Annotated in this window: 883 protein-coding genes, 4 tRNA genes, 1 other RNA gene, 2 pseudogenes and 3 riboswitches (1 of these 893 only partly in view); of the genes and pseudogenes, 390 read left to right on the top strand and 500 right to left on the bottom strand. The window is 70.1% G+C overall.

The window, feature by feature from the left end; all coding sequences use genetic code 11:
- Positions 1-44 carry the end of a hypothetical protein gene (locus KHU32_RS07865; protein WP_213669445.1) on the top strand. It extends 349 nt beyond the left edge of the window, so the window shows 44 of its 393 coding nt (coding positions 350-393); its start codon lies beyond the left edge, outside the window; its stop codon occupies positions 42-44.
- A gap of 6 nt (positions 45-50) precedes the next feature.
- Here KHU32_RS07865 and KHU32_RS07860 read toward each other — a convergent pair whose 3' ends face one another.
- On the bottom strand, positions 51-524 hold the full coding sequence (locus KHU32_RS07860; RefSeq protein WP_213669444.1) for an Lrp/AsnC family transcriptional regulator: 474 nt from the start codon (positions 522-524) through the stop codon (positions 51-53).
- Positions 525-782: 258 nt separating this feature from the next.
- Here KHU32_RS07860 and dnaK point away from each other — a divergent pair, with 258 nt between their 5' ends.
- Both dnaK and dnaJ read left to right on the top strand, forming a co-directional pair.
- Positions 783-2,690 carry a molecular chaperone DnaK gene (gene dnaK, locus KHU32_RS07855; protein ID WP_213669443.1) on the top strand — a complete coding sequence of 636 codons (1,908 nt, stop codon included), beginning with the start codon at positions 783-785 and terminating at the stop codon, positions 2,688-2,690.
- 83 nt (positions 2,691-2,773) lie between these two features.
- On the top strand, positions 2,774-3,904 hold the full coding sequence (dnaJ, locus tag KHU32_RS07850) for a molecular chaperone DnaJ (RefSeq protein ID WP_213669442.1): 1,131 nt from the start codon (positions 2,774-2,776) through the stop codon (positions 3,902-3,904).
- Between the two features lie 75 nt (positions 3,905-3,979).
- On the opposite strand, the gene KHU32_RS07845 is transcribed toward dnaJ, so the two are convergent.
- Complete coding sequence (locus KHU32_RS07845; protein ID WP_213669441.1) at positions 3,980-4,348, bottom strand: PRC-barrel domain-containing protein; 369 nt, start codon at positions 4,346-4,348, stop codon at positions 3,980-3,982.
- A gap of 106 nt (positions 4,349-4,454) precedes the next feature.
- Here KHU32_RS07845 and dapB point away from each other — a divergent pair, with 106 nt between their 5' ends.
- From dapB to KHU32_RS07825, 4 genes are all read left to right on the top strand, one after another.
- A complete protein-coding gene (dapB, locus tag KHU32_RS07840) occupies positions 4,455-5,195 on the top strand; it encodes a 4-hydroxy-tetrahydrodipicolinate reductase (RefSeq protein WP_213669440.1) in 741 nt (246 codons plus the stop codon).
- 84 nt (positions 5,196-5,279) lie between these two features.
- Positions 5,280-6,794, top strand: coding sequence for an acyl--CoA ligase (locus tag KHU32_RS07835; protein ID WP_213669439.1), 1,515 nt, complete (start codon positions 5,280-5,282; stop codon positions 6,792-6,794).
- A 124-nt stretch (positions 6,795-6,918) separates the two neighbouring features.
- Complete coding sequence (locus KHU32_RS07830) at positions 6,919-7,896, top strand: 2-dehydropantoate 2-reductase (protein ID WP_213669438.1); 978 nt, start codon at positions 6,919-6,921, stop codon at positions 7,894-7,896.
- Positions 7,897-8,244: 348 nt separating this feature from the next.
- Positions 8,245-9,945, top strand: coding sequence for an MFS transporter (locus KHU32_RS07825; protein ID WP_213669437.1), 1,701 nt, complete (start codon positions 8,245-8,247; stop codon positions 9,943-9,945).
- 111 nt (positions 9,946-10,056) lie between these two features.
- Here the strand turns inward: KHU32_RS07825 and thiL are convergent, their stop codons facing one another.
- The 16 genes from thiL to KHU32_RS07745 form a co-directional block, all read right to left on the bottom strand.
- Positions 10,057-11,016, bottom strand: a complete 960-nt coding sequence (thiL, locus tag KHU32_RS07820; protein WP_213669436.1) for a thiamine-phosphate kinase — start codon at positions 11,014-11,016, stop codon at positions 10,057-10,059.
- Positions 11,013-11,513: a transcription antitermination factor NusB gene (gene nusB, locus KHU32_RS07815; RefSeq protein WP_213669704.1), complete on the bottom strand. Its 501-nt coding sequence runs from the start codon at positions 11,511-11,513 to the stop codon at positions 11,013-11,015. Before nusB ends, thiL begins: the two co-directional genes overlap by 4 nt.
- Positions 11,513-12,013 carry a 6,7-dimethyl-8-ribityllumazine synthase gene (gene ribH / locus KHU32_RS07810; protein WP_213669435.1) on the bottom strand — a complete coding sequence of 167 codons (501 nt, stop codon included), beginning with the start codon at positions 12,011-12,013 and terminating at the stop codon, positions 11,513-11,515. Before ribH ends, nusB begins: the two co-directional genes overlap by 1 nt.
- Positions 12,010-13,152 carry a 3,4-dihydroxy-2-butanone-4-phosphate synthase gene (ribB, locus tag KHU32_RS07805; protein WP_213669434.1) on the bottom strand — a complete coding sequence of 381 codons (1,143 nt, stop codon included), beginning with the start codon at positions 13,150-13,152 and terminating at the stop codon, positions 12,010-12,012. The genes ribH and ribB overlap by 4 nt, the downstream gene beginning before the upstream one ends.
- A complete protein-coding gene (locus KHU32_RS07800) occupies positions 13,149-13,793 on the bottom strand; it encodes a riboflavin synthase (RefSeq protein ID WP_213669433.1) in 645 nt (214 codons plus the stop codon). The genes ribB and KHU32_RS07800 overlap by 4 nt, the downstream gene beginning before the upstream one ends.
- 3 nt (positions 13,794-13,796) lie before the next feature.
- Complete coding sequence (gene ribD, locus KHU32_RS07795; RefSeq protein WP_213669432.1) at positions 13,797-14,906, bottom strand: bifunctional diaminohydroxyphosphoribosylaminopyrimidine deaminase/5-amino-6-(5-phosphoribosylamino)uracil reductase RibD; 1,110 nt, start codon at positions 14,904-14,906, stop codon at positions 13,797-13,799.
- Complete coding sequence (gene nrdR / locus KHU32_RS07790) at positions 14,906-15,358, bottom strand: transcriptional regulator NrdR (protein WP_213669431.1); 453 nt, start codon at positions 15,356-15,358, stop codon at positions 14,906-14,908. The genes ribD and nrdR overlap by 1 nt, the downstream gene beginning before the upstream one ends.
- Positions 15,359-15,512: 154 nt before the next feature.
- Complete coding sequence (gene glyA / locus KHU32_RS07785) at positions 15,513-16,811, bottom strand: serine hydroxymethyltransferase (protein ID WP_213669430.1); 1,299 nt, start codon at positions 16,809-16,811, stop codon at positions 15,513-15,515.
- 116 nt (positions 16,812-16,927) lie between these two features.
- The gene (rpiB, locus tag KHU32_RS07780) at positions 16,928-17,389 is read right to left on the bottom strand and encodes a ribose 5-phosphate isomerase B (protein ID WP_283771015.1); all 462 of its coding nucleotides are present in this window, start codon (positions 17,387-17,389) and stop codon (positions 16,928-16,930) included.
- Between the two features lie 30 nt (positions 17,390-17,419).
- Positions 17,420-18,262, bottom strand: a complete 843-nt coding sequence (locus KHU32_RS07775; protein ID WP_213669429.1) for a dienelactone hydrolase family protein — start codon at positions 18,260-18,262, stop codon at positions 17,420-17,422.
- Positions 18,263-18,326: 64 nt separating this feature from the next.
- On the bottom strand, positions 18,327-20,003 hold the full coding sequence (locus KHU32_RS07770) for a dihydroxyacetone kinase family protein (RefSeq protein ID WP_213669428.1): 1,677 nt from the start codon (positions 20,001-20,003) through the stop codon (positions 18,327-18,329).
- A gap of 77 nt (positions 20,004-20,080) precedes the next feature.
- On the bottom strand, positions 20,081-20,629 hold the full coding sequence (locus KHU32_RS07765) for a tetratricopeptide repeat protein (protein ID WP_213669427.1): 549 nt from the start codon (positions 20,627-20,629) through the stop codon (positions 20,081-20,083).
- A 61-nt stretch (positions 20,630-20,690) separates the two neighbouring features.
- On the bottom strand, positions 20,691-21,671 hold the full coding sequence (locus tag KHU32_RS07760) for a Bug family tripartite tricarboxylate transporter substrate binding protein (protein ID WP_213669426.1): 981 nt from the start codon (positions 21,669-21,671) through the stop codon (positions 20,691-20,693).
- 40 nt (positions 21,672-21,711) lie between these two features.
- On the bottom strand, positions 21,712-23,019 hold the full coding sequence (gene glcF / locus KHU32_RS07755; RefSeq protein WP_213669425.1) for a glycolate oxidase subunit GlcF: 1,308 nt from the start codon (positions 23,017-23,019) through the stop codon (positions 21,712-21,714).
- A 91-nt stretch (positions 23,020-23,110) separates the two neighbouring features.
- On the bottom strand, positions 23,111-24,289 hold the full coding sequence (locus KHU32_RS07750; protein ID WP_213669424.1) for an FAD-binding protein: 1,179 nt from the start codon (positions 24,287-24,289) through the stop codon (positions 23,111-23,113).
- Positions 24,286-25,725: an FAD-linked oxidase C-terminal domain-containing protein gene (locus KHU32_RS07745; protein WP_213669423.1), complete on the bottom strand. Its 1,440-nt coding sequence runs from the start codon at positions 25,723-25,725 to the stop codon at positions 24,286-24,288. The genes KHU32_RS07750 and KHU32_RS07745 overlap by 4 nt, the downstream gene beginning before the upstream one ends.
- A gap of 135 nt (positions 25,726-25,860) precedes the next feature.
- Here KHU32_RS07745 and KHU32_RS07740 point away from each other — a divergent pair, with 135 nt between their 5' ends.
- Complete coding sequence (locus tag KHU32_RS07740) at positions 25,861-26,214, top strand: hypothetical protein (RefSeq protein WP_213669422.1); 354 nt, start codon at positions 25,861-25,863, stop codon at positions 26,212-26,214.
- Between the two features lie 7 nt (positions 26,215-26,221).
- Here the strand turns inward: KHU32_RS07740 and KHU32_RS07735 are convergent, their stop codons facing one another.
- From KHU32_RS07735 to argH, 5 genes are all read right to left on the bottom strand, one after another.
- Positions 26,222-27,856 carry an ABC1 kinase family protein gene (locus tag KHU32_RS07735; RefSeq protein ID WP_213669421.1) on the bottom strand — a complete coding sequence of 545 codons (1,635 nt, stop codon included), beginning with the start codon at positions 27,854-27,856 and terminating at the stop codon, positions 26,222-26,224.
- Between the two features lie 10 nt (positions 27,857-27,866).
- Positions 27,867-28,253 (bottom strand): YkvA family protein, encoded by a 387-nt coding sequence (locus KHU32_RS07730; RefSeq protein WP_213669420.1) that lies wholly within the window; start codon positions 28,251-28,253, stop codon positions 27,867-27,869.
- Between the two features lie 123 nt (positions 28,254-28,376).
- The gene (gene ykgO, locus KHU32_RS07725; RefSeq protein WP_213669419.1) at positions 28,377-28,502 is read right to left on the bottom strand and encodes a type B 50S ribosomal protein L36; all 126 of its coding nucleotides are present in this window, start codon (positions 28,500-28,502) and stop codon (positions 28,377-28,379) included.
- A gap of 105 nt (positions 28,503-28,607) precedes the next feature.
- Positions 28,608-28,826 (bottom strand): lipoprotein, encoded by a 219-nt coding sequence (locus tag KHU32_RS23520; protein WP_213669725.1) that lies wholly within the window; start codon positions 28,824-28,826, stop codon positions 28,608-28,610.
- Complete coding sequence (gene argH / locus KHU32_RS07715) at positions 28,823-30,223, bottom strand: argininosuccinate lyase (protein WP_283771014.1); 1,401 nt, start codon at positions 30,221-30,223, stop codon at positions 28,823-28,825. Before argH ends, KHU32_RS23520 begins: the two co-directional genes overlap by 4 nt.
- Before the next feature lie 21 nt (positions 30,224-30,244).
- On the opposite strand from argH, the gene KHU32_RS07710 reads away from it, so the two are divergent.
- Positions 30,245-30,805, top strand: a complete 561-nt coding sequence (locus tag KHU32_RS07710) for a TlpA family protein disulfide reductase (protein WP_213669701.1) — start codon at positions 30,245-30,247, stop codon at positions 30,803-30,805.
- On the top strand, positions 30,802-31,575 hold the full coding sequence (locus KHU32_RS07705) for a YggS family pyridoxal phosphate-dependent enzyme (protein WP_213669418.1): 774 nt from the start codon (positions 30,802-30,804) through the stop codon (positions 31,573-31,575). Before KHU32_RS07710 ends, KHU32_RS07705 begins: the two co-directional genes overlap by 4 nt.
- Here the strand turns inward: KHU32_RS07705 and KHU32_RS07700 are convergent, their stop codons facing one another.
- Both KHU32_RS07700 and KHU32_RS07695 read right to left on the bottom strand, forming a co-directional pair.
- A complete protein-coding gene (locus KHU32_RS07700; protein WP_213669417.1) occupies positions 31,576-32,673 on the bottom strand; it encodes a PA0069 family radical SAM protein in 1,098 nt (365 codons plus the stop codon).
- A 108-nt stretch (positions 32,674-32,781) separates the two neighbouring features.
- Complete coding sequence (locus KHU32_RS07695) at positions 32,782-33,375, bottom strand: YqgE/AlgH family protein (protein WP_213669416.1); 594 nt, start codon at positions 33,373-33,375, stop codon at positions 32,782-32,784.
- Positions 33,376-33,474: 99 nt separating this feature from the next.
- On the opposite strand from KHU32_RS07695, the gene KHU32_RS07690 reads away from it, so the two are divergent.
- Entirely contained in the window at positions 33,475-33,957 is a 483-nt protein-coding gene (locus tag KHU32_RS07690; protein ID WP_213669415.1) for a peroxiredoxin, read from the top strand.
- 63 nt (positions 33,958-34,020) lie between these two features.
- On the opposite strand, the gene KHU32_RS07685 is transcribed toward KHU32_RS07690, so the two are convergent.
- From KHU32_RS07685 to KHU32_RS07660, 6 genes are all read right to left on the bottom strand, one after another.
- Positions 34,021-35,262, bottom strand: coding sequence for a Zn-dependent hydrolase (locus tag KHU32_RS07685; RefSeq protein ID WP_213669414.1), 1,242 nt, complete (start codon positions 35,260-35,262; stop codon positions 34,021-34,023).
- 95 nt (positions 35,263-35,357) lie between these two features.
- Positions 35,358-36,128 carry an ABC transporter permease gene (locus KHU32_RS07680; RefSeq protein WP_213669413.1) on the bottom strand — a complete coding sequence of 257 codons (771 nt, stop codon included), beginning with the start codon at positions 36,126-36,128 and terminating at the stop codon, positions 35,358-35,360.
- Positions 36,128-37,051, bottom strand: a complete 924-nt coding sequence (locus KHU32_RS07675; RefSeq protein WP_213669412.1) for an ABC transporter ATP-binding protein — start codon at positions 37,049-37,051, stop codon at positions 36,128-36,130. The genes KHU32_RS07680 and KHU32_RS07675 overlap by 1 nt, the downstream gene beginning before the upstream one ends.
- A gap of 208 nt (positions 37,052-37,259) precedes the next feature.
- The gene (locus KHU32_RS07670) at positions 37,260-38,531 is read right to left on the bottom strand and encodes a TRAP transporter large permease (RefSeq protein WP_213669411.1); all 1,272 of its coding nucleotides are present in this window, start codon (positions 38,529-38,531) and stop codon (positions 37,260-37,262) included.
- Positions 38,528-39,019, bottom strand: coding sequence for a TRAP transporter small permease (locus tag KHU32_RS07665; RefSeq protein WP_213669410.1), 492 nt, complete (start codon positions 39,017-39,019; stop codon positions 38,528-38,530). The genes KHU32_RS07670 and KHU32_RS07665 overlap by 4 nt, the downstream gene beginning before the upstream one ends.
- A 27-nt stretch (positions 39,020-39,046) precedes the next feature.
- A complete protein-coding gene (locus KHU32_RS07660; RefSeq protein WP_213669409.1) occupies positions 39,047-40,048 on the bottom strand; it encodes a TRAP transporter substrate-binding protein in 1,002 nt (333 codons plus the stop codon).
- A 122-nt stretch (positions 40,049-40,170) separates the two neighbouring features.
- Between KHU32_RS07660 and KHU32_RS07655 the strand changes: the two genes are divergently transcribed.
- Entirely contained in the window at positions 40,171-40,956 is a 786-nt protein-coding gene (locus tag KHU32_RS07655) for an aldolase (RefSeq protein WP_213669408.1), read from the top strand.
- A gap of 23 nt (positions 40,957-40,979) precedes the next feature.
- Here the strand turns inward: KHU32_RS07655 and KHU32_RS07650 are convergent, their stop codons facing one another.
- Positions 40,980-41,837, bottom strand: coding sequence for an NUDIX hydrolase (locus KHU32_RS07650; protein WP_213669407.1), 858 nt, complete (start codon positions 41,835-41,837; stop codon positions 40,980-40,982).
- Positions 41,838-42,171: 334 nt separating this feature from the next.
- On the opposite strand from KHU32_RS07650, the gene KHU32_RS07645 reads away from it, so the two are divergent.
- The 3 genes from KHU32_RS07645 (at position 42,172) to rpmB (ending at position 44,758) form a co-directional block, all read left to right on the top strand.
- Positions 42,172-44,037, top strand: a complete 1,866-nt coding sequence (locus KHU32_RS07645) for an ABCB family ABC transporter ATP-binding protein/permease (RefSeq protein ID WP_249680604.1) — start codon at positions 42,172-42,174, stop codon at positions 44,035-44,037.
- A gap of 81 nt (positions 44,038-44,118) precedes the next feature.
- The gene (locus KHU32_RS07640; protein WP_249680602.1) at positions 44,119-44,358 is read left to right on the top strand and encodes a hypothetical protein; all 240 of its coding nucleotides are present in this window, start codon (positions 44,119-44,121) and stop codon (positions 44,356-44,358) included.
- A 97-nt stretch (positions 44,359-44,455) separates the two neighbouring features.
- A complete protein-coding gene (rpmB, locus tag KHU32_RS07635) occupies positions 44,456-44,758 on the top strand; it encodes a 50S ribosomal protein L28 (protein ID WP_213669404.1) in 303 nt (100 codons plus the stop codon).
- A gap of 92 nt (positions 44,759-44,850) precedes the next feature.
- Here the strand turns inward: rpmB and KHU32_RS07630 are convergent, their stop codons facing one another.
- The 4 genes from KHU32_RS07630 to KHU32_RS07615 all read right to left on the bottom strand — a co-directional run bounded on the left by KHU32_RS07630 (position 44,851) and on the right by KHU32_RS07615 (position 49,517).
- Positions 44,851-45,792: an esterase-like activity of phytase family protein gene (locus tag KHU32_RS07630; RefSeq protein WP_213669403.1), complete on the bottom strand. Its 942-nt coding sequence runs from the start codon at positions 45,790-45,792 to the stop codon at positions 44,851-44,853.
- A gap of 79 nt (positions 45,793-45,871) precedes the next feature.
- Positions 45,872-47,740 (bottom strand): cobaltochelatase subunit CobT, encoded by a 1,869-nt coding sequence (gene cobT, locus KHU32_RS07625; protein WP_213669402.1) that lies wholly within the window; start codon positions 47,738-47,740, stop codon positions 45,872-45,874.
- Positions 47,741-47,833: 93 nt separating this feature from the next.
- The gene (gene cobS, locus KHU32_RS07620) at positions 47,834-48,838 is read right to left on the bottom strand and encodes a cobaltochelatase subunit CobS (RefSeq protein ID WP_213669401.1); all 1,005 of its coding nucleotides are present in this window, start codon (positions 48,836-48,838) and stop codon (positions 47,834-47,836) included.
- Between the two features lie 88 nt (positions 48,839-48,926).
- Positions 48,927-49,517: a J domain-containing protein gene (locus tag KHU32_RS07615; RefSeq protein WP_213669400.1), complete on the bottom strand. Its 591-nt coding sequence runs from the start codon at positions 49,515-49,517 to the stop codon at positions 48,927-48,929.
- A 64-nt stretch (positions 49,518-49,581) separates the two neighbouring features.
- Here KHU32_RS07615 and KHU32_RS07610 point away from each other — a divergent pair, with 64 nt between their 5' ends.
- Positions 49,582-49,857: a BolA family protein gene (locus tag KHU32_RS07610; protein WP_213669399.1), complete on the top strand. Its 276-nt coding sequence runs from the start codon at positions 49,582-49,584 to the stop codon at positions 49,855-49,857.
- Between the two features lie 21 nt (positions 49,858-49,878).
- Here the strand turns inward: KHU32_RS07610 and KHU32_RS07605 are convergent, their stop codons facing one another.
- Positions 49,879-50,292 (bottom strand): GreA/GreB family elongation factor, encoded by a 414-nt coding sequence (locus tag KHU32_RS07605; protein WP_249680594.1) that lies wholly within the window; start codon positions 50,290-50,292, stop codon positions 49,879-49,881.
- Between the two features lie 264 nt (positions 50,293-50,556).
- Positions 50,557-51,153, bottom strand: coding sequence for a DUF2889 domain-containing protein (locus tag KHU32_RS07600; RefSeq protein ID WP_213669398.1), 597 nt, complete (start codon positions 51,151-51,153; stop codon positions 50,557-50,559).
- Positions 51,154-51,302: 149 nt separating this feature from the next.
- Here KHU32_RS07600 and secB point away from each other — a divergent pair, with 149 nt between their 5' ends.
- The 5 genes from secB to KHU32_RS07575 all read left to right on the top strand — a co-directional run bounded on the left by secB (position 51,303) and on the right by KHU32_RS07575 (position 57,480).
- Positions 51,303-51,785: a protein-export chaperone SecB gene (secB, locus tag KHU32_RS07595; RefSeq protein ID WP_213669397.1), complete on the top strand. Its 483-nt coding sequence runs from the start codon at positions 51,303-51,305 to the stop codon at positions 51,783-51,785.
- Between the two features lie 170 nt (positions 51,786-51,955).
- Positions 51,956-53,140 (top strand): DegT/DnrJ/EryC1/StrS family aminotransferase, encoded by a 1,185-nt coding sequence (locus KHU32_RS07590; RefSeq protein ID WP_213669396.1) that lies wholly within the window; start codon positions 51,956-51,958, stop codon positions 53,138-53,140.
- 11 nt (positions 53,141-53,151) lie between these two features.
- A complete protein-coding gene (locus KHU32_RS07585) occupies positions 53,152-54,393 on the top strand; it encodes a glycosyltransferase family 4 protein (protein WP_213669395.1) in 1,242 nt (413 codons plus the stop codon).
- Positions 54,390-55,544 (top strand): glycosyltransferase, encoded by a 1,155-nt coding sequence (locus tag KHU32_RS07580; RefSeq protein ID WP_213669394.1) that lies wholly within the window; start codon positions 54,390-54,392, stop codon positions 55,542-55,544. Before KHU32_RS07585 ends, KHU32_RS07580 begins: the two co-directional genes overlap by 4 nt.
- Positions 55,545-55,551: 7 nt before the next feature.
- Positions 55,552-57,480, top strand: coding sequence for a polysaccharide biosynthesis protein (locus KHU32_RS07575; protein WP_213669393.1), 1,929 nt, complete (start codon positions 55,552-55,554; stop codon positions 57,478-57,480).
- A gap of 48 nt (positions 57,481-57,528) precedes the next feature.
- Here KHU32_RS07575 and KHU32_RS07570 read toward each other — a convergent pair whose 3' ends face one another.
- From KHU32_RS07570 to KHU32_RS07560, 3 genes are all read right to left on the bottom strand, one after another.
- A complete protein-coding gene (locus tag KHU32_RS07570; RefSeq protein WP_347265516.1) occupies positions 57,529-58,764 on the bottom strand; it encodes a D-amino acid dehydrogenase in 1,236 nt (411 codons plus the stop codon).
- A gap of 67 nt (positions 58,765-58,831) precedes the next feature.
- Positions 58,832-58,923, bottom strand: a riboswitch (glycine riboswitch).
- A gap of 3 nt (positions 58,924-58,926) precedes the next feature.
- Positions 58,927-59,025: riboswitch (glycine riboswitch) on the bottom strand.
- Positions 59,026-59,086: 61 nt separating this feature from the next.
- Positions 59,087-60,547 carry an amidase gene (locus tag KHU32_RS07565; RefSeq protein WP_249680593.1) on the bottom strand — a complete coding sequence of 487 codons (1,461 nt, stop codon included), beginning with the start codon at positions 60,545-60,547 and terminating at the stop codon, positions 59,087-59,089.
- 66 nt (positions 60,548-60,613) lie between these two features.
- Positions 60,614-61,264: a TetR/AcrR family transcriptional regulator gene (locus KHU32_RS07560; protein WP_213669390.1), complete on the bottom strand. Its 651-nt coding sequence runs from the start codon at positions 61,262-61,264 to the stop codon at positions 60,614-60,616.
- A 121-nt stretch (positions 61,265-61,385) separates the two neighbouring features.
- On the opposite strand from KHU32_RS07560, the gene KHU32_RS07555 reads away from it, so the two are divergent.
- From KHU32_RS07555 to KHU32_RS07515, 9 genes are all read left to right on the top strand, one after another.
- The gene (locus KHU32_RS07555; RefSeq protein WP_213669389.1) at positions 61,386-62,531 is read left to right on the top strand and encodes an HlyD family secretion protein; all 1,146 of its coding nucleotides are present in this window, start codon (positions 61,386-61,388) and stop codon (positions 62,529-62,531) included.
- 76 nt (positions 62,532-62,607) lie between these two features.
- Entirely contained in the window at positions 62,608-64,188 is a 1,581-nt protein-coding gene (locus KHU32_RS07550) for a DHA2 family efflux MFS transporter permease subunit (RefSeq protein WP_213669388.1), read from the top strand.
- 113 nt (positions 64,189-64,301) lie between these two features.
- The gene (locus tag KHU32_RS07545; RefSeq protein ID WP_213669387.1) at positions 64,302-65,924 is read left to right on the top strand and encodes an ABC-F family ATP-binding cassette domain-containing protein; all 1,623 of its coding nucleotides are present in this window, start codon (positions 64,302-64,304) and stop codon (positions 65,922-65,924) included.
- A 78-nt stretch (positions 65,925-66,002) separates the two neighbouring features.
- The gene (locus KHU32_RS07540) at positions 66,003-67,157 is read left to right on the top strand and encodes a DegT/DnrJ/EryC1/StrS family aminotransferase (protein ID WP_213669386.1); all 1,155 of its coding nucleotides are present in this window, start codon (positions 66,003-66,005) and stop codon (positions 67,155-67,157) included.
- Positions 67,158-67,282: 125 nt separating this feature from the next.
- Positions 67,283-67,984, top strand: a complete 702-nt coding sequence (locus KHU32_RS07535) for a DUF1194 domain-containing protein (protein WP_213669385.1) — start codon at positions 67,283-67,285, stop codon at positions 67,982-67,984.
- Between the two features lie 104 nt (positions 67,985-68,088).
- Positions 68,089-68,685, top strand: a complete 597-nt coding sequence (locus KHU32_RS07530) for a D-sedoheptulose 7-phosphate isomerase (RefSeq protein WP_213669384.1) — start codon at positions 68,089-68,091, stop codon at positions 68,683-68,685.
- A complete protein-coding gene (locus tag KHU32_RS07525) occupies positions 68,685-69,398 on the top strand; it encodes a nucleotidyltransferase family protein (protein ID WP_213669383.1) in 714 nt (237 codons plus the stop codon). The genes KHU32_RS07530 and KHU32_RS07525 overlap by 1 nt, the downstream gene beginning before the upstream one ends.
- Positions 69,395-70,420 carry a glycosyltransferase family 2 protein gene (locus KHU32_RS07520; RefSeq protein WP_213669382.1) on the top strand — a complete coding sequence of 342 codons (1,026 nt, stop codon included), beginning with the start codon at positions 69,395-69,397 and terminating at the stop codon, positions 70,418-70,420. Before KHU32_RS07525 ends, KHU32_RS07520 begins: the two co-directional genes overlap by 4 nt.
- Positions 70,413-71,666, top strand: coding sequence for an NDP-hexose 2,3-dehydratase family protein (locus KHU32_RS07515; RefSeq protein ID WP_213669381.1), 1,254 nt, complete (start codon positions 70,413-70,415; stop codon positions 71,664-71,666). Before KHU32_RS07520 ends, KHU32_RS07515 begins: the two co-directional genes overlap by 8 nt.
- A gap of 45 nt (positions 71,667-71,711) precedes the next feature.
- Here KHU32_RS07515 and KHU32_RS07510 read toward each other — a convergent pair whose 3' ends face one another.
- The 4 genes from KHU32_RS07510 to KHU32_RS07495 all read right to left on the bottom strand — a co-directional run bounded on the left by KHU32_RS07510 (position 71,712) and on the right by KHU32_RS07495 (position 75,223).
- Positions 71,712-72,125 (bottom strand): DUF3775 domain-containing protein, encoded by a 414-nt coding sequence (locus KHU32_RS07510; protein WP_213669380.1) that lies wholly within the window; start codon positions 72,123-72,125, stop codon positions 71,712-71,714.
- 159 nt (positions 72,126-72,284) lie between these two features.
- Complete coding sequence (locus KHU32_RS07505) at positions 72,285-73,112, bottom strand: aldo/keto reductase (RefSeq protein ID WP_213669379.1); 828 nt, start codon at positions 73,110-73,112, stop codon at positions 72,285-72,287.
- 96 nt (positions 73,113-73,208) lie between these two features.
- The gene (locus KHU32_RS07500) at positions 73,209-74,240 is read right to left on the bottom strand and encodes a WD40 repeat domain-containing protein (protein ID WP_213669378.1); all 1,032 of its coding nucleotides are present in this window, start codon (positions 74,238-74,240) and stop codon (positions 73,209-73,211) included.
- Positions 74,240-75,223: a CobW family GTP-binding protein gene (locus KHU32_RS07495; RefSeq protein ID WP_213669377.1), complete on the bottom strand. Its 984-nt coding sequence runs from the start codon at positions 75,221-75,223 to the stop codon at positions 74,240-74,242. The genes KHU32_RS07500 and KHU32_RS07495 overlap by 1 nt, the downstream gene beginning before the upstream one ends.
- A gap of 235 nt (positions 75,224-75,458) precedes the next feature.
- On the opposite strand from KHU32_RS07495, the gene KHU32_RS07490 reads away from it, so the two are divergent.
- Positions 75,459-75,794 carry a GIY-YIG nuclease family protein gene (locus tag KHU32_RS07490; RefSeq protein WP_213669376.1) on the top strand — a complete coding sequence of 112 codons (336 nt, stop codon included), beginning with the start codon at positions 75,459-75,461 and terminating at the stop codon, positions 75,792-75,794.
- Between the two features lie 60 nt (positions 75,795-75,854).
- Here KHU32_RS07490 and KHU32_RS07485 read toward each other — a convergent pair whose 3' ends face one another.
- The 3 genes from KHU32_RS07485 to KHU32_RS07475 all read right to left on the bottom strand — a co-directional run bounded on the left by KHU32_RS07485 (position 75,855) and on the right by KHU32_RS07475 (position 79,688).
- Positions 75,855-77,183: an aspartate aminotransferase family protein gene (locus KHU32_RS07485; RefSeq protein WP_213669375.1), complete on the bottom strand. Its 1,329-nt coding sequence runs from the start codon at positions 77,181-77,183 to the stop codon at positions 75,855-75,857.
- An 82-nt stretch (positions 77,184-77,265) separates the two neighbouring features.
- Positions 77,266-78,462, bottom strand: a complete 1,197-nt coding sequence (locus KHU32_RS07480) for an alpha/beta fold hydrolase (protein WP_213669374.1) — start codon at positions 78,460-78,462, stop codon at positions 77,266-77,268.
- The gene (locus tag KHU32_RS07475) at positions 78,462-79,688 is read right to left on the bottom strand and encodes an ABC transporter substrate-binding protein (RefSeq protein ID WP_213669373.1); all 1,227 of its coding nucleotides are present in this window, start codon (positions 79,686-79,688) and stop codon (positions 78,462-78,464) included. Before KHU32_RS07475 ends, KHU32_RS07480 begins: the two co-directional genes overlap by 1 nt.
- 78 nt (positions 79,689-79,766) lie before the next feature.
- On the opposite strand from KHU32_RS07475, the gene KHU32_RS07470 reads away from it, so the two are divergent.
- From KHU32_RS07470 to KHU32_RS07440, 7 genes are all read left to right on the top strand, one after another.
- Complete coding sequence (locus tag KHU32_RS07470; protein WP_249680592.1) at positions 79,767-81,227, top strand: lactate utilization protein B; 1,461 nt, start codon at positions 79,767-79,769, stop codon at positions 81,225-81,227.
- Positions 81,224-81,931: a LutC/YkgG family protein gene (locus tag KHU32_RS07465; RefSeq protein WP_213669372.1), complete on the top strand. Its 708-nt coding sequence runs from the start codon at positions 81,224-81,226 to the stop codon at positions 81,929-81,931. The genes KHU32_RS07470 and KHU32_RS07465 overlap by 4 nt, the downstream gene beginning before the upstream one ends.
- The gene (locus tag KHU32_RS23430) at positions 81,928-82,455 is read left to right on the top strand and encodes a Smr/MutS family protein (RefSeq protein ID WP_213669371.1); all 528 of its coding nucleotides are present in this window, start codon (positions 81,928-81,930) and stop codon (positions 82,453-82,455) included. The genes KHU32_RS07465 and KHU32_RS23430 overlap by 4 nt, the downstream gene beginning before the upstream one ends.
- A 154-nt stretch (positions 82,456-82,609) precedes the next feature.
- Positions 82,610-82,969 (top strand): helix-turn-helix domain-containing protein, encoded by a 360-nt coding sequence (locus KHU32_RS07455; RefSeq protein ID WP_213669370.1) that lies wholly within the window; start codon positions 82,610-82,612, stop codon positions 82,967-82,969.
- A gap of 132 nt (positions 82,970-83,101) precedes the next feature.
- Positions 83,102-83,851, top strand: a complete 750-nt coding sequence (locus tag KHU32_RS07450; protein ID WP_213669369.1) for an electron transfer flavoprotein subunit beta/FixA family protein — start codon at positions 83,102-83,104, stop codon at positions 83,849-83,851.
- A gap of 2 nt (positions 83,852-83,853) precedes the next feature.
- Positions 83,854-84,792: an electron transfer flavoprotein subunit alpha/FixB family protein gene (locus tag KHU32_RS07445; protein ID WP_213669368.1), complete on the top strand. Its 939-nt coding sequence runs from the start codon at positions 83,854-83,856 to the stop codon at positions 84,790-84,792.
- Positions 84,792-85,721 carry a 3-hydroxybutyryl-CoA dehydrogenase gene (locus KHU32_RS07440; RefSeq protein ID WP_249680591.1) on the top strand — a complete coding sequence of 310 codons (930 nt, stop codon included), beginning with the start codon at positions 84,792-84,794 and terminating at the stop codon, positions 85,719-85,721. Before KHU32_RS07445 ends, KHU32_RS07440 begins: the two co-directional genes overlap by 1 nt.
- A gap of 34 nt (positions 85,722-85,755) precedes the next feature.
- Here KHU32_RS07440 and KHU32_RS07435 read toward each other — a convergent pair whose 3' ends face one another.
- From KHU32_RS07435 to KHU32_RS07410, 6 genes are all read right to left on the bottom strand, one after another.
- A complete protein-coding gene (locus KHU32_RS07435) occupies positions 85,756-86,307 on the bottom strand; it encodes a cob(I)yrinic acid a,c-diamide adenosyltransferase (RefSeq protein ID WP_213669367.1) in 552 nt (183 codons plus the stop codon).
- 80 nt (positions 86,308-86,387) lie between these two features.
- Entirely contained in the window at positions 86,388-87,290 is a 903-nt protein-coding gene (locus KHU32_RS07430; protein WP_213669366.1) for an energy transducer TonB, read from the bottom strand.
- A complete protein-coding gene (locus KHU32_RS07425; protein WP_213669365.1) occupies positions 87,287-88,174 on the bottom strand; it encodes a cation diffusion facilitator family transporter in 888 nt (295 codons plus the stop codon). Before KHU32_RS07425 ends, KHU32_RS07430 begins: the two co-directional genes overlap by 4 nt.
- A 137-nt stretch (positions 88,175-88,311) precedes the next feature.
- On the bottom strand, positions 88,312-89,256 hold the full coding sequence (locus KHU32_RS07420; protein WP_213669364.1) for a hypothetical protein: 945 nt from the start codon (positions 89,254-89,256) through the stop codon (positions 88,312-88,314).
- Positions 89,253-92,750: a methionine synthase gene (metH, locus tag KHU32_RS07415; RefSeq protein WP_213669363.1), complete on the bottom strand. Its 3,498-nt coding sequence runs from the start codon at positions 92,748-92,750 to the stop codon at positions 89,253-89,255. Before metH ends, KHU32_RS07420 begins: the two co-directional genes overlap by 4 nt.
- Positions 92,751-92,766: 16 nt before the next feature.
- Positions 92,767-93,705 carry an ArsR/SmtB family transcription factor gene (locus tag KHU32_RS07410; protein ID WP_213669362.1) on the bottom strand — a complete coding sequence of 313 codons (939 nt, stop codon included), beginning with the start codon at positions 93,703-93,705 and terminating at the stop codon, positions 92,767-92,769.
- A 78-nt stretch (positions 93,706-93,783) separates the two neighbouring features.
- Between KHU32_RS07410 and KHU32_RS07405 the strand changes: the two genes are divergently transcribed.
- The 3 genes from KHU32_RS07405 to KHU32_RS07395 all read left to right on the top strand — a co-directional run bounded on the left by KHU32_RS07405 (position 93,784) and on the right by KHU32_RS07395 (position 95,673).
- Positions 93,784-94,104 (top strand): hypothetical protein, encoded by a 321-nt coding sequence (locus KHU32_RS07405; RefSeq protein WP_213669361.1) that lies wholly within the window; start codon positions 93,784-93,786, stop codon positions 94,102-94,104.
- An 85-nt stretch (positions 94,105-94,189) separates the two neighbouring features.
- The gene (locus KHU32_RS07400; protein WP_213669360.1) at positions 94,190-94,420 is read left to right on the top strand and encodes a hypothetical protein; all 231 of its coding nucleotides are present in this window, start codon (positions 94,190-94,192) and stop codon (positions 94,418-94,420) included.
- A gap of 68 nt (positions 94,421-94,488) precedes the next feature.
- Entirely contained in the window at positions 94,489-95,673 is a 1,185-nt protein-coding gene (locus KHU32_RS07395; RefSeq protein ID WP_347265515.1) for a M20 aminoacylase family protein, read from the top strand.
- 3 nt (positions 95,674-95,676) lie between these two features.
- Here the strand turns inward: KHU32_RS07395 and KHU32_RS07390 are convergent, their stop codons facing one another.
- Together KHU32_RS07390 and KHU32_RS07385 are read right to left on the bottom strand one after the other, a co-directional pair.
- Entirely contained in the window at positions 95,677-95,913 is a 237-nt protein-coding gene (locus tag KHU32_RS07390; RefSeq protein ID WP_213669358.1) for a hypothetical protein, read from the bottom strand.
- A 2-nt stretch (positions 95,914-95,915) separates the two neighbouring features.
- Positions 95,916-96,578 carry a dienelactone hydrolase family protein gene (locus KHU32_RS07385; protein WP_213669357.1) on the bottom strand — a complete coding sequence of 221 codons (663 nt, stop codon included), beginning with the start codon at positions 96,576-96,578 and terminating at the stop codon, positions 95,916-95,918.
- 46 nt (positions 96,579-96,624) lie between these two features.
- Between KHU32_RS07385 and KHU32_RS07380 the strand changes: the two genes are divergently transcribed.
- The gene (locus KHU32_RS07380; protein ID WP_347265514.1) at positions 96,625-96,798 is read left to right on the top strand and encodes a DUF4169 family protein; all 174 of its coding nucleotides are present in this window, start codon (positions 96,625-96,627) and stop codon (positions 96,796-96,798) included.
- Between the two features lie 12 nt (positions 96,799-96,810).
- On the opposite strand, the gene KHU32_RS07375 is transcribed toward KHU32_RS07380, so the two are convergent.
- Positions 96,811-98,658, bottom strand: coding sequence for a putative bifunctional diguanylate cyclase/phosphodiesterase (locus KHU32_RS07375; RefSeq protein ID WP_213669356.1), 1,848 nt, complete (start codon positions 98,656-98,658; stop codon positions 96,811-96,813).
- Positions 98,659-98,783: 125 nt separating this feature from the next.
- Here KHU32_RS07375 and KHU32_RS07370 point away from each other — a divergent pair, with 125 nt between their 5' ends.
- From KHU32_RS07370 to KHU32_RS07360, 3 genes are all read left to right on the top strand, one after another.
- Complete coding sequence (locus KHU32_RS07370; protein WP_213669355.1) at positions 98,784-99,224, top strand: MgtC/SapB family protein; 441 nt, start codon at positions 98,784-98,786, stop codon at positions 99,222-99,224.
- Positions 99,225-99,294: 70 nt separating this feature from the next.
- Entirely contained in the window at positions 99,295-100,206 is a 912-nt protein-coding gene (locus KHU32_RS07365) for an NAD(P)-dependent oxidoreductase (protein WP_213669354.1), read from the top strand.
- 63 nt (positions 100,207-100,269) lie between these two features.
- The gene (locus tag KHU32_RS07360) at positions 100,270-100,743 is read left to right on the top strand and encodes a VOC family protein (protein ID WP_213669353.1); all 474 of its coding nucleotides are present in this window, start codon (positions 100,270-100,272) and stop codon (positions 100,741-100,743) included.
- A gap of 2 nt (positions 100,744-100,745) precedes the next feature.
- Here the strand turns inward: KHU32_RS07360 and KHU32_RS07355 are convergent, their stop codons facing one another.
- The 3 genes from KHU32_RS07355 to fsa all read right to left on the bottom strand — a co-directional run bounded on the left by KHU32_RS07355 (position 100,746) and on the right by fsa (position 103,013).
- Positions 100,746-101,678, bottom strand: coding sequence for a tyrosine recombinase XerC (locus tag KHU32_RS07355; protein WP_213669352.1), 933 nt, complete (start codon positions 101,676-101,678; stop codon positions 100,746-100,748).
- The gene (locus tag KHU32_RS07350) at positions 101,675-102,235 is read right to left on the bottom strand and encodes a hypothetical protein (protein ID WP_213669351.1); all 561 of its coding nucleotides are present in this window, start codon (positions 102,233-102,235) and stop codon (positions 101,675-101,677) included. Before KHU32_RS07350 ends, KHU32_RS07355 begins: the two co-directional genes overlap by 4 nt.
- A 124-nt stretch (positions 102,236-102,359) precedes the next feature.
- Positions 102,360-103,013 carry a fructose-6-phosphate aldolase gene (gene fsa, locus KHU32_RS07345; RefSeq protein ID WP_213669350.1) on the bottom strand — a complete coding sequence of 218 codons (654 nt, stop codon included), beginning with the start codon at positions 103,011-103,013 and terminating at the stop codon, positions 102,360-102,362.
- Between the two features lie 81 nt (positions 103,014-103,094).
- Between fsa and KHU32_RS07340 the strand changes: the two genes are divergently transcribed.
- Complete coding sequence (locus KHU32_RS07340) at positions 103,095-105,284, top strand: primosomal protein N' (protein WP_213669349.1); 2,190 nt, start codon at positions 103,095-103,097, stop codon at positions 105,282-105,284.
- On the opposite strand, the gene KHU32_RS07335 is transcribed toward KHU32_RS07340, so the two are convergent.
- Positions 105,281-106,762: an ABC-F family ATP-binding cassette domain-containing protein gene (locus KHU32_RS07335; RefSeq protein WP_213669348.1), complete on the bottom strand. Its 1,482-nt coding sequence runs from the start codon at positions 106,760-106,762 to the stop codon at positions 105,281-105,283. The two genes, KHU32_RS07340 and KHU32_RS07335, sit on opposite strands and share 4 nt — an antisense overlap.
- Positions 106,763-107,073: 311 nt before the next feature.
- Here KHU32_RS07335 and KHU32_RS07330 point away from each other — a divergent pair, with 311 nt between their 5' ends.
- Positions 107,074-108,087, top strand: coding sequence for a LacI family DNA-binding transcriptional regulator (locus KHU32_RS07330; protein ID WP_213669347.1), 1,014 nt, complete (start codon positions 107,074-107,076; stop codon positions 108,085-108,087).
- Between the two features lie 16 nt (positions 108,088-108,103).
- On the opposite strand, the gene KHU32_RS07325 is transcribed toward KHU32_RS07330, so the two are convergent.
- On the bottom strand, positions 108,104-109,096 hold the full coding sequence (locus KHU32_RS07325) for a Bug family tripartite tricarboxylate transporter substrate binding protein (RefSeq protein WP_213669346.1): 993 nt from the start codon (positions 109,094-109,096) through the stop codon (positions 108,104-108,106).
- Between the two features lie 100 nt (positions 109,097-109,196).
- Positions 109,197-110,084: a TauD/TfdA dioxygenase family protein gene (locus KHU32_RS07320; RefSeq protein WP_213669345.1), complete on the bottom strand. Its 888-nt coding sequence runs from the start codon at positions 110,082-110,084 to the stop codon at positions 109,197-109,199.
- A gap of 230 nt (positions 110,085-110,314) precedes the next feature.
- Here KHU32_RS07320 and tkt point away from each other — a divergent pair, with 230 nt between their 5' ends.
- The 3 genes from tkt to KHU32_RS07305 all read left to right on the top strand — a co-directional run bounded on the left by tkt (position 110,315) and on the right by KHU32_RS07305 (position 114,662).
- Complete coding sequence (tkt, locus tag KHU32_RS07315; protein WP_213669696.1) at positions 110,315-112,366, top strand: transketolase; 2,052 nt, start codon at positions 110,315-110,317, stop codon at positions 112,364-112,366.
- Positions 112,363-113,385 (top strand): type I glyceraldehyde-3-phosphate dehydrogenase, encoded by a 1,023-nt coding sequence (gap, locus tag KHU32_RS07310; protein WP_213669344.1) that lies wholly within the window; start codon positions 112,363-112,365, stop codon positions 113,383-113,385. Before tkt ends, gap begins: the two co-directional genes overlap by 4 nt.
- An 83-nt stretch (positions 113,386-113,468) precedes the next feature.
- The gene (locus KHU32_RS07305) at positions 113,469-114,662 is read left to right on the top strand and encodes a phosphoglycerate kinase (protein WP_213669343.1); all 1,194 of its coding nucleotides are present in this window, start codon (positions 113,469-113,471) and stop codon (positions 114,660-114,662) included.
- A 51-nt stretch (positions 114,663-114,713) separates the two neighbouring features.
- On the opposite strand, the gene KHU32_RS07300 is transcribed toward KHU32_RS07305, so the two are convergent.
- The 3 genes from KHU32_RS07300 to KHU32_RS07290 form a co-directional block, all read right to left on the bottom strand.
- Entirely contained in the window at positions 114,714-115,763 is a 1,050-nt protein-coding gene (locus KHU32_RS07300; protein WP_213669342.1) for an Ldh family oxidoreductase, read from the bottom strand.
- A gap of 41 nt (positions 115,764-115,804) precedes the next feature.
- Positions 115,805-117,169 carry an LLM class flavin-dependent oxidoreductase gene (locus KHU32_RS07295; RefSeq protein ID WP_213669341.1) on the bottom strand — a complete coding sequence of 455 codons (1,365 nt, stop codon included), beginning with the start codon at positions 117,167-117,169 and terminating at the stop codon, positions 115,805-115,807.
- Between the two features lie 88 nt (positions 117,170-117,257).
- Complete coding sequence (locus tag KHU32_RS07290) at positions 117,258-118,175, bottom strand: SMP-30/gluconolactonase/LRE family protein (RefSeq protein WP_213669340.1); 918 nt, start codon at positions 118,173-118,175, stop codon at positions 117,258-117,260.
- Positions 118,176-118,252: 77 nt separating this feature from the next.
- Between KHU32_RS07290 and KHU32_RS07285 the strand changes: the two genes are divergently transcribed.
- The gene (locus tag KHU32_RS07285; RefSeq protein ID WP_213669339.1) at positions 118,253-119,935 is read left to right on the top strand and encodes a hydantoinase B/oxoprolinase family protein; all 1,683 of its coding nucleotides are present in this window, start codon (positions 118,253-118,255) and stop codon (positions 119,933-119,935) included.
- Entirely contained in the window at positions 119,935-121,974 is a 2,040-nt protein-coding gene (locus tag KHU32_RS07280) for a hydantoinase/oxoprolinase family protein (RefSeq protein WP_213669338.1), read from the top strand. The genes KHU32_RS07285 and KHU32_RS07280 overlap by 1 nt, the downstream gene beginning before the upstream one ends.
- Before the next feature lie 16 nt (positions 121,975-121,990).
- Here KHU32_RS07280 and KHU32_RS07275 read toward each other — a convergent pair whose 3' ends face one another.
- Genes KHU32_RS07275 through KHU32_RS07265 form a run of 3 tightly spaced genes read right to left on the bottom strand, consistent with a single transcriptional unit; the run spans position 121,991 to position 123,758 of the window.
- Positions 121,991-122,692 carry an AzlC family ABC transporter permease gene (locus KHU32_RS07275; RefSeq protein ID WP_213669337.1) on the bottom strand — a complete coding sequence of 234 codons (702 nt, stop codon included), beginning with the start codon at positions 122,690-122,692 and terminating at the stop codon, positions 121,991-121,993.
- Entirely contained in the window at positions 122,689-123,252 is a 564-nt protein-coding gene (locus KHU32_RS07270) for a RecX family transcriptional regulator (RefSeq protein ID WP_213669336.1), read from the bottom strand. The genes KHU32_RS07275 and KHU32_RS07270 overlap by 4 nt, the downstream gene beginning before the upstream one ends.
- A gap of 59 nt (positions 123,253-123,311) precedes the next feature.
- Positions 123,312-123,758 carry an RrF2 family transcriptional regulator gene (locus tag KHU32_RS07265; protein WP_213669335.1) on the bottom strand — a complete coding sequence of 149 codons (447 nt, stop codon included), beginning with the start codon at positions 123,756-123,758 and terminating at the stop codon, positions 123,312-123,314.
- Positions 123,759-123,861: 103 nt separating this feature from the next.
- Between KHU32_RS07265 and cysK the strand changes: the two genes are divergently transcribed.
- Positions 123,862-124,824: a cysteine synthase A gene (gene cysK, locus KHU32_RS07260; RefSeq protein ID WP_213669334.1), complete on the top strand. Its 963-nt coding sequence runs from the start codon at positions 123,862-123,864 to the stop codon at positions 124,822-124,824.
- Between the two features lie 4 nt (positions 124,825-124,828).
- On the opposite strand, the gene KHU32_RS23425 is transcribed toward cysK, so the two are convergent.
- Positions 124,829-125,992 (bottom strand): GGDEF domain-containing protein, encoded by a 1,164-nt coding sequence (locus tag KHU32_RS23425; RefSeq protein ID WP_213669333.1) that lies wholly within the window; start codon positions 125,990-125,992, stop codon positions 124,829-124,831.
- 121 nt (positions 125,993-126,113) lie between these two features.
- On the opposite strand from KHU32_RS23425, the gene KHU32_RS07250 reads away from it, so the two are divergent.
- Both KHU32_RS07250 and KHU32_RS07245 read left to right on the top strand, forming a co-directional pair.
- Entirely contained in the window at positions 126,114-128,528 is a 2,415-nt protein-coding gene (locus KHU32_RS07250) for a DNA translocase FtsK (RefSeq protein ID WP_213669332.1), read from the top strand.
- Between the two features lie 248 nt (positions 128,529-128,776).
- Positions 128,777-129,424: a carbonic anhydrase gene (locus KHU32_RS07245; RefSeq protein ID WP_347265513.1), complete on the top strand. Its 648-nt coding sequence runs from the start codon at positions 128,777-128,779 to the stop codon at positions 129,422-129,424.
- A 22-nt stretch (positions 129,425-129,446) separates the two neighbouring features.
- Here the strand turns inward: KHU32_RS07245 and KHU32_RS07240 are convergent, their stop codons facing one another.
- Positions 129,447-130,859, bottom strand: a complete 1,413-nt coding sequence (locus KHU32_RS07240; RefSeq protein ID WP_213669330.1) for a phospholipase D family protein — start codon at positions 130,857-130,859, stop codon at positions 129,447-129,449.
- A 167-nt stretch (positions 130,860-131,026) separates the two neighbouring features.
- Here KHU32_RS07240 and KHU32_RS07235 point away from each other — a divergent pair, with 167 nt between their 5' ends.
- Together KHU32_RS07235 and KHU32_RS07230 are read left to right on the top strand one after the other, a co-directional pair.
- Positions 131,027-132,037 carry an LLM class flavin-dependent oxidoreductase gene (locus KHU32_RS07235; RefSeq protein ID WP_213669329.1) on the top strand — a complete coding sequence of 337 codons (1,011 nt, stop codon included), beginning with the start codon at positions 131,027-131,029 and terminating at the stop codon, positions 132,035-132,037.
- On the top strand, positions 132,037-132,540 hold the full coding sequence (locus KHU32_RS07230) for a hypothetical protein (RefSeq protein ID WP_213669328.1): 504 nt from the start codon (positions 132,037-132,039) through the stop codon (positions 132,538-132,540). The genes KHU32_RS07235 and KHU32_RS07230 overlap by 1 nt, the downstream gene beginning before the upstream one ends.
- On the opposite strand, the gene KHU32_RS07225 is transcribed toward KHU32_RS07230, so the two are convergent.
- The 6 genes from KHU32_RS07225 to KHU32_RS07200 all read right to left on the bottom strand — a co-directional run bounded on the left by KHU32_RS07225 (position 132,537) and on the right by KHU32_RS07200 (position 141,732).
- Positions 132,537-133,703, bottom strand: a complete 1,167-nt coding sequence (locus tag KHU32_RS07225) for a glutathionylspermidine synthase family protein (RefSeq protein ID WP_213669327.1) — start codon at positions 133,701-133,703, stop codon at positions 132,537-132,539. The genes KHU32_RS07230 and KHU32_RS07225 overlap by 4 nt on opposite strands.
- Entirely contained in the window at positions 133,703-134,389 is a 687-nt protein-coding gene (locus KHU32_RS07220; RefSeq protein ID WP_213669326.1) for a DUF1190 domain-containing protein, read from the bottom strand. The genes KHU32_RS07225 and KHU32_RS07220 overlap by 1 nt, the downstream gene beginning before the upstream one ends.
- Positions 134,390-134,631: 242 nt before the next feature.
- Complete coding sequence (locus KHU32_RS07215) at positions 134,632-135,363, bottom strand: ABC transporter substrate-binding protein (protein ID WP_213669325.1); 732 nt, start codon at positions 135,361-135,363, stop codon at positions 134,632-134,634.
- 78 nt (positions 135,364-135,441) lie between these two features.
- A complete protein-coding gene (gene poxB / locus KHU32_RS07210; RefSeq protein WP_213669324.1) occupies positions 135,442-137,163 on the bottom strand; it encodes a ubiquinone-dependent pyruvate dehydrogenase in 1,722 nt (573 codons plus the stop codon).
- 119 nt (positions 137,164-137,282) lie between these two features.
- A complete protein-coding gene (locus tag KHU32_RS07205; protein ID WP_213669323.1) occupies positions 137,283-140,450 on the bottom strand; it encodes an efflux RND transporter permease subunit in 3,168 nt (1,055 codons plus the stop codon).
- 154 nt (positions 140,451-140,604) lie between these two features.
- A complete protein-coding gene (locus KHU32_RS07200) occupies positions 140,605-141,732 on the bottom strand; it encodes an efflux RND transporter periplasmic adaptor subunit (RefSeq protein WP_213669322.1) in 1,128 nt (375 codons plus the stop codon).
- A gap of 243 nt (positions 141,733-141,975) precedes the next feature.
- Here KHU32_RS07200 and KHU32_RS07195 point away from each other — a divergent pair, with 243 nt between their 5' ends.
- From KHU32_RS07195 to KHU32_RS07185, 3 genes are all read left to right on the top strand, one after another.
- Positions 141,976-142,563 (top strand): TetR/AcrR family transcriptional regulator, encoded by a 588-nt coding sequence (locus tag KHU32_RS07195; protein ID WP_213669321.1) that lies wholly within the window; start codon positions 141,976-141,978, stop codon positions 142,561-142,563.
- A 143-nt stretch (positions 142,564-142,706) separates the two neighbouring features.
- The gene (gene soxR, locus KHU32_RS07190; protein ID WP_213669320.1) at positions 142,707-143,162 is read left to right on the top strand and encodes a redox-sensitive transcriptional activator SoxR; all 456 of its coding nucleotides are present in this window, start codon (positions 142,707-142,709) and stop codon (positions 143,160-143,162) included.
- Between the two features lie 109 nt (positions 143,163-143,271).
- Positions 143,272-144,255 (top strand): ornithine cyclodeaminase family protein, encoded by a 984-nt coding sequence (locus KHU32_RS07185; RefSeq protein WP_213669319.1) that lies wholly within the window; start codon positions 143,272-143,274, stop codon positions 144,253-144,255.
- On the opposite strand, the gene KHU32_RS07180 is transcribed toward KHU32_RS07185, so the two are convergent.
- Positions 144,252-145,160, bottom strand: coding sequence for a LysR family transcriptional regulator (locus tag KHU32_RS07180; protein WP_213669318.1), 909 nt, complete (start codon positions 145,158-145,160; stop codon positions 144,252-144,254). The two genes, KHU32_RS07185 and KHU32_RS07180, sit on opposite strands and share 4 nt — an antisense overlap.
- A 127-nt stretch (positions 145,161-145,287) precedes the next feature.
- Between KHU32_RS07180 and KHU32_RS07175 the strand changes: the two genes are divergently transcribed.
- The 3 genes from KHU32_RS07175 (at position 145,288) to KHU32_RS07165 (ending at position 147,730) form a co-directional block, all read left to right on the top strand.
- Positions 145,288-146,352: a flagellar motor protein MotB gene (locus KHU32_RS07175; protein WP_213669317.1), complete on the top strand. Its 1,065-nt coding sequence runs from the start codon at positions 145,288-145,290 to the stop codon at positions 146,350-146,352.
- Positions 146,349-147,215, top strand: coding sequence for a flagellar motor stator protein MotA (gene motA, locus KHU32_RS07170; protein WP_213669316.1), 867 nt, complete (start codon positions 146,349-146,351; stop codon positions 147,213-147,215). Before KHU32_RS07175 ends, motA begins: the two co-directional genes overlap by 4 nt.
- Positions 147,216-147,277: 62 nt before the next feature.
- Positions 147,278-147,730, top strand: coding sequence for a PaaI family thioesterase (locus KHU32_RS07165; protein WP_213669315.1), 453 nt, complete (start codon positions 147,278-147,280; stop codon positions 147,728-147,730).
- A 34-nt stretch (positions 147,731-147,764) separates the two neighbouring features.
- Here the strand turns inward: KHU32_RS07165 and KHU32_RS07160 are convergent, their stop codons facing one another.
- Positions 147,765-150,083 (bottom strand): xanthine dehydrogenase family protein molybdopterin-binding subunit, encoded by a 2,319-nt coding sequence (locus KHU32_RS07160; protein ID WP_213669314.1) that lies wholly within the window; start codon positions 150,081-150,083, stop codon positions 147,765-147,767.
- 93 nt (positions 150,084-150,176) lie between these two features.
- Between KHU32_RS07160 and KHU32_RS07155 the strand changes: the two genes are divergently transcribed.
- Positions 150,177-150,791: a GDSL-type esterase/lipase family protein gene (locus tag KHU32_RS07155; RefSeq protein WP_213669313.1), complete on the top strand. Its 615-nt coding sequence runs from the start codon at positions 150,177-150,179 to the stop codon at positions 150,789-150,791.
- Positions 150,792-150,912: 121 nt separating this feature from the next.
- Here the strand turns inward: KHU32_RS07155 and KHU32_RS07150 are convergent, their stop codons facing one another.
- Positions 150,913-151,116: a DUF2934 domain-containing protein gene (locus tag KHU32_RS07150; protein WP_213669312.1), complete on the bottom strand. Its 204-nt coding sequence runs from the start codon at positions 151,114-151,116 to the stop codon at positions 150,913-150,915.
- A gap of 240 nt (positions 151,117-151,356) precedes the next feature.
- Here KHU32_RS07150 and KHU32_RS07145 point away from each other — a divergent pair, with 240 nt between their 5' ends.
- From KHU32_RS07145 to KHU32_RS07135, 3 genes are read left to right on the top strand one after another with little or no spacing between them, the layout of a single operon-like run.
- Complete coding sequence (locus KHU32_RS07145) at positions 151,357-152,535, top strand: efflux RND transporter periplasmic adaptor subunit (protein ID WP_213669311.1); 1,179 nt, start codon at positions 151,357-151,359, stop codon at positions 152,533-152,535.
- A 6-nt stretch (positions 152,536-152,541) separates the two neighbouring features.
- On the top strand, positions 152,542-155,697 hold the full coding sequence (locus tag KHU32_RS07140; RefSeq protein WP_213669310.1) for an efflux RND transporter permease subunit: 3,156 nt from the start codon (positions 152,542-152,544) through the stop codon (positions 155,695-155,697).
- Positions 155,698-155,704: 7 nt separating this feature from the next.
- Positions 155,705-156,280, top strand: coding sequence for a DUF1349 domain-containing protein (locus KHU32_RS07135; protein ID WP_213669309.1), 576 nt, complete (start codon positions 155,705-155,707; stop codon positions 156,278-156,280).
- Between the two features lie 10 nt (positions 156,281-156,290).
- Here the strand turns inward: KHU32_RS07135 and trmB are convergent, their stop codons facing one another.
- The 3 genes from trmB to KHU32_RS07120 all read right to left on the bottom strand — a co-directional run bounded on the left by trmB (position 156,291) and on the right by KHU32_RS07120 (position 159,652).
- Entirely contained in the window at positions 156,291-156,998 is a 708-nt protein-coding gene (trmB, locus tag KHU32_RS07130) for a tRNA (guanine(46)-N(7))-methyltransferase TrmB (RefSeq protein WP_213669308.1), read from the bottom strand.
- A 65-nt stretch (positions 156,999-157,063) separates the two neighbouring features.
- Positions 157,064-158,251, bottom strand: coding sequence for a methionine adenosyltransferase (metK, locus tag KHU32_RS07125; protein ID WP_213669307.1), 1,188 nt, complete (start codon positions 158,249-158,251; stop codon positions 157,064-157,066).
- Between the two features lie 150 nt (positions 158,252-158,401).
- Entirely contained in the window at positions 158,402-159,652 is a 1,251-nt protein-coding gene (locus KHU32_RS07120; protein ID WP_213669306.1) for a D-amino acid dehydrogenase, read from the bottom strand.
- 289 nt (positions 159,653-159,941) lie between these two features.
- Between KHU32_RS07120 and KHU32_RS07115 the strand changes: the two genes are divergently transcribed.
- Together KHU32_RS07115 and KHU32_RS07110 are read left to right on the top strand one after the other, a co-directional pair.
- Entirely contained in the window at positions 159,942-161,120 is a 1,179-nt protein-coding gene (locus KHU32_RS07115; protein ID WP_213669305.1) for an MFS transporter, read from the top strand.
- A 14-nt stretch (positions 161,121-161,134) separates the two neighbouring features.
- Positions 161,135-161,857: an MORN repeat-containing protein gene (locus tag KHU32_RS07110; protein ID WP_213669304.1), complete on the top strand. Its 723-nt coding sequence runs from the start codon at positions 161,135-161,137 to the stop codon at positions 161,855-161,857.
- Positions 161,858-161,900: 43 nt separating this feature from the next.
- Here the strand turns inward: KHU32_RS07110 and phaR are convergent, their stop codons facing one another.
- Positions 161,901-162,443 (bottom strand): polyhydroxyalkanoate synthesis repressor PhaR, encoded by a 543-nt coding sequence (phaR, locus tag KHU32_RS07105; protein ID WP_213669303.1) that lies wholly within the window; start codon positions 162,441-162,443, stop codon positions 161,901-161,903.
- A 306-nt stretch (positions 162,444-162,749) separates the two neighbouring features.
- Here phaR and KHU32_RS07100 point away from each other — a divergent pair, with 306 nt between their 5' ends.
- Complete coding sequence (locus tag KHU32_RS07100) at positions 162,750-164,021, top strand: alpha/beta fold hydrolase (RefSeq protein WP_213669302.1); 1,272 nt, start codon at positions 162,750-162,752, stop codon at positions 164,019-164,021.
- On the opposite strand, the gene KHU32_RS07095 is transcribed toward KHU32_RS07100, so the two are convergent.
- Genes KHU32_RS07095 through KHU32_RS07070 form a run of 6 tightly spaced genes read right to left on the bottom strand, consistent with a single transcriptional unit; the run spans position 164,018 to position 170,183 of the window.
- Positions 164,018-164,626 (bottom strand): hypothetical protein, encoded by a 609-nt coding sequence (locus tag KHU32_RS07095; RefSeq protein ID WP_213669301.1) that lies wholly within the window; start codon positions 164,624-164,626, stop codon positions 164,018-164,020. The two genes, KHU32_RS07100 and KHU32_RS07095, sit on opposite strands and share 4 nt — an antisense overlap.
- Before the next feature lie 60 nt (positions 164,627-164,686).
- Positions 164,687-165,724: an ABC transporter ATP-binding protein gene (locus tag KHU32_RS07090; RefSeq protein ID WP_213669300.1), complete on the bottom strand. Its 1,038-nt coding sequence runs from the start codon at positions 165,722-165,724 to the stop codon at positions 164,687-164,689.
- On the bottom strand, positions 165,721-166,698 hold the full coding sequence (locus tag KHU32_RS07085; RefSeq protein ID WP_213669299.1) for an ABC transporter ATP-binding protein: 978 nt from the start codon (positions 166,696-166,698) through the stop codon (positions 165,721-165,723). The genes KHU32_RS07090 and KHU32_RS07085 overlap by 4 nt, the downstream gene beginning before the upstream one ends.
- Entirely contained in the window at positions 166,698-167,621 is a 924-nt protein-coding gene (locus KHU32_RS07080) for an ABC transporter permease (protein ID WP_213669298.1), read from the bottom strand. The genes KHU32_RS07085 and KHU32_RS07080 overlap by 1 nt, the downstream gene beginning before the upstream one ends.
- Complete coding sequence (locus KHU32_RS07075; protein WP_213669297.1) at positions 167,618-168,592, bottom strand: ABC transporter permease; 975 nt, start codon at positions 168,590-168,592, stop codon at positions 167,618-167,620. Before KHU32_RS07075 ends, KHU32_RS07080 begins: the two co-directional genes overlap by 4 nt.
- Position 168,593: 1 nt before the next feature.
- The gene (locus KHU32_RS07070; protein ID WP_213669296.1) at positions 168,594-170,183 is read right to left on the bottom strand and encodes an ABC transporter substrate-binding protein; all 1,590 of its coding nucleotides are present in this window, start codon (positions 170,181-170,183) and stop codon (positions 168,594-168,596) included.
- 414 nt (positions 170,184-170,597) lie between these two features.
- On the opposite strand from KHU32_RS07070, the gene KHU32_RS07065 reads away from it, so the two are divergent.
- From KHU32_RS07065 to KHU32_RS07050, 4 genes are all read left to right on the top strand, one after another.
- Complete coding sequence (locus KHU32_RS07065; RefSeq protein ID WP_249680585.1) at positions 170,598-173,051, top strand: penicillin-binding protein 1A; 2,454 nt, start codon at positions 170,598-170,600, stop codon at positions 173,049-173,051.
- Positions 173,052-173,060: 9 nt separating this feature from the next.
- Positions 173,061-174,192, top strand: a protein-coding gene (prfB, locus tag KHU32_RS07060) for a peptide chain release factor 2 (protein WP_213669294.1) whose coding sequence is annotated in 2 segments (ribosomal slippage) — positions 173,061-173,129 and positions 173,131-174,192 — 1,131 coding nt in all. Because the reading frame shifts where the segments join, the coding sequence is not laid out codon by codon here.
- Between the two features lie 24 nt (positions 174,193-174,216).
- On the top strand, positions 174,217-174,927 hold the full coding sequence (locus KHU32_RS07055; protein WP_213669293.1) for a metallophosphoesterase family protein: 711 nt from the start codon (positions 174,217-174,219) through the stop codon (positions 174,925-174,927).
- 79 nt (positions 174,928-175,006) lie between these two features.
- Complete coding sequence (locus KHU32_RS07050; RefSeq protein ID WP_347265524.1) at positions 175,007-175,642, top strand: trimeric intracellular cation channel family protein; 636 nt, start codon at positions 175,007-175,009, stop codon at positions 175,640-175,642.
- 15 nt (positions 175,643-175,657) lie between these two features.
- On the opposite strand, the gene KHU32_RS07045 is transcribed toward KHU32_RS07050, so the two are convergent.
- Genes KHU32_RS07045 through KHU32_RS07030 form a run of 4 tightly spaced genes read right to left on the bottom strand, consistent with a single transcriptional unit; the run spans position 175,658 to position 180,376 of the window.
- Entirely contained in the window at positions 175,658-177,277 is a 1,620-nt protein-coding gene (locus tag KHU32_RS07045) for an acyl-CoA synthetase (RefSeq protein ID WP_213669292.1), read from the bottom strand.
- Between the two features lie 5 nt (positions 177,278-177,282).
- Positions 177,283-178,053 (bottom strand): enoyl-CoA hydratase, encoded by a 771-nt coding sequence (locus tag KHU32_RS07040; protein ID WP_213669291.1) that lies wholly within the window; start codon positions 178,051-178,053, stop codon positions 177,283-177,285.
- Entirely contained in the window at positions 178,050-178,493 is a 444-nt protein-coding gene (locus tag KHU32_RS07035) for a hypothetical protein (protein ID WP_213669290.1), read from the bottom strand. Before KHU32_RS07035 ends, KHU32_RS07040 begins: the two co-directional genes overlap by 4 nt.
- Positions 178,490-180,376 carry a propionyl-CoA synthetase gene (locus KHU32_RS07030; RefSeq protein WP_213669289.1) on the bottom strand — a complete coding sequence of 629 codons (1,887 nt, stop codon included), beginning with the start codon at positions 180,374-180,376 and terminating at the stop codon, positions 178,490-178,492. The genes KHU32_RS07035 and KHU32_RS07030 overlap by 4 nt, the downstream gene beginning before the upstream one ends.
- A 24-nt stretch (positions 180,377-180,400) precedes the next feature.
- On the opposite strand from KHU32_RS07030, the gene KHU32_RS07025 reads away from it, so the two are divergent.
- The 3 genes from KHU32_RS07025 to KHU32_RS07015 are packed head-to-tail and all read left to right on the top strand — an operon-like array spanning position 180,401 to position 183,436.
- Positions 180,401-181,327 carry a DMT family transporter gene (locus KHU32_RS07025; RefSeq protein WP_249680584.1) on the top strand — a complete coding sequence of 309 codons (927 nt, stop codon included), beginning with the start codon at positions 180,401-180,403 and terminating at the stop codon, positions 181,325-181,327.
- A 28-nt stretch (positions 181,328-181,355) separates the two neighbouring features.
- A complete protein-coding gene (locus KHU32_RS07020) occupies positions 181,356-182,750 on the top strand; it encodes an L-lactate permease (protein WP_213669288.1) in 1,395 nt (464 codons plus the stop codon).
- 2 nt (positions 182,751-182,752) lie between these two features.
- Positions 182,753-183,436, top strand: coding sequence for a DNA-3-methyladenine glycosylase family protein (locus tag KHU32_RS07015; protein ID WP_213669287.1), 684 nt, complete (start codon positions 182,753-182,755; stop codon positions 183,434-183,436).
- On the opposite strand, the gene KHU32_RS07010 is transcribed toward KHU32_RS07015, so the two are convergent.
- The 3 genes from KHU32_RS07010 to KHU32_RS07000 all read right to left on the bottom strand — a co-directional run bounded on the left by KHU32_RS07010 (position 183,433) and on the right by KHU32_RS07000 (position 185,315).
- A complete protein-coding gene (locus tag KHU32_RS07010) occupies positions 183,433-183,819 on the bottom strand; it encodes a RidA family protein (protein WP_213669286.1) in 387 nt (128 codons plus the stop codon). The two genes, KHU32_RS07015 and KHU32_RS07010, sit on opposite strands and share 4 nt — an antisense overlap.
- A 72-nt stretch (positions 183,820-183,891) precedes the next feature.
- Positions 183,892-184,212: a cell envelope biogenesis protein OmpA gene (locus tag KHU32_RS07005; RefSeq protein ID WP_249680583.1), complete on the bottom strand. Its 321-nt coding sequence runs from the start codon at positions 184,210-184,212 to the stop codon at positions 183,892-183,894.
- 128 nt (positions 184,213-184,340) lie between these two features.
- Positions 184,341-185,315, bottom strand: a complete 975-nt coding sequence (locus KHU32_RS07000) for a Bug family tripartite tricarboxylate transporter substrate binding protein (protein ID WP_213669285.1) — start codon at positions 185,313-185,315, stop codon at positions 184,341-184,343.
- 135 nt (positions 185,316-185,450) lie between these two features.
- On the opposite strand from KHU32_RS07000, the gene lepA reads away from it, so the two are divergent.
- Positions 185,451-187,256 (top strand): translation elongation factor 4, encoded by a 1,806-nt coding sequence (lepA, locus tag KHU32_RS06995; protein WP_213669284.1) that lies wholly within the window; start codon positions 185,451-185,453, stop codon positions 187,254-187,256.
- A 54-nt stretch (positions 187,257-187,310) separates the two neighbouring features.
- On the opposite strand, the gene KHU32_RS06990 is transcribed toward lepA, so the two are convergent.
- Positions 187,311-188,009 carry an SDR family NAD(P)-dependent oxidoreductase gene (locus KHU32_RS06990; protein WP_213669283.1) on the bottom strand — a complete coding sequence of 233 codons (699 nt, stop codon included), beginning with the start codon at positions 188,007-188,009 and terminating at the stop codon, positions 187,311-187,313.
- Positions 188,006-188,413 (bottom strand): DOPA 4,5-dioxygenase family protein, encoded by a 408-nt coding sequence (locus KHU32_RS06985; protein ID WP_213669282.1) that lies wholly within the window; start codon positions 188,411-188,413, stop codon positions 188,006-188,008. The genes KHU32_RS06990 and KHU32_RS06985 overlap by 4 nt, the downstream gene beginning before the upstream one ends.
- A gap of 204 nt (positions 188,414-188,617) precedes the next feature.
- Here KHU32_RS06985 and KHU32_RS06980 point away from each other — a divergent pair, with 204 nt between their 5' ends.
- Positions 188,618-189,562, top strand: a complete 945-nt coding sequence (locus KHU32_RS06980; RefSeq protein WP_213669281.1) for an aldo/keto reductase — start codon at positions 188,618-188,620, stop codon at positions 189,560-189,562.
- Here the strand turns inward: KHU32_RS06980 and KHU32_RS06975 are convergent.
- The gene (locus KHU32_RS06975) at positions 189,543-190,100 is read right to left on the bottom strand and encodes a helix-turn-helix domain-containing protein (RefSeq protein ID WP_249680582.1); all 558 of its coding nucleotides are present in this window, start codon (positions 190,098-190,100) and stop codon (positions 189,543-189,545) included. The two genes, KHU32_RS06980 and KHU32_RS06975, sit on opposite strands and share 20 nt — an antisense overlap.
- Before the next feature lie 52 nt (positions 190,101-190,152).
- Between KHU32_RS06975 and KHU32_RS06970 the strand changes: the two genes are divergently transcribed.
- Positions 190,153-190,377, top strand: coding sequence for a hypothetical protein (locus KHU32_RS06970; protein ID WP_213669279.1), 225 nt, complete (start codon positions 190,153-190,155; stop codon positions 190,375-190,377).
- A 64-nt stretch (positions 190,378-190,441) separates the two neighbouring features.
- Here KHU32_RS06970 and KHU32_RS06965 read toward each other — a convergent pair whose 3' ends face one another.
- The 5 genes from KHU32_RS06965 to KHU32_RS06945 all read right to left on the bottom strand — a co-directional run bounded on the left by KHU32_RS06965 (position 190,442) and on the right by KHU32_RS06945 (position 194,611).
- Entirely contained in the window at positions 190,442-191,572 is a 1,131-nt protein-coding gene (locus tag KHU32_RS06965; protein WP_213669278.1) for a type III PLP-dependent enzyme, read from the bottom strand.
- Between the two features lie 420 nt (positions 191,573-191,992).
- Positions 191,993-192,772: an SDR family oxidoreductase gene (locus tag KHU32_RS06960; protein WP_213669277.1), complete on the bottom strand. Its 780-nt coding sequence runs from the start codon at positions 192,770-192,772 to the stop codon at positions 191,993-191,995.
- A gap of 159 nt (positions 192,773-192,931) precedes the next feature.
- Positions 192,932-193,735 (bottom strand): thiazole synthase, encoded by an 804-nt coding sequence (locus KHU32_RS06955; protein ID WP_249680581.1) that lies wholly within the window; start codon positions 193,733-193,735, stop codon positions 192,932-192,934.
- Between the two features lie 3 nt (positions 193,736-193,738).
- Positions 193,739-193,975 (bottom strand): sulfur carrier protein ThiS, encoded by a 237-nt coding sequence (thiS, locus tag KHU32_RS23420; RefSeq protein WP_249680580.1) that lies wholly within the window; start codon positions 193,973-193,975, stop codon positions 193,739-193,741.
- A gap of 39 nt (positions 193,976-194,014) precedes the next feature.
- A riboswitch (TPP riboswitch) is annotated at positions 194,015-194,124 on the bottom strand.
- Positions 194,125-194,278: 154 nt separating this feature from the next.
- Positions 194,279-194,611 carry a hypothetical protein gene (locus KHU32_RS06945; protein WP_213669276.1) on the bottom strand — a complete coding sequence of 111 codons (333 nt, stop codon included), beginning with the start codon at positions 194,609-194,611 and terminating at the stop codon, positions 194,279-194,281.
- 329 nt (positions 194,612-194,940) lie between these two features.
- Between KHU32_RS06945 and aroQ the strand changes: the two genes are divergently transcribed.
- The 4 genes from aroQ (at position 194,941) to aat (ending at position 198,046) form a co-directional block, all read left to right on the top strand.
- Complete coding sequence (aroQ, locus tag KHU32_RS06940; RefSeq protein ID WP_249680579.1) at positions 194,941-195,396, top strand: type II 3-dehydroquinate dehydratase; 456 nt, start codon at positions 194,941-194,943, stop codon at positions 195,394-195,396.
- Positions 195,393-195,872, top strand: coding sequence for an acetyl-CoA carboxylase biotin carboxyl carrier protein (gene accB / locus KHU32_RS06935; RefSeq protein ID WP_213669275.1), 480 nt, complete (start codon positions 195,393-195,395; stop codon positions 195,870-195,872). The genes aroQ and accB overlap by 4 nt, the downstream gene beginning before the upstream one ends.
- Before the next feature lie 16 nt (positions 195,873-195,888).
- Positions 195,889-197,232: an acetyl-CoA carboxylase biotin carboxylase subunit gene (gene accC, locus KHU32_RS06930; protein ID WP_213669274.1), complete on the top strand. Its 1,344-nt coding sequence runs from the start codon at positions 195,889-195,891 to the stop codon at positions 197,230-197,232.
- A gap of 163 nt (positions 197,233-197,395) precedes the next feature.
- A complete protein-coding gene (gene aat, locus KHU32_RS06925; protein ID WP_213669690.1) occupies positions 197,396-198,046 on the top strand; it encodes a leucyl/phenylalanyl-tRNA--protein transferase in 651 nt (216 codons plus the stop codon).
- Here aat and KHU32_RS06920 read toward each other — a convergent pair.
- On the bottom strand, positions 198,043-198,564 hold the full coding sequence (locus tag KHU32_RS06920) for a cytochrome b (RefSeq protein ID WP_213669273.1): 522 nt from the start codon (positions 198,562-198,564) through the stop codon (positions 198,043-198,045). The two genes, aat and KHU32_RS06920, sit on opposite strands and share 4 nt — an antisense overlap.
- A gap of 33 nt (positions 198,565-198,597) precedes the next feature.
- On the opposite strand from KHU32_RS06920, the gene KHU32_RS06915 reads away from it, so the two are divergent.
- Positions 198,598-199,557, top strand: a complete 960-nt coding sequence (locus KHU32_RS06915) for a hypothetical protein (RefSeq protein WP_213669272.1) — start codon at positions 198,598-198,600, stop codon at positions 199,555-199,557.
- On the opposite strand, the gene KHU32_RS06910 is transcribed toward KHU32_RS06915, so the two are convergent.
- From KHU32_RS06910 to KHU32_RS06895, 4 genes are read right to left on the bottom strand one after another with little or no spacing between them, the layout of a single operon-like run.
- Entirely contained in the window at positions 199,530-199,979 is a 450-nt protein-coding gene (locus KHU32_RS06910; protein WP_213669271.1) for a GNAT family N-acetyltransferase, read from the bottom strand. The genes KHU32_RS06915 and KHU32_RS06910 overlap by 28 nt on opposite strands.
- A 4-nt stretch (positions 199,980-199,983) precedes the next feature.
- Positions 199,984-200,931 carry a ketopantoate reductase family protein gene (locus tag KHU32_RS06905; RefSeq protein WP_213669270.1) on the bottom strand — a complete coding sequence of 316 codons (948 nt, stop codon included), beginning with the start codon at positions 200,929-200,931 and terminating at the stop codon, positions 199,984-199,986.
- Positions 200,932-201,699 carry a creatininase family protein gene (locus tag KHU32_RS06900; protein ID WP_213669269.1) on the bottom strand — a complete coding sequence of 256 codons (768 nt, stop codon included), beginning with the start codon at positions 201,697-201,699 and terminating at the stop codon, positions 200,932-200,934.
- Positions 201,696-202,871: a M20 metallopeptidase family protein gene (locus tag KHU32_RS06895; RefSeq protein ID WP_213669268.1), complete on the bottom strand. Its 1,176-nt coding sequence runs from the start codon at positions 202,869-202,871 to the stop codon at positions 201,696-201,698. Before KHU32_RS06895 ends, KHU32_RS06900 begins: the two co-directional genes overlap by 4 nt.
- Before the next feature lie 182 nt (positions 202,872-203,053).
- Here KHU32_RS06895 and KHU32_RS06890 point away from each other — a divergent pair, with 182 nt between their 5' ends.
- The 7 genes from KHU32_RS06890 (at position 203,054) to KHU32_RS06860 (ending at position 212,267) form a co-directional block, all read left to right on the top strand.
- On the top strand, positions 203,054-204,031 hold the full coding sequence (locus tag KHU32_RS06890) for a Bug family tripartite tricarboxylate transporter substrate binding protein (protein ID WP_213669267.1): 978 nt from the start codon (positions 203,054-203,056) through the stop codon (positions 204,029-204,031).
- A gap of 224 nt (positions 204,032-204,255) precedes the next feature.
- Complete coding sequence (locus KHU32_RS06885; RefSeq protein ID WP_213669266.1) at positions 204,256-204,723, top strand: hypothetical protein; 468 nt, start codon at positions 204,256-204,258, stop codon at positions 204,721-204,723.
- A gap of 21 nt (positions 204,724-204,744) precedes the next feature.
- Positions 204,745-206,247: a tripartite tricarboxylate transporter permease gene (locus KHU32_RS06880; protein WP_213669265.1), complete on the top strand. Its 1,503-nt coding sequence runs from the start codon at positions 204,745-204,747 to the stop codon at positions 206,245-206,247.
- Between the two features lie 133 nt (positions 206,248-206,380).
- Complete coding sequence (locus tag KHU32_RS06875) at positions 206,381-206,539, top strand: hypothetical protein (RefSeq protein WP_213669264.1); 159 nt, start codon at positions 206,381-206,383, stop codon at positions 206,537-206,539.
- A gap of 58 nt (positions 206,540-206,597) precedes the next feature.
- Complete coding sequence (locus tag KHU32_RS06870) at positions 206,598-210,893, top strand: DUF4011 domain-containing protein (RefSeq protein WP_213669263.1); 4,296 nt, start codon at positions 206,598-206,600, stop codon at positions 210,891-210,893.
- Between the two features lie 118 nt (positions 210,894-211,011).
- Positions 211,012-211,587: a peroxiredoxin gene (locus tag KHU32_RS06865; protein ID WP_213669262.1), complete on the top strand. Its 576-nt coding sequence runs from the start codon at positions 211,012-211,014 to the stop codon at positions 211,585-211,587.
- Positions 211,588-211,736: 149 nt separating this feature from the next.
- Positions 211,737-212,267: a carboxymuconolactone decarboxylase family protein gene (locus KHU32_RS06860; protein WP_213669261.1), complete on the top strand. Its 531-nt coding sequence runs from the start codon at positions 211,737-211,739 to the stop codon at positions 212,265-212,267.
- Between the two features lie 31 nt (positions 212,268-212,298).
- On the opposite strand, the gene KHU32_RS06855 is transcribed toward KHU32_RS06860, so the two are convergent.
- The 3 genes from KHU32_RS06855 to tsaD form a co-directional block, all read right to left on the bottom strand.
- A complete protein-coding gene (locus tag KHU32_RS06855) occupies positions 212,299-213,378 on the bottom strand; it encodes a hypothetical protein (RefSeq protein ID WP_213669260.1) in 1,080 nt (359 codons plus the stop codon).
- 117 nt (positions 213,379-213,495) lie between these two features.
- A complete protein-coding gene (locus tag KHU32_RS06850; RefSeq protein WP_213669259.1) occupies positions 213,496-214,716 on the bottom strand; it encodes an MFS transporter in 1,221 nt (406 codons plus the stop codon).
- A gap of 31 nt (positions 214,717-214,747) precedes the next feature.
- Positions 214,748-215,740: a tRNA (adenosine(37)-N6)-threonylcarbamoyltransferase complex transferase subunit TsaD gene (tsaD, locus tag KHU32_RS06845; RefSeq protein WP_408887827.1), complete on the bottom strand. Its 993-nt coding sequence runs from the start codon at positions 215,738-215,740 to the stop codon at positions 214,748-214,750.
- Positions 215,741-215,843: 103 nt separating this feature from the next.
- On the opposite strand from tsaD, the gene hemC reads away from it, so the two are divergent.
- The 4 genes from hemC to KHU32_RS06825 are packed head-to-tail and all read left to right on the top strand — an operon-like array spanning position 215,844 to position 219,977.
- Positions 215,844-216,839, top strand: coding sequence for a hydroxymethylbilane synthase (hemC, locus tag KHU32_RS06840; protein ID WP_213669257.1), 996 nt, complete (start codon positions 215,844-215,846; stop codon positions 216,837-216,839).
- On the top strand, positions 216,832-217,548 hold the full coding sequence (locus tag KHU32_RS06835) for a uroporphyrinogen-III synthase (RefSeq protein ID WP_213669256.1): 717 nt from the start codon (positions 216,832-216,834) through the stop codon (positions 217,546-217,548). Before hemC ends, KHU32_RS06835 begins: the two co-directional genes overlap by 8 nt.
- Positions 217,545-218,720 (top strand): hypothetical protein, encoded by a 1,176-nt coding sequence (locus KHU32_RS06830; protein ID WP_213669255.1) that lies wholly within the window; start codon positions 217,545-217,547, stop codon positions 218,718-218,720. Before KHU32_RS06835 ends, KHU32_RS06830 begins: the two co-directional genes overlap by 4 nt.
- Positions 218,721-218,726: 6 nt before the next feature.
- Positions 218,727-219,977: a heme biosynthesis HemY N-terminal domain-containing protein gene (locus KHU32_RS06825; RefSeq protein WP_213669254.1), complete on the top strand. Its 1,251-nt coding sequence runs from the start codon at positions 218,727-218,729 to the stop codon at positions 219,975-219,977.
- Between the two features lie 21 nt (positions 219,978-219,998).
- Here KHU32_RS06825 and KHU32_RS06820 read toward each other — a convergent pair whose 3' ends face one another.
- From KHU32_RS06820 to radA, 8 genes are all read right to left on the bottom strand, one after another.
- Complete coding sequence (locus KHU32_RS06820; RefSeq protein ID WP_213669253.1) at positions 219,999-220,328, bottom strand: DMT family transporter; 330 nt, start codon at positions 220,326-220,328, stop codon at positions 219,999-220,001.
- Positions 220,329-220,377: 49 nt separating this feature from the next.
- Positions 220,378-221,352: an NAD(P)H-dependent glycerol-3-phosphate dehydrogenase gene (locus tag KHU32_RS06815; RefSeq protein ID WP_213669252.1), complete on the bottom strand. Its 975-nt coding sequence runs from the start codon at positions 221,350-221,352 to the stop codon at positions 220,378-220,380.
- Positions 221,345-222,163 (bottom strand): 23S rRNA (adenine(2030)-N(6))-methyltransferase RlmJ, encoded by an 819-nt coding sequence (locus KHU32_RS06810; RefSeq protein WP_213669251.1) that lies wholly within the window; start codon positions 222,161-222,163, stop codon positions 221,345-221,347. Before KHU32_RS06810 ends, KHU32_RS06815 begins: the two co-directional genes overlap by 8 nt.
- A gap of 105 nt (positions 222,164-222,268) precedes the next feature.
- The gene (locus KHU32_RS06805) at positions 222,269-222,976 is read right to left on the bottom strand and encodes an SDR family NAD(P)-dependent oxidoreductase (RefSeq protein WP_213669250.1); all 708 of its coding nucleotides are present in this window, start codon (positions 222,974-222,976) and stop codon (positions 222,269-222,271) included.
- Positions 222,973-224,424: an amidophosphoribosyltransferase gene (gene purF / locus KHU32_RS06800; RefSeq protein WP_213669249.1), complete on the bottom strand. Its 1,452-nt coding sequence runs from the start codon at positions 224,422-224,424 to the stop codon at positions 222,973-222,975. The genes KHU32_RS06805 and purF overlap by 4 nt, the downstream gene beginning before the upstream one ends.
- Positions 224,425-224,435: 11 nt before the next feature.
- Positions 224,436-224,996, bottom strand: a complete 561-nt coding sequence (locus KHU32_RS06795) for a CvpA family protein (RefSeq protein WP_213669248.1) — start codon at positions 224,994-224,996, stop codon at positions 224,436-224,438.
- A 181-nt stretch (positions 224,997-225,177) separates the two neighbouring features.
- Positions 225,178-225,705, bottom strand: coding sequence for a methylated-DNA--[protein]-cysteine S-methyltransferase (locus KHU32_RS06790; protein WP_213669247.1), 528 nt, complete (start codon positions 225,703-225,705; stop codon positions 225,178-225,180).
- Complete coding sequence (radA, locus tag KHU32_RS06785) at positions 225,702-227,108, bottom strand: DNA repair protein RadA (RefSeq protein WP_213669246.1); 1,407 nt, start codon at positions 227,106-227,108, stop codon at positions 225,702-225,704. The genes KHU32_RS06790 and radA overlap by 4 nt, the downstream gene beginning before the upstream one ends.
- Positions 227,109-227,413: 305 nt before the next feature.
- Between radA and KHU32_RS06780 the strand changes: the two genes are divergently transcribed.
- Positions 227,414-227,896 (top strand): MarR family winged helix-turn-helix transcriptional regulator, encoded by a 483-nt coding sequence (locus tag KHU32_RS06780; protein WP_213669245.1) that lies wholly within the window; start codon positions 227,414-227,416, stop codon positions 227,894-227,896.
- Positions 227,897-227,908: 12 nt separating this feature from the next.
- Here KHU32_RS06780 and ccmB read toward each other — a convergent pair whose 3' ends face one another.
- Together ccmB and ccmA are read right to left on the bottom strand one after the other, a co-directional pair.
- Positions 227,909-228,559: a heme exporter protein CcmB gene (ccmB, locus tag KHU32_RS06775; RefSeq protein WP_213669244.1), complete on the bottom strand. Its 651-nt coding sequence runs from the start codon at positions 228,557-228,559 to the stop codon at positions 227,909-227,911.
- Positions 228,556-229,158 carry a heme ABC exporter ATP-binding protein CcmA gene (gene ccmA, locus KHU32_RS06770; protein ID WP_249680578.1) on the bottom strand — a complete coding sequence of 201 codons (603 nt, stop codon included), beginning with the start codon at positions 229,156-229,158 and terminating at the stop codon, positions 228,556-228,558. Before ccmA ends, ccmB begins: the two co-directional genes overlap by 4 nt.
- Before the next feature lie 59 nt (positions 229,159-229,217).
- Here ccmA and acnA point away from each other — a divergent pair, with 59 nt between their 5' ends.
- Complete coding sequence (gene acnA, locus KHU32_RS06765; protein WP_213669243.1) at positions 229,218-231,914, top strand: aconitate hydratase AcnA; 2,697 nt, start codon at positions 229,218-229,220, stop codon at positions 231,912-231,914.
- An 81-nt stretch (positions 231,915-231,995) separates the two neighbouring features.
- Here acnA and KHU32_RS06760 read toward each other — a convergent pair whose 3' ends face one another.
- Complete coding sequence (locus KHU32_RS06760) at positions 231,996-232,577, bottom strand: DUF4136 domain-containing protein (RefSeq protein ID WP_213669242.1); 582 nt, start codon at positions 232,575-232,577, stop codon at positions 231,996-231,998.
- A 116-nt stretch (positions 232,578-232,693) separates the two neighbouring features.
- Here KHU32_RS06760 and KHU32_RS06755 point away from each other — a divergent pair, with 116 nt between their 5' ends.
- A complete protein-coding gene (locus KHU32_RS06755; protein WP_213669241.1) occupies positions 232,694-233,377 on the top strand; it encodes a DJ-1/PfpI family protein in 684 nt (227 codons plus the stop codon).
- Here KHU32_RS06755 and KHU32_RS06750 read toward each other — a convergent pair.
- The 11 genes from KHU32_RS06750 to KHU32_RS06700 all read right to left on the bottom strand — a co-directional run bounded on the left by KHU32_RS06750 (position 233,370) and on the right by KHU32_RS06700 (position 243,803).
- Positions 233,370-233,963, bottom strand: a complete 594-nt coding sequence (locus KHU32_RS06750) for a LysE family translocator (protein ID WP_213669240.1) — start codon at positions 233,961-233,963, stop codon at positions 233,370-233,372. The two genes, KHU32_RS06755 and KHU32_RS06750, sit on opposite strands and share 8 nt — an antisense overlap.
- 130 nt (positions 233,964-234,093) lie before the next feature.
- A complete protein-coding gene (gene rplI / locus KHU32_RS06745; RefSeq protein ID WP_213669239.1) occupies positions 234,094-234,645 on the bottom strand; it encodes a 50S ribosomal protein L9 in 552 nt (183 codons plus the stop codon).
- Positions 234,646-234,658: 13 nt separating this feature from the next.
- Complete coding sequence (locus tag KHU32_RS06740; protein ID WP_213669238.1) at positions 234,659-235,558, bottom strand: hypothetical protein; 900 nt, start codon at positions 235,556-235,558, stop codon at positions 234,659-234,661.
- Between the two features lie 16 nt (positions 235,559-235,574).
- Complete coding sequence (rpsR, locus tag KHU32_RS06735) at positions 235,575-235,853, bottom strand: 30S ribosomal protein S18 (protein ID WP_131548281.1); 279 nt, start codon at positions 235,851-235,853, stop codon at positions 235,575-235,577.
- 4 nt (positions 235,854-235,857) lie between these two features.
- A complete protein-coding gene (gene rpsF / locus KHU32_RS06730; RefSeq protein WP_213669237.1) occupies positions 235,858-236,334 on the bottom strand; it encodes a 30S ribosomal protein S6 in 477 nt (158 codons plus the stop codon).
- Positions 236,335-236,540: 206 nt separating this feature from the next.
- Positions 236,541-237,554, bottom strand: coding sequence for a DNA polymerase III subunit delta (gene holA / locus KHU32_RS06725; RefSeq protein WP_213669236.1), 1,014 nt, complete (start codon positions 237,552-237,554; stop codon positions 236,541-236,543).
- 7 nt (positions 237,555-237,561) lie between these two features.
- A complete protein-coding gene (gene lptE, locus KHU32_RS23025; protein WP_213669235.1) occupies positions 237,562-238,125 on the bottom strand; it encodes an LPS assembly lipoprotein LptE in 564 nt (187 codons plus the stop codon).
- Between the two features lie 63 nt (positions 238,126-238,188).
- A complete protein-coding gene (gene leuS / locus KHU32_RS06715; RefSeq protein WP_213669234.1) occupies positions 238,189-240,777 on the bottom strand; it encodes a leucine--tRNA ligase in 2,589 nt (862 codons plus the stop codon).
- Between the two features lie 182 nt (positions 240,778-240,959).
- On the bottom strand, positions 240,960-241,517 hold the full coding sequence (locus KHU32_RS06710) for a DUF3576 domain-containing protein (RefSeq protein ID WP_213669233.1): 558 nt from the start codon (positions 241,515-241,517) through the stop codon (positions 240,960-240,962).
- 87 nt (positions 241,518-241,604) lie between these two features.
- Positions 241,605-243,038: a porin gene (locus KHU32_RS06705; RefSeq protein ID WP_213669232.1), complete on the bottom strand. Its 1,434-nt coding sequence runs from the start codon at positions 243,036-243,038 to the stop codon at positions 241,605-241,607.
- A gap of 186 nt (positions 243,039-243,224) precedes the next feature.
- Positions 243,225-243,803: a thiamine phosphate synthase gene (locus KHU32_RS06700; RefSeq protein ID WP_347265511.1), complete on the bottom strand. Its 579-nt coding sequence runs from the start codon at positions 243,801-243,803 to the stop codon at positions 243,225-243,227.
- 37 nt (positions 243,804-243,840) lie between these two features.
- On the opposite strand from KHU32_RS06700, the gene KHU32_RS06695 reads away from it, so the two are divergent.
- Complete coding sequence (locus KHU32_RS06695; RefSeq protein WP_213669230.1) at positions 243,841-244,524, top strand: YggS family pyridoxal phosphate-dependent enzyme; 684 nt, start codon at positions 243,841-243,843, stop codon at positions 244,522-244,524.
- Here the strand turns inward: KHU32_RS06695 and KHU32_RS06690 are convergent.
- Complete coding sequence (locus KHU32_RS06690; RefSeq protein ID WP_213669229.1) at positions 244,506-245,012, bottom strand: hypothetical protein; 507 nt, start codon at positions 245,010-245,012, stop codon at positions 244,506-244,508. The genes KHU32_RS06695 and KHU32_RS06690 overlap by 19 nt on opposite strands.
- Before the next feature lie 107 nt (positions 245,013-245,119).
- Between KHU32_RS06690 and KHU32_RS06685 the strand changes: the two genes are divergently transcribed.
- Both KHU32_RS06685 and KHU32_RS06680 read left to right on the top strand, forming a co-directional pair.
- Positions 245,120-245,680 (top strand): NifU family protein, encoded by a 561-nt coding sequence (locus KHU32_RS06685; RefSeq protein WP_213669228.1) that lies wholly within the window; start codon positions 245,120-245,122, stop codon positions 245,678-245,680.
- A 112-nt stretch (positions 245,681-245,792) separates the two neighbouring features.
- Positions 245,793-246,383 carry a malonic semialdehyde reductase gene (locus KHU32_RS06680; RefSeq protein ID WP_213669227.1) on the top strand — a complete coding sequence of 197 codons (591 nt, stop codon included), beginning with the start codon at positions 245,793-245,795 and terminating at the stop codon, positions 246,381-246,383.
- A gap of 70 nt (positions 246,384-246,453) precedes the next feature.
- Here the strand turns inward: KHU32_RS06680 and KHU32_RS06675 are convergent, their stop codons facing one another.
- Positions 246,454-246,702, bottom strand: coding sequence for a hypothetical protein (locus tag KHU32_RS06675; protein WP_213669226.1), 249 nt, complete (start codon positions 246,700-246,702; stop codon positions 246,454-246,456).
- 303 nt (positions 246,703-247,005) lie between these two features.
- Between KHU32_RS06675 and KHU32_RS06670 the strand changes: the two genes are divergently transcribed.
- The 3 genes from KHU32_RS06670 (at position 247,006) to KHU32_RS06660 (ending at position 249,443) form a co-directional block, all read left to right on the top strand.
- Positions 247,006-247,362, top strand: a complete 357-nt coding sequence (locus KHU32_RS06670; RefSeq protein WP_213669225.1) for a PepSY domain-containing protein — start codon at positions 247,006-247,008, stop codon at positions 247,360-247,362.
- Between the two features lie 63 nt (positions 247,363-247,425).
- A complete protein-coding gene (locus tag KHU32_RS06665) occupies positions 247,426-248,085 on the top strand; it encodes a response regulator transcription factor (RefSeq protein WP_213669224.1) in 660 nt (219 codons plus the stop codon).
- Positions 248,082-249,443, top strand: coding sequence for a sensor histidine kinase (locus tag KHU32_RS06660; RefSeq protein ID WP_213669223.1), 1,362 nt, complete (start codon positions 248,082-248,084; stop codon positions 249,441-249,443). Before KHU32_RS06665 ends, KHU32_RS06660 begins: the two co-directional genes overlap by 4 nt.
- A gap of 22 nt (positions 249,444-249,465) precedes the next feature.
- Here KHU32_RS06660 and KHU32_RS06655 read toward each other — a convergent pair whose 3' ends face one another.
- From KHU32_RS06655 to metZ, 5 genes are all read right to left on the bottom strand, one after another.
- Complete coding sequence (locus KHU32_RS06655; RefSeq protein WP_213669222.1) at positions 249,466-249,834, bottom strand: hypothetical protein; 369 nt, start codon at positions 249,832-249,834, stop codon at positions 249,466-249,468.
- 8 nt (positions 249,835-249,842) lie between these two features.
- Positions 249,843-250,481 carry a GTP cyclohydrolase I FolE gene (gene folE / locus KHU32_RS06650; RefSeq protein WP_213669221.1) on the bottom strand — a complete coding sequence of 213 codons (639 nt, stop codon included), beginning with the start codon at positions 250,479-250,481 and terminating at the stop codon, positions 249,843-249,845.
- 62 nt (positions 250,482-250,543) lie between these two features.
- Entirely contained in the window at positions 250,544-250,945 is a 402-nt protein-coding gene (apaG, locus tag KHU32_RS06645) for a Co2+/Mg2+ efflux protein ApaG (protein ID WP_213669220.1), read from the bottom strand.
- Positions 250,942-251,553 carry a LysE family translocator gene (locus KHU32_RS06640; RefSeq protein ID WP_213669219.1) on the bottom strand — a complete coding sequence of 204 codons (612 nt, stop codon included), beginning with the start codon at positions 251,551-251,553 and terminating at the stop codon, positions 250,942-250,944. Before KHU32_RS06640 ends, apaG begins: the two co-directional genes overlap by 4 nt.
- A gap of 5 nt (positions 251,554-251,558) precedes the next feature.
- Complete coding sequence (metZ, locus tag KHU32_RS06635) at positions 251,559-252,767, bottom strand: O-succinylhomoserine sulfhydrylase (RefSeq protein ID WP_213669218.1); 1,209 nt, start codon at positions 252,765-252,767, stop codon at positions 251,559-251,561.
- A 303-nt stretch (positions 252,768-253,070) separates the two neighbouring features.
- Here metZ and KHU32_RS06630 point away from each other — a divergent pair, with 303 nt between their 5' ends.
- Together KHU32_RS06630 and ahcY are read left to right on the top strand one after the other, a co-directional pair.
- Positions 253,071-253,400, top strand: a complete 330-nt coding sequence (locus tag KHU32_RS06630) for an Hpt domain-containing protein (RefSeq protein WP_213669217.1) — start codon at positions 253,071-253,073, stop codon at positions 253,398-253,400.
- Between the two features lie 201 nt (positions 253,401-253,601).
- Positions 253,602-254,999 (top strand): adenosylhomocysteinase, encoded by a 1,398-nt coding sequence (gene ahcY / locus KHU32_RS06625; RefSeq protein ID WP_213669216.1) that lies wholly within the window; start codon positions 253,602-253,604, stop codon positions 254,997-254,999.
- 165 nt (positions 255,000-255,164) lie between these two features.
- Here ahcY and KHU32_RS06620 read toward each other — a convergent pair whose 3' ends face one another.
- The 10 genes from KHU32_RS06620 to KHU32_RS06575 all read right to left on the bottom strand — a co-directional run bounded on the left by KHU32_RS06620 (position 255,165) and on the right by KHU32_RS06575 (position 264,578).
- Positions 255,165-256,448, bottom strand: coding sequence for an ArgE/DapE family deacylase (locus tag KHU32_RS06620; RefSeq protein ID WP_213669215.1), 1,284 nt, complete (start codon positions 256,446-256,448; stop codon positions 255,165-255,167).
- Between the two features lie 18 nt (positions 256,449-256,466).
- A complete protein-coding gene (locus tag KHU32_RS06615; RefSeq protein WP_213669214.1) occupies positions 256,467-258,026 on the bottom strand; it encodes an ABC transporter substrate-binding protein in 1,560 nt (519 codons plus the stop codon).
- A 48-nt stretch (positions 258,027-258,074) separates the two neighbouring features.
- Positions 258,075-258,812, bottom strand: a complete 738-nt coding sequence (fabG, locus tag KHU32_RS06610) for a 3-oxoacyl-[acyl-carrier-protein] reductase (RefSeq protein ID WP_213669213.1) — start codon at positions 258,810-258,812, stop codon at positions 258,075-258,077.
- A 13-nt stretch (positions 258,813-258,825) separates the two neighbouring features.
- Entirely contained in the window at positions 258,826-259,254 is a 429-nt protein-coding gene (locus tag KHU32_RS06605; protein WP_213669212.1) for a GNAT family N-acetyltransferase, read from the bottom strand.
- The gene (gene fabD, locus KHU32_RS06600; protein ID WP_213669211.1) at positions 259,251-260,204 is read right to left on the bottom strand and encodes an ACP S-malonyltransferase; all 954 of its coding nucleotides are present in this window, start codon (positions 260,202-260,204) and stop codon (positions 259,251-259,253) included. Before fabD ends, KHU32_RS06605 begins: the two co-directional genes overlap by 4 nt.
- A 130-nt stretch (positions 260,205-260,334) precedes the next feature.
- Positions 260,335-260,850, bottom strand: coding sequence for a GNAT family N-acetyltransferase (locus KHU32_RS06595; protein ID WP_213669210.1), 516 nt, complete (start codon positions 260,848-260,850; stop codon positions 260,335-260,337).
- Positions 260,847-262,040 carry an amidase gene (locus KHU32_RS06590; RefSeq protein ID WP_213669209.1) on the bottom strand — a complete coding sequence of 398 codons (1,194 nt, stop codon included), beginning with the start codon at positions 262,038-262,040 and terminating at the stop codon, positions 260,847-260,849. Before KHU32_RS06590 ends, KHU32_RS06595 begins: the two co-directional genes overlap by 4 nt.
- Positions 262,041-262,239: 199 nt before the next feature.
- Positions 262,240-263,610, bottom strand: a complete 1,371-nt coding sequence (locus tag KHU32_RS06585) for an esterase-like activity of phytase family protein (protein WP_213669208.1) — start codon at positions 263,608-263,610, stop codon at positions 262,240-262,242.
- Between the two features lie 76 nt (positions 263,611-263,686).
- Positions 263,687-263,845 carry a hypothetical protein gene (locus KHU32_RS06580; RefSeq protein ID WP_213669207.1) on the bottom strand — a complete coding sequence of 53 codons (159 nt, stop codon included), beginning with the start codon at positions 263,843-263,845 and terminating at the stop codon, positions 263,687-263,689.
- Between the two features lie 70 nt (positions 263,846-263,915).
- Positions 263,916-264,578: a GNAT family N-acetyltransferase gene (locus KHU32_RS06575; RefSeq protein ID WP_347265510.1), complete on the bottom strand. Its 663-nt coding sequence runs from the start codon at positions 264,576-264,578 to the stop codon at positions 263,916-263,918.
- Between the two features lie 110 nt (positions 264,579-264,688).
- Here KHU32_RS06575 and KHU32_RS06570 point away from each other — a divergent pair, with 110 nt between their 5' ends.
- From KHU32_RS06570 to KHU32_RS06550, 5 genes are all read left to right on the top strand, one after another.
- On the top strand, positions 264,689-265,495 hold the full coding sequence (locus KHU32_RS06570; protein WP_213669205.1) for a ferredoxin--NADP reductase: 807 nt from the start codon (positions 264,689-264,691) through the stop codon (positions 265,493-265,495).
- A 60-nt stretch (positions 265,496-265,555) separates the two neighbouring features.
- A complete protein-coding gene (gene otsB, locus KHU32_RS06565) occupies positions 265,556-266,311 on the top strand; it encodes a trehalose-phosphatase (RefSeq protein WP_213669204.1) in 756 nt (251 codons plus the stop codon).
- A complete protein-coding gene (locus KHU32_RS06560) occupies positions 266,295-268,088 on the top strand; it encodes a glycoside hydrolase family 15 protein (RefSeq protein ID WP_213669203.1) in 1,794 nt (597 codons plus the stop codon). Before otsB ends, KHU32_RS06560 begins: the two co-directional genes overlap by 17 nt.
- Entirely contained in the window at positions 268,073-269,413 is a 1,341-nt protein-coding gene (locus KHU32_RS06555) for an alpha,alpha-trehalose-phosphate synthase (UDP-forming) (protein ID WP_213669202.1), read from the top strand. The genes KHU32_RS06560 and KHU32_RS06555 overlap by 16 nt, the downstream gene beginning before the upstream one ends.
- A 69-nt stretch (positions 269,414-269,482) precedes the next feature.
- Complete coding sequence (locus KHU32_RS06550) at positions 269,483-269,806, top strand: NIPSNAP family protein (RefSeq protein WP_213669201.1); 324 nt, start codon at positions 269,483-269,485, stop codon at positions 269,804-269,806.
- Positions 269,807-269,857: 51 nt separating this feature from the next.
- On the opposite strand, the gene KHU32_RS06545 is transcribed toward KHU32_RS06550, so the two are convergent.
- From KHU32_RS06545 to KHU32_RS06505, 9 genes are all read right to left on the bottom strand, one after another.
- The gene (locus KHU32_RS06545; RefSeq protein WP_213669200.1) at positions 269,858-270,610 is read right to left on the bottom strand and encodes a nucleotide-binding protein; all 753 of its coding nucleotides are present in this window, start codon (positions 270,608-270,610) and stop codon (positions 269,858-269,860) included.
- The gene (locus tag KHU32_RS06540; protein WP_213669199.1) at positions 270,604-271,479 is read right to left on the bottom strand and encodes a flagellar biosynthesis protein FlhF; all 876 of its coding nucleotides are present in this window, start codon (positions 271,477-271,479) and stop codon (positions 270,604-270,606) included. The genes KHU32_RS06545 and KHU32_RS06540 overlap by 7 nt, the downstream gene beginning before the upstream one ends.
- A 3-nt stretch (positions 271,480-271,482) precedes the next feature.
- On the bottom strand, positions 271,483-273,543 hold the full coding sequence (flhA, locus tag KHU32_RS06535) for a flagellar biosynthesis protein FlhA (protein WP_213669198.1): 2,061 nt from the start codon (positions 273,541-273,543) through the stop codon (positions 271,483-271,485).
- Positions 273,540-274,916, bottom strand: a complete 1,377-nt coding sequence (locus tag KHU32_RS06530; protein WP_213669197.1) for a sigma-54-dependent transcriptional regulator — start codon at positions 274,914-274,916, stop codon at positions 273,540-273,542. Before KHU32_RS06530 ends, flhA begins: the two co-directional genes overlap by 4 nt.
- Entirely contained in the window at positions 274,913-275,209 is a 297-nt protein-coding gene (gene fliN, locus KHU32_RS06525; RefSeq protein WP_249680840.1) for a flagellar motor switch protein FliN, read from the bottom strand. Before fliN ends, KHU32_RS06530 begins: the two co-directional genes overlap by 4 nt.
- 45 nt (positions 275,210-275,254) lie before the next feature.
- Positions 275,255-276,259, bottom strand: a complete 1,005-nt coding sequence (gene fliG, locus KHU32_RS06520) for a flagellar motor switch protein FliG (protein WP_213669196.1) — start codon at positions 276,257-276,259, stop codon at positions 275,255-275,257.
- Positions 276,256-277,887, bottom strand: a complete 1,632-nt coding sequence (fliF, locus tag KHU32_RS06515) for a flagellar basal-body MS-ring/collar protein FliF (protein ID WP_213669195.1) — start codon at positions 277,885-277,887, stop codon at positions 276,256-276,258. The genes fliG and fliF overlap by 4 nt, the downstream gene beginning before the upstream one ends.
- Before the next feature lie 119 nt (positions 277,888-278,006).
- Positions 278,007-278,678 carry a flagellar hook assembly protein FlgD gene (locus KHU32_RS06510; protein ID WP_213669194.1) on the bottom strand — a complete coding sequence of 224 codons (672 nt, stop codon included), beginning with the start codon at positions 278,676-278,678 and terminating at the stop codon, positions 278,007-278,009.
- 18 nt (positions 278,679-278,696) lie between these two features.
- Positions 278,697-279,194 (bottom strand): flagellar hook-length control protein FliK, encoded by a 498-nt coding sequence (locus KHU32_RS06505; RefSeq protein WP_213669193.1) that lies wholly within the window; start codon positions 279,192-279,194, stop codon positions 278,697-278,699.
- Positions 279,195-280,201: 1,007 nt separating this feature from the next.
- Here KHU32_RS06505 and flgE point away from each other — a divergent pair.
- From flgE to KHU32_RS06480, 5 genes are all read left to right on the top strand, one after another.
- A complete protein-coding gene (gene flgE / locus KHU32_RS06500; RefSeq protein WP_213669192.1) occupies positions 280,202-281,503 on the top strand; it encodes a flagellar hook protein FlgE in 1,302 nt (433 codons plus the stop codon).
- A gap of 54 nt (positions 281,504-281,557) precedes the next feature.
- Positions 281,558-283,093 (top strand): flagellar hook-associated protein FlgK, encoded by a 1,536-nt coding sequence (locus KHU32_RS06495; RefSeq protein ID WP_213669191.1) that lies wholly within the window; start codon positions 281,558-281,560, stop codon positions 283,091-283,093.
- Between the two features lie 72 nt (positions 283,094-283,165).
- Positions 283,166-284,242 carry a flagellin gene (locus tag KHU32_RS06490; protein WP_213669190.1) on the top strand — a complete coding sequence of 359 codons (1,077 nt, stop codon included), beginning with the start codon at positions 283,166-283,168 and terminating at the stop codon, positions 284,240-284,242.
- 180 nt (positions 284,243-284,422) lie between these two features.
- Positions 284,423-284,878 (top strand): flagellar biosynthesis repressor FlbT, encoded by a 456-nt coding sequence (locus KHU32_RS06485; protein WP_213669189.1) that lies wholly within the window; start codon positions 284,423-284,425, stop codon positions 284,876-284,878.
- Positions 284,859-285,623, top strand: a complete 765-nt coding sequence (locus KHU32_RS06480; protein ID WP_213669188.1) for a DUF1217 domain-containing protein — start codon at positions 284,859-284,861, stop codon at positions 285,621-285,623. The genes KHU32_RS06485 and KHU32_RS06480 overlap by 20 nt, the downstream gene beginning before the upstream one ends.
- On the opposite strand, the gene KHU32_RS06475 is transcribed toward KHU32_RS06480, so the two are convergent.
- Positions 285,613-285,891, bottom strand: coding sequence for a hypothetical protein (locus KHU32_RS06475; protein ID WP_213669187.1), 279 nt, complete (start codon positions 285,889-285,891; stop codon positions 285,613-285,615). The genes KHU32_RS06480 and KHU32_RS06475 overlap by 11 nt on opposite strands.
- Positions 285,892-286,045: 154 nt before the next feature.
- Between KHU32_RS06475 and KHU32_RS06470 the strand changes: the two genes are divergently transcribed.
- From KHU32_RS06470 to KHU32_RS06460, 3 genes are all read left to right on the top strand, one after another.
- Positions 286,046-287,257 carry a CaiB/BaiF CoA transferase family protein gene (locus KHU32_RS06470; RefSeq protein ID WP_213669186.1) on the top strand — a complete coding sequence of 404 codons (1,212 nt, stop codon included), beginning with the start codon at positions 286,046-286,048 and terminating at the stop codon, positions 287,255-287,257.
- 2 nt (positions 287,258-287,259) lie between these two features.
- Complete coding sequence (locus KHU32_RS06465) at positions 287,260-288,063, top strand: enoyl-CoA hydratase (RefSeq protein WP_249680575.1); 804 nt, start codon at positions 287,260-287,262, stop codon at positions 288,061-288,063.
- A 153-nt stretch (positions 288,064-288,216) separates the two neighbouring features.
- The gene (locus KHU32_RS06460; RefSeq protein ID WP_213669184.1) at positions 288,217-288,852 is read left to right on the top strand and encodes an exopolysaccharide biosynthesis protein; all 636 of its coding nucleotides are present in this window, start codon (positions 288,217-288,219) and stop codon (positions 288,850-288,852) included.
- A 61-nt stretch (positions 288,853-288,913) separates the two neighbouring features.
- Here the strand turns inward: KHU32_RS06460 and KHU32_RS06455 are convergent, their stop codons facing one another.
- From KHU32_RS06455 to rph, 8 genes are all read right to left on the bottom strand, one after another.
- On the bottom strand, positions 288,914-289,798 hold the full coding sequence (locus tag KHU32_RS06455; protein ID WP_213669183.1) for a lipid A biosynthesis lauroyl acyltransferase: 885 nt from the start codon (positions 289,796-289,798) through the stop codon (positions 288,914-288,916).
- Positions 289,795-290,817, bottom strand: a complete 1,023-nt coding sequence (locus tag KHU32_RS06450; protein ID WP_213669182.1) for a zinc-binding dehydrogenase — start codon at positions 290,815-290,817, stop codon at positions 289,795-289,797. Before KHU32_RS06450 ends, KHU32_RS06455 begins: the two co-directional genes overlap by 4 nt.
- A 97-nt stretch (positions 290,818-290,914) precedes the next feature.
- The gene (locus KHU32_RS06445; protein ID WP_213669181.1) at positions 290,915-293,149 is read right to left on the bottom strand and encodes a xanthine dehydrogenase family protein molybdopterin-binding subunit; all 2,235 of its coding nucleotides are present in this window, start codon (positions 293,147-293,149) and stop codon (positions 290,915-290,917) included.
- Positions 293,149-293,628 carry a (2Fe-2S)-binding protein gene (locus KHU32_RS06440; RefSeq protein ID WP_213669180.1) on the bottom strand — a complete coding sequence of 160 codons (480 nt, stop codon included), beginning with the start codon at positions 293,626-293,628 and terminating at the stop codon, positions 293,149-293,151. Before KHU32_RS06440 ends, KHU32_RS06445 begins: the two co-directional genes overlap by 1 nt.
- A 3-nt stretch (positions 293,629-293,631) precedes the next feature.
- On the bottom strand, positions 293,632-294,501 hold the full coding sequence (locus KHU32_RS06435; protein ID WP_249680574.1) for an FAD binding domain-containing protein: 870 nt from the start codon (positions 294,499-294,501) through the stop codon (positions 293,632-293,634).
- A 259-nt stretch (positions 294,502-294,760) separates the two neighbouring features.
- Positions 294,761-295,969 (bottom strand): DUF2252 family protein, encoded by a 1,209-nt coding sequence (locus KHU32_RS06430; protein WP_213669179.1) that lies wholly within the window; start codon positions 295,967-295,969, stop codon positions 294,761-294,763.
- A gap of 73 nt (positions 295,970-296,042) precedes the next feature.
- On the bottom strand, positions 296,043-296,645 hold the full coding sequence (locus tag KHU32_RS06425) for a non-canonical purine NTP pyrophosphatase (RefSeq protein ID WP_213669178.1): 603 nt from the start codon (positions 296,643-296,645) through the stop codon (positions 296,043-296,045).
- Positions 296,642-297,358 carry a ribonuclease PH gene (gene rph / locus KHU32_RS06420; protein WP_213669177.1) on the bottom strand — a complete coding sequence of 239 codons (717 nt, stop codon included), beginning with the start codon at positions 297,356-297,358 and terminating at the stop codon, positions 296,642-296,644. Before rph ends, KHU32_RS06425 begins: the two co-directional genes overlap by 4 nt.
- Before the next feature lie 246 nt (positions 297,359-297,604).
- Between rph and hrcA the strand changes: the two genes are divergently transcribed.
- Together hrcA and KHU32_RS06410 are read left to right on the top strand one after the other, a co-directional pair.
- Positions 297,605-298,639, top strand: coding sequence for a heat-inducible transcriptional repressor HrcA (gene hrcA / locus KHU32_RS06415; RefSeq protein WP_249680572.1), 1,035 nt, complete (start codon positions 297,605-297,607; stop codon positions 298,637-298,639).
- A 31-nt stretch (positions 298,640-298,670) separates the two neighbouring features.
- Positions 298,671-299,222: a nucleotide exchange factor GrpE gene (locus KHU32_RS06410; RefSeq protein WP_213669175.1), complete on the top strand. Its 552-nt coding sequence runs from the start codon at positions 298,671-298,673 to the stop codon at positions 299,220-299,222.
- Between the two features lie 130 nt (positions 299,223-299,352).
- Here KHU32_RS06410 and KHU32_RS06405 read toward each other — a convergent pair whose 3' ends face one another.
- Positions 299,353-301,647, bottom strand: a complete 2,295-nt coding sequence (locus tag KHU32_RS06405) for an NADP-dependent malic enzyme (RefSeq protein ID WP_213669174.1) — start codon at positions 301,645-301,647, stop codon at positions 299,353-299,355.
- Positions 301,648-301,883: 236 nt separating this feature from the next.
- Here KHU32_RS06405 and KHU32_RS06400 point away from each other — a divergent pair, with 236 nt between their 5' ends.
- Complete coding sequence (locus tag KHU32_RS06400) at positions 301,884-302,120, top strand: hypothetical protein (protein ID WP_213669173.1); 237 nt, start codon at positions 301,884-301,886, stop codon at positions 302,118-302,120.
- A gap of 21 nt (positions 302,121-302,141) precedes the next feature.
- Here KHU32_RS06400 and KHU32_RS06395 read toward each other — a convergent pair whose 3' ends face one another.
- From KHU32_RS06395 to KHU32_RS06385, 3 genes are read right to left on the bottom strand one after another with little or no spacing between them, the layout of a single operon-like run.
- Positions 302,142-302,375 (bottom strand): hypothetical protein, encoded by a 234-nt coding sequence (locus tag KHU32_RS06395; protein WP_213669172.1) that lies wholly within the window; start codon positions 302,373-302,375, stop codon positions 302,142-302,144.
- 11 nt (positions 302,376-302,386) lie between these two features.
- On the bottom strand, positions 302,387-302,617 hold the full coding sequence (locus tag KHU32_RS06390) for a hypothetical protein (RefSeq protein WP_213669171.1): 231 nt from the start codon (positions 302,615-302,617) through the stop codon (positions 302,387-302,389).
- 36 nt (positions 302,618-302,653) lie between these two features.
- Positions 302,654-303,166 (bottom strand): hypothetical protein, encoded by a 513-nt coding sequence (locus KHU32_RS06385; RefSeq protein WP_213669170.1) that lies wholly within the window; start codon positions 303,164-303,166, stop codon positions 302,654-302,656.
- 446 nt (positions 303,167-303,612) lie between these two features.
- Here KHU32_RS06385 and KHU32_RS06380 point away from each other — a divergent pair, with 446 nt between their 5' ends.
- The 5 genes from KHU32_RS06380 to KHU32_RS06360 all read left to right on the top strand — a co-directional run bounded on the left by KHU32_RS06380 (position 303,613) and on the right by KHU32_RS06360 (position 306,215).
- Positions 303,613-303,822 (top strand): hypothetical protein, encoded by a 210-nt coding sequence (locus KHU32_RS06380; RefSeq protein WP_213669169.1) that lies wholly within the window; start codon positions 303,613-303,615, stop codon positions 303,820-303,822.
- Entirely contained in the window at positions 303,822-304,097 is a 276-nt protein-coding gene (locus KHU32_RS06375; protein ID WP_213669168.1) for a helix-turn-helix domain-containing protein, read from the top strand. The genes KHU32_RS06380 and KHU32_RS06375 overlap by 1 nt, the downstream gene beginning before the upstream one ends.
- A gap of 494 nt (positions 304,098-304,591) precedes the next feature.
- Positions 304,592-304,882, top strand: a complete 291-nt coding sequence (locus KHU32_RS06370) for a hypothetical protein (protein WP_213669167.1) — start codon at positions 304,592-304,594, stop codon at positions 304,880-304,882.
- On the top strand, positions 304,875-305,576 hold the full coding sequence (locus KHU32_RS06365; protein ID WP_213669166.1) for a ribbon-helix-helix protein, CopG family: 702 nt from the start codon (positions 304,875-304,877) through the stop codon (positions 305,574-305,576). Before KHU32_RS06370 ends, KHU32_RS06365 begins: the two co-directional genes overlap by 8 nt.
- Positions 305,577-305,747: 171 nt before the next feature.
- On the top strand, positions 305,748-306,215 hold the full coding sequence (locus KHU32_RS06360) for a hypothetical protein (RefSeq protein WP_213669165.1): 468 nt from the start codon (positions 305,748-305,750) through the stop codon (positions 306,213-306,215).
- Between the two features lie 36 nt (positions 306,216-306,251).
- On the opposite strand, the gene KHU32_RS06355 is transcribed toward KHU32_RS06360, so the two are convergent.
- Complete coding sequence (locus KHU32_RS06355) at positions 306,252-306,545, bottom strand: putative quinol monooxygenase (RefSeq protein WP_213669164.1); 294 nt, start codon at positions 306,543-306,545, stop codon at positions 306,252-306,254.
- 262 nt (positions 306,546-306,807) lie between these two features.
- The gene (locus KHU32_RS06350) at positions 306,808-307,893 is read right to left on the bottom strand and encodes a helix-turn-helix domain-containing protein (RefSeq protein ID WP_213669163.1); all 1,086 of its coding nucleotides are present in this window, start codon (positions 307,891-307,893) and stop codon (positions 306,808-306,810) included.
- A gap of 542 nt (positions 307,894-308,435) precedes the next feature.
- On the opposite strand from KHU32_RS06350, the gene KHU32_RS06345 reads away from it, so the two are divergent.
- Together KHU32_RS06345 and KHU32_RS06340 are read left to right on the top strand one after the other, a co-directional pair.
- Positions 308,436-308,867, top strand: coding sequence for a PRC-barrel domain-containing protein (locus KHU32_RS06345; RefSeq protein ID WP_213669162.1), 432 nt, complete (start codon positions 308,436-308,438; stop codon positions 308,865-308,867).
- A gap of 1,945 nt (positions 308,868-310,812) precedes the next feature.
- Positions 310,813-311,838, top strand: a complete 1,026-nt coding sequence (locus KHU32_RS06340; protein ID WP_213669161.1) for a P63C domain-containing protein — start codon at positions 310,813-310,815, stop codon at positions 311,836-311,838.
- A gap of 165 nt (positions 311,839-312,003) precedes the next feature.
- Here the strand turns inward: KHU32_RS06340 and KHU32_RS06335 are convergent, their stop codons facing one another.
- The 10 genes from KHU32_RS06335 to KHU32_RS06290 form a co-directional block, all read right to left on the bottom strand.
- A complete protein-coding gene (locus tag KHU32_RS06335) occupies positions 312,004-312,240 on the bottom strand; it encodes a hypothetical protein (RefSeq protein WP_213669160.1) in 237 nt (78 codons plus the stop codon).
- Positions 312,237-312,881, bottom strand: coding sequence for a structural protein (locus KHU32_RS06330; protein ID WP_213669159.1), 645 nt, complete (start codon positions 312,879-312,881; stop codon positions 312,237-312,239). The genes KHU32_RS06335 and KHU32_RS06330 overlap by 4 nt, the downstream gene beginning before the upstream one ends.
- A gap of 168 nt (positions 312,882-313,049) precedes the next feature.
- Complete coding sequence (locus KHU32_RS06325) at positions 313,050-313,244, bottom strand: hypothetical protein (protein ID WP_213669158.1); 195 nt, start codon at positions 313,242-313,244, stop codon at positions 313,050-313,052.
- The gene (locus tag KHU32_RS06320) at positions 313,241-313,618 is read right to left on the bottom strand and encodes a hypothetical protein (protein ID WP_213669157.1); all 378 of its coding nucleotides are present in this window, start codon (positions 313,616-313,618) and stop codon (positions 313,241-313,243) included. Before KHU32_RS06320 ends, KHU32_RS06325 begins: the two co-directional genes overlap by 4 nt.
- Complete coding sequence (locus KHU32_RS06315) at positions 313,618-314,076, bottom strand: hypothetical protein (protein WP_213669156.1); 459 nt, start codon at positions 314,074-314,076, stop codon at positions 313,618-313,620. The genes KHU32_RS06320 and KHU32_RS06315 overlap by 1 nt, the downstream gene beginning before the upstream one ends.
- Positions 314,073-314,933, bottom strand: a complete 861-nt coding sequence (locus tag KHU32_RS06310; protein ID WP_213669155.1) for a tail fiber protein — start codon at positions 314,931-314,933, stop codon at positions 314,073-314,075. The genes KHU32_RS06315 and KHU32_RS06310 overlap by 4 nt, the downstream gene beginning before the upstream one ends.
- 1 nt (position 314,934) lies before the next feature.
- Positions 314,935-315,702 (bottom strand): hypothetical protein, encoded by a 768-nt coding sequence (locus KHU32_RS06305; RefSeq protein WP_213669154.1) that lies wholly within the window; start codon positions 315,700-315,702, stop codon positions 314,935-314,937.
- Positions 315,703-315,710: 8 nt separating this feature from the next.
- A complete protein-coding gene (locus KHU32_RS06300) occupies positions 315,711-317,411 on the bottom strand; it encodes a hypothetical protein (protein WP_213669153.1) in 1,701 nt (566 codons plus the stop codon).
- Positions 317,408-321,436 (bottom strand): tape measure protein, encoded by a 4,029-nt coding sequence (locus KHU32_RS06295; protein ID WP_213669152.1) that lies wholly within the window; start codon positions 321,434-321,436, stop codon positions 317,408-317,410. The genes KHU32_RS06300 and KHU32_RS06295 overlap by 4 nt, the downstream gene beginning before the upstream one ends.
- Positions 321,433-322,164 carry a DUF6441 family protein gene (locus KHU32_RS06290; protein ID WP_213669151.1) on the bottom strand — a complete coding sequence of 244 codons (732 nt, stop codon included), beginning with the start codon at positions 322,162-322,164 and terminating at the stop codon, positions 321,433-321,435. The genes KHU32_RS06295 and KHU32_RS06290 overlap by 4 nt, the downstream gene beginning before the upstream one ends.
- A gap of 108 nt (positions 322,165-322,272) precedes the next feature.
- Between KHU32_RS06290 and KHU32_RS06285 the strand changes: the two genes are divergently transcribed.
- Positions 322,273-322,575: a hypothetical protein gene (locus KHU32_RS06285; RefSeq protein WP_213669150.1), complete on the top strand. Its 303-nt coding sequence runs from the start codon at positions 322,273-322,275 to the stop codon at positions 322,573-322,575.
- 157 nt (positions 322,576-322,732) lie between these two features.
- Positions 322,733-322,915: a hypothetical protein gene (locus KHU32_RS06280; RefSeq protein ID WP_213669149.1), complete on the top strand. Its 183-nt coding sequence runs from the start codon at positions 322,733-322,735 to the stop codon at positions 322,913-322,915.
- A gap of 10 nt (positions 322,916-322,925) precedes the next feature.
- On the opposite strand, the gene KHU32_RS06275 is transcribed toward KHU32_RS06280, so the two are convergent.
- The 18 genes from KHU32_RS06275 to KHU32_RS06190 form a co-directional block, all read right to left on the bottom strand.
- A complete protein-coding gene (locus KHU32_RS06275; protein WP_213669148.1) occupies positions 322,926-323,156 on the bottom strand; it encodes a hypothetical protein in 231 nt (76 codons plus the stop codon).
- Between the two features lie 178 nt (positions 323,157-323,334).
- On the bottom strand, positions 323,335-323,766 hold the full coding sequence (locus tag KHU32_RS06270) for a hypothetical protein (RefSeq protein WP_213669147.1): 432 nt from the start codon (positions 323,764-323,766) through the stop codon (positions 323,335-323,337).
- A complete protein-coding gene (locus tag KHU32_RS06265) occupies positions 323,735-324,796 on the bottom strand; it encodes a phage tail tube protein (RefSeq protein WP_213669146.1) in 1,062 nt (353 codons plus the stop codon). Before KHU32_RS06265 ends, KHU32_RS06270 begins: the two co-directional genes overlap by 32 nt.
- Positions 324,797-324,805: 9 nt before the next feature.
- Positions 324,806-325,294: a hypothetical protein gene (locus KHU32_RS06260; protein ID WP_213669145.1), complete on the bottom strand. Its 489-nt coding sequence runs from the start codon at positions 325,292-325,294 to the stop codon at positions 324,806-324,808.
- Between the two features lie 3 nt (positions 325,295-325,297).
- Entirely contained in the window at positions 325,298-325,606 is a 309-nt protein-coding gene (locus KHU32_RS06255) for a head-tail joining protein (protein ID WP_213669144.1), read from the bottom strand.
- A gap of 1 nt (position 325,607) precedes the next feature.
- The gene (locus KHU32_RS06250; protein ID WP_213669143.1) at positions 325,608-325,952 is read right to left on the bottom strand and encodes a DUF2190 family protein; all 345 of its coding nucleotides are present in this window, start codon (positions 325,950-325,952) and stop codon (positions 325,608-325,610) included.
- 67 nt (positions 325,953-326,019) lie between these two features.
- On the bottom strand, positions 326,020-328,104 hold the full coding sequence (locus tag KHU32_RS06245) for a ClpP-like prohead protease/major capsid protein fusion protein (RefSeq protein ID WP_213669142.1): 2,085 nt from the start codon (positions 328,102-328,104) through the stop codon (positions 326,020-326,022).
- A gap of 9 nt (positions 328,105-328,113) precedes the next feature.
- Positions 328,114-329,658: a phage portal protein gene (locus KHU32_RS06240; protein ID WP_213669141.1), complete on the bottom strand. Its 1,545-nt coding sequence runs from the start codon at positions 329,656-329,658 to the stop codon at positions 328,114-328,116.
- Positions 329,655-329,879, bottom strand: a complete 225-nt coding sequence (locus tag KHU32_RS06235) for a phage head-tail joining protein (protein WP_213669140.1) — start codon at positions 329,877-329,879, stop codon at positions 329,655-329,657. The genes KHU32_RS06240 and KHU32_RS06235 overlap by 4 nt, the downstream gene beginning before the upstream one ends.
- Positions 329,876-331,993: a terminase gpA endonuclease subunit gene (locus KHU32_RS06230; RefSeq protein ID WP_213669139.1), complete on the bottom strand. Its 2,118-nt coding sequence runs from the start codon at positions 331,991-331,993 to the stop codon at positions 329,876-329,878. The genes KHU32_RS06235 and KHU32_RS06230 overlap by 4 nt, the downstream gene beginning before the upstream one ends.
- Positions 331,980-332,501, bottom strand: coding sequence for a hypothetical protein (locus KHU32_RS06225; protein WP_213669138.1), 522 nt, complete (start codon positions 332,499-332,501; stop codon positions 331,980-331,982). The genes KHU32_RS06230 and KHU32_RS06225 overlap by 14 nt, the downstream gene beginning before the upstream one ends.
- 275 nt (positions 332,502-332,776) lie before the next feature.
- On the bottom strand, positions 332,777-333,481 hold the full coding sequence (locus KHU32_RS06220) for a transcription termination/antitermination NusG family protein (RefSeq protein ID WP_213669137.1): 705 nt from the start codon (positions 333,479-333,481) through the stop codon (positions 332,777-332,779).
- 14 nt (positions 333,482-333,495) lie between these two features.
- A complete protein-coding gene (locus tag KHU32_RS06215; protein ID WP_213669136.1) occupies positions 333,496-334,347 on the bottom strand; it encodes a hypothetical protein in 852 nt (283 codons plus the stop codon).
- Positions 334,348-334,410: 63 nt separating this feature from the next.
- Positions 334,411-334,728 carry a hypothetical protein gene (locus KHU32_RS06210; protein ID WP_213669135.1) on the bottom strand — a complete coding sequence of 106 codons (318 nt, stop codon included), beginning with the start codon at positions 334,726-334,728 and terminating at the stop codon, positions 334,411-334,413.
- 4 nt (positions 334,729-334,732) lie between these two features.
- Positions 334,733-335,002 (bottom strand): DUF2312 domain-containing protein, encoded by a 270-nt coding sequence (locus tag KHU32_RS06205; protein ID WP_213669134.1) that lies wholly within the window; start codon positions 335,000-335,002, stop codon positions 334,733-334,735.
- Positions 335,003-335,011: 9 nt separating this feature from the next.
- Entirely contained in the window at positions 335,012-336,523 is a 1,512-nt protein-coding gene (locus tag KHU32_RS06200; protein WP_213669133.1) for a replicative DNA helicase, read from the bottom strand.
- Positions 336,520-336,741: a helix-turn-helix domain-containing protein gene (locus KHU32_RS06195; RefSeq protein WP_213669132.1), complete on the bottom strand. Its 222-nt coding sequence runs from the start codon at positions 336,739-336,741 to the stop codon at positions 336,520-336,522. Before KHU32_RS06195 ends, KHU32_RS06200 begins: the two co-directional genes overlap by 4 nt.
- The gene (locus tag KHU32_RS06190; RefSeq protein ID WP_213669131.1) at positions 336,738-337,211 is read right to left on the bottom strand and encodes a hypothetical protein; all 474 of its coding nucleotides are present in this window, start codon (positions 337,209-337,211) and stop codon (positions 336,738-336,740) included. Before KHU32_RS06190 ends, KHU32_RS06195 begins: the two co-directional genes overlap by 4 nt.
- Before the next feature lie 144 nt (positions 337,212-337,355).
- Between KHU32_RS06190 and KHU32_RS06185 the strand changes: the two genes are divergently transcribed.
- Entirely contained in the window at positions 337,356-337,634 is a 279-nt protein-coding gene (locus KHU32_RS06185; protein WP_213669130.1) for a hypothetical protein, read from the top strand.
- 231 nt (positions 337,635-337,865) lie between these two features.
- Complete coding sequence (locus KHU32_RS06180; RefSeq protein WP_213669129.1) at positions 337,866-338,144, top strand: hypothetical protein; 279 nt, start codon at positions 337,866-337,868, stop codon at positions 338,142-338,144.
- Positions 338,145-338,149: 5 nt separating this feature from the next.
- Here KHU32_RS06180 and KHU32_RS06175 read toward each other — a convergent pair whose 3' ends face one another.
- Positions 338,150-338,386, bottom strand: a complete 237-nt coding sequence (locus tag KHU32_RS06175; RefSeq protein WP_213669128.1) for a helix-turn-helix domain-containing protein — start codon at positions 338,384-338,386, stop codon at positions 338,150-338,152.
- Positions 338,387-338,478: 92 nt separating this feature from the next.
- On the opposite strand from KHU32_RS06175, the gene KHU32_RS06170 reads away from it, so the two are divergent.
- Positions 338,479-339,039 (top strand): S24 family peptidase, encoded by a 561-nt coding sequence (locus KHU32_RS06170; protein ID WP_213669127.1) that lies wholly within the window; start codon positions 338,479-338,481, stop codon positions 339,037-339,039.
- A 1-nt stretch (position 339,040) separates the two neighbouring features.
- Positions 339,041-339,406 carry a hypothetical protein gene (locus KHU32_RS06165; protein ID WP_213669126.1) on the top strand — a complete coding sequence of 122 codons (366 nt, stop codon included), beginning with the start codon at positions 339,041-339,043 and terminating at the stop codon, positions 339,404-339,406.
- Here the strand turns inward: KHU32_RS06165 and KHU32_RS06160 are convergent.
- Positions 339,403-339,687, bottom strand: a complete 285-nt coding sequence (locus KHU32_RS06160; RefSeq protein ID WP_213669125.1) for a hypothetical protein — start codon at positions 339,685-339,687, stop codon at positions 339,403-339,405. The genes KHU32_RS06165 and KHU32_RS06160 overlap by 4 nt on opposite strands.
- 125 nt (positions 339,688-339,812) lie before the next feature.
- Between KHU32_RS06160 and KHU32_RS06155 the strand changes: the two genes are divergently transcribed.
- The 17 genes from KHU32_RS06155 to murJ all read left to right on the top strand — a co-directional run bounded on the left by KHU32_RS06155 (position 339,813) and on the right by murJ (position 353,955).
- Positions 339,813-340,013: a hypothetical protein gene (locus KHU32_RS06155; RefSeq protein ID WP_213669124.1), complete on the top strand. Its 201-nt coding sequence runs from the start codon at positions 339,813-339,815 to the stop codon at positions 340,011-340,013.
- Positions 340,013-340,147, top strand: a complete 135-nt coding sequence (locus KHU32_RS23290; protein WP_283771012.1) for a hypothetical protein — start codon at positions 340,013-340,015, stop codon at positions 340,145-340,147. The genes KHU32_RS06155 and KHU32_RS23290 overlap by 1 nt, the downstream gene beginning before the upstream one ends.
- Positions 340,144-340,539, top strand: a complete 396-nt coding sequence (locus KHU32_RS06150) for a hypothetical protein (protein ID WP_213669123.1) — start codon at positions 340,144-340,146, stop codon at positions 340,537-340,539. The genes KHU32_RS23290 and KHU32_RS06150 overlap by 4 nt, the downstream gene beginning before the upstream one ends.
- Positions 340,536-341,054: a hypothetical protein gene (locus KHU32_RS06145; protein ID WP_213669122.1), complete on the top strand. Its 519-nt coding sequence runs from the start codon at positions 340,536-340,538 to the stop codon at positions 341,052-341,054. The genes KHU32_RS06150 and KHU32_RS06145 overlap by 4 nt, the downstream gene beginning before the upstream one ends.
- Positions 341,051-341,812 (top strand): hypothetical protein, encoded by a 762-nt coding sequence (locus tag KHU32_RS06140; protein WP_213669121.1) that lies wholly within the window; start codon positions 341,051-341,053, stop codon positions 341,810-341,812. The genes KHU32_RS06145 and KHU32_RS06140 overlap by 4 nt, the downstream gene beginning before the upstream one ends.
- On the top strand, positions 341,812-342,018 hold the full coding sequence (locus KHU32_RS06135; protein WP_213669120.1) for a TraR/DksA C4-type zinc finger protein: 207 nt from the start codon (positions 341,812-341,814) through the stop codon (positions 342,016-342,018). The genes KHU32_RS06140 and KHU32_RS06135 overlap by 1 nt, the downstream gene beginning before the upstream one ends.
- Entirely contained in the window at positions 342,008-343,153 is a 1,146-nt protein-coding gene (gene dnaN / locus KHU32_RS06130) for a DNA polymerase III subunit beta (protein WP_213669119.1), read from the top strand. The genes KHU32_RS06135 and dnaN overlap by 11 nt, the downstream gene beginning before the upstream one ends.
- Positions 343,154-343,155: 2 nt before the next feature.
- On the top strand, positions 343,156-343,500 hold the full coding sequence (locus KHU32_RS06125; protein WP_213669118.1) for an ASCH domain-containing protein: 345 nt from the start codon (positions 343,156-343,158) through the stop codon (positions 343,498-343,500).
- Positions 343,497-343,874 (top strand): HNH endonuclease signature motif containing protein, encoded by a 378-nt coding sequence (locus KHU32_RS06120; protein WP_213669117.1) that lies wholly within the window; start codon positions 343,497-343,499, stop codon positions 343,872-343,874. Before KHU32_RS06125 ends, KHU32_RS06120 begins: the two co-directional genes overlap by 4 nt.
- Positions 343,871-344,620, top strand: coding sequence for a hypothetical protein (locus tag KHU32_RS06115; RefSeq protein ID WP_213669116.1), 750 nt, complete (start codon positions 343,871-343,873; stop codon positions 344,618-344,620). Before KHU32_RS06120 ends, KHU32_RS06115 begins: the two co-directional genes overlap by 4 nt.
- Positions 344,610-344,963 carry a hypothetical protein gene (locus tag KHU32_RS06110; protein ID WP_213669115.1) on the top strand — a complete coding sequence of 118 codons (354 nt, stop codon included), beginning with the start codon at positions 344,610-344,612 and terminating at the stop codon, positions 344,961-344,963. The genes KHU32_RS06115 and KHU32_RS06110 overlap by 11 nt, the downstream gene beginning before the upstream one ends.
- Positions 344,964-345,179: 216 nt before the next feature.
- Positions 345,180-345,443 (top strand): hypothetical protein, encoded by a 264-nt coding sequence (locus tag KHU32_RS06105; RefSeq protein WP_213669114.1) that lies wholly within the window; start codon positions 345,180-345,182, stop codon positions 345,441-345,443.
- 236 nt (positions 345,444-345,679) lie between these two features.
- The gene (locus KHU32_RS06100; RefSeq protein WP_213669113.1) at positions 345,680-346,000 is read left to right on the top strand and encodes a helix-turn-helix transcriptional regulator; all 321 of its coding nucleotides are present in this window, start codon (positions 345,680-345,682) and stop codon (positions 345,998-346,000) included.
- A 307-nt stretch (positions 346,001-346,307) separates the two neighbouring features.
- Positions 346,308-347,039, top strand: a complete 732-nt coding sequence (locus tag KHU32_RS06095; RefSeq protein ID WP_213669112.1) for a tyrosine-type recombinase/integrase — start codon at positions 346,308-346,310, stop codon at positions 347,037-347,039.
- Between the two features lie 68 nt (positions 347,040-347,107).
- The gene (gene mutS / locus KHU32_RS06090) at positions 347,108-349,648 is read left to right on the top strand and encodes a DNA mismatch repair protein MutS (RefSeq protein ID WP_213669111.1); all 2,541 of its coding nucleotides are present in this window, start codon (positions 347,108-347,110) and stop codon (positions 349,646-349,648) included.
- A gap of 10 nt (positions 349,649-349,658) precedes the next feature.
- Complete coding sequence (locus KHU32_RS06085) at positions 349,659-352,418, top strand: [protein-PII] uridylyltransferase (protein WP_213669110.1); 2,760 nt, start codon at positions 349,659-349,661, stop codon at positions 352,416-352,418.
- Positions 352,419-352,425: 7 nt separating this feature from the next.
- Positions 352,426-353,955, top strand: a complete 1,530-nt coding sequence (gene murJ, locus KHU32_RS06080) for a murein biosynthesis integral membrane protein MurJ (RefSeq protein ID WP_213669109.1) — start codon at positions 352,426-352,428, stop codon at positions 353,953-353,955.
- A 43-nt stretch (positions 353,956-353,998) separates the two neighbouring features.
- On the opposite strand, the gene KHU32_RS06075 is transcribed toward murJ, so the two are convergent.
- From KHU32_RS06075 to KHU32_RS06065, 3 genes are all read right to left on the bottom strand, one after another.
- Positions 353,999-355,459, bottom strand: a complete 1,461-nt coding sequence (locus tag KHU32_RS06075; RefSeq protein WP_213669108.1) for an N-acyl-D-amino-acid deacylase family protein — start codon at positions 355,457-355,459, stop codon at positions 353,999-354,001.
- 73 nt (positions 355,460-355,532) lie between these two features.
- Positions 355,533-356,438 carry an ABC transporter ATP-binding protein gene (locus tag KHU32_RS06070; RefSeq protein ID WP_213669107.1) on the bottom strand — a complete coding sequence of 302 codons (906 nt, stop codon included), beginning with the start codon at positions 356,436-356,438 and terminating at the stop codon, positions 355,533-355,535.
- On the bottom strand, positions 356,435-357,478 hold the full coding sequence (locus tag KHU32_RS06065) for an ABC transporter ATP-binding protein (protein ID WP_283771011.1): 1,044 nt from the start codon (positions 357,476-357,478) through the stop codon (positions 356,435-356,437). The genes KHU32_RS06070 and KHU32_RS06065 overlap by 4 nt, the downstream gene beginning before the upstream one ends.
- Before the next feature lie 116 nt (positions 357,479-357,594).
- Between KHU32_RS06065 and KHU32_RS06060 the strand changes: the two genes are divergently transcribed.
- Together KHU32_RS06060 and trpS are read left to right on the top strand one after the other, a co-directional pair.
- Positions 357,595-359,190, top strand: coding sequence for an ABC transporter substrate-binding protein (locus KHU32_RS06060; protein ID WP_213669105.1), 1,596 nt, complete (start codon positions 357,595-357,597; stop codon positions 359,188-359,190).
- Between the two features lie 55 nt (positions 359,191-359,245).
- Positions 359,246-360,247 (top strand): tryptophan--tRNA ligase, encoded by a 1,002-nt coding sequence (gene trpS / locus KHU32_RS06055; protein WP_213669104.1) that lies wholly within the window; start codon positions 359,246-359,248, stop codon positions 360,245-360,247.
- A gap of 39 nt (positions 360,248-360,286) precedes the next feature.
- On the opposite strand, the gene KHU32_RS06050 is transcribed toward trpS, so the two are convergent.
- Positions 360,287-361,795 carry a bifunctional metallophosphatase/5'-nucleotidase gene (locus tag KHU32_RS06050; RefSeq protein ID WP_213669103.1) on the bottom strand — a complete coding sequence of 503 codons (1,509 nt, stop codon included), beginning with the start codon at positions 361,793-361,795 and terminating at the stop codon, positions 360,287-360,289.
- Between the two features lie 154 nt (positions 361,796-361,949).
- Here KHU32_RS06050 and KHU32_RS06045 point away from each other — a divergent pair, with 154 nt between their 5' ends.
- Genes KHU32_RS06045 through KHU32_RS06035 form a run of 3 tightly spaced genes read left to right on the top strand, consistent with a single transcriptional unit; the run spans position 361,950 to position 364,110 of the window.
- Positions 361,950-362,861, top strand: a complete 912-nt coding sequence (locus tag KHU32_RS06045; RefSeq protein ID WP_213669102.1) for a sulfite exporter TauE/SafE family protein — start codon at positions 361,950-361,952, stop codon at positions 362,859-362,861.
- Entirely contained in the window at positions 362,858-363,619 is a 762-nt protein-coding gene (locus tag KHU32_RS06040) for a TIGR02186 family protein (protein WP_213669101.1), read from the top strand. The genes KHU32_RS06045 and KHU32_RS06040 overlap by 4 nt, the downstream gene beginning before the upstream one ends.
- Complete coding sequence (locus KHU32_RS06035; protein WP_213669100.1) at positions 363,619-364,110, top strand: universal stress protein; 492 nt, start codon at positions 363,619-363,621, stop codon at positions 364,108-364,110. Before KHU32_RS06040 ends, KHU32_RS06035 begins: the two co-directional genes overlap by 1 nt.
- A gap of 73 nt (positions 364,111-364,183) precedes the next feature.
- Here KHU32_RS06035 and KHU32_RS06030 read toward each other — a convergent pair whose 3' ends face one another.
- On the bottom strand, positions 364,184-365,344 hold the full coding sequence (locus tag KHU32_RS06030; protein WP_213669099.1) for a GTP cyclohydrolase II: 1,161 nt from the start codon (positions 365,342-365,344) through the stop codon (positions 364,184-364,186).
- 203 nt (positions 365,345-365,547) lie between these two features.
- On the opposite strand from KHU32_RS06030, the gene KHU32_RS06025 reads away from it, so the two are divergent.
- Positions 365,548-366,204 carry a response regulator transcription factor gene (locus tag KHU32_RS06025; RefSeq protein WP_347265509.1) on the top strand — a complete coding sequence of 219 codons (657 nt, stop codon included), beginning with the start codon at positions 365,548-365,550 and terminating at the stop codon, positions 366,202-366,204.
- Between the two features lie 7 nt (positions 366,205-366,211).
- On the opposite strand, the gene KHU32_RS06020 is transcribed toward KHU32_RS06025, so the two are convergent.
- The 9 genes from KHU32_RS06020 to KHU32_RS05980 all read right to left on the bottom strand — a co-directional run bounded on the left by KHU32_RS06020 (position 366,212) and on the right by KHU32_RS05980 (position 375,229).
- The gene (locus KHU32_RS06020) at positions 366,212-366,661 is read right to left on the bottom strand and encodes a helix-turn-helix domain-containing protein (protein WP_213669097.1); all 450 of its coding nucleotides are present in this window, start codon (positions 366,659-366,661) and stop codon (positions 366,212-366,214) included.
- 212 nt (positions 366,662-366,873) lie between these two features.
- Complete coding sequence (lnt, locus tag KHU32_RS06015) at positions 366,874-368,415, bottom strand: apolipoprotein N-acyltransferase (protein ID WP_213669096.1); 1,542 nt, start codon at positions 368,413-368,415, stop codon at positions 366,874-366,876.
- Positions 368,416-368,475: 60 nt separating this feature from the next.
- The gene (locus KHU32_RS06010) at positions 368,476-369,336 is read right to left on the bottom strand and encodes a hemolysin family protein (protein WP_314075475.1); all 861 of its coding nucleotides are present in this window, start codon (positions 369,334-369,336) and stop codon (positions 368,476-368,478) included.
- Between the two features lie 29 nt (positions 369,337-369,365).
- Positions 369,366-369,776 (bottom strand): rRNA maturation RNase YbeY, encoded by a 411-nt coding sequence (gene ybeY / locus KHU32_RS06005; protein ID WP_314075473.1) that lies wholly within the window; start codon positions 369,774-369,776, stop codon positions 369,366-369,368.
- A 79-nt stretch (positions 369,777-369,855) separates the two neighbouring features.
- The gene (locus tag KHU32_RS06000) at positions 369,856-370,860 is read right to left on the bottom strand and encodes a PhoH family protein (RefSeq protein ID WP_249680828.1); all 1,005 of its coding nucleotides are present in this window, start codon (positions 370,858-370,860) and stop codon (positions 369,856-369,858) included.
- Between the two features lie 71 nt (positions 370,861-370,931).
- Positions 370,932-372,338: a tRNA (N6-isopentenyl adenosine(37)-C2)-methylthiotransferase MiaB gene (gene miaB, locus KHU32_RS05995; protein ID WP_213669092.1), complete on the bottom strand. Its 1,407-nt coding sequence runs from the start codon at positions 372,336-372,338 to the stop codon at positions 370,932-370,934.
- A gap of 166 nt (positions 372,339-372,504) precedes the next feature.
- Positions 372,505-373,425: a lysophospholipid acyltransferase family protein gene (locus tag KHU32_RS05990; RefSeq protein WP_213669091.1), complete on the bottom strand. Its 921-nt coding sequence runs from the start codon at positions 373,423-373,425 to the stop codon at positions 372,505-372,507.
- A gap of 146 nt (positions 373,426-373,571) precedes the next feature.
- The gene (locus KHU32_RS05985; RefSeq protein ID WP_213669090.1) at positions 373,572-374,216 is read right to left on the bottom strand and encodes a DUF938 domain-containing protein; all 645 of its coding nucleotides are present in this window, start codon (positions 374,214-374,216) and stop codon (positions 373,572-373,574) included.
- The gene (locus tag KHU32_RS05980) at positions 374,216-375,229 is read right to left on the bottom strand and encodes an NAD(P)/FAD-dependent oxidoreductase (RefSeq protein ID WP_213669089.1); all 1,014 of its coding nucleotides are present in this window, start codon (positions 375,227-375,229) and stop codon (positions 374,216-374,218) included. The genes KHU32_RS05985 and KHU32_RS05980 overlap by 1 nt, the downstream gene beginning before the upstream one ends.
- 90 nt (positions 375,230-375,319) lie before the next feature.
- On the opposite strand from KHU32_RS05980, the gene tsaE reads away from it, so the two are divergent.
- The 6 genes from tsaE to trxA all read left to right on the top strand — a co-directional run bounded on the left by tsaE (position 375,320) and on the right by trxA (position 384,398).
- Positions 375,320-375,757, top strand: a complete 438-nt coding sequence (tsaE, locus tag KHU32_RS05975; protein ID WP_213669088.1) for a tRNA (adenosine(37)-N6)-threonylcarbamoyltransferase complex ATPase subunit type 1 TsaE — start codon at positions 375,320-375,322, stop codon at positions 375,755-375,757.
- Entirely contained in the window at positions 375,754-376,698 is a 945-nt protein-coding gene (locus KHU32_RS05970; RefSeq protein WP_314075464.1) for an aminoglycoside phosphotransferase family protein, read from the top strand. Before tsaE ends, KHU32_RS05970 begins: the two co-directional genes overlap by 4 nt.
- 136 nt (positions 376,699-376,834) lie before the next feature.
- Positions 376,835-377,560: a nucleotidyltransferase family protein gene (locus KHU32_RS05965; protein ID WP_213669087.1), complete on the top strand. Its 726-nt coding sequence runs from the start codon at positions 376,835-376,837 to the stop codon at positions 377,558-377,560.
- The gene (gene addB, locus KHU32_RS05960) at positions 377,557-380,562 is read left to right on the top strand and encodes a double-strand break repair protein AddB (RefSeq protein ID WP_213669086.1); all 3,006 of its coding nucleotides are present in this window, start codon (positions 377,557-377,559) and stop codon (positions 380,560-380,562) included. The genes KHU32_RS05965 and addB overlap by 4 nt, the downstream gene beginning before the upstream one ends.
- The gene (addA, locus tag KHU32_RS05955) at positions 380,559-384,017 is read left to right on the top strand and encodes a double-strand break repair helicase AddA (protein WP_213669085.1); all 3,459 of its coding nucleotides are present in this window, start codon (positions 380,559-380,561) and stop codon (positions 384,015-384,017) included. Before addB ends, addA begins: the two co-directional genes overlap by 4 nt.
- Before the next feature lie 51 nt (positions 384,018-384,068).
- Positions 384,069-384,398: a thioredoxin TrxA gene (gene trxA / locus KHU32_RS05950; RefSeq protein ID WP_213669084.1), complete on the top strand. Its 330-nt coding sequence runs from the start codon at positions 384,069-384,071 to the stop codon at positions 384,396-384,398.
- A gap of 129 nt (positions 384,399-384,527) precedes the next feature.
- On the opposite strand, the gene KHU32_RS05945 is transcribed toward trxA, so the two are convergent.
- The 4 genes from KHU32_RS05945 to KHU32_RS05930 all read right to left on the bottom strand — a co-directional run bounded on the left by KHU32_RS05945 (position 384,528) and on the right by KHU32_RS05930 (position 388,135).
- Positions 384,528-384,998 (bottom strand): VOC family protein, encoded by a 471-nt coding sequence (locus KHU32_RS05945; RefSeq protein ID WP_213669083.1) that lies wholly within the window; start codon positions 384,996-384,998, stop codon positions 384,528-384,530.
- Positions 384,999-385,073: 75 nt separating this feature from the next.
- Positions 385,074-386,045: a Bug family tripartite tricarboxylate transporter substrate binding protein gene (locus KHU32_RS05940; RefSeq protein ID WP_408887825.1), complete on the bottom strand. Its 972-nt coding sequence runs from the start codon at positions 386,043-386,045 to the stop codon at positions 385,074-385,076.
- 69 nt (positions 386,046-386,114) lie between these two features.
- Positions 386,115-387,122: a Bug family tripartite tricarboxylate transporter substrate binding protein gene (locus tag KHU32_RS05935; protein WP_213669081.1), complete on the bottom strand. Its 1,008-nt coding sequence runs from the start codon at positions 387,120-387,122 to the stop codon at positions 386,115-386,117.
- Entirely contained in the window at positions 387,119-388,135 is a 1,017-nt protein-coding gene (locus KHU32_RS05930; RefSeq protein ID WP_213669080.1) for a Bug family tripartite tricarboxylate transporter substrate binding protein, read from the bottom strand. The genes KHU32_RS05935 and KHU32_RS05930 overlap by 4 nt, the downstream gene beginning before the upstream one ends.
- A gap of 182 nt (positions 388,136-388,317) precedes the next feature.
- Between KHU32_RS05930 and KHU32_RS05925 the strand changes: the two genes are divergently transcribed.
- The 5 genes from KHU32_RS05925 to KHU32_RS05905 all read left to right on the top strand — a co-directional run bounded on the left by KHU32_RS05925 (position 388,318) and on the right by KHU32_RS05905 (position 393,791).
- A complete protein-coding gene (locus tag KHU32_RS05925; RefSeq protein ID WP_213669079.1) occupies positions 388,318-390,078 on the top strand; it encodes a glucan ABC transporter ATP-binding protein/ permease in 1,761 nt (586 codons plus the stop codon).
- A gap of 170 nt (positions 390,079-390,248) precedes the next feature.
- On the top strand, positions 390,249-390,686 hold the full coding sequence (locus KHU32_RS05920; protein WP_213669078.1) for a CBS domain-containing protein: 438 nt from the start codon (positions 390,249-390,251) through the stop codon (positions 390,684-390,686).
- A 163-nt stretch (positions 390,687-390,849) separates the two neighbouring features.
- A complete protein-coding gene (locus tag KHU32_RS05915; RefSeq protein ID WP_213669077.1) occupies positions 390,850-391,818 on the top strand; it encodes a TRAP transporter substrate-binding protein in 969 nt (322 codons plus the stop codon).
- Between the two features lie 13 nt (positions 391,819-391,831).
- A complete protein-coding gene (locus KHU32_RS05910; protein WP_213669076.1) occupies positions 391,832-392,365 on the top strand; it encodes a TRAP transporter small permease in 534 nt (177 codons plus the stop codon).
- 4 nt (positions 392,366-392,369) lie between these two features.
- Positions 392,370-393,791, top strand: a complete 1,422-nt coding sequence (locus KHU32_RS05905) for a TRAP transporter large permease (protein WP_213669075.1) — start codon at positions 392,370-392,372, stop codon at positions 393,789-393,791.
- 68 nt (positions 393,792-393,859) lie between these two features.
- Here the strand turns inward: KHU32_RS05905 and KHU32_RS05900 are convergent, their stop codons facing one another.
- Positions 393,860-394,048 carry an HIG1 domain-containing protein gene (locus KHU32_RS05900; protein ID WP_213669074.1) on the bottom strand — a complete coding sequence of 63 codons (189 nt, stop codon included), beginning with the start codon at positions 394,046-394,048 and terminating at the stop codon, positions 393,860-393,862.
- A gap of 96 nt (positions 394,049-394,144) precedes the next feature.
- On the opposite strand from KHU32_RS05900, the gene KHU32_RS05895 reads away from it, so the two are divergent.
- Together KHU32_RS05895 and KHU32_RS05890 are read left to right on the top strand one after the other, a co-directional pair.
- Complete coding sequence (locus KHU32_RS05895) at positions 394,145-396,574, top strand: mechanosensitive ion channel domain-containing protein (protein ID WP_213669073.1); 2,430 nt, start codon at positions 394,145-394,147, stop codon at positions 396,572-396,574.
- Between the two features lie 79 nt (positions 396,575-396,653).
- Positions 396,654-396,917: a DksA/TraR family C4-type zinc finger protein gene (locus KHU32_RS05890; protein ID WP_213669072.1), complete on the top strand. Its 264-nt coding sequence runs from the start codon at positions 396,654-396,656 to the stop codon at positions 396,915-396,917.
- A gap of 22 nt (positions 396,918-396,939) precedes the next feature.
- Here the strand turns inward: KHU32_RS05890 and KHU32_RS05885 are convergent, their stop codons facing one another.
- Positions 396,940-397,245: an AzlD family protein gene (locus KHU32_RS05885; RefSeq protein WP_314076436.1), complete on the bottom strand. Its 306-nt coding sequence runs from the start codon at positions 397,243-397,245 to the stop codon at positions 396,940-396,942.
- Positions 397,246-397,266: 21 nt separating this feature from the next.
- A complete protein-coding gene (locus KHU32_RS05880; protein WP_249680571.1) occupies positions 397,267-399,000 on the bottom strand; it encodes a transglycosylase domain-containing protein in 1,734 nt (577 codons plus the stop codon).
- A gap of 371 nt (positions 399,001-399,371) precedes the next feature.
- On the opposite strand from KHU32_RS05880, the gene accD reads away from it, so the two are divergent.
- Positions 399,372-400,244, top strand: coding sequence for an acetyl-CoA carboxylase, carboxyltransferase subunit beta (accD, locus tag KHU32_RS05875; RefSeq protein ID WP_213669070.1), 873 nt, complete (start codon positions 399,372-399,374; stop codon positions 400,242-400,244).
- Positions 400,244-401,545 carry a bifunctional folylpolyglutamate synthase/dihydrofolate synthase gene (locus KHU32_RS05870; RefSeq protein WP_213669069.1) on the top strand — a complete coding sequence of 434 codons (1,302 nt, stop codon included), beginning with the start codon at positions 400,244-400,246 and terminating at the stop codon, positions 401,543-401,545. The genes accD and KHU32_RS05870 overlap by 1 nt, the downstream gene beginning before the upstream one ends.
- A gap of 52 nt (positions 401,546-401,597) precedes the next feature.
- Here KHU32_RS05870 and KHU32_RS05865 read toward each other — a convergent pair whose 3' ends face one another.
- From KHU32_RS05865 to KHU32_RS23415, 6 genes are read right to left on the bottom strand one after another with little or no spacing between them, the layout of a single operon-like run.
- Positions 401,598-402,434, bottom strand: coding sequence for an SH3 domain-containing protein (locus KHU32_RS05865; RefSeq protein WP_213669068.1), 837 nt, complete (start codon positions 402,432-402,434; stop codon positions 401,598-401,600).
- A gap of 56 nt (positions 402,435-402,490) precedes the next feature.
- The gene (locus KHU32_RS05860) at positions 402,491-402,865 is read right to left on the bottom strand and encodes a DsrE/DsrF/DrsH-like family protein (protein WP_213669067.1); all 375 of its coding nucleotides are present in this window, start codon (positions 402,863-402,865) and stop codon (positions 402,491-402,493) included.
- A complete protein-coding gene (locus KHU32_RS05855; RefSeq protein WP_213669066.1) occupies positions 402,862-403,659 on the bottom strand; it encodes a HesA/MoeB/ThiF family protein in 798 nt (265 codons plus the stop codon). The genes KHU32_RS05860 and KHU32_RS05855 overlap by 4 nt, the downstream gene beginning before the upstream one ends.
- Before the next feature lie 17 nt (positions 403,660-403,676).
- On the bottom strand, positions 403,677-404,114 hold the full coding sequence (dut, locus tag KHU32_RS23020) for a dUTP diphosphatase (RefSeq protein WP_347265508.1): 438 nt from the start codon (positions 404,112-404,114) through the stop codon (positions 403,677-403,679).
- Positions 404,111-405,292, bottom strand: coding sequence for a bifunctional phosphopantothenoylcysteine decarboxylase/phosphopantothenate--cysteine ligase CoaBC (coaBC, locus tag KHU32_RS23015; RefSeq protein WP_249680569.1), 1,182 nt, complete (start codon positions 405,290-405,292; stop codon positions 404,111-404,113). The genes dut and coaBC overlap by 4 nt, the downstream gene beginning before the upstream one ends.
- Positions 405,293-405,312: 20 nt before the next feature.
- Positions 405,313-406,149, bottom strand: coding sequence for a DMT family transporter (locus tag KHU32_RS23415; protein WP_347265523.1), 837 nt, complete (start codon positions 406,147-406,149; stop codon positions 405,313-405,315).
- A 95-nt stretch (positions 406,150-406,244) separates the two neighbouring features.
- On the opposite strand from KHU32_RS23415, the gene KHU32_RS05840 reads away from it, so the two are divergent.
- Entirely contained in the window at positions 406,245-406,646 is a 402-nt protein-coding gene (locus tag KHU32_RS05840; protein WP_213669064.1) for a hypothetical protein, read from the top strand.
- Positions 406,647-406,654: 8 nt separating this feature from the next.
- Here KHU32_RS05840 and folD read toward each other — a convergent pair whose 3' ends face one another.
- Together folD and KHU32_RS05830 are read right to left on the bottom strand one after the other, a co-directional pair.
- A complete protein-coding gene (folD, locus tag KHU32_RS05835; RefSeq protein WP_213669063.1) occupies positions 406,655-407,494 on the bottom strand; it encodes a bifunctional methylenetetrahydrofolate dehydrogenase/methenyltetrahydrofolate cyclohydrolase FolD in 840 nt (279 codons plus the stop codon).
- Between the two features lie 37 nt (positions 407,495-407,531).
- The gene (locus KHU32_RS05830; protein WP_249680568.1) at positions 407,532-407,873 is read right to left on the bottom strand and encodes a YggT family protein; all 342 of its coding nucleotides are present in this window, start codon (positions 407,871-407,873) and stop codon (positions 407,532-407,534) included.
- A gap of 135 nt (positions 407,874-408,008) precedes the next feature.
- On the opposite strand from KHU32_RS05830, the gene KHU32_RS05825 reads away from it, so the two are divergent.
- A tRNA-Ala gene (locus KHU32_RS05825) sits at positions 408,009-408,084 on the top strand.
- A gap of 67 nt (positions 408,085-408,151) precedes the next feature.
- Here the strand turns inward: KHU32_RS05825 and KHU32_RS05820 are convergent.
- On the bottom strand, positions 408,152-410,248 hold the full coding sequence (locus KHU32_RS05820; RefSeq protein WP_213669062.1) for a catalase: 2,097 nt from the start codon (positions 410,246-410,248) through the stop codon (positions 408,152-408,154).
- Between the two features lie 299 nt (positions 410,249-410,547).
- Here KHU32_RS05820 and KHU32_RS05815 point away from each other — a divergent pair, with 299 nt between their 5' ends.
- From KHU32_RS05815 to feoB, 4 genes are all read left to right on the top strand, one after another.
- Positions 410,548-411,447, top strand: coding sequence for a hypothetical protein (locus KHU32_RS05815; RefSeq protein ID WP_249680567.1), 900 nt, complete (start codon positions 410,548-410,550; stop codon positions 411,445-411,447).
- Between the two features lie 113 nt (positions 411,448-411,560).
- A complete protein-coding gene (locus KHU32_RS05810) occupies positions 411,561-412,052 on the top strand; it encodes a YciE/YciF ferroxidase family protein (RefSeq protein WP_213669061.1) in 492 nt (163 codons plus the stop codon).
- Positions 412,053-412,135: 83 nt separating this feature from the next.
- On the top strand, positions 412,136-412,405 hold the full coding sequence (locus tag KHU32_RS05805; protein ID WP_213669060.1) for a FeoA family protein: 270 nt from the start codon (positions 412,136-412,138) through the stop codon (positions 412,403-412,405).
- A complete protein-coding gene (gene feoB / locus KHU32_RS05800) occupies positions 412,402-414,297 on the top strand; it encodes a ferrous iron transport protein B (RefSeq protein ID WP_213669059.1) in 1,896 nt (631 codons plus the stop codon). The genes KHU32_RS05805 and feoB overlap by 4 nt, the downstream gene beginning before the upstream one ends.
- A 166-nt stretch (positions 414,298-414,463) precedes the next feature.
- Here the strand turns inward: feoB and KHU32_RS05795 are convergent, their stop codons facing one another.
- From KHU32_RS05795 to KHU32_RS05785, 3 genes are all read right to left on the bottom strand, one after another.
- Positions 414,464-416,842: a TonB-dependent receptor gene (locus KHU32_RS05795; protein ID WP_213669058.1), complete on the bottom strand. Its 2,379-nt coding sequence runs from the start codon at positions 416,840-416,842 to the stop codon at positions 414,464-414,466.
- Between the two features lie 142 nt (positions 416,843-416,984).
- Entirely contained in the window at positions 416,985-417,944 is a 960-nt protein-coding gene (locus KHU32_RS05790) for a FecR family protein (RefSeq protein WP_213669057.1), read from the bottom strand.
- A gap of 23 nt (positions 417,945-417,967) precedes the next feature.
- Positions 417,968-418,474, bottom strand: coding sequence for an RNA polymerase sigma factor (locus KHU32_RS05785; protein WP_283771010.1), 507 nt, complete (start codon positions 418,472-418,474; stop codon positions 417,968-417,970).
- A gap of 284 nt (positions 418,475-418,758) precedes the next feature.
- Here KHU32_RS05785 and KHU32_RS05780 point away from each other — a divergent pair, with 284 nt between their 5' ends.
- Positions 418,759-418,947: a hypothetical protein gene (locus tag KHU32_RS05780; RefSeq protein WP_213669055.1), complete on the top strand. Its 189-nt coding sequence runs from the start codon at positions 418,759-418,761 to the stop codon at positions 418,945-418,947.
- Positions 418,948-418,963: 16 nt separating this feature from the next.
- Here the strand turns inward: KHU32_RS05780 and KHU32_RS05775 are convergent, their stop codons facing one another.
- The 3 genes from KHU32_RS05775 to ku all read right to left on the bottom strand — a co-directional run bounded on the left by KHU32_RS05775 (position 418,964) and on the right by ku (position 424,259).
- Positions 418,964-420,568, bottom strand: coding sequence for a hypothetical protein (locus KHU32_RS05775; protein WP_213669054.1), 1,605 nt, complete (start codon positions 420,566-420,568; stop codon positions 418,964-418,966).
- Positions 420,569-420,730: 162 nt separating this feature from the next.
- Complete coding sequence (gene ligD, locus KHU32_RS05770) at positions 420,731-423,334, bottom strand: DNA ligase D (protein ID WP_213669053.1); 2,604 nt, start codon at positions 423,332-423,334, stop codon at positions 420,731-420,733.
- 4 nt (positions 423,335-423,338) lie between these two features.
- Positions 423,339-424,259: a non-homologous end joining protein Ku gene (gene ku / locus KHU32_RS05765; RefSeq protein ID WP_213669052.1), complete on the bottom strand. Its 921-nt coding sequence runs from the start codon at positions 424,257-424,259 to the stop codon at positions 423,339-423,341.
- Between the two features lie 141 nt (positions 424,260-424,400).
- Here ku and lpxD point away from each other — a divergent pair, with 141 nt between their 5' ends.
- Positions 424,401-425,420 carry a UDP-3-O-(3-hydroxymyristoyl)glucosamine N-acyltransferase gene (gene lpxD / locus KHU32_RS05760; RefSeq protein ID WP_314072791.1) on the top strand — a complete coding sequence of 340 codons (1,020 nt, stop codon included), beginning with the start codon at positions 424,401-424,403 and terminating at the stop codon, positions 425,418-425,420.
- A 90-nt stretch (positions 425,421-425,510) separates the two neighbouring features.
- Here the strand turns inward: lpxD and KHU32_RS05755 are convergent, their stop codons facing one another.
- The 7 genes from KHU32_RS05755 to KHU32_RS05725 form a co-directional block, all read right to left on the bottom strand.
- Complete coding sequence (locus tag KHU32_RS05755; RefSeq protein WP_213669050.1) at positions 425,511-426,191, bottom strand: DUF4198 domain-containing protein; 681 nt, start codon at positions 426,189-426,191, stop codon at positions 425,511-425,513.
- A gap of 14 nt (positions 426,192-426,205) precedes the next feature.
- Positions 426,206-426,541: a DUF3325 domain-containing protein gene (locus KHU32_RS05750; protein ID WP_213669049.1), complete on the bottom strand. Its 336-nt coding sequence runs from the start codon at positions 426,539-426,541 to the stop codon at positions 426,206-426,208.
- On the bottom strand, positions 426,541-428,109 hold the full coding sequence (locus tag KHU32_RS05745) for a PepSY-associated TM helix domain-containing protein (RefSeq protein WP_213669048.1): 1,569 nt from the start codon (positions 428,107-428,109) through the stop codon (positions 426,541-426,543). Before KHU32_RS05745 ends, KHU32_RS05750 begins: the two co-directional genes overlap by 1 nt.
- A complete protein-coding gene (locus tag KHU32_RS05740; protein WP_249680566.1) occupies positions 428,106-428,426 on the bottom strand; it encodes a DUF3649 domain-containing protein in 321 nt (106 codons plus the stop codon). The genes KHU32_RS05745 and KHU32_RS05740 overlap by 4 nt, the downstream gene beginning before the upstream one ends.
- Positions 428,427-428,832: 406 nt before the next feature.
- Positions 428,833-429,480 carry an FMN-binding negative transcriptional regulator gene (locus KHU32_RS05735; protein ID WP_213669047.1) on the bottom strand — a complete coding sequence of 216 codons (648 nt, stop codon included), beginning with the start codon at positions 429,478-429,480 and terminating at the stop codon, positions 428,833-428,835.
- Between the two features lie 72 nt (positions 429,481-429,552).
- Positions 429,553-430,239, bottom strand: coding sequence for a cyclase family protein (locus KHU32_RS05730; RefSeq protein ID WP_249680564.1), 687 nt, complete (start codon positions 430,237-430,239; stop codon positions 429,553-429,555).
- Between the two features lie 31 nt (positions 430,240-430,270).
- On the bottom strand, positions 430,271-431,275 hold the full coding sequence (locus tag KHU32_RS05725) for a Bug family tripartite tricarboxylate transporter substrate binding protein (protein WP_213669046.1): 1,005 nt from the start codon (positions 431,273-431,275) through the stop codon (positions 430,271-430,273).
- A 72-nt stretch (positions 431,276-431,347) separates the two neighbouring features.
- Here KHU32_RS05725 and KHU32_RS05720 point away from each other — a divergent pair, with 72 nt between their 5' ends.
- The 3 genes from KHU32_RS05720 to KHU32_RS05710 are packed head-to-tail and all read left to right on the top strand — an operon-like array spanning position 431,348 to position 433,749.
- Complete coding sequence (locus KHU32_RS05720) at positions 431,348-431,548, top strand: hypothetical protein (protein WP_213669045.1); 201 nt, start codon at positions 431,348-431,350, stop codon at positions 431,546-431,548.
- An 18-nt stretch (positions 431,549-431,566) separates the two neighbouring features.
- Entirely contained in the window at positions 431,567-432,379 is an 813-nt protein-coding gene (locus KHU32_RS05715; protein ID WP_213669044.1) for an IclR family transcriptional regulator, read from the top strand.
- Positions 432,379-433,749, top strand: a complete 1,371-nt coding sequence (locus KHU32_RS05710) for an amidase (RefSeq protein ID WP_213669043.1) — start codon at positions 432,379-432,381, stop codon at positions 433,747-433,749. Before KHU32_RS05715 ends, KHU32_RS05710 begins: the two co-directional genes overlap by 1 nt.
- 92 nt (positions 433,750-433,841) lie before the next feature.
- Here KHU32_RS05710 and KHU32_RS05705 read toward each other — a convergent pair whose 3' ends face one another.
- Complete coding sequence (locus KHU32_RS05705) at positions 433,842-434,087, bottom strand: hypothetical protein (protein ID WP_213669042.1); 246 nt, start codon at positions 434,085-434,087, stop codon at positions 433,842-433,844.
- Positions 434,088-434,478: 391 nt separating this feature from the next.
- On the opposite strand from KHU32_RS05705, the gene KHU32_RS05700 reads away from it, so the two are divergent.
- Complete coding sequence (locus KHU32_RS05700) at positions 434,479-435,843, top strand: transglycosylase SLT domain-containing protein (protein WP_213669041.1); 1,365 nt, start codon at positions 434,479-434,481, stop codon at positions 435,841-435,843.
- Positions 435,844-436,015: 172 nt separating this feature from the next.
- Here the strand turns inward: KHU32_RS05700 and KHU32_RS05695 are convergent, their stop codons facing one another.
- Positions 436,016-437,050, bottom strand: a complete 1,035-nt coding sequence (locus KHU32_RS05695) for a glycosyltransferase family 4 protein (RefSeq protein WP_213669040.1) — start codon at positions 437,048-437,050, stop codon at positions 436,016-436,018.
- A 122-nt stretch (positions 437,051-437,172) separates the two neighbouring features.
- Here KHU32_RS05695 and KHU32_RS05690 point away from each other — a divergent pair, with 122 nt between their 5' ends.
- Complete coding sequence (locus KHU32_RS05690; protein ID WP_213669039.1) at positions 437,173-438,354, top strand: MFS transporter; 1,182 nt, start codon at positions 437,173-437,175, stop codon at positions 438,352-438,354.
- 4 nt (positions 438,355-438,358) lie between these two features.
- On the opposite strand, the gene KHU32_RS05685 is transcribed toward KHU32_RS05690, so the two are convergent.
- Together KHU32_RS05685 and KHU32_RS05680 are read right to left on the bottom strand one after the other, a co-directional pair.
- A complete protein-coding gene (locus KHU32_RS05685; protein WP_213669038.1) occupies positions 438,359-439,465 on the bottom strand; it encodes a toxic anion resistance protein in 1,107 nt (368 codons plus the stop codon).
- Positions 439,462-440,361 (bottom strand): hypothetical protein, encoded by a 900-nt coding sequence (locus tag KHU32_RS05680; protein WP_213669037.1) that lies wholly within the window; start codon positions 440,359-440,361, stop codon positions 439,462-439,464. Before KHU32_RS05680 ends, KHU32_RS05685 begins: the two co-directional genes overlap by 4 nt.
- 180 nt (positions 440,362-440,541) lie before the next feature.
- Here KHU32_RS05680 and KHU32_RS05675 point away from each other — a divergent pair, with 180 nt between their 5' ends.
- Complete coding sequence (locus tag KHU32_RS05675; RefSeq protein ID WP_213669036.1) at positions 440,542-441,393, top strand: metallophosphoesterase; 852 nt, start codon at positions 440,542-440,544, stop codon at positions 441,391-441,393.
- 12 nt (positions 441,394-441,405) lie between these two features.
- Here the strand turns inward: KHU32_RS05675 and KHU32_RS05670 are convergent, their stop codons facing one another.
- The 4 genes from KHU32_RS05670 to KHU32_RS05655 are packed head-to-tail and all read right to left on the bottom strand — an operon-like array spanning position 441,406 to position 444,435.
- Positions 441,406-441,798 carry an MAPEG family protein gene (locus tag KHU32_RS05670; protein ID WP_213669035.1) on the bottom strand — a complete coding sequence of 131 codons (393 nt, stop codon included), beginning with the start codon at positions 441,796-441,798 and terminating at the stop codon, positions 441,406-441,408.
- Positions 441,795-442,550 carry an alpha/beta fold hydrolase gene (locus KHU32_RS05665; RefSeq protein WP_213669034.1) on the bottom strand — a complete coding sequence of 252 codons (756 nt, stop codon included), beginning with the start codon at positions 442,548-442,550 and terminating at the stop codon, positions 441,795-441,797. Before KHU32_RS05665 ends, KHU32_RS05670 begins: the two co-directional genes overlap by 4 nt.
- 4 nt (positions 442,551-442,554) lie before the next feature.
- Entirely contained in the window at positions 442,555-443,430 is an 876-nt protein-coding gene (locus KHU32_RS05660; protein ID WP_213669033.1) for a DMT family transporter, read from the bottom strand.
- A gap of 9 nt (positions 443,431-443,439) precedes the next feature.
- Positions 443,440-444,435: an NAD(P)H-quinone oxidoreductase gene (locus tag KHU32_RS05655; RefSeq protein ID WP_213669680.1), complete on the bottom strand. Its 996-nt coding sequence runs from the start codon at positions 444,433-444,435 to the stop codon at positions 443,440-443,442.
- 151 nt (positions 444,436-444,586) lie between these two features.
- On the opposite strand from KHU32_RS05655, the gene KHU32_RS05650 reads away from it, so the two are divergent.
- Positions 444,587-445,756, top strand: coding sequence for an ABC transporter substrate-binding protein (locus KHU32_RS05650; protein ID WP_213669032.1), 1,170 nt, complete (start codon positions 444,587-444,589; stop codon positions 445,754-445,756).
- Positions 445,757-445,770: 14 nt separating this feature from the next.
- On the opposite strand, the gene denD is transcribed toward KHU32_RS05650, so the two are convergent.
- Entirely contained in the window at positions 445,771-446,742 is a 972-nt protein-coding gene (denD, locus tag KHU32_RS05645; protein WP_213669031.1) for a D-erythronate dehydrogenase, read from the bottom strand.
- Between the two features lie 44 nt (positions 446,743-446,786).
- Between denD and KHU32_RS05640 the strand changes: the two genes are divergently transcribed.
- The 7 genes and pseudogenes from KHU32_RS05640 to KHU32_RS05610 form a co-directional block, all read left to right on the top strand.
- Complete coding sequence (locus KHU32_RS05640; protein ID WP_213669030.1) at positions 446,787-447,938, top strand: diaminopropionate ammonia-lyase; 1,152 nt, start codon at positions 446,787-446,789, stop codon at positions 447,936-447,938.
- A 74-nt stretch (positions 447,939-448,012) separates the two neighbouring features.
- Positions 448,013-449,356 (top strand): sn-glycerol-3-phosphate ABC transporter substrate-binding protein UgpB, encoded by a 1,344-nt coding sequence (ugpB, locus tag KHU32_RS05635; protein WP_213669029.1) that lies wholly within the window; start codon positions 448,013-448,015, stop codon positions 449,354-449,356.
- A 127-nt stretch (positions 449,357-449,483) separates the two neighbouring features.
- Positions 449,484-450,362 (top strand): sn-glycerol-3-phosphate ABC transporter permease UgpA, encoded by an 879-nt coding sequence (ugpA, locus tag KHU32_RS05630; protein ID WP_213669028.1) that lies wholly within the window; start codon positions 449,484-449,486, stop codon positions 450,360-450,362.
- Entirely contained in the window at positions 450,362-451,243 is an 882-nt protein-coding gene (ugpE, locus tag KHU32_RS05625; protein ID WP_213669027.1) for a sn-glycerol-3-phosphate ABC transporter permease UgpE, read from the top strand. Before ugpA ends, ugpE begins: the two co-directional genes overlap by 1 nt.
- Complete coding sequence (ugpC, locus tag KHU32_RS05620; protein ID WP_213669026.1) at positions 451,243-452,316, top strand: sn-glycerol-3-phosphate ABC transporter ATP-binding protein UgpC; 1,074 nt, start codon at positions 451,243-451,245, stop codon at positions 452,314-452,316. The genes ugpE and ugpC overlap by 1 nt, the downstream gene beginning before the upstream one ends.
- 43 nt (positions 452,317-452,359) lie before the next feature.
- The gene (locus KHU32_RS05615; RefSeq protein WP_213669025.1) at positions 452,360-453,343 is read left to right on the top strand and encodes a Bug family tripartite tricarboxylate transporter substrate binding protein; all 984 of its coding nucleotides are present in this window, start codon (positions 452,360-452,362) and stop codon (positions 453,341-453,343) included.
- A gap of 28 nt (positions 453,344-453,371) precedes the next feature.
- Positions 453,372-453,856 (top strand): annotated as a pseudogene (locus KHU32_RS05610) (altronate dehydratase); the annotation flags it as partial.
- A 16-nt stretch (positions 453,857-453,872) separates the two neighbouring features.
- Here the strand turns inward: KHU32_RS05610 and KHU32_RS05605 are convergent.
- Entirely contained in the window at positions 453,873-456,290 is a 2,418-nt protein-coding gene (locus KHU32_RS05605; protein WP_213669024.1) for an SIR2 family protein, read from the bottom strand.
- A 129-nt stretch (positions 456,291-456,419) separates the two neighbouring features.
- Between KHU32_RS05605 and KHU32_RS05600 the strand changes: the two genes are divergently transcribed.
- From KHU32_RS05600 to KHU32_RS05590, 3 genes are all read left to right on the top strand, one after another.
- On the top strand, positions 456,420-457,427 hold the full coding sequence (locus KHU32_RS05600; RefSeq protein ID WP_213669023.1) for a C-terminal binding protein: 1,008 nt from the start codon (positions 456,420-456,422) through the stop codon (positions 457,425-457,427).
- A 186-nt stretch (positions 457,428-457,613) separates the two neighbouring features.
- On the top strand, positions 457,614-458,567 hold the full coding sequence (locus tag KHU32_RS05595) for an ABC transporter permease (RefSeq protein ID WP_213669022.1): 954 nt from the start codon (positions 457,614-457,616) through the stop codon (positions 458,565-458,567).
- Between the two features lie 49 nt (positions 458,568-458,616).
- Positions 458,617-459,516 carry an ABC transporter permease gene (locus KHU32_RS05590; RefSeq protein WP_213669021.1) on the top strand — a complete coding sequence of 300 codons (900 nt, stop codon included), beginning with the start codon at positions 458,617-458,619 and terminating at the stop codon, positions 459,514-459,516.
- Between the two features lie 36 nt (positions 459,517-459,552).
- Here KHU32_RS05590 and KHU32_RS05585 read toward each other — a convergent pair whose 3' ends face one another.
- The 13 genes from KHU32_RS05585 to KHU32_RS05525 form a co-directional block, all read right to left on the bottom strand.
- On the bottom strand, positions 459,553-460,539 hold the full coding sequence (locus KHU32_RS05585) for a Bug family tripartite tricarboxylate transporter substrate binding protein (protein WP_213669020.1): 987 nt from the start codon (positions 460,537-460,539) through the stop codon (positions 459,553-459,555).
- 49 nt (positions 460,540-460,588) lie between these two features.
- Positions 460,589-461,575 (bottom strand): Bug family tripartite tricarboxylate transporter substrate binding protein, encoded by a 987-nt coding sequence (locus KHU32_RS05580; RefSeq protein WP_213669019.1) that lies wholly within the window; start codon positions 461,573-461,575, stop codon positions 460,589-460,591.
- Positions 461,576-461,669: 94 nt separating this feature from the next.
- On the bottom strand, positions 461,670-462,761 hold the full coding sequence (locus tag KHU32_RS05575; RefSeq protein WP_213669018.1) for an endo-1,4-beta-xylanase: 1,092 nt from the start codon (positions 462,759-462,761) through the stop codon (positions 461,670-461,672).
- A gap of 2 nt (positions 462,762-462,763) precedes the next feature.
- Positions 462,764-463,615 (bottom strand): acyl-ACP desaturase, encoded by an 852-nt coding sequence (locus KHU32_RS05570; RefSeq protein ID WP_213669017.1) that lies wholly within the window; start codon positions 463,613-463,615, stop codon positions 462,764-462,766.
- A 105-nt stretch (positions 463,616-463,720) separates the two neighbouring features.
- Positions 463,721-464,131, bottom strand: a complete 411-nt coding sequence (locus tag KHU32_RS05565; protein ID WP_213669016.1) for a F0F1 ATP synthase subunit epsilon — start codon at positions 464,129-464,131, stop codon at positions 463,721-463,723.
- Positions 464,132-464,304: 173 nt separating this feature from the next.
- Positions 464,305-465,732, bottom strand: coding sequence for a F0F1 ATP synthase subunit beta (gene atpD / locus KHU32_RS05560; RefSeq protein WP_213669015.1), 1,428 nt, complete (start codon positions 465,730-465,732; stop codon positions 464,305-464,307).
- Between the two features lie 27 nt (positions 465,733-465,759).
- A complete protein-coding gene (locus KHU32_RS05555; protein ID WP_213669014.1) occupies positions 465,760-466,647 on the bottom strand; it encodes a F0F1 ATP synthase subunit gamma in 888 nt (295 codons plus the stop codon).
- 33 nt (positions 466,648-466,680) lie between these two features.
- Complete coding sequence (atpA, locus tag KHU32_RS05550) at positions 466,681-468,213, bottom strand: F0F1 ATP synthase subunit alpha (protein WP_213669013.1); 1,533 nt, start codon at positions 468,211-468,213, stop codon at positions 466,681-466,683.
- Between the two features lies 1 nt (position 468,214).
- The gene (atpH, locus tag KHU32_RS05545) at positions 468,215-468,823 is read right to left on the bottom strand and encodes an ATP synthase F1 subunit delta (protein WP_213669012.1); all 609 of its coding nucleotides are present in this window, start codon (positions 468,821-468,823) and stop codon (positions 468,215-468,217) included.
- 78 nt (positions 468,824-468,901) lie between these two features.
- Positions 468,902-470,410 (bottom strand): GTPase family protein, encoded by a 1,509-nt coding sequence (locus KHU32_RS05540; RefSeq protein WP_213669011.1) that lies wholly within the window; start codon positions 470,408-470,410, stop codon positions 468,902-468,904.
- Entirely contained in the window at positions 470,407-471,597 is a 1,191-nt protein-coding gene (locus KHU32_RS05535; protein WP_213669010.1) for a YcjF family protein, read from the bottom strand. Before KHU32_RS05535 ends, KHU32_RS05540 begins: the two co-directional genes overlap by 4 nt.
- Before the next feature lie 100 nt (positions 471,598-471,697).
- Positions 471,698-472,342, bottom strand: a complete 645-nt coding sequence (locus KHU32_RS05530) for a CoA transferase subunit B (RefSeq protein ID WP_213669009.1) — start codon at positions 472,340-472,342, stop codon at positions 471,698-471,700.
- Between the two features lie 13 nt (positions 472,343-472,355).
- Positions 472,356-473,060 (bottom strand): CoA transferase subunit A, encoded by a 705-nt coding sequence (locus tag KHU32_RS05525; protein WP_213669008.1) that lies wholly within the window; start codon positions 473,058-473,060, stop codon positions 472,356-472,358.
- Positions 473,061-473,177: 117 nt separating this feature from the next.
- Here KHU32_RS05525 and KHU32_RS05520 point away from each other — a divergent pair.
- Positions 473,178-473,253, top strand: a tRNA-Ala gene (locus tag KHU32_RS05520).
- Between the two features lie 290 nt (positions 473,254-473,543).
- Entirely contained in the window at positions 473,544-476,405 is a 2,862-nt protein-coding gene (locus tag KHU32_RS05515) for a PAS domain-containing protein (RefSeq protein ID WP_213669007.1), read from the top strand.
- 18 nt (positions 476,406-476,423) lie between these two features.
- On the opposite strand, the gene KHU32_RS05510 is transcribed toward KHU32_RS05515, so the two are convergent.
- A complete protein-coding gene (locus tag KHU32_RS05510; protein WP_213669006.1) occupies positions 476,424-478,163 on the bottom strand; it encodes an AI-2E family transporter in 1,740 nt (579 codons plus the stop codon).
- A gap of 210 nt (positions 478,164-478,373) precedes the next feature.
- On the opposite strand from KHU32_RS05510, the gene KHU32_RS05505 reads away from it, so the two are divergent.
- The 7 genes from KHU32_RS05505 (at position 478,374) to KHU32_RS05475 (ending at position 482,524) form a co-directional block, all read left to right on the top strand.
- On the top strand, positions 478,374-478,655 hold the full coding sequence (locus tag KHU32_RS05505) for a hypothetical protein (protein WP_213669005.1): 282 nt from the start codon (positions 478,374-478,376) through the stop codon (positions 478,653-478,655).
- Complete coding sequence (locus KHU32_RS05500) at positions 478,655-479,071, top strand: phage holin family protein (protein ID WP_213669004.1); 417 nt, start codon at positions 478,655-478,657, stop codon at positions 479,069-479,071. The genes KHU32_RS05505 and KHU32_RS05500 overlap by 1 nt, the downstream gene beginning before the upstream one ends.
- A gap of 113 nt (positions 479,072-479,184) precedes the next feature.
- Positions 479,185-479,385, top strand: coding sequence for a hypothetical protein (locus KHU32_RS05495; RefSeq protein ID WP_213669003.1), 201 nt, complete (start codon positions 479,185-479,187; stop codon positions 479,383-479,385).
- A 72-nt stretch (positions 479,386-479,457) separates the two neighbouring features.
- Complete coding sequence (locus tag KHU32_RS05490) at positions 479,458-480,369, top strand: YihY/virulence factor BrkB family protein (RefSeq protein WP_213669002.1); 912 nt, start codon at positions 479,458-479,460, stop codon at positions 480,367-480,369.
- 109 nt (positions 480,370-480,478) lie between these two features.
- Complete coding sequence (locus KHU32_RS05485; RefSeq protein WP_249680562.1) at positions 480,479-480,805, top strand: hypothetical protein; 327 nt, start codon at positions 480,479-480,481, stop codon at positions 480,803-480,805.
- A gap of 100 nt (positions 480,806-480,905) precedes the next feature.
- Positions 480,906-481,760, top strand: a complete 855-nt coding sequence (locus KHU32_RS05480; protein WP_283771009.1) for a diacylglycerol/lipid kinase family protein — start codon at positions 480,906-480,908, stop codon at positions 481,758-481,760.
- A complete protein-coding gene (locus KHU32_RS05475; protein ID WP_213669000.1) occupies positions 481,760-482,524 on the top strand; it encodes a metallophosphoesterase family protein in 765 nt (254 codons plus the stop codon). The genes KHU32_RS05480 and KHU32_RS05475 overlap by 1 nt, the downstream gene beginning before the upstream one ends.
- Positions 482,525-482,527: 3 nt before the next feature.
- On the opposite strand, the gene KHU32_RS05470 is transcribed toward KHU32_RS05475, so the two are convergent.
- From KHU32_RS05470 to KHU32_RS05450, 5 genes are all read right to left on the bottom strand, one after another.
- On the bottom strand, positions 482,528-484,396 hold the full coding sequence (locus KHU32_RS05470; RefSeq protein WP_213668999.1) for an ABC transporter ATP-binding protein/permease: 1,869 nt from the start codon (positions 484,394-484,396) through the stop codon (positions 482,528-482,530).
- Entirely contained in the window at positions 484,393-485,037 is a 645-nt protein-coding gene (locus tag KHU32_RS05465; RefSeq protein WP_213668998.1) for a hypothetical protein, read from the bottom strand. The genes KHU32_RS05470 and KHU32_RS05465 overlap by 4 nt, the downstream gene beginning before the upstream one ends.
- A gap of 1 nt (position 485,038) precedes the next feature.
- Positions 485,039-485,203, bottom strand: coding sequence for a DUF1328 domain-containing protein (locus tag KHU32_RS05460; protein ID WP_213668997.1), 165 nt, complete (start codon positions 485,201-485,203; stop codon positions 485,039-485,041).
- Positions 485,204-485,303: 100 nt separating this feature from the next.
- Positions 485,304-485,501 carry a CsbD family protein gene (locus tag KHU32_RS05455; protein ID WP_213668996.1) on the bottom strand — a complete coding sequence of 66 codons (198 nt, stop codon included), beginning with the start codon at positions 485,499-485,501 and terminating at the stop codon, positions 485,304-485,306.
- A 91-nt stretch (positions 485,502-485,592) separates the two neighbouring features.
- Positions 485,593-486,306 (bottom strand): PhyR family response regulator anti-anti-sigma factor, encoded by a 714-nt coding sequence (locus KHU32_RS05450; RefSeq protein WP_213668995.1) that lies wholly within the window; start codon positions 486,304-486,306, stop codon positions 485,593-485,595.
- Between the two features lie 516 nt (positions 486,307-486,822).
- On the opposite strand from KHU32_RS05450, the gene KHU32_RS05445 reads away from it, so the two are divergent.
- The 3 genes from KHU32_RS05445 (at position 486,823) to KHU32_RS05435 (ending at position 488,310) form a co-directional block, all read left to right on the top strand.
- Positions 486,823-487,458: a sigma-70 family RNA polymerase sigma factor gene (locus KHU32_RS05445; protein ID WP_213668994.1), complete on the top strand. Its 636-nt coding sequence runs from the start codon at positions 486,823-486,825 to the stop codon at positions 487,456-487,458.
- 8 nt (positions 487,459-487,466) lie between these two features.
- Entirely contained in the window at positions 487,467-487,685 is a 219-nt protein-coding gene (locus tag KHU32_RS23410) for a NepR family anti-sigma factor (protein WP_213668993.1), read from the top strand.
- A 151-nt stretch (positions 487,686-487,836) separates the two neighbouring features.
- Positions 487,837-488,310 (top strand): hypothetical protein, encoded by a 474-nt coding sequence (locus KHU32_RS05435; RefSeq protein WP_213668992.1) that lies wholly within the window; start codon positions 487,837-487,839, stop codon positions 488,308-488,310.
- Between the two features lie 44 nt (positions 488,311-488,354).
- Here the strand turns inward: KHU32_RS05435 and KHU32_RS05430 are convergent, their stop codons facing one another.
- The 5 genes from KHU32_RS05430 to gloB are packed head-to-tail and all read right to left on the bottom strand — an operon-like array spanning position 488,355 to position 490,991.
- Complete coding sequence (locus tag KHU32_RS05430; protein WP_213668991.1) at positions 488,355-488,531, bottom strand: hypothetical protein; 177 nt, start codon at positions 488,529-488,531, stop codon at positions 488,355-488,357.
- A 41-nt stretch (positions 488,532-488,572) separates the two neighbouring features.
- Positions 488,573-489,178, bottom strand: coding sequence for a class I SAM-dependent methyltransferase (locus tag KHU32_RS05425; protein WP_213668990.1), 606 nt, complete (start codon positions 489,176-489,178; stop codon positions 488,573-488,575).
- On the bottom strand, positions 489,175-489,618 hold the full coding sequence (locus tag KHU32_RS05420) for a cupin domain-containing protein (RefSeq protein WP_213668989.1): 444 nt from the start codon (positions 489,616-489,618) through the stop codon (positions 489,175-489,177). The genes KHU32_RS05425 and KHU32_RS05420 overlap by 4 nt, the downstream gene beginning before the upstream one ends.
- On the bottom strand, positions 489,615-490,205 hold the full coding sequence (locus KHU32_RS05415; RefSeq protein WP_213668988.1) for a glutathione S-transferase N-terminal domain-containing protein: 591 nt from the start codon (positions 490,203-490,205) through the stop codon (positions 489,615-489,617). Before KHU32_RS05415 ends, KHU32_RS05420 begins: the two co-directional genes overlap by 4 nt.
- A 57-nt stretch (positions 490,206-490,262) precedes the next feature.
- A complete protein-coding gene (gloB, locus tag KHU32_RS05410; RefSeq protein WP_213668987.1) occupies positions 490,263-490,991 on the bottom strand; it encodes a hydroxyacylglutathione hydrolase in 729 nt (242 codons plus the stop codon).
- Between the two features lie 44 nt (positions 490,992-491,035).
- Between gloB and KHU32_RS05405 the strand changes: the two genes are divergently transcribed.
- Positions 491,036-491,773, top strand: a complete 738-nt coding sequence (locus KHU32_RS05405) for a methyltransferase domain-containing protein (RefSeq protein WP_213668986.1) — start codon at positions 491,036-491,038, stop codon at positions 491,771-491,773.
- Here KHU32_RS05405 and rsmI read toward each other — a convergent pair.
- The gene (gene rsmI, locus KHU32_RS05400; RefSeq protein ID WP_213668985.1) at positions 491,756-492,634 is read right to left on the bottom strand and encodes a 16S rRNA (cytidine(1402)-2'-O)-methyltransferase; all 879 of its coding nucleotides are present in this window, start codon (positions 492,632-492,634) and stop codon (positions 491,756-491,758) included. The genes KHU32_RS05405 and rsmI overlap by 18 nt on opposite strands.
- Here rsmI and KHU32_RS05395 point away from each other — a divergent pair.
- Together KHU32_RS05395 and KHU32_RS05390 are read left to right on the top strand one after the other, a co-directional pair.
- A complete protein-coding gene (locus KHU32_RS05395) occupies positions 492,616-493,752 on the top strand; it encodes a penicillin-binding protein activator (protein ID WP_213668984.1) in 1,137 nt (378 codons plus the stop codon). The two genes, rsmI and KHU32_RS05395, sit on opposite strands and share 19 nt — an antisense overlap.
- A 132-nt stretch (positions 493,753-493,884) precedes the next feature.
- On the top strand, positions 493,885-495,243 hold the full coding sequence (locus KHU32_RS05390; protein WP_213668983.1) for an ATP-binding protein: 1,359 nt from the start codon (positions 493,885-493,887) through the stop codon (positions 495,241-495,243).
- 3 nt (positions 495,244-495,246) lie between these two features.
- Here KHU32_RS05390 and KHU32_RS05385 read toward each other — a convergent pair whose 3' ends face one another.
- The gene (locus KHU32_RS05385; RefSeq protein ID WP_213668982.1) at positions 495,247-495,945 is read right to left on the bottom strand and encodes a DJ-1/PfpI family protein; all 699 of its coding nucleotides are present in this window, start codon (positions 495,943-495,945) and stop codon (positions 495,247-495,249) included.
- Between the two features lie 85 nt (positions 495,946-496,030).
- On the bottom strand, positions 496,031-496,972 hold the full coding sequence (locus KHU32_RS05380; protein ID WP_213668981.1) for a GlxA family transcriptional regulator: 942 nt from the start codon (positions 496,970-496,972) through the stop codon (positions 496,031-496,033).
- Between the two features lie 206 nt (positions 496,973-497,178).
- Here KHU32_RS05380 and KHU32_RS05375 point away from each other — a divergent pair, with 206 nt between their 5' ends.
- From KHU32_RS05375 to KHU32_RS05360, 4 genes are all read left to right on the top strand, one after another.
- Positions 497,179-497,493 carry a hypothetical protein gene (locus KHU32_RS05375; protein WP_213668980.1) on the top strand — a complete coding sequence of 105 codons (315 nt, stop codon included), beginning with the start codon at positions 497,179-497,181 and terminating at the stop codon, positions 497,491-497,493.
- A 189-nt stretch (positions 497,494-497,682) separates the two neighbouring features.
- Positions 497,683-499,620 (top strand): acetate--CoA ligase, encoded by a 1,938-nt coding sequence (acs, locus tag KHU32_RS05370; RefSeq protein WP_213668979.1) that lies wholly within the window; start codon positions 497,683-497,685, stop codon positions 499,618-499,620.
- Positions 499,621-499,688: 68 nt separating this feature from the next.
- Positions 499,689-500,666 carry a DUF808 domain-containing protein gene (locus KHU32_RS05365; protein ID WP_213668978.1) on the top strand — a complete coding sequence of 326 codons (978 nt, stop codon included), beginning with the start codon at positions 499,689-499,691 and terminating at the stop codon, positions 500,664-500,666.
- 58 nt (positions 500,667-500,724) lie between these two features.
- Positions 500,725-501,354: a glutathione S-transferase family protein gene (locus KHU32_RS05360; RefSeq protein ID WP_213668977.1), complete on the top strand. Its 630-nt coding sequence runs from the start codon at positions 500,725-500,727 to the stop codon at positions 501,352-501,354.
- A 58-nt stretch (positions 501,355-501,412) separates the two neighbouring features.
- On the opposite strand, the gene KHU32_RS05355 is transcribed toward KHU32_RS05360, so the two are convergent.
- The 4 genes from KHU32_RS05355 to KHU32_RS05340 form a co-directional block, all read right to left on the bottom strand.
- Positions 501,413-502,441, bottom strand: coding sequence for an amidohydrolase family protein (locus KHU32_RS05355; RefSeq protein WP_249680560.1), 1,029 nt, complete (start codon positions 502,439-502,441; stop codon positions 501,413-501,415).
- 5 nt (positions 502,442-502,446) lie between these two features.
- On the bottom strand, positions 502,447-503,430 hold the full coding sequence (locus KHU32_RS05350; RefSeq protein ID WP_213668976.1) for a Bug family tripartite tricarboxylate transporter substrate binding protein: 984 nt from the start codon (positions 503,428-503,430) through the stop codon (positions 502,447-502,449).
- A 143-nt stretch (positions 503,431-503,573) separates the two neighbouring features.
- Complete coding sequence (locus KHU32_RS05345) at positions 503,574-504,905, bottom strand: aspartate aminotransferase family protein (protein ID WP_213668975.1); 1,332 nt, start codon at positions 504,903-504,905, stop codon at positions 503,574-503,576.
- 22 nt (positions 504,906-504,927) lie between these two features.
- Positions 504,928-505,941 (bottom strand): amino acid ABC transporter substrate-binding protein, encoded by a 1,014-nt coding sequence (locus KHU32_RS05340; protein ID WP_213668974.1) that lies wholly within the window; start codon positions 505,939-505,941, stop codon positions 504,928-504,930.
- 238 nt (positions 505,942-506,179) lie between these two features.
- Between KHU32_RS05340 and KHU32_RS05335 the strand changes: the two genes are divergently transcribed.
- From KHU32_RS05335 to mdoH, 5 genes are all read left to right on the top strand, one after another.
- Entirely contained in the window at positions 506,180-507,181 is a 1,002-nt protein-coding gene (locus KHU32_RS05335; RefSeq protein WP_213668973.1) for a sensor histidine kinase, read from the top strand.
- 22 nt (positions 507,182-507,203) lie between these two features.
- Positions 507,204-507,371 carry a hypothetical protein gene (locus tag KHU32_RS05330; RefSeq protein WP_213668972.1) on the top strand — a complete coding sequence of 56 codons (168 nt, stop codon included), beginning with the start codon at positions 507,204-507,206 and terminating at the stop codon, positions 507,369-507,371.
- A gap of 133 nt (positions 507,372-507,504) precedes the next feature.
- Positions 507,505-507,990: a hypothetical protein gene (locus KHU32_RS05325; protein WP_213668971.1), complete on the top strand. Its 486-nt coding sequence runs from the start codon at positions 507,505-507,507 to the stop codon at positions 507,988-507,990.
- Positions 507,991-508,004: 14 nt separating this feature from the next.
- Complete coding sequence (locus KHU32_RS05320; protein WP_213668970.1) at positions 508,005-509,531, top strand: glucan biosynthesis protein; 1,527 nt, start codon at positions 508,005-508,007, stop codon at positions 509,529-509,531.
- Positions 509,507-511,423: a glucans biosynthesis glucosyltransferase MdoH gene (gene mdoH, locus KHU32_RS05315; RefSeq protein WP_213668969.1), complete on the top strand. Its 1,917-nt coding sequence runs from the start codon at positions 509,507-509,509 to the stop codon at positions 511,421-511,423. The genes KHU32_RS05320 and mdoH overlap by 25 nt, the downstream gene beginning before the upstream one ends.
- A 13-nt stretch (positions 511,424-511,436) precedes the next feature.
- Here mdoH and KHU32_RS05310 read toward each other — a convergent pair whose 3' ends face one another.
- The 6 genes from KHU32_RS05310 to KHU32_RS05285 all read right to left on the bottom strand — a co-directional run bounded on the left by KHU32_RS05310 (position 511,437) and on the right by KHU32_RS05285 (position 516,584).
- A complete protein-coding gene (locus tag KHU32_RS05310) occupies positions 511,437-512,798 on the bottom strand; it encodes an LLM class flavin-dependent oxidoreductase (RefSeq protein WP_213668968.1) in 1,362 nt (453 codons plus the stop codon).
- 118 nt (positions 512,799-512,916) lie between these two features.
- Positions 512,917-513,309 (bottom strand): MAPEG family protein, encoded by a 393-nt coding sequence (locus KHU32_RS05305; RefSeq protein ID WP_213668967.1) that lies wholly within the window; start codon positions 513,307-513,309, stop codon positions 512,917-512,919.
- Entirely contained in the window at positions 513,306-514,289 is a 984-nt protein-coding gene (mltG, locus tag KHU32_RS05300) for an endolytic transglycosylase MltG (protein ID WP_213668966.1), read from the bottom strand. Before mltG ends, KHU32_RS05305 begins: the two co-directional genes overlap by 4 nt.
- 55 nt (positions 514,290-514,344) lie before the next feature.
- The gene (gene fabF / locus KHU32_RS05295) at positions 514,345-515,625 is read right to left on the bottom strand and encodes a beta-ketoacyl-ACP synthase II (protein WP_314075319.1); all 1,281 of its coding nucleotides are present in this window, start codon (positions 515,623-515,625) and stop codon (positions 514,345-514,347) included.
- A gap of 27 nt (positions 515,626-515,652) precedes the next feature.
- Positions 515,653-515,895: an acyl carrier protein gene (locus tag KHU32_RS05290; RefSeq protein ID WP_191083442.1), complete on the bottom strand. Its 243-nt coding sequence runs from the start codon at positions 515,893-515,895 to the stop codon at positions 515,653-515,655.
- Positions 515,896-516,116: 221 nt separating this feature from the next.
- Positions 516,117-516,584, bottom strand: coding sequence for a zinc-ribbon domain-containing protein (locus KHU32_RS05285; RefSeq protein WP_213668965.1), 468 nt, complete (start codon positions 516,582-516,584; stop codon positions 516,117-516,119).
- Positions 516,585-516,667: 83 nt separating this feature from the next.
- Here KHU32_RS05285 and KHU32_RS05280 point away from each other — a divergent pair, with 83 nt between their 5' ends.
- The 4 genes from KHU32_RS05280 (at position 516,668) to KHU32_RS05265 (ending at position 519,324) form a co-directional block, all read left to right on the top strand.
- On the top strand, positions 516,668-517,333 hold the full coding sequence (locus KHU32_RS05280; protein WP_213668964.1) for a cell division ATP-binding protein FtsE: 666 nt from the start codon (positions 516,668-516,670) through the stop codon (positions 517,331-517,333).
- Entirely contained in the window at positions 517,326-518,183 is an 858-nt protein-coding gene (locus tag KHU32_RS05275; protein ID WP_213668963.1) for a cell division protein FtsX, read from the top strand. The genes KHU32_RS05280 and KHU32_RS05275 overlap by 8 nt, the downstream gene beginning before the upstream one ends.
- 68 nt (positions 518,184-518,251) lie before the next feature.
- Positions 518,252-518,872 (top strand): tRNA (adenosine(37)-N6)-threonylcarbamoyltransferase complex dimerization subunit type 1 TsaB, encoded by a 621-nt coding sequence (gene tsaB / locus KHU32_RS05270; RefSeq protein ID WP_213668962.1) that lies wholly within the window; start codon positions 518,252-518,254, stop codon positions 518,870-518,872.
- A complete protein-coding gene (locus KHU32_RS05265) occupies positions 518,869-519,324 on the top strand; it encodes a GNAT family N-acetyltransferase (protein ID WP_213668961.1) in 456 nt (151 codons plus the stop codon). The genes tsaB and KHU32_RS05265 overlap by 4 nt, the downstream gene beginning before the upstream one ends.
- 18 nt (positions 519,325-519,342) lie before the next feature.
- On the opposite strand, the gene KHU32_RS05260 is transcribed toward KHU32_RS05265, so the two are convergent.
- Complete coding sequence (locus KHU32_RS05260; RefSeq protein ID WP_213668960.1) at positions 519,343-519,579, bottom strand: sulfurtransferase TusA family protein; 237 nt, start codon at positions 519,577-519,579, stop codon at positions 519,343-519,345.
- A 116-nt stretch (positions 519,580-519,695) separates the two neighbouring features.
- On the opposite strand from KHU32_RS05260, the gene KHU32_RS05255 reads away from it, so the two are divergent.
- The 3 genes from KHU32_RS05255 (at position 519,696) to KHU32_RS05245 (ending at position 521,446) form a co-directional block, all read left to right on the top strand.
- Positions 519,696-520,127, top strand: a complete 432-nt coding sequence (locus KHU32_RS05255; RefSeq protein ID WP_213668959.1) for a MucR family transcriptional regulator — start codon at positions 519,696-519,698, stop codon at positions 520,125-520,127.
- 78 nt (positions 520,128-520,205) lie between these two features.
- On the top strand, positions 520,206-520,637 hold the full coding sequence (locus tag KHU32_RS05250) for a Fur family transcriptional regulator (RefSeq protein WP_213668958.1): 432 nt from the start codon (positions 520,206-520,208) through the stop codon (positions 520,635-520,637).
- Positions 520,634-521,446, top strand: a complete 813-nt coding sequence (locus tag KHU32_RS05245) for a GNAT family N-acetyltransferase (protein WP_213668957.1) — start codon at positions 520,634-520,636, stop codon at positions 521,444-521,446. Before KHU32_RS05250 ends, KHU32_RS05245 begins: the two co-directional genes overlap by 4 nt.
- Positions 521,447-521,452: 6 nt before the next feature.
- Here KHU32_RS05245 and KHU32_RS05240 read toward each other — a convergent pair whose 3' ends face one another.
- The 6 genes from KHU32_RS05240 to KHU32_RS05215 all read right to left on the bottom strand — a co-directional run bounded on the left by KHU32_RS05240 (position 521,453) and on the right by KHU32_RS05215 (position 528,700).
- Positions 521,453-522,169, bottom strand: coding sequence for a lysophospholipid acyltransferase family protein (locus KHU32_RS05240; protein WP_249680559.1), 717 nt, complete (start codon positions 522,167-522,169; stop codon positions 521,453-521,455).
- The gene (locus KHU32_RS05235) at positions 522,169-524,007 is read right to left on the bottom strand and encodes a potassium transporter Kup (RefSeq protein WP_213668956.1); all 1,839 of its coding nucleotides are present in this window, start codon (positions 524,005-524,007) and stop codon (positions 522,169-522,171) included. The genes KHU32_RS05240 and KHU32_RS05235 overlap by 1 nt, the downstream gene beginning before the upstream one ends.
- A gap of 134 nt (positions 524,008-524,141) precedes the next feature.
- Positions 524,142-524,921: an amino acid ABC transporter ATP-binding protein gene (locus tag KHU32_RS05230; protein WP_213668955.1), complete on the bottom strand. Its 780-nt coding sequence runs from the start codon at positions 524,919-524,921 to the stop codon at positions 524,142-524,144.
- Between the two features lie 66 nt (positions 524,922-524,987).
- Positions 524,988-526,130 (bottom strand): amino acid ABC transporter permease, encoded by a 1,143-nt coding sequence (locus KHU32_RS05225; RefSeq protein ID WP_213668954.1) that lies wholly within the window; start codon positions 526,128-526,130, stop codon positions 524,988-524,990.
- Between the two features lie 10 nt (positions 526,131-526,140).
- Entirely contained in the window at positions 526,141-527,343 is a 1,203-nt protein-coding gene (locus KHU32_RS05220; protein ID WP_213668953.1) for an amino acid ABC transporter permease, read from the bottom strand.
- 220 nt (positions 527,344-527,563) lie between these two features.
- Positions 527,564-528,700, bottom strand: coding sequence for an amino acid ABC transporter substrate-binding protein (locus tag KHU32_RS05215; protein WP_249680558.1), 1,137 nt, complete (start codon positions 528,698-528,700; stop codon positions 527,564-527,566).
- 137 nt (positions 528,701-528,837) lie between these two features.
- On the opposite strand from KHU32_RS05215, the gene lhpI reads away from it, so the two are divergent.
- The 3 genes from lhpI to KHU32_RS05200 all read left to right on the top strand — a co-directional run bounded on the left by lhpI (position 528,838) and on the right by KHU32_RS05200 (position 531,128).
- Entirely contained in the window at positions 528,838-529,749 is a 912-nt protein-coding gene (gene lhpI, locus KHU32_RS05210; RefSeq protein WP_213668952.1) for a bifunctional Delta(1)-pyrroline-2-carboxylate/Delta(1)-piperideine-2-carboxylate reductase, read from the top strand.
- Between the two features lie 106 nt (positions 529,750-529,855).
- A complete protein-coding gene (panB, locus tag KHU32_RS05205) occupies positions 529,856-530,674 on the top strand; it encodes a 3-methyl-2-oxobutanoate hydroxymethyltransferase (RefSeq protein ID WP_456315937.1) in 819 nt (272 codons plus the stop codon).
- A gap of 130 nt (positions 530,675-530,804) precedes the next feature.
- Entirely contained in the window at positions 530,805-531,128 is a 324-nt protein-coding gene (locus tag KHU32_RS05200; protein ID WP_213668950.1) for a hypothetical protein, read from the top strand.
- Between the two features lie 16 nt (positions 531,129-531,144).
- On the opposite strand, the gene KHU32_RS05195 is transcribed toward KHU32_RS05200, so the two are convergent.
- Complete coding sequence (locus tag KHU32_RS05195; protein WP_213668949.1) at positions 531,145-531,987, bottom strand: NAD-dependent epimerase/dehydratase family protein; 843 nt, start codon at positions 531,985-531,987, stop codon at positions 531,145-531,147.
- A gap of 194 nt (positions 531,988-532,181) precedes the next feature.
- Here KHU32_RS05195 and KHU32_RS05190 point away from each other — a divergent pair, with 194 nt between their 5' ends.
- Positions 532,182-533,207: a helix-turn-helix domain-containing protein gene (locus KHU32_RS05190; RefSeq protein WP_213668948.1), complete on the top strand. Its 1,026-nt coding sequence runs from the start codon at positions 532,182-532,184 to the stop codon at positions 533,205-533,207.
- 3 nt (positions 533,208-533,210) lie between these two features.
- On the opposite strand, the gene KHU32_RS05185 is transcribed toward KHU32_RS05190, so the two are convergent.
- Positions 533,211-533,432: a DUF1289 domain-containing protein gene (locus tag KHU32_RS05185; RefSeq protein ID WP_213668947.1), complete on the bottom strand. Its 222-nt coding sequence runs from the start codon at positions 533,430-533,432 to the stop codon at positions 533,211-533,213.
- 59 nt (positions 533,433-533,491) lie between these two features.
- Positions 533,492-534,121: a hypothetical protein gene (locus KHU32_RS05180; protein ID WP_213668946.1), complete on the bottom strand. Its 630-nt coding sequence runs from the start codon at positions 534,119-534,121 to the stop codon at positions 533,492-533,494.
- 177 nt (positions 534,122-534,298) lie between these two features.
- Here KHU32_RS05180 and KHU32_RS05175 point away from each other — a divergent pair, with 177 nt between their 5' ends.
- From KHU32_RS05175 to KHU32_RS05155, 5 genes are all read left to right on the top strand, one after another.
- Positions 534,299-535,555, top strand: coding sequence for an MFS transporter (locus KHU32_RS05175; protein WP_213668945.1), 1,257 nt, complete (start codon positions 534,299-534,301; stop codon positions 535,553-535,555).
- Between the two features lie 59 nt (positions 535,556-535,614).
- The gene (locus KHU32_RS05170; RefSeq protein WP_213668944.1) at positions 535,615-536,568 is read left to right on the top strand and encodes a Bug family tripartite tricarboxylate transporter substrate binding protein; all 954 of its coding nucleotides are present in this window, start codon (positions 535,615-535,617) and stop codon (positions 536,566-536,568) included.
- A gap of 19 nt (positions 536,569-536,587) precedes the next feature.
- Positions 536,588-537,469: a TauD/TfdA dioxygenase family protein gene (locus KHU32_RS05165; protein ID WP_213668943.1), complete on the top strand. Its 882-nt coding sequence runs from the start codon at positions 536,588-536,590 to the stop codon at positions 537,467-537,469.
- On the top strand, positions 537,466-537,900 hold the full coding sequence (locus KHU32_RS05160; protein WP_213669675.1) for a DUF1810 domain-containing protein: 435 nt from the start codon (positions 537,466-537,468) through the stop codon (positions 537,898-537,900). Before KHU32_RS05165 ends, KHU32_RS05160 begins: the two co-directional genes overlap by 4 nt.
- Positions 537,901-538,010: 110 nt before the next feature.
- Positions 538,011-538,295 carry a hypothetical protein gene (locus KHU32_RS05155; protein ID WP_213668942.1) on the top strand — a complete coding sequence of 95 codons (285 nt, stop codon included), beginning with the start codon at positions 538,011-538,013 and terminating at the stop codon, positions 538,293-538,295.
- Between the two features lie 29 nt (positions 538,296-538,324).
- Here the strand turns inward: KHU32_RS05155 and KHU32_RS05150 are convergent, their stop codons facing one another.
- The 4 genes from KHU32_RS05150 to KHU32_RS05135 all read right to left on the bottom strand — a co-directional run bounded on the left by KHU32_RS05150 (position 538,325) and on the right by KHU32_RS05135 (position 541,485).
- A complete protein-coding gene (locus tag KHU32_RS05150) occupies positions 538,325-539,254 on the bottom strand; it encodes a phosphatidate cytidylyltransferase (RefSeq protein WP_213668941.1) in 930 nt (309 codons plus the stop codon).
- Complete coding sequence (locus tag KHU32_RS05145) at positions 539,251-539,856, bottom strand: lysophospholipid acyltransferase family protein (protein ID WP_213668940.1); 606 nt, start codon at positions 539,854-539,856, stop codon at positions 539,251-539,253. The genes KHU32_RS05150 and KHU32_RS05145 overlap by 4 nt, the downstream gene beginning before the upstream one ends.
- Complete coding sequence (locus KHU32_RS05140; protein ID WP_249680557.1) at positions 539,853-540,467, bottom strand: CDP-alcohol phosphatidyltransferase family protein; 615 nt, start codon at positions 540,465-540,467, stop codon at positions 539,853-539,855. The genes KHU32_RS05145 and KHU32_RS05140 overlap by 4 nt, the downstream gene beginning before the upstream one ends.
- 73 nt (positions 540,468-540,540) lie before the next feature.
- Positions 540,541-541,485: a tripartite tricarboxylate transporter substrate binding protein gene (locus KHU32_RS05135; protein ID WP_213668938.1), complete on the bottom strand. Its 945-nt coding sequence runs from the start codon at positions 541,483-541,485 to the stop codon at positions 540,541-540,543.
- A 96-nt stretch (positions 541,486-541,581) separates the two neighbouring features.
- Here KHU32_RS05135 and KHU32_RS05130 point away from each other — a divergent pair, with 96 nt between their 5' ends.
- The 4 genes from KHU32_RS05130 (at position 541,582) to KHU32_RS05115 (ending at position 545,766) form a co-directional block, all read left to right on the top strand.
- Positions 541,582-542,421 carry an amidohydrolase family protein gene (locus KHU32_RS05130; RefSeq protein ID WP_213668937.1) on the top strand — a complete coding sequence of 280 codons (840 nt, stop codon included), beginning with the start codon at positions 541,582-541,584 and terminating at the stop codon, positions 542,419-542,421.
- Positions 542,422-542,865: 444 nt separating this feature from the next.
- Complete coding sequence (locus KHU32_RS05125) at positions 542,866-544,356, top strand: ATP-binding protein (protein WP_213668936.1); 1,491 nt, start codon at positions 542,866-542,868, stop codon at positions 544,354-544,356.
- Positions 544,357-544,639: 283 nt separating this feature from the next.
- Entirely contained in the window at positions 544,640-544,894 is a 255-nt protein-coding gene (locus KHU32_RS05120) for a hypothetical protein (RefSeq protein ID WP_213668935.1), read from the top strand.
- A 158-nt stretch (positions 544,895-545,052) separates the two neighbouring features.
- Positions 545,053-545,766, top strand: coding sequence for an MgtC/SapB family protein (locus KHU32_RS05115; protein WP_213668934.1), 714 nt, complete (start codon positions 545,053-545,055; stop codon positions 545,764-545,766).
- 32 nt (positions 545,767-545,798) lie between these two features.
- On the opposite strand, the gene KHU32_RS05110 is transcribed toward KHU32_RS05115, so the two are convergent.
- The 6 genes from KHU32_RS05110 to KHU32_RS05085 form a co-directional block, all read right to left on the bottom strand.
- Positions 545,799-547,103, bottom strand: coding sequence for an NtaA/DmoA family FMN-dependent monooxygenase (locus KHU32_RS05110; RefSeq protein WP_213668933.1), 1,305 nt, complete (start codon positions 547,101-547,103; stop codon positions 545,799-545,801).
- Positions 547,104-547,130: 27 nt separating this feature from the next.
- The gene (locus KHU32_RS05105) at positions 547,131-548,804 is read right to left on the bottom strand and encodes a dipeptide ABC transporter ATP-binding protein (RefSeq protein WP_213668932.1); all 1,674 of its coding nucleotides are present in this window, start codon (positions 548,802-548,804) and stop codon (positions 547,131-547,133) included.
- Positions 548,794-549,639, bottom strand: coding sequence for an ABC transporter permease (locus KHU32_RS05100; protein ID WP_213668931.1), 846 nt, complete (start codon positions 549,637-549,639; stop codon positions 548,794-548,796). Before KHU32_RS05100 ends, KHU32_RS05105 begins: the two co-directional genes overlap by 11 nt.
- Positions 549,639-550,625, bottom strand: a complete 987-nt coding sequence (locus KHU32_RS05095; RefSeq protein ID WP_213668930.1) for an ABC transporter permease — start codon at positions 550,623-550,625, stop codon at positions 549,639-549,641. The genes KHU32_RS05100 and KHU32_RS05095 overlap by 1 nt, the downstream gene beginning before the upstream one ends.
- Before the next feature lie 79 nt (positions 550,626-550,704).
- Positions 550,705-552,342 carry an ABC transporter substrate-binding protein gene (locus tag KHU32_RS05090; protein WP_213668929.1) on the bottom strand — a complete coding sequence of 546 codons (1,638 nt, stop codon included), beginning with the start codon at positions 552,340-552,342 and terminating at the stop codon, positions 550,705-550,707.
- A gap of 557 nt (positions 552,343-552,899) precedes the next feature.
- Positions 552,900-553,169 (bottom strand): hypothetical protein, encoded by a 270-nt coding sequence (locus tag KHU32_RS05085; protein WP_213668928.1) that lies wholly within the window; start codon positions 553,167-553,169, stop codon positions 552,900-552,902.
- Positions 553,170-553,276: 107 nt separating this feature from the next.
- Here KHU32_RS05085 and KHU32_RS05080 point away from each other — a divergent pair, with 107 nt between their 5' ends.
- Both KHU32_RS05080 and KHU32_RS05075 read left to right on the top strand, forming a co-directional pair.
- Positions 553,277-553,717, top strand: a complete 441-nt coding sequence (locus tag KHU32_RS05080; protein WP_213668927.1) for a helix-turn-helix transcriptional regulator — start codon at positions 553,277-553,279, stop codon at positions 553,715-553,717.
- 140 nt (positions 553,718-553,857) lie between these two features.
- On the top strand, positions 553,858-554,046 hold the full coding sequence (locus KHU32_RS05075) for a hypothetical protein (protein WP_213668926.1): 189 nt from the start codon (positions 553,858-553,860) through the stop codon (positions 554,044-554,046).
- Positions 554,047-554,199: 153 nt separating this feature from the next.
- On the opposite strand, the gene KHU32_RS05070 is transcribed toward KHU32_RS05075, so the two are convergent.
- Positions 554,200-555,171, bottom strand: a complete 972-nt coding sequence (locus tag KHU32_RS05070) for an SDR family oxidoreductase (RefSeq protein WP_249680556.1) — start codon at positions 555,169-555,171, stop codon at positions 554,200-554,202.
- Positions 555,172-555,227: 56 nt separating this feature from the next.
- On the bottom strand, positions 555,228-555,536 hold the full coding sequence (locus KHU32_RS05065; protein ID WP_213668925.1) for a plasmid stabilization protein: 309 nt from the start codon (positions 555,534-555,536) through the stop codon (positions 555,228-555,230).
- Positions 555,537-555,770: 234 nt separating this feature from the next.
- On the opposite strand from KHU32_RS05065, the gene KHU32_RS05060 reads away from it, so the two are divergent.
- Positions 555,771-556,091, top strand: coding sequence for a hypothetical protein (locus tag KHU32_RS05060; protein WP_213668924.1), 321 nt, complete (start codon positions 555,771-555,773; stop codon positions 556,089-556,091).
- Here KHU32_RS05060 and KHU32_RS05055 read toward each other — a convergent pair.
- The 4 genes from KHU32_RS05055 to KHU32_RS05040 form a co-directional block, all read right to left on the bottom strand.
- Entirely contained in the window at positions 556,088-556,387 is a 300-nt protein-coding gene (locus tag KHU32_RS05055) for a hypothetical protein (RefSeq protein WP_213668923.1), read from the bottom strand. The two genes, KHU32_RS05060 and KHU32_RS05055, sit on opposite strands and share 4 nt — an antisense overlap.
- 156 nt (positions 556,388-556,543) lie before the next feature.
- A complete protein-coding gene (locus tag KHU32_RS05050) occupies positions 556,544-557,293 on the bottom strand; it encodes a lipase family protein (RefSeq protein WP_213668922.1) in 750 nt (249 codons plus the stop codon).
- Between the two features lie 139 nt (positions 557,294-557,432).
- Positions 557,433-558,296, bottom strand: a complete 864-nt coding sequence (locus tag KHU32_RS05045; RefSeq protein ID WP_213668921.1) for a helix-turn-helix transcriptional regulator — start codon at positions 558,294-558,296, stop codon at positions 557,433-557,435.
- A gap of 79 nt (positions 558,297-558,375) precedes the next feature.
- Positions 558,376-558,531: a hypothetical protein gene (locus KHU32_RS05040; RefSeq protein WP_213668920.1), complete on the bottom strand. Its 156-nt coding sequence runs from the start codon at positions 558,529-558,531 to the stop codon at positions 558,376-558,378.
- Here KHU32_RS05040 and KHU32_RS05035 point away from each other — a divergent pair.
- The gene (locus KHU32_RS05035; protein WP_213668919.1) at positions 558,530-559,375 is read left to right on the top strand and encodes a DJ-1/PfpI family protein; all 846 of its coding nucleotides are present in this window, start codon (positions 558,530-558,532) and stop codon (positions 559,373-559,375) included. The two genes, KHU32_RS05040 and KHU32_RS05035, sit on opposite strands and share 2 nt — an antisense overlap.
- 294 nt (positions 559,376-559,669) lie before the next feature.
- Here KHU32_RS05035 and KHU32_RS05030 read toward each other — a convergent pair whose 3' ends face one another.
- Complete coding sequence (locus KHU32_RS05030; RefSeq protein ID WP_213668918.1) at positions 559,670-559,873, bottom strand: cold-shock protein; 204 nt, start codon at positions 559,871-559,873, stop codon at positions 559,670-559,672.
- A gap of 845 nt (positions 559,874-560,718) precedes the next feature.
- Positions 560,719-561,423 (bottom strand): CBS domain-containing protein, encoded by a 705-nt coding sequence (locus tag KHU32_RS05025; protein ID WP_213668917.1) that lies wholly within the window; start codon positions 561,421-561,423, stop codon positions 560,719-560,721.
- A gap of 185 nt (positions 561,424-561,608) precedes the next feature.
- Between KHU32_RS05025 and KHU32_RS05020 the strand changes: the two genes are divergently transcribed.
- On the top strand, positions 561,609-562,475 hold the full coding sequence (locus KHU32_RS05020) for a LysR family transcriptional regulator (RefSeq protein ID WP_213668916.1): 867 nt from the start codon (positions 561,609-561,611) through the stop codon (positions 562,473-562,475).
- Between the two features lie 14 nt (positions 562,476-562,489).
- On the opposite strand, the gene KHU32_RS05015 is transcribed toward KHU32_RS05020, so the two are convergent.
- Positions 562,490-562,936, bottom strand: a complete 447-nt coding sequence (locus KHU32_RS05015) for an Rrf2 family transcriptional regulator (RefSeq protein WP_249680555.1) — start codon at positions 562,934-562,936, stop codon at positions 562,490-562,492.
- A gap of 68 nt (positions 562,937-563,004) precedes the next feature.
- On the opposite strand from KHU32_RS05015, the gene KHU32_RS05010 reads away from it, so the two are divergent.
- From KHU32_RS05010 to hmpA, 3 genes are read left to right on the top strand one after another with little or no spacing between them, the layout of a single operon-like run.
- Entirely contained in the window at positions 563,005-563,157 is a 153-nt protein-coding gene (locus KHU32_RS05010) for a hypothetical protein (RefSeq protein WP_213668915.1), read from the top strand.
- Positions 563,158-563,167: 10 nt separating this feature from the next.
- Positions 563,168-563,437, top strand: a complete 270-nt coding sequence (locus tag KHU32_RS05005) for a DUF1971 domain-containing protein (RefSeq protein ID WP_213668914.1) — start codon at positions 563,168-563,170, stop codon at positions 563,435-563,437.
- A gap of 43 nt (positions 563,438-563,480) precedes the next feature.
- Positions 563,481-564,692: an NO-inducible flavohemoprotein gene (gene hmpA, locus KHU32_RS05000; RefSeq protein ID WP_213668913.1), complete on the top strand. Its 1,212-nt coding sequence runs from the start codon at positions 563,481-563,483 to the stop codon at positions 564,690-564,692.
- A 239-nt stretch (positions 564,693-564,931) separates the two neighbouring features.
- On the opposite strand, the gene KHU32_RS04995 is transcribed toward hmpA, so the two are convergent.
- The 15 genes from KHU32_RS04995 to KHU32_RS04925 form a co-directional block, all read right to left on the bottom strand.
- Complete coding sequence (locus KHU32_RS04995) at positions 564,932-565,369, bottom strand: hypothetical protein (protein ID WP_213668912.1); 438 nt, start codon at positions 565,367-565,369, stop codon at positions 564,932-564,934.
- A 453-nt stretch (positions 565,370-565,822) separates the two neighbouring features.
- Positions 565,823-566,161 (bottom strand): hypothetical protein, encoded by a 339-nt coding sequence (locus KHU32_RS04990; protein WP_213668911.1) that lies wholly within the window; start codon positions 566,159-566,161, stop codon positions 565,823-565,825.
- Between the two features lie 150 nt (positions 566,162-566,311).
- On the bottom strand, positions 566,312-567,823 hold the full coding sequence (locus KHU32_RS04985; RefSeq protein ID WP_213668910.1) for an FAD-dependent monooxygenase: 1,512 nt from the start codon (positions 567,821-567,823) through the stop codon (positions 566,312-566,314).
- Positions 567,824-568,003: 180 nt separating this feature from the next.
- Positions 568,004-568,255, bottom strand: a complete 252-nt coding sequence (locus KHU32_RS04980; protein ID WP_213668909.1) for an acyl carrier protein — start codon at positions 568,253-568,255, stop codon at positions 568,004-568,006.
- A complete protein-coding gene (locus tag KHU32_RS04975; protein ID WP_213668908.1) occupies positions 568,252-569,874 on the bottom strand; it encodes an AMP-binding protein in 1,623 nt (540 codons plus the stop codon). Before KHU32_RS04975 ends, KHU32_RS04980 begins: the two co-directional genes overlap by 4 nt.
- Positions 569,871-571,001, bottom strand: a complete 1,131-nt coding sequence (locus tag KHU32_RS04970; RefSeq protein ID WP_213668907.1) for a hypothetical protein — start codon at positions 570,999-571,001, stop codon at positions 569,871-569,873. Before KHU32_RS04970 ends, KHU32_RS04975 begins: the two co-directional genes overlap by 4 nt.
- Positions 570,998-572,191 carry a glycosyltransferase gene (locus KHU32_RS04965; protein WP_213668906.1) on the bottom strand — a complete coding sequence of 398 codons (1,194 nt, stop codon included), beginning with the start codon at positions 572,189-572,191 and terminating at the stop codon, positions 570,998-571,000. Before KHU32_RS04965 ends, KHU32_RS04970 begins: the two co-directional genes overlap by 4 nt.
- Positions 572,188-572,667: a hypothetical protein gene (locus KHU32_RS04960; RefSeq protein WP_213668905.1), complete on the bottom strand. Its 480-nt coding sequence runs from the start codon at positions 572,665-572,667 to the stop codon at positions 572,188-572,190. Before KHU32_RS04960 ends, KHU32_RS04965 begins: the two co-directional genes overlap by 4 nt.
- Complete coding sequence (locus tag KHU32_RS04955; RefSeq protein ID WP_213668904.1) at positions 572,661-573,584, bottom strand: NAD-dependent epimerase/dehydratase family protein; 924 nt, start codon at positions 573,582-573,584, stop codon at positions 572,661-572,663. The genes KHU32_RS04960 and KHU32_RS04955 overlap by 7 nt, the downstream gene beginning before the upstream one ends.
- Positions 573,581-574,297: a hypothetical protein gene (locus tag KHU32_RS04950; protein ID WP_213668903.1), complete on the bottom strand. Its 717-nt coding sequence runs from the start codon at positions 574,295-574,297 to the stop codon at positions 573,581-573,583. The genes KHU32_RS04955 and KHU32_RS04950 overlap by 4 nt, the downstream gene beginning before the upstream one ends.
- On the bottom strand, positions 574,284-576,788 hold the full coding sequence (locus KHU32_RS04945; protein ID WP_213668902.1) for a glycosyltransferase: 2,505 nt from the start codon (positions 576,786-576,788) through the stop codon (positions 574,284-574,286). The genes KHU32_RS04950 and KHU32_RS04945 overlap by 14 nt, the downstream gene beginning before the upstream one ends.
- 133 nt (positions 576,789-576,921) lie before the next feature.
- Positions 576,922-578,037: a non-hydrolyzing UDP-N-acetylglucosamine 2-epimerase gene (wecB, locus tag KHU32_RS04940; RefSeq protein WP_213668901.1), complete on the bottom strand. Its 1,116-nt coding sequence runs from the start codon at positions 578,035-578,037 to the stop codon at positions 576,922-576,924.
- Between the two features lie 3 nt (positions 578,038-578,040).
- Positions 578,041-579,075, bottom strand: a complete 1,035-nt coding sequence (locus tag KHU32_RS04935; RefSeq protein WP_249680554.1) for a polysaccharide biosynthesis protein — start codon at positions 579,073-579,075, stop codon at positions 578,041-578,043.
- On the bottom strand, positions 579,072-579,935 hold the full coding sequence (locus KHU32_RS04930; RefSeq protein WP_213668900.1) for a dTDP-4-dehydrorhamnose reductase family protein: 864 nt from the start codon (positions 579,933-579,935) through the stop codon (positions 579,072-579,074). Before KHU32_RS04930 ends, KHU32_RS04935 begins: the two co-directional genes overlap by 4 nt.
- Before the next feature lie 51 nt (positions 579,936-579,986).
- Entirely contained in the window at positions 579,987-582,752 is a 2,766-nt protein-coding gene (locus KHU32_RS04925) for a glycosyltransferase (RefSeq protein WP_213668899.1), read from the bottom strand.
- Between the two features lie 161 nt (positions 582,753-582,913).
- Between KHU32_RS04925 and KHU32_RS04920 the strand changes: the two genes are divergently transcribed.
- From KHU32_RS04920 to KHU32_RS23405, 3 genes are all read left to right on the top strand, one after another.
- Positions 582,914-583,900, top strand: a complete 987-nt coding sequence (locus KHU32_RS04920) for a GDP-mannose 4,6-dehydratase (RefSeq protein ID WP_213668898.1) — start codon at positions 582,914-582,916, stop codon at positions 583,898-583,900.
- Complete coding sequence (locus KHU32_RS04915) at positions 583,897-584,709, top strand: nucleotidyltransferase family protein (RefSeq protein ID WP_213668897.1); 813 nt, start codon at positions 583,897-583,899, stop codon at positions 584,707-584,709. Before KHU32_RS04920 ends, KHU32_RS04915 begins: the two co-directional genes overlap by 4 nt.
- A 374-nt stretch (positions 584,710-585,083) precedes the next feature.
- Entirely contained in the window at positions 585,084-586,091 is a 1,008-nt protein-coding gene (locus tag KHU32_RS23405) for a helix-turn-helix transcriptional regulator (RefSeq protein WP_213668896.1), read from the top strand.
- Here KHU32_RS23405 and KHU32_RS04905 read toward each other — a convergent pair.
- Positions 586,088-586,651, bottom strand: a complete 564-nt coding sequence (locus tag KHU32_RS04905) for a hypothetical protein (RefSeq protein WP_213668895.1) — start codon at positions 586,649-586,651, stop codon at positions 586,088-586,090. The genes KHU32_RS23405 and KHU32_RS04905 overlap by 4 nt on opposite strands.
- Before the next feature lie 68 nt (positions 586,652-586,719).
- Positions 586,720-587,841 (bottom strand): baeRF11 domain-containing protein, encoded by a 1,122-nt coding sequence (locus KHU32_RS04900; protein ID WP_213668894.1) that lies wholly within the window; start codon positions 587,839-587,841, stop codon positions 586,720-586,722.
- 847 nt (positions 587,842-588,688) lie between these two features.
- Between KHU32_RS04900 and KHU32_RS04895 the strand changes: the two genes are divergently transcribed.
- Positions 588,689-589,333: a PEP-CTERM sorting domain-containing protein gene (locus KHU32_RS04895; protein ID WP_213668893.1), complete on the top strand. Its 645-nt coding sequence runs from the start codon at positions 588,689-588,691 to the stop codon at positions 589,331-589,333.
- Positions 589,334-589,361: 28 nt separating this feature from the next.
- Here KHU32_RS04895 and KHU32_RS04890 read toward each other — a convergent pair whose 3' ends face one another.
- The 5 genes from KHU32_RS04890 to KHU32_RS04870 form a co-directional block, all read right to left on the bottom strand.
- Positions 589,362-590,246: a CRISPR-associated endonuclease Cas3'' gene (locus KHU32_RS04890; RefSeq protein ID WP_213668892.1), complete on the bottom strand. Its 885-nt coding sequence runs from the start codon at positions 590,244-590,246 to the stop codon at positions 589,362-589,364.
- 476 nt (positions 590,247-590,722) lie between these two features.
- Complete coding sequence (locus KHU32_RS04885) at positions 590,723-591,442, bottom strand: hypothetical protein (protein WP_213668891.1); 720 nt, start codon at positions 591,440-591,442, stop codon at positions 590,723-590,725.
- Positions 591,443-591,490: 48 nt separating this feature from the next.
- Positions 591,491-592,012, bottom strand: a complete 522-nt coding sequence (locus KHU32_RS04880; protein WP_213668890.1) for a Panacea domain-containing protein — start codon at positions 592,010-592,012, stop codon at positions 591,491-591,493.
- Between the two features lie 431 nt (positions 592,013-592,443).
- Positions 592,444-592,893: a hypothetical protein gene (locus tag KHU32_RS04875; protein WP_213668889.1), complete on the bottom strand. Its 450-nt coding sequence runs from the start codon at positions 592,891-592,893 to the stop codon at positions 592,444-592,446.
- Positions 592,894-593,243: 350 nt separating this feature from the next.
- Positions 593,244-593,320, bottom strand: a tRNA-Arg gene (locus KHU32_RS04870).
- An 80-nt stretch (positions 593,321-593,400) separates the two neighbouring features.
- Here KHU32_RS04870 and KHU32_RS04865 point away from each other — a divergent pair.
- Positions 593,401-596,217, top strand: a complete 2,817-nt coding sequence (locus tag KHU32_RS04865) for an ATP-dependent DNA helicase (RefSeq protein WP_249680553.1) — start codon at positions 593,401-593,403, stop codon at positions 596,215-596,217.
- Here the strand turns inward: KHU32_RS04865 and arsC are convergent.
- From arsC to KHU32_RS04830, 7 genes are all read right to left on the bottom strand, one after another.
- Positions 596,214-596,561, bottom strand: coding sequence for an arsenate reductase (glutaredoxin) (arsC, locus tag KHU32_RS04860; RefSeq protein ID WP_213668888.1), 348 nt, complete (start codon positions 596,559-596,561; stop codon positions 596,214-596,216). The two genes, KHU32_RS04865 and arsC, sit on opposite strands and share 4 nt — an antisense overlap.
- 45 nt (positions 596,562-596,606) lie before the next feature.
- Positions 596,607-597,761 carry an amidohydrolase family protein gene (locus tag KHU32_RS04855; RefSeq protein WP_347265507.1) on the bottom strand — a complete coding sequence of 385 codons (1,155 nt, stop codon included), beginning with the start codon at positions 597,759-597,761 and terminating at the stop codon, positions 596,607-596,609.
- Positions 597,758-598,696, bottom strand: a complete 939-nt coding sequence (locus KHU32_RS04850) for a threonine dehydratase (RefSeq protein WP_213668887.1) — start codon at positions 598,694-598,696, stop codon at positions 597,758-597,760. Before KHU32_RS04850 ends, KHU32_RS04855 begins: the two co-directional genes overlap by 4 nt.
- A 55-nt stretch (positions 598,697-598,751) precedes the next feature.
- Positions 598,752-599,705: a TIM44-like domain-containing protein gene (locus KHU32_RS04845; protein WP_213668886.1), complete on the bottom strand. Its 954-nt coding sequence runs from the start codon at positions 599,703-599,705 to the stop codon at positions 598,752-598,754.
- Positions 599,706-599,917: 212 nt separating this feature from the next.
- Positions 599,918-600,817, bottom strand: coding sequence for a CehA/McbA family metallohydrolase (locus KHU32_RS04840; protein ID WP_213668885.1), 900 nt, complete (start codon positions 600,815-600,817; stop codon positions 599,918-599,920).
- Positions 600,817-602,832, bottom strand: a complete 2,016-nt coding sequence (locus KHU32_RS04835) for a TRAP transporter permease (protein ID WP_213668884.1) — start codon at positions 602,830-602,832, stop codon at positions 600,817-600,819. Before KHU32_RS04835 ends, KHU32_RS04840 begins: the two co-directional genes overlap by 1 nt.
- Before the next feature lie 74 nt (positions 602,833-602,906).
- A complete protein-coding gene (locus KHU32_RS04830; protein WP_347265506.1) occupies positions 602,907-603,893 on the bottom strand; it encodes a TAXI family TRAP transporter solute-binding subunit in 987 nt (328 codons plus the stop codon).
- Positions 603,894-604,086: 193 nt separating this feature from the next.
- Between KHU32_RS04830 and KHU32_RS04825 the strand changes: the two genes are divergently transcribed.
- Entirely contained in the window at positions 604,087-605,052 is a 966-nt protein-coding gene (locus KHU32_RS04825; protein ID WP_213668882.1) for a cyclase family protein, read from the top strand.
- Between the two features lie 55 nt (positions 605,053-605,107).
- Here the strand turns inward: KHU32_RS04825 and KHU32_RS04820 are convergent, their stop codons facing one another.
- A complete protein-coding gene (locus KHU32_RS04820) occupies positions 605,108-606,370 on the bottom strand; it encodes an MFS transporter (RefSeq protein ID WP_213668881.1) in 1,263 nt (420 codons plus the stop codon).
- A 166-nt stretch (positions 606,371-606,536) separates the two neighbouring features.
- Entirely contained in the window at positions 606,537-611,177 is a 4,641-nt protein-coding gene (locus KHU32_RS04815; RefSeq protein WP_213668880.1) for an NAD-glutamate dehydrogenase, read from the bottom strand.
- A 95-nt stretch (positions 611,178-611,272) separates the two neighbouring features.
- Between KHU32_RS04815 and KHU32_RS04810 the strand changes: the two genes are divergently transcribed.
- The 3 genes from KHU32_RS04810 to KHU32_RS04800 are packed head-to-tail and all read left to right on the top strand — an operon-like array spanning position 611,273 to position 613,692.
- On the top strand, positions 611,273-612,502 hold the full coding sequence (locus KHU32_RS04810) for a cupin domain-containing protein (RefSeq protein WP_213668879.1): 1,230 nt from the start codon (positions 611,273-611,275) through the stop codon (positions 612,500-612,502).
- Positions 612,499-612,921, top strand: a complete 423-nt coding sequence (locus tag KHU32_RS04805; RefSeq protein ID WP_213668878.1) for an OmpA family protein — start codon at positions 612,499-612,501, stop codon at positions 612,919-612,921. The genes KHU32_RS04810 and KHU32_RS04805 overlap by 4 nt, the downstream gene beginning before the upstream one ends.
- Before the next feature lie 51 nt (positions 612,922-612,972).
- Positions 612,973-613,692 (top strand): enoyl-CoA hydratase/isomerase family protein, encoded by a 720-nt coding sequence (locus KHU32_RS04800; protein WP_213668877.1) that lies wholly within the window; start codon positions 612,973-612,975, stop codon positions 613,690-613,692.
- A gap of 100 nt (positions 613,693-613,792) precedes the next feature.
- On the opposite strand, the gene KHU32_RS04795 is transcribed toward KHU32_RS04800, so the two are convergent.
- The 7 genes from KHU32_RS04795 to KHU32_RS04765 form a co-directional block, all read right to left on the bottom strand.
- Complete coding sequence (locus KHU32_RS04795) at positions 613,793-614,413, bottom strand: GNAT family N-acetyltransferase (RefSeq protein ID WP_213668876.1); 621 nt, start codon at positions 614,411-614,413, stop codon at positions 613,793-613,795.
- Positions 614,414-614,593: 180 nt separating this feature from the next.
- Complete coding sequence (locus KHU32_RS04790; protein WP_213668875.1) at positions 614,594-616,171, bottom strand: ABC transporter substrate-binding protein; 1,578 nt, start codon at positions 616,169-616,171, stop codon at positions 614,594-614,596.
- 82 nt (positions 616,172-616,253) lie between these two features.
- On the bottom strand, positions 616,254-616,964 hold the full coding sequence (locus KHU32_RS04785; protein ID WP_213668874.1) for an alpha/beta hydrolase: 711 nt from the start codon (positions 616,962-616,964) through the stop codon (positions 616,254-616,256).
- A 37-nt stretch (positions 616,965-617,001) separates the two neighbouring features.
- Positions 617,002-617,087 (bottom strand) — tRNA-Leu (locus KHU32_RS04780).
- A 30-nt stretch (positions 617,088-617,117) separates the two neighbouring features.
- Positions 617,118-618,089 carry a Bug family tripartite tricarboxylate transporter substrate binding protein gene (locus KHU32_RS04775; protein WP_213668873.1) on the bottom strand — a complete coding sequence of 324 codons (972 nt, stop codon included), beginning with the start codon at positions 618,087-618,089 and terminating at the stop codon, positions 617,118-617,120.
- An 87-nt stretch (positions 618,090-618,176) separates the two neighbouring features.
- Entirely contained in the window at positions 618,177-618,770 is a 594-nt protein-coding gene (locus KHU32_RS04770; RefSeq protein WP_213668872.1) for a Maf family protein, read from the bottom strand.
- Positions 618,767-619,657, bottom strand: a complete 891-nt coding sequence (locus KHU32_RS04765) for a pyruvate, water dikinase regulatory protein (protein WP_213668871.1) — start codon at positions 619,655-619,657, stop codon at positions 618,767-618,769. Before KHU32_RS04765 ends, KHU32_RS04770 begins: the two co-directional genes overlap by 4 nt.
- A gap of 309 nt (positions 619,658-619,966) precedes the next feature.
- On the opposite strand from KHU32_RS04765, the gene hemE reads away from it, so the two are divergent.
- The 4 genes from hemE (at position 619,967) to KHU32_RS04745 (ending at position 624,048) form a co-directional block, all read left to right on the top strand.
- Positions 619,967-621,004: a uroporphyrinogen decarboxylase gene (hemE, locus tag KHU32_RS04760; RefSeq protein WP_213668870.1), complete on the top strand. Its 1,038-nt coding sequence runs from the start codon at positions 619,967-619,969 to the stop codon at positions 621,002-621,004.
- A 61-nt stretch (positions 621,005-621,065) separates the two neighbouring features.
- Positions 621,066-622,148, top strand: coding sequence for a ferrochelatase (hemH, locus tag KHU32_RS04755; protein ID WP_213668869.1), 1,083 nt, complete (start codon positions 621,066-621,068; stop codon positions 622,146-622,148).
- Positions 622,145-622,783, top strand: a complete 639-nt coding sequence (locus KHU32_RS04750; RefSeq protein WP_213668868.1) for an HAD family hydrolase — start codon at positions 622,145-622,147, stop codon at positions 622,781-622,783. Before hemH ends, KHU32_RS04750 begins: the two co-directional genes overlap by 4 nt.
- Before the next feature lie 38 nt (positions 622,784-622,821).
- Positions 622,822-624,048: an MFS transporter gene (locus KHU32_RS04745; protein WP_213668867.1), complete on the top strand. Its 1,227-nt coding sequence runs from the start codon at positions 622,822-622,824 to the stop codon at positions 624,046-624,048.
- A 54-nt stretch (positions 624,049-624,102) separates the two neighbouring features.
- On the opposite strand, the gene KHU32_RS04740 is transcribed toward KHU32_RS04745, so the two are convergent.
- Genes KHU32_RS04740 through KHU32_RS04730 form a run of 3 tightly spaced genes read right to left on the bottom strand, consistent with a single transcriptional unit; the run spans position 624,103 to position 629,007 of the window.
- Positions 624,103-626,646 (bottom strand): TIGR02302 family protein, encoded by a 2,544-nt coding sequence (locus KHU32_RS04740; RefSeq protein ID WP_213668866.1) that lies wholly within the window; start codon positions 626,644-626,646, stop codon positions 624,103-624,105.
- A complete protein-coding gene (gene lysA / locus KHU32_RS04735; RefSeq protein ID WP_213668865.1) occupies positions 626,643-628,007 on the bottom strand; it encodes a diaminopimelate decarboxylase in 1,365 nt (454 codons plus the stop codon). The genes KHU32_RS04740 and lysA overlap by 4 nt, the downstream gene beginning before the upstream one ends.
- 40 nt (positions 628,008-628,047) lie before the next feature.
- Positions 628,048-629,007, bottom strand: a complete 960-nt coding sequence (locus KHU32_RS04730; protein WP_213668864.1) for a hypothetical protein — start codon at positions 629,005-629,007, stop codon at positions 628,048-628,050.
- Positions 629,008-629,153: 146 nt separating this feature from the next.
- Here KHU32_RS04730 and KHU32_RS04725 point away from each other — a divergent pair, with 146 nt between their 5' ends.
- Positions 629,154-629,828: a substrate-binding domain-containing protein gene (locus tag KHU32_RS04725; protein WP_213668863.1), complete on the top strand. Its 675-nt coding sequence runs from the start codon at positions 629,154-629,156 to the stop codon at positions 629,826-629,828.
- Positions 629,829-629,853: 25 nt separating this feature from the next.
- Here the strand turns inward: KHU32_RS04725 and KHU32_RS04720 are convergent, their stop codons facing one another.
- From KHU32_RS04720 to KHU32_RS04710, 3 genes are read right to left on the bottom strand one after another with little or no spacing between them, the layout of a single operon-like run.
- The gene (locus KHU32_RS04720; protein ID WP_213668862.1) at positions 629,854-630,711 is read right to left on the bottom strand and encodes an ABC transporter permease; all 858 of its coding nucleotides are present in this window, start codon (positions 630,709-630,711) and stop codon (positions 629,854-629,856) included.
- 1 nt (position 630,712) lies between these two features.
- Positions 630,713-631,699 carry an ABC transporter permease gene (locus KHU32_RS04715; protein WP_213668861.1) on the bottom strand — a complete coding sequence of 329 codons (987 nt, stop codon included), beginning with the start codon at positions 631,697-631,699 and terminating at the stop codon, positions 630,713-630,715.
- Positions 631,700-633,409: an ABC transporter substrate-binding protein gene (locus tag KHU32_RS04710; RefSeq protein ID WP_213668860.1), complete on the bottom strand. Its 1,710-nt coding sequence runs from the start codon at positions 633,407-633,409 to the stop codon at positions 631,700-631,702. It abuts the gene before it with no gap.
- Between the two features lie 587 nt (positions 633,410-633,996).
- On the opposite strand from KHU32_RS04710, the gene KHU32_RS04705 reads away from it, so the two are divergent.
- The 3 genes from KHU32_RS04705 to KHU32_RS04695 all read left to right on the top strand — a co-directional run bounded on the left by KHU32_RS04705 (position 633,997) and on the right by KHU32_RS04695 (position 637,082).
- Complete coding sequence (locus KHU32_RS04705; protein WP_213668859.1) at positions 633,997-635,268, top strand: SAM-dependent methyltransferase; 1,272 nt, start codon at positions 633,997-633,999, stop codon at positions 635,266-635,268.
- A 124-nt stretch (positions 635,269-635,392) separates the two neighbouring features.
- Complete coding sequence (locus KHU32_RS04700; RefSeq protein WP_213668858.1) at positions 635,393-636,268, top strand: branched-chain amino acid aminotransferase; 876 nt, start codon at positions 635,393-635,395, stop codon at positions 636,266-636,268.
- Positions 636,269-636,317: 49 nt separating this feature from the next.
- Positions 636,318-637,082 carry a helix-turn-helix domain-containing protein gene (locus KHU32_RS04695; RefSeq protein WP_213668857.1) on the top strand — a complete coding sequence of 255 codons (765 nt, stop codon included), beginning with the start codon at positions 636,318-636,320 and terminating at the stop codon, positions 637,080-637,082.
- Here the strand turns inward: KHU32_RS04695 and KHU32_RS04690 are convergent.
- Positions 637,072-637,404, bottom strand: a complete 333-nt coding sequence (locus tag KHU32_RS04690; RefSeq protein ID WP_213668856.1) for a DUF1330 domain-containing protein — start codon at positions 637,402-637,404, stop codon at positions 637,072-637,074. The two genes, KHU32_RS04695 and KHU32_RS04690, sit on opposite strands and share 11 nt — an antisense overlap.
- Before the next feature lie 144 nt (positions 637,405-637,548).
- On the opposite strand from KHU32_RS04690, the gene KHU32_RS04685 reads away from it, so the two are divergent.
- Complete coding sequence (locus tag KHU32_RS04685; protein ID WP_213668855.1) at positions 637,549-637,902, top strand: nuclear transport factor 2 family protein; 354 nt, start codon at positions 637,549-637,551, stop codon at positions 637,900-637,902.
- Between the two features lie 137 nt (positions 637,903-638,039).
- Positions 638,040-639,017 carry a Bug family tripartite tricarboxylate transporter substrate binding protein gene (locus KHU32_RS04680; protein ID WP_213668854.1) on the top strand — a complete coding sequence of 326 codons (978 nt, stop codon included), beginning with the start codon at positions 638,040-638,042 and terminating at the stop codon, positions 639,015-639,017.
- Between the two features lie 50 nt (positions 639,018-639,067).
- On the opposite strand, the gene KHU32_RS04675 is transcribed toward KHU32_RS04680, so the two are convergent.
- A complete protein-coding gene (locus KHU32_RS04675) occupies positions 639,068-639,841 on the bottom strand; it encodes an SDR family oxidoreductase (protein WP_213668853.1) in 774 nt (257 codons plus the stop codon).
- Between the two features lie 97 nt (positions 639,842-639,938).
- Between KHU32_RS04675 and KHU32_RS04670 the strand changes: the two genes are divergently transcribed.
- Positions 639,939-640,841, top strand: coding sequence for a LysR family transcriptional regulator (locus KHU32_RS04670; protein WP_213668852.1), 903 nt, complete (start codon positions 639,939-639,941; stop codon positions 640,839-640,841).
- A 6-nt stretch (positions 640,842-640,847) separates the two neighbouring features.
- Here the strand turns inward: KHU32_RS04670 and KHU32_RS04665 are convergent, their stop codons facing one another.
- On the bottom strand, positions 640,848-641,846 hold the full coding sequence (locus KHU32_RS04665) for a Bug family tripartite tricarboxylate transporter substrate binding protein (protein ID WP_213668851.1): 999 nt from the start codon (positions 641,844-641,846) through the stop codon (positions 640,848-640,850).
- A 183-nt stretch (positions 641,847-642,029) separates the two neighbouring features.
- On the opposite strand from KHU32_RS04665, the gene KHU32_RS04660 reads away from it, so the two are divergent.
- On the top strand, positions 642,030-642,743 hold the full coding sequence (locus tag KHU32_RS04660) for an RluA family pseudouridine synthase (RefSeq protein ID WP_347265505.1): 714 nt from the start codon (positions 642,030-642,032) through the stop codon (positions 642,741-642,743).
- A gap of 171 nt (positions 642,744-642,914) precedes the next feature.
- The gene (locus tag KHU32_RS04655; RefSeq protein ID WP_213668850.1) at positions 642,915-644,360 is read left to right on the top strand and encodes a CoA transferase; all 1,446 of its coding nucleotides are present in this window, start codon (positions 642,915-642,917) and stop codon (positions 644,358-644,360) included.
- A gap of 77 nt (positions 644,361-644,437) precedes the next feature.
- Here KHU32_RS04655 and pbpC read toward each other — a convergent pair whose 3' ends face one another.
- Together pbpC and KHU32_RS04645 are read right to left on the bottom strand one after the other, a co-directional pair.
- Entirely contained in the window at positions 644,438-646,342 is a 1,905-nt protein-coding gene (pbpC, locus tag KHU32_RS04650) for a penicillin-binding protein 1C (protein WP_249680552.1), read from the bottom strand.
- Positions 646,343-646,384: 42 nt separating this feature from the next.
- The gene (locus KHU32_RS04645; RefSeq protein ID WP_213668849.1) at positions 646,385-646,732 is read right to left on the bottom strand and encodes a hypothetical protein; all 348 of its coding nucleotides are present in this window, start codon (positions 646,730-646,732) and stop codon (positions 646,385-646,387) included.
- 145 nt (positions 646,733-646,877) lie between these two features.
- On the opposite strand from KHU32_RS04645, the gene KHU32_RS04640 reads away from it, so the two are divergent.
- Positions 646,878-647,804 (top strand): LysR family transcriptional regulator, encoded by a 927-nt coding sequence (locus KHU32_RS04640; protein WP_213668848.1) that lies wholly within the window; start codon positions 646,878-646,880, stop codon positions 647,802-647,804.
- Positions 647,805-647,870: 66 nt separating this feature from the next.
- On the opposite strand, the gene KHU32_RS04635 is transcribed toward KHU32_RS04640, so the two are convergent.
- Positions 647,871-648,632: an HpcH/HpaI aldolase family protein gene (locus KHU32_RS04635; RefSeq protein ID WP_213668847.1), complete on the bottom strand. Its 762-nt coding sequence runs from the start codon at positions 648,630-648,632 to the stop codon at positions 647,871-647,873.
- 159 nt (positions 648,633-648,791) lie between these two features.
- Between KHU32_RS04635 and KHU32_RS04630 the strand changes: the two genes are divergently transcribed.
- A complete protein-coding gene (locus KHU32_RS04630) occupies positions 648,792-650,186 on the top strand; it encodes an FAD-binding oxidoreductase (RefSeq protein ID WP_213668846.1) in 1,395 nt (464 codons plus the stop codon).
- Between the two features lie 26 nt (positions 650,187-650,212).
- Positions 650,213-651,388 (top strand): MFS transporter, encoded by a 1,176-nt coding sequence (locus KHU32_RS04625; RefSeq protein WP_213668845.1) that lies wholly within the window; start codon positions 650,213-650,215, stop codon positions 651,386-651,388.
- A 10-nt stretch (positions 651,389-651,398) separates the two neighbouring features.
- Here KHU32_RS04625 and KHU32_RS04620 read toward each other — a convergent pair whose 3' ends face one another.
- Positions 651,399-652,154 (bottom strand): 2OG-Fe(II) oxygenase, encoded by a 756-nt coding sequence (locus KHU32_RS04620; protein ID WP_213668844.1) that lies wholly within the window; start codon positions 652,152-652,154, stop codon positions 651,399-651,401.
- Positions 652,151-653,218: a bifunctional DNA-binding transcriptional regulator/O6-methylguanine-DNA methyltransferase Ada gene (ada, locus tag KHU32_RS04615; RefSeq protein ID WP_213668843.1), complete on the bottom strand. Its 1,068-nt coding sequence runs from the start codon at positions 653,216-653,218 to the stop codon at positions 652,151-652,153. Before ada ends, KHU32_RS04620 begins: the two co-directional genes overlap by 4 nt.
- Before the next feature lie 217 nt (positions 653,219-653,435).
- Between ada and KHU32_RS04610 the strand changes: the two genes are divergently transcribed.
- On the top strand, positions 653,436-654,632 hold the full coding sequence (locus KHU32_RS04610) for an MFS transporter (RefSeq protein ID WP_213668842.1): 1,197 nt from the start codon (positions 653,436-653,438) through the stop codon (positions 654,630-654,632).
- A gap of 16 nt (positions 654,633-654,648) precedes the next feature.
- Here KHU32_RS04610 and KHU32_RS04605 read toward each other — a convergent pair whose 3' ends face one another.
- From KHU32_RS04605 to hisB, 10 genes are all read right to left on the bottom strand, one after another.
- Positions 654,649-655,500, bottom strand: a complete 852-nt coding sequence (locus tag KHU32_RS04605; RefSeq protein ID WP_213668841.1) for a SirB1 family protein — start codon at positions 655,498-655,500, stop codon at positions 654,649-654,651.
- A gap of 8 nt (positions 655,501-655,508) precedes the next feature.
- The gene (locus KHU32_RS04600) at positions 655,509-655,889 is read right to left on the bottom strand and encodes a histidine triad nucleotide-binding protein (RefSeq protein WP_213668840.1); all 381 of its coding nucleotides are present in this window, start codon (positions 655,887-655,889) and stop codon (positions 655,509-655,511) included.
- A 107-nt stretch (positions 655,890-655,996) separates the two neighbouring features.
- Complete coding sequence (locus KHU32_RS04595; protein WP_249680550.1) at positions 655,997-656,515, bottom strand: phosphoribosyl-ATP diphosphatase; 519 nt, start codon at positions 656,513-656,515, stop codon at positions 655,997-655,999.
- A gap of 56 nt (positions 656,516-656,571) precedes the next feature.
- Positions 656,572-657,342 carry an imidazole glycerol phosphate synthase subunit HisF gene (gene hisF, locus KHU32_RS04590; protein ID WP_213668838.1) on the bottom strand — a complete coding sequence of 257 codons (771 nt, stop codon included), beginning with the start codon at positions 657,340-657,342 and terminating at the stop codon, positions 656,572-656,574.
- 136 nt (positions 657,343-657,478) lie between these two features.
- Positions 657,479-657,928 carry a GNAT family N-acetyltransferase gene (locus tag KHU32_RS04585; protein ID WP_213668837.1) on the bottom strand — a complete coding sequence of 150 codons (450 nt, stop codon included), beginning with the start codon at positions 657,926-657,928 and terminating at the stop codon, positions 657,479-657,481.
- On the bottom strand, positions 657,925-658,662 hold the full coding sequence (gene hisA / locus KHU32_RS04580; RefSeq protein ID WP_213668836.1) for a 1-(5-phosphoribosyl)-5-[(5-phosphoribosylamino)methylideneamino]imidazole-4-carboxamide isomerase: 738 nt from the start codon (positions 658,660-658,662) through the stop codon (positions 657,925-657,927). The genes KHU32_RS04585 and hisA overlap by 4 nt, the downstream gene beginning before the upstream one ends.
- A 1-nt stretch (position 658,663) precedes the next feature.
- Positions 658,664-659,254, bottom strand: coding sequence for a GNAT family N-acetyltransferase (locus tag KHU32_RS04575; RefSeq protein WP_213668835.1), 591 nt, complete (start codon positions 659,252-659,254; stop codon positions 658,664-658,666).
- Positions 659,251-659,910, bottom strand: coding sequence for an imidazole glycerol phosphate synthase subunit HisH (hisH, locus tag KHU32_RS04570; protein ID WP_213669667.1), 660 nt, complete (start codon positions 659,908-659,910; stop codon positions 659,251-659,253). Before hisH ends, KHU32_RS04575 begins: the two co-directional genes overlap by 4 nt.
- Entirely contained in the window at positions 659,910-660,293 is a 384-nt protein-coding gene (locus tag KHU32_RS04565) for a DUF2628 domain-containing protein (RefSeq protein ID WP_213668834.1), read from the bottom strand. Before KHU32_RS04565 ends, hisH begins: the two co-directional genes overlap by 1 nt.
- Positions 660,293-660,898, bottom strand: coding sequence for an imidazoleglycerol-phosphate dehydratase HisB (gene hisB / locus KHU32_RS04560; RefSeq protein ID WP_213668833.1), 606 nt, complete (start codon positions 660,896-660,898; stop codon positions 660,293-660,295). Before hisB ends, KHU32_RS04565 begins: the two co-directional genes overlap by 1 nt.
- Positions 660,899-660,990: 92 nt before the next feature.
- On the opposite strand from hisB, the gene KHU32_RS04555 reads away from it, so the two are divergent.
- The 7 genes from KHU32_RS04555 to KHU32_RS04525 all read left to right on the top strand — a co-directional run bounded on the left by KHU32_RS04555 (position 660,991) and on the right by KHU32_RS04525 (position 665,460).
- Entirely contained in the window at positions 660,991-661,515 is a 525-nt protein-coding gene (locus KHU32_RS04555) for a D-glycero-alpha-D-manno-heptose-1,7-bisphosphate 7-phosphatase (protein WP_249680549.1), read from the top strand.
- On the top strand, positions 661,512-661,967 hold the full coding sequence (gene hemJ / locus KHU32_RS04550) for a protoporphyrinogen oxidase HemJ (RefSeq protein WP_213668831.1): 456 nt from the start codon (positions 661,512-661,514) through the stop codon (positions 661,965-661,967). The genes KHU32_RS04555 and hemJ overlap by 4 nt, the downstream gene beginning before the upstream one ends.
- Before the next feature lie 235 nt (positions 661,968-662,202).
- Positions 662,203-663,477 (top strand): transcription termination factor Rho, encoded by a 1,275-nt coding sequence (gene rho, locus KHU32_RS04545; RefSeq protein ID WP_213668830.1) that lies wholly within the window; start codon positions 662,203-662,205, stop codon positions 663,475-663,477.
- Between the two features lie 165 nt (positions 663,478-663,642).
- A complete protein-coding gene (locus KHU32_RS04540) occupies positions 663,643-663,912 on the top strand; it encodes a hypothetical protein (RefSeq protein ID WP_213668829.1) in 270 nt (89 codons plus the stop codon).
- A 17-nt stretch (positions 663,913-663,929) separates the two neighbouring features.
- On the top strand, positions 663,930-664,166 hold the full coding sequence (locus KHU32_RS04535) for a YMGG-like glycine zipper-containing protein (protein ID WP_213668828.1): 237 nt from the start codon (positions 663,930-663,932) through the stop codon (positions 664,164-664,166).
- Positions 664,163-664,717 (top strand): HD domain-containing protein, encoded by a 555-nt coding sequence (locus KHU32_RS04530; RefSeq protein ID WP_213668827.1) that lies wholly within the window; start codon positions 664,163-664,165, stop codon positions 664,715-664,717. The genes KHU32_RS04535 and KHU32_RS04530 overlap by 4 nt, the downstream gene beginning before the upstream one ends.
- Entirely contained in the window at positions 664,717-665,460 is a 744-nt protein-coding gene (locus tag KHU32_RS04525; protein WP_213668826.1) for a GNAT family N-acetyltransferase, read from the top strand. Before KHU32_RS04530 ends, KHU32_RS04525 begins: the two co-directional genes overlap by 1 nt.
- A 42-nt stretch (positions 665,461-665,502) precedes the next feature.
- On the opposite strand, the gene KHU32_RS04520 is transcribed toward KHU32_RS04525, so the two are convergent.
- Both KHU32_RS04520 and KHU32_RS04515 read right to left on the bottom strand, forming a co-directional pair.
- Complete coding sequence (locus KHU32_RS04520; protein WP_213668825.1) at positions 665,503-666,477, bottom strand: quinone oxidoreductase family protein; 975 nt, start codon at positions 666,475-666,477, stop codon at positions 665,503-665,505.
- Positions 666,474-666,956, bottom strand: a complete 483-nt coding sequence (locus tag KHU32_RS04515) for a methylated-DNA--[protein]-cysteine S-methyltransferase (protein ID WP_213668824.1) — start codon at positions 666,954-666,956, stop codon at positions 666,474-666,476. Before KHU32_RS04515 ends, KHU32_RS04520 begins: the two co-directional genes overlap by 4 nt.
- 120 nt (positions 666,957-667,076) lie before the next feature.
- On the opposite strand from KHU32_RS04515, the gene mnmE reads away from it, so the two are divergent.
- From mnmE to KHU32_RS04490, 5 genes are read left to right on the top strand one after another with little or no spacing between them, the layout of a single operon-like run.
- Entirely contained in the window at positions 667,077-668,372 is a 1,296-nt protein-coding gene (gene mnmE / locus KHU32_RS04510) for a tRNA uridine-5-carboxymethylaminomethyl(34) synthesis GTPase MnmE (RefSeq protein ID WP_213668823.1), read from the top strand.
- Positions 668,373-668,389: 17 nt separating this feature from the next.
- Positions 668,390-670,261: a tRNA uridine-5-carboxymethylaminomethyl(34) synthesis enzyme MnmG gene (gene mnmG / locus KHU32_RS04505; RefSeq protein WP_213668822.1), complete on the top strand. Its 1,872-nt coding sequence runs from the start codon at positions 668,390-668,392 to the stop codon at positions 670,259-670,261.
- Positions 670,248-670,853 (top strand): 16S rRNA (guanine(527)-N(7))-methyltransferase RsmG, encoded by a 606-nt coding sequence (gene rsmG, locus KHU32_RS04500; protein WP_456315934.1) that lies wholly within the window; start codon positions 670,248-670,250, stop codon positions 670,851-670,853. Before mnmG ends, rsmG begins: the two co-directional genes overlap by 14 nt.
- A complete protein-coding gene (locus tag KHU32_RS04495; RefSeq protein WP_456315933.1) occupies positions 670,846-671,673 on the top strand; it encodes a ParA family protein in 828 nt (275 codons plus the stop codon). Before rsmG ends, KHU32_RS04495 begins: the two co-directional genes overlap by 8 nt.
- Positions 671,670-672,518: a ParB/RepB/Spo0J family partition protein gene (locus KHU32_RS04490; protein ID WP_213668820.1), complete on the top strand. Its 849-nt coding sequence runs from the start codon at positions 671,670-671,672 to the stop codon at positions 672,516-672,518. Before KHU32_RS04495 ends, KHU32_RS04490 begins: the two co-directional genes overlap by 4 nt.
- Before the next feature lie 76 nt (positions 672,519-672,594).
- Here KHU32_RS04490 and KHU32_RS04485 read toward each other — a convergent pair whose 3' ends face one another.
- Positions 672,595-673,707, bottom strand: a complete 1,113-nt coding sequence (locus tag KHU32_RS04485; RefSeq protein WP_213668819.1) for a serine hydrolase domain-containing protein — start codon at positions 673,705-673,707, stop codon at positions 672,595-672,597.
- A gap of 817 nt (positions 673,708-674,524) precedes the next feature.
- Between KHU32_RS04485 and KHU32_RS04480 the strand changes: the two genes are divergently transcribed.
- Genes KHU32_RS04480 through KHU32_RS04460 form a run of 5 tightly spaced genes read left to right on the top strand, consistent with a single transcriptional unit; the run spans position 674,525 to position 678,842 of the window.
- The gene (locus KHU32_RS04480; protein ID WP_213668818.1) at positions 674,525-675,310 is read left to right on the top strand and encodes a TrmH family RNA methyltransferase; all 786 of its coding nucleotides are present in this window, start codon (positions 674,525-674,527) and stop codon (positions 675,308-675,310) included.
- Positions 675,311-675,315: 5 nt separating this feature from the next.
- Positions 675,316-676,449 carry an ABC transporter permease gene (locus tag KHU32_RS04475; RefSeq protein WP_213668817.1) on the top strand — a complete coding sequence of 378 codons (1,134 nt, stop codon included), beginning with the start codon at positions 675,316-675,318 and terminating at the stop codon, positions 676,447-676,449.
- Entirely contained in the window at positions 676,449-677,210 is a 762-nt protein-coding gene (locus tag KHU32_RS04470) for an ABC transporter ATP-binding protein (protein WP_213668816.1), read from the top strand. Before KHU32_RS04475 ends, KHU32_RS04470 begins: the two co-directional genes overlap by 1 nt.
- Position 677,211: 1 nt before the next feature.
- Positions 677,212-678,228 carry an MlaD family protein gene (locus KHU32_RS04465; protein ID WP_213668815.1) on the top strand — a complete coding sequence of 339 codons (1,017 nt, stop codon included), beginning with the start codon at positions 677,212-677,214 and terminating at the stop codon, positions 678,226-678,228.
- Complete coding sequence (locus KHU32_RS04460) at positions 678,225-678,842, top strand: ABC-type transport auxiliary lipoprotein family protein (protein ID WP_213668814.1); 618 nt, start codon at positions 678,225-678,227, stop codon at positions 678,840-678,842. Before KHU32_RS04465 ends, KHU32_RS04460 begins: the two co-directional genes overlap by 4 nt.
- An 81-nt stretch (positions 678,843-678,923) precedes the next feature.
- On the opposite strand, the gene KHU32_RS04455 is transcribed toward KHU32_RS04460, so the two are convergent.
- Positions 678,924-680,168: an FAD-dependent monooxygenase gene (locus tag KHU32_RS04455; RefSeq protein WP_213668813.1), complete on the bottom strand. Its 1,245-nt coding sequence runs from the start codon at positions 680,166-680,168 to the stop codon at positions 678,924-678,926.
- A gap of 228 nt (positions 680,169-680,396) precedes the next feature.
- On the opposite strand from KHU32_RS04455, the gene KHU32_RS04450 reads away from it, so the two are divergent.
- The 3 genes from KHU32_RS04450 to KHU32_RS04440 all read left to right on the top strand — a co-directional run bounded on the left by KHU32_RS04450 (position 680,397) and on the right by KHU32_RS04440 (position 682,508).
- Positions 680,397-680,735, top strand: coding sequence for a P-II family nitrogen regulator (locus KHU32_RS04450; protein ID WP_213668812.1), 339 nt, complete (start codon positions 680,397-680,399; stop codon positions 680,733-680,735).
- A 62-nt stretch (positions 680,736-680,797) separates the two neighbouring features.
- Positions 680,798-682,126 (top strand): ammonium transporter, encoded by a 1,329-nt coding sequence (locus tag KHU32_RS04445; protein ID WP_213668811.1) that lies wholly within the window; start codon positions 680,798-680,800, stop codon positions 682,124-682,126.
- A 97-nt stretch (positions 682,127-682,223) separates the two neighbouring features.
- A complete protein-coding gene (locus KHU32_RS04440; RefSeq protein WP_213668810.1) occupies positions 682,224-682,508 on the top strand; it encodes a hypothetical protein in 285 nt (94 codons plus the stop codon).
- Between the two features lie 34 nt (positions 682,509-682,542).
- On the opposite strand, the gene KHU32_RS04435 is transcribed toward KHU32_RS04440, so the two are convergent.
- From KHU32_RS04435 to metX, 5 genes are all read right to left on the bottom strand, one after another.
- The gene (locus KHU32_RS04435) at positions 682,543-683,457 is read right to left on the bottom strand and encodes a hypothetical protein (protein WP_213668809.1); all 915 of its coding nucleotides are present in this window, start codon (positions 683,455-683,457) and stop codon (positions 682,543-682,545) included.
- Positions 683,435-684,157 (bottom strand): acetoacetyl-CoA reductase, encoded by a 723-nt coding sequence (phbB, locus tag KHU32_RS04430; protein WP_213668808.1) that lies wholly within the window; start codon positions 684,155-684,157, stop codon positions 683,435-683,437. Before phbB ends, KHU32_RS04435 begins: the two co-directional genes overlap by 23 nt.
- Before the next feature lie 215 nt (positions 684,158-684,372).
- Positions 684,373-684,969 (bottom strand): methionine biosynthesis protein MetW, encoded by a 597-nt coding sequence (metW, locus tag KHU32_RS04425; RefSeq protein WP_213669665.1) that lies wholly within the window; start codon positions 684,967-684,969, stop codon positions 684,373-684,375.
- Between the two features lie 39 nt (positions 684,970-685,008).
- Positions 685,009-685,575 (bottom strand): DinB family protein, encoded by a 567-nt coding sequence (locus KHU32_RS04420; RefSeq protein WP_213668807.1) that lies wholly within the window; start codon positions 685,573-685,575, stop codon positions 685,009-685,011.
- A complete protein-coding gene (metX, locus tag KHU32_RS04415; RefSeq protein WP_213668806.1) occupies positions 685,572-686,720 on the bottom strand; it encodes a homoserine O-acetyltransferase MetX in 1,149 nt (382 codons plus the stop codon). The genes KHU32_RS04420 and metX overlap by 4 nt, the downstream gene beginning before the upstream one ends.
- 113 nt (positions 686,721-686,833) lie before the next feature.
- Between metX and KHU32_RS04410 the strand changes: the two genes are divergently transcribed.
- From KHU32_RS04410 to KHU32_RS23005, 5 genes and pseudogenes are all read left to right on the top strand, one after another.
- Positions 686,834-687,640: a chorismate mutase gene (locus tag KHU32_RS04410; RefSeq protein WP_213668805.1), complete on the top strand. Its 807-nt coding sequence runs from the start codon at positions 686,834-686,836 to the stop codon at positions 687,638-687,640.
- The gene (gene hisC / locus KHU32_RS04405) at positions 687,637-688,728 is read left to right on the top strand and encodes a histidinol-phosphate transaminase (RefSeq protein ID WP_213668804.1); all 1,092 of its coding nucleotides are present in this window, start codon (positions 687,637-687,639) and stop codon (positions 688,726-688,728) included. Before KHU32_RS04410 ends, hisC begins: the two co-directional genes overlap by 4 nt.
- On the top strand, positions 688,718-689,608 hold the full coding sequence (locus KHU32_RS04400) for a prephenate/arogenate dehydrogenase family protein (RefSeq protein ID WP_213668803.1): 891 nt from the start codon (positions 688,718-688,720) through the stop codon (positions 689,606-689,608). The genes hisC and KHU32_RS04400 overlap by 11 nt, the downstream gene beginning before the upstream one ends.
- A gap of 77 nt (positions 689,609-689,685) precedes the next feature.
- Positions 689,686-689,958: pseudogene (locus KHU32_RS23515) on the top strand (DUF1003 domain-containing protein); the annotation flags it as partial.
- A gap of 16 nt (positions 689,959-689,974) precedes the next feature.
- On the top strand, positions 689,975-690,175 hold the full coding sequence (locus tag KHU32_RS23005) for a DUF1003 domain-containing protein (RefSeq protein ID WP_249680546.1): 201 nt from the start codon (positions 689,975-689,977) through the stop codon (positions 690,173-690,175).
- 20 nt (positions 690,176-690,195) lie between these two features.
- Here KHU32_RS23005 and KHU32_RS04390 read toward each other — a convergent pair whose 3' ends face one another.
- Positions 690,196-690,864 (bottom strand): Tim44/TimA family putative adaptor protein, encoded by a 669-nt coding sequence (locus KHU32_RS04390; RefSeq protein ID WP_213668802.1) that lies wholly within the window; start codon positions 690,862-690,864, stop codon positions 690,196-690,198.
- Between the two features lie 108 nt (positions 690,865-690,972).
- Between KHU32_RS04390 and KHU32_RS04385 the strand changes: the two genes are divergently transcribed.
- The 4 genes from KHU32_RS04385 (at position 690,973) to KHU32_RS04370 (ending at position 695,972) form a co-directional block, all read left to right on the top strand.
- A complete protein-coding gene (locus KHU32_RS04385; protein WP_213668801.1) occupies positions 690,973-691,527 on the top strand; it encodes a histidine phosphatase family protein in 555 nt (184 codons plus the stop codon).
- A gap of 96 nt (positions 691,528-691,623) precedes the next feature.
- A complete protein-coding gene (locus KHU32_RS04380) occupies positions 691,624-692,535 on the top strand; it encodes a DMT family transporter (protein WP_213668800.1) in 912 nt (303 codons plus the stop codon).
- A 117-nt stretch (positions 692,536-692,652) separates the two neighbouring features.
- A complete protein-coding gene (locus tag KHU32_RS04375) occupies positions 692,653-693,747 on the top strand; it encodes a glycosyltransferase family 4 protein (RefSeq protein ID WP_213668799.1) in 1,095 nt (364 codons plus the stop codon).
- Between the two features lie 8 nt (positions 693,748-693,755).
- Positions 693,756-695,972, top strand: coding sequence for an amylo-alpha-1,6-glucosidase (locus tag KHU32_RS04370; protein ID WP_213668798.1), 2,217 nt, complete (start codon positions 693,756-693,758; stop codon positions 695,970-695,972).
- Between the two features lie 27 nt (positions 695,973-695,999).
- Here KHU32_RS04370 and KHU32_RS04365 read toward each other — a convergent pair whose 3' ends face one another.
- Positions 696,000-697,010: an enoyl-CoA hydratase/isomerase family protein gene (locus KHU32_RS04365; RefSeq protein ID WP_213668797.1), complete on the bottom strand. Its 1,011-nt coding sequence runs from the start codon at positions 697,008-697,010 to the stop codon at positions 696,000-696,002.
- A 160-nt stretch (positions 697,011-697,170) separates the two neighbouring features.
- Here KHU32_RS04365 and KHU32_RS04360 point away from each other — a divergent pair, with 160 nt between their 5' ends.
- Positions 697,171-697,899 (top strand): superoxide dismutase, encoded by a 729-nt coding sequence (locus KHU32_RS04360; RefSeq protein ID WP_213668796.1) that lies wholly within the window; start codon positions 697,171-697,173, stop codon positions 697,897-697,899.
- A gap of 68 nt (positions 697,900-697,967) precedes the next feature.
- Here KHU32_RS04360 and KHU32_RS04355 read toward each other — a convergent pair whose 3' ends face one another.
- From KHU32_RS04355 to KHU32_RS04340, 4 genes are all read right to left on the bottom strand, one after another.
- Complete coding sequence (locus KHU32_RS04355; RefSeq protein WP_213668795.1) at positions 697,968-698,297, bottom strand: NIPSNAP family protein; 330 nt, start codon at positions 698,295-698,297, stop codon at positions 697,968-697,970.
- 76 nt (positions 698,298-698,373) lie between these two features.
- The gene (locus KHU32_RS04350) at positions 698,374-699,999 is read right to left on the bottom strand and encodes a long-chain-fatty-acid--CoA ligase (protein ID WP_249680545.1); all 1,626 of its coding nucleotides are present in this window, start codon (positions 699,997-699,999) and stop codon (positions 698,374-698,376) included.
- Between the two features lie 58 nt (positions 700,000-700,057).
- The gene (locus KHU32_RS04345) at positions 700,058-700,237 is read right to left on the bottom strand and encodes a hypothetical protein (protein WP_213668794.1); all 180 of its coding nucleotides are present in this window, start codon (positions 700,235-700,237) and stop codon (positions 700,058-700,060) included.
- Between the two features lie 6 nt (positions 700,238-700,243).
- Entirely contained in the window at positions 700,244-701,206 is a 963-nt protein-coding gene (locus tag KHU32_RS04340; protein WP_213668793.1) for a Bug family tripartite tricarboxylate transporter substrate binding protein, read from the bottom strand.
- A gap of 117 nt (positions 701,207-701,323) precedes the next feature.
- On the opposite strand from KHU32_RS04340, the gene phnC reads away from it, so the two are divergent.
- The 9 genes from phnC (at position 701,324) to KHU32_RS04295 (ending at position 709,925) form a co-directional block, all read left to right on the top strand.
- Positions 701,324-702,148, top strand: a complete 825-nt coding sequence (phnC, locus tag KHU32_RS04335) for a phosphonate ABC transporter ATP-binding protein (RefSeq protein WP_213668792.1) — start codon at positions 701,324-701,326, stop codon at positions 702,146-702,148.
- Positions 702,149-702,170: 22 nt separating this feature from the next.
- Positions 702,171-703,187: a phosphate/phosphite/phosphonate ABC transporter substrate-binding protein gene (gene phnD / locus KHU32_RS04330; protein ID WP_213668791.1), complete on the top strand. Its 1,017-nt coding sequence runs from the start codon at positions 702,171-702,173 to the stop codon at positions 703,185-703,187.
- A 77-nt stretch (positions 703,188-703,264) separates the two neighbouring features.
- Positions 703,265-704,266, top strand: a complete 1,002-nt coding sequence (phnD, locus tag KHU32_RS04325; protein WP_213668790.1) for a phosphate/phosphite/phosphonate ABC transporter substrate-binding protein — start codon at positions 703,265-703,267, stop codon at positions 704,264-704,266.
- Complete coding sequence (gene phnE / locus KHU32_RS04320) at positions 704,263-705,135, top strand: phosphonate ABC transporter, permease protein PhnE (RefSeq protein ID WP_213668789.1); 873 nt, start codon at positions 704,263-704,265, stop codon at positions 705,133-705,135. The genes phnD (KHU32_RS04325) and phnE (KHU32_RS04320) overlap by 4 nt, the downstream gene beginning before the upstream one ends.
- Entirely contained in the window at positions 705,132-705,974 is an 843-nt protein-coding gene (phnE, locus tag KHU32_RS04315) for a phosphonate ABC transporter, permease protein PhnE (RefSeq protein ID WP_213668788.1), read from the top strand. Before phnE (KHU32_RS04320) ends, phnE (KHU32_RS04315) begins: the two co-directional genes overlap by 4 nt.
- Before the next feature lie 55 nt (positions 705,975-706,029).
- Positions 706,030-707,211, top strand: coding sequence for an MFS transporter (locus KHU32_RS04310; protein WP_213668787.1), 1,182 nt, complete (start codon positions 706,030-706,032; stop codon positions 707,209-707,211).
- A 43-nt stretch (positions 707,212-707,254) separates the two neighbouring features.
- Entirely contained in the window at positions 707,255-708,442 is a 1,188-nt protein-coding gene (hemW, locus tag KHU32_RS04305) for a radical SAM family heme chaperone HemW (protein WP_213668786.1), read from the top strand.
- A gap of 144 nt (positions 708,443-708,586) precedes the next feature.
- Positions 708,587-708,853 (top strand): hypothetical protein, encoded by a 267-nt coding sequence (locus tag KHU32_RS04300; protein ID WP_213668785.1) that lies wholly within the window; start codon positions 708,587-708,589, stop codon positions 708,851-708,853.
- Positions 708,854-708,935: 82 nt separating this feature from the next.
- Entirely contained in the window at positions 708,936-709,925 is a 990-nt protein-coding gene (locus KHU32_RS04295) for a tripartite tricarboxylate transporter substrate binding protein (protein WP_213668784.1), read from the top strand.
- 44 nt (positions 709,926-709,969) lie between these two features.
- Here the strand turns inward: KHU32_RS04295 and KHU32_RS04290 are convergent, their stop codons facing one another.
- Genes KHU32_RS04290 through KHU32_RS04275 form a run of 4 tightly spaced genes read right to left on the bottom strand, consistent with a single transcriptional unit; the run spans position 709,970 to position 713,477 of the window.
- On the bottom strand, positions 709,970-711,319 hold the full coding sequence (locus KHU32_RS04290; protein WP_213668783.1) for an MmgE/PrpD family protein: 1,350 nt from the start codon (positions 711,317-711,319) through the stop codon (positions 709,970-709,972).
- Positions 711,316-712,290 carry an NAD(P)-dependent oxidoreductase gene (locus KHU32_RS04285; RefSeq protein WP_213668782.1) on the bottom strand — a complete coding sequence of 325 codons (975 nt, stop codon included), beginning with the start codon at positions 712,288-712,290 and terminating at the stop codon, positions 711,316-711,318. The genes KHU32_RS04290 and KHU32_RS04285 overlap by 4 nt, the downstream gene beginning before the upstream one ends.
- Before the next feature lie 25 nt (positions 712,291-712,315).
- Complete coding sequence (locus KHU32_RS04280) at positions 712,316-712,921, bottom strand: thiamine pyrophosphate-dependent enzyme (protein WP_213668781.1); 606 nt, start codon at positions 712,919-712,921, stop codon at positions 712,316-712,318.
- Between the two features lie 4 nt (positions 712,922-712,925).
- A complete protein-coding gene (locus KHU32_RS04275) occupies positions 712,926-713,477 on the bottom strand; it encodes a thiamine pyrophosphate-binding protein (protein ID WP_213668780.1) in 552 nt (183 codons plus the stop codon).
- Positions 713,478-713,649: 172 nt separating this feature from the next.
- Between KHU32_RS04275 and KHU32_RS04270 the strand changes: the two genes are divergently transcribed.
- Positions 713,650-714,600: a Bug family tripartite tricarboxylate transporter substrate binding protein gene (locus tag KHU32_RS04270; protein WP_213668779.1), complete on the top strand. Its 951-nt coding sequence runs from the start codon at positions 713,650-713,652 to the stop codon at positions 714,598-714,600.
- Positions 714,601-714,640: 40 nt separating this feature from the next.
- Positions 714,641-715,048, top strand: a complete 408-nt coding sequence (gene arfB, locus KHU32_RS04265) for an alternative ribosome rescue aminoacyl-tRNA hydrolase ArfB (protein ID WP_213668778.1) — start codon at positions 714,641-714,643, stop codon at positions 715,046-715,048.
- A 49-nt stretch (positions 715,049-715,097) separates the two neighbouring features.
- On the opposite strand, the gene KHU32_RS04260 is transcribed toward arfB, so the two are convergent.
- Positions 715,098-715,835: an SDR family NAD(P)-dependent oxidoreductase gene (locus KHU32_RS04260; RefSeq protein WP_213668777.1), complete on the bottom strand. Its 738-nt coding sequence runs from the start codon at positions 715,833-715,835 to the stop codon at positions 715,098-715,100.
- 141 nt (positions 715,836-715,976) lie between these two features.
- On the bottom strand, positions 715,977-717,113 hold the full coding sequence (locus KHU32_RS04255; protein ID WP_213668776.1) for a TMEM43 family protein: 1,137 nt from the start codon (positions 717,111-717,113) through the stop codon (positions 715,977-715,979).
- Between the two features lie 140 nt (positions 717,114-717,253).
- Here KHU32_RS04255 and KHU32_RS04250 point away from each other — a divergent pair, with 140 nt between their 5' ends.
- The 4 genes from KHU32_RS04250 to KHU32_RS04235 all read left to right on the top strand — a co-directional run bounded on the left by KHU32_RS04250 (position 717,254) and on the right by KHU32_RS04235 (position 722,284).
- Entirely contained in the window at positions 717,254-719,062 is a 1,809-nt protein-coding gene (locus KHU32_RS04250) for an ABC-F family ATP-binding cassette domain-containing protein (protein WP_213668775.1), read from the top strand.
- 135 nt (positions 719,063-719,197) lie between these two features.
- A complete protein-coding gene (locus tag KHU32_RS04245) occupies positions 719,198-719,962 on the top strand; it encodes a (Fe-S)-binding protein (protein ID WP_213668774.1) in 765 nt (254 codons plus the stop codon).
- Complete coding sequence (locus tag KHU32_RS04240) at positions 719,959-720,675, top strand: 2OG-Fe dioxygenase family protein (protein ID WP_213668773.1); 717 nt, start codon at positions 719,959-719,961, stop codon at positions 720,673-720,675. The genes KHU32_RS04245 and KHU32_RS04240 overlap by 4 nt, the downstream gene beginning before the upstream one ends.
- A gap of 184 nt (positions 720,676-720,859) precedes the next feature.
- A complete protein-coding gene (locus tag KHU32_RS04235) occupies positions 720,860-722,284 on the top strand; it encodes a mannose-1-phosphate guanylyltransferase/mannose-6-phosphate isomerase (protein WP_213668772.1) in 1,425 nt (474 codons plus the stop codon).
- A 111-nt stretch (positions 722,285-722,395) separates the two neighbouring features.
- Here KHU32_RS04235 and KHU32_RS04230 read toward each other — a convergent pair whose 3' ends face one another.
- From KHU32_RS04230 to KHU32_RS04145, 18 genes are all read right to left on the bottom strand, one after another.
- Complete coding sequence (locus tag KHU32_RS04230; protein ID WP_213668771.1) at positions 722,396-722,746, bottom strand: gamma-butyrobetaine hydroxylase-like domain-containing protein; 351 nt, start codon at positions 722,744-722,746, stop codon at positions 722,396-722,398.
- Positions 722,746-722,940: a Trm112 family protein gene (locus KHU32_RS04225; protein ID WP_213668770.1), complete on the bottom strand. Its 195-nt coding sequence runs from the start codon at positions 722,938-722,940 to the stop codon at positions 722,746-722,748. The genes KHU32_RS04230 and KHU32_RS04225 overlap by 1 nt, the downstream gene beginning before the upstream one ends.
- 10 nt (positions 722,941-722,950) lie before the next feature.
- Positions 722,951-723,622, bottom strand: coding sequence for an LON peptidase substrate-binding domain-containing protein (locus KHU32_RS04220; protein ID WP_213668769.1), 672 nt, complete (start codon positions 723,620-723,622; stop codon positions 722,951-722,953).
- Positions 723,622-724,557 (bottom strand): thioredoxin family protein, encoded by a 936-nt coding sequence (locus tag KHU32_RS04215; RefSeq protein WP_213668768.1) that lies wholly within the window; start codon positions 724,555-724,557, stop codon positions 723,622-723,624. Before KHU32_RS04215 ends, KHU32_RS04220 begins: the two co-directional genes overlap by 1 nt.
- 86 nt (positions 724,558-724,643) lie before the next feature.
- A complete protein-coding gene (locus tag KHU32_RS04210) occupies positions 724,644-725,144 on the bottom strand; it encodes a prolyl-tRNA synthetase associated domain-containing protein (RefSeq protein WP_213668767.1) in 501 nt (166 codons plus the stop codon).
- On the bottom strand, positions 725,144-726,124 hold the full coding sequence (locus KHU32_RS04205; protein ID WP_213668766.1) for a Bug family tripartite tricarboxylate transporter substrate binding protein: 981 nt from the start codon (positions 726,122-726,124) through the stop codon (positions 725,144-725,146). Before KHU32_RS04205 ends, KHU32_RS04210 begins: the two co-directional genes overlap by 1 nt.
- A gap of 90 nt (positions 726,125-726,214) precedes the next feature.
- The gene (locus KHU32_RS04200; RefSeq protein ID WP_213668765.1) at positions 726,215-727,468 is read right to left on the bottom strand and encodes a c-type cytochrome; all 1,254 of its coding nucleotides are present in this window, start codon (positions 727,466-727,468) and stop codon (positions 726,215-726,217) included.
- Complete coding sequence (locus KHU32_RS04195; RefSeq protein WP_213668764.1) at positions 727,465-729,234, bottom strand: GMC family oxidoreductase; 1,770 nt, start codon at positions 729,232-729,234, stop codon at positions 727,465-727,467. Before KHU32_RS04195 ends, KHU32_RS04200 begins: the two co-directional genes overlap by 4 nt.
- Positions 729,231-729,971: a gluconate 2-dehydrogenase subunit 3 family protein gene (locus tag KHU32_RS04190; protein WP_213668763.1), complete on the bottom strand. Its 741-nt coding sequence runs from the start codon at positions 729,969-729,971 to the stop codon at positions 729,231-729,233. Before KHU32_RS04190 ends, KHU32_RS04195 begins: the two co-directional genes overlap by 4 nt.
- Before the next feature lie 163 nt (positions 729,972-730,134).
- Complete coding sequence (locus tag KHU32_RS04185; protein WP_213668762.1) at positions 730,135-730,986, bottom strand: fumarylacetoacetate hydrolase family protein; 852 nt, start codon at positions 730,984-730,986, stop codon at positions 730,135-730,137.
- Between the two features lie 71 nt (positions 730,987-731,057).
- Positions 731,058-732,020: a Bug family tripartite tricarboxylate transporter substrate binding protein gene (locus KHU32_RS04180; protein WP_213668761.1), complete on the bottom strand. Its 963-nt coding sequence runs from the start codon at positions 732,018-732,020 to the stop codon at positions 731,058-731,060.
- A 77-nt stretch (positions 732,021-732,097) separates the two neighbouring features.
- Positions 732,098-733,108, bottom strand: coding sequence for a hypothetical protein (locus KHU32_RS04175; protein ID WP_213668760.1), 1,011 nt, complete (start codon positions 733,106-733,108; stop codon positions 732,098-732,100).
- Positions 733,105-733,935, bottom strand: a complete 831-nt coding sequence (locus tag KHU32_RS04170) for a hypothetical protein (RefSeq protein ID WP_213668759.1) — start codon at positions 733,933-733,935, stop codon at positions 733,105-733,107. Before KHU32_RS04170 ends, KHU32_RS04175 begins: the two co-directional genes overlap by 4 nt.
- On the bottom strand, positions 733,932-734,678 hold the full coding sequence (locus tag KHU32_RS04165; protein ID WP_213668758.1) for a hypothetical protein: 747 nt from the start codon (positions 734,676-734,678) through the stop codon (positions 733,932-733,934). Before KHU32_RS04165 ends, KHU32_RS04170 begins: the two co-directional genes overlap by 4 nt.
- Before the next feature lie 133 nt (positions 734,679-734,811).
- Entirely contained in the window at positions 734,812-735,561 is a 750-nt protein-coding gene (locus KHU32_RS04160) for an SDR family oxidoreductase (protein WP_213668757.1), read from the bottom strand.
- 56 nt (positions 735,562-735,617) lie between these two features.
- Entirely contained in the window at positions 735,618-736,349 is a 732-nt protein-coding gene (locus tag KHU32_RS04155) for a prephenate dehydrogenase (protein ID WP_347265504.1), read from the bottom strand.
- Between the two features lie 191 nt (positions 736,350-736,540).
- On the bottom strand, positions 736,541-737,176 hold the full coding sequence (locus KHU32_RS04150) for a DedA family protein (protein ID WP_213668756.1): 636 nt from the start codon (positions 737,174-737,176) through the stop codon (positions 736,541-736,543).
- Complete coding sequence (locus KHU32_RS04145; protein ID WP_249680542.1) at positions 737,173-738,876, bottom strand: ArnT family glycosyltransferase; 1,704 nt, start codon at positions 738,874-738,876, stop codon at positions 737,173-737,175. The genes KHU32_RS04150 and KHU32_RS04145 overlap by 4 nt, the downstream gene beginning before the upstream one ends.
- Positions 738,877-738,957: 81 nt before the next feature.
- On the opposite strand from KHU32_RS04145, the gene KHU32_RS04140 reads away from it, so the two are divergent.
- Positions 738,958-740,187 carry an RsmB/NOP family class I SAM-dependent RNA methyltransferase gene (locus tag KHU32_RS04140; protein ID WP_213668754.1) on the top strand — a complete coding sequence of 410 codons (1,230 nt, stop codon included), beginning with the start codon at positions 738,958-738,960 and terminating at the stop codon, positions 740,185-740,187.
- A 4-nt stretch (positions 740,188-740,191) separates the two neighbouring features.
- Here the strand turns inward: KHU32_RS04140 and KHU32_RS04135 are convergent, their stop codons facing one another.
- Positions 740,192-740,860 (bottom strand): glycine zipper family protein, encoded by a 669-nt coding sequence (locus KHU32_RS04135; protein WP_213668753.1) that lies wholly within the window; start codon positions 740,858-740,860, stop codon positions 740,192-740,194.
- A 217-nt stretch (positions 740,861-741,077) separates the two neighbouring features.
- Here KHU32_RS04135 and KHU32_RS04130 point away from each other — a divergent pair, with 217 nt between their 5' ends.
- From KHU32_RS04130 to KHU32_RS04105, 6 genes are all read left to right on the top strand, one after another.
- Positions 741,078-742,706, top strand: a complete 1,629-nt coding sequence (locus KHU32_RS04130; RefSeq protein WP_213668752.1) for a lysine--tRNA ligase — start codon at positions 741,078-741,080, stop codon at positions 742,704-742,706.
- A complete protein-coding gene (locus KHU32_RS04125) occupies positions 742,703-744,631 on the top strand; it encodes a lysylphosphatidylglycerol synthase domain-containing protein (protein WP_213668751.1) in 1,929 nt (642 codons plus the stop codon). Before KHU32_RS04130 ends, KHU32_RS04125 begins: the two co-directional genes overlap by 4 nt.
- Before the next feature lie 128 nt (positions 744,632-744,759).
- A complete protein-coding gene (locus KHU32_RS04120) occupies positions 744,760-745,953 on the top strand; it encodes an MFS transporter (RefSeq protein WP_213668750.1) in 1,194 nt (397 codons plus the stop codon).
- A 28-nt stretch (positions 745,954-745,981) separates the two neighbouring features.
- Positions 745,982-746,479 carry a molybdopterin-guanine dinucleotide biosynthesis protein B gene (gene mobB / locus KHU32_RS04115; protein WP_213668749.1) on the top strand — a complete coding sequence of 166 codons (498 nt, stop codon included), beginning with the start codon at positions 745,982-745,984 and terminating at the stop codon, positions 746,477-746,479.
- A gap of 57 nt (positions 746,480-746,536) precedes the next feature.
- The gene (locus KHU32_RS04110; protein WP_213668748.1) at positions 746,537-747,283 is read left to right on the top strand and encodes an enoyl-CoA hydratase-related protein; all 747 of its coding nucleotides are present in this window, start codon (positions 746,537-746,539) and stop codon (positions 747,281-747,283) included.
- Positions 747,284-747,324: 41 nt separating this feature from the next.
- Positions 747,325-748,458, top strand: a complete 1,134-nt coding sequence (locus KHU32_RS04105; RefSeq protein WP_213668747.1) for a THUMP domain-containing class I SAM-dependent RNA methyltransferase — start codon at positions 747,325-747,327, stop codon at positions 748,456-748,458.
- A gap of 4 nt (positions 748,459-748,462) precedes the next feature.
- Here KHU32_RS04105 and KHU32_RS04100 read toward each other — a convergent pair whose 3' ends face one another.
- From KHU32_RS04100 to KHU32_RS04090, 3 genes are all read right to left on the bottom strand, one after another.
- Positions 748,463-749,443 carry an NADPH:quinone oxidoreductase family protein gene (locus KHU32_RS04100; RefSeq protein WP_213668746.1) on the bottom strand — a complete coding sequence of 327 codons (981 nt, stop codon included), beginning with the start codon at positions 749,441-749,443 and terminating at the stop codon, positions 748,463-748,465.
- The gene (locus KHU32_RS04095; RefSeq protein ID WP_213668745.1) at positions 749,440-750,402 is read right to left on the bottom strand and encodes a tripartite tricarboxylate transporter substrate binding protein; all 963 of its coding nucleotides are present in this window, start codon (positions 750,400-750,402) and stop codon (positions 749,440-749,442) included. The genes KHU32_RS04100 and KHU32_RS04095 overlap by 4 nt, the downstream gene beginning before the upstream one ends.
- Before the next feature lie 65 nt (positions 750,403-750,467).
- Positions 750,468-750,992, bottom strand: a complete 525-nt coding sequence (locus tag KHU32_RS04090) for a DUF5675 family protein (protein ID WP_213668744.1) — start codon at positions 750,990-750,992, stop codon at positions 750,468-750,470.
- 119 nt (positions 750,993-751,111) lie between these two features.
- On the opposite strand from KHU32_RS04090, the gene KHU32_RS04085 reads away from it, so the two are divergent.
- The 8 genes from KHU32_RS04085 to KHU32_RS04050 all read left to right on the top strand — a co-directional run bounded on the left by KHU32_RS04085 (position 751,112) and on the right by KHU32_RS04050 (position 758,298).
- On the top strand, positions 751,112-752,230 hold the full coding sequence (locus tag KHU32_RS04085; protein ID WP_213668743.1) for a CaiB/BaiF CoA transferase family protein: 1,119 nt from the start codon (positions 751,112-751,114) through the stop codon (positions 752,228-752,230).
- A gap of 3 nt (positions 752,231-752,233) precedes the next feature.
- Positions 752,234-753,577, top strand: coding sequence for a tetratricopeptide repeat protein (locus KHU32_RS04080; RefSeq protein ID WP_213668742.1), 1,344 nt, complete (start codon positions 752,234-752,236; stop codon positions 753,575-753,577).
- A gap of 53 nt (positions 753,578-753,630) precedes the next feature.
- The gene (locus KHU32_RS23400; protein WP_213668741.1) at positions 753,631-753,933 is read left to right on the top strand and encodes an SH3-like domain-containing protein; all 303 of its coding nucleotides are present in this window, start codon (positions 753,631-753,633) and stop codon (positions 753,931-753,933) included.
- Positions 753,930-754,241 carry an SH3-like domain-containing protein gene (locus KHU32_RS23395; RefSeq protein WP_347265503.1) on the top strand — a complete coding sequence of 104 codons (312 nt, stop codon included), beginning with the start codon at positions 753,930-753,932 and terminating at the stop codon, positions 754,239-754,241. Before KHU32_RS23400 ends, KHU32_RS23395 begins: the two co-directional genes overlap by 4 nt.
- A complete protein-coding gene (locus KHU32_RS04065; RefSeq protein WP_213668739.1) occupies positions 754,241-754,849 on the top strand; it encodes a nitrile hydratase subunit alpha in 609 nt (202 codons plus the stop codon). Before KHU32_RS23395 ends, KHU32_RS04065 begins: the two co-directional genes overlap by 1 nt.
- Positions 754,850-754,959: 110 nt before the next feature.
- Positions 754,960-756,294 carry an MFS transporter gene (locus KHU32_RS04060; RefSeq protein ID WP_213668738.1) on the top strand — a complete coding sequence of 445 codons (1,335 nt, stop codon included), beginning with the start codon at positions 754,960-754,962 and terminating at the stop codon, positions 756,292-756,294.
- Positions 756,295-756,405: 111 nt separating this feature from the next.
- Entirely contained in the window at positions 756,406-757,413 is a 1,008-nt protein-coding gene (locus tag KHU32_RS04055) for an aspartate-semialdehyde dehydrogenase (RefSeq protein WP_213668737.1), read from the top strand.
- 111 nt (positions 757,414-757,524) lie between these two features.
- Positions 757,525-758,298 (top strand): creatininase family protein, encoded by a 774-nt coding sequence (locus KHU32_RS04050; protein ID WP_213668736.1) that lies wholly within the window; start codon positions 757,525-757,527, stop codon positions 758,296-758,298.
- A gap of 15 nt (positions 758,299-758,313) precedes the next feature.
- Here KHU32_RS04050 and KHU32_RS22995 read toward each other — a convergent pair whose 3' ends face one another.
- Both KHU32_RS22995 and KHU32_RS04040 read right to left on the bottom strand, forming a co-directional pair.
- Positions 758,314-758,637, bottom strand: coding sequence for a cupin domain-containing protein (locus KHU32_RS22995; protein WP_283771006.1), 324 nt, complete (start codon positions 758,635-758,637; stop codon positions 758,314-758,316).
- A gap of 94 nt (positions 758,638-758,731) precedes the next feature.
- A complete protein-coding gene (locus KHU32_RS04040; RefSeq protein WP_213668734.1) occupies positions 758,732-761,344 on the bottom strand; it encodes a hybrid sensor histidine kinase/response regulator in 2,613 nt (870 codons plus the stop codon).
- Here KHU32_RS04040 and KHU32_RS04035 point away from each other — a divergent pair.
- Entirely contained in the window at positions 761,343-762,128 is a 786-nt protein-coding gene (locus tag KHU32_RS04035; protein ID WP_213668733.1) for a substrate-binding periplasmic protein, read from the top strand. The genes KHU32_RS04040 and KHU32_RS04035 overlap by 2 nt on opposite strands.
- 18 nt (positions 762,129-762,146) lie before the next feature.
- On the opposite strand, the gene KHU32_RS04030 is transcribed toward KHU32_RS04035, so the two are convergent.
- Complete coding sequence (locus tag KHU32_RS04030) at positions 762,147-763,070, bottom strand: serine/threonine dehydratase (RefSeq protein WP_213668732.1); 924 nt, start codon at positions 763,068-763,070, stop codon at positions 762,147-762,149.
- An 85-nt stretch (positions 763,071-763,155) separates the two neighbouring features.
- On the opposite strand from KHU32_RS04030, the gene KHU32_RS22990 reads away from it, so the two are divergent.
- The 5 genes from KHU32_RS22990 to ptsP all read left to right on the top strand — a co-directional run bounded on the left by KHU32_RS22990 (position 763,156) and on the right by ptsP (position 767,260).
- Positions 763,156-763,602, top strand: coding sequence for an HPr kinase/phosphorylase (locus tag KHU32_RS22990; protein ID WP_283771005.1), 447 nt, complete (start codon positions 763,156-763,158; stop codon positions 763,600-763,602).
- Entirely contained in the window at positions 763,599-764,606 is a 1,008-nt protein-coding gene (rapZ, locus tag KHU32_RS04025; RefSeq protein WP_314075129.1) for an RNase adapter RapZ, read from the top strand. The genes KHU32_RS22990 and rapZ overlap by 4 nt, the downstream gene beginning before the upstream one ends.
- On the top strand, positions 764,603-765,064 hold the full coding sequence (locus tag KHU32_RS04020; protein ID WP_213668730.1) for a PTS sugar transporter subunit IIA: 462 nt from the start codon (positions 764,603-764,605) through the stop codon (positions 765,062-765,064). The genes rapZ and KHU32_RS04020 overlap by 4 nt, the downstream gene beginning before the upstream one ends.
- A gap of 95 nt (positions 765,065-765,159) precedes the next feature.
- Entirely contained in the window at positions 765,160-765,429 is a 270-nt protein-coding gene (locus tag KHU32_RS04015; protein WP_213669662.1) for an HPr family phosphocarrier protein, read from the top strand.
- Positions 765,419-767,260 (top strand): phosphoenolpyruvate--protein phosphotransferase, encoded by a 1,842-nt coding sequence (gene ptsP / locus KHU32_RS04010; protein WP_213668729.1) that lies wholly within the window; start codon positions 765,419-765,421, stop codon positions 767,258-767,260. The genes KHU32_RS04015 and ptsP overlap by 11 nt, the downstream gene beginning before the upstream one ends.
- 25 nt (positions 767,261-767,285) lie before the next feature.
- Here the strand turns inward: ptsP and KHU32_RS04005 are convergent, their stop codons facing one another.
- From KHU32_RS04005 to KHU32_RS03970, 8 genes are all read right to left on the bottom strand, one after another.
- Entirely contained in the window at positions 767,286-768,044 is a 759-nt protein-coding gene (locus tag KHU32_RS04005) for an SDR family NAD(P)-dependent oxidoreductase (RefSeq protein ID WP_213668728.1), read from the bottom strand.
- Positions 768,045-768,121: 77 nt separating this feature from the next.
- Entirely contained in the window at positions 768,122-769,267 is a 1,146-nt protein-coding gene (locus KHU32_RS04000) for a YbfB/YjiJ family MFS transporter (protein WP_213668727.1), read from the bottom strand.
- A gap of 36 nt (positions 769,268-769,303) precedes the next feature.
- Positions 769,304-769,570: a hypothetical protein gene (locus tag KHU32_RS03995; protein WP_213668726.1), complete on the bottom strand. Its 267-nt coding sequence runs from the start codon at positions 769,568-769,570 to the stop codon at positions 769,304-769,306.
- A gap of 70 nt (positions 769,571-769,640) precedes the next feature.
- Entirely contained in the window at positions 769,641-771,050 is a 1,410-nt protein-coding gene (locus KHU32_RS03990) for a sensor histidine kinase (RefSeq protein ID WP_213668725.1), read from the bottom strand.
- 37 nt (positions 771,051-771,087) lie between these two features.
- Positions 771,088-771,768 carry a winged helix-turn-helix domain-containing protein gene (locus KHU32_RS03985; RefSeq protein WP_213669661.1) on the bottom strand — a complete coding sequence of 227 codons (681 nt, stop codon included), beginning with the start codon at positions 771,766-771,768 and terminating at the stop codon, positions 771,088-771,090.
- Between the two features lie 39 nt (positions 771,769-771,807).
- Positions 771,808-772,884 (bottom strand): trypsin-like peptidase domain-containing protein, encoded by a 1,077-nt coding sequence (locus KHU32_RS03980; protein WP_213668724.1) that lies wholly within the window; start codon positions 772,882-772,884, stop codon positions 771,808-771,810.
- Between the two features lie 167 nt (positions 772,885-773,051).
- Positions 773,052-774,227, bottom strand: a complete 1,176-nt coding sequence (locus tag KHU32_RS03975; protein ID WP_283771004.1) for an enolase C-terminal domain-like protein — start codon at positions 774,225-774,227, stop codon at positions 773,052-773,054.
- 2 nt (positions 774,228-774,229) lie between these two features.
- On the bottom strand, positions 774,230-775,402 hold the full coding sequence (locus tag KHU32_RS03970) for a CaiB/BaiF CoA transferase family protein (RefSeq protein WP_213668723.1): 1,173 nt from the start codon (positions 775,400-775,402) through the stop codon (positions 774,230-774,232).
- 143 nt (positions 775,403-775,545) lie between these two features.
- On the opposite strand from KHU32_RS03970, the gene KHU32_RS03965 reads away from it, so the two are divergent.
- A complete protein-coding gene (locus tag KHU32_RS03965) occupies positions 775,546-776,325 on the top strand; it encodes an enoyl-CoA hydratase (protein WP_213668722.1) in 780 nt (259 codons plus the stop codon).
- Positions 776,326-776,345: 20 nt separating this feature from the next.
- Here KHU32_RS03965 and KHU32_RS03960 read toward each other — a convergent pair whose 3' ends face one another.
- The 3 genes from KHU32_RS03960 to KHU32_RS03950 form a co-directional block, all read right to left on the bottom strand.
- Complete coding sequence (locus KHU32_RS03960; RefSeq protein ID WP_213668721.1) at positions 776,346-778,727, bottom strand: TonB-dependent receptor; 2,382 nt, start codon at positions 778,725-778,727, stop codon at positions 776,346-776,348.
- Positions 778,728-778,870: 143 nt separating this feature from the next.
- On the bottom strand, positions 778,871-779,866 hold the full coding sequence (locus tag KHU32_RS03955) for a FecR family protein (RefSeq protein ID WP_213668720.1): 996 nt from the start codon (positions 779,864-779,866) through the stop codon (positions 778,871-778,873).
- Between the two features lie 32 nt (positions 779,867-779,898).
- Positions 779,899-780,414 carry an RNA polymerase sigma factor gene (locus KHU32_RS03950; RefSeq protein ID WP_213668719.1) on the bottom strand — a complete coding sequence of 172 codons (516 nt, stop codon included), beginning with the start codon at positions 780,412-780,414 and terminating at the stop codon, positions 779,899-779,901.
- A gap of 198 nt (positions 780,415-780,612) precedes the next feature.
- On the opposite strand from KHU32_RS03950, the gene KHU32_RS03945 reads away from it, so the two are divergent.
- Positions 780,613-781,581: a Bug family tripartite tricarboxylate transporter substrate binding protein gene (locus tag KHU32_RS03945; RefSeq protein WP_213668718.1), complete on the top strand. Its 969-nt coding sequence runs from the start codon at positions 780,613-780,615 to the stop codon at positions 781,579-781,581.
- Between the two features lie 99 nt (positions 781,582-781,680).
- On the top strand, positions 781,681-782,652 hold the full coding sequence (locus tag KHU32_RS03940) for a tripartite tricarboxylate transporter substrate binding protein (RefSeq protein ID WP_213668717.1): 972 nt from the start codon (positions 781,681-781,683) through the stop codon (positions 782,650-782,652).
- A 36-nt stretch (positions 782,653-782,688) separates the two neighbouring features.
- Here KHU32_RS03940 and KHU32_RS03935 read toward each other — a convergent pair whose 3' ends face one another.
- A complete protein-coding gene (locus tag KHU32_RS03935; protein WP_213668716.1) occupies positions 782,689-783,582 on the bottom strand; it encodes a LysR family transcriptional regulator in 894 nt (297 codons plus the stop codon).
- 98 nt (positions 783,583-783,680) lie between these two features.
- Here KHU32_RS03935 and KHU32_RS03930 point away from each other — a divergent pair, with 98 nt between their 5' ends.
- The 10 genes from KHU32_RS03930 (at position 783,681) to KHU32_RS03885 (ending at position 796,419) form a co-directional block, all read left to right on the top strand.
- Positions 783,681-784,271 (top strand): pyridoxamine 5'-phosphate oxidase family protein, encoded by a 591-nt coding sequence (locus KHU32_RS03930; protein WP_213668715.1) that lies wholly within the window; start codon positions 783,681-783,683, stop codon positions 784,269-784,271.
- Between the two features lie 57 nt (positions 784,272-784,328).
- Positions 784,329-785,450, top strand: a complete 1,122-nt coding sequence (locus tag KHU32_RS03925; RefSeq protein ID WP_213668714.1) for an FAD-dependent oxidoreductase — start codon at positions 784,329-784,331, stop codon at positions 785,448-785,450.
- Entirely contained in the window at positions 785,447-787,054 is a 1,608-nt protein-coding gene (locus KHU32_RS03920) for an acyl-CoA dehydrogenase family protein (RefSeq protein WP_213668713.1), read from the top strand. The genes KHU32_RS03925 and KHU32_RS03920 overlap by 4 nt, the downstream gene beginning before the upstream one ends.
- A gap of 88 nt (positions 787,055-787,142) precedes the next feature.
- Positions 787,143-788,675, top strand: a complete 1,533-nt coding sequence (crtI, locus tag KHU32_RS03915) for a phytoene desaturase family protein (protein ID WP_249680540.1) — start codon at positions 787,143-787,145, stop codon at positions 788,673-788,675.
- A 142-nt stretch (positions 788,676-788,817) separates the two neighbouring features.
- A complete protein-coding gene (locus KHU32_RS03910) occupies positions 788,818-790,398 on the top strand; it encodes a phytoene desaturase family protein (RefSeq protein WP_213668711.1) in 1,581 nt (526 codons plus the stop codon).
- On the top strand, positions 790,395-791,138 hold the full coding sequence (locus tag KHU32_RS03905; RefSeq protein ID WP_213668710.1) for a lysophospholipid acyltransferase family protein: 744 nt from the start codon (positions 790,395-790,397) through the stop codon (positions 791,136-791,138). The genes KHU32_RS03910 and KHU32_RS03905 overlap by 4 nt, the downstream gene beginning before the upstream one ends.
- 2 nt (positions 791,139-791,140) lie before the next feature.
- The gene (locus tag KHU32_RS03900) at positions 791,141-792,214 is read left to right on the top strand and encodes a glycosyltransferase (RefSeq protein ID WP_213668709.1); all 1,074 of its coding nucleotides are present in this window, start codon (positions 791,141-791,143) and stop codon (positions 792,212-792,214) included.
- Positions 792,211-793,836: a squalene/phytoene synthase family protein gene (locus KHU32_RS03895; RefSeq protein ID WP_213668708.1), complete on the top strand. Its 1,626-nt coding sequence runs from the start codon at positions 792,211-792,213 to the stop codon at positions 793,834-793,836. The genes KHU32_RS03900 and KHU32_RS03895 overlap by 4 nt, the downstream gene beginning before the upstream one ends.
- A complete protein-coding gene (locus tag KHU32_RS03890; RefSeq protein WP_213668707.1) occupies positions 793,833-795,089 on the top strand; it encodes a hydroxysqualene dehydroxylase in 1,257 nt (418 codons plus the stop codon). The genes KHU32_RS03895 and KHU32_RS03890 overlap by 4 nt, the downstream gene beginning before the upstream one ends.
- A gap of 7 nt (positions 795,090-795,096) precedes the next feature.
- The gene (locus KHU32_RS03885; protein ID WP_213668706.1) at positions 795,097-796,419 is read left to right on the top strand and encodes an aldehyde dehydrogenase family protein; all 1,323 of its coding nucleotides are present in this window, start codon (positions 795,097-795,099) and stop codon (positions 796,417-796,419) included.
- A gap of 36 nt (positions 796,420-796,455) precedes the next feature.
- Here the strand turns inward: KHU32_RS03885 and KHU32_RS03880 are convergent, their stop codons facing one another.
- From KHU32_RS03880 to hslV, 6 genes are all read right to left on the bottom strand, one after another.
- Entirely contained in the window at positions 796,456-797,127 is a 672-nt protein-coding gene (locus KHU32_RS03880; RefSeq protein WP_213668705.1) for an ankyrin repeat domain-containing protein, read from the bottom strand.
- Positions 797,128-797,218: 91 nt separating this feature from the next.
- Positions 797,219-797,488 (bottom strand): hypothetical protein, encoded by a 270-nt coding sequence (locus KHU32_RS03875; protein WP_213668704.1) that lies wholly within the window; start codon positions 797,486-797,488, stop codon positions 797,219-797,221.
- A gap of 167 nt (positions 797,489-797,655) precedes the next feature.
- The gene (locus KHU32_RS03870) at positions 797,656-798,216 is read right to left on the bottom strand and encodes an NUDIX domain-containing protein (RefSeq protein ID WP_456315932.1); all 561 of its coding nucleotides are present in this window, start codon (positions 798,214-798,216) and stop codon (positions 797,656-797,658) included.
- An 86-nt stretch (positions 798,217-798,302) separates the two neighbouring features.
- A complete protein-coding gene (locus KHU32_RS03865) occupies positions 798,303-799,385 on the bottom strand; it encodes a TRAP transporter substrate-binding protein (protein WP_213668703.1) in 1,083 nt (360 codons plus the stop codon).
- Between the two features lie 247 nt (positions 799,386-799,632).
- Positions 799,633-800,970, bottom strand: a complete 1,338-nt coding sequence (hslU, locus tag KHU32_RS03860) for an ATP-dependent protease ATPase subunit HslU (RefSeq protein ID WP_213668702.1) — start codon at positions 800,968-800,970, stop codon at positions 799,633-799,635.
- Positions 800,970-801,503, bottom strand: coding sequence for an ATP-dependent protease subunit HslV (gene hslV, locus KHU32_RS03855; RefSeq protein ID WP_213668701.1), 534 nt, complete (start codon positions 801,501-801,503; stop codon positions 800,970-800,972). Before hslV ends, hslU begins: the two co-directional genes overlap by 1 nt.
- 113 nt (positions 801,504-801,616) lie before the next feature.
- Between hslV and KHU32_RS03850 the strand changes: the two genes are divergently transcribed.
- Complete coding sequence (locus KHU32_RS03850; RefSeq protein ID WP_213668700.1) at positions 801,617-802,966, top strand: leucyl aminopeptidase family protein; 1,350 nt, start codon at positions 801,617-801,619, stop codon at positions 802,964-802,966.
- A 177-nt stretch (positions 802,967-803,143) separates the two neighbouring features.
- Positions 803,144-803,518, top strand: a complete 375-nt coding sequence (locus KHU32_RS03845; protein ID WP_213668699.1) for a MarR family transcriptional regulator — start codon at positions 803,144-803,146, stop codon at positions 803,516-803,518.
- A gap of 57 nt (positions 803,519-803,575) precedes the next feature.
- Here KHU32_RS03845 and KHU32_RS03840 read toward each other — a convergent pair whose 3' ends face one another.
- The 8 genes from KHU32_RS03840 to KHU32_RS03805 are packed head-to-tail and all read right to left on the bottom strand — an operon-like array spanning position 803,576 to position 811,824.
- A complete protein-coding gene (locus KHU32_RS03840) occupies positions 803,576-804,034 on the bottom strand; it encodes a hypothetical protein (protein ID WP_249680539.1) in 459 nt (152 codons plus the stop codon).
- 5 nt (positions 804,035-804,039) lie between these two features.
- Complete coding sequence (locus KHU32_RS03835) at positions 804,040-805,635, bottom strand: ABC transporter ATP-binding protein (RefSeq protein WP_213668698.1); 1,596 nt, start codon at positions 805,633-805,635, stop codon at positions 804,040-804,042.
- 40 nt (positions 805,636-805,675) lie between these two features.
- A complete protein-coding gene (locus KHU32_RS03830; RefSeq protein WP_213668697.1) occupies positions 805,676-806,713 on the bottom strand; it encodes an ABC transporter permease in 1,038 nt (345 codons plus the stop codon).
- On the bottom strand, positions 806,710-807,438 hold the full coding sequence (locus KHU32_RS03825) for a DUF3891 family protein (RefSeq protein ID WP_213668696.1): 729 nt from the start codon (positions 807,436-807,438) through the stop codon (positions 806,710-806,712). The genes KHU32_RS03830 and KHU32_RS03825 overlap by 4 nt, the downstream gene beginning before the upstream one ends.
- 46 nt (positions 807,439-807,484) lie before the next feature.
- On the bottom strand, positions 807,485-808,591 hold the full coding sequence (locus KHU32_RS03820; RefSeq protein ID WP_213668695.1) for a microcin C ABC transporter permease YejB: 1,107 nt from the start codon (positions 808,589-808,591) through the stop codon (positions 807,485-807,487).
- Between the two features lie 40 nt (positions 808,592-808,631).
- Positions 808,632-810,458 carry an extracellular solute-binding protein gene (locus KHU32_RS03815; RefSeq protein WP_213668694.1) on the bottom strand — a complete coding sequence of 609 codons (1,827 nt, stop codon included), beginning with the start codon at positions 810,456-810,458 and terminating at the stop codon, positions 808,632-808,634.
- Positions 810,459-810,497: 39 nt separating this feature from the next.
- Positions 810,498-811,280: a histidinol-phosphatase gene (gene hisN, locus KHU32_RS03810; RefSeq protein ID WP_213668693.1), complete on the bottom strand. Its 783-nt coding sequence runs from the start codon at positions 811,278-811,280 to the stop codon at positions 810,498-810,500.
- A gap of 10 nt (positions 811,281-811,290) precedes the next feature.
- Positions 811,291-811,824: a c-type cytochrome gene (locus KHU32_RS03805; protein ID WP_213668692.1), complete on the bottom strand. Its 534-nt coding sequence runs from the start codon at positions 811,822-811,824 to the stop codon at positions 811,291-811,293.
- Between the two features lie 142 nt (positions 811,825-811,966).
- Here KHU32_RS03805 and KHU32_RS03800 point away from each other — a divergent pair, with 142 nt between their 5' ends.
- Together KHU32_RS03800 and KHU32_RS03795 are read left to right on the top strand one after the other, a co-directional pair.
- Positions 811,967-812,695 (top strand): 3-deoxy-manno-octulosonate cytidylyltransferase, encoded by a 729-nt coding sequence (locus KHU32_RS03800; protein ID WP_314074932.1) that lies wholly within the window; start codon positions 811,967-811,969, stop codon positions 812,693-812,695.
- A gap of 8 nt (positions 812,696-812,703) precedes the next feature.
- Entirely contained in the window at positions 812,704-813,555 is an 852-nt protein-coding gene (locus KHU32_RS03795) for a prephenate dehydratase (protein ID WP_213668690.1), read from the top strand.
- 18 nt (positions 813,556-813,573) lie between these two features.
- Here KHU32_RS03795 and KHU32_RS03790 read toward each other — a convergent pair whose 3' ends face one another.
- From KHU32_RS03790 to nudC, 4 genes are all read right to left on the bottom strand, one after another.
- Entirely contained in the window at positions 813,574-814,614 is a 1,041-nt protein-coding gene (locus KHU32_RS03790) for a helix-turn-helix domain-containing protein (RefSeq protein ID WP_213668689.1), read from the bottom strand.
- 184 nt (positions 814,615-814,798) lie between these two features.
- Positions 814,799-815,656, bottom strand: coding sequence for a serine O-acetyltransferase (gene cysE, locus KHU32_RS03785; RefSeq protein WP_249680538.1), 858 nt, complete (start codon positions 815,654-815,656; stop codon positions 814,799-814,801).
- Between the two features lie 106 nt (positions 815,657-815,762).
- Positions 815,763-816,044, bottom strand: a complete 282-nt coding sequence (locus tag KHU32_RS03780; protein ID WP_213668688.1) for a hypothetical protein — start codon at positions 816,042-816,044, stop codon at positions 815,763-815,765.
- A complete protein-coding gene (nudC, locus tag KHU32_RS03775; protein ID WP_213668687.1) occupies positions 816,041-816,964 on the bottom strand; it encodes an NAD(+) diphosphatase in 924 nt (307 codons plus the stop codon). The genes KHU32_RS03780 and nudC overlap by 4 nt, the downstream gene beginning before the upstream one ends.
- 342 nt (positions 816,965-817,306) lie before the next feature.
- Between nudC and ffs the strand changes: the two genes are divergently transcribed.
- The 4 genes from ffs to recR all read left to right on the top strand — a co-directional run bounded on the left by ffs (position 817,307) and on the right by recR (position 820,255).
- Positions 817,307-817,403: signal recognition particle sRNA small type (gene ffs, locus KHU32_RS03770), an RNA gene on the top strand.
- 25 nt (positions 817,404-817,428) lie between these two features.
- Complete coding sequence (locus KHU32_RS03765; protein ID WP_213668686.1) at positions 817,429-819,342, top strand: DNA polymerase III subunit gamma/tau; 1,914 nt, start codon at positions 817,429-817,431, stop codon at positions 819,340-819,342.
- A complete protein-coding gene (locus tag KHU32_RS03760) occupies positions 819,343-819,666 on the top strand; it encodes a YbaB/EbfC family nucleoid-associated protein (RefSeq protein ID WP_213668685.1) in 324 nt (107 codons plus the stop codon).
- Positions 819,667-819,670: 4 nt separating this feature from the next.
- Positions 819,671-820,255, top strand: coding sequence for a recombination mediator RecR (gene recR / locus KHU32_RS03755; RefSeq protein WP_213668684.1), 585 nt, complete (start codon positions 819,671-819,673; stop codon positions 820,253-820,255).
- A 21-nt stretch (positions 820,256-820,276) separates the two neighbouring features.
- Here recR and KHU32_RS03750 read toward each other — a convergent pair whose 3' ends face one another.
- The 9 genes from KHU32_RS03750 to rpe form a co-directional block, all read right to left on the bottom strand.
- Positions 820,277-821,185, bottom strand: coding sequence for an NAD(P)/FAD-dependent oxidoreductase (locus KHU32_RS03750; protein WP_213668683.1), 909 nt, complete (start codon positions 821,183-821,185; stop codon positions 820,277-820,279).
- Positions 821,175-821,639, bottom strand: coding sequence for an Rrf2 family transcriptional regulator (locus tag KHU32_RS03745; protein WP_213668682.1), 465 nt, complete (start codon positions 821,637-821,639; stop codon positions 821,175-821,177). Before KHU32_RS03745 ends, KHU32_RS03750 begins: the two co-directional genes overlap by 11 nt.
- Positions 821,640-821,782: 143 nt before the next feature.
- On the bottom strand, positions 821,783-823,108 hold the full coding sequence (locus KHU32_RS03740) for an aspartate aminotransferase family protein (protein ID WP_213668681.1): 1,326 nt from the start codon (positions 823,106-823,108) through the stop codon (positions 821,783-821,785).
- Positions 823,109-823,147: 39 nt separating this feature from the next.
- The gene (locus KHU32_RS03735) at positions 823,148-824,386 is read right to left on the bottom strand and encodes a NupC/NupG family nucleoside CNT transporter (RefSeq protein ID WP_213668680.1); all 1,239 of its coding nucleotides are present in this window, start codon (positions 824,384-824,386) and stop codon (positions 823,148-823,150) included.
- Complete coding sequence (gene rmuC / locus KHU32_RS03730; RefSeq protein ID WP_249680537.1) at positions 824,383-825,984, bottom strand: DNA recombination protein RmuC; 1,602 nt, start codon at positions 825,982-825,984, stop codon at positions 824,383-824,385. Before rmuC ends, KHU32_RS03735 begins: the two co-directional genes overlap by 4 nt.
- A 141-nt stretch (positions 825,985-826,125) precedes the next feature.
- Entirely contained in the window at positions 826,126-827,703 is a 1,578-nt protein-coding gene (purH, locus tag KHU32_RS03725; protein WP_213668679.1) for a bifunctional phosphoribosylaminoimidazolecarboxamide formyltransferase/IMP cyclohydrolase, read from the bottom strand.
- Between the two features lie 10 nt (positions 827,704-827,713).
- Positions 827,714-828,823: a glycosyltransferase family 4 protein gene (locus tag KHU32_RS03720; RefSeq protein ID WP_213669655.1), complete on the bottom strand. Its 1,110-nt coding sequence runs from the start codon at positions 828,821-828,823 to the stop codon at positions 827,714-827,716.
- Between the two features lie 73 nt (positions 828,824-828,896).
- Entirely contained in the window at positions 828,897-830,534 is a 1,638-nt protein-coding gene (locus tag KHU32_RS03715) for a heparinase II/III family protein (RefSeq protein WP_213668678.1), read from the bottom strand.
- Positions 830,534-831,190: a ribulose-phosphate 3-epimerase gene (rpe, locus tag KHU32_RS03710; protein ID WP_213668677.1), complete on the bottom strand. Its 657-nt coding sequence runs from the start codon at positions 831,188-831,190 to the stop codon at positions 830,534-830,536. The genes KHU32_RS03715 and rpe overlap by 1 nt, the downstream gene beginning before the upstream one ends.
- Positions 831,191-831,507: 317 nt before the next feature.
- Between rpe and KHU32_RS03705 the strand changes: the two genes are divergently transcribed.
- From KHU32_RS03705 to KHU32_RS03680, 6 genes are all read left to right on the top strand, one after another.
- Positions 831,508-832,473: a Bug family tripartite tricarboxylate transporter substrate binding protein gene (locus KHU32_RS03705; RefSeq protein ID WP_213668676.1), complete on the top strand. Its 966-nt coding sequence runs from the start codon at positions 831,508-831,510 to the stop codon at positions 832,471-832,473.
- A gap of 55 nt (positions 832,474-832,528) precedes the next feature.
- Positions 832,529-833,785: a glutamate-5-semialdehyde dehydrogenase gene (locus KHU32_RS03700; protein WP_213669654.1), complete on the top strand. Its 1,257-nt coding sequence runs from the start codon at positions 832,529-832,531 to the stop codon at positions 833,783-833,785.
- A gap of 75 nt (positions 833,786-833,860) precedes the next feature.
- Positions 833,861-834,712, top strand: coding sequence for a 2-keto-4-pentenoate hydratase (locus tag KHU32_RS03695; protein ID WP_213668675.1), 852 nt, complete (start codon positions 833,861-833,863; stop codon positions 834,710-834,712).
- On the top strand, positions 834,709-835,344 hold the full coding sequence (locus tag KHU32_RS03690) for a nicotinate-nucleotide adenylyltransferase (protein ID WP_249680534.1): 636 nt from the start codon (positions 834,709-834,711) through the stop codon (positions 835,342-835,344). Before KHU32_RS03695 ends, KHU32_RS03690 begins: the two co-directional genes overlap by 4 nt.
- Before the next feature lie 12 nt (positions 835,345-835,356).
- Positions 835,357-836,403, top strand: a complete 1,047-nt coding sequence (gene rsfS, locus KHU32_RS03685) for a ribosome silencing factor (RefSeq protein WP_213668674.1) — start codon at positions 835,357-835,359, stop codon at positions 836,401-836,403.
- A gap of 67 nt (positions 836,404-836,470) precedes the next feature.
- Positions 836,471-836,932, top strand: coding sequence for a 23S rRNA (pseudouridine(1915)-N(3))-methyltransferase RlmH (locus tag KHU32_RS03680; RefSeq protein ID WP_213668673.1), 462 nt, complete (start codon positions 836,471-836,473; stop codon positions 836,930-836,932).
- A gap of 12 nt (positions 836,933-836,944) precedes the next feature.
- Here the strand turns inward: KHU32_RS03680 and KHU32_RS03675 are convergent, their stop codons facing one another.
- Entirely contained in the window at positions 836,945-837,307 is a 363-nt protein-coding gene (locus tag KHU32_RS03675; RefSeq protein WP_213668672.1) for a DUF2306 domain-containing protein, read from the bottom strand.
- 52 nt (positions 837,308-837,359) lie between these two features.
- Here KHU32_RS03675 and KHU32_RS03670 point away from each other — a divergent pair, with 52 nt between their 5' ends.
- On the top strand, positions 837,360-837,887 hold the full coding sequence (locus KHU32_RS03670) for a TetR/AcrR family transcriptional regulator (RefSeq protein ID WP_213668671.1): 528 nt from the start codon (positions 837,360-837,362) through the stop codon (positions 837,885-837,887).
- 71 nt (positions 837,888-837,958) lie between these two features.
- Here KHU32_RS03670 and KHU32_RS03665 read toward each other — a convergent pair whose 3' ends face one another.
- Together KHU32_RS03665 and KHU32_RS03660 are read right to left on the bottom strand one after the other, a co-directional pair.
- Positions 837,959-838,414, bottom strand: a complete 456-nt coding sequence (locus KHU32_RS03665) for a GNAT family N-acetyltransferase (RefSeq protein WP_213668670.1) — start codon at positions 838,412-838,414, stop codon at positions 837,959-837,961.
- Positions 838,411-839,865, bottom strand: coding sequence for a M81 family metallopeptidase (locus tag KHU32_RS03660; protein WP_213668669.1), 1,455 nt, complete (start codon positions 839,863-839,865; stop codon positions 838,411-838,413). The genes KHU32_RS03665 and KHU32_RS03660 overlap by 4 nt, the downstream gene beginning before the upstream one ends.
- A 76-nt stretch (positions 839,866-839,941) precedes the next feature.
- Here KHU32_RS03660 and KHU32_RS03655 point away from each other — a divergent pair, with 76 nt between their 5' ends.
- A complete protein-coding gene (locus KHU32_RS03655) occupies positions 839,942-840,919 on the top strand; it encodes a TAXI family TRAP transporter solute-binding subunit (RefSeq protein WP_213668668.1) in 978 nt (325 codons plus the stop codon).
- On the opposite strand, the gene KHU32_RS03650 is transcribed toward KHU32_RS03655, so the two are convergent.
- From KHU32_RS03650 to KHU32_RS03635, 4 genes are all read right to left on the bottom strand, one after another.
- Positions 840,897-841,175, bottom strand: a complete 279-nt coding sequence (locus tag KHU32_RS03650) for a hypothetical protein (protein WP_213668667.1) — start codon at positions 841,173-841,175, stop codon at positions 840,897-840,899. The two genes, KHU32_RS03655 and KHU32_RS03650, sit on opposite strands and share 23 nt — an antisense overlap.
- An 84-nt stretch (positions 841,176-841,259) precedes the next feature.
- Entirely contained in the window at positions 841,260-841,529 is a 270-nt protein-coding gene (locus KHU32_RS03645; protein WP_213668666.1) for a hypothetical protein, read from the bottom strand.
- Between the two features lie 120 nt (positions 841,530-841,649).
- Positions 841,650-842,780 (bottom strand): M20/M25/M40 family metallo-hydrolase, encoded by a 1,131-nt coding sequence (locus KHU32_RS03640; protein WP_213668665.1) that lies wholly within the window; start codon positions 842,778-842,780, stop codon positions 841,650-841,652.
- Between the two features lie 94 nt (positions 842,781-842,874).
- Positions 842,875-843,705 carry a DMT family transporter gene (locus tag KHU32_RS03635; RefSeq protein ID WP_213668664.1) on the bottom strand — a complete coding sequence of 277 codons (831 nt, stop codon included), beginning with the start codon at positions 843,703-843,705 and terminating at the stop codon, positions 842,875-842,877.
- Positions 843,706-843,919: 214 nt separating this feature from the next.
- On the opposite strand from KHU32_RS03635, the gene KHU32_RS03630 reads away from it, so the two are divergent.
- Complete coding sequence (locus KHU32_RS03630) at positions 843,920-844,210, top strand: YbaN family protein (protein ID WP_213668663.1); 291 nt, start codon at positions 843,920-843,922, stop codon at positions 844,208-844,210.
- A gap of 28 nt (positions 844,211-844,238) precedes the next feature.
- Here the strand turns inward: KHU32_RS03630 and KHU32_RS03625 are convergent, their stop codons facing one another.
- From KHU32_RS03625 to KHU32_RS03580, 10 genes are all read right to left on the bottom strand, one after another.
- On the bottom strand, positions 844,239-845,114 hold the full coding sequence (locus KHU32_RS03625; protein ID WP_347265502.1) for a sigma-70 family RNA polymerase sigma factor: 876 nt from the start codon (positions 845,112-845,114) through the stop codon (positions 844,239-844,241).
- On the bottom strand, positions 845,101-845,568 hold the full coding sequence (locus KHU32_RS03620) for a carboxymuconolactone decarboxylase family protein (protein WP_213668661.1): 468 nt from the start codon (positions 845,566-845,568) through the stop codon (positions 845,101-845,103). Before KHU32_RS03620 ends, KHU32_RS03625 begins: the two co-directional genes overlap by 14 nt.
- Before the next feature lie 232 nt (positions 845,569-845,800).
- Entirely contained in the window at positions 845,801-846,553 is a 753-nt protein-coding gene (locus KHU32_RS03615; RefSeq protein ID WP_213668660.1) for an SDR family NAD(P)-dependent oxidoreductase, read from the bottom strand.
- A gap of 63 nt (positions 846,554-846,616) precedes the next feature.
- Positions 846,617-847,378, bottom strand: coding sequence for a short-chain dehydrogenase/reductase (locus tag KHU32_RS03610; RefSeq protein ID WP_213668659.1), 762 nt, complete (start codon positions 847,376-847,378; stop codon positions 846,617-846,619).
- A gap of 5 nt (positions 847,379-847,383) precedes the next feature.
- Complete coding sequence (locus KHU32_RS03605; protein ID WP_213668658.1) at positions 847,384-848,007, bottom strand: FMN-binding negative transcriptional regulator; 624 nt, start codon at positions 848,005-848,007, stop codon at positions 847,384-847,386.
- A gap of 216 nt (positions 848,008-848,223) precedes the next feature.
- A complete protein-coding gene (locus KHU32_RS03600) occupies positions 848,224-849,459 on the bottom strand; it encodes an argininosuccinate synthase (protein ID WP_213668657.1) in 1,236 nt (411 codons plus the stop codon).
- 149 nt (positions 849,460-849,608) lie between these two features.
- Complete coding sequence (locus KHU32_RS03595; protein WP_213668656.1) at positions 849,609-850,784, bottom strand: MFS transporter; 1,176 nt, start codon at positions 850,782-850,784, stop codon at positions 849,609-849,611.
- A gap of 73 nt (positions 850,785-850,857) precedes the next feature.
- The gene (gene rlmN / locus KHU32_RS03590; protein ID WP_213668655.1) at positions 850,858-852,060 is read right to left on the bottom strand and encodes a 23S rRNA (adenine(2503)-C(2))-methyltransferase RlmN; all 1,203 of its coding nucleotides are present in this window, start codon (positions 852,058-852,060) and stop codon (positions 850,858-850,860) included.
- Positions 852,057-852,578 (bottom strand): invasion associated locus B family protein, encoded by a 522-nt coding sequence (locus KHU32_RS03585; RefSeq protein ID WP_213668654.1) that lies wholly within the window; start codon positions 852,576-852,578, stop codon positions 852,057-852,059. Before KHU32_RS03585 ends, rlmN begins: the two co-directional genes overlap by 4 nt.
- Before the next feature lie 168 nt (positions 852,579-852,746).
- Positions 852,747-853,073: a TIGR02300 family protein gene (locus KHU32_RS03580; protein WP_213668653.1), complete on the bottom strand. Its 327-nt coding sequence runs from the start codon at positions 853,071-853,073 to the stop codon at positions 852,747-852,749.
- An 81-nt stretch (positions 853,074-853,154) separates the two neighbouring features.
- Between KHU32_RS03580 and aroA the strand changes: the two genes are divergently transcribed.
- The 4 genes from aroA (at position 853,155) to KHU32_RS03560 (ending at position 858,104) form a co-directional block, all read left to right on the top strand.
- A complete protein-coding gene (aroA, locus tag KHU32_RS03575; RefSeq protein WP_213668652.1) occupies positions 853,155-854,504 on the top strand; it encodes a 3-phosphoshikimate 1-carboxyvinyltransferase in 1,350 nt (449 codons plus the stop codon).
- A gap of 2 nt (positions 854,505-854,506) precedes the next feature.
- A complete protein-coding gene (gene cmk / locus KHU32_RS03570) occupies positions 854,507-855,136 on the top strand; it encodes a (d)CMP kinase (protein WP_213668651.1) in 630 nt (209 codons plus the stop codon).
- A gap of 196 nt (positions 855,137-855,332) precedes the next feature.
- On the top strand, positions 855,333-857,051 hold the full coding sequence (gene rpsA, locus KHU32_RS03565) for a 30S ribosomal protein S1 (RefSeq protein WP_213668650.1): 1,719 nt from the start codon (positions 855,333-855,335) through the stop codon (positions 857,049-857,051).
- 327 nt (positions 857,052-857,378) lie between these two features.
- Positions 857,379-858,104, top strand: coding sequence for a response regulator transcription factor (locus tag KHU32_RS03560; RefSeq protein WP_213668649.1), 726 nt, complete (start codon positions 857,379-857,381; stop codon positions 858,102-858,104).
- On the opposite strand, the gene KHU32_RS03555 is transcribed toward KHU32_RS03560, so the two are convergent.
- Complete coding sequence (locus tag KHU32_RS03555; RefSeq protein WP_213668648.1) at positions 858,062-859,534, bottom strand: FAD-dependent oxidoreductase; 1,473 nt, start codon at positions 859,532-859,534, stop codon at positions 858,062-858,064. The genes KHU32_RS03560 and KHU32_RS03555 overlap by 43 nt on opposite strands.
- Before the next feature lie 58 nt (positions 859,535-859,592).
- Here KHU32_RS03555 and KHU32_RS03550 point away from each other — a divergent pair, with 58 nt between their 5' ends.
- Genes KHU32_RS03550 through KHU32_RS03540 form a run of 3 tightly spaced genes read left to right on the top strand, consistent with a single transcriptional unit; the run spans position 859,593 to position 862,164 of the window.
- Positions 859,593-860,405, top strand: coding sequence for a DUF2272 domain-containing protein (locus tag KHU32_RS03550; RefSeq protein WP_249680532.1), 813 nt, complete (start codon positions 859,593-859,595; stop codon positions 860,403-860,405).
- Positions 860,402-861,517 carry an NADH:flavin oxidoreductase/NADH oxidase gene (locus KHU32_RS03545; protein WP_213668647.1) on the top strand — a complete coding sequence of 372 codons (1,116 nt, stop codon included), beginning with the start codon at positions 860,402-860,404 and terminating at the stop codon, positions 861,515-861,517. Before KHU32_RS03550 ends, KHU32_RS03545 begins: the two co-directional genes overlap by 4 nt.
- 29 nt (positions 861,518-861,546) lie before the next feature.
- A complete protein-coding gene (locus KHU32_RS03540) occupies positions 861,547-862,164 on the top strand; it encodes a DUF1194 domain-containing protein (protein WP_213668646.1) in 618 nt (205 codons plus the stop codon).
- Between the two features lie 18 nt (positions 862,165-862,182).
- Here KHU32_RS03540 and KHU32_RS03535 read toward each other — a convergent pair whose 3' ends face one another.
- Together KHU32_RS03535 and KHU32_RS03530 are read right to left on the bottom strand one after the other, a co-directional pair.
- The gene (locus KHU32_RS03535) at positions 862,183-862,743 is read right to left on the bottom strand and encodes a glutathione S-transferase family protein (protein WP_213668645.1); all 561 of its coding nucleotides are present in this window, start codon (positions 862,741-862,743) and stop codon (positions 862,183-862,185) included.
- Between the two features lie 4 nt (positions 862,744-862,747).
- Entirely contained in the window at positions 862,748-863,728 is a 981-nt protein-coding gene (locus KHU32_RS03530) for a Bug family tripartite tricarboxylate transporter substrate binding protein (RefSeq protein ID WP_213668644.1), read from the bottom strand.
- Positions 863,729-864,129: 401 nt separating this feature from the next.
- Here KHU32_RS03530 and gdhA point away from each other — a divergent pair, with 401 nt between their 5' ends.
- The gene (gene gdhA, locus KHU32_RS03525; RefSeq protein WP_249680530.1) at positions 864,130-865,476 is read left to right on the top strand and encodes an NADP-specific glutamate dehydrogenase; all 1,347 of its coding nucleotides are present in this window, start codon (positions 864,130-864,132) and stop codon (positions 865,474-865,476) included.
- Between the two features lie 70 nt (positions 865,477-865,546).
- Here gdhA and KHU32_RS03520 read toward each other — a convergent pair whose 3' ends face one another.
- The 3 genes from KHU32_RS03520 to secA all read right to left on the bottom strand — a co-directional run bounded on the left by KHU32_RS03520 (position 865,547) and on the right by secA (position 870,989).
- Positions 865,547-866,977, bottom strand: coding sequence for a carbohydrate porin (locus KHU32_RS03520; protein WP_213668643.1), 1,431 nt, complete (start codon positions 866,975-866,977; stop codon positions 865,547-865,549).
- Positions 866,978-867,490: 513 nt separating this feature from the next.
- Positions 867,491-867,694 carry a hypothetical protein gene (locus KHU32_RS03515; protein WP_213668642.1) on the bottom strand — a complete coding sequence of 68 codons (204 nt, stop codon included), beginning with the start codon at positions 867,692-867,694 and terminating at the stop codon, positions 867,491-867,493.
- Between the two features lie 562 nt (positions 867,695-868,256).
- Positions 868,257-870,989 carry a preprotein translocase subunit SecA gene (gene secA, locus KHU32_RS03510; protein WP_213668641.1) on the bottom strand — a complete coding sequence of 911 codons (2,733 nt, stop codon included), beginning with the start codon at positions 870,987-870,989 and terminating at the stop codon, positions 868,257-868,259.
- Between the two features lie 196 nt (positions 870,990-871,185).
- Between secA and KHU32_RS03505 the strand changes: the two genes are divergently transcribed.
- The 5 genes from KHU32_RS03505 (at position 871,186) to KHU32_RS03485 (ending at position 875,824) form a co-directional block, all read left to right on the top strand.
- Positions 871,186-872,238 (top strand): peptidylprolyl isomerase, encoded by a 1,053-nt coding sequence (locus KHU32_RS03505; protein ID WP_213668640.1) that lies wholly within the window; start codon positions 871,186-871,188, stop codon positions 872,236-872,238.
- Complete coding sequence (locus KHU32_RS03500; RefSeq protein ID WP_213668639.1) at positions 872,235-872,789, top strand: NADPH-dependent FMN reductase; 555 nt, start codon at positions 872,235-872,237, stop codon at positions 872,787-872,789. Before KHU32_RS03505 ends, KHU32_RS03500 begins: the two co-directional genes overlap by 4 nt.
- Positions 872,790-872,801: 12 nt before the next feature.
- Positions 872,802-874,031, top strand: a complete 1,230-nt coding sequence (gene argJ, locus KHU32_RS03495; protein WP_213668638.1) for a bifunctional glutamate N-acetyltransferase/amino-acid acetyltransferase ArgJ — start codon at positions 872,802-872,804, stop codon at positions 874,029-874,031.
- Positions 874,012-874,962: a bifunctional GNAT family N-acetyltransferase/(deoxy)nucleoside triphosphate pyrophosphohydrolase gene (locus KHU32_RS03490; RefSeq protein WP_249680528.1), complete on the top strand. Its 951-nt coding sequence runs from the start codon at positions 874,012-874,014 to the stop codon at positions 874,960-874,962. Before argJ ends, KHU32_RS03490 begins: the two co-directional genes overlap by 20 nt.
- A 76-nt stretch (positions 874,963-875,038) precedes the next feature.
- Complete coding sequence (locus KHU32_RS03485) at positions 875,039-875,824, top strand: competence/damage-inducible protein A (protein WP_213668636.1); 786 nt, start codon at positions 875,039-875,041, stop codon at positions 875,822-875,824.
- Between the two features lie 99 nt (positions 875,825-875,923).
- On the opposite strand, the gene KHU32_RS03480 is transcribed toward KHU32_RS03485, so the two are convergent.
- Together KHU32_RS03480 and argE are read right to left on the bottom strand one after the other, a co-directional pair.
- Positions 875,924-876,937, bottom strand: coding sequence for a M14 family metallopeptidase (locus KHU32_RS03480; RefSeq protein WP_213668635.1), 1,014 nt, complete (start codon positions 876,935-876,937; stop codon positions 875,924-875,926).
- On the bottom strand, positions 876,934-878,097 hold the full coding sequence (argE, locus tag KHU32_RS03475; protein ID WP_249680526.1) for an acetylornithine deacetylase: 1,164 nt from the start codon (positions 878,095-878,097) through the stop codon (positions 876,934-876,936). Before argE ends, KHU32_RS03480 begins: the two co-directional genes overlap by 4 nt.
- Before the next feature lie 61 nt (positions 878,098-878,158).
- Here argE and KHU32_RS03470 point away from each other — a divergent pair, with 61 nt between their 5' ends.
- Complete coding sequence (locus KHU32_RS03470) at positions 878,159-879,688, top strand: M81 family metallopeptidase (RefSeq protein ID WP_347265522.1); 1,530 nt, start codon at positions 878,159-878,161, stop codon at positions 879,686-879,688.
- 7 nt (positions 879,689-879,695) lie between these two features.
- Here the strand turns inward: KHU32_RS03470 and KHU32_RS03465 are convergent, their stop codons facing one another.
- Genes KHU32_RS03465 through KHU32_RS03455 form a run of 3 tightly spaced genes read right to left on the bottom strand, consistent with a single transcriptional unit; the run spans position 879,696 to position 881,883 of the window.
- The gene (locus tag KHU32_RS03465; protein ID WP_213668632.1) at positions 879,696-880,415 is read right to left on the bottom strand and encodes a pyridoxine 5'-phosphate synthase; all 720 of its coding nucleotides are present in this window, start codon (positions 880,413-880,415) and stop codon (positions 879,696-879,698) included.
- A complete protein-coding gene (pdxA, locus tag KHU32_RS03460) occupies positions 880,415-881,383 on the bottom strand; it encodes a 4-hydroxythreonine-4-phosphate dehydrogenase PdxA (protein WP_213668631.1) in 969 nt (322 codons plus the stop codon). The genes KHU32_RS03465 and pdxA overlap by 1 nt, the downstream gene beginning before the upstream one ends.
- Before the next feature lie 44 nt (positions 881,384-881,427).
- Positions 881,428-881,883 carry an Lrp/AsnC family transcriptional regulator gene (locus tag KHU32_RS03455; protein WP_213668630.1) on the bottom strand — a complete coding sequence of 152 codons (456 nt, stop codon included), beginning with the start codon at positions 881,881-881,883 and terminating at the stop codon, positions 881,428-881,430.
- Positions 881,884-881,993: 110 nt separating this feature from the next.
- Between KHU32_RS03455 and KHU32_RS03450 the strand changes: the two genes are divergently transcribed.
- Genes KHU32_RS03450 through KHU32_RS03440 form a run of 3 tightly spaced genes read left to right on the top strand, consistent with a single transcriptional unit; the run spans position 881,994 to position 886,905 of the window.
- On the top strand, positions 881,994-885,362 hold the full coding sequence (locus tag KHU32_RS03450) for an indolepyruvate ferredoxin oxidoreductase family protein (RefSeq protein WP_213668629.1): 3,369 nt from the start codon (positions 881,994-881,996) through the stop codon (positions 885,360-885,362).
- Between the two features lie 8 nt (positions 885,363-885,370).
- Complete coding sequence (locus tag KHU32_RS03445) at positions 885,371-886,513, top strand: acyl-CoA dehydrogenase family protein (RefSeq protein ID WP_213668628.1); 1,143 nt, start codon at positions 885,371-885,373, stop codon at positions 886,511-886,513.
- Between the two features lie 56 nt (positions 886,514-886,569).
- Entirely contained in the window at positions 886,570-886,905 is a 336-nt protein-coding gene (locus tag KHU32_RS03440; RefSeq protein WP_213668627.1) for a hypothetical protein, read from the top strand.
- Positions 886,906-886,946: the final 41 nt, after the last annotated feature.

Below are 886,946 nucleotides of genomic sequence, written 5' to 3'. Positions count from 1 at the left end.
ACGAGGAGCTCCGCCGCGACGTGCAGTTGCGCTGCGTGCGGTAGGGGAGGCTAGGCCTCCTCCTCCACCGGCTGGCGGGGAACGGGCAGCAGCGCCGTTTCCTTGATCGTCGCCATCGCGACCTCGACGGAGAGGCGCTCGATCCCCGGCAAGGGCCGGATCTCGTGGCCGAGGAGCTGGTCCAGCGCGGCGATGTCCGGCACCCGGAGCTTCACGAGGAACGACCATTCGCCGGTGAGCTGATGGCACTCCAGCACGGCCTCCAGCTTGCGGACGGCGCGGCGGAAGCCCGTCTCGTCCCGGCCCGGCCGGATCGCGACGCGCAGGAAGGCCAGCAGGGGGCAGCCCACTTCGGCAGGGTCGAGCTCCGCGTGCCAGCCGCGGATCACCCCCCTCTCCTCAAGCCGCTTCACCCGTTCCGCCGTCGCGGAGACGGAGAGGCCCGATACCTTCGCAAGGTCGGAGAGACCCGCAGCACCATCCTGCTGGACGGCGATGGCAATCTTCCGGTCTATCTCGTCCATACCCGGATGGTATCCGGCATTTACGCGGTTGTGAATGAAAATATTCCGCCCATGGGGCGACCCTCGCCCTGATCCGAGGATTACGGGCCACAGCTGCGCCCTTCCGTTGCGAAACTGGGCCGTCCCATCTTGTCCGGCGCCGCGCTGCTTAATACATGGGCAGGGGACAAAAGGGCCGCGCATGGGGCGCGGACCTGCCAAGGGGCTTCGCCCGGCGCCTGTGAGGGCCGGGGGTTAGTCGCCGCAACGGAGCAGGCAATGAGCAAAGTCATCGGTATCGACCTCGGCACGACGAATTCGTGCGTCGCCATCATGGAAGGCGGCGAATCGAAGGTCCTGGAGAATGCGGAGGGCGCGCGTACCACCCCCTCCATGGTCGCCTTCGCCAAGAACGGCGAGCGCCTCGTCGGCCAGAGCGCCAAGCGCCAGGCCGTCACCAACCCGACCAACACCCTCTACGCCGTGAAGCGCCTCATCGGCCGCAAGTTCGACGACGCGATGGTGCAGAAGGAGAAGGGCCTCGCCCCCTTCCACATCGTAAAGGCCGATAACGGCGACGCCTGGGTCGAGGTCGAGGGCAAGAAGTACGCCCCGCAGCAGATCAGCGCCGACATCCTCACCAAGATGAAGGACACGGCCGAGGCCTATCTGAACGAGAAGGTCACGCAGGCCGTCATCACGGTCCCGGCCTACTTCAACGACGCCCAGCGGCAGGCCACCAAGGAGGCCGGCGCCATCGCGGGCCTCGAGGTGCTGCGCATCATCAACGAGCCGACGGCCGCCGCGCTGGCCTATGGCATGGACAAGAAGCACGCCGGCACGATCGCGGTCTATGACCTCGGCGGCGGCACCTTCGACGTCTCGATCCTGGAGATCGGCGACGGCGTCTTCGAGGTGAAGTCCACCAACGGCGACACCTTCCTCGGCGGCGAGGACTTCGACCAGCGAATCATCGATTACCTCGCGGACGAGTTCAAGAAGGAGAACGGCATCGACCTGCGCGGCGACAAGCTCGCCCTGCAGCGCCTGAAGGAAGCCGGCGAGAAGGCCAAGATCGAGCTCTCCTCCTCGAAGCAGACCGAGATCAACCTGCCCTTCATCACCGCCGACGCCTCCGGGCCGAAGCACCTCGTGATGCAGCTCACCCGCGCCAAGCTCGAGGCCCTGGTCGACGACCTGATCCAGCGCACGCTGGAGCCGGTGAAGAAGGCCCTGGCCGATGCGGGCGTGACGGCTGGCGAGATCGACGAGGTCATCCTCGTCGGCGGCATGACGCGCATGCCCAAGGTCATCGAGGTGGTGAAGAACCATTTCGGCAAGGACCCGGCGCGCAACGTGAACCCCGACGAGGTCGTGGCCATCGGCGCGGCGATCCAGGGCGGCGTGCTCAAGGGTGACGTGAAGGACGTCCTGCTGCTCGACGTGACCCCGCTTTCGCTGGGCATCGAGACGCTGGGCGGCGTGTTCACGCGCCTGATCGACCGCAACACGACGATCCCGACCAAGAAGTCGCAGACCTTCAGCACCGCGGACGACAACCAGACGGCCGTGACCATCAAGGTGTTCCAGGGCGAGCGCGAGATGGCGGCGGACAACAAGCTGCTGGGCAACTTCGACCTGCAGGGCATCCCGCCGGCACCGCGCGGCGTGCCGCAGGTGGAGGTGACCTTCGACATCGACGCGAACGGCATCGTGAGCGTCTCGGCGAAGGACAAGGCCACCGGCAAGGAGACGCAGATCAAGATCCAGGCCAAGTCCGGCCTGTCGGACGCCGACATCGAGAAGATGGTGCGCGACGCCGAGTCCAATGCCGAGGCCGACAAGAAGCGGCGCGAGGCGGTCGAGGCCCGCAACCAGCTCGATACCCTGGTGCATTCGACCGAGAAGACGATCAGCGAGAACGGCGACAAGGTGCCGGCCGGTGAGCGTGCGGCGGCCGAGGCGGCGATCGTCGAGGCGCGCAGCGCGATGGAAGGCGGCGACGCCGAGGCCATCAACGCCGCGGCCGAGAAGCTCAGCCAGGCCGCGATGAAGCTCGGCGAGGCCATGTACAAGGCCGAGCAGGCGTCCCCACAGCCCGAGGCCGGGCCGACGGGCGCCAAGCCGGATGACAACGTCGTCGACGCCGAGTTCGAAGAGGTCGATCCGAAGAAGAAGAAGAGCTGAGGTTGCTCGACGGCATCCTTCATCTTTTCCCGCCCGGGCCAGCGATGGCCCGGGCGTCGCTTCATTTCGGGTAGGGCGAAAGAATGGCCAAGCGCGACTGTTACGAAGTGCTCGGCGTCGGACGCGACGCCACCGACGACGACCTGAAGAAGGCCTATCGCAAGCTCGCGATGCAGTATCACCCTGACCGCAACCACGGCGACGACAAGGCCGAGGCGCGGTTCAAGGAGATCAGCGAGGCCTATGAGATCCTGAAGGACGGCGAGAAACGCGCCGCCTACGACCGCTACGGCCACGGCGCCTTCGAGAATGGCGGCGCCGGAGGCAGTCCCTTCGGGCAGGGCGGCGGCTTCGAGGATATCTTCGAGGAGATGTTCGGCCGCTTCGGCGGCCGGGGCGGCGGGCGCCAGAATTCCGGCCGCGGCGCGGATCTCCGCCAGGAGGTCCATGTCACGCTCGAAGAGGCCTTCGCGGGCGTCAAGAAGACCATCCGCGTCCCCTCCTCGGTCCAGTGCGAGGCCTGCACGGGCTCCGGCGCCGAGGGCGGCAGCGCCAGCGTGCAGACCTGCGGCACCTGCCGCGGCGCAGGCAAGGTGCGCGCGCAGCAGGGCTTCTTCCTGATCGAGCGCACCTGCCCGACCTGCTCGGGCTCGGGCAAGATCATCAAGAACCCCTGCAAGATCTGCCATGGCGCGGGCCGCGTGCAGCGCGACCGCACGCTGAACGTCTCCATCCCCGCGGGCGTGGAGGACGGCACGCGCATCCGCCTCTCCGGCGAGGGCGAGGCGGGGCTGCGCGGTTCTCCGGCGGGCGACCTCTACGTCGATATTGGCGTGAAGCCGCACCCGCTCTTCCAGCGCGAGGGACCCAACATCATGGTCCGCGTACCGCTGCGCATGACGCAGGCGGCGCTCGGCGCCAGCGTGGAGGTGCCTTCGATCGATGGCGGCCGCTCGGCGGTGAAGATCCCCGCCGGCACGCAGACGGGCGACAACTTCCGGCTGCGCGGCAAGGGCTTCTCGGTGCTGCGCAGCGCGGCGCGCGGGGACATGTACGTGCAGGTGGTGGTGGAAACCCCGCTCCACCTCTCGCCCCGTCAGCGCGAGCTGCTGGAGGCCTTCGAGGCGGAAGCGGAGAACGGCGGGAAGCACTCGCCGGAGAACGAGGGTTTCTTCGCCAAGGTGAAGGAATTCTGGGACGGCCTGGCCCGCTGACGCGAAAGCGGCCGGCCCCGCCAGGGACCGGCCGCCTCGCCGTCGTCATGTCACAGTCGTCAGTTCACCGGGGCGTCAGATGCCCCAGTAGTTGTCGACCAGGCTCCAGTCGCGCACGCCGACCGGCTCATAGACCGGCGCCGAATCCAGGCGCTCCTTCGTGATGTTGTCCACGACGAAGCCCTCGAGTTCGTTGTCGTAGCGCAGCATGCGCCACGGCACGGCATAGTGCTTCGAGCCGAGGCCCAGGAAGCCGCCGAAATTCAGCACGCCGTATTCGACGGTGCCCGCGCGCTTGTCGATCATCAGGTCTTCGATATGGCCGATGCGTTCGCGATCGGCGCCGAAGACCGAGACTCCGTTCACCTTGCCCGCGGCGACGAGATAGCCCTGGGTGTCTTCGGTGAGATCGGCGGTGGTGGGCTGGCGGATGGTGTCGATCATGTCGTTCCTTTCCAGTTGCCTTGCCAAGTGAACGCATCGGAGGGAGGCAGGGTTGCCTTCGTGGCCCGCTCCGCGTCATGACGGCCGCCTGAGAAAGGGAAATGAGATGAGCCTCCGCATCGGCATCACCGGCATCGCCGGCCGCATGGGCCAGCTGCTCTCGGAGGAGGTCGCCGCCGCGGGCGCGACGCTCGCCGGCGGCACGGCACGCGGCGACGATCCGCGCGCGCTGTTCCAGGCCAGCGACGTCGTCATCGACTTCACGAACGCGCATTCGGCGCCCGCGCATGCCGCGCTGGCGGCCGAGCTCGGCAAGGGGCTCGTGCTCGGCTCCTCCGGTCTTTCCGCCGCCGAGGAGAAGGCCGTGGCCGAGGCCGCGCAGCGCGCGCCCATCGTCTATGCCGCGAATTTCGCGACCGGCGTGAACCTCGTCCTCGCGCTGGCGGAGAAGCTCGCCGCCGCCCTGCCGGCCGAGCAGTACGACGCCGAGATCGTGGAGATGCATCACCGCCAGAAGGTGGATGCGCCCTCGGGTACCGCCATCGCCATGGGCCGTGCCGTGGCCAAGGGCCGCGGCACCACGCTGGAGGAGGCGGGGCGCGAGAGCGGGCGCGACGGCCATACCGGCGCGCGCAAGACCGGCACGATCGGCTTCGCCGCGCTGCGCGGCGGCCAGGTGGTGGGCGAGCACACGCTGCTCTTCGCCGCCGGCTCGGAGCACATCGCCCTCACCCATCGCAGCTTCGACCGGCGCGCCTATGCGACCGGGGCGGTGCGCGCGGCGCAGTGGCTCTCGGGGCGGGCGCCCGGCCTCTACTCGATGAGCGACGTGCTCGGGCTGGGCTAAGGCCTCACGCCGCCAGAAGGCGCTTCCCGTCGCCGATCGTTTGGGCGCAGCATCTCCCCAGGGACGATGGGGGAGACGCCCGGAATGAGTGCGACACGCACCTTGGAAACCCTGCTGGGACGCGGCGCCCCCGGGGCGCCCGCGATCCGCGCACCGGGGCGGCCACCCCTCACTCACGCGGCCCTGCGCACACTCGCCGCGGAAACGGTGGCCGCGCTGAACGCACGCGGCATCGGCCGCGGGGACCGCGTGGCGATCGTCCTGCCCAATGGGCCGGAGATGGCGGCCGCCTTCCTGTGCCTCGCCGCCGGGGCCTCCACGGCGCCGCTCAACCCCGCCTATCGGTCGGAGGATTTTTCCTTCTACCTGCAGGACCTCCGGCCGAAGGCGCTCGTCGTCCAGCGGGGCGTCGAGACGCCGGCCCGCGCCGTCGCCGAAGGGCTGGGCATCCCCGTGCTGGAGCTGGTTCCCGGCGCAGCGGCGGGCAGCTTCACCCTCGAAGGCGGCCCCGCCGGCACACCGGCCCGGCCCGGCATGGCGCAGGAGGAGGAGGAGGCCCTGGTGCTGCACACCTCCGGCACCACCGCGCGCCCCAAGATCGTGCCGCTCAGCCAGCGTAACATCGCGGCCTCCGCCGCGCATATCGGCGCGACGCTGGAGCTTTCGGCGGACGATGCCTGCCTCAACATCATGCCGCTCTTCCACATCCACGGGCTGATCGCGGCCGTGCTGTCGAGCGTGGCAGCGGGCGGCGCGGTCTGCTGCACGCCCGGCTTCGACGCGCTGCGCTTCTACCGCCTGATCGAGGAGGAGCGGCCGAGCTGGTACACGGCCGTGCCCACCATGCACCAGGCCATCCTGGGCCGCGCCGAGCGCAACGCCGAAATCATCGCGCGTGTGCCGCTGCGCTTCATCCGCTCCTCCTCGGCCTCGATGCCGGGGCCGGTGATGGAGCAGATGGAGGCCGTCTTCGGCTGCCCCCTGGTCGAGAGCTACGGCATGACCGAGGCCGCCCACCAGATGGCATCCAACCCGCTGCGCGGCACCCGCAAGCCGGGCGCGGTCGGCCTGCCGGCCGGGCCCGAGGTCGGCATCATGGACGAGGATGGCGGGCTCCTGCCGCGCGGCGAGGTGGGCGAGGTGGTGATCCGCGGCCCCAACGTCACCGCCGGCTACGAGGCCAATCCGGAGGCCAATGCCAAGGCCTTCAGCGACGGCTGGTTCCGCACCGGCGACCAGGGGATGCTCGATGCCGACGGCTACCTGCAGCTCACCGGACGCCTCAAGGAGATCATCAACCGCGGCGGCGAGAAGGTGAGCCCACTGGAGGTGGACGGCGTCCTCTCCGCCCATGAGGGCGTGGCCCAGGCGCTGTGCTTCGCCATCCCGCACGGCAAGCTGGGCGAGGAGGTCGGCGCGGCCGTGGTGCTGCGCGAGGGCGCCGAGCTGACCGAGCGCGAGCTGCGCGACTTCGCGGCGCTGCACCTGGCGGAGTTCAAGGTGCCGCGGAAGGTGGTCTTCCTGGACGAGATCCCGAAGGGCGCCACCGGCAAGCTGATGCGGATCGGCCTGGCTGAGAAGCTAGGCCTCAGCCTTTGAGGGGGCCTTGCCCCCTCAAGCTCCCCCAGCAGGAAACTCAGTTTCCTGCACCTTCGGGTCCAGGGCCAAAAGCCCTGGCGGGGTGCGCGAGGGGCAGCGCCCCTCGCATCCCATAGGAGAAATCATGCGCATCTGCATCTTCGGGGCCGGCGCCATCGGCGGGCTCATGGCCGCCCGGATCGAGGCGGCGAAATCGGCCGAGGTCACCCTCATCGCCCGCGGGCCGCACCTGGCCGCGATGCAGGAGCGCGGGCTGAAGCTGATCAGCAGCGGCGCCGAGACCGTCGTGCATCCCCGCTGCGTCGCCACCGCCGCGGAGGCCGGGCCGCAGGATGCCGTGATCGTCACGCTGAAGGCGCATTCCCTGCCCTCGGCCGCCGTGCAGATGCAGCCGCTGCTGGGGCCCGAGACCGCCATCGTCTCCGCGGTGAACGGGATTCCCTGGTGGTACTTCCACGAGATCGGCAGCGCCCATGAGGGCCGCCGCGTCGAGAGCGTGGACCCGGGCGGCGAGGTCTCGCGCCTGCTGCCGCCGGAGCGCGCCATCGGCTGCATCGTCTATCCGGCGGCCGAGGTGGCGGAGCCCGGTGTCATCGAGCACGGCTATGGCGACCGCTTCACCCTGGGCGAACCCGGCGGGACCCGCACCCCGCGCATCGAGGCGCTGAGCGCCGCGCTGATCGCCGCCGGCTTCAAGGCCCCCATCCGCCCCCGCATCCGCGACGAGATCTGGGTGAAGCTCTGGGGCAACCTGGCCTTCAACCCGATCAGCGCCCTCACCTGCAACACGCTGCAGGAGCTGACGGGCGATCCGGGCCAGCGCGAGGTAGCGCGCGCCATGATGCTGGAAGCGCAGGCCATCGGCGAGGCGCTCGGCGTGCGCTTCGCCATCGACGTGGACAAGCGCATCGCCGGCGCGGCCGAGGTGGGCGCGCACCGCACCTCCATGCTGCAGGACCTCGAGCGCGGCCGGCCCATGGAGATCGAGGCGCTGCTGGGCGTTATCGTCGAATTCGCGGAGCTGACCCGGCTGCCGGCGCCGACCTGCCGGATCGTGCTGTCGCTGGTGCGCGCGCGGGCGAAGGCGGCGGGCTGCCTTTAATGCGGCTTAAGCCCTGCAACGCCCCGATCAATTCGAATGCATGATTCTGCAGGATAGACGGAATCACGATCCCACCATTCTCGTTTCAGAGTGTTCAATTCTCATATTGCGTTACTACAGATGTCAAAATGACGCGGCCCCTTCCCCGCCCGTATCGCACCATCCGAATTAAACAAAAGTCATATATCGTTAGTTGATCTGACCTCGGTCGGAGCGGCAGAAAAAAGAACAACGTCACGTCGCGCGTGCCCCCGGGCATGCGGGCGGCGGTGTCCATGGCCTGAAGAAGCCAGCAAAAAGGGGTGGTGAATGTCTGGATACGCAAGGGCGCCAGCCGCCCCACGACCGATGACCGCCGGCGAGAAGAAGGTGATCTTCGCCTCCTCGCTCGGCACGGTCTTCGAATGGTACGACTTCTATCTCTACGGCAGCCTCGCGGTCATCATCGGCGCCAAGTTCTTCAGCCAGTTCGACCCCAACACGCGCAACATCTTCGCGCTGCTGGCCTTCGCCGCCGGCTTCCTCGTGCGGCCCTTCGGCGCCCTGGTCTTCGGTCGCCTCGGCGACCTGGTCGGGCGCAAGTACACCTTCCTCGTCACCATCCTGATCATGGGCACCTCGACCTTCATCGTCGGCATCCTGCCCACCTCGGATCAGATCGGCATCTCGGCCGCCGTCATCCTCATCATCCTGCGCCTCCTCCAGGGCCTCGCGCTCGGCGGCGAGTATGGCGGTGCCGCGACCTACGTCGCCGAGCACGCGCCCCAGGGCCGGCGCGGCTTCTATACGAGCTGGATTCAGACCACCGCGACGCTCGGCCTCTTCCTCTCGCTGCTGGTGATCCTCTTCACTCGCACCGCGCTGGGCGAGGCCGCCTTCGCCGATTGGGGCTGGCGCATCCCCTTCCTGCTCTCGATCGTGCTGCTCGGCATCTCGGTCTGGATCCGGCTGCAGCTGCAGGAAAGCCCGGCCTTCCAGAAGATGAAGGCCGAGGGCACGGGCTCCAAGGCGCCGCTCACCGAGGCCTTCGGGCAGTGGAAGAACGCCAAGATCGCGCTCATCGCCCTCTTCGGCCTGACCATGGGCCAGGGCGTCGTCTGGTACACGGGCCAGTTCTACGCGCTCTTCTTCATCCAGAGCATCCTGAAGGTCGACGGCTACACGGCGAATCTGCTGATCGCCTGGTCGCTCATCCTCGGCACCGGCGGCTTCATCTTCTTCGGCTGGCTGTCCGACAAGATCGGCCGCAAGCCGATCATCCTGCTGGGCTGCGCCCTGGCGGCGCTGACCTACTTCCCGCTCTTCCAGATGCTGACGCGCGAGGCCAACCCGGCCCTTTACGCCGCGCAGCAGAACATCCCGGTCCGCGTGGTCGCGGCGCCCGGCGACTGCCACTTCCAGTTCAACCCCACCGGAACGGTGACCTTCACCACCTCCTGCGACATCGCCAAGGCGGCGCTGGCGGGCCTCTCCATCCCCTACACGCAGGAAACGGGGCCGGCCGGCCACGTGGCGACGGTGCATGTGGGCAACTCGGTGGTGAATTCCTTCGACGTCACGCAGGCCGGGGCCGGCGCAGCAGCGGCGCGGGCCACCTTCACGCGTGAGCTGAGCGCGGCGCTGACCGCAGCGGGCTTCCCGCCCGCGGCCAACCCCTCGGTCGTGAAGATGGCGCATCCCTTCGACATCTTCCGCGAGCAGCCGGCCGTGATCATCGGCATCCTGTTCATCCTGGTGATCTACGTGACCATGGTCTACGGGCCGATCGCGGCCGCCCTGGTGGAGCTCTTCCCGACGCGGATCCGCTACACCGGCATGTCGCTGCCCTATCACATCGGCAACGGCTGGTTCGGCGGCCTGCTGCCGGCGACGACCTTCGCCCTGATCGCGGCGACGGGCGATATCTACTTCGGCCTCTGGTACCCGATCATCTTCGCGGTCGCGACCGTGGTCATCGGCGTGATCTTCCTGCCGGAGACAAAGGATCGCGACCTCTTCGCCGACGACCACGCCCCCACCAGGGCGCCGGGATACCGTCCGGCGGAATAGTCTTCCACGTGAAGGCCACGTGACAGGCGCCGGGGGGAAACCCCCGGCGCTTCTTGCATTCAGGACAGATAAGACGGGCTGGGCGGGCGCGGAAACGCGCCCGGCCGAAGCTCAGAAGTGGCTCCAGCCCCCGCGCGGGAGGCTGATGGGGCTGCCTCCTGCACCCAGGGCCGTCACCTCCGACGCCCCCGCCACGAACCTTCCGACGCGCGTGACCGGCGTCCCCGAGGCCTTGCCCGCCTCCGCCGCGCGGGCGGCATCCTCCGGCGCAACGGCGAAGAGCAGCTCGTAATCGTCGCCGCCGGTAAGGATCAGCGGCAGCAGCGCCGGATCGGCCGCCAGCGCGGCCCGCGCACCGTCCGAGAGCGGCAGCGCCCCGGCCTCTACTTCCGCCCCGCAGGCAGCGAGCCGGCAGAGATGGCCGCAATCCTGGACAAGCCCGTCCGAGATATCCATTGCCGCCCGCGCCACGCCCCGCAGTGCGAGGCCGAGCGCCAGCCGGGGCCGGGGCACGCGGTAGCGGTCGGCCAGGAAGCCGTCATCGGCCAGGGTGCCGCGCGCCGCGCGCAGTCCCAGCGCGCCGTCGCCGATGGTGCCGGAGACCCAGATCTCGTCCCCCGGCCGGGCGCCCCGGCGCAGCAGCGCCTCGCCTTTCGGCACGGTGCCCAGGATGGTGAGGGAGAGGGTCAGCGGGCCCGGCGTGGAAACCGTGTCCCCGCCCAGGACGGCCAGGCCGAACTCCGCCTGGTCCTGCGCCAGCCCCGCCGTGAAGGCGTCAAGCCATTCCGGCGTGGTGCCCTTGGGCAGGGCCGCGGTCATGAGATAGCCCAGCGGCGCCGCGCCCATGGCCGCAAGGTCGCTGAGGTTCACGCGAAGGAGCTTGCGCCCAATCGTCTCCGGCGGATCGTCGGGCAGGAAATGGACGCCCGCGACCATCGCGTCGGCCGACAGCACCAGCTGGCCCGCCGGCACATCCAGCACCGCCGCGTCGTCGGACAGCGCCAGCGCGCCCTCCCCCGCCAGCGGCAGGAAATGGCGCGCGATGAGCGAGAATTCGGGAGGCAGGCTCACCCCCCGTTGAACTCCTCGGCGCGCAGCGCGCGCGCCATGGCGTCCAGCACGCCGTTGCAGAAGCGCGGCTCCTCGCCGCCGAAGAAGCCATGGGCGATGTCCATGTACTCCTTGATGACGACGCGCGCGGGCGGGCCGCCCATGTCGCGCATCTCGCCGCCCGCGGCGCGCAGGATGGCGCGCAGCACCGGGTCCAGGCGCGTCATCGCCCAGCCCGTCGCGAGATGGGCGGAGATGACCTGGTCGAGGTCCTCGGTATGCGTCGCGGCGCCGCGCATGATGCGGGTGAAGAGCGGCACGTCCGCTTCTTCCACGCGCCCATCCTCGAAGCCCTGCTGGCCCGGGGCGGTGCCCAGCCGGTGGCGGACGAACTGGTCCAGCACCGCCTCGATGGCGTCGCCCGACTGCTCGGTCTGGAACAGGGCCTGCACGGCGGCCACGCGGGCGCCGGTGCGCGGCCGGCCCGGATTAGGCTTCGGCACCTTGGTGGCAGCCATCATCCCAGACCCCATTTGCGTCGTAGTCCCACTTGAAGCAGCGCGGCCTGGGCCGCCTCGGCGCCCTTGTTATGGCGGTCGTCGCTGGAACGCTCGATGGCCTGCTGCAGGTTGTGCACCGTCAGCAGCCCGAAGCCGATGGCCGCGCCTGTCGCGACGGAAAGGCTCATCACGCCCGAGCAGGCCTCGCGGCAGATATGGTCGTAATGGTCGGTGTCGCCCTTCACCACGCAGCCGAGCAGCACGAAGCCGTCCCAATAGGGCGCGTCCTCGGGGTGATCCATGGCGTCGAGCGCGATGCGCAGCGCGGCCGGCAGCTCATAGGCGCCCGCCACGTCCACGACCTCGAGCTCGCCGCCGGCCTCGGCGACGACGCGCTCGACGCCCTTGCGCATGCCGCCCACGATCTCGTCGTAATACGGCGCCTGGATCAGCAGGATGCGCGGCGGCTCGCCGTCGATCCGGACGGTGTCGCGCTTCGGGCCGTCAATGGTGCTCACGCCTGGCTCTCCCCGGCCTTGGTTTCGCCGATCACGGGCCGCGTCTCGAGGACGCGCAGGCCCCAGCCCTCCAGCCCGACGACCGGGCGCGGGTTGTTGGACAGGCGGATGATGTCCCGAAGGCCGAGATCGGCGAGGATATGCGCGCCGATGCCGTAGTCGCGCAGCTGCGGCTGCGGCTTGCCGTTGCGGCGGTTGCGGATCTGCCGGCTGATGCCGTCGGGCCGCGAGTCGCGCAGCATGACGACGACGCCGCGCCCCTCGGCCGCGATGGTCTCCATCGCGCCGTGCAGCTCGCGGATGCCGCGGCCGCCAACCATGTCATTGAGGATGCTGGCGGCATGCATGCGCGTCAGCACGGGCTCGGGCCCGGAGATGTCGCCCTTGATGAGCGCGATGTGCTCGCCGCCCTCGACGGCGCCGGCATAGACGATGATGCGCCAGTCGCCGCCCACCGCATGCGTGACCTCGCCCTCCTCGACGCGGCGCACCAGCCGCTCCGTGCGGCGGCGGTAGCCGATGAGGTCGGCGATGGTGCCGAGCTTGAGGCCGTGCAGCTGCGCGAACTGCACCAGGTCCGGCAAGCGGGCCATGGTGCCGTCGTCGTTCATGATCTCGCAGATCACGCCGGCGGGGTTCAGACCCGCGAGGCGGGCGAAGTCGACCGCGGCCTCGGTATGGCCGGCGCGGACCAGCGTGCCGCCCTCGCGCGCCACCAGCGGGAAGACGTGGCCCGGGGTGACGATGTGCTCGCGCGAGAGCTCGGGGTTGATGGCCACGGCCACCGTGCGCGCGCGATCGGCGGCGGAGATGCCGGTGGTGACGCCGTCCCGCGCCTCGATCGAGACGGTGAAGGCCGTCTGGTGCCGCGTGCCGTTGCTCTGCGCCATCAGCGGCAGGCCGAGCTGCTCGACCCGCTGCCGCGTCATGGCGAGGCAGATCAGGCCGCGCGCGTAGCGGGCCATGAAGTTGATGGCGTCAGGCGTCGCGAACTGCCCGGGGATGACGAGGTCGCCCTCGTTCTCGCGGTCCTCGTCGTCGACGAGGATGAACATCTTGCCGCGCCGGGCCTCCTCCAGGAGCTCCTCGGTGGGCGTGATGAACTCGTGGAAACTGGTCGTACGGGTGGCAACGCTCACGCGCGGAACTCCAGGAGCCGGGCGACGTAGCGCGCCAGCGTGTCGATCTCGATGTTGACCCCGTCGCCCGGCTGCAGCGTGCCGAAGCTCGTCACGGCGGTGGTGTGGGGGATGATGTTGACCCCGAAGCTCTCCTCGTCAACCTCGTTGACCGTCAGGGAGACGCCATCCACCGCAACGCTGCCCTTCACGGCGATCAACCGTGCGATCTCGCCCGGGACGCGGAAGCGCCAGCGGACGGAGGCATTCTCGGGAATGGCGGAGACGACGGTGCCCACCGCGTCCACATGGCCGGAGACGAGATGGCCGCCCAGCTCGTCGCCCAGCTTCAGGGAGCGCTCCAGGTTGATCCGCTGGCCGGCCTTCCAGCCGGATTCGGCCGCGCGGTTGTTGCCCACCCGCGCCCGCCAGTTGCCGATCGTGGTGCGGGACAGGGTCTCCGCGCTCGCATCGACGGCGAAGCTGTCACCATTCAGCTCCACCGCCGTCAGGCAGACGCCGGAGCAGGCGATGGAGCAGCCGAGTTCCGCCCCCGTCAGGAAGTCGGGCGCGACGCCGATGACGAGGCGCATGTCCTGCCCCTCGCCGATGGGCAGGACCTCGCGCAGCGTGCCGAGGGCGGTGATGATCCCGGTGAACATGCGCTAATCCTTTGCGTATTCGCTCATGATGTCGGCGCCCAGGCGCCGGGAGTCCAGAAGGCGGAAGCGGGGCATGGCGGAAAGCGGCCCGATGCCGAGGCCGCCCAGGCTTTCCAGCCCCTCGGCGCCAAGCATGGCCGGGGCGTGGAACCACACCAGCCGGTCCACCAGCCCCGCCTTGAGCAGCGCGGCGGCGAGATGCGCGCCGCCCTCCACCATCACGCGGGTGACGCCCCGGGCGCCCAGCGCCTGGAGCATGGCGCGCGGCTGCAGCCCGCCACCGGATGCGCGGCGGATCGTCACCACCTCGACGCCGGCGGTGATGTAGGGCGCCAGCACCGCGGGCCGATGCCCGGCCCCCGTCAGCACCCAGGTCGGCTGCGCGCGCGCCTGGGTGACGAGCCTGGCCGTCAGCGGAAGGCGCAGCCGGGCATCCGCCACGACGCGCAGCATGGGCACCGGGTCCATGCCCGGGATGCGGCAGTCCAGCTCCGGATCGTCGGCCACGGCCGTGCCGCTGCCGACCATCACCGCGTCGTGCCGCGCGCGCAGGGCATGGACGGCACGGCGAGCGCCCTCGCCCGTGATCCAGCGGCTCTCGCCCGAGGCGGTGGCGATGCGGCCATCCAGCGTGGAGGCGAGCTTGAGGGTCACCAGCGGCAGACCCTGGGTGACGCGGCGGATGAACCCGGCATTCAGCGCCGCGGCCTCCTCGCCCATCAGCCCTTCCTCGACGGCGATGCCCGCGTCGCGGAGCCGCGCGAAGCCGCGCCCGTCCACCCGGCGGTCCGGGTCGCGCAGCGCCACGACGACCCGCGCCACGCCGGCACGGATCAGCGCGTCGCAGCAAGGCGGCGTGCGGCCGAAATGCGAGCAGGGCTCCAGCGTGACATAGGCGGTGGCGCCGCGGGCCGATCCGGGCGAGAGCGCCTCGGCGCGCGTCAGCGCCTCGACCTCGGCATGGGGGCGGCCGCCGGGCTGCGTCCAGCCGCGGCCGATGACGATGCCGTCCTTCACCAGGACGCAGCCCACCGAGGGGTTGGGCCAGGTGTTCCCGAGCCCCCGCGCCGCGACCTGGAGCGCGGCCCGCATATGGGCCCGGTCACCGGACATCAAGGGGTATCCAGGCCGCCCAGGAAGGCCTGGAAGTCCTTGGCCTCGGAGAAGTTCTGGTAGACCGAGGCGAAGCGCACATAGGCGACCTGGTCGACGCCCTTCAGCGTCTCCATCACCATCTCGCCGATGCGGCGGGAGGGGATCTCGGCCTCGGTCTCCATCTCGAGGCGACGCTGGATGCCGTTGAGCAGGCGCTCGATCCGGTCGTCGTCGATCGGCCGCTTGCGGCAGGCGATGCGGATGGATTTGCTGAGCTTGTCCCGGTCGAAGGGCACGCGACGGCCATCGGTCTTGAGGACCGTGAGCTCGCGCAGCTGCACCCGCTCGAAGGTCGTGAAGCGGTTGCCGCAGGCCGGGCAGAAGCGCCGGCGCCGGATGGAGGAGCCGTCCTCGGAGGGACGGCTGTCCTTCACCTGGGTCTCGTCATTACTGCAATAAGGGCAGCGCATCTTCTTGGCCCTCAGACGCCGGGCGCCGGCTGGGCCGGCTTGGCTTCGCGCCCTGTCATGTCTCGCTCGCTCTCAGGTCGGTCGCGGCGCGCCGGCCGCGGGTGCGGCCGGATCCTCGCGGGGCGTCCCCATCCTAGCAGCGCGACGCTCCCCTTCAGTAGATGGGGAAGCGCGCGCAGAGGGCCTTCACTTCCTCGCCGACCGCCTTCTCGACCGCGGCATTGCCTTCGGGCGAATTCGCGGCAGCCAGGCCGTCCAGCACGCGGCCGATCAGCTTGGCCACCTGCTTGAACTCCTCCTCGCCGAAGCCGCGCGACGTCGCTGCGGGGGAGCCCAGGCGCACGCCCGAGGTCACCATCGGCTTGGCCGGATCGAAGGGGATGGCGTTCTTGTTGCAGGTGAGGTGCGCGCGGTTCAGCGCGGCCTCGGCATCCTTGCCCGTGAGGTTCTTCGGGCGCAGGTCCACCAGCATCAGGTGGTTGTCCGTGCCGCCGGTCACGATACCGAAGCCCTGGGCCTTCAGGCTGTCCGCCAGCGTCGCGGCGTTCGTCACGGTTTGCTGGGCATAGGCGCGGAAGTCGGGGCGCAGCGCCTCGCCGAAGGCCACGGCCTTGCCGGCGATGACATGCATCAGCGGCCCGCCCTGCAGGCCCGGGAAGACGGCCGAGTTGATCTTCTTCGCCAGCGCCTCGTCATTGGTGAGGATCAGGCCGCCGCGCGGGCCGCGCAGCGTCTTGTGCGTGGTGCTGGTCGTGACATGCGCATGCGGCACCGGCGAGGGATGCGCGCCGCCGGCCACGAGGCCCGCGAAATGCGCCATGTCGACCATGAAATAGGCGCCGACCTCATCCGCGATCTCGCGGAAGCGGGCGAAGTCCCAGTGGCGGGCATAGGCCGAGCCGCCGGCGACGATGACCTTGGGGCGGGATTCACGGGCGATGCGCGCGACCTCCTCCATGTCGATCAGCTGGTCCTCGCGGCGCACCGTGTAGGGCGCCACCTTGAACCACTTGCCGGACTGGTTGGCGGGCGAGCCGTGCGTCAGGTGCCCACCGGCCGCGAGGTCGAGGCCCATGAAGGTGTCGCCGGGCTGCATCAGCGAGAAGAAGACGGCCTGGTTCGCCTGGGCGCCGCTATGCGGCTGCACATTGGCGAAGGCGGCGCCGAAGAGCTGCTTCACGCGCTCGATCGCCAGCGTCTCGACGATGTCCACATATTCGCAGCCGCCATAGTAGCGGCGGCCGGGATAGCCCTCGGCATACTTGTTGGTGAGGACGGTGCCCTGCGCCTCGAGCACGGCGCGGCTGACGATGTTCTCCGAGGCGATGAGCTCGATGCCGTCCTGCTGGCGGACCAGCTCCTTGCCGACGGCGTCGGCGATCTCGGCGTCGGCCTCGGCGAGGCCGGCCTGGAAGAAGCGGGCGGGAAGGAAGCGGGCAGCGGCCTCGTTCATGTCGGGCGATCCTTGGGCAGGGGGAACGCGACATATCATGGTAAGGCTGAGGGGCGAAACCGGCCTGGCGGCAGATCAGGCCGGTCGCCGCGGCATGACGCCGCTCAGATCATCACTCAGGCGAGCGCGGTGTCGGGGCTCAGCTTGTCGATCCGGCCCTGGTGCCGCCCGCCCTCGAACTCGGTCGCGAGGAAGGCCGCCAGCGCGTCCAGCGCCACCTCCACGCCGAGGGTGCGGGCGCCGAAGCAGGCGATGTTCGCGTCGTTATGCGCGCGGGTCAGCCGGGCCTCGGTGGAATTGTGCAGGTTCACCGCGCGGATGGCCGCGTGGCGGTTGGCCGCGATGCTCATGCCGATGCCCGAGCCGCAGACGAGCACGCCGAAGCGGGCCTCGCCCGAGACGACCTTGGCCGAGACCTCATGCGCGAAGTCCGGATAGTCCACGCTCTCCTCGCCATTGGTGCCGGCGTCCAGCACGATGTGCCCGGCGGCATCGAGGGCAGCGCTCAGGGCGCGCTTCAGGGGCAGGCCCGCATGGTCGGATCCGATGGCGATGATCATGGGGCGGAGCGATAGCATGGGCCTTTCCGGCCCGGCATCGCGATCTCGTCATGGCGGCCCGGCGTGGGCCTCCAGGAAGGCCGCGACGCGGAGGCGGGCGGCAGCCCTCGCCTCGGGATTGGGGCCCAAGGAGACGGTGCGGTTGTTGGGCAGGAACATCGTCCGGATGCCGCCCGAAAGCTGGTCGAAGGAATGGTGCGCGCCGCGATAGAGCTCGACCTCGATGCGGCCGGGCGCGCTGGCGGCCATCTGCTCGCAGGGCTGCGGCGGGGTCCAGTCGTCGGCGGCGCCCAGCAGCATGAGCAGCGGCGCGGTGCCCGCGATCGGCCCGATCGAGACGCCCTGCGCACGCCCGCAGCCCGGATACATGGCAATGGCGGCATGCACGAGGCCGGACGGGGCGGCGTTCCAGGCCGCCAGCGTGGTCGAGCCGCCATGCGACCAGCCGATCAGCACCACGCCCTCCCCCCGCGCCCAGGGCTGCGCGCGGGCCCATCGGGCGGCCTCCAGCGCATCCCAGCGGCGCACGCTCACCGGCCCGGCCGGGAAGGCGGGCACGCCACAAGCCTGGCCGAGGCCGCGGCTGCCAAAGCTATCGGGGAAGAGCACCGGATGGCCCGCCGCGACGAGCCGCGCCGCCCAATCCTGCTGATGCGGCGGCAGTCGGAGCGGCCGGTCGGCGGTGCCCAGCCCGGAGCAGGAATGCAGGGCGATCACCGGCTCCCGCGTGGGGTTCGCCGGCACGAAGAGGAGCGCGCGAAGCGACGCGCCCTCCGCCCCGGGGACGGTGATCAGCTGGGCCGGGGCCGCCGGGGTCATCGCCGCCTCGTCCGCGGCGAAGGAACCCGCGCAGGCGGTCAGCAGAAGAAGCGCCATCAGGGCCCGGATCATGCTGCGCCTCGTCTCGCCATGCGGGGTCATTCCCTATCAGGAACGACCCCGCGAAGGCCAGCGCTCAGGCTTCCGCCAGCGCCCGCAGCCAGATCGCGACCGCGACGGCGCCGCCATCCGGCACGCCGACCGCGCGGGCGCCGAGATAGCTGGCGCGGCCCAGGCGCGGGGTCATAGAGGTGGTCGCCTCCGCCCCCTGCTCCGCCGCAATGGCCGCGGCCTTCAGCGCGGCGGCCAGGCCCTCCGGCAGCGCGGCCGCAAAGGCGTTCGCGGCCGGGTGCAGCGCGTCGATCATGGTGCGATCGCCGGGCTTCGCGCCGCCCAGCTCGCCGACCGAGGCCACGGCCCGGGAGAAGGCCTCGGCCCAGTCCTGCGGCTGCGGCACGCCGGGCAGCGACCGCGCGGCCCGCAGCAGCGCGGTCGCGTAGAAGGGACCGGAGCTGCCGGCCAGCGCCCGGCGCAGGGTGGCGGCCATGGCTTCGAGCGCCTTGGGCGGATCGGCCCAGGCGCCCTCGGGAAGGGCGCGAAGCGCCTCGGCGCCGCGCAGCATGCTGATCCCGAGATCGCCGTCGCCGGCCCGGCTGTCCAGATCCGTCAGCTGGGCCTCGGCCGCCTCCAGCGCGGCGGCGGCCGCCAGCGCGCCACGCTTCAACGCCGGCGCGAAGGGACCGGGCGCGACAGCCTTCTCGGCCGGCGGCTGGGGCGCCGCCGCGAGGACCTTGCGGGCAGCTTCGATCCGCCCCGATCCAGGCCAGGCCGGCGCCTCGGCCGAGGCATCGAGCAAGGCGAGACGCGCGGCGTCCAGCCGCATCACCGAGACGGAGACGCCCGGCATCTCCAGCGCCGAGAGGAAGACGCCCGACCAGGCGCGCTCGACGACGATCCCACGCTCGCGCAGCGCGGCGAGCGCCCGGCGCGCCACGATTGCCAGTTCCATCGGCGGCGTGCCGCCGAGGCCGTTGACGAGCAGCGCCACCTGCTGGCCCCGCGCCAGCCCGCCATCCTCGACGATGGTGGCCAGCAGCCGGTCCACCAGCGCATCGACCGGCCGGTGCGGCCCGCGCTCGACGCCCTGCTCGCCATGGATGCCGAGACCGAGCTCGACCTCCTCCGCACCGATCTCGAAGCCGGGACGCCCGGCCGCGGGCACCGTGCAGGCACCGAGCGCCACGCCCATGGTTCCCAGCTGGCCGGCCGCCGCCCGCGCCAGCGCCGCGACCTCGGCCAGCGGCTGGCCCGCCGCGGCCGCCGCGCCGGCGATCTTATGGACCAGCACCGTGCCGGCGATGCCGCGCCGGCGCTCGGGCGGCACCGTGTCGCGCAGCGCCACGTCGTCGGCCACGACCACGACCTCGACGGGGATGCCCTCGGCGCGGGCGAGCTCGGCGGCGAGGCCGAAATTCAGGCGGTCGCCGGTGTAGTTCTTCACGATCAGCACGGCGCCGGCGGGGCCGGCGGCGGCGCGGATCCCGGCCAGGACGGCGTCCACGCTGGGCGAGGTGAAGACGTCACCCACGACGGCGGCGGTCAGCAGGCCGGGCCCGACATAGCCGGCATGGGCCGGCTCATGGCCCGCGCCACCGCCGGAAAGGAGCGCGACCGGCCGGCTGGCGGGCGGCGGCAGGTCGGCGCGGACGACAACATCCTCATCCGCCAGAAGGGCGAGGCCCGGGTGGAGGTCGCAGACGCCCTCGAGCATTTCCCGCACGACCTGGCGCGGGTCATTGACCAGCTTCTTCATTCCGTTTTCCCCCCAAGGGCTGTCATGGCGGGGATTGTGCCCAAGCTCCCCCTGACCGGGAAGGCTGGGGCGGGAAGCTACATCGCCTCCCCTTCGGCCTTCCGCCGCAGCTCGCGCAGGCGCTCCTCGCCGGCAGGCAGCCGCGGGTGCATGGCCAGCACGGCCTCGTGGCTGCGCAGCGCGCCGCGATAGTCGCCCGCATCCTCCTGCAGGCGCGAGAGGCTGATCAGCGCGGGGAAGTGCCGCGGATCGAGCCGCAGGCATTCGCGCAGATCCGCGGCGGCGGCCACGCGGTCACCGGCCAGGGCATAGGCCTGGGCCCGCCACTGCCAGGCGTCGGGAAGGGTGGGCGCCAGGGTGATGGCGGCGTCGAAATCCTCCAGCGCGTCGTCGGCCTGGCGGGCGCGCAGATTCCGCACCCCGCGATTGATCAGCAGGGCGACGGCCGGCGTCGCCTGGCGGCTCCAGATCTGGCGGATCGCGGCCTCGGCCAGCTGCGCGCCGCGCTCGTCCGGCGCTTCGCGCAGGGCCTCGAAGGCACGGTCGAGATCGCGCGCCGCCTGGTCGGCAGGCTGGGCGAAGGCGGCAGGGGCAAGGAGGAGGAAGGCGAGCAGGGCGCGGCGCATGCGCGATTCTCCGCCCGCGCGCTCCGGGAAGCAAGCAAGCTCGCGCCCGTTAGGCGAGGACCTATCCCCGGCCCAGGACCAGGCCCGTCTCCCGCACGATCGATCGGAACTTCGCGAGCTCGGAGGCGGCGAAGGCGCGGGTGCTCTCGGGCGTCGAGGGCTCGGCCGGATCGACGCCAGCCTCCGCGAGGCGGCGGCGCAACGTGGGCTCGGCCAGGGATTCCATCGCCGCCCGGTTGAGCCGCGCGACGATCGGCGCCGGGATGCCCTTCGGCCCCTGAACCAGATTCCAGGTCACGACCTCGAAGCCGTTGAAGCCCAGCTCCTGCAGGGTCGGCACGTCGGGCAGCAGCGGATGGCGGACCAGCGAGGTCACGGCGAGCGGGCGCGAGGTGCCGTCGCGGACATGCGGATAGGCCGAGGCCAGGACCTCGGCGGAGAAATCCACCTCCGCCTTGCGCATCGCCTCCAGCACGGCCGAGCCGCCGCGATAGGGCACGTATTCCCCGCGGAAGCCGGCGCGATGGGTGAAGAGGGAGCCGGTGAGGTGGCCGATGCCACCCGTGCCGGAGCTCGCCCAGAGCGGCGGAGTGGCGCTCGCCTTCGCCGCGGCAACGAGGTCGGCCACGCTGCGATGCGGGCTCGATCCCGGCACGATGATCAGCATGGGTCCGCCGCCGAGGATCGCGATATGCGTGAAATCCTCCACGGGATCGTAGCGCACCGTGTCGGGCAGCGTGGCGGGGTTGGTGCCCTGGCTGGAGGCCGACTGCACGGCCAGGGTATAGCCGTCGGGTGCCTGGCGCGTGACGTATTCCGCGCCGATCGAGCCGCCGGCGCCCGCGCGGTTGTCGATGATCAGGCGCGCCTGTGGCGCCAGATGCGGCGCCATCCGGTCGATCAGGAGCCGGGCGGCGAGGTCCGTCGAGCCGCCCGCCAGAAAGCCCACGACGACGTTGATCGGACGGTCCGGATAGCCCGTCTGCGCCTGGGCCGGCAGCGACAGCAGGGCAGGCGCGGCCAGCAGCGTTCGGCGATGCATTTTCGTTCCCTCCCGGAGGTTGTTCGGGAGCTAAAACGAATCATCCGATGCCGTCGAGGCCCTCCGGCCGCGGGCCGCCGGCCATCCAGTCGAGCAGCTGCACCGTGTGCACCACGGGCATCGCATCGCCCGCGAGCTGCGTCATGCAGCCGATATTGCCGGCGGCGATGACGTCGGCCTTGGTGCGGCGGATGTTCTCCAGCTTGCGCGTGCGCAGCTGACCGGCGATGGCGGGCTGCAGGATGTTGTAGGTGCCGGCGCTGCCGCAGCAGATGTGGCCCTCGGCGGGCTCCTTCACCTTGAAGCCGGCGCGCGCGAGCAGCTGCTTCGGCAGGGCCGTTATCTTCTGGCCATGCTGCAGCGAGCAGGCAGAATGATAGGCGACCGTCATCGCGGGCTCGTCGCGCGTCGGCGCATAGGCGAATTTCTCGAGCACCTCGGTGATGTCCATGGCCAGGCCGGCAACGCGCGCGGCGTCCTCGGCGTCCGGCTCCTCGCGGAACATGAAGCCGTAATCCTTGAGCGTGGTGCCGCAGCCCGAGGCGTTCACCACGATCGCGTCCAGCCCCTGCCCCTCGATCTCGGCCGACCAGGCGCGGATATTGGCGCGGGCCGCCGCCATGGCGCGCTCATGCTGGCCCATGTGATGCGTCAGCGCGCCGCAGCAGCCCTGGCCCGGCGTGATCACCACCTCGATGCCCATGCGCGTCAGCAGGCGGATGGTGGCGGCGTTGATCTCGGGGTTGAGCACCTTCTGCGCGCAGCCGGTGAGCAGGCCGACGCGGCCGCGCCGCTCGCCCTCCGCCGGATGAACCTGAGCCTCCTGCATGGGATCGGGCGCCGGCAGCGCCTTGGGCGCGAGCGCCAGCATGCCGCGCAGGCGCTGCGCCAGCATGGACTGGCCGGGAATGGCCGGCTCCAGCGGGCGCGCCAGCGCCGCGGCCTTCAGCGAGAGGCGGAACAGCTTCGGGCTCGGCAGCACGCGGGCCAGCACGCCGCGCAGCATCCGCTCGGGCCAGGGGCGCTTGTAGGTCTCCTCGATATAGGTCCGCGCATGGTCGACCAGGTGCATGTAGTTCACGCCCGAGGGGCAGGTCGTCATGCAGGACAGGCAGGAGAGGCAGCGGTCCACATGCCGCACCTCGAGCTCCGAGGCCGGGCGGCCGCTCTCCAGCATGTCCTTGATGAGGTAGATGCGGCCGCGCGGGGAATCGAGCTCGTCGCCCAGCAGCAGGAAGGTCGGGCAGGTCGCGGTGCACATGCCGCAATGCACGCAGGTGCGCAGGATGCGGTTGCTCTCGGCCGTATCCGGATCGCGCAGCTGCTCCGCGGTGAAGTTCGTTTGCATACGTATCCCCAGTAGGCCAGCGCGCCGGTTCCCGTCGCGCAGCTAATCGGTGAAGCGCGCGGCGGTCCAGCCGCGCCGCGGGCGGCGGGCCTCAGGCCCGCAGGCGCCCGGGATTGAGCACGCCCGCCGGATCGAGCACCGCCTTCACCCGCCGCCCGATGGCGGCCAGCGGCAGCGCCTCCTCCGGCAGGACGGGAACGGCGGCCGCGAGCTCCGGCGGCGCGCGGAACAGCGTGAAGGTGCCGGCCGCCGCCGTGGCGGCCTGCATCACGGCGCCATGCGCCTGCACCGTGGCCGGCCCGGCCACCCAGATCAGGCCGCCGCCCCAGTCCAGCAGGAGCTTGGCCGGGAAGGCCGCCCGGAGCGAGGCCACGACGCCGGCCGCATGGGAAGGCGCGACGGAGAGGCGCCAGACGGCCTCCTCCGGAGCGGCGCGCAGCGGCACGGCATCCCGGATGGAGCGCCAGAGCGCGCGCGGATCCTCGACGAGGCTCTGCTCGCCATGCGCGGCCAGATCCTCGCGCAGGCGCCCGAGACGGTAGGTCACGCTCTCGGAGAAATCCTCGAGGCGCAGGAAGGCGGTGATGCCCCCCTCCTCCAGCACCAGCGCGGCTCCGCTCACGCCATAGGGCGAGCCGAGACCGGCGCTGAGCGCCGCGACGCCCGCCGTGACGTCCGGCACGCGCAGCGCCAGCGTGCCCGTCGCCTCGCCGGCCGGCAGGACCTTCAGGGCGATCTCGGTGATGATGCCGAGCGTGCCATGCGCGCCGCTCAGCAGCTTGCAGAGGTCGAGGCCCGTCACGTTCTTCAGCACCCGCCCGCCGGAACGGAAGATCTCGCCCTCCCCGGTGACGGCGCTGATGCCCAGCACATGGTCGCGCATCGCGCCCCACATGATGCGGCGCGGGCCGGAGAGGTTGGTGGAGACCACGCCGCCCAGGGTCGAGGGCTCCTCCGCGCCGAAGAGCACCCGCAGGTCGGGCGGCTCGGCGACGATCTGCTGGCCGTGCTCGGCCAGCGCGGCCTCGATCTCGGGGATCGGCGTGCCGGCGCGGGCGCGGATCATCAGCTCCGTGGGCCGGTAGAGGGTGATGCCCGTGAGGTTGCGCGTGGAAAGCGTGCGCGCGGCGGGGCCCCAGGGCTGCAGCGTGGGGCGCAGCATGGCGCGCTTGGTGCCACGGCCCTCGATGGCGAGCGGCTCGCGCGCCGCATGCGCCCGCGCGACGGCGCTGGCCAGGGACTGCTCGGTCTCGGGGGAGATCACGCTCATGCCGCGATCTTCGGATTGTCGTCGAGGGGGAAGACCTTTGCCGTGTTCAGCAGCCATTCCGGATCGAAGGCGCTCTTGATGGCGCGCTGCAGGGTGAGTTCGGCGCGGGTGAACTGCGTCGTCATCAGGTCGCGCTTCTCTACGCCCACGCCATGCTCGCCGGTAAGGCAGCCGCCGACCTCGACGCAGAGCTTCAGGATATCGGCGCCGAAGGCCTCGGCGCGGCGGAAGCTGTCGGGATCATTGGCGTCGAACATGATGAGGGGGTGCAGGTTGCCGTCGCCGGCGTGGAAGACGTTGGCGACGCCGAGGCCGTATTGCGCGGACATCTCGGAGATGCGCTTCAGCACATGCGGCAGCTCGCCGGTCGGGATCGTGCCGTCCATGCAGAGATAGTCGGGGGAGATGCGGCCGACGGCGCCGAAGGCACCCTTGCGGCCCTTCCAGATGGCGGCCGACTGCTCGGCGCTCTCGGCCACCTTCATGCTGATCGGGTCGAATTTCGCGCAGATGCCGCGGATACGGTCCAGCAGCATATCCTGCTCGGCGACGCTGCCCTCGACCTCGATGATGAGCATGGCCTCGGCATCCAGCGGATAGCCGGCATGGGCGAAGGCCTCGCAGGCATGGATGCAGGGGCGGTCCATGAATTCCAGCGCGACGGGGATGATGCCCGAGCCGATGATGGCATCCACCGCCGCGCCCGCGATCTCGACGCTGGAGAAGGCGGCCAGCATGGCGCGCGCGCCCTCCGGCCCGCGAAGGATGCGGACGGTGACCTCGGTCACCAGGCCGAGCTGGCCTTCGCTGCCGGTGATGAGGCCGAGCCAGTCGTAGCCAGCGGCGTCCAGATGCGTGCCGCCGATCTCGATCACCTCGCCCTCGATGGTGACGAAGGTGACGCCCAGCAGGTTGTTCGCGGTCACGCCGTATTTCAGGCAATGCGCGCCGCCGGAATTCATCATGACATTGCCGCCGATCATGCAGGCGAGCTGGCTGGAGGGGTCGGGCGCGTAGAAGAAGCCGTCGCCCTCCACGGCCTTGGTGATGCCGATATTGGTGACGCCGGCGCCCACGATGGCGTAGCGGTCCTCGTAGTTGATCTCGCGGATGGTGTTCATCCGCATGAGGCCGATCACCACCGCATCGGCCAGCGGCAGCGCGCCGCCCGAGAGCGAGGTGCCCGCGCCGCGCGGCACCACGCGGATGCCATTGGCATGGCAGTAGCGCAGCACGGCCGCGACCTCCGCCGTGGTGCGGGGCAGCACGACGGCGAGCGGAATCTGGCGATAGGCCGCGAGGCCGTCGGTCTCGTAGGGGCGCAGCCGCAGCGTCTCGCCGATGACGGAATCGGCGGGCAGGAGCCGCGCCAGGTCGGCGAGGATCGCGTCGCGGCGGGCAAGGATCTCGGGCTTGGGAGCCGGGAGGGCAATCATGACAGAACGGGTCCGGACATCTCGGGTGGGGAACATGTCGTTCCCCCCGCCCTACTGCAACCCACGGCGCTTGCCCGCGGCTGCCTCCGGCGACGAACATAGGCACGCAAGAACGAGAGTCGAGGAGACACGCCCATGCCGCGCATCGCCCTGATCGCCCTGTGCCTGACCCTTTCCGCCCCCGCCGCCTGGGCCCAGCGGGCCGGCGCCTATGCGGTGGACGGCCGCAGCGCCTCGGGCGAGGCCTATGCCGGGGCGGTCAACCTCTCCCCGACCGGCCCGCAGACCTGGCGCGTCGTCTGGCGGGTGGGCGGCGAGACGGCGCGGGGCATCGGCATGATGGCGCGCGGCGTGCTGGTCATCGGCTACGTGATGAATGGCGAGACGGGCGTCGCGGCCTTCGAACCGCATTCCGACGGCCGGCTCGTCGGCCGCTGGACGCAGGGGCGCGAGGGCGGCCTCGGCAGCGAGGTCTGGCTGCCAAGGTAGAGCCCGGCTACCGCCCGCGGGGAACGATCAGCCAGGCCAGCCCGATCAGGATCACGCCGAACCCCGCCAGGGCGGTGACCGGGATGCCGAAGAGGACCGGGCCGAAATCCAGCAGGCGCGGTGCCATCCCCAGCGCGAAGGCCGCGGTGACGATGGCGACGGCGAGGCGCGTCGCGCCCCAGCGGATATCCGCGCCGATCCGGTCCAGCCCCCGCAGCTCCACCTCGGCCAGAAGCCGGCCCTGGCGCAGGCGCAGGGTGAGCAGGCGCAGCAGGGCCGGCGCCTCCCGCGCGAGGCCCAGCAGGTCGAGCCCCGCCTGCCCGCCCTTCGCGAAGAGATTGGCCGGCAGGAAGCGCCGGCGCATCTCCTCCTCGATGATGGGGGCGGCGACGCGCAGGGCGTCGAAATCCGGGTCCAGCGCGTGCATCACGCCATCGGCCGTGATCAGCGCCTTGAACAGCAAGGCGAGGTCGGCCGGCAGGGCCAGCTCGTTCGCCCGGGCCATGGCCATGATGTCGGTGATGGCGGCGCCCAGCCGCAGCGGCGGCTCGCCGTAGCGGGCCACGAAGGCATCGCAATCCGCCTCGAGGCGCCCGAGGTCGAGATCCGTGCGGCCCGACCATTCCAGGAGCTGGTTCGCCACCCCCGCCGCATCCCGCCGGACCATGGCGCCGACCAGCGCCACCAGCTGCTCGCGCCGCCGCGCGCCGATGCGCCCGACCATGCCGAAATCGATGAAGCCGACCCGGTCCCCCGGCAGGGCGCGGAGGTTCCCGGGATGCGGGTCGGCGTGGAAGACGCCGTCCACGAGCGCCATGCGCAGGAAGGCCTGCGACCCGCGCTCGGCCAGGACCCGGCCGTCATGTCCCGCGGCGGCCAGGGCGGCCGCGTCGTTGGGGGGCGTGCCGTGCAGGAATTCCTGCACCAGCAGCCGCTCGCAGGTCCATTGGGCGTGGATTCGTGGGATGACGATGTCCGGCATCTCCGCGAGGTTCCGGGCGACCGTCTCCGCATTGCGGCCCTCCGTCGAGAGGTCGAGCTCCTCGGACAGGGCTGCGCCCAGATGGCGCAGGATCTCCACCGGGCGGAAGCGGGCGAGCTCCGGCCAGTTCTCCTCCACCAGCCCGGCCACATGGCCCAGCAGGCGGAGGTCGGCCTCGACCCGCGTGCGGAGGTCCGGCCGGCGGACCTTCACCACCACCTCCTCGCCGCCCCGCAGCCGCGCGCGATAGACCTGCGCGATGGAAGCGGCGGCGAGCGGAACGGCGTCGAATTCGGCGAAGACCTCCTCCGGCGGGCCGCCGAGATCCTCCTCGACCTGACCGCGCAGCTGCTCCCAGGGCACGGCCGGGACGTGGCTCTGCAGCTTCTCGAGCTCGGCGATCCAGTCCGGCGGCAGGAGGTCCGCGCGAGTCGAGAGAATCTGGCCGAGCTTGATGAAGGTCGTGCCCAGCGCCTCGATCGCGAGGCGCAGCCGTTGCGGACGGGACAGTTCCCCGTTCACGCCGCTGGCACCGCGCGGCAGCAGGCCGCCCAGTCCCAGGCGGGAGGCGATGTCCCCCATGCCGTGGCGCGCGAGCACCGCGACGATCTCGGCCAGGCGCTTGCGGTCGCGCGCCGCGACCATGGTGGTCTGGAGCATGGTCAAGGCTTCAGCCGGCCACGTAGCGGTAGAGGAGGTAGAGAAGGCCCAGCCAGATGGCGACGATCACGCCCAGGATGACCAGGGCCGCGAGAAGCGGACGCTTGAACCATCGGGCGATGAAACGGTCGGCCTGCATCCCCGCCTGGCCCTGCACCACGGCCGGCAGGCGTCCGGAGATGAAGGAGACGGCCAAGGGCACGAGGACGAGGTCGTCCACCACGCCGAGCACCGGCACGGTGAAGGGGATGAGATCGATGGGGCTGAGGAGGTAGAGCCCGGTCAGCAGACTCGCGGCCTTCAGGGGCCAGGGCGTCGCCGGATTCCGGAAGGCGAACCAGAGGACGGCGGCCTCGCGGCGAAAGGCGAGGAAGCGTCGCTTCGGCAGACCACGCACGGATGAGCCATCCCCCGACATATCCAGACGGATAGCTGGGGATGAGGCAGGCACCGGAAAAGGGATCGGCATGCTGCCATATCCCTTCCGGAGCGATGGCCGGGTCGTGCCCGGCCAGCCGGCTCAGCCCTGGCGGGCCTTGTAGCGCGGGTTCTTCTTGTTCAGCACGTACAGACGGCCACGGCGGCGGACCACCACGCAGTTCTTGTCGCGCGCCTTGGCGGACTTCAGGCTGTTGCGGATCTTCATGGCGCGGACTCACAAAACGCGAAAAGGGTTGCGGGGCAAACGGTGTCTGCCCCGGGAGGCAGCCAGATAATCGGGAGGGCCCGCGGAGTCAACCGCGGCAACCCCTTAGCGCGCTGTCGGCGCGGCGGAACCGGGCACCGGCGCGATGCCCGGCGGCAGGCCGAGCGCACGCGTCCGCGTCACTTCGCGGTCCTCCGCCGTGGGGGCCGGATAGCCCCGCGGGTAGGTGATCGCGTCGCGCGGACCAGGCTGACGGGGAGGTCCCACGCGGCCGCAGGCGGCCAGCGACACCGTGGCCGCCAGGACGAGCAGAAGTGCCTTCAAGCCAGCCTCCCCTTCCATTCCGCGACCATGGCGCGGACGTTTTCCGGCGCCGTGCCGCCATAGGAGCGGCGCGAGGCCACGGAAGCCGCAGGCGTCAGGACGTCGAAGACGCTCTGGTCGATCCGGGGCTCCACTTCGCGCATCTCCTCCAGCGAAAGCCCGGGCAGGTCGACGCCCAGCCCCTCGGCCTTGGCCACGAGGCGCCCGGTGACATGGTGGGCGTCGCGGAAGGGCAGCTTCAGCTCACGCACCAGCCAGTCGGCGAGGTCGGTCGCGGTGGAGAAGCCCTCGCCGGCGGCGGCGGCCATGCGGGCCGTATTGGGCTGCATGTCCCGCACCATGGCGGCGGTGGCGGCGAGGCAGAGGGTCAGGTTCTCCGCCGAGTCGAAGACGCCTTCCTTGTCCTCCTGCAGGTCCTTCGCATAGGTCAGGGACAGGCCCTTCACCACGGTCAGCAGGCCCATGAGGTTGCCGTTCATCCGGCCCGTCTTGCCGCGCACCAGTTCGGCTGCGTCCGGATTGCGCTTCTGCGGCATGATCGAGCTGCCGGTGGTCAGCCCGTCGCTCAGCTTCACGAAGCCGAAGGAGGGGTTGGTCCAGATCACGATCTCTTCCGCCAGGCGCGAGAGATGCGTGGCGCAGATGGCCGCGGCGGCCAGGAATTCCATCGCGAAGTCGCGGCTGCCGACGCCGTCGAGGCTGTTGCGCGTCGGGCCGTCGAAGCCCAGCGCCTGCGCCGTCATGTGGCGGTCGATCGGGAAGCCGGTGCCGCAGAGCGCCGCGGAGCCGAGCGGGCACTCGTTGAGACGGGCACGGGCGTCGAGCATCCGGCCCCGGTCGCGCCAGAGCATTTCCGCATAGGCCAGCATGTGGTGGCCGAAGGTCGTCGGCTGCGCGGGCTGCAGGTGGGTGTAGCCGGGCATGATGGTGCCGGCGTGCTCCTCCGCGCGGGCGACCAGCGCCTTCACGCAATCGAGCATCTGTGCCGCCAGCCCATCCATGGCGTCGCGCGTCCAGAGCCGGAAATCGGTGGCCACCTGATCGTTGCGGCTGCGGGCGGTGTGCAGGCGCTTGCCGGCCTCCCCGATGCGCTCGGTCAGGCGGGCCTCGATGTTCATGTGGACATCTTCCAGCGCCTCGGACCACTCGAAGCCGCCGGCCTCGATCTCCTGGGCGATGTCGGCGAGGCCCTTCCGGATGGCAGCCTCGTCATCCGCGGAGATGATCCCTACATGGGCGAGCATCGCCGCATGGGCGAGGCTGCCGCGGATATCCTGCCGCCACATCTTGGCATCGAAGCCGATCGAGGCATTGATGGCCTGCATGATGGCCGAGGGGCCCTCCGCAAAGCGGCCGCCCCATTGCTGATTGGTGTTCGTCTCGTTGGGGATGGACAAAGGAGTACCGTTTCCGTGCTGATGTCGCGCCGCCGGCTGATCCAGGCTGGCATGGTCCTACCTCCCGCCGTGATGGCGACGCAAGCCGCGCAAGCCTCCGCGGGCCCCGAGCGCCTGCGGGAGGCCACGCGGCCCCTGGCCGCCCTGACCTTCCTGGACGCGGAAGGACGCGAGCGGACGGTGGCGGACTTCGCCGGCCAGGGCCTCGTCCTGAACCTCTGGGCCACCTGGTGCCCGCCCTGCGTGGCCGAGATGCCGTCGCTGGAACGCCTCGCCGCGGCACTGGCGGCGGAGAAGGTGGCCGTCCTGCCGCTTTCCTCCGACCGTGGCGGCCAGGCGGTGGTCGAGACCTTCTATCGCCGCGTGGGCCTGACGGGCCTCGGCGTCTGGATGGATCCGCGCGGCGCCGCCGCCCGGGCATTGGGCGCGCGCGGCCTGCCGACGACGGTGATCGTCGACCGCAGCGGGCAGGAGCGCGCACGGCTGGAAGGCGACGCGGCCTGGGACCGGCCGGACATGATCGCGGCGGTGCGGCGGCTGGTGGGGCCGTTTCCCGCTTCCGAGCGGACCGACCGGATATGAGCGAGGTCCAGACGGCGCTCACCGCCGCCGAGCGGGAACGCTTCGGGGAGGATCCGGCCGCCACCTTCGCCGCGAATCTCGCCGAAGTCCGGCACCGGATCGAGGCAGCCTGCGCGCGCGCCGGCCGCCCCGCCTCAGAGGTTCGGCTGCTGCCGATCAGCAAGACCGTTCCTGCCCATGTCCTGCGCCACGCCGTCCCGGCGGGGATGACGGAATTCGGCGAGAACAAGATCCAGGAGGCCATGGGGAAGGCCGAGGAGATGGCGGACCTGCCGCTCCGATGGAGCATCGTCGGGCATCTGCAGAGCAACAAGGCGAAGTTCCTGGCCCGATTCGCGACCGAGTTCCACGCGCTGGACAGCCTGAAGCTGGCCGCCGAGCTCAACCGCCGGATGGAGGCGGAGGGACGCGACCTGGACGTCTTCGTGCAGGCCAATACCTCCGGCGAGGAGAGCAAATTCGGCCTCGAGCCCGCGGCGGTGGCGGATTTCGTCGCCCGGCTGCCGGAATTCCCACGCCTGCGCCCCCGGGGGTTGATGACGCTGGCGATCTTCAGCCCGGATATGGAACGGGTGCGCGCCTGCTTCCGGATTCTGCGCCGCCTGCGGGACGAGACCGGGCTGGAGCACCTCTCCATGGGCATGTCGGGCGACTACGAGGCCGCCATCGAGGAGGGTGCCACGATCGTGCGCGTCGGACAGTCCATCTTCGGGGCGCGGCCGGCGGGCAGCGGCCCCTATTGGCCGGGCTTCCTGCCGGACAACGCCTGACTACAGCAGGGCCAGCTGCCGGTCGTCCGCCCGGCCGTTGAAGTGCCCGCAATCCAGCGGCGCCGGGCGGGAGCGCTCCGGCAGGCCGGCGCGCTTCAGCGCCAGCGCGAAGCGCTGGGCCAGCACGCCGGCATAGGCCCCCTGCCCCGTCCACCGCTGGCCGAAGGCGGAATCATAGAGCTTTCCGCCGCGTGTCTGCCGTACGAGCGCCAGCACCTTCGCGGCGCGGTCGGGAAAATGCTGGTTCAGCCATTCCTCGAAGATCTGCTTCAGCTCCAGCGGCAGGCGCAGCAGCACGTAGCCCGCGCTGGTGGCGCCGGCCCGGGCGCTGGCCTCGACGATCTTCTCCAGCTCGGCATCGTTGATGCCCGGGATCATGGGGGCGGCCAGCACCGCCACCGGCACACCCGCCGCCGAGAGCTGGCGCACGACCTCCAGCCGCCGCAAGGGGCTCGCCGCGCGGGGCTCCATCACGCGGGCCAGCCGCGCATCCAGCGTGGTGATGGAGATGCACACCCGCACCAGGTTCCGCTGGGCCATCCGCGCCAGGATGTCGATGTCCCGCAGCACGCCGGCGCCCTTGGTCACGATGCTGACGGGGTGATTGAAGCGCTCCAGTACCTCCAGAATGCGGCGCGTCAGGCCCTGATGGCGCTCGACGGGCTGGTAGGGGTCGGTGTTCGCGCCCAGCGTCACGGGCTTCGGGCGATAGCCGGGCTTCGAGAGCTCGCGCGCCAGGATTTCCGGCATGTCCGGCTTGAAGAGGATCTTGGTCTCGAAATCGAGACCGGGGGACAGGCCCACATAGGCATGGCTCGGCCGGGCGAAGCAGTAGACGCAGCCGTGCTCGCAGCCCCGATAGGGGTTCAGCGAGCGGTCGAAGCCGATATCCGGGCTGTCATTATAGTTCAGGGCCGACTTGGCCGCCTCGCGCGTCAGCGTGGTGCGGAGGGCCGGCATCTCCTCGACCAGGGAGCCCCAGCCGTCGTCGAAGGCCTCGGCCGCCTGGGTCTCGAAGCGCACCTGCGGATTGGAGACCGCGCCGCGACCCTTGTGGAAACCCCGGGGGGCAAGAGGGTGATGACCGCCGTCGGGCATGACCGTGTTCTCTTAATGTTCCTGCATGCACCCTGGCCAAAGGCGGCCGGGAGGTCAAGAACAAAAAGAGAAACTTCAGTCGCTGACGGCGGAAACCCTCAGGCAGCCTCAGGCGTGCCCCGCCTCCGCCGAGAGCAGGCTCGGATCGATGTTCAGCTTCGCCAGGGCCCGGCGCCACCGCGTGTCGTCGTCGCCGCCGAAGAGGAGGTCCTCGTCGGCCGGGACCGAGAGCCAGTCGTTCCGCGCGATCTCGGCCTCCAGCTGGCCGGCGCCCCAGCCGGCATAGCCCAGGGCCAGCAGCCCCTGCCGCGGCCCGCCGCCAGAGGCGATGGCCTTGAGGATGTCGAGGCTGGCGGTCAGCGCGTAGCCGCCCTCCACGGGCAGCGAGCCCTCGGCCTTCCATTCGCCGCTGTGGAGCACGAAGCCGCGGCTTTCCTCCACCGGGCCGCCGCTGACGAGGCGGATGCTCCGCTGCGGCGGCAGCGGTTCCACGCCCACCTGCTTCAGCAGCTCCTCGAAGGAGAGCTTGGGGATCGGCTGGTTGAGGATGAGGCCCATCGCGCCCCCCGCCGAATGCGCGCAGAGGACGATGACGCTGCCCGCGAAATGCGGATCCCGCAGGTTCGGCATGGCGACCAGAAGCTGCCCCGCGAGCTGTGTTCCAGAGGCCCCGAAGGCCGATTTCCAGTCATGTCTTGCCATGGTGACGAATGTGAGGTTTCGCCCCCGCCTCCGCAAGCGTGACAGGAATTTCCGGAGCGCCTACACCTTTCGAAACCTACCCCTCAGAGGAAACCACGGATGACGATCAAGGCCGGCGACAAGATCCCTTCGGCGAAGCTCATGCAGGCCACGGCCGATGGGCCGCAGGAAGTCACCACCGACGCCCTCTTCGGCGGCAAGACCGTGGTCCTCTTCGGCGTTCCGGGCGCCTTCACGCCGACCTGCTCGGCCAAGCACCTGCCGGGCTTCGTCGCCCAGGCGGCCGAGTTCAAGGCCAAGGGCGTGGACACCGTCGCCTGCATCGCCGTCAACGACGTCTTCGTGATGGGCGCCTGGCGCAAGGACCAGTCGATCGGCGACGAGGTCGTGATGCTGGCCGATGGCAGCGCCGACTTCACCCGGGCGCTGGGCCTGGAATTCGACCTGACGGCCCGCGGCCTCGGCGTCCGCAGCCAGCGCTTCGCCCTGGTGGCGAAGGACGGCGTGGTGACGCATGTGGCCGTCGAGGCGCCGGGCGCCTTCGAGGTCAGCAAGGCGGAAACCGTCCTCGAAGCGATTTGATTTTCTAATATCTCAAACGCCAGGCGCGCACTTCGCGCGCCTGGCGACCCCGCCCCTGGGGGCCTAGCGGTTCGCCCGCGCCACCACGGCCTCGAACAGCACCTGGCAGCCGACCTCCGCCTCCTCGGGCAGGATGCTCTCGGCCTCGTTGTGGCTGAGCCCGTCCTTGCAGGGGGTGAAGATCATCGCCGTCGGGATCAGCCGCGCCACGTAGACCGCGTCATGCCCCGCGCCCGAGATGATCTCGCGCGCCGGATAGCCGAGCCGCGCGGCGGCCTGCCGCACAAGGTCCACGCATTCCTTGTCGAAGGGCTGGGCGGCAATGACGAAGAGCTCCTTGAGCTCCAGGCTGCAGCCGCTCTCCTCCACCAGCGCCTTGACCTCGGCGGGGAAGGACTTGGCGATGCCCTCGATCTCGGCGCCGTCGGGGTGGCGGAACTCGATGCTGAAGCGCACCTCGCCGGGCACCACGTTGCAGCTGTTGGGGAAGACCTGAAGCCGGCCGACGGTGCCGCGGCCGTCATCGCCGCGGGCGCGCATCATCTCGTCCACCTTCGCGATCACCCGCGCCGCCGCGACCAGCGCGTCCTTGCGCGTCGAAGGCGGCGTGGTGCCGGCATGGGCGTCCTGCCCGGTGATGACCGCATCGTACCAGACCTGCGCCTGGGCGCCGGTGACGATGCCGATCTGCTTGCCTTCGCGCTCCAGGAAGGGGCCCTGCTCGATGTGGAGCTCGAAATAGGCGTCGGCCGGGAAGGGCTTGGCGGGGTGCTCGCCCTTGTAGCCGATGGAATCCAGCGCCTCGCCGACGGTGACGCCGTCCAGGTCCTTCAGGCCATAGACCTTGTCCTGCGTGTAGACGCCGGCCCAGACGCCGCTGCCCATGAGGGAATGGCCGAAGCGGCTGCCCTCCTCGTCGGTCCAGTTGACCAGCTCGATCGGGGCCTCGGTGGTGATGCCGAGGTCGTTCAGCGTGCGCATGACCTCGAGGCCGGCGATCACGCCCAGCGCGCCGTCGAATTTGCCGCCGGTGGGCTGGCTGTCGAGATGGCTGCCGAGGAGGACCGGCTTGCGCGTGGGGTCGCGGCCGTCGCGGCGGGCGAACATATTGCCGATGGCGTCCACGCGGACCTTGAGGCCCAAGGCCTCGCACCATTCGGTGAAGCGCTGGCGCCCGGCCTTGTCGACCTCGGTGAGCGTGAGGCGCTTCACGCCGCCCTTGGGCGTGGCGCCGATCTCGGCCATGGCCATGAGGGTGGACCAGAGGCGGGTGCCGTTGATGCGCTGGTTGGTGCTGGTGCTCATGGGGGAAGGTTAGAGGAGGATTGCCAAAGGCGGAATCACGAAGAAGCGATTCCCTCCTTGGCAAAAGGTGGCCGCCGCGCCTTGTGGCGCCCCCCCTACGGCTTCAACCGATACCCCGTCCGGAACATCCACCACAGCACCGCCAGGCACAGCACCATGAACCCCGCCGTGAACCCCAGGCTCGCGGCCACGCTCACATCCCCCACCCCGTGGAAGCTCCACCGGAATCCGCTCACCAGATAGACCACGGGATTGAACAGGCTGAGCGTCCGCCAGGGCTGCGGCAGCATGTCGATCGAGTAGAAGGCCCCGCCCAGGAAGGTCAGCGGCGTCACCACCAGCGAGGGGATGATGGCCAGTTGCTCGAAATTCCGCGCCCAGATCCCGATGATAAAGCCGAAGAGGCTGAAGGTGATCGAGGTCAGCAGCAGAAAGGCGATCATCCAGAAGGGATGCAGGATCTCGACCTTCACGAAGAAGGTCGCGGTCAGCAGGATGATCAGCCCGATGGCGACCGATTTTGTCGCGGCCGCGCCGACATAGGCCAGCACCGCCTCGAAGGCCGAAAGCGGCGCGGACAGGATCTCGAAGATCGTGCCGGTGAATTTCGGGAAGTAGATCGCGATGGACGCGTTGGAGATGCTCTGCGTGAGCAGCGTCAGCATGATCAGCCCGGGCACGATGAAGGCGCCGTAGTCGACGCCGCCGATCTGCTGCATGTGCGACCCGATCGCCCCGCCGAAGACGACGAAGTACAGCGCCGTCGTGATGACGGGCGTGGCGATGCTCTGCCAGACGGTCCGCAGGGCGCGCGCCATCTCGGTGCGGTAGATCGCCCAGACGCCGTTGTGATTGATCAGCGGCATCAGGTGCGCTCCACCAGGCGAATGAAGATGTCCTCGAGCGAGCTTCGCTCGCTGTCGAGGTCCTTGAAGTCGATGCCCAGCTCGCCCAGGCGCCGCAGCAGCCCGGGGATGCCGGTGCTCTCGGCATTGGCGTCGAAGGTATAGAGAAGCTGATGGCCCTCGGCCTGGAGCTCGAGCGGCCAGTCGGCAAGCTCGGCGGGGATGGCCGTCATGGGGTGCTGCAAGGTCAGCTTCAGCCGGCGCTTGCCGAACTTCTTCATCAGGGCCGCGGTGTCCTCGACCAGCAGGATGCGGCCCCTGTCGATGACGCCGACGCGGTCGGCCATCTCCTCGGCTTCCTCGATGTAGTGGGTCGTCAGCACGATGGTGACGCCCTTGTCGCGCAGCTTGCGGACCAGCGCCCACATGTCGCGGCGCAGGTTGACGTCGACGCCCGCCGTCGGCTCGTCGAGGAAGAGCAGTTCCGGCTCGTGGCTCAGGGCCTTGGCGATCATCACGCGCCGCTTCATGCCGCCCGAGAGCTCGATGATCCGGCTGTCGCGCTTCTCCCACAGCGAGAGGTCGCGCAGGAGCTCCTCGATATAGGCGGGATCGGGCGGCCGTCCGAAGAGGCCGCGGCTGAAGCGGACCGTGTTCCAGACGGTCGAGAAGATGTCGATCGCGATCTCCTGCGGGACGAGGCCGATGGTGGCCCGCGCCGCGCGGAAGTCCTTGACGATGTCGTGACCGCTGACGGTGACGGAGCCGGAGGTCATCGTGACGGTGCCGCAGATGATGCTGATCAGCGTCGTCTTGCCGGCACCGTTGGGGCCGAGCAGCGCGAAGATCTCGCCCCGCCCGACCTCGAGATCGATGCCCCCCAGTGCAGTCAGACCCGAACGGTAGTGCTTCTCGACGCCGGCGATAGAAAGAATGGAAGGCATTTGCAGATCCCTGATGGCCACCTTCGCAGCCGTGGCTGGGAAGGAGATGGCCTTCGCCGGAAGGCCGGCAAGCCGCGATGGGAATATCCGAACAGGGGCGCAACGTATTCCGAAAGCAGACAGGCAGGAACCGACCCTCCCGGGTCGATCCCTGCCTGCTGATGAAGCCGCCTCGGACCGCGAGCGATCCCGGCGGGTCGGGCCCGGCCTACTTCGGCTGCAGCAGCAGCGCGAAGCCCGGGATATAGGTCGTCAGCATCAGCACGATCAGCATCACGATGATCTGCGGCCAGATCGCCTTCGCCATCCGCGCGAGCGACAGACCGCTGATCGCCATGCCTACGAAAAGGCAATAGCCGATCGGCGGCGCCGCCATGCCGATAGAGACGTTCGTCACGATGATCGCGCCGAAATGCACGGGATCCACGCCGAAGCGGTTGGCGATGGCGATCAGCATCGGCCCCAGCACCACCATGATGGCGATCTCGTCCATCACCGAGGCGAGCAGGAAGAAGGCCAGGTTCAGCGCCGCCAGGGCAAGCCACTTCGTGCCCAGGCTCTCCGCCATCCAGGAGGCGAAGTCGACGGCCAGCCGCTCCTGCGCCACCAGCACGCCGAAGCCCACCGAGACCGCGATGATCGAGGTCACCATGGCGCTCGTCCGCACCGAACGCAGGATGATGGCCGGCAGGTCCCGGATGTTCAGCGTCCGCCCCGCGACGCCCACCACCAGCGCATAGACGCAGGACATCGCGGCCGCCTCGGTCGGCGTGAAGACGCCGCCATAGATGCCGCCCAGCACGAAGACCGGCGAGAACAGCGCCCATTTGCCGAGCACCATGGCCTGGCCGACCTCGGCCCAGCTCGCCGGCGCCTGCTTCGGCACGTTGTGCCGGCGGGCATGGAACCAGCAGATCGCGATCAGGCCGATGGCGATCGAGAGCCCGGGGATCACGCCCGAGAGGAAGAGCCGGCTGATCGACTGCTCCGCCACGATGCCCCAGATCACGAAGGCGATGGAGGGCGGGATCAGCGGGCCCAGCACGCCGGCCGAGACGGCGATGGAGGCCGCGAAGGCCTTGTCGTAGCCGGCCTTCACCATGGCCGGGATCATGATGCCGCCGATGGCCGCCGTCGTCGCCGGCGCCGAGCCGGAGATGGCCGCGAAGACCATCGCCGCCAGCACCGTCACGATGGCGAGGCCGCCCGTGCGGTGCCGCACCAGCGTGGACGCCACCTCGACCAGGCGCTGGGACAGGCCGCCGGCCGACATGATCTCGCCGGCCAGCATGAAGAGCGGGATGGCCAACAGGCTGAAGGATTGCGATCCGGCGATGAGCTGCTGCGCGAGGAAGGCGGGCTCGATATCCGCCACCACCAGCGAACCCATCGTCACCACGGCGATGGCGATCGCGAAGGGGATCGCGCAGATGACCAGCCCGGCGAAGCCGCCGGTCAGAAGAAGGGCGATGCCGCTCATGCCTCGGCCATCTCCACCGGAGCGGGCGCAGGCAGGATGACCCGCCCCAGCGCGAAGAGGCAGACCAGCATGCCAGCGATCGGGGCCATGCCGTTCAGAATCTCGATCGGATATTCCATGGCGGCCGAGGTGCTGCCTTCCGTGAATTCAAGGAAGCGCATCCCCGACCAGGCCAGGAAGGCGCCGAGCGCCGCGGTCACGACGTTCACGCCCACTTCCCAGATCGCCGCGAAGCGAGGCGGGAAGCGGTCGCTCAGGATGGTCAGGCGCACGTGGAAACCTTCCCGCACGCCCAGCGCCAGCCCGCCCATCGTCGCCCAGGAGAAGGCGAGCAGCGCCACCTCCTCGGTCCAGGGCGGCACCAGCGCGAAGACGTAGCGCATCACGACCTGCAGGAAGATCAGCGACAGCATGACGGCCGCTGCCAGGACCAGGCTCCAGCGCAGCAGCGCGGCCAATCCGGCCAAGCCGGCCCCGATCGCGCGCATCCTATCGGGCGCCCCCCGCGGCCCGCATCAGCGCGACGCCGCCAGGGCCTGCTGCACGATCTCCGCGCCGATGGCGCCGCGGAAGGATTCGTACATGGGCAGCACGGCCTGGCGGAACTCGGCCGGGTCGGTCACCGCATTCACCTGCATGCCCTTGCCGCGGAGGCCTTCCGTGATCTGGCGCGCATTGGTGATCGAGGCCGTGCGCTGCTTCGCGGTCGCCGCCGTGGCAGCCGCCCGCACCACATCCCGCAGATCCGCCGGAAGACGGTCGAGGTTCCGCTTGCCCATGAGCAGGCCGATCATCGAGTAGATGTGGTTGGTCAGCGAAAGATACTTCGTGACCTCGTCGTACCGGTTGGCGTCGATGACGGCGAGCGGGATCTCCAGGCCGTCGATGGTTCCCTGCTGCACGGCGGTGAAGGTCTCGCCCCATGCCATGGGGACCGCGGTGCCGCCGAGGGCGGTGTACATGCCCACGTAGATCGGGCTCTGCAGCACGCGGAACTTCACGCCGCGAACATCCGCCGGCCGCGCGATCGGGCGGACGTTGTTCACCATCTGGCGGAAGCCGCCCTCCATGTAGCCGAGGCTGACCACGCCCCGGCGCTCGAGGCGCTGGGCCAGGCTCGCCCCCATCTCGCCGTCGAGCGCGCGCTGGGCGGCGGCCTCGTCCGTGAAGAGGAAGGGCATGTCGTTGATCTGGAAGGCGGGCTCGATCTGCGCGATCACGGCATTGGTGATCACCGCCATGTCGACCGTGCCGAGGCGCAGGCCGTCCAGCATCGGGCGCTCGTCGCCGAGGGCGCGGTTCGGGAAGAGCTGGACCTCGATCCGGTTGTTGGAGAGCTTCTCGGCTTCCTCCTTGAAGGCGCGGGCCCCGATCGCATAGGGGTCCTGGGCGCCGTCGCCCGTGGGCCAGCCCACGCGGATGACCGTGCGGCCCTGCGCCTGCGCGGAGCCCAGGCCGCGGCCGATGATGGCGAAGCCGGCGCCGGCGAGCAGCGCCCGGCGATGCGTGCTGTGCATAGGTGATTCTCCCGGTAAGCGTTCTGGCCGCCGCACCTAGAGGGGCGGCGCCGGCTCGTCAAACCCGAGGGGGACGGGCCGCGGCCTTGCCCGAAAGCCGCGCCCGCCTGCATGCTGGAGGAATGGCCCACGCCCTCGACACCGCCGCCCCCGCCCTTCTCCGCAACTCGCAGCTCGACACGCCGGCCATCCGCCAGGCGCGAATCGATCTCGCCGCCTGCTTCCGCATGGCCGCGAAGCTCGGCCTGCAGGAGGGCATCTGCAATCACTTCAGCTTCGTCGTGCCCGGGCATGACGACCTGATGCTGGTGAACCCCTACGGCTACGCCTTCTCCGAGGTCACGGCCTCGAACCTCGTGATCTGCGACTTCCAGGGGCGGGTCGTGGCCGGCAACGGCGTGCCGGAGGCGACGGCCTTCTACATCCATGCCCGGCTGCACATGAAGCATGCGCGCGCCAAGGCGGCCTTCCACACGCATATGCCCAACGCGACGGCGCTCGCCATGCTGGAGGGGCCGCCGCTGGTCTGGGCCGGCCAGACGGCCCTGAAGTTCTACGGCCGCACCCTGGTGGACGAGGATTACAACGGCCTCGCCCTGGACGAGCGCGAAGGCGACCGCATCGCGGATTCGCTGGGCGATGCGGACATCGTCTTCATGAAGAACCACGGCGTCATGGTGGTCGGCCCCAGCATCGCCGAGGCCTGGGACGACCTCTACTACCTGGAGCGCGCCGCCGAGGTGCAGCGCCTGGCGATGACGACCGGACGGCCGCTGAAGCCCGTGACGGAGGAGATCGCGAAGGCCACCTACACGCAGATGCGCGAGGGCGACCGCGAGAGCGCCTTCCTGCACCTGGAGAGCATTAAGCGGCAGCTCATGAAGGAGCAGCCGGACTTCGCGGATTGAGCAGGCCGGGGGCGGGGTGTGCCCTAGGGCCCCTGGTCCAGCCCCGCCCGCAGCGCCTGCCCCTCGGCGCTCGCCGGATCGACCAGCCCTTCGCGGAGGAACAGGTCGATCAGCACGAGGTTGACGTTGAACTTCACGTCCTCCGTCTCCCGCACCACCTCCAGCAGACGCGCGACGGGCCAGAGCTCGAAGCGCTCCACCTCATCGTCATTCGGGGTCGGGATGAAGCTTTCCGGCAGCTCCAGGTCGAAGACGTGCAGCACGTCGCGCCGCAGCCCCTCGTTATTCGTCAGGATATAGGAGAGGCGGCCCACCCGCCTGGCCGTCACCGCCAGTTCCGGCGGCAGGGAGGCTTCCTCGCCCGCCTCCTTCAGCAGCGTTTCCTGGGGCGTCAGGCCGGCCGGGATGCCGCCGGCCACCAGATTGTCCAGCTGCCCGGGCGCCACGGCCTTGTCCTTCGCCCGAATGCCGACCCAGACGTGCAGCCCATCGGCGCGCCGCACCAGCCCGTTCAGGTGCACCCCCTGCCCGATCACGCCGAAGAGCGGGATCGCCCCGCGATCCAGCGTGCCGAGCACGGCCCCCTCCGCCTCAGCGCGGATGTCGAAGAGCTCGCCGCGGACCCGGCCGAAGCCCTGCTTCGCCAGTTCCCGCCCCGTGGCCGCCAGGGCATCGCTGCGCATGCCGGGCGTGCGCAGGCGGCTGGCCATGGACACGCCCCGGGCATCGAAATGGAAGTCCCGCGGAAAGAAGGTCAGCGCCCGCGCCAGATCGGAGGAGACCCAGCCCACCTGTTCCGCGCCGAAGCGGAAGGGAAGCAGATGGTTCGGCGAGGGCGTGTTGTTGCAGGCGTCGATGTGGCGATACAGGGGCTGGCTCATGCCCGATCTTGTACCGCGCCCGTGATTCGGCGCGATAGCCGCACGGCGATTACTCCAAAGCTTCTTCCAGCAGGACGTAGGGAACCATGACCGGCGCCGTGAGGATCGCGGCCGCGCCCAGCCCCACCTCGCAATGCGTCGGCATCCGGCTGGAGAGCATGTTGCAGTCGGAGCACGCGGCCACGCCCAGGAGAAGCAGACCGGCCAGGGGATTTCGCAGGGCTCGCACTCCTTATATGGGCAGACGCAGGCATGCCGGGCACGAAGACCCTTGTCCCGGCCCCGCATACCGGCGCCGGTTCCCAAACCGTGGCCCCCGCGCCACATGTGGCGCATGAGCGCGAAGAACGACAACCACGGCCGGGCCCTCCTGGCCATCCTGCCCTACCTCTGGCCCCATGGCGAATGGGGGCTGAAGGCCCGGGTCGTTCTCGCACTGGCCTTCCTCATCGCCGGCAGGGCCGCCAACGTGCTGGTGCCCATCGCCTATGCCCGCGCCGTCGACGCCCTGACCCCCAGGGAGGGCATGGGCCTCGTGGTCGCGGTGCCGATCGCCCTCGTCATCGGCTATGGGCTGCTGCGCCTCACCGCCGCCGCGCTGAACGAGCTGCGCAACGCCGTCTTCGCCAAGGTCCAGGCCCGCGCCGGGCGGCGCGTGGCGCTGGAGGTGTTCCGCCACCTGCACGCACTGTCCATGCGCTTCCACATGGACCGCTCCACGGGCGGCCTCTCCCGCGTGATCGAGCGCGGCACCCGCGGCATCGCGACGGCGCTGAACTTCCTGCTGTTCAACATCATCCCCACCATCATCGAGATCCTGCTGGTGGCCACCATCCTGTGGTGGATGTTCGCCATCTCCTTCGCGCTGACGGTGCTGGTGACGATCGGCGCCTATGTCGCCTTCACGCTGCTCTTCACCAACTGGCGCCTGGCCTTCCGCCGCGCCATGAACGACACCGACCAGGAGGCCAACACCAAGGCGGTGGACAGCCTGCTCAACTACGAGACGGTGAAGTACTTCAACAACGAGGCGCACGAGGCGCGCCGCTACGACGAGAGCCTCTCGCGCTACGAGACGGCCTATGCGCGCTCCGAGGTCTCGCTGAACGCGCTGAATGCGGGCCAGGCCCTCATCATGTCGGTCGGCCTCACGGTGGTGATGCTGCTGGCCGGGCGCGGCATCGTCGGCGGCACCATGACGGTGGGCGACTTCGTCATGGTGAACTCCTACCTCATCCAGCTCTACCTGCCGCTCAACTTCCTCGGCTTCGCCTATCGCGAGATCAAGCAGGGGCTGACGGACATGGAGGCGATGTTCAACCTCCTCGACGTTCCGCAGGAGATCGCGGACGCGCCTGGCGCGAAACCCCTGGCCGTCACCGCCGGCGCCATCGCCTATCGCGACGTGCGCTTCGCCTACCGGCCGGACCGCGAGATCCTGAAGGGCGTCAGCTTCGACGTCCCGCCGGGGAAGATGCTGGCGATCGTCGGCCCGACGGGCGCGGGGAAATCCACCATCTCGCGCCTGCTCTTCCGTTTCTACGACACGACCGGCGGCGCCGTGCTGGTGGACGGGCAAGACGTGCGCGACGTGACGCAGGACAGCCTGCGCCGTGCGGTCGGCGTGGTGCCGCAGGACACCGTGCTGTTCAACGACACCATCCGCTACAACATCGCCTATGGCCGCCCGGGCGCCACGGATGAGGAGGTGGAGCACGCCGCCCGCCTCGCCCAGGTGCATGACTTCGTGCTGAAGCTGCCGGAGGGCTACCGCACGCGCGTCGGCGAGCGCGGGCTCAAGCTCTCGGGCGGCGAGAAGCAGCGCGTGGCCATCGCCCGCACCATCCTGAAGGACCCGCGCATCCTGATCCTGGACGAGGCCACCAGCGCGCTCGACACCCGGACCGAGCAGGAGATCCAGGCCGCGCTGCGCGACGTCTCGCGCGGCCGCACCACCCTGGTCATCGCCCACCGCCTCTCCACCGTCGTGGAGGCGGACGAGATCATCGTGCTGGAGGACGGCCGCATCGCCGAGCGTGGGACGCATGGCGCGCTGATCGCCAGGGACGGCCTCTACGCCGAGATGTGGCGCCGGCAGTCCGAGGCGGTGGCCGCGGCCGAGGCGGCGGCGGTCGCGCAGGCCCAGGCGGAGTTCGGCAGCCGGCTCAGCGCGCGGGCCGCGGAAGAAATGACAAAATAGTCATGCATGGCGGGGCCGCTCCGTGAGGGCTTTCCTCGCGGATGTTTCCGGCCCATGTCCGGATCAGACTGGAGATACAAGATGGATGACGAAGCCCCCGAGGATCTGAGCCACGCCGGCTCTGTCGTGGACAAGGCCATCGAATACATGCTCGAGCAGCAGATCGCCCCCGTCTCGGCCGCCTCGGCCCTGCTGGGCGGCGCGCTGGGCCTGCTCTCGCGCAGCATGGACGACCGCGCCATCGCGGGCGTGCTGCGCCAGGCCCTGGCCAGCGTGGAAGCCGGCGAGCTGCGGCAGCTCCCGACCCTTCCCAAGCGCTGACAGGATTGACTCATCGGCGCGGCTGCCTCATACGCCGCGCTTCATTTTCCATCCGCCGCGGAGTCCCGCGCGCGACCTGAGTGCAGGATCAATCATCATGGCTCGCCGCTGCGGCATCACTGGCAAGGGCGTTCAGTCCGGCAACAACGTCAGCCACGCGAACAACAAGACGCGTCGGCGCTTCCTGCCCAACCTGCAGGAGACCTCGTTCTTTTCGGACGTGCTCGCGACGTCGATCCAGCTTCGCCTGACGACGAACGGCATCCGCACGATCGAGCACAATGGCGGGCTGGATTCGTTCCTGCTCTCCACGCCCGCGCGCAAGCTGCCGCCGGAGGCTCTGGTCCTGAAGCGCCGCATCGTGCGCGCCCAGGCCAAGAAGGCGGCCGCGGCCGCCTGATCACCCCGGGCTTCGGCCCGGCGACCTTATTCCGAAACGGGCCCGGCTCCTCGCGAACCGGGCCCGCTTTGCGTTGAGGCAGCGCCAGCCGGTCAGACGACGGCGTAGAGCAGCAGCAGCGTCCGTTGGAACGGGTTCTGGTTGTCGTCGGTGATGAGGGCGACCAGGGTGCGCCCCTCATGCCGGGTGGCGGCCACACCCTCCCAGTTCTCGGACGGCGCATCGGGCGGCATGTCCATCCAGGTCTCGCCCTCCAGCAGGGCACTTCCCGCCAGCGCCGCCGCGGGCACATAGGCGAGCCGGCCGGAAAAGCCGCCGAAGAGCGTGAAGCGACGCTCCAGCACCAGCGCGCCGCCTTCCGGCAGGCCCGCGGCATCGGTGGGATCCCGCCCCGACTCCGGCCGATAGGCCGTCCGCCGCCAGTCGACCCGCCGCCCCTGCAGGGTGCCGAGCCAGGCCGCGCGGCTGCCCGGCGGCCCGCCATCCAGATCCTCGGCGATGGCGAGAAGGCGCCGGTCCGACAGCACCGTCAGCGCCTCAAGCCCGCCATTCCGGGGTGCGGCCTCGAGTCCAGGCGGCAGGTCGAAGGGCTGCGAGGGCCCGGCCAGGTCGCGGTAGCGCAGGATACGGTGCCGACGCTCCATGCCGACGAGCCAGTCGCCATCCGGCAGCCGCGCCAGGCTTTCGGCATCCGCGCTGATCCCCTGCCCGATCGGCGCGCCAGCCCCGTCGCGGAAGGGGCCGAAGCTCGCCTCCCCGAGGCCGGCGAGCCGCCCGCCTTCCAGCCGCAGCGGCGCGCGCCACCAGCGCCCGCGATCGCTCACGGAGGTCAGCATCAGCTCGGGCGAAAGATGAAGCGCGGAGAAGCCGCCGAAGCCCCAGGCGGAGGTGTCGACCTCAAGCCCGCCCAGCGGGCGCAGCCTGCCGCTGCGGGGCGCGGAAACCTCCAGCGGCTTCGTGGTCGGCACACGGGCGCGCGCGGCGCCGGCAGGCAGCAGGGAAAGGCCGGCAAGAAGATGACGGCGACGGATCAAACCAGGATCATCCGAAGGAAATGGCGCCAGCCGCCAGGAACGGCGGCGCGAGGGGACACCGCCCCCTCGCGCGACCGGTTCAGGCCACCAGCGGCGCCCGTTCGGCCGCCGCGCGATGCCAGGCCTCGGCGGCGTCCTCGTCAAAGAGCTCGGCGAGCTTCTTCATCATGGTGCCGCCCAGCTCCTCGGCATCCACGATCGTCACCGCGCGGCGGTAGTAGCGCGTCACGTCATGGCCGATGCCGATGGCGATGAGCTCCACCATGTTGCGGCCCTCGATCTCCTTGATGACCTCGCGCAGGTGGCGCTCCAGGTAGTTGCCCGGATTCACCGACAGCGTGCTGTCATCGACCGGCGCGCCGTCGCTGATGACCATCAGGATGCGGCGATGCTCGGAGCGCGAGAGCAGGCGGCGATAGGCCCAGTTCAGCGCTTCGCCGTCGATGTTCTCCTTCAGGAGACCCTCGCGCAGCATCAGCCCGATGGCGCGGCGCGAACGCCGCATGGGCGCATCGGCCGGCTTGTAGACGATGTGGCGCAGGTCGTTCAGGCGGCCCGGATTGCGCGGCTTGCCCTCCTGCACCCACTTCTCGCGCGACTGGCCACCCTTCCAGGCGCGGGTGGTGAAGCCCAGGATCTCGGTCTTCACCGCGCAGCGCTCCAGCGTGCGGGCCAGGATGTCGGCGCACATGGCGGCGACCGTGATCGGCCGGCCGCGCATCGAGCCCGAATTGTCGATCAGCAGGGTCACGACCGTGTCGCGGAAATCCGCATCGCGCTCGCGCTTGTAGGAGAGCGACAGCGTCGGATTGGCCACCACGCGCGCGAGGCGCGCAACGTCGAGCAGGCCTTCCTCCAGATCGAACTCCCAGGCGCGCTGCTGCTGCGCCATGAGGCGCCGCTGCAGCCGGTTGGCGAGCTTGGAAACCACGCCCTGCAGATGCTGCAGTTGCTGGTCGAGCTGCTGGCGGAGTCGGGTCAGCTCCTCCGGATCGCAGAGATCCTCGGCCTCGACCACCTCGTCGAACTGCGTCGTGAAGGGCTTGTAGCGCGAGCTGTCGTCGGTCTGCGGGACTTCCTTGCGGGCCTGCGGTCCACCGGGCTTCTCGTCGCCCTCGGCAGCGGCACCCTCTTCCTCACTCTCCTCGGCCTCCTCGTCGGCGGCCTCGCCCTCCATGGCCTCGGGCTCGGCGCCCTGCATGGACTCCTGCTCCTGGGCCTGGGCCTCGCCGGGGCTGGACTGATCCTGCTGGGTGGACTGGTCGCCGCCCTCGTCGCCTTCCTCGTCCTGGTCAGCCTCGCTCTCGACCTCGGCCTCGGCCAGGTCCAGCGCGGTCAGCAGCTTGCGGGCCGCGCGCGCATAGGCGTCCTGGTCCTCGGTGGGCGTATGGGCGAGCTCCGACATCGCGTCGGCCGCCTTCTCGTCCAGCGTCTCGCGCCACATCTCGAGCACGCGGGCGGCCGCCGGCGGCACCGGTTGGCCGGTGATGCGCTCGCGCGCCATCAGGGCCAGCGCCGTGTGCATCGGCAGCTGGTCCTTCCGCGTCATGCGGTCGTAACCCTCGGCCTCACATTCCTCGACGAGGCGGGCGTGCAGATTGGCGGCGACGCCGGGCATGTGCCGGCTGCCGACGGTCTGCACGCGCACATCCTCGAGCGCGTCGAAGACCTCGCGGGCCTCCTTGCGGGCGGGGGCGCGGGCGGCATGGGCCGCCTCGTCATGATGGCGCAGCTTGAGCGCGACCGCGTCCGCGGCGCCGCGCAGCTTCGCCATCTCGGCGGGCGGGAGGGATCGGGTGGGAAGCGGAAGGCGCGCGCGCTTGCCGGAGACGCCGGCCGGGCCCGGCTGGAAGGCGACCTGCACCTCCGTCTGCTGGGCAATGGCGCGGACGGCGCCGGCAGTCGCGCGCTTGAACTCTTCCTGCCGCGTGAGGTCCTGCTTCGACATGTTCAGCTCGTTCGATCGAGGCGGCGAAGGCGCCGCACCACGTCAGGCACCGGAATGAGGCAGGGCGCTGCCGCCCTGCCCCGAACCGATCGTCTAGCTCGCCTTCTTGTACAGGCCCGTCTGGATCTCGGCGTTAAAGCAGCGCTGGTAGTACTCAGCCACCGTCGAGCGCTCGGCCTCGTCGCACTTGTTCAGGAAGGTCAGGCGGAAGGCGAAGCCGACATCACCGAAGATGCGGGTGTTGTCCGCCCAGGTGATGACGGTACGCGGGGACATGACGGTCGAGATGTCGCCGGCGATGAAGCCCGCGCGCGTCAGGTCGGCGAGGGCCACCATGGCCTCCACCTGCTTCTTCAGCTTCGGATCGTTGGTCGCGCCGAGCTTCGCCAGCACGATCTCCGTCTCCTGCGCATGCGGCAGGTAGTTCAGCGTCGCGACGATGTTCCAGCGGTCCATCTGACCCTGGTTGATCTGCTGCGTGCCGTGATAGAGGCCGGTCGTGTCGCCCAGGCCCACCGTGTTCGCCGTGGCGAAGAGGCGGAAGTAGGGGTTCGGGCGGATCACGCGGTTCTGATCGAGCAGCGTCAGCTTGCCCTCGACCTCGAGCACGCGCTGGATCACGAACATCACGTCCGGGCGGCCGGCGTCGTACTCGTCGAACACGAGCGCGCAGGGATGCTGGAGGGCCCAGGGCAGGATGCCTTCACGGAATTCCGTGATCTGCTTGCCGTCCTTCAGGACGATGGCGTCCTTGCCGATCAGGTCGATACGGCTGATGTGGCTGTCCAGGTTCACGCGGATGCAGGGCCAGTTGAGGCGCGCCGCCACCTGCTCGATATGCGTGGACTTACCGGTGCCGTGGTAGCCCTGGATCATGCAGCGACGGTTGAAGGCGAAGCCCGCGAGGATCGCGAGCGTCGTCTCCCTGTCGAAGCGGTAGGAGGGGTCGACCTCGGGCACGTGCTCGGTCCGGACCGAGAAGGCCGGGACCTGCATGTCGATGTCCACGCCGAAGACCTCGCGGGCATTGACGGTGATATCGGGCACATTGATCGCCGAGGTCGGGCTCACATCGCCAAGTTGGGCCAGCTTCGTCATCACGCTTCCGCTTCGTTGCATTTGGATGTTGGAGGATGTTAGGGCAGCCCGGGCCGGCCGGCTACCCGGCTCCGCCAAGGTGTTTGACCTAACTTGCGTGGACGGGCTGCGACACTTCCCGACCGACCCGCTGGCGCAGCAGCGAATAGGCGCGGTTGATGTCCTTCAGCTTCTCCTCCGCACTGCGATCCCCGCCGTTGGTGTCCGGATGATAGCGCTTCGCGAGGTCCTTGTACCGGCTTTTCAGCGTCACGGCGTCGAGCGGCCAGCTCAGCTCCAGCAGGCCCAAAGCCGCGCGAAGCTCCGGCGGGGCCTCGTGGCGCGGCGGGTTGCGCCGCTTCTGGTTCAGCACCTCGTCGCGCAGGATTCCCAAGGGGTCGGCCACCAGGTCGGGATCGATGCGCGTGCCGCCGCCGAGGCGGCCGAGCGGCCAGGTCGGGCGCTGCCAGCCGGTGTCGGAGCGCAGGGCCGTCTCGATATCGGCCTCGCCCATGCCGCGATAGAAATCCCAGCGCGAATTGTATTCGCGGACGTGCTCCAGGCAGAACCAGAGGTACTCGCGCAGCTCGCGATCCTTGGGCGCGCGGAATTCGCCGTGCTTCCCGCAATCGGGCGCGGCGCAGGCGCGCGGCGGCGCCTTCGGGTCGGTCTGGGGCTGAAAGCTCGCGCGGCGGGCCATCGGCGCTTTATGGGTGGGCGGCACAGGGTTGGCAACGTGGGCCGCCCGGGCGACATCTGCTGTCATGAACAATCGGGCCGATCGAATCAGGTCCGCGCTCACGGCGCGCTTCGCGCCGGCGCGGATCGAAGTGGTGGATGACAGCGCGAAGCATGCGGGCCATGCCGGCGCGCAGCCGGGCGGGGAGACGCATTACAGCGTGCTGCTGGTCAGCGACGCCTTCACCGGCATGAATCGCGTGGCACGGTCGCGCGCGGTGCATGAGGCACTGGGCGGCGAATTCACCAGCGGACTGCACGCCCTGGCCCTCACGCTGCGCGCGCCTTCCGAGGCCGGCTGACCGGCCTCATCGCGTCAGCGATCAGACCGCCTCCTCGGGGGGCTGGACGCGCCGCACGGTGAGCCGGCGCAGGCGCCCGTCCTGTGTCGGCCAGTCGATCGACTGCCCCTCGGACAGGCCGATCAGCCCCGCGCCCACCAACGACAGGACGGAGACGCGGCCGGAGGCAATATCGGCCTCGCCCGGCAGGACGAGGCGAACGGTGCGCGTCTCGTCGGCGCCCGCATCATGGAATTCCACGAGCGAGCCGAGCGCGACCGTGGTCGCGGGAAGGTCGGCGGCAGGGACCAGATCCGTGCGGTCCGCTTCCTCGTGGAGCAGGCTCGACACGAGGGGGTTGCGGCGGGCGGCGGCATCGGCGAGCGCGACGATCTGGATCTGCCCCTCGACAGACATGAGCAGGGGCGGGCGGCGGAGCTGGGCGGATTGGTTCATCGGGAATGTCCTGGAGGAGGCCCTCGGCGACATGGCGCACGGGGCCGGGCGCAGGAGGCGCCCTCTCAGCGATCGCAGAAAATCAATCCCGGGCAGGGCGCAGGCGCACGACACGCCGCTGCCGACCCGGGCCTAGGAGCCTGCGATGAGGCGCCCCGCACGGGAAAGGCCGCGTTGACGGCAAAGGGTGAAGCGGGAGCGCATGGGACAGACATGTCCTCACGGAGACCGGAAATCAAGCTTGGAGCGAAGGGCCCCGCGAAATCAGCCCGCGGCTTCCTCGGTGGCCTTCTCGGCCAGGTCGCTCCACTCGGGCCACTTCTTCCTAACCACGGGGCTGTTCGGCGCGTAGGCGTGGCAGGTGCCCAGCAGATGCGGCCGCTTGCGCGGCGCGCCCGCTGCCTCGGCGCGGGACTGCTCCTCCTGCCGGTTCCGGCGCAGGGGCCAGACGGTCTGGAAGGCCACGGTTGCCATCTGGGCGATCACCTCGCGCAGATGGGTGCAGCCCTGCACGCCGCCCACCCGCTCGTTCACCGCACGGTTGAAGCCGGCGCCGATGGTAAGGCCCGCCAGATTGGCGAAGTTCGGCGTGGCCCCGGGGCAGACGGCGAAGGGCGTGAAGTCGGACACGGCCTCGCAGGACATGATCTTCATGTCCGTATCGATCGTCATCCGCACCCACATGCCGTGCACCGGGTCGCCTGGGCCCACGTCGCCGCGATGCTCGGACGGGAAGCCGTAGGTCTTGGTGTCGGTAAGATGCGCCTCGATATCAACCAGGCCGTCCTCGCGGATGAAGCCACGCAGGGCGATATCCCGCAGGTGCGAAAGCTTCCGGGGCGAGGGAGGAGACAGCGGCATCGCAACATAAGATAGTGCTTATGCCGCACTGCGCAAACCCCCGCCCCATGACGGTATCGAAACGCATCCCGGGGAATTGATGACTTCCCCTGGCGGCCGGGGCGCCCGCGTGGTAGCCGCGCCTGACCCAAAATCTCGCCGAGGCCGACATGTCCGACCAGCCGATCCAGCTTCCGAACCCGCCCGAGGGCGAGCCCCCGCTGCCGCTGACGCTCAACATCCAGTTCACCAAGGACCTGTCCTTCGAGGTCCCCGGCGCCCCCGAGATCTTCGCGACCCTGCGCGAGCAGCCGCGCGTCGACCTGGCGCTCGACGTCCAGGCCCGCCCGATCCAGGAAGGCCAGAACGTCTTCGAGATCGCGCTGATCATCCGCGCCGACGCGAAGGCCGCCGACGGCACGCAGTGCTTCATCGCCGAGCTGACCTATTGCGGCATCTTCACGATCAATGTCCCGCAGGAGCATCTGGAGCCGGTTCTTCTGGTCGAATGCCCGCGGCTTCTTTTCCCCTTCGCCCGCAACATCCTCGCGGACGTCACCTCCGGCGGTGGCTTCCCGCCCGTCATGCTGAACCCCATCGATTTCGTTCAGCTGTGGCAGAATCGCCGCGGCCAGACTTCCGGCACGGCCTGAACATCGACATTCAAGCGCTTGCGGGCTCTTTAAATCTCACGAGACGATATCTTGTGCAGGCATATAATCCGCAAGCGCGCCTAACTATTTTTGAATGTATGCACGCATGACTTGCAAGTATTGACCGACGACTGATCTCCTGGCCTCTCCGCCGTCTCCGAGAGGCCAGCATGGCGCCACCGTCGCCCTCCGCGTCGATCCTGCCGTTTTCCCGGCCGGAAGCGGCCCTGCCGCCTCTCCATCTTTCCCCTCCCCATCTGACAGGCGCCGAGCTCGAGGCACTGCAGGACGTCCTGGCTTCCGGCTGGCTGGCGCCGGCAGGGCCGACGCCCCTGCGCTTCGAGGCCGCCGTCGCCGAGGCGATGCGGCAGCCGCACGCACTGGCCGTCAGCTCCGGCACCGCGGCGCTGGGCCTCAGCTACCGCCTGCTCGGCGTGGAGCCGGGCGACGAGGTCTGGACCAGCAGCCTCACCTTCCTCGCGACCATCGGCCCGGCCGTGCAGATGGGCGCGACGCCCCGCTTCCTCGACGTCGACCCGACGAGCTGGACGCTCGATCCAGCCCTGCTGGCCGAGGAGCTGGCGGCGGCGGCCCGGCGCGGCCGACTGCCGCGGGCGGTGGTGCCGGCCGACCTCTACGGCCAGCCGGCGGACATCGCCGCCATCGCCGAGGCCTGCGCCCGCTGGGGCGTGCGCGTGCTCTCGGACAGCGCCTGCGGGATGGGCGCGCTCCAGCACGGGTGGCCGGCTGGCCATGGCGCCGATCTCGTCGCGGTCAGCTTCAACGGCAACAAGATCGTCACCTCGACCGGCGGCGGGGCCCTGCTGGCGCCTGACGGCGCGGCGATCGCCCGGGCTCGGCACCTCGCCACCCAGGCGAAGGAACCCGCCCCGCACTACCAGCACGAGACGACGGGCTTCAGCTGCGGGCTGAGCGCCCTCCTCGCCGGCTTCGGCCTGGCGCAGCTTCCCTGCCTGGAGGAGCGCGTCTCGGCCCGGCGCGCGATCTTCGCGCGCTATGCCGGGGCGCTCGGTGCGCTTCCCGGCCTCTCCTTCATGCCGGAGCCCGGCTGGGCGCGATCGACACGCTGGCTCACGGCGATGCTGGTCGATCCGCGGCGCTTCGGCGCGGATCGCGAGGCCCTCCGCCTCGCCCTGCTCGAGCAGGGCATCGAGAGCCGGCCGGTGTGGAAGCCGCTGCATCTGCAGCCCGTCTTCCGCCAGGCCCCCGCCGTGGGAGGCGCGGTCGCCGCCGCGCTGTTCGAGCAGGGACTCTGCCTGCCCTCCGGCAGCGCGATGACGGTGGAACAGCAGGACCGCGTCATCGCGACCATCCGCGCCCTGCACCGAGGCTAGCGGAGGGGCAGATGGCGCGCATCCTCTATCTCCACCAGCATTTCTCCACCCCGGAGGGGGCGACCGCCACCCGCAGCCACACCATGGCGCGGGCCCTCGCCCAGCGCGGCCATGAGGTGACGATGGCCTGCGGGCAATTCGCCGGCGCCGTCACCGGCCTGACTGGCCCCTGGCGGCGAGGCCAGCGCCGCGGCCACGTCGCGGGTTTCGAGCTGGTGGAGTTCGCGATCCCCTGCGGCAATGCGATGCGCCTCGCCGCACGGAGCGGCGCCTTCCTGCGCTTTGCCGCGCGTGCCGGCTGGCTGGCGGCACGCGCCGAATGGGATCTCGTGATCGCGAGTTCCACGCCGCTGACGGTCGCCCTTCCCGCCCTGGCCGCCCGGCGCCTGCGCGGCACGCCCTTCGTCTTCGAGATCCGCGATCCCTGGCCCGAACTGCCGGCGGCGCTGGGGCTGCGTGCGCCGGGGCTGCTGCCCGCAATGGAACGCCTGGCCCGCGCGGCCTGCCGGAACGCGGCGGCCGTGGTGGCCCTGACCGAGGGGATGGGCGCCACCGCCCTCTCCCGCGGCACGCCGCCCGGCCGCCTGCACGTCATCGGCCAGGGCTGCGACCTCGACCTGATGGGCCCGCAGGTCGCGCCCTGGCGGCCGGAGGAGGCGGGCGGCCAGGAGATGCTGGCCGTCTATGCCGGTGCCCATGGCCGCGCCAACGGCCTGGACTTCCTTCTCGACGTGGCGGTCCGCCTGCGACAGGCGGGGGAGCGTCGGGTCCGGCTCCTTCTCATTGGCGAGGGCGCGGAGAAACCGGCGCTGATGGCCGAGGCCGCGGCGCGGGGCCTGACCAATCTCTCCTTCCTGCCGCCCATGCCCAAGCACGCGCTGGCCCGGCTTCTCGCCGGCAGCCAAGCGGGGCTGCTCTGCCTCGCCCCGGTGCCGGAATTCGCCGAATGGACGGCGCCGAACAAGCTGATGGACTACCTCGCCGCCGGGCTGCCCGTCCTGTCGAACGTCCCGGGCGAGGCGGAGCGCCTGCTGGCCGGGGGCGCCGGCGAGACCTGGACGGACGCCGCCGGCATGGCCGCCGCCCTCACCCGCCTCGCAGCCCATCCCGCCCGTCGCGAGGCGATGGGCCGGGCCGCACGGGAGCTCGCCACCTGCCGCTTCGACCGCCGCCTCCTGGCCGCCCGCTTCGTGGCTGCGGCCGAGCGCGCCCTTGCCGAAAGCGCGCCGGCCCGCCGCCCGGCGATCGCATGATCCTGATGCTCTCGGCCGCCCATCCGCCCGACGACATGCGCGTCGTCCGGAAGGAGGGCGCGTCGCTGGCGGCGGCGGGCTGGCCGGTCACGCATCTCTGCCCCGGCCCCGGCGGCCTCCTTCCGCCGGTCGCGGGCGTGGCCATCGAGACGGTGTCCGGCGCCGTGCGTCTTGGGCGGCTTCCCGCCCTCTACCGCCGCGCCGTGGCCCTGCGGCCGGCGGCCATCCATGCCTCCGAGCCGGATTCCTGGGCCGTCGCGCTGCTGGCCGGCTGGCGTTGCGGCGCCCGCGTGGTGCTGGACGTCCATGAGCACTATCCCTCGCGCCTCGACGCCCGGCTGGCACGGCCGCTGCGCGGCCTGGCCCGCGGCGCCCTGCGCCTCGCCCTCCGCCTCATGGGCCGGGCGGCCGATGCGGTGGTCCTGGCCAAGGAAGGGCTGGCGGAGGATTTTTCCCCGCGCCGGCCGCGCATCGCCGTGCGCAACCACGCCCTGGTCCCGCCCGGTCTTCCCCGCCGCGAGCATCGGGAAGGGCCCCTCACCCTGCTGCATCTCGGCGCGATCGGCGTGAAGCGGGGCTGGCCGCAGCTGCTGGCGGCCCTGACCCTGGCGCCGCCGCAGACGCGACTGCTGATCATCGGCCGCTTCACGGATGGCAGCGAGCCGGCCTTCCGCGCCGCGGCGGAGCGGGCGGGGCTGACCGCCCGCCTCGAGATCGCCGGCTGGATGCCCGCCGAGGCGGCGCTTGCCCGCGCGGCGGCAGAGGCCGACGTGAACCTCGTCCTTTTCCAGCCCGGCGAGGAGAATCATCGCCTCGCCCTCCCCCACAAGCTCTTCGACGGGATGGCGATCGGTCTTTCCGCCATCGCGCCCGCCTTCGCGACCGGGGTGGCGCGGATCGTGCAAACCGCCGGCTGCGGCCTGTTGGTGGAGGTGACGGAGCCCGCCTCCATCGCGGCCGCCATCGCCACCCTCGCCGACCGGGCAACGCGGGCGCGTCTCGGGGAGGCCGGCTGGCGGGCGGCGCGGGCGGAATGGGGCTGGGAGGCCGAGGCGGCGCGGCTGGTCGGGCTGTACCGCGACCTGCTGCGCCCCGGGGAAAGGGCACCGTCTCCCACCCGGCATTTCAGCGCGGCGGCAGAGCGTTTATAAGCGGAGGATGGCCAAGGCCCCGTCCCGAATCCTGCTGAACCTCTCGCTCGACGCGGCGCTCGCCGTCATCGCGCTTCCGGTGGCCCTTCTCCTGGCTGGGCCAGGGAACTGGCCGCATGGCGCCTGGTGGAGCCTCGCCATCCCCCTCTCCGCCCTGTCCATGCTGGGCCCGGCCTGGGCGCTGGGCCTGCCGCAGCAATACTGGCGCTATACCGGCGTGCGCGACCTGATGGCCGTCCTCGGCGCGTCGATCGGCGCGGCGGTGGTCTTCACGGCGGTGCTCTGGGCGCTGGACAGCTGGCATTCGCCCAACCTCGCCTTTCCCATCCTGCATGCCATGGCGCTGACGGGCCTGCTCGGCATCCCGCGGCTGAACGGCCGCCTGCGCACCATCCGCCGCATCGCGGAGGAGACGGGCGCCCAGCCGGTCCTCGTGGTGGGCGGCGTCGACCAGGCCGACCTCTTCATCCGCGCGCTTGAGCAGGAGCGGAAGCCCGCCTATCGCGTGCAGGGCATCCTGTCCCGCCGCTCGCGCCAGGTGGCCCGGCGCATCCAGGGCCATCCCATCCTCGGCACGATCGAGGAGGCGGATGCCGTGCTGGAGACCCTGCGCAACGAGGGCCGCCTGCCCGCGCTGCTGGTGCTGGCCTCGGCCGATCTCAACGGCCCCGTGCTGGAGGCGCTGCTGGATGCCGGCGACCATCACGGCGTGCCCATCCGGCGCGCGCCCCAGCCGACCGTGCTCGGCCAGGCCGGCCGGCCGCAGGACACGGCCAAGATCGACCTCCGCCCCGTCTCCATCGAGGAGCTGCTGGACCGCCCGCAGGTGCCGCTCGACCGCGAGGGCATGGCGCGGCTGGTGCAGGGCCGCCGCGTGCTGGTGACCGGCGCCGGCGGCACCATCGGCGGCGAGCTGGCGCGGCAGGTGGCCGCACTCGGCCCCTCGGTGCTGACGCTGCTCGATCACGGCGAATACGTGCTCTACGAGATCGACCTCGAGCTGTCGGAGCGACACCCGGCCGTCCAGCGCCGCGCCGTCCTGGCCGATGTGCGCGACGAGGCACGCATGCGCCGCCTGATGGAGGAGTTCCGGCCGGAGCTCGTCTTCCACGCCGCCGCGCTGAAGCACGTACCGATGGTGGAGAACGACCCGCTGGAGGGCCTGCTCACCAATGCGCACGGCACCCGCATCGTGGCCGACACGGCGCGCGCCGCCGGCTGCGGGCTGATGGTCTTCATCTCGACCGACAAGGCGGTGAATCCGACCAGCGTCATGGGCGCCTCCAAGCGCATGGCGGAGATGTACTGCCAGGCGCTGGACCGCGAGGCGCGCTCCTCCGGCCAGGGCATGCGCTGCATCACCGTGCGTTTCGGCAATGTGCTGGGCTCGACCGGCTCCGTGGTGCCGCTGTTCCGCCGGCAGCTGGAGCGCGGCGGGCCGCTGACCGTCACCCATCCCGACATGCGCCGCTACTTCATGACGGTGCGCGAGGCGGTGGGGCTGGTGCTGCAGGCCGCCGTGGTCGGCGCCGTGGACCGTGCCGACGCGCCGCCCGAGCTGCGCGAGGGCGGCATCTTCGTGCTCGACATGGGCAGCCCGGTGAAGATCGTGGATCTGGCGCGCCGCATGATCCGCCTGGCGGGCCTGCGGCCGGACGAGGATGTGGAGATCCGCTTCACGGGCCTTCGCCCCGGCGAGAAGCTGTTCGAGGAGATGTTCCACGGGCAGGAGCCCCCGCGCCCGACGCAGTTCCCCGGCCTGCTGGTCGCGACGCCCCGCACGGCCGACGCCGCGCTGGTGGCGCGGGCGCTGGACGAGATCGCCGGTGCGGCCCGCGGCGGGCATGGCCGGCTGGCCCTGGCGCAGCTTTCCCGCCTCGTGCCGGAATTCGACCACCAGGACGCGGCCACCGTCGCGCAAAAGAGCGGGGCCTGACGGCGGCAGTTCCGCCACCAGGCCCACGCCCTGCACGGGAAGCTCCCGTCAGTGGTGGTTCACCTTCATCTGACGATCGACCTTGTCCGCGACGATCTGCGCCGTCGCGGCGGATAGCGTCCAGCCCAGATGGCCATGCCCCGTATTGTAGAACACGCCGGGGCGCCGGCCCGCTTCCACCTTGGGCATGAGGTTGGGCGTCATGGGCCGCAGGCCCGCCCAGGACACGACGCGCGCCGTGCTGACCTCCGGGAAGAGCTGCTCCACCCATCGGGTGAGCGGCCTGATCCGATCGGCGCGGATGTCGCGGTTCTCGCCGTTGAACTCCGCGGTGCCGGCCACGCGGAACCGGTCGGCGCCCAGGCGGCTGGTGACGATCTTGGTCGCATCGTCCAGCAGACTCACCTGGGGTGCCGCCGCCCTGCTCGCCTCGTCGTCGAGGTGAACGGTGATGGAGTATCCCTTGACCGGATAGATGTTGATGCGGTCGCCGAGCAGGGAGGCGAAGCGGCGGCTGGCCACGCCCGCGCAGATCACCACCGCATCGACCTGCAGCTTCTCGTCGTGAAGCCCCGCCGTCCGGTAGGCCACCGAGATGCCGTCGCTCCCATGGTCGATGGCGTCGACTTCCGCCTCGAAGAGGAAGCGCGCGCCGCGCCGGGCGCAGGCTTCGGCCAGGCCGCGCGTGAAGCGATGGATGTCGCCCGTGGAATCGGAAGGCGTGTAGAAGCCGCCGAAATATTCGCCCTGCAGCGCGGGCTCGATCTCCCGCATCTCCTGCGGCGTCACGGCCCGCCGGTCGAGCCCGCCTTCGCGCAGCAGCTCGTTCACCCGCGCGGCGGCCTCGAAGCTTTCCCGGTCGCGGTAGATGTGAAGGATGCCGCGGCGCTCGAGGTCGAACTCGATGCCCTCCTTGCGCACGATCTCGAACATGTGCTCGCGGGAGGCGATGGCCAGGCGCGTCGTGGCGACGGTGTTGTCGCGATAATGCGGGATCTGCGCCGCGAACTCGCCGAGCCAGGAGTATTTGTGCAGGCTCGGGCTGGGATTCAGGAGCAGCGGCGCATCGCGGCGCGTCATCCAGCTCAGCCCCTTCCGGATGGTGCCGAGGCTGTTCCACACCTCCGCATTGCTCGCCGAGAGCTGGCCGCCATTGGCGAAGCTGGTCTCCATCGCGGCGTAGCGATGCCGGTCGAGGACCGTGACGGAATGGCCCCGCTCCAGCAGGGCATAGGCGGTGGTCGTGCCGGTGATACCGGACCCGATGATGGCGATCTTGCTCACAGGCGAGCTCCAGGCTGGGGTGAGACAGCACGGCCCGCACGCGAGTGCGCCAATCCGTCCTGCCCCCATCTGTCCCGGTACCTGAGAGCGTAGCCCTGCCTTCGCGGAGAAGGCCGGGCGTCCCCTTCGGTGGGCACCACGCGGTGCCTCTCTCCAGATCGTCCTGAGTTTGTGGTCCCTGAAGCCTGAGAGTTTCCTGGGGGTTGCTCCGTCGGCGGTGCGCGGCCCGTCCGGCCCCGCACACTCTCCCACAAACCATTAGCGGACGGACCGAGCAGAGCATCGATTCGCCGGCCGCACAACCGGCGAAAAAAGAGCTGGCTCAGGCCGCCACGTGCACCCCTGGCCGCCGCCCGTGGTTCCACTTGCCGTCCAGCGCGCGCTCGATCTGCGCGGCCAGCTGCAGCAGCAGCCCGTCCTGCCCCTGCGCGCCGATCGCCTGGATGCCGAAGGGCAACCCATGCGCCTGCTCGCCCATCGGCATCGAGAGGCCCGGGATGCCGGCCAGGTTGCACAGCGGCGTATAGGCGAAGATGCCCCAGAGGTTGGCGAACCAGTCCAGCACGGAAGGGTTGTCGGCGATGGTCAGGTATTCCGTCGTGCCGACGGTGGGCGTGGGCTTCGCGGTGATGGGCGTCAGGATGACGTCCCATTCCTCGAAGAAGGCGCCGAACTCGCGCGAGGCGGTGTTGAAGCCCAGCTGCATCGCCGTGCGCTCGGAATAGGAGGCGCCGATCCCGAACTCCCAGATGCGCCGGTTCATGCGCTCCACCAGCTCGGCCGGCGGCTTCTCCAACCCCTTCTGGCGCATCAGCGCGGCGATGGTCTGCGCGAAATTGGTGATGTAGCAGGCGGTCTGCGCCGCGAAGGCCGCACGGAAATCGACCCGCGGCACCGCCCATTCGACGTGATGGCCGAGGCGCTCCAGCAGCCGCCCCGCCTTCTCCAGCTCGGCGACGAGCTCCGGCGCGGCGCGGTAGTCGCCCCATTCGTGGGAGAGCGCGATGCGCAGCTTCCCCGGATCGCGCTTGATCAGCTGGGTGTAGGGCTCAGGCGTCGTCCAATAGGGCATGAATTCGCCCGGCGCGCCGCCGCGGCAGGCATCCACGAAGGCGGCCGTGTCGCGCACCGTGCGCGTGTGGCAGCCCTGGATGGAGACCACGCCGGTGAGGTCCGACCCGTAGGGCGCGACGGAGAAGACGCCGCGCGAGGGCTTCAGCCCGATATTGCCGTTCCAGCCGGCGGGGATGCGGATGGAGCCGCCGCCATCGGTGGCATGCGAGATCGGCGTCACGCCCGCGGCCACCAGCGCGCCCGATCCGGCCGAGGAGCCACCCGTGGTGTAGCCCGTGTTCCACGGGTTGCGCGTGACATAGACCTCGGGATTGTCGGCCGACGAGCAGGTGCCGAATTCCGGCGTCGTGCTGCGGCCGATGATGTTGAGCCCGGCCTTGCGGATACGCCCGGCCAGAAAGCTGTCCGCCGTCGCGCGGTTCCCGCGCATGAGCTTGGAGCCCATCTCCTGCAGGCGCCCCTTCAGCGTGGGGCCCAGGTCCTTCATGAAATAGGGAACGCCGGCGAAGACGCCCGCGGGGTCCATCCCATCCTTCAGCGGATCGGCGACGACGTCCTGGAAGACCTCGACCACCGCGCTCAACGCCGGGTCGACCTTCGCGGCGCCGGCCGCGGCCTGGGCGGCCAGTTCGGCCGGGGTGACCTCCCCCTTGCGGACACGTTCCGCGAGGGCGGTGGCATCATGCCGCGCCCATTCGTCCCAACTCATCGCCAGGTTCATTTCCGAGCCCCTCTGTCCGTCCCTGGGCGAAGCCTAGGCCCGGGGGTCAGGGGGTCAAGGCGTGTCGGGCGTCCAGGCGGAGGGGGCCGCGAAGGCGCGCAGCAGCAGGTCGGTCGCGCCATCCACCTCGGCGGCGATCGCTTCCTCCGAGGGCGCCGGCACCAGCCCGAGCGCGACCTTGATGTAGAGGTCCCCGCGCAGCAGGGCGATGAATTGCGGGGCCACCTTGGCGGGGTCGAAATTCTGCCGCAGCCGCCCGCGGCGCTGCTCCTCGGCGATCCACTGGGCGATCAGCGAGAGGCCGAGCGCAGGGCCGGACCGGAAGAAGGCCCGGGCCAGGTCGGGGAAGCGGGTGCCCTCGGCCAGGACGGTGCGATAGGTGCCGAGGGCCTGCGGGCTGATGAGGAAGCGCAGCCAGAAGTCGATCTGCCGGCGGAGGCATTCGGCCAGCGGCGCGTCATGGTCGCTCACGATGCGGCTATGCCCCACCATGGAGGCGCAGCGCTCGGACACCACGGCGCCGAAGAGCGCGTCCTTCCCCGAGAAATAGGCGTAGAGCGTCGCCTTCGAGACGCCCGCCTCCCGCGCGACGGTATCCATGGAGACGGCGGCGAAGCCCTCACTCAGGAAAAGCCGGCCGGCGGCGTCCAGGACCTGACGGCGTTTCGGTGAGATCTCGGGGGTGATGTCCATCTGGGCGCTCATGGCACCTTTATGGACATGGCGTAGACCTAATTTCAAGACCATACTGAACCGTACAGTTTACCCTTGACGCCAGCCCTGGATTTCGCCATCTCCCTGGACACGAACTGAACGGTTTAGTCCGATGAACGCGGAAACTTCTGTCACCACGGACGAGGCGCGGCAGTCCAAGGCGGACGAAGGCAAGAAGCCTTCCCTCTTCCGCCGGCTCCGCCCCCTCCTGATCCTTGTCGTCCTCCTGGGGGCCGCGCTCGGCGGCAACTGGTGGTTCCGCGTGGGGCGCCACATGGAATCCACCGACAACGCCTATGTGCAGGGCGACATCGTGCAGCTGGGCGCCCGCATCGAGGGCGATGTCGCCGCCATCCTCGTCGCCGACAACCAGCGCGTGGAGGAAGGCCAGCCCCTGATCCAGCTGGAGGACCGCGACTGGCGCGCCCGCCGCGACGCGGCCGCGGCCGCCCTCGCCCAGGCCGAGGCCGGCATCACCACCGGCCGCGCGCAGATCGAGCAGCAGCGCGCGCAGATCACCTCCGCCGAGGCCCAGATCGCCCAGGCCGATGCCGAGCGCGTCCGCGCCACCGCCGATTCCACCCGCTACGGCTCCCTGGCCCAGTCGGGCTTCGGCAGCCGCGAGAATGCCGAGCGTACGCTTGCCGACCGCCGCAAGGCCGAGGCCAATGTCGCCTCCGCCCAGGCCTCGGCCGCCGCGGCCCAGGCAGCGCTGCCCGTGCTGGAAGGCCAGCTCGCCACCGCCGAGGGGCGCCGGGCGGAAGCCACGGCGCAGCTCGCCCTCGCGGAGAGCAACCTCGCCTACACGGTCATCCGCGCGCCCTTCTCCGGCATCGTCGGCAACCGCTCCGCCCAGGTCGGCGCCCATGTGCGGCCGGGCCAGAACCTGATCGCCGTGGCGCCCCCGCCGGAACGGCAATGGGTGGTGGCCAACTTCAAGGAGACGCAGCTCCACCGCATGCGTCCCGGCCAGCCCGTGACCCTGTCCCTGGATGTGGGCGGCGAGCTGCATGGCCATGTGGAGAGCCTGGCGCCCGCGACCGGCGCGCTGTTCAGCCTGCTGCCGCCCGAGAACGCCACCGGCAACTTCACGAAGATCGTGCAGCGCGTGCCGGTGCGCATCGCCCTCAACCCGGGCCAGGACCCCGCGCTGCTGCGCCCTGGCCTCTCGGTCGAGGCGCGGGTGGACATGCGGGCCGACCCCTCGGCACCGAGCAGCCTCCTGGGTGCCGCCGCCGCGACCATCGGCCTTCGTTAGACGCGACCGGCCGCCGAATGACTGAAGCCGGGAAGCGTCCCTTCAGCGTCTGAACCCACCGGAAGGAGGGCGGCTCATGTCCGCCACCACCATGGGCGCCTCTTCGGCGCCCGACGTCCCCGCGGTCTCGCGGAAGCAGTTCCTCGGCTTCATGGTGATGGTGCTAGGGATGTTCATGGCGATCCTGGACATCCAGATCGTCTCCGCCAGCATCTCCGAGATCCAGGCCGGCCTGGCCGCCAGCCCGGACGAGGCCTCCTGGATCCAGACCTCCTACCTGATCGCGGAGATCGTCATGATCCCGCTGTCGGGCTTCCTGTCCCGGCTGCTGTCGACGCGGGTGCTCTTCACCCTCTCGGCCGTGGGCTTCACCATCTTCTCCTTCGCCTGCGCCACGGCGACCTCGCTGGAGCTGATGATCGCCTTCCGTGCGGCACAGGGCTTCCTGGGCGGCGCGATGATCCCGACCGTCTTCGCGACGGCCTTCAGCCTCTTCCCCGGCAAGCAGCGCGTGCGCATCTCGGTGCTGATCGGCCTGACGGCGACAATGGCGCCCACCATCGGGCCGACGCTGGGCGGCGTGCTGACCGAGACCTTCTCCTGGCATTGGCTGTTCCTGATCAACGTGCCGGTGGGCATCCTTGTCGCCACGGTGGTCTGGGCCACGATGGACATCGACAAGGGCGACCGCCGGCTGCTGGCCCATTTCGACTGGTGGGGCCTTGCCTTCATGGCGATCTTCCTGGGCAGCCTCGAATACGTGATGGAGGAAGGCCCGCGCTGGGAATGGCTGGAGGACGAGACCATCGCCCTCTTCGCCCTGATCGGCACGGTATCGGCGGTGCTGTTCTTCTGGCGCGCCTTCACGCGGCCGGAACCGATCGTCGACCTGCGCGCCTATACCGACCGGAACTTCGCCGTCGGCAGCCTCCTCGCCTTCCTGCTCGGCATCGGCCTCTACGGCTCGGTCTATCTGATCCCGCTCTTCCTCGCCCGGGTGCGCGGCTTCAACAGCCTGCAGATCGGCGAGACGATGTTCGTCACCGGGCTCGCCATGTTCATCGCCGCGCCGGTCGTGGGGCAGATGGCGCAGCGGATGGACATCCGCATCGTGCTGGCCGCGGGCCTCGCCGTCATGAGCTACGCGCTGTGGCTGACGGCGGAGCTCACCGTGCTCTCGGGCTTCCCGGAGATGTGGTTCGCGCTCGGCCTGCGCGGCGTGGGCACGATGATGGTGATGGTGCCGGTGAACCAGATCGCGCTCGGTACCCTGCCGCCGGCGCGGCTGAAGAACGCTTCCGGCCTCTACAACCTCATGCGCAACCTCGGCGGCGCGGTGGGGCTCGCCATGATCAACACGCTGGTGACGGATCGCGGCGCCGCCCACCGCCTGCACATGGCCGAGCAGGTGAGCTCGGGCCGCATCGCCGCGACACAATGGTACGACAACCTCGTCACCGCGCTGACGCCGCGGCTGGGCGAGGCGCAGGCCCAGCTCGCGGCGTTGCGGCGCCTGTCGCTGATGGTGGAGCAGCAGGCCCTGGTGCTGGCCTATAACGACGTGCTGCTGGTGATGTGCGGGCTCTTCGCCGCGGCGATCCCGCTGGCGATGCTGCTGCGCAAGCCCAAGCCCGGCGGCGGGGGCGGCGCCCACTGAGCGGGCCGGCGGAAACCTGACCTTGCCATGATGGGGCGGGTCCGGCGGGGCCTGCCCTTTCGCGGCGCCCATGGCATAAGCGCGCCGCAACTGTTCCCGGCCCTCGACTTCCCATGATCCGCCTCGACAACATCAGCAAGCAGAACGGCCAGCAGCTCCTCTTCATCGAGGCCTCGGCAAGCCTCCAGAAGGGCGAGAAGATCGGCCTGGTCGGGCCGAACGGCGCCGGCAAATCCACGCTCTTCCGGATGATCACGGCGCAGGAGGTGCCCGATGAGGGCCAGGTCCTGGTCGATCGCGGCATCAGCGTCGGCTTCTTCAGCCAGGATGTGGGCGAGATGTCGGGCCGCAGCGCCGTGGCCGAGGTCATGGACGGCGCCGGCGACGTCAGCACCGTGGCGGCCGAGCTGGCCGAGCTCGAGGCCGCGCTGGCCGATCCGGACCGCATGGACGAGATGGAGAGCCTCATCGAGCGCTTCGGCGAGGTGCAGGGCCGCTTCGAGGATCTCGGCGGCTATGCGCTGGAGGGCAAGGCGCGGGAGGTCCTCGCCGGCCTGAGCTTCAGCCAGGAGATGATGGACGGCGACGTCAGCAACCTCTCGGGAGGCTGGAAGATGCGCGTGGCCCTGGCCCGCATCCTGCTGATGCGCCCTGACGTCATGCTGCTCGACGAACCCTCCAACCACCTCGACCTTGAAAGCCTGATCTGGCTGGAGCAGTTCCTGACCGGCTACGAGGGCGCGCTCATGCTCACCTCGCACGACCGCGAGTTCATGAACCGCATCATCAACAAGGTGATCGAGATCGACGGCGGCGGGCTGACCTCCTTCTCCGGCGACTATGAGTTCTACGAGCAGCAGCGCGCCATGAATGAGGCGCAGCAGCAGGCGCAGTTCGAGCGCCAGCAGGCGATGCTGGCGAAGGAGATCAAGTTCATCGAGCGCTTCAAGGCGCGCGCCTCGCACGCCGCCCAGGTGCAGAGCCGGGTGAAGAAGCTCGACAAGATCGAGCGCGTGGAGCCGCCGAAGCGCCGCCAGGCGGTCTCCTTCGAATTTGCCCCTGCCCCGCGCTCGGGCGAGGACGTCGTGAACCTGAAGGGCGTCCACAAGCGCTACGGCCAGCGCGTGATCTATGAAGGACTGGACCTGCTGGTCCGCCGGCGGGAGCGCTGCGCCGTGCTGGGCGTGAACGGTGCCGGCAAGTCCACCCTGCTGAAGCTGGTGACGGGCTCGACCGAGCCCGACGAGGGCAGCGTCACCCTCGGCGGCAGCGTGCGGATGGGCTATTTCGCCCAGCACGCCATGGAGCTGCTGGAGGGCAACCAGACCGTCTTCGAGGCGCTGGAATCCTCCTTCCCGCGGGCCAATCAGGGCTCGCTGCGCTCGCTCGCCGGCTGCTTCGGCTTCTCCGGCGACGAGGTGGAGAAGCGCTGCCGCGTGCTCTCGGGCGGCGAGAAGGCGCGGCTGGTCATGGCGAAGATGCTCTACGACCCACCGAACTTCCTCGTGCTCGACGAGCCGACCAACCACCTGGACATGGCCACCAAGGAAATGCTCATCGCGGCCCTGGCGCAGTACGAGGGCACCATGCTCTTCGTGTCGCACGATCGTCACTTCCTGGCCGCCCTGTCCAACCGGGTGCTGGAGCTGACGCCCGAGGGCATCCATCAGTATGGCGGCGGTTACACGGAATATGTCGCGCGCACGGGCCAGGAGGCCCCCGGCCTGCGGAGCTGAGCCCTTCGTAGCGATTCGTCACACAGGTTGAAACGGGCGGGGCTTGATCCCGTCCGCGCCCTGGCTCACTCAACATCCATGACCGATCAGACCCGCCCCATCGCGCTCTTCGACATGCAGGCCCAGCAGGCGCTGATCCGGCCCGAGCTGGATCGCCGGATCGCGCATGTCCTCTCCTCCGGCCGCTTCATCAACGGCCCCGAGGTCGCCGAGCTGGAACAGCGCCTGGCCGAATTCGCCGGCTGCGCCCATGCCGTCGGCGTCTCCTCCGGCACGGATGCGCTGCAGATCGCCATGATGGCCGAGGGCATCGGCCGCGGCGACGCGGTCTTCCTGCCCGCCTTCACCTACACCGCCACCGCCGAGGTGCCGCTGGTGCTGGGCGCCACCCCCGTCTTCGTCGACGTGGATCCCGAGACCTTCAACATCGACCTCGCCGACCTCGAGCGCCGGATCGAGCTCGTCATCAAGGAGGGCAAGCTGAAGCCCCGCGCCATCGTCGGCGTGGACCTCTTCGGCCTGCCGGCAGACTGGCCCGCGCTCAACGCCATCGCGAAGAAGCACGGCATGGTCACGGTGGACGACGCGGCCCAGGCCTTCGGCGCTTTTCTGCATGGCAAGTCGCTCGGCTGCCACGCCGATGTGACGACGCTGAGCTTCTACCCGACCAAGACGCTGGGCTGCTACGGCGACGGCGGCGCCATGCTGACCGAGAGCGCGGAGAAGGCCGAGCTCTACCGCTCGCTCCGCACCCATGGCGAGGGCGGCGGCCGCTACGAGGTGCTGCGCACCGGCATGAACGGCCGGCTCGACACGCTCCAGGCCGCCATCCTGCTGTGCAAGATGGACCTCTTCGCGCAGGAGCTGAAGGACCGCGCCAAGGTCGCCGCCTGGTACGGCGCGCGGCTGACCGGCAAGGTCGCGCTGCAGCGCGTCCCCAACGAGGCGCAGAGCGCCTGGGGCCTCTACACCATCCGCTGCACCGATGCCGACCAGCGCGCCCGCGTGCAGGCCGCGCTGAAGGCGGAAAGCATCCCCTTCGGCGTCTACTACCCCAAGCCCCTGCATCATCAGCCGGCCTATCAGGGCGCCCATGCGGCGGGCCTCTCGGCCGCTCCGGCCCTGACGGTCAGCGAGGCGCTCTGCCACCAGGTGATGTCTCTGCCGATGCACCCCTACCTCACCGAGGCGGAGGTGGAGCGGGTCTGCGCGGCGGTCCTCGGCGCCCTTTAAGGCGCCTCCGGTCGGCTGAGGCCGGGTAAGGGCGCCCGGAAAAAGCGCCAGCGGCGGCGCAACTAACCATTGCCTGCGGGGCGGGGGAGCGGTTCCATGGGACCGCCCTCGTGGAGTTCCGCCACATGCGCCGTCGATCCCTCCTCGCCGCCTCCGCCGCCGCGCCCGCCCTCTGGACCGCGCGGCCAGCCCATGCCGAAGCCGAACCGGTGGATGTGCTGCTGGTCCTCGCCGTCGATGTCAGCCGCTCGATCGACGAGGACGAGGCCCGGCTGCAGCGCGAGGGCTACCGCAATGCCGTGAGCGACCCGCGCGTGGTGGAGGTGATCCGCCGCGGCATGATCGGCGCCATCGGCCTCGCCTATGTCGAATGGGCCGGCTTCGAATATCAGCGGCTGATCCTGCCCTGGACGCGCATCGCCGGCCAGCGGGAGGCCGAGGCCTGGGCCTCCGCCCTGGCCGAGGCGCCGCGCGCCTCGCTGTCCTGGACCTCCCTCTCCGGCGGGATCGACTTCTCGCGTCGCGTGATGGCCGAGGCGCCCTTCGAAGGCGGGCGCCGCATCATCGACGTCTCGGGCGACGGCGTGAACAATTCCGGCCGCCCGGCCAGCGCGGCGCGCGACGAGGCGGTGGCCGAGGGCATCGTCATCAATGGCCTGCCCATCGTGAACGACCGCCCGACCTTCGGCCGCGTGCCCTCCATCCCGCTGGACGAGTACTTCCAGCAGAACGTCATCGGCGGCGAAGGCGCCTTCATGATCGTCGCCGAGGATTTCGAGGCCTTCGGCACGGCCGTCCGCCGCAAGCTGATCCGCGAGATCGCCTGACCGCCGCTTCCCGGCCCCTGGCCCTGCCCCCTGGCCCTGCCCCCTGGCATTCCAGGGAAATCGGCGCGATAGAACCTGCTCAGATCTGGCGGGAATGGAACGGCATGGCCGAGAAGCGGACGATCCTGGGCGCGGTGCAGGCGACGGCGGCGCTGATGGCGCGCATGGCCGAGGACCAGGCCATGATCGAGGCAGCCACCCGCGCGGCCGAGCTCTGCATCGCCGCGCTGCGCGCCGGCCGGAAGGTGATGATCTGCGGCAATGGCGGCAGCGCCGCTGACGCCCAGCATTGGGCCGGCGAGCTGGTCAGCCGCTTCTACTATGACCGCCCCGGCCTGCCGGCGATCGCCCTGACCACGGACAGCTCCATCCTCACCGCCATCGGCAACGACTATGGCTATGAGCGCGTCTTCTCCCGCCAGGTGGAGGCGCTGGGCGTGGAGGGCGACGTGCTCTTCGGCCTCACCACCTCCGGCGCCTCGCCCAATATCCTGGCGGCGATGAAGGCGGCCAAGGAGCGCGGCATCACCTGCGTGGGCTTCACCGGGAACGGCCCGCGCGCCGCGGTGCTCGCGGAGCATTGCGACGTGACCGTGATGGTCCCGAGCCCCTCCACCCCCTCGATCCAGGAGGGCCACGAAGTGCTGGGCCACGCGATCTGCGCGATGATCGAGGAAGCGATCTTCCCGAAGGAAGCCTGATGCTGCCCCAGGAGGCCCCCACGGAAGCCATCGTCCTGGCAGGGGGCTTCGGCACCCGGCTGCGCAGCGTGGTCAGCGACGTCCCCAAGCCGCTCGCGCCCGTGGCCGGCCGGCCCTTCCTCGCCTGGCTGCTCGACGCGCTGCAGCGCGGCGGGCTGCGCCGCGTGGTGCTGGCGACGGGCTATCTCGGCGAGATGGTGGAGGCCGCCATCGGTTCGCGCCACGGCACGCTCGACATCGCCTATGTGCGGGAGGAGCAGCCGCTCGGCACCGGCGGCTCGCTCTGGGCGGCAATGGCCGCGACCAGCGGCGATCGCGTCTTCGCGCTGAACGGCGATACCTGGCAGGGCGCGAATTACGCGGCGATGGCGCGCTCGGCGCCGGAGGCCGACCTGGTCTTCGCGGTGCGCCCCGTCGAGGACCGCGCGCGCTACGGAAGCGTGTTGCTTGAGGAAGGCCGGCTGGTGGGCCTGCGCGAGAAGGGTGAGCACGGGCCCGGGCTGGTGAATTCCGGCATCTACCTGATCCGGCGGGAACTCCTGGCGAAGCGCCCCCTCGAGGGCGCATTCTCCTTCGAGAAGGAGATCCTGGAGAGGCCCGAAGGGCTCGATATCCGTGGCTTCGAGGTGGATGGGCGCTTCATCGATATCGGCACGCCCGAGGATTTTTCCCGCGCGCAGACCGCGCTGCCGGAGTGGTCCGCCCGGGCATGACGCGCCGGAAGGCATCCGGATGGGTGGGGCGCCTCTTCACGCGGCGCCCTCTCGTCTCGGTCATCCTCCCCTCCTTCAACCACGCCCCCTTCGTCGCCGAGGCGGTCGGCAGCGTCCTCGGTCAGAGCCTGCGGGAGCTTGAGCTCATCGTGGTGGACGATGCCTCGACGGATGCGACGCCCGACATCGTGGCCTCGCTGAAGGACCCTCGGCTGCGGCTCCTGCGCCTCGAGGCCAATCGTGCCGTCCATCCGCGCAACCTCGCCCTTTCCCTGGCGCAGGGGCGCTACATCGCCTTCCAGAATTCCGACGACGTCTGGCAACCGGACAAGATCGAAAAGCAGGTCGAGGCGATGGAGGCCGGGGATGCCCCATCGGTCTGCTTCACGGAAACCGCCCTCATCGGCGCCGACAGCCGGCCGCTGACGGGGAGCTGGGCCGACAACATCTTCCAGAGCGCGGAACGCTCTGCGGAGGAGTGGCTCCGGCGCTTCTTCGATGTCGGCAACTGCCTCGCCATCACCTCGGCCATGGTCCGGCGCACGGATCTGCTCGCTCTCTGCGGCTTTCGCGCCAGCCTCATCCAGCTCGGCGATTTCGACCTCTGGATCCGCATGGCCGCCCTCGGCCATTTCCGTACCCTGCCCGAGGCCCTGACCCAGTACCGGATCCTGGATAGCAACCTCAGCGCGCCCTCCACGGCGGCAGCCCTGCGGGGGCAGATGGAGCTCGCGCAGATCCTGGAGCGCTACATCGCCTCGCCGATCCTGGAACGCCTGCCGAACATCTTTCCCGACATTCCCGCCGATACGGCGCCCGGGGCGCGCAAGATTGCCCTGGCCCTGCGCGCCATCGCCTCTCAGGGCAGCGGCCATGCCCTCTTCGCCGATCGCACGATCGCCGCGGTCCTCGACAGCGCGCAGGAGCGTGCCGAAGCCGTGGCGCATCATGGGACGGGCTTCCTCCATGACTTCATCGCCCGCCGGGGGCGGAGCGAGTTCCGGATCCATCCCCATGCCTGACCTGCAGCACTCCCTTCTCGCCTGGATCGCGGAGGTCGTGGAGCGCGACGCCGGCCAGGTCGAGGAGATCGCCCTCTCCCAGTCCAGCGCCTGGTCGCTGCGCGAAGGCGCCCTTCGCCACGAGACGGGGCGCTACTTCAACGTGGTCGGCCTCGAATGGGTGAAAGCCGGCGAGATCCGGCAGGCCCCCTTCATCGAGCAGCGCGAGGTCGGCACGCTCGGCCTCATCGCCCGTCCCGGCAGGTCAGGCCTGGACTTCCTGATGCATGCCAAGGCCGAACCCGGAAATGTCGGCGGCGTGCAGCTCGCACCGACGTGCCAGGCCACGGCCAGCAACGCCGATCGCGTGCATGGCGGCACCCCGCCGCCCTTCTCGCGGGAATTCCTGGGCGCGAAGGAGGGTATCCTTGCCGATTCCCTCCAGAGCGAGCAGGGCTCGCGCTTCCTAGGAAAACGCAATCGCAACGTCCTGCTTCTCGCGCCCGATTGGGAGGACGATCCCGGCCCGCTCCACCGCTGGATTTCTTTCGCGGTGCTGCGTGACCTGCTGGCGCAGGACTTCCTGGTCAACACGGATGCCCGCTCGGTGCTGTGCACCAGCGACTGGCCGACGCTGGCGGGACGAGCGCCCTTTCCCGGCGAGGACCGCTTCTCGCGCGAGCTATGTGCTTCCTTCCATGCCCCGGTCCGCTCCGGCGTGCTGGAGGAGGTCTTCTCGGCGCTGGAGCGGGCACGCGCGGCGAGCCCCGCACCGCGTCCCGTCCCCGTCGACGCCATGGCCGGCTTCGGCTTCGACCTCGAAAGCCAGCCAGTGATGAGTGACGGCGCCGTTGCCGTCCGGCAGATCAGGGTTCGCTCCCGCACGCGGGAGGTCGCCGAATGGGACCAACCCATCCTGGACCTGGCCGCGCCGCAGCTTCTCGATCTGCCCTGCCGCCGCCAGGAGGGGCTGTTGCTCTTCGGCTATCGTCCCTGCTGGGAGCCCGGCCTGCTGGCCGGCGCCGAGCTGGCGCCCGGGTCTGCAGGCACGCTGGATGGCACGGTCAGGCTCGAGGTGCGGCAATCGGACGAAGGCGGCCGCTTCCATCGCGACATCGCAACCTACCGCGTGCTGGATCTCGGCACGGCCGAACCGGAAGAGGGAATGCTCTGGCTCACCCTCGCCGAGGTGCACGCGCTGATGCCCCGAGGGGTGTTCAACAACGAGGCCCGGAGCGCCACCTCGCTGCTGCTGAGCCTGGCCTGATCGCGGGGCGGCCGGCCGATGGCCGCCGCCCGCGATCCTGCCGTCTCAGCGATCCACTTCCTCGATCACGAGACCGAAAGCGCCGGCGCCCTCGGAAAGCAGGTCGCCCAGGCCTTCCAGCCCGGCCAGGTAGGTGCTGGCATCGCCCTTCACGTTGCGTTCGGTGGCGAGCTTCACCGCCTCCTCCCACTCCTCGGGCTCGTAGTCGCCGCGGCCGACCCAGGCGAGGGCGATGAGCGCGACCTGCTGCTCCTCGTTCAGCTCGTCGATGTAGTCGGTGAGCATCTCCTCGGAGATCTCCTCGTCCTCATCGTCGTCCAGATCCTCGTCGTCATCGTCGTCGCCGAGGGCGGCCTCCTCGGCCTCCTGAACGGCATTGGCGAGGTCCACGACGGTGGCGACGATCTCCAGGCTAATGCCGAGATCGACCTCGTCACCGTCATCTTCAGGTTCTGCCATCACTTCCGCCTTTCTCGTCTCGGCACGGGCCCATCGGCACGTCGCGCAAACGCGGAATGCCGGCACGCGTTGCAGGGCGCAAGCCGCCCCGCATGGATTTCCGCGATCTGTTCCGGCGGGCGGAGTCTGAACCTCCGCCGTGCGCCGCTGCAAGCCCGATCAGCTGTCCCAGGCAGGCGCGAAATCGGGATTCACGAAGCGCTTGTCCTTGGGCAAAGCGGAGATCGCCTCCAGGTCCGTCTCGCTGAGCTTCAGCTGCGCGGCGGCCAGATTCTCCGCCTGGCGCTCAGTGCCGCGCGCCTTGGGAATCGCCGCCACCAGCTCCTTCGAGAGCAGCCAGGCCAGGGCCACCTGGCCCGGCGTCGCGTCGTGCTCCTCGGCGATCCGCTTCATCACCGGATGCTCCAGCACCTCGCCCCGGCCGAGCGGCGTGTAGCTGGTCAGCACGATGCCCGCGGGCTGCGTGACGTCGAGCAGCTTCTGCTGGCCCAGCATCACATGCTGCTCCACCTGGTTGCAGGCGATGGGCGCGATGCCGAGGGCGAGGGCCTGCTTCAGCAGGGCAGACGGGAAGTTCGCCACGCCTACCGCATGGGCCAGCCCGTCCTGCCTGATCTTCGCCATCGCCGTCAGGACCGAGGGCAGGTCCAGCTCGGGCGAGGGCCAATGGATGAGCAGCAGGTTCACATAGGGCTGTTTCAGCCGCGTCAGCGACTCTTCGAAGGCGGCGCGGAAGGCCGGGCCGTTCGGCTTGTCCCACCAGACTTTGGTGGTGAGGAAGATCTCGCCGCGCGGGATAGGGGTTTGGGCCAGGGCGGCGCCCACGGCCTCCTCGTTGCCGTACATCTCGGCCGTGTCGATATGGCGGTAGCCCATGGCGAGCGCGGTGCCGACCGCTTCTTCGCAGTCGGCGCCCTTCAGCGGCCAGGTACCGAAACCGAGCGCCGGCATGGCCATGTGCTTGGTGGTGAGGATCGGAACGTTCATCCGTCGGCCGCTCTCCGTTGTGCACGGGAAGAGCAGGCCGATAAAGGGGCGGCGTCAACCGCCCCTGGATTCACCGCCCCGAGGGCCTCCCGCGGGTCAGCCCCGCGCCGCGAGGTCCAGGATGCCGCAAAAGCCCTTCTCGGTCCCGAAGGCCAGCAGCGTGCCGTTGGCATTCCAGGCCAACGCAGAAATGCCGCCCTCGCCCGGCGGGGCGATCGGCAGCACGCGGCCATTGTTGATGTCCGAGAGCAGCACCAGGCCGTCCTCGAAGCCTGCCGCCACCATCTCGTGCTGCGGATGGCAGGCGACACGGGTGCACATCACGCCGTCGCCGCCGGCGAGCTCCGTGGGCGCCTTGCCCATGGGGCCTCCGCCGAAGAAGGGCCAGAGCACCACGGATTCCGCGCCGCTCGTCGCCAGCCACTTGCCCTTCGAGGTGAAGGAAAGGCTATGCGTCTTGGAGGGATAGCCGGACATGCGCATGTGCTGGCCATCGGCCAGCCGCCAGCCGTGCAGCGCCATCTCCTGCATCGCGGTCACGACATGCGTGCCGTCCGGATGGATGGCGATGGCCGCGTGGCTGCCCTTCCATTCCAGGACGCGCGGCTTGTCCTCCTTCGCGCCCACGAACCAGAGCGAGGCGCCGTTGTAATGGCTCGCCGCGATGCGTTTGCCCTTGGCGTCGAAGGCAATGCCGCCGACCGTCGAAGGATGCGCGAGCGACTTCGCCACCTCACCCTTGGCGTCGATGACGTGGACCGCCTTGGAGACGCCGGCCGCGCGCACGCCGCTCTCATGGGCCGCGACATGCTCGACCCATTTGCTGCCGAACTTCTGCAGCTCCGTCGCCGTGCCGTCGGGCGCGATGCGCATCACGCGGCCGTCGTCGCCGCCGGTCAGCGCGCCGTCCTTGCCGTCGGCGCAGATGGAGAGGCAGGCGCCCTTATGGGCCTCCACGGTGGCCCATTCGTCCGAGCGGGCCGCCAGGTTCACCACGCGCACCGTGCCGTCGCCCAGGCCCACATGGAGCGTGCGGCCCTCCCGCCCGAAGGCAAGGCCGATGACCCAGGCGCCGAGCTGGCGCGAGATCCCGCGCTCGCCGAGCAGATAGTCGATCGTGTCCGACATCAGGAAGCGGCGTCCACCTGGCAGGCCTCGAAGCCGCGGCGCAGCTGCGGGCGGTTCAGGTCACGGCCGATGAAGACAATCTTCGATTTGCGCGGATCGCCGTCCTTCCAGGGGCCGATGTAGTCGCCGTCGGCGATCATGTGCACGGCCTGGAAGGCGAAGCGGCGGTCCTCGGCCGGGTAGGACAGGATGCCCTTGGTGCGCAGCAGATCCTGCCCCTTGGCGGCGAGCAGGTCGGTCATCCAGGTGTTGAACTTCTCCGGGTCGATGGGGCGCGACACCTCGAAGGAGACCGAGTTGATCTCGCTGTCGTGCTCATGCTCGTCCTCGCCCGAAAGGAAATCGGGCTCGCGGGCCAGGATGCGCTCCAGGTTGAAGGCGTCGCGGCCGATGACGCTGTCGATCGGCGCGTCGGAATTGGTGCTGCGGATCAGCTCGACCGTCGGGTTGATGGCGCGGATGCGGCGCTCGACCTCGACCGCTTCCGCCTCGCTCACCAGGTCCATCTTGTTGAGCAGGATGAGGTCGGCAAAGGCGATCTGCTCCTCGGCCTCCTTGCTGTCCGCGAGGCGGGCCAGAAGGTGCTTGGCGTCCACGACGGTCACGATGGCGTCGAGCTTGGTGGCCTTCTTCACGTCCTCGTCGACGAAGAAGGTCTGCGCCACCGGGGCCGGATCGGCGAGGCCGGTGGTCTCGACGATGATGCCGTCGAAGGTCTCGCGGCGCTTCATGAGGCCCGAGAGGATGCGGATGAGATCCCCGCGCACGGTGCAGCAGATGCAGCCGTTATTCATCTCGAAGACCTCCTCGTCGGCATCGACGACGAGGTCGTTATCCACGCCGAGCTCGCCGAACTCGTTGATCACGACGGCGAATTTCTTGCCGTGGTTCTCGGTGAGGATGCGGTTGAGCAGGGTGGTCTTGCCGGCGCCGAGGTAGCCGGTGAGGACGGTGACGGGAACGGGCGCGGCGGCGTCGCTCATCTGGGCGGAACTCCAGGGAAAAATGCTTCGGGCGCAATATGGTGCAGGCCCGCCAAAGGGCAAAGGGCGCCCGGCCAGGGTCGCGGGGCACGCATGGCCTTCCGTTGGCGGAGGATAAGCCACGCGCCGTTCATATTACCCAGGCAAAAATCATTGCGCAGTGAATATCACCCGGGCATAAATACCCCTAATGGGATCCGACCAGCGGAGATCCCCTGCGCCCCGGAGCGAGATCATGCAGCAAGACGACAGGAAGGCGGCCATCGCCGCCTATAAGGAAAGGAGGGTCGCCACCGGCGTCTATGCCGTGCGCAGCGCCTCGACCGGCCGGCAATGGGTGGGGAGCGCGCCGGACCTCGCCACGATCTGGAATCGCCTGTCCTTCACGCTGCGCCAGGGCCATGCGCCCCAGCGCTCCCTCCAGGCGGCGTGGCGGGAGCACGGCGCCGAGGACTTCACCTTCGCCGTGGTCGAGCAGGTGGATGTCGAGAAGATCGGCTATGGGCGGGATCGCGCCCTGCGGAGCCGGGTGGAGCACTGGTGCGAGGCGCTCCACGCCGAGCCCCTCTGAGGCCGGGGCCGGCCGCAGCTTCCGGCAGGTCCCCGAAGGGCCCTGCCGGTATCGGAAAGCTCAGGCGGCTTCCTTGTGGATCGCGTCGGCCAGCGTGCTGAAGATGCGGTCCACATGCGACTTCTCGATGATGAGCGGCGGGCTCAGCGCGATGATGTCGCCCGTCACGCGCACCAGCAGCCCGTCGTCGAAGCAGCGGCGGAAGACCTGCATGGCGCGGTCGCCCGGCTTGCCCTCGCGCGGCTGCAGCTCGATACCCGCGATGAGGCCGAAGTTGCGGATGTCGATCACGTTCGGCGAGGACTTCAGGGAGTGCGTCGCTTCCTCCCAATAGGGCTCCATCGCCTTGGCGCGGCCGGGCAGGTCCTCGCGCACATGGATGTCGATGGTGGCGATCGCCGCCGCGGCCGCCAGCGGATGGCCCGAATAGGTGTAGCCGTGGAAGAACTCGATCCCGCCGGCCACGCCGTTCACGATGGTGTCGTAGATCTCGTCGCTGACGGCGACGGCGCCCATCGGCACGGCCGCGTTGGTGAGGCCCTTGGCCATGGTGATCATGTCCGGGATCACGCCCAGGCGCTCGGAGCCGAAATGGTTGCCGATGCGGCCGAAGCCCGTGATGACCTCGTCGAAGATCAGCAGGATGCCGTGCTTCGTGCACAGCTCCCGCAGGCGCTCCAGGTAGCCGACCGGCGGCACCAGCACGCCCGTCGAGCCCGCCACCGGCTCGACCATCACGGCGGCGATGGTGTCGCCATGCAGGTTCACCAGGCGCTCCAGCTCATCGGCCAGGTGGGCGCCATGGGCCGGCTGGCCCTTCACGAAGGCGTTCTGCGCCGGCAGGTGCGTCGAGGGCAGGTGGTCGACATAGGGGAGCTGCGTGCCGAACTGCTTGCGGTTGCCGCCGATGCCGCCGACCGACATGCCGCCGAAGCCCACGCCGTGATAGCCGCGCTCACGCCCGATGAGGCGGACGCGCTGCGCCTGGCCGCGGGCCTTCTGGTAGGCCAGGGCGATCTTGAGCGCGGTGTCGTCGCTCTCGGAGCCGGAATTGGTGAAGAAGACGCGGTCCATGCCCTTGGGCGTCAGATCCGCCACGCGCGCCGCCGCCTCGAAGGCCAGCGGATGGCCGAGCTGGAAGGTCGGCGCGAAGTCGAGGATCGCGGCCTGCTTCTGGATGGCCTCGACGATCTCGCGGCGGCCATGGCCGGCATTGCTGCACCAGAGGCCCGCCGTGCCGTCGAGCACTTCCTTCCCCTCGGGCGTGAAGTAGCTCATGCCCTCGGCCCGCGCGAGCAGGCGCGGGTGGCTCTTGAAGTACTTGTTGTCCGAGAAGGGCATGAAATAGGCGTCGAGATCGTTCGGACGCGGGACGGAGAGCTCGTTCATCGGCTGGACCCTGGAAGATGGCGGCGCGAGGATAGCCCGGTCCGGCGGGATTGTCGTCAGCCCCGCCGGTAAACTTCGCGCCTCAGCCCCTGGACGCGAAAGCCTCCAGGACCGGCAGGAGATGCGGCCGCAGCGCCGCGTAGTCCTCGCTCATCGGGAAATGCCCGAGGCCCTCCATGATGGTCGCCACCGCGCCGGGGATGGCCGCGGCGGTGGCCAGGGTGTCCTCCGGCCGGCAGGAATAGTCGTGCTCGCCGGTCAGCAGGTAGACCGGGCAATTTGCCGTCTCGATCCGCGCCAGCAGGGGGCGGAGGTCGCCCTCCTCCTTGTAGAAATGCAGGTCGCCCCGGAAGACGCCGGGGCCGCCCTGCATGTAGTGCCACAAGGTCTCGTGGCGGTCCGCTTCGGGCGCGGTCGGGGCGATGAGGCCGGAGACGGCCGCCGCACAGACCTCGCCGCCATGCACCTGGGGGTGATGCAGCATCGTGGTGTCGTAATACGGGTGCACGAAGGCGCTGCCCTGCAGGCCGATGACGCCGCGCAGCTCCCCTGCATGGCGGGCGGCCAGATCCAGCACGATGCGCCCGCCGATGGAGCAGCCCATCACCACCGGCCGGTCCGCGCCCAGGGCCGCGCTGAGGGCCATGGCGAAGCCGGTATAGGCGGCGGTGGTCAGGCGGTATTCCTCCCGCTCCCAGCCGGCGGGCGGCGAGGACTTGCCGTGCCAGGGCATATCGGGCGCGATGCAGCGAAAGCGGCTGGTGACGGCGGGGTCGTTGAGGATGTGCCGCCATTGCCGCGCATCGGAGCCCGCGGTGTGAAGCAGCAGGAGGGGTATGCCGGCGCCGGCCTCCTCGATGAAGACGCGATGCGGGCGGCCCTCCAGCTCCATGTGGAAGTAGCGGCCGGTGATGGCGTCGTAGCCGGGCTGGAAGGTCGGTTGCGGCTCGGATGGGCGAGGGCGGGCGAAGGCCGCCTTGAACCAGGGCAGATAGGCGAAGAAGAGGCGCGTATCGCCCTCGATCGTCACGGCGCCATGCCGGCGCAGCGCCAGAAGGTCCCCCCAGCGCGGCGGCGGCGGATCGGCGCGGAACTTCTCCCAGCCCTCGGCCGTGAAGCGCAGCGCGATGTCGTAGCGCGCCATCACGCCGGCCGGCTCGGCGGCCACCACCCGGCCGTCGCTGACGGTGAAGCGCGTGACCTCGCCGCCCGCATCGAGCAGCACCACGGCGTCGAGGTCCCGCCCCAGGCGCGCATTCGCAAAGCCGGAGAGCGGCATCAGGGACGCACCAGCGCACAGCCGCCTTCCGCCATGGGGCGGAAAGACTGCTCGGGCGGCACGGATTGCAGGAGCTGGAAATAGTCCCAAGCCCCGCGGCTCTCGGCCGGGGTCTTCACCTGGAACAGATGCATGGAGTGGATCTTCCGGCCATCGGCGCGGACCGTGCCCTGGCCGAAGAGCGGATCATCCGTCGGCATCTCCTTCATCCGCCGGATCACCGCGGCCCCGTCCGCCTTGGCCTGCGCCGCGCCCAGCGAGGCCACCGCCTTGAGGTAGTGCATCGTCGCCGAATAAGCGCCGGCGTGGATCATGCCCGGGCGCTGGCCATTGCGCTCGCGGACGAAACGCTCGGTGAAGGCGCGGGTCCCGTCGTTCATGTCCCAGTAGAAGCTCTCGGTCACTAGCAGGCCCTGCGCCGCCTCCAGCCCCAGGGCATGAACGTCGTTGATCTGGGTGAGCATGGCGGCGATCCGCATGCCGCGCCGCGTCAGGCCGAACTCGGCCGCCTGCTTGATGCTGTTCACCGCGTCCGAGCCTGCATTGGCGAGGCCCAGCACCTTCGCCCGGCTCGCCTGCGCCTGGAGCAGGAAGGAACTGAAATCCGTGGTCCCCGGGAAGGGATGCCGCGCCGTGCCGACGATCCGCCCGCCGGCTGCCGTCACGAAGGCGCTGGTGTCGCGCTCCAGCGAATGGCCGAAGGCATAGTCGGCGGTCAGGAAGAACCAGGTATCGCCGCCCACCTGCACCGTCGCCGTGCCCAGCGCATGCGCCAGGGACCAGCTGTCATAGACCCAGTGCACGTGGTTCGGACTGCAGGCGCGCCCGGTCAGGTCGCTCGAGGCCGGGCCGGTGAAGAGCGCGACCTTGTTCTTTTCCTTGACGATGTCGATGACGTTCAACGCCAGGGCGCTCATCGGGAGGTCCAGCACGGCGTCCACGCCCTGGGTATCGAACCAGGAGCGGGCGGCCTGCGAGCCGACATCCACCCGGTTCTGCGCGTCGGCCGAGAGGATCTCGACGTGCAGCGTGGGGTTGGCCTTCATGAAATCCTCGGCGGCGAGGCGCGCGCCGGTCAGGCTCCCCGGCCCGGTATTGCCCGCATAGGGGCCGGCCATGTCCGTGAGGACGCCGAGGCGGATCGTGGCGCCCTGCGCCCTGACCAGCGCCGGCGCGGCGACGAGTGGAAGGGAGAGTGCGACGCGGCGCCTGACGGTCCCAGACATGAGTTTGCCCCCGTTCCTCGTTATTAGGCCAAGCTTGGCATGCGCTTACCCCTTTGCCCAGGACGCGGCCGGGGTAGTATGGCCGGCCCCAGCCAGGACAGTCCGGTGCTCGCCACCTCGCCCCAATTCAAGGAAAACGCCCGCCGCGCCATGGCCGACCCCGGCCTGCAGAAGGCGTTGACGACCGCCAAGGGCGCCTTCCTCCAGCGCCGCGCCGCGGCGGTCGGCCGCCTGCCGGAGTTCGAGCGGCTGCGGGAGATCGGGCGGGACATCAAGAACCACGCGATCGCCAATCTCGACTTCTACCTCGAGACCTATGCCACGAATGTCGAGCGCGCGGGCGGCAAGGTCCATTGGTGCAGCACGCCGGACGAGGCGCGGGCGGCGGTCCTGAAGATCTGCCGGGATGCCGGCGCCAGGACCGTCACCAAGGGCAAGTCCATGATCTCCGAGGAGCTCGGGATCAACGATCACCTGGAGCGCCACAGCATCGCGCCGATCGAGACCGACCTCGGCGAGTACATCATCCAGCTCCGCAAGGAGACGCCGTCCCACATCATCGCGCCGGCCTTCCACCTCAACCGTGAGGATTGGGAGGAGAGTTTTCGCCAGATGCATACGGACCTGCCGAAAGATCGCGTCTTTCATGAGCGGCGGGACCTGCTGACGGAGGCGCGTTCGCGTCTGCGGGGAAAATTCCTGGCGGCCGATGTCGGCATCACCGGCGCCAATTTCCTCATCGCCGAGACGGGCTCCTCGGTCATCGTCACCAACGAGGGCAATGGCGACCTGACGCAGACCCTGCCGCGCGTGCACATCGCGCTGGCGAGCATCGAGAAATGCGTCCCCACGCTCGAGGACGCGACCTCGCTGCTGCGGCTGCTGGCGCGCTCGGCCACCGGCCAGGACTTCTCGGTCTACACGACCTTCAGCACCGGCGTTCGGCGCGAGGGCGACCTGGACGGGCCGCAGGAATACCACGTCGTGCTGATCGACGGCGGCCGCTCCGACATGATCGGTACCGAGTTCCAGGACATGCTGCGCTGCATCCGCTGCGCCGCCTGCATGAACCATTGCCCGGTCTATGGCGCCACGGGCGGGCATGCCTATGGCTGGGTCTATCCGGGCCCGATGGGCGCGGTGCTGACGCCCTCGCTGATCGGCGTGGAGAAGTCCGGGCACCTGCCTAATGCCAGCACCTTCTGCGGCCGCTGCGAGAGCGTCTGCCCGGTGAAGATCCCGCTGCCCAACCTCATGCGCCATTGGCGCGAGCGCGAGTTCGAGCGGCACCTGCGGCCGGGCGCGCTGCGCACGAACCTCGATATCTGGGCCTGGTTCGCCAAGCGGCCGGGGCTCTACCGGGCGGCGACGCGCCTGGCGATCGGCACGCTCGGCCTTTTCGGGCGCAACAAGGGCGCGTTCCGGAAGCTGCCGCTGGCCGGCGGCTGGACCGAGGGGCGCGACCTGCCGGTCCCGCAGGGCGGCACCTTCATGGCCCAGTACAAGAAGCGCCAGCGCGCGGAGGCCCTGCGGCGATGAGCAAGGACGCCATCCTCGGCGCGATCCGCCGCGGCCTGCGCCGCGGCGAATTGCCGGAAGACCAGAAGGCCATGCTGCGCGCCCGCATGGCCGCGCCGCCGCGCCACCTGATTCCCGCCCGCTCGCGCGTCTCGCGGCCGGAGCAGATCGCGCTCTTCGTCGCCAATATCGAGAAGGAGTTCGGCAGCGTCGAGCGCATCCCCGACCTCGATGCCGTGCCGGCCGCCATCGCCGACTACCTGGCCGCGCAGAACCAGCCGCCGCGCTTCGCCATGGCGCCGAACCCGGAGCTGCAGGGCATCGACTGGTCCTCGCGGCCGATGCTGCAGTTCGAGGCGCGCAAGGGCCTGCCGGACGACGTGGTGAGCCTGCAGAGCGCCTTTGCCGCCATCGCCGAGACGGGCACGCTGATGCTCCCCTCCGCCCCCATCCGGCCCACCACGCTCAACCTGCTGCCGGATGTGGCGATGGTGCTGGTGCGCGCCTCGCGCATCGTCGGCGCCTATGAGGAGGCCTGGGACCTGCTGCGGGCCGAGCAGAAGGATGCCCTCACCGGCGGCTTCATGCCCCGCAACGTCATGCTGGTGACCGGCCCCTCGCGCAGCGCGGATATCGAGCAGACGCTGGAGCTCGGCGCGCATGGGCCGCGGATGCTGCATGTCCTCCTCCTGGACGACGACCCCGCCGCCCTCGCCGGGTCGTGAGGCGCCGGGGTCTCACCGAGGAGGATCGGGCGCTCTGGGCGGCCGTGGCGCGCAGCATCCGCCCCCTCCCCGGCCGCGAGCTGCCCGAGGCGCCGCCCTCCATCACGGTCACGCCGCCGCCGCGCCCGGCCGAGGCCATACCGGCCGCGCCGCCCGCCCCCCGCCGGCCGCCGCCGCCGCCCGAGATCGCGGTGGGGAACCAGCCCTCCGGCCTGGATGCCCGGCGCTGGCGCGACCTGCGCCGCGGGACGATGCGGCCCGAGCGCAAGCTGGACCTGCACGGCATGACGGCCGCCAAGGCCCATCTGGAGGTCGAGCGCTTTCTGCGCTCCGCCCAGATCGAGGGGCTGCGGGTGGTCTGCATCGTAACGGGCAAGGGCAGCAGCCAGGAGGGCGGCGTGCTCCGGCGCGAGCTGCCGCATTGGCTGAACGCGCCCGCGATGCGCCAGCTGATCCTCGGCGCCGCGCACCCGCATCGTTCCAACGCGGGCGCCGTGCACTTGCTGCTCCGCCGCCCGCGATGACGGGCGCGATGGTCCCGCCCGAGGAGCGGCCTCCCACCAGCATCCGGCCGCAACGCGGCCGGCGCCGCCCAACCGCCCTACCCTCCGGCACCGCGCTCAACGCGGCGAAGCCAAGCCGCCAGAGGCGGCGCCCGGCGCCCGAGGGCAAAAACACATGACCCCCTTCGGCCAGAGGCTGCGGGAGCTGCGCGAGGACCGGGGCATTTCCCTGACCTCGCTGGCCCACGCCCTCCACGTCTCGCCCGCCTATCTCTCCGCGCTCGAGCACGGCAAGCGCGGCCGCCCCTCGGCCGGGCTCATCCACCAGGTCAACGAGCATTTCGGCCTGATCTGGGACGACGGGGAGGAGCTGGTGCGCCTGGCCCGCCTCTCGCACCCCCGGGTGGTGGTGGATACCGCCGGCCTCAGCCCCCAGGCCACCGAGCTCGCGAACCGGCTGGCCCGCCGCATCCGCGACCTTCCCGAAGCCCGGGTGGCGGAGCTGCTGGCGCTACTCGAAACGGACTCGGAATAAACCTCCTGGCCGAGGGCCGGCCCGGGATCGAATCAATGGGCAAAGCCGCGTGGCGGCTTGCCCTTCACCCGACCGATAGGTAGGTTCCGGTCCGTTTTCACGGCAGTGCAGCAAAAGAAGGCGCAACGGGCAATGAAGCTTCTCGTCCCGGTCAAGCGGGTGGTCGATTACAACGTCAAGGTCCGCGTGAAGTCGGATGGCACGGGCGTTGAGACGGCGAACGTCAAGATGTCGATGAACCCCTTCGACGAGATCGCCGTCGAGGAAGCGGTCCGTCTCAAGGAGAAGGGCATCGCCACCGAGATCGTTGCGGTCTCGGCCGGCCCCGCCGCCGCGGCCGAGCAGATCCGCACCGCGCTCGCCATGGGCGCCGACCGCGGCATCCTCATCGAGCATGACGGCACGCTCGAGCCGATCGCCGTCGCCAAGCTGCTCAAGGCGCTGGTCGACAAGGAATCGCCCGAGCTGGTGATCCTCGGCAAGCAGGCCATCGACGACGACATGAGCGCGACGGGCCAGATGCTCGCCGCCCTGCTCGGCTGGCCGCAGGCGACCTTCGCCAGCAAGGTCGAGATCGCCGACGGCTCCGCCACCGTCACGCGCGAGGTCGATGGCGGCCTCGAGACGGTGAAGGTGAAGCTGCCGGCCGTGGTCAGCGCGGATCTGCGCCTCAACGAGCCGCGCTACGCCTCGCTGCCCAACATCATGAAGGCACGCAAGAAGCCCATCGACAACGTGAAGCCCGCCGATCTCGGCGTGGACGTCACGCCGCGCCTGACGGTGCTGAAGGTCGAGGAGCCGGCGAAGCGCCAGGCCGGCGCCAAGGTCGGTTCCGTGCAGGAGCTGGTCTCCAAGCTGCGCAACGAAGCCAAGGTGATCTGAACATGGCCGTTCTCCTCCTCGCGGATCACGACGGTAAGGCCGTCTCGCAGCCGACGCGCAGCGCCGTCGCCGCCGGCGCCAAGCTGGGCGAAGTGCATGTGCTCGTCCTGGGCGAGGGCGCGGCGGCGGCCGCCGCTTCCGCCGCCGCCGTGCCGGGCGTGACGAAGGTCCTGCTGGCCGACGACGCCTCGCTGGCCCATCGCCTCGCCGAGCCGGTCTCCGCCCTGCTGGTGAGCCTGGCGCCGAACTACTCGCACCTGCTGGCCCCGGCCTCGGCCGCCGGCAAGAACGTGATGCCGCGCGTCGCCGCGCTGCTGGACGTGCAGCCGATCAGCGACATCTCGGGCGTGGTCGACGCCGACACCTTCGTGCGCCCGATCTACGCGGGCAACGCGATGGCGACGGTGAAGAGCAGCGACGCCAAGAAGGTGCTGACCGTCCGCGCCGCCAGCTTCGATCCCGCGCCCGCCACCGGCGGCTCCGCGCCGATCGAGAACGTCGCCGCGGCGGCCGATCCCGGCACCTCGAGCTTCATCGGCGCCGAGGTGAGCAAGTCCGAGCGTCCGGAGCTGACGGCGGCCAAGGTCGTCGTCTCCGGCGGCCGCGCCATGGGCTCCGCCGAGAACTTCCACCTGATCGAGAAGGTGGCCGACCTGCTCGGCGCCGCGGTCGGCGCCTCGCGCGCGGCGGTCGATGCGGGCTACGCGCCCAATGACCACCAGGTGGGCCAGACCGGCAAGATCGTCGCCCCCGACCTCTACATCGCGGTCGGCATCTCGGGCGCCATCCAGCACCTGGCCGGCATGAAGGACAGCAAGGTCATCGTCGCCATCAACAAGGACGAGGAGGCGCCGATCTTCCAGGTGGCCGACTACGGCCTCGTGGGTGACCTGTTCAAGGTCCTGCCGGAGCTCGAAGCCGAGCTGGGCAAGCCCGCCTGATGTCGATCCACCTCGCCACGCGCGCCGACCTGCCGGACTCCCCCGTGGAGATTCCGGAAATCCGTTCCATCGGCATCATCGGCGCGGGCCAGATGGGCAATGGCATCGCGCATGTCAGCGCGCTGGCCGGCCTTCCTGTGGCGATGGTGGACATCAGCCGGCCGGCGCTGGACAAGGCGCTGGCCACCATCGCGCGCAACATGGAGCGCCAGATCGGCCGCAAGCTGATCACGCCCGAGCAGCGCGACGAGGCGCTGGAGCGCATCACCACCAGCACCGACCTCGCCAGCTTCGGCACGACCGACTTCGTCATCGAAGCGGCGACCGAGAAGGAGGAGGTGAAGCGCGAGGTGTTCAAGGCGCTCTGCCCGCACCTCAAGCCGGAGGCGATGCTCGCCTCCAACACGAGCTCGATCTCGATCACGCGGCTCGCCGCCGTGACGGACCGGCCCGAGCGCTTCATCGGCATGCACTTCATGAACCCGGTTCCGGTCATGAAGCTGGTCGAGGTCATCCGCGGCATCGCGACCGACGAGCCGACCTACCGTGCCGTCGAGGCGCTGGCGCGCAAGCTCGGCAAGATGACGGCGACGGCGCAGGACTTCCCGGCCTTCATCGTGAACCGGATCCTGGTGCCGATGATCAACGAGGCCGTCTACGCGCTCTATGAGGGCGTGGGCGACATCCGCAGCATCGACACGGCCATGAAGCTCGGCGCCAACCACCCGATGGGCCCGCTGGAGCTGGCGGACTTCATCGGCCTCGATACCTGCCTCTCGGTCATGCAGGTGCTCTATGACGGGCTGTCGGACAGCAAGTACCGTCCCTGCCCGCTGCTGGTGAAGTATGTCGAGGCCGGCTGGCTCGGCCGGAAGACCGGCAAGGGCTTCTACGACTACAGCCAGGACCCGCCCGCGCCGACGCGGTGAAACGAAGGGGCGAAAGCCCCTTCCCTTTTCCTTCCTACCGGTTGCCCCCGGGCACCCACAGCACGTCCCCCGCGCCGTTCCCGTTGAAGCGGCGCGACAGCACGAAAAGATGATCCGAGGCGCGGTTGAGCCAGCGCACCGCCTCGGGATTCACCGGCTCCGCCGCCGCCAGCGCCACCACGCTCCGCTCCGCCCGCCGCGCCACCGTGCGCGCGAGATGCGCATAGGCCGCCGCGGGCGTGCCCCCCGGCAGGACGAAGCTGCGCAAGGGCGGGATCGCCTCGTTCATCGCCGCCACCTCGCGCTCCAGCCGCAGGCACTGGGCCTCGGTCATCCGCAGGCCCTCCCCGGTCCCGGGCATGCAGAGATCCGCGCCCAGGTCGAAGAGGTCGTTCTGCAGGCGCGCCAGCATGGCATCCGCCTCCGGATCGGCCTGCAGCCGCAGCAGCCCGATCGTGGCATTGAGCTCGTCCACCTCGCCGATGGCCTGGATGCGCAGTGCATCCTTGCGCAGCCGCGTGCCGTCGCCGAGCGAGGTCTGGCCGCCGTCGCCGCCGCGCGTGGTGATGACGTCGAGCTTCACCATTCCGAAAACTCCCTCTGCCGCGTTGGTCTTCTGTTCCGGCGCATCTCCAAGTCGTCGGAGGTGACCGACCGGGAAATGCGTCAGCTCAGCCGGAAATGCACCGTCGTCCGGATGGCCCCGGGCACCGGCTGGCCGTCCACCCGCGCCGGGCGGAAGCGCCAGGCCAGCACCGCGCTCCGCGCCGCCGCGTCCAGCGCGGGCGAGCCGGAGGATCGTGCCACCACCGCGCTGACGACGCGACCCTGCGCATCGATCGACAGCTCCAGCCCGACGGCGCCCTGCTCGCCCCGCAGGCGGGAGGTCTCGGGATAGGCGGGGGCGGCATTGCGGAAGCTCGAATCGAGGCCGGGCGGCACCACGGCGCCGGTGGCGCGGCCGATGCCAGGGGCGCTGCGCACGGCCTGCCCCTCTCCCTGCCGCGTGGCCTGGGCGGGCGGCCGCGGCTCCGCGCGCGGCGCGGCGGGTTGAGGGGGCGGCGGAGGTGGAGGCGGCTCGGGAATCTCCGTGACGCTGGAAGGGGCAGCCTCGGGCACCGGCGGCAATGCGGCGATATCCGGCTCCGGCGCCTCCAGGGGCGGCGAGTCGGGCGCGGCGGCGGGGGCCGGCGGGGCTTCGGCCAGGCGGGGCGCAGCCGGAGGAGCGGGGGGCGCGGGCGGCTGGGGCGGCGCGGGCACGTCCGTGGGCTCGGCAATCGGGGTCGGCGGCACCTCGGCCATGCGCGGCGCTTCGGGGGCCTGCACCGCCTCGGGCGCCGGAGCACTGGGCGGGGCGCCCGGTTCCGCTGCTTCGGCGGGATCTTCGCCCACAGCCTCGCCGGAGGTGTCGTCCCAGACGATCTCGACGCCCTGCTCCACGGCGGGCGGTCGGGGCGGCGTGCGGCCGAACCACAGCAAGGCCGCCGCCAGCGCCGCGGCATGGACAGCCGCCGAGGCCACCGCCGCCAGGGCGAAACGATCAGGCGCCCGGCGGCGCCGTCCGCTCACAGCACCAATACCCCGCTGTGCTTCGCCTTGCCCTCAGGCTCGACATGGATGGTGATGACGGCGTCGCCGAGCTCGGCCTTCAGCGCGGCTTCGATCCGGTCGCAGATCTCATGCGCCTCCACGACGCGCATGTCCCCCGGCACGACCAGATGGAACTCTATGAAGGTCCAGCGGCCGGACTGGCGGGAGCGGATGTCATGCGCCTCGATGGCGCCTTCGGCGGCGCAGGAGACGGTGTGGCGGATGCGCGCGAGCTGGTCGGGCGGCACCGCCTCGTCCATCAGTCCGCCCACGCTCTCGCGCACCAACCGCGCACCGCTGAAGAGGATGTTCACCGCGGTCAGCGCCGCCAGCAGCGGATCGAGCCAGTAATAGCCGGTGACGAGGGCCAGCAGGATGCCCGCCAGCACGCCCGCCGAGGTCACGACATCCGCCAGAAGATGGCGCGCATCGGCCACCAGCGCGGGCGAGCGCAGACGCCGCCCGTGGCGGAAGAGGACCGAGCACCAGGCCGCGTTCAGCGCCGTCGCGATCATGGAGATGACGAGGCCCAACGGCGCGAGATCCGGCTCACGGGGGCGCAGCCAGGCCGTCCAGACCTCGTGCAGGATCACGAAGGCGGCGACCAGGATCAGCGCGCCCTCAAGAACCGCGGAGAAATACTCCGCCTTGTCGTGGCCGTAGGGGTGGTTCGCATCGGCCGGCATGGCGGAGAGGCGGATCGCCACCAGGGCCGCGCCGGCGGCAGCCACGTTGACCACGCTTTCCAGCGCGTCGGCGAACAGCGCCACGCTGCCCGTCAGCCACCAGGCCGCGAGCTTCAGCGCCAGGACGGCAAGGGCAACGACGACGCTGCCCACCGCGAGGTTCACGGCACGGGTCAAATCACGTTCCAAAAGGCGTTCGCGGATGGCGCCCCTCTACCCCATTCCCACCGGGTCGCGAACCTTCTCCGGCGGCATGGAAGCTTCGCGGAAGGGACGCATCGCCGCAACCGCGAAGCGGTGACAGCGAGGCGGGCTCAGGGCCGCGCCACGTTCCTGGCCGGGCGGATGGCCAGCGAGGGCATGCGCTCCATCACCTCTTCGAGCAGGACCCGCAGGTCCCGGCTCATGAGCGCGATGCGCGCCTCCAGCAGGTCGAGCATCCCGTCCCGCCGCTCGAGGTCCGAGACGGTGAACTCGCCCTCGGGATCCATCAGCGGATCGTTCTCGCGCAGGAGCCCGGCCGACTGCCAGTTTGCCACGATCTCCTCGGCGATGCTGCGGGCCCCCGGCTCCTCCCGCCGCGTGAGGTAGCGCCAGACCGTCGGCGGGAAGAGCCTCGATTCCTCGGGATGCTGCAGGATCTCGCCGAGCAGGTTGCTGCGTGTGCGGAGACGCCCTGAGGCGGAACCATAGAGCAGCGCGCCGCCGATGGTGGCCTCGGCCGTACCGCCGATGATGCCCACGATGTCGCCCGCCCGGTCGATGCCCGCCAGCCCCAGCCCACCCGAGAGTGCCGCCGTCGTCGCACCGAGCAGGATGCTGGCGAGGCCGAGGTTGCGTGCGCGCCGGGCCTCGATGCGCTGGAGCTGGCCGCGCAGCGAATCCCCGCGCTCGCCCTCGCAATCGATGGCGGCGAGCGAGGCGTTCACGTCGAGCGTGGCCAGCAGGACACGATCCGTCACGGCCTGGCGGGCCAGCAGGAACTGGACGTCGACCGAGCGCCGGCGCTCCGCCGCGAGGAGGCCCTGCAGCCCGTCCAGCGCGCCGATGACCTCGGCCATCTGCGCGGCATCGCGGCTCAGCCCCTGGGTGACGAGCGATTGGGTCAGCGCGGGATTCATCGGCGGCAGCGGCGCTGCGCGGCGTTCGACACGCGCCGCGCAGAAGCTCGTCCCGATGTCGCGAGTGGGCGCGGCGGCGCAGCCAGCCAGCAGGACCGCCGCGAAGCCCGCGGCGATCCAGGCCCGCGCTGCCCTCATACGGAGAAGTACTTCGCCCGCGGGTGGTGCAGCACGATGGCGCTGGTGCTCTGCTCCGGATGGAGCTGCCACTCGTCGGAGATCTCCACGCCGATGCGCTCGGCGCCGAGAAGCTTCAGCAGCGGCGCCTGGTCTTCCAGCTTCGGACAGGCCGGGTAGCCGAAGCTGTAGCGGCCGCCGCGATAGCCCTGGCTCAGCATCTTCTCGATGTCGCGCTCATCCTCCGAGGCGAAGCCGAGCTCGGCGCGGATGCGCTTGTGCGTGACCTCGGCCAGGGCCTCCGCCATCTCGACGCCCAGGCCGTGCAGGTAGAGGTAGTCCTGGTAGCGATTCCCCTCGAACCACTCGCGCGCGACGTCGCTGGTCCGCTGGCCCATGGTGACGACCTGCAGGCCGATCACGTCCCGCTCGGCATCGTCGATGTCGCGCACGAAATCGGCGATGCACTCGCCATCCTCCTTGGGCTGACGCGGCAGGTTGAAGCGGGCGACTTCGGTCGTGCCGTCCTCCTCGAAGAGGATCAGGTCGTTGCCCTGGCCCGCGCATTTCCAGTAGCCGTAGGAAGCCTGCGGCTTGAGGATCTTTTGTTCCTCCGCGATCGACAGCATGCGCTTCAGGACCGGGCGCAGCTCCTGCTTCGCCCAGCCGAGGAAGTCCTCCAGCGAGCGGCCGGCCTTACGGAATCCCCACTGGAACTGGTAGAGGCTGCGCTCGTTGACGAAGGGCACCAGCGCCTTCGGGTCGGTCTCGATGATCTTCGCGCCCCAGAAGGGCGGCACCGGCACCGGCAGCTTCGCGGTCTCACGGCGGCGACGACCCTGCGCATAGGCCAGGTCCACCGGCGCGAAGCCGCGCGGATCGGCCTGGCCGAGCACCCGCTTCTCATTCCTCGACTTGCCGGCGCGCTTGGACTGGATGGTGCCGAGATAGCCCTCGAAGTCGTTGCCCATCACCTTGTCCATCAGGTGCAGGCCATCGAAGGCATCGCGCGCATAGACGACGCGGCCCGAGGCATAGGCCTTCACGCAATCGTCCTCGACGTAGTTGCGCGTCAGCGCGGCGCCGCCGAGCAGCACGGGGATGTCGACGCCGAGGCGGCTCATCTCCTCGAGGTTCTCGCGCATCACCACGGTGGACTTCACCAGCAGGCCGCTCATGCCGATGGCATTGGCCTTGTGCTCGCGCGCGGCGTCGACGATCTGGTTCAGCGGCACCTTGATGCCGAGATTCACGACCTTGTAGCCGTTATTGGTGAGGATGATGTCGACGAGGTTCTTGCCGATATCGTGCACGTCGCCCTTCACCGTGCCGAGCACGATGATGCCCTTCTCCTGCCCCTCGACGCGCTCCATGTGCGGTTCGAGATAGGCGACGGCGGCCTTCATCGTCTCCGCGCTCTGAAGCACGAAGGGCAGCTGCATCTTGCCCGCGCCGAAGAGCTCGCCCACCACCTTCATGCCGTCCAGCAGCACGTCGTTGATGATGGCGAGCGGCGTGATGCCCTGGGCCAGCGCATCGGCCAGCTCCTCGTCGAGGCCCTTGCGGTCGCCGTCGACGATGCGGTCCTTCAGGCGGCCCTCGACCGTCTCGGCCTTCACCTTCGCCGCCGCATCCGCGGCCTTCCGGCCGGAGAACATCTCCAGCAGCTTCTGCAGCGGGTCGTAGCCCTCCTCGCGCCGGTCGAAGATGAGGTCTTCCATGACCTTCACCTCCTCGGGCGGGATGGCGTGCAGCGGCTTGATCTTGGAGACGTGCACGATCGCGCCCGTCATCCCCGCCTTCACGGCATGATCCAGGAACACGCTGTTCAGCACGTGGCGCGCGGCCGCGTTCAGGCCAAAGGAGATGTTGGACAGGCCCAGCATGATCTGGATGTCCGGGAACTCCTGCCGGATCTGGCGGATGCCCTCCAGCGTCCAGAGGCCGAGCTTGCGGTCGTCCTCGTTGCCGGTCGCGATCGTGAAGGTCAGCGGATCGATCATCAGATCCGACTGCGGCAGGCCGTGCTTGTTGCAGGCGAAGTCCACGAGGCGCCGCGCGATGCGGACCTTGTCCTCCACCGTCTTCGCCATGCCCACCTCGTCGATGGTCAGCGCGATGACGCCGGCGCCGAACTTCTTCGCGAGGATCATGCGGTCGGTCGCCGCGCCCTCACCCTCCTCGAAGTTGATCGAGTTGATGATGGGCTTGCCGCCATGCAGCTTCAGCGCGGCCTCGATGATCGGCGTCTCGGTGCTGTCGATGACGAGCGGCGCGTTCACGCTGGAGGTGAAGCGGGTGATCACCTCGCTCATCTCGAACATCTCGTCGCGGCCGACGAAGGCGGTGCAGATGTCGAGGCTGTTGGAGCCCTCGCCCACCTGCTCGCGGCCGATGGCGAGGCAGCTGTCCCAGTCGTTCGCTTCCTGCGCCACGCGCCAGGCCTTGGAGCCGTTGGCGTTGCAGCGCTCGCCGATCGAGAAGTAGGCGTTCTCCTGCCTCAGCGAGACGGCCGAGTAGAGCGAGGCCACGGAGGGCACCCAGTGGAACTTGCGCGCGATCGGCGCCGGGCGGTGGCTGGCGCCGCCCAGCTTGCGCAGCATCGCGTCCAGCGCGCCGATATGCGGCGTGGAGGTGCCGCAGCAGCCGCCGATCAGGTTGAAGCCGTCCTCGACGACGAAGCGCTCCATCCAGCTCGCCATCTCCTCGGCGCCGAGCGGGTAGTGCGTCTTGCCGTCCACCAGCTCCGGCAGGCCGGCATTCGGCTGCACGCTGAGCAGACCGGGCCAGTTCTGGCTGAGCCAGCGGACATGCTCCGCCATCTCCTGCGGGCCGGTCGCGCAGTTGAGGCCGACCAGCGGCACGTCCAGCGAATGGATCACGGCGGCGGCGGCGGCGATGTCGGGGCCGACGAGCAGCGTGCCCGTGGTCTCGACCGTCACCTGCACGAAGATGGGAATGTCGCTCTTCGTCTGCGCCTTGGCGATCTTGGCGGCGTTCACCGCGGCCTTGATGAAGAGCGTGTCCTGGTTCGTCTCGGTCAGCAGCGCGTCGGCGCCGCCGGCGATGAGGCCGAGGCACTGCTCGACCAGCGCGGCCTCCAGCACGTCGTACTTGATATGGCCGAGGCTCGGCAGCTTCGTGCCCGGCCCGATGTCGCCGACGACCCAGCGGTGGCGGCCATCGGCGAAGGTCTCGGCCGCCTCGCGCGCCAGCTCCACACCCACCTTGTTGATCTCGAAGGTGCGGGAGCCGAGCTCGAACTCCTCCAGCGTGATCGGGCTGCCACCGAAGGTATTGGTCAGCACCATGTCGGCGCCGGCCTCGTAGTAGCCGCGATGGATCTCGCGCACGAGGTCGGGGCGGGAGAGGCTCAGCACCTCGGTGCAGTTCTCCTTGTCCCAGTAGTCCTTCTCGACATCGAGGGTGAGGGCCTGCACGCGGCTGCCCATGCCGCCGTCGCAGAGGAGCACGCGGTCACGGAGCGCGTCGAGGAGATGCGGGCGAGAGGACATGAGGTGCTCTTCTGTCTCAGGCGTTGGTCAGCGCGTGGGCGGGAAGCTTCTCGGCACGCCAGATGCGGACCTTCATGGCGCCGCCGATCTCGTGCACGGAAGCGATGGCGCAGCCGGCCTCGCCGAGCCAGCCCGCCAGGGCCGCATCGTCGAAGCCCGGCCAGCGATGCGCGAAGCGGGTCAGCACGGAGGCCTCGCCATGCGGGGCGAGGTCGGCCACCAGCAGGATGCCGCCGGGGCGCAGCACGCGGGCCGCCTCGGCCAGGGCGGCCGCCGGCTCCTCGGCGTAATGCAGCACCATCTGCAGGGTCACCGCATCGAAGCCTTCATCGGCCAGGGGCAGCCGGTACATGTCCGCCTGGCGGACGGTGCAGCGGTCGGTCAGGCCGCGCTCGGAAAGGCGCGCGCGGGCCAGCGCCAGCATCTCGCGGCTCGCATCCACGCCGAGTGCGCGCTCGGTACGGTCAGCCAGAAGCTCGAGCAGGCTGCCCGTGCCGGTGCCAATGTCCAGCAGCGCGCCGATCCGGGCCGGCAGCGCGCTCATCAGCGCGGTCTCGATCGCCGAGGCGTCGAGGTCCAGCGCGCGCAGCTCGTCCCAGTCCATGCCGTCGCGGCGGAAGGCGTCCGAGGCGGCGCGGGCGCGCTCGGCGGCGATGCGCACGGCCTGGCGACGGTCGGATTGCAGGACCGGCTCCTCCTCGGGTAGCCTTGCCAGCACCACGCGCACCAGATCGGCCGAGGCCGGGACCTGGAAATAGGCGTTGGGACCTTCGGGGATCCGCTCGAGCAGCCCGGCTTCGGTCAGCAGCTTGAGATGCCGGGACAGGCGCGGCTGCGACTGGCCCAGGACCGCGCAGAGCTCCGTCACGCAGAAGGCTCCGCGGGCGCAGAGCGCGAGGAGACGAAGCCGCGTGGGCTCGGCCGCCGCGCGGAGCTGGGAGAGAAGGTGGTCCATCCCCTTCCAATGGCATAAAGAAATCCTTATGTCCAGGCAATGACGTGGTCCCTGGACGCCCGAATCCCTGTTTCCCTGGTGCCCGACGCCAAGGCCCTGGCCGAGGCCCTGGCGGCCGGCAAGCCCGCCGCCGTGGTCGCCGGCCCGGACGCGCCGGCCGGCGGCGTGGCCTCCGAAAGCTTCATGCCCGGCACCTCCCTCCATGCGGTGGCCTGCGCCTGCTGCCAGGGGCGCGGCGAGGCCGCCCAGGCGCTGGACCGGCTTTTCCAGGCCCGGGTCCGGGGCATCGTCCCCTGGTTCGACCGCGTCCTCGTCCTCGATGCCGACGGGCTGGGGGAGGAAACCCGGCAGGCGCTCGCACAGGACAAGCTGGCGGCGGCCCGGTACCGGCTGGCCTGAGGCCTAGCAGCCCCTCCCGCGCGCGATTCTCCCTCAAGCCGGCCCCGGCATGGGATAAGGTCGAGGCCACCCGAGGGAGGCGCACATGGCCGACAATCCCGACGATCTGGGCGACGCCAGGAGCCGCACCGAGAACGGCCGCTTCCGCGACCTGGCCGAGCGCCGGCAGGGCTCCAATCCCGAATATGCCTACGCGCCGCGATGGGCGCCCATGGGCAATTGGCGCATGTCGGCCTTCGACCTCCTCTTCATCGTCTTCGGGCTCGCCGTTCTCGTGACCATCGTCGGCCTGGGGCTGTTCGGCGCCTTCGACTGAGGCCGTCGGCGTTGCGCCCGCGCCCCGGTCGGCGCCACACTCCCCGCGCAACGCATCCGAGGGTCCCCGTGAGCAATCCCGTCGAGAAGATCGGCCAGTGGCAGGCCGAGTTCACCGCCATCCGCCGCGACATCCACGCCCATCCCGAGCTCGGCCTCGAGGAGCACCGCACCGCGGATCTCGTCGCGAAGAAGCTCGCCGAGATGGGCATCGAGGTGCATACCGGCGTAGGCAAGACGGGCGTCGTCGGCGTGATCCGCAACGGCAACGGCCAGGGCCGCATCGGCCTGCGCGCCGACATGGACGCGCTGGCGATGACCGAGGCCAATGCCTTCGGCCATGCCAGCACCATCCCCGGCAAGATGCATGCCTGCGGCCATGACGGGCACACGACCATGCTGCTCGCCGCCGCGAAGTACCTGGCCGAGACGAAGAACTTCGACGGCACGGTCCACCTGATCTTCCAGCCGGGCGAGGAAGGCGCGGGCGGCGCGCTGGCCATGCTCGACGACGGGCTGTTCGAGCGCTTCCCCTGCGACGCCGTCTTCGGCCTGCACAACCGCCCGGGCCTGCCGGTCGGCCAGTACGGGCTGCGGCCCGGGCCCATGATGGCAGGCGTCGCCTTCTACGACATCGTCATCACCGGCAAGGGCGGCCATGGCGCGCGCCCCGAGGCGACTTTCGATCCCGTGGTGATGGGCGCGGCCGTCGTCCAGGCGCTGCAATCCGTCGTCGCGCGCAACGTGCCCGCGGCCGAGCGCGCGGTGCTGAGCATCACGCGCTTCGATGCCGGCAACGCCTATAACGTGATCCCCAACGAGGTGCGCCTCGGCGGCACGGTGCGGGCCTTCAGCAACGAGATCATGAAGCTCGTGGAGGACCGCATGCGCGCGATCAGCGAGGGCGTCGCGGCCGGCCTCGGCGGCAAGGCGGTGCTCGACTTCCGGGTGATCACCACGCCGCTGGTCAATGACGCGATCGAAGCCGTCTCGCTCGGCGATGCGGCGGCCGAGCTGGTCGGCGAAGCCGGCGTGAAGCGCGAATTCGCCGCCGTCATGGGCGGCGAGGACTTCGCCTACATGCTGGAGAAGTGCCCCGGCGCCTATATCGTCACCGGCAACGGCGACACGGCCGAGGTGCATAATCCGAGCTTCGACTTCAACGACGAGGCGATCCCCTACGGCGCCGGCGTGCTCGCCGCCGTGGTCGAGGCGAAGCTGGCCCGCGTGACGGCGGAGAAGGCCGACAACTGAGGCTCAGGCCCTGCGCCGGACCAGGCCCAAGGCCAGGCGCAGGGCCAGCCACAGAATCCCGAGGAGCAGCAGGATGCCGCCGACCGTGTACACGCGGCCGGCAGCGGCGGCCTCCTCGGCGTAGCGCCGCACCAGCTCCGGCGGCATGTCCTGGGCGGGCCAGAGCGGGTCCATCGCGAAGCCGATGAGCATCGTCGCGCCACCCGCCGCCAGGACCATCCAGGGCGCGAGGCGCCGCACGCTCAGAGGTGCTTGCCGAAGAACTCCAGCGATCGGCTCAGCGCCAGCGCCGCGTCCTTCGGGACGTAGCTGCCGCGTGCCTCGCAGCCGAAGCCATGGCCCGCCCCGGGGTAGACCAGGACCTCGACCTCCGGCCTCGCCGCCTGGATCGCCTCCACGCTCGCCATCGGAATGGAGCCGTCCTTCTCTCCGAAATGCAGCTGGACCGGGCATGTCGGCACCTCGTCCCTCGCCGCCGCGATGCCGCCGCCATACCAGCCCACCGCGGCCTTGAAGGCCGTGCTGCGCGTCGCGCCGTGCCAGGCCACCGTGCCGCCCCAGCAATAGCCGATGATGCCGCGGGGAATGCCGGAGGGCGCGGCACCCGCGGCGGCCAGGATGTCGAGCATCACCTTGTCCTCGGGAATTCCGCTGCGGAGCTTGAGGCCGCGCTCGATATCCTCGGGCCCATAGCCGAGCTCGACGTCGCGCTCGGCGCGGTCGAACAGCGCGGGCACCACCACGAAGTAGCCCTCGCGCGCAAAAGTGTCGGCGACGTAGCGCATGTGGTCGTTCACGCCGAAGATCTCCTGGACGATGACCAGGGCACGGTCCGCGTCGTCCTCGGAGCCCGCCATGTAGGTCGAGAGGCGGTGACCGTCGGCGGCGGTGATGATGGTGTCCATTGGCTTCGACTTCCCATGGTGCTTCATTGGAAGGATGGGCGATCTGGTGAACCTGCGGAAGTGGCGCCGGGCGAAGGCGAAGGACGAGGAGGCCGGTCAGGCCGCCGCCAACCGCGCCAGCTTCGGCCGGACCAAGGGACAGAAGCTGGTGGACGAGGCCGAGGACGCCCGGCGCTGCGCCCTGCTCGACGCCGCCAGGCTCGAACCCAAGCCGGACTGAGCCCGATCGCCTTCAGGCCCTGGCCTGCCGCGAGACTGCCCCCTGCTCCGGCAGCGGCGGCACCAGCTCCACCATCGGCATCGGCCTGGCGATGAGATAGCCCTGGATAATGTTGCAGCCCGCGCGGCGCAACGCGAAGGCCTGGCTCTGCGTCTCCACCCCCTCCCCCACCACCTCGATGCCCATGGCGCGCGCCAGCGTCACCGTCGCACGCAGCACCGCATAGGACTTGGGATCGGGCAGGCCCGCCACGATCGAACGGTCGAGCTTCAGCCGTTGCACCGGTAGCCGCACCACATGCGGAAGGCCGGAATGACCGCCGCCGAAATCATCCAGGGCGAGCGGCACGCCCAGCTCGCGCAGCGCCGCGAGAGTGCGGGCGACACCCGGCAGGTCGCGGATGGCGAGGTTCTCGGGGATCTCGATCTCCAGCCGCGAGGGCACCACGCCCGCCAGGATCAGCGCCGCGGCCACCTCCTCCGCGAAGGCGGGATCACGCAGGGTCGTGACGGAAATATTGATGCCGAGGACGCGCGGCGCGTCCGGCCTGTCGCCCCAGCCTGCGATCATCCGCACGGCCTCGCGCAGCACGAAGCGGTCCAGCGCCGGCATTAGCCCGGCCTCGCTCGCGGCCGGCAGCATTTCCCCCGGCGGGATCCAGCGGCCCAGGCGCCGGCTGTTCCACCGGATCAGCGCCTCGGCGCCGACCATCCTCTGCGCCTGGAGGTCCTGCTGCGGCTGCAGGTGCAGCACGAGTTCGCCGGCCTCCAACGCCTCGGCCAGGGCCTCCCGCAGCGCGGCACGCCGCTCGCTCCGGTCGCGCAGGCGCGCTTCGAACAGGACGACGGTATTGCGCCCCTGCGCCTTCGCCTCGCGCAGCGCGAGGAGCGCGGCCCGCAGCAGCGCCTCGCCATCCAGACCGTGTTCCGGCGCGCGTGCTATGCCGATGCTCGCCGCCAGGGAAAGCTCCGCCCCCTCGATCGCCGCGCGCGGCGCCAGGGCCTCGCGCACGCGCCCGGCAATCTCCTCCGCCGCCTCGGCCTGCGCGCCGAAGACGAGGATGGCGAATTTGTCGCCGCTTAGCCGGCTGACGAGGTCCGACGGCCGCACCGCCTCCCGGAGCCGCCGCGCCGCCTCGCGCAGCAGGGCATCGCCCGCGTCATGACCGTGACGCTCATTCGCCGATTTGAAATGGTCGAGGTCGATCAGCAGCAGCAGCCCGCCCCCCGGATCGATCGCCATCTCCGCCAACCCGGCCTGCAGCGCCGCGCGGTTGGCGAGGCCCGTGAGCGGATCCTGCCCCGGCGGCACCTCCCGCGACGGGCGGCCTGCGGGAAACCGCGTGACATCGAGAACCGAAAGCATGCGCCGACCCAGGCCGTCCCCTGACCAGGGAGAGGCGGTCACCAGAAGCCGCCGGTCCGGCTTTCCCGGCAAGGAAAGCACCGCGCCCCCCTCGCCGACTGCCGCTAGCGCGCCCTCTTCCGGCCAGGCGACGCCGGAGGCCGCCAGGGAGACGGGCGCCTCACCGCCGAAAAGCCGCGCCAGCTGGCGGTTCGCGAAGAGCGTTCGCCCTTCGGCATCGACCTCCCAGAGGCCGACCGGCGCATCCTCCAGCAGGCCGTGCGCGGGGGCGAAGGCGGAAGCCGGGGAAGCCGGTGCCATCAGGAAGGCGACCACGGCCCGGCGCATCCGCCATTCCCGCCAGCGGTCGAGGCTCCAACAGGCCGTCGCCATCAGGGGAAGCGTCGCCAGCCCGTGCCAGGCCGGCGCCCCCAGCGATCCCGCCAGGAGCATCGTCGGCGCCACCAGGACGGCTCCCGCCACGATCGGCAGGCTCAGACGCGGATGTGACGGCATGGGGGCTCTCTTCCGCGGCGAAGCATGCAGGGAGAAGGTTAACCAACCCTTGCAGCGGGGATGGGAAGCCAAAGCCGGAGGCGCGTGGCGTCCCGCGCCCGGGTCTGCCAAGCTGGCGCCGCACCATGCCCAGCATCACCTCGGAAATCCTGGACATCCTCCTCGCCTTCGTCCTGGGCGCCATCATCGGCGCCGAGCGCGAATGGCGCCGCCACCCGGGCGGGCTGCGCTCCTGCGCCATCGTGGCGGTGGCCTCGGCCGGCTACATGCAGCTGATGATCGAGGTGGGCGGCAACAACCTCTCGGCAGGGCTGGGCGCGCTGGTGACCGGCGTGGGCTTCCTGGGCGCCGGCGTGATCCTGCATCGGGACACGGGGGTGCGCGGCCTCTCCACCGCCGCGACCTTCTGGGCGGTCGCGGCCATCGGCGCGGCAGCGGGCGCCCAGCATCCGCGCCTCGCGCTGGCGCTCGCCGCCGCCGTCTTCTTCTCGCATTCGGTGCTTCGCTTCGTCTCCTCCTGGATCGACCGCCACGCGCCGCCCGAAACCGACGACGGCCCCCACTGAGCCTGCCCGCCGCTCTCTAGGCGGCGGGTTCTCGCCCGCTATGCTGCCGCCGAAATCGAGGGAACACGCCATGTCCGCCATCAACCCACCCGCCCGCGTCGCCTTCGTCGGCCTCGGCGTCATGGGGGCCGCCATGGCCGCCAACCTGCGCCGTGCCGGCTTCGAGCTCGCGATCCATTCCCGCAGCCGCGGCAAGGCGGCCGAGCTGGAAGCCGCCGGCGCCGCCTGGTGCGCGAGCGGGGCGGAGGCCGCGAAGGGCAGCGCCATCATCGGCCTCTGCGTGCCCGACACCCCTGACGTCGAGGCCGCGATCTTCGGCCCGGGCGGCATCGCCGAGGGTGTGGGCAAAGGCGCGGTCGTCATCGACTTCTCCACCATCTCCGCGCAGGAGACGGCCCGCTTCGCCGCGCGGCTGCTGGCGGAGCGGGGCGCGCATCTGCTGGACAGCCCGGTCTCCGGTGGGCCGCAGGGCGCCATCGACGGAACCCTCACCTGCATGGTGGGCGGCGACCGCGGTGCCTTCGACGCGGCCCAGGCCTATTTCGGCGCCGTCGGCCGCACCATCACCCATCTCGGCCCGGCCGGCTCGGGCCAGGTGTGCAAGTCGGCCAACCAGCTGATCATCTGCGCCACGCTCGTCGCAGTCAGCGAGGCGATGGCGCTCGGCAAGAAAGCGGGGCTGGACCCCGAGACGATGCGCGGCGCGCTCAGCGGCGGCTCGGCGGACAGCTTCGTCCTGCGCAACCACGCCAAGCGCCTGCTGGAGGGCAAGTTCACCCCCGGCTTCCGCGCCGAGCTCATGCGCAAGGACATGCGCCTGGCCACCCAGGCCGTCCGCGACCACGGCATCTTCGCGCCTGCGACGGCCATGGCCGCGCCGCTGCTGGAACTCGTCTGCAACCAGGGCGCGGCGAAGGAAGACCTGGTGGCGCTGGGGCGGATGATCGGCGAGCTGTCGGGAATTGGAGAGGCGTCCTCGTAACGGGACAACCGACCCGGAAGCCAGCGGTTGAGGCCGAAGCACCCTTCAACGAAAGGAAACGCCGTGGCCAAGAACACGATCTGCCTCTGGTACGACAAGGACGCCGAGGCTGCCGCCCGCTTCTATGCCGAGACCTTTCCCGATAGCGCGGTGGGCGCCGTCCACCGCGCCCCCAGCGACTATCCCTCCGGCAAGAAGGGCGACGTGCTGACCGTCGAATTCACGGTGGCCGGCGTCTCGTGCCTCGGCCTCAACGGCGGGCCCGCCTTCCGGCAGACCGAAGCTTTCTCGTTCCAGATCGCCACCGACGACCAGGCCGAGACCGACCGCTACTGGAACGCCATCGTCGGCAATGGGGGCCAGGAAAGCGCCTGCGGCTGGTGCAAGGACAAATGGGGCCTCTCCTGGCAGATCACGCCCCGCGTGCTGACCGAGGCGATGGCCGCCGGCGGCGAGGAGGCCAGGCGCGCCTTCGAGGCGATGATGGGGATGAAGAAGATCGACGTCGCCGCGATCGAGGCCGCGCGGCGCGGTTGAGGCTAGTCTGAGCGCGGATGGGCCAGGCGCCAGGTGGCGAGCAGCCCCTCGGCGTCCACCGCGGTGTAGCGCTGCGTGGTGGAGAGGCTTGAATGGCCCAGCAGCTCCTGGATGGCGCGCAGATCCGCGCCCCCGGCCAGCAGATGCGTGGCGAAGGAATGGCGTAGCGCATGCGGCGTCGCATGCTCCGGCAGGCCGGCCAGGCGCCGGTAGTCGCGCATCGATTTCTGGGCCACCGCCGGATCCAGCCGCTTGCCGCGCGCGCCGAGGAAGAGCGGCTCCTCCGGCCCGGCGCCGCCGCGATGGCGCAGCCAGTCGGCGATCGCCTGCCGCACCACGGGCAGCACCGGCACCACGCGCTGCTTGCCGCCCTTGCCGGTGATGCGCAGCGCCGCCTCGCTGCCCGGCAGGGGCGCCTCGCCGATCGAGAGGCCCAGCGCCTCGCTGATGCGCAGCCCGCAGCCATAGAGCAGCGTGAAGAGCGCCGTGTCGCGCGCGGACTGGAATTCCGGCCGCTCGGCGCGGTCGGACTGGTGGGCCATGCCGATCTCGGCGCCCACCGCGCGGGCATCGGCCTTGCTCAGGGCGCGCGGCACGGGTTGGACGCGCTTGGGCCCGCGCATGCCGGCGATGGCCAGCGGCGCGATGCCGTGACGCCGCGCGAGAAATCGCAGGAAGCTGCGGATGGCCGCGAGCTGGCGCGCGCGGGTGGCGTTGTTCGCCCCCTCCTTCGCGCGCAGGGCGAGGAAGCCGCGCAGATCCGCCGGGCGCAGCGCCGCGATGGCGGCGAGGTCCGGTTCCGCCCCCAGATGCACGGTCAGGAAGCCCAGGAAGGCCGCCACGTCGTGGCCATAGGCCTCGATGGTATGCCGGCTCGCCCGGCGCTCGGTGGCGAGCCAGGCGAGGAAGCGTTCGCGGGCCTCGAGCCCGGTCATCGCGCCAGCGTGGCGGCCAGGGCGCGGGCCAGGAAGGCCAGGGCTTCCGGCTCATGGGGCAGGTCCGCGGCGTCGCGGGCGCCCAGCACCAGCGTGTGCTCGCCGGCCCGCAGCAGAGCCTCGCGGCGGACCAGCGGCGCGGCCTCGCCATGCAGGGCCGGGTCGGCCGAGGTCACGTCCCGCGCCATGGCGGCGTTGCCGGGGACGGCGGCGATCAGCCGGCAGGATTCGACGCCGAGCCGGGCCGGCCATTCGTCGCGCACGCAATCGAAGGGATCGGCTGCGGCGATCAGCGCCAGCACCGCCTCGGCCACCTTGCCGGAAAAGTTCTTCCGCGTGCGGCCCGCCTGGAGAAGGTCGCGCCAGACCTCGCGCCCGGCCTCGACCATCGCGGTCATATGGTCGGCCAGCACCTCGCCATGGACACGCCGGGGCGGGGTGAGCACGGCGTAGAGCTGCGGCCGCGCGGCGAGGAAGCCTGGATTGTCCAGGAGGAAGGCCTCCACGGCGGCGGCCTCGTCCTTCTCGGTACCCCCATCGCGATTGAACAGGATCATCGCCGCTCCCTCCGGAAATCCGGCCGCGACTGCGGCCGGCGCCGCCGGACGGCCTCCGCGGCCTGGCACCACCGCAGCGCGGCGAAGCCAAGGCCGCGGAGCGGCCGCCCGGCGCCTGAGGGCATCAGAGAATGCTCTGCCCCGTCTTCGCCCAGTCGGCGAGGAAGGCCTCGAGGCCCTTATCCGTCAGCGGGTGCTTGATGAGCGCCTTGATCACGCCCGGCGGCATGGTGCCGACATGCGCGCCCAGCTTGGCGGCCTGCAGCACATGGACGGGGTGCCGGATGGAGGCGACCAGCACCTCGGTCCGGAAGTCGTAATTGCCGTAGATCTGCACGACGTCGGCGATCAGATCCATGCCGTCATAGCCGATATCGTCCAGCCGGCCGACGAAGGGCGAGATGAAGGCCGCGCCCGCCTTGGCGGCCAGCAGCGCCTGGTTGGCCGAGAAGCACAGCGTGACGTTGACCAGGGTGCCCTCGTCGCTCAGCACCTTGCAGGTCCGCAGGCCGGCCTCGGTCAGCGGCACCTTCACAGCGACGTTCTCGGCGATAGCGCGCAGGTAGCGGCCTTCCTTCAGCATGGTCTCGTGGTCGGTGGCCGTGACCTCGGCGGAGACGGGGCCGTCGGTGATGGAGCAGATCTCCGCGATCACCTCGCTCATCTTCCGGCCGGACTTGGCGATCAGGCTGGGATTGGTCGTCACGCCGTCCATCAGGCCGGTGCCGGCGAGGGCACGGAGCTCGGTGACGTCGGCGGTGTCCACGAAGAACTTCACGGGGGCATCATCCTTCAAAGGAGGGCGATTCCGGGCGGGCGGGATTGACCCGGGCCGGCTGCGTCGCGAAGTGGATAGCCCATGGCGACACCAAACCGAAAGGCCGGGCGGCGCATCCGTGTCCTGCTCCCCTTGCCGCTCGAAGGCGCCTACGACTACCGCCTGCCGCTGGAGCTGGCGGCGGGGCCGGGCAGCTTCGTGGAAGTGCCGCTGGGCGGGCGGGTCTCGCTCGGCGTCGTCTGGGACGACGAGGAGAATCCCGAGCCCATCGCCGAGTCGCGCCTGCGCGAGGTGATCGCGGTGAAGCCCGCGCCAGCCATGCACGCCAATCTGCGGCGGCTGGTGGACTGGGTGGCCGCCTATACGCTCTCGCCGCCCGGCGCCGTGCTGCGCATGGCCATGTCCTCCCCCTCGGCACTGGAGGAGCCGGCCGCGGCCTCGGGCTGGCGCCGGGTGGAGGGCGCCGAGGCGCGCATCACCCCGGATCGCGGCAAGGCGCTGGAGGCCCTGGGCGGCCATATCCTGCCGGGTACGGAGATCGCGCGCGCGGCCGGCGTCTCGATGGGCGTGGTGCGCGGCATGGCCTCCGTCGGCCTGATCGAGCCGGCGCTGATGCCCCGCGCCGCCGCCTTCCCGCGCCCCATCCCCGATTTCGCGCCGCCCGACCTGCGCGACGAGCAGCAGATCGCGGCCAATGCGCTGCGCGAGGCGGTGATCACCCGCCGCTTCGGCGTCACCCTGCTGGAGGGCGTGACCGGTTCGGGCAAGACGGAGGTCTATCTCGACGCCGTCGCCCAATGCCTGCGCGAGGGCCGGCAGGCGCTGGTGCTGCTGCCGGAGATCGCGCTTTCCACCCAATGGCTGTCCCGCTTCGAGCGGCGCTTCGGCGCGCCGCCGGCGCTTTGGCATTCGGAACTGTCGTCCCGCACCCGCCGCGTCACCTGGCGCGCGGTGGCGGAGGGCGACGCGCCGGTGCTGGTGGGCGCGCGCTCGGCGCTGTTCCTGCCCTTCCCCGACCTCGGCCTCATCATCGTGGACGAGGAGCACGAGACCGCCTTCAAGCAGGAGGACGGCGTCATCTACCACGCGCGCGACATGGCCGTGGTCCGCGCCCGCCTCGAAGCCGCCACCTGCGTGCTGGTCAGCGCCACGCCGAGCCTGGAAACGGTCACCAATGCGCAGGCGGGGCGCTACGCCCATGTCACGCTGCCCAACCGCCACCACGGCGCCGCCCTGCCGACGGTCGAGGCGCTGGACCTGCGCCAGTACCCGCCCGAGCGCGGCCGCTTCCTCGCGCCGCTGCTGATCCAGGCCATCACCGAGACGCTGGCGCGCGGCGAGCAGGCGATGCTGTTCCTGAACCGCCGAGGCTATGCGCCGCTCACCCTCTGCCGGACCTGCGGCCATCGCCTGCAATGCCCCAACTGCACGGCCTGGCTGGTGGAGCACCGCGCCCAGCGCCGGCTGCAATGCCACCATTGCGGCCATACGGAGCCCACGCCGCTGGCCTGCGTGGAATGCGGCACCGAGCATTCGCTGGTGCCCATCGGCCCCGGCGTGGAGCGCATCCAGGAGGAGATCTCCGAGCTCTTCCCGGAGGCGCGGCGCCTCGTTATGGCCAGCGACACCATCCCAGGCCCGGCCGCCGCCGCCGAGGCCGCGCGCAGGATCGAGGACCGCGAGGTCGACCTCATCATCGGCACGCAGATCGTCGCCAAGGGCTGGCATTTCCCGCATCTGACGCTGGTGGGCGTGGTGGATGCCGATCTCGGCCTCGCCGGCGGGGATCTGCGCGCCGGCGAGCGGACCATGCAGCTGCTGCACCAGGTGGCCGGCCGCGCCGGGCGCGAGGGCTCCACGCCTGGAAAGGTGCTGCTGCAGACCTTCTCGCCCGAGCATCCGGTGATGATGGCCCTCGTCGCCGACGACATGCCGGGCTTCCTCAAGGCCGAAGCGGCGCAGCGCGCGCCCGGCCACTGGCCGCCCTTCGGTCGCCTCGCCGCGCTGATCGTCAGCAGCGAGGATGCGCGCGCGGCCGAGCGGGCGGCGCGCGACCTCGGCCTCGCGGCGCCCACGGGGGCGGGAATCCAGGTGCTCGGCCCCGCCCCGGCGCCCCTGGCCCTGCTGCGCGGGCGGCATCGCCACCGCCTGCTGCTCAAGGCCGAGCGCGGCATCCGGGTGCAGCCCATCCTGGCGGATTGGCTCGCCCGCGCGCAGATCCGGCGCGAGGTCCGCGTGCAGGTGGACGTGGACCCTGTGGGCTTCGTTTAGCCGCCTTCCTTCTCCCGCACGCGGCCGTCCTCGATTAGCAGGAAGCGCGTCCCCACGGCCTCGACGAAGCGGCGGTCGTGCGAGACCAGGACGCAGGTGGCGCCCTGCGCCAGCAGTTCCTCCTCCAGCTGCTCCTGGCCCGGGATGTCGACGTGGTTGGTGGGCTCGTCCAGCAGATAGAAATTCGGCGCCGCCAGGCGCAGGACCAGCAGACCGAGCCGCGCCTTCTGCCCCGGCGAGAGCCGGGCGATGGGGCGCCGCTGCGCCTCGGCGTCGATGCCGGCGCCGGCTAGCAGGGCGATGGCGCGGCCATCGCCGATGCCCGCATGCGCCGCGATGACCTCGTGCGGCGTCCGGCCCTCCGGCAGATGCGCCATGCCCTGGGCCGCATGGCCGAGGATCAGGCTGGGGCTGACCTGCACCCCTGCCACAGGCTCGGCCGTCGCGCGGCGCAGAAGCTGGATGAACTGCGACTTGCCGGCACCGTTCCGGCCCAGCAGCACGAGCCGGTCGCCCTGGCGGATATCCAGCCGCGCGATCCGGAAGAGGGGCTGCCCCTCCGGCGTGGCCACCACCAGGTCGCGGATCGCAACCAGCACCTTCGCATGGGTGCCCCGGCTGGCGAGGCGGATGCTTCCGGGCCTTTCCGCATGGAGCGGACGCAGCGTGGCCTCCAGCCGGTCGGCGCGGTCGCGCAGCTGCATGGACTTCTTCTGCAGAAGGTCGCTGCCGCTGTTCACACCGATATTGCGCAGCTCGCCTGCGTTGCGACGCAGGCGATGGATCTCCTTGGCGTCCCGGAGCTGCCGCCGCTCCTCGGCCGCATCATCCTCCGCCAGCAGGCCGCGCGCCGCGCCGTAGGGATGGGCGTAGAGCCGGCTCGTGCCGGGGCGGAGGAACAGGGTGCGGTTGGTGCAGGCGTCGAGGAAGCCGCGGTCGTGGCTGGCGACCACCATCGGGGTGCGGGAAGCCGGGCCGGCGATCCAGCCTTCCAGCAGCGCGATCTTCTCAAGGTCCAGGTGGTTGGTGGGTTCGTCCAGCAGCAGCACGTCCGGCGCGGCGATCCAGGCGCGCGCCAGCAGGGCCAGCCGCTGCCAGCCGCCGCTGAGGGCCGCTAGGGGACGTTCCCGCAGTTCCTCGGGCGTGGCGAACTCGTCCAGCACCGCGCCGACGCGCCATTCCTCCTGCGCGCGCCCGGCGGGCGGCAGGGCACGGCGCAGGGCCTCGCTCAGGCTCAGGCCGAGCAGGCCGGGCGGCAGGTCCTGCTCGACGAAGCCGAGCCGTGTGCCGCGGGAGAGCACGACGCTCCCCGCATCCGGCTCGGCCCGCCCGGCAAGGCAGCGCAGCAGGGTGGACTTACCGGCGCCATTGGCCGCGACGAGGCCGAGGCGGTCGCCGGGACCGATGTTGAGGGTGAGATTCTGGAAGAGCGGACGCGGCGTGGCGACGCCGAGGTCGCGCAGGGCAATGAGGGCCATAATGAAGAATTCCGAGCGGACACGCGCAGGAGCACGCGGATGCGACAAAGGGCAGTCCGGAACGGAAGCATGACGGCTTCAGGCGGCCTGCCCTGCGAAAGAAAAACCTATCGCAGGGCGGAAACGGGACCCCTGGGGTGGTGCTGGTTGTAGGTGTGCATCCAGCCCTCCTCTGTGGCTCGTGTCGGAATGCCGGCAAGCTAGGCGCCGAGGCCGGCGACTGGCAAGCCTGATCGCATTCGCCGCGCTCGCCCCACTCCGCTAACCTCCGCGCGTGCGAATCCCCTCCCCCTGCCGCGGCTCCGCCTGACATGGCGCGCGTCACCATCCGCGACGTCGCGAAGCGCGTCGGCGTCTCCGAGGCCACGGTCTCGAACGCGCTGGCCGACAAGCCGATCGTCACCGCCGAAACCAAGGCCCGCGTGCGGCAGGCGGCGGAGGAGCTCGGCTATCACATCTCGCCCATCGCCCGGGCGCTGAGGACCGGCCAGACCGGCACGGTCGGGATCGTGGTCTCCAACCTCGCCAATCCCTTCTATGCGGACATCCTGCTGGGCATCAGCAGCGTGCTCACGCCGCTCGGCTACCAGACGATCATCTGCAACACGGAATCACGGGCCGAGCTGCAGGAATGGCACGTCACGCACCTGCTGCGGCACATGGTCGACGGCATCGTGCTGCTCTCCTACTCCTCCGAGACGAAGGCCACGACGCGGGCCTTGGCGGCCGGCGTGCCGCTGGTGGCGCTGTGGCGCAGGCCCGGCGGCAGCGAGGTTTCCTTCGTCGGCATGGACGATCCGGTCGCGATGCGGCTGGCGCTGGAGCATCTCTGGTCGCTCGGCCACCGGCGGATCGGGCTGCTGCGCGCCCATGCGGCCTCGAGCCCGAGCGAGGCGCGGCAAAACGCCTATACCGAATACCTCACCGGGCGCGGCGCGCCGCCGCTGCCCGGCATGGTGGCCGGCGTCGACCTCTCGATCGAGGGCAGCCGCGACGCGACGCTGCAGATGCTGGACCTGCCGGCGCCGCCCACCGCCCTCATCGCTACCTCGGACCTGATGGCGCTGGGCGTGACGATGGCCCTGGCCGAACGCGGCCTGGCCATGCCGGCCGACATGTCGGTGGTGGGGTTCGAGGACACCTTCATCGCCGGCCTGCCCCAGATCCAGCTGACGGCCGTCTCGGTGCCGCGGCGCGAGCTCGGCATCCACGCCGCGGAGCTGCTGCTGGAGCGGATCGCCGATTCGTCGCTGCCGGTGCGCGACGTGGTCCTGCAGCCGGGCTTCAGGATCCGCAGCTCGACCGCGCCACCCCAGGCGGGGTGACGCGGAGAAAGCTTCGTCAGTCGGCCGATATGCCGCCGGTGCGGATCACCTCGCGCCAGGTGTTGCGATCCGCCGCCAGGCGACGCGTGAAGTCGGCCGTGCCCTCGAAATGCGGCGAGAAGCCCAGATCCTGCAGACGCTGGCGCAGCTCGGCATTCTCCATGGCCCGGCCGATCGCGCCGGCCCAGATCTGCCGCAACGCTTCGGGCATGTCCTTGTGGCCGCACATGCCGAACCAGCCCGTCACGTCGAAGCCCGGCACCGTGTCGGCGATGCGCGGCGCATCCGGGAAGACCGGCGAGCGCGACGGATCGCCGATCCCCAGCAGGCGCAGCTCGCCGGTCTGGGCCTGGCGGGTCGCGTCGCCGAGATTGCCGATCATGAAGTCGATGCGGCCGGCGAGGAGGTCGACCAGGGCCGGCGCCACGCCGCGATAGGGCACATGCGTCATGTCCACCCGCGCGAGGCTCTTCATCAGCTCGCCCGAAAGGTGCTGCGCCGAGCCGGTGCCCGGGCTCGCGAAGGTGATCTGCGAGGGGCGGGCGCGGGCGGCGGCCAGCACGTCGGCGATGCTGCGATAGGGGCCGGCGGAGCTGACGAAGAGGCCATAGGAGGACAGCGCGACATTCGCCACCGGCGCCGTCTCCGTGCCGGGGTCGATCGGCAGGTTGGCGCCCTGGAGCTGCGGCGTGATGGCCAGCGTGCTCATCGAGCACTGGTAGATCGTCGAGCCGTCCGGCGGCGTCTGCGCCACATAGGCGGCCGCCAGGACGCCGTTCACGCCCGTGCGATTCTCCACCAGCACGCGATGGCCGAGGATGGGGCCGATGGCATCGGCGATGAGGCGGGAGAGCGTGTCGCTCGATCCCCCGGCCGCGAAGCCGCTCATGATCCGCAGGGGGCGGTCGGGCAGGGTGGCCTGGGCGAAGGCGGACCCGCTGCCCAGCAGCAGGGCAGCGCCGAAGGCCATGGCCGCGTGAAGACGTTTCGACCGCGCGGTCTCGAACATATCCGATGTTTCCTCTTGTCGTTGTTGGGCACGCAACGGCAAGCGGCGCGACCGGCCCGGGGCCCGTCGCGCGCGTCTCGCCGATAGGCTTGTTGGGCCGTCAGGCGGCCTGTTGCATGGTGGAGGCGACGTCCGTGATCGTGACGCGGCGCATGTCGCGCGGGAACTTCTTGTCGTCGAAGGGACGGCCGCGATGCATGGTCGTGCGGTTGTCCCACATCAGCAGGTCGTTCACGCGCCACTGGTGGCTGTAGACGAAGCGGCGATCGGTCGCGTGCTCCATCAGGTCACGGATGAGGGCGAGCGCCTCGGGCACCTGCCAGCCCAGGATCCGGCCGATATGCGCGGAGAGGAAGAGGCTGCGCCGGCCGGTCGAGGGGAAGAAGCGCACCAGGCGCTGCTGCACGGGCGCGAAGGTCACGCGCTCCTGCTCGGTGAACTCGCCGAAGCCCAGCAGGGCGCGGGAGAAGAGCAGGCTGTGCTCGCAGACGAGGTCGCGCAGCTTCTCCTGCATCTCCGGCTCCAGCGCGTCCCAGGCGCCGCGCATGTCGGCCACCTCGGTGGCGCCGCCGCTCGGCGGAATCACGCGGGCATGCAGCATCGAGTACTTGGCCGGCACGGCCTTGAAGCTGCTGTCGCTGTGCCAGAGCTGGTTGCCCAGATTGAACATGCGCTTGCGCGCATCCGCCGCGAGGATGGAGCCGTCGGCCGCGAGGTTGGAGATGTCGTTGATCTGCTTGTCCGCCAGGCGCGCCTTCTCGACGTCGACTGTCGCGCGGGAGGCCTCGATGGTGCCGAGGGCCTCGCCGAAGGCCCGCTGCTGGGCGTCGTTCAGCGCCTGGTCGCGGAAGACGAGCGCGGCATAGCCGTCCATGGCCGCGTCGATCTCCGCCGCCATGCCGGCCGGCAGCGGTTCGCGCAGATCGATGCCGCTCACCTCCGCAACGAAATGGGGCGTGATGGGGGTAATGGTCAGCCGCGCGCTCATCTGTGTTCCTCCCGGGTGGTCTGGCGTCCGGCGCGTTTATCGCGCCGTCACGGAATTTAATCGATTAAATTGCCGAGGGTCAATCGTCGTGAAGGCGCCGTAACCCTGTCAGAACCGCGCCGAACGCCCATCTAAGCTCAGTCCATGCCTGCCTTGCATGGCCGCCCGAAACTTGCCGGCCCCCAGCCCGCGCTTTATAGCCGGACGCCAAAGTTGAGAGCCCGTTGACCTTGGCCAGCATCGTCGATCCGAACGCCCCCAATCCTGCCCTTGAGGCCCAGGCCGCCATCCTGGCGCGCCCCGCCTCCGAGGAACGCCGCATGGCCGACGCGATTCGCGCGCTCGCCATGGATGCGGTGGAAAAGGCCAAGTCCGGCCATCCCGGCATGCCCATGGGCATGGCCGATGTCGCCACGGCCCTCTTCACGAAGTTCGTGAAGTTCGACGCCGCCGATCCCCGCTGGCCCGACCGCGACCGCTTCGTGCTCTCGGCCGGCCACGGCTCGATGCTGCTCTATGCGCTGCTGCACCTGACCGGCCATGCCGGCATGGAGATCGAGGAGCTCAAGCGCTTCCGGCAGCTGCATTCGCCGGCCGCCGGCCATCCGGAATACGGCTACCATCCGGCCATCGAGACCACGACCGGCCCGCTGGGCCAGGGCATCTCGACGGCCGTCGGCATGGCGCTGGCGGAGCGGCATCTCTCGGCGCGCTTCGGCAAGTCGCTGGTGGACCACCGGACCTGGGTCATCTGCTCGGACGGCGACCTGCAGGAGGGCGTCAGCCACGAGGCCGCCGCACTGGCCGGCCATCTCGGCCTCGATAAGCTGACGGTGCTGTGGGACGACAACCACATCTCCATCGACGGCGACACCGCCCTCTCCTTCTCGGAGGACGTGCTGAAGCGCTTCCAGGCCTATGGCTGGGCGACCAAGCGCGTGGACGGGCATGATCCGGCGCAGATCGCCGCCGCGATCGCCGTCGCGCAGCGCAGCAAGAAGCCCACCATCATCGCCTGCCGCACCATCATCGGCTTCTCCGCGCCCAAGAAGGCCGGCACGGCGGGCAGCCACGGCGCGCCCCTCGGCGCCGACGAGATCACGGCCGCCAAGTCTGCGCTCGGCTGGAATGCCGAGCCCTTCACCGTGCCCGAGGGCATCAAGTCCCGCTGGGAAGAGGCCGGCCGCCGCTCCGCCGGCACGCGCCGCTCCTGGCTGAAGCGCCTGGCCAAGCACCCCATGCGCGCCGAGTTCGAGCGTGCCATCGCCGGCAAGCTGCCGGAGAACTGGGCCGAGCCGCTGCAGGCGCTGCGCGCCACCTTCGCGACGGAAAAGCCCAAGATCGGCAGCCGCATCGCCAGCCAGCGCGCGCTCGGCGCCCTGGTCCCCGCGGTGCCCGAGATGATCGGCGGCAGCGCCGACCTCACCGGCTCCAACAACACCGACGTGAAGGGCATCCCGGCCATCGTTCCGGGCAACTATGCCGGCCGCTACATCCATTACGGGATCCGCGAGCACGGCATGGCCGCCGCGATGAACGGCATGGCGCTGCATGGCGGCATCATCCCCTATTCCGGCACCTTCCTCGTCTTCGCCGACTACCTGCGGCCCGCCATCCGCCTCGCGGCGCTGATGCATCAGCGCGTCATCCACGTGCTGACGCATGACAGCATCGGCCTCGGCGAGGATGGCCCGACGCACCAGCCGGTCGAGACCATCGCCTCGCTGCGCGCCATCCCGAACCTCGCCGTCTTCCGCCCGGCCGACGCCATGGAGACGGCCGAGTGCTGGGAGCTGGCGCTGCGCCGCACCGAGGGACCGAGCGTGCTCGCCCTTTCCCGCCAGGCGCTTCCCGCCCTGCGCGACGATGCGGGCGAGAACCGCAGCGCCCGCGGCGGCTACGTCCTGGCCGAGGCCGAAGGGCCGCGCGCCGTGACCCTCATCGCCACCGGCAGCGAGGTGAGCCTGGCCATGACCGCCCGCGCCCAGCTGGCGGCGCAGGGCATCCAGGCCGCCGTCGTCTCCCTCCCCTCGTGGGAGCTCTTCGCCCAGCAGGACGAGGCCTATCGCGCCGCGACCCTGGGCGACGCCCCGCGCATCGGCATCGAGGCCGCGCTCTCCTTCGGATGGGAGCGTTGGCTCGGACCGAAATCGGCCTTCATCGGCATGACCGGCTTCGGCGCCTCGGCGCCGGCCGAGCATCTCTTCGAGCATTTCGGCATCACGCCGGCCGCGGTCGTCGCGGCCGCGACGAAACTTCTGGCACAGGATGGAAGCAAATGACGGTTAAGGTCGCGATCAACGGCTTCGGGCGCATCGGCCGCCTGGTTCTGCGCGCCGCCTGCGAGAGCGGCCGCGACGACGTCGAGTTCGTCGCGATCAACGACCTCGGCTCCGTCGAGGCGAACGCGCACCTCTTCCGCTACGACAGCGTGCACGGCCGCTTCCCCGGCGAGGTGATCGTCGAGGGCGACAGCATCACCATCAAGGCGCATGGCAAGACCTGGGGCCCGATCAAGGTCTCGGCAGAGCGCGACCCCGCCAAGCTGAAGTGGGATGGCGTCGACATCGCAGCCGAGTGCACGGGCATCTTCACCGCGCGCGACAAGGCCTCGCTGCTGCTCGGCACCGGCGCCCGCAAGGTGCTGATCTCCGCCCCCGGCGAGGGCGCGGACAAGACCATCGTCTACGGCGTGAACCACGAGACGCTGACGGCCGAGGACAAGATCGTCTCGAACGCCTCGTGCACCACCAACTGCCTGGCGCCGGTCGCGAAGGTGCTGCACGACAATTTCGGCATCCTGCGCGGCTACATGGTCACCATCCATGCCTATACGGGTGACCAGAACACGGTCGACACGCTGCACAAGGACCTCCACCGCGCCCGCGCGGCGGCGGTTTCCGCCATCCCGACCTCGACCGGCGCCGCCAAGGCCGTCGGCCTCGTGATGCCGGAGCTGAAGGGCAAGCTGGACGGCACCGCCATCCGCATCCCCACGCCGAACGTCTCCCTCGTCTCGCTCGACTTCGTGCCCGCGAAGACCGAGGGCCTGACCAAGGAAGCCGTGAACGCCGTGATGAAGGCGGCGGCCGAGAGCGGCCCGCTCAAGGGCATCCTCGGCTACAACACGGCGCCGCTGGTCTCCATCGACTTCAACCACGATCCGCACTCGTCGACCTTCGACGCGACGCAGACGCAGGTGGTCGACGGCGGCCTGGTGCGCGTGATGTCCTGGTACGACAACGAGTGGGGCTTCTCCAACCGCATGTCGGACACCGCCGCCTACTACGGCAAGCTCTGAGACTGAGCCGGGGCTCTGCCCCGGACCCCCACCGGGGAGACGGTGTCTCCCCGGCCCCCTGCCTTCACATAAACGGACGAAATATGCCCGCTTTCCGCACCCTCGATGACCTCGATCCGCGCGGAAAGCGCGTCCTCCTGCGCGCCGACCTGAACCTTCCGGTGAAGGACGGCAAGATCACCGACATGACGCGCATCGAGCGCCTCTGCCCCACCATCGCCGAGCTCGCCGGCAAGGGCGCGCGCGTCATCGTCTGCTCCCATTTCGACCGCCCCAAGGGCAAGCGCGTCCCCGAGATGTCGCTGAAGCCCATGCAGGAGGCGCTCGCGAAGACCCTCGGCAAGCCCGTCGCCTTCGCCGACGACTGCATCGGCCCCGAGGCCGAGGCCGCCGCGAATGCGCTGAAGGACGGCGAGGTCCTGCTGCTCGAGAACACGCGCTACCACGCGGGCGAGGAGAAGAACGACCCGGCACTGGCCCAGGGCCTGGCAAAGCTCGCCGACGTCTTCGTCAACGACGCCTTCTCCGCCGCCCACCGCGCCCATGCCTCGACCGAGGGCGTGGCCCGGCTGCGGCCCGCCTATGCCGGCCGCCTGATGCAGCAGGAGCTGGAGGCGCTGGACGCGGCGCTGGGCAACCCGCAGCGGCCCGTCGTCGCCATCGTCGGCGGCGCCAAGGTCTCCACCAAGCTGGACCTGCTGGGCAACCTTTCCTCGAAGGTCGACGTGCTGGTCATCGGCGGCGCCATGGCGAACACCTTCCTCGCCGCGCAGGGCCATTCGGTCGGCAAGTCGCTGCAGGAGGCCGACATGCACGACACGGCCCGCGAGATCCTCGCCACCGCGAAGAAGAATGGCTGCGAGATCGTCCTGCCGCTCGACCTCGTCGTGGCCGGGGCCTTCGCCGCGAACGCGCCCAACAAGGTCGTCGGCCTCGACGGCGTGCCGGCCGATATGATGGCGCTGGACGTGGGCCCGGCCACGATCGCCGACGTGAACAAGCGCCTCGCCACCGCGAAGACGCTGGTCTGGAACGGCCCCTTCGGCGCCTTCGAGATCGCGCCCTTCGACGCGGCGACGGTCGCCGTGGCGAAGGAGGTCGCGCGCCTGACCGAGGCCGGGCAGCTTCGCTCGGTCGGCGGCGGCGGCGACACGGTGTCCGCACTGCGCCATGCCGGCGTGGCGGACCGCATGAGCTATGTCAGCTCCGCCGGCGGCGCCTTCCTCGAATGGCTCGAGGGCAAGACGCTGCCGGGCGTGGCGGCGCTGGCGCAGTAAGGCTGCCCCCTCGACCCCTGCCAGGGCTTTTGGCCCTGGACCCCGAGCCTCTCAGAAGCCCAGTTTTCCGGCGATGCCGCCTTCCTCGGCGAGGGCGCCGAGCTTTTTCCAGGTGGCGTCCTCGATTTCGATGCCCTCGGCCCCCCGCTTCTTCTCCGCCATGTGCTCGACCTCGCCGGGGTAGAGCACGCCGCTGCTGCCCTTGGCCGGCGGCGTATCCTTCAGGTAGTGCGCGAAGTCGGCGACCTCCTTCTGGAAAGTCAGCAGCGGCCGGAAGGCGTCGACCTTGATGGCGATCAGGAAGCAGCCGTCATTGTGCCGGCCCGTCGGCTCCACGCCGAAGCCGAGGCCGGTCAGAAGCCCGCAGAACACCTCGCCCATCGCCGCCAGCGCGGTGCCCTTGTAGCCCTCGCCCGGGCCGCCCAGCGGCAGCAGCGCGCCACCCTGGATCTTCTTCGGGTCGGTGGTGAGCTCGCCCTCGCTGTCCACGATCCAGCCGCGCGGGACCTCCTGCCCGCGCGCCTCGGCGAGCTTGATCTTCCCCATCGCGACCGCCGAGGTGGCCATGTCCATGCAGAAGGGCCCGTCGAGGTCCGACGGCACCGCCATGGCCCAGGGGTTGGTGCCGAGCCGCGCGGCACGCCCGCCGAAAGGCGCCACGCCCTTGGGCGAGCGCCCCGAATCCGCCCAGGCCATGCCGATCATGCCCGCGCGCGCCGCCATCAGCGGATAGCTCGCCAGGCGCCCGACATGGCCCTGCCGGAAGACGGTGCAGGCGGCGATGTTGCTCTTCTCCGCCTTCTCGATGGTGAGCTGCATCGCCTTTTCGTTGATGACGTAGCCGAAGCCCCAATTGCCATCGACGACGGTGGTGGTCGGGCTTTCCTGCACGATGGTGAAGGGCGCGCCGGGGACGATCTGCCCGGCCCGCACGCGCTCGATGTAGTTCGGCAGCATGATCACGCCGTGGCTGTCATGCCCGGCGAGGTTGGCGTTGACGACGTGGCGCGCCACGGTCGCGGCCTCCTCCTCCGGCACCTTGTTCGCCATCAGAAGCGCCGTGCCGATCTCGCGCAGGCGTTCGGCGGGAAGCTTGGGCATGATGTTTCTCCCTTCTGGTTTGGCCCTTCTGGCCCGACCGCCTATTCCGCTGCCGCCGCGGCCTGCCAGTCGCCGCGCGTGGAGCGGGGCAGGCCGAGATGGTCGCGCAGGGTCGGGCCCGTATAGTCCTTCCGGAACAGCCCGCGCCGCTGCAGCTCGGGCACCACGTGCTCCACGAAATCGGTGTAGCCGCCCGGGATCACGGCCGCGGAGATGACGAAGCCGTCGCAGGCGCCGCCCGTGAACCACTCCTCCATCTTGTCGGCGACCTCCTTGGGGCCGCCCACCATGTCCATGCGCGGCCGGCCGCGGCCGCTGCCCGTGATGAAGTCGCGCACCGTCGGGTTCTTCTTGCCCGTCCGCTCCACCACGCGGTCGCGGATGGCGTGCATGCCCTGGATGCCGGCCATCTCCTCGTCGCTGAAGGCCTCGTCCATGCCCTTGGAGGCGAAGTCGAAGTTCAGCGCCTCCGAGAGCAGCGACAGCGCGTCGATCTCCAGCGGCAGCTTCTCGATCAGCGCCGCCTTGTCCTCCGCCTCGGCCCGGGTGGCCGCGCAGATCGGGTTGCAGAGCGTCGCCACCTTCACATGGTCGGGATTGCGCCCGGCGGCGGCGACGGCGGACTTGAAGGCCCTGTACTCGCGCTGACCGCCGGCCAGGTCGTGATAGGCGACGAAGACCAGCTCCGCCCAACGGGCGGAAAAGGCCTTGCCGCGGCCGCTGCTGCCGGCCTGGATGAGCACCGGCCGCCCCTGCGGGCTGCGCGGCACCGTGAAGGTGCCGTGGCTCTGCAGGTAGTTCCCCTGGAAGTTCAGCCGGTGGACCTTGTGTCCGTCGCCGAAGCGGCCGCTCGCCTTGTCGACGATCAGCGCATCGTCCTCCCAAGCGTCCCAATGGGAGAGCACCACCTCCACGAATTCATCGGCGCGGTCGTAGCGCGCGTCATGCGCCATCGTCTCGGCATGGCCCATATTCGCGGCCTCGCCGTCATTCAGCGAGGTGACCACGTTCCAGGCCGCGCGGCCGTTGCTCATCAGGTCCAGCGTCTGGAAGACGCGCGCGACGTGGAAAGGTTCGTAGTAGGTGGTGGAGGCGGTGGAGCCGAGGCCGAGGTGCTTCGTGACCGCGCCCATCATAGTCAGCGTCACCACCGGGTCCAGCTTCACGCAGCGGATGCCGTGCTCGATGGTATGGACATGGTCCGCCCCGTAGCGGTCCGGCATGGAAAGCCGGTCGTCGAAGAAGCCCAGGTCGAACTTCCCGCGCTCCAGGATACGCGCGATCTCCTGGAAATAATCGGCAGTCAGGAAGTCGGTGCGGCTGTCCGGATGGCGCCAGGAGCTCGCGAAGATCGTGCAGTTCTGGGCCTGCAGGAATCCGACCAGATGCATCTGACGTGGCGCCATTCGCGCTTCCTCCCGGTTGTTCGCCTCATTTCATTGCAGTGTCGCAGCAATCGCAAGCCGGGGCACGAGGCCCCGGCCCGCGGGCGTCTCAGCAGTGCGGCAGTCGCAGCCCCGCCTCCCGCCACTTCATGCTGACAAGCTTCCCGGTGTTGGACAGCGTGATATAGGCCGTCCGCCGGTCCGGCCCACCGAAACAGATATTGGTCGGCATCCGCTCGGGCATCTTCACCACGTCGATGATCTTGCCCGCGGGCGTCACGGTGGTGATTTCACCCGAGATGAGCGTCGCCACCACGATGTTCCCGGCATCGGTGATCGCCAGGCTGTCCAGCCGTCGGAAGCCGGGGAACTGGCAGACCAGCTCGCCGCCATTGGTGCTCGGCCAGGGGCATTTGCGAAGCTGTCCCGGTCCGATGATGTCGAAGCCCCAGAGCCGCCCGGTCTCCGTCTCGGCGACATAGAGCTTCTCGCCATCCGGGCTGATGCCGATGCCGTTGGCCCCGCCGAAGACCGGAAAGGCCGCCTCGACGATGCGGCTGCCGTCCAGCGCCGCCCAGTAGACGCCGCCATGGTCGCGGTCGCGCGCGCGCACCTTGCCCAGGTCGCTGAACCAGAAGCCGCCCTTGCCGTCGAGCTGCAGGTCGTTCGGCCCCTTCAGCATCACCTCGCCGCAGCGGTCGTAAAGCGTGCGGACAGACCCCGTGGCGATATCGATGACTTCGATCCGGCCATGGGTATAGTCTTCCGCCTGGCCGCTCGGACGCAGGAGATCCGGCTCCTCGTGCCAGGTGAAGCCGCCGTTGTTGCAGAGAAGCAGCGTGTTGTCGGGCCCGGCCGCCAGGCCGTTTGGGCCGCCGCCCGTCTTCGCGATGACGCTGTAGCTCCCATCGGGTGCCACCCGCGAGATGACCTGCTTCTCGATTTCGACCAATGCGACGGAGCCGTCCGGCAACGCCACCGGCCCTTCCGGAAAACGCAGCCCTTCGGCGAGAACTTTGAGGCTCATCTTCGAGCACCCTCCCCTTTCTGTTCGGGCAAGGATGCGCCACGCTCACACCGCCGCCTAGATGGAGACGCCTCTCGATGGATCCCGTGACCCTCGCCGTACTCTCCGCGCGTTTCACCGCCATCGTGGAGGAGATGGGCGAAGGCCTGCTCCGCACCGCCTATAGCCAGATCCTCAATTCCAGCCGCGATTTCTCCATCGCCGTCACGGACGGCGCCTGCCGGCTGGTGGCGCAGGCGGATCACATCCCGGTCCATGTCGGCGCCATGCCCTTCGCCGCCAAGGCGGTGGTCGAGGCCTTCGGCAGTGACATGAAGCCCGGGGACGTCTTCCTGCTGAACGATCCCTATCACGGCGGCAGCCACCTGCCGGACCTGACGATCGTGCTGCCGGTGTTCGATCCGCTGCCGCTGGCCGATTCAGACCCTCGGGCCATGCCCTCGGATCATCCGCAGCGGGTTCGCTTCTTCAGCGTGGTCCGCGCCCACCAGTCCGACATCGGCGGCAATACCCATGGTGGCTACAACCCCGGCGCCTCCGAGATCTGGCAGGAGGGGCTGCGTATCCCGCCGATTCGCCTCGGCGAGAATTTCGAGATGCGGCCGGACCTCGTCTCCATGCTGGCGCTCAACACCCGCATCAACCGCGACTTCCGGGGCGATCTCGCGGCCATGCTGGGCGCGGCGAAGCTCGGCGCCAACCGGCTCTCGGCGCTGCTGGAGCAGCATGGCGGCCCGCGCCTGATGGCAGCCGTGGACGCCATCCTCGACCTCGCCCACGCGCACACGAAGCGCATCGTGGAGGGCTGGCCCGACGGCAAATGGCGCGGCGAGGCCTTCCTGGACGATGACGGCCATGGGCAGGAGAACATCGCCATCCGCGCCACCTGCACCAAGCAGGGCGGCACGCTGACCGTCGATCTCTCGGAGAGCGACGACCAGGTGCTGGGCATCGTGAACTCCTCCTATCCCAACATGTTTTCCGCCGTCTGCATGGCCTTCGCCTATCTCCTCGATCCCGAGGTGGCGAAGAACGAGGGCGCCTTCCGCGCGCTGCGCGTGATCGCGCGCGAGGGCAGCATCGTCTGGGCGCGCGAGGGCGCGGCCGTGACGCTCTGCACCAGCCACTGCAGCAACGAGATCGTGGAGGCGATCATCCGCGCGATGCAGAACTGCTGCCCGGAACGGGCGATGGGCGGCTGGGGGCGGCGCTTCCGCATCGCCATCACCGGCAAGGATGCGCGCCGGCCGGACCGCAAGTTCGTCTGGCACCTCTTCCACGCGCGCCCCGGCGCCGGCGGCCATGCGAAGGGCGACGGCTGGTCCGCCGCCGGCGAGTGGCACAGCGCGGGCGGGCTGAAATTCGGCAGCGTCGAGATGGCGGAGGCGCGCTTCCCGCTGCACTTCCGCAAGCACGAATTCCTCGGCGGCACGGCCGGCGCCGGCCAGTATCGCGGCGGCCACGGTGCCGAGCTTGAGCTGGTCGTGGAAAGCGACGGCCCGGCCCGCGGCAACACGGCCGGCGACGGCGCCTTCCACGGCAGCGCGGGTATTGCGGGCGGGCAGGATTCCGCGCCGCACCGCTACGTGCTGCGCCAGGCCGATGGCGGCGAGCGCGTGCTCCGCACTAAGGAGGTCGGCGTCGAGATCCAGCCCGGCGAAGTGCTCCACATCCGCTCGGCCGGCGGCGGCGGCTGGGGCGACCCGGCGAAGCGCGACCCTGAACTTGTGGCCCGCGACCAAGCAGAAGGTCTCGCCTGATGCGCTACACCATCGGCATCGATGTCGGCGGCACCTTCACCGACGTGGTCGGCGTGGATGCGGAGGGGCGCGAATACCTGGCCAAGGCCGCCAGCACCCCGCACGACCAGAGCGAGGGCGTCCTCCAGGGCCTGGTCAATCTCGCCACCGCCATCGGCCTGACCCTCTCCGAGTTGCTGGAGACGACGACCCGCATCGTCCATGGCACCACCGTCGCGACCAACGCGCTACTGGAGCGGCGCGGCGCTCGGACGGCGATGCTCACCACCGAGGGCCATCGCGACGTCACCGCTATGCGCGAGGGTCTGAAGCCCGCGCGCTACGACCTGCGCCTGCCGCAGCCCGCCGCGCTGGTGCCGCGCCAGCTGCGCCTGCCCGTGCGCGAGCGCCTGCGCCCCGATGGCGGCGTGGAGATCCCGCTCGATGCCGCGAGCCTCGACGCCGCGATCGCGACGCTGCGCGCCCAGCAGGTGGAATCGGTCGCCATCTGCTTCCTCCATTCCTGGGCCGCGCCGAAGCACGAGCACGCGGCGGCCGAGGCGGTGCGCGCCGCGCTGCCCGGCGTCTTCGTCACCTGCTCGGCTGACGTGCTGCCGCAGATCAAGGAGTTCGAGCGCTTCTCCACGACGGCGGTGAACGCCTATGTCGGCCCCGTCGTCTCGCGCTACCTGACGCGGCTCGAGGCCCGGCTGCGCGAGGCGGGCTATGCGCAGCCCGTATTCGTCATCCTCTCGCATGGCGGCATGGCCCCCATCGCCGAGGCGGCGCGGCTGGCCGTCGGCACCGCGCTTTCCGGCCCGGCCGGCGGCGTGGCGGCGGCGCTGGCGCTGTCGCGGCGCGGCCTGGGCGAGCAGCTCGTGACGCTCGACATGGGCGGCACCTCCACTGACATCGCCCTCATCCAGGATGGCGCGGCGACGCTGGGCCGCGGCCGCGAGGTGGGCGGCGAGCGCATCGCGCTGGACAGCCTGGACATCATCACGCTGGGCGCCGGCGGCGGTTCCATCGCGCATCTGGGCAGCGGCGGCACGCTGGAAGTCGGCCCGCAATCGGCCGGCGCACGCCCCGGCCCCGCCTGCTACGGCAATGGCGGCACCGAGCCGACCGTGACCGACGCGAACCTCGCGCTCGGCTATCTCGATGCCGCGCGCTTCCTCGGCGGCGCGCGGTTACTGGACACGGCGGCCGCCGAGCGCGCCATCGCGACCCTCGCGGCACGCCTGGGCATCGATGCGGAGGCCACGGCGCTCGGCATTTACCGCCTGGTCAATGCGCGCATTGCCGATGGCGTGCGCGTCGCGACGGTGCGCCGGGGCGTCGATCCGCGGGGCGCCACCCTTCTCGCCTTCGGCGGCGCGGCCGGGCTGCATGCCAGCGCCGTGGCGCGCGACCTCGGCATGGCGCGGATCGCCGTGCCGCTCTTCGCCGCCGGCCTTTCGGCCTGGGGCATGCTCCAGACCGAGCTTCGGCACGAGATCGCCCGCAGCGTCGTCAGCGCCGAGGCCATGCCCGGGGACGCCACCCTGGCCGCGCTTTTCGACGGGCTGGAGGGCGAGGCCCGTACTCAGCTCGCCCAATGGTTCCAGGGCGAGGTCGTGGCCCATCGCGCCGCCGACCTGCGCTACGGCGAGCAGGTCTTCGAGATCACCGTGAACCTCGACGGCGTGACGCCCGACCGTGCCGGTCTGCGCGAAGCCTTCCACGCGCGCCACCGCGCCCTCTTCACCTATGACCTGCCGGAGGAGGAGGTGGTGCTGGTGACGGCGCGCGCGGCCGCCTCGGGCCTGCTGCCCGCCCTGCCCCTGCTGCCCGCGGGGGCCCCGCGCCCCGCCGACCCGATCGGCACGCGGCGGACGCTGCTGGAAACCGGCTGGGCCGAGCTGCCGGTCCATGCCTTCGACGAGCTCGGCACGGGTCAGAAGGTGGCCGGCCCGGCCATCATCGAATCGGCGACGACCACCGTCCTGCTCCTCGCCGGCGATGTCGCGCGGATGGACGAAGGCGGCTGGCTGTCGATCGAGCTTCCGAAGGGCGGCTGAGCCGCGCGCCTCACCCTCAGCGGAGGTCGCGCCAGGCGCCGGCCGCACCGCCGAGGATGGCCCCCGCCAGGACCGGCCAGGGTTGGCCGAGGCCGAGCCCCTGCGAGACCGCGAGCGCCGCCACGGCGGCGACGCCCCAGGGCAGGATCTCCAGCCTGCCGCGCCAGAGCGGGACCATCAGCGCGATGAGGGTGGCGAGGCTCGCGAAGAAGATCGGATGGCCGGGCGGCAGCGCGACCAACCCCGAGAAGGCGTGGCCCAGCGCCGAGACGACGACCCAGAAGAACCAGAAGGTCAGCCCCAGGCCCAGCAGCAGCCCCGCATCCTTGCCGCCGGCCCGCTGGTCCGCGATGGAGATGGCGAAGGTATTGTCCACCAGCGTCGCCAGCGTTCCCCAGAGCCGCCAGCCCCGCAGCCGGTCCAGCCAGGGAGCCAACGCCGCGCCCATCGGCGCGAGGCGCAGGTTGATCACGAGGCAGGCCAGCGTCGCCGCGAAGATGGGCGCCGGGTCGGACCAGATCTGCAGGGCCACCAGCTGGCTCGTCCCTGCGAAGACCATGGCCGACATGAGGACCGTCTCGAGGAAGGAGAGGCCCTTCGCCTCGGACATCACGCCGATGACGAGGCCGAAGGGGATCATGGCCGGCATCAGCGGCAGCGCCACGCGGACGCCCCGCCAGACGCCCTGGCGCGTGAAGACGACCCGTCCGGGGCTCATGGCCGCGCCGCCAGCAGCTCCTCGGCCGCCTCGCGGGGCAGCCGCAGCGCGCGATGCGCGACATCGCCCGCGAAGCCGGCCCGCGCCAGCGTCCCCAGCCATTTCCGCCGGGTCTCCGCCTCGGGCTCCGGCGGTCCGAAGGGGCCGATCCGGCGCTTACGGCAGAGGACGACGGCGGCGGTCAGCTCGTCCGGCACATCCTCCTGGTCCATGGCGGCGCGGGCGGTCTCGCCATCCACGCCCTTGGCCGCCAGATGCGCCAGCGTCGCCCGCGCCGAGCGCCCGCCGCCCATCAACCGCCGCGCCCTGGCCCGCGCGAAGCCGGCATCGTCCACCGCCCCGGCCTGCGCCAGCCGCGCCGCGATCGCCGCGGCGCGCGCCATGGCTTCGGCGGTCTCGGCGGCCACTGCCTCGGTGTCCTGCCCCGCCTCCTCGGCCTCCCGCGCCCAGCGCCGGATGCGGTTGCCCAGCACGCGCCGCAGCCCCGCCTCGGTGGAGGCGAAGCGCGCGAGATGGGCGAGCGCCGCCTGGTGCAGCGCCGATTCGGTGATCTTCGGCATGTCAGCCGGGCCCGGATGCCGGCCGGATCATGGGGCCGCAACCCATCCGGGCATCCGCCTCAGATGACGAAGTGCAGCGGCTCCGTCACCGGGCGACGCAGCCCGGCGGCGGCCGCGCGCTTCAGCAGGTCCTCGAGCGTCAGGGCCTGCAGCTTCTTCTCCAGCTCGGCATCGAGCTCGGCCCAGAGCGGCGCCGTCACGATTTCCGCCAGCTTGCCGGGGGGCGCGTCGGCGACCTCCTCGTCGGTGACGGAGGCGATGAGCTCGGCGAGCTTGATCTCCCGGGGGGCGCGCGCCATGCGGTAGCCGCCGCGCGGCCCGCGCACGCTGTCCAGCAGCCCGGAGCGCACCAGGGCCTGCAGCAGCGGCTCGATCCCGCGGCGCGCGGCATTCAGCCGCTCCGCGATCTCGGCCGCGCCCGTCACCTCGCCGCCTCGGCCGGCGTGGAAAGCGATGTCGAGCGCAATGTCGAGCGCGAGAAGCGCGCGGTCCCGCCGCAGCAGCATGATGGGCAAATCTCCGGTTCGTTGACGTGAAAATTGGCCCATCCGGCAAGAAATTCCAAGTCGCACTTGGCAAGCTTTGCCAATATCCGTGATATCCGGAGGTATGGACGCCGAATCGCCCCAGCCAGGCCAGGGCCTGCACACCAGCATTCTCTCCACCATCGGCGGCACGCCGACGGTGCTGCTGCCCCGCCTCATCGCCGAGGAGCGGCTGCCCGCCCGAATCGCCCTGAAGCTGGAGTTCTTCAACCCCGGCGGCTCGGTGAAGGACCGCATCGGCCTCGCCATGGTCGAGGCCGCGGAGGCCGAGGGCATCATCGCGCCCGGGCGCTCCACCATCATCGAACCGACCTCGGGCAATACCGGCATCGCGCTGGCGCTCGTCGCCGCCGCCAAGGGCTACCGGCTGATCGTGGTCATGCCCGACGCCGCCTCGCTCGAGCGCCGCAAGATGTTGAAGCTGCTCGGCGCCGAGCTGGAGCTGACCCCCGGCAAGAAGGGCATGGCCGCCGCCATCGCCCGCGCCGACGAGATCCGCGCCGCGACGCCCGGCGCCTGGATCGCCCGCCAGTTCGACAATCCGGCCAATCCGGACATCCACGCCCGCACCACCGCCGAGGAGATCTGGCGGGACACGGCGGGCGAGGTGGATGTGGTGGTGGGCGGCGTCGGCACCGGCGGCACCGTCACCGGCATTGCCCGCGCGCTGAAGCCGCGTAAGCCGGGGCTGAAGGTCGTCGGCGTGGAGCCGGCCGAATCGGCCGTCCTGAACGGCGACGAGCCGGGGCCGCACCTCATCCAGGGCATCGGCGCGGGCTTCTGCCCCACCGTGCTCGAGCTCTCCCTGCTCGACGGCGTCGAGCGCGTGCCGGAGCGTGAATCCTTCGCCGCCGCCCGGGCCGTGGCCCGGCTGGACGGCGTGCCCGTCGGCATCTCCACCGGCGCGGTCATCGCGGCGATGATGCGGATCGCGCGGCAGCCGGGGATGGAGGGCAAGCTGATCGTCGGCATCGCCGCCTCCTTCGCCGAGCGCTACCTCTCGACCGAGCTCTTCGAAGGCCTCTGAGGCCTCAGCAGGCCAGCGTCGGCGGCGCCTGGGCGAGGACCAGCCGGTCCCGCCCCTGGCGCTTCGCCGCGTAGAGCGCCCGGTCCGCCTCCGCCAGCAAGGCCTCCAGGCCCGCCGTGCCGTCGCCGATGACGAGGCCCGCGCTGGCGGTGCAGGCCATTCCCTCCTTCTCGCGGGCCAGCACGGCGAAGCGGGCGCGCACCGCCTCCGCCCGCCGCAGCGCCGCCTCCGGCGTGGCCCGGGGAGAAGACAGGGGATGGATCAGGGCGAATTCCTCGCCGCCGATCCGCGCCGCCAGGTCGTCCCCGTCCCGGCATTCCCGCAGCGCCGCCGCGAAGAGCAGCAGGACGCGGTCGCCCCTGGCATGGCCATGGGTGTCGTTGATGGCCTTGAAGCGGTCGATGTCGAACAGCGTCACGGCCACCGCCCCGCCCCCCTCCGCCTCGAACAGCGCGCGCCGGTTCATGAGGCCGGTGAGCGGGTCGGTCAGCGCCTCCAGCCGATGGGTCCGGACCAGCCGGATCTGGCTCAGCGACATGGTCATGGCGCCGATCCCCGGGATCGCGGCCACGACGAGGATGAGAGAGAGGTTCTCCGCCCAGTTGCTCGGCTGGCCGGGAATCACCGCCTCCCATTCCAGGAGAACGAGCGCGGCCCGGGGCAGAAAGGACAGCCCGACCAGCAGGTAGAGCCCCGCGATCGAGACGATGATGCCCGGCGCCTCCCGCCGCGCGCGCCAGTAATGGTAGGCGGTCATGAGCAGCAGCGCGGCCGAGGCGCCGTAGCCCAGGACAAAGCCGACCCCGGTGAGGCCGAGGAGGATGGGCGGCACCGTCACCGCCAGGGACAGCAGGCTGGCGAGGGCGACGGCCCACGCCGGTGACGCGCCGGCGCTGAACTGCCGCGCGGTGCCGTAGAGCGTGGCCAGGCCCACGAGCATGAGGGCGAAGGCCATCGCCCCGAGCGGCGGGGCGGCCGAGGCGATGTAGAGGGCCGAAAACCCCACCCCGACGGCGATCAGCACCGCGCCCATGGCGCAGGTCAGCAGGAAGCGGTCGATGCGCGACATCCGCCAGGCGGCGATGAGGACGACCGAAAGCACTGCCGCGGAAAACCCGGTCGCAGCGAGCAGCGACGTGAAGTCGAGTTCCATGCTTCCCTGTGCCACGCGGGGCTCCCGGGCCCAACGGGGGTTGCGCCATTGCGGCAGACCGTAGCGAAACGGCCGTCCCCCTGGTACTCTCTCATTCCCCCCGGCTGCTCTCCCTCCCCCCTGAGGTCTGGCCGACATGGCGCGTGAACTTGCCGAACCCTCGCACCCCGCCGTCGGGCTGGGACGCTTCGCCTCGCCCGCGGTCAAGGCGGCGATCCGCCGGCGCTCGAACGAGCTGGGCGGGCTGCTGCTCGGCTTCCTGGGGCTCGGGCTGCTGCTGGCCATCGGCACCTACAACCCGGCCGACCCTTCCCTTTCCACGGCGACGAGCAACCCCGCCACCAACCTCGCGGGGCGCTTCGGCGCCATCGTTGCCGACATGCTGTGGCAGGGCTGCGGCTGGGCCGCCTATCTGCCGGGGATCGTGCTCCTCGGCTGGGCGCTGCGCATGGCGACGCATCGCGGCGTGAGCCTGCTGCCGGCGCGGCTCGCAGCGCTGCTGCTGTCGACGCCGCTGCTCGCCGCCGTTCTGGCCCTCACCCCTGGCGCCGATGGCGGCGCGGCCGGGCCGCTGGTCGCCCATGCGCTGCTCAACGGGCTCGAGAGCCTCTTCGGGCCGCTCGGCCACCTCACCACCCAGCTCGTCACCGGGGGCCTCGCCGCGGTGCTGATCTACATCGCCCTGGGCTTCTCACCCGGCGAGTGGCGCCGGGCCGCCCGCGCCTCGGCCGCCGTCGCCTCGCGCGGCGTGGGCAACGCGGCTGAGTTCGGCGTGAGCCGGCGGCACCACCTGGCCCGCCCCTTCCTCTGGATGGGCCGCAGCACGAAGAACCTGATGACCCGGCGCCGGATCGAGCCGGCCGCCGACCTCATGGACGTCCTCCAGGAGGCCGAGCGCGTCGCGGCCGAGCCGCCCCCGCGCCCGCCGCTGAAGCGCGAGCCCGAGATGCGCCCCGCCCCGCGCAGCCAGCCGCGCGTCGCCACGCCCGCCAAGCCCAAGCCCCCCACGACCGAGCAGCCCTCCCTGGACCTGCCGGTCGAGGGCTGGCGCCTGCCCTCGCTCGACCTGCTGGCCCCCACGCCGCCGCGCGTGGCCGGCGGCCCGACCGCCGAGGCGCTGCAGGCCAATGCCCGGATGCTGGAGCAGGTGCTGAACGACTACGGCGTGAACGGCACCATCACCGAGATCCGCCCAGGCCCCGTCGTCACCCTCTACGAGCTGGAGCCCGCGCCCGGCACCAAGTCGTCCCGCGTCATCGGCCTCGCCGACGACATCGCGCGCAGCATGAGCGTGGTCTCCGTCCGCATTGCGACCGTGCCCGGGCGCAGCGTCATGGGCATCGAGATGCCCAACGTGAAGCGCGAGACGGTCTACCTGCGGGAAATGCTTGCCTCGGACGAGTACCAGCGCAGCAACGCCACGCTGCCGCTCATCCTGGGCAAGGACATCGGCGGCACGCCCATCATCGCCGATCTGGCGCGCATGCCGCACCTGCTGATCGCGGGCACCACGGGCTCGGGCAAGTCGGTGGGGATCAACACCATGATCCTCTCGCTGCTCTACAAGCACAGCCCGTCGGAATGCCGCTTCATCATGATCGACCCCAAGATGCTGGAACTTTCGGTCTATGACCGCATCCCGCATCTGCTGGCGCCGGTCGTGACCGAGCCTCCCAAGGCGATCGGCGCGCTGAAATGGACCGTGCGCGAGATGGAGCGCCGCTACCGCTCCATGAGCCAGATCGGCGTGCGCAACATCGGCGGCTACAACGAGAAGGTCTCGGCCGCGCTGGCCCGGGGCGAGATGCTGACCCGCCGCGTGCAGACCGGCTTCGACCCCGAGACGAACAAGCCGGTCTTCGAGGACCAGTCCCTCTCGCTGCAGAAGCTGCCCATGATCGTCGTCGTCATCGACGAGATGGCCGACCTGATGATCGTGGCCGGCAAGGAGATCGAGGCCGCGGTGCAGCGCCTGGCCCAGATGGCACGTGCGGCGGGCATCCACGTCATCATGGCGACGCAGCGCCCCTCGGTGGACGTCATCACCGGCACCATCAAGGCCAACTTCCCGACGCGCATCTCCTTCCAGGTCACCTCCAAGATCGACAGCCGCACCATCCTGGGCGAGCAGGGCGCCGAGCAGCTGCTGGGCCAGGGCGACCTGCTCTTCCTGCCCGGCGGCGGCCGCACGACCCGCGTGCACGGCCCCTTCGTGAAGGACAGCGAGGTCGAGGAGATCACCAACTGGCTGCGCGAGCAGGGCGAGCCGGATTATGTGGAAGAGGTCACCGAGGTGGAGGAGGACGGCGATTCCGGCCTCTCCGGCATCGCGGGTGCCTCCGACGCCGACAAGTCGCTCTTCGACCAGGCGGTGGACGTGGTGACGCGGGAGGGCAAGGCCAGCACCAGCTTCATCCAGCGCCACCTGAACATCGGCTACAACCGCGCCGCCAAGCTCATCGAGCAGATGGAGAAGGAAGGGATCGTCAGCCCGGCCAACCATGTCGGCAAACGGGAGATCCTGGCGCGCCGCAGCGGCGGAGAGGACTAGCCCACGACCGCCGGCGCCCCACCCCAGGCCCATGGCTCCCGCCCCCCGTATCGGGGCTGGGCGCGGCTGTTCCGACCCTGCCGGGGACGGCCGGCCAGGGCCCGCCCACCCGCTCCAGGATTGACGCCGCTTCGCCGACGCGGTGAGACGCGCCCCCAGGGTTGAATTCGTTCGGAAACGTTTCTTCGATTCCGAGGAGCTGAAGCATGTGTGCGATCTGCGCGAAGGCTGGAGGGTGGCGCCGCGCCGTGGCCTCACCCCATCATGAGGGAAGGTCCGCGGAACCTGCCCTGCCGCCCCAGCGGGCGGCGGAGACGCCGGACGAGGCCCTTCGTCTCCTGATGGAGGGCAATGCCCGCTACGTCGCGAACGAGCCGATGGAGCGCGACTATTCCGCCGGCCGCCCCAGCCGAGCCCTGGGCCAGGCGCCCTTCGCCTCCATCCTCGGCTGCGCCGATTCCCGCGTCCTGGCGGAAATGGCCTTCGACCGCGGCCCCGGCGACCTCTTCGTGGTCCGCGTGGCCGGCAATTTCGTGACCGAGAAGGGGCTGGGAAGCCTCGAATTCGGCGCCGCCATGCTCGGCACCAAGGTCATCATGGTGCTGGGCCACACCCAATGCGGCGCCGTCGACGCGACGGTCCGGGCGCTGCAGACCGGCGAGACCTATCCGGGCCATATCGGCCATCTGGTGGACAGTATGGCGCCCGGCATCCGCCCGGTCCTGGCCGAGCCGGGGGACGACCTCAACCACCGGGCCATGCTGGCCAACGTCCGCTACAATGTGGAGGTCCTGCGCACGGCCTCGCCCATCCTGGCCGAGCTGATCGCCAAGGGGCAGCTGCGCGTGGAAGGCGGCGTCTACGACCTCGCGACGGGGCGGGTCGAGCTGCTCTGAGTCTGGGGCGCTGACCGGCCAGTCAGAGCTGTGACTCGACCGGAAGCCGGCGCACCAGCCAGGCTAGGAGCCGCCGGCGGAAGCCCGCCTCCGGCTCGCTTCCCTCCGCGCCCTCCCACACGACCTTCCCCCGAGCCAGGGAGAGCTTCCAGCTTCGCAGGGGCGCGGTGAGGCGGGCATGCTGCCGGCGGACCATCCGCGCCAGCGCCGCGTGCTTCACCAGCACGCCCATCTCGGTGTTCAGGGCGACCGAGCGCGGATCGAGGTTGAAGGAGCCGACCATGACCGGCCCGTCATCGACCATGACCGCCTTGGTGTGCAGGCTGGCCCCGCGCGAGCCGAAGACGCCGGCCCGGGGCTCGCCGATGGCCTTCAGCTCGTGGATCTCCACGCCCTCCGCCAGCAGCCGGGCCCGGTACCGCGCATAGCCGCCATGGACGGCCACCACGTCGGTCGCCACGAGGGAGTTGGTGATGACCGAGACGCGCACGCCGCGCCTACGAAGGGCGATGAGCTCCTCGGTCCCGGCCTCGCCCGGCACGAAATAGGGCGAGATGAGAAGCGCCTCCCGCTGGGCGCCGACCAACAGCTCATGCACCACGGGGGCGATGACGCTGGCCTCGCGCCCACGGACCTTGCCCGGCGGGTCGGCGAGGATGTGGATGTCGTCGTCGGGGATGGAGAGGCCGATCGGCTTCGGGACGTCGCCCAGCCCCTCCAGCAGCGCCCGCGCCTCGGGCGTCGCCGCGGCGGCGTCGAGCTTGCGGCGCAGCTTCTTCAGCGCCGACTTGCGCGTGCGCATGCGCGGCAGGCGCCGCAGCGGCCGGGCGAGCGGGCTGCGCCAGTATTCCTCGAAGAGGGCCGTCGCCTCCTCCGCGGCCGGGCCGGTCACGGAGACGTCGAGGTCCCGGAAGTTGAAATCCGCCGGCGCGTCGAAGTAGCGGTCGCCGATGTTGCGGCCGCCGCAGATCACCGTCCGTCGGTCGGCGATCCAGGCCTTGTTGTGCATGCGGCGGTTGAGATGCCAGCTGCCGAAGGCGAATTCCAGCAGGAGCCCGATCCAGCCCCAGCGCCCCCATTTCGAGGTGTTGAACCAGCGCAGCGAGATGCGCGGATGGCCGCTCAGGGAGGCGATGTCGCGCTCCCGACCGATGCCGTAGAGGTCGTCGATGAGGATGCGGACGCGCACGCCACGGTCGGCCGCCATCAGCGCCTCGCGCGCCATCAGCTTGCCCGTCACGTCGCCGTGCCAGAGGTAATATTGCAGGTCCAGCGTGCTTTCGGCCGCGCGCGCGGAAGCCACCCGCGCCGCGAAGGCCACGTCCCCGTCGGCGAGGAGGGTGACCCGGCTCATCCCCGCCACCGGGCGCAGGCCCTCGATGGGCGCGGTCTGCCCGATATCCTCGATGCGGGCCTCTGCGGCTGGTTCCGGCATCAGCAATCCGTAAGGCGAACCCTCGTCAGGGGAAATGGGTCGCTTCCTCCGTTCCACCAAGACTTGGCCAACGGGCGAGGGCCGGCCGGGTTTCGCCGCGCGGCGCGAATCTCCCATAGAGGGAAGCCGGGCTTCCACGACGGCGATGCCGGCCCATATGCTTCCCCATGACCGTGCTTTCCGTCCTCGACCTCTCCCCCATCCCCGAAGGCCGCCATGCGGGCGACGCGCTGCGGAACTCCGCGGACCTCGCCCGCCATGTCGAGGCGCTGGGCTACCATCGCTACTGGATGGCCGAGCACCACAACATGCCCGGCATCGCCAGCGCGGCGACGGCCGTGGCCCTGGCGCATGTGGCCACCAACACCTCGACCATCCGGCTGGGGGCGGGCGGGATCATGCTGCCGAACCACGCGCCGCTGATCATCGCCGAGCAGTTCGGCACCCTCGCCGCCCTGCATCCGGGGCGGATCGACCTCGGCCTCGGCCGCGCGCCGGGCACGGACCAGAACACCATGCGGGCGCTGCGCCGCAACCTCGGCACCGGGCCGGACGAGTTCCCGCGCGACGTCATGGAGCTGATGGAATACTTCAAGCCGGCCGCGCCGAACCAGGCGATCCAGGCCGTGCCCGGCGCGGGGCTCGACATCGAGTTCTGGATCCTTGGCTCCAGCACCTATGGCGCGCAGCTCGCCGCGATGTTCGGGCTGCCCTATGCCTTCGCCTCGCATTTCGCGCCCGCCCAGATGATGGAGGCCGCGGCCATCTATCGCGAGCGCTTCCGCCCCTCGGAGCGGTTGGCGAAGCCGCACCTCATGCTGGGCTGCGGCGTTTTTGCCGCCGACACGGATGAGGAGGCGCGGCTGCTCTTCTCCTCGCAGCAGCAGGCCTTCGTGAACCTGCGCACGGGCCGTCCCGGCAAGCTGCCGGCGCCTGTGGCCGGCTACGAGGAAGGCCTCGACCCCTATGCGCAGCGGGTGCTGCAGGGCTCGCTCTCCTGCTCCTTCGTCGGCTCGCCGGCGACGGTGCGGGGCCAGCTCGCGGAGTTCATCGCCCGCACCGGCGCGGACGAGCTGATGGTGACCGCCCAGATCCACGACCATGAGGCGCGCAAGCGCTCCTTCCAGCTGCTGTCGGAGATCCACGAGGAGCTGGCGATGACGCCGGCAAGCGCCTGATGCGCCGCCGGACCCTGGCGGCGGCGCTCCTTCTCGCGCCGGGACCGGCCTGGGCCCGGCCCTCGGATGACGCGCTCGGGGGGCTCAACGGCCAGCATCCTTCCGCCTACTACATCGAGGCCACGCGGCTTCTCGGCCAAGGCGCGCCGGACGATGCGGTGTTCCTCTTCTATCTCGGGCAGCTGCGCTTCCGCACGCATCTCACGGCGCGCCCCGAACGCGGCCGGGCGGGCGATGGGCCGCTCTTCGGCTCGCTGTCGGAAAGCGTGGGGCGGCCGATCAACGAATACGCCTTCGGCGACCTGCCCGCGCTGCTCGCCACCCTCGACGCCGTGCTCGCCTATGACCGGCAGGTGCCGGACCGCTTCACCCCGCCCTCGGAGTTTCCCGAAGCGCATCGGCAGGTGCGCGATGGCATGGCCGCCTTCCGCGAGAACGTGGCCTCGCGCCAGGAGGAGATCCGGCGGCAGCGCCAGGCGAACGGGCTCGAGAACCGCCGTTAGAAGTAATGCGGCACGACGCGGCTGGTGTCGCGCATGATGGCCTGCTGGCCCTCGCGGATGATGATGCCCGCGGCCTCCTGCCCAACGACCCAGGAGCCAATCACCGCGTTCCAGCCGTCGTGCTGCGGCAGCCGCGCCCGGGCCTGCGTCACGAAGCGCACCTCGTCCCCGCCATAGGGGCCCTCGGTCGAGGCCGTGGTCACGCCGCCGTCGCGGATCGCGATATTCGCGCCCTCCCGCCCCAGGCAGGGCTTCTGGACATGCGCGCCCGCCAGCGCGACGCGGCCGGACACCGTCTCCAGCAGGTTCGGATGATCGGGGAAGAGGCGCCAGAGCACGGCCATGATCATCTTGTCGGACAGCACGGCCTTCCAGGGCGGCTCCAGCACGCCGCAGGAATCCGAGGCGAGATTGGGGCCGAAGGCGTCGCGCTCCACCCACTCCCAGGGGTAGAGCTTGTGGAGGAAGCGGATGCGCTGCGCCGCCTCGTCCATGAACTGGACGCCGTTCCAGCCGACGGCGTGGATGTCGATGCCCACGGTGCGGATGCCCGCCTGCTCCGCGAGGTCGCGGAAATAGGTCGCATGCGCCCATTCCTCCGCGCTGTCCTCGAAGGCGGCGAAGTGCATCGGCTGGCCGTCCATGCGCGGCGCCAGCTCGCGGAAGGCGCCCAGCAGCTTCTCGTGCAGCGAGTTGAACTGGTCCGCCTCGGGATGGGTGTCCTGAAGCCAGAACCACTGCGCGACCGCCGTCTCGATGGCGAGGGTGGGCGTGTCGGCGTTGTATTCCAGCATCTTCACGATGCCCTCGCGGTCATCGAAGGCGAGGTCGAAGCGCCCCATCAGCGACGGGTCGCCCCGCTGCCAGGAGCGGCGCAGGTAGTCCGCCATCCAGTCGGGCAGGCCGAAGAGGTCGCGCAGCAGATGCGGCTCGCGGTTCGCCAGGAAGTCGACGGCGTCGAGGCAGCGGGCGTGCAGCTCCACTGTCGCGTCGTCCAGGAGGTCCACCTCCTCGGCGGTCAGGCGCCAATGCGACGCCTCGTGCCACCAGAGGCCGCCATCGATGCCCGATGCCGGCTCCAGCCCGTTGGAGTGGTAGGTCAGCCCCACCTGCTCGAGCTTGGCGCGCCAGTCCGGGCGCGCCGGCGTCTCGAAGCGCTCCATCAGCTGCTGGCGCTGAAGCCGCGGGCCGAGGCCCCGAAGCCGCCGCGCGCGATCGAGGCCGGGGCGGCGCGCGCGCCCGACCAGGCGCCACCGCCGGTCGAGATAGTGCGCGCCATGTCGGGCGAGGCGGTGAAGGCGGCCGAGCTCCCGCGGCCGACCGCGCCGCTGGTGCTGCCGGCATAGCTCGAGCCCGTGTAGTAGAACCGGCCGCTGGACGACGTCCGCGGCGAGCAGGCCGCGGAGGCCGGCGCGCCAGGCGGGCATTGGCCGGGCGGCAGGCCGGCATAGACCGGCGAGGTCACGCGGCCGCGCCCATCGGCCATCATCCGGCCGATCATCACCCCGGCCAGCGCCGGCATGAAGAGGGAGGAGCCGCGGCTCCCTTCGCCCATCTGCAGCTTATCGCCGAGGGACGGCTGCTCGGCCACCGTGGTCTCGCAGGCCTCGCCGGTCGCCTCGCGGCACTGCTCGGCGGTCGCGAAGCGCGGGGCGGAGGTGGCGTGCTGGCGCTGTGCCTGCTGGAAGGCCTGCTCGCATTCCGTCTGGGCCGAGGAGCCATAGCGCTCCACGCAGGCCTGGACGTCGGCGACGACGAAATCGGTGCTGTCGACATCCTCGCCGCAGGCCTGAAGGGCGACGGCGGAGGCGGCGAGGATCGTCAGGGTCACGGTGCGCGATCGGCGCATGCGATTCTCCTTTCAGAAAGCCCGGTCGGCGGCCTGAAAGCCGCCGATGGAGAAGGGCGTGAAAGCCGGCATCCCCAACCGGGTGACGGCGGGTCGGGCACCCGACGGAATGCCCCTGCCCGCACGGGACTGGGGAGAACTCATCGGGAAGGCCGGCGGGGTCGCGATGTCAGTCATGTCAACGCAGCTATATCGGCCAATTCCGGCGCATTAATAAACCCCGCGTAACGAAAAATTCGCCCTTACGCGACAGGCGCGACAGACAGCCCCTTCACCCCATGCTCCTGGATGAAGCGCGCCACGAGGCCGGAGCGCTTCGCCTCCTCGACGAAGTCGCGCAGGAAGGCCTCGGCCGCCGGATGGCCGCGCGTGGTGCCGATCGCCTGCTGCACCGCCATGAAGTTGCCCTCGAGGATGCGCGAGCCGGGGAAGAACTCGGCGTCGGTCAGCAGGCGCGGGCGCAGCCCGGCCAGGACCTCCAGCTTCTGCTCCGCGAAGAGCTGCACGGCGGCATCCAGCCCCTCGGCGCGGATCAGCGTGGCCTGGTGGATGTTGCGCTCCAGCCAGAGGTCGTAGGCCGAGCGGGCGGAGACGGCGATCCGGTTGCCCGGGCGATCCACCTCGGCGATCGCCGTGATGGGCGAGCCGGCGGGCACCAGGTAGGTGCTCTCGATCTCGGCATAGGCGGCCGTGAAGGCGATCTTCTCCGCCCGCTGCGGCTCGGCGCCGATCAGCCCGACATCCCAGGCGTCGGTCCCGGCCGCATCGGCGAGCAGGCCCGGATTGGGGAAGGTCACGTAGCGCACCGGCACGCCCAGCCGCTCGGCCAGGGCGCGGGCCATGCTGGGCGAGACGCCGGTCGGGCCGCCATCGGGGCTCCTGCCATTCACCAGCAGGAAGTTGGACATGTTGATGCCCGCGCGCAGCACGCCCGTGGGCGCAAGGCGGGCAACGATCTCCGGCGTGACGTTCATGGCTTCTCTCCCGTGGATCATTCCACCCTATCATCGGCCTGACGGTGCGCCAGGGCCGGACCCCCGGCGCCTCGATGCTCAGCGCGCGAGATTCACCTTCGCCAGGTCGATCAGCGAACCGGCCCGCCCGTCCATGACGGCCTTCAGCAGGAAGAGGCCGAAGCCCGCCATCTGGCCAAGCTCGGTCTTCGGCGGAATCGCCAATTCCTGCCGCGCGCTCACCACGTCGACCAGCGCCGGGCCGGGATGGGCGAAGGCCTCGGCGAGGGCCGGCGCCAGCGCCTGGGGATGCTCCACGCGGAAGCCGCGGATGCCCATCGCCTCGGCCATGGCGGCGAAGTTGGGATTCTTCAGCTCGCAGCCGACGTCGAGCAGGCCGGCCGCCTTCATCTCCATCTCGACGAAGCCGAGCGTCCCGTTGTTCAGCACCACCACTTTGATGGGCAGGCCGAGCTGGCTGAGCGTGATGAAGTCGCCCATCATCATCGTGAAGCCGCCATCGCCCGAGAGCGAGACGACCTGTCGCTCCGGGAAGGCCGCCTGCGCGCCGATGGCCTGCAGCAGCGCATTGGCCATGGAGCCGTGGTTGAAGGAGCCGAGCAGCCGCCGCTTGCCGTTCAGGGTCAGGTAGCGCGCGGCCCAGACGGTGGGCGTGCCGACGTCGCAGGTGAAAACGGCATCCTCGGACGCTGCCTCGCTCACCAGCCGTGTCACCAGCTGTGGGTGGATGACGTCGGCGCTGCGATCGGCCTCCGCGAGCGTGTCGAGCTCGTCCCGCGCCTTGCGGTAATGCGCGACGGCCTTGTCGAGATGGGCGCGGTCCGTCTTCGTGGCGAGCATCGGATTCAGCGCGCGCAGCGTCTCGCCCACATCGCCGGCGACGCCGAGGGTGAGCGCGCAGCGGTTGCCCAGCGCCTCCGGCCGCAGATCCACCTGCACGACGCGCGCACCCTCCGGGTAGAACTGCCGATAGGGGAAGTTCGTGCCCAGCATGACCAGCGTGTCGCAGGCCTTCATCGCCGCGTAGCCGGAGGAGAAGCCGATGAGGCCGGTCATCCCCACATCGTAGGGGTTGTCGTGCTCCAGCACCTCCTTGCCGCGCAGCGCATGGACGATGGGCGCCTTCAGGATCTCCGCCAGCTCCATCACCTCCGCGCGCGCCTCCGCGCAACCCGCGCCGCAGAGCAGCGTGATGCGGCGCGAGGAGTTCAGGATCGCCCCGAATTCGGTCAGCACCTCCCGCCCCGGCACCAGGCGCGGCGCGGCCGGCGCGATCCAATCGGGCACGCTCGCCTTCAGCGGCCGCAGCGCCACATCGCCCGGGATCACCACCACGGCGACGCCGCGCTTCGCGATCGCCACGCGCATGGCGCGCGCCAGGATCTGCGGCAGCTGCTCGGGGCTCGAGACCAGCTCCACATAGTGGCTGCATTCGCGGAAGAGCGTCTCGGGATGCGTGGCCTGGAAGTAGTCGGTGCCAATCTCCGCGCTCGGGATATGCGCGGCGATGGCGACGACGGGTGCCTGGCTGCGATGACAGTCGTAGAGGCCGTTGATGAGATGCAGGTTGCCCGGCCCGCAGCTGCCGGCGCAGACCGCGAGCTCGCCGGTGAGCTGCGCCTCCGCACCCGCGGCGAAGGCCGCCGCCTCCTCATGGCGCATATGAATCCAGTCGATCTTCGCGCGGGCCCGCAGCGCTTCCGTGAAGCCGTTCAGCGAGTCGCCGACGACGCCGTAGATGCGGCGAACGCCAGCCTTCTCCAGCGTGGCGGCAAGATAATGGGCGGCGGTATCGGCCATGGCGTTCTCCTGTCCTCGGCATCGCTTGCCGCGGTAACGTCTGCCGGGCGTGTCCGGTTGAAAAGTAAAAAGGCGGCGCCCTCTCGGACGCCGCCTTCAAATTCACCAATCCGCCGCTTTCAGTGCGAGGTCGCGGGCTCGGTGGCCGCTTCGGCTTCCTTCTTCCGGCGCCCGGCGAACTTCTGCGCGACCACGTAGAAGACCGGCGTGAAGATGAGGCCGAAGATCGTCACGCCCAGCATGCCGTAGAACACCGCGACACCCAGGCTCTGCCGCATCTCGGCACCCGCACCCGTCGCCACGGTGAGCGGCAGCACGCCCAGGATGAAGGCCAGCGAGGTCATCAGGATGGGCCGCAGGCGCGTCTGGGCGGCAGCCGCGGCGGCCTCCCAGCGCGTCATGCCGCCCTGCTCGGCCGCACGGGCGAATTCCACGATCAGGATCGCGTTCTTCGCCGCGAGGCCGACGAGCACCACGAGGCCCACCTGCACCAGCACGTTGTTGTCGAGGCCGGCGTGGTGCACGCCGAGCAGCGCCGCCAGCACCGACATCGGCGCGATCAGCACCACCGCCAGCGGCAGCAGCCAGCTCTCATACATCGCCGCCAGCACGAGGAAGACGAAGACCACGGCGAGGCCGAAGGCGATGGGCGCGGTATTGCCCTGCGTCGTTTCCTGCAGCGCGATCTCCGTCCATTCGTAGCCGAAACCCTCGGGCAGGGTGTTGCGCATCACCTGCTCCATGGCCGCGATGGCCTGGCCCGTGGAGAAGCCCGGAATGGCCGCGCCCTGCACCTCCGCCGCGGGGAAGAGGTTGTAGCGCGGCACGCGGTAGGGACCCGCTGTCTCGTGGAAGGTCGCGACGCTGCCCAGCGGCACCATCGCGCCCGCATCGGTCCGCGCCCGCAGCGCCGCGATATCCTCGACGGACATGCGGTGCTGCTGGTCGGCCTGCGCCGTCACGCGCCAGGTGCGGCCCAGCAGGTTGAAGTCGTTCACGAAGGCCGAGCCCATGTAGATGCTCATCGCCTCGTGGATGCGCGAGATGGGCAGGCCGATCATCTCCGCGCGCGGCCGGTCGATATCCGCCCGGATCTGCGGCGTGGAAGTGTTGAACAGGCTGAAAGCGAAGGCGATGCCCGGGGCGCCGTTCGCGGCCGCCAGCACCTGCTGCGTGACGCGCTCGAGCTCCTGTGGGCCGCGGCCGGCGCGGTCCTGGATCATCAGCTTGAAGCCGCCGCCCGTGCCGATGCCGGGGACCGGCGGCGGCGGGATCACCAGCACCAGCGCTGCGTCCTCGCCCATCAGCCGCTGCTGCATGTCGGCCAGGATGGAGTTGCCGGTGACGCCGAGATGCGCGCGCTCCTCGAAGGAGCGCAGGCCCGCGAAGACCACGCCCGTGTTCGGCGCATTGGTGAAGGTCGCGCCGTCGAGGCCCACGAAGGCGATGGAATTCGCCACGCCCGGCACCTGGGCGATGGTCTCGGAAGCGCGGCGGATCACCTCGTCCGTGCGGCTGAGGCTGGAGCCCGGCGGCAGCTGAAAGGCAGCGATGATGTAGCCGCGATCGAGCGGCGGGATCAGGCCCGTCGGCGTGACCAGCACCTGGCGGCCGGTGGCGCCCAGCAGGCCCGCATAGAGGACCAGCAGGATCACCGGCAGCCGCACCAGCTTCCGCGTCAGCCCGCCATAGCCGAAGGAGAGCTTGTCGAAGAACCAGTTGAAGCCGCGGAAGAACAGCGTGATCGGCAGGAAGATGCGCTTGGGCTTGTCATGCCCGTGCGGCTTCAGCAGCAGTGCCGCCAGCGCGGGCGACAGCGTCAGCGACACGATGGCCGACAGCACCGTGGCCACCGAGATCGTCACCGCGAACTGCTTGTAGAAGGCGCCCGAGATGCCATTGATGAAGGTCGTCGGGATGAACACCGCGACCAGCACCAGCGCGATGGCGATGAGGGCGAAGCCCACCTCGTCCATCGTCTTGCGGGCCGCCTCCAGCGGGGAGAGGCCTTCGGCCATGTGGCGCTCGGCGTTCTCCACCACCACGATCGCGTCGTCGACCACGATGCCGATGGCCAGGATCAGGCCGAACATGGTGAGCGAGTTCAGCGTGAAGCCCATCGCCAGCAGGATGGCAAAGGTGCCGATGATGGAGACCGGGATGGCCAGCAGCGGGATCACCGCCGCGCGCCAGTTCTGCAGGAACAGCACCACCACGAAGACGACCAGCACGATCGCCTCGATGAAGGTGTGCAGCACCGCCTCCATGCTCTGGGCGATGAAGCGCGTCGGGTCGTAGACGATGTCGTAGGCGATGCCGCTCGGGAAGGAATGCGCGGCCTCCTCCATCGTGCTGCGGATCGCCGCCGCGGTGGCCAGCGCGTTGCTGCCCGGCCGCTGGAAGACGCCGATGCCGACCGCCACGCGGTTATCCAGCAGCGCGTTGATCGTATAGTCGTTCGCGCCGATCTCGGTGCGCGCCACGTCGCGCAGGCGGATGGGCGCGCCGCCCGCGCCGGTGCCGATCACCTGCTCGTCGAACTGCTCGGGCGAGGCGAGCCGGCCCTGGGCCTGCAGCGCAATCTCGAAGGCGCCGGCATTGTTCGCGCGCGGCGCCTGGCCGATGGCGCCGGCCGCGACCTGCACGTTCGCACGCTGCAGGGCCGCCACCACGTCGCCGGCCGACATCCCGCGCGCCGCGACGCGGTCGGGATCCAGCCAGATGCGCATGGCGTAGTCGCGCGCGCCGAAGACCTGCGCGTCACCCACGCCTTCGAGCCGCGCGAGCCGGTCCTTGATGGTCAGCGTCGCGTAGTTGGAAACGTATTCCGGGCTGCGGCTGCCGTCGGGCGAGAGCATGTGCACGACCATGAGGAAGTCCGGCGAGGCCTTCTTCACGGTGATGCCCAGGCGCCGCACCTCCTCCGGCAGACGGGGCTCGGCGATGGCCACGCGGTTCTGCACGAGCACCTGCGCCTGGTCGACGTCGACGCCCTGGCGGAAGACGACGCTGATGCTCACCCGCCCGTCGCCGGTCGATTGCGAGGAGAGGTACAGCATGCCGTCGACGCCATTGATCTCCTGCTCGATGGGGCCGGCGACGGTGGAGGCGATGGTCTCCGCCGAGGCGCCGGGATAGAGCGCGGTCACCTGCACGGTGGGCGGCGCGATCTCGGGGAATTCGCCGATCGGCAGGCGCGTGGCCGCGATCGCGCCGATCAGCGTGATCGCGATGGAAACGACCGCCGCAAAGACCGGTCGGTCGATGAAGAATCTGGCGAGGCGCATCGATGTTGTTCCCTCAGACGCCAGGCGCCGGCTTGGCCGGCTTGGCTTCGCGCCGCGACGGGCACGATGGTGGCGGTGTCGGCCTGGGCGCGCCGGCCGCGGTTGCGGCCGGATTCGTCGAGGTCAGTCCTTGTGTGTTGCGTCGTCTAGAAAGTTAGTCGGCGGAGGCCAGCGGGCTCGGCCCGATGCGCCCCTGCTGTGCCGTCACTGCCGCGCCGGGACGCGCGCGGTGTAGGCCGCCGATGATCACGCGGTCCTGCGCCGTGAGGCCGGAGCGGATCACCCTGAGGCCATCCACCAGCTGGCCGAGCTGCACGGGCTTCGGCGCCACCGTGTTCTCCGCCGTCACCGTCATCACCATGCGGCCGCCCTGGTCGGCGAGGATCGCGGAATCCGGGACCATCACCGCAGCGCTGTCGCCGACGAAGAGGCGCAGCCGGGCGAAGCTGCCCGGGGTCAGCAGGAAATCGGGATTCGCCACCACGGCCCGGCCGCGGATGGTGCCGCTGCGCGGGTCGAAGACGCTGTCCACGAAGTCGAGCTGGCCCTGGTGGGCGAAGCCGGTCTCGTCGAGCAGGCGCAACTGCACCGGGGTCGTCTGCCGACTGCCGTCGGGCCGCATGGCGCCGCCGGCGGCACGGGCATAGCGCAGATACTGCGCCTCGCTCGCGTCGAAGACGGCATAGACCTGATCGAGCGCGACCAGCGTCGTCATCAGGGTCGTGCCCTGCTGGACGAGGTTGCCCGCATCCACCCGGCGGTCGCTGACGCGGCCGGTGCGCGGCGCCCGGATCTCGGAGAATTCCAGGTCGAGCTCGGCCTGGCTGAGCGAGGCCCGCGCGGCGGCGAGCCCGGCCTGCGCCTCGCGCAGCGCGCTGCGCCGGTTGTCCATGTCCGCCTCGGAGGAGAAGCGCTGCGCCACGAGCGGCGCGTAGCGGTTCACCTGCTGCCCGGCGACGACCACCCGCGCCTCGTTGCGGGCGACCTCCGCCCGCGCGCTGGCGACGGCGATCTGAAAGGGGCGCTGGTCGATGGTGAAAAGGAGGTCACCCGCCTGGACGGTGGCGCCGTCCTGGAAATGCACCACGGTCACCTGACCCGAGATCCGGGGCCGGATCTCCACCCGGGCGAGCGGCTCGATGCGGGCGGTGTGCTCGTCCCATTGCGGGACCGAGCGCGAAACGGGGTTGGCGACGGTGACCGGCGGGGCTGCCGGCGCACCCTGGGCGAGCGCGGGCGGCACGCCCGGAACCGTCAGGGCGGCCAGGACGGCAGCGCCCATCAGGGCGCGCCCCTTCCGCCCGGGCAGCGTGCGCGAAAGCCAGGAAAACCAGGGATTTTCGTCGTTAATTCCGCCCGCCTGAGGCTCAGAAGGCTTGATTTGCTGGATCGCCATGTCCACTCTCCAAGGGCGGATGTTACCGACCGGTACCGGCGTATATGAGTGACCGGTCTGTATCATCAAGTGGGAAATTTGCTGCGCCGCAAAATTCCTTGCGGCACACCAGAAAGGAGGTCGCTCATCATGTCCGAGGCCACGGCCGGCAAGCCGAAAGCCGCGCAGCGCATTCAGTCCGCTGCCAAGGACCTGTTCTATCGTCAGGGGATCCGAGCCACCGGTATCGAAGAGGTGTGCCGCGTCGCCGAGGCGACGAAGATGAGCCTTTACCGGGCCTATCCCAGCAAGGACGCTCTGATCGCCGCCATCCTCTGCGAGGACGCCGAGGAATGGGACGTCTGGTTCAAGGAGGTCACCGAGGCCGCGCCGACGGCCGTCGGCAAGCTCCGCGCCCTCATGGAGGCCGCCGCCCGGGAGATGGAAGACCCAGATTATCGCGGCTGTTGCCCCCTGCTCCTCGCCCAGGCCGAGTTCCCGGACCCCGAGCATCCCACCCATCGCCTCGTCGCTTCCTTTAAGGGACGCATGTGCCAGGCCCTCGTCGACCTCTCGCGCGAGGCCGGCGCCACTGAGCCCCAACGGCTGGGCGAGCTGCTCGCCATGCTCTTCGACGGCGCCTGGTCCAGCATTCCCCATCTCGGCGGCAAGCGGGCCGGCGAGGTCCTGCGAGACGGCGCGGACCTCTTCTTCCGCGCCCTTCTGCCGCCCGAGTGATCGGGGGCGGGGCGGCCCCGTCCATGCGTCGCTGTCCAAGGATGTCGGCTCCGACCCAGAGGGCCCGGCGCGCGCCGGGAAGCTTGCACCGGCAAGCCGACAGGGGGCATAGAACCTCAGGTTAAGTTGAGGTCAAGCCCGCCATGGCATCGTCCATCGACGTCAAACGCCAGCTCTCCGTCGGTGAGGTCGCGCGACGCAGCGGCGTCGCCGTCTCGACGATCCATTTCTACGAGGCCAAGGGCCTCATCACCGGGGAGCGCAATGCCGGCAACCAGCGGCGCTACCCCCGCGAGGTCCTGCGCCGCGTCGCGATCATCAAGGTGGCGCAGCGCGCCGGCATCGCCCTCGCCACGATCCAGGAAGCCCTGGGCGAGATCCCCGCGGGCCGCATCCCGACCCAGGAGGACTGGCATCGCCTCTCGACCCGCTGGAAGGACATGCTGGAGAACCGCATCGCCGACCTGATCCAGCTGCGCGACCAGCTGGAGGGCTGCATCGGCTGCGGCTGCCTCTCACTGCAGGAATGCCCGCTCCGCAACCCGGCGGACCGGTTGGGCCAGTCCGGAAAGGGCGCGATGCTGCTGCGGCGCGCCTAGCCTTGGGGGCCAGCACCGCGCTTGAAGCCTCGCCAGGAAGGACCGGGCGTGCAGTTCCGATCAGACCTGGGTCTGCCAGGCAAGTTGCCCGTGATGGATGGGAAAGAAAATGCTGCCACAACTCCTGACCTATGAAGGGTGCGAAGACGCGCTGAGTTGGCAGGGCGCGATCGACGCTCTGCGTCAGGGCCACAAGCTTGCCCGTCCCCAGCAGGGAGATCTGCATCTCGGCTCGGGCGACGCGCGGCTTCTGAACCGTGCTGCCCGCATCGAGGGGCTTGGCTTCGTGATCAAGGGCGAGAGCGTGTTCCCCGGCAATGCGCAGAGGGGGCTGCCCTCCATACAGGGCGCGGTACTGCTCTATGATCCCCATTGCGGTTCGCTTCGCGCCGTCATCGAAAGCAGATTGGTCACCCAGTACAAGACAGCCGCGGATTCCGTTCTGGGCGCCCAATGCCTGGCACGCCCGGACAGCCGCCACCTGCTCATCCTTGGGGCCGGGATGTTGGCTTCGACGCTGGCGCGCGCCTATGACGCGGCCTTTCCTGGCATTGAGCGCATCTCGATCTGGTCGCGGCGCCCAGAGCAGGCAGCGGCTCTTGCCGCAACGCTCGGCCATATCAGGTCCAAGGTGACGGCTGTGATCGACCTGCCGAAAGCGGTTGGACAAGCCGACATCGTCTCGGCCGCGACCATGGCCCGGCAGCCCATCCTTCTGGGCCGATGGGTACGGCCCGGCACCCATGTCGACCTCCTGGGCGCCTTCACCCCGGACATGCGCGAGGCCGATGACGAGCTGATCGCCTCGTCCCTGGTCTATGTGGATTACCTCGATACGACCGTCGATCAGATCGGGGAGCTGATGCAGCCGATCCGGTCCGGCGTCATCACCCGCGATCATGTGCGTGGCGATCTCTACGATCTGGTGGCGGCGGATGGATCAAGCCGCGGATCCGAGGAACAGATCACCCTCTTCAAGAATGGCGGGGGCGCACATCTCGATCTCATGATCGCCGATTACGTCACGAGAGCGGTGCGCCCGGCCGAAGAGTTGGCTCCGCCGACACCGACGCGAAGCGGCGTTTCGCCCTAAGCCTCGCGCGCCTCGGCGATCAGCATGCGACGCAGCCAGGCATGGCCGGGATCGGCCTCGAAGCGCCGGTGGAACACCATCGACAGGCGCGTGTGCTTCACGTCGATCGGCGGCGCGCGCGTCACCAGCCGATGAACGTCCACCATCTGCGCCGCCAGGCGGGAGGACAGGGTGATGATCATGTCCGTCCGCAGCAGGATCTCCGGCACGGCGCAGAGATGCGCCACCACCGCGCCCAGTCGGCGCGCCTTCCCCTCCTCCGCCAGCGCGCGGTCCAGCGCGCCGTCGCGCGAGCCGTTGGGCGAGTGCAGCAGATGCGGGACGGAGAGGAAGCGCTCCAGCGTCAGCTCGCCCTCGGCCAGGGGATGGTCGGCGCGCATCAGGGTCTGGAAGGCTTCCGGCAGCATGCGGACGCGCGTGTAGAGGGCGCTCGGCTCGGCCAGGACGGCGATGGCCAGCTGCGCGTCGCCGCGCCCGAGAAGCTCCTCCACATTCGTGCGATCGGCATGGCTGACGGCGAGCAGCGCGTTCGGCGCCTCGCGATGCATCCGCTCCAGGACGCGGGGCACGAGCGCGGCCTCGGCATATTCCGACATGGCGACCGCGAAGACGCGCCGCGTCGTGGAAGGATCGAAGGGCGCACGCACGGAAAGCGTCTCGGCCAGGCGGTCCAGCGCCTCGGCGATGGGGGCGGCCAGGGCGGCGGCCAGGGCCGTCAGCTCCACCCCGCCCGGCCGGCGGAGGAAGAGCTCGTCGCCCAGGGCCACGCGCAGCCGCGCCAGCGCATTGGACACGGCGGGCTGCGAGAGGTTCAGGCGCTCGGCCGCGCGGGTCACGTGCCGCTCGCGCGCGACGGCGTCGAAGATGCGCAAGAGGTTGAGATCGAGCTGGGACAGTTCGGTCATGGGCGCCCGCCATCATTCACGACCGTGATGATCCCCGCTTCGCGGGCGCAGGGGAAGGGTGTCGGCGTTAACCCTCCCTCAAGGCGCCGGCCGCCAGACTGCGCCCCTCGACAGGCAGGATGCGGCATTGGCCAGACGTGGCAATGGTGGCGGGATCATCGTCATCAGGCGGAGCGAGGAGGCACGGCCGGCGCATCACGGCGGCGCGTGGAAGGTCGCCTATGCCGATTTCGTGACGGCCATGATGGCCTTCTTCCTGCTGATGTGGCTGCTGAACGCGACCACCGAGGCGCAGCGCCGAGGCCTGGCGGACTACTTCAACCCCTCCGCCACCCTCTCGGCCTCGACCTCGGGCCTCGGCCAGCCCTTCGGCGGCAGGACGCCGCATAGCGAGGGGGACATGGCGGCCGATACCGGCGCCATCCGGCTGGAGCGCGGCCCACGCCCCACGCAATCCGAGGAGGAGGATGAGAGCGAGACGCCAGACATCCCCGTCCGCCGCCTGGAGGGCCCGCCCGGCGAGGAGGAGGTCGCGGGCCGCCGTGTGGCGGAAGCCGCGCCGGGACCGGCGGAGGGGCAGCGCCATGCCGGCAGCGGCACGGCGGAACGCCCCGTCGAGGTCCCGCGGGAGCTTGGGGTCGCTTCCGGCCCGCCCGTGGCCCGGCTGGAGAGGCCCATTACCGAAGAGTCCCGGGAATCCGCCGGCGAGCGCGAGCAGCAGGCCCTGGAAGGCATGGTGGAGAAGCTGCGCGAAAACTTCCTCGCCGATCCCGCCCTGGCCGCGCTGGCGCGCCAGGTGCTCGTCGAGATCGCGCCCGAGGGGCTGCGCATCCAGCTCCTCGAGGCCGACGGCCAGCCCATGTTCACGACCGGCGGCGCGGTGCCGACGGAGCGCGCGCGCCTCATGATCCGCGCCGTCGCCCAGGCCGCGGCGTCCCTGCCCAATGCCGTGCAGGTAACAGGTCATACCGATAGCGCGCCCTTCCGGAGCGGCGGCCGCACCAATTGGGACCTCTCCGCCGATCGCGCCAATGCGGCGCGCCGCCTGCTCTCGGAGGCCGGCGTCGACGAAGCGCGGATCCGCGGCGTGACCGGCATGGCGGATCGCGAGCCATTGCTTCCCGGCCAGCCCCAGGCGGCGGGCAACCGGCGCGTGGCGATCACGCTGCTGCGTCAGGAGGCGCCCCGGTGACGACTCTCCTCGGCTTCCTGTTCCTGCTGGCGATGGTCTTCGGCGGCTACACCGTGGCGGGCGGCAAGTTCGGCATCATCCTGCACGCCCTGCCCTATGAGATGATGATCATCGGCGGCGCCGCGATCGGCGCCTTCCTGATGGCCAATTCCATGGGCGAGGTGAAGCACGCCTTCGCGGGCCTCGGGAAAATCATGAGGGGCCCGCGCTTCCGAAAGGAGGATTACACCGCGCTTCTCTCGCTGCTCTACTACTTCGTGCGGCTGGCGCAGACCAAGGGCGCACTGGCGCTCGAGCCGCATATCGAGAAGCCGGAGGAAAGTGCCGCCTTCGCCAAATTCCCGAGCATCCGCGCGGATCATCACGCGACGGTGCTGATCTGCGACTACCTCCGCATGGTCGGCATGAACGCCGACGACCCGCACCAGATCGAGGACACCATGGCGCGGGAGCTCAAGAAGATCCGCGAGGAGGAGCTGCACCCCTCGCATGCCATGCAGAACATCGCGGATGCGCTGCCGGCGCTCGGCATCGTCGCGGCGGTGCTGGGCGTCATCAAAACCATGGCCGCCATCGACCAGCCGCCCGCCGTGCTCGGCGCCATGATCGGCGGCGCGCTGGTCGGCACCTTCCTCGGCGTCCTGCTGGCCTATGGAATGGTGGGGCCCCTCGCCGCGCGGCTGAAGAGCATCGTCGAGGAGGAGGCTCCCTATTACGAGGTGATCCGCGCCGTCATCGTCGCGCATCTGCATGGCAATGCACCGCAGGTCTCCATCGAGACGGGACGCAAGGTGGCGCCTTCGAACGTGATGCCGACTTTCCAGGAGATGGAAGCCGCGCTGCAGGAGCTGGTGATCAACTAGCGCCGCCCGGCCCTCACCGCCCCCGGCTTGACGCGATCCTTTTCCTGCCCGACGCCTCCTGCATGGACCTGACCGATCATCTCCGCGCCCAGGCGCTCTCGCCCTTCCACGACCTCATGGGCGTCTCGATGCTGTCCTGGGAGGAGGGCCTGGCACGGCTGACCTGCCTGCCGGGGCCGATGCATGCGAACCGCTCGGGCATCGTGCATGGCGGCGTGATGCTGGCCCTGCTCGACCAGTGCAACGCCTTCGCCGGCCTCTACTGCCCCTTCCCCGGCCGCACGCGGCTGGCCGTCACGCTCGATCTCGACACGCGCTTCACGGGCCAGGCCCGGATCGGCACTCGGCTGATCGCCGAGGGGCGCGTGGTTACCGCCGGCCGCAACATCTTCTTCGCCCGCGGCGAGGTGAAGGACGAGGAAGGCAACCTGATCGCCTTCGGTGCCTCCACCCATCGCTACCGCTCGGGCAGCCATGGCTCCGAAGGCGTGCCGCTGGAAGCGCCGGGCAGCTGACCGGCGCGGCTTCGCGCTGAGGGCCGCCCCCTGCTTACGCGGCCCGTAGCGCCTTCCACACGACCTCGGGCGTGGCCGGCATGTCGATGGTCCGCACGCCGGAATCCGCCAGCGCATCCACCAGCGCATTCACGACCGCCGGCGGCGAACCCACGGCACCCGCCTCGCCCGCACCCTTCACGCCCAGCGGATTGGTCTCGCAGGGCACCGACATCAGCTCGACCTCGATGCTCGGCAGGTCCTCGGCGCGCGGCAGGGCATAGTCCATGAAGCTGGCGGAGAGGAGCTGCCCGCTCTCGGGGTCGTAGGAAGTGCGCTCCATGAAGGCCTGGCCGATGCCCTGGGCCACGCCGCCATGCACCTGGCCGCGCACGATCAGCGGGTTCAGCGCATGGCCCACATCGTCCACCACCACATACTTCTCGAAGCGGATCATGCCCGTATCCGGATCGACCTCCACCTCGGCGCCGTGGCAGCCGTTCGGGAAGGTGTGGTTGTCGATATTCGCGATCTCCAGCGCGTCCAGCAGGATCGTGTCCTCGCCCGCCGCGATGCGCGCGCGCTGCTGCGCCGCGAGGTCGAGGATGCCGATCTCGCGATCCGTGCCGACGACGCGGAAGCCGCGCGCTCGGTCGAACTCGATGTCGATCAGTGCCGTCTCCAGGATCTCGGACGCCGCCTGCCGGCCCTTCTCGATGACCGAGGCCGTCGTCACCAGGATCGCCTGCCCCTCGGAATAGAGGCTGCGCGCGCCGCCCGTGCCGCCGCCGGAGGGCAGGGTGTCGCTATCGCCCTGCTTGATGCGGATCTTGTCCATGGGAATGCCGAGCTCGTGCGCGGTGAGCATGACATAGGCCGTCTCGTGGCCCTGGCCGGTGCTCTGCGTGCCGACATAGACGTCCACGAAGCCGTCCTCGGCGAACTTCACCGAGGCGTTCTCGGTCGCCGCGCCGCCGGTGGCCTCGAGGTAATAGGCGATGCCGATCCCGCGCTTCTTGCCGCGCCGGGCCGCCTCCGCCTTGCGTGCGGGGAAGCCCTGCCAGTCGAGACGCTTCAGCGCCTCCTCCATCAGCATGGCGAACTCGCCGCTGTCGTAACGCTGACCCATCGCGGAGACGTAGGGCATGGCGCTGGAGGGGACCATGTTGCGCCGGCGCAGCTCGATCCGGTCCACGCCGATCTCGCGCGCGGCGGTGTCGATCAGCCGTTCGACCAGGTAGTTGGATTCCGGCCGTCCTGCGCCGCGATAGGCGTCCACCGGCACGGTATTCGTCAGCACGCCGATGACATGCGCGTAGATGGCCTGGAAGCCATAGACGCTCGCCAGCACCTTGGTGCCCGCCCCGGTCGGGATGAAGGGCGCGTAGTTGGAGAGATAGGCGCCCATGCCCGCCAGGTTGCGTGTCCGCATGGCGAGGAACTTGCCGCCGGCATCCAGCGCCAGCTCGCCCAGGGTCACGTTGTCGCGGCCCTGGCTGTCGGACTGGAAGGCCTCGGTGCGTTCGGAAACCCACTTCACGGGGCGCCCGACCTTACGGGCGGCGAAGCAGGTCAGCACGTGCTCGGCGTAGAGGAAGAGCTTCATGCCGAAGCCGCCGCCCACATCCGTGGTCACCACGCGGAACCTGTCGGCCTCCTGGCCGAAGACGCCGGCCAGCATGTCCTTCACCTGCCAGGCGCCCTGGGTGTTGGTGTGCAGCGTCCAGCTGCCCGCCGCCGCATCGTATTGCGCCAGCGCCGCGCGGGCCTCCATGCTCGCGACCACGACGCGGTTGTTCACCACGGTGAGGCTGGTCACATGCGCGGCCTGGGCGAAGAGCGCGTCCACCTTCGCCTTGTCGCCGACGGACCAGTCGAAGCAGATGTTGTTCTTCGCGCCGGGCCAGACCAGCGGCTGGCCGGCCTCGGTGGCCGTCGCCAGCTCCGTGACCGAGGGCAGGATGTCGTAGTCGACCAGGATGGCCTCGCCGGCATCGCGCGCGGCTTCGGGCGTCTCGGCGATGACCAGCGCCACGCCGTCGCCCACATGGCGCACCGCATCCTTGGCAAGCGCGAAATGCGGCGTCTCGGCGCGGCTGCTGCCGTCGATGTTCTTCATCGGGATCACGCAGGGCACCTCGCCCACGCCGTCCGCGACCATGTCGGCCTGTGTGAAGACCCCGACCACGCCCGGCATGGCCTTCGCCTCGGCCGTGTCGATGGAGAGGATGCGCGCATGGGCGTGCGGGCTGCGCAGCACATAGGCGTGCGTCTCGCCCGGCACCTGGATGTCGCCGGTATAGAGGCCGTTGCCCTTCAGCAGACGCGGATCCTCGACGCGCCGAACCGACTGGCTCAATCCGAACTTCGCCATGGGATTTCCCTCACCTTTTCACCGCATCATCTGACGATGATGCGCCAAAGGAAAAGGGGGACGGAAACTTTCTTCGCGTGCTGAAATCCAGGGATGACGAGCTCCCCTCTCCGCCTCTGCTTCTTCGGCGACAGCATGGTCAACGGCACCGGCGACGACGCCTGCCTGGGCTGGGTGGGGCGCGCCTGCGCCGCCGCGCGACGCGGCGGGCGCGACATCACCTGCTACAATCTGGGCATCCGCCGCGACACCAGCGAAGACGTGCTGAAGCGCTGGGAAAGCGAGGCGAAAGGCCGGCTTCCGGCCGATCATGACGGGCGCCTGGTCTTCTCCTTCGGCACCAATGACGCCTGCCCCGGCAGCGACGGCGCGCCGCGTGTGGCGCCCGATCGCACCCTCACGAATGCGGAGGCTATCCTCGCTGCCGCGAGGGCCTGGCGCCCCACGCTGATGGTCGGCCCCCTGCCCATCTGCGACCCGATTGTCGATGCGCGGACGGCGGAGCTCTCCCTACGATTTGCCGGGCTCTGTGATCGATTGGGCATACCGTTCTTGCCGGTCATTGATATCGCCCGCACCTCCGAGGCGTGGGCGCGCGAGGTCGCGGCGGGCGACGGCGCTCATCCCAACGAGCAGGGCTATGCGCTGATCGCCCAGGCCTTCATGCGCTGGCCGCCCTGGAAGGCATGGGTCGCGGGGCCAGCCTGACGGAGGCTCCCGGAACTTCACTCAGCCCGATCACCCGGAGACAGAGGCCGCCGGATCAGTAGATGGCGGCGCCAACCGCAGGTCATTCCCCCACCGTGCCGAGGTGCAAGGCGGTTGTGGCTCAGGCACTGCCGGATGACACCGGATCGCTGGCGGGAAAGCTGTCGGCGAGCGCCCGGTCGAGCTGCGTTTCCTGGCGGCGGATCTCCGCCTCTGCCTGGAGCCAGAAATGCTGCTCCTGGCCCTCGGGCCGTCCCGCCTCTTCCCAGAGACGATAGGCCGTCTCCCGGATGCGCTGCTCCACAAGAGTCGACTGGTCGGTCATGTGGGGGCCTTTCGTGTTTCCTGGCCCCTTGAAGTTCGGGGTCCCCGGTGGGAGTTCAAGCCGGCCGGGCCGCGATATTCGGCGAATCCGCCCCCTGCCTGCCCTCCCCCGTAGGAGGCCGGGGTGGGCAGGTCCGGGAGCGCCTCCGATCTGATTCCGCACCGCCGCAGGAAGCTTGACCTTGCGGCAAATTTGCCATGCTCATACACGCCATTCGACGGCTAGAGGTGTAGGACACTCATGCGACTTCAGGTTGCTCCCCTCGTCATGGGCTTTGCCCTCCTCGCCCTGGCACAGGCCCCGGTCGCCCATGCGCAGATGCCGGGGGGGCCACCGCCGGCGGTCGGCATCGTCGAGGCCACGCGCCGGCCCGTCACCGAGAGCACCGAGTTCATCGGCCGGGTGGAGGCGATCAACCGCGTCGACATCCGCGCCCGGATCACAGGCTTCCTCGAGGCCCGGCACTTCACCGAGGGCACCGAGGTCGAGGAAGGCGCCCCCCTCTACCGGATCGAGCACGCGCCCTTCGAGGCGCAGCTCGACCAGGCGCGTGCCAACGTCGCCTCGGCCGAGGCCAGCCTGGCCAATGCCCGCGTCGCCCTGACCCGTGCGCGGGACCTGCGCTCCACCGGCGCCGGCACCCAGGTGGCCCTCGACAATGCCGTGGCGTCCGAGCGTACGAGCTCGGCCCAGCTGCTGGGGGCGCAAGCCGCCGTCCGCATCGCCGAAATCAACCTCGCCTACGCCGACATCACCGCGCCCATCGCCGGGGCCATCGGGCGCAGCACCTATACCCCCGGCAACGTCGTCTCCCCGCAGAGCGAGCCCCTGGCGACCATCGTCAGCCAGGACCCGATGCGCATCGCCTTCACGATCCCCCAGCGCACCGCGATCGAACTGCGGAACCGCTACGAGGGGCGGGGCGGTACCTCCGCCGTGGTGGTCCGCATCCGCCGGGTGGATGGCAGCGTCTATGATCAGGTCGGCCATATCGACTTCATCGACACCTCCGTCAGCCGCGACACCGATTCGTTGCTGATCCGCGCCAGCATCCCCAATCCCATCCGGCAGGGTGCCCAGCCCGGCCAGCCCGGCGCGCGCTCGCTGATCGACGGCCAGTTCGTCACCGTGCTGCTGGAGGGTGCGGAGCCCGTCCAGGCCATCGTGATCCCGCGCGCCGCCGTGGCGCAGGACCAGCAGGGCTTCTTCGTCTACGTCGTGGACAACGAGAACAAGGCCCAGCGGCGCAACATCCGCATGGGCAGCAGCACCGCCGAGGCCGCCACGATCGAGAGCGGCCTCCAGCCCGGCGACCGCGTGGTGACCGAGGGCATCCAGCGCATCCGCCCCGGACAGGTCGTGAATCCCGCCCCCGCCAGCGCCCCGCGACCCGGCGCCCCCGCGGGCCGGCCGGGCTGATCGGACATGTTCTCCGCCATCTTCGTCCGCCGCCCGCGCTTCGCCATCGTCATCTCGATCGTGATGACGCTGGCGGGGGCGCTCTCCCTGCTCTCCATCCCGGTGGCGCAGTTCCCTGAGATCGTGCCGCCGGTGGTCCAGGTCACCGCGCGCTACCCGGGCGCCTCGGCCGCCGTGGTCGAGGCCACGATCGCCCAGCCGATCGAATCCGCCGTGAACGGCTCGGACCGCATGCTCTACATGCGCTCCAACAGCGCCAATGACGGCACCTACACGCTCCTGGTCACCTTCGCCCTCGGGACCAATCCCGACATCAACACGGTGAACGTGAACAACCGGGTGCAGAGCATCATGTCGCGCCTGCCGCAGGAGGCGCAGCGCAGCGGCGTCACGGTGCGCAAGCAGTCCTCCGCCGTGCTGCAGTTCATCGCCGTCACCTCGGAATCCGGCGAGCAGGACCCGCTTTTCCTGTCCAACTACGTCACCATCAACATGCTGGACACGCTCCGCCGCCTGCCCGGCGTGGGCGACGTGCAGATGTTCGGCGCGCTCGACTACTCCATGCGCATCTGGTTCGAGGTGGACCGCCTCAACAACCTCAACGTCTCGCCCAACGAGATCATCTCCGCCATCCAGGCCCAGAACGTACAGGCGGCGGCGGGGCGCATCGGCGCCCGGCCGATCGGCGACGACCAGCAGTTCCAGTTCAATATCCAGACCCAGGGCCGCCTCGTCTCGCCCGAGGAATTCGGCAATATCGTCATCCGCGCCAATCCCGACGGATCGGTGCTGCGCGTGCGGGACGTGGCGAATGTCGAGCTCGGCGCGGCCAGCATGGACGTGGAGGCCCGCCTCAACACCAAGCCGACCGTGACAATGGGCGTCTACCTCTCGCCCGGCGCCAATGCCGTGCAGGTGGCCGAGGAGGTGCGCCAGTCGCTCCAGTCGCTGTCCCAGCGCTTCCCGCAGGGCATGGGCTACCGGGTGGTCTACGACACCTCGGAATTCGTGCTGGATACGATGCACGAGGTGATCAAGACCTTGATCGAGGCCTTCCTCCTCGTCGTCATCGTCGTCTACCTCTTCCTCGGCTCGCTGCGGGCCACCATCATTCCGGTGGTGGCGGTGCCGGTCAGCCTGATCGGCACCTTCGCGGTGCTCTTCGCCCTGGGCTTCACGGCCAATACCATCTCGCTGCTGGCCCTCGTGCTCGCCATCGGCATCGTGGTCGACGACGCCATCGTGGTGGTGGAGAACGTGGAGCGCGTGCTGGAAGAGCATCCAGAGCTCACGCCGAGCCAGGCCACCATCAAGGCCATGGGCGAGATCACCGGCCCCATCATCGCCATCACCCTGGTGCTGCTCTCGGTCTTCGTGCCGATCGGTCTGATCTCGGGCGTCGCGGGCCAGCTCTTCAAGCAGTTCGCCGTCACCATCAGCGTGGCCATGGTGATCTCGGCCATCAACGCGCTGACGCTGTCCCCGGCCCTCTGCGCGCTCTTCCTGCGCCATACCGGCCCCAAGCGCGGCCCGATCAAGTACGTGCTGCGCGCGATCGACAAGGTGCGCGACGGCTATGCCTGGATCGTCACCCGGCTGGTGCGGCTGGCGGTGCTCTCCCTCGCGCTGACGGCGGCCTTCGCCTTCAGCATCTACTGGGTGGGCCGCCAGACGCCGCAGGGCTTCCTCCCCTCCGAGGACCAGGGCGCCTTCTTCGTCCAGCTCCAGCTGCCGCAGGGCTCCTCGGTCGTCCGCACCCGCGACGCGGTCGTCCAGGTGGAGGAGATGCTCCGGCAGAACGAGGCGATCGAGAACATCCTGGCCATCGTCGGCTTCTCGCTCATCGACGGCGGCGCGCAGTCCAACTCGGCCTTCATCGTGGCCCGGATGAAGCCCTTCGCGGATCGCACGCGGGTGCAGGATTCGGTCTTCGCCGGCATCGGCCGCGTCTTCCAGGGTGCGCAGGCCATCCGCACCGCGAATGTCTTCGCCTTCAACATCCCGCCGATCATCGGCCTGGGCACCGGCGGCGGCTTCGAGTACCAGCTGCAGGACTTCGAGGGGCGTGACCCCGTGGAGCTCGGCGGCGTCATGTTCGCCATGATGGGCGCGGCCAATGCCGACCCGCGGCTCGTCGGCGTCTTCTCGACCTTCTCGCCCACCACGCCGTCGCTCTACCTCGACGTGGACCGCGACAAGGCGCAGTCGCTCGGCGTGCGCATCAGCGACATCTTCACCACGCTGCAGGCCTCGCTCGGCGGCTTCTACGTCAACGACTTCAATCTCTTCGGCCGAACCTGGCAGGTGAACATCCAGGCCGTCGCCGCCGACCGCGACGACATCCCGGACATCTGGCGCCTGCAGGTCCGCAATTCGCGCGGCCAGATGGTGCCGATGCGCGCCTTCGCCGACGTGCGGATCGTGCTCGGGCCGCAGACCATCCAGCGCTACAACAACACGCGAAGCCTGACGCTGAACGGCCAGGGCCGGCCGGGCGTCTCCTCGGGTGACGCGCTGAGGGCGATGGAGGAGATCTCCGCCCGCGTGCTGCCCTCGGGCTACAGCTTCGAATGGACGGGCACCGCCTTCCAGGAGAAGCAGGCCTCCGGACAGACGGCCGTCCTGATCGCGCTGGCGCTGCTCTTCGCCTATCTCTTCCTGGTGGCGCTCTATGAGAGCTGGACGATCCCGGTGCCGGTGTTGCTCTCGGTCGCGGTGGGCGGCCTCGGCTCCTTCGCCGCGCTCTACATCGCGGGCAAGCCGCTCGACGTCTATGCGCAGATCGGCCTCGTGGTGCTCATCGCGCTCGCGGCGAAGAACGGCATCCTGATCATCGAGTTCGCGAAGGAGCGGCGAGAGGAAGGCCATAGCGTCCGCGAGGCCGCCATCCTGGGCAGCCGCATGCGGTTCCGTGCCGTGATGATGACGAGCTTCGCCTTCATCCTCGGCCTGGTCCCGCTGATCCTGGCGACGGGCGCCGCGGCGCTCTCGCGCCAGGCGGTTGGCCTGCCGGTCTTCGGCGGCATGCTCGCCGCGTCGATCTTCGGCATCTTCATGATCCCGATGCTCTACGTGGTGTTCCAGAGCACGCGCGAATGGATCAAGGGCAAGTTCGGCTTCGGCGCCAAGGAGTCCGAGGAGGACGCCGCGAAGGCGCATTGAGCGGAACATGATCGACGGCGGGGAGTGGCTCAACGAGCCGGGGCAATGGTCCGAGGACCCGGCCCAGCTCACCGTCGTCACCGCAGCGGCGTCCGACTTCTGGCGCGAGACCCATTACGGCTTCGTCCGCCACAGCGGCCATGCGCTCCTGGCCCCCAGCGAGGGGGATTTCACCGCCAGCCTGCGCGTCCAGGGCGACTACCAGGCCCTCTACGACCAGGCCGGGATGCTGGTGCTCGTCGACGAGCGGAACTGGCTGAAGGCCGGGCTCGAGCATTCCGACGGCAGTCCCATGCTCGGCAGCGTGCTGACGCGCGGGACCTCCGACTGGGCCACCGGCCCCTTCCTGGGCGACCCGGCGGATTTCCGGATGCGCCTCACGCTCCAGGGCGGCGTCCTGCGCGTGCAGGCTTCGGGGGATGGCCGGCATTGGCCGCTGGTGCGGCTATGCCCCTTCCCCGCGGCGCGACGCTATCGCGTCGGGCCGATGTGCTGCTCGCCCGAACGCGCCGGGCTTAGGGTGCGGTTCTCGGAGTGGCGGATCGGCCCGCCACTCAACAAGGACCTGCACGACCTCTCCTGAACGGAAGGCCCTAGACCCGCGTCCACACCCAGTACTTGGGCTGGCGTCCCGCCACGATGGCCTTCGCCTCGTAGCGCGTCGGCGGCCACCCCTCGGGGCGCTCCTCGGCCGGGGCCTCGCCGCGGAACAGCGGGCTCGGCCGCACCACTTCCTCGACCCAGTCCTGGTAGGTCGGGTCGTCGGAGGCGATGCGCCATTGCTGGCCGGGCTTCAGGGCGCGCGCGACGATGGGCAGCATCTCGGGATGCACGAAGCGCCGCTTGGCGTGCCGCGACTTGGGCCAGGGATCGGGGAACATGAGGTAGAGCCGGTCCAGGCTCGCCTCCGGCAGGCCCAGCAGCAACTCGCGCGCATCGGCGGGCCAGAGGCGCAGGCGGTCCGGCGGCGGGAAGGTCCCTTCCTGGCCGTCCGGCACGATCTCGGTCAGCAGCGAGCAGAGCCCGTGGTCATAGACCTCGCTGGCGATGATCGCCGTCGTGGGGTGCTCGCGCAGCAGGGCCAGCGTGTGCTCGCCGCCGCCGAAGCCGACCTCGAGCCACAGGGCGGAGGCCCCGGCCGCGAAACCCGTATCGGTGAAGCGGAAGCGGGGCACGGTCTCGGCCAGCAGGCGTTCCTGGCGGGGACGCAACTTGTGGCCCCGGCGGCGGCCGTAGAGACGGTGCGGAACGCCTTCCGGCCAGTCCGCCAGCGCGTCTTCGGGGGTGGAATCTTCAGGCATGGGCCACCTTTAAACGAAAAAGGGCGGCGCCGAGACCGGCGCCGCCCCTTCGGATTGGGAAAACCTCAGCGGCCGAAGGCGCGCTTCAGCTCGGGAACCAGGTCGGTCTTCTCCCAGGTGAAGGTGCCCTTCTCCTCATCCGGCGTGCGGCCGAAATGGCCGTAGCTGGAGGTCGGGACGTAGATGGCCCGGTTCAGGTGCAGGTGCTCGCGGATGCCGCGCGGGGAGAGGTTGACCAGGTCCTGCACGACCTTGGCCAGCTTCGCCTCGTCCACGTCCTTGCCGGTGCCGGCGAGGTCGAAATAGACCGAGAGCGGCTTCGCCACGCCGATCGCGTAGCTCACCTGGATGGTGCACTTGTCGGCCAGGCCGGCGGCCACGACGTTCTTCGCCACGTAGCGCGCCGCATAGGCGGCCGAGCGGTCGACCTTCGTCGGGTCCTTGCCGGAGAAGGCGCCGCCGCCATGCGGGGCCGCACCGCCGTAGGTGTCGACGATGATCTTACGGCCCGTGAGGCCGCAGTCGCCGTCCGGACCGCCGATCACGAAGGTGCCGGTCGGGTTCACGTAGAGCTCGTTGTCCGGGCACATCCAGCCGGCGGGCAGGCTCGACTCGATCAGCGGCTTCACCATCGCCTTGATCTGCGCGGCGTCCATTCCCTCGACATGCTGCGTGCTGAGCACGATCGAGGTGGCGCCGACGGGCTTGCCGTCGACGTAGCGCAGCGTGACCTGGCTCTTCGCGTCCGGCAGCAGGCCCTTCACGGCGACGTCGCCGTTGCGGCGCAGCTCGCTGATGCGGCGGAGGATCAGGTGCGCGTAGTAGAGCGGCGCCGGCATGAGATCAGGCGTCTCGGTGCAGGCGTAGCCGAACATGATGCCCTGGTCGCCGGCGCCCTCGTCCTTGTTGCCGGCCGCATCCACGCCCTGCGCGATATGCGCGGACTGGGCGTGCAGGTGGCATTCGACATGGGCATTGGCCCAATGGAAGCCTTCCTGCTCGTAGCCGATGTCGTGCACGGCGAGGCGCGCCTTGTGCATCAGCAGCTCGGGCGTGATGGAGCCGGGGCCCCGCGTCTCGCCGGCGATGACGATGCGGTTCGTGGTGACCAGCGTCTCGCAGGCCACGCGAGCATAGGGATCCTGCTCGAGGAAAGTGTCGAGGACGGTATCGCTGATGCGATCCGCAACCTTGTCGGGGTGACCTTCGGAAACGCTTTCCGAGGTGAACAGATACTCGCCCGTATCGCGCATGGCTTGATTCGGCCTCTTGTCGCTGGAGGATGATTTGTTTGGAAAATCAGCCCCTGGGCGACCGGACACCCCGGTCAGGCTGGCCCACGGCGTGCGGGCGTGGGATGTTTGACAGTGGCCTGACGCAGCGTCAATCCGTGCTGCAATGCGTCATAATCCCAGGCCATCCAGGGGAATCGGCGGCGCCCGCCCCTCGATCGCAGCAGCCAGAACGGCAGCGCATCCCATGGCCAGCGTGAAGCCCAGCGCCCCCTGGCCGAGGTTGAGGAAAAGCCCCTGGGTCCCGGGGGCGGCGCCCAGGATCGGCAGGCCGGTGGGCGTCACGGGCCTGAGGCCGGACCAGGGGTTGAGCTCGGTCCAGTCCGAGGCATGGGGAAAGACCTCCCGCGCCTGGCGCACCAGGGTGCTCAGCCGCCCTTCCTCGATCTCGCGCGAATAGCCCACGAGGTCCGCCATGCCGGCGACGCGCAGCCGATCACCCAGGCGCGCATAGACGACCTTGGCCGCGCTGTCGGTCACGCTGACCCTCGGGGCCGCGTCGTCGCGCAGGATAGGCAGGGTCAGCGAATAGCCCTTGAGCGGATAGACGGGCAGGTCGATCCCCAGGGGGCGCAGCAGCGGCCGTGCCCCGGCGCCGAGCGCGACCACGACCGCATCGGCCTCCACGACGCCGCCCGGGGTACGGACGCCACGGACGCGCCCCTCGGCCCGGATCAGCTGCAGGACCCGCGTGCCGAGCTGGAAGGTCACCGCGTGGTTGGAGGCGGCGAGCGTGGCGGCGAGCCCCTCGCAGAAGAGCCGGCAGTCGCCCGCCTCCTCGCTCTCGGTGTGCACGCCGCCGGCGATGCGATGGGCGATGCCGGCCAGCGCTGGCTCCAGCGCCAGGCATTCGTCCCGGTCGATCACGCGCTGCTCGCTGCCCCATTCGGCCTGCAGCGCGACCTGGCGCCGCGCGCCTTCAACGGCCGCGCCGTCGGGAAGCAGCACCAGCTTGCCGGAGGGCGAGAAATCGAAGCCGAACTCGCCCTGCTCAACCACCTCGCGCGTCAGGTCGCGCGAGAGATAGGCGAGGCGGAGCAGCCGCCGCGTGGTCTGTTCCGAGGTCGCGGCATTACAGGCCCGGAGGAAGCCGAGCATCCATTTCCACTGGCCGGGATCCATCCGCGGGCGGAAGCGCAGCGGCCCGTCGGGATCGCGCAGCCAGCCGGGCACCTTGCCGATGACGCCCGGACCGGCGAGCGGCGCGACGTAGCTGTAGGAGAGCTGGCCGCCATTGGCCTGGCTCGTCCCGCGCCCGACCGCGGGCTCGGCATCCAGCACCGTGACCACATGCCCCTCCCGCGCGAGGAGATAGGCGGTGGCGAGGCCGGTGACGCCGGCGCCGAGGATCAGGACGCGCATCCCTCATTCGTGCGGTCTCACCGGCGGCGGGTCAATGGGACCCGCGCCACGATGCTGGGCAGGGGCTTCGCCATGCAAGGCGCGAGGGGCTGCCCCGACGAGTTTGACTTTCGGCGCGGCGGCAGGGCACATCCACCGCATGCGTTCCTCTCGCCCCCTGTTGCGCGCGGATGTCGCCGCATGGCGGGCGACGCTGCTTGCCCCTGGTCCGCGCGGCACGAAACGCGGCTGACGCCGCGCTTTCCCTCGACCCCTGACCTAGGCGGCGCGACCACGCGCCGAAGAACGCATGTCCATCGCCCAATCCGCGCCGCCCGGCGCCAGTATCCCTCGCGGAATTCAGTTTCCCGTCTTCGTGGCCGCCGCCACCTGCGCCTTTGCCGGCATCTGGATGAGCGTGCCGCTCGCCGCCGTGCTGCTGACGGAGGACGGTGCCTCCCCGGCCGTCGTCGGCCTCTATGCCGCCGCCGTCTGGGTCGCCGCGCTGCTGGCGGCGCCGTTCTCGCCCTGGCTTGCCGGGCGGGTCGGCGGCGCGCTGCGGATGCACCAGATGGCCGTGACGCTTTCCGCCGTGGCGCTGATTGGCCTCGCCACCAATCCGCCGCTGCCGCTTTGGTTCGTCCTGGGCCCGATCCTGGGCGTGGCCTCCTGCCTGACCTGGAGCAGCGCCGATGCCATCGCAGGCGCCATGGCGCCGGCGGGACGCGAGGGGCAGTTCCTCGGCATCTACCAGACCTTCGTTTCCGCCGCGATCGGCGGCGGCCCGGCGGCGCTGTGGTTCTTCGGCGTCCGGCCCGAGGCCTTCTACGGTTCCGCGCTCATCATGGGCGTGGGCCTCGTGATGACGCTGATGCTACACGAGCCGCCCGGCGCCGTGCCGCGCCGCATGCGGCTCTCGATCTTCCGCCTGAAGCCGGTGGCGATGATGATGATCGCCCCAGCAGGCGCCGCCATGCTTTGCGGCGCGCTCGAAGGCTCGGCGGGCGCGGTCTTCCCTGTCCAGGGGCTGGCGCTGGGGCTGAGTGCCGCCGCCGCGGCCTCCATCGTGGTGGCGACGGGCTTCGGCAACGTGCTCGCGCAATACCCGGTGGGAATGGTGGCCGACCGCTTCGGCACGCACCGCGCCCTGCTCGGCTGCGCCATCGTGGTCGCCCTGCTTTCGCTGCTCTGGCCGATCCTGGCGCCGGGCTGGGGAATCTGGCCGGTGCTCGCCATCTGGGGCGGCGCCGCCGGATCGATCTATACGCTCGGCATGGTGCATGCGGTGCAGCGCTTCGCCGGCCCGGCCCGCGCGCTCGGCATGGCCGGGCTGAACACCGCCTATCTTCTGGGCGGCGCCGTGGGGGCGCCGCTCGGCGGCCTGCTGCTGGAGGCCGTGCCGGGCTGGGGCTTGCCCGTGGCGCTGGCGACAGTAGCGCTCGGCGGCGGATTGGCGCTCAGTATCGCCGCGCTCCGACGGGGCGCATGACGGAGACGAAAATCATGCGGTGGTGTTTCCTAGTTCTCGCCCTGGCTTCCACGCCCTTGGCCGGCGCGCTGGCGCAGACCGGCGCCCCTCCCGGGGCCGCCCCTGGCGCTCCCTCGGTCGCCCCTCCGGGGAGCGACTCGGGGACCACGCCGCAGCGGCCCGCCCCGCCGCCCGCCGACAGCATCGCCGCCGTCGGCAAGCCCGGCTGGACGGTCGATGCCGAGAATGGCTGCTGGGTCTGGAACCCCAATCCGCAGCAGGAGGAGACGGTGCGCTGGACCGGCCCCTGCCCCGAGGGCCCCTCGCAGGGCGAGGGCGTCCTGGCCTGGCGCTACGTCCGGGAAGGCCAGCCGGGGGACGAGCGCTATGTCGGCACGATGGCGCGCGGCCGGATGCACGGCATCGGCACCTACCTCGAATCCACGGGCGAGGTTTACCAGGGCGAATTCCAGGACGGGCGCGAACAGGGCCGTGGCCTGCGCGTCTTCCCGACCGGCCGCTACGACGGCGAATGGCGCCAGGGCCAGCGCCACGGCCGGGGCGTGATGTTCTGGATCAACGGCAACCTCTTCCGCGGCGAGTTCCGCAACGGCCTGCCCGAGGGGCCCGGCGAGTATTACAGCGTCGAGGATGGCTGGTTCCGCGGCGACTGGCAGGCCGGCTGCCTTCGCGACGGGAACCGGGTAGCGGCGCTGGGCAAGCCGATCGAGGTCTGCCGCGACGCGACGGAAGGCTGATCCTTCCGCCCAGGCCGGCGCCAGGCGCGCCGGCCTTCGGCCCTCAGCGGGTCTTGAGCGCCGCCAGCTCGGCCTTCAGGGCCGCATTCTCCGCCTTCAGCGTGTCGAGCTCGCTGCGGGCGCCGCCCGGGAAGGGCGTGAAGATGCTCATGGCGCGTTCCAGCATGGCCATGTTCCGCTGGCTGATCTCCTCGAGCGAGAAGGGCCGCAGCGCCTGCTCCATGCCGCGGCGCAGTTCCTCCTGCTGACGGGAGAAGCCCGACATGGTCGCCTCCAGGTAGCGGGGAAGCACGCCCTGCAGGCTGCCGCCGTAGAAGCCGATCAGCTGGCGCAGGAAGCTCTCCGGCAGCAGGTGGCTGCCCTTCGACTCCTCCTCGACGATGATCTGGGTGAGCACGGAGCGCGTGATGTCGTCGCCCGACTTGGCGTCATAGACCACGAAGTCGCGGCCCAGCCGCACCATCTGGGCCAGATCCTCCAGAGTGACGTAGCTGCTGCTTTCGGTGTTGTAGAGCCGGCGGTTCGCGTACTTCTTCACGACGACGGGAGGCGTCGCTGGCTTCGTGTCTGCCGGTTGATCGGGCATGCGGCCTTCCCCAGTCTGGTGTTTGCAACGCGGCAAGCGTAGCACGGGTCTTGCGGGATGCGAGAAGCCTTCGCGCGACGCCGAAGCAAGCTTAGTCACGGGCATGGATGGACGGATCCGAAGATCTCGATCGACTGGCCGCCGACTGGATCGCCCTCTGGGAGAGCGAGCTGGCTGCGCTTGGCCAGGATGCGGAGCTCGCCGAGGCCTGGGCCGCGTCGGTGGCGCTGATGGCCGCCGCCTGGCGCGCGCAGAACGCCCATCTCTCGGCGCAATGGGCGACCGCGGCGAACTGGCGGCCACCGCATGAGCGCGCTCCCGAACCGGCGCGGCCCGCGCCCGCTGCCGCTGCACCTGATGCTGGGCGCGGCGCGGGGCATGGCCGCGCTGACCATGCCGCTTCCCGGGATGCCCCTGCCCGGGATGTTTCCGCCTCTGCCGGGGATGCCGCCCTTCGGTCCCGCCTGGCCGAGCTGGAACAGCGGCTGGCCGCGCTCGAAGGCGGGCCAGGCCGAGGCGATGCGGATCGCCCAGGCCCTCGCCGGGCTCGACCCCGCAAGCCGAAGCCCTGAGGCCTTCCGGGCCGCCGTCCTGCGGCGGCTCTGGCGCCAGGATGCGCAGCTGCTCCGCGGGCTCGCCGCCTATCGCCGCCATCCGCATCGCCGCGCGCTGATCGACCCGCCCGTGATCTGGGCCGAGGGCTCGGCACGGCTGCTGGATTTCGGCGGCAGCGGGCGTCCCGTGCTCTTCGTCCCCTCGCTGGTGAACCGCCACTACGTGCTGGACCTCGACGAGGGCGCCTCGCTCATGCGCCACCTCGCCGGGCGTGGCCTGCGCCCCCTCCTGCTCGACTGGGGCTGGCCGGGGCCGGTCGAGCGGCGCTTCACCCTGACCGACCATGTCGCCGGGCGGCTCGAACGCGCGCTGCTGGCGGCACCCGCCGGCCTCGTCCTTGCCGGCTATTGCATGGGCGGGCTGCTGGCGCTGGCCGCGGCGCTGCGCCGGCCGGATCGCGTGGCGGCCCTGGCCCTGCTCGCCACGCCCTGGGACTTCTCGGGCGATGCGCAGGCGCGCGGCCTGGCGCGGCTCCTGCCCGGGCTGGAGCCGCTGATGGAGCCCGCTGGCGCACTGGGCGTCGACCTGCTGCAGAGCCTCTTCGCCATGCTCGACCCCTACGGCATCCCGGAAAAGTTCCGGGCCTTCGCGCGGCTGGACCCGGCAAGCGCGCGCGCCCGGCGTTTCGTGGCGCTGGAGGATTGGCTGAACGACGGCATCCCCCTCGCCGCCCCCGTGGCGCGCGAAACCCTTGGCGGCTGGTATGGCGAGAACACGCCCGCGCGGGGCGAATGGACGGTGGCGGGCCTGCCGGTGCTGCCCGGCGAATGGCGCGGGCCGGCCTTCGTGGGCGTGCCAGCGCGCGACCGCATCGTGCCGCCCGGCTCGGCCCTCGCGCTCGCCGCCGCCCTGCCGGGGGCGACGGTGCATATCGCGCCATCGGGGCATATCGGCATGGTGGCGGGCCAGGGCGCCGAGGCCGCCCTCTGGCGGCCCCTCGGCGATTGGCTGCTGGGTCTCTAGCCCGGGATCAGGATGCCGCGATCGGCGTGGAAGCGGTCGAATTCGGCCGGCGCCATCCGTACGTCGCGACGGGTGGCATCGCTGTGGCCCGAGGGGTTGTGGAAGCGCAGGCGCGCTTCCTCATCCGTGCCGAAGACCAGGACGAGATGCCCGCCCTTGTGGGGCGGCTCCAGCTCCGGCGTGCGGATGCGCGGATGCACCGAGGCCATGTAGAGATCGCCCGGCCCGAGCCTGGGCCGCGGCTCGTCGAGCACGATCCGCGCGGGAATTCCCCGGGCGTTCAGCCAGGCCACCGCGCCCGCATAGATCAGGCCGCGGATATCATCCCCGCCCTGGTCCACGTAGCCGCCCAGCGCCTGCACCCCGCGGCGGAGCGCATGGATGCTGTGCGCCTCGCCGCGCGCCGCCATGGCCATGCCGAGGCAGGCCATGCCGCACAGATGGTGGGCCCAACGGGCATATTCGGCGAGGTCGGCCGCGCCGCTCTCGGCCCAGAGCGGATCGGTCGCGTTGGGCCGGCCTTCCAGGAATTCCGGCACCAGCTCGGCCGAAGCCCATTGCGAGAAGTAGGGTGGTGCCTCGTTCATCGAAGCCGGCTTGGTCATCCGCGTTAACCCGGCGGTGTGAAGCCGGGCATGCGAAGCGCACGCCCGGCGTCTGACGTCTCAACCATTCAGGTGGCAGGCGCTCAGATGCCCGGGCGCGATCTCCTTCAGCGCCGGCACCTCGACCCGGCACCGCTCCATCGCGTGCGGGCAGCGCGGATGGAAGTGGCAGCCCGGCGGCGGATTCAGCGGCGAGGGAATCTCGCCCTGCACCGTCGTGAAGGCCCGTTTGCGCGCCTCGATCCGCGGCACGGCCGACAGCAGCGAGACCGTGTAGGGATGATTCGCCCGCGCGAAGATCTCCTCCGACGGCGCCTGCTCGACGACGCGGCCGAGATACATGATCACCACGCGATCGGAGAGATGCTCCACCACGCTGAGGTCATGCGAGATGAACAGGTAGGTCAGGTTCAGCTCGGACCGCAGGCGCATGAACAGGTTCAGGATCTGCGCCTGGATGGAGACGTCCAGCGCCGCCACCGATTCGTCGCAGACCAGGAACTCAGGCTGCACCGCCAGCGCGCGGGCGATGCCGATGCGCTGCCGCTGCCCGCCCGAGAACTGGTGCGGGTAGCGCTTCTTCAACGCGGGATCGAGGCCGGCGCGGCGCAGCTGCTCGTCGACGTAGTCGTTGAAGCCCGACCGCGTGGTCATGCCATGGACCTGCGGGGCCTCGCCCACGATGTCCTGCACCTTCATGCGCGGATTCAGCGAGGACATGGGGTCCTGGAAGATCATCTGCGCGCGCAGCTTGGCCTCCTTCGCCTCCGCCCCGTGCAGCGAGGCGATGTCCCGCCCGCGCCACAGCACCTGGCCGTCCGACGGCGGCATGATGCCGGCGACGACGCGGCCGAGCGTGGACTTGCCGCAGCCCGATTCGCCGACCAGCCCCACCACCTCGCCATGACGGATCGTGAGGTTCACGTTGTCGACCGCGTGCACGATCTCCTCGCGAACCGGCGCGCCGAGGCGCTGGGCCAGCTTGCCGATGAAGTCGAGCTTCTTCTCGAAGCGCTTGCTGATGCCGACCAGCTCGATGATCGGCTGGTCCGCCTCGGTGCCGGGGCGGCGCGTATGTTCCATCGTCGTCGCGCTCATGCCGCCACCTCCTCCAGATGCGGGTGGATGCAGCGGGCGTGCCGGCCCGGAATCAGCTCCAGCAGCTCGACCGGCGCCGTGCATTCCGGCGTGGCGCGGTCGCAGCGGCTGTGGAAGGCGCAGCCGGGCGGCAGCTTGAGCAGGGAGGGCGTCATGCCCGGGATCTGGCGCAGCGGCTCACCCCGCCGGTTGCGGCTCGGCACGGAGCCGATGAGGCCGTGGGTATAGGGATGCATCGGCTTGTCGAGCACCTCGGAGACGGGTCCGTCCTCGACCACCTTGCCCGCGTACATGACCGCGAGATCGTCGGCGAGGCCGGCGACCACCGAGAGGTCATGCGTGATCCAGATCAGGCTCGTGCCCGTATTGGCGGCGAGCTTCTGCACCTCGGCCAGGATCTGGCCCTGGATCGTGACGTCGAGCGCGGTGGTCGGCTCGTCGGCGATGATGAGCTCCGGTCGGTGCAGCAGGGCGATGGCGATGGCCACGCGCTGCCGCATGCCGCCCGAGAACTGGTGCGGATAGGACTTCAGCCGCTCATCCGGCGAGGGGATGCCGACCATGCCCAGCGCGTCGCGGCAGCGCTGGCGCGCCTCCTCCTTCGACACCTTGGTATGCGCCAGGACCGTCTCGATCATCTGCGTGTCGACCCGGAGAACCGGGTTCAGCGTCATCATCGGATCCTGGAAGATCATGGCGATGCGGTTGCCGCGCAGCTGCCGCATCTCCTCCTCGCTGAGCTTGGCGAGGTTCTGGCCGTGGAACAGGATCTCCCCGCCCACGACGCGGCCCGGCGCGTCCACCAGGCCGATGATCGAGAAGCCGGTCACGGTCTTGCCGGAACCGGATTCGCCGACCAGACCCATGACCTTGCCGCGGCCCACGGTGAAACTCACGCCGTCCACCGCCTTCACCACGCCCGCGCGGGTGAAGAAATGCGTCTGGAGATTCCGGACTTCGAGGGTCGCTGCCATTACTTCTTCAACCTCGGATTCAGCACGTCACGGAGATGGTCGCCCATCAGATTGATGCTCACGATGGTCACCAGCAGCGCGATACCCGGATAGAAACTGATCCAGTACTTGCCGCTCAGCATGTACTCGTAGCCGTTCGCGATCAGCAGGCCGAGCGACGGCTCGGTGATCGGCACGCCGAGGCCGAGGAAGGAGAGCGTGGCCTCGAGCGCGATGGCACGCGCCACCTGGATCGTGCCCACCACGATGAGCGGCGGCAGGCAGTTCGGCAGCAGGTGGCGGAACAGGATGCGCCGCGTGGGCAGGGCCAGGCACTGCGCCGCCTCGATGTATTCGCGCCGCCGCTCGACCAGGGCCGAGCCGCGCACCGTCCGGGCATAATAGGCCCATTCCACGATGACGAGCGCGATCACCACGTTTCCGACGCCCTTGCCCAGGAAGGCCAGGATCATCAGCGCCGCGAGGATGGTCGGGAAGGAAAGCTGCAGGTCGACCAGACGCATGATCACGCTGTCGGTCCGGCCGCCGGCATAGGCAGCGAGCAGGCCGAGCGAGGCGCCCACGAGGCTCGCGATAAAGGCGGAGCCGATGCCCACCGTCAGCGAGATGCGCAGGCCGTAGATGATGCCCGAAAGCATGTCGCGGCCCTGGTCGTCGGTGCCGAGCCAGTGGACGATGCCGCTGCCGCCCACGGCGCCCGGCTCGAGCCGGCCGTCCATGATGTCGAGCTGCGCGAGATCGTAGGGATTCTGCGGCGCGATCCACGGCGCGAAGATCGCGAGCAGGGCGATGATCGTGAAGACGATCAGCCCGCCCGTCGCGATCTTGCTCGCGAAGAACTCCGAGACGAAGCGGCGGAAAGGCGTCTCCTCCCGCGCCGCCGGGGCGGCCGGGGGAGCCGCGTTCGCGGTGATGTCGCTCACGACTTGCCCTCCAGCCGCACGCGCGGATCCAGTGTGGAGTAAAGCAGGTCCACCACCAGGTTGATGACGATGAACATCATGACGATGATCATCAGGTAGGCGACGATGACCGGACGATCGAGCACGTTGATGCTGTCGATGATCAGCTTGCCCATGCCCGGCCAGGCGAAGACGCTCTCCGTCACCACCGAGAAGGCGATGGTGGAGCCGAGCTCCAGGCCGACCACGGTCACGACCGGGATCAGGATGTTCTTGAAGACGTGCACATAGGTCACGCGCGCGGGCGACAGGCCCTTGGCGCGGGCGAACTTCACGTAGTCCATCAGCATGGTCTCGCGCACGCCCGAGCGGGTCAATCGTATGACGAGGCTGATCTTGAACAGCGAGAGGTTGATCGCCGGCATCATGAGATGGGCGAGGCCGTCCCGCGTCAGGAAGGACCATTGCAGGCCGAGGAACTGCGCCGTCTCGCCGCGCCCGGTGCTGGGAAGCCAGCCGAGCTGCACGGCGAAGACCATGATCAGCATGAGCCCGACCCAGAAGGTCGGCAGCGAGAAGCCGAGGATGCTCCCCGCCATGATCGCCTTGGAGCCCGCGCTGTCCGGCTTGAGGCCGGCATAGAGACCGAGCGGCAGGCCGATCAGCACCGCCATGAAGGTGGCGCCGACCGCGAGTTCCAGCGTCGCCGGCATCTTTTGCAGAATCAGCTGCAGCGCCGGCTCGTTGAAGACGAAGCTGCGGCCGAGATCGCCCTGCAGGGCGCGGATGAGGAAGGTCCCGTATTGCTGCCACAGCGGCAGGTCGAGGCCGAGGGCCTGGATGGCACGCTCACGTTCGATCTGGTCGGCGTCGGGGGAGATGAGGATCTCCACCGGATCGCCGATCGCATAGACGCCCACGAAGACGATGACGCTCATGGCGAGCATCACGAGAACAGCCTGGAAAAGCCTGCGAAGAAGATAAACGGTCACGTCAGCGCGCCGCCGCCGGGCTGGAGGCCGGACGGACGTCCTGCGCACGGGTCAGTTCGTCCGCACGCGGGGTCACGACGAAGCCGCGCCGCGCGCCCCAGATATTCGTCTGGATGTGCAGAGGGATGAGCGCCACGTCATCGAGAGCCATGCGCTCGAGCGCGATCAGACGTTCCTGCCGGGCAGCCTCGTCCAACATTTCAGAGGATTCCATCAAGCCTCGATCAAGTTCTGGGTTGCAGTAGCGGCCGCGGTTGGACGCGCCCAGGCCGGTCTCACGGTTCGGGCAGGCGATCAGGTTGCGCAGCGGGTGGCTGCCATCCGGATTCATGCCCCAGCCGAGAAGGAAGGCCGAAAGTTCGGCCCGGTTAGCGCGGCCGATGAAAGTCGCCCAGGTCTGGGCGTCGACGGCCGTGCGGATGCCCACGCGCGTCCACATCTGCCCCACCGCCTGGATGATCCGCGCATCGTTGGGATAGCGGTCGTTCGGGCCGTGCAGCGTGATGCGGAAGCCGTTGGGGAAGCCCGCCTCGGCCAGCAGGCGCCGCGCGCCGTCGGGGTCGAAGCGCGGGACGGGATAGCCCGGGATGTGGCTCGTCACGCCCTCGGCCAGGAACTGGCCGGTCGGCGTGGCGGCGCCCTCCATCACGCGCTCCACCATGTTCGGCCGGTCGATCGCCATGGACAGCGCCTGGCGAACCCGCAGGTCCTTCAGCGGGTTCCGGGCGATCGGGCGGCCGTCATTGTCGGTGATGAAGGGCGAGGCGTCCTCGCGCGAATGGTCGAGCGAGAGGAAGATCAGCCGCAGGCCCGTCGTCTCGTAGAGCGAGAGCCGGTTGTCCCGGCGCATGCGGGAGAGGTCGGCCGTCGGCACCTGGTCGATCACGTCGACGTCGCCGGCCATCAGCGCGGCGGTGCGGGCGGCGTCGTTGGTGATCATGCGGTAGTTCACGCGGGCGAAGGCCGGGCGCTCGCCGAAATACTGGTCGTTGCGCTCCAGCTCGATGCGGTCGCCATTGGCGTGGCGCACCACGCGGAAGGGGCCGGTGCCCACCGCCAGCTCGCCGCTGTTGAAGCGCTCGGTCGTCGCGCCCTCATGCGTCTCGCGGTCGAGGATGAAGATATTGGTCAGGTCCATCGGCAGCAGCGGATAGGGCGTGCGCGTGTGCAGGCGGATCGTCAGCGGATCGACGATCTCGACCCGGCTGATGGGCCGGACGAAGAGGGTGAAGGAGGCCGGGCTGTTCGGCACGTTCGGCACGCGGGCGAGGGTGAAGGCCACGTCCTCGGCGGTAAATTCGCGACCGTTATGAAACCGCACGCCGGGGCGGAGCTTGAACTCCCACACGGTGGGCTCCACCGCCCGCCAGCTCTCGGCGAGGCCCGGAATGCTGCGGGCCCTGTCGTCGGTCTCGACGAGGCGGCTGAAGATCATGCTCGCCGCCGCGTTGTTGGGCGACAGCTGATGGAAGTGAGGGTCGAGGCTGGTGACCGGGGCTCCGACCGCCATGTTCAGAGTCTGGGCGGAGGCCTGTGTCGAGGCCGTCCCGAGCAGCCCCGCCAAGGCGAGGGCAGCGATTGTAGAGCGCATCTTTTGGTCCCCCGGTTCAGAAATGAGCGCGGCTTTTAGCAGCAAGCGATGCGCACAATCCAGGGCAGCCATGAATTTTGTGCCTTTGACGCGACGCGGCAGACGCGCACTGGCTCTCAAAAGAGGCATTCTGCTTCATGGAATGGCCTTACCACCGGGCGTGGCGTGGCGCCGCAAAATCGACGCAGGGCGGTGAAATGCCCACATCAGCCATGCAGTGGCGATTCCGACGCCCCGTCCCGCAATATGTGATAGATGCCGCCCATGCCGACGCCTGAAGGTCCTATCGAAGCCCCCGTGATTCCGCCGCGCCCGCGCGCGGAGCCACCACGGAAAACCTCCCGACGGGAAAGCGCCAAGCCGGGCAAGCGCCCGCCTTTCCGGCTCTTCGGCGGGTTCATACGAACCCTCTTCATGGTGGCGATCATCGGCACCGTGGCCGCCGGCGTGGCGGGCTACGGGCTCTACCGCAAGCTCGAATCCGACCTGCCGGACTATCGCTGGCTCGCGGACTACCAGCCCCAGCAGATGAGCCGCATCTATGCGGGCGACAGCCGCCTGATGGCCGAGCTGGCCGCCGAGCGCCGCGTCTTCGTGCCTATCGAGGCCATTCCCCGGCGCGTGCAGCAGGCCTTCATCTCCGCGGAGGACCAGAACTTCGAGCGCCACCAGGGCGTGGACCCGATCGCGCTGCTGCGCGCCGTCGTCACCAATGTCGAGCAATACGGTTCCGGCCGGCGCATGATCGGCGCCTCCACCATCACCCAGCAGGTCGCGAAGAACATGCTGGTCGGCAGCGACCGGACCATGCTGCGCAAGGCGCGCGAGGCGCTGCTGGCCATCCGCCTCGAGGACGCGCTGCCCAAGTCGCGCATCCTGGAGATCTACCTGAACGAGATCTTCCTGGGGGCCCAGTCCTACGGCGTGGCGGCGGCGGCGCATGCCTATTTCAACAAGTCCCTCGACGAGCTGACCCTTTCCGAGGCCGCCTTCCTGGCCGCTCTGCCCAAGGCGCCCAACAACTACAACCCGCTGCGCTATCCCGAGGCCGCCCGCATCCGCCGCGACTGGGTGATCGACCGCATGGTGGATGACGGCGTGGTCACCGCCGCCGAGGCCGTCGCGGCCAAGGCCGAGCCGATCCAGGCCCGCCCCTCGCGCCGGCCGGACGTGGTCCCCGTGGGCGGCCACTTCACCGAGGAAGTCCGGCGCGAGCTCATCCAGCGCTTCGGCCAGGAGCAGACCCAGGGCGGCGGCCTCGTGGTCCGCACCAGCCTCGATCCGCGCCTTCAGGCCGCGACCGAGGTCGCGCTCCGCAACGGGCTGATGGCCTATGACCGCCGCCGCGGCGGCTGGCGCGGCCCGCTGGGCAAGAGCGCCCATGGCGCTGCCGACTGGCTGCCCGCCCTTGAGGCCCTGCCCCGCCCGCCCGGCATGCTGAACGAATGGCGCCAGGCCGTGGTGCTGGAAGTCCGCGACCGCGAGGCGCGCCTCGGCTGGTTCGAGCGCCCCAATCCCCGCAACCCGGTGGAGCCCCGGATCGGCGTGGTCCTCCTCGAAGACCTCGCCTGGGCGCGCCCCGTCCTTCCCACGGCCGCGGGCCAGGCCCCGCGCCTGGGCGCCGCGCCGCGCCGCATGTCCGAGGTGCTTTCGGCCGGCGACGTGGTGATGGTGGAGCCGGAGCCCAATCGCCCCGCCCCGGCCGCTCCCGCGGCACGCGGTTCCGCCGCCAATGCCCCGGCGGCCGGTCCGCGGCCCGAGCGCCTCGCCCTGCGGCAGGTTCCGGAAGTGGAGGGCGCGGTCGTCGCGCTCGATCCGAATACGGGGCGCGTCGTCGCCATCTCGGGCGGCTGGAGCTACGACCGCAGCCAGTTCAACCGCGCCACCCAGGCGATGCGGCAGCCCGGCTCCTCCTTCAAGCCTTATGTCTACCTGACCGCGCTGGAGGCCGGCATCCCGCCGAACCAGCGCTTCCTGGACGGGCCGATCGAGGTCGCGACGCCGCAGGGCGTCTGGCGCCCGGGCAATTACGGCGGCAGCCTGAGCGGCGGCTACGTCACCATGCGCTCGGCGCTGGAGCGCAGCCTCAACCTCGTCACCATCCGGATCGCGCAGGAGGTCGGCATCGACCGCGTGGCCGATACGGTCGCCCGCTTCGGCGTCATCGACAACATGCCGCGCTACCTCTCCATGAGCCTCGGCGCGGGCGAGACCACGGTGCTGCGCCAGGCCGCCGGCTATGCCAGCTTCGTGAATGGCGGCCGCCGGGTGGACCCCACCTTCATCGACAGCGTGCAGGACCAGCGCGGCCGGGTGATCTGGCGGAGCCAGGCCCGCGAATGCACCGGCTGCGCCGAAGGGCCCAACGGCCCGCCGCCCACCATCGCCGAGAATCGCCGGCAGGTGGCCGATCCCATCGCGGCCTTCCAGATCGTGAACCTGCTGCAGGGCGTCGTGCAGCGCGGCACCGGCGCGCGCGCCGCGACCGGGCTGAACCGCCCCGTGGCCGGCAAGACCGGCACGACCGACGACTACAAGGACAACTGGTTCGTCGGCTTCACGCCCGACATCGTGATCGCGGTCTGGGTTGGCTACGACGACCCGCGCAGCCTCGGCAACGGCGAGACGGGCGGCGGCAACGCCGCGCCGATCTTCCGCGAGGTCGCGGCCGCGGCGCTCCAGGGCAGCCCGGCCGTGCCCTTCCGCGCGCCCCCGGGCGTGGCACTGGTCCGCATCACGACGGATAACGGCCAGTCGATCCTGGAGGCTTTCCGCCCCGGCACCGAGAACTCGGCGACCATGCCGACCGAGCAGAGCGGCGCCGGTGCGGCGGCCCGTGTGGACAGCGGCCTCGGGGGACTTTACTGAGGGCCCATCATGCGCGCCGATGCCACACAGTTGCACGAGCAGATCACCGCTTCGGTGACTCTGCTGAGGAGGCATCTTTGACTGGGATGCCTCCCTCATCCGCCTCGCCGAGCTGAACGCTCGGGCCGAGGACCCCACCCTCTGGAATGACGCCACCGAGGCCCAGCGCCTCATGCGCGAGCGCGGCCGGCTGGTCGAGCAGGTCGAAGGTGTCCAGAAGCTCGAGCAGTCCGTCGCCGACGCGATGGAGCTCATCGAGATGGCCGAGGCCGAGAGCGACGCCGCGACGGCCGATGCCGCCGTCGCCGACCTCGAGACCTATGCCACCGAGGCCAAGCGCCGCGAGATCGAGAGCCTCCTCTCCGGCGAGGCCGATCACAACGACGCCTATATCGAAGTGAATGCCGGCGCCGGCGGCACCGAGGCCCAGGACTGGGCCGAGATGCTGCTGCGCATGTACATGCGCTGGGCCGAGCGCCGCGGCTACAAGGTCGTGCTCACCGAGCAGTCCGAGGGCGAGGAGGCCGGCATCAAGTCCGCGACCCTCCAGGTCACGGGCGACAATGCCTTCGGCTGGCTCAAGACCGAGACGGGCGTGCACCGCCTGGTGCGCATCAGCCCCTTCGGCGGCAACGACAAGCGCCAGACCAGCTTCGCCAGCGTCTACGTCTATCCGGTGATCGACGACAAGATCGAAATCGAGATCAACCCGGCCGACCTCAAGACCGACACCTTCCGCGCCTCCGGCGCCGGCGGCCAGCACGTGAACAAGACGGAATCGGGCGTGCGCTTCACGCATATCCCGACCGGCATCGTCGCGGCCTCCACGCAGGACCGCTCGCAGCACCGCAACCGCGTCATCGCGATGGATATGCTGAAGGCGCGCCTCTACGAGCTGGAGCTCCGGAAACGCGAGGCCATCAGCGAAGGCATCGAGGCCGGCAAGACCGACATCGGCTGGGGCCACCAGATCCGCAACTACGTCCTGCAGCCCTACCAGCTGGTAAAGGACCTCCGCAGCGGGCTGGAAAAGGGCAATCCTTCCGCGGTGCTGGACGGCGACATCGACGACTTCATGGCCGCCGCCCTGGCCGCGCGCGTGGGGAACACGCGATCCGATGCGAGCGCCAATGCGCGCTAGGGTCGGCGGGCCCGCCGCCACGCCATGAAGTGGCTCAAGGCGCCGGCCCAGCTGCCGGTCGGCACGCGCGTCTATGCGATCGGCGACGTCCATGGCTGCGCCGACCAGCTCAAGGCGCTGCATGAGCTGATCCGTGCCGACCTGAAGGAGAACCCAACCTCCGGGGCCTCCGTCGTGCATCTGGGCGACTTCATCGACCGCGGTCCCGATTCCGCCGGCGCGCTCGAAGCCGCCATGGGCTTCGACGCCTGCCCCGTGGTGAACCTGCGCGGCAATCACGAGGACACCCTCCTCGCCGCCCTCGACGGCGACGCGCCGAGCGCGACGGACTGGATGTATTACGGCGGCAACCACGCCCTCGCGAGCTGGGGCATGGCCCCGGATGCACCGCGCGACGCCTGGGCCCCGGGCATCCCGGCCGCGCATCTCGCCTTCCTGCGCTCCCTGCAGCTGCACTACCGCGTGGGCCCCTATCTCTTCGTCCATGCCGGCATCCGCCCCGGCGTTCCGCTCGACGAGCAGAAGCCCGAGGACCTGCTGCGCATCCGCGGCGCCTTCCTCAACAGCGAGGCCGATCACGGCATGATCGTCGTGCACGGACACACCCCCGTGCGCGAGCGCGAGGCCGATCTGCGCGAGAACCGCGTGAACCTCGACACGGGCGCCGTCTTCGGCGGGCCGCTGACCTGCGGCGTCTTCGAAGAAGGCCGGATCGGCATCCTCACCGCCGTTTGACTTCGCGTTCCGGCGCCCACCAGTATCGGCCGGCCCCGTCGCGGCCGGCGCGCCACGGGCTGCGTGAAGGAGCCTTCCCCTGCCCGTCGACCTGCCCCTCGCCTATCTGATCCACCCGCTGGACCTCGTCGGCACCTTCGCCTTCGCGCTCAGCGGTGCCGTGCTCGGCACCCAGCGCGGGATGGATCTCTTCGGCGTGCTGGTGCTGGCCTTCGTGACGGCGGCGGCCGGCGGCATCCTCCGCGATCTGCTGCTGGGCGCCGTGCCGCCGGTCGCCATCGCCAGCTGGTACGCGCTGGCGATCGCGACGGCCGCGGGGCTGCTGGCCTTCGGCTTCCAGCCGCTGATCGCGCGCTTCCATTCCGCCGTCCTGTTCTTCGACGCGGCAGGCCTCGGCGTCTTCGCCGTCACGGGCACCTACAAGGCGCTGGAATTCGGCCTTTCGCCGCCCATGGCCGCGCTGCTGGGCATGCTGAGCGGCATCGGCGGCGGCATGCTGCGCGACGTTCTCACCGCGCGCGTGCCAGTGGTGCTGCAGGGGGAGATCTATGCCGTCGCCGCCCTCGCCGCCGCGCTGATGGTGCTGGCCGGCGAATGGATGGGCCTGTCGCCCACCATCGTCTCGCTGCCGGCCATCGGCCTTTGCCTGGCCTTGCGGCTGATCTCGATCGCGCGGGGATGGAAGCTGCCCGTCGCGCCAACGCGCCGGGACTGATCGGGACGCGCAGGCCTATTGCTGGACCTGCGCGCGCAGGACGTGCTTCTGGATCTTTCCGGTGCTGGTCTTGGGCAGCTCCGCGAAAACGATATGCTTGGGCAGCTTGAAGCCGGCGAGGATGCCGCGGCAATGGGCGATCAGCTCGGCCTCGGTCGCAACCGCGCCGGGCTTCAGCTCGACAAAAGCACAGGGCACCTCGCCCCATTTGTCGTCCGGCCGCGCGACGACGGCCGCCAAGGCGACCGCCGGATGCTTGAACAGCGCATCCTCGACCTCGATGGAGGAGATGTTCTCGCCGCCCGAGATGATGATGTCCTTCGAGCGGTCGCGCAGCTGGATGTAGCCGTCCGGGTGCTTCACCGCGAGATCGCCGGTGTGGAACCAGCCGCCGGCGAAGGCCGCCACCGTCGCGGCCTCATCCTTCAGGTAGCCCTTCATGACGCAGTTGCCCTGCATCATGACCTCGCCCATCGCCACGCCGTCCGAGGCGACGGTTTCCATCGTCTCCGGGTTCATGACGTCGAGCCCCTCGAGCGCGAGGTAACGCACGCCCTGCCGCGCCATGAGCCGCGCCTTCTCGGCCGCCGGCGCCGCGTCCCATTCCTCGTGCCATTCGTTGGTGACGGCTGGGCCGTAGCATTCGGTGAGCCCATAGACGTGCAGCACGGCGAAGCCGGCCGCGCTCATGGCGGCGAGCACGGCCTCGGGCGGCGGCGCGCCAGCGACGATGAAGGTCACGCTGCCGGGAAGCGGGCGCTTCTCCTCCTCGGGCGTGGCCAGCAGCGTGCCCATCACGATCGGCGCGCCGCACATATGCGTGACGCCATGCTCGGCGATGAGCGACCACATCGCGGCACCGCGCACCGCGCGCAGGCAGACATGCGTGCCGGCCATCGCGGTGATGGTCCAGGGGAAGCACCAGCCGTTGCAATGAAACATCGGCAGCGTCCAGAGATAGACGGGGTGCCGCACCATCCCCGCCGCCAGCACATTGCTCGTCGCGAGCAGCTGCGCGCCGCGATGATGGTAGACGACACCCTTCGGCTTGCCCGTCGTGCCGGAGGTGTAGTTGAGGGTGATGGCGTCCCATTCGTCGGGCGGCAGCGGCCAGGCGAAATCGGCGCGGCCTTCGTCCAGCAGAGCCTCGTAATCCTGCCCGCCCAGCGTTCCGGCGAAGGGCGCCTCGCTGTCGTTCACCTCGATGATCGCGGGACGGTTCGCGCATTGCGTCAGCGCCGCGCGCAGGACCGGCAGAAACTCCCGGTCCACGATGAGGAGCCTTGCCTCGCCATGGTCCAGGATATGGGCGATGGTCGCCGCGTCGAGCCGCGTGTTGATGCTGTTGAGCACGCAGCCGGCCATGGGCACGCCGTAATGGCATTCCAGCATCGCCGGGGTGTTGGGCAGCATCGCTGCCACCGTGTCGCCGCGCCTGAGACCGCGCAGGGCCAGTGCATGGGCCAGCTTCACGCAGCGCGCGCGCAGTTCCGCATAGCTGCGCCGGATCGCGCCGTGGACGACGGCGACATGGTCGGGAAAGACCGCCGCGCTGCGCTCCAGGAAGAGCAGCGGCGTGAGCGGCTGGTGGTTGGCGGCAACCCGGGGAAGGGCGTCGTAATCGGAAGCGGCCATGGGTCTCAGCGATCCTGCCAATGCGGCGCGCGCTTGCCGAGGAAGGCGCCGATGCCCTCCTCCGCGTCCGCGGCCATCATGTTGTCGACCATCACCGCGCTGGCGGCGTCATAGGCCTCGGCCAGCGGCAATCCGGACTGCTCGATGAAGCCGCGCTTGCCCATGCGGATCGTCACCGCCGAGCGCGCGGCGATCTGCGCCGCGAGTTCCAGCGCCGCACCGCGCGCATCCTCCGCGACGCGGTTGACGAGGCCGAGCGACCTCGCCTCCTCGGCCCCGACCATGCGCCCGGTCAGCAGCATCTCCATTGCGGCCTTGCGCGGGATGGCGCGCGCGACGGCGACGGCGGGCGTCGAGCAGAAGAGCGCGATGTCCACGCCCGGCGTGCAGAACTTCGAGGCCGGCGTCGCGACGGCCAGGTCGCAGCTCGCGACGAGCTGGCAGCCGGCCGCGGTCGCGATGCCCTCGACGGCGGCGATCACCGGCACCGGATGGTTCACCACCTGCTGCATCACGCGGCTGCACAGCGCCATGGTCCGCGCGAAGAAGGCGCGCCCGCCATCGGCCTCGCCGCGCGCGGCCGTCAGCTCGCGCAGGTCGTGGCCCGCCGAGAAGGCAGGGCCATTCGCCGCGAGCACCACGCAGCGCGCCTCCTCGCATTCGCGCAACGCTTCGCTCAGCGCCTCCAGCAGCGCGAGGCTCAGCGCGTTGCGTGCAGCGGGACGGTCGAGCGTGATGAGGGCGACGCCGTCGTTGCGGCGTTCGATGGTGATCATGGCGTGCCTCCTTGCTCGAAGAGATTTCGCGGGAGGCGGTAGCGCCGCTGCCAGTCCGGCCAGACGGGTGCGGCGGGACCGACGGCCTGCTCCTCGACCTTCCAGCCGCCCGCCAGCCGGCGCCAGAGCACGTAGGTGAGGCCGTCCTCGAAACCCGCGCCTTCGGCGCGCGCGCGATAGGGCGTCGCCATCCAGTCGATCGCCCCCTCCCCATCCGGCCGTCGCGGCTGGAGCACGCCGTAGGCAAAATCCCCGAAGCGCCGCAGCTCGCGCACGGTGAAGCGGATCGGGCCGTTGGTCGCGCGGGCCAGGGTGGGGCGGATGGCGTCCAGCAGCAGGCGCCGGTCGGGGTCGCCGCGCAGCACGTCCAGGCCCAGCGGCCGCGCCTCCCTGGACAGCGGCAGCGCCAGCAGGACCAGGGCGACGCGGCGCGTGATCATCCGGCCAGCACTCCCGCGATCTCCTCGAGGATCAGCGGATCGTCGATCGTCGGCGGCACGCTGTAGCGTTCGCCATCGGCGATCTTGCGGATCGTGCCGCGCAGGATCTTCCCCGATCGCGTCTTGGGCAGGCGCGCGACGACGCGCGCTTCCTTGAAGGCCGCGACGGGCCCGATGCGCTCGCGCACCAGGGCGACGAGCTCGCGCGCCAGCTCCGCCTCCTCGCGCCGGGCGCCGGCCTTCAGCACCACGAGGCCGAGCGGCGCCTGGCCCTTCAACGCATCCGCCATGCCGACCACGGCGCATTCCGCGACATCCGGATGCGCGGCGAGCACCTCCTCGATCGCGCCGGTCGAAAGGCGATGGCCCGCGACGTTGATGATGTCGTCCGTGCGGCCCATCACCCAGGCAAAGCCCTCCTCGTCGACCATGCCGGCATCCGAGGTGTCGTAGTAGCCGGGGAAGGTGGAGAGATAGGCCTCGCGATAGCGCTGCTCGGCGTTCCACAGGGTCGGCGCGCAGCCGGGCGGCAGCGGCAGCTTCAGCACCAGCGCACCTTGTGTTCCACGCGGCACCTCGTGCCCCTCGGCATCCAGCGCGCGCAGGTCGTAACCCGGCGTGGGCTTGCCGCCTGAGCCGGGGCGAGGCTCGAAGAGGCCGAAGCCGCGGAAGCCCGCGGTGATCGGCCAACCCGTCTCGGTCTGCCACCAATGATCCACCACCGGCACGCCGAGCTTTTCGGCCGACCAGATCGCCGTCGGTGGATCGCAACGCTCGCCCGCGAGGTACAGCGCCTCCAGCTTCGAGAGGTCGTATTTCCGTATCAGCGCACCTTCCGGATCCTCCTTGCGGATGGCACGGATGGCGGTCGGCGCGGTGAAGAGCACGCGCACGCCATGCTCGGCGCAGACGCGCCAGAAGGTGCCCGCATCGGGCGTGCCGACCGGCTTGCCCTCGAAGAGCACGGAGGTGCAGCCCGCCAGCAGCGGCGCGTAGACGATGTAGGAATGACCGACGACCCAGCCCACGTCGCTCGCCGTCCAGAAGACGTCGCCGGCGCCGAGGCCGTAGATCATGCGCATGCTGGCATGCAGCACCACCGCGTGCCCGCCGTGGTCGCGCACGATGCCCTTCGGCTTTCCCGTCGTGCCGCTGGTGTAGAGGATGTAGAGCGGATCCGTCGCCGCGACGTCCACGCAAGGGTGCGGCGCACCGGCGGCTTCCGCCTCGGCATAGTCGACGTCGCGTCCCGCGACGAGGTCGCAGCGCTGCGCCTCCCGCTGCAGGATGAAACAGAAATCGGGCTTGTGCGCCGCCATGCCGATGGCCGCGTCCAGCAGCGGCTTGTAGGCCACGATCCGCCCCGGCTCGATCCCGCAGCTCGCCGAGATGATGGCCTTGGGCGTGGCGTCGTCGATGCGCGCCGCGACCTCCGCCGCCGCGAAGCCGCCGAAGACCACGGAATGGATCGCGCCCAGCCGCGCGCAGGCCAGCATGGCGATCGCCGCCTCGGGCACCATGGGCATGTAGAGCAGCACGCGGTCGCCCTTCGCGACGCCCCGCGCGGCCAGGGCGCCGGCCAGGCGGCTCACGCGGTCCAGCATCTCCGCATAGGAGAAGCGGCGGATCGTGCCAGTGACGGGGCTGTCGTAGATGATCGCCGTCTGCGCGCCTCGCCCGGCCGCGACGTGGCGGTCCAGTGCGTTGTGGCAGGTGTTCAGCACGCCGTCGGGGAACCACCGGCCGAAGAGACCCATCGAGCCGTCGAAGGCGCGGGAGGGCGCCCGGCTCCAGTCCAGGCCACGCGCGGCTTCCAGCCAATAGGCGTCCGGGTCCTTGCGCCAGCGTGCGACCGCGGCGTCGTAACCCTCGTTCGGGGCCATGGATCGTTCTCCTCGAAGGAGAAAATGACCGGGCGGACGTTGCTTCGCAAGCTTCTCGGCGCCACCATCGCGGCCATGACCTCGCGCTTCGCGGCTTTGCCGGCCAATCTCCGCGGCGCGATTCTCATGTCGCTGAGCGCTGTCCTCTTCGCCGCCGAGGCGTTGTTCATCCGCTGGCTGAACGATCGCGGCGTGCCCACCTCGACGCAGCTCTTCGCGCGCTCGATGGGCCAGCTGCTCTGGGTTCTGCCGCTGGTGCTGAGCGGCGGCCTTGCCGTCTTCCACACGCGGCGCACGGGCATGCATCTGATGCGCGGCCTCTGCTCGACCACGACCTGGGGCCTCTACTTCCTCTCCTTCGCCTTCCTCGACCTCGCGACGGCCACGGTGCTGTCCTTCACCAATGTGATGTTCACGACCCTGCTGGCCGGCCCCGTGCTGGGCGAGCGGGTGGACCGCGCGCGCTGGGCGGGAACCCTGGCCGGGCTGCTCGGCGTGGCCGTCATGCTGCGGCCCGGCGCCGACGTCCCGCTAACCGGCGCGCTGGTGGCGCTGGGCGCGGCGCTCGCCTGGTGCGGCATCACCCTGACCTCGCGCAGCCTTTCCCGCACCGAGCGGACGGAGACGGTGCTCGCCTGGGTGGGGCTGGTCACCTCGGCCTGCACCCTGCCCTTCGCCATCGCGGGCTGGACGCCGCTGAACCTGGGCGACGTCGCGATCCTGGCGGTCTTCGGCCTCGTCACCCCCGGCATCATCTGGCTGGTCACCGAGGCGCTGCGGGCCGGCGAGGCCAGCGCGGTCGCGCCGTTCCAGTACCTGCGCCTCGTGGTGATCGCGGCGGTAGGCTGGATCCTCTGGGGCGAGGTGCCGGACGGCTGGACCTGGCTCGGTGCCGCGGTCATCCTTTCCGGCGCCGTGATGATCAGTATCAGCGAGGCCAGACGACGATGATATTCCGCGCGCGGGGGGCGCGCCGCCGATGACCCTTGCGCTTCAGGCTGCGCCACTGCTGTTGCTGCTCGCCTTGCTGGCCAGCGGCCGCATGGGCCCGCTGGCCGCCTGCGGCATCGCGCTGCTGGCCGCCCTGCCCGCGATCGCCGTGACGATGCCCGAGAGCGCGACGCTGATCGGCATCCTGCTGCACGAAAGCCCGCGCGCCGCCTTCCTGGCCTTCCAGCCCATCGCCGTGGTGAGCGGCGGGCTGCTGTTCCACACGGCAGTGGTACGGAGCCAGGGCATGGCCGCGCCGCGCGCGCCGACGCCCGCGCGGATCTTCGCCGTCGCCCTGCCGCTCGGCGCCTTCCTCGAAAGCGTCACGGGCTTCGCCGTCGGCGCCGTCTTCGCGCTCTCCGCGCTGCATGGCATGCGGATCGGCGGCGCGGTCGCGGTCGCGCTGGCGATGCAGGCGCTGGTGCTGGTGCCCTGGGGCGGGCTGGGGCCGGGCTCGGCGCTGGGCGCGGTGCTGGCGGGTGTGCCGGCGCAGGACATGGTCGCGCTGGTCGCCTGGCCCAATGCGGCCTGGCTGCTGACCCTCGCCCCCGTGCTCTGGTGGCTGCAGGCCAAGGCCGGCTATCCGGCGCCGCCGCGCGAGAAGGCCATGCAGGCGCTGATCCTCGTGACGCTGGCCGTGCTGCTGGTCGCGCTGCACAGGATCCTGCCCTTCGAAACGGTCGGTGTGGTGGCGAGCGGGATCGTGGCCGTCTGGGCGCTCTGGCGCGCCGACCGGCCGCGCGACCTCGCCACGGCGCTGCGGGCGAGCTGGCCCTATCTGCTGGTGACGGTCTGCCTGCTCGCCGCGCGGCTCGTGCCGAATCCGCCAGCCTTCCGGCCCTTCCCGGAGCTGCCCGGCTTTCCCATCACCCATGTCGCCGTCGTGCTGTGGATCGTGGCGCTCGGCCTGCTTGCCGCGCAGCCGCAGGGCCTGGCGCGGGTCAGCACCGCGCTGCACCGCGCCCTGCGGCCGGCGGCGGCCATGATGCTCTACGTCCTGCTCGGCCGATGGCTGGCGGGCGGCGGCGTGGCGCAGGCCCTCGCGCAATCGCTGATCGAGAGCACCGGCGACTTCGCGGCCTATGCGCTGGTGCCGATCGGCTTCCTCGCCGGCTTCATCACCGGCAGCAACGTGGGGGGCAACGCGGCGCTAATGCCGGTCCAGGTCGCGCTCGGGGCGCAGCTGGGCCTGCCGCAGCTGCTGGCGCCAGCGCTGCACAACTTCACGAGCGGCGCGGGCGCGGGCATGAGCATCGCCGGCACCGCCATGCTCTGCGCGCTCCTGGCCGACCGCACGCGGCCCGGGCAGGTATGGCGCGTGATGCTGCCTTCCATGGCGCTCGTGATGCTGGTCGGCACGCTGACGCTGATCTTCCTGAGGTGACCATGGCCGACTGGCAGACCGCCGAGCGTCGCTTGCTGCGCGACAAGACCCTGCGCCCACTCATCCAGCGCGTCGGCCCCTGCACCATGGAGGTGCTGCCGCGCGAGCCCTATGAGGCGCTGGTGCAGGCCATCGCGCACCAGCAGGTGCATGCCCGCGCGGCCGAGGCGATCCTGGGCCGCTTCGCCGCGCTGTATCCCCATGACAGCTTCCCGCCGCCCCGCTTCGTGCTCGACCTGCCGCCCGAGGCGCTGCGCGGCTGCGGCTTCTCCGGCTCCAAGGTCGCCGCCATCCGCGACATCGCCGAGAAGACGGTAGGCGGCCTGGTGCCGAGCCTGGAGGAGGCCGCGGCGATCGACGACGAGACGCTGATCCGCCGCCTCGTCGCCATCCGCGGCGTCGGCCAGTGGACGGTGGAGATGATGCTGATGTTCACCCTGGGCCGAACGGACATCCTGCCCGTGGACGATTTCGGCGTGCGCGACGGTTGGAAGCTGCTCACGGGCGCGGAAACACAGCTCAAGCCGAAGGAGCTGGCCGCGATCGGCGAGGCCTGGAAGCCCTGGCGGAGCGTCGCGGCCTGGTATCTGTGGCGCGCCTCGGACGAGGGGAAGAAGCGGAAGGCGGCGGAGGCGGCGACGGAGCCGCGCCCCGCCGCGAAGCGCGTGCGCCGGCCGACGGCCTAAGCTTTCCCCAGATAGGCCGTGGCATCGATCTCCACGAGGCAGTCGGGCGAGCCCAGGCCCGAAACGATGCAGGAGACGCGGTGCGGCGGGTCCTCGGCGAAATTGACGAAATAGACCTCGTTCATCGGCGCCCAATCCTCGCGATCCGTCACATAGACGGTGCACTTCACCACGTCCTTAAGCGTGCCGCCGGCGGCCTCGATCAGCGCGCGGATATTGTCGATGGTCTGCTGCGTCTGGGCGCGGACGTCGCCGATGGCGAAGCGGCCCTCGACGTCGCGGCCGGTCGAGCAGGCGAAGACGAAGCCACCCGCCTCCGTCGCCTGGGCGAAGGGCAGGCTGGGCTTGAACACCTTGTCGCTGGAAATGGCGCGCTTGGGCATGGCGGATCCTTCGAGGAGAACCCGCCCAGGCTGCCGAAATCGGCCCGCCCCGTCGACCGGGGCGGGAGAGGGCTACTTCCCGTAGCCGTAGCCATAGGGCGCGGGGGCCGGCGGCGGCGGCACGTAGCCCGGCGGGGGATAGCCGTAGCCATAGGCCGGGGGCGGAGGAGGCGTGGGCGTGGTGGCGGCGCCGACCAGCGCGCCGCCGGCGCCGCCGATGAGCGCACCCGCCGCCGCACCGCGGCCGCCGCCGGCCAGGCCACCGATGGCCGCGCCGCTGAGCGCGCCGATTCCGGCGCCGCCGAGCGCCCGCTGGCCGGGATCGTAGGGGTTGGTGCAGCCGGCGCCGATCAGGGCGACGCCTGCCAGCAGAACAACCGTGGTCTTACGCATTCAGCCGCTCTCCATGACCAGCCATCGTTCGGGGAATCTACCACCGCGCCTCCCCCGCCCACAATCGGATTCACCCCGGCGATGCCGGGGGTTTCGCCATGATGGCAAAGACTTAACCGCGATTGCCGTCAGCCGGCATTCTGCGGTTCGATCCCCGCCGCGCGCGCCGCGGCACCCCATTTCTCCATCTCGGACTGGGTGAAGTCGCGGCTCTGCTCGGGCGTGAGCGTCGAGACCTCGGCGCCCAGGATACGATGGCGGTCCACCACCTCCGGGCGCTGCAGCGCCGCCACGATCTCGCGGTGCAACCGCGTGACCACCGGCACGGGCAAGCCCGCCGGCGCCAGGACCATGCCCCAGGTCGTGGCCTCGAAGCCCGGCATGAAGGCCTCGCCCAGCGTCGGCACGTCGGGCAGCAGGGCCGAGCGCGTGGCGCCCGTCGTTGCCAGCGCCTTCAGGGCGCCGGACTGGATATGCGGCAGCGCCGCCGAGACGGTGTCGAACATCACGTCCACCCGGCCCGAGATCAGGTCCGGATGCGCCTGGGTGCTGCCGCGATAGGGCACGTAGGTCATCTCGATGCCGTTACGCTGGGCGAAGATCACCGGGGCGAGGCGCACCACGCCCGCCGTCGCGGCATAGGTGATGTGGCCGGCCGGCCTGGTGCGGGCGTAGGCCACCAGCTCGGCCGGCGTGTTCGCCACGAAGCTCCGCGCCGTGCAGAAGACCAGGGGCGTGCGCGTGGTCAGCGTCAGAAAGGTGAAGTCGCGCATCGTGTCGAAGGGCAGCCGGTAGAGCGCCGCATTCACCGGATGGCCGACCGAGACGAGGCCCAGCGTATGCCCGTCCGGCGCCGATTTCGCGATGACGTCGGTGCCGATCACGCCGTCCGCCCCCGCGCGATTTTCCACCGGCACGGGCTGGCCGAGCGCGGCCGACATGGGCTCGGCGATCAGCCGGGCCGTGATGTCCGAGACGCCGCCCGGGGTATAGGGCACGATCATGCGGATGGGGCGCGTCGGAAAATCCTGCGCGTGCAGGGCCTTGGCGCCGAGGATGAGGGAGGGGGCGGCCAGCAGGGCCGCGCGGCGGTGAAGGGTCATCGGACGTTTCTCCAGCCGGGATTTCTTCCCGGTCATGCCGTCATGCTGCGGCATGCCGGGCGTCCCTGGAAGGGAAACCTCTCTTCGCGCAAACGGCCGCTTTCGCTGGGCCCACTTTGGCCCTATCTCCCGCGGATGACCGAGACTCCGCTGAACCTGATCCGCAACTTCTCCATCGTCGCGCATATCGACCATGGGAAGTCCACGCTCGCCGACCGGCTGATTCAGTCGACCGGAACCGTGGCCGCGCGGGACATGAAGGAACAGCTGCTCGACAACATGGACATCGAGCGCGAGCGCGGCATCACCATCAAGGCGCAGACCGTCCGCATCAGCTACCCGGCCAAGGACGGCAACACCTACACGCTGAACCTCATGGACACGCCGGGCCATGTGGACTTCGCCTATGAGGTCAGCCGGTCGCTGGCCGCCTGCGAGGGCTCCCTGCTGGTGGTCGACGCCTCCCAGGGGGTCGAGGCGCAGACGCTGGCCAATGTCTATCAGGCGCTGGATGCGGGGCACGAGATCGTGCCCGTGCTCAACAAGATCGACCTCCCCGCCGCCGAGCCGGACCGGGTGAAGCAGCAGATCGAGGACGTGATCGGCCTCGACACCTCCGACGCGGTGATGATCAGCGCCAAGACCGGCCTCAACATCGAGGGCGTGCTGGAGGCCATCGTCACCCGCCTGCCGCCGCCCACGGGCGACGCCTCCAAGACGCTGACCGCCCTGCTGGTCGACAGCTGGTACGACGCCTATCTCGGCGTCGTGGTCCTCGTGCGCGTGAAGGACGGCCATCTGCGGAAGGGCCAGCGCATCCGCATGATGTCGAACAACGCCGTCCATACCGTGGAGCAGGTGGGCTACTTCACGCCGAAGATGGTGGCCTGCGAGAGCCTCGGGCCGGGCGAGATGGGCTTCGTCACCGCCGCCATCAAGACGGTGGCCGACACCAATGTCGGCGACACCATCACCGACGACCGCAACCCCGCCACCGAGGCGCTGCCCGGCTTCAAGCCCAGCATTCCCGTGGTGTGGTGCGGCCTCTACCCCGTCGATGCCGACGATTTCGAGAAGCTGCGCGAGAGCGTGGGCAAGCTGCGGCTGAACGACAGCAGCTTCCACTACGAGATGGAGACCTCGGCGGCGCTCGGCCTCGGCTATCGCTGCGGCTTCCTCGGCCTGCTGCACCTGGAGATCGTGCAGGAGCGCCTCTCCCGCGAGTTCGACCTCGACCTGATCGCGACCGCACCCTCCGTCGTCTACAAGCTGAAGCTGAACAGCGGCGTGGAGGAAGACCTCCACAACCCCGCCGACATGCCGGACCCCACCCTGATCGCCGAGATCCAGGAGCCCTGGATCAAGGCCACGATCATGGTGCCCGACGAATATCTCGGCCCCGTGCTGACCCTCTGCAACGAGCGCCGCGGCCGGCAGGTGGAGCTGACCTATGTCGGCACCCGCGCCATGGCGGTCTATATGCTGCCGCTGAACGAGGTGGTCTTCGACTTCTACGATCGCCTCAAGTCCATCAGCCGCGGCTATGCCAGCTTCGACTATTCGATGGAGGGCTACGAGGCCGGTGATCTCGTGAAGATCTCCATCCTCGTGAATGCCGAGCCGGTCGATGCGCTCTCCTTCATGGCGCACCGCAACCAGGCCGACCGCCGTGGCCGGCAGATCTGCGAGAAGCTGAAGGAGCTGATTCCCCGCCAGCTCTTCAAGATCCCCATCCAGGCCGCGATCGGCGGCCGGGTGATCGCGCGCGAAACCATCTCCGCCATGTCGAAGGACGTCACCGCCAAGTGCTACGGCGGCGACATCTCCCGCAAGCGCAAGCTTCTGGACAAGCAGAAGGAAGGCAAGAAGCGCATGCGGCAGTTCGGCAAGGTCGAGATTCCGCAGAGTGCCTTCATCGCCGCCCTCAAGATGGACAGCTGAGCGGGATGACCGACGGCGCGAAGGCGCCGACGGTCTGATCACACGCCGGCGACGTCAGAACTTCTCCACCCAGGGCCTGACCTCGATTTCCCAGGACCAGGCGCTGCGATGCTGGCGCAGCAGGTCTAGATAGCACTGCGCGACAGCGTCGGGATCGAGCGTGCTGTCCGGCCGGTCCGCCGGGTCCGGACGGTGGGCGGCGCGCACGCCGCCATCGACCACGACATGGGCGACATGGATGCCCTGCGGCGATAGCTCGCGCGCCGCGCTCTGCGCCAGGCCCCGCAGCGCGAACTTGCCCATGGCGAAGGGCGCGGAGAGAGCGAAGCCCTTCACCCCTGCGGTCGCACCGGTGAGCAGAATCGCGCCCTTCCCCGCCGGCACCATGCGCTTGGCGGCCTGCTGCACCGTGTAGAAGGCGCCCAGGGCCGAGACGGCGACGGCCCGCTCGACCTCCGCTGGATCGAGCTCGGCGATGGGGCCGCGGACGCGGCCGCTGGCGTTGTAGATCACGATCTCCGGCGCGCCGATCCTCGCCTCCGTCTCGGCGAAGAGTCGTTCCACCTGCCCGGCGTCGCTGGCATCGACCGGCAGCGCGACGGCGCCGGCCTCGACCAGCGGCGCGAGCCGGTCGACCTGCCGCGCGGCGACCACGACCGGAATCCCGGCCGCGCGCAGCAGCCGGGTGAGGGATCCGCTGATGCCGGGTCCGGCGCCGATGATGAGCCCGTTGCGATAGGGGATGTCGGTCATGGGGTCACCGTCGGCTGGGTGTTGGGAACAAGCTCGGGCTCGGCTTCCGTGCTGCGCTCGGGCAGGGGCGCGGCGTTGATGTCGAGGATTTCGCCCAGCCACAGGGAATGGGTCAGGTGGTCGGCCCTGGGCTGACCGGTCTCGGGATGGATCAGCACCGCGAGGCCGCGGCGGTTGAGCATGAGCCAGGGCACGAGGCGGGCGAATTCGCCGGCCGCGAAGGCGACCTGGTACATCGGCCTCGCATGCGGCCCGACCAGCCGGTCGTGCCAGCGGCCAAGAAGGACAGAGAAGCGCTGGGCGATTTCCGCGCGCAGGATCTCGGCGGCGGCGCGCTGTTCCGGGCCATCGAAATAGATATGGGCGTGATAGCCCTGGATCGTGTCGAGCGGCTGTACGGTCATGGATGGGCGAGGCTCCCGGGTTCGGTCCAGAGATGGGAACGTCGCTCCGGATTGCAGGAGCAACCATGAAGGCCATCCAGATCGGCCGTTACGGCGGCGCGCTCTCGCTGGAGGAGCGCCGCCTGATCGGCAAGCCGCTGCTCGACTTGCCGCCCCGCTGAGCCGCGCGCAATCTTCCGCGCGAGCAACGAAGGCAAGGCGTCCATGAAGCAACGCAATCTCGGCACCAGCGGACTGCTGGTCTCCACCATCGGCCTCGGCTGCAACAATTTCGGCGGAAGGCTGGACCTCGAGGGCACGCGCGCCGTCATCCACGCGGCCTTCGACCACGGCATCACCCTCTTCGACACGGCCGACATGTACGGCAACCAGGGCGGATCGGAGACGCTGATGGGCCAGGTGCTGGGCGACCGGCGCAAGGACATCGTGCTGGCGACCAAGTTCGGCCTGCCCATGGATGGCGAGAATGGCCGGCTCAAGGGTGGGTCGCGCCGCTACATCATGTCCGCCGTCGAGGCGAGCTTGAAGCGGCTGAAGACCGACTGGATCGACCTCTACCAGTACCACAAGCCCGATCCGCTGACGCCGACCGAGGAGACGCTGCGCGCCCTCGACGACCTCGTGAAGCAGGGCAAGGTCCGCTACATCGGCTGCTCCAACCTGCCGGGCTGGCAGGTGGTCGAGGCGCAATGGACCTCGAAGCATCTCGGCCTGAACAGCTTCGTCTCCTGTCAGGACGAGTATTCGCTGCTGGTCCGCAAGGCCGAGCAGGATGTGGTGCCCGTCGCCGCGCGCTACGGCATGGGGCTGCTGCCCTATTTTCCGCTGGCCAGCGGCATGCTCACCGGCAAGTACCGTCGCGGCGAGCCGACGCCGGCGGGCACGCGCATGGCCGGCACCGACCGCTACGCGCGCTACCAGACCGAGGGCAGCTTCGACGTGGTGGAGAAGCTGGACGCCTATGCAAAGGCCCGCGGCCACACGCTGGTCGAGCTCGCCTTCTCCTGGCTGCTGTCCAAGGCGCCGGTGAGCAGCGTCATCGCGGGCGCGACGAAGCCCGAGCAGATCGCGCAGAACGTGAAGGCGGGCGACTGGGCACTGACGGCCGCCGAGATCGCGGAGATCGAGGCTATCGCCGCGCCAGCGTGACCACGTAGCGGCACGGCGCCGAGGTCGGGTTCACGTATTCGCGATCCTGCGGCGTCGCGAGATCGAAGGACAGGCAATCCCCGGCACTCAGGACGGTTTCGCCATCGCCTTCCCGGATGACGAGGCCGCCCGAGATCAGCCAGACGCTGTGCCCCCGCATGAAGGCGTAGGAGGCGGCGGGATAGCCGACGCGCCCGCCCGCCGGCATCTCCACATGCACGAGCTCCGGATCGGCGCCGGGCGGCGTGAGCTGCCGGCGCCGATAGCCCGTCTCCGGATCGGTCCAGACTTCCTGCTCCGCAGCCCGCATCACCCGCCCGGCGCCGCCATCCGATTCGGCCCGCGCCAGCAGCGCCGAGACCGTCAGGCCAAAGGCGCCCGACAGGCGGCCGAGCAGCGTGGCGGTGGGACTCGCCTCGCCGCGTTCCACCTTGCTGATCATTGCGCGCGAGACGCCCGAGGCGGAGGCCAGTTCCGCGATCGCCCAGCCACGCGCCTCCCTCTCGCGCCGGATGCGGCCGGCGAGCAGGAGCTGCAACGGGTCATCCATCATAGTAGACATGTTATCACTTTGATGGAATTCTTCCGCCATGGCCATCGAATCCTACAAGCCGCCCGGGCTGGGTCACAACGGGGGCCCTCCCCTGGATCCCGACGCCTCCTGGCGCGTCTTCTGCTGGCGCAAGGCCCATAAGAAGGCCTGGAAATCCCCACCCCGCGAGGTCGTCCTCCGGCGCCTGGCCCGGGCCGAGGAGCTGGGGATGACCTACAAGGACTACACGCTCGAGATCATGGAGCGCGGCCGGTACCTCTGAGCCAAAAGAAAAGCCGCCGCGGTCACCCGCGGCGGCTTCTGCATTCCGGCAGGAGGCCGGAGGCTCAGATGTAATGCTCTTCCAGCGGCGAGAAGCCGTTGAACTTCTGGCTGGCATAGCTCGTCACATAGGCGCCGGTCGCCAGCAGCTCCACGCGGTCGCCCGCCGTCAGCGCCGTCGGCAGGCGGTAGTTGGACTTCTCATAGAGCGTGTCCGTGCTGTCGCAGGTCGGGCCGGCGATGGTCACGGGGCCGTCGGCGGTGCCGTCATGCGGCGTGCGGAAGGCGTACTTGATCGCCTCGCCCTCGGTCTCCGCCAGCCCGCCGAAGCGGCCGATGTCGAGATAGACCCAGCGGACGGGATCGTTCGCGGCCTTGCGGCTCACCAGCACGACCTCGGCCTGGACCACGCCGGCATCGGCCACCAGGAAGCGGCCGGGCTCGATCACGATCTCGGGCAGGGAATTGCCGAAATGCTCGACCATCGCGCCCATGATGGCCGCGCCGATCTCGACGATCTCCGGCACCTCGGACTTGTAGCGGACGGGGTAGCCGCCGCCGAGGTTGACCATGCGCACCTTCACCCCGGCATCCACCAGGTCGGTGAAGAGCATGGCGACCTTGGCGATCGCCGCCTCATAGGCCGCGGTGCGCGTCTGCTGGCTGCCGACGTGGAAGGAGAGGCCGAAGGGGTCGAGGCCCAGCTCGCCGGCCTTCACCATCAGATCCTTCGCCATCTCGACCTCGCAGCCGAACTTGCGGCTGAGCGGCCACTCGGCGCCATCATTGCCGACGAGGATGCGGCAGTAGACGCGGCTGCCGGGCGCGGAACGGGCCAGCTTCTCCAGCTCCATCTCGCTGTCGAAGGCAAACATGCGCACGCCGCGCGCATAGGCGGCCGCGATGTCGCGCTCGCGCTTGATGGTGTTGCCGTAGGAGATTGCCTCCGGCTCGGCGCCGGCGTCCAGGCACATCGAGACCTCCTGGAAGGAGGCCGCGTCGAAATGCGAGCCGAGGCCGACCAGGCGCTCCAGCACGGGCGCCGCCGGATTCGCCTTCACGGCGTAATAGATGCGGGCGAGCGGAAGCGCGTCGCGCAGCCGGCGGAAATTCTCCGCGACGCGGTCGACGTCAAGAACCAGGCACGGCGTCGCCGGCTGGGTGTCCGCAAGGAAGCGAGCGACCTTAGGGGTCATCGCAGCACCTTCCACAAACGAGTGGAACTACCCCTTTCGAGGGGCAGCCCCAGATTGACGAAACGGTCGAACGAACCAGCGACCAGAAGAAGACCGGGAGGGTGAGCCCCCGGGGTTGCCAGAACGCTTGACGTCGTTGCGTAAACCTTGCGCCGCGGTGGCGAGCCGGAAGTGAGGCTCTGCTCCGTGGGCCTGGGGCCAGAGGCACGTGCGTACTGCGTCTTGTGGGGCGGCACTTAGGGCTGCTCGCCCGGGGATGCAAGCAGCTTTGCGGGCGGCGACGAAAATTTTTCGTGATGCCCCCGGTTCGGCCGGAAAGGCCGCCGGAACCTTCCCGGGGATCGCGGCGAAACGCCCGCGACGCCCCCCGGAAGGCCGGAGTGTTTACGGCGCGCGTCTGACCTGCGCGTGACGCATTTGTTACAGCGTGCCCGGGTAGGAGCCGCCATCGAGCAGGATGCTCTGCCCCGTCGTGAAGCCGGCATGGGCCGAGCAGAGGAAGGCGGCGAAATTGCCGAATTCCTCGGCCGTGCCGAGACGGCCGGCGGGGATGGCCTTCACCGCGTTGCGCTCCAGCTCGTCCATCGTGGAGGTGCCAGCGGCCACGACCTGGCGCCAGTTGCCGCGAATCCGGTCCGTGTCGAAGGGCCCGGGAAGCAGGTGGTTGATGGTGACGTTGTTCACCGCCACCCGCCGCGCCAGCGAGGCCAGCGCGCCCGTGAGGCCCGCCCGTGCGCCGTTGGAAAGCTCGAGCCGCGCGATCGGCGCCTTCACCGAATAGCTGGTGATGTTCAGAATCCGGCCGAACTTCCGCTCGGTCATCTTCGGCAGCACCGCCTTGATGAGCGCGATCGGCGTCAGCATGTTGGCCTCGACGGCCTTGCGCCAGTCGTCGAGCTCGAAGCCCGAGAACTCGCCCTGCGGCGGGCCGCCGGCATTGGTGATGAGGATGTCCGGATCCGGGCAGGCGGCCAGCACATCGGCCCGGCCGGCCTCGGTCGTGATGTCGCCCTGGACGGTCTTCACCTTCACGCCCGTCGCGTCGCGGATGGCCTTGGCCGTGGCCTCTAGCGCCTCGCCGCCGCGGGCGGTGATGATCAGCTCGGCGCCCTCGCGCGCCAGGGCCTCCGCACAGCCGCGGCCGAGGCCCTTCGAGCCGGCGCAGACGATGGCCCTGCGCCCCTTGATACCGAGATCCATGATTCACTCCCGTTTGGATGTCGGGATTGATCCTGACTCGGCCCGGCAGTCCCGGCTAGAGCGCTTTCCGTTCGCCAGCGCTCGCGTAAAACGCTCCAGCCCCTTGTTTTGGCAGGCATCTTTACCCGACCGGATGATGTCATCCGATCGGGTGATGCCTTAGCGGATCAGACCGCTCATCGGGCTCGACGCATCCGCGCGGTAGTCGCGCGGCATGCGCCCGGCCAGGAAGGCCTCCCGCCCCGCGATCACCGCATGCTTCATGGCGACAGCCATCTTCACCGGGTCCTGCGCATGGGCGATGGCGCTGTTCAGCAGCACGGCATCGCAGCCGAGCTCCATGGCGAAGGCCGCCTCGCTGGCCGTGCCGATGCCGGCATCCACCAGCACGGGAACCTTCGCGTTCTGCTTGATGCTGCGGATCATGTAGGGGTTCACCACCCCCATACCCGAGCCGATGGGCGCGCCCAGCGGCATGATGGCGACGCAGCCCATCTCCTCCAGCCGCTTCGCCGCGACCGGATCATCCGCGCAATAGACCATCACCTCGAAGCCGTCCTCGAGCAGGGCGGCGGCGGCCTCGAAGGTGCCGGCCATGTCGGGGTAGAGGTAGGGCGGCGGGCCCAGCACCTCGAGCTTCACGAGGTTCCAGCCGCCGGCCTCGCGCGCCAGGCGCAGCGTGCGCACCGCCTCCTGCGCCGTGTGGCAGCCGGCGGTGTTGGGCAGGTAGGTGTAGTCCTTGGGCGAGACGAAATCCTGCAGCATCGGCGCCGTAGCGTCGCTGAGGTTCACCCGGCGGACGGCGACGGTGACGATCTCCGCGCCGCTGGCGCGGATGCTCTCGCCGGTCTGCTTCAGCGTCTTGTAGCGGCCAGTGCCGACGATGAGGCGCGAGTTGAAGCGGCGCCCGGCCACCTCCCAGCTGTCGTCGGTCGCCACGGGCATCTTGATGTCGTCGGGCATGGCTCAGCCGCCTCCGATGAAGTGAACGATCTCGATGGCGTCGCCGGCGCAGAGTATCGTCGTGGCATATTGCGAACGCGGCACGATCTCGAGGTTGCGCTCGACGGCGACCTTGCGCTCCGCGAGGCCGATCTCGGCCAGCAGATCCGTGACGCTGGTGCCGGGCGCGACGGCACGGGCCTCGCCATTGACCATGAGGGCCAATCGGTCGGCGGCGGACGGCATGAGGGTGTCGGGCATCTCTCGCTTCATCCCAATATTAGATTCGAAGGGGGTCGCGCGACGCCGTGCTCCCATCCCTTCGCCGGCATGACCCGGATCAGGTTCTAAGGGTTGACCGCGTCATCGCGGAATCTCAGCCCTCTGGAAGGGCTCCCCTTGGTCGATCGATACTGCGTCTTTCGCCTTGTTCAAGTCAACCACTCGATCCCCGAGCGGGACATGCGGCGACACCCCGCCAGGCGCGAACCCGGCGGGGCGTGGAGCGTCAGGGAAAGTCGGCCCGCGCCCCTCGTCAGGCCGACGGGGGCACGGGCCTTCGCCTCAGTTGCGGACGCTCAGCGTCGACGAATCGAAGCGGACGACGCGGTAGGCCTCGCCCACCTTCACGACCGCCGTCTCGCGGCCGAAGTCGACGGCGACGACCTGGGCATTCGGCGTCCCGGCCAGCTGCAGGTTGTTGAGGAGAATGACCGCCAGGACCTCATAGACGGAGTTCCCACCGGTCGCGCGGCTCTGCACCTCCGTGCGGGTCGCGGGGGACAGCTCGGCGAGGATGGCCTGCTGGAAGGCTGGCCCCGGCGCGGCCAAGGCGGAAGAGGCGGCGAGGACGACCGGAAGGGCGGCGAAGCGCGCCAGGTGGCGGAAGGAGATCATCTTGCATTCCTTTGACGAACGGACGCGGCCGGAAAGCTCTCTCCGGGAAGGGGCGCCTCCCTCCCGCCTCCCCCATGGCCGGCAGCGCTGAATCCACGGCGGAGCACGGCAAGAGAAAAGGCGGCCGACCCGGCCGGACAACCGCGCGGCGGCCCCATAGGGCCGGAAAGGGACGATCAGCCGAGGACCGGGACCCGAGGCACGAAGCCGGCGCCGATCCGGGGCGCTCCCGGCCGCCCGGTGCCCTGGCCAAAACGCGGCCGCGCTTGCCCGCGCCTCGCGTCGCGTGCTAGCCCGGCCCCCTTCCAGAGGCCTCCCAGGAAATCGGCATGAACCTGATCGCCGTGTTCAACGGCCCCAATCTCAACATGCTGGGCACGCGCGAGCCGGAGAAGTACGGCACGGCAACGCTCGACGATGTCGAGAACCTCTGCGCCGAAGCGGCGGAAGAGCTGGGGCTGGCCATCGACTTCCGGCAAACCAATGTCGAGGGCGAACTGGTCTCCTGGATTCAGGAGTGCCGCGGCCGCGCCGCCGGCATCGTGATCAACCCTGCGGGCTACACCACCACCTCGGTCGCCATCCTGGACGCGCTTCTGGCCGTCGGGCTGCCGGTGATCGAGGTCCATATCACCAATATCCATCGGCGCGAGGAGTTCCGGCATCATAGCCTGGTCTCCAAGGCCGCCACCGGTGTCATCGCCGGCCTGGGCGTCGCGGGCTACGCGCTCGCGCTCCAGGCCATGTCGGGGATCATCGGCGGAGATGAGGACGAAGACGCATGACCAGCGGCATCCAGTTCGACCCGGAGGCGATCCGCAAGCTCGCCGAAATCCTGCGTGAGACGGACCTCACCGAGATCGAGCTCTCGGAGAAGGAGGCCCGCATCCGCGTGGCCCGCATCCTGCCGGCGGTTACCGTCGCCGCCCCCGTGATGCAGGCGGCGGCCCCCCTGGCGGCGCTGCCCGCCGCGGCGCCGGTGGCCGCGGCCCCGGCCGCCGACCCGTCGGCCATCGACCCCAAGAATCCGGGCCTGGTGACCTCGCCGATGGTGGGCGTCGCCTATCTCTCGCCGGAGCCGGGCGCGCCGCAGTTCATCCAGCTCGGCGCCAAGGTGGCGCAGGGCCAGACGCTGCTGCTCATCGAGGCGATGAAGACCTTCAACCAGATCAAGGCCCCGCGTGCCGGCACCGTCACGCGCATCCTGATCGAGACGGGCACGCCGGTGGAATACGGCGAGCCGCTGGTGCTGGTGGAATAGGCCGGGAACCGGCTCCATGATCAAAAAGATCCTCATTGCGAACCGCGGCGAGATCGCGCTTCGCATTCATCGCGCCTGCCAGGAGATGGGCATCCGCACCGTCGCCGTGCACAGCACGGCCGATGCCTCGGCCATGCATGTGCGCCTCGCCGATGAGAGCGTGTGCATCGGCCCGCCGCCGGCGCGCGACAGCTACCTCAACGTCGCCGCCATCCTCTCTGCCGCGACCATCACCGGCGCCGAGGCGATCCATCCCGGCTACGGCTTCCTGTCGGAGAACGCGGCCTTCGCCGAGATGGTGGAGGCGCACGGCCTCATCTTCATCGGCCCGACCGCCGCGCATATCCGCATGATGGGCGACAAGATCGCCGCCAAGGACGCCATGCGCGGCCTCGGCGTGCCGCTCGTGCCCGGCTCGGCCGGCGCGCTCGACAGCCTCGAGGAGGCGGCCGAGGTCGCCGAGCGGATCATGTATCCCGTCCTCATCAAGGCGGCCGCGGGCGGTGGCGGGCGCGGCATGAAGGTGGCGCACAGCGCCGACGAGCTCGAGGAAGCCTGGCGCGTCGCGCGCACCGAGGCGAAGGCGGCCTTCGGCAACGACGCCGTCTACATGGAGAAGTACCTCGACAAGCCGCGGCACATCGAGCTCCAGATCCTGGCGGACAACCACGGCAACGTGGTGCATTTCGGCGAGCGCGACTGCTCGCTGCAGCGCCGCCACCAGAAGCTGGTCGAGGAGGCGGGCTCCCCCGCGCTGAATGCCGCCGAGCGCGAGGCGCTGGGTGCGCAGGTGACCTCGGGCCTGCGCAAGCTCGGCTACCGCAACGCCGGCACGCTGGAGTTCCTCTACCAGGACGGCCAGTTCGCCTTCATCGAGATGAACACCCGCCTCCAGGTCGAGCATCCGGTGACCGAGATGGTCTGCGGCGTGGACCTCGTGCGCGAGCAGATCCGCATCGCCGCGGGCGAGGCGCTCGGCTACGGCCAGGAGGATGTCAGGTTCTCGGGCCATGCGATCGAATGCCGCATCACGGCCGAGGATCCGGTGACCTTCGCGCCCTCCCCCGGCCGGGTGAACACCTTCCATGCCCCCGGCGGCCTGGGCGTGCGCGTCGATAGCGCGCTCTACTCCGGCTATTCGGTGCCGCCGCATTACGACAGCCTCGTCGCCAAGCTCGTGGTGCATGCCCCGAACCGCGCCCAGGCCATCGCCCGGATGCATAGGGCGCTGCAGGAGATGGTGGTGGACGGCATCGCCACCACCCTGCCGCTGCATCAGCGCATTATGGCGGATCCGGAATTCCAGTCCGGTGAGTACACCATCCATTGGCTGGAGCGGTTCGTCGGCCGCACGGAATGATCCGTCGGCCGGCGCAACGATTCTTCATGGGGCGCGGCACAGTCTGACATTCCGAAACGGGTGCCAGGGGGTGTAGGGTGGGGCCGTGGAACCCTCCAAGGCCCGAACGCCGCGCCCAGCCTGCTCCGCGATTCCGGATTGATCGCTCGTGTCGCGCCGCCAGATGGACATCACGCCTGAGCTGATGCTTCGGGCCTACCGCATCGGCCTCTTCCCGATGGCCGAGAGCCGGGACGCACGCACCCTCTACTGGCTGGACCCCGAGCAGCGCGGCGTCATTCCGCTCGACGGCTTCCACCTGCCCAAGCGCCTGGCGCGGCGCCTGAGGCAGGCGCCCTACCGCATCACGGCCGACCGTGACTTCGCCCGCGTGATCGACGAATGCGCCGCCCCGCGCCCCAGCTCGCCGGACAGCTGGATCAACGCGGAGATCCGCTCCCTTTTTCTCACGCTGCACGAACAGGGCCACGCCCATTCCATCGAGGCCTGGCAGGGCGAGGAGCTGGTGGGCGGGCTCTACGGCGTCGCGCTCGGCGGGGCCTTCTTCGGCGAGAGCATGTTCAGCCGGCAGGTCGATGCCTCGAAGATCGCGCTCGTGCATCTGGTGGCCCGGCTGCGGCTCGGCGGCTTCACCCTGCTCGACGCGCAGTTCCAGACCTCGCACCTGGCGCAGTTCGGCACCGAGGAGGTGCCGCGCGCCACCTACAAGCACCTGCTCGCCAATGCCGTGGACCTGCCCGCGCGCTTCCTGCTCGATCCGCCGGAGCCTCTGGTGGAGGAGGAGATCGCGCGGCTGCGGAGCGCGGGCGACTAGACCATCCGCAGCAGGGTGCCGTCCTTGCGGATCGCCTGGTGGAAGACCACGGCGGCGATGTGCAGGGCGAGGAGCACCACGATCGCCCAGCCGAGCCAGGCGTGCAAAGCACCCAGGACGTTCCCCAGCCGCTCATTCGCCTCCATGAATTTCGGGAAGTCGATGAGGCCGAGATAGGCCGTCTCCCCGCGCAGCGGGAAGCCGAAGGCATTGGTCAGGAAGAAGCCGAGCAGCGGCTGCACCATCAGCGCGGCATAGAGGAGATGATGCACGCCCTGGGCCGCGAATCGCAGCGGTGCCGGCAGCGTGGCATCCGGCGGCACCGGATGGCGGATCCGCCACCACAGGCGCAGCGCCGACACCAGCAGGATGGTGAGGCCGGCGCTCTCATGCACGGCGTAGAAGCCGCCCTTGCTCTCTTCGGCGAGGTGCTTGATCACGAAGCCGGTCGGCAGCGCGACCGCGATGAGCGCGACCGTGATCCAGTGAAACCATTTCGACGTCGAGGGATATGCCATGCCCGCCTCCCCGGCTCTCTGCGCGATCGTGTCATGAGACGACGTGCCGCGCACGCGGATTGGTCGGTCTCGCCCGCGAAGCGCTGGGCCTGCGTGGCGGAGGCCGATGGGCGCGAATGGCGGATGGAGGCGCCCTGCCCCGTGCCGGACCTCGCGACCCTGGCCGAGGCCCTGCGCGGCGATGGCGCCCCTGCCGTGCTGGGGCTCGACCTGCCGCTCGGCGTGCCGCGGCACTATGCGCGGCAGCGGCCCGAGGCGGGCTTCGTGGAATTCCTGCGCCGCCGCGCGGGCGATCCGCGCTTCTTCCTGGTGAACGACACGCTCGGGACCGTGGGGCTCGAGGCACCCTTCTATCCGATGCGCGGCCTCAAGGGCATGACGCGCGCGAGCCACGCGGCCGCGCTCGGCCTGCCCGGCGCCGAGGCGCTGCATCGCTGGTGCGACGCTGCCACCGCAACCCGCCCGGCCGGCGCGCCGCCCTTCTGGACGCTGGGCGCCAACCAATCGGGCAAGGCGGGGCTCTCGGCCTGGCGGGACTGGCTGGCGCCTTCCCTGGCCCAGGAGGCACCGATCGACCTCTGGCCCTATGCCGGCCCGCTGCAGGGGCTGCTGCGCCCCGGCCGGCTCGCCGTGGCGGAGGTCTATCCGGCGGAGGCTCTGCGGCAGCTCGGCCTCCGGCTGCGCGGCAGCAAGCGCGACCGGGCCGCGCGCCTCACCTTGGCGGAACCGCTGCGCGAGGCCATGGCGCGCCTGCGCGTGGCGCCGTCGGCGGCGCTGAAAGCCGCGCTTCTCGACGGCTTCGGCGCGGATGCAGCGGGCGAGGACCGGCTGGACTGCACGCTGGGCCTGCTCGCGCTCATCGCCGTGCTTGACGGCCACCGCGCCGACTTCATCCCGGAGGACGAGGCGGTGCGGCGCTGGGAGGGCTGGGTGCTGGGCCAGGCGGAGCTGCCCCGGATGGCGCTTCAGCCCTTGGGCGAGGAGGCCACGTAGCCGGCCTTTCGCCCCGTCTCGAAGCCGCAGGATTCGTAGAACAGGCGCACCGCCGGGTTGGTCCGCGCCGTCAGCAGATACACCTGATAGGCGCCCGCCCCCCAGGCCGCAGCCAGCGCGGCCTCGACCACGGCGCGGGCATGGCCCTGCCGGCGATGGTCCGCATGCGTGACGACATTCTCCAGCAGCGCATAAGGCCGCCCGCCGCGCATGAGGTTGGGCATCGTCCCCAGCATGCAGCTGGCGACCAGCGTCCCGCCGGAGAACGCCACGAAGAGATGGCAGTCCGGCCGCGCGAGGATCTCGCCCAGGATCCGCGCGGCGGTCTCGGGCGGCAGGTCCGGCCGCGCGGGATTCAGGTGGAGATAGAGCGCCTGGAGCGCGCCGAGATCGGAAGCGACGGCGGTCCGAACCCGGCGCATGCCCTCAGGCCGCGGCCGCGTAGGCCCCCTTCCGCGCCAGTGCCACCAGCAGCTCCAGCAGCGGCGCGCGCACCCCGGCCTGCTTCGCGAGCTGCAGCGGCACGGTGAAGAGCGCGTCGAATTCCAGGCCGCGCCCCTGCTCCAGGTCCTGCAGGATCGAGGGCTTGTGGGCGATGCCCACGGAGCGGAGGATCTGCTTCTCCGCATCGGCCTGGATCGGATGGCCGAGGGCGCGGGCGATCTCCATCGCCTCCCGCATCACCGTCAGGCCCGCCTCCATGATGGCGGGCTCGTCGAAGGTGCCCTTCATGTGCCGGCGGGAAAGCAGGCAGATCGGACCGTTCACCAGGTTGTTGAGCAGCTTGGTCCAGATCTCGGTGCGGATGTCGGGCGAGACCACACCGCCCATCCCCGGCCCATCCAGCGCCGCGGCGATGGCCTGCACGCGCGGCGAAAGGCTGCCGTCCAGCTCGCCGAAGAGCACCCGATTCGTGGCGCTCTGCACCTTCACCGTGCCGGGGCACATCACCGTGCAGGCGGACCAGACTACGCCGCCGATCGTGCGCTCCAGACCGATCTTCTGCCGCACCGATCCGGTCGGATCGAGCACGTCGAGCCCCTCGCCCCACCACCAGGGGATGCCGTTGATGACGAAGACGACCGGCGTCTCCGGCCCCAGCAGCGGCGCGATGCTGTCGGCCACGCCGGTGAGCGCCGGCGCCTTCACCGTGACGATGACCGCATCCTGCGGGCCGAGCCTCGCCGGCTCCTGCTCGGCCCGCACCTTCACGTTGAAGGCGCCCTCCGGCGTCTCGACGGTGAGGCCCTCGGCCCGGATGCCCTCAAGCTGCGGGCCGCGCGCGACGACGCTGACCTCGGCCTTGCCGGCACGGGCCATGCGGCCCGCGACATGGCTGCCGATGGCCCCCGTGCCGAAAATCGTCACCTTCATTCAGGCGGCGCCCTTCATGGCGGAAAGCATCGCCGTCGCTGCCTCCACGAGGCGCGCGACGATCCGCGCGCCATGCTCCGCCCGGCAGCCCGAGGAATCGGCTGCGGCGACGCCGCCCGCGGCGACCTCCTCGCCCTCGATCGGCACGCCGAAATCCACGCCCGCGGCGCGGATGGTCCCGAAGCCGCTGACCGGCAGGCCGAGGAAGGGCGGCAGCGGCTGGCGCGGCTTCATCGCCGTTGGCGCGCAGAGGTCCGGCCGCAGGTGCAGCGCGACGGAGCCGATGGGATCGCCGCCATGGCCGAGCGTCTCCGGCGATCCGCCCAGCTCCTTCTGCCAGCCGCCCGCCGACTTCCAGAGATGCAGCACGGGCGCGACCACGCCCTGGCCGTGTCGCAGGCGGCGCTGCGCCTCCTCGATCGAGGGGATGTTTCCGCCATGGCCGTTGAGCAGCAGGATCCGCTTCGCCCCACCCTCATGCAGCGCCACCAGCACGTCGGTCACCAGGGCGGTGAGCGTGGCGGGGCTGAGCGCCACGCCGCCCGGCACGCCGCGGAAGAAATCGGCGCCGCCGAAGGCCAGCGTCGGCAGGACCAGCACGTCGCCGGCGGCTTCCGCGATGCGGAGCGCGATGGCCTCGGCCAGCAGGTAGTCGCCCATGGGGAAAGCAGGGCCATGCGTCTCCGTGCTGCCCATGGGCACGAGCACGGCATGGCCGGCGGCGATGCGCCGCGCGACTTCGGGGGCGGGAAGTTCGGAGATTTTCATCGAAGCATGTCCACGGCGATGCGGGAGAGCGCCTGCACGCCGAGCGCGATGCAGCGTTCATCCGGCTGGTAGAAGGCGTTGTGCAACCGATCCTCGCGGCCCGGCGCGCCGGAGCCCACGCGCAGGTGGAAGGCCGGCGCGCGCGAGGCGAATTCGGAGAAGTCCTCGGCGCCCATGGAGGGGTCGCTGTTCTCCAGCTCCGCGCCGAAATGCGCGGCGACGGAAGCGATGGCGGGGTCGAGGATGCGGTCGTCATTATAGAGAGCGCCGCAGAGGCGCGTGTACTCGATGCTCGCCTCCATCCGCATCGCCGCCGCCGTGTTGTCGACCAGGCGGCGGATCGCGCGCTCGGCCGTCTCGCGCGCCTTGGGATGCAGCGTGCGCACCGTGCCCTTCAGCGTCACGCGCTCGGGGATGATGTTGTGCGTGGTGCCGGCCTGGAACATGCCGACCGTGACGACGCAGGAATGGATCGGATTCTGCTCGCGGCTCACGACCGTCTGCAGCTGCGTCACGATATGCGCGGCGCCGACGATGGGATCGACCGCGGCGTCCGGATGCGCGGCGTGGCCCGACTTGCCGCGCAGCACGATGTCGAACTTGTCCGCCGCCGAGAGCGAATAGCCGCGCACATAGCCGAAGGTGCCGACCTCCATCTCCGGGTGGTTGTGGAAGCCGATGGCCATGTCGATGCCCTCGGCCGCGCCGTCCTCGATCATGGCCTTCGCGCCGCCCAGAATCTCCTCGGCCGGCTGGAAGACCAGGACGATCCGGCCCGCGAGGTTGGGCGCCAGGCCCTTCAGCACCTCGGCCGCGCCGAGCAGCGTGGTCGTGTGGATGTCATGCCCGCAGGCGTGCATCTTGCCCTCGTTCCGGCTCGCGAAGGACAGGCCCGTCTCCTCCTGGATCGGGAGCGCGTCCATGTCCGCGCGGATGGCCAGGGTCGGACCCGGCCGGCCGCCCTCGATCACGCCGAGCACGCCGGTCCGCCCCACGCCGGTGCGGTGCTGGATGCCCATCCGGGCGAGCTCCGCCGCCACGATTCCCGCGGTGCGCACCTCCTCGAAACCGAGCTCGGGATGGGCGTGCAGGTCGCGGCGGATCTCGATCAGGCGAGGCTCCAGTGCGGTCGCGTGCTCGCGGATACGGGCTTCGGGATCGTTGATGATCATGGGGGCTTTCCCGGACGGAGGAGGAGCGGCCACCGCATCCTCCGCGCCGTACCGCGGGCTGTCCAGCGCCCGGCTGCCGGGCTCCCCAAAGCTTGCAGCAGGCTGAACGACATGCCATAGGCGCTAATCAAATAATGTCTGCCGTATAGACAAACTTCGGCCAAAGTTGGGGGTTACGATTGATGGTCCAGTGGCCTCGCCGCGCAATCCTGGGAGGTGGCCTTGCGCTGCCCGCCCTTGCGCGCGCCCGGGCCACCGGCGTCCAGGCGGCGTGGCCCTCCCAGCCGATCAAGCTCATCGTCCCCTTCGCGCCCGGCGGCACCACGGACCTGATCGCCCGGCTTGTGGCCACGCCCCTTCAGGAAAAGCTGGGGCAGCCGATCGTGGTGGAGAACCGGCCCGGCGCCGGTGCCTCGGTCGGTAGCCTCCTCGTCGCCCAGGCCGTGCCGGACGGCCACACCCTTCTTCTCTCGAACATCGCCAGCCACGCGATCTCGCCGGCGCTCTACGGCAACCTGCGCTACGATCCCGTGCGCGACTTCAGCCATATCGCGCTGCTGACGCTGAACCCCTCGGTCTTCGTCGCCTATCCGCGCGCAGGCATCGCGAACCTCGACGACATGGCCCGCCTGCATCGCGAACGCGGGCTCGACATGGCCAGCAGCGGATCAGGCTCCTCGAACCATCTGCTCATCGTCCGCATGGGCAGCATCCTAGGCCGCGAGTTCAACCACATTCCCTTCCGCGGCGCCGGCCCGGCCATGACGGCCGTGATCGGCGGCCAGGTCCCGCTGATGAGCGACAGCCTGCCCTCCGCCGCCAGCCATATCCGGCAAGGCAGCGTGAAGGCGATCGCCATGAGCAGCGCCGAGCGCCACCCCTCCTTTCCCGATGTGCCGACCTTCCGCGAGCAGGGCCACGACGTGGTGACCAGCAGCTGGTTCGGCCTCTCAGGCCCGGCGCAGCTGCCCCGGCCGATCGTGGACCGCCTCTCGCGCGAGGTGAGCGCCATTCTAGACACCCATTCGACGCGATCGCGCCTCGCGGAGATCGGCGGTTCAGCGGGGCAATACTCCCCCGAGGAATACGCCGCTTTCGTGGCCTCGGAAGTCGCCCTCTGGGGCCCGTTGGTTCGCGAAACTGGCGCAAAGCCTGACTGACTCGTAAGATTTGAACGGTTTTCGGTTGCCGCTTGGCAGTTTATTCAAAATGCTGGAAGTTTCCGGCCCGAGGCGGGAGTGAGGGATTTATGAAATTGAACGTAAATGGGAAGGACATGGCATCAGGGCTTATCCTGATGGCCATTGCCTTAGCCGGCCTATACCTGAACCTGGATCATAGTCTTGGTACCGCAAGGCGCATGGGCCCGGGCTACATGCCGGCCATGGTGTTCTGGATTCAGGCCGGACTGGGCGCCCTTGTGGTGTTCTTCTCGCTGATGAATGGCCCCGATCCGCTCGAGCGGTGGACGGGCCTCGATATCGGCACCTTCCTCGGCGGCATCGTCGCGGGTCTGGCTGCCTTCTGGATCGCCCCCTCCATCTGGGGCTTCTTCGGGCAGACCTACAACGCCGTCGGCGTTGGCCTTGCGGTGGGCTTCTTCGTCATGGCCATTTCGGCCGGCTGGAAGATGCTCGCGATCATCTGCGCCTCGGTCTCCCTCTTCGGCCTTCTGTTCGAGCATGCCGGCTTCTTCATCGGACTGGCGACGCTCATCATCGTGTCCTGCTTCGCGGAGCCGACCCACACCAAGAAGGGCATCGTTGGCGTCACCGCCTTCCTTCTGGCCCTCAGCTGGTGGGTGTTCATCTACGAGCTCGATATCCGCGTGAATCTGTGGCCGCAGTTCTGAGCGGGATAAAGGAAAGCGACCATGGACCTCTTAATTAGCAACCTCGGGCACGGGTTCGGGGTAGCGCTCAGCTTCCAGAACCTGGCGTTCGCGCTGCTCGGCGCACTGATCGGTACCGCCATCGGCGTTCTGCCGGGCATCGGCCCGGTGGCGACCATCTCCCTGCTGCTGCCGATCACCTTCGGTCTGCCCGCCACCACCGCCATCATCATGCTTGCCGGCATCTACTACGGCGCGCAGTACGGCGGTTCGACCACGGCCATCCTGCTGAACCTGCCGGGTGAGGTGTCGTCGGTCGTGACGACACTCGAAGGCTACAAGATGGCCCGCAACGGCCGCGCCGGTGCGGCGCTGGCCACCGCGGCGCTCGGCTCCTTCTTCGCCGGTACCGTGGCGACCATCCTCGTGGCCGCCTCCGGCCCGGTGCTGACGCAGGTGGCGTTGAGCTTCGGTCCAGCGGACTACTTCTCACTGATGTTGCTAGGCCTGATCATTGCCTGCGTTCTCGCGCAGGGCTCGATCGTGAAGGCCATCGGCATGGTGGTGCTGGGTGTGGCCCTCGGCCTCGTCGGCACGGACGTGCAGACCGGCCAGCAGCGCTTCACCTTCGGCATCCCCGAGCTTTCCGACGGCCTTGGCTTCGTGCCGATCGCCATGGGCATGTTCGGCATCGCCGAGATCGTGCTGAACCTCGAGCGTCCTGAGTCCCGCTCGATCCTGAGCACCAAGGTGGGCCAGCTCTGGCTGACCAAGGAAGAGTTCAAGCGCTCCACGCCGGCCGTTCTGCGCGGCACCCTCGTCGGCAGCTTCCTGGGCCTTCTGCCCGGTGGCGGCGCCTCGCTCGCGGCCTTCGGCTCCTATATGATGGAGCGGAAGATGTCGAAGGGCCGGGCCATGTTCGGCAACGGCGCCATCGAGGGCGTGGCCGGTCCGGAAGCCGCGAACAACGCGGCCGCCCAGACCAGCTTCATCCCGCTGCTGACGCTCGGCATTCCGTCCAACGCCGTGATGGCGCTCATGGTCGGCGCGCTGATCATCCAGGGCATCCAGCCGGGCCCGCGCATGGTTGAGGCGCAGCCGGACCTCTTCTGGGGCCTCATCGCCTCGATGTGGATCGGCAACGTCATGCTGCTCGTCATCAACCTGCCGATGATCGGCATGTGGGTGAAGCTGCTGTCGGTTCCGTACCGCTTCCTCTACCCCTCGATCCTCGTCTTCTGCTGCATCGGCGTGTACTCGCTGAACAACAACGCGTTCGACGTCTACATGACCGTGCTGTTCACCGTGTTCGGCTACATCTGCAGCAAGCTGAAGATGGAGCCCGCTCCGTTGCTGATCGGCTTCGTGCTCGGGCCGATGATGGAGGAGCACCTCCGCCGCGCCATGCTGCTCTCGCGCGGCGACTGGTCGGTCTTCGTCCAGCGCCCGATCTCGGCGACCATGCTCGGCATCGCGCTCATCGCGCTGCTGCTGATGGCCATGCCGAACATCCGCAAGGGCAAGGAAAAGGCGATGGCGGAGTAAACTCCTCCCCCATTGCTCGCGACAGCGCCCCGGAGGGAAACCTCCGGGGCGTTTTTTTGTGCAGGGCCTTCCCACATCCGGCACCATGGCTTCGCCCGGCTGCCCGTGGCAGCATCCCCCCGGAGGTGCCTCAATGGCCTGGATCGCACGCATTGCCCTGCTCGCCGGCGGCGCCATCGCCGCTTGGTTCGTCGCGCCCGATTCGCCGAACTACTCGGTCGTCCAGGGCATGGCGACGGTGGTCGTGATCGCCGCGGCCGTGCTGGGCGCCGCCCTCATCCGCCGGCGTTGAGCCGACCCCGGCGCCGACCGGGAGAAGACGGCGGCACGACCGCCCTGGGAATGATGTCATGAGCCTGGCCGAAACCCTTCAGCAGGCCCGACGGGCGCTGATCGACCTCTCCACGCGAAACCGCCTGCTGAGCCTGCCCGCCGAGGGCCGCGCCCGCGGCGTCATCCGCATCGACGACGAGGAGGCGCGTTTCGTCTGGGAACAGCTGGCCGCCGGCAAGGCCTTCGGCTTCGAGGCAGCACAAACCATTCAAGGCGGGGCGAGCCCAGGCAAGGCCCGCCGCCGCACCGAGGGCGTGACCGCCGCCAAGCCCGACGCTCCCCGCGAGGAAACCCGGCGCGATACCAACCTGCGCGTCGCCCAGACGCCGGAGGAGCTGGCGCGCCGCCTGCGCAACATCGTCGCCGATGCCCGCAGCGCACGGGAGGAGACGGGCGTGCGCAGCCTGTTCCTCGCCGTCGGTGCCCTCGCCTGGCGCGATCCGGCCACGCCCGGCACCGAGCGCCTCGCCCCCCTCATGCTCATCCCCGTGACGCTGGAGAGGGAGGGCGTGAGCAGCCTCTTCCGTCTTCGCGGCGATCCGGAAGAGGTCGTCGAGAACCTCTCCCTGCGCGAAAAGCTCTCGGCCGATTTCCGCATCACGCTGCCGGAATTCACCGCCGACGGGTGGGTCGAGAAGGTGGCGGCCACCATCGCCGGCCGCGAGAACTGGCGCGTGGATCCCGACGCGCTCACGCTCGGCCTCTTCGCCTTCGCCAAGTTCCTGATGTGGCGCGATCTCGATCCGCAGACGCATCCGGGACTGCTGGAGCATCCGATCCTCCAGCGGCTGCTCGACACGGTTCCGCCGCCGCCGGAGCCCGCGCCCTTCGCGGATGACGCGGATGTCGACGCCGCCATTCCGGTCGAGCGGCTGGACCATGTCGTCGAGGTCGATGGCAGCCAGGCCTTGGCGGCCGAGGCCGTGCGGCGTGGCCACAGCCTGGTGATCCAGGGCCCGCCCGGTACCGGCAAGAGCCAGACCATCGTGAACATCCTCGCCCAGGCCGTGCTGGACGGGCGCAGCGTGCTCTTCGTCGCGGAGAAGTCCGCGGCGCTGGAGGTGGTGAAGCGCCGCCTGGAGAATCTCGGCCTCGGCGCCGCCGTGCTGGAACTGCATGGCGAGAAGCCCTCCAAGCGCGCCGTGCTGGACGAGCTGCGCGCGACCTTCGCCCTGCCCCCGCCCCCCACGCCGCAGCGCGAGGCCGCGGTGCAGCGGCTGGGCGACCTGCGCGGCCGGCTGAACCGCCATGCCGCGGCCATGCGCGCGCCCATCGGCGAGACGGGCCTGGCCGTGCAGGAGGTGGTCGGGCGACTGGCCGCGCTGCGCGCCGCGGGTGCCGCGCCGCCGCCCTTCCGGCTCGACACCGCCGGCTGGGACGCCGCGCGCCTGCGTGGCGTGCAGTCGGGCGCGCGGGAGCTCGCCGCCAACAGCCAGGGCGCGCGCAGCCCCTGGCGCGGCGTCCGGCCCACGCTCGACGCCATCGCCGCGAGCCGCCTGCAGGCCGAGCTGCCTTCCCATATCCGCGCCCTCGCCGGCGCGCCGGGCGCCATCGCCGAAGCCGAGCGCGCGCTGGCGGCGGAGGCCGCGCGGGCGGAGGCGCCGATCCGGCCGGAGGAGGTGCCCGCCGCCGAGGCGCGCCTCGCCGACCTGCGGCTCGTGGCCGCGGCCCGCGTCGAGCCCCGCTTCCTGCCCGGCGCGCTCGAGGTGGCGGGCCTGGCCGCGGCGCGCGGCACGTTGGCCCAGCCGGGCGGCCTCTTCAGCTTCTTCGACAGCGCGCGCCGCGAGGCCGAGAACACCCTCGCCGCCGCCCTGCGCGACCCGAAGGATGCCGGTGCCCTGGAAGCGCTGCTCGCCGCCCAGGCCGCGCTGGCCCGGCTGGGCGAAGGCCCGGACGAGCCGGCTCTCGCCACGCGGCTCGCCTGGTTCGAGGCCCATCGCGACGCCTTCGACCTTCCGCCCGCCACCGAGGCCCAGCGCGCCGGGCTCACCGCCTGGGCCGCGATCCGCGAGGCCACGGGGCTGGAACCGCCCGAGACATTCGCTGCCCTCGCCGAGCGGCTCGCCGCCATGGCCACCGAGCCGGAAGCGCTGGCCCCCTGGCAGGGCTGGGCGCGCGCCATGGCCGCCGAGCCCGCGCTGGCGCCGCTCGCCGAGGCGCTGGCGACCGGCACCATCGACCCCGCCGGGGCCGAGGCGGCGCTCGACTTCGCCCTGCTCGAAAGCCTCTTCCGCACGGCGATCCGCGAGCATCCCGAGCTCGCGGCCTTCGACGGCCAGGCCGCCGATCGCCTCGTCGCCGATTTCCGCGAGGCCGACGCCGCCCGCGTGCGCCTGGCCCGCAGCGAGGCCGCGTCGAAGCATGCCGAGCGCCTGAAGGCCGCGCTCGACAGCGCCGAATGCACCGCCGCGCGCTCCTTCCTGGCCGGCGAGTTCGAGCGCAAGCGCGGCCAGTCGCCCATCCGCACCGTGCTGACGCGGGCCGCGCCGCTGGTCCGCAAAGCAAAGCCCATCTTCATGCTGAGCCCGCTGACGGTGGCGCAGTTCCTCGCCAATCCGCACCACGCGACGATGCCGGGCTTCCCCGTCTTCGACATGATGGTGATGGACGAGGCCAGTCAGATCGAGCCGGTGGATGCGCTGGGCGCCATCGCCCGCGCGCGGCAGATCGTGGTCGTCGGCGACGATCGGCAACTGCCGCCCAGCCGCTTCTTCCAGCGCATGACCGAGGACGATGCCGACGAGGCGCCGGAGGAGGATGCGGCGCTGGATGCGCGGGACGTAGAGAGCGTCCTCGGCCTCGCCAATGCGCGCGGCGTGCCCTCCTCGCTGCTGCGCTGGCACTACCGCAGCCGGCACGAGAGCCTGATCGCCACCTCCAATGCGGAGTTCTACGGCGGGCGCCTCCTGGTCCTGCCCTCGCCGCGGCCGCGCAGCCCGGCCCTGGGCCTCTCGCTCGTGCGGATCGATGGCCGCTTCGTCGCCAGCACCAACAAGGCCGAGGCCGAGGCGGTGGCGCAGGCGGTGCTGCGCCATGCGAAGGAGACGCCCAATGATTCGCTCGGCGTCGCCGCCTTCTCCGTCACGCAGCGGGACGCCATCCTGGATGCGGTCGAGGCGCTGCGCCGGGCCAGCCCGGAGACGGAGCCCTTCTTCACCGCGCATCCGGCCGAGCCCTTCTTCGTGAAGAACCTCGAGAACGTGCAGGGCGACGAGCGTGACGCCATCCTGATCAGCGTCGGCTATGGGCGCGACGGCAATAACCGGCTGGCCCTGCGCTTCGGCCCGCTCTCCATGGAGGGCGGGGAACGGCGGCTGAACGTGCTCATCACCCGGGCCAAGCGGCGCTGCGTGGTCTTCTCCGGCATCGGCGCCGAGGAGATCGACCTCGCGCGCGCCGGCGGGCGCGGCGTGGCGGCACTGAAGACCTTCCTGGCCTTCGCGGCCGGCAGCGAGGGGCGCGACCTCGAATCCGGCCAGGCCTCGCCCATCGGGGCGCTGATCGGCGGGCTCGTCACCGAATCGGGCCGCGAGCCGGTGGCACATCTGGGCCTCTCCGGCCTGTTCCTCGACGTCGCGGCGCGCGGGCGGGAGGGCTTCGACCTCGGCATCGAGCTCGACGGCGCGGATTGGTCGGCCCTGCGCTGCGCCCGCGATCGCGATCGCGGCCGCCAGGGCGCGCTGGAGGGCATGGGCTGGCAGCTGGCGCGCAGCTGGTCGCTCGACTGGCTCAACCAGCCCGAGGCCGCCCGCGCCCGGTTGCGCGGGCCGCTGGGCCTCGAGGCGCCCGCTGCGCCCGTCGTCGAGGCCGATCCCGGCCTTGCCGCGCCCTACCGCGAGACGGCGATGGAAAGACCGCCAACGAACCGCGCGGAGCTCGGCCAGCTCGTCGTCGACATCATCGCCACGGAGGCGCCGATCCATCCGGACGGCGTGGCGGAGCGGCTGCGGCTGCTCCTCGGCACCGCCGCCCCTGATGCGAAGACCCTCGCCGCCGTCCTCAACGAGGCGAAGCTGCTGCATGGCGCGCAGGAGGAGAACGGCTTCTGGCTCGCGGAGGATCGCGCGCCCGTCGTCCCGCGCGACCGCCGCTCCGCCGCCGCCTTCACCCGCCGCCCGCCGCTGATTCCTCCTGAGGAAGTGGCGGCCGCGGCGAAGCTGTTGCTGGGCGTCCAGCCGCAGGCGACGGAGGAGGAACTGGCCGCCGGAATCGCCCGCATGCTGGGCCTGGAAGCCGCCGCGACGCCTGCCATGGCCGCCCGGCTGGCGATGCTGGTGGGCTCCGGAAAACTTATCCTCGCAGCGGGTCGATGATCGACTAAGTCAATGGTAATGCCCAAAACTATTCATTGGCAAAATCCATGTTGCAGCGCCATATCCCTCTCATGCCCGCAACGTCGCGGGCCACACTATCGCTTAGGAGAGAGACTGCATGCTGACCGTTGGCGACAAGTTCCCGAGTTTCGACCTGACCGCCGTCAAGGGCGGCGCGGAGGGCCTCGGCGGCCCCGGCAAGTCCTTCACGCAGATCACCGACACGAGCGATGCGGGCAAGTGGAAGATCGTGTTCTTCTGGCCGAAGGATTTCACCTTCATCTGCCCGACCGAGATCGCCGCCTTCGGCAAGCTCGCCGGTGAGTTCGCCGACCGCGACACCGTCGTCTACGGCGTGAGCACGGACAGCGAGTTCGTCCACCTCAACTGGCGCGTCTACAACGAGGACCTGAAGGATCTGCCGATCCCGATGCTCGCCGACATCAAGCGTGAGCTCTCCAGCGCGCTCGGCATCCTCGACAAGTCGGCCGGCGTGGCGCTGCGCGCGACCTTCGTCGTCGACCCCGAGGGCACGATCCAGCACGTGGGCATCAACGGCCTGAACGTCGGCCGCAACCCGCAGGAGACGCTGCGCATCCTCGACGCGCTGCAGACCGACGAGCTGTGCCCCTGCAACTGGACGAAGGGCGAAGACGCCCTGAAGCCGCAGGAACTGTTCGAGAAGGCGGCCTGATCTAGCCGTCGCTCGCGGCGGCGGTCACGCTGCCGCCGCGAATAAGGGGGGCACCCCCGCCCCCTGGACCGCCTGCCTTCCGTCGCCCCGGGCGACGGAAGGACGTGGCCCCTCTCCTTACAATTCAGAACCTTTGGGAGCCCCGCGCCATGTCGCTGGAATCGCTGCGCAATGCCCTGCCGGAATACGCCAAGGACCAGAAGCTCAACCTCGGCACGCTCTCGACCGAGCCGTCGCTGACGCAGCAGCAGCGCGCGGGCACCTTCGTCGCCACCGCCCTGGCCAGCCGCAATGCCCGCGTGATCCGCGCCATCGTGGCCGAGTTCGGCCCCCAGCTCAGCCCCGAGGCGCTGAACGCCGCCAAGGCCGCGGCTTCGGTGATGGGCATGAACAACATCTACTACCGCTTTTCCCACCTGGTGGGCGGCGACTACGCCACCATGCCGGCCAAGCTGCGCATGAACGTCATCGGCAAGCCGGGCGTGGAGAAGCTGGACTTCGAGCTCTGGTCGCTCGCCGTCTCGGCCATCAACGGCTGCGGCATGTGCATGGAAGCGCATGAGCGGATCGTGGTGCAGGGCGGGCTGAGCAAGGAGCAGGTCCAGTCCGCGGTGCGCATCGCCGCGGTCGTGCATGCGACGGCGGTGACGATCGATGCCGAAGAGGCGCTCGCCGCCTGATCGGGCGGGGCGGCTTGCGCCGCCCCCTCCCTCATCCGATGTCGATCGGCGTGGCTTCGCGCAGCTGGATGGCCCGCCACAGCGCATCGAGCGCCGGATTCGCCATGCCGGCCGGCGCCACCTCGATCAGCACGCTCGCCGTGCAGGAGCCATCGGCTTCAGGCACCGCCCGACCAGACGACCGCAGCGGCGCTGCCTGGCCCAGCGCACTCCAGCGTTCCCGCAGGCGATGGGCCGCCCGCTCCGCCTCGACGCATGCCGGATAGGCCAGTGCGACGAGCAGCCCGGCCTCGTCGGGTCCCGCCACATCCACCAGCAGGCCGCGACGATAGGGCGGCAGGCCCTGCCCCGTTCCAGCGGCAGGAAGCTGCAGACGGGCGCCGGGATCGCGGTTCAGGAGCGCCGCCGGATCCCCAGGCTTCAGCCCCAGCGCGGGCGAGAAGAACAGCGCCTGGACGACGCGCCCCTCGCCGAGCTGCGCCTCCACCCCCTCCAGCAGCGACCGGTTCACCGGCTCCGCGGCAAAGCTCTCGCCCGGGCCGGTCAGTAGGCGCACCGCATTCGCCTGGGGTGCCTGGACCAGCGTGTCGCCCTGGCGGGCCACCGTCACGCCGGCCGACCGGAGACTGCGCCAGGGATCGCGCATCCGGTCCATCACCGGGATGGGGCCGGAATCCTGGAGCATGCCCCCTGCCGCCTCGACAAATCCGCGCTGGCGCAGATGCGCCATCACCTCCTCGAGGCGAGCCGGGCGGTCGAAGCGCCAGACGACGAGGCTCTTGCCCACGCCCGCCATCGAGCGCAGCTGCTGCAGCGTCACGCCCGCTGCGGCGCCCCAATCGGCGGGCCGGCGCAGGGTGGCGAGCGGCGGCAGCTCCGAGCCCAGGACGATGCGCCGCAGCGCCGCATCCGGCCACTCGGCACGGCCGCCCGCGACAACGGCCAGCGCGGAATAATCGACGAAGACCATCTGAAACGGCTCGGGATTCTGCGCCAGGATCGCCGGCAGGCCCTCTGCCGCCTCCCGCAGCGGCGCGAGGCCGTTCTGGGCGGCAACAGGGCCGTGCAGGGCCGCGAGACACAGGGCGGCGAGCATGGCTTTGCGCAGCATGGCTTCTCCTTCGGAAGGGCGGATGCAGCGCCTGCCGGCGCGCGCCCGGGGCCTCCGGATAGCATGCGATGGCACGGAAGATCGACCGGCGCCCCCGCGCCGGGCGTGTCGCGCGGCCTATTCGGCCGGCTGAACCGGCATCCGCCGCGCCAGCGACAGGCTGCGCGCCCCGCCCGCGCAGAGCAGCGACAGCACCAGCAGGATCGCCACCACCGGCAGCACCAGCCAGGTGAAGCCGTAGTCGATCAGCAGGCCCATCGGCACCGGCATGAGCGCCGAGCCCAGCGGCAGGCCGGCGCTGACGAAGCCGAAGACCTTGCCGATCTCGCCCGGCGGGCAGGCGTCCTTGAGCATCACGTCGCGCGGCGTGCGGGACGAGCCCATGCAGATGCCCGCCACCAGCGCCACGATCGGCAGCAGGAAGTCCGGATAGGCGAAGGTGCCCATGGAGAGCAGCAGCCCGCCCGCGACCAGCGTCAGGACGGTGACGAAGCCCATCAGGTTCCCGCCGCCCTTCTTGTCCGTGTACCAGCCGCCGACCAGCGTGCCGCAGGTGGCGCCGACCATATAGCCGGTGAGCGTCAGCGAGGCGACGGCGATGGGTGTCTCCCACAGCTTGCCGAGCACGGTGATCAGGAAGGCCGAGATGCCGGCGCCCGACATGGCGGAGAGCAGGAAGAAGGCGAAGAAGGCCAGGATGGGCTTGCTCAGCAGCAGCTCGCGGCTGCTCACCTTCTGCGTGCCGCGCGCCTTGGGCTGGTCGCTGAGGATGCGCGCCTGGAAGAGGATCGCGCCCACCACCGGCACGCCCAGCAGGCCGAGCAGCAGCAGCGCATGGCGCCAGTCCATCACCAGCAGCAGCAGCGCGACCGTCGGCGGCGCCAGCGCGAAGCCGAGATTGCCAGTGAAGGTGTGAAGCGCGAAGGCGCGCCCCACGAATTCCTTGCGGATGGAGCCGGCGAGGATGGCGTAGTCGGCCGGGTGGATCACCGAATTGCCGATGCCCGAGAGCACGGCCAGCGCCAGGATCAGCCGGAAGTCGGTGACGAAGGACATGGCGCTGATGGAGAGCGCCATGATCAGCGTACCGCCCACCAGGAAGCGCCGCGCGCCGTACTTGTCGACGAGGAAGCCGACCGGCGTCTGCAGCACCGCCGTCGTGGCGCTCATCAGCGCGACGGCGAGGCCCAGCGTCGCGAAGGAAACGCCGAACTCGTCGCGCCACACCAGGAAGAGCGGCGCGAGGCACAGCATGTAGAAGTGGGAGAGGAAGTGGCCGGTGCCGATCAGGGCGCAGATCTGCGCATCGCGCTTGGGAGACAGGACGGCTTCGCTCATCCCGGCAACGTGTCGGGTGCCCCGAGGGGCGTCAATGCGATGAGGGGGGCGTTACGGCAACTTCATCGGGCGGGCGCAGCTCGTCGAGCGGCCAACGCGGCCGAGGTGCCAGGGCCATGGGATCAGACTGGCCGGCGCGCAGCCGCTCCAGCCCCGCCCAGGCGACCATGACCGCATTGTCCGTGCAGAGGCGCAGCGGGGGCGCGAGCAGCGGCAGCGGCGTGGCGGCGGCAAGGGACGCCCGCACCGTCTGGTTGGCCGCGACGCCCCCGGCGACGACCAGCGCCGTCGCACCCGGCAGCATCGCATGCGCATGCCGCGCGCGATCGGCGACCACGGCGGCGACGCTCGTCTGGAAGGCAGCGGCGATGTCCTGCGGCCGGTACAGCCCCTTGGCCACCGCCTGGGCGACGGCCGTCTTGAGCCCGCTGAAGGAAAAGTCGCAGCCCGGCCGGCCGAGCATGGGGCGGGGCAGCTTCACCGCCGAGGCGTCGCCGGTGGCCGCCAGCCGCTCCAGATGCGCCCCGCCCGGCCAGGGCAGGCCGAGCAGCTTGGCCGCCTTGTCGAAGGCCTCGCCCACCGCGTCGTCCAGCGTGGTACCGAGCCGACGGTAGCGCCCCAGCCCTTCCACGGCCACGCATTGGCAATGCCCGCCGGAGACCAGCAGCAGCAGGTAGGGATAGGCCGGCGCCTGCGGGAAGAGGCCCGGCAGGCGTGCCGTCAGCGCATGTGCCTCCAGGTGGTTCACGCCGATGAAGGGCAATCCGGCGCCCATCGCCAGGCCCTTGCCGAAGGTGGCGCCCACCACCAGCCCGCCGATCAGGCCGGGGCCCGCCGTGGCGGCGATGCCGCCCAGCTCGCCCACGCCGAGACCCGCCTCGGCCAGCACGCCCCGCACCAGCCCGCCCAGGCGCTGCAGATGCGCCCGCGCCGCGATCTCGGGCACGACGCCGCCGAAGCGCGCATGTTCCTCCGACTGGGTGAAGACCGCCTCGGCCAGGATGCGCCCTTCGCCGTCGAGCACGGCGGCCGCCGTCTCGTCACAGCTGGATTCGATCCCCAGGACAGATTGTCCCAGGGGGTGCTGGCGGGTTCCGTTCGTCACCTCCGCCCTATATGACGCGGCGATGTCTTCCGCCATGCCCGGCGCGGCCTCCCCGCCCCATTCGAAGATGCGTTCCCTCCCGCTCCGGGTCGGGACTCGCGCCTCCCCGCTGGCCTTGTGGCAGACGCGGCACTTCCTCGAGATCATCGTCGGCTTCTGCCCGGTGCTGCGCGGGGTGAAGGCCTTCGAGGAGCATGCGATCCGCACCACCGGCGATGCGATCCAGAATCGCCGCCTGTCGGAGATCGGCGGCAAGGGGCTTTTCGCCAAGGAGATCCACGAGGCGCTGACCGACCGGCGCGTGGACTTCGCCGTCCACAGCCTCAAGGACCTCGAGACCGAGCTGCCCCCCGGCATCATCCTGGCCTGCACGCTCAAGCGCGAGGATGCGCGCGACGCCCTGATCCTCGGGCCCGGCTGCGGGGCACCGGATGCGGGCGATCCCTATGCCTGCCTGCCGGCCGGCGCGATCGTCGGTTCCTCCTCGCTGCGCCGCCAGTCGCAGCTGCTGGCCGCCCGCCCCGACCTCCAGGTCGTCACGCTGCGCGGCAATGTGCAGACGCGGCTGACCGCAGTGCGGGACGGCGTGGTGAATGCCAGCCTGCTGGCGCTGGCGGGGCTCAAGCGCCTCGGCCTGGAGCAGGAGGCCGCGCTGGCGCTGGACCCCGAGGCGATGGTCCCCGCCGCCGGCCAGGGCATCGTCGCCATCACCTGCCGCGAGGGGGATGTCGAGCTGCTGGAGCTTCTCTCCGGCATCGAGGACCGCGCGGCCTCCGCCGTCTCCAAGGCCGAGCGCGCGCTGCTGGCGGCACTCGACGGCTCCTGCCGGACGCCCATCGGCGGCCATGCGCGGCTGCTGCCCGACGGCACGCTGCACCTGACCGGCCTCGTCGCGCGGCCCGATGGCAGCTTCGTCCTCAAGCGCACCATCCACGGCGCCGCCGCCGATGCGCATCGGCTCGGCCGATGCCTCGGCGACGAGCTGCGCCTCGACAGCCCGGCGGATATCTTTGCCTGAGCCGCGCCCGGGCGCCGCACCGCGCGGCGTCCTCGTCACCCGACCCGAGCCTGACGCTGCCGAGACCGCGGCCCGCCTCGCGACCCTGGGCTGGCGGCCGGTGCTGGCCCCCGCGCTGGTGCTGTCCTCGCGGCACTTCCGCCCGCTGCGCGCCCAGGCTCTGCTGCTCACCAGCCGCGCCGCCGCCCGCGCCCTCTCGCCCTGGGACATTCCGGTCCTGGCCGTGGGCGAGGCGACCGCCGAGGCGGCCCGCGAAAGGGGCTTCACCCAGGTCTTCGCGGCCGATGGCGATGCCGTGGCCATGGTCGCCTTCTGCGCCGAGCGCCTGGATCCGAAGGCCGGCCCGCTGCTGCTCGCCATCGGCGAGGGCTATTCGATCGAGCTCGCCGCGGCGCTGCGCGCGCAGGGATTCCGCGTAGTGCGCCGTGTCGTGTATGCTGCTGAAGAATCGATCGAATTTCCGAACGAAGCCCTGGACGCGCTGCGCAACCATGAGGTGTCACACGCGTTGTTCTTCTCGCCGCGAAGCGCGCGGTGTAGCGTCCGCCACCTGACTGCCTGCGGCCTCTCGGAGGCCCTGCGCGGGGTCGAGGCGATCGCCATCAGCCCGCGCGTCGCCGCCGTCCTGGAAGGTCTGCCCTGGCGCTCCGTAAGGACCGCCACCCGACCGGATCAGGACCACATCTTGGAGTTGCTTGGCCCGACATGACCTCCTCCTCCCCGCGCAAGCTCTCTGTCGATCCGGCCTGGATCGCGCTTTTCGTCGCGGCCCTGGTGCTGCTCGCCGTCTCCACCTGGCTGGCCCGCACCCGCCCCGATTCCAGGGCCGAGGCCACGCCTGCCGCGGTCGTCCCCAATCCGCTGGAGACGCGCCTGACCGAGCTCACCGCCCGGCTCGCCGCCAATGAGGCGGCCCTGGCCCAGCTGCGCGCCCGCCCCGCCGGCGATCCGGCCGCCCTCGCCGCGCTGGCGCAGCGGATCGAACGGACCCGCACGACCGATTCCGAGGCGCTCGACGCCCGGCTGAAGACGCTCGAGGACGGCCTTTCCCAGCGTACCGGCGCGGCCGATGTTGCCCTCGGCCGCCGCATCGAGGCGGTGGAGCAGAACGCCACGCGGCAGGCCGAAGCCGACCAGGCGCTGGGCCGGCGCATGGACATGGTCGAGCAGGGCCTGGCGCACCGCGCCGAGGCGACGCAGGCGGAGATCCGCCGTATCGAGGCCGCCGAGCGCGGCCTCGCCGAGCGCACCGCCGGCGAGCTCGCTTTGACCCGCCGGGTCGAGGCGATCGACCAGTCCGGCGCGCAGCGCGCCGCGCAGATCGAGCAGACCGTCACCCAGCGCCTGGCCGCGCTCGACCAGAGCACCACCCAGCGCCTCGCCCCGTTGCAGGACGCGCTGAGCCGCCTCTCCGCCGCCGAGGCCCGCACCACCCGCCTCGGCGCCGTCGATGCCCTGCGGACGCTGCTCGATGCCGGCCAGCCGCTCGGCACCGCGCTCCCGGGCCTGGGAAGCGCGCCGCCGGCACCCCTGGCGCGCTTCGCCACGGCCACGCCGCCGACCGAGGCGGCGCTGCGGCTGAGCTTCGAGCAGGCGGTGCGCCAGGCGCGCGCCATCCCGGCCTCGCCGCAGGAAAGCCTGACCGCCCGACTGAACTCGCTGCTCACCGTCCGCCGCGGCGACGAGGTCATCTGGGGCGACGCCTCGGAGGTCCAGATCGAGCAGGCCCGCCGCGCCCTGGAGGCCGGCGACCTGGACGCGACCCTCGCCGCGCTCGGCCGCCTGCCCGAGGCGAACCGACAGGCCCTGCGCGGCTGGATCGACGAGGCCCAGGCCCTGGTCGCCGTGCGCGCCGCGCTTCGCAGCCTCGCCGCCGGCTGATCGGCCATGCGCAACGTCATCAAGTTCCTGGTCGTCCTCGCGCTTGTCTTCGCGGTGGTCCTCTGGCTCGCCGGCCTGGATGGGCAAATGGAGATCCGCCACGGCGAATGGTGGATCGGCATCTCCCTGCCGGCGGCCATCGTGCTCGCCGTCGCGGCCTTCCTGGTGCTGCACGGGCTGCTGCGCCTCGTCGGCTGGCTGCGCGGCTGGCCGGAGCGCCGCCGCGTCCGCCGCCGCCTGAACGACCGCGCCCTCGCCGAGATCGCCCTCACCCGCGCGCTGGTGGCGCTGGCGGCCGGCCGCCCGGAAGCGGCACGGCTCGAAGTCGCCCGCGCGAAAAACCTGGCCGGTGCCACGCCGCAGCTCCTGCTGCTAGAGGCCGAGGCCGCGCGCACGCTCGGCGACGAGGAGGCCGCGACCCGGGCCTTCGAGGAGCTCGCGGGGCGCGCCGATTCCCGCTTCCTCGGCCTGCGCGGCCTGCTGCGGCAGGCCGAGGCGCGGGAGGATTGGGATGCTGCCCGCCAGATCGCGGCCGATGCCCAGTCCGTGGAGCCCAAGGCCGAATGGCTGCGCGCCGAGCGTTCCGAGGTCGCGCTCAGGCGGCGGGACTGGGGCGAGGCGCTCGCCCTGTCCAATGCCGAGGCGCCGCGCGCCAGCCTGACCCTGGCCGCCGCCGAACAGGAAACCGACCCGCTGAAGGCCCGCGAGCTGGAGCGGCAGGCCTTCATGGCCGATCCCCGCTTCTCGCCGGCGGTGCTGGCCCATGCCCGGCGCCTCGCGGCCGATGGCAGCCCGCGCCGCAGCCGCTCCGCCCTGCAGCAGGGCTGGGACGCGGCGCCGCATCCCGACATCGCCGAGGCCTATCTGGCCGGCGAGGAGGATCGAATCCGCCGGGTGAAGATGGCCGAGGAGCTGACGCGCCGGACGCCGGACCACGCGGAAAGCCGCCTGCTGCGCGCCCGCATCTGCCTGGAGGCCGGGCTGACCGGCCGCGCCCGGCAGGAGCTGAACGCCCTGCGCGACAGCGGCCAGGCCGATCGCCGGGCCTACGACCTGCTGGTGGAGCTGGAGCGCGCCGAGCACAGCCCCGACGCCGCGCGCGAGAAGGAGGCCGCCTGGCTGCGCGAGGCCTCCGATGCGCCGATGGAGCCGGTGTGGCGCTGCGGCCATTGCGGCGCGGAGCACAACCACTGGAAGCCCCTCTGCGAGGCCTGCGGCACGGCCGGTGCGATCAGCTGGAGCGGCGTGACGCGGTAGGGCGTCCCGAAGGCCCTGGCCTCAGTGCCCCGTGGTCTTCGAGAAGACGTTCATGGTGATCACCCCCGCCACGATCAGGCCCATCCCGATCATGGCCGGGGCGTCGAGCTTCTGCCCATGGAAGACCCAGGCAATGGCCGTGATCAGGACGATGCCGACGCCAGACCAGATGGCATAGGCGACGCCCGTCGGCATGTGCCGCAGCGTGAGGGACAGGAAGTAGAAGGCGATGAGGTAGCCCACCGCCGTGATGAGCGTGGGGACCAGCTTCGTGAAGCCTTCCGTCTGCTTCAGGAAGGACGTGGCCGCCACTTCGGCGAGGATCGCGACGGCAAGGTAGAAATAGCTCATCGGCCGAGCTAGGCGCTGCCGTGTCGGCACGCAAGCGCCGAAGGCGGCGCTACTCCTGCCGCAGCGGCCGCCCGAGAAGCGCCCTCACCGCGCCCTGCACGTCGATGCGCCCTTCCAGCACCTCGACCACCGCCGCGCAGACCGGCAGCTCGACGCCTGCCGCCGCCGCGCGCGCCAGCAGGGCCGGGGCCGTCGCCACGCCCTCGGTGACGGCCGCGCGGCCGGCGAGGATCTCGTCCAGCTTCTTTCCCTGACCGAGCGCCATGCCGAGCGAGGTATTGCGGCTCGAAGGCCCCGTCGCCGTCAGCAGGAGGTCGCCGAGGCCCGAGAGGCCCGAGGCCGTCTCCGCCCGGCCGCCGAGGCCCACGACCAGCCGCGACAGCTCCGCCAGGCCGCGGGTGACCAGCGCCGCGCGCGCATTCTCGCCGAGCCCGGCCCCGGTCGCGATGCCGGCCGCGATGGCCAGCACGTTCTTCGCCGCGCCGCCGAGCTGGACGCCCAGCGCATCCTCGCTCGCATAGAGGCGCAGCGCGCCGCCCGAGAGCAGCGCCTGCGCGGCCTCGCAAAGCGCCATGTCCGCCGCCGCGATGACGCTCGCCGCCGGCAGCCCGGCCGCCACCTCATGCGCGAAATTCGGCCCGGAGATGACGCCGGCCGCGAGGTCGGGCCGTGCCTCCGCCATCACCTCCAGCGGCAGGCGCAGGCTGCCGGTCTCGAGGCCCTTGCAGGCCAGCAGCAGCGGCGGAAGCCCGCGCGGCAGCAGGGCAAGGATGGCGCGCAGGGGCTGCATCGGCACGGCCAGGATGCCGAGCCCGGCGTCCAGCGCCTCGGCCGCGTCATTCGTCACGCGCAGCCCTTCCGGCAGGGCGATGCCGGGCAGGCGCGGATTGTCCCGCGAGGCCTGCATGGCCGCGGCGCGGCCCGGATCGCGCGCCCAGAGCACCACACGATGCCCGCAGCGCGCGGCATGGATCGCCAGCGCGGTGCCCCAGGCCCCCGCGCCGATCACCGCGACCTCACTCATCGGCGATGCGCGTGAGCGCCCAGCCGCCCCCCGCCTCACCCGTGGAGAGCATGTCCGCCAGCTCGGCGAGGATGGTACGGGCGGCCTCCTCGAAGCCGAAGGGCGGGTTCACGACCACGAGGCCGCAGCCGTTCAGCCGCGCCGCATCGATCGGATCGCGCAGATGCAGCTCGGCCGCCACGATGTCCTTCACGCCGCCCTCGGCCAGGGCGGTGTGGAAGGCGCGCACGGGCGCACGGCCCTTGATGGGGTACCAGGCCGCCTGCACCAGCCCGCGCGCGCGGCGCGACACCTCGGCGATGGCGTCCGTCAGCCGCTCATACTCGCCCGGCTGCTCGAAGGGCGGGTCCATGAGGACGAGACCGCGCTTTTCCGGAAAGGGCGTTAGCGCACGCAGCGCCTCCCAGGCGTCGCGGCGGTGCACGGCGACACGCCCGTCGCGGCGGAAGAGGGCGCGCAGCGTGGCATGGTCCTCCTCATGCAGCTCGACCAGGGCCAGGCGGTCCTGCTCGCGCAGCAGCCCGGCGGCGAGGGCCGGTGAGCCGGGATAGGTCTCGCCGCCGCCCGCCAGGGCGACGTAATCCGCGAGCGGGCCTTCGGTGACGCCCTGCAGCCGGCCGATGCCCTGGCGCCATTCGCCGGTGCGCTGCGCCTCGCTGCTGCCCAGGTCATAGCGCCCGATGCCGGCATGGGTGTCCAGCACGCGGAAGCCCGCGGGCTTGCGCGCCAGCGCCCGCAGCAACCAGACCAGCAGCGCGTGCTTCATGCAGTCGGCGAAATTGCCGGCATGGAAGGCGTGGCGGTAGTTCATGTTCAGGCCCTCAGCCGCCGAGCGGGTGCGCCAGGGAGAAGGTTGGTCCGGGCGCGCCGCGCGCCATGCGCGCGATCGGTTGCGAAGGCAGCGCCAATTCGGCTGTCAGAGCCGGACGGTCGCGCCATTCTCCGGGCTCCCGGCCACCAGCTTCGCGATCGCGGGCCCCACCTCGGCCGGCTGGCGGATCTTCGCCTGGTCCTCGCCCGGGAAGGCGGTGCGGCGGAGATGCGTGGCCACCGGGCCCGGATCGGCCAGCACGGCGCGCAGCGACGTCTGCCCGAGCTCCGCCGCCCAGCAACGCACGAGATGCGCCTGGGCCGCCTTGGCCGCGGAGTAGAGGCCGAAATAGGCCGTGGGATTCTCGGCGTAGCTGTCCGTCAGGACGACCGCGCGCCCGGCCGGCGCGAGGCGCAGCACGGGATCGCAGGTGCGGATCAACCGCCAGGTCGAGCTGATATTGACCGCGAGGCTCTCCTCCCAGTCGCGCGGCATGATGTGCGCGGCGGGCGTCAGCTTCGTCAGGATGCCGGCCGCATGCACCAGCACGTCCAGCCGGCCGAAACGCTCGGCGAGAGAGGGGCCCAGCTTATCGAGCTGATCGCCCTCGCGCACCATGTCGAGCGGCAGGAGCGTCGCGGAGCCGCCGGCGGCGCGGATCAGGTCATCCGTCTCCTCGAGGCCGCCCTGGCTGCGCGCCGTGAGCACCAGATGGGCGCCCATTCCCGCGAGAGCGAGCGCGGCCGCGCGGCCGATCCCCCGGCTCGCCCCCGTGACGAGGGCGACCTGGCCTTCCAACGGACGCGCGCTCACGCGCTGGCCTTCTCGAGGGCGCTGCGGCGCTCGGCATTATCCGCCATGTCGGTCAGCGGGATCGCATAGTCGCCCGTGAAGCAGGCGTCGCAGAAAGCGGGCTTCGCGCTGTCGCGGCCGGGCTTGCCGAGGGCGCGGTAAAGGCCGTCCAGGGAGATGAAGGCCAGGCTGTCGGCGCCGATCAGCTTCGCCATCTCCTCCACGTCGTGCTTGGCGGCGAGCAGCGCGCTGCGCTCGGGCGTGTCGATGCCGTAGAAGCAGCTATGCGTCGTCGGCGGCGAGGAGATGCGCATATGCACCTCCGCCGCGCCGGCCTGGCGGACCATCTCGACGATCTTCTTCGAGGTGGTGCCGCGCACGATCGAATCGTCGACGAGGATGACGCGCTTGCCCTCGAGCACGGCGCGGTTGGCGCTGTGCTTCAGCTTCACGCCGAGGTGGCGGATCTGGTCCGTCGGCTCGATGAAGGTGCGGCCCACATAATGGTTGCGGATGATGCCGAGCTCGAAGGGAATGCCGGATTCCACCGCATAGCCCATGGCGGCCGGCACGCCGCTGTCGGGCACCGGCACGACCACATCGGCCGACACCGCGCTCTCGCGCGACAGCTCGGCGCCGATGCGCTTGCGCGTGTCGTAGACGGGCGTGCCTTCCATGACGGAGTCGGGCCGCGCGAAATAGATGTACTCGAAGATGCAGAAGCGGCTTTCGGTGTTCGAGAACGGCGTCACCGAACGGATGCCGCTGTCGTCGATCACGACGATCTCGCCCGGCTCGATGTCGCGCACGAAATCGGCGCCGACGATGTCGAGCGCGCAGGTCTCGCTGGCCAGCACCCAGCCGTCGTTCAGCCGGCCGAGCACGAGGGGACGCACGCCCAGCGGGTCGCGCGCGCCGATCAGGGCGCCGTGATGCAGCGCCACAAGCGAATAGGCGCCCTGCACCTGCTTCAGCGCGTCGATCAGCCGGTCGAGCACCGTCGAGTAGAGGCTGATGGCGATGAGGTGGACGAAGACCTCGCTGTCCGTCGTCGACTGGAAGAGGCAGCCGCGCCGGACCAGCGCGCGCTTCAGGACGCCGGCATTGGTCAGGTTGCCGTTATGGCCGACGGCGAGGCCGCCGAACTCGAAGTCGGCAAAGAGCGGCTGCACGTTGCGCAGCGCCGTCTCGCCCGTGGTGGCGTAGCGGTTATGGCCGATGGCCGCGCTGCCGGGCAGGCTGGCCATGACCTTCGCATCGCCGAAGATGTCGCCGACGAGGCCGAGGCCCTTATGGGTATGGAAGAGGCCGGCTTCGTCGAGCGTGACGATGCCCGAGGCTTCCTGGCCGCGATGCTGGAGGGCGTGAAGGCCGAGGGCGGTCAGCGCCGCCGCGTCCTTGTGGCGCCAGACGCCGAAGACGCCGCATTCCTCATGGAACTTGTCGTCTTCCGAGAGCGGCAGCGGCATGGGGTCGGCCTCTAGGTTCGGTTGCGGGCAGGCGGACGCATCAGATCCTCCTGCGTAGGCTCACGGCGCTCGGGGGGCGCGGCGATCCGGGGGCGATACTCCTCCGGCATCAGACCGACAACCCATCTTGCGACATCGACGACGAGCGGCAGGGCACGGGCTTCCCTCACTCCCTCGGGCCAGCGCTCCACGGCGGGGACGAAGAGTCCCGCCAGAACGAAGGCCAAGGCGGCGATGAAGGCCCCGCGCGCCAGACCGAATATGGCCCCGAGCGAACGATCCACACCCCCCAGCGGGCTGCTCTGCACGCGACCCGCCAATGCGTGGATGACAAGCTTCAGCACGACCAGCACGACGAGGAAGACCACGCCGACGGCCACGCCCTCGGCCAGCCAGTCAGGCTCGATCGCGCCGCCGAGCATGGAGACCACGGGGTCGCGGAAGCGGAAGGCCGCCAGGGCCGCGCCGATCCAGGCAGCGACGCCCAGCACCTCGCGCACGAAGCCGCGCAGGAAGGAGAGGATGGCCGAAACCACCATCACGATGAGGAGAACGCCATCGGCCCAGGTCATGGTCCGCCGCGTATAGCCGCATGTCGCGTTTCGTGTGAGCCCCCGTGGGAATGGAAGAGGTCAATGCGGCTGCGGCGCATTCGCGGAAAGGCGGGGCTTTCGGCCGCAAAGACGGTGTTTGGCGCCTCGGGGTGTGGGGAAGCGGAGCTTTGCGCTCGGCTTGCCGGCCGCCGCGCGGCGATCAGTTCCGGGCCTCGCGGAAGGCCGCGCCCTCGTGGCGCAGCAGCCAGCGCTTGCGCTCCAGCCCGCCGCCATAGCCGGTCAGCGAGCCGTCGCTGCCGATCGCCCGGTGGCAAGGCACCACCACGCTGATGGGGTTCGCGCCATTGGCCGCGCCCACGGCGCGCAGCGCGCGCGGACGGCCGAGCTTCGCGGCCAGGGCGGCGTAGCTGAGCGTCGTGCCCAGCGGGATGGTCGCCAGGGCCTCCCACAGCGCCCGCTGGAAGGGCGTGCCCTCCGCGCGCCAGGCGATGGCGGCGAGGCGGTCGAGCTCGCCCTCGAAATAAGCCGTCAGCGCCTGGCGCAGGGCCACGGGCGCCGTGCCCAGTTCAGGCGCGAAGGGGCGGTAGTTGAGGCGGAGCAGATAGGTCAGCCGCGCCTCGTGGTCGGACCAGTCGAGGCCGCGGAGAAAGCCCTCCCCGTCCGTGACCAACAGCGCCTCGCCGAGCGGCGTCGCCAGCCGGTCCAGCAGGAGGCGCGGGCCGGTCATTCCCGGACCTTCTCGCGCTTCAGGGTGCCGGCCGCGAAGGGCGCCACCAGGTCGGCCAGATGGCCCACCTCCGTCAACCGTAGCCCCTCGATGGGCGTGGGCGCCTTGCTGCCGCGCGCCACGCGGCGCGGCAGGACGGCGGCGGCGAAGCCCAGCTTCTGCGCCTCGCGCAGGCGCTGCTCGGCCTGGGAGACCTGCCGGATCTCGCCGGAAAGGCCGACCTCGCCGAAATAGACCGCATCCGGATCGGTGGGCCGATCGGTGATGGCCGAGACCAGCGCCGCGGCGACGGCCATGTCCGCCGCCGGCTCGTTGATGCGCAGCCCGCCGGCGATGTTCAGATAGACGTCGGCCTGGGCGAAGGTGAGGTTGCAGCGCGCCTCCAGCACGGCCAGCAGCATGGAGAGCCGCCCGCCCTCCCAGCCCACCACCTGGCGGCGCGGGCTGCCGCCATTGCTGGGCGAGAGCAGCGCCTGCACCTCCACCAGCACAGGCCGCGTGCCCTCCAGCCCCGCGAAGACCGCGCTGCCGGAGATGTTGCCGCGTCGCTCCGCGAGGAAGAGGGCGGAGGGGTTGGTGACCTCCATCAGCCCGCCCTCGGTCATTTCGAAGACGCCGATCTCGTCGGTGGCGCCGAAGCGGTTCTTGGTGGCGCGCAGGATGCGGAACTGATGGCCGCGATCGCCTTCGAAGTAGAGCGTCGCGTCGACCATGTGCTCCAGCACGCGGGGCCCGGCGAGCGTGCCCTCCTTCGTCACATGCCCCACCAGCACCAGCGCGAAGCCGCGCGCCTTGGCGCAGCGGATGAGCTCGAAGGCGCAGGTGCGGACCTGGGCGACGGTGCCGGGCGCCGAATCCAGCGCGTCCAGCCACATGGTCTGGATGGAATCGATGACGACCAGCGCGGCTTCCTGCTCGGCCTCGAGGCTGGCCAGGATGTCACGCAGGCCCGAGGCGGCCGCCAGCGCCATCGGCGCCTCGGAGAGGCCCAGCCGGCGCGCGCGCAACCGCACCTGCGCCACCGATTCCTCGCCCGAGATGTAGAGGACGCGCTTGCCCGCCTCGGCCATGCGTGCCGCGGCCTGGAGCAGGATGGTGGACTTGCCGATGCCCGGATCGCCACCGACCAGCACGGCCGAGGCCGGCACGAAGCCGCCGCCCAGTACGCGGTCGAGCTCGGCGATGCCGGTCAGATGGCGCGGCGGCGGCGCGCTCTCGCCGGCGAGGCCCACGAAGGCGATGCCGCGTCCCGGCGGCGCCTTGCCGGCCGGGCCGGGCCCGCGCGGCGCGACCGATTCCTCGACGAGGGTGTTCCACTCGCCGCAGCCGTCGCACCGGCCCTGCCATTTGGGGTGATCGGCCCCGCAGGACTGACAGACGAAGCGGGTGCGATCCTTGGCCATGGATAAAGAACATAAATAGAACAAACCACCGAGGCAAGGCCGCTGTCATCGCCCCGCGAAATGCCGCGCGAAATCGATCAAAAACGGCCCGCTTTTCGACAACTCCTTGACCTTTCACGCGTTAAGATGACGCACCACCTTGAGTTTGCCGTTGCGCAAGAAACTTCCCCCGCGCGCGACGGCATCCCCGGCGGGACGTCCCCCCCAACCAAGGTCCCGCCGGGGCCTTTCCCCGACGCTCGCGCGATTTCCCACCCCCTAAAATATTGCTTTAATTCAGCGGTTTATTCGTGTATATGCACGATATGGTCCGCAAAACCTCCCTCACGCCCGACGCCGCCGCCGAAACCTGCTCGGCCATCGGCGTGGAGTGTCTGGCCTTCGCCGCACGGCGCACCGCGAACGTCATCTCGCGCGCCTATGCGGCCCGCCTGGCGCCCTTCGGCCTGGAGCCCTCGCAATTCGGCGTGCTGGTCGTGGTCGCGGCCGGAAGGGCGGATTCCGCCCGTGAGCTGGCGGACCGCCTCAGCATCGAGCGCTCCACCCTCACCCGGAACCTGACGCGGCTGCTCGAGGCCGATCTCCTGGTCGGCGCGCCCGGCAAGGGCCGCCGCATCACCTACAGCCTGACCGCGGCCGGCCACGCCAAGCTGGCCGAGGCGCTGCCGGCCTGGCGCGCCGCGCAGGACGCGCTGCAGGCGCAGCTGGCCCCCGGCTCGGCCGAGCGCGCCCGCGCCTCGCTGGCGGAGCTGCGCGGCGCCGCCAAGGAAATGCTGACCGCGGACTGAGCGCGGGCCCCGCTACTCGCCCCGCAGCGCCGCGCCCGCCGCCAGCGGCGCCAGCGGCAGGGCGAGCGCCAGCATCGCTGCCTCCAGCAACAGGTAGGGTCGCGCCGCCAGCCCCGAGGAGGAAGCCTCGATCGCGGCTGCGCCGAAGATCATCACCGGGATCGCCAGCGGCAGGACCAGCAGCGGCAGCAGCACCCCGCCCCGCCGCGCGCCGAGCGTCAGGGCCGCGCCCGCCGTCCCGAGCAGCGAGAGGATGGCCGAGCCCAGTGCCAGCGCCACCATCGCCGTGCCCATCGCCGCCCCGGGCAGGCTGAGCAGCGCCGCCGCCAGCGGCGTCGCCACGACCAGCGGCAGGCCCGTCGTGACCCAGTGCGCCGCCGCCTTCGCCGCCGCGATGCCGGCGGGAGACAGGCCGCTGAGCAGGAGCTGGTCGAGCGAGCCGTCCTCGGCCTCGGCGCCGAAGAGGCGGTCCAACGGCAGCAGCGCGGCCAGCAGCGCGGCGGCGGCCAGGACGCCCGGCGCCACCCGCGCCAGCAGCTCGGGCGAGGGGCCGACGCCGAAGGGGAACAGCGCCGCGACCAGGACAAAAAACATCACGGAGGCGAGCGTGTCGGCCGGATGACGGAGCGCCAGCCGCAGCTCCCGCAGGAAGAGTGGGATCAAAGCCGCAGCTCCCGCGCAGCCGGCAAGGGCAGCGGCAGATGCGTCGCGGCGATCACCATGCCGCCGGCCGCGCGATGTGCGTCGAAGAGCGGCGCCAGCCTTTCGACCGAGGCGGCGTCCAGCCCCACGGAGGGCTCGTCGAGCAGCCAGAGCGGCGCCTGCCCCAGCGCGAGCCGCGCGAGCGCCAGCCGCCGCTTCTGGCCGGAGGACAGCACGCGGGCCGGCAGCTCCGCCAGGGCGGCGAGGCCCAGCGCCTCCAGCGCCGCCATGACGTCGCCGCCATGCAGACGCGCGTAGAAGGCCAGGTTCTCCGCCGCGCTCAGCGCCGGCTTCAGCGCATCCTGGTGGCCCAGGTAGCGCAGCCGCGCGCCGTGGGCGGAGAGATCCGCGAAGGCGTCCTCGCCGCTCCAGAGGAGACTTCCCGAGAGAGCGGGAAGCAGCCCGGCCAGTACTCGCAGCAACGAGGACTTGCCCGCGCCGTTATGCCCAGTGAGGAGCAGCGCATCGCCCGGTTCAATTGCGAATGAGACGCAGTTGAACACAAGCTTTTCCGCGCGCCAGCACGCCAATTCCTGCGCCTCGATCAGGCTCGCCTCCATGGACCGTGAACCGTCGTCATGCTTAAACCCGCAACAACAGAGTAGAGGACGATTTCGAGATGCGCATGATCGGTCAGGACAGCCTCAAGGTCAGCCGGCAGCTGTCCGTGGACGGCAAGGCCTATCACTACTTCTCGCTCCCAGAGGCGGCGAAGCAGATCGGCGACATCTCGCGCCTGCCCTTCTCGCTCAAGGTGCTCCTCGAGAACGTCCTGCGCTTCGAGGACGGCCGGAGCTACACCGTCAACGACGCCAAGGCCATCGCCGAATGGGTCCAGCAGGGCCACAGCGAGAAGGAAGTTCCCTTCAAGCCGTCGCGCATCCTGCTGCAGGACTTCACGGGCGTCCCCGCCGTCGTCGACCTCGCCGCCATGCGCGACGCCCTGCTCAACCTGGGCGGTGACCCGCGCAAGGTGAACCCGCTGGTTCCCGTCGACCTCGTGATCGACCACTCGGTGATGGTAGACGTCTCCGGCACCGCCACCGCCCTCCAGAAGAACGTGGACATCGAGTTCGAGCGCAACGGCGAGCGCTACGAGTTCCTCCGCTGGGGCCAGGAAGCCTTCAACAACTTCCGCGTCGTGCCGCCGGGCACGGGCATCTGCCACCAGGTGAACCTGGAATATCTCGGCCAGGTGGTGTGGACCGCGACCGACATCGGCAACACCTACGTCTACCCCGACAGCTGCTACGGCACCGACAGCCACACCACGATGATCAACGGCCTGGGCGTGCTCGGCTGGGGCGTCGGCGGCATCGAGGCCGAGGCCGCGATGCTCGGCCAGCCCATCGCCATGCTCATCCCCGACGTCATCGGCTTCAAGCTCAGCGGCAAGCTGCGCGAGGGCGTGACCGCCACCGACATGGTGCTCACCGTCACGCAGATGCTCCGCAAGAAGGGCGTCGTCGGCAAGTTCGTCGAGTTCTTCGGCCCCGGCCTCGGCGGCATGGCGCTGGCGGACCGCGCGACCATCGCGAACATGGCCCCGGAATACGGCGCGACCTGCGGCTTCTTCCCCGTGGACGAGGTGACGCTGGGCTACCTGCGCCTCTCCGGCCGCGACGAGCACCGCATCAACCTGGTGCGCGAGTACTGCCAGGCGCAGGGCATGTGGCGCGACGATTCGATGCCCGACCCCGTCTTCACCGACACGCTCGAGCTCGACCTCTCCACCGTCGAGCCGTCCATGGCCGGCCCGAAGCGCCCGCAGGACCGCGTGGCCCTCGGCTCGGTCGGCACCTCCTTCGCCAAGGACCTCGCCGCCGGCACGATGGGCGTTCCCGGTGACGAGGCGAACAAGCGCGTCGAGGTCGAGGGCGCCAAGTTCGACCTGGGCCATGGCGACGTGGTGATCGCCGCGATCACCTCCTGCACCAACACCTCGAACCCCTATGTGCTCGTCGCCGCCGGCCTCGTGGCCCGCAAGGCGCGCGCCCGTGGCCTCACGCCGAAGCCCTGGGTGAAGACCTCGCTGGCCCCCGGCTCGCAGGTGGTGACCGACTACCTGAACGCCTCCAACCTCACCGAGGACCTGGACGCCATCGGCTTCCAGACGGTCGGCTACGGCTGCACCACCTGCATCGGCAATTCCGGCCCGCTGCCGGAGCCGATGGTCGAGGCGATCGAGGAGAACAAGCTGGTCGTGGCCGGCGTGCTCTCGGGCAACCGCAACTTCGAGGGCCGCGTCCACGCCAATGTGCGCGCCAACTACCTCGCCTCGCCCCCGCTGGTCGTCGCCTATGCGCTGGCCGGCACGGTGAAGATCGACCTGCAGCACGAGCCCATCGGCACGGACCGCGACGGCAAGCCCGTCATGCTGCTCGACATCTGGCCGACGCAGGAAGAGGTGAACAACGTCGTGCACGAGGTGCTGACGCGGAAGATGTTCATGTCGCGCTACTCCGACGTCTTCAAGGGCCCGGAGCAGTGGCAGGCCATCAAGGTCGACGCCGACAGCGACACCTATCGCTGGAACAGCGGCTCCACCTACGTCCAGAACCCGCCCTACTTCGAGGGCATGACCATGGACGTGAAGCCGCTGGCCTCCATCAAGGGCGCGCGCGTGCTCGGCCTGCTCGGCGACAGCATCACCACCGACCACATCTCGCCCGCGGGCAATATCCGCAAGTCGAGCCCGGCCGGTGAGTACCTGCTCGAGCATCAGGTCCGCCCGCTGGACTTCAACAGCTACGGCGCCCGCCGCGGCAACCACCAGGTCATGATGCGCGGCACCTTCGCCAATATCCGCATCAAGAACGAGATGGTCCCCGGCATCGAGGGCGGCATCAGCAAGCACTACCCCTCGGGCGACGTGGCGCCGATCTACGACGTCGCCATGCGCTACAAGGAAGAGGGCGTGCCGCTGGTCGTCTTCGGCGGCAAGGAATACGGCACCGGCTCCTCGCGCGACTGGGCGGCCAAGGGCACCTTCCTGCTGGGCGTGAAGGCGGTCATCGCCGAGAGCTTCGAGCGCATCCACCGCTCGAACCTGGTCGGCATGGGCGTGCTGCCGCTGGTCTTCAAGGAAGGCGAGAGCCGCAACTCGCTCTCGCTCCGCGGCGACGAGACGATCGAGATCCTCGGCGTCGAGAACCTGAAGGCGCGCATGATGCTGGACCTCATCATCACCCGCGCCGACGGCCACCAGGTGAAGACCGAGGTGCTGTGCCGCGTCGATACCGCCGACGAGGTCGAGTACTACAAGAACGGCGGCATCCTGCACTACGTGCTGCGCGGGATGGCCAAGGCGGCCTGATCACGGGCCCGGGCTTTCCGGACGGATCGAGGGGGCGGCGACCGAAGGGTCGCCGCCCCTTTTCCTTTTCAGGGCAGCGCCTCAGCGGGCGGGGGCCGGCGTCCCGCGGCCGGCGATGTAGGGATAGCGCGAGAAGATGGCCGCCACCGACGCGTCGATCCGCTCCTGCGGGTAGATGCGGTCCCGCTCGGTGACGCGCCCGATCGCCACGCCTTCCCAGACCAGCGCATCGCGGCGGCGGTCCACCAGGTCGATGTTGATCGTCCCCTCGGTGTACTGGTCCACGAAGGGCCCGCTGGCGAAGGCGTAGCCGGGCCAGGCGCCGTACTGGCGATAGCCGTAATAGGGGAAGGGCGCGTAGGGCGCGCCGCCCGAGATCTGCACGCGCTCCTGCAGGCGGCCGTGGAAGTTCACCAGCAGGTCCGGCGCCGTGGGCGAATAGGCGTAGCCGCGCGCCGCCATCTCCCGCTCCACGGCGGCCTTGAGGCGGTCCGTGGTCAGCGTCGTATAGCCCGAGCGGTCAGTGCCGAGGGGCGTGACCCAGCCGAAGGTTCGGTAGCGGGCGAAATCGGCGTTCCGGTCGTAATCCACGCGCACTTCCGGCCCCGTCGCGCAGGCGGCGAGGGTCGCGAGGAGCATGAGGGAGAACAGGCGTCGAAGCATGGGGCGCTTCCTTCCGATGAGCGGAGGCATGACCGCCGGTACAAGCCCGAACGCCATGTCTTGCGGCCCGGTTGTCGGGCCGCCACCATCGTATCGCAACGCGGGAGCGCGACGACATGGCCCATCTGACCATCGGCAGCCTGATCTTCGACGAACTCGACCAGGTGGACCTGACGGGACCGCACGAGGTGCTCTCCCGCCTGCCGGATTCGAGCTACGCCATCTACGGCAAGAGCCTCGCCCCCGCCCGCGACATGCGGGGGTTGCGCATCCTCCCCGACGCCACGATCGCCGAGGCGCCGCAGCTGGACGTGCTCCATATCCCCGGTGGCTTCGGGGTCGACGCGCAGATGGTCGACCCGGAGATCATCGCCTGGATCCGCCGCCAGGCCGAGGGCGCGAAGCTCGTCTTCACCGTCTGCACGGGCGCGCTGCTGCTGGGCGCCACGGGCCTGCTGAAGGGCCGCCGCGCCACGACCCATTGGGCGAGCCACCACATCCTGCCCTCCTTCGGCGCCGTGCCCGTGCGGGAGCGCGTGGTGGAGGACGGCAAGTTCGTCACCGCCGCCGGCGTGACCTCGGGCTTCGACGGGGCACTCCAGGTCGCCGCCAGGCTGCGCGGCCAGGCCGTCGCCGAGGGCATCCAGCTCTACATGCAGTACGACCCGCACCCGCCCTTCCAGGCCGGCACGCCGGAAAGCGCCCCGCCGGAGGTGGTGCATGCGACGCGCGTCGCGATGGCGGGCGTGATCGGGCGGCGGGAGGAGATGGCGCGCCGGATCGGCGCCGCCCTCACCTGAAGAGCGGCAGCAGGCTCAGCAGCAGCAGCACCGCCATCGACCAGTTGAAGGCGCGCCACCGCGCCCCGTCGCCCAGCACGCGCCGCGCGGCACTTCCGAGCCAGGCCCAGAAGACCAGGCAAGGCATCGAGACAAGCGCAAAGACGAGGGCGACGGTGAGGGCCTGCGGCAGGAGGCTCTCGCCGGGCGTGGTGAAGGCCGGCAGGGCCGCCAGGACGATCATCCAGGCCTTGGGATTCACCCATTGGAAGGCGGCAGCGCCGACGAAGCCCAGCGGCGGGGCGGGCCTCTCCTGCCGGCCCGCCGGCGGGGCGGCGGTGGCGATCTTCCAGGCCAGCCAGACCAGCCACGCCGCCCCCACCACCTGCATGGCCCGGTGCAGCCAGGGATAGCTCTCGAAGGGCATGCCGAGGCCGAGGGCGACGGCCAGGAACATCGCGGGGAAGCCGAGCGTGATGCCCAGCATGTGCGGCACCACGCGGCGCATGCCCACCTGCGCGGCCGAGGCCGCGACCATCAGCACGTTGGGGCCCGGCGTCGCGGAGGTCGCGAAGGCGAAGGCGACGAGGGTGAGGAGGTACTCCATCGGCCCAGCATCGTGCCGGAGTGACGATTACGTCAATAATGCTGTCGCAAATAGGCCTGCTGCGGCGGTGGCCCGCGCATGAAAAAGGGAGCCTCGCGGCCCCCTTTTCCGATCCCGAGCTTGGCCCGGATTACTCGCGCGTCGCGGCGCCCAGCTCGGCGACCAGCTCGTCCTCGAGGGTGATCTCCTCCTCGCGGGCGATCTCCTCGCCACGGGCCTGCTTCTCGGCTTCTTCCGGGCTGCGGGCCACGTTCACGATCACGGGGAGCAGCACCTCGGGGTGCAGCTCGACGCGGACCGTGGTGAGGCCCAGCGTCTTGATCGGCGCGTCCAGCTGCACCTGCGAGCGGGTCACGCCCAGGCCGGCCTCGGTGCAGCCGTCGGCGATGTCACGCGCGGAGACGGAGCCGTAGAGGCCGCCGCTCTCGCCCGCGGAGCGGATCAGGACGACCGAGAGGCCTTCCATGCGCTCGGCAACGCGCTCGGCTTCCTCGCGGCGCTTGAGGTTCTGGGCCTCGAGCTGCACGCGGTCCTGTTCGAACCGCTCGAGGTTGGACTTGGTCGCGCGGATCGCCTTGCCGCCCGGCAGGAGGTAGTTGCGGGCGTAGCCAGGCTTCACCTTCACCAGCTCGCCCATCTGGCCGAGCTTGTCGACGCGCTGCATCAGGATGAGTTCAATCATGATTGGCCTCGAATCAGGTTGGGGGCGGCATCGAGGGCCGCCGATATTGGTCGAGAAGGCCCACGCCGACCATCAGCGGAGCCATGATTTGCAGGAACAGGAGCATCAGCACGTAGAAGGCCGCCAGGATCGCGACACGGCCGGACCGCCCGCGCAGCCGGCGATGCACGCCGACGACGCCAAGCAGGAAAACCGGCACCAGCAGGATCACCAGCGAGGACAGCGCCACGGCTCCGCCGAAGGCCAGCCAGGCGGCCAGCGCGACGGCCGGCAGCGGCAGGTACCAGCCCGGCAGATGGACTTCGTCGCCACCCGGCGTCGCATGGAGAGCCAGGCCCTGGCGCGACAGCATGTTCTGCGCGGCGAGGCCGTTGCCGACCATGAGCAGCGCGAGCCAGAAGCCGGCCGCGGCCGCCTTCACCTGCGCGATCTGGTCCACCATGCCGTCCGGCAGCGTCACGCCCATGCGCGCCACGCCCAGCTCCACCGCCGTGCGCATCTCGCCTTCCAGATCAGGAATGGCGATCGCGAGGATCAGCAGAACCAGGACCGGCCAGATGCCGAGCACGGCGAGCGGCAGCGTCAGGTCCATGCGGCCCGACTGCAGCTTCGCCCCGGCCACCACCAGCGCCGCGGGGACGCCGAAGATGGCGAGGTAGACCCCCATCGCGACCGTCGAGGCGCTGAACAGCACCACCGCGCCGGCGAGGGCCGTGGCCCCCACCGCCGCGCGCGCTCCGAAGCCGAAACCGGCCGCGAAGATCGGCAGCGGCGACAGCCAGAGCAGCAGGGTGCCGAGCGGCATCCCGTGCATGGCCCAGAGGGCGAGCACCGCCGAGCCCAGCCCCGCAGCACCGGCCGCGAGGGCTTCGGGATGGCTGAAAAGCCCCCCTTGGCCCGATGTCTGGCTCACCCGCCGAACCTCCTGTTCAGTCGTTGATCACGTAGGGCAGCAGGGCCAGGAAGCGGGCGCGCTTGATGGCATTCGCCAGCTCGCGCTGCTTCTTGCCGCTGACGGCCGTGATGCGCGACGGCACGATCTTGCCGCGCTCGCTCAGGAAGCGGGACAGGAGGCGCACGTCCTTGTAGTCGATCTTCGGCGCGTTCGGGCCGGAGAAGGGGCAGGACTTCCGGCGGCGGTAGAAGGGGCGGCGGGCCCCCACGGCGGCGCGGCGATTGGCGATGTTGGGTTCAGCGGTCTCGCTCATCGGCTCAGATCTCCTCGTTCAGGTTGAGGTCCATCTCGTCGCGCGAGCGGGCCCGGAACTCCTCGCGGTCATCGCGACCGCCGCCCGTGCGGCCGGAGCTGAAGCGGCCAGCGGGCTTAGGCCCACGGAAGCCGCGCTCACGATCACGGTCGTCGCCACGCTTGGCGAGGATGGCCGAGGGCGCCTCGGGGTCGATGGCCTCGACGCGGATGGTCATCTCGCGCAGCACGTCCTCGTTCAGGCCGAGCTGGCGAACGACTTCCTGCATGGCAGCGGGGGGGGCGTCGATGCCGAGGAGCATGTAATGCCCCTTGCGGTTCTTCTTCACCTTGTAGGCGAGGCCGCGCAGGCCCCAGTATTCGCGCTTCTGGACGTGACCGCCCTGCTCGCCGAGCGTCGTCGCGACATTGTCCGCGATGGTCTCGACCTGCTGCTGGGTGACGTCGTTGCGCGCGATGAACACGCATTCGTAGAGTGGCATGGGAACTCCCTATGGCTACTCAGCCCGGGCGGCCACCGGACATCGGAGCGCGCAAGCGGGCATAGCCGCGGGCGTGCCAACGCCGGCGGCAGGGTGGCGCGCATCAACCACGGACGGCCCGGCGGGTCAATGGAGTTTCGTATCCCGGGCGCGGCGCGGCGGGCGCACCTAGCCGGAAACTCGGCTGGAATGCGCCGCGGCAGAACCTATCGCGCGGCGCTTCGCGCCATGCCGAGCACCACCTGCCGCGCGATCACCTCATCGGGCAGGCCGGTCGACTTGGTCTGGCGCTCGGCGCGCAGCAGGGCCGCGCCCAGCGCCTCCAGGCGGCCGGGCGACCAGATCCGGAGCGCGCGCTCCATCGCCGACTTCGCCTTCCAGAAGACGGGCGGCCGAAGGGCGCCCACCGCATCGGCGGGCGAGCTGCCATCGGCGACGTCCAGCGCCGCCTTGTGCAGCCGCTGCACATGCCGCAGCGCCGCGCGCAGCACCTGGACGGGATTGGCGCCCTCCGCGAAGGCCTTCGCGATGGCCCGGTCGGCCACCGCCACCTCGCCGAGCGAGGCCGCCAGCAGCGCCTCGTCCAGATCCAGCAGGCTGCCCTCGCCGAGCAGCTCCATCGCCTCCTCGGCGGTGATGCGGCCCTCGGGGCCTGCATGCAGCGCGAGAATCTCCAGCGAGCGGCGCATGGCCAGCCGGTCCTCGCCGGCCCTTTCGGCGAGCCAGTCCATCGCCGCCGGCTCGGCCTGCGCGTCGAGCTCTCCCAGGATGCGCTGGATCGAGGCCACCAGGTCCCGCCCACGCTCGGCATAGCATTCGATGACCTGGCCGCGCGCCTCCGCGGCCACCAGGGTCCGCAGCTTCGACCGGCCGGTGAGGCCGGCGCCCTCGATGATGACCAGACCGGGCCCTGGGCCAGCCAGGGCACCCCGCACGGCCTCGGTCCAGCTGTCCCGCCCGTCGCGCAGGCGGATGGCGCAGCGGCCGCCCGTGAGCGGCACGGAGGCCGCCTCGCCGGCCAGCGATCCCGGATCCTTCGCGGCTTCCCGCCCCGGCTCGACGATGCGGATCGGATCGTCGCCCGCCACGGCGCGCACGAGCTGCCCCGCGCGCTCGTTCACCAGCCCCGCATCGTCGCCGATGAGGAGCACCACCCGGCAATCCTCCGGCGGATCGGCGAGGAAGGCCGCGAGGCGCCGCGGGTCGAGCTTCGCGGCCAAGCCGGGCTCAGGCCTGCGGATGCCGGCGCAGCGACACCGCGACGGCCAGCGCGATCCGGTCGCTGATCTCGGAGACCAGACGGCGCTCCATCTCGTCGCGCGAGGCGTCGGCGGCGAAGAACTGCAGATCGGGAATGTTGAATGCGTCCAGCGTGCGCACCGTGCCGCGGTCGAGGACCACGGGGGGGATGGCGGCCGTCGCCAGGATCCAGGTTCCGGTCGCGACATAGCGCACGCGCGTCACCATGCCGTCGCGGCGATAGCCCAGCGGCTCGCTCTGCCAGGAGATCGTGGCCGCGAGGTCGTAGCGGGCCGGCGTGCCGGGGCGCTGGCCTTCCAGCTGGCGCTGCAGCGACCGGCGCAGCAGCTGCCCCGAACGCTCGCCGATCGGGCCCACGCGCACCGAGGCAAGCCGGTCCCGCAGGGCAGGCTCGACCGTGCCATCGACGGCCGTGCTTCGCTCACCTTCGGGCCCGTAGACCGGCCGGAAGCCGCAACCCGCCAGGCCGGCCGAAGCCAGTCCCAGCGTCGACAGGAGAAGGCCGCGTCGTCGGGGGACCGGCTCGCTCACCACATTCACTCCTCGGCCTGGGCCGCACGCCAGCGGCGCGCGGCGGCTCCCATGATTCCCGCGTCAGACGACGAGGTTGACCACGCGTCCCTTGACGTGGATGCGCTTCTTGATCGGCTTGCCGGCGATGGCCCGCTGCACGTTCTCCTCGGCCTCGGCGGCCGCGAAGACCACCTCGTCCGACGCATCCACAGCCACCTCGATGGTGCCGCGCAGCTTGCCCAGGACCTGGACCGCCAGCGTCACCGTCTCGGCCTTCAGCAGCTCCGGGTCGGCCTCCAGCCAGGGTAGCTGGGCCACCAGCCCGGCGCCGGGGCGCAGGGTGGACCACAGCTCCTCGGCGAGGTGCGGCATCATCGGCGAGGCAAGGCGCAGCAGCGCCTCCAGCGCCTCACGCCGTGCCGCCAGCGGTGCCGTCGCGGCGTCGCCGATGGCATTCGCGAGCTCGTGGATGCGCGCCACGGCGACGTTGAAGGCGAAGCTTTCCAGCGCCTCGGTCACGGCGGCGATGGACCGGTGCGTGGCCTGCAGCAGCTTGCGGCCCGCCGCCTCGTCCGGCGCCTCCGCCTCGCGTAGGTTCTGGGCGAGGCGCCAGACGCGCCCGATGAAGCGGCTCGCGCCCGCGACGCCCGATTCGGACCACTCCATGTCCCGGTCCGGCGGGTTGTCGCTCAGGATGAACCAGCGGGCCGTGTCGGCGCCGTAGCGGCCGATGATGGCGCCCGGATCCACCGTGTTGCGCTTGGACTTGGACATGGACTCGACGCGGCCCACCGTCACCGGCTCGTCGCCGCCCCGCACGATGGCGGTGCCGTCGGGGCGCTTCTCCACCTCCTCCGGGTAGAGCCAGCGGCCGTCGGCGCCCTTGTAGCTCTCGTGCTGGACCATGCCCTGCGTGAAGAGGCCGGCGAAGGGCTCGTCGACCGAGACGTGCCCCGTCTCGTGCATCGCCCGGGTGAAGAAGCGGCTGTAGAGCAGGTGCAGGATCGCGTGCTCGATGCCGCCGATATACTGGTCCACCGGCAGCCAGGCATCGACCGCCGCCTGCGTCACCGGCTGATCGGCGCGCGGCGAGCAGAAGCGCGCGAAGTACCAGGAGCTGTCGACGAAGGTGTCGAAGGTGTCGGTCTCGCGCCGCGCCGCCTTGCCGCAGGACGGGCAGTTCACGTGCTTCCACGTGGGATGATGGTCGAGCGGGTTGCCGGGGCGCGAGAAGTCCACATCCTCGGGCAGGATGACGGGCAGCTGGCCCTGCGGGACGGGAACCGCGCCGCAATCGTCGCAATGGATGACCGGGATCGGGCAGCCCCAGTAGCGCTGGCGCGAGACACCCCAGTCGCGCAGGCGCCAGTTGGTCACGCCCTTGCCGCGGCCGAGCTCCTCGATGCGCGCGATGGCGGTGCGCTTGCCCTCGGCGACGTCGAGCCCATCCAGGAAGCCCGAGTTGAATAGCGTGCCATCCTCGGTGAAGGCCTCGTCGGCGATCGCGAAGGTGGCGGGATCGCCGCCGCGGGGCAGGACCACGGGCGGCACGGGCAGGCCGTATTTGCGCGCGAAGTCGAGGTCGCGCTGGTCGCCGCTCGGGCAGCCGAAGATCGCGCCCGTGCCGTATTCCATCAGCACGAAGTTCGCGATCCAGACGGGGTAGGTCGCGCCCTCGATGAAGGGGTGCTTCACGCGGAAACCGGTGTCGAAGCCGCGCTTCTCGGCCTGCTCGATCACGGCCTCGCTGGTGCCCTGGCTACGGCATTCGGCGACGAAGGCGGCGGCGGCCGGATCGCGCGCGGCGGCGGCAGCAGCCAGCGGGTGCTCGGCCGCGACGGCCAGGAAGGACATGCCGAAGAGCGTGTCCGGACGCGTGGTGAAGACCTCGACCTCGGCGATGTCGTCGACGGCGCCGGCCATCTCGAAGCGGACGCGCGCGCCCTCGCTGCGGCCGATCCAGTTCGCCTGCATGAGCCGCACGCGCTCGGGCCAGCGGTCCAGGCCGTCCAGCGCCTCCAGCAGGTCGGGCGCGAATTTGGTGATGGAGAAGAACCACTGGCTCAGCAGCTTCTTCTCGACCAGCGCGCCGGAGCGCCAGCCGCGGCCGTCGATCACCTGCTCATTGGCCAGGACGGTGCCGTCCACGGGATCCCAGTTGACCCAGCTCTCCTTGCGCTCGACCAGGCCGTCCTTCAGGAAGTCCAGGAAGAGCTTCTGCTGCTGGCCGTAATATTCGGGATCACAGGTCGCGAATTCGCGCGCCCATTCCAGCGACAGGCCCATGCGCTTCAGCTCGGTGCGCATATTGGCGATGTTGGCGTAGGTCCAGGTCGCGGGATGCGTGCCGCGCTCGCGGGCGGCATTCTCGGCCGGCAGGCCGAAGGCGTCCCAGCCCATGGGGTGCATCACCAGATGGCCCTGCGCCCGCTTGTAGCGCGCGACGACGTCGCCCAGCGTGTAGTTGCGCACATGCCCCATGTGGATCTTGCCCGAGGGGTAGGGAAACATCTCGAGCACATAGTACTTCTTCGCGCCGGCCGGCGGCACGTCGGGCACGGAGAAGCAGGCGGCTTCCTCCCACGCGCTTTGCCAGCGCGGCTCGGCGGCGGCGAAATCATAACGATCGGCGGCCGCGATCGCGGCGACGGGATGGGGCGTATCGGGCATGACGCCCCTGAATAGGGCCGCCCCGCCGCCACCTCAAGCCGGCATCGCGCAGATGCTGGCATGCTGGACACGAGGGCGGCCCTTCAGCGCACGCGGCTCTCCCGCGGGACGACCGTGGCGGAGCGCCAGCCGGTCACAGCCCGCTCAACCGGCGGGGGATCAGGAAAGCAGAAGTGGCGGCCTTAGCGGCCGGCCGACTGGCTCCGCAGCTCGCGGGCGCGAGCGAGGACGCGGTCCTCCATCTCGGAATTCGTCGCCGAGGAGGCCGGGGCATCAGTCCAGGCGCCGCCACGGTTCACCTGCCGGAAGATCTGCACGCGCACGCCGTCGGAGCGGAGCTGGCGGCCGATGACATAGGCCGTCGCCTTGAAGCGCTCGCCCTCGGCCTGCGGCGGCGAGTACCAGTCGGTGATGATGACCCCGCCGAAGGGATCGGCGCTGGCCAGCGGCATGAAGGAAAGCGTGTCCAGGGTGGCGCGCCAGAGGAAGGCGTTCACCGTCATCCCGCCGCCGCCCGCATTGGCGCCGGTGCCACCGCCGCCCTGCGCCTCGCGCGAACGATCGACGCCGAAGACGACGATGCCGGAGGTGGAGGAGTTCGACCCCGTCTGGCGAAGGGTGAGCTCGCGGGCGCTGTCGGTGCCGTATTCGTCGTTCCGAACCTGCCGGCCGCCCGAACAGGCCGCAAGGGCGAGAAGGCCGACGCCGAGCACGAGAATCGGACGGGATACGTGTGTCATGGCTGCGCTTCTAGGCGACGGCCTTGCAAAAGAAAAGGGGCGACAGGTTGCCCTGCCGCCCCGATCCGTCACGAGAAGGTGACTGCCTTAGAAGGCGATACGCGTACCGACCAGGAAGACGTCGCTGAACGAACGGCTCTGGATGCCAGGGCGGTTCGGGTCGAGGTCACGGCCCTGCTCACGCACCGAGTAGTGAACCCACTCAGCGATCAGGTCCATGCCGGGGGCGAGGCGATAGTTGCCACCCACGGACACGCCCCAACGGCGCATACCGGCGCAGTTGTTGGACACACCCGGCGTCGCCGGACGGCAGGAAGCCTGCGTCAGCGGACCGGTCGTGCTGTCAACCCAGTTCGTGCGGCTGCCACCCTCGAAGAGGCCGGTCACGAAGTTCGTACCAACCGTGAAGGGGCCGGCCGTGTACTGGCCGCCGACGACCAGCTGCTCGCCCGGACGATCACCGCGCTGGGTGTTGCCCCAGAAGAAGTTGTAGTCGCCGTAGGTGTAGGCCGCACCGACGGTGAAGCCGTAGGCGCTGGCCTGCACGCCGGCCTGCCAGATGTTCAGGCCGTTGAACACGCGGGTCTGCGCGCCACCGGTCGAGATATCGCGAGCCGAGCCGGAGCCGATGTAACCAACCGTCGCGGCCAGGCCGACGCCGGCCAGGTTGCCACGCCAGCGGAGGGCGGCCTGGATCTCGTTACGCTTCACGGCCATTTCCGGACCAGCGGCGTAGATGCCGAAGTTCCGCGCGCCGGAGAAGGCGTAGGCGCTGTCGCAGTAGCCGGAGCTGGCGTTGTTCGGGCAGCCCGTGTCACGGCCGCTGTTCGCGTTCGGGGCAAAGCTCGCACCGAAGTCGAAGCCGAAGAACTGCGGGGACATGTAGATGATCTTGGAGGCGTCACCGATGCCGCCCGGAGCGGTCATCGTGCGGCCACCGCCCTGACGGGTCACGAAGCTCTCCCACGAGCCGTGCACGCCGCCCGTACCGAAGCCCTGCACCCAACCCGAGTTCATCAGGCCGCCCATGACGCCGTCTTCGTCACCGAAGCGGACCTGACCGAAGCGGGGATGCGCGATGTAGGCGTACATCTCGTCGACGGCGACCGTGGTCTTGCCGGCGCTGGCGCGGCCCTGAACGATCTGACGGCCTTCGAGGCCACCGCTGTTCAGAGAGATCGTCGCACCGTAGGTCAGGCCATTGGCCAGCTTGCCGGACACGATGACGTCGATGCCGGCGTCGGTCGAGATGTCGGACTTGCTGAGGCGGGCGATGTTGTTGGTCGAGGTCGTGCTGGGAGCAACGCCCGGGATGTTCTCGGTGCCGCCGCCGACGTTCTGCGGAAGACCCGTCGAGGTCACCGAGGTACGGCCGGTCTGCTGCGTGTAACCATAATAGGCCCGGAAGAAGCCACCGATACGAACGGTCGGCGCTTCCTGAGCGGAGGCCTGGGGTGCCATGACGGCAGCGCCCACGACCGCCGAGACGACTGCCGTCGTGCCCAGCAAAATCTTGCGCATGTTCAAACTCTCCTCACGCGCCGGCCGAGACCGGCTTTGTTCCCCTGACCCTCCCCCCCCATCCCTGGGTGAGGCCGTAACCCCCGTCTCTCGGCGTTCCGGGCTTTACCGTTACGCGCCAAGATCAACGATCACTTGGGTCCGGGGCGGACTATGCGTTGGCGTGTTACGGGCGGGCAACCGACATCATCGCCGGAGCGCGACTTCTCTGAGACACTGTGGCCGAAGCGACACATGCCCCTGCCACGCCCCGATCGCGGCCCATCCGGCCAGCCGTGTCCGGGGCAGCCGCCGCGCGCTGAGAGCGGTCATTCCCCCCAGCGCCACCGCCGGCCGAGCGGCCGCTCGCGCCAGGGCGCCCCACCGGAAGGGACCGAGCGCGGGCGCGCCGGGATGGCTCGCCGTCGGAAAGGCGGGGGAGACGAGGGCCGCCTCCGCCCTGAGCCGCCTGACCCGCGCCACCCCGACGCGCCCATGTACGGCGCCCGAGAGGATTTTTCCTTTTCTGTTCAACAGGAAAGGCAGCAGGTGACGGCATTCCGCGCGGTCCGGGACATGCAGCCCCGCCCCCAGCCGCAGCGCCGCCCGCCCGTCGCCCCCGACCAGCAGGACGAGCCCCTTCTCCCGGCAGAGGCGCGCCACCCGCCGCGCGACCTCGGGCGCGGCACCCCGCAGCAGCACGGCCGAGCCCCGCGGCAGGCCGGACAGCCGGGACGACGGGTCCGGCAGCCGCACGGGATCGCTCAGGAGCCACAGGCCGGGCACCCTGGCGCCGCGCGCCCCTCTCCGTATTCTATGCAACATGCTCGACGACATCTCCCGGAACCTCGCCCGAATCCACGCCCGAATCGAGAGCGCCGCCCGCAGGGCCGGCCGCGATCCGGCGGAGGTCACCCTCGTGGCCGTCTCCAAGACCCATCCGGCGGAGGCGGTCGCCGCCGCGCTGGCGGCCGGGCAGACGGTCTTCGGCGAGAATCGCGTGCAGGAGGCCGCGACAAAGTTCCCCGGCCTCCGCGAGGGCCATCCGGCCATGCGTCTGCACATCATCGGCGGACTGCAGACCAACAAGGCGCGCGACGCGGTCCGCCTGGCCGACGTCATCGAAAGCCTCGACCGGCCCAAGCTGGCCCAGGCGATCGCCGAGGCCATGGTGAAGGAGAATCGGCGGCCGGAGCTGATGGTCCAGGTCAATATCGGCGACGAGCCGCAGAAGTCCGGCGTGCCGCGCCAGGAAGCCGACGCCTTCCTCCGCGCCTGCCGCGAGGAATGGGACCTGCCCGTCATCGGCCTCATGTGCATCCCGCCCGCGGAAGGGGATCCGCGCCCCCATTTCGCGGCCCTGGCGGCGATGGCGCGGGACCACGGGCTTTCCCGGATCTCCATGGGGATGAGCGGCGACTTCGAGACCGCCATCGAGGAAGGCGCGACGCTGGTCCGCGTCGGCTCGGCGATCTTCGGCGCCCGGCCTCAGCCCGTCGGCGGCTGAGCGCTACCGCCGGCGTTCAGCACCGGTGGGCGCACCGCCTCGGCCAGCGCCGCCGCCGTCCGGGCCGGCGAGGCGAGCTCGGCCCAGCGGCGATAGGCCTCGGCCACCTCCGTCGAGGCTGTGGCGCGGGCGGGCGGAAGGGGATCGGGCTCGCCGTTGAGCGCCGCCCGCAGCCGTGCGCCCGGCATGGTCATCTCGATGGCCGAGGCCACGCCCGCCAGCGCCATGCCAAGCGGCCCGCCCAGCACGGCGGCACCCAGCACGCGCATCGCCGGGTGGATGTCCTCGCCAGTCACCGCCCGGTAGGCGATGCCCACCCCCGGCAGATGATGCAGCGGGTTCAGCCCCTGCAGCACCTCGTCGAAGGTAATCTCGCCGGGGATGGGGATGGCCTCCTCGGGGCCCAGCGCCGGTCCGCCATCGGGCGGTGGCGGCGTTTCCAGCCGTCCAGGCGGCCGGAAGGCGAGGCGAATCGGGTCGGCGAGCACGCGGTCCTCCTGCAAGGGATGGCCCCTGCCGGGCAGCAATCCCCGTGCCACCTTGCGCCGGCCGGTAAACCGGACCACATCAGCCCCGATTGAAGGGTACCGTGATCATGTTCATCGAAACCGAGAGCACTCCCAATCCCGCCACCCTGAAGTTCCTGCCTGGCCGGAACGTCATGGGCGAGGCCGGCACGGCCGACTTCGTGGCGGGCGACGATGCCTCCCACGCCCCCATGGCCGACCGCCTCCTCACGCTCGACGGCGTGGCGCGCGTCTTCCTGGGCGCCGATTTCATCACCGTCACCAAGACCGATGAGACCGACTGGCAGGCCCTGCGTCCACAGGTCCTCGGCGCGGTGATGGAGCACTTCCTCTCCGGCCAGCCTGTCATGGAAGGCGCCGGCGCCGACGAGGTCGAGGATTTCGACCCGGCCGACGCCGAGATCGTCGAGCAGATCAAGGAACTGCTGGATCAGCGCGTCCGCCCGGCCGTGGCCGGCGACGGCGGCGACATCGTCTTCCGCGGCTTCCGCGACGGCATGGTGAAGCTGAAGATGCAGGGCGCCTGCAGCGGCTGCCCCTCCTCGCGCGCGACGCTGAAGCACGGCGTGGAGAACATGCTGCGCCACTACATCCCCGAGGTCGTGGCGGTGGAGCAGGTGGAGGGCTGAGCCCCCCACCATCATTCGCACCATGAATGATACTCATGGTGCGACGCGGTATGGCGGGGTTGCTCCGGCGCCGCCATAGTCCGGGTAATCAACACCTCCCCGGAGCCTCCCGATGTCCGACAAGCTCGACGCCGCCGCCCTCGACACGCTGTTCCGCAATGCCCGGACGCAGAACAAGTGGACGGACGCCCCCGTCACCGACGAGGAGCTGCACGAGCTCTACGACCTGCTGAAGTGGGGCCCGACCAGCGCCAATGCCTCGCCCGCGCGCTTCGTCTTCGTGCGCTCGCCCGAGGCGAAGGCCAAGCTGAAGCAGGCCCTTTCGGCCGGCAACACCGAGAAGACGATGACGGCGCCCGTCACCGTCATCGTCGGGCATGACCCGAAGTTCTACGACCACCTGCCGAAGCTCTTCCCGCAGGCCGACGCCAAGAGCTGGTTCGCGGGCAACTGGTCGCTGGCCGATGCCACGGCCTTCCGCAACGGCACGCTGCAGGGCGCCTACCTGATCCTCGCCGCCCGCGCGCTGGGCCTGGATGCCGGCCCGATGAGCGGCTTCGACAATTCCAAGGTCGACGACCTGTTCTTCGCCGATAGCGGCTTCAAGACGAACTTCCTGATCAACCTCGGGCATGGCGACCCGGCGGGCATCTTCCCGCGGAACCCGCGCTTCGAGTTCGACGAGGTCGCGAAGATCGTCTGAAACGCAAAACGCCGGCTGCTCCCGCAGCCGGCGTTTTTGTTTGGGGGCTCCCGAAGGAGCCACTTGCCCCTCAGCCGATCACGTTCTTCTGCCGGGGCGACACCGCCCCGATGCCGGCCAGGCCCGGCGCCTTGGTCTCCAGGCTGCGCATGCGCAGCCGCTCGGCCACACGCGCCTCGTGCTGGAGCTTCGAGACCCGGCGGCTGTCGCTCAGCCGGCGGCTACGGTCCTGCCAGACGAAAAAGAGCGGCACGAAGGCCAGCCCCACCATGAACAGGCTGAGCAGGGACGGTGCGATCTGCTGAAGATTGAACAACATGTCCCCATGCTCCTTGTCTCGGACGGTGCGCCGACCCGGTGACCCGAGCCTCGAACCGCATCCGAAGCTTCATCCTGATGCCTGTTTTAAGGGGTGCTTCCTGAACAAGGCCTGAGCCTATGATTCAGCATTGGTTCAGCCCCCTAGGCAGAATTGGCGCCACCGGAAATCCATGCTTCTGCCCCATCGAAAGTTGACGTCGCCTCCTGAGCCGCTATCCCTCTGGAGGCGCTCGCTCCGAGAAGGCGGTCCGGGCGCCGGATTCAGCCCTTGTTCAGCCCCCCGGGACCAATCAAAGCCTGCATGAGCCGTCGCCTCCTCTCTTCGCTGGCTGTTCTTCTCCTGCTCACCGCCCCGGCCGTGGCGCAGGACCGGCGCGACCATGAGCGGGCCCGCGCGGCACTCGAGGCCGGTCAGATCCGCCCCCTCTCCGAGCTCCTCTCCGAGGTCGAGCGCCGCTATCACGGCCGCGTGATCGAGGCCGAGCTCGAGCTCGAGGACGGCCAGTGGCAGTACGAGATCAAGATCCTGCCGCCCAACGGCCGGATCTTCACGGTCGAGCTGGATGCGACGACGGGCGGCCTGCTCCGCTCGCGCGGGCCGGTGCAGGAACGCACCTCGGGCAGCGCCCCCTCCTCCAGGTCGTCCAGCTCCCGCTGATAGGCGCCCTGCCCCGCACGCGGCCGATGGACCAAGCGGGGGCATTGCGTGCATGATCCCCCCATGCGTCTGCTTATCGTCGAGGATACCCCCGAGCTCCATCAGCAGCTCCGTACCGGCCTGACCGAGGCGGGCTTCGCCGTCGACGGCGCCATGGATGGCGAGGAAGCCCTGTATCTGGGCGAGACCGAACCCTATGACGCCGTGGTGCTCGACCTCGGCCTCCCCCGGGTCGATGGCCTCACCGTGCTGCGCCGCTGGCGCGCGGCCGAGCGCGCCATGCCGGTGCTCATCCTCACCGCCCGCGATTCCTGGAGCGAGAAGGTCGAGGGGCTGAATGCCGGCGCCGACGACTACCTCGCCAAGCCCTTCGCCATGGGCGAGCTGGTCGCCCGCCTCAACGCGCTGATCCGCCGCGCCAACGGCGTCGCCAAGCCCGAGCTCGTCTTCGGCGAGGTGCGGCTCGACACCGCGACGCGCTCCGTCTCGCGCGCGGGCCAGGCCATCCGGCTGACGGCGCTGGAATACGGCCTCTTCTCCTACCTTGCCCTGCATGCCGGCCGCCCGGTCTCCAAGACCGAGCTGACCGAGCATCTCTACGCGCAGGATTTCGACCGCGATTCGAACACGCTCGAGGTCATCGTGGCGCGGCTGCGGCGCAAGCTCGGCGACGGGCTGATCGAGACCGTGCGGGGCCAGGGCTACCGGCTGCTGCCCGGATGAACTCGGTCACCCGACGGCTGGTGATCCTCACCACGCTCTGGGTTTCCCTCGGCCTCGGAATGATCGCCTGGTTCGTCGTGCGGACGGACGAGCAGCAGATCCAGTCCACCGCGGATGCCCGGCTGGCCAGCCTCCTGGATGCCGTGGTGGCCTCCACCAGCTTCGAGCCCTCCTCCGGCCCGATCCTGACGCGGCCCCTCGCCGATCCCGAATTCGAGCGGCCGCTCTCCGGCCATTACTGGCAGCTCACCGGCCCCGGCGGCGTGCAGGCGACCTCGCGCTCGCTCTGGGATTCGCGGCTGGGCCCGCCCCTGCCCACGGCGGCGGAGGGCGTGCGGGCGCGCAACATGCAGGGCCCGCGAGGCGAGGAGCTGCGCGTCCTGGAACGCGACGTGCAGATCGACAGCCGCTTCGGCCGCGTGCCCATCGCGGTGCAGGTGGCCTTCGCGCGCCAGAGCACCGATGACGAGATCGCCGAGCTGCGCGGCAACGTGATCCTGGCCTTCGCGCTACTGGGAACCGGCCTCGTCGTCGTCGTGGCGCTGCTGGTGGTCTGGGGGCTGCGGCCGCTGCGCCGCACGCAGCAGGAATTGGCCGAGGTCCGCCAGGGCCGCCGCCTGCATATCGACGTGGCCGCGCCGCGCGAGATCGCCCCGCTGGTGAGGGAGATCGAGGCGCTGATCGAGCAGAACCGCGCGACGGTCGAGCGCGCGCGCAACCATGTGGGCAACCTCGCCCATGCGCTGAAGACGCCGATCGCCGTGCTGCGCAACGCGCTGGAGACCGGCGACGTGGCCGTGGCGCGCAGCCAGTCCACCACGCTGGAGCGCCTGGTGCAGCACCATCTGCGCCGTGCCCGGGCCGGCGCGCTGGCCGGCTCGGCCGGGGCGGAAAGCGCGCCGCTGGCCATTGCCGAGGCGCTGGGAACGGCACTGCGCCGCCTCACCGCCGCGCGCGGCGTCGAGATCCGCGTCAGCGGCGAATCCGAAGCCCGGGTGCGCGCGGACAGCCAGGATCTCACCGAGATGCTCGGCAACCTGATGGAGAACGCTTCCAAATACGGCAACGGCCGGGTCGCGGTGCGGGTCTCCATGCGGGATCCCCAGCACGTCGTGATCCTGGTCGAGGACGACGGGCCGGGCCTTGCCGATGGCGAGGACGGCGCCGCCCTGCTGCGCGGGGTGCGGCTCGACGAAGCCAAGTCGGGTTCGGGGCTGGGCCTCGCGATCGTGGGCGACCTCGCCTCGCTCTACGACGGGACGCTGTCGCTCGATCGCAGCGGGCGGCTCGGCGGCCTTGCGGCCCGGCTGGAGCTGCCGGGCCGGCTGGCGACGGAAGGCTATCAGGGGCCCGACTAGCGGGAAGCGGGGGCCGTCCCGGTCAGCGCAGCGACGGTCCCACGCTGATCGCGTAGAGCCCGACCGCCAGCAACGTGCTGCCGAGCATCATGCCGCCCGTCATCCAGAATGCGCGCCGCCAGCCCGAAAGCCCCATCCGGCGCGTCCCCAGCCAGAGCGCGGGGACCAGCGGCCCCATCAGCAGGGTCAGGAACAGCATGAAGGGCCAGGCGCTGTCGCTCGGAAACAGGTTGGCCTCGCCCACGCCGTAGATCACGGAAATGAGCGGGGCCGCGAAGATCAGGACGAAGGCGCCCGGAATGCCGAGGGCAAGGCCCGTGCCCAGGACGGACAGCGCCGCACCCGCCAGCGACGACAGCACCGCCGAACGCCGCCACGAGCCCTGCGCCATCCGGAAAATCAGCCCTCGCCGCTACCGCGCGGGCTGGTGATCATGGAGAGGAACTCGCGGCGCGTCGCATCATTGTGGCGGAACGCGCCCAGCATGCGCGAGGTGACCATCGAGACGCCGGTCTTGTGGACGCCGCGGGTGGTCATGCATTGGTGCCCGGCCTCGATCACGACGGCCACGCCCTTGGGGTGCAGCACGCTCTCGATGGTATTGGCGATCTGCGCCGTCAGCTTCTCCTGGATCTGGAGGCGTTTCGCATAGGCGTCGATCACGCGGGCGATCTTGGAGATGCCCACCACCTTGCCGTCCGGCAGATAGGCGACATGCGCCTTGCCGACGATGGGGACCATGTGGTGCTCGCAATAGCTCTCGAGCCGGATGTCGCGCAGCACGACCATCTCGTCATAGCCGTCCGTCTCCTCGAAGGAGCGGGCGAGCAGCTCGACGGGATCGGTGTCGTAGCCGGCGAAGAATTCCTCGTAGGAGCGGACGACGCGGGCGGGCGTGTCGAGCAGGCCCTCGCGGTCCGGATCGTCGCCAGCCCAGAGCAGCAGCGTGCGGACGGCGGCTTCGGCTTCCTCCCGGGTCGGCTTGGTCAGCGTCTTGGGTTCATCCGCCTTCCGATCGGGCGGCGCCTGGTGATTCATGGCGTTCGGACTTTCATGTCTCTAAGCAGGGCAGATGGGCCGGCCCGGGCGTGCCGCAAGATTTAGTGGAGGCCGCCGGACTGATGCGGGCTGTCGAGGGAAAAGGCGGGGACCTCGGCGTCGAACTCTTCGCCCGTGTCGGGCACGGCCATGTGGTAGGTGCCGCGCATGAAGCCGGAGGGCGTCGGCAACGGCGTCCCGGAAGTGTAGTCGAAGCTTTCGCCGGGCTCCAGAAGGGGCTGCTCGCCCACCACCCCGTCGCCATGGACGCGCAGCGTGCGGCCCTGCCCGTCGGTGATGAGCCAGGTCCGCTTCAGCAATTGCACCGTCGCCTCGCTTTCGTTCACGATCTCGACCTTGTAGGCCCAGACATAGCGGTTCTCCTCGGGCTCCGACTGGTCCTCCAGGTAGAAGGTCCGGACGGTGACGCGAACGCCCCGCGTGATGGCGACATAGGGTTTCACGCGCGGCGCATCGCCGCGGTGGCGAGGCCGGCGCCGACGAGCATGGAGCCGCCCACCCGGTTGAAGCCGCGCCGCACGCCCGGCCGCTTCACCAGCCCGGACATCCGCCCCGCGAGCACGGCGTAGAGCACCGAGTTGCAGGCCGAGAGCCCGACGAAGCTGGCCACGAGCATCACGGCCTGCGGCAGGAAGGGACGGCCGCCGTCGAGGAACTGCGGCACGAAGGCCACGAAGAAGGCGATGCTCTTCGGGTTCAGCGCCGTCACCACATAGGCTTCTCGGAAGGCGCGGCCCGCGGAGACGGGCGCGGCCGTCGCACCCGAGACCGGCGCGCGCCAGAGCTTCACGCCCAGCCAGATCAGATAGGCGGCGCCGCACCATTTCAGCACCATGAAGGCGAGGCTGGACGTCGCCAGCAGCGCGCCCAGGCCGGCCAGGGACATCGTCATCGCCGTCAGGTCGCCCAGCGCCACGCCCGCCACCAGCGGCAGCGCGCGGCCGCTCCCGGCGCCGAGCGACTGGCCGATGACGAGCAGGATGGTCGGCCCCGGAATGGCGAGCAGGATCGTCGAGGCGAGGAGAAAGGCCAGCCAGGTTTCCAGGGCCATGCCGGCTACTCCGCCGCGCGCACGGCAGGCGCGCCGCTGATCGCGTCCAGCGCCTCCGCCAGGTCCTCGATCAGGTCGGCCACGTCCTCGAGGCCGACCGAGAGGCGCACCGTGCCGGCGGTGATGCCCAGGCGCGCGCGCTCCTCCTCGGCCAGGCGCATATGTGTCGTCGTCGCCGGATGCGTCGCCAGCGACTTGGAATCGCCGAGGTTGTTGGAGATGTCGACGAGGTTCAGCGCGTTCATGAAGCGGAAGGCCTCTTCCTTGCCGCCCTTCACGTCGAAGGTGACCAGCGTGCCGCCGGCCGACATCTGCTTCACCGCCAGCGCATGCTGCGGGTGGTCGGGCCGGTAGGGGTAGAGCACCCGGGCGATCTCGGCGCGCTCGGAGAGGAAGTCGGCGATGGCGGCCGCGTTGCGGCACATCTGATCGACGCGCAGCTTCAGCGTCTCCAGCCCCTTCAGGACCACCCAGGCGTTGAAGGGCGACATGGCGGGGCCGGTGTTGCGGATGAAGGGCATCAGCGTCTCCTCCACCCACTTCTTCGAGCCCAGCACGGCGCCGCCTAGCGTGCGGCCCTGGCCGTCCATGTGCTTGGTGGTGGAATAGACGACGATGTCGGCGCCCAGCTCCAGCGGGCGCTGGAGCAGCGGCGTCGCGAAGACGTTGTCGACCACGACCAGCGCGCCGGCGGCATGCGCCAGCTTCGCCACGGCCGGCAGGTCCACCAGCTCAAGCATCGGGTTGGAGGGGGTTTCCAGCAGCACCATCGCGGCGGGCTTGCTCAGCGCCGCCTTCCACTGGCCGAGGTCCGCGCCGTCCACGAATTCGCCGACGATGCCGTAGCGCGGCAGCAGCGTGCTGATGATCCAGTGGCACGAGCCAAAGAGCGCGCGGGAGGCGACCAGGCGGTCACCGGTCTTCAGCGTGGAGAGGAGGGCGGCATGGACCGCGGCCATGCCGGTGGCCATGAGCCGACAGAGTTCCGCGCCCTCCAGCAGCGCCAGCTTCTCCTCCAGGATGGTCGTGGTCGGATTGGCGAAGCGGGAATACTGGTAGTGCTCGATTTCGTTCTTGAATGTTGCCTCGGCCTGCTCGGCGCTGTCGTAGACGAAGCCGGAAGTCAGGTAGAGAGCCTCGGAGGTCTCGCCGTGGTTCGAGCGGTTGACGCCCCCTCGAACAAGCTGCGTGGCCGGACGGAACTTCTTCGACATCGATGACACCCTTCGAACACAGGCGTCCGGCACCCTGACACGGGTGGGATACCAGACCCGCGGGTCCGGTTCCGGGCCGTTTAGCGCGTTTGTTTTCCGCGCCCCCGGTCGACACCGATCGGGGAAGCGGCCCGTCTGGGACCTCGCCGCAAGCTGGCCGGACAAATCGCGAGGAGAACAATGCGTAATCCCGTCCCATGCCCGGCGTCAACCTTCGCCCCGTGACGCTCCAGGTAACAAAGACGCTCTTGAGGATTACCGCTGTTGACGCCGCAGGCAACGGAATGCAAGTCATGCAGCTCGATGAGCGCCCTCGATCCCTCTGTCGCCGGCCAACTGGCCGAAGACCTGCCGCCGGACGTGTTCCGGAGCATCATCGCCACGTTCGATGCCGATCTCTCACGCCTGGTGGCCGACCTCCAGGTGGCCCACCACGCGGGCGACCAGTCCGGCTACGAGCGCGCGGCCCATAGCCTGGCCGGTGCCGCCGCCGCCGTCGGCGCGGTGGGGCTGGAGCGCGAGGCGCGCATCGCCATGGACCACCGGCAGCCGGAACCGGCCGCCTCGGTCCTTCCCCGCCTGGTCGCGGAAGCCGGCGGCGCGCTGGAAGCCCTTCGCGCCCTCCTCAAGTAAGCCGACCACCACCGCCCCATTCCTGAAGGGATGCGCCGTCCCGGCTCCGGGGCGCAGCGCCTTTTCGCGCCTGGCCGCTCCCCCAACCTGCGTCGGACTCACCCTCGTAGAGGCATATAAACTTATCTTTATGTCTCTAGGCAGGCTCGTTTGGGCATGCTACGGGCACCCCCGCTCCAGACCGCACAAGGACACGCGCGCATGGCCCATGACTACATCGTCACCGATCTCTCCCTCGCCACCTGGGGGCGCAAGGAGATCGAGATGGCCGAGGACGAGATGCCCGGCCTCATGGCGACCCGCGCCGAATACGGCGCGAAGCAGCCCCTGAAGGGCGCCCGCATCGCCGGTTGCCTGCACATGACCATCCAGACCGCAGTGCTCATCGAGACGCTGAAGGCGCTCGGCGCCGACGTCCGCTGGTCCTCCTGCAACATCTTCTCGACCCAGGACCACGCTGCGGCCGCCATCGCCGCCGCCGGCATCCCCGTCTTCGCCAAGAAGGGCGAGACGCTGGTCGAGTACTGGGACTACGTCCAGAAGACCCTCGAATGGCATGACGGCGGCGAGCCGAACCTGCTGCTCGACGACGGCGGCGACATGACGCTGCTGGTCCATTACGGCCTGCGCGCCGAGAAGGGCGACACCGCCTTCCTCGACAAGGCGAGCAACGAGGAAGAGACCGTCTTCTTCGCGCTGATCAAGAAGCTGCTCGGCGAGAAGCCCGGCTGGTTCGCGAAGCTGGCCGCCGCCATCAAGGGCGTCTCCGAGGAGACGACGACGGGCGTGCACCGCCTGTATTCGATGGCGAAGGACGGGAAGCTGCTCTTCCCGGCCATCAACGTGAACGACAGCGTCACCAAGTCGAAGTTCGACAACCTCTACGGCTGCCGCGAGTCGCTGGTGGACGCCATCCGCCGCGGCACCGACGTGATGATGGCCGGCAAGGTCGCGCTGGTCTGCGGCTATGGCGACGTGGGCAAGGGCTCCGCTGCCTCGCTGCGCAATGCCGGCTGCCGCGTGATGGTGACGGAGGTCGATCCGATCTGCGCGCTCCAGGCCGCGATGGAAGGCTATGAGGTCGTGACCATGGACGATGCGGCCGGAAACGCCGACATCTTCGTGACGGCGACCGGCAACATCGACGTGATCACCGTGGACCACATGCGCGCGATGAAGAACCGCGCGATCGTGTGCAACATCGGCCACTTCGACAGCGAGATCCAGGTCGCCGGCCTGCGCAACTTCAAGTGGACCAACATCAAGCCGCAGGTGGACGAGATCGAGTTCCCCAACGGCAACCGCATCATCCTGCTCTCCGAGGGCCGGCTGGTGAACCTGGGCAATGCCATGGGCCATCCGAGCTTCGTGATGTCCGCGTCCTTCACCAACCAGACGCTGGCGCAGATCGAGCTGTGGGTGAACCCGACGGCCTACGACAAGAAGGTCTACGTGCTGCCCAAGCACCTCGACGAGAAGGTGGCCTTCCTGCACCTCGAGAAGGTCGGCGCCAAGCTCACTAAGCTGCGCGAGGACCAGGCCTCCTACATCGGCGTGACGACTTCCGGCCCGTTCAAGGCCGAGGCCTACCGCTACTGAGCTCTTCGCTTTGATGGGCACCCGGCCATGCGCTCGCGCATGGCCGGGGTCTGCCCCACATCGCGATCGCCCAAAAGAAAGGCGCGCCTCCCGGACGGGAGGCGCGCCTTTTTCGTGGCCTTGCGGCGGATGTCCCGGCCGGGCCGAAGCCCGGCCGGGTGAGCCTCAGCGCTCGGTGACGCCGCACCAGTCGGCAATGAACTTCGCCATGGTCAGCGTGCAGCGGCGCAGGTCCTCGATCGAGGTGCGCTCGTCGAAGCCGTGGTTACCCTCGCCCTTCGGGCCGTAGCAGAGCGCGGGAATGTCGTAGTAGCGGCCGTAGTAGCGCGTGTCGTTCACCGCGGTCGTGCGGCGCTCGTCCATGGCCGAACCGTGGACCTCGACATGCGCGGCGGAGAGCACCGCCTCCGCCTCGCTGCCCGGCTCCAGCACATAGCCGTCGGCCTGGAAGCCGTGCCAGACGATCTCGGGCGGGTTGTTCGCCAGGAAGTTGTCGCCCGTCGCCGCCGCCTTCACCGCGCGCTCCACGCCTTCCATGGCCGTCTTCACGTCCATCGAGGGCAGCAGGCCGATGCGGCAATCCACCTCGCACCAGGCCGGCGTGCTGCTCGCCCAGTCGCCGCCGCGGATGATGCCCGGGTTGAACTTGATCGGGTTCGGAACGACCGAGTACCACTCGTCCGTCTTGGCGGCCTCGTTGAGCTGCTTGGTGTGCTCCGCCAGCGCGTTGATCAGCGCATAGGCCGACATGATCGCATTGGTGCCGGACTGCGCGACGGCGACGTGCACGGGCACGCCCCGCACGCGCAGGCGGAACCAGATCGTGCCCGTGTGGGTCCGGGTGATCGTGTGACCCGTCGGCTCCGGGATCAGCGCCGCCTCGGCGCGATAGCCGCGCAGCAGGGTCGAGAGCGCGCCGTTGCCGGTGCTCTCTTCCTCGGTCACGGTCTGCAGGTAGACGTCGGCCGCCGGCTGGAGACCGGCCTCGCGCAGCGCGTCCATCGCGAAGACCATGCAGGACACGCCAGCCTTCATGTCGTTGGCGCCGCGGCCGTAGAGCCAGCCGTCGCGGATCGTCGCCGAATAGGGCGGGTAGGTCCACATGTCGGCCGGGCCCTCGGGCACGACGTCGATATGGCCCTGGATGATCAGGCTGCGGCCCGTCGGGTTCTGCGGGCGATGGGCGGCCACCACCTGCACGGAACCGGCGGGATCGACCTCGACCATCGGCGCCGCCTTCTCATGCGCCGGCAGGCCCACGTCGCCGAGGGTGTAGCGGTCCACCGCATAGCCGCGGCGGGCGAACTCGCGCGCCATCCAGTCCTGCAGCGGAGCTTCCTGGCCGCGCAGCGAGGGGAAGCGCACGAGGTCCTGCAGGAAGGCAACCTGCTTGTCGAAGACCGCGTCGACGGCGGTGGTCAGGCGGTCGAGCAAGGCTTTGTCAGTCATGGGATGCGTTTCCTTCGATCAGTTCGCGGGCAGCGCGTTGTTGGCGTTGGTGTACCAGGAGGGCGAGGCGTCGTAGCGCACGCGCGCGCGCAGGCCTGCCCAGGTCACGCGGGGGTAGAAGATCGGGATCACCGCGAAGTCGTCCATGGCGATGCGCATCGCCGCGGCCGTCTCGGCGTCGCGCCGGGGCTTGTCCATGATCTGCATCGCCGCGAGCAGCGTCCGGTCGAGATCCGGGTTCGTGTAGTGCTGCCGGTTGAACGCCCCCATCCGCGTCTCCGGATTGCGGGTCGCCACCACCTGCTGGAGCGTGATCGCCGCCAGGTTGGAGGCATAGGTGGTCATGAACATCGCGAAGTCGCGATTGGTCGCGCGGGTGAAGAAGGTCGCAGTCGGCAGCACTTCGACGCGGGTCTCGACGCCGATGCGCGTGAAGCCCTGCGCGATGGCCTGCAGCACCTCGCCGTCACCCGGGAACCAGCCGTTCGGCCCCTGGATGGTCATGCGGAAGCCCTGCGGATAGCCGGCCTCGGCCAGCAGCGCGCGCGCCCGCACGATGTCGAAGGCCGGCGCCGGGCGGTCGGGGATGCGGCCCACCGCGATCGGCGGGGCGAACTGCTCGGCCGGGCGGCCCTGCCCCGCCAGCAGGCGGTCGACGATGCCCTGGCGGTTGATGGACAGCGACAGCGCGTGGCGGACGCGCACGTCACGCAGCGGGTTGCGGTCCAGCGGTCGGCCCTGGCGATCGGTGATGGACGGCGCCTGCTCGCGGACCGCGTCCGGGAAGAGATAGGCGGTGCCGTTGCTCTCGGTGCCGAAGATCTCGATGCGCGGATCGGAGCGCAGGCGGGCGATGTCCTGCGTCGGCACGCCGTCGATGAGGTCCACGTCGCCCGTCAGCAGGGCGGCCACGCGGGAGGCCGGGCTGGTCACGAAGCGGATCTGCACGCGGTCCCAGGGAACGGCGCCGCCCCAAAAGGTCGGGTTGCGCTCGACCTCGAGCCGGGTGCCCTGCTCGTAGGAGACGTGGCGATAGGGGCCGGTGCCGATCATCGCGCGGCCGGAATTGAAGTCGGCCGTGGTGGAATCGGCGTGCAGCCGGCGCGACAGGATCATGATCGCCGTCAGCTCGGCGTCCAGAAAGGGCGTGGGCTCGCTCGTCGTCACGCGCAGCATGCGGTCGTCGACGATGGTCACGCCGGTCACGGTGCGGACGGTCGAGACGAAGGAGCCCGGGCTGTTCGGCACGCGCGGCAGGCGCGCGAAGGAGAAGGCGATGTCCTCGGCATGCAGCGGCGTGCCGTCATGGAAGCGCACGCCCTCGCGCAGGCGGAATTCCCAGGTCAGATCATCGATCGGGCGCCAGGATTCGGCAAGGCGGGGCACGATGGCGCCCGCATTGTCGAAGTCCATCATGGGGTCGAATACCTGGCGCAGGATCGCGTTGTTGCTGTTCGAGCGATGGAAGTGCGGGTCCATCGCCGTTGGCGCCGACTGCGCCGCGATGGTCAGATTGTTCTGTGCCTGCGCCGCAATGGGCAGAACAAGACAGATGGTCGCCAGCAACAGGCTGCGCATTCAGTAACTCCCTCCTAGAAAAAAAGATGTGACGGGCGGCTCCGGCCCTCAGGCCATCAGCATGCCGCCGTTCACATGGATGGTCGCGCCCGTGACCCAGGCCGCCTCGTCGGAGGCAAGGTAGGCCACGGCCGAGGCCACATCCTGCGCCGAGCCCATGCGGCCCAGCGGGATGCGCGACATCAGCCCCGTCTTCTGCTGTTCGTTGAGCTTGTCCGTCATCGGCGTGGCGATGAAGCCCGGCGCCACGACGTTGATCGTCACGCCGCGCGGCGCGACCTCCTGGGCCAGCGCCTTGCTCATGCCGATCAGGCCGGCCTTGGCCGCGGCGTAGTTCGCCTGGCCCGCATTGCCGGTGACGCCGACGATGGAGGCGATGGAGACGATGCGCCCCGTGCGGCGCTTCATCATGCCGCGCAGCGCGGCGCGGGCGAGGCGGAAGGGCGCGTTCAGGTCGACCTCCAGCACCGCGTTCCAGTCCTCGTCGGCCATGCGCAGGGCCAGCATGTCCCGCGTGAAGCCGGCATTGTTCACCAGGATGTCGAGCCTACCGTGGTCGGCCTCGATCTTCTCGACCAGCGCGGCCGGCGCGGCCGGGTCGTTCAGGTCCGCCGGGATCACCGCCGCCCGCTCGCCGAGCTTCTCGGCGACGGCCTTCAGCTCCGCCTCGCGCCGGCCGGTGAGCACGACCGTGGCGCCCTGCGCATGCAGCGCCTCCGCGATGCCGATGCCGATGCCGGAGGAGGCGCCGGTGACCAGGGCGATCTTGCCGTCGAGCTTGAACATGATGTCTTGATCCTCAGTCTAGGCGCTTGGCGAGCCAGTAGCGCGTATGCCCGGGCGGGTGGTCCGGCAAGGTGCCGAACAGTGAAAAGCCGAGCTTCTCGTAGAAGCCGCGGGCCTGGAAGGAATAGGTGTCGAGCCGGATGCCGGCGCAGCCGCGCGCCCGTGCCTCGGCCTCGGACAGGCGCATGACCTGCGTGCCAAGACCGGTGCCCCGGAGCGTCTCCGGCAGCCAGAGAAGGTCGATCACCAGCCAGCCGTAATAGGAGCTGCCGATGGCGCCGCCGAGCGTGTTGCGCGCCTCGTCCCGCACCAGGGCGGCGAAGTGCTTCCTGGCGGCGCCCGGCATGCCGATCGCCTGCTCGTTGAAGCCGATCAGGCCCTGGAGGATGACGTCCACATCCTCCTGGGCCGGCGCCTCCGTGATGAGGACGCTGGTCTTCACAGGCTCTTCAGGAAGGCTTCGACGTCGGCCGGGGTGTTGAGGGCAAGAGCCGTCGCCTCCGGCGCATTGCGCTTCATCAGCCCGGTGAGCACCTTGCCCGAGCCGACCTCGACGAAGCGGGTGCTGCCCGCCGCGACCATGGCCGCGATGCATTCGCGCCATCGCACCGTGCCCGTCACCTGCTGCACCAGCAGCTGCCGGATCTGGGCGGGGTCGCTGACCGGCGCCGCGGTGACGTTCGCCACCACCGGCACGGCCGGATGGGCCATCGCCGCCTTCTCCAGCGCCTCGGCCATGACATCGGCCGCCGGCGCCATCATCGCGCAATGGAAGGGCGCGGAGACCGGCAGCAGCATGGCGCGCTTCACGCCCTTGGCCTTGGCCAGCTCGACGGCACGCTCCACGGCGGCCTTGGCGCCGGAGATCACCACCTGGCCGCCGCCATTGTCGTTCGCGACCTGGATGACGTCCTTACCGGCATCGCCCGCCTCGGCCTCGGCGCAGATCGCCGCCGCCAGGTCGGCCTCGGCGCCGAGCAGCGCCGCCATGGCGCCCTGCCCCGGCGGCACCGCCTTCTGCATGGATTCGCCGCGCAGCCGCAGCAGCCGAGCCGCCGTCGGCAGGTCGAAGGTGCCGGCCGCCGTCAGCGCGCTGTATTCGCCGAGCGAATGACCGGCCACGAGCGACACCTGCCGGGAGAGGTCGAAGTTGCCCTCCTTCGCCAGCGCGCGGCACACGGCCACGGAAACCGCCATCAGCGCCGGCTGGGCATTGGCCGTCAGCGTCAGCTCCTCGGCCGGGCCCTCGAACATGAGCTTCGAGAGCTTCTGGCTGAGGGCGTCGTCGACCTCCTGGAAGGTTTCGCGGACGATCGGGAAGGCGTCGGCGAGGTCACGCCCCATTCCCGGCGCCTGGCTGCCCTGGCCGGGGAACACAAATGCAAGCGACATGTCGGTTCCATGAAGGATTTCTCGGGTCCAGCCCTTCGCCTTCGCCGGCCGAAGTGTCAACCGCAGAACTGGGGCGCCTGCCGCGGAGCACCGGCCCCGCGCCTGCCACAATCCCTTTGAAACCCGTGATTTAGGGGAGGGTCCGGTCGCCTTCGGCCAGGCTGCGCTGCATGGTCACGACATCCAGCCACTGGCCGAATTTCATGCCGACGGCCTTCATCACGCCAACGTTCCGAAAGCCCAGCGAGGCGTGCAGCCCGATGGAGCCGACATTCTCGCTGTCGCCGATCACCGCGACCATCTGGCGGAATCCCCGCTCCGCGGCGCGCTCCAGAAGCGTCTGGACCAGCGCCTTGCCGACGCCCATGCCGCGCACGTCGTCGCGGACATAGATGCTGTCCTCGGCGGTGAAGCGATAGGCGCTGCGGTCGCGGAGCCGGGCGAAATAGCCGTAGCCGACGATCTCGCCCTCGTTCTCCGCCACGATCCAGGCGCAGCCGGCCTCCTGCACCTTGCGGACGCGGGCGCCGACCTCGGCCTCGTCGGGCGGATCCTCCTCGAAGGTGCCCGTCCCGTGCAGGACATGATGGGCGTAGATGGCGGTGATGGCCGGCAAGTCCCGGGCCTCGGCCTCTCGAATATTCACTCCAGTCCAAGCTCCTCGGCAATGGCGCCGGCCAGGCGCAGCAAAGAATGGTCGCGGCCCGGCGCGGCCACCAGCGAAAGGCCGACCGGCGCGCCCTCCACCTGGCCGACGGGAAGGGTGACCTCGCAAAGTCCGGCCAGGCCCGCGATGGCGGTCACGCCCATGGTCGCCTCACGCACGGTATTCTGGTTCCCGGGGCTTGCCGTCAGAAGCGGCGCGGCGCAGGGGCTGGTCGGGTAGACCATCACCGCCCCGCCCGCCAGCACGGCATGGAGGCGCGCCCTGAAGGCGCGGCGAAAGGCGCGGCCGGCCGCGGCCTTGGCCGGGTCCATCTCCCGCGCAGCGGAAAAGCGCTCGGCTACGCCGGGCCCGAAGCGGGGCTTCGTGGCGACAACCCAGCTGCCCAGCGTGGCCCAGGCCTCCTGCGCCTGGATGCAGCGGAAATGCTCGTAGAGCGCCGGCAGGCCCTCCGGCGCGACATCGACCCGAAGCGGGGCGCCGCCGATCTTCTCCAGGGCCGACATGGCGGCCCCCAGCGCCCGGGCCGTCGCGGGCTCGGCATTGATCCAGGGCTCCTCGGCCTTCAGCAGGATGCCGCTCAGCCCCCGGCCCCCTTCCTCCGCCGGCAGCAGCGCGGCGCCGACGCGCTCCATCACCGCCGCGGAACGGGCGAACCAGCCGCAGGTGTCGAAGCTCGGCGCCAGGCCGCAGGCGCCGGCGAGGCTGATCGCGCCCCAGCTCGGCCGCAGGCCGTAGAGACCGCAATAGCTGGCGGGAATCCGCACGCTGCCGCCCGTGTCGGAGCCCAGCGCGAAGTCGACGAGGCCCCCCGCCACCGCCGCCGCCGAGCCGCAGGAGGAGCCACCGGGGAAGCGATCCGGCGCCCTGGGGTTGAGGGGGGTCTCGTACCAAGTGTTCTCGCCGGTCAGCCCATAGGCGAGCTCGACGGTCTTGGTCTTGCCGGCCAGGGCGGCGCCCGCCTCGAGGAGGTCCAGCACCACCGGCGCCGTCGCGGCGGCGGTCGGGTGCGTGCGCGCCCAGTCGGGATTGCCATAGGTGGTGGGGGTGCCGGCGACGTCGAAGAGGTCCTTCACGGCGAAGCTCAGCCCGTCGAGCACGCCATGGCCGAGCGGCGCGAGGGTCGCCCTCTCGCCGGGCATGAAGGCCTTCACATCATCGACCCTGGACATCGGGCATTGCTCTCGGACTGGTCCCCGCCGGACATGCTAGGGCCCTGGCCCGCCCGCGCAAGCGACTTCGGCGCCCGCCCCGGCGGAAGCGCCCGCCGGCCCTGCATGTAAAAAAGGCGCCTCCCGAAGGAGGCGCCTCGAAAACCGTCAGTCCGGCCGATATCGGGGGCGGGGCCCGGAGGCCGCCCCCGGCATCGCCTCAGCGCGCGCGCAGGAGCTCGGGCACGCGCAGCAGGATGAGCTCGTTGTCGTCGGCGCGCGTCAGGTGGCGGCCGGCGCTGAAGGGCAGGTTGTTGTCGTTGCCCACGATGATGTGGTCGGCATCCACCATGGCCACGTTCTCGATGGTGAAGAATGGGAAGGTGAAGCGGCCGGCCGGGGCATTGGCCGGCAGGTCGCCGCGCAGGCGGGCGCGGTTGTCCGGGTCCTGGATGGCCATGAGGTCGATATAGCCGATCCGGCGCACGAAGCCGTTGGCGTCGACCTGGCTGAAGTCCACCAGCGTGACGCGCTTCACGCCGGCGGGCTGCACGAAGCAGGCCGGCGGGCGCTGGCCCTCGCGGCATTCGAGGCCCGGGTCGCCCTGGCCGTTGTCGCGCTCGATGATCAGGGCGCGGTTGGCGTCGATGAAGTTGAAGTCGCCGATCGCGGTGGCGCCTTCCGAGAGCTGGAAGCGCAGGTTGCGGCCGGTCCACTCGTTGCGGGCGACGTTGAACTCGATCAGGCGCAGGAAATTGCCCTCGGAGCGGTCCGTGCCGGCCGCGAAGAGCGGCTGCTCCAGCAGGCCCCAGAGCGTCTGGCCGTCCGGCGTCAGCGCCATGCCCTCGTAGCCGCCGGAGCGGCGGGCGCGGAAGGCGGTGGTGCCGGTGGGGGTGGCGGGAACCACATGCGCCGGGTGGTCGGGCGAGCGGATCGCGTCGTTGTCCAGCCGGGTCTCGACCACATGGGTCACGCGGCCCTCGGCGTCGACGCGCATGAGGTAGGGGCCGAATTCCTCGCCGATGTAGAAGGTGCCGTCCGGCAGCGGCTGGATGCTCTCGGGGTCGAAGTCGGCACCGGTCAGGAAGCGCTCGCGGCTGCCTTCGGTCGTGATGCGGAAGGGCACGACGCTGTTGGGATCGCTCAGGAAGACGGTGCGCTCCACCGCCACCTGGCCGGTCGCGAAGTCGGGGCGGACGCGGTGGAACATCAGCAGCGCGTCGGGGCTGTTGGCGCGGGCGCCGAAGCCGTTATCGGTCAGCACCCAGTAGCTGCCGTCGCCGACCGGCTTGATGCCGGAAAAACCCTGCACGGGCTGGCCCTGGAAGGGCAGGGAAATGCCGGTGTCGCGGCTGCCATAGGCGGCGCCGGTGTTGCCCATCACGCTGCCGGGCTGGGCCACGCGGTTGGTGGTGGGGCCGGCGAAGCGGCCGGAGACGGCGAAGCCCGGGGGCGCGCCCTGCGGCGGGGCGGTGAAGGTGGCGGCAGGCAGGATGGCGTGCCCCGCGAGGCGCGCCTCGAAGCGCTGTTCGGCAGCGGCCGGGAGCACGAAGCTCACGGCGGCCAGGGTGGCGAGAAGCAGATGACGCATGGCGGAGACCCTCTAGTGGAGGGCGCCGCCTACCAGCGTCGCGTGACGAACCCGCGACGTTCGTGTGTCGGTCCTGTCAAACCAGCTCGAGCAGGAGCGACTTGGCCATCAGGGCAGCGAAGACGCCCGTGCCGATGGCGGCGCCCACCGGCATCCATCGGTGGGACAGCGCGAAGACCGCTCCACCGAAGATCAGGGCCCAGGCGAACAGATCGCCGTATTCCACGTAGCTCACGGCTCATCCTTTCCAGCGCGTCATGCGCCCGCCATCTTAGGAGCCGAGTCGCCGACAAATCCAGATTAAATTACGATTGCGTAAGAGAAGCCTTCGGCCGGCCCTGCGGGTCCCAGTTGGCGTCGTCCAGCCAGGCCTCGATGGCCGCGCGCCGGCTCGGCCACTCGTCCTCCAGGATCGAGAACCAGTCCGTGTCGCGTCGCCGGCCCTTGATGACCAGATGGGCGCGCAGCGTGCCCTCGAAGACGAAGCCCAGCCGGCCGGCCGCCCGGCGGGAGGGCTCGTTCAGCGCGTTGCACTTCCAGGTCAGGCGCCGGTAGCCGAGGTCGTCCATGGCGTGGCGCATGAGCAGGTGCATGGCCTCGGTCGCGGCCCGGGTGCGCTGCATGCGCGGGCTGAACCAGATATTGCCGATCTCGATATGCGCATGGGCCGGATGGATCTCCATCAGGGAGAGCCAGCCATCCACCGTGCCCGTCCGATGCGGGCGCACGGCCCAGACCATGGGATCATGCGCCGTGGCGAAGCCCGCCACGAAGCTGCGCATCGCCGCCTCGTCGGTGAAGGGGCCGTAGCCCATATAGGCCCAGCTTTCCTCGGCCTTCTGGGTCTGCGCGGCGGTCCAGAGGTCCGCCACATGGCGGAGGTGGAGCGGCTCCAGATCCACGCTCCGCCCCTTATGGGGGATGCGCGCCGGCAGGGGGCGCGGCGTGGGGTCGACCCGTGGGCCCACCGGGGGCTCGGTTCCGGGTTCGGAGGGTGGGGTATGCGGCGGAGGGTTATCTCTCATGCGGGCATCATCTCCGTCTTGCGCCTTCGCGTCACCCACCCCAAAACCCTCCGATGGACATCGCCGTCGACCCCATTGTCACCGCCCCGCCGGGCTTCTTCGCGGAAGAAGTCACCTGGGTTCATCATTGGACCGAGAGCCTGTTCAGCTTCAAATGTCGGCGCGACCCGGCCTTGCGCTTCACCTCGGGCCAGTTCGCCATGATCGGCCTGGTCGTTGCCGGCAAGCCGCTGGTCCGCGCCTATTCCATGGTGAGCCCCGCCTGGGAGGACCACCTGGAGTTCCTCTCCATCAAGGTGCAGGACGGCCCGCTGACCTCGCGCCTCCAGCACATCCAGGTGGGCGAGCGCGTGCTGATCGGCCGCAAGCCCGTGGGCACGCTCATCACCGACAACATCCTGCCCGGCCGCAACCTCTGGATGCTGGCGACCGGCACCGGCCTCGCCCCCTTCATGTCGCTGATCCGCGACCCCGAGGTCTATGACCGTTACGACCGCGTGATCGTCGCCCACACCGTGCGCGAGGTGAAGGAGCTGGCCTACCGCGACTACATCACCGGCGAGCTGCGCGACCACGAGCTGCTCGGCGAGATGGTCCGCGAGAAGCTGATCTATGCCCCCGCCGTGACGCGCGAGCCCTTCCCCGTCCAGGGCCGGATCACCACCCGCCTCGAATCGGGCGAGGCCGAGCGCCAGGCCGGCGTGGAGACGCTCGATCCCGCCTTCGACCGCGTGATGATCTGCGGCAGCGAAGCCATGAACGCCGACGTGAAGACGCTGCTCGAGGCGCGCGGCTTCGTCGAGGGCACCAACCACGCCCCCGGCAGCTACGCGCTGGAAAAGGCGTTCGTCACCAAATAATCCATTGAATTCATTCAAGGCGGCGCAACCCAGGCTTCCCTCCTGGGTTAAGGTGCCGCCATGGTAACCAGGTCAAACATCCCGCGCGCCCTGCCAAGCCCGCGGGAACTCATCACTCGTGGCGCCCTCCTCCTGGATGTCGATGGCACCCTGATCAATCTGGCCCCACGGCCGGATGAGGTCATCGTGCCCGGATCGTTGCGTATCGATCTCGAAGGCCTGCTGGGCGCGATGGACGGCGCCCTGGCGTTGGTCACCGGCCGCGCGCTGGCGGATGTCGAGGATCTTTTCGCCCCGCTCCGCCTGCCCGTCGTCGCCGAGCACGGCGCCGTGATGCGCGCCGAGCCGGGCGGCGAGGCCCGCCGCCTCACCCTGCCCGTCGCGCCCGAGGAATGGCGCCGCACGGCGCTCGGCTTCGCCACCCAGCATGACGGCCTCGTCTTCGAGGAGAAGCCCGCCGGCTTCGTCCTGCACTATCGCCTCGCCCCCGATCTCGGGGAGGCGGCCTTCGATCTCCTGGCCGGGCTGATCAGCACCCGCAACGACTTCGAGATCCTCCGCGCCTCCATGGCCTGGGAGGTGCGCCCGCGCGGCGTCCACAAGGGGGTGGCCGTGCGCAACATCATGCAGGAGCCGCGTTTCGCCGGCCGCGTCCCGGTCTTCATCGGCGACGACGTGACCGACGAGGATGGGATTGCCGCCGCCGAGGAGCTGGGCGGCGCAGGCTACCGTGTTCCCGACGATTTCCCCGCGCCGGAGGCGGTTCGCGCCTGGCTTGCATCCCTTCTGGAAGGACTCCATGGCACAGCCCCTTGATCTCGCCGCCATCGGCAACGGCACCGTCGCCGCCCTCGTGAACGACGAGGGCCGCGTGAGCTGGATGTGCTGGCCGCGCCTGGACGGCGACCCGATCTTCTGCGGGCTCCTGGACGGTACCGAGCCGGAGGGCGGCTTCTGCGAGGTCTCGGTAACCCGCTTCGCCAGCAGCAAGCAGCGCTACCGCCGCAACACCGCGATCCTGGAGACCGAGCTCTCCGACGATCGCGGCAACACGCTTCGCATCACCGACCACATGCCGCGCTTCCGCCGCTTCGGGCGCATGTTCCGCCCGCCCATGCTGGTGCGGCGCATCGAGCCCGTCACGGGGCGGCCGCGCATCCGCCTGCGCGTGCGCCCACGCTTCGGCTGGGGCGAGGAGGCTCCGTCCGGCCGGTCCGGTTCCAACCACATCCGCTATGTTGGCGAGGCGGGCACCCTGCGCGTCACCACCGACGCGCCACTCGGCTTCGTGATGGGCGAGACGGAATTCGCGCTGGACCGGCCGATCTCCATGCTCCTCGGCCAGGACGACACGGTGGACGGCGCCACCGCCCGCATCGCCCGCGAGTTCGAGGACGAGACCGCCTCCTACTGGGAGGACTGGGTGCGCGGCCTCTCCGTGCCCTTCGAGTGGCAGGATGCGGTGATCCGCGCCGCCATCACGCTGAAGCTCTGCGCGCATGACGACACGGGCGGCATCGTCGCGGCGCTGACCACCTCCATTCCCGAGGCGCCGGGCACCGCGCGCAACTGGGACTACCGCTTCTGCTGGCTGCGCGATTCGCACTTCACCGTGATGGCGCTGAACCGCCTGGGCGCGACGCGCACCATGGAGGGCTACATCAACTACATCATCGGCGCCGTGCTGGAGCAGGAGCCGATGCTCAAGCCCGTCTATCCGCTGGTGCCGAACGGGCCGATCGACGAATGGATCGCCACCTCGCTCAAGGGCTTCCGCGGCGACGGCCCGGTGCGCGTGGGCAATGCCGCCGCCATCCAGGTGCAGAACGACGTCTGGGGCTCGGTCGTGCTCGCCTCGGCCATGATGTTCTTCGACCGCCGCCTGCCGAGCCCCGGCGACGAGGCCCTGTACCGCCGTCTTGTGCCGATCGGCGACCGGGCGGAACAGGCGGCGCTGACCCCGGATGCCGGCATCTGGGAGTATCGCGGCCGGGCCCGCATCCACACCTTCTCGGCCGCCATGTGCTGGGGCGCGGTGGACCGACTGGGGCGCATCGCCGCGCATCTCGGCCTGAAGGAGGAGGCCGCGGACTGGAAGCGCCGCGCCGACCGCCTGAAGGACGCGATCCTGGACGGCGCGTGGAACGCCTCCTCCGGCGCGCTGCAGGAGGTCTTCGGCGGCGAGGGGCTGGACGCGGCGCTGCTGCTCCTGCCCGAGATCGGGCTGCTGCCGCCCTCCGACCCGCGCTTCGTCGCAACGGTCGAGGCCATCGAGCGCGAGCTCATGCGCGACGGCCTGCTGCTGCGCTACGGCCTGCCGGATGATTTCGGCGTGCCGGACACGGCTTTCCTCGTCTGCTCCTTCTGGCTTGTGGATGCGCTGCATTCCATCGGCCGCAAGGAGGACGCACGGAAGCTGTTCGAGAAGATCCTGAGCCTGCGCAACCACGTGGGCCTTCTCGCCGAGGATGTGGAACCGAAGACCGGCCAGCTCTGGGGCAATTTCCCGCAGACCTATTCGCAGGTCGGCCTCATCCTTTCCGCAATGCGACTTTCACGAAGCTGGGAGGACGGGTTTTGGCGCGCCTGGTAATTGTCTCCAACCGGGTATCACCCCTCAGGGAATCCGGCCCCATGGCCGGCGGCCTCACGGTCGCACTGCAGGAGGCCGTCAAGCGGCGCGAGATGCTGTGGTTCGGCTGGTCGGGCGAAACCTCCGAGCGGCGGGAGCCGCGCATCTCGACCGTGGGCAACCGCACGCAGGCCCTGATCGATCTCACCTCGCAGGAGCACCGGCTCTACTACACGGGCTTCTGCAACAACCTGCTTTGGCCGCTGCTGCATTACCGCTTCGGCCTCGCGCAGTTCCGCCGTGCCGAGGAGGAGGGCTGGCGCGCGGTGAACCGCCGCTTCGCCGAGCAGCTGCTGCCGCTGCTGCGGGAAGACGACACGATCTGGATCCACGACTTCCACCTCTTCCCGCTGGCCGCCTATCTGCGCGAGCTGGGCGCCCGGCAGCGGATCGGCTTCTACCTCCATGTCCCCTTCCCGCCGCCGGCGGTCTTCGCCGCCCTGCCGCGGGCGGCCGCGCTGCTCCGCGACCTCGGGGCCATCGACCTGATCGGCACGCAGACGGCCGACGATGCGGAGCATCTCTCCGACGCTCTCCGGCAGGAGGGCGTGAACACGCCCGTCGGCGTCTTTCCGGTGGGCATCAACGCGGAGGCCTTCGCGCGCGCCGCCGCGACCGCCGCCCTGCGCAAGGACACGCAGCGCTTCGCGGAAAGCCTCGGCGGCCGGAAGCTGATCTTCGGCGTGGACCGGATGGACTACAGCAAGGGCCTGCCGCAGCGCGTCCTCGGCTATGCCGACCTGCTGAAGCGCTACCCGCAGCACCGCGGCAAGGTGACCTTCCTGCAGGCCGCGCCGATCTCGCGCGGCGAGGTGACGCAGTATCGCCTGCTGCGCCGCGAGATGGACGAGCTGGTGGGCCGTATCAACGGCGAATATGCGGAGGTGGACTGGGTGCCGCTCCGCTGGACCACCCGGCCCATCCCGCGGCGCACGCTGGGCGGCTATCTGCGCGTGGCGGATATCGCGCTGGTCACCCCGCTGCGCGACGGCATGAACCTGGTGGCGAAGGAATTCGTCGCCGCGCAGCCGCCCGAGGATCCGGGCGTGCTGATCCTCTCGCATTTCGCGGGAGCGGCGCGCGAGATGGAGGGCGCGGTGAAGGTGAATCCCAACGACCCGGACGAGATCGCCGAGGCGCTGGACATCGCGATCAACATGCCGCTGGCCGAGCGGCGCGAGCGCTGGCGCCTCGACTACGATCGCCTGGCGGCCGCCGGGCCCAGCGGCTGGTCGCGGAGCTTCCTGGCGGAGCTGAACCGGGCGGAATTCTCGACGACGGGGTAAGAGGGGCCGCCCGGCTTCCGCGATCCCCGAGGGCAAGCTAGCGTCCGCGCTTTGGAGGAAGGCTACGCCATGATCGTCGAAGAACGCATCTACACCATGCATACGGGCCAGATCGGCAACTACGTGAAGGCCTATGCGGCCGAAGGCCTCGCGATCCAGAAGCCGATCCTGGGCCGTCTCGTGGGCTACTACACGACCGAGTTCGGTCCGCTGAACCAGGTCATCCACCTGTGGGCCTATGAGAGCCTGGCCGAGCGCGCGGAGCGCCGCGCGAAGCTCTTCGCCGACCAGAGCTGGCTGGACTATCTCGGCAAGGTGCGTGGCTTCATCGCGACGCAGGAGAGCAAGCTGCTGATCCCGGCCGCCTTCACCACGGTGAAGTGGCAGGACTGAGCAAGAACGACCGCGGCGGCGGCATCGTCGCCGCGGTGAACCGCCCCGCCGTCAGGCGCTCGCCTCGCGCTGCGGCGCCGGCGTGAGCCAGGCGCCCTCCCTCAATTCCCGCGCGAGGACGCGCAGATCCTGCGCCGCCGGCCCCGCTGGGTGCCGGGTCAGCAGCGTGGTCCGCGACCTGATCGCCGCCGGCATCCCGGCATCGCGACGGATGCTCCCCAGCAGCGGCACGCCCGCCCCCAGGAACCCACGGCAGGCGGCATCCAGCGCCGCATGCACCGTCAGCGCCCGCGCATGCTGCGCGACCATGTTCACCACCAGCCCCGCCTGGGCCTCCGGCGCATCCCGCCGATGGAGCTTCAGCACCGCATAGGCGTCGGTCAGGCTGGTCGGCTCCTCATTCGCGACGACGATCAGCAGGTCCGCGCAGGCCGCCAGATGCCGCTGCGCCGCGCCGAGCCCGGCGCCGAGATCGAGCAGGACCGTCCGGCGTTCCGCCCGCAGCAGCGCGGCCAGCGCGCTTCCATCCATCGCGGCCAGCGCCTCGGAGCCTGAGCGCCCCGGCAGGACGTGGAAGCCCGCCGGGTGACGGATGACCGCCTCCGCCGCCGCGCAACGCCCCGCCAGCACGTCGCCGAGGTCACGATCGGGCTGCAGCCCCAGCTGCACATCCACATTGGCGAGGCCGAGATCGCCGTCCACGAGCAGGACATCCAGCCCGGCCTCGGCCAGGGCCTGGGCGAGGTTGGTGGCGAGGCAGGTCTTTCCGACCCCGCCCTTGCCGGAGGCGATGGCGATCAGCATGGCGCAATCTCCCGTCCCGGCCCGGCGAGGAGCCGGTCGGCCAGCCAGCGGGGGGTCAGCGGATGAAGCCCTGCCGCGACCTGCGGACCAACCCCGGCCTCGGTCAGCGCGAGCCCGGCGGCCGCGGCGGCCAGGACGCCGCCCAGCCGCCTCGTCACGTCCAGCCGGGTGGGCAGCAGATGGCGCGCGCCCAGCAGATGGAAGGCGCGTGCGAGCTCGGCCGATTCCTCGGCATCGAGGCCGGCGGGAAGCACCAGCACCGGCACGGCCTCCGCCGCCTGGGTGAGGCGGTGCAGGCGCCTGGCCTGCGCGGCATCGAAGGGATCGCAGCCGAAGCCGTCGATGAAGACGGGCTGGCCCGGTTTCCGTGGCTGCATCGCCCGGGCCAGCACCTCCGGCTCGGCCGCGACGGCGAGCGTCAGGCCCAGCAGCCGCGTGAAGGCCGCGAGCTGCTCCACCGCCCCCGCCCGCGCATCATCGGCCGTCACGACGAGGGGCCGCCGCCCGGCCATGCTCGCGCGTGCGGCCAGTTTGGCGCAGCTGAGCGTCTTGCCGGCACCGGGCGGACCCACAAGGAGGATGGGGCTTTCCTCCGGCAGCGACGCGAAGCCCAGCCGCGCCGCCAGGGCCGTGACCAGATCCCCGCCAGCGAAGTGCAAGCCCAGCGGCAGGTTGTGCCGCGCGAGGCCGAAGCCATGGGCCTCGATCGGCGGGATGAGCTCCGGCTCGGCCGTCTCCCGCGCGACGGTGACCTCGACGCCACCACCGACCCGCCTCGCCCCGAGGACGACGGCCTCCTCGCCCATCGCCTCCCGCGCGGCAGCGAAAGCGAGGGTTGCGCTACGGGCCCGGAAGACGCGCAGCCGCATGGGTCAGACACTGGCCAGGGTGCGGATGCGCGCACGCCAGTGGATCTCCGACTGGGACAGCACCACCGTGCTCGGCCGGAAGCGCTCGACGATCGCCCGCAGATGGGGCCGCAGCGCGCCCGAGCAGAGCAGGATCGCGTGCTCGCCCTGCGCGGCCTGGGCGTCCAGCACGTCGCGCAAGCGCTGCATGAAGGCCTGAAGGCGGCCCGGATCCAGCACGAGCTGCCGATCCTCCGCCGGGCCGCTGAGGCTTTCGGTGAAGGCCACCTCCCATTCCGGCGAGAGGGTGACGAGCGGCACATAGCCCTTCGGACCCCGCGCCGCCTCGGAGAGCTGGCGCGCCAGCCGCATGCGGACGATGGCCAGCATCTGCGGCACCACGCGGAGATTGGCGGATGCGGCCTCCTGCACCCCTTCCAGGATGGTCGAGAGGTCGCGGATCGAGACGCGCTCGGCCAGCAGAGCCTGCAGCAGCCGCTGCAGTACGCCGACGCTCACCTGCGTCGGGATGAGGTCGGAGACCAGCTTCTGCTGCTCCCTCGGCAGTTCGTCGAGCAGCTTCTGGGTCTCGGCGTAGGAGAGCAGTTCGCTCATATTCTCGCGCACGACCTCGGTCAGGTGCGTCGCCAACACGCCGGTGCAGTCCACCACGGTGCAGCCGCGCATCAGCGCCTCCTCGCGCAGCTTCTCCTCGATCCAGAGCGCGGGAAGGCCGAAGGCGGGCTCGCTGGTCTTCTCGCCCGGCATGTCAGGTGTGCCACCTTCCGGATTGATCGCGAGATGCAGCGGCGGGCGCAGCGTGCCGCGCGCGGCCTCGATCTCCTTCACGCGCAGGACGTAGGTATCGGGCGGCAGGTCCAGATTGTCCTGGATGCGCACGGAGGGCAGGACGAAGCCCATCTCCTGCGCGATGTTCCGCCGCAGGCCGCGGATCTGCTCGGTCAGCCGGGGCGCTTCGCCGGAGGCCAGGGAGAGCAGCCCGTAGCCGAGCTCCAGCCTGAGCACATCCATGCGCAGCGCCTCGGAGACCGCGGCCTCGGTCGGCACGGCGGGGGGCGCCTCGGGCTCCGGGGGCTGCGTCAGCTCGGCCCGGCGGCGGAACCAGGCGGCCGCGCCGGTGGCGCCCGAGGTCACCAGGAAGGGCAGCAGCGGCATGCCCGGCGTCAGGCCCAGGAACAACGCGCTGCCGGAGGCGATGGCCAGCGGCTTCCACCCCGCGAGTTCCCGCGCCATGAGCCGGTCCGACTGCTCCTCACGCGCGGCCTTGGTGACGATGATCGCCGCGGCGACGGAGACGAGCAGCGCCGGAATCTGCCCAACCAGCCCATCGCCCACTGTCAGGATCGAATAGGTCTCGACGGCGTCCATGAAGCCCATGCCGTGCCGCCCGACGCCGATCGCCAGCCCGCCCAGCAGGTTGATGAAGGTGGAGACGAGGCCCGCGATCGCATCGCCTTTCACAAACTTCGCCGCGCCGTCCATGGCACCGTGGAAGCCGCTCTCCTCCTGCAGCTCGCGTCGGCGTTCCCGCGCCTGGTTCTCGTCGATGGTGCCGGCGTTCAGGTCGGCGTCGATGGCCATCTGCTTGCCGGGCATGGCGTCCAGATGGAAGCGCGCCGCGACCTCCGCCACGCGGCTCGCGCCCTTGGAGACGACGACGTGGTTCACCATCAGCAGGATGGCGAAGACGATCATGCCGACCAGGATGTCGCCGCCCATCAGGTAGCGGCCGAAGGTGGCGATGACCGCGCCCGCCGCCTCCGGCCCCTCATGCCCTCTGGCCAGGATCGCGCGCGTGGTGCCGACGTTGAGGCCGAGGCGGAACAGCGTGGTGATGAGCAGCAGCTGCGGGAAGGACTGGAAGTCCAGCGGGCGTGCCAGCAGCAGCGTCACCATCAGCATCAGCACGGAGGCGGTGATGTTGAGCGCGGAAGCCGCGTCCAGCAGGGCGCCCGGCAGCGGCACGACGAGGATCACGAGCACCAGCGCGATGCCCACCACCAGCGCCACCTCGGAGGAGAGGCGCAGGCCGCTGAGCCAGGCCGGCAGCGCGAAATCCCTCATGCAACCTTCCAGGCATCCGGCGCCTGCCCCGGGGCCGGCGGAACGGGCAGTCCCTGCCCGCGATACTCCGCGAGCTTGTTGCGCATGGTGCGGATGGAAATGCCCAGGATCTCCGCCGCGCGCGTGCGGTTGCCGAGGCAGCGGCCCAGCGTCTCGAGAATGAGGTCGCGCTCCACCTCCTCCATCCGACGGCCGACCAAGGTGGCGATGGCGGAACCGACGGGCTTCGCCGCGGCGAGTGCCGTGGCCTGATGGGCAGCGGGCGCTTCCTCCGGCACAGCCTCGAGCTCGATCGCTTCCGCACCGATCTCTCGACCCGTGGCGAGAAGCACCGCGCGGTGCATCGCGTTCTCGAGCTCGCGCACATTGCCCGGCCAGGGATGGGCCATGAGCCGGGCGATCGCGGCGCCCGAGATCGCTCGCTCCGGCAGCCCATTGGCGGTCGAGTAACGGGCGACGAAATGCGCGGCGAGCGGCAGGATGTCCTCGCCGCGTTCGCGCAAGGGCGGGATCTGCAGCTGCACGACGTTGAGCCGGAAGTAGAGGTCCTCGCGAAAGCGTCCGGCGCGAACCTCGGCCGGCAGGTCACGATGCGTCGCGGCCAGGATCCGCACGTCGATCTTCACGGGGTGAGTGCCGCCCAGCCGGTCCACCTCGCGCTCCTGGAGGGTCCGCAGGAGCTTGGCCTGCAGGCGGGGATCCATCTCGCCGATCTCGTCCAGCAGTAGTGTTCCGCGCTCGGCCTGCTCGAACTTTCCCTTGCGCGCGGCAACAGCGCCGCTGAAGGCACCCCTCTCATGGCCGAAGAGCTCGCTCTCCAGCAGCGTCTCGGGCAGCGCCGCGCAATTGAGCGCGACGAAGGGCCCGCGCGACCGGCGAGAGGAGGCGTGGATATGCCGCGCCAGCACCTCCTTGCCCGTGCCGCTTTCGCCCGTGATGAGCACGGACGCCTCCGCGCGGGCGAGCTGCCCCGCGCGCTCCAGCAGCGCCCGCATGGCCGGGTCACGCCAGACGGGCAGCCCTTCCCGCGCCGTCACCGCCTCGAGCATGGCGGCGATCAGCTCGGCTTCCGGCGGCAGGGGCAGGAACTCACGCGCGCCGGCGCGGATCGCGCTCAGCACGGCCTCCGGATCGGCGTCCAGCCCGCAGGCCACGACCGGCGTCGCGATGCGCTCCTCGGCCAGGCGCTCCAGCAGCCATGGGAGATCATGCCGCAGATCGGCCAGGACGAGATCCGCGCCCTCGAGGCGGAGATGCGCGAGGCCCGACGCCACCCCATCCGCCTGCGCGAGGCAGGCGCCGCGCGCATTCGCGATCCGCGCCGCCTGCCCCAGCTCGCCCGACAGCGAGCCGATGATCAGCAGCCGCGTCATATCCCGCGATCCGCCTTCACGATCTCGGTCATGGTGATGCCGAGGCGATTATCCTCCACCATCACCACCTCGCCGCGCGCGACGAGGCGATTGTTGACGTAGATGTCCACCGCCTCACCGAGCTTGCGGTCGAGCTCGACCACGGCGCCCCGGCCGAGCTTGAGGAGCTGGCTGACCTGCATCGTCGCGCGGCCCAGCACCGCGCTGACCTGGACCGGGATGTCGTAGATCGCCTCCAGATCGCGCTGGAGGACGGGCCGTTCCGGCGAGGGGCCCGCCGCGCCGGGAGGCATCGGCTCGAACTCCGCATTTCCGCTCATGCCACGGCCTCCCCCACCTTAATCGACAAGCTCGTCATCCCTGCCCTCCGAGAGCTGAAGCTGACCCTGCGAGGAGAGGTCCTTCGCCGTGGCGACAATCGCCGCCTGTGCCTCATCCACATCCTTGAGGCGAACCGGGCCGAGTGCGGCGATGTCATCGCGCAGCAGCTTGGCCGCGCGCTCCGTCATGTTGCCGAAAAAGAGCTCGCGCATCTCCTCCGTCGTGCCCTTCAGCGCGAGCGTGAGGCGATCCTTCTCGACCGCGCGCAGCAGCACCTGGAGCCCCTGGCCGTCGACGCGCCGCAGATCGTCGAAGGTGAACATGAGGGCGCGGATGCGTTCCGCGGCTTCGAGATTGCGTTCCTCCAGGGCGGCCATGATCCGGCTTTCCGCCTGACGGTCGAGGCCGTTGAAGATCTCGGCCATCATCTCATGTGCATCGCGGCGCGTGGAGCGCGCGAGGTTGGACATGAACTCCATCTTGAGCGTGCGCTCCACACCGTCGAGCGCTTCCTTCTGCACATTCTCCATGCGCAGCATCCGCATGACGACCTCCATGGCGAAGCCGTCCGGCAGGATGGAGAGAACGCGCGCGGCATGGTCGGGCTTCACCTTGCTCAGCACGACGGCCACGGTCTGCGGGTATTCATTTTTCAGGTAGTTCGCGAGGACCGTCTCGTTCACGTTGCCGAGCTTGTCCCACATGGTGCGGCCGGCAGGCCCGCGGATCTCGTCCATGATCTGCGCGACGCGCTCGCGCGGAAGCGTCTTCAGCAGAAGGCGCTCGGTGCTTTCGAAGGAGCCGATGAGATGGCCGGCCTTGCCCAGATGGCGCGCGAACTCGTCGCAAATCTCCTCGACCGTCTGCGCGGGAATCGTGCCCAGCTGCGACATGGCGGAGGAGAGATCGCGGATCTCATCCTCGTGCATGCGCGCGAAAAGGCGAGAGGCATGATCCTCGCCTAGCGCCAGCATGAGCACCGCCGCCTTCTGGGGCCCGCGCAGCGTCCGCGTCATGCTCATGCCTCCTCCTCCGGCGTCAGCCAGCGGCGGACAACGAGCAGGGCCTGATCCGGATTCTCCTCGGTGATCCGCGTGATCAGCGACGCCCGCATTTGCCCCTGCACATGGGCGAGGTGGATCATCCGCTCTTCCTCGGAATCGGGGTCAGGGCTGGGCGGCGGCAAGGCCGGCGCGATCTCGGAGGCCCCGCCGATGCCGCCCATGCCCCCCGCCGCACCGGCCAGGGCCGGCAAGGGATTGAGGGAGATCGCCAGCCGGCGCGCGAAGGGTCGCACCACCAGCAGCAGCGTCAGCAGGACCAGGACGCCGATCAGCGCGGTTTCCAGCAGCCGCGCCAGGATGGCCGGCGCGATATCGAGACCCAGCGGCCCCGTCAGGCGCATCACCGGCTCGGCCTCGGCGAAGCGCATCGAGACGACCTCCACCCGGTCGCCGCGCTGCTCGTCGAAACCGACCGCGTTGCGAACGAGGCCTGCGATCCGCGTGAGCTCCTCGGGCGTGCGTTCGCGATGGGTCGCTGTCCCGTCGGCCTGTGGCTCGACAACGCCGTCCACCAGCACGGCCACCGTCAGGCGTCGCACCACCGGATGCTCGCGGAGCACGCTGCGCGTGGAGCGGCCGATCTCGTAGTTGATCGTCTCCTCCTGGCGGTTCTCGGTATTGCCGTTTCCGGTACCGCCGCCGGGCGGCTCCGCCCCGGGCAGGTTGTTCGCGACGCTGACCGTGGCGTTTTCCTGCGTGCGGTTGGTCTCGCTCGTGCTCTGCGTGCTGCGAGGCACCTGGTTGTCGGGATCGAAGCGCTCCTCCCGCGTCTCGACGCGCTCGTGATCCATCTCCATCGCGACCTCGACGCGGACGCGGCCCGGGCCGAGGACGCGCTCCAGCATCTCCTCCACGCCGCGCGCCAGCCGCGCTTCCTGGCCGCGTCGCCGCTCGTCCTGCGTCTGCGCGCCGGCGGGGCCGGTAAACGCCTGTCCGCCGCGCGCGAGCAGCTCGCCGCGGCTGTCCACGATCGAGACGTTCTGCGCGCGCAGCGAGGGCACGGCCGTGACGACGAGGTGCAGCACGGCCTGCACGCCCTCGCGATCCAGCCGCTGCGCGCCCTGCATGGTCAGCAGCACGCTGGCCTGCGCCTCGGCCCGCTCGCGCGAGAAGGCCTCGCGGCGCGGCAGCACCAGATGCACGCGCGCGCCCCGTACGCCCTGCAGACCGCGGATGCTTCGCGCGAGTTCTCCTTCCAGCGCGCGGAGGCGGTTCATCTCCTGCTGGAAGGGCGTGGTGGTGAGGCTTTCGCCGCGGTCGAAGATCTCGTTGCCGATGGAGCCGCCGGCCGGCAGGCCCTCCCGTGCCAAAGCGAGCCGCAGCCGCGGCACATCCTCCGCCGGCACCAGCACCTGGGTTCCGTTGGCGGCGAGGCGGTAGGTCACTCTCTGCCGCTCCAGCGCCGCGATGACGGCACCCGCATCCCGCGTCTCCAGCTCGCCATAAAGGAGGCCCAGCGGCGGCGTTCCGGCCCGCAGGACCAGCCAGGCGAGCAGCCCCAGCACGCCGAGGCCGACGCCCGCCAGCGCGGCCAGCTGCACGCGCCCGAGACCACGAAGCTGGCCGATCAGGTTCTGCACGGTCATCCCGGTTCAGCGGCTTCGGAAGCGAACATGCGGCTCTCCCAAGGCACTTCCTGTGCCCTCGGCAGAACTTGCCTTCCGACCTCTTTCCGATGGGTTAACGCGCGCGGGGATTCAGCGGATCAGCTGCCGCCCGCCAGGCCGCGCAGCTTGTCGAAGCTGACGGTCAGCGCGCCGAGGTTCAGCCTGACCTCGCCGTCGCGCCGCTCCACCCCCGTGGCCCGCCCGAGCACCGTGCCCGTCACCGCCACCCGGCTTCCCTCCAGCGTCGCGCCCGCGAGGACATAGGTATAGGCGCCGTCCGGCCGCCGCGCGCCGGAGGCGTCGGCTCCATCCCAGCTCCATTCCGTCGGCACTGCGCCGAGGTCGACCTGCGCCGTGCGGATCAGGTTGCCCTGCGCGTCGAGCACGCCGATCCCCACGCGACGGGCTTCGCCGGCGGGCGGCAGCCGCAGCACCGCCTGCCCGCCCTGCAGCGAGAGATGGTCGCTCTCCACCTCGACCATCCGGCCCATCAGCGGCGCCGCGGCCACAAGCTGTGAGCCCTGCTGCACGGAGATCAGCGTCTGGAGGCGATTGTTGGTCGTGATCTGCTGTTCCACGCCCGCGAACTGCACCAGCTGCCGCGTCATCTCGTTGGGATCCATGGCATTGGTCGGATCCTGATGGCGAAGCTGCGTCGTCAGCAGCGTGAGGAAGGTGTTGAAGTCGGCGCCGAGGCCCGTGCCGCTCGTGGCGCCCCGCGCCGCGGCCCCGCCGCCGGCTCCAGTCGTGCCGTTGATCGCGCCGCTCATGGCGTGTCTCCCATTCCGTCAGATATGCAGGTCGAGCAGGCCGCGCGCTGCGTGCGGCGGCGCGGGTTGGCCTTCGAAGGTCGGCACAGCGGTCCTGCCTCCACGGGAAGCACCGCCCTGCCGCGAGGCCCCATCGCCGCCCTGCCCTTCGGCACCCTCGGCGTCGAGCGAGAAGCTGATCCCGCCCGGCTCCATGCGCAGCCCGACCTCGGCGAGGCCGCGATCGAGCTCGCTCCGGTCCCGCTGGAGCAAGGCCAGCGTTTCGGGCCGTTCGGCGATCACCTGGATGCTGTGGCGGTCGCCGTCGCGCTCCACGCGGACCATCACGCGGCCGAGCTCGGCAGGCTCCAGCGAGAGGTCGAAGCCGTTCGAACTCCCGCTTTTGAAAGCGAGCGCCACGGCGATCGAGGCCACCTGGCGGATGGGCGGTGGTGCGGCAAGGCCCGTGAGCGAAGAGGGCGGGGGCGCCAGGACCTGTCCCGAACGGAGAGGCGGAGCCGCCATCAGTTCCGGCATGCCATCTTGGTGCTCCGATGCCTTTGGAGATGACGCGGCCCGCTCCGACGAAGCACGGGATAGCAGCTGGGGCTGCAGGGGTCGCGGAGCGTCCGGGGCATCTGCAGCTTCGGTGGTGGCAGCGCCGTCGACGGGCGAGTCATGGGCCACCGATGCAACGGTCGGCTCCACGGAAGCCGGGACACTGCCGTCAGACTGAGGCGCGGTCACGGCATTCCGTAGCGCCACTTCCGGGTTTGCCGCCCTGCGCCCAGAAACCGGCGCGTCCATCCTTTCATCCGTTCCGGCTCGGGACGCGGTCATGACCGGAGCGGCGGACAGCAAGACCGGGGGGAGAAGCGGTGAGACCGACACATCCGAAGAAGAATCCGGCGAGCATGCTTGTTCCTTCCTCTCGGGCTCAAGCTCCGGGAGGATCATTCGGACGGAATCAGGCTCCTCCTGCACGAACGGCGAATGAGGCCATTCCGGCATGGCGCCGGCCTCCTCTTCCACAGGCGCCGGAGCGAGTGCCGCTTCCTCGACGTCCGGCGGAAACGTCTCCCCGCCGGACGTAGAAGGCGTTTTCCGGCTCAGGATCGGTGAGCCGCCGGCCGCCGGAATGATTGGTTCCGAAGGCATCGCATCCGGGGCCAACGGAGCAACCTCCTCCGACAGAAACAGGCTCCGCGCCAGGGCCTCCTCGAAGCCAACGCCGCCTTCCGGCACCGCCGCCAAGGCGGCAGGAGATGGCGTCGTCGCTCCGATGCTGAAGGCTGCCTCCATGGCGTCGTCCCTGCGAGGTCACGGCAACCGCCGCCGCTGGGCCCGATGCCCGGCGCGATGCTCTCGCAAGAGCCGGGCCAGCGCAGCGGCCGCGATGCCGGCAGGACACACCCATCGACCGGCACATCCGGCCCGGAAGGCGGCAATCCTTGCCGCTCACGGCGGCCCCTGCCCTGGCACGGCGCATGCGTCAGCGATGGGCCCGGAACACCCCGGGTCGCATCCTCGTGAAGGGGCTTTCCATGTCCGTGTTCGGCGCCATGACGACGGCCATCTCGGGCCTCAATGCCCAGGCTCGCGCTCTCGGCCACATCTCCGACAACCTCGCGAACAGCCAGAGCACCGGCTTCAAGCGCATCGACACCAACTTCGTCAGCCTCGTCACGCAGTCAAGCCAGACGCTGCATGCGCCCGGCGCCGTCCTCGCCCGCCCGGACTACACCAACTCCATCCAGGGCACGATCGAGCAGAGCGAGAATCCGCTCTCGCTCGCCATCGGCGGACAGGGCTTCTTCTCGGTGGCCCTGGCGCGCGGCAGCTCCAACGGGCTGCCCTCCTTCGACGAGCGGCAGTTCTACACCCGGGCCGGCGATTTCCGGATGAACCGGGACGGCTATCTGGTGAACGGCGCCGACTACTACCTGCAGGGCTGGCCGGTGGACCAGAACGGCACGGTCGACCGCACCATGCTGACGCCCGTGCGCGTGAGCCAGCAGGTCTTCAATCCGATCGCGACCTCGAACATCGAAATCTCCGCCAATCTTCCCGCCATCGATCCGCCGGCCACGCCGGGCGACGCGCGAAGCTTCAGCACGCAGGTCGAGGTCTACGACCAACTCGGCAAGCGCCACGCCCTGACGCTGACCTTCGCGCAGACGCCGGGCAGCGCGGGGCCGCCGCCCGTGCCCGGCCCCGCCAACAGCTGGCAGATGAGCATCACCCCGCCGCCCGCGACGGGGCCGCTGGATATCCCGATCACCTTCGGGCCCAACGGCACGATCGCCAGCTTCGACGGCACCGCCGGCGCCATCAACACGCCCGTGCAGCTCGCCTTCGACATGGATTTCGGCCTGGGCAACCAATCGATCAACCTCGACCTGGGGCGCTTCGGCGTCTCGCAGGGCATCACGCAGCAGGCGGGGTCGGATTTCTCGCTTCGTACGCTGCACCAGAACGGCGTGCCGCCCGGCGCCTATTCGGGCCTGGCGATCCGCGAGAACGGGGACATCGCCGTGAACTACGATAACGGCGAATCCCGCGTCATCGCGCGCGTGCCGCTGGTTGCCTTCAGCGACCCCGACAAGCTTCAGCGCCTCGACGGCCAGGCCTTCATGCGCACCATCGAGAGCGGCGAGGCGCGGGTGACGGATGCGGCCACCAACGGCGTGGGCAAGCTCGTGGTCGGCGCGCAGGAGGGGTCGAACGTCGACATCGGGTCGGAGTTCACGAAGCTCATCGTTGCGCAGCGCGCCTATACGGCGAATACGCGCGTCGTCACCACCGCCGACGAGATGCTGCAGGACACGATCAACATGAAACGGTAGGGCCGATCGGCGGCAATCATTCGTTAACCAACGGCGCTGCAGGATGGCCTGGCCATGAGCCTCGACCTCGCCTTCGGAATCGCCCGCAGCGGTCTGCTCGCCACGCAGCGGGCCCTGGCGCAGGTCGCGCAGAACATCACCAATGCCGAGACGCCCGGCTATACGCGCAAGGCCGCGAGCACCATTTCCCTAAGCACCGAGGGGCTGCCCCTCGGCGTCAAGCTCGGCCAGGCGCAGCGGCTGGTGGATGCCGCCCTCGTCGCGGAGCGTGACCTGCGGCGCGGCGAGGCCGCCGCGGCCGCAGTGCGCGAACGCCTGCTCTCGGGCATCGAGGCCGTCCATGGCGCGACCGATGCGGGCGACAGCCTGGGCGACACCATCGCCGCACTTCGCGGCCGCCTCATCGGCCTGCGCGGCGCGCCGGGCGATACCGGCCTGCAGCGCGACGCGGTGCTGGCGGCGGCGACCGTCGCCACCCGCTTCAGCGAGGTCGCCACGGCCATCGGCACGGCGCGCCAGCAAGCGCAGGACGGCATCGTCGAGGAGGTGCAGCGTATCAATGCGAGTCTGCGCGGCATCGCCGAGCTCACGACGCTCATCAAGGGCGACACGGTGCGCGGCCTGCCCACCGGCGACCTCGAGGACCAGCGGGACCTGCTGCTTTCCAGCCTGTCGGAAAGCCTTCCCGTCCAGGCGCTGCGCCAGGCGGATGGCGGGCTGGTGCTGGTGACCAAGGGCGGCCTCGCTCTGACGCTGGACGCGAAGGCCGACATCTTCTCGACCGAGAACGCCTCGGTCGGCCCGAACGCCTTCTACGGGCCCGGCGGCTCCATCCCCGCGATCACGCTGGGCGGCGTCGACATCACGCGGCAGCTCACGGGCGGCAGGCTCGGCGAATACATCAACCTGCGCGACACGACCCTGCCGCGCTACCAGGCGGAGATGGACGTCGCGGCGGCGCAGATGGCGAGCCGCTTCGATGCGCAGGGGCTTCGCCTCTTCACCGGCGCCTCCGCCCAGGTTCCGGATGTGACGCTCGGCTATGCGGACCCTGCCGGCGGGCAGATCGGTTTCGCCAACCAGATCCGCGTGAATGCGACCGTCCTCGCCAATCCCGCGCTCCTGCGCGATGGCACGCACGACGTCGCGGACACGCTGGGCGGTCCCACCGCCTTCACGACCAATCCGGCGGGCGGCCCGGCCGGCTTCGCGATCCTGCTCGACCGCCTCATCGACCACAGCCTGGGCGAGACGGTGCGCGCGGGCACCGGCTGGCCGCCCATCCCCGCGACCGGGCTCGGCCCCGACGGCAGCCTGCGCTCGCCCTTCCTCCCGCCACGGTCGATCGAGGCCTATGCCGCCGCGCTCACCGGCGCCCAGACCGCCGACCGCGCGGCCGCGAGCGCGGCCAGGGTCCGTGCCGAAGGGCTATGGGCCGGGCTCGATGCGCGCTTCCAGCAGGAATCCGGCGTGGATCCGGATGCCGAGATGGCGAATCTCATCCGGCTGCAAAATGCCTATGCGGCCAATGCGCGCGTGCTGAGCACCGCGCAGCAGATGTGGGATGCGCTGCTGAGTGTGGGGCGCTGAGTCCGTGGGATCGCCCCGCACGAACGCCACTGACGGCAGGGCGGCCTTTGCGCTTTCGCAGGGAGAAATGGCATGAGCCTGGACATCCTGGGCAACGTGGCGCGCGACACCGCCGTGCTGCGCGCGCGCCTCGCGACCCTCACGCGGCAATCGGCGGACGGGCTGCGCTCCCCTCAGCTCGGTGACCTGGGGCCGGAGGTGCCGCGCCTCATCTCGCTGCGCGGCGAGGTCGCACGGCGCGAGGCCTATAGCAGCTCCATGGACCAGGCGCTGGGCCGCACCGGCGTGATGCAGGAGGCGCTGGGCCGCCTGACTGCGATCGCGCGGGAATTCCACTCCACGGTGACGACGCGCATCACCAGCCTGGATCCGCATTCCCTGGCCACCGTGCAGGCCCAGGCCCGCGCGGCGCTCACGGAGGTCGCGCATCTGCTCAACACGCAGCATGCCGGCGAGTACCTCTTCGGCGGCACCGACCTCGCGCGGGCGCCCGTCCCGGATCCCGAAGGGCTGGCCACGGGCCAGATGGCGCAGGACGTCGCCACGGCCATCGGCAATCTCGGCACGGCCGATGCGGCGACGGTTTCCGCCGCGACGAAGGGTGTCGCGCAAAGCACGACGGCCGGCATCACCCCCTTCTCGGCCTTCCTCACGGCCGACGAGGCGCTGGCCGCAGCTGACCGGGAAGCACGCCGTGGCGTGCCCTCCGCCGATGGCGAGGTCATCGGCTATGGCATCAAGGCCAATGCCAATGCCGCCGCGACCAGCGCGGGCGAAACCACTGGCAGCTGGGCGCGCGACCTGATGCGGGGCCTGATGAGCCTGGCCGCGCTGACGCCGGCCCAGATGACGGCGTCGCCCCTGGAATTCGACCGGCTGGTCGGGACGATCCGAGACGGGTTCCGCTCGGCCGAGACGGCGCTGGGCGAGGAGGCCGGCGCGCTCGGCCATGTCGAGGCACGGATGCAAACGGCCAGGGCGCGCCATGGGCAGCTCTCCGCGGTGATGGAAAGCCAGCTCGCCGATATCCAGTATGTCGACATGGCCGAGACGCTGTCGCTGTTGCAGGCGACCAAGACGACGCTGGAGGCCAGCTATCGCGCCATCGGAACGCTGAGCGAGCTCAGGCTCGTGAACTTCCTGCGGTGAGGCCGGCGATGGATCGGTTAGCGATGGGCCGTCTTCAAACCTCGTTAACCCTTCCGCGCCACTATGACGGGGCGGCGGGAATATTCGCGTCGTCGAAGGCAAGGATTTCGCCGATCAAGGCACGGTGGGCGCCCAGGCGGCCCCGGCACGGCTTCCTGCACGGCCTGCAAGGGGAACAAGATGTCCACGCTCGTATTGGAACTGCGCCAGGGCGATCTGATGGTGGTGAATGGCGCGCCGATCCGCTTCCGCAACCGGGCGCGGATCGAGCTGGCGGCCAAGGCCCGCTTCCTGTTCGGCAAGCAGATCATGGCGCCGGACGGCGCGAACACGCCGGCGCGCCGCATCTATTTCGCTTTGCAGACCGCCTATATCGGCGGCGAGGAAGAGCGCGAGCCCGGCCTTGCCGCCGCACGCCGGCTCATCGCCGAATTCATCGAGGCCACGACCTCGCCCAGCGTGCGGGAGATGCTGGCCCATTCGCTGGAAGCGGCCGAGGCGGATGACTGCTACCTCGCCCTCAAGATCGCGCGCCGCGTGATGCGCCACGAGGAGGAGGTGCTGGGCCTGCCCCCGCTGCCCTCCACGCGGCGCGACCCCTTCGAACCACCGGCTCATGGCCATCCCCATGCATGACGCGGGCGGAGCCCTCTCGGCCCTCCGGCGCGCGCTCCAGCCCGGGGAGGAAGCGAAGGCCCTGGCGCGCTTTGCCAGCGAGCCGATGCAGAAGCGCGCCATGGAGCAGTTCCGCAAGGCGGTCGAGAAGGCGCCCGATATCCGGACGGCGCTGAGGGATCCGCGCGTGCTCCAGGTGGTCACGACCGCGCTCGGCCTGCCGGAAGGGGCGAGCCAGCCGGGCCTCGCCATCCAGGCCCTGCTCTCCGATCCGTCGGAGAGCCGCAGCCTCGTCAACCGCCTCGCCGACAAGCGCTGGAAGGCGGCGGCGGAAGCGCTGCAGCTCGGAACAAAGGGCATCGCCGCGCTGCGCGACCCGAAGGTCCAGTCGACGCTGGCCGAGGGGCTGCTGCGCGCACGCTGGAAGGACGAGCTGGAGACCCGGCAGGCCGGCCTGGGTGACGCCGTCATCTTCCAGGAGCGGGCCTCGGCGGTGGGGGGAAACGTCTATACCGTGCTGGGGGATCCGCTCCTCCGGCGGGTCATCACCGGCGCGCTGGGCCTGCCCGAGGCCATGGCGGTACAGCCGGTGGAGACCCAGGCCCGTGCGCTGCAGACACGCCTCAAGCTCGACAAGCTGGACAATCCGAAGGAAGTCCAGCGGCTGGCCGAGCGCTACCTGATGAACCGCGCGATGCAGGATTCGGCCGCCAACAGCGGCGGCCCGCTGGCCCTGCTCGGCTGGCGCCTGCGCCTCAGCGTCTGATGGGCTTGGCCGCCTCGGCCTCGAGCCCGATGCGCTGGGCGAGGCGATAGGCCTTCAGCTCCACCTCGCTGGGCAAGCTGCGCGCCACCTGCTCCGACCCGTTGCGGAACTCCATCACCACCATGCCTAGGCTCGCATCCAGGCGAAGCGTCGGATTGGGCATGGGCGGCGCGGCGGCAGCACGAGGCGGCACTTCCGCGGGCGGCGGGTGCGGCAGGATCTGGGTACGGGGCGCAAGGGCGGCGCCGGCGGGACGGATCGGGTCCATCGACGGAATTCCTCTCGGGCGACCGTCCCAGGATCGGCGACCTTGGTTAACGATAGGTAAATCACCTGCCCCCAGGCGTTAGGGAGCTGGACCGGGGCCGGCTGTTCAGGTCCGGGCTTGCGTCGTAACTTTTTGTCCGGAGAGGAAAACAAATATGCCGGATGACAGCGCCGCCGCCGCCCAGGCCGCGACCACCCTGCCGCTCAATGGCCTGCGCGTGCTCGACCTGACGCTCGCCCGCGCGGGCCCCACCTGCGTGCGCCATCTCGCCGACTGGGGCGCCGAGATCATCCGCGTGGAGCCGCCGGTCAGCAATGACGGCATGGGCGGCGAGCGGGATGGGTTCGACTTCACGAACCTCCATCGCAACAAGCGCTGCATCGCGCTGGACCTCAAGAAGCCCGAGGGTCACGCCGCCTTCCTGCGTCTCGCCTCCACGGCCGATATCGTGGTCGAGAACATGCGCATGGAGGTGAAGCACCGCCTCAAGATCGACTACGAGACGCTCTCCGTCCTCAACCCGCGGCTGATCTACGCCAGCATCTCGGGCTTCGGGCAGACCGGCCCCTATTCGAAGCGCGGCGGCGTGGACCAGATCGCGCAGGGCATGGGCGGGCTGATGTCCATCACGGGCGAGCCGGGGCGCGGGCCGATGCGCGTCGGCATCCCCATCAACGACCTGACGGCCGGCAACCTGCTGGCCTTCGCGGTCATGATGGCGCTCTACGAGCGCGAGAAGACGGGCCGCGGCCGCTACGTCCATACCAGCCTGCTGGAGACCGAGGTCTTCATGCTCGACTTCCAGGCCACGCGCTGGCTGCAGAAGGGCGAGGTCGCGGGTCAGGCCGGCAACGACCATCCGGTGAACACGCCGATGGGCGTCTTCCCGAGCGCGGACAAGCCCATCAACATCGCCGCCTCCTCGCCCAAGCTGTGGGAGGTCTTCTGCCGCGTCGCGGGCCGGGAGGACTGGCTGGAAAAGCCCGAATGGAAGACCGTGGAAGGCCGCACGAAGGACCGCGCGGCCGTCAACGCCGCCATCGGCGAGCTGACGCGCCAGCATCCTTCCGAATATTGGATCGCCAGGCTGGAAGCGGCGGGCATTCCCTGCGGCCCGATCAACAACGTCCAGGAGGTCTTCGAGGACCCGCAGGTGCGGCATCTGGACATGGTCTGGCAGATACCGCATGCGAAGCTCGGGACCGCGGGCGTGGTGCGCTCGCCGATCAACATCGAAGGCCATAAGCCCGGGATCCGGCGCGGCGTGCCTGCCCTGGGCGAACATGCCGACGAGATCCTGACCGAGGCCGGAATGAGCCAAGAAGAAATCGCCTCGCTGCGCGCGGCCAAGGCACTGGGAGTTTGATGATGAGCGACATGGTTTTCGCCGAGGGCAAGATCCTCGCCCGCAAGGCCGACGGCGTGGGGACCATCGTGTTCAACCAGCCCGAGAAGCGCAACGCGATGAGCATCGCGATGTGGGACGGCATGGCCGAGGCGCTGGACCTCTTCGAGGCCGATGCCGCCATCCGCTGCGTGGTGCTGGAAGGCGCCGGCGGCAAGGCCTTCGTCTCGGGCGCGGATATCAGCCAGTTCGAGAAGAGCCGCTCCGACGCGGACGCGCAGAAGCAGTATAACGAGAAGACCAGCCACGGCCGCCTCAAGCTCGCCGAGTTCCCGAAGCCCGTGATCGCGAAGATCCAGGGCTTCTGCATGGGCGGCGGTCTCGGCATCGCCATGTCCTGCGACATGCGGATCGCGGGCACGGGCAGCGAGTTCGGCATCCCGGCCGCCAAGCTCGGCATCGCCTACGGCTTCGACATGGTGAGCAACCTGGTAGCGCTGGTCGGCCCCGCGCAGGCGCATTTCATCCTGATGACCGGCGGCCGCGTCTCCGCCGAGGAGGCCGAGCGCCTGGGCCTCATCAACAAGCTCTACCCGGCCGAGACTCTGGACGCCGAGGTCGCGAAGATTACCTCCACCATCGCGGTGAACGCGCCCCTGTCGCTGCGCGCGAATAAGCGGACGGTGCGCGCGGTGCTGGCCGATGCCGGGGATCGCGACATGGCCGCCATCGCCGCGGACCAGGACGCCTGCTTCGACAGCGCCGACTACAAGGAAGGCCGCCGCGCCTTCATGGAGAAGCGCAAGCCGGCCTTCACGGGCGCCTGACACAACCGGGGGTAGCACCCCGGTGCCTGAAGGAGGACGGCGGCATGGGTCAAGCCAGGCCGTCAAAACATTTCTCTGGATTCATCCGCGCGGCACGCTAGCTTCCGCGCGGATCGTCCTCGCTTCGGGGCGGTTGTAACAAGGAAAACTCGTTTGGACGGCGCTGCCCATACTCCGACGGAACCGCACGACGAACATCTCGCGCCCATCTCCCGCATCGTCACCGATGTGGCGGCTCAGTTTCCCGGTGCCCGCATCACGCTCGGCGAGATGGCGGAGGCCTTCGGCGACCGCGCCTTCGGCCTGCTGATCCTGCTGCTCTGCCTGCCTTCTCTCCTGCCCGGCATGGCCTCCGTCTTCGGCATTCCCATGCTGATCCTGGGCGCCCAGATGGGCATGGGCCGCCGCGAGCCGAAGCTGCCGCGCTTCATCGCCCGCCAGTCCATCAAGCGCGAGGACCTGCTGCGCCTCGCCGGCGCCTCGTCCCGCTGGCTCAAGCCCATCGAGCGCTTCGTGAAGCCGCGCGACGGCTTCTTCGTCGGCCCGATCGGCGATCGTCTGGTGGGCTGGCTCACCGTCTACAGCGCCCTGATGCTCATCCTTCCCGGTCCCGGCACCAATGGCCCGCCCGCCTTCGGCACCATCGTCATGGCGCTGGGCGTCGTGGAGGCGGATAGCCGCGTGGTCGGCATCGGCGTCGTGCTGACGACGCTGGGCTGCATCTTCGCCACCTGCGTGCTGGGCGCGCTCGTCTGGATGGGCGTCCGGGCGCTCGGCTGGATCTTCTGAACGGGGCCAGGAGGCCCCCTCGCCTCGCGAGAGCCCGGTCAGCGCGGACCGGAGCCCGCGCTCATACCCGCCAGCGGCGATGCATCCACAGCCATTGGCCCGGATGCTCCCGCACCCAGCCCTCGATGATGCCGTTCACCAGCGCGGTGCCGGCCTCCACGTCGACCTGCCCGCGGGCGTCGCGGGGGAGCTCCAGCGCCTCGGTGAATTCCAGCCGGAAGCGGTTGCCCGGCAGGCGGATGGCGCGCAGCCCATGGACCGGCGCATCGAAGCGCTTCGCCAGCCGCGCGAGGAAGGGATTGGCCGCCACCGGATGGCCGAAGAAGGGCACCCTGGGGCCGCGGCCGAAGCGCTGATCGACCAGCATGCCGAGCGTCAGCCCCTGGTCCAGCGCCTCCGCCATGCGGATGGGCGCCGTCATCCCCGCCGCGATCAGCTTGCCCATGATCGGCTCCCGCATCGCGATGATATCCGCCGCGATGTAGGGGTTGTTCGGCGTGCGGTAGAGGATCGCCGCCGGCTGGCCGAGCTTGAAGGCCGCCACCGCCGGCAGCTCCCAGTTGCCGAGATGCGCGGCGAAGACCAGGGCAGGTTTGCCGGAGACCTTCAGCGCCTCGAACCTTGCCCAGGTGGCCTCGTCGGCCTCCACGCGGCCGCCCTCGATGTCGAGCAGCGCCTCGAGATGCGGGTATTCGCAGACCGTGCGGCCGAGATTGGCCCAGGCTTCCCGCGCGATGGCCTGCCGCTCCGCCTCGGTCTTCTCGGGGAAGGCGAGGCGCAGGTTCTCCATCGTGTGGCGATGGTTGCGCGTGAGCACGCCCAGCTTCGGCGTGATCCAGGCACCGAGGTTCGAGGCGCGGTCCGGCCCCAGCACGCGCAGCAGCCCGAAGGCACCGCGCGCCAGCACCGCCACCGCCCATTCCCCGAGTTTCTGCAGCCGCTTCACAGCTTGATGACGATCTTCCCGAAGACGTCGCGTGCCTCGAGCCTCGCCAGGCCTTCCGCGAAGCGGTCGGCGCTCAGCACCGTGTCGATCACGGGCCGGATGCCCTGGGCCATCTTCTCGAGCCCCTCGCCGATATTGCGGATGGTGGAGCCGAAGCTGCCCTGGATCTTCAGCTGGCGCTGGAAGATCATCATCAGGTTGGTCTCGGCCGAGACGCCGCTGGTGCTGCCGCAGGTGACCAGCCGCCCGCCCATGCTCATCGAAAGCAGCGAGCCGGCCCAGGTGGCGGCGCCGACATGCTCGAAGACCACGTCCACGCCCCGCTTGCCCGTGACGCGGCGGCAGATGCTCTCGAAGCGGTCCGTCGTGTAGTTGACCACATGGTCAACGCCGAGCGCCCGGGCCTTCTCCGCCTTCGCCTCGCTGCCGACCGTGCCGATCACCGTGCAGCCGATGGCCTTGGCCATGCGCACCGCGATCGTCCCGATGCCCGAGCCCGCGGCATGGACCAGGACCGTCTCGCCCGGCTCCAGCCGGGCATTGTCGAACAGCATGTGCTGCACGGTGGAGAAGGTGATGCCGGCGCAGGCCGCGTCCTCGACGGCGACGCCCGGCGGCGACGCCACGACCTGGCGCGCCGGAACGTTGATGAGGCCGCGCGCGAAGCCGTCGACATGGAAGCCGCGGACGCCGGCGACGTTCTCGCAGAGATTGTCGCGGCCGGCTCGACAGGCCTTGCACTGGCCGCAGGTCAGCCCGCCATAGGGCACCACCATCTGGCCCTGGGTGAAGCCGGTGACGCCGGGGCCGATGGCCGCGACATCGCCCACGCCCTCGGCGCCGACGCTGATCGGCAGCGTCCGCTTGGCGAAGGCCATGCCGCGCCAGCCCCAGACGTCAATGTGGTTGAGGGCCACCGCCCGCATGGCGATCTGGACCTCGCCGGGGCCGGGCGGCGGCGGCGGATCGATGTCCATGAGGCGGAGGTCACGGTCGGCCAGAAGCTGAAGGGCGCGCATATTCGGCGCAGTAGCAGGCTTCGGCCCGTGGCCCAAGCGGGGGACCTTGTCCCCCGCCACCCCACCCAAAGGCCGGGAGGCCCCTGGAACCCGGGAATCAGGCCCCGTCGAGCACTTCCAGCACGCGCGGGGGCGACATGGGCAGGCTGTAGAACCGCTTGCCCAGCGCATTCGCCACCGCATTGGCCACGGCCGCCAGCGGCGGCACCAGCGGCACCTCGCCCACGCCGCGCACGCCCTGCGGGTGCTTGGGATTCGGCACCTCGATCATCACGGCGTCGAGCATCGGCAGGTCCGAGCAGACCGGCATCCGGTAGTCGAGGAAGCTGGCGTTATCGACCTTGCCGTTCTTGTCGTAGAGGTATTCCTCGCTGAGCGCCCAGCCGATGCCCTGGGCCGCGCCGCCCTGCATCTGGCCCTCGACGTAGCTCGGATGCACCGCGCGCCCCACATCCTGGAAGGAGGTGTAGCGCAGCACCCGCACGATCCCGAGCTCCGGATCCACCTCGACGTCGCAGACATGCGTCGCGAAGCCGCCCTCGGCGCCCTGGGTGTTCTGCTGCACGCCGGCGCCGATCGGCCCGCCCGTCTCGCTCGCCTTGGCCGCGATGTCCACGAGGCTGAGCGCCGGGAACTTGCCCGCATTCTCGCCGGCCGGCTTGGCCTCGCCATCCTCCCAGACGACGGCCTCGGGATCGATCTTCCAGATCTTCGCCGCACGCTCGCACAGCGTCTTGATCACCTTCTCGGTCGACTGCGTCACCACCATCGCCGAGGCGAAGAGCACGCGGCTGCCGCCGGTCAGGTTGGAATAGCCGATGGTCGCCGTGTCGCCGATCAGCACGGAGACGCGCTTGTAGTCGATGCCCAGCAGCTCCGCCGTGATATTGGCGATGGAGGCGCGCGAGCCGCCGATATCCGGATGGCCCGTGGTCACCGCGACGTTGCCGTCCTCGGTGATGTTCACCTGCGCGCTGCTCTCACCGCCGGCATTGAACCAGAAGCCGCTGGCCACGCCGCGGCCCTGCAGCTTGCCGAGCGGGGTCTTGTAGTGCGGATGGGCGATCGCGGCCTCGATCGTGTCAACGAAGCCGATGACCGGGAAGACCGGGCCATGCGCCGCCTTGGTGCCCTGCCGGGCCGCGTTCTTCAGGCGCAGCTCCAGCGGGTCCATGCCCAGCGCCTCGGCCACCTCGTCCAGCACGCATTCGGCCGCATAGGCGCCGATCGGCGCGCCCGGCGCGCGATAGGCCGCGACCTTGGAGCGGTTGGATACGACATCGAAGCCCGTCGAATGCACGTTCGGGATGTCATAGGGCGCGAAGGCGCAGCCGGCCGCGCCGCGGATGGGCGAACCGGGCAGCGCGCCGGCCTGAAGGTAGAAGGTGCCCTGCGCGGCTACGATCTTCCCGTCCTTCGTCGCGCCGATCTTCACCGTGCTCATGGAGCCGGAGGTCGGGCCGGTCGCGCGCATCACCTCGTCGCGCGTCATGACCATCTTCACGGGACGGCCGGTCTTCTTCGCCAGGATGGTCGCGACCGGCTCCAGGTAGATGATGGTCTTGCCGCCGAAGCCGCCGCCGATCTCGGCGGGAATGGCGCGGATGTCGCTCTGCGGGATGCCCGTCAGCAGCGAGGTCATGGCGCGGACCATGAACTGCCCCTGGCTGGAACTCCAGATCACCGCCTTGCCGTCGACGACGCTGACCAGGGCGGAATGCGGCTCGATATAGCCCTGGTGCACCGGGCGCGTCTTGAAGTGACGCTCGATGACGACATCGGCCTTGGCGAAGCCGGCCTCCACGTCGCCCAGCTTGTGCTCGAGCTTGCCCGCGATGTTGGAGGGCTTGCCCTCGAAGGAGAGAAAATCGTGCAGGATCGGCGCGTCCGGCTTGATCGCCTCCTCGATCTCGATGACGTGCGGCAGCACCTCATAGACGACCTCGATGAGCTTGCAGGCCTCGGCCGCGATGCGCTCGGACATGGCGGCGACGGCCGCGACAGGATGCCCGTGGAATAGCACCTTCTCGCGCGCCAGGACGTTGCGGCTCATCCAGCGCATGTCCTGGATGCCGAGCATCACGGACTTGTCGAGCGGGAATTCCACGATGTCCTTAGCGGTCACCACCGCCTTCACGCCGGGATGCGCCTCGGCCCTGGAGGTATCGATGGACACGATCCGCGCATGCGCATGCGGGCTGCGCAGCACCTTGCCCCAGATCATCCCGGGCATGCTGGTATCGGCCGAATAGGAGGCACGGCCCGTGACCTTGTCCGCGCCGTCGGGGCGGATCGTGCGGCTGCCGATCCACTTGTTGTTGATGACGTTCATCAGGCAGCCCCCCGCATTTCGGCAGCGGTTTCGAGAACGGCGCGGACGATCTTGTCGTAGCCGGTGCAGCGGCAGAGGTTGCCGGCGAGCCAGAAGCGCACCTCCGTCTCCGTCGGGTCCGGGTTGCGCTCCAGCAGCGCGCGCGAAGCCATGAGCACGCCAGGCGTGCAGATGCCGCACTGGAGCGCCGCCATCTCGAGGAACTTCTGCTGGAGCGGGTGCAGCGTCTCGCCCTGCGCCATGCCCTCGATGGTGTCGATCTTCCTGCCCTCGGCCTCCGGGGCCAGCATCAGGCAGGAGCAGACGAGCCGGCCGTCCAGCATGATGGAGCAGGCGCCGCAATCGCCGGTGCCGCAGCCTTCCTTGGCGCCCGTCAGGCCCAGCGCCCCACGCAGCAGGTCGAGCATGCTGTCATGCGGCTCGCAGAGGAATTCCTCGGGCTCGCCATTGATGGTGGTGGCGACATGCATCTTGGCCATGGATCAGTTCCTCCCGGCGCGTTCGGCGGCGATGGCGACAGTGCGCTTCAGCAGCACCCCCGCCACCTTGGTGCGGTAGACGATGGTCCCGCGCTTATCGTCGATGGGCTTGCAGGCCGCGCGGCAGGCCTCGGCCGCGGCCTCGAGCGCGGCCTCCTCGAGCTTCGAGCCGATCAGCGCCTTCGCCGCCGCCTCGACCAGCAGCACGGTCGGCGCCACGGCGCCCAGGCCAACCCGGGCGGCGGTGACGGTGCCATTCTCAAGCGTCAGGTTCACGCCGACGCCGACGACGGCGATGTCCATCTCGGTGCGCGGGATCATGCGCAGATAGGCGTCCGACGAGCCCTTCGGGCGTGGTGGCAGGGTGAAGCTGACCAGAATCTCGCCGGGCGCCAGGTTCGTGCGGCCGGGACCGGCCGGGAAGGCCTCCACCGGCATCGTGCGGCGGCCGTTCGGCCCCTGGAGGGTGACGACCGCGCCGGCCGCGACCATGGCGGGCACGCTGTCGCCAGCCGGCGAGCCGTTGCAGAGGTTGCCGCCGGGCGACGCGCGCCCCTGCACCTGGGTGGAGCCGATGAGGTTCACCGCCTCCAGCACGCCGGGCCAGGCCTGGCCGAAGCGCGGATGCTCGGCCAGCGCCGCGCCGGAGACGGCGGCGCCGAGGCGGAAGCCGCCTTCGGGCGTCTCCTCGATGCCGGTCGCCTCGGCGATCTTCTTGATGTCGATGATGGTGCCGGGGCTCACCACGCCGGCGCGCATCTGCACCAGCAGGTCGGTCCCGCCGGCCAGGATGCGCGCGGCGCCAGCGGCGGCGGCATAGGCGCCGATGGCCTCTTCGAGCGAGCTGGGGGCGATGTATCGGATCTCTGTCATTCTTGTTTCCGCGTTCGTTTCCGGTCCCGGCGGATCCCGATGGATCGGGATGCGGCCCCCGGCCGCTGGTGTCGGGGCCGCACAGGCCATGAAACGCTACGCTCGCAAGAAGAGGGAGAACAGCCCCCTAATCATCACGATCCATCGCTATAATCGGTCATGTATAACGCTCACCGAACCCGAATCCCGGAGGCCGGCTACCAAGACCACCCCAAGTCCTCGCGACGCGCCTCGATGCCGGCTTCCCGGCTTTGACCGGCTAAGCGGCCTCGGCCATCGCGTATCGGCGGCAATGTTCGAGATAGGCCGCCTCATGCGTCGCCACGAGGTCCACCACGCTTCGCCACAGCCAGGAGGGCGCGTCGAGCGATCGGGACCGGTTGCGCCGGAGCTCCGCAAGCCATTGCTTCCGGTTCGCCGCGTCCATCTGCCGCGCATGGCCGCGCCCCACCACCTCAGCCAGGAACTGCGCGACCTCCGTCGCCTCCGCCTGCGTGAGGCGCTCGATCTCCAGCTTCAGGTCCTGCGGCAGCAGCTCGCGGACGAAGACCGAGCGGCCAAGCAGCCGGGCCGGCAGCATGCGCTCGCCCAGGAAGGGCGAGAGGCTGCGGGCGCCGGTCACCACGCGCTCCGCATTGTCGCGCGGCATGGCGGCGCCGGGACTGCGCGGCGCCGCGGCGGCCACCGCCTCCTTCACGTCCATGAGGCAATGGCGCTCCGCCTTGCCCCTCCCGACGCCGACCAGCACCGCCATCCGCAGCAGCCCCAGCGAGCTGCAGCCCTTCCGCCAGAAGGCGGCGTCCAGCACACGCACCGGCGCGCCGTCCTCGCGCGACCGCAGCACCGTCGCCAGCTTCTGGAGGGTGGGCTCGGCGAAGAGCTCGGCCACCGCCGCGCGCTCCTCGGCAGCGAGCGGAAGGAAACGGCGCCCGAGCGGGATTTCCGGCTTCACGCCCTCGATGCGCTCCTCCGCGAGCTGCCTCCAGGAACGGTGGCTCGCCGCGCGCATCACGCGGCCGATGACCGCCGGCATGCCGGCCACCGCGCCATTGCCGACGAGCTCCGGCTCGAAGGCCGATTCGTAGCCGTTCATCATGCATTCCAGCATGCGAGCGGTGGTGACGCCCGGCAGGTCCGAGCCACGGACCGCCGTGGCCAACGACAGGCCGAGGCGGATGATGTCATGCGCCGGGTTGCCGATCACCGTCTGGTCGAGGTCGCGGATCTGGATGGCGACGGCGCCATCGGCGCTGGCAACGGGGCCGAGATTGCCGGCATGGCAGTCGCCGCAGATCCAGATCTCGGGCCCTTCCGGCACGCTGGCCCGGCTGGCGGTCTCCAGCCATTCGTAGAAGCGCACCGTGCTGCCCCGCACATAGGCGTGGGCGGAGGTCGCCATCTTCCTGTTGCGCCGCGCGAGAAGGAGTTTGACCCGGCTTTCGGGGTCAGGAGGCGGCTTGTGTTTCATCAATCGAGGAACGCGGCCCCGCGCGCCCTCGCTGCAAGCTCACGGAAACTTCACCCCCTGGACGGGCAGGCTTTCAGAGGCAGGCCGACCGCAGGGCCACGAAGGCGCGGGCGCGGTGGCTGTGCCGGGCCTTCTGCTCGGGCAGCATCTCGCCGAAGGTCAGGCTTTCGCCCTCGGGCACGAACATCGGGTCGTAGCCGAAGCCGTTCCCGCCGCGCGGCGGCGCGACCCAGCTCCCCTCCACCCGACCCTCGAAGGATTCGATATGGCCGTCCGGCCAGGCCAGGACCAGCACGGCCACGAAGGCGCAGCGCCGATCCGCGCTGCCATCCTCCGCCGCGACGCGCCCCATAGCGGCGGCATAGTCGCGCGAGCCATCCGCCTGGATCGCCCAATCCGCCGTGCGCACCCCTGGGCGGCCGCCCAGGGCCGCCACCTCGATGCCGCTGTCGTCGGAAAGGGCCGGCAGGCCCGTCGCCCTCGTCGCGGCCAGGGCCTTGATGGTGGCATTGGCGATGAAGGTGTCGCCCGTCTCCTCCGGCTCCGGCAGGCCGAGCGCGCCGGCCGAGACCAGCTCCAGCCCATGGGGCGCCAGCAGCGCGCCGAACTCGCGCAGCTTGCCGGCATTGTGGCTCGCCAGGACGAGTTGCCCGGGCTGCAGGTGCCTTGCCGTCACAGGCCCACCGCTTCCTTCTGCTTCGCCACCAGCGCGGCCACGCCGTCGCGCGCCAGGTCGAGCATCGCCAGGAACTGCGCCTCGCTGAAGGGCGCGCCCTCGGCCGTCGCCTGCACCTCGACGAGGTTGCCCGCGCCGGTCAGCACGAAATTCGCATCGGCCCCGGCGGCGCTGTCCTCGGCATAATCGAGGTCGAGGATCGCATCGCCATTGACGATGCCGCAGGAGATCGCAGCCACGTGGTCCGTGAGCGGGATCGCCTTCATGATGTTGTTGTTCACGCAATGCTGGAAGGCCAGCCGCAGCGCCACCCAGGCGCCGGTGATGGCCGCGCAGCGCGTGCCGGCATCGGCGTTGATCACGTCGCAGTCCAGCGTGATGGTCATCTCGCCCATCGCCTTGCGGTCGGTCACGGCGCGCAGGCTGCGGCCGATCAGGCGCTGGATCTCCTGCGTCCGGCCGGACTGCTTGCCGCGGGCCGCCTCGCGGTCGCCGCGGGTATGGGTGGCGCGGGGCAGCATGCCGTATTCGGCCGTGACCCAGCCCAGGCCCTGGTTGCGCATGAAGGGCGGCACGCGGCCCTCCACGCTGGCGGCGCACAGCACTTCCGTATTGCCCATGCGGATGAGGCAGGAGCCCTCGGCGTGCTTGGCGATGCCCGTCTCGATCGAGATGGGGCGAAGGGCCTCGGCGGCGCGGCCGGATGGGCGCATGAACGGATTCCTCGGGTTTCGGAGCCTGGCGGGACCCGGATCGGCGATCCGGCAGCGCGGCCAGCCTCTCGGCGAATGAGCTAGACCCGGTCGGGCCTGGACAGGCAATAACCGCAGGTGGCCGCCGCTGACCAGAGGTGCGTCATTCGGCGGTTGACCCGGCCCCTCGGCGTACCCAAGCTGTCATAAGCGATGAATACCCCCCTGAAGCCGCCATTGTTCTCAGTACCCGGGCTTGCCTCGACGATGCTCGACGCCCGGTCGACCGCTGTCCTGCGGGAACTGGTGGAGGTCTATGTCGCGACCGGCGAGCCGGTGGGCAGCCGCACCCTGTCGCGCCGCCTGCCGATGAACCTCTCCCCGGCCTCGATCCGCAACGTGATGGCGGATCTCGAGGAAGCCGGGCTGCTCTACGCCCCCCATACCAGCGCCGGCCGCCTGCCGACGCAGCAGGGGCTGCGCCTCTTCGTGGACGGGCTGCTCGAATTCGGCGACCTCGGCGAGGAGGAGCGGAGCGAGATCTCCGCCCGCTGCGCCGCCCATGGCCGCTCCCTGCAGGACACCCTGGCCGAGGCGGGGCAGATGCTCTCCGGCCTGGCCGGCGCCGCCGGCCTCGTCGTCGCCCCCAAGGGCGAGGCGCCCTTGCGGCACATCGAATTCGTCCCCCTCGGCCCTGGCCGCGCGCTGGTCGTGCTGGTCCAGGGCGACGGGCGGGTCGAGAACCGGGTGATCGAGGTCCCGGCCGAGCTGCCGCCCTCCTCGCTCGTCCAGGCCGGCAACTACCTCAACGCCCGCCTCGCCGGCCGGACGCTGGACGAGACGCGCGCCAATGTCACCGAGGAGATCGCGGCCAACCGGACAGCGCTCGACGCCCTTACCCAGCAGGTGATCGAGGCCGGGCTGGCCACCTGGGCCGGCGGCGGCAGCGGCTCGCTCATCCTGCGCGGCCAGGCCCGCCTGCTCCAGAACATGGAGAACCTCTCCGCCGTCTCCGAGATCCAGGCGCTGTTCGAGCGGCTGGAGGCGCAGGAGACGACGCTGCAGCTGCTGGAGCTCGCCCAGCGGGGCGAGGGCGTGCAGATCTTCATCGGCGCCGAGAGCGGGCTTTTCTCCTCCGCCGGGCTTTCCGTCGTCGTCGCGCCCTTCCGCAGCGGGCCGCCGGGCAGCCCGCAGAGCATCGTCGGCGCCATCGGTGTCATCGGCCCCTCGCGGATCAACTACGGCCGGGTGATTCCGGTGGTGGACTATACCGCCCGCGTCATTGGCCGGCTGCTGGGTTGATCCCGCCTTCGCCCACGACTACCTGAGACCAATGACCGATCCGCAGACCCCTCATCCGGCCGATATCGCGCCGGAAGCCCCCGATGCGCCCGCGCCGACGCCGGAGGAGCGCATCGCCACCCTTGAAGCCGATCTCGCCGAGATGAAGGACCGCTGGCTCCGCGCCGAGGCCGAGGTCCAGAACGTCCGCAACCGCGGCAAGGACGAGGTCGAGAAGGCCCGCAACTACGCCGCGCAGAAATTCGCCGGCGACGTCGTGGAGATCTTCGAGAACCTCCACCGCGGCCTCGCCGCCCTTCCGGCGCCCACCGAGGGCGAGCCGGAGCTCATCGGCCGGATGCGCGAAGGCTTCGAAGGCGTGGAGCGCTTCATGCTCCAGCGGCTGGAGGCCAATGGCGTGGTCCGCAAGGACGCGCAGGGCCAGCCCTTCGACCCCGACTTCCACCAGGCGATGAGCGAGGCCCCGGCGCCGGCCGGCGTCGAGCCCGGTACCGTGCTGCAGGCCTGGTCGAGCGCCTGGACGCTGAACGGCCGCCTGCTGAAGCCCGCCATGGTCGTGGTCGCCGGCAAGCCCGCCGGCTGAGGCCTTTAAAGGCCTCCCAGGGGCAACGCCCCCATAAATGAAGGGCGGGAACCGTGGGGTTCCCGCCCTTCTTGCATTCGCGGACCTGCGAGGCCGGTGGGAGAGGGCGGCGCCCCCTCCCGGAAGGTCCCTACTTCTCGATCGCCTGATAGGCCGCCAGCGCCGCCATATCGAGGAGCTGGTTCACCCCGGCGCCCGTGGGCACGATCTGCGCCGACTTGCGCAGGCCCATCAGGATCGGCCCGATCGTCGTCGCCGAGGTCAGGTGCGGCACCGCCTTGGTGAGGATATGCGCGGCATGAAGGCCGGGCATCACCAGCACATTGGCGGGACCGGTCAGGCGGCAGAAGGGGTAGAGGCTCGCCCGCAGATGGGCGTCCAGCGCCACGTCCGCGCCCATCTCGCCGTCATATTCGAAGTCCACGCCGGCACCGTCCAGCAGCTTCACCGCCTCGCGGATGCTGCCGGGGATGCTGCCCTTGGGGTCGCCGAAGGTCGAGAAGGAGAGGAAGGCCACGCGCGGTGTCAGCCCCAGCCGGCGGGCGGTGGCCGCGCTGCGGGTGGCGATCTCGGCCAGGGTCGCCGCATCCGGCCGCTCATGGATCGCCGTGTCGGCCACCAGCACCGTGCCGGAGCGCCGCGCGATCATCATGCTCAGGCCAAAGAGCACCCCCTCATGGTCGAGTGCCATGTTGAGGCCCTCGAGCGTGGCGGAGTAGCTGCGCGTCTCGCCCGTGATCAGCGCATCCGCGTCGCCCATGGCCAGCATGCAGGCGGCGAAGACGTTGCGGTCCTGGTTCACCAGCCGCTGGCAGTCGCGGAACAGGAAGCCGTCGCGCTGCTTGCGGGCATAGAGCCATTCCGCATAGCGGCGGTTCTGCGACGAGAGCCGGGCGTTGTGGATCTCGATGCCGTCCGGCAGCCGTACGCCGAGCGCGGCGACGGTGGCGTTGATCCGTTCCTCCCGGCCGACCAGGACGGGGTAGCCGTAGCCGGCGTTGCGGAAGTTGATCGCCGCGCGGATGACCGTCTCGTCCTCGCCTTCGGCGAAGACGACGCGCTTCGGATTCTCGCGGACGCGCTCGTGGATCGCCTCCAGCGCATTGGCGGCGACGTCGAGGCGGCTGGCCAGCTCGCGGCTGTAGCGCTGCGTGTCGATGATCGGCTTGCGGGCGACGCCGGAGCGGACCGCGGCCTCGGCCACGGCCACCGGCACGCGGCTGATGAGGCGCGGGTCGAAGGCATTCGGGATGATGTATTCCGGCCCGAAGACGAGCTGCTTGCCCGCGCCCGAGCGCGCCACCTCCTCCGGCACCGCCTCGCGCGCCAGCTCGGCCAGCGACTGGGCGGCGGCGATCTTCATCGCGTCGTTGATGGTCGAGGCCCGGACGTCCAGCGCGCCGCGGAAGATGAAGGGGAACCCCAGGACGTTGTTCACCTGGTTCGGATAGTCCGACCGGCCCGTGGCGATGATGCAGTCCGGCCGGGCGGCACGCGCCTCGTCGGGCGTGATCTCGGGGTCGGGATTGGCCATCGCGAAGATGATCGGCGCCGGCGCCATGGCGCGGATCATCTCGGCCGTCAGCGCGCCCTTGGCGGAGAGGCCGAAGAAGCAGTCCGCGCCTTCCAGCGCCTGAGACAGCGTCCGCCGGTCGGTGTCGATGGCATGGGCCGACTTCCACTGGTTCATGCCCTCGGTGCGGCCGCGATAGACCACGCCCTTGGTGTCGCAGAGGATGACGTTCTGCGGGGTCATGCCCATGGCCTTGAGCAGTTCCGCGCAGGCAATCGCCGCGGCGCCGGCCCCGTTGATGACGAGCTTAGTGGTCTTAAGGTCACGCCCCGTCAGATGGGCCGCGTTGATGAGTCCCGCCGCCGCAACGATCGCCGTGCCGTGCTGGTCGTCGTGAAAGACGGGGATGTCCATCAGCTCGCGGAGGCGGCTTTCGATGATGAAGCACTCGGGCGCCTTGATGTCCTCGAGGTTGATTCCGCCGAAGCTGGGGCCGAGGTAGCGGACGCTGTTGACGAAGGCGTCCACGTCCTCGGTATCGAGGCAGAGATCGATGCCGTCCACGTCGGCGAAGCGCTTGAACAGCGCGACCTTGCCCTCCATCACCGGCTTGCTGGCGAGCGCGCCGAGATTGCCCAGGCCCAGCACCGCCGTGCCATTGGAGACGACGGCCACGAAATTCCCCTTGCTCGTGTAGTCATAGGCGAGGGCGGGGTTGCGGTGGATATGCAGGCAGGGCTCGGCCACGCCGGGCGAATAGGCCAGGCTGAGGTCGCGCGCGGTGACCAGGGGCTTGGTGAGGCGAATCTCGAGCTTGCCGGGGCGGCCCTCGGCATGCATGGCCAAGGCCTCTTCGCCGGTGATGCGCGCCGTTCGCGTATCCGTCAGCCCGTCCTTGCGCACATCGTCCATTGTCATTCGTCCTGAAAACTAGTTGCCTGAGCTTCACCTTGTCTTCTGGAAAGGTGCCCCGCAAGAAGGCCCCTTCGCGGGTGCGAAATGCTCGGCTATGCAAGCTTTGTGGAGCAAAGCAAGGAACCGCAGTTCCCTGCGGGTTTCAGTGTCAAATATTCGATAGGCGTTCCGGTCTTTTCCGCGCTTCTGACAGGACTTGTTCCCCATCCGTTCGCGCCGCTATGCTGCCCTCCATGGTCGTCCGCAAGCGCCTCCTCCACGCCCAAGTCCTCGCCGTCGCGATGGAGGATTTGTGCCGCGCACGGGAGGCCTGCATCAAGGTCCGGGCGGACGCGCCCATAGGTGGGCCGCACTACCGGGCTGCCTATGGAGTGATGCAGGCCATCGACGGCTTCGCGGAGGTCGTCACGGGGGATCGAGCGCATTTCCATGCCCGCCTCTGCTCGCCGCCGGGGCCGTCCTCGCCGTAGCAGCCAGCGACCCGCCCTGCCCTAACGCCGCTCGTGGATTTCCATCCTCGGCGCGTAGGTCCCGCATCGCAGGCAGACCATACGCTCCTGCATTTCGGTAAAGCGGAGCCGCTCGTTGAGCCGATGCCAGACCGCCCAGGCCTGGACCGTCGCCTGCGCGCTATTGCCGCAGCGCTGGCAGCGCACTTCGAGCGTGTCCGCCCAGCGGTAGTAGAGCGGGTCGGCGGGCTTGGGCCCGCGCATGTTGGCGGCCATCGGACGCCTCGTCAGATCCTGGCGAGGACGTGCTCAACGGCATCGCCGATCAACGCGGCGGGCAGCGCCGGGTGCAGGCCCCAGGCCAGATCCCGCACCTCGGCTGCCGGGTCGATGCCGGCAGCGCGAGCCGATCGCGCGACAGCCAGCAGTGCCGCCATGCTCGCCCCATTGAAGCCGACGGGGACCGCGCCCGGACGAGCGAGAGCGCCGGCCGGCGGATCCCTGATCTCGCCGCGCATGTGAGGTGCCGATTCGATTGTGTCGCGGAAGGCGGCTTAGAACGGGATTTCGTCGGGATGGATGGCCGAGACCGGCGCCGGGTCCGGGACGCGCGGCGCCCGGACGACCTCCTCCCCGATCTGCGGCAGCAGCCGGACGTCGGCAAAAACCGGCCAGCCGTCCAGAACGGGGACCCAGCCAGCCACGGGCAGGACATAGGAGTAGGTCTCGTCATCGAGAGACCAAGCCTGGCCGTCGACCCGCATCGCGGCCGTGCCGTCGGCATCGACGTAGACCTCTCCGGCGCCCGCGAGCCTTTCGTAACCACCCTCGAAATCCGTCACCAGCCGCATGGCGGCGCCGCCCAACCGTAGTGGCGTGCGCTCGCCCTCGATCAGCAGATCGCCGTGCCGGATACCCATGTGCTCCAGGTCATGGCCGATCATCCGGCGGCGAAAACCACCATCCGTACGGCCGAGCCAGGCCTCCAACGCCTGCGGTTCAACACCGCCGCTCAACTGGGGCGGGCCGGCGTCAGCGCGATTGCTCCGCCGCGAAATCCTGCTCATTGCTCTCGCCTCCATGCTCTCGATGATGAGAACATAAAGGGAACATCGAGCGAGAGTCGAATCCCAAGAATTCGACTAGAGGAGCGTCCCCTGCACCGTCGGGGGTTGCCCCGGAGGGTCCTGCCGACCGCCTCGGCCGACCACCTGCAACGCGCCGTCGGGCAGTGCGCGCTGGAGCTTCAGGGCCTCGGCCGCCGGTGCCGTCATCCACAGCGTGAGCCGGAGCGCCAACTTGCTGCATCCGTCGGCGTCCCGCGGCAGATCTCACAGATCTCGCGATAAGGCCGACGACGGCACCGCCGCGGGAGCCAGCGCCGACGCAGGCTTAGCCGCAAAACGGCATGGCCGCGGGCGAATTTCTTGTTGCCCTCCGGCGTATCGTGTCCTACATATAGGACATAGGAAGGGGATAGCCCCGCCGGACAGGGCAAGGAGGCCCGGGAACCATGGCTCAGAACATCTACACCGCCACCATTTGCCACAGCAGCATCGCCAGCGCGCCGGAGATCCAGGTTGTCGGCACGCTGCAGGCGGCCAAGCGGGCGGCGACCATTCGCTTCGCCGGCGGCTATAGCGATCACGATATCGTGATTCACGACCGCGAGGGTTATGTCGTCGCCTCGCGGTCCATGAACGGCCGGTGGCTCAACCGCTGATGACCCAGCTTCTCCGCGAGGCGGGCGAAGCGCTCTACGGGGGCCAGTGGCAATCGCCGCTGGCCCGCGACCTTGGGGTGACCGATCGCACCATGCGGCGCTGGGTTGCAGGTGATTCGCCCGTCCCCGACGGCGCCTATGGCGACCTGATGCGGCTAACGCAGCAGCGCGCCCTCCTTCTGGACGACCTCACGGACAAGCTGCGGATCGCGGCCTCGCCAGGCGGGGCGCCAAGCCGCGCAGCCACGCATCCGTCCGATGCCGAGGCCGACTGAGCCTCGCCCCAGAGAGGCCCCAGACATGTATCCCCACGATGCCCGCGCCGTCTGATCTACGTGGCGCAAGATTTGGCTTACTTGTCGTGCTGGCCGAGGAGCCCGTCCCGCCCGGCGCCATGGGCCGCCTATGGCGCGTCCGCTGCGACTGCGGCGTCGAGGAGGCGATCCGCCAGCGGCGCCTCACGGAGGTCTCCCGCCCGGGCTTGCGCAGGGCCTGCGCGCGCTGCGAGGCGGTGGCTTGCCCCGAGTGCGGGGCGCCGGTTCTCAACAAACGCCGCGCCCGGTGTGGGAGCCCCGCCTGCGAGCTGATCGCCTATCGGCGAGCCGCGACCGCCCACTACGCGCGGGCCACATCTGATCCGATAAAAGGGCCGGCCATACGAGCTGCCCGCAAGGCCCGGGCGCAGAGGAACTGGGCAGACCTATCCAAGGCGGAGCGCGCGGAGCAGTACCGCCGCAGAGCGGCCCGCGAGGCGGCCAACCCGGAGGTCGTGGCCAAGCGCCGCGCCCGCGCCAACGTGCACTACGCCATGCACGCCGAGGAGATCCAGTCGCGTCGGGCGGCCCGCCTGGACGCCATGTCCCGGGAGGAGCTGCGCCGCTGGCTCGATCGCGGCGCGGCCTATCAGCGTGCCTACCAGCGCCGCTGGCGCTCGGAGATCCAATCGGACCCCGAGGCCCACCGCCGCTATCTTGACCTTCAGGCTGAATACCGCCGCCGCCTGGCACTGGCCCGGCTGATGGTGCAGGCCACCCAACTCAAGGAGATGCTCGATGAGTGAGCTCGTCATCATGCAGCCGACCGAGGCGATCATGACCGCCACGACCGCGGACCTGCGCCGCGAGCTTGCGCAGGCCCTCGAGGTCACCGCGGCACATCTCGGCCGCGTGGCCATGATCTGGCGGGAGCTGGAGCGCCGTGGCGAGGATCTGTCGGCGCTGCGCGGCGGGCTCTGGGCCTACATGCCCTTGATCGCCAGCGGCCGGCTGCGTGCAGAGCTCGTGGTCAAGTACGCGGGACACAGCACGCTCTTGCGGCGGCTGGCCGACCTGCGGCCCGAGGATCAGGGCAGAATCCTGACGGACGACACCGTGCCGGTCGTGGAGTACGTCGACGGCGAATGGGTGGAGCGGGTAGAGCGCCTCACCCACCTCAAGACCACGATGCTGCAGCAGGTCATCAGCGACCGCATCCGAACTCCCGACGAGCAGCGCAAGGCCGCGCGCAGCCGAGCGTCGCGCCCGACGGCAAAGGCAGCGCGCGGATCGCTGCCGCCTACACGGGGGCTCGAGGTAGTCGAGGAGCTCGCGACGCAGCGCGCACCGAGAGGCGGCACCAATAGGCAGCTCCAAGTCGCCGTCACGATGAGCGAGGAGGAGATCGCCGCCTTGGACCGGCACTGCGAGACGATGGGCGTCAGCCGCTCACGAGCCGTGCGCGCGGCGCTGGAGGCTATGGGGCTGTTGACCCCCTAGTCGCAAAAGTGCCCGCCCTGGCGAGGAGACCGGGCAGTTTGGACCGAGGCATGGAACACCGGTGTGTGGCCCGCCGGCCGGCGATATTTTTGCGAGGGCATTAAATTCCACGGTGGCGCTTTCGCGGCCAGGCAGGCTCTATTGGACACAACATTCCCAGAGGGACGCAGAATGTCTGATCGCACCCAGAGCCTGAATGACATCGAAACGCCAATGAAGGTGACGAATATTCTCACCGGTATGGCGCAAGCTAAATATATAGAGATCGATCAAGCACGCGGAGCCCATATCTACAACGCAGAAGAATTAGAGAAAACAGCCAATTCTTTTGCATATCCAAGCTTTGCAACGCAGATGAGCAATAGAGAAAAAGTAAAAGAGTTCATTACATCAATCAATGACTACAACAGGAAATCTCACGGCAACAAAGGCCCGGTTGACACCGCAAGAAATCTTACGACCCCTGACTTTATATTGCTGGTTTTGAGCTGTGGTTATAACTTGAATGAATTTTCTATTCTTAAGAAAGTAGCGAATTTTATCATGACATTGGCCACTGTGGATTTTGAAGGCAGAAACACGACCGGAACTCAGATGGGGAATTTCCAAGGCTCTTGGCGCGGCGGTGGGTTCGGGTAATTCGAGACAGCCATAGTCCAGCGACACGCCGCCCGATCAGACGTCCGCCATCGCATCCATTAGGATGAATGTGGGGTCCTGCCGGTGATGAGCATTGATGAGCGGAACCAACCGCCTGAAATGCTCAGTTGCGCAATGCGCGTCCAATGCTGCCCGATCCGGCCATTCCTCGACGAAAATGAAATGCCCGGGGTCTTTCTGGTTCACGAAGAGGTCATAGGCGAGACAGAGTGGTTCCCGCCGCGTGAGTTCCACAAGCTCGCGATAAAAAGGACGGACAATTTCAAGGGCGTCCAGGCGCACGAAATCCTGCGCGATGACTTTCAGCATGTCTTCCTTCCGCCCCGCTCGAACAGATGCAGGTCTGCGGGGCATCGCATAGCTCTCAAACTGCCTCGAGAGGAAGATCGCCGAAGATGGCCTCGATCCGAGAGCCGAATGATCCCAGCGGCGACAGTCAGCCCTCGCCGAACAACGCTAAACACCCGGTCACGCGCGGAGGACGGGCGCTCGGGGTGCCACTGGGATAGCCCCAATCCGTACACCTGCCCCATTCCTTCAGCAGCTCGAGGGGGACGCGAGCCGATCTCCCTCAAAGCAGAAAATCGGCGAGCGAGACCCGCGGTATGTCCGTCGCTTCTCGTACAGAGCACCCGACTTGGGCCGAATTGCGCACCTCACTGGGTGACACTCCGAAGCTGCGGCGGAACTGGCGGCTGAAGGTGGAAAAATCGATCATGCCGAGCGCCTCCGCGATCTCGCTGATAGTGCGCTCCTCCGTCGTCTTTGACAGTAAGATCTTGGCGGCTTTCAGCCTCTCCTCTCGGATGGCCTGCGCCACACCTCCCAACGGCTCAAAGGCGCGGTAAAGTTGCGTCCGGGTCGTACCCAGAGCGAGCATAATAGCCTCCGCGCTGAGCTGGCTTGATCCCAAATTGCGCCTAATGAAGGACAGGGCGCGGGCGCGCTGATAGCTCTGCAGATGCTCCTTCGCCATGGTCAAGGCATCAGGGGTGGCGCTGAGAAAAGCACTGATCACGGCCATGGTGGCCTCAGCCGCTCGGGAGAGCTCATCAGAGGTCATGGTCGGCAAGATCGCCCATAGCCGGACGAGGTAATCGCCGAGCATCCGCGACAGTGCATCGTTGCGGGGATGGTCGCGCGTTGCGTCGAGGTGGACCGACAGGGCAGGCAAGCTGTCACGAGGAAAGAAAACGCCGATCCATTCGATATCCTCGGCGAAGCTCCTGTAGGCCTCATCAAGCGACTGGACGTGCAATTGGCCGGCGGGCACCGAGATGCAACGATCGTGACGGTCCAAGCGAAAGCGCCGGTCGCCACGAGTGGTGACATTGACGCACCAGTGATCGAGGCCATCGCGTTGGATATGGCCTCGAGTACGGAGGGCAGTCACGCTATCGATTGCGATCCGGGTCATAACGAGGGAACCGAAGCGCACAACATCTCGGTCGGCGGCGAAGCCACAATCGGCACGCCGATCCGCATCAAAGACGAGGTCGAGTGAGGTCGCATTGCCGGCGCGCCAAGATTCTGCCTGCCGCTCCCTGGGCAATCCGCGCGTCGAAAAGGTGACGACGTGCGATTCCGATACGGTTTGTGTGGCCGGGACTTCGGCGGCACTGCCGAGGCCGCCCTCAACTTTAGTGCTGCCGTCCATGGCCTAGACCTTGAAATGGATGACGATTTCGCGTGGATATCTCGGCCTACATGAATCCACAACTATATCGTTGGGGTTACGACAGCCTCAGGCGGGCCATGGAGCCGGCGTCCCGGGTTAGCTCTGGCTAACAGATCCAAGAGCTTCAGCAGGCTTGTGGCGAAGAATTTGCAGCCGGTTCGACCGGTCGCTCATCGTGCCAAATACCGGCCCGCGCCAACGTTCAGCCAAGCGGGCCACGAGCCCATACTCGACACTCCCCAACTCAAAAACGCCCGCCCTCGCAATGAGGACGGGCAGTTTGTATGCTGTGCATGTGGGTCATTCAGCACCCCGAAGGGTGCCTAGATCTTACCGTTTCGAAACCGGATCGCAAGATGAGCGAGGCTCGACGCGGGCCTTCCCGGCCGGGCTTCAACCCTCCGCATATTCCGCTGCTTCGCTGGCCCTTTCCCCCGAGAAGGCCACGACGGGGAACTATCCCCAAGCTGGGGCGTTCAATGGTTGGATCTGCAGGCAGATCAGAAGAGGGAGGAAGAAAAATGATTCATTCGCACATTCGGCGGACATTGCTGGCCGCTGTGGCATTAGCCATGCCCACATTCGCGCTCGCGCAAACCAGCGGCACTACGGCTCCGTCGGCACCCGTGACCGCATCGCCGCCTACGACGACCGTCGTAACGCCGAGAGCGGCGTCCAGCGCACGCCGCGCAAGCACCATTATCGGCGCAAATGTGATTAACGAAGAAAATCGCAATGTCGGAGAGGTGCATGATCTGATGGTCGACACTGCCGGAGGTGCCACAATTGCAGTGCTTTCGGTCGGCGGATTTCTTGGGATGGGCGAGCGCTATGTCGCTATCCCATTGAGCGATCTGCGGTGGAATGGTGAACGGGAGCGATGGATGCTTCCTGGCGCCACGGTAGATAGTCTCAAGGCGCGGCCCGCGTTCACCTACCCCGCTCGCACCTGAACAGATGTCAGCGGCTGGTCCAGGATTGCGCTCGGCCATCGGCCATCAGTTCTTTTCGCGCGTGTTCCCGGACGCAAAACACCACGGGCAGCGACAGCCCTGAAACGAAAAAGCCCGGCGCGGATTTCCCCGGCCGGGTATTCAGGGCGAGCACCCTAGCAGCTGCGGTAGCGGCTAGCCGGAGGACTCACCCGGCCTGATGCTGTGCGGCCCCGGGGACGAAGCCGCCGTCGTCAGGTCCAGGCCCAGCTCCAGGCCGGGGCGCGGGGCCAGGAGGCTGAATGCCAGAACCCCACAGCACATATGGCTGCGCAACATTACTGAAAAGTGGCGATCGAATGCCAGGATAGAGGTTATTAACTTGAGAGGCCAAGTAGTTCCTCAAAGTATTTACAGATATGTTGGAATGCTGGGTTCCTGTGTGAACTAAAGGTAGTCTTTTTGGTTGAAATTGCTGCGCAAATCCCGCCTTAAGTGCTCCCAGTGCAAAATTCAGGCTCGAAACTCCTGCACCGAAATTTGCTCCTCCAGCATACCGCTTTGCCTCTTCAGGCTTAAACCATTCCCAATTACTCAGCACACCAAGGTAAAATTGATCATTTGCAATCGACCCAAAATGAATGCGGCTTGCGTCTCTTCCCAAGCTGCGAACTTGCTGTCCAGTAATCGCCGCCCATCTGCCCGTCTGAAACTTGCCGGCCCCTTCCGGGACGGCACCAATCAGTGCTGTTCTCGCACCGTCTCCGCCGCCAGGCGCGTATCTCGCTTTGTGCCCTACTAATTCAAGCCAAGCGTATCTGCCGCTGTTGTGCCAGCATAAGCTGGCCCAGCTGCCGGCATTCGGAGGCGTGTTCACTTCGTGGTAGCCTGGCACCGCGGGTACGCCCTATGTGAAATTGACTTGTGCAGGGAATGATCTGATCGGTATCCAGCCGAGGCAAGCCTAAATTTGGCGCCCCGCTGGCCCGTGTTCGGGCTGAGGGCGGCCGCGGATTCCACCACCAGTTGCGGTGACGGCCGTTGCCGGATGGAGGCCGTAACCACCGGTCGGCAAGCACCGCGCGCACTCATTCAGTCCAGTCGGCCCGCGGCAAGTATTTACACCCCTATAACAATGACTCCGTTCCCGTATCGAAATCTGCTCAGCTGATTATGCCGCTTCGGGGTCTCCTGCCTGACGGCGGTAGAGAAAAATGGGTCGGCTCCCGCCGTCGACCTGTGCGTCAGAATCAGAACTAGAAGCGCGGGAGGAGGACTGATCATGGTCAGGCTTGCACGGGGTCTTGTTCTCAGTGGCACGCTCGCCTTCGCGGCGTGCAACTCAGGCGCACCACCCGAGGCGATGTACCCACTCGTCGATGTAACTGGCTCGACGGTCGCGATGGTTCGCGAGTCTGTGGTGCGCAGTACACCGCCCGGGACAGCTCTTCGAGCGAACATCAACGGTCAGGACCAGCTCGTGACACTTGGCCCCCGCGTAAGCGGTGGTGTGACGGCCGGCCAAGCTCGGGTCGTTGGGTCTGACGAGGGCCGACCGGTCATCGAGCGTGTGAGTCCCGCTGCCGGCAGTTTGGCGCCAAGTGGCACGCCAGTCGTCACGGGTGTTGGGGCGGATGGGCGCCCCATCGTCACTTACGTCCAGCCCGGACAGCAGGCGCCAGCGGGCGTGGTGGCAGGTCGGCGCGGCGCCCGCAGAACAGCGCCGACGGCTCCCGGCTCGCTGGCACCTGGCGTGGCCCCGATCGTCGAGCCCTCTCGATAAGTCAGTCACCAGGGGCGGCACCCACGACAAAAAGCCCGGCGCGGGTCTCCCCGGCCGGGCTTCAATTCTCTGGCATCGATCGGGAGAATTCTAGCAAGCATCGAAATTCATATATAATTTTTGCTTGCTAAGAAGGCTCAAGCAAGCATACCCTGATGGAATACTAGCAAGCAGGGGGTAACCATGGTGGAAAAGCCGGGGATTGAGGGGACGAAGCAGAGCAAAGGCGGCAAGGCCCGCGCTGGTTCGTTAACCTCCGAGGAGCGGAGCGCCGTTGCACGCGCGGGGGCGACGGCGCGCTGGGATGCTCTGAAGTCGCTACCGAAGGCGACGCACGGCTCCGCTGAGCATCCTCTGAAGATCGGGGACATCGAGATCCCTTGCTATGTACTTGAGGACGGAAGACGCGTGCTTTCCCTTGGAGGCATCGTCAAAGCTTTGGGCATGTCTATCGGCGGAGCGGGTGCCGGCGAGGGTGATCGACTGCACAAATTTGCTACCGGAAAGACCATTTCTCAGTTTGTTTCCAGCAGGTTGATCAGCAGGATCACCGAGCCCGTTCGCTTCCGTGTGCCGTCCGGCGGTAGTGTCGCGTCCGGCTATGAAGCCACCATTCTACCAGAGCTGTGCGAGGCGGTTCTGTCGGCGCGGCAGGCCGGTGCTCTCCTCAAGCAGCAGTTGCACATCGCCGAGCAATGCGAATCGTTGATCCGGGCCTTCGCCAAGGTGGGCATCGTCGCGCTTGTGGACGAGGCTACGGGGTTCCAGAAGGATCGCGACCGCGATGAGCTACATCGTCTCCTATCGCTGTATCTCGCGGAGGAAAGATTAGCTTGGGCAAAACGCTTCCCCGACGAGTTCTATAAGCAGATTTACCGGCTCAAGAGTTGGAAATGGCCTGTCGGGAAAGCCAAAACCCCTCTCCTCGGCCACATCACGAACGACATCGTCTATGATCGTCTTCCACCAGGTGTCATCGAAAGCCTGCGAGAACTGAACCCTACACAGGAGCTAACGAAACGGCGCAAATTCAAGCACCATCAGTTTCTTTCGGCCGATGTCGGGCAGCCGGATCTTCGAGATCATATCTTGCAGCTGATCCCGATAATGAAAATCTCTCGCGATTGGGGGAGTTTCAAAAGGCATGTGGACATCGCTTTCCCCAAGATTGGGACGCAAGGCGAGATCGATCTTCCGGAAGACGATTAGGCGCCGGGGGCATCTCCGCTACCTCAAGGGCACACCGCGCGATTGAACGCCCGGTCCGCGCCCATCCCGTCCATCATCTGCTTGAGCGCCGGGGCGCCCTCGAGCTCCTCGGCCGCCTTGGCCTGGAGCGCGGCCGGGAACTCGGTGACCCGCGGACAGGGCCGGCTAGAAGGTGCCGTCGCGCAGCCGGCCAGCAGCACCATCACGCTCGGCAGCGCGAGCAGCAGCGTCCGCATCGGTCCTGATCCTCTCTTGGGTCTGGGCCGCTTTCGCCGCGGCTTGGTTGAGCGCGTCGGAAGCCGCGTCGCGACGCAGCCACCACACGGCCGTGAGCCCGAGCGCCAGCAGGCCGACGACCAGCAGCACGTTGCGGACGAAGGGCTGGGCGAGGAGCAGGCTCATGCATCTCTCCGGCTGCGCAGCACCAGCACCAGGGCCAGCACCAGCCCGGCGACAACCACCGCGACACCCGTCCATTGCGGGGCGGTGCCGATCGCCTGAAGCGCTGGCGCGATCGCCGCAGCAGCAGCGCCGATGCCGGCCACCGTCAGCGCGCCCTGCCCGGTCTGGGTAGTGGCAGCCTGCGCCACCGTCTCGACCGGTCGCGGCACGCCGGCCAGGCGCAGGCCCTCGTCGATCACCGAGGCCGGATAGGGCTGGCCACCCAGCTCCACGGTGATGATCGCCTCCACCAGCGGCCGGAGGTGGGCGTAGGTGTGCAGGTTCAACACATCGTTCGCGCCGAAGCCGGTGATGCGCGCGACGTGGCGCACATAGGCGCCCGTGTCGTTCTCGTTCCCCGGCGCCCAGCGCGAGATGATCTGATGGATGGTCCGCAGTCCGTGCCGATCCTGGTAGGTGGTCAGCAGCATGGCCAGGGCCCGAATGCCGTACTCGTGGGACTGGAACGTCGCGAACCGCGCGCGCCCGCCGACCGGAGCCGGCTCAATGCCCGCCTGCCCCTGCCAATGATTGGCGGCCGACCAGTCGATATTCCCGGGGTTCCGGTTGCGATAGCCGCGCGAAAGCGTGGGGTCGGCCATAGCCGCCTCCTCTCTCTATGATGGGTGGGGTGCCGCCTACCCGGCGGCGAGGGCGTTAGAGATCCAGCAGGCAGGAGCCATTTCCATGCTGATCATTGCCGGATTCATTGCCGCAGTCGGTGCAGCCATCCTGACGCTCGGGGTCATTTGCGCCAGTTCGCGAGGGGCCTAACCGGCGCAGAACCGGCGCAGCTCGCGATTGACCCTGCGGATCTCGCGCAAGGTGGCGGGCGTCAGCTGGTCGTGGGTCGAGATGCTCAGCGGCCGCAGGTGGCACGCAGGAGCTTGCGGGTCGGGGGCCGGCGCCGGCGGTGGCGAAGAGCAGGCCGCCACCAGCAGCACCAGCAGCGGCCAAGCCCTCACGGCACGACGCGCCGGCCGGGCTGGGCCACGAACTCCACCCGGGCGCGCAGGGTCGCGATGGCCTCGGCCTGCGCGCCCAGCCGTCGGTCCTGGTCGTTGTCGCGGGTGTCCTGCTCCGTCAGCCGGCGCTCGACTTCGGCAAGCCGGGTGTTGAGCGCGCCGATCGGATTGACGATCACCCGCAGGCTGTCGATGGACCCACGCACCTCGGCGAGTTCCCGCGTCAGTCGCACGTCAAATCCGGCCACAGCCGCCGCCGTGCTCGCGGCCCTCTCGTCGCCCCGGCCGTAGAGGATCAGGCCGCCGCCGACGATGACGCACATCTGGATGATGTGGCCCAGGCTGACCTCCATGTTGATGCGAGGCGCGGGCATCAGAGAGCCGCCGCCTCGGGCCAGCCCGCGTCGATGTCGGCCGGCGAGAGGTCAAAGAGTGCGCCAAACAGGTCGATGAGACGGTGCGAGCGGAGGTACTGCGTCGAGTATTCCCACTCGATCTCCGCGACCTCGCGATCGGGCTCAGGGAGATTGGCAAGCGCGGCCTCGACCATCGCGCGCGTGATGCCGCGCGCGAGGAGCCACAGGCGCAGTTGCCGCGCCGTGAGCGGGGGGAACGGGTCCGGCTCCGGCTGGTTGGTCGCTGGCGGCTCCTCGATCTCAATCTCCGCGCCGGATCGGGCCAGCGCCTCGACGACCTCATGCTCGACAGGCGCTGGCTCGCCGACTGTCAGCTGATGCGCTTCCAGCGCCGTGACGAAGGCCGCCACGCGCGCCTCCAGCTCGCCCCCGAACATGTCATAGAGGGCGCGCGGGACCGTGATCGTACTGCTCATGGGAACACCCCCGTGAAAATGATCTTGTTTTTGATGATGCCGGGCTGGACGTTCTGGCTGTTGCCCGCGCCGTTGGTGACGACGCTGACGCCGGTCAGGGCGGCGTTGATGTAATAGGTATCATCGCCGTTCCAGAGCGGCTGGCCTCCGCCTGGGGGCGCTGAGCCCAGGAGTTGGGTTCGCGTCCGCGTCAGATGGGTGTGGCCAGGATCGTTGACCGCGTGGTTATGCGCGTGGAGCCATTCGCTGCCGCCCTTGGCACCTAGCGTGGTGCCTGGAATCATCGTCATGCGGCCGGTGGCGGCGCCGCCCATGTTGTCTCGGCCGATGGCGACGAGGCCGCGGCTATCAGGGACCGCAAACGTCGTCGTGCCGTCACCTGCACCATGGGTCGTTCCAATGGCGGCGAAAAGCTTGGCGTAAGTCGTGCGACTGTGGTTCGCGCCATTTTCCCACAGGAAGCCCGGCGGGAGGGCAGCGCCGTTCCATTCGAGCGACATCCCGATGAACATGTCCTGCAGCCGCTGGAACGCAGCGAAGGCGACCACCTCCGCCGCCGGCACCTCGTTCCACGCCACGCAGTCCCCGCCGAACGTCTCGCCGGAGGTGTCGCCGGTGCGGTCGTTGCCGATGATCCTGGTGATCGTGGCCGTCTCGGGCGTCGTCGCATTGACGGTCCAGACGCCCGTGATGGTTCGCTCCGCGCCGTCGGACAGGACGAAATAGGCGGGTTTGGCACCCCCGAAAGCGGTGAGAAATCTGCGAAATCCGTTCGGTGCGGCGCCGAGCGTGATGGTCCTGCCAACGTCCACGACGCCCGGGTTGGGCACCGCGCACATGACGCGATCTGCGAGCATGTCAAAGCCTCTCGGTGATGGTGGCAGCCCAGATCCGGTAGAGGCCGGACGGGCCGAGGAAGCCGCGGCGGCCTGGCGCGAGCAGGCCGAAAATCGCCTCCCCCGCAGCGCGGGGATGGGCGAGGCGCGGGATGAAAAGGACGTTGCGCCCAGCCGCCGCTGCGGACTCGAGCTCGTCGAGCCAGCCCAACGCCGCGTCGCGCGCAAAGCCGACGCTGATCTGCCAGGACCGCGCAGCGGAGAGCGCCTGCGTCAGTACGGTACCGCCACGCGTGATGACGTCGCCGCGGCGGATATCGAGCCCCGTATCGGACTGCGGTGCGATGGCGATCTCCGCGCCCGGCCCGGCATAGACGAGCGGCACGTTGAGCCGGCCGTCGGGATTGCCTGGATCGGCGATATCGATCGTCAGCAGCGTGCCGGGCACCGCTGCCGGAAGCAGATGCAGGCCCTGGCCTACGCCGACCCTTACGCCGGCCGGCACCATGCCGCTGTCATAGTCAGGCGCGAGCGGGCCGCCAACGCGCACCCGCATCGTCGCGGCTGGCGTGAGGTTCGTTCGAGCGAGGCACACCGCGCGCCAGTCGATCGCACCGGGCGCCGCGATGACCAGCGAGGCCGAGGTCACGCCCAAGGCGGTCATCCACGCCACCGACGGATTGCCGATCGGCACGCGCAGCGCCTCGGGCCCGTAGCCCGCCGCGGCCGAGGAGGCGGTCAGCGCCACCCCTGCGGCCTCCACCGCATTTTGCCAGCCGAACAGTGCCATGGAGCCCCCTAGACGAGGATGAGGAGCGAGGCCTCGTCGGCGCCCGCCCGGATACTGTCGCCAACCACCTGACCCAGCCGGCCGGCGCGCAGACCGTCGGCCGGCCAGGCCAACGACACGACATCGCCGATCTCGCGCAGCAGAGCCGAGGCCGTGGGCATGGTCACCTGCCAGAGCGTGCGCGGCACGCCCCAGAGCCCGCCGAGCGCGGCCGCCATCGCCAGCGCATCCGCCCGCTGCAGAAGCGCCGTCTCAACCACATCGGGCCGCGAGGCCTGGGCGTAGCGGGTCAGGTTGGCGGGATCGGCCCAGGGCGCCGTGCGGTAGGGCTGCTCCAGGCGCGCGCGCTCCTCAGCCGAGACGCTGGGCTTGGGCGTGGTGGTCGTGACGTGGGTCCGCCCGTAGCCGACCGTCCAGGCGGCCGCCGGCGGGACCAAGGGCGCATCCAATGGCACCGGCACGACGGAGACGGCCGAGGCAGGGTCCAACAGTGCCACGGGCCGTGCGCTGGCCGTCAGAGCCCGTAGGGGCCACAGCCGGAGCCCGCCGGATCGGGAAGCCACCAGACGGGCGCCCAGGGCCGCCAGGAGCGGCTGGATGGCCTCGCGGGCCGTCTCCCGCCCCGTCCAGGCCCAGCCGCCCGCGTAGGGCACTGAGGCGGCCGTGGCGATGACACTGCCCTCGTCCAGCATGCCCGCCGGGAGAGCCAAGGTCTCGCGCAGCAGATCCCGCAGGACGAGGGCGGCGAGGAAGCCGCCCGAGTAGCCGTCAACCGTGATGACGCCCTGCGGCGGGGAGCCGAGACGGACCTGCCCCTTGGCGTCGTGGTAGTAGCGCCCCGCCCCGGGGCTGCCCGCCGTGGCGCAATCCGGCACCAGGCCGGCGCTGGTGTAGACCGGCGCGCCGTCCTCATAGAGCGCCGTGACGGTGCCTCGGTCGCTCCAGCGGTAGAGCTGGGTGAGGCTGTCCAGCAGCTGCGTGCCGCAGCTGCGGACGGGCGCGAGAGCGGACCCGCCGCGCACGATAGGCCAGGGCTGGCCGGCCAGCTCGGCCGGCCCCTCGGAGCCTCCGGTGCCGAGGTAGCGCCGGATGCCGATCGGCGCGTCGAGCCAAGCGGAAGGATCACGCAGCGGCACCTCGGCCCCGCCGTCCCGCGCGCGCCAGGTCATGCCGATGCCGTTGAAGACATCGATCAGGCCCGAGGCCGGCGGGTCGGTGATGAGGCCGCGCGTCGCGTCCCATCCCTGCAGGCCGGCGCGGACGCGCAGGCGGCGCAGCGCGGTATCACGGCCCTCGAGAGCGGTTCCGGGCACGAGGCCTGGCGAGGCCAAGCTGACGATGCCCCAGGCGAAGGTGTCGGCCGCCCCGGGCGCCAGCGCCACGCGGCGCTCGATGTCCGGCCCGCCGACCAGCAGCGGCGGATAGGGCAGCGCGCCGTGCCAGCCCAGGTCGCTGACGCGGATCGTCTCCAAACCGCCGGCCGGCCGGAACTCGGGCGGGTGAGCGCCATGCGCGGCCGCGGCATGCGGTCGGCCGGCCTGGGGCAAGGTTCCGCCATCCCGCGCGGCCTCGATGTCGACCAGCCAGACGAGCGCCCCGCCCATGCGCGGATCGTAGGCTGCGGGCGGAATTCCAGGCTGGGGCGGCGCCTCGGGCGACGGCAGCTGAGGCAGCGCCCCATGCGCCTGGGCAGCGTGGGGGCCGCTCATGCCGCCGCCGGCCGCATCATCAGCATGTTGATGTCGCGGCGGAGGGAGGCGTTCTCGCGCCGCAGATCCGCAAGCGCATCGACGATGCGGTCGGTATTCTCCCGCGCGTTTTCCCGCACAAAGCTTTGCGTCAAAGCGTCCGCCCCCATTCCCGAGATGCCGTCCAGTCGATCCCCGATCAGCTGGATCGCGTCGGCATAGCCCTGGCCGCCGCCGTAGATCTCCCGCGCCAGCGCGCGATAGGTCTCGGCCGCGCCTTGCAGACCGGCGATGGATGCGGCATCGCCGCCACTCGCCAGCCGATAGATCTCGCCGAAGTTGTCGTTCGCGGCCGCGTAGCGATCCATCACCGTGCCGGCCGCCGCATCCGAGGTGGAAAGGCTGCGCACATAGTCGCGCATGGAGGTCACGACGCTCAGGGCGGAGCCGGCCGCCGATTGCTCGGCCGCGCGGGCTTGCTCTTCGGCCGCGCGGGCCTTCTCCGCGTACTGCTCGACGATCGCCAGCCGCTCACGAGCAAGCGCCTGCTCGATCCAGACCATACGCGCGGCGATATCCTCCGCCGTCATCCCCGCCGCCTGCCATGCCGCCTTGGACTGCTCGACCGCCACGCGGGACTGGCGGTCGAAGTCGATCAGATCCGCGCCCAGACCATCTCCCTCGGAACGCTTGGCACGAATGACCCAATCCTGATCCGCGCTGACCGCGCCCTCGTAGAGCTGGCGCTGCGCAGCGGCGACCTGCTCGATGATCGCCAGGCGCTCCTGGCCGAGCACCTGCTCGTTGCGCGCAATGCGCCGCGTCACCTCGTCCGATGTCAGGCCCAGGCCTTCCAGCGTCTCCCTGGCCTGTGCGATCTGCTGCGCCGCCTGCAGGTCGAATTGCAGGAGGGCGACCTGCTGCGCGGTGCCGGCACCGGCCATGGCGTTGGCGCTACCCGCTGCCTGCGCCGCACGGAGATCGAGGCCGAGATCAAAGCTCCGCACCTGTAGGTCGCGCTGGGCGTAGAGCTTGGCGATCTCCTCGTCTCGGCGCTCGTTGAGGCGCCACGTCGCAAGGCCCAGCTCGTTGGCCTTGTCGATGCTCGCCTGCCACTGGTCGGTGAGCCCTTTGAGCTGCGTGGCGAAGGCGGAAGTCGCGTCCGCAGCGCCGGTCAGGGATTTGTAGGTGGTCTCGTACCAGGTCAGATTCTCGTCGAGCTTCTCGACGCTGTTGCCCGACGCATTGAGGATGCTGCGATAGTCACCCTGCGCACGGTCGCGCAGCTGGCCAATGAGCAGCTCCGCAGCCCTGTCAGCCAACTGCTTCGCGCCGTCCTCGTCGTTGGCAAACTGCGCGCGCTGGTTGTTGACCTCGAGGTACAGCGTGCCCGGGCCATTGCCGCGCGAGCTGGTGACGCCGACGGCCACCTGGCCATCGTTGCGGACGCCCCCCAGGCGCTGGCCGAGCCGGTTAGCGAGGTCGACGATACCGCGCGTCGCAAGCTCAGCCTGAGACGCGTTCTCTGCGCTGTAGCGATTGCCGCCGAGGCCGTTGCGCTCCACGTCGCCTGACCCGAGATCGTAGCGGAATTCCTGACCGCGGCCCGAAGGCTTCTGCCCGGGGAGGAGGGCGCCAGCGATCGAGAGCACGGCCGCCGCGATCATGCCGGCCGGGCCGAGGGCGCCAAGAGCCGGGCCGAGCAGGCCCATGGTGGCGGCGCCGCCGAACATGCCGGCCGCGCCGCCAACGGCGCCCACAGCGCCTCCGATGCCACCCTTCTGGATGCCGGAGTAAATGCCGTAAGCGCCGCCCAGCATGGCCGCGCCGCCGCCGAGCACATTGCCATAGGTGGCAGCGGACCCAGAGATGCTGTCAACGACCGGAAGGCCGTTGTAGGTCTGCGCGCCGATATTCGCGGCCAGGCTCGGTTGGCCTGAAAAGGTCGTGTTGAGAAAGCCGTCGACACCAGCCCAGCCGGTATTCGACACGCCTCCGTAGCTCATTATTCCACTTAGGCCCGTGATCCGCCCCGCGCCGGTCAGGCCGACGGTTTGCTGCCCCCGCTGCATAGCTGCGCTCGCTGAGCCCGCAGCGCTCGCCACCGGCGAGCCGCCCCCGAACAGCCCACCGAAGTTGAGGCCGCCGATCGGCGAGCTCGGCATCCCGAGCAGGTTCGAGCCGAAGCCGAGAGAGCTTCCGACGCTATTCACAACCGGGACGACCGCCATCCGGAAGACCAGCTGCGAGGCGATGGTAGCCGCGAGGGACTTCACGCCCCGCTCGATGCTTTCCAGGAAGCTGCGGCCGGCGTCGGCGCCGCTTTCAAAGGCGCGCGTGAAGGCCCCAGCGAAAGCAGTCTCGATGCTGTTGGCCGTCCGCTCAGCGTCGCGCCGCGCGTCTTCTTGCTCCTTCGCCGCCTCCCGACGGCGCACTGCTGGATCGGCCTGCGTTCCACGGATCTGCTGCGTGATCTCCCGGGCCATCCGGGTATCCGCCTCATTCATCGTCAGCACGCCGGACGTGTCACGCCGGAGCGTATTGTATTCGCGCGCCAGATCGTTGGCCTCGCGCTGCGCCTCGTTGTTACGGCCCTGCGTGCCGGTGAGCCGCTTCAACCCGTCCTCGAGCTGGCGGTTCGCGAGATCCCGCAGCCGAGTGGCCTCGGCCTGATTGGTGGCCCCGACGATAAGCCCGCGGTCAATGACCTCGATGGCGAGGCGGTGGTCCTCGCGAAGCTTGCGCTCACGGTCCAGGCTGTCGCGCGTGGTATTGAAGGCGGTCGTCGAGGCGGCCCGGGCCGCAGCCGTGCGGCGCGCGTTGGCGGTTGCCTCCTCCGCCTCGGCCTGATCCTGCTCCTGGCGGGCGATGGCGTTGCGGCGCTCCAGCGCCTGGGCCATGACGCGGGTCTCCGCGTCCAGCCTGGCCTGCAGATCGGCAAGGCGCGTGTCCGGCCCTGCTGCCTGCGCGGCGGTCTCCTGCATGGTGCGCGAGATGGTCCCGCGCCGTATGGCGCTGGGGCCGACGGCGGTGCCCGTGAGACGCGCCATCTCAGCCCGGATCTCGGCCAACCGAGCGTCAGATGCCGAAATGTCCGCATCGACCGACTGCGTGGGCGTGAGCGGCGTGATCGCTGCCGTCGCCCCATTGACGGCAGCAGCTGCCGCCTGAACTGCCCGAGCGATGGCCTGAGAGATGCCCAGGGCCTGATCCAGGCGGCCGATGAAGCCGGTCATCGACACCCCGAGGATGTCGAAGGCCCGGCTCATCGTCACGGGCATGCGCTCGAACTGCGCGTTGATCTGCTCGCCGGCCCGGCCAAGGCCGTTCATCACGACCTCAGCGGTGAGCTTCCCCTCGGAGCCCATCTCGCGCAGCCGACCCACGCTGACGTTCAGCGCCCGGGCCAAGGCCTCCGCGAGGTTCGGCATGCTCTCCATGATGGAGCGGAGCTCGTCACCCTGGAGACGGCCCGACGCGAGCGCCTGGCCAAGCTGCAGCACCGTCGCCGTCGTCTCTTGCGTCGAGGCGCCGGCGATAATGCCGGCCTGCTGCACCGTTCGGACCAGCGCGACCAGCTGGGTGTTGGTGGCGCCAACTTCGCGGGCCGCAATAGCGAAGCGCGCGAAGGCGCCGGCGCTCTCCGACACCGAGACGCCGGTCTGCTGACCGAGCTTGGTGAGGTCGGCCAGGACGCGCCCCGCCGCCTCGGCGCTGCCCGTGGCGGCCGTCAGGCGGGCCTGCGTCTGGACCATCTCGTCGCCAACCTTGGCGATCGCGATACCCGCGCCGACCGCCGCCGTGGTGAGCGCCGAGACGGCGGCCGTGGGCGAGATCAGGGCCGCGCCAAAGCCACCCATGCTGCGCGAGACGCCATCGGTGACCGATGCGAGCCTGAGCATGCCGGGCGACGCGTCGTTCGCCGCCTTCTCGATCTGCTTGAGCGAGACCTCACCCCGCTCGCCTAGTGCCTCCAGCTTCTTGCGGACGTCATCATCCTGAACCGCAAGGCGGATGACGACGGTACGGGCAGCAGAGCCGCTCATTTCGGCAGGGCTCCCAGCTCACGCACCATTTCAGCGGCGAGCACATCGCCGCTGCGGCGACGAGTTTCCGCGACACGCAGGAGCTTGGGCGCCTGCACGCTGGGGAGGAGGAGATACATCACGGCATAGCCTCGCTCGATCTGTGCGCGCAGATGGGCCTGTTGGCCGCGCCGATTGCCCACGTAGAGCTGCACGCCCGTGCTGCCGGCAAAGGCCTGCATACGGCCGCGCCCACGGCGCTTGGAGACGCCCTGGGCCTGGTTAAGCCGGATGCACCAGAGCTTCCCGCGACCGTTTTTCATCGGCAGCGTGAAGGCGCCTGCGCCGGCCTGCGTCATCTGCTGGACCGAGACGCGGGGCTTGGCGCCACGCCGGCCGCCTTGGCGGTTGAGCGCCGTGGGGATTGCGAGATAGCGCCCCGCCTTGGGGGTGATGACCGGCGCGCGCTCGAAGGCGTCGACGATATTGGGCACGCTCGACTTGATGCTCGCGGCGGGGCGCAGGGTGCTCCGGCTGACGCCCGGGCGCGGGAAGGTGGTGAGGCGCCAGGAGTTGGCCACCGCGCGCCCGCCGTCGACCATGCCGGCCGCGCGGGCCTGCTCGCGCAGCTCGGCCTGAACCGTCTTGCCCGCCGCCGTCACGGCGCGCTTGAGCGCCGCGGGCGTGGCGCGGACCTCCTGCTCCATGGCCGCGCGCAGATTGCCGGAGATTGCAGCCGCAAGGCGCATCCGTGCATCCTTCCATGAGCAGGTGAGCGGCTTGGGCCGCGGGGAGGGGTAATGAGGTGGTTGGTCGTTCTTGCGGTGCTGACGGGGTGCACACCGCCGAACTCGCCCATGACGCCTGAGCAGAGGAGGCAGACAGAAGAGCTTACGCGCGAGAACATGGCGCGGAACGCCCCGTTTCTTGCCGCCTCGGATGACATGCTGGCAGATGCCCCGCGTCAGGAAGCGCTTGACCGGCAAGCTGCGATTATCTGCCAGGAACGCGGCAATATGGCCGCTGCTCAGCCTGCCTACGGTGGGCGTGGCCTGGCTGGTTCAATCAATGCAGGGCTCCAGCAGGGATGGGCCGGCTCGGAGGTCGCCGCCGCGTGCCTGCGCGCCTATCAGGCCACCGGAATCATGCCGGGCTATTGATCGAGGTGCAGGAAGTTGGAGGCGCCGCAATGTCCGACCTTCAGTTCATAGCCTTGGTCTGCATAGCGGCTCTTGCCTTTGTGTTGCTCGCCGCGGTGCTGGCCTGACGGCCCCAACCTTGGGCATGTTTATCCTTGGATTGGGGAGAAGAGCTGGAATGCCCGTCACCGTCATCCGTAACGATCGGGACCTCAAGCAGGCGCTCTTCGAGCTGCAGTGCTTCATCGACAACCCGCCGGCCCCCGGCACACCGGGCGCGGACGCGTTCAATGCGCTGTGGAATCTGATCGCGGCCTACGAAGACAAGCATTGGCCGGACGGGCCCAAGCTTGCCGACTGACGGCGTGGTCCTATTCCGTCGTAGGCGGTGTCGGACGCCCCACAGGAGCCTCCTCGCGCAGCTCTGCCGTGATCGCGCCCGCGGGCTCCGCCATGAGGAGGATGAGCCCCGCGCGCTCGTCGAGCACATAGCGCTCCGGCGAGAGCTTGGCGGCACCATCGTAGAGCGCCACGACCTCACCCGGCAGAATGAGGCGGAGACGGGCTCGATCGGCCCAAGCCACAGGAATACGCTTGCTCATGTCGGTGGTGCCCTTTTGCTCAGTTCCTGATCCACGCCCGAGAGAAACCCGAACGCGTCGATGACCCACGCCGCCTGGTCGGAAACGCCTCCCTGGTCGGACCAGGACGAATAGCCGCCCATGCCGCCGCGGCAGGCGCCCCACATCCGGACGAACTCGGGATAGGCCGGCGGCAGGCTCAGGCGCGGGTTCGTTTCGTACTCTTGGCCCGCGATCTGCCAGCGCCCGCCGTCCTCTGGCTGCTCGCCCCCGTCACAGGCGCCGGGCTCGCGGACGAGAGCGAGGGCGACGCGGAGTTTCCCAGGGCGGCCCGCCCGGGCTGCATCAGGGCGCTGGCGCGCCACCCGACCATCTCGACCTCCTCGGGGGGCAGCACCTCCAGGAGATCGTCGGGGACGACGCCGAGCCGCGCCGCGAAGGCGGGCAGGGATTCGCCCTCCCAGCCGCGCAGCGCGTGCTTGGCCGCGACATAGGGCAGCATGCCCATGTAGCGCTGCCGGGCGGAGAGCAGCTCGGAATAGACCGGGACGGCCGCGCAAGCCGCCTCGATGGCGCCGAGCTGGGCGTGCGCCTCCCCATCAGTGATGTCGGCCTCGGCCGCGTCGATCACGGCAATGAGATCGGCGGCATTGCTGGGCGAATGGGCGCGCACGGCCTCGCGGAGTGCCCGGAGCAGCGCCGCATCGGTCGGATAGGTGCCGGCCAGGCGGGTGAGCTCGGCGCGATAGGCCACCCGCTCCCGGAAGGTCAGCGGCGCGACGTGATAGGTCCGCGGGCTGCTGCACCGAGACGCCGAGATCGAAGGTCAGGCTGGACGTGCGCGCGAGCTCGCCCAGGAGGCGAGACCGACCCTTCTTGAAGATCGGCGGGGAGACGGCGGTACCAGCAGTGAGCGCCGTCGGAAGGGCGGCGGCCCCCTGGCCCAGGAACTGGCCCTGCATCGTAAAGGCCAGCATGGCGATGCCGCCGGTCGTGAGCTGCACCCGGACGCTGCCAACGCAGCCGACGAACTTCCAGAGCCAGCCGTCCTTGTAGACGTAGATCGTGACGGACTTGTAGGCGCTCTCGTCGCTGGTGACCCGGTAGGCGACGTGCGGCGGCAGGGCGACCAGCGAGGAGGTGTCGAGGGCGGCGCCGAAGGTCTCGCCGAAGGTCGCAACACGGCCGGGCGTGTAGTTGGTGACCATGGAAACCCTGGGCTCAGCCGGGTTGCCGGAGAGTAGGAGCGGCAGGCCACGATAGGCCTGGCCGACCGCGCTGAAGGCGCTCGCCAGCGTCGCCGAGTTGACGGTGCCGGCCGTCGCGGCCGTGGCCGGAATGCCGGTCGGATCGGCCGTCTCGACCATCGTGCAGGCCTGCAGGAGGCGGCCCCAGCTTGCGGCCGTGCCGGCGACGCCGGAGCCGCGGAGGGGCACCGAGATCTCCACCGAGGCCTGCGTCCCGCCGGGGATGCCGGGCAGGATGTCCAGCGCCCCGGAAAACCTGGGGTCGGGTACGACCTGGCGATTGAGGCGGATGGTCGCCTCGCCGAGGATCAGGTCCGCCAATACGGGAGCACCCGCAATGGCATCCGTGCCGAGAGGGCTCTCGACCTTCGCCGCGATCGCCGCAAAGCGGCTCCGCACCAAGCTACCGCTCATTGTCGTCTCCTAGGGAATGATGGTGGTGCCGACGGGCAGGACGATCTGGGCGCGGAAATCCACGCTGACCGAGCCGAGCCGCTTGGCCGCGCTTGCGGCCTCGGTGATGTCGATTTGCGAACCCGCGATCTCGACGCCGCAGGTCAGGGGGGCCGTGCCGCCTGGGGTGGAAAGGCTTTCGGCATGCAGGGCGGCGATGATGGCCGCCTCCATGTCGCCGAGGGCATCCTCGGCGGCGACGTCGGCCTGGGCGCCGGATGCCCCCGCGCCGCGTGAGGCAACGAGAAACGCCGTCGCCGTGAAGGTCAGCGTCCAGAACGTCTCACTGGGCGACATGTCGTCGTCGGCGGCAGCATCCGAGGTCTCGACCAGGATGAGCGGGCGCTCCCCCTCACCGACGGCCGCACGACGGCCGCGCTCGACGGCGACGGCGGGAATGACGGCCTGCAGCCGCGCCACGACGGCGGACGCAAGCGCCGTGCGCATGTTGGTGGCCATGGCTCAGTCCCGCGAAAGGACGAGGGTGTAGGCCGTGCCCTCGGGGTCGAGGGTGACCTCCTCGATCAGGAAGGCCTCACCGCCCACGGTGAGGCTGGCGCCCTTCCTGGGCCCGCCAGGCACGGCCGCCGCAGGGATGGACGCTTCCTCGCGACGCGCGGTGCTGGGCCGAAACTCGCCCATGCCTTCGATCGGCGAGGAGCGGATCACCCGGACCGGCACCGGCTGCCCAGCGACGGGCGTGTAGATGGCCTCGCTGGACAGGTTCGGGTCCGCGTGCAGCGCAGCCGCGGCGCGCGCGAAAGCGGTCACGTCAGGCCGCGGTCGCGTTCGGCTGGCCGAGCTTCACCTTGATCAGCGTGGCGCCGGAGCCGTAGTTGCCCGGCCCCACAGCCCAGCCGATGCCCTTGTTGCCGATGGCCGTCGTGGTGACGTTGCCGGCCGCGTTGTCCCAGAAGACGCGCACGCCCTCGTTGACCGCGCCCGAGGCCTTGGGCAGCTCGACGACACCCTGCGTCAGGATCTCCACGATCGATCCGGAGGCCGCCGCCTTCGTAGCGACACCGAAGAGGTCGCCCACCAGGCAGCCCTGGCCGGAGGCGAGAATGGCGGGGGCGGTCACCGAGATGATGGCCCCCTTCTGAACGAAGTTCTTCATGACGGTTCTCCGCGCGGCCCGGGTAGTCCCGGGCGGCGCTCATGAGTGGATTGTGGGGGAGGGCGCCTTACGCGCCCGGGTTCTTGTAGAGGCCGCGCCAGTCGATCGGCGCGGCGTTCACGTCGAGCGCGGCCTTGATCTCGAGGCCGTCCACCTCGAAGCCGACCCGCTCCTCGATGCGCGGCTCCTCGTTGCCGTTCAGGAACGGCACGAAGATCGTCTCGAAGGCATTCGGATCGACCGACAGGTACCAGGCATTACCCGTGAGCCACGGCGTCACCACCAGAGTCAGGCCCTGGCCGACGATGTTGGCCGTGCCGTCCGGCAGGTTGAAGGTCGTGGCCAGCAGCTTCTTGGCCTCGAACTCCTTGTCCGGCGAGACGACCAGGTACTTCGGCGTGATCACGATGGGGTTGTCGGTCACCCCCTTCTGCTTGCGCATCGCGGTGATCGCCGCCGCGAGGGATGCCTCGGTGATCGCCGAGCCGGAGGCCGCGAGATTGCCGTGGCTCGCATGGAAGAGCGCCACGCCGTCACCCATCGTCGGATTGGCGGTGAGCACGGCCCAGACGAGATTGGAGACGAGATCGGCAGCCGAGCGGCCGTAGAGCGTCGGCAGTCGGGTGAAGGCCGAGAGGTCATCGTTGATGATGGCCTGGCGCGTGATCGCGATGATGCGGCCCCAGGTCTTGAGATACAGGCTCTCGCCCTTCTCGCTCATGCTGCCGTACTTGAACTCGGCGTGCTCGGGCACCTCGAGGAGCGCCGGCCCCTCCGAAAGCCGCAGATAGCTGGTGGCCTTGAAGTCCGAATGGCTGGTCGGGCGGGCGATGGTGCGCCATTCCGAGGAGGCGCCGATATAGGCGTCGAGCAGCACCTTGCGCGCCGTATTGCCCAGGATGAGCGGGAAATCCGACGTGGTGTGCATGCCGGCCGAGGCCATGAAACCGGGCAGGCCCAGGGCGGCGCCCGCGATCTCCAGGGGCGAGAGGCCGTCCGGCTTGCCGCCGACCGACTGCACCGCCGCTCGCGCCATCTCACGCAGCGACATGTGAGCGTAGGGGCGGCCCGGGCCCGCGCGGAGATCCACCTTGCGGTCACCCGCACGGAAGGCCAGGGCCGCCTGCATGCCGGCGCGCACCGTCTCGCGCTCGTCGCTCGTGATCGTGATGTGGGTGGCCGGGCGCGGCGCACTGGCGACCGCCTCAATGGCCGCGTCGCGCGCGGTGTCCATCGTCGCGCCGGCCGCAAGCTGGGCGACGATGAAATCGCTGCTGAGCCGGCCGTTGCTGCGGGCCACGATGCCCTGGAGGTCGGTGAGGCTGGCCTTGGGCGGCGCCGACAGGGGCGGCGCCGCAACCGGGTTGGGGGAAGGCGCCGGGGGCGTCCCGCCGGCCTGGGTGACCTTGGCTTCGGGCATGGAGGCCTCCTGCTGTTGAGCCGGCGCAGCCGGCGGGGTGGAAGAGGTGGAGAGTGCGACCGCAGCGGCGGGCGCCGCGCGGAAGCCCGAGAGCACCGCCTTGGCGCGGGCCGTCAGAGCGTGGGCCTGCGGGGCAGCCGCGGGCGGAAGGATGGCGGTCGCAAAGCCGTGCTCGACGGCTTCCTCCGCGGTCATCCAGGTCTCGGCGTCCATCATCGCGGCGATCGCATCGGCCGCGAGGCCTGTCCGCGCCGCGTAGATGTCGCGCATGGCGGCATCGAGCCGCTCGAGGATGGCGATGGTCTCGGCCAGCGTGTTGCGGTCGCCCATGGCGAGCACGCCGGAGTTATGGATCATCAGGAAGGAGGCGGCCGGCATCTCGATGACGTCGCCGGCCATGGCAATGTAGGAGGCCGCCGAGGCTGCCAGCGCCTCAATCTGGACCGTCTTCCGGCCCTCGTGGCGCGCCAGCATGTTATAGATCGCGAAGCCGTCGAAGGCAGAGCCGCCTGGCGAGTTCACCCGGACCAGCAAGTCGCGCCCCGCGAGGGGCTTCAAGGCGTCGCGAACGTCCCGCGCGGTCACCTCCCATCCGATCTCGCCATAGATGCCGATCTCGGCCGGACCCTGGGCGGCCGCGCGGACGGAAAGCCGCCCGGTGCGCTCGGTGATGGGAAGGTCGCGCGCGAGCGCATCCGCCGCGGCGAGCGCGGCAGCCAGTGCTTCGGGCATGAAGGTCTCCTATTCCGCTGCGTCGGACGGGTAGTCGCGCCTGGCGGTCTTCGTGGCGCCGAGCTCGACGGCGGCATTCTGCTTGGGATCTTGGGCGCTACCGGTGCCAGCGGTGCGGCGCGCGTCGGTGTCCAGGATGACCCCGGCGCCGTCGATCTGCTTGTTCCACGCCGCGATCTCAGCGATTTGCTTTCGCGGGTCGTAGCCAAAGGCGGCCACCTGCTCCTGCCATGTGGAGAAGCCGGCCCGCACGCTCGCTATCGCGGCATCAATCTCCTTCAGCGGGTCGACCATCTCGAAGCGCGGCGGCCCCCACTCACGAGCGTAGCCATCCGGCCGATAGGGCAGCGCACCGGACAGCATCGCTGCCTCGATGAAGGCGTCTGCCACCGGGTCGCAGAGCCGCGGGATGAAGAGCAGCCACTGATCCTGCTCGACCATCCGCCGGAACTCGATCTTGCCCGCCCGGAGGCTGGAATAGTTGGCCTGCCGCAGATCGCCGGTCAGCTGGTCATAGGTGACGCCGAAGCCAGCAGCCGCGGCGTGGAGGTGGTGGAGCGCCAGGGGCTCGAAGGGGCCGGCTGCGCCCGGCTGCAGGAACTTCGGCTCGAGGCCCGGCGGCAGCGTCGCGGCCATGCCGGGGAACAAGTCGAGAGTGAAGGGGCTCTCCTTCGTGCCGGAGCCCGGCGCCTGCTCGCCGAAATCCGCTTCATTGGTGAAGAAGACGCCAAGCATCGCCTCGGTCTTCGCGCGAGCCAGGGCGGCGTCTTCATAGTCGTCGAGCTCGCGCAGGCGCAGCAGCACCGAGGCGGCGTCCGGAACGCCGCGCACCTGGCCGGGCCGGAGGGCGCGAAAGACATGCAGGATCTCCGCCGCCGGCACCCGGTCGAGAGCATCGCTCGTCGTCAGATAGGCGGCGTGCTCGCCGGGATGGCGGCGCCGGAGCCAATAAGCAGCGCGGCGGCCGGTCACATCCATCTCGATGCCGCAGACGACGCGCCGGTCAGCAAAGCGCTGGTCCCGCACGCCGACGGTATCCTCGGGCAGCAGGTCCGCCTCGATCACCTCGACCTGCAGCGGGACCGGTACGCGGCGGGCCGCCATCTGAGCCGGGCTCAGCCGCACGAGGCGAATCAGCGCCTCACCTGCCTCGGCGCGGGCACGGGCGACCTGCTGTTGCTGGGCCTCGAAGGTGAGGAGGCCGGCGGCGTCGCTGACCTTCGTCCAGCGCTCCCAGAGCGCCTGGGCTTGCTCGTCCTCGAAACGCGCCGTGATGCCGTAGCCGACCTGATGGGCGGCCAGGATGGTCACGGCACGCGACGCATAAGGGTTGTCCCGCACCATCTGGCGCGAGCGATTGCGCATCGTCGCCAGAGCCGGCGCCAGCTCCGCATTCGGTCCGCTACCCGTTGCCTTCCAGCCGGTCGTTCGCGGCGTCTGACGGCCGGCGGCATAGGCCGTGATGGCCCCGAGCTGCGCGCGGGCGCGCGCGCGCCGCAGGCCCGCCGCGGGCGAAATCGCCCCGATGGCGCGATCCAGGAGCGTCGGCTTCATCGGATAGCGTTCACCAGGTAGAAGCGGGGGCGAGAAATCGGCCCCGCGTCACCGGCCAGCAGCGCGGCGCGCTCGCGGCGCAGGGCCGCCAGGCGGCTCTGGATATCCGCCGCGCTCTGGTAGGTGACCTCGCGACCATCGGCGAAGCGCACCTTGAGCTCCCCGGTCGAAAGAGCTTTCACGAGGGCGGCGATGCCGGCATCGATATCTTCGGTCGTCATCCTCTTCGCCCCCCTCCGAAAAATGAGCCCGGCCGAGGCCGGAAGTATGTTTGCGCGGCCGGGGCAGGAGCATCGGCGGGCGGCAGCGAAGCCGTCACCACCAATTTGGGCGGGGCCAAGTCCGGGACCGAGACCATGCTGTTCTCGTCCCATGGCGCCGCCCAGCCCGGCGGGCTGGCCCAGTTGATGCGATGCAGGCCATGCAGCCGCGCCAGGGCGTCCGTCATGACCATGAGGTCTGTCACCTCGTTGCGCGCCGAGGCGTTGACCTTTTCCCAGCGGCCGTTCGCTTTCCGGCGCTCCGCCGCCAGCTGCTCGAACCAAACATGCGGCTCTTCTCGGCTCTTCAGCTTGGCCGGAAAATGCACATGGTTCGGACCCGGCAGCGCTACGCCGAGCTGCGACGCAAGGGCGTCCTTCATCAAGTTCGGATTGAAGAAGAGGATCGGCACCTCTCCCCGCGCCCGCGCCGTCCGGTCCTTCCGGGCTGCTTCCGGATAGGCGAGGTTGATCAGCGCCGCGGCGGCCGAGCTTGCGCCCTTCATCGGCACCAACATCCAGCCATCGCGACCGTCGATCCGCCCCGCAATCCGCGCCCGACCTTCCCGCTTTGCGCGGCGCCAAGCGGCGTAGGCATGCTCTGTAACCCCTGCCTGTCCGCCGCTATCGAAGCCGGCGGCGCGGACCCGCATGACCCGCCCGGAATCGTCCGCGAGCGGATAGGCGAGCTCGGCCAGCTTGGTCAGCAGATCGTCCCAATCCGCCGCGCTGGTCGAGGGTGCCGCCGTGATCGGCTGCCAGTCGATGACCCAGGATTCGCCGCCGACGCCCCATCCCCGGGTCAGCAACTCGAAACGATTGCCCTGCGAATCGACAGATGCCGTCAGGAACCGCACGCCCTCCGGCACCACGCCGAGCGACAGCTTGCTCTCCGCACGCTCGACCAGCGCCTGCGCCTCGACCGCGCCGACCTGCTTCTCCGCGCCCTGCGGAATCCCCCAGCCCTTCACCATGATCTCGCGGAAGGGTTTCTCGTCCCCGGTCATCGCCATCTCGCGCCGCGCCTTCTCACGGGCTCGGGCGAGGCCGCCAATGCCGCCCAGGATGAAGGGCGACATCACGCCCAATATCCAGAAACCGGCCGTGCGCGAGCCGATCGGCGTGCCGGTAATGGCGCCATCCTCCGCACATTCTTCGCCTTCGCAGACCCAGCGTCCCGTGCGGTTCATGCCGCGGCGCGCATGGTCGGGAATCACGCATCCATGAACCGGGCATGCGAGCCGCGCCATATCGGCAACCTCATCGAGCGGCGCGTCGACGTCGTAGTCGATCACCATCTGACGCCGCGTCGTGGGGTGCGGGCTGGAATAGCAGCCGCATTCCGGGCACTGCCACCACCAGGTGCGGCGATCGCTGTCCCGATAGACGGACATCACGCCCTGGTTCCAATCGCGCGTCGGGTTCAGGCCCTTGGCACGGTCGGGGTGAGACATCACGAGGATCTTGGAGCCTTCGCCGGCCACCTGGCGGCGGAAGTCCATCAGCACCATGCCGTCGCCCAGGCTTTCGCTCCAGGCGTCGTATTCGTCCGCGACGATGCGCGAGGTGGTCTTGTTCACGAAGTTTCGCGGCGAGGCGCCGAGGAACTCCACCGACATCCGCGCGAAGCGCTTGAAGTGCAGGCTGTTGTCGATCGAGCGTGCCCCGAGCGAGGAGACCATCTCCTGATGTGCCTCGATCATCGGCTCGATGCGCTGCTTCACGTAGGCTTCGACCGCGTCGTCGGTCTGCATGTACCAGAGCATGTCGGCCGCGTCGGCCGCGACGCTCTTGAGGAGCCAGTTCTCGGCTCCGACGTTCTTTCCGGACTGTGCGCAGCCAGGCACAGCCACGGTGAGGAAGCGATCGTCGTCGAGCGCGTCCTGAATGCCCGTGACGTAGGGCGCCTCATCCGCGCCGTACTTCACAAGGCTGCCGGCGCCCGGTCGCTTGATCCAACGCTTGGCCTCGGCGTAGGCGGCCGTGGAGATCTTCTCCGGCGGGAGAAGGGCCTGGAAAACGGCCCGGATTAGATCCCCTGCGTCGGCGTAGGCTGGCGCTTCAAGCAGCGGCATTGGGCTGGTGATAGGAGCCGAGCGCGCGCACAAAGGAGGTGCGCAGCTTGTCCAGTTCCTTACCGATTTCGTCCACCACCGGAGCGGGCAGGTTATGATTTCGGCCGATGCGGGCCGGAAAGCCATCCAAGCTTTGCGACAGGCTGGCAACGGCGGCGTTGAGCGCCATGCGGACATCCGTGACAGGGACGAGGTGCCCGGCCTCTCGTGCCTCCTTCGCCAGGAGCATGCGCGTCTTCACCGCGGCGAGCTGCTGGGCAGGCGTGAGACCAGCGGCCTCCAAGGACGGGTCTTCGTCGAAGGGGAGGCGGAGCTCGCTCAGCAGGTCGGTCCGGCTGGCGGCCTCCTCAGCCTCCTGGGCGCGTGTATCGCGCAGGAACTCGATGACGGCGTCGGCATCGAACTGCCAGGATTCGCCGCTGCGACCCTGACGCTCGATCGGCATATCGGGGTACTTGGCGATGATGCTGGACATCGTCGGCAGCGAGACGCCGAGCAGCTTCGCCAATTCCGCCTTTGTTACCTGAGGCATGCCGGGGCTCCGACAACAAGAAGAACAACACAAACCAATGTTTTCAATATCAACGAGTGCCCGCTTCCGCGCCCTGCCCGCCCGTATACGCCTGAGCCGCAGGAGGGACCCGGACTTTCGCGCAATAATGTTGCGCGAAACGGAGCGGGTCCGGCCGGGCCGATGCCACGCTGCAGCCTTCGCCCGCAGCCAAGGCCGGGCCAACCCGGCCCGCCATGCCGAACATTTTCGTCATGGGGATAAGGGGGCCATCAGGTCGGCACCTGCAGGGCGCGGCGCTGGACGCTGACCTCCTGCTCCTGGCCGAAGAACGTCATGAGCACCTTGACCCGCTCCCCGCCACGATCGGCCTTGAGCAAGGCAGGCTGCGCGAAGAGCGCCTTGTCGAGAAACGAGATCGGCGCGCCGGGCTCGAGGATGATGGGCCGCTCCGCAAGGGCGCCCTCGCCCTCGGGGTCGCCGGTGCCATCGATGGCGCCACCGATCGCCCCGCGGGCCCTGTCGATCAGCCCTTCCACCACGCCGACCGGCATCGGGATGGGCGCCCCAAGCTCCCGGACACCGAGGATGGCGTCGACGTGGTTTCCCTTCTTCCGGATGGCGCCCCAGCCGCCACGCCGCACATCGAAGAGCACGAACAGGTAGCCCGGGAACAGCGGCTCGAGCACGTCGTCGCGGCGAAAGCCTCGGACGATGACGCGCGGCCAATGCACGTCGAAGCCCTCGCGCCGGATGGCGAGCCGCGCTCGCGCCCCCTCCATGGGGCGGTGCTGGATGCAGTACCAGCGGGCGGCGGGGATCTGGAATTGCTTACGCACCGGAGGAGCCTGAGCTTCTTCCGGTGCTTCGGAGCGCCGAGGCGTCTCCGGCAGGGTCGAGGGGTTGGCCAAGCCATGCCGCTCTACGTCTGCTTTCAGCGCGCTGTTTGCCATCGTCACTTCCATCCCGTCAAGCATCTTTCTCGCCCCCATCACGCTGCGTGCTGCTGCGACCGCGCCAGGCGCGGCGGCGGGCCGCGATAGCCGCTCTCTGCCCATGCGCGGTGCTGCCGGTCCAAGTCGGTTTCCTCGTGCCCGTAGAAGGCGGCCGCCGTGCCGCTGCCGCCCGACGCCGCCGCGCCGATCTCGGCCTTCACCTCGTTCCGAAAGAAATTGAGGCTGAACACCTTCGCGGGGTCGAAGCCCTTTTCGCCAGCCTGGCGGTGCACGGCGCGCATGATGATCTCCGGCGTCGCGCCAGCAGCCATCCAATCACGGACCGGTGTCCACACGATGCGCGGGCTCGACAGCCCAAGCTCAGCGACGATCCGTCGAGCCACCTGCTGCCAATCGCCATCGCGCGCGACTGACTGAGTAGTTTCTGACTTAAGAGAAGAACTACTAGTAGTACGAGGCGCCGCGCCCGCCGACGCGGTTTCCCATCGCTGGGTTTCGCTGGGTTTCTCAGGCGTGCCGCCTGCGATGGGATACAGCATCTCGCGCTGTCGCCGTTGGTGCATCTGCTCGGCGGTCTCCCCCTTACGGGGACGCCCACCATGCGAGCCATTATGGCGCGCCACCGCGGCTCGTGCGGCCACGGCACCGAGCGACGGGCACGACAGCCGCCCCTTCTCATCCCGAGCAAGCAGGCCGGATTCGACGAGGGTTTCCAGTTGGGTTTCCACCTCGGAAACCTCCATGGAAACCAAAAGCGAAACCCGACGCGCATCGGCGAACGGAATTGCACCGGCATAGGAGGGCGTGGCCATCAGCTTCACGAGCTGGAAGCACAGCCAGCGCGCGCCACCGGGCAGCGTCTTGAACCAAGGCGTGCCTTCGAGCATCGCCTCGATCCGGTCGCAGGAGCATCGGCTTCCCATCGGTTCGACTTTCGGTTTCTTGGGTTTTCAGCGCCGGCCCGAAGGCCGGAGGAGGCGCATCAGGAACGGGCTGCGCAGGTACGGATCAGCCACGCCACGCTCGAGCAGCCGGAGCTCCAGCAGCATCGCGAGGGCCGTCTCCATCTCACCTCGATGACAGACCACCTGCTCAGAGAGGCGCGCAGCGTCTTCGACGAGGCCGTACCCGGTATGCGCCCGGTCCAGCATGGCGAGGACGAGATAGAGCCACACAGCGCCCACGGTGAGCGGCAGGGAGGCGATCTCCCGATCCTCGACGAGGTGCTGGAGGATGGCGGGCGCGTGGCGCATGGCGGCGGGCGTCATGACGTCACATGCCCAGCGCGCGCAGGTAGAGATCGAGCAGCGTCTGCTGCTCCTCGAATTCGGCCGGCTCCATCTTCCGGACGCGGAGCACCTGGCGCAGCACCTTCACGTCGAAGCCCGCGGATTTGGCCTCTGCGAAGATGTCCTTGATGTCGTCGGCGAGGGCCTTGCGCTCCTCCTCCAGCCGCTCGATGCGCTCGATGAGGGAGCGCAGCCGGTCGGAGGCGATGCCGCCGACATCCTCGCCCTCAGCCAAGGCCTTAGGTCGCGCCATGCTCGCCTCCTATTCCGGCAGGCCGGGAATGGCCGGCTCGCGCGCCTCATCCCGGGGCTGATCGTTGAAAAACCAGGTGCTGGGCCCGTCGAAGCGCAGCCGGACGGGCCCCACGGGCCCCTGGCGCTGCTTCGCGATGATCAGCTCGGCCTTGCCTTCCGCCGCCTCGACGGCGCGGCCCCAGGCGTCCAGGCGCTCATTCCAGGCCTCGGCGCCTTCCTTGGCCTTCCGCTCCGGCTTGTCCTGCAGGAGGTAGTAGTGCTCGCGGTAGAGGAAGGTGACGATGTCCGCCTCCTGCTCGATCTCGCCGGAATCGCGGAGGTCACTCAGCGTCGGGCGCTTGCTGTCCCGCGTCTCCACGCCGCGCGAGAGCTGCGACAGCAGGAAGACAGGGACCTCCAACTCCATCGCGAGATACTTGAGGTCGCGCGCAAGCTCACCGATCTCGATGGTCCGGTTCTTGAAGCCACTGGCGCGCTGGCTGGGCTGCATGCGCCCGAGATAGTCGACGACAATGGCGTCGAGGCCCACGCGCCGCTTCATCAGGCGGGCCTTCTGGCGGATGGAGGCCGCCGTCTGGCGGGAGCTATCATCCCAATGGATGGGGAGCGCGCCGATCCGCCGCGCCGCCATGGCCAGCGCGCGGGCCTCATTGCCGCTCCGGGCAAGCGGCTGCCAGTTGCCCTGCTCATCCTCGCATCCGGCGCGCAGAGCTGCCGTGATGGGCTGGCCCGATGCCGAGGCCACGGCCCGGGCCAACACCTGCTTCGCCAGCATCTCCGCCGAAGCGTAAAAGATGCGGCTGCCCGCCGCAGCCGATCGTGTGGCAATGCCCAACGAGAGAGCGGTCTTGCCCATGGCCGGCCGCGCGCCGCAGAGGATGAGCTGGCCGCCCATCATGCCGCCGGTCATGCGGTCGAAGCCCGCGTAGCCCGTCGTGATGCCCGCCAAACCACCCTTGCGGGCCGCGGCCGCGTCGAAGTTTTCCATCACCTCACGCGCCACGGTGGCGCTATCGCGCGCCTCTCCTCCACCGGAGCCATCGCGCGACAGGTCGGCGAGATCGCTGTCGAGGCCCGACAGGATCGCCGGAGCGCTCAGCTGCGGGTCGTTGCTGAACGCCGCCTCGGCCGCCGCCGCGCATTTGTCGATGATCTCACGCCGGAGCCAGAGCTCGCGGATCTCGCGGGCGTACTCGCCCACGCCGATGATGCTGACCATCGAGCCGAGCAGCCGCCGGACATAGGCCGGGCCACCCGCGTCATCGAGCTCATGGTTGCCCTCGAAGTCCTGGCTGACGGTGACAGCATCCGCCAGACGGCCGCTCTCGATCCGCAGGCGGATGACCTCGAAGATCTTGCCATGCACCTCATCGGCGAAATGGCGCGCCTCGAGCTGCCCCCCGAGCCGGTCATAGGCCTTGTTGTTGGCCAGGAGCCCGCCGAGCAGAGCCTGCTCGGCCTCGAGGTTGGCGGGCGGGAGCCGAAGCGGCGATACGATGGAATGAGCCGGGAAATTCATCGGTTCGGAATTCTCACTTTTGCGTATCGGGGGACGTGCTGGAGGCCGAGCGCGCGCAGCAGACCGGGGCCGGGATCGCGGCGACCGTGGAGCACCTCGGTGATGCTGGAGGGAGCGAGGCCGTAGTGCCTCGCCCAGGCCTTCTGGCCGCCCGCGGCCGCGCAGGCCGACTTGATCAGCGCATAGACTTGCTCGAGGCCCAGGAGCTTGAGGGTCATTCCAGGTCGCTCAGCATCTTCTGGACGGCGCCCTGGGCCTCGACCGCGGCCGTCTCGATATCGCCAAGCTCGTGGGCGAGATGCACCATCTCCTCGCGCGTCAGCTTGCCGTCGGCCATGGCCTCGGCCCAGGCCGCGAAGGCCTCGCCGCACTCCTTGCCGATCTTGGCCATACGGCCCGCCAACTCACCCACCGCCATGGCGACGCGCCGGATCAGGCCGTGCCCAGAGAGGCGCGCGAGCTCGGCCGTGACGAGAGGCTTGCCGGCCACCATCTCGAGCGCCGCGATCACGTCGACCGGCGCGACAAGTGGCTTCTCCATGGAGGTGTAATTCTGCAGCTGCTGCCAGCTGACGCGCACGCCGGGGATGGCGGCGGCAGCCTCGAACCCGCCGCAGAGCTGGACGAGCTGCAGGGTCAGGGCCTTGAAGATCCGCTGTTGCGGCGTGAGCTCAACGTGGCCGCTCATGAGCGAGGCCCTCCAGGACGCGTTGTAGGGTTCAAGGTGCGGAGGACCTGCAGGTGCGTCAGGGTCTGCGCATGGCGATCACGCATGATGCATGCCTCCAGATGTGGCAGGCTCAGCCTCCAAGTCAGAGGACGAGGAACACCTATGGCCATCGCCATCGCCTGGTTGCCCGAGGCGACCTATGCCGAGTTTCGGAAAGCTCAGGTCGACGCCAACAATCTCCCGATCACATGGATCGAGTGGAAAACCCGCATCGAAAAGCAGCTGTCGCAATTCCCCGCCAGCAGCCTTGTCCGCGTCGAGATCAAACTCGAGGAGCTGCAGGCATTCTGCGCGGAGACAGGACGCCGCATGGACCGGGACGGCAGGGCGACCTTTGCCGCCGCCGTTGCCAGTGGCTGGAAGCGCCAGACGACACACTGAGGCAAGGAGCCGGCCAGCCATCATGCGGCCTCGCTGGGCTGGATCAGTTGATGAGCAAGGTGATTCGCCGCAGGCCCCGAAAGGCTCTGCTGGAATTCAACCCGACCGTCCCGCAGGATGGTCATAACCTTCGATCCATCAGGTCTCGTCGCAACCTCAATCGTGGTGAACGAGAGTGCGCCGATGGTGACGCTGCCGGGGCGAAGGTCGAAATGAGGGAGAGATATAGACGTGCTGGGACTATCCGACATTCTTGCGGTCCTCGATCGCTGGCCTACCTGGAAGGCCCTGAAAGAAGCCCCCGCGCGCATCGAGGCGCTCGAGAAACGGCTGTCTGCGCTGGAGGCGAGCCCCACCAATCCGGAGACTGTGTGCCCGGTGGATGGGACGCAGATGAAGTGGGAGGGCGAGGTGCCAAGCCGACACTTCGGCGTCTTTGGTCAGATGGACGAGACGTGGCGTTGCCCGGCCTGCGGTTTGGCGCGCATCGTGCAGCGCAAGCCTGGATAGGCGCATCACGCCGGCTCGTTGGGCTGGGCAACTGCCAGCGAGATCTGTGCCATCGCCGCGGGGAAGAGGTCGTTGGGCAACACTTCCCCGCCAGTCGCACGGACGATAGCCGCGACCAAAGAGGCCTCCGGCGCGGTTTCGCCCCGGCAAAGTCGGCTGATGGTGGACGAAGCGACGCCCACCCTTGCGGCGAAGGCCATGCGAGTCTCTCGATGATTGGCCAGGTAATCGGCGAGGGTCATGGAGATAGGTTGCACACAATGCACCCTAAACGCAAGAGTCAGGTTGCATTGAAGGCCGCCGCAATTGGGTGCGGCAAATGCAACAATGCGGCATGAATTCTATTCGCCAAATTCGGGTGAAGGCCGGCCTCAAGCAGGCCGAGGTGATCCGCGACAGCGGTCTCGATAAGAGCAGCGTGTACCGCTACGAAAAAGGCGATATCCCGCTCTTCAACGAAGGGGCGATCGCTATCTTCGGTGCGATGGGCTACCGAACTGAGGACGAAATCCTCGGCGCCTTATCCGGATCGGTCGCGCCTCTCATTGGTTACGTGGGAGCAGGGGCCGTCGTTATCCCGGTCGAAGACGACCGAGAAGTCGTCGACACACCCCCTGGCCTGATCGAGCCCTTCGCGGTGCGCGTGAGGGGCACATCCATGGTGCCCGCCTACCGGGATGGCGACGTTTTGATTTGCGATGTGCAGCCAGTGACCAGCCGAGAGATCCTGAACAAGGACTGCGTCGTGCTAACCATCGATGGGCGTCGGCTGGTTAAGAAAGTCCTGCCTGGCGCTGGCTCAGCCGTTCAACTATTGAGCTACGAAACACAAGAGGCGGAGCAGAATGTTTACCTGCAAAGCGCCGCGATCGTGCGTTGGGTGAAGAGGGGCTGACATGACGGGCGAAGTCGAGACTTACCTGAGGGCGCGGGCCGCCTACCTGAAGGCTGCGGAAAAGGCTGAGGCGAGCGGCGAGAGCATCAAAAAGATTGGCGAAGCTCTGGAACGCCTGCACACAAAAATCACAGTCATCAATCCAGGTGAAGAACGGGCACCGAGCACGTCCAATTTCTACGATTGCCAGATCGAACGTGATTCCTGGCCCCCGATCGACGAAGTCCTGCATATATCGGAAGCCTACCATGCCGCGCATACGGCCATGAGCGACGCATGGAAGGCCATCCCGCCGCCTGACCGGGATGGTGTTGAGGCGCCTGGTGCTGTCAAAACGCGCCGCCAGCGCCAGCGCTCGCGGTACTAGTCCCGAGAAGGCACGTACGACCCATCGCTGGAAAAACTCAGGCGGCCGCCTGCGCCCGTTGGGATGCGGATGCGCATGATCTCGCCGGTCGTGCGCTCGTGGATCTGACCAACGGCCGTTAATAGCGCGATGATCAGTTGGCGCTCCGTAAACTCGGGGCGGACATGGGCCGCGTCCTCCATCTGAGGGAGGCCCGCCCTCTTCGCCAGAAATTCCATCCACTCCAAGGCACGACCGAGCTTCGCCTCGATTGCATCCAACCTCGCTTCAACATCCGCCATCAATGCACCCTCTGCCCTAAGTTACAAACTTCTACATGACATAAGGTGCGTTGTATGCACCTTTTTCTCTTGCGCTTAGGATGCATCCAATGCAACCTCCATCGCACACGCCGATGGAGGGCCGCATGGCCAGCAAGCAGCACTACGACGTCGCCCTGCGCCTGGGTGATCTGACCCACTCTTCACTGGCCCTCTCGGCCGATGACACCGAGCAGGCCGAGCGCCTGGCGCGCATCGATGCCCACCGGACGAGCGGCGGCGGGCCTGGCAATTGGGAGATCGTTTCTCTCGATCGGGTGCCGGCCCCGGTGCGGCGGGCCGCCTGATGGGCCAGCTCCCCTTGACCTGCGCCGACCAGGGCGACCTGCCGCGCTGGATCTCCGTTGTCGCGTGGCTCACCGACATCGCCGCGCTGGTCCTCATCGTGTGGGCGCTCCGCGTGTGGGAGCTCTTCGCGTGAGCGCCGCCAACGCAGCCCGCCCCGCGCTCGACCTCCCGCCGACCACGACGGACCTCGAGCGCCTGGCCGAGCGCATCCTCGGCATGCCGGGCCTCACGCCGGACGATCTCCTTGTCGCGGCTGACGCCATGGCCGAGGCGATCCGAGAGGCCCCCTCCAACGCCGACCTGCGGCGCCTGCGCAGCAGCGAAGCGCGGCTCCGCCTGCGCGCCAAGGCCTGCGGCGTGCCGGGCCAGCTGCAGGCCGCGGCGCTGCTGCGCGTCTGCCCGGTCACCGCCGGTTCGGTCGGCATGCTGCGCGCGGCACTACCCGGCTCCTGCCGCGCCTGGGGCTGGTCGCCGCTCCTCAACGCCATCGAGGCCGCGGCCGCCGCGCAGGAGCGTGGAGCATGATCGGCGCGGCCGTTCTGCCCCGCATGGCGCTCGCGCTGCGGCTGCTGGCCTGGCCCGCCGGCCGCATCGCGCCGCCGCCTGCCATCGCCTTCCCGGCGCCCGCGCCCCCGACCGCCATCGAGGATGACCTCGGCGAGCTGCGCTACCTGATCACGTCGCGCGGCGTGCAGCCGGTGCGCCTGGGCCGCGGTGAGCGCGAGCGGCACGGCTATCGCGAGGTCCGCGCCTACAACATCGCCGACGACGGCCGGCCGGTGCTGGTGCCGCGCTGGCGCCGCGTGGAGAGCCTGCACCCGACGGTCGACGCCGCGCGCGTCGCCTATGTCCGGGTCTATGAGCGCAGCTGCACGCATTTCCGCGGGACCACGCGGCGCGCGGTGCAGACGAGCCTGCTCGACCTCGCGCCTGGCTCCGGCCCGCGTCGCCGGCCTCTCGCCCAGGGCGCCATCGCCCTCGGCCTCGCCTACGCCCTCACCTGGGGCCTCGATCTCCTCGAATGGAGCATGCACCCATGATGCCCTCCTTGGCGGCGCAGCTGGAGCGCGCCCTCACCGACGTCGAGCAGCTGCAGACGAGCCTGCACGCGGCCCACGGCATGCTTCGGGAGGCCAGGGCGCGACTGACCCTGCACATGCTTAGCAGATGCGCGGGGGCGCCTCTGAAGCTGAGCACTGACCAGGCACTACTCGACCGGATCGACCGCCTGCTGCCGCGCGTCGCCGGCGCCAACGTCGCGGCCGATCGTGATGAGGACGAGCTGGACCGGGCCGCCGCCGCGGTTGCGGAGGCCATCGTCACCGCGCCCGAGGACGAGGATCGGCAAGAGGCCGCTGCCTGCGCCGCAGCCTCCGCCATCGCGGCCGTCCCGCGGCTCGAGCGCAAGGGCAACCGGGGCAGACTGCCCTCCACCTGGACCGACGAGCGCCTGCGGCTGCTCGACGCCGAGGGCCACAACATCAGCCAGCACGGCAAGGATCTGCTCGCGCGCGTCAATGCGCTGGAGGGCCCGCCCTGCGCGAGCGTCGGCGCGATGCGCGTCAAGTATCGGCTGCGTCTGGACGCGGGCCTCATCAAGCCTCCCACGGCGCCCGCAGCCAAGCCGGCGCCCGCCAAGCCGTCCACCATCCCCGAGGAGGACAAGGCCGAGGCGCGCCAGATGATCCAGCAGGGCCGCGGCGCGCTCGACCTGGTGGCCTGGTTCGGCTGGGACCTCAGCGAGGCCCAGGATTTCGCCGAGGCAGTCCGCGCCGAGCCCAGGAAGAGCGCGGCGTGATGGCGGACGACATGGACCGCGCCGCCGAGCTCACCGAGCTCCAGACGGCTGCCCACATCGCCGCGGCTCGCCCCGCGAGCGGCCCGGGCTCCCGCTACTGCGTCGATTGCGACGTCGAGATCCCGCAGCGCCGGCGCGACAAGCATCCGTCGGCGATTCGCTGCGTCCCCTGCCAGGAAACCATGGAGGCCCCGCGTGTCCGATAAGCAGTCCTTCGCGATCCAGGCCGGCGCGCTGCGCGCCGCCTTTGCCCGTGCCGTCGCGGTGACGGAACGCCGCAATACCATCCCCATCCTCGCCCACCTCCATCTCGAGGCGAAGGATGGCGTGCTGACGGTGCGGGCCACCGACCTCGAGATCCGGATCAGCATCGAGGCCAAGGGCGACGGTGACCTGCCGCCCATCACGGCCAGCGCCGCGCGCCTCGCCGCCCTGCTGCCGCACATCCGCGAGGAGCAGACAGTGACGCTCACGCGGGCCAAAGGCGGCCAGCTGGAGCTGGCGGCGGGCACGATGCGCGTGCAGCTCTTCGCGCTGGAGGTCGAGGATTTCCCGACTGAGGCTGCCCCTGCCTGGGCCGCGAAATGGACCGTGCCCGCCGGCGACCTCCGCGCCCTGCTTGATCGGACGATGCACGCGGTCAGCACCGAGGAGACGCGCTATTACCTGAACGGCATCTACCTCCACCCGCCGCACGATGACGAGGCGCGGAACCTGCGCGCCGCCTCGACGGATGGGCATCGATTGATGCTCGCCGAGATACCGCTGCCGGCGGGCGACATGCCTCTCGCGGGCATCCTACCCCGCAAGACCGCGAACATCCTGCGCGCCATGCTGGCGCAGCTGCCGCCGGGCCGGCCGGTCGAGGCCCGCCAGACCGATTCGCGCATCGAGTTTCAGGCGGGCAGCTGGACCTTCAACAGCAAGCTCATCGACGGGACGTTCCCCGACTATCGCCGCGTGATGCCGGCCGACGGCTTAGGCGAGGCGCTGCAGATCCTGGACCCGCGCCGGATGATGGAGGCGATCCAGTCGGTATCGGCCATCAGTGACGAGCGCAGTCGCCCCATCAGGGTCACCAATGGGAGCGGGCTGGCGGTCACGCTGCATTGCCGCCAGCCGGAAAACGGGGAGGCTCAGCTCGATGTTCCGGCTGAGGTCGCCGCGTGGGCCAGCAACGGTGCGCACCCCGAATTCGGCGTGCAGGCCCGCTATCTGCTGGACACCTTGCGCGTCTTTCGCGGGGGCGAAGGGCTGACCTTCCGCGTGGAGGACGGCCGGGCGCCGATCCGCGTCACCGGCGCCGAAGGCGTGGCCGTGCTCATGCCGATGAGGGTGTGACCATGCTGACCCTCTCGATCAAACAGCCCTGGGCCTGGCTCATCGCCAACGGCCACAAGGACATCGAAAACCGCGACTGGAAGACGCAGCTGCGCGGCCGCATCCTCATCCACGCCGGCAAGAAGCATGACGGCTCGCCCGCCGATTGGGACTGGCCCGACATCGCCCGGCCCGACCATCTCGACTATGGCGGCATCGTCGGCGAGGCCGAGATCGTCGACTGCGTGGACGCGTCGGCCTCGCCCTGGTTCACCGGCCCCTACGGCTTCGTGATCCGCAACGCGCGGCCGCTGCCCTTCCGGCCGTATCGTGGGCAGCTGGGCTTTTTCCAGGTTCCCCGCGCATGAGCGCCGCGCATAACGCCGCCCGGCGGCCGCGCAGGATCTCGCCCGAGCGGCTGCCCGAGAACCTCCGCCTGAATCTGCGCATCGGCGCGGATGCCCCGGCTGGGCTGGTCGGGCCCTGCTGGCACTGGATCGGCCGCCTGAACCGCAACGGCTATGGCCGCGCCTGGCACAAGGGCCGCGAGCCCGTGGCGCATCGCGCGGTCTATGAGGAGCTGGTCGGCCCTATCGCGCCCGGCCTCGTCCTCGACCATCGTTGCCGCACGCGCTGCTGCTGCAATCCGGCGCACCTCGAGGCGGTGACGGCGCGGACCAACACGCATCGCGGCGAGGCCGTCTTGTTCGGCGCGCGACGGCCGATCGGAGCGACCGCATGAGCCCGCTCGCGACGCCCTGGGACGGCGCGCCGGTAAAGCCGGAGAACACCTACGTGGCCCGCTTTATCGCCGCCGCGCTGACGCGGGCATGTGAACTGCCTGACTACACGTCGCCGGACGATCAGCCCGATATGCTCGGGCTGACCTGCGACGAATTCGTCCAGGTCCTGGAGGAGACGTTCGAGGAGTTTCCCGTCCGCACCGACGCCGACCTCGGCGCCGCGTGGATCAACGGGCGAGATGCGGCCGAGGAGTGCTTTTGGACGCTCCCGGCGACTGCGCCTGCCGAAGCCATCGCCATGGCACCCGAGGAGTATGGGCGCAGACGCGATGCTGCCCGACTGGCCGCACTGCAAGCCCTCACCCCGCCGCCCGACCTCGGCGCGGCGCTGGCCACCGCGCTGGAGCAGGCGCGCGGGGAGGCGTATGCGGCGGCACCTGACGCCTCCGATCCCACCGAGCGGTTTATCCGCGACATGGCGGCCGAGTTGCGGCGCGCCCGCGCGAAGTTCCCGGGCGACCGGATCATGACCATCGCTCTCGCGGAAGAGTTCGGGGAGTTGTGCAAGGCCATGCTGGAGGAGAGCGCGGAAGCGGTCTGGAAGGAGGCGGTGCAGACTGCCGTTATGGCGGCCCGCGTCGCGATCGACGGCGACAGTTCGGTCGATGAGTGGCGCGCCGCGAAGGGGCTGGACAACCACCGCGCCCGCACGCCCGCGACCGGAGGGCAGGCCGATGGCGGATGAGCGGCAGATGGGCGGCGTCCTGCGCCGCCTGGAAACGCGCGTGGCGGGTTGGATTTCCCGCCGCGCGGAAGATCGCCTGATGGAGCGCTTCGGGGGCATCCAGCGCTGCCCCTGGTGCCGTCAGTTCGCCCAGACGCAGCCCGGATGGTCATTCCGCCCCTGGGATGATGACGCGTCGCTTGACGTGCTGACGTGCGGCGTTTGCCGCGGAACCAGCGTGTGGCTTTTCGGTATGGGAATGCACGCGATGGGGCCTCTCGACCCGCCTCGCCCTGACCCGGAATTCCCCAATTATGTGGAGCGTACCCGCGCCCTCGCCGCGCAGGCCGAGGGAGGGGCGTGATGAAGATCACCGTCCTCAACGCCACCATCGTCGATCTGGGCCGCGTGCCCGGCCTCGTCGAGCAGTACAGGGAGGCGGGGTACGCAGATGGGAGCCGGGCACGGCAGCGAGACTGCGCGATCTATAGCCGCGGGTTAGCTGATCCTCGGAGCGCCGCGGTTTGGGGCGGTCCGAGCCATATCCGGGTCGCGTTCCCGCTACAGGAGGAGCCACCCCATGGTTGACCCCGCCACCATCGCGCGCGGGCTCAGCCCGGCGCAGGCCAAGGCGCTGTTGTGGCTGCCGGAGGATGGCTGTGTGCGGCTGCTCGATTGGGGGGCCGACAAGGAGATGGGTAACGCGCTCTACGAGCTTTGGCAGATGGGTTGCGTCGCCAACGTTGTCGTTTCCGCTGTCGAATGCGGCGGCCACGGGCTTCGCTCCCTCGGCCTCGCCGTCCGGGCTGCCCTCCAGCGCACGGAGGCGGGCGATGGCGGGTGATGCGGTGAGGGACACCTGCCTAAGCGAGGCATCGCCAGCGGAGATGCGGGAGTGGGAGGATCTGACGTCCCGCGCTCGCGAGCTGGACGAGCGGCGCAAATCAGTCACAGCGCGTCTCAACGTGCTGCGTCAGCGGCTCTGCCAACGCAGACTCGCCCGCGAGCGCGGCCAGCCTTTCATGGCCAGGAAGCCCAGGCTCGGCCAGCAACGGCGCGAGCGCGCGGGAGGTGACGACGATGGGTGATACCCTGCCCTACTGGCCGCGTGCGCTCCGGGAGCCGCTGGCCGCCGCCTACGTCGGGCTCTCGGGCAGCACGTTCCGCCAAGTGGTGGTGCCGGCGGTGCCAGCCGTCAGGCTCACCACCGGCCGAGTGGCGTGGCTCCGTGAGGATCTGGACGCGTGGCTGGACAAGCTCAAGCCGCCCGCGCTTGACTCACACCGCCTCGCTGCGGACGCTCCGCACCCGGAGATACCTAATGTCAGAGACGCCATCGCCGCCGGGCTCGCCGCCCTCTCGTCCAAAAGGCGTGCGCGGGGTTCGCGCGCGGCGGGCTGACGGAACCGAGGCCGTCTACTGGTATTGCCGGGTAACCGGCGCACGCCTCCCTGACATCGCCGACCCAGCATTCTCCGCGGCGCTTGCCGCGGCCCGGGGGGTATCGAGTGCGCGCTACGCCGAGGGCACAATCGGCGCCCTGATCGCAGACTGGCGGCGCTCCCGCGAATGGGCCGAGACATCCAGCAACACACGGACCAACCGTGATCGATACCTGGCCGCAATTGAGGTACCGGCCTGGAGTGCGCGAGCCGCGGTGGACTTGGCTCCGGCGGAGATGCGCCGCCTGCGGGCGGATCTCCTCGATATGCGCGACGCCATCGCGCACGCGCGCGGCCCCGGGGCTGCCACAGTATTTGGCCAGTCCGTCGCCGCCCTATTCGCCTGGGCGGTCGATCGCGGCCGCATGGCCATGTCGCCGCTTACGCGGCTGCGATCACTCCCCGGGGGGCACATACCAGCCTGGACGGAGGCCGATGCTCGACACGCCATGCAGGCATGGCCAGAGCCCGTGCGCCGCGCCGTCGTGCTCGCCTACCATCTCGGGCAGCGGAAGGGCGATTTGAGCCGGCTACTATGGGACGCCTACGACGAGGCCGCGGGGGTCATTACGCTCCAGCCGGAAAAGACGCGCCGCTATCGCGAGGCGGCCGGCAAGCCTCCCCTTCGGCTGATCGTCCCGGCCGCCCTGGCTTGGGAAATGCGGCGCTGGCGGGCGGAGGCGCCTACGGCTACGCATATCCTGACCCGGGCAGACGGTCGCGAGTGGACCAAAATGGCGCTCTCCACCGCCGTCCGCGCAATGCTCCGCGCCGAAGGCTGGCCCACCAAACGGGGTCTGCACGGGCTTCGGCGTCTCCGCGCGCAGATGCTCCTCGAGGCGGGGAACGGCGATGGCGAGATAGCTGCCGCGCAGGGATGGGACTCGTTGCGGACCGTTCACCTCTATACGGAAGGGGCGGACCAAGAGAAGATGGCGCGCGCCGCCGTCGGCCGACTGGAAAAGGCCGCGTCAAAAGCCGTCAAAAACCGCAGGTAACTCATTGGAATAGCTTATTGTTGTCACTTGTGGAGCAAAGGATCACGGCGGAAGGGGCAACCCCGGCAATGGCGCAATGGTTCGCGGCGAAAGCCGCGGCCGGATCGGCGCTCGTCTTCTTTCGCATGGGCGATTTCTTCGAGCTGTTCCATGACGACGCCGAGGCCGCGAGCGAGGCGCTCGGCCTCGCCCTCACCCATCGCGGCGAGCATCAGGGCCGCCCCATCCGCATGTGCGGCGTGCCCGCCCACAGCCACGAGGCCTACCTCGCCCGGCTGATCCGGCGCGGCTTCCGCGTGGCCATCTGCGAACAGCTGGAGACGCCGGAGGAGGCCAAGGCCCGCCGCGCGCCGACGTTACGCCGCGAGATCGTTCGCATCGTGACGCCGGGAACCGCCACCGAGGAAGCGCTGCTCGACGCCGCGCGCCCGGCCTGGCTGCTGGCTCTGGTGCGGGGCGGCGCCGCCTGGATCGACGTCTCCACCGGCCTCTTCTTCACCCAGTCGGGCGCCGAGCCGGCCGCGCTCATCGCGCGCCTGGCCCCGGCCGAGATCCTGGCGGAAGAGGCGCTCGGCATCGAGGACGCCGTGCCCTCCCTGCCCCCGCGCGACGCCGCCTCCCGGCTGGCCGGCGCGCTGGGCGTCGCCTCGCTGGACGGCTTCGGAACCTTCGCCGAGGCCGAGGTCGCGGCGGCGGCCATGGCTGTCGAATATGTGCGCGCGGTGAATAACGGCGCCCTGCCCCGCCTCTCGCCGCCGGTGGCCGAGGGCGCCCGGGGCGTCCTGCTGCTGGATGCCGCCACGCGGCGCAGCCTCGATATCCTGGAGGGGCCGCGCGGCGCCTCGCTGCTGGCCGCCGTGGACCGCACCCTGACCGGCCCCGGCGCCCGCGAACTGGCGGCGCGCCTCGCCTCGCCGCTCGACGACCTTGCCGCGATCGGCGCGCGGCACGCGGCCGTGGCATCGCTGCATGCCGATACGCCGCGCCGGGCCGCGCTGCGCGCCGCGCTCAAGGGCGCGCCGGACATGGCCCGCGCCCTCGCCCGCATCAGCCTGGAGCGCTTCTCGCCCCGCGACCTCGGCGCCATCCGCGACGGGCTGCAGCGCGCCTCGGCGCTGGCGGTGGCGCTGGCCGGGGCGGAGCCCGCCCTGCTGGCCGGGGCGATCGCCCCCCTCTCCGCCGCGCCCGCCATCGCCGCCGAACTGGCCCGCGCCCTGGCCGCCGAGCTGCCCGCGCGGCTGGATGACGGCCATGTCGTCGCCGTCGGCTATGATGGCGAGCTCGATGCCCTGCGCCGCCTGCGCGACGACGCGCGGGGCGCCATCGCGGCCATGCAGGTCGACCTCGCCCAGGCCTGGGGCGTCGCCGCGCTGAAGATCCGCCACCACCAGCAGCTCGGCTACCTCGCGGAGGTACCCGCCGCCGCCGGCGAGAAGCTGCTGCGCGGCGCGCCCGCCATGGCCGTGGGCGACCTCGCCCCCATCCATCGCCAGAGCATGGCCAATGCGCATCGCTTCACCTGCGCGGCGCTGGCGAACCTCGACCGCCGCCTCTCCGAATCCGGCGAGCAGGCGGCGAAGCGCGAGCGCCTGGTCATCGCCCATCTGCGCAAGATGATACTGACCGAGGCCGAGCCCATCGCCGAGGCGGCGCGCGAACTTGCCGCCATCGACGTGCTCGCCGCCTCGGCCGAGCTCGCGACCGAGGGCGCCTGGTGCCGCCCCCATCTCACCGAGCGCCCGGACTTCGCCATCGAGGCCGGCCGCCACCCGGTGGTGGAGGCCGCCCTGCGCAAGGCCAAGGGGCCGGGCTTCGTGCCCAATGACTGCGATCTTTCGCCCGGCCGGCGCCTCTGCCTGCTCACCGGCCCCAACATGGCCGGCAAGTCGACCTGGCTGCGGCAGAACGCGCTGATGGTGATCCTGGCCCAGGCCGGGCTGTTCCTGCCGGCGACGGCGGCGCGCATCGGCCTGGTGGACCGCCTCTTCAGCCGCGTCGGCGCCGCCGACGACCTCGCCGGCGGGCGCTCCACCTTCATGGTCGAGATGACGGAGACCGCCGCCATCCTCAACCTCGCGGGCCCCCGCAGCCTCGTGGTGCTGGACGAGGTGGGCCGCGGCACCGCGACCTGGGACGGCCTGGCCATCGCGACCGCGGTGCTGGAATCGTTGCACGACCGGATCCGTTGCCGCACCCTCTTCGCCACGCATTTCCACGAGCTCACCGCGATGGCCGACCGGCTGCCGGAGATGCGCCTGGCCGCCATGCAGGTGCGCGAATGGCGGGGCGAGGTGGTCTTCCAGCACAGCGTCGCCGCCGGCGCGGCCGAGAAGAGCTGGGGCGTGCATGTGGCCAAGCTGGCCGGCGTGCCCACCCCGGTCCTGAAGCGCGCCGCCGCCGTGCTGGCCTCGCTCGAGGAACGCGCGCGCGAGGCGGCAGACCCGCTGACCGCCGAGATGCCGCTCTTCGCCCGGCCTGCCGCCCCGGCCCCGGCCAACCCAGTGTTGGAAGCTTTGGAGAGAATGGATCCCGACCGTCTCTCCCCCCGAGAAGCGCAGGATGCGCTTTACCACCTCAAGGCCCTCGCGGCCGAACCGGAAGCTCTGTAGGCTGACTGACATGAGGATGGCGACGGCCGCTCGGGCCGAGTTGAGCTTGCAGGACACGCTGCTTCCCGGCGGCGCGCCGATCGCGCGCGACGTCGCCCTCGGATTGCTGCGCCGTGAGCTCGGGCGGTTCCAGGCCCAGGTCCAACGCTCCTTCGAGAGCCAGGAGATCCATGGCCTGGGCGCCGCGCGGCAGCTCAGCCAGCACATGGACGGCATCCTCCACGCCATCCAGGATTACGCGGCGGCCATGGTGCCGCCGGCACCCGGGGCCAAGCTGATCGACTTCGCCCTGGTCGCGACCGGCGGCTACGGCCGCGGCGTCCTGGCCCCGCATTCCGACATCGACCTGCTCTTCCTCACCGAGCGCGAGGCCGGCCCCCGCACCCGGCGCATGATCGAATTCATGCTCTACCTGCTGTGGGACCTTGGCCTGAAGGTCGGCCACGCCACGCGCGGCGTGAAGGAGTGCATCACCGAAGGGCTGAAGGACGCCACGATCCTCACCGCCCTGGTCGATGCGCGCCTGCTGTCGGGCGAGGAAACGCTCTTCGACGCCTTCCTCGAGGCCTTCACGGCGCTGCGCGCCCAGGGCCTCGCGCCCTTCCTCGCCGCCAAGCGCAGCGAGCGCGCCCTGCGCCATTCCCGCTATGGCCAGAGCCCCTTCCTGGTCGAACCGCATGTAAAGGAAGGCCGCGGCGGCCTGCGCGACCTCCAGACCCTGTACTGGCTGGCGCGCTACGCCTTCGGCGTCCGCCGCATGCACGATCTGATCGGCCCCGATAGCCCCGGCGGCGGCCTGCTGACCGAGGGTGAGGTGCGCGGCATCGCCCGCGCCTGGGACTTCCTCTGGACGCTGCGCTTCCACCTTCACTACGTGACCGGCCGCGCCGAGGAACGTCTCACCTTCGACCTCCAGCCCGTCATCGCCGCCCGCATGGGCTACACCCGCCACGGCGCGCAGGACGGCGCCGAGCGGCTGATGAAGCACCTCTTCCTCACCGCGCGGGAGGTCGTGCGCCTGTCCCGCGTGCTGGAGCCGGCCATCGAGCGCGCCGCACTGGGCCCGCCCGCGACGCGCAAGGGCGGCGACGACGGGATCGCGGCCCTCGGCCTCGCCTTCGCCGACGGCAAGCTGGTCGCCGCCCCGCCCGACCGCGACTTCTCCCGCGAGCCGGTGCTGATGCTGCGCATCGTGAAGGCCGCGCGCGACCGCAACCTCGAGATCCATCCCCTCGCCATCCGCGCGCTGATCCGCCACTCCCGGCAGGCCGACCGCCTGCGCGGCGACCCGGAGGCGAGCAAGCTCTTCATCGACCTGCTGACGGGCAAGGACGGCGCCAAGTGGCTGCGCCTGCTGAACGAGACCGGCTTCCTCGGGCGCTTCATCCCCGAATGGGCGCGCATCGTCGGCCTGATGCAGTTCGACACCTATCACGTCTTCACGGTGGACGAGCACACGATCGAGGCCATCGACGTGCTGCAGCAGATCGACCGCGGCGAGCTGAACGAGATCGCGCCCGTCGCCACCGAGTTGATGGGCCAGCTGCAATCGCGCCGGGCGCTCTACGTCGCGGCCCTGCTGCATGACGTCGCCAAGGGCCGCGGCGGCGACCACAGCGAGCTCGGCGCCCGTCTCGCTCAGGAAATCTGCCCGCGCCTGGGCATGAGCGCGGAGGAGACCGAAACCGTCTCCTGGCTCATCCTGCATCACCTCCTCGTCTCGCAGACCGCCTTCAAGCGCGACATCGAGGACCCCAAGACCATCCTCGACATCGCCGACCAGGTGCAGTCGCCCGAGCGGCTCCGCCTGCTGCTGGTGCTGACGGTCGCTGACATGCGCGCCGTGGGCCCGCGCGTCTGGAACGCCTGGAAGGCCACCCTGCTGCGCGAGGTCTACTGGCGGGTCTCCGAGGTGCTCGCCGGCGGCATGACCGTGCCCGAGCGCGACGTCCGCGTGGCCCGCGCCAAGGAGGCGGCGGCGGCCATGCTGCCGGCCTTCACCAAGGCCGAGGCGGAGATGTTCCTGGGCCTGGGCTATCCCGGCTACTGGCTCTCCTTCGATTCCGAGACCCATGCGCGCCACGCCAGCATCATCCGCGAGGCCGAGGCCGATAAGGCGCCGCTGACCGTCCGGACCCGCGTGCTGGCCGATCGCGCGGTGACCGAGGTCACCGTCTATTGCAGCGACCATCCGGGCCTGTTCAGCCGCATTTCCGGCGCGCTGGCCGTGGCCGGGGCCTCCATCGTGGATGCGCGCATCCACACGCTCACCAACGGCATGGCGCTCGACACCTTCTGGGTGCAGGACAACGAGGGCGGGGCCTTCGACGCGCCGCATCGCCTGGCGCGCCTCTCCGTGCTGATCGAGCAGGCGCTGTCCGGCCGGCTCAAGATCACGGCCGAGATCCAGAACGTCCGGCGCGAGCCCGCGCGGCTCGCCGCCGTCACCGTCCCGCCGCGCGTGGTGGTGGATAACTTCGCGTCCAATACCCACACCGTCGTCGAGGTGAACGGGCGGGACCGGCCGGGCCTGCTGCACGACGTGACGGCCGCCATCAGCGAGCAGGGGCTGCAGATCGCCTCGGCGCATATCACCACCTACGGCGTGCGCGCCGTGGACGTGTTCTACGTGAAGGACGTCTTCGGCCTGAAGGTGGAGAACGAGCGCAAGCTGGCGCCGCTGCGCGCCGCCCTGCTCGAAGCGCTCACGCCGCCGCCCCTCCCCGGTGGGGCCCTGGCGCCGTACCGCGAGGCGGCGGGGCCGGACTGACCGCTTCATGCTTCGTTCGATCGCCACCGTGGGCGCCTGGACGATGGCGAGCCGCGTGCTCGGCTTCCTGCGCGACATGCTCATAGCCTCGAAGCTCGGCGCGGGCCCCATGGCCGATGCCTTCTTCGTCGCCCTCAAGCTGCCCAACCTGTTCCGCCGCCTCTTCGGCGAGGGTGCCTTCAACGCGGCCTTCGTCCCGGCCTTCGCCCAGGCGCTGACGCAGCGCGGGCCGGCCGCGGCCCGGGCGCTGGCCGAGCGCATGGCGATGCTGCTGACGCTGTGGCTGGCCATCCTCACCGGCCTCGGCCTCGTCTTCATGCCGCAGCTCATGCAGGTGCTGGCGCCGGGCTTTCGCGACGACCCTGCGAAATTCGCCCTGGCCATTGAGCTGACGCGGATCACCTTCCCCTATCTGCTGCTGATCTGCCTGACGGCGCTGGTGAGCGGCGTGCTGAACGCCCTCGGCAAGTTCGCGGCAGCCGCGGCGGCGCCGATCTTCTTCAACCTGCTCTCCATGATCGCGCTCTTCGCGCTCGCGCCCTTCGTGGCGACGCCCGCGCATGCGCTGGCCTGGGGTGTCACGATCTCGGGCGCCGTGCAGCTCGCTCTGGTGATGTGGGCCTGCGCGCGAGCCGGCATGGCGCTGAACATCCTCCGGCCGCCGAAGCTCTCGCCCGAGGTGCGGCTGGTGCTGCGGCGCATGGGCCCCGGCCTGGTCGGCGCGGGGGTGACGCAGCTCAACCTGGCCATCGATGTCATCATCGCCTCCTTCCTGCCGGCGGGCTCCGTCTCCTTCCTCTATTACGCGGACCGCGTGGCGCAGCTGCCGCTGGGCGTGATCGGCGCGGCGGTGGCGACCGCCCTGCTGCCGCTGCTGGCCAAGCAGATCCATGCGGGCCAGCCGCTCTCGGCCCATCGCAGCATCAACCGCGCCATCGAGATCTCGGTGGCGCTGGCGGTGCCGGCGGCGGTGGCGCTCGCCGTGCTGGCGCTGCCCATCCTCCAGGCGCTGTTCCAGCGCGGCGCCTTCGGGGCGGAGGAGGCGCGGCTCACCTCGCAGGCGCTCGTCGCCTACGCCTTCGGCCTTCCCGCCTTCGTGCTGGTGAAGATCTTCGTGCCGGGCTTCTTCGCGCGCGGCGACACCGCGACGCCGGTGAAGGTCGGCATCGGCTGCGTGGCGCTGAACCTCGGGCTGAACCTCGCGCTGATGGGCCCGCTCCAGCATGTGGGCGTCGCGCTGGCGACCGGCCTCGCGGCCTGGGCCAATGCGGGCCTGCTGGCCTGGCTGCTGGCGCGGCGCGGCCAGCTCGTCTGGGATCATCGCCTGCGCCGCGCCGTGCCCCGGCTGCTGGGCGCCGCCCTGGTGATGGGCGCGGTGCTCATGGCGCTGAAGCACCTGCTGGACCCGGGAGCCGGCCTCGCGGGGATCGGGCTGCTCGCGGTGATCTGCGCGGTGGGCGCGGCCTGCTACTTCGCCGTCGCGCAGCTCTCGGGCGGCATGAACGTCAGGGAACTGCGCCGCTCCATGCGCCGCTGAGGCGCGGGAGGGAAGGCTCCGGCCTGCCCTCCGCGCCCTTGGCTCACGCCGCGGTGGGCACCCGCTGCAGCAGCCGGCCGGCCGACGTGTCGCTCGCGCCCTTCGCGTGGGTGTAGACGGACTGCCCGTTCACCCAGGTCTCGACGATGCCATCGGCGGCCTGGCGCGGCTCGGCGAAGGTCGCGCGGTCCTTCACCGTGGCGGCGTCGAACATCACGAGATCCGCATAGGCGCCCTCGGTCAGCGTGCCGCGATCGGCGATGCCGAAGACCTTCGCGGTGCGGCCCGTCATCTTGTGCACGGCGGTCTCGAGGTCGAAGAGGCCGAGCTCCCGGCTGTAATGGCCCAGCACGCGCGGGAAGGTGCCCCAGAGGCGCGGATGCGGATGCTTGGCCAGCGGCCCGCCGTCGCTGCCGATCATCGAGAGGCGATGGGCCATGATCCGGCGCACATCCTCCTCGGACATGTTGTGGAAGACGGCGCCGGCCGGGATCAGCCGGTCCGCCGCTTCCTGCAGGCTCACGCCCCATTCCTCGGCGATGTCCTTCAGCGCGCGGCCGGCCATCTCCGGATGCGGCACCGAATTGGCGATGGTGACCGGCACGTCCGGCCGCGGCTTGCGTGCGGCGAGCGAGGTCGAGGCCGCGGCGTAGGGATAGACGTCGAAGGCCACCGGATACTTCGCCGCGTGCTGCTCGATCAGCGGCAGGGTCTGCACGGAGCGCCCGTGATTCTCCGGCTGGGCGCATTTGTGATGGCTGATCACCACCGGCGCGCCCACGGCGGCGCCGATCTTCAGCGTCTCCTCGATGCTGTCGAGCACGCCATCGGCCTCGTCGCGCATATGGGTAACGTAGAGGCCACCCGTCTCGCGCAGCGCCTCGGCCACGGCGATGACCTCGTCCGTCGGCGCGTGCTTGCTGGGCGGGTAGAAGAGGCCGGTGGAGAGGCCCGCCGCGCCCTCGCCCAGCGCCTCGGCCAGCTGCTTGCGCATGCGCTCGGCCTCCTTGTCCGTCGCCGGACGGTCGAGCTCGCGGCCCATCGCGCCGACGCGCAGCGACATATGGCCGATGAGGGCGAGCGTGTTGACCGAGGAGGGCTCGACCCGCAGGCGCTCGGCATAGGCGCCGAAGCTGCCGAAGCGCCACCATTCCTGTGTGCCCACGGCATCGAGCGGCGCGGGCGGCCGCTCGGTCATGGTCACCGGCGAGAGGCTGATGCCGCAATTGCCGACGACGACCGTGGTGACGCCCTGCGAGGTCTTGCAGAGCATGCAGGCGGGACCGCAGAGCACGGCCTGGTCGTCATGCGTGTGGGCGTCGATGAAGCCCGGCGCCACGACCCGGCCCTCAGCCATCACCTCGCGATCCGCGCTGAGGGCCGAGAGGTCGCCGATGGCCGCGATGCGGTCGCCCTTCACGCCGATGTCGCCGCGACGGCGCGGGGCGCCGGTCCCGTCAATCAGGGTGGCATCGCGAATGATGAGGTCGCAGCGCAGGGCCATGGGCGGTTTCTCCGGATGAAAGCGGCGGATGATGCGCCGCCCCCGCATCACCCGCCATCCCCTGCCCGCCCGGTTAGGAGGACAGGACCCAGTGCCCCGGGGAGACCTCCTGCAGCTGCGCCTCCTGCGGCGGCGTCACCGCCTCGTAGAAGATGCGCTGGCGCGCCAGCTCGCGATCGGGATCAGGGATCGGCATGGCCGAGATCAGGGCCTGCGTATAAGGATGCCGCGCATCGGCGAAGAGCTGCTCGGTCGACGCCATCTCCACGATCCGGCCGCGCAGCATCACCGCCACGCGGTGGCAGAGGAAGCGCACCATCGCCAGGTCATGCGCGATGAAGAGATAGGCCACGCCCATCTCCTGCTGCAGGTCCATGAACAGGTTCACGATCTGCGCCTGGATCGAGACGTCGAGCGCGGTGATGGGCTCGTCCGCCACGATCAGCTTGGGCTCCACCGCGATGGCGCGCGCGATGCCGACGCGCTGGCGCTGGCCGCCGGAGAACTGGTGCGGGAGGCGTTCGGCGAAGCGCGGGTCGAGGCCGACGCGCTGGAACAGCTGCGCCACCCTTTCGCGCCGCTCCGCGGCGGTCTTGAAGAGACGGTGCGCGCGCAGGGGCTCCGCCACCGCCTCGCCCACCCGCATGCGCGGGTTGAGCGAGGAATAGGGGTCCTGGAACACCACCTGCATGCGGCGGCGCATGGCCTTGAGCTGCCCCTTGCCCAGGCCCGTGATCTCCTGCCCCTCGAAATGGACCTGCCCCGCGGTGGGGTCGTCCAGGCGCAGGATCAGCCGGCCCGTGGTGCTCTTGCCAGAGCCGCTCTCGCCGACCAGGCCCAGCGTCTCGCCGGGCGCGACCGAGAAGGAGACGCCGTCCACCGCGCGCACCCGATGCACCTCGCGGCCGAAGAAATCCTTGGTGACGAAGTGGCGCGCGAGGCCCTCCACCTTCAGCACCGGGCGGTCGGCGGCGATCATGCGGTGGCTCCGTGGAGGGCGGCGCCCTGGGTGGCGCGGACCTGGCGCAGGTCGTACCAGGCGGCGACGAGATGGCCGGGGGCGGCGCCCTCCGCCTGGACCAGCGGCGGCACCTCGGTCAGGCAGCGCTCGGTGGCGTAGCGGTTGCGAGGCGCGAAGGGATCGCCGAGCGGCGGCCGTAACATATCCGGCGGATAGCCGGGGATCTGCACCAGCCGATGCGCCCCCGCGACGCCGGCCGCCGCCGGCGCGTCATGGTCCGGCAGGGATTGCAGCAGGCCCCAGGTATAGGCGCTGCGCGTGTCCCGGAAGACGGCGCGCACGGGCCCGCGCTCCTGGATTCGGCCGCCATACATGACCTGCACATTGTCGGCGATGCCGGCGACGACGCCCATGTCGTGGGTGATCCAGATCACCGCCATGCCGAGCTGCTTCCGCAGCTTGCGCACGAGGTCGAGGATCTGCGCCTGCACCGTGACGTCGAGCGCGGTGGTCGGCTCGTCGGCGATGAGCAGCTTGGGCTCGCAGGCGATGCCGATAGCGATCATCGCGCGCTGGCGCATGCCGCCCGAGAACTGGTGCGGGTACTGCTTCACGCGGCGGTGCGGCTCGGCGATGCCGACGAGATCCAGCAGCTCGGCCGCGCGCTTCCAGGCCGCCGACTTCGAGAGGCCGATATGCTTGCGCAGGCTCTCCACGATCTGGAAGCCGACGGTGAGCACGGGGTTCAGGGAGCTCATCGGATCCTGGAAGATCATGCCGATCTTGCCGCCGCGCAGCGCGCGCATCTCCTTCTCGGGCAGGGTGAGCAGGTCCCGCCCCTCGAAGAGCGCCTGGCCGCCGGCGATGCGGCCGGGCGGCTTGGGGATCAGGCCCATCATGGCGAGCACATGCACGCTCTTGCCGCTGCCGCTCTCGCCGACCACGGCGAGGGTCTCGCCGGCCGCGAGGTCGTAGCTGACGCCGCTCACGGCATGAACGACGCCGTCCATCGTGTCGAAGCGGACGGTGAGGTCCCTGACCTGGAGCAGCGGCGCCATTCTCTTCTCCAATATGCGAATGACTCGCATTATCATCAAAGCCTCGCCGCGCCGCAACCATTGACAGGCCTGCCGGCCGAAGAAACCTTCCGGCACCCGTTCAGCAGGATTTGACGATGCACAGTCGCCGCAACTTCATGGCAACCGCCGGCGCGATCGGCGCGGGCACGGTGGCGGCGCCGCGCCTGGTGGGCGCCCAGGGCGCGGCGTCGCGCACCCTGCGCTTCGTGCCCCAGGCCGACCTGACCGTGCTCGACCCCGTCTTCAACACGGCCACCGTGACGCTGGCGCACGGCTTCATGGTCTTCGACACCCTTTATGGCCTGGACGCCGACTACAACGTGCATCCGCAGATGGCCGCCGGCCACGTCATCGAGGATGACGGGCGGACCTGGACCATCACCCTGCGCGAGGGCCTGCGCTTCCACGACGGCGAGCCGGTGCGCGGGCGCGACTGCGTGGCGAGCATCCGCCGCTGGGGCGCGCGGGACATGTTCGGCCAGGAGATGCTCTCCGTCCTCGACGAGCTGACCGCGCCGACCGACCGCACCCTCCGCTTCCGCTTCAAGCGGCCCTTCCCCATGCTGGCCGAGGCGCTGGGCAAGGTGACGGCGGCCATGCCTGCCATCATGCCGGAGCGTCTGGCCGAGACCGACCCCTCGCGTGCCGTGGCCGAGATGGTGGGCAGCGGTCCCTTCCGCTTCGTCCCGGAGGAGCGCGTCTCCGGCTCGCGCGTCGTCTACCGCAAGTTCGACGGCTACGTGCCCCGCCCGGACGGCGTGGCCAGCCGCTCGGCCGGGCCCAAGATCGCGCATATGGACCGCGTCGAGTGGCACATCCTGCCCGACCCCGCGACGGCGGCGGCCGCCCTCCAGCAGGGCGAGGTGGACTGGCTGGAATACGCGCCGAACGACCTGCTGCCGGTGCTGCGCCGCGCCCGCAACGCGGTCGTGAAGGTGACGGACGACAGCAGCATCAGCGTGCTGCGCTTCAACCACCTGCACGCCCCCTTCAACAACCCGGCGATCCGCCGCGCCATGCTGGGCGCGCTGGACCAGTCGGCCTTCATGACGGCGGCCTTCAGCGCCGATAGCAGCCTCTGGCGCACCGATGTGGGCCTCTTCCTCCCGAATACGCCCATGGCCAGCGACGCCGGCCTCGAGGTGCTGCGCGGCCCGCGCGACATGGACAAGGTCAAGCGCGACCTCGCCGCCGCGGGCTACAACGGCGAGAAGATCGTGGTGCTGCAGCCCATGGACCTCGCCTTCCTGAAGTCGATGGCGGATGTCGCGGTGGACATGTTCCAGCGCGCCGGCATGAACGCCGAGGCCTTTTCGGCCGACTGGGGCACCATCGTGCAGCGCCGCGGCTCGCGCGAGCCGGTGGAGCGGGGCGGCTGGAGCGTGTTCATCACGGGCTTCAGCGCGGCCGGCCTGCTCAACCCCGTCGCCAATCTCGGCCTGCGCGCCAATGGCAGCCGCGCCTGGTTCGGCTGGCCGACGAGCGAGCCGCTGGAGCAGCTGCGGCGGGACTGGATGGACGCGCCCGACCAGCCGGCGCAGCAGGCCGTGGCGCGGCAGCTCCAGACGCAGTTCTTCCAGGACGTGCCCTATCTGCCGCTCGGCGAATACTTCCGGATCATCGCCCATCAGCGGAACCTGGTGGACATCCCGGTCGGCCTCTCGACCTTCACGGGCGTCCGCCGGGCTTGACCTCGGCGCCGGGGAGCGCGAACCACTGGGCCACGACATCGAATAGGTCTTGGCCATGCAACGCGTGTTCTCCGGCATCCAGCCCTCCGGCGTGCCCACCCTGGGCAACTATCTCGGCGCCATCCGGAACTGGGTGCCGATGCAGGACGAGCACGAGTGCCTCTTCTGCGTGGTGGACATGCACGCCATCACCGTCTTCCAGGAGCCCCAGCAGCTCCTGGCGCAGACGCGCGAGATGGCGGCCACCCTGCTGGCCTGCGGCCTCGACCTCGCGAAATGCACCCTCTTCGTGCAGAGCCACGTGCCGGCCCATGCCGAGCTCGCCTGGATCTTCAACTGCGTGGCGCGCCTCGGCTGGCTGAACCGCATGACGCAGTTCAAGGACAAGGCCGGCAAGGACCGCGAGGCCGCGAGCTCCGGCCTCTACGTCTATCCGAACCTCATGGCGGCCGACATCCTGGTCTACAAGGCGACCTCGGTGCCCGTGGGCGACGACCAGAAGCAGCACCTCGAGCTCGCCAACGACATCGCCCAGAAGTTCAACCACGACTACGGCGTGGAGTTCTTCCCCCGGATCGAGCCGCATATCCTGGGTGTCGCCGCGCGCGTCATGTCGCTGCGCGACGGTTCGAAGAAGATGAGCAAGTCGGACCCCTCCGACCAGTCGCGCATCAACCTCAACGACGATTCCGACGCCATCCGCAACAAGATCAAGCGCGCCAAGACCGATCCCGAGCCGCTGCCCGACAACGTGCTCGGCTTCGAGGGCCGTCCCGAGGTCCGCAACCTCGTCGGCATCCTCGCCGCGGTCACGGGCACCACGCCGGATGCCGTGCTGCGCGAGCATGGCGGCAAGGGCTTCGGCGCCTTCAAGGACATCCTGGCCGACGCGCTGATCGCCCATCTCGGACCGATCCGCAGCGAGATGCTGCGCTACCTGTCGGACCTGCCGTCGCTCGACGCCGAGCTGCGCAAGGGGGCCGAGAAGGCCGAGGCCATCGCCCGCCCCATCGTCACCGAGGCCAAGCGCATCGTGGGCTTCCTGCCCCGGGCGTGACGCCGCGAAAGCCCGGGAGGGGACGACCCTTCCGGGCCTTCAGCCGCCGCCGAGCGCCTTCTCCACCACGTCGCTCACCAGCGGCCCGTCGTCCCGCGCCTCCAGCGCCGCTTCCGTGAACATCACGTAGCCGTCGCCACCGCGGCGCAGGAAATCATTCGTCGCCACCAGATAGGCGCGCTCCGGATCGAGGGGGCGCCAGCTTCCGTCGGCCTCCCGCACCTCGGCCGTCGCGATGCGCTCGCCGGTGGGGCGGGTCGCCTCCACCGCGAAGCGCAGGCCGGCCAGCTGCGGGAAGCGGCCCGAGGCCTGCGGCAGCCGCGCCACACCGTTCTCCAGTGCCGCCTTGATCGTCGCGCCGCGCAGCCGCAGCCGGGCCACGGTATTGCCGAAGGGCAGCGTGGTCAGCAGGTCGCCGACGGAGACCTCGCCCTCCGGCAGGCCGGCGCGCAGCCCGCCGCCGTTCTGCCAGCCGATCTCGGCCTCCACGGCCTGGCGCATCGCCTCGGCCACCATCCCGCCCAGGGCGCAGGGGCCGAGGTAGCAGCCGGCATTGTCCATCGCCTCGCGCGTGCGGCCGACGACGCGGCGCCGCAGCGCCTCCAGCGGCTCGGCGAAGCGGGCGACGACGGCGGCCACGCCCGGATCTTCGGCGATCTCCGCCGTCAGCTCGCGCATGTGCTGCTCATGGGCCGCGATCCGCCCATCGGCCGCCAGGTCCAGGTCGAAACGGTCCAGGTAGCGGCCGAAGGCCTGCGCCTGGGTGATGAGGACCGGCCGGTCCTGCCCGTCCACGACGATCGGCGGCGCCACCAGCGTGTGCGAATGCCCGCCCAGGATGACGTCGACGCCCGCGACCTCGGCCGCCAGGCGGCGATCGGCGCTGACCCCGAGATGCGAGAGCGCCACGACCACGGCGGGACCCTGCCGCCGCGCCTCCCAGACGGCGCGGTTCGCGGCCTCCAGCGGATCGGTGAAGCGCAGATTAGGCCCGGGCCGCGAGAGGGTCGGCGTCTCGGGCGTGGTGAGGCCGACGACCACCACGCGAAGGTTCTCGCGCCGGAAGGCCAGGGTCGGCGCCAGCTTGCCCGCCAGGGCCGGCTCCTGGGTCGCGTCGAGATTGGCGCAGAGCACCGGGAAGGGCACCGCCGCCAGGTACTTCGCCAGCTTCTCGGGGCCGAGGTCGAATTCGTGGTTGCCGAGGGTGAAGGCCTGCACGCCCCACTCCTTCTGCACCGCGGCCTCGGCCAGGCCCTCGTGCTGCGTGAAGAAGAGGCTGCCCAGGAAGGTGTCGCCGGCATCCAGCAGCAGGGGCGCGCGCCCCTCCGCCCGCGCGGCCTCCCGCGCCTCGGCCACGGCGGTGGCGATGCGGGCGGAACCGCCGAAGCAGGCCTCCCCCGGCCGGCACACGGCCGAGGTCGCGGCGATGGGCTGATGGCGCGAATGGAAGTCGTTCAGATGGATCAGCGAGACGCGGTTCGCGGGCTGGGCGGAAGCGCGCAGGGCCGGGGCGGCGAGCAGCGCGGTGAGCGATCGACGGCTGAGCATGGCGGTTGGGTTGTGCTCCCCTTGTGCCCATCTGGCCACAGCCAGGGGGCGAAAGATACCGTCACCCAAGGTGATCCGCGATAGGTACGGACCTGCCCTTGCGCTGCCATTTTTAAAGGCCAAGGGTGGCCCGGTCCTTCGCTTGGTTGCCGTTTTGCAGATCTATCTGCCCATTGCCGAGATGAGTGTGGACGCCCTTCTTCTGGTGGGCGTCGGCTTCGGCGTGGGCTGGTTGTCGGGACTTTTCGGCGTGGGCGGCGGATTCCTCCTGACGCCGCTGCTCATCCTGCTCGGCATTCCCTCCACCGTCGCGGTCGCCTCGGGCGCCAACCAGACGCTGGGCGCCTCGGTCTCGGGCCTGCTGGCGCAGGCGCGGCGCGGCAATGTCGACTGGCAGATGGGCGGCGTGCTGGTCGCCGGCGGCTTGTTCGGCAGCGTCGCCGGCGTGCAGCTCTTCGCGATGCTGCGGCGCCTCGGCCAGGTGGATGCCGCGGTCGCGATCTTCTACGTCGTCGTGCTCGGCTCGGTCGGCGCGCTGATGGTGATGGAGAGCGTGCGTGCCATCTTCCGCCGGCGCCGCCACGGCGCGGCGCACCGCCTGCACAACCACAGCTGGGCGCACGGGCTCCCCTTCAAGGTCCGCTTCCGCAAGAGCCGGCTTTACATCTCCGTCATCCCGCCGCTCGCGGTGGGCTTCCTGATCGGCGTGCTCTCGGCCGTGATGGGCGTGGGCGGCGGCTTCATGCTGGTGCCGGCGATGATCTACATCCTCGGCATGCCGACGGCGGTCGTGATCGGCACCTCGCTCTTCCAGGTCGTCTGCGTCACGGCCTCGGTGACCTTCCTCCAGGCCATCCAGGTCGGCGGCGTCGATATCGTGCTGACGCTGCTGCTGCTGCTGGGCGGCGTGGCGGGGGCGCAGTTCGGTGCCGCGATGGGCGGCAAGCTGCGCGGCGAGGAGACGCGCGCGCTGCTGGGCGCGCTGGTGCTGGCCGTCGCGGCCTCCCTGCTCTGGGACCTGCTACGCGTCCCGGCCGCGCTCTTCAGCGTGGGGCCGGCGTTTTGAGCGCGCGCCGCGGGTGGCTGCTGGCGGCGATGCTGGCGCTGCTCGCCGGCGGTTTCTGCCGGCCGGCCGCGGCCCAGACCTCGGAGCTCGTTGCCCGCCTCTCGACCGAGCGCGTGGCCATCACCACCGCCTTCGTGGGCGAGAGCATCCTCGTCTTCGGCAGCACGGAGCAGCCGCTGGGCCCGGGTGGTGACGAGGTGGTGGTCATGGCGCGCGGCCCCTCGGCCCCCTTCGTCGTGCGGCGGAAGGTCCGGGTGATCGGCCTCTGGCTCAATGGCCCCTCGGCCCGATTCGCGGCGGTGCCGAGCTTCTATGCCATCGCCGGCACGCGCCCGCCCTGGCAGCTCCTGCCCGAGGAAGCGCGGCATCAGCGCGGCATCGGCATCGATTCGATCCCGCTCGAATTCACCGGCGCCCGGGCGCCCGGCTTCCGCCGCGCCCTGGTGGAGCTCAAGCGCAACTCCAACCTCTGGCAGGAAGACCCCTCGCCGATCGAGATCGCGGGGTCGCGGCTCTTCAACTTCCGCCTGCACCTGCCCTCCACCGTGCAGCCGGGCACCTACAATGTGGAGGTCATGCTCGTCCGGGCACGGCGGGTCGTGGCGACGGAGCAGCTCGGCTTCGTTGTGGAAAGGACCGGATCGGCCGCCGAAATCGAGAAGGTCGCGCGCGGCCAGCCGGTGATCTACGCTCTCCTCTGCATCCTGGCGGCCGCCTTTGCCGGCTGGGCGGGCAGCGTGGTCTTCCGGAGGGGTTGATGAGCGAAACGACGGCTGAACGCGCGCGGCGCGATCGCGTCTTTCTCGTGGTGGTGGACGACAGCCCGGAACGGGCGGTGGCCTTGCGCTATGCCGCGCTGCGCGCCGCCAAGTCGGGCGGGCGCGTGGCCCTGCTGCGCGTGGTGGAGCCGGTGGAGCAGGCCGAATGGGCCGGCATCGGCGCCATGATGGCGCAGGAGCGGCTCGAGGAGGCCGAGGGGCTGCTGGCCGGCCTCGCGGCGCAGGTGCAGGCCATCACCGGTGGGCTGCCGGTGCTCATCACTCGCGAGGGCAATACGGCGGACCAGCTCCTGGCCCTCCTGGCCGAAGACCCCCGCATCTCGATCCTGGTGCTGGCGGCCGCGACGGACAGCAAGGGCCCCGGCCCGCTGATCCAGGCGCTGACGGGCCGGCTCGGCGGCAAGATGACCGTGCCGATGACGGTGGTCCCCGGCTCGATGACCGAGGCCGAGCTCGACCGGGTGACCTGACCGGCCCGGCCGCGAGCATTACCCGACCAGATGGAGGCATCCGGTCGGGTAAAGGTGCCAGAAAAACAATACCCTAGAACAGATGCCCGAAGCGTTCCGCCTTCGTCGCCAGGTAGCGGTCGTTCACGCCGTTGCCGGCGAAGGCGTGCTGCTCGCGGCTCGCGATCTCGATGCCGCAGGCCGAGAGCGCGGCGAGCTTGTCGGGATTGTTGGTCAGGAGGCGGATGCGCGGGATGCCCAGCAGCTGCAGCATCGTGCCCGCCACCAGGAAGTTGCGCTCATCCGCGCCGTAGCCGAGGGCGCGATTGGCATCGAGCGTGTCCAGCCCTTCATCCTGCAGCGCATAGGCCCGCAGCTTGTTCACGAGGCCGATGCCCCGCCCTTCCTGCGCGAGGTAGAGCAGCACGCCCGCCCCCTCCTCCGCCATGCGCCGCAGCGCGCCGCGGAGCTGCGGGCCGCAGTCGCAGCGCAGCGAGCCCAGCAGGTCGCCGGTGAAGCATTCGGAATGCAGGCGCGCGAGCGGCGCGCCGCCCCCGGCCAGGACGCCGGCCGGATCGCCGACCAGCATGGCAAGGTGCTCGATGCCGCCATCCGCCGCGCGGAAGGCGATGATCCGGGTCTCGGGCGCGTCCTCGAGCGGCACGCGGGCCTCGCCCACGGCGCGCAGCGTGGTCGCGGCGGATTCCGGATAGGCGAGGATATCGGCGGCCGAAACGCTCAGGAGGCCCGGCGCGTCGCGATCGGGGACCGGCGCGGCGACGAGGGCGGGCAGCAGCCGGCCGAGCTTCGCCAAGGCCAGCGCGGCGGTAGCGAGCGGCGGGAGAGCAGCGCGCTCCATGCCGCCGCCATCCGGCCCCAGCAGGAGCTCCTCGGTCGGATCGGCGAGGCGGCGCAGGGATTCAGGTGAGGTCAGGCCGGCGGGCAGGCGCAGGGCGGCCACGCCTTCATCCGGCGCGCTCAGGGGCACGGGGCGCTGCAGCACGGCGGCGGCACGCACCGGCGCCATCAACAGGACGGGCGCCGTCGCGGAAAGCCCAACGATCTCGGCCAACGCAGCGGCACTCACCGTCTCCGCCGCAGCGATGGCCAGGGCCTGGCCCTCGCCGCGCAGCAGCACGGGCGTGCCCCGGCGCAGATCCGAGATGGCCCGGTGCACGGCGCGCAACGCCAGGGTCTCGGCGACACTGGGCACGGAAAGCTGGTTCGCCGAGGCCTGAATGGCGTTTCTTTTCATCCGTCGATGATCCTGAGGAACTTATGCATAAGAGCCAAATGTGGCGATCGGATGCCGCCGCGCAGGGGGGTGTCGGCAAAGTTTCTCGCTACCGCACACCTGCCCCGTTTGCGTCGATCCTTTCCCCCGCGGCAAGGCGGATGCTATGCCGGTGACCTGCCTGTAACCGATGGGCCCGCATGCCTGGCCGAAAACTACTTCTCGTGACCGTCGACCCCGCGCTGGCGGTCCTGCTGCCGCAGCAGCTCGCCCAGGGGACGGATTTCACCGCCGAGGTCGCCCCGCCCGAGGAGGGTCGCGCGCGCCTCACGGAGATGGGCGGACGCATCGACGCCACGCTGCTCGACGCCGCTGTGCCGCAGGGCCCGTCGGCCTGGGGGCCGATGCTGCGCGAGGCGGGCGGCGGGCGGCCCGTGCTGCTGCTGGGCCAGGCGACCGACGAAGATAGGCCTGAGGTCCTGCCGCCGGGCATCAGCGGCCGCGTCTCACGCCCCATCCGGCTGCCGGACCTCGTGGCGCGGCTGCACGCCCTGCTCGCGACCTTCGAGGCCTCGCCGGAAGCGGCCATCCCGCTCGGCGACTATGCCTTTCATCCGGCGGCGAAGCTGATGCTGACCCCGGCCGGACGGCGGATCCGCCTGACCGAGAAGGAGGCGGCCATCCTCCTCTACCTGCACCGCACGGGCGGGCGGGCGGTGACGCGGGCGGAGCTGCTGGGCGAGGTCTGGGGCTATTCCAGCGCGGTGACCACGCACACGCTGGAGACGCATATCTACCGGCTCAGGCGGAAGATCGAGCCGGAGCCGCAAGCGGCCAAGCTGCTGCTGACGGAAGAGGGCGGCTACCGCCTGGGCGCCTGAGCGCGGCCTATTCGGGCGGCGTCATGGCCTTGATGAGGTCGAAGACGCGCTTGCGCACGGCGGGGTCGGAAATGCGGTAATAGGCCCGCACCAGCTCAAGCGTTTCGCGGCGCTGGAGCGTGTCGTCCTGGAAGCCGTCCTGCGCCTCGGCGAAGCCCGCGACGCGGCGCGCGAAGCCCTGGCTGCCGCCGACCGTGCCGGGCATGTCGTCGAAGAAGAAGCTGATCGGCACGTCGAGCACGCGCGACAGGTCGAAGAGGCGCGAGGCGCCGACCCGGTTCACGCCGCGCTCGTATTTCTGGATCTGCTGAAAGGTCAGCCCGAGCGCCTCGCCCAGGCGCTCCTGGCTCATGCCGAGCAGCGTGCGCCTCAGGCGGATACGCGAACCGACATGCACGTCGATCGGGCTCGGACGATGCTCCTTCTCCGCCCGCTCTCCGCTTCCACCGATCGCCATCGCTTCTCTCATGCCTGACACCCTGTACCTGACCAGCGCTCAGGTCATTCTCATGATTGGTACGCTCACGGGGTGCGTCGGGTTGCATTTTTTATGCGTGACAGGCCCAACGCGCCGGGGCTGCCCCACGGGGCATCCCCGAGCGTGACGAGCGCATAGCGCCACACCTTTGAAGCGTCAATATTTTTCCTAATTCTCAATAAATAAATAGACTACAGCTCATCTTCATTCCGGCTGGCCGGCCGGAGGCCCCCGAACAGGACGGCCAGCAGGAGCGACAACGCCGCCAGGCCGCCCGGAATCCACAGGCCGAGCTTCGCGAAGGGCGTCGCCGGCAGAGCGGCCGGAAGCGCCGCCTCGATGGTGCCAACCCCGCCGAGGCCCAGCCGCGTCACCTCGCGCCCGGAAGCATCGAAGACGGCGGAGACGCCGGTCTGCGCGGCGCGGACCATGGGCAGCCCCTCCTCGACCGCGCGCAGCCGCGCGGCCGCCAGATGCTGGTAGGGCCCGGCCGACCAGCCGAACCACGCATCGTTGGTCACGTTGAGAAGCCAGCCCGGCCGCTCCGCCCCCACAACCGCAGCGGGAAAGATGACCTCGTAGCAGATCAGCGGGCCGGGCGCCGGCAAACCGCCCGGCAGGGCCAGCACGCCCGGGCCAGGACCCGCCGAGAAATCGACGCCGCCCGTCACCATGCGGATCGGCAGCAGCCCGCCGAGCGGCATGTATTCGCCGAAGGGGACGAGGTGCGCCTTGTCGAAGACGCCCACCAGCTCGCCGGCGGGATCGACCGCGACGAGGCTGTTGTAGAGGCGCGAGAGCTGCCCCTCCTGGTTCCATTCCGCCCGCACGGTGCCGGCCAGCAGCATGCCGCCCGGCGGCAGGGCCTCAGCGGCGAGGCGCCGTGCCTCGGGGTCCTGGGCCAGCAGGAAGGGGCTCGCGGTCTCCGGCCAGATCACCAGCACCGGCTGGCCCGGATGCGCGGCCGTGGCGGCACGGGCGCCTTCCGCCGAAAGCCCGATATAGCGCCGGAAGATGGGCATGCGCTGCGAGGCGTCCCACTTCACCTCCTGCGCCACATTGCCCTGCACCAGCACCACGCGCACCGGCGTCTCGGCGGGCGGGTTATCGCGCAGGCGCCAGACGCCGAAGCCCATCCAGAGGACCAGCACGGCGAGGCCGGCCAGCGCGGCCCCGCGGCGGCGCAGCACCGGCAGCCCGGCCAGCAGGACGGTCAGGAAGGAAAGGCCATGCACGCCGATCAGGCTGGCGAGCTGCAGCGGCTCCGTCCGGAAGGCCCAGACCGTGCCCAGGAGGTTCCAGGAGAAGCCGGTGAAGAGCCAGCCGCGCAGGAGCTCCGCCACCACCCAGGCGCCCGCGAAGCCCAGCAGGCGCGGCCATCCCGGCGCAAGCCGCCAGGCCACGACGGCGGGAAGCACCGTGTAGATCGCCAGGGGCAGGGCCAGGCCGGGCGCGGCCAGCGGCACCAGCCAGAAATAGGCCGCGACGTCGGTCAGGATCGCATGGGTGACCCAATAGACGCCGGCGACGTGCTGCCCGAAGCCGAACCAGAAGCCCAGCCACGCTGCCTGCCGCCAGGTCGTGGCCCGGCCGAGGAGGGCGAGAAAGCCCGGGATGGTGAGGAGCAGGACCGGCACCGCATGGACCGGCGGCAGCGCCAGCACGGAGACCAGCCCCAGCAGGAAGGCGGTGAGCCGGGGCCGGGCGGCGAGGCGGGCGAGGGGCGATGCCATGCCTCGCCTATAGCCCGGATCGGCGGGAGGCGGCACGGGGCCACCCCCTTCGATCACGCCCTATTCCGCCGCCTGCGCCCCGTCGGCCGCGGGGCGGCGCACGCGCAGGCGCCGGATGCGGCGCGCATCGGCGTCCAGCACGCGGAACTCCAGCCCCGAGCTGTGGGTGAAGATCTCGCCCCGCGCCGGCACGCGGCCGGCCAGGTGCAGGACCAGCCCGCCCACCGTGTCGATGTCGGCGCCGCGTTCCTCCTCGGTGAGGAGGGGGCCCATCTTCTCCTCGAAGGTCTCGATCTCGGTGCGGGCATCGACTTCCAGCACGCCCTCGGCGCGCTCGACGATCTGGGGGGCGACGATCTCGTCATGCTCATCGGCGATATCGCCCACGATGGTCTCGACGAGGTCCTCGATGGTGACGAGGCCGTCGATGCCGCCATATTCGTCCACCACCAGGGCCATGTGGATCCGCGCCTCACGCATGCGCAGCAGCAGGTCGAGCACGGGGACGCTGGGCACGACCAGCAGCGGCTTGCGCAGGATGGCGCGCAGGTTGAAGGGCGCCTGGCGGCCGACGGCGGCGAAGATGTCCTTGATGTGGACCATCCCCACCACGTCGTCGAGCTGCAGCCGGAACACCGGGTAGCGGCTGTGGCCCTCGCGCTGGACCGAGGCCAGCGCCTGCTCCAGCGTCAGGTCGTCCGGCAGGGCGACGATGTCGGCGCGCGGCACCATGACGTCATAGGCGGTGGCGCCGCGCAGCTTGAGCACATTGCCCAGCAGGGCGCGCTCATGCGGGCCCAGGGTGCGGGCATCCGTACGGGCGTCGGGCGCCAGTTCGTCCGGCGCGTCGATGAGCTCCTCGACGCGATCGCGCAGGCTTTCCTCGCGCTTGCCGAAAAGGCCGCGGAGACGGCGGATCACGTCCGTTCTGTGAGGATGGTCGGAAGGCATCAGGCGGCCCACCTGGTCCGCCAGGGGTTGGGCAGGCCCAGCCGGCGCAGGATGCGGGCCTCGGCGCGCTCCATCACCACCGCCTCGCCGGCGACGAGATGGTCGTGGCCCAGCAGGTGCAGCACGCCGTGCACGATGAGATGCGCGTAATGCGCCGAAACGCTGCGCCCCTCGGACGCCGCCTCGCGCTTCACCACGCCGAGCGACAGCGCCAGGTCACCGAGGGTGAGGCTGCCATAGGGGGCGGGGAAGGACAGGACGTTAGTCGCCTTCTCCTTACCGCGGAAGCCGCCGTTCAGGCGGCGGATCTCGGCGTCGTCGGTCAGGAGGAGGGTGAGGTGGCCGGAGGCGCGCTGGTCCGCCAGGGCGGCCTCGACGGCGCGGCGCGCGAGCGCCTCGGCACGGGGCACGGCGCCCCTCCAGCCGGGCGCCGCGAAGACAATTTCGACATCCGAAAGCCCGGCAGCGGCAAAACCACTGTCGGGCAGACTACTTCCCGGCGACATCTAACTCCTTCCCAGCGGCGCGTCCCGCCCCCTGAGGGGGCCTGGAGGAACGACCGCTCTCCGCACGTCCATAGGCCGTCACGATCCGGCCCACCAGCGGATGCCTTACCACATCGCGCTCGTCGAAATGGGTGAAACCAATTCCAGGGACGTCACGCAAGATGGAAATAGCTTCTACCAGCCCCGACTTCTGGCCGGGGGGCAGGTCCACCTGGCTCGGATCGCCCGTGATGGCCATCCGCGTCCCCTCACCCATGCGGGTCAGGAACATCTTCATCTGGGCGGCGGTGGTGTTCTGGGCCTCGTCCAGGATGGCGAAGCAATGCGCCAGGGTCCGGCCGCGCATGAAGGCCAGCGGCGCGATCTCGATCTCGCCGGCGGCCAGCCGGCGCGCCACCTGCTCGGCCGGCAGCATGTCGTGCAGCGCGTCGTAGAGCGGGCGGAGATAGGGGTCGACCTTCTCCTTCATGTCGCCCGGCAGGAAGCCCAGCCGCTCGCCCGCCTCGACGGCGGGGCGCGAGAGCACGATGCGGTCCACCCGCCCGGCCTGGAGCAGGGCCACGCCCTGCGCCACGGCCAGGTAGGTCTTGCCCGTGCCGGCGGGGCCGACGCCGAAAACCATCTCGTGGCGCGCCAGCGATTCCATGTAGGCGGACTGCGCCGGCGTGCGGGCGGCGATGGCGCCGCGCCGCGTGCGGATCTGCGGGATGTCCTGCAGCGGGAGGCGCGGATCCTGCTCGGCCTCGCCCTCGGCCATGCGGATCGCGGCCTCGACCTCCGAGGCGGAAAGCGACTGCCCGCGCTCGAGCTGCCGCCACAGCCCGCGCAGGACCTGCTCCGCCATCTCGGTCCGCTCGCCCGTGCCGCTGATCGTGAGACGGTTGCCGCGGCTTGCCAATCGCACGCCGCATCGCTGCTCGATCCGCGCCAGATGGCGGTCGTGCTCGCCGTAAAGCAGCGGCAGCAGCGCGTTGTCCTCGAATTGCAGCGTGACGCTGCGAGGCTCGGAAGGGGGCGGGCCCGGGGGGCCGGAGCGGCCGCGGAGGGCGAGGGCGTTGCTCAAGCGGCGTTCTTCTCCTGTTGGGTTTCGGGCTCGATCTCCCCGTGAAGGGAGTAGGGGTGTCCGGCGAGGATGCGCACCGGCGCGATACGCCCCACGAGGGATGAATCCCCCATGGCATGGACGGGTTGCAGCCAGGGCGTGCGCCCCGAAAGCTGGCCGGGGCGACGGCCCAGGCCGGTGAAGAGGATGGGCACGGTCTGGCCCGCCTTGGAGGCGTTGAACTCGGCCTGCTGGTCCCGCAGCAGGGCCTGGACCTCCTGCAGGCGGCGGTCCTTGGTCGCCTCGTCCACGCGGAAGGGCGCGCCGGCCGCCGGCGTGCCCGGGCGGACCGAATACTTGAAGGAGAAGGCCGAGGCGAAGCCCACGCGGCGGATCAGCGCCATGGTCGCCTCGTGGTCCTCCTCCTTCTCGCCGGGATGGCCGGCGATGATGTCGGTGGACAGGGCAAGGTCCGGCCGGGCCTCGCGCAGCCGGTCGACGAGGCGGAGGTAATGCTCGGCCGTATGGCCGCGATTCATCGCCTCCAGCACGCGGTCGGACCCCGACTGCACGGGCAGGTGCAGGAAGGGCATGACGGCGGGGATATCGCGATGGGCGGCGATCAGCGCCTCGTCCATGTCCCGCGGATGGGAGGTCGTGTAGCGCAGCCGGTCGAGGCCCGGGATCTCGGCCAGGGCGTAGAGCAGCCGCGCCAGACCCCATTCGCTGCCGTCCGGCCCCTCGCCGTGATAGGCGTTCACGTTCTGCCCGAGCAGCGAGAGCTCGCGCGTGCCCTGGGCCACCATGCGCCGCGCCTCGGCCAGCACGGCGGCGGCCGGGCGGCTGTATTCGGAGCCGCGCGTGTAGGGGACGACGCAGAAGGAGCAGAACTTGTCGCAGCCCTCCTGGATGGTGAGGAAGGCGGTGACGCCCTGCGGGGCCGCGGCGTCCGGCAGGTGATCGAACTTCTCCTCGACGGGGAACTCGGTCTCGATCACGGCGCCGGCGGCCCGGCCGGCGCGGGCGACCATCTCCGGCAGCTTGTGGTAGCTCTGCGGCCCGAGGACGATGTCCACATAGGGCGCGCGGGCGACGATCTCCGCCCCCTCGGCCTGGGCGACGCAGCCGGCGACCGCCAGCACCATCTCCCCGCCCCCGGCCTCGCGCTCCTCCTTCAGGAGGCGCAGGCGGCCGAGCTCGGAGAAGAGCTTCTCCGTCGCCTTCTCGCGGATATGGCAGGTGTTGAGGATGACCATGTCCGCGCCCTCGGGCGCATCCACCGGCGCATAGCCGAGCGGCGCCAGGACGTCCGCCATGCGGCCGCTGTCATAGACATTCATCTGGCAACCCCAGCTGCGCAGGAAAAGCCGCTTCTTGGCGCCGGTGGACGAGGCCAGGGGCAGCCGGGGGGTCGTGTCGGTCATGAAATTCCCTCGCTGTCCGTCGCAAGGACGGTCCAGAGGGGGGAGATGCGGACACTGGGCCGCGTGGTCAAGAAGAGCGACCCCGTTCCGGTAAGGCGGGCTGCCATCCCATGGCGAAACGGTCTCAGAGGGGCACCGCGTCGGTCAAGGGATAAGAAGGCCCCGCTCAGGCCGCACGGGGCAGCACGTCCCGGTTCTGGCGCAGCGCCGCGGCGGTTGCCGTGACCGAATGGCCGATGCGGGCCGCCAGCGCCTTCCGGTCCGGCATCGCCTCGGGATTGATGCTCTCGCCCAGCACCACGCTGGCGCGCGTGCCGGTCCGGCGCAGCAGCCGCCAGGCGTGGCTGGCCGTCTCCATGTCGCCGTACCAGGCGAAGAGCGGCCGGTCGCGCCGGCCGATCGGCAGGCCGCCGAGCCGGTCATAGACCACCGTGACCGGCTGGATCTGCGCCGCGGCGCCGGCCACCGAGAAGAAGGAGGAGCGGAAGGGCAGCACGCGGGCACCGTCGCTGGTCGTGCCCTCGGGGAAGAGGACGAGGCTGTCGCCCTCCTCCAGCCGCACCCGCAGCTCCTGCGCTTCGGTCCCGGTCCGGCCCCGGCTGCGGCTCACGAAGACGGAGCGGCCGAGCCGCGCCACCCAGCCGATGACGGGCCATGTCGCCACTTCGGCCTTGGAGACGAAGCGGGCGTCGACCGTCGCGCCCAGCACCAGGATGTCCAGCCAGGAGGTGTGGTTCGAGACGTAGAGCGTTCGGGGCTTGTTGGCGGGCGTGCCCACCACGCGAAGCTTGAGGCCGATCAGCCGGCACATGGTGCGGAAGTAGAAGCGGGCGAAGCGGTTCTTCGCGGCGCCGCGGAACTGCAGCAGCACCGCCTGGATGGGAATGCAGAAGAGCGTGAAGAGCAGCACCGTCAGCAGGCGCCGCGCGGCGCGGAGCCGGCCGCCCAGCGGCCTGTCGCCCAGCACGTCGTTCCAGGCCTGGCCGGGAAGCCGCGGGCGGAAACGGATGGGCTTCGCCCTCTGGGGGCGGCGCCGCTCCGGCTTGCCGGTCGCGATCGAGGGGGCGGCGGCGGCGTCTTGGCTCATGAAGCTTGGCTATCGCCGGTTCCGCAACAGGGCAATGACGGCATGACGAATCCTCTGTGACACAACGACCGGGAGGAAGCCCCGCCGGCAGTCTGCCACGGATTCATGCCTTTTCACCCCGAAATGCCCGCTATTCCGCAGGCGGATCATCGCGCGGGCTGGCGACGGAAGATCACCGTGAGGTTGTTGGCCGGCATCTCCACCACGCGGTCGAGCGCGAAGCCCTCCGCCGCCGCCTCGACCTTCTCCAGCTCCCGCAGGCCCCAGGACGGGTCGCGCCCGCGCAGCTGGGCATCGAAGGCGAGGTTGCCCGGCGCGGTCGGCACGCCTGCCCGCAGGTAGGGCCCGTAGAGGACCAGCGGCGCGCCCGGCCCGAGCAGGGCGCGGGCTCCGCGCAGCAGGCCGAGCGTGGCCGACCAGGGCGCGATGTGGATCATGTTGACGCAGAGGATCGCGTCGGCCGCGGCCAGGGGCCAGGGCCAGCCCGCGGCATCCAGCGCCAGGGCCGAGCGGAGGTTCGGCAGGCCCGATTCCCGCGCCCAGGCGTCGATGCTGGCCCGCGCGCCCTCATCCGGGTCGCTGGGCTGCCAGGTCAGGCCGGGCAGCGCGGCGGCAAAATGGATCGCATGTTCGCCGGAGCCGGAGGCGACCTCCAGGACGGCCCCTTCGGCCGGCAGGGCGCCGCGCAGCGCCTCCAGGAGCGGATCGCGGTTCCGGGCGGCAGCGGGCGCGTAGCGTCGCGCATCCACCCCCGCCTCGCCGAACTGCGCCTTCCGCTCGGCCGGATCCATCAGGCCGGGACGCCCTTGCTCGTCGAATACTCGAAATGCAGCGCCTCGCCCGGGAAGACGCGGGGATGGATGGCATGGGCCGCCATCGCCGCCTCCGAGAAACCCTGCAGGATGAGCTTCAGCTTGCCCGGATAGGTCGCCATGTCGCCGATCGCGTGCACGCCCGGCACGTTGGTCGCGCAGGTGGCGGGATCGACCTTGATGTGGCTGTGATCGAGCCCGAGGCCCCATTCCGCGATCGGGCCGAGCTCCATGGAAAGGCCGAAGAAGGCCAGCAGGTGGTCGGCCTCCACGCGCTTCTCCTCGCCCTTCAGCGTGGCCAGCACCACGGCGTCGAGCTTCGAGCCGTCGCCCTCCAGCCCGTGCAGCTGGTAGGGGATGGCCATCTCGATCTCGCCGGCCGCCGCGGCGGCCTCCAGCTGGGCGGCGGTCTCGGGCGCCGCGCGGAACTTCGGCCGGCGATGCACGACGATCACCTTCGCCGCCACGTCCTTCAGGCTGAGCGCCCAGTCCACCGCGCTGTCGCCGCCGCCGGCGATCACCACGCGCTTGCCGCGGAATTCCTCCCGCTTCGTGACCATGTAGCGCACGGCGCCGCTGGCCTCGTAGCCGGGAAGCCCCGCCAGCGGCGGGCGGTTCGGCCCGAAGGCGCCGGCGCCGGCGGCGATGATGACGGCCTTGGCCGTCACGGCGCGGCCCGCGCTGGTCTGCAGCACGAAGCCGTCCGTCGTGGGCGTCAGGCGCTCCACGCGCTGGTTCAGCAGATAGGTGGGCGAGAAGGGCGCGGCCTGCTCGGCCAGGCGCTCGATCAGCGCGGCGCCGGCGATCTGCGGATGGGCCGGGATGTCGTAGATCGGCTTCTCGGGATAGAGCGCGCCGCACTGGCCGCCGATCTCCTCCAGCGTGTCGATGACGACGCTGCGCATCTTCAGCATGCCGCATTCGAACACGGCGAAGAGGCCGCAGGGCCCGGCGCCGATGATGGCCACGTCGGTGTCGATGTTCTCGCTCATGGTCCTCGCATGCCTCCCTTTGGCCGAACCGTCCAGCCTTCGGGACCGTGCTTTGCTAGTTGCGGCGGCCGGCGGCAAGATGGCGCCCTCATGGAGCTGATTCTTACCGATCTCGCCGCCACCGAAGCCCTCGCCGCGCGCCTCGCGCGGCAGGCCCGGCCGGGCGATACCCTGCTTCTCGACGGGCCGCTGGGCGCGGGGAAATCCGCCCTCGCCCGCGCTTTCCTGCGCGCCGCCGCCGGCGACCCCGCCCTCGAGGTCCCGAGCCCGACCTTCACCCTCGTGCAGTCCTACGACCTGCCGGGCGGGACGACGGCCCATCACTACGACCTCTACCGCCTTTCCGGCCCCGGCGGGCTCGGCGAGCTCGGCTGGGACGAGGCGCGGGAGGGGATCGTGATCGTCGAATGGCCGGACCGCCTCGGCGCCCTCGCCCCCGCCGATGCGCTGCGGGTGACGCTTGCGCCGGGCGAGGCGGAGGAGGAGCGCGTCGCGCGGCTCGAGGGCTGGGAAGGACGCCTCGCGTGAGCCAACGTTTCCTCACCACCCATGGCTTCGAGGGCGCGCGGCAGGAGCCCATGCCGGCCGATGCCAGCAAGCGCTACACCCGCTTGACCGGCGGCCCCCGTGGCGCCCTGCTCATGCAGACCCCGGATGCCGACTATCTGACGGCCTTCCTGCGCGTCGCGCGCCACCTGGCGGCCATTGGCGTGCCCGCCCCGGCCGTGATCGCCGTGGAAGCGGCGGAAAACCTCGCGCTGGTCGAGGATCTCGGCACCGCCAGCATGGCCGAGGCGCTGGATGCCGGCGCCGATCCGCAGCCGCTCTACCTCGACGCCGCCCGCAGCATGGCGCGGCTGCACGCCTCGCCCCCGCCCGAGGGCCTGCCGGCCTGGGATGCGGCGGCCATGTCCCGCACGGCGGCGGCCACCTTCCTGGACTGGTGGTGGCCGGCCGTCCTCGGCGCGCCGCCGTCGGACGCCGTCCGCGCGGAGCTGGATGCGGCGATCCGCGCCATGCTGGCGCCCTTCGCGGCCGGCGGGATCGTCCATCGCGACTTCTTCCCCGCCAACCTCATCCCCACCTCCCAGGGCATGGCGCTGATCGACTTCCAGGACGCGGCCGTGGGGCATTCGGTCTACGACCTCGTGTCGCTGGTGGAGGATGCGCGGCGCGACGTGGCGCCCGCTCTGCGCCAGGCGGTGATCGATGAGTACCTGACGCTCCGCCCGGAGCTCGGGGCGGCGGATCTGCGCGCCGCCATGGCCGTGCACGCCGCCCAGCGCCACCTGCGCGTCGCGGCCCTCTGGGTGCGGCTCGACCGGCGGGACGGCAAGCCGCATTACCTTGCCCACGGCCCGCGCTGCTGGGCGCTGCTGGACCGCGCCCTGGCGCATGAAGCGGCGGCGCCGCTCGCGCGCTTCCTCGACGCGCATGTGCCACGCGCGCTGCGAAGGAATCCCGCATGACAAGGGCCCGGACCTCCGCCGCGATGCCCGGCCGCAAGGCGGCCGGCGCCGCCCAACCGACCTCCCGGCTTGGCGCGCCGGTGGCGCGGCGAAGCCAGGCGGCCGAAGACCGCGCCCGGCGTCTGAGGGCCAAGCCATGAAATACGCCATGGTCCTCGCCGCCGGCCTCGGCCAGCGCATGCGGCCGCTGACGGCCGAGACCGCCAAGCCCCTGCTGCCGCTGCTCGGCCGCTCGCTGCTCGACCACGCGCTGGACCGCCTCGCCCAGGCCGGCGTCGAGGAGGTGGTCGTCAACGCGCATTGGTGCGCCCCCCGCGTCGCCGAGGCCCTGGCCGCGCGCGACGGCACGCCGCCCCGCCTGCGGCTGCAGCTGGAGCCCGACCTGCTGGAGACCGGCGGCGGCGTCCGCCGCGCCCTGCCCCGCCTGGGGGAGGCGCCCTTCGCCGTCGTGAACGGCGACGCCTATTGGCTGGATGGGCCGAGCCCCGCCCTTTCCCTGCTCAGGCGGCATTTCGACCCGGCGCGGATGGATGCGCTGCTGCTGCTGGTCCGCACCTCGCAGGTCGAAGGCGAGGTCGGCCGTGGCGATTTCTTCCTGGATGGCGCGGGGCGGCTGCGGCGGCCCCGGGGGACCGAGGTGGCGCCCTTCATCTTCGGCGGGCTCCAGGTCATGGCGCCAGCCCTGGTCGCACCTGAGCCGGAGGGGCGCTTCAGCCTCAACCGCTGCTTCGACCGCGCCATCGAGGCCGGGCGCCTTTTCGGCCTCGTGCATGACGGCGCCTGGTTCCACCTGTCCACGCCCGCCGATCTGGCGCGAACCGAGCGGCGGTTGCGCGCCGGGCTGCTCAGCCACTTCCGGTGAAGCTCTTCTCCATCGCGCCAGGGCAGCCCTTCCTGCCCCGGCTGGCCCAGGGCGCCCTGGCCCGCCTCGGGACGGGCGAGCGGCTGGCGGCGGCGACCATCCTGCTGCCCACGCGCCGCGCCGCGCGCGCCCTGCAGACGGCCTTTCTCCGCGAGGCGGAGGTCCCCGCCCTGCTGCTGCCGCGCATGCGCGCCCTGGCCGGCCTCTCGGTCGAGGATGCGGACGAGCTCGCCCTGCCCGCCTTGCTGCGCCTGCCGCCCGCCGTGGACCCGCTGCGCCGCCAGGCGGTGCTGGCCGGCTTCTCGGCCCGCCGCCCGCCCGCCCGCGGCGGCCCGCCCACGGCCGAGCATGCCTGGGCGCTGGGACTCGAGCTCGGCAAGCTGCTGGACGAGATCGCACTGGAGGAGGCCGCGCCCCTCCCCGACGACCCGGCCCTGCTGGACCATCTCTGGCTGGAACGGCTGGAGGCGCTGGCCCCCGAGGCGCTGGCCGTCCACTGGCAGATCACGACGATCTTCCTGCGCGGCGTGGTGGAGGAGTGGCACGGCTGGCTGACCGACCAGGGCCTGCTCGACATCGGCGTGCGCCGCGTGCTCGCGCTCCGCGCCCAGCGCGAGGCCTGGGAGCGTGAGCCGCCGCAGGGCGCCGTGATCGCGGCGGGCATCGGCATGGGCGGCACGGTGCCGGCCGCGGCCGACCTGCTGCGGACCATCGCCACCCGCCTGCCGGAGGGCGCCGTGGTGCTCCCGGCCGAGGACGCCGCCACCGCCGCCCTCCCCTTCGAGGAGCTGGCCGAGGCGCCGACCCATCCCTTCGCCGGCCAGCGCCGCATGCTCGCCCGCCTGGGCGCGACCATGGCCGATGCCCTGCCCTGGCATGGCGAGGGCTCGGGCGAGCGCCCGGCGCTGCTCGGCACGGCGCTGCTGCCGGCCGGACACCTCCAGCCCTGGCAGGCCCGCGACCCGGCGCGGTGGCGGGACGCCATGGCGGGCCTCTCCCGCATCGAGGCGAGCGACAGCCAGCACGAGGCTGCGGCCATCGCGCTGGCGCTGCGGGGCGCGCTGGAGCGCCCCGGGGCGCGCGCCGCGCTGATCACCCCCGATCGGGACCTCGCCCGGCGCGTCGCCGCCGAGCTGCCGCGCCACGGCATCCTCGCCGACGATTCGGCCGGCCAGCCGCTCTCCGACACGCCGCCGGGCATCTTCCTCCGGCTGCTGGCGCATCTGGCGGCGGAGGAGTGCGGGCCGGTGGCGCTGCTGGCCGTGCTCAAGCACCCGCTCTGCGCCGCGGGGCAGGAGCGCGACGAATGGCTCGCCTCGGTCCAGTTCCTGGAACGCGCGCTGCTGCGCGGCCCCGCCCCGGCACCCGGCCTGGGCGGGCTGCGCGCCGCCCTGTCGGGCCTGCGGGAGCCCGAGGCCGCGCGGCGCCTGGCCGCCCTGCTGGACGCGCTGGAGGCCGCGCTCGGCCCCTTCCACCACCTGCCCCGCGGCCTGCTGCGCCCGCCCGCCGACCTGCTCGCCGAGCACCTGGCGGCCGCCGAGGCCCTGGCGAGCACGCCAGAGCTGCCGGGCGGGCTGCGGCTCTACGCTCAGGCTGAGGGCGAGGCGCTGGCCCGCCACCTCGCCGCCCTCGCCCCGGCCATGGCCGAGCTGCCGCCGATCCCGCCGGCCGAATGGCCGAGCCTCTTCGAGGCGGCGCTGGCGCAGGGCATCACCCGGGCGCCCCGCATCTCGCGCGGGCGGCGCGATTCGGCGCATCCGCAGGTGGAGATCCTAGGTCTGCTGGAAGCCCGGCTGCTGGACTTCGACTGCGTGGTCCTGGGCGCGCTGGACGAGACGATCTGGCCGCAGGCCGCCGATCCCGGCCCCTGGATGAGCCGGCCCATGCGGCGCGAATTCGGCCTGCCCTCGCCCGAGCTGCGCATCGGCCGCGTGGCGGCGGATTTCTTCCTCGCCGCCTCCTCGGCGCGGGAGGCCGTGCTGTCCCGCGCGGCGCGGCGCGGCGGCGCGCCCAGCGTGCCCGCCCGCTGGCTGACCCGGCTCGACACCTTCCTCGCCGGGCAGGAGCGCGGGCTGGGGATCGGGAAGAACCCCTGCGCGGACTGGGCGCCCCTGCTGGACCAGCCGGCCGAGGTGCGGCCCTGCCCGCGCCCCGCGCCGCGCCCACCCGCCGCGGCCCGGCCCGATCGCCTCACCCTCAGCGACGTCGCGACGCTGCTGGCCGATCCCTACGCCTTCCACGCGCGCCGCATCCTCCGGCTCGCGCCGCTCGACCCGCTGGAGCAGGAGCCGGGCGCGGCCGATTACGGCAACCTGATCCATGACGCGATCCATCGCTTCCTGCGCGCCCTGCCGCGCCCCTGGCCGGGGCACGACGCCGCCGCCGCGCTGTGGGAGGCGGCCGCGGCCACCGCGCTGGAGCGCGCGGCGCTGCGGCCGGCCGTCGAGGCCCTGTGGCGCGTCCGCCTCGCCCGGGTGGGCGATTTCGTGGCCGCCATGGAGGCGCAGCGCCAAGGCGAGGTGCATCAGCTCTGGGCCGAGCTGCCGGGCCGGCTCGAGCTCCATCGGCAGGGCCGTACCGTCGTGCTGGAGGCGCGGGCCGACCGCGTGGAGCGGCTGGCCGACGGCAGCTACCGCATCCTCGACTACAAGTCCGGCACCGTGCCCTCGAAGAAGGACGTCGAATCCGGCACCGCACCGCAGCTGCCGCTGGAGGCGCTGATGGCCGCGCGCGGCGCCTTCCGCGACCTCCCGGCCGGCGCCGTCTCCGCCCTGGAGTACTGGCGCCTGACCGGCGCGATGGAGCCAGGCAGCGTCCTGGCGCCGGACATCGACATCGCCGAGGCCGTCGCCAATGCCGAGCGCGCTTTGACCCGCCTGGCCGAAGGCTTCCTGCTGGGCGACCGGCCCTTCCTGGCCAGCCCGCATCCGGGGCGCCGCGCCGCGCCCGACTACCGCCACCTGGCGCGCACCGCCGAATGGTCGGCCGAGGGCGAAGAATGACCTCCGCTCGCGACATCGCCCAGCGCAGCCAGAACGCGGCCTCCGACCCCGCGGTCTCGGCCTTCGTCACGGCCTCCGCCGGTTCGGGCAAGACCAAGCTGCTGACCGACCGGCTGCTGCGCCTGATCCTGGGCGGGGCGCGGCCGGAGCGGCTGCTCTGCCTCACCTTCACGAAGGCCGCCGCGGCCGAGATGGCCACGCGACTCAACCATCGCCTGGGCGACTGGGCGGTCGCCGCGCCGGATGCCCTGGCCGCCGACCTCCGCCGGTTGTTGGAGCGCGACGCCACGCGCGCCGAGACCGAGCGCGCCCGCGCCGCCTTCGCCGCCGTGCTGGAGCTGCCGGGCGGCATGCGGATCGCGACGCTGCATGGCTTCGCCCAGTCCCTGCTCCAGGCCTTCCCGCTGGAGGCCGGCCTGCCGCCCGGCTTCTCGGTGCTGGAGGAGATGGACGCCGCGGCCGAGCTCGCCACGGCGCGCGACGCCGCGCTGCCGAGCCACGAATCGCTCCCGCTGCTGGCGACGCTGGCCTCGGCCAAGGCGCTCGGCGGGCTGATGGGCGAGCTGCGCCGGGCCGAGCCCCGGCTGGACGCCGCCATCCGCCGCGCGGGCGGGACAGCGCTCCTCTCGCCGCGCATCGCCCGCGCCCTGGGCCTGCCGCCGGGCGTCACCACGGCGGAGCTGCACCACGACCTCGCGCATTCGCCGCAGGAGGCGGAGCTGTGCCGCGCGGCGGCGATGCTCGTCGCCAGCACCAATGCGAACGACCAGAAGCGCGGCGCCGCCATCCGGCGGTTCCTGGCCCTGGCCACGCCGCAGGAACGCGTGGCGGCGCTGGCCGACTGGCAGGCCATCTTCCTGACCCAGACCGGCACGGCGCGCTCGGAAAAGCTCCTCGCCACCAAGGGCGGCATGGGCGCCGAGATGCAGGCGCAGGCTCTGGCCATTCTCTGCCCGGAATGCGAGCGCCTCGTCGCGCAGCTGGAGGCGCTGAAGGCGCTGAACCTCTTCGAGGCGACGGAGGCCGCGCTGGGCCTCGGCCTGCCGGTGCTGAGCCGCTTCCGCCTCGCCAAGGAGCGCATCGGCCGGCTGGACTATGACGACCTCATCGCCGCCGCCGGCCGGCTGCTGCAGGATCCGGGCTCGGCCTGGGTGCTCTTCAAGCTCGACGGCGGCCTCGACCATGTCCTGCTGGACGAGGCGCAGGACAGCAATCCCGAGCAATGGGGCATCGCCCGCGCGCTGACCGGCGACTTCTTCACCGGCCGCGCCACGCGCGAGGACGCGCCGCCGCGCACCGTCTTCGCGGTGGGCGACGTGAAGCAGTCCATCTACGGCTTCCAGGGCGCCGACGCCGCCGGCCTGCCGCGCGCGCAGACCGAGTTCGCCGCGATCGTGAAGGCGGCGGAGGAGACCTTCCGCGCGGTCTCGCTCGAAGTCTCCTTCCGCTCCGCCCCGCCGGTGCTGCAGCTGGTGGACGCGGTCTTCATGGCCGGGCCGGCTTGCCCTGGCGTGATCCCGCCGGGCGAGACGCTGAAGCACATCCCAGACCGCGGCGGCGCGGCCGGCCTCGTGGAGCTCTGGCCCCTCCAGACCCCCGACGCGGCGCAGGAGCCGCCGCCCTGGGAGGTGCCCGAGACCCCCACGGCCGAGGCCGGCCCCGACGCGCGCCTGGCCGCGGCGCTGGCGCGGCGCCTGCGCCACATGATCGACCATGAGCGCCTGCCCGCGCGCCATGAGGGCGACCCCGAACAGGGCCGCCGCATCCGCCCCGGCGACATCCTGGTTCTGGTCCGCCGGCGGGATGCCTTCCTGGCCCAGCTCGTCCGTGCGCTGAAGGAGCAGGACGTGCCGGTCGGCGGCGTGGACCGCATGGTGCTGATCGAGCAGCTCGCCGTGCAGGACGTGCTGGCCGCGCTCGACGCCCTGCTGCTGCCGCAGGACGACCTGCAGCTCGCCGCCGCGCTGAAATCGCCGATCTTCGGCCTGGACGACGAGGACCTCTTCGCCCTCGCCCATGGGCGCCCGGCCTCGCTGCACGTGCAGCTGATGGCCGAGCGCGGCGCCGAGACGCGGATCGGCCGTGCGGCCGACCTGCTGGCCGCGCTGCAGTCCCGCGCCAGCCACCTGCCGCCCCATGCCCTCATCGCCGAGTTGCTGGGCGAGCGCGGCGGGCGCGCCCGCCTGCTGGCCCGCCTGGGCCCCGACGCCGCCGACCCGCTGGACGAGCTGCTGACCGCGGCCCTGGCGCATGAGCGTGCGCATCCGGCCTCCCTGCAGGGCTTCCTGCACTGGCTCCGCCGCGCCGCCGCCGAGGTCAAGCGCGAGCCGGACACCAGCGCCGACCTCGTGCGCGTCATGACCGTGCATGGCGCGAAGGGGCTGCAGGCGCCCATCGTCATCCTGCCCGACACCACCGGCTCGCCGCCGCGCTCGGCCGGGCTGCGCTGGACCGAGGACGAGCTTCCCCTCTGGGCGCCCCGCAAGGAGGGCTTCGCCGCCCCCGCCTATGAGACCGCCGACCTCGCCCGCGCCGAGCGGGAGAACGAGGAGAGCAACCGCCTGCTCTACGTCGCCCTGACCCGCGCCGAGGACCGCCTGCTGGTCTGCGGCTGGCATCGCGGCAAGAAGCCACCGGACGAGTGCTGGTACCGCAAGATCGAGGCCGGCTTCCGCAACCTCGACGCGCTGGAGGAGATCACCTTCGCGCCGCAGGAATGGGGCGCCGACCCGGCCGGCTTCGCCGAAGGGCCGCTGCTGCGGCTCTCCTCGGCGCAGACGGACCCGCGCCGCGACGAGGCGCGCCGCCTGGCCGGCGCCGCCGCGACCCTGCCGGCCTGGGCGCGCGAGCCCGCCCGGGCCGTGGAGGCCCCCGGCATCGCCACCCCCTCCCACATGGAGGATGACGAGGTGGAGCTGCCGGCCGCCGCGCCGCATGCGCCGGGCGATCCGCTGGGCCGCCGGTTCCGCCGGGGCAACCTCATCCACGCGCTGCTGCAATCCCTGCCCGACCTGCCGGAGGCCGACCGCACCGCCGTGGGCCGCGCCTATCTGTCGCGCCCCGGACAGGGGCTCGACGCGGCCCAGGCGGAGGAGATCCTGGCCGAGGCGCTGGGCGTCATGGCCGACCCCGCGATTGCGCCCCTCTTCGGGCCCGGCAGCCTGGCGGAGGCGCCGCTGGCCGGGCGCATCGGCGGGCGCCTGATCCTCGGCCAGGTGGACCGGCTGCTGGTCGAGCCGGACCGGATCCTGGTGCTGGACTTCAAGACCAACCGCCCGCCGCCGCGGTCGCCGGAGGCCGCGCCCCCGGCCTATCTGCGGCAGATGGCGGCCTATCGCGCCGTACTCGGCGCGGCCTTCCCGGGCCGTCCGGTGGAATGCGCCCTGGTCTGGACCTATGGCGCGCGGGCCATGCCTTTGCCCTCCGCGCTGCTCGATCGCCACGCCCCGGCTTGACCCGGAGCGGAGGCGACACGACTTTCCCCCTGTTGAAATCGAGGACCCCCCATGAGCGAACTGACCAAGGCCGTGAGCGACGACAGCTTCAAGCAGGACGTGCTTGAGTCCAAAGGCGCCGTGCTGGTGGATTTCTGGGCCGAATGGTGCGGCCCGTGCCGGATGGTCGCCCCGATCCTGGACGAGATCGCGCAGGAATATCAGGGCAAGCTGACCGTCGCGAAGGTGAACATCGACGACAACCCGATGACGCCGAACAATTATTCCGTGCGCGGCATCCCCACGATGATCCTGTTCCAGGACGGCAAGCCGGTGGACACCAAGGTCGGTGCCATGCCGCGCAGCCAGATGAAGGACTGGATCGCTTCGAAGATCGCCTGAGGGTTTAATTGCCCTCGGACGCCGGGCGGCGGCTCCGCCGCCTGGGCTTCGGCGCGGCACCGGCGCGCCATCCCTGCGGCGAGTGGGCGGCGCCGGCCGTCCTGCGGCCGGACTCCTCCGTGAGCGAGGTTATCCCGCTTTCTTGACGGCCATCTCGTCCATCATCGCGTCGTAGCGACGCTGCATCTCCTGCGGGGACACCGCCTCCTTCTCCTGGCTCAGCAGCCAGTTGAAGCCGAAGGGGTCGTCGAAGCAGGCCGCGCGATGGCCATAGAATTCGTCCGTCGCGGGGCGGATCACCGTCGCACCGGCATCCTTCGCCCGCTCCAGCGCCGCATCCACATCCGGCACCATCAGGTGCAGCCGGACCGGCGATTTCCCCTCCGATCCCATCATCCCCATCTCCGGATACTCGCTCGAGAGCATGAAGAGCGCGCCGTAGATGGTCATCTCGGCATGGCCGATCCGGCCTGTGCCCTTTTCCGTCAGGCGGTAGCGCTCCTCGGCGCCCAGCGCCCGACGGTAGAACTCGATCGCCTCCTCGCATTTCTTCACGACGAGATAGGGCGAGAGCGCGGCGAATGTCGTGATCGGTTCCATCGGCCATTCCTCCATCCTTCCCCCATAACGGACGGGGGAGGCCGAGGTTGGCCGATGGCCGAACAGGTGTCGGCGTTACTCGAGGCGGATATTCGCCGCCCGCACCACCGCGCCCCACTTCTCGTTCTCGGCCGCGATGAAGCGGTCGAAATCGGCACCGCCGAGCTGCGACGGCATGGCGCCGAGCTCGCGGAACTTCGCGATGGTCCCGGGCTCGCGGCAGATCTCCTGCACGGCCGCCGTCAGCCGGTCCACGGCCGGGCGCGGCGTGCGGCCCTGCACCTGCAGGCCGAACCAGGCCACCGCCTCGAAGTCCGGCAGCCCGCTCTCATTGACGGTCGGCACCTCCGGCAGGGCGAACCAGCGCTCCCTGCTCGTCACCGCCAGGACGCGCAGCCGGCCCTCGCGGATATGCGGGATGTAGGAGGGCAGGTTGTCGAAGGTCATCTGGATGCGGCCAGCCAGCAGGTCGGGGATGAGCGCGCCCGTGCCGCGATAGGGCACGTGGCCGATATCCACGCCCGTGCGGTTCTTGAAGTACTCGCCGCAGATATGGCCCGAGGTGCCGTTGCCCGGCGTGCCGTAGTTGATGGTGCCCGGCTCCCGCTTCGCCAGGGCGATCAGCTCCTGGATGTTCGTGGCGCTGACGCCTGGATGGACGACGACCGCATTGGTCACGAGGCTCGCCAGGGCGACGGCCGCGAGGTCCTTCACCGGATCGAAGGGCAGGCGCGGGTAGAGGAACTGGTTGATGCTGGCCGTGCCGATCGTGCACATCAGCAGCGTGTGGCCGTCTGCATCGCTCTTGGCCACGACCTCCACGCCCAGGTTGCCGCCGGCGCCCGGCCGGTTCTCGACCACGCAGGGCTGGCCCAGCAGATGCGTCAGCCGCTCGGCCACGACGCGGGCCATGACGTCGGTGGCGCCGCCGGCGGTGAAGGGCACCACGATGCGCATGGAGCGCGTGGGCGCCCAGGGCGCCTGGGCCTGGGCCGCGGCGGCCACGGGCAGGAGCGCCGGGAGGGCGAGAGCAGTACGGCGCGTCAACGACATAAGGGACTTCTCCAGTTGTTGTCTCCGGCCGATGGGCGGGGCCGGTTCAGTGAGCGGCGGCCTTCAGCCTGCGATCAGATTGGCCTTCTGGACCACTTCGGCCCATTTGCGAATCTCGGCGGCGAGGAAGGCCTCGAAGGCCGCCGGGGTGGTACCGCCTTCGGGCGTGAGGCCCGGTCCGTCGGCGCCGAACTCGGCCAGGCGCGCGCGGAAGGCAGGGTCGCGCGCGATGGCGTCGATCTCGGCGCCCAGGCGCTCGATCGCCGCGCGCGGCGCGCGGGCCGAAGTCTGCACGCCGAACCAGGCCGTCGCCTCGAAGCCCGGGATGCTCTCGGCAATGACGGGAACATCCGGCACCACGCTGGCACGGCGGGCGCCGCTCATGCCCAGCGCACGGATCTGGCGGTCGCGGATGAAGGGCAGCGCGGAGGGGATGTTGTCCATCCCGCAATCCACGCGCTCGGCCATCAGCTCGGTCAGCATGGGGCCAGAGCCGCGGAAGGGCACATGGACCAGCTGGATGCCGGTGATCTGGCTCAGCAGCTCCATGCAGACATGCGGGCTGCTGCCGATGCCGGCCGTGCCGTAGGTGATCTCGCCCTGGCGGCCGCGCGCGAAGGCCAGGAACTGCGCCATGTCCTGCACGGGCATGCGGTTGGCGACCATCAGCACATTGGGCATGCGCGTGACGAGGCCGACCGCCGCCATGTCCTCCGGCTTCCAGGGCATGCGCGGGCCGTAGACGGCGTAGTTGATCGCGCCCGTGCCGATGGAGGTGAAGAACAGCGTGCCGCCATCGGGCTCCGCGCGCACCACCGCCTCGCCGGCGAGGTTGCCGCCCGCGCCGGGCCGGTTTTCCACCACCACCGTCTGGCCCAGCCGCGCCGACATCCGCTCGGCCACCATGCGGCCGATCATGTCGGTCGTGCCGCCGGGCGGGAAGGGAATGACAAGGCGGAGCGGGCGCGTCGGCGCCCACGCGGCCTGCGCTCCTGCGCTCTGCCCCCCGGCGATCGCCGGGGCGAGCAGGCCCGCGGCGAGCACCGTCCGGCGCGGAGCGGCGGGCGTCACGACCCTTCGACCGTGGCGCCGGAACGGCGGACGGCGTCGCTCCACTTAGCGATCTCGTTCCGCATGAAGGTGTCGAAGGTCTCGGGCGTGCTGCCGCCGCCGGGCACGAGATCCGCCCGCATGCCTCCCAGCTCGGCGAACCGCGCCCACATCGCGGGCTCGTTCAGGATGGCCTCCACCTCCGTGTTGATGCGCTGGATCGCCGGCCGCGGCATCCGCGCCGGGCCCACCAGGCCGAACCAGGCGGTGGCCTCCACCGCGGGCTGGCCGGCCTCGGCGGTGGTCGGCACGTCGGGCAGCTGTGGGCTGCGGGTGGCCGTGGTCACCGCCAGCGGGCGCAGGCGCCCCTCGCGCAGGTGGTTGATCACGCTGGGCAGGTTGTCGACGCCGACCTCGATGCGGCCGGCGATCATCTCCTGCAGCATGGGGCCGGCGCCGCGGAAGGGCACATGCGTCAGGTCGAGGCCGGCGGCCAGCTTCAGCAGCTCGCCCGTCATGTGCAGCGAGGTGCCGACGCCGCTGCTGCCGATGTTCATCTTCCCGGGATTGGCCTTCACCAGCGCCACCAGCTCGGCCAGCGTGTTGGCGGGCACGTTCGGGTTCACGAAGATGGCGTTGGGCACGCGGGTGACGAGGCTGATGCCCGCGAAATCCTCGGGCTTGTAGGGCATCCGCGGCGCGTAGAGCTGGTAGTTGATGGCGCCTGAGCTGATGGTCTGCATCAGGATGGTGTGGCCGTCAGGGTCGGCCTTCGCGACCACATCCGCCCCCACATTGCCGCCGGCGCCCGGCCGGTTCTCGATCACCACCTGCTGGCCGAGGCGCTGCGACAGCGGTTCGACGAGGAGGCGCGCGGCGATGTCGGTGGTGCCGGCCGGCGTGAAGCCGACGATGAGGCGAACGGGCCGGTTGGGCGACCAGGTGCCCTGCGCGCGGGCAGGCAGCGTGGCCAGTACGGGCGAGGCGAGGGCCGCCGACAGCACGGCCCGGCGCGAGGGGTGCGAATTTACCATGTGAACGTCTCCATTTTATGGATTTGTATTGAGATTGGACCGTCGCTACGCGGCATACAAGCGCGAAGGGAGTGCGTCCGGCGCGGCGCGCCACTCATTTCGTTCTCGTCACGCTGGCGGGCTTGCGCGCGGCTCCCTGACCGCTACAGGCAAAGGTTCGAAGCCGCTCAGGATCGAAGCCGATGTCGTTTCTCCGTCTCTATGGGCGTGTTCTCGCGCTGCTGCGGGCCGACAAGTGGGTCGCCTTCGGGCTGACCGCCGCCGCCATCGCGCTTGCCGGGCTGCAGTTCCTGGAGCCGGTGCTCTTCGGCCGCGTCATCGACCTGCTCTCCCGCGCGGACCGCATGCAGGTCTCCGACGTCTGGGAGGCCGCCTATACGCTGCTCGCCATCTGGGCGACGGTCGGCCTCTCCTCCATCGGCGCCAATGTCGCCGTCTCGCTGCTCGCCGACCGCATGGCGCATCGCAACCGGCTCGCGATGATGTCGCGCTACTTCCAGCACGTGCTGGCGCTGCCGCTGGCGTTCCATGGTGACGCGCAGTCCGGGCGGCTGATGAAGGTGATGCTCGTCGGCTCGGACAATCTCTTCGGCCTCTGGCTGGCCTTCTTCCGCGAGCATCTGATCACGGTGGTGAGTGCGCTGGTGCTGCTGCCGCTGACCATGGTGCTGAACTGGCGGCTCGGCCTGCTGCTGATCGGCCTCGTCGTGGTCTTCACCGGGCTCACCGCCTTCGTGATCCGCAAGACGCAATCCGCGCAGATGAAGGTGGAGGAGTTCCACACCCAGCTGGCCGGCTCGGCGCAGGACGCGCTCTCCAACGTGGTGGTCGTGCAGTCCTTCACGCGCCTCAACAGCGAAGCGAAGATGTTCGGCGACATCATGCGCCAGGTGCTGGACCACCAGTTCCCGGTGCTGAACTGGTGGGCCGTGGTGAACGTGCTGACGCGTGCGTCCAGCACCATCACCGTCATCCTGATCTTCATCCTGGGCACGATGCTGCACCTGCAGGGCAAGGCCTCGGTCGGCGAGATCGTGAGCTTCATGGGCTTCGCGACGCTGCTCGTCTCGCGGATGGAGGGCGCGGTCGGCTTCGTGTCGCACATGCTGTTCCAGGCACCGTCGCTGCGGCAGTATTTCCACGTGCTCGACACCATCAGCACCGTCCCGGAGCGGCCGGGCGCCAAGGATATCGGCCGCGCGCAGGGCGAGGTGTGCTTCGAGGGCGTGAGCTTCGCCTATCCCACCAGCGGCCCGATCCTGACCGGCATCGACCTCGTGGCGAAGCCGGGCCAGACGCTCGCCCTCGTGGGCGCCACCGGCGCGGGCAAGACGACCTCGATGCAGCTGCTGCAGCGCCTCTGGGACCCGGTGGACGGCCGCATCACGCTCGACGGCGTGGACCTGCGCGACCTCAGGCTCGAGAGCCTGCGCCGCAACATCGGCGTGGTCTTCCAGGAGAGCATGCTCTTCAACCGCTCCATCCGCGACAACCTGCTGGTCGGCCGCGCGGATGCGACGCAGGAGGAGATCGAGCGCGCCTGCCGCATGGCCGAGGCGCACGACTTCATCCTGCGCCAGCCCGAGGGCTACGACACCATGGTGGGCGAGCGCGGCGCGACGCTCTCAGGCGGGCAGCGGCAGCGGCTCTCCATCGCCCGCGCGCTGCTGAAGGATCCGCCGGTCCTGATCCTCGACGAGGCGACCAGCGCGCTCGATGCCGCGACGGAGGCCAAGGTGGCCAAGGCGCTGCGCGCGCTGATGGCCGGCCGCACCACCTTCATCATCGCGCACCGCCTTTCGACGGTGCGCGACGCCGACGAAATCCTGGTCTTCGACAGCGGCAAGATCGTGGAACGCGGCAGCTTCGCCGACCTCCTCGCGATGGAAGGACGCTTCGCGGATCTGGTGCGTACGCAGCTGATGGGCGTCGCGAGCGACTGAACTCCGCCGCGGCGGCAGAACGCCGGACCGAAGGCCTGGTCCAGCGAGAAAAATTCCCTGCGGCGACAAGCGATTTCGCGGCGCAGCAACTCTTTCCGTTGCAACCTGGGCGCGCAAAGGCGCAGCTTAATTCCGGGTAATGCATTTCGACGGATGAGGGAGGAAAGCCCATGCTGATCCAGAGCATCCTGCGGGGCAAAGGCAGCCACATCATATCCGTCCGCACGGACGATTGCGTGGCCTCGATCACACGCACGCTCTCGCAGCACCGCATCGGCGCCGTGCTTGTCGTGGAGGCGGACGGCACCGTTCTCGGCATCGTCAGCGAGCGCGACATCGTGCGCGCCATGGCCGGCGTTGGCGAGCCGGTGATGCGCATGACCGCGGGCCAGCTGATGACGCGCGTGCTGCACACGGTCACGCCCATCAGCACGGTTCAGGACGCGCTGCAGATGATGACGGATCGCCGCGTCCGCCACCTGCCGGTCCTGGCCGATGACGGCGCGCTGGCCGGCATGGTCTCGATCGGCGACCTCGTGAAGGCGCGCATCGCGGAGGCCGAGCAGGAGGCGGAGGAGCTGAAGCTCTACGTCGCCACGGCCGGCTGATCGCGGCAGCGGCGCCCCGAAACAGGCCAGATCCCACGCGGGGCTGCCCGCGCGATGGGCACATGCGTGCCGGCGACGAACCGGCCGCGAAATGTAGCTATTGCATCGGGCTTCGGGCTCGGTCGATGATCCATCGACACAAAAACGCCCGAGAGCCCCAAGCATGACCATCACCCGACGCACCTTGATGGCCGCGGCTGCCGCCGCCCCTCTCGCTCCGGGGCTCGCTGCCGCCCAGGCGCGGTGGCAGATGGCCACAGGCTACCCCGACAGCAACCTGCACACCCGCAACATCCAGACCTTCCTGGCCGAGTTGCAGGCAGCCGGCGTCGCCGTCCAGCTGCATTCCAACGCGTCCCTGCTGCCCATGGCGCAGATCAAGCGCGGCGTGCAGACCGGGCAGGTGCAGCTCGGCGAGGTCATGCTCTCCTCCTACGGCAACGAGGATCCCTTCCTCGAGGTCGACGGCATCCCGGGCCTGGTCTCGAACTTCGCGGACGCCCGGCGCCTGACCGACCTCGCCAAGCCCTATATCGAGGCGCGGCTCGGCCGGCAGGGCATCATGGTCCTCTACATGGTGCCCTGGCCCCCGGGCGGCTTCTACTCCAACGCCCCCCTGCCCACGCTGGAGGCGCTGCGCGGCACGAAGTTCCGCACCTTCAATGTGATGACCAACCGCTTCGCGGCCCTGATCGGCGCCAACCCCACCCTCGTGCAGCAGGCGGAGCTGCCGCAGGCCTTCGCCACCGGCGTGGTGAACGCGATGGTGACCTCGGCGCAGACGGGCGTGGACACCCAGTCCTGGGACTATGCCCGCGTCTTCACGCCGGTCGGCTTCACCTTCACCCGCAACGCCGTCCTGGTGCAGAAGCGCGCCTTCGACGCCCTTCCCGCAGCGGCCCAGGCGGCGATGCGGGCCGCGGCGGCCACGGCCGAGACGCGCGGCTGGCAGATCAGCGAGGAGGCCACCGCCTCCACCGAAGCCACGCTGCGCGAGCGCGGCATGACCATCGCCCAGGCCTCGCCCGAGCTGATGGCGGGCATGCGCCAGATCAGCGGGCAGATGACGGAGGAATGGATCACCCGCGCGGGCGAGGATGGGCGGAAGCTGATCGCGGCCTATCGCGGCTGAGGCGGTTCACATCATGCGCCGTGCGCTGGACGCCCTCTATGCTGCCAGCGCGGGCCTCGCCGCGCTGTCGCTCTTCACCATCTTCCTCGTCATGATGGCGCAGGTCGTGCTGCGCGAGATGAACCAGCAATTCCCCGGCGCCGACGACCTCAGCGCCTATCTCTGCGTCGCCACCACCTTCTTCGCGCTCGGCGCCACCTTCAAGCGCGGCGAGCTCATCCGCGTCGGCATGGTGCTTGACCGGCTGCGTCCGGGCGCCCGGCGGGTGATGGAGCTCCTCGTCCTCGGGCTGGCCGCGACGCTCATGGCCTATGTGACCTACTGGACCGCCCAGGACGTCGCCTTCTCCTGGGAGATCGAGGAGCTGGCGCAGGGCACGGTGCCCTTCCCGCTCTGGATTCCCAAGCTCTCCATGCCTCTCGGCTCCGGCATCCTGCTGATCGCGATCCTCGACGAGTTCGTCGCGGTGCTCCGGGGACTGATCCCCTCCTATGTCCGCGCGGCCGAGGAACGAGCCGCGGCCGGCGATTTCTCGGCGGAAGTCTAGCCCCATGGATCTGTTGACCTTCGCGTTGCTCCTGCTGGTCGTGCTGTGCCTGCTGCTCGGCGCCGGCCTGTGGATCTCGATGTCGCTGGCCGCCGTCGGTTACATCGCCATGGCGGCCGCGCATCCCTCCCCCGGCCTGTTCCTCGCCTCCTCCTTCTGGGAGGCGACCGGTTCCTGGACGCTGGCGGCCCTGCCGATGTTCGTCTGGATGGGCGAGATCCTGTTCCGCACCCGGCTCTCGGAAGAACTGTTCAACGGCCTCGCCCCCTGGGTGCGGCGCATCCCGGGCGGGCTGCTGCACGTGAACATCCTCGCCTGCGGCATCTTCGGCTCGGTTTCCGGCTCGTCGGCCGCGACCTGCGCCACCGTCTCCAAGATCGCCCTGCCGGAGCTGAAGAAGCGCGGCTACGACGAGGACGTGGCCATCGGCTCGCTGGCCACCTCGGGCACGCTCGGCATCCTCATCCCGCCCTCCATCATCATGGTGGTCTATGCGGTCGCGGCCGAGGTCTCGATCGTGCGCGTCTTCATTGCGGGCTGCCTGCCCGGGCTGATCGTGATGCTGCTCTTCAGCGCCTATATCGTGATCTGGGCGCTGATGAACCCCAAGAAGCAGCCGGCGCCGGAGCCGCGCCTGGGCTTCGCCGAGAAGTTGCGGCGGAGCTCCCGCCTCATCCCCTGCGCGGTGCTGATCGTGGCGGTGATCGGGACGATGTTCGTGGGCTGGGCCACGGCGACGGAGGCCGCGGCCTTCGGCGTCCTCGGCGCGCTGCTCATGGCGGCGGGGCGCTGGACGGGCGCGGGCCTGCTGGTGGTCGCGGCGATCGCCTGGATTGTGGGCTTTCTGCCTTCCGGACAGTTCTGGCCCATCGCCTTCTTCGCGCTGCTCGGCCTCACCGCCGGCGAGCGGGTGCTGACCTGGCAGAGCTTCCTGGACAGCGTGAAGGGCGCCACGCGGCTGTCCTGCATGATCATGTTCATCCTGGCGGGCGCCGCCTTCCTCACCAAGGCGATGGCGCTCACGGGCATTCCCGCCGCCCTCGCGGAGGGCGTGGCGCATCTCAACCTCGGCCCCTACGGCCTGATCGCGATCCTGACGCTGGTCTATGTCGTCCTGGGAACGGCGCTGGACGGCGTCTCGATGATCGTGCTGACCACCTCCATCGTCCTGCCGCTGGTGCAGCAGGCGGGCTTCGACCTGGTGTGGTTCGGCATCTTCATCGTGCTGCTGGTCGAGATCGCGGAGATCACGCCCCCGGTGGGGTTCAACCTCTTCGTCATGCAGACCATGACAGGAAAGGATCAGCTGGAGGTCGCGAAAGCCTCCCTGCCCTTCTTTCTGATGCTGGTGGTCACGGTGGTGCTGATCACCCTCTTCCCCGTGACGCTGGTGACCGGCATCCCGGACCTGCTGCTCAGCCGGTAGAGACAAAGACCGGCCGCGCCAATCCGCGCGGCCGGCAACTCACCTAGCGATGGAAGAAAAGCCTTCCGCTATTTCCAGAGCATCATCAGGATGGCGAAGAGCACGAGGCTCAGCCCCTGCAGCAGCACGCGGTAGCGCATGAGCTTCTGGGAGGCCTGGCCCGAGACGCCGCGCGCCATCCCAATCATTCCCGCAATGAGAACGCCGAGGGTCGCGGCCATGGAGGCCATCACCAGAAAGGTGAAGAAACTCTTCATTCCGCCATTGTGGGCACGCGGCCCTGGCTCGGCAAGCACCCCCCGATGACCTCTCTGCAACTTGACCTGGGGCCCCCAGGCCCCAAAACCAAGGGCATGCTCGGTCGCCTCCTGCCTCTCCTCGCCCTGGTCCTGGCCTTTCCGGCCCTGGCCCAGACGCCAGCCCCTGCGGAATCGGCCACCCCGCCACCACCCGCGGCGGTCGTCGCGCCCGCGCCGGCCGTGGCGGCAGCGCCCGCTTCCCCGGCGGCGACCCAGGCCGAGCTGGGCGTGCTGCTGGAGGTCCTCCGGGACGAGAATCGGCGCGCCGCGCTGATCCGTGCCCTGGAGAGCTCCACCGCCCCCGGCGTCCCCGCCGAGGCGGCACCCGCGCCGGCGGCAGCGCCCGCCGCCACCACGGCACCTGCAACGGCCCCAGCGGCAACGCCACCCGCCGCCACGGCTCCTCCCGCGACAGCGCCGGCCGCCACATCGCCGGCCGCGACCGCACCGGCCGCTGCGACCCCCGCCCCGGCGGCCGCGCCCGCCACCCCGGCCGAAGTCGCCGAGCAGGCCGCCAATACGCCGGCCGAGATCGTCACCGGCGTGGGCCAGCGACTCGCCGCCTTCCTGGAGAACACGCTCTCCCGTCTTTCCGCCGCGACCGAGCTGAGCGCCGTCGGCGAATGGTTCAGCCGCCTCACCTATGACGACCGGCTGCAGGGGCAGGTGTGGAGCCTGGCCTGGAAGCTCGGCCTCGTCCTGATCGGCGGCGCCCTGATCGAGCGCATCCTGCAATTCGTGATGCGCCGCCCGCACGCGATGCTCGCCCGCCGCGTCGCGGCAGTGCAGGGGCCGATGCGGCGATTCCGCAGCCTGCCCTACCTGCTCGCCCACCTCGCGCTGGACATGCTGCCGATCCTCGGCTTCGGCCTCTTCGCCGTGGCCATCGTGGATGCCTACGCCATATGGCCGTCCAACCGCCTCATCATGGAGCAGGTGGTCTTCGCCTATATGGCCGCCCGCGCCATCATGGCGGTGAGCCGGCTGCTCCTGGCACCGAGCAATTCCAGGCTCCGCGTCGCCGCCTGCGACGACGAGACGGCCGCCTATGCGATGATCTGGCTGCACCGCCTCGCCCTCACCGGCGTGCTTTTCTACACGCTTGCCGAGACGGCGATGCTCTTCGGCCTGCCCTACGGCGCCTACCAGACCATCTGGCGCTTCGGCCTGCTGGTGCTGACGCTGCTGGTCGCGGTGGTGGTGATGCAGAACCGCACCTCCGTGGCCCAGTTCCTGGATGCGCCGGCGCTGTCGGGCGAGGACCATCCGAGCACGAGCCGGCGCTGGATGCGCGGCGCGCGCAACCGGCTGGCGCAGGCCTGGCACGTCCTCGTCATCCTCTGGCTGCTGGCGGCCTGGGCCGTCTGGGCCCTCAACATCGACCACGGCTTCGAGCGTCTCTTCAGCGCCTCGGTCGTCACCCTCGCCATCATCATCGGCGGCAAGATCCTCGACGAGGGCACGCGCCGGCTGCTCGATTGGCTGTTCAAGGTCAGCACCGACCTCGCGGGCACCTATCCGGGACTGGAGGCACGGGCGAACCGCTACCTGCCGGCGCTGCGCAGCCTGGTCTCCTTCATCATCACCGGCCTCGTCCTCGTGCTGCTGCTGGAGGCCTGGGGCCTGCACTCGCTCTCCTGGTTCCAGCCGGGCCGCTGGGGCGGCAGGCTGGTCTCCGGCGCGGCGACCATCGGGATCACGGCGCTGGTGGCCCTCGTGGCCTGGGAGGCGGCGAATTCCGCGATCCAGCGGCAGCTCAAGGCCCTGCCGACGGACGGCTCGGCCGCCCGCAGCGCGCGGGTCCGCACCCTGCTACCCATGCTCCGCACGGCGATCGCGGGCGTGCTGCTGGTGGTGGTGGCCATCACCGCGCTGACCGAGGTCGGCATCAACGTGGCGCCGCTGCTGGCCGGTGCCGGTGTCGTCGGCCTCGCCATCGGTTTCGGCAGCCAGACGCTGGTGCGCGATGTGATCACCGGCGTCTTCCTGCTGCTGGAAGATGCCGTGACGGTGGGCGATTCGGTGACCGTCGGCTCGCTCTCCGGCACGGTAGAGCAGCTTTCGATCCGCTCCATCCGCCTGCGCTCGGTGGACGGGTCGATCCATATCGTGCCCTTCAGCTCCGTCTCGACGGTGACCAACCAGACGCGCGACTTCGGCTATGCCGTGGTGGACATCGCGCTGGACTACTCGGTGGACACGGACAAGGCCGTGATGCTGCTGCGCCAGGTAGGCGAGGCGATGCGCGAGGACGAGGCCTGGGCGCCGCAGCTCCTGGCCCCGTTGGAGGTGCTGGGCATCGACAAGATGAACGAGCTCGGCGTCTTCGTCCGGGCGCGGATCATGACGCCGCCGGCCCGTCGCTGGGCCGTGGGGCGCGAACTGAACCGCCGGGTGAAGCAGCATTGCGACGCGGCCGGCATGCGCTTCTTCTCATCGAAGGCGCCGATGCCGGAGCCCGCGCCGGCGCCAGCCCCGGCCTAGGGAAAGCGCCCCGGCCCTTGAGACGCCGGGTGCCAGGGCCCACCTTCTGTCCGGCAGATCCGCGGAACAGGAGGCGGTCATGGCGAATGGATGGGCCCCCGATGGGGCCGTGCAGGATCAGATCGACGACACCGTCACCGACGGCGTCCTGAGGGCCCGGGCGCGCCTGCCCACCGGCGAGGGCGAGGCGTACTGTCTGGAATGCGGCGAGGAAATCCCCGAAGGCCGCCGCCGCGCGGTTCCCGGCGTGCGGACCTGCGTGAGCTGCCAGTCCGAGATCGATCGCCGGCCGGTGAACATCGGCATCAACCGCCGGGGCAGCAAGGACAGCCAGCTCAAATAGGCCGACGGCCCCGAGCGTCGGGTCAGACCGGCAGTTCGCGCATCAGCCAGACCACCGCGATGCCCGCGGCGATGGCCAGCATGTAGCTGCGCGTGCCGATCATGACGCCCACCACGCCCGCCGCGGCCAGCAGCTGCACCGGCCCGCCGGTGACGAGCGCCGGGATCACGAAGGCCACGAAGATGCAGCCCGGCATATGGCCCAGCATCGCCGTCACGAAGGGCGTGGGGCGAAAGGCGCGCAGCAGCGCATAGCCTCCCGCGCGGAGCAGGTAGGTCGACAGCGCCATCCCCAGGATGGTCAGCAGCACATCCCAGCGCAGGGTCACGCCCGGAGCTCCCGGGCCAGGCTAGGAGGCCCGTGCCGCCTCGACGACCTCGCGGAAGAGGCGGGCCGGGAGGGTGCCGCCGCGCACGTCGTCCATGCTCCTGTTATTGTCATTACCGAGCCATACCCCGATCACCATGGGGCCGGAAGGAAGCTGCACGAAGCCGATGAACCAGGCGTCGCGATAGTCCTGCGTCGTGCCCGTCTTGCCGCCGGTCACCAGCCCGGGCACCGCCGCCGCCCGGCCCGAGCCGTAGCGCGTCACCGCCATCATCATCTGGCGCATCTGCTCCGCATGGAGGCCGCTGATGACCTGCGGCGTCTCGGCCCGGGGCGCGCTGACCACGCGGCCCTCGGCCTCTACCCGGGCCATGCCGAAGGGCGTCACGCGACGGCCGCCATTGGCGATGGCCGAGAAGGCAGCGACCATGTCGATCAGCGTCACCTCGCCGGTCCCCAGCGCGAGGGAGCCGTCGGTGGGGAAGCGGCCGCGGACGCCGAGCCGCGCCGCGACCTCGGCCACGGACCGCGCGCCGCCGCCCATCTGCATGACGCGCACGGCGGCCGTGTTGACCGACTGCGCGAAGGCCTCTTCCAGCGTGATGGCGCCGCGGGCCCGCCAGCGGCCGTTCGAGGGCGACCAGCGGCCGACGCGCAGCGGCAGGTCGCTGACGGAATCACCGGGCGAGGCGCCGCGTTCCAGCGCCGCGAGATAGACCAGCGCCTTGAAGGTCGAGCCCGGCTGCCGGCGGGCATCCGTCGCACGGTTGAAGGGCGACTGCTGGAAGTCGCGGCCGCCGGCCATGGCGCGCACCGCGCCGGTCGCCGCGTCCATGACGACCACGGCACCCTGGCTCACCCGCGCATCGCCGCCGTCGCCGTAGAGCAGGGTGCGCAGCCGCCCCTCCACCGCATTCTGCCAGCGCGGATCGAGGGTGGTGCGGATCACAAGGTCGGCGCTGCCGGGGAAGGCCTCGGGGATGTCCTCGAAGATCCAGTCCGCGAACCAGCCGCCATTGCGCGAGGGGCGGGGCGGAATGGCCATCTCCGAGATGGCCGCGGCCATCTGCGCGTCGGTGATGGCGCCCGTGTCGCGCATGGCCGCCAGCACGTCCCGCCCCCGCGCCATGGCGCCGTCGGGGTTGGAGCGCGGATTGTAGCGCGAGGGGGCCTGCGGCAGCCCGGCCAGGATCGCCGCCTGCGGTAAAGACAGCTGCCGCGCCGAAACGCCGAAATACAACCGCGCCGCGGCATCGACGCCATAGGCGCCGCCGCCGAGATAGACCCGGTTGAGATAGATCTCGAGCAGCTGGTCCTTGCTGAAGCGGTGCTCCAGCCAGAGCGCCAGCAGCGCCTCCTGCACCTTGCGGCGGGTGCTGCGCGCGGGGCTGAGAAACAGGTTCTTCGCGAGCTGCTGGGTCAGCGTGGAGCCGCCCTGTACCACGTCCCCGGCCGTGAAGTTGCGGTGGAGGGCGCGGATCAGGCCGATCGGGTCCAGGCCGAAATGGCTGCGGAAGCGGCGGTCCTCGATGGCCAGCAGCGCCGCCGGCACATGGGCGGGAAGGTTCCTCAGCCGCACCGTCTCGCCGTAGAGGTCGCCCTGGTTACCCAGCTGGCCACCGTCGGCGGTGCGCAGGGTCACGCTCGGCCGCCGGACGTGCTCCAGCGCCGAATCGGTGCGCGGCATGTCCCAGGTGTACCAGAGCAGCACGGCGGCCAATGCGAAGCCGCCCCAGATCGTCAGGATGACGCCCAAGCGGAAAAGCCGGCCGCCGAGGCTTCGGCGCGCCGGGGAGGCGGGTCGGGCCGGAGGCCCGGCAGGTTTTTTGGGCCCGCTCGGGGGGGGCCGTCTTTCGAGCCGGGGGGGGGCACGACGACTAGGGGCCGCGGGACGCGGCCGCGCGGCCGCCACTCGAGGCATGACCGTAACTTAGCATCGATGTCAGGCGAGCGCATCACGCCCTTCGACCTTGACCCCACCCCCAAGCGCCGTCATGTCAGGCACGCATCACGACGCGGAAGCCGGCCCCCTTGGGCGGACGGCGCGCGACCGAGTTTTCCCCTGGTGCGAGCCCGCGCGAAACCAAGCGCGCGGGGCGCGTACCCGGCGCCTGAGGGCAAAGACATATGAACTGGATTTCCGAGTGGGCGCTGCCCAAGATCAAGACGCTCTTCGGCTCCCGCGAGGTGCCGGAGAACCTCTGGCATAAGTGCCCCGAATGCGAGCAGATGATCTTCCAGACGGATCTGGACAAGAATCTGCGCGTCTGCCCGCATTGCGGCCATCACATGCGGCTTTCCGCGCGCCAGCGCCTGGACGCCACCTTCGATGAGGGCTGGCAGAAGATCGAGCTGCCCAAGGCCCCGGCCGACCCGCTCCGCTTCCGTGACCAGCGCCGCTATTCCGAGCGCCTGCGGGACGCCCAGGCGAAGTCCGGCATGGACGATGCCGTGGTCGTCGGGCACGGCACCGTCGAGGGGCAGCGCGCCGTCGTCGCCACCTTCGAATTCGCCTTCATGGCGGGCTCCATGGGCGCGGGCGTGGGCGAGGCCCTCGTCACCGCCGCGCGCCTGGCGGTGCTGCAGGACGCGCCGCTGATCGTCTTCGCGAGCTCGGGCGGCGCCCGCATGCAGGAGGGCGCGGTGAGCCTGATGCAGATGCCGCGCACCGTGATCGCGACGCAGATGGTCAAGGATGCGGGCCTGCCCTTCATCGTGGTGCTCTGCGACCCGACGACCGGCGGCGTCACCGCCAGCTTCGCCATGCTGGGCGACATCCAGATCGCCGAGCCGGGCGCGCTGATCGGCTTCGCCGGCGCGCGCGTCATCGAGCAGACCGTCCGCGAAGTGCTGCCCGAGGGCTTCCAGCGCGCGGAGTACCTGCTGGAGCACGGCATCCTCGACATGGTCGTGAAGCGCGGCGAGATGAAGGAGACCCTCGGGCGCCTCATCCGGCTGCTGCGGGATTCTGAGGGAGAGCCCGTGCCGGCGGCGGCCTGATGTCCCGCTCGGAAGAGATCATCGACCGGCTGCACGCCCTGCATCCGGTCCTCATCGACCTCAGCCTGGGCCGCCTCCAGAAGCTCCTGGCGAAGCTCGGCCATCCCGAGCGGAAGCTGCCGCCGGTGGTCCATGTCGCCGGCACCAACGGCAAGGGCTCGACCTGCGCCTTCCTGCGCGCCATCGGCGAGGCGGCCGGCCGGCGGGTCCATGTCTATACCTCCCCGCATCTGGTGCGCTTCCACGAGCGCATCCGCCTCGCGGGCCGGCTCGTCGCCGAGGAATTCCTCGTCGCCGCGCTCGAGGAGGTGGAGGAGGTCAACGGCGCCGACCCCATCACCGTCTTCGAGATCACCACGGCCGTGGCGCTGCTGCTGTTCAGCCGCGTGCCGGCGGACATGCTGGTGCTCGAGGTCGGCCTCGGCGGGCGCTACGACGCGACCAATGTGGTGCCCGCGCCCGCCGTCACGGCGATCACCAGCATCTCCATGGATCACATGGATTTCCTGGGCGACACGCTGGAGAAGATCGCCTTCGAGAAGGCCGGCATCATCCGCTCCGGCATCCCCTGCGTGACCGGCCGGCAGGAAGAGGCGACGCTCGGCGTCCTCTCCGCCTGCGCGGCGGCCCTGGGCACGACGCTCCTGGCGCGGGACGGCGAATGGAGCATCGAGCGGAGCGACAGCGGCTTCCTGTTCCGCGATGCGAAGGGCACGCTGCCCCTGCCGCCGCTCGGCCTGCGCGGGGCGCACCAGCCCGACAATGCCGGGATCGCCGTGGCCGCGATGCGCGCCTGGAACCCGATCTGGCTCACCGACGGCGCCCTTCAGCGCGGCGTCGCGGCGGCGGAATGGCCGGCGCGGCTGCAGCGCCTGCAGGGCGCGCTGGAGCCGCCCGCCCCCTGGGAGCTCTGGCTCGACGGCGGGCACAATGCGGGGGCCGGCGCGGCCCTGGCCGAATCGCTCGCCGAGTGGCGGGACAAGCCGGTGCACCTCGTGGTCGGCATGAAGCAGGGCAAGACCGCCGCCGGCTTCCTGGCCCCCCTCCTGCCGCTCGCCGAGAGCGTCTCGGCCGTGCGGGAGCCGGGGCAGCACCTGGCCATGTCGGTGGAGGACATCATCGAGGCCAGCGGCGGCGTGGCCCGCCCGGGGCCCGACGTGCGCTCCGCCATCGCGCGGATCATGGCGGAGGGGAAGCCGGGACGAATCCTGGTCTGCGGCAGCCTCTACCTCGCGGGCGAGGTGCTGAAGCTCGACGGGGGCGCCCTGGCCTCCGTGTCGATGGGCGCCGCGGTCTCCTGAGCCGCGCGAGGTTCCGGATCGGGCGGCGCGCCGCCCGGCCGGGAAGCCGCCGCTACTTGATCTCCTCGTCCGGCATCACGCCGAAGATCTCGGACCGCTTGATGTAGCCGCGGCGGTCCTGCACCTGCACCTCGCACCAGGCGCTGCTGCCGTCGCAGCCGCGGATGCGGCCGATCACGCCGGGGCGCAGGCGCGCCACGGGCGCGGCGCCATCCTCGGCCCGGCGGCGAAGCTGCACCTCGCCCCCCGATTCGCCCCGCACGATGAAGGTCCGGCGCCCAGGCTGCAGGTTGGAGGCGGCGAGCCAGCCTTCCGTCCCGTCCGGATCGCGGATGCGGCGCCACTGGTCGTGCTCGCGGATGATCTGCACCGGCAGGTCGGCGCGCTGGTACCGCCATTCGACCGGGAAGCGGCGGTCGGGACCCACGCGCAGATTCACGTCGTTGGAGCGCAGTGCGGCGAAGCGCGGCATGGGCAGGCCGGTGACGGTGCCGATGGTCTGCTGAGGCTCGGGCACCGGCTCGGGCGAGGGCGCCGCGGCGGCGGAAGCGGCGGCAGCCGCAGCGGCCGCGGCCGCCGCAGCCTGGGCGGCCGTGCGGCGCTGGGCGGCGGTCTGTCGCTGCGCCGCAGGTGCCGCCGCCGGCCGCTGGGCGGCCGGGCGCTGTGCGCGATTGCGCGGCGTCTGGGAATTCGGGGCGGCAGCCTGGCGCGCCGGCGCCGCAGGGCGCGTGGCCTGCGCCGGCCGGGCGGGCGGCGTGGCGGCGGCGGCGGCGGCGCGTGGCGGCGCGAGCGCCTGCGAGCCTCCCAGGCTGGATTGAGCAGGGGCGGAGTCCGGCATGCCGACGGCACCGGCGAGCGCGAGAAGCGCGATGGTGAAACGGGCCCTCATCCCCCTTCGATGCCGCGCCGGACCGCGCCGGGTCAAGGCCCCAGAAGGAGATGTGGTCAGAGCGAAATGACCTGGCCGGCCCCCACGGCGCCGAGGAAGGTGACGATGCCCGCGACCTCGACCCCCTCCGCCAGCGCCTCCGCCGTCAGCGATTCGACGCGAAGCCCGGCCTCGCAGGCGATCATCCGGATGCCGAGCGCCTGCGCCGCCTCCATCAGTATCGCGATCGTCGCCACGCCCGACTGGGCCAGGACCTCTTCCCGCTCCTCCGATTCGAGGGGTGCTGCCTTGAGCAGCAACCGGCAGCCCGCATTGGTGGCGAAGATCGTGACCGGCCGGCCGATGGCCGAAGCGGCCGTCGCCATCATCAGCGCGTAATGGCCGCGCTCATGCCCGCCGGAGAGCAGCAGGATCCCGAGCGGCTGGCTCACGGATAGGCCGAGAGGTCGCGAATCGAGGCATTCTCGCCGCAGAGGGCGCATTCCAGGTCCCGCCGCAGCTTCACGGTGCGGAAGCGGGCGTCCAACGCGTCCCAGAGGAGCAGGCGGCCGGACATGTCCTCGCCGATGCCCATGATGATCTTCAGCACCTCGGTGGCCTGCAGCGTGCCCATCACGCCCACCACGGCGCCGAGCACGCCCGCCTGCGAGCAGCTGGGCACCATCCCCTCCGGCGGCAGCTCCGGGTTGAGGCAGCGGTGGCAGGGGTGCGGCGGGCCCTCATGGGCGCGGAAGACCGAGAGCTGGCCCTCGAAGCGCAGCACGGCGGCGCTGACCAGCGGCTTCTTCAGCAAGTGGCAGGCATCGCCGACGAGAAAGCGCGTGGGGAAATTATCCGTGCCGTCGCAGATCACGTCGTATTGCGGGAACAGCTCCTCCGCGGCGGCGCGATCGAGGCGGCGGGTATGGAGCTCCAGCCGCACGTCGGGATTGAGGTCGCGCAGGGCGACCGCGGTGCTTTCCGTCTTGTACTGGCCGATGCGCGAGGTGGCATGGGCCACCTGCCGCTGGAGGTTCGAGAGCTCCAGCTCGTCATGGTCCAGCAGCCCCAGCGTGCCGACGCCCGCCGCCGCGAGATAGAGCGCGAGCGGCGACCCCAGCCCGCCCGCGCCCACGATGAGCACGCGGGCGGCGCGCAACTTCGCCTGGCCGATCGCGCCCACCTCCTTGAGGATGATGTGGCGCGAATAGCGATGCAGCTCGTCTTCGGTGAAATCGAGGTCCATGGGTGGGGATATGGGGCTTACTGGCGGCCCGTCGAGCCGAAGCCCCCGCCGCCGCGCTGCGTCTCCGGCAGGACGACGACTTCCTCCCATTGCGCCCGCGTCACCGGCGCGAAGACGGCCTGGGCGATGCGGTCGCCGCGGGCGATCTCGAAAGGCTCGGAACCGGTGTTGAGCAGGATCACGCCCACCTCGCCGCGATAATCCTCGTCCACCGTGCCGGGCGCATTGGGCAGGGTGATCCCATGCTTGAGGGCCAGGCCCGAGCGCGGGCGCACCTGCATCTCGTAGCCTTCGGGCAGCGCGATGCAGAGGCCGGTCGGCACCAGGGCACGGCCACCGGCGGGGACGGTCATCGCCTTCGCCGCCAGCAGATCCATTCCCGCCGCGCCGGAGGTCGCATAGGTGGGAAGCGGCAGGCCCTCGGCATGGGGCAGGCGCTGAACGAGAACCTTCACTGGAAATACTCCGCCACGCGCGCGGCCAGTCGGGCCGCCACTTCTTCCTTGGGCATCCTGGGCCAGTCCTCGACGCCGGCGGCGCTCACCAGATGGACGGTGTTGTCGCCGCCGCCGAAGACGTCGCCCGAGACGTCGTTCGCCACGATCCAGTCGCAGCCCTTGCGGGCCAGCTTCTTCTGGGCGTTCTCGATCACCCGCTCGGTCTCCGCGGCGAAGCCGACCACCAGCTTCGGGCGCGCGGTATGGGTCGAGATGGTCGCCAGGATGTCGGGATTGAGGGCCATGGCCAGCGTCGGCGCGCCCGCGCCCGGCTCCTTCTTGAGCTTCTGGCTCGCCTCCTGCGCCACCCGCCAGTCGGCCACGGCAGCGGCGAAGATGGCAGCATCGGCCGGCAGCGCGGCCTCGCAGGCGGCCAGCATCTCGCGGGCGGATTCGACGGGCTTCAAGGTGACGCCCGGAGGCGCGGCCAGGCTGGTCGGCCCGCTCACCAGCGTCACGCGGGCGCCCTGCGCCGCCAGGGCGGCGGCGATGGCATAGCCCTGCTTGCCGCTGCTGTGGTTGGAGATGTAGCGAACCGGATCGATCGGCTCCCGCGTCGGCCCGGCCGTGACGAGGACGTGGCGGCCCTTCAGCGGCCCCTCGGCGAAGAGCGCGCGGATCGCCTCCAGCATCTCCTCCGGCTCGGACAGGCGGCCGGGGCCGCTCTCGGGCTCGGCCATGGGCCCCTCGCCCGGCCCCACGAAGCGGATGCCGCGCCCCGCCAGCAGCGCCACATTCGCGGCCGTCGCCGGATGGGCCCACATGGCAGGGTTCATCGCCGGCGCGGCCAGCACGGGGGCCCGCGTCGCGAGCAGCACGCAGCCCGCCAGATCCTCCGCCAGGCCCTGGGCCATCTGCGCCAGCCGGCTCGCCGAGGCCGGCGCCACCACCACCGCCTCCGCCCAGCGCGCCAGGCGGATATGGCCGATCTCGGCCTCGGCGGCCCATAGGTCGTCGGAGACGTGCTCGCCCGTGATGGCCGCCAGCGCCTCCTTCGTCACGAAGCGCGCGCCGCCCGCGGTCAGCACGGCACGGACGGTGGCGCCCTCGGCGCGCAGGAGCCGCACCAGCATCAGCGCCTTGAAGGCGGCGACGCTGCCGGAAACGACGAGAAGAATCTTTCGGCCATGAAGCATGCGGGCAGCCTAGGCCAGGATCAGCGCGCGCGGAACATGAGCAGCAGCCCGGTCAGGGTGATGGCCCCGCCCAGCACATCGCCCCAGGCCAGCCGCTCGCCGAGCAGGGCCCAGCCGATCACCGCCGCGACCGGCGGCGCCATGAGCTGCAGCGCCGCCGCGTTGGAGGCGCCGAAGCGGCGGATGACCACGAAGAACAGCGCATAGCCCAGCATGCCGACCAGCAGCCCCGCATAGAGCATCGCGCCAATCACGGCCGGCGTCGCCCGGGTGGGCACGGCCCCGCCCCAGAGCGCCACCAGCCCGGCGAGCACCACCGCGGCCACGGCCGTCTGGAGGAAATTCGTCGACCAGGGGTCCACGCGCCCCCGGGCCGGGGCGAAGGCCAGCACGCCCAGCGCCTGCAGCAGGGCGCCCAGCAGCGCCAGCCCGATTCCCCAGGCCTCCGCCGCATCCATGCCCTCGGCCGAGCGCAGGATCCCGAGCGTGGCGACGCCCAGCCAGCCGAGGGCCAGCCCCACCCAGCCCATCGGCGCCATCCGCTGGCCGAGCAGGCGCGCGCCCATCGCGACGAAGAGCGGCGAGCTCGCCGCCAGCAGGGCCACCAGGCCCGAGGGGACATGGGCGGAGGCCACCCAGGCGCAGGCGAGGTAGCCGCCCATGCCGAAGGCGCCCATCGCCACCACGCTCCAGCGGTCGCGCCCCTGGGGCATCGGCGCCGCGCGGAGGCGGACGACCAGCCAGAGCAACGGCAGGACGGCGGCGAAGCGGATCAGCAGCGCCCAGAGCGGCGGCCATTCGAGCGCGATGATGCGGGCGGCATTGAAGGCCGAGCCCCACATCAGGACATAGGCAATGGCGAGAAGGAGGTTGATGACAGGCGCCCGGCTGTTCCGCCTATCCTGCCGCCCGACATCAACGGCGTCGAGCTGGGGGACCGATGGGCTGGATCATGGGCCTGATCCGAGGCCTCTGGAACATCTCCCAGCGGAGCTGGGTGGATATGGGCGGCGGGCTCCGGCCCGGCAGCCATGCCTCGCGGCTCCACCTGTTCCTGGTGCTCGTCTTCCTGGTGATCGGCCTGGCGCTGGTGCTGCTGGGCTTCGACCTGGCTGCCGTGGACCGCTGGCTCGACGCCCGGGCTGACGGGTTCGATCTCGTCGGGACGCTGCTCTTCAAGGCGCTGCTGGCCGTGATCCTGCTCTTCTGCGTCCTGGGCGCCGGCGCCGTCCTGTACGGCCGCTTCGCCCCGGGCGAGGAGGATCGGCCCGGCTGGGGCGTGACGGCGGGCGCGCTGAGCGGGACGCTGATCCTCGGCTATCTCGCCTGGGTCGGGCTGATGGACCCGCTTTAGCCCCGCGGTCAGCCCCGCCGGGCGATCGCGGCCTCCAGCGTGTTCTCGAGCAGGCAGGCAATGGTCATGGGGCCCACGCCGCCGGGCACCGGCGTGATGGCGGCCGCGCGAGGCAGCGCCTCGGCATAGGCCACGTCGCCCTTGAGCTTGCCGTCCGGCATGCGGTTGATACCGACATCGATGACGATGGCGCCCTCGCGCACCCAGTCGCCGCGGATGAGCTCGGGCCGGCCCACGGCGGCGATCAGGATGTCGGCGCGGCGGCACTCGCCGGCCAGATCGGCCGTGCGGGAATGGGCGATGGTGACGGTGCAGTCCGCCGCCAGCAAGAGCTGCGCCATCGGCCGCCCCACGATCTGGCTGCGCCCCACCACCACGGCACGTGCGCCGGGCAGCTTCGCCTTCGCCTCGGCCAGCAGGTGCATAGCGCCGCGCGGCGTGCAGGGCACGAGGCCGGGCAGGCCGGAAGCGAGCTTGCCGGCATTGATGGGGTGGAAGCCGTCCACATCCTTCGCGGGATCGACGGCGGCGATCGCCTTCTCGGCGCGGATATGCTTGGGTAGCGGCAGCTGGACGAGGATGCCGTCCACCTCCGGATCGGCGTTCAGCGCGGCGATTTCCTCCAGCAGCTGCGCCTCGGTCGTCTCCTCCGGCAGGTGCCGGGTGCGGGAGGCGAAGCCGGCCTGGGTGGCCGCGCGGTCCTTGTTGCGGACATAGACGCCGCTGGCGGGGTCCTCACCCACGCGCACAACGACGAGGCCCGGCTTGAAGGAGAGGGCCGCGACGCGTGTGGCCAATTGGCCGCGAAGCCGTTCCGCGATCGCCTTGCCGTCCAGAATCTGCGTCACCGCTTCAGCCCCCTCGCCAGTCGCATCCGAGATGGCGTCAGAAATACAGCCCGCCGCGGATCATGTAGCCCCGGATGGCGCCCACCAGCAGCATGCAGGCCTGCACCAGCAGCATGACGACGAGGGGCGAGAGATCCACATTGCCGAAATTCGGCAGCCGGTTGCGCACGGGCCGCATGGCGGGCTCCGTCACGCGATAGAAGAAATCCGAGAGCGCCCAGACGAAGCGGTTCCGCGTGTCGAGGATCCCGAATCCGGTCAACAGCGACAGGATCGCGGCGATGAGGATGGCCCAGAAGAAGAGGGTCAGGCCGGCCTGGATGAGGAAGAACAGGGCATCGAGGATCATCGCGGGGAAGCGCTCCGGTTGCGACGGCATCAGTGGCCCTTGTCGCGGAAGGCCGTCCCCGGGGCAACCCCGCATTCGCCGGGAGGGGTGCTTGACACCCGCCCAGCCATCGCGCAAAACCCGCCGCCTCGGGAGCGCTCAATACGCGACCGGGTGGTGTGATGCGGGGCTGTAGCTCAGTTGGTAGAGCGCGTCGTTCGCAATGACGAGGTCAGCGGTTCGATCCCGCTCAGCTCCACCACCCCTCTCCCGGCTTTCCGACAAAGTTGAATCCCGCCAGAGGCTCGCCCCCGACGGGTATTGGTGCCCTAACCCTTGGGCGCCTCGCGCTCCCAGAACCGCAACGCGCGACAGGCGCGGACGAAGCCCGGCACGTCGCCCGCGGCTTTCAGCTCAACGAAGCCCTTGTCGGGCGTCATCAGCCCCGCGCTCTTGAAGAGCGTTCTCGCCGCGGCGGTATGGGCGATGAACTTCGAATGCGCATAGGCATCGCTCACGAAGCCCTTCGCCGCCGGATTATCCGCCAGCAGGACCGCCCCTTCCTCTGAAGGCAGCACCGCCACCGCGTCGAACAGGACGGAGGGCCCGCCCGCCACCGCGTGATGCGCGGGCAGATGGGTCCCGTCGCTGGCGGTGATGCCGCCGATCTTCGGGGCCACAAGCTCGAGTACGGCGCCTTCCGCCTCGACGGCCTTCTGCAGCGCCTTCAGGAGATCGATCTCCGTCCCGTCCGTGACCAGGGCGCCCACCTTGCGTCCTTCGAAGCTCGGCGGAGGGTTTCGGAGAATGCTCAGGGCCTCGGAGGGCGGCTGGTCCACCGGGGCGCGGGCCGGCGCCGAGGCGGGCGGCAGCTCCATGCCGAGACCGGCCGCGACCGCTTCTGCCAGCTCCGCATCGACGTTGCGCAGATTCCCGACCATGCGCGCGCGGATGCCCGGCGTCTCGACCTTGCTCAGCTCGAAGACGAAGGCATTGATGATATGCGCCTGCTCGACCGGGGTCTGGCTCCGGAAGAACTGCCGCGCCTGGCTGTAATGATCGGCGAAGAGCGCGCCGCGCTCGCGGATCTTGGGGCCTTCCTCCTCGGTCGCGAAGCCGCGATGTCCCAGCGCAGGTGATTCGCGGGGGCCCGCCTCGGGCTGGCTCCAGGAATTGGGTTCGTAATTGACCCGGCCCTTCGGGTTGCGGAAGGCCATGTGACCGTCCTGCTGGAAATGCGCGAAGGGACATTTCGGCGCATTGATCGGCAGATGCGTGAAGTTCGGCCCGCCGAGGCGCTTCAACTGCGTGTCGAGGTAGGAGAAGTTGCGCCCCTGCAGCAGCGGGTCGTTCGTGAAATCCACGCCCGGCACGACGTTCTGCGTCATGAAGGCGACCTGCTCGGTCTCGGCGAAGAAGTTGTCCACGACGCGATCGAGGACCAGCCGGCCGACGCGGCGCACCGGCACCAGTTCCTCGGGGATCAGCTTCGTCGCGTCGAGCACATCGAAATCGAAGCTGTCGACGAATTCCTGGTCGAAGAGCTGCAGGCCGAGCTCCCATTCGGGGAAGGCACCGGTCTGGATCGCATTCCAGAGGTCGCGCCGGTGGAAGTCGGGATCGGCGCCGTTCAGCTTCACCGCCTCGTCCCAGACGATCGACTGCAGGCCCAGCCTCGGCTTCCAGTGGAACTTCACGAAGGTGGATTTCCCCGCCTCGTTCAGCAGCCGGAAAGTGTGGACGCCGAAGCCTTCCATGAAGCGGAAGGACCGCGGGATGGCGCGGTCCGACATGGTCCACATGAGCATGTGGGTCGATTCCGGCATCAGCGACGCGAAGTCCCAGAAATTGTCGTGCGCCGTCGCCGCCTGCGGGAAGCCGCGATCGGGCTCGTCCTTCGCCGCGTGGACGAGGTCGGGGAACTTCATCGCATCCTGGATGAAGAAGACCGGGATGTTGTTGCCGACGATGTCCCAGTTGCCCTGCTGCGTATAAAGCTTGACCGCGAAGCCGCGCACATCGCGCGCGAGATCCGCCGAGCCCTTGTTGCCCGCGACCGTCGAGAAGCGGACGAAGGCCGGGGTCTTCTCGCCGACGCGCTGGAAGATGTCCGCCTTGCAGATGTCGGCGAGCGATTCATGCAGTTCGAAGAAGCCGTGCGCGCCATAGCCGCGGGCGTGCACGATGCGCTCGGGAATGCGCTCGTGGTCGAAGTGGAAGATCTTCTCCCGGAAGTGGAAATCCTCCAGCAGCGCCGGCCCTCTCGGACCGTAGCGGAGGGTGTTCTGATCATCCGCGACGGGGCCGCCCTGCGCCGTGGTCAGCACGGGCACGTCGCCGCCCGCTTCCTGATGAAGTTCGCCTCCGGCACCGTGGCGGGAGGCGGGAGCGGCGTCGGATTTCGTCGGAGTGCGGCGGGTCGGCATGCGGGGCTTCCTCCTCGGCAAGTAGGGGGAACGCGCCTTCGGCGGATTTGTCGCAAATGCCCCCAAACATCGTGCCACGACGAGGGAAGGTTTCCCGGCGGCAATACGCCCGAAGGTCGTGATAGCGCGGCCACATCTCGCGAAGTCGCCACGCCACGGTGCAACTCCTGACAGCCCTTGCCGTTTGCCGAGAGGAAATACTTCAACAGGAGGCGACCATGGGACGCGGCATTCTTTTATGGCTTCTCGGCGTGCCAATTCCGATCATCATCATTCTCGCCCTGATCTGGCACTAGGCCATGTCAAGCAGCACCTATGATCCGGCACGGCCGCGCACAGGCGCCGTCGTGGTGGGAGACGCCGCAGCTCCCGAGCAATCCGCAGTCTCCTGGGCGGCCATCATCGCGGGTGCCGTTGTCGCCTGCGCGGCTTCGCTCATCCTGATCGCGGTCGGCGCGGGCCTCGGCTTCTCGTCCATCTCGCCCTGGCATGACGAAGGCATCTCGGCCGGCACGCTCGGGCTGATGACGGTGGTCTGGCTCATCGTCGTGCAATGGGTGGCCTCGGGCGTCGGCGGCTACGTGACCGGCCGTCTGCGCACGCGCTGGCTGTCCGTGCATCACGACGAGGTCTTCTTCCGCGACACGGCGCATGGCCTGCTGGCCTGGGCCATCGCCACGCTCTTCACCGTGGGCCTCCTGGCCTCGGCGGTCACGGGCGCAGTGAGCACCGCGGGCCGGGTGGCCGGTTCGGTCGGCGAGGGTGCGACGCAGGTTGCTTCCAGTGTGGCCGGCGCCGTGTCGCCTTACGACATGGACACGCTGTTCCGCTCGGCGCAGCCCGGCGGCACCAACGCTCCCAATCCGAACGGCGAGACCAACGAGCAGGCGACGCAGGAGGTGATGACCATCGTCGCCAATGCGATCTCGACGGGCCAGCTGCCCGCGGGCGACCGCGACTACCTCGCGCAGCTGGTGGCCGCGCGGACCGGCGTTTCGGTGGATGATGCCCGCACGCGCGTCGACCAGACCTTCACCAAGGCCCGCGAGGCGGCGCAGCGTGCGCAGGAGGCGGCGGACACGGCCCGCAAGGCCGCGGCCAAGCTGGCTCTCTTCACCGCGCTCGCCATGCTGATCGGCGCCTTCGTCGCTTCGGCCGGTGCGGCCTATGGCGGCAGCCTGCGCGACGATCATCACTGATCGGATTGTTGCGCGACAGAACGCGCCGGCGGGTAACCGCCGGCGCGTTTTCTACGAAGTACCCTGAAGCGCCGCGGGATTTTGCCGCGCGGCGCCGCAGCCGGAAAAGATCCATGCCTTCCCTCGACAACCTGTTCCTGTCGGTCCTCCGCGAAATCCATTTCGCCGATCAGCAGGTGCTGAAGGCCCTGCCCCGCATGGCCCGCGCCGCACACCACGACGCGCTTCGCGGTGCATTCGAGCGCCAGCAGGAGGTCGCGCAGGAACGGCAGGAACGCCTTCGCGGGGTCTTCCGGATGCTGGGCAGCGCCGTCTGCGGCGACAGCTCGGACGCGATGCTGGGCCTGCTGCAGGACGGCGAATACCAGCTCTCGGAGATCGACGAGCCCGCTCCCCTGCACGATGCCGGCCTCATCGCCTGTGCCCAGGCCGTGGCCTACTACCAGATGGCGCGGTACCAGACCCTGGTCACCTGGGCCAAGGCCCTGGCGCGGCCCGATATCGCCCTGCTTCTCGATCGTGCCTTCCACGAGGAAAAGGCGACCAGCGATACCCTCGCCCGCCTCGCCGCGCAGGTACTCGGCCGGGGTGCCCTCGCGGCATAGCGGACCTGCGTGAGCATGCGGCGCGAATAATTGCAATCGACTAGCAATCGCACCAAAAAGACCCCGCCTAACACGGGTCCAGCATGTCCCTCCTCATCACCGCACATCTCGGTTCCGCCCGGCCCGGCTTTCGCGGCCGCATCCTCGGCCTCCGTCCACTTCCCTCAGGCGGCCTGGATCCCGAGGAGCTCGAGCGGCGGCTGATCGAGCTCGGCTTCGTCGAGGGCGCGCTGGTGGAGATCCTCCACCAGGGCCTCTTCGGCGGCGACCCGATCGCGATCCGCCTGCAATCGGCCACCATCGCCCTCCGGCGGCGCGAGGCAGCCGCCATCCTCGTCGAGCCCCTGACATGAACGAGCTTTCCGCCACGCAGCAGGGCTTCTCGGTCGCCCTGGTGGGCAATCCCAATTGCGGCAAGACCGCGCTGTTCAACGCGCTCACCGGCAGTCATCAGCGCGCGGCGAATTATCCCGGCGTCACCGTCGAGCGGAAGGTGGGCACGCTGGCCACGCCGGGCCGCCGCCAGGTGCGCCTGACCGACCTGCCCGGCACCTATTCGCTCCGTGCCCGCAGCCCCGACGAGGCCATCACGCGCGACATCGTGCTGGGCCAGCGCCGGGGCGAACCGCGCCCGGACCTGCTGGTCTGCGTGGCGGATGCTACCAACCTGCGCCTCGGCCTTCGCCTGGTGCTGGAGCTGAAGCGCACCGGCGTGCCGCTGCTGCTCTCGCTGAACATGATCGACATCGCCCGGCACCGCGGCATCGAGATCGACCTCGAGCGGCTTTCCGCAGAGCTCGGGCTGCCGGTCGTCACCTCCGTCGCCGTGCGGCGCGGCGGCACCGCCGCCCTCCTCGCGGAATTCGACAGCCAGTCGGCACGCCGGCCCGAAACCCCTTCCTCGCCCTGGACCGCGCCCGATGCGGCGGAGCTGCGCGCCCTCCAGCGCGAGGCCGACCGCCTCGTCGCCGTGGCCGTCCGCGTGCCGGACCGCCGCGACGCGCTGACGCGCCGGTTGGATTCGGTGGTGCTGCACCCGGTGGGCGGCATCGTGGTCCTGCTCGCGGTGCTCTTCCTGATGTTCCAGGCCGTCTTCGCCTGGGCCGAACCGGTGATGGACCTGATCGACGGCAGTTTCCAGGCGCTGGGCGTCCTGGTCGGCTCCCTCCTGCCGGAGGAAGGCTGGCTCGGCCTGCTGCGCAGCTTCCTGCAGGACGGGCTGATCGCCGGCGTGGGCGGCGTGCTCGTCTTCCTGCCGCAGATCCTGATCCTCTTCCTCTTTATCCTCCTGCTGGAGGATTTCGGCTACATGGCGCGCGCCGCCTTCCTGATGGACCGCATCATGGGCGGCGCCGGGCTGCATGGGCGCGCCTTCATCCCGCTGCTTTCCAGCTTCGCCTGCGCCATCCCCGGCATCATGGCGACACGCGTGATCGACAACCGGCGCGATCGCCTGGCGACGATCCTGGTGGCGCCGCTGATGACCTGCTCGGCGCGCATTCCCGTCTACACGCTGATCATCGCGGCCTTCATCCCGGACCAGAAGGTCTGGGGCTGGATCGGCCTGCAGGGCCTCGTGATGTTCGGCCTCTATGCTGTGGGCATCCTGAGCGCGCTGGGCATGTCCTTCGTCTTCCGTCGGCTGCTCTGGCGCCGGGAGGCGAGCGATCCCTTCATGCTCGAGCTGCCGGACTACAAATGGCCCCGCGTGCGCGACGTGGCGATCGGGCTCTGGCAGCGCGCGCGCGCCTTCCTGCGGCGCGCCGGCACCATCATCCTGGCGATGATGATGGTGATCTGGTTCCTCTCCTCCGTCCCGCGTCCGCCCGAGGGCGCGACGCAGCCGGCCATCGAATACAGCTTCGCCTATTCCATCGGCACCGCCGTGGAGCCCGTGCTGCGCCCCATCGGCTTCAACTGGCAGATTGGCGTCGCGCTCATTCCCGGCATGGCGGCGCGCGAGGTGGCGGTGGCGGCCCTCGGCACGGTCTATTCGATCGAGGCGTCGGACGATGATTCGGCCGAGCTCGGCAGCGCGCTCTCGGGCAAATGGTCGTTGGCGACGGCGCTCGCCTTCCTCGCCTGGTACATCTTCGCCCCGCAATGCGCGGCGACGCTGGCCGTGATCCGGCGCGAGACGGGGAGCCGCGGCTGGGCCTGGTTCACCTTCGGCTACATGCTCGTGCTGGCCTATGCCGCCGCCTTCGTGACGTTCCAGACGGCGAGTTTCCTGGGCGCGGGATAATGGCGCCCCGATAAGGCGGTCTCACCGCACGCAGGACGGGCTCCCTGGAAGGAGCCGCACTTGATCGACCGTATTGTGGATCACCCGAGAGTTTCACGCCCGTCAGTGACGGCAAAGGCGTCGAGGGGCGACAGATATCGTCGTGCCCTTCGGCCGCCTGGCACGATCAGAAATCCGCGCTGACCGCGAACAGGAAAGTCCGGGGCGCGCCACGATAGAGCGAGCTCGACATCCAGTAGTTCTTGTCGAACAGGTTCTCGATATTGGCATGCAGCGTGATCGGGCCACGTGTCGTCTGGAAGCGGTAGCGGGCGCCGATGTCGAACCGCGTCCAGTCGGGAATGCGCTGGGTGTTCTGCTGGTTCAGATAGGCCGACGCGGTGTGAATCACGCGGCCGGAAAGGGTCAGCCCGGGCACGAAGGGCGTGTCCCACTCGCCGCCAAGATTGAGGCTCCAGCGCGGCGCATTCACCGCGCTGCGGCCGTTCAGCGCGCCACCCGCCGTGCTGGTCAACTCGGCTTCCATGTACATGGCGCCGCCCAGCAGACGCACGCCGGGCCAGGCCTCGCCGAAGGCGTTGAACTCCAGGCCACGGTTCCGCTGCTCGCCGTTGGAAACGAAGAAGTTAGTGGCCGGATCGGTGAAACTGCTGGGCCGGGTGATCTGGAAGGCCGCCAGGGTGGTGGTGACGTTGCCCCAATCCACCTTCACGCCGACCTCGTACTGATTGGCAACGAAGGGGGCGAGGATCTCGCCCGCATTGCGCGTGCCGGCCGGCGCCATTCCACCCTGGCTCAGGCCCTCGATATAGTTCGCGTAGACTGAGACGTTGCGCCAGGGTTTCACCACAAGACCCACGACCGGCGTGAGCGCATCCTGGCTGTACGCGGCCGTGCGTACGCCACTGACCGCACTGTAGCTGCGCGAGCGGACGTATTGCTGGCGCAGGCCCGCCGTCACGTTCACGCGCTCGTCCAGGAAGGACATCGTGTCCGCCACGGCGATGCTGGTCATCGCAAGATAGCCCGTACGCGGAATGCCCGGCAGGATCGGCAGGTTCGGCCGGGACGTCAGCCTCGGTGAATAGATGTTGGACGAGAGGGGCGACAAGCTTGCCCCGACCACGCCGGAGGTCTGCTCGACATAGGTGCCGGCCAGGCTCAGGCGATGCACGACCGGCCCGGTCTGCACGCGGCCGCGGATTCCGACCTCTGAGCTGATCGCATCGTAGTATTCGTTGTTGTAGATCGCGTTCTCGGTGAAGGCGCCGTTGCCCTGAAGGTTCTGACCGAAAGGCAGGATGTATTGCGAGGTGTAGTGCCGCCCGCCGAAGGCGCCATAGGCCGTGACATCCTGCGCGATGTCGTATTCGCCGCGCAGCACGCCATAGACCGCATCGCTGTTCCAGAATGTCCAGGGCTGGTACATGCTGCGCGTCGCATTCGGCGCCGTGGGTGGGCGCGGGAGATTCGCGGCAAGGCCCATCAGCCCCTCGGTGCCCTGCTGACGCTCCTGCTGCCAACCGATGTCGAGCGAGAGGCGGGCACGATCGCCGCGCCAGTCGAAGCCGCCGGTCACCTCGCCATGCTGCTGGGAGGTTCGGCTGTAGTCGCCATCGCGATAGACGCCGTTGATCCGCGCACCGAAGCGGTTGTCCGTGCCGAAGCGCCGGCCGACGTCGAAGGCGCCTCCGAAATTTGAGCCGGAAATGTAGTTGGCGGTAACGCGCGTGAGCGCGATGTCGTCGGCCCGCTTCGGAACGAGATTGATGGCGCCACCGCTCGCGCCGCTGGGCGACATGCCGTTCAGCAGAGCGTTCGGCCCGCGCAGCACTTCCACACGCTCGGCCGAGGCGACGGAACCGCGCCAGAAGGGCAGAATGCCGAAGAGCCCACCGAAGGCCACATCCTGATTGGCCACGGAGAAGCCCCGCATGTTGAAGACCTCGCTGCCGTTCGAGACGGGCGAGACCATACGGACCGAGGGCTCATTGATCATGAGGTCAGCAAGGCTGCGCGCCTGCGTGTTGCGGATGGTTTCGGCCGTGTAGTTCGTGGCGCTGAAGGGCGTGTCCATGATCGAGCGATTGCCGAGCAGGCCGAGTTGTCCCCCCGTCGCGACCTGGCCGCCCGCATAGGGGCGCGGAAGATTTCCGATCATCGCCGTGGAGGGCGCGGCCTGCCCCGTCACCTCCATCTGCGGCAGGCTGACGGCGCTCTCGGGTCCCGGAATCGGCTGCAGCCGCACCACGTTGCCACCAGCAAGGCTATGCATGAGGCCGGTGCCGATCAGAACGCGCTCCAGCGCCTGGGATGGGGTGAGGCTGCCTGAAGCGCCGGGGGAGGTGCGGCCCTCGGCCAGCGCGGCGTCATAGACGATCTGCAGCCCGGTCTGCCCGGCGAGGCGGTTCAGCGCCTGAGCGAGAGGCCCCGGCGGTACCGCGATGGCAATCGCCGGCGCAACCGTCTGCGCCTGCGCAAGCACGACGCCTCCCCCGGCGAGCAGCGTCGTCCCCAACAGTGCGACGCGCAGGGCGAGTCCCATCCGACTGCGCCAAGCGGCGGCCTGATCCTTCGAAACCAACATCGATCCCCCAAAACCCGAGACATCGGGGCCGAGTTCATGACCCCTCCTTCATCAGGACGACGCGGATCGGAATTCCGGGACGTGGCGAAGTCGAAAAATTTCAGCTGTGCAGGACGATGACCAGCCCGCCCAGGCGAGTGGATCCGATGCCGAGGGTGCGCTCCAGCACTGTCAACGCCGCCAGAGGATCGCTGATATCGAAGCTGCCGCTGATGCGCCGCCGGGCCAGGGTATCGGTCGCGATAACGATACGGGTGCGCGTGCGCCGGCCCAGGCGCTCCACCACCGAGGCCAGGGTGGCGTTCTCCACGACCAGCGTGCCGCCGCGCCAGGCCGCGATCGCGGCAGGATCCGCACCTCGGATCGCGCCGAGACGACCATCGCTGCCATAGACGACCTGCTGCCCCTCGCGGAGCGTGGCCTCCTGGGCTGGTCCGCCGGAGACGGGGGCAACGACACGGACGGCGTGCTGCATGACGCCGACCTCGGCGCCTTCAGCCATCAGCCTGACGTCGAATTCGGTGCCGAGCGCGGTGCTCGATCCACCCGCTGCCTGCACGGTGAAGGGGCGCCCGGCATCAGCGACGACACGGAAATAGGCCTCTCCACGCAGCAGGCGCACGTCACGGCGCGTCGCATCGAAGGTGACGGCAATGGCCGACGCGGAATCCAGCTGGACGGTCGAGCCGTCGGGCAAGGTCAGGGTCGGCTGCTCATCAAGGCCGGCGACCACATCGGCCTGCAACCGAACCGGACCGTCCAGGGTAAAAAAGAGAAGGATACCGGCGGCAACGACGGCCGAGGCCATCCAGGCGGAACGCCGCCGCAAGGCCGGCCGACGCACTGGCGCGGAAAGGCGCAGGGCATGGCACGCACCGTGAAATACGAGCTGAGCCTCGCGGAAGGCCCGGGCGTGACGGGGGTCGCGCGCGAGCCATTCTTCACAGGCGACACCGTCCGCGGCGCTCGCCTCGGGCGCATCGAGGCGCAGCACCCAGGCGGCTGCCTCACTCCTGATCGCTGCGTCACGCTGATCGCCCAATTGCGCCTCCATGCGCATAGCGAGCCGCCCCACCCCCTCCGTCAAGGTTCCGAGAACCTTTCGACACAAGTCTCCAGCGCCAGCCGCAGGTGGCGATCGACCATGTTGCGCGAGATGCCGAGCCGGCGCGCGATCTCGTCCGGCGAAAGGCCTTCGAGGCGGTGCAAGGTAAAGACCTCCCGCTGGCGGCGTGGCAGCTGTTCGATGATCCAGCGCAGCCGCTTGAGCTCCTCCCGGGCAATCAGAATGTGGTCGGCCGCCGGCGCCAGGCCCGGAACTGCCGCACGCTGCTCCTCGGTTAGGTGCATCAACGGCGAGCGGCGTTCCTGGCGCTCGCCATCGATCATGAGGTTACGGGCGGTGCGATGAAGATAGGCCCGGGCGTCCCGGACGGCCTCGCCAGGCTGCACCTTCATGAGGCGAAGGAAGGATTCCTGCAGCAGGTCCTCCGCAACCTCGAGCGCGGCGCCACGGCGGCGCAGCATGCGCATCACCTCGCCGGAATGGCGCTGGAAGGCCGCCAACAGGGCGAAGCGAGGGGACGACATGGCGCGATGGCGAATCCGGACGCAGCGGTTTCAACCTTTTCCCGCAACTGATAGTTATTCGCAATAAGGTAGCGTGGCTTACCTCGTCGCCTTCTCCACCGCCTCGCGCAGCGACCCGCCCGCATCGTCGAAGCCCGGCCGGGTCGAGAGCCGGCCATCGAATACAGCTTCGCCTATTCCATCGGCACCGCCGTGGAGCCCGTGCTGCGCCTCATCGGCTTCAACTGGCAGATCGGCGTTACCCTCGTTCCCTGCATGGCAGCGCGCTCTCGGGCAAATGGTCGTTGGCGACGGCGCTGGCCTTCCTCGCCTGGTACATCTTCGCCCCGCAATGCGCGGCGACGCTGGCCGTGATCCGGCGCGAGACGGGGAGCCGCGGCTGGGCCTGGTTCACCTTCGGCTACATGCTCGCGCTGGCCTATGCCGCCGCCTTCGTAACCTTCCAGACGGCGAGTTTCCTGGGCGCGGGGTAGGCGCGCCCCTCTCGCCTCAGCGCCCCAGATAGGCCCTGGCCGCCACCACCTCGGCCCGGCCTCCACCATCCCCCGCTATGTCGAGCAGCGCGGCGTAGTACTGCCGCGCCTGATCGGGCTGCCCCGCCGCCTCGGCCGCGCGGGCGGCCCCGGCGATGGCGTGGAAACGACGCGGCTCGGTCCGCTGCACGGCCTCGAATTCGATGAGAGCCGCCGGCGCCTGCCCTGCTTCCAGCAGCGCCTCGGCATAGAGCTCGCGCGCCGGGGCCAGCGGTCCCGGTGTGATGACGTGCTTGTCGGTACGGCCTTCGCGGTCGGCCGCGGCGCGCAGGGCGATGAGCCCCTCCTCGCGCCGGCCCGCCATGAATTCCTGCAGGCCTGCGGCGGCGGCGCGCTGGATCGCCACCTGCTCCGACCAATAGGCGTCACGCCCTTCCAGGGATTGGGCGATGCGGCCGAGGGCGGCGATGTCGGTCGTCGCTTCGGTGGGCCGGCCCAGGCGGGAGAAACCGATCGCGCGCGCGAAATGGGTCAGCGCCTCGGTATAAGCGAAGCTGGATTCGGGGCGCGGCTGGAGCGCGGCGGCATCGGCCCAGGCGCCTCGCTCCAGGGCGAAGCGCGCAGGGATCGCGGCCATGGCGAAGGCATAGGCGTTGCGGGTGGGGCCATCGAAACGCGCCGAGACGGCCCGCTGCATCGCCTCGCGCGCCGCGTCGTCACGGCCGGTCTGCAGATAGGCATAGACCATGTAGTCATAGGCGTGCAGCGCATCGTCAGCCTCGCGATTGCGAAGCGCCAGCTCTGCAGCACGGGTGTTGCTCTCGACGGAATCCCCCCAGCGGCCCACGCGCGTGTAGATGTGGGAGGGCATGTGCTGCGCATGCGGCGCGTCGGCGGCGAGCGTGCCGTAGCGCTCGGCGGCGCGGATGCCGCGATTGGCCAGGGCCGGATAGTCGTAGAGATGGATCAGGTAGTGGACGATGCCGGGATGCTCGGGCTGGAGCACCAGCTCGCGCTCCAGCATGGCGGCGCCGCGCAGCGGATCGGCATAGGTGCGGTCACCCGGCGAGGAGGCCACGCCGAGCAGCAGCGCGTATTGGATCATCCCTTCCTTGTCGTCCGGGAAGCGCTCGTGCAGCCGGCCCATCGCGTCGCGATAGGCCACGAGCCGCGCGCGATGGCCGGGCGGATCGTCGCCGGCGAAGACCAGCGCCAGCGCCTCGACATAGGCCGCCTCGCGCGGGCTGCGCGCGCCCAGGCGCTTCGCCTCCTCCAGCAGCGCCCGGCCCTGGCGCAGGTTCTGGGCCGAGGGCGGGCTGTAGGGGTTGGTGAGCAAGGTCAGCGCCTCACCCCAATAGGACATGGTGCAGCCCGGATCCTGCTGACGGACCTGCCGGAAGGTCTCACCGGCGACCTGGTACCAGAAGGAATGCTGCAGCAGCATGCCGTGGTTGAAATCGGCCTGTGCCGCAGGGCTGCAGGTCACCGGGAAGTTCACGGTGCCGAGCATGCGGTGCGGGGCCGGCGCATCGGCCGTCTGGGCATGGGCGAAGGGAGGGGTGAGGCTGGCGAGCCCCAGCCCGGCCGCGAGGGTCAGTCTCGCAAGGGTCGCGTGACGCATGGCCGTGACCTCTTCGAACGGAGGCGCCATGGGCGGGCAGCGCGGGCTGCCCCTGGGGGCCTCCTCGTGAGCGGCGATGCTTAGGAAGCGCGGGGATGGCGCGTCAAGAAAAGTGGCTGCCGGCGTAAGTTTCCTCAGACGCCGGAGCGCGCCTCATCACCGCTACCTCGTCGCCTTCTCCATCGCCTCGCGCAGCGACCCGGCCGCAGCATCGAAGCCCGTCCAGGGATCCTTCGGCAGCGGCGCCTCCAGCAGGGCCGGTAGGCGAAGCCCGGCCGGATCAAGCCCCGGCTTCACCTCGGCCCACTTGATCGGATGTGCCACCGGCGCCCCTTCGCGCCCGCGCGGCGACCAATTGGCGATGGCGGTCGAAAGCCGGTCGTTGCGCAGATAGTCGAGGAAGATGCGGCCCGTGCGCGCCTTCTTGGCCATGGTGGTGGTGTAGAGCTTCGGCGCATCCTGCTCCATCATCGCGCAGACCAGCCGGGCGAACTGCTTGGCCTGGGGCCAGTCCGGCGCTTCTCCCCGCGCCGGCACGGCCAGCGGCACGACCAGATGCAGCCCCTTGCCGCCCGTCACCCGCGGGAAGGCGGCAAGGCCATAGCCCTTCAGCCGCTCGCGCAGCTCCAGCGCGCCCTTCACCACCGCGTCGAAGCCGAGCTCCGGCGCGGGATCGAGGTCGAAGATCAGGCGATCGGGCGTCTCGGGCCGATCGGCGCGGGCGCCCCAGGGATGGATCTCCACGGCGGAGACCTGCGCCAGCGCCGCCAGCCCCGCCGCGTCGTCGATGCGCATATAGGGCTTGGGCTGCCCCTCGATCGGCACGGCGCGGATCAGCGGCGACTGGCCCGGCATGGCGTGGCGCTGGAAGAAGAGCTGATGGCCGATGCCGTCCGGCGCGCGAAGCACGGAGATGGGCCGGCCGGCGACCTCAGCCAGGATGCGCTCCGCGAAGCGCGCGTAATAGGCGCCAAGCTCGCCCTTGGTCACCGCCGGCGTTGTCTCGGTGGCGGGCCAGAGGACCTTGTCGGGATGGGTGAGCGAGGGGCCTGAAGCCGCGCGCTGGCCCGGTGCCCTTGCGGCAGACGACGCCTGCGCGGCGGCCGGCGCCTTCGCAGCGGGCGGCGCCGCGGCCTCGGGCGGCGGCGTCACCTCCCGCGCCGGCTTGTCCTCCCGAAGCCCCTGGAAGCTGGCATGGCGCAGGATGCCCTCCTCCGTCAGCCCGCCATAGGCGATCTCGGCGACCAGCTTCGGCTCGGCCCAGAGAGCGTCGCTGAGACGGGCGGGCTGGGCACCCACGAAGGGCGAGGTCTTGCGCCGCAGCGGCTCGAGCTTGCCCATCAGCTGCGCGCCCATCGCGCCGGAAAAGCCGGTTCCGACGCGGCCCATATAGACGAGCTTGCCGTCGCGCATCGCGCCCATCAGCAGCGAGCCGAGGCCCCTGCCCTGCCCCCGCTTCTCCAGCGACCAGCCGCCGATGAGGAACTCGTCGCGCCCGCGGCACTTGGCCTTGGTCCAGGCCATGCCCCGCCCGCCGGTATAGGGCGCGTCGGCGCGCTTGGAGACGATGCCCTCCATGTGCAGGCGGCAGGCGCTGGCGAGCACCGCCTCGCCGGGCTGAGTGAAGTGGTCGAGGTAGCGGATCGCCTGGCCCTTGGCGGGGAGATGCGCCTTCAGCGCCTTCTTGCGCGCCAGCTGGGTCTCGGACCGCAGGTCGCGCTTTCCGTTATGCAGCAGGTCGAAGGCCCAGTAGAGCAGCGGCGCCTTGCGCTCGCCCGCCAGCACCGCCTGCAGCGCGCCGAAGCTGGGCTGGTTGTCGGCGTCGAGCGCGACCGCCTCGCCATCGATGATCCCGTCCGGCAGCGAGGCCGCCTCCTTCGCGATGGACGGGAAGCGCTGCGTCCAGTCGAGGCCGGTGCGCGTGCGGAGCGCGACCCTGCCCTTCTCGACCCGCAGCTGGAGGCGATAGCCGTCGAGCTTCAGCTCGTGAATCCAGTTCTTGCCCTCTGGCGGGGTGGAAACGAGCTGGCAGAGCTGGGGCGGCAGGAAATCCGGCAGGCCTTCCGGCTTCGCCTTCGCGGCCTTAGGTGAAGCTGCCCGCTTGGCGGAGGCGGCCACCGGATCCGCCTTGGGCGCGGAATGCCACACCTCGTCCTCCCCGGGCGCCTTCTTCGCGATCTGCGCCAGGCTGCGGCCCGTCTTCACGGATTTCTCCGCCTTCAGCACGGCGTCGCCCTCGCCCGGCGTCGCCATGCTGTCCTTCTCCTTGATGAGCAGCCAGTTCTCCCGGCCGGCTTTCTCGCCCGGCTTGGGCTTCAGCCGAACGAGGACGAAACCGCCCTTCAGCCGCTCGCCGGACACCACGAATTTCAGCTCGCCCGCCGCCAGGTCGCGATCGACATGCTCGGGATCGAGGGGCGCCCAGAAGCCGCGATCCCAGAGCATCACCGTGCCGGCGCCATAGCCGGGAGCGGGGATCACGCCCTCGAAGCTTCCGTAGTCCAGTGGATGATCCTCCACCCGCACGGCGAGGCGCTTGTCGGCTGGATCGAGGGACGGCCCGCGCGTCACCGCCCAGGATTTCAGCACGCCCTCCCATTCGAGACGGAAGTCGTAGTGCAGACGCGTCGCGTCATGCTTCTGCACGACGAAAGCCAGGCGCGGCACCGCCTTGGACCGCCTGGAGGCGCCGCCCTGCGGCTCGGGCGAACGAGAGAAGTCGCGCTTGGCGCGATAGGTGCCGAGCTTGTCCGCCGAGACCGCCATGGCGCTACCCCGTGCGGCGGCGCTTCGCGGGCGCCGCCTTCTTCGCCGGCGCCTTGGCGGCGGGCTTCTGCACGGGCGCCTTCTTCGCGGGGACCTTCTTGGGCGCGGCCTTGGCGGCCCTGGCCGCCGGCTTGCGCTCGGGCGCCTTGCCGCCCTGCTCGAGGCTCTTCCGCAGCGCCTCCATCAGGTCGATCACATTGTCGCCGCGCGGCGGCGGCGCCGTCACGCCGCCATCGTCGCCGCCCTTCTTGCTCTCGATGAGCGCGCGGAGCGCATCCTCGTAGCGGTCGTTGAACTGGTCGGGGTCGAAGGCGCCGGCGAGCTGGTCGATGATCTTGTCGGCGATCTCCACCATGCGACGGTCGGTCTTCGCCTCAGGGATCTCGTCGAAGACGGCATCCCCGTCACGCACCTCGTCGCGGCTGCGCAGCGTGGTCAGCAGCATGCCGCGGCCGCGCGGCTCGATCGCCACCACGCGCTCCCGCGTGCCCATGACCACCCGCGCCAGCGCCACCTTGCCCGCATCGCCCATGGCCGAGCGAATGACGGTATAGGCATCCAGCCCCGCCTTGCCGTCCGGCACGAGGTAGTAGGGCGTGTCCCACCAGATGCGGTCGATCTCCGCCTCGGCGACGAAGCGCTCGATATCGATGGTGCGCGTGCTTTCCAGCCGGACGGAGCGGATCTCCTCGTCGGTGAGCAGGACGTACTGGTCCTTCTCGTACTCGAAGCCGCGGACGAGCGACTTGCGCTCCACCTCGCCGCTCTCGGGGTCGACGACGATCTGGCGGATCCGGTTGCCCGTCTCCGGATTGATCAGGTGGAAATGGATGTCCCGCGCGTAGCTCGTGGCCGGATAAAGCGAGACCGGGCAGGACACGAGCGAGAGCCGCAGGTGGCCTTCCCAACTGGGCCGCTGTGCCATGCCATTGATCTCCTCACCGGGGCGGAACGCGACAGGAGCCCCTGGGGTTGCTGTCAAGGAAAGGCGGCCGGCCCCCGACACCGCTCGCCGCCGATCTCCAATCGTGTCAGACTGCCGTGGCACGGCACGAAGGCGCCTCACGTGACTTCCAATCTCGGCGACCCGCGCTTCTTCGCGCGATCGGGTCCGCATTCCCTCGCCTCCGTGACCGCCGCCGCCGAGGGCTCCTCGCAGGCGACCGAGCGGCAGTTCAGCGGCGTGGCCGCCCTGCACGTGGCCGGGCGCGGCGATGTAAGCTTTCTCGACAACCGCCGGTACCTGCCGGCGCTGGCGCAGACCGATGCGGGCGCGGTGCTCATCCACCCCGATCTCGCCGACCAGGTCCCCAAGCACGCGGTGCCCATCCTCACCACCTCGGTCTATGGGGCCTGGGCGCGCGTCGCGGCACTGTTCCATCCGCTACCCCTGCGGGAAGGCGGCATCGACCTACTGGCCTCGGTCCATCCGACGGCCATCATCGACCCGACGGCCTCCATCGGCGCCTTCGTCTCGATCGGCGCCCATGCCGAGATCGGCGCGCGCTGCTGCATCGACCCGGGCGCCGTGATCGGCGACGGCGTGGTCCTGGGCCCGGATTGCCGGGTGGGCGCGCAGGCCAGCATCAGCCATGCCCGCCTGGGCGCGCGCGTGCATGTCTGCCCCGGCGCCCGCATCGGGCAGGAGGGGTTCAGCTTCGCCCGCACGACGCAGGGCTTCCTCAGCATCCCCCATCTGGGCCAGGTTCTCGTGGAAGACGACGTCGAGATCGGCGCGAACACCACCATCGACCGCGGCTCCTCGCGCGATACCAGGATCGGCGCGGGCACGCGGATCGATAACCTCGTGCAGATCGCGCACAACGTGCAGCTCGGGCGCTACTGCGTCATCGTGGCCCAGGTCGGCATCTCGGGCTCGACCACGGTGGAGGATTTCGTGCAGGTCGGCGGGCAGGTCGGCATGGCCGGGCACCTCACCATCGGCAAGGGCGCGCAGATCGGCGCGCAGGCCGGCGTGATCGCCGATGTGCCGCCCCAGGCGCGGATGCTGGGAAGCCCGGCGCAGCCCGCCTCGATCTTCTTCCGCCAGGTGGCGACGCTGAAGCGCCTCGTCGGCCGGAAATAAGACGAAGCCCGGTCACGCCGCTTGGCATGACCGGGCGAAACCGTCCCGAAAACTCAGGAGGCGGGCCGGGTGTACGGCCCGCCCGTCGCCTCAGCGCGCCGGCCAGGCGATGCCGTCGCGGACCGCGAAGGACAGCGTGGAGACGAAGCGCTGGCGCGTATAGGCGCCCTCGCCCGTGCCGCCCGCCTGGTTGTCGACATGCGCGGCCTCGGCCACGTAGCGGCCGGCCCAGGGCGTCTCGAAGGTCACGCGGCCCTCGGCGTCGGTGCGCAGCTTGCGCTCCCAGAGCGGCGGTGCGACCAGGGTCACCTCGGTGCGGGGCAGCGGCTGGCCGCGGAACATCAGTGTGAACTCGTTGCCATTGGCGGTCACGGGAACCAGCTCGAGGTCCAGGACGCCGCGCGTCTCGGTGCGGCCCTCGCGCGCCAGCATCACGGCGCGCGTGCGATCGGGAGAGCCCGCACGGCCGAAGGGCGCAAGCGTGTCCTCGATCATGCGGATGTCGCCCGTGCCGGCGGGAAGGGTCGCGGCGATGTGATCCTCGCGGCGCGTCACCGGCAGGGCAGCGGCGGGATCGGTGGCGAAGATGCGCGGGCCGGTGATCCGGTCCAGCAGGGCGCCGCTGCGCTCGCGCAGGTTGTCGACCGGCTCGCCGAAATACAGCCGGGCGCCGTCGCCGTCGCGCTCCAGCCAGAGCTGGTGCGCCAGGGCGCTGGAGGCCAGCGTGACCAGCGCGGTCATCACCAGCATGGGCAGGCCATTCTTGAACATCGGATGTCTCCTTTTCAGATGAGGGCGGACACGAAGAGGACGCAGATCGCGGCGCCGGGAAGTGCAGGGCCGAGCGCGAGGGCCACGCGCGGCGCATAGGGAAGCAGGAAGGCCAGCGGCAGCGCCGAGGCGGTCAGGAGGCCGATCCAGCCGACGGGGCCCATGATCCAGCCCCAGGCCGTCACGCCGGCGCCGAACGACAGCACGAGCAGCGCCCAGCCGGCGATGCGCAGCGCCTGGACCCGCGGCGGCTTCGGACGGCCGCCGATCACCTCCTGGTGATGGCGGTCGAGCGAGAGGCAGAGCGCCAGGAAGCCGGCGTAGGCCAGCGCGAAGGAGAGCAGGATCATCAGGCGCTCTTCGCCGCGGCCGGCATCGCGGCGTCGCGCGCCTTGCGCTTCACCGGCACCGTCTCGGGCCGGCGGGCCAGTTTCCAGGCGATGGCGCCCATCAGCGCGCCCATGCCGGCGAGGCCGAGATCCATCCCCGCCATCGCCCAGTCGCCCTGGGGCAGCGACACGCCGAGGTGGCGCTGCGTCGTCAGCGCGTTGAGCAGTGGGATCGCCAGGCCGAGGAAGGCCGCGAAGGCGAACTGCTCGATCCAGGCGCGCCGCAGCGGCCGGATCAGCGCATGCAGCAGCGACGCGACCCAGAGGCCGAAGAACACCCGTATCTCCCAGTCCGGACGGGCGGCGATGTCGAGCGGCAGCAGGCGGTTCGCCCAGAAGAAGCCGGCCATCGCAATGGGCAGCCCCGCGATCGTGGCGACATTCAACGTGTCCACGAGGCGCTGGCCGAAGCCCGGCTTGGCGGTGGCCGCGCGCTTCTGGCGGTGCTTCGCGGCCCAGAGGATGAGGCCCGTCGCCACCATACCCGTGCCGGCGAGGCCCGAAAGAAAGAACAGCGCGCGCATCACAGGCCCGGCGAAGCGGCCCAGATGCAGCCCGTAGGTGACGCCGCGCGTGGCCGCCGCCGCGCCGTCGCCGCCCGTCTCGGAGGTGCGCTCGCCGGTCGTGCCGTTGAAGACGATCGTCTGCGGGTTCATCGACAGGCGGCCCGCATCGCCGCGGCTGATCTGCACCACGGAATTCGCATCGGTCGGGTTGTGCACGGTGAGGCGCGCAACGCCCTGCTCGCCCCATTGCCGCGCCGCCTCGGCCACCAGCGGGCCGATCGCGACGAGCTCGCCGGGCCGGCCCGCGGCACGCGGCGGCGGGGGCGAGCCCACCGCCTCGGCGAAGAAGGCCTGGCGGTTGCCGTTATAGGCGGCGTCGATCCCCCAGGGCATGTACATCAGCATCAGCGTGATGAGACCCGTGTAGGTGATCATCAGGTGATAGGGCAGCGCGAGCACCGCCATGGCGTTGTGCGCATCCAGCCAGGAGCGCTGTGGCGCCTTGCCGGGGCGGAAGGTGAAGAAGTCGGCGAAGATGCGCCGGTGCGTGATGACGCCGCTGATGATCGCCACCAGCATCATCATCGCGCAGAAGCCCACGACCCAGCGGCCCCAGATGGGCTGCATGTGGAGCTCGAAGTGGAAGCGGTAGAAGAAATCGCCGCCGCGCGTCTGGCGCGAGTCCACCCGCTCGCCCGAGACGGGGTCGAGGATCGCATTCTGGAAGCGCCGGGCCTCGGGCGAGCGCCAGAAGACGCGGATGATCGGGTCGCGCTCCTGCGGCAGGCCGACAGACCAGGTGTTGGACCGCGGCGCGATCTGGCGCAGCGCATTCACGGCGAGCTCGGCCGCGGCCTCGGGGCCGGCCGCGGAGGCATGCAGCTCCGGCCGCATCCACTGCGAGATCTCGCCCTTGAAGTAGCTGGCGGTGCCCGTGAGGAAGACGGCGAAGAGGATCCAGCCGACGAGCAGGCCGGACCAGGTGTGCAGCCACGCCATCGACTGGCGGAAACCGTTCTTCATGGCCAGGTCATCCAGGCAGCGGCGGCAAGGACCGCCATGGGGATCAGCAGGCCGACCCAGGCCCGCAGCGCGGTGCGCGCGGCGAAGACCCAGACCACGGCGCCCGCATAGACGGCGAAGCTGAGCAGCATGCCCGTCATCACCGCCTCGGCGCGCTCGAGCGGCAGCAGCGTGGCGCAGACCACGGAGGCCAGCGCGCCGAGGGCGTACCCGCCGAGGATCGCGGCGATGGTGCGCATCGCCACGCCGGGCCAGCGCCAGCCGCGGGCGCGCTCCCAGAGGGTCGAGGCCGTCATCTGCGGGACAGCGGCTACCATTCGCGGCCACCGCCTGCGAGCGCGATCGCCGGAAGCCAGCGCAAGCGGAACACCCGCGGATCATCAGGAAGCACGCTAGACCCTTTCCCTACGCACGGCATGCCGTCGCGCCGACGGTCGGTTTAATGCAAATGATTCGCATTCCGACAAGCTCGGCACCAAAACTTTCCGCCCCTCAAACGAATTCATGCAAAGAGACGGCAACTCTGGTTTTCCTGTCGGGGGCCGACGAGCAACGCCCTTGCGGACGCCGGCAGCCGTCCGTCGCTCGGGCGAGGGGATGGGCCTCGTCTGGCCCCCCGACTGGTTTTGCGGCGCAAGCGCCTGCCTGTCATTTGCAACTAATTCTCAATTGCGACAAGAGGGACGATGCGCTTCCGGAAAAATCCCGGCGCGGCCCCTGTCCTTAGGTCGCCCCGCGCGATCCTTCGGCGCCGTAGTCCAGCCCCGGCCGGGCCGCGCGCATGCGGGCCGCGATGGCCCGTCCATTGGGCTCGCCCCGGCTCTCCAGCATGCGGACGATGGCGAGGTGGTCCGAATCGGGCTTGAGCTGGTTGTGCTTGCGCTGGCCCTCGACGGTCGCGACCTCGATCTCGATGGTCACGATGGCGGCGAGCATGGCCTCGCGCTTGCCGGGCTCCATGGTCGCGAGGCCCCAGGGCGGCTTGGGCGCGACCCGCGCCTCGGCGACGGCCAGCAGCGCGTCGCCATGGCCACGGTTGCCCGTGACCTCCCGGCGCCGGGCGGGGCCGGTGAGGTGCACCGCCTCGTAGAGCCAGGTCGAGACGTTGTCGGGCCGGGCGTACCAGTCGTTGGAGATGTAGGTGTCGGGCCCGGCGACCGCGAGCAGGAAGTCGCGCCCATCCGCCAGCGCGGCGAGCGGATTGGCCCGGGTGACATGCAGCTCGACGATCCCGTCACGAAGGATGAAGGGCAGGTGCGAGGCGATGGGGCGCCTGCCGTCGAAGGCCGTGAGCAGGCCGAAGCCGCGTCGTGCCGCGAGCTCGAGGGCCTCTTCGCGCGGAATGGCGAATTCGGGCTGCAGCAGATGCATGGGACGGCCTCCTGACCGTCCCATTGGGCGATGAAACCGGCTGGATGGCCAGTCTCGTCGTGAGGGCTGCCCTCAGGCGAACATCGCGACCGCGCGGATCGGGCTCGCCGTGCCGCCGCGGATCTTCAGCGGGAAGCCGATGAAGGTGAAGCGGCCGCGCCCGAGCAGCGCGTCCAGGTTCGTCAGGCATTCCATGTGCGTGATGCCGAGCTCGGCGCAGGCCTTGTGCGCCTGGAAGTTCAGCTCGCCCTCGGGGGACGGGCTGATCGCCTCCACGCCGAACATGCCGATGCCCTGCGCCGCCAGCCAGCGGATCGCCTCGATCGAGAGGCCCGCGAAGTCGTGCTGATAGGCGGGCGTGCCGAGCAGCTTGGTCGTGCCGAAATAGATCAGCACCGTGTCGCCCGGGCGGATGGTTTCGCCGGACTTGGCGATCGCGGCCTGCACCTCCTCCAGGGTCGCGGCCGTGCGCAGCGGCACGTGCGAGAGGTCGATGCAGAAGGCCGAGGTGTAGAACTTCTCGAGCGGCATCTGCTCGATGGATTCCGCCTCGGGGCGCGGGTCGAAATGCACCGGCGCGTCCACATGCGTGCCCGCATGGTCCGAGAAGGAGATCGACAGCGCCTTGCTGGAGAAGGTGGTGCCGCCGGCCTTCTTCAGCTCGGAATGGTCGTTCCACACCGTCATGACGACGGGCGGGTGGGAGGGATGGGCCTGCGTGCGGTGAAAAAGCTCGCGGCTAAGGTCGACGAATTCCATGGGAATCTCCTGAAGAGGAAGGGGAGCCGGATTATTCCAGGGTCAGCCCGGCGCGGCGGATGACGCCGGCCCAGCGCGCGCGGTCGGCGGCGATATGGGCAGCCAGGTCCTGGCGGCGGACCGGCAGCGGATCGGCGCCGATCTCCGCCAGCTTCGCGCGAACGGCCGGCAGGGCGATCGTCGCCTCCATCGCATCGCCGAGGCGCGTGACGATGGCCTCGGGAAGGCCGGCGGGGCCGAAGAGCGCGTAGAAGAGGACGGCCTCGTAGTCGGGGTAGCCCGACTCAGCGAAGGACGGGACCTCGGGCAGCCGCGCATGCCGGCCGCGCGAGGTGACGGCGATGGGCGTGACGCTGCCGCCGTGGATATGCGGCAGGGCCGTCGGCACCGTGTCGAACATCATGTCGATCTGGCCGGCCAGCACGGCGGCCGTCGCGGGCGAGGTCCCCTGATAGGGCACGTGCGTCAGCTCGATGCCCGCCTGGCTCTCCAGCAGCAGCATCGCCAGATGCGTGCTCGATCCCATGCCGGCCGTCCCGTAGGTCAGCGCGCCGGGCCGCGCCTTGGCGAGCGTGACCAGCTCGGCGAGGTTCCGCACCGGCAGGCCGGCGCGCGCATAGAGCACGTTGGAGACGTTGCCGACGGCGGCCAGCGGCACCAGCGCCGTCGCCGGATCGTAGGTGAGGCGCTTGATCTCGGGATTGATGGCGTTGGTCGACTGGTTGCCGAGCAGGAAGGTGTAGCCATCGGCCGGGGCACGCGTCGTCGCCTCGGTGCCGATGGAGCCACCGCCGCCCGCCCGGTTCTCCACCACGATCGTCTGGCCGAGCAGCGGCCGGGCCATTTCCGCCAGCACGCGGCCGAGCACATCCGCGGCACCGGCCGGCGGGAAGGGCACGATCAGCCGCAGCGGCCGCGTCGGATAGGCGGGCACCTGCGCGCGGGCACCGGAGACCACGGCCGGCGCGGCGAGGAGGCCGCCCGCGGCGAGGATCAGCTGGCGGCGGCCGGGCGCCGAAGGGGGATTGGAACGCATGACATCTTCTCCTGCAGGGGCCGGAAAACTGGATCCCTCGCCGCCGCGCCGTGCCTGAAGGAATTCCGGTTGGTGGAATCCATCCTGCCGGGCGGCTTTCGCGCAGATGACCGCCAAGGGACGGGCCACGACAAGTCACGATTCCATATTGTGGATTTTCTTGTGGAAGTTTCGCGGCCACCCACAGTTTCACCCCTCGGCCATATCCGAGGCTTCCAGGTCGATGAGGCGGGATTGCCCTGGCGAGCGGCCGAGGGCACCTTTCCCGCATGAGATTCATGTTTCCACATAATGGAATTTAAGGGGGCCGAGGCACCTCGCTACCGCGACGGCGCCCAGAGCATCCACCGCACCGCGGCCCTCCTGCGGGAGATCGCCGCCGCGCGGGGCGGCGGCGCGTCGCTCAGCAAGCTTTCCGCCGCCACCGGCCTCGTGCCCTCGACGGTGCACCGCATGCTCCAGGCCCTGGTCGACGAGGAGCTGCTGGCCAAGGACCCCGCGACCCGCACCTACCGGGCCGGCCCCCTGCTCTACGAGCTTGGCCTGGCCGCCGCGCCGCGCCTGGACCTGCGGAAGATCTGCGCGCCCGTCCTGCAGCGCATCGCCGAGGCCACGGGGGACTCGGTCTACCTCACGGTCCGGAGCGGCGACGACGCGCTCACGCTGGACCGCCGGGAGGGCAGCTTCCCGATCAAAGCCCTGCCACAGGAGATCGGCAACCGCCGGCCGCTAGGCGTGGGCGCGGGGGCGCTGGCCGTTCTCGCCGCCCTGCCCGCCCCCGAGGGCGAGGCGCTCGTGATCGCCAATGCCGCGCGCTACGGCCGCTACCGCCTCACCGCCGAGCGCGTCGGCACGGAGCTGGCCGCGGCGCGGGAGCGCGGGCACACGGTCAGCACCGGCCGCTTCGTCGCGCGCTATCGCGGCGTCGCCGTCCCCTTCGGCGGCCTCGAGACCCCGGCGGCTTCCCTCTGCGTCATCGCGATCTCGGAGCGCCTGAAGCCCGAGCGGATCGAACGCGTCGCGGAGCTGCTCCACCGCGAGGTCGCGGCAATCGGAACGCTTCTCGCCGACCAGGCCCCTCCAGAACCCACAGGACATTGGTGATGACCGAACTCCCGCCGCGCGAGAGCGCCACGAGCATGGCCGCGCGCCTCGCCGCCGGCGCCACGACGCCCACCGCCCTGCTGGAGGAAAGCCTCTCCCGCATCGCCGCGCTGGACGACACGCTGCACGCCTGGGCGCATGTGGACGCCGTACAGGCCCGCGCCGCCGCCGCCGAGGCCGAGTCGCGGCAGCAGGCCGGGCGGCGGCTCGGCCCGCTGGACGGCATCCCGGTCGGCGTGAAGGACAACCTCTTCGTGAAGGACATGCCCGCGCGCTGGGGCAGCACCTTCTACCGCGACCATGTGCCCGACCGGGACGACATCGTCGTGGAACGGCTGCGCGCCGCCGGCGCCGTCATCGTCGGCAAGACGAGCACGCCGGAATTCGCCCTTTCGGGACGCACCTTCAGCCCGATCACCGGCCATACGCGCCACCCGATGGACCCTCGGCTGACGCCGGGCGGGTCGAGCGGCGGGGCCACGGCGGCGGTCGCCTCGGGCATGATCCCGCTCGCGGTCGCGACGGATGCGGGCGGCTCCACCCGCCTGCCCGCCAGCTATACCGGCCTCTTCGGCCTGCGCCCCTCCAATGGGCGCCTGCCGCGGCGCTGGGGCTTTCCGCCGATGGCGATGGATTTCCAGGCCCTAGGCCTCGTCGCCGGTACGCTCGGCGACATCGAGCTGCTCTATGCCGCGCTCGCCGGCCCCGATCCGCGCGACCCGACCTCCCAGCGCCTGCCGGCCGACCCGCCGGCCGCCACGGATCGTCCGATCCGCATCGGCTGGATGAACGCCTATGGCGAGGAGCTGGTCGACCCCTTCGTGCGCCAGGCCGTGGCGGAGGCGGCGCAGCGCCTGGCCGGCCTGGACTGCGAGGTCGTCCCGGCCGCGCCGCCCTATGATCTCGCGGCCATCCGCGACATCTGGGGGACCGTTTCGGCCGCCGGCGTCGCCCGCATGGCCAGCCGCTTCCCGGAGCGATGGGCCAGCGATTCCAGCGAGTCGCTCCGCCCCATGGCGGAACGCGGGCGGGCCTTGTCGATCCCGGATCTGGTCGAGGCGGTGGACCGGCTCAACGCCTTCCGCGCCGATGTCTCGGCCGCCTGGGGCGAGTACGACGCGCTGCTGATGCCCAGCGCGGCCGCCCCAGCTTGGCCGGCGGAGGACGAATTCCCCCGCGAGATCGACGGCAGGCCCGGCCATCCGCGGGCGATGAACGTCTTCGCCACCTGGGTGAATGCCGTGGGCTATCCCGGGCTCAACGTGCCGGCGACGCCGCATCCGGACGGGCGGCCGATCGGCGTGCAGCTGGTGGGCCGCTTCGGGACGGAGCGCATGCTGTTCGAGATCGCGCGGCGCCTGGGGGGCTGAGGCTCCGAGCCTTTCCAAGCCGGGCGGAAGCGCCCGGCGACTCGGGAAACGCGCTCGAGCCAGGCGCTGGAGCGGCCGGAGCAGGCGCCGCCCTAGCGGCTGGCCTGCAGCTCCGGATGATCGCCGGCCGTCAGGGTCACCCGCTGGCCGAGGCGGAAGCCATCGCTGGCGCTGCGCACGAAGGCGATGTCCCGGTCGCCCTGCTCCAGCCGGACCACGACCTCCACCGCCGAGGCCGGGGCCGCCTGGCCGCCGCCGGCCGAGACGCGCATCACCTGCGCCATGGCCCGCTGCCGGGACTCGGAGGCGGGCGCCGAGCCCAGGGGGCGGAGCCCCACCACAACCCCTCGCGCGACGCCGGAGGTCGCGAGCGGGGCCGCGCCGTCGGAGGCCGGAGTCGGGGCTGGGCCGCCGCAGCTGGCTGCGCCCAGGGCCAAGGTCAAGACGCTGATTCGCGCAAATCGGGACATGTGGCCATGATGCCGCAGCTTCCTTGATTCCGCCATCGGGGAGCCAACACTTGCCTTAGAACGGACTTCTTTGCTTGATCGTTTGGCGGTGTCGACGGTAGGTTCTGGCTCAGCCACGCCCACTGTGCGGCTTGTTTTCGTCGCTGCTGTACCCGGTTCCATGGGGGTGGTTCTGGGTGCCTCGTTCGCAGCGAACAGGGGGAGTTTCTACGGAATGCAGCTCATCGTTTCGCGCCGAAGGGGACGGCTGGCTAAGCCGTTGGCTGCGTTTGCCGTGCTGACCCTTCTCGCCGCCTGCGGCACCACGCCCCAGGGCGGCGCCGTCACCTCCGCCCGCCACCACACGCCGCGCAGCTACGATCCGCCCGGCTCCGCCAGCGATCCCTGGGGTCCCTGGATCCGCGAGGCCTCCCGGCGCTTCGACGTGCCCGAGCAGTGGATCCGCAGCGTGATGCGGCAGGAATCCGGCGGCCGCGCCCGTGCCACCTCGCCGGTCGGCGCCATGGGCCTGATGCAGGTGATGCCCGCCACCTATCGCGAGCTGCAGAGCCGCCACGGCCTCGGCGACGACCCCTACCACCCCTACGACAACCTGATGGCCGGCGCCGCCTATCTACGGCAGATGTACGACCTCTACGGCTCGCCGGCCTTCCTGGCCGCCTATAATGCCGGCCCGCGGCGCCTGGAGGACTACCTCTACAACAGCCGCGGCCTCCCGGCCGAGACGCGCAACTACGTCGCCCGGGTCGGACCCAACGTGATCCGTTCGAGCCCGGTGCGCCGCGCGCCGTCCGAGGTCTATGCCGCCGCCGAGATCCCGCTGAACGTGCCGCCCGGCCCGCGCCGCATGGACGCCTCCATGCGGACCGCCCTCGCCGAGGCCCGCTCGATCCGCGAGCAGAACGCGCAATACGCCTCGCTGCCGCCGGCGGAGCCCAGCATCGCGCCGGTCCGCATGGCCTCGGCCGCGCCGTCGCCGTCGCCGCGGGCCTCCGATTACAGCAGCCTCGCCTCCACGGGCGGCGGACTGGTCCCGATGAGCGGCACGCCCGGCGTCGTCGCCATGATGCCCATCCCCGACGGCTCGACGCCCGAGGGCGCCGCGCGCCTCGCCGAAAGCGCGGGCCGCGAGCCGATGGGCGGGGAATTCGGCGGGGACCGCATGGTCGTCGCCCGCATGGATCCCATTCCCGACGGCTCGACGCCCCAGGGCGCCGCACGCCTCGCGGAGGCCAGTGCCCGGATGGAGCCCCCGGCGCCGCCGTCCCCGCGCTTCTCGCCGCAGCTGGTGGCCACCCGGCCGCCGCCGCCCTCCAGCGGTTCGCGCTTCGGCCTGATCGGCACTGCCCAGGCCAGCACGCTCGCCTCCGGCGTCCGGCCGGCCGCCACCAGCAACGCCGCCTGGAGCATCCAAATCGGCGCCTTCACCTCGCCCGAGCAGGCGCGGTCGGCGGCGCAGGGTGCGCAGAACCGCATCGGCGGGCGGGTGCATGTGATGCCGGTCTCGGTGGGTCGCGCCACCCTCTTCCGGGCGCGCGTCGCGGGTCTCAGCCAGACCGGCGCCCAGCAGGCCTGCGACCGCCTGCGCGGCCGCGACGGCTGCAACGTCATCTCGCCCGACTGAGGCGGGACGCCCCGGGAGCCTGATGCCGCGAACGGTATCGGGCCCGAGGGAGCCAGGGCCCCTTGAGGGCCTTTCCGATCCAGTGAAGAGGCAAGGGCCAGCGGTTCTTGCCGGAGGCGCGGGGCCTTCGCGACCTGCCGTCTATCGCAGAGCCGGACCGACGAGGTCCCGGCTACCAGCTCGTTCCGGTTTGCCGCATGCGCCGGATCACATAGGTCGCCCAGACCAGCTGCACGGCCAGGGCCGGCAGCACCACCAGCGGCTTCTCCGCCGGCGCCAGGACCAGGAACAAGAAGGCCAGCGCGGCGTGGAACAGCGCGAAGCCCCAATGCACGCCCGCGACGACGCGGACGGGGACGCCGCTGCGCTGGGCCATCTGGTAAAGATGCGAGCGGTGCGGCGCGCTCACGCGCTCCCCCGCCAGCGCCCGCCGCGCGAGCGTGAAGGTGGCGTCGAAGAGCAGCCCGAAGAGCAGCAGCGGCACGATCAGGAAGCTCACCTGGCCCATCTCGAAGCCCGCGGCGGCCACGCCCAGCACCGCCAGCATGAAGCCCGCGAACTGGCTGCCCACATCTCCCATGAAAATCCGTGCCGGGTGCCAGTTGAAGGGGAGGAAGCCCGCGAAGCCGGCCAGCAGGAACATCGCGGCGGCATGCGCGAACCAGCTCTGGTCCAGCGCCGCGATCACCGCCAGCGTCGCGCTCGCGATCACGACGACGCCGGTCACCAGCCCGTCCAGCCCGTCCATGAAATTGACCGCGTTGGTGCAGCCGACGATCCAGAACAGCGTGATCCCGAGGCCGACCAGCCCCAGCTGCACCTCGCCGATGCCCGGCAGGGCCAGCGTCTTCAGCGCGAGGCCCGTGGCCATCGCCGCCGCCGCCGCCAGGGCCTGCGCGCCGAGCTTCACCAGGAAGCTGAAGTCCTTGAGGTCGTCCAGCAGCGCGACGGCGGCGATCGCGACCGCCGCCAGGACGACCGCGGTGAAGCGCGTCTCCGCCAGGGTGGAGAAATGGTAGAAGGCGAGCATCCCCACGATGAAGGCCAGCACCGGCCCCACGCCGCCGCCCTTGGGCGTCGGCCGCGTGTGGGACTTGCGGGCGTCCGGGTGGTCCAGGATCGGCCGGGCGATCATCGCCCTGACCGCGACGGCCGAGACGACGGCGAGCGGCACGGCCATCAGGATGGTGAGCACATAGGGGGGCATGGACCCCGGCCTATGCAACGGGCCGGCCCATACCGCAATCGGTCGGGCGATCTGTTCCATGTACGTTCTGTACATCCCGGCCGGATCCAGTGATCATCGCCCGACGATTCGAGGGGGGCGGCATGGCGGCGGTTCTGGTGCTCTGGGCCGCCTTCTTCGTGGTCAATTTCAACATCGCGATGATGATCCCGCTGCTGCCCTTCATCCAGGCGGATGTCGGGCTGTCGCCGCGGGAGGCCGGGCTGGTCCTGGCGGCCTTCCCGGTCTTCGCGCTGGTGTCGAACCTCGCCCTCGGCCCCTTCGTCGACCGCTTCGGGCGGCGGCCCTTCATCATCGCCGGGGCGCTGGCCTGCGCGGCGCTCTTCCTCCTCACGGCCCTGGCTCGGGGGGCGGTGCCGATCATCCTGGCGCGGGCCGCCACCGGAATCTTCATGCCGATGGTCGGCGCCTCGGTCTTCGCCGCCATGGCCGATTACGTGCCGGCGCCGCAGCGGGCCCGCATCGCCGGCTACATCACCTCCGCCGCGCCGGTCGCCTTCCTCGCCGCCATGTCGCTGGGCGTGACCCTGGGCGGGCTGGTCGCCTGGCAATTGCCGCTCGTCGCCCTGGCCGCGGTCGCACTGGCGGTCGCGATCGGGGCCTGGCGGCTGCCGCCGACGCCCGCCGCGGCGCGCACCACGGGGCGGATCACCGCGCGGACCTATCGCAACCGCCTGCTATCCCTCTCGCTGGACACGGCCACGCGGCTGTTCCTGCTCTCCCACCTCGCCTGGGCGCTGGCGCTCTTCGTCTTCCTCGGCCTCTATCCGAGCTGGCTGCTGCAGGCGGGACTTCCCGGATATGGCGCGGGGGCGATCGGCGCGCTGTTCCTCCTCGCCGAGGTCGGCGGCCTGTTCGGCGCACTGCTGGCGGGGCGGATCTCGCGCCGCTTCGCCCATCCGCTCGGGCCCTGCGCCGTCGCCTCAGGGGTGGTCGCGCTGGTGATGCTGACGATCCCGCTCGGCGGCGGCATGGCGCTGCAGGCGACGGCCTATTTCGTCTTCGCCTTCAGCCGGGACCTGATGCTGGCCCTGATGCTGGGCGGCGCCATGGCGCTGGTCGCGCCGGCCGAGCGCGGCAGCCTCAACTCCATCATGAATGCGATCTACCAGACCGGCGCCTCGCTGGGCGGCATCGCCAGCGCCTGGCTCTATGCGGTGCGTCCGGATTTCTGGGGGAACGGCCTCACGGCCTTTATCCTGATGGCCGCGGCGGCCGCCATGCTGACGGCCGTGACGCGGACCGGCATGCGGCCCGCGTCCTGAGGCCTCACCGCGTCGCGGGCACGCTGCCGCCGGCGGCGCCCTGGGCCCGTGCCGCCGTCAGCGAGCGGCGGATATCCTGCTCGCAGGCGATCAGCTGCGCTTCGGCCTCGCGGCGCTGGCTCTTGGCCTCGTCGGCGATGCGCAGGCTGTCCTCGATGGTGCCCACCAGGGCCGCATTGGCCTGCCGGATCGCCTCGATGTCGAAGCTGCCGCGCTCCAGCTCCTTGCGGGCCTCGGCATTGCCGGTGCGCAGCGTCTCGGCATTGGCGACGAGCAGCTTGTTGGTCAGGTCCGTCGCCTGCTTCACCGCCGCGCCCGCTTCGCGCATGCGATGGATCGCCAGCGCCTGGGCCAGCTGCTGGCTCCAGAGCGGGACCGTATTGGCCAGCACCGACTGGATCTTCGAGGAGAGCGCCTTGTCGTTCTCCTGGATGAGGCGGATCGCCGGCAGGGTCTGCATCGCGACCTGCCGCGTGAGCCGCAGATCGTGCACGCGGCGCTCCAGCTCGTCGCGCGCGCCGCGCGTGTCGCGCAGCGTCTGGGGGGCGAGCGGGCTGCCCTCCTTCGCCACCGCGGCCTCCAGCGCCGGGATCACCTCGGCATCCGTCTGCTTCAGCACGCGGTCGCCGGCCTCAATGTGGTCGGCCAGGGCGTGGAACCAGTCGAGCGTGGCGGTGTAAAGCCGCTCCAGCCGCTCCACATCCTCGAGCAGGCGGGTGCGGTGGGTGTCGAGCTTGTCGCCGATGACGCTCACCTGGTCGCGCACGCCCTCGTAGCGCTGGACGATGGCGGTGGTATCCGCGCCGGCCTTGGTGAAGATGCGCTGCAGGAAGCCCGGCTTCTCCGCCAGCGAGCCGACGTCGAAGCCACGCAGGGTCGAGAGCATGGCCGAGAGCGTCTGGCCCGCTTCGCCCGTCTCGCGGTTCTGGGCACCTTCCAGCATGGCATCGGCGGCCGCCTGGGCGCGGGACTGCGCGGCGGCGCCGAAGCGCAGGATGGTGCCCGGATCCTTGAGCTCGATGGCGGCGGCGAGACGCGCGATCTCCTCCTCGCGAACGGCGGGGACGGGAGGCTCGGCGGGCGAGGTCGGCGTGAGGGGAGTGTCGCTCATGTTCCTTCCTGGCGCAGCCGCTCGGACAGCACCTTCACCTGGATGTCGAGGGCCTCGCTTTCCGCGGAGCGGAGCTCGCTGCGCAGCTTGCGGGCGGAGGAAGCGAGGTCGGTCAGCAGGGCAGGCAGCGTCTCCGGCGGCTCCGCGCCCGCCTCCAGCCGGTCGACGATGCGGGAGAGCCCGTCGAGGTGGACGTTGAGGAAGCGCCGCGCATCGTGCAACCGCGCCGGGCGCGCCTCGAGATCCTCGATGACTCCCTGCAGGGCGCTCGCCGCCTCCAGCAGCTGCATGCTGAGCGGCAGCCGCGGCGCGGCGCCGGCGATGCGGGAGAGCTGGGTGCGAGGGCCTTCGAGCGGATCGGGCCGGTCAGGCTCAGCCGGCGCCTCGGGCACCGGTTCCGGAACGACCTCGGTCGCGGCGAGGTCCTGGGTGAGGAGACGCGTGCCGAACCAGGCGCCGAAGCCCAGCAGCACGGCGATGGGCGGCGGCATGCCGGCGGCGAGGAAGGCCGTGATGCCGGCGGAGACGCCCATCATGATGGCGCCGCGGCGCGTGTCGCCCTCGTTCCTGCGGGCCATGCGGTTGGCCGCCAGCCAGGCGATGGCCAGGCCGGCGATCGAGCCCACCAGCCGGTGCGGCCGGCCCATGACGATCTCCGCCGGGATGTCGAGCATCAGCGGCCAGAGGAAGACGGGCAGCATCCAGACGCGCCAGCCGAAGACCCGCCGCGGCTGGTTCACCGGGGTCCAGGGCGAGGGCGCGGAGGCGGGACGGCCGGCCCCGCGGACCTGCTGCCGGAGCTGCGCCTTCCGCTCTCGCCACTCGCGGCGAAGCGCGCGCTTCTGGTCGCGCCAGGCGCCCATCAACGGAAGAGCGCCACCACGGCGGGCAGCCACAGGCACACGCCAAGAAGGCCGAGACCGAGTGTCCAGCGCACGGGCGCGGGCCAGTCGGTGAGGAGGGGTCTATTTCCGAGCATCCTGCGTCACATGTTGCCCGTGGCGGCCCCTGGTGCAAGGGCAAACCTTCCGCCATCAAGCCGACACCTTCCACATGCTATGCGCCCCGCCATGTGGATGCGCCGTAGTCTGATCGCGGCCGGACTCGTCGGCGTCTCGAGCGGCGCCTATGGCTTCGGCTACCAGCCCTTCAGCGGGCCAGCCGTCACGCGCTATGCGCTGACGCTGCCCGGCTGGCCGCCCGGCCTGCGGGTGAAGATCGCCGTGCTGGCCGATTTGCACGTCGGCGCGCCGCTGGTGACCGCGAACCGTGTGGCCCATATCGTCGACACGACGAACGCCCTGGCGCCCGACATGGTTCTCCTGCTGGGGGACTACGGGCCGATGAGCCGCCTGGTCCGCACGCCCTATCGCCCGGCCGAGATCGCCGGAATCCTGGGCGGGCTCCGCGCCCCCCTCGGCTCCTTCTGCATCGCGGGCAACCACGACTGGTGGGAAGATGCCGAGGCCGTCGCGCGGCGCGGCGGCGAGCCGGAATGGCTGCGCGGCATGCGGCTCGCCGGCATCCGGCCGTTGCAGAACGCGGCCGTCCGGCTGCCGCAGGGCTTCTGGATCGCCGGCGTCGACAGCCAGATCGCCTTCGCCTGGAATCGCGGCGCGGACGACCTGCCCGGCACGCTGGCCCAGGTGACCGACAACGCCCCGGTCATCCTGATGGCGCATGAGCCGGACATCTTCGCCCGCACGCCGGACCGCGTGGCGCTCACCCTCTGCGGGCATACGCATGGCGGGCAGGTGCGGATCCTCGGCTATTCGCCGCGCGTGCCCTCGCGCTACGGAAACCGCTACGCCTATGGGCTGGTGCAGGAGGGATCGCGCCGGCTGATCGTCTCGGGCGGCCTTGGCACCTCCCGCATCCCGGTGCGCTTCGGCGTGCCGCCGGAAATCGTCGAGATCACGCTGATCTAGCGGGCAGCCGCCTCAGAGCGTGGCGGCGTAGAGCAGCAGGCAGGCCGCGAGGCCGAGCGCGGCCCAGCTCAGCAGCATGCCCATCTGGCGCAGGATCAGCCGCTCCCGCACGGGCGAGATGCCCAGCGCATGCAGCAAGCGCCCGCCCACCGTCATCCCGCCCAGGATGTGCAGCAGCCCCGGCGCGGCCCCGGCGGCTTCCAGCAGGACGAGCAGCAGCAGCGTGATCGGCGCATATTCGACGAAGTTGCCCTGGGCGCGGATGGCGCGCCCGAGCCGCGGATCGTCGCCGGTGCCGAAGGGCGTGTCCGTCGCGCGCCGGACGAGGCTGACCCGGAAGGAGAGCACGAGCAGCAGCAGCCCCAGCAGCCCCGCATGGAGCGAGGTGACGGGGAAGACGGTCATGCGAGGAACGGCTCCAGCTCGGCCAGGAAGCCATGCGGGTTGTCGGCATGCAGCCAGTGGCCGGCCTTCTCCACCACCGCGAAGCGCGCCTGCGGGAAGAAGCGGCGGAAGAGGTCGTGGTTCTCGGGCCGGATATAGCGGCTCTGCGCACCGGCGAGGACGAGCGTCGGCCCGTCGTAGCGGCCGGTTTCCGAGAAGCCCTCGATCTCCGGCATGGCGGCGGAAAGCTCGGCCAGGCCGAGCTTCCAGGCCGGCGGCTGGGCGGAGAGGTCCAGCGACTGCAGCAGGAAGGCGCGGATCCCGGCCTCGGGGATGGTCGGCTCCAGCGCGGCGTCGGCCTCCTTGCGCGTGAGCCCCTCGCGGAGCGGGATGGCGCGCATGGCGGCGATGTAGCCGCGCAGCGCCGGCGGATAGGTCACGGGCGCGATATCGGCCACCACCAGCCGGCCGACCATCGCGCCATGCCGCAGCGCCAGCGCCATGGCGACCTTGCCGCCCATGGAATGGCCGAGCACGGCGGGCGCGCGCAGGCCGCGCGCGGCGATGAGCTCCGCGATATCCTCGGCGAGCGTCGCGTAGCCCATGGCGGCCGCGTGGGCGCTCTCGCCATGGTTGCGCAGGTCCGGCGCCAGCACGCGGTGGCGCTGCGCAAGCCGCTTCTGGATGCCGCCCCAGTTCCGCCCCGCCCCGAAGAGGCCGTGGAGGAGGAGGACAGGACTGCCCTCACCCATCTCGATGACGTTCAGCTTCATGGCCTCAGCCTTTAGCAGCCAGGACGACGCTCAGCACCACCAGGGTGCCGCCGACGATGAGATCCCAGCCCAGCGGCTCGCCTAGCCACATCACGGCCAGCGTCACGCCGAAGACCGGCACCATCAGGAAGCCCACCGAGGCCACCACGGCATTGAGGTGCCGCGCGGCCTCCACATTCGCCCAGGTGCCGATGGGCGCGGCGATCAGGCCGATGAAGGCGGCGATCCACATCGCCTGGTGGCCGATTCCGCCGCCGGCCGAGAAGGGCTCCAGCCAGAGGGCGAGCGGCAGCAGCACGACCAGCGCGGCCACGGCGAAGACCCAGGGCAGCAGCTCCATGATCGGCCGGGAGGGCGGCCGGAGGCGCGTCACCACGATGGCGATGCTCCAGAACAGGGCGGAAAGCAGCAGCATCCCGTGGCCCAGCAGCACGCCGGGTGCCGCCCAGTCGATGGCCCAGGGCCCCATCATGACGAGGACGCCCACCAGGCCGATGCCGGCCGCGACCCATCGCTGGGTCGAGACCCTCTCCCCCAGGAACCAGACCGAGAGCGGCACGAGCCAGTAGATGGTGACGTTGCAGAGGATGGCGGTGCGCCCGGCCGGCACCATGGCCAGCGCGGCGTGGGACAGCGCGAAGAAGCCGCCGATCTGCAGCAGCCCGAGCACCGCGATGACGAGCCAGTCGCGCCGCGGCGGCACATGGAAGCGCCCGAAGGCGGCCATCGCCGCCCCCGTCGCCACCGCCGCCAGCCCGGCCCGGGCGAAGCCGAACCACAAAGGCGTGGCGAACTGATAGGCGTGCTTCGTCAGCGGCCAGATGCCGCCGAAGAACAGGACCACCAGCAGGAGGAGCTGGAGGGCCCTGCCCTGGCTCATCGTGGCGACCTAAACCTTCAGCACGATCTTGCCGATGTGCTGGCTGCTTTCCATCAGCGCATGGGCCTTGGCGGCCTCGGCCAGCGGGAAGGTCGCGTGGATGTGCGGGCCCGCCTTGCCCTGCGCCAGCAGCGGCCAGACCTTCTCCCGCAGCGCATCAGCGATCTCGGCCTTCTGCGCGGTGGTGCGGGGGCGCATCGTGCTGCCCGTGACGGTCAGGCGCTTCACCATGATGGGCCGGAGGTCCACCTCGGAAGCCATGAAGCCGTTCAGGAAGGCGATGATGGACAGCCGGCCGTCCAGCTTCAGGGAGCGGATGTTCCGCGCGAAGTAGGGGCCGCCCACCATGTCCAGCACCACGTCGACCAGCTTGCCGTCGGTGATGCGCTTCACCTCCTCGAAGAAGTCATGCGTGCGGTAGTTGATGGCATGGTCGGCGCCGAACTTGCGCACCGCCTCGCACTTGTCCTCGGAGCCGACGGTCGTGATGACCGTGCAGCCGAATTCCTTCGCGAGCTGGATCGCCGTGAGGCCGATGCCCGAGCTGCCGCCATGGATCAGCACCGTCTCGCCGGGCTGCAGGTTGCCGCCGGCCGCATGCGACGTGCCGAAGAGGTTGGCCCAGACGGTGAAATAGGTCTCGGGCACGGCAGCGGCGCGAATCGCGTCGTAGCCCTTGGGCCAGGGCAGGGTCTGGCTCTGCGGCGCGGTGCAGTACTCGGCATAGGCGCCGCCATTGGTCAGCGCGCAGACCTTGTCGCCGACCTTGAAGGACGTCACCTCGGCGCCGACGGCGACCACCTCGCCCGCGCATTCCAGGCCCAGGATGGGCGAGGCGCCGGGCGGCGGCGGATAGCTGCCGGTGCGCTGGGCCACGTCGGGGCGGTTCACGCCCACGGCCTCGACCTTGATGAGAACCTCGTCCGCCGCGGGGGTAGGCGCCGGGCCGGTCGCCACGGTCATCACCTCGGGGGCGCCGCCGGCGCCGTGGGCGATATAGGTCATGTTCATGGGCGGTAGTCCTCCGAATTCCGGGGCAAATTCCGCGCGTGGCCGGGAAGCGTCAAGCCGGGGCGCCGCCAAACGCCTGTTCCGGAAACAGGATCGTCGTTTCGACGATTGCGCCGCGCGTGATTGGGGCGGAAAATGGGCGGGCATGCACCGCCGCCTCGCTCTCTCGCTGCCGTTCCTGGCCGCCCCCGCGCTTGCGCAGACGCCGGCGCCGGAATGGCGCGTCGGCGCCCTTTTCCCGCTCTCCGGCGGCGCGGCGCTGCTGGGCGACGAGGCGGCCCGCGGGCTCGAGCTCGCGGTCGAGGAGCGGAACGCCGCGGGCGGCCGCCCCATCCGTCTTCTGCGCGCCGACGTCACCGAGCCCGCCCAGACGCTGACCGAGGCGCGCCGGCTGATCCAGCAGGAGCGCGCGACCCTTCTCTTCGGCAGCGTCTCGGCCCTGGTCAGCCAGGCCGCGATCCAGGCGGCCGAGGCGCTGGAGACGCCCTTCGTCGAGCTCGCCGCCCCGGCGGACAGCCTCACCGAGCGCGGCGCCCGGCTGCTGGTCCGCACCGCGCCCCGCGCCACCGACTATGCGCGGCTGGGCGCCGAGGCGCTGACGCGCTGCCTGCCCGTGCATCTCGGCCTGCCGGCCGAGGCGCTGCGGGTGGCCGTGCTGCATGAGAACGGGTCTTCCTCGGAAAGCATCGCGCTGGCGCTCGAGACGCAGCTGCGCGAGGCGCAGGTTCTGGTGGTCGAGCGGCTGCCGCATGCCGCGCGCACCACCGAGATGCCGGCCATGATCCATCGCCTGCGCGCGGCCGGCGTGAACGTGCTGATCCACGCCGCCGGCGAGGGCGACGCCATCTCGCTGTTCCGCGCGCTGGCCGAGGCCGCCTGGCGCCCCTCCGCCATCATCGGCGCGGGGCTGGCCTGGGGCCTCGCCGACCTCGCCCGCGCGATCGGGCCCGCGCTCGACTCGGCCTTCGCGCTGGACGTGCCACCGATCGAGACGGCCGATCGCCGGGCGCCCGGTGCCCGCCCCTTCGCCGAGGCCTATCAGCGCCGCTGGGGCACGCCGCCGCGCTCGGGCCTGTCGCTCGCCGCCTTCGCGGGCGCGCAGCTGGTGCTGAGCCAGCCCAATCCGGAGCGCGCGGCCCTGCGCGCGGCCCTCGCGGCGCTCGACCTCCCGGAGGGCAGCCTGCCCAATGGCTGGGGCTTCCGGATGGACGAGCGCGGCCAGAACACGCGCGCCAACCCCGTGCTGGTGCAGTGGCAGGCCGGCAAGCCAGTGGCGGTCTTCCCGGCCGAAGTCGCGGCCGCGGCGCCGGTCTGAGGCGCCGCGCGCCGTTACATCCCCCGGTCGGCGCGCGTGGCCGCGAGGTCGTCCTCGCGGAAGGCGGCCAGGATGGCCGGCACGCCCTCCTGCGGCGCGAAGCCGAGCTTCTTCGCGCGCGTCGCCGCGAACTCGGCCGGCCAGCCACCGACGATGCCGGCGATCACCGCATCGGGCTCGGACCTGACCAGGGCCCGCTCGGCCGGGGTCAGCGCGGCCAGCATCTCGCCCACGCTGACGGCGAGGCCCGGCGGGTTCACGCCGCGATCGATGCCAAGCGGCGCCGTGTCCATCACGGCGGCATGCAGGAACCAGTCGACGGCGCGGCGCGGCGAGCAGACCCACACCCGAAAATCCTCGCCGACCGGCAACGGCGTCTCCAGGCCCAGCAGCGGCTCGCGCAGGATGGCCGAGACGAAGGAGGAGGCCGCCTTGTTCGGGCGGCCGGGGCGCACGATCACCGTCGGCAGGCGGATGGAGACGAGGTCGAGCATGCCGCGGCGCGAGGCATCGGCCAGCAGCAGCTCGGCCGCGGCCTTCTGCGCGCCGTAGGAATTGCCGGGGACCTGGCGCGCCTCGTCGGGCAGCAGGGCCGACTGGCCGCCGCCGAAGCTCGCGACGCTGGAGGTGAAGAGGACGCGCGGCGGGGTGGAGAGCTTCCGGCAGGCCTCGATGACCGCCAGCGTGCCATGCAGGTTCACCCGCATGCCGAGGTCGAAATCGGCCTCGGCCGCGGCGCTCACCACGGCGGCGAGGTGGAAGACGACGGAGGTGCCCTCCGGGACGGCCTTCGCCACGTCCGCCGCGCTGGCGACGTCGCCGGCCAGGCGGCGCACCGGGAAGGGCGCCTCCAGCGGCGCGGGCTCCGCGAGGTCGAAAAGGGTCAGCTCGGCGATGGGCCGGCCGTCCAGCCCGCCCTCCGCCGCCAGACGTTGCGCCAGTTTGCGGCCGAGGAAACCGCCGCCGCCCAGGATCGTGATCTTCATGGCGCCAGATTGCCCGGCACGGCATCCGGCGCCAAGTTCTTCAGATGAGCGATTTCCGCCTGGTCCTGAACCGCAATCCCGGCACGCCGGGCCTCGTCATCCTGCCGGAGGGCGGCTACCGCCGCGCCCGTGCCGAGATCTCCTCCTGGCCCGGCTACGCGCCCACGCCGCTGCGGCCGCTGGATTTCGCGGGGCCCGCCAGCGTCCACTACAAGGACGAGGGATCGCGCTTCGGCCTCGGCAGCTTCAAGGCGCTGGGCGGCGCCTATGCCGTTCTGAAGCTGATCACGGCCGAGCTGGCGAAGCGCGGCGTCGCCAACAGCGCCACCGGCGCGGAGCTGGAAGCGGGCGCGCATCGCGACGCCGCGCGCCAGATCACCGTCACCTGCGCGACCGACGGCAACCATGGCCGCTCCGTCGCCTGGGGCGCGCAGCGCTTCGGCGCGCGCTGCGTGATCTTCGTGCACCAGCATGTCAGCCAGGGCCGGCGCGACGCCATCGCCCGCTACGGCGCCGAGATCCGCGAGGTCGCTGGCAATTACGACGACAGCGTCCGTGCCGCGCAGGAGACGGCCCAGTCCGAGGGCTGGTTCGTCATCAGCGACACCTCCTATCCCGGTTACACGGAACCGCCGCGCGACGTGATGCAGGGCTACCGGCTGATGGCGGAGGAGGCGATCGCCGCCCTGCCGCAGGCGCCCACCCATGTCTTCGTGCCCGGCGGGGTGGGCGGCGTGGCGGCGGCCGTGGCGGTGCAGCTGCGGGCCATGTGCGGACCGGGCCCGAAGCTCGTCATCGCCGAGCCCGAGCGCGCCGCCTGCCTGACCGACAGCCTGGAGGCGGGCGCCTTCACCACTGTCGGCGGCGATCTCGACACGCTCATGGCCGGGCTGGCCTGCGGCGAGCCCTCGATGCTGGCCTGGCAGGAGCTCGAGCGCAGCGCCTTCGCCTCCATGGCCCTGCCGGATGGCGCCGTGCCCGGCGCCATGCAGGCCCTGGCCGCGCAGGGCGTGGAGGCGGGGGAAAGCGCCGTCGCCGGCTATGTCGCGCTGCAGCGCGCCTGGGACGCGCCGGAGGCCCGCGCCGCCCTGGGGCTGGGCGCCGACAGCCGCGTGCTGATCTTCGGAACCGAGGGCGCGACGGACCCCGCGCTGTACCAACAGCTCCTCCAGGTCAAATCTGCTTCACGGAACTGACTTCTTGGTGTCACATGGACGTAATGGCGGAGGAATAACCGCCACACGTCGATGAAATCCCGGGAGTGCTCCACATGCTGCGTCGTTCCTTCGGACAGGCGGCCATCGCCGCTGCCGCCCTGCCCCTCGCCGCGCCGGCGCTCGCCCAGGGCGGCCCCCTTGAGCTGCAGTTCTGGCATGGGCTTCCCCAGCCGCTCGGCGGCCTGCTCGAGAAGATCGTCGCCGATTTCAACGCCAGCCAGACGGCGGTGAAGATCGCGCCGTCCTTCCGCGGCTCCTACCCCGAGACGATGGTGGCCGCGATCGCCGCCTTCCGCGCCAACCAGGCGCCCCACATCGTGCAGATGTTCGAGGTCGGCACCGGCACCATGATGGCCGCCGGCCGTGCGGTGAAGCCGGTCTACGAGCTGCTGGCCGAGACCGGCGTGCAGATCGACTTCAACGACTTCCTCCCCGGCGTCCGCGGCTACTACGCGGCGGCCGACGGCCGGCAGATGTCGATGCCCTTCAACAGCAGCACCTCGGTCGTCTTCTACAACAAGGACATGTTCCGCCGGGCCAACCTGAACCCGGACCAGTTCCCGACGACCTGGGAAGGCGTGGAGCAGGCGATGCGCGCGCTGAAGGCCGCGGGCATCGAGGCGCCGCTCACCACCTCCTGGCCGACCTGGCTGAATCTCGAGCAGTTCAGCGCCATCCACGACATTCCCTTCGCCACACTGGCCAACGGCTTCGCCGGGCTGGGCACCGAACTGCGGATCAATAATCCGCTGGTGCTGAAGCACATGGCCAACCTCCAGAACTGGTCGCGCGAGGGGCTCTACCGCTACGGCGGCCGCGACAATGCGGCGGACGCGCTGTTCCCCTCGGGCCAGGTGGCCATCACCATGTCCTCCTCGGGCCTGCGCGCGCGCATCAGCAACGAGGCGCGGTTCCAGTGGGGCGTGGGCATGCTGCCCTATTTCGACGGCACGCCCCGCGCGCCGGGCAACAGCATCATCGGCGGCGCGAGCTTCTGGACGATGAACAAGGGCCCGCGGGACACGCGCTCCGCCGCCGAATACCGGGGCGTGGCCGAGTTCTACAAATACATCAGCGGCACCGAGGTGGGCGCCAAGTGGCACACCGACACGGGCTACCTGCCGCTGACCCGCGCTTCCTTCGAGGCCGTGAAGAAGACCGACTACTACCAGCGCAATCCGGGCGCCGACGTGCCGATCGAGCAGATGCTGCGCGGCACGACGAGCGACAACACGCGCGGCCTGCGGCTGGGCGGCCTCATCGAGATCCGCAACATCATCCAGGAAGAGATGGAGAAGATGCTGCAGGGCCAGCAGAGCGCCGAGCAGGCCATGGCGGCGGGCACGACCCGCGGCAACGTCGTGCTCCGCAACTTCGAGCGGGCGAACCGGGGCTGATGACGCCCCCGCCCCTCTCCGCGAGGCCCGGGCGGCCGGACGGAGGCGGGCGCCGGACCGCGATCGGCGCTGGACGGGCCGGCGCCGGCACGGAAGCGATGACCCAGGGCCAGGCAGGCGAAGCGACATGAAGAAGGTGATCTTCAAGGGCACGCTGCTGCCCTATCTGCTGCTGCTGCCGCAGCTCGCCATCACGGCCATCTTCTTCTTCTGGCCGGCGGGGCAGGCCGTCTACCAGTCCTTCCTGCGCGAGGACGCCTTCGGCCTCTCCACCGAATTCGTCGGCTTCGAGAATTTCCTGGACGTGCTGCACGACCAGACCTGGCTCGATGCCGCGGGGCGCACGCTGCTCTTCTCCGGCTCCGTCGCGACGCTGGCGCTGGGCTCGGCGCTGTTCCTGGCCGTGCAGGCGGACAAGCACATCCGCGGCGCGAATGCCTACAAGACGCTGCTGATCTGGCCCTATGCGGTGGCGCCGGCCATCGCCGCCGTGCTCTGGCTCTTCATGTTCCATCCGAATATCGGGCTGTTCGGCCGCATGCTGAACGGCCTCGGCGTTCCCTGGGACTACCGGCTGAACGGCAACCAGGCGATGCTGATGGTCATCATGGCCAGCGCCTGGAAGCAGGTCAGCTACAACTTCATCTTCTTCCTCGCGGGGCTGCAGAGCATCCCGAAAGCCGTCCTCGAAGCCGCCGCGATCGACGGCGCACGGCCCACGCGGCGCTTCTGGACCATCATCTTCCCGCTGCTCTCGCCCACCGCCTTCTTCCTGCTGGTGGTGAACCTCGTCTACGCCTTCTTCGACACCTTCGGCGTGATCCACAGCCTGACGCAGGGCGGCCCCGGCAAGGCGACCGAGACGCTGATCTATCGCGTCTATACCGACGGCGTGATCAACCTGAACCTCGGCTCCAGCTCGGCGCAGAGCGTCATCCTCATGCTGCTGGTGGTGGTGCTGACGGTGATCCAGTTCCGCTACATCGAGCGGAAGGTGCACTACTGATGCCGGCCTCCACCCAGGAGCTCGCCGAGGCCACGCGCCGCCGGCACCGGCGCGAGAAGTTCGTCACGCATCTCTGCCTGCTTCTCGGCGTGCTGATCTTCGTCTTCCCGATCTACCTGACGCTCATCGGCTCGACGCATGACGTGAACACCATCGGGCGCGGCGAGGTGCCGCTGCTGCCGGGCGCCCAGGCCCTGCCGAACTACGCCCAGGCCTGGGCCGCGGGCGGCGGCCGCTATATGGGCACCCCGGCCGGGACGATGCTGGTCAACAGCCTCGTGATGGCGCTTCTCATCGCCGTGGGGAAGATCGCGATCTCGCTGACCTCGGCCTATGCGGTGGTGTTCTTCCGCTTTCCGCTACGCATGGTCTTCTTCTGGCTGATCTTCATCACGCTGATGCTGCCGGTGGAGGTGCGCATCATCCCCACCTTCCAGGTGATGGTGAATCTCGGCCTCACCAACACCATGGCCGGCCTCGTGATCCCGCTCATCGCCAGCGCGACGGCGACGCTGCTCTTCCGCCAGTTCTTCCTCACCATCCCCGACGAATATGTCGAGGCCGCGAAGATCGACGGCGCGGGGCCGATCCGCTTTTTCCTCGACGTCGTGCTGCCGCTCTCGCGCACCAACATCGCGGCGCTTTTCGTCATCCTCTTCATCTACGGCTGGAACCAGTATCTCTGGCCGCTGCTGATGGTGAACGACCGCAGCCTGGAGACGATTGTCGTCGGCCTCACCAAGATGATCGGCACGGGCGACCAGCAGAACGAGTGGAACGTCATCATGGCGACGGCCGTCTTCGCGCTGCTGCCGCCGGTGGCGGTGGTGGTGCTCATGCAGCGATGGTTCGTGAAGGGCCTGACGGAGACCGAGAAGTAATGGCCACCCTCACCCTGCGCGACGTGAAGAAGTCCTTCGGCGCCACGCCCGTCCTGCACGGCGTCGACCTCGACGTGAAGGATGGCGAGATGATCGTCATCGTCGGGGCCTCGGGCTGCGGCAAGTCGACGCTGCTGCGCATCGTCGCCGGGCTCGAGACCGAGACCTCGGGCGAGGTGCTGATCGCCGGGCAGAGCATGAAGGGGCTGGAGCCGGCCGATCGCGACGTCGCGATGGTCTTCCAGAACTACGCGCTCTACCCGCACATGTCGGTCTTCCAGAACATGGCCTATGGCCTGAAGATCCGCGGTCTGCCGAAGGACCAGATCCAGCGCCGCGTGGACGAGGCGGCGGGGCTGCTCGGCATCGGTCACCTGCTGCACCGCAAGCCGCGCGAGCTCTCGGGCGGGCAGCGGCAGCGCGTCGCCATGGGGCGTGCCATCGTGCGCGAGCCCAAGCTCTTCCTCTTCGACGAGCCGCTGTCCAACCTCGACGCCAAGCTGCGCGTCGAACTACGCGCGGAGATCCGCCGGCTGCAGCGGCGCCTCGGCATCACCTCGCTCTTCGTCACGCATGACCAGGTGGAGGCCATGACGCTGGGCGACCGCCTGGTCGTGATGAATGCGGGCCGCGCCGCGCAGATCGCGACGCCGATGGAGATCTGGGAGAGGCCCGCCGATACCTATGTCGCGGGCTTCATCGGCAGCCCCTCGATGAACCTGCTCTCCGCCAGGCTGGAGGCGGGCGGCGCCGCTGCGATCCTCGATGCGGGCGGCCTGCGCCTGCCCTTCGTCGATGGCCCGCGCGCCGGCGCGGCGGGGCGAAAGCTCACCCTCGGCATCCGGCCGGAGCATCTGCGCCTGGGCGAAGGCGGCCTCGACGTGATGGTGGAGCTGGTCGAGCCGCTGGGCGGCGAAAGCGTACTGCACGGCAAGCTCGCCGACGGCACACCGCTCACCGCACGCCTTCCCGGCGCTCGTTACGCGGACGGCGCGATGACGCTCGCGCTGCCGCCGGAATCGCTGCATGTCTTCGACGGCGAGACCGGCAAAAGGATTGAAGCCGGGGACTGATCGCGGCAGGCTCCCGCTCAACGAAAACGGGAGAGAATTGTTCATGCATCGCCGCCAGGCCCTCGCATTGGGTGCCCTCGCACCCTTCGCCGCCACCACGCCCCTTTCCGCCCAGACCACCACCGACTGGCCCTCGCAGGCCGTGCGCCTCGTCGTGCCCTTCGCGGCGGGCGGGCCGACCGACGTTCCCGCGCGCCTCATCGCCGACGAGATGTCGCGCAACCTGCCCAACCGCCTGGTGGTGGAGAACCGCACCGGCTCGGGCATCGTCATCGGCACGGACATCGTGGCCAAGGCGCCGAAGGACGGGCTGACGGTGCTCTACTCCACCATCGGCCATGCGGTGGTGAAGGCGCTGTTCCCGCGCGTGCCCTTCGATCCGGTGGCGGATTTCACGCCCGTCGCGCTCGTCGGCAAGGTGCCGATGATCATGATGGTCAACAAGGATTTTCCCGCGCGCACGCTGCCCGAGTTCATCGCGCTGATCCGCGCCAATCCGGGCAAGTACGACTATGCCAGCAGCGGCAATGGCGGCGCCGTGCACCTGGCGACCGAGCTGTTCCTGCACATGGCGGGCGGGCTGAAGATGAACCACATCGCCTTCCGCGGTAGCGCGCCGGCCATGCCGGAGCTGCTCTCGGGGCGCATCCCCATGCTGATCGACGTGGCGGCCGGCGCGCTGCCCATCATCCAGCGCGGCGACCTGCGCCCGCTCGCCATCTCGACGCGCACGCGCAGCTCGCTGGTGCCGGACCTGCCCACCTTCATCGAGGGCGGCGTGCCGGATTACGAGGCCTATACCTGGCACATGATGCTGGTGCCCTCGGGCACGCCGACGCCCATCGTCAACGCCATCAACGCCGCCACCAATCGCGCGCTGGAGGTCGAGCCGCTGCGCCGGCGGCTGGAGGAGATGACGGTCGAGGTCGTGCGCGGCAGCTCGCCGGCCGATGCGGCGGCCTTCCTCGCGGCCGAGATCGCGAAGTGGGAGCCGGTGATCGCGGCGGCCGGCATCCGGATCGACTGAGAGCGCAGGGGCGGACATGACGCGCGAGGGGGCGGAGATGAACGCCAACCCCTCGCCGGGCAACGAGGCGGGCGGGCTGACGACGATCCTGGAGAAGTCGCTGGGCGCGATGGCGAAGGCGACCTCGTGGACGTGCTGCGCTATGCCGAGGCTGTCAGGGAGCGCGGCTTCGTCTTCATGGACACGCCGGGCTACGACCCCGTGGGCGCGACGGGCCAGGTGGCCGGGGGCGCGAACCTGATGTGCTTCACCACGGGGCGCGGGAGCGTGTTCGGCTGCAAGCCGGCGCCGTCGCTGAAGCTGGCGACGAACACGGCAATGTTCTCCCACATGGAGGAGGACATGGACATCAATTGCGGGACCGTTCTGGACGGGACGGAGAGCGTGCAGGAGTGCGGGGCGCGGATCTTTGGGCACATGCTGGCGACGGCGAGTGGGGAGCCGACGAAGAGCGAGAGGCTGGGGTTTGGGGATGCGGAGTTTGCGCCTTGGGTTTTGGGAGCGACGATGTAAGTCGCTCCCTTTTTGTTTAAATCCGTCTAAGCAAAGATGTAGTTTCTCGTATAAGTATTTCGACATCTGCGTTTATTTCATTTTTTCGAGCCTTCCATTCTTCAGCCTTTGCTTTAATGCTTGCGACCGCCAATTTAAATCTTGTTTTCTGTGTACTGTCCCAGGAGCTAAAATGTTTTGATGCTACGTCAGAAAAATATCGACCTGTTTTAAAAGGATAATGCCTATTGTTGTCTAAAAATATTTGCTTTTCTAAACGCTCATTTGCTTCAATAAAAACCTCAAATGCCGCATCACGATTACTTTCTGCCACAGCTTGGCGCATTTGAAATCGCGAAAAATAATTATCTATGCGCGTTAGATTAGGTTTTGGACGTGCTTTTTCTCGCGCATAAGCATTCTCGAAACACAGCTTGCCTCGGACTAGATCGCCAAGAACGGTCGCGGCAATACCAATTTGTAGCCAGTAGTCGGGATTATTTCTTGTGTCTCCGTACACTCTAATGGCATCATAATACCGAAAAATATTTGCTGCCTTTGTGCGTTCTGCAAACATGGGCTCTACTGCACTAAATTTAACTAATTCGATAACAAGCTGCTTCCATTCGTTTCCTTCCTTTGTTCTACGAATCGCTTTTTCGTATAAATATTCCAGACTATCTCCTACAAGTTCGTCATCCATAAAAGCATGTAGAATATGAGTCCCTACTAAACCACCTCGCATATAAATGTGATTAGCGTCGCTAAGCATAAAATGTCTAACTTGATCACCATACATAGACAGCATCTTACTTATAGTTTGACGGTCAAACAAATATTGCCATTCGTTGATGCTAAAGTTAATTTTTACTGAATTAAGAATTAATATTAGGCAAAAAGATTTTGCTATTGAAATATCGGAAGAAAGGGGCTGCAATAAATCACGAAGTTGAGCCTGTACTTTTTCCGATCGTATAATTTCAATAAGCAAACGATACAGCGAACCCTCTAAAGTTTTGCCAATATGGTTCTGGCGTGCCGAGATATTCGCTCCGGCGCGCTCACCCCAGAATCCCCCAAAATTAACAAGCGCTTCAAATGCCTCGATATCTTTACTTTCAATTTTGCCAAGTGTAATTTCTTTTATTGGTCCGAGATGCGGCGTTGCATCTATAAATCGACTTGTTAATTCGTGGATTGCCGACCGCTCGGTTAAGATGATCCGATGATTCGGTGGCCGTGAACTTGCATATTCCGTTATTTCATTTCTAAATAAAAAATATGAATCGAATATAACGGCAATTTTCTCAGGCGATCCACTGAGTCTTTTTAAATCTTGAGATAATAAAGTCGTCGATATGGCATAAAATACCTTGTATCCTAGATTTATTAAATATAAAGCCAAATTAAGTGTGCTTGCGGATTTACCAGAAGCAATTTCTCCAACAAACAATATATCTCGCCAAGGGCCCAGTTTAATTGCGTTTCTGGCAACTTCGTCTTGCGCTCTCATTACAAGAAAAGGACGATCTCCAAATACGTTTTGTCGAGCCAAAATTTCATTTTCTGGCAATTTCCCATAGACCAATTGCTCAGTCAGTTTTTGTACAGAAACACCTCGCCGCACGTCATCATCTTGCGCGACAAGCTCACGGAGTGCAGTAAAGCCAGTTACAAAAATTGGAAGATTGTAGCTCGCCGCAACACTTTTGATATGTTCAACTAAAATATCTATGCCACCAGGCACGACTGTGCCATAACGCTCCAACGTATTTATTTCAACTTCATCAGCATCTGGCGCAATGAAGAAAAAAGTTTTTTCTTTGACGCCATCAGCAGCCAAAAGTATCTTATCTATCTCCAAATCATATAAACTATATCCGGCAAATATTATTGCCCTGGACGTATTTAGATCCCGCTCAAAAAAACTAAGCCATCCTGTTTGAGCCAGTCGGTCTGCCGCATAGGATAAATCAGTTAGCGCAATTTCTAAATTCATGTTCGCAGGGCTAACTCGTTTTGCGGAGCCATTCAAATGGATAACCGAGCCCAATTTTGCTGAGGTCTGAGTTTCATCAATCGTTATGGAAGAGACAGGATACTTGCCTGCGCGAGCGATTTCTATCGCATTATCATAGTTCGTCGTATATATTCGCTTCCACGGAAGAGAATATAGATCAGTTAGTCTTTCGTCTACAGAGTGAACGGTAAAATTTTCTTTTATCTTGTCATAAACAAATTCACTTCCTTTCTTTCGTATGACAGAACCCGCAACCCTATCCAATTTATGTCTTGATCCTGTACCTTTCGGCTGTTCGAGTAAAATATCCGTCAGCCATTGCGCATCCGGCACCGCCTCGCCGTTTTCTCGCTTTGCGAGAAAAGACAAGCCCGCGCCCACAAACAATACTGCATTGCCATCTTTGGCGGACCGTACGGCTTCAATTAAATTCATTGTTTTTATCCTTAACTGATGCCAATTTGGACATTGAAGCTGGATCGTGAGGTGAAGGTCTACCTAACCCACTAATTAAATCGCGCCATCTGCATGGCATGCAAGATCCTTATCGCGTAGCCTAATTGGATGCTCACCGTCCTAGAACCAGAATCCCTCTACCCTGACACCGCGCTCGAGCAGCGCATCATGGGCGACGGGGTCCGCATCCTCACCGGCAGCGCCAAAAAATCCCTCATGGAGCTCCCCGACGAGCTCTGCGCCGAGGTCGAGGGCCTCATGACCCTCCGTCTCGCCGTCCCCGCCGAGGCGCTGGCAAAATTCCCGAAGCTCAAGGTCGTGATCCGCATGGGCGTCGGCTACGACCGCGTGGACCGCGCCGAATGCGCGCGCCGCGGCATCGCCGTCTGCAACGTGCCCGACTACGGCACGCAGGAGGTCGCCGACACCGCCATCGCGCTGACCGTCGCGCTGCGGCGCGGGCTGGTGCTGCATCACGACGCCCAGCGGCAGGACCCGCCGGCGGCCTGGGGCGTGATCCAGAACCCCATCGTCCGCCGGTTCGACGTGCAGACCTTCGGCGTGCTCGGCCTGGGGCGCATCGGCACAGCGGCGGCGCTGCGGGCCAAGGCGCTCGGCTTCAAGGTCGCCTTCTACGATCCCGCCCTGCCCAACGGCGCCGACCGCGCGATCGGCGTGCAGCGCCTGGACAGCCTGGAGGCGCTGATGGCGGCCTCCGACGTGCTGTCCATCCATTGCCCGCTCACGCGCAACACGCGCGGCCTGGTCGGCGCGAAGGAACTGGCGCTGCTGCCCAAGAATGCAGTGGTGATCAACACGGCGCGCGGCCCGATCCTGGACGTCGACGCGCTGGAGGCCGGCCTGCGCTCCGGCCATATCGCGGCGGCGGGGCTGGACGTGCTGCCGGTGGAGCCGCCGGTCGATCCCATCCCGAACCTGCTGCGCGCCTATCGCGCGAAGGAGCCCTGGCTGATGGGCCGGCTGGTGATCATGCCGCATGTCGCCTTCCACAGCCCCGAGGCCTGGGACGACATCCGCCTGAAGTCGGCGGAGACGATGCGCGACGTCCTGGTCCGCGGCCTCAAGACCAACGTCATCCCTCCCGAGGGTGACTGAAAACGGAGCGGGGTCCGGGGCCTTTCGGCCCCGGGCGGGTTTCAGGGCACAGCCCTGAAAAGCTCCCAGGAGCGGCAGCCCTGCCCCACTCATGGGCAGCGGCAGCGTGCCGGCCTCGAATCGATCTCAGCTTCGCCTTGCCCGGCGCGCCCGGCCCCGCCCTAATGGCGCGGGGAGACTGACAGAATGTTCTTTTATCTGTTGCGCCGCCTGCTCTACTCGGTGCCGATCGCGCTGGCGGTGGGGTTCGTGTGCTTCATGCTGGTGCAGATCGCGCCCGGCGAGCCGATCAACGCCATCGTCCCGCCCGACGCGCCGGCCGATCTGGTGGAGCAGGTCCGCCGCGAATACGGGCTCGACAAGCCCTTGCCCGTGCAGTTCGGCATCTGGCTCTCGAAGGTCGTGCAGGGGGATCTCGGCCGCTCGCTGGCGACGGGGCGGCCGGTCTGGGACGATCTCCATTCCGCCATCGGCAATACGCTGCGGCTGGCGGTGGCGGCCTCGCTGCTGGGCTTCGTGCTGGGCTGCGTCCTTGGCGGGCTCGCGGGCACCTTCCGGGGCAGCCTGCTGGACCGCGCGGCGGTGACGGTGGCCGTGGCCGGCGTCTCGGTGCCGCATTACTGGCTCGGCATGGTGCTGGTCGTGATCTTCTCGGTGCAGCTGAACTGGCTGCCGGCGATGGGCGCGGGCCCAGGCGGCAGCTCGGACTGGGCCTGGACCTGGGAGCACTTCCAGTTCCTCATCCTGCCGGCGGTGACGCTCTCGGTGATCCCGATGGGTATCGTGACGCGGACGGTGCGCGGCATCGTGGCCGAGATCATGAACCAGGAATTCGTGACGGCGCTCCGCGGCAAGGGGCTGACCTCGTGGAACATCTTCCTGCACGTCGTGAAGAACGCGGCACCGAACGCGCTGTCGGTGATCGGGCTGCAGCTGGGCTACCTGATGGGCGGCTCGATCCTGGTGGAGACGGTGTTCTCCTGGCCGGGGACGGGGCTGCTGCTGAACAGCGCCATCTTCCAGCGCGACCTGCCGGTGCTGCAGGGGACGATCCTGGTGCTGGCGCTGTTCTTCGTGGCGCTGAACCTGCTGGTGGACCTGATCCAGACCACGCTCGATCCGCGGATCAAGCGCGCATGACCGGCAACTCTCCTCCGGCCGCCCCCCTGACGCGAGGGATCAAGCACCCATGAGCGCCACCGCTGCCAAGGCCGAGCTGGCTGTCCAGGCCGCGCAGGCCGCCGCCGTCTCCCGGGGCTACTGGGCCGGCGTCTGGAAGCGCCTGCGGCGCGATCCCATGGCGATCGGCTGCGCCGCCGTGCTGCTGGTCATGCTCGCCGTCATCCTGCTGGCGCCCTGGATCGCCCCCTATGACCCGACGCAGGGCAGCATGATGCGCCGGCTGCGCCCCATGGGCACGCCCGGCTATCCCCTCGGCACCGACGAGCTGGGGCGCGACATGGTGACACGGTTGATCTATGGCGGCCGCCTCTCCTGGTTCATGGGCATCGTGCCGGTGGCGCTGGCCTTCGTAGTGGGCGGCACGCTCGGCGTGCTGGCCGGCTATGCGGGCGGGCGCCTGAACATGCTGATCATGCGCACGACGGACGTCTTCTACGCCTTCCCCTCCGTGCTGCTGGCGGTCGCGATCTCGGGCGCGCTGGGGGCGGGCATCACAAATGCCATCCTCTCGCTCACGCTGGTCTTCGTGCCGCCGATCATCCGCGTGGCGGAGACGGTCACCACCGGCGTGCGCAACCTCGATTTCGTGGATGCGGCGCGCGCCTCGGGCGCCTCGGCCTTCACCGTCGTGCGCGTGCATGTGCTGGGCAACGTGCTGGGGCCGATCTTCGTCTACGCGACCTCGCTGATCAGCGTGTGCATGATCCTCGCCTCGGGGCTGAGCTTCCTCGGGCTCGGCACGCGGCCGCCGGATGCGGAATGGGGGCTGATGCTGAACACGCTGCGCACGGCCATCTATTCGCAGCCCTGGGTCGCGGTGCTACCGGGCGTCTGCATCTTCGTGACGTCCATCTGCTTCAACCTGCTGAGCGACGGGCTGCGCCAGGCGATGGACGTGAAGGCCTGAGAAGACGGGCGGGCCCTGGGCCCGCCCGGAAACGCCTCAGCCGGCGTCGGCCTGGAGGCCCTCGCGCGTCACGACCTCCGCCCATTTGCGCGTCTCCGCCGCGACGAAATCGGCGAAGGCCTCGGGGCCCAGCTTCAGCGGCACGCCGCCGAGCTCGGCGAAGCGGCGCTGCGTCTCCGGCAGGTCGAGCCAGGCGTTCACCTCGGCATTGATGCCCCGCACCATGGCCGGCGGCATGCCGGCCGGGCCGAAGATGCCGAACCAGGTGCTCACGTCGTAATTCGTGAGTTCGGGCATGGTCTCGCGCATCGCCGGGACGTCGGGCAGCTGGGAACTGCGCTCCCGGCTCGTGACTGCCAGCGCCCGCACCCGGCCGCCCCGGATGTGCTCGATGACGCCGGTCAGGTTGTCGATCAGGAAGTTCACATTGCCGGCCAGCAGATCCACCTGGGCCGGGCCGGAACCGCGGAAGGGAACGTGGATGGCCTCGGCATTCAGCATCTGCAGCATCAGCACGGGCGAGAGATGGGTGGACTGGCCCACGCCCGTCGAGCCGTAGCTGATCCGGCCGGGCTGGGCACGAAGGAGAGCGGCGAGTTCCGCCACGCTGCGGGCGGGGACGTCGTTGTTCACCACCAGCACATTGGGGCCCGTGATCGTGCCGGCGATGGGCAGCACCTGCTCGGGCCGGTAGGGCAGGTTGCGCATCAGCGAATAGGCGATCGCCTGCGGGCCGATATTGCCCGACATGATGGTCGCGCCATCAGGGCGGGATCGCACCATCTCCAGCGTGCAGATGGTGCCGCCCGCGCCCGCGCGATTCTCCGCGACGACCGAGACGCCCCAGCGCGATTGCAGCCGCGGCGCCAGGAGCCGCGCCATGATGTCGGTCGTGCCGCCCGGCGCGGCGGCCACCAGCAGCCGGACGGGCTGGTCCGGCTTCCAGTCCTGGGCCCGCGCCGCGTGAAGAGGTATCGCGCCGAAAGGCAGGGCCAAAGCGGCCCTGCGGGACGGGTGGTTCATGGTCTCGCTCCCTGCTTTTATGGCCGGGAGCGTGCCTCATCCCCGTGGATCAGGACACATCCATCTGCAGGCCTTCCTGGCGGATGACGCCGCGCCACTTCGCGATCTCGCTGTTCACGAAGGTCGTGAACTGCTCGGGCGTGCCCCAGAGGGAAACGCTGCCGATCTGCGCCACGCGCGCCTTGAAGGCCTCAGATTCGGAGAGCACCCGCATCTGCTCGTTCAGCGACTGCACGGCAGCCGCCGGCGTGCCGGCGCGATAGAACTTGCCGAACCAGGTGTTCACCTCGAAATCGGCCAGTTGCGGCATGGTCTCGCGCAGGGCCGGCACGTCCGGCAGCTGCGGGTTGCGCTCCGCCGAGGAGACCGCCAGCGCGCGGACGCGCCCGCCGCGGATCTGCTCAATGCCGCTCGAGAGGTTGTCCCACATGTACTGGATATTGCCGGCGACCAGCTCGATCGCCGCCGGGCCCGCGCCGCGGAAGGGGACGTGGATGCCCTCCGTCCCCGTGAGCTGGCTAAACCAGACCGAGGTGAGATGGCCGCTCTGCCCGATGCCAGGCGAGCCATAGGAGAGCTTGCCCGGATTGGCCTTCAGATGCGCCACCAGCTCCGGCACGTTGTTCGCGGGCACGGAAGGGTGGACGACCAGCACGTTCGGCCCGCGCACGCTGCCGGCCACGGGGATCAGCATGTCCGGCGTGAAGGGGTAGTTGCGGTAGAGCGAATAGCCGATCGCCTGCGGGCCGATATTGCCCGAGAGGATGGTGTGCCCATCGGCCGGCTGGCGGAGGAATTCCTGCGTGCCGATGATGCCGCCGGCGCCGCCGCGATTCTCGACCACCGCCGGCTGGCCCCAGGCCGAGGTGAGGTGATGGCCCAGCAGCCGCGCCATCATGTCGGCCGTGCCGCCGGCCGCCGCCGGGCAGATGATCCGCACCTGCTGCGTCGGGCGCCAGCTTTCCGCGCGGGCGGAAATGAGGGCCGGGACGGCGAGCGGCAGCGCAAGCGCGGCCCTGCGGGTGATGCTGGTCATTTCTGGAGCTCCTGCGATCCTGGACGTTGCCGCGAGGATAGCGGAACTGCGCGTTGGGGAAATAGGAAGCCTCCCTTCCCCCATGCCGTGCGCGTCAGGCGGAGAGGAAGCGCGCCAGCCGCGCCCGCAGCGCCTTGGGCCGCAGCTCGGCATCGTAGGGGTGGCCGCGCGTGGCCTCCCCATCGCCCCGCGCCACGCCCGGCTCGACCCGCAGCCAGGAATCCCGGTCGGTGAGGCCCCAGACGAGGAAGGTGCGCGCGCCGCCCTCCCGCGCCGCGTCGAGGAAGGCGCCGGCATATTCCGCGACGGCGGCATCGCGCGCCTCGATGCCGGAAGCCAGCACGTCGGGCTCCCGCACGTCCATCTCGGTGATCAGCACCGCGAGGCCGAGGCCGCGCAGCGCGGCGACGAACTCCACGAAGGGCTCGGCCCGGAAGGGCTCGCGCATCTGGAGATGGCCCTGGACGCCGATCGCATCGAGCGGGCAGTTGCGGTCCAGCAGGCCGCGCACGACCCGCAGCAGCCGCTCCCGCTTGGCCTGGGCCCAAGGCGTATCGGCGTAGACGCCGAATTCGTTGAGCGTCAGCCGCAGCGTGGGATCCGCCTGCCGCGCGAGGCGCAGCGCCAGCTCGACATAGCCGGGGCCAAGCGCGCTCAGCCAGGGCGTCGGGCGGAGGTCGCCGTCGGTCGGGCTCGGATTATCGCCGCCCGGCGGGGCCGAGATCGGCTCGTTCACCACGTCCCAGTCGCGGATGGCGCCCCGCGTCTCGCCGAGCACGGTGGCGATATGGGTCTCCAGGAGCTGCCGCGCCTGGGTGGGGCCCTCAGCCAAGGCAGGGGCAAGCCAGGGGGGCATCGCCTCGTGCCAGACCAGGGCATGGCCGCGCACCCGCTGGTTGCCGGCGCGGGCGAAGTCGAGCACCTCCCTCAGCGGCCCGAAATCGAAGCGGCCGCGCTCGGGCTGGAGGGCCTCCCACTTGCCTTCCCATTCCGGCACGATCTGGTCGGCCTCGCGCGCCACCAATTCGGCCAGGGCGGGATCGGAGGCGAGCTTCTCGCTGCGGACCGCGGTGCCGAAGCTCAGCCCACGCGGGCGAGCCAGATCACGCAGGCCCGGCTCCCGGGCAGCGGTGCTGCCGATGAGCGGAAACGTGCCGGCGACGCCGAGGACTGCGCGCCGGCGCATCGTCAGGCTGCTTGGCGAAGCGGCGTAGCGGGCCGGGCATCCAGCATCCGACGGAACTTGTCGCGCTTCCAGCAGAGCAGCCGCCAGCCGAGGCGAGCGGAGAGGTAGGCAATCCGTCCATGCGGATCGAGCCCGACCGACTTGAAGATCATGCTCGTGCTCCGCTCGATATGGCGGAAGCGGTAGTAGCCCATCGCGCGGCCCATATAGCCGGCCGAGCAGCGGTTGTGCTCGTAGGGCACGCCCTCGGGATCGTTGCTGCAATGGAAGGCGAAGGCGAGCTCGTCGTCCTCGGTCTCGCCGATGCGGCTCAGCGCCACGCGCAAGCGCTTGGCGACCGAGAGGTTCTCGCGGGCCAGGTAGCGCTTCATGTGGTCATAGAAGAGCTTGAAGTGCCGGTACTCGTCGGCCGCGATCAGGCGGCAGATTTCCTTCAGCACCGGCTCCTCGGAAGATTCGCCGAGCGCCGTGTAGTAGCTGGAGGTTCCCGTCTCGACCATGCAGCGGGCGATGAGCTCGCCGGTACGGGAGCCGCGGACCGAGGCGTCCGCCTTCACGTCGATGGTGTAGCCTTCCCGATACTTCTGGAAGGACGGCATGTATTCGAAAGTGGGGTCGGCCAGGCTCGCCCAGCGCCCCAGCGCGTCCCCGTGCTGGATCTCCTCGACGGCCCAGTTGTCGGCCGCCTGCGAGAAGTCGGGATCGTCGTGGAAGACGCTCTTGAGGTACAGCGCGTAGTCGTCGCCGTTGCGCTCGACCATGGCGGCGGCCTTGATGAGGGGAACCACCTCGGGATCGACCTTGGAAGGGTCGAAGCGGTCCCAGGCCACCTGCTCAATCGTCCAGTGCTTCATACCGCCCTACACCCGAAGCCAGTTGGCCGCTGTGGGGCCACGGCTTCGGTTCCGCTCAGCCCGCACCCTCCTGAACCTCAGAAATGCGGGATGAAGACAGGAAATTCAAGCCGCTTCGGCGGAAGCGAGCATCGCGCGCATCGCCAGCAGCTTCGCCATCGCCGCGTCACGGCGCTCCGGCGTGTCCATCGTGGCGGCGTTGTAGCCGGCCTCGGCCTCGGCGATGCGGCGCTCCGCCTCGGCCTTCGACAGCTCGGCGACCGGCGTGGCCTCGTCCGCGAGGACGGTGACGCGATCGGGCGTCACCTCGGCGAAGCCGCCCGCGACGAAGAGCCGCTCGGCATCCCGGCCACCCTCGACGACGCGGATGACGCCGCCGCGCAGCGCCACGATCATCGGCGCATGCCCGGGCAGCACGCCCATCTCGCCCTCGGCGGCGGGGATGACGACCATCTCCACCTGACGGGAGAGGAGCAGCTTTTCCGGCGAGACCAGTTCGAGTTGGAAGGTGGCCATGCGAATTCCCCGTCACCAAACCAGCGCCAGAACCACCGTCCTGGCGCCGACTTCACATCGATCCGGCCGCGACCGCGGCCGGCGCCGCCCACTCCACCGTCCAGCTCAGCGCGCCAGTGGCGCGGCGAAGCCAAGGCCGCGAACGCGGCCGCCCGGCGTCTGAGGGCTTAAGATTAGGCCGCCTGCTTCAGGGTCTCGGCCTTCTTGGCGGCCTCTTCGATGGTGCCGACCATGTAGAAGGCCGCTTCCGGCAGGTGATCGTACTCACCCTTGCAGATCGCCGAGAAGCTGCGGATCGTGTCCTCGAGCTTCACGAACACGCCCGGCGTGCCGGTGAAGACCTCGGCCACGTGGAAGGGCTGGCTGAGGAAGCGCTGGATCTTGCGCGCGCGCGCCACGATCAGCTTGTCCTCTTCCGACAGCTCGTCCATGCCGAGAATGGCGATGATGTCCTGCAGCGACTTGTAGGTCTGCAGGATCTTCTGCACTTCGCGGGCCGTCTCGTAGTGCTCGGTGCCGACGACGCGCGGATCCATCGCGCGGCTCGTGGAGTCGAGCGGATCCACGGCCGGGAAGATGCCGAGCTCGGCGATCGAGCGGTTCAGCACGGTCGTGGCGTCAAGGTGAGCGAAGGAGGTCGCGGGCGCCGGGTCGGTAAGATCGTCGGCGGGCACGTAGATGGCCTGCACCGAGGTGATCGAACCCTTCTTGGTCGAGGTGATGCGCTCCTGCAGGGCGCCCATGTCCGTCGACAGGGTCGGCTGATAGCCCACCGCCGAAGGAATGCGGCCCAGAAGCGCGGACACCTCGGCGCCGGCCTGCGTGAAGCGGAAGATGTTGTCGATGAAGAAGAGCACGTCCTGGCCCTGCTCGTCGCGGAAGTATTCCGCCATCGAGAGGCCCGAGAGGGCGACGCGGGCGCGGGCGCCCGGCGGCTCGTTCATCTGGCCATAGACCAACGCCACCTTGGAGCCCTCGGTGTTGCCGTCGTTCAGCTTGATGACGCCGGCATCCACCATCTCGTGGTAGAGGTCGTTGCCCTCACGCGTACGCTCGCCGACGCCGGCGAAGACGGACACGCCGCCATGGCCCTTGGCGATGTTGTTGATCAGCTCCTGAATGGTCACGGTCTTGCCCACGCCGGCGCCGCCGAAGAGGCCGATCTTGCCGCCCTTCAGGTAGGGGGCCAGCAGGTCAATGACCTTAATGCCGGTGACCAGGATCTCCGCGCTCGTCGCCTGCTCGTCGAAGGCGGGCGCCTCGCGGTGAATCGGGTAGAACATCGTGGCCGGAACCGGGCCGCGCTCGTCGATCGGCTCGCCGATGACGTTCAGGATGCGGCCGAGCGTGCCGGGGCCGACGGGGACGGAGATGCCCTTGCCCGTGTCGGTCACTTCGGTGCCGCGGACCAGACCGTCGGTCGTGTCCATGGCGATGCAGCGCACGGTGCGCTCGCCAAGGTGCTGCGCGACCTCGAGGACCAGGCGCTGCTCGCCGATCCTCAGCTCGAGCGCGTTCATGATCGCGGGCAGCTCGGCGGGGAACTGCACGTCCACCACGGCGCCGAGCACCTGCGTCACCTGACCGACATTGTTCTTCATCGCCCGGATTCCTTCGTCATGCGGCGCTTAAAGGGCTTCGGCACCCGAGATGATCTCGATCAGCTCGCGGGTGATGTTGGCCTGGCGCGTACGGTTGTAGTTCAGCGTCAGCTTGTTGATCATCTCGCCCGCGTTGCGCGTGGCATTGTCCATCGCCGTCATCTGGCTTCCGTAGAAGCCGGCGGCCGATTCCAGCAGCGCGCGGTAGACCTGGATCGCCAGGTTCTGCGGCAGAAGCTTCGCGAGGATCTCCTCCTCGGTCGGCTCGAACTCGTAGAGCGCCGGGGCGCCCTCGCTCGGCGCGGCCACGACCACTTCCGGCATCGGCGCCGGGATGAGCTGCTGCTCGACCGGGGTCTGGCTGATGACGTTCTTGAAGCGGTTGTACACCAGCGTGCAGACGTCGAAGGCCTCGTCCTCGAGCATCAGCGTCACGCGCTCGGCGATCTCGGCCGCGTCCTCGAAGCTCACCATCTTCTTGCCGGCGAAGCTGATCTCGCCGATCACGCGGCTCGCCAGTTCCCGCTTCAGGTAGCTCGACGCCTTGCGGCCGACCGTCAGAAGCTTGACGGTCTTGCCCTCGGCCTCAAGCGCGCGGACGCGGTTGCGGGCAAAGCGGCCCACATTGGTGTTGAAGGCGCCCGCCAGGCCGCGATCCGCGGCGACGACCACGAGCAGGTGAACCTGCTCGGAGCCGGTGCCGACCAGCAGCTTCGGCGCGTCGGGGCTGCCGGCGACCGAGGCGCCGAGCGAGGCCAGCATCCGCTCCATCCGCTCCGCATAGGGGCGGGCGGCTTCGGCCTGGGTCTGCGCGCGGCGGAGCTTGGCGGCGGCCACCATCTTCATGGCCTGCGTGATCTTCCGCGTGGACTTCACGCTGTTGATCCGCAGGCGCAGGCTCTTCAGGGTCGCCATCTCAGTGGGTCTCCGCCAGGTCTAGTGGGGCGTTCAGGCGAAGGACTTGGCGAAGCTGTCGAGGAACGCGACGAGCTTGGCCTCGGTCTCCTTCTTGATCTCGCGATCATTCCGGATGGCCGCCACGATGTCCGGCGCGCTCGAACGCAGCTCGCCCAGCAGGCGCGCCTCGAACTCGCCGACCTTGTTCAGGGGCAGCTTGTCGAGATAGCCGCGGGTGCCGGCAAAGATCGCGATGACCTGATCCTCGACCGCGACCGGCTTGAACTGAGGCTGCTTCAGCAGCTCGGTCAGGCGGGCACCGCGGTTCAGCAGGGCCTGGGTGGAAGCGTCCAGATCCGACGAGAACTGCGCGAAGGCCGCCATCTCGCGGTACTGCGCCAGCTCCAGCTTGATCTTGCCGGCCACCTGCTTCATCGCCTTGATCTGCGCGGCGGAACCGACGCGCGAGACCGAGAGGCCGACGTTCACGGCGGGGCGGATGCCCTTGAAGAAGAGCTCCGTCTCCAGGAAGATCTGGCCGTCGGTGATCGAGATCACGTTCGTCGGGATGTAGGCGGACACGTCGCCGGCCTGCGTCTCGATGACCGGCAGCGCCGTCAGCGAGCCATTGCCGGCAGCGTCGCCCATCTTCGCCGCGCGCTCGAGCAGGCGGGAGTGCAGGTAGAACACGTCGCCCGGATAGGCCTCGCGGCCCGGCGGACGGCGCAGCAGCAGCGACATCTGGCGGTAGGCGACGGCCTGCTTGGACAGATCGTCGTAGAAGATGACCGCGTGCCGGCCGCTGTCGCGGAAGAACTCGCCCATAGCGGCGCCGGTGTAGGGCGCCAGGAACTGCATCGGCGCCGGGTCGGAAGCCGTGGCGGCGACGATGATCGAGTATTCGAGCGCGCCGTTCTCTTCCAGCGTCTTCACGAGCTGGGCGACGGTGGAGCGCTTCTGGCCGATCGCGACGTAGATGCAGTAGAGCTTCTTGCTCTCGTCATCGCCGGCGTTGACCGTCTTCTGGTTCAGGATGGTGTCCACGATCACGGCGGTCTTGCCGGTCTGGCGGTCACCGATGATCAGCTCGCGCTGGCCACGGCCGATCGGGATCAGGGCGTCGATGGCCTTGATGCCCGTCTGCATCGGCTCATGCACCGACTTGCGCGGAATGATGCCGGGCGCCTTCACCTCGGCGCGCTGGCGCGTCACGTCGGTGAGCGGGCCCTTGCCGTCGATCGGGTTGCCGAGGCCGTCGACCACGCGGCCGAGCAGGCCCTTGCCGACCGGCACGTCCACGATCGCGCCCGTGCGGCTGACCGTGTCGCCCTCGCGGACGGAAATGTCGGAGCCGAAGAGCACGATACCGACATTGTCGGTCTCGAGGTTCAGCGCCATGCCCTTGATGCCGGAAGCGGGGAAATCCACCAGCTCGCCCGCCATCACGTTCTGCAGGCCGTAGACACGCGCGATGCCGTCGCCGACCGTCAGCACGGTGCCGACCTCGGCCACGTTGGCATCAGCGTCGAAGCCCGCGATCTGCTGCTTCAGGATCTCCGAAATCTCGGCCGGACGGATTTCCATCTCAGGCGGCTCCCTTCATGGCGAATTGCATGCGCTGCAGTTTGGACTTGAGGCTGTTGTCGAACAGGCGAGAGCCGATCCGGACGATCAGGCCACCCAGAATGGAAGGATCCTGCGCCTCGACGAGCTTGACGCCGGAAATGCCGCTCTCCGTCAGGCGGGCGGCGATCTGCGCGCGCTGCGTGTCGGTGAGCGGGAAAGCGGTGGTCACGTAGGCGACCTGCTGGCCACGGCGCTGCGCGAGCTTGGCGCCGAAGGCCGCCGCCACGTCGGGCAGCGCGGCGAGCCGGCGGTTGGCGATGAGCACGCCCACCAGCTTGCGCACCTCGTCGCCGATGCCGGCAGACTGCAGGATCGCGGTCACGGCCTTCTGCTGCTCCGCCGCGCCGCGGCGCGGATCGGCAATCAGGGCCCTGAAGTCGGCATTGCTACGGCAGATGGCGGCGAGGCCGTCGATATCCGTCGCGATGCGGTCGATCGCGCCCGGGTCGGTCGGCCTGAGATCGTCCGCCAGGCCCAGAAGGGCGAGGGCATAACGCTCGGCGACGCCGCCAGCCTGGGGCGCGTTCGGGGAAATGGTCTCGACGGCCACCTTGCTGTCCCGGTTCATGAGGTTTCAGCCAGGGGTTTCCCTGGCAAAGCGAGGGCGCTCTATCACACGCATGACGGCACGGCAACCAATCGGCGGCTACTGTTTCACCGCCGATTTCAGAAGGCGCCAACCGCCGCGCAGCGCCCGGTTCGCCTCGACCATCGCCGAAGCCGTCGCGCCCTCGTCCAACAGCCTCTCGTTGCGGGCCCGCCGCGCGGAATCCAGCTCCGCGACGAGGCGCTCCCACAGCACGTCCACATTCCAGGTGGGGCCGCCATCGGGCAGCGCAATGGGGATGACCGACTCGGGCGGCAGAAGAAGCGAAGCCGCCACCGAGTCCCGCGCGGCGCGGAGGCTGCGAGCCTTGGCGCCCCCGGGCTTGTCCAGGTCGTAGGGCGGCGCCCATTCCGCGGCGGGCCGCAGGAGATCCGCATGCGTCATGGCCGCGAGGATCGGCGGCGGGCGATGGCTGCGCTGCTCACCCGCCCAACCGCGCAGCGCCTCCAGCGCGGCGACGTCGGGGCCCCTTCCCGGCTGGGTGGCCGAGGCGACCCAGAGGATCATGTCCGCCCGCGCGGCCTCCTTCAGGAATCGCGCGGGATCGGCCAGCGGGGGCATATCCGCGATGTTCAGGGCCGGCCGCCCCTCGACCGTGACCAGGTGCTCGCGCACCGGCCCCTCGCTCGGAAGAGAGCCCACCAGGGCGCGGGCGCTGCCGGCCAAGGCATTGAGAAGCGAGGTCTTTCCGGAATTCGCCTGGCCGACGAGCAGCAGCCGCGGCGGTGCCTCGGGCTGGGCCGACTCGGCGTCGGCACGGGCCAGCTCGGCCAGTTCCAGGGAGGAAAGCCGCAGCCGGCCGGAATAGAGGTCGATCGCGGCGCGGCCCGTCTCGTGGATGAGCTTGGCCGTCGCGGCGCGCCGGAGGTTGTTGCCGAGGAAGCCGCCCGTGGCCCCGAAGGCGAGTCGCTGCCCCTCCTGCGCGATGGCCTGCACCGGGTTGGCGCCGGCCCGCGCCACCCGATAGAGCGTCTCGCCCACGTCATAGGCCAGCTGCGCCGCCCGGCCATAGCGGTCGACCAGGCGCTGGAGCCAGAGGGCGTCGCTGATGCGAATCCGCGAGGCGCCCGGCAATTCCATCACCCAGCGGCGAAGCCGGTGCGCCACCTGCTCGCTTACCAGCAGGGCCTCCGGAAGCGTGACCCGGGCCATCGGATCGACCTGGCCCGGATGGAAATGGGCCGCCACGAGCGCGACGGTCTCGCGCGCCAGGGCCTCCGCCCGTCCCAGATCGTCGAGATCGAGGGGCTTCGTCTCCTCGGCAAAGCGGACGACCTTGGCCCAGGCCTCGGCCGACTCGGTGTCCCAGTCGCCCTCGCGCCCCGATTCGCCGGCCAGCAGCGCCGCCGCCCGGGCGCGGGCCCGGCGCCGCAGCAAGGCCCGGATGGGCCATCCGACGAGGCCCAGCGCAGCCGCCGCCACCGCCCATTCGAAAACGCGGTGGTTCTGCCAGAGCCAGAGCAGGCCCAGGCCGAAGAGCGAGAGCCAGGGCACCGCCAGCAGCACGGTCAGGAGCAGTTCCAGCCAGTGGCGGCGGGCCCAGTTCATGGGCGGCGCGCGCGCCAGGCGCGGAAGGCGTCGCGATAGGCCTGCCGGACCTCCTCCGGCGGGGCGGACTGGCCGGCCCGGAGCGCGCGGAGGAAGACCAGCGCGGCCTCGCCGGTGCCGGCCGTGACGGCCGCGGCCGTGCCGGCATTGAGCGCCATGCCCGCCGCCGTCCCCAGCACGGGCACGAGCTTCACGGCCTCCGTCACCAGGTAGCGCGCGCCGAACCAGCCGATGGTGCCCACGCCCAGGCTGCCGGCGAAGGCGCCGAAGAGGCTCGGCGTCCATTCCACCTCGTAGCGCCGGGCCAGGCGGTTGAGCATGGCGCCCTGCATCGCCGCGAGCCCGGCCATGCCGGCCAGCGGGATGGGCACGGCCCCGGCCGCGGCGGCCAGGGTTACATAGGCGTAGACGGTGCGGCGGGCGGCGCGCTGGCGGCTGTCATTGCCCTCATCCGCCCGGGCGGCGTGCAGGGCGTCGAGCGCATCCGGCATCGCGGCCTCGAGGGCGGCGTCCAGCGCCTCCAACCGATAGGCCCGGGGCTCGAAGCCGTCCTCCGGCTGGGTGAAGTCGATCGGCACGAAGACCGGCTTGTCCTCGCCCGGCAGCCCCCGGAACAGGCCCCGCTGATGGGCCAGGGCATCGGCCAGCGACTCGGGCAGGGCGGCCTCGTCGAAGCTCGCGGGATGGCCGGTGCCCGGCCGGTAGCGGCGGTGCAGGCCGGTCTGCGCCACCACCAGCGGCCAGTCCGGGTGCCGGCGGCGGGCCTGGCGCAGCACCTTCATCACCGGCTCCTGGGCCGGATCGTCCACCTGCATGACTGCGAGGAGGAGGTGCGCCTGCGATTCGCACCAGGCAATGTCCTCGGCGGGATCGTAGCCCGCCTCCTCCAGGCCGCGCGTGTCGAGGAAGCGGAGGAAGGGCGCCTCCTCGGGCACGTCGTAGAAGGAGGCCTGCCGGGTACAGGGCTGGTAGCCCTCCCCCACCTCGGCTCGGGGATCGCCGGTAAGGGCGGAGACGATGGCCGTCTTGCCCGCGCCGGTCTTGCCGACGAGCCAGATGACGGGAGCGGTGGAGCGCGCCTGGACGCGAATCTCGTCCTGAGCGGCGTCGAGATCCGAGGCGAAGAGCGCCGCCTTCACGTCGGACCAGAGGCGGCCGAGCCGTCGGAGGCCGGAAGTCGGGGACATGCTAGCGCGGATTCCGTTGCAATGCGGTCACTACAACCCCTCCGGCGGCCTCCGGTCGCATGTCCGGATGGGCCGGGCGCCATCGCCCGGCCCGTTCAGGCTAGAGCGCGACCTTGAAATCGGCCGCCGTCTTGGCCTTCACCTCGTCGAGCGTGACGCCGGGCGCCAGCTCGATCAGGCGCATGCCCTCGTCGCCCCGGCGGTCGAGGGTGAAGACCGCGAGCTCCGTCACCACCATGTCCACCACACGGGAACCGGTGAGCGGCAGCTCGCACTCCTTCAGCAGCTTCGGGGCGTCGCCCTTGGCGGTGTGCTCCATCAGCACGACCACGCGCTTCACGCCGGCGACGAGGTCCATGGCGCCGCCCATGCCCTTCACCATCTTGCCGGGGATCATCCAGTTCGCGAGGTCGCCGTTCTGGGCCACCTGCAGCGCGCCCAGGATCGACAGGTCGATATGCCCGCCGCGGATCATGGCGAAGCTGTCGGCACTGCTGAAGATGCTCGTCGTCGGCAGCATCGAGACGGTCTGCTTGCCGGCATTGATGACATCCGGGTCCTCCTCGCCCTCGAGCGGGAAGGGCCCGATGCCGAGCATGCCGTTCTCGCTCTGCAGCTGGACGGAAATGCCATCGGGGATGTGGTTGGCCACCAGCGTCGGGATGCCGATGCCGAGATTGACGTAGAAGCCGTCTTCGAGCTCACGGGCCGCGCGGGCGGCCATCTCGTCGCGATTCCAGGGCATGTCTTCGATCTCCTCAGGCGGCCTTGCGAACCGTGCGGTTCTCGATGAGCTTCTCGTAGCCGGCAGGCAGCGCGACGATGCGCTTCACGAAGACGCCCGGGGTGATGACGTGGTCCGGGTCGATCTCGCCCACGGCCACCAGGTTCTCCACCTGCGCGACCGTGACCTTCGCCGCCGTCGCCATCATCGGATTGAAGTTCCGCGCCGTGCGCCGATAGACGAGGTTGCCCTCGGTATCGCCCTTCCAGGCATGCACGAGGGCGACGTCGGCCACGATGCCGCGCTCCATCACATAGGTCTCGCCGTCGAAGACCTGGGTGGGCTTGCCCTCCGCCACAGCCGTGCCGACGCCGGTCCTCGTAAAGAAGGCCGGGATGCCGGCGCCGCCGGCGCGGATGCGCTCGGCCAGCGTGCCCTGGGGGTTGAACTCGATCTCGAGCTCACCGGCCAGGAACTGGCGGGCGAACTCCGCGTTCTCGCCCACGTAGCTGGCGATCATCTTCTTGATCTGCCGCGTGCGGAGGAGCTTGCCGAGGCCCACATCGTCGATGCCGGCATTGTTGGAGACGACGGTGAGGTCCTTCACGCCGGATTCCTTCACGGCGTCGATCAGGACCGCGGGAATGCCGCAGAGGCCGAAGCCGCCGGCATGGATCACCATTCCGTCCTTCAACAGCCCGGCCAGCGCGGCCGTGGCGTCCGGATAGACCTTGCGCATTCGTCGTCACCCCCTCGATCGGATGTCCGGGAAGCTAGCCGCACGACATCATTCGCGAAAGTGCGCGGGTGGGTATTGCGGGGTCCGCAGAGCGTAGCTATACGGCCTCCCACCCCAGGGGCCATAGCTCAGTTGGTAGAGCGCTTGAATGGCATTCAAGAGGTCGGCGGTTCGATTCCGCCTGGCTCCACCAGGGTTCCCGCAGGCCATCTAGGCCCCGCCGGTTCCCTCCCCCTCCGGATCATCCGTCGCCCGATGCCGCGTTGCGCGGGTAGTTCCTTTCATGCCTGGGGGTGACATTCCCTGCGTGATCCATGGCAGGATGGGAAAGCCCCGCCCGGCGGGCGCCGCCGGAGACTTGCACGTGCTGCAGATTCCCATCCGCCTTCCGAGGGAAAGCCCCCCGCGAAGCCGAGCGGATGCTTGCCATCCCTCCTCCTGCCGGAACGGACGCGCAGATGGCCGCCCGTGGTTCCGCTCCCCATGAAGTCGGGACGGACCAGGAAGGGGATCTTCCGCCTTCCGCTCGCGATGCGGGTCTTCCTGGGGCTGATCATCGCGCTTGTTCCGGCGGGGCTCGTGCAGGTCAACATGGAGCGCGACGCCCGGCGCGAGCGCACGGAGCAGCTCGGCAGCCAGGCCATGCGACTGGCCGGGCTGATCGCGCGCGAGCAGTCGGCGAATGTGGAGGCCGCGCGCCAGCTGCTCAGCGCCATCGCCGCGCACGACGCCATCCGCGCCAACCGGCCCAGCCAGGATTGCAACGACTTCCTCGCGCGGATCATCGCGGCCAATCCGCGCTACGCAGCCGCCACGCTGCTCAGCCCTCAGGGCGAGAGCGTCTGCTCAGCCCATCCGGAGGCCGTCGGCAACGCGCGGCTCGGCGACCGGCCGTACCTGCAGGCGGTCATGCGGGAGAATTCTTTCCAGATCGGCGAATATGCGGTCGGGCGCGGCACCGGCCAGCCCACGCTCCATCTGGCCGCGCCGCTGAGGAACGAGGTCGGCGAGCCGATGGCCGTCATCGTGCTCGGCCTTTCCGTTCGCTGGATGACCGAGAATCTCAGCACCACGGAGCTTCCGCCGGGCGCCGTCGCCCTGGTCGCCGACCGTGGCTACACCGTGCTGGCGCGCTCCCTCGATCCGGATCGCTACATCGGCACCACCCTGAGGCCCTTCCCACGCGATCCCCAGGGGTCGACCACGGGCATGCGCGAAATGACCGGGCTCGACGGCGTGGTCCGCATGGTCGCCTACCTGCCGATCCGGGAAGGACCGGAGGGCGCGCTTTTCGTCTCCGTCGGCCTCGAATCCGGCCCGCAGATGGTGGAGGCCGCCGCCGACGACCGGCGCGCCGCGATCATGATCGTGGGCTCGCTGCTGCTGACCTTCCTGCTCGCCCTCCTGGGCTTCCACGCGACGATCGAGCGGCCGGTCCGCCGGCTGCTGACCGCCGCCCAGCGCTGGCGGGAGCAGGATTGGAGCGCCCGCGTGGGCCCGGTGGGCGGCGGCCGCGAGTTCGAGCGTCTGGCCGACGCCTTCGACGACATGGCCGACAATGTCCAGGCCCGCATGGCCGAGCGCCAGGCCGCCGTCGCCCGTATGCAGGCCGTGATCCGCGTGGCGCCGCAGGTGGTGCTGACCGCCGACCGCAAGGGGCGCGTCGACTGGGTCAACGGCTTCTGGCAGCAGACCACCGGCCTGACCGAGGCGCAGAGCATGGGCGATGGATGGCTCGCCGCCGTCCATCCCGAGGACTGGGCGGGCGCGGACGCGGCCTGGCGCGCCGCCATGGCCGAGGCGAGGCCCGTGGCCGATGCGGCCTTCACGCGCGAGGTGCGCCTGCGCCGTGCCGCCGATCGCAGCTGGCGCTGGTTCCTCCTCCATGGCGGCCCGATCGAGGATGAGGGCGGCGGCGTCAGCAGCTGGGCCCTGGTCGGTGTCGACTTCCATGAGCATCGGGAGGCGCGGGCGGCCATCGCCTCGGGCGCGGCCCAGCTCCAGGCCACCTACGAGACCGCGCCGGCCGCTCTCTGCCTCATGGACCGCGAGCTGCGCTTCATCGCGCTGAACGAGAAGCTGGCCCAGGCGAACGGGCAGCCCGTCGCGGCGCACCTTGGGCGGCATTTCTCCGAGATGGCGCCGCATGTCGCCGCGGATCTGGAGCCGGCGCTGCAGATGGTGCTGACCACCGGCAAGCCGGTCGAGGAGTTCGAGCTCCGCGTCCAGCTCGGCGGCGAGGAGCGGTACTGGCTCTGCAATTTCTACCCGGTGCGCGGCGGCTGGGGCGAGGTCACGGGCGTGAGCTGCGCGATCATCGACATCACCGCCCGCAAGCGCGTCGAGGCCTCCGAGCGTATGCTCTCGCGCGAGGTCGACCACCGGGCCCAGAACGCGCTGAGCGTGGTGCGCGGCCTGATCCGCCTCTCGGCCGCCGATGCGCAGGATGACGTGCCCGCGCTGGTCGAGGTGCTGGAAGGCCGCATCGGCGCCATGAGCCGCGCCCATAATGTGCTGTCGCGCGAGAAATGGGTGGGCGCGGACCTGCGCGAGATCGTCCGGCAGGAGCTGGCGCCGCATGCCGACCGGTCCTCGATGGAGGGGCCGCCCCTACGCCTCACGGCCGAGGCGGCGCAGCCCCTCACCCTCGTCCTGCACGAGCTCGCCAACAACGCCGTGAAATACGGCGCCCTCTCCCGGCCGGAAGGGCATGTGGCCCTGCACTGGGAGCGTGATGCCGGCGGCGGGGTCTTCCTCAACTGGGTGGAGCGCGGCGGGCCGCCCGTCCTGGGCACGCCCGAACGAACGGGCTTCGGCTCGCTGCTCATCGACGCGAATATGCGCGGCCAGCTAGCGGGCGGGATCGAGCGCAGCTGGGACCCCGGCGGCCTCCGCTGCGTGCTGACCATCGGTCCCCCGGCCGTGGCGGGCAGTGCCGCCCCGGGCACCGTCTCGGGCGCCGGCCCGCTCACCGGCCGCCGGGTGCTGGTGGCCGGCGGGGACGCCGTCTCGGCCCTTACCATCGCCTCCGCCCTGCGGGAGGCCGGCTGCGAGGTGGAAGGTCCCGCCGAGACGGTGGAGGGGGCGATCCAGCTGGTGGAGAAGGCCGGCAGGCTCGATGCGGCGATCCTGGCGGGCACGCTGGCGGGCCGCTCCGTCCAGCCCGTGGCCCAGCTGCTGCTGCGCCGCGCGGCGACCGTGCTCTTCCTTTCGCCCCTCGCGATCCCGGTGGAGGGCCTGGACGACGCGCCGGTTCTGGAACAGCCGATCACACCCGCGCGCCTGCGCGCGGCGCTGGCGGCGGCGCTGGAGGAACGGCGCTCCGACACGCCCCCCGGCGCCTGAGGCACCGGGCGGACGGGCTCACGGCGGGTTCGCGTTCATCAGCGCCGGCGGGACCGCGCCCTGGTCCCAGTCGGGGGACACGGACGCGGTGATGTCGGCCGAGGCTTGCTCCACCTCCGCCACCAGCCCCGCGAGGCTGGTCTGGGGCGCGGTCTGCGGCCGGCGGTAGAGCGCCTGGGCGGCCTCCTCCGTCGCGGCGAAGACGACCACCCGCGCGGAGATCTTCTCCGCCTGCACCAGCGCACGCTCCAGCCGGCGCGCCGGCGCCTCGATCGCGGAAACCACCACGATCACGGCCGGTTCCGGCGCGTCCTCGGGCGAAAGGGTCGCGAGTTGCCCGGCCTCCTGCAGCGCCGCCACGGCCACGGCGGCGGCAGCGAGGTCCAGGGCCCCGGCCACCGGCACCACCAGGATCTCGGCATGGCCATCGGCCCCGGGGGCGACCACCTCCATCACGCGGGTCAGCGCGCGCGAAGCGCGGATGGCGAGGGCGGGGCCGAAGGCCTCGTTCGGGCGGTCGGACGAAATCTGCGCGATCGCCGGCATGACCATCTGCTCGAGCACCGGCTGGATGCCGAGGCGCGCGGCCTCATTGCCCACGAGCGCGGCGGCATTCGCCGCATCATCCGCCAGCAGCCGCTGATAGAAGCGCGCCGGCGCCGGCAAAGGCGGCGTGTCGCCGAGCAGGACGTCCAGGAAGGCCAGGGACCGCACATGCCGCCCGAGGATGACGAGGCAGGCCGTCATGGCCGGCGCCAGGATCAGCCCCAAGGGCCCCCACATCACCGCCCAGAAGGCGGAGGCCAGCAGGAGCGCGAGCGGCGTGATCCCCATGCTGCTGCCGTAGAGCCAGGGCTCGAGCACATAGGTCACGATCACGTCCACGACGGCGAAGAGCGCGATCACCAGCAGGACGGTCGTCCAGCCCTCGGTCGTGGCGAAGGCCACGATCAGGGGAAAGAGCACGGAGAGCGGCGCGCCCAGGAAGGGAATGAAGCGCAGCCCGAAGCCGAGCGCGCCCCAGAGCGGCGCATTGGGCACCCCCAGCAGCCAAAGACCCATGCCCATCGAAAAGCCGAAGATCCCGTTGATCATCGCCTGCATGAGCAGGAAGCGGCCGAGGCGCGTGGTCGCATCCGCCATGGCGCCCGTGGTCCGGTGCATCTCGTGGAGGCCCGCCAGGCGCAGCACGCGGTCCCGCAGGTCCTCCCGCTGGACGAGGATGAAGGCCATCAGCAGCAGGGTGATGGCGAAGGTGGCGATGGGCGCGATGATCAGCACCGCCATGCCGAAGAGGGCGGAAAGCGGCCCCTGGTCCGAGGCCGCGATGGCGACGGTGGGCGCCGCCGTCGTTTCCGGCGGCGACAATGCCTCGCCGAGCCGCTTCACGAGGCGCATCACGCCGTCGATCGGGCCCGACCCTTCCTGGCTGATGGCCTGGAGCTTCCCGCGCAGCACGGATTCGTAGTTGGGCAGCTCGGCCGCCAGGGCCAGCGCCTGGGTGAGCACGACGTAGACGAGGCCGCCGACGACCCCGAGGAACAGCCCCATCACCAGCAGCACGGCCAGGATCCGCGGCACCCGCCGGCGCTCCAGCCAGCCCAGCGCCGGCAGGGCGGCGATGGTCAGCAGCAGCGCCAGGGCCAGCGGCGCGAAGACCTCCCGCCCCAGATAGAGCGCGGCGATGACCACCGCGAAGACGAGCAGCCGCTGGGGCGACTCGCGGGAGGCGGTCGTCGGAGCACGGAAAGGCGCCATGGGAAGTTCCTGTTGCCCAGATGCAACGCAAGCTGCCACGCCGCGTTGCGGGGTCGACCCATAAACGCCAAGGAGGCCGAGAAGCACCAGAATCTTCTGTCGAACGCCTTTCTCCCGCATCGCCGATCACGGGCGCATTGCCCCGGCGCCGACTCCGGATAGGCTCCCGAACATAGAGAGCCGCCGCCCCCGCACGGAAAGGACATGACCATGAGCAATCACGACACGCCTTCGGAACTCCCGCCCTACCTGGCCGATACCCATGCCGAGATCGCCGCGCTGCGCGCGAAGATCGAAACGCTCATGAACGACCGGGTGACCCCTGCCGTCGGCCGCGTGGCCGACAGGGCCGAGGCCGCCGCCCATCAGGCGACCGACACCGTCCGCCACCAGGCCGAGCGGCTGAGCGACGCGATCCGCGAGAAGCCGCTCACCGCCGTCAGCCTCGCGGCGCTGGCGGGCTACGTCTTCGCCGTCATGTGCCGTCGCTGATGCGCAGCCTTCGCCTGCTCGGAGCCGCCGCGGAGGCGGAGGCGCTGCGTCTGAAGCGCGAGGCCGGCTCCTTCGCGCGCTCCACCCTCCTCCAGGTCGCCGCCGGGCTGTTCGGTCTGGCGGCGCTCGGCCTGCTGCATGTGGCCGCCTGGCTCTGGCTCCAGCCGTCGCAGGGCGCGCTCTGGGCCACCCTCTGGCTCGCGCTGGCCGACCTCGTCGTCATGGGCGTGCTGCTGCTGCTCTCCCGCCGGCGCTACGATCCCGTCGCGCAGGAGGCGCTGATGCTCCGGCGGCAGACGATGGCGCAGCTGCGCGCCGTCTCGCCGATGGACGAGGCGCTAAGCCTGGTGCGCTGGCGCGGGCTGGTGGACATCGGCGCGCTTGTCGTCGGCCAGTTCATGAAGCGCCGCCGGTAACCCGCGCCCCGAGCGAGGGCAGCGCGGAAATTCGCTGCCCGTGTCACGCCGATGCAACCCAGGGCTGCAGCCAAGGTTGTATCGACACCTTCACCCCCCGGAAGGACGCCGCCATGGACCGCAGCTACGAACCCCGCCTTCCCCTCTTCTGGATGATGCTCGCCACGGGCGTGATCGCCGCGCCGCTTTTGAGCGGCGCGCTCGGCTTTGCCGCCTCGGTCGGCGAGCCCGAAGTCGATAGCTGGCGCGATGCCGGCCTGCGGGTCAGCATCCTGGATGTCGCCTCCGCCGACGGAATGCCGCAAAATCGCTGAGCCGCGCGTCTAGTCCCGGAGGCCCGGAGGGACGAAACGAGATCGGGCACACGGGATACGGCGGCGAGGACGATGATGGCGGAGAAGTCGGTGGGTACGGTGGCCAAGCCCCGGCAGAGCTACTGGGCGCAGGCCTATACGGTCGCGACCTCGGACCAGATCTCGCTGGTGGCCGCCGGCTGCGCCTTCTACGCGATGCTCGCCCTGTTTCCCGCGATATCGCTCTGCATCGCCTTCTATGGCGTCTGGTTCAACCTCGACACGGTCGAGCCGCAGCTCGAGGTGCTGAGCCGCGTCCTTCCCCCCGACAGTTTCGAGCTCATCGCCCAGCGCGTGCACCAGCTCGTCGCGCATCCGAACCAGGGGCTCGGCTGGGGCGTGGTGGTAAGCAGCGCGATCGCGCTCTGGTCCGCCTCCGCGGGCGTGCGGTCCCTGCTGGGCGCGCTCAACATCGCGCATGGGCAGCATGAGCAGCGCCACTGGCTGGCCTTCTACGCGACGGCGATCGTCATCACGCTCTGCGCCATCCTGGCCGTGACCATCGGCCTCGCCTTTCTCGTGGCGCTTCCGACCATCCTCACCCTCCTGAAGTTTCCGTTCCGCGATGCGCTGCTACTGCGCGCCGCCTCAATGGGCGTGCTGGTCTGCGCCGTGCTCCTGGCCATCGCGACGCTGTATCGCTTCGGGCCGGCGCGCCGGCCGAAATACTACCGGGTCTTCTCCATCGGCGCGGTCACGGCGACGCTTCTCTGGCTGCTCGCCTCGGTGGTCTTCTCGCTCTACGTCAGCCATTTCGCGACCTATGACGCGACCTACGGGCCGCTGGGCGCCGTCATCGCGCTGCTCACCTGGCTTTATGTGAGCGTCTACCTGGTGCTGCTGGGCGCCGAGCTCGACGCTGCCGTCGCGCGCATCCGGGAGGGGGACACCGCTCCCCCTGCGCGGCCAGCACCTCGGCGCCAAGTGCCGGAATTGCAGACCTAAGATCAGCGAGATGTTCCTTTCGTTGAACAACTGCAACCTCTTCCGCAAACGCACGTTGGAAACCCGGCGCCATGCTGATGGCGCGAATAAATCCTCGGAAGGAGCTTCCATGCGTATTGCCCGACTGCTGCCCGCCGGCCTCCTGCTCCTCGGTGTCGTCGCCTGCAGCGACCCCAATGATGGCCGCCGCGGCAACCCGCCCGGCACCGCCGCCGAACGCGCGGTGGATCGCGCCGCCGGCACCAACACCTCGGGCGCCTATCCGCGCCAGTCCGACGGCATGCCCGGCAACCCGCCCGGAACGGCGGCCGAGCGCGTGCTGGATCGCGCCGCGGGCACCAACACCTCGGGCGCCTATCCGGCGCAGTCGGACGGCACGGCGGCCAATCCGCGCGGCACCGCCGCTGGACGTGCCCTCGGCACCACGACCCGGTAGATATATCGGCGCGCGTGACCACGCGCGGCCTTACCATGGGCGCGGCGGCTTCTCCGGAAGCGGCCGCGCCCTTTCTTCTTCCAGGAGCTCCGGAACCACGATGAGGGCGGCATTGGTCGTCAATGGACGAGCGGGCTCCATGGCCGCGCTGCCAGCGCCCCGGCTGGCGCTGGAGGAAGCCCTGCGAACCGCGGGCTTCGAGATCGTCCTTGCCCTTCCCGAGCAGGCTCCGATGGACGAGCAATGGGCGGCCGTGGAAGCCAGCCCGGCAGAGGTCGTCTTCGTCTGCGGCGGCGACGGTACGCTGCGGGATGGTGCCGAGCGGCTGATCCGGACGGGGCAGATCTTCGCACCCCTACCCGGCGGGACGATGAACCGCGTCTGCACGCGGCTCGGCCTCGCCGAGGAGGCGGTCGCCGCCGCCCGCCGCTATCGCCCGGGCGCCGTCATCGGGCTCGACGCCGCCACCGCCAACGGTCATCTCTTCCTGTATCAAAGCGTCGTGGGTGCGCCGACGCGCCTGATGCGCTTCCGCGAGAGGCAGCGCGGCAGCGGCACGCGGGGATGGCTGCCGTTGGCCTTCGCCCTCCTGCGCGAGTTGTTCCGCCCGAGCTCGCGCGGCCTTTCGGTCCGGCTGCGCCAGGGCCGCCGGGCGCGCGGCCATGCCGCCGTCGTGACCATGCCCCTCCCGGAAAGCACGCAGGGCCTCACCCTGGCGCTCGCGCGACCGCAGGGCCCACGCGGCCGGCTTCGGCAGGCATGGCGCTGGTTTCGCGGCCGCCTCTCGGAGGATCCCGACGTGACCATGCGCGAGGGGGAGCGTCTGGCGGTACATGCGCCCAGCAACTGGCTGCGCCTCAGCCTCGACGGCGAGACCCGGCTCACGGCCCCGCCGGTGCGCTTCCGCCTCCATCGACGGGCGCTGCGGCTCCTCGCGCCGCCGGGCGGCGCCTGATGCCGCGCATCGCCCATCTGTCCGACCTGCATTTCGGCGAAACCTCCTCCGATCTCGTCGAGAGCCTGGCGGCCGATGTCCTGCGCGCGGCGCCCGATGCGCTGGCCGTGAGTGGCGACCTCACGCGGCGCGCGGGGCGCGACGAATTCGTCCGCGCCTTCGCCTTCCTGGAGATGCTGGGCGCGCCGCTCCTCGTGCTGCCGGGCAACCACGACATTCCCCATCGCGACCTCGTGGGCCGCTTCATGCACCCCAAGCGGCGCTGGGCGCGCGCTCGTCCCGAGGACCTGCCGGAGGAGCTGACGCTGGACGGCGTGCGCCTCATCGGCCTGGACACGGTGAGCCGCGCGCAATGGCACCTCGACTGGTCCGCCGGCGGCATCAGCGCGGAGCGGCGCGCGCGGCTGGCCCTGCGCCTGGAGGCCGCCGAGGGGCTCGACGTGGTGGTGGCCTGCCATCATCCGCTGCGCCATGGACCCTGGGCCTTCACGCGGCGCCCGCCGCGCGAGGCCGGCGCGACGATCGAGCTGCTGGCGCGGCATCGCGTGAAGGCGGTGCTCTGCGGGCATCTGCACCAGGCCGAGATGACGCGGCTGACCGAGGCCGGGCCGCTTCAGATCATCGCGCCCAGCGCCTTCTCGCCGCGCGGCGTCGGCGCGCCCAACGGCTGGAACCTCGTCACGGTCGAGCGCGGCGAGGTGCGGGTGGAGACCCGTGAGTTCCTCGACGGGCAATGGGTCGGCCGGGACCTCATCCCGGCCTGAGCCTCACTGCGCCGGCTTGGCGCGCCTGAAGGCACGGCGCTGGGCCCGGGCCTCCTTGGCCGCATGCGCCATGGCGCGGGGCCATTGGCGCTTGGCGATGCGCTTCGTCGGCCGCGAGAGCTTGGCGCCCCCCTCCGCGCGCAGCAGGTCGAGCGAGCGCGTGTGGAAGGCTGCAAGGCCGGGACGATGGCCGATGGAGATGAGCGCGGCCTCCGGCAGCTCATCCAGAACGAGCTTCATCATGGCGTCCTGGTTGGCCTCGTCGAGCGCGGCCGTCGCCTCGTCCATGAAGATCCAGCGGGGTTGATGCAGGAGCAGGCGCGCGAAGGCGAGGCGCTGCTGCTCGCCGAGGCTGAGGACGCGGTCCCACCGCTCCTCCTCGTCGAGCTGCTTGCCCAGCCGCTCCAGCCCGACCTTCTTCAAAGCCTCGACCATCGCCGCGTCGTCGAAGGCATCCACTCCGGCCGGATAGGCGACGGCCGTGCGCAGCGAGCCCAGCGGCAGGTAGGGCCGCTGCGGCATGAACATCATGTCCTTGCGCGGCGGCGTCCGGATCTCGCCGGCGCCCCAGGGCCAGAGGCCGCCGATGGCGCGGAAGAGGGTGGATTTGCCGGTGCCGGACTCGCCCTTGATGAGCACCCGTTCGCCGGCCTGGATCTCCGCCGAGGCATCGGCGATCACCGTAGTGCCGTTGGAGAAGGCGACCTCGAGGTTGTTCAGCACGAGCTTCTCGTCCTGCGTCTCGTGCACCTCGATGGTCGGCTGGTTCGGGTCGTCGATGAGGGTGTCCAGCTCCTCGATCACGTCGCGGAAGGTGATGACGCGCTGCACCGCGCTGCGCCATTGGGCGATCAGCCCGAAATTATCCACGAACCAGTTGAGCGCGCCCTGCACCTGCCCGAAGGCCGCGCCGATCTGCATCAGCCCGCCCAGCGTGATGGCGCCCGCGAAATAGGCGGGCGAGGCCACGATGGTCGGGAAGATCATGGCCAGCGTGCCATAGGCGCTGGTGAGCCACATGAGGTTGCGCTGACTGCGCATCAGCCCGCGCCAGGTTCCCTTCACCTGCTTGAACAGGGAGGCAAGGCCGCGGCGCTCATCGGCCTCGCCGCGGATCAGGGCGATGCCCTCGCCGCTTTCGCGGGCACGGTTGAGGCCGAAGCGGAAATCGGCCTCGGCCGCCGTCCGCTCGACGTTCAGGCGCACCATGGGCCGCCCGACCAGCCAGGTCAGGAAGGTGCCGAGCAGGGCATAGAGCAGCGCCGCCCAGACCATGTAGCCGGGAATGTCGAAATCATGCCCCGCCATCGCGAATTGCAGCGAGCCCGAGACCGTCCAGAGGATGCCGATGAAAGCCGCCAGCATCATCAGCGAGTTGATGATGCCGACGCCGAAATCCAGCGCGAGGTCGGTCGATATCCGCACGTCCTCGGAGATGCGTTGGTCGGGATTGTCGGTGCTGCCCGCCATCTCGAGCTGGTAGTGGCGCCCCTCCCGCAGCCAGGCCTCGGTGAGGTGCCGCGTGAGCCATTCGCGCCAGCGAAGCTGCGTGAGCTGCTTCACGTAGAGCTGGTAGACGGCAACCCCCATCGAAAGCGCGGCGTAGATCAGGAAGACCATGATCTGGTGGCGGAAGGCCGTGCCGTCGCGGGTTTCCAGCGCGTTGAAGAAGTCACGGTTCCAGAGGTTGAGCCGGATCTGGATCAGGACCTGCGCGACGGTCAGCGCCAGCAGGAAGAACAGCAGCCACCGCGCATTGCCGCGATCGGGCGAGCGCAGCCACACTTTGGTGAGCTGGCCGAAGGCACGAATGGAGTGTTCCGCCTGGTCTTCATGCAGGAGGCGGGCATCATCAGCCGTCTTGTTGCTCATGGGGTTGGCTCGGGTAGCCCTTCGAGGGAGTTGACGTCCTTGCCGAGGCGGCGGGCCTCGATCGCCACGAGCTCGCCGCGGCGCGTGCCGAGCCCCTCCGCTGCTACTTCCTCACCCGGCGCGAGCCTTCCGCCGAAGGCCTTGTGCTGCTCGACGGTCAGCTGGATGGCCTCTCCTTCGGCGAGGATGACGCCCATGCCCTCGCCCTGCGGCGTCAGCAGCGGCGCCAGCACGCGGCCCGCGAGGGTGATGGGCGCCGTTCCCGTGCGGGAATTCGCGAACCAGGCGGGGCGCTCCACGAAGCTCGCGGGATCCGAGGCCGTCCTGGCCCAGGCCAGCATGGTGATGACCGGCGCGGTGCGGGCGCGGATCCCCCAGACGGCGATGGAGCCCCCGGCCTCGATCGTGGCCATCAGCCCCTCGGCCTCGGCGGGCGGGAAGACGAACTGCGTGCCCTCCCGCAGCAGGCCGCGATCCACCTCGCCGGCCGGATTGGAGATCCAGCGCGCGAGCCGCCCGGAATAGGAAGGGAGCTGCGTCGGGTCGAACCAGAGGCCGCGCGGATCGCGCGCCTGTGCGGCGGCGGCGAGGCCCGGGGCCAAAGCCGCCCCTGCCAGCAGCAGGCGACGGCGGCCCGGCATGTCAGAGGCGGACGCCATGGCCGGCCAGGAGCGACACGGCGAAGAGCACGAGGAAGACGAAGAAGAGGACGCGGGCGATGCCGGTGGCGGCGGAAGCGATGCCACCAAATCCGAACAGGCCGGCGATCAGCGCCACCACGAGGAAGATAAGTGTCCAGGTCAGCATCTTTGGTCCTTTCCGGGAATGTCTGAGGGCCGGAGGCCAGAACGCCGCCGGCCCTCTCGAACCGGCGGCGTCCGAAGTCGTCGCGTTTTCGCCTCAGCGCCTAGTAACGGCTCTCCCAGGACTTCACCTGTGCTTCCGCTTCTTCCTTCGCGATTCCATAACGTTCCTGGATCTGGCCGATGAGCTGGTCGCGGCGCCCTTCGATGATGGTCAAGTCATCATCGGTGAGCTTGCCCCACTGCTCCTTCACGGAGCCCGTCATCTGCTTCCAGTTACCCTTGATCGTGTCCCAGTTCATGGCGCTACCTCCTACGGATTCGCGTCTTGCGTACTGCCGAAACAAACGCCGCAGATCGGGCGAGAGTTGCAGCGGCGCAGCGCGGGACCGATCAGTGGAGGGGGACGCGGCCCGCCGTGATGGCCTGGTAGGTGAAGATCGCGAGCGTCACCGGATCGAAGGGCTTGCGCATGACGAAGGCCGGCTCGACCCCCTGTGCGGTGAGCAGCTGCTCCGGATAGGCGGTGACGAAGATCACCGGGATGTCCAGCGTCTCCAGGATGCGCCGCACGGCCTGGATGCCGTTGCCGCCGCGGCCGAGGTTGATGTCGGCCAGGATCAGCCCGGCACCCTTCTCGGCCGCCAGGCGGACGGCCTCGGCCTCGGTGGCCGCGATGCCCACCACCCGATGGCCGCAGCCCTGCACCAGCATGCGCAGGTCCATCGCGATGACCGGCTCGTCCTCGATGATGAGGACCTCCGTCGCCGAGGCGGCCTTCACGGCGGCCCGTGCCTCGGCCAGCCGCTCGGTCGCCTCCTCCTCGTCAAGGCCCACGACCTGGGCGGCCTCGGCGAGGGTGATCTCCTCCAGCGAGGTCAGGAGTAGGAGATGCCGGCCCAGCTTCCGGCCCGAACCGGCGATATCCATGTCCTGGGTCAGCCGGGCGATGCGGGCATAGAGCGCCAGCTTCACCGATAGCTCGTCGGAAAGATCGGGAATGGCCTGGGCGACCAGCGCGTCGCCTTCGGCCTGGCTCCCCGTCAGCGCGCGCGCGAAGCGGCGGGCGTAGGGAAGGACGGCGATCAGCTCAGTGGCGGATGTCATGGCGAAGGCTCCTGGGCACCGAATCTATCAAGGCCGGTTGGTGCAATGTAAAGGCGGAAACCCCACCGCTGGGCAGGGGGCTTCGGAGAAACGTCGGGCAGATGCATGCACCGCCGAAAATATGATGCATTTGCAGCCATTTGCGACCCATGCACCGGAGCGATTGCATGGAGAGGCCGCGCAGGTTTAGGGTAATCCTCGGTTTCGTTGCCGGAACCAGGAGCATCGGGTCGCCATGATGGCATGTGGCAGCGCGGAAAAGACGGGAGCAGGCGCCGGGCGCCTGACGGCCAGCCATGGCCAGGATCCCCTGCGCGCGGGCATGGCGAACTCTGCCGTGGCGAGCATGGTTGACGACCGGATGGGATCATTGCGGGTGCTAACCCCCCGTCGCGACGCGGGTTGCAGCCGGGCCGACCGCAAAGCGAAGATTTTTTCAAAGATTCCGTCAGGGGCATGCAACCCTGACCTTTCCCGCAAGTTGTACGGTTCATGAGAAGTCCCGAGGAGTTCCAGATGCGCCCGAATGTCGCCGAGCAGGCCGATACTTCCGCCGCACCGCTGCCGTCCTTCCACGACCTGCTCCTGAGCGCGCTGCCGTCCCTGCGTCAGCAGGCGCTGGCGCTGACCCGTCACCGCGCCGACGCCGAGGACCTTGTCCAGGCGGCGGTGACGAATGCGCTGGCGGCGCAGCATTCCTTCGAGCCCGGAACGAACTTCCGCGCCTGGATGACGCGCATCATGCGCAACCGATTCTTCTCCAACTTCCGGCGCCGCCGCGAGACGGTGGATATCGAGGATGCCCCCTCGTCGCTGCTGGGACGCAGTGGCGGCCAGGAGGAGAACATCGCTTTCAAGGAGCTGCGCGCCAATCTCGCCCGCCTTCCTTCCGATCAGCGCCTCGTCCTCATGATGATCTCGGTTCAGGGCCTGTCCTACGAAGAGGCGTCCGAGCAGCTCGGCGTCGCCGTCGGCACCCTGAAGTGCCGCGTCTTCCGCGCCCGCAAGCAGCTCAAGATCTGGATGCTGGGTGAAGACGAGGAGGCGCCCGTCTCCAAGCCCTCCGCCAAGCGGCAGGTGCGACAGGCGGCCACCCGCACTAAGGTGTCGACTCCTCCCAACTATGCCGGAGACGGCGCCCGTCTCTCCTAGGAGCCTTCGTGTCCGATAGTTCCGAAGGTTCGTCCAAGAGGTCTGCGGCGACGCAGACCCTCGGGAACGCCGGGCGGGGCCGAAAGGCCGCGCCCGATGTTGCATTCGAGCTGTGGCTCGAGCGGGGCCTTCACAAGATGTATGACGACATCGCCAGCGAGCCGATCCCGGCGGCGTTGCTGGAATTGATCGAGCGCGACCGCAAGAAAACGCCTGGCACCGCCTGATCTTTATTCTTCGGCATAGAATGGCACGAATTTTGCCCGCGATCCAGCCGATTTTGTAGTTTCCGCGGAAACCGCGCCCTTTGCCGAGAGTTCTCGTCCCGGATGCGGCGTCTGGCCGTCGGCATCTTTGGCTCAGGATGAGATGTCGACCATGGACGGGACGAATTACGTAGCCGCTGCGGCGTTACGGACCTTCAACGCCCCCATCATCTGCTTTTCCCCGGTGCGATGGGCCGAGGCGGATCGCCTCCGCCTCCTCATGCGCGGCATCGCCCGCGACCGCGACGTCTTCTTCCTCGAGGAAGCCGTGGAGGCCGAGGCGGCGAGCCTGCGGATCGTTCCCTGCCCGGTAACCGGCGTCCAGGTCGTGACCCCGATGCTACCGCGGCAGGTGGTGAAAGACGACGGCGTGGATGATCGCAGGGCGGCGCTGGATCTGCTCCTCGCCCGCACCGGCGCCGCCATCGCCTGGTATGCGGGGGCCGAGGCGCCCGCTTATTCGCGCCATGTCGCGTGGCTCGCCACGCTGCATGACGATGCCGGCGAGGCCAGCCGGACGACACCGCTGGATCGCGCCGCGGCGGCCGCCCCTGGCGCCCAGATCCTGCCGCTCACGCCGGCCTGAGGACAGACGTCAGCCGTCCCTGACCCGTTGGGCGTTAAGGCCGGCTATTGATCGTGGGTCGACTTGTCCGGCGCCGGCCGCTGGTCGCTCTTGTCCTGCGGGCCGCGGCGCTGGTTCGCGGGCAGGCCCTTCTCCATCTCGTCCTCGGTGCGCTCGCGGCTGTTGTCGGGCTTGCCTTTGGCTTCGCCGGGGGAGGAAGGGGTGTCGGATTTGCGCTTCATGCCTTCCAAACGGGCGGCCGACCCCACGGTTGCGGGCCGCGTCAGGGACGGCGCAGCACCGCCCGCACGACCTCGGCCAGGCCCTGGTGGCGCGGCCCCTCGTCCAGCCGGACGGCGCCCTCGGTCAGCTCCAGGATCTCCCAGCCCTCGAATCCCCGCTCGACGATACCGCGATCCCAGAGGAGCTCGGGCAGCTTCGGCCCGCCGCTGCGCCGGCCCTGCTGGGCGGGGCTGAAGCATTCCAGCACCAGCAGCCCGCCGGGCTTCAGGGCCTGGTGGGCGCCCGCGGTGGCCCGCGCGCGATCGGCCGGCGGCAGGTGCAGGTAGATCCAGGCGATCAGGTCGAAGCGCGCCTCGGGCCAGTCCCAGCTCGCGGCATCGGCGACGACGGTCTGCAGGCGCAGCCCCCGCGCTTTGGCCAGGGCCTGCGCCTTCTCCAGCCCGACGGGCGACCAATCGAGCGAGGTGACCTCCAGCCCCTGGCCCGCGAGCCAGACGCCGTTGCGGCCCTCGCCGTCGCCGATGGCCAGGGCAGATAGGCCGGGCCGCAGGCGCCGGGCCTGGGCCAGGAGGTATTCGTTGGGGGCGTCGCCGAACTGGAAGCCGCCGCCGGCATAGCGCTCGTCCCAGGCCAGCGAAGTGCTCATGCGCCGGGCTCCCAGCCAGGCGACGCCATCTCGAACCGGGAGAACTCGAAGGCGGGCGAGACGGTGCAGCCGCAGAGCACCCATCCCTGCAGGGGCGCCGCCGCCTGCCACCAGCCCGGTGGCACGAGGCCGAAGGGCTGCTCGCCGGCCGCCAGCTCGGGGCCGAGCCGCCGTTCCTCGACCTCCTGCCCGGAGGCCGAAATCCGCAGGGCCAGCGGCCCGCCCGCATACCAGTGCCAGGCCTCCGCGGCATCGACGCGATGCCAATGGCTGCGCTCGCCCGGCCCCAGCAGGTAGTAGATTGCCGTCCCCGCCCCGCGCCCACCCGAGGCCGGCGCATCGCGCCAGACCTCCCGGTAATGGCCGCCCTCGGGGTGAGGGCGCAGGTCCAGCGCCGCGATCACGGCGGCCGGATCCAGCGCGGGATCGCGCAGATTCACCCCTGCGGGGCCGTCTGGGCGAAGATCGGGTTCTCCGACTGCGCGGCGAAGAAGGCCGCCAGCGCGGGGTGGCGGGCCCGCCAGTCATCATCGCCGAAACGGAAGTCGAGGTAGCCCAGCGCGCAGACCAGGCCGATGACGCCGATGTTCAGCGTGGCCGGCAGCGTTTCCTGCTCCAGCTGGGCGAGCGTGCGGGCCACCGCGATCTTCTGCCGCTCGATCATCGCCGTGCGCGCCTCCTCGACCGGCTGGATCGAGAGGCCGCGGCGCAGCACCGAGACGGTAAGCATGCCGTCGGCCAGGGCGGCGAGGCGAAGCGCCTCCCAGCGCGGCGCGCCGGCCGCGGGATAGAGCTTCGCCGCCGTACCGATGCTGTCGAGATACTCGCAGATCACCGGGCTGTCGGGCAGCGACATGCCGTTGTCGAGCACCAGCGCCGGCACCTTGGAGAGCGGATTGTCGACGAGGAGATGCGGCGGGCTGAGATGGGGGTTGGTGACGACGCGGTCCAGCTCGATGCCGTGGTGCAGGGCAACGGCGCTGACCTTGCGGACGAAGGGGCTGGCGGCGGAAAAATGCAGCTTCATGATCGGATTCCTGTGAGGCGTGCCGGGGAGAACGGGGGCCGCGAGGCCCCCGCCGTCTCAGCGGAAGTTGTCCTTGCCGGCGCGCAGCTCGGCGAAATGCGCCACGTCCCGCGCATGCAGGAAGGGGTTGATGGCGTGCTCCGTGCCGAGCGTCGTTGGCAGGGTCGGCTTTCCTTCCGCGCGCAGCGCCTTCGCCTGCGCCTCGAACGCCTTCAGCGCCGCATTAGCCGGCTCGACGCTCAGGGCGTAGCGGATGTTGGAAAGCGTATATTCATGCCCGCAGCAGATCTTCGTCGCCTCCGGCAGCACGGTCAGCTTGCGCAGCGAGGCGAACATCTCCTCCGGCGTGCCTTCCAGAAGCCGGCCGCAGCCCGCGGCGAAGAGCGTGTCGCCGCAGAACAGTGCCTCGCCCGTGGGGAAATGCCAGGAGATATGGCCGCGCGTATGGCCCGGCGTGTCGATGATCTGCGCCTCGGAATTGCCGAGGGCGAAGACGTCGCCGGGATTCACCGCGACGTCGAGCTTCGGCAGGCGCTTCGCATCCGCCGCATTGCCGGCGACCTTCGCGCCGGTCCGCGACGCGAGCTCGGCGATGCCGGCGATATGGTCGCCGTGATGATGCGTGATCAGCAGCCAGTCCAGCCGGCCGCCCTCGGCCGCGATGAATTCCGCGATCGGCTCGACGACCGCGGCGTCCATCACGGCGGTGATTCCGGTGGCCTCGTCGCGGAGGAACCAGGCGTAGTTGTCCTCGAGGATGGCAATGGGCTTCACGGTCAAGGTCACGGCAAGGCCTCCCTGGGAGCTGTGTCCTCACCTATATCCCGCGCATGAGCGAAGAGGTCCACGGGCTGACGGAATTCTACGCCTCCCCGCTGGGGCGGATGGCGGCGCGGATGGTGCGCGCGCGGCTGGCGCCCCTCTGGTCGGAGGCCGGGCGGCGGGACCTGCTCGGCCTCGGCTGGGCGGCGCCCTATATGGGCCTGTGGCCGGGGACCGGACGGCGGATCATGCTGACGCCGCATGGCGCGGCGCCCGGCACGGCGCTGGCCGATGATGCCCGCCTGCCCCTGCCCGATACCAGCCTGGACGGCATCCTGCTGGTGCATGCGCTGGAAACCAGCGACGCGCCGCTCGGCCTGCTGCGCGAGTGCTGGCGCGTGCTGCGCGACGACGGCCGGCTGATGGTGGTGGTGCCGAATCGGCTGGGCGCCTGGGCGCATTTCGACCACACGCCCTTCGGCCAGGGCCGTCCCTATTCGCAGGGCCAGCTGGCCCGCCTGCTGGAGGAGCGCCTGTTCCGCGTCACCCGGCGCGAGGCCGCGCTCTTCATGCCGCCCTTCCCCTCGCGGCGGCCACTGGGCGGGGCCGTCCTCTGGGACCGCACGGGGCATCGGCTCGCCCGCCGTTTCGCGGGCGTGATGCTCGTCGAGGCCGAGAAGGACCTGCTCTCGGCCATTCCCGCCTCCGCCGTTCCCGCCGGGCGGCGGGTCACCGTGCCGCTGCGATCGACCTACGCCATGAACGTCGCGCGGAACGAACCGCGCCGTTCAACGCCCCGCCGCTAGCTCCAGGGCGCGGGCATAGACGCGCTTGCGCGGCAGGCCGGTGGCCTCGGCCACCGTCGCGGCAGCGTCACGCACCGAAAGCGTCGCCATCGCCGCGCGCAGCGCCTCGTCGAGGGTTTCGGCGCTGGCCGCGGCCGGCGCCGGCGCGGGGCCGACGCAGAGCACGACCTCTCCCCGCGCCTCATGCACGGCGTAATGGGCCGCGAGCTCGCCGAGGCTGCCGCGGCGGACTTCCTCGAATCGCTTGGTCAGCTCGCGGGCGACGCAGGCGGGCCGGTCGGCGCCCAGGCCCTCGGCCAGCGCCGCCAGCGCCTCGCCGGTGCGGTGCGGCGCCTCGTAGAAGACCAGCGAGGCCGACAGTCCGGCGGCCTCCACAGCCGCGATCCGCGACACCTCGGCGGCGCGCGCGGCGGCCTTGGTCGGCAGGAAGCCGTGGAACAGGAAGGGGTGTGGCGGCAGGCCCGACAGGGTCAGCGCCATCACCACCGCGCTCGGGCCCGGAACCGCGCTGACGACGACGCCCGCCGCGATCGCGGCACGGACGAGCCGGTAGCCCGGGTCCGACACCAGCGGCGTTCCGGCATCGCTCACCAGGGCGAAGCGCTCGCCGGCCAGCATGCGGGAAACCAGCCGGGGGGCCTCGCTTTCCTCGTTGTGGTCGTGCAAAGCGAGCATCTTCGCGGAAATACTATGCCGCGCCAGCAATCTGGACGTTACTCTGGTGTCCTCGCAGAGCACGGCGCCGGCCTCGGCCAGCGCCGCGGCGGCGCGAGGGGACAGGTCACCCAGATTGCCGATAGGGGTGGCAACGAGGGTCAGTCCCGGTGTTGAAGGGGGTAAATATGCGTCGTCTGTTTCCATCGGGGCTCGCCCTCGCGTCACTCCTCCTTCTGCTGATCGGCTGCGCCCCGCAACCCCTTGGCGGCGCACGGCCGCAGATCGGCGGCGCGGGCGCCTGGAATGGCGGCGAGGCGCCGGCCGAGGCACGCCTTCGCGTTGGGGTGCTGCTGCCGTTGACCGGCAGTAACGCGCCGCTCGGCCAGACCATGCTCAACGCCGCGCAGCTTGCCCTCTTCGACCAGGGCGACCGGCGAATCGAGATGCTGCCGCGCGACACGCGGAGCACCCCCACCGGCGCGGCCGAGGCGGCACGCAACGTGCTGGCCGACGGCGCCGTCTCTCTCGCCGGGCCGCTGACGCTCACCGAGACCGCGGCCGTCGTGAACGCAGCGCGCGGCTCGCAGGCCCCGGTCTTCGCCTTCACCTCCGACGAAGGCCAGGCCTCCGCCCGCGTCTGGGTGCTGGGCACGACGCCGAGCCAGCAGGTCCGCCGCATCGTCTCCGCCGCTTCCGAGGGCGGGGCGCGCCGCTTCGCGCTGATGGCCGCCGACGACGCCTTCGGCCGCCGCCTCGCCGCCTCCCTGCGCGAGGCGATGCAGCAGATCGGTGCGCCACCGCCGACCGTGGTGCTCACCCCGGCGCGCGCCGATCAGGCGGCCGCCGCCCAGCAGATCGCCGCCGCGCAGCCCGAGGCCGTGCTGATCGGCCATGGCGGCGCGGCCGCCCGCGCGGCCGGCGCGGCGCTCGGCGCCGCTTTCCCCGGCGGCCTGCCGCGGATCCTCGGCACCGCCCTCTGGGCCGGTGACGAGGCGATCGGCAACGAGCCGGCGCTGGTCAACGCCTGGTTCCCCGCGCCGGATCCCGAGGCGCGCCGCCGCTTCGACGAGCAGTATCGCCAGGCCTTCGGCGACCGCCCCTCGCGCCTCGCCGGCGTCGCCTATGACGCGCTGGCGCTGGCCGCGCGTTCGGCACGGGATGGCGGCCCGCCGGTCGGCACGGCCTTCATGGGCGCGGACGGCCCGGTGCGCCTGCTGGAAGGCGGGGCGCTGGCGCGGGGCCTGGCGATCTTCGCCGTGCGGCCAGGCGCGGAAGCGCAGCTCATCCAGCCGGCGCCGGTTCCGGGCGCAGCGGGCAGCTAGCGCAGGCTTGCCCACCCTGCCCGCAAGGGCGGGTGGGTGGCTCCCGTCGCAGGTTTCTCCAAGCTGACGCGTGAATCATTTCGTCCGCGCGCGTATCAACGCCGACGGACTGGAAATGGGAGGAAGTTGGAGATGGGCGGCCTGCTCGCCATGGCGGCGCTGATCGGCGGTGCGCCGACGGTGGTCCTCGTTACCCTGGCGGCGCTCGGCGAGCTGCGCGCCGGCACCGCCCTGGCCGCGATCCTGCTGTGCCTGACGGCTGCCCTGGCTCTCTCCTGGCTCTGGCTCTCGGGCATGGCCCGGCTGGCGGCCGTGCTCCTGCGCGCCGCCGACGAGGAAGGCCCCTTCAGCGCGCCCCTGCCCCTGCCGCGCCTGCCGGCCATCGGCCGGGTGGAGGAGGGGCTGGGCCGCCTCGCCCGCTCGCTGGCCGCGCGCGCCGCGCTGGTCACCCAACTCCGCGCCTCGGACGGCGCCATCGTCGAGGCGTTGCCGGACCCACTGCTCATCCTCGGCGCGGATCGCAGCCTGCTGCGCGCCAATACCGCCGCCCGCCGCGTCTTCGGCCTGCAGCGCGACATGGCCGCACGCGGCGACCTGGGCGCGTTGCTGCGGCACCCGCTGATGGCCGCCGCCCTCGACCACGCGCTGGCCGACGACCGCCCCCAAGCGACCGAGCTGGCGCTGCCCGGCGCCCTCACACGGGAGCTCTCGGCCCAGGTCCTGGCGCTCAATCCCCCGCTGGCCGATGGCGGCAAGCTGCTTGTCGTGCTGACCGATCGCACGGCGGCCCGCGCGGTGGAGCGGATGCGCGTGGATTTCATCGCCAATGCCAGCCACGAGCTGCGCACGCCCTTGGCGAGCATCATCGGCTTCATCGAGACGCTGCGCGGCCCGGCGAAGGACGATCCGGTCGCGCAGGAGCGTTTCCTCGGCATCATGGCCGAGCAGTCGGAGCGCATGCGCCGTCTGATCGACGACCTGCTGGGCCTCTCGCGCGTCGAGATCAGCGAGCACCAGGCGCCGGAAGGTGAGGCCGACCTGACCGCGCTGCTGCAGGCGGAGGCGGCGGCGCTGGAACCGCTTTTCGCGGCGCGCCGGATCCACTTGGCCCTCGCGCTGCCGGAAGCGCCGCTCCTGGCCGCGCCGGCCGATGCGGACCAGCTCGCGCAGGTCGCCCGGAACCTGCTGGACAACGCCCTACGCCACGCCACGCACGAGGTCCGCCTCGAGGCCGGCCCCGCCCGCCACGGCAACCGCGACGGCGTGACCTTCTCGGTGATCGACGACGGGCCCGGCATCCCGCGGGAGCACCTGCCCCGCCTCACCGAGCGCTTCTACCGCGTGGACAAGGCGCGGGCGCGCGGGGTGGGCAATACGGGGCTCGGCCTCGCCATCGTGAAGCACATCCTGGCCCGGCACCGCGGCCAGCTGTCGATCGACAGCGAGATCGGCCAGGGCTCGACCTTCAAGGTCTGGGTGCCGGGGAAGTAGCGGTCAGGCGCGCTCGCGCAGCCGCGCCGCGGCCTCGGCCGTGAGGCGCTCCCGCATCTCACGGCGCGGCGCGCCGGCCTGCTTCGCGCGCTCCAGGATATGCGGCGGCGCCACGAAGGGCGTGCCGGAGCGGAAGGGCGGCTCGGGGTCGTATTCGATCAGGAGCTGGATCTGCCGGGCGACATCCTCGCCCGCGAGATCCGCCGCGACCCTGAGCGCCATGTCGATGCCCGAGGTGACGCCGCCGGCCGTATAGACCTTGCCGTCCACCGTCATGCGCGCGTCGCTGACCGTGGCGCCGAAGCGGGCCAGCAGGTCGCGGGCCGACCAATGGCCGCCCGCCCGCTTTCCGCGCAGCAGGCCCGCCGCCCCCAGCAGCAGGCTGCCGGTACAGATGCCGAAGATATGCGCCGCCGCCTCGCCCTGGCGCCGGACGAAGGCCACCGTCTCCTCGTCGAGCAGCAGGTCGTCCGTGCCGGGGCCGCCCGGGACCACGAGCAGATCGAATTGCGGGGCATGCGCGAAATCGACCATGGGCAGCAGCGTCAGCCCGCGATCGGTGCGGACGGGGTCCATGGTCCGGGCCACGAGCTCGGCGCGCCAGCCCGGCAGGCGGGCCAGGACCTCGTAGGGGCCCGTCATGTCGAGCTGCGTGAGGCCGGGGAAGATCAGCAGGCCGGCGACCTTGGTATCCTGGGACATGGGGCTCTTTCCTTCGAGGCTACCATCCTGGGCGAGCCCCGCCTTGGCAGAAAGGACAAATCGAACGTAATTCCTGCCAGGAAGCTCAGCCGCCGAAGCGCGCCCGCCATTCCGACGGCCCCAGGCTGAAGCCCCGGGCGAAGGCATGGCGCATCCGCTCCTCCGAGCCGAAGCCGACCTGCCGCGCCACCGCACCGTTGGACAGGCGCGTCGTCTCCATCAGCGCGCAGGCGCGCTCCAGCCTCAGGCGCTCGATCGCCTTGGCCGGCGTGGCGCCCGTGGCCGCGACGAAATGGCGGTGGAAGCTGCGTGGGGCGAGGCCGGCCCGGTCGGCCAGCATCTCGGCGGTCAGCGGCAGATGGAGGTTCTCCTCCGCCCAGGCCATCAGCCCGGCGAAGCTGTCCGTCGCCTGCATCTCGAGCGGCGCGCTGAACTGCGACTGGCCGCCGGCGCGCCGCATATAGACCACGAGGCGTCGCGCCACCCGCGCCGCCAGCCGCACGCCGAGATCCTCCTCGATCATGGCCAGCGCGAGGTCGATCCCCGCCGTGACGCCGGCCGAGGTCCAGATCGCGCCGTCGCGCACCCAGATGCGGTCGGGCTCGACCCGGACGGCCGGGAATTCGCAGGCGAGCTGCTCGCAGGCCCGCCAATGCGTCGTCGCGGACCGACCCTCCAGCAGCCCCGCCTCCGCCAGCAGGAAGGCGCCCGTGCAGACCGAGGAGACGCGCCGCGCCGAAGCCGCGTGGTGCCGGATGGCGCCCAGCAGCCCCGGTGAGCGCCGGCCCTCCCGCATGCCGGGCCCGCCCGGGACGAGCAGCGTGTCCACCGGCCCGTCGGGGATGGCTGTCGCGACCACGGGCAGGCCGCCCTGCAGGGGGATGGGGCCCGGCGTCTCGGCCGCCACGCGGGGGCAATATTGCTCGCTTCCCGCCTCCTCATTCGCCGAGGTGAAGGCCTGGTAGGGCCCGGCGAGGTCCAGCGGCTGCACGCCGGGATAGGCCAGGAAGAGGATGTCGCGCGCCATTGGCAAGAAATGCCAGAAGGGTGCATTTCTCGCCACAAATGATGCCTCGCTTTGGGAAAATGGCAGGCCGCCTTGCCTGCCCCGGAATTGCCGCGCCCGCCCTCAAACGACCTTGCGGCCGCCCGAGACCCTTCACACGCCCGGCCCAACCTCCTTCTTACGCGCCGCCCCTCCCGGTACGGCGCGGTTCCCCAAGGAGGAACATCATGACGAAGACCATTCGCCCTGCCCTTCTCGCCACCGCCCTGCTGATCGGCCTCGGCGCCCCCGCCTTCGCGGCGGATCCGGCCCGCGCCCCTGCTGCCTCCCCGGCCGCCCCGCATGCCGCCAGCACGACGGCGCCGCGCACCACGGGGACGACCCATGCCCCCGCCCGCCAGGCGGCGACGCCGGCGCATCCCGGCGGCCAGGCGAGCGCGCCCCGCGCGCCGGCCAGCCAGGCCGAGGCGCCCGCCCGCCCCGCCGCTCCGGCAGGCCAGGCCGGCACCACCCCGGCGCCGAGCACGCCGCGCGTCAACTAAACGCCCGCAACGGCGTTTCACCGTCTCTCCCAACCCAACCGGTCCGACTATCGACCGGCACCTCTGTCCCCCTCCGGACCATTCCGGAGGGGGTTTTTTCTGTTCGCTTCCACCCCATGATTGACGGCATCCGATCCGGCATGCCCTTGTCTGGGTTGAATAAGGATCGCATCGAGGGAGCGAACGCCCATGACCGATGACACGCTCATCGCCATCAAGCCCGAGATCGCCGCCACCGCGCGCGTCACCGCCGAGCGGCGGGCCGCCATGGTGCAGGCCGCCGCGAGCGACCCGGACGGCTTCTGGCGCCAGGAGGCGTCGCGCATCGCCTGGATGAAGACGCCGACGAAGATCAAGAACACCGACTTCACCGGCGACGTCTCGATCAAGTGGTTCGAGGATGGCGAGCTGAACGCCAGCGTCTCCTGCCTGGACCGGCATCTCGAGGCCGGGCGCGGCGACCAGGTGGCCATCCTCTGGGAGGGCGACGATCCCAACGCCGACAGCAAGACGACCTATGCCGAGCTGCATGCCCAGGTCTGCCGCGTCGCCAACGCGCTCCGCGCGCTGGGCGTGAAGAAGGGCGACCGCGTCTGCATCTACCTGCCCATGATCGTCGAGGCGGCGGTGGCCATGCTGGCCTGCGCGCGCATCGGCGCGGTGCATTCCATCGTCTTCGGCGGCTTCTCGCCCGACAGCCTGGCGAGCCGCATCCAGGATTCCGAATGCTCGGTCCTGCTGACGGCCGATGAGGGCCGCCGCGGCGGGCGCAAGGTGCCGCTGAAGGCCAATGCGGACGAGGCGCTGAAGACCTGCCCCTCCATCCGGCACGTGCTGGTGGTGCGCAACACGGGCACCCAGGTCGCCATGCAGGAGGGCCGGGACCTCTGGTGGCACGAGGCGGCCGAGGCCCAGCCCGCCACCTGCGAGCCCGAGCGCATGAACGCCGAGGACCCGCTCTTCATCCTCTACACCTCGGGCTCCACCGGAAAGCCGAAGGGCGTGCTGCACACGACCGGCGGCTACATGGTCTGGGCCAGCTTCACGCATGAGCTGGTCTTCGACTACCGCCCGGGCGAGATCTACTGGTGCACGGCGGATGTGGGCTGGGTGACCGGCCACACCTACATCGTCTACGGCCCGCTCGCGAACGGCGCGACCACGCTGATGTTCGAGGGCGTGCCCAACTACCCCGATTCCGGCCGCATGTGGCAGGTCGTGGACAAGCACCAGGTCAACATCTTCTACACCGCCCCCACCGCCATCCGCGCCCTGATGCGCGAGGGCGAGGGGCCGGTGAAGAAGCATTCCCGCAAGTCGCTGCGCGTGCTGGGCTCGGTCGGCGAGCCGATCAATCCCGAGGCCTGGCTCTGGTACTACCGCGTGGTCGGCGACGAGCGCTGCCCCATCGTGGACACCTGGTGGCAGACTGAGACCGGCGGCATCCTCATCTCACCGCTGCCCGGCGCCGTGGCCCAGAAGCCCGGCTCCGCCACGCTGCCCCTGCCCGGCGTCTTCCCCGCGCTGGTGGATGGCGACGGCAAGGTCCTGGAAGGCGCGACCGAGGGCAACCTCGTCATCACCGACAGCTGGCCCGGCCAGATGCGCAGCATCTACGGCGACCATGCCCGCTTCGCGCAGACCTACTTCTCCACCTTCCCCGGCAAGTACTTCACGGGCGACGGCGCGCGGCGCGATGCCGACGGCTACTGGTGGATCACCGGCCGGGTGGACGACGTGATCAACGTGGCCGGCCACCGCATGGGCACGGCCGAGGTGGAGAGCGCGCTGGTCGCGCATCCCAAGGTGGCCGAGGCCGCCGTCGTCGGCATGCCGCACGACATCAAGGGCCAGGGCATCTACGCCTATGTGACGCTGGTGGCCGGCGAGGAGCCGACCGAGGCGCTGCGCAAGGAGCTGGTGGCCTGGGTCCGCAAGGAGATCGGCCCCATCGCCACGCCGGACGCCATTCAGTGGGCGCCGGGCCTGCCCAAGACGCGCTCGGGCAAGATCATGCGCCGCATCCTGCGCAAGATCGCCGCCAACGAGACGGACAGCCTGGGCGACACCTCGACCCTCGCCGATCCGGCAGTGGTGACGGAGCTGGTGGAGAACCGCGTGAGTTGACTGCCCCGCCGGGCCGGAATGCCGGGCCGGACTGACATGCGCCGCTCCCCGTCGCAGAGGGGGGCGCCGTGGCCTCCGGCCTGATCGCCCTGCTGGACGACGTGGCGGCGCTCGCGAAGATCGCCGCCGCCAGCCTCGACGACATGGCGGGCCAGGCGGCGAAGGCCGGCAGCAAGGCCGTGGGCGTCGTCATCGACGATGCGGCCGTGACGCCGCGCTTCGTGGTCGGCTTCGCGGCCGACCGCGAGGTGCCGATCGTGAAGAAGATCGCGATCGGCTCGCTGAAGAACAAGCTGCTCTTCCTGCTGCCCGCAGCCCTGGCGCTGAGCCTCCTGGCGCCCTGGGCCATCACGCCGCTGCTCATGCTGGGCGGTGCCTTCCTCTGCTACGAGGGCGCGGAGAAGGTCCTCCATGCCCTGCGCCCGCATGCCGCCGAGCCGCAGGCGGCGGCCGCGGAAGAGGGCGCGAAGGATGCCGTGGCACTCGAGGAGGCGCGCGTCGCCAGCGCCATCAAGACCGACTTCGTTCTTTCCGCCGAGATCATGGCCCTCTCGCTCGCGACCATTCCGGAGAGCAGCTTCTGGATGCAGGCCGTGATCCTGGCCGTCGTGGGCGTCAGCCTCACGGTGCTGGTCTATGGCGTGGTCGCCCTCATCGTGCGGACGGATGATCTGGGCCTGGCCATGGCCGCCGGCCGCTTCGGCGACGGATCGGCCGTCCGGGCCATCGGGCGCGGGCTGGTGCGCGGCATGCCGGGCTTCCTGAAGCTGCTGGGCACCGTCGGCACGGCGGCGATGCTCTGGGTGGGCGGCGGCATCCTGCTGCATGGGCTCGAGGGCTTCGGCCTCGCCGCGCCCGCGGCGGCAGTGCACGACGCGGCGGCGGCCGCGGCGCGGCTGGTCCCGCCGGTCGGGGGCGCGGCGGGATGGCTCGTCACGGCCACCGTCTCGGCACTGCTGGGGCTGGCCGTCGGCGCCGTGCTGGTCCCGCTGGTGGGCCGGATCGCGATGCCGCTGCTGGAGCGGCTGCGCCGGAAGCCCGCCTGACTTTACAGCCCGCGGGCGCGGGCCGACCCTGCCTCTTCCGCTTCAGGAAGAGGATCGCATGCTCAGGCTGCTCGGCCGGAAAAACGCCTACAACGTCCGCAAGGTGCTCTGGCTGCTGGACGAGCTCGGCCTCGCCTTCGAGCAGGAGGATTGGGGCCGCGACTTCCGGCCGACCAATGTGCCGGAATTCCTCGCCCTCAATCCCTTCGGCACGGTGCCCGTGCTGGTGGATGGCGAGGCGGCGATCCGCGAATCCCACGTCATCCTGCGCTACCTCGCCTCGCGCGAGCACGCCTGGTCCTTCTACCCGCGCGGCCTCGTCGAGCGCGCGCAGGTGGAGGCCTGGATGGACTGGGTCGCCTACGACATGACGGTGGCCATGCGCGGCGCCTATCTCGGCGGCGAGCTGGGGCTGGAGCCCTGGCGCCAGCCGCAGTTCCTCGAGGTCGGCCGCGCGGAATACGCGAAGCGGATGGGCCAGCTGGACGCCGCCTTGGCCGGCGGGCAGCCCTTCCTGGCGGGGCACGAGATCACCCTGGCCGATATCCCGGCCGGCTTCGTCGTGCACCGCTGGTTCTCGATGTCGAAGCTGCCGGAACGGCCGGAGCTGCCCGCGCTCGCCGCCTATTACGAAAGGCTTTCCGAGCGGCCGGCCTTCCGTCGCCACATCCGCAATGGCCTGCCTTGAGGGGTCCAGGGCAGAAAGCCGTGGCGGGAGAGGTGAGAGGGCGGAGCCCTCTCATCCCTCAGACGTTCAGCCCATAGATCCGCGCCGCCGTCCCTGAGAACAGCGCCGTCTTCTCCGCCGCGCTGGCGCCGGTGGAGATCCGCTTGAAGGCGTTCCACAGCGCCGCATAGCCGCACATGCCCTTGTCCACGGGGAAGTTGCTCTCGTACATGCAGCGGTCCGCGCCGAAGAGCTCGATGCAGGTCTCGATCTGCGGACGCCAATCCGCCGCAAGCTCCTCGGAGCTCGGCGGCAGGTCGCGCAGATGCCACTGCTTGCCGCTGATCTCCATCGCAAGGCCACCGAGCTTCACCATCACATTCGGCAGCTCGGCGAGCTTCTCCATGGCGCCGCGCCATTCCGCGAAGACCTCCGCCTCCCGGCCGGCATAGGGGCCGACGCCGATCTGGCCGCCGCAATGGTCGATGACGACGGTGGTGCCCGGCGCGGCGCGCGCAACCTCCCACACCAGCGGCAGCTGCGGATGATAGGCCCAGACGTCGAGCGTCAGGCCCAGCTCGCCCAGGCGCTTCGCGCCATCCCGGAAGGCCGGATCGGCCAGCGGGCCGGGCGGCGCGATCTCGAGGTTGCTGCGCACGCGCGGCGAGGGATCCCAGGCCGTGCGGTTGCGCACGCCCTTGAAGCGGCCGCCGGACAGCGCGACGTGCTCCTCCAGCAGCGGCGTCACGCGATCGCCGAGCGTCAGGTCCACGAGGCCGACGAGACCGGCGCAGGCCCGCGTCTTCCCGGACTCCGACGCCTGGGCCAGCGCCGTCATGAAGCGCGTCTCGCCCAGCGGGCGCCGCGCGAGCTCCGCCGCCTCGTCGTACATCGAGGCGCATTGGATGAAGACGGTGGCGCGGATGTCATGGCCCGTGGCCGTGTCGGCCAGCAGGTCGGGCAGGAGGTAGGTCTCGCCGTGGCGGTCCCAGATGTGGTGGTGCGGATCGATGATCGGCAGGCCGGGCTCCAGGATCGGCTCCTGTCGCCGGGCCAGCCAGGCCTCGTCGATGGCGACGTGGCCGCCGGCGGTCAGCTTCGTGGTCATGCGCGCTACTCCAGTCGGATGTTCGCTTCGGCGATGAAGCGCGCCCAGCGCGCCGTCTCGCCGCGGAAGAAGGTGTCGAACTGCGCGGGCGTATTGGGCTCGGCCGTCAGGTCGCCGTTGCGCAACGTCTGCTGGATATCCGCCTCGGCGACAATCTCGTTGAGCAGGGCGCTGAGCCGTTGGACGATCTCGGGCGGCGTGCCGGTGCGCACGAAGATGCCGTTCCACTCCGCCGTCTCGAAGCCCGGCAGCGTCTCGGACATGGCGGGCAGGTCGGGCAGCGCGTTGATGCGTGGCGTGCCGGCCGTATGCGCCAGCGCGCGCACGCTGCCCGCGCGGACATGCGCGACGGAGCTGTTCACATTGCCGAAGTACAGCTTGATGGAGCCCGCCAGCAGGTCGGACATGGCGGGCCCGCCGCCGCGATAGGGCACATGGTTCACCTGCACGCCGGCGCCGCGCGTGAAGAGCTCCAGCACCAGGTGCTGCATGGAGCCGATGCCCGAGGAGCCGGCGGCGAAATTGCCGTTCGCCGTGCGGAGCAGCGCGATCAGCTCGGGCAGCGTGCGCGCCGGCACGCTGGGATGGACCATGGCGAGCTGCGGCACGCTCATCGTCTTGAAGACGGGCTGGAATTCCCGAAGCGGCGAGAAGCGCAGGTCCGGCATGAGGGCCGGCGTGATCGAGATCGGCGTGGACTCGTTCATGATCGTGTAGCCGTCGGCCGGCGCCTGGATCACGGCCTGCTCGCCGATGGTGCCGGTGGCGCCGCCGCGATTCTCCACGACGAAGGGCTGGCCGGTCTTCTGGGACAGCGCATTGGCGTAGATACGGCCCGTGAGGTCGGCCGCGCCGCCCGCCGGCCAGGGCACGACCATGCGGACGGGCCGGTTGGGCCAGGGCGCCTGGGCGAGGACCGGAGTGGCGAGAACGGCGGCGGAGCCTGTGAGGATCGAACGGCGGGACATCGCCGGAAGCGGGTTCGACATGCGGATGTTTCCCTCCTGGCCGCGCCGGTCGGGCGCGGAATTCGGGCCAACATGTCAGGCCCCGCCGCGCCGCGCCAGATCGGGGGCGCAGAGCGGCGAAGGCGTTAGGAGCCGGCAGCGGAGGCCGGCTCCCTATAAGGACTTCAGGCGACGCCGAGCAGCGGCTTGCGCGCGACGCAGAAGGCCTCGACGGCGGCGATGTAGCGGGCGCATTCCGCCTCGCCGACCGGCAGGCTCAGCGCCGTCATGCCGCGGCGCGCGATGTAGATCCCGGCCGCCATGAGGTCGAGGAAGAAGAGCTCCCGCACGCCTTCCTCGGTCGCCGACTGCGTATAAGGACGCAGGATCGGCTCGCTGCGGAAATGCGGCTGCGTCATGCTGCCGACGCCGGTGAACTGCATCGCCACGCCATGCTTGCGGCACACGGCGTTGAGCGCGTCGCGCAGCGCGTCACCCCGCGCACGATGCGCTTCCGAGGCCTCCTCGGTGAAGATCTCGCCCATCGCGACCACGCCGGCCGACATGGAGAGCACGTTGTTGTTGAAGGTGCCGCCATGCGGCAGCGCCTTCGGATGCGCCGGGTCATAGACCGCCATGATGTCCTTGCGTCCGCCGAAGGCGCCGAAGGACATGCCGCCCGCGATGTACTTGCCGAGCGTCGTGAGGTCCGGCGTGATCCCATGCAGCTTCTGCAGGCCGCCGGCGCTGTGGCGGCTGGTCATCACCTCGTCGAAGGTGAGGACGATGCCGTGCGCCGTCGCCTCGTCGCGCAGCATCTGCAGGAACTCGCGGCTCGCCGGGATGCAGCCGCCAGCGCCGATCATGGGCTCGACGATGATCGCGGCCAGTTCGTCCTTGTGCTCGCGGATCAGCGCGCGCGTCGCCTCGATGCCGTTGTAGGGCGCGAGCGTCACCGGGAAGGGTGCGTTCACCGGGCTGCCGCCGCCGGCGAAGGTCATCATGCCGCCGTGGTAGCCGCCGTTCATCGCCAGAAGGCGCTGACGGCCCGTGAAGGCGCGCGCGGCCGAGAAGGCGAAGAGATTTGCCTCGGTACCGCTGTTGGTGAAGCGCACCAGCTCGATGGAGGGGAAGCGGGCGCAGATGATGCCGGCGAAGACCGACTCCCGCTCGCCGGCGGCGGCGAGGTTCAGGCCGCGGCCGATCGCGCCCTCGATGGCCTTGAGGATGCGCGCTTCGGAATGCCCGAAGAGACCGGCCGTATACTCGCCGCAGAGGTCGAGATAGTCGTGGCCGTCGATGTCCTTCATGTAGCAGCCCTGCCCGCTCTCCATCGCGGTCGGGAAGGGCGAGTAGTAGAGCGTCGAGCGGGTATTGCCGCCCGGCATCACCTGCTTCGCGCGCTCATAGGCGGCGGCGCTCTTCGGGCGGGCGGCGATATAGGCCTCCCGCGCCTCGGCAAGCGCGGTGTCGAGGTCGGTGTTGCGCGGGGCGATCACGGTATCGAGCGGCGGCATGGGTCTTGTCCTCGGATTCTTATTATTGCCAGAGCCAGGAGATATGCAGGCCGCCGTCGGTCCAGAGGCGGTTCAGGCCGCGCTCCATGCCCAGGCCGCCCGGGCCGGCCGTGCGGTCGAAGACCTCGCCGTAATTGCCCACCTGGCGGATGATGTCATAGGCGAAGTTCGCGGAGACGCCGAAGCCCACGCCGACATTGTCGGTCAGGCCCAGGAAGCGGCGGACCTGCGGATCGGTGGCGGTGCGGCGCTGCTCCTCGACATTCGCGCGCGTCAGGCCGAATTCCTCGCCCTGGATCATGGCGAAGACCGCCCAGCGCGTCAGCGCGGCCCATTCCGCATCGCCGTTGCGGACGAGGATGCCGTGCATCTCCTTCTGGATCAGGTCGGGCAGCAGGACCAGCGCCGACGGATCCGGCGAGGCGAGCCGGTTGGCCGAGAGGTTGATCATGTCGTTGGTGATGCCGTCGCAGCGATTGGCGTTGAAGGCGGCGAGCACGGCCTGCGGCGTGTCGAAGGAGATGATCCGGAAGCGGACGTTGCGGGTCCGGCCCCAGTCCTCGAGATTGCGCTCGTTGATGCTGCCCTGGGTGCCGCAGATGGTGGCGCCGTCCATCTCGCCCACGCGGGTCGCACCGGTGCGGCGGTGCACGAGGACGCCCTGGCCCGTGTAGAAATGCGCGACCGTCTGGTTCAGGCCCAGCGTGCTGTCACGCGAGAGCGAGAGGGCGGTGGTGCGGGACAGCATGTCCACTTCGCCCGACTGCAGCGCCGTGAAGCGCGTCTGCGCCGTCGTGGGCACGAAGCGGACCTTCTCGGGGTCGCCGAAGACGGCCGTGGCGACCGCGCGGCAGATCTCCGCATCGAAGCCTTGCCAGCGGCCCGAGCTGTCGGCCAGCGACATATGCGCGACGCCGACGGAGACGCCGCAGCGCACATGGCCGTTGCGGCGCACGGCATCGAGCGTGGCGCCCGCGAAGGCCGGCGCGGCGGTGAGGAAGAGGGTAGCGGCAGCCGCGACCAAGGGGCGGAGCATGGCGTAACGCAAGAGGACGAACTCCCTTTCTGGGCCTGGCTCGGACGGCCACCGGCATAGTGTGATCACGATATGACAGAGAGCGTAATCACGTCTGAGGGCTTCCGCAATCGGGATCTGTGGCCAGCAAGCGGATCGGCCGTTGCTGAAGAGGAAAGCATGAACCTTCCATGCCTGGACACCTTGCGCGCGCCCCTCCGGATGGCCCATCCTTTCGCCTATGCCCTTACTCGCGAGAATGGCGGGCCCACCCCGTGGGCCGGCGCGGGGCCTCGCGCTTGGCGCCGCTTCCTTCGCCGTGGCCTTCCTGCTGCGGCAGGCCGCGAGCATCGAGGGCGCGCCTTTCGCCTCCTTCTTCCTCGCCATCGGCGTCACGGCTGCCTTCGCCGACTGGCGGCCGGCCGCCGCGGTGCTGACCTCCTCGGTGGCGGCGATCTGGTACTTCGTGCTGCCGCCCGACCGTTCCTTCGACCTGCTCTGGCCGCAGGGTGCCGTCGCCGTCGGTTCCTTCGCCCTGGTGGCCGGGGCGCTGATCGTGCTCGTCGAGCTCGTCCGGGCGGGCGCCGCGCAGCTCCGGGCGCAGCGCGAGGAGATCGACCGGCTGCTCGCGCATGAGCGCCACCTCCGCCAGGAGCTCCAGCACCGGATGGCGAGCAGCATCCAGTCGCTGGCCGCCGTCCTTTCCCTCCAGGCCTCGCGCGTCTCCAGCGTGGCGGAAGCGCAGGTCGCCCTCGCCGATGCCGTCCAGCGGCTGCACAACGTCGCCCTCGTGCATCGCCGCATGAAGGACCCCGAACTGGCCGGCGAGCGGCTGGCCGAGGCGCTGGACGCGCTGACGCTGGACCTGCTGCGCTCGGTCGGCCGCAGCGACGTCGCCGTCGAGGTGGTGGTGGAGGCCTCGCCGCTCGAGCATGGCGCGGCCATCCTGGTGGCGATGACGGTCGTCGAGGCCGTCATGAACAGCGTCCGGCACGGTTTTGGCGACCGGCCGGGCGGCACCATCTCGGTCGCGCTGCGGCAGGAGGGCGCGACCCTGAGCCTGACCGTGGGCGATGACGGCCAGGGCCTCTGCGGCGTGCTGCAGGACGCCCCGCGCTTCGGCGTGACCATCATGGAAGGCTTCGCCCAGCGGCTCGGCGGCGAATTCCACCTGGAGAACGTGCCCGGCGGTGGGGCGCGAGCCGTCCTCAACTTTCCCTCGCCGGCAACCCAGAGGCCCATTCCGCGTTTGAACGCGTGACACCCGATCCTGGGAGGCCCCGATGCTCGCTTTCGCGCGACCGATGAAAGTCCACACGAACGAGGGCACCGTCTTCGCCCAATACGCCATGGTGCCGAAACGCCGGGGCGAGCCCTGGTGGATCGTCTACCGGGGCCAGGACGGCGCCTGGTTCACCGCTATGGTCGAACGGGACCAGATGTCCCTCTGAGGAGGGAAGCGGAGCTCCTCCACCGACCGCTCACCACGGTTCGCCCATAATTCATCATTGGTTCGCCCGAAATCGCGCCGAAGCTGCGGCCCGCGTGATTCTCGGGTCGCGCCGCATTTTCAGGAGCCTCCTCATGATTACGGTCGCAAAGGTCTTCGAGGACCGCGCCGCCGCCACCAAGGCGACGGAGGAGCTGGATTCGCTTCATCTGCCCGGCCTGGAGGTCAGCCTCGCCGAATCGGCCGAAGATTCTTCCAGTGCCACCCGTACCGGTTCCTCGGTCGGCGCCGTACTCGGAACGGGCGCGGGCGTGCTGGCCGGCGTGGGGGCGCTGGCCCTCCCAGGTTTCGGGCCGATCCTGGCTGCCGGCTGGTTCGCGACCGTGCTCACGGCGGCCGGCATGGGTGCTGCGACGGGCGGCCTGATCGGCGCCCTGACCGCGCAAGGCATTGGCGAGACGGAGGCAGGGCAGTACAGCGAGCGCCTGCGCCAGGGCGGTACCCTGGTGATCGTCCGCGCCGGCGACGCCACTCAGGCCTCGAACGTCGAATCCATCCTGGGGCGCCACCACCCCGTGGCCGCTGCAGAAGCGACGGCCACCGGACCGCGGCAATCCTGAGGAAAGGCGCGCCCATGCAGCGACGCAAGCTTCTCTTCACCGCCGGAGCCGGTGCCTCTCTCTTGGTCGGGGGGGCCGCCGGCAAGGCCCAGACACTTCCCTCGGACCAGCAGGGCCCGGCGCCCTTCAACGCCGAAACGGTGTCGGAACTGGCCCGCACCATCGCCGGCCAGCCTTATCGCCGGCGCCAGTCGCCGCTTCCGCGCCAGTTCGACCGCCTGGACTATGACGGCTACCGCAAGGTGCGCTTCGACGCGGCCCAGGCCTGGTGGTCGGAGCCGGATTCGCCCTTTCGCCTCCAGCCGCATCATCGCGGCTTCCTGTTCAAGGACCGCGTGGACCTCTTCGAGGTCGCGGAGGGGCAGGCCACGCCGCTGCGCTTCCGCGCCTCGCAGTTCCGTTACGAGGACGTGCAGGCTCCGGGCGAGGACGAGGATCTCGGCTTCGCAGGCTTCCGCCTGCTGAGCCCGCTGAACCGGCCCGACCATTTCGACGAGCTCTGCTCCTTCCTGGGCGCGAGCTATTTCCGGGCCCTGGGGCGCGGCAATGTCTACGGCCTCTCGGCACGGGGCCTCGCCATCCGGACGGCCGATCCGCAAGGCGAGGAATTCCCCGCCTTCACGGCCTTCTGGATCGAGAAGCCCAAGGCGGGCGACACCGCCGCCGTGGTCCATGCGCTGCTGGAGAGCCAGAGCCTGGCCGGCGCCTATCGCATCGCCATCACGCCCGGCGAGACCACGACGATGGAGGTGCAGGCCAAGCTCTTCGCGCGGCAGGACGTGACGGCGCTGGGTATCGCGCCGGCCACCAGCATGTTCTTCTTCGGCCCGCAGGATCGCGACGGGGTGAGCGACTATCGCCCCGCCGTCCATGATTCGGACGGGCTGATGATGCGTACCGGCCAGGTCGAGCAGATCTGGCGCCCGCTTTCCAACCCGCGAGACCTCCAGGTCAGCGGCTTCCAGGACGCGTCGCCGCGCGGCTTCGGCCTCCTGCAGCGCGCGCGCGCCTTCTCCGAATACCAGGACCTCGACGCCGAGTACCACCGCCGCCCGAACCTCTGGGTCGAGCCGCTCCAGGACTGGGGCGCTGGTGAGGTGCGGCTCGTCGAGATCCCGACTCAGAGCGAGATCCACGACAACATCGCCGCCTTCTGGTCCCCCGCGGAGCCGCTCAAGGCCAATACGCCGTTGGAGCTGCGCTACCGGCTCCACTGGTCGGGCCAGGAGCCCGGCGACGGCCGGCTGGTGCGCTTCGCCACCACCCGCATCGGCGCGGCCGGCGACGGCAAGGCACGGCTCTTCGTCCTGGACATCACGCCGGTCCCGACCGGGCCCAATGCCACGCTGCCGGAGGCGGCCGTGGAGAACAGCGCGGGCACGCTGCGCAACGTGGTGCTGCACGCCAATCGCGAGACCGGCGGCATGCGCCTGTCCTTCGAGCTGGATCCCGGCAACACAAGGGTGGTCGAGCTGCGCGCGCGCCTGCGGCGGGGCGAGACCCCGATCTCCGAGACATGGGCGTTTCGATGGACGGCATGAGCCGGGGGAGGCCCGGCCTCGAGCTCCTGCCGCCGGAAGCCCCCATGGCCATGCCGGCACAGGACCTCGCCCGGGCGCCACGGCCGGTCGTGACGTCCCGTCCCTCGGCACCGCCCCTAATGTGGCTGCGGCGCCTGCTGGTGATCGGCGGCGCGCTGGCCTTCACCTTCATCGCGACCAGCGAAATGTCGCTGGTGCTCGGCCTCTCGCGCTGGAGCCTGATGGGCGTCGTGCTGACGGCCTTCTTCGCCATGCTCTTCATCTGGATCGCGTTGGCCTTCACCAGCGCGGTGGCCGGCCTGTTCTCCATGGGCGTGGTAACCGATCCGCTCGGCCTGCGGGCGCCGGCGCCTCCGCCGCGATCGCGCACCGCCCTTCTGGTGCCGATCTACAATGAGAGCGTGCCGCATTGGCGCGCGACCCTCTCGGCCATGCGCGCCTCCTTCGAGGAGGCCGGGGCGTCCTCGACCTTCGACATCTTCCTGCTGAGCGACAGCACGGATGCCGCGATCCGCGACGCGGAGGGCGAGGCGGCCCTGGCCATGGCGCAGGAGGCCGGCCCCGCCGTCCATTACCGCCACCGCCCGCAGAATACCGGCCGCAAGGCCGGGAATATCGAGGAATGGGTCCGCCGCTTCGGGGGCGCCTATCCGCAATTCCTCATCCTCGACGCCGACAGCCTGATGGAGGCCGGGACCGTCGTTTCCCTCGCGGCCGCGATGGAGCGCCATCCGGATGTCGGCCTCATCCAGACGCTGCCGCTGCTCCAGGGCGGCGAGACGTTTTTCGCGCGCCTCCAGCAGTTCGCGGGCCAGGTCTATGGCCCCCTGATCGCCCAGGGGCTCGCCTGGTGGTCCGGCGCGGACTGCAACTACTGGGGCCACAATGCGATGATCCGCACGGAGGCCTTCGCCAGCGCGGCGGGCCTGCCGCGCCTGCCCGGCCGCAAGCCCTTCGGCGGCGAGATCCTGAGCCACGACTTCGTCGAGGCCGCGCTGATGCGGCGCGCCGGCTGGGCCATCCACCTCGCCCCGCTGCTGGGCGGCAGCTACGAGCAGGGCCCGCCCACCCTGCCCGATCTCGCGGTGCGCGACCGGCGCTGGTGCCAGGGCAACCTGCAGCACAGCGCGGTGATCGGCACGGCCGGGCTGCATCCGCTGAGCCGGCTGCACATGGCGACCGGCATCGCCGCCTATCTCAGCGCACCCTTCTGGCTAGCCTTCCTGATCCTCGGCCTCGCGGTCTCGCTGCAGGCCCATTTCCTGCGGCCCGACTATTTCCCGAACAGCCACGCGCTCTTCCCGCAATGGCCCATCGTCGATCCGGAGCGCGCGCTCTGGGTCTTCGCGGTGACGCTGCTGCTTCTGCTGGCGCCCAAGTTCATGGCACTTGCGGCGCTCATCCTCCGGCGACGCGGGGCGGGCGCGCTTCGCCTGCTGGCCGGCGGCGTGCTGGAGATCCTCGTCTCCTCGCTGCTCTCGCCCGTGACCATGCTGACCCAGGCGCAGCAGGTCGTGGGCATCCTGTTGGGGCGGGATGGCGGCTGGACCACCCAGCGCCGCGAGGGCGAGGCGATCTCCCTGCGCGCGGCCTTCCGCCTCTCCCGCGCGCATCTGGTGCTCGGCGTGACGCTGGCGGGCCTCGCCTTGGCGATCAACCCGCTCCTCGCCGCCTGGATGGCGCCCGTGCTGCTCGGCCTGCTGCTGGCGCCCTGGCTCATCTCCTGGACGTCGAGCGTGCGGATCGGGGAATGGTTCCGCGCGCGCGGGCTGCTCACCGTGCCGACGGAGGAGGCGCCCAGCCGCGTGCTGCGCCTCGCCGCGCAGGCGCAGCACGCGGCGGAAGAAACCCCGGTACGCGCCGGGGAGCGATGGACCGCGGCCGGGGCCTGACCGGCCCCACGACCTATTCGGCGGCTTCGGTCTTCGCCGGGCCGCCGGCGACGTGGCGGTTCTCCGGGCGCGGAATGCCCAGATGCTCCCGCAGCGTGGTGCCGGTATAATCCTCGCGGAACATCCCGCGGCGCTGCAGCTCCGGCACCACCTTGTCCACGAAGTCCTGCAGGCAGGTCGGCATCACCGGGAAGGTGACCATGAAGCCGTCGCAGGCGCCGGCCTCCACCCATTCCTGCATCACATCGGCCACCTGCGCAGCCGTGCCGCAGAAGGTCGCCTTGCTGCGGTTGTAGCGCATGGCCACCTGGCGCAGCGTCAGGCCCTGGCCGATGAGGCCCACGATCTCGGCGAAATAGGCCTGGTGGTGGTTGGCCGATTTGGGGATGCGGCGCTCGGGCACCGGCTCGTCCAGCGGCAGGTCGGAGAGGTCGGTCTCCAGGTCCTGGCTGACGCGCAGCACGCCGACCGAAGGGTGCAGCATCTCCTGGTATTGCAGGTGGCGGGCCTCGGCCTCCTCCTGCGTGTCGCCGACGATGACGGTGATGCCGCCCAGGATCTTCAGGTTGTCCCGCGCGCGGCCATACTTCGCCATGCGGCCCTTCAGGTCGTCATAGAACTTCACCGCCTCCTCGATCGTGGCGGAGGTGCCGAAGACGACCTCGGCCGTCTCCGCCGCGAGCTCCTTGCCCGTATTGGACGCGCCGGCCTGGATGATGACGGGATGGCCCTGGGGCGAGCGGGCGAGGTTGAGGCCGCCATTCACCCGGAAGTGCTTCCCCTCATGAGCCACGACGTGGAAGCGCGCGGGGTCGAAGGTGAGCTTCTGCTCCCGGTCGTTGATGAAGGCGTCGTCCTGCCAGCAGTCCCAGAGCTTCTGCACGACCTGCACGAATTCATGGGCGCGGGCGTAGCGTTCGGCATGCGGGGCGAGCTTGGCGTGGCCGTAGTTCCGCGCCGCATAGTCGTTGGCCGAGGTCACCACATTCCAGCCGGCGCGCCCGCCCGAGATATGGTCCAGCGAGGCGAAGGAGCGCGCGACGTTGTAGGGCTCGTTGAAGCTGGTCGAGACGGTGGCGCCGAGGCCGATGCGGCGGGTGGCGCCGGCCACGGCCGCAAGCATGGTCAGCGGCTCCAGCTGGTTCATGAAGCTGGGCGCATGACTCCACATGCGCATGTTGTCCACGCGGACGGTCGGCGTATCGGCGATGAAGAAGAGGTCGAACTTCCCCTGCTCCGCGATCTGCGCCATGCGCTGCCACCAGGCGATATCGGTCCCGGCATCCGGCTGCGCCTCGGGCGCGAGCCAGGCGGCGAGGTGATTGCCGTTGGGCTGCACCAGCGTGGCCAGGGCGATTTTCTTCGGTGCGGACATCGACGGCGTACCTGCTTGATTCTGGACGACGGCCGGGCCGCCCTTCACGAAGGGGCCATCCTACCGCAGCTCGCGGCGAAGTTGTCACCCCGCCCCGCATCGCTGCGGCGCGGTGGCCTCAGAAGAGGGCCGCGCCCAGGATCAGGACAAGCCCGACCATGCTGGCCATGAAGGCGAGGGTGCGGACGACAGGAACGCCGAAAGCGTAGAGCGGCAGATACAGGATGCGGCCGCCCAGCCAGAGCCAGGCCCCATAGGCGGTCCAGGCGTTCTCCAGCCCGGCCGCATGAACGATCAGCACCGCCGCGACCAGGATGGGGAAGGTCTCGAAGAAATTGGCCTGGGCCCGGGCGAGCCGCTCGGCGAGCGGGCCGGCCGGGGGCATCTCCGCATCGCGCGGGCCGAGGTTCCACGTCGCGCCATAGACGAGCGTCCTGGCGACGGCTGGGGCGAAGATGTGGACGAGGCCGAGGACGCAGCCCCAGGCCAGGACGGTGAGGCCGGCCGTCATGGTGCGCGCCCGGAGGGCAGCAGCATGGGCCGGCCCATGGCGCGCCAGCGGGCGACGTTGCGGTTGTGCTCGTCGAGCGTGCGGGCGAAGGCATGCCCGCCCGTGCCGTCGGCCACGAAATAGAAGGCATCCGTCGTCTCGGGCCGGGTGGCCGCGCGCAGCGCCTCGCGCCCGGGCGAGGCGATCGGGCCCGGCGGCAGGCCGCGGATGCGGTAGGTGTTGTAGGGATGCGGCGTGTCGAGATCGGCGCGCGTCAGGGCCCGGTCCAGCGGCGCGCCCTGGGTGACGCCATAGGCCACCGTCGGGTCGGATTGCAGCATCATCCCGCGCCGCAGGCGGTTCACGAAGACGCCGGCCACCTGTCCGCGCTCGGCCGCCACGCCGGTTTCCTCCTCGATGATGGAGGCGAGGACGAGGGCTTCGCGCGGGGTGGCCAGTGGCAGGTCCGCGGCACGGCTGGCCCAGGCCTCGGCCAGCGCCTGGTCCATCGCCGCCGTCGCGCGGCGCACGATGGCGGCCCGGGTATCGCCGCGCTCGAAGACATAGGTCTCCGGCAGCACGGCGCCCTCCTCCAGGGGGGGCACCTCGCCCGTCAGGCCCTCGGTCCGCTCGAGGATAGCGGCGATCTGCTGGGCGGTCAGCCCTTCGGGAATGGTGAGCCGATACTGCACCACGCGCCCCTCGCGGAGGATGTGCAGCACTTCGGTCATGGTGACATGCGGCTCGAAGGCGAATTCGCCGGCACGCAGCGGCCCGCGGTCGCGGGTGGCCCAGGCGGCGGCGGCAAAGATGCGCGGCTCGGCCACGACATTCTTCGCGTGGAGCATGGCGGCGATGGCCTCGATCCCACCGCGCGGGATCACGACCCGCGTGGGGGCCTCAAGCGGGCCCGGCCTGGAAAAGGTGCCCCATCCCCAGATCCCGGCCCCACAGGCCAGGAAGAGAACGAGGGCGCCGAGGACACCCAGAAGTCGAAGCATATCGGTCTAAAGCCGCGCCAGCCCGAGAGGTTGCGGCGCGGCTTTGCGCACGCGCCTAGGGCGCGGCGCGGAAAATCACCGAGGCGTTGGTGCCGCCGAAGCCGAAGCTGTTCGACAGCGCCACGTCGATCTTCCGCTGCTGCGCCACCTTCGCCACGCGATCGATCGGGCTTTCGCGCGAGGGATCGTCGAGGTTGAGGGTGGGCGGCGCCACGTTGTCGCGGATGGCAAGGATGGAGAAGATCGCCTCCACCGCGCCGGCCGCGCCCAGCAGGTGCCCGATCGCCGACTTGGTGGACGACATGGCGAGGTTCTTGGCGGCATCGCCGAAGATCCGCTCCACGGCGCCGAGCTCGACATCGTCCGCGAAGGTCGAGGTGCCATGCGCGTTCACGTAGTTCACGGCCTCCGGCGCCACGCCGGCATCGCGCAGGGCGGCCTTCATGGCACGGAAGGCGCCGTCGCCGTCATCCGGCGGCGCGGTGATGTGATAGGCGTCGCCGGACATGCCGTAGCCGATCACTTCGCCATAGATCTTGGCGCCGCGCTTCTTGGCGTGCTCCAGCTCCTCGAGGACGAGGACGCCAGCGCCCTCCCCCATCACGAAGCCGTCGCGATCCTTGCTCCAGGGGCGCGAAGCCGTGGCCGGCGCGTCGTTGAAGCCGGTGGACAGCGCGCGGGAGGCGCAGAAGCCGCCGATGCCGAGCTCGCAGATCGCGGCCTCGGCGCCGCCGGCCACCATCACCTCGGCATCGCCGAGCGCGATGAGGCGCGAGGCATCACCGATAGCATGCACGCCGGTCGCGCAGGCGGTCACGGCCGAGTGGTTCGGGCCCTTGAAGCCGTAGCGGATCGAAACATGGCCGGAGGCCAGGTTCACCAGCGAGGCAGGGATGAAGAAGGGAGAGATGCGTCGCGCACGGTTCTCGACGACGAGCGCCGCGGTCTCCTGGATGGTCTGGAGTCCGCCGATGCCCGAGCCGATCATCACGCCGGTCGCGCAGCGATCCGCCTCGGCTTCCGGCATCCAGCCGGAATCCTCGACCGCCTCGACGGCCGCCACCAGCGCGAGCTGGATGAAGCGGTCCATCTTCTTCTGGTCCTTGACGGGGATCCATTCGGCCAGGTCGAGCTTGCCGTCGGCCTTGGTGCCGGCGGGCACCTGACCGGCGATACGCGCCGGAAGGTCCTTGGTGTCGAAGGCCTGGATGGCGGAGATGCCGCTTTCGCCGTTCGTCAGGCGGTTCCAGACATTCTCGATCCCGAGCCCGAGCGGGCTCGCGATCCCCATGCCGGTGACCACGACGCGGCGCGGCGCGAAGCCCTGCGCGAACACGTGACGTTCCCTACCCTGGAAGAGAAATCAGGCCGCGGCCTGCTGCTTCTCGATGAACTCGATGGCGTCCTTGACGGTCTGGATCTTCTCCGCCGCGTCATCGGGAATCTCGACACCGAAGGCCTCTTCGAAGGCCATGACCAGCTCGACCGTATCGAGGCTGTCCGCGCCGAGGTCGTCGATGAACGAGGCCTCCGGGGTCACCTTGGCCTCTTCGACGCCCAGATGCTCCACGACAATCTTCTTCACCTTGTCGGCGGTCTCGCTCATTACCTGTCTCCTGCTGCCGGAGGGCCGGCTCGGTGCCCCGGCGCCGGCCGGGGCGGATTAGAATGTGTCGTCCGGGCGCACCTAGGCCGGCGCGCGTCCTGTGGCAAGCCCGGAGCCTCGTATTCTCGCACACCCCAAGGCAGCGGGGCTCGTTCACATCACGCTTCAGTAGATTACGGTTTCAACAGGTGGCAGGCCAGGGGTTTCGACGTCAAGTCGTCTCAACCCGTCAGCCGCGCGAAGGGCGGCCAGAGGACCGCAAGTTCCGCGCGATAGACCCAGAGGGCCGCGACCCCGCCGATCACCAGCGCGAGGCTGACCGCCCAGGCCGTGGACAGCGCCGAGCCGCCCCCTCGGCGCGAGGCCTCCGGCAGGCGCCGGTCGGCGAGGCCGGGCGGCGTCGCCGATGAGGGCGCCGCTTCAAGGCGCGTCGGCGCAGAGGCCGAGGAAAAGGAAATGGCACCGGGCGCATCGACGGGCGCCGGCCCGGCCGGCACGGGCTCGACCGGGGGCGGAGGCGCGGTCAACGGCGCCGAAGACAGCCAGTCCTGCCCGGTGGCGGCCAGCGCCCCGGCGGCCTGCGGCACCCAGCTCTTCATGCAGGCGACGCAGCGCACGGCCTTCCGGCCATCGGCCAGCGAATCCGGGACGCGATAGGTCGCGCCGCAATGGGGGCAAGCTATGTCCATCTGGGCTTCGCATGTGCCAAGGCGGCGGCCATCCTGCAACCACTGGTTTGCCTTATAGGGAAGGCAGCGGCGAAACTCCCCCCATGGTGCGTTTTTCCCGAGTCGGCCTGCGATACCCCGAAGGGGGTGGGGCCTGGGCGCTCAGCGGCCTCGATTTCATGCTGGAGCCCGGCAGCTTCACCTGGCTCCTCGGCCCGTCGGGCGCCGGAAAATCCAGCCTGCTGCGGCTCATGCATCTTTCCCTTCGCGCTTCCGACGGCGAGGTGGAGGTGCTCGGCGCCAATATCGCGCGCCTGCCCCGGCGTGCCCTGCCGGCATTGCGGCGACGGATCGGCGTTGTCTTCCAGGACTATCGCCTGCTGCCGCACCTCTCGGTCTTCGAGAATGCCGCGCTGCCGCTCCGCATCCAGGGCATCCCCGAGGCCCGGCTGACCGCGGATGTGCGCGAGATCCTGCGCTGGGTCGGCCTGCTCGAGCGCGCGGACGCCTCGCCCAGCACGCTCTCCGGCGGCGAGCAGCAGCGCCTTGCCCTTTCCCGCGCCGTGGTCGCGCGGCCGGCGCTGCTGGTCGCCGACGAGCCGACCGGCAATCTCGACGACGCCCAGGCCCGCCGCGTCATCACCCTGCTGCGCGAGATGCACCGCCTCGGCACCACCGTGATCGTGGCGACGCATAGCGAGGTGCTGCCCGTGGAATATCCCGCCGCCGCGCTCCGCCTGGAGTCGGGAAGGCTGGTGAGCCATGGCTGACATCCCGCGCCTGCGTCATCTCAAGGGACGGGACCCCCTCGGCCTGCGCCGCGCCCTGGCCGACCGGCTGCTGCCCGCGCTGGTGGGCGCCATGGCGCTGCTCGCCGCCCTCGGCCTTGCGGGCGCGCAGGGCGCAGGGCGCCTCGCCGAGCGCTGGCAGGCCGGGGCCTCGGGGCAGCTCCTTCTGCAACTTCCCTCCGACGCCGATGCGGGAGCGATCGCCGAAAGACTCGCCCAGCTGCCGGGAACCGTCGAGGCCGCGCTGGTGCCAGAGGAGCGGCTGCGCCAGCTCATGGCGCCCTGGCTTGGCGAGGTGCCCAATCTGCCCCTGCCCCGGATGGTCGCCATCACCCTGCGGCCCGACGCGGATCAGACCTCCTTCCTGGAGGTCGTCCAGGACCTACCGGGGGCTCAGCTCGAAACCCAGGGCACCGCGATCCAGCAGGCGCTGCGCCTCGCCGAGGTGCTGCAGGCGCTGTCGGTCGCGATGCTGGCCGTGGTGGGGCTGGTCGGCGCGGCCCTGGTGACGGTGGCGACGCGCTCGGGCATCGCCGCCCGGCGCGAGACCATCCTGATCCTGCACGAGCTCGGCGCGCGGGACAGCGATATCGCCCGGCGCTTCGCCCGGCGCCTCGCGCAACTCTGCGCCATGGGCGCCCTGGGCGGCGCCGTCGTGGCGGTGCCGGCGCTATGGGCGCTGGCGGATCAGGCGATCCCGGTGGTGCTGGCCCGCGAGGCGACGGCGGCGGACCTCCCCTGGGGCTCCCTCCTGGCGCTGCCGCTGGTGGCGGCCGGCATCGGCTGGCTCACGGCGTGGATCACCCTGCGCGTCTGGCTCCGACGGCTCTGACCGGGCCGTAACCCCGCCGGTCCTGGCAGGCTTGCCCGGAGGCGGCGTTCGGTGCGATGCGGGACCCGATGCGCCTTCTTGTTCTCGATGCCGCCTTGTCCCGATGCCTGGCCGCCCTCGTGGTGGACGGCGCGCTCCACGCCGAGCAAAGCCGGGAGGGCGCGCATGGCCAGGCCGCCGCGCTGCCGCCGCTGGCCGAGGCGGTGCTGGTCGGCGCGCTCGACGCCGTCGCCGTCGTCGTCGGTCCGGGAAGCTTCACCGGTCTGCGCAGCGCCATCGCCCTGGCCGAAGGCATTGCGACGGCGCGGGTCATTCCGCTCGTCGCCGTCACGACCGGCGAGGCGCTGGCCGCGAGCCTGCCGCCCGGCACGGCGGCCTGGGCCGTCACCGAAAATCGCCGGGGCGAGCTGTTCCTGGAACGCTTCGATGCGGATGGAGCGGCCCTGGGCCCGGCCGCGGTCGTCGCGGAACCGGCGCTCCCCCAGCCGGAAGGCCTCGTCTACCTGGTCGGCGACGGCGCGACCCGCGCGGCGGCCCGCATGGCCGCGCGCGGCTGGCCGATTGCCCTCGGCGGCGCCCGGCAGGTCGAGGCCCTGGCCGTGGAGGCCGTGGCGCGCCGCCGGCTCGCGGGCGAATTGCCGGCGCTGGCCGTGGCGCCCGTCTATGTCGAAGCTCCCGCCACCACATGAGGCTGGTCGTCGCCGAGCCGGGCGAGGCCGATCTCCTCGCCACCATCCATGCGACGGCCTTCCCGCCCGAGGCCGCCTGGGACGCCACGACGATCGCCACGCTGCTGGGCCTCGAGGGAACCTTCGGGCTGCGCGCGGACGAGAAGGGCTTCATCCTGGCCCGGCAGACACTCGACGAAGCGGAGATCCTGACCCTGGCCGTGCGCCCCGACGCCCGGCGCGGCGGCATCGCCGCTAAGTTGGTGAAGACGGTGCTCGCCGGGGTCGAGGCAGCGGGCGCGCACTCGATGTTCCTGGAGGTGGCGGAAGACAATACGGCCGCGATCGCCCTCTATGCCGCCTTCGGCTTTACCCGGATCGGGCTGCGCCGTGACTACTACGCGCCCGGTGCCCATGCGCTGGCGATGCGGCTTTCCTTCGCGGGGACAACACCGGGTCTCTCCGCGAAATGAAACTTGTGAATTAAATGTTTAGCCGCCTTTCTTCACCAACAACTTTCCGCTTCCGTCTTCGTTGAACTCCATGACGAGGACTGAATGACCTTGCTCCGCGAAGCTCCGCGGCAAGTTGTCACGCGGCTCGTCACCTTTGAAACGCACCTCAAGAACTTCGCCCGGCTGCATGCGGTCGAGCCGAAGTCGGGCACGCACGAAGGTCATTGGGCAAGTGTCGGCCGATACGTCCACCAATTGACTTGTGGTCATCATTTTATCTTTCCACGCTAGAATCGTCAGCTACAGGAACAAGCATAACAAAGCGCCTTGCGAAATGTGTCCCATCGCCCTAGAAGCTGCGAATTGTTCTATTGGATAGGATCAACGATATGTCAGACAGCTCTTCCGCCGGCGATCTTTTGGGTCTGACCGCGGAAATCGTCTCGGCACATGTGTCGAACAATCCGGTGTCTGTGAACGATCTCTCCGGTCTGATCGTCGAGGTCCATCGTACGCTTTCCTCGCTCGGTTCTGCGCCTGTCCGTACCGAGGTCGAGAAGAAGATGCCCGCCGTTCCGGTCAAGAAGTCCGTGACGCCGGACTATCTGATCTGCCTCGAGGACGGCAAAAAGCTCAAGATGCTGAAGCGCCACCTGCAGACCTCCTACGGGATGACGCCGGACCAGTATCGCGACAAGTGGGGCCTCCCGCCCGACTATCCGATGGTGGCCCCGAACTACGCCAAGCACCGTTCCTCGCTCGCCAAGCAGATCGGTCTCGGTACCCAGTCGCGCAAGGGCGATCAGCCTGCTAAGAACTAACCCCGTCACAATGGTGTGACGGTGACGGCAGGTAGAGGGGGCCGAGCCATTCTCGAAGCGGCATCCCGCATCGAGCGCATGTGCGTCGAGCGCGGCCTGAAAATGACAGGTCAGCGGCGCCTCATTGCGCGCGTCCTTTCCGAGAGCGAGGACCACCCCGACGTAGAGGAGCTCTACCGTCGGGCCGTGGCCCTCGACAGCCGCGTTTCGGTGGCGACGGTCTATCGGACCGTCCGCCTCCTGGAAGAAAAGGGCATCCTGGAGCGCCGCGACTTCGGCGGCGGCCGGGCCCGATTCGACCCCGCCGATCGAGGCATCCATCACCACCTCATCGACGTGGATACCGGCAGCGTGATTGAATTCCAGGATGCCGAGCACGACGCGCTGGCGCGCGAGATCGCGGCGCGCCTCGGCTTCGAGCTCGTCCAGCTTCGCCTCGAGATCTTCGGGCGCAAGGCGGCGCCCGCCGCGACGGACCCCGCAGCCGCGCGGAACGCCCGGCGCAAATGACCGGGCCGCAGCCTTTCGCGGAACTGCGTTCCGGCAATCTCGGCGTCCGCGTCGCGGACCAGGACTGGGAGGTGACCGCCGCCCAGGCCCTGCGCTACCGGGTCTTCTACGAGGAAATGGGCGCCAACCCCGACGCGGCGACGCTGGCCAGCCGCCTCGACGCCGATGCCTATGACGTCGTTGCCGACCATCTCCTCGTCGTCGATCACGACCGCGGCGAGGGCCCGGAAAGCGTGGTCGGCACCTATCGCCTGATCCGCCGCCAGGCGGCCGAGCGCATCGGCCAGTTCTATTCGGCCGACGAATACGACATCACCAATATTCTTAACTATCCTGGCGGCATCCTGGAGCTCGGGCGCTCCTGCACCGATGTCGCCTATCGCACGCGCGGCACGCTGCAGCTGCTGTGGCAGGGCATCGCCGCCTATGTGTTCAATCACAAGATCGCGCTGATGTTCGGCTGCGCGAGCCTGCAGGGCCTCGATCTCGACGCCAATGCGGCGCAGCTCTCCTACCTCGCGCATCACCACCAGGCGCCGCCGAACCTCTGCCCGCGCGCGCTGGACTCCCGCTACAAGTCGATGGACCGGCTGCCGCGCGGCAGCTACGACGCCAAGGCGGCGCTGATGTCACTGCCGCCGCTCATCAAGGGCTATCTGCGGCTCGGCGGCTTCGTAGGCGACGGCGCCGTGCTCGACCCGCAGTTCAACACCACCGATGTCGCCATCGTGGTGATGACCGACCAGGTCACCGACAAGTACTACAAGCACTACGAGCGCAAGGCGGGCTGGGAAGCGGCCGGGAGCTGAGCCGCCTCAGCGGCCGGCACCCTCCAGCTCCAGCTGCTCCGTCTCGATCACCTGCTCCAGCCTAGCCAGAAGCTCCCCGCGCGCGACCGTGAGCGGCGGAAGCACGCGCACCTCGAGCGTGCCCGGGCGCTTGAGGAAGTTGCGCCGCCCCCAGATCCGCCCCGAATTGGTGGCGACTGGGATCACGGGAAGGTTCAGCGACGAGGCCAGGGCCACGACCCCCGGCTGGTACGGAATGCGCTGGCCCGGCGCGGTCCGGGTGCCCTCCGGGAAGATCACGATCTGGCGTTCCTCGCGCGCCACCTCCCGCGCGTCGCGCATCATCTGCCGCATGGCCTTGCCGCCGGCCGAACGGTCCACGCCGATCATCGGCGCCCGGCGCGCGAACCAGCCGTAGAAGGGAAGGAGGAAGAGCTCCTTCTTCATCACATAGGCGACGTCCGGCACCAGCGTGAACCAGATCAGCGTGTCGAAGGCCGACTGGTGCTTGGCGGCGATCAGCGCCGCCCCCTGGGTGGGCAGATGCTCGCTGCCCGTGACGCGGAGGGTGACGCCGATCGTCCGGCACAGCGTCCAGACGAGGCATTGGGCCATGCCCCGCATCGCCCGGCGCTGCAATCGGCGCGGCCCGAGCAGCAGCGGCACGCCGAGCACCATGAAGAAGGCGCCCAGTCCGAAGAAGGCGACGTTGAACAGCAGGGATCGAAGCAGCAACACAGACATCAGATCGCGACGCGCACACCTAGTTCGACCACACGGTCGGAGGGGATCTTGAAGAATTCCGTGGCGGGCACGGAATTCCGGCTGAGGAAGGTGAAGAGCCACTGCTGCCAGCGGGCCATCTTCGGCACGGTGGCGGCCACGATCGTCTCACGGCCGAGGAAGTAGCTCGTCTGCATGGGTTCGAACACGATGAGCCCCTCCGCCGCCAGCCGCTCCAGCTCGCGCGGGATATTGGGGCTCTCCTGGAAGCCGTAGCAGAGGATGATCCGGTGGATGTCCCCGCCCAGATCCGTCACCTCGGCCCGGCGCTCGGGGCCGACATTCGGGACGTCCTCGTTGCGCACGGTCACGAAGAGCACGCGCTCATGCAGCACCTTGTTGTGCTTGAGGTTGTGCAGCAGGGCGCCGGGCAGATAGTCGGCCTGGCCGGTCATGAAGACGGCGATGCCGGGCACCCGCGTGGTGCGCGACTGCGGCAGCCGCGCCAGGAAGGACTTCAGCGGCAGGCTGTCCTGCCGGAAGCGGGCGAAGAGCAGCTGCCGGCCACGATACCAGGTCAGCATCATGGTGAAGGTCGCGGCGCCGATGACGACCGGCACGTAGCCGCCCTCCGGAATCTTGAGGAGGGTCGCGGCGAAGTAGCTCAGGTCGAGCATCAGCAGCGGGATGAAGACCAGCGCCACCAGCGCCCAGTGCCAGCCGAACTGCCGGCGGAAGACCAGCAGCGCCAGCATCGTCGTGCAGAGGAAGGTGCCGGTGACCGCGAGGCCATAGGCGGCGGCGAGGCTGTCGCTCGTCTTGAACTCGAGGACCAGGATCACGACGCCGATAAGCAGGGCCAGGTTCACCTGGGGCATGTAGATCTGCCCCTCCTCGGTCGCGCTGGTGTGCACGACCTCGAGCCGCGGGGCGAAGCCGAGCTGCACGCTCTGACGGGCGATGGAATAGGCGCCCGAGATCATCGCCTGGCTGGCGATGATGGTGGCCGCCGTCGCCAGCACCACCAGGAAGGGCCTGAACCATTCCGGCGAGAGCAGGAAGAAGGGATTGGAGATCGCTTCCGGCCGCTGGAGCAGCAGCGCGCCCTGGCCGAAATAGTTGAGCGCCAGGGCCGGCAGCACGAAGAACAGCCAGACCAGGCGGATCGGCCGGCGGCCGAAATGGCCCATATCGGCATAGAGTGCCTCGGCCCCCGTCACCGCCAGCACCACGGCGCCCATCGCGACGAAGGCGGCCAGATGGTAGTGGATGCAGAACTGGATGGCCGGCCAGGGCGAGAGCGCGGCGAAGACCTCCGGATTGTCGAAGATCTCGATCAGCCCCAGCAGCCCGATCGTGCCGAACCAGGCCGCGCAGATGGGGCCGAAGACCCGGCCCATGCTGCCCGTCCCGCGATACTGGATGAGGAAGAGCGCCACCAGCACGCCCAGCGTGATGGGAATCACGAATTCCTTGAAGGCGGGCTCGACCACCTCGAGGCCCTCGACCGCCGAGAGCACGGAGATGGCCGGGGTGATCATGCCGTCGCCCAGGAAAAGCGCGGCGCCGGCGATGCCGATCAGCGCGATGACGAAGCGCCCGCGCTCCGTCGTCGCGGAGCGCTGGGCCAGCGCCATCAGCGCCATGATCCCGCCCTCGCCCTTGTTGTCGGCCCGCATGACGAAGATCACGTATTTCAGCGTGACCGTCAGCATCAGCGACCAGAAGATCAGCGAGAGGATCCCCAGGATCTCCCACCGCTCGATGCCCCCCTCGTCGAAGTGCAGCAGGGCCGCCTTCAGCGCGTAGAGGGGCGAGGTCCCGATATCGCCATAGACGACGCCCAGGACCCCCAGCATGGAGGCGGCCGTGAGCTTCTCGGAGGAAGACGAGGAGGAGGTCAATGACGGGCCTTGGCGAGGGGGGGCGCGATATCTGTCCCCTCCCTCCTTAACAGCTTTCGCATGTCAGGGCAGCCATCCAGACCGGAGGCTCAGTGACCCCTGAGGATCTGGCTGAGGAAGGTCTTCAGGCGGTCCGTCCGGGGATTCGCGAAGAGCTCCTCCGGCACGCCCTGCTCCACGATCTCGCCGCGGTCCATGAAGACCACCCGGTCGGCCACGGTCCGGGCGAAGCCCATCTCGTGGGTCACGCAGATCATGGTCATGCCCGTCTCGGCGAGCATGACCATGGTGTCCAGCACCTCCTTGATCATCTCGGGGTCGAGCGCCGAGGTCGGCTCGTCGAAGAGCATGATCTTCGGCTTCATGCAGAGCGCCCGGGCAATGGCCACGCGTTGCTGCTGCCCGCCCGAGAGCTGGCCGGGATACTTACCCGCCTGCTCAGGGATGCGCACGCGCTCCAGATATTCCATGGCCAGCGCCTCCGCCTCCTTCTTGGGCATCTTGCGGACCCAGATGGGGGCGAGGGTGCAGTTCTCCAGGATCGTGAGATGGGGGAACAGGTTGAAACTCTGGAACACCATGCCGACCTCGCGGCGGATGGCGTCCAGGCTGCGGATATCGTTGGACAGCTCCTTGCCGTCCACGATGATCTGCCCCTCCTGGTGCTCCTCCAGCCGGTTGATGCAGCGGATCAGCGTCGACTTGCCCGAGCCCGAGGGGCCGCAGACCACGACGCGCTCGCCCATCGCCACTTCGAGATTCACGTCACGCAGCACGTGCAGGGCGCCGAACCACTTGTTCACGCCCGCCAGGGTGATGGCGGGGACGCCCTTGCGGACGGAGGAGGCAACGGTTTCAGCAGCCGACATGGATCACGTTCTCCGAAGAGGATAGGGCGCGACAGGAGGGAGAGCCTGGGTTTCGAGGAAGAACGCTCATCGGCGGCGATGGCGGTTGAATTCCGCCTCCAGGCCCGAGCTGTACTTCGACATCGCGAAGCAGAAGACGAAGTAGATCACACCCAGCGTGATGTAGACCTCGACGCCGAAGCCCTGCCAGGCGGGTTCGATGATGGCCGTCTTGCCGGCCGTCAGCAGGTCGAAGATGCCGATGATGAGCACCAGCGACGTGTCCTTGAAGAAGCCGATGAAGGTGTTCACCAGCGGCGGGATCACGAGGCGCAGCGCCTGGGGCAGGATGATGAGCCCCGTCTTGTGCCAGTAGCTGAGGCCGAGCGCGTCCGCGGCCTCGTACTGTCCGCGCGGCAGGGCCTGCAGGCCCGCCCGCACCACCTCGGCCAGATAGGCGCCGGCGAAAAGGATGATGGCGACCTGGGCGCGCAGCAGCTTGTCGATGTTCAACCCTTCCGGAAGGAACAGCGGGAACATCACGCTGGCCATGAAGAGCAGGGAGATCAGCGGCACGCCGCGGATCAGCTCGACATAGAGAACGCACAGCGCCTTGATCGCCGGCAGCTTCGACCGCCGGCCCAGCGCGACCAAGATCGCCAGCGGGAAGGCGAAGGCCAGGCCGAAGGTGGCGAGGATGAGCGTGATGGGCAGGCCACCCCAGCGCTCCTGCGGCACATAGGAAAGGCCGAGGATGCCGCCCCACATCAGCACGCCGATCAGCGTCAGCACCGCGATCCAGACCAGCGCCAGCTCCCAGCGCCAGAAGCGCCGCATCGCCGAGACGACGTAGAGGCCGATGAAGAGCAGACAGACGATGGCCGGACGCCAGTGCTGCTCGTAGGGATAGGTGCCGAAGAGGATGAAGCGGTGCTTCTCGGTGATGACCGCCCAGCAGGCGCCCACGCCGGCGATGGCGCGGCAGGCCTCGGTATTGGCGACGCCCGCCGGGCTCACCGGCACCACCCAGATGGCGTTGATGAAGGCCCAGCTCACGAAGCTGACGGCCACCTTCACCAGCAGGTAGATCATGGCCAGCGTGATGGCGCTGGACCACCAGTTATTGAAGAGGTTCGCGCGTGCCCAGGCCACGGGGCCGATCATGGTGATCGGCGCGCGGCGGGGGACGGTCGGGACGGCGGGCGTGCCGCCGGCGGCGAGATCGCTCATGTTCAGCTCCTCACCGTTCCACCAGGGCGATGCGTTTATTGTACCAGTTCATGAAGAGGCTGATCGACAGGCTGATCGTCAGATAGACAAGCATGATGATGGCGATGCCCTCGATGGCCTGACCGGTCTGGTTCAGCGTGGTGTTCGCGATGCTGACGATGTCCTGGTAACCGATGGCGACGGCGAGGGACGAGTTCTTCGTGATGTTGAGGAACTGGCTCGTCATCGGCGGGATGATCACGCGCATGGCCTGGGGCAGGACGATCAGGTTCATCACCCGCCGGCGCGACAGGCCAAGCGCTTCCGCCGCCTCCCACTGGCCCTGGCTGACGGCCAGGATGCCGGCGCGCACGATCTCCGCGATGAAACCCGCAGTGTAGAGCGTGAGGCCGAGCAGCAGCGCGAAGAATTCGGGACTGACGTCGAGCCCGCCGCGGAAGTTGAAGCCCCGGAGCTCCGGCACGTCGATGGTGAAGGGCGCTCCGAGCGCGGCCCAGACCAGGAGCGGCAGGCCCACCATCAGCAGCAGCGCCGCCGGCCATATGGACCGGATCTGGCCGTCCTGCATCTGCTTGGCCCGGACCGTCCGCCGGTAGAACCAGGTGAGGACGGCGCCCACGACGACGGCGAGCAGCGTCCAGCTATGGGCCGATTCCCATTGGATATAGGGCAGCTTCAAGCCGCGATTCGAGAGGAACACCCCCGTGACGGGGTTGAAGGCCTGGCGTGGCCCCGGCAGGCCCTGGAGCAGCGAATACCAGAAGAGGAGCTGCAGCAGCAGCGGCAGGTCGCGCACGATCTCGACATAGGCGCCGGCGAAGCGCGCCAGCATCCAGTTCTTCGAAAGCCGCGCGATGCCGAGGAGCGTGCCCAGGATGGTCGCCAGCACGATGCCGATGATCGCGACCTTCAGCGTGTTGAGCACGCCGACGAGCAGCGCCCGGAAATAGGTCATGGACGGGTCGTAGTCGATCAGGTGCTCGCCGATCGGCAGGCCGGCCTCGCGCGACAGGAAACCCCAGCCGGTGGCGATGCGCCTTACCTCGAGGTTGTAGCGCGTGTTCGACCAGAGCCATCCGAAGACGGACAGCACGGCGGCAACGACGAGAACCTGATAGACGATGTTTCGGAACCGCTCATCCGACCAGGAAAAGCGGAGCGGTCGCGGCGGCGCCTTGCGCAGAAGGCGAGGGTCGAGAGAGGCCCCTGACATGAATTCTGTTCCCGTCACAGTTGGATCCGGCGCGGCATTCCGCGATCCGGGAAGAGTGCCGGGACGGGGCTTGCGCCCCGGTCCCGATCGGTCGTCGAACCGTGATCACCTCGATGATTCACGGCCCGGTCTATGCTGAGAGCCCGTCCTTGCTGAGACAGCGTCGGCTACCGCCGCGGTGTTACCAACTCTGCGGATCGTGCTCCAGCCGCTAAGTATCTCACCGGAACGGCGGAGCGTATTGCAGGCCTCCGGGCGTCGTCCACAAAGCATTTCGGCCGCGCTGCAGGCCGAGCGGCGTCAGGTTCCGCTCGAAGAACTCGCCGTAATTGCCGAGGCTGCGGATGACATTGGCCATCCAGGCATTGTCGACGCCGAGCATGCGGCCGAGATCGCCGGTACGGCCGAGAAGGCGCTGCGCGTCGGGCCGGGCGTCGCCGCCGATGGCCTGATCGACATTGGCGGAAGTGATGTTGAGCTCCTCGGCCGTGATCAGGCCGAAGTGCAGCCAGCGGACCAGATCGGCGAAGCGATGGTCGCCATGGCGGATCAGCGGGCCGAGCGGCTCCTTGCTGATGACGTCCGGCAGGATCACGTGGTCGTCCGGATTCTGCTGCGTGGCGCGCGTGGCGGCGAGGCCCGAGACGTCGGTCGTGAACGCGTCACAACGGCCCGAGGTATAGGCGGCGATGTTGTCGTCGAACCGCTCGATCACCACGGGCCGGATGGTAATTCGGATGGAGCGGGCCCAGTCGGCCAGGTTCTGCTCGGTCGTCGTGCCGGGCTGGACGCAGACGGTGGCGCCGTCGAGCTGCGCCGCGTTCTGGACGTTCAGGCTTCGTTTCACCATGAAGCCCTGGCCGTCAAAGAAGGTGATGGCCGCGAAATCGAAACCGAGCGACGTGTCGCGGGAAAGCGTCCAGGTCGTGTTGCGGGCCAGGATATCCACCTCGCCCGATTGCAGCGCGGTGAAGCGCACCTGCGGCGTGGTCGGCACGAAGCGGACCTTGCTCGGATCGTTGAAGATCGCGACCGCGAGGGCGCGGCAATAATCCACGTCGAAGCCGCGCCAGGTGCCCTGGCTGTCGGGCTGGGCGAAGCCGGAGAGGCCGGTGCTGACGCCGCAGATGAGGGTGCCGCGGGTACGGATCGCATCGAGGGTCGCGGCGGTGACGACCGGCGTGGCAGGGGCGGCGGCCGGGGCAGCGGCGGCGGGAGCGGCCGGCGCGGCAGGGGCCGCCGGTGCCGCGGGGGCGGGCGCAGCGGGGGCGGGAGCCGCGCGGCCGGGCGCGGCGGGCGCCTGCGCCATGGCCGGCATGGCCGCCGCGAATAGCGCAGCGACTGCTCCCAGAATCATTTGATGCGCGGATTTCATCCGGTTCTCCCCATTTCTCGTTAGCGCCGCGGCGCAGCCTCGGTTAACGCCGAGATGCTGACCTAGGAAGCCGCGCCGATCAATCGCACAATGATCTGGCCAACCGCCAACGGAACCCCATGCTGCAACTCGATAAGGCAGAAATCGCGGCCCGCCTGCCCTGGCCTGCCCTGGTCGAGGCATTGCGCGCCATGTTCGTCGCGGGGTGCCAGGCACCGCTGCGCCACCGCCATCCCCTGCCGGCCGACGGCACGCTGCTGCTGATGCCGGCCGTCAACGAGACCCATTCGGGCGTGAAGATCGTCCATGTGGCGCCGGGCAACACCGCGCGCGGGGAGGCCTCGGTGAATGCCGCCTACCTGCTCTCCGATGCGGTGACCGGCGTGCCGATCGCGCTGCTGGACGGCGGCGAGCTCACCGACCGGCGGACGGCCGCGGCCTCGCTGCTCGCGGCCCGCTACCTCGCGCGGCCGGATTCGAAGCGGCTGCTCGTCCTGGGCGCGGGCAAGGTCGCGGCCGCGCTGGCCGATGCCTATGCCGCCGGCTTCCCGATCGAAGAGATCGCCATCTGGTCGCGGGACCCGGCGAAGTCGGGCGCCCTGGCGGCACGGCTGGCGGCGCGGGGCCTGCCGGCCCGGGCCGCACCGACGCCCAACCCGGCCGGCTTCGACATCGTGAGCGCGGCCACCCTCTCGCGGGAGCCGCTCATCCGCGGGGCCACCCTTTCCCCCGGCACGCATCTGGATCTCGTCGGCGCCTTCCGCGCCGACATGCGCGAGACGGACGGCGAGACGCTGACGCGCTCGCTCTGCGTGGTGGACACGCGCATCGGCGGCCTCGCCGAGGCGGGCGACGTGGTCCAGGCCATCGCCGAGGGGCATATCGCCGCGACGGATATCGCGGCGGAGCTGTCGGAACTGTGCAAGGGGCTCCATCCCGGCCGCACCAGCGCCGAGCAGATCACGCTGTTCAAGTCGGTGGGCTGGGCGGGCGAGGACCTGGCCGCGGCTATCCTCGCCACCCGCGGCTGAGCGCGCGCGCCGCTGCGACCAAAGGGGTGGAATCCGCCCTCGCCCCTTTACATTGCGGCCCAGGCGGCCGACAGCACCTCCCAAATTCGGAGGAATGCTAGTGAGTATAGTGACTCGCGCGAAGCGCATCAGCACTCCGCAGATCCGCGCCCGCAAGGGCGGCGAGCCCATCGTGAGCCTCACCGCCTATACCACGCAGATGGCCCGGCTGCTCGATCCGCATTGCGACCTCCTCCTGGTGGGGGATTCGCTGGGCATGGTGATCTACGGCTTCGAAAGCACGCTCTCGGTCACGCTGGACATGATGATCGCCCATGGCGCGGCCGTGGTGCGCGGCGCCGAGCGCTCCTGCGTCATCGTGGACCTTCCGTTCGGCAGCTATCAGGAGAGCCCGGTCCAGGCCTTCCAGAGCGCCGCGCGCATCATGGCCGAGACGGGCTGCGCCGGCGTGAAGCTCGAGGGCGGCGAGGAAATGGCCGAGACGGCGCGCTTCCTCACGCAGCGCGGCATTCCGGTCTGCGCGCATGTCGGCCTCATGCCGCAGGCGGTCAACGTCGCTGGCGGCTTCAAGGCCACGGGCCGGACCGAGGAGGATGCCCGCAAGGTCACCGCGGATGCCCAGGCCATGGCCGAGGCCGGCGCCTTTGCCGTCGTGCTGGAGGGCGTGATGGAGCCGGTCGCGGCCGCCATCACCGCCGAGCTTGCGGTGCCGACCATCGGCATCGGCGCCTCGCCCGCCTGCGACGGCCAGGTCCTGGTCTCCGACGACGTGTTCGGCCTGTTCAGCGACTTCACGCCCCGCTTCGTCCGCCGCTACGCCAATCTCGGCGAGCAGATCTCGGCCGCTGCGGCCGAATACGCGCAGGACGTCCGGGCCCGCCGCTTCCCGGCGCCGGAGCATTGCTTCATCCCGAAAGCGCGCTGAGGGCGGCCCCTCCGGTCGCCTATCCGGGCTCCGGGGGCCTATACTCCCCGGAGGGGTTGGCCAGCCCGCGCCAACCGCGAGAGGCCGGCGGCGTTCCGCCTGTCGGCTCATCGGAAAGAAGGGACGACCCATGAGGATTGTAACCAGCCTGGTCCTGGCTGCGGCCCTGGCCGCCTGCGCGCCCATGCCGCCGCCCGGCCCCGGCCTCGAGCCGGGCCTGCCCCTCGCCTGGAAGGATTTCACCGGCACCGGGCGCAACGACGCGCAGCTCGCCCAGGCGCGGGACGGCTGCGTGACGGAGGCGAATCAATGGGCCAATGACCGCGCGCAGCGGACCATCACCCCGGCCGCGGAGATGTCCGGCTACGCGCCCGCGATGATGAGCGCCATCGATGCGGGCCGGCACAACCTCATCCTGCGCTGCATGCGCACGGCGGGCTGGGAGCCGGCCTGAAGCCGGCCCCGGCCTTCTACTCGTCGAGCGAGAAGGCGTCCCGCGGCGAGGGCGTCTTCCGCGAATACTCCATCGCGGGATAGCCGCCGCCCTGGTATCGCTCCGTCACCGGATCGGCCGTGATGTGCCCCACCTCGGCGCGGAAGGGCTCCGCGCTGTCCTGCGGCGCCCAGCCGATGCGCTCGCGATGGTCGCGGCCCCAATAGGAAGCGGGGTTGTTCGAGCAGGCCCAGATCACCGCATGGCCAGTGCGCTCCGCCAGCACGCAGCGCTCGGCGAGGCGCGCGAGGTCCCCGAAGGAAAGCCAGGTGGAGAGCATCCGCCGGTCGATCGGCTGCGGGAAGCAGGAGCCAATGCGCAGGTTCACGTTCTCGACACCGTGCTTGTCCCAGTACATCCGGCCCATGAGCTCGCCATAGGCCTTGGCGAGGCCGTAATAGCCGTCCGGCCGGAAGTCGTCGTCGAAGTCCAGCTTCGCCTGATTGCCCTCCGGCCGCTCGTGGAAGCCGATGGAGTGGTTGGAGCTGGCGAAGATCACGCGCGCGCCCTCGCGCCGCGCCGCCTCGTAGATGTGGTAGAGGCCGCGCAGGTTGGGGCCGAGCACCTCCTCGAAGGGCCGCTCCACCGAGACGCCGCCGAAATGCAGGATGGCGCCGCAGCCTTCCGCCAGCCGCGCGATCGCCAGCCCCTCGTTGAGATCGGCCTTCACGAAGCTCGCGCCCTCGGGCAGGGGGTCGGGGAAGGGCACGATGTCGGTGAGGCGCAGCTTCCAGCCGAGCGCACCGAGGCTGCGCGCGAGGTGACGGCCGAGATTGCCGGAGGCGCCGGTCAGCAGGACGGGCTTTTGCGGGGCGGTCATGTGGATTCCGGTCTCCTGGAGGGGATGCGTCGGGAGGGGCTCATCATCATCGGCCCCAGGCTCCGGGTCCATCCCGGCGGGGTTCTCGCGCCCGGTCCCGTCAAGCGACAGTCGACCGAAGCAGTTTCAGGTTGGCAACGTTACCGTTTACACCATAGGAATGTTCTCGATCGGCCCATTCCGACTGGAACGTCATGATCCCCGAGGTCGTCTCCACCCATAGCCTGCCGCCAGCCCACCAGCTGGGTGCCTGGCGGAGCTGGTTCGACTCGGTCTTCGAGGTCGAGCGCCCCTTCGATGCCAAGGACGGCTTTCCGGCGGAGAGCCGCCACTGGGCGCTCGGCGAGCTGGGCTTCGGCCACGTCTCGGCACCGGGGCTCTGCGCCGTCCGGACCGCCGCCACGGTCCGGCGCAACCCGGTGGACCACTGGGTGATCGCCGTCGGGAAGCACGACACCGGGGTTCGCACGCCGGGCGACTCCCTGCTGATCCCGGCGCAGACGCCCTTCATCGTCTCCCTCGGCGACAGCCTGGCGAGCGAGCGCGTCGCGGATGAGCGCCTGCATCTCTACCTCCCTCGCGACGCCTTCGCGGATATCGCCCCCCAGCTCGACGCCGCGCGCAACACGGTGCTGACGGCGGGCCTCGGCAAGCTGCTCGGCGATTTCATGCGCAATCTGGCGCGGGAGCTGCCGCGCCTCGCGCCGGAAGACCTGCCCCGGGTCACGTCCGCGGTGCGGGCGATGGTCGGCGCCTGCGTCGTGCCCACGGCGGACCGGATGGTGATCGCGACCGGCCAGATCGACGCGACGCGGCTGCAGAAGATCCGCCACCTCATCCGGCGGAACATCGAATCCCCGGAGCTCAACGCCGCGATGCTCTGCGGCGCGCTCGATATCTCGCGCACGCAGCTCTATCGCCTCATGCAGGGCGAGGGCGGCGTGGAGCACTATATCCGCCGGCTGCGGCTGGAGGCCTGCCGCGACCGCCTTCTGGACGCGACGCGGCCCGGCACCATCGGCGAGATCGCGGCCGGGCTGGGCTTCGAGGATGCCTCGCAGTTCAGCCGGGCGTTCCGTCGCGAATTCGGCGTGAGCCCCCGCGAAATCCGCATCGCGGCCCTGGCGGGCGAAAGCCATGCGGCACTGACGGAGGACTGGTCCGGCGGCCGGCCGCTGCGCGACCTCCTGCGGAACGGCGAGGGGCCGGAGGCAGCCTGACTTCTAGTCGCGCCGGCGCTTGCCGTCGGCCTTGGGCCCCGTCACGAAACCCTCGGCTGCCAGGGCCGCCAGCCGCGCGGGCAGGGATTCCAGGATCGCCGCGCGGTAGCCCTCCACCCGCTTCCAGCTCTTCTTCTCGCGCACGCTCATGCCGCAGCCCAGGCACCAGCCGCTGTCATCGTCATAGCGGCAGACCTTGATGCAGGGGCGATCATGCTTGGACATCGGGCGAAGGTGGGAAGCCTGCCCGCCTTTGTCATGGGGCCTTTGTCAGAGGCCCCCTGTCAGGGAGCGGAGACGCGCCGCACGATCCAGCCGGAGAAGACGCCGGCATTGTCCAGGTAGTTGATCGGGCTGCTGGTCAGCTCGGTCACCACCACCTCGCCGCTCGCGGGGTCATTCACGCAGGCATAGGGGCTGCCGAAGGGGCTGTGGACGTCGTCGATGCAGACGAAATGCGCGCCGCCAGCCTTCCACTTCACATGCACGATGCAGGGCGCGCCGGCCTTGGCCTGCGCCTTGATGGCCGCGCCGATGCCGTCCGACCCGGCCCAGAAGCACTCCCAGTTGCCGAGGCCGAGGCGCCTCAGCACCTCGGGATGCTTCTTCGCGTCCGTGTAGGCGGTGCCGTCATATACCGTGCCGACGACGTCGCCGTAGATCCTGTAGACCTCCGGCTCCGTTTTCACCGCCATCGCGATCGCGGCGTTCGAGAGGGTGGCGCCGGCAAAGGTGGCGCCGGGCACCGGCACGGCGGAAACGGCGCTGCCCGCCGAAAGGCCGGCGAACATCAGCCCCTTCTTGATCTTGAAGTTGACCATGAGGATGCAGGCGATGCCGCAGGAGTTCACGGCATCCTGCTTCTTGACGATGTGTGCGCTCGCGAAGCGCGTCAGGCTGATGTGCCAGGACACCGCCTTCTCCCTCGAATGGCCGCCCGGAGGGAGGGAAACCAGATGCCGGTCCCGCGGTCAACATTCCTTTACATGCGCCGCCGACGGGGCGCCCGGTCGGATGATGACCCGGCGTGATCTGGCCGCGCCGTCACTTCCGGTCCACGATCGCCCGGGACGATGGGTGGAAACGAACAGATGAGTTCGACCGGCGCCGCCAGGGCGGCCTCGCGGGCCGGCGCGAAGCAGGGCGGGGCCGTCGGCCGCCTCCTCCGCACGCCGGATTACCGCCGCCTCTGGGTGCTCGGCGGCATCGCCAATGCCATGCGGTGGCTGGAGATGCTGGCCGCCTCGCTCTGGACCTTCGAGGCCACCCAATCCGCCCTCGCCGTCGCCGCCGTGGCCATGATGCGCGCCCTGCCCATGCTGCTGCTGGGCGCCCTGGCCGGCGTGCTGGCCGAGCGCTTCGACCGGCGGCGGCTGCTCATCTGGCTGCAGCTGAGCTCGGCCTTCGGCGCCGGCGCGGTGACGCTGCTGGCCGTCCTGGGCGTGCTCGCGCCCTGGCACCTGATGGTCCAGGGGCTGATCGCCGGCCTGGCCTGGGCGGGCGAGATGTCGACCCGCCGGCGCATGGCGGCGGAAGCGGCGCCGCCGGAGGACCTCGTCCCCGCCGTCGCGCTCGACACCATGACCGGCAGCACGACGCGCGCCATCGGCCCGTTGCTGGGCGGCGCGCTGTTCCAGTGGGCCGGCCTGCCCGTCGCGGTCGGCCTGGCCTGCCTGCTGCATCTAGTGGCGATGTTCATGGTGCTGCGTGTGACGCCTGCACCCAACGCCGTGCGGCCGGTCGGGCATGGCACGCTGGCCGGCATCGGCGAGGCGCTGCGCCTCTCGCTCGCCTCGCCGCCGCTGCGCGTGGTGCTTGGCGTCACGCTGATCATGAACATCTTCGCCTTCTGCTACGGCGCGATCCTGCCGGCCTTCGGCGCCGAGGCCTTCTCCGTCGCCGGGGCAGCCATCGGCCTGCTCGCCGCGGCCGAGCCGCTGGGTGCGCTGGTCGGCGGGCTCTGGATCACGCTGGGCCGCCGCACGCCGCCGGGCACGGCGCCGCTGGTCCTGGGATCGACGGTCTTCCTCGTGCTCATGACGATCGTGGCCTTCAGCCCGACCTACCTTCTCGCCTGGAGCCTGCTGGCGCTCGGCGGGTTGGGCACGGCGCGCTTCTCCGCGATGCAGACCTCGGTGGTGATGACCAAGGCGCCGATCGAGAGCCGTTCCCGCGTGCTCGGGCTGGTCACGACCTGCATCGGCACCAGCCCCCTCGGCGTGCTGACCGTGGGCGCGCTGTCGGACGCCTACGGGCCGCGGTTTGCCATCCTCCTCATGGCCGGGACGGGGCTCTTCCTGATGCTTCTCATGCTGCTCGTCGAGCGACGGATGGCACGCCGGGCTTGACATCGCAGCGCAGCAACCGGGACGATTTCATGACATCTCCCTGGGAGGAGAGAAACGGAATGAAGCGCCTCGCGCTGACGCTGCTGGCGATGGTCCTTTCGGCCGCGCCGGCCCTGGCGGAGTTTCCGGACCGGCCCCCGCGCATCGTCGTGGGCCAGGCGGCGGGCGGCTCGTCGGACATCATCTCGCGGATGGTCGCAGAGGCGATCTCCGGGGAGCTCGGCCAGCGCGTCGTGGTCGAGAACCGCCCCGGCGTGAACGGCGCGATCGGCGCCGAGTTCGTCGCCCGCAGCGCGCCCGACGGCTACACCGCCTTCCAGTGCCCGATGAGCACAATGGCCATCACCGCGCAGCTTCCGGGCGCGAGCATCGATGCGGGCGCCGAGCTTCTGCCCATCTCGAACGTCACTCTCTCCTCGTACGGCCTCGTGGTCGCGGCCAGCGGCCCCTATCGCAGCGTGGCCGATATCCTGGCCGCCGCGCGGGCGCGGCCGGGTGCCGTCACTTTCGGCAGCCCGGGCCCCGGCTCCGCGCAGCACCTCTCGGGCGAGCTCATGAACCGCCTGGCGCAGGTGAGCATGCAGCACGTGCCCTATCGCGGCGCAGCGCCTGCGGTGGTCGACCTGATGGCCGGGCGCATCGACTTCATGATGACCAATCTCGGCGACATCGCGGGCCAGGTGCGGGATGGCTCGGTGCGGCTGCTGGCCCAGGGCGATCCCTCGCGCTTCCCCCTCTTCCCCGACCTGCCGCGCATCGCCGACACGCTGCCCGGCTTCGAGGTCACGGGCTGGTTCGGCTTCTGCCTGCCGCGCGGCACGCCGCAGGCCGTCGTCGCACGCTGGGACGAGGCGATCCGCACCGCGATGCGAAGCGAGGCCTTCCGCCGGCGGCTGACCGAGGCCGGCTTCACGCCTTTCTACGAAGGGCCCGACGCCCTCGCCACGCGCCTCGCCGCGGACCGGGCCAAGTGGCTCGACGTCATCCGCGCCGCCGATGTGCGCGCGCAATAGACTGCAGAGGAGGATGGAGATGTTTACCTACACGCCGCTCACCCCCGTCTTCGGCGCTCGCGTCGAAGGCGCGGATCTGAGCCGGCCGCTCACGCCCGAACAGGCGCGCGAGATCGAGGACGCCATGGACCGGTATGCCGTGCTGGTCTTCCCCGCGCAGAAGATCGACGACGAGCAGCAGGCCGCCTTCGGCGAGAATTTCGGCCCGATCGAAGGCTCGCGCGCCACGGTGGACGTGCACAAGCAGCGCCTCGCCAACGCCTCGATCAACGACATCTCCAACCTCGACGAGAAGGGGGAGATCCTGGCGGCGGACGACCGGCGGCGGTTCTTCTCGCTCGGGAACCGGCTCTGGCATTCGGATTCCAGCTTCAAGGCGACGCCCGCGAAATACTCCATGCTGCATGCCCGCAGCATCCCGCCCGAGGGCGGCGAGACCGAGTTCGCCGACATGCGCGCCGCCTGGGACGAGCTGCCGGAGAAGATCAAGGCCGAGATCCGAAACTACGTCTGCGACCACTCGCTGCTCTATTCGCGCGAGCAGCTGGGCTTCGACAACTACACGGGCGAGGAGCGGAAGAACTGGGCGCCCGTGCCGCAGCGTCTGGTGCGCCGGCATGCGGGGTCGGGCCGGATCTCGGTCTTCCTCTCCGCGCATATCGGCCGCATCCACGGCCTGCCGCGGCCGGAGGCGCTGATGATGATCCGCGACCTCACCGAATTCGCGACGCAGCCGCGCTTCGTCTACTCGCATGGCTGGTCGGTGGGCGACCTCGTGCTGTGGGACAACCGCTGCACCATGCATCGCGGCCGGCCCTATGACGACAAGACCTATAAGCGCGACATGCGCCGCGTGACCCTGTCCGACGTGGCGCCCACGCTGCAGCAGGCGGCGGCCTGACCGCGGAGAAGAACGACCTCCGGCGCTTCATCGAGGCGCAGGAGGGCATCTATGCGACGGCGCTGGCGGAGCTGAAGGTCGGGCGGAAACGCACGCATTGGATGTGGTTCGTCTTCCCGCAGCTGCGCGGCCTCGGCACCTCGTCCAATGCGTCCTTCTACGGCATCGCTTCGCTGGAGGAGGTGCGGGCCTATCTTGCCGACCCGGTCCTGGGACCGCGTTTGCGGGAGTGCACGCAGACGGTGCTGGACCTGCCGGACGAGCCGCTCGACCTCATCCTGGGCGCGGTGGATGCGCAGAAATTCCGCTCCTGCATGACGCTTTTCCTCCATGCCTCGGGCGATCCCCTCTTCCGTGCGGCGCTGGCCCGTCATTGCGGCGGCCTCGAGGACGAAAGGACCCTGCTGCTTCTCGGCGACGCGTCGCGGTGAGCGGAAGGACCTCGGTTCGGGAAGCTCTTCCCGTCACATTTCGGTACCTCCGCCCTCCTTGTTTTCCAGCGATGCTGCCTTCAGGAAAAGGCCGACGCCTAGGAGTGACGATGAAGCGATTGCTGGTGCTGCTCGTGCTGGCCGGATGCGCGGAGACGGTGCCGCCACCTTCCGGCTCACCCTCCCCGGATGAGGCCGGCGCTCGGACGGAACGCGATCAACGCGCGCGCTTCGCCTGCGATGCCCGGGGCCGGATGGCCTCCGCCACGCCGGCCTTTGGCACGGGCATGGGAGGCCAGATGGGCGGGATGCTGGCCCAGCAGGCGGCCGGCGACACCGTCGCCCAGCGTTGCTGGGAGCGCTACCGAGCCACCGGCGTCCTGCCCTCGTCCTGAGATCCGCTCACCCGTAATGCGGTACGGCCTCACGCGTTCCAGAAATAGCGCGTGAAGTGGAAGAAGAGCGGCGCCGCGAAAATCAGGGAGTCGATGCGGTCCAGCACGCCGCCATGGCCCTCGATCACGTAGCCCCAATCCTTCGCGCCCAGGTCGCGCTTGATCGCCGACAGCACGAAGCCGCCGAAGAAGCCCGCGGTGACGATGACCGCCGACATCGCGGCCGCCTCCACCACCGAGAAGGGCGTCAGCCCACGCAGCAGCACGCCGACCAGGATCGCCGTCAGCCCGCCGCCGATCAGGCCCTCCAGCGTCTTGGAGGGGCTGATGCCGGGCGCGAAGCGGCGCTTGCCGATCAGCTTGCCCCAGACGTACTGGAACACATCGCTCAGCTGCACGACCACGACGAGATAGACCAGCAGCAGCGCCGAAGGCATGCCGGTATCGAGCAGCAGCAGCGCCGGCGCATGGCTCACCGCATAGACGCACAGCATCAAGCCCCACTGCACCTTCGCGCTGCGCGCCAGGAAATCCTTCGCATCGCCGGCCAGCGTGCTGAGCGCCGGCAGGATCAGGAAGGCATAGACGGGGATGAAGATCGCCATCAGCCCGTACCAGCGGTCCAGCAGCAGGCAGTAATGGATCGGCAGCACCAGGAAGAAGGAAAGGAACAGCGCCAGCTGGTCGCCGCGGCGCGCGGGGGTGAGCGTCCAGAACTCGCGCAGCGCCGTGAAGGAGAGCAGCGCGAAAAGCAGGATGGTCGTCGTCGCCCCCGCCCAGATCGCACCGCCCAGCACCACGACCATCACCCACCAGGAACGCGTGCGCGCATTGAGGTTGCGCACCGTGGCCATGGCCTTCTCGTCCGTCGTGCGTCGCTGCAGCACGAAGCCGACGAGGGAGGCGACGACCAGGATCGTGAGGATGGTTCCGACGACATGCAGCAGTGGGCCGTTCATGCGACGAGGTCCATCACGCTCTGCCGCGCACGCCGCAGGAAGGCGCCCTTATCCTCGCCGGGCTCGAGCCGGATCGGCGCGCCGAAGCGCGCGGTGCAGGTGATCGGCACGATCAGCAGACTCCCCTTCGGCAGGATGCGCTGGAGGTTGTCGAGATGGACCGGGATCAGCTCCACCTCCGGAAAGCGCGCGGCCATGCGATGCAGCCCGCCCCGGAAGGGGCCCATCTCCTCGCCCGAGCCGCGCGTGCCCTCCGGGAAGATCAGGATCGAGCGCCCGCGATCGAGCACGGCCGCGGCGGGCGCCAGCGGGTCATCGCCGCGCACGGGCTTGCGATCGATGAGCACGGCGCGCAGGCCGACCTCGGCGATCCAGCGCAGCACGGCGTTGCGGCCCCAATAGTCACGCGCGGCGACGGGATGGGTGAGGCGCCGCAGGGACCAGGGCAGCGCGGCCATGACCGCGACGGTGTCGAGATGGCTGCCGTGATTGGCGAAGTAGATGCGCTGGGTCGTGGACGGCGCGCAGCCACGCCAGTCGGCCCGCGCGCCGACGAGGAAGCGTACCAGCAGGATCAGCGCGCGGCGGATGGGGGCCGTCATGCGCGCGTCAGGGCCCGGGCGATGCCCTGGCTCCGCGTGACGCAGGTCACCAGGCTGCCGAGGGTGATGACCGCCCCGCAGGCCAGCAGCGCCCAGCGCGTGCCGAGGAGGGGCAGCTCGATCGCCGCGATCACCAGCGCCAGCGTGAGCGCGGCCATGCGGCGCTGCTTTGCCATCACGCCCGAAAAATCCTGCGCGAGGCCGACCGATCCGCCGAAGACGCGCACATAGGCCGTCAGCGCCGCCAGCAGCGCGCAGGCCCAGCCGAGCCAGGGCAGGCCGGCCGCATAGCCCAGCGGCACGAGGAAGAGCGTGTCGGCAATGCGGTCGGGGAACTCGTTGTAGAGCGCGCCGGTCGGCGTCTTCATGCCGCCCTCGATGGCGACCATGCCGTCCAGCAGGTTGCACACCAGCCGCGCCTGCACGCAGAGCGCCGCGCCGATCCAGGCCAGCGGATGCGGCACCAGCAGCAGCGCGCCGCCGAGGGCGGCGAAGCCCACCGAGGCCACCGAGATGCTGTTGGGCGTGACGCCCGCGCGCGCCAGCCGCCCGGCGAGCGCGATCGCCCAGCCGGAGGACCGGCTCGCAATGGGCCTGCGTGCGGATTCCAATCGCCCCTCCTGACGAATCAATGCGGAGGCAAGGGTAACAGCCTTTCGGCCGCGATCCACACGAAGGGTCGCGCTAACGCCGCACGGCGGTTCTCAGCGCGTCCAGCACCTTGTCCATCGCCGTCTGGAAGCCAGGGCCGTCCAGGTAGCCGTCCATGGCGCCCGTGCGGTCGAGGAAGGTCTTCCAGGGCTGGGTCTGCATCCCCTGCCGGAAGCGATCGTGCACACCAGCGTAGATCTCGTCCGGCAGGCCGGCGGGCGCCATCAGGCCCTTCATGTTCTCAATGACGACGTCCCAGCCGCATTCCTTCAGCGTCGGCGTCCGGGGGAAGTTGGGCAGCCGCTCCTCCGAGGCGACGGCGAGCGGCACGACCTCGCCCGCGCTGGTCAGCCCGGCCATCTCCTCCGGCGCCAGCACGGCGAGCTCCACCGTGTTCGACATCAGCGCCGCCAGCGAGGGCGCGCCGCCCGTGAAGGGGACGTTGAGGAATTCCACCCCGGCCGCCTGCTGCAGCAACACGAAGACCGCATGGTAGATCGAGCCGACCCCGGAGGAGGCATGCGGGATCACGCCGGGCTGCGCCCGCGCGGCCTCGACGGCCTGGCGGATGTCGGTGAAGCGGCCGCCGCGCTTGGCCACGATCAGCAGCGGCTGGCGGGTCAGACGGATGATGGAGCGGAAGGACCGCTTGGGGTCGTAGGGAACCTCGCGGAAGGCCGGGAGGGAAATGCTCTCGCTGCCGCCGCCGACGAGCAGGTTCAGCCCATCCGGCACCATGCCGGCCACGGCCTGCGCGGCGATGGCACCGCCCGCGCCCGGCCGGTTCACCACGACGAGCGGGGTGGGGAAGAAGGGCGTCGCCGCCTCCCCGGCCGCGCGGGCCGCAAGGTCGGCGCCGCCGCCCGGCGCGAAGCCGACGATGAGCTGGATGGGGCGCGACGGCTCCCAGGCGGCGAGCACCGGCCGCGCGGCGACAAGCGCAGCCCCGCCCGCGAGCAGGCTCCTACGTGCGAACATTACTTTTCCTCCCAAGTCTTTGCGCGGAGGATGACCCGGGCCGGATGGATGGACAACGGCCTTCGCAGCGGGTCCGCTGCCGGCGGAGGAGAATCCATGACGACCCAGCCCCGTCTCCCGGTCCCGGCCGGCGCGACCGACTGCCACATGCATATCTACGGCCCGGCGGAGCGCTATCCCGTCGCGCCCAGCAACCCCTCGCCCGTGCCCTTCGCCTACGACCTGGCGGCCTATCGCGCGGTGCAGGCGCGCCTCGGCCTGTCGCGCACCGTGATCGTGCAGCCGACGGCCTATGGCGACGACAATGCCTGCACGCTGGACGCGGTGGCCGCGCTCGGCCCGGACGCGGCGCGCGCCGTCGTCGTCGTGACGCTCGACACGCCGGAGGCCGAGCTCGCGCGGCTGCACGCCGCCGGGGCGCGCGGGGCGCGCTGCTTCATGCTCAAGGGCGGCCTCATCCCCTGGGACCGGCTGCACGAGATGGGCGCGAAGGTCGCGCCCTTCGGCTGGCACCTGCAGCTGCAGTTCGACGGCGGCGAGATGCCGGAGCGCGAGGTGCTCATCCGCGGCCTGCCCTGCCCCGTCGTCATCGACCATGTCGGCCGCTTCCACGACCCCGTGCCGCCGGAAGCGCCGCAGGTCCGGGCGCTGAAGCGGCTGCTGGAGGCAGGGCATGTCTGGATGAAGGCTTCCTCGCCCTATGGCGTCTCCCGCTCGGGGCCGCCGGGCTATGCGGATGTCTCGGCCATCGCCCGCGCCCTGATCGCGGCGGCGCCGGAACGGGTGGTCTGGGGCTCGAACTGGCCACACCCCAATATCTTCGAGAACAAGCCCGACGAGGCCCCGCTGCTCGACCTGCTGGGCGACTGGGCGCCGGACGAGGCGGTGCGGCAGGCCATCCTCGTGGAGAATCCCGCCCGGCTCTACGATTTCTGACCGGCCTCCGGGCCCGGGCCTCGCGGGGTCCGGGCGCGGGCGGCGCATGCCCAGGCCGGGGCCCTGCCGCGCTTTTCCGGGACTGGCGGTGGAGTGCCGGGACGCAGCGAAAAACCGTCATAATCCTTGGCATGTAATTGCCGAAACGCCAGAACATTCAGTGAATCATCGCGACAAATCGCCGTTTCGGAATTTCGGCGAATCAAGAAGATGAGTCGATTCGCGCGAACGAATCGCTGACGGTCGTCATGCATCCAACAACCACAACCCTTTGTGGTCGGGCGTTTCTCCTGCCGCAATATCGTTCTTGATTTGTTTGCTTTATCGCGGGCGAGTCGAGCCGCGGAGGGTTCTGCCGGCATGGGGAAACGGGGCAGCCCTCCATCCCATCCGATGGCACCCCCGGATGTTCTCCTCCCGGCCATAAGGCTGTAGGAGACCGCCATGACGATCGGGATCGAGATGGGCCAGACGCGCCAGGGCGCGGCCGCGACGCTCGACCTGGAGGAGCTGATCGCCACGAGGTTGCTCGTGCAGGGCAACTCCGGCTCGGGCAAATCGCACCTCCTGCGCCGCTTGCTGGAGCAGAGCGCCCCCTGGGTCCAGCAGGTGGTGATCGACCCCGAGGGCGATTTCGTGACGCTGGCGGACCGGTTCGGCCACCTGGTCATCGACGCGGCCGATCATTCCGAGCCCACCCTCATTCGCGCGGCCGACCGGGCCCGCCGGCACCGCGTCTCGGTGGTGCTGAACCTCGACAGCGTCGAGGTCGAGGCCCAGCTGCGCAGCGCGGCGGCCTTCCTCAACGGCCTCTTCGACGTCGAGCGCGACGCCTGGAACCCGGTGATGGTGGTGGTGGACGAAGCCCAGCTCTTCGCCCCCGCCATGGCCGGCGAGGCCTCGGACGAGGCGCGCCGCGCCTCCCTCGGCGCCATGACCAACCTGATGTGCCGCGGCCGCAAGCGCGGCCTGGCGGGCGTGATCGCGACCCAGCGCCTGGCCAAGCTCGCGAAGAACGTGGCGGCCGAAGCCTCCAACTTCATGATGGGCCGCACCTTCCTCGACATCGACATGGCCCGCGCCGCCGACCTGCTGGGCATGGAGCGGCGCCAGGCCGAATCCTTCCGCGACCTGGAGCGCGGGCATTTCGTCGCTCTCGGCCCGGCCTTGTCGCGCCGCCCCGTCGCCATCCGGATCGGCGCCGTGGAGACCCAGACCCGCAGCGCCGGGCCGCAGCTGCTGGCCCCGCCCATGCCGGCCTCCAGCGAGGAGGCGCGCGAGCTGATCCTGGAAGGGCCGGAGCCCGAGGCCCTGCGCCCAGCCCCGCGCCGCGCGCCCCGCCCACCACCGCCCGATATCCTGATGCAGCTCGCCCAGTTCCGCCCGGCCCTGGCGCCCCAGGCCGCCGCCCCCGAGCCGCCGACGGCCGAGGAGCTGGAGCTGCGGAACGCCCGCATCGCCGCGACGCTCCATCAGATCATGGCCGACGAGGAAGCGGCCTTTCGCTCCACCGGCGTGCTCTACCAGGACTTCCTGGTCCGGCTGCGGATCCAGGAGATCGACGGCCCGCCCGACCTGCCGGGCTTCCGGCGCCTGCTGGCGACCGCCCGGGCCGGGATCGCGCCCGAAGTGGCGGAGGGCGAGGCCTGGCAGACCGCCGTCGCCCGCGCCGAGGCCCTGCCGGAGGATGCCCAGGGCGTCTATCTGCTGCTCGCCCGCGCCGCGCTGGACGGCCTGCCCTGCCCCTCGGACGCGACCATCGCCCGTGCCTACGGCACCCGCTCGGCGGGTCGTGCACGCCGGCTGCTGACCTGGCTGGAGGAGCGCAAGGCGATCGTCCTGCGCAGCGAGCGCGGCGGGAAGCGGTCGGTCGCGATGGTCGGCCTGGGCTGGGAGACAACGGCCGGCGACCCGGATGGGCCGGACGCCGGCTGAGGTTTCGGGCGTTGACGGCGGCGGACGGCCGGGCGTAGGAGCCTGCCGGGCGTCGCGGCCAGGCCGCGACGCCCTGCTCAACAACCGAGAGTGTGATGGACTGCCACCCTAGTCGTGGCGTCGTCTCCTTCGCCGTGACCGCGGCGCGGGCCGCGACGTCATCCCCCACAGCGAACAGGCTTCCTGGCGCAGCGGCGCTGGGCGTCGCCGGGACGTCGATCTAGGGATCGGCGACCCGTCCGTCGCCCGCCGTCCGGGCCCGGTGGCCGGACGGAGACCGAAGATGTTCGAGACCATGATGCTGGCCCTGCGGGGCCCTGCGCGCCTGCGCCCGCAGCGCGCCTCTACGATCCTGCCGCGCGGCAAGGGCGTGCTGCCTTGCCGGCCCACCCCCCGCCTCGTCGCGACCTGGCGGCTCGACCCTTCGACCGGAAAGCTCTCCTGCTCCTGGCGCGAGGCCGCGAGGGCGGATCAGCCGGCCGGCCTTACTCGCCGCAGGGCGCGCGGTCCCGTCCGGGGAAAGCCTCGCGGCCGCTAAAAGCGTCGGGACGGTCAGGCAGGGCGCATTGTCTTTCGCCTGAAACGCCACCGTCCCGGCAATTTCATCAAAGCGATCTACATCCGCGCCTTCGAAACGTGACTGCAGCGTCCCGAAGGAAGGCGCGCCGCCCTCCCTCGCCGGTTTGGACAATTCCCATGATTCCCCCGCTTCTCGAGACGGCGCTCAACCTCGGCACCGCCACCCTGCTCGGCGCCGCGATCGGCTTCGAACGGCAATGGCACCAGCGCCTCGCCGGACTGCGCACCAACACCCTGGTCGCGATCGGCGCGGCCAGCTTCGTCGTTTTCTCCTCGCTCGCCGGGCCGGATGCGAGCCCGACCCGCGTGGCCGCGCAGGTGGTCTCCGGCATCGGCTTCCTCGGCGCCGGCGTGATCTTCAAGGAAGGCGCCAATGTCCGCGGCCTCAACACGGCCGCGACGCTCTGGTGCTCCGCCGCCGTCGGCCTGCTCGCCGGCATGGGTGCGCATCTGCATGCGGCGCTGGTGGCGGGCTTCATCGTCCTGGTGAACCTCTTCCTCCGGCCGCTGGTCCGGATGGTGAACCGGCAACCCCTGCTCGCGGCCTCGACGGCCGGGGCCGCGCCCGCCTGCTACACGGTCGAGGTCGTCTGCCGCGGCGCGGAGGAGGCGCGTGTCCGCGCCATGCTGCTGCAGGGGCTGGGCGGGCGCGGCCTGCACCTGCGCCGGCTGGAGAGCAGCAACATCGAGGACACCGACCGCGTGGAGGTCCATGCCGTGCTGGGCTCCGACAGCCGACAGGACGAGGCGCTGGAGCAGATCGTCGGCCGCCTCAGCCTCGACCCCATGGTCACGGCGGCGCGCTGGCGGACGGATACCTTAGCGGAATAGGGATCGGGCCGGCCTTAGGCGACGGGCGAAGCCTACGCCCCGTTCCCAAACAACGCCTGCCTGAAGGTCAGCCCTTCCCCTGCCGGGCGCCGCAGGATGCCCTTGGCCTCGAGGATGGGCAGCACCTGCTCGGCCACGGCGGCGAAGGAATTGCCGCCCTTCAGGACGAAGCCGTCCGCTGCTTCGGCCTCGAACCAGGTGGCGATGTCGCCGGCGATGCTGTCCGGCGTGCCAATCAGGGTCAGGTGACCGAATTCGTAGACCTCGCTCAGGACCTTCCGCAGCGTCGCCCCGGGGCGCAGGAAATACCGGCGCAGGAGCAGCCCCCGGCTGCGGCGCCGCTCGACGCCCTGGAGCTCCTCCTCCGCCGGGATGGCGCTGGCCGGGATGGGCTCATCCAGATCAAGGCCTTCCAGGCGGAACAGCGGTGCCTCCCGGACGATCTTGTCCCGATACTTCAACAGGTTCTGGTCGGTGAACTGGCTGTGGTAGATCGCCTCCGCCTCGCCCGCCGTGGGCGCCACGAAGATGTTGAGACCCGGCAGGACCCGCAGCTGCGAGGGGCTTCTCCCCTGGGCCACGACCCTCTGCTTCAGGTCCTGGTAGAAGGGGATCGCTGTCTCCAGATCCGGCGTCGCGGCGAAGACGATCTCGGCGTGGCGGGCCGCGAAATCCAGCCCATTCTCCGACGCGCCGGCCTGCACGATGACGGGCCTGCGCTGCGGGCCGGGCGGGATGTCCAGCGCCTGCTTGACCCGGAAATAGTCGCCGACGAAATCGGCTTCCTCCACGAGATTGCCGTCGAAGCGGTGCCCCTTTTCGGAATAGGAGACGGAGCCCTCCTTCCAGCCGTCCCACAGCTTGTAGGCCACCTCCAGATACTCGTCGGCCTTGCGGTACCGCTCGGCCAGCGACAGCAGCTTTCCGTCGCCGAAATTCTCCTCGCCGTAATAGCTGGTGACGACGTTCCAGCTCGCCCGGCCGCCGCTGACATTGTCCAGCGAGGTGAAGTAGCGCGCGACGTTGTAGGGCTCGGTGAAGGAGGTGGATTCCGTGACGATCAGCCCCACCCGCCGCGTGTGCTGGGACAGGGCGCTGAGCAGCGTCAGCGGCTCGAAGCCGGCGCGCGGCCGCATCTCGGACTTCACCTGATCGAGGCCGAGGAAGTCGGGCTTGAAGATGGCATCGAAGCCGGCCTTCTCCGCCAGCTTCGCGTGGGCGATGAAGTTCTCGATGCCGAAGCGCCCCGGGTCGCGCGCGCGGGCCGGATCGCCGCTGTAGAACATGTTGGGGTCGGCGAAGGCGACGAGGGTCAGTCGGTCTTGGCGTGCTGACATGGGAGCTCCGAATTCCGGTCCGGCAGTTCAGGACTGGTACGAATGGTCTCGGGCCGGCGCAGGGGCAGACTCCGCCCGGCGCGGCCGTGGTATCGAGTCGATGAGCGCCCGTGTGTAGGCCTGTGCCGGGCGCTCGAATACCTGCTCTACCGCTCCCTGCTCGACGACGCGGCCATGCCGCAGCACCGTCACCGTGTCCGCAATCTGCCGGACGACCGAGAGGTCATGCGAGATGAACAGATAGGTGAGGCCGTGCGCGGCCTGGAGCTCGCTCAGCACCTGCAGGATGCCGGCCTGCACCGTGACGTCGAGGGCCGAGGTCGGCTCGTCCAGGACCAGTACCCGCGGCCGCAGCACGAGGGCGCGGGCGATGGCGACGCGCTGGCGCTGACCGCCGGACAGCTTCGCGGGCCGCCGCTCCAGCAGCTCCTCGGAAAGGCCGACGGAGCGCAGCGTGTCGAGGACGCGGGCCTCGCGCTCCGCACGGTCGCCGAGCCGGTATTGGTCCAGCGGCTCCCGGATGAGGTTCCGCACCTTCCAGGTCGGATCGAGTGAGGTGAAGGGGTTCTGGTAGACGAGTTGGAGGTTGCGGCGCAGGCCGCGCAGCGCGTCGCGCGACAGGCCATGCACCGCCTGCCCATCTACCGTGAGGCGGCCTGCATCCGGCGTCTCCAGCCCGAGCAGAAGGCGGACCAGCGTCGTCTTCCCGGAGCCGGATTCGCCGACAAGTGCATGGGTCCGCCCCGCCGCGACGGAGAAGGACACCTCGTCCACCGCGCGAAGGGAGCGGCCGTCGGCGTGAAAGCTCTTCGAGACGGCCTCGACGCGAATGCCCATTCCGCCACCGCCGCGCGCCTCCTGGCCGCGCCTGGCCACGGCGCGGAAGCGGTCCGGGTTCAACGCCGGCACATCGGCCTGGAGCCGGCGCGCATAGTCGGAGGCGGGGGCGCGGAACACCTGCCCGGAGGCGCCGATTTCCTGAACCGCGCCGTCCTTCAGCACCACCACCTCGTCGGTGCGCTCCGCCGCGAGGGCAAGGTCATGCGTGATGAAGAGCAGGCTGAGGTCGAGCGCGCCGCGCAACTCCATCAGCAGGTCCAGGATGCGCTTCTGGATGGTGACGTCCAGCGCCGAGGTCGGCTCGTCCGCGACGATGAGATCGGGGCGCGGCAGCACGGCGAGGCCGATCAGCACCCTTTGCAGCATGCCGCCCGACATCTGATGCGGGTAGGAGCGATAGACGCGCTCGGGATCGGCGAGGCCGATCAGGGCGAAGGTATCGAGAATGGCCCGCCGCTCGGCCTCGCCATCCGGCAGGTCCAGCAGCCTCGCCGCCTCATGCGCCTGCGAGCCGATGGTGCGGACGGGATTGAGCGCGTTCTGCGGATCCTGCGGGACGAAGCCGATGGCGCGGCCCCGCAGGGCGCGGAACTTCCTCTCGGGCAGGGCGAGCAGGTCCTCGCCCTTGAAGCGGATACGGCCGGTGACCTTCGCCTCACCCCGCCCCAGCAGCCCCAGCACCGCCTTGGCGATGGTCGACTTGCCGGAGCCGGACTCGCCGATCAGGGCAAGCGCCTTGCCCTTTTCCAGGGTGAAGCCGGCCTGCCTCACCACCGTCTGCCGGCCATAGGCGACCGACAGATCCTCGACGCGCAGGATCTCCGTCGCCGCGCGGGAGACTGCCAGGCGATCAATGTGCATGGCGGATCCAGCGGCTGATGCGGTTGATCGCCAGCACGGTCACGACGATGACCCCCGCGGGCGCGAAGACGAGCCAGGGCGAGCTCGGATAGTCCTTGCCGCTCGCCACCAGCAGGCCCCAATCGGCCGCCGGCGGGGGGTCGCCGTAGCCGAGGAAGGCCAGGCCCGCGATGATGAGGATCGAGGTGCCGAATTGCAGCACGGCGAGCGCCAGCACCGACCGGCTGGAATTCGGCAGGACGTGGCGCAGCAGGATGTGCCAGCGCGACCCGCCGAGCAGGCCCGAGGCCTCGACGAAGACGGAGGTGCTCGTCCTCAGCACCTCGGATCGCATCAGCCGCGCGAAGGCCGCGACGGAGGAGACGCCGGTCGCGATGGCGATATTGGTCGTCTCGAAGCCGAAGGAGCTGACGATGACGACCGCCAGCAGGAAGTTGGGGATCGCCAGCAGCACGTCGACCAGCCTGGCCACGACCGTGTCCGTCCATCCGCCGAGGAAGCCCGCCAGCAGGCCCATCAGCCCGCCGGCGACCAGCCCGACGGCGACCGCCATCGCCGCGCTGGTGACCGAGGCCCAGGTCCCGTGCACGACCCGCGTGAAGAGATCCCGGCCCAGATGATCCGTGCCGAACCAATAGCGCGCAGAGGGAGGAAGCAGCTTCTGCGACGTGTCGCCGACATAGGCGTCGTGATGCGTGAAGAGGTCGGGCAGGAGCGACCAGGCGACGACGATGAAGACGACCGCAAAGGAGAGGATGACCGCGGTCGGCACCCGGCGTGCGCCCGCCCAGGCGTCGCGGAACGGCAGGGCCTGCGCGGCGGGGAAGGTCGCCATCAGACGAGGGTCTCCGCATCGGGCGCCGGGATGCGGGCCGCCTGACGGCGCCGCAGCCGCGGGTCGAGCAGCGGGTAGATCAGATCCGCCAGCAGGTTGACCGCGACGAAGACCACGGCGGCGAGCGAGACGACGGCGAGCAGGACGGGAAAGTCCTGCGTCGAGGCCGCGCCCTGGACGAGGGAGCCGATCCCCTTCCGGCCGAAGATCGCCTCGGTGATGAGGGAGCCGCCCAGCAACTCGCCCACCGCGAGCGCCACCATCGTCACGACCGGCAGGGAGGAGGGCCGGAGCTGGTGGCGGCCGAAGAGCGCCGCCCGCGACAGCCCGCGCGATCGCGCCACGGCGAAATAGTCCTGCCGCGCCTCGTGATCGAGGTTGGTGATGAGGACCTCCGCGATCTGCGCGGAGACCGGGAGGCCGAGGGCGATCGCGGCGAAGAGCGTCGCCGCGAAACTGTCCGGGCTGGTGATCCGGAACAGCCCGAACTGAAACGCGAAGACCTGGATGAGGAAAATGCCGACGATGAAGCTCGGAATGGCGAGCGACACGGACGGGATCGCCCGGATCAGCCCCTGCCCCAGGCGCGGCGGCAGGTTCTGCGAGGCATAGGCGATCAGGAAGGCCAGCAACAGCGAGACGGCCAGCGCAGAGGCCGCGAGGGTCAGCGTCGAAGGCAGCGCATCCAGCACGAGGCCCGAGACCGGAAGGTTCGACCGCAGCGAGATGCCGAGATCCCCGACGACGAAGCGGGAGAGCGCCGTCCACAGCTGCTCGGGCACCGGCCGATCCAGGCCGTAATAGGCGATGATCGGCGCGATCTCCTCCGGCGTGAAGCCATTATCCGGATCCAGCAGCATGTTGGAGATCGGATCGCCGGGCAGGACGTTGATGATCAGGAAGGTCGCCGTATAGGCCAGCAGGACGACGACGACCGCCTGCGCGATCCGCGACGCGGCATGACTGACATGGGGGCTGAGGCTCATCGCGCTTCACATTCCGGAGAAGTTGGCGGCGCCGGCGCGGCGGAGCGGCGCATGCCGGTCCCCGCCGCGCCGGGCCGGACTAAGCCTCGAGCCAGGCGCCGTAGTAGAGCGGGTAGGCCGCGCCGCTGTAGATCTCGCCCTTCAGTTTCGGCGTCTGCACGTAGAGCCGCTGCAGCAGCTGCGCCGTGGGGATGAACAGCCCCTGCTCCAGCACATGGCGCTGCACCTCCTGCAAGGTCGCGGCGCGCGCCCGGCGATCGACGGCATTGGCGACCTCACCGGCGAGGCGGTTCAGCGTCGCGTTCGTCTGCCCGTACCTGAACAGATCCTCGCCGCCATTGGCGTCCGTCAGGATGTTCCCGACCACGCCGGCGTCCAGGAAGCTGCGGCTGATCTCGACCAGCGGGACATTGTCGTTGCCCCGCACACGGGCATTGTAGGTCGAGATGTCGACGACCTGCAGCGTGGCGGCGATGCCCACCTTCCGCAGCTGCTGCGTGACGACCTCGTCCACCGGACGCGAGGTGCTGACCCAGGGGCTGGCATAAAGGTTGAACCTCAGACGCTGGCCGTCCTTCACGCGCACGCCGTCGCGGCCCGGCCGCCAGCCGGCCTCGTCCAGCAGGCGCTTGGACTTGTCGGGGTCGTAGGCGAGGAGGCTGCTGAAATCGCCGGCCTCGGGGACGTTGGACTGCAGGAAGGTGCGTGCGGGCGCCCAGTCGCTGGTGAAGACCGTGTCGACGATCTCCTGCCGGTTGATCGCGTGCTGGACGGCCTGGCGGACGCTGAGCTCGCCGAAATGCGGGGCGCGCGTGTTGACGACGAAGCCGCTGACGAAGCCGAGGCTTTCCGGCGCGACGACGCTCAGCCCCCGGGTGCGCAGCGCAGCCAGCTCATGGGGCGCGATGTTCAGCACAATCTCGGCCTGGCCGGCCTGCAGCGCCGAGCCCCGCAGCGAGGCGTCCCTGACGACCTTGAAGGTGATGCGCTCCAGGCTGGCCGGCCCGGAATGGTCGATCGCCTTGGGGCCCCAATTGTAGTCCTGCCGCCGCACGAGCACGACATTGTCGCTCTCCTGCCAGGACTGCAGCACGAAGGGGCCGCTGCCGAACTGCTTGCTCAGATCCCCGAGTTCGTTCGGCCGCAGATTGAGGCTCGAGACCGCACGCAGCACCGCCTTGTGATAGCCCAGCGTGGGGATGAAGCTGAGGGTGGGCGCCGTGAAGCTCACCCGCAGCGTGTGGTCGTCGATCACCTCGGAGGCGCGGTAGGTGCTGGACGGGAAGAGGCCGAGGCGCCCGACGCCGCGGGAGGTATCGCCCTTGGCCCAGAGGTCGATATTCGCCGCGACGGCCCGCGCGTCGAGCGGCGTGCCGTCCGAGAAGGTCACGCCCCGCTTCAGGTGCAGGACGAATTCGGTCTGGTCGGGATTCTCGTCCCAGCGCTCGGCGATCCAGGCCGTGGCGTTGCCCTGCGCATCGACGTGGACGAGCTTGTCGGCGATCTGGCCCCAGACGATGCCGGTATAGGTATCGACCTTCTCGTTCAGGCCCCACCCGCTTTCGAGGCTGCTGAGGAGGAAGGTGGCGTGCCCGCCTTCCCGCCGGCTACCGGCGGCCGTGCTGGCCTGCGAAGGGCGGGGCAGGACGGCATTTCCGGCAAGGGCGGCGATCCCGCCGCCTATCAGCAGACCGAAGCTACGACGATCAGCGTTCATCACGATTTCCTGGAATGGGGATGATTCGGCGGGCCGGGCAGCGGCCGGCCTGGATTTCGAAGGCGGCCGATGGCCGCGCGTCAGGCGCCGTTCGAGAAGCGGCAGCGCCCTGCCGTTGCAGGCATGTCAGGCAGCCGACACAGGCGAAGCGCTGGCGTGGAATTCTTCATTTGGAGATCGTATATGCGTAAATTGCACAATGCAATAACGTGTATATGGCTTGCGCCGGTCAAATTCAGGCGCCAGCCGCGCTGCGGGCGCGGATCACGGCAAGCCTGGATGGGTTGGGATGACGGGTGGATCAAAGAAGTTAGTTCACGACCTCCCCGCGAGAAAATGGCTATTCCCTTGGCATTAGGCAGCTTTGTGGGGGAAATATCGTCCCGCCCTTCGCGATCTGAATCGTCACGTCTCGAGCAGAAGCCTGACTGTCACCGGCCTGTCGGTACACGTTAAATATACAATTATAAATAGTTTATTAGTGGCCTGAGTCAGGCGCCACCCGTCCAGGGCCCATGATGGAAGGCAGCCCGGCGCCGGGGGCCGCCCCTTCCCGCCTAGCGCTCCAGCGCCAGCAGCTGCTCCGAACGGATCGCCTTGATGAGGCGCCGGCCGAGAAGCGGGCGCGGGGTCCATCGCATCACCGTGTTGCGCAGGTGGAAGGCCAGCGGCGTGGCCGGCACGAACCAGGAGGCCGACTTGCGGCTGTGCTCCTGCAGTCGCCGGATCGCGGGACGCAGACGCGTCTCGTGCCGCGCCAGCGCCGCCGGCACGGCGTCGTCCCGCCCCAGCTCCTCCGCCAGGATCCGCGCGGAGGTCAGCGCCATCCCGGCCCCCTGCCCCGAGACCAGCGGCGATGCGCCGCGCCGGTTGTTCACAGACCGCTTGTCATGATATTTTGCGAATCGTTCTCAATTAGCCCCGGAACCCGGCCATGCCGCAAGCGCTCCAACTCCATGCGCCGCTCCGCCTTGAGGAGTTCACCCTTCGCCCTGCGCCCGACCACACGGCGAAACGCTCGCTGCAGACGGAGATGGAGCGCCGGAGGCTCACCTCGCCGCAGGTGAGCGGCCTGTGCCGCAGCTTCGCCATTCGTCCCGACTTCGACCTGACGCTCTACGACATGCTGATGGGCCTCGCCCGGCAGGTCGGCCTGAACGAGAAGAAGCTGAAGGCGGGCTTCCGCACGCAGTTCGGCACTTCGGTGATCGGCTTTCTGCAGGATGTCCGGCTGCGGGCCGCGCACCGCCTGCTGCTGGAAGGCCGGAGCAGCGTCACGGAGGTGGCGATGGCCGTGGGCTACGCCAATCCGAGCCATTTCGCGCTGATGTTCCGCCGCCGCTACGGCGTGTCGCCCTCCGCCCTGCGGCGCTGAGCTCCAGGGACAGCCATGCACATCGCCAGCATGATCTGCGTCACGGCCCTCCTGGCCAGCCTCGTCCTGCTTCTCGCGGGATGATCGAACGATCGGCGCCGGGGCGCGTTGAACAGGCTCAACCCCGAAGGGAGAACGCCATGACCACCGGAAAGCCCAATCCCGGCAGCTCGAAGAAGGGCGACATCGACCTGCGCAGCAGCGACGCCCAGGGCAAGCAGGCCGACGAGGTGAAATCCCACGCCGAGAAGGCCTCCGATAAGCCTGCCGAGAAGTCTCCCCGCGCCGGCGAGACCGCGGGCGCGCTGAAGGACCAGACCGGGCGCTAGACGATGTCCGCCTGATTTTCGGCAAGCGTTATTGTGCGCTGCAACTGAACGGGAAGCAGCGCGTTATCCCTTCACTCTCCCCGTTCCTCTACATCCAGCCCGGCCGAGCCATCCCCTCGGCCGGGCGCATTTTTGTGTGGAGGATGCCGCGCATCAGTGGCTCGAATAGCCGCCGATGACGGGAAGCACCTCCCCGGTGATGAAACTCGACATCTGCGGCGAGGCGAGGAAGACGTAGGCCGGCGCCAGCTCCTCCGGCTGGGCAGGCCGCTTCATCGGCGTGCCGGATCCGAATTCCTTGGCCTTCTCCGCACTGTCGCTGGGGTTCAGCGGCGTCCAGACCGGGCCGGGCGCCACCGCATTCACGCGGATCCCACGCGGCAGCAGGCTGCCCGAAAGCGCGCGGGTGAAGGCGTGGATGCCGCCCTTGGTCATCGAATAGTCCACGATCGACGAGCTTCCGAAGAGGCCGGTCACCGAACCGGTGTTCACAATGGCGGAACCCGGCCGGAGATGGGGCAGGCAGGCCTGCACCATGTGGAAATAGCCGTAGAGATTGGTTTTGACGGTCAGGTCGAAGTGATCCTCCGTCAGATCCTCGAAACGGCTGACATGCAACTGGAAGGCGGCATTGTTCACCAGCACGTCCAGCCCGCCGAGGTCGCTCACGACCTGTGACACGGCCTTGTCGCAGAAGGCGCGATCCGTGACGTCGCCGGCGATCGACAGGCCGCGCCGCCCCTCCTTCCCGATGGCCGCGAGCGTGACCTCCGCATCCGCCTGCTCCTCGGGCAGATGCAGGATGGCAACGTCGGCGCCCTCGCGCGCGAAGAGCACCGCCACCGCACGGCCGATGCCGGAATCACCGCCCGTGACGATGGCCTTTCTACCCTCGAGCTTGCCGGAGCCCTTCCAGTAGGGCGCGTCGTACATCGGGGCGAATTCCTGCTCGCTTTCCAGCCCCGGCTTCTCCAGGAGCTGCTTGGGGAAAGGCGGTTCGGGATAGCGGCGTGCGCCGGCCTGCATGGCGCCCTTCATCTTCTCCGGCGGGCGAGCCTTGTCCGCCGCCTGGACCTGGGCCTGGATCGCGCGCTGGCGATCGACCACGCGGGTCGTTCGGTTCATGGCAGTTGTCCCTGGATGTTGCGCCGCGCCCGGGGATTCCGGGCGTCCGGCTCGTACTAGGAGGCTCTCTTCGCAGCCGCGTTCCGCTTGCGGGTGGCGGCCGCCTTCTTGGCGGAGGCCGACCTGGCTTCCGCGGAGCGTGAGGCCGCGACCTTGCCGCCCCGATGCGCCGCCGGATGTCCCGTTTCCTGGCCGCGCCCCGAACCGCCGGGCTGCTTGCCGCCGCCGTCATCCTTGTTGACGGTGGCCCAGGCCCGGCGCTCGGCCTCCGTCTCCGAGACACCGCGCTTCTCGTAGCCCGCGGCGATGTGGTCGGCCTTGCGTTCCTGCTTGTCGGTGTATTTGGACTTCTCTCCACGAGGCATGGCCTGGTCTCCGTCTGTCCAGGGGTGAAACTCGCGAGCGGCCGATAAGTTTAGGGCGCCCCGCTGTGCTGCCCTCAGCCGTCGGTCGTCTCGCATCATTCTGTGCCGACACTGTCAGCCCGACCGACAGCTCCGGCATTTTGCTGGCTAAACTACTTCCGATGGCATAGGTTGCCCTTCCCGCAACCGAGGCGCGAGCGCTTCGTGCGACCGCCTTTTGGAAAGGAGGCGGCGATGACGGACCACTACATCCTGAGATTCTATTTTGCCGAGCCGGGCGACCTCGGCGTGCCCGACGTCTATTGGAGCGGCGGCATTTTCGGCGCGCGATCCTGGGCCAGGAGCCGGTTGGAGCATCTCGGCGCCAATGGCCGCGGCTCGCATGAGCTCGGCCCCCTTCAGTGTTCCATCTGGACCGGGGGCGGACAGGAAGTCTGCGTGGCGGAGCTGATCAGTACGGACGGCCCGGTCGCCGGTCGTTGGCGTGCCCCCGGCCACCTCGCCCCAAGCCCGCACAGCCCGGAGCAGGCGGAAGAGGGAGCCCTGCTGGGTTAGTTCTGGAGCTGGCTAGTGGCCGCCCAATCGGTAAGCCGGTCCTCTCCCGGTTCGGGCACCGCGTCAGGTTGCAGGGCCTTCTCGAGGGCATGAATGCCCAGCGTCGTGATCTTCCAGCCGGCCTGACGGGGGAATCTGCAGGAGGGCCCTGCCTCGGCATATCCGCCGCGTGTCAGGGTCTCCATGATCGTACAGCCGATGCCGCGCGGCAGTTCGCCGAGCGACAGATAGCGTTCGGGGCTATTATGCAGAGAAATCAGTGCTCTGAATTGACGCTCGGCCGTCTTCCCTATCATTTTTCAGCATCCCATTCGGGCATTGTTCTGCACTGCATGAGGCGAAATCCCCAGCGATACAAGTTTCATTAATTTGCTATCGCGCAAGATTTGAGAACGCGTCTGTCCTTCCGGCGACGCCGCGCCGTCTGGTGGATCTCCGGCCGCCTTTCCCCGTCAGCTCGAGATCGACATGTCGCCCTGGAAGGAGAAGGGATCCCGGGCGCCCGTCGTCGAGAACTGACCCTGCGGCCGCAATTCCTCCAGCGTGTTGGGGATCTGGTGCGCCGCATCGATGCCGCGCGGGCTCATCATGGTCACCACCACGCCCAACCGCTTGCCGGCCTGCTCCGAGATGTTCACCGGATCATTCTTCACCCGGAAGTTGACGATCTTCGGCCGGTTGCGGCCGAAGGAAGCCTCCACGCCCTTCACGGCGCTCACCGCCGGGGCGGAGAAGGTGACGGCGGCGACGCCGGTCGCGGCAGCGGCCATCTGGGCCAGGCCCCCGCCCAGGGAATGGCCCGTCAACGTCAGCCTGCTGCTCTTGGCCGCCTGCATGGCCTGGATGGTGAAGGCGATGGCGGAAGCGCGCTGCTGCGCGAGAAGGCGTTCCGCATGCGCCGCGAGCCCGATGCCGGCCAATCCGCCGAGCGCGGCCAGCGCGATCTGTCCCTTGCTGCCACCGAAACCGAGATCGGCACGCCAGTCCACCATCACCTGATCCGTTTCCGAGCCGGCGAAGGACACGACGTATTCGAGCTGTCCGCCCACGGCACGCATGTAGAGCGCGGCGTGGAAGCCGCTGATCTCATTGGGGCGCAGCGTCTGCCGCGCGAAAGAGCCCAGCTGGCTGACCGTATCGTAGTAAACGCCGTCGGCCAGGGTCGCGTATCCCAGCGTCGTCATCGTCGTCATTGCAGGCATCTGCGTGCTTCCCACCCTGTTCCTCACGCCGCGATGGCGTGTGCGGGGGTGCTCTCGCGCGCCCGAGGAACGACGTCTTGAAGGGCAAGCGGGAATTGTCGATTTCTGCGCGAGGGCCGCCGCGGAAGCGAACCGGCTTCTAGCGGGTGCCGCGCCGGAATCGCGCGGGCGTGGTCCCGGTGACATGCCGGAACCGGCGGCTGAAATGCGCCTGGTCCGCGAAGCCCAGCATCACCGCGAGATCGGCCAGCGGCAGGTGCGGCTGCGCGCGCATCAGCGCCTGGGCCCGCGCGATCCGGCTGCGCGTCAGATGCGCATGCGGGCTCTCGCCCATGGCCGCGTGGAAGCCGCGCGTGAACTCCGAGAGCGACAGCCCGGCCGTCGCGGCGAGGCTGTCGAGCGAAGGCGGCGAGGAAGGATTGCGGTCCAGCGCCGCCTCGATGGCTTCCAGCACGCGCTTCAGCTGGATCTCGCCCAGGGCCCGCCGCGCCCCGAGGCGCCTGGGCGCGGCGAGGGAAGCGGCCAGGAAGGCGATCGCGTGGTCGATGTAGAGGCGTTCGCTCACGCCCTGCGCGGCGCGCTCGGCGAGCTCCAGCAGCACGCTCCGCAGAGCATCGTCGCGGAAGGGCAGCAGCCCGCGCAGGAAGGCGTCCTCGGCGCGGCCATCCACGGCCGTGAAGGTCACGGCGGGGAGCGAGAGGGTGAGCATCCGCGTGCCGCCCTCGGCCTCGTATTCGAGGTCGGTAGCGCCGGGCGACAAGGTCATCAGGCCCACGCGCGGCGGCGGCAGCTCACGCACATCACCCACATGGCGCGTGATGCGGCCGGGCGTGCGGCCGAGGCAGAGGTGCAGTGCAAGCGCCATGTCGTGGCGGGCGCGGGCCCAGCCGATCGACGGATTCACGGCGCGCATGAGCTCGGCGCCCGAGGACAAGGTCCAGGCGGTATAGTGGCCGCGGCCGAGCCCGCGATCATGATACGCAGCGGAGAAGCCTTGCGACATCGATGCCACTTCTGTCCAGGCCCATTACATGAGCTGGACTCGGCATTAACAATCACCGGGAAGATCTGACAAGTCCTCGTCACCGGACAGTGCCGAAACGACACTGTCCGAGCGAATTGCGGCGGCAGCCGTCTCGGCCGGCGAAGCCCGGCGTGCAGAACAGCGCGAACCGGCGTATCCGGGCGACGCCAATGCCACCGCCCGGCTCAGCAGGCCGTTCCAGGAACTCCCGCATGACGCACGACACCTCCTCGCCCGTACCAGGCGGCCTCGCGCGGCGCGGGCTCGCGGCCGCGGCGATGGGCAGCGCACTGCTCTCCGCACCGCAGGCTTCGGCACAGCCCGCCAGCCCCGCGCCAGCCGGGCCGTCACGGCCGCCGCGCCCGGCCGGCCCGCCGATCACCGTAGCGATGCTCGTTCATCCGCAGATGATCCTGCTCGACCTGGCCGGGCCGCAGACCATCCTGAAGATCCTCGGCGCGGACATCCATCTGGTGGGCGAGACGCTCGATCCCGTCTCGACGGATGTGGGCATCAACGTCACGCCGACGATGACGCTGGCGGACTGCCCGCGGGAGCTGGACGTGCTCTTCGTTCCGGGCGGGCTGATGGGCTCCATCGCGACGATGGGCAACACCACCGTCCTCGATTTCCTGGTCGATCGCGGTGGGCGTGCGCGCTACGTGACGAGCGTCTGCACGGGCGGCCTCGTCCTCGCGGCCGCGGGCCTGCTCCGTGGATATCGCGCGACGGCGCATTGGGGCGTGGCGGACCTGCTCCCGCTGATGGGCGCGATCCGCGATCCGGGCCGCGTGGTGCGGGACCGCAACCGGCTCACCGGCGCCGGCGCCACCTCGGGCCTCGACTTCGGGCTGACCCTCGCGGCCCTGCTCCGCGGGCAGGAGGCGGCGGAGCGGGTACAACTCATCCTCGAATACTCGCCGCAACCGCCGTTCCGCGCCGGCACGCCAGAGGAAATTGGGCCGGATCGCCTGACGGTCGCGCGGGCGGGACGCGTCTGGATGGATGGGCAGGCGCGACAGGCCTCGCTCGCAGCGGCGCGGCGTCTCGGGATCTGAAAAGAAATCGGCCTGCAGAAATTCCGCCGATGTCGCCGCGTGCGATGGAGGCGCGCGCTCTTCGCCGGAGCGATAGGTTTCGCCAATGCTTTCAGTGTCCGTCGCTCGACGTCGTGTGCATCTGGAGATGACGAAGGCAAGTTGTGAATCGTCGCATCACAGCTGTGCTGACCGAGCGGTGCTTCGCCATGCGAGCAACGCCGCGATGTTGCCGGACCGCTCATCGCAGCCCCAATGAAAAAGGGCGGCCCCTGCGGGCCGCCCTTTCAGATGAAACCTCGAAGTTCGAGGAGTTCAGCTGACCTTGAGGTTGACCGCAGACGTCTTGCCGCGCTCTTCCGTCAGGTCGAAGGAAACCTGCTGGCCATCATTGAGGCCCTGAAGGCCCGCCGCCTGGACAGCCGTGATGTGCACGAACACATCGGAGCCGCCGCCAGCCGGCGTGATGAAGCCGAAGCCCTTGGTCGAGTTGAACCACTTAACGGTGCCTGAAGCCATGTTAGTTATCCTGATCAAATGCGTACGGTGATTTCCGACGCAAAACGCCAACTCAAGCCGGACAAATGGGACTTATCCAGTTGGCCTTTAGGAGCTTCTGGGATCAGAACGGCCGGACGAAGGCGCGACCAATGGCGCAGATCAGGTGCCCCGTGTCAAACATCACGTGATTCTTTCTCGTCTCGCCCATCTGACGCGAGAGGATGAATCGAGGTTCGGCGCTCGCAAGCTGCTGGCAGCGCTTGGTGATTCAGTGATTCTGAAAGAGCGCAGATCGAAGCCGCGAAAAATCATTCGTCCCGCTCGGAGCGCGCCGGTCACGGCCTTCAACTGAATCAAGGACGGCGATGGACGTGGCGAAGCTCGAGAAAGCCAGGCGAAAGCCCACCACTGACGCGCCTGCCGATACGTGCGCGTTGCACGACCTCCTGCGATGGGAAGCGATCAGTCGTCGGCACTGAATTCTCCGCCTACGGCACCGATGGTCCTCAACACCATGTGCAGCTCCATCAGCGGAGCGATTTCAGCATACGGAGTTGCCAGGCGAACGATCAGCAGCGCGCTCGCGAGAGGGAGGTCTTCGTCTTGCAGATCGAAGGCAGAAGGTGCTGCACGGTCTGCGGAGGATCACGTGTCGGCTGGAGCATTGGGGGCCGATGCGTATTCGCCTTTGAGACACATCGCGCGTTCCCGCTCAGCTGCGCATTCTCGTGTGCAGAGCCGTCACCTGGCTCACGCCGCGTTCGGTTGAGATGACTCACGGCCAAACATCCGGCGCAGCACCAGCCGCTCCGGATGGGGTCGTATTTCAACCTCCATACGGCCCTCACGAAACGCTCAGCCCCTCAGCCGATCCAGTAGAGATCCTCGGTTCCCTGGATGGTCTGGTCGGACACGCCTTTCACCCCATGAACCTGCTCGGCCAGCACGCGCAGCCCACGCTGGACCGACCGGCCCGGCCAGAGCCCGTGGAACTCGACGACGCCCTCATGAACCTCGACGGAGGCGTGGGCGGTCCCCGCCCATGCCTCGCGGCGCATGATGGCGACGACCGCGCTGCGGATGCGATCGTCCGAGGGAACATCGATGGCCGGTTCCGGCGGCGAGACGTCGAGGGCGCGCAGCAGGTCGCGCCGGCTGACGACGCCCTGGATGCGGCCGGCCTCGACCACGACCACGCGCCGGATGCCATGCTGCTCCATGGCCGCCGCGATGGCGGAGGCCGGCGCATCGGGGCCCACGGTCACGACGTCCTGGGTCATGACCTCCTCCGCGATCCAGCCATGGGCCCGCGCATAGCGTTCGGCCGCCTTGTCGGCATTGACGAACAGCGACCCGACCCAGGACGGCGCGTGGTCGAGCCGCGCGGCGAGGCGGCAAATGAGATCGGCCTCCGTCACGAGGCCCAGCAGCACCCCCTCCTCGCCTTCGACGGGAACGGCGGAGATGCCGCGCTCGGCCAGCAGGCGGGCGATATCGGCCACCGGCATGTCCGGCGGGATCGTCACGACCGGCTCCGACATCAGCTCCCTGGCATTCGGCTCTCTCATCTTCGTCACTCCTGGCCCTGGCGGGGGCCGGCCGTGCTGACCTTCGGCAAACCGCGGCGGGAGTGGATGCTGCCTGCATCCGAGGAGCCACGGGAGGTGAGCACGCAGAGAGTGATCCCGGCGTCTATCTGCTGACAAACGAATTTAAATGCAGCTTTAATGCCGATAATCCTTATTGTTCCGGCATGGATATCGAGCTCGCCCGCACCTTCCTCGCCATCGTCTCGGCGGGGAGCTTCGTGCGCGCGGCGGAGCGGCTGCATGTCAGCCAGACGACCGTCAGCGCCCGCATCCGTTCCCTGGAGGAGCAGCTGCGCCGATCCCTCTTCATCCGTAACAAGGCCGGCGCCACGCTGACGCCCGCGGGGGAGAACTTCCTCCGCCACGCGCCGGCGCTCGTGCAGCTCTGGGAGCGGGCGCGCCATCAGGTCGCGGTGCCGGCCGGCCGGCGCGCCATCCTCTCCATCGGCTGCGAGAACAGCCTGTGGGACCCGCTGCTGCTGCGCTGGCTCCTCTGGATGCGCCGCGCCTGCCCCGACGTCGCGCTGCGGGCGCAGGTCGGCAGCTCCAGCACGGTGATCGGGCAGGTCGTCGAGGGGATCGTCGATATCGGCGTGGTCTATGCGCCCCGCTACCGGGCGGGGCTGCGCGTCGAGCACCTGACGGAGGAGCGGCTGGTGATGGTCCGTGCGACCCGGACGGATCCGGCGCCGGACGACTACGTCCAGGTGGAATGGGGCCAGGACCTCGCTCTGCATCACGCGATGGGCCAGGCGGGGCGGCCCGACTCGAGCCTGGTGGTCGATCTCGGCCCGCTCGGCCTCGGCTATATCCTGGAGGCGGGCGGCCATGGCTATTTCCGGCTCGGCGCGGTGAAGCCGCATCTCGATGCCGGGCGGCTGGCGCTGGTGCCGGAGGCGCCGGAATTCCTCTACCCGGCCTATGCCATCTTCAGCGAGGGTGGCAACGATATGGGCCTGCTCGAAGAGGCGCTCGAGGGGCTGCGCCATGTGGCCCAGGCCGCGCGCCTCGCCGAGGTGCCGGCCGGCTAGGAGCTACCGTCGCCTCAGGCGGCGATGCCCAGCAGTCCCCGCAGCTCCGCATCGGGCACGGCAATGTCGGCGAGCGTCGTGGCGTCCAGCACCGCCAGGAAGGCCTCGCGCGCGGCATGCAGCGCGTGCTTCAGGCGGCAGGCCGGGAGGATGACGCAGTCGCCCTTCGCGAAGCAGGGCACCAGCGCCAGGTCCGGCTCGATGCGCCGCACCACCTCGCCCACCGTGATGTCCGTGGCCGGCCTGGCCAGCACGAGGCCGCCGCCGCGCCCCCGCAGCGTGGTCACGTATCCGGCCTGGCCGAGCAGATGCGCCACCTTCATCAGGTGGTTCTCGGAGATCCCATAGGCCTGCGCCACCTCGGCGATCGTCGCCCGGCCCTGAGGCTTCAGCGCGATGTGGATCAGCATGCGAAGGGAGAAGTCGGTGAAGGTGGTGAGGCGCATGGGGATAAGATGCATCAAGCGTATTGCTTTACAAGCATGGCCTTTCTATAAGGTGTATGGATAATGCATCTTAGGAGGCTCCCATGAGCCCGAAAGACCTCTTCCTGCTCCCCGGCAACCTCACCAGCGACGCCCTGCATGTGGGCGATGCCGATAGCCGCACGATGATCCGCACCCTGGTGAACATGCTGTTCTGGAACCTGCTGGCCGTCCTCGCCGTCCTTCCGTTCGTCTAGGAGCGGCGCCATGGCGACGCCCTACCGGTCCACGCCGGTCTTCGACGAGACCACCCTGCCCGCCGCCCTGAGGGCGCGGCACAGCACCAAGGCCGGCACCTGGGGAATGATCCGCGTGATCGAGGGGCAGGTGCAGCTCACCTATCTCGAGCCCTTCTCGACCCTCCTGCTGACGCCCGATCGCGCGGGGCCCCTGGCGCCGGGGCAGCCGCATTTCGTCGAGCCGGTCGGCCCCATGCGCCTGCGCGTCGACTTCTATGACGAGCCGCCGGGCGGCTAGCGCCGCCTTCCACACCTTCCCGTTGCCACTGCAGGAGACGTTGATGTCATCCCCACTCAGCGAGCGCACGATCGCCCTCGTGAAGGCCACTGTTCCCGCGCTCGAGGCCCATGGCCTCGACATCGTACGCGAGATGTATGCGCGGATGTTCCAGAACCCCGAGATCCGCGACCTCTTCAACCAGTCGCATCACGGCGACAGCGGCTCGCAGCCGCGCGCGCTGACCAACGCGATCCTCGCCTATGCCAACAACATCGAGAATCTGGCGGCGCTGGCCCCCGCGGTGGAGCGCATCGCGCAGAAGCATGTCGGCCTGCAGATCCTGCCCGAGCACTACCCGCATGTCGGCGAGGCGCTGCTCGGCGCGATCAAGGCCGTGCTCAGCGATGCTGCGACCGACGACATCCTCGCCGCCTGGGGCGAGGCCTATTGGTTCCTGGCGAATATCCTCATCGCCCGCGAGAAGCGCATCTACGAAGAGCATGCGGCGGCAGAGGGCGGCTGGAACGGATGGCGCGACTTCGCCGTCGAGAGCATCCGGCCCGAGAGCGCCCTCGTCACCTCCTTCACCCTGCGCCCGACCGACGGCCGGCCGGTGCTGCGGCACAAGCCTGGCCAGTACCTGACCTTCTGGCTGGAGATCCCTGGCCAGCCGCCGGCGAAGCGCAACTACAGCCTCTCCGCCGCCGCCGATGGCGAGACCTATCGCGTCTCCGTCAAGCGCGAGCCGCTGGGCCTGGCCTCGCGCTGGCTGCACGGGCAGGTGAAGCCGGGCGATGTTCTCAAGGTGGGCACGCCCGCCGGCGAGTTCTTCCTGCCCGAACGTGTCGACCGTCCCGTGGTCCTGCTCTCGGGCGGCGTGGGGCTGACGCCCATGGTCGCGATGCTGGAGACCATTGCCCGGCACCAAGCGGACGTGCCGGTGCATTACGTCCACGGCACGCTGGACGGCTCCACGCATGCCTTCGCCGAGCATGTCCGGCGTCTCGAAGGCGGGCGCCGGAACATCCGGGTCACGAATTTCTACGAGACACCGCGCCCCACGGATCGCGAGGGCCAGGACTACGACCGGGCGGGCCTCATCGACAGCGCCTGGCTGGCGGCGCAGACGCCCATCGAGGTCGCGGATTATTATCTGTGCGGACCGCGCGCTTTTCTGCGCGCCTTCGTCTCCGCGCTGTCGCTCGCGGGCGTGCCTTCCGAGCGGATTCACTACGAGTTCTTCGGCCCGGCCGACGAGCTGCTCGCGGCCTGAGTGGGAAGCGCCTGCCCCTTCACGGGGCAGGCGTCGCACATCGTGGAGGCTCGAAGGAGCTCGGGGCTCACGCGGCAATGCGTGGCGAGCAGGTAGGCCGCCAGTCGCCCTCACCCGCTCCCTGTCGCAGGCTGGAGCCCCCGGGGAGCGGGATTGCGGTCGCCTCGGTCGGACCTGCGGGTGGCGCGCCACCCGACAGGCTTTCGTCGGCAGCGACCGCGGCGCTTAGACGGCCGAGATCAGTAGGTCAGCGACACGAAGCAGGCGCGGCCCTGGGCAGCAGGTGTGCTGCTGTCCGCGAAGCAGCCGCTCGTGAAATCGACCATCACGCCGGACATGCCATGGCTGCTGATGACCGACATGGCGCGATCGATCTCGGGCGTCTCGGCCGTGGTCAGCACCCGCCGCATGTCGTTGAGGAAGGCCGGCTCGGCGGTGTCGGCCTCGTTGTAGCGGATCGTGGTCAGGTTCCGGAACTGGGAAACCCGCACCTCCTTCGTGCCAAGCCGCATGGTGCAGGCCCGCGCGCCTTCCGGCTGGACGGGCTGGCAGCTTCCCTGGGCGGGCAGGGCTTGCATCTGCGCCCGGCGAACCGCCGGATCGCTGCTGCGGGTGGCCGTGGTCGCGCAGGCGGTGGCGAGGATGAGAAGGGGAAGAACGGACAGACGCTTGAGCATCGAGCCTCCTGGTGGGCGAGAAAGGTTCAGCCGGCATTTAATGCGGGAAGGATGGCCGGAGCAGGGCGTGGCGCCCATTTTTGCGGCTCAATGAGGGAGACTGGTGGCCTTCCTGTTGCCGGCGGCGCCCCGTGGATGGGCAAATGTACCGGTGGCTCGGTCATCGAGCCACCTTCCTGATCGAGCCGCGAAGCACCCGTCAGACGCCTCGCGGATTCGCTCTTGCCCAGCCTGGGAGAGCGGAGGCCGTGCCATAGCAGCCAGCCTAAAAACTCGCCAGACATGGCGATGAATTTGTTATTAACCTATTGAAAAATTTCACTTATGGCGAAATTCTGATCTACGACCCAGGTCGGAAATCTCCGGTGAAGGGCCTATGCCTTCCCGAAAACCGGCTGAATTCCCCCATCTCCCATTCGGCCTCACCTGCCCGGCTCAAAGAGGGCCATGGCCTTAAATCGGCAGCGCCTCGGCATCATTGGCCGCCGCCTCCCTGCAGGCCGTGAGGGCGGCGAGGGTTGTCTCCGCCTGAAGCAGGGCCGCGCGGTCCTCGCGGTCGACATCCGCCAATTGCTCCTCGGCGTCCGCAACACCGTTCTCCAACTTCGAGAGGAAGTCGGTTTTGCGGCTGCTGACAGCCAGCAAGTCGGACTCTTCCGCGCTCCATTCGCGCAGGATGATTTGGACTTCCCGCGCCATTCGGGCCGGCGAAGCCGCCCGGGCGGCCAGTTCCTGAAGCCGTGCGAGCGCCGTGGCGACGGCTACGGCGCGCGGCCTGGTCACAGATCCCATCTGGATAATCCTTACTGTATGTTCTTTATTTGTTCCAATATCCCAGATGAGGCGCCGCGCATAGGGATTCTCGCTTCCGGATTGCCGTTGAGCCGCCCCCCCTCGCCGGCGCTTCGTCCATTGGACGGCCTGTCACGTCGTCCCCGCACATCACCGAAGCGTGTAGCCGCGCGAGGCAAGGTACCGGCTCAGGGTCACGGGAGAGGCCTGCGGATCGGCGAGCGCCACATAGGTATCAGGCCGGAGCAGGTAGGCGGCGTCCTGCGCCAGGCCGACCTTGCGATGCGCGCGGCTCCACGCGAACACATGCAAGGGGATGCCGTGCTGATCACACCATCCCTGCAGATCGGGCCTGGCGGCGCCGTAGACGTGAACCTGCCACCCGATCGTGGAGAGTGGCCGGTAGTTGTCCGCACCAGACACCCAGGGCAGCCGATCGCCCCCCTGAACAGAGCCCGCCTTACCCTCGCTCAAGGCGCTGTCGCGATAGTTCTGCGCCGTCTGGGAAACCCTGCGGAAGAGGAACCCACGCACGCCTTCGAACTTGTAGGCGATGCTCGCAAAGACGGGCGCGATACGGGTGCGTACGACATTCGCGAAACGGCCTTCGGCCGTCACGAAGGTGAACACGCGGTCCGTCGTTTCCACCAGCTGGCGAGCAAACGCCTGGCGCTCCTGCTGGTAGCTGTCGAGCAGGCTGTCCGGGGCCTGCCCCTTCAGGACGGCCGCCAGCTTCCAGGCCAGGTTGATCGCATCGGCGATGCCGGTGTTCATGCCCTGACCGCCAACCGGGCTGTGCACATGAGCCGCGTCGCCCAGCAGGAAGGCGCGACCGAGCCGGAACCGGTCGGTGACACGGTGGTGAACATGGTAGGTGGAGAACCAATTCACCTTGTTGACCTTCACGCCCAGGCCATCGATGGCCCGATGACCCACATCATCGAAGGTCAGATGTTCCGCGTGCTCCGCGCGCTCGTCGCTGACGGTGCCGATGAGGCGACCGAGGTCGGCTTTGCCGTACGAAAGCACCGCCACAAAGTCGGAACTGTCGAGAGCAACATGCACCTCCCCCGGCGGCTCAAGACCGCTCACCTGGACGTCAGCAACGTAGAAGACGTGCTTGTAGGTTCCGCCTTCGAAGCTCGCTCCCATCTGATGGCGAATGGGTGAGCGGGCCCCGTCGCAGCCGGCGAGATAGCGCGCTTCGCAGAGCTGCTCGCTCCCGTCCGGCATCCGCAGTCGGGCCGCGACGTGATCCTCCTTTTCCTCGAAGGCGACCAACTCGGTCTGCCGCTCGACCGTGACGCCCAGCGCCTCCAGGCGCTCGACCAGGAGACGCTCATGCTCGTCCTGGGGGTAGATGAGGATGAAGGGGTAAGGCGTAGCGCTCCCCCCCGAATCAGCAATGACAACACGTGCCCGGCGCTTGCCTCGTGCCCAGAGGTTGAGCGAGAGGTTTGGATGCCCGGCCGCGATCACGCTCTCCGCCAGATCGAGCTGCCGGTAGAGCTCCAGCGTGCGGGCCTGGACCGCCATGGCCCGCGAGGTCTCCCCCGGCCCGACGCTCTTGTCTATGATTCGGACGCCCACCCCTTGCCTGGTCAGCCAGAGGGCCAGGATCAGGCCGGTCGGCCCGGCTCCCACGATGAGAACGTCCCGCATCCGTGTATCCCCAGATTGGTGACTTTCGGATCATTCAAATGGGGGCTTAGGGGGCGGAATGAAGCTCCGTCCGTAACTGGCTTTTATTCGAAGAGCTTCTGGAAGTTCGCGGTCGCCCTGGAGTTGCGACCCGCCGTGCCGCGTAGAGCGCGGTCCGAGAGGTGCCTCCCACCCGCCACCTCAGCCGGGTGTGTCCTTGCGCGCCAGGCGCTCAGCCACGAGGTCGGCCAGCGCTCCTATATCCGGCAGGCGGGCGACCTCGTCGGCGGCGATGTCCACGTCGAATTCCGCTTCCAGCTCCATGACCAGGAAGAGGTGATTCAGGGAGTCCCAGCCCGGCACATCGGCCGCCGACATCGAACGGCTGACGACGAGATTCGGCTGGCGAAAGGTACGGCGAAGGACGGCGCCGAGCGTGTCGAGGATCGTCATGGCGTTGCATCGGCATGCGCCGCCCGGATCAGATACTTTTGATGGTTCCGCTCTCGCGACACCTTACCGGAGGTGGTTTTGACCAGCCAACCTGGCGGCACCAGCTCGACCGCCGCGCAGGGCATCCCGAAATGCGCAAGCACGGCCCGATTCACCGCGGCGACGAGATCCGGCGACGGCGCCGACGTCTCTCCGATCACGACGATCTCCTCCGAACCCGTGCGGTCGGACGCCACGCCCAGGGCAATGCATCGCCCCGGGTGAATGCCGGGAACGTCATTGACCGCCGCCTCGACATCATGCGCGTAGATGTTGCGCCCGTTGACGATGATCAGATCCTTGATGCGCCCCAGCACGAAGACCTCGCCCTCGTCGAGGAAACCGATATCGCCGGTGCGGTGGAAACGGTCAGGTGTACCGCCGCTGCCGAGGTAGCCGGAAAAGTTGAAGGGCGAAGCGACGCAGAGCTCGCCGACGATGCGTTCCTCGCTGCGCATCCGGCCTCCGTGCAGCACTTTAATCTCCACGCCCGCCAATGGTTTGCCGTTGGACAGCAGCTCGGTATCCCCAGGAAACACGCAGGCATTCTCGATGCGGATGCCGATGCGGCGCGGTTCCACGCCACGCTGGGACTGGCTGACGGCGAAGACGGTCTCCGCCATGCCGTAGGAGGTTTGCAGCGTACCCGCCCGCAACCCATGGGAGCCGAAGCGCGCGAGGAAGCGATCTTGCGTGTGGCCGCGGTTCGTCTCCGAGCTGCCGATCAGCATCGCCACCGAGGACAGGTCGTAGCGCTCGTTCCGCGGCACGCCTCGCGTGAGATGCGCGAAGGCGAAATTCGGCATCCAGACATGCGTTGCGCGGAACCGCCCGATGGCTTCCAGGAGCAGCTGCGGCTTCAGGGCCCATTCGAAGGGATCGAGGGCCACGATCGGAACCCCGGACACGCTCGGCAGGAGGAAGCACGCGATCAGTCCCATGTCGTGATAGAGCGGCAACCAGCTCGCCACGCAGGATCGCGGATCGAGGCCGAGCGTCGGCGCATAGGCGTCCAGCTGCGCCAGGACGGCGCGGTAGCTGAGAACGACGCCCTTCTTGAGGCCAGTGGTGCCTGACGAATGCTGCAGCAATGCCGCACCTTCCTCCGCGATCGCCGCCGGCGGCGGGAGGAGCGCGGTGCAGCCGACCGCAGGCGGCGCCAGCACGGCCGTCGCCTGCGGCCCGAGCAGGTTAAGGAACTCCGCCGCCAGGTCGGGTTCGGCCATCAGTGCCTTGGCCCCCGTCCGGCGCAGGACGGTCGCATGGACCTCTCGATAGAGCGCGAGATCCTGGCGCGGATTGGGAAAGGGCAGGAAGCTCGGGACGGCGCCGATCCACATTGCGGCGAGGAAGGCGGGCATGGCGTCGGCACCATGCCGCAGGATGATGAAGACGACGTCGCCTTCCCCGACACCCGCCGCGCGCCAGGCCGCCGCATGCGCGCCCATCCTTCCCGCAAGCTCGGAACGGGTGACGGTCAGATAGGCGTCGTTCTGGCGCAGATAGACGAAGGGCAGCTCTGGATCGGCGGCGAGTATCCCGGCCAGGCGCTCCAGGAAGCGATTGCCGCAGGCCGTCATGCCAGTTCCCGCATCGTATCGAGGACGGTCTGCCGCATCGCGAGATCGTAGCGGATGCCTTCGGGGGTGCCGTCCTCCAATGTCCAGTTGTAGCTCGGTGACGGCACAGGCAGGGGCACGACGCGCGTGGTCGGCAGCCGTGGTGCCGGCAGGCCTGGCTTTTCGCTCGGAGAAGTCAGCAGGACCAGCAGGCGATACGCCTCGTCCCGCATCAGGCCCGCGAGGGCTGTTTCCAGGCGGTGCAGATCCGTGACCTCGGGCAGCACGCAGAGAAAGACGCGCGGTCCGGTACAGGCTTCGGCGAGGAAATTATGCGCGCGCCTCGCGCAGCGCGCACGAAGCTCCGCCATCCCATCCCGCAGAAAATCCTCGTCGCAATCGTGGTTGAACAGCATGGCGTAGCGGCGGATGCGGCCAACCGGGATGCCGCGCGTGATGGTCGTAAGATCGAAGGCCGCGGCGTCGAAGAAGGCCGAGAAGCCGTCCTCGAGCGCCAGGACGATGCTGCTCTCGACCGTGACGCTCATGTTGAACGGCATCAGCGCGTCCACGGCATCGACATGGCGCAGCATGTAGCGGTTGGGCTGCATCCAGGGATAGCAGCCCGACCCCAGCGAGATGAGCCGCACCTTCGAGGCGACGGCCAGCGCCTCGTCGTAGCCGCGAAGCAGGGTGGTCGCCTGCTGAGCCAGCGGTGTGTCTGGATCGAGGTGAGGAAGGCAGCCTGCGAGCAGGTCGCGTGCCGCGTTCTGCAAGCCCGTCCCACGGACATGACGGAGGATCGGGTCGGCGGCGTAGGGCCAGACGACAGGATGACGGGCGAGGTCGGCCACCCAGCGTTCGGCCTCGCCCTGCCGCCCGCCATGGATTGCCGCGGCGATCACCAGAAGCCGCCCGCTGACGCCGAGATAGGGTTGATTGATGTCCGGCCCGCGCGACAGACCTTCCTCAAGCGCCGCTACCGCGGACTGGTAGGCGCAGCGGCCAAGCCTGACCTGCGCCAGCGCGCTTATCGCCTCGGCCGAAAAGCCGTGCTCGGCCATATGCGCCCGAATCGCCGCGTCGCACTCCAGCCCCTGCCCGTAGGTCCAGTCCGCCGGCAGGGTGGGGAGAGGCGGGGTGCTCAACGCCCCTCCATCCCACGCCGGTACACGGCGCGCGCGATGGCAGCATTGGTGGCCGCATCCCAACGCTCGCTCACAGTAGCGAGGTTGCGCGTCGCCGCGGCGTCGACCATGCGGTCGTCGCGCAGGGCCCTGGAGATGGCGTCAGCCACCGCGGCGGTATCGTTCACCGGCACGGAGAAGCCGGTGACGCCATCCTCGAACCAGTCGCAGCCGCAGCCGGCGCCGCTCTGAATCGGAAAGGCGCCGAGCGCCATGGCCTCCAGCATCATCGTCGGCAGGCCATCGGAAATGCTGAGCGAAACGAGCAGACGCGAGCGGGCCAGCTCTGTCAGCACGTTCTCCGGTTCGGGCAGGCGCGGCAAGGCGGTCACCTTCAGGGCGGTGCGGTTGGCCATGATGCCAGCCCATTCCCGCAACGCGGCATCGGCGTTCGGAATCACGATCTCGTAGGGCTCGACCTCCTTGGCGATGAGCATCAGGGCGGACAGGGCCGACAGATTGCGGCCAGCCCAGTTCTGGTAGCCTTTGACGAGGATCTGGCGGCGCTGCGAGGGCGGCAGGGAGGGCCGCGCGGTAAGCTGCGCGACATCGATGCCGCAGCTCGATGGCAGTACCGGCAGTTCAGGTCCAATGTAACCCAGCTTCCGGGCCAGACCGAGATCATTGCGGCAATCCGCCAGATGAAAATCCACGCCGCGGAACATGGCCCGCAGCCGGATTTCGTGATCCGGCAAGCTGCCGTAGAGCGCGAGATCGCTGCCCCAGGTGGAGTGGATCCAGGGCAGGCTGCGCGGCTGCCGCCGCCACAACTCGGCGACGATATAGCCGGCGATCTGGCTCTCCATGCTGTGCAGGAGATCGGGGCGGAAGCGCGTGACGGCCTCGGCCAGGCGATCGGCGGCGGCCAGAGCCCCGACCGGAACGAACTGATGCGTCAGCGGCTGGAACCGCCAATCGCGGTCGATGGCCGCGGAATCGTCGCCGCGCACGTCACGGGCGTCGAGGCAATGGATGCCGGGCGGCAGATCCTCTTGGAGCTCCGCCATGGAGACGGTGTCGAGCCCGTCCCAGCCCTGCCCCTGCAGAGCGGGGAAAACGAGGACGCTGATATCCGCATCCGCCACTGCCCGCACCCAGCGGTGCAGATGCGGGCTATTGGCCAGACCGATGACGAGAAGGCGCGTCGTCATGCGCCAAGCAGGCGGCGCAAGCCGGTACGCGGCTGCAGACGCGTTTCCAGGGACATTGCGAAGGCACGGAGGTCGTGGCCGTCGAGAATGGTCATGTTCTTCTTCGGCCTTGTGCCGGGATCGGGAAACATCAGGCCCAGGATGGCGTGCCGACAGCAGCGCCTTGCAGCGTCCCAGGTGGAGCCATGCGGCAGCGCGTCCGCCATGGCGACATAATACGAGAAGCGGACCGCGGGGACGTTCGGCGTCCAGCGAAGGATCAGCTGATCGCTGCGGCGGCGCATCAGCTCGAGTTCCAGCAGGACATCGTCCTTGTCCGCATGGATGGCCCAGAATTCGGCCTCGACGCCGTGTGCCATCAGATGGGACAGGCTCGCCGTCAGGTGAAAGCCGCGCATCCCGCCGCCTTCGCGCAGATCGAGCAGCACGCGCTGCGGCCCGGGCGCGACCATGTCCCTGATCGCCCCGATCAGCATGCGGTCGACATCATGGCGTCATCGTATCCGTTGAGCAGCCGCGCCATCTCGGCGGCGACGTCCGGCACAGCCAAGGTGAAGCCGAGGGACGCAAGCCGACGTGTGCAGCCATACATGCACGGTACGGCGCTGACACCCGAAAGGGCCGTATCGATCTCGAGCCTTACCGGCACGTCGGTCGCCTGCAACAAGGCGTCCAGCATGTGATCCATGCGCAGCGGCACGCCCGAGCACAGGTTGACCACGCGGCCAGCCGCCGATGGAGACTGGCTCAGCCCGATCAGCACGCGAACCGCATCGTCCAGCGCGATGAAGTCCCGATAGGCGTCCAGCCGCCCAGTGGTGAGCACACCGCCATCCTTGCCCAGCGCCGAGACCTCGCGCGCGAAGCGGCCGAGCGCCAAGTGCGGGCGCATCCCGCAGCCGACGACGTTGAACAGGCGCGGAAGATAAACGGTCTGCCCCGTGGCGGCGGCCGCGAGGCCAAGCTGGGTCTGTCGCAGCTTACTGGCTGCGTAGGGCGTAGCCGGATGGCAGGGATGATCCTCGCGGACCGGCAGATCGCGTTCCGACACTTCGCCGTATTCAGCTGCCGTTCCGGCCAGAACCACGGAGGGGCGCCGCGGCGCCAGGGCTGCGGCTTCCAGGAGCGCCTTGGCAAAACCGACATTCACCCGCTCCAGCGAAGCCCCGGCGCCGCCGGCGGTGCCCGCGAGGTGGAAGACCACGTCGCACCCACTCTGCTTCAGCAGATCAAGCAATCCATCCCGTGACACGTCCTCGATGTCGAGCAGGTGGGTGCGCACCGCGGCGGGGCGGCGGCCGACGGCCTGCACGTCCCAACCCGAGGCGAGCAGGACACGGACCAGCGCCGCTCCGATGAAGCCGGTGGCTCCGGTGACAAGCGCAGACGTCATGGCATCACATACGGATTGAAGAGCGTGCTGGGTCCTATGCGCGTGGCATACGGCAAGGGTTGCTCCGCGTTCCATCGATACAGCGCCGTGCCGGCGAGGATGCGCTGGGCGATACCGGCACCCAGGCAGTTGGCAATCCACCAGGCATCCACGTCCAACCAGTCTCGCCGGGCATCGGCCATCGGGAAGGGCACGCGCTGATACACCGCGCGATGGGCGAAGAAGCACGTGGCATAGGGGCAGGATTGCAACAACCCGGCGCCGGCCGCCTGGTTGAGCATCGGCTCCTGAAGGACCGTATCCAAGGCCAGGTCGAAGTAGTTACGACCGCAGGACACGATGACTTCGGGGCGCCATACGGAATGGCGCAGGTCCTCGCGCCCGATGACACACATGGCCTCGGTCAGAAGGTTGCCCGAACACAGATCGCCGGCGGTGAGGAAGGCCAGATAACGCCCCCGGGCCGAGGCGACAGCATGACGCTGAGCATCCAGCGGATCGATCAGCGCGAGTGGGCGCAGGCACATGGCGTCCATGTCGCCAGCGAAGCGCGCGGCAAGATCCGAAGTATCGGGATCGTGCAGCAACAGCACTTCGATGCCGATGCCTGGCGCCAGCGCGCCCGCCGCACGCCGCAACGCGAAGAGGGTCGCGTGCAGCGCAGCGGCCTCCCGGCCCACGGCCAGGACGACGGAAAGATCAATGCCGGTCATCGGACCTGCCCAGGTAGCCAGGTATGGATGCCAGGCTGCGGTCGAGGGCGTCCCGGCTATAGTCGCGCAACAACAGGGCCTGTGCCGCCTGCACCCGACGGCGCGCCTCCTCCGGCGCCGCTTCGATCTGCGCCAGGGCATCGGCATACTGCGCCACGGTCCCGGCCGTCGGAACGAGCCAGCCGGTATCATCGGTGACGAATTCGCCTATGCCGCCGATATCCGGCGCGATGACGGGCAGGCCGCATGCCGCGACCTCGAGCAACGCCACCGGCATGCCCTCGCCCGACGTGGTGAAGACGTAGGAATCGAAACCGTCCATCGCGATGTCGCCCAGCGACCGGAAGGCGCCGGGGATGGTCACATTGGGTTGAGCGCGGAGCTCGGAGAGGTCGACCGAAGCCATGCCGCTGTCGCCGAACATCTCGAAACGGCGTGCCGGCAAGCGCTCGGCGAGACGTGCGACAATGTCGAGGCGCTTTTCCGCCGCGATGCGGCTGAGCCACAGCGAGCGACGCTCCGCCGAGGGCTGGAAGAGCCGCAGATCCCGTGCCGGATCGCCCCCGCCAAGCCCGATGACCGGCGTGCGCACGACATGCATTCTTTCCCCGGCCGAGGCACCTGCACCGAAAGCTGCGGCCGCCTTGCGGAGGATCGTGAAATTGTCGCCGAGCACGCCGGCGAGATGCTCGATGCAGTGCGGCAGAAAGTCGTAATAATAGAGGGCGGCCGGGGCGCCATCACCGAGGCGGATGTCGCTGTAGATGTTCGCGAAGAGCGCACTGTCCGCGGCGTATTGGCGAGCTCGGTCGCGGAATGCCAGCCACCCGATGCGGCTGTTGATGCAATGCACGGTCCCGGGCCGGCGCTGAATGAGGATGCGATCCAGGATCTCCTGCCGCGCGCCATCATCCATCGATGCGTCGATGTCCGACAAGCCGAGAAAGGCGATGCCGTTATGGTGGCGGGCGCCGGTCGCGGGCTGGCTGCCGTCAGGAGCGATGATGCAGATCCCGGCCTCGTCCCGCAGGCGTCGCAGAGCCTCGATCAGACGTGCGGTGACGGTTTCCGAACCGCCCACACCACTGATCCATGGCAGGAGGAGGAGGTGATCGATCCGGGACGGCAGATGGTCGATCGCCCGGCTCATCAGGAGGCCGAGGGAGGGCGTGGCGAGCCTATGGACCCCCGCGCGCAGATGATTCAGGACTGTCGGCGTCGGCGAGAGCGGGGCGACGATGTGGCGGAATGCGCTCAGGTCGTCGCGCAGTTGCGGCAGGAGCGCGTCGAGCCGCTGTTGCGCCTCGTCCCCTAACGGCGCCGGAGGCAGTGCACTCGCTTCGGCCGGTGGCGTCACATCGACGGAAAGCGGCGCCGGCAGCGGTGCATTCGATTCGACCGGCGGTGGCGGTGGGGCGGCAGGTGGCGTCATGCTCGCAGGAATGGGCGCCACGAGGCCGAGCTGTTCCGCGCCGCGCCGAAGCGGCCGCCGAACCCTCGCCGGAAGCCGCATCGCGACGCTCCGGAGTCTTCGCAGGGTGCGGTGGCGAAGGCTGCGTACCAGGAGCCGGAGGAGGAAGCGGTTATCCGGCTGCTCCTCGCGACGCCAATACGCTGGAACGAAGGAAAGTTGCGCGGGCGAGATACTGTAGGATTGCCGAAGGTGAAGCGCCGCCCGAAGCGGATTGCTGTCCTGCAGGATCCAGGCAGCGAGGGCCTGGGCCTCCGCCATCGCGAAACGCCGGAGGCGGATGACATCCGCGGGTAGCCCCGACGTGTCGAAGAAGCGGCTGGCAATGCGAAGAAGCTCGTCGGCGCGGGCGCGATTGCGCTCGGCAACGGTGATGGAACCCGCATGGCTGCGCCAGGACGCCAGCCGTTCCGGCAGGCGCGCGAAGGGGCCACGCAGCGACAGGTGCAGCCAGGAATCCAGATCCGGCGCGTGGCGGTAGTCGGGATTCCGCAGTCGATGCATGTCCGGCAGCGTCGCGCGACGAATCAGGGTCCCGACGCCGGGAATCGTCCGGAAACAGCCGATCATGAGGTCGCGATCATAATCCGGCAGCAGGATGTCCTGCTGTCGGCACCCGGCACCGTCGATGACGTCGTAGTCCGGATACGCGACCAGAAGCTCCGGCTTCTCGTCCATCAGGGCCACGATGCGCTCGAGCCAGTTTGGCGTCACCAAGTCGTCGGAGGAAAGCACCGCGAAGTATTCGCCACGTGCCATGGCCCAACCGCGATTCGTCGTCGCGGCCTCGCCGCGATTCTCGTGGCGCAGATAGACCAGTCGGGGATCGCCAAAGCCCAGAACGACCGCCTCCGTGGTGTCAGAGGAGCCGTCATCGATGATGAGGTATTCGAAGTCCCGGAACGTCTGGCTGAGGACGCTCTGGATGGTGAGGCCGATGAGATCAGCGCGGTTGTAGGTGGGGGTGACGACGGTGACCCGCGGTGGCTTCCGGCGTTCCGCGCGACCTTCGCTGATCATCAGCGCCTCTGTTCACCATGCTGCGCCACTGATCCGGGTCTGAGTGGCAATATTATAATCACCAATCCTCGAGCGGCGGGCGACATTTACGTGCGCGCTTCGCGGGGTGTCAAGACGCGAATTCTTGGCGATTCTACGATCTCCAGACCAAATGATTGATTTGATCGATGTACGACAATACTATGCGCACAACCTTTCCCGCCACATCCCCCGCCTCGTAGTCCGGCACCCGCCCAGCGGCCCGCTCGGGTAGGCCACTGCGGACGCAGGCGATCGCCTCCATCACGCGATCGGGATGCAGCGACGACATGACCAGCACGCCCGCATCCATGCCCTCCGGCCGCTCATGCGCATCGCGCAGCATCACGGCGGGAAAGCCGAGCAGAGCGGCTTCCTCGGTGATTGTGCCGCTGTCGGACAGCACGCAATGGGCGTGCGACTGGAGGTGGATGTAGTCGGGGAAGCCGAAGGGCGGCAGGAAGCGGATCAGGGGTGAGGCCTCGGCGCCGAGATCCGTCAGGCGCTTGCGCGTCCGCGGATGGGTCGAGACGATGACCGGCCAGCCGAAGCTCTCCGCCACGCACTCCAGACAGTCCAGCCCGTGGCGGAGGCGATCCGGCGCGTCGACATTCTCCTCGCGATGCAGGCTGACGACGAAGTAGCGATCGGCCTGCAAGCCCAGGCGCTCGCGGATGTCCGAGGCGTCGATCTGCGGGCGGTAGCGCTGGAGCACCTGCTCCATATGCGAGCCGACCTTGAAGACGCGATCCGGCGGCAGGCCCTCCGCAAGCAGGTAGCGGCGCGCGTGTTCCGTCAGCGTCATGTTGACGTCGCTCAGATGGTCTATGATCTTTCGGTTCAGTTCCTCAGGCACGCGCTGGTCGAAGGAGCGATTGCCTGCCTCCATGTGGAAGACCGGGATGCGGCGGCGCTTGGCGGGGATCACCGCCAGGCCGGAATTCGTGTCGCCGTAGATCAGCACGGCATCGGGCCGTTCCTGCTCCAGCACGGCATCGACGGCCGTCAGCACCCTGGCGATCGTATCGATCGGACCGCTACCCGCCACAGCAAGGAAATGATCCGGCTGGCGGATACCGAGTTCGTCGAAGAAGACCTTGTTCAGCGTGTAGTCGTGATTCTGCCCGGTATGCACCAGCACATGCTGCGTCACCCGGTCGAGCCGCTCGATGACCAGGCTCATCTTGATGAGCTCCGGCCGCGTGCCGAGGATCGTCATTACCTTGCGCATCGGTCAGGCCGCGTCGTGCTGTTGCGACCGTTCGCCGCGCATGAAGTCGAGGTCGCGCAGCAGTCGTTCCACGGCATCCGGGCCAAGCAGCTCGCCGTTGTGGCTGCTGTAGTCCACAGCGTCGGAGATCGAGGGCTCTCCGTCACTGAAGAACTTCTCATAATTGAGGTCCCGCGCATCGGCGCTGATGCGATAGAACCGGCCCATATCCTCGGCGCGGACCATTTCCTCGCGCGACACCAGGGTTTCGTAGAGTTTCTCGCCGTGCCGAGTGCCGATGATCTCGACCGACAGCCGGCTGCCGAGCACCGATTGGACCGCTTCCGCCAAGGTGCCGACGGTGCAGGAAGGAGCCTTGCGGACGAACGTGTCGCCGGGCCGGGCATGGGCATAGGCATGCAGCACGAGATCGACCGACTCCTCCAGCGACATCAGGAAGCGCGTCATGTGCGGATCCGTGATGGTCAGCGGACGCCTTTCTCGGATCTGGCGCATGAAGAGCGGGATCACCGAGCCCCGCGAACCCATGACGTTGCCGTAGCGCGTGATGCAGAGCGTCGTCGGGCCGGCCGAGCGGCTCTTGGCGACGACGATCTTCTCCATGAGCGCCTTGGACAGTCCCATGGCGTTGATGGGGTAGACGGCCTTGTCGGTGCTCAATGCAACCAGGCAGCGGACTCCGCAGGCCACGGCCGCGGCGATGGTGTTCTCCGCGCCGAGGACGTTGGTGCGCACTGCCTCCATGGGGTGGAACTCGCAGGACGGCACCTGCTTCAGGGCCGCTGCGTGGAAGACGAGCTCGACGCCCTGCATGGCATCGAGCACGCTGCGATATTCCCGCACATCTCCCAGGAAGAACTTCAGCCGCTGGTCGCCGAAGCGCCGGCGCATGTCGTCCTGCTTCTTCTCGTCACGCGACAGGATGCGGACCTCCCGCGCGCCATCGCGCAGGAAACGGCGCGTCACGGCATGGCCGAAGGAGCCCGTCCCGCCCGTCACCATGATGGTTCGGTCACGGATAATGTTGGTCGCCGTCATGGCCGGAGGCTCCGCATGCGCATCTGCCGCAGCATCTCCGGCCATGGCCGCGCCACGAAGCCGGTCGCGGCACGGAACCGGCCGCCGTCTAGCGAGCGGTCGATACGCAGCGTGTCATCGGGCACGATCTCGACGTCGCGTTCGTAGACCTCACGCAGCATCAGCAGCAGCTCGTGCTTCGCGATGGGGGCGGCCGCGACATGCCAGACGCCGCGGAGCTCGGGTTTCGGCAGCAGATGCTGCGCCACGACATCGGCCAGCGCATCGGTCGTCAGTCCGCTGAAGATCGCGCGGGTGAAGCCGCGCACCTGTCCCGTCTGCGCGAGGAACCACTCTACCAGCCCATGACGGCTCGCGAGTTCCCGGCCGATGATGCTGGTGCGCAGCGTCACGGCATGCGGCGCATCCACCTCGCCCAGTAGCTTCGAGCGACCGTAGAAGTCGGTCGCATCCGACTCGTCGTCCTCCGTATAGGAGCCGCGATCGCCGCGAAACACGCAGTCCGTGCTGATCTGGATCAGCCGGGCGCCCGCCAGCGCGCAGAGGCGCGACAGGCGGTGCGGCAGAAGAGCGTTGATCGGCAAGGCCCGAAGCGGATCCTCGGCTTCCTGGAGCTGCTTCACGAGGCCGACGCAATTGATGACGACATCGGGGCGCCGCTCGGCAAGGCAGGCGGCGAGCGCGTCGATGTCGAGTGCGTCGACGCCGGCGACCAGGCTTGCCTGCAACGCCGCCGGAAACAGGCGGCGCGACCCTTCGCTGCGCAGCGTGCCGCTCACCTCAAGCCCGCGATGCGCCGAGAGGACGCTGTACATCGCCTGTCCGAGCATACCGCTCGCTCCGAGAACGAGAACGCGCATGGTCATGCTTCCCGCCTTACTTTCCGGCCTGCAAGCGGGATGGGCCCGCTGTCATCGCAAATAGGCATCGCGATAGAATTCCTCGTCGAGCGGGGGCAGTGAGGGCGGCAGGGCCTGGCGGATCGGGGCCGAGAACCCGCTCTCGCGCAGGGTCATGAACAGGTCAACCCACTCCTCACCCGAGAGGATGTGGTCGGGCGGCAGGCTCCAGGTGAAGGGACGATCCGCCAGGCGCTCGGCATAGGCGCCCAGCGCCTGCGCGACGATCGGTAGGCCGAGCAGCATCGCCTCGGACAACGCGAAGCCGAAGGTCTCCGGCGCCCGTGCGGGGAACCAGGCGAGATGCGGTCGAATGGACCCGATGAGGGCGGGCAGGTCCTCGGCGGCGAAGCTCCCGTACCAAAAGACGGTGCCCGGATTCTGCTCGACCGGCTCCGGGGGCGAGTGACAATGACCGAGGACATGCACCTCCATCGCCAGGCCGCGGGACTTGATCAGCCGGCCGACATCGATGATGGCCTGCCGGCCCTTGTGGGAGGCCGTGGCACCCAGCTGCAGGATGCGCAGCGTCTCCTTCCCGGCGAGCGGTCGCGGCGGCGTCACGCGAAAGGCCTCGGGCCGGCCGGGCTCCGGCGGCCTTACCGGCCGGACCTCAAGCCCGGGCACCAAACGCCCGAGGCGGGCGGCGAGATCCCGGCTGCAGGCCAGGAGGTTGGCGGCACCATCTATGACCGGATGTGGCGCGGCCCGCAGCAGGTGGGCCAGTTCCCGCGCCTCTGCTGCCTGCCCGCGCGCGGCGGTATGGGCATCTGCATTCATCAGATGCGGCGTGGAGGCCACTAGGTGGTAGTCGAGGAAGGTCACGTCGTAGGGGCAGCCTAATGCCGAGAGCAGCGGCATGATCTGCTGCTCGAGCCCCATGGCGTGCAGCAGATCGGCGCGATCGACCCCCTGCTCGCGCAGCCAGGCGACCGCGTCGCCGAGCTCATCGGGAAGCACGAAGCTGCGCTCGGCCATGGCAGGCGAGGCCGTCGAGACAAACAGCCGGCTGCCGTCCGTGCCCCAGGCGAAGACCGGCGCGATCCGGTGCTGCCGGAGGTGCAGGCCGAGCAGCTCGGCATAGCGTTGCGTGCCACCGCCGAGCGAATGGAGCACGAGCAGTCTTGCGCGGCCCGGCGGCGCGGCTGGCGGCGGGTCGGGCGGCGTTTCTGGCGTGGCGGCCGCGGGAGCGGGCGGTGAGGCAGGCAGCGCGGTTATCTCGAGCTCCCCCTTGGCGCACACGGTCGTGCGCCGCCGGCTCCAGGGGAGCGCCCGATATGCCGCCTTGAGCAGGCGAAATGCCCCGAGGCGCGCGCCGGGGAGTGGGCTGGAGACAACTGGGGCGACCGGGGCCTCCGGCGGTGGCGGTGGCGGTGGCGGTGGCGGTGGCGGTGGCGGTGGCGGTGGCGGTGGCGGTGGCGGTGGCGGTGGCGGTGGGCTAACGGCCGTCGGCGGCCAATGCAATTGGGCGAGCGCCGCGTGTGGATCGCCATGGCGGGCCAGCGCCCCCTCATAAGCGGATCGCGACAGCACCGCGCCCGACAGGGGCGGCGGCACTGACCGGCCGGTATCCAAGCGCGGCAGCGGCCAGGCCTCGCATTCTCCGGACGCAACCGCCTCGAGCCCTCGCCGCCAGGCCGCCGGATCCATCGCGGTCGCCGAATCCGCAAAGACGATCAGCGCGCCTTCGCCGCCGAGCAGCGCGGCTTCGAGAGCGGCAGGCAAGAGGCGCTCGCTGGTGGCGATGAAGACCTTTGCCCCTGGCATAGCCTGATGCAGCGCGTAGCTGGACATCGCCCCGTTGCGCCAATCGATGACCACCTGGTCCAACTGGCGTATGCCGGCGGCCTGCAGTGTCATGATCGCCGGAGCCATCTGTGGCTCACCATCCGGTACCCAGGCGACGGTCACCGAAATGCCGGCCATGCACTCAGCCATCCGGGCCTGCGCCGCAGCCTGCGCCAGGCGATAGGGCGACGCGTCCAAAAAGCGTTGGAGCCGGCACAGGAAACCGAGATGCGACCCGCCGAGATGTTGCATCTCCTCGCGCGTCAGGCGTTCGTGCATCTCGGCCCAGAGCAGCCCGGCTTCCACGAGATGACGTTCGGAACGGGACCCTTGGTTCGGGTGCCGGCGATGGCTCACCAGGGCGTCGGACACCGGGACGAGCCTGTGTCGGCGGGCGAGGGTGAACCAGAGGTGATAATCTTGCGTTGTCGGCAAGCCGGAATCGAAGCCACCGGCCTCCCGTAGCAGGCGGGCCGGCGCGAGGAGCGTGCAACCGTTGATGCGACCCTCGAGCACAGCCCACAGCTGGCGCGCAGGATCGAAATCGCGGCAGGCGTCGATGACCTCGATTTGGCTGCCATCAGCGGCCACGACCTCGTAGCCGCCGAAGGCAATGCTGTCCCCGGGAGCCCCCGCGAGCGCCGCCATCTGCCGCTCCACCTTCTCGGGGTGATAAAAATCGTCGTGACTCAACCAGGAGAACCACTCGCCGCGCATGGCTTCCAGCCCGGCGTTCAGCGCCGTCGCGACACCGCCGTTCGGCTTGGCGACGAGGCGCACCCTGTCGCCGTAGCCGGAAATGATCGCACGCGTTGCACCATCGTCGTCCGATCCGTCATCGACGACGACCACCTCGATGGCTGGCCAGGTCTGGGTGAGTGCGCTGTCGATCGCCTGCGCCAGATAGTCGGCCCCGTTGAAAACCGGGATCACGATGCTGACGAGCGGGTGTGACGGTGCGGGCTGATCGGGCCTCGTGACACTCGTCATATCGTTGTTCGACTCACCCGGCCCATTCCCTTCTCGGAGGCGGAAATCTGCGGCAGGATTGACTTATCGACAAGTAGCGTTGTGAATGCTGTACGTGATTGCTATGAGGCACTTGCATATGAGCGTAAGATCGCGCGCTCTGTATTTGGGATACTTATAAGATGGAAGGTACCCGGGTTTTAGTGACGGGCGCGGGCGGCTTTATCGGCAGCCACCTCGTAGAACGCCTCGTCGCGGCCGGAGCGAAGGTTCGCGCGTTGCTGCACTACGGGGCGGAAGGCGGGTTCGGCAATGCGCGCTTCATGCCGCGCGAGGCACGGCTCGCGGTGGAATGGCTCCACGGCGATTTGCTCGACGGCGAGTTCATCGCCCGTGCCACCGCGAACCAGGAGGTCGTCTTCCACCTCGCCGCGATGGTCGCCATCCCGCATTCCTATCGTGCGCCACGCAGCTTCGTGGAGGCCAACACGGTCGGCACGCTGAACGTGCTGGAAGCTGCGCGTGCGGCGGCGGTGCAGCGCGTCGTCCACACCTCGACCTCCGAGGTCTATGGCAGCGCGCAATACATCCCGATGGACGAGGCGCATCCGCTGCGCGCCCAGTCGCCCTACGCCGCCACCAAGATCGGCGCTGACAAGCTGGCGGAGAGCTACCACGCCGCCTTCGGGCTTCCGGTGGTGACCGTCCGGCCCTTCAATACCTTCGGCCCGCGCCAATCCGCCCGCGCCGTCATCCCCACCGTGATCGGCCAGCTTCTGGGCGGCGCAAAGCAGGTCATGCTCGGAGCGACGACGCCGATCCGCGACATGACCTTCGTGACCGATACGGTGGACGGCATGATCACCGCGGCGACGGCCGCGGGCATTGAGGGCAGAACCTTCAATCTCGGAACCGGCCATGGCGAGAGCGTCGGGGAAATCGCCGCGCGTATCGTCGCGGCCTTCGGCACGGAGGCCGAGGTGACGCTGGATCCGCAACGGCTGCGCCCGCCCGCCAGCGAGGTCGACAGGCTGATCTCCGACAACACCGCCTTCCGTAAGGCGACAGGCTGGGCGCCGCGCGTCAGTCTCGACGAGGGTCTGCGGGCGACGATCGACTTCTTCCGCGCGCATCCGGGCCTGCTGCCCACGCAGGAATACGCCACGTGACGCGGCGCGCCCAGGCGGTTCTGATGGCCGGCGGGCGCGGTACCCGCCTCTACCCTTACACGGCCGTGCTGCCCAAGCCGCTGGTGCCGGTCGGGGACAAGCCGGTTATGGAATTGCTGCTCACGCTGCTCCGCCGCCACGGCATCACCTCGGTGATCGTGGCGGTGAATCACCTGCGGCATCTGATCCAGAGCTTCTTCGGCGACGGCAGTGCGCTCGGTATGCGCATCGAATACGCCGTCGAGGACGAACCGCTCGGCACCTGCGGACCGATCGGCTCGTTGTTCGACCGGCTTGAGGATCGCTTCCTGCTGCTCAATGGCGATCTGCTGACCGACATCGATCTCGGCGATCTGCTGGCGCAGCATGATGCGGCCAATGCCGATGCGACGGTCGCCAGCGCGCTGCGGGTTCATCAGATGGAGTACGGCGTCCTCGATGTCGATGCCGAGGGCTGGCTGCAGAGCTATCGCGAAAAGCCGCGCACCGAATCGCTCGTCAGCATGGGGCTTTACGTCCTGCGACGGGAAGCGGTGCGCGACCTCGTCCCGCCCGGGCAGCCTCTCGACGTGCCGGATCTGCTGACGCGAATGGTGGGTCGGGGGCGCCGTGTCATGACATGGCGCGGCGAGTGCCTCTGGCTCGATATCGGTCGTCCTGATGACTATGCGCAAGCCCAAGATCTAGTGGCCAAGAAACCGATTTGGCTCGAGGGTGGGCGACCGGTCGAGCGTGCGTCTATTGGCGGCCTGGAATCCCTCACTGAGGATTTCATCACGCCTGGAGCTGGTACAAGCCGCGCGTTGTGACGAATGAAGTCACGCCAAAACAGAGTAGGACGATAACATTCGAACCTTAGCTGCTGTACCGTTCCAGAGCTGCGCGACCAATAGGCTGCAGCAATATAGGAATGATGAAGCAGAATGGGTCGTGCTCGATTCCATCCGCAGGATTAGACGAGACTGAGCCTTCCGAAGCCGGTTGGGCCACTAACATGCTCACGAGGTTTCGGCGTCGAGAGGCGGTCGAGCACCGCCGCGGCGGCTGATCCATTGGCATCGCGGGTCAGGCGAAAGAGCTCATGGGTTGGTGATCTGCGATTCTCGCATGCCAAGAGCGATCACCCTGCCTTTATAGGAAGCTCGTCGCCTCCCTCACCCGGTCCGATCCAGCTAGGAACCTCGTGACACCTGAGATCCTATCCACCTACGGCCTTCCGCCGACGCAGCAGGGCGACGCTTGGCGTGCCTTGTTCTCCTCGGTGTTCGAGTTGGAGGAGCCAGCACAGGCGAGCCAGGGCTTTCTCGCCGAAAGCCGCTACTGGGCGCTGGACGGCTTCGGTATCGGGGAGGTTTCGGCGCCGGCGCTGCGCGCCACGCGGACCAAAGAGCTGGTACGGCGCAATTCCGTGGACCATTGGTGCCTCACTCTCGGCCAGCGTGAGACCAAGATCCTCACCCCGAAAGATACTCTCGTCGTGCCCGCGCAGACACCTTTCCTCGTCTCCTTGGGCGTCGACATAGCGAGCGAACGCGCGAGCGATAAGCGCCTGCATCTCTACCTCCCTCGCGACGGCTTCGCCGACATGGCAAGCCAACTCGATGCCGCGCGCGGCATCATTCTCGACACAGGCCTCGGCCGGCTGCTTGGCCACTTCGTGCGCAACCTGGCGCTCAGCCTGCCCGGACTGACGCCGTACGACGTGCCGAATTTGACCGCCGCGGTGCGCACCATGATCGGCGCCTGCGTGGTCCCCTCGCCCGACCGCCTGGAGCTCGCCGCCGCGCAGATCGACGAGGCCCGGCTCCAAAAGCTCACTCAGATCGTGCGACGGAACATTGAATCGCCAGCGCTGGGTGCCGGCATGCTCTGTGGCGCGCTCGGCGTCTCGCGCACGCGGCTCTACCGTCTCCTGCAGCATGAAGGCGGCGTGGAGCGCTACATTCGAAAGATCCGGCTGGAGGTCAGCCATGCCAGGCTCAGCGACGTGTCCAACACCAGCACGATTGGGGAGATCGCCGCCCGGCTCGGCTTCACGGACGCATCGCAGTTCAGCCGCACCTTCCGCCGCGAGTTCGGCGCATCGCCCAGCGAGATCCGGCTCGCCGCCATGGATGGTGGCGCAGCCGAACCTGCATCGCAGGTCATTCTGGACCGCCAGCCATTAAACCGTTTGCTTGCGGCGCTTTAGCGAGCCTGTGATGGATTACAAACGGCAATTCTGACATCGGCCCTGGCCAGCCGCTGCAAGTCGAAGAACCTCAGGCCCTTGGGCAACCAGTCGTAAAGGAAAAGACTGGCCGGGCGCCACATCGCGACCCATCCAAAGACGATCGCGCTTTCCTTCACCAGGCTGCCTGACACACCGTTGCCGAACAGGTTTTGGCTTTGTGCTGCCAGCAAAAGGCATCCCGCCAAAACGCCCAGGCCAATCAACAGCGTCCGGCGCCCCGTGCGGAAATGATCGTGGATTGCGCGCCGCTCGCCAGCGGCGGCCGCGGCGAACCCAGAGCGCAAGCGGCCAACCAGCTCAACCGAAGAACCAGAGTTGGCCGCCTTCGAGCCATCCGACGCCGCAAGGTGTACAATGATCGCTAAAGGCGCCCGACGTCTGTGCTGGCTCGCCTGTCGAAGGAAAAAGAACTCCGCGTCCGGTTTGAGTCCGCTCTCGTTGGAGGGGAAATGGTCAGCCGGTTGGAAAAGCTGCGCCGGATCTTGGAGGTGAACGTCGATACGGGCCGGTGCGGCCATGCTGTTCCTCCTCTCCAGCAACAGAGATCGGGCTTCGCGTCCGGCGAAGCCCGATTGCGTGTTGGAGATCAGATCGGGTAGCGCAGCACAGCTGCCAATTCGTGGCCGCCCGGCACATCTTCGCGCCGCGCTGCGATCACTCGAGCGCCGCTCAACAGTGCCCGCCGGGCAATTTCATCGGTGACGCTGTAATTCACGCCGTCTGCCGCCTTCGCGTAGGTGATGGCGCCGTCGTCCTCCGCGACAAAGCCCGGCACCTCGGCGTCCATGTCCACGATCAGGGTTTCCACCGCGCCGAAGGTTGCGGCACGGGCGGCGCGGCCGAGATCGCTTGTCGCGCGGTCTTGCGTCGAGCGCGAAGAGAAAACCTCACCGAACGCTGTGATCTCGGAGCTGTAGATTCGATCGAGCGTCGCGCGCGCCGCAGCGGCGATTTCGTGATCAGAAGTGCGGTCTGCGGTTCCCGGCATCACCTCGTCCGCTACATGCGGATAACTGCAAACGCTTCGGAAGATCGACGCCATCGGTTCTGCCGCGGCAATGATCAGTGGACGCGTGTGGCCCGCCAGCACCGGACGCAGCGCGTGGTCCACCGCACGGGAATAGCGGATCAGCAGCGCGCTCTCGCTGGTGCTTTCGCCGCTCGCCATGTTGCCCTTTCGCTCAATATGGCTGCTGCGGCCTGCCGCATCGGCTGCGCCATCAGGCAGGCTTGGCACCGATACCTCGTGCGGCGGCAGGTCGGCGGAAACTTCGATCAACCGAACCGCACCCATGCTGATTGCCAGCACATAGGCATTGTGCGGGAAGGTAACGGCACGGAGGATCGGCTTGATCAGGAACCGATCCGAGACTTCGATCGTGTTCGCCAGCTTGTTGCCGAGTCTGAAAGTCCGAATGCTCTGAGGCGTGGCGAAGATGGCCAGGCTGTTGGCCTGATCGGCCCAAAAATCGTCATCGCCGATCAGCGCCTCAACGCTATCCTCGATGGCGCGGACGTCGCGTTTGTCGGTGCCGCTCTGCTCCATCTCGGCGATGGCGGCTTTGGCTAAATTCTTGAGCTCGATCCGATCGCCATTTGAGGCCTGCGGCAGGGGAGAAGTGGAAAGATAGATCGAGACGGCAGCGGCGCCACGATGGTTGGCCAGGGCCTCGATCTCGGCGCGGGTTGGAAGATCAATGTGCAGCATCGACAAGGCTCCTGGGCCAAAGGAAAAACCGGATCGGAAGGCGCATGCCGCGACGTCGTTGCCTCAAGAATCGAGGGGCGAGACATTCTATCCTCGACCGGGTCGCGCTGTGCGTAAGCTAACTCCCGCCTCGGCACAGGTTACGGGGCCGCAAATCGCCCAGACAGATGCTGAAAATCCAGCCATTGAGCATTGCGTCTCAATCCAGGAGCGGGGGCAAAATGTTTGCTCTCCGCCTTTTGGCAGATTGAGAAAACGCGACAAAACGGCAGACGAGTTGGAGGTTGACGAAGCCCCGAACTCAGATTTTCTGAAGTCTCTGGGTTACGGCATCGAGAACACTCGGCTGTTCGGACGGCGCCCCGACTTCAATCCAAACTGCTGCGTCATCAAGGCGTTTTGCCATAGAGCCCATCAATTTCGCCCAGGTGTCATCGATCCACGCGCCGGTATGGGGCCGAACTTGAGTCCTGCTTTCGATATGATCGGGAAGAGCGAGCTAACCGTCTGCGTTTCGGTCCCGTGGGGCGCGGGAGCAGGATCTGCCGCAGCTGCACTTTCTGTCGGACCAGCACCGCCCGCACCTTTCGGCTGGCCCTGCAGGGAGGGTCCCCGCGAATTTGCAGGGACCTTCAACGCAAAACCGCCCGCCCTCCTGAGGAGGACGGGCGCTCTGGGGCGCGGCATAGCGTCTAGGAGTGCCGGATGATGGCCTTTGTCTTGGTTGAGCAACTTGACACGGCTCCAGCACCCGTCGCGGGCCAGGTTTCAAGTATTTGATTTTCCCTCAGAAAAATCACGGAACATTTTTTGCTTAGGCATGTGGACAAACGGAAGGAAGCTTCAGATGCCCCCGATGCTTCGTCGCCTACTGTTGGCTGCTGTCCTGATGACGGCTGGCGTCCAAGCCGCCAGGGCTGATGTCATCCTGACCTTCAGTCAGACCGAGCCGGTCATGATGAACCAGAACCAGATGGATCCGCGCCCACTGTCCCAGCAGCTCGACATCGTGGAGTTGTCGTTCGTCATCAGCGATACAGCCTATGCATCCGGCGTCGACTGGACGCAGTATCGCGGCCGAGACCGTACCATGTGGCTCTTAGATGGGTTGGCACAAATCTATCTCGGCTTGTTCGGCGTGACCGACGCTTTCCGGGCGGACATCCATGACTTGATGATAACCGTGGACAGGTCGACCACAGACCGTTCATCGGTTCGCATCACGTCGGCTCCGGGTGGCTTGCCTGTCGGCGGTATTTATTATCAGTCCGCAGCGAGAATAGATCTCTCGTTCAATTTCAATGGGACCAACATGGTGTCCGGCACCATCGTCGGTGATGGGACGTGCTTCTGGGGCTGCACGTTCAATGGGACGCTTGCGCAATCTGTCCCGGAGCCGGCGTCGATCCTAACGTTTGGGATTGGCCTCCTTGCCCTAGGAGTCGTCACCCGGCAACAAAAAGCCCGGCACCGGTCTCCCCGGGCGGAATAAGCCGCGGGTTGGTCAGGACAACCACCTGCTACAGCGCCGTCGCCGTCGCCGTCTCGAATACCGAAGCAGAGTGGCGGAAGAGGGATTCTCCCACGCCCCGATTTGCCGCGACGCGGTGCGCGATGCGGGGGAAGAGCCCCCGGATGCCGGTGAACACCGAGGAACGGGCGGGCGTGAGCCCGGCAGCGCTCAGCGCGCCGGCCGCGCGCGTCATGGCGTGGTTCCACAGGTAGTCGGCAGGATCGACCACCGCCTCGGGGCTGACATAGGGGAACCAAGCCTGGCGGGAGGCGACCCAGTCCGCCAGGGTCGTCAGCCCTGCAAGCCGCCAGCCCAGACGGGCCAAGGCCTGGGGATCGGCCGGCAAGGTAACGGGAGGCGGAGCGAAGATCCGCTCCATGGTCACCACGAATTCCTCTGCGGCGTCGAGGCAGTTCCTGCAGAGGACGACGGGCCCAGGCTCGAGGTTCAGAGATGCCGGGGGGCGGCCGTGATGCCCGGTGAGGCCGCGAAGCAGGGCCGAGCGCCCGCCGTCGTTCCAGGCTCGGCGCCCCTCGATCCGTGGCGGCAGGACGCGATCCAAAGTCGCGGCGAGGGGCCGGCGCAGCATGTGGTAGCCGAGCGCGTCATGCTTCGGGCCGGCAGGGACCCCGCTGGCGGGCAGGTGGCCCAGGGCGGCGGTGGGCCAATGGTCGGGCGCCATGGCCTGGAATGGCCGGGAGAATTTTCCGATGTCATGCAAGGCGACGAGGAAGCCAAGCGTCTGGCCACTCAACTCCCGCTCACCTGCGCGCCGCAAGAGAACGACGACGGCCGCGACATCCAGCGAATGAGCGATGAGAGGGTGGGTCTGCGGCTCGGAGCGATACTCTGGTCGTGCCTTTCCCCAAAAAAGCTGCGAAACCTTGATCATCAACCGCCTTTAGGTACCCGTCATCCTAGAGAATACCGAAGGCAACGGTTCCGGAAGTGCTTTGCCAGCTATCGCTCCGACGGGTTGAGCTATTGCCGGTATCTCTTGTTTAGAGACGATCAGGCCGCCCAGGGTGCAGGGAGGGAGGGTCCGGGCTGGCTTACATGCTATGGACTACACCTCAGCGCAGCGCGCTTCTACCGCCGCCTGCTCTGCGGCACTCGACGTAGTTGAAGGAACGCCGTCCCGCTGGGTCTAGATCAAGCCCGCACCGCCGTTGGGGGTAGGATTGGGGGTTGCGACTGATCGCGGTAAATTTTCCTCAGCAAAATTAGCTAGATAATCAACCTAAATGGTGTCCCCGGCGGGAGGGGATCAGCGCTGACACACTTCTTTTAAAAATTCCATAAAATCTGCAGGTTAACTCCTCGGAGTGATGTAACGGCGTCATGCTCCGCGCCGTTACACACGGCATTCTATTCGCGGAAAAAGTCGCCTTGGTCGTCACGGCGATCCTTCGGCTTGCCACGCTGCCGAAGCTCCTTCCAGTTAATGTCCATTCGAGCGATTGTGTCGTACGCATCAGCGACGCATTGGAGGCCTTCGGTGACTTCTGCCTCAGACACATGAGGCAAATCCTCAAGCCCGAGCCTTCTGACCTGGCGCTCAGCCTCATCAGGCGGAACTGAGAGATCGAGGATTTCCAAATTCGCGTCGACGAAGTTTCCTTTTACAAGGGCGATTCGCATTAGCGAACCGAAGATCGCCAATTGCCTATTCGTGAGAGCATAGCCGCGCCGAGGCTGGAGCCAGAGCACTGTCGCGCGCCGATTTTCGACGAAATAGAAGTCAGCGGCGACCCGCACGGACAGGTCTTTGCGGATGCTTACGAAGCCATCATCCATGCCGTGACACTGGAGCGACCGCCCTTTGCCGGCCATTCGGACCAGTTGCAGAACGTCCCAAGTTGCCGTGCGACCCGCTTGGGGCATCCGCGCGGCGTCGCAAGCACGCTTCAGCGCCGACAGCGGTACCTCCTGCGCGTATGCGAAGGGCGAAAGTGACCGCGCTCGCTGGTAATTCCACGGGATGGGTTTCTGGCGCAAATACTCCAGGAGAGCCTCTTCGGTCTCCTTTTGATTGCTGCGAATAAGGCGGACTAGGTCGTGCGACGGGGGCAGAGGGGGAATCGCCATAGGGCGACTATATACTGGGCAACGGAGTCGCTAGCGCAAAATCAGCGGTCAGGAAGCCATATTAGAGCTATTGGAAGCGTCTTCGACCAACTGACCGAGAAAATCTGCCCTGATGGTCTCGTTGCTGATACGCATCCCAAGCGTGATCTTCTTGCCTCTTGCGTTCCACACGCGATCCCACGGACCTCCAGCTTTGTGAGTCATGTCGGATAGGGCCAGAGCGTCTAGCCGGCCATACGCCCGCACGATGTCTCCCAGGAACTTGACGTCCTCTGCGAGGAACTCAGCTGCTGCAACTGCCTTGATTTGCGTGACGGGGTCAAACCGTTCCGCTCGAGTTGTGACCGGCGCCCGACCAGACCCCTTGAACGCGCCATAAACGGACGAGAGCACCGGCCCATGCTCCCACGCCTCAAACAACTCCGACACCAGCGGCTCCGCCCGCTCAGCAAGCCGCCAACCGTGAGCAAAGTATGCGACCTTGTGGAGAGCCATATGCGTGAGTGAGAGGCCCTGCATGTCAGCAAGGTCGAGAAGTCTGTTGGTTAGGGCGCGCGCTTCATAGGCCATCTAAGAAAGGGTAGGCCGCTAAGAGCATGTTGGGAAAATGATCATTTCACAACGCCGTCACGCAATGCCGCCGAGGGTCCGTCGAAACAGCCAGTCGGCCGCCCCCGCCGATTGCTCCGGCTAGTCCGTGGGATGCCCTCAGGTGTGATGATCCTCGAGGCGTTCCGCAGGGATGTCGTGGGGTTTGGCCCTGTGGAAGGCCGGTTCGAAAATTGGCCGGGGGTTTGCAGCGGGATATCTGTGTGCGCGCAAAGCCGCTGTCCCCCATGCCCCCGGCTCGACCCGGCGCGCGAGGAGGGGCAAGAGCTTCAACGTGGCGATGGCTAACAGCCGATCGGTCAAGATCGAGTACGATCCGGCCGTCGTGAACCTTCCAGATCTGCTCGCTGCGGCCCAGGCGGAATGCGACACGGGAAGTTCAGAGCTAGGCGCTATAGTAGAAGCTGGGCCGCCGCAATCAGAAGACCCAAGACGCCGAGGATGGCGGCCGGGGTTTTCCATTCGGCCCATCGGTGTTCCGCCTTGCTTTGCAGGGCACGGGGAACGGGGCCGGTATCGCCGCCTCGGCCTCCCGAGATACCGCCAGCGCCCCCGTCGCCGCCAAGCAAGATGCCGGCACCGAAAGCATCGCCCCCGCGTCCGCCCCGCTCGCCTCCGCTGCCGCCGCGACCGCCCTGCGAGAGGATGTTGCCGCCATAAACTGATCCGCCTCGTCCGCCGTTGTCCGGCTCCGGAGTCCGAAACGTCGAGCCATCATAGCTCCATCCGGCCTGCACCGGCATCCCTTCGGGAACTCGCACCCAAACAAGGGACGGATGGACCTCGAATGGGCTCTTCGCAACGTCAGCCACGTTGCCGGATGGCTCAACAAGCGCGTGCATCGTCCGTCTCCTTCCTATGGGGGGCGATAAGGTAGCGAGGAGCTGTCCCCCAGGGGGGGACTAAATCTCTGGAGCCCGTTAGGAGCCCTGACCGCATTGGGTCTCACGCAGAGGTTTTTTTCTTCGGGCAGAATTCGCTGTGCGCCCGATGGATTGGGAGCATGGCGAAGGTCGCCGGAATTTTTCCAGTGCCATGACGATCAGACGAGGCCACACTCACCTGCTCTCCGCATCACTGAAGGAGCTAGTGATGTCACGAGCAAAGAGTCCGCAAAGAGTCCGCAAAGAGTCCGCAAGATTGAGAGCGGCTGAGGCGAACCAGGCCAACGAAACCTAAGTAATTGAAAAATTGGTGTCCCCGGCGGGATTCGAACCCACGGCCCCCAGATTAGGAATCTGGTGCTCTATCCGGCTGAGCTACGGAGACGACCGTTTTCGCCCATAGCACAAACCCGTGCCCCTGGCGAAGTCTGGCCTTGTTCGCGATTTACCCCCAAATAAGCGCCGATGGCCTCCCTTCGCCCGCGCCTGCTGATGCCCGAGGCCCCCGCCCTGGTTGCGGCGCATGGTCGCGCCACGCTCCTCACGCCGGATGGCGAGGTTCTCACCCTCACGGGCTCGCACATCGCGGAAGCGCTGGGCGAGTACCCGCCGCCCTTCCTCGTCCACGCGCCCGCCACCGCCCGTCGGCTCGACCTGCCGCGCTTCCTCGATGCGCTGGACCTGCTGGAGCTCTTCGCCTTCGCCCTGCCCGCCCGCCACGCCGCGCCGACGCCGCGCGGCCTGGCCCAGGCGCTGGACCTGCCGCCGCCCGAGGATGACGAGGCCGCGGCCGCGCTGCTGCCCGAGATCGCCTCGCGCCTGCTTCGCGCCCTCGCCGACGAGGCCGGCGGCCCCTCGGGCCGGGAGGCGGCTGGCATGGCCGCGCAGCTCGCAGGCGCCGCCGACTGGCCCTGGGCGGCCAGCGTCCTCGCCGCGCTCGGCCAGTCCGACGCCAAGCCCTCGCGCGACGCCTTCAAGCCCTGGCGCCGCCTGCCGGATTGGGAGGAGACCGCGCCCCCACCGCCGCCCTCCAGCTTCGATGTCACCGGCGCCGATGCCCGCCGGCGGCTGGCGGAAATGCTTGGCAGCGGCGCGGAGCAGCGCCCCCAGCAGGCCGACTTCGCCTCGGCCGCCGCCCATGCCTTCGCGCCACGCGATGCCGAGGGCGCACCGCATATGGTCCTGGCCGAGGCCGGCACCGGCACGGGCAAGACCCTGGGCTACATCGCGCCCGCCTCGCTCTGGGCCGAGCGCAATGGCGCGCCCGTCTGGCTCAGCACCTACACGCGCAACCTGCAGCGGCAGATCGACCAGGAGCTGATGCAGCTCTTCCCCGACCCGGAGGAGCGCCGCGCCCGTGTGGCAGTGCGCAAGGGGCGGGAGAACTACCTCTGCCTGCTGAACCTGGACGAGGCGCTCGGCCAGTACGGGCTGCGCCCCATGGCGCTGCCGCTGGCGCTGGTCGCGCGCTGGGCCGGCGCCACGCGCGACGGCGACATCACCGGCGGCGATTTTCCAGGATGGATCGGCGAGCTCTTCCCGCCCGGAACCTTATACGGACTGGGCGACCGGCGCGGCGAATGCATCCGCTCGGCCTGCGCGCACTACAAGAAGTGCTTCGTGGAGCATTCCATCCGCCGCGCGCGGACAGCGCGGCTCGTCGTCGCGAACCACGCGCTGGTGATGGTGCAGGCGGCGCTGGGCGGCGGCGAGGACGGCAAGCCCACGCGCTACGTCTTCGACGAGGGCCATCACCTCTTCGATGCCGCCGATGCCGCCTTCTCCGCCGAGCTCAACGGCGTGGAGACGGCCGAGCTGCGGCGCTGGCTGCTGGGCGCGGAAGGCGGCCGCTCGCGCGCCAAGGGCCTGCGCGCGCGCATCGAGGAGCTGGCCGGCGACATCCCCGAGCTGCTGCCGCCGCTCGACCTCGCGCTGCGCGAGGCGCGCTGCCTTCCCGGCGGCGGCTGGTACGCCCGCCTGACCGAGGGCACGCCGCCGCCCGAGGACGCCGTGACCGAGATCTTCCTGCACGCCGCGCGCCGCCAGATCCTCGCCCGCGCGCCGGAGGATGACGGCGTCTACACGCTGGAAGTCGATCTCCAGCCCGTCGCCGAGGAAGTGGCCGAGACGGGCGCGGCGCTGGGCCGGGCCCTGCAGGCGCTGGAAGCGCCGCTGACCTACCTGAAGGAGCTCCTGGCCAAGCGTCTCGAAGTGCCCGAGGGCGAAGGCGACGAGGAGATGGAGGTGGGCGAGCGCATCCGCCTCGAGACCGCCATGCGCGGCATCGAGCGGCGCGCGCTGATGCCGCTGGCAGCCTGGCGCGGCATGCTGAAGCAGCTCGACCTCCCCCCGCGCGAGGCCGGCACGCGCCCCCTCATGGTGGATTGGCTGCAGCTCGACCGGCGCGAGGGGCGCGACGTGGATGCCGGGCTGCACCGCCACTGGCTCGATCCCACGATCCCCTTCGCCCGCACCGTGGCGGGCTCCGCCCATGGGCTGCTCGTCACCTCCGCGACGCTGACGGATGCCGCCAAGCGCCATGATCCCGAGGCCGCCTGGCACGAGGCCGAGGCCCGCAGCGGGGCGCTGCATCTGCCCAACCCGGCGATCCGCGCCGCCATGCCCTCGCCCTTTGACTATGCGACCAATACGCGCACCTTCGTCGTGACGGATGTGGATGCGCGCCAGCCCGGTGCCATCGCCAGCGCGATGCAGCAGCTCTTCCTCGCGTCGGGCGGCGGCGGGCTCGGCCTCTTCACCGCGATCCGGCGACTGCGGGAGGTGCAGGCGCGGCTGGGTCCGGCGCTCGAGGCCCGCGGCATCCCCCTCTACGCCCAGCATGTCGACGCAATGGACAATGCCACCCTCGTCGACATCTTCCGCGCGGAGGAGAATTCCTGCCTGCTCGGCACGGATGCGATGCGCGACGGCGTGGACGTGCCCGGGCGCGCGCTACGCCTGCTGGTCTTCGACCGCGTGCCCTGGCCGCGCCGCACCATCCTCCAGCGCGAGCGCCGGCTCTACCTCTCCGGCGGCCGCCCGCAGGATTACGACGACACCCATGCCCGCCATAAGCTGCGCCAGGCCTTCGGCCGGCTGGTGCGGCGCGCGGACGACCGGGGCGTCTTCGTCCTGCTCGACCGCGCCTGCCCCTCGCGCCTGCTGGCCGGCCTGCCCGAGGGCGTGACGGCGCAGCGCGTGACGCTCGCGCAGGCCGTGGCCGGTACGCGGGAGCTGCTGGGCCTACCGGCGCCCATGGGATCGGACGCCGAAGAACCCTAGAGGAAGGGCGTGATGGCGTCCTTCGGCCGCGCCAGCACCGTGCCCTTCGGCGTCACCACGATCGGGCGCTCCACCAGCACCGGATGCGCCACCATCGCGTCGAGGATCGTCTCGGGCTGCGCATCGCGGAGGCCGAGCTCCGCCGCCAGTCTTTCCTTGGTGCGCAGGAGGTCGCGCGGCGTCCGCCCCATGGCCTTCAGCAGCTGCTGCAACTGCGGCTCGGTCCAACCGGTCTTCAGGTACTGCACGACTTCCGGCTCGTGTCCGGCCTCACGGATCATCGCGAGGACGTTGCGCGAGGTGGTGCAGTTGGGGTTGTGGAAGATGGTGTAGCCGTCGCTCATTGCTCGTCTGCCGTGGTGATGGGGTTTCGTACCATGCGGGCTGCCTCAGATCAGCGGGCTGCCATCCCGCGCCACCTCGCGGCCCTGCGCCACGACGAGCTTCGGCGGCTTCCGCGTGACCACGGCCTCGGCCACGGTCCCGGCCTCCACCAGCACGAGATCCGCGCGATCGCCGACCTGCAACCCGTAATCGGCGAAGCCGCAGCCGCGCGCCGCCTCGGTGGTGACGGTGGCCAGCGCCCATTCCACCTCCTCGTCGCGTCGCAGCTCGTATTTCAGCCCGACCATCGCGGCCCGGGCCAGCATGTCCGGCGCGTTATAGGGGTTCCAGGTGTCGCGGATGTTGTCGTTGCCGGCGAAGAGCGTGACGCCCAGCTCGCGCGCGCGGCGCAGCGGCGGCGTGGGGCGCGAGGGCGGGGCGGAGGTGCAGACCGCCACGCCCGCCTCCGCCAGCATCGTCAGCAGCGCGTCGGCGCGTGGCGCGGGTACGTCGCCCAGGGCGAAGCCGTGGCTGATGGTGACGCGGCCCTGCGCGCCGATGGCCTTCGTGCGTTCGGCGATCAGTTCCATGCTGAAGGCGCCCAGCTCATGCGGCTCGTGCAGGTGGATGTCGACCGGCTTGCCGTGGCGCTCGGCCAGCTTGAAGACGATGTCGAGGTGCTTCACCGGATCGCGATCGATCACCGAGGGGTCGAGGCCGCCCACCACGTCGCAGCCCAGGCGCAGCGCCTCGTCGACCCATTCCTCCGCGCCCGGTGTGCGCAGCAGGCCCGATTGCGGGAAGGCGACGAGCTGGATCTCCATCACGCCGCGCAGGGATTCGCGCAGCTCCAGCAGCTTCTCGACGTGTCCGAGGCGGCTTTCCTCGTCGATGTCCACATGGCTGCGCAGCCGCGTCGTGCCGGCGGCGAGATGCGCGAGGCACAGCGCGCGCCCCTCCCGCGCCGCATCCATGCCGAGCGACTTGCGGACGGATTTCTCGTTCTCGATGCGGTGGCGGAGCAGCGGCCCCACCTCGTTGCGCCACCAGGGCCGGCCCCAGAGCGTCTTGTCGAGGTGGCAATGCCCCTCGATCAGGCCGGGCAGCAGGAGCGGCGCCGCGCCCTGGCGCGTGCTGGGCACCAGTTTCGCGATACGGCCGTCCGCGACATGCACATCGACGGGTGCGCCGCCCATCAGGCGGACATGTTCGAGGATCACGCCATCACCCAGTCGCGGAAGAGCGGCAGGTCGATATTGCCGCCGGACAGGATCGCCGCGACGCGCTTGCCGCGCAGCTTCTCGCGCTCCTGCATCAGCGCCGCGAAACCGGCCGCGCCCGCGCCTTCGGCGAGGTTGTGCGTGTCCGTCCAATAGGCGCGGACGGCGTCGCGCACCTCGTCATCCGTGACGGTGACGATGCGGGCCGCGCCCTGGAGGATCATCTCCAGCGCCTTGGGATCTGGCACGCGGGTGGCCATGCCGTCCGCCAGGGTATTCGCGGCCTCGGTCTCGATCACGCGGCCGGCGGCGAAGCTCTGCGCATAGGCATCGGCACCCGTGCTCTGCACGCCCACGATCTCGGTGGAGAGGCCCAGCAGGTCGCGCGCCATGATGCAGCCGCAGATGCCCGACCCGAGCCCGATCGGCACGTAGAGCGTGTCCAGCGGCGGGGCTGCGCGGAACAGCTCCAACGCGTAGGTGGCCACGCCCATCACCAGCGCCGGCGCGAAGGAGGGCGCGAAGTCCAGCCCGCGCTCGGCTGCAAGCTGCTGGGCGTATTGCCGCGCCACGTCGAAGTCGCGGCCGCGCTCGATCAGCTCGGCGCCCAGCGCGCGCATCGAGGCGTTCTTCTCGAGGCTGTTGCCCTCAGGCACGACGATGGTGACGGGGATGCCTGCGCGCGAACCCGCATAGGCGAGCGACTGGCCATGATTGCCGCGCGTGGCGCTGATGACGCCCCTGGATTTGAGCGTGTCGAAGAAGGTCAGCCCACCGCGCACCTTGAAGGCGCCGGTGGGCGTGTGGTTCTCGTGCTTGACCCAGACCTCGCAGCCGGCCCGCGCGGAAAGCAGCGGCCAGTTGAATTGCGGGGTGGCGGGGAAGTGGCGGTGGACGAGAAGCGCGGCGGCTTCGAGCTCGGGAAGGGTGAACATCCCGGCACGGTAGCTTGAGGGGCGCCGCCCCTCAAACCCCGTTCTGGTCAGGCGATCAGGAGGCCTGCTGGATCGCGCTCAGCGTCCAGGGACCGCCCTGCACGCGGACGAAGGTCCAGAGCTCCGTGGCCATCGACCGCACGTTCGGGTCGCCTTCCGTGACCTCGCCGGTCTTCAGGTCGCGCGTCACGTCGACGAGGCTGAAGCGCATCGCCACCGTGGCGTAGTCGCGCGGGCCCTCGCTCCAGGCTTCGGAGAGGTCGCCCTGCTCCAGCTTCACGTCGCGGGTCTCGTTCTTCCAGCCGCGCTCCTTGAGCGCGTTGAAGTCGTCGCGGAAGTACTGGACCATCTCCGGCGTCGCGAGGCGCGTGAGGCCATCCAGATCCTCGCGCGACCAGGCGCTGTTCACCTCGAAGAGCGACTTCTCGAAGGCGGCGAAGTCGGCGGCGTCGATGGTGATCGCGTCGCCCGCGGGGCCGCGTCCCGCGCTTCCGCCCGTCATGGCGGGCTGCGGCGGGGCGCCTTCACGCATCATGGCGTTGGGCAGGCCGGCCGGCGCGGGCTGCTGACGACGGCGCAGGAAGCTGACGACGAGGGCCACCAGGCCCGCGATGATCGCGATCTGCAGCAGGAAGCCCAGGAAGCCGGCCATGCTGCCGAGGCCGCCGAAAAAGCCGCCCCCGGCCAGAAGGCCGAAGATGCCCGCGCCCAGCATGCCGGCCATCAGGCCGCCCATGAAGGGATTGCGCGCGAAGAAGCCGCCCTGGCGCGCCGGGCTGGCCGCGCCGGCGCCCGGCGTGCCGGGGCGGGGCGCGGTCGGCTGCTGCATCGTACGGTCGAACTGGCGCGGCGCGGCCGGCGCGGTCGTCGTGCTCGGCGGCGCGGAATAGGTCCGGGCGCCGCGGCTGCCCGAGGAGCTCCGGCCGCCCGGGCGTGCATCGGCGAGGGCCGGTGCCAGCACGAAGGCGGCCGCGGCCAGAATGGTCAGGAAGCGAGCAGTGCGTCGCATGGTCGGGCATCCCCCAGCGGAAATTCTGTCTTGGCTGCAATATAGTGGAAAGGTCAGCAGATTGCGACAGCGTGTTGCATGCGCCGTTCCGCCGAATTTTCCGGCGGGCGATTACCATGTGGTGTGGTGCCGTTTCGGCGGCAATGGCGGCCGGCCGGCAGGCGGCTCGCCTCAGGAAAAGGTCGCCGCGCAGGATCGCGGCGCCGCCCCGTTCAGAACCAGCGGGGGTTGGACCAGGCCTTCTTCCCGGCCGCATCCACCACCACGACGCGGGCGAAGCCTCCGGCCCGCATCCTTTCGTCCAGCGGCAGGGTAACCCGCTTCTGCCCCGGCGCGACCGACTGCTTGGCCGCCGAGCCCCGGCCCAGCACCATGACGGCGGAGGCGGTGGAGCAGCGTATCTCCACGCTGTCCTCGCCCCAGGCGAGGTCCTCGATCACGGGGCCCTGCGTGGCATAGAAATGCCCGGCCTTCAGCGCCGCCAGCAGCGCCTCCGGCTCATTGGCCTCGGCCTTCACCATCATCCAGGCGCCGAACCAGTCGGGGCTCTCGAAATGGGCGTCGTCCGTCGCGATCACCTGGATCCGGCGGCCACCGGCCAGGAGCTGGTCGATGAGATAGCCGCCGTCGCCCCGGTCGGTGCGGACGGCGCTGGTGTGGTTGTAGATTTCCACGGCATGGGCGCCCGGGATGGTCGCCGCATCCTCGGCCGTCAGCGCGTACCAGCCCGGGTGCGGGATGGCGACGAAAGCGCCCGCCTCCAGGCAGCGCTGCGCGAGCTGCGGGCCCGTCTCGCCCTCGGCCGTCGGGGCAAAGTCCAGCGGCAGGCCGACGGCGAGGATGTGCCAGATCTCGCCGAGGGAGGTCGCCGGGGCATGGACCTCGGCGCCGAGGATGGTGGTGAAGCCCTCGGTCCGATAGCCGCGCGTGTCGACGATCGGGAAGCCGTACTTCGCCATGAAGTGGTCGGTGATCGAGAGGAAGTCGTAGCCTCCCTCCCGGTAGGCGGCGCACACCTCCTCAGGTGAGCGCCGGCCGTCGGTTGCGTTGGAATGGGTGTGGATATTCCCCTTCCAGAAGCGACCGGGCGCCGCGAAGGCCGGGTCCCTCATCACGCGAGCGCCGGGCTCCGGCGGGACCGGATGATCTGCACGGCCAGCAGCGCCACGCCGAGCACGATGCCAAACAGGTGCGGCGCCGGGATCAGGTCGCCGAAGGCGGCCTCGACCACCGCCGGGAAGACCATCAGCAGGCCGGCCAGCGCCATGCCCCAGCGCTCCAGCTGGCTCATGCGGGTGACGCCGAAGCCCTGCGTGGCCGAGGAGAGCGCGGCCAGGCCCAGCGTGGCGAGCAGCGTCTGCCAGGCGATGTCGACCCAGGTCATGTCGGGCGTCATGTTCAGCAGCAGGCCCACGCCATGGGGATCCGTCACGAAGACGAAGGGCAGCAGGAAGGCCGGCAGCGTGTACTTCCAGGCCATCAGCGTCGTCTTGTAGGGGCCGGCGCGGGTGATGGCGGCCGCCGCGAAGGGGCTCAGCGCCGTCGGCGGCGAGACCTCTGACAGCACGGCGTAGTAGAAGACGAACATGTGGGCCGCGTAGTCGGGCACGCCCAGCTTCATCAGCGCCGGCGCGGCCACGACCGCGCAGATGATGTAGCTGGCCGTCACCGGCACCGCGAGGCCGACGACCCAGACGATCAGCGCCGTGTAGATGGCCGTGATCACGAGGCTGCCGCCCGCCGCCTGGATGGCGATGTCGGAGAACTTCAGGCCGAGGCCGGTCAGCGTGATGCAGCCCACGATGATGCCCGCGCTGGCGCAGGTGGCGGCGATGCTCAGCGCCTGCTCGGAGCCGGCGGCCAGGGTGCGGATCAGCTTCCGCGGCCAGAGCGCGTGCTCCTTCGAGAGGAAGGACAGCGCGATCGCCAGCAGCATGGCGTAGAGCACCGACAGCGTCGCCGAATAGCCGACCGACATGAAGGCGACGATCGCGATCAGGCTGCTGAAATGGTACCAGCCCTTGCGGAACAGCACGCCCGCCGGCTCGACGTCGATCTTGACGTCCTCGATCCCGCCGCGCGCGGCGCGGATGCGGCGCTGGTCCAGCTCCACCATGAAGAGCAGCGAGGCGTAGAAGAGGCAGGTCGGGATCACCGCCATCAGCAGCACGTCGAGGTAGCTGATCTTCAGGTATTCGGCGATGAGGAAGGCCGCCGCGCCCATGATGGGGGGCGAGATGATGGCGCCCAGGCCGCCGGCCGCGAGCAGGCCGCCCGCGTCATGGGCCGTGTAGCCCACGCGCTTCATCATCGGCCAGGCGACGGTGCCGATGGTGACCGTCGTGGCCACGCCGGAGCCCGAGGGGCCGCCCAGCAGGAAGGCCGAGAGCACCACGGTGCGGCCGGCGCTGGAGGACTTGGCGCCCGTCGCGGCGAAGGAGAAGTCGACGAAGTACTTGCCCGCGCCCGTCGAGGCGAGGATGGCACCGTAGATGGTAAAGAGGATGATGAGCGTCGCGCTCACATCCACCGCCGTGCCGTAGATGCCCTCGAGCGTGATGGCGATGTGCGGCACCAGGCGCTCGGCATCGTAGCCGCGATGCGTCCAGGGCTCGGGGAAATGGCTGCCGAAGGAGGCGTAGAGCAGGAAGGAGATGGCGATGACGGGCATAATCCAGCCCGTGCAGCGGCGCGTCACCTCCAGCACCAGCGCGATCAGCATCCAGCCGACGATGATGTCCATCGGCTCGGGGAAGATAATGCGGTCCTGCAGGTCGTCACCGCCGGAGATCAGGTACCAGGTGACATAGGCACCGGCCGCGACCAGCGCCCAGTCCCAGGGCGGGAAGCGGTCGCGGAAGCGGGCCGCCGCCGGGAAGAGCATGAAGCCCAGCACCATGGTGAAGCCGACATGCGCGAAGCGCAGCGTCGTCGTCGGCACAATGTCCCATGCCGCCCAGAGGTGGAACAGCGACATCGCCAGGGCGATGGCCACCGCGGCCTGACCGAGCAGGCCGGGGAGACGGTTCATGGCCCCCTCTTCTGCCTCGATCAGCTCCGAGACGCGTTTGCTCGTCTCGGCATCCATCGAATTGGGATCGATATCGGGCGGGAGCGTGCTGGACATCGGCTTATCTCTTCCAAACGCGAGCGGCCGGGCTACAGGCCCGGCCGGAGTTCATCAGACAGTCAAACTAGGGGTCAGCCGAGGTTCGCGCCCTTCGACTTCCAGAAGGCCTCGGCAGCGGGATGCCAGGGCACGCCGGCGGCAGTCGTCTTCTGCTGCTCGAGCGAGAAGTCGCGCGCGGCGGAATGGACGCGCGCCCAATCCTCGCGGTTGTCCCAGAGGATGTTCAGGATCTGGGTCACCAGCTGCGGGTTCGCGTCCTCACGCATGCCGAGGATGTTCGCGACCGAGAGCTGGTGGTTCGGCGTGGTCTGGCCCGGATAGGTGCCGGCCGGGATCTGCTCGGCGAAATAGACCGGGCCGTGCTCGCGGACGATGTTCGCCAGGGCGTCGGCATGGTCCACCATGACGATCTGCGTGCCCGGCGTGGCGCCGAGATCGGTGATCGCGCTGGTCGGGATGCCCGAGACGAAGAAGTAGGCATCGAGCTTGCCGTCGCGAATGGCGTTCGTGCTCTCGGCCGGGGAGAGACGCTCCACGCCGCGGAAATCCTTGGCGATGTCGAGGCCGGCGGCGGCGATCAGGCGGCGCGCGAAGAGCTCCGTGGCCGACTGCGGCGCGCCGGTCGAGATGCGCTTGCCCTTCATGTCGGCGATGGAATGGATGTTGCGGTCGGCGACCGTCACCACCTGCATGCGGTTGGTGTAGAGGACCGCGATGGCGCGGGTCGGGACCACGCGGCCGCGGAACTGGCCGGCGCCGCGGACGCTGTCCACGGCGGCATCGACCTGGCCGAAGACGAGCTGCGCGCGGTTCGCGCCGAGCAGCTGGAAGTTGGCGGTCGAGCCCGCCGTCACCTCGGCCGTGGCCGAGACGCCCGGGATGCCGCGGGTCAGGTAGTTCGCCAGCGCGCCGCCGAGCGGATAGTAGACGCCGCCCGTCGTGCCGGTGGCGATGGCGATCTGCTGCGCGGTCTGCGCAGAAGCCGGGGCGAGAATGCTGGGAGTCGCGAGAAGTCCAAGGCCGGCACCGAATGCGCCGCGGCGGGTGATTTGGTTCACTGGTCGTTTCTCCTCGTGCGAGTTTTCTCCCATTTGGGATGAACGCAATCGCCAACCGAGGTCAAGGGCCTACTTGACGACCTCGCAAGTTGTCTTGCCGATTTCTCTCTTCAAGTTAATGTTTTACCGCGGCTTTAGGCCGCCAATTCATGAAAAAGGGAGAAAAACCATGCGAGGGATGTCACGTCGGGCTTTGTTCGGTGCTTGCGTCGGCTGCGGTTCCGCCCATCTCGGCCTGGCCGCGACGCCGGCCCAGGCCCAGACGCCAGCGGCCTGGTCGCCGCCGCCCGCCTCCGCCCGCTGCCCCAGCCGCTGGGGCCCGAACGACCGCCGCGGCAGCATGAACCTGATGACACCGGCCCGCATGCGCGACGCCTCGGCCCTCATCCGCGAGGGCCGCAAGATCGAGATCGGCCACGTCCTTGCACAGAGCATGCCCTTCTTCGGCACGCGGCGTTTCGACGTGCACCTCAAGCAGACCTACATGAACCCGCAGGCCAACCGCCGCGGCTCCAACGAGGAGCTTGTGGTGGGGGAGATCGCGCAGATCGGCACCCAGTTCGACTGCTTCCCCCATCAGACCATCGGGGACGAAACCTACAATTGCGTGAATGTTCCCTCGATCATGACGCGGGGCGGCTTCACCGAGATGGGCGTCGACACGATCGGCACCATCATGACCCGAGGTGTGCTGATCGACGTCGCCGGGCTCAAGGGCGTGCAGACCCTGCCCGACACCTACGAGATCACGCCCGAGGACCTGCAGCAGGCCCTCAACCGCCAGCGCGTGGAGCTGCGCGAGGGCGATGCGATGATCATCAATACCGGCTGGGCCCATCTCTGGGGCCGCGAGAATGCGCGCTACGTGGCCGGCTGCCCGGGCATCGGCGTGGCGGCGGCGGAATGGCTCATCGCGCGCAACCCGCTGCTGCTGGGCGCGGATAACTGGCCGGTCGAATGCGCGCCGTCCCGGACCATGCCGGATGCCTCGCTGCCCGTGCATCAGATCGCGCTGGTGGTGCATGGCGTGCATCTGCTGGAGAACCTGAAGCTGGACGAGCTGGTGGCCTCGGGCCGCAGCGAGTTCTGCTTCGTGATGCAGCCGCTGCGCATGCAGGGCTTCACGGGCAGCACGGTGGCGCCGGCGGCGATCTTCTGACGTCTCTTCCCGGTCATGCCTCTTTTGCATGGCCGGGAACCCGGAGTTACCCGCGCTATCTCGCCGACCGCCCGTCGCGCGGCTGCGGCACGCCGGCCAGGATCGCGGCGCCCACCGCCAGCATCACCAGCACCACCGCCATGCCGGCGCGCTGGCTGCCGCTCGCGGCCGTGACGAGGGCCAGCAGGGCCGGCCCCAGGAAGCCCGTCGCCCGGCCGGAGAAGGCATAGAGGCCGAAATAGGCCGTGACCTCCGCCGGGGGGGCCAGATGCGCCATCAGGCTGCGGCTTGCCGCCTGGGAAGGACCGAAGAAGAGGCCCAGCGCGACGCCCAGCACCCAGAAGACGCTCTTGCTCTCCGCGAGCAGCATGGCGCCGCCCAGCACCATCAGCGCGAGAAGCGCGATCAGGACGGTGCGCTTGGCGCCCAGCCGCTCCTCGATCCAGCCGCCGGCGAAGGCGCCGATGCCGCCGCTCACATTCAGCGCGATGCCGAAGAGCAGGATCTCCTCCATGCCCATGCGGTGCACGCCGGCGGCAAAGACCGCCCCGAAGGCGAAGAGCACGTTCAGCCCGTCCGTGTAGAAGAGCCGCGCGAGCATGAAGCGCAGGATCGCCGGATGACGCGGCAGGCCGCGCAGCAGCCGTAGCGTCTCCGTGACGCCATGCATCGCCGCCCGCCCCCAGGGCCGCCGCTCGCCGGGCCCTTCCTTGACGAAGACGAGGACGGGCCAGCCGAAGAACAGCATCCAGGCCGCGACGACCAGCGCCGTCGCGCGCACCTCCTCCGCCTGGCTGCGGTCGAGCCCGAAGGGCGGCGGGTCCGGCTGCACCAGCACGGCGAGGCACAGCACCAGGCAGGCAAGGCCGCCGGCATAGCCCAGTGCCCATCCGATGCCCGAGATACGGCCCAGCCGCTCGCGCGTCGTCGCGGCTGGCAACAGGGCATTGTAGAAGACGGTGCCGAGCTCGAAGAACAGCGTGCCCAGCGCGACGCAGGCCAGCGCCCAGAGGGCATAGGCCGGGTCCGGCTTCGCGAACCAGAGGCCGGCCGTGGCGAGGGCGGCGAGCGCCGTGGTCGTCAGCAGCATGGAGCGCCGCTTGCCGCCCGCATCAGCGATGGCGCCCAGCAGCGGCGAGATCAGCCCGATGGCCAGCCCCACCAGCGCCTGCATCCAGCCCCACATCACCTGGCCCGTCACCGGGTCGGGCGCGACGGCCTTCGTGAAATAGGCGGCGATGACGAAGGTGGAGACCACCGTGGGAAAGGCGGAATTCGCCCAGTCATAGCTGGCCCAGGCCCATTCGCGTCGCGTCATGCCGTTCCCCCGCGGATCTCGACGGACCGGAGCAGGAGAGAGTCCCGCGAAAGGACCACCGGGCCGAAGCCGGTGGCGGTCATCGAACATCACCACCCGATCAAGCGATATCGCCCGATCGGGTTGCGCTGTAGCCCGGTTTGCCGCGACGCGGAAACCGGCCGTGTCAGGCCGACGCCACCGCGAGGGTGGCCAGCGCGCGCGCCGCGACCGTGACCGCCGCGACATCGCCCGCTGCCGCCGCCTCGCGCACCAGCTTGCGCACCGCCTCCGTCACCGGCCCCTCGACGGCACTGCCGGCGAGGCGCCCGGCGGCGAGGCGCGCCTGGGTGTTGCGGAGGTCGGCCAGCAGCGCCGCCCGTGCCCGGTCGCCGTACAGGCCGGGGACCGGCATGCGCCGCGCGGCCTCGGCCAGGGCGTCGAGATGAACGGCGGCCCCCGCCTCGTTCCAGGCCGCCGCGGCCGCGGCCGGCGTCGCGCCGCTGGCGCGCGCGAGCTGCACGATGGAGGGGGCGGCCGCCAGCCCGGGCGCGGCGGCCACGAAACCGCCCAGGTCGCCCGGAAGGCCCGAGGCGTCGTCCGCCCGGGCCGCCATCTCGCCGGAGGCCAGCGTCGCGATGCCGTCGCGAAGGGTGGCGATGGCCGCGGCCAGCCCCGTCCGCGCCGGTGCCATCAACTCCACGGCGGCCGCCTCCAGCAGCGTGCGCAGCGTGGCCTGCGCGGCGAGGCGCGGCTCGGCGGGCGCCTGCTCGGCCTCCTCGAAGCGGGCCTCGAGGCCGAAGAGCTCGGAGGCCAGCCAGACGGCGCCGACCACCTCCGCCGGCTCCGCCTCCGCCACCAGGCGCGCCAGCCCGGCGCAGCCCAGCCGGTTCGCGACCTGGTTGGCGAGGCCGGTCGCGATCAGGTCCCGCCGCAGCCGGTGGCGGGCGACGTATTTCGCGAAACGCTCCTCGCGCAGGGGAGTGGGAAAATAATCCGCCAGCAGCGGCGCGAAGACCGGATCGTCCGGCAGCGCACTGTCCACCACCGCCTCGCCGAGCCAGAGCTTGGCGAAGGGAAGCAGCGCCGCGACCTCGGGCCGGGTCAGGCCCTCGCCGCGCGCCATCCGCGCCGCCAGCGCCGCATCGTCCGGCAGGCCCCCCGCCTGCGCCCGGTCGAGCAGGCCCTCCTGCTCCAGCCGCGTCATCAGCGCACCCTGCGCGGCCAGCGCTGCCGCGCCCGCCCGCACTTCCAGCGAGACGGCGACGGATTGCAGCTCGTTGTCGCGCAGCACCAGCCCCGCGACCTCGTCGGTCATGCGCTCCATCAGCTCGTCGCGCTGCTTGCGCGTCATCATCCCCTCGGCCTCGACATCGGCCAGCAGGATCTTGATGTTCACCTCGTGGTCCGAGGTGCTGACGCCCGCGGAATTATCCAGCGCGTCGGTGTTGATGCGGGTGCCGTTGCGCGCCGCCTCGATGCGCCCCGCCTGCGTCACGCCGAGATTGGCGCCCTCGCCCACGATCTTCGCGCGGATCTCGCGACCGTCGATGCGGATGGCGTCGTTCGCGCGATCACCGGCCTCGGCCTGGCTCTCCGCGGCCGCCTTCACGTAGGTGCCGATGCCGCCGAAATAGAGCAGGTCGGCCTCCATGCGCAGGATGGCCTGCAGCACGGCGGCCGGCTCGGCGCGGTCGGCGGTCAGGCCGAGCATGGCCTTCGCCTCCTTGCTCAGCGGAATGGTCTTAAGGTTGCGCGGAAAAACGCCGCCGCCCTGGCTGATCAGCTTCGCGTCGTAATCCGCCCAGGAGGAGCGCGGCAGCGCGAAGAGTCGCTCGCGCTCGGCATGGCTCCCCGCCGGGTCGGGGTCGGGGTCGAGGAAGATGTGGCGGTGGTCGAAGGCGGCGCGCAGCTTCGTCTGCCTGGAGATGAGCAGCCCGTTGCCGAAGACGTCGCCCGACATGTCGCCCACGCCGGCCACGGTGAAGGGTGCATCGTGGATGGAGCGGCCCAGGGCCTCCACGAAATGGCGCTCGATCATCACCCAGGCGCCGCGCGCGGTGATGCCCATGCCCTTGTGATCGTAGCCGGCCGAGCCGCCGGAGGCGAAGGCGTCGTCCAGCCAGAAGCCGTATTCGGCCGAGAGCCCGTTGGCGATGTCGCTGAAGGTGGCCGTGCCCTTGTCGGCCGCGGCAACGATATAGGGATCGTCGCCGTCGCGGCGGATGGTGTCCGGCGCCGTGATCACCTCGGTTCCGCGCAGGTTGTCCGTGAGGTCGAGCATGGCGCGCACCAGCGTGCGGTAGGCCGCGATGCCGGTCTGCTGGAAGGCCTCGCGCTCGGTGGGCACGGTTCCTTTCAGCACGAAGCCGCCCTTCGCGCCGGTCGGCACGATGACGACGTTCTTCAGCCGCTGCGCCTTCAGCAGGCCCAGGATCTCCGTGCGGAAATCCTCCCGCCGGTCGGACCAGCGGATACCGCCGCGCGCGACGGGCCCGGCGCGCAGGTGGCAGCCCTCCATGGCCGCGTTGTGCACGAAGATCTCGCGCCAGGGCCGTGGCGCGGGCATGTCGCCGGCGATGGCGCTGTCCAGCTTGAAGGCGAGGTAGGGCTTCCGCTGGTAGAAGTTGGTGCGGAGCATGCCGTCGAGCATCCGGCGCAGGCGCTGCAGGATGCGGTCGGTGTCCGGATCGAAAACCTTCTCGAGCATCGCCGCCCAGGCCGCGTCCAGCGTAGCCTCGTCACGCTGCGCGCCGGCCGGATCGAAGCGGCGGTGGAACAGGTCGGCGAGAAGGCGCGCGGCTTCCGGCGTCGCGGCCAGCGCCGCCGCCACGCTCTCCTGCGCGAAGGGGAAGCCGACCTGCTTCAGCCAGCGGTACATCGAGCGGATCAGCCAGCATTCGCGCCAGTCGAGCCCGGCGCGGAGCACGAGGCGGTTGAAGCCATCGGCCTCGATCTCGCCCGCGATCAGCGTCTCCAGCGCGTCCAGCAGCAGCGCCTCGCGCCCCGGCAGGATGTCGCAGCCTGTATCCAGCGCGAAAGCATGCAGCGAGACCGGCGCCGATCCCTGCGGCGTGAGCTTGTAGGTCACCTCCTCGATGGCGCGGAGGTCCAGGCTGTCGAAGAGCGGCAGCGCATCGGCCAGCGCCAGCGAGGAACCCGGCACGGCCAGCCGCAGCACGAGGCGGCGTGGCCCCTCGCCCGGCGGGCTGATGACCGCGGCCTCGGTGCGGCCGCTCGCCAGCGCCGTCTCGGCCAGAGCAAGGTCGGCCGCGGCCTGCGCCACGCTCTCCGTCTCCTCATAGGCAGGGGGGAAGGCGTCGCGCCATTGCAGCGTCACCGTCGCGGCCGCGGCCTCGCCGCGCTCGGCCGTCAGCGCTTCGCCGAGGCGATCGTCGAAGCTGCGCGCCATCTGCGTGACGGCGGCGTCCAGCGCCACGCGATCGGGGGCCACGAGCCGCGCGGGGTCGGTGCCGATGATGTAGTGGATGCGCACCAGCGGGCTGTCGCCGAGCGCGATGTAGAAGGCGGAGAGCCGCCCGCCATGCGCCCGCGCCAGCATCTCGCCGACGCGTGAACGGAGCTGGGAATCGAAGCTCTCGCGCGGCAGCCAGGCGATGACGGAAACGAAGCGCCCGAAGGGATCGGGCCGGAAGTAGAGCGCAGGGCGCGGGCGGATCGAAAGGTCCAGCGCCTGCCGCGCGCCGGCGAGGATCTCGGCCTCGGTCGCCTGGAACAGCTCGTCGCGCGGCCAGGTGTCCATGATGTTGCGCAGCGCGCGCCCGTCATGGCTGTCCGGCGCAACGCCGGCCGCCTCCAGGATGCGCTCCACCCTGCCGCGCAGCAGGGGAATGGAGCGCGGATTGCGGTTGTAGGCGCCGGCCGCGAAGAGGCCGAGGAAGAGGCGCGCGCCCACCACCTGGCCATCCGCGCCGAGGATGCGCGTGGCGATCACGTCGGCGTGCTGCGGCCGGTGCACCGTGCTGCGCATATTGGCCTTGGCGACGGTGATCGGCGCGTGCTCGGTCAGCGCGGCGCGGATGCGCGGATTAAGCGCAGGCAGGTTCGCGAGCGTGTCGAAGACCGGCAGCCGCGGATCGCGCAGCAGGCCGAGATTCTCCGCCTCGATGATGCGCGCGCCCTCGCCCTCCAGCATGAAGCGGCGATGGCCGAGCAGCACGAAATTCTCGCCCCGCATCCAGGCCAGGAATTCGCGCGATTCAGCGTCCTCGCCCATCTCGGTCCCGGCGCGGTCGAGCAGCGCTGCCATGGCGTCGAAGTCGCCCGTCGCGGCGCGCACATCGTCCAGCGCCTTGCGCAGCGCGGCCTCGACTTCCGGCCAGCCGCCGGGCTGCATGCCGGGCAGCAGGCTGCCCGCGCCGGCCGCGATGGTGACGCGCATCAGGCTTTCGCGCAGCGGCCCCTCGCCGATCGCCGTCAGCGCGCCGGAAGCCTCGCGCGTCATGGGCAGGATGGGGTGCAGCAATTCCTTCACCACGCGGCCCTGCCGCGTCAGCGCACCCAGCACGCTGTCGACCAGGAAGGGCATGTCGTCGGTGACGACCTCGGCGATGCCATGGGCCCCGCGGCCGGAAGCGGGGGGAAGCAGGCGTAGCTTCCCCTCCCCCGGCTGGCGCTGCGCGGCGAGGGAAGCGAGGGAGGCGGCGGCCTCGCCCAGCGCGGCGGGCGAGCGGGAGGCCAGCTCCCCGGTCGGGATTCCGGCGAAGAGGCGAGGCAGCAGCGCCACGGCCAGCGGCGGGAGGCCGTGGGCGGCGGCGGCAAGGACCTCATCCCGCACGGGATCGGCGGGCAGCGGAGCTTCGGGCATGGCGTCCTCTGAATGGTCTTGGGCGGCAGTCAACGCCGGCCACGACGGTTGGCGCAAGCGTGGCGTGGCCGTGGGGACTGCGCTAGCATGTTACCATGACGATGACGCTCGCTCAGCTTCTTGCCCCCATGACGGTGGAGCAGTTCTTTTCCGAGTATCACGATAAGGCTCCCCTTCACGTGAAAGGGGACCCGGGAAAGTTCGCCTCCGTCCTGTCCTGGCGGCAGATCAACCGCCTGATGGACATGACCCATGCCTGGACCAGCAAGTCCCTGATGGTCGTGCTGGACGGCAAGTCCGTTCCGGCCGAGCAATATTGCACCACCGCACCGGGCCGCGACACCAATGCACAGCTCATGCAGCCAGTGGCCGAGCGCGTGCGCGAATGGGTCGCGAAGGGCGCGAGCCTGGTGTTGAACGACGTGGACAGCCTGACGCCGGGCCTGGCCTCGGTCTCCTCCGCCATCGAGGATGCCGGGCTCGGGAAAGCGCAGGCGAACGTCTACATCTCCTGGCAGAGCCACAAGGCCTTCCCCGCGCATTACGACACGCATGACGTCTGGGCCGTGCAGGTCGAGGGCGAGAAGACCTGGAACGTCTGGGAGGGCCGCGCCGAATGGCCGATCAGCCACCCCGTCTTCCGCTCGCAGACGCAGGAGCATCACGAGCAGGCCAAGGGCAAGCTTCGCGCCAAGGTGACGCTGAAGGCCGGTGACCTGCTCTACCTGCCGCGCGGCTGGTACCATGACGCCCTGGCCGAGGCGCCGGCCAGCGTGCACGTCGCCTATGGCGCACATGCGCCCGTCGGCATCGACCTGATGACCATCCTCGGTGAGCGCGTGCTCTATGATGCCGCTTTCCGGCAGCCGCTGCCGCGCCAGGATGGAACCGCAGCGGCCCGCTTCGCGTTGACACAGCGCGCGGGCCAGCTCGGCGCGCGCCTGGCGGAACTGTGCAAGGATCCCAAGGTGATGGAAGTGCTCGAGCGCTTCGTGGCCGACTACCGCTTCCATCGGGGCGGAAACGACCTGCTGGCTTGGCGCGGCATGGCCGCGCCCTCGGCCGGCGGTGCCGACGAAACCTCGGAGGGCGGCGCCTTCCGCGTGGTGGTGGGCGGCGCGAAGCCCGTCCGCCGCGGCAGCGAATGGGTCCTCAAGACCGCTTCCGGCGCGCTCGCCCTCACGCCCGGAGAGGCCGAGGCCGCCCAATGGCTGCTCGCGCGGCCGGACGTGACGGAGGCGGAGCTGAGCAAGGCCCATCCCCAGGCCGATGCCGCTGGCCTGCTGGCCAAGCTGCGCGACGCCGCCCTGCTGGTGGCGACGTGAAGCGCCTCGCACTGGCGCTGCCCCTGATCCTGGCCGCTCTTCCCGCAAAGGCGCAGGTGCGCGAATTCTCCTGCGTGGGCGTCGAGCGCCTGCAGGACGACGCGGCGACCGTCACCTTCGCCCGCAATGCGGACCGCGTGGGTTCAGATGCCCGCGGCGTGCTGGAACCGCTCGCCGAGCTCGCGCGCGGCGATCGCGAGAGGAATATCTGCGTCCTGGGCTTCGCTTCGGCGAATGAGGGCGGGGCGCAGACCGGCGCGCGCCTGGCCGCGCGGCGCGCCCGCGCCGTGGGGCTGGAGCTCTCCCGGATGGGCATCGAGCGCGACCGCATCCGCGCCGAGGCACGGACGCGCGGCTTCACCCGCAGCGGCGTGGATCGCCGGGCGGGGGCGCTGATCGTTCTGCTGCCCTCGCCTTGAGGATGCGCCAGGAAATCGGGCCCAGGCCCGCCAGGGTCACGGAGTCACCCCATGTCAGTGAAGGTTGAACGCGACGCCTCGGTCGCGACGCTATGGCTCGACCGGCCGGATCGCGGCAATGCGCTGGGCGCCGAGCTGGTGGACGCGATCTCCCTCGCCTTCGACGAGGCGGTGGAGACGGGCGCGCGGCTCATCGTGCTGCGCGGCGCCGGCAAGCATTTCTGCACCGGCCTCGACCTCGGCGACCTGGACACGATCTCCGACGGCGATCTGGCGCTGCGCATCCTGCGGATCGAGCTGCTGCTGCAGAAGGTGCATGGCGCACCGGTGACGACCATGGCCATCGGCAATGGCCGCATCTTCGGCGCGGGGGCGGATCTTTTCGCCGCCTGCGACCATCGGGTCGCGCAGGAAGAGGCGCGCTTCAGCTTCCCCGGTCCGGCCTTCGGGCTGGTGCTCGGCACCGCGCGACTGGCGGGGCTGGTCGGGAATTCACGGGCGCGGGCCCTGCTGCTCAAGGGCGAGCCGATCGATGCGCCGGCCGCCCTGGCGATGGGCTTCGCCACCGCGATCGGCACGGCGGATGAGGTCGTTCCCGCCGCCGTGCGCGATGCCGAGCGGCTCGATCCCATGACGGTGTCGATGCTGCACGCCCGCTCGCGCCAGGCGGATGACGACGGCGACCTCGCCGCCCTCGCGCGGTCCATGGCGCGGCCCGGACTGGTCCAGCGCGTGAAGGACTATCGCGCGAAGATGCTCGCCTCCCGCTAGATCATTTTCCGTGCGCAAGGGCTCACGGCAAACGCTCTACCCTTTTGTTTTCCGATGATCTTTACCCGACCGGATGATTCCATCTGATCGGGGTGAGGCGCTAAGGGGCGAGGCCCGGCGGGCCACGCTCCACGCCGATGACCCAGGCGGCATGCGGCCCGGCTTTCGGCCGCAGCCGCAGATGGCCCGACGCGTCGGAGGCGAAGCCCCGGCCGAGGGAAAGCGGGGTGACCTGCCCCTCCGGCCGGCCGTCGCCGCAATCATGCTCCAGCACGAGGTCGCCGGTCCGGGGACGGATGTCCACGAGCCGGAAGCCGTGCCGGGCATAGAGGCGGCGAGCGCCGTGATTCTCGGCGACCACCAGCAGGCGGATCCGCCGGCAGCCGGGGATGCGGCTCAGCCGCTCCCTCACCGCGACGAGGATGGCGCCGCCATGACCCGAGCCCTGATGCGCGCGCGACAGGGCGAGCCAGCCCAGCCACCAGCAGGCGGCGTCGCGGCGATCGGGATGGACGACGTAGAAGCCGATCAGCTCGCCAGCCAGCTCGACGCCGATCAGCGAATGCGCCGGCCCCTTACGGACGGCCGCCACGATCTCGGACAGCGGGTCGAGATAGCGTTCGACCTGCTCCGGATCGAGATCCAGCAATTCCACGCGAGCCAGATCGGCGCGGCCGATCCGGCGGTAGACGAGGGGCGAATAGCCCCGGAACGAAGACATGATACCCTGACAGAATTGTTGATGTCCGAAGCCCCCTTGGGGCGTCTGGTCCTCAGGACCAGGCGGACGCTGTCAGGCGCGTGCCCGGGAGCTACCCGAGCGAGATCCTTTTTTCATGCCTGGGATTTAGCATGTCCGACCGGGCGGCCGTGTGTCAGTTCCGTGGCATTTATGGGCGCGTCAGCGCCGCGCCGCCGGTGAGAATTCCATGGCGCGGGACGTCTCCTGCAGGCGCGGCGCATAGGTGATGCCGGGCCTGGTGGCCCAGATATTGACCTGGTGATGCAGCGGAATCGCCGCCACGTCGCGCTGGATGGAATCGCGGATGGCCTCCTGGTAGAGCGCCTCCCGTTGCCGGGGATCGATGGTCGCCAGCGCGCGGTCGATCAGCGTATCCACCGCCGGATTGGTGTAGTGCGAGGCCCGCAGGACCGCGCCCCGGCCCCGTGCCGGATCCTGGGTGGCGGAGATCGCGGTCAGGGGGGTATCGGCCTCGCCGGTGCTGGAGGACCAGCCCATCAGGCTCGCCGAATATTCGTCCCGCAGCACGCGGCTGAAGAAGATGCTGGCCGGCTGGGCCGAGACGTCGGTGCGCACGCCGATCCGCGTCCAGAACTGCGCGATGGCCTGCGCGATCTCGCCGTCGTTCACGTAGCGGTCGTTCGGTCCGTTGAGGGCGATGCGGAAGCCCTGGGGATAGCCGGCCTCCGCCAGCAGACGTCGGGCGCCCTCCGGATCAAAGGCGGGGACGGGGATGGAGGGGTCGTAGCCCATCGCGCCTTCGGGCATGAGCTGCCCGGTGGGCACGGCGAAGCCTTCCATCAGCTGCCGCGCGATGCCCGGCCGGTTGATCGCCATGGACAGCGCGCGGCGAACCCGCGGGTCGCCCAGCGGATTCACGGTCATCGGCCGGCCGTTATGGTCGGTGACCAGCGGCGACACCGGGCGATTCACGTCCAGATAGAGGTAGATCAGCCGAAGGCCCGGCTTCTCGACGATGTTCAGGTTGCCGGCGCGCCGCATGGCCCCGACGTCGCGCGTCGGCACGGCGTCGATCGCGTCCACGTCGCCGGCGCGCAGCGCGGCGACGCGCGCGCTGTCGCTCGGCAGCATGCGGATGGTCACGCGCTCCCAGGGCTGGGCCGGCCCCCACCAGTTCGGATTGCGCGCCAGGGCCACGCGGTCGCCCGGCGCGTAGCTGACGAAGCGATAAGGGCCGGTGCCGATCGCCGCGCGGCCGGAATTGTAGTCACTCGTCACGGCGCCGGTGCCGTGACGGCGGGAGACGATGGTGAAGGCGCCCATCATCATCGGCATCAGCGGCACGGGCTCGGCCGTGTGCAGGCGGATCGTGTGGTCGTCCACCACCTCGATCCGGCTGACGGCGCGCGTGTAGCGCGCGAGCGAGCTCGGGCTGTTGATGACCTCGGGGACGCGCGAATAGGTGAAGACCACGTCGTCCGCCGTGAAGGGCGTGCCGTCATGGAAGGTGACGCCGCGGCGCAGCCTCACCTCCCAGAGCCGGTCGTTCAGCGCCCCCCAGGAGAGGGCGAGGCCGGGGATCGGCCGCATCTGGGAATCCGTCGTCACCAGCTGCTCGAAGATGTGCTGCGCCACCGCGTGGTTGGGCGACAGGTCGTGGTAGTGCGGATCCATCGAGGTGATCGCGCCGCCATAGCCCAGCGACAGGTCGGCGGCGGGAACAGGGCGAGGCAAGGCAAGCGCGCCGATCACGGCAGCGACGGCGACGAGGCGCATACGGACGTCCTTTCCCAATGAGGGAAGCCTGTCCGCCCGGATCGCGCCGACGCAAGGGAAAAGCGTGGGCGGCGCCCGATTGTCAGCCGGCGGGCGGCGCCAGGCTCGCCAGGGCCTCGCTCACCATCTGGGGCGGGAGGATGTGGCCGCCCTCGAATTCGAGGTAGCGCACGGCATATCCCTCCTCCCGCAGCAGGGCCGTGACCATGCGGCCGCAGCGGTCGATGGGCAGGATCTCGTCGTCACGTCCGTGCGAGACGAAGATGCCCGGCCGGCCGCGGCGCGGCCCCGGCGCCACGAAGCCCGGCGAAAAGCCGATGGCCTGGGCAAAGAGATCGCCATTGGCGATGCCGAGCGAGAGCGCATAGGAGGCGCCATCCGAGAAGCCCGCGATCGCGAGGCGCCGGGGATCGACGGGAAACCGGCGGAAGACCGCCGTCAGCGCATAATCCAGCACCGCGACGTCATAGCCATAGCCGCCCTGCAGCACGTCCCAGGTCGCGCTCCGCGACTTGATGGCGAGGACGAGGCATTGCCGTTGCTCCGGCTCCCCGCCCAGGCGATGAAGCGCGCGCGCCGGATCGGAGCCCGCGCCGTGGAACATGACGAGGAGGGGCACCTCGCCCTCGGGCAGCGAGGCCGGGACGTGAAGCAGCGGCCGGCCCTCGCCTTCACCCAGCGGGTGCTGAAGCCCGGCGGGGAGCGGCGGCGCGATCGGGCTTCCCGGACGGGCGGAAAGGCGGCCGCTCAGCCAGCCGGCCTGTGCCTCCTCGGAGAAGGAGAGGGCGTCCATGCTCGGCTCCCATGATCCAGGGTGAGATCGGCGGCGCTGGTACGGGCGGCGGGGCTCGAACCCGCACGGCCTTGCGGCCGAGGGATTTTAAGTCCCTTCCGTCTACCATTCCGGCACGCCCGCGCCGTTCCGATCATGGCAAAAGAGCCGCGATCAGTCGATCCGCAGGTTCGCCTGCCGCGCAATTTCCTGCCAGCGCGCCGCGCTCTGCGCCACGAAGCTCTGGTTCTGCTCCCGCGGCACGATCAGCGGCTCGACGAAGGCGGTGCCCAGGCGCTGCGCCGTCAGCGCATCCCGCGACTTCTCGAGCGCCTCGGTGAGCCGGGCCACGATGGGCGCCGGCGTGCGCTTCGCCACTGCGAGGTTGAACCAGACGCCGAGGTCGAAGCCCGGCAGCCCCGCCTCGATCATCGTCGGCACGTCGGGCAGCGCGCTCGCGCGGCGCGTCGTCGTGACCGCGAGGGGACGGATCGCGCCCGCGCGGATCTGCGCGGTGGAGGTGGCGGTGGTGTCGAAGCCGAAATCGACCTCCTTCGCCAGCAGGGCCGCGACCAGCGGCGAGGAGCCGCGATAGGGAACGTGCGTCGCCTCGATCCCGGCCATGCGCAGGAAGACGGTAGCCGAGAGATGCGAGGACGAGCCGTTGCCGACCGAGCCATAGACCAGCGGCCGGCTCTTCGCCTCGGCCACGAATTCCTGGATGTTCGTCGCGCGCACGCGGTCCGGCACCACGGAGAGGATATTGGCGACCTCGCCGATGGTGCCGAGGCTCGTGAAGTCCCGCACAGCGTCGACGCCGGAATTAGCGTAGAGGATGGGGTTCACGCCGAACATCGCCGTCGTGCCGAAGAGGATGGTGTAGCCATCCGCCTCGGCCTGGGCGACGGCGACGGTGCCGATATTGCCCCCCGCCCCGGCGCGGTTCTCGACGACGACGGGATGGCCGAGCTCGCGGCTCATCGGCTCGGCGATGATGCGCCCCACGATGTCGTTCACGCCGCCGGGCGGATAGGTGACGACCAGCCGCAGCGGCCGCGTCGGTTGCCAGCCCTGCGCCAGGGCAGGCGTCGCGAGGGTCGGGACGGCGATGGCGGTGCCAAGGGCGGCGCGGCGCGTGATCTGCATGGGACGTTTCCTGTTATTTGCCGTTGCTTGCCGTTTTGGTAGCGCGGGCCCGGAGGCCCGGCAACTTTTCGGCGAAGCTCGATCCGTTCAGCGGGCGATGACGCCGGAATCCCGCAGATAGGAAAGCAGCGGCAGCAGCGGCAGGCCCAGGATGGCCGAATGATCGCCCCGGATCTCGCGCATGAGCTGGATGCCCATCCCCTCCAGCCGGTAGGCGCCGACGCTGGAGGTCACGAAAGCGCCCTCCTTCGCGAGATAGGCGTCGAGGAAGGCCTCGGAGAAGTCGCGCATCACCAGCCGCGGCGTGGCGACGTGATGCCAGGCGCGCTGGCCGTCCCGCCAGACGACGGTGGCGGTCACCAGCTCGTGCGGGCGGTGGCGCAGTCGCTCAAGATGGGCGCGCGCTGCCTCCAGGTCGGCCGGCTTGTCGAACCATTCGCCCTCGCAGACCAGGAGCTGGTCGGCGCCGATGACGATCGCGTCCGGATGCCGCCGCGCGATGCGCGCGGCCTTGGCATCGGCCAGCATGGTGGCCGCCTCGGCCGGCGGCAGGCCCTCGGCCTGCGCGCTTTCCTTGATGGCGGCCTCGTCCACCGCGGCGGGCATGGCCTCGAAGTGGATCCCCGCCCCTTCGAGCAGGGCGCGGCGGGCCAGGCTTTGCGACGCCAGGATGATCCTCACGGCTTGGTGCCCAGGATGGTGGTCGCCGGATCCTCCGGCGCGACCGAGGCCTTGGCGTGCTTCAGGTGCCAGAGGTCGACCTGCTGCATCACCGTCACCGCCGTCTCCTCGATGGAGCGGCGCGTGACGTCGATGACCGGCCATCCGCGCGCGGCGCAGAGGCGACGGGCGGCGAGGATCTCCTTCTTCACCGCCTCGGGGTCCACATATTGGCTCTCCCCCATGCGCATGCCGTCGGCGCCGATGATGCGCAGCCGGTGCCGGCGGATGTCGATCAGCGCGGCCGGGTCGATGGTCAGGCCCACGACGGGGCAGGGCGGATTGTCGAGCTCCGGCGGCGTGGCCGCACCCGGAACGAAGGGGATGTTCGCCGCCTTCACCCCCCGGTTGGCCAGGTAGAAACAGGTCGGCGTCTTGCTGCTGCGGGAAACACCGACCAGCACGACGTCCGCATTGGCGATGCCCGCCGTGCCCTGCCCGTCATCATGGCTGAGGACGTAGTGCATGGCGTCGATCCGGCGGAAGTAGTCGGCGTCCATCACATGCTGGGCGGCGCGCTTTTCCTGCGCCCGGGTGCCGATCGCCGCCTGCAGGATCTCCGTGACGCCGTCGAGGACCGAGAGGCAGGCCACGCCCAGGCGGGCGCAGGTTTCCTCGAGCGCGAGGCGCAGGCTGCTGTCCACCAGGGTGAAGATGACGGGACCTGGCTCCTGCTCGATCCCCTCGATCACGCGGTCGAGATTCATCCGCGAGCGGACCAGGAACCACCGGTGCTGGATGATCCCCGGGCTGTCGAAACGGGCGATGACGGCGCGCGAGATGCTGTTCAGCGTCTCGCCCGTGCTGTCGGAGACCAGGTGGAGATTGGTTGTGGGCCGGGGGGACATAAGCCTGTGGATCACTTTGTGGGGTTGTGGGGATGATGGGGATGGAAAGGGGGTCGCGGCAATGGCGGGCGTGTCAGCGGGGACAACCGGCGCAAATTTCCCGCCCCTGTATGATTCGAGGACAAGGTCTCCGGCATTCCGGATCGATTAACGACGGCGAAGCGCGCGGCGGGATTCGCAACGAGTCAATCCGGCGGAAAAGCCTGTGGATAAAATCCCGCTGAATTGGGTCCTCGTTATCCACAGGCCCTACCTTCACCACCACCCAGACTCTTCTTCTTTTCCTTTTTCTCTGGTTTGGTCCCGGCCATGTCAGCGAAGCCCATTCTGAAGGTCCTCTCCGGCGAGGGAGTATGGCCCCCGCCCGCTTGGCTTATGCGCCAGGCCGGTCGTCACCTGCCCGAATACCGGGCAACCCGCGCCCAGGCGGGCAACTTCATGAGCCTGTGCCTAAATCCTGAGCTCGCAGCCGAGGTCACGCTGCAGCCCGTGCGGCGTTACGGCGTCGACGCGGCCATTTTGTTCTCCGACATCCTGATCGTGCCCTGGGCGATGGGTCAGGGCCTGACCTTCGCGGAGGGTGAGGGCCCCCGCCTGCCGCCCATCCGCGACCGCGCGGGGCTCGAGGCGCTGGACGTCGCGGGTGCGGCAGCCAAGGCCGCGCCCATCATGGAAACGGTGCGCCGCGTGCGCGCGGCCCTGGAGGCCGAGCACCCGACGACGACGCTGATCGGCTTCTCGGGCGGGCTCTGGACGGTCGCCTGCTACATGATCGAGGGCAAAGGCGGCGGCGAGTTCAAGCAGGCCCGCCGGCTGCTGCACCAGGATCCGGCCTTTTTCGGGGAAATCCTCGCGAAGCTGGAGGCGGCGACGCTGGCCTACCTGCTCGCCCAGGCCGAAGCGGGGGCCGAGGTGCTGATGATCTTCGACAGCTGGGCCGGCCAATTGCCCCCTTCGGCCTTCCGCAAATGGGTGATCGAGCCCACGGCGCGGCTCCGCGCGGCGCTGAAGGCGGCCCGGCCGGACATTCCGGTCATTGGCTTCCCCCGCCTCGCCGGCCCCATGCTGGTCGAATACGCGGCCTCCACGGGGGTCCAGGCCGTCGCGATGGATACGGCCATGGATCCAGTATGGGCTGCGGCCCATATCCCGGCCTCCCTGGCCCTTCAGGGCAACCTGGACCCGGAGGCCCTGCTGGCGGGGGGTGAGGCCCTCCAGCGCGAAGCTCAGGGCATCCTGGCGGCCATGAAGGGGCGGCCCTTCATCTTCAACCTGGGCCATGGCGTGGAGCAGCCGACCCCGCCCGAACATGTATCGGCCTTGATGAGGCTGCTCCGGACGGCGTGATCAGAAGGCTTGTAAGCCGGGCAAGAGCGGGTATGTCCCCCGGGATGATCAGGATCGGCAGATGACCCGGCGCATAGCGGTGGTGCTCTTCAACCTCGGCGGGCCCGACGGCCCGGAGGCTGTGCGGCCCTTTCTGGTCAACCTTTTCACCGACCCGGCGATCCTGCGCGTGCCGTCCTTCGTGCGTCCCTGGCTCGGCCGGCTCATCGCCTGGCGCCGGACCAAGGCCGCGCGCGAGAATTACGACATCCTCGGCGGGGGATCGCCGCTCCGCGAGCTGACGGAGCAGCAGGCCCGCGCGCTCGAGGCCGCGCTGGCGGCGAAGGAGCCGGGCAGCGAGTACCGCTGCTTCGTGGCGATGCGCTACTGGCACCCCTTCTCGGACGAGGCCGCGCGGGCGGTGAAGGCCTTTGACCCGGCCGAGGTCCTGCTGGTTCCGCTCTACCCGCAATATTCCTCGACCACGACGGGAAGCTCCATCGCCGCCTGGCACGACGCCTGCGCCGCGATCGGCCTCGCGCGGCCGACGACGACGCTCTGCTGCTTTCATTCCGATGCCGGCTTCGCGGGGGCCACGGCCCGGCTGGTCCGGGAGGCCCAGGCCAAGGCGCGCGCGGCGCTGCCGGAGGGCGTGAAGCTGCGCGTGCTCTTCTCGGCGCACGGCCTGCCCGAGCGGATCATCAAGGCGGGCGATCCCTACCAATGGCAGGTGGAGCAGACGATGGCTGCCGTCGTGGGCGCGATGGACGAGCCGGGCCTCGACCACGTGGTCTGCTACCAGTCGCGCGTCACGCCGCAGAAATGGATCGGCCCTTCCACGGAGGAGGAGATCCGACGCGCCGCCGCCGAAAAGGTGGCGGTGCTGATCTGCCCCATCGCCTTCGTTTCCGAGCATTCGGAAACCCTCGTCGAACTCGACGTCGAATATCGCCATATTGGTGAAAGCCTTGGAATTCCGGGATATTTCCGGGTGCCGGCGCAGAATTCCGACCATGCCTTCATCCAATCCCTGGCCGACCTGACGCGGCGGGCGCAGCATTCGGCGCGGACGCTGTGCAGCTTCGCCGGCGCGCGCCAATGCCCGCGGCAGCACACGGATTGCCCGCATGCCAGGGCCCAGTCGCTGGCGGCGAAGGCGGCATGAGGCCCCTCCCCGTCCGTGCCGTCCTCTTCGACTGCGACGGCGTGCTCGCCGACAGCGAAGGGCTGGCCAACAGGATCGTCGCGGAGGAGCTGACGGCGCTCGGCTGGCCGATGGACACGCATGGCGCGCAGCGCGAATTCCTCGGCATGGCCCTGCCGGACATGCAGGTCCGGATCGAGGCCCGCCTCGGCTCCCTGCCGCAGGGCTGGGCCCAGGCGCTCGGCAAGCGCATCGAGGGAGAATTCGCCCATGGCCTGCAGCCCATCCCGGGCGCGGAGGAGGCGCTGAGGGCGGCCGAGGCGGCTGGGCTGCCCATGGCGCTCTGCTCCAACTCCTCGCGCGGGGAGCTGGCCATGAAGATGCGGGTTCTTGGCTTCGGTTCCTATTTCGAAGGCCGGATCTTCAGCTTCCAGGACGTCCCCCGGCCCAAGCCCGCGCCCGACATCTACCTGGCGGCGGCAAGCGCCTGCGGCCTGCCGCCCGGCGAATGCCTGGTCGTGGAGGACAGCGCGACGGGCGCCGCGGCCGGCGTGGCCGCCGGATGCCGGGTGCTGGGCATCCTGCCGGGCCTCGGCGTGCCGCATGTCGACGGCATGGGGCAGGTGGCGAGCTATCTGGCGGGCCTGGACGGCTGAATCGCTTCGGCCGAGAGTACGGTCGGGGGAAACACCACATGCCGGATGCCGCCGGAACGGTCAGCATCGAGACGCGCCAATCGTGGCGGATCGCCATCGCGGCGCTGGCGATGCTCGCCATGGCCGCGGGGGCGCCGCTCATCGTCGTCGTGGGCCTCGTTCCCATCACGGAAACGCTCGGAACCGGGCGCTCGCTGCCCTCGCTGGGAAGTGCCGTTGCCTATCTGGGCAGCGGGCTGGGTGGGGTCGCCTGCGGGCTGCTCGCGGCCCGGTTCGGGCAACGCGCCGTGGCGATCCTGGGCGGCGTGGCCATCTGCGCGGGGCTTTTTCTCGCCTCCCTCGGCAGTTCCTGGTCCCTGCTGGTCGGAATCGGGCTCGGTGTGGGGTTCTTCGGCAATGGCGCGCTGTTTCCGCCGATGTTCGCCTATGTCTCGCTGTGGTTCGACCGGCGGCGGGGCGCGGCGCTGGCCCTGGTCTCCTCGGGCCAGTACATCGCCGGCTTCATCTGGCCCTTCGTCTTCGAGCGCACCATCGCCGTCTTCGGCTGGCAGACGACCATGCAGGCCTATGGCATCCTGGCGGCCGTCGTCGTCTTCGCCATCGCCCTGGCGGTGCTGCGGCCGCCGCCGGTGCCGCAGGTGGAGCCCGGCGCCCTCCAGGCGGCCTCCGGCGGCCGTGTGCTGGGCATGGCGCCCAACATGGCGCTGTTCCTGATCGCCGCCTGCTCCTTCCTCTGCTGCGTGCCCATGGCGATGCCGGCGGCGCATCTGGTGGCCTTCTGCGGCGATCTGGGCATCTCCGCGTCGCGCGGCGCCTCGATGCTGTCGGTCCTGCTGCTCTCGGCTTTCGTCGCCCGGCAATTCTGGGGCTGGCTGTCGGACAAGATCGGCGGATTGTGGACGATCTTCCTCGGATCCCTGGCGCAGGTCGTGGGGATGCTGGGCTTCCTCGCGACGCAGGACGAGGCTGGGCTGTTCTTCGTCTCGGCCGCCTATGGGCTGGGCTTCGGCGGCATCGTCCCGGCGTATGTGATGGCGGTCCGGGCGCTCTTCCCCGCCGCGGAGGCCAGCTGGCGCGTGCCGCTCATGCTCTTCGCCAGCCTGGGCGGCATGGCCTTCGGCGCCTGGCTCGCCGGCGCGATCTACGATCGCGTGGGCTTCTACGCGGCGGCCTGGTGGGTGGGGATCGCCTTCAACCTGGTCCAGCTCGCGATCATGATCTTCCTGCTGAGGCGCCAGCACCGGACGCGCTCGGCGCTGGCCTGACCGCGCGGGGCTTCGCCCCGACCAGATGGAACCATCCGATCGGGTAAAAAGGCTTCAGAACCGCCGCAGCAGGCGGTCGATGTATTCCAGCTCCTCGGAGGGGCGCTCGCGCTCGGCGCCGCGGCGGCGCAGCTCCTCCTGCAGGCGGCGGGTGCGCAGGAGCTCGGCTTCCTCCGGCACGCGGGTATCGCCGCCATTATCGGCATTGCCGGTGCTCTCGCGGCTGCGCCGGCCGAGCGGATCGCGCCCCTCGCCCAGCTGCTGCTCGCCCTCGTCGCCCTGGCCGCCCATCTCCATGTCGCCGGGCTCGCCCTCATCGCCTTCGCCCTGGCCTTCGCCTTGCCCCTGGCCGAACTGGCGCTGCATCTGCTGCGCCATCTGGCGGCCGCCCTCCTGGAGGCGACGCATGGCCTCCTGCTGGTGCGGGCGGGCATCGGTGCCATTGCCGAGCGCTTCCTGCGCCTCGCGCATCGCCTGATCGGCGCGGCCGAGGGCCTCGGGGATCTCGCCGGTCAGGTCGCCCTGCTGCTGCATGAGCTCGCCCAAGGCGCGGCGGAGCGCGCGCTGGCGGCGGCCCTCGGCCTGGGCGTCGCTCTGGGCTTGGCGCCCGGTCTGGTCCTGATCCGGGGAGGGCGAGCGGCTCCAGGGCGATTGCTGCCGCTGCCGACGCTCCTGCTGGTCGCGCTGCTCCTGCTGCTCGGCGCGGCGCTGCCCCTGGTCGAGCATCTCGCCCTGGCGCCGGACCATGTCCTGCACGGCGCCCATCTGCTGCTGGCCGCGCTCGCGCTGCCGCTGCCGCTCGGGATTCTCGCCGCGGGCCATCCGGCCCTCCTGAAGGGCGCGGAGCATTTCCTCGAGCTCGGCCAGCTCGCGGCGGGCATCCTCCATGCGGTTCTCGCGCGCGGCTTCCTCCATGCGGCGGGTGCGGCGGTCCATGTCGCGCTGGTCGAGCATGCGCTGCTGCGGGTCATAGGGCAGCGCCTCCGCATTCTCGCGCTGCAGGCGTTCGGCCAGGGCCTCCAGGTGGCGGCGGATGGCCTCGCGCAGCTCCTCGATGCGGCGCTGGACCTCGCTGCGCTGCTGCTCGTCCTGCGGGTTGCGCTCGGCCTCGTTCAGCGCCTCGCTCAGCTGGCGCTGCGCTTCGGCCAGGGCACGGGCGGTGCGGCCGTCCCGGCCTTCCTCGAGCGCGAGGGCCGCCTCCCACAGCAGCTCCTGCACCTCGTCGATGGCCTCGGACCGGCGGTCGCGCTGGAGCTGGCCGCGCGTGGTGCGCAGCGTCAGCAAGGTGGCGGGATCATGCTCGAAGGCGTCGGGCTCGCCGGCGATCCGGTCCAGCTCGCGCATCGCCGCGCCGCGGGCGCCGGGATTCACCGAGAGCGCCTTGCGCACCTCGATCAGGGCGCGGGCGACGGGATGGTTGAAGCTCCGCTCCGGCAGGTCGAGGCGGACCTCCTCCGAGGCGCCTTCCTGGCTGGCGCCGTCGCGGGCGATCAGGCGCAGGACCACCGGCAGCCCGGCCCAGGGATGCGCCGAGAGGTCCGGCTGGGCGAGGCCGCGGGCCTGGCGCGGCGAGGCGGAGGGCAAGGGCAGGTCGAGCGTGAGGGGCGGCGCGTCGGGCCGGGCGGCGAGGCGGAATTCGGCCCGGAGCGCGGCGACGCCCCAGTCATCCTCGGCGCGCCAGGGCAGGCGCAGGGCGAGGCCGCGCTGCACCCGCCCGGGCGCCTCGGTGAAGGCGGCGACGGGCGGCGCATCGGCCTGGACGGCGAGGTTCCAGGCCACCAGCTCCCGCCCCTCGCGCTGGATGGCGATCCGCGCCCCGGCCGAGAGCGTGGCCTGGGCCGTATGGCTGCCGCCGCCCAGCGCCTCGAAGGCGAGGCCCGGCGCGCCGGAGATGGCGGGGAGCGAGCCGCCGGTGCCACCTGAAAGCGCGACCTGCAGGCGGCTGCCGGCCGGCACGGTGGCGGCGCCTCCGGCGGCGGGCAGGAAGAGCGGCGGCGCGCCCGTGTAGCTCGGCGGCGTGACCCAGGCCTCGAAATGCAGCGGCGCGGGCGGCGCGGCGCGGCCGAAGGCGGGCATGAGGCCGCGCGCCAGCAGGGCCGGCGCATCCGCCCCGGCGATGCCGAGTGCCGCGGCCAGGGCCACGAGCAGGCCGCCGCGCAGGGCGCGCGGGTCCCGCGCCGCGAGGCCGGGGCGCGGTGGCCCCACGCGCAGCCGGGTGATCATCCGCCGCATGCGCGCCTGATGGGCCTCCCACAAGGCAAGGCCGGCCGGGTCGGTGGTGGAGGGGCGGTCCGCCAGGGCGGCCAGCGGGCGGTGCGGCAGGCCGCTGGCGCGCTCCAGCCGCCGGTCCGTCGCGGCGGCGTCGGGGCGGCGGAACAGCTTCCAGCTGCGCCAGCCGGCCCCGCCGAGCGCGCCGAGGAAGGCCACCAGCAGGACGAGATGAAGCCAGGCCGGCAGCCGCGCCGGCAGGTCGAGCAGAGCGATGACGGCGAAGGCGCCCAGCACGCCCAAAGGCGGCCAGGCAGCCGGCCATGCGGCCTCCCACCACAGCGCGGCCCTGGCGAGGGCGCGCTTACGGCGAAGGGCCGGCCCGGTCATCCCGGGTTCTGCCCTTCCGTCCAACTCGGCAGGCGCTGGCCGGCCAGCAGGGCGTCATAGGACTGGCGGTCCCGGATCACGGAGAAGCGGGCCCCCTCCACCATGACCTCCGCCGCGAGCGGCCGGGCATTGTAGGTGCTGCTCATCGAGGCACCGTAGGCGCCCGCATCCAGGATGGCCACGAGGGATTCGGGGGGCAGCGGCGGCAGATCGCGGGCCTTGGTGAAGGTATCGCTGCTTTCGCAGACAGGCCCGACGACATCTGCCGGGGAAAGCGGCGCCCGGAAGGCCGAGGGCGAGACGGGCAGGATGCCGTGCCAGGCCTCGTACATCGCGGGACGCAGCAGGTCGTTCATGGCGGCGTCGACGATCACGAAGCGGCGCGTCGTCGCGTGCTTCTCCACGATCACGCGGGTCAGCAGCACGCCGGCGGGGCCCGCGATCCAGCGGCCCGGCTCCATCATGATCTTCACGCCGAGATCGCCGAGGCCGGCCTTGATCGCGCCCGCCAGGGCGGCGGGCGTCGCCGGGATCTCGTCGCGGTAGGTGATGCCGAGGCCGCCGCCGCAATCCACGCGATGGACGGGGTGTCCGGCCGCGCGCAGCTCGCGCACCAGCTCGCCCAGGCGCTGATAGGCCGCGCGGTAGGAGCCGATGCCCTGGGCGATCTGGCTGCCGATATGCACGGTGAGGCCGACCGGATCGAGGCCCGGCAGGGCGCAGAGCCGGGCATAGAGCTCGGGCGCGGTGGCGATAGGCACGCCGAACTTGTTCTCGGTCAGGCCCGTGGTGATCTTGGCGTGGGTCTTGGCGTCCACATCGGGGTTCACGCGCAGCGCGACCCGGGCCTTGCGGCCGAGCGAGGCGGCGACGGCGCTCAGCATCTCCGCCTCCTCGGCGGATTCGATGTTGAGCTGGAGGATGTCCTCCGCGATCGCCAGGCGCATCTCCCGGTCGGTCTTGCCGACGCCGGAGAAGACGATGCCCGAGGCCGGAACGCCGGCGGCCAGCGCGCCGCGCAGCTCGCCCTCGCTCACCACGTCGGCGCCCAGGCCCTCCTGCGCGAGGAGGTTCACCACGGCCAGGGCCGGGTTGGCCTTGGTGGCGTAGTGGATGGAGGCGTCGAGCCCGGCCTCGGCCAGAGCGTCCTTCAGCATCCGGGCGCGGCGGCGCAGCGTGCCGGCGGAATAGACCCAGGTCGGCGAGCCGACGGCGGCGGCGATGCGCGCGAGCGGCACCTCCTCGACCATCAGCCCGGCAAGCGGGTCCATCGCCAGGGCGGGGCGCGCGGCGAGCAGGTCGCCGAAGGAGGGATCGGGCGTTTCGGAGCCCGGGATCGGAAGGGGAGCGGGAGCGGCCATCGCGGTAGATAAGGCGCGGGGCCGCTCCGCTACAACACCCTCAATTCGCCGGGCGGGGCACCCAGCCCATGGCCTTGGCCTTCAGCTCCCGGAACTTGCGGGAGGCGGATTCCAGCCGGGCGTCCCAGGCGGGGTCGGACACTTGTCCGGCGGAGACGCGGAAGAAGGCCTGCATCATGCAGGCGATGGCGAAGGGCTCGATCAGCGCGGCCTTCACGGCCCAGGCGAAAAGCAGCGCGAAGACGATGCCGCCGGCCGACCATCCGCCCGGCATCGCATAGGCGACGGCCGCCGCCGGGGCGAGCATGAACAGGAAGACCACGAAGGTCAGCGCGTACATGAACAGCGTCACGAAGACCGCGTTGCGCAGCATGGCCGTGCCGTTCTGCGCATAGAGCACGAGGCCCTGGCGCCCGCCCTCCCAGCTGTTGGCCGGTTTGGTGCGGAAGACATGGGCGAGGATCACCTCGTCCGTGAAGCCGACCGAGACGCGCAGCACGGCGCGCGCCATGCCGAGCAGGGTCTGCACGCCTGGGATCGGCAGCAGCGTGGCGATGCCCGTCAGCAGGCCCATGATCACGCGCAGCACGCCTTTGATCAGGAGATCCAGCGCCAGGAGGGCGTTCGTCTCGGTGAAGCGGGCGCGCACGACCGTGGCGGCGTGGTCGATCTGCGCGCGCCCCGCCGGGATCGCCCGGCCCTCGATCAGCTCCACCAGCACGGCGATGTGTCCGGCCTTGACGATGTAGAGCAGGTATTCGCGCAGGAAGTAGAGCATTGCGGCGACCAGGCCGAAGCCCGCCAGCCCGCCGATCCCGGTGGCGCCGGCGCGGAACTCCGCGCTGCCGGCCGCGCCGATCAGAAAGCCGAGGCCTGCGCCCAAGCCCGTCGCCAGCACATAGGCGATGGTGATGCCGGCATAGACGAGCAGGCGGAAGGCGACGAAGGGCATGGTCCGGACCATGAGGCCGAGCGAGCGCCTCGCCGAGAAATCCCACATCGAACAGAGCCCCCCTTTGCGCCGGAGCCCTAGCATCCCCGGTCGGCATCACGGCGCAATGTCCCGGAATGTCGCGCCGGTCGCGGCCCGCATCTTGCGGGCACGGCGGAGAGCGAGGAACATCCGCGCCGATCCAGGAGGCGCATGTGTCTGATTTGAAACTATTCTCCACCCTCGGCGTGGTGTCCGTGCTGGAGGAGCTGCTGCCGCGCCTCGGCGTGACGGTCGATGCGGTCTACGAGCCGACCAAGCGCCTGATGGAACGCATCCAGGCCGGCGAGCGCGCGGATCTCGCGATCCTGACCTCCGAGGCGGTCGACGAGCTCATGGCCTCGGGCGTGCTGGCGCCGGGCAGCCGGGTGGACCTGGCGCGCTCCTATGTCGGCATGGCGGTCGCGCCAGGCGCGCCGCGCCCGGACATCTCCACCGTGGAGGCCTTCCGGCAGACGCTGCAGGCGGCGAAGACCATCGGCTATTCTCGCGCGGGGGCGAGCGGCATCTTCTTCGCCGGCCTGCTGGAGCGGATGGGTCTGGCCGAGGAGGTGAACGCCAAGGCCACGGTGATCCCGGCCGGCTTCACGGGCCAGCTGCTGCTGGACGGCAAGGTGGAGCTGGCGGTGCAGCAGGTCAGCGAGCTGATGGCCGTGCCGGGCATCGACATCCTCGGCAAGATTCCGATGGAGATTCAGCCGGACACCATCTTCTCCGCCGGGCTCTTCGCCGGCACGGCAAGGGCGGCGGAGGCGCGGGACTTCGTGGCCATGATCGCCGCCGCCTCGGTCGCTCCGCTCTACGCCGAGAAGGGGCTCGAGCCCGTCTGAGTCGCCGGGCCCCGAAGGGCCAGGCTCACTGGTTGCCCGAGCGCGGGTTGAGCACGTCGTTCAGCCCGTCGCCGGCGAGGTTGATCGCCATGACGGTCAGCGCGATGGCCGCGCCGGGCAGCGCAGTCAGGTACCAGGCGGTGCGCAGCAGCTGGCGCCCGTCGCCGATCATGGTGCCCCAGCTCACGAGGTTGGGGTCGCCGAGATTGAGGAAGGACAGCCCCGCCTCCGTCAGGATCGCATTGGCGACCATCACCGAGGTCGTGACGACGATCGGCGCCAGCGCATTCGGCAGGATGTGCCGCAGGACGATGCGCGAGGGCCGCGCGCCCGAGACCACCGCGGCCGCCACGAAATCGGCGCTGCGCAGCCCGCGGAACTCCGCCCGCACCAGCCGCGCCACGGTGGGCCACGAGGCGACGCCGATCGCCAGCGCGATGCCCACGGCCGTGGGCTCGCGCATGGAGACCAGGACGATGACGAGCAGGAAGGTCGGCACCGTCTGAAACAGCTCGGTGATCCGCACCAGCGCATTGTCGATCCAGCCGCCGGCATAGCCCGCGACCGCGCCCACCGCCGTCCCGATCAGCAGCCCGATGGCGGCCGCGCTCAGGCCGACCAGCAGCGAGACGCGCGCGCCATGGGCGAGCCCGGCCGCCACGTCGCGCCCCAGGCTGTCCGTGCCGAGCGGATAGGCCGGGTCCTCGCCCGGCCAGAGCGTCGGCACCGCGACCATGTCGAGCGGATCGCCGGGGTAGAGCCAGGGCGCGGCGAGCGCGATCCCCACGACGGCGATCAGCACCGCGATCCCCACCAGGAAGGAGGGGTTGCGCAGCATGGCCCTCAGCGCCCGGTGGCGCGGCCGGCCCTTTTCCTCGGCCATGTCAGGAGGCCTCGGTCCGCGGGTCGAGCCAGGCATGCAGCAGGTCCACCGCGACGTTGGTCACGATGACCAGGAAGGAGGAGAGCAGCAGCACGCCCAGCAGCACGTTGAAGTCCCGCCCCGCCACGGCTTCGAGTGCGAGGCGGCCCATGCCGGGCCAGCTGAAGACCGTCTCCACCACCACCGCCCCGCCGAGCAGGTTGCCGAGATGCATCCCCGCCACGGTCGTGACCGGGATCAGCGCGTTGCGCAGCGCGTGGCGCGTGTAGATGACGAAGGGCGGAAGCCCCTTCGCCACGGCCGTGCGCAGATAGTCCTGCCGCAGGACCTCGAGCAGCGCCGCGCGGGTGAGGCGCGCATAGACGGCGATGAAGAAGGACGCCATGGCGAGCGCCGGCAGCACCAGGTACGGCAGGCGATCGAGCAGCGCGGCGAGGCCCGTGAGCTCGGCGCCGATGGTCTGGCTCCCGCCGCTCGGCAGCCAGCCGAGCTGGACGGAGAAGAGCACGATGGCCATGAGCCCGATCCAGAAGCCCGGCGTCGAGTAGAAGAACAGCACGACGAGCTGCAGCACGCGGTCCGGCCAGCGGCCGGCATAGACCGCCATCACGGAACCCGTGAGGATGCCGAGGCCGAGCGCGAGGCCGAGCGCGGTCAGCATCAGCACCAGCGTATTGGGCAGCCGCTCCAGGATGAGCTGCGAGACCGGCGTGCCGAAGCGCGTCGACTGCCCGAAGTCGAAATGCGCGACGTTCCAGAGATACTGGCCGAGCTGGACCAGAAGCGGTTGGTCCAGCCCGGCGCGGCTGCGGATGGCCTCCAGCGATTCCGCCGTCGCGGCGCCGGACTCGCCGGCCAGCACATCGGCCACGTCACCCGGCATGAGCTGGAGCAGCAGGAAGCACAGGACGATGATGCCGAGCATGGTCGGGACGGCCTGGATGGCCGTCCTTCGCAGGGCCTGCCCGGTGCGGAGCGCGACGCTCATTCAGGCGTCCACATAGGCGTCCGCGAGGCTGGCCTCGATGCCGTTCGCCGTCAGCGAATGGCCATGCGCCCGCTTGTTGTAGATGGTGAGGAAGGTGGGCGAGCAGATGTTGATGTCCGGCACCTCGACCGCGACGATGCGCTGGAACTCGCGGAACAGCTCGGCGCGGCGGGCGGCGTCGTTCTCCACCGCCGCCGTCTCCAGCAGCCGGTCCACCTCGGGGTTCGAATAATTCGTGCAGTTGGAGAAGGGCACGCCGCGGATGAAGTTCTTCGACCAGTAGGTACGCTGCACGCCGACCGTGGGATCGAAGAGGTTGCTCAGCCCGTTCACCGTGAAGGCGAAGTCGCGCTCGGTGTAGACGCGGCGGACGAAGCTGCCCGTGTCCTGCGCGCGCACATCCACGGCGATGCCAATGCGCCCCAGCGTCGCGCGCACGATGTCCGCCACGCGGCGGCCTTCGTCGAGCACGGGGTTGAAGTCGAGCGGCACGCGGAAGCGGATGCGGTTGGCGCCGCGGCGGAAGCCCGCCTCGTCCAGCAGCTTTTCCGCCTGGGCCAGATCGTAGCCGTAGGGCGAGGGCGCCGGGTCGTGGAAGGCGCGCAGGCCCGGGGCGATCGGCGAGGCGCAGGGCTCGGCATTGCCGAAGAAGGCGATGCGCGCGATCTGCGCCCGGTCGATGGTATGAGCGATGGCCTGCCGCACCTTGGGATTGCGGAAATACTCGTTGTCCAGGTTGAACTCGAGCTTGGTGACGTTGAAGGAATAGCTGTTGCCCTTCGTCTCGAAGCGCAGGTCGGCCACGCGGCGCAGCCGCTCCACATCCGCCATGGCGACGGGCGTGCGGTAGCCGAGGTCGGCCTGACCGGTCTCGAAGGCGGCCGAGCGCGCGGCCGGATCGGGGATGAAGCGGACGACGAGGCGGTCGAGATAGGGCTTGGCGGAATCCCAGTAGTTCGGATTGCGCTCGTAGATCACGTGGCTGCCGCGCGCCCATTCCTTGAAGAGGAAGGGCCCGGTGCCGATGGGCGCCGCGTTGTTCGGATTGGCGGCGGCGTCCGTGCCCTCGTAGATGTGCTTGGGCAGGATCGGCGTCTCGGAGCTCGCCAGCGCCTTGATGAGATAGGGCGCGGGCCGGCTGAGCCGCAGCTCGGCGGTCAGCGGGTCAGGCGTCGCGACCTCGGCCAGGTTGGCGAAGGTGCTGCGGCCGCGCGGATGCACCTGCTTCAGCAGCAGCAGCGAGAAGGCGACGTCGGCCGAGGTGAAGTCCCGACCGTCATGCCACTTCACGCCGGGGCGGAGCTTGAAGACGTAGTGCAGGCCATCGGCCGAGACGGACCATTCGGTGGCGAGCTCGGGCTGCGGGTTGAGGTCGAAGTCGTATTGCAGCAGCCCCTCCGTCACCTTGCCGGAGACGCTGAGCGAGGGCGTGACGACGGTGGTGGCAGCGACGAGCGAGGTCGGCTCGCTGGAGAGCACGATGGTCAGCGTGCCGCCGCGCCGCGGCTCCGCCCGAAGCGCGCGGGGCGCCAGGACGAGGGCCGAGGCGCCCATCAGCGCCTGGCGGCGGGAAAGGGCGAAGCGCGCGGCATCGGAGGCGAAGGGCATGGCCGTGAATTCCTTGGGCGGGCTGATGGGCGGTGGCGGCTCGGCGGGCGTTTCGGAGTGCGGGTTCGGCAGCGCCTCGGGGCGCAATTCACGCGACGTCACGTGATCGCCCCGCTTCCTGCCGCGACGGCCCTGGTCGGGCATCGGAGGCGGAACTTAGTCCTCGACCCTGGAGGGTCAATGTATATTCCCGCATATCACATATTGTGTGAGTGATTCCCTCTCGCCGCTTGTAGCGTGAGGGTGCCGATCCCAGGCAGGGATCAACGATGTGAAATCGCACGAAGGTGCGTTTCGCGCTGCCGGCTGGAGCGCGTATCGCCCTGCCCGCCAGGCCTCGGGTCCGGCACTGTCCCGGCGGGAATTGGGCATGCGCAGCATGTTGCGAAGTAGAGCAGCGCTCGGCCGACACCGTCCATGTTCAATTTCTTCAGGGGCCCGACATCAGATGGTGAGACAGCGCCTCCGTCCGATGGGCAGCGTGCGAATGCCGACAAGAAGAGGCCGGCCTTGCCAAGACCGCCGATGCCCGCACGAACCCTCGTGCCGGAAAGGCCGGAAATGGAGAGCGCTTTTCCATTCCCTCACTATTTTGTGAAAAAGAGACGAATTCCCGTCCGCGCGTCGCGCATTCCCTCGCCAGCCCCCAAGGACGACTTGCGAAGCCCTGCCCGCTTCTGTGTAACATCATGCCCTGGAAAGTTGGGAGAGACAGGGTGCTGCAACTCATGTTGCGCCGCTTCGTCCAACGGGGCGCGCTTCTCGTACGTTTTCCTGATGGCCGCGAGGCCATGCTCGGCCCCGGCGGCGAACCTTCCGGCGGCCTGCATCTGAAGACCGAACATGCCGTCCGCCGCATGATGCTCAATCCGAGCCTGGCCCTCGGCGAACTCTACATGGAGGGCGAGATCGAGCCGATCGCGGGCTCGCTGCACGACATGCTGGACGTGCTGAGCCTCAACCAGACCCTCAGCGGCGACCCTGGCTTTTCCTGGATCCTGAACTGGGGCCGCTGGGCCGTGCGCCGCCTGCGCCAGCTCAACCCCGCGGGCCTCGCGCGCCGCCGCATCTCCTACCACTACGACATCGACGAGGCCGTCTATGGCCTCTTCCTCGACGAGGACCGGCAATACTCCTGCGCCTATTTCCCCACGGGAACGGAGACGCTGGAGGAAGCCCAGCTCGCCAAGAAGCGGCATATCGCTGCCAAGCTGAAACTGGACCGGCCGGGCCTCGAGGTCCTGGACATCGGCTGCGGCTGGGGCGGCATGGCCCTGACGCTCGCGCGCGAATACGGCGCGCGGGTGACGGGCATCACCCTCTCGCGCGAGCAGCTGGCCATCGCCCGCGCCCGGGCGGAGGCCGCGGGCCTCGCCGACCAGGTGCGCTTCGAATTGCTGGACTACCGCGCCTGGGACCGGCCGATGGACCGGGTGGTCTCGGTCGGCATGGTGGAGCATGTCGGCATCAACCACTACGGCACCTATTTCGGCGCCGTCGCGCGCGCACTGCGCGAGGATGGCGTGGCGCTGGTGCATGGCATCGGCCGCTCCACGGGGCCGGGCGCCACCAATCCCTGGATCAACCGCTACATCTTCCCGGGCGGCTATTCGCCCGCGGTGTCGGAGGTGGTGCCGGCGGTGGAGAAGGCCGGGCTCTGGATCACCGACATGGAGATCCTGCGGCTGCATTATGCGCTGACGCTGCGCGAATGGAGCCGCCGCTTCGCCGCCCATCGCGAGGAGATCCGCGCCCGCCACGACGAGCGCTTCTGCCGCATGTTCGAATTCTATCTGGCGGGTTCGGAAAGCGCCTTCCGCCATGGCGGACACATGAACTGGCAGCTCCAGCTGACCCGCACCGTCGATGCCCTGCCCCTCAATCGCGACTACATGCTGCGGGCGGAGCAGGCGCCCCCGGGTTACGCGGCGGCGCCGGCCATGACAAGCTTGGCGGTCTGAAGCGAAAGCCGGAGCGCGATCCGCCCAGGCGGCGCATCGCTCTCCCGGCGAGAGCAAAATGGCAAGTCGGAAGCCGGTTCGCGCTCGATCGGGAGCCCGGGCCGAGCCCTGCGGAGGAAAGCCCATGGCTGGCGTGTTCTACTACAACGGTGTCTGGTCGACCGAGGAGCCGAAGCTGCTCGGCCCGATGGACAATGCTTTCTGGCAGGGCTCCGTGATCTTCGACGGCGCGCGCGCCATCAACGGCTGGGCGCCCGACCTCGACCGTCACTGCGCCCGCGCCGTCCGCTCGGCCACCGTCATGGGCATGAAGGCCTCCAAGACCGCCGAGGAGATCGAGACCCTGGCGCGCGAGGGCATCCGCCGCCTGGGGCCCGACGCCGTCGCCTATGTGCGGCCGATGTTCTTCGTGCGCCGCTCCATCGGCTCCTCGCAGCCCGATCCCGACAGCACGGAGTTCCTGCTGGCGATCTACGACGCGCCGCTGCCGGCGCAGCCCATCGCCGCCGCGCTCGCGCCCTTCCGCCGCCCGGCGCCGGACATGGCGCCGACGGACGCCAAGGCCTCCTGCCTTTATCCGAACAGCCAGCGCGCCAATGCCTGGGCGCGCGCGCAGGGCGCGGATGTGGCCGTGGTCTGCGACATCGCGGGCAACATCGCCGAATTCGCCACCTCCAACATCTGGTTCGCGAAGGACGGCGTGGTGGTGACGCCGGCGCCGAACCACACTTTCCTCGCGGGCATCACCCGGCGGCGGGTGATGGCCCTGCTGCGCGAGGCGGGCGTGACGGTCGAGGAGCGCAGCGTGCGCCCGGAGGAGCTCGAGACCGCGGATGAGATCTTCTCCACCGGCAACTACGCCAAGGTGCAGCCGGTCAACCGCTACAATGGCCGCGAGCTGCAGCCGGGCCCCTTCGCGAAGCAGGCGCGCGAGCTGTATTTCGCCTGGATGCAGTCGCAGCCGAAGGTCGTCGGCGCGGCGGCCGTCGCCGCCGAGTGAGATGACGCGCGCCGCCCCGCCAGAGACACCCGGCAGGGCGGCGCGCTAGATGCGCCCCGTCGGCGATCTGCTGCGCGACTGGCGGCAGCGGCGGCGCCTCAGTCAGCTCGGCCTGGCGTTGGATGCCGGCATCTCGGCCCGCCATCTGAGCTTCCTGGAAACCGGCCGCGCGCAGCCGAGCCGCGAGATGGTGGTCCTGCTCGCGGAACAGCTGGAAGTCCCGCTCCGGGAGCGCAACGCGCTGCTGCTGGCGGCGGGTTACGCGCCCCTCTATCGCGAGCGCGGGCTGGACGATCCGGATTTCGCCGCCATCCGCGCGGCCGTGCAGCGCATCCTGGCCGGGCACGAACCCTTCCCCGCCGTGGCGGTGGACCGGCACTGGAATCTCGTCGCGATGAATGGCGGCGTGGGCCCGCTGCTGGCCGGCGTCGACGCCGCGCTGCTCGCGCCGCCGGTGAACGTGCTGCGGCTTTCCCTGCATCCGGCCGGCCTCGCGCCGCGCATCGCCAACCTGGCGCAATGGCGCGAGCACCTGCTGTCCCGCCTCGGGAGGCAGATCGCGGATAGCGGCGATCCGGTGCTCGCCTCCCTGCGCCAGGAGCTGGAAGCGCTGCCGCATGAGGGCGGCGAGGCCGTGGGCGACGAGCTCACCGCGCTGGCGGTGCCGCTGCAGCTGAGGACAGAGCGGGGCCTGCTCAGCTTCATCAGCACTTCCATGGTCTTCGGCGCGCCGCGCGACATCGGCCTGGCGGAGCTGGCCATCGAGGCCTTCCTGCCCGCCGACGACGCGACGGCCGCGGCCCTCAGGCCATGAGGCTTTCGCCGCGCTCCTTCGCGCGGTAGCCCTTCTTCACGCCCTGTACGAGGAAGGCGGTCGAGCGCGAGTTTCTCAGCCGCAGCGGCAGGATCGCCTGATAGGCCGCCGATCCGTACCAGGCGCGCGCCGCCGCGATGTCGGGGAAGGCGATCACGACGAGGTGTCCCGCCCATCCCGGCTCGAGGATTTCGGGCTCGACGCCATGGACGAGGAAGCGGCCCTGGAAGGGCGCGAGCGTGGCGTCGATGCGCAGCAGGTAGTCGGCGATCTCCGGGCCGTGCTGCACGTCGTTGAGCTGGGCGATGGCATAGGCGGGCATGGCAGGTCTCCTTCGCTGGAGGCCCGCTTATGCCGGGGCCCTGGCGGCGCGCGCGATTACCTGCGGCGTAATCGCGCGCCTGCTTCCGGTTCCGCATCTTCCGCGCCGTCCGGGATGGCCGGGCGATCGAATGAGGAGGTTTGCGTGACCCACGCCAACGACGTCGCCGAGAACTACATCGCGCTATGGAACGAGACGGATGCGGGACGCCGCCGGGCGATGCTCGCCCAGGGCTGGACCGAGGCCGCGACCTATGTGGACCCGATGATGAAGGGGCAGGGCCACGCCGAGATCGATGCCCTGGTCGGCGCGGTGCATGCGCGCTTCCCCGGCTTCCGCTTCGGCCTGCTGAAGCCGGCCGACGGCCATGGCGACTTCGTGCGCTTCTCCTGGGGACTGGGGCCGGACCATCCGATCAAGGGCTCGGACGTGCTCGTGGTCGAGGGTGGGAAGATCCGCGCGGTGATCGGCTTCCTGGACCAGGTGCCGGCCGCCTGATCTGGCAACTCGGGGAGATCTTACGGGCAGGCCGCTCCCCGGCGATGATGGGGGCTATATACATCCCCCTCATCGCCGGGGTCGGACCCGACGGGCAGATCTTTCCTGAGGAACGATGCGGCGGGGAGGCCGCGGACATGGCTTCATTCACGACCGCACGGCGCGCCCTGCTGGCGACCGCCCTCGCCGCCCCCAGCCTCGCGCGCGCCCAGGCCGCCTATCCGGAGCGGCCCATCCGCCTCATCGTGCCCTTCCCGCCCGGCGGCGGCACGGATGCGATCAGCCGCGAGGTCGGGGCCCGCATGCTGGCCGTCGCGGGCTGGACCGTGGTGCCGGAGAACCGGCCCGGCGCCGGCGGCAATATCGGCCTCGACGCCGTCGCGAAGGCGCCGGCCGATGGCTACACGATCGGCATGGGCCAATGCGCCAATCTGGCGGTGAATCCCGCCCTCTATCCCAACCTGCCCTTCGACGGGCTGCGCGACTTCGCCTTCATCTCCCTGCTGGCGATGCAGCCGCTGGTTCTCGTGGTGGCCAGGACCTCGCCCTGGCAGACGATGCAGGATCTGGCCGCGGCCATCCGCTCCTCGCCGGAGCCGCTGAAGGCGGGGCATCCGGGCAACGGGACGCTGGCCCATCTGTCGAGCGAGCTGCTCGCCCAGCGCCTCGGCAAGGAGGTGCTGGTGGTGCCCTATCGGGGCGCGGGCGCCGTCACCGCCGACCTGCTGGCGGGGCGGGTGGATTTCTACTTCTCCAGCCCGCCGCCAGTGCGCGGCCTGATCGAATCCGGGGAGCTGCGGGCAGTGGCCGTCACCACGGCCGAGCGTTCGCCCGCCTTGCCCGAGGTGCCGACCATGATCGAGGCCGGCTACGAGAATTTCCTGGCAGTGAACTGGACCGGGCTGGTCGCCCCGGCCCGGACTCCGGCGGAGATCGTGGCGCGGTGGAACACGGAAGTCCGCCGCGGGTTGGAGACGCCGGAGATGCTGGCGCGCCTGCGGCAGGATTTCAGCGTGCCGCACGGTTCGACGAGCGCGGAGTTCCGGCGCTTCGTCGAAGCCGAGGTGACGAAATGGGGCGAGGTCGTGCGCTCGGCGCGCATCCAGCTGGGCTGACGCCTTCGCCGGCCGGAATGCGTCGCAAACCGGCCGGCCGCCTCCCGCGGCTACTTCGTCGTGTAGCCGCCATTCACGAGGATGGTCTGGCCCGTCATCCACCAGCCCTCCGAGACGAGGAAGCGGATGAAGGGGACGATGTCCTCGATGTCCGTCAGCCCGGTCTTGGAGAAGGCCGAAAGCGCCGCCGCCGTCTTGTGATAGGCCACTGCATCGGCCCCTTCGGCGGGATAGAAGAAGGGCGTGTCCATCGGGCCGGGCCCGATCGCCGTCACGGAGATGCCGCGCGCGCCGAATTCCTTCGAGGCCGCGCGCGTGAAGTGCTCCACCGGCGCCTTCATGCCGGCATAGGCCGCGTAGAAGGGCGTGAAGGCGCCGAGCAGCGAGGTCACCAGCGTGCACAGGCGGCCGTTGTCGTTGAGGTGGCGACCTGCCTCCTGGATGAAGAAGAAGGCCGCCTTCGCGTTCACCGCGCTCATCTTGTCGAACTCGGCCTCGGTGATCTCGAGGATCGGCTTCTTCAGCACCTGGCCGACGGTGTTGATGGCGATGTCCGGCCGGCCGATGGCGGCGACGGTATCGGCGAAGAGCTGGCGCATGGCGCCGGCCGTGGTCAGGTCCGCCTGGAGGGTGACGGCCTGGGCGCCCGCGGCGCGGACGGCGGCGGCCGTCTCCTCCGCTTCCGCGCGGGCGGCATCGCTATTGTAGTGGATCGCCACCGCCCGGGCGCCCTGCTGCGCGAGGTCCCGCGCCAGGAGCCCACCGAGGTTCTTCGCCCCGCCGGCGATGAGGGCGGTCTTTCCGCGGATTCCGTGATCGGCCATGGCTGACTTCCTTCCTGTCTGGAAGGAGCAGGATGAATTACTGGGCAGGCGCGACCAATCTGGTCATTCTGACAAGACTTGTCGGAAATGACGAACAATGGACCGCATCGACCTCTTCCGGATCTTCCTCCGCGTGGTGGACTGCGCCAGCTTCACTCGCGCGGCGGACCTGTTGGGCCTGCCCCGCTCCACCGTCTCCACCGGCGTGCGAGACCTGGAGGTGCGGCTCGGCGCACGGCTGCTCCACCGGACCACGCGCCGCGTCACCGCCACCCAGGACGGCCTGGCCCTCTACGAGCGCGTGCAGCGCCTGGTCGCCGATGTCGAGGAGGCGGAAGGGCTGTTCCGCCTCGGCGCGCGGGAGCCCGCGGGCCGCCTGAGGGTGGACGTGCCGGGCCGCATCGGCCGGCTGGTGATCGCCCCCGCCCTGCCCGACTTCCTGGACAGCCATCCCGGCATCGACATCGAGCTCGGCGTGACGGACCGCGCGGTGGACCTGGTGGGCGAAGGCGTGGACTGCGCCCTGCGCGTCGGGCCGCTCGGCGATTCCGGCCTCATCGCGCGCTGGATGGGGGAGCTGCCGCTCGTGAACGTGGCCAGCCCCGACTACCTGGCCCGGCACGGCACGCCCCAGGCGCCGGAGGAGCTCGCCTCGCATATCGCGGTCAACTACGCCTCGCCGACGAGCGGGCGCGTGGAGCCCTGGGAATGGACGGAGGGCGGGGAGACGCGCAGCCTGCCGATGCGCGGCCGCGTCACGGTCAACGGCGCGGAATCCTACATCGCCTGCTGCCTCGCCGGCCTCGGCCTCATCCAGGTCCCGGCCTATGACGTGCGGGCCCACCTGGCCGCCGGCGAACTGGTCGAGGTCATGCCCGGCCACCGGGCGGCGCCGATGCGCATGACCCTGCTCTACCCGCACCGCCGGCATCTCTCCCGCCGGCTGCAGACCTTCGCGGACTGGCTGGAACCCCTGCTGCGGCGCGAGCTCCTGGCCTGAGGGCTCTCAGTCCACCCGCGCGCCGGAGGCACGGACGAGCGGCGCGAAGGTCGCCTCGTTCTGCGCCCGGAAGCTCGCGAGATCCTCGGGCGAGGTCCACCAGGGCGTCGCCCCGTTCTCCTCGAAGAGACGCTGGGTGTCGGGCGATTCCAGCGCGCGTTTCGCCAGTTGGGAGATCCGCTCCACCATTGGCGCCGGCATTCCCGCCGGGCCGATGACCGAGCCCCAGGAGGTCAGCTCGAAGCCCGGCAGGAACTCCGCCATGGCCGGCACGTCGGGCGCCTGCGGGCTGCGCTGCGCGCCCGTCACCGCCAGGGCGCGCACCTGGCCCTCGCGCGCTTCGGCCAGCGCCTGGGGGATGTTGTCGAAGATCATGTGCACGCGGCCCGCCAGCAGGTCGACATGCGCGGGCGCGCCGCCGCGATAGGGCACGTGCAGCATGTCCACCCCCGCCATCACCTTGAACAGCTCGCCCGAGAGATGGACCGTCGTGCCCGAGCCGGAGGAGGCGAAGGTGTAGCGGCCGGGATTGGCCTTCAGCAGCGCGATCAGCTCCGGCACCGAGCGGGCCGGCACGTCGTTGTGCACCACCAGCATGTTGGGCAGCTGCCAGAGCCCGGCGATATAGGTGAAGTCCTTCGTCACGTCGTAGGGCAGCCGCGGATAGAGCGAGGGCGCGATGGCCATGGGCGCGATGCTGCCCAGGCCGATGGTGCGGCCATCCGGCACCGCGCGCGCGATGGCCTCGGTGCCGACATTGCCGGCCGAGCCCGCGCGGTTCTCGACGACGAAGGATTGCTGGGTCAGCTCCGTCATCTTCTGGCACCAGATGCGCGAGAGGATGTCGGTGCCGCCGCCGGGCGGAAAGACGCCGATGAAGCGCGTGGGCCCCAGGGGCCAGGTGGGGGTCTGGGCCGCCCCCGCGCCCGCCGCGCCGAGACCCACCATTCCGAGGCCGAGGGCACGCCGTGACAGCCGGGCCTGCGCCCGAAGCTGGTCCTGCATCGTGAAGCCTCCCTGACGTCCGGCCTTGCCGCCGGATCGTCCCGGCATCGCAGGGCATCGGGCCATCGCAAGTCAAGCATAGCGTGGGGGTGGCGTCGGCGGGCCTCGCCAAACGCGCGAAACTGGTCCACCCAGCCCCTTCCCGCTCCGCGCCGGAACGGGCGAGAGCCGCCGGGGGACGCCTTGCCAACGAAACGCCGCCATGCGGACCGTGCCCCGCCCGACGTGAAGGTCCCGCTGCCCGACTGGATGGCCGCGCGCATCCTGCATCAGGATCAGGAGGTGCTCATCCTCGACAAGCCAGCCGGCCTCGCCGTGCATCGCGGCCCGCGTGGCGGCGCGAGCCTCGAGGACTGGCTGCCCGCGCTGCGCCAGGGCCGGCGCCACCTGCCCCAGCCCGCGCATCGGCTGGACACGGACACGGCGGGCTGCCTGGCGCTGGGGCGCACCAAGCCGGCCATCGCCGCGCTCAACCGCCTCTTTGCCGAGGGGCTGGCGCGCAAGACCTATTGGGCCGTGGTGACCGCCGCGCCGCCTGCCGAGGAGGGCGTCTGCGAGGCGCCGCTGCTCAAGCGCAGCACCAAGGCCGAGGGGTGGCGCATGGTCGTCGACCCCGCCGGCCTGCCGAGCCGGACGGAATGGCGCGTGATCGGCCGGGACGGCGATCGCACCGCCCTGGAGCTCACGCCGCGCACCGGCCGCACGCATCAGCTCCGTGCGCATCTCGCTCATCTCGGTTGGCCGATCCTGGGCGACGGGATGTATGGCGGCGGCCAGGGCCGCCTGCACCTGCTGGCGCGCGCGCTGACCCTTCCGCTCGATCCCGAGCGCCGCGCGACCGCGCCCGTACCGGATCATATGCGCGACGCCCTCGCCCGTTGCGGCGTCGGCCCTTAGGCCTTCAAAAAGGCGGCGAACGGCCCCGGTTCTCAAAGCCGGCGACCTGAGCGACGATGAGCGTCCGGCAGGTCCAAGGATGTGGCTCGTGCTTCGTCGAGCACGTCACGCGGTGCCCCTCGCCCCGGCGAAGGCGCCTCCGGCACATCGTCCAGAACGGCGAGGAAGCGAATGATGAAGAATGATCGGTCCACGGCCTTCTCCGAGCTGATGGAGGTCCGCGCGGGCGTGGCGCCAGCGGCGGGCGAAGTCACCATCAGCGGGGCCGATCCGTTTTTCCGGACGCCCTTCCGCATCGGCGAAACGGTGGCCGCGGTCCTCGCCGCCAGCGGCGTGGCGGCGAATGACCTCTGGGAAATGCGCAGCGGGCGCCGCCAGCGCGTCGAGGTGGCGGTGCATGAGGCGGCCGCGTCCCTGCATGTCGTGAACTACACGCGGGCGCGCGGCGCGGATGGCCAATATGCCTTCCTGCCTGGCTCTGACAGCATGAAGCACATGGTGTCCGTCACCCAGCCCTGGCCGACCGCCGATGGGCGCTGGTTCCTGCCCCATTTCAACCTGCCGCATCTCGAGCGCCGCGTGCTCGATGTCCTGGGATGCGAGAGCACGTCCGAGGCCGTGAAGGCCGCCGTCGGCCAGTGGAAGGCCGATGCGCTCGAGGACGCCATCGCGCAGGCCCGGGCCTGCGGCGGAAAAATCCGGAGCCGGGAGGAGTGGTTGGCGCATCCGCAAGGCGCCTATCTCGCGAACCGGCCGGTGGTGGAGATCACCAGGATCGCCGACAGCGCGCCCGAGCCGCTTCCCGCGGGCGAGAGGCCGCTGTCGGGAATTCGCGTGCTCGATCTCACCCGAATTCTCGCCGGGCCCACCGCGGGCCGGACCTTGGCGGAGCATGGCGCGGAGGTGCTGATGGTGACCGCGCCGCATCTCCCGCAGGTGCCAGAATTCGTCCGCGACCTCAGCCACGGCAAGCGCAGCTGCTTCCTCAACCTCGAACGCGCCGGGGAGGCCGAACGCCTGGCCGAGCTGGCGCGGGGGGCCGATATCTTCCTCAACGGCTATCGCCCCGGCCGGCTGGCGGGGCGTGGTTTCGGGATGGAGGAGCTGGTCCGGCTCCGTCCGGGCATCATCAATGTTTCGATCAACTGCTTCGGATCCGGCGGCCCCTTCGCGGAAAGGGGCGGGTGGGAGCAGGTCGCGCAGGCGGTCACCGGCATCGCCCTGAGCCATGGAACCATCACGGGCGCGGGGCAGCCCAAGCTCGCCCCGGCGCCGATGTGCGACTACCTGACCGGATATCTCGCGGCCTTCGGCGCGATGGTGGCGCTGGCGCGGCGGGCCCGCGAGGGCGGCAGCTACCATGTCCAGGTTTCGCTGTGCCAATCGGCCATGTTCTACCAGCGCCAGGGCCTGGTGGAGGGGTTCGAGGACGCGCCGGAGAAGCTCACCGCCGCCCAGCTCGATCCGCTCTGTGTGCGCGAGGCATCGCCCTATGGCGATCTGCTGACGCTCGGCCCCGTCCTGCGCCTGTCGGAGACGCCGTGCCGCTGGGCGCTGCCCACGCCGACCCTGGGTGGCGATCGCCCCGAATGGGCCGAGGAGCGCGCCTTTGCCTAGGAGGCCACACGGCAGGGTCCAGGGCTTTGAAAGCCTTGGCGGGAGAGTGTGAGAGGGCCGCGCCCTCTCACGACCAGCTACCGCACCCGAAGAGCCGTCCCGGCCGCCGCGCCCTCCGCATCCAGCACGGTGATCCGGTAGAAGCCCGGCCCGGGCGGGATCCAGGCGGCCTCGCGCCGCGCCGGATCGGTCGTCAACGGCGCACCGTCCACCAGGAAGGTGAAGGGCCGGCGCCCGCCCGCGGCGCGCAGCACCACCCGCCCCGCCTCCGGCAGGACGGCATGGGGGGGCGGGAAGACCAGCCGCAGCGCATCCGTCATCGGCGTGGCGGCGGCCAGGGCCAAGGCGCGTTGCGGCGCCGGGGCGCGCGGCGCGGGGGGCAGGCGCTCGAAGACCTGTGCCAGCAGCGGCAGAGCGAGGCGCGCGCCGGTCGCGCCCGGCATGGGCGTGCCGTCGGGTCGCCCGACCCAGACGCCCACCACGTGCCGGCGGTCCATGCCCAGCGCCCAGGCGTCGCGTCCGCCCCAGCTCGTGCCCGTCTTCCAGGCGATGCCGGCCGGCCCGCCGCCCGGGAAGGGCTGCACCAGGATCGCGCTGGCGAGGGCGGCGGCGCGGGCCTCCACGACCGTCTGCCCCGCGCCTGCCGCGCGCCCGCCGTCGCCGAGGACGGCATAGAGCCCCACCATCTCGCGCAGGGTCACGCCCACGCCGCCCAGCGCCAGCGGCAATGACGGCTCCGCGCCGGGGGGCAGGCGCGGCAGGACGCCGGCGGCCTTCATGGCACTGGCCAGGCGGAGCGGCCCGAGCTGGTCGAGCAGCGCCACGGCCGGCTGGTTGAGGCTCTGGCGCAGCGCGTCGGCGATGCGCAGCCGGCCCTGGAAGGCGCGGTCGAAATTCTCCGGCGCATAGTCGCCGAAGCGGCGCGGCAGGTCGTCCAGCACCGTGTCGGGCGTGACGGTGCCGGCCTCGAAGGCCAGGGCGTAGATCAGCGGCTTCAGCGCCGAGCCCGGCGAGCGCACGGCCCGCGAGAGGTCGAGCGCGCCGGCGCGCGAGGGGTTCATCCAGTCGCCGCCCACCAGGGCGCGCGTCTCGCGGGACGACAGGTCGCTGACCATGATCGCGAGGGAGACACGATCGGGGAGGCGCTGCAGCGCCTCGCCCGCGATGCCTTCGACCCCCCGTTGGAGGTCGAGGTCGAGCGTGCTCGGCCCCTCGCGGAGCTGCCGCGCCAGGTGAGGTGCCAGGCGCGGCAGCGGATGGCGTTCGGCCGGAACGGCCCCGGCGAGGGCGATCTCCGCGCTGCTCGCCACCTCGGGGGCGCGGGCCAGCAGCACGGCGTCCCGCGCGCGCCTGGCGGCTTCGGGATGGCGGTCGGGGCGCAGGGCTTCCGGGCGTCGGGCCAGGGCCACCAGCAGCGCGCTCTCGGCCGCGTCGAGCGCGGCGGGCGCCCGCCCGAACCAGGCGAGCGAGCCGGCCCGCAGCCCCTCGAGGTTGCCACCCTGCGGCGCGAGGGTCAGCCAGATCTCCAGCACCCCGCGCTTGCCGTACCGCCATTCCAGCTGCAGCGCCCGGGCGATCTCGATGAGCTTGCTGCGCAGGTTGCGGGGCCGCGGCTCCAACAGCCGCGCGGCCTGCATGGAGAGCGTGGACCCGCCGGAGACGACGCGGCCCGCGCGGATCCACTGCGTGGCGGCGCGGGCGAGGGCCAGGGGATCGACGCCGGGATGGCTGTGGAAGCGGCCGTCCTCGGCCGCGATCAGCAGCGCGAGGAGGGGCGGCGGCACGTCCTCCGGCCGCGTGCGCAGCCGCCAGATGCCCCCGGCGGCGGGCAGGACGGAAAGTGTGCGGCCGTCGCGCGCCGTGACCTCGCGCGCCAGATTCTCGAAGCGGGCCATGGGGGGCGGCAAGGCGCGGTCGAGCATCCAGGCCGCGCCGGCCAGCGCGGCGAAGACACCCAGAAACAGAAATGCCGCCCGTTTCATCGGGCGGCATTCTGAACCGGAAGGCCGGTCTTGTCTGCGCGCTTAGCCGCGCGGAGCGCTCGGGGTCGAGGCCGTCATGGTCGAGGACGGCGTGCTCGGCACCCAGACGATGTCGTAGCTGCTCTCGGGGCCGACCAGCACCGGCACAAGGCCGGCCAGCGGCCGCTGCACGCTGGAGGACGGCGCATGGCGCGCGACGGGCTTGCCCTGCTCCTCGGTGATCACGGTCACGGGGCCGCCGCCGACCACGTTGTTCATCGAGCCGGGGGCGTATTCGACGGTGGAGTTGTCCGCGCCGCCGATCAGGCGGGGATACGACTGGGCAGAAGCCGCGCCGGCCGCCAGACCGGTGGCGAGAAGAGCGGCGGCGAGGGTAACACTGGCGTTCATCTTAGTTAGTCCTTTCTGAAATCGGCGGGGGCTTTCACCCCGTTCGATGACAGTCAGATGACTCCGCACCTCCCATTCCGACAGCCGCGAATGTTGTACATCCCCCATTCGAAATCGTATGGGGTGAGGCACGTGAAATTCTGGATTGCATGACCAACATGGCCCGTCCGCCGAGATGACCGCGCTGGCCTCGCTCGACTGGTCGCTGCTGCGCGCCTTCGCCGCTGTGATGCGGCACGGCAGCCTGTCCTCCGCCGCCAGGGCGCTGGACCTCACGCAGCCCACCCTCGGCCGGCAGATCCGCACGCTGGAGGAGGCGCTGGGCGAAGCCCTGTTCGACCGCGTGCCGAGCGGGCTGCGCGCCAATGCCCGGGCCCTGGCCCTGCTGTCCCAGGCCGAGGCGCTCGACCAGGCGGCGGCGGAGCTCTCGGCGGGGCTAATGGGCAATCCGGACGCGCCCTCGGGCACGGTGCGGCTTTCCTCCAGCGAGATCATCGGCACGCGGGTGCTGGTGCCCATCCTGGGCGGGCTGGCGATGGAGCACCCGGAGATCGAGATCGAGCTCTCCATCTCCAACTTCCAGGAGAACCTGCTGCGCCGGGACGCGGATATCGCCGTCCGCCTCGACCCGCCGGACCAGGACGACGTGATCGCCCAGCGCGTGGGCGAGATCGAGGTGGGGATGTTCGCCTCCCGCGCCTATCTCCGCCGGCACGGCGTGCCCTCGAGCCTGGCCGACCTCGCCCGGCACCGCCTCGTGGGCCCCGACCGGGACAAGCGCACCATGACCAACATCCTGGCGCGTCGCGGCATGGACTTCCTGCCGAAGATCTTCGTCTTCCGCAGCGACAGCCGCCTGGCGCAGGAGGCGGCGGTGCGCGCGGGGATCGGCATCGGCCCCATCCGTACCTTCGAGGTGGAGGACGACCCCGACCTCGTGCGCGTGCTGCCGCAGGGCTTCGTGGAGCGGCTGCCCGTCTGGGTGATGGCGCATCCGGACATGCGGCACGCCCGCCGGCTGCGCGTGGTCTACGACGCGGTGGTGGCGGGGTTCCGCCAGCGGTTCAAGTAGCGGGCCGCCAACAGAAAAGGGGGGCCGAAGCCCCCCTTTCCGTCGCACTGCGCAGAAAGCCGGCGATCAGCTGCCGCGGGCGGTCTTCACGGCCTGCGTCGCGGCCTGGACCATCAGGCCGACCTCGTTCGCGATCGTGACGAGCTTGAAGCCCTTCTGGATCATCTTGTTCGCGTAGGTCGCGGTGCCGTTGTGCAGGCCGGCCGCGATGCCGCGCTTCGCCGTCTCGGCCAGCAGCATGTCGTAGATCGCGAGAACCTCGGGATCCTCGACGTCGAGCTTCGGCTCCTTGCCGTAGGAGAAGCAAAGGTCCGACGGGCCGACATAGATGCCGTCGATGCCGGGGACGTCCAGGATCGCCTGGATGTTCTCGATCGCCTGCTTCGTCTCGATCATCGGGATGACGAGGATCTCGTCATTCGCGGTCTTCTGGTAGCCACCCGCGGAGCCGTAGGCGCCAGCGCGGATCGGGCCGTTCGAGCGCGTGCCGGCCGGCGGGTACTTGCTGTACTGCACCAGGGCGCGGGCTTCCTCGGCCGTGTTCACCATCGGGCAGATGATGCCCATGGCGCCGGCGTCGAGCACCTTGCCGACGATGCCGGGCTCGTTCCACGGCACGCGCACCATCGGCGTCGCGCTGGAGAGCTGGATGCCCTGGAAGCAGGACACGCAGGAGAGGTAGTCCTGCACGCCGTGCTGCATGTCGACCGTGACGCTGTCCCAGCCGGCCTTGCTGTACATTTCCGCCGAGAAGGCGTTGGGGATGGCGAGCCACCCGTTGACCACGGCCTTACCGGCCTTCCACGCTTCTTTAACCTTGTTGGCCACTGCGGGTCCTCCTTCTGAATCTGGGACGGACGCTAGGAGCGGGCCGGGAAGGCGTCAACGCGTCGGCCGCGGAATTCCTAACACTTAGCCGGGCTTAGCCACGCCCTGCTTTGATCCGCAGAACCCGCATGTTACCCCTCCCGGGGTAAGGACCCAGCCATGAACGAGCTCTCTCCCAACCCGGCCGCCATCGTCATCGCCACCGCGCGCGCCCTGATCGGCGACCGGCTGTCGACCAACGACGCCATCCGACAGCAGCACGGTCGCGGCGAGGACACGACGACGCCGACGCTGCCGGACGCCGTCGCCTTCGTGGAGACGACGGAGGAGGTGGTAGAGATCGTGAAGCTCTGCCACCAGCATGGCGTCGCGATCACGCCCTTCGGCGCCGGCACCTCGCTGGAGGGCCACGTGAACCCCGTCCGCGCCGGCCTCTCGCTCGACCTCAGCCGCATGACCGCGGTGCTGGAGGTGAATGCCGAGGACATGGACTGCCTCATCGAGCCCGGCGTCACGCGCCAGCAGCTCAACGAATACCTGCGCGACCAGGGGCTGTTCTTCCCGGTCGACCCTGGTTCGGTCTGCACGATCGGCGGCATGTGCGCGACGCGCGCTTCCGGCACCAACGCCGTGCGCTACGGCACCATCCGCGAGAACGTGCTGGGCCTCGAAGTCGTACTGGCCGATGGCCGCGTGATCCAGACGGGCGGTCGCACGCGCAAGGCGGCGAATGGCTACGATCTCACGCGGCTGTTCATCGGCAGCGAGGGCACGCTCGGCATCATCACCAAGGTGCGGCTGCGCCTGCACGGCATCCCCGAGGCGATGACCTCGGCCGTCTGCCAGTTCCCGAGCCTCGAGGCCGCGGTGAACAGCGTCATCACCACCATGCAGGCCGGCGTGCCGGTGGCGCGCATCGAGCTGCTGGACGAGGTGCAGATGGCCGCTTGCATCAGCTACTCCAAGCTGGAGGGCTACAAGCCCGTCCCGACCCTGTTCCTGGAATTCCACGGCACGGAAGCCGGCGTCGTGGAGCAGGCGGAGCTGGTGGAGGGCATCACCTCCGAATACGGCGCCGAGGGCTTCGCCTGGGCGCGTGACGCCGAGAGCCGCAACAAGCTGTGGAAGGCCCGGCATGACGCCTTCTGGGCCTGCCTTGCGGCCCAGCCCGGCTCGCGCGGCATCGCGACCGATGTCTGCGTGCCGATCTCGCGGCTGGCCGACGCGCTGCTCGGCTGCAAGCGCGACATCGAGGAATCCGGGCTGATGGCGCCCATCGTCGGCCATGTCGGCGACGGCAATTTCCACACCGTCATCCTGGTCGAGGACGGCAATCCGCAGGCGCTGGAACGGGCCTGGGAGCTCGACAAGAAGATCGTGAAGCGCGCGCTGGACCTCGGCGGCACCTGCTCGGGCGAGCACGGCATCGGCCTCGGCAAGCGCGAGTTCCTCGAGGCGGAGCATGGCGTCGAGGCCATGGCGGTCATGCGCTCGCTGAAGGTTGCGATGGACCCGAAGGGCATCCTCAATCCCGGAAAGATCTTCCGGAACTAACTCCGGGGACCGCACGGCGGAACGAAATGAATCCGGTCGCCTGGCCGCTGCTCGCGCTCACGCTCGGGCACATGTTCTCGAACGCCGTCCGAACGCTCCCCGCCGTCGCGAGCGACGTGATGGCACGGGACCTCGCCGTCTCGGCCGAGGCGCTGGCCGGCATCACCGGTGCCTTCCCCGCGGCCTTCGCCGCCGCGATGATCCCCGTCGGCGTGGCGCTGGACCGCTGGGGCGTGAAGCCGGTCTCGCTCTCGCTGCTGGCCATCGCCGCCGTGGGCACCGTGCTGGCCGCCCTCGCGCCCTCGGCCTCCACCATGCTGCTCGCGCAGATCGTGCTCGGCATGGGCTGCTCGGGCATGATGATGTGCCCGATGACCTATGCGGCGCGCGCCGTCCCGCAGGAGCGGTTTTCCGTCTGGGCCGGCCTGGTCCAGAGCGTGGGCAATTCGGGAATGATCCTCTCCGCCTCGCCGCTCGCCTGGTTGGTGGAGGCGCAGGGCTGGCGCGCCGGCTTCCTTGCCTGCCTGGGGATCGTGGCGATCGGCGCGCTGGCGGTCTCGCTGACGGTGCGGCACGACCGGCCGGTTCCCGTGCCCGGGCGCAGCGCCTGGGGCGACGCGAAGGACGTGATGCGCGTCGCCGTCTCGCCGCGGCTGCGCGGGCTGATGGCGGTGGCCTTCGTCTCCTTCGGCGCCGTGCTGGGCGTGCGCGGCCTCTGGGGCGGGCCCTGGCTGATGGAGGCCAAGGGCATGGGCCGCGTGGCGGCGGGCAACCTGTTGCTGGGCGTGACCTTCGCGCTGGTGGTGGGGCCGGCCTTCGCAGGCTGGGTGGTGGGCCGGGTAGGCCATCTGCGGCTGCTGCTGGTGGGCGGGCACCTGCTGGCCGCGGCCCTCATCGTCGCGCTGGTGATCGGCGGGCCGCTGGCCTTTCCCGCCTGGGTGGACGGGCTGATCCTGACCGGCTTCGGCCTCGCCATCGCCTTCCAGATCCTCTGCTTCACGCTGCTGCGCAGCCTGGTGCGGCCGGAGGAGGCGGGCCGGGCGCTCTCGGCCCAGAACATCTTCTTCTTCGGCGGCGCGGCCGTGCTCCAGGGGATCAGCGGCATCGCGGCCGGCTTCGGCGGCGTGGCCGCCGCGCTGCTGACCTTCGCGGCGGCGCTGGTGATCGCGAGCCTGCTTTTCCTGCGCTGGCAGAGGCCCTGAGGGCCCCTGCTCAGGCCGCGTCGTGCAGGATGATGCCGAGCGTGTGGCGCCGGCCCTCGCGCAGCTTGCTCACCCCATGCCGCAGGTTCACGCGGTAGGTGCCGCGCGTGCCCCGCACCGGGCGGTGATGCACGGCGAAGATCACTGCCTCCCCCTGGCGCAGCGGCACGACGCTGGCGCGCGACTGCAGGCGCGGCCGCTGCTCCGTCAGCACGAACTCGCCGCCGGAGAAATCCCGCGCCGGATCGGAGAGCAGGAAGGCCACCTGCAGCGGGAAGACGTGGTCGCCATAGAGGTCCTGGTGCAGGCAGTTGTAGTCGCCGGCGACGTAGCGCAGCAGCAGCGGCGTGGGCCGCGTCTGCCCCGCGGGATGGCAGCGCGCGAGAAACTCCTCATGCGTCGCGGGGAAGCGGGTGCCGATCCCCATCGCCTCGTTCCAGCGATTGGCGACCGGCGCGAGCGCGGCGTAGAGCGCGCCGCGCAGGCCCGCCACCAGCGGCGGCAGCGGATAGGAGAAGTACTGGTACTCGCCGCGGCCGAAGCCGTGCCGGGCCATGATCACCTTGCTGCGGAACCGGCTCTCCTCGTCGTAGAGTGTGGCCAGCGCGGCGCATTCGGCGGGGGAGAGCAGCGGGCCCGTTATCGCCGCGCCCTCCGCATCGAGCTCCGCCGCGATGCGCGCCCAATCGAGCGCGCCGACGCGAGGGCCGATGTCCAGGCGTGGCGGAGACAGGGCAGCCTCCGCCAGCGGATCGGCCGCGCTCATGCCACGCCTTCGCGGGCCAGCAGCGCCTGCTTGCGCTCGATGCCCCAGCGATAGCCGGCCAGGGCGCCGCCCTTGCGGATGACGCGATGGCAGGGGATGGCCACCGCGATCTCGTTGCTCCCGCAGGCCGTCGCGACCGCGCGCACGGCGGCGGGGCTGCCGATGCGCTCGGCGAGCTCGCCATAGGTCAGCGTGGTGCCGGGCGGGATGTCCCGCAGCGCCTTCCAGACGCGCTGCTGGAAGGCCGTGCCGCGCACGTCGAGCGGCAGGGAGACCGTCTCGGACGGCCGCTCCACCAGCCCCACCACGCGCGCCACCAGCGCCTCGAATTCCGCGTCGCCGCCGATGAGCCGGGCCTTGGGGAAACGGTCCTGCAGCCCGTCCAGCAGCTTCTGCGGGTCCTCGCCGAACTGGATGGCGCAGATGCCCTTCTGCGTCGCGGCGACCAGCACGGCACCGAGCGAGCATTGCCCGAGGGCGAAGCGGATCTCGGCGTCGCGGCCGCCCTGCTTCCATTCCTGCGGCCGCATGCCGAGCAGGCTGCCCGCCTGCTCGTAGAAGCGGCCGTTGGAGCCGAAGCCGGCGCCGTGGAAGGCCTCGGTCACGCTGCCCTTGCCGTCCAGGTGCTGCTTCAGCCGCTCCGTGCGACGGGCGGCGGCATAGTCGCGCGGCGTCACCCCGGTCCTTTCCTTGAAGACGTGATGGAAGCGGAAGCGGCTCATGCCGACCGCCGCGGAGAGCGCCTCCAGCGTCGGGATCTCCTCCGCCGCCTCCATGATCCGGCAGGCCTCGGCCACGGCGGCGGCGTGGCGCTCCGCCGGGCTGGCGCCATCGGGGCGGCAGCGCTTGCAGGCGCGGTAGCCGGCGCGCTCCGCCGCCTCGCGGGTGAGGTGAAAGGAGACGTTCTCCCGCCGCGCCGGCCGCGCCGCGCAGGAGGGGCGGCAATACACGCCGGTGGTCAGCACGGCGTAGAAGAAATGGCCGTCGGCGCCGGCGTCGCGGGCCTGCACGGCCTGCCAGCGCTGGGCGTCGGTCTCGTAGGCAGTTTCGAGGTCGAGAGGCATGACGATGGTCCTTCAGCTGGGCGGCCGGGGGAGGCCGCGTCCTGGAGCATCAGATGCCACCGCCCGGTGCCGGCCACGCTCCGCCGCTTGCTGCGCAATTCGAGATGGGGACGGCGCCCCCCGCGGTCCAGCATTCCCGATTGTGCGGCAAGAACCGGAGCGCGTCGCGGGGCCACGCTCCGCCACAGAGAGGGACCGTCCTTCCGGAGAACCTCCCATGCCCGCCCCCTTCTCTTCCCTGCTCGGCGGTGCCGCCGGCACCCATGCGGCGGACCAGGTCGCCATGGCCGCGCTGCCGCTGACCGTCGTCCTCGGCCTGGGGGCCGGGGCGGAGATGATCGGCCTGCTGCTGGCGGTGCAGGCGGCGGCCTGGCTGCTCTGCTCCCTGCCCGCGGGGGTGCTGGTGGATCGCGTGCCGCGCCGGGCGGCGCTGCTGCTCTCGGCGAGCCTGAACCTGGGCGGCATGGGCCTGGCCTTCGCCGGATCGGAGACGGGAAGCCTGCCGCTGCTGGGGCTGGGCGTCTTCACCGCCTCGGCCGGGGTGGTGCTCTACGTGCTGGCGGCGGGCTCGGCCGTGCCCGACCTCGTGGCGCGGGAGGCGATGCCGCGGGCCAATGCCAGGCTGGAGCTCTGCCGCGCGGTGGTGACGCTGCTGGCCGCGCCCGCCGTGGGCGCCCTGGCCGCGATCGGCTGGCTGCACGCGGCCTATGGGCTGGCGATGGGCCTCGCGGCGCTGGGCCTCGCCGCCCTGACGCGCCTGCCGCGACAGGGTGCGGCGCCGCGCATCGACCGGCCGGGGCTGGCGGCGCAGCTGCGCGAGGGTGCGGGCTTCGTGCTGGGCCATCCCCTGCTGCGCGGTATCGGCCTCTGCGCGATCTTCTGGAACATGGGCTTCTTCGCCTGGATGGCGGGCTTCGTGCCCTTCGCCCTCCAGGCGCTGGCCTTGTCGCCTGGCCAGGTGGGGCTCGTGCAGGGCGGCTACGGCGCGGGGCTGCTGGCGGGCGCGGCGCTGGCGCCCATCTGCATGCGGCGCCTCGGGCCCAATGCCGTGCTGGTGATCGGGCCGGGCGTCTCGGTGCTGGCGCCGGTGCTGCTGGCGCTCTCGCCGGTCCAGGGCCTCGCCTTGCCCCTGGCCGCGCAGTTCCTGGTCGGCTTCGGGCCGATGATGTGGCTGGTCTGCCAGGTGAGCATCCGCCAGGCCGTGACGCCGCGCGCCATGCTGGGGCGCGTGGGCGCGACCTTGCAGGTGGCGATCTACGGGGTGCGGCCGATCGGCGCACTGGCCGGCGGCTGGCTGGCGGGGATGAGCCCCGCCTGGGGCATCGCACTGGCGGGGACGCTCTTCGTCGCCTCGACGGCGGCGGTGCTCGGCTCGAAGCTGGTGACGCTGAGGGCCATGCCGACCGCGGCCTAGCTCCAGCCCGGCCGGCTCAGTTCAGCCGGTTCCTCAGCTGCTCCACGAGGCTGCGGATACGCGTTGCCTCCTCGCCCCGGGGCTCGATCTCCAGGGCCTTGTCCAGGCTTTGCAGCGCGGCGCCGATCCGCTCCAGCTGATGCTCGATCAGCCCCGCCTCGCGCCACAGCCAGGCGTGGCGCGGCGCCAGCCGCAGCATGTCGCGCGTGCAGTCCAGCGCGCCCTCGGCATCCTTGGCCGCCAGCCGCCGCAGCCTGATGTTGTTCTGCAGCCGCAGCAGCACGTCGCGCTTGTTCATCGGCGCCAGGACGCCGGGCCGCAGCTCCGTCTGGTCGCCCTCGCCGAGCTTCAGGAGGCGGCGGATGTCCTGCGCCTGGAGGTGCATGCCCCCGCCGAAGACGTCCAGGATCAGCTGCCCGCGCGGATGCTCCAGCGCCAGCAGGAAATGGCCCGGCGCGTTCACGCCATGCGCGCCCCAGCCCGCCGCCTCGGCCGCATGCAGCCACAGGATGCCGAGCGCCACCGGCAGGCCGCGCCGCCGCTCCAGCACCTGGATCAGATTGGCATTGGCCGGGTCGTCATAAGTCTCGGTATCGCCGAGCAGGCCGCATTCCTCGTGCAGCAGGCGGGCCAGCAGCTGGCGCCGCCGCTCCGGGTCGCCGCGATCCGCCGACGCATCGGCCGCCGCCAGCTCCACGGCGCGGCGCGCGATGCCGGTGAGCTGGGAGGCCGCAGCCTGCCAATCGGCCTGCGGCGCGTCGATCCGGGCGAATTGCAGGGCGACCGCGCCGATATCCAGCTCGTCGTCGGGAAGCTGTCCCGAGGCGTCTAGGGCGGCGCGGGCTTCGTCCTGCGGTGTGGAGGCCATGGGCGAGCCTAGACCGGCGCGACCATTCGGCCCAGCCGCCTTCCACCGAAGAGATGGACGTGGAAATGCGGCACTTCCTGCCCGCCATCGACGCCCATGTTGGACAGCAGCCGGTGGCCCGTGGCGTCCAGGCCGAGGTCCTTCGCCACCTTCGCGACCGCGCGCCAGAAGCCCGCGATCTCCGCATCGGAGGCGGTGGCGTGGAAATCGGCGGCGCTGACGTACTCGCCCTTCGGGATCACCAGCACATGCACGGGCGTGAGCGGGTTGATGTCGTGGAAGGCGAAGGCGAACTCGTCCTCATGGACGCGCTTGCTGGGGATCTCGCCGCGCAGGATGCGCGCGAAGACGTTCTGGGTATCGTAGGGCGGAAGGCCGTTGGTGGACATGGATCGGGTCCCGTGATGCAGGGCCCCAGCATGCCATGGGCCGCGCCGCAGGACGATCCGGGCGATGGCGGTGCCCTTTCAGGGCTCGCGCCATTCTCCGGGCCGGTTCAGGGCAGCTTGCTGGTCTGCGCGATGGCCAGCAGCGCCTTGGGCCGCGGCCGCGAGGCCTTCTCCACGATGCCCGAGATGCCCTCGCGCCGGCGCAGCTCGCCCCAGACCTCGGCGGGCCGGATGCCGGCATCGGCCAGCAGGACCATGAGGTGGTAGAGCACGTCGGCCGACTCGGCGATCGTCGCCTCGCGGTTGCGCGCCACGGCCTCGATCACGAGCTCCACCGCTTCTTCGCCGAGCTTCTGCGCGACCTTGGGCGTGCCGCGCGCGATCAGCCGCGCGGAGTGCGAGACGGTCACGTCGCCGGAGAGGCGCCGGGCCTCGATAGTGTCCCAGAGGCGGTCCAGCACCGCGGCATCGCCGTCCTGCGGCAGCTCCAGCGGCTTCAGATGGGCGGTCTCGGCACGGCGCACCGCCTTGCTGATGCGCCCCTTCGCCGCCGGGATATTGCCGGGGACGGGAAGGTTCGTCGCCTTCACCACCTTCACGGTCTTCACCGTCTTTGCGGTCTTCAAGGTTTTCGCGGCCGCCTTCTTCGTCTTCGGGGCGGCTTTCTTCGTCACTTTGGCCACTACGCCATCTCCCGTACGCGGCGGATGGGGAGCCCCGCCGTCGCCAAGGCATCCTTCGCCTCCTGGATGCGAAAGACCCCGTCATGAAAAACGCTCGCCGCGAGGAGGCCGGTAGCACCGGCCTGCGCCCCGTCGACGAAATGCTGCAGCGACCCCACGCCGCCCGAGGCGACGACCGGCACGCGGACCGTGGCGACCACGCGCCTCAGCAGCTCGAGGTCGAAGCCCTGCTTGGTGCCGTCGCGGTCCATCGAGGTGAGCAGGATCTCGCCCGCGCCGAGCTCGGCCATGCGGCGCGCCCAGTCCACGGCGTCGATCCCCGTCTCGCGGCGGCCGCCATGGGTGAAGACCTCCCAGCGGCCGTCGGCGACGCGCTTGGCATCGACCGCGACGACGACGCACTGGCTGCCGAAGGCCTCGGCCCCGCGGCGCACCAGGTCCGGATCGGTGATGGCGGCGCTGTTGATGCTGACCTTGTCGGCCCCGGCGAGCAGCAGCTTGCGGATATCCTCCACGCTGCGCACGCCGCCGCCCACGGTCAGCGGGATGAAGACCTCGGCCGCCGTGCGCGAGACCACGTCGTACATGGTGGCGCGGTTCTCGTGCGTCGCGCCGATGTCGAGGAAGGTCACCTCGTCGGCGCCCTGCGCGTCATAGGCGCGCGCCTGCTCCACCGGATCGCCGGCATCGCGCAGCGAGACGAAGTTCACGCCTTTGACGACGCGACCGTCCTTGACGTCGAGACAGGGAATGATGCGCAAAGCCAGCATCTATGGATGAATCCGAAGAACATCCAGGCGCTCCCGCGCGCCTGGGGCCCGGCGAATGGGCATTTTTTGCGAGAAGGTCAAGCGAAGCTTTTGAGGCTTCAGCCAGCGGTTGAGATCGGAAGGACCATTGGCGGCTTCAAGGCCGGCGGATCTGGAAGAAGGTCTTGCCCCCGCGCTCGAAGCCGGCCCGCTCGTAGAAGCGGAGCGTCGCCTCCTGCCGGGACCCGCTCGCCAGCATGATCTTGTAGCACCCCGCCTCCCAGGCGAGGTCCTGCGCGGCGGCGAGGACGGCCTGGCCGAGGCCCTGCCGCCGGTGGCCGGCATGGGTGACGACGTTCTCGATCAGCGCGTAGGGGCGGGCGCCGCGCGAGATGTTCGGGATCACCACCAGCGTGCAGGAAGCGACGAGCCGCCCGTCGACCTCCGCGACCAGCACGGTCGTCAGGCCGGAGCCGAGCAGCCGGGCCCAGGCCGGCCCCGCCAAGGCGGGATCGGCCGGCGGGTCCTCGGCGTTCAGATGCAGGTAGAGCTCCTGGACGGCGGCCAGGTCCCCTTCGCGCGCGGCACGGATCGCCGCGCCGGTCATGGTGCGGCGGCGAGTTCCAGCGCAGCGGCGGGGTCGATCCGGCCGTCATAGAGCGCGCGGCCGAGGATGGAGCCCTCGATGCCGTCCTCGCGCGCCGCCTTCAGCGCGATGAGGTCATCGAGCGAGGCGACGCCGCCCGAGGCGATGACGGGGGTCGCCAGCGCCTGCGCCAGCTCGCGCGTCGCCTCGACATTGACGCCGCCCAGCATGCCGTCGCGGTCGATGTCGGTGTAGATGATGGCGGCCGCGCCGGCATCTTCGAAGCGCAGCGCCAGGTCGAGCGCCGGCAGGGTGCTGGTCTCAGCCCAGCCCTCGGTCGCGACCATGCCGCCGCGGGCGTCGATGCCCACGACGATGCGGCCCGGATGGGTGCGGCAGGCCTCGCGCACGAAGGCGGGATCCTTCACGGCGGCGGAGCCGAGGATGACGCGCGTGACGCCGGCGGCCAGCCAGGCCTCGACCGTCGCCATGTTGCGGATGCCGCCGCCGAGCTGCACGGGCATCGAGGAGGCCGCGAGGATGCGCGCTACCGCCTCGGCATTGGCGGGCTGCCCGGCGAAGGCACCGTCCAGGTCCACCACATGCAGCCAGCGGAAGCCCTGCTTGGCGAAGGCGCGCGCCTGCTCCCCGGGATCCTCGGCATAGACGGTGGCCTGGGCCATGTCCCCGCGCTTGAGGCGCACGACGTGGCCCTGCTTGAGGTCGATCGCGGGGTAGAGGGTGAAGCCGGTCACATCAGTCGCCTTTGAAATCGCCGAGGGCCTCGGCCGAGCTGCGGCCGTGCGGAACCTCGATGACGCGGTAGTAGTGATAGCCCGCCACGGTCTCGCCGTTCACGCGGGCATAGGCGGGGTGCGTGCCCCAGCGCACGTAGCCGAGCCCTTCGAAGAGCGCGATGGCGGTTTTCTGCGTGGCGCGTACGTCGAGGTTCAGCACGCGGATGCCGAGGCCGGCGGCGCGCTCCTCGATCTTGCGGATGAGCAGCCGGGCCAAGCCGAAGCCGCGCGCATAGGGCGCGATGAAGGCGTGGGTCAGCTGGGCCGAGAAGCCCTGGGCCTCGTTGTTGCGGGGCGGGCGGACCATCTGGGCGCTGCCCGCCACCTCGCCGTCGAGCCGGGCGATGAAGAGCTCGCGCTCGGGCACGAGCAGCACGCCGCGGAAATGGCGCTCCAGCGCGGCGCGGCTCTGCGCCTCGAGCCAGCCAAAGCCGCCGCCCTCGGCGATGGCCGCATTGGTGGCCTCGCAGAGGTCGGCGAGATCCTGGGGCTCGAGGTTGTCGACCCGTTCGATCGCGAGCTGGTGGACGACGGAGGGATCGGCGCTCAAGCCGTGTCCTCCCGCGGGGTCCAGTTCAGGAAGTTGCGGAGCAGCCGCAGGCCGACATCGGCGCTCTTCTCGACGTGGAACTGCGTGCCCACCACGTTGCCGCGACCCAGGATCGCCGGGACCGGCCCGCCATAGTCGGTGGTGGCCAGCAGGTCGTTGGGCTGGCCGCCGCGCCAGGCATAGGAATGGACGAAATAGGCGTAGTCGCCCGGCTGCAGACCCTCGAGGAGCGGATGCGCGCCCGGCGTGAAGTCGAGCGCGTTCCAGCCCATCTGGGGCAGCGGCAGCTCGGCGCCTGCGGCGTCGCGCGGGTCCATCTGGGCGATCTCGCCGGGCAGCCAGGCGAGGCCGGGGGTAATGCCGTGCTCGAGGCCGCGCTCCGCCAGGAGCTGCAGGCCGACGCAGATGCCGAGGAAGGGCTTCTTGCGGACCTGCACCTGCTCGTAGAGGGCCGCGACCATGCCATCCAGCGCGTCCAGCCCCGCGCGGCAGGCGGCGAAGGCGCCCTGGCCGGGCAGGACGATGCGGTCGGCCTCGATCAGCGCCTCGGGCTCGCGCACGATCTCGACGTCGATGGGCGCCTCGGCGGCGCGTTCCAGCGCGCGGCGCACGGAGGCGAGGTTGCCCGAGCCGGGATCGATGAGGGCGATGCGCATCATGGCGTCACCCGCGCCGCGAAGATGCGCAGCAGGTCCTCGTCCTGCGAGGTCGCGCGCAGCAGCGCGGTGTCCTCGTCCCGGCCGAGGACGACATGGCTCGCCGGCATGCCGCGGCGCTCCAGGGTCCAGCGGCGCAGGTCGTGGCCGTGCAGGCCGAGCAGGATCGCGAGAGCGAGCGGCAGCGCGGCGTCCAGCGGCGCGGGGCTCAGGCCGGCCAGCACCATGGCGACGAGCGCGCCGATGCCCGCCAGCCAGCAGCGGTGCCGGAACAGCCAGAAGGGCCCGAAGAGGAAGGCCCAGAAGCTGAAGCGCTCCGGCACGAGGACCGCCGGATGGCGCTGGATGCCCGGCGGGGGCAGGTGGATCGTCCAGCTGTGCATCACCCCTCCAGCACGCCCTTGGTGGAGGGGATGGCGCCCGCGGCGCGCGGATCGGTCTCGACCGCCATGCGCAGCGCCCGCGCGAAGCCCTTGAAGCAGGCCTCGGCGATGTGGTGCGCGTTGGTGCCGGCCTTCAGCGTGATGTGGCAGGTGAGGCCCGCATTGATCACGAGGCCGCGGAAGAACTCCTCGAAGAGCTCGGTGTCCATCTCGCCGACCTTGTCGCGCGGGAAGGCGACGCTCCAGGCGAGGAAGGGGCGGCCCGAGATGTCGATGGCGCATTCGGCCAGCGCCTCGTCCATCGGCATCAGGCAATGGCCGAAGCGGGCGATGCCGCGCTTCTCGCCCAGCGCGGCCTTCAGCGCCTGGCCGATGACGATTCCGCAATCCTCGACCGTGTGGTGGAAGTCGATGTGCAGGTCGCCCTTGGCGGTCAGCGCGAGGTCCAGCAGGCCGTGGCGCGTGAGCGCGTGCAGCATGTGGTCGAAGAAGCCGACGCCCGTGGAAATGGTGGCCTGGCCTGTGCCATCCAGCGTGAGGGTCGCCTGGATGTCGGTCTCGGCGGTGCGGCGGGCGATCTCGGCGCGGCGGGGGGCGGCGTTCATGGTCGCCCCTCTAATCCCTCCCGTGGCGGAAGGCCAGCACCGAGCTAGCTAGCTATCAGGCTAGCAAGCTAGATTGCTGTCCTATGAAGGCCATGCCCCGTTCGCCCAATCCCCTACGCCCCGTGGCCTTCCTGGACCGGGACGGAGTCCTGATCGAGGACACCGGCTATCCGCACCGCATCGAGGAGGTGCGGTGGATCCCGGGCATCATGCCGGCGATCCGCCGGCTGAACGCGGCGGGTCTCGCGGTGTGCCTTGTGACCAACCAGGCGGGCGTGGCGCGCGGCCTCTACGACGAGGCGACGGTGGGGCGGCTTCACGTCTGGATGGCCGAGCAGGCGCGGGCCGCCGGCGCGCGGATCGACGGCTTCGCCTATTGCCCGTTTCACCCCGCGGCCGAGGAGGAACGCTACCGCCGCACCAGCGCCCGCCGGAAGCCGGGCCCGGGCATGATCGAGGACTGGCTGGCGCATTTCGCCCTGCGGCGCGAGGGCAGCTTCCTGATCGGAGACCGGGAGACGGATCTGGCGGCGGCGGCCGCCGCCGGAATTCCGGGCCATCTCTTCCCGGGCGGCGACATGGACGCCTTCGTCGCGGGCCTGCTGGTGGCGGCATGACGATCGACGCCCTCGCGCCCGCTTACCCCTGGGTGAAGGCGCTGCACCTGATCGCGGTCATCTCCTGGATGGCCGGGATGCTCTATCTGCCGCGCCTCTTCATCTATCATTTCGAGATCCCGCAGGGCGGCGGCCGGGAGCATGAGCGCTTCGTCACCATGGAGCGCCGGCTGCTGAAGGCCATCATCAACCCGGCCATGATCGCGACCTGGCTGCTGGGGATCACGCTGGTGCTGACGCCGGGCGTCATCAGCTGGACGGCGGGCTGGTGGCACACGAAGCTGCTCTGCGTGCTGCTGATGAGCGGCTTCCACGGCTACCTCTCGGCCAACCGGCGGCGCTTTGAGGCCGATGAGCGGCCGAAGACGCAGCGGCACTGGCGCATCGCCAACGAGGTGCCGACGCTGCTGATGATCGTCATCGTCATCATGGTGATCGTGAAGCCCTTCTAGGGACCCCCGCCAGGGCCGCCGCCGTCGGGACGGCGGCCCGGAAATGGCGGATTGCCGTTGACGCCGGCCTGCGGGCTCCCTAGGTTCCTCCCGTCGGCTCCCGTGCGGACCCGATCCCTCCCTTGCCAACGCTGCTTCGCCCCTGGCTCATGAGCCCCGGGCGACACGGGTCCTCCTTCGCGCCCCCGGCGTTTTCCCAAGCTTCGCGTTTCCACTTCCCAAGCCCGGATGCTGCATGCACCTCTCAGAACTCAAGGCAAAGACGCCGCCTGACCTTCTCGCCTTCGCCGAGGAGCTTGGGGTTGAGAACGCTTCCATCCTGCGCAAGCAGGACATCATGTTCGCCATCCTCAAGACGCTGGCCGACAACGACCAGGCGATCTACGGCGAAGGCACCCTGGAGATCCTCTCCGACGGCTTCGGCTACCTGCGCAGCCCGCAGGCCAATTTCCTGCCCGGCCCCGACGACATCTATGTGAGCCCGGCCCAGGTCCGCCGCTTCGGCCTGCGCACCGGCGATACCGTCGAAGGCCAGATCCGGGCCCCCAAGGATGGCGAGCGCTACTTCGCCATGCTCAAGGTCAATTCGGTGAATTTCGAGCCGCCCGAGGCGCTCCGTCACCGCATCAACTTCGACAACCTCACGCCGCTCTACCCGACCCGTCGCCTCAAGATGGAAAATCCGGAGCTCGAGAGCGTCGGCAAGGGTCCGACCAAGGACAACACGCACCGGGTCATCGACCTGATCGCGCCGATCGGCATGGGCCAGCGCGCCCTGATCGTGGCGCCGCCGCGCACCGGCAAGACGGTGATGCTGCAGAACATCGCCAAGTCCATCAGCGCGAACCACCCCGAGGTCTTCCTCATGGTGCTGCTCATCGACGAGCGCCCCGAGGAAGTCACCGACATGGCCCGCACCGTGAAGGGCGAGGTCGTGGCCTCCACCTTCGACGAGCCGGCGACGCGCCACGTGCAGGTCACCGAGATGGTGCTCGAGAAGGCCAAGCGCCTGGTCGAGCACAAGCGCGACGTGGTGATCCTGCTGGACTCCATCACCCGCCTGGGCCGTGCCTACAACTCGGTCGTGCCCTCCTCGGGCAAGGTGCTGACCGGTGGTGTGGACGCCAATGCGCTGCAGCGGCCGAAGCGCTTCTTCGGCGCGGCGCGCAACATCGAGGAAGGCGGCTCGCTGACCATCATCGCCACCGCGCTGATCGACACCGGCAGCCGCATGGACGAGGTGATCTTCGAGGAGTTCAAGGGCACGGGTAACTCCGAGCTCATCCTGGACCGCAAGCTCTCGGACAAGCGCGTCTTCCCGGCGATCGACATCACCAAGAGCGGCACCCGCAAGGAGGAGCTGCTGGTGGATCGCGGCACGCTCTCGAAGATGTGGGTGCTGCGCCGTATCCTGAACCCGATGGGCACGCAGGATGCGATGGAGTTCCTCACGGACAAGCTGAAGTACAGCAAGACCAACCAGGACTTCTTCGACGCGATGAACACCTGATCGCGAGGGCCCGGCGGCGGTTTGACCGCCGGGCCCCCGATCCTCCGGCGAAGCCGCGCCCATGCTTGGGCGCCGGTCTCGGCAAGTGGCGACGATGCCGGCTTTCGCCCATTTTCCTGCCACGTTCCCCTGGTCAATGGCCTGACGTTGAGGGAACCTTTACTGATGTTCAGGCTAGGCACGCTGGTTGTCGCGTCGGTCGGGCTTCTGGGCCTGGCTGCCTGCAATCAGAACCCGCGCGGCTACGGCGGCGGATATCGCCCCAATACAGGCTCCTACCGGCCTTACGACCGTTCGGCTGACCGGAACCGCGACTCGCGGTACCAGCAGCAGGATCGTCGTGGTTCGAATTCCGACAACCGCAGCAGCAACAACGGCGCCTTCGGCGGGGCTTTCGGCTCGCGTCCGGAACCGGCATCCCATCCTGGCAACTGACCTCTAGGAGACACCACATGCGCAAGCTTCTTCTTCCCCTCGGCCTCGTCGCCGCCCTTGGCACCGCCGGCTGCACCAACCCCTACAGCGAGGGCCAGCGCGCCGCCGGCGGCGCGCTGATCGGCGCGGGCTCGGGTGCGGCGCTGGGCGCCATCTTCGGCGGCGGCCAGGGCGCGGCCATCGGCGCCCTCACGGGCGGCGCCGTGGGCGCAGCGACCGGCGTGATCACCACCCCGCAGCGTCCGCGCTATTGATCGCTGACGTTCTGGCGGCCGCGAGCTTCGCGGCCGCCGTCCACGCCGGCCACCGGCGAAAGGGCGCCGCGCAGGAGCCCTATATCAACCATCCGCTCGAGGTCGCGCGGATCCTGGCCGAGCACGGCGCGCCGGAGACGGCGATCCTCGCCGGCCTGCTGCACGACACCGTCGAGGACAGCGCCGCCGATCCCGAGCCGGTGACCCTGGAGGCGCTGACGGCTCGTTTCGGTGCCGAGGTCGCCTCCATCGTGGCCGAGGTCTCGGACGACAACAGCCTTCCCAAGGAGACGCGCAAGGCGATCCAGGTGAAGATGGCGGCGAAGAAGTCCGAAGGTGCCAGACTCGTGACGCTTGCCGACAAGATTTCCAACCTGCGGGCCATCATGCTCGCCCCGCCCGCCTCCTGGGACCATGCCCGCCGCGTCGAATACGTGGGCTGGGCCGGCCGCGTGGTGGCCGGGCTGCGCGGCACGAATGCGGGGCTGGAGGCACTCTTCGACACCACCTATCGGGAGGCCATGGCCTCCCTGGCGCGCGAGGCGCTGTGATGGCGCCGGCGCTGGTTCACGCGCTGGAGCGCGCGACCTTCAATTCCCTCCCGGCGCGCCGGGTGGCCTTCGACGGGCCCTTCGTGCTGCGCGCCTTCCTGGGCGGCACGGGGCGGGCCAATGCCGCCTGCTCGCTCGATCCCGCGCCCGACCCGGAGCTGGCCGCGCGCGTGGAGCGGATCGCCGCCCGTTACCGGCGGCTCGGCGTGACCCCGCGCATCCGGTCCTCGCCGCTCGATCCCGTGGGCCTGGGGGCGCATCTGCGCGCGACCGGCTGGGAAGAGACGGACGAGAGCCTGGTGACCAGCGGGCCCCTGGCGCCCATTGCCGCCGCGGATGCCGATGTGACCGTCCTGGATGCGCCGGACGCGGCCTGGTTCGAGGTGCTGGGCACCGTCGAGTACCAGTCGCCCGCGCGCCATGCCGAGAAGCTGGAAGCCGTGCCGCTCTTCGCCATCCCGGCGGCCTGGATGGTGCTCCGGGTGCGGGGCGTGCCGGCCGCCGTCCTCTCCACGACCTGCGATGGGCTGTATTGCGGCCTCTTCGACCTGGCCGTGCGGCCGGAATTCCGCCGGCAGGGCCTGATCCGGCGGGTGATCGGCGCGGCAGGGCATTGGGCGGCGGCACAGGGCGCGGAGCAGTTCTACGCGCAGGTTTCCGCCACGAACGAGGCGTCGATCGCGCTGCAGGCCGGAATCGGCATGCGGGAGCGCTATCGCTACAGCTACTTCACCCGGAAATAGCCGGAAGCGGAGGCGGCGCCGCTTTCACGGCGCCGCAGGGGCTCACGGCAGCAGGATGGTGCTGCCGGTGGTCTTACGGGCCTCGAGGTCGATATGACCCTGGGCCGCGTCCTTCAGCGCATAGCGCTGGTTCACATTCAGCTTCACCTTGCCGCTCTTCACCACGTCGAAGAGGTCCGCCGCGACGGCTTCCAGGTCCGACCGCTTGGTCGTGTAGGAGGCGAGCGTCGGGCGCGTCAGGTAGAGCGAGCCCTTGGCGGCGAGGATGCCGATATCGATCGGCGGAACGGCGCCCGAGGCATTGCCGAAGCTCACCATCGTGCCGAGCGGCGCCAGGCAGTCGAGCGAGGGGATGAAGGTGTCGCGGCCCACGCTGTCATAGACCACGGGCAGCATGGCGCCGCCGGTGATCTTCTTGACCGCCGCCGGCAGATCCTCGCCCGAGAGCAGGACATGATCGGCGCCATGATCGCGCGCGAGCTTCGCCTTGGCCTCGGTGCTCACCGTGCCGATGACCGTGCAGCCCAGCGCCTTGGCCCATTGCACCATGATCAGGCCCACGCCGCCGGCGGCGGCATGGACGAGGATCGTCTCGCCGGCCTTCACGCGGTAGGTGCTGCGCAGCAGGTACTGGGCCGTCATGCCCTGCAGCATCATCGAGGCCGCCTGCTCGAAATCCACGCCCTCGGGGATCTTCACGAGGCGGTCGGCCTTCATGGCACGCGCCTCGGCATAGGAGCCGATGGGGCCGGAGGCATAGGCGACGCGATCGCCCACCGCGACCTCGGTCACGCCCTCGCCGATTGCCTCGACGATGCCCGCGCCTTCCATGCCGATGGAGGTCGGCAGCGAGGGGGCCTTGTAGAGGCCGGTGCGGAAATAGACGTCGATGTAGTTCAGGCCCACGGCCTTGTGACGCACCAGGGCCTCGCCGGGCTTCGGATGCGGGAGGGGCACTTCCTCCCACACCATCTTCTCGGGGCCGCCATATTCATGGATGCGGATGGCGTGATTCATAGAAGCGTTCCTTGGGCCGGTGACGGCTGGTTGAGCGCGCGCGCCTCAAGGTCGAGGAGGTAGCGCTTGGTGGAGGGGCCATCGCCGCCCGAGTAGCCGCCGAGGGCGCCATTGGCGCCGACCACGCGGTGACAGGGGATCAGGATGGGGATCGGATTGGCGCCGTTGGCCTGGCCAACCGCGCGCGGGACCGAAGCGACCTCGCGGGCGATGTCGAGATAGCTTCGTGTTTCGCCGGCGGGGATCGCCACCAGCGCGGCCCAGACGCGACGCTGATAGGGCGTGCCATGGGGCGCCAGAGGCAGCTGGAAGCTGACCCGCTTGCCGTCGAAATAGTCGTGCAGCTGATCGCGAGCCTCGCGCAGCAGGGGGGTGGATTCCTGGTCGGAACCACGTCCCCAATCGAGCGAGACGATCGCGCCGTCCTCCTCGGAGATGGTGATCTCGCCGAGAGGCGTATGGAGCGAAAGTTGCGGCATGTTTCCCTATATTGCACGGGGGAAGGATGCAGCACCCACCGGAGCCCGCCGTCAAGCGGGCCCCTCTTTCCCGCGGGCCGGCGCGGCCCCTAGATGGGTCCCATTCTTACGGGAGTTTCGATGTCGGGTCCGATCTTCGCCTTGGCCAGCGGCGCGGGCCGCGCCGCAGTGGCGCTGCTTCGGCTGTCCGGCGCCGGCGTGGAGGAGCTGGTGGCCGTGCTGTGCGGCGCCCTGCCCGAACCTCGGCGCGCGAGCCTGCGGCGGTTGACGCATGAGGGCGTGGTGCTGGACCGGGCGCTCGTGCTCTGGCTGCCTGGCCCAGGAAGCTACACGGGCGAGGACAGCGCCGAGCTCCACCTCCATGGCGGGCCTGCCGTCCTGGCGGCCGTGACGGAGGCGCTGGTGGCGCTGGGGGCGCGCCCTGCCGAGCCGGGCGAGTTCACCCGCCGTGCCTTCCTCAATGGCCGTATGGATCTGACGGCGGCGGAGGGCATCGCGGATCTGATCGCGGCCGAGACGGAGGCGCAGCGGCGCCAGGCCCTGCGCCAGGCGGAAGGCGGTTTGGCGGCCCGGCACGCGGAATGGGCGGCACGGCTGACGCGACTCCTCGCGCGTCAGGAGGCCTTCATCGAATTCGAGGAGGAGGACCTGCCCACGGATCTCGACGTGCAGGTCTCCCTGGCGGCCGGTGTTCTGCGGGAGGAGATGGCGGCGCTGCTCGCCGATGGCGGGCGCGCGGAGAAGCTGCGGGACGGGCTGGCCATCGCCATCCTGGGCGCGCCGAATGCTGGAAAATCATCTCTTCTCAATGCCTTGTCTGGACGGGACGCGGCCATCGTCTCGGCGCGCGCCGGCACCACGCGCGACGTGGTGGAGGTGCGGCTGATCCTCGCGGGCGTGCCGGTGACGCTGGCGGACACGGCCGGTCTGCGCGAGGCCGCGGACGAAATCGAGGCCGAGGGTGTGCGGCGTGCGCTGGCACGCGCCGAGGCAGCGGACCTGCGGATGCTGGTCTTCGCGGCGGATGCCGAGCCTGACGCGGCCACTCTGTCGCTGCTGGGGCCGGAGGCGCTGGTTGTCGCCAACAAGTCTGATCTCGGGGACGTGGCGATCGAGGGCGCGATCCGTGTCTCGGCGCGAACCGGCGAGGGGCTGGATGAATTGCGGGCACGCCTGGAAGGCGCGGCAGCGGCACGCGCGGGGCTGGGCGAGGAAGCGGCGCTGACGCGGCCACGCCATCGGGCGGCCCTGCGCGATGCCGTGGAGTGGCTGGACCGCCTGCCCCTGGCGGGCCTGCCGGAGCTGCGGGCGGAGGCGCTGCGCAATGCGCTGCGCGCGCTGTCGCGCCTCACGGGGCGTGTCGATGTGGAGCAGGTGCTCGACCTCATCTTCGGCGAGTTCTGCATCGGCAAATAGCTGCTATACGGCCGCGCATGCAGGACGCGACCTACGATGTGGTGGTGATCGGGGGCGGGCATGCGGGCTGCGAGGCAGCCGCGGCCGCCGCACGCTGCGGCGCGCGAACGCTGCTGCTGACGCATGACCCGGCCAAGCTCGGCGAGATGTCGTGCAACCCGGCGATCGGCGGGATCGGCAAGGGCCATCTGGTGCGCGAGGTCGATGCGCTGGATGGGCTGATGGGCAAGGCCGCCGATGCGGCCGGCATCCATTTCAAGCTGCTCAACCGCAGCAAGGGCCCCGCGGTCCGCGGCCCGCGTGCTCAGGCCGACCGGCGCCTCTACCGCGCCGCCATCCAGGACCTCCTGCGGGCGACGCCCGGCCTCACCGTGCTGGGCGAGGCGGCGGAAGAGCTGATCGTGCATGACGGCCGCCTGCAGGGCGTTGTCACGGCCTCAGGGCGGCGCATCGCCTGTGGGGCGGCGGTGATCACCACCGGAACCTTCCTGCGCGGCGTCATCCACCAGGGCGAGACGCGCATTCCCGCCGGCCGTGCGGGAGAGGCCCCTTCGGTCGGCCTCGCGCTGGCGCTGGAGCGGCTGGAGCTCCCCCTCGCCCGGCTGAAGACCGGCACGCCGCCGCGGCTGGACGGCCGCACCATCGATTGGGCGAGCCTCGAGCGGCAGAAGGGAGATGCGGAGCCGGAGCCCCTCTCGTGGATGACGGAGCGGATCACCAACCCGCAGGTGGAATGCGGCGTCACGCATACGACGCCCCGCACGCACGACATCATTCGCGGGAGCCTGCATCTCTCCGCCGTCTATGGCGGCCGGATCGAGGGCGTCGGCCCCCGCTACTGCCCTTCCGTGGAGGACAAGGTGGTGCGCTTCGCGGATCGCGAGCGGCACCAGATCTTCCTGGAGCCAGAGGGGCTGGACGACCCCACCATCTATCCCAACGGCATCTCCACGAGCCTGCCGGAGGAGGTGCAGCGCGCCCTGGTCAACAGCATCCCTGGGCTCGAGCGCGCCGTGATCCTGCGGGCGGGCTACGCCATCGAATACGACCATGTTGATCCGCGCGCCCTGCGGCCCACGCTGGAATGCCGCGCCCTGCCCGGCCTGTACCTGGCGGGCCAGATCAACGGCACGACGGGCTACGAGGAAGCTGCCGCGCAGGGGCTGCTGGCCGGGGTGAATGCGGCGCATCAGGCGGCGGGCGGAAGCGCTCCGGTCGTGCTCTCGCGGTCGGAGGCCTATCTGGGCGTGATGGTCGACGACCTGACGCTGCAGGGCGTCTCCGAGCCCTACCGCATGCTGACGGCCCGCTCGGAATTTCGCCTCAGCCTCCGCGCCGACAATGCCGGCATGCGGTTGACGGAGAAGGGCGTGGCCTGGGGCTGTGTCGGCAGCGAGCGCGCCGCCGCCCATCGTGCCTTCGCCGCGCAGGTGGAGGCCGCCATGGCCCGCGCCAGGACCGACGGGGCGACGCCCGCGGCCTATGGCGCGGCCGGTGTTCCCGTGAATCAGGACGGGCGCTGGCGCAGCGTGCTGGACGCCTTGGCGCTTCCCGCCATGTCGCCCGAGGCGGCCGAGGCGCTCTTCCCCTGGCTTCGTGAACTTCCGCCGCGTGTCCGCGCGCATGTGGAGGCGGAAGCCCTCTACGGCCCCTATCTGGTCCGGCAGGAGGCGGAGCGCGTTCTTCTGGCGCGGGAGGAAGCCCTTGAGATTCCGGCCGAGATCGATTTCGCGGAAATCGCCGGCCTGTCCAATGAAATGAGGGACCGCCTGCGCCGGGCGCGCCCCGCCACGCTGGGTGGCGCGGGGCGCCTCCCGGGCATCACGCCGGCGGCCATCGCGGCCCTGGCCGTGCATCTGAGAAAGAGTGTTTCACGTGAAACTGCCTGAGGCCGGAACTCTGGATGTTCCACGTGAAACAGAGGCGCGGCTGCGGGCCTATCTCGCTCTCCTGCAGTCGTGGAATGCCCGCATCAACCTCGTGGCGCAGGCGCCGGAGGAGCAGCTCTGGCGGCGCCATATCCTGGATTCATGGCAGCTCCTGCCGCTGCTGCCGGATGGCGTTCTCGCCGATCTCGGCTCGGGCGGCGGCCTGCCCGGCATCGTCATCGCGATCGGGCGCGAGCAGGAAACCCATCTGGTGGAATCCGACCGCCGGAAGTCGGCCTTCCTGATCGAGGCAAGCCGGGCGCTCGGGCTGCGCCACGTCACCGTGCATCCCGCCCGAATCGAGGCGGCGAGGCTGCCGGCGATCCAGGTCGTCACCGCGCGGGCGCTCGCGCCGCTGAAACTTCTGGTGCCGCAGGCCGCGCGGTTCCTGGCTCCCGATGGTATTGCGGTCTTTCCGAAGGGGCGTTCCGTCGATGCGGAGTTGACGGAGGTCGCCCCGCATTGGTTTATGCAGGTTGAACGGTTCCAGAGCCGAACCGACGACCAAGCGACCATCCTCCGCCTTAGCGAGATCCGTCCTGCCGGTGCCTGACCCCGCCACCTACCAAGTCCTTGCTCTCGCCAACCAGAAGGGCGGCGTCGGCAAGACGACAACGGCCGTGAACCTGGCCGCCGCACTCGCTGCGAAACAGCGCGTGGTGCTCATCGACCTCGATCCGCAGGGCAATGCCTCCACGGGTCTCGGCATCTCGCGTGCCGCCCGCGGCGCGGGGAGCTACGCCATGCTCGTCGAGGGGCGACCCTTGGCGGAGGTGCTGCGGCCGACCGCCATCCCCAACCTCTCGATCGTTCCTGCCGACCCCAACCTCGCCGGCGGTGAGCTGGAGATGGTGGACCTCACGCGACGCGAGATGCGGCTGCGCGACGCGCTGGCCGAGGGCGTGACGGCGCTGAAGGGCGTGGATTGGGTCATTCTCGATTGCCCGCCCTCGCTCAGCCTGCTGACGCTGAACGGCCTCGTGGCCGCCAATGCGGTGATGATCCCGCTGCAGGCCGAGTTCTACGCGCTGGAAGGCGTGTCGCAGATCATCCAGACGCTCGATCGCGTAAGGGCCGGCCACAATGCCGGGCTGCGGCTGGAGGGCATCGTGCTGACCATGTTCGATCGCCGGAACAACCTCTCCGAGGCGGTGGAGAACGACGTCCGCGCCTATTTCAAGACGCAGGTCTACGAGACGATGATCCCGCGCAACGTGCGCGTCTCGGAAGCGCCGTCGCACGGCCTGCCCGTGACCTCCTACGATCCGCGCTCGCCGGGCGCCGAGGCCTATGCGCGCCTGGCGGCGGAGTTCCTGCGCCGGCACCGGGCGCGCCGCCGTGAGCTCGCCAAGGCGGAAGGCCGCGACGCATGAGCAAGCCCCCTGCCCTCGGTCGCGGCCTCTCGGCCCTGCTGGGCGACGCTGCCGCGGTCAGTCCGACGGCGCCGGGGCTGCGCACCCTGCCCGTCGGCGCGCTGGAGGCCGGCCCCTTCCAGCCCCGCGAGGCCTTCGACGAGGCGGCGCTGGCCGAGCTTGCCGCTTCGGTGCGGGAGCACGGGGTGCTGCAGCCCATTCTCGTGCGTCCGATGAAGGGGCGGCCCGACCGCTTCGAGATCATCGGCGGCGAGCGGCGCTGGCGTGCCGCGCAAGCTGCCGGCCTGCATGACGTGCCGGCCCTGGTGCGCGAATTCTCCGACCGCGAGGCGATGGCCGCGGGCCTCGTCGAGAACCTCCAGCGGCAGGACCTCAATGCGCTGGAAGAGGCCGAAGGCTATGGCCGCCTCACCGAGCAGTTCGGCCTCACGCAGGAAGCCCTGGCCCGCGCCATCGGCAAGAGCCGGCCGCATATCGCCAATACGCTGCGCCTGCTGCAGCTGCCCGAGCGCGTGCGTGAGCTGCTGCGTGAAGGCGCGCTAACGGCGGGCCATGCACGTGCCCTGCTGACGGCGACGGACCCGGTGGCCCTGGCGCTGACGGTGGTGGATCGCGGTCTGAACGTCCGCCAGGCGGAAGCGCTGGCGGCGTCGAAGAAGGGTGGGCCGGCGCCGCGCCGACCGAAGAGCGATGCCGAGACCCGCGCGCTGGAGCGCCAGATCAGCGGCCATCTCGGCCTCAAGGTCGCCATCCGCCACGGCACGCGCGGCGGGCAGGTGGTGCTGTCCTACAAGGATCTCGATCAGCTCGACGGGATCGTCCAGCTGCTCACGGCCAAGGGCTGACGCGGACCGGCTTCAGCCGAGGCCCGGTTGCCAGGGCGCGATCCGCATTGATCGCCCCCTGGTCGGTTCCGAGAAATCAGATGATCGCCGTATGGGCCAGCGTGGAGATCGTATCCATGCGCGGCCCGTGGAATTCGTCCGTCTGGCGCGTGTTGGAGAGGAAGGCGAAGGACACGCCGGAATCCGGATCGCCCCAGCAATAGGACGAGCCGACGCCGCCATGTCCGAAGGTCCTGGGGTGGGCGATGGCGCCCAGCCCGCGCGCCAGGGGCGTCTCCCCGCGCAGATGCGGGCCGAGGCCGCGATGCATCGCCACGCCGTTGTAGTCGTCCAGCCGGTCGGCCGTGTAGTTGCGGATCGCATAGGCGACCATGCGGCGCGACAGGATGCGCTGCCCGTTCAGGGACCCGCCATTCACCAGCGCCTGGTAGAAGCCCGCCATCGCGCGCGCCGTCCCGTATCCACCGCCGCCGGGGATGCCGGCCGCCCTTCCGGCGGCACTGCCCTCGGGCATGCGGACGGTGCCGTCGACGTCGTGCATATCGGCCGCGCGCGCCTGCTCCTCGGCGGGCAGGCCGACGAAGAGCTCGTCGCCGAGGCCGAGCGGCGCGATGATGCGGCGGCGGATATAGGCGCGGTGATCCTCGCCGGTGACCGCGCGGATCACCGCGGCCGCGACCCAATGCGCCGTGGCCGGGTGGTAGCGGACGAAGCTGCCCGGCTCCCATTCCAGCGGGAAGCTGCACACGACCTCGCGCAGGATCGCCGGATCCTCCCAGGCCGTGGCCGGTACTTCGGCGCTCGGGAAGCCGGCCTGGTGGGTGAGCAGCTGGATGAAGGTAATGCCGCCCTTCCCATGGGCCTCGAAGCCTGGGAGGTGCTGCGCGACGGTATCCGTCAGGCGGATCAGCCCGTCCTCGGCCAGAGCCCAGAGGGCGGCGGCGGTGATGACCTTGGTGTTGGAGTAGAGCAGCCAGAGCGTGTCGGGTCGTGCCGCGACGCCTTGGCGCGCTTGGCCGAAGGTCCGGAAGAGGGCGATCCGGCCATGGCGGGCGACGGCCACCTGCGCACCCGGGTGGTGGCCCGCCGCGATATCGGCCTCGATCCGGTCGCAAAGTCGCTCGAGCCGGGAGGCGTCGAGGCCGAGCTCGGCGGGGGTAGCATCCTGCATGGGGAAAGGGGCGGTCATGATGGCGTCTCCTGCTTCGTGCCCATCACGCCAGAGCTGCTGGGCCTTGCCAAGCGGAACCCCGAGACGCGGCACATCGGCGGTGCGCGATTGCGCTGTCTTTCGGCGTGGCGACGCGTGCCGAGAGCCGGTGGTGTTCAGCGAAGGACCAATTGCGAGCCACGGACGCCGACCTTCTTGTGAGGCCATATCAGCGGCGCTGCTCTGAAGCGCGGCGTCGAGCGAGTAGGATGGGATGGCCGATCCGGCTGCGCTCGCCCGTAGGTGTTCCAAAATGATCGAGACCAGAGCTGTATCACGCAGCGGACCTTCGTCCTCGTGAATCGCAGCCGTCCTGCAGGCGATGCCGCCATGGCACTCTGCTCCCTTCTGATGGAGATAGATGAAACCCGCTCCCGACCTCCCCTCCTCAACCCTGATCGCTATAGATCTCCCGCCTTGAAGTCGCGGTGAAGAAGTCGGGCCAGCAGCCGAGGCGGAGATGCGCACCCAGTGCCGCCGGCCGCCTGCCCCGCACAGGCGCATGGCCCTGGAAGGGCCGTCTCACATCAACCAGCAACGCGAGGGCGGCTCCCGCGTTGGGGGTGGATATCTTCTCCTCGGTGCCCCAAACGGTCGCCTTCGATTTGGAGACCCTTCCCGAGCCATCCCTCAACCCATCCCATCCTCGGCATGCTATGAGAACCCTGGAGCCCGGTGAGAGGGCCGGCCAAGAGGCTGGTCCGACTGCCAGGCGCTGTCGCCCCTACGTTGATGACCACGGCTGAAGGTATTTCGGTGTCGAAACAATTAAACGATCAGCTCCAGGCGCTCCCGCATGTCTGAACGTTCTTCCTTCTCCGATTACGCGCCGCCGCCGCGCCGGCCGGAGCCGCAGCGGATCTCCGGGGTGAATGCGGTCCGCGCGCTCTTCCTGCGCCGACCCGAAGCCGTGCAGCGCCTGCACTACCTCGCCGAGCGCCGGCCGGTGGCGGGCCCGCTGTGCCGATATCTCGCGCGCCATCACAAGGCCTATCGCGAGGTCCTGCCGGACGAGCTCGCCAGGATCGCCGGCACCGAGCATCACGGCGGCATCGTCGCCATCGCCGATCCGCGCCGTGCCGAGCCGCTGGGCAACCCGCCGCAGCCGATCCTTTTCGCCTCGCCCATCCTTCCCGTGCTGGATGGCATCGGCAATCCGCACAATCTCGGCGCCATCGCCCGTGGTGCGGCCTTCTTCGGCGCCAAGGCCATGCTGCTTTCGGGCGATGCCCGGCAGGCCGATCTCTCCGATGCCGCCTTCCGGACGTCCGAAGGGGCGCTGGAGCACCTTGCCGTCATCCGGGCGGATAGCCTCGCCCAGAACCTCCGGCGCCTTTCCGGCCAGCTGCTGACAGTCGGCGCGGCCGCGTCCGGCGGCGTCCCGCCCGAGGCGCTGCCGCGCGGCAAGCCCATCGCCCTCGTGCTGGGTCATGAGGAAAATGGCCTCTCGCCCGACGTCCTCGCCGCCTGCGAGATGCGCGTCACGCTGCCGGGCTCCGGCCTGGTGGAGAGCCTCAACGTCGCGGCGGCCGCCGCCGTCCTGATGCACGCGCTGACCAGCGCCCGTCGCCAGGCCACTTGAAGCCCGTGCCCTCTCCCGCCGAGCCTGCCGCCTCCCCCGCGAGGGAGGCGTTCAGCGCCCAGACCCGCGAGGGGCGGCTGCACCTCCGCTTCTCGGGGCCGCTGGAACGCGATGTCGCGGCCAGGCTCTGGGAGGAGGCGCATCGCGCCCGTGGCGCCACCACCGCCGTCACCATCGACGCCGGCGAGGTGACGGCGCTGGATTCCGGGGGCGCGGCGCTTCTGGCCTCGCTCGCGGGCAGCGAAGCCGAATGGATCGAGCCGCGGGACGCGATGGCGCGCGGCAGCCTGGAGCGCTTCCGCAACGGTCTGGGCATGGTGAAGGCGCGCGAGGCACCGCCCCGCAAGTTCCGCCCGATCTCCGCCCTCGGCGCCTATACGCTCGGCCGCTACGAGAAGTTCCTCGAGCGAGCCGCCTTCATGGGCGAGACCGTCCTCACCGCCCTCAGCCTCCTGCCCCGGCCCTGGCGGCTGCGCTGGTCGGAGGTGCTGCGGCATCTCGACGAGGCCGGCACCCGCGCCTTTCCGCTCTGCATCCTGCTGGGCACGCTGATCGGCGTGATCCTGGCCTTCCAGTCCTCCGTGCCCATGCGCCAGTTCGGCGCGGAGATCTTCATCCCGCAGCTCGTCGGCATCTCGCTGACGCGCGAGCTCGGCCCCTTGCTGGCCGGCGTCATCCTCGCGGGGCGGACCGGCTCGGCCTATGCGGCGGAGCTCGGCACCATGCGCGTGAACGAGGAGGTGGACGCGCTGAAGACCATGGGGCTCGACCCCACGGCCTGGCTGGTGGTGCCGCGTATCCTGGCCTCCACGCTGGTCATGCCGGCCCTGAGCATGGTCATGAACATCACCGGCCTGATCGGCATGGGCATCGTGATGGCGACGCTGGGCTATCCCCCCGTCGCGGTGCTGAACCAGCTCGGGCAGTGGCTCTCGATCGGCGATCTCGCGGGCGGGCTCGGCAAGGGCGCGTTCTTCGGGCTGGCGATCGGCTATGTGGGGTGCCGCGCGGGCCTCTCCGCGGGCCGGGGGCCGCGCGCGGTCGGCGATGCGGCCACGGGTGCCGTCGTCGGCGGCATCGTGGCCCTGGTGCTGCTGGACGGGCTCTTCGCCGTCCTCTTCTTCAGGCTGGGCTGGTGATGGCGGAAGATCGGCCCGAGGCGGTCATCGAGGCGCGGGACGTGGCCATGCGCTTCGGTTCCCGCACCATCTTCAAGGACGTGACCTTCGACGTCCGGCGCGGCGAGATCTTCGTGATCCTCGGTGGTTCGGGCTGCGGCAAGTCCACCCTGCTGAAGCTGCTCATCGGCCTCATGCCGCCGAGCGCGGGCGAGATCGCGGTGCTGGATGAGGAATGGAGCGACCTGGAGGGCGAGGCACGGCGCGCTTTGCTGCGGCGCATCGGCGTCATGTGGCAGTCCGGGGCGCTGCTGGGCTCCCTCACCCTCTCCGAGAATGTGGAGCTGCCCATCGAGGCCCATAGCCGCCTCCCCGAGGCCGCACGGGCCCTGATCGCCAGCGCCAAGCTGGGGCTGGTGGGCCTGGGCGATGCCGGGGACCGCCTGCCCTCGGAGATCTCGGGCGGCATGCTGAAGCGCGCGGGCATCGCGCGCGCCATGGCGCTCGACCCCGAGATCCTGTTCCTGGACGAGCCCTCGGCGGGGCTGGACCCCATCACCTCGGCCGGGCTCGACCAGCTCATCGTCTCGCTGGCGCGGGAGACCGGCACCACCTTCGTGGTGGTGACCCATGAGCTTCAATCCATCCTCGCCATCGGCGATCGGTGCATCATGTTGGACAAGGACGCCCAAGGAATGATTGCGGAAGGCGATCCGAAGAAACTCCGCGACGAGAGCGAGCACCCCACGGTGCGCGCCTTTTTCCGGCGGGAGGCGATGTAGAGTGGCGAGCGCACGCAGAATTCAGCTGTCGGTCGGGATCATGGTGCTGGTGGGCGTCGGCCTGCTGCTGGCCTTCGTCCTCTTCCTCACCAAGAACCGGCTCTCGGGCAACGACATGGTCCTGGAGACCTATATCCGGGAGAGCGTGCAGGGGCTCGAGGTGGGCTCGCCCGTCCGCTATCGCGGCGTCGCCGTCGGCCGGGTCACGGAGATCGGGCTCGCCGCGGCGGAGTACCGCCGGCCGGAGGGGCAGCCCTTCGCCGGCGCCTTCCAGAACGTGGTGGTGCGCTTCGCGGTGGACCTGCGGCGCACGGGCGACGTGCCCTCGCTCGACGACGCGGTGGCGCTCGGCCTTCGCGCCCGGCTGTCGAGCCAGGGCATCACCGGCGTCTCCTATATCGAGTTGGACTTCGTCGCGGATCGGGGGGCGGCCGCCCCCACCGTCCCCTGGCAGCCGCGCTACCCCTGGGTTCCGGCGGTGCCCTCCACCGTCGCGCAGGTCCAGACGGCCGCGGAGAATGTGATGCGGCAGCTGCAGGACGTCGATTTCGCAGCGCTTTTCGCCACCATCAGCGGCCTGGCGACCGACCTGCGTGACCAGGTGAAGGGCGCGGAGCTGTCCCAGGTCGTGGGCGAGGCGACCGCCCTGCTGCGCGACATCCGCCGCATCGCCCAGGAGGCCGATCTCCCGGGCGCCGTCAGCGAAATCCGCGGCACCGCCGAGTCGCTCCGCGCGACCGTGTCCTCGGAAGAGGTCCGCGGTGCCCTGGCCTCCCTGGCGGCTGCCGCACAGGACCTGCGCCGCACCGCGGCCCGCCTGCCCGCCACCGTCGCCCAGCTTGAGGCCGGGGTGCGCGGCGTGCGCGGCACCACCGGCGACCTCCAGGCCGACCTGGCCCCCCTCCTGCGCGATCTGCGCGCCACCACGGCGAACCTGCGCGAAACGACGGAGGCGCTGCGGCGCTCGCCGTCGCAAGCCATCCTGGGCGCCCCACCCCCGACCGGAGCCCGCCGATGAACCGGCGCTTTCTACTTGCCCTTCCGCTGCTGGCGGCCGGCTGCTCCGTGCTGCCGAGCCGCCCCTATCTGGAGACCCGGCGCTACGCGCTGGAGCCGCGCCGGCCGGCCGGGCCGCGCCTGTCCTCGCCCAGGGGCGCGATCCTGCTGCGCACTCTCCGCAGCGGGCCGGGCATGGAGGTGCGCGGGCTGCGCCGCGTGCGGCAGGACGGGACGCTCGACGTCGCCTTCTACGACGAATGGCTGGCCCCCCCGGCGGACCTCGTGGAAGCGGCGCTGCGCGAATGGCTCATCGCCTCCGGCACCTTCACCGCCGTGGCGGCCCCGGGCTCGCGCCTGTCCACGCCCTATATCCTGGAGGCCGAGCTGATCACCCTGCAGGCCGAGCCGGCCCAGGCCCGCGCCGGGATGACCGCGCTGCTGCTGGCCGAGGGCGTCGGCCTCGCCGATCCCCGTGTCCTGGCGCAGCGGCGCTTCGAGGTCACGACGCCGCTTCCCGCCGAGGCGACGCCGGCGGCGCAGGCGGCCGGCATGCAGGACGCACTGGGGCGCCTCTTCGGCGAGCTGGAGGGGTGGCTGGCTGCGAGCATTCCGGCCGAGGGCCGGCGGCGCTAGAGCCCTGCCCGATCGGATGGAAACATCCGGTCGGGTAACGAGGCTCGCAAGACAAAAGGCTGCAGAGCGCCGCCCGAGGGGTTATCCGCGCAGCGGGAGGCCCATGGCCTGCCGCGCGAAGCTGCGCTTGAGGAAGGGGATCCGGTTCACGGCCGCGATGCCCAGCCGCCGCGCCAGGCGCACCGGCCCGATATCGTTGGCGAAGAGCTTCTCCAGCACATGCGTCGCGCCGATCATCATCAGCGCGTCGGGCCGCCGCCGCGCCTGGTAGCGCGCCAGCAGCGCCGCAGACCCGGCGTCGGCGCCCGCCGCATGGGCCTCGGCCACCAGTTCCACCAGCGCCGTCACGTCGCGGAAGCCGATGTTCAGCCCCTGGCCGGCGATGGGGTGCATGCCATGCGCGGCGTCGCCCACCAGGGCCAGCCGGTCGGCGACGTAGCGGGTCGCGTGCATGGCCGTCAGCGGATAGTGCCAGCGCCGGCCGATCGGCTCGATGGCGCCGAGATGATCGCCGATGCGCCGGCGCAGCTCGCGGGAGAAGGCCTCGTCCGGCAGCGCCAGGAGCTTCGCGGCCGAGGCCCGCCGCTCCGTCCAGACGAAGGAGGAGGCGTGCGGCAGCACGCTGGTGCCGAAGCTGCCGAGGTCCGACAGCGGAAGCTGCGCGAAGGGGCCGGCCGGCAGGAAGAGCTCCAGCGCCCGGTTGTGGTGCGGATGCTCATGCGCGAAGGCGCCGACCATGCCGATCTGCCCGTAATCGTGCCGCGCCGTGCCGATGCCGGCCGCCTGGCGCTGCGGGCTGTTGCGGCCCTCGGCCCCCACCACCAGCTGCGCGCGGATCACGCGCCCATCGGCCAGGGTGACCTTGGCGCCCTCGGCCTCGCGGACGACCGTCGCGGTCATGGGGGCGAAGGCGTGGAGGTTTGCCATGCCGGGCAGCCGCGCATTCAGCGCCACGCGGAGCGCACGCGCCTCGACCATCCAACCGAAAGGCTCGCCGGCGACTTCGGCCGCGTCGAAATCCAGGTCGAGCCGGGACGGCGCTTCGCCCACGCGCCCGTCGGCGACCTTGATCCCCTCGATGGGGCAGGGCGTCGTCGGCAGCCTCTCCCAGATGCCCGCCTCGTCCAGCAGCCGCCGCGAGGCCAGGGCGATGGCATAGGCGCGCCCGTCGAAATGGCCGAGCTCCATGGGCGGCAGCGGCGCGGCGTCGATCACCGCGGCGGGCACGCCGCGCGCGGCCAGGGCGGCCGCGAGCGTCGCGCCCACGGGCCCCGCGCCGATGACGGCGACGACGACTTCGAGATCTGCGGAAGAGGATGCGGTCATGCCGGCATCCTACGCCATCCCGCGGCGGGCGCGGAGCCCGCGATGGCCGGCCAGCACAAGGCGGCGCGATTCTGATCCTGCCCGCCCGGAGGGCTGCCCAAAAAGAAGGCACACCCGTCGTTAAACGCCTCGTTCCCTTGGGTTTCGAAACTGGCACGGAACTTGAATAGGCATCCCGTGGTCAGCGGCCGTCCCGCCGCCGGCCGGATCATTGGAAGAGGCAGGCGGATGAAGCTCGTGATGGCAGTCATCAAGCCCTTCAAGCTCGACGAGGTGCGCGACGCGCTCACCCCGCTCGGCGTGCAGGGGCTGACCGTGACGGAGGTGAAGGGGTTCGGCCGCCAGAAGGGGCAGACCGAGATCTACCGGGGGGCGGAGTACCAGGTGAGCTTCCTGCCCAAGCTCAAGATCGAGGTCGCCGTCGACGACGCGCTGGCGGAGGCGGTGGTCGAGGCCATCGCCGGTGCCGCCCGCACCGGCAAGATCGGCGACGGCAAGATTTTCGTTCTCGACCTGGAGCGGGCGCTGCGCATCCGCACTGGCGAGACGGACGGATCGGCGCTGTGACCCGGCGCTTCGAACAACATCGGCGCGCGCCGTCGGGCGCGGTTTTGGGGAGATTACCGAACATGAAATCCTGGATGCGCGGCGCGCTCGGGGCCGCCCCGCTGCTGGCCCTCTCGATGCCGGCCTTCGCGCAGGACCCGAAGGTGGACACGGGCGACACGGCCTGGATGCTCATCTCCACGGCGATCGTCCTGATGATGACGATCCCGGGCCTCGCGCTGTTCTACGCGGGCATGGTGCGGAAGAAGAACGTCCTCTCCACGCTGGCGCAGTCCTTCGCCATCACGGCGCTGGTCTCCGTCCTCTGGGTCGTGATCGGCTACAGCCTCGCCTTCGGTGAGGGCGGTGCCTATATCGGCGACGTCTCCAAGCTGCTGCTCGGCGGCATCGCGGAGAATTGGGACAAGCCCTTCAGCCTCGGCTCGGGCCCCGACGCCGTGGCCTTCACCATCCCCGAGAGTGTGTTCGTGGCCTTCCAGGGCACCTTCGCGGTGATCACCGCCGCGCTGATCACCGGCGCCCTGGCCGATCGCATCAAGTTCTCGGCCCTCATGGTCTTCGTCGCGCTCTGGACGCTGCTGGTCTATTCGCCGGTCGCGCATTGGGTCTGGCACCCGAATGGCTGGATCTTCGGCCTCGGCGCGCTCGACTTCGCGGGCGGCACGGTCGTGCACATCAATGCCGGCGTCGCGGGCCTGGTCGGCGCGCTGATCCTCGGCAAGCGCGTGGGCTACGGCACGGAGAACCTCTCCCCCTACAACCTCGCCTTCGCGGTCATCGGCGCGGCGCTGCTGTGGGTGGGCTGGTTCGGCTTCAACGCGGGCTCGGCCGGCGGCGCGAGCGGCCGCGCGGGCATGGCCTTCCTGGTGACCAACACGGCGGCCGCCGCGGCGGCGCTGAGCTGGATGGTCGCGGAATGGGCCATCAAGGGTAAGCCCTCCGTGCTCGGCGTGATCTCGGGCGCGGTGGCGGGTCTCGTCGCCATCACGCCGGCGGCGGGCTTCGTGCTGCCGGGCGCTTCCATCCTGCTCGGCATCGTGGCGGGCCTGGCCGGCTTCTGGGGCGCGACGGCCCTCAAGCACTGGCTCGGCTATGACGACAGCCTGGACGCCTTCGGCGTGCACGGCGTCTGCGGCATCCTGGGCGCGCTGCTGACGGGCGTGCTGGCCTATGGCCCGCTCTCGGCCACGGAAGCGGCACCGGCCGGCGTGTCGGGCTCGATGGGCCAGCTGCTCATCCAGTTCCAGGCGGTGGCGGCGGTCTTCGTCTTCACGGCGGTGGCCACGGCCATCCTGCTGAAGGTCGTGGACGTGATCATCGGCCTGCGCGTGAGCGAGGAGGAGGAGCGCGAGGGCCTCGACGTCACGCAGCACGGCGAACGGCTGGGCTGAACCCTCCTACGAGGGAAAATCAGGCGCCGGGGGGAGACCTCCGGCGCCTTTTTCTTGCCGCTTGACCCGGCGCCCCGGGACGATCTTCACTGGGATCATGCGGGACATCGCGGCCCTTCCGAGGGGCGACGAAGATAGCTTGTGGGCCGTGGTGGCGACCGTGGGGCGCGCCAATCGCATCGCCGAGATTTTCCGCAGCCGGACCGCCGCCCTGGAGGACCGGGCGTGGCGCGCGCAGCAGGTGCGGGCCTATGAGGATTTCCTGCTCCGCTCGAAGCAGCCGCTGCCGCATTACTCGGTGGCGCCGATCCGTCGTTCCGACCTTCCGAAGAAATGGACGCCGCTGCCCGCGTTGGGTTTTTTGCGAGGGCAGTTCATCTGAAACGATGATTTAGAATAAATGTCGGAAACGAAAATTACATTTCCGCGTCTAATTCTACAGAAATTATATGACGGCGAAGGTCGTCTTTTTTGTTCCTACCTCCCGCATCTCTTATCCAAAATCTAATCTTGTGGACGTTCGGGGTATTTCCCTCGATCGAAATTTGTTCTGCGGACAGCGATGGGTGATCAAATTTTACTGTTAATTTCGGGGGGATTCGCATCGGAACTTCAGCAAAAACAATATATGATCCTGCCGCTTCTCGGTATATAGGAGGGGCGCCCTTGAGAATGCGCTTGTGAAACTCCAACTCCGCATGATCTATATTCACCTGTCGGTTATTATATTTTCCCGAATCTATATTCCCGACAACAAAATGGCCTGCCATTTCCGCTGGGATTTCTATATTAATTGGCTCGATTACGAGAGAATACAATTCATATTTTACAATAAGCGAATCAGAATTTTTAATATTTTCATTTGGCGAAAGAGAAAAACGAAAGGAAAATCTTCCTGTGTGGGTTGGCGGCACCATAATTGGCAAAATATTCGTTTTATCTATTTTCTCATAATATTTATCAAGTCTGCTTATACACGGAACAGAATAGAATCCGATTACGCTAAATTCAGTTAATTTATATAACGGATCAATGTATGTTATGTGTGGTTTTGACGTGCCATTTTTGTAGTAATTTACCTGTCCGGTGACATGGCAAGTAAATTTCCCATGATGGACTATTTCGCCGACTTTTTCTGGGTCTATTTCTATGTTTCCATGCCTTAAAGTTAATCCACCAGATTTTAGTGAGGGCTGACGATCAATAATTATCAATATCGAACCGTCAGGCCTCGCCTCAAGACGTAACAGACGATAATATATGTTTTCTTTTTTGAAGAATAATGGGTGTCGTAAACATTTATATTTTCTAATACATGTGCTGGCCGCCATTGATCGACAGCGTCGACCCCGTGACGAAATCCGCATCATCCGCGGTGAGGAACAGCACGCCGCGCGCGATGTCCTGCGCGGTGCCGAGGCGCCCGCGCGGGATGCGCGCGATGATCTTCTCCAGCACTTCCGGCGGCACGGCGCGCACCATCTCGGTATCGACGTAGCCGGGCGCGATCGCGTTCACGGTGATCTGCGCGCGCGCGCCTTCCTGAGCCAGCGCCTTCGTGAAGCCGTGGATGCCCGATTTCGCGGCGGCGTAGTTCACCTGGCCGTACTGGCCCGCCTGCCCGTTGATCGAGCCGATATTCACGATGCGCCCGAACTTGCGCGCGCTCATGCTGTCCCAGACGGCCTTGCAGAGATTGTAGCAGGAGCCGAGGTTGGTATCGATCACCTCGTCCCACATCTTGCGGTCGAGTCGCTTCATCACCGCGTCGCGCGTGATGCCGGCATTGTTCACCAGGATCTCGACCGGCCCGTGCTCGACCTCGATCTTCGCGATCGCCGCCACGCATTGATCGAAGTCGGAAACGTCGAACTTGATGCAGGGGATACCCGTGCGCTCGGTGAAGGCCTGGGCGGCGGCGTCGTTGCCGGCGTAATTCGCGACGACCTTGCGGCCTGCTGCCTGCAGGGCCTCGCTGATCGCAGCGCCGATGCCGCGCTGACCACCAGTCACCAATGCCACACGTACCATGTCGCGTTCCTCCCGCTCGATCGCGTGGCGAAGCCGCCTGTGTCGTTGCGCGATCTTACCTGCAAGCTGTAGCGAATGGCCTGCGGCGAAACCAGACATTCGTCGTGCGCTGCGGCGAGGACGGGACGCGGCGTCAATCCGCCGGTCGCCTCGGCATGGAAAGACGTTTTGATGACCTGCCCACGCACTGCCGCGCAGGCGTCACGCCGCGCGCATCATCCGCGCCGGAGCTGGAAGAGCGCCTGCTCCCCGAAGAGGTTGGCGAGGCGCACGGAGCGGCGCCACGGCGCCTTCAGCCCCTTCTCGTCCACGGCAAGCCAGTGCTCGATCACGTAGCCCTCCATCTCCGCCAGCGCGAGGAAGTCGAGGATGGTGCAGGGGTGGATGTTGGGCGTCTCGTACCAGGGGCGCGACCAGGTCTCGGTGTCCGGCATGCGGCCGCCGAAGAGCAGCTTCAGCCGCATCTCCCAATGGCCGAAATTGGGAAAGCTCACGATCGCGTGGCGGCCGATGCGCAGCATCTGGCGCAGCACCTCGCGCGGCTTCTCGACGGCCTGCAGCGTGCGGCTCAGCACGACGTAGTCGAAGGCCTGGTCGGGATAGAAGGCGAGGTCGTTGTCGGCATCGCCATGGATCACGGCGAGGCCCTGGGACACGGCTTCGGTCGCGGCCTGCATGTCGATCTCGATGCCGCGCGCATCCACGCCCTTGGTGGCGAGCTGCGCCATCAGCGCGCCGTCGCCGCAGCCGATATCCAGAACGCGGACATTGGGCGGAATCATCTCCGCGATGAGCCGCAGGTCGAGCCGCATGTTTTTCGCGACGTATTGGACGGGCGCCTCGGGCATTGGTCAGCGCGTCTCCGGCCAGATGTCGGCTTCCGTCCAGCCGAGCTCGGCGAAGTCGCCGGCGCGCAGCGGCGCCTCGCCAACCGAGAAGAACTCGTCGAGCTGCGGCGGCTTCACGGAAGTGCCGGAGAGCATGGCATGCACCTGCCCGCGATGATGGATGTCGTGCTCGAAGCAATGCAGCAGCAGCCGGTCCGCGCGCTCGCGCTGGATGCGCGTGCCGCGATGCACCTCGACGATGCGGCCGGGATCGTCCAGCGCCTCGCACCAGGCGAGGAGACGGCGGTCCAGCTCCCCTTGCGCGCGATGCAGCTCGGCCGCCGTCGCGCAGGGAAGCGGGTCGGCGAAGGCGGCGGGGCCGAGCGTGCCGCCCTCCATCGCGTCCACGTAGAAGCGGCCGACGACCAGGATGTGGTTCAGCGTCGCCTTGATGGAGGGGAAGAAGCTCGTGCGCGTCGCCTCGAACTCCTCTTGCGACAGCCGCGCGCAGGCCTTCAGCAGCCGGTGGTTCGCCCAGGCGTTGTTGCGCGCCTGGGCGGCGAAATAGACCGTTGCGGGATAGGCGCTCATACGCCCAGGGCCCGGGCTGCGCCGGCGAGAAAGCCGCCCATCGCGCGGTGGAATTCCGGCTCGTCGAGCAGGAAGGCGTCGTGGCCCTTGTCGGTCGGGATCTCGATGAAGCTGACCGGCGCCGCGGCGGCATTGAGCGCGCGGACCAGCGCGCGGCTCTCGCTCGTGGGGAAGAGCCAGTCCGAGGAGAAGCTCGCCACGAAGAAGCGCGTGGGCGTGTTGGCGAAGGCCGCGGTCACGCTGCCGTGCTCGTTCGCCAGGTCGAAATAGTCCATCGCACGGGTGATGGTGAGGTAGGAGTTCGCGTCGAAGCGGCGCACGAAGGTGCTGCCCTGGTGGCGCAGGTAGCTCTCGACCTGGAACACGTCCTCGAGGAAGGTCACCGCCGAGGCGCCCTGCAGCCGCCGCCCGAATTTCCGCGTGAGCGCGGCTTCGGAAAGATAGGTGATGTGCGCGACCATGCGCGCCACCGACAGGCCCTGGGCCGGGATGCGCCCGTCCTCCCAGTAGCGGCCGCCCTTCCAGTCGGGGTCGGAGTGGATGGCCGCGCGGCCCACCTCGTGGAAGGCGATGTTCTGCGCCGAATGATGCGTCGCGGCGGCGATGGGGGCGGCGGCGAAGACGGCCTCCGGATAGGTCGCCGCCCATTCCAGCACCTGCATTCCGCTCATGGAGCCGCCGATCACCGCCAGCAGCCGGTCGACGCCCAGCTTCTCCACCAGCTTCTTCTGCGCCCGGACCATGTCGCAGATGGTGACGCTGGGGAAATCCGTGCCCCAGGGGCGGCCCTGCGGCACGCCGTTCTCGTCCGTCATCTCCTCGCCCGGGCCGGTGGAGCCCATGCAGCCGCCCAGCACATTGGCGCAGATGACGAAGAAGCGGTCCGTGTCGACCGGCTTGCCCGGGCCCACCAGCGCCTCCCACCAGCCGCCCCGGCCGGTCAGCGGCTGGCGCTCGGCCACGTATTGGTCGCCGGTCAGCGCATGGCAGACCAGGACGGCGTTGCTCCGCGCGGCGTTCAGCGTGCCATAGGTCCGATAGGCGACGGAAAGGGGCCGCAGCACCGCGCCGCAATCCAGCGTGACCCCTTCGGGAAACACGGCCCGCTGATGCTCGATCACCGGAAAGGGGGCGGTCTGCTCCATGCCTGAGGGGAGATAAGGCCTGCCCCCGGGGGCCGCAACGTGTCGGCCGGGCCACACCTTCTGTCGTGGCGCCTTGGCGCGACGCGGCGGCGCGGCTATGCGTCATGTCACCCATGCCCGACGCCCCGACGCCCAGCGCGACCCCCCGCGACACCGCCCTCGACAACCTCGCCGCCGTGCGCGCGGAGATCGACGCGCTCGACGACGCCCTTCAGGATATCCTGATCCGTCGCTCCGAGGTGGTGCATCGCCTGGCCAGCGGCGGCGCGAAGCCCACGGGGACGGTGCTGCGCCCCGGACGCGAGGCCGCGATCCTGCGGCGCCTCCTCGGACGGCACAGCGGTCCCCTGCCGCCGACCGCCCTGGTGCGTCTTTGGCGTGAGCTCTTCGCCAGCTCCGTGGCTCAGCAGAGCCAGTTCTCGATCGCCCTGCCCGCCGATCCGGCCCTGGGCCGGCTGGCGGCGGAGCATTTCGGCGTCAACACGCCGCAGCGCCAGCACCCCTCGCTCCACGCGGCCCTCGCCGCCCTTGGCTCCCGGGATGCGAGCATCGCCATCCTTCCCTGGCCACATGAGAGCGACCGCAACGCCGAGGAATGGTGGGCGCATTTCGACCCCACGCACCTCTCGGTGATCGCCCGCCTGCCCTTCTACAGCGACCGCGAGCCGCCGCTGGAGGCCGCCGTGATCGGCCTGCACTCGGCTGATCCTTCCGGCCATGACGCCACGCTGCTGCGCCTCGAGGTCCAGGGCGAGCCGAGCCGGGCCGCGCTGGCGACCCTCTCGGGCACCGGGCGCGTCGTCGCCATGCGGCGCGAGGAAGGCTTCACCCGCGCGCTGATCGAGACCATGGGCGAAGCCCCGCCCGACGCCGTCATCCTCGGCCGCTATGCCGTGCCCGAACGAGGAGCGAAGACATGAACGCCCTTAACCCCCGTCCCTCCATCCTCTCGATCGAGCCCTATATCGGCGGCGAGTCGAAGATCCCGGGCGTGAACCGGATCGTGAAGCTCTCCAGCAACGAGGGCGCCTTCGGGCCGCCGCCGGCCGCCATGGAGGCCTATGCGGCCCTGGCGAAGGAGCTGCACCGCTATCCGGACGGCAATGCGACGGCGCTGCGCGAGGCCATCGGCGCGCGCTTCGGCCTCGACCCCGCCCGCATCGTCTGCGGCAACGGCTCGGACGAGCTGCTGGCCTATCTGATCCTCGCCTATGGCGGCGAGGGCACCGAGCTGATCATGTCGGCCCACGGCTTCACCATGTACGACCTGACCGGCCGCTATGCCGGCTGCCAGGTCATCAAGGTGCCCGAGAAGAACCTCACCGCCGATGTGGACGGGATCCTCGCCGCGGTCGGCCCGCGGACGCGCATCGTCTGCCTGGCCAACCCGAACAACCCGACCGGCACGCTGCTGCCCAATGCCGAGGTGCGCCGCCTGCGCGCCGGCCTGCGCGGCGATATCCTGCTGGTGCTGGACGCGGCCTATGCCGAATACGTGACCGAGCCGGACTTCGATCCCGGCCAGGCCCTGGTGGATGCCAGCGGCAACACGGTCATGACGCGCACCTTCAGCAAGATCTTCGGCCTCGGCGGCGCGCGGCTCGGCTGGGCCTATATGCCGAAGCAGGTCATGGACGTGGTCGGCCGCATCCGCGGGCCCTTCAACGTGAACGCCCCGGCCCAGGCCGCCGGTATCGCGGCCCTGGCGGAGAAGGGCTGGCTCGAGAAGTCGGTCGCGCACAACACCGAATGGCGCGGCAAGCTCAGCGCGGCGCTGGAGGCGGCGGGCATCAAGGTCTGGCCAAGCCACTGCAACTTCTTCCTGGCCGATTTCGGCGCGCCGGAGAAGGCGAAGGCGGCCGATGCCTATCTGCGTCAGCGCGGCCTGATCGTGCGCGCCATGGGCGCCTACGGCCTCGCCCAGTGCCTGCGCATCACCGTGGGCACCGCCGAGGAATGCACCCTGGTCGCGGAGGCGCTGACGGCCTTCATGCGCGATGGGGGCTGAACCCCTCTTCGACCGGCTCTGCCTGATCGGCGCGGGCCTCATCGGCGGTTCCATCGCCCGCCGCGCGCGGGAGACGGGCGCCATCGCCCGCGAGGTCGTGGTCAGCGCCCGCAGCGCCAGCACCCTGGCCCGCGTGCGTGAGCTCGGCTTCGCGGACCGCGTGGAGGAAGATCCGGCCCAGGCCGTCGAGGGTGCCGACTGCGTGATCCTCTGCGTGCCCGTCGGCGCCTATGCCGGGGTGATGGCGCAGATCGCGCCGCACCTGAAGCCGGGCGCCATTCTCAGCGACGTGGGCTCCACCAAGGGCTCCGTCCTGCGCGACCTGCAGCCGCTGCTGCCCGAGGGCGTGCACCTCGTCCCCGCCCATCCCATGGCCGGCACCGAGTTCTCCGGCCCGGATTCCGGCTTTTCCGCCCTCTTCGAGGGCCGCTACACCATCCTGACACCGCCCGAGGGCACCGACCCGGCCGCCATCGCCACGCTGCGCGAGATGTGGCACCGCTGCGGCGCCATGATCGAATGCATGGACGCGGCGACGCATGACAAGGTCGTGGCCATCGTCTCGCACCTGCCGCACCTCATCGCCTTCACCATCTGCGGCACGGCCGACGACCTCTCGGAAGAGACGCGCGAGAGCGTGCTGAAATTCGCCGCCTCCGGCTTCCGCGACTTCACGCGCATCGCCGGCAGCGACGTGGCCATGTGGCGCGACGTCTTCCTGAACAACCGCCCGGCGGTGCTGGAGATGCTGGCTCGCTTCACCGAGGACGCGCAGGCTTTCGGTCGCGCCATCCGCTGGGGCCAGGAGGACTTCATCGTCGACCGCATCGAGCGCGGCCGGAAGATCCGCAAGGAACTGATCGAGCACAAGCAGGCCTGAGGCCCGGCGCAGGTTCTTCCTGCGCCGGCGGGCGCCGAAGCCCATATCCTGCGGGAAACAGCCGACGGTTCCCGCCGATGCCCCACTCCCATTTCACCGCCGAGGACAGGGCGGAGCTCCTGGCGCTGCGCGCCCAGCGGCCGGCCCGCAGCCTGCGCCCGCCCGGCTCCAGCACCGGCCAGCGCGTCGCCGACTGGGTGGCGGCAACCGTTGGTTCCTGGCGCTTCATCATCATCCAGAGCGGTCTGTTGGTGGTCTGGATCGTGCTGAACGTCACGGGATACGTCCTGCGATGGGATCCCTACCCGTTCATCCTGCTGAACCTCGCCCTGTCCTTCCAGGCGGCCTACACCGCGCCCATCGATCATGATGAGCCAGAACCGGCAATCGGAGATCGACCGCCGGAACGCCGAGTTCGACTACAAGGTGAACGTGAAGGCCGAGCTCGAGATCGAGGCGCTGCACGCGAAGCTTGATTCGCTCCGCGAGCAGGAGATCGTGAAGATGCTGGCGATCATCGAGAAGCTCTCCGCCCATCTGACGGAGCATCGCGCGGGAGAGGAATGATCCCGGCGGAGACGGAGCGCCTAGGCGCTCCGCGTCGCGGTCAGGCGCCAGGTCGGGTCCTTCTGGGACACGTCGCGCTGGAAGGTCCAGATATCGACCACCTCGGTCACCGCATCGGCGCCGGCGACGATCTCCTGGTTGCGCGTGGTGATGTTCACCTGGTCGGAGACGAAGCGCACCGTCACCTCGGCGACATTGCCGTTCAGCGCCGCGTCCTCGACGCCGATCTCCTGCATGGCGCGGATCTCGGTGCGCTGCTGCTCGCCCGCATTCTCGCGGGCCGTCACTGCCTGCTCGAAGCCGGCATAGGTGTCGTCGGAGAGCAGGCTGCGCAGGGTCTGGCGGTCGCCCTGGGCGAAGGCCGAGACGACCATGCGGAAGGCACCCTCGGCGCCGTCCAGGAAGGCCTCGGCGTTGAAGGCGGGATCGGCCGCGGCGATGCGTGACAGGTTCTGGCCCGCGGCGCTCGACGTGGGCGGCACGACGCGGCGTGCGCCATCCGTCCGCGGCAGCGGCACGATATCGTCGTTCACGTTCTCGACGCGGGTGGAACGAGCCTCCGGCACGCCAGGCGCGGCCGGCGGACGCTCATAGCCCTGGCGCTTGCCCAGCACGCTGCGCAAGCGCAGGACCAGGAAGGCCGCGACCATCGCGAACAAGATCAGATCGATGGGAAAACCGCCCTGCATCAACACCTCCAGGCTTCTCTACTTAGGCGGTGCATGGCCCCGCTGCAATGTCTCGTTGGGTAAAGACCCGCTTGCCCACTCCCCGGATCACCGGCTACGCCTCGGAGCATGATCTTCCTGCGCCACGGACAGAGCGAGTTCAACCTCCACTTTTCGGCGACCCGGGTCGACCCCGGAATCGTCGATCCCCGGCTGACGCCGCTGGGCCATGAGCAGGCGGCGCAGGCCGCCGAGGTGCTGGCCGGGCGCGATATCCGCCGGATCATCGTCTCTCCCTACACCCGCGCGCTCGAAACCGCGACGCCGATCGGCCGCCGGCTGGGCCTGCCGCTCACGGTGACGCCGACGGTGCGCGAGCGCTACGCCTTCGTCTGCGACGTCGGCTCGCCCATCAGCCAGCTCCGCGCCGACTGGCCGGACGTGGCCTTCCACGCCCTCGACGAGGTGTGGTGGCCCGCCATCGAGGAGCCGCAGGAGCAGATCATGGAGCGCGCGGCCCTGTTCCGGGCCGAGATGGCGGCGCTGGACGACTGGGCGCACACGCTGGTCGTCTCGCATTGGGGCTTCATCCTTGCCTTCACCGGCAAGTCGGTGACGAATGGCGAGATCCTCGAGGCCGACCCGACCATCGGCCCGCCGCGGGAGCTCGCCTGGCGGCACTGAGGCGCCGAGCCCGCCACAGGGCGCGCGCCTGACGGCCCGCCCCGCTGGCGGCGCGGGGAAGCTTGGCTAAGCTGCGGCCATCAAGGGGTTCCGCACTTGCCGCTCTGGGTCTTCATCACCCTCTCCGCCGCGCTGTTCCAGTGCTGGCGCACCGCCCTCCAGCAGCGCCTTCGCGGCCAGCTTTCCCTCAATGGGGCGGCGGTCGTACGCTACCTCTACGGCGTGCCCTTCGGCCTCATGATCCTGCTGACCTACTGGCTGATCATGGGGGGAAGCTTCGGGCCGGTGAACCTCGGCTTCATCGGCCTCTGCGCCCTGGCCGGCATCGGGCAGATCTTCGGCACCAACCTGCTGATCTCCTCCTTCGGTCCGCGCGGCTTCGCCGTGGGCACGGCCTATTCGAAGACGGAGGCGGTCCAGGCCGCGGTCATCGCCGTCATCCTGCTGGGCGAGGTGCTTCCCGCCCTCTCCTGGCTCGGCATCGCGGTCAGCCTCTCGGGCGTGATGTATCTGAGCCTGGCGGGGCGCGGCCTGAAGGGGGCGGATATCCTGCGGGCCACGACGCAGCCGGCGGCGCTCTGCGGCATCGGCGCGGGCTTCTGCTTCGCGCTGACCTCGATCTTCATCCGCAAGGCGAACATGACCCTGCCGGGCGAGGATGCGATCCTGAAGGCGCTCTTCTCGGTCGTGGTTACCAACGTCATCCAGACGCTGCTGCAGGGCGGCTGGCTCCTGCTCCGCGAGCCGAAGCAGCTGCTGGCCGTCTTCCGCACCTGGCGGAACTCGATGCAGGTCGGCGCGCTGTCGGCCTTCGGCTCCAGCTGCTGGTTCGTGGGCTTCTCGCTGGCGCCGGTCGCGATGGTGCGCGCGGTGGGCCAGTCGGAGATCATCTTCACCTTGCTGTTCAGCCGCTTCTTCCTCGGCGAGCGCCTGAAGACGAAGGACGTGCTGGGTGCGCTGACCCTGGTTTCCGGCGTGGTGCTGGTGCTGGTCGGCGCCCTCAGATGAAGGCGGCGCGGCGCTGCGGGTCGCGGATATCCCCGAGTTTCGGAAAATCGCATGCCGCTGAATGGGTCGCCGGCGCGTTCTACCCGGTGAGGGGCTCCCCCTCCCTCGGAGACGTCCATGAAGATCGCCCAGATCGCCCCGCTCGCCGAGGCATGCCCCCCCAAGTTCTACGGCGGTACCGAACGGATCGTCGCCTACCTGACCGACGAGCTCGTCCGGCAGGGACATGAGGTGACGCTCTTCGCGAGCGGTGATTCCAGGACGAATGCGACGCTCGTGCCCTGCACGGAGATGGCGCTGCGGCTGAACCCGGCGGTCAAGGACTTCATTCCCTACCACGTCCTCATGCTGGAGGAGGTGCGGAAGCGCTTCGACGATTTCGACGTGCTGCACTTCCACACGGACATCTTCCACTACCCGCTGATCCGCGACTTCGCGGACCGCACCCTGACCACGCTGCACGGTCGCCTCGACATGCCGGACCTGCAGCCCTTCTTCCGCACCTTCTCCGAGGTGCCGCTGGTCTCCATCTCGGACGACCAGCGCCGTCCGATGCCGCCGGTGAACTGGGCTGGCACCGTCTATCACGGGCTGCCGGCCGACCTGCTGCCCTACAAGGCGCGCGGGGCGGGCGGCTACCTCGCCTTCCTGGGCCGTATCTCACCCGAGAAGCGGCCGGATCGCGCCATCGAGATCGCCGCGCGATCGGGGCAGGAGTTGCGCATCGCGGCCAAGGTGGACCGGGTGGACCAGGCCTATTGGGACGAGACGATCGCGCCGCTCATCGCCGCGCATGACAACGTCCATTACATCGGCGAGATCAACGAGCAGCAGAAGGCTGAGTTCCTCGGCAATGCGCGCGCGCTGGTCTTTCCCATCGACTGGCCAGAGCCCTTCGGCCTCGTGATGATCGAGGCCATGTCCTGCGGCACGCCGGTCATCGCCTTCAACTGCGGCTCCGTGCCCGAGGTCATCGACCACGGCATGTCGGGCTTCATCGTGAACGGCATGGACGAGGCGGTGGAGGCGGTCGGGCAGCTCGACCATATAAGCCGTTCCCAGGTCCGGGCCTGCTTCGAGGAGCGCTTCTCGGCCTCGCGCATGGCGTCTGACTACGTGCGCATCTACCGCGATCTCGCGGGTGCCCGGCGCAACGCGGCACGGCTCCGGCGCCTGAGGGGCGACGATCTCGACCTGCAGGTCGTCGCCTGAGCGGCCCCGTGAACGAAAAAGGCAGCGGCGAGACCGTCGCGCAGGGCGGCCCTCCCGCCAATGCCTCGCCGGTCGCGCAGTTCTTCGTCCCCGCCGCCGCTTCCCTGCAGGAGCGGCGCCCGCGGATCCTGAAGCATGACGACACCTTCGCGCTCTTCGACCACAATGGCGATGCGCATGCCGGGCCCGGTAGCCCGGAGGGCGTCTATCACCGCGACACGCGGCACCTGTCCCACCTCTACCTCACGCTCGACGGCGCGCGGCCCATGTTGCTGAGCTCCACGCTGCGGGAGGACAACGCCACCCTCACCTGCGACCTCACCAATCCCGATCTCTTCGATGCCAATGGGGCGATGGTGCTGGGCCATGACCTCGTTCATCTGCGGCGCTCCCGCTTTCTCTGGAACGCGACGAGCTTCGAGCGGCTGGTACTGCGCAACTACGACGAGGAGACGCGCAAGGTCTCGGTCGAGCTCGCCTTCGAGGCGGACTTCGCCGACCTCTTCGAGGTACGGGGCACGGCGCGGGAGAAGCGCGGCGAGATGCACGCGCCTGAGGTCAGCGGCAACCACGTCACGCTGAGCTACACCGGCCTCGACAAGGAGCGGCGAACGACGCTGCTCGCCTTCGATCCCCTGCCCACGCGCCTCACGGGAAACCGCGCCGTCTTCGAGATCGAGCTGGCGCCGCGCGCGACCCAGGCGCTTTTCCTGGAAGTGGATTGCGGCTCGGAAGGGCTGCGCAACCTGCCGCCCCGGCGCGCTTTCTTCACCGGCCTGCGCGACGCGCGGCGCGCGCTGCGCAACGCTTCCTCGCGCGCTGCATCGATCGTCAGCTCCAACGAGATCTTCAACGAGGCGGCGCGCCGCTCCGTCGCGGACCTCTACATGCTCATGACCGAGACGCCGGAGGGGCCCTACCCCTATGCCGGCATTCCCTGGTTCAGCGCCGTCTTCGGCCGCGATGCGATCATCACGGCGCTGGAAACGCTGTGGATGGACCCGGCCATCGCCCGCGGCGTGCTGGGGCATTTGGCGGCGAACCAGGCCACGGCGGTCGATCCGGCCGCGGACGCGGAGCCGGGGAAGATCCTGCACGAGGTGCGGCACGGCGAGATGGCCCAGCTCGGCGAGGTGCCCTTCCGCCGTTACTACGGCAGCGTCGATTCCACGCCGCTCTTCGTCATGCTGGCCGGCGCCTATCTGCGGCGCACGGCCGATCTGGTGACGGTACGGCGGATCTGGCCGAACCTGCAGGCCGCCCTGTCCTGGATCAGCGACTACGGCGACCGCGACGGCGACGGCTTCGTCGAATACGGGCGCCAGACGGATGACGGCCTGATCAACCAGGGCTGGAAGGACAGCCACGATTCCGTCTTCCACGCGGATGGCACGCTCGCGAAGGGGCCTATCGCGCTGGCAGAGGTGCAGGCCTATGTCTACGGCGCCTGGCAGTCGGCCGCCGAGATCGCGCATCGGCTGGGCTTCGCTGATCTCGCTGCGGAGTACGAGGGCTTGGCGGCGAAGTTGCGCAAATCCTTCGACGCGCATTTCTTCGACAAGGCGCTGGGCACCTACGTCATCGCACTGGACGGGCAGAAGAAGCCGTGCCGCGTGCTGACCTCCAATGCCGGGCACGTCCTGCTCACCGGCCTCGCCCTGCCGGAGCGCGCGAAGTCCGTGGTCGACACGCTGATGTCGCCCTGCTTCTTCTGCGGTTGGGGCGTGCGGACGGTGGCGGCGACGGAAGCGCGCTACAATCCGATGAGCTACCACAACGGCTCGGTCTGGCCGCACGACAATGCACTGATCGCGGCGGGCTTCGCGCGCTACGGCTTCAAGCGCGAGGCGGTGAGGATCTTCGAGGGCATGTTCGGCGCCTCGACCTATATCGACCTGCGCCGGCTGCCCGAGCTCTTCTGCGGCTTTCCGCGGCAGCGCACCCAGGGGCCGACCTTCTATCCCGTGGCCTGTGCGCCGCAGGCCTGGGCGGCGGGGGCGCCCCTGTTGATGATGCAGGCTTGCCTCGGCCTCGGCTTCGACCCCGAGCAGTCGCGCATCACTTTCGAGGAACCCGCCTTGCCGGATTTCCTGGATGAGGTGACGCTGCGCAACCTCGCCATCGACGGCCGGTCGGTCGACGTCAATCTGCGGCGCTCCGGCACGCAGGTGTTGGTCGACGTGACGGACCGGCGGGGGCCGATCCGCGTGATGGCGACGAGCTGAGGGGGGCGCTGCCCCCCTCGTTTCCGTTCAGCGGAAGAGGCTGAGGATCTGCTCCGGCTGGACCTCTTCCAGCGTCTTCGGGGACCATTCGGGCTTGCCGTCCTTGTCCACGAGCACGCTGCGCACGCCCTCGCGGAAGTCGGGATGGTCGTGCACCACGCTGCGCGTCAGCTTCAGCTCCTCGTCGAGGCAGCCGCGCAGGTCCAGCTTGGCGCCGCGGCGCAGCAGCTCCAGCGAGACGCTGAGGCTGGTCGGCGACATGCGGCGCAGGGTCTTGATCTGGGCGGCGGACCACTCGGTGTCCTCAGCCTCCAGCGCATCGATGATGCCGAGCATGCTGTCCATCGAGAAGCAGCGGCCGATGGCTTCCATGTGCGGGGCGAAGCTGGGCTCCGGCGCCGGCTCGGCGAACTGGTCGACGACCTTGGCGTCGCCGGTCTCGACCAGGGCGGCGCGCAGCGCGGCCATCTTCTCGCGCGGGACGAAATGGGTGGCGAGGCCGGCATGCACCGCATCGGCGCCGCTCAGCCGCGCGCCGGTCAGCGCGAGCCAGGTGCCGACCGAGTTGGGCAGGCGCGGCAGGATGTAGCTGGTGCCGACATCGGGGAAGAGCGCGATGGCGGTCTCCGGCATGGCGAGCAGCGCGTGCTCGCTCACCACGCGCGGGCCGTTATGGATGGCGAGGCCGATGCCGCCACCCATGCAGACGCCGTCGATCAGCGAGACCCAGGGCTTGGGGAAGAGGGCGATGCCCTCGTTCACCGCATATTCCTCGGTGAAGAAGGCGGCGACCGGCGCGCGGTCGCCGGCGATGGCCGCCTCGCGGACGGCGCGCACGTCGCCGCCGGCGCAGAAGGCCCGGCCACCCGCGCCCTCGAGGATGACCAGCTTGACCGAGGCGTCGTCCTTCCACTCGGCGATGGCCCTGGCGAAGTCCCGGATCATGCCGATATCCAGCGCGTTCAGGGCCTTGGGCCGGTTCATCAGGAGAGTGCCGGCGGCGCCTTCGCGGTTCAGGATCAGGCTGGCTTCGCTCATCTTGGGTCCTCGGAATGTGGTTTGCCCGCCGGTAGCGCGGGGGGGCGGGCGTGGCAAGCCGGCCCGGCCATCCGGGATTTAACCCGGGATGCCGCCCTGGGCCGTCTATAGGTGTTTCGCTGGCAGGCCTCGGTGCCGCCCCTCAAGCAGGAGACGAGATATGAGCATCCTTCGACGCCGCGGACTGCTTCTCAGCGCGGCTGGACTTGGCCTTGCCGCACTGTCCCGCCCCTCCTTCGCGCAGGCGCCGACACCGCCCTCCGGGCCCTTCACCCTGCCCCAGCTCGGCTATGGCTTCGACAAGAACGAGGCCGCCATCGACGCGCGCACGATGGAGCTGCATTGGCGCTTCCACCACCAGGCCTATGTCAACGGCCTGAACGCCGCCGTCGCCGGCCAGGACGCCCTGGCGCGCCTGCCGCTGGACGAGCTGGTGATGCAGGTGAGCCAGGCGCCCGAGGCGCTGCGCACCCGCCTGCGCAACTTCGGCGGCGGCCATGCCAACCACACGATGTTCTGGGAGATCATGGGCGGCGCTGGCGGCGAGCCCACGGGCCCGCTGAAGGCCGCCATCGACCGCGACCTGGGCGGCTTCGGCGACTTCAAGAACCGCTTCAATGCCGCGGCGATGGGCGTCTTCGGCTCGGGTTGGGCCTTCGTCACGGTGACGCGCGAGGGCCGGCTGGCGCTGACGACGAAGCCGAACCAGGACAGCCCGCTGATGGACGGCCAGCGCGCGCTGATGGGCAACGACGTCTGGGAGCACGCCTACTACCTGCGCTACCAGAACCGCCGGAACGAATATGTCGGCAAGTGGTGGGATGTGCTGGACTGGGCGAAGATCGGCGCACGCTACCAGGCGGCGACGGCGGGCACGCTGAAGGTCTGACCCCTCGCAGGCAGGCGGCCAGAGCGCGTAGCCCTGGCCGGTGAAGGGGGCCTGAGCCCCCTTTCTTCTTACTTCGCCTTCCAGGCGGTGAAGTGCGGCGCTTCCTTGCCGATCCGGTTCTCCATCTTCACCAGGCAGCCGGCCTTGCCGACGGCGGCGAGGAACTCGCCCCAGGCGGGGTCGGCCGCCATGGCGGTGCGGCGCTGCTCGCGGTCGCCCTGGTCCTTATAGGCCCAGAGATGGACGACGGTGTTCAGCTCGCCCTCCACGGTCGTGTACCAGCCCAGGCAGTTCTCCAGATACTTGGTCTGCAGCGGCCAGGCCTTCTCCTCGTAGAGCTTCACGAACTCATTCATGCGGTTCGGCAGGCAGGTGTAGATGCGGATGTCGACGATCATGTGACGGTTCCCCGGTGGAAAGCGCGCATCATCCCCGGCACGCGGGTCCTGTCTACTCCGCCCCCGGCCGAGGCGGTCAGCCAGGCAGGGAATAGTCCTTGAACTGCCGCTTCAGCTCCGCCTTCCACAGCTTGCCCGTGGCCGTCAGGGGCAGCGTCTCCACGAACTCCACGCGGTCGGGCATCCACCATTTCGCGACCTTGCCCTCCAGCACCGCCAGGATGCTCTCGGCCGTGGGCTCCGTGCCCGGCCGCGCCACGACCAGCAGCAGCGGCCGCTCGTCCCATTTCGGGTGATGCACCGGGATGGCGGCGGCCAGCGCCACGTCCGGATGTGCCAGCGCCAGGTTCTCGAGCGTGATGGAGCTGATCCATTCGCCGCCCGACTTGATGACGTCCTTCGCGCGATCGACGATCTCGATCTCCCCCAGCGCGTCGATCGTCACCACGTCGCCGGTGCGGAACCAGCCATCGGGCGTGAAGGCCGGGTCGTTGTCGCGGTGGAAGTAGCTGCCGGCGACCCAGGGGCCCTGGACCTCCAGCTCGCCGAAGGCCACGCCGTCCTCCGCGATGGGCTGGCCGTCGCCATCCAGCACGCGGAAATCCACGCCGAAGAGGGCACGGCCCTGCTTGCGGCCGTAGTCGAGCTGGCGGTCTTCGTCCCAGCCGGCATTCTCGGGCTTGAGCGCGTTGAGGCTGCCGAGCGGACTCATCTCCGACATGCCCCAGGCATGCAGGATCGGCACGCCGTATTCCTTCAGGAAACCCGCCGTGACCGCGACGGGCAGCGCCGTGCCACCCACCACCAGCCGCGGCGGCTTCGCGAAGCGGCGGGAGGGATCCTCGCGCAGCCATTGCAGCATCAGCGTCCAGATCGTCGGCACGCCGGCGGAGAAGGTGACACCCTCGGTCTCGAACAGCTTGAACAAGCTGGCGGGATCCAGCTTCGGCCCCGGCAGCACGAGCGAGGCGCCGGCCATGGGCGCCGCATAGGGAATGCCCCAGGCGTTCACGTGGAACATGGGCACCACCGGCATCGCCACATCCACCGCCGCCAGCGCGAAGGCGTCGGGCTGGATGGCGCCCATGGCGTGCAGCACGGTGGAGCGGTGCGAGTAGAGCACGCCCTTCGGCATGCCCGTCGTGCCCGAGGTGTAGCAAAGCGAGGAGGCGGAGCGCTCGTCGAAGGAGGGCCAGGTGTAGTCGCCCGATTCCGCGGCGCAGAGCGCGCCCTGCTCCAGCACTTCCACGGGCAGGTCCGGCACGGCGGCGGGACGCATCAGCACGACGGCGCGCACCGAGGCGGGCAGGCGACCGGCCACCGCCACCAGCGCCGGCAGCACCGCGGGGTCGACGAAGACCAGGACGTCCTGCGCATCCTCGAGGATATAGGCGATCTGGTCGGCGAAGAGGCGCGGATTGACCGTGTGCAGCACCGCGCCCATGCCCGAGACGGCGTAGTAGAGCTCGAGGTGCTCGCGGGAGTTCCAGCCGAGCGTCGCGACGCGGTCGCCCGGCTTCACGCCGAGGCGCGTCAGCGCCTGGGCCAGCCTGGCGGCGCCGAGGGCGACGTCAGGCCAGCCTGCGCGGCTCGCAACGCCTTCCGGATCGACGGAGACGATCTTGGCGCCACGATGATGCCGCGCCGCGTGGCGCAGGATCGACGAGACGAGGAGCTGGTGCTCCTGCATCAGGCCGCGCATGTGAACCTCCCTGAAAGTCCTTTGTTGGGAGCATCATGGCGGCCCGATGGGGCGAAAGCTAGCGCCGCGGCGCCATCTCGCGGTCCATGATCACCTGGCCGCCGGTGGTGATCTGGCCGCGCGTGAAGTTCATCGGGCCGATGGCGGTATCAGGCACGCCCGACGAGCCCGGCGAGGTGTCGAGCGAGTCGCAGGCGCCGAGCGCGAGGGCCAGCAGCAGGGGAAGGGCAAATTTCATCGCAGTCTACTCCGCACGAAGGTTGGCGCTGCGGATCAGGTCGCCCCACATGGTGGTCTCGCGGGCGAGCAGGTCACGCAGATAGGCGGCGTCGCCGGTGACCAACTCTACACCCTGCTCCGCCATCCGGGAACGCAGGGCGGGATCTTCCGTCGCGGCGTTCAGCGCGGCGCTCAGCTTCCGGACCACGGGCTCCGGCGTGCCGACGGGCGCGAAGAGGCCCTGCCAGAACACCGCCTCGAAGCCGGGCACCGTATCGGCGACGGGCGGCAGGTCCGGCACCAGCGTGTTGCGCGTGGTGGAGGAGATGGCGAGGCCGCGTGTCTGGCCCTCGCGCAGCGTCGGAATCGCCTCCAGCAGGGCCTGGAACATCGCGTGGATGCGGCCGGCGCGCAGCTCGATCAGCGCGGGCGTGCCGCCGCGGAAGGGAACGTGCACCACGTCGAGATTGGCGCGGGAGGCGAGCAGCGCCTGCGCCAGGTGGTTCACCGCGCCCGTGCCGCTGCTGCCGAAATTCACCTTGCCCGGATTGGCGTGGCAATAGGCGATGAACTCCGCCGTGTTGCGCACCGGCAGGCTGGGATGCACATGCAGCGCGAAGGCCGAACGGAAGATCATGCCGACGGGCACCAGCTCGCGCATCGGCTCACGCGGGGTGAGGCTGGGCTGCAGCCCCGGATTGATCGCGAGGGTCGAGGTGCCCATCAGCAGCGTGTAGCCATCGGGCCGCGCCTGCGCGACGTAGGTATTGGCGACGGCGGTGGCGGCGCCCACGCGATTCTCGATCACCACGGGCACGCCGAGCTCGCGCCCCATCCGCTCGGCGACGGCGCGACTCGTGACGTCTGTGACGCCGCCCGGCGCGTAGCCCGAGGCGATGGCGACGGCGCGCGAGGGGTAGGCTTCCTGCGCCGAGGCAGGCAAAGCGAGCAAAGCGGGCGCGGCCAGCAGGGCGCGGCGTGAATTCATGGCCATCCTCCAAGTGTCTTCTTGCGGCGGAGGGTGTCTGTCATCAGGCCTCCGCGCAACTGCCATCTGGATGAAACACAAGGCGTCTAAGCCCCGCGCCATGCGATGGGGGACCCGATGCTCGAAATCCAAGGCCTGACGCGCCGCTTCGGCCAGAAGAAGGCCGTGGACGGCGTTTCCCTGCAGATACCCGCGGGCCAGATGGTCGGCGTGATCGGGCGTTCGGGCGCGGGCAAGTCCACCCTGCTGCGGCTCCTCAACCGCCTGGCCGAGCCCAGCGAGGGGCGGATCCTCTTCAACGGGAAGGACGTGACCGCGCTGCGCGGCCGCGCTCTGCGCGACTGGCGTACCGACTGCGCGATGATCTTCCAGCAGTTCAACCTGGTGCAGCGCCTCGACGTGCTGACCAACGTGCTGATCGGCCGGCTGAACCACCGGCACGGCATGATGGCGAAGATCGGCTCGCTGCTCTGCCATTTCTCGCCGGAGGAGCGCGCGATGGCCCTCGCCGCGCTGGACCGCTTCGACCTGCTGTCCACCGCGCTCCAGCGCTCCGACACGCTGTCGGGCGGGCAGCAGCAGCGCGTCGCCATCTGCCGCGCGCTGATGCAGCAGCCGCGCCTTCTTCTCGCCGATGAGCCGATCGCCAGCCTCGATCCGCGCAACGCGCGCACGGTGATGGACGCGCTGACGCAGGTGAACCGCGACGGCATCACCGTTCTGGTGAACCTTCATCACCTCGATACCGCGCGCGAATATTGCGACCGCGTCGTGGCGATGCAGCAGGGCCACGTCGTCTTCGACGGCCCGCCTTCCGAGCTGAACTCGGCCCGCATCACGCAGATCTATGGCCTCACCGAGGCCGAGTTCCAGGCGGAGGCCGCCGCGGCCGTGAACGCCCGTTCCGAATTCGAGTTCCCGCGCCAGCCGGCGCTGGCCTGACCCTGCTCACGGAGAGCCGATCATGATCAATCGCCGCTATCTCGGGGCGCTCGTCCTCGGGGCCCCCGTCGTCGCCGCAAGCCTGGCACGGGCGCAGACGGCCGCCCCGGCCGCCCAGCCGGCGCTGCGCCGCACGGCCGACAACATCCCCATGCCGGCCGCCGGCCGGCGCGCCTGGGCCGACCAGGTGCCGGCCCTGCGCATCGGCCTGCTCGGCGGCGAGAACGAGGCCGACCGCCTCGGCCGCTTCGGCGCCTACCAGAACCTGCTGCAGGAGACGTTTCAGGTTCCCGTGCGCCTCTTTCCCGCGAGCGACTACTCCGGCGTCCTGCAGGCCTTCTCGGCCAAGCAGATCGAGATGTCGTCGCTCGGCGCCTCCGGCTATGCCGGTGCCTGGCTCGACACCAATGGCGGCATCGAGCCTCTGGTGGTGCCCGAGGAGAATGACGGCTCCATCGCCTATCATTCCGTCCTCGTGGTGCGCGCCGACAGCGGCATCGCCAACCTGGAAGCCATGCGCGGCAAGGCGCTGGCCTGGGCCGACCCGAACTCCACCTCGGGCTACCTGATCCCGCGCTTCGCGCTGCGCCGCCAGGGCATCGGCGTGGAGCCGGGCCAGTACTTCTCGCGCACCGGCTTCGGCGGTGGGCATGAGCAGGCGGTCGTGGCCGTGCTGCAGCGCCAGTACGACGGCGCGGTCACCTGGGTCTCGGGCCAGGGCGATCCGGCGCAGGGCTACAGCCGCGGCAACCTCCGCGCGATGGTGGACAAGGGCATGCTGAACATGGCTGACCTCCGCGTGATCTGGACCTCGGACCCGATCCCGAACGGCCCGACGGCGGCGCGCAGCGACCTGCCCGCCTCCTTCAAGGAGGATATGCGCCTCTTCCACCTGGCGCTGCCGAAGTCGCATCCGGCGATCTACGAGCAGGTCGAGCGCGGCGGCGGCACGGGCTATCGTGAGGCCAACCACGCGATGTTCGAGATGATCGTCGACCTGCGCCGCGAGGAAGCCGCCGCGCGCCGTCGCCGGAGCTGAGTTTCAGCAGCTCTCAGGGGCCTGCTTCCTGGCACGCGGCCTCGGCCGCGTGCCGCTTCTCTTTCGATTGTACCCGCATGACGCAACCGTTCCTGGCCCGGCGCGCCCTTCTAGCCGGCGCCGCCCTCCTTCCCGTCGCCGCCCGTGCCCAGGAATGGACCCCGCGCCGGACCGCCGTCGGCAGCCATGCCATGCCCGAGCCGGGACGCCGCGCCTGGGCCGACCAGGTTCCCGTCATCCGCGTCGGCCTGATGGGCGGCGAGAACGAGGCCGACCGGCTCGCGCGCCATGACGGGCTGCGCAGCCTCCTCGAGGAGACGTTCCGCGTCCCCGTTCGCCTCATGCCGGCGAGCGACTATGCGGGCGTGATGCAGGCCTTCTCGGCCGGACAGATTGAATTCGCGACACTCGGCTCCAGCGGCTATGCCGGCGCCTGGCTGGACACCGAGGGCGGCGTCGAGCCCTTCCTCACCGCCGAGCAGGAAGACGGCTCGGTCAGCTACATTTCCGTCATCGTGACGCGCGCCGACAGCGGCATCACCAGCCTCGAGCAGATGCGCGGGAAGAGCCTCGCCTGGGCCGATCCCAATTCCACCTCTGGCTACCTGATCCCGCGGTTCCAGCTGCGCCGGCAGGGCATGGGCGTGGAGCCGGGGCAGTTCTTCGGCCGCACCGGCTTCGGCGGCGGGCATGAGCAGGCGGTCGTCGCGCTGCTGCAGCGGCAATACGACGCCGCGGTGACCTTCGCCTCCGGCATGGGCGATCCCGCCCAGGGCTTCTCGCGCGGAAACCTGCGCGCGATGGTCGAGAAGGGCATGCTGAACATGGCGGATCTGCGCATCCTCTGGCGCAGCGAGCCGATCATGAACGGTCCGATGACCATCCGCCGTAACCTCCCGGCCGATTTCCGCGAGGACATGACGCGCTTCCACCTCGCTCTGCCCCTGGCGCATCCCGCCGTCTTTCAGCAGATCGCGCGCGGCACCAGCACCGGCTATCGCGAGACGCGCCACGCCGATTACGAGCTCTTCGTGGAGATGCGGCGCGAGGAAGCCTCGGCACGGCGGCGGCGCTCATGAGCGAGGGGATTAGCGCCCAGGAGGCCGCCTTCCGGGATCTCCGCCGGCAGCGCCGTCTCTCCACGCTCATCGGCGTGCTCGTGCTGGGCGCCTGCCTGCTCGCGGCCGCCTGGATGAGCGAGTTCTATCCCTCCACGCTCGTCGCCGGCGCGCCGCGCATCGGCGAGTATTTTTCCAGGATCCTGCCCTCGCTGGAATGGGCGAAGCTGCTCTCCGACGCGGAGACGGAAGGCAGCCTCGCCTTCTGGCTCTATCGTGCCGATGCGTGGCTGCTGCTGCTCTTCGAGACGGCGCAGATGGCGGCCATCGCGACCGTCATGGGCGCCTCGGTCGCGCTGCTGCTGGCCTTTCCCGCCGCGAAGAACCTGGGCGCGCCGAACTGGGTCTTCCAGCTGACGCGACGCCTGCTCGAGGCGACGCGCACCGTGCCCGAGATCGTCTTCGCGCTGATCTTCGTCTGGGCCTTCGGCGTGGGTGCGCTGGCCGGCATCCTGGCCATCGCGCTGCACACCACGGGCGCGCTGGGCAAGCTCTTCGCGGATGCGATGGAGAATGTGGAGCTGCGGCCCTGGGACGGCGTCCGCGCCTCGGGCGGCACCTGGTTCGAGGCCTGCCGCTTCGCCGTGCTGCCGGCCGCCCTGCCTGACTTGCTGAGCTATGCGATGCTGCGCTTCGAGATCAATCTGCGCTCCGCCAGCGTGATCGGCTTCGTGGGGGCCGGCGGCATTGGCGAGGAGCTCTACAAGGTCATCTCCTTCAACTACTACGAGGAGATCAGCGCCATCATCCTGCTGATCATCCTCGCCGTCATGCTCATCGACCTGACTTCCGAGCGGCTCCGCCGCCGCGTGATCGAGGCCGTGGCATGACCCTTCGCATCGCCCCTGCCGAGATCGACGCCTGGCGCGAGCGCATGCCGCGCGCCTTCGGGCCCAGCGCGGGCGGCAAGGCTCTGCGCGTGTTGGGCGGCGTCGCCTTCCTCACCTGGCTCATCGGCACGCTCTGGATGTTCCAGGTCACGCCGCAGCGGATCTGGAACGGGCTTTCGGGCCTGGCGGTCATCATCCGCCTGATGATCCCGCCTTCGCCCGGCGAGCTCTGGCTGGATATCCTGCGGGGCATCGGCGAGAGCCTGGCGATGGCCTTCCTCGGCACCTTCATCGCGGCCCTCATCGCGCTGCCGCTCGGCTTCCTCGGCGCGCGCAACGTGGTGACGAACACGCTGTTCCGCTTCTCGCTGCGCCGCTTCTTCGACGGCATGCGCGGGGTGGATTCGCTGATCTGGGCGCTGGCCTATGTGCGCGCGGTGGGCCTCGGCCCCCTGGCCGGCGTTCTGGCCATCGCGACGGCCGATATCGCCGTGCTGGCCAAGCTCTTCGCCGAGGCGATCGAGAACGCGGAGAAGAAGCAGGCCGAGGGGATTGCGGCGGCGGGCGGCTCCTCGCTGATGGTGATGCGCTTCGGGCTGCTGCCGCAGGTGGCGCCGATCATGCTGGGCCACGTGCTCTACTTCTTCGAGAGCAACACGCGCAGCGCAACCATCCTGGGCGTCGTCGGCGCGGGCGGCATCGGGCTGCAGATCGCCGAGCGCATCCGCGTCCGCTACTGGGACGAGGTGGCCTTCATCATCATCCTGATGGTCATCACCGTGGCCGTGATCGACTGGATTTCGGGCCGCGTGCGACGAAAGCTGATCGGCGCGCGTTAGGGCTGGCGTTCCTCAACGCCGGCCTGCCCCGTGCAGGCGATCCTCGGATGGCCGCATGAACTCGCCCGTTGCCGCGCTGAATGCGCTCAACTTCTTCATGGCCGATGTGAGGGATGGCCTCGGCCCCTTCCTCGGGGTCTACCTCCAGGGGCAAGGCTGGTCCCCGGGCGGGATCGGGCTGGTGATGACCATCGGCGGCCTGGCCGGCATGGCCGCCGCCACGCCTCTGGGCATGATGGTGGACCGTTCCCGCCGGATCCGCCTGCTGCTGGGCCTGGCGGCGATCGCCATCATCCTCTCCTGCGGGGCGAATTTCGTGATGCCGGTGATGGGCGTGGTGGCGCCGGCCCAGATCGTCACGGGCATCGCCGCGGCGGTGGTCGCCCCGGCGGTGGCGGGGCTGACCCTTGGGCTGGTCGGCCAGAAGGGCTATCCGCACCAGCTCGGCCGCAACGAGGCCTGGAACCATGCCGGCAACGCCACGGCGGCCGTGCTGTCCGGCGTGCTCGGCTGGTCGTTCGGCCTGCCGGCGGTCTTCGTCCTGATGGCGGCGATGGCCGGCGGCTCCATCTTCGCCCTGCTCCGTATTCCCGCCGCGGCCATCGACTACGCCGCCGCCACCGGCGCGGGAGACCGGGAGGGCGCCCCGGCCGTCTCCCTGCGGGACCTGCTGGCCGACCGTCGGCTGCACGTGCTGGCCGCGGCCATGATGCTGTTCCACCTGGCCAATGCCGCCATGCTGCCACTGCTGGGCCAGGCGATGGTGGCGCGCGGCACGGCGGGGGATGCGAGCGCCTATACGGCGGCGACCGTGCTGGTCGCGCAGGGCACGATGATCCCCATGGCGCTGCTCGCCGCGTGGCTGGCGGAGCGGCGCGGCTATTGGATCGTCTTCGTGCTGGCGCTCGTCGCCCTGCCCCTCCGCGGGGCGCTGGCCGGCGCCATCCAGAGCCCGATGGTGCTGATCCCGGTCCAGATGCTGGATGGCGTGGGCGCAGGCCTGCTCGGCGTGGCCATGCCCGGGCTCATCGCCCGGCTGCTGGACGGGACGGGGCGCGTGAACACCGGCCTTGCTTTGGTGATGACGGCCCAGGGCATCGGCGCGGCCTGCAGCCCCCTGCTGGCGGGGATGGCGGCGGAATGGCTCGGCTACGGGGCCGCCTTCCTGGTGCTGGGGGTCATCGCGGCGGCGGCGCTGGCGCTCTGGCTCGTGGCGGGAGACAGGCCCAGGGCATGACATATCGGGCGGCGACATTTCGTCGCGCGGCCAGGACGCCTATATGCCCCGCGTGCCCGATCCCCTCGCCCTCTACATCCACTGGCCCTTCTGCGCCTCCAAATGCCCCTATTGCGACTTCAACTCGCATGTCCGGGAGGGGGGCGTGGACCATGCGCGCCATCGCGAGGCGCTGCGGCGGGAGCTGGCCCATGAGGCGGAGCGGATCTCGGCGTCGGAGCCCGGCCGGAACTCGAAGCGGCCGCTGGCCAGCATCTTCTTCGGCGGCGGCACGCCGAGCCTGATGGAGCCGGAGACCGTCGCCGCATTGATCGCCGATGCGCGGCGGCTCTTCGATGCGGCCGACGGCATCGAGATCACGCTGGAGGCCAACCCCACCAGTGTCGAGACCGGCAAGCTGCGCGAATTCGCCGCCGCCGGCGTGAACCGCGCCTCGCTCGGCGTGCAGTCGCTGGATGCGGAAGCGTTGCGCTTCCTCGGCCGCCGGCACGATGCGCCGCAGGCGATCGCCGCGCTGGAGGCGGCGCGGGGCATTTTTCCCCGTCTTTCCTTCGACCTGATCTATGCCCGGCCCGGCCAGTCCGAGGAATCCTGGCGTGCCGAGTTGCGCCAGGCGCTGGCGCTCGCCGCCGATCACCTCAGCCTCTACCAGCTCACCATCGAGCCCGGGACGCGCTTCTTCACCGAGCATGCCCGCGGCGCTTTCGCGCTGCCGCAGGAGGATGACGCGGCGCGCATGTACGAGGCGACCGCCGAGGAGGCCGCGCGCTTCGGCCTCGCACCCTATGAGGTCAGCAACTACGCGAAGCCAGGCGCGGAGAGCCGCCACAACCTCGCCTACTGGCGGTATGGCGACTATCTCGGCATCGGCGCCGGCGCGCATCAGCGCCTGCTGCTGCAAGGCGCGATGATCGCCACGCGCCGGCATCGGGCACCGGAGGAATGGCTCTCCCGCGTTGAGGCCGCCGGCCATGCGATCGTGGAGGAGGAGACGCTCTCCCCCCGGGACCGCGGCCGGGAGGCGCTGCTCATGGGCCTGCGCCTCGCCGAGGGCATCGACCCGCAGCGCATCGAGGCGCGCAGCGGGCTCGCCTTCTCCGAGACCATCGATCCCGCGATGCTCACGGCCTGCCTCGAGGAAGAATACCTGCAATGGCAGGGGACGCGCCTGGTCGCGACGGCGGAAGGCCGGGTCCGGCTCGACGCGCTGCTGCCGGCCTTGCTTCGCTGAGCCCGGCTGCCTAATATCCACGGCATGTTCCTGAAGCGCTCCACGCTGCGAATTACGCGCCCGGCCGGTTGATCCGCGCCGCGATGCTGCGGCGCGTCACCGCGCCGGGCCTCGCTGCCGCAACCCGCTCTCAGGAATTTCCCGATGTCCGATACCGTTTCCGTCCTCTTCACCGTCGAGGCCGAGGCCTCGCCCGGCCTGCTTCCGCGCCTTCTGCAGCCCTTCGCCAAGCGCGACCTCACGCCGGATCATGTGGTGAGCCAGCGCCATCGTGACCGCCTGCGCGTCGAGCTCGGCATGGAATATATGCCGGCTGAAATGGTGCATCTCGTTGCCGGCAATCTGGGCCAGGTGGTCGGCGTCTATCGCGTGACGGAGATCCGCGAGACGGGGCTGCGCGCCGCGGCCTGAGACGCGGCCCTTTTCTTCCTGGGTGGCTTGCCCGATCCGTCAGCGGACGTAGGTTGCGGCCATCCAAGAAGGGAAGCGACCCATGCAGGTCAATAAAATCCGTCTCACGCGCCGGGCCGCGCTCACGGTCGCCGCTGGCCTTGCGGCGCCCGCCGTCGCGCAGGCGCAGTCATTTCCGTCCAAGCCGCTGCGCATCATCGTGCCTTATACGCCCGGCGGCACGACCGACATCGCCACCCGCCTGATCGCCGAGCCGCTGGGCCGCGCGCTCGGCCAGCCCGTGATCGTGGAGAACCGCGCGGGAGCCAACAGCATCGTGGGCGCGGGCGCCGCGGCCACCAGCCCGGCCGATGGCTACACGCTGGTCACGGTGCTTCCCGCCCATGCGGCGAATGCCACGCTGCAGGCCGGCAAGCTGCCCTTCGACGTGATCAACAGCTTCTCGCCCGTCTCGCTCATGGTGACCTCGCCGCTCGTCGCGGCCGGCAGCAAGCACATCCAGGCGACGACGCTGCGCGGCTACCTCGACTATGCGAAGGAGCGACCGGGCCAGGTGAACTTCGGTTCGAGCGGCATCGGCGCCACGGCGCATCTGGCGATGGAGCAGCTGGCCATCCTGACCGGCGTGCGGATGACGCATGTTCCCTATCGCGGCACGCAGCCTGCCCTGCAGGACCTGATGGCCGGCCATATCAGCATCATGTTCGACACGATCTCGTCCTTCCGGGCGCAGTTCGAGGCTGAGACGATCCGCCCGCTGGCCATCGCCACGGCCGCGCGCTCCTCCTTCATGCCGAACCTGCCGACGGTGGGCGAGGCGGCGGGCATCGCGCCCTTCGACGCGAGCACCTGGTGCATGCTGCTGGCCCCGGCGCGCACGCCGCAGCCGATCGTGGACCGGCTCTCGGAAGAGGTCGGCAAGATCGTGCGCGAACCCGCGATGACGCGCCGCCTCGAGGAGATCGGCTTCGTCGTGGAAGGCCGCACGCCGGCTGCGACGGGTCAGTTCCTCGCCGAGGAGGTGCAGCGCTGGGGCAATGTGATCCGCACGGCGAACATCACCGTCGACTGAGGCGGAGGAACGAGGGCGGGAGGCTTTTCGGCCTCCCGGCCGATTCAGCGGCGGGTGAGAAGGTCCAGCTCTCCCGGAAGATCGCCGCCGGTCCAGAGCGCGCGGAGGAAGTCCTTCGCGGGCCGCTCGCCCAGCACGGGCGTCACCAGCTCCAGGAACTTCTCGTCGAGGTCGCGATCCGTCAGCGGCGCGTCGGGGTCGCCCTTGCGCGTGGGCTGGTAGCGGAACAGCTCGCGCCCGTCATTCAGGCGGATGGAGACCTTGGCGCTGCGGGCGCCGGGGAAGGCGGCCTCGCATTCCTCGTCCAGGCTCACGCTGATGCGCGGCATGACGGCGCGGATCTTCGGATCCGCCAGGCGCTCCGGCGCGAAGGCGTCGAGGCGCACGCCGCCATATTCCATCAGCGAGGCGACGGTGAACTGCGTGGAGAAGCGCGCCTCCTGCTCCGTCGTGACGGAGGGGCGGTCGCAGACGTTCTTCGTCGCCGCATAGCCCGCGACGTGCAGCGCCGCGACGTCCTGCGCGGCGAAGCCGTGCTCGCGCTGAAGGTCGCGCGTGGCGTCCAGCGCGGCGAAGATATGGCCGCAGCAGCCGTGATTCTTCACGGTCATCTGCGTGATGGTGAGCGGCTGGCCGATGGCCGCGATGGCCTTCTCCCACTTGCCGGTGTCCTCGCTCGTGGCAGCGGCGAAGCCCGCGGGGCCGTGCAGCACGTCGAGCGCGCCGGTCATGCCTTCCTTGGCCGACATTGCGGCGAGCGCGCCGGCCTCGGCGGCATGGCCGGGGTGCAGCGGCTTGCTCATGCCGTCGCCCCGGAAGGCCTGCTGGAGGCCGCCGGCCATGGTGGCCGAGGTCGCGATGGCATGCGCCGTCTGCGTCGCGTCGCAGTCGTAGATCACCGCGACGGCGGCGGCGGCGCCGAAGGTGCCGACCGTGCCCGTGGTGTGCCAGAAATCGTAATGCGAGGGCTGCACCGCCTGCGCGATGCGGCAGGAGACCTCATAGCCCGCGACCATTGAGCGCAGCAGCGCCCGCATATCGAGGTCCCGGGTCTGCGCGGCGGCCAGGGCCGCCGCGATGGTCGGGCAGCCGGGGTGGTAGACACCCCAGCGCCAGATGTCGTCGAACTCCACCGTATGGCTCGCCGTGCCGTTGATCAGCGCGGCGTGCCGCAGCCCGGTGCGCGCGCCGTCCACATAGGAGACGGCGCGGCCGTTGCCGCGCTCCTTGGCCAGGGCCTTCGCCATCAGCGTCGCCGGCGGCAGGTGGCAGCCGGGTAGCAGGGAGGCGAACCAGTCGATCAGGGCGCGGCGCGCGTGATGCTCCACCTCCTCCGTCAGCGGGGCCTGGCGCCAGGAGGCGGCGTGCTCCGCCAGGACGAGGAGTGGGTTCATCGGTTGCTCCGGATCACTTCCTTGTTAATCACCATGTCGAGGTCGATGTCGCCGCGGAAGTGGCGCACGATCGAGTCGACGCAGGACAGGCCCATGCGGCGCATGCTCTGCTCCGTCGCGGCGGCGGAGTGCGGCGTCATGATGAGGTTCGGCGCGCTCAGCAGCGGGTTGTCCTGCTTCGTGGGCTCGTCCCAGAAGACGTCGACGCCGGCGGCGGCGATGTGGCCGCTCTTCAGCGCGCCGGCCAGCGCCTCTTCCTGCACCAGGGTACCGCGCGCGGTGTTGATGAAGCGCGCGCCCGGCTTCATGGCGGCCAGGAACTCGGCATTCACCATGCCGCGATTCTCGGCGTTGGAGGGGCAATGGACGGTCACCCAGTCGGCCTGGGCCAAGCCTTCCTGCAGCGTCTTCACGTGGCGGAAGCCCGCGCCCTTCACCGTGTTCATCGGCACGGCGGGATCGCAGATCACCACGTCCATGCCGAAGGCGGCGCAGAGCCGCGCGACGCGGCCGCCGATGCGGCCGAAGCCCACCACCAGCACCGTCATGCCCGAGAGGTCCCAGGTCACGGGCGCGTCGGTCGTGCTCCACTTGAAGGCGCGCGTGTTCGCGTCGAAGGCCTTGGTGCCGCGCGCGATGTTGAGCATCAGCATCATCGCGTGCTCGGCCACGCTCAGCGCATTGGCGTCGGCCGTGACGGTCAGCGGAATGCCGCGCTTGGTCAGCTCCGGCACGTTCACCGCGTCGTAGCCGACGCCGTGGCGCGCGACGATGCTCAGCTTCGGCGAGTAGGAGAGGAAGTCGGCGTCGATCGGCGTCGCGCGGACGATGATGGCCTCGGCCTTCTCCATCGCGCGGGCCAGGTTCTCGCGCGTGGTGTCGTGCACGATCTCGACGGTGAAGCCGGGCTCGGCCTCGAGGGCCGCGATCGCGTCGGGATGGACGGAGCGCAGCAGGGCAACATGGGGCATTCGTATCGTTTCCTCAGTAAGGTCTTCAGGCGAGGTGGGCAGCGGGGCCCAGGAGATGCTCGCGCATCCGGGCCTGCAGGATGGCCCCCTCGCGCGGCGGCAGCACCAGCGGCAGGGTCGCGGGGTCGATCTTCGCGACGGCGAAGAGCGGGCCGTCCTTCTTATGGATCGCCGCCTTCAGCGCCGGCACCTGGCCGGGCTCGGTGACGAGCATCGTGTTCCGGATGCCGGCACCCTCGGCCATCTTCACGAGGTCCGTGCCCTGGCGCGTCGCGGTCTCCTGCATGCCGGTCTCGCCGTAATGCTCGTTGTCCTGCACGACGATGCTGAGGTTCTTCGGCGCCTGGTGCGCGATGGTGGCCAGGCTGCCGATGCCCATCAGCATCTCGCCGTCGCCGGTCAGCACCAGCACGGTCTTGTCCGGCTGCGCCAGCGCGAGGCCGAGGCCGATCATGGCCGCGCCGCCCATGCCGCCCCAGAGCGGCAGGTTCTGTGGGCCGTCGCCCACGGCCGTGATGTCCCAGGCGGGGGCGCCGAGGCCGGCGACGACCAGCAGGTCGCCGCGATCCTCGAAGAGGGCGCGCGTCAGTTCGCGCCGGTCGAGCTTGCCGGAGGCTCCGAGCTTCACCATGGCCTCAATCCTTCCCGAAGGTCTTGGCGCCGAGCACGCGCTGGCCGATCAGCGTCGCGGTGGGGCGGAAGGTGTTGTAGGCGAGCTTGAGCGTGGCCTCGACGGTCTCGGCCACGTCCTCGGCGCGGTCGGCGCGGTGGACGAGGGTGCCCATCGCCTCCAGCACCGTCTGCGTGGCCTGGCCCATGGCGATCTGCGCTGGATTGAACTCGCCGAAATCGCCGCGCATCGTGATGATCATCGGCATCGGCGTGCGATGGATGCTCGAGAGCGAGAGCATGTTGATGCAGTTGCCCACGCCGGAGGACTGCATCAGCAGCACGGAGCGCTGGCCGCCCAGCCAGGCGCCCTGCATGAGGGCCACGCCCTCCTCCTCGGTGGTCAGCGTCACGACGCGCAGCTCATTGTCGGCGAGGCAGCGCTTGATGAGGCGCGAATGGCCCGCATCCGGCACCAGGGCCACCTGGCGGACATTATATTGCTTGAGCAGATCGTAGATGCGATCCGGCCAGTCGGCCGCCGCATTCGGCGCGCTCTCGATCACCTTGCCATCCATGGAAATTCCTCCGATGGGCGGAGTTTCCGCGCCGGGGGGCGATCTGACAAGCCAGCCCGGCGCAGGGCGCCTCGCGATTTTCGGGCGGTCCGGGCGATGGCCGCGAATGCTCCGTTGGCGCCGACGCCCGGAGGCACTAGCCTCCGGCCCCTTCAAGGGAAGGGAACGGACAATGCGCCGTATCATCATATTCACGGCCCTGCTGCTGTCATGGCTGGGCGGGCCGCCCGCGAGCGCGCAGGACGCCTATCCGAGCCGCGCGGTGCAGCTCATCATCCCCTTCCCGCCCGGCGGCAACACGGACCTGATGGCCCGCGGCCTGCTGCAGGAGCTCTCGAAGGCGCTGGGCCAGCCCGTGGTCGGCGTCAATCGCGGCGGCGCGGCCGGCGCCATCGGCAATGCCGAGCTCTTCCGCGCGCGGGGCGACGGCTACACGATCGGCATTTCGCCGAACAACGCCATCACGACGCAGCCCCACCTGCAGAACGTGAACTACACGGCCGAGGGCTTCCGGTACCTCTGCCTCGCCTACGACAACCCGCAGGTGCTGATCCTGGGCCGCAACGCGCCCTTCTCCGACTTCGCCGGCATGGCCGCCTTCGCCCGCACGGGCCGGGAGGCCCTGATCTACGGCGCGCCCGGCGTCGGCAGCACGCAGCACATCCTGACCGTGCAGCTGCTGCGCGCGATGGGCGTGGAAGGCCTGAACGTGCCCTTCACCGGCGCGGGTCCGATCGCCCAGGCCGCGCTGGCCGGGCAGATCCACGTCTTCGTGGAGGCCGCCTCCATCCCGGCCTCGACCGGCCTCGGCGTCCTGGCGGTGCTGGGCACGCAGCGCATGCCCTCCCTGCCCAACGTGCCCAGCACCGGGGAGCTCGGCTACCCGATGGCGGGCACCACCTATGGCGGCCTCATCGCCCCGGCCGACCTGCCCGACGCCATCGCCGAGACCATCGAGCGCGCCTGCCGGACCGCGGTGACGAGCGAGGGCTTCCGCGTGATCGCCGAGCGGCTGAACGCCGTGCCGAGCTTCCAGCCGGCCGGCGTCTTCCGCGAGCGCTTCGTGACCGAGAGCGCGGCCAACCGCGTGCTGCTGCAGGAACTGGGCATCAACCGCCAATAAGCGCTGGCCACGATGCGGGGTTCTGCGCCAAAAGCCGGCCGTGCCCCGCATCACCATCGACCCTGCCGACCTGGAGGAGGATTTCCTCCGCGCCTCCGGGCCCGGCGGCCAGAACGTCAACAAGGTGGAGACCGCCGTCCAGCTCCGGTACCACGCCTATCGGGCCGGGCTGAGCGAGCGGGTCTATATGCGCCTGAAGACCCTTTCGGGCCGGCGCATGACCAAGGACGGCGTGATCGTCCTCACCGCGCAGGAGCACCGCAGCCGCGAGCGCAACCGCGAGGAGGCGATGACCCGGCTCCAGGAGCTGGTGGACGAGGCGGCCAAGCCGCCGCCGCCGATCCGCCGCGCCACGAAGCCCACCAAGGGTTCCCAGAGGCGCCGCATGGACAGCAAGACCAAGCACGGCCTGACCAAGAAGCTGCGCTCCAACCCGGTCACGGATTGAGCGCGGCCCGAGGGGCGCCGCCCCTCAGGCTTTCGTCGGAGTTCGTCGTCTAGAGAAGCTGGCCGCCATCCACCACGACGGTGTGGCCCGTGACCCAGCTCGCCAGCGGCGAGGCCAGGAAGAGCACCACATTCGCGATCTCCTCCGGCGTGCCCAGGCGCCCGAAGGGAATGGAGGCCAGGGTGCGGTTGTAGAGGTCCGGCGCCTCGGTCTTCCGCTTCTCCCAGCTGCCGCCCGGGAATTCGACCGAGCCGGGCGCCACCGCGTTCACGCGGATGCCGTCCTCGGCGAAGAGCGCGGCCTGGCTCATGGTGTAGTTCACCAGTAGCGCCTTCACCGCATTGTAGACCGGGCTGCGGACCGAGGCGCGGTAGCCCGAGATGGAGGACACGTTGACGATGTTGCCCTTGCTGGCCTTCAGCGCGTCGAGCCCGGCGCGGCTGGCGCGGAAGGTGGCCAGCACGTCCACGTTCAGGGCCGAGTTCCAGCCTTCCTCGGTGTCCGTCATGCCGAAGCCGCTGGCGTTGTTGATCAGGATGTCGAGCCCGCCCAGCGCGCCGATCGCCTCGGCGACATAGCCGTTCACGGCCGCCTTGTCGGCCAGGTCGCAGCTCGCGGCATGGCCCTTGGCGCCGAGCTCGGCCTTGGTGGCGGCCAGCGCCTCGGCGCCGCGCGCGCAGATGGAAACGGAAGCGCCCGCCTTGGCGAAGCCGATCGCGACGCTGCGGCCGATGCCCTTGCTGCCGCCGCAGACGATGACGCGCTTGCCGGTGAAATCGAAGCTCATGGAATTCTCCCCTCGTATCCTGCGCCGCCGCGGAGGGGGGCAGAGGGAGCAGCATAGGCGAGGCTCCGGCGGGCGGCGAGGATGCGGCGTACAGGAAATGCGCCGCCCGACCGGAAGGAGGGGCTTTTCCGCCCTGGTGGCTCAGGCGGGCTGCGCCGCCGGCCGCCGGCCGCGCCGCAGCCGGGCGATGCCGAAAGCGATCGCGGCACCCACCACCAGGATCGCGATGCCGACCAGCGGGCGATACACCAGCCAGGCCACCGCGATGACAACCGGCGCCACCAGCGCCGTCAGCACCATGGCCAGCGCGCCCGTGCCGAAGCCGACCACCGCGCCCAGCGGCGGGATCACGTCCGAGAGGACCTTCAGTGGGTTGAAGACCAGCGCCCAGCCCGCGAACATCAGGATCACGCCCACGAGGCGCACCAGCCAGGTGTTCAGCGCGTTGTCGTCCTGCGCCTGCTGAAACATTTCCGAAGCGGGCAGATTGCCGCCGCGCACCATCAGCAGGCGGTCGCCCGCGCGGGTGGCGAAGGGCGCGAAGCCGTCGCCCTGCTGCGCGCCGATGACGGAAAGCCCATCAGGGCGCGCCACGCGCCAGGTGATCCGCAGGTCGCCCACGGTGGGTTCGTCAGGATCGCGCCCGATGAAGCGCGTCGCCTGGCCGTCCGGCAGGGTAACGGCCTCGTCGGCCGGAAGGCCGTCGAGCTGTCCGGGGGCGAGGCGGAAGCCGCCCAGCGTCACGCCCTCGGCAGCGAAGCTGCGGTCGCCGTAGCGGGGCTGGGGGTTGCGGTGGCCGTCGGGCTGGCGGAAGCGGCCGGAATCGACCCGCCCCTCACGCCATTCGCGATGATAGCTGCTGGTGGTCACCGTCTCCGTCCCGCCGCCGAGGCGCGTCCGGGTCTCGCTGCGGCTTTCCTCGATCCACTGGTACATCTCGACCTGCCGGACCAGGCGCAGCGATCCGGCGGGCGGGCTGACATCCAGCTCCTGGTCGGTGGGGAGGCGGGCGCTGCGCGCCGGTCCCGCCACATGGATCAGCAGGCCCTGATTGGCGGGATCCGGCCGGTCGGCGGAGACGGACTGCACGAGGCCGGCCCCCTCTGTCAGCGAGCGCGCGGTCTGCACCGCGCGGCCCTCGTTCCAGAAGAGCAGCCAGCCGGCCAGGGGAATCAGGACGATCCCCACCAGCAGGCCCGTGAAGGCGCCGCCGAGGCGCGAGAACCAGGATTTGGAGGAAGTGGACGTGAAGACGTCCCCGCCGTCGGATTGGGACAAGGATAAGCTCCGTAGGCTTCTGACGCCCGATGGATGTCGTGGCGGGCACCGCCTGTCCAGGCTTGGTTGCCCCTCCTGGCAAGGATGCGGCATGGCGGCGCGCTCTTGACGGCTCGCGGCGCGCGGGCCATCGCCGCCACATGGCCGCGCCCCCCCTCCTGCTGCTCGACGGCATCCGCTTCACCCTTGGCAATTCGCCGCTTCTCCAGGGGGCGGGCATCTCCGTCTCGCCCGGCGAAAGGCTGGCGCTGGTGGGGCGCAACGGCAGCGGCAAGTCGACCCTGCTGCGCATCGCGGCCGGCGAGCTGGAGCCCGAGGGCGGGACGCGCTTCCTGCAGCCCGGCGCCACCATGCGCTATCTGCCGCAGGAGCCCGACCTCTCCGGCCACCGCACGGTCGAGGACTATGTGATGGCGGGGCTCGGCCCCTCCGACGATCCGTACCGCGCCCGCGCCCTCTTCGAAGGGCTGGGGCTGACCGGCGAGGAAGACCCCTCCCGCCTCTCGGGCGGCGAGGCCCGGCGCGCGGCCCTGGCCCGTGCCCTTGCGCCACAGCCCGACATCCTGCTGCTGGACGAGCCGACCAACCACCTCGACCTGCCGGCCATCGAATGGCTGGAGGGCGAGCTCTCCTCCCTGCGCGGGGCGCTGGTGCTCATCAGCCATGACCGCCGCTTCCTCTCGCGCCTGTCTCGCGCGACGCTCTGGCTGGACCGCGGCGTCACCCGCCGGCTGGATCGCGGCTTCGGCGAGTTCGAGGCCTGGCGCGAGGAGCAGCTGGAGCAGGAGGAGCAGGCCGCCCACAAGCTCGGCCGGCAGATCGTCCGCGAGGAGCACTGGCTGCGGCACGGCGTCTCGGGCCGGCGCAAGCGCAACGTCCGCCGTGTGGCGGAGCTGCAGGCGCTGCGGGCCGCCCGGCGGGACCGGATCAAGCCGACCGGCACCGTGACCATGCAGGCGGCCGAGGCCGGGAGCTCGGGCCAGCTGGTGATCACCGCCGAGGACGTCTCCAAGTCCTGGGGCGAGACGCCGATCCTGGAGAAGTTCTCGACCCGGATCATCAAGGGCGACCGGATCGGCATCGTCGGCGCCAATGGCGCGGGCAAGACGACGCTGCTGAACATCCTGATCGGCAAGCTGCCGCCGGATGCGGGCAGCGTGAAGCTCGGCACCAATATCGCCATGGCGGCGTTGGACCAGCTGCGCGCCACGCTCGACCCGGACCGGACGCTGGCCGATACGCTGACCGACGGCAATGGCGACCAGGTCTGGGTGGACGGCAAACCGCGCCACGTCATCGGCTACATGCAGGACTTCCTGTTCATTCCGGAGCAGGCACGGACGCCGGTGGGCAAGCTCTCGGGTGGAGAGCGGGGCCGGCTGCTGCTGGCCAAGGCGCTCGCCGCGCCCTCCAACCTGCTGGTGCTGGACGAGCCGACCAACGACCTGGACCTGGAGACGCTCGACCTGCTGGAGGAGCTGCTGGCGGAATATGCCGGCACCGTCCTGCTGGTCAGTCATGACCGCGACTTCCTCGACCGCGTCTGCACCGGGATCATCATGTCCGAGGGACGTGGGCGCTGGCAGGATTTCGCCGGCGGCTATTCCGACATGCTGAACCAGCGCGGCGAGGGCGTGACCGCGCGGGCGGTCGCGAAATCCGCGGCGCCTCCGCGCGAAGCGGCGGCCCCCCGGCCGCAGCCGGCGGCCTCAAAGCGCCTCAGCTTCAAGGACCAGCACGCGCTGACCACCCTGCCGGCCACGATGGAGAAGCTGCAGAAGGAGATCGCCGTGCTGCAGAACTGGCTCGCCGATCCAGGCCTCTATTCCCGCGACCCCAAGGGCTTCCAGCAGCGCACGGACGCGCTGACCGAGCGCCAGGCGGCGCTGGAGGCGGCGGAGGAGGAGTGGCTCCGCCTGGAGATGCTGCGGGAAGAGATCGAGGGCTGAGGGCCGGCGGACCAATCGCCTCCCTGGCGGGGCGGAAATTGGTCCGGTCCCCTGCACGGTTTGCACGCCTGTGGACTGCGCCATGCAAGGCCATGTCCCTTCCAAAGACCTGCCGAAGGGCGATAGCCTCCCTTCATGGCCAAGCCGCGCGTTGCCCTCTTCGTCACCTGTCTCGTGGACCTCTACCGGCCCACGGTGGGCTTCGCCGCCCTCCGCCTCCTCGAGGAGGCCGGTTGCGACGTCGTCGTGCCCGAGGCGCAGACCTGCTGCGGCCAGCCCGCCTTCAATGGCGGCGACCGGCGCTCGGCCCAGGAGATCGCCCGCCAGGTCATCGATAACTTCTCCGGCTACGACTATGTCGTCGCACCCTCCGGCTCCTGCGGGGGCATGATGGCCCACCACTATCCCGGCCTCTTCGGCGACACCGACCCGCATTACCGCGGCAAGGCCGAGGCCATGGCCGCCAAGACCCACGAGCTGGTCTCCTTCCTCACCGACGTGATGGGGATGGAGCGCGTGAAGGCGCAGTACGAGGGCACCATCACCTATCACGACAGCTGCGCGGGCCTGCGCGAGCTCGGCGTGAAGAAGCAGCCGCGCCGTCTGCTCGATTCGGTCGAGGGCCTCGATATCGCCGAGCTGTCCGAGCCCGAGATCTGCTGCGGCTTCGGCGGCACCTTCTGCGTGAAATACCCCGAGATCTCGACCCGGATGGTCACCGACAAGGTGAAGGACATCGAGGGCACGGGCGCCGACACGCTCCTCGCCGGCGACATGGGCTGCCTGCTGAACATGGCCGGCCGCCTGCGGCGCGAGGGCAGCCCCATCCATGTGCGGCACGTCGCCGAGGTACTGGCCGACATAACGCGCGAAGCCCCGCCGATCGGAGAGGCGCCATGAGCCTGACCCTGGACAGCATTGCCGACGAGGTCGCCGATCGCGGCTTCGCCCGCCGCAGCCCCGCCGAGGTGCGGGACGTGATCCGCGGCTCCGAGGCCCAGCTGCAGGCTTTCGCGGAGAGCTGGCAGCGGCTGGAGACCGACGGCTTCATGCGCGATGGCGGCCGCTACCGCCTGCGCCGGCTGGCGAATTTCTCCACGATTCCCGGCGAGGCCGGTCATCGCCGCGGCCTGCATCGCGCGCATTTCCAGGCGACCGTCCACAACACGCTGAACGGCGGGGTGGACCGCTGGTTCGCGCCCGTCGAGGATGCGACGGTGGCCAATCCCTTCTGCCAGGGCCTGCTCGATCTCGGCCGCGATGTGGCGGACCGCCTGCACCCCGGCACGCGCTGGTTCGTCGAGATGCACCAGTTCCGCGTCCAGGCGCAGGCCAATTCCCCCGGTCATCCGACGCCCGAGGGCGTGCATCATGACGGGGTGGACGTGGTCCTCATCGCCATGCTGGCGCGCACCAACCTGAAGGGCGGCGAGACGCGGGTGACGGATGACGAGGGGCAGGAGCTGGCGCGCTTCACGCTGGACGGGCTGCTCGACCTCACGATCCTGGACGATCGCCGCGTGATGCATGGGGTGACCTCGGTGCAGCCGGCGGATGACGCCCTGCCTTCCAGCCGGGACGTCCTGGTGCTGACCTGGAAACGGCAGGGCTAGCCGCTTTTCCACCGGTGTGGGCCGCCGCCTGTGGGCGCCCGCGGGGAAGCAACGTTGTCACCCGCCTCTCGCCGCGCTTCTATTCGCGGCGACAACGCGACAGCGCTGCCATGAAATCACCCGCATCCACCGGCAATCCCGCAGCCAGAGACCTCAGGCCGCTGACACAGGAATGCTCAATCCCATGAGTGCAACCGACATCGTTCCCGTCATTCTGTCCGGCGGAACGGGAAGCCGGCTCTGGCCGCTGTCGCGGGAATCGAACCCGAAGCAGTTCTGGCCGCTGATTACCGACCGGAGCATGGTGCAGGAGACGGCGAACCGCGCTTCCGGCCCGGGCTTCGCGCCGCCCATCGCCGTGGTGGGCGAGGGTCATCGCTTCCTGGTGGCCGAGCAGCTGCGCGATGCCGGTATCCGCGATCCCCAGATCATTCTGGAGCCCGAGGGCCGCAACTCCGCCCCCGCCATCGCCACCGCCGCGCTGCTGGTGGCCGAATCCCGCCCCGACGCGGTGCTGTGGATCATGGCCGCCGATGCGGCGATCAAGGATGTCCCGGCGCTGCATGCCGCCCTGGAGCTGGCCGCCGCGGCGGCGCGCACCGGTCGCATCGTGACCTTCGGCATGCAGCCGAACCAGCCGCATACTGGTTTCGGCTATATCGAGATGGGTGAGGCGCTGGCGGGCGTCGCGGGCGTCCGCGCCGTCGCGAGCTTCCAGGAGAAGCCCGATCTCGAGACCGCCCGGCGCCTCTCGACCGACGGCCGGCACGTCTGGAACAGCGGCATGTTCGTCGCCACCGCCGCGACGCTGCTGCAGGAGCTGGCGCAGCATGCGCCGGCCGTGCTGGAGGCGAGCCGCGCCGCGCTCGCGGCCTCCACGCGCGACCTGGACTTCGTCCGCCTCGATGCCAAGGCCTTCCGCAAGGCGCCCTCCATCTCCATCGACTACGCGGTCATGGAGAAGACGCGCCACGCCGCCGTGGTCCCCGCCGATCTCGGCTGGAGCGACGTCGGCAGCTGGGACGCGCTGTGGGAGACCTCGCCGAAGGACGCGCAGGGCAATGCGCTGCACGGACCCGTGGAGCTGGTTGATTCCAGCGGGTGCCTCGTGCGCTCGGAAGGCGTGTTGACCGCCGTGCTGGGCTTGAAGGACGTGGTGCTGGTGGTGACGGACGATGCCGTGCTCGCCATGCCGCGCGACCGTGCGCAGGACGTGAAGAAGGTGGTCGAGCAGCTGCGGGCCAAGGGCTCGAAGCTCGCCACCGAGCATCGCCGCATGTACCGCCCCTGGGGCCATTACGAGGGGCATATCCGCGGCGCCCGCTTCCAGGTGAAGCAGATCGTCGTGCGGCCGGGCGGCAAGCTGTCCCTGCAGAAGCACCATCACCGCGCCGAGCATTGGGTGGTGGTCAGCGGCACGGCCCTGGTGCAGCGCGACGGCGAGAGCATCCTGCTGAGCGAGAACCAGAGCGTCTACCTGCCGCTGGGCTGCACGCACCGGCTGGAGAATCCGGGCATGATCCCGCTGGCCCTCATCGAGGTGCAGGTCGGCTCCTATCTCGGCGAGGACGACATCGTCCGGCTGGAGGACACCTACGGCCGGAGCTGAGGCCTCTTCGGCATCCCGGGGCGCGGATCTCGCGCTCCGGCACAGGTTGGAAATTTCCGCTTCTCAAGCACCTTCACCCGATCAAGCCAAGCAGCTTGATCGGAATCTGCTCTAACGGGACAGGCCCTTTTCCGCGAGCGCCGTCTCGTAGGCGGCCCAGCGCTCCGCCTGCTCGCGGCCCAGGGTGTGCAGCGTTTCCCAGGTGTAGAGCCCGGTGTCGTGCAGGTCGTCGAAGAAGATCCGCACGGCGTAGTTGCCCACGGGCTCGATCTTCATGATGCCCACCTGCCGCCGCCCGGTGACGAGCTTCTTCTGGCCGGGGCCATGGCCCTGTACTTCGGCGGAGGGGCTTTCCACGCGCAGGTATTCCGCCGGCAGCGCGAAGCGGCTGCCATCGTCGAAACCCACGTCGAGCACCCGGTCGGCCGAGCGGTAGCGCAGCTCGGTGACCGAGACCGCCATCAATCCAGCTTGCGGGCCTGGTCGGGCAGCATGATGGGGATGCCGTCGCGCACCGGATAGGCGAGGCCGGCCGCCTCGCTCACCAGCTCGCCCGCCTCGCGATCGTAGCGGAGCGGCTGCTTGGTCACCGGACAGACGAGGATTTCCAGGAGCTGCGGATCCACGGCGCCGGAGGGGCTGGGCGTATCGGTCATGAGGGGATTCCTAGCTCGGCCGCCCGTCGGGCGGAAGGTCCCCACCGCCCAGGACGGCCATGCGCAGCAGGGCGACGAGGTCGTCGGCGCGCTCGGCCACAGTCACGGCCTCGAGCAGCGCCTGCTTCTCCGCGGTGGCGAAGGGACAGACCATGGAAAGGGTGTTCACCAGCGTCAGGCAGCTCATCTGCTCGATGGCGGACCAGTTGGCCTCGATGCCCTGGGCCATGAAATAGGGCCTCAGCGCCTCCAGGATGGCCTCGCGCGGCAGGTCCGCGGGCTCCACCTCGGGCGGGTCGAGGTCGGCGAGATAGGGCGCGTAGTCGGCGCGCATCCGGCGATAGCCACGGCGGGGGGCCAGCTCCTCCCCCAGGCGGAAGCGGACCAGCCCGGTGAGGGTGATGAGGAGGCGCCCGTCCTCGGTCTCGGCGAAGGAGGAAATCCGGCCGAGGCAGCCGACCTGGTACAGGCCGCCGCCCCTCTCCGTTTCGGGCGCGTTCGAATTCGCCTGGACCATGCCGAACATCCGCCCCCGCGCCAGGCTGTCCAGCACCAAGGCCAGATAGCGCGGCTCGAAGATATTCAGCGGGAGCTTCCCGCCCGGCAGGAGCAGCGCGCCCGAGAGCGGAAACACCGCGATCTCGGCCGGCAGCTGCTCCGGCGCGGGCTGGAAGGGGTCCATTACCTGAACAGCAGCGCGGAGAGGCCGCGTCGCGCCTTCAGGGTCGCGGGATCGTCGAGGCCCCAGGCCTCGAAGAACTTCAGCAGCTGCTTGCGCGCCGCCTCGTCGTTCCAGGCGCGGTCGCGCTTGATCGCCTCCAGCAGGGCCTGCGAGGCCTCCACGCGCTTGTCGGCGGCGTTGAGCGCCACGGCAAGCTCGATGCGCGCCTCATGGTCATCGGGGTCGGCGGCCAGCCGCTCCTCGAAGATGCCGAACTTGGACTGCGCGGCGCGGCCGGCCTCGGCCAGCTCGATCTGCGCGCGGACGGCGGAGATCTCGGCGCTGGCCTTCAGCTTGGCGTCCAGGCCGTCCAGCATCTCCTTGGCCTGGCCTTCCTCGTCGAGGGCGATCAGGCAGCGCGCCAGGCCGGCGAGGGCCTCGGCATTCTCCGGCTCCTGCTGCGCGAGGGCGGCGTAGATCTCGAGCGCGCCGGAGAAATCCTGCGCCTCGAAGAGCTCCTTGGCCTCGCCGATCAGGTCGGCCGAGGGCATCTGGCCGCCGGCGACCTTCAGCAGGTTCTCGATGAACTTCTTCACCTCGCTCTCGGGCAGCGCCCCCTGGAAGATGTCGGCGATCTGGCCCTGCCAGAAGGCCGCGACCGTAGGCACGGACTGCAGCGGCAGGCCCATCTGCGTCAGCTGCTGGACGAGCTGGCGGTTCTTGTCGATGTCGATCTTCACGAGGCGCACGCGCCCGCCGGCGGCGCGGACCACCTTCTCGATCGTGGGCGTCAGCGTCTTGCAGGGGCCGCACCAGGTCGCCCAGAAATCCACCAGGACGGGGACCTGGCGCGAAGCCTCGACCACATCCTGCATGAAGGTCTTCTGATCGCCGTCGATGACAGGATCGGGGCCGCCGGAGGGGTTGGGCTGGTTGGGGTCTAAGATCACGTCCATCGGGCTGGGTCCTGGCGAAAGCAAAGAGATAAGGAGAGATGTTGTGGGGGCGGGCATAAGACAACCCGTGCGGCTTGTCTCCCGCGTCAGGCGTCAAGTCCGAGCACTGCGACCTCATGGCCGAGGCCGCGCAGGAAGCGCAGCAGATCGTCCGGGCGGATGCCGGTGGAGGCCGTGTTCACCAGCGGATGGAACCAGGCGAGCTCCGGCGCTTCCGCCAGTTCCGCATCCAGAACGACGCGGACCGAGCCGGGCGGCGCATTGACCAGCCCGAAGGGCGTGACGCTGCCGGGCGCGACGCCGAGCGTGGCGACCAGGGCCTCGGCCGGCGCCATGCTCACCTTGCCCCAGCCCGCCGCGCGGGCCAGCGCATTGACCGAGACCCGGCGGTCGCATTCCAGCACGGCGAGGCAGAAGGGCCCCTCGCCCTTGGCGGGCGCGAGGAAGAGGTTCTTTGAATGCGCGCCGGGCATCTCCGCGCGCACGGCCTCGGATTCCGCCACGGTGAAGACGGCCTGGTGCTGCACGGTGCGCGTGTCGATGCCCGCGGCGGCGAGCCGGGCCAGCAGCCCTTCAGGTGATTCCATCAATCCAGCCGGACGTTGTTCGCCCGCACCACCTGGCCCCAGGTCTCCGTCTCGGTGGCCAGCCAGGTCCTGAACTCCGCGGGGCCGATGGCGCGCACCTCCGCGCCCAGCTCGGCCATGCGCCGCGCCACGTCGGGCACGGCCAGCGCCGCGCGGAAGGCCTGGTCGAGCCGGGCGATGATCGGCGCGGGCGTGGCGCCCTGCACCAGGGCACCCTGCCAGGTGCCGCTGTCGCCGGCCGGCCAGCCGAGCTCCGTGAAGGTCGGCAGGTCGGGCAGGTCGGCGAAGCGGCGGGGGCCCGAGACGGCGATGCCGCGCAGGCGGCCGTCCTTCACGAAGGGCGCGGTCGCGGTCGCACCGTTGACGATGAGCTGCGCCTCGCCACCCGTGACCGCCGAAAGCGCCGCCGCGCCGCCGCGATAGGGGACCTGCGTCACCTCCGCGCCCCAATGGCCGGCCAGCATCAGCGAGGTCAGGTGATTGGCGGCGCCGACGCCGGAATTGGCGACATTGATGCGGTTCGGATTTGCCTTGGCATAGGCCACCAGCTCCGCCGCGTTGCGCGCGGGCACGGAAGGATGCACGGCGAGGATATAGGGCGCGTAGATCAGCAGGTTGACCGGCGCGAGGTCCTTTGAGGGATCGAAGGGCAGGCGCGTGTAGAGCGAGGGCGCCGTCGCCAGCACGCCGGTATCGATGAGCAGGATGGCCTGCCCGTCCGGATTGCTCTGGGCGACGAGTTGCGCGCCGAGATTGCCGGCCGCGCCGCTGCGGTTCTCCACCACGACGTTCTGGCCGAGGAGGCGCGTCAGCTCCGGCGCGAGGATGCGGCCCAGGATGTCGCTGGTGCCGCCGGGCGCGAAGGGCACCACGAGGCGGAAGGGACGGTCGAAGGTCTGCGCGATCGCGGGCGAGGCCAGCGGGGAGGCGAGGCTGGCGGGCAGCGCGGCCGAGACGGCCAGCATTTGGCGGCGATTCATGTTGTTTCCCCCGGATTTGTTTTGCGCATCATGACGACCGGGCGTGTTTGTGCAACGCCCGAGACACGCGATGCGCGCCCGAGGCGCGCGTTACTCGCCGCGGGCGGCCAGCTGCCGTCGCATCGTCTGCACCACGGAGGCCTCGACCGGGGGGGCGGCATTGCCCCAGCTGTTGCGCAGATAGGTCACCACATCCGCGACCTGCGCGTCGTTCAGGCGCCAGCCGAAGGCGGGCATGGCCGGGGCCGTCGGCTCGGCGTCGGTGGCGGCGGGGCGGGAGCCGGAGAGCACCAGCCGGATCAGCGTCTCGGGGCCCGCCTGCACCGCGATCTGGTTGGAGGCGAGCGAGGGGATCATGCTCTCGACGCCCTGCCCGTCGCGGCGGTGGCAGGCGCTGCAATTGTCGACGTAGATCGCCTGCCCCGTGCGCATCCGGGGACTGTCGGCGGCCAGGGCCGGCGGCGCGGTGGCGGGGCCGCGGCCCGGCTGGTCGCGGAGATAGACGGCGATGGCGCGGAGATCGGCCTCGGTCATGCGGCTGGTGCTGCGCTGCACCACCTCGGCCATGGGGCCGCTGGCGCGCGTCCAGCCATTCGCGCCGGTGCGCAGATACTGCACCACGTCGTCGACGCCCCATTCGCCGATGCCCTGGTAGCTGCTGCCGCCGATATTGGGGGCGTACCAGCCCTGCAGCGCCTGGCCGGCGAAGGACTGGCTGCGGCGGCTGCCGCCCAGCGCGTTCACCGGCGTGTGGCAGGCGCCGCAATGGCCGAGCCCTTCCACCAGATAGGCGCCGCGATTCCATTCGTCGGTGCGGCCAATGACGGGCTGGAAGCGGCCCGGCTCGAAGAACATGCCGTTCCACACGCGCATCACGGCGCGGATGCTGAAGGGGAAGGGCAAGGTATCGCGATTCACCGCGTTGCTCACCGGCGGGACGGTCCGCAGATAGGCGTAGATCGCGTCGGAATCCTCGCGGCTGATCCGCGTGAACCAGGGGTAGGGCAGCGCGGGATAGAGATGCCCGCCGTTGCGGCTGACACCCTGCTGCAGGGCGCGGGCGAAGTCGTCGCGCGTCCAGCGGCCGAGGCCGGTCTCCGGATCGGGCGTGATGTTCGGCGCGTTGATGGTGCCGAAGGGCGCCTCGATGCCGCGGCCGCCGGCATAGGGGCTCTCGCGATGCAGATGGCAGGAGGAACAGTCGCCGACCGTCGCCAGATAGCGCCCGCGCTCGATGGCGACGTAGTCGTTGTCGTCTGCCTGCGCCGGTAGTGCGCCGAGCAGCAGCACGAAAGCGGGCGCCAGCAGCGCGGCGAGCCGGCGGGCGGGGGTGCGCGGGCTCATGCCGGCACCAGCGGCCCGGGGGCCTTCAGGTATCGTTCGCGGATCGCGTCCACGGCCCAATAGGCCAGGGCGCCGACGGTCCCTGTCGGGTTGAAGCCGGCATTCATGGGGAAGAGCGAGGCGCCCGCCATGAAGACGTTGGGGACGTCCCAGCTCTGGCAATACTTGTTCACCACGCTGGTCTTCGGATCGGCGCCCATGATCGCGCCGCCCGTCGTATGGGTGGATTGATAGGGCACGATGTCATAGGGCCCGGTGATCTCGTTGCGGATCACGCGATCGGCCCCCATGGCGCGCACCGCCTCGATGCAGCGGTCGACGCCGAAGCGGCGCAGCTTCCGCTCGTTCTCCTGGAAGTCGAAGGTCAGGCGCAGCAGCGGCAGGCCCAACGGGTCCTTGTAGGTCGGGTCCAGGTCGAGATAGGCGCCGCGATAAGGCATGACGCTGCCCTGGATGCCGACCGAGGCCGTGCGGTTGTAGTTCTCGTGCGTCGCGCGCTTCCAGGCGCTGCCCCAGCGCAGCGTGCCCTCGGGCACGGGCCGGTTGAGGATCGGACGGCCATTGGTCGGGATGCAGGCAACGCTGGAGCCGCCGACGAAGCCGACCTGCGTGTGGTCAAAATTGTCGTCGTTGAAATCGTCCACGACGATGCCTTCGGAGCCGGAGGCGACGAAGGGATTGAAGTGGCGCTCGCCGGGAAAGAAGCCCGTCGCGCCGCCCGTGATCTGATAGGCATAGTTGCGGCCCACCGTGCCCTCGCCCGTCCGCGGGTCGTAGGGCGTGCCGATGCCCGAGAGCAGCAGCAGGCGCACGTTGAAGAGCTGATAGGCGCAGAGCAGCACCATCTCCGCCGGCTGCTCCCATTCGCGGCCGGAAGTGTCGCGATAGGTGACGCCCGTGGCGCGCTTGCCGTCGGCGCTCAGATTCACCTTCGTCACCTGGCACTCCGTCCGCGCCTCGAAGTTGCTTTGCCGGACGAGGGCGGGCAGCACGCAGGTCTGCGGGCTCGCCTTGGAATAATTGCCGCAGCCGAAGCGCTCGCAAAAGCCGCAATAGGTGCAGGGCGCCAGGCGGCAGCCGTAGGAGTTGGTATAGGCCTGCGACATATTGGCCGAGGGGTTCGGGAAGGGATGCCATCCCAGCTCCCGCGCCGCCTTCTCGAACATCGTCGGCGCCTGGGTGAGGCGCATGGGCGGCGTCGGGTATTCGCGCTGGCGCGGGCCCTCGAAGGGATTGCCGCCCTCCTGGATCACGCCGCGGAGATTGCCCGCCTTGCCGGCGATGCCGCAGAGATACTCGAACCGGTCATAGAAGGGCTCGAGCTCGTCATAGGTGATGCCCCAGTCCTGCATCATGTTGTCCGGCGGCAGGAAATCCGCGCCGTAGCGCTCGATCGTTGAGCTGCGATGCGTGAAGTCCCAGGGGTGCCAGCGCCAGGTATGGCCGTTCCAGTGCACCCCCGCGCCGCCCACGCCGTTGCCGGGCAGGAAGCTGCCCCAGCGGCGGATCGGCAGCGCGTTCTGGGAGATGTTGTTGCGGAAGGTCAGCGTCTCCTGCGCGGGGCGCAGGAAGAGGTCCTGGCGGACGGCGTAGCGCAGCTCGTCCGCCGAGGTCGCGGGCGGGAAGTCCGCCGCGGTGTCCCGCCAGGGGCCGCGCTCGATGGCGACGACGTTCAGGCCGGCGCGCGCCAGCTCGAGGGACATGATGGAGCCGGTCCAGCCGAGCCCCACCACCACGACGTCGGTGGATGGAAGACGGCGCGTCATTGCGCAGCCCTCGTCCAGGCGGGGCGACCGAACAGGCCGACCGGCGGATCGGTATAGGGCTGGTCGAGACGGTCCAGCATCTCGCGGAAGTCGTAGCGCGCGCCGGGGAAGCCCACGAGCTTCCAGCCCACCATCTCGCGGTTGCCGCCATAGGCCGGGTCGGCGAAGTAGCCTTCCATCACATTCTGCAGCAGCAGCTCGAAGAAGGATTTGTCGCGCAGCCCGGCGATGCCGGAGGTGCCGGCCTCCATCGCCGTCAGCAGGGCATCCTGCTCCTGGCTGGAAAGCGTGTGGAACAGCCGCCCGCCCATCTTCTCGCGGCAATGGGCGGCGATGGCCGCCAGCGCCTCGCGATAGCGCCGGTTCGGCGGATGCTCCTCCTGCAGGCCCTGCTGCGGCGTGCCGGCGGGAAAGGGCCCCTGCATGTAGAGCCAGTCCGAGGTGCCGAAGGAACCGGCGAGCTGGCGATCGATGAAGGTGGCGCAGCCTGCTTCGGCGCCCCCGGCGCCCAGCTCGTCCGGCGGGATGAGACGATTGGCCATGGCCGTGACGGCAGCGGCCTCGGCCTCGGTGAAGAAGAGCCAGCCCGCGGCGGAGAGGCGCGGCGGCGGATAGGCCTCACCGGCCGACCAGGGCAGCGCGCCGCGGATGGTGCGGGCCTGGGCGGCAGGAAGCGAGCAGGCGACGAGCGCCGTCGCCGCGAGGAGATGCCTTCTGGAGGTGGATCGTCCCCGCATGAATATCGCCTCTCCTGGACAGCGCCTTTGGCCATCCAAACGAGGGGAAGCGAGGAAAAGTTGCGGAGGCGGTACGTTTCGGCGCGGCCTCAGGGCCGGCGGAGGTGCGGCGCGCGGAAAACCTGTTCCCGCGCGCCGGCCTTGGGCGAAAGCGCCTTGGCGCTCAGCCCTGGTAGGCGACCGTGTTCGAGACCTGCTCGCCCAGGCCCTCGATGCCGACCTTGACCTGCTGGCCGGCCTTGAGGAACCAGGGGGTCGGCTTCTTGCCGAGGCCCACGCCCGGCGGCGTGCCGGTGAAGATCACGTCGCCCGGGAAGAGCGTGATGCACTGGCTGACGTAGCTGACCAGCGTCTTCACGCCGAAGATCATGGTCTTCGTGCTGCCGTCCTGCTGGCGGACGCCGTCCACGTCGGTCCACATCTTCAGGTTCTGCGGGTCCGGCACCTCGTCCTTCGTGACGACGTAGGGGCCGAGCGGGCCGAAGGTCTCGAAGCCCTTGCCCTTGTCCCAGGTCGGGCCGCGCTCCTGCTGCCATTCACGCTCGGAGACGTCGTTGCCGACGGCATAGCCGGCCACGTGGTCGAGCGCCTGCTCCTCGGTCACGTAGCGCGCCGTGGTGCCGATCACGATCGCCAGCTCGCATTCCCAGTCGGTCTTCACCGAGTTCTTGGGGATGATGATGTCGTCGAAGGGGCCGTTCAGCGCGCCGAGCGACTTGATGAAGACGATCGGTTCCTTCGGCAGGGCCGAACCCGTCTCGGCCGCATGGTCGGCGTAGTTCAGGCCGATGCAGATCAGGTTCTTCATGCCGATGACCGCCGCGCCGAGGCGCGGATTGCCGGTCACGGCGGGCAGGCTCGCGGGATCGACCGAGGCGAGCTTCGCCAGGACGCCGGGCGAGAGCGTGTCGCCGTTGATGTCGGGCACCAGCGACGACAGATCGCGGATGGTGCCGGCCGCATCGAGCAGGCCGGGCTTTTCCTGGCCCTTGGGGCCGTAGCGAAGCAGCTTCATGGATATTCCTCTGTCAGAGCGGGGCGAAGACTGCACGGGAAAGCGCGTGGCGCGAAGTCCCGTGCCACGGCCTATTCGGCGCGGATGCCGGCGCGGCGGATCAGGTCGCCCATCCGGTCGTACTGCGCGACGTTGCGGGCCTGGTACTCCTCGGGCGTGCCGGGCAGCGGCGTGGCGCCGAGCTCCTGCAGGCGGGCCACGGTCTCGGGCCTGGTGAGGCCCGTGCGCAGCGCCGCATTGGCGCGCCGGATCACCTCGGCGGGCGTGCCCTTCGGCGCCACGATGCCGAACCAGGCCGTGACCTCGTAGCCCGGCAGCGTCTCGCCGATCGCCGCAATCTCCCGCGCGCCCGCCCAGCGCGAAGTCGAGGTCACGCCGATGGGCACCAGCGCGCCGGAGCGGATATGCGGCAGGATGGAGGGCAGGTTGTCGCAGCCGAAATCGATGCGGCCGGGCAGCAGGTCCGTCATCATGGGCGAGCTGCCGCGATAGGAGACGTGCGTCGCCTCGAACTCGCCCATCACGCGGAAGAGCTCCGCGCCGAGATGGGTCGAACCGCCGATGCTCGTCTCGCCATAGGAAAGGCGCCGCTGCTTCGCCAGCGCGATGAGCGAGGCCGCGTCGCGCACGCCGAGGCCCGGATGCGCGGCGATGAGGTTCGGCACCTCCGCGATCTGGGAGATGGGCAGGAAGTCGGTGCGCGGGTCGTAGCCGGAATTGCTGTAGAGGTGGGGGTTGATGGCATTCGTGCCGGGCGAGCCCAGCAGCAGCGTGTAGCCATCCGCCGGACTGCGCAGCACGGCCTGGGCGGCGATGTTGGAGCCGGCGCCCGGGCGGTTCTCGATGACGAAGGGCTGGCCCAGCTCCTCCTGCAGAATCTGGCCGGCGATGCGGGCGAGGATGTCGGTCGTACCGCCGGCGGGGAAGCCGACGAAGATGCGCACCGGCCGATTGGGCCAGGCGCCCTGAGCGAGCGCGGGCGTGGCGAGCAGCGCGGCGGGCGCGGCCAGCAGGGCGCGACGAGACGTTTTCATATTGTCCTCCCGGGACGATTTTCCGGAAGTATCGGAACGCGCCGCGCGCACTGTCAAACCGTGGGCCCGGCTGCGGCTCAGAAGCTCATGCCGATGCCGAAGGAAGCGCCGGTCACGCCGCGGTCGCCAAAGAAGTAGCGCCCGATCAACCGCACGCGGGAGAGGTTGAGCCCCATCGCGCCGACCTCGTAGCGCCCGACATCGAATTCGATGCCGCCGCCGATCTTGACCGACCAGCCGAAGCCCAGCGCCTCCCGCTGGTCGCCGAGATAGGCCGAGCCGGAGCCGTCGATCACCCAGCGCACCGGCCGCCCGAAGGCCTCCCAGCCCGTGGGCCAGCGCAGCCGCGCCCAGAGGCCCAGGGTGCGCGGCGTGGAGGAGCCGCGAAGGCCCGAGGGCGTGTTGCCATAGGTCTGCAGGCGCAGCTGCGTGTAGCGCAGCTCGACATCGATGTCCCGCGCCGGGCGATGGTCGTAGTAGGCCAGCATGAGCGAACCGCCGACGCCGTAGACATTCACCTGCTTGTCGGTGAGGGCGGGGATGTCGATGCCGGTGCGGTAGTGCAGGAAGGAGGCGAAGAGCGTGACGTCCGAGGCAGCGACGCCCAGCGAGCCGTTCACGATCGGCCGCAGCCACAGGTTCTCCGCCAGGCGGATGTCGTAACCGATGCCGAGGGTGCCGGTGAAGTTGTTCCACCGCAGCGGCAACCGCCGTCCCGCCTCGCCCTGGGTGAGATAGGCGCGCGGATCGTAGCGCGCATAGCCGATGTAGGTTTCGAGGAAGACCGGCACCGACTCGCTCGCCGTGAAGCCGAAGCCGAACTGGCTCAGCTGCAGTGAGGTGACGTCGTCTCCGCCCGCGCGACCTGAGCCGCGCTGGATCAGCAGCGAGTTGGTCGAGCCGTCGGGCGTCATGTTGTAGCCCATCAGCCCGAGCAGGCCGCCATGCCGGGACTGCAGCGTCGAGCCGATCTCCGTCAGGCGGTTCTGGACGCGCGCCGCCGCATCCTCCAGCAGCTGCGCCGCGGCGCCGGCCGGCGCCAGCAGGAAGCCGATGGCCAAGGCAGGGATGAGCCGCGCCAACCTCATCCGGCGCTGCCCGTCCGGAGCGGTTGAGCGGCGCGCCGCAGCTCGGCCTCGGCGGCGCGGACCTCCTGCACCACGTCCAGGCGCGTCATGCGGCTGGCCCGGGCCTTCAGCAGGGCATGGCCCTCGGCCACCCGGGCCAGGACCTGCCCGTAGCCGAGGCGGCGGGCGGCCTCGGCGGCGAAGGCGGCGTCGCGTTCGCGGGCCCATTCGCGAAGCGCCTGCTGGGCGGCGGCGTCGCGGCCGTTGGCCTCGACCTCGGCATAGAAGGCGGCCGCCTCCCGCCGTGCCGCGGCCTCCCCCGCCTCCTGGCGGGCCACGGCCTCGCGCAGCGCCGCGACCAGGGCCTGCACCTGCGGATCGGCCGCGCGGATATTGTCGCGCATCTCCGGTGCCCGGGCATTGTAGTGGGTGGCCCGGCGCAGCAGCAGGCCGAGCGCGGTGATGGCCTGCGCGCCGGGCGTCGAGGCCGCCTCCGCGCGGGTCGCGAGCTGGACGAAGGGGCTCTCGCGATAGGGCAGCACGCCGTCGGAGGCGAGGGTCGCCAGGGCCTGAAGGTAGGTCGCCAGGGCCTCCTGCATGGCCAGGATGCCGTCCTCGGCGGGGCGCGATGCCGGCAGGCCCGTGCCCGGCGGCGGCGCCACGCTGCCGCCTGCCATGCGCGGCTCGTCCACGGCCAGGCTCGCCGTCGCGGCCCAGTCGCGCACGGGCGTGTAGTCCGGCGCATTGCAGGCCGCGAGCATCAGCGGCGCGGCGGCCAGCGATGCCCAGAGGGCCGGGCGCGCGCGCCTTCGGGGGGCCATGGCCGTGCGGCTAGGTCGTGTCGTCATGGGAGGATCTCCGCACCGGGAGGCTGGAGCGCCCCGCGATCCGCCATGGCGCGGCGCAGGCGGTCCTCGGCGCGGCGAAGCTCGCGCTCCGTCTCCCTCTGGCGGAGGCGCCCGGCGAGCCCGGCCAGCAGGGCATGTCCGGCGGCGAGCTCGGTCAGCACCGCCGCCTGCCGGTTTTGCGCGGTCTGTTCCTGGGCAGCGCGGCGCGCCCGGCGGGCCTCCTGCTCCAGCTGGACCTGCTGCAGCGCCGGATCGTCCGTCGCGGCGTGAGGGGGCATGGGCGTCGCCGCCGCGGGCACGGCCGGGCGATTCAGCGCGGCGAGCAGAAGCTGCACCGAGGGATCCGCCGCGCGGATCGTCGTGGAGAGGCGCCGGTCCTCATAGGCCGGGGTGGGGCCGGAATTGTCGGCCGGCAGCCAGCGCGGGGGCTTTTCGTCGCTCGCCGCGCGCAGCAGCCGCCCGAGCTCGCGGATCGCCCCGGCCACCGCCGGATCGGGCTGTGCGGCCGCGAGGGTCGCGAAGCGGGCGGCATCGAAGGAGAGATCCGCGCCGTCCCACAGCGCGCCGAGGGCCTGGAAATAGGTCGCGAGTGCCTCGCGGGCGGCCAGGGAGGCCGGCGCGGCGCCGCTTCGATCGAGGGCGGTCTCCGCGCTGCGCGTCCAGTCCCGCAGCGCGGTGTTGACCGGCAGGGCGCAGGCCCCGAGCAAGCCGAGCAGGAGCAGCCAGAACCCGGATCTGAGCATGCGGCGCGCCTTCCCCGACATGGAGGAACAAGCGCCGTCGGCCTTGCCCTTCAGGCGCCCCCCGGCACCGGATTCAGCACCTAACGAAGCCCCGGCGCAGCGTCCAGGGGCGGCCGCGTGACGTCTTGCTGCGCTACAACGTCCAGCCACCGTCGATCACCATGGCCTGGCCGGTGACGAAGGTGCTCTCGTCGCTGGCCAGATAGACCACGAGCGCGGCCATCTCCTCCGCGGTCGCGAGCCGGCCCATCGCCTGCCGCGCCACGAAGGCCGCCCGCGCCGCCTCCAGCCCGCCGGCCGAGCTTGCATTGGCGGCGATGCGGTCGCCGAGGCTGGGCGTATCGACCGTGCCGGGCGCCAGGCAGTTGCAGCGCACGCCCTGCGTCACCGTGTCGGCCGCGACCGCGCGCGTCATGCCGATCACCGCCGCCTTGGTCGTGCCGTAGACGAAGCGGTTCGGCGCGCCTTTGATGCTGGAGGCGGCGGAGGCCATGTTGATGATGCTGCCATGCCCGGCCGCCAGCATGCCCGGCAGCGCCGCGCGCAGGCAGCGCCACATGGCGCGCACGTTGAGGTTGAAGGCGAAGTCCCACTCGTCCTCGGTGCAGGTCAGCGCCGTGTTCTGATGCACGAAGCCCGCGCAGTTGAAGAGGATGTCGAGCGTGCCGGCGCCGGTGATCGCGGCCTCCACGGCATGGTCGTCCATCACGTCGAGCGGCATGACCGTGATGCCGTGCTGCTCCAGCCCGGCCAGCTTGGCGCCGTCGCGATCGGTGGCGATGACCGAGGCGCCTTCCGCCGCCATGGCCAGGGCGCTCGCCCGGCCGATCCCCTGCCCGGCCGCCGTCACGAAGGCCCGCTTTCCCGCCAGACGTCCCGCCATGATGTCCTCCCTCGTCTTGTTATGGACCTCATTTGCGCGCCCGGGCCGGCCCGCCGTCAACCTTCCGTGAGCTCCGCATCCAGCGCCGAGGCCAGGTCGAAGAAGCGCCGGCGGACCCCCGCCGAATGCGGGTTGCTCATCTCGATGGCGCGGAAGACCTCGGGCGCGTCGCCGCGCACCATGCCGACGGCCTGGTGGATCAGCTCGAAGCTGCGCGTGGTCATGCGGCTGGGCAGCGGCTCCATCCGGACCAGCACCTTGGCGATGAGGTGGGTGAGGCCCTGGACCATGGCGGCCTCCCGGTCATGGGCCTCGGGCGTCGTCATGATGACGTCGAGGCCGAGGACCTTGCGCAGGAAGGCCGCGAGGCGCGGCGCGCGGCGGCCGCGCACCGGGCAGATGGCGATCTTCAGGCCGCGGATGCCGTCGCGCGCGCTTTGCGGGCCGAAGAGCGGGTGCGTGGCCACGATGTCCGCATGGTCGGGCAGGCCGCGCCGCATGATCTCGGCCGGCAGCATTTTCACCGAGCCGACATCGACGACGAGCGCGCCGTGGCGCAGATGCGGGCCGATGGCGCGCACCGTCTCTTCCATGGCGCCGACTGGCATGGCGAGGATGACGATGGGGCAGGCGGCGGCCGTCGCGAGATCGACAGGCGCCACGCCGGGCATCGGCGCGGAGGGCGCGGGGTCGTAGGCGCAGAGGCCGAAATGCGGGCCGAGATGCGTGGCGATCAGGCGCCCGAAGGCGCCGAAGCCGATGATGCCGATATCGTGGGACTGGAACACGGTTGGACCTCTGCGAAGCTGCAAGGCCAACGGCGTCGGAAAGATATCAACCGCTGGCGAGGCAGCGGTTGAAAGATGACAAGACCATCCCGCCGCTAGATGCGCGGCGCGTAATACAGCCCAGAGAGGGGGAGGGTCGTCGACATGCGCTCAATGAAGGACCTGGGCGCCGCCCCGTCAAGTGTGGACTGTCAGGCCTCGCCGTCGGAACGGGCGGCCGGCACGGCGGACCGGCGGCGCCAGATCCGCCAGATCTGCACCAGGAACAGCACGCCCACCAGCAGCACCAGCCCCTTGCCGATCGGGTCGATCCAGGGCTCGAGCTGGTTGTAGCCCTCCTCCAGGATGTAGCCGAACATGGTCAGGGCTCCGACCCAGATGGCCGTGCCGAGCGTCGTCCAGGCATAGAAGGTCGAGCGCGGCATCTCGATGAGGCCGGCGGGGATCGAGATCACCGTGCGGATGCCCGGCATGATGCGGCCGAGGAAGACTGCCAGCGGCCCCCAGCGGCGCAGCGTCTCCTCCGCCTTGTCGAGGTCGGCGGCGTTCACGCCGATCCAGCGCCCGTACTTCGCGCAGAGGCGCTTGGTCCGCTCCGCGCCGAAGGCGCGCGCGACCTCGTACCAGAACATGTTGCCGACGATGGTGCCGAGGATGCCGGCCAGGATCACCAGCGACACCGACAGCTGCCCGCGCGCGGCGGCGAAGCCGGCGAAGGGCATGATCAGCTCGGAGGGGATGGGCGGGAACAGGTTCTCCAGGAACATCAGCCCGAAGATGCCGACGTAGCCGGCCGCCGTGATCCAGCTCGTGATTAGGTCCATCATGGCGTGGCCACCCGGTAGAAGCGCAGCGTCACCCGACGCCCGCGCGTGTAGTTCAGTCCATCCACGGAACCCATCTCCTCCAGGCGCAGCCCAAGCCGCGCGGCCTCGCGGCGGAAGTCTGCCTCGGCGCGGTCACCCACCGCCACCACCCTGCCGGCATCGGCCGTCAGAAAGATGGCGGCGTCCTCGCCGCGGCGCAGAAGCTGCAACCCCCCGCCCACATGGAACAGGGTGGAGGGCTCGGCATGGCCGGTGATGCCGAATTTCTCGGAAGGCAGGCCGGGCGCGGCGCGCGCCAGCAGGGCCTCGATCCGCGGCGCGATCCAGATCGCCTCGATGCGCGGGAAGGTGAGCTGCATCACGCTGACATAGATCGGCAGCGCAGCGACGACGGCGACGGCCGCCGCGCGGGCCCAATGGGCGCGCCCCATCTCGCGCCAGGTCAGCCAGATCAGCAGCAGGGCCGCGGGCAAAGCGAGCAGGGCGCCCAGGGGCTCGTGCCCCGTGACGAACCAGGGCAGCGCCACGGCCACGGCGGCGAGGCCGAGCGCCACGCCGGCCACCGCCAGCCGGGCGAGCCAGCGCAGCCAGCGCGGCGGCTCGGTGCGCAGCGGGTCGAGCGCCCAGGCGGCGCCGAGCATCATGAGGGCCGGATAGGTGGGCAGGGTGTAGTGCGGCAGCTTGGTCGCCACCGCCTCGAAGACCAGCCAGGTCGGCACGACCCAGGCGATGAGGAAGCGGATGGCCGGCTGGCCGCGCTCGGCCCAGCTCTGCCGCAGCGCGAGCAGGACCAGGAAGCCGGCCGGGAAGGCCGCGACCAGGAAGGTGAGCAGGTAGAAGCCGGGCGGGCCCCAGTGCTTCTCGTCGCCCGAGCCGACCTTGCCCAGCATGTCGCCGCCGATGGCCTGGGAGAAGAAGCGCCCCTCGGTCGCGATGCCGATCGCGATCATCCAGGGCAGCACGATCGCCAGCATCAGCGGCAGGCCCCAGGAGAGGCGCAGCGCGCCGAGCCAGGGGGCATGGAGCCAGGGGCCGCCCCGGCGGCGGTCGGTGATGGCCAGGGTGAGGCCGGTCAGCAGGGGCACCATAGGCGCGATCGGGCCTTTGAGCAGCACGCCGAGGCCGAGGATCACCCAGAAGGCGGCCGCCTGCCGCGCGCTGAAGCTGCCGGGGCGGAGATAGGCGAGGCCGAAGAGGCCCATCGCCGCCGTCACGCTGGCGAGCAGGGCGGCGTCGGTCTTGGCGATATGCGCCTCGACCATCAGCACCATGCAGCCGGCCAGCATGGCGGCGCCCAGCATCGCCGCCCGCCGACCCACGAGCCCGCGCCCGAACTGGAAGGTGGCGAGGACGGCGAGGATGGCGCCCAGCAGCGAGGGCAGGCGATAGGCCCAGATGTCGCTGCGGTCCGCGAGGCCGGTGGCCTCCAGCAGATGGACGCTGGCCGCCTGGGCCCAATGGATACCGACCGGCTTCTTGTTCCGCTCCTCCTCGCCGACGCGGATGTGGACGTAGTCGCCCGTCTCCACCATCTGGCGCGTGGCCTGGGCGAAGCGGCTCTCGTCGCGGTCGGTGGCCGGGATGGAAAAGAAGCCCGGCAGGAAGAGCGCGAGGCAGAGCAGGACGAGGACGAGCCGCGGCCAGCGCTGCGCGGCGCCGCTCATCTGGTCGAGACGGAGGTCCAGCCGCGTCGCGCTCATGCGGAGGGGCGGCGAGGGCTGAGAGGTCGCATGACGCCGCGCGTCTAGCATGCGGGGAGGCGCGCGGCCATAAAGCGGCCGATGAGCATTTCCCCCGCCCGCCGCGTGGCCGCCCTTCTGCTGGAATCCGTGCTGGAGCAGCACCGCGCCATGGAAGAGGCCCTCGACGCCATTCCGGGCGAGATCGAGGCGCGGGACAAGGCGGCCGGCCATCGCATCGCCGCCGCCGTGCTGCGCCGCATGGGCAGCCTGGACGCCGTGATGGAGCCCTGGCTGCGCCGCGAGCCGCCCAAGCCCGCCCAGCGGGCGCTGCGCATCGGCGCGGCGGAGCTGCTGCTGCTCGGCACCCCGCCGCATGCGGCCGTGGCCTCGGCGGTGTCCCTGGCGCCCCGGCCGCTGGCCGGGCTGGTGAATGCCGTGCTGCGCCGCGTCGCCGAGGCGGGGCCCGAGGCGCTGGAAGGGCTCGACCCCCGGCTCGATACGCCGAGCTGGCTCTGGACCTCCTGGCACGCCGCGCACGGGTCGGCCGTGCGGGCCATCGCCGCCGCGCACCGGACCGAGGCGCCGCTGGACCTCTCGCTCAAGCCGGGCGTGACGGCGCCCGAAGGTTCGGTGCTGCTGCCCACCGGCACCGCGCGCCTCCCGGCGGGGACGCGCATCACCGAACTGCCGGGCTTCGCGGAGGGGGATTTCTGGGCCCAGGACGCCGCGGCGGCCCTGCCCGCCCTCCTGTTGAACGTCCGCCCGGGCGAACGCGTGGCCGATCTCTGCGCCGCGCCGGGCGGCAAGACCGCCCAGCTCGCCGCGCTGGGCGCCGAGGTCGTCGCGGTGGAGCGGGATTCAGGCCGCATGGGCCGCCTGCGGGAGAACATGGCGCGGCTGAAGCTGGCGCCGCAGCTGGTCAATGCCGATGTGCTCAAGTGGCGGCCGGAAGGGCTCTTCGACGCCGTGCTGCTCGATGCGCCCTGCACGGCCACCGGCACCATCCGCCGCCACCCGGACCTGCCCTACCTCAAGCAGTCGAAGGACATCGCCAAGCTCGCCGGGCAGCAGCGCCAGCTCCTGGAAGCGGCGGCCAAGCTGCTGAAGCCGGGCGGAAGGCTGGTCTTCGCCACCTGCTCGCTGCAGGCCGAGGAGGGCGAGGGGCATCTGGACCACCTGCCCGAGGGGCTGCGGGTCGATCCCCTGCGCGAGGAGGAGCTCCCGGGCATCGGCGTGGCGCCGCGCGGCGTGCTCCGGACCCGGCCCGACATGTGGTCGGACCGGGGCGGGATGGACGGCTTCTTCGCCGTCCGGCTCGTGAAGGGCTGAACCCTCAGCGGTGCCAGCCGCCGCGATAACCGCCGCGATAGCCCCAGCCACCGCCATATCCCCAGCCCCCGCGGTAGCCGCCCCATCCGCCGCGATAGCCTCCCCAGCCCCAACCGCCATAGATGCCGATGCTGGGCGCGAAATAGGGGTAGGCATAGGGATACCCATAGGCCGCATAGGGATAGGCGTAAGGGTAATAGGGCGTGGCGTAGTAGGGCACCGCGGGCGGCACCGCCGGGGCGGTCTGCACCGTGTTGCCGAGGGCCGTCATGCACTGGGCATAGGTCACGTCGAAGCGGCCCTGCATCTCGTAGGTCGTGCCGGCCGCCGCATTGGCGCCGACCGCCGTGCCCGTGACCAGGCCGGCCCCCGCGCCGATCGCCGCGCCGGCGCCGGGATTGCCCGCCGCCGCGCCCACCAGCGCGCCGGCCGCGGCACCCACCGCCGTTCCGGCCACGGCACTGCCCACGGCCGCATTCGTCGCCGCGGCGGAGGGATTGGCGTAGCCGATGCTGGCCGCCGCGTTCATCTGGCACGTCTGATCCTCGCGCTGGAATTGCGCGAAATCCTTACCCTGTGGCGGCAGTGCGATGACGGTGGGGCCGGAGGGGGGCGTGGCCGCACATCCGACCAGTCCGAGGCCCGCGGCCCCCAGGAGAAGCAGTTTCTTCATGGCTGTCCTCGCAAGCCGATTCAGCACAGGCGCTAGGCTGGCATATAGACCGCCAAATGCGTGGCAGCAGAGATGGTTACAAAATTCCGGCGCGTGCCGCGGCCTCGCAGGCCGGGCACCCTTTCCCGCCCTGACCCGCAGTTTCGCAAGGCTGGTTTGCCGCCGTCATGGGTGGCCGCGCATTGACCATCCAGCGTCCCCCTGCCATCGGAAGCCCATGTCCGCCGATCCAACCCTCCGCACCGTTCGCGCCTGGCCCTTCGAGGAAGCCGCCAAGCTCGCCGACCGCCTGGCGGTCACGGGGAAAAAAGAGGCGCTGTTCGAGACGGGCTACGGCCCCTCGGGCCTGCCCCATATCGGCACCTTCGGCGAGGTCGCGCGCACCAGCTGGGTGCGCCATGCCTTCACGCAGCTGACGGGCATTCCCTCGCGCCTGCTCGCCTTCAGCGACGACATGGACGGGCTGCGCAAGGTCCCGGACAACGTGCCGAACAAGGAGCTGCTGGCCGCCAACCTCGGCAAGCCGCTGACCAAGATCCCCGATCCCTTCGGCACGCATCCGAGCTTCGGCCAGCACAACAATGCGCGCCTGCGCGCCTTCCTCGACGAGTTCGGCTTCGAATACGAATTCGCGAGCAGCACCGACTATTACGCCTCCGGCCGCTTCGACGAGGCGCTGCTGCGCATGCTGGCCCTGCATGAGGAGGTGCGGCAGGTGATCCTGCCCACGCTCGGCCCGGATCGCCGCGCGACCTATTCGCCCTTCCTGCCCATCCATCCGAAGACCGGCGTGGTCATGCAGGTGCCGGTGGAGGAGACCCGTCCCGAGGCGGGGACCATCGTCTGGCGCGACCCCGACACGGGCGAGCTCTTCGAGACCAAGGTGACGGGCGGCGCCTGCAAGGCGCAGTGGAAGGCCGACTGGGCGATGCGCTGGCACGCGCTGGGCGTCGACTACGAGATGTCGGGCAAGGACCTGATCGACAGCGTCAAGCTCTCCTCGAAGATCTGCAAGGTGCTGGGCAGCGAGCCGCCGGTCTCCTTCACCTATGAGCTGTTCAACGACGCCCAGGGCCAGAAGATCAGCAAGAGCAAGGGCAATGGGCTCACCATCGAGCAGTGGCTGGAATACGGCTCGCCCGAGAGCCTGGCCTGGTTCATGTTCGCCTCGCCCGGCAGCGCCAAGCGGCTGCACAAGGAAGTCATCCCCCGCGCGGTGGACGACTGGCTGGCGGGCCTCGGCAAGCTGCGCGAGAATCCGGACCCGGCCAGCCCGGCCTGGCACATCCATCGCGGCCACGCGCCCAACTTCGCGCCCCCGCCGGTCTCCTATGCGACGCTGCTGAACCTCGCCGGCATCGCGAATACGGACGATCCCACGCGGCTCTGGGCCTATCTGCAGAAGTACCATCCGGAGCTGAAGCCGGAGAACGAGCCGGTGCTGGACCGCCTGGTCCGCAATGCCTGCGCCTATTGGCGCGATTTCATCGCGCCGGCGCGGAAGTTCCGCGACGCGACGCCGGACGAGGCCGCGGCCATGCGCCGCCTCGTCGAGATCCTGCGCGAGCGCGCGCCGGAATTCGAGGCCCTGCCCCCCGGCCCGCAGCGTGAGGGCGCCCTGCAGGAGGCCGTCTACGACGCCGGCCGCGAGTTCCCGGCCTTCCAGACGCCGGCCAAGGATGGCGGGCGCCCCGGCGTCGGCCGCGCCTGGTTCAGCGCGCTCTACGAGGTCCTGCTGGGCAAGTCCGAGGGGCCGCGCTTCGGCGGCACCATCGCCGTCATGGGCGTGGTGGAGGCCTGCGCCCTGATCGAGAATGCCCTGGAACGGGAGAGCGCCACGGCGTGAAAGCGCTGCTGCCGCTCCTCCGCCGCCATGGGGCGACGGTCTTCGGCCTGATCCTCCTGGTTGCTGCCATCTGGGTCGTGCAGCGGGAGTTCCGCAATCTTTCCATCGCGGATGTGACGCGCGCGATGAGCGAGATCCCGCCCTTCGCCCTCTGGCTGGGGGCGGGGCTGACGGTCGCGGCCTATCTGGTGCTGGCCGCCTACGACTGGTTGGGGGCACGCTACGCCGGAAGGCCGTCTGGCTGGGGGCGGGCGCTGGTCGCCTCCTTCTGCGGCTATGCGCTGGCGCATAATCTGGGCTTCGCGGCCGTTTCCGGCGCCGCCGTGCGCTACCGGCTCTATTCGGCCTGGGGCTACACGCCGCTCGAGATCGGCAAGGTCATCGGCTTCACCTCGCTGACCTTCGGCCTGGGCGGCATGGCGCTGGGCGGCTGCGTGCTCATCCTGGAGCCGGAGGTGCTGCCTTGGCTTGGCCAGGTGCTGCCGCACTGGATCCTGCAGCTGCTGGCCATCCCGCTCTTCGGCGTCGTGCTGGCCTATATCCTGCTGAGCCGCTTCCGCCGCACCGTGACGATCCGCGGCCATGTCGTCGAGCTGCCCAGCACCGGCATGGCGATCGCGCAGAGCCTGCTCGCCACCGTCGACGTCGCGGTGACGGCGGCGATCTTCTACGTGCTGCTGCCGGACGTGGAGGGGCTGACCTTCATCCGCTTCGTCGGCATCTACCTCGCCTCCTATGCGGCGGGCATCGTGGCGAGCGTGCCGGGCGGCCTCGGCGTCTTCGACGCGGCCATCGTCATCGGCCTCGCCCCCTATATGGGCGCGGCCGAGGTGGTGGGCGCGCTGCTGGTCTTCCGGCTCTACTACTACATCGTGCCCCTCTTCATTTCGGGCCTGCTCTTCGCGGGGTTCGAGTTGAGCCAGCGCGGCGGCCGGCTGGCGCGCTTCAACGCGCTGGGCTCGGGCGCCATGCCGCTAGAGGTGCCGGCGATGGCGGGCCTCGTGGCGCTGGGCGGCGCGCTGCTGATCTTCCTCGGCTCGCTCCCGGTCGACGATATCGACCAATGGGTGGGCTACGAGACGGCCATCGCCTCGCAATTCGCCGGCTCCATCCTGGGTTCGCTGCTGATGGCCATGGCCTTCGGCCTCGCTCGGCGGCTGACGCTGGCCTGGGGCGCGGCGTTGTTCCTCCTGGCCTCCGGCGCGCTCTTCGCCTGGCTGCGCAGCGAGGAATGGTGGACCTGGGGCGCCTTCCTCATGGTCGCGGCCGCGCTGGCCACGATGCGCCCCGCCTTCTACCGCAACAGCCGCCTCTGGGCCGAGCCGCTCTCGCAGGAGATGCTGCTGCCGCTGGCGGCCGTCGCCATCAGCGGCATGGCGCTGGCCCTCTTCGTCAATGCGAGCCGCCTGCAGGACGCCTATTGGTGGGAGGTGGTGCTGGCCGCCGGCGCGCCGATCCAGCTGCGCTTCGCCGTCGGCAGCACGGTGCTGCTGCTGCTGGTGGGGCTGATCCGGCTGCTGCGGCCCGCCCGCATCCGCCCGGCCCCCTATGACGACGCCCAGCGCGCCGCGCTGGAGAAGCTGGGTGGCACGCTGCCGCCCAAGGCCGACGGCGTGCTCTGGGGCGAAGGCGGCCGCGCCGGCTTCGCCTTCTCCAAGGCGGGTCAGATCTGGATCGGCTATGGCGACCCCGCGGGCGATGCCCGGGACGCCATCTCGGCCATCTGGCGTTTCCGCGACCTGTGCGAGCGCAACGGCGCGCGGGCGGCCTTCGTCAGCGTCGGCCCGGCCTATCTGCGGGTCTATGCCGATACCGGGCTGCAGGCCCTGCCCGACCCCAAGGCGCCCGGCCGCTTCGTCGCCTGCCATGCCGAGCGCGACATGACAGTTCTGATGGATTATTGCGGGGCCGCCTGCGGGGCTTGAAGCCCCACGAAGGCATTCGATATCCCCCGACACGGCCGCACGAACCGGTGCGGCCAGGAAGCGGTCTCCGGGAAATCTTCATTCCATATCCCGGTGCCCGGCGGCGCCGGCCGCCGAGGTGACTGCGCATGACCACATCCACGACGACGCTCGATGCCGCGCCTGCGCGGCGTGGGGTGCATCCTGCGCTGGTGCTGCTGGCCCTCGCCATGGGCGGCTTTTCCATCGGCACCACCGAATTCGCGGCGATGAGCCTCGTGCCCTATTTCTCCCGCGGCCTGGGCATCGACGAGCCGACGGCGGGCCATGTCATCAGCATCTACGCGCTGGGGGTCGTGGTCGGCGCGCCGGTGATCGCGGTGCTGGGCGCCCGGCTCGCGCGCCGGACGCTGCTGATCGGCCTCATGGTGGTCTTCGCGGTGGCGAACGGGCTTTCCGCCCTCTCGCCCGACTATCACTGGATGCTGTTCTTCCGCTTCCTCAGCGGCCTGCCGCACGGCGCCTTCTTCGGCGTCGGCGCGCTGATGGCCGCCTCGATGGTGCCGCGCGAGCGGCGGGCCCAGGCGGTCTCGCGCATGATGCTGGGGCTGACGCTCGCGACCGTGGTCGGCGTGCCGCTGGCCAATGGCATCGGCCAGGTGGTGGGCTGGCGCTGGGGCTTCGGGCTGGTGGCCGTCCTCGCCACCGGGACGGCGCTGATGATCGCCCGCTTCGCGCCCGACGAGCCCGGCGACCCGACGAACAGCCCGCTGCGCGAGCTCGGCGCGCTGCGGCGACCGCAGGTCTGGCTGGCGCTGGGCACCGGCGCCATCGGCTTCGGCGGCCTCTTCGCGGTCTATACCTACCTCGCGACCACGCTGGTCGAGGTGACGGGCGTCTCGCCCGCTCTGGTGCCGCTGGTCCTGGGCGTGATGGGGGTGGGGCTCACCTTGGGGAACCTCGTCTGCGCCTGGGCGGCGGACCGCGCCCTGATGCCGGCGGCGGCCATCACCCTTGCCTTCTCGGCGGCCATGCTCGCCCTCTACCCCTGGGCGGCGCAGAACCTCTGGACGCTGCTGCCGGTGGTGCTGCTGATCGGCATGGGCGGCGGCCTCGCCTCCATCCTGCAGTCGCGGCTCATGGACGTGGCGGGCGACGCGCAGACGCTGGCGGCCGCCCTCAACCACTCGGCCTTCAACATGGCCAATGCGCTGGGCCCCTGGCTCGGCGGGCTGGCCATCGCGGCGGGCCATGGCTGGACCTCGACGGGCTGGGTCGGCGTCGCGCTCGCGCTGGGCGGCCTTGCGATCTGGATGGTGTCCTGGCGGCTCGACCGGCGCTAGCCTCGCGCCGCAAAGGGATGGGACGCGCATGAGGATCATCGGCCTGGCAGGATGGAGCGGCGCGGGAAAGACCACCCTGGTCCGGCGCCTGATCCCGGTGCTGCGGGCGCGCGGCCTCTCCGTCTCGACCGTGAAGCACGCCCATCACGATTTCGACGTGGACCAGCCCGGCAAGGACAGCTTCGAGCATCGCCAGGCCGGTGCCGCGCAGGTGCTGGTCTCCTCCGCCAAGCGCTGGGCGCTGATGACCGAGCATCGCGGCGCGCCGGAGCCGGCGCTTGCCGCCCTGCTGGCCCGGCTGGACCCGGTCGACCTCGTCATCGTCGAGGGCTTCAAGCGCGAGGAGGTGCCGAAGATCGAGATCCACCGCGCCGCCAACGGCAAGCCCTTCCTCTACCCGGAGGACCCGCTGATCCGCGCCCTCGCCACCGATGCCGTGCCGCCCGAGGGGGCGCCGCCCGCCATGCCGCTGGACGAGGTGGAGGCGATCGCCGATGCCGCGCTACGTCACGCGGCGAAGTTCTGATTTATTGAGGATCGACGCCGGGCGGATTCGCCAGGGGCGGAGTGCAAGGGAAGAAACATGTCCGAACACGTATTGATCGAGCGCGACGGCACCGTCCTCACCATTCGCCTCAACCGGCCCGACAAGAAGAACGCCCTGACCCGCGAGATGTACAACGCGATGGGCGAGGCGCTGAGCCAGGCCGCGGGCGATGACGGCGTGCATGCGGTGATTCTCGCCGGCGGGCAGGACTTCACGGCCGGCAACGACCTCAAGGACTTCGCCTCGGTCGGCGACCGCCCCGCCGGCGAGCCCGGCTCGGCCTTCAATTTCCTGGAGAACATCGTCGCCTTCCCCAAGCCCGTGATCGCGGCCGTGCGCGGCTATGCCGTCGGCATCGGCACGACCATGCTGCTGCATTGCGACGTCGTGGTCGCCAGCGAGACGGCGCGGCTGCAGATGCCCTTCACGCGGCTCGGGCTGGTGCCGGAGGCCGGCTCCTCCCTGCTGCTGGCCGGGCGCGTGGGGGTGGCGAAGGCCAATTGGTGGCTGCTCTCGGGCGCGCAGATCTCGGGGGCCGAGGCGGCGGCGAGCGGCCTCGCCTCCCGCGCCGTGCCCGACAACGAGGTGGACCCGGCGGCGCTCGAGATGGCCAAGACCCTCGCCGCGCTGCCGCCCGGCGCCATGGCGGAGACGAAGCGCCTGGTCCGCGCACCGCAGGCGGCCGCCTTGGCCGAGGTGATGGCGGCCGAGCGCGTGGCCTTCGGCGAACGGCTGCGCACCGAGGAAGCGCAGGCGATCTTCGCCAGCTTCCTGAAGAAATAGGGCGCGGTGGCCGCCCTCCACCGGGGATGGTAGGCAGGGCGATGCCGCATTCCGCCAAGACGCCCAAAGACCAGAATTTCGAGATTTTCCTGGCCGCCCTGCCGGGCCTGGAGGCCGCGCTGCATACCGAGGTGCGCGGCAAGGGCTTCAAGCTCGCCAAGCCCGTTCCCGGCGGCGTCACGATCCGGGGCGGCTGGCCGGAAGTCTGGCGCGCCAATCTGTGGATCCGCGGCGCCGGGCGGGTCCTGGCGCGCCTCGATGGCTTCAAGGTGCAGCACCTCGCCCAGCTCGACGCCCGCGCGCGCCACGTGCCCTGGGCCAGCGTCCTGCGCCGCGACGTGCCCTTCCGCGTCGAGGCCACCTGCGCGTCCTCGCGCATCTACCACTCGGGCGCGGCCGAGGAGCGGATCGTGAAGTCGATCCAGGAGGCCGTCGGCGCGCCGCATGACGACGAAGCCGAGCTCACCGTCCGGGTTCGGATCGAGCAGGATTTCTGCACCATCAGCCTCGATACCTCGGGCGAGCTGCTGCACAAGCGCGGCTACAAGGAGGCCGTGAATCGCGCGCCGATGCGCGAGACCATGGCGGCGCTCTTCCTGCAGCAATGCGGCTATGACGGCAGCGAGCCCGTGTTCGACCCGATGTGCGGCTCCGGCACCTTCGTCATCGAGGCCGCGGAGATCGCGAGCCGGCTCAACCCCGGCCGCTTCCGCCACTTCGCCTTCGAGCAGCTCGCGACCTTCGACCCGGAAGCCTGGCAGGACATGCGCGAGGTGAAGAGCCGCCGCGTCCCCGCCGCCCGCTTCTACGGCAGCGACCGCGACGCGGGTGCGATCGAGATGAGCGTCGCGAATGCCGAGCGCGCGGGCGTCGCCGATTGCACCGAGTTCCGGCAGGCCACGATCAGCGAGATCACGGCGCCCGAAGGGCCGCCCGGCCTCGTGATCGTCAATCCGCCCTATGGCACGCGGATCGGCGACAAGCAGAAGCTGTCGGCGCTGTACAACGCCCTCGGGCAGACGCTGGCGAGCCGTTTCAAGGGCTGGCGCGTCGGCCTGATCGCCAGCGACTCCTCGCTGGCGCATGCCACCCGCCTGCCCTTCCTGCCGACCGAGGCACCCATCCCGCACGGTGGGCTGCGGGTGACGCTCTACCGGACGGCGCCGCTGGCCTAGGGCGTCAGGGTACGAGTACGACGCGCCCGGCCGAGCGCCGCTCCCGCACCTCCGCCATCGCTTCGCGGAAGTTCTCGAGCGGATAGCTCGCATGCACCTCGGGCCGCAGCTTGCCCTCGGCCCACCAGCCCATGAGCTGGTCCCACAACGCGCGCGTGCGCGCGGCGTAGCGCTCGCGGTTGTCGCCGGGGGACCAGCCGATATAGGTGCCCCAGTTCAGCCCCGCGACGGTGATGTTCTTCAGCAGGAGGATATTGGCCGGCACGGTCGGAATCCCGCCGCCGGCATAGCCCACCGTCACCAGCGTGCCGCCATCGCCCAGGCAGCGCAGCGAATCGTCGAAGATGTCGCCGCCCAGCGTGTCCAGCACGCAGCTCACGCCCGCGCCGCCGGTGATCTCGCGTACCTGGTCGCGGAAGGGGGCGGCGCTGTCCAGCACCGCATCCGCGCCGCGCGCCTGGAGCATCGCATGCTTGGCCGCGCCCGCACGGGCGATGACTTTGCCGCCCAGCGCCTTCACGATCTCGACGCCCGCGAGGCCGACGCCGCCCGCCGCGCCATGCACCAGCACCCAGTCGCCCGCCTGCACGCGGCCGCGCCACATCAGCGCGGAGCCGGCGGTGGGATAGCTGATCGGGAAGGCGACGGCCGGCGCCAGCGGCAGCCCGTCCGGGATCGGCGTGACGTGGATGGCATCCGCCACCGCCTCCTCCGCGAAGCCGCCCCAGTCGAGCGCGGCGAAGACGCGCGTGCCCTTGGGCAGCGGGCCTTCCAGCACCGTGCCGGCGACCTCGGTGCCGGGCACGAAGGGCAGCGGCGGCTTGCGCTGGTACTTGCCCGCGACGACGAGCTGCACGGCAAAGGAGACGCCCACCGCCTCCACCTTGATCCGCACGGCGCCGGGCCGCATCGGCGGCGGCGGGATGTCCTTGATCTCGAGCTCGTCGAAGCTCCGCCAGGATTCGCAGACCAGTGCGCGCATCATTCCCCCTTGATCTCGGCATCACGAACGAGCCGCCCGAAACGCTCGTACTCGCTTGCGGAGAAGCGGGCAAAATCGGCCGGCGCGCTGGCGATCGGCTCGGCGCTCATGGAGGCGAAGCGCGCGCGGGCATCCTCGCGCTGGCAGACCTTCGCGACCGCCTGCTGCATGCGCGCGGCCATGGCGGGCGGCAGGTTCTTCGGCCCCCACATGGCGTACCAGGTGGTCATCTCGTAGCCGGGGACGCCGGACTCGGCGATGGTCGGCAGTTCCGGATGACTCGGCAGGCGCTGCGTCGTCGTCACCGCGACGGCGCGCAGCCGCCCCGAGCGCACATGCTCGGCCGAGGAGGCCAGGCTGTCGAACATGACCTGGACCGTGCCGGCCAGCAGGTCCTGCAAGGCGGGGCCGGAGCCGCGATAGGGGATGTGGGTGATGTCCGTCCGCGTCATCAGCTTGAAGAGCTCGCCCGCCAGATGCGGCGCGCCGCCGATGGAGGAGGAGGCGTAGGAGATCCGCCCCGGCTGCGCCCGCGCCAGCGAGATGAGGTCCTGCACGGAACGCACCGGTACCGCCTCGTTCACGACGAGGATGAGCGGCACCTTCACGATCTCGGTGATGGGCGTGAAGTCGGTCAGCGCGTTGAAGGGCAGGCCCGGCATCAGATGCGGCGTGATGACATGGGCCGAGGCGTTGACCAGCAGGGTCGCGCCGTCCGGCGCGGCGCGGGAGGCCTCGCCCGCGCCGATGGAGCCGCCGGCGCCGGCCCGGTTGTCCACCACGAAGGGCGAGCCGAGTTCCGCCTGGAGGCCGGCGGCCGTGACGCGGCCCACGATGTCGGTCGGGCCACCCGGCGGATAGGGGACGATCACGCGCACCGGGCGGCCGGGCGCGTCCTGCGCCTGGGCGATGGCCGGTGCGGCGAGGGCGGCGCCCAGAAGGGCGCGGCGGGTGGCGGTCATGGACGTTCCTTTGTTGGTTGCGCTGAGGATAGCGCAGCCCGCGGGCACGGCCATGCCGCGTTTGCTCACATGGAGAAGGAGTCGAAGAACTGGCAGTAGCCGGGCGGGCGGCGCACACTTTCGAAAAGGACCTTGGGCGGGTGGCGCATCCGCGCCTCGGCCTCGGCCATGTGGTTCTTGACGGTGATGCGCAGGCTCGTGGCCTTGGAGAGCTTGGCATGCAGCGCGTCATAGGCCTTGCCGGAGCTGGCGATGTAGCCCTTCAGGCCGGGCTTCCAGCTGCCCACGAGGATGCAGCCATCCGTGTCCTCCGGCTTATTGCCGATATGGATGAGGATGCCCGAGAAGTTCTGCACGTCGTGCAGCCGCGGGATCAGCCGGCTGCGCCCTTGCTTGGCATAGCGGTCCGACAGGCGCGGGCTCTCCTCCAGGGTCAGGCGGTAGCTGCCGGGCGGAATCGCGGTCTTGCCGTGGATCTTCTTGGACCTCTCGAGGTCCTCCAGCGTGTGGCACTGGAACTCGCCGTCGATCTCCAGCGTCCCGATCGTGGCTTCGCCGGCGATGACCTGGCGGGTCAGCAGCAGATCCATGGCTATCCTCTCCGATGCTTCGGATTAAAGTGCCAAATCATGTAATTGATGTCCACGCCCGGAGGTCTCTTCGCTCCGGCGAGCTTTTCCGTGATGATGCCTCCCAACAGGAGGATGCGATGCCGAAGCCCTACAAGGGTCTCTTCGTTCTCGATGCCGCGCAGGGCATCGCCGGCCCCTATTGCGGGATGCTGCTGGCGCAGTGCGGGGCCGATGTCGTGAAGCTCGAGCCGCCCAAGGGCGACTGGTCGCGCGGGCTCAGCACGCGCGCGGAGAGCCACAGCGTGATGCACACCGCCTTCAACCGCGGCAAGCGCGCCATAGTGCTCGACCTCACCGATGAGACCGACCGCGCGAGGACCGCGAAGCTGGCCGCGAAGGCCGATGTCCTGATCGAGGCCTTCCGCCCCGGCGTGGCGCAGCGCATCGGCCTCGGGCCCGAGAATGCCAAGCCCGACGCCGTCTGCATCTCCGTCTCTGGCTTCGGCCAGTCGGGCCCCTATAGCGAGCGCCCCTGCACCGACAGCGTGGCCCAGGCCTTCTGCGGCGTGGTCGCGATCAACCCGGGCATGGACGCGCTGCCGCATCGTGTCGGCACGCAGATCGTGGACGTCTTCACCGGCCTTTCCGCCTTCGCCGCCTGCCAGGCCGCGCTGGCCGAGCAGGCGCATGACCGCGCGACCGGCGCGCCGCCGAAGCGCCGGCACCTCGACATCTCGCTGATGCAGGGCGCGGCCTCCATGCTGGTGCTGCCCATCGCGGAATCCGGCCTGCTCGGCCGCATGCCCGACGAGGTGAACACGCCCGCCGGCGCCTATCCGGCGAAGGACGGCGTCTCGGTGATGTTCGCCCTGGTGCGCGAACCCGAATGGGTGACGCTCTGCGAGGTGCTGGGCCGGCCGGAGCTGACGCAGGATCCGCGTTTCAAGGACTTCCCGACGCGCTTCGCCAACAAGCCCGCGCTGGTCGCGATCCTGCGGGAGATCTTCCTGACGAAGACCGCCGCCGAATGGCTTGCGCTCCTGCAGGCCGCGCGCCTGCTCTGCGACCGCGTGAACACGCCGCTGGAATACCTGGCGGAGCAGCACGTCCAGGCCACCCGCGCGGCGCCGATCCTGGATCAGCCCGGCCTTGGGCCTATGCCTTTCCCGGCCATCCCCGGCCTCGGTGCCTGGGAGCCGGCCGCGCCGGCGCTCGGGCAGGATACCGAGGCGGTGCTGGCCGAATTCGGAGTCTGAGCCATGCCGCATGACGCCCAGGGCAACCGCGCCAGCTTCGCCTCGGACGAGGCGGCGCAGGCCTTCGACCATACCATCGAGGGCTTCCTGAAGTACCGCGCCGACACGCCGCTGCGCCTCAAGGCCGCGCTGAAGCTGGATGGCGAGGCGCCGCTGCTGCACGCCATGAAGGCCGCCTTCGCCATGCTCGCCTACAAGTCGGCGCATGTGCCGGCGGCGAAGGCCGCGCTGGAACAGGCCCGCGCCCTGGGCGGCAATGAGCGCGAGCAGCGCCATATTGCCGCGCTGGACGCCTGGGCCGAGGGCGGGCAGGACCGCGCGATCGCGATCTGGGCGGAGCTGCTGGCCGAATATCCGCGCGACATCCTCGCCTTCCGTCTGCACCACTTCGCCTCCTTCTGGATGGGCAAGGCGCCGGAGATGATGGCGACCGTCGAGCAGGCGCTGCCGCATTGGGACGGCGGCATGCCGGGCTACGGCTCCATGCTCGCCTGCCGGGCCTTCGCGCATGAGGAATGCGGGAGCCTGGTGATCGCCGAAGCCGCGGGGCGCGAGGCCATCCGCCGCGATCCGGCCGATCTCTGGGCCGCGCATGCGGTGGCCCATGTGCTGGAGATGCAGGGGCGCCGGGCCGAGGGCATCGGCTGGATCACCGGCCTCTCGCAGAACTTCGCGGGCGGCAACAACCTGCTGCACCACCTCTCCTGGCACCAGGCCATGTTCCACATGGAGCGCGGCGAGTTCGACGAGGTGCTGCGCCTCTACGACACGGGCTTCCGCGACCTGGACAGCCCCATCACCCAGATGCAGCCCGACCTCTACATCGACTGCCAGAACGCGGCCTCCATGCTCTTCCGGCTGCAGCGCCAGGGCGTCGATGTGGGCGAGCGCTGGCTGGAGCTCGCGGACAAGGCCGAGGGCCGCATCGGCGACTGCCTCTCCGCCTTCACCCTGCCGCACTGGATGATGGCGCTGACGGCCGATGGCCGCCTCGATGCCGCAGGAAAGATGCTGGAGGCGCTGCGCGACTATGCCCGCGCCAATACGGGCGAGAATGCCCGCATCGTGCGCGACGCGGCCCTGCCCTGCTGCGAGGCGCTGCTGTTGCGCGCGCGCGGCCAGCATGCGGCGGCCGTGCAGGTGATGCGCCCGGCCATCGGCGGCCTCTACGAGCTCGGCGGCAGCCATGCCCAGCAGGACGTGCTGGAGCAGCTCTTCCTCGACTGCGCGATGGAGGCCGGCATGGAAGCCGATGCGCGGTTGCTGTTGGAGCGCGTGACCGGCCGCTGGCCGACGCCGCCCGAACGCCGCGTCGGCTATGCAAGGGAGGCGCAGGCCCTGCGCTAGGCCTGCCCTCAGCACGGTTGAGATTTTCGCTTTCCAGGAGGTAGGCTCGACACATGGAAACGCCCAATCTCGCGCCCTTCCCGGCGCAGCACGACCTCGGCGGCAATCCGCGCTTCCGCTGCACGCCCGTCGAGATCGAGGACGACGCGCCGCCTGACGATTTCGGCAAGCGGGTGGACGCGCTGCGCGCCGTGCTGCGCGACAAGGGGCTGATCACCACCGACGAGCAGCGCTTCAACATCGAGAGCCTGCCCGAGGCCGAGTATTTCGACCTCACCTACTACGAGAAATGGCTGCGTGCCGTCGCCGCCGTGATGATCGCCAAGGGCGTCGTCACCTGGGAGGAGCTGCAGTGAGCACCGGCGCCGGGCAGGTCTCCGCGGCGCGCTTCGCCGCGGGCCAGAGTGTGCGCGTGAAGGATGCCAAGCCCGAGCGCGTGGCGCGCATGCATCTTCGCACGCCGCATTACGCGCGCGGCAGGATCGGCCGCATCGTGCGCGCGCTCGGCACCTTCCCGAACCCCGAGGACATCGCCTTCAACCGCCCCGCCGAGCCACGCGTGCTCTACCACGTGCTGTTCGACCAGCCGCCGGTCTGGGGCGACGGCGAGGCGGGGGACACGCTGCTCATCGAACTCTTCGAGCATTGGCTGGAGGAAGCATAATGGCGAACCAACCGCCCCGCGCCGAAAGCCTGGCGCTGCTCGCGAAGCTGGAGGCGGCGCTCAAGCGGCGCGGCATCGTCAGCGACGAGGAGATCGAGCTCAAGCGCGCCTCGGCCGACCGCGCCAATCCGATGACCGGCGCGCGCATGGTGGCCCGCGCCTGGATCGATCCCGAATGGCGCGCCCTGCTGCTGCGCGACGGCACGGCGGCGGCCGAGGCCATGGGCATCTCCATGCGCGGCAACCCGCCGCTGGGTGTGCTCGAGGACACGGCGGGCGTGCACCACCTCGTGGTCTGCACGCTGTGCAGCTGCTACCCGCGCGCCATCATCGGCTACCCGCCGCACTGGTACAAATCCGCCGCCTATCGCAGCCGCGCCGTGCGCGAGCCGCGCGCGGTGCTCGCGGAATTCGGAACGGTGCTGCCCGCGGGCATGCAGGTCCGCGTCGTGGACAGCACGGCCGACTTCCGCTGGATGGTGCTGCCGCAGCGGCCCGCCGGCACGGAGGGCTGGACCGAGGACCAGCTGACCGCGCTGGTCACGCGCGACGACATGGTGGGCGTCACCCTGCCGCGCGTCGGCCGCCGGGAATCCCGCGCCGCGTGAGCCGCAGGGCTGCCGTGCCGGTCGGAGGCTTTTCGCAACGATTCCACCGTGCGACGACCTGACCGGGGGGTATAAGGTCATGAAGTCTCATCGCGGGGCCGGGGCGTAGCATGTCCCAATCGGCAAGGGCCGAGCCCGACGGCCTGCCACAACCGCGCAGGGCCTATGCGTCGATCTGCCTCGCGGCAGGCATCGCCATCTCGGTGCTCGATTCCAGCATGGTGAACATCGCGCTGCCCTCGGTCGCGCGCACCCTCGATCTTACGCCGGCCGAGTCCGTCTGGGTGGTGAACGCCTTCCAGATCACCGTCGTGGGAATGCTGATCCCCTTCTCCTCGCTGGGCGAGATCCTGGGGTTCAAGCGGGTCTGGAGCGCCGGCCTCGCGCTCTTCCTGCTTGGCGCCCTGGGCTCGGCGCTGGCACCCAATTTCGACGTGCTGCTGGTGACGCGCGTGGTGCAGGGCTTCGGCGCGGCGGCGGTGATGAGCCTGCTGTCGGGGCTGATCCGCCACACCAACCCGACCTCGCATCTCGGCCGCGCGATCGGCAACAATGCGATGACCGTCGCGATCTGTTCCGCCGCCGGGCCCTCCATCGGCGCGGCGGTGCTCGCCGTGGCGCCCTGGCCTTTCGTCTTCGCGGTGCATCTGCCGATCGGCATCGCGGTGCTGGCCTTCGGGGTGCGGCACCTGCCGGATGTGCCGCCGCAGCGTCGGCCCTTCGACTTCGCCTCGGCGGCGCTGAACCTCGCCGCCTTCGGCTTCGTCTTCCTGGGCCTCGACCTGCTGCTGCACCGCCCCGGGGGCGGCGTCATCCTGCTGGCGGCGGGCGCGGCCTGCGGCACGGCGCTGGTCTGGCGCGAGCTGTCGCGCTCGACGCCGCTGCTGCCGCTCGACCTGCTGCGCGTGCGGTCGATCCGCCTCGCGGTCATCGCCTCCACCTGCATGTTCGCGGTGAACAGCCTGGTCGCGATCAACATGCCCTTCCACCTCTCGGCGGCGGGATTCACGCCGCTGCAGATCGGGCTGATCATCACCCCCTATCCGATCGCGATCGGCCTGCTCGCGCCCATTGCGGGCCGGCTGTCGGACCGGCTGCCTTCGGCGATCCCCTGCGCGGTGGGCGGCGTGACCCTGGCCATCGCCGTGGCGGCGCTGGCCTTCTTGCCGGCCGACCGTCCGGAGCTGATCTGCCCCGCGCTGCTGCTGGCCGGCATCGGCTTCGGCTTCTTCCAGGCGCCGAACAACCGCACGATCATCGGCAACGCGCCGCGCGCGCGGGCCGGCGGCGCGGGCGGGCTGCAGGCCACGGCGCGGGTGCTGGGCCAGGCCTTCGGCGCGACCACCTCGGCCGCCTGCTTCACGCTGGCGGGGCCCTGGCTGGCCTTCCTCTGCGGCATGATGTTCGCCGTGATCGCCGCCGTGGTGAGCCTGTCCCGCCGCTAGGCGCGCTCCCGGCCCCACCCTTGGGGCATGACCGCAGCGCGGCCAAGGCATTGGCCTTCCCGCGCGCGGCACGTTAAACGGGCCTGTTTCTAACTCGAAGGGATCCTGCACATGCGGGTCGGCGTGATCGGCGCCACGGGCGCGGTCGGTAAGGAATTGGTGGAAGTGCTCGCGAAGCGGCGCTTTCCGGTGACGGAGCTCAAGCTCTTCGCCTCGACGCGTAGTGCCGGCACGAAACAGAAAACGCCCTTCGGCGAGATTACCATCGAGGCTTACAGCCTCGAGGCCGCGCGCCATCTGGATCTCGCTTTGCTCGCCGTCTCGGGCGATTTCTCGAAGGCGCATGCGCGCGCCCTGGCCGCCGAGGGCGTGGCCGTGGTCGACAATTCCTCGGCCTTCCGCCTGGAGGCCGACGTGCCGCTGGTGGTGCCGGAGGTGAATGCGGACGCGATCGGCGACCATCGCCTCATCGCCAACCCGAACTGCACGACGGCGATCCTCGTGGTCGCGCTCGAGCCGCTGCGCCAGGCCTTCGGCGTCAAGCGCGTCATCGTCTCGACCTACCAGGCCGCGAGCGGCGCGGGGGCCGAGGGCATGGCGGAGCTGGAGCGCGAGACGCGGCGTGTCCTCGTCGAGGGCCAGCCGGCCCAGAACGAGGTCTTCGCGCATCCGCTGGCCTTCAACGTCATCCCGCAGATCGATAGCTTCCAGCCGAACGGCTACACGCGGGAAGAGATGAAGGTCGCCTGGGAGAGCCGGAAGATCATGGGCATGCCCGATCTCCCCGTCTCCTGCACGGCGGTCCGCATCCCGACCTACCGCGTGCATGGCGAGGCCGTGACCATCGAGACCGAGCGCCCCGTGACGGCGGAGGCCGCACGCGCGGTCCTCGCCAAAGCGGCCGGCGTGCGCGTGGTCGACGACACGGCGAAGCAGCAGTACCCGATGCCGATCACGGCCACGGGCCAGGACGACGTCGAGGCCGGCCGTATCCGCGAGAACCCCGTCTTTGGGGATCGCGGGCTCGACTTCTTCCTCTGCGGCGACCAGCTGCTGAAGGGCGCTGCCCTGAACGCGGTGCAGATCGCCGAGAAGATGAAGGTTGGCGTGCCGGCCTGACACGGGAGGGCTCTACCCTCTTCTCCTCTCCCGCCAGGGCTTTTTGCCCTGGACCCCGGGACAGGTCTGCCGTGGCGAGGCATGCTCCTTCCTTCAAGAGGAGCATGCGCCATGGAAGTGCGTTGGGAACGTCATACCGGCCCGGAGCTGAAGGCCCTGGCCGAAAGGGGTGCGCTGCCCGTGCTGCCGATCGGCAGCCTCGAGCAGCACGGCCCGCATCTCCCCGTCTGGACCGACAGCTTCATCGCCCATGCGATGAGCGTGGCCGCGGCGGAGCTCGCCACCGACATCCCCGCCATCGTGCTGCCGCCGCTCTGGACGGGGCTTTCCGAGCATCACCTGCCCTTCGGCGGCACCATCACGCTCGACCACGCGACGCTGCATGCGGTGCTGCGCTGCGTCGTCCGTAGCCTGCAGGCGCAGGGCTTCTCCCGCCTGCTGATCGTGAACGGCCATGGCGGCAATATCGACCCGCTGGCGGTTTCCGTGCGCGAGCTGGCGCATGAATTCGGCATGCCCGTCGTCACCACCACCTGGCCCAGCGTGGCGCCGGCCGAGATCGCGGCCACGCTCACCACGCAGCCCGGCGTCATGCATGCCTGCGAGGGCGAGACGGCGGTGTGGCTCGCGCTGGACGAGGAGCAGGTGCGCAAGGACCGGATCGAGGAGGCCGCGGGCGGCAATGCCGGCACGCAGGTGCGCCCCGGCTATTCGCGCTTCTACAGCTTCGCCGAGCGCGCGCCACGCACCGGCGTGAAGGGCGATCCGCGCGCCGCGACGGCGGAGAAGGGCCGGGCCATCATCGACGCGGTGGCGAAGAACCTTGCCGCCGCGATGAAGGATCCTGTGCTCTGGACCAGGCCGGAGCAGGTCTGGAAGGTCTGAGCGACGCCTGCCGCGTCAGAGGGTGGGCGTCTTGGCGCGACGCTGCGCCAGGGCGTTCATCACGCTGTCGTCGAAGCCCATATGCCCCTTCACGAGCTCGGGCGGGGTCAGCGCCAGCCATTGGTTGAGCGACACATCCGCGTAGTAGCTGCTCTTGAAGACCTCGAGGAAGCGCAGCGGCGTGTCGCCGGTGTTCTGGATGTAGTGGCTCATGGCGAAGGGAATGAAGCCCACGTCGCCGGCCGAGAAGTCGAAGGTCCGCGCCTGGCCGTGGGCGGCGAAGACGCCGGAGGGGGCCTGGCCCTCAATGTAGTACTGCCACTCGGCCGCGGGATTCAAACCCCTGGCCGAGCCGGCCGTGTTCGGCGCGGAGGGCGATGGCGGTTTTGCAATGGCGGTGCCATCCACGGGCCGGCGGGCCCGAGGCGCTGCCTCAGGCCAGGGTGAGACCGAGTCGCTCCAGCAGCGCGGCCCGCTGCACGGGCTTGCTGAGATAGTCGTCCATGCCGGCGGCACGGCACTGCGCCTCGAAGACCGGGCCCACGGCGGCGGTCAGCCCGATGATGCGCGTCCGCCGGTTCGGGTTGCTGGTCGCGCGGATCTGCCGCGTGGCCTCCAGCCCGTCCATGACCGGCATCTGCAGGTCCATCAGGATGACGTCATAGACCTGCCCATGCGCCATGGTGACGGCGATCGACCCGTCCGGCGCCACGTCCACCTGGCAATTGGCGCGGCCGAGGATGGTCTTCATGACGAGCTGGTTGGTGGCATTGTCCTCCACCAGCAGGACCTTCCGCCGCGGCCCCGTCTCGACCGGTGCGGCGGCGACCGGCACGGGCGCGGGCGTGGGCGGCGCGACGACGGAAAGCAGCCCCTCGCGCAGCCGGGCCGGCAGGATGGGCTTCAGCAGCATGCCGTCCACCAGCCCCGGTTCCGGCTGCTCGCGGCCCAGCGGCGCGCCCGAGAAGCAGAGCAGGATCGGCGCGCGCGGCACGTCGGGCAGCTCGCGAATCTGCCGGGCGACGTCGATTCCCCGCATCTGGCCGAGCTGGCGGTCCAGTATGATTACCCGCACCGGGCGGCCGGCGGCGGCGCTCTTCTGCAGGAGGGCAAGCGCCGTCGGGCCATCGGCCGCCGGCAGCGCCTCTGCCCCCATGCCCGCGAGCTGACGGGCCAGGATCTCGCGGCGCAGGGTGAAATCGTCGACCACCAGCACGCGCAGCCCGGCCAGCGCCTCGGCCAGCGGCACGTCCGTCGGGCCGGGCACCTGGCCGAGCTGGGCGGTGAAGGTGAAGCGGCTGCCGCCGCCGCGCGGCCGTGAGGGATCGCGCTGGCCGGCCTCCAGCCCGCCGCCCATCTCCTCAGCGAGGCGGACGCAGATGGCGAGGCCGAGGCCGGTGCCGCCGTATTTCCGGCGGATCGAGGCATCGGCCTGGGTGAAGCGCTCGAAGAGATGGGGAATCTGCGCGGGATCGAGGCCGATGCCCGTGTCCATCACGTCGCAGCGCATGCGCCAGCCCTGCCGCGGGCCGAGGCTCTCGGCCGAGAGATCGAGGCGGATCCAGCCGCTGTCGGTGAACTTCACGGCATTGCCGATGAGGTTGAACAGAACCTGCCGGAAGCGCCCGGGATCCCCCACCACGAGGCGCGGCAGCTCGGGCGGCATGGACACCACCAGCTCTACGCCCTTGCTGGCCGCGCGCGGCGCGAAGAGCTCGACGATGGTGCCGATCTCCTTCTCCAGGTCGAAGGGCACGCGCTCGAGCTCGACGGCGCCGGCCTCCAGCTTGGAGAAGTCGAGGATGTCGTTCAGCACCATCAGCAGGTGCTCGGCCGAGTTCTGGATGGTCTCGGCATAGCGGCGCTGCAGCGTGTCGAGCCGGGTGTCGAGCAGCAGGCCGGTCATCCCGATCACGCCGTTCATCGGCGTGCGGATCTCGTGGCTCATGCTCGCGAGGAAGTCTTCCTTCGCGCGGGAGCCGGCACGTGCCGCGGCTTCCGAGAGGGCGAGCTGCGTGCCCTGCGCCCGCAGCCGGTGCGCCTGGCGCACCATCAGCCAGAGCGCCAGCAGGATGAAGAGCCCCGCGCCGCCCACGCCCAGCCCCAGCAGCAGGCCAAGCGACTGGTTGCCCGCCAGCGCGTCGCGACGGCTGCGCGCCACCTCGACCACGAAGAAGCCCTGCCGGGTGACCGAGAAGCTGGCCATCACCGGCACGTCGTCCTGGTCGGTGCCGATGAAGGAGCCGGTCTCGCGCCGGGGCAGGAAGTTGCGGAAGGGCCAGGCGCCGGGATGGATCTGCCCGATGCCTTCCCGCCCGCCATCCGAGCGGGCCAGCAGCGCGCCGTTGAAGGAATGCAGCCGGATGGAAACGCCGAAGGCCTCGGCATAGCGGCGGGAGATGGTGACCAGGTATTCCGGGTTCAGCAGCGCGATCACCGCGCCGTCGAACTCGCCCCGGCCGTTGCGGACGGCGCGGGCCAGCGGGATGGACCAGAGGCCGGTCTCGGCGATCGGCCGGGCATGGGGGGAGGCGATGAAGCGCCCGCTCTCCGGCGTGCCCAGCCGCAGCTGCTGCCCGCCGAAGCGCAGCACGCGGAACCACTCCCGGTCTCCGAGGCCGAGGCCGACCAGCCCCTCGGCGGTGGATTCCAGCACCGTGCCATTGGCGTCGGTGCGCACGATGCCGCGCAGCTGCGAGATGTCGCGCAGGATATGCGAGCGCTGGCCCGAGAAGCCGTCATGGTCGCCTTCCAGCGGGCGATCGGCGAGGTCGAGGAGGACGAGGTCCACCGTCTGCATGGCGCGGGTGAGCTGGTCGGCCAGCGCCTCCGACACGGATTGCGTGAGGCGCTCGGCCGCCGCGATGGCCTCCGCGCGGCCGCGATACATGACGGTGCCATAGACGGCGAGCAGGCACAGGATGACGAGCCCGGCCACAACCGCGTAAAGACGGCTTGGCCGTGGGGCGGCCCGGGCCGGCTCCGGCTCGTTCGTTCTCGGAGCGAAGGAGCGCCGGATGCTGTCGCGGATCGCTTTCAAGCGCATGGCTTTTGCCGTTATCGCAGGGCTCCTCCCAATTTGCGAGGCATGGGCCGAAAATTCTCTCCCGCCGCGCCTGGAGGCGATCCGCGCGCGGGGAGAACTCAAGGTCTGCGTCTGGCCCGACTACTTCGCGATTTCCTACCGCAACTCCCGCAACAGTGAGTTCGAGGGGATCGACATCGACCTGGCGCGGGCGCTCTCCAGCCGGCTTTCGGTGCGGCTGGGCTTCGTCGAGACCAACTTCATCTCCTTCATGGACCGGATCGAGGCCGGCGACTGCGACATCGCCATGATGGCCGTGGGCATCACCCCGGCGCGGGCCCGGCGCGTGGCCTTCAGCCGCCCCTACCTCGCCAGCCCCGTCTATGCGGTGACCACCCAGGCCAATACGCGGATCCGCGGCTGGACGGATATCGACTCGCCCGGGACGGTGGTGGCGGTCGCCGCCGGCACCATCCAGGAAGCGCTGATGGGCCGCAGCCTGCGCCGGGCCGACATGCTGGTCGTGGCCCCGCCGCGCACGCGCGAGGCGGAGATCCAGTCCGGCCGGGCCGACGTCTTCATGAGCGACTTCGCCTATACGCGCCGCATGCTGTTCATGCATGACTGGGCGAGGGTGATCGAGCCGCCGGACCGCTTCGGGGAGACGCTCTTCGCCTGGGCGGTGCCGCTGCACGACCCGGCCTGGCTCGCCGAGGTGAACGGTTTCCTCAGCGCCGTCCGGGCGGATGGCACCCTGACGCGGGCCGCGGCGCGGCACGGCCTCACGCCCATCCTGATCCGCTGAGGGCTGATCAGGGACAGGTCACGCGACCGAGCCCGGATCGGTATTCGCCCCGCAGACAAGCACGCCGACCTTGGCCCCGGCCGGCGGCACCCAGGCGCCGCTGAGCAGCGCGGCCAGCGCGGTCGCCCCGCCCGGTTCCGCCACGAGCTGAGCCCTTTCCCAGAGCGCGCGCTGCGCCGCCCGGATCGCCTCGTCGGTCACCCGCACGGGGAGCAGGCGCCCCGCCGCGTGCAGCCCGGCCGCGATGGGGAACATCAGCGCGCCGACCTGCCGCGCGCCCAGGCTGTCCGCCGCCAGGCCGCCGACCGTGGCGGGCACGGGCCGGCCCGCCGCCAGGGCCTCGTGCAGGCAGGGGCAGCCCTCCGGCTCGACGGCGACGAGGGTGACGCCGCTCGCGCGGTGCCAGGCACCGATGCCGCCGATCAGCCCGCCGCCGCCAACCGCGACCAGAAGATGCGTTAGGCCGGGCGCCTGTTCCTCCCATTCGAGGGCGACGGTGCCCTGCCCGGCGAGGACCTCCGCCTGATCGTAGGCATGGACCATCAGCGCGCCGGTCGTGGCGGCGCGGGCTTCGCTGGCCTGCCGCGCCTCGTCGTAGCTGGCGCCGCCCACGGTCAGCTCCGCGCCGAAGCTGCGGATTCGCGCGCGCTTGGCCTCGGCGGCGATCTCGGGGACGAAGATCTCGGCCCTGAGCCCGAGGGATTGCGCCGCCGCGGCCACGGCCACGCCATGGTTGCCGCCGGAGGCCGCGATCACCCCCGCCGGCCCCGCGCCCGCGCTGCGCATCCGGTTGAAGGCCCCGCGCGGCTTGAAGCTGCCGGCCAGCTGGAGCAGCTCGAGCTTCAGCACGCCCCATTCGGGCAGATGGAGAAGGGGCGTCCGCCGCACATCCCCCGCGATCCGACGCGCCGCGGCCTCGATGGCGAGCTGATCAACCTGCATGCACTACCCCTCCGAAAACGCCGGCCTTCCTTGGCAGCCCCAATCCTGCCATAAAGTAACCTGTTGAAACATTCTGGCAGCCGGGATGCTCTTTCACGCAAGCTGCGCGGCTCTGGATGGCGAGGCGGTATTGATCCTTGCTCCCCCGGGCGCCGGCAAGTCGGATCTTCTGTTGCGCCTGATGGGCCGTGGCTGGAGTCTCGTATCGGATGATCAGGTGGTCCTGAAGGCCGTCGACGGCCGATTGGAGGCCTCCCCGCCCCCCGCGCTCGCGGGCCGCATGGAGGTCTTCGGCCTGGGTATCGTCGAAGGCCTCAGCTGGGTTTCCGCCCCCCTTCGCCTCGTGGTCCGCCTCGTCGCGCGGGAGGAGGTGGTCCGCCTTCCCGTGCCCCGGCAATGGGAGGCGCTCGGCCTCTCCCTGCCGCTGCTCGAGACCAATGGCGCCGCCCCTTCCGCGCCGGATGTGCTGGCCTGCGCCCTGGGCGCGCTGGCCCAGCGGCACCGGCTGAGCTGCGGGGCCTTCGCGGCGTGAGCGACCCCGTCCTCGCGCCCGGGCCGCGGCCCTTCGTCCTCGTCACCGGCCTTTCCGGCGCCGGCAAGGCCTCGATCCTGCGGGTGCTGGAGGATCTGGGCTTCGAGACGGTGGACAATCCCCCGCTCGCCATCCTGGATTCCCTCGTCGAGGACGGCACGGGCCCGCTGGCCGCGGGCATCGACGCTCGCACCCGCGGCTTCGAGGCGGCCGAGGTCGTGGCGGCGCTGCGCCGGCTGCGCGACCGCGAGGGGCTGGCCGCCACGCTCGTCTTCGCGACGGCCGAGGAGGAGGTGCTGCTCCGGCGCTATACCGAGACGCGGCGGCGCCATCCGCTGGCTCCCGGCGGCCCGCTCGGCGCCCGCGTACTGGATGGTATCCGCATGGAAGGCGCGCTGCTGACCCCGCTGCGCGACGCGGCCGATTTGGTGCTGGACACCTCCGTCCTGCCCCTGCCCGAGCTGCGCCGCCTCATCGAGGCGCGCTTCCGGCCGGATGACGCCCCGGGCCTCTCGCTGCAGATCCAGTCCTTCGCCTTCCCCAAGGGCCTGCCCCGCGAGGCCGACCTGGTCTTCGACCTGCGCTTCCTCGCGAATCCGCATTACGTGCCGGCGCTGAAGCCACTCACGGGCCGGGATCCGGCGGTGGGCGACTATGTCGCGGCCGATCCGGACTTCCCGGCCTTCTGGGCGCGGCTGGTGGGCTTCATTGAGCCGCTGCTGCCGCGCTACGTCGCCGAGGGGAAAAAGTACCTGACCATTGCCGTCGGCTGCACCGGCGGCCGGCACCGCTCCGTCTTCGTCGCCGAAAAGCTCGCAGCCCATCTCCGGCAGCAGGGCTGGCGTGCTGATCTGGCGCATCGGGAATTGGGCCAGACGCACGATATATCCGCCCCGGTGCTCGCCGCTCCCCCCCAAGACGCCGGCACCCCCGAATCCCCACTTTCCAGCAAGAAGGCGGCCCCCAGCCTTTCCATGCCTATGTCCTCGAAGTATCCCTCATGATCGGCCTCGTGCTCGTCACCCACGGCCGTCTGGCGCTGGAGATGCGCCATGCCATGGAACACGTTGTCGGCCCCCAGCGCGCCATCGCCACGGTGTGCATCGGCGCCGAGGATGACCTGGAGAATCGGCGCGCCGATATCCGCGCCCGCATCGCCGAGGTGGATGAGGGCGACGGCGTCATCCTGCTCACCGACATCGCCGGCGGCACGCCTTCGAACCTCGCCTTCTCGCTCTGCGACCACCGGAACAAGGAGGTCATCGCGGGCGTGAACCTGCCCCTGCTCGTGAAGCTCGCGAAGATCCGGGGCTCCGAGCCCCTGGCCTCGGCCGTCGAGCACGCCATCATGGCAGGAAGAAAGTACATTACGGCCGCGGGCGATCTTCCCAACGGCCTTCTCAACGCCCAGAATCCCCCCTCTGGGCAGTCCACTACCCCCTCCCAGAGTGGAACGTCATGAACGAATGGCCCATGGATGCCGATGCAACGCCCTCTTCCGCCCATCTGGCGTCGACGCCCGCCGTCGAAGCGGGCTGCGGCTGCGGCGGGGACGGGATGGTGCTGAAGCGGACCATCAAGATCGTGAACAGCCGCGGCCTGCACGCGCGCGCCGCCGCCAAGCTGGTCGCGCTGGCGGAGCGCTACTCGGCCTGCCTGAACGTCAGCCGCGCCGGGCAGACCGTGCCGGCCTGCTCCATCATGGGGCTGATGATGCTGGGCGCCGGTCAGGGCAGCGAAGTGACGCTGGAGGCCGAGGGATGGGACGCGCGCGAGGCGCTAGAAGCGGTGGCCGGGCTCATGGAAGCCGGCTTCCATGAAGACTGAGGGGCCCGCCAAGCCCGATTCCAAGCGCGCGGAGCCCGCGCGCGCCAAGACGCTTCCCCACCGGGCCAGCGAGCACCGTCTCAGCGGCATTCCCGTCTCGCCCGGCATCGTCATCGGCCAGATCTACGACACGACCGAGGCACCGGCCGAGGCCGCCCGGCGCAGCATCGCCGAGAGCAATGTCGAGGCCGAGCGACAGCGCCTCACCGATGCCGCCGCCTTCTCCCGCAAGCAGGTGGGCAAGCTCAAGACGCGCCTCTCCGTCCTGCCCGAGGAGGCGCAGGAGGAGCTCGAGCCGCTGCTCGACGCCTATATCCTCATGCTCGGCAATTCGCGGCTGCTGCGCGGCGCCCGCAAGCGGATCGGCGAGGAGCTCCTCTCCGCCGAGACGGCCGTGCAGGACGAGGCCGAGGCCATCGCCACCCTCATCCTCGCCGCCAAGGACGACGACAAGTCCGGGCTGAACCGCCGCGCCGGCGAGGTGCGCGAAATCGCCCGCCGCCTCGTGCGCAACCTGACCGCGACGCCCTTCCGCAGTCTCAAGGGCGTGCCGGTCGGCGCCATCCTCATCTGCGACGAGCTGACCCCGGCCGACGCCGCGCTGCTCGAGCCCGGCCGCGTCGCCGCCGTCGCGACCGAGGAGGGCGGGGCCGATGGCCATACCGCCATCATGCTGCGTGCGCTCGGCATCCCGGCCGTGCTCGGCTGCCCCGGGCTGACCGCGGCCGCGCGGCGCGGCGACCAGGCCGTGCTCGACGGCGGAGCCGGCCGCATCACGCTGCACCCCACCGCCGAGGCCCTGGCCGCGGCGAAGGAAGGCCTCGCCGCCCAGGCGAAGGAGCGCGCGCGACTCGGCAAGCTGCGGCGCCTGCCCGCCGAGACCACGGACGGCCAGCAGGTCGAGCTCCACGCCAATCTCGAGATTCCCGCCGAGCTGCCGCTCATCGCCCAGGCCGGCGCCCAGGGCATCGGCCTGCTGCGCACCGAGTTCCTCTTCATGAACCGGGAGGACCTCCCGGACGAGGACGCGCAGGTCGAGGCCTATCGCCTGATCGTCGAGGCCATGGGGCAGGACCCCGTGACCATCCGCGTCCTGGACTGGGGCGGCGAGAAGGACATGGAGGCCCTGGCCCAGGGCGTGCCGGTGCCGACGGGGCCCAACCCCGCGCTCGGCCTGCGGGGCATCCGGCTGCTGCTGAAGAAGCCGGAGCTGCTCGAGGAGCAGTTCGCCGCCATCCTGCGCGTCGCGCATCTGGGCAATGTCCGCATCCTGCTGCCCATGGTCACGGTGCCGAGGGAGGTCGCGGCCGCGCGGGAGATCTACGAGCGCGTCGCCCGCCGCCTGCGCCGCCGCGGCGAGACGCTGCCCGAGAAGCTGCCGCCGCTCGGCGCCATGATCGAGACGCCGGGGGCCGCGCTGGCCGCCGATGCCATCGCGCTGGAGGCGGATTTCTTCGCGATCGGCACCAACGACCTCGCCATGTACACGCTGGCCGTGGATCGCGCCGAGATCGACGTGGCGCATCTCTACGACCCGCTGCACCCCGCGGTGCTGCGCCTCATGCAATTCGCCGTCGAGGCCGCGCTGCGCCTGCGCATGCCGGTCAGCGTCTGCGGCGAGATGGCGGGGAACGCGAAGCTGGTGCCGCTGCTGCTCGGCCTCGGCCTGCGCAGCCTCTCGATGAATGCCAGCTCCATTCCCCGCGTGAAGCAGGCGGTGCGCAGCCTCGACATCGACGACTGCGCGCGCTTCGCCCGCCGGGTGATGGAGCAGAGCGACCCGGCGGTGATCGCCGAGCTCGTGGAGCGGTTCGGCCAGAAGGAGGGCTGAGGCCCGCCTCCGGCCGGGAAATTTCCTAGCCCACCAGCCCGCCATTCACGTGGATCACCTGGCCCGTTACGTATTCCGCGGCGGGCGAGGCGAGGAAGGCGACCATGGCGGCCACGTCGTCCGGCGTGCCGAGGCGGCCCAGCGGGATATTGGCCACCACCTGCCTCCACTGCTCCTCGCTATAGGCGGCATGCGCGCCGGGATCCTTGCGCGTGAAGCCGGGGGCCACGGCATTCACCGTGATGCCGGCGGGGCCCGTTTCCACCGCCAGGGCGCGCACCAGCGCCTCGACCGCCGCCTTGGCGGCCGCGCTGGCCGGGAAGGTCGTGACGCCCTTGCGGAAGGCATGCGCCACGAAGGAGGAGATGGCGATGATGCGCGGCGAGCTGCGGTCGGTCATCGCCGGCACGGCGGCGCGCGCCAGGCGCATGAAGCCCCAGAGGATGGTGTCCAGGCTGCGGGCGAACTGCGCGTCGTCGATCTGCGTGACCGGCGTCTTGTCCGCGAAGCCCGCATTGGCGATCACCACGTCCAGCCCGCCGAAGGCCTGCTGCGCCCGCGCCACCAGGGCGGCCGGCACGTCGGTCTCGCCGATGTCGCCCAGGATCACCTCGGCCAGGGCGCCCTTGGCACGGACCTCGGCGGCCACCTGCTCCGCCTTCTCGACGCTCTGGCGCGTGTGGATCAGCAGCGAGGTGCCGGGGCCGGCCAGGGCCCGGCAGCAGGCCGCACCGATGCCCGAGGCAGCGCCAGTGACGAGAACAACGCGGGAGGCTTCGGGCATGGCTTCACTCCGTCAGGAAACGGCGGCCAGCCTGCACAGCCCGGGCCGTGCCGGCAATCCTCGGCTGGGAAGGTTGCTCAGGCCTCGCGCCGCGCCCCGGCGTGATGCGGCGCCAGCGTGGCGGCGAGGCCGAGCACGGAGAAGAACAGCCCGCCCAGGAACACCGCGTGATGGCTCTCGCCCGTCGCGCCGAAGACCGCGGCGAAGCCGAAGCCCGAGGCCGCCTGCGCCACGGCGAAGCCCACCGTTGCCCGGACCCAGAGGATGCCGGCCGCCGGCCCCGCCACCTCCCGCGCCCAGGCCAGGGTGACGGCCGAGATGCCGACGGCGGCGAAGCCCGCCGCCAGCGCGGAGAGCAGCAGCGCCGGCCACCAGGGCACCAGCGCCAGCCCGAGCGCGGCCACCTGCACGCCGAGCCAGAGCCGGGCTGAGACCGGGCCTCCGATCCGGTCGGCCGCCCATCCCCCCAGCATGGTCCCCGTCAGCCCGCCGATGCCGAAGAGCAGCCAGATGCCGCTGCCCACCGTCACGCCCAGGCCGAAGCCGCGCGCGGCATAGTCGGCGAGGTAGATCATGTGCGGCACCAGCCCGGCGCCGGAAAGCGTATAGGCCAGCAGCAGGAAAGGCATGAGCGGCGGCCTGCCGCCCGGGCTCCGCCCCCCGGGATCGGCCGGGAAGCGCGGCTGCGCGAAGAACCAGAGCCCGGCGACGAGGGCGGCGAGGCCGAGCCACGCCGCGCTCGGCCCCAGGACCAGCAGCGCCGGCACCGCCAGCGCGCCGGCGCCGATCCCGATGGCGACGCCACTCATCACGATGCCCGAGGCCCTGCCGCGCAGCGAGGGTGGTGCCGCGCGCTGGGCCGCGGGGCCGGCCAGCGACATGAGCACCCCGGCCCCTATCCCCGCCAGGAAGCGCCAGGGCAGCAGCCAGAGCGCGCCGCCCGGCAGGGCGCAGAGCAGCAGCGAGGCGACCAGCATGGCCATGCCCGCGCCCATCGCGTTTCGCGTGCCCAGGCGCCGCCCCGCCATCGGGCCGCCGAGCGCGCCCAGCAGGTAGCCGGCGAGGTTGGCGGCCCCCAGCGCCCCGGCCTCGGCCCCGCTGACCCAGCCAGCCGAGACCAGCGCGGGGAAGAGCGGCACGAAGGCGAAGCGGGCGATTCCGTTGCCGGCGCAGGTGGCGGCCGCCCCGGCGAAGGCGGCGGTCAGGTTGTGGCGCGCGGACATCCGCTCAGCCTGCGCCACCCGCAGCGAATTGGGGAGTCAGCCGCCGCGCTGTTCCGCCGTGGCAGCGCGAAGCGCGCGGCGCAGCTTCGCGATGCCGGCGCGATAGCGGCCATTGGCGCAGAGGTGCCGGCCCTCCTCCCCCAGGAAGCGCGGCAGCTCGGCCGTGGCATTGGGCGAGGCGGCCAGGCGCAGGACCAGCGTCTGGCAGTATTCGGCGCCGTCCGTCGTCACCCGCAAAGGGCGCTCCGCCTGGATGGGGATGATGGCGAGCGCGGAAACCGGCAGGGAGAACAGCCAATGCATGTCCCCGTTGATGCCCGCCCGGGTGTCTCCTCCGGGTGGGCCTGCCGTGAAGCCTTCTCCATGGCGGGCCTCAGAGCTTCGCGAGGCTGATCACCACGCGCAGCCCCGGCGGATCCGCCCCCGGCATCGCATCCAGCAATACCGCCTCGCCGCCATGCAGCTGCGCCACGGCCCGGACCAGCGAGAGGCCGAGGCCGGAGCCTGGCAGATGGCGCGAGGAATCGGCGCGGTAGAAGCGGTCCAGCGCCTGCGCGCGGTCCTGCGGCGGCAGGCCCGGGCCCGAATCGCTGACCGCGACCTCGATGCGCGCGCCGGTGTCCCGCGCTTCCAGGCGGATCACGCCACCGGGCGGGGTGAACTTGATCGCATTGTCGAGCAGGTTGGCCACGGCCTGCAGCAGCAGGTCCCGATCGCCCACGACATGCGCCAGATGCTCCGGCAGGTCCGTCTCCAGCCGCTGCTCATGCGCCTCGGCCATGGCCTCGTAGAATTCCGCCGCGTCGCGCAGCACCTCGGGCAGGTCGAGCGGCGCGAAGGCGGCGCGGCGGGCGCCGGCCTCGGCCTCGGCGATGCGCAGGAGGGCCTGGAAGACGCGGCTGATATTGTCGAGGTCGGCGATGCCTTCCTCCATTGCGGCCCGCAGCTCGGCCTCGCCGGCGGCCGTGTTGAGGCTCTCCTCGAGCTTGGCGCGGGCGCGGGCGATGGGTGTGCGCAGGTCATGCGCGATGGCGTCCGAGACGCCGCGCAGCCCGGCCATGAGCGAGGCGATGCGGTCCAGCATGTCGTTCATGGTGGCGCCCAGCCGGTCGAACTCGTCGCCCTGGCCGGAGAGCGGTACCCGGTGCGAGAGGTCGCCGCCGGCGATGCCCAGTGCGGTCGCGACCGCGGGGCGCATGCGCGCCTGCAGGGCGCGGCGGATCAGCGCGGCGCCGAGGCCGGCGAAGATCAGCACGGCGCCGAGGGACCAGGCCACGCCTTCGGTCAGCAGCAGGCGCAGCTGCACGCGCTCGCTCTCGTCCCGGCCGACCAGCAGCCTCAGGCCCGGCAGGTCGCGGCGATGGACGCGCGCCTCCGCCACCCCGCCATCATGCTGGATGCGGGTGCGGAACCAGGTGCCGTCCTCGCCGATGGCGGTCGGCCAGTCGCGCAGGTTGCCGGCGAGGCGGCGGCCGTCCGCGGCCACCAACAGGTAGATCGTCTCGTTCTGTGCATCGAGGGCGAGACGCTCCTCGATGGCCTCGACGAGGCCCGGCGTCCCCGATTCGCGGAAGCGCTCCACGAGGGTGGAGGCATCGGTGCGGATGGAAGCGATGGTCTGCCGGTCCAGCGCGCCCGCCGTCGCCCACCAGAGCACGGCCACCAGGAAGCTGGCCGCGACGGAGTAGATCGCGATGAAGAGCAGCGCGAAGCGGAAGCCGGCGGATTGGAGCAGCCGGGGCGGTGTCGGGCGGAGGCCGGGGAGCCGCGGCGCGTCGCTCATGGTCCCGGCCGGGCGGCGGGGCCTTGGCCCGTGCCCCTCACCCCTCGGCCCGGATCATGTAGCCCGCGTTGCGCACCGTATGGATCAACGGCTTGTCGAAGCCCTTGTCGAGCTTCTGGCGCAGGCGGCTCACATGCACGTCGATCACGTTGGTCTGCGGGTCGAAGTGATAGTCCCACACCTTCTCCAGCAGCATGGTGCGCGTCACCACCTGGCCGGCATGGCGCATCAGGTGCTCCAGCAGGCGGAACTCGCGCGGCTGCACGTCGATCTTGCGGCCGCTGCGCGTCACCGTGCGCGAGAGCAGGTCGAGCTCGAGGTCGGCGACCTTGAGCTTGGTGACCGGCGCCTCGGAGGAAGGGCGGCGGCCCAGCGCCTCGACCCGCGCCAGGAGCTCGGCGAAGGCGAAGGGCTTCACCAGGTAGTCGTCGCCGCCGGCCTTGAGGCCCTTCACCCGCTCGTCCACGGCCGACAGGGCCGAGAGGAAGAGCACGGGGGAGCGGTTGCCCTGCTGTCGCAGCGTCTCGACAAGGCGGACGCCGTCGACGCCGCCCGGGAGCATCCGGTCCAGCACCAGCATGTCGAAGGATTCGGAGGCCGCGAGGAAGAGCCCGTCGCGTCCATTGGACGCGTGCTCCACCGTATGCCCGGCCTCCTGCAACCCCTTCTTCACGAAGCGGGCCACCTCGACATCGTCCTCCACCAGAAGGATGCGCATCATGTCACTTGGGTCCTTCGATCTGGACCGGCCGTAATCTCATCCAGGCCCGGGAGGCCGGCGTCCCACCTGGAGGGTGAGGTCCTGCGTGCGTCCGTCGCGGAGAACCGTCAAGCGGATGGTCTGTCCGGGGGGGATGGCGGCGACGCTGCGGACCAGACTTCGCGAGGTTTCGGTGCGCTCGCCATTCACCGCGAAGACCACGTCACCCACGCGCAAACCGCCGCGTCCCGCGGGTCCCGTGCGTTCGACCCCCGCGATCAGCACGGCGCGGCGGCCCGATCGGGGGTCCTCGGCGACGAGGTCCTGAACCTGAACTCCCAGCCATCCGCGCTCCACCTTTCCGTCGCGCCGCAACGTTTCGATAACGGGACGAGCCAGGTCGGAGGGGGTGGCGAAGCCGATTCCGGCATTCGCGCCGGAGGGCGAGTAGATCGCCGTGTTGATGCCGATGACCTCGCCGGCGAGGTTGAAGAGGGGACCGCCGGAGTTGCCGGGGTTGATGGCCGCATCGGTCTGCAGAAAGTCGTCGAAGGGGCCGGCGCCGATGTCGCGGCCGCGGGCGGAGAGGATGCCCGAGGTGACGCTGCCGCCGAGGCCGAAGGGATTGCCGGCCGCCATCACCCACTGGCCCACCCGCATGGCGGCGCTGCTGCCCCAGGAGACGGCGGTGAGCGGCGTCCGGCTCTCGACTCGGAGCAGGGCCAGGTCGGCCAGCTCGTCGCTGCCGACCACGCGGGCCTGGAGCTCCTGCCCGCCCTGGATGGAGATGGTCACGCGCTGGGCGTTGCCGACCACGTGGTTGTTGGTGACGACATAGCCGGCGGGATCGATCACGAAGCCGGAGCCCGCGCCCTGCACCCGCTCGCGGCGGTTGCGGAAGTAGCGTTCGAAGGGGGTGCCGCGGAATTCGGCGGGGGGCTGCACCGTCTGCTCGCCCGAGACGGCGATATTGACCACGGCGGGCAGCACGCGCTCGGCGACATCGGCGAAATCGAAGGTCGCGCCGCGCTGGGCGATGGCATTGGTGCCGCAGCCGGCCAGAACGGGGGGGAGAAGGAGCCCGCCGAAGACGGCGCGCCGACGGCTGACATGGGGGGAGGAGAGCGGCACCATCGGATGTCTGGCGAATTCCTGTGGCAGCCCGAATCGGGCCTCAATTTCATGATCTGCGCAGTTTCCCGCGCGATGCAAGCGCATCGCGCGGGATCGATTCCCCTTGAAAACGAGTTGCCGGGTACCGCTGACGGTCCAGGCGACGGAGGAAGGAGGGGCGGGGCCCCTTAAAGATCCTTCAGGACGGCGTAAAGTTCGTTCTTGGCCTCGAAGCCCACACCCGGCACCTCGGGCATCCGCACGCGGCTGTCCTGGACCGGAACGCCCGTGGCAAAGCCGCCGAAGGGCGCGAAGACCTCCGGATAGCTCTCGTTGCCGCCCAGCCCGAGCCCGACGGCGATGTTGAGCGCGAACTGGTGGCCGCCATGCGGCACGCAGCGCCGCGCGCTCCAGCCATGCTCGCGCAGCATCTGCAGGGTGCGGAGGTATTCCACGAGCCCGTAGGAGAGCGCCGGGTCCATCTGCAGGATGTCGCGGTCCGGCCGCAGGCCGCCATGGCGGATCAGGTTGCGGGCGTCGACCATGCTGAACAGGTTCTCGCCGGTCGCGATGGGCGGGACGTACTGCTCGGCCAGCGTCGCATGGGTGCTGTAGTCCAGCGGGTCCAGCGGCTCCTCGTACCAGCGCAGGCCGAAGCCCTGGATCGAGGCGGCGTAGCTGAGCGCGGCATGCAGGCCGAAGCGGCCGTTCACGTCCACGCAGAGGCGCGAGCCGTCACCGTCCAGCAGCTTCAGCACCGCCTCGATGCGGCCGAGGTCGAGCAGCAGGGCCTCGCGCACCGCCATGCCGGGCGAGCCGCCGATCTTCATCTTCACGGTCGAATAGCCCATGCCGAGGTAGCGCTTCATCTCCTCGACCAGGCCGTCGATGTCCTTGCCCGGGTGGTAATAGCCGCCGGCCGCATAGACCCAGGCCGCGTCGTCGGCCTTGCCGCCGTTGTAGCGATTGGCCAGCAGCTTCCACAGCGGCAGCCCCGCCAGCTTCGCCGCCGCGTCCCACAGCGCCATGTCGAGCACGCCGACGGCGACGGAGCGCTCGCCATGGCCGCCCGGCTTCTCGTTCCTCATCATCGCGGTCCAGGCCGGGATGGGGTCGAAGCCGCCATCCGGATGGGCCGCGAGCTCCCCCGCCTCCTCGAGGCGGGGAATGAAGCGCTCGGCCAGCAGGCCGGGCTGGGCGTAGCGCCCGTTGCTGTTGAAGCCGTAGCCGGTGGCCTGGCGGCCATCCCCGGCCTCGATCGTGATGGCGACCACGCTCGCCGTCATCTTCGAGAAGTCGATATAGGCGTTGGCGATCTGACTGCTGATCGGCACGACGCCCTGACGGATCGAGGTGATCTTCATGGTCAGATCGCCTTCGCCGCGCGCAGCGCCGCGATCTCCTCGGCCGAGAAGCCGAACTCGCCCAGGATCTCATCCGTGTGCTGGCCGCGATCGGGCGTGGGGTTCTTCGCGCATTCGACGCCAGCGATCTGCATGGGCGCACGCACCACGTTCACGTCGCCCAGGCGCGGATGCTGCACCGTCATCTCGACGCCGAGATGCTTCACCTGCTCGTCCGCGAAGACCTGGTCCATGGAATAGACGGGCCCGCAGGGCACGCCCTCCTTGTTGAACTTCGCCACCCAATTGGCCGAGGTGTCGGTCTGCGTGACCTTCTCGAGCAGCGCGTTGACCTTCTTGCGGTTCTGGCTGCGCAGCTTGTCGGTGGCGATCTCGGGATCCTTCGCCTCCTCCTCGATGCCCAGGACCTTCACGATGCGCTCCCACATCACCTGGCCGCCGCCGGCGATGTTCATGACGCCGTCGGAGGTCTTGAAGAGGCCGGTCGGGATGGTGGTCGGGTGGTCGTTGCCGGCCTGCTTCGGCACGTCGCCCTTCATGGTCCAGCGCGTGGCCTGGAAGTCCATCATGGCGATCATCGCCTCCAGCAGGCTGACATGGACCCAGCGGCCCTTGCCCGTCTGCTCGCGCTCCAGCAGCGCCACCATGATGCCCAGCGCGCAGTAGAGGCCGGCCGTGAGGTCGGCGACGGGGATGCCGGCGCGGACGGGGCCCTGGCCCGGCAGGCCGGTGACGGACATCAGCCCGCCCATGCCCTGGGCGATCTGGTCGAAGCCCGGGCGCTTCGCGTAGGGCCCGTCCTGCCCGAAGCCCGAGATGGAGCCGAGGATGATCCGCGGGTTGATGGCGGCCAGGCTGTCATAGTCGATGCCGAGGCGGTCCTTCACGTCGGGGCGGTAGTTCTCGACCACCACATCGGCCTTGGCGACCAGGCGCTTGAAGGTGGCCAGGCCCTCGGCCGACTTCAGGTTCAGCGTCATGGCGCGCTTGTTGCGGTGCACATGCTGGAAGTCCGGCCCGTCGCGCTCGCCGCCCAGGCCCTTGCCGGTGTCGACCTCGTCCGTCGCCTCGATCTTGATGACATTGGCGCCCCAATCCGCCAGCTGCCGGACGCAGGTGGGGCCCGAGCGGACGCGGGTGAGGTCGAGCACGGTGAAGCGGGCGAGCGGCATCATGATGAGGAATCCTCCTGAACGGCCCCCGCATCTTCCACCGCGGGCGGATCGCTGCAACCCTGTGCCGACAATGTTGACGGGCCGGTCCCCCGCCGCCTCAAGGGTGGCGTCGGAACCGGGCCGCAAGGGCAAGGAACCGCCAGATGTCCGACGAACTGCTGATCGAGCGCCGCGACGGAATCGTCTTCGTGACGCTCAACCGCCCGCAGGCGCGCAACGCCATGACCTTCCCGATGTACGAAGGCCTCTACAAGCTCGCCACCGAGGCGAACACGGATGACAGCGTGAAGGTGATCGTCATCACCGGCGCGGGCGACAAGGCCTTCGCGGCGGGCACCGACATCAGCCAGTTCACGAACTTCAAGACGGCGGCCGACGCCCTCGCCTACGAGGAGAAGATCGACCGCATCATGACGGCGCTGGAGAATTGCCAGAAGCCGACCATCGCGGCGATCGCGGGCGCGGCCACGGGCGGCGGCGCGGCCATCGCCTCGGTCTGCGATCTCAGGATCGGCGCGGCCAATGCGCGCTTCGGCTTCCCCATCGCCAAGACGCTGGGCAACTGCCTCTCGATGGCGAATTACGCGCGGCTGGCGGTGATGATGGGCCCGGCGCGGGTGATGGACCTGGTCTACACCGCGCGGCTGCTCGGCGCGGAGGAGATGAAGGCCGCCGGCCTGCTCAGCGAGATCCTGCCGGACCACGCGGCGCTCCAGGCCCGCGCGGAGGAGCTGGCGCGCACCGTCATGGGCCATGCGCCGCTGACCATGCGCGCGACGAAGGAGGCGATGCGCCGCCTTCGCGCGCCGCTGCGCGAGATCCACGGGGACGACCTCGTGGAGATGTGCTTCACCAGCAGGGACTTCGCCGAGGGCGTCGAGAGCTTTCTCGCACGCCGCCCGGCGAAGTGGACGGGGCGCTAAGCCTTCCCCGGGCTTCGCTTCTAGAAATCGAAGGTCGCCGACAGCAGGAAGGTGCGCGGGGCTCCGCGCGCCAGCCCGAAGTTGGACGAGGCCGCCGCCCAGTAGTTCTCCCCGAAGACGTTCTCGATGCCCGCGCGCAGCGTGACCGGCTGGCCGCCTGCGCGCTCGAAGCGGTAGCGCGCGTTCAGGTCCACGCGCGTCCAGCCGGGGATGCTCTGCGCATTATCCGCGCTGGCATATTGCGAGGAGGTGTGGATCACCCGCCCGCCCAGCGTCAGGCCAGGCACGAAGGGCGTGTCCCATTCGGCGCCGATATTGAGCTGTGTGCCGGGGACGCCGATCGCGGTCTTGCCGTCGTTGAGGCCGCCAGGCGTGCGGGTCTGCTCGCCGCGCATGAAGGTGACGCCGCCGAGAACGCGCAGGCCGCGCGTGACCTCGCCGAAGAGGCTGAGCTCAACGCCCTGGTTGCGCGTCTCGCCGCCCACGGAATAGCGGTTGGAGCGCGTGTCCAGCAGGCCGCTCGGCTGCTCGATCTGGAACAGCGCCAGCGTCGCCAGCACGCGGCCGAAATCGTACTTCGCGCCGACCTCGTATTGCCGGGAGCGGATGGGCGCGAAGACCTCGCCGTAATTCGCCGAGCCGAGCGGCGCCGCCGGCCCCTGGCTCAGCCCCTCGATATAGTTCGCGTAGAAGGTGACCTGGCGCCAGGGCCGCACCACCAGCCCCACCGCGGGCGTCCAGGCGGATTCGTCGTAGCGGGCCGTCCGCGCCCCGGTCGTGGCGTTCCACGACGTCTGGCGCACGTTCTGGTGGCGCGCGCCCAGGATGAGCTGCAGCCGGTCGTCGAGCATGTAGATGTTGTCGGCGATCGCCACGCTGGTCAGCGTCGCCTCGCCCGTCCGCGGCGCGGTGGAGGCACGGCCCGCGAGGCTCGGCATGGGGAAGGAGCGCGGGCTGAAGATGTTGGAGCTGAAGGTGGAGATGACCGGCGCCAGATTGCCCGTCTCGTACCAGAGGCGCATCGCGCTGAGCGTGACCTCATGGCGCACCGGCCCGGTATTGAAGCGCGTGCGCACGCCCACCTCGCCCGTGTAGGAGGTGGTGTAGGAGGGCTGGTAGTAGTTGTTCGCGTCGAAGTCGCCGGCCGCGTTCTTCAGGTAGATGAAGTTGTAGAGGCCGAGGAAGCTGTTCCGCCGCGAGCCGAAGCTGCCATAGGCGGTGATATTGTCGGTGACGTCGTATTCCGCGCGCAGGATGCCGAAGGTGTCGTCGCTGTGCGACCGGTACCAGTCCTGCCCGAGATTGGCAGAGGCGCGGGGCGCGCGCGGAATCTGGAAGCCCGCCCGCGCATAGATGGGCCGCGCCGGATTGTCGGATTCATTGCGCTGATAGGCGACGTCGGCCGAGACGCGCAGCCGTTCCCCGCGATAGTCGAGGCCGAGCGCCACCTCGCCCAGCCGGTTCGCCTGGCCGGAGACCGGCGTGTCGCCGCCGCTATAGGCGCCGTTGAAGCGCACGCCCCATTCGCGGTTCGGGCCGTAGCGGCGCGAGAGGTCCACCTGCGCGCCGAACTGGCTGCTGGAAATGTAGCCCAGCGTCAGCCGCGTGATCGGCTCCTCCGCCGCGCGCTTGGTGACGAGGTTGATCGTGCCGCCGATGCTGCCCTGCGGCGGCATGCCGGAGAGCAGCGCGCTCGGCCCGCGCAGCACCTCCACTCGCTCCACCCAGGAGACGCCGGACATCTGCACGGGCACGAGGCCGTAGAGCCCGTTGATGGCGATATCGGCATTGGCGAGGGGAAAGCCGCGGACGAAGAACTGGTTGGAGTAGCTGCCATCGGCCCAGGTGCTGCGCACCGAGGGGTCGTTCCGCGCCACGTCGGCCACGCTGCGCGCCTGCTGGTTCTGGATCGTCTGCGCGGTGTAGCTCGTCTGGCTGAAGGGCGAGTCCATCACGCTGCGATTGCCCAGCAGGCCGAGCTGCCCGCCGGTGGCGACCTGCCCGCCCGCATAGGGCCGCATCAGCGCGCCGACCTGGCCGAGCGGGCGGGTGTCCTCGACGAGCAGCTCGGGAACCTGGATGGCCCCGTCCGCCGCGCCGGAGACGCTGGCCGGGACGATGGTGATGGTGTCCGCCGCGGTGAAGCGGAAGGCATAGCCGGTGCCGCCCAGCATGGTGGCCAGCGCCTGCTGCGCGCTCATCGAGCCGGAGACGGGGCGGCCCATGACGGAGCGCGGGACGGTCTCCGTGAAGACGACGGAAAGGCCGGTGACGCGGCCGATCTCGTTCAGCGCATCGGGAACGGGGCGGGCGGGAATGCTGAAGCTGAAGAGCCGGGCCTCCTGCGCCTGCGCGGGGGCCGCGGGAAGCAATGCGAGGGGCGCCAGGAACGTGCTCGCCAACAGCGCGGCCCAACGCCGCTTCGCCCACTGCCTTCTCATCCGGACAACCCCTTGCCACATCGGTACATGCGGGCGCCGGCCGGCACCCTCATCCCCTTTCACGGCTCAGCGGACGATCCCCTCACCGGCGCGGCGAAAAAAACTCAGGGCGTGATGACGACGAGGCGGCCGGCCAGCACGCGCAGGCGGAAGCCGAGGCTGGCCTGGAGCGACGCCAGCGCGGCATCCGTGTCGGCCAGGGAGAAGCTGCCGCTCACCTCGCGCGCGCCGAGGCCGCGGTCGAGGATCAGGATGCGGCCGGGGCGGTAGCGGCCCACCTCCTCCAGCACCTCGGCCAGCGGCATGCGGTAGAAGGCGAAGCGGCCGCTCTGCCAGGAGAGGGCCTGGTCGAGGCTGGCCGTCTCGGCGGGCTGCAGCCCGTCCCGCCCGAAGCGGAGGCGCTGGCCGGGCTCGAGCACGGCGTGTCCGCCGCTGGCCGTGACCGCGACGCGGCCCTCCGCCAGGGTGACGATGGCCTCCGCGTCCAGGACGCGGACGTCGAACTTCGTGCCGAGGACGCGGATCTCGCCGCCGGCGGCCTCGACGACGAAGGGGATCGCCGAGGGCAGCACCTCGAAATAGGCGACGCCGCGCAGCAGCCGCACCCGGCGCTCCCCGGCCGTGTAGGCGGAGGCCAGGGCGCTGTCCGCATCCAGCAGTGCCGTCGAGCCGTCGGGCAGCGCGACTTGGCGCCGCTCGCCGCGCGCGGTGACGTGGTCGGTGCCGAGGTCCTGCAGCAGGCCCGGCCGCTCAAGCCAGGTGCCCGCACCGAGCAGGAGGAGCAGGGCCGCGCCGGCGCCGGCCGCGCGCCGTGTGGTCTTCCGCCGCCGCGCGGCCTTCGCCGCATCCATGGCGGCGAGGTAGAATTCCAGCCGCCCGGCCTCCTCCTCCGCGACGCGATGGCCGGGCGCAGCGGTGGCGGACCAGGCGGCCTCCATCTCGTCATAGGCGCGCGCATGCGCCGGGCTCGCCGCCTGCCAGGAGGCGAAGTCTTGGCGCTGTGCGGCCGTGGGCTGGCTGCGCAGCCGGCTGAACCAGGCAGCGGCCTCGGCCTGCGCTGTTGCCCGGGGATCGGCATCGGGAAGTGGGCTGTCGGACATGGTCGCGCGCTCCTCTCCCTTGGTTCGACGTTTCAGCTGGTCTCGTCCTCACCTGCGATGCTGCGCCGGCAGGCCTCGAGCGCCTTGGCCATGTGCTTTTCCACGCCGCTGACGGAGATGCCGAAGACCCCGGCGATCTCTCCATAGCCGCGCCCGTGGATCCTGTGCAGGAGGAAGATGTCCCGCGTGCGCTCCGGCAGGCGGCGGATGGCCTCGTCCACGCGGTCGAGCCGGTCGCGGGCCTCGAACAGCTGCTGGGGCGAGGGCGCGGCCTGGGCGCCGTGCTGCTCGGGCGTCAGCCCCGTGACATGCGCGGCGCGGACGCGCTCGGCGCGGAGATGGTCGATGGCCGCGTTGCGGGCGCTGCGGTTGAGATAGGCGGCGGGGTTGCCGGCGGCCTCGCTCCTCCGCTCCCAGAGGCGGAGGAAGATGTCCTGCACGAGGTCGGCCGCGGTCGCCGGGCAGCCGACCCGGCGGCTCAGGCGCCCGAGCAGCCGCCCCCGCTCGGTCGCGAAAAGGCGGACGAAGTCAGCCGCGCGCGACGACATGGATCCGCGGGCGGCGGGAAGGCGCGGCGCGATGGACCATGCGGCGAGGCGTGCTCCGGCTCCTGGAGGAAAGAGATGGCCGCGGGTGGCCAGCCAGTCCGGCTAATGAGAATCATTCTCAGTGTCAACAATCGCGGCGTGGACGCCGTGCGACGCCGCGCGTTAGCCTTCCCAAAATACCAACGAGGAAACATGTCCATGGCCCATCGCCGCAGCCTGCTGCTCGGCGCGCTCGCCGCGCCGACCTTCGCCCAGGCGCAGGTCGCCTACCCGAACCGCGCGATCACCTTCCTCATCCCCTTCGCGCCGGGCGGCGGCACGGACATCATCGCCCGCGCCCTGCAGCCGACCCTGCAGGAGGAGTTCGGCGGCCATGCCGTCGCCATGGAGAACCGGCCGGGCGCCTCCGGCACGCTCGCCGTCGCTCAGCTCGCCCGCGCGCGGCCGGACGGCTACACCATGCTGATGACAACGGTGAGCGCCTCGGCCGTGGTGCCGCCGCTGCTCAACCCGCCGCCCTACGACATCTACCGCGACCAGACGGCCGTGGTGCTGGCGGGGACCGTGCCGCTGGTGGCCGTGGTGCCGCTCAGCTCGCCCGCACAGGATTTCGAGGGCTTCCTGGCCCATGCGCGCGCCCATCCGGGCCAGCTCAATTACTCCTCCTCGGGCGTGGCGACGCAGCAGCACCTGACCGCCGAGCTGCTCTCCTCCCAGGCCGGGCTGCGCATGACGCACGTTCCCTTCCGCGGCACCGGCCAGGCGGTGACTGAGATCCTGGCCGGCCGCATCGACATCGCCTTCGACACCCTGCCGACCTACCTGCCGCATATCCGCGCCGGCCGCGTCCGCGCCATCGCGGTGACCATGCCCGAGCGCGTGGAATGGCTGCCCGACGTGCCGACCGTCGCGGAGAAGGGCTTCCCCGGCTTCGACGCCAATGTCTGGTACATGATCATGGGCCCGGGTGGCCTGCCGCCGGAGATCGCAGCCCGCTGGGTGGCCGGCGTGAACAGGGCGCTGGGCGACACTTCCGTCCGCGCCAAGGTGCGGGATGCCGGCTTCATCCCCGGCGGCGGCAGCCAGCAGGACGCGATCGACCTGCTGCGTCGGGACGCCGAGCGCTACGCCGCCATCATGCGGACGGCGGGAATCCGGCTGGAATAGCCGGCCGGCCGAGGGCGCCCCTCCTGCGGGGCGCCGCGGTTTGCCTCGTCCCGGCCCGCATGCGATGAGCGGGCCCAATTGCATAAGGGACGATGAAAAATGCCACTTCACACCTCGCGCCGTCTCCTCCTCTCCACCGCAGCGGCGACGCTCGCGGCGCCGAGCCTGTCGCGCGCCCAGGGCCTGGCCTCGCGGCCGATCCGCCTCATCGTCCCCTTCTCGCCCGGCGGCTCCACGGACGTGCACATGCGCGTCTTCGCCGACGCCGCGACGCGGCGCTTCGGCCAGACCGTGATGGTCGAGAACCGGCCGGGCGCCAGCGGCTCGCTGGGCCTGCTCTCCATGCGCTCCACCGCGCCGGACGGGCTGAACCTGACGACGCTTCCCGTCACCGCCATCCGCAGCATGCTGATGACCGGCGACATCAATGCGGATCCGACGGCCGATAGCGGCCCCATCCTGCACCTCACCGGCTACCTGATCGGCGTGGTCGTGCGGCGCGAGGCGCCCTGGCAGACCTGGCAGGAGTTCCTGGACTACGCCAAGGCGAACCCGGACAAGGTCAATTACGGCACGGCCGGCGCCGCCAGCACCGCCTTCATCGGCATGGAGCGCATCGCGCGCAGCCAGGGCATCAAGTGGACGCATGTCCCCTATCGCGGCGTGGGCGAGAACGTGCAGGCGCTGATGAGCGGCCAGGTGGACTGCGCCGTGGATTCCAGCGGCTGGGCGCCGATGGTCGAGGATGGCAGCTTCCGCCTGCTCGTCACTTGGGGCGCCGAGCGGCCACGCCGCTTCTCCCAGGCACCGACGCTGCGGGAGACGGGCATCGATCTCGTCTACAACTCGCCCTACGGCCTCGTGGGCCCGCGCGGCATGTCGCCCGAGATCGTCACGGCGCTGCATGACGGCATGAAGGACGCGCTGCACGACCCGCAGCATCGCGCCATCCTCGACCGGCTGGACATGCCGCTGCTCTACAAGAACACGGCGGACTACACGGCCTTCCTCGCCCAGACGGTGACCGAGGAGCGCGAGGCGGTGCAGACGCTGGGCCTGCGCGCCCGCTGAGCCGCCAGGGCTGGCGGCTGACCGCGTCCGGCGCGGTCAGCCGAAGTCCCAGTCGGTGGTCCCGGCCGCGAGGTCGATGAAGGCGCGCAGCTTGGCCGAGACCAGCCGTGCCGCCGGCCAGACGAGCTGGATGGGCCGCGCGGGCGGCTCGAACTCGCCCAGCACCACCTGCAGGCGCCCGGCCTGGATCGCCTCCCGCGCCTGGTAGCTGAGCACCCGCGCGAGGCCGATGTCGCGCTCCGCCGCGCGGATGGCGGCATCCGCGCTGTTGGTGAGCAGCCGGGGCGCGACGGTCACGCGCTGCTCCACGCCTTCCCGCTGGAAGCGCCATTCCTCCGGCCCGTCGAAGCCCGCGAAGCGGATGAGCTGGTGCCGCGCGAGATCGGCCGGCTCCTGCGGCACGCCCGCCTGGGCGAGATAGCCGGGCGAGGCCACCAGCACCTGCCGCGTCCGCCCCAGCGGCCGCGCCGCCAGCCCCGAATCCGGCAGGTGCCCGATGCGGATGGCAAGGTCGATGCCCTCCTCGACCAGGTTGATCCAGCGGTCGGACAGCAGGAGCTGCCCCTGCGTCTCCGGGTAGCGCCGGAGGTAGTCGGCCATGAGGGGCGCGACATGCAGGTGCCCGAAGGTCGCAGGCGCGGTCACGACCAGGCGCCCGATCGGGCTCGCGCGGGCGGATTGCGCGAAATCCTCGGCCTCCCGCATCTCCGTCAGGATGCGCCGGGCGCGGTCGAGGTAGCGGGCGCCCGCATCGGTGAGGGTGACGGAGCGCGTGGTCCGCTGCAGCAGCCGCAGGCCCAGATGCTCCTCCAGCGCCGCCACCTGCCGCGTCACGGCCGAGGGGACCAGGCCGAGATGCCGCGCCGCCGGCGCGAAGCCCCGCCGGTCGGCGACGGCGATGAAGGCCTCCATGGCGGCGAAGCGGTCCATTCGTCATTGCAGTTCCGGCAATGATGAAGTGTCAATCTTTTCGATTATCCCGGCGCGGGGAAAGGATCATGTAGGAGGCCGCCGATCAGGAGGCTTCCATGTCCGATGTCATGTTCTCACCGAGCGTGAAGGCGGTGCAGGCCAGGCGCGGCTCGCGCGCCCGCTTCGAGGCACGGGAGGGCGACTGGCCCGCCAGGGTCTCGCCCGAGCTCGCGGAATTCATCGCCGCCCAGACCAGCTTCTTCCTCTCCACGGCCAGCGCGGAGGGGCAGCCCTACATCCAGCATCGCGGCGGCCCGCCGGGCTTCCTGCGCGTGCTGGACGAGGAGACGCTGGGCTTCGCCGATTTCCGGGGAAACCGGCAGTTCATCACCCTGGGCAACCTGGCCGAAAATCCGAAGGCCTTCCTCTTCCTCATCGACTATGCGCAGCGGCGCCGCATCAAGCTCTGGGGCGAGGCGCGCGTGGTGGAGGACGACCCGGCCCTGCTCGAATCCCTGCGGCCGGCCGATTACCGGGCGATTCCCGAGCAGGCGATCCTGTTCCGGCTCCGCGCCTGGGACGTGAACTGCCAGCAGCACATCCCCCAGCGCTTCGAGGCGAAGGACGTCGCCGCCGCGCTGGCGGTGCGGGACCGCCGGATCGCGGCGCTGGAGGAGGAGGTCGCGCGGCTCACCCTCGCCCGCTGAGAAGCCGGGGCGGGCGTCGCGCTTCCAACCGGGCGGCCGCTCAGGCAGGATGACGGGATGGAAAGGCGTCCGACTGCCCTCGTCCTCGGGGCTGGGATCATGGGGCTCAGCACGGCACGGGCCCTGCAGCGCGAGGGCTTCGCGGTGCGGGTCGTCGACCAGGCGCCGCCGCCCAACCCGCTCGGCTCCTCGGTGGACCATCACCGGCTGATCCGCCACGCCTATGGCGCGCAGGCCGGGTACATGCGGATGGTCGACGCCGCCTATGCCGCCTGGGACGAGCTCTGGGCCGAGCTGGGCGAGGTGCTCCACATCCCCACCGGCGTGCTGGCGACCGACGAGGCCAGCGGCGACTGGTTCCGCGACAGTCGCGCCGCGCTGGGCGCGGAGGGCCGCGACGTCACGGACCTCACCGGCGCCGAGGTCGCGGCGCGCTTCCCCTATCTGTCCGGCGACGGGATCGCGCGGGCCTTCTGGTGCCCCCAGGGCGGCGTCCTGCTGGCCGAGCGGATCGTGGCCGCGCTGGCCCGGCATGTCGTCGCGCACGGCGCGATGATCGAGACGGCGCGGGCCACCCGCGTCGATGCGGCGCGCGCCGCGCTGGTGCTGGAGGATGGCACGGTCCGCAGCGCCGATGTCCTCGTCGTCGCGGCCGGGCCCTGGATTCCCCGGCTGCTGCCCGGCATCGGCCAGCGCGTCACGGCCTCCCGCCAGGTGATCGTGCGCCTGGGCCCCCCGCCGGAGCTGGCCGCGGCCTTCGCGAAGGCGCCGATGATCATCGACCTCGCCGGCGGCTTCTACATGGTCCCACCCGTGGCCGGCACGCCGCTCAAGATCGGCGACCACAGCTTCTCCCTGCAGGGCGACCCCGACGATCCGGACCGCAGCGCCGATCCGCGCGAGGCGGAACGCATCCTGGCGCTGGCGCGGCGGCGCATCCCGGGGCTGGAGCGCTTCGCGCCGCTCGGCACCGCGACCTGCTTCTACGACGTGGAGCCCGACGAGCGCTTCGTCGTGGAGAAGATCTCCCGCCGCGCCTGGGTGATGTCCGGCTTCTCGGGCCATGGCTTCAAGTTCGGTCCGGTGCTGGGCGCGCGCCTGGCCGAGGCCATCGCGAAGCCCGAGCTGGAGGCCTTCCTGCCCGCCTGGGCCGCGGGCGACGAGGTGGTGACCCCATGACGACGACGCAGATCGAGGACATCCACTTCGCGCTCACCCGGCTGCATGCGATGCCGGAATCGGGCCTCGCGCCCGACGATGTGGCGGCCCTGCTCGAGGAGATGCGCCGCTTCGCGACGGACATCGTCGAACCCGGACGCCTGGAGGCCGACCGCCTCGGCGCGCGCTTCGAGAATGGCGCCGTCACCTGCCCGCCCGGCTTCCGCGCCGCCTACGCCGCCTGGATCGAGGGCGGCTGGCAAGGCCTCGCCGCGGCCGAGGCGCATGGCGGCCAGGGCCTGCCCTTCGCGCTCTGGTGCGCGCTGAAGGAGATCATGACGACGGCCGACATGGCCTTCACCCTCTGCCCCACGCTGACGGCCGGCGCGATCGAGCTGCTGGAGAGGTACGCCACGCCCGAGCAGGCGGAGAAATGGCTGCCGGAGCTCGTCAGCGGGCGCTGGAACGGCACCATGTGCCTGACGGAATCGCAGGCGGGCAGCGACCTCGCGGCGGTGCGGACCAAGGCCGAGCCGCTGGGCGACGGGCGCTATGCGCTCACGGGCCAGAAGATCTTCATCACCTATGGCGCGCATGATCTTTCGGCCAATACGCTGCATCTCGTCCTGGCGCGGCTGCCGGACGCGCCGGCCGGCTCGCGCGGGATCAGCCTCTTCGCGGCGACGACGCTGCGGCCCGACGGCACGCCCAATGCGCTGCGCTGCGGCGGCATCGAGCGGAAGCTCGGCATCCATGCCTCGCCCACCTGCATCATGCTCTTCGAGGGCGCCGAGGCCGAGCTGATCGGCGAGCCGCATCGCGGCCTGCCGGCCATGTTCGCCATGATGAACAATGCGCGACTGCAGGTCGGCATCGAGGGCGTGGCCGCCGGCGCGCGGGCGCTGCATCTGGCCGAGGCCTATGCCGCCGAGCGCGTCCAGTCCGGGCAGGCCATCGCCTCGCATCCGGACGTCGCGCGCATGCTGGCGGAGATCCGCGCCGTCACGCTCGCCGGGCGCTTCCTCGCGCTGGACGCGGCCGTCGCGGCCGATCGTGCGAAGCTCGGCGACGAGGCGGCGGAGGCGCGGCTGGCGCTGCTCACGCCCATCGTGAAGGCCTGGTGCACCGATCGCGGCGTGCAGAATGCGAGCCTCGGCGTGCAGGTGCATGGCGGCATGGGATTCGTGGAGGATACGGGCGCGGCCCAGGTGCTGCGCGACAGCCGTATCGCGCCGATCTACGAGGGCACCAACGGCATCCAGGCGCTCGACCTCGTCACGCGGAAGCTGCCGCGCGACCAGGGCGCTGTGCTGCGCGGCCTGCTGGCCGAGGCGCGCGGCGCGGATGCGCGCCTGGCCCCTGCGCTGGACGCGCTGGAGCAGGCGACGAGCTGGATTCTCAGCGCCTCGGCGGAAGAGGCCGCGGCCTCCGCGACGGCCTATCTCGAGGCCTGCGGATGGGTTCTCGGCGGCGCGCTCCTGGCGCGGGCGGCCCGGCTTGATCCGTGCTATGCTCCCATCGCCGACTTCTACCGCGCCCGCCTGCTGCCGCGCGCCCAGGCTCATTGCGCGGAGATTCTCGGCGCGGCCGAGCTTCTGGCGCTGCTGCCCCACCGCGCGGGCTGACCGATTGCCGCCTTTGGCGGCGCCCGAGCGTTGACGGAGCCACCGCCACAGCGATGAACACAGTGACAGGTCTCGAATGAACGCGCCGTTGTCTGCCCCGTATCTGCGCCGCGCGATGCCGCATGTCGCCGTGGTGGGCGCTGGCCCCGGCGGGTTGGCGGCCGCGATGCAGCTGGCCGCCGCCGGCGCGCGCGTCACGCTCTTCGAGAAGGACGGCGTGGTGGGCGGCCGCACGCGCACGCTGACCTCGCCCGAAGGCTACCGCTTCGACCTCGGGCCGACCTTCTTTCTCTACCCGCGCATCCTGCGGGAGATCTTTGCCGCCTGTGGCGCCGATCTCGACGAGGAGGTGGATCTGATCCGCCTCGATCCGCAATACCGACTTGTCTTCGAAGGCCAGCCGCAGGTGACGCTGGAGGCGACCTCCGACCTTCCCCGCATGGAGGCGGCCATCGCCGCGCTGGCGCCGGGCGATGTCGCGGGGTTGCGGCGCTTCATGAACGACAACCGCCGCAAGCTGGAGGTGTTCCGTCCCTTCCTCGAGCGGCCCTTCCTCAGCCATCGCGGCATGATGACGCCGGGCGTGATGAAGTCCCTGCCCCAGCTGCGTCCGCACCAGCAGGTCGACCAGGATCTGCGCCGCTACTTCGCCGATCCGCGCGTGCGCCTGGCCTTCGGCTTCCAGACGAAATACCTGGGCATGTCGCCTTTCCGCTGCCCTTCGCTCTTCACCATCCTGAGCTTCCTCGAATACGAGCACGGCGTGTTCCATCCGCGCGGCGGCTGCGGCGCGGTGAGCGATGCGATGGCGCGGGTGGCGGAGCGCCTCGGCGTCGAGATCCGCCTGGACACGCCGGTCGAGCGCATCGCCTTCGCGGGGCGCCGCGCGACGGGCGTGGTGGCCGGCGGCAAGGAGATCGCGGCCGAGGCCGTGATCCTTAATGCCGACTTCGCCCATGCCGTGCCGAAGCTGGTGCCGGATCATCTGCGCAAGGACTGGTCCGACCGCAAGATCGAGAAGGCGCGCTACTCCTGCTCCACCTTCATGCTCTATCTCGGCGTGGAGGGAACCTTCCCGCAGCTCGCGCATCACAATGTGCTGCTGGCCGAGGAGTATCAGCGCAACATCCGCCAGATCCAGAGCGGCGAATTGCCCGATGCGCCGAGCCTCTATGTGCAGAACCCCTGCATCACCGATCCCAGCCTCGCACCGCCGGGGCATTCGTCGCTCTACGTGCTGGTGCCGGTGCCCAATCTGCGTCACGGCGGTGACTGGAAGGCGGAGGCGCCGCGCTACCGCCGCCTCGCGCTGGATCGGCTGAAGACCCTGGGCCTGCACGACATCGAGCCAAGGATTCGCTACGAGCGGATCGTCAGCCCGCAATCCTGGCAGGACGAATTCGCCGTGGGCTACGGCGCCACCTTCAACCTCAGCCATGACCTCATGCAGATGCTCAGCTTCCGTCCCCGCAACCGCTTCAACGACACCGAGGGCCTCTACCTCGTGGGCGGCGGCACGCATCCCGGCTCCGGCCTGCCCGTGATCTATGAGGGGGCGCGCATCACCGCCAAGCTCGTGCAGCAGGAACTCGCCCTGGCACCGCGCACGGTAATGGCATGAGCAAGGATCACAGGATCATGTCATTGGCCGCCCTCCGGCCGCGCGGCGGCCGGCTCGCCCGTCCCGACTTTCCAGGCCGCACCACTTCCGCAGCGCGAAGCCAAGGCGGCGAAGCCGCCGCCCGGTGTTCGAGGGCACGGACATGAGCGCGCGTGTTGTCGTCGTCGGCGCGGGGCTGGGCGGCCTAGCCGCGGCCTGCGTCGCGGCCGCGCGGGGCCATCGCGTCACGCTGCTGGACAAGAATTCCTGGCTGGGCGGCAAGGCGGCGCAGCTCTTCCTCGACGCGCCGGACGGCTCGGGAAAATTCCGCTTCGACATGGGGCCGACCATCCTCACCGTGCCGCGCGTGCTGCGCCGGATCTACGCGGAGGCGGGGCGCGACCAGGCGAAGGAGCTGCCGCTGATCCGCCTGGACCCGCAATGGCGCTGCTTCTTCGACGACGGCACGCGCATCGACCTGATGGAGAAGGTCGATGCCATGGCGCGCATGATGGACGAATTCGCACCCGGCACCGGCGCGGGTGATGGCTATAGAAATTTCCAGGACGTCTCGAAGCACCTGCACGGCGTCTCGGAAAAATTCTTCTTCTGGAAGTCGGTCGAGGGCATCGGCGACACGCTCGACGTGAAGCAGAATTTCTCGCCGAACACGCTGAAGGATGTCCTGGCGCTGCGCATGGGCCAGACGGTCGCGAAGGTCATTCGTGGCCATGTGCCGGACGAGCGGCTGGCGCAGATGCTGGATCACTATTGCCAGTATGTCGGCAGCAATCCCTATCTCGCGCCCGCCGTGCTCGCCTCCATCGGTGACATGCAGGCGAGCGAGGGCGTGTGGTATCCGGTGGGCGGCACGCGTGCCGTGGCCGAGGGCCTGGCGAAGCTGGCCGGTGAGCTGGGCGTGGAGCTGCGGCCCGACTGCGATGTCGCGATGTTCGGCATCGAGAATGGCGCGATGCAATCCGTCACGCTCACCACCGGCGAGCGCCTGATGTGCGACGCGGTGATCTCCAACATGGACGCCATCCGCACCTACAAGGAGCTGGTCGGCGGCCGCGCGGGCGAGGCCTATACGAAGAAGGGCTACGAGCCGGCCTGCTCCGGCGTCGTGCTCTATCTCGGGCTGAACCGGCGCTACGAGCACCTGACGCATCACGACTTCGTCTTCTCGCGCGACGCGGAGGAGGAGTTCGACGCGATCTACAAGCGCGGCGAGCCCGCGCCCGATCCCACCGCCTATCTCGCCGCGACGGCGACCACCGATCCCACCAGCGCGCCGGAAGGCGGTGAGTCCCTCTACGTGCTGGTCCATACGCCGCACCTGCGCCCGCATCACGACTGGGAGCAGCTCTTCCCCGGCTACCGGCAAAAAATTCTCGACAAGCTGAAGCGCACCGCCGGCCTAGAGGACATCGAGGAGCGCATCGTCGTCGAGCGTCGGCTGACGCCCGTCGACATCCACGAGCGCTATCGCGTGCTGGACGGCGCGATCTACGGCCTGGCCTCGCACGGCACCTTCACGGGCGCCTTCAAGCCCGGCAATCGCAGCCGCGCGGTGAAGGGCCTCTATCTGGCCGGCGGCGCCGCGCATCCCGGCCCCGGCATGCCGATGGTGATGATGAGCGGCTGGATCGCGGCCGACAGCATGGATCGCGACCTCGGCGGCAGCGGCATGAGCCCCGAGGCGGAGCTCGCCGGCCGGCGCGAGGCCGAGCTGTCCGGGTGAGCGGCCCTGTCGCCCTGCGGTCGGAGCGCCTGCTGCGCTTCTTCGAGGGCGCGTTCCGCCGCCAGTTCGCCGGCAGCTTCTGCGCCCTCCGCCTCGCGCGCTGGGGCGAGCCCGACGCACCGCTCGGCCGGCCCCTGATCGTCCTCGCCAACCATCCCGGCTGGTGGGATGGCGTCCTGGTCCTGCTGGCGACGCGAAGCCTCTTCCCGGACCGGTCCAGCTTCGTGCCGATGGATGCCGTGGCCCTGCAGAAATACGGCTTCCTGCGCCGCCTCGGCGCCTTCGGCGTGGAGCAGCATTCGCCGCGCGGCGCGCGCCATTTCCTCGCGACCGCGAAGGAGGTCCTGGCCGATCCGCGCCACCTCCTCTGGGTCAATGCGCCCGGCCGCTTCGCCGATGTGCGCGAGCGCCCGGTGCCGCTCGCGCCCGGCATCCTGCGCCTGCCGCGCCTTGCGCCGGAGGCGGTGATCCTGCCGCTGGCCGTCGAATACACCCACTGGACCGAGAAGCGCGGCGAGGCGCTGATGGCCTTCGGCCCTCCGGTCGAGGCGACGGACGAGGAAGGCCTCCGCACCGCCCTGACGGCGGTGATGGATCGGCTCGCCGCCGATGCGATCAGCCGCGATCCCGCGCGCTTCCGCGTGGTGATCGGCGGCGGGCGCGGCATGGGCGGCATCTACGGGCTCTGGCAGCGCCTGCGCTTTGCGCCGGAGCACGATCCGAGCGCGCGGGAGGGCTGAGCATGGCGCCCACGCATATCGCGCTGGCGCTGGCGCTGCTGCCGGCCCTGCTCGGCCTCCTGAACCTGATCCGGCTGCCGGTGGCGCGCGGCGTGCCGCCGGCCGGCACGCGCGTCTCCATCCTCATCCCCGCGCGCAACGAGGCCGGGAACATCGGCCCCTGCCTCGAGGCCGCGCTGGCCTCGACGGGCTGCGAAGTCGAGGTGATCGTGATGGATGACGGCAGCACCGACGGCACCGCGGCCATCGTCGCCGGATATCCCGGCGTCCGCCTGCTCCAGGCGCCGCCGCTGCCGCCGGGCTGGACGGGCAAGGTGCATGCCTGCGCCCGCCTGGCCGAGGCCGCGACGGGCACGCACCTCCTCTTCCTCGACGCCGATGTGCGCCTCGCCCCCCGGGCCGCCGCCGCCATGGCCGCGCGCGGGACGCCGATGGTCAGTGCGGTGCCGCGGCAGCGCATCGGCAGCCTGGGCGAGGCGCTGACGGTGCCCTTCATCAACTTTCTGCTGCTCTGCTACCTGCCCTTCGGGGGGCGGACGACGACACGCTGGGCCGCCCTGGCCGCGGCCTGCGGGCAGCTCCTGCTCGTCGAGCGCGGCGCCTATGAGCGCACCGGCGGGCATGCGGCCATCCGGGGCGTGCTGCATGACGGGATCGCCCTCGCCCGCTGCTTCCGGCAATCCGGCGCCGATACCGAGATCGTCGCCGGCGCGCCGCTGGCCAGCTGCCGCATGTATCGGGGCTTCGGCGAGGCCTGGGACGGCTTTCTCAAGAATGCGCGCGAGGGGATGGCGACGCCGATCGGTCTGCCGGTCTGGACCCTGCTGCTGGCCGGCGGCCATCTCTGGCCCTGGCTGCTGCTGCCCGCACCCGGGGCCGCGGCGGCGATTTTCCTGGGCTTCGCGGTCCGGGCCGCCGTCGCCTGGCGTGGCCGGGAGCCCTGGTGGACCGTGCCGTTGCATCCCCTGACGGTCCTGGTCGCGCTGGCGCTGCAATGGACGGCGCTGGCCCGCGGGGCCCTCGGCTATCCGGCGGGCTGGAAAGGCCGCGCATATCCCGGCACAAGACCGGCATGAATGACCTGGCTGCCCCGGAAGCTCCGCACCGGGACCATGACACGGAAAACTTCCCGACCGCCTCGCTGATCCTGGCGAAGCCCGTGCGCGCCCAGGTGATGGCCTTCTATCGCTTCGCCCGCACGGCCGACGACATCGCCGACAGCTCGAGCCTCTCGCCCGCGGAGAAGCTGGCGCGCCTCGACGCCATGGAGGCCGCGCTGGACGATCCGGCCACGACGCTGGAGGTCGCCGCCGCGCTGCACCGCCAGAAGGTCGGCACCGAGGAGGCCCGGTGGCTGCTGAGTGCCTTCCGGCAGGATTCGGAACAGGCGCGCTACGCCGAATGGACCGACCTCGAGGATTACTGCACGCGCAGTGCCGATCCGGTGGGCCGGATGCTGCTGCGCCTGCACGGCACCGATTCCGACGAGGCCCGGCACGCGGCCGACGGCCTCTGCACCGCGCTGCAGGTGCTGAACCACCTGCAGGACCTCGTCTCCGACCGCGCCGAGCTCGATCGCGTCTACCTGCCGCAATCCTGGCTCGCCCTGGCCGGCGGTGAGGAAGCTTTCTTCGAGCCCGGCAATGCGCGCCGCCGCGAGATCCTGGACGCGGCGCTGGACCGCGTGGAGGACCAGCTCGACCGCGCGGCCGCCCTGCCCCGCCTCGTGGCCTCGCGCCGCCTGCGCCTGCAATCCCTCATGACCACGGGCCTCGCCCGGCGGCTGCTGGCGAAGCTGCGTCAGGCGGACCCGGTGCTGGGCCGCGTCGCCCTGGGCAAGGCCGACTTCGCGCGCGAGGCCCTGGCGGCCGTCCTCCCGGCGCGCTCCGACGCCGTGATCGTTGCCGAGCGCGTGCAGCGGGCCGGCTCCTCCTTCGCGCGCGGCATGGCGACGCTGAAGGGCGACCGCCGCCGGGCCCTCTGGGCGGTCTATGCCTTCTGCCGCGTGGTGGACGACATCGCCGACGGCCGGATGCCCGAGGCGGAGAAGCGCCGCCTCCTGGCCGGCTGGCGCGCCAAGCTCGATCATCCGGACTGCGCCCTGTCGCGCGAGCTCGCGTGGGCGCGCGCGGCCTTCGACATCCCCTATGCGGAATGCGACGCCATGATCGCGGGCATGGAGACCGATGCGGGCGACCGCGTGCGCCTGCCCGACGAGGCGGCGCTCGACCTCTACTGCCGGCGCGTGGCGGGCAGCGTGGGGGCGATGAGCGTGCGCATCTTCGGCGAGCCCAAGGCCGAGGGATGGGGCCTGGCGCTGGGCCACACCTTCCAGCTGACCAATATCCTGCGCGACGTGGACGAGGATGCGGTGCGCGACCGCGTCTATGTCCCGCTCAGCGTGCTGGCCAAGGCCGGCATCCCGGACGGGCCGGCCAAGTCCATCGTGTCGCACCCGGCCTTCGCCGGCATCTGCCGCGAGATCGCCGCGCGCGCCGCCGCCGGCTACCTCCAGGCCGAGGCGATGCTGCCCCGTTACGACACCGAGGCACTGCGCCCGGCGCGCGTGATGATGTGGGGCTATCGCCGCATCCTCGACCACATGTTGGCGCGCGGCTGGTCGCTGCCGCGCGTCCGCGCCCGCCTGACCAAGGGCGAGAAGCTGCGCATGGCCGTCTTCGCGGTCACGGGGCGATGACGGCCGCCTTCCCCGACGCGCCCGTGCGGCCGGGTGTCGGCGTGACGCATGTGGTGGGCGCGGGCCTTGCCGGCCTCGCTGCCGCCCATGCGCTGGCGTTGCAGGGGCGCCTCGTCACGCTGCACGAATCCACGCCCGGTGCCGGCGGCCGCGCCCGCGCCCTGCCCGACGGCACGGATAACGGCACCCATGCGCTGATCGGCGCCAACCGGGCGGCGCTCGGCTTCCTCGACGCCATCGGCGCGCGCCAGTTCTGGCTGGAGCCGGAGCCGGGCGGGCTGCCCGTGCTGGATGTGGCGGATCATTCCGCGCGGCTGGTCTCGCTGTCGCCCTTCGGCTGGTGGCAGGCCGCCCGCCGGCCCGCCGGCGTCACGGCCGGGGCCGTCCTCGCCATGGCCGGCATGGCCCTGCGCGGCGAGGACCGCACGGTCGCGGAGGCGATGCAGCGGCACCCCGCCTTCCTGCGCGGTTTCGTGGACCCGCTGGTCATCGCCGCGCTGAACACCCCCACCGCCGAGGCCTCGTCCCTGCGGCTGGGCCAGGTGCTACGCCGCCTCGGCGCGCCCGGCGCCACGCGCCTCCTGGTGGCGCGGCGCGGCCTGGGCCCGGACCTCGTGGAGCCGGCGCTGGCGGCGCTGGAGCTGGCGGGCGCGGCCTACCGGCCGGGCCATCGCCTGCGCGAGATCGCGCGGGACGGCCGGCGCGCCACCGCCCTCGTCTTCCAGGACCACGAGACCGCGCTCGGACCGGACGACCGCGTGGTCCTGGCCCTGCCGCCCTGGGAGGCGCAGCGGCTGCTGCCCGAGCTGCCGGTGCCCGAGGCGCATGCGCCGATCGTGAATCTGCATTTCGCCATCACCTCGCCGGGGCCCGTGCGCTTCCTCGGCCTGGTTGGCGCGCTGTGCCAATGGGTGCTGATCCGCCCCGGCGGCCTCGCCGTCACGGTCAGCGCGGGCGATGCCGAGGCCGATCAGGAGGTGGGCGCCCTCGCCCCGCGCGCCTGGGCCGAGATCCTCGAGGCCGTGCGCGCCTTCGGGGTGGCGGGCGACTGGCCGGAGGCACCGCCGCCCTGCCGCGTCGTGAAGGAGCGCCGCGCCACGCCGCGCCATCGCGTCGGGCAGGTTCCCCGGCCGCCGCGGATGCCGCTGGCCAATCTGGCGCTGGCCGGCGACTGGACCTGGCCCGACCTGCCGGCGACCATCGAGGCGGCCATCCTCTCGGGCGCCGCCGCGGCCCGGGCGATCTCCGGATGAGCGGGGGATGACCCCCGCGGAGGCGCTGGCCGGCCTTCGTGCCTTCGAGGTTGCGGACGGCGCGCCCGGCCTGGCACGGCGCCGCGCGCTTCTTGCCGCCCTGCGCCGCTCGGTGATCCGCCGGGCCGATGCCATCGCCGAGGCGGCCCATGCCGATTTCGGCGGCCGCGATCGCACCGACACCCTGCTGGCGGATGTCCTGCTGGTCGCCGAGGCGGCCGCGCATTCGCGCCGATGGCTGCGCGACTGGGCGCGGCCGGCGTCCGTCGCGGTGTCCCTGCCCTTCCTGCCGGCTCGTGCCTGGACGGAATGCGTGCCCAAAGGCGTCGTCGGCATCATGGCGCCATGGAACTACCCGCTGCAGCTGGCCCTGCTGCCGGCCATCGATGCGCTGGCGGCGGGCAACCGCGTCGTGCTCAAGCCGTCGGAGGCGGCACCCCGCATCGCCGCCCTGATCGAGGAGATCGCCACCGAGGCGCTGGGGCCGGGCATGGCCGCCGTGGTGCAGGGCGGGCCCGAGGTGGCGGCCGATTTCGCGGCCCAGCCCTGGGACCACCTCGTCTTCACCGGCGGCACCGCTACCGGCCGCAAGGTCATGCGCGCGGCGGCCGAGCACCTGACGCCCCTGACCCTCGAACTCGGCGGCAAGTGCCCTGCCCTGGTCCTGCCCGACGCGAAGCTGGACCGTGCCGCGCGCGACATCCTGGCCGCGAAATCGGTGAATGCCGGCCAAACCTGCGTCGCCCCCGATACGGTGCTGCTGGTCGGCCACAGCGCCGCCGACTTCCTCCGCGCGGCCCAGGCGGCCGGCATCCCGGACACCGGCACCTCCGTCATCGACGCGGCGCAGCGCGCGCGGCTGGAGCGGCTGGGCGCGGGCGTCACCATCGTCTGGACCGGGCCGGGGCCCGATGCCATCGGGCTGGTGCCCTCGGCCGGCGCCCTGGCGGAGGAGGAGATCTTCGGGCCGCTCCTGGCCATGGAGGAATGCCGCGACCTGAGCGCCGCCCTCGCCTGGATCCGGGCGAGGCCGCATCCGCTGGCGATCTATGCCTTCGGCGCGACGCCCGCGGAGGAGAAGACCATCGCCGCCTCGACCAAATCAGGCGCGCTGCTGACCGGCCGGGCGCTGGACTACGCGGCCCTTCCCGGCCTGCCCTTCGGCGGCGTGGGCGAATCCGGCTTCGGGCGACGCAACGGCGAGGCGGGCTTCCGCGAATTCAGCAATCTGCGCGCGCGGGTACGGCACGGTGGCTGGAGCCTGTCGCGCATGCTCGACCGGCCGCGTTCGGACATGGCGCGGCGGCTGGCGCGCTGGCTCGTGCGATAGTTCGTGCGAAATCCAGGGCCTGAGAGGCCCTGGAGATCAGCCCCGGTTGCGGCGGGCGGTAGCGGCGGCCGCGGTCGGCCGCGAGGCACCGGCGGGCGTGCCCGCATCGAAGCCCAGGAAGCCGATGGAGGGCTGCGGCGCGCCGCCATTGGCCTGCCACAGCTGCGGAAGGCGGGCGGTACCGCCGGTGGAGGCGGTGGGCGCGGAGCCCTGTGCCGGACGGGCGCGCGCGGCGGCGGCTGCGGCGGCCGCGGCGGCGCGCTGGGCCCGGGCGTCCGGCGCCGCACGCTCGGGCGGCGGGGGCGGCGCGCTGGCCGTGCTGCGCATCGACAAGAGGTAGAACATGATCTCGGGCCGCCCGCGGTCCACGGCGGAATCGACCGCCGTGAGGCCCAGGGCATTGCGCGCATTCACGTCGGCGCCGCGCGCCACCGCGTCGCGCACGGTCTGGATGTCGCCGCGGGCGATGCCATCGAAGAGCGCGTCATTCGGATTCATGGCCGAGGGCGAGGTCTCCGCCGGGATCGGCGCGATGCCGCGCTGGGCGGCCACGCCGGGCAGGGCGGGCGCCGGCTCGCGCGGACGCTGGTCTGCCGGCGGGCGGACGGCGGCGCCGCCGCGGCCGAGCATGCCCTGGGCGAAGGCGGAGGGGGCGGTGGCCGCGAGAAGAGCGACGGCCGAGAGGGCCATCCATGCCGTGCTGCGCATCGTCGGTCTTCCTCCAGGGCTCAGGATCATCGGCGGGGATCGCCCAGACGCGCGAGCCATAGCCCATGGCGCCGGCCGGGGCGAGAGGCGGCTACCAGTTCATCGGGACGCTGAAGCGCGCGCCCGCGGCGGGATTGTCGAGGAAGCGCTGCTCGCGCTGGTTGACCGCACCATGCGAGACCGCCCCGCGTCCCGGCAGGGACGGGTTGATGAGCGTCGGGCTGATCGTCGCGACGTCCGGCGGATCCTGCGCGGAAGGACGGTATTCGAGGTCGTTATTGGGCCGCGGGGCGAGCTCGGCCTGCGGCGCCGGGGCGGTCCTGGTGGTGCCGAAGCCGCTGAAGCCGGGCGAGGAGGGCACGCCGCCATCCATATAGGCGCGGTCGCGCGGGGCGGTCGGGCGCGGCCGGGGCCGGGCCTGCGGCGCGGGACGAGGCTCCTCCGCGCGGACCTGCGTGTTGACGGCCTGGGCGGAAGCGGAAGGCGCGCCGACGGCCGCCAGAAGCGCGATCAGCGCGGCGCCAAGGGTCAGAGGCCATCCATTCCGCGCGGATCCCGCGGCGGATTGCCGGCTATCGCTGTTTCGCCTTCGGCCCATGCCCTGAGGGCCCAGCGGACGGAAGGAAAGGCAAGGTCGTCCCAAGGGATATCTCCCCAAGCGAAGAACCGGACATCAAGGCTTTCCGGGCCTGGTGAATACCCGGGCTCTGCGAGCCGGGCCCGATAGATGATCTGCACCTGACCGATTCTTGCAATGGAGTAAATGGCGAGAATGCCATCAAATGCAAGCCGCGCCCGCGCCTCCTCCCAGGCCTCGCGGCGGGCGCCTTCCTCGGTCGTCTCGCCCATTTCCATGTAGCCGGCGGGGAGCGTCCAGTAGCCCCGGCGGGGCTCGATGGCCCGGCGGCAGAGCAGGATCCGCCCTTCGTCGGAGACGACGCTGCCGACGACGATCTTGGGATTCTCGTAGGCGATATAGCCGCAATCGTTGCAGACGAGGCGCTCGCGGTCCTCGCCTTCCGGGATGCGACGGGTGAAGTTCGGAGGGATCATCGCGGGCAGGCTGGCCGGCCAGACCCCGGCAGGCAAGGGGCAATCCGGCCGGCGCTGGCGGTGGTCCAGCGGCGGGGCGAAGCCAGGCGCGCGGCGTAGGCGCCTGGCTTCTGAGGGAAAAACTACCGGGCCGCTTCGGCGAAGGCGAAGTTGTCGTAGCTGTTCTCGGCCACGCGGAACCACTGGAAGAGCTCGCCGCGATAGGGGCGGTAGTTCTCCCAGATCGTCTTGAAGCGCGGATTCCCGTTCGCGAGGTCGGCCATCAGCGCCTCGTTGGAGCGCCAGGCCAGCTGCAGGATCTCGCGCGAGTAGAAGCGCAGCTGCGCGCCGGCGGCGACCAGGCGGCGCAGCGCCTGCGGATTCAGGTGGTCGTAGCGGCTGACCATCTCGCTGTCGGCCTCGGCGCAGGCGATGGTCAGCGCCTCCTTGTAGAGGGCGGGCAGGCCCTCGAAGGAGCGCTTGTTGATCAGCATGTGCAGCCGCGCGCAGGGCTCGAAGAAGCCGGGCGCGTAGTAGTAGCGGGCGACGCGGTGGAAGCCGAGGCGCTCGTCGTCATGCGGGCCGGTGAACTCGGTCGCGTCGATCGTGCCGCGCTCCAGCGCCGGGTAGATGTCGGCCGGGGCGACGAGCGTGGGGTTGGCGCCCATGCGCTTGAACACCTCGCCCGCCAAGCCGGAGATGCGGAACTTCAGCCCCTGCACGTCCTGCACGGTGCGGATCTCGTTGCGGAACCAGCCGCCCATCTGCGCGCCCGTGTCGCCGCAGGGGATGCCCACGCAGTTGTAGTCGGACAGCAGCTGGTCGGCGAACTGGTTGCCGCCGCCATGGCGCAGCCAGGCCGTCATCTGGCGCGTGGTCAGGCCGAAGGGCATGGCGGTGAAGAAGGCGAAGCTCGGCTCCTTGCCGATGTACCAGTAAGTGGCGGTGTGGCCGCACTCGATGGTGCCGGCCTGCACCGCGTCGAGCACCTGCAGGCCGGGGACGATCTCGCCCGCCTGGGCCACCTGGATGCGGAACTTGTTCTCGGTGAGCGCGGCCACCCGGGCGGCGACCTTCTCGGCCGTGCCGAAGAGGACGTCGAGGTTGCGCGGGAAGCTCGACTGGAAGCGCCAGCGCAGCTCGGGCATGGACTGGGCGAGGGCCGGGGCTGCCAGCGCCGCGGGCGCGGCTGCGGCGGCGGCGCCGAGGACAAGACGGCGATTCATGGGCATTTGCCTCCAGTTCGTTGCAACCCTAGTGAATCGCCCATATCCCAGACACCGGGCCGGGGGAAGGGATTTGGCGATCCGCCGGCACGGCCGGCCTCGGTGAGGGACGCGAGGGCCTTTCCCGGCCCGGACCGGGCGCGCCTGGAGTCGTTTCCCGGACATGAAAAGACCGCGTCCGAGCGATCGGATCGCGGTCCCATGGGGCGCCGGAAGCGCCCTGCGGCGCCGCCGGCGGAAGTCTGCCTTACAGGATGTAGCGCGAGAGGTCCGCGCTGGCGGCCAGGCTCGCCACCCGGTCCTTCACCATGCCGTCATCGACCGTGACGGCGTCGCCGCGGCGGTCGCTGGCGGAGAAACTGATCTCCTCCAGCAGCCGCTCCAGCACCGTCGAGAGCCGGCGCGCGCCGATATTCTCCACCGTCGCGTTGATCTCGGCGGCGAGGTCGGCCAGGGAATCCACCGCGCCCGGCGTGAAGTCGAGCTGCAGCCCCTCGGTGCCCATCAGCGCGCTGGCCTGCTTGAGCAGCGAGTGCTCGGGCTCGGTCAGGATGCGGCGGAAGTCCTCGCGGGTCAGCGCCTTCAGCTCCACGCGGATCGGCAGGCGGCCCTGAAGCTCGGGCAGCAGGTCCGACGGCTTGGAGAGGTGGAAGGCGCCGCTCGCGATGAAGAGGATGTAGTCCGTCCGCACCGGGCCGTGCCGCGTGTTGACCGTCGTGCCCTCGATGAGCGGCAGCAGGTCGCGCTGCACGCCCTCGCGGGAGACGTCGCCGCCGCGCACGCCGCCTTCGCTCGACCGCGCGATCTTGTCGATCTCGTCGAGGAAGACGATGCCGTTGTTCTCCGCGTTCTGCACGGCGGCACGGGTCAGCTGCTCCTGGTCGAGCAGCTTGTCGGCCTCCTCGCGGATCAGCGCCTCGCGCGCCGCGGCCACGGTCATCTTCCGCGGCTTGGCGCGGCCGCCGAACATCTTGCCGAACATCTCCTGCATGTTCTGCATCTGGCCGGGCGGCATGCCGGGCATGTCCATCATGCCGACGGGCTGGCCCGGCGCCTCGGTGACCTCGATCTCGATCTCCCGCGTCTCCAGCTGCCCCTCGCGGAGCATCTTGCGGAACTTCTGCTTCGTGTCGCCCTGCGCGGCCTCACCAGTCAGGGCGGAGATCAGGCGCTCCTCCGCATGCAGCTCGGCCTTGGCCTGCACGCCCTTCCGTGCGGCTTCGCGCGTCTGGACGATCGAGGCCTCCACCAGGTCGCGCACGATGGATTCCACGTCGCGGCCGACATAGCCGACCTCGGTGAACTTCGTGGCCTCGACCTTGAGGAAGGGCGCGTTGGCGAGCTTGGCCAGCCGCCGCGCGATCTCCGTCTTGCCGCAGCCGGTGGGGCCGATCATCAGGATGTTCTTCGGCACCACTTCCTCCTGCCAGGAGTCGGGGAGCTGCTGGCGGCGCCAGCGGTTGCGCAGCGCGATGGCCACCGCGCGCTTGGCGTCGTGCTGGCCGATGATGAAGCGGTCGAGCTCGCTGACGATCTCGCGCGGGGAAAGGTTCACCGTCTCCGGCGCCGTGATGACGTCGCTCATCACAGGGTCTCCAGGATGAAGTTGCCGTTGGTGTAGACACAGATATCGGCCGCGATCTTCATCGAGCGCTTGGCGATCTCCTCGGCGGAAATGCCGTCCACCGTCATCAGGGCGCGCGCGGCGGACAGCGCGTAATTGCCGCCCGAGCCGATGCCGATGATGGAATCCTCGGGCTCCAGCACGTCGCCCTGGCCGGTGAGCAGCAGGGAACGGTCCTTGTCGGCCACGGCCAGCAGGGCCTCCAGGCGCCGCAGGTAGCGATCCGTGCGCCAGTCCTTGGCGAGCTCGACGCAGGCGCGCTCGAGCTGGTCGGGGAAGCGCTCGAGCTTGGCTTCGAGGCGCTCCAGGAGCGTGAAGGCGTCGGCGGTCGCGCCCGCGAAGCCGGCGATGACCCGGCCCTGGGCGATGCGCCGCACCTTGCGCGCATTGTTCTTCACAACGGTCTGGCCGATCGAGACCTGGCCATCGCCCGCCATCGCGACCTTTCCGTCGCGGCGGACACAGAGGATCGTGGTGCCGTGCCACCCGATCATGTCGTTTTGGGATGCTTGCATGGCAGCCGATGTGGCGTGTGCGGGGCCGTTCGGCAATGCGGGTTGTTCGGACGCATGACTGGGCCCAGCGTTATGCAAAGAAGGAACCTCCGATGCTGCCCTGCCTCGTCCCGGATGCCGCCCCGTCGCTGCCGCTGCATGTCGTCACGCCGGAGGGCTGGGAGGCGTTGCCGGGCGCGGATTTCGCCCGGGCCTCGGGTTTCGGGGGCCGGCCGGGCGAGATCGCCCTCCTGCCCGGCGAGGGCGGCCTGGCGGGGGCGCTGTTCGGCGCGCCCAGGACGGCCGAGGGCTACGGCGCGCTGCCCTATGGCCTGCCCGAGGGCACGCTCTGGCGGCTGGAGGGGGGCGATGCCGCGGCTGCAGTGCTGGGCTGGTGCCTCGGCGCCTATCGCTACACGCGCTTCAAGCCGGGCAAGCGCGCGCCGGCGCGGCTGATCACCCCGCCGGGCACGGAGACGTCCCAGGCCCTGGCCGCCGCCATCTGGCGCGCGCGGGACCTGATCAACGCGCCGGCCAACCACCTCGGCCCGGCCGAGCTGGCCGAGGCCGTGGGCGATGTCGCGGCGGCCCATGGCGCGCGCTTCCGGGTGATCGAGGGCGATGCGCTCCGCACGGGCTTCCCGGCCATCCAGGCCGTCGGCCAGGGCAGCCCGCGCGCCCCCCGGGTGGCGGTGCTGGAATGGGGCGCGGAGGATGCGCCGCTGGTGGCGCTCTGCGGCAAGGGGGTGTGCTTCGACACGGGGGGGCTCGATCTCAAGCCGCCTTCCTCCATGCTGCGCATGAAGAAGGACATGGGCGGCGCGGCGGTGATGCTCGGCCTCGCGGAGGCGTTGATGGCGACGGCCGCGCCGATTCGCCTCCTGCTGGTGATCGGCGCCGTGGAGAACAGCGTCTCCGGCGAGGCCTTCCGGCCGCTGGACGTGATCCGCACGCGAAAGGGCCTGACGGTCGAGATCGGCAATACCGATGCGGAGGGCCGGCTCGTCCTGTCGGACCTGCTGACCTATGCCGGCGAGCAGTCGCCGCGGCTGATTCTCAACGGCTGCACCCTGACCGGCGCGGCACGGGTCGCGCTGGGTCCCGACCTGCCGGCCCTGTTCAGCAACGACGACGCCCTGGCCCAGGCGCTGATGGATGGCGGGCGGGAGGCGGGCGACCCGGTCTGGCGCCTTCCATTACACGAGGGTTACGCCAACTGGCTGGAAAGCGGGGTCGCGGACCTCAACAACGTCTCCACGCGGCCGATGGCCGGCGCCGTCGTCGCCGCGCTTTTCCTGCAGCGTTTCGTGCCGGACGGCATCCCCTGGGCGCATCTGGACCTCTACGCCTGGAACGATTCCACGAGGGCAGGGCGGCCCGAAGGGGGGGAGGCGACCGGGCTTCGGGCGGCCCTTGGCGGGATCGAAAGATTCCTGGCCCGAACTGGCGCGGACCCGCGATAAGGCATTTTCCCGGGCAACCAATGCCTACCGATAAATGAAATTCTTGCAATTCGTTGCGGGATGGCGTCTATCTGTCTCCTCGTTTCCCATTTTGGGATGTCGCAACGCCGCGTTCGGCTTCGGAGCGTGGTGTGCCCTGGAAGGGCCTCGGGCCCGGAGGAGGAGGGATCAGTGTCGATGTCAGTCCAGACCAATGCCGACCAGCTTATCGGGATCCTGCGGGACACGACGGTATCGCTCGTCCGGCGAGACGGGCCGGATCTTTCCGCCCGCCAGCTCGGTGTCTTCCTGACCGTCTATCTGAATGCGGGCCCGCATACCGTGCGCGGCCTGGCCCAGGACCTGAACGTGTCGAAGCCCGCGATCACCCGCGCGCTCGACCGCCTTGGCGAGCTGGAGCTCGCGCGGCGCAAGGTGGATCCGATGGACCGCCGCAGCGTGCTCGTGCAGCGGACGCTGAAGGGCGCGGTCTTCCTGCGCGAGCTGCGTCAGACCATGTCCGAGGCCGACGGCATCATCGCCGCCCCGGCGCTCCAGGAAGAATTCGCCTGACCTACGGTCGGGGCCGCCTGATCGGCGGTCCCCAGGCGGAGCGGCGGCCGATTGCCGTCAGAAAATTCCGTGCAGCGAACGAATGAAGGCGCGCCAGTCGTCGCGGTTCGCTGCCGCGCGCTCGGTGCCGTCGGGCAGCTTGGCGTAGAGGCTGAGCATGCCGCGCGCCCACATCTGGTCGAAATGCGCGTCGCTTTCCAGGACATAGGCCGTGGTGCGCAGGAAGGTCGCCTCGCGGATCTGCGGCAGCACCTTCCACACCCACCAGGTGCAGCCGACGGCCAGGATCACGGCGCCCACGTAGAAATGGATCAGCGCCGTGCCCGCGAAGGAGCTGACGAGGATCAGCGCGGCGGGAACGATGTTTTCCGACATGCGGTACACCGGGCTGCCGGGCGAGTTCATCTTGCGGATATGGACGCCGATCTTCACCTGCTCGGTGTCCATCAGCTCCTGAAGTTTCTCGCGCTCATGGCCGGCCCAGGGATGATCCGCCGCGTGTTCCGTCGTGCTCAATTCTGTCACCGCCCTTCCGCTGCCCGCAGCTCGAAAGCCGCGGCCATCAAGGCGCGCGTATAAGGCTCGCGCGGGTTTTGGGTAAGGGCCTCGGCCTCGCCGGCCTCCACGATGCGGCCCGACTTCATGACGATGATGCGATGCGCCATCGCCCGCACCACGCGCAGATCGTGGCTGATGAAGAGATAGGCGAGGCGGTGCTTCTCCTGCAGGCCGCGCAGCAGCTCCACCACCTGCGCCTGGACGCTGACGTCGAGCGCGCTGGTCGGCTCGTCGAGCACCAGCAGGCGCGGCTTCAGAACGAGCGCGCGGGCGATGGCGATTCGCTGGCGCTGCCCGCCGGAGAATTCATGCGGGTAGCGATCGGCCATTGCGGGATCGAGGCCGACCTCCTCCAGCGCCTGGCCCACGCGCAGCGCGCGGCCGGCGGCATTGAGGCCCGGCTCATGCACCGTCAGCCCTTCGCCCACGATCTCGCCGGCATTCATGCGCGGCGACAGCGAGCCGTAGGGATCCTGGAAGACGATCTGCATGCGCGCGCGCAGCGGCCGGAGCTCGCCGCGGGAAAGGCCCTGGATATCGCTGCCCTCGAAGCGGATGCGTCCTTCGCTGCGCTCCATGCGGATGAGCGCGAGGCCGAGCGTGGTCTTGCCGCTGCCGCTCTCGCCGACGAGGCCGAGCGTCTCGCCCTCTCGCACCGAGATGTCGATGCCGTCCACCGCCTTCACGACCGAAACGGTCCGTCGCAGGAAGCCGCGGCGGATCGGGAAATGGACGCGGATCTGCTCGCCCTCCAGCACCTCCGGCGCGTCGGGCGCCACGGGGGCAGGGCGGCCGCGCGGCTCCGTGCCGATCAGCATGCGCGTATAGGGGTGCTTGGGATCGGTGAAGACGGTGTCCACGGTGCCCTGCTCGACGACCGTGCCGTCCTTCATCACGACGACGCGGTCGGCATGGCGGCGGACGATCTGCAGGTCGTGGGTGATGAGCAGCATGGCCATGCCCAGCCGCTTCTTCAGGTCCGCCAGCAGCTCCAGGATCTGCGCCTGGATGGTGACGTCCAGCGCGGTGGTGGGCTCGTCCGCGATGAGCAGCTTCGGCTCGTTGGCGAGCGCCGCGCCGATCATCACGCGCTGCCGCTGCCCGCCGGACAGCTGATGCGGATAGGCGGATAGCCGCTCCTCCGCATTGGACAGACCGGCGCGGATGAGCGTGTCGATGACGGCCTGATGGAGCGCGGCGCCGCGCAGCGGCCGGTGCAGCGTGATCGCCTCGCCGACCTGCTGGCCGATGCTGTGCAGCGGGTTCAGCGAGGTCATGGGCTCCTGGAAGACCATGCCGGCCGTGCCGCCGCGCAGGCGCTGGAGTTCGGAGACCGGCGCCTTCAGCACCTCGACGCCATCCAGCAGGATGCGGCCCTCGGGGTTGGAGCCGGTATTGGCCAGGAGCTGCAGGATCGAGAGCGCGGTGACGGACTTGCCCGAACCGCTCTCGCCGACCAGCGCCACCACCTCGCCGGCCTCGACGTGGAAGGAGACGCCCTGCACCACGCGCTTGCCGCGGAAGGCGACGGACAGATTCTCGACGCTGAGCAGGCTCATGGCCGCGCTCCGCCGGCGCCCGAGGACACGAAAAGACCGCTCATCTTCCGCCTCCGGGCAGCTTGCGCGGATCGAAGGCGTCGCGGACCGCCTCGCCGATGAAGATCAGCAGGGTCAGCATGCCGCCGAGCACCGCGAAGCCGGTGAAGGCCAGCCAGGGCGCCTGCAGGTTGTTCTTGCCCTGGCTCAGCAGCTCGCCGAGCGAGGGCGAGCCGGGCGGCAGGCCGAAGCCCAGGAAGTCGAGCGTGGAGAGCACCGTCACCGATCCCGAAAGGATGAAAGGCAGGAAGGTCAGCGTCGCCACCATGGCGTTGGGCAGGATGTGCTGGAACATCAGCCGCCCGTCCGAGACGCCCAGCGCGCGGGCGGCGCGCACGTAGTCGAGGTTGCGGCCGCGCAGGAACTCGGCGCGCACCACGCCGACGAGCCCCATCCAGGAGAAGAGCAGCAGGAAGATCAGGAGGGTCCAGAAGCTCGGCTCGATCACGCTGCTCAGGATGATGAGCAGGAAGAGCTGCGGCATGCCCGACCAGATCTCGATGAAGCGCTGGAAGAGCAGGTCGGTCCAGCCGCCGTAATAGCCCTGCACCGCGCCCGCCACGATGCCGAGAAGGGACGCGAAGATCGTCAGCGTGAAGCCGAAGAGCACCGAGATGCGGAAGCCGTAGATCACGCGCGCCATCACGTCGCGCGATTGGTCGTCGGTGCCGAGGAGGTTCCGCCAGCTCGGCGGCGAAGGGGCAGGGACGTCGAGCCCGGTCACGATCGTCGCATGGCTGTAGCGGATCGGCGGCCAGACGACCCATCCGCGCTCCTGCACCTCGCGCATGAATTCCGGGTCGTGCCAGTCGGCCTGGGTGGGAAGTCCGTCCGGCACGACGTCGCTCTCGGCATAGTCGACGAGGACGGGAAAGCGCCAATGCCCGTCCACATGCGCGACGAGCGGCCGGTCATTGGCCAGCAGCTCCGCGAAGAGGGTCAGCACGAAGAGGATCGCGAAGACGAGGAGCGAGAGGGAGCCGCGCCGGTTCGCGCGGAAATTCGCGATCCGCCGCCGATTGAGAGGCGAAAGATTCATGCCGGCGTCAGCCGGAAGCGCAGCGGGATCCGGGGCGCCTCGGCCAGGCCGGCGCGCATCTCGCCGCTGTCGGAGAAGCGCGCCGGCAGGCGCAGCGTCTCCGTCTCCAGCACGATCTCGGGCACGGAGAGCGGCCAGGGATCGAGCGTCGCCTCGAAGGGCGACCGTCGGCGCAGCATGGTGTCGAGGCTGTCGAAGGAATCGCGGCCCCAGCAGAGGGCGAGGGCGATGGCATCCACCATCGCGACCTTGCGCGCATTGGCCGCGACCTGCGCCTCCGTCACGCCGAGCTTCGCGGCCAGCAGGGCGCTCCAGGCCGGCTCGCGGTCGATATAGCCCTGCATGGCGCGGCGGTTCTCGTCGCCGCCGGCCTGGCGGTGATGCTCGAGGCCAAGGCGATAGATGAAGGAGCCGTGGCGCAGCACCAGCAGCCCGGCCCAGAGGCCCCAGGAGGCCAAAGCGAGGCGCACGCCGGCTTCCCACAGCGCCACGTGCTGGACGCCGGGAACGGCGTTGAAGGCCGTGGGCAGGCCGGTCTCCGCATCGAAGTCGGGATCGGCCTCCCAGCGCATCCAGCCGCAATCGTGCTGCGCGGCGGCGGTGACGACGGGCTCGAAGGGCACGGGCGGCTCGGCCAGCACGCGCATGAGCTGGCCGGAGAGCACCGCATGGGCGGGCTGGGGCGTGGCGAGGACGCTGCCGTCCTCCTGCTTCCAGAGGATCATTCCGTCTCCTGCCCAGGGCGGGGGGCGGGAAGGGGGCGGGCGCGCATCAGCGCCTCGCCTCGAAGTCGATGCGCGGGTCGACGAGCGTGTAGGTGAAGTCGCTCACGATCTGCATGATCAGGCCGAGCAGGGTGAAGATGTAGAGCGTGCCGAACATCACCGGATAGTCGCGCCGGATCGCGGATTCGAAGCCCAGCAGCCCCAGCCCGTCGAGCGAGAAGATGATCTCCACCAGCAGGGCGCCGGTGAAGAGGATGCTGATGAAGGCGGCGGGGAAGCCCGCGATGATGATCAGCATCGCATTGCGGAAGACATGGCCGTAGAGCACCCGCGTCTCGCCCGCGCCCTTGGCCCGCGCCGTCAGCACGTATTGCTTGTTGATCTCCTCCAGGAAGGAGTTCTTCGTGAGCATCGTCAGCCCGGCGAAGCCGCCGATGACGAGGGTGATGGTCGGCAGCACCATGTGCCAGGCGTAGTCCAGCGCGCGCTCCCAGAAGGGCCAGCCCTCGCTGCCCGAGGAGGTCAGGCCGCGCAGCGGGAACCACTGGAGGAAGCTGCCGCCGGCGAAGAGCACCACCAGCATGATGGCGAAGAGGAAGCCCGGGATCGCATAGCCCACCAGCACCACCGCGCTGGTCCAGAGGTCGAAGCGCGAGCCGTCGCGCACCGCCTTGCGGATGCCGAGCGGGATGGAGATCAGATAGATGATCAGCGTGGACCACAGGCCGAGCGAGATGGAGACGGGCAGCTTCTCGATCACCAGGTCCCAGACCGGCCGGTCGCGGAAGAGCGAGCGGCCGAGGTCGAAGCGCATATAGCCCCAGAGCATCTCGCCGAAGCGCACATGGGCGGGCTTGTCGAAGCCGAAGGCGCGCTCGATCTCCCGCACCACCGCGGGGTCGAGGCCGCGCGCGCCGCGATAGGTGGAGGTGGGCCCCTCCGAGGAGGAGCCGGAGGGCGAGGATTGCTGGCGGACCTCGCCCCCGCCGTCGCCGGTGAGGCGGCCCATCGTCTGCCCCTGGCCGCGGATCTCGGCGATCATCTGCTCGACCGGGCCGCCGGGGGCGAACTGCACGATGGCGAAGTTGATGAGGATGATGCCGAACAGCGTCGGCACGATCAGCAGCAGCCGCCGCAGCAGGTAGGAGCTCATGCGCGGCCCGCCCTGATGGCGGCGCGTTGGCGCGGATCGGTCACAGGCCGCGCTTGGCTTCGGCCAGGGCGCGGTCCAGCTCGGGGTCGATCCACCAGGAATCGAGGCCCAGCGCGAATTTCGGGTTGCGCGCGGGCCGGCCGAAGCGGTTCCAGTAGGCGATCCAGAAGGCACGCAGGTGCCATTGCGGGATGACGTAGGCGCCGTTCAGCAGCACCCGGTCCAGCGCCCGCGTGCGCGCGACCAGCTCCTCGCGATCCGGCGCGGCGATCACCAGCTCCACCAGCGCGTCGATGACGGGCGAGCAGATGCCGGCGATGTTCTGGGACCCGTTCTCCTGCGCCTTGGCGCAGGTGAAGAAGTCGCGCTGCTCGTTGCCGGGCGAGAGCGACTGCGGGATCACGTCCACCGTCATGTCGTAGTCGAAGGCATCGAGGCGCACCTGATACTGCGCGGGGTCCACCGTGCGCACCCGGGCCTCGACGCCGAGGCGCTGCAGCCATTGCACATAGGGCAGGGCGATGCGCTCGAAGACCGGGCCGTTCAGCAGGATCTCGAACTCGAAGCGCTGGCCCTGTGCGTTGACGAGGCGCCGGTCGCGGATGGTCCACCCGGCCTGGCGCATGAGGTCGAGCGCGCGGCGCAGCCCGTCGCGGTTGTTGCCGCTGCCATCCGTCGTGGGCAGGCGGTTTTCCTGGGTGAAGACGGATTCGGGCAGCTGGGCGCGGAAGGGTTCCAGCACCGCGAGCTCCTTGCCCACCGGCAGGCCCGAGGAGGCGAGGTCGCTGTTGGAGAAGAAGCTCGTCGTGCGCGTGTAGAGGCCGTTGAAGATATTGGCGTTGAGCCATTCGAAGTCGAAGACCTGGCACAGCGCCTCGCGCACCCGGGCGTCCTGGAAGCGCGGGCGGCGCAGGTTCATCACGAAGGCCTGCATGCCGGTCGGCCGCTCATGGCGGATCTCGTCGCGCTTCACGAGGCCGCGGCGCACGGCCGGGAAGTCGTAGCCGGTGGCCCAGTTGCGCGCCGCATTCTCCGCCCGGAAGTCGATCTGGCCGGCCTTGAAGGCCTCGAAATCGACCGTGGTGTCGCGGAAATACTCGTAGCGCAGCGCGTCGAAATTATTGGTGCCGCGCCGCGTCGGCAGGTCGCGGCCCCAATAGTCCTCCACGCGGCGGTAGGTGACGCTGCGCCCCGGCTCGAAGCGGTCGAGGCGATAGGGGCCGGAGCCGACCGGCACGTCCAGCGAGGGGCGCGCGAAGTCGCGGCCCTCCCACCAATGCTTGGGCAGCACCGGCAGCTGGCCGATAATCAGGGCCAGCTCGCGATTCTCGTTGCTGCGGAAGCGGAAGACGGCGCGGCGCGGGCCATCCGCCGTCACCTCCGTCACATCCGCCCAATAGGCCCGGTAGAAGGGGCGCCCGTGCTCGCGCAGCGTGTTGAAGGTCCAGACGACGTCCTCGGCCGTGAGGGGGCGGCCGTCATGCCAGCGGGCGCCCTCGCGGATCTCGAAGGTGACGCCCATGCGGTCCGCCGGCAGCTCGATCGCGGAAGCGAGGTGCGCGTATTCCGTGCTGGCCTCGTCCGGACTTTCCATCAGCAGGGTGTCGTAGAGGTTGGTGAGCCCCACGGCCGGGGTGCCGCGCAGGATGAAGGGGTTGAAGCTGTCGAAGCTGCCGAGGGAGGTGAGCGCGACCTCGCCGCCCTTGGGGGCTGCGGGATTCACCCAGGGGAAATGCGGGAAGTCCGCCGGCAAGGCGGGCTCGCCGAGCAGGGAGAGCGCATGGGTGCGGATGACCCCCTGCTGCTGGGCCGAAGCGGCGAAGGAGACGAGGCCGAAGCCCGCGGCGAAGAGGTCACGGCGTTTCATGCGGGACAGATTGGCGGTGCCTCCCTCGCAGGACAAGTTTTACGGTCCGCGCAGGGCGTCCACGATCTCCGGCAGCAGGGCGGGGTCGCCCACGGCGATGACGTCCCCCTGGCTCGCGAGGGTCAGCGCCTCGCCGCGCCAATCGGTCATGCGGCCGCCGGCGCCCTCGACGACGGGGACCAGCGCGGCCCAGTCCCAGGGCTTCAGCGTGGTTTCCACGACGGCGTCGACGAGGCCGAGCGGGATCAGCCCGTAGCTGTAGCAGTCGCCGCCCCAGGTCACCCGGCGGGCGGCGCGGCGCACTTTCTCGAAGCGGGCGGCCTGATCGGGGGGGAAGATGTCCGGCGAGGTGCAGGACAGCTCCGCGGCCGACAGCGATTCGCAGGCGCGGGGCGAGACGGTACCGCCGAGCGGGCTGCGGAAGGTGGTGCCCTGGCCGGCCACGCCCACCCAGCGCTCGCGCGTCACGGGCTGGTCGATGAGGCCGAGCACCGGCACGCCGCGATGCAGCAGGCCGATCAGCGTGCCGAAGAGGGGGCGGCCGGTGAGGAAGGCGCGGGTGCCGTCGATGGGGTCGAGCACCCAGAGGTACTCGGCGTCGCCGCGCTCGGTGCCGTATTCCTCGCCCACGATGCCATGGGCGGGGAAGCGCTCGCCCAGGAAGGCGCGCAGGGCGCGCTCGGCGGCGCGGTCGGCCTCGGTGACGGGCGAGGCGTCGCCCTTCGCCTCGACCAGCAGGGCCGAGCGGAAGAGCGGACGGATGATGCCGCCCGCGAGGTCGGCGGCCGCCTCGGCCGCCTCGACGAGGCGCGGATCGATCATGCTTCCCGGATCAGGGAAGCGGCGCGGGGGTGGCCGCCAGGGTGCGCAGGAAGGCGATCAGGTCCGCGCGCTGGGAAACGTTGTTCAGGCCGCCATAGGCCATGCGCGTGCCGGGGATGGCACGGGCCGGGCCGGCGATGAAGGCGTTCAGCGCCTCGTAATCCCAGGGCTGGCCTTCCTTCGACTTCATGCCGGCGCTGTAGTTGAAGCCCGCCATATGGGCGTGGTGGTTGCCCACGATGCCATAGAGGTTCGGACCCACGCCGGCGCGGCCGCCATCGGTGAAGGTGTGGCAGGAACCGCAGACCCGGCCGGCGATGACGCGGCCATTTTCGGCATTGGCGGCGGCCAGCAGGGGCCCGATGGGCTCCAGCGCCGCAGGGGCGGCGGCCGGCGCGGCCGTGGGCGCGACGGCGCCCAGCGAGATCGCCGGATCGTGCAGACGATGCGGCTTCACCAGCTGGCTGCCGATGACGCCAGCGCCCATGAACGCGATGCCCGCGGTCAGAACCGCCGCGAAAGCCTTGTTGAACTCCAGGCTCATGCCGAGCACACCCTTCCGAGCGACGGGCCGCGGCGACAGCGTTTGCGCGAAGCCGGACCCTGACTTATTCGTCCTTCCCCATACAGGCGCCGGTGCGCTGCATCAACCGCCCCCACACGAACGAATCCCTGGATCCGAAACAGTGAACCCGATCGTCATCATTCCGGCCCGCATGGCCGCGACCCGCCTGCCCGGGAAGCCGCTGGCCGATATCGCCGGCCGGCCCATGATCGTTCATGTGCTGGACCGGGCGCGCGAGGCCGGGATCGGGCCGGTGGCCGTGGCCGCCGGCGAGGCGGAGATCGTGGCCGCGGTGGAGCAGGCGGGCGGCCGGGCGGTCCTTGTCGCCGACGACCTGCCGAGTGGCACGGACCGCGTCCAGCGCTCGCTGGCGCAGCTCGACCCCTTCGGCACGCATGACGTGGTGGTGAACCTGCAGGGCGACGTGCCCACCCTGGACCCCGAGCTCCTGCGCGCGGTGCTGAAGCCCCTGGCCGACCCCCAGGTGGATATCGGCACCCTCGTCTGCCCCATCGCCGACGACGTCGAGGCCATGACCTCCTCCTTCGTGAAGGCGGCCTGCGCCTTCGAGGGCGAGGCGGAAGTGGCGCCCGCCCTCTATTTCAGCCGCAACCCGATCCCCTGGGGCGAGGGGCCGCGCTGGCACCATATCGGCGTCTATGCCTTCCGCCGCCGCGCGCTGGAGCGCTTCGTGACCCTGCGCGAATCGCCGCTGGAGCGCCGCGAGAAGCTCGAGCAGCTCCGCGCGCTGGAGGCGGGCATGCGAATCGCCGTCACCCGCGTGGTGCATGGCCCCTTCGGCGTGGATACGCCGGCCGACCTCGAACGCGCCCGTCAACTGCTCGGCTAGAAGAGACCATGTCCCAGATCATCGCTTTCCAGGGCGTCCCCGGCGCCTATTCCGACCTCGCCTGCCGCCATGCCTATCCTGGCTGGACCACGCTTCCCTGCCCGAGCTTCGAGGCTGCCATGAAGGCGGTGCGCGACGGCGAGGCCGGGCTGGCCATGCTGCCCTGCGAGAACAGCCTGGCCGGCCGGGTGCCGGATATCCACCGGCTGCTGCCCGATTCGGGCCTCTCCGTCATCGGCGAGCATTTCGAGCGGGTGGAGCACTGCCTGCTGGCCCGCAAGGGCGCGACCCTGCAGACCATCCGCAAGGCGCACAGCCATCCGGTGGCGCTGGGCCAGGTGCTGAAGATCCTCAAGGAGCTGAACCTCACCCCCGTCATCGAGGCCGACACGGCCGGCGCGGCGGAGCTGATCGCCAAGGACGGCACGCTCGAGGACGCCGCCATCGCGAGCGAGCTGGCCGCCGAGATCTACGGGCTGGAGATCCTGCGCCGCAACGTGGAGGACGCGCTGCACAACACCACGCGCTTCTACGTGATGACGAAGGAGGCGAAGGCCGCGGCGGCGAACGAGGTGCTGAACCCCGTCACCACCTTCGTCTTCCGCGTGCGCAACATGCCGGCGGCGCTCTATAAGGCGCTGGGCGGCTTCGCGACCAACGGCGTGAACATGACGAAGCTGGAGAGCTACATGCTCGACGGCAACTTCACCGCGACGCAGTTCCTCTGCGACGTGGACGGCCACCCGGACGAGCCGCACCTGTTCCGCGCCCTGGAGGAGCTGCGCTTCTTCTCGCGCGAGCTCCGCATCCTCGGCACCTATCCGGCGAGCCCCTTCCGCCTGGCGCACGAAGGCGCCTGATCCGGCCTCCGCGGCGGCTCAGAGCCGCCGCAGTGCCTCGCCCAGGTTCCGCGGCTCGATCGAAAAGGCCGCGGGCCGGGCGCCGATATCCGGCGCCGTGGACAGCATCGCCATCCGAAGGTCGCTCGGCGACGCCCCATAGGCACGCCGGAAGGCGCGGCTGAAGGTCGAATGCTCGACGAAGCCGGCCTCCGCGGCGATCTGCCCGATGCCGCGCCTCTCCACCGGGTCGCGGAGGGCGCGATGGACATGCGCCAGCCGCTCCACATGGATCATGTGCGAGATGCCGCCCTCCGCCTCGAAGAGCCGGTACAGCTGCGAACGGGAGATGCGCAGCATCTGGCAGAGCCCGGCCGGGGTCAGCATCGGCGAGCCGATCTGCTGCCGGATGAGGGTCATGACCTGCGCCCGGCGGACCGCGTCGATCTGCCCGGCCGCCTCCGCTATCGCATCGGGCGTTCCGGTCGCGCAGGCCAGGATCATGACGCGGGTCGCCTCGACCAGCCGGGGGACATCGGCCGCGCCCAGCAGGGGAAGCTGCGCCTTGAGGTTGCGAAGATAGGCGCCGAGCAGGCGGCCCAGGGCCGTCTCCAGCGGCTTCTGCCGGGACGCGTCCATCGCGGCGCCGGCCTGGGGAAGGACATGCCGGGGAATGACGAGGCCGAGCCAGTCGATCTCCTCGCGCTCGCCCTCGAAGGATTCGTTGAGCGACATGGTGCTGGTCACATTGGGCGGCATCAGCAGGCATTCGCCATTGGCCATCCGGAAATGCCGGCTGCCCCGGCGCGCGATGGTGACCATCCAGTGGTCGAGCGAATCGCGCCGGACGTCCGTCCCGGTGCGCCAGTAGCGGGAGGCCGAGGCCTGGACGCGGCTCAGCGCGAAGGGACCGAAGGACCAGATCTCGCGGCGGGCCCGGAAGCTGGCGCGGGCCTGCTCGTCGCCCGCCACGCCCAGCATGGGGGCATTGGTGTCGTGCCAGACGCCGAATTGTTCCTTCGCCGGCAGGCCTTCGGTCGAGAAGACCACCGGGCGAAGCGGGGCGGAATTCGTCTCCATCACGGGCTTCTCCGCGGATCGCGGTCACGGCCAGGTCGGGTCCAGGGCCGCGGCGCACGGCCTATTCAGGGCGCGCGCCGCCCTCCGGCAATCGCCGGATGCGTCTCGGACATCATTTTGGAACGGTGGGCTGCGCCCCAGGACCCCGGCGCAACGCCGGGCCCCTGATTCAGGCGCGCCCGCTTCAGTCGCCGGTGATGGCGACGGCGCCCTCGGCGATGCAGTGCTCCATGGTCAGCGCCGGCAGGCCATGATGGCGCCCCACCTGCCGCGCCGGCACGCCGACCACGGTGGTGAAGGGCGCGACATCGGCCAGCACCACGCTGCCCGCGCCGACCTTGGCGCCCTCGCCGATCCGGATGTTCCCCAGAATTTGGGCGCCGGCGCCGATCAGCACGCCGCGCTCCACCTGCGGGTGGCGCTGGCCGCATTCCTTGCCGGTCCCGCCCAGCGTCACGCCCTGGAGGATCGAGACGTCGTCGCCCACCGAGGCGGTCTCGCCCACCACGAGTCCCGTGGCATGGTCCAGCATCACCCGGCAGCCGAAGCGCGCGGCGGGGTGGATATCGACGGCGAGGACCTCCGAGACGCGCGCCTGCAGGTGCCGGGCAAGGTGCGCCCGCCCGGCATGCCAGAGCACATGCGCCACCCGATGCGCCTGCAGGGAGAGGAAGCCCTTGTAGTGCAGGAAGGGGGTCAGCAGGTCCGGGCAGGCGGGGTCGCGATCCTGGACGGCGAGCAGGTCGGCCGCCGCGGAATTCACCAGCTCGGGACGGTCGAGGAAGATGTCGCGCGCCAGGTCGCGCAGGGCCGCGGCGTCCAGGTCGGCATCGGCGAGGCGCGAGGCGATGCGGGCGGCCAGGGCCTCGGCCAGGCAGGCATGGGACAGCACCGCGCGGCTCATCGGCCCGGCCATGACGCGGTCATGGGCAGCCACCGCCGTCGCCTCGTCGGTCATGCGGGCCCAGAGACGGACGGCCGGGGTGGTGGCGTCGGTGCAGGGGTGCCGCAGGAGGTTGCCGTGCTTTACCGTCTGGGACATGTCGCGCTCCTCCGCGCCTTTCAGATGGCGCGGCATGGGAATTTGACCAGGGAGCGGCATCGGCCGCCCACCTTTTTCGGCGCTTCCGCCTCCGGTCGCAGGCGGCTCAGTCGATCCGCTGAACCGGCTCGACCCCGCCTCGGAGCGGGCGGCCATGGGCACGCAGGCAGTTGTCATAGGCCTCGCGCAGCGCGACGTTCCGGTCGGACTGGGTCTGGCGCATATTGGCGTAGTTCTCGAAATTCGCCTCGCGGGAGACGTTCCGGACCTCCCGCGCCCGCGTCGCCTCGGTGCGGCAGGCCTCGTCCGTCATGACGGGCGGCGGCACGACCGGGACCAGGCCCGTGCAGCCGGCGAGCAGGGGGGCGATGAGAAGGAAGCGCTTCATGCGGCGAGCCAGTCCTCGATGAGGCGGCGCGCGATGGAATCGGCGCGCGGCAGGGCGAAGCCATGGGCCCCGGGGTCGCGCAGCTCGGCCCGGCTGAACCAGCGGGCGTCCTGCAGCTCCTCGGGATCGACGACGATCTGCTCCGTCAGGCCCTCGCCGTAGAAGCCGAGCATGATCGAGGAAGGGAAGGGCCAGGGCTGCGAGGAATGGTAGCGCACGAGGCCGACGGAGATCCCGGCCTCCTCCATCACCTCGCGGCGGACGGCTTCCTCGAGGCTCTCGCCCGGCTCCACGAAGCCGGCCAGGGTCGAGTACATCTTCACGTTCGGGAAGCGGTGCGAATGGCCGAGCAGGCAATGGTCGCCCCGGACCACCAGCATGATCACGGCCGGGTCGGTGCGGGGGAAGTGCTGGGCGCCGCAGCCGGGGCAGGCCAGGGCGTTGCCGGCATCCCGGGGCTCGGTCGGCGAGCCGCAGACGCCGCAGAAATTATGCTTCACCCGCCAGTGCATCAGCCCGCGCGCATGGGCCAGGACGCTGGCCTCGCCCTCGGGCAGCAGGCCGGCCACGGCGCGTAGGTCGCCGAAGCTGCCCATCTCGGGCGGCAGGAGGGGCAGCGGATCGTCCGTCCGGGAGCAATCCACCGTGAAGACCGGGCGCTGGTCCCACAGGCCGAGGAAAGCCCAGGGCCCGCCGGCCATGCGGACGGCCTCGGCGCCCGAGCGGGAGAGGAGGACGGCCTCCGGCTGGCCCTGCTCCACGCCGCGCATGAGATTGCGCGAGCGCCAGACGGGCACGAAGACCGCCGACTCGTGGGCGAGCTGGGCCTGGATGAAGTCGTCGTCGCGCCGCTGGCCGGACAGCCGGTCGAGCGGGCTGCCGGTGTAGACGTTCTCGCGGCTGGCCGGGATCATGAGCATGGCCGCAACCTGCCATGCCGCGACCCGCCCGCCAACCGAGGGGGCGGCGGATCAGGGCGAGGTGACGTACCAGATGAGGGCGAGGGCCGGGATCACCAGGCAGAGCCCGCCGATCAGCACCCAGCGCACCACGTTCATCGGCTGTCCCTGCCGCGTCTCGGTCGCGGTCATTCGATGCTTTTCTTCCGTCATGGGGGCTCAACGCCCACCCGGCGCCGGGGTTTCGCCCCGCGGGGAACAGGGCGCCGGACCCTCCCCGATTCGCAGCCATTCGCCGGGCGCGGAGGCCGGGTGCAGCCACCCCCGATGCATCCCGGAAGGGGACGTGCTATATGCAGCCCCGGAAGGTCGGCGCGGACGGGCTCCTCGCCAACTCGGTCAGGTCCGGAAGGAAGCAGCCGTAACGGGTTCTTGCCCGGGTCGATGTCGGCCTTCCACCTCTTGCTTCCTTTTCGGCGCGGATGATGCCCAGCGATCTGATCGGCGACATCGGCCCCGAGAGGCCCCCATGGGAGGAGATTCCCGAGCCGCCCGCGCCCGAGGGGCCGGGCCTCTTCGGCTTCGATGATCCGCCGCCGCCCGCTGCCGCCGCGCCCGTTGTCGCGACGCCGGCTGCCGTGCCGGTCGCGGCCAAGCCCACGCCCTACCGGGTGCTGGCGAGAAAATACCGCCCCCAGACCTTCGACGACCTGATCGGCCAGGAGGCGCTGGTCCGCACCCTGCGCAACGCCTTCGCGCGCGGCCGGGTCCATCACGCCTTCCTGCTGACCGGCGTGCGCGGCGTGGGCAAGACGACCACGGCCCGGATCATCGCCCGCGCGCTGAACTGCATCGGCGTGGACGGCAAGGGCGGCCAGACCGCCGATCCCTGCGGCGTCTGCCCGGAATGCGTGGCCATCCTCGCCGACCGGCATCCGGACGTCATCGAGATGGATGCCGCCTCCAACCGCGGCATCGACGACGTGCGGGAGCTGCGCGAGGCGCTGCGCTTCCGCCCCGCCCAGGGCCGGCAAAAGGTCTTCATCCTGGACGAGGTCCACATGCTGACGGAGCAGGCGTTCAACGCCCTGCTCAAGTCGCTCGAGGAGCCGCCGCCCAGCATCACCTTCATCCTGGCCACGACCGAGTTGCGGAAGGTGCCCATCACCATCCGCAGCCGCTGCCAGGTGTTTTCCCTCAAGCGCGTGCCCGAGGAGCGTCTGCGGACCCATTTCCGCGGCATCGCTGGCAAGGAAGGCGCCGAGATCGAGGACGGCGCGCTGGCCATGCTGGCCCGTGCCGCCGACGGCTCCGTGCGCGACGGCCTGTCGCTGCTCGACCAGGCGATCGCCCTTGCCGGCGAGGGCGGCGGCGTCGGGGCCGAGAGCGTGCGGGACATGCTGGGCCTCGCCGACCGGGCCCTGGTCTTCGACGTGCTGGAGGCGGTGCTGTCGGCCGACCTGCCGACCGCGCTGCGCCGCATGGACGAGGCGCATGAGCGCGGGGCCGATCCGGCCACCATCATGAACGACCTGCTGGAGCAGGTGCACATGCTGACGCGCTTCGCGGCCATCCCCGCGCTGCGCGAGGATGCCGGCATTCCCGAGACCGAGCGCGTGCGCGGCGCGGCGCTGGCCACGAAGCTCTCCGTGCCAATGCTCACGCGCGCCTGGCAGATGCTGCTCAAGGGTATCGAGGAAGTGCTGGCGGCTCCCGATCGGCGCGCGGCGGCGGAGATGGTGCTGATCCGCCTCGCCCATGTCGCCGAGATGCCGACGCCGGGGGATATCCTGCGGCGCCTCGAATCCGGGGGCTCGGTCGCTTCCGGCGCGCCGGCGCCCGGCCCCTCCGGGGGCGGCATGCGCGCCGTCGCCGGGGGCGGGGCCGTGATGGTCGCCGCGCCCGAGCCCGTCATCGCCCGCCCGCAGCCGACCGCCTGGCGCGAGATCGTGGCGCTGGCCGCGGCCGGCAACCAGGCGCTGCTGCACGCCCATCTGCTGCACGACGTCCATCCCGTGCGCATCGCCCCGCGCCAGGTGGAGATGCGGGTGCGCCCGCAGGCGCCGCGCGACCTCGGCGCCCAGCTCTCGGCGATGCTGGAGGCCCAGACCGGCGAGCGCTGGACCATCGCGCTCTCCAATGCCGAGGGCGAGCCGACGCTGGCCGACCAGTCGCGCACGGCCGAGACGGACCGCCGCACGGCGGCGGCGAGCCATCCCTTCGTGCTCGCCATCCTGCAGGAATTCCCCGGCGCCACGCTCGACGCGGTCCGGGACGAGAATGTCGACGAATATGGCCTCCTGCCCATCCAGGCGCAGGACGAGCCGGACCTGCCGGATTTCGCGCCGCCCGAGGCCGAGCCGGTGGGCTTCGACCCCGATACCCCAGAGGAGGATTGATTGAAGAATCTCGGCAACATGCTGAAGCAGGCCCAGCAGATGCAGAGCCGCATGGCGGAGATGCAGGCGAAGCTGGAATCGACCGAGGTCGAGGGCCAGTCGGGCGCCGGCATGGTGAAGGTCCGCCTGACGGGCAAGGGCGACCTGCGCCGCATCAGCATCGACCCCTCGCTCATGGTGGCCGACGACCGCGAGGTCCTGGAGGACCTGATCGTGGCGGCGCATGCCGATGCGAAGCAGAAGGTCGAGGCCACGATGGCCGAGGAGATGCAGAAGGCCACGGCCGGCATGTCCCTCCCGCCCGGGCTGAAGCTCCCCTTCTGAGGCGATGCGCGCCGACGATCCCGTCGAGAATCTGATCGCGCTGCTGGCGAAGCTGCCCGGCTACGGGCGGCGCAGCGCGAGGCGGGCGGCGCTCCGCATGCTGATGGCGCCCGAGACGCGGATGCTGCCGCTGGCCGAGGCGCTGCGCTCGGCGGCGGCGGCGGTGCGGCCGTGCAGCGTCTGCGGCAACCTCGATACCAGCGATCCCTGCCGGATCTGCGGCGACAACCATCGCGACCATGGGCTGATCTGCGTCGTCGAAGGCGTGGCGGAGCTCTGGGCGCTGGAGCGCGCGCAGGCCCATCACGGCTCCTATCACGTGCTGGGCGGCACGCTCTCCGCGCTCGGCGGCGTGGGGCCGGAGGAGCTTTCCATCGCCCCGCTCATGGCGCGGGCGGCGGGGGCGCGGGAGATCATCCTGGCCCTGCCCGCCACGGTGGAGGGCGCGACGACCGCCCATTACCTCGCCGAGCGGCTCGCCCCGCTCGAGGTGCAGGTGACGCGCCTCGCCCAGGGCGTGCCGATGGGCGGGGCGCTCGACGTGCTGGATGACGGCACGCTGGCGGCGGCCTTCAAGGCGCGCCGCTAGGAGACCTCCGCCCGTGGCCGTTCAGGCCGCGAGCGGCTCGAAGACCAGCGACTGGTGCAGGAAGACCCCGGCGGTGACGCCGTCGGAGGCGGCCCAGCTCGCATTATGCGGCGCCCGCGCGATATCGCCCGCGGCATAGACGCCGGGCACCGTGGTCAGCTTCCCGCCATCGGTGCGGATGGTGGGCCCGAAGGGACCTTCGTCCACGACGCAGCCGAGCTGCTCCGCGATCGGGCTGTTGAGGCGCCAGGGCGGCGCGACGTAGAGCGCGTCGATGGCCGCCTTCCGCCCGTCCTCCAGCAGCAGCGCCGAAAGCGTGCCCTCCGCCCCTTCGAGAGCGGTGATTCGCGCCGGCTCGATCGCCACCCCGCGCCGGGCCAGCTTCGCCCGGACCTCCTCGTCCGGCGCCTCGCCGCCGTCGAGATACAGGGTCGTGGGGCCCCATTCGGCGATCAGCAGCGCCTTGTGCGCCGACATCGGCGTGGATCCCAGCACGCCGAGGCGCTCCCCGGCATATTCGAAGCCGTGGCAGTAGGGGCAGTGGAGCACGCTCTTGCCCCAGCGCTCGGCGATGCCGGGCAGCTCGGGCAGCACGTCGGAGACGCCGAAGGCCAGCAGCAGCTTGGCTGCGGTCAGCGTCCCGCCGCCTTTCAGCGTCACCTCGAAGCCGCCATCGACGGCCCGGGCGGCGACCGCCTCGTCGGCCAGGGTCTGCGCGGTGGGATAGCGCTGCAGCTGCTCCCGCGCCGTGGCGATCATGCTGCGGGGATCGTGCCCGTCCAGGCCGAAGAAGCCGTGCGAGGCCGCGGCGAAGCGGTTGCGCGGGCTGCCGCCGTCGATCACGCAGACCGAACGGCGCGCGCGGGCGATGGGAATGGCGGCGGAAAGCCCGGCGAAGCTCCCGCCGATGATGAGGGCGTCAAACTGCATGAACCGTCTCCAGGTCGATGGTCTTGCCGCTCGCAACCATGCGGGCGTGGAAATCCGCGCTGAGCTCGGCCAGCGTCACCGCGCCGAACCGGTCGAGCAGCAGCGCCTCGGCCTCGCGGAAGGCGCCGTCCAGCGCGGCGTTCACCGCCTGCTCCACCAGGCACCCCGGGGCTTCGGTGCGGTTGCCCATGGCGAAGAGCTCGGGCGTTCCGAGCGCCACGTAGACATCGCGGAGCGTGATGGCGGCGAGGTTGCGGGCGATGGTCCAGCCGCCGCCATGCCCCTTCTCCGACCGGACGAATCCTGCCTCGCGGAGGCCGGCCATGATCCGGCGGATCACGGCGGGATTGGTGCTCATGGCCTGCGCCATGGTTTCCGAGGTCACGGGTCCATCCACCTCTGCCATGTGGAGCAGGACGTGGAGGACGCCGGAAAGTCTGCTGTCCCGTTTCATGTATCATATGATGTTACGTGATGGGGTGCGCTTCAACCCCTGTGGAGACGGAACATCGAAAAACGGGGAAAATCCTGGAAGTCGGCGGGCTGTGGGGAAGGCTCTCCCCACAGCCCCGAGGGGCAAGGCCCCTTAGCTATGCGTCAGGCCAGCGCGGCTTCCACCGCGTCGCCGAAGCGCTCCGCGATCATGTCGACCTCGGCCGCGGTGACGGTGTAGGGCGGCGCCAGGATCACGTGGTCGCCCTGCAGGCCGTCGATCGTGCCGCCCATCGGGTAGCAGCCGAGGCCGCGCGCATAGGCTTCCTTGCGCACGCGCTCGTTCATCTTCAGCTTCGGGTCGAAGACGGCCTTGCTGCCGCGGTCCTGCACCAGCTCGATGGCCCAGAAGAGGCCGCGGCCGCGGATGTCGCCGATATGGCGATGGTTGCCCAGCCGCTCGGTCAGCCGCTGCTCCAGCAGCGCGCCCATCGCCTGCACGTTGCCGAGGAGGTTCTCCTTCTCGATCACCTCCTGCACGGCCAGCGCGGCGGCGCAGGCCATGGGATGCGCCTGGTAGGTGTGGCCGTGCATGAAGCCGCCGGAACCGTCCCGGATGGCGGCGATCACCTTCTCCTGCGCCAGGATGCCCCCGATCGGCTGGTAGCCGCCGCCCAGGCCCTTCGCGATCACCTGGATGTCGGGGACGATGCCCTCCTGCTCCCAGCTGTGCATGGTGCCGCAGCGGCCCATGCCGCTCATCACCTCGTCGAGGATGAGCAGCGCGCCGTGCCGGTCGCAGACCGCGCGCATCGCGGGGAAGTAGCCGGGCAGGGCGGCGACGCAGCCCAGCGTCGCGCCCACCACCGTCTCGGCGCAGAAGGCGATGACGTTCTGTGGGCCGAGGCGCTGGAACTCCGCCTCCAGCTCGTCGGCCAGGCGCTGCACGTAGTCGGCGTCGCTTTCATGGTCGGCGCGGTCGCGATAGGCGTAGCAGGCCGAGACGTGGCTGAAGGCCGGGCTCAGGATGGGCGCATAGGGCTTGCGCCGCATGGCATTGCCGCCGGCGGAGAGCGCGCCGAGCGTGTTGCCGTGGTAGCTCTGCTTGCGCGCGATGTAGTGCTGGCGCTGGGGCTGCCCGATCTCGACGAAGTACTGCCGCGCCATCTTGATCGCGGCCTCCATCCCCTCGCTGCCCGAGGAGACGAAATAGGCGTGGCTCAGCCCGCCCGGCTTGTGGCCCACCAGCTTGTCCGCGAGCTTCTCGGCGCTCTCGCAGGAAAAGAGGGCGGTGTGCGCATAGGTCAGCTTCTCGAGCTGGGCGCGCATGGCGTCGAGGACGTGGGGGTTGCCGTGGCCCAGGCAGGCCACCGCCGCGCCGCCCGAACCGTCGATCACCTCATGGCCCGAGGCCTCGCGCAGCCAGATGCCCTGGCCGAAGACGGCGATCGGCGGATCGACGTTGAGGTTGCGATGGACGAGGTGGGACATGGCGCACTCCAGGCGGGTTTCGCGGAGGCTACCGCGCCCTCACGGCGGCGTCAGTACCCCGACGGTCGCCCCCAGCATGCAGCAGGCGATGGTGGCCGCGGCGAGGGATTTCAGGCCGAGGGAGACGATCTCCGGCCGCCGCTCCGGGCACATGGCGCAGAGGCCGCCCAGCATGATCCCGAGCGAGCCGAAATTGGTGAAGCCGCAGAGCGCGTAGGTGAGGATGAGGCGCGAGCGTTCGGACAGCCCGGCGCCGCCGCTGCGCGCCAGCTCCAGGTAGGAGACGAACTCGTTCACCACGACCTTCACGCCGAGCGACTGGCCGACCACGCGGCTCTCCTCCGCCGGCACGCCCATGGCCCAGGCCAGCGGCCAGAAGAGCCATCCGGCGATCTGCTCCAGCGACAGGCCGAGCAGCGGGCGCAGGATCTCGTTGCCGAGCGCCACCAGCGCCACGAAGACGATCAGCGTCGCCATGATGCCGAGCAGCAGCTGCAGCCCGTCGGCCGTGCCCTGGAGCAGGGCCTCCATGGTGCTGGCATGCAGGCGCGGCGCCTCGGCCTCGCCTTCGGTGACGCCGGTCGCGGGGATCATCAGCGAGGCCGCCAGCACGGCCGCCGGCGCGCCCATCAGCGAGGCGGTCAGCAGCTGCCCCGCCGCATCCGGCACCACCTGGGAGATCATGAGTGCATAGACGACGAGCATGTTGCCCGAGATGGTCGCGAGCCCCGCGACCATGACGACGAAGAGCTCCGACCGCGTGAGGCGGCCGAGCCAGGGGCGGATCAGCAGCGGCGCCTCGACCATGCCGACGAAGACATTGGCCGCGACGGAGAAGCCGGCCGCGCCGCCCAGCCCTAGCAGGCGCCTCAGCCCGCCGGCCAGCAGCCGCACCACGAAGGGCAGGATGCGCCAGTGGTAGAGCACCGCCGAGAGCGCGCCGACCAGCAGCACCAGCGGCAGCGCCTGGAAGAACAGGATGAAGCTGCTGCCGGGCGCGGTCTCCTGGAAGGGAAGCGGGCCGCCGCCGAGATAGCCGAAGACCAGCGAGGTGCCGGCCTGGGTCGCGCGCGCCAGCGCATCCACGCCCCGGCCGATCAGCGCGAAGACCGCCCGCAGCGGCGGCACGTGCAGCAGCAGCGCGGCGATGCCGATCAGCCCGACCAGGCCGCCGACGACCACGCGCCAGGAGGCGACGCGCCGAAAGCCGCCGAGCGCCCAGGCGAGCAGGCACAGCAGCCCGAGCCCCAGGGCGGACTGTGCCTGCAGGAGGCTCATGCCTCTTCGTCGTCCTCGGCGATCTCCTGCTCGAGCTCGAAGATCTGCTCTACGCGCTCGCCGGGCAGGGCGTCCATGCCGCGGAGCTTGCGGGAGATGGCGCGGGTGCGGACCTGCGCCTTGCCGATGGTGTTCTGCACGGTGCCGACCTGCTTGCCGAGGGAGCTCAGCACGCCGTCCATCTTCGACATCTCGGCCTTGGTCGCCGAGAGCAGTTCCCGCACGGATTCCGCGTTCTTAGAAAGCGCCAGCGTGACATGGCCGAGCTGGATGGTCCGCAGCAGCGCCGGCAGCAGCGTGGGGCCGAGGATGAGCACGCGATGGACGCGGCCCACATCGTCGATGAGGCCGGGGATGCGCGCGACCTCGGCGTAGAGACCTTCCGTCGGCAGGTACATCACGCCGAATTCCACCGTGCGCGGCGGGCAGATGTACTTCTGGGCGATCTTCTGGGCCTCGCCGCGGATGCGGTTCTCGAGACCCTTGCGGGCGGCGATCTCCGCGATGGGGTCGGCCGTTTCCCAGGCCGTGAGCAGGCGTTCGTAATCCTCGATGGGAAATTTCGCGTCCACCGGCAGCAGCACGCGCTCGCTGCCCTGCATCGGCATGACCACGCAGAATTCGACGCTGTCCGAGCTGCCTTCCCGCAGCCGGACGTTCACCTCGTAGGACCCCTCCGGGAGGATGTCGTCCAGCAGCGCCTTCACCTGGGTTTCGCCCCAGCCGCCGCGCGTCTTCACATTGCCGAAGAGCCGCTTGATGTCGCCGATCTGGGCCGTAACGGCCTGCACGTCGCCCATCGCCTTCTGGACCGCGGTGAACTGGTCGATGACGCGGTTGAAGCTCTCGTTCATCTGCTTCTCGACGGCGCCGGCGAGCTGTTCGTTCACGCTCTTCTGGATCTCGGCGAGGCGCTTCTCGTTGTTCTCGCGCATCTCGGTGAGCTTCTTGTCGAGCACGTCGCGCGAGCGCGCGGTCTCCGCGCTCATGGCCTCCTGGGTGGATTTCGCGTCGGCGGTCAGGCGCTCCACCAGCGCCTTCTCCATGGCCGAGAGCGATTCCGTCTGCTTCAGCATCGCGGCGTTGAGCGCCTTGGTCTGCTCGGCGGTGGCGTCGCGCGCGCGGCCGCCCTCGGCGGTGGTGGCCTCCAGCGCGGCCTTGGCATCGGCGCCCAGGCGCTCCAGCAAGGCCTTCTCCATGGCGGCGAGGGATTCCGTCTGCCGCAGGAGGGCCGCGTTCAGCGCCCCGGTCTGCCCGGCGGTGGCCTCCTGCGTGGACTTCGCATCGGCGGTCAGGCGCTCGAGCAGCGCCTTCTCCATGGAGGCCAGGCTCTCGGTCTGCTTCAGCAGCGCGCCGTTCAGCGCCCGGGTCTGTTCCGTGGTGAAGCCCTGGAGCTCCAGCGAGAACTCGGCCTTCTGCCGCGCGATGTCGCCGGCCAGCGCCTCGCGCGCGCTGGCCAGCGCGGTGGCCTGCCGCTCCTGCGCGGCCTGGAGGAGGGGCAGGGTGGGATCGGAGGGCGGCCGGCGCGTAAGCAGCACGGCCAGGACCGCCAGCAGCAGCAGGAGGGCGAGCCCCAGCAGCACAACTTCAACCGACATCGCCGAACCCGCTTCTTCTACGCATCCGCCCATTATGCGCCGCAACCGGATTCGTGGCGAAGCAGAGCATTGGACGCGCTACGAGGCGCCGGCCGCAATGGCCAGGCGCGCGGAGCGCGCGCCCGGCGTCTGAGGGCCGGATCAGTGCCGGAAGTGGCGCATGCCGGTGAAGACCATGGCGAGGCCCGCCGCATCGGCCGCCGCGATCACCTCGGCGTCGCGGATCGAGCCGCCCGGCTGGATCACCGCCGTCACGCCCGCCGCCGCCGCCGTCTCCAGCCCGTCGGCGAAGGGGAAGAAGGCGTCCGACGCCACGACGCTGCCCTTGGCCAGCGGCTCGGGCAGGCCGGCCGCCTTGGCCGCCGCCTCGGACTTCCAGGCGGCGATGCGGCTGCTCTCCACGCGGTTCATCTGGCCCGCGCCGATGCCCACCGTCGCCATGCCCTTGGCGTAGATGATGGCGTTGGACTTCACGTGCTTGCAGACGCGGAAGGCGAAGAGCAGGTCGGCGATCTCGGCCTCGGTCGGCGCGCGCTTGGTCACGATTTTCAGCGTCTCGGCCGTGACGCGGCCGGCATCGCGCGACTGGGCGAGGAAGCCGCCGGCCACGCTTTTGAAGAACATCCCGGGCGCCACCGGGTCGGGAACCCCGCCGGTCAGCAACAGACGAAGATTCTTCTTCTTGGCGAAGATGGCCTGGGCGGCCTCGTCGGCATCGGGGGCGATGACCACCTCGGTGAAGATGGCGGCGATCTTCTCGGCCGCCGCGGCGTCCAGCTTGCGATTGGCCGCCACGATGCCGCCGAAGGCCGAGACGGGATCGCAGAGCAGCGCCTTGTCCCAGGCCGAGGCCAGGTCCGCGCCCTCGGCCACGCCGCAGGGGTTGGCGTGCTTCACGATGACGATGGCGGGCTTGTCGAACTCGGCGACGCATTCATAGGCGGCGTCGGTGTCGTTGAGGTTGTTGTAGGAGAGCTCCTTGCCCTGCACCTGGCGCGCGGTGGCGATGCCCTCGCGGCTCTCGCCGCTCAGGTAGAAGCCGGCCTGCTGGTGCGGGTTCTCGCCGTAGCGAAGCGTCTGCTTCAGCACGCCCGCGACGGCGAGGCGCGGCGGGAATTCCTGGCCGAGCTGCCCGGCGAACCAGCCGGAGATCGCGGCGTCATAGGCCGCGGTGCGGGCATAGGCGGCGGCCGCCAGCTCCTTGCGCAGGCCCAGCGAGGTGCCGCCCTCGGCCTCGATCTCGGCGGTGACGCGGGCGAGATGCGCCGGCTCCGTGCAGACCACGACGCCGGAGAAGTTCTTGGCGGCGCTGCGGATCATGGCCGGGCCGCCGATGTCGATATTCTCGATGCAATCCTCGAAGGCGGCGCCCTTCGCGACGGTCGCCTCGAAGGGGTAGAGGTTCACGGCCACGAGATCGATCGGCGCGATGGCGTGCTCCTCCATCTGCGCGAGGTGCGAGGCCTCGTCCCGCCGGCCCAGGATGCCGCCGTGCACCTGCGGCACCAGCGTCTTCACGCGGCCGTCCAGGATCTCGGGGAAGCCGGTATGCTCGCTGACGTCCTTCACCGGGATGCCGGCGTCGCGGATGGCCTTGGCCGTGCCGCCGGTCGAGAGGATCTCGGCGCCGCGATCGGCCAGGAAGCGAGCGAATTCCACGATGCCCGTCTTGTCGGAGACGGAGAGCAGGGCGCGGCGGATGGGGAGGGCTTGGGTCATGGGGCGTCCATCATAGCCCGAGCAGGTCGAGGGTGCGGTCGACGACCACCTGCTCGGTGAAAAGGGATCGGGCGCGGGCCAGGCCCGCCGCGCCCATTTTCTGCCGCAGCAGCGCGTCGGCAGCCAGACGGGCCAGCGCATCGGCGAGGCCCGAAACCTGCATGGGCGGCACCAGGTAGCCGGTCTCGCCGCTCACCACCTGCTCGCGGCAGCCGCTGATATCGGTGGCGACGACGGGCAGGCCGGTCAGCATCGCCTCGATGACCGACATGGGCAGGCCCTCGAAATGGCTGGGCAGGGCGAAGATATCGGCGGCCTGGAGCCAGCGGGCCACGTCGTGCCGGTAGCCCAGCATCTTCAGGCGCGGGCCCAGCACCTCGGCGGCACGGGCGAAATGGGGGGTCAGGTCCTCGCCATGGTCGGTCGGCAGGCGCTCGCCCACGACCCAGAGATGCGCACCCGGCACGCGCTCCATGGCCTGGAGCAGCTCCGGCCAGCCCTTGTGCCGGACGAGGCGGGAGATGCCGATGACGACGCAATCCCCCTCCGCGAGGCCCATCTCGGCGCGCAGCGCGGCGCGGGCCCCGGCGTCGGGGTGGAAGAGGGCGGGGTCCCGCCCATTGCCGGTGGCGGTGGCGTGGCGGTGGATCCGCAGCCGCCGCGCATCCGCGGCCTCCTCCTCCGAGACGGTGAGGAAGGTGTCGGTCATCCGCCCGCCTAGCCATTCGACGCCGAGCGAGAGCCCGCGCCGCCACAGCGGGCCGGGCTGGTTGAAGAGGAAGCCGTGGCAGGTATAGGCCACCCGCGGCACGCCCTCGGCCCGCGCCGCCGCCCGCGCCAGGAAGCCGGAAATGGGCATATGGGCGTGGACGAGGTCGAACCGCTCCTCCCGCATGATCCGCCGCAGCTGGTGGAAGGCGGGCAGGTGGTCGCGCGGGTTCAGGCTGCGGGCCATCGGCACCGGCAGGACGCGGAAGCCTTCCTCGCGGGGCTGGTCCAGCAGCGGCCCCTCGGCGCTGATGCCCACCACCTCGTGTCCGCGCCCCCTGGCGCCGCGCATCAGCGGCAGCAGGAAGTGGCGCAGCGAGAAGTCGACATTCGTGAGTTGGAGAACCTTGATCGCCGTCGCTCCAGCGGTTTTCCCAGGACGCCCGGTTCACGCCGTCGGCGAGGCCGCCGCCGGCGATCGGGCGTCAACCGTCGGTGGTCGGCTCGGTGGGGGGGCCGCCGGAGACGACGCGGCTGATGGCCCATTGGACCGTCTCCGCCTCGCCGTCCGAGGTGAGGACGATCTGGCTGGTCCGGCGCGGATCGGCGGCGAGGTAGATGCTCTCCTCCAGCGCCACACGGGCGCCGCGCGCCCGGAAGCGCCAGCCCTGGCCGCCCGGCAGGCGCATGAGCACGCCGCCCTCCTCCTCCTGCAGCACGGCGGTCACGCCGGGGTGGAGATGGAAGCGGATGGTCCAGGGGACGGCCGGGCCGGGGAAGGGCTCCAGCGCATCCTCGCCGCGCAGGTCATCGCCCGTCTCGGAGAGGTAGAGGCGGCGGCGGTGGATCACGCCATGGGTCCGGCGGTAGCCGTCATGCCCGGCCTCCAGCCATTGGGCGCCATTGGCCTCCTGCCGCTCGATCTCCACGCGCTCGGGATGGCGGCCGAGGCCCTCGTCCTTGAGCTCGCTGCTGTTGGTGTCGGCCAGGATCAGGGTCGAATGGGCGGCCGTGCCCCGCAGCGCGTCGCGCCAGGTGGGGTCGGCGGCCGGGGCCGCGCCGCAATTCACGACGAGGCGGTCGCGCCCGACCGACATCTCGAAGGAAAGGGTGCCGGCATGCGCGCCGCGATCGGCGCCGCGCGGCAGGCCGGAGGCCGGGTCCGGCGCGCGGCCGGGGGGAGGGGCGCCGCAATCGGCGATGATGAGGGTGCGACCGGCCGCGAGACGGTGGAAGCCCGTCTCCTCCAGCAGCATGGGCGCGCGGCCCTTGGCCTGGCCCTGGGTCAGCACGACGTCGACGAGCGCCGGTGCCTCCTCGCGGGTGCCGTTGAAGAGGGCCAGCGCCATGTCGCCGTGCCGGAACAGGCGCAGCGCCTGGCCCGCCCGGTCCAGCGCGGTCGAGAGCTGGGGCGGGGAATTCACGCCGCAGCCATTGAGCAGGTTGCGGATCTCGATGAGGTCCTGCAGGGCCAGCAGCTGCACCGCCGGGCTGCGCTCCACATGGCCGCCATCGGGGTGGAACTGGCGCTCGAGCTCGCCGGGCAGGAAGCGGAGGGCTCGGGTCAGCCAGGCCTCCTCCTCCAGCGCCACGGCGGCGGCGATGGTGCCCTTCAGCACGACCAGCGCGCCGCGATGCGCGGCCTCGGCCGGGAGCGAGGCCGAGATCAGCCGCCCGTCCTGCGCCATGCGCTGCAGCAGGGTGCGGCGGAAGCCGTCCTCGGCGGTGGCGGCGAGGAAATCCCAATGGCCGAGCCAGGCGGAGATGCGGGCTGCGGCCACTTCCGGCGCCATGGCCATGGGCTCGGCGGCGCCGCGGGCGATCCAGTCCTCCGCGAGGTCGCGCGCCTTCACCCGGGCGGCGTCGGTGCCGAGCATCCTGAGATCGCGCAGCCAGGCGAAGCCATGGGCGGCCTGCCGCCAGGGCGTCGGGCCGGCGGAAGCGCTCCAGTTGTCGAGCTGGCGGGCGCTGCCGCAAACCTCGAACTCGCCGCGCAGCAGCCGCGCGCCGCGATTGGCGTCGCCGGGCCAGAGGTCGCGGAAGACGCGGGCCGGGGCGTCGGGCACGCGGATGGGCTTGAGCTTGGAGAAGAGCTTCCGGGCGTTGCGGATCATATCAGACATCAACGCCCCCCTTTCAGCGCCGAGATGGCAGCGGCGTAGTCCGGCGCGCCGAACACGGCCGTGCCCGCCACCAGAACATCCGCGCCCGCCGCGATGCAATCGGGAGCGGTCTTGGCCGTCACGCCGCCATCCACCTGCAGCGCGATGTCCCGCCCGGTGGCCTCGATCATCTTCCGCAGCGTGGCGATCTTGGAAAGCTGGCTGGTGATGAAGGACTGCCCGCCGAAGCCGGGATTCACGGACATGACCAGAATCAGGTCCACCAGGTCCATCACATGCGTCAGCGCGTCGACGGGCGTGCCCGGATTCAGCACAACGCCGGCCTTCTTGCCGAGGGCGCGGATGGTCTGGAGGCTGCGGTGCAGGTGCGGTCCGGCTTCCGGGTGCAGGCTGATGAGGTCGGCGCCCGCCTCGGCGAAGGCCGCCAGGTAGGGATCCGCCGGGGCGATCATCAGGTGCACGTCGAAGAAAAGCTTGCTGTGCGGCCGCAGCGCCTTGATCAGGCCGGGGCCGAAGCTGATGTTCGGGACGAAGTGCCCGTCCATAATGTCAAGGTGCAGCCAGTCCGCGCCGGCCTTTTCGATCGCTCGCACTTCCTCGCCCAGGCGGGAGAAATCGGCAGCGAGCAGGGAGGGGGCTATGCGAATATCGGGCATCGGTCCTTGGGAGAACGAGGAACTCCTGGACCTAAACCATTCCTCCCCCCCTGCAAACCTGTAGTCTTCCGCGAATGGCCTGTCCTCTTTTTGTTCCTGGGTGATTCCCGTCTTCTGGTGCGGTCGTCGTGGTTTCATGGCGGTTCACGCGACGCTGGCGGCTACCGGCTTCGGTTTCACTAAGCGGTTGCGCGGGACTGACCTGCCCGTTTTTCGGGCGATTTCCGTGTCTTGACCGCCATTTGTCCGGCTCTTCGTGCTTTTCCTGCCGGCGGGCGGCGCCTAGTTTCCGGCGCCCTTCCCCGGAAAGACTCCCCATGATCCGTCGCCGCACCGCTCTCCTCGCCAGCCTCGCCCTGCCCGCCGTCGCCCGGGCGCAGGACTGGCCGGCGCGGCCGATCCGCGTGGTGCTGCCCTTCGCCGCCGGCGGCTCCTCGGACGTGGCGGCGCGGATGCTCGGGCCGCGCCTCGCCGCCGTGCTCGGCCAGCAGATCGTGATCGAGAACCGCGGCGGCGCCGGCGGCAACATCGCGGCCGAGACCGTCGCCCGCTCCGCGCCCGACGGCTACACCATCTTCCAGGGCAATGTGGGCGTGATGACGGTCAACCCGACGCTCTTCCGCTCGCTGAGCTGGGACCCCGCGCGCAGCTTCGCGCCGATCTCCCACGTCATGACGGTCGCCAATATCCTCGTCTGCCCGGCGGCCCGGCCCTGGCGCAGCGTGTCCGACCTGCGCGCGGCGCTCCTCGCCGAGCCCGATACCCTCCGCGCCGGCAATTCCGGGACGGGGTCGATCGGCCACCTCGCCACCGTCCTTTTCGACCATTTGGCCGGCACGAAGTCGGTGCATGTGCCCTATCGCGGCGGCGGCCCGCTGGCGACCGACCTCCTGGCCGGGCACATCGACTACGGCTTCGCGACCACGCCCACCGTGCATTCGGCCATCGAGGCCGGGCAGCTCCGGGCCCTGGCCATCGGCACCGCGACGCGCAGTCCGCTGCTGCCCAACCTGCCGACGGTGGAGGAGGCGGGCCTGGCCCATTACAGCGTCAGCAACTGGGATTCATGGCTCTTCCCGGCCGGCACGCCGGAGCCGGTGGTCCAGCGCATGGCCGCCGCCCTGCGCCAGGTGCTGAGCGAGCCCGAGCTGCGCGCGGAATTCGCCCGCCGCGGCATGGAGGCGCACCCCACCTCCCCGGCCGAGCTGACGGCCTCCATCCAGGCCGAGACGCTGCGCTGGGCGCCCATGGTCCGCGCCAGCGGCGCGACGCCCGAGGGGTAGCCGGGGCCGTTCCCCGGGCCTATCTGGGAAGGATAGGAGAACCGCTGTGAACGCCCTGACCGACGACAACGCCACGCTGCTCGACACCGCCGCCCGCGCCGCCCGCGCGGCGGCCGTCCCGCTCGCGCGTGCGGGTCGACCGGCCAAGGACGCGGCGCTGCGCCATGCCGCCGCCGCCCTGCGCGCCCGTTCCGCCGAGATCCTCTCGGCCAATGCCGCCGACCTCGCGGCCGCGCCCGGCCTTTCCGCCTCCTTCCTGGACCGCGCGACGCTGACGCCCGCGCGCGTCGAGGCCATGGCGATGGGCCTGGACGAGATCGCCGACCTGCCCGACCCCGTCGGCCGGACGCTGGCCGAATGGACGCGGCCCAACGGGCTGCGCATCGCCCGCGTGGCCCAGCCGCTCGGCGTGATCGGCATGATCTTCGAGAGCCGCCCGAATGTGACCGCCGATGCCGGCGCGCTCTGCCTCAAGGCGGGCTCGGCCGTGCTGCTGCGCGGCGGCAGCGAGAGCGCGCGCTCGGCCCGCGCCATCGCTGGCTGCCTGCGCGAGGGCCTGCGCCAGGCCGGCCTGCCCGAGGATGCCGTGCAGCTCGCCCCCACGCAGGATCGCGGCTTCGTGGGCGCCATGCTGCGCGCGGCGGGGCTGATCGACCTCATCATCCCGCGCGGCGGCAAGGGCCTCGTGAACCGCGTGCTGGAGGAGGCGCGGGTTCCCGTCCTCGCCCATGCCGAGGGGCTCTGCCACACCTATGTCCACAAGGCTGCCGACCCGGAGATGGCGCGGAAGATCCTGATGGATGCGAAGCTGCGCCGCACGGGCGTCTGCGGCTCGACCGAGACGCTGCTCATCGATGCGGAGGTCGCGCCCAGCCTGCTGCCGCTGCTGCTGGGCGACCTGGCGGCCGCCGGCTGCACCTTCCACGCCGATGCCCGCGCCCGCGCCGTCATGCCCGTCCTGCCGGCCGCGACCGACGAGCATTTCTCGACGGAATGGCTCGACGCCATCCTGAACGTGGCCGTGGTGGACGGGGTGGAGGGCGCGCTTGCCCATATCCGCCGTTTCGGCAGCGAGCATACCGAAGCCATCATCACCGAGGATGCGGCGGCGGCTGAGCAGTTCCTGGACGGCATCGATTCCTCCGTCGGCCTGTGGAACGCCTCCACCCAGTTCTGCGACGGCGGCGAGTTCGGCTTCGGCGCGGAGATCGGCATCGCCACGGGCCGGATGCATGCGCGGGGGCCGGTGGGCCTCGAGCAGCTCTGCACCTTCCGCTACCGCATCACGGGGACCGGCCAGATCCGCGGCTGATTTCCCCGGCTGATTTCCGTGTTCGCCGGGCCGGATGGCAGGTTAGGCTCTCCCGAATTACGGGAGAGAACGATCATGCGCACCCTGCTTCTCGCCGCGGCGGCCAGCCTCGCGACCTTCGGACCCGCGCTCGCGGCCTGTCCCTCGGCCGAGGCCGTGCAGGGGCTGGCGCGGTCCATCCTGGCCAATACGCCCGCCCCGCCGCTGACCGGAATGACGAGCCTGGCCGACGGGCAATGCGCGCAGGACCAGCTGGTGCCGCTGATGGTGCCGCATCTCGGCCAGCCGGTGGGCTACAAGGTCGGGCTCACCAACGCCGCGGCGCAGCAGCGCTTCGGCGTCGCGCATCCGGTGGTGGGCACGATCTTCCAGCGGACCATCGCGCTGCGCTCGGGCGGCGAGGTCCCGGCCCGCTTCGGCGCGGTCCCGAATGTCGAGGCCGACCTGCTGGTCCGCGTGCGCGACGATTCCATCAACCAGGCGCGCACGCCGATCGAGGTGCTGCGGGCCATCGACCTCGTGATCCCCTTCATCGAGATGCCGGACCTGGCGCTCTCCGCCGGCATGGATGGGCCGAACCTGCTGGCCATCAATGTCGGCGCCCGGCTGGGCGTGGTGGGCGAGCCGATCCCGGCCCAGGCGACGGACGAGTTTGCCGCGCGGCTGGGCACCATGACGGTGACCCTCTCGAGCGATCAGCGGGAGATCGCGCGCGCGCCGGGGACGGCGCTGCTCGGCCATCCGCTGAACGTGATCCCCTGGCTCGCGCAGGACCTCGCGAGCCGCGGCCAGCGCATGCAGGCGGGGCAGTACATCTCGCTCGGCGGTTTCTCGCCGGCCGTGGCTGCGGAGGCAGGCCGCACCTACACCGTGCGCTATGAGGGCCTGCTGTCCGAGCCGATCAACGTGAGCGTCCGAACGCATTGATCGCAGGACGACCAAGCCGTGAACCGGGACGCTTCGCACCAGGACGCTTCGGGGACCGCCGGCGGCGCCGCATCGGCCTGCTGGGCGGCAGCTTCAACCCCGCCCATCACGGCCATGCGCATGTGGCGCGGGCGGCGCTGCGCTCGCTCCGGCTGGATCAGGTGTGGCTGATGGTCTCGCCGGGCAATCCGCTGAAGCCCGCCCGGGGCATGGCGCCCTTCGCCGAGCGGCTGGAGAGCGCAAGGCGGGTGGCCGACGGCGTGCGCGTGATCGCGACCGACATCGAGGCGAAGCTCGGCTCGCGCTACACGCACCGCACCCTCGAACTGCTGCGCCAGCGCTTTCCGCGGACGGAATTCGTGCTGATCCTGGGAGCGGACAACCTCACCCAGCTTCCGCGCTGGCGGCGCTGGCGGCAGATGACGCATCATACGCCGCTGGCGGTCCTGCCGCGTCCGGGCTACAGCCGGGCTGCATTGCGCGGCCGTGCGGCTTCGGCGATGCGGCACCGGCGTCGCCGCGCGACCTCCCTGCTTGCTTCGCGGGAGACGGCAGGGGCACCGTGGTGCTTCGTGCCGGCGGCGGAGCGGGCCATCTCGGCCACCCAGATCCGGGCGGCCTCCAGAGGATAGAAAGACCAGCGCATGGCGCGGACACCTGACGAGACCAAGAAGCCGGCCCGCAAGGCGCCTGCCCGCAGCACGGCCAAGGCCCCGGCGCGAGCCGTGGCTGCGAAGCCGGCATCGAAGCGGAGCGCCGACGAGGCCGAGGCCAAGCCGGCCCGCGCCCGCACGGCCGCGCCGACGACGCGCGCCGCCGCCAAGCCTGCGGCGAAGCCGACCCGGACGCGCGCTGTCGAACCTGCAGCCAAGCCGAGCCGGGCCCGCGCTTCCGCCGCCCCCGAGGCGAAGCCAACCCGGACGCGTGCCGCCGCTGAGCCGGCCGCGAAGCCGAGCCGGGCGCGTGCTGCCGAACCCGCAGCCAAGCCGAGCCGAGCTCGCGCCGCCGAGCCTGCCGCGAAGTCCAGCCGGACGCGTGCGGCGGAGCCTGCGGCCAAGCCGGCCCGTTCCCGCGCCGCCGCCGCGCCTGCGGCGAAGCCGAGCCGGACGCGCGCTGCGGCCGACCCCGCCGTGAAGACGACGCGCACGCGTGCCGCCGCCAAGCCCGCCGCGGCCCCCGCCAAGCCCGCGCCGAGGACCACCGCGACGGTCCGCGCCGCGCCCAAGGCGACGACCAAGGCGGCCGCCGCGAAGGAAGCTCCTGCGAAGGTGGCCGCGTCCAAGGCGAAGCCCGCCTCCAAGCGCGCCCGCGTCAAGCTCGATCCGGATCGGCTGGAGCGCCTGGTCGAGGCCGCGCGCAAGAGCCTGGAGGACGACAAGGCCGAGGACATCGTCGTCCTCGACGTCACGACGCGCGCCAGCTACGCCGATCGCCTGATCATCGCGACCGGCCTCGTGGAGCGGCAGATCCAGGCGATGGCGACCCATATCGACGCCGCGCTCGGCGAGGCGGGGCTGAAGCTGCGCCGCGACGCCGTGCAGAGCAGCGAGGATTGGGTCCTGATCGACGCCGGCGACCTCATCATCCACCTCTTCAAGCCGGAATCGCGCCTCAAGTTCGATCTGGAGAAGATGTGGGGACCGGACAGCCCGCTGGGCGAGTCGGGCCCCGGGGAACAGTCGCCGATCTAGCGCGCGGGCCTGGCATGTTGGTGCGCCGGACGATGACCCATGCGGGGTCGCCGCGAGGCGGCCGCGCATGAAGGCGAGGCTGCTGGCAGTCGGACGCTTCAAGTCCGGCGCCGAGGGCGCGCTTTTCGCCCAGTACAATGCCCGGCTGCGGCCGCCGCTCGACTTGGTGGAGCTGCCGGACGCGACCGGCAGCCCCGCCGAGTTGCGGCGGCGGGAGGGGGCCTCGATCCTCGCGGCCCTGCCGGCGAATGCGCTCCTGGTGGCGCTGGACCTCGGCGGTGCCGCGCCGAGCAGCGAGGCCCTGGCCGCCCTCACCTCGCGTTGGGAGGAGGCGGCGCGTCCGCTCTGCTTCGCCATCGGCGGGGCCGAAGGGCTGGACGAGACCGTCACCCGCCGGGCGGAACATCGCCTCTCGCTTGGGCCGCTGACCTGGCCGCATCTGCTGGTCCGCGCCCTGCTGGCCGAGCAGCTGTTCCGGGCGCAGTGCATCCGGACCAACCACCCCTATCATCGCGCCTGGCGGCCCTGAGCCGCCGGCTCTTCAGCCGAAGAGCATGCCGTGCAGCGCCCGCCCGGGCAGGAGCGCGGCGAAGATCCCCGCCACGAGCAGACCGCCCGCATTCATCAGCATGATGCGGCGATGCGCCGCGACCTTGCCCTGCCGCACGAGCCAGACCGCATAGGGCACGGAGAGCAGCGTCACGGTCGAGAGGATGTGCAGCGCGGAGAAATGTCCGAAGGCCGGCAGGCCGAAGGAGGTCACGGCCGTGAGCACCAGCGCCGACGCCGCCAGCCGCCCCAGGATCCGGTGGGCGCCCGGCCTCTTTGGCGCGGCCAGGGCTGCGAGGACAAGCCCGAGGGCTACCAGCGCAAGGATGAGGTGAAGATAAAGGAGAAGAGGCATGGCACGGGGTCCCGCCTATGTTACTATCGTAAACATAATCCGAATGTGATTGGTGTCAACATTGGAAAAGCCCTATCACCACGGCGACCTGCGATCCGCGCTCATCGAGGCGGCCGAGACGCTGCTCGATGCCGGCGGGGAGGTCAGCCTGCGCGAGGCGGCGCGCATGGCGGGGGTCACGCCGACGGCGGCCTACCGTCATTTCGCGGATAAGGATGCACTGCTGGCCGAGCTCGCCGTCCGGGGTTTCTCCGAATTCGGCCGCGCGCTGGGCGAGGCCGCCGCGCGAGCGCCCGGCCAGGCGCTGGTGGCGCTGGGCCGGGCTTATATCCGCTTCGCCCTCGCCCGGCCGGGACGCTTCCGGCTGATGTTCGGGCCGATGCTGGCGCGCCTCACCCCACGCCATCCCGAACTGCATGAGGCTTCGGGCCGGGCCTTCGAGGCGCTGCAGGGCGCGGCGGGCAGCCGGGACGAGGCGCTGCGCAACTGGGGCATGGTCCATGGCCTCGCCCATCTGCTGCTCGATGGTGCGGTGGCCGAGGAGGATCGGGAGGCGCTGATCGATCGGCTGATCTGCTAGAGCATCACCCGATCAGATGGCATCATCTGATCGGGTAAAGATGCTCGGGAACAAACGCTCTAGCGACGAGCTCAGCCGCGCATCAGGTAGCGCACGCGCTTGCCGTTGCGCGGGTCCGTCGCCTCGCCGACCGGCAGGAAGCCCAGCTTTGCGTGGAAAGCCTGGCCCTGCGGGTTGGGCGGCTCGACATTCACTTCGCAAGCCAGCGGAAGGCCGCGCGCGGCGAGGTCCTCGTAGAGCGAGCGCGCCACGCCCTTTCCGCGCGCCGCCGGCGTCACGACGATGCGGTCCACATAGGCGAAGTCGCCGCCGCGGGTGACGAACCAGGCGTGGTTGGGACCCTGGATGGGCGTCTCGGCGCCGAAGGCCACCAGAAAGCCGGAGCCATCCGCCATCATGCGGGCCGAGACGGCGGCCGCGACCTGCGCGGAGAGCTCCTCGAGGGTGAGCTCGTTCACCGCCGCCGCCTCGGAATTGTTGAGAACGAGCAGGGCCGGCAGGTCGGCGGCCTCGATGTCGCGGATCATGCCGTCCTCCAGGCTGCGGGCACGTGGCGGAAGGGCAGGGCGGAGAGGTCCAGCGCCGCCGGCCCCGGCGCGTCGCATTCCACGATCGCGCTGCAGCGCCTCGCGAAGGCGGCCCGGAAATGGTTCTTCGCCTTGTTGGCCAGCAGCCGGACCTGGGCGAGGTCGATGCCGTGCAGCGCGAAGAAGGCGGGGTCAACCGCCGCCTCCTTCCGGGTGGTCACGACCACGCGCAGCTTGCCGGCGCGCAGCAGCGCCGTGGGGCCCAGGTCGACCGGCGCGCCGTGCTCCATCGGCCCGGTGTTGAGGAAGCGGCCGCTGGTCAGGGCCTCGACGGTGCCGGCGAAGGGCACCGGGGGCCCGAAGGCCGGCGTGGTGCGCCCGGCGAGGTCGCGGGCGAAGGCGCCGCCGATCCCGGCTTCCTGCGCGGCCGCGACCGCCTCGGGATCATGCAGGAAGCAGTAGACGCATTCCTCCCCGAGCTTCGCGTCGACCAGGACGCGCAGCAGGCCCGGCGTGTCCGCCGCGCCGCCCGAAAGCGGATTGTCCGCCGGGTCGAGCAGGGCCACGAGGCCGGGCGGCCCGGCCAGCGCCGTCTGCAAGGCCTGCTCGGGCGTGGGCAGGCTGACGGCGAAACGCGGCCGCCGCGCCTCGATCTCATTGGCCAGCCGCCGCGCCAGGGCGCGGGCGGGCGCGTGCTCCTCCGCCCAGACCATGGCGGAGGGGCCGGCCGTCGGCGTGTCGCCCCAGGCGAAGCCGCCGAAGAGCGAGGCGTCCAGGATGGGGCGCTTCTCGGCGGCCAGGGCCTCGGCCCAGACCTCGGCCATCGGGCCCTCGGCGTCGCGCATGTGGAAGGAGTGCAGCACCACCGGCAGCTTCACGATGCAGCCCTGCACCGCCCCGCCGCCGAGCCCGTGCTCCAGCAGGTCCAGGGCGCGCCGCGCCGCGCGGTCCATGTCGACATGCGGGTAGGTGCGATAGACCGAGGCGCCGTCCAGCAGGCCCACGACCTGCGGCGAGATATTGCCGTGGAAGTCGAAGCTCGCGACCAGCTTCACCCGGGGGCCGATCACGGCCCGCACGCGGCGAAGGGTGGTGAGGTCGGCCTCGGGGTCGCTCTCCGTCAGGCAGGCACCGTGCAGCGAGAGGTAGACGCCGTCGAAACTGCCGGCCCTGAGGCCGTTCTCCACCTCGGCGATCCAGGCGTCATAGGCCTCGTCCGCCATGGGGCCGCCGGGCTGCGCCGCCGTGCAGCGCAGGACCGTGGCCGTCCAGCCCGGCCGCTCGGCCAGGAAGGCATCGACGGCGCCGAGCTCGGTCGCGGTGCCATGGTAGCGGTCCAGCGCCTCCTGCCCCGCCACCCATTCCCGGCCCTGGAAGGCGGAGAGCGGGGTCGGCTCGGGCGCGAAGCTGTTCCCCTCGAACCACAGGCGGGCGACGGCGATATGGGGCATGCGGCTCGAATGATCCTTGGAGAAGAAGGCCTGTTTCGCATCTAATCCGCGATGGCCCCTTGAGGATAGTGAACCCATGCAGCGTCGCAGCCTTCTCGCCGTGCCCGCCCTTGGCCTTGCGGCGGGCGCGGTCCCCCGGGGGGCGGGTGCCCAGGGGACGAACCAGGCCCATCCGGCGCTGGCCATCTACACCGCGGGCCAGGGCAGCCCCTTTGTGACCTATGGCAATGCCATCGCCGCCCTGCTCTCGCGCCAGGGCATCACCGCCACGGTCGAGGCCAGCACCGGTTCGCTGCAGAATCTGACCGCCGTGGAGGATCATGCGAATGCGTTGGGCACGGCCTTCCTTGGCTCGGCCTGGGATGCGGTGCAGGGCACGCCGGCGGCCGGCGGGCGGCGTCATGTCAATGTCCGCGCGCTCTGGCCCATGTACGAGACGAGCTTCCAGGTCGCGGCCCTGACCTCGAGCGGGCTCACCGGCTTCGCCCAGCTGAATGGCAAGCGCGTCGGCGCCGGCCCGGCGCGCGGCCCGGCCGAGACCTTCCTGGTCGCGGCGGCCGAGGCCGCCGGCATCCGGGTCGAGATCGTCAGCGGCAGCCCGGCCGAGATGACGCAGGGCCTGCTGGGCGGCGGGATGGACGCGCTGTGGCAGGGCGCCATCGTGCCCATCCCCTCCATCCTGGAGGCGCTGGCGCGCGCGCCCGGGGTGGTCTTCGGGCCGGGGGCGGAGGTGGTGGGCCGCGTCACGCAGCGCCTGCCGATGCTGGCGCCCACGACGCTGCCGCCGGGCACCTATCCGGGCCAGACGGCGCCGATCGAGAGCTTCGCGGCCTGGAACTTCATCGTCGCCAACCGCGCCCTGCCGGAGGAGACGGCCTATGCCATCACCCGCGCGGTGCTGACGGTGGCTGATCCGGCGCGGGACATCGGCCAGGTCGCGGCGACGACGCGGAAGGAGGCTGCGGCCAATAACCGCGTCCTGCCCTTCCACCCGGGCGCGGCGCGCTTCTATCGCGAGGCGGGGGTGGCCCTCAACGCGCCCCAACCGGCGTAGGGACGGGCATCTGGGCAACGGGCCGGCCGACGCCGTCGAAATTCCGGCTCATCTGCCGCTGGCGCTCGGCGCGCAGGGCGCGGTCGGCAGCCAGGGTGCCGGGCGTGGGCGCCGTCTGCCGGTGCTGGCTGAAATCCTGCCCCATGGTCCAGTTCTGGCCATGGATGGCGCCGCTGCCGCTGGCGCTCGTGCCCTGGGCGAGGGCCGGGCCGGCGGCGCCGGCCAGGAGGGCGACGGTGAGGGCGAAGGCGCGCATGCGAGGCTCCTGGTGAGGGTGACGGGACCCTCCTCCCTTAGCGAGTTGCATGGGGGGCGCGCCACCGACCGGAGATTGTATCGCTCAGCGGGCCGGTGGTGTTTCGGGCCGGATCGGCAGGCCGCTATAGGGGCGGTTGAACTGGGCCTGGCGGGCCGCCCGGGCGGCGCGGTCGCGGGCCAGGGGGCTGTTCTCCAGCCGCCGGGCCTCGGCCTCGTCGAAGTTCTGGGTGCGGCGCCAGTTCTGCCCGGACACGGTGCCCTGGGCCGAGACCTGCTGGGCCGCGGCGGGCCACGCGACGAGGGAGCCGAGCATCAGCGCCCAGGCCAGGGCGGCGTAACGGAGGTGGCGCATGGCGGTCATCCTTCTGCCCGGCGGCGAACCCATGGCCCGCTGCCGGAAGAAGGAATACCGCCCGCGACGCGGTCGCGGTGAGGCCGGAGAATCTATCTCCCCGATCGGCCTCGCCGATGGTCAGACGGTCTGCAGGAGGCCGGCCAGGAGCTTCGCGCGCGGCACCATGCTGCTGATCTGGACGTGCTCCTCGAGCGTGTGCGCCAGCGCGCCGACGATGCCGAGGCCGTCCAGCGTCGGGATGCCCATGGCGCCCGTGAAATTGCCGTCCGACCCGCCGCCGGCCGACTGGTGCGGCAGCGCGAAGCCGATGCGCTTGGCGATGGATTCGGCCTGGGCATGGAGGGCGAGCACCTTGCCGTTCGGCTCCCAGACCGGGCGCGTCACGCCGCGCTTCACTTCGAGCGAGACGTCGTTGCCGCTCGCCTTCAGCGACAGCATCCGCTCCACCGCCGCGTCCAGATCCTCCTGGCGCTTGGCCATGGAGAGGCTCTCGGCATCGCAATGGGTCGCGACGCAGTTCACCCACTGGCCGCCATGGATCACGCCGACGGAGAAGGTGCAGGCGTCGGTCGTCATCTCCTCGATGGCGACGATCTGCTTGGCCATCTCGCGGATGGCGCTGCGGCCCTCGCCGAGGCGCGCGCCGGCATGGCTCGGGCGGCCGGTGGTGCGCAGGTTGAAGCGCGCGATGGCGTAGCGGCCGGTGACCACGCCGCCGTCGGGGCGCGCGGGCTCGGGCACCAGCACGACGGAGTGGCGCGCGGCCTCGGCCTCGATCAGGTCACGCGTGGAGGGGCTGCCGATCTCCTCGTCGCTGGTCAGCAGCACGGTGACGGGCTTGGAGGTCGCGATGCCGGCGATGGCGAGCTGGCGGATGGCCTCGATGGCGAGGTAGGTGCCGCCCTTCATGTCCTGGATGGCGGGGCCATAGGCCTTATCGCCCTCGCGGCGGAAATGCAGGCCGTTCTGCAGCGTGCCGACGGGATGCACCGTGTCGAGATGCGCCATCACCAGGATGCCGGGCTCGTTGCTCGGATGCGGGAAGCGGGCGCGCACGCAGTCGCCGAGGCCCATGCGGCCCGGAATGGTCTCCACGGTCGCGCCCATGATGGCGAGGTGCCGGCCGGCCAGCGCCATCATGCGGTTCACGGCGGCGGCATCATGCGTCGGGCTTTCGCATTCCACCCAGGTGCGGAGGCCCGCGAGCATTTCCTCGGTGTCGAAGGGCAGGTCGAGCTTGGCTTCCATGGAGTCCTCATTCTGACAGGGCGTTATCGCCGGGTGGCGCAGGATGCGTCTGCTCGCCCTGGATGCCAACACCGCGGGGCCAAAACCGCGCTGCTCAGCGCGAGGCACGCAGGTTGAAGAGGCCCGCGCCCACCACCAGCGCCGCGCCGGCCATCGTCATCGGCGCGAGATGCTCGCCGAAGACGATGACGCCGGCGGCGGCGGCGAAGATCAGCTGGAAATAGGCCAGCGGCTGCAGCCGGCTGGCTTCCGACACCGCCAGGGCGCGGATCAGCAGGTAATGCCCCATCGAGCCGGAGAGGCAGAGCAGCCCCATCCAGAACCAGTCGTGCATGGCGATGGGCGTCCAGATCCAGGGACCGGGCAGGGTGATGGCCACGGCGCCCGCGATGCCGGTGTAGAAGAAGCTCGTCTCCGGCGCGTCGTGCAGGCCGACCACGCGCGTGAGCAGGCCGTAGGCCGCGAAGTTCAGCGCGGCCAGCAGCACCAGCAGCGAGGCCGGCGCGAAGAGCCCCGCGCCGGGCCGCAGGATGAGCAGCACGCCCACCGCCCCCGCGCCGATCGCGAGCCAGCGCCGCAGCGACACGCGCTCCCCCAGGACGGGGCCGGCCAGCGCCGCGATCAGCAGCGGGTAGCAGGCGAAGATGGCATGCGCCTCGACCAGGCCGATCAGGGTGAAGGATTTCACCATCATCCAGACCTGCAGCACGAGCATCACGCCGCGCAGGGACTGGAGGAAGGGCCGCTTGCTGCGCACCACCTGGCGGATGCCGCCGGGCGCGCGGACGGCGCGCACCATGACGAAGCCCGCGAAGAACCAGTAGCGGATGAGCAGGACGCCGAGCACGGAATAGGTCTCGGCCAGGTAGCGCGACAGCGCGTCCTGCGTGCCGAAGACGAACATCGCGCCGACCATGAGCATCATGCCCAAAGAGGCGGTGGGCGGGGCGGATGGCTTCAAGGGCAGGCGGCGCGGCGAGGCACGGGCGCATCCTTGTTGGGCGGGTTCCTCATGGCCGGCATCCGGGCAGCCTAGGGGACGATGGCCCGGGGCGAAATGACCCGTGCCCTGTGAAGATCGCGCCTCCAGAGCGTCATTTACCCTTGAATGAAGGTAAACTTATATCCATGTTTCCGGGATGATGGAGTTCCGCCCCTGCCGTCGACGCAAGGCCATCGGCATCGGCTGCCTGGCGCTGGGCCCGGTCGGCATCATCCTGCCGATCCTGCCTGGCGCGATCTTCGTCGTGCTCGGCACCTTCATCCTGCGCGACCAGTATGCCTGGGCCTATCGCAGCGTGGGCGTGGTGGACCGGCGCTGGCCGCATCTGCTGCCCACCATCGAGGCGCGCGAGCAGAAGGCCATGGATTGGGGCAACCGGCAGATCGACAAGGCGCGCGGCTGGATCTCCCGCACGCCGCCCGGCTGACGCGCCAGCCGCGCGGCTGAACCCGACCTCAATGGAGGCTGGCATCCATCGTTCGTGCGATCCCGGCCAGCTTGTCCGGATTGCGGGTGATGTAGACGGCGGTGACGAGGCCGTCCTCGATCGCCAGCGCCGTGGTCTGCAGGACGCCGCGCTCCCGGCTGACATAGCCGGGCAGGCCGTCGATCCATCCCGGCTGCATCAGGAAGTCTGGCTTTCTCTTGCGCGCCAGCCCCTGGAACATCCGCAGCACCTTCTCCATCCCCACGATCGGGTTGCGAAAGGCCAGCACCTTGCCGCCGCCATCCGCATGCACGACCACATTCTCGGCCAAGAGGCTCCGCAGCGCGGCGATGTCACCGCCATGCGAGGCCCGGAAGAAGGCCTGGGCGATCCGGTCGCCTTCCTCGCGCGGGACGGGAAAGCGCGGCCGCGCCTCACGGATATGCTGGCGCGCCCGCACCGCGAGCTGCCGCGTGCTGGCCGCCTCGCGCTTCAGCGTGGCCGCGACCTCGTCCAGCGGCACGCCGAAGACGTCGTGCAGCAGGAAGGCCGCGCGCTCCAGCGGCGAAAGGCGCTCCAACGCCAGCATGAGGGTGAGCGTCAGCTCGTCAGGGCGGATCTCCTCCTCCGGCTCCAGGATCGGCTCGGGCAGCCAGCTGCCGACATAGCTCTCGCGCCGGGCGCGGGCGGACTTCATGGCGTCTAGGCAGAGCCGCGTGACGGTGCGGGTGAGGAAGGCCGCGGGCTCGCGCACCTTCTCCCGGTCGACGCGGCGCCAGCGGAGCCAGGCGTCCTGGACCACGTCCTCGGCCTCCGCCGTGGAACCGAGCATGCGGTAGGCGAGGCGCAGCAGCCGCGGCCGCTGCGCCTCGAACGCGGAGGTCTGCGCGTCAGGCGGCTTCACTCGCCTTCTCCACGGCATGCGGCACGCGGAAGCCCACCTGCAGGCGGTTCCAGGTGTTGATGGCGCCGATGGCGAAGCTGAGATTCACCTGCTCGGTCTCCGTGAACTGGGCTTTGACGAGAGCGTAGTCCTCATCCGGCGCGCCTGTCTCGGCGATCAGCGTCAGCGCCTCGGTCCAGGCGAGGGCGGCGCGCTCGCGGTCCGTGTAGAGGGTCGATTCCCGCCAGGCATTGAGCATGTAGATGCGCATCTCCGTCTCGCCCATCTTGCGCGCGTCGGTCACGTGCATGTGGATGCAGAAGGCGCAGCGGTTGATCTGCGAGGCGCGGATCTTCACCAGCTCCAGCAGGCTGTGCTCGAGGCCGCAATTAGCGACCGCGACGGCGAGGCCCATCATGGCCTTGTAGGTCCGGGGCGCGGCGTCGGCGGGGATGGTGGTCAGGCGAGGCGTCATGGGTGTCTCCATCCGTGCGAGGGGCACGGTCACCTCCATGACGAGGTGGCGCGGACGGATGTGACATGGGACGCGGGAATTCTTTGCGGGGTTGAGGGGCGCTGCCCCTCGAACTCCCCGGCAAGAACCTCAGGTTCTTGCATCTCCGATGAATAATTTCTTCGAGTTAGGGGCCAGGGACCAAAGTCCCTGGCGGGTGAGTGCGAGAGGGCAGCGCCCTCTCGCAACAGCATCAATGAAAAGTGCGACCTGAATCGATGACGATGGTCTGCCCCGTCATCGTCGTCGTGCGGCACATGGTCACCACCATGTCGGCGCAGTCGTCCTTGTCGGCCGGCTTGCCCAGCAGCGAGCTGGCGGCCGAGCGCTCCACCTGCTCCGGCCGCAGATTCGCCGTCGCGCGCGTGCCTTCGAGCAGGCCAGGCGCCACGCAGTTCACCAGCGTCTCCGGCGCCAGCGCCACGGCCATGCACTTAGTCAGGTGGATCACCCCCGCCTTGGAGATGGCATAGGCGATGGAGGAGCCAGTCGGCCCCAGCCCCGCGACGGAGGAGATGTTCACGATCCGCCCGTGACCCTGCGCCTTCATGATGGGCGCCACCGCCTTGGTCAGCCGCATCGGGCCCGTGAGGTTCACGGCCATGATCTTGTCCCACAGCTCCATCGACAGGCCGTCGAGGTCCTGGAAGGGGACGGATTTGTTGAAGGCCGCGTCGTTGATCAGGATGTCGAGACGGCCGAAGCGCGCCGTCACGTCGGCGACCAGCTTCTCGACCGCCGCGCCGTCGGTGATGTCGCAGCCGAAGGCGGCCGCGTTCACCTGGTAGGTCGCGGCCAGTTCGCGCGCGACGGATTCCGCCTGATCCTTGCTCTGCGCGTACATGACGGCGACATGCACGCCTTCCTTGGCCAGCGCGTGGCAGATGCGCTGCCCCAGACCGCCATTGCCGCCCGTGACGAGCGCGACCGAACCCCTGAGCTCCATGAGCATCCTCTCCATTTCCTGGCGCGGAGAGTGCTCTTCAAGGCCGAGGTCGGGCAACCCGGGTCACTTGAACCAGCCGCCGCCATCCACGTCGATCACGGTGCCTGCGATATAACCACCGCGCGGCGAGGCGCCGAAGACGGCGAGCTCCGCAATCTCGCGCGGTTCGATGGGCCGGCCGAGGGGCATGCCGGTCAGCATCTCCTCCCAGCGCTCGGCGTCGCCCAGCGTCACCTGCGCGCGCTGGCGGGCCATGGTCACCATGCGCTCGGTGCGCGTACCGGCCGGGTTGATGCCGAAGACGCGCACGCCATCCGCCTGCGCCTCGCCGCCCACGGCCGAGGTGAAGGCGATGATTGCCGCATTCCCCGCGGTGCCGGCGATGTAGTTGTGCCGCCAGGCGCGGCCCGCCATGCCGACCACGTTCACGATCACGCCGGACTTGCGCGCCCGCATATCCGCGAGGAAGAGCTTGGTGAGGTGGAAGTAGCCGAAGACCTTGAGCTGCCAGGCCTGCTCCCAGGTCTCCATGTCCAGCACGTCGAGACTGCCGGAAGGGATAGCGCCGGCATTGTTCACCAGGATATCCGCGCCCTGCGTGGCGGCATGGAGCCGGACGCGGTCGGCCGGCTTCGAGAGGTCGAGCGCCAGGGCCTCGATGCGCACCTGGTACTTCCCGCGCAGCGCAGCGGCCGCTTCCTCAGGCGCACGCGCCGCGATCACCACGTCGCAGCCCTCGGTGGCGAAGGCCTCGGCGCAGGCATAGCCGATGCCCTTGGAAGCGCCGGTGATCACCACGCGCTTGCCCGTCAGCTCCATGTCCATGCTGTTCAGTCCCCGTCCCTGCTGCGAAGCATGGCCTGGACCAGCGCTTCGTTTTGTCCGCCGAGCCCGATCCTCGCGCCCTCGCGATCCGCCTCGTTGCGGTTTTGGGAGAGTTTGCGCTTTCCGGTGAGGGTTTCAACGGTCAGCACCACGCCGACGATGCCCTTGAGCTGGCTGGCGAGGTAATCCGCCGGCGCGTCGCTGACGGACCAGGGCGTGGCGCTTCCGGCCTCGTGCTGGTCCGTCAGGGCGGTGACGATGTCGCGCAGCCTGCCCGCGTCCTCGACGATCTCGATGGGCCCCTCGGCATGCACGGTCTCGTAGTTCCAGGTGGGCACCGCGCGGTGGTTCTCGGCCTTGGAGGGGTAGGAGTTGGGCGAGATATAGCCATCCGGCCCCGGAAAGACGGCGATGGCGCGGCCGGCCTCGCGCAGGGCTTTCCAGTGCGGATTGGCGCGGGCCATGTGGCCCACGACGATTTTGCCGTTCGTCTGGAGGGGAAGGTGGGTGATGTCCGGCACGCCGGAGCGGCCATTGCTGACCAGCAGGCAGAGCCCGGATTGCTGCATCAGGCGCAGCAGGACCTCGGGACGATCTTCCCGGAAGGCGGGGGGATTGTAGACCGGCATGGCGAAACCTCGACGAAGCCGGCCGCGACGGGCGGTCGGCCTGGTCGAGCCTAGCTCGCCGGCGCGCGGTCGGACAGCGCCATTGGGATGAGAGGGCGTTGCCCTCTCAAACCTTCCCGCCAGGGACTTTTCGTCCCTGGACCGTGACTTATCGAAGAGCCAAGAAACTGAGTTTCTTGGCGGGATGCTCGAGGGGCAGCGCCCCTCGATGTGACCTTAGAGCGTGCCGCCCTTGCGGCCCGCCATGGCGCCGAGGCGCAGGCGCAGCGCGTTCAGCTTGATGAAGCCCTGCGCGTCGAACTGGTCGTAGGCGCCCTGGTCCTCGTCGAAGGTGACGTGCTTCATCGAGTAGAGGCTGTGGGGCGACTTGCGGCCGGTCACGATCACATTGCCCTTGTAGAGCTTCAGGCGGACCGTGCCCTCCACGCTCGCCTGGCTGGCGTCGATCAGCGCCTGCAGCATCCGGCGCTCCGGCGAGAACCAGAAGCCGTTGTAGATGACCTCGGCGTAGCGCGGCATCACGCTGTCCTTCAGGTGCGCGGCCTCGCGGTCGAGCGTGATGCTCTCGATCGCGCGGTGCGCCTGCAGCAGGATGGTGCCGCCCGGCGTCTCGTAGCAGCCGCGGCTCTTCATGCCGACGAAGCGGTTCTCGACCAGGTCGAGGCGGCCGATGCCGTTGGCCTTGCCGAGCTCGTTCAGCCGGGTCAGCAGGGTGGCCGGGCTCAGCGCCTCGCCGTTGATGCCGACGGCGTCGCCGTTCTTGAAGTCGATGGTGATCTCGGTCGCGACGTCGGGCGCGTCCATCGGGCTGATCGTGCGCTGCCAGACGATCTCGTCCGGCGCGTCCCAGGGCTCCTCGAGGATCTTACCCTCGGAGCTGCTGTGCAGCATGTTCGCGTCGACGGAGAAGGGCGCCTCGCCGCGCTTGTCCTTGGCGATGGGGATCTGGTTCTGCTCGGCGAACTCGATCAGCCGGGTGCGGCTGGTCAGGTCCCATTCGCGCCAGGGGGCGATGATCTTCACGTCGGGCTTCAGCGAGTAGTAGCCGATCTCGAAGCGGACCTGGTCGTTGCCCTTGCCGGTCGCGCCATGGGACACGGCGTCGGCGCCGACCTGCTCGGCGATCTCGATCTGGCGCTGGGCGATCAGCGGGCGGGCGATGGAGGTGCCCAGCAGGTACTGGCCCTCATAGACCGTGTTCGCGCGGAACATCGGGAAGACGAAGTCCTTCACGAAGGTCTCGCGCAGGTCGTCGATGAAGATGTTCTCGGGCTTGATGCCGAGCAGCAGCGCCTTCTCGCGGGCCGGGCCCAGCTCCTCGCCCTGGCCGAGATCGGCGGTGAAGGTCACGACCTCGCACTGATAGGTGGTCTGCAGCCACTTCAGGATGACCGAGGTGTCGAGCCCACCGGAATAGGCCAGCACGACCTTTTTCACATCTTTGACCCGCATGTCCGACACCTTTCGGGGATTTGGCAGAGAGGCCTTGGGATGCCAGCGGATCGGGGCGCCCGCAACCCCGGGGGTGCCCGGGGCAGGCCTTCCCGGTGAATTTCATGACGGCCCGTGAGGCCCGGCGCCCGGGAGTCGCGTGGAAGGCGCTACTTCACGCCCCGCATCCAGAAGGCGAAGACCACCATTCCCGCCGCCGCCAGTCCGAAGCACATGCGATAGCCGCCGCCGGCGATCACCCCGGCGAAGACCAGCGACCCCGCCGTCTGGCCCAGGAAGAGCGACATCGCGAAGCAGGAGACCGAGGTCCCCCGCGCCTCCGGCAGCGCTTCCGTCGCCCGCGCCTGCAGCACCCCGTGGAAACTGTAGAAGCAGAAGCCCAGCACCAGCTGCATGGTCAGCACCACGCCCCAGGCTGGCGCCACCGCGGTCACGCCCAGCCCGGCCGCGAGGCCGAGCCCGCCGCCCAGCAGCAGTCCGCGCTCGCCGAAGCGCTTCACCATTCGCCGTGCCAGGCGCGTGTAGAAGATGGCGCCCACGCCGAAGAAGGCCACGATCAGCCCGGCCTCGCCGGCGGCGAGCGAGAAATCCTCGATCAGGTAGGAGGCGATGAAGGGGAAGGCGCCGCCGAAGAGCAGCGCGCCGTCCAGGAAGGCCGCGAACATCAGCCGCCGCGCGGACGGGTTCTTCAGGATCTTCGCATAGGCCATCAGCCCGCTCTGCCCGGCCGGCCCGGCGGGCGGGGCCTGCAGCATGCGTGGGCCCAGCAGCGCGGCCATCACCGCGCCCACCGTCAGGGTGAAGGCCCCGAAGGCGAGATAGCTGGCCTGCCAGCCGAAATGCTGACCGATCACGCCCGAGATCGGGCCCGTCATCAGCTGCGCCATCACATTGCCGATGAGGAACTGGCCGATCACGGCCTGCCGGTCCGCATAGGGCACCGTGTCGCCGATATGGGCCAGCAGCAGGGGGATGACGGCGCCCGCCACCAGCCCACTGGCCGCGCGCAGCATGGCCAGCTGCATGACGTTCGTCGCGAATTCGGCCAGCAGGGTGAGGATGCCGAAGAGCACCAGCGCTACCGCCACGACGCGGAGCTTGCCCAGTCTGTCACCGAGCGGGCCCGTCGCCACCTGGCCGCTGCCGTAGAAGAGCATGAAGACGGCCACGATGACCGCGACGTTCGAGACGGTGACGCCGAAATCCGCGGCGACCAGCGGCATCAGCGGGTCCATGATCCGCATGCCGGCCGCCGAGCCGAAGGCCGCGAGCGACAGGAGCCAAATGGCGACCTGCGGAGGAGTGCCGGCGCGGCCTTCGGTCATTCGGATTCTCGGTGGGGAAGGGGAAGATGGGGTTCCGGACGGGGCGTCGCCGCCCCGGGGGAAGACCCGCCGCTCACGCGGCGGTGCTGCGCCGCGCGCGCTCGCTTTCGGTCTTGAGCTGGCCGCAGGCGGCGAGGATGTCGCGCCCGCGCGGCCGGCGGATGGGGCTGGAATAGCCCGCATCGTTCAGGATGGCGGCAAAGCGCCGCACGGCCTCGGGTGTCGAGGTCTGGTAGGCGCTGCCGGGCCAGGGGTTGAACGGGATCAGGTTCACCTTGGCCGGCAGGTCGCGCAGCAGGCGCACCAGCTCATGCGCCTCGGCCTCGCTGTCGTTCACGCCGCGCAGCATCACATATTCGAAGGTGATGCGCCGCGCGTTGGAGGCGCCGGGATAGCGCTTGCAGGCCGCCAGAAGCTCGGCGATCGGGTATTTCCGGTTCAGCGGCACGAGCTCGTCGCGCAGGTCGTCGCGGACGGCGTGCAGCGAGACGGCCAGGTTCACGCCCAGCTCCTCGCCGCACTTGTCCATCATGGGCACGACGCCGGAGGTGCTGAGCGTGATCCGCCGGCGGGAGAGGGCGATGCCCTCATGGTCCATCACGATATTCAGCGCGCGGGCCGTCGCCTCGTAATTATAGAGCGGCTCGCCCATGCCCATCACGACGATGTTGGAGACGCGCCGGCCTTCCTCGCCCTTGGGCGTCGGCCATTCGCCGTAGCTGTCGCGCGCGGCCATGAACTGGCCGACGATCTCGGCGGTGCCGAGGTTGCGCACCAGCTTCTGGGTGCCGGTGTGGCAGAAGGAGCAGCTGAGCGTGCAGCCCACCTGCGTCGAGATGCACAGCGCCCCGCGATCGTCCTCGGGGATGTAGACGGTCTCGACCTCCTGGCCGTCCCGCCACTTGAACAGCCACTTGCGCGTGCCGTCGGTGCTGGTCTGCTCTGTGGTGACGCTGGGGCGGCCGATGGTGAAGCGTTCCGCGAGTCGCAGCTGGAGCGGCTTCGCGATGGTGTTCATCACCGAGAAGTCACGCACGCCCTGGTGGTAGATCCAGTGCCAGAGCTGCTTCGCCCGGAAGGGCTTCTCGCCGATCGCGAGCATCTCCTCGGCCAGCTGCTCGCGCGTCAGGCCGACGAGGTCACGGCGGCCTTCCTCGTCCGTCATCGCGGGCGGCGAGAAGATCGCGGATTTGGCGAGGATGCGCGTCCGCTCCGCCTCGGTCAGCCCGTCGATCGGCTGGGCGACCCGGTTGGCGGGTGGGAAGGCCTTGTTCATCTGCGGGGTGCCGGGCATTCGCGCGAAATGGCGTCATAGGCGGCGGTGAAGCCGTTGAGGCCGAAGGTGTCTGTCGCCTGTCCGCGCCCATTGGGGCCCGGGCCGCGGCCCAGCGCCTCACGCCCGCCGCGCAGCGCGGCCACGACCGCGCGGCCGTCGCGCGCGAAGGCCGTGTCGCCCGAGGTGTAGAAGGGCAGCTCGGTCGCGCCGACGAAGAGCTTGGCCTCGGCATTGCGGGGGAAGGCGTAGCCGACCCGGAATGCCACCTGGTCGCGGCTGCCGGCGCGGTGCGTGACGACGAGCATGACGTTGTTGCGCTCGCGCCCCGGCACGCCCTCGATGGTGCGCGCGCGGGTGAAGGCGTAGCAGACCTTGGCGTTGCCCTCGACATGGGTCGCGGCGGTCCAGGCCTGGAAGGAGCCGAGCTGGGCAGGACGGGCGGCTGTCGGCGCGCTCCGCTGCGCCTGGGCGGCGGGAGCGGCGAGGATCAGCAGGGAGGCAAGGGCAAGACCGCGCATCACCGCTAGATACGGGTGACGGGCCTGCACCGCAACCGCAGACCGGCGCAGGTCTGCCCGGACTCCGGCGGGAGCACGGAGAGTCGAAACCGCCGAGGTCATCGCCCGGTGGTCCGGCGACGCGGCGAGACCGGGCGCGAAGCGCGCCCGGTACCGAGAGCTTCGAAGCTAGCTCTCTTCCTCGTGGTCGGTCTCGACCTCGATCTCGTCGGCGATGGCCTCGTCCTCGTCCTCGAGCTCGTCGGCATCCTCGACGCCGGCATCGGCCTCGACATCCTCCAGCTCGACGTCGTCGGCATCGGCCTCCGTCTCCGCGGCGGCGCGCTTCTTCAGCTTGTCGTCAGGGAGGATATTGGCCGAGCGACGGGGGCGCGGCTGCTCAGCCGGCTGCTCCGTGCCGCATTTCGGACAAACGGCCGGCTGCTTGGCCATATCATAGAACTTCGCGCCGCAGGCCACGCAGGTGCGCTTCAAACCGAGTTCAGGCTTTGCCATGGAGCCCTCTGATTCCTTCTGCCCCGTTGGGCAGCGGCGCGCATTGCCACGGGCCGCGCGTCGGTGTCAAACCGGGTTGTCATGTCGCACGCTTCTGATCCCACCCCCTTACGCTCCAGCCCGGCCCCCCGGGGCCTCTCCGGCCGCCTCAAGGTGCCCGGCGACAAGTCGATCAGTCATCGCTCGCTGATGTTCGGCGCCCTGGCCATCGGCACCACCGAGATCGAGGGCCTGCTGGAGGGCGAGGACGTCCTGCGCACCGCTGCGGCCATGCGCCTCCTGGGCGCGACGGTGGATCATCTCGCCCCCGGGCGCTGGCGCGTGGCCGGTCGGGGCCTCGGCGGCCTGACCGAGCCGGCCGACGTGCTGGACATGGGCAATTCGGGCACGGCCGCCCGGCTGATCTGCGGCCTGCTGGCCGGGCACCCGTTCTTTTCGGTCATGACCGGCGATGCCAGCCTCCGCGGCCGGCCGATGAAGCGCGTCACCGACCCGTTGGCGGCCTGCGGGGCGCGATTCCTCTCCCGCGAGGGCGGGCGGCTGCCGCTGGCCATCGAGGGCGCGCGCAACCCGCTGCCGCTGGACTACACGCTGCCCGTCGCCTCGGCCCAGGTGAAGAGCGCCTGCCTGCTGGCCGGCCTCAGCGCCCCCGGCATCACCCGGGTCGTCGAGCCGGAAGCGACTCGCGACCATTCCGAGAACATGCTCCGCCATTTCGGCGCGAAGGTGCAGGTCGAGGTTCGCGGCCATGGACGCGTCATCGAGCTGACGGGCCAGCCCGAGCTGCGCGCCGCCGCCGTGAACGTGCCGGGCGACCCCTCCTCGGCGGCCTTCTTCCTCGTGGCCGCGCTGATCGTGCCGGGCTCCCGCCTGGTGATCGACAATGTCGGCCTCAACCCGCTGCGCACCGGCCTCTTCGATTCGCTGCGCGAGATGGGCGCGAAGCTCGAGGTCGGCTCCCCGCGCCTGGAAGGCGGCGAGCCGGTGGGCGACCTGGTCGCGGAATTCACCGCGCTGCGTGCCGTCGACGTCCCGCCGGAGCGGGCGCCGAGCATGATCGACGAATACCCGATCCTCGCCGTGGCGGCCGCCTGCGCCACCGGGACCAGCCGTTTCCGCGGCCTGGCCGAGCTGCGCGTGAAGGAGAGCGATCGCCTGACCGGCACGGCCGAGCTGCTGCGCGCGGCCGGCGTGCGCTGCGATATCGAGGGCGACGACCTGCTGGTCCATGGCTGCGGCGGCCCGCCCCCGGGCGGCGGCGTGGTGGCGACGGAGATGGACCACCGCATGGCGATGAGCGCGCTGGTGCTGGGCCTGGCCTGCCGCACGCCGCTCTCCATCGACGATGGCAGCTTCATCGCGACCAGCTTCCCCAACTTCCTGCCGCTGATGCACGCTGCCCTCGGCGCAGATCTCATGGTCCCTGTGTGAGCATGGCTCTGGTGATCGCCGTCGACGGGCCGGCGGCGGCGGGCAAGGGCACGCTGGCGCGCCGCCTCGCGGCGCATTTCGGCCTGCCCTATCTCGACACCGGCCTGCTGTACCGCGCGACGGGGCGCCGCGTGCTCGACGAGGGCGCCGACCCGGCGGACCCAGCGGCCGCCGAGCGTGCGGCCCGCGCCCTGGACCCGGCGGATTTCACCCGGACCGACCTGCGCAACCCGCCCGCCGATGCCGCCGCCAGCAAGGTGGCGGCGATTCCCGCCGTCCGCGCGGCGCTGCTCGACTTCCAGCGCGGCTTCGGCGCGGCGAAGGGCGCCGTGCTGGATGGGCGGGACATCGGCACCGTGGTCTTCCCCGAAGCCCGCGTGAAGCTCTTCGTGACCGCCAGCGCGGCCGAGCGCGCCCGCCGGCGCCATGCCGAGCTCGCCGCGCGCGGCGCGGCGCCGAGCCTCGAGGAAGTCGCGGCCGAGATGGCGGCGCGCGATGCCCGGGATGCGGCGCGCGACGTCGCGCCGCTGGCCCCCGCGAAGGACGCCGTGCTGCTCGACACGACCGAGCTGGATGCCGAGCAGGCCTTCGCCGAGGCCGTGCGAATCGTGGAATCCTTACAAAGCAAGTGATTTCCGCTTGACGATGCGGCCTTCAGGGCAGATGTAACGCTCGTCACAGCACTGTGGCCGGATCGGCGCGGACCGTACGCGCGCCAAACAGCGGCGGATGCTTCCGCAAGACGTGATCGCCCGGACCCCGGGAGATGGCGCAAGACCCGGAATACGGGGCCTTCGCCCCGTGCTCGACTCAGGACAAAATCGCCACATGGCATCTGCCACCAGCCCCGCCGCGCGCGGCGGCTCCGAAGACTTCGCCACGCTTCTCGACGAGATGCTGGGCGCCAACACCGGCTTCGCCGGCTCCGTCGTGTCCGGCAAGATCATCCGCATCGATGATGACTTCGCCGTCGTGGACGTGGGCCTCAAGAGCGAAGGCCGCGTCCCCCTCAAGGAATTCGCCCCGGCCGGCGCCAAGCCCGAGATCAAGCCCGGCGACGTCGTCGATCTCTTCGTGGAGCGCTACGAGGACAAGGAAGGCGCCATCGTCCTGTCGCGCGAGAAGGCTCGCCGCGAAGAGGCCTGGACCAACCTCGAGAAGGCCTTTGCCGCCAACCAGCGCGTGAACGGCGTGCTGTTCGGCCGCGTGAAGGGTGGCTTCACCGTCGACCTCGGCGGCGCCGTCGCCTTCCTGCCCGGCAGCCAGGTCGACATCCGCCCCGTCCGTGACGTCGGCCCGCTGATGGGCCAGTCGCAGCCCTTCCAGATCCTGAAGATGGATCGGGCGCGCGGCAACATCGTCGTCAGCCGCCGTGCGGTGCTGGAAGAGACCCGCGCCGAGCAGCGCGCCGAGCTCGTACAGGGCCTCAAGGAAGGCATGGTGCTCGATGGCGTGGTCAAGAACATCACCGACTACGGCGCCTTCGTGGACCTGGGCGGCGTGGACGGCCTGCTGCACGTCACCGACATCGCCTGGCGCCGCATCAACCACCCGAGCGAGGCCCTGACGATCGGTCAGGCCGTGAAGGTGCAGGTCATCCGCTTCAACAGCGACACGCAGCGCATCAGCCTCGGCATGAAGCAGCTGATGTCCGATCCGTGGGATGGCGTCGCGCTGAAGTACCCGGTGAACGCCAAGTTCTCCGGCCGCGTGACCAACATCACCGACTACGGCGCCTTCGTGGAGCTGGAGCCGGGCGTCGAGGGCCTCGTGCACGTCAGCGAGATGTCCTGGACGAAGAAGAACGTCCACCCGGGCAAGATCGTCGCGACCTCCGAGCAGGTGGACGTGCTGATCCTGGACGTGGACGAGCCGAAGCGCCGCATCTCGCTCGGCCTCAAGCAGGCCCAGGGCAATCCGTGGGAGGTCTTCCTGCAGGATCATCCGCTGGGCAGCGAGATCGAGGGCGAGATCCGCAACATCACCGAGTTCGGCCTGTTCATCGGCGTCGGCCCGGATGTGGACGGCATGGTCCACCTCTCCGATCTGAGCTGGGACCTGTCGGGCGAGCAGGCGATCGCCAACTACAAGAAGGGCGATACGGTGAAGGCGAAGGTTCTCGACGTCGACGTCGAGAAGGAGCGCATTTCGCTGGGCATCAAGCAGCTCGAGGCCGATCCGGCCGCCGAGGTGCTGGACAACGTGAAGAAGGGCGACATCGTCACCTGCACCGTCACCAAGATCGAGACCAACGGGATCGAGGTGAAGGTCAACGACGTGCTGACCGGCTTCATCCGCCGTGCGGAACTGGCGCGTGACCGCCAGGATCAGCGCCCCGACAAGTTCGCCATCGGCGAGAAGGTCGATGCGAAGATCACCGCCGTGGACCGCGCTGCCCGCCGCCTCTCCCTGACCGTGAAGGGCAAGGAGATCGAGGAGGAGCGCGAGGCCGTGAAGGAGTACGGCACGGCCGACTCCGGCGCGTCGCTGGGCGACATCCTCGGCGCGGCGATCCGCCGCCGCCGCGAGATGGCCGGCGAGGAGTAGGAGTTTCCGCGCCGGCTTCGGCCGGCCGGACTCAAATGAGGGGCGCGCCCGGCTGGGTGCGCCCCTTTTTTGTTGTCGACTGTCCAGAAATGCGATCCATCATGACACCTTATGGGGATTACGCTTCGATCGTCCCAGTCTTCGGGAAAAATCAAGGATTGTTGTGATTAACAATAATCAAAGGCCATGAACCCATTGCAAACAAGACAAATTGGCTATTTATTGGACGTTAATCTTTTTAAAGAAACAAACAGACCATAAAATTCTTGGAAATTGCACGCTCTAGTGGTAATTCTTTGCACGCAAAAAGTGTGTGGGGAGACTTCGATGCGTATACTTCTGGTCGAAGACGACCGGTCCGCCGCGCGTGGCATCACTTTCCAATTGCAGCAGCACCGCATGGTCGTCGATGTCGCGGATTGCGGAGGAGAGGCCCTCGAGATGGGGCGCCTCTATGACTACGACGCCGTCGTGGTGGACCTCATGCTCCCCGACATGGAAGGCTACGAGGTGGTATCGAAGCTCCGCGCCTCGCGCGTCGAGGCGCCGGTCCTGATGCTGTCGGCCGTCTCCCGCACCCAGGCCAAGATCCACGGCCTCTCCGTCGGCGCCGACGACTATATGGCCGAGCCCTTTGACCCGGATGAGCTGGTGGCCCGCCTCCAGGCGATGATCCGGCGCTCCAAGGGCTTCAGCCGGCCCCGCATCCAGCTCGGCGCCCTTTCCCTCGACATCGGCGCCAAGGAGGTGGCGGTGCAGGGGCGCATGGTGCACCTGACGTGCAAGGAATACGCGATCCTGGAGCTGCTGCTGATGCGCCGGGGGACGGTCCTGTCCAAGGAGAATTTCCTCGACCACCTCTATGGCGGCCTGGACGAGCCGGACGGCAAGATCATCGACGTCTTCGTCTGCAAGCTGCGGAAGAAGCTGCAGGTCGCCGGCGCGGCCAATGTCATCGGCACGGTCTGGGGGCGCGGCTATATCATCCGCGACGGCAGCGGCCCCGCGACCTACCGCCCTTCGGTGGCCGAGATGCAGCTCGACGCCGTCTGAAACTCCTCGCTTCCGGCCGGTTCGGCGTCCGACAGATGGACGCCTTCCTTCCGCAGCCCGGCCTGGAGCTCGGCGATCGGCACGGCGCGGGAGGCGAGGTTGCGGTCCGCCGCGATCGCGGCCGCCAGCCCGGCCGCCTGGCCCGTGAGCCAGCATTGCGGGATCTCGCGCAGGAAGGAATGGCTGTTGGAGTCGCAGCTCAGATGCCGGCCCGGCGCCAGAAGCCCGTCCAGCCTCTCCGGCACCAGCGCGCCGTAGGGCACGGAGACGTTGGGAAATTTCGGTGCGAGGCTGGGCGAGACGCCGATCTCGTCCGCGCGCACCCGCCCATCCCAGTCCGATCGAAGCACGCTGCCGGCCCCGCGCAGGCGCCGCGCGTGGCGGATGCCGATCTGCGGGGCGGAAAGCATCATCCAGGCATTTCGGAAGCCCGGTGCCTCGGCGCGGTAATGCTCCAGGTGCTGCGCCATGAGCCGATGGCTCTGGATCTCCACCGCCGTCAGGTCGTCCACATCCACGGCCGAATAGCCGGAGAGGCGGGGCCCCAGGAACAGCGCCACGTCGTCACGCCAGGAAGCGAAGGCGCGCTCGAAGTAGCGGAAGCGCTCGCGGCCGCGCTGCATGAAAGCGCCGAAGGCCTCGGGCTCCTCGGCGCGCCAGCGCTGGTAGCGGGGCATGTTCACGCCGCCGAAAAGCCAGCTTGTGTTCATGCAGTGATGGATGTCGTTCTCGTCGATATCCGCGTCGAAGGCTGCGCCCGCGCGGGCGAAGAGGTCGCCATCGCCCGTCGCGTCCACCACGCAGGCGGCGCGGATGGCGCGGCGGCCCTGCTTCGATTCGAAGATAGCCCCGCGCACCGCGCCCTCCTCCATCAGCGGCTCGGCGCCCCAGGCGTGGAAGAGGATCTCGGCGCCCGATTCCAGCACCATCTCCATGGCGGCGAGCTTCATGACCTCCGGGTCGCAGGTCGGCGAATGGGTCACCACGCCATGGAAGGCGGCGGTGCGCAGCTGCCACCAGGCGGCGGTCGCGGCGTCGCGGCTGCCCCAGGCGGCGGGCGGCGGCCCAGCGATGGCGCCGGGAGGCAGGCGGCCTAAAAATTCCTCGGCGAAGCCGCGGATGACCTTGCGGCCGGACCAGTCGGTCATGCGGTCGATCCAGACCACGAGGCCACCAGTGGAAAGGCCGCCCAGATGGTTGTTCCGCTCCAGCAGGAGGGTCCGCGCGCCCCGGCGTCCCGCGGCCACCGCCGCCGCGACGCCGGCCGGGCCGCCGCCGACGACGAGCACGTCGCATTGCGCATGGATGGGAATTTCCCGCGCCGCCTCCGTCACGGTCTCGCCCGTCGGCGGTCGGCGGCGCGCATCGCCCGCGAAAGTCTCGCTGCGGAAGAAGAGGCGGCCGCCCTGGGCCTCGGAATTCGTTCCCATGCCGCCACAGATAGCCCGACTTGCGGCCGGTGCCAGCCTTTGGCAGACAGGTAGCGTGTTGCGGTTCCTGCCCTTGCTCCTGCTGATGGCCGGCTGCGCCGCCCAGCCTCAGGTCGCGGCCATTCCGCCCCCGCTGAGCTACCCGCCGGCGGCGCGCGAGCGCATGATCCGCCTGGCCGTGAACGAATGGCGCGACTGGGGCTGCGCCATCGGCGGCCTGCCGGGCCCGAGCCTCGCCGCCTGCGAGAATCCCGGCGTCGCCCGTTTGGAAAACGCCCCCGAGAACTTCCCCCGGGTCCTCGCCTATTGGCGCGCGGTTCCCAATGGCGAGGGCGCCATTCCCGCCAATCGCGGCCGCTACATCGCCGCCCTGCGCGGCGAGGCGACGTCGCCGGGCCTATGGGCCGAGCCCTACTGGTCCGCCGCCTTCATCTCCTGGGTGATGTCGGCGGCGGGCGTGGATGCGCCGGAATTCGCGCCCGACGCCTCGCACTCCCGCTATCTCGACCATCTGGACACGCTGGCCGCCGCCTGGCCCGGCCTCGCGCCCTTCCTGCCGCGCGACCCGTTGGCCTATGCGCCCCAGGCCGGGGACCTCGTCTGCCGCGACCGCTCGCGCCGGCCCCTCGCTTCCTGGTCCGAGCGGGCGCGGGAGCGCGGGCAGTTCCGCCCCATGCATTGCGACATCGTCGTCGCGGCGGGGCCGGGCGTCGTCGAGGCAGTGGGCGGCAACGTCTCCGACAGCGTGACGCTCACGCGCCTGCAGACGGACGAGGCCGGTCGGCTGGTGCCGGGCGAGTTCCGTGCCATCGTGGTGATGGAAAACCGTCTCGGCCGCACACCCCCCTGGTCCGTGGAGCCCCGTTCATGACCGATCTCTTCAGCCCGCTGACGCTGCGCGGCGTCACGCTCCGCAACCGCATCGGCGTCTCGCCCATGTGTATGTACTCCTGTGCGGCGGACGGGCTGCCGACGGACTGGCACATGGCGCATCTCGTCTCCCGCGCGGTGGCGGGGCCGGGCATGACCATGGTCGAGGCCTCGGCCGTCGTGCCGGAGGGCCGGATCACGCCGCAGGATGTGGGCATCTGGAGCGACGCGCATACCGCCCCGCATGCCCGCCTGGCCGGTGCCATCGCCGCCATGGGCTCCGTGCCGGCCATCCAGATCGCGCATGCGGGCCGGAAGGCCAGCCGGTCGCGGCCCTGGGAGGCGCCCGCCCCGGCGGAAGGCGGCTGGCAGACCCTCGGCCCGAGCGCCGCCGCCTTCGGCGACTTCCTGCCGCCCCAGGCGCTGAGCGAGGCCGAGATCGAGGCGACCATCCAGGCCTTCGTCGCGGCGGCCCGGCGCTCGGTGCAGGCGGGCTACCGCCTGATCGAGATCCATGGCGCGCATGGCTATCTGATCCACCAGTTCCTCTCCCCCCTCTCCAATCAGCGCAATGACGGCTGGGGCGGCGATTTCGACGGCCGCACCCGGCTGGCGCGCGAGGTGGTGAAGGCCGTCCGCGCCGCCATCCCCGACGAGCTGGCGCTGTCCATCCGCATCTCCCACACCGATTGGGTCGAGGGCGGCTGGAATACGGAGGAGAGCGTGCGCCTCTCCCAGCTGGTGAAGGAGCTCGGCGTCGACATCGTCGATGTGAGCTCGGGCGGCCTGGATGCGGGGCAGAAGATTCCGATGGGCCCGGGCTACCAGGTGCCGGGCGCGGCGGCGGTGAAGTCCGGCGCGGCGGTCCCGGTCATGGCCGTCGGTCTCATCACGGAGCCGGCCCAGGCGCAGGAGATCCTCGACGAGGGCAAGGCGGACCTCATCCTGCTCGCGCGCGCCTTCCTGCGTGACCCCTATTGGACGCTGAATGCCGCCGTGGCGCTGGGCCGGACGGAGGCGCTGGCCATCCCACCGCAATACGACCGCAGCTGGAGCAGCCCCGCGCGGCTGACGCTGGAGCGCCGGATCGCCGATCCGCTGCCGCCGCTCTAGGCGGCGGGCCCGCGCGCGGCATCCCGGCCATGGAAGCGGTGGATCTCGCGCTGGTGCTGGCCATAGACGTCTCGGCCAGCGTCGATTTCGACGAATTCGCGCTGATGGTGAACGGGCTGGGCCGGGCCTTCCTCGACCCGGACGTGATCGCCGCCGCGACGGGCGGGCCGCGCGGCGCCGTGGCGGTCGCCGCGCTCTTCTGGTCCGACGGGCAGGAGGTCGCGCTGCCCTGGCAGCGGATCGCGACGGCGGCCGAAGGCGCGGTGGTGGCCGAGGCGCTCGAGGCCGCGCCCCGCCTTCCGCGTCCTGGGGCGACCGCCCTGGGCGAGGGGCTGGTGGCCGCCCTCCGCCTGCTGGCGCAATGCCCCGCCGATGCGACGCGGCTGATCGTGGACGTCTCGGGCGACGGCGCCAGCAACCGCGGGCGCCCGCCGGGGCCGATCCGCGACGTGGCGGTGGCGGGCGGGGCCACGATCAACGGCCTCGCCGTGCTGAACGAGGAGCCGGACCTGCTGGAGCATTACCGCACGGAGGTGATGGGCGGGCCGGGCGCCTTCGTCATGGACTGCGCGGATTACGCCGACTTCGCCGAGGCCATCGGCCGGAAGCTGGTGCGCGAGATGCGCGGCACGATCGGGACGGTCTGACGGCCCGGGCCGCGGCTCTCAGCCCAGCCGCTTCTCGGCCTCGATGGTCTCCCGCACGGCGTCACGCGCCATCATGCGGGCGTAATGGGCCTCGAGCGCGGGGAAGGTGCCGGCCGGCTGGTCCAGCCAGTCCCGCACGCGCCAGTAGAGGCGGAAGAGGTGGATGTCGGCGACGGAATAGGCGCCGACGCACCATTCGCGCCCCGCCAGCTTCCGCTCCACGACGTGGTAGATCTCCAGCGAGTGCTCCAGGCCCTGGCGCCGCGCCGGATGGACGGTGGAGGCGCAGAAGGACATCCAGGAGACGACCTGCGCCTGCTCCTCGATGTCCTCGGGCAGCAGCTTCGCCTCGGGGAAGCGGCGCCCCAGGTAGAAGAGGATGCCGGCCACCTCGGTGAGGGGGCGCCCGTCGACGATCAGCGTCGGGACCTTGCCGAGCGGGTTGATGGCGAGGAATTCCGGCGTCCGCGTCTCGCCCCGGTCGAAGGAGAGCGAGGCCGTGGTGAACTCGGCGCCGACCTCGCGCAGGGCGATATGCGCGGCCATGGAGCTCGAGCCGGGGGAGAGATAGAGCTTCATTCGGTCATGCGTCCGTTCGGATGGAAGAAGCCCGGGCCAGGCGACCCCAGCGGTCGTAATCGGCGGTCATCAGCCGGGCGAGCTCCTCGGGCGTGCCGCCGCCGGGCTCGTCGCCCCGGCCCGTGAGATGGGCGCGCAGCCCCGCCTCGGCCACGGCGGCGTTCAGCGCCGCATTGAGGCGCACGATCATGGGCGCGGCGGTCCGGCGCGGCGCGAAGAGGCCGATCCAGGCGTAGAAGGCGAGATCCGGCAGGCCCTGCTCCTGCGCGGTCGCGATCTCGGTCAAAGCAGGGCAGCGGGCGAGGCCCGTCGTCAGCAGCCCCGACGCCTTGGCCCGACGCAGCGCCGGCATGACGGCCGAGGCGTTGTCGAAGAGAAGCTTGGTGCGCCCGCCCAGGAGGTCCTGCAGGGCGGCGGCCGATCCGCGGCTGGGCGTATGCGCCATCGCCGGCCGGCCGAGCTGCTGGCGCAGCATCTCCATGGCGAGGTGCGCCAGGCTGCCCGCGCCGGGCGAGCCATAGGCGAGCGGCTCCCGCCGCCCGGCCAGATAGGCCTTCAGCCCGGCCAGGTCGCGGAGGCCGAGCGCCGGATCGGCGCAAAGCACCAGCGCCGACCGGCCGGCCAGGCCCACGGGGGCCAGCTCGCGCGGGTCGAGCGTCATGCCCTCGACCGTGTGGGGATTGATGGTCATCGGCCCGACGCTGCCGAGCAGCAGCGTGTAGCCGTCCGGCTTGGCGGACATCACCGCTTCGGTGCCGAGGTTCCCGGCCTCGCCCGCGCGGTTGTCGATCTCGACGGGGACGCCCAGCGCCGCCTGCAGGCCGGGAAGCAGCAGCCGGCATGCGATATCCGTCCGGCCGCCCTGGGGGAAGCCGACCACGATCGTGACCGGGCGGGCTGGATTCCAGACGCCCTGGGCGAGGGCCGGCGTCGCGCAGGCCCCACTGGCAAGCGCGAGAAAAGAGCGGCGGGGGATCGCGCTCATGGGACCTTTTCCTCCCGGGTCAACCTATCGTAGCGGACGATTTTTACAGCGCCAAGGAGCGCATGCCGTGCCTCAAGAGGCGGCAAAAGCCGCTTTTGATAGGGCATCCTTATAAGGGCCGTGCCGGCCATGCTGTAAGGATGCCCCCTCTTTCATGGCGGATTTATGAGGAAGGGCCAGCGGGCCGCGATTGCATAATGGACAGGATGGCTTACGCAATAAGCGGGAAATGACGATCCAAGACGTGACGGCCTGTTGCAGTGCGGCGCAAAATCGCTGAAATTCCGGCGCGACTGCTCAGGTAATGAGCGATGATTCGTCAGGAATCCGCGTGGTGTTCGCCGAGCACGAATTGGAAGCTGTCTAAAATTCCGGCAAGCAAAAAAGGTTGGAGATAACGCTTGACAAATTTTGATGAAAAGCTGGGGCCAATATTCGCGGATATTCTCCACAGGAATCCTGGGGAAGACGAATTTCATCAGGCGGCCCGCGAGGTCTTTGAAAGCCTTGGCCGTGTCGTCGCCAAGAAGCCTTCCTACCTCAACGATGCTCTGCTCGAGCGCATCTGCGAGCCGGAGCGGCAGATCATCTTCCGCGTGCCCTGGACCGACGATAAGGGCCAGACGCATGTGAACCGCGGCTTCCGCGTCCAGTTCAACTCGGCGCTCGGCCCCTACAAGGGCGGGCTGCGCTTCCACCCTTCCGTGAATCTCGGGATCATCAAGTTCCTGGGCTTCGAGCAGATGTTCAAGAACGCGCTGACCGGCATGCCGATCGGCGGCGGCAAGGGCGGCTCCGACTTCGATCCGAAGGGCCGGTCCGAAGCCGAGATCATGCGCTTCTGCCAGTCCTTCATGACCGAGCTGTACCGCCACCTGGGCGAGTACACGGACGTGCCGGCCGGCGACATGGGCGTGGGCGGCCGCGAGCTCGGCTATATGTTCGGCCAGTACAAGCGCATCACCAACCGCTACGAGGCGGGCGTGCTCACCGGCAAGGGCGTGGGCTGGGGCGGCTCGCTGGTCCGCACCGAGGCGACGGGCTACGGCGCCACCTACTTCATGCAGGAGATGCTGGCCACGCGCCGCCAGGGCATCGAGGGCAAGCGGGTCGTGGTGTCGGGTTCCGGCAACGTCGCGATCTACACGGTCGAGAAGATCCATGAGCTCGGCGGCAAGGTCATCGCGATGTCCGATTCCGGCGGCTACATCGTCGACGAGGCCGGCATCGACCTCGACCTGATCAAGGACATCAAGGAGAACCGCCGCAAGCGGATCTCGCAATACGCGATCGAGCGCAGCTCCGCCCATCACTACAGCGAAGGCTCGATCTGGTCGGTGCCCTGCGACATCGCCATGCCCTCCGCCACCCAGAACGAGCTGACGGGACGCGACGCGGAAGTGCTGGTGCGCAACGGCGTGATCGCGGTCGCCGAGGGCGCGAACATGCCCTCGACGCCGGAAGCGGTGCGCGTATTCCAGGAGGGCAAGGTGCTCTTCGGCCCGGGCAAGGCGGCCAATGCCGGCGGCGTGGCCACCAGCGCCCTGGAGATGCAGCAGAACGCCTCGCGCGATTCCTGGACCTTCGAGGCGACCGAGAAGCGCCTCGCGGACATCATGCGCGACATCCACCGTTCCTGCGCCGAGACCGCCAAGGAATACGGCGCGGCGGACAACTACGTGCTGGGCGCGAACATCGTGGGCTTCAGCCGCGTTGCCGACGCCATGCGTTCGCACGGCGTGATCTGACGCAAAGGATCGGGGCCGGGCGCAGGCCTGGCCCCGATCGGACTTTCCGCCTTCCCGCCGCCGCTTCCGCTCAGAAGGCCAGGCGCGCGCGGAAGGCGAAGAGATGCACCGGCCCGCGATCGGCATTGAAGGCCGGATTCACCGCGAGCTGGTAGTTGACCGCGAGATTGACCCCCGGAGCCACGCGGGCGTCGTAATACACCTCCGAGGCCACTTCCGGCCGATAGCGCAGCGCGCCGTCCCCGGTGATGAAGCCGATGCCGCCCTGCTCCAGGTACTGGCGCCGCCCGGCCGAGATCCAGCCGATATTGGCGCCAAGTCCTACCGTGTCGTTCGGCCGGTTCCAGCGCAGGCCGCGCAGGGACAGGCCGCCGGAGACCGCGCGGTCCATCTCGGTGAACATCCAGTTCTGCGTGCGCCCGTCATTCCAGGAGAGGCGCGCGAAGACGCCGAGGTCGTCGGTCAGCTCCTGGTCCCAGCTCAGGTTGACGTTGTGCTTCAGGCGGTAGCCGGTGGGATTCTGCTCGAAGGTATCGAAGCCGTTGCGGAAGATCTCGCCCCAGCTGGACTGCCGGGAGCGGGAGGCGCCGTAGGTGAGGCGGAGCGCGCCCGACCGCCCGTTCACGGTGTAGAAGCGATCCACCTGCGCGAGGGCCTGCCAGGCGCGTGTGACGGCGGGATCGAGAAAGAGGCCGTTGACCCGGCGCGCGACCTGGAAGGCGCCGGCGCGCAGGCCCCAGCTCCCATTCTCCCATTCGATGGCCACGCCCGGCGTCCATCCCCGCGCATCGGCCGCGTAGTCGAAGGCGCCCCCGCCCACCAGGGCCCAGTTGAGGAATTGCGTGCGCGGATCATGGGCGTAGCGGTTGTCGTCGAAGATGTCCCAGACGCTCATCTTGCCCGCGGTGATGGTGATGCGCTCGCGCGGCAGCGGCGCGTTGAAGCGCAGCGGGTCGTCATTCGGCACGGTATCGGCCGAGAGCCCGATGGTCTGCCGGAACAGGATGCGCGGCGTATAGATGTAGGGCTCCGTCGAGCCCAGGCGGAAGGCCTCGTTGTTCGGGAAGGCCGCGATGCCGGTGGCGTTGGAGAGGCCGAAGCCCCGCGTGACCGAGGCGTTCACCAGCACCTCCGCGCCCGCCCACAACCGGCGGCCGAGCACGAGATCCGACGAGAAGGTATTGGCGGCCTGCGCCGCAGGACGCAGCGAGCCGGCCGCGCGATAGGGCGAACGGAAGGAAGGGTGGCCCTGGATGACGAAGGTGGCCTGGCCGCGCACCAGCCAGCCCTCGCTCTCCATCTGGTCCTGCCATGCGGCAAGGCTCGGGAACAGCGCCGCCTCCGCCGGAGCAGGAGGGGCGGAGAGCTGTGCCTCTTCACCCGCGATCCGTGCAGAAAGCGGCGGCGTCTGTGCCATGGCACAGAGCGGGGCAACCAGCGCGATCGCCAGGGCGATAGCCGCCGCGGAACGGGCGGCGGGGCGGAAATTCGTTGAGGTCATGGTCGAGTCTCAGTGATCGGCCACGGGCATCTTGCGCGCCCGGGCCTGCGAAAGGGGAGATTGAGGTGTGGGGACGGGTGGCCGTTCGGCCGGTCTGCCGGCGCGGCGGAGGGCGCCCGCCGGCCCTGTCCCGCTGCCACGCTTCGTGGCCGGGGAGGCAAGAGCTCAGCGCTGGAGCCATGGCCGTGCCGCCAAGGAGCGGCGCTGTCCGCGTGAGGTTCATGCGGAAGGGGAAGGCTTCGACACGGCGTGCCGCGGCGTCCTGCCGGGGCCGCCCGATGACAGGGGAGATCATGTTCTGCGTTCCGTCGGCGAGCGCCCCTTCCATCGGCGGGGGGCGGAATCCGACGGCGCAGCCGTCAGGGCCTGCCTGACGCTGTTCGCGCGGGTTCCGCCCGCCTTCCGGGGGGTGTCACCTGATGATCAGTGAAGGGGATGAGCCAAACCCCACCGGTGCGCGAAAGGAACGCACCGGTGGGGCGACTGGAGGGGTCGTCCATGGTGTTTCCTCGCTCAGGGGGTGCCGCGTGCGGCGACGGCTCGATACAGGCGGGTCATGACGACACCCGCCCAGGAAGCCGCCGGCGGCGGCGCCTCCGCTTCGGCGGGCCACGTCATGACCGGCCGGCCCGTCAGCTGATCCTGGGAGCAGGAGGCGTCGAGGCGCGGGCAGACTTCGCGGTTGCCGCGTGCTGTGTCGGAAGGAAAGTTGTTCATCGTGCATCTCCGCAGCCGCCCCTTGGGCTGCGGCGGAGACGTCACGGGTCAGGCGTGGAGTTGCGCCATCCGGGACACTCGGCGCCGCTGCGCCGGGGAGCCTGCATTGTTATGCCGGGGCACCACGACCCCCGACCTGCAGACGGCGGGGAGCGCGGTGCCACGACTAGGGTGGCAGTCCATCGCTTGTTCCTCATGTGGCCGCGGGCAACCGAGTGCCCTGACCAGGGCGGATGAAATCACGAGCCAGATCAATGGTCAAGAATGATTTTCCGCTCGCACGGAATGCTCGGTAAATTCCAGGAAGATGGGATAAAATCAGGACCGCGGTCCAGTCGCCGAAGCTGCCTTTGGGCAGCAGTATTATCGCCAGAAGCGTAAAAGCTCCTTGCGATACTCTTCCGATTTTCCGGGGATGAAGTTTTTACTGCGGAATGTTCCGCCGAGCGGCCGTGCCTTGTGCACGGGGCTGGCAAGGATTGGCAGATCCGTCGCGGCCACTCCATCCCTTACGGCTTGACCGGAAGGCGATGCCTGCCGGTCAAACCTTCGGGATTCAGGCTTACTTCGCTTCCATCCGCCCGTGGCAGTGCTTGTACTTCTTGCCCGAGCCGCAGGGGCAGGGCGCGTTGCGCGGCGTGGCGCTCCAGGTCGAGGGAGCCTCCGGATCGACCTCGGGCGCGAGCAGCCGGGTCCCGCCCTGGGCCGCGGCGCCATAGCCCGGGCCCTGCGGCTCCATCGCATAGTCGTCGGGCGGCAGCTCCGCATGGCGCATGTCGGTGACGCGGATGGGCTCGGGCTGGGGCACCGGCGCGTTGGGCTGCAGCTCGATGCGCAGGAGGAGCGAGGTGGTGCGCTCGCGCAGATCCTCCAGCATGTTGTTGAACAGCGCGAAGGCCTCGCGCTTGTACTCGTTCAGCGGGTCGCGCTGGCCATAGGCGCGCAGGCCGATGCCCTGGCGCAGATGGTCGAGCTGAAGGAGGTGCTCCTTCCAGACCTGGTCGAAGATCTGCAGAAGCAGCGACTTCTCGACCATCCGCATGAAGTCCGGACCCAGGTTGGCGGCCTTCGTGGCGGCGGCCTGGTCGGCCGCGGCCGTGATCCGCTCATGGATCTCGGTCTCGTCGATGCCCTCTTCCTTGCCCCAGGCGATGACCGGCAAGTCGAGGCCGAGCACGTCCTGCACGCGCTTCTCGAGGCCGGGCAGGTCCCATTGCTCGGGATAGGCATTCTCTGGGATCGCGTGCTCGACCATGCCCTTGATGGTCTCGCGGCGCATGTCGAGGATCGTCTCGGAGAGGTCCTCGGTGTCCATGAAGGCGCGGCGCTGCGCATAGACCTCGCGCCGCTGGTCGTTCATGACGTCGTCGTATTTGAGCAGATTCTTGCGCGTGTCGAAGTTGCGCGCCTCGACCTTCTTCTGGGCCTTCTCCAGCGCCTTGTTGATCCAAGGATGGATGATGGCCTCGCCTTCCTTGAGGCCGAGTTTGGTGAGCATACCGCCCATCCGCTCGGACCCGAAGATGCGCATCAGGTCGTCTTCCAGCGAGAGGAAGAAGCGGCTGCCGCCGGGGTCGCCCTGGCGGCCGGAGCGGCCGCGCAGCTGATTGTCGATGCGGCGGCTCTCATGCCGCTCCGTGCCGATCACGAAGAGGCCGCCGGCCGCCTTCGCGATGGGCTTCGCGATCTCGACCTCGCGCTTATGGCGGGCGAAGGCCTCCTGGTAGTCCTCGCCATGGCCTTCCGGCACCTCGGCGCGGGCCAGCATGTCGGCATTGCCGCCGAGCTGGATGTCCGTGCCGCGGCCGGCCATGTTGGTGGCGATGGTGACGGCGCCTGGCCGGCCGGCCTGGGCGACGATGCCGGCCTCCTGCTCGTGGTAGCGCGCATTCAGCACCTGGTGCGGAATCTTCTTCTTCGTCAGCAGCGTGGAGAGGAGCTCGGACTTCTCGATGCTCGTGGTGCCGACGAGGCAGGGCTGGTTGCGCTCGCGGCATTCGGCCACGAGCTTGGCCACCGCCTCGTACTTCTCGAGCGCGGTGCGATAGACCTCGTCATCCTGGTCCAGACGCGCGACTGGGACGTTGGTCGGGATCTCGACCACTTCCAGCTTGTAGATCTCGGCGAATTCGTCCGCCTCGGTGGAGGCCGTGCCGGTCATGCCGGAGAGCTTGGGATAGAGGCGGAAGTAGTTCTGGAAGGTGATGCTCGCCAGCGTCTGGTTCTCGGGCTGGACGGTGACGTGCTCCTTGGCCTCCAGCGCCTGGTGCAGGCCGTCGGAATAGCGCCGGCCTTCCATCATGCGGCCCGTGAACTCGTCGATGATCACGATCTTGTCGTTGCGGACGACGTATTCGACGTCGCGCTTGAACAGCACATGGGCGCGCAGGGACTGGTTCACGTGGTGGACCACGGAGACGTTATGGGCGTCGTAGAGGTTGCCCTCGGTCAGGACGCCGCCCTCCGTCAGCAGGCGCTCGATATCCTCGCCGCCCTTCTCGGTCATGGCGACGGTGCGCTGCTTCTCGTCCTTCTCGAAGCGCTCCGTGTCCTTCACGAACTCCACCATCACGGTGTCCACGCGGCGGTAGAGGTCGGAGGTGTCGTCGGTCGGGCCGGAGATGATGAGCGGGGTGCGGGCCTCGTCCACCAGGATCGAGTCCACCTCGTCGACGATGGCATAGGCGAAGGGCCGCTGGACCATCTCGTCCAGTCGGTACTTCATGTTGTCGCGCAGGTAGTCGAAGCCGTACTCGTTATTGGTGCCGTAGGTGATGTCGCAGGCATAGGCCTCGCGGCGCTGGTCGTCGCTGAGCCCCTGCACGATCACGCCGGTGGTGAGGCCGAGGAAGCCATAGACCTGGCTCATCCACTCGCTGTCGCGGGTGGCCAGGTAGTCGTTCACGGTGACGACATGGACGCCCTTGGCCGGCAGGGCATTCAGGTAGACGGGCAGGGTGGCGACCAGGGTCTTGCCCTCGCCGGTCTTCATCTCGGCGATCTTGCCGTCGTTGAGGACCATGCCGCCGATCATCTGCACGTCGAAATGACGCATGCCCATGACGCGCTTGGCGGCCTCGCGGACCGTGGCGAAGGCCTCCTCCAGGACGTCGTCCAGCTCCTCGCCCGAGGCGAGGCGCGCACGGAACTCGGCGGTCTTGCCCTTGAGCTCCTCGTCGGAGAGGGCGGCGAGCTTGGGCTCGAAGGCCGCGATGGCAGGGATTCGCGACTCGTACCGCTTCAGGGAGCGCTGGTTCGAAGAACCGAAGATGGCACGGGCAATACGGGCGAACATGGGTGGCAGGACTCTCCGGGCGCCGCGCGCCGAGCGCACGGATAGGGGGCGGGAGACAGGTAGGCGCGGCATGCCCCCCGGTCAACGTGTTGCGTCAACACGCCAGGGGAGCGCCCTCTGTAACCGCCATCGGCGGCGCGGGTTGTGGGCCAGCATGGCATCCGCCATTGTCCGCGCAACAAATGGACCCCGCCCCATGATCCGCACCCCCTTTGCCGCCTTCCTGCTCGCGACTGTCGCTTTCGGGATTGCCCCGGGGGTGCGAGCGCAGACAGCGGCTCCCACGGCGCCGGCCGCGGCCCCCTCGACCCCCGCCCCCGCCGCGACTCCTGCCCCCGCTGCCACCCCCGCCCCGGCGGATACCACCGCGGCGGCCGCGCCCGAGGACCGCAACCCGGTGCTCGCCCGCGTCAACGGCGAAGAGATCCGGCTGGATGAGGTGATCGCCACGGCGGCCGAGGCCATGCCGCCCGAGCTTCGCCAGGTCCCGCCGCACCTGCTGCGCTCCATGCTGCCGCCGCAGGTCTTCCAGCAGCTGGTCGACCGGGCGGTGACCGATCGCGTCATGGTGCAGGCCGCCCGCGCTGCCCGCCTGGATCAGGATCCGGAGATCCGCCGGCGCCTCCGCCTCGCGGAGGATGCGGAGCTGCGCGACCAGATGCTCCGGCGCGAGGTCCTGCCCCGGGTGACCGACGAGGCCATCCGCGCCCGCTACGAGCGGGACGCCGCGAACCGCGCGCCGGAGGAAGAGGTTCACGCCCGCCATATCCTGGTGCCGAACGAGGCCGATGCCCGGGCCATCCTCGCCGAGATCCAGCGCGGCGCGAGCTTCGAGGAGGTGGCCCGCCGCCGCTCGACGGATCCGGCCGCCCGTAACGGCGGCGACCTCGGCTTCTTCCGCCGGGGGGACATGGTGCCGGAATTCGCCACCGCTGCCTTCGCGCTCCAGCCCGGTCAGGTCAGCCCGAACCCGGTCCGCACCCAGTTCGGCTGGCATGTGATCAAGGTGGAGGAGCGTCGCTCCTCGCGCGGGCCGAGCTTCGAGGAGAGCCGCGACACGCTGCGCCAGACCATGATCGAGGAGGAGGTGCAGGCCGCCATCCAGCGCGTCAGGGCCGGGGCGCAGATCGAGCTGGTCGACCCGCCGGCCGCCGCGACGCCCACCCCCGCGCCGAACACCCCGCCGGCCATCCAGGCCGAGCCGCCGCCGCCGGCCGCCCCGGCGGGCCGGGGCCAGCCCCGGAGGTGAAGGTCCTCGCGATCTGCGGCAGCCTGCGCCGGGGAAGCTACAACCGTAGCCTCCTCCGGACCACGGCCGCCCTCGCGCCGGCCGGGATGGAGGTCGAGGTCGTGGGCATCGAGGGGGTCCCCCTCTTCGACGAGGACCTCGAGAAGCAGGGCGCGCCCGAGGCCGTGGCCAATCTGCGCCGCAAGGGCAAGGCGGCCGACGGCCTCCTCTTCGGCTGCCCGGAGTATAATTACGGCATCGCCGGGCCGCTGAAGAATGCCTTCGACTGGCTGTCGCGCCCCGATGGCGAGCCGCGGACGCCCTTCGTCGGCCGGCCGGTCGCCCTTCTCGGCGCCTCGATGAGCCTGATCGGCACGGCGCGGGCGCAGCTGCAGCTCCGCCAGTCGCTCCAGGGCACCGGCGCGCTGACCATGCCTTCGCCGGAGGTCTTCGTGATCCGCGCGCAGGACAAGTTCGATGCCGAGGGCACGCTCACTGACCAGCCGACGCGCGACGCGGTGGCCAGGTTGATGGCGGCCTTCGGAAACTGGATCGCCAAGCTGAAGGGTTAAGAGAGACCTGATATGAGCACGCAAGTTTCGCCCCTGGCACTTCCGCTGCCGGAGATGCCGTCGATCGCCGGTGCCGAATGCGCCAGCGTGGCCGCCGGCATCCGCTACAAGAAGCGCGAGGACATGACCGTCTTCCGCTTCGCGGCCGGCACGACGGTCGCGGGCGTCTTCACGCTGAACAAGTGCCCCGGCGCGCCGGTGGACTGGTGCCGCGCGGCGCTCAAGGGCGGCAAGGCCCGGGCGCTGGTGGTGAATGCCGGCAACAGCAACGTCTTCACCGGGCGCGCCGGCCGCGAGACCTGCGAGCGCACGGCCGCCGAGACGGCGCAGCTGCTGGGCTGCAAGCCGAAGGAGGTCTTCATCGCCTCCACCGGCGTGATCGGCGAGCGCCTGCCGACGGACGTGCTCCTGGCCGCGCTGCCGGGCGCCGTGGGCAAGCTGGAGGCCGATTCCTGGCAGTCCGCCGCCAAGGCCATCATGACCACCGACACCTTCCCCAAGGGCGCGACCCGCACGGCGAAGATCGGCGAGACCGTGGTGACGATCTGCGGCATCGCCAAGGGCAGCGGCATGGTGGCGCCCGACATGGCGACCATGCTCTCCTTCATCGCGACCGACGCGAAGATCCCGGCCCCCGTCCTGCAGAAGCTGCTGTCGAAGGGCTCCGCGAAGACCTTCAACTGCATCACGGTGGACAGCGACACCTCCACCTCCGACACGGTGCTCCTCTTCGCGACGGGCCAAGTGAAGCACCCGCGCGTCCCCGCCGAGGGCGGCGCCATCCTGAAGGACTTCGCCCGCGCGCTGGACGAGGTGCTGCACGAGCTGGCGCTGATGGTCGCGCGCGACGGTGAGGGCGCCCAGAAGCTGATCACCATCGACGTGACGGGCGCGGTCAGCGCGAAGTCGGCGCATCGCATCGCCATGGCCATCGCCAATTCGCCGCTGGTGAAGACGGCGATCGCGGGCGAGGACGCGAATTGGGGCCGCATCGTCATGGCCGTCGGCAAGGCCGGCGAGCCGGCGGATCGCGACAAGCTCTCGGTGGCGGTGGGCGGCACCTGGATGGCGCGCGACGGCGGCGTGATCCCCGATTACGACGAGGCGCCCGTCGTCGCGCACATGAAGGGGCGCGAGGTCGAGATCACGGTCGATATCGGCCTCGGCCGCGGCAAGGCCCGCGTCTGGACCTGCGACCTCACGCATGGATACATCGACATCAATGGCAGCTACCGGAGCTAGCCTTCCCATCGTCACGGCGCGGCTGCTGCTGCGCCGTCTCGTGGCGGAGGACGCGGCCGCGGTGACGCGGCTGGTCAACGATTATTCGGTCGCGGGCAATCTCGCCCGCGTGCCCTTCCCCTATCGCGAGCAGCTCGCGCAGGAATGGATCGCCTCGGCCGGCGCGCAGATCGATTCGAAGGACGCCTATCACCTCGCCATCACGCGGGACGGCGCCCTGGTCGGCTGCATCGGCCTCACGCTGCGGCGCAACGCCCTGCCCGAGATCGGCTACTGGATCGGCCGGAAGTTCTGGGGCCAGGGCCTGGCGCGCGAGGCGGCGGCCGCCCTGCTGGACTGGGCGCAGACGGAGCTCGGCCTCGTCGAGGTCGAGGCGGACGTGCTCACCGACAACCTGGCCTCGCAGGCCGTGCTGCGGCACCTCGGCTTCGTCGAGAGCGGGTCGGGCGTGCAGCAGTTCCTCTCGCGCAACCGCAAGATGCCGGTGCTCATGTTCCGGCGCGTCGCCGAACCGCCGAAGCCCCCCGCGCCCAAGCCTGTCCTCCTCGTCGTCGCCTGCGCGCTGGTGGACAGCGACGGCCGCATCCTCCTGGCGCAGCGCCCGAAGGGAAAGCAGCTGGAGGGGCTCTGGGAGTTCCCGGGCGGCAAGCTGAACGACGGCGAGACGCCGGAGGCGGCGCTGATCCGTGAATTGCGGGAGGAGCTCTCCATCGAGACGCAGGAATCCTGCCTCTCGCCGCTCTTCTTCGCCAGCCATGCCTACGAGAAGTTCCACCTGCTGATGCCGCTCTACATCTGCCGCAAGTGGCAGGGGCGCGTGACCTCGGCGGAGGGGCAGGCGCTGGCCTGGGTGCGGCCGGAAAAGCTGGCCGACTACCCCATGCCGCCCGCCGACGTTCCGCTGGTCGCGCTGCTGCGCGATTTCCTGTGACGGATGGTCGGGCCGCGGAAACACGATTAGGTTTTCCGGCAAGGCGCCAGCGAGTGGCGCGCGAAAGAGGATGGCCATGAATCCCACCGCCTGCCTGCTCATCATCGGCAACGAGGTGCTCTCCGGCCGCACGCGGGACGCCAACCTGCAGTTCCTCGCGACCCGGCTGGGCGAGATGGGCATCCCGCTGCGCGAGGTGCGCGTCATCCCCGACGTCGTCGAGACGATCGTAGGCACCGTCAACGAGGTGCGGAAGAAGTTCGACCACGTCTTCACCACGGGCGGCATCGGCCCCACGCATGACGACATCACCAGCGAATGCGTGGCCCAGGCCTTCGGTGTGCCCTGGGTCGTCCATGAGGAGACGCGCGCGCTGATGGCGGCCGATTATGCGCGCCGCGACCCGCCGGTGGAGATGAACGCGGCCCGCCTGCGCATGGCGACGCTGCCGCTGGGCGCCGTGCCCATCCGCTGCGCCATGACCACCGCGCCCGGCTTCTCGATGGAGAATGTGCACGTCATGGCCGGCGTGCCGCGCATCATGCAGTCGATGTTCGATGCGCTGGCGCCCTCGCTGCAGGGCGGCGTACCGGTCGTCTCCCGCGCCGTGCACGCGATCGGCGTCTTCGAGGGGAATATCGCGGAGGGGCTGGCGGCGATCCAGCAGCGTTATCCCGCGCTGGATATCGGCAGCTACCCCTTCTACCGCCAGCACAGCAGCGGCGCGGGCTTCCTGGGCGGCGGCGTGGCGCTGGTCTCGAAGGGCGTCTCGCTGTCGGACGTGGAGGCCGCGACGGCCGAGATCACCGCCCTGCTGGTGGGCATGGGCGCGAGCCCCGTGCAGGGCGAGCCTGGAGCCTAGAGCATCGCCCGATCAGACGGCACCGTCTGATCGGGTAAAGATGCTCGAAAGACAAAGGGCCGGAGCGTTTGCCGTGAGCCTTCGCGAACGGGAAATGCTCTAGGCCGAGGCGCCGCCTTCGCGGCGGGGCTGCCGGGCGCTCCGCTTTTCCGGCACGTCGATCCGGGCGAGGCGCACCGCCGTCTGCCCCGGCGGCGCCAGCAGCATCGGCATCACCATCAGGCAATCGGCGTGCGGCGTGCGGATTTCCTCCGTGCCGTCCCGGGCGATCAGCGTCCCGGCCTCGGGGATGATCGCGCCGCCACGCCAGGGCTGGACGAAGGTGAAGTCCTTTCCCCGCACCGTCACGCTCTGCGTCACCCGTGCGACGCGCGGCGCCGGCAGGGGTAGAAGCGCGCCGGGCACGACGCCGGTGACGGAGAGCAGCCGCCGCGCGGCCTTCTCCATGCGCACCACCGTCTCCGGCTCCCAGTGCCAGCCGGCCTCCAGGATGAGGCTCCGCCCGCCCCGCGCCGCCACGTGATCGATGAGGCGCTGCCCGGCCTTGTGCCCCTGGTCGGCGACGACCAGCGGCGGCTCGCCGAGCGAAACCCCCAGCGGGATGGAGGCCTCCGAGGTGCCGGCCAGGAACAGCGGGTCCGATGGCCAGAGCATGGAGTGCAGGTCCAGCACCACATCCGCCGAATCGAGCACCGGACGCAGGGCGCGGGCCCGGCGGATCTCGCTCGACCGGCGCGGTCCCTCGAGGGTCTCAGGGTCCCAGATGCGGTTCAGGTCCTCCTCCAGGAAGCGCGACGAGGTCGGGTCGTCGGGCTCGAAGCGCGAGAAGGCGTCGAGATTGGCGAAGATCAGCGTCAGCCGGCCCCGCGAGGGGCGAAGCCCTTCCTGCAGCAGCCGGTCGAGCACCACGGCGCCGGCGATCTCGTTGCCATGTGTGAGCGCGACCAGGCAGACATGCAGGCCGGGCAGCCCGCTGTCGAAGCTCCAGACGCCCGGGACTACGTTGCCCGCCCACCAGCGGCGGAGATCGGGCGCCGCGAGCCGCATGCCTGGCCAGTCGGCGCCGGCGCCGCGCAGCAGCGCATCGAGGGTGGGCGGCAGGTGCAGCTTCATCCGGTGCCGCGAACCTGATCCTCGATGAGGCGTTCGAGGAAGGTGCAGCAGGCCTGCAGCTGCGATTCGGCGATCCATTCCTCAGGCTGATGCGCCTGCGCGATGTCCCCGGGCCCGCAGACGATCGCCGGGATGCCGGCACGCTGATAGTAGCCCGCCTCCGTGCCGTAGCTGACGAAGCCGCGCGAATTGCTGCCCGAGGTGCGCTGCACCAGCGCCAGCAGCGGGTGATGCTCGTCGAGCTCCAGCGCCGGGGCCCGCGCGCGGGGCGCGACGATCATCGCGCTTTCGGGATGCACGGCGCGCAGCTCCGGCAGGATCGCCGATTCCACCTGCGCCACGAAGCGCGCGAGCACCTCGCTCGCCTCGTCGCCGGGGACGGTGCGCACCTCCAGCGTGAAGGCGGCGTGGTCGGGCACGATGTTGAGCACGGTGCCGGCGCGAAAGGTACCGACATGCACCGTCGTGTAGGGCGGCACGAAGCCTTCGACCCGTCGGCCCTGCGTGGCGAATCGCCGCGCCTCGGCCTTCAGCCACGCCACCGCCTCGGCCGCCGCCATCAGCGCGTTCGCCGTGGTGTCCGCGCGCGAGGAATGGCCGGAAAGACCCGTGAAGACCACGTCCCAGCTGGCATAGCCCTTATGGGCGATGATCGGCGCCATGCCGCTCGGCTCGCCGACGATGCAGAGCGCCGGGGGCGGCGCGTCATGGCCGAGCTCGTCCATCAGCCGGTCGGCGCCGCGGAAGGTCGTCTCCTCGTCATGGGTGAGGCAGAGGTGGAAGGGGCGCGCGAGATCGGCCGCCAGCATCTCCGGCACCATCGCCAGGACGCAGGCGACGAAGCCCTTCATGTCGCAGGCGCCGCGGCCGATCACGCGACCATCCTGGCGGCGCAGCGCGAAGGGATCGGCGAGCCAGGCCTGGCCCTCCACGGGCACGCAGTCGACATGGGCCGAGAGCGCCAGTCCGCCCGCCACGCGCGGGCCGATGATGGCGTGCAGATTCGCCTTCTCGCCCTCCACCGTGACGCGGCATTCGATGCCCTGCGCGGCGAGCTCTCCGCGCACGAACTCGATCAGCGGGGCATTGCTCCGCGCGCTCGTCGTGTCGATGGCGACGAGGCGTTCCAGCAGGAGAAGGGCGCGCGCGATTGACGACATGCCATGGAGCTTATCCACTCGGGGCCTCGCGTCCATCCTTGGGGGAATTGAGTTGAAACGAGTGCCGCGCATCGCCGTTCTGGGCCTGCATCTGGAGGCCAACGCCTTCGCGCCGATCACACGGCTGGAGGATTTCGAGCGGCAGTGCCTGACGCGCGGCGAGGAGATGACGCGACTCGCGCGCGCCGAGGCCTCGCCCATGCCGGCGGAGATCGGCGGCTTCTATCGCCGCATGGACGCGACCGGCGACTGGACGCCCTGCCCCGTGCTGGTCGCGGCGGCGCCGCCGGGCGGGCCGATCGACCAGGCGCTGTTCCTTTCCTTCCTGGACGAGATGCGGCGCGGCCTGGCCGCCGCCCTGCCGCTCGACGGCGTCTATGTCGCAAGCCACGGCGCCAGCAGCGCGACGGGCGACGAGGACAGCGACGGCACGATGCTGGCGATGATCCGCCAGGTGGTGGGGCGGGCGGTTCCCGTCGTCGTCACGCACGACCTGCACTGCAATGTCAGCGAGAAGCTGATCGACAACTGCGATGTCTTCATCGCCTATCGCACCAACCCGCATGTGGACATGGCGGCGCGCGCGGCGGAGGCGGCTGACGCGATGCGCGAACTGCTCGGCGGGATGAAGACGGCGAAGGCCTTTCTCCGACTTCCGCTGACGCCGCCCTCCGTCACGCTGCTCACGGCCGAGGGGCCTTATGCGGACCTGATCCGCGACGCGGAGGCCCTCATGGCGGCGGAGCCCGCCATCCTGAACGCCAGCGTGACCGGCGGCTTCACCTTCAGCGACCTGCCGAAATGCGGCATCACGGTCACGGTGACTGCGCGCGATGGCGACGAGGGTGCGGCGAAGCGCGCCTGCGCGAAGCTCGCCCGGCGCGGCTGGGCGGAGCGGGAGCGGCACACGCGACGCCTGCTGAGCCTGGACGAGGCGGCGGCGCTCTCGGTCGCGGCCGGCAAGGGAGAGGTCGCGCCGGTGATCTTCTCCGATGCCGGTGACAATCCCGGCGGCGGCGGGCGCGGCAGCACGGCCTATACGCTGCGTGCGCTGCATGAGGCGCGGGCCCAGGGCGTGGTGCTCGGCCTCTTCGTCGATCCCGCGTTGGCGGCGGAGGCCCAGGCACTGGGCGAGGGCGCGCATTTCCACGCCGTCTTCAACCGTGAAGAGAGCGAGTTCTCGAGGCGCTTCGAGAGCGGCGCCAAGGTGCTGAAGCTGACCGATGGAAAGGGTAAGGGCCGGCGCGGGACCATGGCCGGCAGGCTCTTCGACCTCGGCCCCACGGCGCTGCTGGAGCTCGACGATTCGGGCATGCGCATCGTGGTCGTCAGCCTGCGCCGACAGTGCCATGAGCCGCGCACGCTGGAGATGCACGGCATCGACATCGGCGCCGCGAAGACGGTCGTGGTGAAGTCGCGCGGGCATTTCCGCGCGGGCTTCGACGAGTTCTTCCCGAATGACCGCATCTTCGAGGTGGACAGCCCGGGCCTCACCAGCCCGGTGCTGACCAACTTCAAGTGGAAGCGACTGCCGCGCCCCACCTATCCGCTGGACCCGGAGGCGGCCTGGACCGATCCGGGCTGGAACTGACGGGCTCTCAGCCCCGCGCGGCGGCGATCAGGCCCTTCATCCGCTTGATCGCCACCGGCAGCCCCTCGAAGACCGAGGTCGAGATCAGGAAGTGCCCGATCGAGACCTCGCTGATCTCGGGGATGGCAGCGATGGGTGCGATGGTCTCGTAGCTCAGCCCGTGGCCGGCATGGACCTGCAGGCCGAGCGAACGGGCCAGCCGGGCCGCCTCCGCATGCTTCGCGGCCAGCGCCGGGCGCGCCTCGGCGGAAGCCTCGGCATAGGTGCCGGTGTGCAACTCGATGGCCTGGGCGCCGAGCTCGGCTGTGCGGGCGATCTGCGCGGCGTCCGGCTCCACGAAAAGCGAGACCTCGATGCCGAGGCCGGCGAGCCGGCGGATCGATTCGGCGAGGTAGGGGCCGGCGCGCAGCACATCCAGGCCGCCCTCGGTCGTCAGCTCCTCGCGCTTCTCGGGCACGATGCAGCAGGCCGGCGGGCGCAGCCGCTCGCAGAGCGCGACCATCTCCTCCGTCGCGGCCATCTCGAAGTTGAGGCGGGTGTCGACCTCGGCGGCCACGCGTTCCAGGTCGCGATCGCGGATGTGGCGGCGATCCTCGCGCAGATGCATCGTCACGCCGTCCGCGCCGGCCGCCATGGCCACGCGCGCGGCCTCCACCGGGCAGGGGAAGACGCCGCCGCGCGCGTTCCGCAGCGTCGCCACATGGTCCACGTTCACCGAGAGGCGCATCAGGCCCGTTTCCTTCGATTGTCAGCGAGTTGGGAGGCCAGCCGGAGGGCGGCGATCAGGCTGTCGGGGCTCGCCACCCCCTTGCCCGCGATGTCGAGCGCCGTGCCGTGATCGGGGCTGGTGCGGACGATGGAGAGGCCGAGGGTGACGTTCACGCCGCCCGCCATGTCCAGCGTCTTGATCGGGATCAGCGCCTGGTCGTGATAGAGGCAGATGGCGGCGTCGTAGGTCGGCCGCGCATGGGCGGTGAAGAGCGTGTCGGGCGGATAGGGGCCCGTGGCGTCGATGCCCAGGTCGCGCAGCATCCGCACCGCCGGCGCGACGATCGCCTGGTCCTCGTGGCCAAGCGTCCCGGCCTCGCCGGCGTGCGGGTTCAGCCCCGCCACGGCGAGCCGGGGGGCGGCGATGCCGAAGTCGCGCACCAGCGCCGCATGGGTGATGCGCGCATGCTCGACGATGAGCTCCGGCGTCAGGCGGGCGATGGCGCGGGCCAGGGGCTCGTGCACCGTCACGGGCACGACGCGCAGCTCGGAAGAGGCCAGCATCATCACGGGTGGGACGCCCGTGCCCGCCAGCTCGCCCAGGAATTCCGTGTGGCCGGGATGCGGGAAGCCGGCGGCCGTCAGCACCGATTTCTGGATGGGGTTGGTCACCATCCCGCCGATCTCCCCGGCCTTGGCCAGCGCGACCGCCTCCTCGATGGCGGCGAGGACGGCACCGGCCGTGGCCACGCTCGGCTGGCCCGGCACGGCGGGGAAGGGCAGGGGGCGGTGCAGCACCGGCAGCGCGCGCGGAAAGACCGCCGCCGCCTCGCCGGCCGAGGCGATGCGCTCGACGGGCACGCCGCCGATCCGGTCCGCGTCGTCGATGAGAAAGAAGGCGGGCCCGCCGTCGCGCAAGGCCAGCCAGGCCTTTGCGGCGATCTCGGCGCCGATCCCGGCGGGTTCCCCCATGGTCAGAGCAAGCATGCGGGAAGGCTAGCAGAGCCTGCTTCGTCGGACGATAGGCGCCCTCACACCGGCATGGGCGTGAAGAGCTGCTTCAGGCAGCGCAGGCCGAAGGCGGTGCGCGTGTGGCGCACGCCGGGCAGGCGGTAGATCTTCTCCCGCAGCAGTCGCTCGTAGCCGGCCGTGCCGCTGACCGCGGCCTTCAGGATGTAGTCGTACTCGCCGGTGGCGAGCCAGGCCTCGATGACCTCCGGCATGTCGGCGATGGCCTGCTCGAATCGCTTGAGCTGCTCCTCGTCATGCTTCTCGGTCATCACCTCGATGATGACGGTGTCGGGCAGGCCCAGCTTCGCCTGGTCCAGCTCCGCGCGGTAGCCGCGGATGACGCCGGATTGCTCCAGGCGCCTTACGCGCGACCAGCAGGGTGAGGGCGAAAGCCCCACGCGCTCGGCGAGCTCCGCATTGGTCAGGCGGCCTTCCTGGTGCAATGCACGAAGAATTCGGCGGTCGATCGCGTCCACGCGGAAGATCCTTCTGCCATTTCGGCACTGCACAACAGAATGCAGCAGTAACTCTTGCGCAATCCGGGCCAGGCTTCCAGCCTATCGATCCGACTACCGGAGGCGTCCCAATGAACAACATCATCCGCCCCGACATCTCGCTCGAGGAGCGTTGGGAGGCGGCCGGGCGGGAGACTCTGCTGACCGGGACCCAGGCGCTGGTCCGCCTGCCCCTCATGCGCCGCCTGCTGGACGACACGCTCGGGATGGACACGGCCGGCTACATCACCGGCTACCGCGGCTCGCCGCTCGGCGGTTACGACAAGGAGCTCTGGAAGCAGAAGGCGCGGCTGCGCGCCGCCAATGTCGTCTTCGAGCCCGGGCTGAACGAGGACCTCGCGGCGACGGCCTGCTGGGGCACGCAGCAGGTGGCGCTGCTCCCGGGCGCGAAGCAGCACGGCGTCTTTTCCATCTGGTACGGCAAGGGGCCGGGCGTGGACCGCAGCGGCGATGTGCTGCGCCATGCGAACGGCGCGGGCACCTCACCGGAGGGCGGCGTGCTGGCCCTGGCCGGCGATGATCCGGCGGCGAAGTCCTCCACCGTCACCAGCGGCTCCGAATACGCCTTCGCCGATCTCGAGATCCCGATGCTCGACCCCGCCGATGTGGGCGAGGTGCTGGAATACGGCGTGAAGGCTCTCGCGCTTTCGCGCTTCAGCGGGCTCTGGGTGGGCATGAAATGCGTCGCCGAGACGATGGACGCGACGATGAGCCTCACCGTCGATCCGGCCGCCTTCGCCACGGTCGTGCCCAACGGCATCGAAATGCCGCCCGGCGGGCTGCATATCCGCCTGCGCGACACGGCGCTGGGCATTGAGGAAAGGGTGCGACGCTTCAAGGTGCCGGCGGCGCTGGCCTTCGCCCGCGTCAACGGCTTCAACCGCCTGGTTCAGGACGCGCCCAATGCGCGGCTGGGCATCGCGGTGCGCGGCAAGGCATGGTCCACGCTGCGTCAGGCGTTGGCCGATGCGGGTATTTCGCCCGAGCTCGCGCGGATGGGCGGCCTCAGGATCTGGAAGGTCGGCCTTGCCTGGCCGCTGGACGTGGAGGGCGCGCGCGAATTCACCCGGGGGCTGGAATCCGTCCTGGTCGTCGAGGATCGGCGCTCCTTCCTCGAGATGCAGCTGCGTGAGGCGCTCTACGCCGATCCCACCCGCCCGCGCATTCACGGCAAGGACGTGCTGAGCGACCTCTCCGAGCTCGATGCGGCCATGATCCTGCGCGGCCTGGCCCGGGTGCTGCCGGAGGCGCTGCGGACGGAGAAGCTTGCGGCGCGCCTCGCGGAACTCGACGCGCTCGCCGCCTCGGCCGCCGAGCCCCTGGCGCTGCGGCAGCCCTATTTCTGCCCGGGCTGCCCCCATAACACCTCGACCCAGCTGCCCGAGGGCAGCCATGCTCTGGCGGGAATCGGCTGCCACTACCTCGTGAAGGACATGAATCGCGAGAGCGAGCTGTTCAGCCATATGGGCGGCGAGGGCGCGGCCTGGCTCGGCCAGCGGCACTTCACCGAAACCAAGCACGTCTTTGCCAATATGGGCGACGGCACCTATGCGCATTCGGGCGTGATGGCGATCCGCGCGGCGATCGCGGCGAAGGCGAACATCACCTACAAGATCCTGGTCAACTCCGCCGTCGCGATGACGGGCGGCCAGCCCGCCGAGGGCGAGGTGACGGTGCCGCGCATCGCGGCGCAGGTCTGGGCCGAGGGCGCGCAGCGCGTGGTCATCGTCGGCGACGATCCCGAGCGCCATCAGGGCGACCCGCTGATCCCCGTCGGCACCAGCTTCTTCCCACGCGCCGAGCTGGACGAGGTGCAGCGCATGCTGCGCGAGATCCCGGGCGTGACGGCGCTGATCTACGACCAGCAATGCGCCACCGAGCGCCGCCGCCAGCGCAAGCGTGACCTCGCGCCCAAGGCCCGGAAGCGCGCCGTGATCAACCCGCGCGTCTGCGAGGATTGCGGCGACTGCTCGCGCGTCTCCAACTGCATCGCGGTGGAGCCAGTCGAGACGGAATGGGGCCGCAAGCGCCGCATCGACCAATCCGCCTGCAACCAGGACTTTTCATGTGTCGAGGGCTTCTGCCCCTCCTTCCTCACGCTCGAGGGCGCGCAGCCGGTGAAGCCGGCGACACCCGTCATTTCCATTGAGGCCACGCTGCCGGTCCTGCCGGAGCCGAAGCCGGGCGAGGCCTGGAACATCCTGCTGGCTGGCGTGGGCGGGCAGGGCGTGACCGCGCTCTCCGCTATCCTCGCCATGGCCGCGCATCTGGAGGGGCGGCCGGTCCGCACGCTGGACATGCTCGGCCTCGCGCAGAAGGGCGGCGGCGTCTATGCGCAGCTGCGCGTCGGCCGGCCGGGCGAGGAGGTGGCGAGCCCGCGCATCGGCCAGGGCCAGGCGGATGCGATGATCGCGGCCGATCTGGTGGGCGCGCATGGCCGCACGGCGCGGCCGCTGCTCGGGCCGGGCCGCTCGCGCGTGGTGGTCAGCACGGAGCTCATGCCGACCGGCCGCTTCGTGCTCGATCCCGAGACGCGCGAGAACCCCGCCGGCATGATGGCCAGCCTGCAGGCGGCCGCGCATGACGTGGTGGCGCTGGACGCCGCGCATGAGGTGGAGCGCGAGTTCGGCGACCTCATCTTCCTCAACATCTTTCTCCTGGGCGCGGCTTTCCAGCGCGGAATGATCCCGATGTCGCGGGACGCGCTGCGGCGGGCGATCGAGCTGAACGGCGCGGCCATCCCGAAGAACCTCGCGGCCTTCGAGGCCGGGCGGCTCGCGGTCGAGGCGCGGCCGGCGGCGCCCGAGACGCTGGACGCGCTGATCGAACGGCGCGTCGACGATCTCCGCGGCTACCAGAGCGCGCGTTACGCCTCCCGCTACGCCGATATGGTGGCGCGGGTGCGCGCGGCGGAGGAGGCGGTGATGCCGGGCGAGCAGCGCCTGGCCCGGGCGGTGGCGACGCAGCTCTACCGGCTCATGGCCTATAAGGACGAGTACGAGGTTGCCCGGCTCCACGCCGACCCGGCCTGGCAGGCGAAGCTCCGGTCGGGCTTCGAGGGCACGACGCGGATCGAGATGCACCTGGCCCCGCCGCTTCTGGCGCGGGAGGGGCGCGACGGCCGTCCGCGCAAGATGACCTTCGGGCCCTGGATGCTGAAGGCCATGGGCTGGCTCCGGCACGGCAAGGTGCTGCGCGGCAGCTTCCTCGACCCCTTCGGCCGGACGGAGGAGAGGCGTACCGAGCGCGCGCTGGTGGATGAATTCCGCGCGGGGATCGAGCAGCGCCTCGCTGGGCTGCATCCCACCAACCACGCCCGGGCCTGCGACTGGGTCGAGGCGGCGGCCGGCATCAAGGGCTACGGGCCGATCAAGGCGCGCAACATCGCCGCCACGCGGGCGCGATGGGCGATGCTGGACACCCCGGCGGCGGCGGAGTGACATCGGGCATGTTCGATCTCTCGCCCGACACCAAGGCCCTGCGCGAGACGGCGCTGGATTTTGCCCGCGAGCGGATCGCGCCCCAGGCCATCGCCTGGGACCGCGACCGCCACCTTCCGCTCGACGTCCTGCGGGAGGCGGCCGGACTCGGCATGGCCGGGCTCTATGTGCGCGAGGAGAGCGGCGGCGCCGGGCTCTCCCGCCTCGACGCCGCGGTGGTCTTCGAGGCGCTGGCGACGGGCTGCCCGACGATCAGCGCCTTTCTCTCCATCCACAACATGGTCGCCTGGATGACCGATCGCTGGGGGACCGACGCGCAGCGCGCGCAATGGCTGCCGAGCCTGCTGACTATGGAGAAGGTCGCCTCCTACTGCCTCACGGAGCCGGGATCGGGCAGCGATGCCGTGGCGCTGGCCACCAAGGCCCGCCGCGACAACGAGGGCTATGTGCTGGACGGCGCCAAGCAGTTCATCAGCGGCGCCGGCGTCTCGGATCTCTATCTGACCATGGCGCGCACGGGCGGGCCGGGGGCGGACGGCATCTCGGCCCTGCTCGTGCCGAAGGAGACGCCGGGCCTCGGCTTCGGCGCCAATGAGCGCAAAATGGGCTGGAACGCCCAGCCCACCCGGCAGGTCCTCTTCGGGGCGGCGCGCGTCCCCGCCGAGGCCCTGCTGGGCGAGGAAGGGCAGGGCTTCCGCTACGCCATGGCCGGGCTCGACGGCGGGCGGCTGAACATTGCCGCCTGCTCGCTCGGCGGGGCGCAGGCGGCGCTCGACATCGCGCTGGACTACGTGAAGTCGCGCCGCGCCTTCGGCCGCGCGGTCTCGGATTTCCAGGCGACGCAGTTCCGCCTGGCCGACATGGCCACCGAGCTCGAGGCCGCGCGCAGCTTCCTCTGGCGCGCCTGCGCGAAGCTGGACGAGAAGGCGCCCGACGCCACCGCTTTCTGCGCCATGGCCAAGCGCTTCGTGACCGATACGTGTCACCGCATCGCGGACGAGGCGCTGCAGCTTCTCGGCGGCTACGGCTACCTGGCCGATTACGGCATCGAGAAGATCGTGCGCGACCTTCGGGTCCACCGGATCCTGGAGGGCACGAACGAGATCATGCGGGTGATCATCGCCCGGGGGCTGGTCGGCCGGCCGGGCTGAGCTACGACGCCAGAATTTCTCTTGAAACCGGTGCCGGTGCCACGCCAGCATCGGTCATGCGCCGTGCCGCCCTCGCCCTCCTTGCCACCGTCATGGCCGGCCCGGCCCTGGCGCAGGAGCGCCTCGTCATCCCGGCAGGCTCCGGGGTGGTGGTCCCCGCCCGGGGCGCCGCGTCACCGCGCGTGGTGAACGCGCCGCGCCCCACGATCCCGCTGCGCAGCGCCGGAACCGCCCGGCCGATAGCGGAGGGCAGCGGTTCCCTCGGATCAGGGCTGGCGGCGCCGGCGCTCATCGCCCTGCCCATCGCGGCGCTGGCCGCGGCCGTCGCGACCATGCCCGGCAGCGGCGGCGGGAACGCCTCGCCCACGACGGCGCCTGCCCGCACGCGCTGATTCCGGCCCGCAGGCCATTCCAGGGAAAGCATTTCCGCGCT

The organism is Roseococcus pinisoli (assembly GCF_018413645.1).
Lineage (GTDB): Bacteria > Pseudomonadota > Alphaproteobacteria > Acetobacterales > Acetobacteraceae > Roseococcus > Roseococcus pinisoli.
Note: the sequence above shows the minus strand (reverse complement) of the source record. Positions and strands in the feature narration are given on the sequence as shown.

Bases quoted from the DNA above. Each gene is read 5' to 3' on its own strand.
- KHU32_RS07860 (WP_213669444.1), bottom strand. From the start codon at position 524: ATGGACGAGATAGACCGGAAGATTGCCATCGCCGTCCAGCAGGATGGT.
- dnaK (WP_213669443.1), top strand. From the start codon at position 783: ATGAGCAAAGTCATCGGTATCGACCTCGGCACGACGAATTCGTGCGTC.
- dnaJ (WP_213669442.1), top strand. From the start codon at position 2,774: ATGGCCAAGCGCGACTGTTACGAAGTGCTCGGCGTCGGACGCGACGCC.
- KHU32_RS07845 (WP_213669441.1), bottom strand. From the start codon at position 4,348: ATGATCGACACCATCCGCCAGCCCACCACCGCCGATCTCACCGAAGAC.
- dapB (WP_213669440.1), top strand. From the start codon at position 4,455: ATGAGCCTCCGCATCGGCATCACCGGCATCGCCGGCCGCATGGGCCAG.
- KHU32_RS07835 (WP_213669439.1), top strand. From the start codon at position 5,280: ATGAGTGCGACACGCACCTTGGAAACCCTGCTGGGACGCGGCGCCCCC.
- KHU32_RS07830 (WP_213669438.1), top strand. From the start codon at position 6,919: ATGCGCATCTGCATCTTCGGGGCCGGCGCCATCGGCGGGCTCATGGCC.
- KHU32_RS07825 (WP_213669437.1), top strand. From the start codon at position 8,245: ATGACCGCCGGCGAGAAGAAGGTGATCTTCGCCTCCTCGCTCGGCACG.
- nusB (WP_213669704.1), bottom strand. From the start codon at position 11,513: ATGGCTGCCACCAAGGTGCCGAAGCCTAATCCGGGCCGGCCGCGCACC.
- KHU32_RS07800 (WP_213669433.1), bottom strand. From the start codon at position 13,793: ATGTTCACCGGGATCATCACCGCCCTCGGCACGCTGCGCGAGGTCCTG.
- ribD (WP_213669432.1), bottom strand. From the start codon at position 14,906: ATGTCCGGTGACCGGGCCCATATGCGGGCCGCGCTCCAGGTCGCGGCG.
- nrdR (WP_213669431.1), bottom strand. From the start codon at position 15,358: ATGCGCTGCCCTTATTGCAGTAATGACGAGACCCAGGTGAAGGACAGC.
- glyA (WP_213669430.1), bottom strand. From the start codon at position 16,811: ATGAACGAGGCCGCTGCCCGCTTCCTTCCCGCCCGCTTCTTCCAGGCC.
- rpiB (WP_283771015.1), bottom strand. From the start codon at position 17,389: ATGCTATCGCTCCGCCCCATGATCATCGCCATCGGATCCGACCATGCG.
- KHU32_RS07775 (WP_213669429.1), bottom strand. From the start codon at position 18,262: ATGATCCGGGCCCTGATGGCGCTTCTTCTGCTGACCGCCTGCGCGGGT.
- KHU32_RS07770 (WP_213669428.1), bottom strand. From the start codon at position 20,003: ATGAAGAAGCTGGTCAATGACCCGCGCCAGGTCGTGCGGGAAATGCTC.
- KHU32_RS07765 (WP_213669427.1), bottom strand. From the start codon at position 20,629: ATGCGCCGCGCCCTGCTCGCCTTCCTCCTCCTTGCCCCTGCCGCCTTC.
- KHU32_RS07760 (WP_213669426.1), bottom strand. From the start codon at position 21,671: ATGCATCGCCGAACGCTGCTGGCCGCGCCTGCCCTGCTGTCGCTGCCG.
- glcF (WP_213669425.1), bottom strand. From the start codon at position 23,019: ATGCAAACGAACTTCACCGCGGAGCAGCTGCGCGATCCGGATACGGCC.
- KHU32_RS07750 (WP_213669424.1), bottom strand. From the start codon at position 24,289: ATGAGCGTGATCTCCCCCGAGACCGAGCAGTCCCTGGCCAGCGCCGTC.
- KHU32_RS07745 (WP_213669423.1), bottom strand. From the start codon at position 25,725: ATGATTGCCCTCCCGGCTCCCAAGCCCGAGATCCTTGCCCGCCGCGAC.
- KHU32_RS07740 (WP_213669422.1), top strand. From the start codon at position 25,861: ATGCCGCGCATCGCCCTGATCGCCCTGTGCCTGACCCTTTCCGCCCCC.
- KHU32_RS07735 (WP_213669421.1), bottom strand. From the start codon at position 27,856: ATGCTCCAGACCACCATGGTCGCGGCGCGCGACCGCAAGCGCCTGGCC.
- ykgO (WP_213669419.1), bottom strand. From the start codon at position 28,502: ATGAAGATCCGCAACAGCCTGAAGTCCGCCAAGGCGCGCGACAAGAAC.
- KHU32_RS07710 (WP_213669701.1), top strand. From the start codon at position 30,245: ATGTCGCGCCGCCGGCTGATCCAGGCTGGCATGGTCCTACCTCCCGCC.
- KHU32_RS07705 (WP_213669418.1), top strand. From the start codon at position 30,802: ATGAGCGAGGTCCAGACGGCGCTCACCGCCGCCGAGCGGGAACGCTTC.
- KHU32_RS07700 (WP_213669417.1), bottom strand. From the start codon at position 32,673: ATGCCCGACGGCGGTCATCACCCTCTTGCCCCCCGGGGTTTCCACAAG.
- KHU32_RS07695 (WP_213669416.1), bottom strand. From the start codon at position 33,375: ATGGCAAGACATGACTGGAAATCGGCCTTCGGGGCCTCTGGAACACAG.
- KHU32_RS07690 (WP_213669415.1), top strand. From the start codon at position 33,475: ATGACGATCAAGGCCGGCGACAAGATCCCTTCGGCGAAGCTCATGCAG.
- KHU32_RS07685 (WP_213669414.1), bottom strand. From the start codon at position 35,262: ATGAGCACCAGCACCAACCAGCGCATCAACGGCACCCGCCTCTGGTCC.
- KHU32_RS07680 (WP_213669413.1), bottom strand. From the start codon at position 36,128: ATGCCGCTGATCAATCACAACGGCGTCTGGGCGATCTACCGCACCGAG.
- KHU32_RS07675 (WP_213669412.1), bottom strand. From the start codon at position 37,051: ATGCCTTCCATTCTTTCTATCGCCGGCGTCGAGAAGCACTACCGTTCG.
- KHU32_RS07670 (WP_213669411.1), bottom strand. From the start codon at position 38,531: ATGAGCGGCATCGCCCTTCTTCTGACCGGCGGCTTCGCCGGGCTGGTC.
- KHU32_RS07665 (WP_213669410.1), bottom strand. From the start codon at position 39,019: ATGCGCGCGATCGGGGCCGGCTTGGCCGGATTGGCCGCGCTGCTGCGC.
- KHU32_RS07660 (WP_213669409.1), bottom strand. From the start codon at position 40,048: ATGCACAGCACGCATCGCCGGGCGCTGCTCGCCGGCGCCGGCTTCGCC.
- KHU32_RS07655 (WP_213669408.1), top strand. From the start codon at position 40,171: ATGGCCCACGCCCTCGACACCGCCGCCCCCGCCCTTCTCCGCAACTCG.
- KHU32_RS07650 (WP_213669407.1), bottom strand. From the start codon at position 41,837: ATGAGCCAGCCCCTGTATCGCCACATCGACGCCTGCAACAACACGCCC.
- KHU32_RS07645 (WP_249680604.1), top strand. From the start codon at position 42,172: ATGAGCGCGAAGAACGACAACCACGGCCGGGCCCTCCTGGCCATCCTG.
- KHU32_RS07640 (WP_249680602.1), top strand. From the start codon at position 44,119: ATGGATGACGAAGCCCCCGAGGATCTGAGCCACGCCGGCTCTGTCGTG.
- rpmB (WP_213669404.1), top strand. From the start codon at position 44,456: ATGGCTCGCCGCTGCGGCATCACTGGCAAGGGCGTTCAGTCCGGCAAC.
- cobT (WP_213669402.1), bottom strand. From the start codon at position 47,740: ATGTCGAAGCAGGACCTCACGCGGCAGGAAGAGTTCAAGCGCGCGACT.
- cobS (WP_213669401.1), bottom strand. From the start codon at position 48,838: ATGACGAAGCTGGCCCAACTTGGCGATGTGAGCCCGACCTCGGCGATC.
- KHU32_RS07615 (WP_213669400.1), bottom strand. From the start codon at position 49,517: ATGGCCCGCCGCGCGAGCTTTCAGCCCCAGACCGACCCGAAGGCGCCG.
- KHU32_RS07610 (WP_213669399.1), top strand. From the start codon at position 49,582: ATGAACAATCGGGCCGATCGAATCAGGTCCGCGCTCACGGCGCGCTTC.
- KHU32_RS07605 (WP_249680594.1), bottom strand. From the start codon at position 50,292: ATGAACCAATCCGCCCAGCTCCGCCGCCCGCCCCTGCTCATGTCTGTC.
- KHU32_RS07600 (WP_213669398.1), bottom strand. From the start codon at position 51,153: ATGCCGCTGTCTCCTCCCTCGCCCCGGAAGCTTTCGCACCTGCGGGAT.
- secB (WP_213669397.1), top strand. From the start codon at position 51,303: ATGTCCGACCAGCCGATCCAGCTTCCGAACCCGCCCGAGGGCGAGCCC.
- KHU32_RS07590 (WP_213669396.1), top strand. From the start codon at position 51,956: ATGGCGCCACCGTCGCCCTCCGCGTCGATCCTGCCGTTTTCCCGGCCG.
- KHU32_RS07585 (WP_213669395.1), top strand. From the start codon at position 53,152: ATGGCGCGCATCCTCTATCTCCACCAGCATTTCTCCACCCCGGAGGGG.
- KHU32_RS07580 (WP_213669394.1), top strand. From the start codon at position 54,390: ATGATCCTGATGCTCTCGGCCGCCCATCCGCCCGACGACATGCGCGTC.
- KHU32_RS07575 (WP_213669393.1), top strand. From the start codon at position 55,552: ATGGCCAAGGCCCCGTCCCGAATCCTGCTGAACCTCTCGCTCGACGCG.
- KHU32_RS07565 (WP_249680593.1), bottom strand. From the start codon at position 60,547: ATGAGTTGGGACGAATGGGCGCGGCATGATGCCACCGCCCTCGCGGAA.
- KHU32_RS07560 (WP_213669390.1), bottom strand. From the start codon at position 61,264: ATGAGCGCCCAGATGGACATCACCCCCGAGATCTCACCGAAACGCCGT.
- KHU32_RS07555 (WP_213669389.1), top strand. From the start codon at position 61,386: ATGAACGCGGAAACTTCTGTCACCACGGACGAGGCGCGGCAGTCCAAG.
- KHU32_RS07550 (WP_213669388.1), top strand. From the start codon at position 62,608: ATGTCCGCCACCACCATGGGCGCCTCTTCGGCGCCCGACGTCCCCGCG.
- KHU32_RS07545 (WP_213669387.1), top strand. From the start codon at position 64,302: ATGATCCGCCTCGACAACATCAGCAAGCAGAACGGCCAGCAGCTCCTC.
- KHU32_RS07540 (WP_213669386.1), top strand. From the start codon at position 66,003: ATGACCGATCAGACCCGCCCCATCGCGCTCTTCGACATGCAGGCCCAG.
- KHU32_RS07535 (WP_213669385.1), top strand. From the start codon at position 67,283: ATGCGCCGTCGATCCCTCCTCGCCGCCTCCGCCGCCGCGCCCGCCCTC.
- KHU32_RS07530 (WP_213669384.1), top strand. From the start codon at position 68,089: ATGGCCGAGAAGCGGACGATCCTGGGCGCGGTGCAGGCGACGGCGGCG.
- KHU32_RS07525 (WP_213669383.1), top strand. From the start codon at position 68,685: ATGCTGCCCCAGGAGGCCCCCACGGAAGCCATCGTCCTGGCAGGGGGC.
- KHU32_RS07520 (WP_213669382.1), top strand. From the start codon at position 69,395: ATGACGCGCCGGAAGGCATCCGGATGGGTGGGGCGCCTCTTCACGCGG.
- KHU32_RS07515 (WP_213669381.1), top strand. From the start codon at position 70,413: ATGCCTGACCTGCAGCACTCCCTTCTCGCCTGGATCGCGGAGGTCGTG.
- KHU32_RS07510 (WP_213669380.1), bottom strand. From the start codon at position 72,125: ATGGCAGAACCTGAAGATGACGGTGACGAGGTCGATCTCGGCATTAGC.
- KHU32_RS07505 (WP_213669379.1), bottom strand. From the start codon at position 73,112: ATGAACGTTCCGATCCTCACCACCAAGCACATGGCCATGCCGGCGCTC.
- KHU32_RS07500 (WP_213669378.1), bottom strand. From the start codon at position 74,240: ATGTCGGACACGATCGACTATCTGCTCGGCGAGCGCGGGATCTCGCGC.
- KHU32_RS07495 (WP_213669377.1), bottom strand. From the start codon at position 75,223: ATGAGCGACGCCGCCGCGCCCGTTCCCGTCACCGTCCTCACCGGCTAC.
- KHU32_RS07490 (WP_213669376.1), top strand. From the start codon at position 75,459: ATGCAGCAAGACGACAGGAAGGCGGCCATCGCCGCCTATAAGGAAAGG.
- KHU32_RS07485 (WP_213669375.1), bottom strand. From the start codon at position 77,183: ATGAACGAGCTCTCCGTCCCGCGTCCGAACGATCTCGACGCCTATTTC.
- KHU32_RS07480 (WP_213669374.1), bottom strand. From the start codon at position 78,462: ATGCCGCTCTCCGGCTTTGCGAATGCGCGCCTGGGGCGGGACCTCGAC.
- KHU32_RS07475 (WP_213669373.1), bottom strand. From the start codon at position 79,688: ATGTCTGGGACCGTCAGGCGCCGCGTCGCACTCTCCCTTCCACTCGTC.
- KHU32_RS07470 (WP_249680592.1), top strand. From the start codon at position 79,767: ATGGCCGGCCCCAGCCAGGACAGTCCGGTGCTCGCCACCTCGCCCCAA.
- KHU32_RS07465 (WP_213669372.1), top strand. From the start codon at position 81,224: ATGAGCAAGGACGCCATCCTCGGCGCGATCCGCCGCGGCCTGCGCCGC.
- KHU32_RS07455 (WP_213669370.1), top strand. From the start codon at position 82,610: ATGACCCCCTTCGGCCAGAGGCTGCGGGAGCTGCGCGAGGACCGGGGC.
- KHU32_RS07450 (WP_213669369.1), top strand. From the start codon at position 83,102: ATGAAGCTTCTCGTCCCGGTCAAGCGGGTGGTCGATTACAACGTCAAG.
- KHU32_RS07445 (WP_213669368.1), top strand. From the start codon at position 83,854: ATGGCCGTTCTCCTCCTCGCGGATCACGACGGTAAGGCCGTCTCGCAG.
- KHU32_RS07440 (WP_249680591.1), top strand. From the start codon at position 84,792: ATGTCGATCCACCTCGCCACGCGCGCCGACCTGCCGGACTCCCCCGTG.
- KHU32_RS07435 (WP_213669367.1), bottom strand. From the start codon at position 86,307: ATGGTGAAGCTCGACGTCATCACCACGCGCGGCGGCGACGGCGGCCAG.
- KHU32_RS07420 (WP_213669364.1), bottom strand. From the start codon at position 89,256: ATGAGGGCAGCGCGGGCCTGGATCGCCGCGGGCTTCGCGGCGGTCCTG.
- metH (WP_213669363.1), bottom strand. From the start codon at position 92,750: ATGTCCTCTCGCCCGCATCTCCTCGACGCGCTCCGTGACCGCGTGCTC.
- KHU32_RS07410 (WP_213669362.1), bottom strand. From the start codon at position 93,705: ATGGACCACCTTCTCTCCCAGCTCCGCGCGGCGGCCGAGCCCACGCGG.
- KHU32_RS07400 (WP_213669360.1), top strand. From the start codon at position 94,190: ATGGCCGACAATCCCGACGATCTGGGCGACGCCAGGAGCCGCACCGAG.
- KHU32_RS07385 (WP_213669357.1), bottom strand. From the start codon at position 96,578: ATGGACACCATCATCACCGCCGCCGACGGTCACCGCCTCTCGACCTAC.
- KHU32_RS07375 (WP_213669356.1), bottom strand. From the start codon at position 98,658: ATGCCGTCACATCCGCGTCTGAGCCTGCCGATCGTGGCGGGAGCCGTC.
- KHU32_RS07370 (WP_213669355.1), top strand. From the start codon at position 98,784: ATGCCCAGCATCACCTCGGAAATCCTGGACATCCTCCTCGCCTTCGTC.
- KHU32_RS07365 (WP_213669354.1), top strand. From the start codon at position 99,295: ATGTCCGCCATCAACCCACCCGCCCGCGTCGCCTTCGTCGGCCTCGGC.
- KHU32_RS07355 (WP_213669352.1), bottom strand. From the start codon at position 101,678: ATGACCGGGCTCGAGGCCCGCGAACGCTTCCTCGCCTGGCTCGCCACC.
- KHU32_RS07350 (WP_213669351.1), bottom strand. From the start codon at position 102,235: ATGATCCTGTTCAATCGCGATGGGGGTACCGAGAAGGACGAGGCCGCC.
- KHU32_RS07340 (WP_213669349.1), top strand. From the start codon at position 103,095: ATGGCGACACCAAACCGAAAGGCCGGGCGGCGCATCCGTGTCCTGCTC.
- KHU32_RS07335 (WP_213669348.1), bottom strand. From the start codon at position 106,762: ATGGCCCTCATTGCCCTGCGCGACCTCGGCGTCGCCACGCCGCGTCCG.
- KHU32_RS07330 (WP_213669347.1), top strand. From the start codon at position 107,074: ATGGCGCGCGTCACCATCCGCGACGTCGCGAAGCGCGTCGGCGTCTCC.
- KHU32_RS07325 (WP_213669346.1), bottom strand. From the start codon at position 109,096: ATGTTCGAGACCGCGCGGTCGAAACGTCTTCACGCGGCCATGGCCTTC.
- KHU32_RS07320 (WP_213669345.1), bottom strand. From the start codon at position 110,084: ATGAGCGCGCGGCTGACCATTACCCCCATCACGCCCCATTTCGTTGCG.
- gap (WP_213669344.1), top strand. From the start codon at position 112,363: ATGACGGTTAAGGTCGCGATCAACGGCTTCGGGCGCATCGGCCGCCTG.
- KHU32_RS07305 (WP_213669343.1), top strand. From the start codon at position 113,469: ATGCCCGCTTTCCGCACCCTCGATGACCTCGATCCGCGCGGAAAGCGC.
- KHU32_RS07300 (WP_213669342.1), bottom strand. From the start codon at position 115,763: ATGCCCAAGCTTCCCGCCGAACGCCTGCGCGAGATCGGCACGGCGCTT.
- KHU32_RS07295 (WP_213669341.1), bottom strand. From the start codon at position 117,169: ATGGCGCCACGTCAGATGCATCTGGTCGGATTCCTGCAGGCCCAGAAC.
- KHU32_RS07290 (WP_213669340.1), bottom strand. From the start codon at position 118,175: ATGAGCCTCAAAGTTCTCGCCGAAGGGCTGCGTTTTCCGGAAGGGCCG.
- KHU32_RS07285 (WP_213669339.1), top strand. From the start codon at position 118,253: ATGGATCCCGTGACCCTCGCCGTACTCTCCGCGCGTTTCACCGCCATC.
- KHU32_RS07280 (WP_213669338.1), top strand. From the start codon at position 119,935: ATGCGCTACACCATCGGCATCGATGTCGGCGGCACCTTCACCGACGTG.
- KHU32_RS07275 (WP_213669337.1), bottom strand. From the start codon at position 122,692: ATGAGCCCCGGACGGGTCGTCTTCACGCGCCAGGGCGTCTGGCGGGGC.
- KHU32_RS07270 (WP_213669336.1), bottom strand. From the start codon at position 123,252: ATGCCGAAGATCACCGAATCGGCGCTGCACCAGGCGGCGCTCGCCCAT.
- KHU32_RS07265 (WP_213669335.1), bottom strand. From the start codon at position 123,758: ATGCTGCTGCGGCGGGACCGCGCGCTTCTCGCGCTCGACATTGCGCTC.
- cysK (WP_213669334.1), top strand. From the start codon at position 123,862: ATGGACGCCGAATCGCCCCAGCCAGGCCAGGGCCTGCACACCAGCATT.
- KHU32_RS07250 (WP_213669332.1), top strand. From the start codon at position 126,114: ATGGCGCGTGAACTTGCCGAACCCTCGCACCCCGCCGTCGGGCTGGGA.
- KHU32_RS07240 (WP_213669330.1), bottom strand. From the start codon at position 130,859: ATGCCGGAACCAGCCGCAGAGGCCCGCATCGAGGATATCGGGCAGACC.
- KHU32_RS07235 (WP_213669329.1), top strand. From the start codon at position 131,027: ATGACCGTGCTTTCCGTCCTCGACCTCTCCCCCATCCCCGAAGGCCGC.
- KHU32_RS07230 (WP_213669328.1), top strand. From the start codon at position 132,037: ATGCGCCGCCGGACCCTGGCGGCGGCGCTCCTTCTCGCGCCGGGACCG.
- KHU32_RS07225 (WP_213669327.1), bottom strand. From the start codon at position 133,703: ATGGAGCGCTTCGAGACGCCGGCGCGCCCGGACTGGCGCGCCAAGCTC.
- KHU32_RS07220 (WP_213669326.1), bottom strand. From the start codon at position 134,389: ATGCGCCGATCGCGCACCGTGACCCTGACGATCCTCGCCGCCTCCGCC.
- KHU32_RS07215 (WP_213669325.1), bottom strand. From the start codon at position 135,363: ATGAACGTCACGCCGGAGATCGTTGCCCGCCTTGCGCCCACGGGCGTG.
- poxB (WP_213669324.1), bottom strand. From the start codon at position 137,163: ATGGCCGATACCGCCGCCCATTATCTTGCCGCCACGCTGGAGAAGGCT.
- KHU32_RS07205 (WP_213669323.1), bottom strand. From the start codon at position 140,450: ATGCGCCTCGCCAGATTCTTCATCGACCGACCGGTCTTTGCGGCGGTC.
- KHU32_RS07200 (WP_213669322.1), bottom strand. From the start codon at position 141,732: ATGGGCGCTGCCGTCCTGGCCGCCCTGACGGTTCCGGGCGTGCCGCCC.
- KHU32_RS07195 (WP_213669321.1), top strand. From the start codon at position 141,976: ATGTCCGAGGCCACGGCCGGCAAGCCGAAAGCCGCGCAGCGCATTCAG.
- soxR (WP_213669320.1), top strand. From the start codon at position 142,707: ATGGCATCGTCCATCGACGTCAAACGCCAGCTCTCCGTCGGTGAGGTC.
- KHU32_RS07185 (WP_213669319.1), top strand. From the start codon at position 143,272: ATGCTGCCACAACTCCTGACCTATGAAGGGTGCGAAGACGCGCTGAGT.
- KHU32_RS07180 (WP_213669318.1), bottom strand. From the start codon at position 145,160: ATGACCGAACTGTCCCAGCTCGATCTCAACCTCTTGCGCATCTTCGAC.
- KHU32_RS07165 (WP_213669315.1), top strand. From the start codon at position 147,278: ATGGACCTGACCGATCATCTCCGCGCCCAGGCGCTCTCGCCCTTCCAC.
- KHU32_RS07160 (WP_213669314.1), bottom strand. From the start codon at position 150,083: ATGGCGAAGTTCGGATTGAGCCAGTCGGTTCGGCGCGTCGAGGATCCG.
- KHU32_RS07155 (WP_213669313.1), top strand. From the start codon at position 150,177: ATGACGAGCTCCCCTCTCCGCCTCTGCTTCTTCGGCGACAGCATGGTC.
- KHU32_RS07150 (WP_213669312.1), bottom strand. From the start codon at position 151,116: ATGACCGACCAGTCGACTCTTGTGGAGCAGCGCATCCGGGAGACGGCC.
- KHU32_RS07145 (WP_213669311.1), top strand. From the start codon at position 151,357: ATGCGACTTCAGGTTGCTCCCCTCGTCATGGGCTTTGCCCTCCTCGCC.
- KHU32_RS07140 (WP_213669310.1), top strand. From the start codon at position 152,542: ATGTTCTCCGCCATCTTCGTCCGCCGCCCGCGCTTCGCCATCGTCATC.
- KHU32_RS07135 (WP_213669309.1), top strand. From the start codon at position 155,705: ATGATCGACGGCGGGGAGTGGCTCAACGAGCCGGGGCAATGGTCCGAG.
- trmB (WP_213669308.1), bottom strand. From the start codon at position 156,998: ATGCCTGAAGATTCCACCCCCGAAGACGCGCTGGCGGACTGGCCGGAA.
- metK (WP_213669307.1), bottom strand. From the start codon at position 158,251: ATGCGCGATACGGGCGAGTATCTGTTCACCTCGGAAAGCGTTTCCGAA.
- KHU32_RS07120 (WP_213669306.1), bottom strand. From the start codon at position 159,652: ATGCGCGTCCTGATCCTCGGCGCCGGCGTCACCGGCCTCGCCACCGCC.
- KHU32_RS07115 (WP_213669305.1), top strand. From the start codon at position 159,942: ATGTCCATCGCCCAATCCGCGCCGCCCGGCGCCAGTATCCCTCGCGGA.
- KHU32_RS07110 (WP_213669304.1), top strand. From the start codon at position 161,135: ATGCGGTGGTGTTTCCTAGTTCTCGCCCTGGCTTCCACGCCCTTGGCC.
- phaR (WP_213669303.1), bottom strand. From the start codon at position 162,443: ATGCCCGATCAACCGGCAGACACGAAGCCAGCGACGCCTCCCGTCGTC.
- KHU32_RS07100 (WP_213669302.1), top strand. From the start codon at position 162,750: ATGAGCGCGCTCCCGAACCGGCGCGGCCCGCGCCCGCTGCCGCTGCAC.
- KHU32_RS07095 (WP_213669301.1), bottom strand. From the start codon at position 164,626: ATGACCAAGCCGGCTTCGATGAACGAGGCACCACCCTACTTCTCGCAA.
- KHU32_RS07090 (WP_213669300.1), bottom strand. From the start codon at position 165,724: ATGAGCGCGACGACGATGGAACATACGCGCCGCCCCGGCACCGAGGCG.
- KHU32_RS07085 (WP_213669299.1), bottom strand. From the start codon at position 166,698: ATGGCAGCGACCCTCGAAGTCCGGAATCTCCAGACGCATTTCTTCACC.
- KHU32_RS07070 (WP_213669296.1), bottom strand. From the start codon at position 170,183: ATGCGCTCTACAATCGCTGCCCTCGCCTTGGCGGGGCTGCTCGGGACG.
- KHU32_RS07065 (WP_249680585.1), top strand. From the start codon at position 170,598: ATGGTGGCGATCATCGGCACCGTGGCCGCCGGCGTGGCGGGCTACGGG.
- KHU32_RS07055 (WP_213669293.1), top strand. From the start codon at position 174,217: ATGAAGTGGCTCAAGGCGCCGGCCCAGCTGCCGGTCGGCACGCGCGTC.
- KHU32_RS07045 (WP_213669292.1), bottom strand. From the start codon at position 177,277: ATGGCCGCTTCCGATTACGACGCCCTTCCCCGGGTTGCCGCCAACCAC.
- KHU32_RS07040 (WP_213669291.1), bottom strand. From the start codon at position 178,053: ATGATCACCATCGAACGCCGCAACGACGGCGTCGCCCTCATCACGCTC.
- KHU32_RS07035 (WP_213669290.1), bottom strand. From the start codon at position 178,493: ATGATCACGCGCCGCGTCGCCCTGGTCCTGCTGGCGCTGCCGCTGTCC.
- KHU32_RS07030 (WP_213669289.1), bottom strand. From the start codon at position 180,376: ATGGCCCCGAACGAGGGTTACGACGCCGCGGTCGCACGCTGGCGCAAG.
- KHU32_RS07025 (WP_249680584.1), top strand. From the start codon at position 180,401: ATGACCGGGCGGACGTTGCTTCGCAAGCTTCTCGGCGCCACCATCGCG.
- KHU32_RS07020 (WP_213669288.1), top strand. From the start codon at position 181,356: ATGACCCTTGCGCTTCAGGCTGCGCCACTGCTGTTGCTGCTCGCCTTG.
- KHU32_RS07015 (WP_213669287.1), top strand. From the start codon at position 182,753: ATGGCCGACTGGCAGACCGCCGAGCGTCGCTTGCTGCGCGACAAGACC.
- KHU32_RS07010 (WP_213669286.1), bottom strand. From the start codon at position 183,819: ATGCCCAAGCGCGCCATTTCCAGCGACAAGGTGTTCAAGCCCAGCCTG.
- KHU32_RS07005 (WP_249680583.1), bottom strand. From the start codon at position 184,212: ATGCGTAAGACCACGGTTGTTCTGCTGGCAGGCGTCGCCCTGATCGGC.
- KHU32_RS07000 (WP_213669285.1), bottom strand. From the start codon at position 185,315: ATGACCCTTCACCGCCGCGCGGCCCTGCTGGCCGCCCCCTCCCTCATC.
- lepA (WP_213669284.1), top strand. From the start codon at position 185,451: ATGACCGAGACTCCGCTGAACCTGATCCGCAACTTCTCCATCGTCGCG.
- KHU32_RS06990 (WP_213669283.1), bottom strand. From the start codon at position 188,009: ATGACCGACATCCCCTATCGCAACGGGCTCATCATCGGCGCCGGACCC.
- KHU32_RS06985 (WP_213669282.1), bottom strand. From the start codon at position 188,413: ATGACCGTACAGCCGCTCGACACGATCCAGGGCTATCACGCCCATATC.
- KHU32_RS06980 (WP_213669281.1), top strand. From the start codon at position 188,618: ATGAAGCAACGCAATCTCGGCACCAGCGGACTGCTGGTCTCCACCATC.
- KHU32_RS06970 (WP_213669279.1), top strand. From the start codon at position 190,153: ATGGCCATCGAATCCTACAAGCCGCCCGGGCTGGGTCACAACGGGGGC.
- KHU32_RS06965 (WP_213669278.1), bottom strand. From the start codon at position 191,572: ATGACCCCTAAGGTCGCTCGCTTCCTTGCGGACACCCAGCCGGCGACG.
- KHU32_RS06960 (WP_213669277.1), bottom strand. From the start codon at position 192,772: ATGGATCTCGGTATCAAGGGGCGCAGGGCCATCGTCTGCGCCGGCTCG.
- KHU32_RS06955 (WP_249680581.1), bottom strand. From the start codon at position 193,735: ATGCCCGACGACATCAAGATGCCCGTGGCGACCGACGACAGCTGGGAG.
- thiS (WP_249680580.1), bottom strand. From the start codon at position 193,975: ATGCCCGACACCCTCATGCCGTCCGCCGCCGACCGATTGGCCCTCATG.
- KHU32_RS06945 (WP_213669276.1), bottom strand. From the start codon at position 194,611: ATGATCTCCTTCCGCCACCTGGCGCGCTTCGCCGCCCTTCCGGTCGTC.
- aroQ (WP_249680579.1), top strand. From the start codon at position 194,941: ATGAACCTGATCGCCGTGTTCAACGGCCCCAATCTCAACATGCTGGGC.
- accB (WP_213669275.1), top strand. From the start codon at position 195,393: ATGACCAGCGGCATCCAGTTCGACCCGGAGGCGATCCGCAAGCTCGCC.
- accC (WP_213669274.1), top strand. From the start codon at position 195,889: ATGATCAAAAAGATCCTCATTGCGAACCGCGGCGAGATCGCGCTTCGC.
- aat (WP_213669690.1), top strand. From the start codon at position 197,396: ATGGACATCACGCCTGAGCTGATGCTTCGGGCCTACCGCATCGGCCTC.
- KHU32_RS06920 (WP_213669273.1), bottom strand. From the start codon at position 198,564: ATGGCATATCCCTCGACGTCGAAATGGTTTCACTGGATCACGGTCGCG.
- KHU32_RS06915 (WP_213669272.1), top strand. From the start codon at position 198,598: ATGAGACGACGTGCCGCGCACGCGGATTGGTCGGTCTCGCCCGCGAAG.
- KHU32_RS06910 (WP_213669271.1), bottom strand. From the start codon at position 199,979: ATGCGCCGGGTTCGGACCGCCGTCGCTTCCGATCTCGGCGCGCTCCAG.
- KHU32_RS06905 (WP_213669270.1), bottom strand. From the start codon at position 200,931: ATGAAGGTGACGATTTTCGGCACGGGGGCCATCGGCAGCCATGTCGCG.
- KHU32_RS06900 (WP_213669269.1), bottom strand. From the start codon at position 201,699: ATGAAAATCTCCGAACTTCCCGCCCCCGAAGTCGCGCGGCGCATCGCC.
- KHU32_RS06895 (WP_213669268.1), bottom strand. From the start codon at position 202,871: ATGATCATCAACGATCCCGAAGCCCGTATCCGCGAGCACGCGACCGCA.
- KHU32_RS06890 (WP_213669267.1), top strand. From the start codon at position 203,054: ATGGTCCAGTGGCCTCGCCGCGCAATCCTGGGAGGTGGCCTTGCGCTG.
- KHU32_RS06885 (WP_213669266.1), top strand. From the start codon at position 204,256: ATGGTGTTCTGGATTCAGGCCGGACTGGGCGCCCTTGTGGTGTTCTTC.
- KHU32_RS06880 (WP_213669265.1), top strand. From the start codon at position 204,745: ATGGACCTCTTAATTAGCAACCTCGGGCACGGGTTCGGGGTAGCGCTC.
- KHU32_RS06875 (WP_213669264.1), top strand. From the start codon at position 206,381: ATGGCCTGGATCGCACGCATTGCCCTGCTCGCCGGCGGCGCCATCGCC.
- KHU32_RS06870 (WP_213669263.1), top strand. From the start codon at position 206,598: ATGAGCCTGGCCGAAACCCTTCAGCAGGCCCGACGGGCGCTGATCGAC.
- KHU32_RS06865 (WP_213669262.1), top strand. From the start codon at position 211,012: ATGCTGACCGTTGGCGACAAGTTCCCGAGTTTCGACCTGACCGCCGTC.
- KHU32_RS06860 (WP_213669261.1), top strand. From the start codon at position 211,737: ATGTCGCTGGAATCGCTGCGCAATGCCCTGCCGGAATACGCCAAGGAC.
- KHU32_RS06855 (WP_213669260.1), bottom strand. From the start codon at position 213,378: ATGCTGCGCAAAGCCATGCTCGCCGCCCTGTGTCTCGCGGCCCTGCAC.
- KHU32_RS06850 (WP_213669259.1), bottom strand. From the start codon at position 214,716: ATGAGCGAAGCCGTCCTGTCTCCCAAGCGCGATGCGCAGATCTGCGCC.
- hemC (WP_213669257.1), top strand. From the start codon at position 215,844: ATGTCTTCCGCCATGCCCGGCGCGGCCTCCCCGCCCCATTCGAAGATG.
- KHU32_RS06830 (WP_213669255.1), top strand. From the start codon at position 217,545: ATGACCTCCTCCTCCCCGCGCAAGCTCTCTGTCGATCCGGCCTGGATC.
- KHU32_RS06825 (WP_213669254.1), top strand. From the start codon at position 218,727: ATGCGCAACGTCATCAAGTTCCTGGTCGTCCTCGCGCTTGTCTTCGCG.
- KHU32_RS06820 (WP_213669253.1), bottom strand. From the start codon at position 220,328: ATGAGCTATTTCTACCTTGCCGTCGCGATCCTCGCCGAAGTGGCGGCC.
- KHU32_RS06815 (WP_213669252.1), bottom strand. From the start codon at position 221,352: ATGAGTGAGGTCGCGGTGATCGGCGCGGGGGCCTGGGGCACCGCGCTG.
- KHU32_RS06810 (WP_213669251.1), bottom strand. From the start codon at position 222,163: ATGAACTACCGCCACGCCTTCCATGCCGGCAATTTCGCCGACTGCATG.
- purF (WP_213669249.1), bottom strand. From the start codon at position 224,424: ATGCCGCTGCCGCTCTCGGAAGACGACAAGTTCCATGAGGAATGCGGC.
- KHU32_RS06795 (WP_213669248.1), bottom strand. From the start codon at position 224,996: ATGACCTGGGCCGATGGCGTTCTCCTCATCGTGATGGTGGTTTCGGCC.
- KHU32_RS06790 (WP_213669247.1), bottom strand. From the start codon at position 225,705: ATGACCGGCCCGCGCCTCCTGCTGGACCGGCTGGCGACGCCGCTCGGC.
- radA (WP_213669246.1), bottom strand. From the start codon at position 227,108: ATGGCCAAGGATCGCACCCGCTTCGTCTGTCAGTCCTGCGGGGCCGAT.
- KHU32_RS06780 (WP_213669245.1), top strand. From the start codon at position 227,414: ATGGTCCGCAAAACCTCCCTCACGCCCGACGCCGCCGCCGAAACCTGC.
- ccmA (WP_249680578.1), bottom strand. From the start codon at position 229,158: ATGGAGGCGAGCCTGATCGAGGCGCAGGAATTGGCGTGCTGGCGCGCG.
- acnA (WP_213669243.1), top strand. From the start codon at position 229,218: ATGCGCATGATCGGTCAGGACAGCCTCAAGGTCAGCCGGCAGCTGTCC.
- KHU32_RS06760 (WP_213669242.1), bottom strand. From the start codon at position 232,577: ATGCTTCGACGCCTGTTCTCCCTCATGCTCCTCGCGACCCTCGCCGCC.
- KHU32_RS06755 (WP_213669241.1), top strand. From the start codon at position 232,694: ATGGCCCATCTGACCATCGGCAGCCTGATCTTCGACGAACTCGACCAG.
- KHU32_RS06750 (WP_213669240.1), bottom strand. From the start codon at position 233,963: ATGGAGTACCTCCTCACCCTCGTCGCCTTCGCCTTCGCGACCTCCGCG.
- rplI (WP_213669239.1), bottom strand. From the start codon at position 234,645: ATGATTGAACTCATCCTGATGCAGCGCGTCGACAAGCTCGGCCAGATG.
- rpsR (WP_131548281.1), bottom strand. From the start codon at position 235,853: ATGAGCGAGACCGCTGAACCCAACATCGCCAATCGCCGCGCCGCCGTG.
- rpsF (WP_213669237.1), bottom strand. From the start codon at position 236,334: ATGCCACTCTACGAATGCGTGTTCATCGCGCGCAACGACGTCACCCAG.
- leuS (WP_213669234.1), bottom strand. From the start codon at position 240,777: ATGCCCGATACGCCCCATCCCGTCGCCGCGATCGCGGCCGCCGATCGT.
- KHU32_RS06710 (WP_213669233.1), bottom strand. From the start codon at position 241,517: ATGACACACGTATCCCGTCCGATTCTCGTGCTCGGCGTCGGCCTTCTC.
- KHU32_RS06705 (WP_213669232.1), bottom strand. From the start codon at position 243,038: ATGCGCAAGATTTTGCTGGGCACGACGGCAGTCGTCTCGGCGGTCGTG.
- KHU32_RS06695 (WP_213669230.1), top strand. From the start codon at position 243,841: ATGCTCGACGACATCTCCCGGAACCTCGCCCGAATCCACGCCCGAATC.
- KHU32_RS06685 (WP_213669228.1), top strand. From the start codon at position 245,120: ATGTTCATCGAAACCGAGAGCACTCCCAATCCCGCCACCCTGAAGTTC.
- KHU32_RS06680 (WP_213669227.1), top strand. From the start codon at position 245,793: ATGTCCGACAAGCTCGACGCCGCCGCCCTCGACACGCTGTTCCGCAAT.
- KHU32_RS06675 (WP_213669226.1), bottom strand. From the start codon at position 246,702: ATGTTGTTCAATCTTCAGCAGATCGCACCGTCCCTGCTCAGCCTGTTC.
- KHU32_RS06670 (WP_213669225.1), top strand. From the start codon at position 247,006: ATGAGCCGTCGCCTCCTCTCTTCGCTGGCTGTTCTTCTCCTGCTCACC.
- KHU32_RS06665 (WP_213669224.1), top strand. From the start codon at position 247,426: ATGCGTCTGCTTATCGTCGAGGATACCCCCGAGCTCCATCAGCAGCTC.
- KHU32_RS06660 (WP_213669223.1), top strand. From the start codon at position 248,082: ATGAACTCGGTCACCCGACGGCTGGTGATCCTCACCACGCTCTGGGTT.
- KHU32_RS06655 (WP_213669222.1), bottom strand. From the start codon at position 249,834: ATGGCGCAGGGCTCGTGGCGGCGTTCGGCGGTGCTGTCGTCGCTGGCG.
- folE (WP_213669221.1), bottom strand. From the start codon at position 250,481: ATGAATCACCAGGCGCCGCCCGATCGGAAGGCGGATGAACCCAAGACG.
- KHU32_RS06640 (WP_213669219.1), bottom strand. From the start codon at position 251,553: ATGGCCCTGGAAACCTGGCTGGCCTTTCTCCTCGCCTCGACGATCCTG.
- metZ (WP_213669218.1), bottom strand. From the start codon at position 252,767: ATGTCGAAGAAGTTCCGTCCGGCCACGCAGCTTGTTCGAGGGGGCGTC.
- KHU32_RS06630 (WP_213669217.1), top strand. From the start codon at position 253,071: ATGAGCGCCCTCGATCCCTCTGTCGCCGGCCAACTGGCCGAAGACCTG.
- ahcY (WP_213669216.1), top strand. From the start codon at position 253,602: ATGGCCCATGACTACATCGTCACCGATCTCTCCCTCGCCACCTGGGGG.
- KHU32_RS06620 (WP_213669215.1), bottom strand. From the start codon at position 256,448: ATGACTGACAAAGCCTTGCTCGACCGCCTGACCACCGCCGTCGACGCG.
- KHU32_RS06615 (WP_213669214.1), bottom strand. From the start codon at position 258,026: ATGCGCAGCCTGTTGCTGGCGACCATCTGTCTTGTTCTGCCCATTGCG.
- fabG (WP_213669213.1), bottom strand. From the start codon at position 258,812: ATGTTCAAGCTCGACGGCAAGATCGCCCTGGTCACCGGCGCCTCCTCC.
- fabD (WP_213669211.1), bottom strand. From the start codon at position 260,204: ATGTCGCTTGCATTTGTGTTCCCCGGCCAGGGCAGCCAGGCGCCGGGA.
- KHU32_RS06590 (WP_213669209.1), bottom strand. From the start codon at position 262,040: ATGTCCAGGGTCGATGATGTGAAGGCCTTCATGCCCGGCGAGAGGGCG.
- KHU32_RS06585 (WP_213669208.1), bottom strand. From the start codon at position 263,610: ATGCGTCATCTGCTTCTCGCCACCCTGGCCGCCGTGAGCTTCGTGCTC.
- KHU32_RS06570 (WP_213669205.1), top strand. From the start codon at position 264,689: ATGGACATCGCCGTCGACCCCATTGTCACCGCCCCGCCGGGCTTCTTC.
- otsB (WP_213669204.1), top strand. From the start codon at position 265,556: ATGGTAACCAGGTCAAACATCCCGCGCGCCCTGCCAAGCCCGCGGGAA.
- KHU32_RS06560 (WP_213669203.1), top strand. From the start codon at position 266,295: ATGGCACAGCCCCTTGATCTCGCCGCCATCGGCAACGGCACCGTCGCC.
- KHU32_RS06550 (WP_213669201.1), top strand. From the start codon at position 269,483: ATGATCGTCGAAGAACGCATCTACACCATGCATACGGGCCAGATCGGC.
- KHU32_RS06545 (WP_213669200.1), bottom strand. From the start codon at position 270,610: ATGCTGATCGCCATCGCCTCCGGCAAGGGCGGGGTCGGAAAGACCTGC.
- KHU32_RS06540 (WP_213669199.1), bottom strand. From the start codon at position 271,479: ATGCGGCTGCGCGTCTTCCGGGCCCGTAGCGCAACCCTCGCTTTCGCT.
- flhA (WP_213669198.1), bottom strand. From the start codon at position 273,543: ATGAGGGATTTCGCGCTGCCGGCCTGGCTCAGCGGCCTGCGCCTCTCC.
- KHU32_RS06530 (WP_213669197.1), bottom strand. From the start codon at position 274,916: ATGACGCGGCTGCTGATCATCGGCTCGCTGTCGGGCGAGCTGGGGCAG.
- fliN (WP_249680840.1), bottom strand. From the start codon at position 275,209: ATGCCTCCCGGCGCGGCGGGCCCCTCGCCGGAACGGCCCGTCCTCCAG.
- fliG (WP_213669196.1), bottom strand. From the start codon at position 276,259: ATGAGCATGACGCGGACGCTGCGCGGGCCCCAGAAGGCGGCGGTGCTC.
- fliF (WP_213669195.1), bottom strand. From the start codon at position 277,887: ATGACCGTGCAGAACCTGATCGGCCAGCTTCGTGGTCTCGGGCGCGTG.
- KHU32_RS06510 (WP_213669194.1), bottom strand. From the start codon at position 278,678: ATGAGCGGCGCGATCAACGGCACGACTGGAGCCGGCGGCGGGGCCGCG.
- KHU32_RS06505 (WP_213669193.1), bottom strand. From the start codon at position 279,194: ATGCCGGAACTGATGGCGGCTCCGCCTCTCCGTTCGGGACAGGTCCTG.
- flgE (WP_213669192.1), top strand. From the start codon at position 280,202: ATGTCCGTGTTCGGCGCCATGACGACGGCCATCTCGGGCCTCAATGCC.
- KHU32_RS06495 (WP_213669191.1), top strand. From the start codon at position 281,558: ATGAGCCTCGACCTCGCCTTCGGAATCGCCCGCAGCGGTCTGCTCGCC.
- KHU32_RS06490 (WP_213669190.1), top strand. From the start codon at position 283,166: ATGAGCCTGGACATCCTGGGCAACGTGGCGCGCGACACCGCCGTGCTG.
- KHU32_RS06485 (WP_213669189.1), top strand. From the start codon at position 284,423: ATGTCCACGCTCGTATTGGAACTGCGCCAGGGCGATCTGATGGTGGTG.
- KHU32_RS06480 (WP_213669188.1), top strand. From the start codon at position 284,859: ATGGCCATCCCCATGCATGACGCGGGCGGAGCCCTCTCGGCCCTCCGG.
- KHU32_RS06475 (WP_213669187.1), bottom strand. From the start codon at position 285,891: ATGGACCCGATCCGTCCCGCCGGCGCCGCCCTTGCGCCCCGTACCCAG.
- KHU32_RS06470 (WP_213669186.1), top strand. From the start codon at position 286,046: ATGCCGGATGACAGCGCCGCCGCCGCCCAGGCCGCGACCACCCTGCCG.
- KHU32_RS06465 (WP_249680575.1), top strand. From the start codon at position 287,260: ATGAGCGACATGGTTTTCGCCGAGGGCAAGATCCTCGCCCGCAAGGCC.
- KHU32_RS06450 (WP_213669182.1), bottom strand. From the start codon at position 290,817: ATGCGCGCCCTTCAGCTTCTGGCCGACCGTGACCTCCGCCTCATGGAC.
- KHU32_RS06445 (WP_213669181.1), bottom strand. From the start codon at position 293,149: ATGAACGTCATCAACAACAAGTGGATCGGCAGCCGCACGATCCGCCCC.
- KHU32_RS06440 (WP_213669180.1), bottom strand. From the start codon at position 293,628: ATGGCCAAGATGCATGTCGCCACCACCATCAATGGCGAGCCCGAGGAA.
- KHU32_RS06435 (WP_249680574.1), bottom strand. From the start codon at position 294,501: ATGACAGAGATCCGATACATCGCCCCCAGCTCGCTCGAAGAGGCCATC.
- KHU32_RS06430 (WP_213669179.1), bottom strand. From the start codon at position 295,969: ATGAAACACAAGCCGCCTCCTGACCCCGAAAGCCGGGTCAAACTCCTT.
- rph (WP_213669177.1), bottom strand. From the start codon at position 297,358: ATGCGCCCATCCGGCCGCGCCGCCGAGGCCCTTCGCCCCATCTCGATC.
- hrcA (WP_249680572.1), top strand. From the start codon at position 297,605: ATGCTCGACGCCCGGTCGACCGCTGTCCTGCGGGAACTGGTGGAGGTC.
- KHU32_RS06410 (WP_213669175.1), top strand. From the start codon at position 298,671: ATGACCGATCCGCAGACCCCTCATCCGGCCGATATCGCGCCGGAAGCC.
- KHU32_RS06405 (WP_213669174.1), bottom strand. From the start codon at position 301,647: ATGGACGATGTGCGCAAGGACGGGCTGACGGATACGCGAACGGCGCGC.
- KHU32_RS06400 (WP_213669173.1), top strand. From the start codon at position 301,884: ATGGTCGTCCGCAAGCGCCTCCTCCACGCCCAAGTCCTCGCCGTCGCG.
- KHU32_RS06395 (WP_213669172.1), bottom strand. From the start codon at position 302,375: ATGGCCGCCAACATGCGCGGGCCCAAGCCCGCCGACCCGCTCTACTAC.
- KHU32_RS06390 (WP_213669171.1), bottom strand. From the start codon at position 302,617: ATGCGCGGCGAGATCAGGGATCCGCCGGCCGGCGCTCTCGCTCGTCCG.
- KHU32_RS06385 (WP_213669170.1), bottom strand. From the start codon at position 303,166: ATGAGCAGGATTTCGCGGCGGAGCAATCGCGCTGACGCCGGCCCGCCC.
- KHU32_RS06380 (WP_213669169.1), top strand. From the start codon at position 303,613: ATGGCTCAGAACATCTACACCGCCACCATTTGCCACAGCAGCATCGCC.
- KHU32_RS06375 (WP_213669168.1), top strand. From the start codon at position 303,822: ATGACCCAGCTTCTCCGCGAGGCGGGCGAAGCGCTCTACGGGGGCCAG.
- KHU32_RS06365 (WP_213669166.1), top strand. From the start codon at position 304,875: ATGAGTGAGCTCGTCATCATGCAGCCGACCGAGGCGATCATGACCGCC.
- KHU32_RS06360 (WP_213669165.1), top strand. From the start codon at position 305,748: ATGTCTGATCGCACCCAGAGCCTGAATGACATCGAAACGCCAATGAAG.
- KHU32_RS06355 (WP_213669164.1), bottom strand. From the start codon at position 306,545: ATGCTGAAAGTCATCGCGCAGGATTTCGTGCGCCTGGACGCCCTTGAA.
- KHU32_RS06350 (WP_213669163.1), bottom strand. From the start codon at position 307,893: ATGGACGGCAGCACTAAAGTTGAGGGCGGCCTCGGCAGTGCCGCCGAA.
- KHU32_RS06345 (WP_213669162.1), top strand. From the start codon at position 308,436: ATGATTCATTCGCACATTCGGCGGACATTGCTGGCCGCTGTGGCATTA.
- KHU32_RS06340 (WP_213669161.1), top strand. From the start codon at position 310,813: ATGGTGGAAAAGCCGGGGATTGAGGGGACGAAGCAGAGCAAAGGCGGC.
- KHU32_RS06335 (WP_213669160.1), bottom strand. From the start codon at position 312,240: ATGAGCCTGCTCCTCGCCCAGCCCTTCGTCCGCAACGTGCTGCTGGTC.
- KHU32_RS06330 (WP_213669159.1), bottom strand. From the start codon at position 312,881: ATGGCCGACCCCACGCTTTCGCGCGGCTATCGCAACCGGAACCCCGGG.
- KHU32_RS06320 (WP_213669157.1), bottom strand. From the start codon at position 313,618: ATGCCCGCGCCTCGCATCAACATGGAGGTCAGCCTGGGCCACATCATC.
- KHU32_RS06315 (WP_213669156.1), bottom strand. From the start codon at position 314,076: ATGAGCAGTACGATCACGGTCCCGCGCGCCCTCTATGACATGTTCGGG.
- KHU32_RS06310 (WP_213669155.1), bottom strand. From the start codon at position 314,933: ATGCTCGCAGATCGCGTCATGTGCGCGGTGCCCAACCCGGGCGTCGTG.
- KHU32_RS06305 (WP_213669154.1), bottom strand. From the start codon at position 315,702: ATGGCACTGTTCGGCTGGCAAAATGCGGTGGAGGCCGCAGGGGTGGCG.
- KHU32_RS06300 (WP_213669153.1), bottom strand. From the start codon at position 317,411: ATGAGCGGCCCCCACGCTGCCCAGGCGCATGGGGCGCTGCCTCAGCTG.
- KHU32_RS06295 (WP_213669152.1), bottom strand. From the start codon at position 321,436: ATGAGCGGCTCTGCTGCCCGTACCGTCGTCATCCGCCTTGCGGTTCAG.
- KHU32_RS06290 (WP_213669151.1), bottom strand. From the start codon at position 322,164: ATGCGCCTTGCGGCTGCAATCTCCGGCAATCTGCGCGCGGCCATGGAG.
- KHU32_RS06285 (WP_213669150.1), top strand. From the start codon at position 322,273: ATGACGCCTGAGCAGAGGAGGCAGACAGAAGAGCTTACGCGCGAGAAC.
- KHU32_RS06280 (WP_213669149.1), top strand. From the start codon at position 322,733: ATGCCCGTCACCGTCATCCGTAACGATCGGGACCTCAAGCAGGCGCTC.
- KHU32_RS06275 (WP_213669148.1), bottom strand. From the start codon at position 323,156: ATGAGCAAGCGTATTCCTGTGGCTTGGGCCGATCGAGCCCGTCTCCGC.
- KHU32_RS06265 (WP_213669146.1), bottom strand. From the start codon at position 324,796: ATGAGCGGTAGCTTGGTGCGGAGCCGCTTTGCGGCGATCGCGGCGAAG.
- KHU32_RS06260 (WP_213669145.1), bottom strand. From the start codon at position 325,294: ATGGCCACCAACATGCGCACGGCGCTTGCGTCCGCCGTCGTGGCGCGG.
- KHU32_RS06250 (WP_213669143.1), bottom strand. From the start codon at position 325,952: ATGAAGAACTTCGTTCAGAAGGGGGCCATCATCTCGGTGACCGCCCCC.
- KHU32_RS06245 (WP_213669142.1), bottom strand. From the start codon at position 328,104: ATGCCCGAAGCACTGGCTGCCGCGCTCGCCGCGGCGGATGCGCTCGCG.
- KHU32_RS06240 (WP_213669141.1), bottom strand. From the start codon at position 329,658: ATGAAGCCGACGCTCCTGGATCGCGCCATCGGGGCGATTTCGCCCGCG.
- KHU32_RS06235 (WP_213669140.1), bottom strand. From the start codon at position 329,879: ATGACGACCGAAGATATCGATGCCGGCATCGCCGCCCTCGTGAAAGCT.
- KHU32_RS06230 (WP_213669139.1), bottom strand. From the start codon at position 331,993: ATGCCGCTGCTTGAAGCGCCAGCCTACGCCGACGCAGGGGATCTAATC.
- KHU32_RS06220 (WP_213669137.1), bottom strand. From the start codon at position 333,481: ATGCTTGACGGGATGGAAGTGACGATGGCAAACAGCGCGCTGAAAGCA.
- KHU32_RS06215 (WP_213669136.1), bottom strand. From the start codon at position 334,347: ATGCTCGAAGGCACGCCTTGGTTCAAGACGCTGCCCGGTGGCGCGCGC.
- KHU32_RS06210 (WP_213669135.1), bottom strand. From the start codon at position 334,728: ATGACGCCCGCCGCCATGCGCCACGCGCCCGCCATCCTCCAGCACCTC.
- KHU32_RS06205 (WP_213669134.1), bottom strand. From the start codon at position 335,002: ATGGCGCGACCTAAGGCCTTGGCTGAGGGCGAGGATGTCGGCGGCATC.
- KHU32_RS06200 (WP_213669133.1), bottom strand. From the start codon at position 336,523: ATGAATTTCCCGGCTCATTCCATCGTATCGCCGCTTCGGCTCCCGCCC.
- KHU32_RS06195 (WP_213669132.1), bottom strand. From the start codon at position 336,741: ATGACCCTCAAGCTCCTGGGCCTCGAGCAAGTCTATGCGCTGATCAAG.
- KHU32_RS06190 (WP_213669131.1), bottom strand. From the start codon at position 337,211: ATGAGCGGCCACGTTGAGCTCACGCCGCAACAGCGGATCTTCAAGGCC.
- KHU32_RS06185 (WP_213669130.1), top strand. From the start codon at position 337,356: ATGGCCATCGCCATCGCCTGGTTGCCCGAGGCGACCTATGCCGAGTTT.
- KHU32_RS06175 (WP_213669128.1), bottom strand. From the start codon at position 338,386: ATGACCCTCGCCGATTACCTGGCCAATCATCGAGAGACTCGCATGGCC.
- KHU32_RS06170 (WP_213669127.1), top strand. From the start codon at position 338,479: ATGAATTCTATTCGCCAAATTCGGGTGAAGGCCGGCCTCAAGCAGGCC.
- KHU32_RS06165 (WP_213669126.1), top strand. From the start codon at position 339,041: ATGACGGGCGAAGTCGAGACTTACCTGAGGGCGCGGGCCGCCTACCTG.
- KHU32_RS06160 (WP_213669125.1), bottom strand. From the start codon at position 339,687: ATGGCGGATGTTGAAGCGAGGTTGGATGCAATCGAGGCGAAGCTCGGT.
- KHU32_RS06155 (WP_213669124.1), top strand. From the start codon at position 339,813: ATGGCCAGCAAGCAGCACTACGACGTCGCCCTGCGCCTGGGTGATCTG.
- KHU32_RS23290 (WP_283771012.1), top strand. From the start codon at position 340,013: ATGGGCCAGCTCCCCTTGACCTGCGCCGACCAGGGCGACCTGCCGCGC.
- KHU32_RS06145 (WP_213669122.1), top strand. From the start codon at position 340,536: ATGATCGGCGCGGCCGTTCTGCCCCGCATGGCGCTCGCGCTGCGGCTG.
- KHU32_RS06140 (WP_213669121.1), top strand. From the start codon at position 341,051: ATGATGCCCTCCTTGGCGGCGCAGCTGGAGCGCGCCCTCACCGACGTC.
- KHU32_RS06135 (WP_213669120.1), top strand. From the start codon at position 341,812: ATGGCGGACGACATGGACCGCGCCGCCGAGCTCACCGAGCTCCAGACG.
- KHU32_RS06125 (WP_213669118.1), top strand. From the start codon at position 343,156: ATGCTGACCCTCTCGATCAAACAGCCCTGGGCCTGGCTCATCGCCAAC.
- KHU32_RS06120 (WP_213669117.1), top strand. From the start codon at position 343,497: ATGAGCGCCGCGCATAACGCCGCCCGGCGGCCGCGCAGGATCTCGCCC.
- KHU32_RS06115 (WP_213669116.1), top strand. From the start codon at position 343,871: ATGAGCCCGCTCGCGACGCCCTGGGACGGCGCGCCGGTAAAGCCGGAG.
- KHU32_RS06110 (WP_213669115.1), top strand. From the start codon at position 344,610: ATGGCGGATGAGCGGCAGATGGGCGGCGTCCTGCGCCGCCTGGAAACG.
- KHU32_RS06105 (WP_213669114.1), top strand. From the start codon at position 345,180: ATGGTTGACCCCGCCACCATCGCGCGCGGGCTCAGCCCGGCGCAGGCC.
- KHU32_RS06100 (WP_213669113.1), top strand. From the start codon at position 345,680: ATGGGTGATACCCTGCCCTACTGGCCGCGTGCGCTCCGGGAGCCGCTG.
- KHU32_RS06095 (WP_213669112.1), top strand. From the start codon at position 346,308: ATGCGCGACGCCATCGCGCACGCGCGCGGCCCCGGGGCTGCCACAGTA.
- mutS (WP_213669111.1), top strand. From the start codon at position 347,108: ATGGCGCAATGGTTCGCGGCGAAAGCCGCGGCCGGATCGGCGCTCGTC.
- KHU32_RS06085 (WP_213669110.1), top strand. From the start codon at position 349,659: ATGAGGATGGCGACGGCCGCTCGGGCCGAGTTGAGCTTGCAGGACACG.
- murJ (WP_213669109.1), top strand. From the start codon at position 352,426: ATGCTTCGTTCGATCGCCACCGTGGGCGCCTGGACGATGGCGAGCCGC.
- KHU32_RS06075 (WP_213669108.1), bottom strand. From the start codon at position 355,459: ATGGCCCTGCGCTGCGACCTCATCATTCGCGATGCCACCCTGATTGAC.
- KHU32_RS06070 (WP_213669107.1), bottom strand. From the start codon at position 356,438: ATGATCGCCGCCGACCGCCCGGTGCTGAAGGTGGAGGGCCTCGCGCGC.
- KHU32_RS06065 (WP_283771011.1), bottom strand. From the start codon at position 357,478: ATGGCGCCGCTGCTCCAGGTCAGGGACCTCACCGTCCGCTTCGACACG.
- KHU32_RS06060 (WP_213669105.1), top strand. From the start codon at position 357,595: ATGCACAGTCGCCGCAACTTCATGGCAACCGCCGGCGCGATCGGCGCG.
- trpS (WP_213669104.1), top strand. From the start codon at position 359,246: ATGCAACGCGTGTTCTCCGGCATCCAGCCCTCCGGCGTGCCCACCCTG.
- KHU32_RS06050 (WP_213669103.1), bottom strand. From the start codon at position 361,795: ATGCTCAGCCGTCGATCGCTCACCGCGCTGCTCGCCGCCCCGGCCCTG.
- KHU32_RS06035 (WP_213669100.1), top strand. From the start codon at position 363,619: ATGAGCGAAACGACGGCTGAACGCGCGCGGCGCGATCGCGTCTTTCTC.
- KHU32_RS06030 (WP_213669099.1), bottom strand. From the start codon at position 365,344: ATGAAAAGAAACGCCATTCAGGCCTCGGCGAACCAGCTTTCCGTGCCC.
- KHU32_RS06020 (WP_213669097.1), bottom strand. From the start codon at position 366,661: ATGGCGATCGGTGGAAGCGGAGAGCGGGCGGAGAAGGAGCATCGTCCG.
- lnt (WP_213669096.1), bottom strand. From the start codon at position 368,415: ATGGCATCGCCCCTCGCCCGCCTCGCCGCCCGGCCCCGGCTCACCGCC.
- miaB (WP_213669092.1), bottom strand. From the start codon at position 372,338: ATGACCGACACGACCCCCCGGCTGCCCCTGGCCTCGTCCACCGGCGCC.
- KHU32_RS05990 (WP_213669091.1), bottom strand. From the start codon at position 373,425: ATGAGCCAAGACGCCGCCGCCGCCCCCTCGATCGCGACCGGCAAGCCG.
- KHU32_RS05985 (WP_213669090.1), bottom strand. From the start codon at position 374,216: ATGGATCCGGCCGAGCGGAAGGCGCAGTTCGGCGAGGCGGGGGTGGAT.
- KHU32_RS05980 (WP_213669089.1), bottom strand. From the start codon at position 375,229: ATGAGCGAGAACATCGACACCGACGTGGCCATCATCGGCGCCGGGCCC.
- tsaE (WP_213669088.1), top strand. From the start codon at position 375,320: ATGGAGCTGATTCTTACCGATCTCGCCGCCACCGAAGCCCTCGCCGCG.
- KHU32_RS05965 (WP_213669087.1), top strand. From the start codon at position 376,835: ATGAAATACGCCATGGTCCTCGCCGCCGGCCTCGGCCAGCGCATGCGG.
- addA (WP_213669085.1), top strand. From the start codon at position 380,559: ATGACCTCCGCTCGCGACATCGCCCAGCGCAGCCAGAACGCGGCCTCC.
- trxA (WP_213669084.1), top strand. From the start codon at position 384,069: ATGAGCGAACTGACCAAGGCCGTGAGCGACGACAGCTTCAAGCAGGAC.
- KHU32_RS05945 (WP_213669083.1), bottom strand. From the start codon at position 384,998: ATGGAACCGATCACGACATTCGCCGCGCTCTCGCCCTATCTCGTCGTG.
- KHU32_RS05930 (WP_213669080.1), bottom strand. From the start codon at position 388,135: ATGGTAAATTCGCACCCCTCGCGCCGGGCCGTGCTGTCGGCGGCCCTC.
- KHU32_RS05925 (WP_213669079.1), top strand. From the start codon at position 388,318: ATGTCGTTTCTCCGTCTCTATGGGCGTGTTCTCGCGCTGCTGCGGGCC.
- KHU32_RS05920 (WP_213669078.1), top strand. From the start codon at position 390,249: ATGCTGATCCAGAGCATCCTGCGGGGCAAAGGCAGCCACATCATATCC.
- KHU32_RS05915 (WP_213669077.1), top strand. From the start codon at position 390,850: ATGACCATCACCCGACGCACCTTGATGGCCGCGGCTGCCGCCGCCCCT.
- KHU32_RS05910 (WP_213669076.1), top strand. From the start codon at position 391,832: ATGCGCCGTGCGCTGGACGCCCTCTATGCTGCCAGCGCGGGCCTCGCC.
- KHU32_RS05905 (WP_213669075.1), top strand. From the start codon at position 392,370: ATGGATCTGTTGACCTTCGCGTTGCTCCTGCTGGTCGTGCTGTGCCTG.
- KHU32_RS05900 (WP_213669074.1), bottom strand. From the start codon at position 394,048: ATGAAGAGTTTCTTCACCTTTCTGGTGATGGCCTCCATGGCCGCGACC.
- KHU32_RS05895 (WP_213669073.1), top strand. From the start codon at position 394,145: ATGCTCGGTCGCCTCCTGCCTCTCCTCGCCCTGGTCCTGGCCTTTCCG.
- KHU32_RS05890 (WP_213669072.1), top strand. From the start codon at position 396,654: ATGGCGAATGGATGGGCCCCCGATGGGGCCGTGCAGGATCAGATCGAC.
- accD (WP_213669070.1), top strand. From the start codon at position 399,372: ATGAACTGGATTTCCGAGTGGGCGCTGCCCAAGATCAAGACGCTCTTC.
- KHU32_RS05870 (WP_213669069.1), top strand. From the start codon at position 400,244: ATGTCCCGCTCGGAAGAGATCATCGACCGGCTGCACGCCCTGCATCCG.
- KHU32_RS05865 (WP_213669068.1), bottom strand. From the start codon at position 402,434: ATGAGGGCCCGTTTCACCATCGCGCTTCTCGCGCTCGCCGGTGCCGTC.
- KHU32_RS05855 (WP_213669066.1), bottom strand. From the start codon at position 403,659: ATGGACCTCGATTTCACCGAAGACGAGCTGCATCGCTATTCGCGCCAC.
- coaBC (WP_249680569.1), bottom strand. From the start codon at position 405,292: ATGCTTCATGGCCGAAAGATTCTTCTCGTCGTTTCCGGCAGCGTCGCC.
- KHU32_RS05840 (WP_213669064.1), top strand. From the start codon at position 406,245: ATGGGCCTGATCCGAGGCCTCTGGAACATCTCCCAGCGGAGCTGGGTG.
- KHU32_RS05830 (WP_249680568.1), bottom strand. From the start codon at position 407,873: ATGCCGTCGCAACCGGAGCGCTTCCCCGCGATGATCCTCGATGCCCTG.
- KHU32_RS05820 (WP_213669062.1), bottom strand. From the start codon at position 410,248: ATGCCGACCCGCCGCACTCCGACGAAATCCGACGCCGCTCCCGCCTCC.
- KHU32_RS05815 (WP_249680567.1), top strand. From the start codon at position 410,548: ATGTCAAGCAGCACCTATGATCCGGCACGGCCGCGCACAGGCGCCGTC.
- KHU32_RS05810 (WP_213669061.1), top strand. From the start codon at position 411,561: ATGCCTTCCCTCGACAACCTGTTCCTGTCGGTCCTCCGCGAAATCCAT.
- KHU32_RS05805 (WP_213669060.1), top strand. From the start codon at position 412,136: ATGTCCCTCCTCATCACCGCACATCTCGGTTCCGCCCGGCCCGGCTTT.
- feoB (WP_213669059.1), top strand. From the start codon at position 412,402: ATGAACGAGCTTTCCGCCACGCAGCAGGGCTTCTCGGTCGCCCTGGTG.
- KHU32_RS05795 (WP_213669058.1), bottom strand. From the start codon at position 416,842: ATGGGACTCGCCCTGCGCGTCGCACTGTTGGGGACGACGCTGCTCGCC.
- KHU32_RS05790 (WP_213669057.1), bottom strand. From the start codon at position 417,944: ATGCGCATGGAGGCGCAATTGGGCGATCAGCGTGACGCAGCGATCAGG.
- KHU32_RS05785 (WP_283771010.1), bottom strand. From the start codon at position 418,474: ATGTCGTCCCCTCGCTTCGCCCTGTTGGCGGCCTTCCAGCGCCATTCC.
- KHU32_RS05775 (WP_213669054.1), bottom strand. From the start codon at position 420,568: ATGCGTCACGCGACCCTTGCGAGACTGACCCTCGCGGCCGGGCTGGGG.
- ligD (WP_213669053.1), bottom strand. From the start codon at position 423,334: ATGGCGGTCTCGGCGGACAAGCTCGGCACCTATCGCGCCAAGCGCGAC.
- ku (WP_213669052.1), bottom strand. From the start codon at position 424,259: ATGGCACAGCGGCCCAGTTGGGAAGGCCACCTGCGGCTCTCGCTCGTG.
- KHU32_RS05755 (WP_213669050.1), bottom strand. From the start codon at position 426,191: ATGTTCAAGAATGGCCTGCCCATGCTGGTGATGACCGCGCTGGTCACG.
- KHU32_RS05750 (WP_213669049.1), bottom strand. From the start codon at position 426,541: ATGATCCTGCTCTCCTTCGCGCTGGCCTACGCCGGCTTCCTGGCGCTC.
- KHU32_RS05745 (WP_213669048.1), bottom strand. From the start codon at position 428,109: ATGAAGAACGGTTTCCGCCAGTCGATGGCGTGGCTGCACACCTGGTCC.
- KHU32_RS05740 (WP_249680566.1), bottom strand. From the start codon at position 428,426: ATGGTAGCCGCTGTCCCGCAGATGACGGCCTCGACCCTCTGGGAGCGC.
- KHU32_RS05735 (WP_213669047.1), bottom strand. From the start codon at position 429,480: ATGCATCTGCTGCAGCCCGAATTCGCCATTCCGCGCGAAGAGGCCCTC.
- KHU32_RS05730 (WP_249680564.1), bottom strand. From the start codon at position 430,239: ATGGAATTCGTCGACCTTAGCCGCGAGCTTTTTCACCGCACGCAGGCC.
- KHU32_RS05725 (WP_213669046.1), bottom strand. From the start codon at position 431,275: ATGCGTTCCAATCCCCCTTCGGCGCCCGGCCGCCGCCAGCTGATCCTC.
- KHU32_RS05715 (WP_213669044.1), top strand. From the start codon at position 431,567: ATGGAATTTAAGGGGGCCGAGGCACCTCGCTACCGCGACGGCGCCCAG.
- KHU32_RS05710 (WP_213669043.1), top strand. From the start codon at position 432,379: ATGACCGAACTCCCGCCGCGCGAGAGCGCCACGAGCATGGCCGCGCGC.
- KHU32_RS05695 (WP_213669040.1), bottom strand. From the start codon at position 437,050: ATGCCCCCCTATGTGCTCACCATCCTGATGGCCGTGCCGCTCGCCGTC.
- KHU32_RS05690 (WP_213669039.1), top strand. From the start codon at position 437,173: ATGGCGGCGGTTCTGGTGCTCTGGGCCGCCTTCTTCGTGGTCAATTTC.
- KHU32_RS05685 (WP_213669038.1), bottom strand. From the start codon at position 439,465: ATGAGCGACACTCCCCTCACGCCGACCTCGCCCGCCGAGCCTCCCGTC.
- KHU32_RS05675 (WP_213669036.1), top strand. From the start codon at position 440,542: ATGCGCCGTAGTCTGATCGCGGCCGGACTCGTCGGCGTCTCGAGCGGC.
- KHU32_RS05670 (WP_213669035.1), bottom strand. From the start codon at position 441,798: ATGACCGTCTTCCCCGTCACCTCGCTCCATGCGGGGCTGCTGGGGCTG.
- KHU32_RS05665 (WP_213669034.1), bottom strand. From the start codon at position 442,550: ATGAAGCTGAACGTCATCGAGATGGGTGAGGGCAGTCCTGTCCTCCTC.
- KHU32_RS05660 (WP_213669033.1), bottom strand. From the start codon at position 443,430: ATGAGCCAGGGCAGGGCCCTCCAGCTCCTCCTGCTGGTGGTCCTGTTC.
- KHU32_RS05655 (WP_213669680.1), bottom strand. From the start codon at position 444,435: ATGACCTATATCGCCCACGGCGCCGGCGGCGCCCCCGAGGTGATGACC.
- KHU32_RS05650 (WP_213669032.1), top strand. From the start codon at position 444,587: ATGCACCGCCGCCTCGCTCTCTCGCTGCCGTTCCTGGCCGCCCCCGCG.
- denD (WP_213669031.1), bottom strand. From the start codon at position 446,742: ATGAAGATCACGATCCTGGGCGGCGGCGGTTTCCTCGGCCGCAAACTG.
- KHU32_RS05640 (WP_213669030.1), top strand. From the start codon at position 446,787: ATGAGCGATTTCCGCCTGGTCCTGAACCGCAATCCCGGCACGCCGGGC.
- ugpB (WP_213669029.1), top strand. From the start codon at position 448,013: ATGCTGCGTCGTTCCTTCGGACAGGCGGCCATCGCCGCTGCCGCCCTG.
- ugpA (WP_213669028.1), top strand. From the start codon at position 449,484: ATGAAGAAGGTGATCTTCAAGGGCACGCTGCTGCCCTATCTGCTGCTG.
- ugpE (WP_213669027.1), top strand. From the start codon at position 450,362: ATGCCGGCCTCCACCCAGGAGCTCGCCGAGGCCACGCGCCGCCGGCAC.
- ugpC (WP_213669026.1), top strand. From the start codon at position 451,243: ATGGCCACCCTCACCCTGCGCGACGTGAAGAAGTCCTTCGGCGCCACG.
- KHU32_RS05615 (WP_213669025.1), top strand. From the start codon at position 452,360: ATGCATCGCCGCCAGGCCCTCGCATTGGGTGCCCTCGCACCCTTCGCC.
- KHU32_RS05605 (WP_213669024.1), bottom strand. From the start codon at position 456,290: ATGAATTTAATTGAAGCCGTACGGTCCGCCAAAGATGGCAATGCAGTA.
- KHU32_RS05600 (WP_213669023.1), top strand. From the start codon at position 456,420: ATGCTCACCGTCCTAGAACCAGAATCCCTCTACCCTGACACCGCGCTC.
- KHU32_RS05595 (WP_213669022.1), top strand. From the start codon at position 457,614: ATGTTCTTTTATCTGTTGCGCCGCCTGCTCTACTCGGTGCCGATCGCG.
- KHU32_RS05590 (WP_213669021.1), top strand. From the start codon at position 458,617: ATGAGCGCCACCGCTGCCAAGGCCGAGCTGGCTGTCCAGGCCGCGCAG.
- KHU32_RS05585 (WP_213669020.1), bottom strand. From the start codon at position 460,539: ATGAACCACCCGTCCCGCAGGGCCGCTTTGGCCCTGCCTTTCGGCGCG.
- KHU32_RS05580 (WP_213669019.1), bottom strand. From the start codon at position 461,575: ATGACCAGCATCACCCGCAGGGCCGCGCTTGCGCTGCCGCTCGCCGTC.
- KHU32_RS05575 (WP_213669018.1), bottom strand. From the start codon at position 462,761: ATGCGCCGGCGCGCAGTCCTCGGCGTCGCCGGCACGTTTCCGCTCATC.
- KHU32_RS05570 (WP_213669017.1), bottom strand. From the start codon at position 463,615: ATGAAGCACTGGACGATTGAGCAGGTGGCCTGGGACCGCTTCGACCCT.
- KHU32_RS05565 (WP_213669016.1), bottom strand. From the start codon at position 464,131: ATGGCCACCTTCCAACTCGAACTGGTCTCGCCGGAAAAGCTGCTCCTC.
- atpD (WP_213669015.1), bottom strand. From the start codon at position 465,732: ATGAAGAACAATGTCGGTCAGGTGACGCAGGTGCTCGGCGCCGTGGTG.
- KHU32_RS05555 (WP_213669014.1), bottom strand. From the start codon at position 466,647: ATGGCGACCCTGAAGAGCCTGCGCCTGCGGATCAACAGCGTGAAGTCC.
- atpA (WP_213669013.1), bottom strand. From the start codon at position 468,213: ATGGAAATCCGTCCGGCCGAGATTTCGGAGATCCTGAAGCAGCAGATC.
- atpH (WP_213669012.1), bottom strand. From the start codon at position 468,823: ATGAACCGGGACAGCAAGGTGGCCGTCGAGACCATTTCCCCGAACGCG.
- KHU32_RS05540 (WP_213669011.1), bottom strand. From the start codon at position 470,410: ATGAACTGGGCCCGCCGCCACTGGCTGGAACTGCTCCTGACCGTGCTG.
- KHU32_RS05535 (WP_213669010.1), bottom strand. From the start codon at position 471,597: ATGTCCCCGACTTCCGGCCTCCGACGGCTCGGCCGCCTCTGGTCCGAC.
- KHU32_RS05530 (WP_213669009.1), bottom strand. From the start codon at position 472,342: ATGCCCTGGAATCGCGACGAGATGGCCGCCCGCGCGGCCCGTGAGCTC.
- KHU32_RS05525 (WP_213669008.1), bottom strand. From the start codon at position 473,060: ATGCGCAAGGTCTATCCGGACGCCACGGCCGCGCTGGCCGGGCTGTTG.
- KHU32_RS05515 (WP_213669007.1), top strand. From the start codon at position 473,544: ATGAAGTCGGGACGGACCAGGAAGGGGATCTTCCGCCTTCCGCTCGCG.
- KHU32_RS05510 (WP_213669006.1), bottom strand. From the start codon at position 478,163: ATGGCGCCTTTCCGTGCTCCGACGACCGCCTCCCGCGAGTCGCCCCAG.
- KHU32_RS05505 (WP_213669005.1), top strand. From the start codon at position 478,374: ATGAGCAATCACGACACGCCTTCGGAACTCCCGCCCTACCTGGCCGAT.
- KHU32_RS05500 (WP_213669004.1), top strand. From the start codon at position 478,655: ATGCGCAGCCTTCGCCTGCTCGGAGCCGCCGCGGAGGCGGAGGCGCTG.
- KHU32_RS05495 (WP_213669003.1), top strand. From the start codon at position 479,185: ATGGACCGCAGCTACGAACCCCGCCTTCCCCTCTTCTGGATGATGCTC.
- KHU32_RS05490 (WP_213669002.1), top strand. From the start codon at position 479,458: ATGATGGCGGAGAAGTCGGTGGGTACGGTGGCCAAGCCCCGGCAGAGC.
- KHU32_RS05485 (WP_249680562.1), top strand. From the start codon at position 480,479: ATGCGTATTGCCCGACTGCTGCCCGCCGGCCTCCTGCTCCTCGGTGTC.
- KHU32_RS05480 (WP_283771009.1), top strand. From the start codon at position 480,906: ATGAGGGCGGCATTGGTCGTCAATGGACGAGCGGGCTCCATGGCCGCG.
- KHU32_RS05475 (WP_213669000.1), top strand. From the start codon at position 481,760: ATGCCGCGCATCGCCCATCTGTCCGACCTGCATTTCGGCGAAACCTCC.
- KHU32_RS05470 (WP_213668999.1), bottom strand. From the start codon at position 484,396: ATGAGCAACAAGACGGCTGATGATGCCCGCCTCCTGCATGAAGACCAG.
- KHU32_RS05465 (WP_213668998.1), bottom strand. From the start codon at position 485,037: ATGCCGGGCCGCCGTCGCCTGCTGCTGGCAGGGGCGGCTTTGGCCCCG.
- KHU32_RS05460 (WP_213668997.1), bottom strand. From the start codon at position 485,203: ATGCTGACCTGGACACTTATCTTCCTCGTGGTGGCGCTGATCGCCGGC.
- KHU32_RS05455 (WP_213668996.1), bottom strand. From the start codon at position 485,501: ATGAACTGGGACACGATCAAGGGTAACTGGAAGCAGATGACGGGCTCC.
- KHU32_RS05450 (WP_213668995.1), bottom strand. From the start codon at position 486,306: ATGACATCCGCCACTGAGCTGATCGCCGTCCTTCCCTACGCCCGCCGC.
- KHU32_RS05445 (WP_213668994.1), top strand. From the start codon at position 486,823: ATGCGCCCGAATGTCGCCGAGCAGGCCGATACTTCCGCCGCACCGCTG.
- KHU32_RS05435 (WP_213668992.1), top strand. From the start codon at position 487,837: ATGGACGGGACGAATTACGTAGCCGCTGCGGCGTTACGGACCTTCAAC.
- KHU32_RS05430 (WP_213668991.1), bottom strand. From the start codon at position 488,531: ATGAAGCGCAAATCCGACACCCCTTCCTCCCCCGGCGAAGCCAAAGGC.
- KHU32_RS05425 (WP_213668990.1), bottom strand. From the start codon at position 489,178: ATGAGCACTTCGCTGGCCTGGGACGAGCGCTATGCCGGCGGCGGCTTC.
- KHU32_RS05415 (WP_213668988.1), bottom strand. From the start codon at position 490,205: ATGAAGCTGCATTTTTCCGCCGCCAGCCCCTTCGTCCGCAAGGTCAGC.
- KHU32_RS05405 (WP_213668986.1), top strand. From the start codon at position 491,036: ATGAGCGAAGAGGTCCACGGGCTGACGGAATTCTACGCCTCCCCGCTG.
- KHU32_RS05395 (WP_213668984.1), top strand. From the start codon at position 492,616: ATGCGTCGTCTGTTTCCATCGGGGCTCGCCCTCGCGTCACTCCTCCTT.
- rsmI (WP_213668985.1), bottom strand. From the start codon at position 492,634: ATGGAAACAGACGACGCATATTTACCCCCTTCAACACCGGGACTGACC.
- KHU32_RS05390 (WP_213668983.1), top strand. From the start codon at position 493,885: ATGGGCGGCCTGCTCGCCATGGCGGCGCTGATCGGCGGTGCGCCGACG.
- KHU32_RS05385 (WP_213668982.1), bottom strand. From the start codon at position 495,945: ATGTCCCAGGATACCAAGGTCGCCGGCCTGCTGATCTTCCCCGGCCTC.
- KHU32_RS05380 (WP_213668981.1), bottom strand. From the start codon at position 496,972: ATGGCGCGCGACATCCTCTTCCTGGCCTATCCCGGCGTGCAGCCGCTG.
- KHU32_RS05375 (WP_213668980.1), top strand. From the start codon at position 497,179: ATGACGAAGACCATTCGCCCTGCCCTTCTCGCCACCGCCCTGCTGATC.
- acs (WP_213668979.1), top strand. From the start codon at position 497,683: ATGACCGATGACACGCTCATCGCCATCAAGCCCGAGATCGCCGCCACC.
- KHU32_RS05360 (WP_213668977.1), top strand. From the start codon at position 500,725: ATGCTCAGGCTGCTCGGCCGGAAAAACGCCTACAACGTCCGCAAGGTG.
- KHU32_RS05355 (WP_249680560.1), bottom strand. From the start codon at position 502,441: ATGACCACGAAGCTGACCGCCGGCGGCCACGTCGCCATCGACGAGGCC.
- KHU32_RS05350 (WP_213668976.1), bottom strand. From the start codon at position 503,430: ATGTCGAACCCGCTTCCGGCGATGTCCCGCCGTTCGATCCTCACAGGC.
- KHU32_RS05345 (WP_213668975.1), bottom strand. From the start codon at position 504,905: ATGCCGCCGCTCGATACCGTGATCGCCCCGCGCAACACCGACCTCGAC.
- KHU32_RS05340 (WP_213668974.1), bottom strand. From the start codon at position 505,941: ATGCTCCGCCCCTTGGTCGCGGCTGCCGCTACCCTCTTCCTCACCGCC.
- KHU32_RS05335 (WP_213668973.1), top strand. From the start codon at position 506,180: ATGGCGGGCCCACCCCGTGGGCCGGCGCGGGGCCTCGCGCTTGGCGCC.
- KHU32_RS05330 (WP_213668972.1), top strand. From the start codon at position 507,204: ATGCTCGCTTTCGCGCGACCGATGAAAGTCCACACGAACGAGGGCACC.
- KHU32_RS05325 (WP_213668971.1), top strand. From the start codon at position 507,505: ATGATTACGGTCGCAAAGGTCTTCGAGGACCGCGCCGCCGCCACCAAG.
- KHU32_RS05320 (WP_213668970.1), top strand. From the start codon at position 508,005: ATGCAGCGACGCAAGCTTCTCTTCACCGCCGGAGCCGGTGCCTCTCTC.
- mdoH (WP_213668969.1), top strand. From the start codon at position 509,507: ATGGGCGTTTCGATGGACGGCATGAGCCGGGGGAGGCCCGGCCTCGAG.
- KHU32_RS05310 (WP_213668968.1), bottom strand. From the start codon at position 512,798: ATGTCCGCACCGAAGAAAATCGCCCTGGCCACGCTGGTGCAGCCCAAC.
- KHU32_RS05305 (WP_213668967.1), bottom strand. From the start codon at position 513,309: ATGACGGCCGGCCTCACCGTCCTGGCCTGGGGCTGCGTCCTCGGCCTC.
- mltG (WP_213668966.1), bottom strand. From the start codon at position 514,289: ATGCTTCGACTTCTGGGTGTCCTCGGCGCCCTCGTTCTCTTCCTGGCC.
- KHU32_RS05290 (WP_191083442.1), bottom strand. From the start codon at position 515,895: ATGAGCGAGACCGCCGACAAGGTGAAGAAGATTGTCGTGGAGCATCTG.
- KHU32_RS05285 (WP_213668965.1), bottom strand. From the start codon at position 516,584: ATGGACATAGCTTGCCCCCATTGCGGCGCGACCTATCGCGTCCCGGAT.
- KHU32_RS05280 (WP_213668964.1), top strand. From the start codon at position 516,668: ATGGTGCGTTTTTCCCGAGTCGGCCTGCGATACCCCGAAGGGGGTGGG.
- KHU32_RS05275 (WP_213668963.1), top strand. From the start codon at position 517,326: ATGGCTGACATCCCGCGCCTGCGTCATCTCAAGGGACGGGACCCCCTC.
- tsaB (WP_213668962.1), top strand. From the start codon at position 518,252: ATGCGCCTTCTTGTTCTCGATGCCGCCTTGTCCCGATGCCTGGCCGCC.
- KHU32_RS05265 (WP_213668961.1), top strand. From the start codon at position 518,869: ATGAGGCTGGTCGTCGCCGAGCCGGGCGAGGCCGATCTCCTCGCCACC.
- KHU32_RS05260 (WP_213668960.1), bottom strand. From the start codon at position 519,579: ATGATGACCACAAGTCAATTGGTGGACGTATCGGCCGACACTTGCCCA.
- KHU32_RS05255 (WP_213668959.1), top strand. From the start codon at position 519,696: ATGTCAGACAGCTCTTCCGCCGGCGATCTTTTGGGTCTGACCGCGGAA.
- KHU32_RS05250 (WP_213668958.1), top strand. From the start codon at position 520,206: ATGTGCGTCGAGCGCGGCCTGAAAATGACAGGTCAGCGGCGCCTCATT.
- KHU32_RS05245 (WP_213668957.1), top strand. From the start codon at position 520,634: ATGACCGGGCCGCAGCCTTTCGCGGAACTGCGTTCCGGCAATCTCGGC.
- KHU32_RS05240 (WP_249680559.1), bottom strand. From the start codon at position 522,169: ATGTCTGTGTTGCTGCTTCGATCCCTGCTGTTCAACGTCGCCTTCTTC.
- KHU32_RS05235 (WP_213668956.1), bottom strand. From the start codon at position 524,007: ATGCTGGGGGTCCTGGGCGTCGTCTATGGCGATATCGGGACCTCGCCC.
- KHU32_RS05230 (WP_213668955.1), bottom strand. From the start codon at position 524,921: ATGTCGGCTGCTGAAACCGTTGCCTCCTCCGTCCGCAAGGGCGTCCCC.
- KHU32_RS05225 (WP_213668954.1), bottom strand. From the start codon at position 526,130: ATGAGCGATCTCGCCGCCGGCGGCACGCCCGCCGTCCCGACCGTCCCC.
- KHU32_RS05220 (WP_213668953.1), bottom strand. From the start codon at position 527,343: ATGTCAGGGGCCTCTCTCGACCCTCGCCTTCTGCGCAAGGCGCCGCCG.
- KHU32_RS05215 (WP_249680558.1), bottom strand. From the start codon at position 528,700: ATGATTCTGGGAGCAGTCGCTGCGCTATTCGCGGCGGCCATGCCGGCC.
- lhpI (WP_213668952.1), top strand. From the start codon at position 528,838: ATGCTGCAACTCGATAAGGCAGAAATCGCGGCCCGCCTGCCCTGGCCT.
- KHU32_RS05200 (WP_213668950.1), top strand. From the start codon at position 530,805: ATGAGGATTGTAACCAGCCTGGTCCTGGCTGCGGCCCTGGCCGCCTGC.
- KHU32_RS05195 (WP_213668949.1), bottom strand. From the start codon at position 531,987: ATGACCGCCCCGCAAAAGCCCGTCCTGCTGACCGGCGCCTCCGGCAAT.
- KHU32_RS05190 (WP_213668948.1), top strand. From the start codon at position 532,182: ATGATCCCCGAGGTCGTCTCCACCCATAGCCTGCCGCCAGCCCACCAG.
- KHU32_RS05185 (WP_213668947.1), bottom strand. From the start codon at position 533,432: ATGTCCAAGCATGATCGCCCCTGCATCAAGGTCTGCCGCTATGACGAT.
- KHU32_RS05175 (WP_213668945.1), top strand. From the start codon at position 534,299: ATGAGTTCGACCGGCGCCGCCAGGGCGGCCTCGCGGGCCGGCGCGAAG.
- KHU32_RS05170 (WP_213668944.1), top strand. From the start codon at position 535,615: ATGAAGCGCCTCGCGCTGACGCTGCTGGCGATGGTCCTTTCGGCCGCG.
- KHU32_RS05165 (WP_213668943.1), top strand. From the start codon at position 536,588: ATGTTTACCTACACGCCGCTCACCCCCGTCTTCGGCGCTCGCGTCGAA.
- KHU32_RS05155 (WP_213668942.1), top strand. From the start codon at position 538,011: ATGAAGCGATTGCTGGTGCTGCTCGTGCTGGCCGGATGCGCGGAGACG.
- KHU32_RS05150 (WP_213668941.1), bottom strand. From the start codon at position 539,254: ATGAACGGCCCACTGCTGCATGTCGTCGGAACCATCCTCACGATCCTG.
- KHU32_RS05145 (WP_213668940.1), bottom strand. From the start codon at position 539,856: ATGACGGCCCCCATCCGCCGCGCGCTGATCCTGCTGGTACGCTTCCTC.
- KHU32_RS05135 (WP_213668938.1), bottom strand. From the start codon at position 541,485: ATGTTCGCACGTAGGAGCCTGCTCGCGGGCGGGGCTGCGCTTGTCGCC.
- KHU32_RS05130 (WP_213668937.1), top strand. From the start codon at position 541,582: ATGACGACCCAGCCCCGTCTCCCGGTCCCGGCCGGCGCGACCGACTGC.
- KHU32_RS05125 (WP_213668936.1), top strand. From the start codon at position 542,866: ATGACGATCGGGATCGAGATGGGCCAGACGCGCCAGGGCGCGGCCGCG.
- KHU32_RS05120 (WP_213668935.1), top strand. From the start codon at position 544,640: ATGTTCGAGACCATGATGCTGGCCCTGCGGGGCCCTGCGCGCCTGCGC.
- KHU32_RS05115 (WP_213668934.1), top strand. From the start codon at position 545,053: ATGATTCCCCCGCTTCTCGAGACGGCGCTCAACCTCGGCACCGCCACC.
- KHU32_RS05110 (WP_213668933.1), bottom strand. From the start codon at position 547,103: ATGTCAGCACGCCAAGACCGACTGACCCTCGTCGCCTTCGCCGACCCC.
- KHU32_RS05105 (WP_213668932.1), bottom strand. From the start codon at position 548,804: ATGCACATTGATCGCCTGGCAGTCTCCCGCGCGGCGACGGAGATCCTG.
- KHU32_RS05100 (WP_213668931.1), bottom strand. From the start codon at position 549,639: ATGGCGACCTTCCCCGCCGCGCAGGCCCTGCCGTTCCGCGACGCCTGG.
- KHU32_RS05095 (WP_213668930.1), bottom strand. From the start codon at position 550,625: ATGAGCCTCAGCCCCCATGTCAGTCATGCCGCGTCGCGGATCGCGCAG.
- KHU32_RS05090 (WP_213668929.1), bottom strand. From the start codon at position 552,342: ATGAACGCTGATCGTCGTAGCTTCGGTCTGCTGATAGGCGGCGGGATC.
- KHU32_RS05085 (WP_213668928.1), bottom strand. From the start codon at position 553,169: ATGGCGCTGACCTCCGCGCGGATCCTGGCGGAGGAGCTGGGGCGGGAC.
- KHU32_RS05080 (WP_213668927.1), top strand. From the start codon at position 553,277: ATGCCGCAAGCGCTCCAACTCCATGCGCCGCTCCGCCTTGAGGAGTTC.
- KHU32_RS05075 (WP_213668926.1), top strand. From the start codon at position 553,858: ATGACCACCGGAAAGCCCAATCCCGGCAGCTCGAAGAAGGGCGACATC.
- KHU32_RS05070 (WP_249680556.1), bottom strand. From the start codon at position 555,171: ATGAACCGAACGACCCGCGTGGTCGATCGCCAGCGCGCGATCCAGGCC.
- KHU32_RS05065 (WP_213668925.1), bottom strand. From the start codon at position 555,536: ATGCCTCGTGGAGAGAAGTCCAAATACACCGACAAGCAGGAACGCAAG.
- KHU32_RS05060 (WP_213668924.1), top strand. From the start codon at position 555,771: ATGACGGACCACTACATCCTGAGATTCTATTTTGCCGAGCCGGGCGAC.
- KHU32_RS05055 (WP_213668923.1), bottom strand. From the start codon at position 556,387: ATGATAGGGAAGACGGCCGAGCGTCAATTCAGAGCACTGATTTCTCTG.
- KHU32_RS05050 (WP_213668922.1), bottom strand. From the start codon at position 557,293: ATGCCTGCAATGACGACGATGACGACGCTGGGATACGCGACCCTGGCC.
- KHU32_RS05045 (WP_213668921.1), bottom strand. From the start codon at position 558,296: ATGTCGCAAGGCTTCTCCGCTGCGTATCATGATCGCGGGCTCGGCCGC.
- KHU32_RS05035 (WP_213668919.1), top strand. From the start codon at position 558,530: ATGACGCACGACACCTCCTCGCCCGTACCAGGCGGCCTCGCGCGGCGC.
- KHU32_RS05040 (WP_213668920.1), bottom strand. From the start codon at position 558,531: ATGCGGGAGTTCCTGGAACGGCCTGCTGAGCCGGGCGGTGGCATTGGC.
- KHU32_RS05030 (WP_213668918.1), bottom strand. From the start codon at position 559,873: ATGGCTTCAGGCACCGTTAAGTGGTTCAACTCGACCAAGGGCTTCGGC.
- KHU32_RS05025 (WP_213668917.1), bottom strand. From the start codon at position 561,423: ATGAGAGAGCCGAATGCCAGGGAGCTGATGTCGGAGCCGGTCGTGACG.
- KHU32_RS05020 (WP_213668916.1), top strand. From the start codon at position 561,609: ATGGATATCGAGCTCGCCCGCACCTTCCTCGCCATCGTCTCGGCGGGG.
- KHU32_RS05015 (WP_249680555.1), bottom strand. From the start codon at position 562,936: ATGCATCTTATCCCCATGCGCCTCACCACCTTCACCGACTTCTCCCTT.
- KHU32_RS05010 (WP_213668915.1), top strand. From the start codon at position 563,005: ATGAGCCCGAAAGACCTCTTCCTGCTCCCCGGCAACCTCACCAGCGAC.
- KHU32_RS05005 (WP_213668914.1), top strand. From the start codon at position 563,168: ATGGCGACGCCCTACCGGTCCACGCCGGTCTTCGACGAGACCACCCTG.
- hmpA (WP_213668913.1), top strand. From the start codon at position 563,481: ATGTCATCCCCACTCAGCGAGCGCACGATCGCCCTCGTGAAGGCCACT.
- KHU32_RS04995 (WP_213668912.1), bottom strand. From the start codon at position 565,369: ATGCTCAAGCGTCTGTCCGTTCTTCCCCTTCTCATCCTCGCCACCGCC.
- KHU32_RS04990 (WP_213668911.1), bottom strand. From the start codon at position 566,161: ATGGGATCTGTGACCAGGCCGCGCGCCGTAGCCGTCGCCACGGCGCTC.
- KHU32_RS04985 (WP_213668910.1), bottom strand. From the start codon at position 567,823: ATGCGGGACGTTCTCATCGTGGGAGCCGGGCCGACCGGCCTGATCCTG.
- KHU32_RS04980 (WP_213668909.1), bottom strand. From the start codon at position 568,255: ATGACGATCCTCGACACGCTCGGCGCCGTCCTTCGCCGTACCTTTCGC.
- KHU32_RS04975 (WP_213668908.1), bottom strand. From the start codon at position 569,874: ATGACGGCCTGCGGCAATCGCTTCCTGGAGCGCCTGGCCGGGATACTC.
- KHU32_RS04965 (WP_213668906.1), bottom strand. From the start codon at position 572,191: ATGACGACGCGCCTTCTCGTCATCGGTCTGGCCAATAGCCCGCATCTG.
- KHU32_RS04960 (WP_213668905.1), bottom strand. From the start codon at position 572,667: ATGCTGATCGGGGCGATCAGGGACATGGTCGCGCCCGGGCCGCAGCGC.
- KHU32_RS04955 (WP_213668904.1), bottom strand. From the start codon at position 573,584: ATGACGTCTGCGCTTGTCACCGGAGCCACCGGCTTCATCGGAGCGGCG.
- KHU32_RS04950 (WP_213668903.1), bottom strand. From the start codon at position 574,297: ATGACCGGCATTGATCTTTCCGTCGTCCTGGCCGTGGGCCGGGAGGCC.
- KHU32_RS04945 (WP_213668902.1), bottom strand. From the start codon at position 576,788: ATGATCAGCGAAGGTCGCGCGGAACGCCGGAAGCCACCGCGGGTCACC.
- wecB (WP_213668901.1), bottom strand. From the start codon at position 578,037: ATGCGCAAGGTAATGACGATCCTCGGCACGCGGCCGGAGCTCATCAAG.
- KHU32_RS04935 (WP_249680554.1), bottom strand. From the start codon at position 579,075: ATGACGGCGACCAACATTATCCGTGACCGAACCATCATGGTGACGGGC.
- KHU32_RS04930 (WP_213668900.1), bottom strand. From the start codon at position 579,935: ATGCGCGTTCTCGTTCTCGGAGCGAGCGGTATGCTCGGACAGGCGATG.
- KHU32_RS04925 (WP_213668899.1), bottom strand. From the start codon at position 582,752: ATGACGAGTGTCACGAGGCCCGATCAGCCCGCACCGTCACACCCGCTC.
- KHU32_RS04920 (WP_213668898.1), top strand. From the start codon at position 582,914: ATGGAAGGTACCCGGGTTTTAGTGACGGGCGCGGGCGGCTTTATCGGC.
- KHU32_RS04905 (WP_213668895.1), bottom strand. From the start codon at position 586,651: ATGGCCGCACCGGCCCGTATCGACGTTCACCTCCAAGATCCGGCGCAG.
- KHU32_RS04900 (WP_213668894.1), bottom strand. From the start codon at position 587,841: ATGCTGCACATTGATCTTCCAACCCGCGCCGAGATCGAGGCCCTGGCC.
- KHU32_RS04895 (WP_213668893.1), top strand. From the start codon at position 588,689: ATGCCCCCGATGCTTCGTCGCCTACTGTTGGCTGCTGTCCTGATGACG.
- KHU32_RS04890 (WP_213668892.1), bottom strand. From the start codon at position 590,246: ATGATCAAGGTTTCGCAGCTTTTTTGGGGAAAGGCACGACCAGAGTAT.
- KHU32_RS04885 (WP_213668891.1), bottom strand. From the start codon at position 591,442: ATGGCGATTCCCCCTCTGCCCCCGTCGCACGACCTAGTCCGCCTTATT.
- KHU32_RS04880 (WP_213668890.1), bottom strand. From the start codon at position 592,012: ATGGCCTATGAAGCGCGCGCCCTAACCAACAGACTTCTCGACCTTGCT.
- KHU32_RS04875 (WP_213668889.1), bottom strand. From the start codon at position 592,893: ATGCACGCGCTTGTTGAGCCATCCGGCAACGTGGCTGACGTTGCGAAG.
- KHU32_RS04865 (WP_249680553.1), top strand. From the start codon at position 593,401: ATGGCCTCCCTTCGCCCGCGCCTGCTGATGCCCGAGGCCCCCGCCCTG.
- arsC (WP_213668888.1), bottom strand. From the start codon at position 596,561: ATGAGCGACGGCTACACCATCTTCCACAACCCCAACTGCACCACCTCG.
- KHU32_RS04850 (WP_213668887.1), bottom strand. From the start codon at position 598,696: ATGTTCACCCTTCCCGAGCTCGAAGCCGCCGCGCTTCTCGTCCACCGC.
- KHU32_RS04845 (WP_213668886.1), bottom strand. From the start codon at position 599,705: ATGCGACGCACTGCTCGCTTCCTGACCATTCTGGCCGCGGCCGCCTTC.
- KHU32_RS04840 (WP_213668885.1), bottom strand. From the start codon at position 600,817: ATGAGGGACCCGGCCTTCGCGGCGCCCGGTCGCTTCTGGAAGGGGAAT.
- KHU32_RS04835 (WP_213668884.1), bottom strand. From the start codon at position 602,832: ATGTCCAGCACGCTCCCGCCCGATATCGATCCCAATTCGATGGATGCC.
- KHU32_RS04820 (WP_213668881.1), bottom strand. From the start codon at position 606,370: ATGACGCGACGCGAATGGGCCTGGGCCAGCTATGACTGGGCGAATTCC.
- KHU32_RS04815 (WP_213668880.1), bottom strand. From the start codon at position 611,177: ATGCCCGAAGCTCCGCTGCCCGCCGATCCCGTGCGGGATGAGGTCCTT.
- KHU32_RS04810 (WP_213668879.1), top strand. From the start codon at position 611,273: ATGACGATGACGCTCGCTCAGCTTCTTGCCCCCATGACGGTGGAGCAG.
- KHU32_RS04800 (WP_213668877.1), top strand. From the start codon at position 612,973: ATGTCAGTGAAGGTTGAACGCGACGCCTCGGTCGCGACGCTATGGCTC.
- KHU32_RS04795 (WP_213668876.1), bottom strand. From the start codon at position 614,413: ATGTCTTCGTTCCGGGGCTATTCGCCCCTCGTCTACCGCCGGATCGGC.
- KHU32_RS04790 (WP_213668875.1), bottom strand. From the start codon at position 616,171: ATGCGCCTCGTCGCCGTCGCTGCCGTGATCGGCGCGCTTGCCTTGCCT.
- KHU32_RS04785 (WP_213668874.1), bottom strand. From the start codon at position 616,964: ATGGACGCCCTCTCCTTCTCCGAGGAGGCACAGGCCGGCTGGCTGAGC.
- KHU32_RS04775 (WP_213668873.1), bottom strand. From the start codon at position 618,089: ATGCAGATCACGCGCCGCGCCGCCCTTGGCACCGCCATCGCCGTCCCG.
- KHU32_RS04765 (WP_213668871.1), bottom strand. From the start codon at position 619,657: ATGTCCCCCCGGCCCACAACCAATCTCCACCTGGTCTCCGACAGCACG.
- hemE (WP_213668870.1), top strand. From the start codon at position 619,967: ATGTCAGCGAAGCCCATTCTGAAGGTCCTCTCCGGCGAGGGAGTATGG.
- hemH (WP_213668869.1), top strand. From the start codon at position 621,066: ATGACCCGGCGCATAGCGGTGGTGCTCTTCAACCTCGGCGGGCCCGAC.
- KHU32_RS04750 (WP_213668868.1), top strand. From the start codon at position 622,145: ATGAGGCCCCTCCCCGTCCGTGCCGTCCTCTTCGACTGCGACGGCGTG.
- KHU32_RS04745 (WP_213668867.1), top strand. From the start codon at position 622,822: ATGCCGGATGCCGCCGGAACGGTCAGCATCGAGACGCGCCAATCGTGG.
- KHU32_RS04740 (WP_213668866.1), bottom strand. From the start codon at position 626,646: ATGACCGGGCCGGCCCTTCGCCGTAAGCGCGCCCTCGCCAGGGCCGCG.
- lysA (WP_213668865.1), bottom strand. From the start codon at position 628,007: ATGGCCGCTCCCGCTCCCCTTCCGATCCCGGGCTCCGAAACGCCCGAT.
- KHU32_RS04730 (WP_213668864.1), bottom strand. From the start codon at position 629,007: ATGTGGGATTTCTCGGCGAGGCGCTCGCTCGGCCTCATGGTCCGGACC.
- KHU32_RS04720 (WP_213668862.1), bottom strand. From the start codon at position 630,711: ATGGCCGAGGAAAAGGGCCGGCCGCGCCACCGGGCGCTGAGGGCCATG.
- KHU32_RS04715 (WP_213668861.1), bottom strand. From the start codon at position 631,699: ATGAGCGTCGCGCTCCGCACCGGGCAGGCCCTGCGAAGGACGGCCATC.
- KHU32_RS04705 (WP_213668859.1), top strand. From the start codon at position 633,997: ATGCCCTGGAAAGTTGGGAGAGACAGGGTGCTGCAACTCATGTTGCGC.
- KHU32_RS04700 (WP_213668858.1), top strand. From the start codon at position 635,393: ATGGCTGGCGTGTTCTACTACAACGGTGTCTGGTCGACCGAGGAGCCG.
- KHU32_RS04695 (WP_213668857.1), top strand. From the start codon at position 636,318: ATGCGCCCCGTCGGCGATCTGCTGCGCGACTGGCGGCAGCGGCGGCGC.
- KHU32_RS04690 (WP_213668856.1), bottom strand. From the start codon at position 637,404: ATGCCCGCCTATGCCATCGCCCAGCTCAACGACGTGCAGCACGGCCCG.
- KHU32_RS04680 (WP_213668854.1), top strand. From the start codon at position 638,040: ATGGCTTCATTCACGACCGCACGGCGCGCCCTGCTGGCGACCGCCCTC.
- KHU32_RS04675 (WP_213668853.1), bottom strand. From the start codon at position 639,841: ATGGCCGATCACGGAATCCGCGGAAAGACCGCCCTCATCGCCGGCGGG.
- KHU32_RS04670 (WP_213668852.1), top strand. From the start codon at position 639,939: ATGGACCGCATCGACCTCTTCCGGATCTTCCTCCGCGTGGTGGACTGC.
- KHU32_RS04665 (WP_213668851.1), bottom strand. From the start codon at position 641,846: ATGCAGGACCAGCTTCGGGCGCAGGCCCGGCTGTCACGGCGTGCCCTC.
- KHU32_RS04655 (WP_213668850.1), top strand. From the start codon at position 642,915: ATGATGAAGAATGATCGGTCCACGGCCTTCTCCGAGCTGATGGAGGTC.
- pbpC (WP_249680552.1), bottom strand. From the start codon at position 646,342: ATGAAACGGGCGGCATTTCTGTTTCTGGGTGTCTTCGCCGCGCTGGCC.
- KHU32_RS04645 (WP_213668849.1), bottom strand. From the start codon at position 646,732: ATGAACGCCAGTGTTACCCTCGCCGCCGCTCTTCTCGCCACCGGTCTG.
- KHU32_RS04630 (WP_213668846.1), top strand. From the start codon at position 648,792: ATGAACGAGCTCTCTCCCAACCCGGCCGCCATCGTCATCGCCACCGCG.
- KHU32_RS04625 (WP_213668845.1), top strand. From the start codon at position 650,213: ATGAATCCGGTCGCCTGGCCGCTGCTCGCGCTCACGCTCGGGCACATG.
- KHU32_RS04620 (WP_213668844.1), bottom strand. From the start codon at position 652,154: ATGAGCGCGGCCGATCCGCTGGCGGAGGCTGCCCTGTCTCCGCCACGC.
- ada (WP_213668843.1), bottom strand. From the start codon at position 653,218: ATGCCTCTCGACCTCGAAACTGCCTACGAGACCGACGCCCAGCGCTGG.
- KHU32_RS04610 (WP_213668842.1), top strand. From the start codon at position 653,436: ATGCCCGCCCCCTTCTCTTCCCTGCTCGGCGGTGCCGCCGGCACCCAT.
- KHU32_RS04605 (WP_213668841.1), bottom strand. From the start codon at position 655,500: ATGGCCTCCACACCGCAGGACGAAGCCCGCGCCGCCCTAGACGCCTCG.
- KHU32_RS04600 (WP_213668840.1), bottom strand. From the start codon at position 655,889: ATGTCCACCAACGGCCTTCCGCCCTACGATACCCAGAACGTCTTCGCG.
- hisF (WP_213668838.1), bottom strand. From the start codon at position 657,342: ATGCTGGCTTTGCGCATCATTCCCTGTCTCGACGTCAAGGACGGTCGC.
- KHU32_RS04585 (WP_213668837.1), bottom strand. From the start codon at position 657,928: ATGACCGGCGCGGCGATCCGTGCCGCGCGCGAAGGGGACCTGGCCGCC.
- hisH (WP_213669667.1), bottom strand. From the start codon at position 659,910: ATGCGCATCGCCCTCATCGATCCCGGCTCGGGCAACCTCGCCTCCGTG.
- KHU32_RS04565 (WP_213668834.1), bottom strand. From the start codon at position 660,293: ATGCACAGCTGGACGATCCACCTGCCCCCGCCGGGCATCCAGCGCCAT.
- hisB (WP_213668833.1), bottom strand. From the start codon at position 660,898: ATGAACGCCGCCCCCCGCCGCGCCGAGATCGCCCGCCGCACCGCCGAG.
- KHU32_RS04555 (WP_249680549.1), top strand. From the start codon at position 660,991: ATGCCCCGTTCGCCCAATCCCCTACGCCCCGTGGCCTTCCTGGACCGG.
- hemJ (WP_213668831.1), top strand. From the start codon at position 661,512: ATGACGATCGACGCCCTCGCGCCCGCTTACCCCTGGGTGAAGGCGCTG.
- rho (WP_213668830.1), top strand. From the start codon at position 662,203: ATGCACCTCTCAGAACTCAAGGCAAAGACGCCGCCTGACCTTCTCGCC.
- KHU32_RS04540 (WP_213668829.1), top strand. From the start codon at position 663,643: ATGTTCAGGCTAGGCACGCTGGTTGTCGCGTCGGTCGGGCTTCTGGGC.
- KHU32_RS04535 (WP_213668828.1), top strand. From the start codon at position 663,930: ATGCGCAAGCTTCTTCTTCCCCTCGGCCTCGTCGCCGCCCTTGGCACC.
- KHU32_RS04525 (WP_213668826.1), top strand. From the start codon at position 664,717: ATGGCGCCGGCGCTGGTTCACGCGCTGGAGCGCGCGACCTTCAATTCC.
- KHU32_RS04520 (WP_213668825.1), bottom strand. From the start codon at position 666,477: ATGAATCACGCCATCCGCATCCATGAATATGGCGGCCCCGAGAAGATG.
- KHU32_RS04515 (WP_213668824.1), bottom strand. From the start codon at position 666,956: ATGCCGCAACTTTCGCTCCATACGCCTCTCGGCGAGATCACCATCTCC.
- mnmE (WP_213668823.1), top strand. From the start codon at position 667,077: ATGTCGGGTCCGATCTTCGCCTTGGCCAGCGGCGCGGGCCGCGCCGCA.
- mnmG (WP_213668822.1), top strand. From the start codon at position 668,390: ATGCAGGACGCGACCTACGATGTGGTGGTGATCGGGGGCGGGCATGCG.
- KHU32_RS04490 (WP_213668820.1), top strand. From the start codon at position 671,670: ATGAGCAAGCCCCCTGCCCTCGGTCGCGGCCTCTCGGCCCTGCTGGGC.
- KHU32_RS04485 (WP_213668819.1), bottom strand. From the start codon at position 673,707: ATGACCGCCCCTTTCCCCATGCAGGATGCTACCCCCGCCGAGCTCGGC.
- KHU32_RS04480 (WP_213668818.1), top strand. From the start codon at position 674,525: ATGTCTGAACGTTCTTCCTTCTCCGATTACGCGCCGCCGCCGCGCCGG.
- KHU32_RS04470 (WP_213668816.1), top strand. From the start codon at position 676,449: ATGGCGGAAGATCGGCCCGAGGCGGTCATCGAGGCGCGGGACGTGGCC.
- KHU32_RS04460 (WP_213668814.1), top strand. From the start codon at position 678,225: ATGAACCGGCGCTTTCTACTTGCCCTTCCGCTGCTGGCGGCCGGCTGC.
- KHU32_RS04455 (WP_213668813.1), bottom strand. From the start codon at position 680,168: ATGACCGCATCCTCTTCCGCAGATCTCGAAGTCGTCGTCGCCGTCATC.
- KHU32_RS04450 (WP_213668812.1), top strand. From the start codon at position 680,397: ATGAAGCTCGTGATGGCAGTCATCAAGCCCTTCAAGCTCGACGAGGTG.
- KHU32_RS04445 (WP_213668811.1), top strand. From the start codon at position 680,798: ATGAAATCCTGGATGCGCGGCGCGCTCGGGGCCGCCCCGCTGCTGGCC.
- KHU32_RS04440 (WP_213668810.1), top strand. From the start codon at position 682,224: ATGCGGGACATCGCGGCCCTTCCGAGGGGCGACGAAGATAGCTTGTGG.
- KHU32_RS04435 (WP_213668809.1), bottom strand. From the start codon at position 683,457: ATGGCGGCCAGCACATGTATTAGAAAATATAAATGTTTACGACACCCA.
- phbB (WP_213668808.1), bottom strand. From the start codon at position 684,157: ATGGTACGTGTGGCATTGGTGACTGGTGGTCAGCGCGGCATCGGCGCT.
- metW (WP_213669665.1), bottom strand. From the start codon at position 684,969: ATGCGGCTCGACCTGCGGCTCATCGCGGAGATGATTCCGCCCAATGTC.
- KHU32_RS04420 (WP_213668807.1), bottom strand. From the start codon at position 685,575: ATGAGCGCCTATCCCGCAACGGTCTATTTCGCCGCCCAGGCGCGCAAC.
- metX (WP_213668806.1), bottom strand. From the start codon at position 686,720: ATGGAGCAGACCGCCCCCTTTCCGGTGATCGAGCATCAGCGGGCCGTG.
- KHU32_RS04410 (WP_213668805.1), top strand. From the start codon at position 686,834: ATGCCCGACGCCCCGACGCCCAGCGCGACCCCCCGCGACACCGCCCTC.
- hisC (WP_213668804.1), top strand. From the start codon at position 687,637: ATGAACGCCCTTAACCCCCGTCCCTCCATCCTCTCGATCGAGCCCTAT.
- KHU32_RS04400 (WP_213668803.1), top strand. From the start codon at position 688,718: ATGGGGGCTGAACCCCTCTTCGACCGGCTCTGCCTGATCGGCGCGGGC.
- KHU32_RS23005 (WP_249680546.1), top strand. From the start codon at position 689,975: ATGATGAGCCAGAACCGGCAATCGGAGATCGACCGCCGGAACGCCGAG.
- KHU32_RS04390 (WP_213668802.1), bottom strand. From the start codon at position 690,864: ATGCAGGGCGGTTTTCCCATCGATCTGATCTTGTTCGCGATGGTCGCG.
- KHU32_RS04385 (WP_213668801.1), top strand. From the start codon at position 690,973: ATGATCTTCCTGCGCCACGGACAGAGCGAGTTCAACCTCCACTTTTCG.
- KHU32_RS04375 (WP_213668799.1), top strand. From the start codon at position 692,653: ATGAAGATCGCCCAGATCGCCCCGCTCGCCGAGGCATGCCCCCCCAAG.
- KHU32_RS04365 (WP_213668797.1), bottom strand. From the start codon at position 697,010: ATGAGCGAAGCCAGCCTGATCCTGAACCGCGAAGGCGCCGCCGGCACT.
- KHU32_RS04360 (WP_213668796.1), top strand. From the start codon at position 697,171: ATGAGCATCCTTCGACGCCGCGGACTGCTTCTCAGCGCGGCTGGACTT.
- KHU32_RS04355 (WP_213668795.1), bottom strand. From the start codon at position 698,297: ATGATCGTCGACATCCGCATCTACACCTGCCTGCCGAACCGCATGAAT.
- KHU32_RS04350 (WP_249680545.1), bottom strand. From the start codon at position 699,999: ATGCGCGGCCTGATGCAGGAGCACCAGCTCCTCGTCTCGTCGATCCTG.
- KHU32_RS04345 (WP_213668794.1), bottom strand. From the start codon at position 700,237: ATGAAATTTGCCCTTCCCCTGCTGCTGGCCCTCGCGCTCGGCGCCTGC.
- KHU32_RS04340 (WP_213668793.1), bottom strand. From the start codon at position 701,206: ATGAATTCACGCCGCGCCCTGCTGGCCGCGCCCGCTTTGCTCGCTTTG.
- phnC (WP_213668792.1), top strand. From the start codon at position 701,324: ATGCTCGAAATCCAAGGCCTGACGCGCCGCTTCGGCCAGAAGAAGGCC.
- phnD (WP_213668791.1), top strand. From the start codon at position 702,171: ATGATCAATCGCCGCTATCTCGGGGCGCTCGTCCTCGGGGCCCCCGTC.
- phnD (WP_213668790.1), top strand. From the start codon at position 703,265: ATGACGCAACCGTTCCTGGCCCGGCGCGCCCTTCTAGCCGGCGCCGCC.
- phnE (WP_213668789.1), top strand. From the start codon at position 704,263: ATGAGCGAGGGGATTAGCGCCCAGGAGGCCGCCTTCCGGGATCTCCGC.
- phnE (WP_213668788.1), top strand. From the start codon at position 705,132: ATGACCCTTCGCATCGCCCCTGCCGAGATCGACGCCTGGCGCGAGCGC.
- KHU32_RS04310 (WP_213668787.1), top strand. From the start codon at position 706,030: ATGAACTCGCCCGTTGCCGCGCTGAATGCGCTCAACTTCTTCATGGCC.
- hemW (WP_213668786.1), top strand. From the start codon at position 707,255: ATGCCCCGCGTGCCCGATCCCCTCGCCCTCTACATCCACTGGCCCTTC.
- KHU32_RS04300 (WP_213668785.1), top strand. From the start codon at position 708,587: ATGTCCGATACCGTTTCCGTCCTCTTCACCGTCGAGGCCGAGGCCTCG.
- KHU32_RS04295 (WP_213668784.1), top strand. From the start codon at position 708,936: ATGCAGGTCAATAAAATCCGTCTCACGCGCCGGGCCGCGCTCACGGTC.
- KHU32_RS04290 (WP_213668783.1), bottom strand. From the start codon at position 711,319: ATGAACCCACTCCTCGTCCTGGCGGAGCACGCCGCCTCCTGGCGCCAG.
- KHU32_RS04285 (WP_213668782.1), bottom strand. From the start codon at position 712,290: ATGCCCCATGTTGCCCTGCTGCGCTCCGTCCATCCCGACGCGATCGCG.
- KHU32_RS04280 (WP_213668781.1), bottom strand. From the start codon at position 712,921: ATGGTGAAGCTCGGAGCCTCCGGCAAGCTCGACCGGCGCGAACTGACG.
- KHU32_RS04275 (WP_213668780.1), bottom strand. From the start codon at position 713,477: ATGGATGGCAAGGTGATCGAGAGCGCGCCGAATGCGGCGGCCGACTGG.
- KHU32_RS04270 (WP_213668779.1), top strand. From the start codon at position 713,650: ATGCGCCGTATCATCATATTCACGGCCCTGCTGCTGTCATGGCTGGGC.
- KHU32_RS04260 (WP_213668777.1), bottom strand. From the start codon at position 715,835: ATGAGCTTCGATTTCACCGGCAAGCGCGTCATCGTCTGCGGCGGCAGC.
- KHU32_RS04250 (WP_213668775.1), top strand. From the start codon at position 717,254: ATGGCCGCGCCCCCCCTCCTGCTGCTCGACGGCATCCGCTTCACCCTT.
- KHU32_RS04245 (WP_213668774.1), top strand. From the start codon at position 719,198: ATGGCCAAGCCGCGCGTTGCCCTCTTCGTCACCTGTCTCGTGGACCTC.
- KHU32_RS04240 (WP_213668773.1), top strand. From the start codon at position 719,959: ATGAGCCTGACCCTGGACAGCATTGCCGACGAGGTCGCCGATCGCGGC.
- KHU32_RS04235 (WP_213668772.1), top strand. From the start codon at position 720,860: ATGAGTGCAACCGACATCGTTCCCGTCATTCTGTCCGGCGGAACGGGA.
- KHU32_RS04230 (WP_213668771.1), bottom strand. From the start codon at position 722,746: ATGGCGGTCTCGGTCACCGAGCTGCGCTACCGCTCGGCCGACCGGGTG.
- KHU32_RS04225 (WP_213668770.1), bottom strand. From the start codon at position 722,940: ATGACCGATACGCCCAGCCCCTCCGGCGCCGTGGATCCGCAGCTCCTG.
- KHU32_RS04220 (WP_213668769.1), bottom strand. From the start codon at position 723,622: ATGGACCCCTTCCAGCCCGCGCCGGAGCAGCTGCCGGCCGAGATCGCG.
- KHU32_RS04215 (WP_213668768.1), bottom strand. From the start codon at position 724,557: ATGGACGTGATCTTAGACCCCAACCAGCCCAACCCCTCCGGCGGCCCC.
- KHU32_RS04210 (WP_213668767.1), bottom strand. From the start codon at position 725,144: ATGGAATCACCTGAAGGGCTGCTGGCCCGGCTCGCCGCCGCGGGCATC.
- KHU32_RS04205 (WP_213668766.1), bottom strand. From the start codon at position 726,124: ATGAATCGCCGCCAAATGCTGGCCGTCTCGGCCGCGCTGCCCGCCAGC.
- KHU32_RS04200 (WP_213668765.1), bottom strand. From the start codon at position 727,468: ATGAGCCCGCGCACCCCCGCCCGCCGGCTCGCCGCGCTGCTGGCGCCC.
- KHU32_RS04195 (WP_213668764.1), bottom strand. From the start codon at position 729,234: ATGACGCGCCGTCTTCCATCCACCGACGTCGTGGTGGTGGGGCTCGGC.
- KHU32_RS04190 (WP_213668763.1), bottom strand. From the start codon at position 729,971: ATGCGGGGACGATCCACCTCCAGAAGGCATCTCCTCGCGGCGACGGCG.
- KHU32_RS04185 (WP_213668762.1), bottom strand. From the start codon at position 730,986: ATGAAGCTGCTTCGCTACGGCCCCAAGGGCCAGGAAAAGCCCGGCCTG.
- KHU32_RS04180 (WP_213668761.1), bottom strand. From the start codon at position 732,020: ATGAAAACGTCTCGTCGCGCCCTGCTGGCCGCGCCCGCCGCGCTGCTC.
- KHU32_RS04175 (WP_213668760.1), bottom strand. From the start codon at position 733,108: ATGAGGTTGGCGCGGCTCATCCCTGCCTTGGCCATCGGCTTCCTGCTG.
- KHU32_RS04170 (WP_213668759.1), bottom strand. From the start codon at position 733,935: ATGACGACACGACCTAGCCGCACGGCCATGGCCCCCCGAAGGCGCGCG.
- KHU32_RS04165 (WP_213668758.1), bottom strand. From the start codon at position 734,678: ATGCTCAGATCCGGGTTCTGGCTGCTCCTGCTCGGCTTGCTCGGGGCC.
- KHU32_RS04160 (WP_213668757.1), bottom strand. From the start codon at position 735,561: ATGGCGGGACGTCTGGCGGGAAAGCGGGCCTTCGTGACGGCGGCCGGG.
- KHU32_RS04150 (WP_213668756.1), bottom strand. From the start codon at position 737,176: ATGATGGACCTAATCACGAGCTGGATCACGGCGGCCGGCTACGTCGGC.
- KHU32_RS04145 (WP_249680542.1), bottom strand. From the start codon at position 738,876: ATGAGCGCGACGCGGCTGGACCTCCGTCTCGACCAGATGAGCGGCGCC.
- KHU32_RS04140 (WP_213668754.1), top strand. From the start codon at position 738,958: ATGAGCATTTCCCCCGCCCGCCGCGTGGCCGCCCTTCTGCTGGAATCC.
- KHU32_RS04135 (WP_213668753.1), bottom strand. From the start codon at position 740,860: ATGAAGAAACTGCTTCTCCTGGGGGCCGCGGGCCTCGGACTGGTCGGA.
- KHU32_RS04130 (WP_213668752.1), top strand. From the start codon at position 741,078: ATGTCCGCCGATCCAACCCTCCGCACCGTTCGCGCCTGGCCCTTCGAG.
- KHU32_RS04120 (WP_213668750.1), top strand. From the start codon at position 744,760: ATGACCACATCCACGACGACGCTCGATGCCGCGCCTGCGCGGCGTGGG.
- mobB (WP_213668749.1), top strand. From the start codon at position 745,982: ATGAGGATCATCGGCCTGGCAGGATGGAGCGGCGCGGGAAAGACCACC.
- KHU32_RS04110 (WP_213668748.1), top strand. From the start codon at position 746,537: ATGTCCGAACACGTATTGATCGAGCGCGACGGCACCGTCCTCACCATT.
- KHU32_RS04105 (WP_213668747.1), top strand. From the start codon at position 747,325: ATGCCGCATTCCGCCAAGACGCCCAAAGACCAGAATTTCGAGATTTTC.
- KHU32_RS04100 (WP_213668746.1), bottom strand. From the start codon at position 749,443: ATGATGCGCGCACTGGTCTGCGAATCCTGGCGGAGCTTCGACGAGCTC.
- KHU32_RS04095 (WP_213668745.1), bottom strand. From the start codon at position 750,402: ATGACCGCCACCCGCCGCGCCCTTCTGGGCGCCGCCCTCGCCGCACCG.
- KHU32_RS04090 (WP_213668744.1), bottom strand. From the start codon at position 750,992: ATGGATCTGCTGCTGACCCGCCAGGTCATCGCCGGCGAAGCCACGATC.
- KHU32_RS04085 (WP_213668743.1), top strand. From the start codon at position 751,112: ATGCCGAAGCCCTACAAGGGTCTCTTCGTTCTCGATGCCGCGCAGGGC.
- KHU32_RS04080 (WP_213668742.1), top strand. From the start codon at position 752,234: ATGCCGCATGACGCCCAGGGCAACCGCGCCAGCTTCGCCTCGGACGAG.
- KHU32_RS23400 (WP_213668741.1), top strand. From the start codon at position 753,631: ATGGAAACGCCCAATCTCGCGCCCTTCCCGGCGCAGCACGACCTCGGC.
- KHU32_RS04065 (WP_213668739.1), top strand. From the start codon at position 754,241: ATGGCGAACCAACCGCCCCGCGCCGAAAGCCTGGCGCTGCTCGCGAAG.
- KHU32_RS04060 (WP_213668738.1), top strand. From the start codon at position 754,960: ATGTCCCAATCGGCAAGGGCCGAGCCCGACGGCCTGCCACAACCGCGC.
- KHU32_RS04055 (WP_213668737.1), top strand. From the start codon at position 756,406: ATGCGGGTCGGCGTGATCGGCGCCACGGGCGCGGTCGGTAAGGAATTG.
- KHU32_RS04050 (WP_213668736.1), top strand. From the start codon at position 757,525: ATGGAAGTGCGTTGGGAACGTCATACCGGCCCGGAGCTGAAGGCCCTG.
- KHU32_RS04035 (WP_213668733.1), top strand. From the start codon at position 761,343: ATGGCTTTTGCCGTTATCGCAGGGCTCCTCCCAATTTGCGAGGCATGG.
- KHU32_RS04040 (WP_213668734.1), bottom strand. From the start codon at position 761,344: ATGCGCTTGAAAGCGATCCGCGACAGCATCCGGCGCTCCTTCGCTCCG.
- KHU32_RS04030 (WP_213668732.1), bottom strand. From the start codon at position 763,070: ATGCAGGTTGATCAGCTCGCCATCGAGGCCGCGGCGCGTCGGATCGCG.
- KHU32_RS22990 (WP_283771005.1), top strand. From the start codon at position 763,156: ATGCTCTTTCACGCAAGCTGCGCGGCTCTGGATGGCGAGGCGGTATTG.
- KHU32_RS04020 (WP_213668730.1), top strand. From the start codon at position 764,603: ATGATCGGCCTCGTGCTCGTCACCCACGGCCGTCTGGCGCTGGAGATG.
- KHU32_RS04015 (WP_213669662.1), top strand. From the start codon at position 765,160: ATGGTGCTGAAGCGGACCATCAAGATCGTGAACAGCCGCGGCCTGCAC.
- ptsP (WP_213668729.1), top strand. From the start codon at position 765,419: ATGAAGACTGAGGGGCCCGCCAAGCCCGATTCCAAGCGCGCGGAGCCC.
- KHU32_RS04005 (WP_213668728.1), bottom strand. From the start codon at position 768,044: ATGCCCGAAGCCTCCCGCGTTGTTCTCGTCACTGGCGCTGCCTCGGGC.
- KHU32_RS04000 (WP_213668727.1), bottom strand. From the start codon at position 769,267: ATGTCCGCGCGCCACAACCTGACCGCCGCCTTCGCCGGGGCGGCCGCC.
- KHU32_RS03995 (WP_213668726.1), bottom strand. From the start codon at position 769,570: ATGCATTGGCTGTTCTCCCTGCCGGTTTCCGCGCTCGCCATCATCCCC.
- KHU32_RS03990 (WP_213668725.1), bottom strand. From the start codon at position 771,050: ATGAGCGACGCGCCGCGGCTCCCCGGCCTCCGCCCGACACCGCCCCGG.
- KHU32_RS03985 (WP_213669661.1), bottom strand. From the start codon at position 771,768: ATGCGCATCCTTCTGGTGGAGGACGATGTCGAGGTGGCCCGCTTCGTG.
- KHU32_RS03980 (WP_213668724.1), bottom strand. From the start codon at position 772,884: ATGGTGCCGCTCTCCTCCCCCCATGTCAGCCGTCGGCGCGCCGTCTTC.
- KHU32_RS03975 (WP_283771004.1), bottom strand. From the start codon at position 774,227: ATGAAGATCACCTCGATCCGTCAGGGCGTCGTGCCGATCAGCAGTCAG.
- KHU32_RS03970 (WP_213668723.1), bottom strand. From the start codon at position 775,402: ATGATGCCGCTCGCCCGCTTCACCGTGCTCGACCTCACCCGCGTCCGC.
- KHU32_RS03965 (WP_213668722.1), top strand. From the start codon at position 775,546: ATGTCCGACGAACTGCTGATCGAGCGCCGCGACGGAATCGTCTTCGTG.
- KHU32_RS03955 (WP_213668720.1), bottom strand. From the start codon at position 779,866: ATGTCCGACAGCCCACTTCCCGATGCCGATCCCCGGGCAACAGCGCAG.
- KHU32_RS03950 (WP_213668719.1), bottom strand. From the start codon at position 780,414: ATGTCGTCGCGCGCGGCTGACTTCGTCCGCCTTTTCGCGACCGAGCGG.
- KHU32_RS03945 (WP_213668718.1), top strand. From the start codon at position 780,613: ATGGCCCATCGCCGCAGCCTGCTGCTCGGCGCGCTCGCCGCGCCGACC.
- KHU32_RS03940 (WP_213668717.1), top strand. From the start codon at position 781,681: ATGCCACTTCACACCTCGCGCCGTCTCCTCCTCTCCACCGCAGCGGCG.
- KHU32_RS03935 (WP_213668716.1), bottom strand. From the start codon at position 783,582: ATGGACCGCTTCGCCGCCATGGAGGCCTTCATCGCCGTCGCCGACCGG.
- KHU32_RS03930 (WP_213668715.1), top strand. From the start codon at position 783,681: ATGTCCGATGTCATGTTCTCACCGAGCGTGAAGGCGGTGCAGGCCAGG.
- KHU32_RS03925 (WP_213668714.1), top strand. From the start codon at position 784,329: ATGGAAAGGCGTCCGACTGCCCTCGTCCTCGGGGCTGGGATCATGGGG.
- KHU32_RS03920 (WP_213668713.1), top strand. From the start codon at position 785,447: ATGACGACGACGCAGATCGAGGACATCCACTTCGCGCTCACCCGGCTG.
- KHU32_RS03910 (WP_213668711.1), top strand. From the start codon at position 788,818: ATGAGCGCGCGTGTTGTCGTCGTCGGCGCGGGGCTGGGCGGCCTAGCC.
- KHU32_RS03900 (WP_213668709.1), top strand. From the start codon at position 791,141: ATGGCGCCCACGCATATCGCGCTGGCGCTGGCGCTGCTGCCGGCCCTG.
- KHU32_RS03895 (WP_213668708.1), top strand. From the start codon at position 792,211: ATGAATGACCTGGCTGCCCCGGAAGCTCCGCACCGGGACCATGACACG.
- KHU32_RS03890 (WP_213668707.1), top strand. From the start codon at position 793,833: ATGACGGCCGCCTTCCCCGACGCGCCCGTGCGGCCGGGTGTCGGCGTG.
- KHU32_RS03885 (WP_213668706.1), top strand. From the start codon at position 795,097: ATGACCCCCGCGGAGGCGCTGGCCGGCCTTCGTGCCTTCGAGGTTGCG.
- KHU32_RS03880 (WP_213668705.1), bottom strand. From the start codon at position 797,127: ATGCGCAGCACGGCATGGATGGCCCTCTCGGCCGTCGCTCTTCTCGCG.
- KHU32_RS03865 (WP_213668703.1), bottom strand. From the start codon at position 799,385: ATGAATCGCCGTCTTGTCCTCGGCGCCGCCGCCGCAGCCGCGCCCGCG.
- hslU (WP_213668702.1), bottom strand. From the start codon at position 800,970: ATGAGCGACGTCATCACGGCGCCGGAGACGGTGAACCTTTCCCCGCGC.
- hslV (WP_213668701.1), bottom strand. From the start codon at position 801,503: ATGATCGGGTGGCACGGCACCACGATCCTCTGTGTCCGCCGCGACGGA.
- KHU32_RS03850 (WP_213668700.1), top strand. From the start codon at position 801,617: ATGCTGCCCTGCCTCGTCCCGGATGCCGCCCCGTCGCTGCCGCTGCAT.
- KHU32_RS03845 (WP_213668699.1), top strand. From the start codon at position 803,144: ATGTCAGTCCAGACCAATGCCGACCAGCTTATCGGGATCCTGCGGGAC.
- KHU32_RS03835 (WP_213668698.1), bottom strand. From the start codon at position 805,635: ATGAGCCTGCTCAGCGTCGAGAATCTGTCCGTCGCCTTCCGCGGCAAG.
- KHU32_RS03830 (WP_213668697.1), bottom strand. From the start codon at position 806,713: ATGAATCTTTCGCCTCTCAATCGGCGGCGGATCGCGAATTTCCGCGCG.
- KHU32_RS03825 (WP_213668696.1), bottom strand. From the start codon at position 807,438: ATGATCCTCTGGAAGCAGGAGGACGGCAGCGTCCTCGCCACGCCCCAG.
- KHU32_RS03820 (WP_213668695.1), bottom strand. From the start codon at position 808,591: ATGAGCTCCTACCTGCTGCGGCGGCTGCTGCTGATCGTGCCGACGCTG.
- KHU32_RS03815 (WP_213668694.1), bottom strand. From the start codon at position 810,458: ATGAAACGCCGTGACCTCTTCGCCGCGGGCTTCGGCCTCGTCTCCTTC.
- hisN (WP_213668693.1), bottom strand. From the start codon at position 811,280: ATGATCGATCCGCGCCTCGTCGAGGCGGCCGAGGCGGCCGCCGACCTC.
- KHU32_RS03805 (WP_213668692.1), bottom strand. From the start codon at position 811,824: ATGAGCCTGGAGTTCAACAAGGCTTTCGCGGCGGTTCTGACCGCGGGC.
- KHU32_RS03795 (WP_213668690.1), top strand. From the start codon at position 812,704: ATGTCCCAGATCATCGCTTTCCAGGGCGTCCCCGGCGCCTATTCCGAC.
- KHU32_RS03790 (WP_213668689.1), bottom strand. From the start codon at position 814,614: ATGGAGACGAATTCCGCCCCGCTTCGCCCGGTGGTCTTCTCGACCGAA.
- cysE (WP_249680538.1), bottom strand. From the start codon at position 815,656: ATGTCCCAGACGGTAAAGCACGGCAACCTCCTGCGGCACCCCTGCACC.
- KHU32_RS03780 (WP_213668688.1), bottom strand. From the start codon at position 816,044: ATGAAGCGCTTCCTTCTCATCGCCCCCCTGCTCGCCGGCTGCACGGGC.
- nudC (WP_213668687.1), bottom strand. From the start codon at position 816,964: ATGCTCATGATCCCGGCCAGCCGCGAGAACGTCTACACCGGCAGCCCG.
- KHU32_RS03765 (WP_213668686.1), top strand. From the start codon at position 817,429: ATGCCCAGCGATCTGATCGGCGACATCGGCCCCGAGAGGCCCCCATGG.
- recR (WP_213668684.1), top strand. From the start codon at position 819,671: ATGCGCGCCGACGATCCCGTCGAGAATCTGATCGCGCTGCTGGCGAAG.
- KHU32_RS03750 (WP_213668683.1), bottom strand. From the start codon at position 821,185: ATGCAGTTTGACGCCCTCATCATCGGCGGGAGCTTCGCCGGGCTTTCC.
- KHU32_RS03745 (WP_213668682.1), bottom strand. From the start codon at position 821,639: ATGAAACGGGACAGCAGACTTTCCGGCGTCCTCCACGTCCTGCTCCAC.
- KHU32_RS03740 (WP_213668681.1), bottom strand. From the start codon at position 823,108: ATGTCCCACCTCGTCCATCGCAACCTCAACGTCGATCCGCCGATCGCC.
- KHU32_RS03735 (WP_213668680.1), bottom strand. From the start codon at position 824,386: ATGAGCCTCCTGCAGGCACAGTCCGCCCTGGGGCTCGGGCTGCTGTGC.
- rmuC (WP_249680537.1), bottom strand. From the start codon at position 825,984: ATGTCGGTTGAAGTTGTGCTGCTGGGGCTCGCCCTCCTGCTGCTGCTG.
- purH (WP_213668679.1), bottom strand. From the start codon at position 827,703: ATGACCCAAGCCCTCCCCATCCGCCGCGCCCTGCTCTCCGTCTCCGAC.
- KHU32_RS03715 (WP_213668678.1), bottom strand. From the start codon at position 830,534: ATGTCTGATATGATCCGCAACGCCCGGAAGCTCTTCTCCAAGCTCAAG.
- rpe (WP_213668677.1), bottom strand. From the start codon at position 831,190: ATGCCCGATATTCGCATAGCCCCCTCCCTGCTCGCTGCCGATTTCTCC.
- KHU32_RS03705 (WP_213668676.1), top strand. From the start codon at position 831,508: ATGATCCGTCGCCGCACCGCTCTCCTCGCCAGCCTCGCCCTGCCCGCC.
- KHU32_RS03695 (WP_213668675.1), top strand. From the start codon at position 833,861: ATGCGCACCCTGCTTCTCGCCGCGGCGGCCAGCCTCGCGACCTTCGGA.
- rsfS (WP_213668674.1), top strand. From the start codon at position 835,357: ATGGCGCGGACACCTGACGAGACCAAGAAGCCGGCCCGCAAGGCGCCT.
- KHU32_RS03680 (WP_213668673.1), top strand. From the start codon at position 836,471: ATGAAGGCGAGGCTGCTGGCAGTCGGACGCTTCAAGTCCGGCGCCGAG.
- KHU32_RS03675 (WP_213668672.1), bottom strand. From the start codon at position 837,307: ATGCCTCTTCTCCTTTATCTTCACCTCATCCTTGCGCTGGTAGCCCTC.
- KHU32_RS03665 (WP_213668670.1), bottom strand. From the start codon at position 838,414: ATGATCCGCGACATCGAGGCCGCCGACCTGCCGGCCCTGCTCGTTCTC.
- KHU32_RS03660 (WP_213668669.1), bottom strand. From the start codon at position 839,865: ATGCCCCATATCGCCGTCGCCCGCCTGTGGTTCGAGGGGAACAGCTTC.
- KHU32_RS03655 (WP_213668668.1), top strand. From the start codon at position 839,942: ATGCAGCGTCGCAGCCTTCTCGCCGTGCCCGCCCTTGGCCTTGCGGCG.
- KHU32_RS03650 (WP_213668667.1), bottom strand. From the start codon at position 841,175: ATGCGCGCCTTCGCCCTCACCGTCGCCCTCCTGGCCGGCGCCGCCGGC.
- KHU32_RS03645 (WP_213668666.1), bottom strand. From the start codon at position 841,529: ATGCGCCACCTCCGTTACGCCGCCCTGGCCTGGGCGCTGATGCTCGGC.
- KHU32_RS03640 (WP_213668665.1), bottom strand. From the start codon at position 842,780: ATGGAAGCCAAGCTCGACCTGCCCTTCGACACCGAGGAAATGCTCGCG.
- KHU32_RS03635 (WP_213668664.1), bottom strand. From the start codon at position 843,705: ATGATGCTCATGGTCGGCGCGATGTTCGTCTTCGGCACGCAGGACGCG.
- KHU32_RS03630 (WP_213668663.1), top strand. From the start codon at position 843,920: ATGATGGAGTTCCGCCCCTGCCGTCGACGCAAGGCCATCGGCATCGGC.
- KHU32_RS03620 (WP_213668661.1), bottom strand. From the start codon at position 845,568: ATGACGCCTCGCCTGACCACCATCCCCGCCGACGCCGCGCCCCGGACC.
- KHU32_RS03615 (WP_213668660.1), bottom strand. From the start codon at position 846,553: ATGGAGCTCAGGGGTTCGGTCGCGCTCGTCACGGGCGGCAATGGCGGT.
- KHU32_RS03610 (WP_213668659.1), bottom strand. From the start codon at position 847,378: ATGGACATGGAGCTGACGGGCAAGCGCGTGGTGATCACCGGCGCTTCC.
- KHU32_RS03605 (WP_213668658.1), bottom strand. From the start codon at position 848,007: ATGCCGGTCTACAATCCCCCCGCCTTCCGGGAAGATCGTCCCGAGGTC.
- KHU32_RS03600 (WP_213668657.1), bottom strand. From the start codon at position 849,459: ATGCGGGTCAAAGATGTGAAAAAGGTCGTGCTGGCCTATTCCGGTGGG.
- KHU32_RS03595 (WP_213668656.1), bottom strand. From the start codon at position 850,784: ATGACCGAAGGCCGCGCCGGCACTCCTCCGCAGGTCGCCATTTGGCTC.
- rlmN (WP_213668655.1), bottom strand. From the start codon at position 852,060: ATGAACAAGGCCTTCCCACCCGCCAACCGGGTCGCCCAGCCGATCGAC.
- KHU32_RS03585 (WP_213668654.1), bottom strand. From the start codon at position 852,578: ATGCGCGGTCTTGCCCTTGCCTCCCTGCTGATCCTCGCCGCTCCCGCC.
- KHU32_RS03580 (WP_213668653.1), bottom strand. From the start codon at position 853,073: ATGGCAAAGCCTGAACTCGGTTTGAAGCGCACCTGCGTGGCCTGCGGC.
- aroA (WP_213668652.1), top strand. From the start codon at position 853,155: ATGTCGCACGCTTCTGATCCCACCCCCTTACGCTCCAGCCCGGCCCCC.
- cmk (WP_213668651.1), top strand. From the start codon at position 854,507: ATGGCTCTGGTGATCGCCGTCGACGGGCCGGCGGCGGCGGGCAAGGGC.
- rpsA (WP_213668650.1), top strand. From the start codon at position 855,333: ATGGCATCTGCCACCAGCCCCGCCGCGCGCGGCGGCTCCGAAGACTTC.
- KHU32_RS03560 (WP_213668649.1), top strand. From the start codon at position 857,379: ATGCGTATACTTCTGGTCGAAGACGACCGGTCCGCCGCGCGTGGCATC.
- KHU32_RS03555 (WP_213668648.1), bottom strand. From the start codon at position 859,534: ATGGGAACGAATTCCGAGGCCCAGGGCGGCCGCCTCTTCTTCCGCAGC.
- KHU32_RS03545 (WP_213668647.1), top strand. From the start codon at position 860,402: ATGACCGATCTCTTCAGCCCGCTGACGCTGCGCGGCGTCACGCTCCGC.
- KHU32_RS03540 (WP_213668646.1), top strand. From the start codon at position 861,547: ATGGAAGCGGTGGATCTCGCGCTGGTGCTGGCCATAGACGTCTCGGCC.
- KHU32_RS03535 (WP_213668645.1), bottom strand. From the start codon at position 862,743: ATGAAGCTCTATCTCTCCCCCGGCTCGAGCTCCATGGCCGCGCATATC.
- KHU32_RS03530 (WP_213668644.1), bottom strand. From the start codon at position 863,728: ATGAGCGCGATCCCCCGCCGCTCTTTTCTCGCGCTTGCCAGTGGGGCC.
- KHU32_RS03520 (WP_213668643.1), bottom strand. From the start codon at position 866,977: ATGACCTCAACGAATTTCCGCCCCGCCGCCCGTTCCGCGGCGGCTATC.
- KHU32_RS03515 (WP_213668642.1), bottom strand. From the start codon at position 867,694: ATGAACAACTTTCCTTCCGACACAGCACGCGGCAACCGCGAAGTCTGC.
- secA (WP_213668641.1), bottom strand. From the start codon at position 870,989: ATGTTCGCCCGTATTGCCCGTGCCATCTTCGGTTCTTCGAACCAGCGC.
- KHU32_RS03505 (WP_213668640.1), top strand. From the start codon at position 871,186: ATGATCCGCACCCCCTTTGCCGCCTTCCTGCTCGCGACTGTCGCTTTC.
- argJ (WP_213668638.1), top strand. From the start codon at position 872,802: ATGAGCACGCAAGTTTCGCCCCTGGCACTTCCGCTGCCGGAGATGCCG.
- KHU32_RS03490 (WP_249680528.1), top strand. From the start codon at position 874,012: ATGGCAGCTACCGGAGCTAGCCTTCCCATCGTCACGGCGCGGCTGCTG.
- KHU32_RS03485 (WP_213668636.1), top strand. From the start codon at position 875,039: ATGAATCCCACCGCCTGCCTGCTCATCATCGGCAACGAGGTGCTCTCC.
- KHU32_RS03480 (WP_213668635.1), bottom strand. From the start codon at position 876,937: ATGAAGCTGCACCTGCCGCCCACCCTCGATGCGCTGCTGCGCGGCGCC.
- argE (WP_249680526.1), bottom strand. From the start codon at position 878,097: ATGTCGTCAATCGCGCGCGCCCTTCTCCTGCTGGAACGCCTCGTCGCC.
- KHU32_RS03465 (WP_213668632.1), bottom strand. From the start codon at position 880,415: ATGCGCCTCTCGGTGAACGTGGACCATGTGGCGACGCTGCGGAACGCG.
- pdxA (WP_213668631.1), bottom strand. From the start codon at position 881,383: ATGCTTGCTCTGACCATGGGGGAACCCGCCGGGATCGGCGCCGAGATC.
- KHU32_RS03450 (WP_213668629.1), top strand. From the start codon at position 881,994: ATGAACAACATCATCCGCCCCGACATCTCGCTCGAGGAGCGTTGGGAG.
- KHU32_RS03445 (WP_213668628.1), top strand. From the start codon at position 885,371: ATGTTCGATCTCTCGCCCGACACCAAGGCCCTGCGCGAGACGGCGCTG.
- KHU32_RS03440 (WP_213668627.1), top strand. From the start codon at position 886,570: ATGCGCCGTGCCGCCCTCGCCCTCCTTGCCACCGTCATGGCCGGCCCG.